This window comes from Psychrobacillus sp. FSL K6-1267 (assembly GCF_038003265.1).
In the GTDB taxonomy this organism is placed as follows: Bacteria; Bacillota; Bacilli; order Bacillales_A; family Planococcaceae; genus Psychrobacillus; species Psychrobacillus faecigallinarum.
On the sequence record NZ_JBBOOR010000001.1, the window covers coordinates 2,018,177 to 2,940,922 of the forward strand.

The following is a 922,746-nucleotide window of genomic DNA, read 5'->3' on the forward strand; positions in this document are numbered from 1 at the left end:
AAGAGTAACTTTAAGAAACTTACTTAGCCATCAATCTGGAATTGTAGATCCTATCAATAGTTTTCCAGAGCATGTTGCAAGTAATGGCACTCCAACAATGGTGGAATTACTAGAAGGAAAAACGCCCTACAATAATTGCCCAATTGAAGTTACCTATGAACCTGAAAGTGAATTTCATTATTCAGATGCTAGCTACTGTATAATTCAGCAAGTAATTGAAGACTCAATGAAAAAATCATTCATCCAAGTTATGACTGAGCATATATTTACACCATTAGAAATGGAGAATAGTAACTATGCTATGACAGCAGCAAGTATGAGTGAAGAAAACGTTTCGTGTGGTCATAACAAAAACGGAGAAGTAGTGAATGAAAAATATCCTTTGTATCCATATCCCGCTGCTTCTGGATTATGGACAACCTCTGAAAATATAGCTAAATTAGTCCAAGAATTAATGAATGCTTTGAAAGGTGAAAGTAAAACAGGTATCTCTGCTAGAGCAGCAAAGGAGTTAATTAGTTCACAAGGAAGAAAAAAATGGGCAGGACTTGGTGTATTTCTTGAGGAATCTGAGAACCAACTGGAAATCTCATCACTTGGATGGGGAGTAGGCTTTCAATGTATGATGGTAGCATACCCATATTTGGAGAAAGGTGCTGTCATAATGACAAATGCAGAACTAGGGGTACATCAACTGGAAGGAATCATCGGAGAAATATATAACTCTTTACTGAGCCAATTGAAGGGGTAAAAAATGCATATCTTACTAGATAAACCAGCTTCTATACCTAATGTAATAGCTTTCTTCAAAGAAAACTTAAATCCCGATAGTAGCGAGATATATTCAGAAGAGTTTTTATGCCCTCTTGGAACTCAAGCTGCTATTAGAAGGAACCAAATGATACTAGCTATAGAAAATGGGCATGTTGTGGGGCAATTCGTTTTTATCGAAGAAAAACAGCCAATACCATTTCACTTTATCAATTTGCTGTAAGTTCAAAGTATCGTGGTAAAGGCGTATTAAAAAAGATGCTTCTCTTTATAAATGACGCGCCAATCGTAGCTCTATGTCCAATTGAATCAAAATTTAACCAATATTATCACAAGATGGATTGGAAACTACAAGAACAAGTTGATGGGTTTAATACGTGGATTTTTAAATGAGTGCTTAATTACGGTTTGTGTTTACTAATTAATAATACTTTCACTTAAAATGTAAGCATTTTTTACTTGAAAAAGCAAATGAATAAATATAATCATAGCGATTTAATATTCATTAGATTTGTATAAGGATTAGCTGATAAAGGGCTATTTTCTATAGTTTTATCATGGGGCATTTCCTATTCATTTAGTCTCATTTTTGATAGACATTAATTTGCTTCGGTTCGTTGGAAGAAACGAAGCAAATTTCACATAAAGAAAAAGATTACTCTCTCCAATCAGGCTTGGTGAGGGAAAAGATGAAAGCATCATGTGAGCTGTTATCTTGATATAGATACCCTCTCAACAAACCTTCCTTTTCAAATCCTAGATTTAAAAGTAACGTAAAAGAGGCCTCGTTTTGAGGGAATGTTACTGCTCCTATACGGTATAGATTTAAAACATTAAAGCAATAGTCTATAACAGCCCTAACAGCTTCACTCACTATTCCTTTTCTCCAATGGCCAGGTAATAGTTCATAGCCAATTTCTGTTCTTTTACTAGCTAAAGATAAGTTATTTAATCCAACAGTTCCAATTAACTCTCCAGTTTCTTTCAATTCTATTCCCCAACGCATAGATTTTTTTTGCTCAAAACCTGTAGCAAATGATTTAACTAACGCATCAGCTTGTTCTTCTCTTGTAAACGGGGACATCCCGTAATACTTAATGACTTCTTCATTGGAAAAAATGGAGAAAATACTAGCCACATGTTCATCTTTAATTTCTATTAACTTTAATCTCTCTGTAGACAATGTTGGAAAGCTCATCTCAAAACCCCTTTTCTATAATTCTTATATTCTAACACAACTGTAATTATCTTTCTATTCAATTAAATTGTATGTTAGGATATGGTTATATAAATGGCATTTTCTTTGGGGGGTATTCGATGGAACAACCAACTATCTTACTGTCTAAGCTTAATCCACCGGTTCCTTCTTCAAATTATATGAGAAGGTCTTCTCTAATTAAAAAATTGAAAAGTAAAGCGGACAAAAAAGTTTGTCTCTTACATAGTGGTGCAGGCTTTGGAAAAAGCTCTGCCCTTGCTCAATATTTTCAAGATTCTAAGGAAACGTTTTCATGGTACTCCATATCGGAGGAGGATGATAATATTCTTCCTTTTCTACGCCATTTAGTACATAGCATTCGTAAAGTTGTTCCAGCGTTTGGAAGCAGTCTCCTAGAGGATAGCCTTCTATTCATGTATCCAAAGGAGGCTGAGCTAACTAGGTGGTACTCTCTTTTCAGTAATGAGCTTTCAGTAATGGGCACCCCTTTTACAATTGTTTTAGATGATTATCATTTGGTTGATCATGTATTTCACATTAATTATGTAATTGAAAAAATAATAGAGTTTCTTCCTCCTTCTATCAATATGGTTATAGCTTCACGGATTCGACCAAAATGGACAGTTCTACTCAAGCTTAAGTTAAATGGTCAATTAGTGGAGATAAAGGAAAAAGATTTTATGTTTACCGAGGAAGAAATTCAAGTGTTCTTTGAAGATTACTTTGATAAAACAATTACAAGTGTAGAAGCGGAAAACGTTTTAAAGCTAACAGAGGGGTGGGCTATCGCGATACAATTGATTGCCATACAAGTAGCGGAATCAAACAAAGTGATAGCAAATCTTTCTGATTTTGCATTGAATGAATTATTTTCCTATCTTTCGGAAGAAGTATTTTCTAATATGACCCTCAAAAATCAACATTCCTTATTGAATTTTAGTATTTTTCCAGTTTTTTCAGCAATAGAAATAAAGGAATTCTTTGGTGAAGAAGGACTTGTTCAGTTACAGTTGCTAACTTCAAGTCACTCTTTCATCCAAAAGTTAAGTGACTCTAACACTTATAGATTTCACTCATTGTTTCAACAATTTTTAGAAGATAAGTGGCTCCAAACAAATTCTTTACTGTATTATGAAACACATAAAAAAGTATCTTGGTTTTTTAAAGAGCAAAATAATATCGTACAAGCTATTTATCATGCAGAAAAATCTAAAGATGAGCTATTTTTAGCTGAAATGATTATTCAGAATGCGAACTCAATGATTATGGCTGGTCAATTCGATTGGCTGTTAGACTTGATGAAGGATCATTTGTCTCCTACTACTAGGGAAATGTTTTACGAACTCTATTATTTTGAAGGTGAATGTCATCGATATCGGGCTTTTTATGAAAAAGCCAGGAAATCATATGAAGTGTGTTTAGATATTGCTCAGACAAAGCGAAATGTTCTATTTATAAGCAGAGCTAATGCAGGGATGGCACATATTTATTTAGATACCATTCAACCTGCATTAGCAAAATCATTTTTAGAGGAAGCCATTAGATGGGCAAATGAAAGTGAGGAAATATCGATTCAGGAACAGAACTCTCTAAAAAGGCTTCATGCTGAGAATCTAGTTAATTTAGGAAAAGCCAAAGAGGCTAGTGAATGGGTATCGATGGAGAATTTAGATCCATTTATTTTAAGGAATGGTAATTTGGATGCGCGAATCTATTTAAGAACCGGGCTGCTCAATGACGCAGTTCAGGTTTTAGAATCGAGGCTAGGAGATGAAATAGCTATTCCCGATTCTCATCGAGAAACTGACATCTTGCTTTCGTTTATTTACTCACTGACAGGAGAAATCGAAAAAGCTAAAATAGCTGCTAATAAAGGCATCGAAACAGGCATCAAAGAAAAGTCAGGTTTCGTGGAGGCAGTGGGGTGGATTAGAAAGGGTCATTCTGAAATTTTGTACAATCCATTTGATCAAAAGACACCTGAATCTCTATACTTAAAAGCCGTACAACGAATGGAAGACTTAGATGTTTCAAGAGCTAAAGCCGAGCCTTACTTGGGACTTTCTATTTTAAAGTCTAGGCAGGGGAAGCTTCAGGAAGCTATTGATTACGGTGAAATGGGATTGCGTGAAACAATCAAAAGTAATGATTATTGGCTATCTGCTTATATTATGCTTGGCCTGTCCATTGTTTATTATGAAAATGGTGATTTAGACAAAGCTGAAGCAACATGTCAGGAAGCAAACGCATTATTTTATAAAAATGGAGATATATACGGAGAAATGATCAGTAACTACTGGCTTTCTAGTATTTATGCAGAGCTTCAAATGAGTGAACCTTTTTTAGGTTCCTTGCTGAAATTTGCAAGAATGTGTGTGGAAAATAATTTTCTTTTCTTTCTGCTGAAAAAAACCGTATTTGGTCCAGTGGATCTACAGGTCAATTATCCCCTTCTTAAAAAGGGAAGCTTACTTCTAAAAGGAAACAAAGATCCCTTCTTGCAAAAATTGATAGAAAAATTAGATGTGCGAGATGATATACCTTACCCAGGATATTCTCTGAGACTGCAGCTTCTAGGCTCCTTTACTCTATTTATGGGCATTCATGAAGTAGAAGAAAGGAAATGGCAAAGAGAAAAGTCGAAGGAGCTTCTTACTTTTTTATATTTGCATAAAAATCGATTTGTACCTAAGGAAGAATTAATAAGAAACCTATGGAAAGAGGATGAAAAAACAAATGATCGCGATTTTAAGGTTGTCTTAAATGCGCTGCTTAAAGTTATAGAACCAAAAAGGCAAGCGCGAGGAGAATCTTTTTTTATAGTCCGTAAACAATCAATGTACCGTATTAATCCAGAAGCAGTTGTTCATAGTGACTTAGAGACATTTAATGATTACATTACGCTAGGAATGCAAGAAAAAGTTGCATCGTTATCGTTAGAACATCTATTAAAGGCAGTGAGACTCTATAATGGTAGCCTTCTAGAAGATAATCCTGCCAATGAATGGATCTCTCATGACCGTGAGAAAACAGAGCAACAGTATATGTTAGTTTTAGAAAGATTGGCTCAAACGAGTACGCGTATAAAGGATTTCGAGAACACGATATACTGGTCTGAGAAACTCATACGGATAGATCCAACGTGGGAAGAGGCCTATCGTTTGCTTATGTTTGCTTATTATCAAATGCAAAATAGAACACAGGCAGTTAAATGGTATGAACGATGTGTAGCAACTTTACATGATGAGCTTCGTGTAGAACCTATGCAAACGACTATTCAAATGTATGAGATGATTGTGAATTTTGGCTAAGGATTATTTAAGTTTTAAAAATATGGCATCAAATATAATATTTCGCTGAGATGAAAATTCATTACAGCAGAATTATAACTTCACGGCTACTAGTCAGCATACATAAATTTTAAGCTGATAGGGCTCTGTAAGCTCGTCAAATATTTTGTGAATGCTTGACATTTTATATATCGAACTAGTGGTTTATCTAGATAGAAGCGTATCCAAGTTAATGGATACGCTTTTAAGCGTATGAATAATATTTTGATTCTTTACCTAATCAATTTTATAATTCCTATTTTTAAAAACACGAATAATTAAGAGAGAATACTGAAAAACATATGCTTTTTAAGTGTTAAGAATAATTGAATACCGCTTTAGGTGGACGCTTTCGGTGGGGAGAGCGATAAGCCATCATCCGTCGCTAACGCGCGCGGATATGATGGCTTATCTGTATCACTCATCCCACGGGAGTCGCCAACTTCGCTACAAAAAATACCTAATAATGTTCGTGTATAATCGGTAAAACGCTATTTATGAAATGGACTCATATGTAAAATATTATAAAACTCCTAGTATATGCAGGAAGCGAGGGTGGATCTTACTCGCTTATAAAATGTAATCTTTCCATAAACAAACATAAAAAAGTAACTAAGCCACTTAAGCCCCTGATGTCTTCGTCATAAACATGCTAATACAAAACAATCTTGTAACTTATTTGTAACTCCTATTTTGTACATTTAAAGCGAAGCATGAGAGCGCTTACAAAATTATTTGGGAGGTATGGAATATTGAAAAAATGGAGTTTATTTTTAACGCTATTATTGGTTTTTATTTTTACTGCTGCTTGTAGTGAGGATTCTGTTAAATCTAGTGAGAAGTCCGGTGAAACCACTCCTGCTTCGGGTGAGGTGACGGAAGGCGGGACTATTAAAATTGGGGTTCTTGCCTCTTTAACAGGAGCGCTTGAGTCATATGGAAAGCAAACTAGAAATGGTATTGAGCTTGGCTTAGAGTATGCTACGGACGGAACGATGGAGGTAGCAGGAAAAAAAATCGAGGTTGTATTCGAGGATACAGAAACTAAGCCTGAGGTTGCAGTTCAAAAAGCAACGAAACTTTTGGAAGAAGATGAGGTTGATTTCTTAGTAGGTTCCTCTAGCTCCGGTGATACATTAGCAGTTCTCCCCCTTGCAGAGGAATATGAAAAGATTATGATCGTTGAACCAGCAGTTGCAGACAGTATTACTGGTTCAGAGTTTAATCCATATATATTCCGTACTGCTCGTAATTCTTCACAGGATGCGGTTGCAGGAGCAGCTGCTATTGCAAAAGAAGGAGTAAAGATAGCGACATTTGCGCCTGATTACTCCTTCGGTTGGGATGGGGTTTCTGCCTTTAAAGCCGCAGCTGAAAAGTTAGGAGCAGAGATTGTATTAGAAGAATACGCTGACCCTGCCGCTACTGATTTTACATCGAACCTACAAAAGGTGATTCAAGCAAAACCAGATTATCTGTTTGTTGTTTGGGCTGGCGCTAACTCCCCATGGAACCAAATTGCTGATCTAAAATTGCAAGACAAAGGTATTAAAATCTCTACTGGCGCACCAGATATCCCGGCACTTTCTATTATGGAACCGCTAGTAGGTATGGAAGGATTCTCGGTTTATTATCACACGTTACCAGACAATAAGATTAATGATTGGTTAGTAGATGAACATAAAAAGCGTTTCAATGGAGAAGTACCAGATTTATTCACACCTGGAGGTATGTCAGCTGCGATTGCCATAGTAGAAGCTTTAAAAAAATCTGAAGGTGATACGGATGCGAATGAATTGATTAAATTGATGGAAGAAATGTCATTTGAAACACCTAAAGGAAAAATGACTTTCCGTCCGGATGATCATCAAGCCTTGCAATCCTTATATTCTATTAAGTTAGAAAAGCAGGAAGGCATTGCTTACCCAGTACCAGTGCTGATTCGTGAATTGTCACCTGAGGAAACGGAACCACCAATTTTAAATAAGAAGTAACTATATTGAAGCAAGTGACAGCCTAACATTCATTAGGCCTGTCACTAACCTTGCTATAGACTCTTTCTAAAGCAAGGTTAGTGATAGAAGAGAGGAGTCAAATCGTATGGAGCCTATATTAAGAACTGAAAATCTGACAATCAAATTTGGCGGCCAAACAGCTGTAGATCATGTAAATTTTGTTATGCCAAACAAACACTTTAAATCCATTATCGGCCCAAATGGTGCAGGAAAAACAACCTTTTTTAATTTAATCAGTGGTGAGTTGAAGCCAACAGAAGGAGAGGTTTTCTTTAAAGGTCAATCTATGGCTAAGTATTCCTCCATAGAGAGGACTCGAATTGGACTTGGTAGATCCTTTCAAATAACGAATGTTTTTCCTAATCTGACTGTCATGGAAAACGTACGTCTTGCTGTGCAATCAAAGCAGAAAGTCCGCTATCAGATGCTTCGTCATTTTAGTAGCTATCAAGAATTTCGGACTGAAGCGGAACAATTACTCGAGATAGTTTTACTGTCTAAGAAAGCTAATTCACTTGCCAATGAGCTTTCTCATGGAGAAAAGAGAAAACTAGAAATTGCCATGCTTCTTGCTTTAGATACGGAAGTACTATTGTTGGATGAACCGACAGCTGGAATGTCCTTAGAAGAGGTTCCGGCTATATTGGATGTGATAAAGCAGATTAAGCAAAAGGGTGACAAGACGATTTTGTTGATTGAACATAAGATGGATATGATTTTGGATCTCTCTGACTCTATCATGGTTTTGTTCAATGGAAGGCTGCTTGCTGATGGTAGCCCTGAAGAAATCATGAACAATGAAACTGTTCAAAACGCATATCTGGGAGGGTTATACGATGAGCACCTTGCTTAAATTAGATAACGTACACACGTTTATAGGACAATATCACATTTTACAGGGAGTTTCCTTCGAAGCAAAGGCTGGAGAGGTGAGTGTGCTGCTTGGTCGAAACGGTGCAGGGAAAACGACCACTTTGAAAACAATAATGGGCCTCACACCTGCTTCTAAAGGGATCATTAAATACGCGGGTTCGTCTATTATCTCCCAGCATACACACCAGATTGCATCAGGCGGTATCGGCTATGTGCCGGAGGATCAAGGTATTTTCGGAGCTTTAACAGTCGAGGAAAATCTAAAGGTAGCCATGCGTAAGGAAGATGATGCTGCAAAAGAAAGACAAGAATATGTCCTAGAGCTATTCCCAGATCTTAAGAAGTTTTGGAAAAAGAATGGTGGACACTTATCTGGAGGACAAAAACAAATGCTTTCGATGGCTAGGGCTTTTGTAAATGAAAGTAAGCTTTTACTAATAGACGAACCTTCCAAGGGCCTAGCACCAGTCGTTATTGAAAAGGTTATGGAAGCAATTATTGAAATGAAGAAGCAAACAACCATTATCCTGGTAGAACAAAATTTTATGATGGCCAGCAAAATCGGAGATACATATACACTAATCGATGATGGTGAAACTGTTCAGTCGGGGAAAATGAGCGAGCTTATCCAAAATGAAGAATTGAAAAGAAAATATCTCGGTATCGGGTGAAGGAGGAAGCTACATGGAGTTAATCATCAATTTATTGATAAACGGATTGGCGACAGGCATGTTGATTTTTTTATTGGCAGCTGGATTAACCTTGATATTTGGACTAATGGATGTTTTAAACTTTGCACATGGAGGCCTATTTGCCTGGGGAGCTTTTTCTGGTGTTTGGTTTTACAGTTTGACGGATAGTTTCACCTTAGCGATTATAGGAGCCATTTTAACAGGTGTAATATTAGGTTTTATAACGGAAAAGCTAATTATTACACCTGTTTATGGGAACCATGTACAACAAATATTAATAACTTTAGGATTTATGATTGTCCTTTCTGAAATGCTGAAGGTCGTTTTTGGACCAAATCAGATGGCAGCAAAAGTTCCACCTTTGTTAGCTGGAAGCTGGGAATTTGGAGATGTCATTATTATTAAATACCGTTTGTTTATCATTAGCATTGGTTTTATCGTATTCGGTATTTTCCAATTTATTTTAAAGCGTACGAAAATCGGTCTGACAGTACGTGCTGGTGTGATGAATAAGGAAATGGTGCAGGCGTTAGGTATTAATATTAAAAAGGTATTTTTGTATGTATTTATGACAGGTGCAGCGCTCGCGGCTTTAGGAGGTGCTTTAATGGCACCCTACTCTGGAGTTGTATACGCTGAAATGGGAATGGAGTATGCGATATTAGCCTTCATCGTGGTGGTCATTGGAGGAATGGGTAGCTTTCCCGGTTCATTGCTGGCAGCTATTTTAGTAGGTTTAGCAGGAAGCTTCATGGCGTATTATGTTCCAGCTCTATCACTTGCGGTCAATATGCTGCTTATGGCAGTCGTATTAATCTTCCGTCCGCAAGGTTTGTTTACTGCGAAAGGATGATACAAGGATGAAGTTAAAATCTACATTTCAAATTAAACATGGAGTGCTGTTAGTAATTGTCGCGGCATTTACCATATTTCCATTTGTCTCAGACTCTCGGACATGGACTATACTTTTGACTCAAATATTCATCTTTTCTATATTAGCGATGAGCTATGATATTTTGCTCGGCTATACTGGCATTGTATCTTTCGGTCACGCTATGTTCTTCGGGATGGGAGCATATGCCACGGCGATTATGTTAAATCATTTTGAGTCTACAGTTGGAACGTTCTTACTTTCAATAGCTGTAGGGATGGTTATTGCAGGTGTTATTAGCTTTTTAGTTGGGTTGTTGACGCTCCGTCTAAAAAGTCACTTCTTTGCTATGCTTACCATGGCAGTATCCGGCCTGTTTCTCGTCCTAGCAGAAAAGTGGAGAACCTTAACCTATGGAAATGACGGGTTTACATTTAGAGCCCCCGAGGTTTTTAGAGATCGCATGATCTTTTATTTATTTGTGCTTGGAAGCCTCCTGCTAGTTTACCTATTTCTAAGAAGATTTGTAGATTCTCCGCTTGGCAAGGTTTTGATTGCAGTGAGGGAAAATGAGCAAAGAACCAAGTCACTTGGATTCAATACGCTTCATTATAAAGTAATTGCTTCAGTAGTTGCCGGAGTAGTTGCTAGTCTTGCTGGCTCGTTATATGCAATATCCTTACGCTTTGTTAATACAAGCGTGCTCACAATGGATATTACGCTCGATGCCTTACTAATGACAATTATTGGTGGAGTAGGCACATTAATTGGTCCAATTATAGGCGCAGGGGTTATAGAGCTAGCTCAGCATTATCTTTCCGGACTTGCAAAAGAGCATCCGATTTTTGAAAGATGGATCATATTCTTCGGGGTTGTTTATATTCTCGCTGTTATATTCTTTCCTAGAGGCATTGTTGGTACTATTCAACAAGCTTTTTGGAAAAGGAAAAACAAGAAACATAAAGTTGAAGTTGCTCCTAAAAGAAGGGAGTTAGCTAAATGAGCATAGGAATTGTCAGCACTGGTATATATATTCCTGAAGCAGTTATGACTGCTGAAGATATCGCTACACAATCCAATCTCCCTCTAGAAGTCGTCAAATACAAAATGGGTATATCAAAAAAGCCGATACCAGGGAGAGACGATCATACAGTTGCTATGGGAATATGGGCAGCAGAAAAAGCATTACAAAAAGGAAATGTGGATCCAAAATCTATCGATCTAATTATTTATATCGGGGAAGAACACAAGGAATACCCCCTGTGGACAGCTGCTATTAAGATACAAGAGGAGCTTGGTGCCTTTCACGCTTGGGCTTTTGATGTTGCACTACGCTGTGGAACAACAATTATGGCGATGAAGGTGGCAAAGAGCATGATGTTGGCTGATCCTTCTATCCAAACGGTTTTACTTGCTGGAGGATATCGAAACAGTGACTTTATTGATTATACAAACGAAAGTACTCGTTTCATGTTTAACCTGGGAGCAGGAGGAGCGGCGATGATTTTAAAAAGAAATTACGATAAAAATATTCTTTTAGAGTCAGATATAATCACGGACGGCTCTTTTTCAGAGGACGTATTGGTGCCAGTTGGGGGAACCAAGCAACCTCTAACCACAGAACTCTTGGAAAACAGTATGTATCGTTTAGATGTAATGGACCCACAGGGGATGAAGGCAAGATTAGAACAAAAATCTATGGACAATTTTTTAAAAGTTATTCGTAACGCATTATTTAAAAGTGGATACAGTGAGAAGGACATAGATTATCTTGCCATCCTCCATATGAAAAAATCAGCTCATGATTATGTATTAGGTGAGTTAGGCTTAACTAAAGAACAATCGATTTATTTAAGTGATTATGGACACATCGGACAAATGGATCAAATTATATCGTTGGAATTAGCGGAAAAATCAGAGAAAATAAAAAGTGGAGATATTGTTGTTCTAGTTAGTGCAGGCATTGGTTATGCATGGGGAGCAATAGCTGTTAAATGGGGAACTGAAGGGAGAAAAATATGAACATGACATTGCAAAAAGTAACATTGGCAAATGGGGAGTCTATCACTTATAGAAAGAGAGATGGAGGTAATCGCGTAATCGTACTTGTTCATGGCAATATGACTTCATCTAAGCATTGGGATGTATTAATCGATGCCTTAGATGATTCTTTTACTGTAATCGCCCTAGATTTGAGAGGCTTTGGAGGCTCCACCTATTATACTCGAGTAAATGGGATAAAAGATTTTTCGAATGATCTCAAGGATTTTATAGATTCGGTTGCACTTCAAAAATTCGATTTAATCGGTTGGTCTACCGGTGGGGCAATATGTATGCAGTTTGTGATCGACAATCCCGGATACTGCGAGAAGCTTGTTTTATTGGCTTCTGCTTCCACTAGAGGATATCCATTGTTTGGTACGAATGCAGATGGTACACCTAACTATACAGAAAGATTACAGACTATAGAGCAAATCGAAGAAGATCCATCTAAAACGAAAGCAATGCAGGGTTTGTACGATACCAAAAATAAAGAGGGCTTAAGGGCAGTTTGGGATGCTGTAATTTATACGCATAGTAAACCGAATGAGCAGTTATATGAAGAGTATCTAGAGGATATGCTGACACAACGAAATTTAGCAGATGTGTATCATAGCTTAAATACTTTTAATATTGGCGCTGATCATAACGGGGTGTCAAAAGGTTCCAATCAGGCAAAGGACATAACGATTCCAGTTTTAATACTTCGAGGAGATCGAGATTATGTAGTCACAGAGGAAATGACACAAGAAATCGTTTCAGATTTAGGAGACAATGCTACATATATACCTTTAGTTAACTGCGGTCACTCTCCCCTTATCGATGATCTCGGGCAATTGTTAGGAGCTATCGAAAAATTTTTAAAGGAGGAGAGATGATTATGGGAATTCAAAATAAGGTTGCTATTATTACTGGAGCAGCTAACGGTATTGGTTCTGCAGCAGTTCAACGCTTTGCAGAAGAAGGAGCAAAGGTGGTTTTAGCTGATTTTGATCAGAGTGCGGGGAAATCTCTAGAAAAAGAAATGAGAGAAAAGGGCTATAATGCAGTATTTATCCAAGTGGATGTGGCGAATCGGGAAAGTGTAGATGCAATGGTGGAACAAACACTGGAGCAATTTGGAGAGATTCACATTTTGATAAATAATGCGGGAATTACTCGTGATGCCATGTTAACTAAGATGACTGCAGAGGAATTCAGCCAAGTTTTAGACGTCAATCTAAAAGGCGTGTTTAACTGTACACAGGCTGTTGTTCCTCACATGGTAGCAAATCAATACGGAAAAATCATCAGTACTTCCTCGGTCAGCGGGGTTTATGGAAACGTGGGCCAGACCAATTATGCGGCTTCAAAGGCAGCAGTAGTAGGGATGACTAAAACATGGGCAAAAGAATTAGGTAGAAAAGGGATTAATGTGAATGCGGTAGCTCCTGGCTTTACTGCGACGAAAATGGTAGCGAAGATGCCAGATAAAATCATTGAACAGATGAGGTCTGTTGTAGCTCTACAGCGTCTGGCCGAGCCACGAGATATTGCGAACGCTTATTTATTTTTAGCTTCCGATGAATCTAGTTACGTTCACGGACATGTATTACAAGTGGATGGCGGTATCATGATGTAAGGAAAGGTGCGTTGCCAAGATGTTTACTGAACAGGCATGGATTTATAAGAGGGCAATCCTCTCTCCAAGCAAGAAAGCTTTAATAGATAGCAGTAGTGGCAAAGTATGGACCTACCATACATTATGGGAACAAATAAAAGGATGGGCCAATTATTTTGAAAGTCAGGGATTTGAAGCCGGGGATAGAATAGCCGTGCTTTCTCAAAATAGAATTGAGCTATTTGCCATATTATTTGCTTGTGGCTTGAAGGGGCTAATATATGTCCCGTTGAATTATCGACTAAGCACTAACGAATTACAGGATATACTAAATAATTGCTCTCCGGTGACGATCATTTATGATGAAAATCATATAGAATTGAGCGAATTTTTCCCAACTTATAAAACGCTTTTGTTATCGAGTGTAACAGTTTCCCATAACAGTGATTTTCATTTTAACACTGATTGGAAACCGGATGACCCATGGCTCATTATTTATACGGGAGGAACAACGGGAAGTCCAAAGGGTGCAGTTCTATCATTTGATAATGTGAATTGGAATGCTATCAATACTATTATCAGCTGGGGATTAAATGACGAAGATTGCACACTAAACTATATGCCTATGTTTCATACGGGGGGACTAAATGCATTGTGCATTCCTATTTTAATGGCGGGAGGCACTGTAGTTACAGGTAAAAGATTCCAAGCAGAGGAAGCTTTAAAGTTCTTGGATATCTACAAGACTACTCTTTCGTTATTTGTTCCGACAATGTACCAGGCTATGCTTGAAACAGAATATATAAAGAAGTCTATCTTTCCGACAGTTAAGTGTTTTTTGTCAGGAGGTGCACCTTGTCCTCGAGCTATATATAATAGGTTTGAAAAAATGGGAATTTTGTTTAAGGAAGGCTATGGCCTGACCGAGGCAGGACCAAACAACTTCTTTATCGATCCCCAGCTAGCAAGGCTCAAAAAGGGGACAGTAGGCAAGTGTATGCAATTCAATGAAGTAAAGGTAATAAATGAATATGGGAAACCTTGTCAATCAAATGAAGTTGGAGAACTATATGTTTCGGGAAGGCATGTTTTTAAGCAATACTGGAATAATGAACAGGAAACGGTGAACACGTTTGAAGGGAAATGGTTAAAAACGGGGGACCTTGCGATGTTTGATGAAGAAGGTGATTTCTTCATAGTTGGCCGTAAAAAAGAAATGATTATCTCTGGAGGAGAGAATATTTACCCTATAGAGATAGAACAACTTCTTGCTGAGCATCCTAACGTTAGAGAAGCTGCCGTACTTGGAATAGAGGACGATAAGTGGGGAGAATGTGTCACTGCTTTTATCTCTTACGCTAGCTCTCCGCAATCAGAACAGGAGCTTATCGCTTATTGTAAAGCAACGCTAGGTAGCTATAAGGTTCCTAAGAAAATATACTTTTTAGAGGAACTGCCGAGGACAGATGTAGGTAAAATTGATAAAAAAACATTAAAAGAGATGGCTTTGAAGGCTGTAAAGTAACCCTTTACAGCTTTTTTTGCTGTCTTTTTGTATAATAAAGGTGAGGTGACTAAGGATATGTTCATAAGTGAAAAAGAAATTGAAGTGCGATACGCAGAAACCGATCAAATGGGAGTAGTGTATCATGCAAACTATTTAGTTTGGTTAGAAATGGGGCGAACTCAGCTTATACAAGATTTGGGCTTCTCCTATGCTGGTTTAGAGAAAGACGGATACTTATCACCAGTAACCAATGTAAATATAAATTATAAAGCTCCTGTAAAATACGGAGACAATGTTAAAGTACGCACATGGATTGAAAAGCATGGAAAACTAAGAACAACCTATGGCTATGAAATTGTACATACGGATGGAACACTGTCTTCTACTGCAACAACGGAGCATGTCGTGGTTCGAAAGGAAGATTTTAAACCAGTGGCGCTTGCAAAGATCGATGCGGCTTGGGATAGTAAGTATAAAGAAATTGTGAAGGAATCCTAATCGTGGCATTCGGTATAAAGAGGGAAGAGTTGACAAGCTGGAAGCAAGCAGTAGAAAACAAACAAATCGCTTTTTTAACTCATTATTGGACAGATGAACGCTTTCCTGGATGTAATACAGTAACTAAGGTGGGCTGTAGCGATATTGCTAAGCTCATTGAGTGGGGTAAGCAGTATGATTTAAAAGAAGAATGGATCGATTATAAGGAAGCATACCCTCATTTTGATTTGTTTGGAAAGTATGAATATGAGATTATGAAAAAAGAAGGTTTATTGGAGCAGTTGAGAAGGTTTCGTTTCGTGCAGTAAAATAACAAGTTTTAATTAAAAAAACAAGTCGGATGAATATTTCGACTTGTTTTTTTAGATGGAGATGGTGTTAATGACCGGTTAGCAGGTATTTATAACCGTATAGAATCTTTTATGACCGGATAGCGAAGATTTATGACCGGATAGAATTTTTTATGACCGGATAGCAAAGATTTATGACCGGATAGAAATTTTTATGACCGTTCAGCAGGTACTTATAGCCCGAAAGAATTTTTTATAACCGGATAGAAAACTTTGCGACCGTTCATCTATTAAAAGAAAAGAAGATGGTAAGATAACCACCCTCTTTTTAGCTTTTCTTATAGGAATATTCAAGTTCATTTGATTGGTCGTTGAATGTTACGTAAAGATCATGGCCATTGAAATACCATTCATCTCTTTCCTCTATAAAAAACATGATGTCCTCATGCATGAGAGTTACAGACGGTTCAAATGGAGTATCCTTCGTTACACCTAGAGAAAAGGCCTCGTGCATAGGACTTGCTCCTCCATATCGTGCGTAGAAACGAATTTTATCACCTTTGTCCGCTTCCATTTCCTCATGGAACCATTTCAAAGCATCTGTCGAGATATTGATTTTCATCTGAACCACCAAGCTTTCTTTATATTTTGCGCTGTTTTTCATGAGTTTAGTCTATATTATTTTAGTACAATCCACAAAGAATTTGTCTAACAATAAAGAGTATCTCTGTCGCAAAAATTTAAATCCATTTAACTTTTGGCTCAGTCCCATTTTTAATACGCTCGATATTGGCACGATGACGATATAAAATGAATATAGCAAGTAACGACACAATAACGATTAACGGCCAGTCCTTTTCCACTGTAAAATAATAAACTATAGAATAAATGATTGCTATAATCGCTAAGCACATCGATGTTAATGAAACCATTTTCGTTATTTTTAAGATAAGAAAAAATCCTAAAACTAATATTACGAAAATCGGCCAATTATAACCTAGAAGAATACCACCTGAAGTAGCAACTGCCTTACCACCCTTAAATCCAGCGAAAACAGGATAGATATGTCCAATCACCGCTATTATTCCTAAAATAAGAGGATGTACATTTGCTGAAGCAAAGAACGGAAGGAAGCCTAATAGTGTAGCAGCAGTTCCTTTAAGAATATCCATTATTGTAACTACTAAACCAGCTTTTTTACCAAGTGTCCGAAAAGTGTTAGTTCCACCTAAATTACCACTACCATGCTCTCGTATATCAATGTTATAAAATAGCTTACCAACCCATAGCCCAGATGGGATTGATCCAATTATGTAAGCAAGTAAAAGTAAAATGATTATTGTCATAGTGTGCTCCTTCTATTTATCTACTGATAATATGATAACTTTCTTATTTTACCATGTACATGAGTTTTTATTCAATGACAAGAAAAGAGGATAAATACAGATATACATAAGAGTTTGTGCACATTTAGTATGACTTTAGCAATATTACAGAATTTTAGTATGACTTAACTCACAGAAGGACCAAATCTTAACTTTTAAAAAGTTTCCTACTGAAATAATCCAAGTTTTTACGATATACTAATTATACGATTGTTCTTTTAAACATATGTTAGAAGCTTTGTTTAAAAGTAAAGAAGGAATTATTTAGGTGAATAGAGAATGCAAGAAAAGGGTAGATTGCATTCTAATTGAACTTTCACTACAATTGAAGTCTGGCCTGTCCTTCAGCGCTATTGACATAATGACAATCTGTTTGTAGGCTTAAAATAGAAAAAGAACAAACGTTTTGTTTTTTTGGGGGGAACGAATTGAGTAAAAATAATAATTTAACAAGCTATGGCGATGATGATATTCAGGTGTTAGAAGGCTTGGAGGCCGTAAGAAAAAGACCAGGAATGTATATTGGATCTACGGATGCAAGAGGTCTTCACCATTTAGTATACGAGATTGTAGACAATGCGGTGGATGAAAGCCTTGCTGGATTCGGTGATCATATTATCGTCACTATACACCAAGATCAAAGTATTACAGTGAGAGATTTTGGCCGAGGTATGCCAACTGGAATGCATAAAACAGGTATTCCCACTGCAGAGGTTATTTTTACTGTGTTACATGCAGGTGGTAAATTTGGACAAGGTGGATATAAAACAAGTGGGGGTCTACATGGTGTAGGTGCTTCTGTAGTAAACGCTCTCTCTTCTTATGTAGATGTAGTAATTCATAGAGATGGTAAAAAATTTGCTCAACGCTTTGAGGACGGAGGAAAAGTAGTACAGTCTTTAACTCAAATTGGCGCAACGAAAGAAACAGGGACTTCTGTTCACTTCTTGCCAGATAGCAAAATTTTCTCTACCACTAAATATAATTATGAAACATTATGCGAAAGACTTAGAGAATCAGCCTTTCTATTAAAAGGTTTAAAAATTGAACTGATTGATGAACGTACGGAGTCTCATGACGTTTTCTTCTTTGAAACAGGAATAGAAGCTTTCGTAGCTTACTTAAATGAAGAAAAAGACGTTTTACATCCAGTTTTTTATATGGAAGGAAGTCATGAAGAGATTGAAGTAGAGTTTGCATTCCAATTCAATGATGGATATTCAGAAACTATTTTATCTTTTGTTAACAACGTAAGAACAAGAGATGGTGGGACACACGAAACAGGTGCTAAGTCGGCTTTAACGCGTGTGTTCAACGACTATGCTAGAAAATCAGGCTTATTGAAGGAAAAAGATAAAAATTTAGATGGTTCGGATATTCGTGAAGGGATTTCAGCAATCATATCTCTTCGAATACCAGAAAATCTTTTACAATTTGAAGGACAAACAAAAGGGAAATTAGGTACGAGTGAGGCAAGAAGTGCTGTTGACGCTGTAGTATCTGAAAAGCTACAGTATATCCTCGAGGAAAACTCCGAGCTATCTGCTTCTTTAATTCGTAAGGCAATTAGAGCTCAACATGCTCGTGAAGCAGCTAGAAAAGCACGTGAAGATGCTCGAAATGGGAAAAAACGTAAGCCTTCCGAGTTATTATCAGGTAAACTAACTCCAGCTCAATCAAGAAACGCTAAGAAAAATGAATTATATCTCGTAGAGGGAGATTCTGCAGGTGGATCTGCGAAGCAAGGTAGAGACAGAACTTTCCAGGCAATCTTACCCCTCCGAGGAAAAGTTATAAACACAGAAAAGGCAAAGCTAACCGATATCATGAAAAATATTGAGATTGCTACTATCATTCATGCAATTGGTGGCGGAGTTGGAGCAGATTTTAAAATAGAGGATATTGCATACGACAAAATTGTTATTATGACTGATGCCGATACGGATGGAGCACATATTCAGGTTTTATTACTCACGTTCTTTTATCGGTATATGAAGCCATTGATTGAAAATGGCAACATTTATATTGCTATGCCTCCTCTATATAAGGTATATAAGGGAATGGGCAAAAAAGAGGTCTTTGAGTATGCATGGACGGAAAAAGAGCTCGATGTTGCTATGGAAAGAATCGGAAAAGGTGTAATGCTGCAACGTTATAAAGGTCTTGGTGAAATGAATGCCGATCAATTGTGGGACACGACGATGAACCCTGACACTCGTACATTAATACGAGTAACTATTGAGGACGGTGCTCGAGCGGAGAGACAAGTGACTACACTAATGGGTGACAAAGTAGAGCCGCGTAGAAAATGGATAGAAGCAAACGTAAACTTTAGTTTAGACGATGATTCTAACATCTTAGAAAATGACAGAATTCACACGGAGGATGAATTAGTATGACACAAACCGAAAAATATCAAAATTTACCCTTAGAAGAAGTAATAGGTGATCGGTTTGGACGTTATAGCAAATACATCATTCAAGACCGTGCATTACCCGACGCCCGAGATGGTCTTAAGCCTGTTCAGCGTCGTATCTTATTTGCGATGCTTCAAGAAGGGAATACAAACGACAAACCCTTCCGAAAGTCAGCTAAAACAGTTGGAACAGTAATTGGTAACTACCATCCACATGGTGATTCCTCTGTTTATGAAGCGATGGTCCGTATGAGTCAGGCCTGGAAGCTACGTCATATGCTTGTTGAAATGCATGGTAACAACGGTTCAGTGGATGGAGATCCACCCGCTGCTATGCGTTATACAGAAGCAAGACTTTCTGCAATCTCACATGAACTATTAAGAGATATTAATAAGAATACGGTTGACTATATACCAAACTTTGATGACTCTGACATGGAGCCACTCGTTCTACCTGCCCGTTTTCCTAATCTACTAGTAAATGGTGCCACTGGTATTTCTGCTGGATATGCGACAGACATACCTCCACATGCTCTACATGAAGCGCTAGATGCAGTTTTAATGCGTATGGAAAACCCAGCATGTACAGTGGATGAGCTTATGACTGTTATTAAAGGACCGGATTTTCCAACAGGCGGCATAATTCAAGGTGTTGAAGGTATTAAAAAGGCATACGAAACCGGCAAAGGGAAAATCGTAGTACGCTCTAAGGCAGAAATAGAAACGATTAAAGGCGGCAAAGAACAAATTGTCATCACAGAAATTCCTTATGAAATCAACAAAGCTAACTTGGTCAAAAAAATAGATGAACAACGTTTAGATAAAAGATTAGATGGAATCGCGGATGTTCGGGATGAATCAGATCGAACTGGTTTACGTATTGTGATAGAGATGAAAAAAGAAATTGATGCTCATGGCATATTACAATACTTATTTAAAAACACTGATCTTCAAATAACTTATAACTTTAATATGATCGCAATTCACAATCGTAGACCTACCATGATGACATTGCCTTTACTACTTGATGCGTACATCAATCATCAAAAAGAAGTGGTTACTCGTAGAACAATTCATGATTTGAAAAAAGCAGAAGAGCGCCTTCATATCGTCTCCGGTCTTATGAAAGCCTTATCTATTTTAGACAAGGTTATTAAGACGATACGGGCATCCAAGGATAAAAAAGATGCGAAAAACAATTTGATAAAATCATATGATTTTTCTGAAGCACAGGCAGAGGCTATTGTTTCCTTGCAGCTTTACCGCTTAACTAATACAGATATAACAGAGCTTCAAGAGGAAGAGATTAAGTTAAATGATCTTATAAAAAATCTTGAAAGTATACTTGCTAAGGAATCTGTATTGATGAAGACCATCAAGAAAGAGTTGCAAGTTGTTCGTAAACAGTTTGCTGAACAGCGTAAATCTGTTATTGAAAATGAAATTGAAGAGATAAAGGTAACACTAGATGTGCTAATCCCTTCTGAAGAGGTTATCGTTACTGTTACAAAGGATGGTTATATTAAACGCACGAGCTTGAGATCATTTAATGCATCCAATGGACAGGACTTTGCTATAAAAGAGTCCGATTACCAGCAATATCAGGAGTCAATCAACACGCAGCATCACCTTCTGTTGTTTACATCAAAAGGAAACTATATTTATCAACCAGTGCATGAGTTGCCGGATATCCGCTGGAAGGATCTAGGACAGCATATATCTAGTATCGTACCTCTCGAGTCAAATGAAACAATTATAAATGTAATAGGCATTGACTCATTTGATTTAGACTTATGTGTTTTAACTGCAACTAAAGAAGGGCAAATAAAACGATCTCTTCTTTCAGATTATGTAGTCCAAAGATATGCACGACCAATTAAAACCATTAAATTAAAGGCGACTGATGAGCTAATATTAGCTCAGCTAGTGGCACCTTCTGATGAAATACTAATGACTACTCATTTGAGCTATTCTGTTCGCTTCTCCTTAGACGAAGTGCCAATCACAGGGGTTAAAACCAGTGGGGTTAAAGGCATCAATCTAAAAGACGAGGATTATGTTGTTAGTGTGAATGTAGTACCGCAACAAAGCAATGATGATATTATGTTAATTACACATCGTGGATCTGTGAAGAGAATGCATCTTTCAGAAGTTGAGCCTGGCGTTCGCGCGAAACGGGGACTTGTCACGCTTCGAGAATTAAAAACAAACGCCCATCGTGTATTTGCTGTCGTTTTGGCAAACAAATCAGAAGGTTTAGTAATGGAAACAGAAAGAGGACATCAAGAAATAATTGAAGTGAATAGCTTCCGTCCGACAGATCGTTATTCTAACGGATCATTTGTAATAGATACTGAGAAAGATGGGCAGCTTCTTCGAGTTTGGAAGAAACCAGTAGAAGAATCCTAAAAGATGGGAAAAGGGATATGTGGAGAAATAGGAATGTTTGGATTGTTCTTATAGGGGAATTAATTGCAGGTTTAGGGCTATGGAGCGGAATCATTGGAAACTTGGAATTTATGCAGGAAAAGGTTCCTTCAGATTTTCATAAGTCCTTGCTGCTCGCTAGTGGTTTGCTTGCCGGAATCCTTGTTGGCCCACTAGCGGGTAGAATAATTGACCAATCAAACAAAAAGACGGTTCTAATTGTTTCTGGTATTGGTAGAGTGTTTAGTGTGTTTTTTATGTTCGTTGCTATTGCAACTGGTTCCATATGGTGGATGTTATTGTTTCTAATATGCCTACAGGTGTCAGCATCTTTTTACTTCCCAGCTTTACAGGCAACGCTACCGTTAATTGTTAAAGATGAGGATTTACTGCAGTTAAATGGCTGGCATATGAATGTGTCTACCATTGCTAGAGTTGCTGGTACTGCGATAGGGGGACTTGCACTCGTTTACTGGCCAATTCAATCATTATATATAATTTCCTTGATGGCTTATTTAGGCATATTAGTATTTACTTTTATGCTTAGAATTGATGAAGCTGGAACGGATAAAGTGATCGTTACTAATGGACCGAGAACGGATGGGTTTAAAGAAGTTTTTCCAATGCTTAAGGGCAATACTCCTGTATTGCTGACACTCTTTTTAACATTGATACCTGTTTTGTTTTTAGGGTCGTTTAACCTGATTGTCATTAATATTAGTGAGATTCAGGACTCATCTTCTATCAAGGGCATCATTTATGCAGTGGAGGGTGTTGCCTTTATGGTGGGGACCTTGGCTATTAAGTACATTGGAAAAAGATATAGTACAAAATCTATTCTTTTTACATTTGTTTTCATCATTGGTTTTGCTGAAATGTCTATGTACTTTGTTGCAAATCCATTCTTAACATTAGTAAGCTTTGCTTTATTTGGTTTTTCCATAGGTTGCTTTTATCCTACAGCACTGACGATTTTCCAAAAGCAAGTGCCTAAAGAGTATCATGGTCGTTTTTTCTCCTTTCGCAATATGCTGGACCGAGTTTCTTTCCAAATTGTCTTATTGTCCACTGGAGCAATGCTAGATTTGATAGGTCTTGCTTATATGATGGTGATTTTCGGAGTATTTAGTATAGGGCTAACAATTGTTTTCCTTTTACAAATTCAAAGGAGAAAGCTTTCTTTTCAGATTCCAACTGCATGAACATAATAAAAGCATTTCCGTCGAGGTGTACACCTTGCTGGAAATGCTTTTTGTGTTTGTTATTATAGTGAAGTAGTTTTTCCTTTTTAGTCTTAGTCACTCTTACATGAGTACTAAAATCTACTTCGTTTCTCATCGATGACACATCTTTACCGGTTGTTCTCAACTGATGTAATCTTTTTTTCTTGGCATTTGATTTGGCCATATAGTTCTCTCCCTTTAAAATAATTTTCTCCTTCTATATTAAAGAAAGTGATTGTAAAATTCAATCTTTAACATATTTCTTTAGATTGTGGTATAAGTAATAGTGAGCACTACATTAATCTAAGGTACTGTTAAATTCGAAAGTATACATAACAATACCTACATAATATTTTGGAGGTAATAGAATGAAAAAAATCATATTTTTAGTCACTATCTGTTTACTGGTAATTGGAGGGAAAGCATTTGCCCATACGGGATTAGAAAGTTCAAATCCCTCTAACGGAAGTACTGTTACTGATCCGATAGAAGAAATTACACTTACCTTTTTAACAAAAATTGAACAAACAAGTTCATTTAAAATACAAGGAGCAAATAATGTAGAGGTTCCGGTTAAAAATATTGTAGTAGTTGATGATATTATGACTGGTTCAGTAGATGGGATGGAAAATGGCGAATACACGTTGACGTGGAATATAATTGGAGCTGATGGCCATCCAATTCAAGGAGACCTAACATTTGCTGTAAATCTTCCTGTTGAGGAAACTCCAGTGCAAGTGACTGAAGAAGAGTCACAAGTTAAAGAGACTGAAGATAAAGAGACTGCTCCTATTAATGAAACTAAGGATGTAGACAGTGATCAATCTTCTAACAGTTTTTTCATCGGTATGATTATCGTATTAGCTTTAGTAATAGTTGTTAGTATATGGTGGATGAATGGACGCAAGAAGAAATGATGATGTTTCTATCAACAATTAGCGAGGCCTTACTATATTCCTGCTTTGCATTGTTAATGGGCAGCTTCATATTTTCTTTAATTCCAACTGATTTAAAACCTGCAATTTTAGTTTCTAAAAAGTTTAAACTAATAGCACTCGCTGGAATAGCAGTATTTTCCTTCATGCCAATATTAAATCTAATGGTTTATTTGCTAGAGGAATACACTTTTTTATATGTATTAAAATCATTGTTGCTAACTTTTGAAATAGGAAAAGCTTGGATTGTAACTGTTATTTTAACAATCATTCTTGGATTCTTTATTTACTTATTTGATAATAGAAATACTCCTATCTATTATATAATTGGAATCCTATTATTGTTTGGTATAGTTGCAGCGATGAGTTGGACTACCCATTCGCATGCGGTCTATGGTATACAAGGCCTTATTACACATTTTATTCACTTTAGCACTGTTATCGTTTGGGTTGGTATATTAATAATAGTCGCTTGGTTTTCTAAAAACAAAGAGAATTGGATCCCTTTTTTAAATTGGTTCCATGTAACGGCATTGTTTTGTTTTGCCATTATTATGGTTACTGGTCTTTCATTAATGAAATACTCAATGAATATATCTGAATATCCAAATTCGTGGTTACAGCCATATGGCCAAAGCCTGCTCATCAAACATTTGCTCATCCTTCCGTTAATAGGATATGCCTTCATTAATGGGTTTTTGATGAAAAGAAAGCTTGGAAAGAAAGAAAAACTGGATCCAAGACCTTGGACTAAGCTGGAATCAATTATTGTGCTAGCAATTTTTGCTGCTACTGGGGCTATGAGTCAGCAGGAACCGCCACATAACAATGCATCGTTCAGTAAAGATACATTTTTACAAGCTTACGGCATTTTACCTTCTGGTCAGGGCTCTTTAGTTCCTTTAACAGTGGATATTGTTGCCAATTTTAAAGGGATATCATTAGGTATTCTAGCAGTGGCATTTCTAGTAATCAGTATCTATTCCTTTACGAAAAAGATGCCGCCATTGTTCTCATTCATCATGAGTATTTTACTAGTCGTATGTGCATTATTAGCGCTATCTTATAGCGTCGTAGCATATTAAATGAAAACACTTCTTAAAAGGGATCTAACCCCTTAGGAAGTGTTTTTTATTTGTATAATAAATATCGTAGATAGATGGATATCCATCAAATCAAAATGAAAGTTGAATTAATTTCATGAGAAAAAACTTGAAAAAACTTTTTTAGATAGATTGCTTGTCTTATAATATGAGAAAACATATTTAGAAATGAAGGGATAATGAATGAATCATAAAGAAATAGTCATTAGAAAAATGATCGAAAGCGATTGGGACGATGTGCGTGAGATTTTTATAGAGGGAATACAAACTGGTAATGCTACCTTTCAAACAGAGGCTCCAACATGGGAAGAGTGGGATGCTAGCCATACAGCCAAATGTAGGTTCGTAGCGACGTTTAAAGAGAAAGTGGTAGGTTGGGCTGCCCTTAGTCCGATTTCAAGCCGAAAAGCCTTTTCTGGCGTTGCTGAAGTAAGTATTTATCTATACGGTTCATCTACCGGTATGGGCATTGGTGGAAAGCTACTCAAGCATCTAATAGAGGACAGTGAGCAACAAGAATTTTGGACAATCCAATCCATGATTTTTCCCGAGAATGAGGGAAGCATACACTTACATAGAAAACATAGTTTTGAGATAGTCGGTACTCGAAAAAAAATCGGCAAACTGAATGGTGTTTGGAGAGATGTCGTATTATTAGAGAGAAGAAGCTTTTTAACTGGTAAAGATTAAGAAAAAATTTAAATATAGTTGCAATATAAGATATAATAGGTAGCAAATAGATTAGTAATCTCATGGGTGGTTGGCACATACAACCCCTTTTGTCACGGTAAATTCAGACAGAGGGGAGGTGCTGCCTTTTTGACTGTATTTGAATCGCTTGTAATAATGATTAGCTTTGGTTCGCTAATTATTGCTTTAATTACTTTGGCTCTTTCAATGACACAAAAAAAGTAACCCACCTATGAGTTAGCGCTCGGATGGGTTACTTTGCCTTAAGAGCCAATCCCCATTGAAGGGAACTAGTCTATTTTACCGTTTGGATGCTACCAACATCTAAGCGGTTTTTTATTTTATACATTTATTGACCTAATTATACCAATATTTATAGTGAGTATCAATTTAAAGGGAGTGTTCATATGAATATTAAACTGGCAGAAAAAAATGACATTGCTACAATTCTTGACATTTTGAATAAAGCAACCTTAAAGCTATTAAGTAAAGATATTAAGCAATGGACTTATCCGTGGCCAATCTCTGAAGTGGAAGATCAAATAGCACAAGGGCAAGTATTTAAATACGAGATAGAAAATGATATTGTTGGAACTTTTATAATTAAACCAATCCTTCAATTGAATAATCTCTCAATCAGGGAAAATAGTTTATACGTAGGCAGAATCGCAATTATACCTGAATACCAAGGAAAAAACATTGGTGCATCTATTATAGACTACTGTCAATCTATTTCTGTAGAACAAAATAGAGATATGTATTTAGATTGCTGGGCCGGAAATAACAAGCTCAAGGATTTTTATAATGGCTGTGGCCTAAATTATTTAGGTGATTTTCCCGTAGACGATTATTTTGTTAGTATCTTTCAGTTTTAGTAAGGGTACTCACACTTAGGTGGTGGATTTTATAAAGAACTTCTTTAATATCATATCAAGCACATAGGCTATGCTAACCCCTATTGTATATCTCCATAGATCCACGATTAAAAATCCTCTCCCTAAGATTAAGGCTCCTAGTGTTGTTCCTCGGATACTATTAATCCACTCTCCTTGGTATATCTGGCTAAACTCAATTGCAAAACAAAATATTAAGCTTACCAATAAGGAAAACTTCGGAGGTCTAGTAACTAAAATAAATCGTACTCCAAAATAAACCATAGCTGCCCAAAGTGCATCTCCAGCATTTAGCTCTAACACATCAAAAAGCAAATAACCATATATTCTAGAAGCTAATCCTAACAATATCATGAGAAAAGTAAGTGCCAAATACGTTAATTGATTGCGAAAGATTTGGTTCAAGGAAATCACTCCCTATAAAATAAATATGTTGAAAATGTGAATAGTAGTTTGAAAATACTAACTTTTATTAACCATATAATGGTTTTTATGTATTTTTATAATATAATGGAGGTTGAATTGTCTGAAAAAAATGGTTAATGGGGGATACATATGTCTTTTGATTCTTTGACATCAATAAGTAGTGCTACTTTATATTTAGCTTTTATTTTGTATTTGATTGCAATTTTACCATTTGGCTTTGCAATCCGCTCCAAAAATAAGACAGCAACCACCCTAGCGTTGAGTCTAACTGTATTAGGATTTGTTGCTCAGTTAAATTATTTTGTCTTAAGATGGATTGCTTCAGGTCATGCTCCTGTTAGTAATCTCTATGAGTTTATGACCTTCTTTGGCATGATGCTAGTTGGTGGCTTTTTCCTAGTCTATTACCTCTATAGACAGGTTGTGATTGGATTATTCTTAATGCCAATTGCTATATTAATCATAGCTTATGGAAGTATGTTCTCCAAGGAGATTACACCTTTAATCCCTGCCTTACAAAGCAATTGGTTAACAATACATGTGATTACAGTAGCTATTGCAAGTGCAATATTATCTCTTTCATTTGTAACTGGGCTAATCTATTTGATCAAGAAAGTAGACCATAACAAAAAAGGAGCAAGTACATTTTTTTTAGAATTTGTATTATATCAATTAATAGTCGTTTTAGGTTTTGTGACTATAAGTGCAATATTTGGCTTTGTCCATTATAACGCTAGTTACCAATTTGTTAATCAACAAGGCAATCAAGAAACCTATCAGTATAGTCTACCAGCTATCGTAACACCTAATAATGCACTATCAATAGATGATTCTGGTGATGAATTAAAAGGGAGTTTCTCCGGGCTAGTACAGGTACCAGTTATTTTTGACGCGGCAAAGTTGAATACGTTAATTTGGTCCTATTTTATAGGCTCCATACTTTACATACTTATTCGGTTATTTTCTCGTAAGAGTATATCAAAGCTTTTACAGCCACTCACACAAAAAGTAAACCTTACTCTAATGGACGAAATATCTTATCGAGTTATCGTTATTGGATTTCCTCTGTTTGCATTAGGTGGTTTGTTCTTCGCAATGATTTGGGCACATTTAGCATGGAGCAGATTCTGGGGCTGGGATCCTAAGGAGGTATGGGCTTAATCACCTTCTTATTCTACACAGCATTTTTACACCTGCGCATCAACAGAGGGTGGGATGGAGAGAGAACAGCTTGGTTAGCTATCATTGGATTTGGGACCATCATGTTCAATCAAATCTTTGTCAATCTAGTCATCGCCGGCTTGCATTCATATGCTTAAATACTATAACCTTAAATATTTTGAGAATGGAGAATACAACTAAAGAAAATAATTTTAACCTAGCTAGTTCCCCAAGGAGAAAAATTGCATTTTTAGTGGATAGCCTTCTTTTTTACTGCTGAGTATTATCGTTTCATTGATAAAAACTTTTAGACAGTAAATTTTTGGATGTTATATCTGCGCTGTATTTAACGATTCTACCAATAGTTTGGAGTGGTTATATTATTGGTAAGAAAATGTTTAATATAAAAGTAGTACAGGTAGATGGAGAGTAGGTAACCATCACTAATATGCTACTAAGAGAAATTGTCGGTCGATTCTTATTAGGCATTGTAAGTTTTGGGATAACTCATATCATAAGTTTCTTTATGATAATATTTCGGAAAGACAAAAGAAGTATACACAATATTCAACTAAAGAAGAAGTCTTAAAGGGAGAAAGAGAAACTATTCATATTTAAAAGTTAGGAACTTTGTACTTGGTGATATCAGTTATTGTTTAATTTGTAAGAGGATAATATTATGTAAAGAAATGGCAGGATGGAGCAGATGAGCGATCGATTTGATTTAAGCTATAAAAACAAAGAAGTTCGAATGTGGTTTTATATTATATTACCAACGATTGTTGTAGGTAGCGTAACCTTTTTGTTCATTGATCTTGAATATAATTACATTCCACATTTGTTAATTTACCTTGCTTGGATAGTATATTATTCATGGAGACTTTTTTATAGACGCAACAAAAAGAAATCTCTGTAACACTAGTACCAATAGAAAGCTCGGCTAATAATTACAATGGATTTATTCAGAAAATAAATATTTACACTATAGTGAATAGTGAGAAAAGTCTATTTAATAGAAAAAGGTTAAACTCATTATAAGTAGGAAGGGAGAGGTTTCTATGGAAAAATTATTAGAACAAGCACTTAATTTGAGAAAAAAAGGTCTTCTTCTAGATTCCAATACTATTTTGCTTCAATTGGTTAAAGATTTTCCTCAAAATGCTTATATTAAATATCAATGTGCCTGGAGCTTTGACGCGCTAGGAGAGGAGCTTAAGGCTGTTCCATTTTACGAGAGAGCAATTAGTCTAGGATTACCTGAAAAAGATCAGGAAGGGGCTTTTATTGGGCTTGGGAGTACGTATAGAACACTCGGAGAATATGTAAAGTCCCAAAAAACCTTGCAGCAGGGTTTAAAACGATTTCCAGATAATAGAGCTATGCAAGTATTCTTAGCGATGACATTATACAACTTAAATAATCATAACAAAGCTATGGAACTATTACTAAAAAACATTAAAGATACGTCAATAGATGAAAATATACAAAGCTACAAAAAGGCAATTGAATTTTATTCAGATAAGCTGGATGAGATTTGGAATTGAAACAGAAATAAGTGATAAATAAGGTAAAACAAAATAAATGATGTGTATAGTGTCTGAATTGCAATTTACAGTTAATTTGAAAACAAGGAAGACAATAACTTGAACAATTGTAACAACTAAAACGATGAGTTATTTAAATGCAAAAAAGCTATAAATTTATAATCTATAAAAATCATGTATTTACGTGTTTTTCTCAAATATCTCACTGTTTCAAGTATACTTTTCAAATGAAACGTAACTTCGTATAATTTATATTATGTAAACTAAAATTAAAATTTAAGGAAAGAGGTGCGCCTACACCTCTTTCTTATTTCGACTGACACAAAAGTTTAGACATTCGCTCTATAATAAGTCACTTAAACATTTACTCGCTTGCCCGTTAACTTTTGATTACCTAACAGGCTTATTAAGTTCGCCTTAACTTGTTCGTGAAAAACAACTCTGTCGTAAACTCCAACGCTTATAACATTATTAAAATATTTACTATTTCTTTATATACTTATGCAGCAGTTCAATTACTGGAATTTTACTCTTGTGCAACTCCTATTTAGCCTTTGGCAGTATTCTTTATGACTTTACCTAGATCTACATCGAACACTTTTTTATTGCTTAAGTAATGCTAGCTTGCTTTTAGATGGTGTTTCGTATTTTACATTTGGTGATTTTTGAATGTAATTTCCACCACCTACACCATATAAACCACCATGATTGCTCTTATAGTTATAAACACGGTATTCTTCACCTTTTTTCAAAGTTCGAACAGTAGTCAATGAACCATTGCTTTCCATCTTGACCAAGCTTGTATTGGATAAAATAGTAGCTTTACCTATTTGCCCTAATTTTAGCTCTGTTTTTCCCCACATCACTTTTTTTATAGATGGAACATCTGTCTTTTTCTTAATATAAGCAGAGGAAATATAACCTGTTAGCTTTTGATCTTCAGTTTTAACAGGGTACCACACAAATTGGTTTATGCTCGTTGGAGATTGGTCGTATAAGAATTTATCTTCAATAATTAAGGTAGTGTTTTTGGCTAAAGTATTTGCTACTGAAGAAGTACTAGGTTGCGATCTTAATTTTACATTGTCTGCTGTTAGCAATACCTTGCTTCCTTTTTGGAAATGATATGAAGAGGTATGCAATTGATCCGTTAATGTATATTCCTTCTTCGTAAAGGCAATATTGTCACTGCTGTTAGGGTCATATTCAAAATCAGCTAAACTGAAAGGAAACTGCGCTAATTTAGTGCTATTCAAGTAACTATCCTTTTCAATAAATGTAAAGACTTTTTCTTGATAAGCACCAATGTTCTTCAATCCATTGGACTTATATAGTGGACTGTTAGCAGGTTTTATACCGTTATAAGCCATGACTGGAAAGTACCAGTTCTCGATTATTTCAGGTCCTCCGCCTATTATTTTAGGCAAATCATTACGTTTATACATACTGTTAAGAATTTCGACGCCTGCTTGAATATTATAAGTGATATCGTATTTCAATCTTTCTTGATCATAGCTTAGTTGATTGGTAACTTGCATAAGACCAATCCCTTGATCCGTTGAGATTACAGGCTGACCATTTGCATCGAATTGTTTCCAACCGCCATTTTCTTTAGTAGCAACAGCCTTCACAACTTCAGGAGGAATTTTTGCTTCTATGGCTGCATTCGTAAGTAGACAGTTCATATACTGAAAAGATGGATTTTGGTTTGGCTTTATTTCCCCATATGAAGAGCATTTAGACGTCCATGCTGACTCAGCGGAAGCTTCTCCATTGGACCAAGCCAATAGCATTAAGCAAGCTAAGAATGCTAAACTCATTTTTAATAGTTTCATTGATTTATTCCCCATTTCATTGAATATTTTATATTTATTAGTATATTTTACCATAAAATATGAATGGAGAAATTATTATTGGAATAAAGTGGTGCAATCTACAAAACTAACTAAATTCAATAGAGTTAAAAAAGAATAAACACTTAGTTATCGTAATCCTCCAGCAAACAAATTTCGATGAATTCAAAAAAGCTATTTGCATCAAGGGATCTATCCTCCCAATCGTGCCAGTAGTATAAAACCTGACCGATTGTTCCAGCTTCAGTTGGATCCATGTCCATGCAAAGATAGTCACCAGCACCATTGTCGGCAATTGGAATCCACCTAGAATTCCATATAAATGGCTTTATTTCTTTTTCATTTTCTGGCTGCATATCATCGGGATCATATTCTTCCTGCAAAAACGACCAATCCTTTATAATTTTGTGGATGGGAGAAAGAACCAAATTTCTTACAAATGGATTCACACCAGGCTCCCAAACTTGTCCGTTATACACTCTGTAAAAATTCTGTACTTCTTCTGGTAGCTTAACTTCCAGCTTTTGTTGGAGTAAATCCAATTCTTTGTCAGTGACGCCAGGTTGAAGGTTTAATGACTCTTTAAACCCTTCCTCAAATTTTTCACCTCTTGCGATTATCTGATTCCATAGGTTTGCAGCATTGTTCATTCTGTTCTACCTCTCTCCTTCGTAAATCCATACATAAATATTTTACATAGTACTAGCAACAAAAAACAGATATAAAATCTAGATCTTTATTTCATAGGCTAAATTATTGAGAAAGAAAACGATATCAATCATTTGACCAATTGTACTTAAAAGGCTTGCATATACTATTTAGAGGGTTTAATCAATTGTTATTGGAATGATTTAAATGTGGAATGTATCACAAATAAGCTCTTGGATTATTGCAGTAGGTACAGTTATATCTGCAATAGGTAGTACTCCTTCACAAGTATTATCAAACGCAATGTTAAGAGACCTGAACATCATAGGGGATGCTCTACAAGCAGTTGGGAGTGGTATAATCCCCACGGATGCGGATTATCTGGATAAAGTAGGAAGTCAACTAGGGGCCATAGGTAATCTCATTACGCTCGAGTCATTTTTTATCGAGGATCAAAATACGAGTTCCCTCATAAGTGCACAGGGTGATTTTGTTCAAGCGCTAGGTGGAGTTCTCACGATAGATTATTCTGGAAATCAGTCGATAGAAGACGCACTAAACAATATTGGAAATGTACTCCAAGTGATTGGAACTATTTATCAAGCATTATCAATTAAATATCCTTCAAATAGTCAAAAAGCGCAAGAAATGAATACAGTCGGTAGTTGGATACAAGCCGTTGGAGCAGTTCTTTCAGCCCTAACGGTTGATGAATGAGTTGAATGATTTCTCCAGGCAATACAAGTCAATCTTCTCATGTGAATGAAATGTAAAATAAAGACAGTGGATTATCGTATTCCTCTGTCTTTATTTTAGGTATAGCATCCTTATTGAAGAAGCTGTTAGTTCTATAACTATTAAATATCTTACTTAAATTTTATACTCTATTTCCAGCTCTTTTGTAGCTTCCTAATATAAACAATTTGACCGATGTGATATGCATTATGTGTGGTGACATTCCCTACTACTTGCCACCAATTGGCATTCGAGTATTCTTGAACACTTTTTTCTAGTTGTTCTTCTGTTAATATCATTTGCCAATGTAAAAGAACTTCTATAAGTTGTTTCTTTAGTTCATCGAATGTTTTATTTTTTGAGATGGTAAACGTACTGTCATTACTTCCAACTGCTGAAACTGCATTAACACTAGATTCCTTATACCTTATTTGCCAGGTTTTATTCCAATAAAGCAAATGCTGTACAATTTCTGCAATACTATTATTTTCTTTACTCGCCTTCCAAAAAGCTTGTTCCTCTGTCAAACCATTTACAGATTCTGAAAATGGTACGTACCAACTGGGATCGTTTGCATTGGCTAACAGTTGGTCAGACAAAACATCTTTTGCATGAAACATACCTGCTATACTCCCCCTTAATGTTTATCATCATTTAAATGCCTCTATCTATAGTTAATTATTCTAGTTGATAAGATTATTCTCCTCTTTTTCAATTACTTGCTGCATTAGTAACAAACCTGTTATTTAGCTGTTAAATGAATAGTTGTTTAAAGTTAAAAATTAATCCTTGTAAGAAATGCGAAATAATATGCAAATGGTTTCATTAAAAAAGAAACGTTTATGGTTGAAACCATTAAACATTTCTTTTTAAGAACAAAAATATTTGTCTAGTTTTGTGAAACTTAGCTTTTCGAGGTTAGCTGTATAAAAATACGGTTGATTGATAGCTAACCCTCCGTTTCTTTATTTGCTTGTTTTTAAAATGTATATTTAACTCTGTCTCTGAAAATATACTTCTTCATAGGGCTGGACAATGACAAAGCCATCTCCTTCGAACTTCATTTGTATTGATTCTCCACTTCCTCTACCAACAAAGGTTTTAAAGGAGATATCTGTTTGGAAATCAGGCTGTAGATTACCGGACCAAGCCACTGTAGCATTTGGGTCTGTGAAAATGGGCTTTCCTGGTGTCACACGCAGTGTGAGAGGCTCGTAATGAGAAGTTATAGCAACTAAACCATTTCCTTCACATCTCACATTAAACAACCCGCCAGACATCATTCCTGCCACTTTTTTCATGATTTTGATATTGTGATTAATGGACGGCTCGAAAGCAAGCAAATCGTTCCCATTTACATAAATCGCTTCATTTTGAAGATGAAGAATAATGATTTTCTTTCCACTGTCAGCTAGATATAATTTACCGTGGCCATTTGCCTTCATTAGTGAGGCACCTTCACCAGTCAAAGCCTTTTTAAACATTGCGCCCACACCATGCTCTAAAACGCCCTCACGCTCAAATTTAATTTTTCCGTGATAAGCGACCATGGCACCTGCTTTAGCCCAAACAAGCCCCTCCAGGTTAACCTCCAATAAGCGCTCTGTTTCTAGTTCGAAAAAGCCTTCTCCTTTATCCTCCTGCTCCGTTTTGCGTATAAATTCAGCTACTGAGTATCGATTCATCAACAAACACCCCTTCCTCTTATCATATACGATGATGAATAGAACTATGTTTAAAATCATCCTTAAATTGGTTTTCTTATCTATAAATCTAGCAAAATATCTATGATTTTACTGCTAATATAACGATGGACGGTGCTATCAAAATTCAATAGAACAGCTACCCCAATGTTTTCCTCTGGAATTAATGAGATTAATGCCCTTACAGCCATCTGTCCCCCGCCGTGCTCGATGATGGTTTTTCCCTTATAGTCCTCGATAAACCAGCCTAATCCATAAAAACATGTATTAGTTTCATTATCCCACTCTTCTGACACTCGACATACAGGATTTTGCATTTGCTTTTTGAGAGTATTTTCTAGCATTTCCCTTGAACTGTAGTTCAAATGAAAGGACATATACTTGGCCAAATCTGTTGCTGTAGAGTAAAGAAAGCCTATTGGAGCAGCCAAAGAATTCATTGGATAAGGGGTTTCAACCTTGTCGGTACCTAAATAATATTTTGCGTAATTATTGTCAGTCAGAATGATATTTGTATCTGTAGTAGTTCGCGTCATTTGTAGTGGGGTTAAGAACTGATTTTGAAGGAAAGTCTCCCAGCTATCCCCGGTAACCTTCTCGATTAAATCTCCCAAAATAACATATGCATCTGTACAATAGTTCCAATCATGTCCAGGAGGTGATTCTAGCTTAACTTTTCGAAACCACCTAGTAATATCCTCTCTAGTATGGATACTAGTTAATTCATCTTCTACTAACCTATAATAGGCTAGAGCCTCACTCCATTCAGTAGGTGTGTCTGAATAGATTTCTTTAACATTTGGAGCAACTAAATTGGCTATACCTAAATCAGCTGGAAAGCCTGTTGTATGGCTTAAAACATGTTTTACAGTTATTTGATCGCTTAAGTTTTTATCTTTTGTTCTGAAATAAGGCAAATACTTAATGATTGGTGTATCGAGTTGGATGCTGCCCTTTTCAACAAGCTTCATAATGCAGACTGCTACAAAGTTTTTTGTTACACTTTGAATACTCATGATTGTATTTTCATCAATTAGGCTCGTAGTAGGCTCCAACTGAGCGTAACCGTATCCTTTTGCAAAAATTAGTTCATCTTTTTTAACTATAGAGACAGTAATCCCGACTCCTTGTTCTTCTATGACTCCATTTATTAAACTGTTTATTTCTTCTATCTTTTTATCAATTGTTTTCATTATTTGCTCCCTACATATTGCTAAATTTTCTAATTAAAGTGCTCCTTTTTGGTTAATGCCACACCCTATGCTGCATTTTTATATAGTTAGAACAATTGGTTGTTGTAACGATCTACCTCTCTGTCTGAGTTGGCTTGAGCGGCTACTTGATTCATTGTCTTCTTATGCGTTAAGTTATAATTCCTACTACTTAACCGATCTACGAGATAGGCACCTATTATGATAGCAGCAAAGAAACCCCAAAAAATCCACATAATCCAATGCATAACATCCTCTCCTTCTTCAGATATAGTATGTTCACTTAATATACATACGGAAAAACATTGAGAAAGTTTCGAATTTTAAGTTTAATGAAAATGACATCAGTAAAATGTGGATTTACTTTAAGTTAATATCAAGTATAAAAGCCTGTTTCTCTATAAATTAGAAGGAAATCAGGCTTTTTAGTCAAATATAACTTGTTGATTTATTAGTCCGTCCCTCGTTTAGAGGATGTTACGATGGTCGGTCTATAAAAAGGCTAATATTATATTTCCATTCCAAAACACAATGATTTATTCTTCATAGCTTCTGTTAATTTCTTTCTTAAACCTGCTAACCATTCCGGTTCCTGGTCCCACTTTTCTTCCGCAGATCGTAGAATACGCACATAACTATACAAATTTGCAAATCGTCTACAAGCTGGCATTATTGACATCATATCTTCTGATATCTCAAATTCAGTACGATATCCGTCCAAAAAGCTTTCTTTTTGCTGCTGAAAAATATCAGGCAGAATACAATCCTGTAAACTATCAAGTGATTGCTCGATATCCATTACATACCAGTGATACATGGCATCGTCAAAATCAATAACGTTACAAGAGTTATACTCTTCATCATAGAATACATTATCAAATTCAAAATCATAATGAATCAGTCCAAAATTGTTGTTTGTCTTAGGAATTGAGTCAAAATAATCTTGTAATAACAGGGTTTCCTTCAATGCAGATTTTTCGAGAGGAAAATCAACTAGAATATTGTGAATCCAATTTAATACGTCGCTATATGACCATCGTTTGTATTGTGAAGTTTTATACTCACTGGATAACTGATGGAGCTTTCCTAAAGCTTTTCCATAATTGAAAATAACTGTGTCACTTAAATCGGTCTTGATGATTTGCACACCTACAACACGTTTAAATACAGAGGCAAAGTATACGCCCCATGGAGTTTGTAATTTGACGAGCTCCTTCCCATTCTTTGATACAGCAGTTTCTACTGCTCCATACTTTTTGGATCGAAGGTATGAAATAAAGTCCAATTCTGCTAAAATATTTTCTTCGAATTTCTCCGTTTTTGGAGAAAATCTTAAAAAATGAGTTTTGCCTTTGGCTTGAAATGGATAAATAGCATTTGAAGATATTCTGTAGTACTTGAACATTTCAAGAGAGCGTTCATCAAATTCCCAACTTCTTAACAACATTTCTGCTAAATCCTCATTTTTAAAAAGATATTTCAATTTCAACATAAACTGACAACTCCCTTTACTTAAAGATATATTGCATCATTTTTTGTTTAATTTTTTCTTGAAATCTCTTCTCCTTGTATCTAATCTCTGTAATTCAGCTAACTGTTTTTTATAACTATTAACTCTGCTTTGACTTAGACGTTTATCATGTATGGCTTTTTGAATGGCACAGCCCTGTTCTTCTCGATGTTGACAATTCTTAAATTTACAATGGTAACTCAGTTGTTTGATTTCCTCAAAACTTTGGTCAAGTATCTCTACATCTCCCCATAGCTGCAATTCTCTTATACCAGGGGTATCTATGATTATGCCACCAGTTTGAAGGAAAATAAGTTCACAATTTGTAGTTGTATGCTTTCCTTTGCCCGTTAATTTACTAATAGACTGTATTTTTTGTATTTCATTACCCACCAAGAAGTTAGTTATTGTTGATTTTCCTACTCCAGATGATCCAAGAAATATAACTGTCTTTCCAGACATTAAATATTTAAAGAAAACGTCCATATTTACATTTTTTTCTGCACTGACAGAATGAACAGTTACTTTATTTGCTATTTCTTTCACTTGATTTATATATTCGGCAATATTAATACATAAGTCTACTTTGTTTAAAATAACTACTGGTTCAATTCCACTGTTATAAATCAAAGTTAAAAATCTTTCTATACGTCGAATTTCAAAATTATTATCTAAGCCAACTACGAAAAATGCTGTATTAATGTTTGAAGCTATTACTTGTTCTTCTGTTCTTCCTCCTCCAATAACACCATTTTTTAATTTTCTCCCACCAGAGATAGGAAGCTTCCTTACATAAGCGTTTTCTCTAGGTAAAATAGCGTGAATGAAAGCATGAGGATTACTATTTTTAATTTCGTACACTACCCAATCTCCAACTGCCGGAAAATCTTTATTTAATTGAGCATTATGTCTAAACCTTCCTGTTATTCTAGCTGTAATTGATTTCTCTTCAAATGTTACAAGATAATTATCTTTTATTTTGCATGTCACTCTACCAGCTCTTAGACCTTTTATTTTATAAGGTTTAAAATATTCATCAAAATTAGCATTCCAACCTAGTAAATGTGGTTCCATTAATTTTGCCCCCAGTTAGTTATAAATTTGGAGAAGAACAACTGGAATTATATTTATTTAATATATTTTGTACTCACACGAAAAAAGCCACAGGATATATAAAATAACCCTGTGACTAGACATTCCGTTCTTCTTTACAAAAAGTCAATTTTCTCTCTTGACATGTCCTATATTAATAAGTTTAAAAGCCTAATAACTTAGTCCGCATGAGTGAGATGCAATAAATATAATTCCAAGGTTATCTTCATTAAATTAGTCATTGCTTAATCTCACTCCCTTCAGTAATTGTAAGAAAATTATACCATTTCAATTATTGATAAATCAATAACTTATCTTGTCCAATGGCAAAATTCCTTGGAAGAAAAAAAAAAGAATCCTATTTCTAGGATTCTTTTAGTAAATTTTTTTCTTTCCTATATCCAGTGATGATTTTGACAGATAATAATATCCAAAAAATAGTCATACATGTTAAAAGGTACTTTAAAACAGTATTAATTGTAGAAGAATCTGTGTCAAGAACCCATTGCATATACATGGACTGTGCTAATACAAACAACAAGAATATAGCGATTGTCATATTCATCCTAAAGGCTTTTTTTATTTGGAGTCGCTTTTCTGATACGTCATAGGAGAATGCTGGTTTATTATTAGCCTCGTCATAAGGCATCGCCCAAATAGAGTAATTTAATAAAGACATATTAGATGTATATTTTAGTTTCCATCCTATTTCTTTATGAATTATATAATAATCAGATTTAAGTTTTGGTTCAAATGTAACCTCATATGCAATCTTTTCGTGCCTAGAGGGAACAAAAGAAAAGATTGTAGCAAATACACTTTCAAGCTCGTAGCCCTTATGATGCATCTCATCCAACCATATTTTAGTCTGGAGTGGCTGATACATCCATGCTAATCGAATTTTCCTTATTTTTTTTCTATCGTATTTTATTTCGTCCTTAAGATTAAAAGTTTTTTTCTCAAAAGTTCTATAGGAAATGAAAACAAAAGTCGATAGTCCTGCTAAAGCCAAGAATACTAGTACGGTAATAATAAGTGCTGCATAATTAGGGTCATTAGTATTTATGGTTTCAAAAATTAACAAGTTAATAGGGCCAGTTGATAAATAAAATATGGACAGCATAAGAAATAAATACGCATGCAAACGAATCCTTTTGAACAAGCTTTCACGGGAGGGATAAAAAGAAACATTTATATCTTCATTTTTTAAAATACCCCATTTACCGGTAGTTGAATGCTCCTGCCAGCCATCGCTTTTTAAGCTTTCTGATAACGCTCCGGAATTATATTGTATTGAAAAGGTAACCTTGTTAGGAGGCACAGTTTTATCAAACGTAAATATCCGTGTGAATCTGTTAATGTCTTTGAGTATATAGCCTTTATAAGCCATCCTTTCTAGCCAACGTTCAGTGGATGATATACGATAGCTCCAAAATAATTTGAACTGTTTCAATCGAACTCCCCCTCATAAAGCAAAATATTGCTATGTACTTCTTTTAAACGCTCCATTTCCTTCCGAATGATAACCTTGCCAAGCTCGGTAATTTCATAAATTGTTTTTCTCTTTTCGTCCGAAAATACAGAAATCATTTTATCGTTCTGCATTTTAGTGAGCGTTCCATAAATAGTGCCAGATCCTAAATGTAGTCTGCCGTTAGTCAGTTCTTCTACTCTTTTGATAATTCCATAACCATGCCGTGGCTCAGTCAATGAAAAAAGTATATAGAAAGCTGTTTCGGTCATTGGTATGTATTTCTTGATTAATTTATCCAAGCTGCTCCACCCTTTTGTACTATGTCACAACACGACTATATCACGACGTGACATATTTGCCAAGCAAAACATGTAAAATTTAACCTAATATTTACTAGTTAAGCAATATAAAAATTTCTTTCATGATTTTCCCTCATAAATAAACTATTTAAAGTTCATACTTTAAATAGTTTATTTAATCAGGAGGTATTTTTTTGAATACAAAAAATTCTACCGTTTCCGTGTTTGCGCTTGGCGGTATAAATGAAATTGGAAAAAACATGTATGTTATTGAATCACACGATGATATTGTAATAATCGACTGTGGAGGGAAGTTTCCCGATGAAAGTCTTCCAGGCGTAGATTTAATCATTCCTGACATCACCTATCTGAAGGAAAATGAGGATAGAATACGTGGTTTGATTGTCACACACGGTCATGAGGATCATATTGGTGGAATACCTTACTTTTTAAAACAGTTGAATGTACCCGTTTATGCCACAAATCTGACGCTGGGCTTGATTGAAATTAAGTTAAAGGAACATGGAATTCTTCGAGATAGTAAGCTTTTTATGATAGACGAGGATAATGTCTTAAGGCTGGGTACTATTCGGACAACCTTTTTTCGGACGAGCCATAGCATACCAGATTGCCTTGGTATAGCCTTTCAAACGCCACTAGGCACAATAGTGCATACAGGAGACTTTAAATTTGATTGGACTCCCGTGGATAAGCAAGCTGCAGATATACATCGTATGGCAGCAATTGGTCAGGACGGAGTACTATTGCTACTTTCAGAAAGTACGAATGCAGAGCGACCTGGCTCTTCCCCGTCGGAAAGGCTAATAGAAGAACATTTGGATGAAACCTTTAGAAAGGCAACTCGCAAAATTTTCATTACTACTTTCGCTTCAAACGTACACAGGGTACAGCAAATAGTTGACACTTGCATTAGAAACAACAGAAAGATTCTTTTACTTGGAAGAAGCATGGTAAATGTAGTTAGGGTAGCGACTCAGCGAGGATATTTAAAAATACCAGAAGGAATGTTGCTAGAGGAAAGCGAGGTTCCTTCAATGTCACCAGAAGAAGTGGCGATTCTTTGTACAGGTGGACAAGGTGAGCCAATGGCAGCTCTTTCTCGACTAGCCAGCTCTCGGTTCCGTAAATTAGAAGTTCTCCCAGAAGATACAGTAATCTTTTCTTCTAGCCCTATCCCTGGAAATGAAACGAATGTTACGAGGGTTGTAGACAATCTATTGCGCCTAGGAGCGAATGTAATATATGGTTCAGGAAGCGCAACAGGGATGCATGTATCTGGCCATGCTTACCAAGAAGAGCTGAAGCTCATGCTGACCTTGATGAAGCCAAAGTATTTTATCCCTATACATGGTGAATATCGCATGCTGCATATTCACAGAGAGCTCGCACAGTCGATCGGTGTTAAGCGTTCCCATATATTTTTACTGAACAATGGGGATGTTGTCGATATTATTACCGAAAATGAGGTCATACAAACTCGCTCGATAGAGGCCGGTGATGTTTTTGTGGACGGTTCCGGTATAGGAGATGTAGGAGAAATAATTCTTCGTGACCGCAGGGTTCTTGCTGGAGATGGAATGATTGTTATAGTCGTAAGTCTACAAAAAGGGCTGAAGAAAATATGGAATGGTCCAGATACTCTTACAAGAGGCTTTGTATATGGACCAGATTCAGAAGAGCTTATTAACTCTATCAATCAAAATGTACGAACTACTGTAGAAAAATGGGATAACAATAAAAACCAACGTACCCTCAAAAAGAATATTAAAAACTCCGTAGAAAACTTGATTTACAAACGAACAAAGAAAAAACCGATGATTTTGCCTATTATTATTGAAATTTAAACTAATCAACGCATCCTAGTAAAAAGGATGCGTTGATTTTTTATCGGATAGAATTTTTTATGACCGGATAGGCAAGATTTATAACCGTTCAGAGATCTTTTATGACCGGATAAAAAAAATTATGACCGTTCACCCTATTTGCCATCATCCAAAAGCTACATCTAGAATCATCATAATTGTAAATCCAATCATCAAGCAAACAGTTGCCAAATCTCCGTTTCCGTATTCCTGTGAACCAGGAATTACCTCCTCCACTACAACAAAAATCATAGCACCAGCTGCGAATGCAAGAGCAAAAGGTAAGATTGGAGACATAAAGGACACTGCTAAGACACCGATAATTGCAGCAATTGGTTCTACCATTCCAGAGAATTGTCCATAAAAGAAGCTCTTTCTACGAGACATCCCCTCTCTTCTTAGAGGCATTGCAACCGCTGCCCCCTCAGGAAGGTTCTGAATACCAATTCCAATTGCTAGAGCTACAGCTGCAGTTAAAGACGCTGAATCGAGACCAGCTGCAACTGCTCCAAAAGCGACACCGACAGCTAGACCTTCCGGAATATTATGTAAAGTGATTGCAAAGACAAGCAGTGTACTTCTTCTTTTCCCCTTCGGATTAATCCCTTCGGTTTGATTGGTGTGAGAGGAAGGGTGCATATGGGGGATGATTTTATCTGCGATCCAAAGGAAAAATCCACCCAAGAGGAATCCAGCAGCTGCTGGAAACCAAACTGGAAAAGGGCCTTCTTTTGACATCTCTATAGCAGGGGAAAGAAGCGACCAAAAGCTTGCTGCAATCATTATTCCGCCAGCAGAGCCAAGCATACCATCCATTAATTTTTGGTTTACTGTCTTTGTTGTAAACACTAGGGAGGCGCCTAGCGCTGTCATTCCCCAAGTAAACAAAGTTGCTAATAATGCCTGCATAACTGGGCTAAGCGTGGATATGTACGCAATCATCATTTCCTGTCCCTTCTTTGTCTTCTTTTATTATCACTATATGATTTTGTAGAGAATTTAATAATAAAGAAATTAAACGGTACCAACCTGGTTATTTAAATCATTATTTCTTCCAATCGGCTGCTAGCATGCCGTAGACCTCATGATCGACATAATGGTCGTATAGCCACTCTGATTGACGAATAGTTCCCTCATGGGTAAACCCAAGTCTTTCAGGAATTGCTCTGCTATTCTTATTCTCAACCGCAGCTCGGATTTCTACACGATTTAATCCTAAATCGATTAATGCATAATCTACAAATGCCTTTACTGATTTAGTCATTAGGCCATAGCCAACAAAGGCATCGCCCAACCAATATCCAATGCTCGTAGATTTGTTGTTCCAGTCAATTTTATGAAAACCAATTATACCAGCAAGATTGTCTTCATACCAAATCCCTGCTTGGATTCCATTATTTTCACTAAACTGTTTCATAGTAGATTTGATGAAATTCTCCGTGTCAGAAACAGTTTTTGTAAAATCAATAAAAGGTAACCATTCCTTTAATGTATCCTTGGACATGATAGTCAAATCGAACACTTGTTCCGAGTCCCGTAAATCTAGCATTTTTAGTTTAGTTTTTTCGTCAATATTAAATGTAAACATAGTATATCTCCCTCCTTATAGAGCATTATAAATTAACTTTACAATAATGGAAATATTTTATTTGTTTACATAATAATATTATCAAACATAAAAATGGTTATCCAAATTATTCGGATAACCATTTTACTTTTTAAAATGGACTACTATCTTTCGAAAACGTTTTTTTGTGACACTGCACATGAGTTACGAACTACTAGTTGATGCGGAATGATAATACGCTTTACTGGTTCATTTTCATTCTCCAACACCTGAATCAGGCTTCTGGCTGCCTGATATCCTAATTCAACTATGTTGATATTAATGGATGTTAGAGGTGGACGAGACATTTCCGCAAACAAAGCATTATTGAAGCTTATAATGGAAACCTGACTCGGAATGTCAATTGCCATTTCTGTAAGAGAGTTTACAACTCCTAGCGCTATCAAGTCATCTGTAACGATTAACGCTGTAGGAGAAATGGTACCCGAGAAAAGTTTACTTACTGCTTTCTGGCCACCCTCTCTTAGAAATTGTTCAGAATGTATAATATAATCTTCTTGCAAAGATATATCATTTTCTTGCAGAGCTGCCTTATAGCCATGGAGTCTGTCCAAAGTTACTGTGAGGTTAGGACTGCCCCCGATAAAGCCGATATTCTCATGTCCAAGACCGATAAGGTACTCTGTTGCCTCTTTCGCTGCTAGGAAGTTATCATTATCTACATGAGTGATTTTTGCCACATGCTCATAAGGCTTCCCAATCATTACAAATGGAAAGTTTCTAGATCTCAAATAGTTTAAGATATCGTCATTTATTCGAGAGTAAAGGAGTATAATTCCATCCACTCTACCCCCCTGAACCATCTGCACTACACCATTGAATAGTTCTTCCTCAGTCGTTCCAGTAGTCATCTGAAGTGCATAATGCTTTTCATGCACTCCTTCACTTAATCCGTGCATAACCTCAGCAAAGAATGGGTTTTGAAAGAATGCACCAGTCGATGGAGGCAATACTAGACCGATTACCTTTGTCGATTGGCTAGCAAGACTACGTGCAATAAAATTAGGATGATATCCTAGCTGCTCCATTGCTTCTCTAACACACTTCTTTGTCTTCTCACTAATCCGGGGATTATTGGCAATTACCCGAGAGACGGTTGAGGGAGCGACATTTGCTAATTTTGCTACATCTTTAATCGTAATTGCCACAGGATATCACCACTCTTTTTCTGTTTTCATAATGTTTCTGTAAAATATAATTATATAGATAAGTGTTATTATTAACTAGGCCAATTAAGTCATATGACCAATTGCTAGTGACTGTATCTATTCCTCAGAGCTTTCTTACTTTGACAAATATATTCTCGTTTCGTATGGCTTTAATATCACTTTCTCTGTTAGTGAATCAGGTGTTTCTTTATAATTGCTTAACATAAGATGGTAATCCTTTTGCTCCAACTCGTGAAGATTAACTTCTACCGTTTTGTTACGGAAGTTGCATAGGACAACTGCTGTCTTTTCATTCAGACAACGTTTATAAATATATACATCTGGGTCATTTTCTAATAATAGATCATAAGAGCCATATACAAAAACTTCATTTTCCTTGCGAAGCTTAATCATATTTTTAAAGAAGTGATAGATGGAATTCTCATCCTTAAGCTGAGCCTGTACATTAATATTAGAATAGTTTGGGTTAACGTTCATCCATGGAGTACCACTTGTAAATCCAGCATTCTCAGAATTATCCCATTGCATTGGAGTTCGTGAGTTGTCCCTTCCGTTTGTCCAAATGGTTTCCATTACTTCCAAATGAGGACGACCTTTTGCAATTTCGATCTCATAAAAATTTTGCATACCGATATCGTCATAATCTTCTATAGAAGGGAACTGAACATTCGTCATGCCAATTTCTTGGCCCTGATAGATAAAAGGTGTACCCTGCATTAAGAAATAACAAGCACCCAGCATTTTTGCACTTTCATTCCAATATTCCTGGTCATTTCCCCAGCTAGAAACACTTCTTGTTTGGTCATGGTTTTCTAGAAAGAGTGCATTCCAACCTCTTTCGTGAAGTCCCTTTTGCCATTTTGTTAGTGTTTTTTTAAGTCCGAGCACATCAACAGTCTTATTTTTATCCTTATTCCAAAGTCCAAGGTGTTCAAACTGAAAAATCATATCAAACTTCCCGTTTGTCTCACCAACCCATTCGTCTGCCTCGTCTATACCAACGCCATTAGCTTCTCCGACCGTCATAATATCATATTTTGCGAACGTTTCTTCTTTTAATTCGCTTAGGAATGTCTGTATACCTGGTTGGTTAGTATGCATGTCAAATGAGGAAACGTACTGATTGCCTTCTGGATTTGGCATATCAGGAAAACCCTCACGTTTTTTAATATGACTGATAGCGTCTACACGAAAACCATCGATTCCTTTGTCCAACCACCAATTGACCATCTTATGTAATGCTATTCTTACTTCTTTGTTTTCCCAATTTAAGTCTGGTTGTTTAATGGCAAAAAGGTGCATATAATACTGCGCTGTCGCTGTATCGTATTCCCAAGCACTACCAGAAAAAATACTCTCCCAATTGTTTGGCGGCTCAGTACCTTTACCGTCTCTCCATATATACCAATCTCTTTTTGGGTTATCTATAGAAGAACGTGATTCAACAAACCAAGGATGCTCGTCACTTGTATGATTAATAACAAGATCTAGAATAAGTTTCATGTCACGGGCATGAGTTTCTGCCAATAACTCATCAAAATCCTTCATGTCTCCATACTGCTCTGAAATACCTTGGTAATCACTTATATCGTAACCATTATCGGCATTTGGAGATTTGTAAAATGGAGATACCCATATTACGTCTATACCTAAATCCTTCAAGTAATCTAGTTTTGAGATTACTCCACGCAGATCACCTATTCCATCCCCGTTACTATCCATAAAGCTTCTAGGGTATACCTGATAGCTGACTGCTTCTTTCCACCAATTTCTCTTCATGTAATAAAATACTCCTCTCGCTTAAGCTTTTTTAAGTATATGTAGCCACAACCAATCGGCTATCCGGATGATAGCATCATGCTATCCACGGTATACAGAGAGGGTTAGCATAAACTAAAATACTGATCGTTTTTTAACTTCTCTAATTCCCAATGTGAGAATTATTATAAATGAACCTAATACGGCTGAAGATAAGACTATAAACAACCAGTTAGTGTCAGCTTTATCCGTTAGCTCGTATATTTCTGATTGACCACTTTCTATATTAATCGTGTACTGGTTGCCGTTAGATTTAATAACAGTGTCCGACAGCAAGCTCATTAATCGTTTCCCATTTTCTAGCTTTCCCTCTAGAACGACCCTTTGTTTCTCTGAAGTGTTATTAATAGCCACCACAATTGTTTCTTCTTCATACACTCTAGAATATATAGCTATTCCTTCATCCTCGTGAAGGACCTCCATTTTTCCTCTTGTAAGGGAAAGATATTCTGTCCTTAACGACCCAAGTATGGAAATATAGTCAACTAAATCGTTTTCACTATCAAATTGCATCATTCTTCGATTGTCAGGGTCATTTCCGCCATCCATCGCTATTTCAGTCCCATAATAAATTATCGGTATACCAGGAGCGGTGTACAAATAGGTAAGACTCTTCTTGAGTTGAGATTTAGGCTCTTCTTTTTGGTTAAGTACCAAATTACTAAATCTAGTCATGTCATGGTTATCAATAAATTGGCCGAGAAAATTGGAACGATTAAATAATTTTTCGTTTCTTTCAACGTTTGAAAATAACCAGCCAAGTGATTGGTTAGATTTCTCAAAAGCTGTACGAAGGCTATCATTTTGAGAAAAATCAAAAAAGCCATCAATCCCTGTTTCTTCATATTCAGCAATTACATTTGGATTATCATGCCATACCTCACCTATAAGATAAAAGTTTTCCTTTTCAGCTTTAATAGCACTCGAGAAATCGATCCAATATTCCTTAGGAACATGCTTAACTGTATCTAAACGATAACCGTCTATATCGGTTTCCTTGATCCACCACTTTGCAGCTTCTATCAAATATGCAGCTACTTCTGGATTGCTTTGATTTAAATCAGGGAGGTCATACAACCATCCGTTTTCAACTTCAGCTTGGTCATTCCAATTAGAAATTGGCTGATTTGAATGAAACCACTCTTCCTTAGAGGGATCATTTAGCCATTCATGATTCGGTCCAACATGATTCACAACAAAATCTAAGATAATCTTTATGTCTCTTTCATGAGCTTCTTGCACTAACGCTTTAAATTCTTCCATTGTACCGAAATACTCGTTAGTTTTATAATAATCTTTTGTCCAATACCCATGGTACCCTTTTGGAGTGTTCTCGAAGATGGGCGTCAGCCAAATAGCTGTAAAACCCATTTCTTTTATATAATCAAGCTTATCCATTATTCCTTTAAAATCCCCACCATGATAGGCATAAGGATCTTCTAGGTTAGCGTCCTTATCATTTGAAGTGTCACCATTATTAAATCTGTCCACCATAATCATATAGACAATCTCATCCTGCATTGTAGCATCTACATTAGCAGAAGCATGATAGGGATTGAAGCTAACTAAAAGCACTAGCAATATTAGTAAATGTAAACACCTTTTTATAGTCACACACCCCCGCCAATTTCCATGAACTATTGTCAGCCTTTTGTTCCACCAGCAGTCAATCCAGAGATAAAATACTTTTGGAAAGTTAAGAACAAAATTGTTATAGGAATTGCGATTAAAACGGAACCAGCTGCAAATGTCGTAAACTCATTACCAAATTGCTTAGATACTAATTCATACAGTCCTACGCCCATCGTAAATTTTTCCTCGGAGCGTAGCATTACACGGGCAAGTATAAAGTCTCCGAACGGTGCTATAAAGGAGAACAAAGCAACTACGGCAATAATTGGCTTAGCTAATGGCATAATGATTTGCCAGAATATACGGAGGTGACTTGCGCCGTCCATCCTTGCAGATTCATCAAGCTCTTTAGGGATAGTATCTAAATATCCCTTCATAAGCCATGTATTCATAGGGATTTGCCCACCTGTATAAATTAGGATTAATCCTAAATGAGTATCTAAAAGTTCTGTTCTTTGTGCAAGAACAAAAATTGCTATAAGAGCTGCAAAGTTAGGGATCATTTGAAGTACTAAGAACGTTAATAATCCATTCTTACGGCCCACAAATCGGTATCTAGAGAAGGCGTATGCAGTTAGAGATACACTAATTACAGCTAAAGCCATTGTGATCAAGCTAATTTTCATTGAGTTGATATACCATAGTACATAATTAGAGTTTTCCATATCGAACAGGTCTAAGTAATGTTTGAAAGTCGGATTTTCAGGAAACATGGTAGATCCCGAAAGGCTTTGACCCGGATTGAGTGATGAACCAATAACCCAAAGAAGTGGATAAATAACAACTACAGCAGCTACCAGGAGAATAAAGTATGAAAGTGTCAGTCTGATGATTTTTTCAGTCTTCATATTCATATCACATCATATCCTCCTCTTTAAATGAATTTGTGCGTTTAAACTGCCATAGGGCAACGGCTACAACAACTAAGGATAATAGCATCGTTATGGCTGCAGCTTTACCATACTGAGCGGAAGTCATCGTTAACTTGTAAATCCATGAGATTAAAATGTCTGTACCTCCAGCATTTTGCCCAGGCAATGCTGGCCCACCGCCGTTGAATAAGAAAATTACGTTGAAATTATTAAAGTTAAATGTATATTGCGTGATTAAAATCGGAGCAGTCGCATAAAGTACCATCGGTAATGTGATGCTTCGAAACTTTTGCCAAATAGAAGCACCATCCACGTTAGCTGCCTCATATAATTCATCAGGAATAGACTGTAGAACACCAGTTGTCATAGCAAATATAAAAGGAAATCCAAGCCACGATTGTATACCTATTAAGGCGATACGGGTCCACATTTCAGAAGTCATCCATGGGACAGGATCTATTCCAAAAAAGCTTAGTATGCCATCATTTATTACTCCGAATGATTCATTGAACATTCCAGAGAATATCAAAATCGAGATAAATGCTGGTACTGCCCAAGGAAGTATTAAAATCGTACGGAAAACAGCTTTTCCTTTTAAATCCTTTTGGTTAATCACAACTGCGAGGAATATACCGATTGCTACCTGGATTGTTGTTGCTCCAAAAGTCCATACGATCGTCCATCCAAGAACACTAAAGAAAGTAGAGCGCCATAACTCTAGTTTGAAAATATCAATATAGTTTTGTATTCCTACCCAATCGACTAATTTAGCCGGTGGCGTGTGGTATAAATCATAGTTAGTAAAAGAAAGTAATATTACGAAAAAGATAGGGAAAATTACAACAAAGATTAACAGTAAAAAACCAGGGGAAATCATAAGATAAGGAAAACCATTGTCTATTAAATTATGATATTGCTCTCTTACACTGTTTAACTCGAAGCCTTTATCTCTTTTTTTTCCGTTGTTATACGCATCGTAAATGTTAAATGCATAAATACCTAAACCGATTGCTGCTACTAGCAAAGCTATGACTCCATCTACTAATAAGAATACGGAGTGGTCTAGACCTGGTATTTCTCCAAGTGTGAACAATCCCCAAAAGCCCCAATTAAGCGTTTGATAAAAACTACTAAAAAATGCGGCTGTTAAAACTAAGAAAATGATTCCTTTAACATATTGTTTATTGTAAAACTGACCAATGCCTGGAATAATCGATAATAACCCAGCTGTTTTTCTATGTTTGTTGGTGGCATTACTGTCCATTGCTAATGCGGCCTCCTTCTTTCCTTTGAAAGGAGTATTTTCTCTCAAAATTGTATTCACAATCCTTTAAATATAAGCAAAGCCATGCCCCCGTGTAGGAAACATGCCTTTGCGATTAAAAATCATTTAAAATCATTTAGGGTGATTTGTTTCAATATTTGTTTTGATGTTTTTAACTGCATCATCCATTGCGGCCTTAGGCTCAGCTTTTCCAGTTGCAATAGTTTGCAATGCAGAAGCAGCCGGACTCCATACTTCAGCCATTTCTGGAATGTTTGGCATTGGAACTGCATATTGAGATTGAAGTGCTACAGCTTTAGCTCCTTCGTTATCTGCAATGATTGGATCTTCTACAAGTGTTTTAACTGGTGGAATTTCTTGTGTAGTTTCAAAACGAATTTTTGCATTTTCTTCGTTTGTTAACCATTCGACTAATTTAGTAGACCAGTATTTATGTTCTGTAAAAGCAGTTACATGCCATCCTTTAACTCCCATGAACGTTTTCATTGGTTCACCATTCGGAAGCTTTGGCATTGCTGAAATACCGATATCTATTCCAGCATCCTTCATGCTTTGGAAAGACCAAGGACCATTCATAACTGAAGCAATTTTTCCTTCGTTGAATAGACCGTCTCTAGTAGAACCACCACTTTCCCCAATAATTCCTTTAGGGAATAATCCTTCTGAATACCATTTTTGAATGTAAGAAGCTCCTTCAATTGCTCCCTCGTTATTTAAACCGATATCGTCTCTGTCAAGAGCGCCATCATTTTCCTTGAAAACGTATCCGCCCATACCAGCAATTACCCCATGTGCAAAATAGAAATCATCCCAAGTTGCGATAAATCCAAATTGTTTGCCATCTGTAAAACCTTTTGAAAACTCATATACCTCATCCATAGTTTCCGGTGCTTCAGACATCAATGCCTTGTTATAGATGAATACTGGTGTCTCTGTCGCTTTAGGAAGCCCATAAAGCTTGCCATCGTATTTTTGTGCATTTACAGAAGAATCACTGAAGGTTGATAGAACTTCATCACTTACTTCAATTTCTTGTATAAGACCTTCTGTTACTACCTGGCCGATTTGGTCATGAGGTAAAGTAACAACGTCTGCACCAGTTCCAGATGGACCGTCCATACGAAGCTGATCACGCATTTTATCAGCCATACCTAATTCTTTGAATTCTACTTTAATACCATATTCTTTTTCAAAGGACTCTATTGCAGGTTTTAAGGCTACAGATTTATCTGTATCTTCCCATACAATTAGCTTTTCTGGTTTAGCAGGTTCATCCGAGCTACCAGCATTTTCATTATTGTTTGAAGTAGACGTGCCCGTGTTAGTTTCTCTATCTGGTCCACATGCTGCTAAAATAGCCATCAGTAGAACCAAAATAGATAAGAATGATAGTGACTTTTTCATTTCTTTAACCCTCCCAATTTGTGTCTCTCTTTTTTACCAAAGTTGTACAACCGTTTGCACAATAAATTTAATGAAAACGCTAACATAAAATTTATCTATGAAAATAATTTTCTATTTATTCCGGTTATTGCATGGTATGTAAGTTAAATAGAAAAATATTATTTCAACTAAATTTTATGAAAGCGATTGCACAACTTATGGTTTTATTATACATTTAAAGTAAGTTTACACAAACACTTTTTTAAATTTTTTAAAAAAATATTTTATTTGTGTAAAAATATAGTCAAATTAGTAGAAGTGATAATTGGAAAAGGGGAGTTATATGGAAAGAGCTGCTGTATTTCATAGACCGGTAGACAACTTAGCGTATCTATTAGAAGAAAAAACAATGCATATACGCTTAAAGACGAAAGCAAATGATCTTAACGAAGCATTACTAATCCATGGAGATCCATACATTTGGGAAAATGGAGAATGGAAATATAACGTGGCTAGAATGTATTTGGTAGGATCTGATGAAGTGCATGATTACTGGGAGATTAAGGTTTTCTCTGAGACGAATAGAATCCGTTATGGCTTTAAGTTAATTTCAAATGATGAGCAAATTGTTTATACAGAAAAAGGGTTCTACTCGGAAGCTCCTAATGATTCCGACTACTATTTTTGTTTTCCATATTTGCACAGCAATGATATTTTTGAGGCCCCTTCCTGGGTAAAAGACACTGTTTGGTATCAAATTTTCCCAGAGCGCTTTGCAAACGGTGATCCCTCTATTAATCCTCCAACCGCTAAGGTATGGGGTTCCGAGCCTCCTGCAATAAATAATTTTTTTGGTGGGGACTTTGCCGGGGTCATTCAACATTTGGATTATTTAAATGACTTAGGTATAAATGGAATATATTTTACACCTGTATTCCAAGCTAGTTCCAACCATAAGTATGACACAATCAACTACTTAGAAATCGATCCTCAATTTGGTGATAAAGAATCCTTAAAGCTTCTTGTGAAAGAATGTCATAAACGTGGCATAAAGGTGATGCTAGATGCTGTTTTCAATCATAGTGGGTACTACTTCCCCCCTTTTCAAGATGTATTAAAAAATGGAGAAAGTTCTCATTATAAGGATTGGTTCCATATTCATGACTTCCCTGTCCGAGGTGGAGAGAGACCAAATTATGAGGCGTTTGGTTTTGTAGAGTCTATGCCAAAGTTAAATACAGCTAATCCTGAAGTAAAGAAATACTTATTAGATGTAGGAGCTTACTGGATTGAGGAGTATGACATAGACGGCTGGAGATTAGATGTTGCTAATGAAGTGGATCATCATTTCTGGCGAGAGTTTAGAACTGTAGTAAAAAATATTAAGCCAGATATATATATATTAGGGGAGATTTGGCATGATTCGATGCCTTGGCTTCGAGGAGATGAGTTTGATGCGGTCATGAACTATCCCTTTAAAACCAATTTGTTTAATCTTTTAGTAAATGGAAGTATTAGTTCTCGACAGTTTGTAGAAAATATTACTAAAGTTTATTACAACTATCCTAAAAATGTTTTTGACTATACTTTTAACCTTGTTGGAAGTCATGATACGGCAAGAGTATTAACAGAATGTGATAACAATATTAACAAAACGAAACAAATCTTCACTGTTCTTTTAACCTTTATGGGGACACCTTGTATCTATTATGGAGATGAAATCGGATTAACTGGTGGTCAAGACCCTGGTTGTAGAGAATGTATGGAATGGGATGAATCAAAGCATAATCTGGAGATGAAAACCCATATTAAAACCCTTATTAAATTAAGAAAACAAGAGAAGCTACTTGCAAACGAAGGCTCTGTGAGATTTATCCGTCCTTCTTCTGAAAATGGTATTTTTGGTTATGAGAAATTCAATGATGATTATTCCGTACTAGTATTATATAATCCATCACAAACGGAGCAGGCCCTGGATTTAGACCAAACAAGCAAATATGATCTATTATATAGCGATACTAAAAGTTTCAATAGCACCGCAATAAGCTTAAATGGTTATGGTTTTGCAATTATAAAGAAAAATGCAAGCGTTGTAGTATGAGCATAACTTCAATTAATCAAATAAAAAATGTTTAGTATGTACAATAAACTCTAACTAATAGAAAAATATAGATAGGATGGTGTGACATAAGGTCTCACCATCTTTTTTAACGTTATTTTATGTCAATGGTCTGTCCGTTGTTCTCGCATGTCTGGATAATAGCACATTAAATGCATTTTTAGCTACTAGGTCAACCCACCTTAAATTTTTCCATTCTATTATTCTATCGCTACTATCAATTTTTGGAGCAACCTTTCATATGATAAATAGGAATCAGGTAATATTTTGGGCTCTGTCACATACAATCAATTGATAAAACAAATATACAACTCGTTTTATATGACGGAGGCGTAGCCCATATGAATTCCCGTTTTCAAGAAAAACGTACTCTTTTTCAATGGATAAACATGATGATTCCCTATATTTATACGATAGGAATTCTGTTAATTTTGGTGTGGATGGCCACCTCCTCCCTAATCATTGGCATTTCGACATGGCAGGAGAACCCTAAAGCATTTTTTCTTCAGGAAATTGAGGTAGATAATTCTAATACAGTACAAACTGTTCAAGAAACTACTTTTTCACTTATTATAAAACCCTTTGTTGAATCAAATTTTAACCAAGTCATTTTTAGAGGACTCTTTTTACTATTTATATGGTTTTTATTATTTTTAATAATCCCAGTTGCTTTTAAGAGATTAAAAAGGTTTAAGTTTTTGAATTTAGAATTTGAAGTAGATAATATTGAGCAAGCCGCTATTGAAACAGTGGAAATCAGTGGTACAAAAGCAAAGCTCATGGCTTATTTTACAGGTGACGACGCCTCTGGAAGAACTCTGGAGTTCTTATTCAGGTCGGCAATCGATTTTAAAGAGGTTTTAGAATATTTTTTAGAGGAAACACAAATCGGTTACAAAAATCAACCAATCAATGGTGCGTTTTCTTTTGCTGTGTATACTGGAGACACCCCTGAAAAGTTTGTGAACCTAATAGATGAATCAAAGGAAACTGGAGAGGCAGTAGTGTTTAATAGGACAGATGACTTAAATGTATGGAAGAAAAATTATTTAGTTTACTATTTTGCATATGACAATTTAGAATTTACAACAGTGATTGAAAGCTTTACTTACTCGTTTGATATTATTGATAAATATCTTTTTGAGCTTCTTCATAAAACAATTGCCAAAAATATTGAAAATATTGAATACATGGTGGCATTGACTAACTCAGAATCAATTGAAAACCAATAAAATATAATTTATACATTAAAGGAGTGTTGAGTATGCTAAGTGAAAAGGTACCTATTTGCACCGAGGATGTTAAAAATCGGGCAGCAAGAAAACTGGGTAGATTCAATACGACAAAAAAAAGTTCGAAACCTGTAAAGACTGCTGCAATAACCGGAGATTTAGTTAAACCAATCCATGTAAACAAGTCCGAGCCGCTAGTAAAGAGAATGACTTATTTTCAAAACAACAGTTAGTACCCACTTGTTCAAAGTGGGTACTTTCTATTTTTTTCTTTAAAATGTTTGGAGTGCTTTTCAGCTATCTCCTGCATAATTGGCGAAGGCCCAACCAAATCTGCTGGTCGTTTTACGGGTAAGTGGTTTAACTTTATTTCATTTACTCCTTTGAACTTCTCTCCCCTTAGAAGTCGCTCATAAATATCCCTTATTTTCATTGCTTCCCCTCGTTTTCTACATATTCCTTTTGTAGTATATTCAGTTATGCTAATTAGACGTATGTACTTGCTTGCATAATATGGAAGATAATAATTAGTTTACATAATATTATTATAGTAATTTAGTGGATGTGGAACATGAAATGGAACATGCATAAAAAGCAGGAGCTATTAGTATAAACCATACTCATGCACCATCTAGGGTGGTTAGTCTTGATATTTTAAGCTCCAGACGTACATAGAAGTTCTATTAGAATAAACGCATATAAATATCACTTTTCTCTCATTTTAAGCAGATGTATGCGATTCGAATTACGAAAATCTCCATTTCTCAAATTCAATTCATGAGAAATGGAGACCGTTTTTAATTATATAAGCAATCGCTTTTCTTTCGTATATTTATGGGCAATGGTATTACATCAGCTTCTCCATATATACTTGGACAATTTTCTTTTCAAATCCAATCTCCATAAGAACTTCTGCTAGAGGATTATTTGATGGAAAGTTAAATGTTGATAGTTCAATCGAATTCTCCATACTTGCTGTTAAGTAAGATATAAACTTCCTCGTAAATTCTGTACTATTTATTTTTTCAGGTTGATAATTCAAATCGTAGATGTTGACCTTTTCAACCTTGCCTTCTGCATTTATCACTTTTTTGTAAAGACCATAGCCTACACTGCCTCCCAGCTGATCTTTAACAACAAAGGCATCCCCGTGTTTAAGGCTCTGCCACTGGCACTGCCATGGAATATTTGATGTATAGAAATCAATTTTAGCAAGCTGTTCAGGTAAAACTGCTTCCATTGTCCACTTGTTATTTTGCAATGGAAATTCATCGCTATTAATCTGTTTACTTATGAATAATAAATAATCCTTCACTTCATATCCTAACTTTTTATATAAAGCGATCGCTCTTTCATTTTTTTCAAGTGCCTCAAGAGTTGCTGTTGAAACATTATTTTTCCGATAGATTTTAAAAAGTGCTTCCATCATTTTAAGTGCAGCTCCTTTGCCTCTATAGGATGGAGCAACACCTGTTCCACCATTCCAGGCTAATTTTTTGCCGCCATCTTCCCTTATGCCAGTTAAAATAATGCCAACTGGTTTGCCATCCATAAAACCGACGATAGAAAAATCAGTCGAAAGCTCCTCACCTACTATTTTCTTGATTAATGAGTGAGTATCCATCGTAGCAGGCAATAAATAACCTTCAAATCCTTTATTCCATGCTTCAGTGATCTCATCTAAAGTGCATTTAGCTAATGTCTTTATTTCCATTACATATTCCCCTTTATCGATGATTCTACTAATGCTCTATAACCCATATTTCCAGAATCATTGGTTGAAGTAGTTTGTATTAAGTGCCAAAGTCTATTTCTAAAGTATCATCACCAAAATATATTAAGAATTCTATTTGACAATGTAAGAGCATTATCCTCCTTAAATTTAATAATTTTTCGATGACGTTGAAATAAGATCGTCACATCTAGTAAGTAAGTTGTAAAATCAAGTCCTTATTTCGTTCTGCATACTTTTACATGATTAAAAAGGAATATTTGAATGTATAAAGAATCAATATAAAATGTATAAACTCCCTGCTGTTAAGTTAATACAATGTTATGGATTTAAAGAAATAGGTTTACATAATAATATTATGTAAACCTCTTAATTAGTTTGATTGAATGGATTACTCTCCAAAACATGTTGAATCTCTTTATCTTCAACATGTGTATAGATTTGAGTGGTAGAGACACTTGTATGACCTAAAATTTGCTGCAGGCTTCTAATATCAGCTCCGTGTTTATACATAATGGTTGCAGCTGAATGGCGCAGCTTATGTGGAGTGATATTATCGTTTTTTAGTCCAGAATCCATATTGATCTGTTTAATAATTTTAGCCACAGTTTGTCTAGTTAGGCGTGTCCCTTTTTGGGATAGAAATAAAGCAGTATTACTATTCCCCCCATGTATAGATGATCTTTCCTTTTCAAAATAATTGCGAATAGAGCTGAGACAGGCATTATTTAAATATACCGTTCGTTCCTTGTCTCCTTTACCTACAATTCGAAGTGTTCGATCATGAATCGAATTAATGTTTAAGCCACATAGCTCCGATACTCGGAGTCCTAAATTTAAAAAGAGTATTACCATGCAATAGTTACGGTAATAGTGGTTGCTATGCTTGATAGCTGCTATAAACTGCTCTGCCTCTCCTTGGTTCATGTAAATGGGAGATTTTTTTCCTATCTTGGGGCTTTCCAGCTCATCAGCTGGATTATCCTCCAATAATTTTCTTTTCCCTTTTAAATATTTGAAAAAAGATTTTAGTGTAGCTACCTTTCTTGCTCTTGTAGCAGCACTATTGTTTCTTTGTATCTCACAAAATTCTATAAACATGTATAAATCTTCTAATGTAATTTCACGTATTCGATCAATGGTAACATCTTTTATGTTTATCTCGTCTATTTTCCTAGCTGGTATATCATCATCCAATGATTTAATAAATCGAAGAAACAAACTTATATCATATTCATACTCTTTTCTCGTACGGGGAGATTTCCCTTTAATTGTTGTTAAATATACTAAAAAGTCCTTAAGCAATCTTGGAATTTCTCGTTGCAATTCGCTCACCTCATAACACCCATTTTATCACAAAAAAAGGTTCCCAAATATGAATTTGGGAACCTTATTAAAATTTCTTTTCATACTTTACTTTATTTAGAATTTTTGTCGTTTTTTATGAATGCTTGAAATTGGCTCTGAGAGCACTTTAGAAAATTATTTCCGTATAATTACCTTGAAGCAATCTCTCAGTCGAATCTAGTATAATTCTCTTTTTAGCTTTGAATGTACTCCTTAATGGAATCAAAATCCTTTTTCATGTAACTAGAGGTTTGCGAAGTTTCCACATACCAATTTTTTATTTGTTCCTTTTCTTTTTCTGATATCTCTTTGCCTTCTGTTTCTTTTTGTACTACAGCATTTACTAGTGCTACTCGATTTCTGTAATATAATATTTGTTGCATGAACCGATCTTGAATTTCTGGATTAAATAACTCGCCCATTTTTATGATTCCATTATTTATATGCTCCTCGGCGTAAATGGTAGAGGCAACTACTGCGAGCTCATCCTTAAAGGTTTTGCTATTTAAGATTTCATTTTTGTATTCATCAGACATTTCGCTGCAAACATTAGCTATGTCTAACAACAAAGCCTGATTTGTTTCATCTAATTTTTTATTGTTGTCAAATACATCTGTAATGTCATGTATTTTCTTTAAATGTTGTGTAATAATATCTATTTTCTCCACGTTAAAAGCTCCATTATCAAGCAGCCCTTTTGTTCTTTCATGAACGTATAACCTTTGAAGATAGCCATAAAGTAATACCAATCCGTTATATTGGATTGCAGCGTTCATATTCTTCCCCCCTTTTCCTATCATTATTAATTGGTTTCCCTGAGTAGAACGTAGTAAACAATAAATTTTTAAAAATTGGAATAAAAAAAGACCCAGCAATGAATTAACTCATCACGGATCTGTTTCAAGTGTTTTATTTTGTGCCTTTAATGATTTTCTGCGGATAGAATACACAAGCATCATTAAGATTGGGATGAATAAAAAGCCAAAAATACTCATAGAAACGACAGTACTCCCAACAAAATTTCGTTGCACTACTACATTTGGAAATATGATTATGGAAAGAGAGGTAACAATTATTCCAATGGGATAACAAAGTAATTTATAATTTTTCAATCTGAAAAGATGGACAATCCCAAATATTGCAGCAAAAAAATATAAACATAACTTCAAGAATATACTAATAATCCAAATACCAGCCATCAAGGCTTCAATACGGCTTACTGCATCTCCAATCGTAATTTGTTTTGCAAGGTAATAGCTTGGATAAGTCAATCTGGAGGTTAAAGGTGCACTTAGTACAGCAATGCACAAGATAGTAACAATAAATACTAATACTCCCCCTACAAAGTTACCGAAAAGATAAGCTTTTTTCGCCTTCTTCACGCCTTCTGAAACGTAAGGGTAAACCATAAGTAAAACGAGTGAATTGGTAGTGGATATTACAATGTAAAATAAAGAGGAATCTGCTAAAGTGCCAATATTTTTCTGAAACACTGGCAATAAATTATGTGTATCTACTATTGATAAAGTAGACAGCACTAGAAAGGAAAAGAAGATGAGAAATATAAATAAAAATATTTCTGCGGAAAGTGCAAGTGTATTCAATCCTAATCTAAGAGCTACTACCACCAATAACGCGAGTAAGGCATTAATAATAACCGGAGGTGTTTTAGGTAGCATCTGTGTGGTGAGAAATGAACCCGCATCTGCCAGTAATATTGCAGCGAAAATGATTACCAAAATAATAAAGAAAATAGAAAAAATGGACCCGAGAAAACCTCCAAATATTTTCTTATTAATAGCAATATAATTTAAACCTGGAAACCAGCCAGCTAATAAGGTATACATATAGACAATTACTATACTCCCCAGTATTCCCATAATACTAGCTATCCAGGCATCTTGCTCGGAATGCTGTGCCAGATGTGACGGAACGAATATGATGCTAGAACCAATTGTAAAAAAAAGAACGAGCACAAAAAATTGAAATGAATTTATGTTATAGGAAGTTATAATGTTTCGCTCCTTTCTTTACAATTTTTCGTCCATAAGTAAATTGCTAATAGGCTTAAATAATTTGGACAAAAAATCTGCTAATGGAATTGGAATACTGAATGCTATAAAAAAGCAAAGACCCAATCCTAAAAAAAATAAAATCCAATATAAAAATTTCTCTTTTTTCCCTGATTTATTTTTCAATAAAGGTAAATCCAATTTGATGATTAATACCCCAATAGATATGATAATTAAGCTATTTACCATTCAATTTAATCCTTTACATTACCCAAAAGAGAGTTATTGGTTATTCCTGTATTTTTTATTGTTGCTTCCACTTCAATATTTACTTCCAGCTCTGCGAATAATTCCTCTGTCCACTGTTCTTTTATTTTGTTCCAACCCTTTGGATCATTTTCATATATAGTCCTCCCAAAACCGAATATATCTGAATGATGCTCGTCCTGTAATTTTTTTATTGTTTTTAGCATAGAGGCTTTCAGTTGTTTTTCGTAGTTTGTTTCTAATTCCTTAATGATATTTTCATCTTGGAGATCAATGTCACAAGCAATTGCATTTATATTTCCTGATAATTTTATGTTCATATCAATTTTTGGCTGACCATTGATAACATTGCCTTTCAATTTGGATTTAGCCTTGTTTATTCTTAGTTCAATATTTCCTTCTTTAGGACAAGAAACAGTATCTACTGTTGATTTTAGATGATTCGTTATAATGTTAAAATTGACTGTATCCTCTTGCTCTAACCATCCAACTAATTTATCCTGTTTAAATACACTAAGTCCGGACATATTAAGCTGAGCCTCTGGATTTATCCCTTCTAAATTTTGCTTACTAGCACCTTTTTTGGTATCTCCTTTTAATTCTACTTTTGCTAATACTGGTTGTTTTCCAACCTTCTCTAATTCTTGTGCAATTTCGATTAATGAAATCCTAACGCTTTTACCACTATTTTGGGCAGTTTGCTGGATGCTGTAAAACATATGAATAGGAGCAATTTCAAGAGGGGTCTGTACCTTTAATATCTCCTCTGCATTAGTATCCTTTGCTACAGCAATAAAAAAATCAGACCGAACCTCCCAATTTCTAGTGAATGAATCAACTGTCTCTACAATTCCTTTTTCTCGAGCTAATGTTTCACCAAAGACTAATATTTGAAGGTGACCAGGATATATTGCTCTAGGTGAAGCTTCTGTGACTTTATTAATTGCTCCGAGTACACTTTTATCTTTTGCTTTCAGCATTGTAATTTGCGAGTTCCCAGTCCCCCCATTTTGAGAAAGTTCTGATGGTACAATGACTTGAGCTGTTACCACGTATTCATCATCTATTAGATCGATACCAATAGCCAATGCTATTGCTATTTCATTTAACTCTGATTTATCCCAACACCCGGAAAGTAACAATAAACAAATCATTAAGGCCATTTTTTTTGTCATAATTTTTATGTTTTCCCCTTACTCTTTTTCTCTTTAGTGCTAGGAGCATGTTGTCTCACCAAATTCTTAGAAAAGTAGGAAGAACGATGAGTCATTTTCTGAAGAGGTGAACGCAATACTGTGTCTTTCTGTCCAACTAAATGAAATGGCGCAAATGGATACATATATGGGATTCCGAAAGATTTAAGATGACATAAATGAAGTATCAACAAAATTAGTCCTAGTACAATACCAAATAATCCGAACATACCAGCCAATAATATAAAACCAAAACGTAGTAATCTTCCTGAGATTGCAATGTTATAGGTCGGGGCTACAAAGCTAGCAATTGCAGTGAGCGAGACTACAATTACCATTACCGCAGATATTAACCCAGCTTCTACTGCTGCTGTTCCTATTACAAAAGCTCCGACAATTGACATCGCAGATCCTATAACTCGAGGCATCCGGAGACCTGCCTCTCTTAAAAGTTCAAAAGCTATTTCCATCACGACTACCTCAGTAAGCGTAGAAAAAGGTGTATTTTCTTTTTGAGAAGCTATACTTACTAATAATTCAGTAGGTAACATTTCTCTATGAAAGTTTACTAAGGCTATGAACATGGCGGGAAATAACAAGGATATACTAAAGGCGAAAAATCTCAATAATCGAACAAAAGTAGCCATCCAATGCCTTTGATAAAAGTCCTCTGGGGAATGAAAAAATTGAACAAATAATGTAGGTACTATAAGAGCATAAGGAGAACCATCTACAAAAATTGCTACCCTACCTTCTAACAAGCAAGCAGCTACAGAATCAGGTCGCTCCGTATTATAGATTGTTGGAAAAGGGGTGTTGGGTTCATCCTGTATTAATTCTTCGACATAAGCACTCTCTAATATTCCATCAATATTAATTTCATTCAAACGTGCATGAACCTCTTTAATAACAGACTCTTCTGCAACTCCGTTAATATACATAATGGCAATATTGGTTTTGGTCCTTGTACCCAGCTCAACTTGTTCCATCCATAGATTTGTATCCTTTATAATTCTTCTGATTAAGGCAGTATTAACCCTTAAATTTTCTGTAAAAGCTTCTTTAGGACCTCTTATGACAGTTTGTGAAGTCGGCTCTGCAACTGCACGTTGCTGCCAATTTTTGTTTCCGATTATAAAACCTAATTCTGCACCGTCAATCAATAAGATAGTGTTTCCTGATAGTAAAGAGGTGAACAACATATTAAAATCTTTCACTTCTTTTAATTCTCCAACAGTTAATGCATAATTCTTTAACGTATTCATAATTTCAGATTCATTCATTATAGTTTCGCCAATTGGAATATCATTCAAATCAATCATTAATGATTCCATTACAAATTCTTGTATAGCATTAGCATCACTAAGGCCATCTGTATATATAATTGCAGCTTTTAAAATTCCGTTTGTTCCAATTTTTATTTCTCGAATGATAATATCATTACTATTACCAAGGGAGCTTGTAATAGTCTTGAGATTTTCATCAAGTTGTTGCTTGAGGGATTGTTGTTTATCGAATTGTTTTGAATCAAATCGATCAACAGTGCTCGATGATGATAATACGACTTTCTTCTTTCGTTTTTAAAAAAACATTTCTTCCCTCTTTTCGTGAGTATCCTACGAAAAAGTGTTTCCATTTTATGCATTATTTATTCAAAATCAAACTGCAATATACAGTTAAAATAGGTAAGTCTAAATAGTCCTAAATACAAAAAGATGGAGAAAATGATTCATTTTCTCCATCTTTTTAAGTTGTGCTCGAACCTTTTAGGCATTGTTGTCCACTTTTAAGTTTTCAACTACTTATTATATTAACAATCCTCTATAAGAAGTTCTTTAAAACATTGGGCACAATAATATACCTTTCTCCAATAGGAATCATTATCTTCAATTGCCCAACACATGCTTAAGGTTGCCATTACGAAACTAGCTTCAACTAATTTTTGTTTGTCTAAGTGTAAAAGATTTGATAAACGGTTAATTCGATTATTGAGAACCTGTTTTACATCTTTGTTTTTTGGCAGATGATTAACTATAAAAGAGGTGAAGTCTAAGTAAAGATGACCTACCACTCCTTTTGGATCAATTACGGTCCATCCTTTTTCATCTGAGTAAAGGATGTTTTCATGGTGTAAATCACCATGTAAAAGAAATTCATTGGATGGATTCATAAAGTCCAGAGAATGAAGCTTTGCTTCAAGTACAAACTTCTTTGGAGGATATTCGACAAAGTCATAATCACTTTCTACATATCGGTCAAAGGCGGAGAACCATTTACTAATATTGGGCGTAGTAAGTGATAGATTTACCTTCCTAGGGAGTTTTGACCATACAGTGGCGTATTGTTCAATTGCTTCTTCTTCTGATAAATCAAACAGCATGTTGCCTGGAATAATTTTCTCCAGTAGCATTATTCCATCTTTCTTTTCATATCGCAAAAGTTTTACGCTTCCATTTCCATCATATGAAGCAAGGGTGTTGATTTCATTTGAAAAATCTATATTGGGGACACCGATTTTTAAAATTGCTGGACAGCCGTTTATTTGCTTAACATTTAATACATAGTTGTAGGATATGTTATCTACCGGGCTTAATATTGTTAGTTCCCACTTTTTTTCGTAAACTTCTATGATTTGATGTAAATGACTAAGCCATTGTATGCCTTCTTCTCCAAAAGCCCCCTTTATCTTTTGCACAAACGATTGGGGATACTCCATAACCCTACCTCCATTCTCTAGCTCTTAATTTACCATTTCTAAATAAGTATAAAATATTTAATAATATCTTTGGTGCTTCTTCTTTAATTTGTGAGAATTGTTATTTATATTTAAAAAATACTTTAGTAAAATAGAATGAAATAACTACTGAAAGTTGGAGATAAAATGACTATTGCAATAGAAACTGCAACCATAGCTGATTTTGATGAGGTTAACTCCATAGTAAAAGAGAGTCAAGATGAACACCACCGAGCTTTACCCCATATTTTTAGCAGAGTCGACCAAGTAATGCCACACGATTACTTTCAATCGTTGTTAATCGAAACAGATAGCGAAGTATTAGTAGTGAGAAAAAATAATCAGATCATAGGTTTTGCTGTATTGGATGTAATGGAGGCTCCACCTTTCGACTCACTTGCTCCAAGAAAATATGCATATGTGAACGATTTTGGAGTAAAAAACAGTCATAAAAGAATGGGTATAGGAAAAATTCTATTTGAAGAGTGTATGTACTGGGCAAGTAGTAAAGGAGCAACAGCCTTGGAACTTAATGTGTGGAACTTCAATGAAAGTGCTATTGCCTTTTATGAAAAGTTAGGAATGGAAACTATCAGCAGGAAAATGACGATAAGCTTAAAAAGAGAAACCGAAAATTAATATAATGAGAAAATGGACTATAAATAGAAAATTCATAGTCCGCTCACTTATTATTCTACTTTCGAACAGAAATTCTACCTAAATCAGTATCAAGTTTGATGAGATATTCTCCCTTACCGTAAGTGATAGAAGAATCAGATGAACCGAAAAGATCGATTCCGCCTAAGTCGTTTTTTGCTTGAATAGTTGCATTCGTCGGTTCATTCTCTGTCTTTACTTCAATAGCTCCATTATCAGTGCTGAGGTTAATATGTTGATCAAGATTTTTCGTTTCTAGACTTATCGCACCGTTATCTGAATCAGCCACAATGATTCCAGCTATATTTTTCAAAGCAACTTTTCCGTTATCCGTTTCAGCATGAACATTTTTTCCAACGATGTTTTCTAGTAACACTGACCCGTTATTGGATTCAAAAATAAGTTGATCACCCTGAATATCGTTTGCTTTGATACTTCCATTTGAAGTAGAAAGATTAATATCATCATAAACCTTTTCTGGAAGATAAATCGTTAGTTTCGTGCTACCCGAATTAATACCAAATTGAAAAGTATTCCATCTCTTTTCTAACAACTCTACATAAAGAGTATCACCCTTAACTTTTGCTGAAAACTTATATTTTTTCTTCTGTTTTGTATTTCCTGTATATTCTACCTTAGTGTTTGAATCGGTTGTAGGTAAAACTGTAATGGAAGCATTGTCTGATACAACCTCCACATTTTCATACGTCTCTGCTATAGTTGACACTTTAGCTGCGTCTGCTTGAAATAGACCTTTTATATCAAAACCAATATTGATGATAGCTCCTACGAGTAAAATTGATACACATAAGATAATAATTTTTTTTAAGTTCATATATTTCCCTCCTTAACTTCATTATAGTGTGTTTGAAAAACATATAAATGGTCTGAAGAGCTGTTTAAGTGTAAGACCTAAGCCGTATATAGCTTAATATATGCTCTTCATATTATTGTTATAGCATGGTTTTATCGACTTCCACTTAGAAAAAGCAAGATATATCCAGGAGCTATTTGCTACTAATAACCTTCAAAAGTTAACATTTACCAAATTATAATAAAAATATGTAATGTTAAAAATAGACCTAAGTCTCTTGTTATGTAAGGCTTAGGTCTGATTATTATTTTTTATTTTCTAATGTAGTTTGTATTTCTTCTTCTAATAATTTTGTTCTTTCATTAAGTAGTTCTGTATAGCTAGCTAGTTCGTCTTTTTTTTGAACATTTATGAAAATTGGTTCACCAAACATTATTACAGCTTTTTTCATTCTTTTTAACTCCTTCAATGTTCGAGGACCGTAATAATAGGCTGGAACAATCGGGGATTTCGACAAGTTTGCAATAGTTACTGCGCCTCTTTTTAAGGGCGCTCCCTCTGAATTTCGAGTTCCGCTTGGGAAAATGCCGACAACTTCTTTTCTTTTTAATAGTTTAACGGGAATTTTAATAGTGCTAGGAGAAGGATTTTCTCTATCTACCGGAAATGCATTGATTTTGCGTAAAAGAAATCCGATTATCGGATTATCAAATAGTTCTTTTTTTGCCATGAAATGAACTGGTCTTGGAATAGCAATTCCTAATATAACAATTTCTAGCCAGCCCCTATGAGTACAAGTAACAATGTATGCTTCTTGTTGCGGCAACAGTTCCTTGTTTAGCACTTCTACTTTCCCGAATATCCTTACAATTATTTTAGCAATACTTAATACAAATTTATACATATAACCCACCTTATTATCTACGATTAGTACCTAGTGCTAATTGTAGAGTAAATATCGGGAAATTACTAGGTTTTTTTAATTTTCACTTATCTACTTGTCTACTAGATTCATATTCTTACTAATCCTTTCAGGGGGTTCTTGCTTTTTTCATTATTTGAATATCGGAGCAGACTGTTGACCTTGTGTTTCTACTATTTCCTATAGGCTATGAGCTCATACTTCAATTCAAAGCCTACCGATTTGTATAAAGCCAATGCTTTTTCATTTTCAGCTCTGACACTCAATGTAATTTCTTTAATAGTGTCATAAGAAAATAAGTAATTGAGAGCGGATTGAATAAGTTGAGTCCCGATTCCTTGCTTCTGATAATCACTGGAAACTGCTATATATTCAATAGAGCCATTGTTTTGACTTGATTCTATCTCTACGTAAACATATCCATTAACTTTTTCTAGACCCTCTGCAAATATAAAAAGCTTATTTTTATTGTCCAAACGTCTCAAAATATCGGAGCTATTATAGTAAGTATTAGAAAATGATGCATTATGGAGAGCTGTAAAGGAATCTTCGAATGATGGGCTGTATTGTAAAATTTTGATGTTTTGCGGAGATGAGTGGTTTTTCTTAATGATAGATAATATCAGATGCTGTCCTATTTCCACTCCCCCTTTTTCCCGAATGTACTCTCTTGTACGAAAATTCTCCTTATGAACAAAGAACTGAAAGGATTTTACGTCAAATGGCATCTGTGAAACTAAATGATTCCACATTCCATCTGCTATCTCCCGATATTCCTCTGAAGCTAAAACAAATGGTCCCCAAACTTCAATAGTTCTTAATTGCTCATCCACATCAAAGCCAAGAGCACCTTTAATAATGGCATGTTCAGTGGCAATGACAAATGAGTGCTCAAAGTCTAAGTCAGAGAAATCATGTAGAATAGTATCTTCAATTTCTTTAGCTATAACTCCACAATAACCGATATGATACTCAGGCTGGAGATTCAATTTCTCGAGAAATTCCGAAAGAAGATGAATATCTTTTGGATTCTTTATCTTTAACATTTAACCGCACCTACTCATCAGTATTTTTTGTGATTGTATTTCAACAGCCATTAGTAGTAATATCATTTATTTCTAATAATCTTGAAATAAATATCCATCTTAATTACTAGTAATCTTTTTCAAGAGTAAATCCTTGTTCAAAGCCATTCAACTGGAGATTAATTTCGTTGATTATCCGAGTAAAGCAGCTTTTATAATAAATTCTAGCTTTCCTTTAAAAACCCTTTTTATTCCCTTTTAAAAATAGATGTTTCAATAAAAAAGCAATCCGAGATAGAATTATTTCGGATTGCTTAAGATCATTTTATTAATTGTTAGTCTGTAAGAAAGACGTTTATGTGTCTATGTTTTTAAGATATAATTTTTCGTTTAGAAGCTTTCACCAAGATTTTAATTTTATTCAAATCTTTTTTATGAAATGCCTCTACAATTGCACTTCCGACAATGACTCCATCAGCCATACTAGTCATTTCCTCTACTTGCTCAGGAGATGATATGCCGAATCCTGCCATCACTGGTATATTACTAAGTTCTTTGATAGATTTCAAATGCTCTACTAAGTCTTTATTGAACTTTTCACGAGTACCAGTTATTCCGTTGACCGTGACAGCGTATATAAAACCTTCTCCAGCATTCACGATTTTAACTATACGTTCTTTCGGGCTAGTCAGTGACACAAGAGGCACTAAAGCTACATCTGTTTCTCTTAAGGCGATTCTCAAAATGTCACTCTCCTCATAGGGCACATCCGGTACGATTAACCCGGCAATACCAAGTCGTTCACAATCCTGTGCAAAATTACTCAATCCATAGCTCAACAAAGGATTATAATACGTCATAATAACTAATGGAATATGGATCTCTTGATAGATTCCTTCCAGTTCAGCAATGATATTTTTCAATGTAGCATCCACTTTAAGTGCTCGTTCACCAGCTTGTTGGATAGTTGGTCCATCGGCCACTGGATCAGAAAATGGAATTCCTAATTCAATAGCTGTTGCTCCAGCCTCTTGGAGAAGTAGAACTCTCTCCTTTAACTGATCCAGCCCCCCGTCCCCAGCCATAATATAAGGAATAAATACTTTATCGCCGCTGCTTAAACAATTAACTAATGCATTTGTAAGTTTTCTTTTAGACATGATTTGAGCCTCCTAATGCATCTCTAACTGTGTGTACGTCTTTATCACCACGACCAGAAAGACAAATGACTATTGTATCCTCTGGGCTCATTTTCTTAGCAAGTTTAGCTGCAAAATATATAGCATGGGAACTCTCTAGGGCTGGAATAATTCCTTCCGTTCTAGCTAGTAATTGTAATCCTTCTAATGCTTCAGAATCCTTCACAGAAAGATACTTCACTCTTCCAATGTCATGTAAATAGCTATGCTCCGGACCAACCGCTGGATAATCTAAACCGGCGGAAATTGAATGTGCTTCCTGTATAAATCCGTCTTCATTTTGCAGGACGTACATATAAGCTCCATGCAATACACCTTCCTTCCCCCCGGCGATTGCCGCAGCATGCCTTCCGGTTTCAATACCCTCTCCCGCTGCTTCAACACCGTACAAAGCCACTTCTGAATCGTCTATAAAGGGATGGAACATTCCTATTGCATTGCTTCCTCCGCCTACACAGGCAACGATGGCATTAGGGAGTTTTCCATCCTTTTCTAGTACTTGCTTCTTAGTCTCTACACCGATAACACGTTGAAAATCCCGAACAATTCTCGGAAAAGGATGGGGACCAAGAGCTGAGCCTAAAATATAATGGGTGTCCTCGACATTTGCAACCCAATATCTAAGTGCTTCGTTGACTGCGTCCTTTAAAGTTCCAGAGCCTTGGTCTATCGATACAACCTTTGCACCGAGTAGCTCCATCCGGAAAACGTTCAGTTCCTGTCTGCGAACATCTTCTTTTCCCATAAAAACAATGCACTCGAGATTAAACAGTGCACAAACAGTAGCAGTAGCAACTCCATGCTGGCCTGCACCTGTTTCTGCTACAATTTTCTTCTTACCCATTCTGACTGCCAGTAGCGCTTGGCCGATTGTATTGTTTATTTTATGAGCGCCTGTATGATTTAAATCTTCCCTCTTCAATAAAATTTTTGCTCCACCGATTTCCTTTGTAAGACGTTCAGCAAAATAGAGAGGAGTTTCTCTTCCCACGTAGTCCTTTAAGTAATATTCTACCTCTTCTAAAAAGGAAGCATCTTCGATTGCTGTTTTATAGGCATTCTCTAATTCTACTAAAGCAGTCATAAGTGTCTCAGGAACAAATTGACCTCCGAAACGTCCATATCGCCCAGCTTTTGTTTGTACCATGCTTATCTCTCCTCATCTTTGACCGTTTGAATGAATTCGCGTATCAATTGCTCATCTTTTCTACCATTTACCTCTACTCCACTAGATACATCCACCATAAAGGGCTTCACTCTTCTAATCGCTTCTTTTATATTTGATGCATTTAAACCACCAGCTAGAATTATCTGATTAGGGGAAATGCTGAGATCATTTAACAGTTGCCAATCAAACGTTACTCCACTTCCTCCTTTAAAATCTTTTCCTGGAGCATCGAACAGCATATAATCGGTATTAAACACTTTCGCTTTTTCCACATCACGACTTTCTCTGATAGATAGGGCCTTAATGGTTGGAAACTTAATATTTTCTATAAAATCTGGTTCCTCATTACCATGTAATTGAATTAAATCCAACGGAACCTCTCGAATTGCCTGTTCTAGTTCATCGCTATTTGGATTGACAAAAACGCCAATTTTTAACACTTCTTTAGGGATGCATTTTGCTAAGTCATGAGCCTGTGATAATGTGACTCTCCTTTTACTTGGTGCAAAAACAAATCCAACAGCATCCGCGCCAGCTTCTATTGCTGCTACCACATGTTCTTTCTCCATCAATCCACATATCTTCACCTTAGTCATTGGACCATCACTTCACGTTCCACCTGCAATGTACGAAGTGTCTTATACGGATCATCACTTCGCATTAAAGCTTCACCTACTAATACAGCACTTGCACCGTATTTTGCAACCTGTATTGCATCCACATTATTGCAAATACCACTTTCACTAATTAATACCCGTCCCTCGTTAAAAGGGAAATTACTTGCCAATTCACCGGTGTGAGATAAATCTACTTGGAAAGTGCGTAAATCTCTGTTATTTACACCTATAAGCTTAGTGTCTAATTGAAGTGCTACCTCTAGCTCTTGGATATTGTGAACCTCTACTAGCACCTCGAGACCTTTCGCTATTGCATATGTGTATAATTCTTTTATTTTTTCCTTTGATAATGCTGCGACAATGAGAAGAACAACAGAGGCACCAGCACTTTTAGCAAAATCAATCTGTACTTTATGAATGATAAAGTCCTTACACAAGATCGGTAAATCTACGGTTTCTGCTACTGCTTGTAAATCCTTAAAAGAACCTTGAAAAAAGGGGGAATCTGTCAAAACAGATATTGCAGCAGCCCCAGCTTCTTGGTAAACTAATGCTTGTTTTGCTGGATCTACTATTCCTTGAATTAACCCTTTTGAAGGAGAGGCTCGTTTAATTTCGGCAATTACTTGGAGCTTATTGTTCTGAACCAACCTATCAAATAGCGAAGGTCTTTTCAGTCTCTTTTTACATACAGGAATTGTTTCATGAATCATTTGATTGATGAGCGTCTCTTTTTCTTTAAGAATTTTATCTAGAATAGTTGTCATGATAGTACCTCCTGAGCAAAATTAGGATTGCTATAAGCAACAACTGCTTTCAATTTATCAAGTGCTTTGCCAGAGAGAATACTGTCTTTTGCTAGTTTTACACCTTCAGGTATATTATTCACTGCTCCATTTGCGTAGAGTCCTATTCCTGCGTTAAAAATTACGCTATCAAAATAAGCATCCTGTTTACCGTTAAGCAAATTCAACATAATTTGAGCGTTTTCCTCTGCTGTACCCCCTCTTACAGCAGCAGGAGAATAAAAGGAAAGTCCCACATCCTCCGGACTAAGGGTGAAGGGTATCAGGTCACCTTTTTCGACTAATACTAAAGAGTTTTTTCCTACAAGCGATGCTTCATCCATCCCACCCGTCCCACAAACTACAATTGCTCTCTCTCTTCCAAGCATATGAAGTACTTTTGCGTATTCTATTGTAAAATCAGGACGGTTTATGCCAGTGTACTGGCTGAGAAGTGGAACCGGATTGGTAAGAGGCCCTACAAGATTAAAGATAGTCGGTTTTCCAATTTGTTGTCTCACCAGTCCAATTCTTTTTAGTTTTGGATGTACAATCGGTGCATATAAAAAAGTAATACCTTCTTTGTTTAATATATTCAAGGAAGCCTGGATATCTAAGTTCGTTTGAATACCTAATGCCTCTAATACATCTGTACTTCCAGATGAACTAGAGATTTTTCTATTTCCATGCTTTGCTATACTCACGCCAGCTCCAGCTATTACAATGGCAGATGCTGTACTAATGTTAAAGCTATTTGATCCGTCACCTCCTGTTCCACAGTTATCCATATAATTTCCTTCTGGAACATTTAAAGTGATTGCAAATGATTTAATTACTGTCGCAAGAGCAGCTACCTCATTTGCTGTTTCTCCTTTTATAGCTAAAGCAATTAAAAATTGTTTTATCAATTGCATATCCGTACTCTCATCCAAAATAATTCTAGATGCTTCCTGCATTTCTTCGAATGATAAATCTTCTTTTCTAAGGACCTGTTCAATATACTCTCTCATCTAATCTCTCCTCTGCTCTCTTCTCGTCTAAGCTAAATAAAAAAAGTCCCCTTCATAGGAATATAAAATTCCCATGAAGAGGACGATGTTAACCGCGTTGCCACCTCTAGTTGGAGTATATATACTCCCCCTTTTTTCCTTGTAACGTAGGAAATACGTCCACCTCTAAAACAAAAAGACATTCTCAAGGAGGCTCTCATAAGTCCATTCACATCAGTTGCAAATCAGTTCTCACCAACCACTGACTCTCTAAATTGCAGAACTAATGCTACTTCTCTTATTTAAACAATTTCTCAGCTATCTCATCTCGGCTCGTCTGTTCTCAAGGCGACATTGCTCTCAATGTCTTCAACCTATACCCGAACATAAAAGTTAATGTCTATGATAATAGGAATACTTTAAATTGTCAAATTATTTTTAAGCATTTTAATCACTAAATCATGATTTCAATTTCAAGACCACCATTAGTCATACTTGAAAAAGGCATGTGACTTAATTCTTTTGAAGGCTTTAGAACAATAAAGACATTTTTATGAGATTCTTGACAACTGTAAATATAGTCGATTGAATGCTCAGCTCCTAGAAGTCCTTTTTCTCCTGTTTGAGATACTTTCACCGTAGGTATAATGCCTGACGAAATATTATGAAGTTTGACCTCCAGTCCCATTTCATGGCTCTCGATTATCGACACATATGATTGGCCATTTTTAAAACGAACATTTCCATTTCCTTTATTTGCTTCTATAGTAAATATAATGGATTGAGCCTGTAGAGGCTGAAATGCAGCATTTCCACCAACCAAGGTGTTGTGTGCAACTACTCCAGTTGTTTCTGCATCTAAAGGCAAACCTTCTGTGCCCATTTTTATTGTGTTGCCGACTGCTCCAACCTCTTTACAGTTCCATAATCTCAAGCCATATAAAGTCAGAGTGTTAACGGTTTTAATTGTGTTGCCCTGAACAGTACCGTCCTGTAAATTTCTAACTAATATTCCACCTGCAATTCTTGGGTGATTAACATCTATTACATTATTAGAAATATTGCCGGCAAAGTTCGGCTGAGAAGCTATGGAATATCCTGCATATATGACATATGGCTCAAAAATAGTGTTAGTGGTATCTAACTCCACTGGTATTCCATGAACGATATTTCCCTCAATTATGAGACGATCGAATGCTCCTGCAAAGATCACACCCTCTGTGCCAAAGCAATTTTTTATATGATTGTTAGATATGATAGTGTTCATTTCTTGATTTTCTTTTGACTCCCGCTGAACACCGCCAATATAAATGGCTCCTAGAGGGTTTTTGGCATAGCCACAATCCTCGATTTTATTGTTTACTATGATGCAGTCTTTTGTAAACTGGTCTACATTTGTCCATTTATAGAAAACACCACCGACCATCGAGTCTGATATTAAATTGTCTGTTGCTATTAAACCGCCTGCAGCATGACCATCAATAGCTTTCCGCTTGTTTCCTCTTAAAGTACATCCAGAAACTAAAAGATCATTTGCTTTAGGAAACATTGTTCCAAGTGCATTTATACCGTAGCCTGGATCAACGTAAGTATGGAGCTTCGAGGCATTCGGGTGTCCAGCCCGATCGCTTATACAGTTGAGCACTCGAGGTCTTTCAACAGCTGAGAACACAAAATTGCTAGAGTAATTGTCGTGTGCATTACACTCTACGAAGGTAATGTCGGCATTGTTTTCGTATTCTAAGTCTGTTGGCAAATAGTCCCCTAGATGTCCAACCGCAAATCCGGAAAAGTTAAAGCCACTGCTCTCACATGATCTAAAGATAATATTTTTGCAACCTCGATGTACTAAAACACCACTACCTACGTTTCCTATAAATCCACCACCAAATATGCCAAACGGCTTCCCATCATTTCTGGCGCGCTCACTCGTATCAAAGCTATTGTTTTTTCTATAATTCCAAAAGCCTGAAGTTGGATAGCCTCCAGCTTTGGTCCCTTTTTCTCCATATCCAGTCACTGGGTCTATTCCTGGAAACTCCCCATACCCCTCAAACTTAATGCCTTCGATTATACAATTTTCACATTGTTGTAGCTCTAAGATCCCTTGGGCATGTGTTCTAGTAAATAACACAGCACCGTAACCAACCAAATGAATTCTTTTTTTCCCCCTAAGTAGCAAGCATGGTTGGTCATTGTTTGGAAAATCATCCAGTTTGGTGTTTTTCTCAAGCCAATAACGGCCCGGTGGAAGGATCAAAGTATCCCCATCCCTAGCATGATCAAAAGCAATTTGAATTAATTCTTGAATCCTTGTACGTCCAGTTGTATCGGCCTTAATCGTCTTAGCTGTTCCACCTTCCATCTCATCTAACATTTCAAAATTACGCGTGATTCCCTGAACGAAGTCCTTTGAAAGTTTGTCCTCAATGTTAGTTGGAATATAATATTTTTTCTTGGGTGTATAATTGGTCATTTTTATATCTCCCCTTTAAATTATTGTTCTAAGATCAACCGGCTGTTTATATATACATCTTTACTTTCGTATCTCCCCCTTTTTTGTGTGCTAAATAACGAATAACCCTCTACTATCAGGATTAGTAATTACTAATTCGATAAGTAGAGGGTATTTTCCTTTACAATTGTTAGTAGAATCTGTATTTCAGTTAAAAAGACCAGTCCATACTATGCTTAATTTCCTATTTGTCAAAGAAGATTTCTTCGTTATGACCGGATAATTTTTTTTATGACCGTTCAAGTAGGATTTATGACCGGATAAAAAAATTTATGACCGTTCAGTATAATAAGTTACCATTCAGCTTTTACGAGCAACTAATATAAATCGATGTTCATAGCTTTCTACATATCCTTGAAGCTGCATCACTTTTTCAAGTTCTATTAGACGTTCAAGGCATGAATCGACCGTAAACCCAGGAAATTCCCATTCTATAATTTTAGCGTAGTAAACAATTGCACCTACATCCAAAAACTTTAAAGATGGAAAATACTCACCCTCATATAAAATAGCAAAGCCTTCAGAAGTAAATCTTTTAGTTTCATTCTCTAGATTTAAGCTAGGATATAAGGGCTGAAAGTTATTTATTAATGCATTGGACAGCCACTCGTTGTTCTTACCTCCAACCTGTTGGGTTATAAATATGCCTCCCTTTTTCAGGATTCTCCGTATTTCATTTACGTCATAGGATTCATGTCGATTAATAATAATATCAAAAACATTATCCTCAAAGGGAAGTTCAGAGTCATTGAATACCTGCTTAACGCAAATTCCGAGAGGTTCCAATTTTTCTTTACACAAATTCACATTTGGTTCCCATCCCTCTGTAACAGAAGTCCGTTCGAAGGGATGGCCTAATGTTATCAGAAATTCACCGCCACCTGTTCCCATATCCAGAAGTACGTTCTCTGGAGAAAGATATTTATCGATGATTTTCCGATAATCCCACGGTGTAGCTTGTTCCTTCCACCGACCTTCCAAATGAGAAAAATCCCACCCTTTAAAGCTTTCAATTTCTTCCATCTTCCAATCTTTTTTCAGAGTTTCTATATTCATCTATGCTACGCTCCTATTCTTAGTTAGTACAAATAAGATAGTGCAGCCTAGGTGATAGCATTAGTACTCGGTTGCATGCTGCTATCCATCAAAACTGCACCGAGTATTTATCTCGTTTGCTTCTAATCACTTAGTTCACATCCTTTAAAGTATTTGTTTACCTAATAAATTTATTTGAAAAATTAACCGTTTTTTTTAAATGAATCAATTGAATTTTATTTGAAACTGACAGTAAATTAACATTTCTCACCCTTCAAGTAAAGCAATATAAGGCACCTCTTTTTCCCCTACAATTGCAATAACAAATCCCTGACCTGTCTCGTATATTTTGGTGCCGACCGGTAGTATATTGGCTGTTCCATTGTTGAATCCTATTGCACGGTTCTGTTGCTTACTAATTTCAGCAACTTCCTCTCCAATTGTATATTCAGACTCAGTGACCCAATCAATATCACTAGCTTTCGCATAAACGACTTCGTTCATTAGGAAAATATCAACATTCTCTTCGCCCAGCAACTCTCTAGGGGTAGGATTTCCATTTTCGGAGCAGCCCATTAAAAGAAATATTAAAAAGAGTACCAGGTAAAATTTGTTCAAATTAGATACCTCCTATATATGCTCTTATATAAAGTATTCAATCAATAGAAGCTAATTCCCTTCAATTCCCGAAGAATTGTTTAAGAATTTAAAATAAGGAAAAGTCAGGCCTATTATGGATACCGTACAAATAATTGAACCGATGAAGAAATATAAGGGCCGTATCCCCCATGTCTCACTTAAAAGTCCTCCCACTAATACACCTACTGGCATTGCGCCTCTAATAATAAGCAATCGGACGGAAGCAACTTTACCCATCAATTCATTTGGAACTGATTTTTGAAAAATGGTGATATTATGTACTCCAAAGAAGGCCAACGCAATTCCTGCTATCCCTTCCGTTAAGAGAGCAAGGACAATACTTGTATTGAAGCAAAGAAAGATAAATGTTAGCCCGCCTACAGCTAAGGAGCCTAGCATTAACATTCTACGGCTTTTAGCCTTTACTTTTCCAACCAACATAGTGCCAATCACATAACCTAGTGGGAAGCTAGCCATAAAATATCCGACTTGAGTGTAGGAGCCAGAAAGCTCATCTGTAATATAAGGCAAAGTAATAATCATTGTTACTCCTACACCAAATTGCACAAATGCTAAAAAAATCCCTAGCCAAACTATTATACGCTGCTTAAAAAAATATAAAATCCCTTCTGTAAATTGCTCTAGCCACGTTTTCCTCACAGTAAATGCATTCCTTTTTTCCTGTAAAGACAATAAGAGAATACCACTAGTAAGTAGCGTTAAGCATACTACTAATAACGAGGGGATTAACCCTAGAAACTCAATGATCATACCTCCAACGAAAGGAACTATAAATGTCATTAATCTTATAGCACCGTCATTGTATGCATTCGCTGAAGTCAAAAGCTCTTCAGGAACAATCGTAGGTGTAATAGCTTGATTGGCTGGTGTATAGATCGGTGTGATTAATCCGACAACTATTTGTACTAAATAAATATGCCATACTTCTAATTGATTTGAAGCAAGAGCTATTAATGGAAGAATAAAAATTATTCCCCTAGCCCACTGTGATAGAATCATGATCCATTTTCTGCTCCAACGATCAATGAATGGGCCAATAAATAATTGAAGAATCAATGATGGTATAAAATATAGAAGCCACATACTACTAAGCGCTAAAGTAGAATTGGTTAGCTGATAGATTAAAAATGAGTTACATAGTGTACCTAGGACTCCTCCTAGTTCCGAAATGATATTTCCTATCCATAGTACTAAAAAGCTCTTATTATGAAAAACAACACTCTGTTTCATTGATTTAGAAAGGAATTTAGTTCCATATAAATGGAATCTAAAGGCTTTCTTTTTAAAGTGTATTTATTATCTTTTATTGCAACAATTCTCGCTGACCTTAATATTTTTAAATGATGATGAACAGTTGATTTCCCAAGGTTTAAGTGGTCTGTAATTTCCTGTAATGTATGGTCATTTTCGTAAAGCATTTTTACCATTCGTAATCTAACCTCATCACCCAGCGCCTTATATTTAAGAACTAGTGAATGATTGGGTGTATATGGGTCCTCTGGTGTAATACTTTCATTTGCCACAGGATAATAAAATACTTTTGTACCTTCTAAATCCGCTTCTATATTCCATGGTCTATAGATGTACTGAGGAATTAATAATACCTTTGTGACGCTCGGCTCCGGATGGTAAGTAACTCCGCCTGTAGCCCATTCCACTAATTCAAAACTATTTAAAGTTTCTTTCATCTTACTCTTTGATTCATAATCTGCCTGAAGTATTTTAGTAATCTCTTTCTGCTTATCAATTGTTATAACCTCTTCAACCCAAACGCTCATTATTTTAGTCAAATGCTGTTTAAGCTTATCTCCATCTACTTGGCAGACAAAATCAATGTAAGCAGGGTAAAATGGATTATCTTTAGCAATTTCCTTCATTTTTTGTAAAGAAGTCAAATCCCCCAATGAAGCACTTTGTCTTAGGTATTGATGTTTTATTCCTAAGTATGGCATACAAGTCAACCTTAGTTCCTCTGCAGATAACTCATCTATATAAGAAGTAAATTCCTTAAGACTCTTAAAATCCTTCACATGTAAAAGTAAAAGCAAAGCTTTCCAAGTATTATTTTCTTCAACATAATTTAACTCTTTTAGTATTCCCGCTGACAAACTACTTTTAATGGAATCCCAAAAAGATGCTTGCTTTTCTAGAGTGTTTAATAGACGTGTATTAGTAATTGCTGCAATACCTAAGGCAGATTCCCATAATATTGAATAGTTAATCTCTACTTCATAAGTTTCTCTTTCTTTACTTGAAAGATTTAAAACATCCATGCATTTCTCTCCTTATAATTCTATTTATTTAGAATATAACATTCTATATTTTTAGAATCAATAGAATATTAATAAAAATGGACAATCTTCTATCTTAGGTGGTTAGAGTTTATAGGTTGGACAGAAAGGCTCTGTTAACGACAAAGGTTGTTTTTCATGAGGAGGTATTGTTTGTGTAATGGTACACTTAAACTAACGGCTTATTTGGAATCTATTCATACTGTTATTCATATATAGTTTGAGGGGGAATATTTTTGAAATACAAAAAGAGAATCGCATGGATTATTCCTAATGTATTTTGTTACTTGATGCTATTTGGTTTATCCATTTGGACAGTGGCTAACAGGGAAGGGTTACAAGAAATCAATAGATTATCCATTTACGTTATATTTATGATTTTACTTTTTTTAGTATCAGTATTCGGAAGTTACCGAATTTGGACATGGATAAAAGAAGATAAAATATAAAAAGTTCTTATTTAAACTAACAAGTGCTTTAATAAAAAAGCAAATCAAAACAATAATGAGCTGGAAAATGTATCTCCAACTCATTTTTTAAAATTATAAATTAACCTGTCACTTTAATATAGCCGATTTAAAAAAGATATGAGTTCAGATGCTCATATCTTTTTTGCAATTTTATCAAGATAGGATGAGATTTGTTCGGAAGTGGTACCATCTCCATATGGATTATTAGCTTGAGCCATGTTTTCATATGCTTGTGGATTATTGAGTAACATTCGAGTTGCTTGTAAAATATCGTCTTTCTCAGTTCCAACTAATTTTAAAGTTCCTGCCTTTACTCCTTCCGTACGTTCTGTACTTTCCCTTATAACTAAAACGGGTATATCTAATGCTGGAGCTTCTTCCTGTATACCTCCTGAATCTGTGATTACTAGATAGGATTTCTTCATAACATGTGCAAAACATTCATAGTCTAGCGGCTCGATAATATGAATAGTGGAACTCTTAGTACTTGCTAGAAAATGATCTTTAACCTCTTTTCTGACATTAGGGTTCGGGTGCACCGGGAAAATAATTTCAATATCCTCAAACTCTTCTACTAGACTGGTAAGAGCTTCGTATATTCCTTTTAGCTTTATAAAATTTTCACGTCGATGAGTAGTAACTAATAGAATTCTCTTTCCTCTATCAAATATTTTTTGCAGATGATCAGGAAAGACATATGGTCTATTTGTAATGTCATAAAGAGCATCTATTACTGAATTCCCTGTTATTATAATTCTTTCTTGTGGAATTCCTTCAGCTAATAAATTCTCTTTGTTTTTTTCAGTTGGTGCAAAGTGATAATCACTTAACTTAGTTACGATTCGTCGGTACATTTCTTCGGGAAAAGGAGAAGAAATATTGTGTGTGCGTAGACCTGCTTCCACATGTGCTACCGAGATACGTTTTAAAAACGATGTATATGCTCCTGCAAATGTAGTCGCAGTGTCTCCTAGAACAAAAACAAGATCAGGTTTTTCTTTATCCAAAACCTCACCTAGTTTTTGTATTAGTTCTGCGGATAATTCCTCTAGCTTTTGATTTGTTTTCATAAGCTTTAGTTCGTATTCGGGTTTTATGGAGAATAAGGATAAAACTTGGTCGAGCATTTCTATATGTTGCCCGGTGTTAACCAAAACAGTTTCAAATTTTTTATTCGTTTGAAGCTCTTTAATAATAGGCGCGAATTTGATTCCTTCAGGTCTTGTACCGAATATAATCATCACTTTCATTGTCTGTCTCCTTTTCTCCGTTTTTCAAGCTTTATTTTAGTAATATAGCCATCACTTTCTTCAAAATTTGCTTTATAGGAATCTCCCCAACGGATAAGCATTTCATCAACTACCATACGAAACTGTTTATTTAAATTTTCCTTCTGAATAATTGTTATATTTTTATTATGTCTGCGCTGATTATATAAGGTTTGATCAATCCAGTGAACTTTGAAGCGTTCTGCGACTCGTAAAAACATCATGAAGTCTTCAGCAATTAGTGGTTCTCCTCGTAAAGTAGTCATCCATCCGCTTAGCTCTTTTAGTGCAGAATACCGATACATTCTAGGGCAGTGAGTCTGAAAACTCTCTAGAATTTTATATTTATCTTTTAATGGTGAGCCTTTATAAATGTCCCCCTCGACTAAAACGCCGTTTTCCTCATACCAGAGCCTTCTATTTGCAAAAACCATCCCTACTTTAGAGGATAAATTATCCATTTCACTAATCAAGACCTCCAAAGTAATGGGTTCTATCCAGTCATCACCATCAAGTTCAAGGACATATTCACCCAACACATAGTCTAAAGCAATATTTAATGCTTCTGCTTTAGTCCGTTGCTTAATATGAATAGGGATAGTACGGGTATCATGTAAACTATATATCTCTTCTAAGGTATTATCAGTAGAGCCAACGTCTACAACTATTACATGAAAGTTTTTAAAAGTTTGATCAAAAACACTTTGTAAGCATTTTTTTATAAAGTTCCCATGATTGTGAGCAGTAATTATTACTGAAACCTTAGGTATGTCTCCATTTTTCGTTCGGTGTTCTAAGCTAGCAGACATGCTGTTAAGATATAGTTCCTCAGGAGGAGTAAGAGTTGTTAATGAGTGTTTGCCGTTTAAGCGATATTCCATTAAGGGTTCAGGTATAAAAACAAATTCTCCTTGTTTCATTAATCTAATCCAAAATTCATAATCAGATACTAAGTCGTATTTAGAATCATAGCCACCAGTCTTTTCAAAAGCCTCTCTTGTATAAAGAAAAGATGCACCGATGAAACTGACCATCATGATCTCTTCTTTTGAACGATTCATCATCTTGTATAGAGCTGGGTAAAAATATGGAGTGGAAGGATGCGGCATTCCATTTTCATCAATTGGACTATACATGGAGTAAACGAGAGCAGTATTTGATGGTGAAGTGTTCATAGTTTCAACTAACTTTTCTAGGAAATTGGGAGCTTGTCTATTGTCACTGGAGATCCAAGTTAAATAGGAACAATCTTTGAGTTTGTCAAATCCTTCATTTAATGAGTAGGCAATTCCTTTGTTTATCTTCCTATCGATTATGATGAAGTCGCAAGTTAAGTAACTGGATAATTCATAAACGGTTTTAACGGTTTCCTCATTTGCACCATCAATTACAATCACAAGTGAAAAATTTTTATAGGTTTGTTGTTCAATAGCATGTACACATTCAATCAAATATTGTTTTTCTTGATTGTAAACAGGCATTACAATACCTACCTTATTTGGTATACGTTCGATATTATTTTGCTTTGTACTTGTTTTTAAATGACTTTGCTTATCTTTAGGCTTACTTGGTAACCAAAAGTGCTTTTTATTTTTAAAGAACATATATTCACTACTTCCTATTATTTATACCGAATTTCACATCGGTTAAGTAGTATATGAAACCCTTTCTAAGAGAACACGGCTTTTATCTAGTGAATAATTAATGGGAATACTTCGCTAGGGGTACCATCAGGAAAATGCGGATTTACAACGTTAAGGAATTTTCAATACTAAAAACCATGCTTTGACATTGTCTAAAGCATGGTTTTTATTTAACTTATATAAATCTGCTAAGTTGATTTTTTTAGCTCATCTATTTATTGAATTCATTAACTGGAAGAAGTATTCAGGTTTATGAGTCTTATTTAGGTTATACCAGGAATGTAATGTATCTGGTGCAAATACATCTAATTTTTTTAATACTTCTATCGTAAATTCCAGAGGTGCAACCCCTGATGCAGTAACCAAATTCTCACCAGATACCGCAGGTCTCATCTCATAATATTTTTCTCCTTTATAATTAGGGCAGACCATTTTAATATACTGTAAGTCATTGCTTGTGTGTTTTCTAGAATCTAAGTATCCCATATTCGCAAGAGCCTCAGTTGCACCACAAATTGCAGCGACAATAGTGCCGAGCTTTAAGGCTTCGCCAATTTTTTTCATGATTGGTTGATGAATAACTTCTCCCCAAGTAGTCCCTCCAGGCAAAACTAAAAGATCTTTACTCTCAAGAGTACACTCATCAAGGGAAATATCTGGTTTTATACTAAGTCCCCCCATCGTGGTAATCATTTCGTTATTAGCTCCTACTGTTACTACTTTTAAAGGTACTATATCTTTTTTGAAATATCTTCCTGTGTTTAGTTCGGCAATTAAATACCCATATTCCCAGTCTGACATTGTGTTAAATACATATAGATAAACTTTTTTTGTTTGCATCGAATAACACTCCCAATCACATTTATATACTAATTATAATATAACTTCCCTGACAGCTAGCGTCAGGGAAGTTATCATACTTGATGAAATTTTATTAATTCCGACAGAACTTCAATAAGTCTTTTTTTTAGACTTATTGGCTCTATAATTTGAATAGATTTACCGTACGGTAAAAGTAAATGAGGTATATATGTATGTACTATATCTCTTTCAAGAAGGAAAACTGCTTGATTTGAATTTCGTTCATGTAAATAATGTCCTAAAAACCAATGTTGGCAAACATCATTCAGCGTACTTTCATTTCCATTAATAACTAAAGAAGTAATCCCTTCCTTATCTTCTATAGTAGGAAGGAGATTTTTCATAAAAAAGTCACGTGCTGAAAAATTTTCTGGTCGGTTAAACTTTTTTGCGGTTAGCATTAGACTTTCAATTCGATTTACTCTAAAACTACGGATATCATTCCTAAGATGACAAAAGCCAATCACATACCACTTATTATTCCAATAGATAATTCTGTACGGATCGACCAATCTATAATTTAATTGCTTTTCGCCACTTTTATGGTAAAGAATTTTTACTGAGTACCCGTCAGTTACAGCCTGCTCCAACTCCTTCAAAAAAGGTTCCATAGAGAGTGAACTTAATCGACTTATTACTTCAAGACTAGTTAAATGTTGGTTTATCTTTGTTTCCTGCTCTTGATTTGAGTATTTACTTAGTTTTGTAATGGCCCTATTTAGTGCTTCACCTCCATAATATCCGGCTTCTTCTGCAAAAACAGCAGCGTGAAATAGTGAAGTTTGCTCTTCAAAATCAAAAAAAAGAGGTGCCTCAATAAAATTGTTCAATAAAGTGTATCCACCGTTATGTCCTGGTTCTGAAATTATAGGTACGCCACTCGTTGAAATTGTATCAATATAACGATACACAGTCCTTATATTCATCTCTAACTTTTCTGAAATTTGTTTTGCAGTAATTTTTTCACCTGAACGAAGCATCCATAGAATCGCTAACAGATTGTCAATTTTAGGCATATATTCCCACCTCTATATGGAACTTATTTTCTATTCTATATTTCCGCTCTTTGGTATATCTCATCAAAATTTCCTTTCCGATAGCTTTCTATATAATGAGATCCTAGATACATTTGTGATTTCACAAATTTGATTTACAGTCATTTCTCCCTCTTTATAAAGCTTTACTGCATAATTCATTCCTGCATGGTTTTTATGGTACTTCTTTAACCGACCTTTAAACTTTCCTTCTTTCTTAGCCAGTTCAGTCTCTACATGGTGCCGTATACGGATAAGATGACGTTCCAATTGGTTTACACCCGCAATAACAGGAATTAAGAATTGACTGTAGGGATTATTTTCTGATAAATCTAGCCAAGTATCTTTTAAGGATTTTAAAATTGCCTTTTTACTTCGTATGTTATCGATTAATTCAAATAAATCTTGTTTAATACGAGTAATCCGAGTTAAATCCGAACATAAATGATGTCACCTTCTTGTATATCCTCTAACATTTTTTGAAGTTGCTCACGATCTTTTGTTGCTCCGGAAATTTTTTCTTCAAAAATAATATCCCTTGCGATTACGTTCAGTTGCTGAAATTGCCTTGAAGGATTCAGGCAAGTTGAACTGACACGTATATAACCGATTTTTCGCAAAATATCACCTCGTTTTTGAGACAAGTCTTATGAGACACTCTTAACTATGATTTTATCTGTCTCCGACACTTGTATCAATAGAGTACACTCTATTGTTATTTAATTAAATTAATTAACTGAATAATTACAGAAATGAGATGATACTTTATGAAAATTCCGAGAGGTAGAGAATTTCTTACACCGGAACATTGACGGGCTCTTATGCAAATTCCTGAAGATGAGTGGGTGCTAGGAACCTACTACATTTGGGTTCATTTGGCTCACAATCCCGCCGTTGTCGCCGCCTGCCGCTACAATTATGCTAATTAATGAATTAAAAAGAGCATCTTTTCTTTTGTAATGTAGTGTTCACCTTCATTACAGGAAAAGATGCTAAATTGTGTTTTTCTTATTAGAACTATACTTATCGTTAACTAAGAAAACTATCTTTGAATTGTTGTTCTTTCCACATAAATGTAATCCCTAGGCCGACTGCCATGATTATACCCGCGAAAATGTATGGAAAATTGATGTTAACATCAAACAAGATACCACCTAGTGCAGGTCCAATAATATTTCCTAAACTCGTATATGTTGAGTTCATGCCCGCAACAAATCCTTGTTCTTTTCCGCCTGCTCTGGATAAAAATGTTGTGAGTGCTGGACGGAGTAAATCGAATGCAAGAAATATAAAGCTCGTTACTATAAGGACTATTATAAAGCTAGAAATGACCGTAGAAATGAATGCCAAAATCACTCCTACAATTAGGCAAATTTGAATTAGTTTTTTTTCGCCTAAAAGGTCTACTAACTTTCCAAACATAAATACTTGTACTACTACTCCAAATATGGAACTTATGGTAATAATGACAGCGATGTCCTTTGGTGTAAAACCAAACTTATGATCAGAGAATAGGCTAAAAACCGTTTCGTATGCAGATAGACCAAAGGCTAAAACAAATATAATAATGAAAGCTATAAAGTACATTGGTTTTAGTGATTTTTTTAAATCGCCTACAAAATTGGTTTGTTTACTGTTAGCTGATATTTCCGCTAATTCTTCTTTTGAAAGTGGTTCTTTCAGTATAAACAAAGAGGAAATACAGGCGATAAATGCTATTCCTGCTGCAAAGTAGAATGGCAATCTAACCCCAAATTCTGCTATAAATCCGCCAATCCCTGGCCCTATGATAAAACCTGTGCTAATGGCTGCTGAAATATAGCCCATTGCTTTAGGTCTCTCCTGAATCGTCGTAATATCAGCAATATATGCTGTAACACCCGGCATAATAAATGCAGCACTAACGCCTCCTAATACTCTTGAAAGGTATAGTACCCAGACGTTTGTACCCGCCCCAAAAATAAGCTCGGAAACACTAAATAATAGTAAACCGACGGTAATCATTTTTTTACGACCAAATTGGTCTACCCAGCGGCCAGCAAATGGAGATGTGATCAGTTGAGCGACAGCAAACACTGCTACTAAATAACCCATTGTGCTTCCGGACAAATGCATGATATTCATAAACGATGGCATCACAGGAATAATGAGTCCTATTCCTAAAAACGCGATGAAAATATTACTTAATAAGATAATAATTACTGATTTTTGTTCTTTTATAGATTTATTCATATATACACTTCTTTCTTTACTATCAATGAATAGATATGCCTCGCCAAAATACTTTCCACGAGGCATTTAGCCTCTCGTGTAAACGTTTTTCTTCATTGACATATACCAGTTCAAGCATCATTGAATCTACCATGCTTAGAAATGCATAAGTCAATATTAACGCGGACTCACCAATAACCAAATTTTCATCCATCCATTGTTTAAATTTGTCTTCTAACATAGCTTGCACTTGTTTCTCTATATCAAGTACATCCTCTTCAATTTCCTTCGCTAAGTGAGCAGGTGGGAAAAATGACATACGTAACCAAAACTTTAAATGCTCATCTTTTTGAAAAAGATTAATGACCATTTGCAGGAATCCATACAAATCATTCTGGGGATCCTTAGAGTTTAATGGACGAAAGTACTCTAACTTAGTATCCAATTCAGTTTGCTTGGCATCTCTTAAAACCTGAAGAAAAAGGTCATCCTTACCTTTATAGTGTGCATAAATAGACTGTTTTTTCATACCCACATCTTCAGCGATTTGGGAAAGCGAAGCACCTTCATAGCCGTGAATTGTAAAATATTTAAGAGCTGATTCTTTGAGCTCTTGGCTTTTCACATCTCTCACTCCTTTTAACGAACGTTCGTCAGTTATATTAACAAAATTTAATCATGGAAGCAAGTTAATTAGATCAAAGTATTAAAAAATTCCACAAAAAAGCATCAGGATATAATCCTGATGCACTTTAGTTACCTATTGTTAAGTCCTTTACTTCATCTGAATTCGCCTTATAAGTAATATCCTCTAAGTTAGTTTTAAGCTTTTTGCTTACTTCGTTTATAGAGTTTTCATCTGCTATAAAATACCAGAGATCATGGCCAGCCTCTTTATTGTATATGGTTTTACCTGTACCATCTAACTGTAAGTGTTCAATGGGCGTTCCTTTTATCTGCTGATACATTTTAGCTAGCTTTATATAGTCTGAGGAAGGAATATTGGTTTTGACATTTTCTCCAACATCCTTGATTAAATCATCTATTTTAGTAATCATACTCACATTGGTCATTTCGCTTAAAAGTGATTGGATGACTTGCTTCTGTCTTTCATTTCGTCCTTTATCACCCTCTGGATCTTTTTTACGCATACGTACATATGCTAGAGCCTCGTCTCCCTCTAAAAACATAGGTCCCTCTGTATAGGTCTTCCACTCAAAATTAGCGAGTTGAATTTTAAAGGTAAAAGGAACGTCGACTTCGACCCCTCCCAAAGTATCAACTATATCCTGGAAACCCTGAAAATCTGTCGATACGTAATAGTCAATAGGTATCCCTAACATGTTTTCTATTGTATCAGTTGTCCAATTGATACCACCATTTGAATAAGCATGGTTTATTTTGTCTTCTTTATCTAATCCTTCTATATAAACTAAAGTGTCTCTAGGTATGCTAACCATTGACATTTTGTTGGTAGTTGGATTGACTGTTGCAACAATTAGCATATCTGATCGACCATACTTTTCATTTTCTCCATGCTCAATGCCAGCTAAAAGTATTGAAAACGGAGACTTAGATTTTACTTCTTTCGTACTTGTGTCTTCTTCAAGGTCCTTAATCAATGGCGCAAATATTTTATTATTCGCATGCTTTGCCTCCCACGATAAATTGATGGCAAAGAAAATGACTGCAGACATCAGTAAAATAGAACTAATCGTTATAGTATATATAACTTTCTTTCTTTTAAAAGTCTTTCTATTCACTCGACTTCGAGAATTTTTCATCTTGTTCTTTTCTCCCTTAAGTCTAATATATGTTTTTCTTGAAATTATCTTATAATTATTTTTCTAAATTATACCATTTATATTTTTAATTACAAGTTTATAAAGACTTTTAGGTTTTATTCATGAGACTATTTTACTTTTTCATGTATTTTTAAATTGGTCTGCTAGAGTAATATTTCTCTTGAAATAATCAGGGAATTCATCACTACTTAATATTTGCTCAGTCGTCAGCCAAACTATTTCATCCACTTCTTCTCTGCATTTGACGTATGGTTCACCAAATGAATGGTCACAGACAAAGACAATATCAACAACAGATTTTCCAGTATCTGATATAAAGGAAGAACTGTTTACATATTGAAGGTTTGTAACTTCAATACCTACCTCTTCTTTGATCTCTCGGTGCAACGTTCTTTCAAATATGTCAATTGCATCACCCTCTTGATCTACTGTGCCACCCACAAATGCCAAACTTCCAGCAGCATGTTCTTCCTTCTCGCTTCGTTTCACTAAGAGCCACTTTCCCTCTTTGTATATAGCGCCCTCCACATTAACGATGAACATTTAACTCCTCCTTAAATGTGTATATTTTAAATTCTCCGTTGTTTGAGGAATAACATAAGATATTTTTATCTTCAGGTATTCCTTTGAAGTAGGCCCCTATACATCCTGTAGTACAACGATGACCGGTTATAAGTATATTTCCACTATTACTTTTATATTGCTCTTCAAGCTGCACCATGAAATCAAATATACGCCCAACATAGGATTTTATATCCTCCACGCCTTTGTATATAGTTGGATCAGGTATTGCACCTTTTAGTTTTACTTCTTCTTTTTTTGATTGATCTGCCTCTCCTAAGTCAAAAACGTCTAACCTAGAATCTACTATAGGTTCTAAATTTGTTATAATTACAGCAGTTTGAACTGCTCGTTCTTGGGGAGAAGAAAAAACTAGATCAAATTGTACAGTTTTTAACATTTCTTTCATTTCTCTTGCTTGCTGTTTACCTTTCTCGTTTAAAGGTAGACCCATGCGTCCTTGTAATCTGCCTTCTTTATTTAAATCTGTCTCTCCGTGACGCACTACATAAATCATTCGGAATGCCTCCATATTTGTTTAATCGTATATCGTATCTTTATCCGGATTGTGCAGGTATTCAAACATAGTGATTATTTGTGATTCTGTGTTTCTGTTAGTAGAAAGTGGCGGTAAATTAGTAGGAGAGAAAAATTGAACATTACTTGTCTCGACACCGCTTGCTGGTGTCCCTCCAATTATTTCGCAGCGGATAAATATTTTATAATAATGATATGCTTCTGGTGGATGAGGATGCTTATTTTTGTCCAATAATGCAAGCAATTTAATAGGTTTTACCTCATACCCGGATTCCTCTTTTATTTCTTTTACAATATTTTCAGATGCAGATAACCCAATATCGCAAAAACCACCTGGTAAGGACCATTTGTTGTCAATACTCTCACAAACCATGAGAATCTTGTTATCCTTGAAAACTACTCCACGGACGTCTACTTTGGGAGTTTGATAACCTGTTTCATTAGTAAATAAATCCTGTACCTTTTGAAATTCTATTCCTGTATGTCCCGCTATAATTTCAGCACTTATAGCTCTTAATTCCTCGTATCGTTCGATATCGTATATATCCTTAGAAAAGGCTAATCCAGATTGTGATAAAGCTTGAATCCTCTTTGCCCATTCCAACCATTTTTGGCTCATTTCATAACACTCCTATGTATTAGAGACATTTTAAATTATTGTCTATTACTTTTAAAAAGATAAATAGATGCTTTGTCTGACTTTGCACCTTGCCTCTGTATGATCCAATAGAGAATAATTTATTTAGCTGTGGAGTTACATACACTTTTTTAGGGAAGACACTGACTCTGGCAGTTTTACTTTGTAAGTGCTAACTGATAATAATCAATGAAGCATTAAACTTAAAAGTCTAAAAATTCACATTAAATATATCATTATGGCTCGAATAAAGATAGAAAAAAATTAAAAGCTGCCGACATTTGTATGTCACGGCAGCTATCAAGTGGAAAAAACTATTAAACTATTATCAAGCAATTCACACTTTATAAACTCAAATAAATCGTTTTCAAGCTCTATGCTAACCACCGACACGGCCTCAGACTTCTCCCTCTCTACGTTCAGTTCTGGTGCTTCAGGCCAAGAGGATGTCGGTCACAAAGGCGTTGCCAATTGAAAAAGCTCTCCACTTGGACTTGAATCTGACTAATGAATTGAAAAACCTAGATTGTGGAACAAGATTCATCTTTTTTCATAGATTTTAATTAAATCGTCGAGAAGCTGTATTTGTAGTTCGTATTGACTGTACATATTGTGAAAAATAAGTTCTGTAACTTCATCGGCTTTCATATGTTCTTTCTTAACTTGAATACCTCTTTTTTGCTGTTCTAAATCTGTTTCAATTTGTAATTTTTGATTATAGAGAGCTTCTAAAACATCATCTTTTGGAAGGTCTTGTATAAAGCTTAATGCTGTGTATAGATTACTTGGCAGGTTAACAGATTGTTCCTGCAATGTTTCTTTTAGCAATGTTTGAAATTCCTTTTTACCATGTTCAGTGATTCTATAGATGGCTTTACTTCTGTTCCCAATATTCTTTACTGCTTCTAGCTCTACTAGTTGCTCCTTTTCCATTTTCTTAAGAGCGTGATAGATAGAACCAGCTAAGATTCCTGCCCAACGATCCGCTTCACTTGTTTGAAGTGTTTGTTGAATTTCATAACCACTCATCGGCTTCAATTTTAGTAGGCCTAATACCATCAATCTTGTCATAAAGTTCTCCTCAATTATAAATAATCAATATTGAGTATTATTATAGCACAAGACGATTGTCAGCCTAGTTAGAAATAGGTTTGTATTCACTACCTATCCGTTCTTCCCATTTAAAGGTAATAACAGCCAATAAAAAGCTAAACAGTGTGTAAATTAACAATATTAGTATAGAGGATCCCATAGGTAACATCATTCCATCTGTTAAGCCTTTCAACGCTTTAACGTAGTGTTCAAAAGGTGATAGTTTGCTGATGAAGTGGATCCAACCGGGTGCTTTACTTAAAGAATAAAAAGCTTCACTTATTAGTATAAAAGGAATTTGAATCAGGTTTGCAATCATATTAATATGGCCCTCATTATTAGCTAAGTTGGCTATTAAAAAACCAAGACTAGTAAAACAGAGTGTTGCTATTGTAACAAGTAGCAAAGTTCCTATGATTGCTTCACTACTAATCGATATTTGAAAAAACAAGACTCCAATAATCCATACACCCATATTTAAGATTACCCCCAATACAGTTCTAGCGAGCACCATAGCAATGATAAAATGGCCAATCGGTAAAGGAGTTATTTTCAACATTTTATAGACACCTTTGTTTCGTTGATAAAGAATTTGAAAAGCGATTCCTTGCATACCCCAAAATAATGTTCCAATTGCTGTCACGCCTGTTAAAATACGTTCATCCATATTATTAAAATAGAGACCTAATCCAATAATCATTCCTATAGGAAACAAAAGAGAATAAAATAAGGTAATTTTATCTCTCAAAGAACTTACAATCATAGAACGAAAAATAATTAACATTCAGAGACCTCCTCAGAGATTAATTTAATATATAGGCTTTCTAAATTAGCTACATTGTGTTCTTCTATCAATAATTTAGGATCACCTTCACAAATAATCCTGCCTTTATTTATAAATATAATTCTGTTCGCTAGATAGTTTACCTCCTCCATGTCATGTGAAGTAAACACAACTGTTCTTCCTTCCTTATTTACTTGGCGAATTAGGGAATGTAATTCTTTTTTTGAAAGTGGATCTAATGCAGCTGTTGGTTCATCTAGAAATATTAGCTTCGGATCATGTATTAACGTAATAGCAATTGCAAGACGTTTTTGCTGACCTCCGGAAAGCTTGGATGCTTCCATATTAGCGCTTTGAGTTAAGTTACATTTTGAAAGGATTTCTTTCATTTCGTCCTTATTTACATCCTTTTTGTAAAAGGCTCCAAACAACCTTAAATTTTCAGAGACAGATAACCTTGGGAAAAAGGATATTGATTGTAGCTGTACTCCAATATTGTTTTTAAAATCCTCCATAAAATATTGAATAGTCCCGCCGTCCTCTTCCTTTAATCCGATTAGTAACTCAATACAAGTTGTCTTACCTGCACCATTGGGACCAATTACACCTAGGATTTCGTTTTGGCTAATATTCATATTAATATCCTTAACTACATCTCGGTTACCATATTTCTTTACTAAATTTGTAGCTTGCAAATATAACATTTCACCACTCCTTCTTTTTATTCAACGTTGACTATTCAACGTTAATTAAAATTTATAGTAGTGCTGTTTAAATGTCAATAGAAAAAGGTACAGAGTTTACTCCATACCTTTTGTAAATAAATTTATTGTTCAATCCATCCGATTTCTCCGAGAACATTTTTAACAAGCATGTAACCGGCACACCCGTCATCTACTACCCAAACCTTTTCTCCTCTCATTACTGGGAGAAAGGTAGTACTTAAATCTGTCCTGCAAAAGTTTGTCCCGTTTTTTTCAATAATATATTCATTTTTAATCCACTGTTCTATACCTAGTTTTACATTTTCGCATAAGGTAAAGTATTCTTCTTGTCTTATAATTTTTAATTCGTAATTAGGATAAGCTACAGTACCAACTCTATTTGAGCATCCTCCGAAATCATTGTGTGCAATTATGTATTTAGAAAGATTGTCGACATAGGTATATGAATATGTATCGCCTTCTATGATTAAAGCATTTAATTGTCCATCCTGTTTTATTTGGTTTCCCCCATCAATTGAAATTATGTTTTTATCTATATCTATCATAGGGTTATGGGAGCTTACTGAAGTTGAACGGTAGTTTATAACCGGCCAATGTCCTACAATGACTAGCTTATTGGCTTGATGCCCCTTATCTAGAAAAGAGGAAATATTTAATGCGGTTTCTTCATCAGTAAGTTTCCAATCTTTTATAGGATCAATTCCTGCATGAACGACTATAAAATTTTCTGTTTCAAAGGCAATTGGAAGCCCCTCCAGCCAGGCAATCATCTCTGAATAATGCTTTTGATAAAACTTAGATAGTTCGCTTAAGCTAGTATATTCATCCAGACTCTTTCCATGTTGATTGAGCATCTCGTTTAAAACAGATTTTTTACGATTTTTCATATAAGCAATAATGGATTTATCTTCCTGAATTATATATCGATGAACAACATCACAATTACCCTTCGTTATAAATACGTTACTAGAGCTTTCTTGGAGCAACCGAACAAATTCTATGACTTCTAGGCTGTTATCCCCTTTCTCACATAAATCGCCGTTTATAAACAAATAATCTTCCGATTGGTAATTGACTTTTTCTAATAAGCTTTTGAATAAATGTAAATTTCCATGTATATCTGAAATTATAATAACTCTTTTGTTATGTTCTAAATTGAGCCTTTTAAAATTTAACATTACTTGATTTCTCCTAAGTTAAGCTTTTTGATTTGAGTTATTTAGCCTAAAAGAGTCTAAACTACAAATACAATCAAATATTATTTAAACCTCAGATTCTGAATCATCGGGGTTAATAATTGCTAATATAAGATGGTCTTGCCATTTCCCGTTAATTTTCACATTTTCTTTAGCAATTCCCTCTTTGTGAAAGCCGGCTTTTTCTAGAACATTTATAGAAGGAATATTGTGAGGCATAACTCCAGCTTCTATTCTATGTAATTTCAACGTCTTAAAACCATAGTCAACCGCTAACTGGACAGCCTTCGTCATATAACCTTTCCCATTCTGATTTTTATCTAAGTAGTAACCAATCATACAGCTTTGAGCCGGACCACGTGAGATATGCGACAATGATACATTGCCTATTAACTCATCCGTACCTGACAAAAAAATTCCAAAAGCATATAAAGTATCATTCGCTGCTCCTTCAATCCCATTTTCGATCCGTTCCTTTATTTTTTCAAATGTATAAAAGCTTGGTTCTCTTAATACTGTGTAATGCTTAAAAAATTCCTTGTTTTTTGTTTCTAGAGCTAATGAGGCTTCAGTGTCCTCTATTTTAAGTAAACGAATATAAATACCTTCTTGAGTCTCCATAATTCTCCTCCTTTTGTTTCTTAAATTATATGAAAATTCGTTCAAAATTAAAAGCCCTGTGAAACACAGGACTTATCAAAAAACCTATTTAACTACTAAAGCTGGACAATTTACTCGTTTAATCACCTTATGACTGACGCTACCTAAAACCATTTCCTGCAAGGAATTTAATCCCCTACTACCTATAACTAAAAGATCTACATTATTCTCATTAGCAAATTTCACAATTTCTGGTCCTGGGATACCATGCAGTATTCTTACTTTATAATAAATCTTTGATTCATTTAATAGTTTTTCTACATTTTTAATTTTTCTACGTCTTTCTAGCTCTACAGCCTCTTTAGAGCTAGAGTGCAATACCTCGGTCTTCGCATTTTCAAAATCCGCAACATACACTACTTCCACTACGCAGTCCTTACTCATAGAAGCTATTTTTATAGTTTCTTTCGCTGCACGGACAGCATTTTCAGAGCCATCAGCTGCTAAAACGATATGTTTATACATTTGTGATTTCCCCCTTAATGAGATGATAAGCCATCGATCTGTGCAATCATTTTTTGGCTATATGTATCTAAGCCAACTAATTCTACTTGTATAGCTCGGTCACTAAGTAAATCTTTTACTTTAAATAATGCAACTACCCCTGAATCATCCCAGATCCGACTATTAGAAAAATCGATTTGTATACTTTCCGAATGTATGGATACTTTTTTAAAGTAATCCACAAAGCTATCAGTAGAAGCAAAAAATAGCTGTCCTTCTATAATATATCGCTGTTCCTGTTGAATTATCTTTAAGGTTGAAATTTTTACAACAAAGAAAACAGCACTTAAAATTACCCCTGCGATAACTCCCTTAGATAGGTCATGTGTATAAACTACAATAATTACAGTTGTTAGCATGACAATTGCATCGGTTCTTGGGGCCTTAACTAAATACTTAAAAGAATTCCAGTCAAAGGTACCGATACAAACCATGATCATGATTCCAACCAATACCGGCATTGGAATTTTAATAACTAAATCACCTAATACAATAATTAAGAACATAAGAAACAATCCAGCAACTAATGTAGATAGTCTTCCTCTACCCCCTGATTTCACATTGATTACCGATTGACCTATCATGGCGCAACCAGCCATTCCTCCAAAGAACCCATTGATAAAGTTAGCAATACCTTGACCTCTTGCTTCCTTATTTTTATCACTTTCCGTAGCAGTCATATCATCGATGATTTGAGAAGTGAGCAGAGATTCCACTAATCCTACGATTGCAAGGGCGATTGAATAAGGGAATATAATCTGTAACGTTTCAAAATTTAAAGGAACGTCTGGTAAAAAGAAGAAAGGCAAAGTTTGAGTAATGTTACCTAAATCTCCAATTGTTTTTAAATCTAATCCACTGTAAATTGCAATAATAGTCAAAATGACAATTGCAATTAACGGTGCTGGTATTACCTTTACAAAACGTGGTAATGTATATACAAGAATAAGCGTAATGCCTACAAATATATATGTCATAGTTGAAATACCGATGAAATGTGGAACCTGAGCCATAAATATTAAAATAGCAAGCGAATTGACGAAACCGATCATTACAGCATTTGGAATATATTTCATCAATTTAGCAATTTTAAATACACCAAACATTATTTGAATAATACCTGTTAAAATAGTTGCTGCTAATAAGTAATCTAAACCGTATTCCTTAACTAGTGGTACCATTACTAACGCCATAGCTCCTGTAGCTGCAGAAATCATACCTGGTCGTCCGCCTACAAATGCTATAATGACCGCAATACAAAAGGAAGCATACAGACCAACCATAGGGTCGACACCTGCAATAATTGAAAAAGCGATTGCTTCTGGTATGAGGGCTAGCGCGACCACAATACCAGACAGTATATCCCCCCGTATGTTTCCAAACCATTGTTGTTTTATATTTTCCATGATAATCTCCTTCTAAAAAAAATCTTCGATTATCATACCATCTTCATTCCCAAAATGGAACCTTTTTGGGGACAAATGTAAGGAGTTGCTTTTATATGATTTATGGATATGTTAGACCCCTCTATAATGATGTTACTTGCAAACAACAGCTAGCATGTTTAGGCTCTCGAACACAAAATATTTTTCAGGAGAGCCACGGCTCATCAAAAAAACGTACAGAGCTAGAGTCACTTCTAATGAACTTAAAAAAAGGAGACATCATAGTAGTGGAAAGAATGTTTGTCCTTGCCGATACAACAAGACATCTTGTAGATCTTCTTAAGCTTGGTGAAAGAGACGGCGTTGTCATTCAATTCATTCATGAGGGAATACAAAGTGATGAGGTACTTAATCTTTCATTGAGAGTATATATGCAGTATTTAATGGATTTTCAGACAGACATAGTAAAACAGACTACAACAATTGGCATAGAAAATGCAAAGGAACAAGGAAAAACATTAGGACGACCAAAAAAACCGGATACTAATATAAAAAAAGCAATTGCCATGTACCATTCAGGAGAATTCACTCTCCATGAGATTAAAGAAGAAACGGGCATAAGCAAGTCAACACTATATCGCTATCTGGAGTCCGCTGAGTAAAATTAGTAGCTTACTAAATAACGTACAAAGAAAACCCGCAGAAATTGTGTTTATCTATTCCTACGGGTTTTACTTTATATTAATCGTTTTTTAGCTTCTTCTATTTGAATTTCAACCTGATTAAAGCCTGTTCCACCTAATGAATTTCTTCTTCTGACAGCAGCTAATGGTGATAATACCTCGTAAATGTCTTCTTCTATTAAGCTATTAGCTTCTTGTAAATCATTTAAAGGAAGATCTAAAAGGAAATATCCACGTTGAATACATAGGAACACCAGCTTACCAGTCACCTCATGAGCTTCTCGGAACGGAAGTCCCTTTGCTGCTAAATAATCTGCAAGCTCTGTAGCGTTTGAAAAATCCTTATGCACTGTATCATGCAACCGCTTAGTATGTACAATCATTGTCCGAATCATTCCCTCAAAAATTTTAAGAGATCCAACAATTGTCTCTACAGTATCAAACATACCTTCCTTATCCTCTTGCATATCTTTGTTGTATGCAAGCGGCAACCCTTTTAAAGTGGTTAAAAGTCCCATTAGGTTTCCAAATACACGACCAGTTTTACCACGGATTAACTCCGCCATATCTGGATTTTTCTTCTGAGGCATAATACTTGATCCAGTAGAGAAGGAATCGTCCAATTCGATAAAGTTAAACTCAGAGCTAGACCATAAAATAATTTCTTCTGCAAAACGTGATAAGTGAGTCATGAGCAAGGAAGAGTTACTTAAAAATTCAACGATAAAATCACGATCACTTACTGCATCCATACTATTAGCATAAACATTACTAAATCCAAGATAATCTGCTGAAAGCTTACGTTCTATCGGAAAGGTAGTTCCTGCAAGTGCACCGGAACCTAGCGGTGAAATATCAATGCGTTTCATAGAATCTAAAAAACGTTCTTTGTCTCTCTCAAGCATCCAAAAATAAGCCATTAAATGATGCGCAAAGGAAATTGGTTGGGCACGTTGTAAATGAGTATAACCTGGTGCAAGTGTTTCGATATGATCCTCTGCTTGATTCACGATTGTTTTTTGGAATACTTGGATCAACTCAATAATTTCTTCTACTCGGTTCTTTAAATACAAATGCATATCTGTTGCAATTTGGTCATTCCGGCTTCTCCCAGTGTGTAACTTTCCACCAACTGGTCCAATTAAATCTATTAACATCTTTTCTAAATTCAGATGTATATCTTCATTAGCAATAGAAAACTCAAGCTTATGTTCCACTGCAAGCTGCTTAAGTTGAACTAGGCCACTGAGAATTATGTCTACATCATCAGTAGATAAAATATTGCAATCGCCAAGCATTTGGACATGTGCAATACTACCATCTATATCTTCCATTACTAACTTTTGATCAAATTCGATAGAAGCTCCAAATTCGTCCACCCATTGCTCGGCGGATTTTTGGAAACGTCCACCCCATAACTTGGTCATACCTGCACCTTCTTTTCTCCCTTGTTTACCATTGCATGTACTTTTGTCGGTAGTCCCCATAACTCAATGAATCCAACAGCTGAAGTATGGTTAAATTCGTCTTCGGACGTATAGGTAGCAAGTTTTTCATTGTATAAGGAGTTTGGGGATTTACGTCCTTCTACAATCGCATGACCTTTGAATAGTTTTACTCGTACAGTTCCATTTACATATTGCTGTGTTTCCTTTAAAAATGCCTCAAGTGCTGTTTTTAATGGCGAAAACCAAAGCCCCTCATAAATAAGCTCTGTTAATTTCTTTTCCATTACCGGTTTAAAGTGAGCGAGTTCCTTTACTAAAGTGATATCTTCAAGTTCTTTATGAGCGAGCAGTAAGGTGTGTGCCCCAGGTATTTCATATACTTCACGGGACTTTATACCAACTAAACGGTTTTCTACGTGATCAATACGTCCAACGCCATGCTTCCCAGCTACATCGTTTAATTTTAGAATAAGCTCATGTAATGGATAATTAACTCCATCAAGTGATACTGGAACTCCTTTTAAAAATTCGATTTCAATAATGTCTGCAGTGTCGGGTGCATTTTCCAATGAAACTGTTAAATCATAAGCATCTTCAGGTGGTGCTGCCCAAGGATCCTCTAAAATACCACATTCATTTGCACGTCCCCAAAGGTTTTGGTCAATAGAAAATGGACTATCTAAGTTAATTGGTATCGGAATATTCTTCTCTTTTGCATAAGCGATTTCTTCTTCACGACTCCAGCTCCACTCACGTACCGGAGCAATTACCTCTAAATCTGGATTTAATGCATTAATAGAAACTTCAAAACGTACTTGATCGTTACCTTTACCAGTACAACCATGAGCTACTGCAGTGGCACCTGTTTTTTCAGCAATTTCCACTAGTTTTTTAGAAATCAGTGGACGTGACAGAGCAGATACTAACGGATATTTATTTTCGTACCACGTGTGAGCCTGCATAGAGATCAATGCATATTCATTTGCAAATTCTTCCCTTGCATCAATCATATAGCTTTCAATTGCTCCAACTTCTAATGCTTTGTTTTTCACAAACTCCAAATCCTTGCCTTCTCCTACGTCTAAACAAACAGCTACAACATCATAGCCCTCATCCTTTAGCCAAGTAATTGCAACTGAAGTATCTAATCCACCTGAATATGCTAAAACAACTTTTTTGCTCATATTAAATTCCTCCAATGTATTTATATACGGTTATTTCGTATTAATATACATAATGTAACATTAAGATTGTATAAATACAACCAAAATTTATTAAATATGCATATTGAAACTTTTCATTTATAAAATCTGTGTTTCTATTAATGCGCATTATTTGAACGAATAGACAAAACAAGCGATAATAACAAAAAGGAGTGATTGATAGAAATGTCCAAACTATTTACACCGTATAATGTGAAAGGTTTAAGTTTAAAAAATAGAATTGTAATGGCTCCAATGTGCCAATACTCCGTAGAAGCTAAGGATGGGATCCCGAATGACTGGCATTTTGTTCACTATGTATCACGAGCGGTCGGTGGCACAGGCTTAATAATTGTGGAGATGACAGATGTAGAACCTGACGGGAGAATTACAGATTATGATTTAGGTTTATGGTCAGATGAGCAGATTCCTGCATATGCAAGAATCGTAACTGAAGTACATAAACACGATGCTAAAATTGGTATCCAAATTGCTCATGCTGGAAGAAAAGCTACAGATGCCGACCAGCCGATAAGCTCCTCCAATTTACCTGTAGAATCTGATGGCACATGGAAGGAACCAAGACCATTAACTATAGAAGAGATAAAAGAAATGGTAAATAAATATAAAGAAGCAGCTCGCCGAGCGGTAGATGCAGGCTTCGATACAATTGAACTCCATGGAGCTCATGGCTATTTAATACACCAATTCCACTCCCCTTCTATAAATAATCGTACTGATGAATATGGAGACAATTATGCTAAATTTGGTGTAGAAGTAATTAAAGCTGTGAAAAGTGTTATGCCTGAGGATATGCCACTATTGTTCCGAATCTCAGCAATAGAGTATATAGATGGTGGTTATGGTTTAGAGCACTCTCTTGAAATTGCAAAACAGTACAAGGAAGCTGGAGTAGACGTATTCCATGTTTCTAGCGGAGGGGAAGCTAACCCTGGAAAAGTAAAGCCTGCAAATACTCCTGGTTACCAAGTACCTTTTGCAAGAGCATATAAACAAGCACTAGATCTACCAGTAATTGCTGTAGGAATATTAGAAGATCCAATTTTAGCCGAAAAAACCATGGCTGAAGAGGATATAGAGCTGGTAGCTATTGGCCGAGGTATGTTAAAAGATCCATATTGGGCATTGCATACTCAAGAAATTTTAGATGGCAAAACTACCGTGCCAAAAGCTTATAAAAGAGGATTTTAAGATAAGGACAAGAGTCTTTTCTAGGGATCTTCTAAAAAAAGAGGATGGTCGTGACTTATGTCATTACCATCCTCTAGTTATTTTCGAGAACTCATTCGCTACTATAGAAATTGATATAAAAGCCTCGTTCATTATAGTAAGCACGCTTATTTTTCTGTTTGTTGAACATTTACACCTTGAGATACAACCTTGACACCATTAATTAATGAATCTAATGCTGGACAGTGAACTTCTACATATGAAGTGAATTCTTCGATTTTCTTTTTAGGCTCATCGGATATAATATTGACTTTATATCTGATCTCTAAAAAACCAGGTCGAATATCCGAAAGTCCAAGGAACCCATCTGTATCAATATCTCCTTCTAACTCAACAGTTAGATGATGGTATTGGACGCCAAGTTTCTTAGCTGACATTTGAGCGACTATTGTTTGACAAGCACCTAGTGAAGAAAGTAATAATTCTAATGGATTCATTCCTTCATCTGTTCCACCTAAACGAGTTGGTTAGTCGATTATCACTTTATGCCCTCTTGTTTTTACCTCAACTTGTAGCTTTTCAACCAAATCAGCTCTCGAACTCATTGTAGTAATTACCATTATTATCATCTCCAATTCTACAAATATTATATTACAAAACTATTAAAAAGAGTGATAATTGCATGTGTTTAGTGATAACCTAACGGATTTAGATTTGTATTCTTTGACTTTCAGCTATCCTTTTTAATTCATGGGAACGTTGTTTTAAAAAACTTGTCATATATCTTTTAAGAAACAAAACATCTGCTAGTTTCCCTAAAATTCCTAAAGGTGATCTATAGACAAATTCATCCCTGACTAACGTGCCAGTACCTTGTACTTTAAAATGATGAGTATGTGTAAAAGAATGGAAGGCACCACTTACCATGACATCCTTAAATGTATACGGCTTCTCCATTTCAATGATTTTGGCTGTTAGTTTTTGTCTAATACCAAAATGGGTGGCTTCCCAGGTAACACAATCTCCTTTATTTAATAAGCCATTAGTTTTGCCATCAACAGCCTTTTCCTTTGTTTGTCCGGTTGTTTTTGTATGAATGGTCACATCCCTCGAAAGATCAAAGCAAAGGTCTATTGGAGCATCTATAAAAATTTCACATATGATAGTTGGCATCTGTTATCTCCCTTCTACTTGAAAAATTCACCTTTTAAAATAGTAGAATTCTTTCATATTTCTACTATAAACCATTAAAGTATTCACGAAATGTCTTCTAATAAGAAATTGACGAAAGAAGTAGATTTATATCCGTTTAGAATTTTTTATGATCGTTCCAAGAGGTTTTATAACCGGATAGAGAAATTTATGACCGTTTCACTCTTTATACGAAAAGACTATATACTCTCGGCTGCTGAGTACTGTCTATCTTCTAAACTATCGTATAACAAGAGATATATTAAGATGATTTATATTCATGTCTAAGTCCCTTTTCCAGCAATTTCTTAAGGTCCTTCTCCTAAGAAAAGTATATATTTATGGATAATTAAGCTATGAATTTTGCCTTTTTTCATACACTATACTCTTATTTACATAAAGCTAAAAACTATAAATGAATTTGCTAAACCTTAGTATTATCACTTGCAATTCAATTAAACACATAATATACTAAACCATAACGTTACGGTTAGGAGTGATACAGTTGGGAAAGAGAAACTAAGAATTGGCGAATTAGCTGAGAAAAGTGGCATCACTAAACGTACCATTGATTATTATACTACTCTTGGTCTATTAGAAGCTGAACGTTCTAGTTCCAATTATCGTTACTATCCTTATGATGCGATTGAAAAACTAAGACTAATTGAAGAGAAAAAGTCAGATGGTATGTCACTAGAGCAAATCAAAAGAGAGCTTGCAAGAGATGTTGTTGAGGAAATAGACATTCAAGAAATACGATTACAGATGAAATATTTGGAAAAAGAAGTTTCTCATTTATTGGAACAAATAAATGACAAAGAAGATAACACTAAACATTCTATTAAACAGAAAGTTTCAACAGAAAGTGTTGCGCTTATGCAATCCTTATTACTATTGATCACTTAGGAGGTGAAGTCTTACTTTCGAGTAAGACAACTTATTGACCGCATTGAATTTAACGATATTTGTCATATTAATAGCTTTAACAGCATTCTTCGTTGCTACGGAGTTTGCCATTGTAAAGGTACGACAATCAAGAATAGATCAATTACTTGCTGAAGGACGGAAAGGTTCTAAAGCTGCAAAACAAGTTACTACTCATTTGGATGAATACTTATCGGCCTGCCAGCTTGGTATTACTGTAACAGCTTTAGGTATCGGGATGGTTGGTGAGTCAACTTTCGAGTTTATCCTTCATCCATTATTTGAAGCGATAGGAATCGGCACTGACAATATTCATTATTTCACCATAGGGGCTGCCTTTGTAATAGCTACCTTTTTACACGTAGTAGTTGGTGAACTGGCTCCTAAAACAATAGCAATTCAAAAAGCTGAAGCAGTAACTCTTGTATTCGCTAAACCAATAATGATTTTTTATAAGATACTTTATCCCTTCATTTGGTTCTTAAATGGTTCTGCTCGTTTGCTAGTTGGCCTTTTTGGTATGAAACCAGCATCAGAGCACGAGCTATCTCATACAGAGGAAGAGCTTCGCCTGCTTCTTGCAGAAAGCTATAAGAGTGGAGAGATAAACCAAAATGAATTGAAATATGTAAATAACGTTTTTGAATTTGATGATCGAATCGCACGAGAGATTATGGTACCGAGAACTCAAATAATTGGATTTGAGATAAACGCAACGTTTCATGAGGTCTTAACTACCATCTCTGAAGAGCGGTATACGCGTTATCCTGTATATGAAGAAGATCGAGATAACATAATTGGATTTATCAACATTAAGGACTTCCTAACACAAGGTATTAACAATCGTATAACAGTAGAGAACTTTACTATAAAGCATTTTGTAAATCCCGTGATTAATACTATTGAAACAACCCCAATCAACAGCTTACTGTTAAAAATGCAAAAAGAACGTATTCACATGGCTATATTATTGGATGAATACGGTGGTACTTCTGGACTTGTAACTGTTGAAGATATCCTGGAGGAAATAGTAGGAGAAATTCGAGATGAGTTTGATGACGATGAAGTACCAGATGTTCGCAAAGTAAAAGAAGACCATTATATAATCCATACAAACGTTTTACTTGATGATGTTGCAAAATTATTGAGAATTGACCTGTATAATCCTGACGTAGATACAATCGGTGGATGGTATTATACACAGGATATAGATTTAAATTTGGATAATCAAATTGAGCATGATGGTTTTATGTTCTCTATCCATGACAAGCAAGACAATCATATTCAATTTATTGAAGTACAAAAATTGAGAGCTTAACAATATAAAAAAGAACCCATTTTGATGATTGCTATCAAAATGGGTTCTTTTCGCTTATACCTCACTTTTTATCATTTTTTAAAACTTGGCTTGTTAAGCTGTACATCAATAAGTTAATTTGAACTAACTATGATACCAATATAAAGATAAGTCATTCATTGTCGAAGCGTGCCCCTGTTGTCTTAACATCGTTGTTATGTTACCTCGATGATAAGTTCCATGATTAGCAACATGAAATAAAATTTCTGAGTAAGCCGTTTCTCTAGCACCTGACCAAGGATTATTTAGATTAATTTTTTGTTCTAAATCCTTTTGGCTATCCAACCATTCCTCATAGTCTGAAGCCAGTTCTTCCAATGACTTAACAAATTCATCTTCAGAATATAAATTGGTCTTTTCTAAGAAAGCTATTGAAGCTTCCAATGCTTCTTGCATATCCATTCCTTTAAGTACTTTTAACCACATAACATCTACCACATAAATATGACTAAACGTTTGTGCAATAGTTGGATAAGAACTACTAACTTCTTCATTCAAAACATTCCTTGGTAATTCCTTTAGTCTTTCTAGTAACACCTTATTAGCCCAAACATGATACTCATACATTTTTTCCGTGATTCATTTAACATCTACTCCTTCTTTTCTTGGTTTTAATAGTTGATACACTTGTATTATAAAAAAAGATATATGACAGCAGTTTGTCATACATCTTTATAAACTTTAATTATTTTTTTTGCCTCTTCTATTAAAATTGATTGTAGTTCTAAAGGTTTGATAATTTTAGCCCCACTACCGAAGCTTAAAAGAATAGATTTAAGCCAGCCAGCTTGTAGAGGCCTATAAACAGAAATTGTAAATGTCATACTTCCATCACTGTTAAGTTCTTTTGGATAATTTTGGAATTGGTCTAACACTTCTGCTAAGGAATTAGGTTTCACCCAAATTATTACTTCCTCAAAACCTTCTAAACTATCGTCTAAATGAGATGAATCACCTATTATTTCGTGATTCTTTATAAATTTTTCTTGTGTCAAATTTATATTTATCATACGGGATATTCGAAATTCTCTATAATTCTTACGTTCTCTGCAATAACCATATAAATACCAGTTACGAAACTTATAATGGAGGCGAAGAGGTTCTATTTTCCGTGATGTAAATTCACTCTTATTATTTACATAATCAAAGCGGATGACTCTTCTTATATGTATAGCTTTTCGAAGATCCATTAATGAATTTGGTTCAGTTCTATTGTTTTCTAAGTCAATCATTAAAACATTGTCACCATTTACATCCAGCGATTTTAATCTTTCTATCGTATGTTCAACTTTCTTATCTTCAAAAATACTCGATAAACTATTTAATACTGTTATTAAATTTAGTATGTCAAAGGAACCCATTAAACTTTTATCAAATTTATAGCCTTGTATTATTCCGAAGCCACCGTTAGTACCTTGGTATGAAACGACTGGTATTCCTGCTGCACAAATAGTTTCGATGTCTCTATAAATTGTCCGGGATGATACTTGAAATTCATCAGCTAAACTAGAAGCTGACAAAATTTCATTATTTAGGAGCTTGAATATGATGGATATCAATCGTTCTATTTTCAATTCTCATTTCCTTCCTTCAATAATTAATTAAGCGACCATTGTCATTCCACTGACCGTACATTTTGTTTTCTCTCGTATTTTCAATAAACTTATCCAACCTTTTATTAAAGATAACAGGTTCATTTTTATAACTTTGAATTGTATCAATTCTAATTCTCCTGTATAGTTCAGGAAAATTAACGAAGTTCTGATATAATTGCTCCTCTTTTTTCAGACAAGTTTCGATTTCTATATTTATAGTAAAGGATTCAGGCTGCATATCAGGGAGAATTCTCAGTCCTTCTTCTTTCATCAAACCTAATTTTTCGAGTCTCCTTACTCTTTCTTTATTCAATTCTGTCCAGTTACTTTTTTCCTTTCTTTTGGAAAGCCTTTGAGCTAGTTCAGTATCTGATATTTTCTTCTTTGTACCATCAATCCAACCGAAACATAATGCCTCTTCAACTGCATCTAAATACAGGATGTCGCCTGATTGTTCAGTCATACTTACTAATACCCAACAAAATGTTTCTTTATTTGAATTTAGCTCAAGCCAATCTCTTAATCCCTGCCTTGTACTAACTCTTATCAAATTATTTATTTCCATTTCAACCTGTCCTTTCTAAAAGAATATTTGTTACTAGTATAGCTTTTTATTTTATTTATTTGAAATGTCTGTGAAATTAATACTGAAAAGCTTACTATATTCATTTATTTCTTATTGATTAAAACCTTGACTTAAAAGAATCAAATTTTTATGATGAATAAGAAGCCATACAAAAAGGGAGAAAGAATATGAGCTCACTTAAAAACATTTCGGATTATATCTTTAATAATAAGGAATTGTTGGCTAACGAAATAGTTAATGGTGTAGTCCATTCTATAGATATGGAAATTCCGCCTTGGGAGCAAGAGCAAGCGATAAATATGTATATAGAATTTGTAAGCTTTATTGGGGAGTATGTCATAAGCGGAGAAGAAAAAATTCCTGATTCTTTGTTGGAATGGAGTAAGAAGAATGCGGCAATGGTCTCTCTAGATGGTAATTTATCGATTTTAGTAGTTAGATATCTCCCTACCCGCAATGTTATAACTGAGATACTTACTAATTTAGCTGTTCAGTTCAATCTTAGCTTGCACGAATTAAGTAAAATGATAATTCAAGTTAATAGAATGTTAGATATTAGCCTTAACGAAACTGTTGCAAATTATGAATTTCTTGCAAGCGAATATCAGAAGACTTCTCAAATGGAAATAGCTAAAGTAGCTACACCAATTGTTCCAGTAAAAGATGGAATAATTGTTTTACCATTAGTAGGACACATCGATACTTTTCGAATCCAATATTTGATAGAAAATTCTACTACTAAAATAGCAAATATGGATGTAAATTACGTAATAGTTGATTTTTCTGGCGTCTATAAAATAGACAAAGAAAATATTCGCATTATAAATGAAATGGTTCAAATGATTCGTTTAATGGGCATTAATGTAATTGCCACTGGAGTAAGTCCTGATCTAGCTAAAATGGCTATCATAGAAGGGATAGAAATATCTTCTATAGTATATCCAAATTTAAAAATTGCTTTAGAGAGCATACATTGATCTCTTATGTATTAATCGAAAATCAGTACAAAATAACGCTTAAGCAACCACAGCTCAATATTTTCAAAGCTTGAAAGGCCATTTCTCAAAGATATGGCCACTGACTGTAGACAAACCAGAGAAATTTGAAATTGTCTATAGTCTTTTTTTTTACAATACATAGTGAGAAATCGTCGATTTCCATTTCAGGCGCTGCGCTTTCCACGGGCACGGCATCACCCTCCTCCCTCGCTGCGCTCAGTCCGAGCGCTTCAGGCCAACAGGATGTTGGTAACAAAGTCGAATTTCCACACGATGTGGCGTATTTAACCTTTGATCAATCGGAAGGAAGCAGTGCAATCGTTAAAGAAATGGATTTATCAAGATAAGCCTGAAATAATAGAAACTGATATGGGCTACTCAAAATTAATATCGATGATTGGAAATTCCACTATCACACTTATTTTTATTGGATTATTTATCAATCAGATGTAGATAGGGTTTCTAAACAATCGCTTTCCAATAATCCCAGCCTTTTTTATAAATCGGCCAGTCCTCTGGATGATGCTTGAGGCAAGTAGCCAATCTAAAATATAAACCAATTGCAACCTCTTTATACAGGTTATTAGCCAAATATTCATCTTTTATATTCATCAAGGAAAAGGCATAGTCGATTGTTTCCTTAGATAGGTCATCAGCGGATGAACAAAAGGCGTAAACCAGGTCATACATTGGATGACCTATGACTGGTGAAGCATCAATAACACCTTTAAGTTCTTTACCATTAAATATAAAATTATGTACTCCACAATCTCCATGTAAAAGGAATGGCTTTAAATTCAGATTACTTTGATTTTGGATTAAATCTTGTACGAGCTTGAAGTCATCTTCACCTAAATAATCTGCTAACAAGATTGATGATTCTTCAACTCTTGTTTCCATGAAATCAAACCAGGAGGAAGAAAGATCATCAGCCCATCCCCAACCATTATATTTTTTTGTTATTTTATAATGATTGATGAGCCCCTCAACAAGTAATTTAAGCATTTGCTTTTTATCTATTACTCCGAGATTAGTCTCTCCTTCTATGAAACTATAAACTAAATACTTATGTGTTTTTTCCACATACATAATATTCGGTACAAGGTCAATTTCTTCATATATTTTCAAAAACTCACCTTCTGCATCTATTAAGGCAGGGACATTACTTTTTACTACTATTTTTTCTCCCACTGTGTTTTGTATAAGGTATAATTCACTTACGGTTCCACCTTGCAAATGAGAAACTTGCCATTTTACATCTGCTGGCAATATCCCCTTACTAATAAGCTCATCTAGAATTACATCTATGTTCATTTTCTTATCCTTTCACTTGCTACTATAATCTAAGATTCTAAAAATGCGAGGACTTGATTTACGTACTTATCTGTTTCCTCTATTTCAGGAAAATGTGCACTTTCATTAAACAAAACCCACTTACTCTTTTGTAAATTATTATGTATGAGATTTGAAATGCCTAAACCGCTATTACGGTCATGGACTCCTGTAATGATAAGGATTTCATTGGTAATTTGAGATAATCTTTCATACAATGGAATTTCGCGAGGATTTCTTTGTAACGCTGCCATCATATGACCCGAATTTTTTAAGCCACTTTCAATCATTTGCTTTCGGTAAATATTTGCGTTTTTTATATTATTGAACATAAATTTGTCTAAAGTGTATTCATTAACAATTTCCCAAATCTTTTTGTGTTTTGTGTGAATGGAGGATGTTTCGGCTAAAACTTGTTCTATCTCGTATAAAAGTCTTGGCTCCGCCACAGAGACAAATCCTGCGATTTGAAGCAAATACTGTGTTTCTAATGAAATAAGGCTTGGACATGAGGTTATTACTTTGTGTATTATTTCAGGTAAGCTAGCAACTATCTCGAGAGCTAACTCTCCTCCAAACGAATAGCCAAGTAAGTCAACTTTTTGAAATCCAGACCACTCTAGTATCTTAGTAAAATCTTCGATTAAGAGCTCATATGAATAATCACTTTGTGATAGAGGTTTTTCACTCCTTCCACAGCCTCGTTGCTCATAATAAATAACCGTTCTGTGATCAGATAATTTTGCTCCTGCAATATGCTCAAATACGTAATGATTACCTCCTGGTCCTCCATGAATAGCTACTAGGGGTATCGTATTATGTTCTATTCCCTCGACTTTAATCCAGTGAAAAATGTCGTTGATCTTAATTTTGTACTCTCCATTGGCTATTAAATTCATCGCTTCAACCTCATTAAAGTACTCCCGTTCACATCAGTTGAGAACCCAAATTGCTCATAATAAGAAACTAATCGTTCAGGACAATAAAGCTCAATTCTTTCCACACTTTGAATAAGGGAATTTTCCAGAAGACTATTCATTAATGTAAAACCTAGTCCTCGATTTCTATCGCTCCCTTTTACTATTACATCAAAAATAAAGGCTCTGTACATACCGTCTGTAATAGCTCTTGCAAACCCTACTAGCTCATCGGTCTCACTATCAACCAAACCTATAGCTACATGACTTAAATCTAACATTTTTAGTATATCGTCATTTGTTCGATTTTTTGTCCACCATTGATTTTGAAACAAAAGAAATAAGTCATTTAAATGTTTTTCTGTGAATATAGTTACAATTTTTAAGACCATCTAAACCCCTCCAAGAATTATGTATATCAAAACAATAACATAGTTAATGGAATATAATTGTAAGTTCCGTAAAATAATACAAAAAACCAATAGAAATAAATTTGAAAAGAAGAGATAGTTTCTTTTCTATATGGAGTACTAACAATCATTGTGTTTGTGTAATTTCTTATTAAACATAGAATAGATCTAGCCATGTTTACTTGCCTGTATTATCAAGAAATGCGGTGCTTTTTTCAGTTTTTGATAACCACTTGAATCCCTTTTCTTAAATTCTTCTGTAGGCTGTGGCTCTATTATTTTTTCTAATTTAAAATATTGTAAGGTTTCATTCAGTATTGTTTGCATAGGCCTTCTGTAAAAAGGGACCTCAATGATTTTACCATCACTGGTCCACTCATCAACAATTAGTTCGTGAGAAAAATAGTTCCCTTCTTTTGATAATCTCACGTCCATAGATGGATGATGAACAGAAAATAGCAATTTTCCACCTGGTTTTAAGATTCTATTAAATTCTTTGAATGTAGACTTCCAATCTTTTAAATAATGAAGGACTAGAGAGGAAATAATTAAGTCATAGCTGCTATTCATAAATGGAAGTTCCTCTGCTAGGTCTAAACAAACAACGGTAGCTTTTTCACCAACTCTTCTTTTAGTAGCGTCAACCATATTTTGACTAATATCAGTAGCTGTAACTATTGCTCCATGTCTAATAAGTTCACAGGTGTACCAACCAGCTGCGCAACCCGCATCTAACACGTTTAAGTTACTTACCGACCTTGGTAATTCCTTAATCATGGCAGGTCTTTCATACTCTGTGTTATAAAAGCTTCTTTGATCCACATGATGCTCATAGTCATTGGCAAGTTCATCATATGCTTTTATTACACTTCTATTCAAAATGATTGCTCCTTTTTAGATTGACGTATACTGCACTATCCATTCTTCTAAAACAGCATTGTTCAGTGGAGATTGCACTTGTTCTTCAAATACTTCTGGATCTAAAAGCACCTCCAAATCTCCCAGAACTCTCTCCACATTTTCTCTCTTTACAAAAAATGATTCTGTAGGAAATCGAAGCTCTATCTGTTCTAGATTTTTAATAAGAACAAAAGCAGCGGTTGTATTATAGATGATGGATTTTTGGATATGCTGTTGAGGTAAACCCTCTAAATCCTTGTAATTGACAATTAATAAGTGAATTTTGGAATCCTGCTCATATCCATTCAAATAATTTTGTAAAGGGAGCGATTGAAATAGTTGTGCGTTGTTTGTTAAATTCCCCATATACCTGTTCTCATAAGCTAGAACTTTGCTAAAATCATGCGTTTCAGGATTAAGCTGTTGTATCGTTTCTTCTTCCATTGCCTTTTCTTCTGCTGGTATATAAAAGAGGTTCATCCAACCAAACAGTATAATTCCGATAATGAATAGCACAATGATTATCTTATTCTTCATAAGTTCTCTGCTTTCCTCCTAAGATTAGCATTTGTCTAAGTCTGTTCATTAATAGGGGTATGATTATTGAAACAAGCGGAGCCAAGTAGCTAGTAACTATTTGTCCAAATTGATATGGTCCATCAAAAGATATAGTGCGTCCAAACCATATGTCACTACCAAAATAAACGGCAGTAATCATTCCCCATTGACCTACGATAAATAACGTCCATATAATCCAAATCACTGTTTGCCATTTCTTTAAAAGCCCGAGGTTAATATTTTTTAAATCATTTGTTAAAAAACCTCCACTAAACTTTAACACGATATAAAAAATGCCAATTATTATTATCAGTATAAACAGAAGCCAGCTAGTAGCCCTTAAGGAACTATAAATATTTAAAGGAATGGAAACTATCCACGCGACCAACAAATAAAGAAGCAACCATTGAGTTATCTCAACCATAACTTTATTTAACTGAATGGTTTGCACCCCTTCTATTACCCCATCCAGTTTATCCATTTTTTCAGTACTGACCTTAAATGCTTGTTCGGCGGAAAATCCTTTATTAATAACTAAGTCTTCCATTTCCGCCTCTAGATTTCCTATTACTTCTTCTTTTAAATCTAATGTTTCTTCGTTTTTGGGGTACCCAGCAAACATCTTATTGACATATTTCCGAACTTCACTCACTCTGTTCGCTCCCTTCTAATACTAATTGATCTATGAGCAATTTCGCTCTATTCCATGCCATTACATTTTCTTGATATACAGATAAACCTTCCTTCGTGATAGTGTAATATTTTCTTCTTCCTCCTTGAGACTGATCTCCCCAATAGGCATTAATAAATCCTAACTTTTCTAATCTTTTTAGACTGCTATATAAACTTGGCTCCTTCAAAATATAAACCCCATTACTATCGTTGGAAATAGCCTTCACAATTTCATACCCATAATTATCTCCACGCTTTAAAATTTTTAAGATAATTGTATCGATATGGCCTCTTATTAAATCGGCACTTACCTCATTTTCCGACAAGCTTATCACCTCCTTTATAATGTAAGACATATTACTATGTGTGTCAATGTACTATACAAGAAGTAAAAAAAATATAATACAATATATTCCTGTTTTAAGAATATACGTTAGAATTTCTGAATTTTTATAAATTTCATTTAAAAATAATGTTTAAAATGTATATAATTCAGGAATAATAGATTAGAAACTTTTAACCCAATTAAAAGGAGCTACTTCGAATGAATCTCATATATTTAGAACTAGTTAAGCTAGTAGACGATTACTATAGGTGTGAAAATGATACTTTAAAAAAAGAAATCCTTCATGATATTCAATTACTAACCAGGGCAGTATGTCTGACTGAATAAATAATAAAACCTCCTACTACTAGCATACTATTTCATTTCTATTCGAGTAGTGTTTAACAAAAGAAAAACAGACCCCTAAGAGAATGGAGTCTGCTAATATCATTTTTAATCGGTAAGTAAAACTTAGTTTTATTCATTACATTCTATTAATTAATTTTCAACTTTTTATATATTTTTTAAAGCTTCCGTAATAGAAACTTTACCATTTACGACATTAAAGCTTTTTTGATAAGTACTTGGTTCCTCTAATGACGCTATTAAAACATCCGCCACGTCTTCACGTGTTATCGTACTTGGTTTTGCCTCAATTCCAGCCGTAATTTTACCTTGAGCCTTTTCATTTATTAAACCACCAGGTCGAACAATTGTGTAGTTTAGGCTACTTTGCTCTAGCATTCTATCTGCATAATGCTTCGCCACATAGTATGGACGCATTTCGGCATTCCAGTTTTCTCGTTTGTCAGCATCATAAGCGCTCACTAGAATATATCTTTCCACACCTGCGGCTTCTGCTGCCTCCATTGTTTTCACTGCTCCATCTAAATCAATTAACAAGGTTTTATCCGGACCTGTATGTCCACCTGAACCAGCAGTGAAAATGATAGCTTCGGCTCCTGTAAATGCTTCTGTCAGCGAATCAACCTTACCCTCCAAATCAAGTAATACAGCTTTTATTCCTTGATTATTAAAGTCTTTAACCTGTTCCTGTTTGCGAACAACAGCAGTTACAGTATGCTGATCATCAATTTGTAATTTTTCTACTATCTGTTTACCAATTTGTCCATTTGCTCCTACAACTATTACTTTCATTGAAACTCACTCCTTTTGATGGATGAAATAAAGAACCCCTCCATTTAGCGAAGGGGTTTGAAATTATTAGTAAGGTTTAGATTCTCGGCCAACATCCTCTGCTTTATCTGCTGCAGCATTGGCTCCAGGAGAGCTTTGTTGCTCTTCTTGTTTTTTCATTTCTTCCATTTCTTTCATTTCTTTCATCTTACGTTGAATACCTTCTTTTACACGTCGACCGTAGTCTTCATCTGCCTGTGTAAAATGATAAATCATAGCCTCTTGGATACGAGGATCACAAATAGAAAGTGCTGCAGATAAGTTTTTGATCAATTCTTCGCGTTCCCAATCCTCAAAACTACGGTATGTCTCACCTGCTTGACCGTAGTTGTTCTCACGATCTATTGGTGCACTTGTTGCTTTTGCATTATATTGAGGTTCGTGTTTTATATGTTCTGTTTTTTCTGCTTCTTGTAATCCACCAATCATAGATGGCTCATAATTGACATGTGGATTGCCTCCAGCTTCATCAGGTCTATGCACATCCATTTGTCCACGATGCTGATTTGTTCTAACTGGAACTTTAGGTGCATTTACGGGTAATTTCAAATAGTTAGCTCCTACACGATAGCGTTGTGTATCGGAGTAGGAGAAAGTACGTCCTTGAAGCATCTTATCGTCTGAAAAATCCAATCCATCAACTAATACCCCAGTACCAAAAGCAGCTTGTTCAATTTCTGCATGGTAATCAATCGGATTGCGGTTTAAGACCATTTTACCGACTGGTAGGAATGGAAACTGATCTGGTGGCCATAATTTGGTGTCATCTAGCGGGTCAAAATCAAGCTCTGGATGTTCATCATCACTCATGATTTGAACAAATAGTTCCCATTCTGGATATTCTCCTCGCTCAATTGACTCATACAAGTCTTGTGTAGCATGTCCCACATTTTTTGCTTGAATAGCATCCGCTTCTTCTTGTGTTAGATTGCGAATACCCTGTTTAGGCTCCCAGTGGTATTTAACTAGTACTGCTTCGCCCTTTTCGTTAACCCATTTATAGGTGTTAACTCCAGATCCCTGCATATGGCGATATGTAGCTGGAATTCCCCATGGCGAGAATAAGAAAGTTATCATATGTGTCGCTTCAGGTGATCGAGAAACAAAATCAAACATACGCTGAGGACTCGGAATATTTGAAGCAGGATCTGCTTTAAAAGCATGTATCATATCAGGAAACTTCATCGCATCGCGAATAAAGAAAATTTTCAAGTTATTCCCGACTAAATCCCAGTTGCCGTCTTCTGTGTACATTTTTACGGCAAATCCGCGAGGATCACGTGCTGTCTCAGGAGAATCCTTTGAACCCGCTACCGTTGAAAAACGAACCATTAATGGTGTCTGTTTTCCAGCACCAGAGAATACTTTTGCTCGAGTGTATTTTTCTACTGGTTCATCTCCCACTTTTCCATACGTTTCAAAATAGCCAAAAGCTCCTGCTCCTCGAGCATGGACTACTCGTTCAGGTACTTCTTCACGGTCAAAGTGCGAAATCTTTTCGATAAAATGATAATTTTCAAGTGTAGCTGGACCGCGATTACCTATAGTACGTATATTTTGGTTATCCGTTACAGGATGTCCTTGGCGAGTTGTTAGAGTCTCTCTTTTCTGCTCACTTTCTTTTGAACCATTTCTCATTTCTTTTTCTTCTGTCATGATGAAGCCCTCCCTTAGAAATAGTGCATTCTTCATTTTTATTTCCCGATTTTATTAATCTTTAAACTTAACAAATCGCTAATTATGAAAAAATAGTCTGTAAAAAAGAGACCATGATAGTCTTTTTTATTATTGCATATTAAATTTTTCTTTATATGACGGGCTCAGTTCACTCCAAACATCGAATTTGTTACCGTCCGGATCCTCAAACACAAAATTTCTACCTGCATGTCCTCTATTTTCTACTTGTCCTACTTGGACTAGGTTTTCATTTAACTCATTATGTAAAGATATAAGATTATCTAAACCATCAACTTCAAATGTTAACGCAAAACAATCTTGACCATTGTTGTCTATAAAGTTTAAAGTTTCACCCGCTTTGCTCTTAATCAAAAAGATGCTGTGATTTGCTAAATTTAGAATGGCTTTATCCTCATCTTGATAATTTTTTCTAGCTCCAAGTTTCTCCGTGTACCACTCGCTTGAAAGTGCAACATTAGAAACTGGTATATACGTAGTTCCCACTCTTACTAATTTTTCACTCAAAATTATTTCCTCCTTTATTTTATTTTACTATTAATAGATATTATTAATCTATTTTTTCAGAATACTCTTTCTGTTATTTTTTCGCAATTTTTTCAATATAGCCTTGAAGTCACATACTATCATAATTTTCCCTATCCACAAAAATACCACCTAAGCTCTAGTCTCAGGTGGTTATACGTCATACTAAAATTTTAGGTTTTCTCTGTTCAAGCATCGGCTCCTCGCTATTTATTTCTTCTCCTGTTTCAATATCGATAAATGTACTAGTTTCGTTAAACCACTTATCTGGTGCTTGGTGTCCCCAGAATGTTTGACGTAGTGGATCATTTAAGTCCCATCGCTTTGGCTTCATATCAGGATCGCATGTCAAATAATCGCCGGTATACAATTCGATTCGGTGACCATCTGGGTCTCTTAAGTAAAGGAAGAAGGCGTTAGATAATCCATGTCGGCCTGGCCCACGCTCAATGCAATCCGCATAGCCCATACTAGCCAATACATCACAGCAGTCTAACACGCTGAGACGATCTGATAGGGTATAGGCGAAATGATGAAGTTTTGGTCCTGGTCCGCTCATAAATGCCTGATCATGGACGGTGGGCTTTCGGAAGAGCCATGCAGCCCATAAGTCCCCTTCTTCAGTTTCTGTATACTCTGAGCAAGAAAACCCTAGACTGTTTACATAAAAGTCATAGGCTTTTTGCACGTTCGGTACAGCACAATTAACATGATCAATTCGCTGAATTTTTGCTCCCCGGTAATGATCGTATTTTTGAAGCATTCGTTCGACAATAGGCATTTCAGCAAAAAATTCTAAAGGTATACCTGAAATGTCATGAACTCTTAGCGTTCTACCAATTGCATGCTGTTCACCTTTAGGAATCCATTTTGTTTTAAGTCCCTGAGCAAGAAACAACTTTTCTAAAAAATTAAGGTCCTCTTCTTTCATCACCTTGTAGCTCAGCACTTCTACAACAGACTTTTCCGATTTTTTAAGTGCTAGGCTATGATGGCAATGCTCTTCTAACCCTCTTAAATAAACATGATTTTCATCTCGCTCTGTTTCTATCATTCCTAAGCCATCTACATAGAATTTGCGAGAGAGCTCTAAATCCTTAACATGGAGAACGGTTCGAGCTATACGTATGATGGAAAAATCCAACAGGTTCCTCCTCCTCTCTATAACTTTCCAAATTGCTGTATATGATGGTCGGCAATTGAAACGTGAATAATTTTGTGCTCAGTATAAAAATCAAAGCTGTAATGTCCACCTTCTCGACCAATACCAGAATATTTAGTGCCACCAAATGGTGTTCTTAAATCTCTAACATTCTGAGCATTCACCCAAAGCATGCCTGCATCAATTTTATGAGCGACGCGATGTCCACGTTTAATGTCGTTTGTCCATACATAACCTGCTAATCCGTAATCCGTATTATTGGCTAATGATATGACCTCTTCCTCGTCCTTGAAAGACATTACGATCAGCACTGGTCCAAAGATCTCGTCTTTTGCAACTTGCATGTCATTATGAGCATTCAAGATAAGGGTTGGAGGCACGAAATTACCTTTGGAAAATTCAGTTGGAATCTTACCTGAAATTATTTCGGTACCTTCCTCCTTTGCTATGTCTATATAGCCCTTTACTTTATTAAAGTGTCCTTGATCAATAAGCGGACCAACTTCCGTCTGATCATCTAACGGATCACCAACTTTTATATTAGACACTCTCACCTTTAATGCATTTATAAATTTATCTTTTATACTTTCTTGAACAAATAGGCGTGAGTTTGCTGTACAACGCTCACCATTAAAGGAGAAGATTCCCCATACACAGGCATCTAGTGCACGTTCAAAATCAGCATCCTCAAAAACGATAATAGGAGATTTCCCGCCTAGCTCCATAGAACAACTCTTTAATGTGTCGGCACTATTTTTTATAATAGTAGAGCCAGTGGTAGTTTCTCCTGTAAAAGAAATAAGCTGTACATCTGGATGCTTTACCAATGCATCACCAGCTATTTCTCCTCGACCGTGAACTACATTAAAGACTCCTTTAGGTAGGTCTGCTTTATGAATAATTTCTGCTAATATATTAGCTGTAAGAGGAGAAAGTTCAGCTGGCTTTAGCACTACAGTGTTTCCAGTAGCAAGAGCCGGTGCAATCTTCCACGTTTCTAGCATGAATGGAGCATTCCATGGCGTTATTAATCCTGCAACTCCAACAGGTGCGTGAATCGTATAATTGACAAATTCATCGTCCACCTGATAGACATCTCCTACTAATCTGCTCTCTACCATTCTTGCATAAAATCGAAAATTTTCTGAAGCACGGCTAACCATTTTCCTCGTTTGGCTAATAGGCAAACCAGTGTCTAAAGCTTCTAAGTAAGCAATCCTTTCTACTTCCTCATCAATGAGATCTGCAATGCGGTATATATATGATAGTCTTTTGCTTAACTTCATCGTTTTCCAGGGTCCGTGTTCAAAGGCATCTCTAGCTGCAGAAACTGCTTTATCAATGTCTGTCTTCTGGCCCTCTGATACTAAATTGATTTGCTCATTAGTAAATGGATTAATGTTAGCAAAGGTGGCCCCTCCAGCTGCAGAAATAAATGCTCCATTTATATAAAGATAGATGCTTTGTTGTGTTTCATGCTTTAATGAGGTTAACTCATGAGATGACACCATTTTAATCACCTACTTTTTTTTATAGTTGTGAAGCGGTTTCCTTTGGTAGAATATCTAAGCTTATCAATGTTTGTCGCACCTCATCTGTAACTGCCTGCGAGGGTGGTCCTAATGGCAATCTAAGCTTAGGATTAATTTTTCCCATCATACCAAGCGCTACCTTAGCTGGAGCAGGATTTGTATCTCTAAACAAAGCATCATTTAAAGGCATTAATTCGAAATGAAGGTCCTGGGATCTTTCTACGTCGCCAGCAACCCAAGCATTGTAAAGCTCTGCAACTTTAGCAGGCTCTACATTAGCTGTTGCACTTATAAATCCTGCACCACCAATAGCAAGCATTGGATAACAGAGTAGCTCTATACCTGAATAAAGAAGGAAATCTCTTCCACAGTTAAGGAGTACACGGTTTACATGCTCAAAGTCCTTATTCGCCTCTTTTACCCCTACAATATTAGGACAATCCTCTACTAGCTTCTTCATCGTAGTGACTTCCATATTAACTGCAGACCTTCCAGGAATGTTATAAATAATAATTGGGATTTTCACAGATTCTGCTACTATTTTGAAATGGGTATATAATGCATCTTGGTTGGGCTTATTGTAGTAAGGAACGATAACCATTGCTGCATCAGCACCCAGCTCCTCGGCGTATTTAGTAAGCTCCATCGTTTCATCATGATTAGTTGACCCAGTACCAGGAGCAAAAAATACACGTCCAGCAATTGTTTCACTGGCTATCTTCATCACTCTTTTGCGTTCTTCTATAGTTAATGAACTCGGCTCACCACTCGTACCAGTTACGGATATCCCATGACTCCCACTTTCTATTTGCCAATGGATAAGCTGCTGAAAGGTCTCAATATCTATATCTCCATTCTCTAAAAAGGGAGTAATTACAGGACAAATAGATCCTCTAAGCTTCTTTTTTGCTTCTTCATATGCCAATTTCTTCAACTCCTTATAATAGGTTTTTTTCATCAACTTCATTCTTTTATTTCTTGATATTTACCTTCAAAAAACAAAAGCGGTTCCTGTGGTTCATGCTTTAATCCAGTCACTCTTCCAATGAAAACAGTATGATCACCAGCATCAAGCTGATTGAATAGTTCACAGCTAATGACGGCAAGTGAATTTTTTATAATAGGTTGACCCTGATAGGTTTCAAAGGCAACAACTTCATCAGAGTTTAGCTGACCCGCAAATTGTTTAGAAAGATCTTTCTGATTAGCTGCCAAGATATTTATGGCAAATTTTTTGGATGAATTGATGTAACCAAGCATCTTAGCCTTTTCTCCAATACTTATAGCCACAAGCTTGGGTTGCAGCGAAACTGACATAAAGGCATTAGCCGTCATTCCATGTATTTCATCATCCACCTGTGTAGTAATTACTGTAACCCCGGTAGCAAAGCTGCCCATTATGGTTCTGAACAATTGATCTTCTATCTCATTTTTAAGTTGCTGCATGGAAAAGAAACTCTCCTTTCTTAAATCAGGCTATAAAAGTATGCCTGCTTCTGTTTTAGCTCTATTTAAAAAACTTGTTACCATATCCTTATATGGTTGTTTATTGAAGCTATCATAATACGCGTTGGACATTCGTACTGGATCACCAAAGAAATAATATTCGTACAGTGCTTGACGATTCCCAAATGCACTGATAGATATATCCCAAGCTAAACGGAACAGCTGTACACGTTCTTCCCCATTCATGTTAGCCCCTTGTGTGTAGCGATGCACTAAAGGACCCACATCCTCATTGCTAAAGTCATCTTCGGTAGGAAGAGCCATCAAACCAGAGGCACCCAAAATTTTGATAATTTCATTCATTCTCTGATACATTTTAGGGAACCAGTTACGTGCTGCATTTAAAGGTTCAAAATCTGGAGTCATATTGCCATATTGGTCTATCTTGGCGTTATGCTCTGCTCGGTATAGATGAGATCGCATAACTTCAAGTATCACCATGATTTCACTTGCCTTTTCCTTTACATGCATAAACTTATCTATTCCGATAGCTTCCATCATACTTATGACAACTCCAAGAATAAATTCAGTTTTCACTACGTTTTTCGAAATTACTTGGTGAGTCATGTGAATGACAGCATTCGTTTCTGCATAAGTTCGATTGCAAATATCCGTACTCTCGCAAACAAAAACTCTTTCCCAAGGAACTAACACATCCTCAAATGAAATGATTGCATCGCTTTCATCAAATCTGGAACCTAGTGGATGATCCCATTTACTCTTACCATAATCAAAGGATTCACGAGAGAGAAATTTTAAACCAGGCGTATTGTTTGGAATGGCAAATGCAAAGGCAAAGGGATCGTCCACAGTTCCTGGAGTTCTATTTATAGTGGATGGAAAGACGACCAGCTCATCTGTAATTCCTCCTAAGGTAGCTAAAAGTCGGCAGCCGTTCACAATAATCCCGTCCGCTGTCTTTTTAGTAATCCGCGCTGACAAGAATGGATCCTTTTGCTCTGATTGAGTTAGCATAGAACGGTTTACCTGCGGGTGAATAAGAGTATGAGTAAGGCTGATATCATTTTCTCTCGCATATTCATAGTAATCTTCGGCATTCTTTGCAAACTGTTTGCTTCCTCCACCTTCTTGTGCAAAAAACTCACTTGCAGTTCCAAATGCCATGATGCTTGTATTCAAATAATCAGGCGAGCGTCCCATCATACCTCCCGAGAAGGCTGCCCATTCACTGTGCATTTCTCTTCTTTTAAACAAATCTTCCTTTGTCTTTGGAGCAATAAAGGAAAGCCCCACTTTATCTCCGGTGGTTGGTGATGTATATAACATTTTTTCTTGTTTTTCATGTTGAAGATCATACAAACCAGCAACACTTTTTACTACATTTTTAAATGCTGGATGAGAAGTCACGTCATCCACTTTATCTCCGTGAATCCATACTTCTGTTTGACGATCCTTAATACCTTGAATATATTCCTTTCCTGTTCTAGCACCCATAATTATTACCACCTTAATTTGAATTTTCTGAACAAAATAAATAAAAATATATGAAATAATATATGATTTTAACTAAACTTTTATCAAAAACGACTATGAATATTATTTTGTTTATATGTTCCTAAATCACTAAATTCAACTAGTTCCATAGAAAGTGCTAGATATCTTTTATTCATTGCAACCTCAAAATGACCTTTAATAACTTCAAATATAGCTTCACAAACCTCTGCCTTTATTTCTTCAGATCTACCCGCAGCAATCTTTAATGTGGCATGTAAGAAAGCATCATCCTCTGTTCCATCAGCAACTCGATAATCCTTTAGCTCGATTGCTCTAGAACGGATTCCTCCAATTGGAAAAATGTTTTTTCTTGATATAAGTATTCGATGAACTTCCTCTAATAGTTGAGGCACTTTTATGTCTTCCTTCAAATTATCTGTATACTCTACAATAAAATGAGGCAAGTAGATCCCTCCAATAATTTATCGTTTTATGAAAACTTCGTCTGCAATTATTGTATTAGTTAAGCGACCAATTCCTTCAATTTCGGTTACAACTACATCCCCCACTTTAGTGTCCACTGATCCTTTTGGTGTGCCCGTTAGAATGACATCATTTTCACTCAATGTCATAAAACTGCTTAAATATTCTATAAGTGAGGGAATATCAAAAATCATATCTTTTGTAGAACCTTTCTGGACGAGTTTATCATTTACATAAGTATATATTTGGAGATTCATAGGATCTCGTATATCCATCGCATCCACTAACCAAGGTCCAAGAGGAGTGCAAGCATCTCGATTTTTAACTCGTAAATTTGGCCGATAATAATTCTCTAGATAATCCCTTATCGCATAATCGTTTGCGATACTATATCCTTTGACATATTGGTACGCGTCTTCTTTTTTAATATTTTTGGCCTTCTTACCGATAACAACAGCAAGCTCACATTCGTAATGCATGTACGAAACATCGGACGGTCGACAGGTGTATCCATTGTGACCAACAAACGTATTCGGTCCCTTTAAAAAGATCAGAGGCTCAGAAGGTGCATCAAATGCCAATTCTGTAGCATGATCAGCATAGTTTAGACCTAATGCAAAAGAAGTTCTTGGAATAATAGGCGTTAGCCACGTCACTTCATCCTGCCGGACAACTCTGCCGTCCTCCAGCTTTATATGAGCGTCACATTCTATTGCGTAATGAATAGCTCCACCATATGCAACACGCGCTTTTTTTATGGCAGCCACCCCTTTTCTTCTTCCACGATATAATTCTCTAAAAATCCTATTTGATCTATATGAATTCTCACCTTATCTCCTATGATCACTTGGGGAGAATTAGTGGAGATTCCTACAAGCAAAGTGTCACCGATGTCTAATGTCATAAATTCGGTGATATCAGCTAACAATTTTGCAATCGGACGAACTAATGTATAGTTGTGCTTTTCTAGTTTTAGCTCCTCGTTAACGAAAATCTTAATAGTAAGTCGATTGGGGTCTTTAATCTCTTTTGCCTCTACTATCCATGGGCCAATCGGACAAAAACCATCTCTTGTTTTGTACGGGACAGCTGGACGAAAAAAACTCTCGTGAGGAATGCTGACATCATTCACTATTGTGTACCCAGCTATATAGTTAAAAGCTTCGCCTTCTTTTATAGCTACTGCCTTCTTACCAATAACTACCCCTAAGGATGCACCAATTTCTAGGGTTTTGATTTCTTTTGGCATTAAAATAGGTGCGCCATTGTAGCTGATTGTATTTGCTGGCTTTATATATAGAATTGGTGCATTGGGAGGAGCGTCATATGGCTTTTGAAGAAACTTCTCCTCCATTTGCAACAAATCTTCCTGGTAGTTAAGCAAGGTTCCATATACAGTTCCACTAACGGGGGAACCAATAGGAAAACTATTGATATCATAACTTTTACCATTTAAATAATACGAATTAGTAAGTGGGTTAGCTTTCACTGTTATTAGTTCGTTAACATGTTGATGCTTAATATTTGCTAGACACATCTGCCTCGCCCCCCCTAGATGGATAACAAAGCTTTGTCGCTCGTTAATTTCTCTCCTCGAATTCGCTGGAATTCTTCCATTAATTTGGTTATCGTTAATTTTCTTTTTTCCTCATCATCCACCTCTAAGATGATTTGGCCTTTATCCATCATAATTAGTCGATTACCTAAATCTAAAGCCTGTTGCATATTGTGGGTAATCATTAGTGTTGTCAATTTATCCTTCTCTACCAGCTGCTTTGTCAAGCTTGTTATTAGTTCCGCTCTGGACGGATCTAATGCTGCTGTATGTTCATCCAAAAGCAATATTGAGGGTTTCGTAAAGGTAGCCATCAACAAAGAAAGTGCCTGCCTTTCTCCTCCAGATAACAATCCAACTTTTGCATTTAATCTATTTTCAAGATTGAGGTGTAAAGTTTCTAGGGAAGATCGAAAAAATTCCCGTCTTTTCTTATCGACGCCAATTTTGAAACTTCTTTTTTTGTTTCTCGAATAAGCCATTGCGAGATTTTCTTCAATTGTCATCGTCGGCGCAGTCCCTGCCATGGGATCCTGAAAGACCCTTCCAATCATTTGAGAACGTTTATATTCGGGCATTTTCGTTATATCCTTGTCAGCAATTTCTACCACACCAAAATCTGGAGTCAGGGCTCCCGAAATCATGTTGAGCATAGTTGATTTGCCTGCTCCATTACTGCCAATCACTGTCATAAAGTCACCGGGATGCAGTTCAAGATTGATTTGGTCTAATGCTACCTTTTCATCTGGAGTTGCTTCATTAAAAAGCTTATTAATCTGATTGAGCTTTAACAATGGGAGCCCCCTCCTTCCTTATCATTGATTGGCTCTCTTTTAATCTTTCAGTATGCCGCCTTGCCTTTCTATTTTTCTCTCTCTTTTTCTCAAGCAACTGAGGTAATATTAAAGCACCTATGACGATTACTGCCGTTATAAGCTTCATATCACCTGTATCTAGAAAATTTACTCGAAGCGCTAATCCAAGTACTATTCGATAAATAATTGCTCCTGCTATTACCGCAAAGGTTGTTCGGACGATAGTTTTTGTTCCAAAAATGGCTTCACCAATAATAACGGAGGCAAGACCAATCACAATCATACCTATACCCATGCCTATATCGGCATATTTAGCGTATTGGGCTATTAATGCACCCGAAAAAGCTACAAGAGCATTTGAAAAACCTAGTCCTACTATTATTAAAGTGTCGGTATTTGCAGACAGGCTACGAATCATTTTTTTATTGTCACCTGTTGCTCTTATAGCTAATCCAATTTCGGTTTTTAAGAACCAATCCACGATAAATTTTATACACGCCACTGCAATCAGCATTAGAAATAAAGTTCCCCAAGTGAATGGCAACCTCTCAATACCAAACAATTGAAAGAAGCTTGTAAATGCAGAATCGATTCCGAGTTTACTCCAAAATGATTGAAACTGAATGAAGAGAGTCTCAGCATTTAACAACGGAATATTAGGCCGGCCTATAGAACTTTCAGAGGTTAGACCCATAATTCTTAAATTTATCGAATAAAGTGCAATCATCATTAATATTCCGGATAGAAGCGGATTTATTTTACCTTTTGTATGCAATATACCTGTCATACAACCTGCGATAAAACCGACTACAATTGCCATAGCTGTTGCCAAAATAGGATGATAACCAAAAATGATCATTGTTGCTGCAGTGCCAGCTCCAGTTACAAAGCTACCATCGACCGTTAAATCAGGAAAATCTAGCACTCTAAATGAAATATACACTCCAAGTGCCATAATCGCGTATATGATTCCTTGTTCCATTGAGCCGAATATTGCTGAAAACATAAAGAATCACCCCCTAGTTATTCGCTCAATTCAGCTTTCCATTCGTCTTTTATCTCAACACCAATAGTATCTGCTGATTCCTTGTTCATGATTAGTTTAAGCTTTTGTGGCACCTGTACAGGTATATCTGCTGGTTTGCTTTCGCCCTTTAATATTTTGACTGCCATCTGCCCCGCCTCATAACCTATATCGAAATATTCGAAGCCATAAGCCCCTAGTCCTCCACGCTTCACAGAGTCAAATTCTCCTACCATGACAGGAATTTTATTGTCATTTGCCACTGAGATTACGGATTCTAATGCAGAAACTACAGTGTTATCAGTAATAATATACATAGAATCTACTTTTCCTAAGAGTGATTCAGTTGCTTGTTTAACATCCGCAGTTGTAGCTACAGAGGCTTCTACAACAGTCATATCCATTTCTTGCAATAGTTCCTTAACAGAATCCACCTGGGAGCGTGAGTTTTGTTCTCCTGAGTTAAACACCATTCCAACCTTTTTTGCTCCAAGCTCTTCTTTCAAAAATTTCATCGTATTGGATATAGCATCTGGATGAGCATCTATCGTACCTGTAACGTTACCTCCAGGCTTCTCCATTGAGTCAACTAGTTCTGCACCAACTGCATCTGTAACAGAAGTGAACACGATTGGAATATCTTGTGTAGCACTCAGCGCTGCTTGAGCACTGCCGGTTGAGTTAGCAAATATTAGGTCCACATTGGAGCTGACTAGGTTCGAAGCAATGGTGGTGTTATTACTGTTATCTCCTTGTGCTATTTGATAATCATATTCTGCTTCAATACCTGCATCCTCTAATGCCTTTTGAAAGCCATCATAAGCTGCATTTAATGAAGGATGCTCCACAATTTGTGTTACACCAATTTTGTATGTCTTTGAGGCAGAAGCATCTTCTCCTGAGTCTCCACAGGCAGCAAACAATAAAGTTGAACTCAACAACAATGCTGAAAACCCTTTCCAGCTATTCTTCATTTCTTTTCCCTCCAATTCTTTTTTGTTATTAAATGAAATATAAAATACCACAGTAAATTTATACTGTAAGATAAGCCGTTAACTAATGGTAGCTTCTTTTTTTAGAGGTGAGAGATGAATCGCTTGTCCAAGCAATCCCTCCACAGACTCAAGAAGTGCCTCATTGAACCCAGGGTGTGTGTAGTTAGGAAATTTAATATCTTCCTCTTTGGCCGACATCTCTAAAAGTTGCACGAAGGATCCGGACATTTCCAATGCTCCCTCACCAATCATATGAATTCCTTCTATCAAATCATTTGTATTATTAGAAATAACTTTAATAAATCCATCTTTTTTTCCGGTTATTGTAGAATATCCATTACTAGCAAGCGGAAACTTGCTTACTCTTATAGATAGACCTAATTTTATGGCCTGATGCTCTGTTAAACCAATTGATGCTACTGGAGGAACAGTATGAGCACAGTTAGGTACTATTGTTAAATCTACCTCGGGTTTTTCTCCCACGATCGAAGAAACTACTGCTTTTCCTTGTTTGATAGCCTTCCAAGCAAGCATCGGACCTTCCGTTACATCTCCTATTGCATAAACGTTTGAGATGGAGGTTTCCATATAATTATTTATTTGGATAAATCCATTTAAACTTAACTTCATACCTAGGCGTAAAACTCCCAGTTCCTCCAGTTTTGGTTTTCTTGTCTCTGGAACTACAAAATAGGATCCCTCTAAAATCACTTCCTTTTGTTGATCGGTTAGTAGGTTAATAGAGATACCATTTACAGTTTCCTTAATCGTAAGAATTTCTTTTTTAGCAATCACTTTTATTTTTCTTTTTTTAAATATCCTTAATAGTTCTTTATTTATATCCTCATCAAAAGGCATTCCAGTATTAGTTTCTATTAACAAAGTTACCTCAGAGCCTAATGCTGCAAAGCTTGATGCTGCTTCAAGAGCTATATAATCTTGGCCATCTATGATTAACTGCTTTGGTAGCTTTTTAAGTTGAAAAAGTTCAAAGGGGTACAAAATCCGATTTTCTTTAGACTTAACGTAATCCGGTAAGATATTTTTACTTCCCGTGGCAATAATTATTTTGTCAAATTCATAAATATCAAATTGATGTCCGTTTTCTACTCCAATTTTGTTTTTCCCTATAAAGGAGGCTTTGCCTTGAATTATCTCCACTTTATTGGCTTGACAAAGTCTTTCTACACCTGTTTTCAACTGACCTATTACTTTGGTTTGGTATTCCATTAGCTTGTATAGGTCTATTTCTTTAACGATAGTATCGACCCCAAACATCGCTAACTGTTCAGCTTCCGTCCGCCTCATCCCAACATAGGTATAAACCTTAGACGGTATGCATCCTTCGTTTAAACAAACTCCGCCTATCTCTTTTTGCTCTATCAGTGTCACGGAAAGACCAAGTTGCGCTCCACGAATTGCCGCACTATAGCCCCCTGGACCACCTCCAATAATGATTAGATTTCTTTGATGGCTAATTTCTCCTACTACCATCTATATCATCTCCAAAATCAGTTTATGAGGATTTTCTATTAAACTTGAAAAACGATTAGTGAAAGCAATAGCTGTTGCACCATCTGCAACACGATGATCGAATGACATCGATAGCGTCATAATATGCCCAATAACAATCTCATCATTTTCATTAACAATAGGTCGCTTTTTGGTTTTATGAAAAGCAATTAACGCTGTCTCTGGGTAATTGATAATCGGTGTTGCTGCAATGCTACCTAAAGGTCCAACATTACTAATTGTAATAGTGCTATTTTGCACCGCTGACAGATGTAGAGTACCTGCTAAAGCTTTTTGGGTTAAGTCTTTGATTTCATGATTTATTTGCTTGAGAGATTTTTTATCTGCATCATGGAGTACAGGAACAATAAGTCCATTTTCTGTGTTGGTGGCTAGGCCAATATGATAGGTTTTCTTGAGGAGTATCCGACTGTTTTCTTCATCAAGTTCGGCATTGAATATCGGAAAATCCTTTAATGAAATGACAAGCGCTTTCAAGAGAAAAGCAGGAACACTTATAGAATTACCCGCTGCTTTTAATTGTTCTTTCATTTCTAATAGATTAGTCATATTCACTTCGTCAAAATGGGTTACATGTGGGATTGTAAAGAGTGATTTCTTCATATTTTCTGCAATTTTTTTTCTGATTCCTCTATAAGGAATTTCATCTGAGTGAGATGGAGCATTAAGTTTTTCAGCTATAAGTTGTTTTGGTTCTATCTTCTTGTTGGTATTATCTAGGAAACTAATGACATCCTCCTCTGTAATTCTTCCAGAAGGATCTGAAGGGATTATATCCTCTAGATTTATATTATGTTCCCGAGCAATTTTCCTTGTATAAGGTGTAGCAAGTACTCTCTTATAAGTAAATTCAACCGAGTTCTCTTCTTTTTTTGAAGGATTACTTCTGCCGTATTCTTTAATTAAATCCTTTACAGGCTGACTTTTCTGTGAATGATCTCCACCGGAACTTTCTAAGGAAAGTAGACTTGTTCCTACTTTTACCGTCTCCCCCACAGCAATTTGAATCTCTTTAACTATACCTGTACAGGGAGAAGTAAGTTCAGCGACCATTTTATCAGTTTGAACTTCCACAAGAGGCTGGTCAGTTTGCACCTTGTCTCCAACTTTAACTAAATAGTGGATGACTTCCCCTTCGGTCATTCCCTCTCCAATATCATGTAACTTAACATCAATCATTCATTTCCCTCCTTAAAAATGAATTACTTTCTCAATCCCCTCAAGCACTCTTGCAGGGGTAGGTAGATAATGTTCTTCTAAAGTAAAGAAAGGAACCGGTACATCAAAACCTGTAATTCGCTCAATTGGTGCTCGTAAATAAAGGAATGAGGTATCATTTATAATGGTCACTATGTCATTGCCTAACCCACCTGTAGGATGAGCTTCATGAATGATTACTGCTCTGGTTGTTTTTTGTACGGAATCGGCAATTGCTTTCCTGTCTATTGGATAAAGTGTCCGGAGATCTATAATTTCACATTGTATTCCTTGTTTGTCTGCTAGCTCTGCAGCTTTTTTTGCAACAGATACCATTGCTCCCCATGCAATGAGTGTAACATCTGTCCCTTCACGTATAATCTTGGCTTTACCAATTTCCACCTTATATTTGTTTAAAGGAACTTCTTCTCTTATGGAGCGATAATTTTTCATAGGTTCTAATACAAGCACTGGATCGGGATCTTCCATCGCTGCTATCAGTAAGCCCTTTGCATCATAGGGACTTGATGGGCACACAACCTTGATTCCCGGCATATGAGTAAATAAAATCTCTGTGCTATCAGAATGGATTTCAGGTGCACGAATACCAGCTCCATAAGGTGCTCTGATTACCATAGGAACTGTGAAATGCGACATAGATCTCATTCGAATTCTCGAAGCGTGGGTCATTATTTGCTCGTATGCTGGATAAATAAAGCCTAAAAATTGAATTTCTGCTATAGGTTTAAAACCATTTACAGCTAAGCCAATAGAAGTTCCTATTATTCCTGACTCAGAAAGTGGGGTGTCTATTACTCTATCAACACCAAACATTTCTTGTAGGCCCTCTGTAGCACGGAAAACTCCTCCATTTTTCCCGACATCCTCACCAAGCACAATTGTCCGTTCGTCCTCTTCTAAAAGGACTCTCATTCCATCGTTTATAGCTTGAATTAATGTCATCTGTTTCGCTGTTTCCTTAGTAGCACTGGTTTGTCTTAGTTGCGTCATAAATTATTGCCTCCCCAAATATGCAAGATATGCATCTTTTTGTTCTACTAATTGATCAGGCATTTCAGCAAATACATGATTAAACACATCTTCAACATTAGGTGGCGGAAAGTTTTCCATTTCTTCTATTGCAGCGTCTATTTCGTTGCTAATTTCCTCTTTAGTTGCTTGTATCCATTCTTCATTCCAATAGTCATAGTTCTTCATAAATAACTCAAATCTATATATGGGATCTACTATATTTTCTCCTTGTGAAGCATTTCTGTATTTAGAGGGATCATCTGCAGTAGTATGGGCCCCTTTTCTCCAAGTCACCGCCTCTATTAGAGTAGGCCCATGACCTGCTCTTGCATATTCAATTGCTTTTTGCGTCTCAAAATAAACGGCGAAGCAGTCGTTCCCATCAACTCTAACACCGGGCATACCATATGCCATTGCTTTTTGAGCAATAGTTTCGGAATTCATTTGTTTCTCAGTAGGAACAGAAATTGCAAAACCGTTATTTTGATTGAAGAAGATGGCAGGTACTTTAAAAACAGTAGCAAAGTTCAAACCTTCATGGAAATCACCCTCGGAAGTAGCCCCATCACCAAAGTAAGCAATAGCAATATTTTGTGTACCCTTTCTCTTTTCTGCCCATGCAGCACCTGCTGCGTGAGGAAGCTGAGTAGCAATCGGCACTGCTGGAGGGAAAATATTCCTTGTTTTAGGTGATACACACCCTTCCAATCTCCCATTCCAATAAAGGAATGTTTTCGCCATACTTTTACCAAATGTTAAAGTTGCTCCATGATCACGGTAGGTGGGGAAAACCCAATCTTCTTCCTTTAAAGCAAGTGCACTTCCAACCTGTGAAGCCTCTTGTCCCTCGAAAGGAGCGTAGGTTCCTAAGCGGCCTTGTCTTTGCAAGTTAATTGCTTTTCGATCAAAAGTTCGAATTCTGAGCATATGAAAATAAAGTTCCTTTACCAAACCTTCCTCGATTTGCTCATTAAAGCTTTCATTCAGAAGATGGCCTTTTTCATTTATTATTTTCTTCATAGGATAATTTTGTTTCACTTAACTTCCCTCCAATCACTTATTTACGGATACTCCACTTTGGTTTAAGTGGTGCTGAATAAAAGTTATTGCGAGTTTTTCTGTTCTCAATACGCTTTTCACACATAGCATTTGCCGCTTCATCCGTTGTATTTCCTGTAAGGGATGCCTCCTTAAATACTTCTAATAAGGTATGATATATCTGCTTAGTTTTTGCTAGAACACGTTCATGATTAATGCCATAAAGTTCGTCAGCAACTTGAATAAGACCACCTGCATTTACAATATAGTCAGGTGCATATAATATTCCTTTTTCTTTAAGCATGATGCCGTGGCGATCTGCTAGCAATTGATTGTTCGCTGAACCTGCAACAGCCTTTACTTGCAACTTAGGAATGGTCATATCATTAATAATGCCCCCTAATGCACACGGCACAAAAATATCGGCGTCAACCGAGTAAATTTCTTCATTAGGGACAATTTTCAATGTTCCCTTTAAATCAGATGAAGCTAGTTCAATAGCATGGAGACTATCATTATTTATGTCAGAGACAAAAATATTAGCGCCAGCCTCGAGTAAGCTTATAGCAACTTTATAGCCGACTTTTCCTAAACCTTGAATTGCATAAGTTTTAGTGCCGAGTTCCTCGTTTCCAAAAAGCGTGAAATTAGTTGCTTTCAATCCATAGAGTACTCCTGATGCTGTAGGTATCGATGAATCACCACCACCACCATAAGCCTTGGGGAGTCCATTTACGAAATTTGTTTCCCTCATCGCATGGATAAAATCTTCCATAGTAGTTCCCATGTCAGTTCCTGTAAAAAACCGTCCTCCAAGTGAATTTACAAATTGACCAAAAGCACGGAACAACTCAGGTGATTTATCTTTTTTAGGATCACCAATGATAACTGCTTTTCCTCCGCCAAAGTCTACATCAGCTGCAGCACATTTATAAGTCATACCCTTTGAAAGTCTAAGAACATCTTCTAATGCTTCCTCCACACTGTTGTAGGGTTGCATACGACAACCACCGAGCGCCGGCCCAAGTGCAGTATTATGAATAGCAATAATTGCTCGTAAGCCCGTAGCAGGATCATTACAAAACACAACCTGTTCATGGGAAGCCATTCGATCGAAAAGCTCAAATTCTTTTGTCATTGATAAGCTTTCAGCTAGCATTAAATCCGTTCCTCCTTAGGAATCTTTAGAATGTATCCTCAAGTGGAAGCCTCTTTCCACTTTGTTTTTATCGTATCTTTTAACAAAATTACTTGAATTACCTCACCAAGACCAACAGTACCTTTTTCGTTCTCTGCAACCACGGTGGTTATGACCTTATTGTCTCGAAGTTCTGTAACAGTTGCCGTTATAATAATAGTGCTTCCGAATGGAGCAGCTGAAGTATGCTTTATTTTTACTGCGGCTCCCATTCCTTCCTCATTTGCATTTAAATAGGGTAAAATGATTTTCCTCGATACCCATTCCATATGATATGTCATAGCAACAGTCGAATAGACAGGATGGACTACCTCTCCTTCAAAAGCAGCAAACATCCTCTCTGAAACTGTTATTTGTATTTTTTCTTTCCTCCCAATCTCTAATCCTTTTAACAAATTGTTCACCTTCTCTGTAAGTTGTTTAACTCAAAAAGAAAACAGCCTCAATGGAAGCGCTTACACTTACTAAAAAATAAATCTCCTTTCTTTAAACTTATTTAGGAGAACTTGCGTTAAATATTTACAAATATCATATATCATTTTATATATTATTACAATATTTTATCTGAATTTTATATATTATCTGATTATATAATTATATGAAATATCTTTTTTATTTATTGATTTCATATATCAAATGATATACAATTCGTTTATTATGGATACTATTATGAATAAACGTCAATACGCGTACAAAGTGATTAGAACAAGAATTGTAGATGGTACTTACAGCCCAGGACAACGAATCGTCATTAACCAAATTGCAAAGGAGGTCGGCTCTAGTCATATCCCAGTTAGGGAAGCAATCCATCAACTGGAATCAGAACAGTTACTTGAATTCAGGCCAAATGTTGGTGCAATAGTAAAAGGAATTGATAACCGACTATATCAGGAATCTTTGGAGGTACTCGCATTATTGGAGGGCTATGCTACTTCAATTAGTGCAACCAATATCACTGCTCATGGCCTTTCAAAATTAAAAGAAATAAACCTTGAGATGCAAACTATGCTTGAAAACTATGAATTGGACAAACTAGGAGCACTAAATAGAGAATTCCATTTTCATATTTACTCGTTCTGTCCAAACCAATTACTAATCAAGAATATCGAAGAGACTTGGGGACGTTTAGATATAGTAAGACAGGCAGGCTTTACCTTCTACCCTAAGAGAACACCTCAGTCAATCGAGGAACATGCATACCTTATAAAATTAATGGAGAGCAATGCAAGCAGCTTGCAAATTGAGGAATATGCAAGGAATCATAAACTAAAAACACTTGAGGCCTTTAAACAGAGAAATTAACAACGTCGACTTCATATTGTCGGCGTTTTTATCTTTCCCTTGTTAGCATTTTAAGTTCCTCTAATGCTTCTTGCCATTTATGTTCTGCTTCTAATATCATTTTATTGAACAGCTCTTCAACAGAAGGTATGTTATCTATTAAACCAGCGATTTGACCACTGTTTAAAAAACCGTTTTCCAGGTCTCCCTCTATTGCACCCCGTTTATGATGCGACTCCGTCATGCTTTTCTCATAATCCTGAATAGTCATCCCACGTTTTTCAAGATCAATAATTTTACTAGCATAAGGAGTTTTTAATACTCTTCGTATCCTCCCCACACTACGACCAACCAGAATTGTATCTACATCCCAAGCTTCAAGCAGTCGTTTTTTATAATTTTCATGAAATGGAGCTTCTTTTGTTGTAATCAATCTAGTTCCAAGCTGTACTCCACTTGCACCAAGCGATATCGCTGCTGCTAACCCCTTTCCATCCCCGATCCCCCCTGCTGCTATAACAGGTAATTTCACTTGTTTAACTATTTGGGGTACCAAGGTAAAAGTAGTCAGCTCTAAATTAGAATTAATACCTGCTGCCTCAAATCCCTCAGCAATTAAAATATCTGCCCCTGCCTGTTCTGCTTTAAGTGCGTGTTTAACAGAAGCTACTAGGGTCATTACTAAAATACTGTGTTTATGCAATATAGGTATATAAGGGGCAGGGTTTCCGGCAGAAAGAGAAACAATAGGAATTTTATGCTTTATAACAAGTTCAATAAGCTGATCCACATAAGGAGAAACACTAATTGCAATATTGACTGCAAAATTTTTCGAAGTTCTTTTCTTTGTTTCTAAAATTATTTCGTCTACTTCACTTGGAGACATCGTTCCACATCCAATGGTCCCTAAGCCACCTGCCTCAGTCACTGCAGATGAAAGCTGTGCGTTGCTTATGTTCCCCATTCCACCTTGAATAATAGGAAAAGTAATATCTAACATCTCACAAACGTATATCATTTTTTTATCCACCCCTATTAAAATATGTTATATTATAATTAGTAGAATGACAATTGTTAAAATTAAAAAAGGAGTGAATTTTTTGATTATTTCATTTAAAGGGCAGACCCCAAGTATAAGTGGTACAGCCATGATTGCACCAGGTGCTAAAATAATTGGAAATGTACGAATAGGAGATGAGTCTACTATTTGGTTCAATGCCGTATTACGGGGTGACGAGGCACCTATAACTATTGGTAAGCGATGTAGTATACAGGATAATTCGACAATACATTTGTATGAAGACGCTCCTGTAATTATAGAAGATGAAGTAACTGTCGGACATAATGTTATTCTTCATGGATGCAGGGTTGGTAAGCGATCTATTATAGGAATGGGCTCTACTATTTTAGATCATTCCGAGATTGGTGAAGAATGTATTGTAGGGGCAAACACCTTAGTTCCTTCTGGCAAGAAATTCCCTCCACGATCTTTAATCGTTGGCTCGCCTGGAAAAGTAGTAAGAGAGTTAAATGACAAAGATATAGAGCTAATTCAGCTATCTATAGACACCTATGTACAAAAAGGCTATGACTACCGAGAAATATTTGAAAATAATTTGGCATAACTAGTTATCAAATTATTTTCAATTAAAGTTGCATAAATAAACAAGGTCAGTTATGAATTAAAACTAAAGCAGGGGATTTATTCCCCTGCTTTTAGTGCTCCGTTATATTCCATCAAAAAGATTGCCTAATGCCCTAACAAGACCTCGCAACATCCAAAACAATAAACGAAAAGGTAAAAAAAATAGTTCAGGAATCCAGAAAAAAATGTCCCCAAAAACATCTGCCCAAGTATATTTATCTTGTTGACGTTTTCTTTCTGCTCTCTTTTCTTTTTTACGCTTCCATCGCTCACTCATGTAAAATATCCTTCTTTCGTAGGCCCTTATATTTTAAATTAATTTACGAACTACTATAAAAAAGTTTCTAACAAACGTTATGTATTTTAATTAGTCATAGCTTCGGAATTATAAAGTAAATTCAAGAACCTCTCTAAGATTCTTTACAATATAGTTTGCTTTTTCCAGTTCCTCTGGCTGAGAGAAGTCAAATTCAACCCCAATTGCGATCAAGTTATTATCTTTCGCTGCATTTATATCCGATGAGCGATCACCAATTACATATCCTGATGTAATTTGATTTTCTTTCAATACCCTTTCTACTAGCTCTGATTTATGGCCGGATGCAACAGTTTGTATACTATACACTTTCTTAATATACTTTTCCAGATCATATGTTTCGACTATTGCCTTCAAGTACTCTTCCTGTCCATTGCTAGCGATGAACACCTCGAAGTCCTCGCTTAAAGTCATTAAAACCTTTTCTGCATGTGGATAGAGTGCACCCTCGTTGTTTTTGATCAAGGCGATTAGTTGTTTATGAAAATATTCATTACTCTTTTCTCGAATTTCGTTAGAATGCTTTGGGCAAAGAGTTTTCCAAACGGTAGGAAGTGTAACGCCCATAATTTCTCGGTACTTTTCTATTGGCGTATCTTCGTTCCATAAATCTTGCTCTCTTAACATATTAAAAGTTTTTTCTAATGCAGGCTCTAATATTAAGTTTGTTTGAAATAACGTTCCGTCCATATCAAAAATACAGCATTTTTTCATTATTCTCCTCCTCATATCTTATATATAACGGAAACCGAACCTATTAAGATTCGGTTTCCAAGCACTATTCCTTTAAAAGTGGGTGGTAGTTAGCATCATATTTTACATCTTTTCGTTGAAGGTCATTATCTGCTTGAAAAACTTCTTCAAAAAATTCGCTTGCTGAAGGTGCCAGTAATTTATAATATTGCTCGAATAAAAGTGCAGCATGATTACCGCTCCATATTTCAGGTAACAGGTCCTTTGGAAGACCCGGATCAATAAATAGGAACTTCCGATATTCATGAACTAATCTAGTCCTTTCTACAAAACATTCAGCTAATGACATTTTCTTATCATTCATCATACTTTGATGAACTATATATTGTTGGCTATAAGTGGTTATAAACTCTTTATATCTTGCTTCTATTTCTAAGAGTGGCCAGCTTTTTTCCACCAAAGCCTTGTTCTCTTTTGGACCTTTATATTCTGAAACAAAAAAATCAACATATTCATTTATATCATACTTCTCTATTAAAAATTCTACTTCATTATCTAGATTATTAGGAGATATCCAACAACCATTTGAAAAGCTGCCAAATCCGCTCCACAACAACTCCTTACGAAGCTCATCACGTATCTGCCTTTTTTCTTCAGGAATTGTATACATTATTATGCGCCATTTACCATCCCATTCATTGGGCATCAGCTTAAAGATTCGATTCGCAGCTTCTTCCATTCTTAATTTACCTCGTTTGGTAAGAAAATAATAGCTTTTGTTTCCTACTTTCTCAGATTCTAACCATCCCTGTTTCATCATTCTAGAGACAGCTACGCGGACTGATTGTTCATTATGTCCAAATTCCTTGAGAAGGCGAATAAGGCTACCGATCCATATTTTATTGCCATAGTGTCTTATATAATCGCCATATATCGTAAAGATCATTGACTGTGTGTTAGACATACTATCATTCACTCTTTTCTAATTTACCTACTAGAAATATATCACGAATTCTAAATTATTTCACTATTTTGTTATAAGGATATACTAATTATTTCCCTGAAAATAATTTAATTTTCTGTATTTATAAACCTCATATAGATTAAACAAATTTTATTGTTAAAGCATTTAATCTAGAAATATACTACATATTTTATAGTACGAATTGTTGTTAGGGTGAATATAAAAATAAAATCATTAGTTTATTTAGGCATTAGAAAAACATCTCTTACAAACGGTACGTCAAACGCACATAGAGATGTTCTTGTATTTATATTCGGACTTACTGAATACCTTCAAATATTGCTGAAATTCCCTGACCTACACCTACACACATCGTAGCGAGGCCGTATTTAGTTTCTCTTTTTCTCATCTCGTAAATAAGTGTGGTCACAATTCTTGCTCCACTAGCACCTAAGGGATGTCCGAGTGCAATTGCCCCTCCGTTTACATTAACGATTTGTGGATCTAGCCCTAGTTCCCTTATACATGCCAGTGATTGAGAAGCAAATGCTTCATTCAATTCTATTAATCCGATATCCTCTATTTTTAAACCTGCACGTTTCAAAGCCTTTCTTGTTGCAAATACGGGTCCAAGTCCCATGAGAGCTGGTTCTAGACCGATAGTTGCAGCAGCAACATATCTTGCAATAGGCTTTAAGTCTAATTCCCTTGCTTTATCTGCACTCATTAGAAGTAACCCAGCCGCACCATCGTTAACACCAGATGCATTTCCTGCTGTCACAGTACCACCCTCAAAAAGAGGAGCTAATTTTTTTAACTTTCCTAAGCTTGTTTCTGGTCGGGGGTGTTCGTCGGCCACAACCAATACTTCTTCTTCTTTATGATTTGTAAACCTCACAGGAATTATCTCATTTAAAAAACGATTATCCTCCATCGCGTTTTTAGCTCTTTGTTGACTTTCAAAGGAGAAGATATCTTGATCCTCCCTAGATATTCTGTGCTTAACAGCAACATTCTCAGCAGTCTTTGGCATTGAATCAGTTCCATACAACTCTTTTAACAATGGATTTATAAATCGCCATCCAATCATTGTATCTACAAGCTCCATATCTCCTCTTGGAAATTCTTTCGTAGGCTTAGCCATTACGTAAGGAGCACGAGTCATACTCTCTGTTCCGCCGGCAATATATATATCACCATCTCCTACTGCAATTGCTCGAGCTGCATAAAGTATTGCATCTAAACCTGAACCACAAAGTCTATTAATTGTAGTGCCACCAACCTCTAACGGTAGTCCTGAGAGTAACGAAGCCATCCTCGCTACATTACGATTATCCTCCCCAGCTTGGTTGGCATTTCCTAAAATAACTTCTTCTATTTGATCGACTGGAAGTCCTTTATTTCTTTCTATAAGTCCCTTTATAACAAAGGATGCTAAATCATCTGGCCGTATACTTTTTAAACATCCATTATACCTACCGATAGGAGTGCGTACAGCATCTACAATTACAACTTCTCTCATTTCTTATTTCACTCTCCCTCTTCTGTATAACTATAAACACCCCTGCCCGTCTTTCTTCCAAGCCGGCCAGCTTTAACGTATTGTTCAAGTAAAGGCGCTGGCCGATATTTTTCACCAAGCTTTTCATGTAAATACTTTAAATTATTTAGTCGAGTATCTAATCCAACAAGATCACCGAGTTCAAAAGGTCCCATTGGGTAATTCAAGCCTAATTTAATGGCTTTATCAATTTCTTCCGGAGTACCTAAGCCTTCCTGAAGCATATAGAATGCTTCATTACCAACAAGCGCACTTATTCGACTAGTAATAAACCCTGGAAACTCTTTAATTACCACCGTTTCCTTGCCCATCTGCTTAGCAACTTTTTTTATAATTTCCACGGTATCATCACTAGTTTCTAGCCCTCTCACTAGTTCTACCAATGGCATTTTATGTACTGGATTAAAAAAGTGCATAGCAATTGTCTTATCGGGACGTTTAGCGAAGGATGCAATTTCTGTTGGGCTCATAGTAGAGGTATTAGTCGCAAAATAACATTCTGCTTTAGCATGTTCTTCTATTGTCTCAAACACTGTTCTCTTAATTGCAGCTTTCTCAGGAACAGCTTCTATTACTAAATCAGCTCCTTGCACCGCTAAAGTAAGTTCTAATTCATAACTAAGGTTACATAAATATCTTTCTGCCATTTCAGTAGTTAGTTTTTCTTTTTCAATACCTTTTTCAAATAAAGCCTCGATTTCTTGCTTAGCTTGTTCTAAGGCTACTTGATTGTTGTCGACAACTGTCACCTCATAATTAGACAGAGCTGCTACATAGGCAATTCCTCGTCCCATTACACCGGAGCCTACAACAACTATATGTTTAACCAAAAACAGCACCTCCCCATTTTGTTTATGTAGAAAAAAGACAGGAACCATCTTTAAGCTCCCGCCCTTTTAATGTATTTCTTTAAAGCCCCAAAGGATTTAATGGACGGCTTCCATAGTAAGATAAGATACTCTTAGTTTCTGTGTACAGATCTAACGTTTCGATGCAAAGCTCTCGTCCAAAGCCTGATTGCTTGTATCCGCCAAAAGGAGTTCCTGGAAATGCTGAAAACGGACAATTCACCATTACTATACCTGCCTTGATCTGATTAGCAACTCTTGTAGCTCTTGCTCCATCCTTTGACCAAATAGCAGAGCCAAGTCCAAAAGTAGTATCGTTAGCTAATTTAATCGCTTCTTTTTCATCTTTAAATTTCATTACGACCACAACCGGCCCAAATATCTCTTCTTTTACTACGCTCATCTCGTGATTTACGTTAGAAATTATAGTCGGCTCAAACCAAAAACCATTCTCAAATCCTTTTGGAGAACATGTATGGCCTCCTGCTATAATCTCTGCCCCATCCTTTATCGCTGATTGAACATATCCATTTATCGTATCCAACTGTGTTTGGTCTATAATAGCACCAACATGTGTTCCTTTATCAAAAGGATCTCCTAATTGAAGTCTTTTTGTCTTTTCTAGAAACTTACTTACAAACTCTTCATAAATATCTTCTTGCACATACAAGCGAGAACGAGCTTCACAGGATTGACCTGAATTATAAAAAATCCCAAATAAAGAGCCATCAACAGCTGCATCAATATCCGCATCAGCAAACACTATACTGGGGGACTTTCCTCCAAGTTCTAGAGTTACCCGCTTCAAGCTTTCAGAAGCTTTTCCCATAATGTCTTTCCCTATAGGGGTAGACCCTGTAAAAGCAACCTTATCCACTTCGGCGTGCTCTACTAAATAATTTCCAATTTCTGAGCCTGAACCAGGGACAATGTTGACAACTCCTGGTGGAACACCTGCCTCCAAACAAATTTCACCTAGTATTATGGCGGTTAATGGAGTTAAAGATGCTGGCTTCACGATAACAGAACAGCCTACAGCTATTGCTGGCGCTATTTTCCATGCAGCCATCATCAGTGGATAATTCCAAGGTATAATTTGTGCACAAACTCCAACAGGTTCTTTTTCTGTATAGTTATGAAACTGACCTGGCACATTATTGACAGAACCTCGGTGTCCAACAATTGCACCCGCATAAAACTCAAAATCCTCAATAGCTTGGGTTACTTGACCTTGAGCAGCGTGAAGCGTCTTTCCAGTATCTAAAATCTCTAGCTCCACTAACTCATTGAAGCGAGAGCGCATAATTGCAGCAATTTTATTTAAAATCTGTGCTCTGCGACCTATAGGATACATTTTCCACTTACCGTGATCAAAAGAGTTACGCGCTGCTGCAATTGCCTTTTCTGCATCTTCCTTGGTAGCCTTAGCAACCTCAGCTACAAGTTCTCCGTTAGCTGGGTTAAAGGTTTTAATTGTTTCACCCTTCGAGCCTTTCATCTTTTCTCCATTTATTATTAAATGATAAAATGCTCTTTTTAGAGACTCTTTTTCGGTTTTATCGTCTTTAATAGTTGTCATGAATAAGACACTCCTTATTTTCCTGAAAAAACAGGTTTTCTTTTTTCTAAAAAAGCTTCGATACCCTCCAGATGATCATTGGTTTGTCCTGCTATTCGCTGTGATTGTGCTTCAAATTCTAGATACTCCTCTAAAGGCATTTCTGTAATCGCTTTCATTGAACGTTTTATAAGGGCAACTGCTTTAGAAGGCAAGCTAGCTAAATGTTCAGCAAAATATGTTAACTGATCTTCCCACTCCTGAACCTCAATAATTTTATTGGCTAAACCTAGGTTAATTGCCTGCTGAGCTGAAACTTTTTCACCTAAAATGGAGAGTTCTAATGTTTTAGCTACGCCTATTAACTGAGATAAGTAATACATATTCCCACAGTCTGGTACGAGACCTACATGGATAAAAGCATTTAAATAGCTACCTTTTTCGGAAATTAGACGGAAATCACAGGCTAAGGCCAAACTAAAGCCGGCACCAGCAGCCACCCCGTTTACCGCTGCAACAATTGGCTTTTCGCATAAACTAATCTGTCTTAGCATCGGATAATACGATTCTCTTAATAGGTTTCCATAATCCATCTGAGCATCCACTTCAGTTAGATCCTGTCCAGAACAGAAGGCTCTACCTTCTCCAGTCAAGAGAATACTACGTACTTCTTCCGAAGAAGACGCGGTTTTAAATGCAGCTTTTAACTCTTCATTCATCTTAGCGTTAAATGCATTGAGCTTATCTGGTCTGTTTAAGACAATCCAAGCTACATTATTTTTCACAAAATATTTAATGGACTCGTACATATTCACTCCTCCCTATTTCCCTTGGTAATTTGGTTTTCTTTTTTCAACAAACGCACTCATTCCTTCTTTTTGATCCTCTGTGCCAAATAGTAAATAAAAGTTTTTTCTTTCATACTGCATCCCTTCATGGAGTGAGTAATCTATTGCCTTGTTCACAGAATCTTTTATAAGTCGCAAAGAAATAGGTGGTTGTGAAGCAAGAATGGTAGCCAACTTCATTGATTCTTCCATTAGTAGCTCACTCGCTACAATTTTATTGATAATGCCATTGTTCAAAGCTGTATTTGCTGAGATCCGCTTTCCGGTCCATAGCCATTCCAAGGCTTTTGTTCTTCCTACTAACTTAGTAAGTCTTTGCGTACCTCCAGCGCCAGGCATTACTCCAAGCCCTACCTCAGGAAATGAAAACTCTGTCCCAGCTGCAGCTATTAAGAGATCACATGATAGAGCAAGCTCGAATCCACCCCCAAAGACATAGCCCTTTACTGCCCCAATAATCGGTTTTTTAATAGTTGCTAATCGATCCCAATCAGAGAATTGATCTAATAATTCTAGACTAATAGGATTATCGCCCATCATTTCTTCAATATCAGCACCAGCTGAGAAGGCCTTCCCATTTCCAGTAAGGACTATAACTCGAATGTCTTCATGACTTTCAAACGCTAGTAATGCTTCTAATATTTCACTAACCATTTTTCTATTTAAGGAATTAAGCCGTTCGGGTCTATTCAATTCAATTATCCCAACTTGGTTCTTCATTCTAGTTTCAATGAATCGGTAAACCATTAAGAATCCTCACCTATCATAAGAGTTACCAAGTTTCCTGCAAACCCCATTAAATCTTTACCTGATGCTTTTCCTTCAGGAGAATTTAATCCTGCTTTCAAGGAATCTAAATCATCATATATCATCTCGCACATTAAATAATATTTAGGGTCTCCACCCATTGGAGAATTCGTAAATTTTGTGACCTTCATCTCCTTTAAGCCTGGAATTTGTTCTGTAATAGGAGCATGCACCTTAAAATAGTGGTCATCAAACTCCTGTTTGTTCTCTGGGTGTTTATACATCGCTATCAATTTAGCCATTGGATTTCCTCCTTTACATAAATGTAGAAATAGGTTTCATTGCTTCAAATACATTTTTGCAGCTTTTACAATATAAGATGCTTCTGCAGGCAGTTGGACCAAATATATTTTCCATGGATATATAAGTAGATCCGCAATAGGCACATTCAACCTCCCATGAATTTTCCCCTTCCTTAAATAGTGGGGGAGGTGATATTCCAAACTTCCTTAAGTTGGCATGCCCTTGCTCTGTTATTCGGTCCGATGTCCAAGGAGTATGAAAAACAAAATCTACTTCAGTCTTTCCTACTCCAGAAATATTCTCTAAAGCAGCCTTTGTATTTCCTTTGATGATATCTAAAGCAGGACACCCTAAAAATGTGGGAAGTAAATGGACCTTTACTGCTTCTTCCTCAATAATAATTTCTTCAATCATACCGAGATCCACTATGCTTACAGAATCTATTTCTGGATCCATTACTTGATATAGAACTTCCAATATGGACTCTTTAGTAACAGTTGAGCTTTTTAACACATTTGTCACCTCTCTCCATTTAATCCTTACCAAGATGCTGCTGGATCAATACTATATACTTCTGAAAGAGTTTTAAGCGCTTCATCCAAGTCTTTTAAATGTTCTCCATTTCGCCCGTTCTTCTTAGGTATAATCGGAATATTAGGCTTTTCAATCTGAAGAGACTCAAAAATGGGAGATAATCTCTTGTTCCATCTTTCCTTTAAAATTTCCTCAGTTTCAATTAGGTGATGTTTTTCTATAATCTCTTTATCTATGCCATATGAAAAAAAATCGGAAAAGTCATCACTCACTTGTAAGATTGCATGCATCATTTTCTTTTTGGCAACATCCGTTGAGGATAATAATTGTTTGAACCATATTTCCCAGTGTAACAGGTGATAAAAAATTTCCATTTTTACCTTCAAGGCTATATCTGCTAACGGTACATATGAACTTGCACACAAGGAATCTACTTTGATTTTTTTAGCCGATATATAAAAATAACTTCTAACAACTTGTAAGGCCCAATCGTATTGTGGGGTTTCCATGTATGTTCCCATACCGTTAGCTCTTTCTGTAAGAACACTATTTTTCCTAGTGGAAGTAGGCCGAAGGTGAGCAAGAAGGTCTGCATTTCCTACTCCGAAATCTTCTAAAAGTTTATAATACATGGCAGCATGCCCCATGCTGTCCTGGCTAATAGAAGAGGAGGCAACGTCTTCTTCTATGTGAGGTGCGAGGCCTAGCCATTCAGAACCACGATAGGCAAACATAAAATCATCATCCGCCAGTTGAAAAAGAAGACTCTGCGTAGCGTCCTTATATTCCTGGCTCATCTCCTCACTCATTTACGATCTCCTCCCCACGATAGTATTTCTTTTTCATCCAAAATTTGTTGCTCGTATTGGCGCCATTTTTTCTTTAGATAACCATAGCCTTTTGTTGTGCGATATTCTTTATTGTCCAATCTGACTAGTGTTTGCTTCTCTTCATTTTCTATCTTGCGAATATGCTTTCGATTGACAATCCAAATGTCTGCTACAGGCTCCCGTCTCATGAAGTTTTCCTGAGCCATTATAAAAGCCATTTGTTCATTAGGAGCTAGCAGACTAAATTGGTGTTGAAATGCAGAGCTTGAAGTACGTTTGCTAAAGATTTCATATTCTTGATAAAAGCTCTTTTCTTCGTTCATTGTTATTTGTTCCTCCCTTAGCTTACCGTAGCACTTAGCGCCTCTCTTACCCAGGCGTTATTTTCGTAAGAGGTTCTTCTAAGATTAAGACGTGCCTCTGATCTAGGACCACCATTTTTTATGACTTTCTTAAATTCGTTCCAATCAGGTTGTTGATATATCCAATTGTTGCTCTCTCTATCAAATCTTAACGTTGAATCAGGTACAGTTAATCCCAACGATAAAATACGAGGAATGTATTTATCAAAAAAAAGTTGTCTGAATTCTTCATTTGTTTTAGTTCTTATTTTGTATTTAATCGTCAAATCCTGTTTAGAGGATCCAGTGGTTTCTTTAGAGGCCGGGCCAAAAAACATAAGAAGTGGCTCCCACCACCGATTTAGTGCCTCTTGAATCATTTCTTTTTGCTCGGTTGTTCCTTCAGCGAGGGCCATAATTATAGATTCTCCGTGCTGAGCATGGAATACCTCTTCAGCACAAATCCGCTGTAACGCTCTAGCATAAGGGCCGTAGGAGGCATTAAGCATATTGGTTTGAGTTATGATTGCAGCTCCGTCTACAAGCCAGCCGATAATTCCAGCATCGGCCCATGTCTTGGTTTCCATATGAAATACATTATGAAACTTCAAGTCTCCATTGAACAAATCTTGCATCAAATCAGCTCTATTTTTTCCATAGGGTTTTAGCAAATCCTCTGTAACTCGAAGTAAGAGCTGACCATGCCCCATCTCGTCTTGCACCTTAGCCATAATACCAAGTTTTCTAGACAGGGAAGGTGCTCGCGGAACCCATTCCTTTTCAGGTAATGCTCCCATTATTTCACTCATTCCATGCATAGAAATTAATTTTATTAAAGTTATTCGATATTCCTCTGGCATCCAATCGTCTGCTTCAATTTTATCTCCTGAATGAATACGCTCCAAAAACTGAAACATTTTTTGTTGTTCTTCTTCAGAAGTTAGCACTACGTTCAACTAAAATCCTCCTTTATTCAAGCTATGCTTATCTAAAACTAGTCATAACAACGTTAAAACGTTTTCTTAAAATCAGTTACAAATAACAAGCAAACTACTAAACTTATCTATATTAAAAGTAAAGAAAATTAAATCCTCCTTTTATAAAAGATAGAGACGAAAACATATAACCTTTTTTAAACGTAAAACTAAAAATAGTAATGTATTTATTACAGATTAATATTTTTGTAAATTTAAGTCAACGAAAAATTCTGAAAACTAAAAGAAAAAATTATGTTTAGACCATAAGCGCAAGAAATAAGACGATTCTTACATAATTATTTGATATGGTAAAACAAATGAAGATTACTTTTGGAAAAATTTAAATGGTATGATATTTAAGTAACCGCATGCTCCATGTTTACCAAGAAAACCAATTGGGAAGAACCGTTAGTTTAATCAAAAATAAATAGTACTTTTCACTTAAGTTTATTTAGCTATATAGTTTTTGTAGAGCTTAGAGGCATTCGGTAACTCTATAAGAAAAGTGTCCTGCTAGAGGAAAAAAATCTATCTTATTGTTTGAAAAGTATAAAATTGTTGTGTTTCCATATTGCTCATGTTTTTCTATAATGGCGATAAAAGATTGAGGCTCTTTCTTATATTTGTAAAATTAATGGAGGAGGAAACTAATGGATAAAATAAATCTATCCTTTGAGGAAATGTGGCAAAGGATAATAGCGTGTGATCATAATTATGATGGGTATTTTTATACTGCTGTTAAAACCACAAAAATTTATTGTAGGCCATCCTGCAAATCCCGTAAACCCAAGAAGGAAAACGTAGTATTCTACAAAACTAAGTCAGAAGCTGAAAAAGCAGGGTTTCGTGCATGCAAACGATGTAAGCCTGATTTACAACTAGCTCCTCAAGAGGACTTAGTCGAGCAGGTCATTTCTTTTTTAACTAATAATTATAGACAACCCTTAACATTAGAAAATATATCAATACATATGGGAGTCAGCCCTTTCCATTTAGAGCGTGTATTTAAAAAGGTTACATCGGAGAGTCCCCGCCAGCTCTTAGAGAGGATTCGTATAGAAAAGGCTGCCCATTTACTGAAGCATACAAATGCCTCAAACTTAGAAATAAGCTTGAAAACTGGATTTCAAAGCACCTCTACCTTTTATAAAGCCTTTAGAAATTCTTTTCAAAGTTCCCCAAGTGAATTTCGTAAACAATGGAGGAAGATGCAAGTATGAATGAAAAAGTACAACTAAGTCAACTGAGCATTCCAACTCCACAAGACTTTAGTTTCGCTGAATGTCTGAAGCATTTAATGAAACCTGAACAAGAATGGTTGTACAGAGTTATCGACAACTCCATTTATAAGCTACTTAAAATGGATGATGAACTCATTTTGTTCATAATTGAGTGGCAACCAGGAAATATAATTGTCAAATTTCCTCTTACTCAACCATCTACTATACAAGTTAAAAAAGTTACTACATTTATTAGTGAATGGTTTGATTTGGAGAAGGACTTGAGAGATTTTTATGAACTTGCTAATAATGATCCTGTTTTACGTCCAATCGTTCAAAGTTATTATGGATTACGTATAGTTGGTATTCCCCATTTTTTTGAAGCAATAAGTTGGGCTATTATAGGTCAGCAAATCAATTTAACATTTGCTTACACTTTAAAGAAGCGCTTAGTAGAAAAATATGGAGAATCGTTAGAGTATGAAGGTAACAAATATTATGTTTTTCCTTCATTAGAAATAGTTGCATCTTTAACTGTAGAGGATTTAAAACTGCTACAATTTAGTGCTAGAAAAGCAGAGTATATTATAGGAATCGCTCAGCTCATTCTACAGGGAAAGTTATCGAAGGATTTAGTACTTAAACAAAAGACATTCGAACAAAAGCATTTGTTTTTAACATCTATTAGAGGAATTGGACCTTGGACCGCAGACTATGTTTTAATGAAAAGCCTACAAGAGCCCACTGCTTTCCCTATTTCCGATGTTGGCTTGCATAACGCCTTAAAAAAACAATTAAACTTAGACCGTAAACCTACTATGGCTGAACTAAAAGAATTGGCTATGAATTGGGAAGGCTGGCAGGCTTACGCTACATTTTATCTTTGGAGGTCATTATAATGCATAGAGTAGACTTTCAATCACCGATTGGAGTATTAGAAATCTTAAGTACGATGGAGGCTATTTATGCCATCCACTTTACCGAAAGAACTGAGACAGATTTTCAATTGGATGACAATCATCCTGCTGTAGTTCATATATGCGTTAAACAATTGCATGAGTACTTTTATGGAGACCGGATGGACTTCACTTTTCCATATATTTTTGAAGGTACTGATTTTCAACAATCTGTTTGGAAGGCACTTACTAAAGTTCCATATGCCACAACTGCAAGCTACAAGCATATTGCTCAATCTATAGGTAATGACCGTGCGGTTAGAGCTGTTGGGAGTGCGAACAATAAAAATAGGTTGCCTATCGTTATACCCTGTCATCGAATCATTAGCGTTGGAGGAAAGTTGACAGGTTACGCAGGTGGGCTATGGAGAAAAGAATGGCTTTTAAACCATGAACAAGCAAAATTAAAAAACAATTAGAACAAATTGATAAGCATTAATGTAAAGGAGCCGAGACTATTGTCTCGGCTCCTTATTTCCAAACCATTTAATTTAATTTTATAAATTTACTAAAAGGGTTTGTTGAAAATCTATTGTACTCTTTCCCGTAGTCTTCTCAAAATTTTTATAAAAATCATCTAATGACTTAGATAATAATAACTCCGTTAAAACTTCAGTACCATACAAACTATCCAATTTTTTAACTGTAAAGTATCCCTGAAGGTACACCTTATAATGCTCTAATTTAGATGGTATTGTTTTGTTTGTGTCTATTAACCGATAATCCACTGTTTCACTTAATATGTTCGGGTCGATAACTCTATCCTGATATCCTACGTACTCACTCAGCCCTTCGATAAACCAAAAAGGTAGATGCTCCATTTTGCTGCTTAATCCATTGATTTTAGCGAACTGGTGAATACGATAATGGGTATATTCATGTAATAATATTCTTTCCCATCTTTTCTCCTCGTCCATTTTCATAAGATGTATTGATTGATCCATGCGCTTATAGTAACCTACCGCTCCTGGCGATATTTCCTTAATAGCAGCTGGATCATTATATATTTCAATCGATAAAGGGTCCTTCACTTCATTTCCAAAAATCAGATCAAGTTTAGCCTTTTCTTTCTCTAAAAGAGAGGAGTACTCATTCACAGAGGCTATATTTTCTTCTGCAAAATAATAAGAAATATTCGCAATTTTTTTCTTTTCTATATCCTTTTGGATGAGGCTATTAAAGAAAATATGGAATATGCTTCCTATTTCTTTCTCTCCTGTATTTGTTATCTTAGATGAAGGAGTTATCTCTTGATAAGGCTCCTCTGCATAGTTCAACCAAATGCTTCCTCCGATGAATATGGAAAATAATAGAGTGCCAACAAAAAAGAAACTAGTCATAAGAAGATTATTAATCTTTAAGCAGATAATTTTCTTTATAATCATGTAATTTAAAGCAAAGAGGGCAATGAGCACGCCATATTCTAAATAGGACCAACTGGAAAATTCGATAAACATTTGCACGACAAACAATCCGACGACAATAGGTAACAACAAATACAATACTTGAATAATTAAGGCTTTCAATTTATCCTCCTAATGAATAAAAGTTCATTTGTAAGTTGCAATGTTTTCCTTGGCGTGATTTACTCGTTTCATTCCAACCATTGTTGACAATATGTCTTTTGTATTCATTAGGAATCGCAAGATATCATCTGTGTTTTCCACATCTTTACCTAGGTTAAATGGTGCGCTGGTCGTAACGTGAATATCTAGATCCCTAGCAGCTTCTAAAACTGTCAGCGCTATCCCTGAAACTGATTGAGTTTCCCTATTATTTGCTCCAGGTAAGGAACTATTTAAGGGCACTTGGATAAATCTAAAATGCCCTCCTACCTTTCTCGCTATTTTTTCCGTTTTTTCTAAAGATATATAGCCTTTCTCATCACTATCTGTAATTAAACCCAGCCAGGTAGCCAAACCGTAAAATCGTATAGTTTGCTTTTTTACTTGTTGCTCAAAGAAATAAAATAATTCTTCAAGCATTTTGTAGAACGCCTCTTCTCCAAGAACTTTCATAGAAATTTCCGGAACATGTAAATAATAAATATCAATTGTCTCCAAACCAAGGTGTGATCTGCTTTGATTTAGTGCAAACTGAAAATAGCTTGGAGTAAGTACGTGCTTTTGATGTGCAACTGTCTGTATTTCCTTTTCTTGAATGATTTCATTTTTTAAGAGCACATATTTTAGATAGTCACTTGGAACAAGACCCGCATCTATATCACCTGGAATTAGGCCCGCCTTTGTTGAGATGACAAACTCACTTCTATCAAGTTCTTTGTTTGTTATTAGCGACTCTAGCACTTTCCCTATATCTTTCTCTGATTTCATACCACGATAATTTAGAGCGGTATCTATAAAATTCACACCATTTCTGAGGCAGTATTTAATTGTTTTTTCATACAGCTCGGAATCTTCATTTGTCATATCGCCTAAATGTGTCCCGATTGCAATTGGCGAGCAATAAAACCAAGTAGTTTCTCTATATTTTGACTCATGATTATTTAAATAATTTAATGTTTTTTCTCTGGTGGCATAACCCTTTATCATCTAATGGGCTTCTCCTTTAAATAAGATAAAGCCATATAGTAGGCATGAGCTGTAAAAAGTTGTTGGATCTCTCCATTCACGATCAATGAACCCATTTCATTCCAGTTATAAATATGAACATCTATAAATTCTGTAGGGTCGAGCTGCTGACCACTAGTATGATAAGCATCTAGAAGCAGATAGGTAAATACCTTATTGGTTTGAGTTGCCGGATTTACGTAAAATTGGCCCAATAATATAGGTTCTCGGTCTGTTGAGTAGCCCGTCTCTTCTTGAACTTCCCTTAAAATTGCTTCCTGATAGCTTTCTCCCCCTTCTGGCTTTCCAGCAGGAATCTCTAAAAATATGTTTTGAGCTGAATAGCGATATTGACTTACTAATACAATTTGTTGTTCCTTTGTAAGCACAATAGCATTTACCCAATCATCGTATTCATTTACATAATAATCTTCAATTATTTGACCATTGGGCAACTCGCATTTGTCTTTTCGTAAATTGCCAAACGGTGACTGGTACAAATAGGATGAGCTTAGCTTTTTCCATGTGTCCAATATTTTCACTCCTTAGAAAATAGATATTCAGGTTCCGTAGATATAGCTTTACCAATAAAAAATATAAAAGCGAGGAAGAAAGGAAAGATAATTAGTTGTCCAATAATGATAAACGCTGTTGCAGGTGATGGGTCATCTCCCCTGTAGGTTATAGGAAAAATACTAGCGAACAAAAGAATGAAAAAAATCAAATATGGAAACCACAGGAAAGAAGAAATATATCTGCTCTTTCTGTATTGGAGCCACCTGCCGTTTACTAGGAGCAGAACTGTTATCAATAATATGAAACCTAAAACATGGAGAATCATCATAAATAGGTTTACGGCGTCAGTTTCCCAATTCGTTATACGAGCTATTCTATAAAAGTTTAACTGTAATTCAAATGATATAAAAATCATAAGTGCAATAATAATGCTAACTATGTTCAGACGTAAAAAGTAATTGATACAAAAACCACCTTTATTTATTTTGCAGAGAGCTACCACATTCAGAGCAAAATTTGAAGGATTTGCCAACTGGGTGACCACAATTGGAGCAATAGACTTCCGCTTTTAATTGTCCCTCTTCCCATCCTTTGCTGGCTGCCGCCATTTGTTCACGTATTGCCTCATTGTTTATTTCTTTTAATTTCTTGTAGTTACCTACGCCTGTTAATAAAAAGCCGAAAAAGATAAGGGGTGCTCCTACGAAGAATAACCAGAAATATTGAGGCTCCTCAAAAAACTCCAGAGTAAAAAATTCAAAACAAGCAATTGCCAAGCAGCATATTCCAGCAAACATGATAATCGGACCTATAAATTTCACTACATATTCACCCCAATTTCAAAAAAATTCATAAGCACTCATTAAAATAATTAAATTCCTCTATGGAAATTGGAGCAGATAAGTTTATTTCATTATTTAAAGTAGCTATTACATCTGCTTCTCTTTTCAACCAATAGCGATAAGGTGATTCAGTTACAGCCTTCCATACAAAAAAGCCCTTTTCTGTTTCAGGAAAAGTTGAATGAGATGTTCCGCCTTGCCGCTTAGCAAAGGAAAAAAAGAAAATTTCCCTAATGCGGGCTTTAATTATTTGTTTTTTCAAATAAAATACCTCTAGACCATATTATACAATAAAATAATCATTATTTATTATAATTTTTTCATTTAATTGGGAATTATATAACTCGTTTTGCTGTTATTTCTGTTAGCGATTTAACAATGCCTACTTTTTGCATACTTGCATATTCTAACTATAAGGCTAGCTCACAAGGGAGGAACACCTAATGGGATTATTCATCAATGAATACCAAAACCCTGGGGTATTTAAAAATACGGCAGAAATAAAGGCACCTAATCAAACAGAATATCGATGTAACCACTTATCTGAGTTCATACAAGATCAAAATACTGCAAATGAAGCTTTTCTTCGAGCCATTAAAGGATTAAGAAGATCTCAATATCACTATGGTCATCAGCAAATAACTCAATCGTATGAAATGAATGCAAAACTACAGGAGTTAAAAGAACTCAATATCAAACATGAGCTTGTTGAGAAACAAGTATATAACTGGTTAGAAAAATTAGAGCTGCAAAACCATACTATACAGCTACTAATAAAAGACGAGCAATTAGGTAAAAACGATTTAACCGTTCAAATTGAAAAACTGGACGATACGCAAAATGAAATAATGTCTCGATTAGAACAAGCAGAGGTAACACAAATATGTATTGTAAATAAGCTCGAAGATCTTTCTCTAGAGAATAAGGAAGTTTTATCTCATATAGAAAAAGTAGATATTTTTAATGATGAAATAATGAATAAAGTTAATGAACAGAATCAATTCCGTCAAATAATTAATGAACAGTTTAATAATTTGGAAGATGGACAAAAGGAATTAACAAACAGAGTAGACAATCAAGAAGGATTAATGGAGAAGATTTTGCGCCAAATCGATCATGTAAGAACTTCATTGTTTGAAAGAACTAGCTTTTTAGAAGAGAAAATGGAGAAAATATATCACGCCTCCATAGCTAGCTTTCAGAAGATAAAAAACGGTTCTGAATAAACTTGAGGGGGAAAACCTATAAACCTTAGCAAATGGGTTGGTGGATTTATCATTTTCATTTTATTGATTGGTTGTGGGACTGTGGCTTTATCGAATACAAATGATAGTAACAAATTCCCATATGAAGTTACTACGGAAGTAATGGATGAAAGAGCAATGATAGAACATGCCTTCAAGTCTATTAGAAGCTTTAAAAAGTTAGGCTTTATCAAACCAGAGGATAAGCTAGACAGCACACTCTTGACCTATGACCCATCCAAGGATGTACTAAAGTATCAAGAAACATTTTACTTAAGCACCGGCTACAAATATCTTTCGTTCTCTTCTCTACTAAATTATTCGAAAGAGGATTACGAAAATTACGTTCAATCATTAGAAAATTTGAGAAGGTTATCACACGAGAGCATGGAAATTGAAATTGGTAATAATGAGGATGCCTCATTTACAACACTTTTAGGTCTTGACGGAAATGAGCTATACCATATTGATTTTCTGAAAGAGGGATTTAGTAATGATGTAGTAGATGCTGTTGGCTTGTCTTTAAAACCAGTGGAGGAAGGTGTTTTTGAACGGTTTTATGATACACTTTTAAAAGATATGGACAAAATTAAATTCCCCACAATGGATAAGGGCTATGAAGTTAAGTCAATTATATCTAAATGGATAACAGATCATATCGGTCCCGAATTAATAATCGAATATGAAAATTTTCAAAACAAAACATTCCTTTATACTATTAGAGATAGTGATCTTGTAATTGATGCTTATGACGAAAAAAGTAAATTTTTACTAAAGAATGGTACCGAGGTAAATTTATATGTATCTGCATATAAAGATGATTTTCTAGCTTATACGTGGTCTGATGGCATTCATTTTTATGAAATAACAATTGACACCCAAAAGAATAAATTGAAAAAAGAAGAAATATACAAAATAATCGAGTCTTCTCTTCAAGATAAGAGTACTTTTTCAGATTTAAGTCTTTTTAAACCTTTGAACGATTTTCCTATCTTAACCGAAAAAGATAAACAGCTACGAGAGATAATTCAGAAAGAAAATTAAAAGCGCTCGTAAAGTGTACTTTCTCCCCTAAAAGATCAAAAAGCGCTCCTAAAAATAGAAAAGTGTCTCCTAAAGGGAGCGAAAACCGCCCCAAAAGAACTTAAAGCTTCCGACATTTTTCTCCGGAAGCTTTTATTACAAGGCAAATATGAAACAATTTCTTATCATATGGAAACAAAAAAAGCACTGTTAGAACAGTGCTTTTGAAATTAAAACCGACCGATTATTTATTATTACTGAGAATGTTATCTAATTCAATCCATTGTTTCATCCTTGGCATCTCTACTGACTGATTATAAGATTGATCCATTATGAAAACTTTTGTCTGCACATCTTTTAGCGTTTCTAAAACAGCTGGCTTGTCATCAAAATAGTAATCTAGCTCTAATTTCATGATGGTTGCTATTTTTTCATCGTCTAGCATTCCACAATAGAAGTGTTCATCCTTCACTGGAAAGCCTTGCGCTTTCATCCACTCACGAGTCTGAGCACAATATTTTTTGGGGCGAGAGGTAATATAGTAAATTTCATGACCATCATTGTCTAAGGAATTTAGAGTTTCTAAAGCCCCCTCAAAAGATGGACAATCCGTAAAATAAATTTCCTCCATACACTCTCTCCACATAGCATTTCCATCTTCTTTATTTAGTCCAAATGCTTCATGGATCTCCACCGTCTGTAATGCACGGAAAACATCTAAATCCACACTTTGGTTGAGTTTCTTATTATACAAATGAAAAGCGTGCTCTCTTAAATTAATTAAAGTATCATCAATATCAAAACCAAATTTCATTTTTTGTTCTCCTACTCTTATAACATGATTGTAAATTGGGAAGCAAAGGACTGCTCCTTCTCAATTTGAGATGCTTGAATTTTTTCAATTTCTCTTTTTCTTTGAGTCGAGCAATCAAACGAATCCAATAAAGTTACGTAGTCTTTGTCTATTAACGTAGCTAAATAATCAGCATCCTTTAAAGCACTATTTAGACCAAATGCCCCAGTCGGTGTCATTGTATGTATAGCATCGCCTATCAATACTAAACCAGATGAGCCCCAGTTTTCACTTGTTGTGCTATACACATCTAATAGCACAAAATCCTTCCACGATTGAATATGCTTATGCACAGTTTCATTTAGGTCAGGAAAAGCTTCCACTAACTGTTGGATAAATGCTGTAAAGGGCTCCTTACGTAAGGTTGAAAATGAACCTTCTTCAATATTCCAGCCGACTTGTATAAAATCATTCGTTTGAGTAAATAACGATAATTGCTTATTATTGATTAACGCCATTTTGATCGATGGTTCCCATCCTTCTGGTGATGGGATTCTTGCCCATAGTAAATCATAACCGTGTTTTCGTTTATTTACCTCAATTTCTGCTTTTTTACGTACTGTTGAATTACGACCATCAGCTCCAATAATGAGCTGGCAATCTATCGTAATTTCTTGTCCATTTTGTATAGCTAAGACACCGCAATAGTTTCCAGCATCATCCTTTAGTAAATCGGCTACTCTAGTATTCATCATACATGTTAGATTTGGAAAATGAGTCCCAGATTTTATGAGGACTGATAAAAGGTTAGCTTGTGGTACATGAATGCCGAGATGACCAATCTCTGGTTGTGGTAAAATTGTTTTAAAAGGCTTACCATCCTGCCAGTACTCTAATTTTTCCATTCGTAGTAAGCCCAACTGTTCTATTTCTTCAAAAAGGCCGTATTTTTTTAGAATTGCTTCTCCCTCTTCATTAAGATGTTCTCCTCTAAAAGCTTTTCCTACTTCTTTATCTCTTTCTATAAGAGCTACATTAATATTTTTTCTAGCTAATAAGAAAGCAAGGAGAGATCCACCTGGACCAGCTCCAACAATACAAATATCGACTTTTAGATTCACTTTTCATCACCTTGCTTAGGATATGCAATTATTCGAAGGTCCTCTCCAAGCTTTTGGAACTCATCGAAATACAAATGCTTTGCAGCTATCATGGTATCCGGATTAGGACCTGTATAAGGTGTAATGGAATCTTTTCCTCCCAATACTTTTGGAGATATATAAATATAATATTTATCAATCAAACCTGCGTTTAAAAAGGAGGCATTTACTGCTCCTCCTCCTTCAACAAGGATATCGGTTATACCTAATCGATAAAGTTCTCGAAGTGCAGCATATAAATCTAACCCATTTGTTTCTTTGGATACAAATATCAGCTTGACTCCCTTTGCTTCAAATGGCTTAGCTCTCTCCATATCTACTTCGTCACTTGTTACAATAATAGTTTTAGCGGTTACTGTTTGAAGAACCTGGGAATCGATAGGTGTTCTTAAATTAGTATCCAAGATAATTCTAGTAGGATTTTTCCCTTGTGTCTCAGGAAGTCTTGTTGTCAACGCTGGGTTGTCAGCAATAACTGTGCCTACACCTACTAAAATGCCGTCTATTTCATTTCGGAGATGATGAACTTCTTTCCTTGCACTTTCACTTGTAATCCATTTTGAATGTCCGTTATGGGTTGCAATCTTACCATCTAATGTCATCGCAAACTTAGAGATGACAAACGGCAATCCAGTAGTCATATTGTGTATAAAGCGTTCATTTAGTTTTTTTGCCTCTTCTTCCAGAACTCCAACTTCCACTTCAATGCCAGCATTACGTAGTAATTGTATCCCCCTACCGGCAACCTCCGGATTAGGATCCGTAGTCGCAACAACTACCCGTGCTACTTTGGAATCCTTTACCAAATTTGCACAAGGAGGAGTTTTTCCATAATGAGAGCAAGGCTCAAGCGTCACGTATAAAGTTGCTCCTTCCGCATGGCTTCCTGCCATTTTAAAAGCATGGACTTCCGCATGGGGCTCTCCTGCTTTACGGTGAATTCCACTTCCTACGATAACACCATCCTTAACAATTACTGCCCCTACTATTGGGTTAGGATTCGTTTTCCCTTTAGCACTAGCAGACATTTCAAGTGCTAATTTCATAAAATAATGATCTTTTTCCATACTATACTCACCTCATACAGTCAAACTAGGGTTTTCTTCTAAAATAATATGACCAGACTTTTCTACTTTCGTTTTCAAATAGAACTCATTCGTTTCAGTTAGACCACCCCAAAGAGGAACATGATGATCTGCAAGCAAACCATGTCCCTTTAAAGCAGCAAGCTTTCTTGGATTGTTTGTTATTAAAGTTACAGGCTTTTGTCTTAAAGACTCCAATACACGGATTGCATCTTCATAAGATCGTGTGTCATCCTCAAAGCCAAGCGCATGATTTGCTTCTACTGTGTCATATCCTTCTTCTTGTAAAAGGTAAGCAAGAGACTTAGAAAACAAACCTATTCCTCTACCTTCATGATCTGCTAAATAAAAGATGGCCCCACAGCCGTGGTTTGCCACCATCTTCATCGACTCATGAAGCTGATAGCCACAGTCACATCTTTGACTACCAAAAATGTCACCAGTATGACAAATGCTATGCATACGAATTAAAGCATCTTCTTCATTAGAAAAATCACCATAAACTAGCACCGATGATTGCTGTCCAAAAGCCAAGTTAGATGTGGAAATGGATTTTACAACGTCTTCCTTTGATAAATTTTTATCAACTTTCACCCAAGAGTACCAATTAAAAGTCGTTTCGAAATCATCTTGTTTTATAGGCAAACTTACCGGACCTACTAGGCAAAGATCGAATGCCTCATTTGTAGTTATTATGTTTATTTTATTTTGCAAAATTTGCATGGTTTCTTTTTTTATATTCATTCTCATTCTCACCTATCATTCTAATTCAATCGAATTTTATGTCTATTATATTCTGATTGTACAAATTCACTTACATAACGTAACCTAGTATAAAATTACAAGTATGAAATGTCAAATTATCTATTCTTCCCTTATTGGTTCGCCATTTAATTTTTCTCTTTCAACTTATTATTTTAACACACCCCATACTATATTCTTCTTCTCTTATACTTATAAATAATATATCCATAATTGTTTGTTAAGAAAAAAATCATGAAGAGATGCTTTTCGTGAGTTGAGCGACAAACTTTCACACTCAGCACTCGTCTCACACGAAAATCCTTAACTGCTGTACACTGATTGCTTATGACCCCACCATCCGTAGTGATGATCACAGTCAAAAACGTTTATGTTCACTTGTAAGTTGTTTCATGTGAAATTTACATAATTTGCAAAATAAAAAACTGTTCAATAAAAAATTGAACAGTCTCCAAAAAATTATTTACTATAAAAATGTAACCATGCCTCGTAAATACCACCCGCACAATTTTGGGTTGCCCGAAACAATTTCGGATGGTCTTTAATTGCCAAAAGCTCTGGTTGAGCATTTGCAACAATTACGGATGGATATCCTAGACTAAGCATTTCCTCATCATTACCAGAATCACCAGCAATAAGAATCGACGCATTTGTATCTACATATTTTTCAATCACGTATGTCAAAGCAGATCCTTTTCCACTACTTTCAGGTAGAATGTCAATGTCTCTACCTGAACTAAAGATAAACTTATGAGGAATCTTTGAAAGCACTAACTCTTGCTTTAGCTTTTCCACGCTGTCATTATCTTCTTTTACTGTATAGGAAATTCTACATTCATTGGGTAGTTTTTGAGGAAATATTGTTGGGTATTTAGAAACAATATTTTTAATAGCTTCTGGATCCCAATTAGATTTCATTTTATGTTCCCATTCTAAATCAACTTTAAGGTCTGTGCCTACATATATACCTGTTCCCACATCCGAGATTAAAATGCTTGGCATTGGAATTTTTGCTTCTCTAATTAAATCTAAAGCGGAACCTTTATGTCTACCTGTGACATAAACCAAGGAAACCTTCTCATCAAGGCTTTCATAATATTTAAGTAATACTCTTAAATCCTCTTCACTACCGACCAGCGTACCATCAAGATCGGTGGCTAGCATTTGCGTAATCATTTGCATGTAACAAATCCTCATATGTTTTATCTATTTCTTTAGCAATGCTTGACCAGTTAAATATACGACTTGCACGTTCTGCAGCTTCTTTACCTAGTCTTTTTGCTAAAAGATTGTCTTTTAATATATTCTTCATTGCTTTAGCAAGTTGTGTAGAATCTTTTGGAGGTACTTGTAAACCTGTTTTACCGTGAGAAACAACATCTTTTAAGCCACCTACTCCTGAGGCAATAACTGGAGTCCCGCATGCCTGTGCTTCTGCAGCTACCATACCAAATGATTCGTAATAGGAAGGAACAATCACAGAAGTAGCCTTAGAGAACAGCTCACTTAAGTTATGTTGAGATTGAGGACCTATAAATTCTATATATTCTTCAATTCCTTTTACTTTTTCTCTTAAACTTGGATCAGTTGGCAATAGTGTAATGGGATCTATTTCTTCTTTATCTCCACCTGCTAAAACGAGTTTAGCCTCTAATTCTGGACTTTCCTTTTTCATTTTATGAAATGCTTCTAATAGTGTACTAATTCCTTTAGTCTTTTCCAATCGTCCTGCATATACAAATAAGGGCTTCATTCCTGCTTTTCGTTTAGAATGTGACTGGAACTCTTTTGCAACTCCAATCGAAATTACCTCAACTTCGGGATTGTTGTCTGCAAAATCTAAAATTATTTGTTTTTCAACTTCAGTTGTTGCAATAACCTTGTCAGCAGAGTTTAATATATGCTTTTCTGCTTCTAGACGAATAGGCTCCTCAACTCCTGTTGCCTGTTTCTTGGCTATGCCGAGGGAATGTGATGTATGCACAAGCGGAATACCGAATTCTTCCTTTAAAGCAAGTCCCAATAGACCAGACATCCAATAGTGTGAATGAATAACATCATATTTTTGCACAGATATTGTTTTTTTTATTTCCTCATAGAATGTTGGCAGAAGATCGTATATTTTAGTTTTAGGAATATAACCCTTATGCCCTGCAGCAAATCTTATTACTCTTGACCTACTTCCTAATTTTTCGATCCTTGGAGTATCTGGATTACTCCAGTGTGTAACTACATCAACTGCAATTCCTCTCCGTCCGAGTTCAAGAGCAAGCTCTTTAACGTAGTTATTTTGTCCACCCGCCTGCTTACCACCTAATGTTTCTAGAGGGTCACCATGTTCGGAGATAAATAAAATTCTTTTCCACATAAACAGCATCTCCTATCTATCTTTTTCTTAACTAACGCTATTTATATTAATACCCTTACTTTCAGACTATTAAACTATTCTTATAAAGTTTTATGTCTTTTAATGCAATATTAAGATAATTAGAGACATTCAAAGCATGTCTTGGTTTTACAAGTATCAACTTTCTAAAACCTTAAGAAGATATAGAATATGGGTTTATAATTGACAAAATAAAAACGCTCAAAGATTAAATCTTGAGCATTTTAAAAAAACTAATTTTTGTTGAATGCACCCATTACTTCAATAGTTTCTGTAATATTTACGAATGCATTACTATCAACTTCTTTAATCATTTTTTTTACTTCTCCTAGTTCATATCTAGTGATAACTGTGAAGAGAACTTTTCTAGATTGTTTTGTGTAAGCCCCTTCTCCATCTAACACAGTTATACCTCGAACTAGATTTTGGAGTAATTTTTTTTGAACTTCTTCTCCCTTTTCTGTGATGATCATAAGTGTTATTTTTACATGCTTCGTATGAATCACATCTACAACTTTACCAAATACATACAAAACCAATAATGTATACATCGTTTGTTCCCAACCGATAAAATAGCCGGAAGCCAGTACAATTACACTATTCATAACGAGCATCATTGTTCCCAATGAAAAGTCTTTTTTCTTTGTTATTACAAGTCCAATAATATCTATACCACCAGTAGAACCATTAAATTTAATAATCATTCCCGTAGCAGCTCCGCCTATAACTGCACCAAACACAGAAGACAAAAGAATGTCCTCAGTCACTTGCACCACTGGAATATATTGCATAGCTAAACTGGTTAAAAAGACAGAGTACATACTATATGCAACAAACTTTTTCCCAATACTTACAAAGCCAAGGATAAAAACAGGTACATTAAGGATAAAGATGATCCATCCAATGTTCCAGTTTGTAAGAATACCAATAATCATACCAATACCTGAAAACCCACCTAATATCACTTCATGAGGTACTAAAAAAAGATTTAATGCAACAGCCATAAATAAAGATCCTAATGTTATTACAATAAAATTTTTCATTTCTTGCTCCTTAGTTTTTAATCGAACTTAACTATACAACAATTTTTATATAAAAACTTATATTTTATAAAAAATGTTGCAATTTCTTAAGGAGTCTTCATCAAAAGATGAAAAATTGTTGTCAAATGAAATCGTTTTTTAAATATTATAGCGAAAATAATATTTTTCCAATATATCTTCATTTAAATTCCCTGGCCATTCATCAGCACCACTCTCCAACCATCTGGATCTTCTATCGTAATGCCTTTTTCTTCCCAATAAGGATTTTCTGGTGGCACTGAATTATAGCCCATTTTAAATAACTTATAGCATATATCATCAATTATTGTTTTATGAGGTATATAGAAGACAAGCAAATTGTCCTTTGTGGGTGCAGGACAAGGAGAGCCATCTACATGGGTTGTAAATTCCAAGTGATATGATTTGTCAGGTAAGCCAATCATCACACCATCATAACCATCGTGCCCCTTAAAGCTTCCTATAACCTTCAATCCTAGCCCTTCAGTATAAAACTTTATATTCTTTTCCAACTTATCTGTTGGTCTCGCGATTCTAATTTGCATCAAGCCATCTGTCCATTTTTCCATATATACCACTCCTTTTAGAAGAATATTAACATGAAGCAACTTATGATCTCTTCCCCCATAAGGTGGAACTTCCATTTAACTTAGCACTAAATTTTTCTATCTTTTATTGTAAGCTATCTATCCACGGTGATATGATGACACCATCTAATATTTTTCTTTAAGTAAAAGAAGATTTTACAACGGAATTGTGGAAATCTATCCCCTGCTTCATACTTAACCTTTGAAAAGGACTGATGTAAAATGAGACAAATTATCGCAATGGGTGGTGGTGGCTTCTCTATGGAACCTGAAAATCCACTTCTTGACCAATACATATTAAAACAAGTTAAAAAGGAACAACCTAAAGTTTGTTTTATCCCAACTGCTAGTGGAGATCAGGATAACTACGTCAATAGATTTTATCATTCTTTTGAAAATTTAAACTGTAATGCCTCCCATCTCAGCTTATTTGAACCAAACTTCAATAATTTAGAGGAGTATGTGATGACACAGGATATACTCTATGTAGGCGGTGGAAATACAAGGAATATGCTCGTCCTTTGGAAGGAATGGGGTTTAGATTTAATACTTCGTAAAGCATATGATAACGGAATTATTCTAGCTGGTCTTAGTGCAGGTTCTATTTGTTGGTTTGAGGAAGGGTTAACCGATCCCTTAAACGCCCCCTTATATAAGCTAAACTGCCTCGGCTTTTTAAAAGGAAGCAATTGTCCACATTATGATGGAGAGGGTAAAAGAAAACCTGCTTATCACGAATTGATAGCTACGGGTGTTATGAAATCAGGATATGCTGTAGAAGATGGCGTTGCTTTACATTTTATAGATGAAGTTTTAAAAGGGGCTGTGAGTTCTCAATTGAATGGCCATGCTTACAAAGTAGAAAAAGAAGATACTGAAGTTAATGAAAAAAATATATTGGTTACATATCTAGGCTAACTTGTTTATAGAGCAATTAATATGTGCTTTCTTTCTTAGTTTTCAAGAAAAAAATAAAAAAATATTTTGATTTCCTCCGTGATTTGACAAATTTTTCATTTCTCTTGATTTATAATGAACAAGTTCCATCGTTATTTCAAGAAAACTATTCTTTCGAATGTAGCAAATCTATCAAATGGAGGATATGTATGAAAAGGGAGTTGCGTCAAAAATCCTTATTGATTTTGATAAGTATTAAAAGAAAAGACATGTATAAAAAAGCGAAAAACCTTGGTTTTACTCACCCAATTGTTGTCGCTTGCAGCCAAGAGCTAGATCAATTACTTAACAAATATCAAGATAAAGTGTCTTAAATGAATAGCATGAGAAATAAGACCGTTCTATTCTTCTAGAGGAATTAATCGGTCTTATTTTTTAGGTGGAACTAAATTTAAACTTAACTTATTTCTTTGTAAAAAATCTTTTACCTAGCGTTTCCACTGTTTTAGGAAAAACAGCATACAGCTTACTTGTTACGGTCATATATGAGGGAAGATCTACTTCTCTGACTGGTTTATAAATTGCTTTAATAATAGCATTGACCACTTTCTGTGGGGCTAGCAATTGCTTGCCCATCTTATCGCGATATCCGCCTGTTTGGTCTGCCCGCTCAAGAAAGGGAGTATCAATAGGACCTGGATTAATAGTTGTCACTTTAACGCCGTGCTCTCGAAGCTCCATGCGTGCTGCATTTGCAAATCCAATGATTGCATGCTTACTGGCAGCATAAACAGATGCCTTCGGTGTAGCCACTTTCCCGGCTTGCGAGGCAATAAAAATGATATGTCCAGATTTCTTTTCTTTCATCTTATTCGCAAAATATTTTGCAAGCATGATTGGCGCCTTCACATTTACATCAAGCATTTGCTCTACCTCAACATCCTGTAAGTCGGTCAAATAAGCGAAGGTACCAGTACCTGCATTCAAAATCACTGTGTCTGGAGTTTCTATGTCTTTAAATAGGTTTTCAATTGAATACTGACTTGTTAAATCGGCCACTGTTGTATGTATCCCTACCTTAGATAATTGCTCCAAAGCCTGTTTATTTCTACCAGTAGCCCATACATCATGTCCTTCCTTATGTAATTGTTGCGCTAACATAAATCCTATTCCACTAGTAGCACCGGTAATAAGAATCCTTTTAGGCTTGATCATACAATAAAATCCCCTCATCTGTTTGCTTTTCTAAAATAAGGCCTTCATCCAACAGATAGTCTATTTGACCAATTGTTTCTGAAAGTGTTAAACCAAGCTCTTTTTCATATACCTTTGGGAACAATTGCTGAGTAAGTTCGAAAATGGTCTTTTCCCCATTACTCATCATTTCTAATACTTTTAATGCTCTCTCACGCTGCTTAATTAGTCGAGAAGATATTAACTCTGATACATCATATACTTCATTGCCATGGCCACTAAAAACTTTATGAACTTCCAAAGCTTGAACTCTTTTTAAGGATTCATTGTATTGTAGCATCGATTTTGGACGAGGTGCATTTTTGTCTAATGGTGGCTCAATTAATGGGTTGGAAGAAATTTTATCAATAATTAGATCTCCCCCAATCAAAACACCAGTTTCTTCTTCCCATAAGGAAATATGGCTCTGCGCGTGCCCCAAAGTTTCTAATACCTGAAGCTTGGGATGGCCAGGTATCACATCTCCCTCGTTTAATATTGTATCTAAGGAACGATTGCCAATGTAATTCAAAGGCCTTCTCATTTTTTCAATCCACTTTAAGTAATGTTCAGGGACTCCTTCCTCCACTAAACATTTGTTATAGAACTCATCATGATAGGTTAGGAATGAATGATTTTTTTCTAGCCACACTTGGTTATATGCATGACCTAGTATTTGTGCATTTTTAAATGCATCAATGCAGCCAGAGTGATCGGGATGATGATGAGTAAGGATAACTTGCTCAATATCGCACAACTGATATCCGGCTTCGCATATACCATTTTCAAGTGCAGAAAGAGCCTGTTCGGTTTTTGGACCTGCATCAACTAGAGTCAATATATCTCCTTTTATAAGGTACGCATTTACGTCTCCCACAGCAAATGGTGTAGGTATAATTATTTTATGTATCATTGTATTGCTCCCCTTTATCTGAATGACTATTCATTTATTTTACAGGTAAATGAGACTGGAGTCACTAAATTAGGTTGACTTATTTTGAAAAGACCCCTATAATTTCATTAATTCAGATAATTCAAGCTATGAAGAAGACTAGTACATATATGAAGGAGTTTAGAGAGTGAAATGCTTGCTGAAAATTTCACCTCCCTCTCTTATATCGAACCTACTTCTGAGCTACTATGAAAACATAGTCGTGACCTTCGCGATAAGAAGGTTTAAGTTGTGCTGTATTTACAGCAAATTTAGGTGGTACCGCGGAAATCCTACGTTTTCGTCCTTATTTCATATAGGGATGAGAGCGTTTTTTATTTTCTACAAATTTAAGGAGGTGATCAGATGGTAAAGCTGCAAAAAATAATAGATGCGCTTGATGAAGAGTTCCAGGTACAAAGCTATGGAACGGATCCTTCTTTTAGTAGATTTCTTCCACATTGCTATGATTCGATTGGATATGACTGGAAAAACAACTTCGAATATGATTTCACCCAACTATTTAACGGCTGTATGTTAAGTGGTTCAGAAGAGGTACAAACGATTTTTTTAGCAGTTTTCCCTACTGAAATTGTTTTGGAAAGATTTATTTCTGAAAGCCAAGAAGGTGACCTGTTATTTATGCACCACCCTTTACTCATGGAATGTGGCGACCCAAGAGGAAGTTGGGGAAGAGGCTTTCTACCAATAAAAGAGAAATATTTATCTCAAATAAAAGTTAAGAACCTTTCAGTTTATACATGTCACAATCCCCTAGATTGCCACACTACGTTGGGAACAAATAGTGCAATCGCCAAAGCATTAAACTGTGAAATACAAAATCCTGTCAATTGGAGTAACAAATATTTATCCCTTGGAAACATAGAAACAATAAGTACTGACAGCCTAATATCAAAATTAAAAACCCTTTTTGATATTCCCTACGTTGATTTTGAAGGGATTAATAAGGAGAAATTAAACAAAATAGCAATAGTGGCAGGATGTGGAGATGTTATTGATTGGATGCAGGAAGCTGAAAAAAATGGTGTGCAGGCTTATATAACCGGAGAGGTTCATTGCCATATCGACAATGAGTATGGCCATCGAAAATTTAAGAAAATGCAAGAATATATTGCCACTACATCAATGTCTTTAATAGGAGTTTCTCACGCGGCTTCTGAATATCTAGTCCATAAAACATTAGTAAAAGACTGGTTTGAGCAAAACTTCCATATTAAGACGATATTATTACCACAGGAAAAATGGTGGCTATAAATTTACTGAAGGAGGAGAATAGGATGACTAACATCGTTTTTATTGGGGCCGGCTCTATGGCTGAAGCTATTATTAAAGGTTTATTGGAAGAGGAGAAAGTTTCTCCAAGCTCCATTTGTGTAATGAACAAATCAGATGAAAAGCAGCTACACTATTTAAATGCTAAATATAAAATCGAAATTATGTGTACGAAGAAACTAGCATTGCAGAATGCTGATATCGTATTTCTTGCTATGAAGCCTAAGGATGCGATTCAGGCTTGCAAAGAAATCGCCTCATTTTTGAACAAGCAAGCAACTGTTGTATCTGTCATCGCTGGTGTTTCCATCAAAACAATTGAATCGTATCTTGGAGATAGACCAATTGCACGTGTTATGCCGAATACTTCTGCTTCTGTTGGTTTAAGCGCTTCTGCCCTATGTTGGAATGAGAAAATAAATAATGTAGCCAAAAAGGAAATTATTAATCTGTTAGAATCTATTGGAACTGTCAAGGTAGTCCAAGAGGTGGATATGCATGTGATTACGGCCCTTTCTGGAAGTGGGCCTGCTTATCTATATTATTTTGCCGAACAATTTGAAGCAGCAGCAGTTCAACATGGATTAAGCCAGGAAGATGCTCGTCACTTATTTATCCAAACAATGAAAGGTGCAGCATATATGCTCATGAAGGGCGAAGATGAGCCTGCTGAGCTTCGAAGAAAAGTAACGAGCCCAGGAGGAACTACAGAAGCAGGCATTGAACAACTAATGTTCCATAAGGTTGATGAAGCTATTTTTGCGTGCATTAGTGCTGCACAGCAAAAATCACGTACTCTTGGGGAACAATTTGAATGAACCGTCAGCTATTAGAATATATGTAATTGAAAACAACTAGTCAGCTCTCTGTCCATCACCGCTTTAACAGGAAATGGGCAAAGAGCTGAAAATAGACATTATACAGGTTTCAGTAGGCGTAAGTCTGCTGATCCTTCTTTAATTTTATATTCTTTCCAACTTGCCATTTATACAACTAAATTCATTAAAATCATCCGCTATATAAATAGGGAAATTATATTCTGAAACTTGTACTAATAGGTTTTTAATATCTTCTGGCATAAAGCGAGCGCTTATATGATTAATTATCAAATTCTTTGCCCCTGCCTTCTCACTAACATTTGCTGCATCAACGATCGTTGAATGACCATACTCTCTTGCAAGCCCCTCTGTTCCAGTATCAAAGGTACCCTCATGAATTAAAACATCTGACTCCTTCGCTAGGAGAATAGAATTTTCACAATATCTCGTGTCACCTAATACTACCAATTTAAATCCTTCTTTCGGCTCTCCCGTTACTTCGGAGCTTCTAACAACATTACCATTAGGCAATTCAACATCTTGACCAGATTTTAATAAGCGTAATAACGGTCCTCTAGGAACTCCTAATTCATCTGCTTTCTCAATTAGTAATTCAGGTGCCAGCTGCTTTTGAGTTACTCGATAACCAAAACAAGGAACAACATGCTCAAGAAGTCTAGCCTCTACTATGAATTGTTCATCTTCAAAGATAATCCCCTCTTCAATTTCAATGATTTTTAGAGGATATTTTAAATGTGTTTGAGACGTGATTAAAGTGACCTCTAGCCAATCTTTAATACCTTTTGGGCCGTATATAGTAAGAAGTTCGTCTCCACCTAAAAAGGAGCGCGATCCTAGTAGCCCAGGCAGACCGTATATATGATCTCCATGGAGATGAGTGATAAATATCTTTTCTATTTTTCGAGGCTTTACTGTTGTTCGAAGAATTTGATGTTGAGTTGCTTCTCCGCAATCAAACATCCAGTTTGAGCCTCTCTCTTCTAACAGCTTCAAAATCATTGAACTAGTATTACGTTGTTTAGAGGGCATACCTGCTCCCGTTCCTAAAAATAATATCTGCATATATTTCCAACTTTCATTATTTATATATTAACTATATATTATTTTACCATTTGACCCAATTGTAACAAAGTAGGATCCACTTGAGCTTTTCTCATCCTCTATAATTTAGTGAATCAGCAATCGTTCTATTTAACACGACATAAGATAATACTCTCTCTTAAGCCATTTAATTATATAAAAAAACCGTTAAACAAGTTTTGAACTCATTTAACGGTTTATTATTAGTGAATGTCACGCTTTTTGAAGCTTCCACCTCGAACCTCTGCTACATCTGTTATTACTACAAATGCACCTGGATCTTTTTCTTTGATAATCGTAATTAGTTTGTTTTCTTCCATTCGGGTAATTACACAAGTGACAATATCCATAGTCTCGTTAGTAAATCCTCCTCGGCCACTAGAATAGGTAACCCCTCGGCCAAGCCGATCTTGTATTGCTGCACCAATTTCTTCTGAATGTTTACTTACGACACGTACAGATTTTGATTTTTCTAAACCAACTTGAATTACATCAATAACGATTTTGGCAATATAATAAGTGGTTGCAGAGTAGAGGGCACTTTCAAGACCATATATAAAGCCAGCTCCAATGAAGATAAAAGCATTGATAAATAATATAATATCTCCTACAGAAAATGGAACCTTTCGAGATACTAAAACTGCCAAGACCTCGGCACCATCTAAAGCGCCACCGTTACGAAGTACAATACCAATCCCTACTCCAAGCATTACCCCTCCAGATAGTACAACTAGTAATGGATCATTTGCACTTAAAATCGGGTCGATATGATGCAACAAGACGGTTGATACAGAAAGTGCAGCTATACCAATAATACTTAGTAAAGCAAAGGTCTTTCCAACCTGCTTGTAGCCCAAATAAATAAAAGGAATATTTAATACAAATAGTAGTATTCCAAGAGGAATATCAAATAAATAATTTCCCATAATACTGACACCCGTTACTCCACCATCGATAACCGAGTTTGGGATTAATACTGCTTCTAGTGCATAGGCAGCGATTACTGCCCCTATAATTATCATTATTATACGACCTATAGTTTCCGGTGTTTTGTTTTTTTTCATTTACTTGTAAAACTCCCTTATAAACAAAGTTAATTACTTATATATATAAACTCTTAAGTTATTTTCTATTATCGTGATCATCTAAAAAATCTTTACTAAAGCTAGTTTTCGATTCTAAAGAAGGATTTTTTTTAATCTTCATCCCGCGTTTTATGATAGTCTTACCAAATTTATCTTGAAGTTGTTCGACGAGCCTCAAGATAGGTTCCTCTTTTGCGTGCTCTTCAAAGTTAAAGATAGACAATTGCTCCATCGATTCTCCCTTATCAAATACATTGTTAACAGTGACCCCTAATAATCGAATTGGTTCATCCTCCCAGCTAGATTCAAATAATTGAATAGAGAGTTGTGATATATCTTCTTCTTTAAAGAGCCGATTGATAACCGTTTTGCTTCTCGTTTTATTTTTCCAGTTGGCATCTCTAATATGTATAGTGATAGATCGACCAGCTAAATTTTTAGAATCTAACCGTGATGCTACTTTACTGGACAATTTTCTGAGAACTTTTCGAAGCTTATCTATATTTGTTTCATCATAAGGTAAGGTTGTGGAATTGCCTACGCTCTTTGTTTCGAAGATAGATTCTGGGTCTACCGCTCGATTGTCTATTCCATGTGAGCGATTGTGAAGTCTTGTTCCCGATTTTCCAAGTTTCGACTTTAGTAAGTCAGGATTAGCGTTTGCTATTTGTCCGATGGTTTTAATACCCAAGGATTCTAATTTATTGGATGTGCTTTCCCCAACTCCATGCATTTCAATTACGGGTAAGGGCCATAGCTTTTGTGGAACTTCCCTTTTTCTTAAAACAGTAATTCCCATTGGCTTTTTCATATTGGAGGCTGTCTTAGCTAAGAATTTGTTAGGGGCAATACCGATGGAGCATGGTAAATCTAGTTCCCGGATTATTCGTTGCTGAATAGACTTTGCAAATGCAACTGCATCTCCATCCATATCAACATCGGACACATCCATATAGCCTTCATCAATGGAGACAGGCTCTACCAATTGCGTATACGAGCGAAGAATATCAAACATTGCTTTCGAGGCTGCTCGATACCTTTCAAAATTAGGAGGTAATAGAATAAGCTCTGGACACTTCCTTTTAGCTTCCCATACAGACATAGTTGTATAAATTCCTTTAGCTCTAGCCTCATAAGAACAAGTAACTAAAATACCTCTTCGTTCTTTTGGGTTTCCAGCCACTGCTATCGCCTTTCCTTTTAAAGAAGGGTCATGGGCTTGTTCCACAGAAGCATAAAAGCTATTCATGTCTAGATGAAAGATAATTCTGTTCTGTTTAGTCAAGTCCTTTCACCTCTTACATAACTATATTTTCATCTCAAAAGACGAAGGGGAAAAAAGGTAGCTACTAGTTAGCTACCTTCCGACTGTTAAATCGATAGACAGGGCACCCCTTTTGTCTAAGACTACACGTTATTTACTTCTAAATTTTCTTCTTTTTTTGCATTTTCTAAGTAAGATTGTATATCTTTTATACCATCCAGTGAGCGAACTAAAATAGAAGGGTCCACAATTGTAATCATTCTGTTTTCTAAATTAGCAATATTTGTGAAGTATTTTGTCTTCGCATAATTCATTAAACCAAGCTGTTTTAAAGACTCGGCTGGGACATCTAAAATTTCCTTTGCCTCTTTAACGAGAATTCCCACAGACATATCCTCCGTATGCATAGTTACTACTCGGGCATTTTCATTCAAAAGACCACTCTGATTATAAAGAATTAGCTCAAAATCTATAATTGGAACGAGCTCGCCTCTTATTTTCATCAATCCAATCAAATATTTTGGTAAATGAGGAATTGGATTAACTTTTTCTAATTTTTCGATAGACACTACATGATCAATGGAAACAGCATATTCTTCGTTTCCCGATTGAAACACAACTACTTTTTGAGAAGACATGGATGAACCTCCTGAGCTCTTTATTCGGCAGCTATCTTCACGATTTCTACAAGTAAATCTGCTAGTTTTTCAAGCTCCAACACTGGCATTCTTTCGTTGGTAGTATGAATTTCCTCATAACCCACTGAAAGAATTACAGTTGGCACTCCAAACCCAGCAATTACGTTAGCATCGCTCCCACCACCGCTTGTTTTTATATCGGCTTTTCTACCTATATTTTCAACTGCTCGCTTCGCTACTTCAACAACCTGATGGTTATCCTCAAAACGGAAACCAGGATACATAAGTTGCGTTTCTGTAGTTGCTTTCCCACCGAATTGCTCTGCCTTTTCAGCAAATGTATTTACCATATGCTCAACTTGAGCGTCTAATTTTTCTCGATCAATGGAACGTGCCTCTGATAAAATATGAACAGTGTCGCATACAATATTTGTAGCTTGGCCACCTTCAAAGCGACCAATATTGGCGGTAGTTTCATGATCGATTCTTCCTAAATTCATTGCGGAAATCCCTTTTGCTGCTAGTGTAATTGCTGACACACCTTTTTCTGGTGCAACACCAGCATGTGCAGTTTTTCCAGTAATGGTTGTCCATAGTTTTGCTTGATAAGGAGCTGCAGTGACAATGCCTCCTACTTCTCCATCACTGTCTATGGCATATCCATATTTAGCAGTTAGCATAGAAGGATCCATTTCTTTCGCACCGACTAGTCCACTTTCTTCACCTGCAGTTATAACTACTTGAATCTCACCATGCTCAATAGACTGCTCTTTTAACCGACGTATTGCTTCAAATAAAGCTGCAATTCCAGCTTTATCATCAGCACCTAGAATCGTGGTACCATCAGAATAGATATAGCCGTCCTCTTTTAAAATTGGTTGTATGCCTTTACCTGGAACGACTGTATCCATATGTGTAGTGAAATAGATAGGGTCAGCAGTTACCTTATTTCCCTTCAAAGTAGCGATTAAATTACCTGCTCCATGCCCGGTTCTTTCAGCTGAATTATCCTCTATAACCGAAAATCCAAGCGACTCTAACTTATTTTTTAAAATTGGTGCAATTACTTGCTCATGCTTTGTTTCGGAATCTATTTTTACTAGTTCAAAAAATTCCTCTATTAAACGATTCATCTTATAAAAGACTCCTTTATAATGGGATATTCCCGTGTTTTTTCTTAGGTCTAGTTTCTTTTTTGTTTCGCATCATCTCAAGCCCTTGTATTAACTTTATACGAGTCTCACGAGGATCTATAACATCATCTACCATACCCATGGAAGCTGCTACATATGGATTTGCAAATTTTTCACGGTATTCCTCGATTTTTTCTGCTCGAACTTGTTCTGGGTTGTCGCTTGAGGCTATCTCACGGGCAAAAATAATGTTCGCAGCGCCTTGTGGACCCATAACCGCAATTTCTGCATTTGGCCAAGCAAAAACTAAATCTGCACCAATTGACTTTGAGTTAAGAGCTACGTACGCCCCACCATATGCTTTACGTAAGATGACAGTCATTTTGGGAACGGTTGCTTCTGAATATGCGAACAAAATTTTTGCTCCATGACGAATGATTCCTCCATGCTCTTGCTTAATGCCAGGGAAAAAGCCGGTAACATCCTCAAACGTTATTAAAGGAATATTAAAGGAATCACAGAATCTAATAAAACGAGCTGCCTTATCAGAAGAGTCGATATCAAGACCACCAGCCATAATCTTCGGTTGGTTACATATCAGTCCAACAACTTCACCTTTTATGCGAGCTAAACCAACAACTATATTTTTTGCAAACTCCTTATGTACCTCCATAAAGGTGTCTTTGTCAACCACCTGCTCAATTACTTTACGAATATCATAAGGACGTATTGCTTCAAAAGGTACTATATCAGCTAAATCAGGTCTATCATCGCTGCTTTCCTCTACCGCTACTAATGGCGGTTTTTCCTCAAAGCTTTGTGGTAGATAGCTTAGAAGTAGTCTTACACTCTCTAAAACCTCTTCTTCTGTTTTCCCACGGAAGTGTGCATTTCCACTTATTGTATTATGTACTTTTGAACCGCCTAGATCTTCAGAAGAAATCTTTTCCCCTGTAACTGTTTCAATTACCTTAGGTCCAGTTATAAACATCTGGCTAGTTTCATCTGTCATAAACACGAAGTCCGTAATTGCTGGAGAATATACAGCTCCTCCTGCGCAAGGCCCTAATATAACAGAAATTTGAGGGATAACTCCACTATAAATAGCATTACGATAAAATATTTGGCCATACCCATCTAAGGATACTACTCCTTCTTGAATCCTTGCACCTCCTGAGTCATTTAAGCCTATAAACGGAGCACCATTCTTAGCCGCTAAGTCCATAACGTTTGATATTTTAAGTGCGTGCATTTCTCCAAGTGCACCACCAAATACTGTGAAATCTTGTGAAAAAAGATAAACAGGTCTACCGTTTACCTTGCCGTAGCCCGTAACTACCCCGTCCCCTGGGCCCTCTTGCTTATCCATTCCAAAATCTACAGTTCGATGCTGTATAAAGGGATTAAGCTCTACGAAAGAACCTTCATCTAGCAAAAGGTCAATTCGTTCTCTAGCTGTCAACTTCCCTTTTTCATGTTGCTTTTCAATTCGATCGTCTCCGCCACCTAATTCAATTTTACGTTTACGATCATATAGATCATTTATTTTTTCATAGATATCCATCGGTTACTTCGCTCCCCCTGATTTATCACATAATTCATACAAAACTCCGCCAGATGACTTTGGATGTATAAAGGCAACCTCTGCCCCTCCAGCTCCTCTTTTAGGAGTTTCCTGAATAAGGCGAATCCCCTTTTCCTTTAACTCATCTAGTCTCTCTTGAATATTCTTTACTCCAAAAGCGACATGGTGAATTCCTTCACCTCTTTTTTCGATGAATGTATGAATTGTACTTGTCTCATCAATTGGCTGAAGTAACTCTATCTTGACATTCCCACTGTCTATAAAAGCTACTCTAACTTTTTCTGAATCTACTTCCTCAATATGTATAAGTTTTAAGCCTAAAATATCTGTATAGTATGGTAAAGAGTTTTCTAAACTTCTTACAGCAATCCCGATATGGTCTACCTTTTCCATTGTTTACACATCCTCTATTGTTTGACTATTCACTATACTATTGTACATATATTACAAAAAAAAATCTCTACCTCTTGTGCATTTTTTCAATTTTGATAAAATAGGATTACAAGCTAAAGGAGAGAAATTAATGCGCAATCAAACATTTCGTAAGATTATCGTTTATCTCATGATATTTGTAATGGTAATGTCCACATTATTGTTCGGTCTGAGCTTCGTCCTATAGGAAATTTAAAAACAGCGGGAGCAATTTATGCTTCCGCTGTTTTTTTGTATTAGACTTCCTCGCAATACTCTTCGAATAATGCTTGAAGATGAGTAATAACAGAAGTTGGTGCGTGACCTTCTATTTCATGACGACCAATTTCAGCAACTGCTTGTCCATCTTTTAATAAAACAAATGATGGAGAAGAAGGTAAATGTTCGTCTCCAAACATATTACGTGCTTGTTGTGTAGCTAGTTTATCTTGTCCTGCAAAAACAGTTACTAAATGATCTGGGCGTTTATCGTAATGTACAGCGTTTGCTGCAGCAGGACGAGCAATCCCTCCAGCACAACCACAAACTGAGTTTACCATAACAAGAGTTGTACCTGTTCTAGCAAAAGCAGCTTCCACTTCTTCTGGGGTAGTTAGTTGTTCATAGCCACTATTTTCCATTTCACTACGCGCTTGTATAATCATATCATTCATTAGTAAGTTAAAATCCATATTCATTTTACAACTCTCCTTTTCAAACTAGATTTAGTTTATCAGATTATTGATAAGAATTCGAGGAAAATAACTCCTCAATCGCTTGCGAAACAGTCATTTTCTCTTCTCTCACTTGCTGTTCTAACAGTTTCATCCTCTTCTTTCTCTGAATGGAAGAAAAAAAGTCATCATATAAACGATTCACTATCATCTCATTGAACCAATTTACAGTTTGCTCTTTTCTTCTATTTTGCCAGAAATGCTGTTGTGTCATCTTTCCTTCGAAGCTCTTAATGGTTTCCCATACAAGGTCCAGCCCCTTTTTGTGTAGAGAGGATACAGCGAGTGCTGGTGTTGTCCAATTCGGAGCGGAAGGTGCTAGGAAATGCAATATTTGTTTATATTCTGCAACCGTTTTTTTAGCTAAACTTTCGTTATGTCCATCTGCTTTATTGACAACGATTGCATCAGCGAGCTCCATTATGCCTTTCTTCATCCCTTGAAGTTCGTCACCAGCTCCTGTTAAGGCTAGAAGAAGGAAGAAGTCTACCATCCCTCGAACAATCGTTTCACTTTGTCCTACTCCTACTGTTTCGACTAGTATGATGTCATAGCCGGCAGCCTCACATAGTAGCATAGTCTCTCTAGACTTTTTATGCACTCCACCAAGTGTTCCCGCGGAAGGAGATGGCCTTATAAAAGCATTCGGATGCTTGGCTAGCTCTTCCATCCTTGTTTTATCCCCTAGTATACTTCCTCCGGTGAGGGAGGAACTAGGATCTATTGCTAATACAGCTACTTTATGACCTAAATCACATAACATTTTTCCGAATGCTTCTATGAAAGTACTTTTTCCTACACCAGGCACCCCAGTAATACCAATGCGTATACTATTTCCTGTGTATGGAAGCAACATTTTCAAAATTTGTTGACCTATCTCTTGTTGTTCCGAGGAAGTGCTTTCAATAAATGTAATTGCCTTTGCTAAATGTAAGCGTGAGCCTGCTTGAATCTCGTGATTGTAACTCTGAATGTCAATAGTAAGAGATTTCTTCTTTGAAAACTTTTTTACAGAGGACTTGCCCATACCATCGTGCTGAGATATAATACCACCCTTGACATGTAGAGAAGATGTTACTTTATCCTCATCAGCCATTAGCCTTCCACTTCCTCGTAGCCAAGACGTTTATAGATCTCCTCTATAACCTTTTGAGCTGCAACTGGAATAACTGTTCCTGGACCAAAAATAGCTGAAGCACCATTCTCACGTAAAAAAGCATAGTCTTGCGCTGGGATCACTCCACCAACGACGATTAAAATATCTTCACGTCCTAGTCTTGCAAGTTCCTCTTTTAAGGATGGAACGAGGGTCATATGCCCTGCGGCAAGAGAACTTACTCCTACTACATGCACATCATTTTCTACTGCCTGTTGTGCTGTTTCAGCAGGAGTTTGGAATAATGGACTAATATCTACATCAAAACCTAAGTCAGCAAATGCGGTTGCGATTACCTTAGCACCACGGTCATGTCCATCTTGTCCCATTTTGGCGATTAAAATACGAGGACGTCTTCCCTCGTTTTCTTTAAAATCTTCTGCCATTTGCTTCACTGATTGAATTTCTTCAGCATCACTAAAATTAGCACTATAAACTCCACTCACGGAGCGAATCACCGCCTTATGTCTCCCTGCAACTACCTCAATTGCATCCGATATTTCTCCTATGGTCGCTCTTTGTCGAGCGGCATTTACAGCTGCAGCTAAAAGATTCTCTTTGCCTGTTTTAGCAGCTTCCGTTAAAGCTAATAGAGCTTCCTTAACTGATTTCTCATCTCGATTAGCTTTTACACTTGCCAAGCGTTCCATTTGTTTTTGACGAACGACAGTATTATCGATATTCAAAATATCGATTGCATCCTCTTGATCTAGGCGGTACTTATTTACCCCTATGATAATCTCTTTGGATGAATCTATTTGTGCTTGTTTTTTAGCAGCAGCTTCTTCAATTTTCATCTTAGGCAGTCCCGTTTCAATTGCTTTTGCCATTCCACCCAATTCTTCAATTTCTTCTATTAATGTCCATGCTTTTTCCATTAATTCATTTGTTAATGCTTCTACATAATATGAACCGCCCCACGGATCTATAACTTTTGTCATATTTGTTTCTTCTTGTAAGAAAAGCTGTGTATTTCTAGCTATTCTCGCCGAAAAATCTGTAGGAAGAGCTATTGCTTCATCTAAAGCGTTAGTATGCAACGATTGAGTATGTCCCATCGCAGCAGCATTTGCTTCCACAAGTGTACGTGTCACATTGTTAAATGGATCCTGCTCAGTGAGACTCCATCCAGATGTCTGCGAGTGGGTACGTAAAGCTAAGGTTTTTGGATTTTTAGGATTAAAGCTCTTCATCATTTGAGCCCATATTCTTCTAGCCGCTCTCATTTTAGCTATTTCCATGAAGTAGTTCATACCGATTGCCCAAAAGAAAGAAAGTCTTGGAGCAAAAGAATCTATCTCAATTCCTGCTTTTATACCTGTACGAACATATTCTAATCCATCTGCAAGTGTATACGCTAACTCAATGTCTGCAGTGGCTCCTGCTTCCTGCATATGATATCCGGATATGGAAATAGAGTTGAACTTTGGCATATGCTGTGCAGTGTATGCAAAAATATCAGAGATTATTTTCATGGACATTTCCGGTGTATAAATATAAGTATTACGCACCATATATTCTTTTAAAATATCATTTTGAATTGTACCAGCAAGCTGTTCTGGAGTTACACCTTGTTCCTCGGCAGTTACAATATAAAAAGCCATAATGGGCAGCACTGCGCCGTTCATCGTCATTGATACAGACATTTGGTCTAAAGGAATACCATCAAATAGAATTTTCATATCCTCAACCGAATCAATCGCCACACCTGCTTTACCAACGTCACCTGTCACTCGCTCATGATCGGAATCATAACCTCTGTGGGTTGCCAAATCGAATGCAACCGACAAACCCTTTTGTCCCATAGCTAAGTTTCTTCTATAAAATGCATTACTTTCTTCCGCAGTTGAAAACCCTGCATACTGTCGTACTGTCCAAGGTTTAGAAACATACATAGTAGGATAGGGTCCACGTGTATTAGGAGCTATACCAGGTAAATCATTTAAATGTTTTAACTTTTCTATATCCTCCTTTGTATATTCTTTCTTCAATTTTATACCTTCATTGGACACAAAAGATGTGTTGTCATTTTCTGCATGCTTTCCTACTGCTTTTTTTAATACGTCATCTATAGACACAGCTTCGTAATTAGGCGTTGTCATGTGAGCCCTCCTTTTGAGCTAATGCTAATAATTCCTTTCCTTTTACAAGCATTGATTGGCCAGCATAAATAGATCCAGATAGACCAGCCTCAAGCCAATCATCATACTCTGCAAATTTCCCCGCTACATCTAACGGTACGGATAGCTTTTCGTTTAATAAAGCAGGCACTAGTCCAGCTGTCTGCTCATCACTTCCGACAAAAATCGCATATTGAATATTTTCATTGTTAATCCATTGTTGTAAATCAAATGGTTTTAAATTCTCTTGTGCGATAACTGGAGTTATTCCAATGGCATTCAAGTAGCCATTAATATAATCCATTCTTGGTTTATACTCCTTCAAAACTCCATATGGAAGTATAGCCGCTTTTAGCTGATATTGCTTAAAAGCTTTGCGCAAATGCTCAAATGGTTCTGCCAATCGTCTATAGTCGGATTGTATAACAATTTCCTCCAGTCCGTCCTCTGGATTAGCGTAATTATTCGTACCGATGAGAGATTTTTTACGGGTTGATACTGCTTTTAGCTGTAGCTCCCATTTCTCTGAAGCACGTTGCAGCAACATACTTTCCCTCGATTCTGGAGAGCTGTCCTTCATTAAATCTATAAAATATGCCCAAGTCTTCTCAACCAATTGCTTAGTCAATGACTCAATATAGTAAGAACCACCCGCGGCATCAATAACACGTTGAATATGTGTTTCTTCCTTTAAAACAAGCTGCATGTTACGGGCAATGCGCTTAGAAGTTGGAGTTATCTCGGAAAGATAATTATGTGGATAGCTAGAAACTATATCTGCACCGCCCAAAACGCTAGACAATATACTATTACCTGCACGCAATAGGTTTACATTAGAATCTAGAGCCGAAAAAGAGCGTAGAGAAGTTTCAGTATAAACTGGGATAGCATTGATATTTTCTTTTCCAAAGGCTTCGCCAAAAGCCTTCCAAAGCACTCTAAATGCTCTCAACTTAGCAATTTCCATAAAGAAATTTGTGTCGATAGAAAATTGCACAAATGCCTTTTCTTCTAGTTCTTCAATACCATTTAAATGTGCTAGTGTATCTGCTTGAACTAATACACTTGCTAGTTCACTAACTACGTCTCCACCAGCCTTATGTAGTTGGGTGCCGTCTAAATGTAATGATCTAGCACCTGTAAGCTTTCTGTCGGCTCCAATTATAAAGCCATGTAATTCGTCAAAGTGATCCAGAAAACTAGGATTATTTTCAACATCCAATAATACCTCATGTTCTTGGAACAGTATTTTTAGTTCTTCTATTTGAGAAGGACTCCATTCATGAATAGCATCGACCTTGTAATTGATCAAATCATTTCCTTTAGATAGGTTTTCCTTCATATCTACAATAATTTCTTCAGCTGTGTTTGCTGTAGAGTGCTGCGCGACCTTCCAATTAGCAGTTTCTTTAGAATGTCTTACTGTATTAGTTTGGTCTAAAGAAATATTTGTTAAGTCTGCCAATGTATAAAGCGGTTTCAAAATAATATCTTCTAAAGTTTTAGTTTCCAAAGATTCCAACGATTTTCCTTTTAATGATTTAATTGCAGCCTGCTCCCAATCAGCAAAGCTTGCTTCGGTAAAATTGGTTTGCTTCATGTCGTTTATAGTCATATGAACGCTTTCGCTTCCCCCTTGTATAATTATTGTTATATTTCTATTCTACATGAGTGCTTCATGGTAATAAAGTGATTTTGTCCCTTGTCAGAAAGTAACCTTTATTCAGGATATTAAATTCTTTAAGCAATTTAACTCTCCTTCTGCTCGCTAACGAACATACATATAATTTTAATATAGCCTTATATAAGCTCATTTCATTATGTTATCAAACTTAAACGAAAGAGGTAAAATATGATATTTGTCTTTATGGGTATACTTTTATTTATTAGTCTTGTCAGTGGAGGAACCATTGCTCTTTTAGCATATGAAATGTTCCATCAGAAGTTTAATAGAGCATTAGGGTTATTGTGTGGATTATTATTGGTCGGTCTATTAGTTTTTGAGATTATTCCAGAATCCCTTGAATCCTATGAAAAGCTAAGTTTGCTTCTAGGATTTATCATTGGTTATTTCTTTTATAGCCTAACGGTTCTTCACTCACATAACGAAAAGAAGCATGTGAGCTCTATGACTCCATTGATTTTCGGACTATTTTTACATACAATTCCTTTAAGCCTAACTCTTGGTTCGTTGCTTAACAATCAAATGTTTCCAATCGCGATTACTACTTCTACCATCTTACACCATATTCCAGAGGGCTTTGCACTCACTAGTCTTTTCTTACTTCGTAAAAAGAAACTAATGTCTTTATTAGTTTGTTTCCTCTCCCTATCCGTCTGTTCTATATTCTTCATGTGGATCGGAAAGGACATTTTCATAGCTCCGAGAATACAAGGGGTATTGATAGGAATTTCTATTTGTTTAATTGGTCTAACAAGTTGGAAAGAATTTATTTTCCCATCAAACAAATAATATTATTAACTATTCAGTATAGTTAAAATAATATTAAAATATAAAAGATTAGGAGGTTCGAAAATGAAGAATGATACGGAGATAGTTCAAATAAAAAAGGCTTACATGTAGAATCTTCTATAGACATTGTATGGAATGCATGGATGAATAATAATATTGTATCTCAATGGTTCGCTCCAACTGCCATTATAGAGCCTTGTATAGGTGGGAAATATGAACTTTATTTTATACCTGGAAATCTCAAGCAAATGAATACAAAGGGATGCAAAATAATCGATCTAGTTGAAAGGCAAAAACTAATGTTTACGTGGAAGGCTCCCGATTCATTTGCTGAAATCATGAATGTGGAAGACAACCTGACTATTATTGAAATTACATTAGAAGAAAATGAAACAAATTTAACAAAGATAAATCTTATTCATAGCGGATTTTCTAAAACAGAAGATTGGAATGAGGCTTTATATTGGCATGATAACGCTTGGACAAGTGTTCTAAGCAGTTTAAAATCAGAGCTTGAAAAAGGAAACGGTAATCTTTGCTGCGAACCACTCGAGGAAAAGAATTGAGTATAAAGAGACATTTAAACTACTATTTTGCCAAGTATAACAACATACGTATATAAAATTATCAGGATTTGGATGACAGTGTACAATGCTAAGTAACTGTAGTTAATGACCATCATCTTCAGGAACGGTACTAAACACAAGACTATTATCATTCCTGACGGTTATGTAATTTTCAAGCTGATGTACCCATCCATCCTCTCCTCTAACCCCTCTCCCTGCTAAGATAAAGCTATCCGGATTAATGGTCTTTACAGAAAACTCCAATCTATATACATCTTCAGAAGAATCAGTTGTATAACTTAGCTCCAAATTATCCAGAGTAAATTCATTTATAATTTCATCACTTTTCAAAATTTCTTTTGCCGTTTCTGTAATTCTTTCTCTTAATTCATCTTCTTCTGATCCACCTCTTAAAAAGAAAAACCAAAAAGGAACAGTAATAATTACGAAAAAACATAGCATCAATAAAGTTAATTTTAACATTACTATTTTTTGATAGGGAGTGGTTGAGATTAACTTCATGGGCATGCTTCTCCTTTCCTTGCTAATGGTCTTCCGATGGATTGGAACTAAAAACTAATGTCTCACTATCCTTGACTGTCACATAATTGACACGTTCGTGTATCCAACCATTCTCCCCCTTTACCCCTCCTCCAGTTAGTATGAAATTCGCTGGGTCTATCGGTTTAATGGAGAATGTAAGTATATACACCTCTTCTGATTCATTGTTTCTATGACTTTGTTTAATATTATCAATCGTGAAATCCGTTATATTAGGATCTTTCTCTAATATGGATATAGCAGCTAATTTGATGCTCTCCGATAAATCGACAGAACTCTGAGTGTCTTCTTTTTTCATCAACCAAACAATGCTTAAAACAATAACAAAAACAAGGACTATTAAAAAAATACCATATCCTCTTTTAGAGGACGGTGTTCTAGAAATCAGTTTCATCTATTTACACATCCTTCTGAAGAATAATTACCACGCTACTTATATATACGATTAATGTCGATAAAACATTCGCTACGCTAATACTCGGGATTTCATAAATAACAAAAACCTCCCTAAGAAAAGGGAGGTATAAAAGTTCTATAGTATATTAAAGTTGTTAGCTATGATTATATGAATATAGAAAAAGTTAATGATTATCCCTAGAAATTCTATCTGTTTTTTGTTTGTTTGAAATGGGCTACTCTTCCGCTCCACCTTCAATAATCGCTAACCTTACTTTACCGTTTGCCTTTTGAAGCAATATTGCAGCTTCCTGTGCATTTGTCTTGGTTAATATCATAATAATAGCTTGTTTAACATTATATTCGGTTTCTTCTAATGCTAGCTCGGCTTCTTCATATGTAAAACCTGTGGCCTCACAAACAATTTTTTTTGCCCTTTCTTGAAGCTTATGATTACTCGCACGTACATCCACCATGAGGTTTTTGTATACTTTCCCGAGCCTTATCATAGCTACAGTAGAAATCATATTTAGCACCATTTTATGTGCTGTCGCTGCCTTTAGTCTAGTTGAGCCTGTCAAAATCTCGGGACCTGTATCGACTTCGATTGCAACATCTGCATACGTGCTAATCATAGATTCGGTATTACTAGTTAAACTAATTGTTTTTGCACCAATTGATTGGGCATAAGAAAGTCCACCTGCTACATATGGAGTTCTCCCACTAGCTGCGATCCCAATAACAACATCATTAGAACTAAATTTCCTATACATTAAGTCTGCTATTCCTAAATCAAAGTTATCCTCTGCCCCCTCTACTGCAACCATGACTGCATCTAAACCTCCAGCTAATACAGCCTGAACCATATTTGGATCAGTACTAAACGTTGGAGGGCATTCAACCGCGTCTAGCAAGCCTAATCGGCCACTAGTTCCAGCTCCCATATAAAATAGTCTTCCTTGGGCAGTGAGCTTTTCATATACTATCTCTATCGCACTTTCTATTTTTGGTAAGATCCTTGTTATTGCATTCGCTACTTTTTGATCCTCTTCATTCATTATGTGAAGAATTTCAGTGACAGACATCATGTCTAATTCCGTTGTTTTAGGGTTATGTCGCTCTGTTGATAATTTATCCAATTGAATCATTAATGTCAAACCTTCCATTGATTTACATTTATTCAACCAATATATTTATTTGCATTTCTGGAGTTTGTACAAACACTCACTAATCAAATTACTTCACTGCTCCCGCCGTTAATCCTTCCATAAACTGCTTAGATGCTATTAAGAATAGAACCATCATTGGTAAGGATGCTAGAGTCAGACCAGCAAACAATGAGCCCCAATCAGCAGAATGCTCACCAAAAAGAGAGAGCATACCAACAGGAATTGTCATCTTTGCTTTCTCCGTTATAAAAATAAGCGGGAAGAAGAAGTCATTCCAAGAAGCGATGAAGTTAATAATGACAACAGTTCCTAATGCAGGTCTCATGAGAGGAAGAAGGACATGCCATAGAGTGCGTAGGTTGCCTGCCCCATCAATTCTAGCAGCCTCCTCTAACTCCAAAGGCAAAGTCCTGAAAAAGCCAGTTAATATAAGCATCGTAATAGGGGTACCGGTTGCTATATTCATAAAGATTAAGGACCACAAGGAGTTAATTAGACCAAGATCACGCATTAATATAAATAATGGTACAATTCCTAGTTTTATTGGTATCATCATTCCCAATAAAAATAAAAAGAAAATTGCATTGTTCCAGCTAAAATTGAAACGGGCGATATAAAAAGCAGCTAATGAACAAAAAATCACCACTAGTACTACAGAGGTGACACTTACAATAACACTGTTTATAAAATACTGATCAAAAGGTATTTTACTTAAGAGTGTTCTATAAGTATCTAAGCTGAAGCTCGTAGGTAGTCCTAAAGGATTCTTAAATATTTCTGCACTCGATTTGAAGGAGGAAAGAAACATTAAAAAGATTGGATACAAACTTATCGTGGCAACAGCAAACATAATTACATAATAGATTGGCCTAATCCAAATTGAATTTTTCTCCATACTTTTTCACCCTCTTACATTTGGACTTCTTTTTTATTCATAAACTTCAAGAAAATCATTGTACATATTAATATGAAGAAAAACAAAACAGTCGCAAGGGCTGAACCTAGACCAATTGCAGTAGAACTAGAAGCTGTAGAACTACCAAAGGCTAACCGATAAAAGAAAACAGCCAGTGTATCTGTTGAATAATACGGCTCACCCATCGAGCCCTGCATAGCATATATCAGCTCAAATGCCTCAAATGATTGGATAAAAGTTAAGACCGTCATGATTAAGATAGATGGAATCATCAATGGAATGAATATTTTCCTTAACATCGTAAAGCCTTTTGCTCCATCTAGCTTGGCAGCTTCAATCAATTCCCCTGGGATATTTTGAAAACCAGCTAAAAATATGAGAACTCCAAAACCTAAACCAAACCAACAGTTTACTAAAATAATAGAGATTAAAGCAGTTTCTTGTTCACCTAGCCAAGCTCTTTGCAGATTTTCTAATCCAAGCTTTCCCAATATAAGATTTAAAGTTCCGAAATTTGGGTTTAATATTAACTTCCATAAGAAACCTACAACGATTACAGATAGCAACCGTGGTAAGAAAAAGGCAACCTTAAAAAATTCTGCTCCCTTTACTTTTTTGTAGATGATAAAAGCTAATAAAAACGCTAATCCATTCATTACAACCATTTGAATACAAAAGTAAAGTACATTATGTGAAAAAGCGTTCCAGAACATAGAACCATAAGGCTCCGTAGTAAATAGAGTGACAAAATTGTCTAAGCCAACAAAAGCATCTCTAGAGAACCCCTTAAAGGAGAAAAAGCTGTATGATAATGCAGCCAGTATAGGATAAAGTACAAACATCCCATAAATGATTAATATAGGGATAGGAAAAAGGTGTATAGTCCACCCTTTTCCCTTCTTTGATCGTTTTATTGGAGCTGTTTTTTCTGACATTTATCACAGCCTCCTTTTTATTATTGGAAAGGTGTAAACCAAGATTCAGCACTTTTCTGTACCTTATCCGCTACTTCCTCAGGTGTTACTTGACCTAAATACATCCCTTGAAGTTCAGTTTCTAAAACAGTTTTTGTCGTTGGATCTCCACCGGCAAAATTGATAACCCAGTAATATGGCGTCGATTTGGATTCCACCTCTTTACTTAACTCACTAAGAAGTTCATTTTCAGAGCTAATTCCAGGAATCGCGCTAATCATATTAAATTCTTTAACAAATAGCTCTCCAAATTCCTTAGTTGTTAGAAATTGTAGGAACTCCTTAGCAGCATCTTTGTTTTTAGAATTAGCATTAATAGCAAATGAACCATCTACCCACGAAGTTACTGTTTGATTTCCTTCTTTAGAAGGCATTGCAAAATAACCGTAATCCAAATCTCCGTTTAAATCGTTTATGACAGGTATTTCCCAACTACCAAGCGGAAACATTGCTGCTTGTTCCATTGCAAACAATGTACGAATATCGTCCATACCTAAGCCCTCAGAGTTTGCTGGGAAATATTTCTTCAAATCATTCATCGCTTTGATTGACTCTACAAATGAAGGGTCAGCAAAATTTGTTTCTCCTTTTACAAGTTTATCTGCAAACGAATTACCATCCATAACTCCTGCACCTAAGATTCCATGTGTTAATGATAGTAACCAGCCTTCTTTAGTACCCATAGCAATTGGGGTTACTCCTGCTTTTAAAAGTTTTTCATTGACCGCTATGAATTCATCCCAAGTAGTTGGAACTTCAATTCCTTGTTCAGCAAATATTTTTTTGTTATAGAAAAATTGAGTAGAGCTAATGTTTAATGGCACACCATATTGCTCTCCGTCTGCTCCTCGAGAGGCTGCCAAGAATTCCTCCGAGTATTGTTTTAACCCTTCTAAGCCAGTAATCGGCTCAACGAATCCAGCATCCACTAGCTTTAAACCAGCACCATATGGACGCAAGTGAAAAATATCCGGACCTTCTCCAGCTTGTAAAGCAGTATTTAAAACTGTATTATATTCCGTATTTTTAGTGGGACTGAATTCTACTTTTATTTCTGGATGCGTTTCGTTAAAAAGAGCAATTACTTTTTCATACTTAGAAACATCTTCAGTTCTCCAACTGCCAATGGTCAAATTTATTGTTTCCTTTTCTGCTGATGTAGTTATCTTATCTCCACCATTTTCAGAGCTTGTTGATGAAGAATCATTATCTTTGTCATCTGCGCAAGCAGCCATGACAAAAGTTAATAACATGATTGTAAGGACTAAGAGTCCATTTTTAATCCATTGTTTCATTTTTATACGCCCCTTTTTTGATATACATGTCGTAAACGCTTTTATGAATTGCCTGCCTAAATTCCTTCTTTGGCGCATCCCTCCCGTAATGGATAGCATTAGTTAGTAATACTACAAACAGTTCCTCCTTTGGATCCATCCATACCGAGGTTCCAGTAAAACCTGTATGCCCGAACGAACCTCTGGACCAACTGCTATTAATGGTTACTTCTGTATCTATACCATTCCATACTTCAAATCCTAAGCCTCTGTGCTTAAAAGTGTTTTGATGGCAATTTTGTAACCAAACAGGATCAAACACAGATTGCTCTGAAATATTCAACCAAAACTGTGCATAGTGGACGAGGTCGTCTAGACATGAAAATAATCCAGCACTACCAGAAACTCCATTTAACAAAAATGCTTTTTCATCATGGACCACACCTTGAATAAAGCAATCATTTATCTTTTCAGTAGTTGCTATTAGATTTCTTATCTCTCCCTTAGGATTAAATATTGTTTGATGCATTCCCATTGGTGTTAAAACTTCCTTTGCTACGAATGTATCGAAAACTTCTCCAGAAACCTCCTCAATAATTTTCCCTAACAAAATCATCCCTAAATCACTATAAACAACTTCTTTTTCTGGCTTAAAAAGTGGAACAACTGTTAGTATCTCTTCTAAAATTTTTCTATTTTCATCCCTTTGAACAGGTGGAGATAAATCTGCTGGTAGTCCACTATTATGATATAGAAGGTGTTCAATATTAATATCTGAATAACGAAATTGGGAAATATATTTTTGAACAGGATCCTTTAAAGATAATTGTTTTCTTTCTAATAACACTAGGAATGCAGGAAGCGTTGCAACCACCTTGGTCAATGAAGCGATGTCAAAGAGAGTACTAAAAGTAACAGGTTGTCTTTCGTTATTTCTTGTGATAAAAGAACCGAAGCTATCCCTATAGAGAATTTTTTTATGACGCTGAACATGGATAACTCCACCTGGGATTTTTTCTTCCTCAATATACTTCTGTATAATTTCCCTTAGCATAAAACCTCCCCCTTATCACATAATTTTCAGATAATTCACATTTATAGTATATAAAATAAAATTATAAGAAACAATGAAAATTTTAAAATATTATTTTAATCAATTCATTTATACTTATTTTTTATAACAATAAAGAGATAGCTATGAGATCTAATGATTTTCTGATTCAATCATCCAGTTGGAGAGTCTTCTTTTCTGAAACACATATACCGAAAAACCTCACACTTTCAAAGGTGTGAGGTTTTCTTAGAAGGATATAGAACAAAAACATTTTAAAATTATTTAAACAACTATAGCTAGTTTTCTCCGAAACAAACCTGCATATAACAAACCGATTCCTATCATTAATATTATTCCTATGTATACAGACATCATAGTTGGTACTAAATAAGCCCCTATTATGATTGTTGAACGAGCAATTAGCTCTGCTCCGCTAAAAGAGAAATTGGAAAACGCCGAGTACGATCCTCTTTTATCCGCTGGAATCATATTTGCTTGCTCTGCATTTCTAACAGGAGAATAGATTAATTCACCGACCGTAGCTATAAAGTTAAAGAGTAGAAGTATATACCATGTGTTAGCAGATGTAATGGTGATGTATCCTACGCTATAGAAAGCTAAACCTATAAGCAGAACATGCCTGTTGCTGAAACGATCAGTAATTTTATTTATAAAAAATGTTAAACAAACAACTAAAAGCATGTTTTCAATATTTAGCAGACTTAACATTCGAACTCCTGCAAGCTCGAACTCTCCTATATTAACCACCTTAAAAGTCTCCGCTAACCGAACTCCTATATAACTGTTTAATGAAAATTCAGCAGCAAAAATAAACATGGAACCTACAACTACCTGAACAAATGGTTTATCCTTAAAAGCAATTTTATAATTATGTATTAAATCAACAAAAACATTCTGATGCTGCTTTTCCAAAAGCTTATTATGTCCGTTAATTAACCAGATTTTATATGCTATCGGCAGGCATAAAGAAGTGAATGATAATAACATAAACAATTCAACCTGGTGGTTTAAATATAGTAATCCCCCTAATGCTGCCCCAATAGCCATAGACAAATTAGTTAACCAATAATCTAACGCATATACCTCTTTACGATTGTCAGGAGTAGTTGAATCAATGACTAATGCATGCATAGCAGGCCTTCCTAAGCTGCTTGTAATAATATATATAGTATATGCAGCTGCAAACAGCCAAATGATATTCGATTTTGGCAACAAGCTAACTGTCATACAAACAAACATACATCCACTTAAAAATGAAGTGATTACTAATAAACCCTTCCTTGGTAGACGGTCTGAAATGTATCCTCCAATAAGACTGATAAGAAAACTAACTCCTACTGTGCCTATTAAAAATAAACCGGCCCATACTTTGCTCATCTCTTGTGCAAAGAACAATGCCATAAAAGGCATGACAGCAGATGAAACAGCTCTGTTAAAAAAAGATGTAATTAATCGAACTTTAATATTTTGTGGGTAGTTTTTCCATTTCATATTGTACACCTCCTTTGTATTTAGTATATTAAACTAGACTTTTGAATTTAAAAATGGACATTTTTTTATAAGTTGTCCACTTAATGAGGTGTTTTACATGGATCGTTCATTGCTAACCCTTTGGAACACTGTCCCTTCAGGTAAGATTAAGCAAGAAGAGATTGCAAATATAATAGGTTTCAGCACTAAGCAAACAAAGAGGTATATACAGAAGTGGTGCTCTGAGGGCTGGATGAAGTTCATCTCTGGAAAAGGTAGAGGAAATTCTTCACAATTAATGTGGTTAAAGGATGTCGAAGCTTGCTTTGAGGAGCAAGTCATGCTTATTTTAGAAATTGAAAGCGCAGAAATAAGTAGTAAATACTTAATGTATGATTGGTCAACAGAGTGTCGACAAAGATTGATGAAAAAGTTTCAAAACAAACTTGGCTTTGTACAGCAAATGGACGATAAGCTCATTGTTCCAAGAAAAAACCCGTTTCTTACACTTCATCCGTTAAAATCTGCTGACGCACATAGTGCCAATATGGTCGCTACGATTTATAATCGTCTAGTTTCTGTGGATGAAAGCGGCATAGTTTCTCCAGAACTTTGTCACAGTTGGGATATTACAGACACCAAACTTCGACTTTACCTAAAGAAAGATATCTCCTTTCACGACGGCTCTATTCTCACCGCAGAAGATGTCGTATTATGTCTTCGCAAACTAAAAAACAATATACAATTTTCGGTATTATGTAAGCCAATTGAAAAAATAGAAGCTGTTGCTCCATTAATAGTAGATATCTCTTATCCAACAGGTTGTAGTTACTGCCTACAGCTTTTAGGAAGTATGAATGCAAGTATTTATAAGGAGCATTTGGATTTTATTTATGGTACGGGATGTTACTATGTAGAAGAAAATAATCCAACAATCACTACATTAGTAGTCTTTAAAGATTACTATGGGGAAAGGCCTCTTTTAGATAAAATTGAATTTGTTCAAGTGCCAGTAGATTTTGAGAACGTTTATCGCACATCATCTGCTCAACAAACTTATTTTCCAATTAAAAGTGACTCTGGCTTTGGAATTGTATTGATGAATCCACATTTAGATATTGAAATACGGCACTATCTTCATTACATAATTTCCAAATACCGAAATGAAATAAATACTGCCGATGAGAGGCTATTACCCAATGAAGAAGGTTGCTTAATTGGAATAAGTAAAAAATATCGTTTAAATAGTATACCTCGCCCTGAGTTTAAGAGACCTATAATACTGAAATTAATAGATTATACAAACAAACCTACTCTTTGGTTAAAAGGCATTCTTACAAAGAATGGTGTTCCTGTAGAGATTAAAACAGTTTCCTTTGAGGACAATCTTATGAATAGGGACTCAAATAATGAAGTAGATTTATACATACATGGGGAAATATTTGAAATGAATCAAAATTTTTCTTTTTTTCATTTTCTTCTTAATGGATATTCTCCTATAGCCAATGTCTTACGAAAACAAGATAAATATCAATGTGTATTAAGAAAGTACGCTAATACCCCTTTTGAAGAATGGACTTCCTTGCACAAAAAAATTGATCGGATGTTAATAGAGGATTCTTTAGCATGTCCTTTATATTATTCAAAAAGACAAATTCCTTTTTCTTCTGATTTAATGAACATAAATATAAAGCATTTCGGGTATGTTGATTTTTCAAAGCTATGGGTCAAGCCAGACATAGAATTTAATTCATGATATGTGCTCATAAAATTGTCCATGGTGAAGATGCTTGCTATTAATGATCAATTTGAAAAAGATCCCCAGTTGGAGATGGCAGGCTACCTATTATGATATGAAACGTCCAATAGATGAGTAACACGCATGAAAGTCATGGGAATTTGTTTCACCACCTTCTAAAATGAGAAAGTACCTTGAGACTTGGTAGTCTCAAGGTACTTTGTAGACGTTCGGAGTATAATCCATTCAAATTAATGTCGTTTCATCAATCTAATTGCTTGTATGGAGAGACGTACAAGCAATACTGCGCATAGAAATAATCCAACAAAAGCAGCAGTATTTAAATATACAGCATATGCAGTTTCTATAAACTGAGCAATTGCTAGTAATGAAACAGAAATTATTCCAAAAGTAATCCCGACAAGCAATAGAATAAATCGAGAAAAGAGGTGAGTTACAAATTGAGCATTATTCTTATCTGAAAAAATATCATGATGTAAAATAATTTTTCCACTTTCCACTTTTTGGACGAGCTTATCAACTCGTCTTGGTATTTTTCGCAATGCTGGTAGCAATAAAGCAAACTCTTCTTCTATTCTTTCCTTTGTAACTTTTGGTTCCTTAAATGGCTTTTTTAACAGAGAAGTCAAATAATCCGACGAATATTCTTTTGCTTCTGCAAAAATATCAAATTTAGGTTGGATTAGCTTAAGCGTGCCCTCTAAAGTTATGATTGAACGCATAGCAATTCCTACGGAAGGATAAAACGATAAGCCAAATTCTCTAACTAACTTAAAGAACGCTTGAATTAGCTCATCCGTTGGTATTCGTTCTACGTATGAAATTCGAAGAAGGATTTGAGACAAAGCCTGTTCCATTTTTACTCTATCAATGTGATCATGGTCTTCTACAAGCAATGTTACTGCATCATAGAGCATATTAGCGTCATTATGCTGAATACCCATTAAAAAAATCTTCATTCCTTCTTGCTGAGGCTCTGCCAGTCTTCCTACTGCGCCAAAATCTAACAAAATCGGGAGTCCATCTGTTTTATCAATGAAGATATTTCCCGGATGTGGATCAGCGTGAAAAATTCCAGAATAAAGCATTTGATCGAAAAATGAGTAGAGTACCGTTTGAGCAAACTCCTCCCGATCTATATTTAGTGTTTGAAACAAAGTGTCGCCATTTGCTACACTCTGCCCGTAAGCATGCTCAAAAATAATGATGTTTTTATTGCTCAAATCGGTGTAAACATAAGGTATTTTCACCTCATATTTACTGTTTTTTAGGGCATTTTTGACTTGAACTGCATTCCGTTTTTCTATTTCAAAATTGACTTCTTCTTTAAGGTTATCTGCAAATCCTAGTGCTAGCTCACATAGGCCCAATCTTTCTGCCCAAGAGGATTTGTCTGTTAACCAACGAACAAACTCTAATAAAATATTTAAATCATCCCTAATCATTGACTTGACATCGGGACGTAATAATTTGACAACAACCTGTTGATCGTTTTCTTTCAGTACTGCTTTATGTACTTGACCAATTGAAGCGGAAGCCAAAGGAATCATATCAAAATATGAAAATATATCTTCCATACTACATGGCAACGATTTACCTAAAATCTTTTTTACTTCTGATTCATGTAATGGCTCCACATTTTGCTGAAGCTTCTCCAGCTCTCTTATAAATACAGGAGAAAACAAGTCTTTACGAGTTGAAAGTACCTGACCAAACTTTATGAAAATACCTCCGGCTTGCTCTAGTGTATCGCGAAAGGCGATTGCCATTTCATAATCGTTATCTCTATGCTTGGTATATTTCAAAGCTCTAGAAATCCCATTCTTAGCAGCTATTTGAATGACTTGTCGCATTCTTTTTTGACCTCTCCATTGACTTCTTAGCCTTAAAAGAAAAGGTCTTTGTCGCATAGTACTTGATTTTCGTTCCCCATTATCCATCGGTCCAAATAATTCAAAGAATAAGTACAATAGCATAGAAATCAAAAGCATACTACCTATCCATATTATAGTGCTGACGTCCATAAATGAATAAACGAAATCCTCGGAAAGAAAGTCAATATTCCTTAAATAGGCATACCAGTAAACAAAAAAGGTAAACACAATGCTAATAAAAACAGAAAGGATTCTTTTCATAAAATTGATTTGGGAACCCATCAGCTTTCCACTTACATAGTAAATAAATAAAGATATTAAAATTATTTGTACAATTAACTTTACATATATCAAAAAAGTATCCCCCTATCTTTTTTATCTCAGTTCAATATATATATACATTCCCCTCTTCTACTTATTATTAATCTCTTTCACAAGCAATTTTTAGTACGATTAAGTATTTAAATTTTTTGTAGAAAAAATATAAAATATAATCTATTGTTAACTAAATCATATTTCCATTTAAATTCATTAAAAGTTTTAGATTATTTATTTTATTGAAAGTTTTATAGATAAATTCATGGGTAAAATTTAAAAATTGTCTATAAATTTCTAAAGGAGGATTCTATATATGTCTTTAACAAAAAAGAATTGAGCTTTCATGCGGTACCGGACAATCCAGATCCAGTATTAGCAAAACACCAACAAGAAATTATTGGTGGTCAATTTGGAAAGATGAGTGTTGAGAAGCAGTATCTTTTCCAATGCTGGAATACAAGAGGAAACGAAAAATATAAAGATTTACTGATGGATACAGGAATAGTAGAACTTGGTCACATTGAAATGATAGCTACAATGGTGGCAAGACTTTTAGAAGGCGCACCAGTCACAGAACAGGAAAAAGGCGCAGTTAACCCAGTAAAAGGTGCAATTATGGGAGGTTATGAGTCCAAAGGATGTATTAGTAGAGGGTATGAATCCTCAGCACGCAATCGTCTCGGGCTTAGGTGCTATGCCTGTGAACTCAGTTGGAGTGCCATGGAATGTTGGTTATATTGTAGCAAGTGGTAACTTATTAGCAGATATGCGACATAACGTGATGGCTGATTCAGAAGGGCGTTTACAAGTAGCTCGTCTTTATAGCATGACAGATGATAAAGGAGTTAGAGATATGCTGTCCTTCCTTTTAGCTCTAGATACAATGCACCAAAATCAAGGGCTAACAGCTATAAAAGACTTAGAAGCAACAGAAGGTGGAGTTATTTGTCCCACAACAATTCCACCTGAGTGGGAAGCAACCGAATTTTCTCATACTCTATATAATCATTCGGAAGGAGAAGACAGTGCCGAATTGCCGTGGTTAAAGGGCAATGCTCCTGATGGACACCCTTTCTCCTAAGACCAAGGTAAAGCATTCGGTGAAAAACCAGTTCTTAGTCCTGCCCCTCCCTCATTGCACAATACTTTGCCTGCGGAAGATATGAAGTAAACTAAATTATACTGCAAACAAACGCAAGCCCCGTATAGTTTGTTTACAGTAATTTTTAATTAGCTATTTTTTAATTGATGTGCCTCTTCAATTCCGAATTGAAAATTTTGAGTTAGTAAATCATTTACTTCTCTAGCTATTAACTCTTTAAATTCGACTAGCTGTTGACTTTGAAAGTTTGATTCGGATATTTTACCTGTATATATGTTAATAGCTTGGAATACTAACGTTTTATGCTCTTCTGGTAAACTGTTGGCTCCCCATTGACCAGCCTCCAATTTAGAGCATATTGTACTCTCCTTTAAATAACGATAAACTCTTAACATATTTAATATGGAATAAACAGGATCTATCTCTAAATCATTTAAACAATCCTTATAGTCTTGTAAAATTGCTGATGTATAGTGAATAGTGGGTACAGTTGGAAACACTGCTTTTATGGGTTCACCTCTAAGGCATATTCCTTTATAAGTAACAATGGTTATATGTGCAGCTAAATCAGCATCTACTTTTTCTCCTAATAACCATTTTTCACTACATTCTTCGTATCTTTCCCTCCAATATTCACTAAAATGATAATCATAGGATGGAGGATAGTCCCAGTTTTCTAGCTGGCTTCTATTCATAAAACTAATTTCAATTGGATAAGGATTATTTGAAATCTTTAAAAATAACTCAGTCAACGATAATTTCTCTTGGAATGACAATGCTTTTTTGGTTACCACTAAAATATCTATGTCACTCCTTGATGGATTAAAACCACCTATTGCCAGAGAGCCATGTAAGTAATAACCAACATTATTTTCGTCAACTATTTTCTGTATTTGGCCAATCACCTGTATTATAAATGCTTTAATATTTTCTGAAGCATTAGCCCAAATCATTTTTACTTCCCCCTTTCATTGGCATATATATTTCTGGTTGGAGTCCTTCTGCCTCTATGACCATTGCTGTTAAATAAGTATCAGTTGTGGTTTCATGCCCCTCCCCCTTTTCCCAGAACACTGCATCGCCAGCTCTTATTTCAACCTTCGTTTGATTCGTACCAGATACCCTACCCTCTCCATTAACAATCAGTAGTAGCTGAGGAACAACTGCTTCATGATATCCAATGACTCCTTTTTCCTCCAAATGCATACAGCCTATTACCGTTTCACTTTCTATTTTAGCGATCCGTGACATGATAAAATTCGAATTAAAGTGGTGAATCTTATGTCCAACCTGTTGATCAAAACGAAAAATTTTCATTAGACAACCCTCCATAGCCTATTTAAATTCGACTATAAAAGCAGATATTCCTTCTATTTTTTAATATAGAAGCTATGATAAAGGTAAAGGTGGATTTAAAAATGCTATAAATAATGAGCTGGAAATGTACCTCCATGCTCATTACATTTTGCACCCATCAAATTAATACAAGTCTCTTAAGATTATTTAAAATTACTTGGAATTTTAACGAGAACATAATTTTTAGTCCACATTTGAGTGGTGGCAATTAATCTTTTTTCGTCTTTTTCAAAGAACAGGCCAGCACCATCTTTCCCCTTAAATTCCCATCCGGTTGAACCTATCATTTGTATTATATTTTCATCCGCAATCGAAATACCTTGATTCTCACTACTTGTGATATACCAAATAGAATTGGCTTCTACGGCAATTTCAGCTATCTTACTATCCGATTCTTTTAGTAGTTCAATCGCTTGTTTTGCAGATAAATCATCTATCGGAAGAGAAGGATAATATAATTTATTTATAAATACGAACACTGCAATAACGGCTATAAATAAACCTAAAATAATTCTAACTTTTACCAATTAATTACCTCCCAATTAATGAAGTCGACTATAGAATCCTACGTACCCTTAGATTTGCTTACCTGCTCCTTTAGATTAATAAGAAAAAAGGTTTACTCCTTCTTGAATTAAAGCACCCGTATATTTTTTAAGAACAGCTACTCTAATTCCACAATCTCACCCAATTGCTGAACGATTAATTTCATTTAATCCTCCCTTTCCCTCTAACCTGATATTCTTTTTGATTGCTAATTTGAATTAACTCATAAGCATAATCATAATCTTTATCTTTTCTAAAAGATCTCGCACTTATCATATACTCTTCATCCACTTTAATAAGGTTGTAAACCATTGCATCCTCAATAAAAATTTTATAACGTCGATTATCTTTTTCATCAGAATTGTTGTACCCAATAATCCACATTTCCGTATATTCTCCTGGTTTTGTGTAATCGTGTTTACTTTCAACTTTAAAAAGAACCTTACCAATACTTTTGTTCTTTTCGGAATTGGAACTAGAAAAAAAGAAGAAGTACGACATTACAATTATCATAATAGCAATAATTCCAATCAAAACTTTCTTATTAGTAAACACTTTCAATTCCCTCCTAGAGTTAAACAACATCCTTCAACTAACCTTCTTGTGCTAACCTGCGACATTAGTTCAATATGAAAAAAGGCTTAACTCCTTCTTGAAGTAAAGCACGCGTTAATGCAATAAGAGTTACTGCTTTTTATTTGCATGTTCTCTTGCAAATGTAGAAGGTGAAAACGTAATTTTATATTTTCCTACAAGTTCTTTTTGTACTTTTTCAGTTAATATCAAGCCTTCTTTATTATGTGTTTCTTCAAGTTCTACGCCACTAGGAAAAATGCCATCATTTTTCCAATCAATCCATTTACCATATTTCAAGATCCACTCCATTAATTCAGCCTTCAACTTGATTGAAATTGGAACATATTCTATGTCAAAGTTACAATAACATTTTTTACACCAAATAGCGTCGGCACCTATATCTGCTTCAACTTTTAAATCATAAGTTTCATTACATTTACATAAATCTATCATACTGGTCTTCTCCCTTTATTAAAGTATTCGAGTAGAAGAGAACCTCTCTACCTTGCGGTAGATTGTGTTCTTCCCCCCTCACAGAACCGTGCTTGCGCTATTTACGCACACGGCTCCTCCAAATCATCTTTCACAAGATATAGCTAATCTCTTTTCTTAATTCGTATATATTCACCTTAATTCTTGGTGACGGTAACGGATATTTTTGAAGAAAGAGATTGAATTTATCCCAAGTAAAGGATTTTCTTTGACTTCTTCTGTTGAGCCATTTAAACAGTAGATATTGGATTTTGTCTTTAAATTGGTGAACACTTGGAGTGTTATCCGTGATGCAATAGTAGTTGTAATAACCTACAAGCGAGCGTTTAAATCTATCCATTATCATATGAATATCATTATTTCGGTTCTTCTTTATCCATTCCTTCGATTCCTTTAGTTTACCTTGTAGCTTTTTCCTGCTTGATTTCCGTTTCACACGAAAGTATCCAGATTAATTTTGGTTTTATCCTCCGCTATTTCTAAGTTAAACTTCTGTAATCTCAACTTTAATGATTGAAAGAATTCCTGAGCTTCGCTCTTATATTGGAAGCAACACACAAAATCATCGGCATATCTAACTATGTATGCATGTCCTTCACACTGTTTTCTGACTTCCTTCTCAAACCACAGGTCCAGGACATAATGAAGGTATAGATTGGCGAGTACCGGAGATATGACCCCACCTTGCGGTGTGCCTTTATCTGTCTTGTATTTCTTTCCTTCCTCCATGTATCCACCTTTAAGAAACCTACCAATTATTCTTAGTAAGTTAGGGTCAGTAATTCGCAGTTTTAAGAACTCCATCATCCATATGTGGTCAACGTTGTCAAAGAACCCTTTAATATCTACATCTACTATATAATTTACTGATTTCTTTTCAATATAATGATTTAATATTTTCAAAGCATCGTGGCAGTTACGATTTGGGCGGAACCCAAAAGAGCAGTCTAGAAAATCAATTTCATAGATGGCATTTAGTATTTTGGTAATGCCTTTCTGTACAATCTTATCTTCATGTTCCGGTAACCCCAATGGTCTTTTCTTGTTGGAGTTAAGCTTAGGAATATACATTCTCCTTACGGGAACAGGATGATAGCTTTTACTTATAAGCCTACTTACTAAGTCCTCTATATTTTCCTTTAGTCTTTCACTGTATTGCTCTTTAGTTGTGCCATTAATCCCAGTTGCCTTCTTATTAGGTAATTCAAGATGACATTGAACTAGAGATTGCTTATTTAGTAAATGTACAATAGATGTAAATTTCATTCGGGATCAGATTTTGCTAATTCTGCTATCCTTAATAGTTTTGTTTCCATTTAGTATTCCTACCTCCGAGTGTAGTAAATGTGTCCCTAGTAAGGGTGATAACTTGGTAGCAGCCTTTCCTCCATCGGCATTACCCAACTTCATTGGTACTACGCTGCTATCCGACTCCCTACAACGGCATTTGGTTTCCTTGCTTATTATCACTTGTACACCATACTCTTCTATAAGAAGAGACCGGTAGGGTCTCCCGAGTTGCCAAGAACCCAGAAAGTAGGGTTCTTTTAATACGTCTCTATTTTAAGTCTTTTATTTTTACCAATTCTTCTTCTATTCCACTCATTATTTTAAGCACCGCATGAACGAATGATTTCGAACGCTACTTTTTTGCTGTTCCTGTGGTTTAGTTTAAATGAAACCCTTCTCAATACATAGATATTTTACCATAAACATCCAACAAAAAAATCACCTCTCAGTTAAACTAGAGAGGTGATTTTAACGTTCTTTTATAAATATCAGTAACCTACTTTAATGTTAAGTTACTAACTATATAATTCCCCCACTTAGAACGCTTTTCGCTGGTAAATGATATTGGTAAGTCCCCAAGAGATAGCATAGACTACCATGATGCCAAGTGTCGCTCCTGTATATAAAGACGAGACAGTTAAATTAACAATGAAATCAGTTATTGCGGTTAATTGTTCAGTTAAAAACGTGACAATAGCCGGACCTATAGCTGCCAAAAGGATAAAGCAAATGAGTACAACCGGAAAAATATAGCCTGGTTTAAATATATAAAATAATGGAAAGGTAAATGCGGCAAATAATAAGAATAAGCCACAGCCAATCGCAATGTCAGTCATAGTAAAAGGTTTATTGAAAGCCAATAATGTTAGACTAGTCACCCCGATTGCTAAAATCATGTAAATAATAGCACCAAGATAGCGTGAAGCGATAATTTCCGTACGTGTATATGGTAAGGAATTTAATAATATGTTTGTCTCTGCTTTTTCATCGTAAGCATATGTGTTAAAGGGAATAAAAATACTGGAAACGAGAAAAGTAAAAGCTGGGTCTTTGCCCATAATAATAAAGAATAAGATAAAAGGAATAAAGAGTAATAGCTGCCTTTTCTGCAGAATGACGTCACGTCTGATTAAATTAAACATGGTGTATTCCTCCTTTCAAGTGATACATGATATCTTCCAGAGAGGCGTGATCAATGGCAACTGAGTCTCCAAAGATATTACTCACTGCTTTAGTATTGTCCGTTAATGCTTCAAATCCTGTTGATGCACGATGAACATGAATAAATGCCTTTTCAGTATCTCTATCCAGAAGATCCAATCTTCCTTTAACGATGGCATAATTTTCAGCAACGTCGTGAATGGACTGATTAAATACTAATTCGCCACTCTGCATAAAAGCTATATAATCTGCGATCCGATCTAAATCTGTTGTAATATGCGTCGAGAAGAAAATGGTACGATTTCCATCAACCATTAATTCCTGTAAAAGATCCAACAATTCTCGTCTAAAAATGGGGTCTAATCCTGCTGTTGGTTCGTCCATAATGATCAGCTCTGCATGATGAGATAGTGCTATCGCCAATGAAGCCTTCATTTGCATCCCTTTAGAGAAAGTTTTTATTGCTTTATTAAGTGGTAATTCGAATTTTTCGATATATTGATAAAATACTTTATCATCCCAGTGTTTGTATGCTGGTGCTACAATCCGTTTTATATCTTTCATGTTTAGCCCTTCAAAAAATACATTGCCATCATACACAAATCCAATGCGCTCCTTAATCGCCTTCTCATGTTTCTTGTAATCCAACCCAAAAAGCTTAATTTCCCCAACATCTGGTCTTAATAGATTCATCATCATTTTTATCGATGTTGATTTACCAGCACCATTTGCTCCAATGAATCCCGTTACAAAGCCTTGCTTCACTTGTAAATCAATATTTTTTACGGTAAAATCTTTAAACCTTTTCGTTACATTTGTAAATTCAACCACATTCTCCATTCCATTCACCCCTCATATAAAATCTTTAATAAGTCCTGAAGCTCATCAAATGACAGTCCAATTTCTCTGCTATTTGTTATGACTGCACTAAGTTGCTCCTCGATGACCTTCAGCTTCTTCTCTCTTATAACCTCTAGATTTTGCTCTGCAACAAAAGACCCTTTTCCGACAATGGAATAGATAAAGCCCGCTTTTTCCAATTCCTCATAGGCACGCTTCGTCGTTATAACACTAATTTGCAGTTCTTTTGCGAGGTTACGCATAGAAGGTATTGCTGCCCCCTCCTGAAGTTCACCTGCTAAAATAAGCGATTTAATTTGACTCGTAATTTGTTCATAAATCGGTTCCTTTGAACTGTTGGAAATAATTATTTGCATGCCAATACCTCTTCTTTACTTTTTTGAAAACATACTTTACAAATGTCATGTACCGCTTGCTGAAAACAGTCATCGAAGACCAATTTGCATAAATCACTCACATCCTCATATATTGTATATATACTATAATCACATTATATACACACATAAAACAATCGTGCAACCACTTTATTTGAAATTCCAGAAAATTTTATATAAAACAGCCATAAATTAATAGAATAGAAGCCTGAACAAGCATATTTACAATAAAGTATCAGCTATCTAAAAGATGATATTATTCATTTCTAACTATTTGATTGAATTACCACCGTCAACTTTAAAATCACAAATCTTAAGAGCATGTTTTGATAAAAGACTTATCAAAACATGCTCTTAAGATTTAAAAGATAATATTATATTTAATTACTTTTGATTAAACGTTGGGTATTTAGTGCCAAAATCGTCGTTTGGAAACGTTTCTTTACTTAGTAGTAGTAAATCTGACGATAATCCTTGTTCAACTAAACTGCACCTTTAGTTTGAGTGTAACATTTCACAAACAAAATCTCCTCACTAAAAATCAACCTTAGACTTTAACATAGCCTATTCTTTAAATCATTGTCTAAGTTAAGTATATATTACATAAGCTGATGCTAATGTTTGCGTGTCCACATAAGTCTATTTCTCCTTTAGGGGTGAACCATTTCAACTCATATCCCTTGTCTTATTAACAAAAGGGAAAAAACCTTTAAGCTTGATAAAGCTTAAAGGTTTTTTATATTAAGATATATTCAACAGTTCTTTGTCCTTCCTACCATGCAACAAATGGTATAGAGGAATGCAAATGACGATTAAAACGACCATGGAGAGGAAAATCGGACGATAACCACTATAAGGCACTATAAATCCTAATAGAAACGGACCAATTCCTAACCCAATATCATATAAAATGAAGTAGGTTGAGGTAGCAAGTCCAAATCGATGGGGTGGAGTAACTTTCACAGCGACGCTCTGAGCAATCGAATTAAAATTACCGTAGCCGAATCCAATCAGCGCAGCAGCAAGTAAAAGCATCCATCCGGCTGAAGCTTGGCTGAATAAAAACATACCTAGTGCAAACAAAACGAAACAAGGATAAGCGACAATATTAGCTCCTTTAGTATCTAGCAGTTTCCCTGTGAATGGACGAGAAATAATAACTACTATCGCATAAATTAAAAAGAAATAACTTGCTGCAGATACAAGGTCTACCTCTACTGCATAAAAGGATAGAAATGACATTACGCCAGAATAACTTAATCCTATTATGAGTGCCACCATAGAAATTGGTAATGCTCTTGGTTCTATGAATTTCGAGAGAAGCGAGCTTTTTTCTAGATGCTGAGTAGTAGATTTCGGCAATGCCACATCTATTTTTACCACTGCATAGATGATTAAGCATACAAATGACAATACAATATTTAAAGCAAAAATCCATTGAAAACCATTTTCTGCTTTAAGTAATAGAATACCTATAAACGGACCAATGGCGGTTGCTAAAATGGCACTTAAACTGTAATAACCTATCCCCTCTCCCTTTCTAGTATTAGGTAAAATTTGCGCTATGATTGTTCCGGTTGCAGTACCTGCAATACCAACAGCAATTCCTTGAAGCAATCGAATAATAATTAGAAGTCCAATATTGAAGGCCGCAAAATATAAGATAGATGTAATAGTAAAAAATACTAAACCTGTCCATAGTGTTTTTTTTGTCCCTAAATCGCCTATGACTCTTCCTGTTCCTAACCTTCCTATTAATGAGCCTATTATAAAAATACTAGATACTAGACCAGCTGTACTTGTAGAGGCACCGTATTTTGATTGGGCATAGGACGCAATTGTAACTATTAATAAATAAAACATTAAAGTGATCATAAAATTGATCAACGAAACGATTAAAAATTGCTTTGTCCATAGTTTTTCCTTTGTCACCGTCATCATCTTCCCTTTAAATTAACAAGTAATTTTTCCAATACTTGTTCTGTAATTTGTCTTTCTTGTTCAGTAATACCAATCAGTAAATTCTTTTGTAGGGTATCCACTATTTGTTTCGTCTCTTTATACTTTTCTACCCCGTTATTAGTTAAATGCATTACTTTTTGTCTTTTGTCATGACCTATTCCTATGTAAATTAACTCTTGCTCAATTAGTTTTTGAGCAATTGGAGTCACCGAAGGTTTTTCAACTCGCCAATAAGTAGCTATATCAGTGAAGGTTGAAGGTCCTTCTTCGTAAAGAATACGTATGAGTCCCCACTGAACTTCGGTTAAGCCAAATGGCAGTAGTAAATCCTGCATCTTACTACTGTATGGCCGAGAAATTAGTTTTAATGTCGTGAAAAATGGTTGCATAAAATTACTCCCTTATGGATTAGTTACATTAGTTAGTTAGACTAACTAATGTTAATTGTTTTCGTTTGATTTGTAAAGACAACTATTATATATTTTCGTTTTAAATTTTACTTGTAAAGTACAAGTAAAGTATTTATATTCTTTACAAGGGGGAATATAACCGTGGAATATATATGCAGATTATCTAGTGAAAAAGACTGGGAGCAAATCAAATATATTTATGAGGCTGGCATTGCTACAGGTAACGCAACATTCGAAACGTCTGCTCCTTCATCCTATGAGATATGGGTTTCAAAAGCAGATCAGTTTTGTACCTTTATCATTTACCATGGTGAATTAGTGTTAGGTTGGTGTAGACTTTGCCCCGTTTTAAACAGAGCAGTTTATGCAGGGGTTGGTGAAGTGGGGATCTATGTTCATCCCAAAGCCACTGGAATGGGAATTGGAAATAAGCTGCTTCAAACACTGATCACTAAGTCAGAAGAACAAGGCTATTGGATGCTGCAGGCAAGTATTTTTCCAGAAAACAAAGCTAGTATAGAACTACACAAGAAAAATGGGTTTAGAGTGGTAGGTCACCGTGAACGTATTGGTAGACTGAATAATAAATGGAGAGATAATTACTTTTTAGAAAGAAGAAGTAGTAAAGTTGGACAGGAATGATCTTCTATTAAACAATTGCTCGTACAATGTAATAGGAATTAGTTACAGACAAGCCATTTGTTTTGTTTGCTTCAAAGATTTCCGTAATCTCTATTAAATCTTCTTTTACAATTTTTTCCATCACAGTTGGGTGCTGTCCAAAGCACCTTTTTCTTATAATATCCATTGGGCTATGGATTAACTCATTACTGCTAATAATTTCTATCTCCCATTCATAATAATTGGCCTCTATTAATCTACTTTTAATGGTTTCTTCAGTAGAATCCAGTGGTAAATTGGCAGTAAAAAGATTTGGAAATAATTCAGATAGTTCATTCTCTTCGTGATTTCCAGGGTGTAGCCCAACTATAATTCCGCCTTTTTTTACAATATGCTTTAGAGCAGGATAACCTGAAGTTGGTCCCTTTCGAATGTAAGCACAATCAAACTCATTTTCTTTAAAAGGTAAACCTTGTTTAGTGCTTCCTAACACAAAAGAAACATTTTTTGGCTTATTCATTTTCCCATAACCGATAAAATGATTAGTTACATCAAATCCTACTACTTCTTTTGCAATAGAGCTACAATGGATCGCGAATTCACCATGCCCACAACCGACGTCCAAAACCTTTTTGTGTGAAACCAAGTTTATAACCTCTTCATCAAAGATTGTTTCTCCATTAGGCTTAATAATAGTGGAATTCCAAGGGTATAGATAAGTCCCTTGAAACTTCCCAAGCTGGTCGTACCATTCTAACGAATGTGGTGCGATCCATTCAGCAAATAAAGTTGGATTAAGTAATGTCATATTTTACATCCTCCTATTTTGTTAAGTGGGTAGTTTGATTATAATCCTTTACTTTCCAACGATCTTGTTTATATTCTAGATTACTTATACAGGCATTTAACAATTTTGTCTTCCCTGAACCAATTTTACTATCTGAAAGGAGCGCTAATATAGCATTAATGACAGCTCCGTGAGCAACCAAAATTATTTTTTTATTTGGGTAGCTTTGGATGATATCCTTTAATCCTGCTCGCAAAGAAACGTATGTAGACTTAGGTGAAGATTATTTTGATAAGCCAAAAGAACAATCAATTGTACTATATTCTGTTCGAAGACTTGAAAACTTAGGTTACAACGTTACAATCACTGAACCAAATGCCTCCTAATCCAACCCACAATTTGATTCTTATTTAGGCGCTGCACTTTTTTAAAAAATAATTGAGCTGCGTCAGATTTCGTATTGCCTTTTTCTCTAAAATGAAGATTTTAATTTTCATGGGAGTTGAAGAAACATAGATTAGAGTATGATCCAAATTCAAATTAAAAGACTGTTTTATAACTGAAATTGTTGCTTTATAGTAAAATTCATTTATATCCTTTTCTAATTTATCTCCTTCATGTTGAAAGCTAACTGTTTTAACCCCAACCTCCACATTACCCTCTTTTTCCAAATTTGTTCATTGCTATAAAAGTACTATTTCTCTATAATTTATTTTTAGTACAATAAAGGAGTCTATTATGTATATTTGGAATATAAATGCACTTATTACAGCTTTAAGGGAAGATTCCTTTACTGAAAAACAGAGGAAAAATTATCGAAGTATCTTTTGGATTATAGCAGCTATATCTATTATATCATTACCAATAGTTTACGATTTTTCTACTATGAATCAAATGGATATTATTGATTTCATTTGCTTTATTATGATCAATGGGATTGGTTTATTTGTATTATTTCGAATCTATAAAAAAGGAAATAAAAAAGAGTTTTTTCTTCCGTATATTAGTTTAGCGATCCCAATTTTACTAAGATACATATTACTTGTTATAGCTTTAAATGGAATTGGATATTTTCTCATTTACGATTTACTACCTAATCAATCTCTCGAGGAAACAAATTTAATGGATTTAACTATTTCAATAATAGTGGAAGTTGTTTATAACTTAATGTTTATCCATTACTTTAAGAAGATTAATAAAAAAGGGATCTAATCATAGGAAGTCACACAAATAAAGGGTGATACTTATCATTATCGATATGTATCACCCTTTATTTCTTGCTCAAGAATTGCCTGCAATTTGGTAGATTATTATTCAACTAAAGCACCCGTTAGCTTAATAGCTGCTTCCCGCTAGAACTGCAATGCTCCACATAATAAGAGTAAACGATAATGTAAGCCAAAAGGTATTGACCGTAGTTTTTTCATCGTGTTTTACCTTTTTTAATATAGAAACCAAATTCAAACAAAATATAACGCACAAGATAGGCATTAAAAGCAATCCTATTAATTCAAAAATAATATATTCTCCCTCCTTTTTAACTGCTTGTCATTGTTGAACTAACATGCTTACGTTAGTTCAATAAGAAAAAGCTACCGATATAGTCAACCACTTTTTAACTAAAACACCAGTTAGTTTAAGTACAATCATACACAATCTATCAACGATTTCAGTAATTTCTATAAAAATCTTTTTAAACCCTGAATTACTATATCAGGTCTATCGAGATGAATACCATGGTCACTGCGGTCTGCTATGATAAGTTTTCCTTTAGTAGATAATTGAGATAATCCTATTTGCAGTTCTCTCCAAACTTTTTCATATTTTACTGCCTCTTCTTTTGGGATATTGTATTGAACAAAGGCATTGACCGAAGCCTCTATGTCTCTTGCAATAACTGTTAGTGGAATGTTAGGGAATTCACCAAGTTCTTTTATACTTTCACTATTTGATTCCCAGTTTTGGAACTCTTCTGCAACAGTTTTAAACATATTAGGACTGGTGATAAATTCCTCAAATCTAATCACTTCACTCTTGGTAAGTATGCCGTGACAATCATCAATTGACTGATTATAAAGATTTCTAAGTTCCTCTTTTGATTTATATGAATTGTCCAAATTACTTTGTACCATTTGGTCTATCGATATCAGAGAATTCATTACTGGTATATCAAGATTATATAAACGATTAAAGTTTGGTGAAGTTGAATCCAATAAAATTAGTCCATTAACTTTGTCTGGGAAAAGCATTACATAATGTAACGCACATAGTCCTCCAAAAGAATGTCCCATTATAGTTACCTTTTCCTTTATACCTAATGATTCAATAAATTTGTTTAACTCGTGACATATATTTTTAGTTGTCCTTGGATTTATTGAAATTCTACTACTACCATAACCAGCCCTGTGATACATAATTATAGTAAAGTCTTTCATTATGTTTTTAACAAAGGGAAACCAGTTATAAATTGAACTTCCTATTCCTATTTCTAAAAAGAGAATCTTTTCCCCCGTACCAAAAACTTTATATTCTAAATCTAATTCAGCGTTTTCTAATTTTTCCAATGCTACACCCCTTTTTAACCACACTTTTTCAATATCCTTATTCAACTAAACTGCTTCGCTAGTTTAAGTGTAACATTTCACAAAGCATATCTGGGATCAACTTAATGTTTTGGACATAAAAATAGACCATCTAAAGGATGACCATATTTTGCTAAAGCACCCGTTAGCCATCCATGTAGCGCAAAACAACGCTACACCACAGAGAATGAAAATGTGAAAAACGGGTATAGGATACTATGGCTGGCGAAGAAGGTCGATCAACTATGGTGCCCATAGAGCCCATCCGTTAGTCTGACTCCGACGACCACGGTGCATCACAGACTGTCGCACTCTATACGAGTAGCACTCATGGGAGATTAATTCTACTCTGGGTACTGCACCAGCCTTGCCTTTATTATAAGAAGAATGGAGTTGATTCCTAATTTAACTTTCAACTTAATATAACCACTCTAAAGGCTCATCCTTTTTTAAAAAAGCTTTTCTGAGCCTCTATTTTTATGCACTTTTGTTGATTTTGAGTGTTTTTTTAATTTTCATGGGAGTTGAACAAGATTTTTTAAATTCAACTATTGAATGCATTGCATTACAAACAGTTTTTGTTCTTTCGCATTTGAAATTGCAAGTATGTAGCTATTATCTTCTTCCAATTTATAAAAGTATTTATCATTATTATCGTAAGTCACAGGATTCTCTTGAAATAAAACAGTAAGATTCTGCGTATCTTTGTTCATACTAGCCGCATCTTTTTGAAATTTTTTAAGGTGACTTGAAACAGTATCAAAGGATTCTTCATCAATAGGAATCCAACCATTGTTCTCCTTTAACTTCTTTTCAATAGACCAATATTTAAGAATATGAAAGGTTTGTCCCTCATTTGGGAACCCATATCTTGTATTAAATATAGTTTCTATCTTACTTGGTCTAGGAGCGTCAAATCCCCAATTCATTTTCCATTCAATAGATTGTGAAATATAATTCCAATTAACTATTACAAACCCTACCAATAATAGTGGAATTGTAATCCATAAGATTGTTTTCTTTTTCATAAAAAATTTCCTTTATGCCGAAATGAAAATACCATTTAAATAATCTCTCCCCGAATTATGGTTTTCTAAAGTTATATTCTCTATCTAATCAAAAAGTCCTTGTTCAACTAAACTGCGCCGTTAGTTAAATAAGAATAAAGACTTTACTCCTTCTTGAAGTAAAGCACCTCGCTAGTTAAAAAAGATATTATTCAAATTTAATCAATTGAAATAAGACCATTCGTAATTGTTATAAAGTTTGCGTTACCACCGACAATACAAATTATATATTCCCCATCCACCTTCACATCAAAAGAGGTTGTCAGTTTATCAGAAACGGGGGCTGAAAAAATCTCTGTATATTTCCCATTTAATATGTATCCAACCCCAGTATGACTTAAGCCATCGGGGATTATGGTTAAATCCACCAATACATTATCTCCTTCTTTTAATTTCAACCCCTGGCTTTCTCCATTTAATAAGAAAATATCACCATTGTTCAAATCCTCATTTTCAAAATAATGGTTATTTCGGGATTTCTCTTTCAATGTAATATTAATTTTATTCCAGTTCTTTAGAAATTCATCATCAATTTTAACTTCATTTGTTTCTTCGGCTTCTTTTTCAGAAGTGTCCTTGTTGACTAACAATATGGCCAACGCAGATATTCCAAGAAGTGCTACGACTATAATGCTAAACAGGCAATTTTTCATAAACTCATTCCTTTCACTAAGTCCTTTTCTTTAAATTTCCTGATTATTACTGTTTCGACAACCAATCAATAGTTCCTGCTTAAGATATTGCCCAAGTTATCGAAGGTTGACTAATTAAAATCACTTTAATCAAGACATCTGAGACGATACCAGGAATGGTTAATCACCAAGAGCCCTCATGTTTTAATAAAAGGCTCTTACTCTCCTGCTACTATTAAGCTAAAGAGTGCAATAATAAAAGCTTTCTTAACCATTCTTTATAATGATAAATATATTAATGAACCTATATATGAAGGCTTAAGAAAAGCAACTGTTCGGAAAGATGAACGTCCAAACCGAAACCTGGGTCCCAAAGAAGTAATCTTTAAGCTGTCTTCCTTCAAAAAATAGAACATCACGTGAAGTTTGCAATTGTGCATGTATTGTCTACTACGGGAATTAGAAATGAAGAATTTTGTAAGTTGCAGGTAAATGACTTGAAAAGAGATACTATCTTGGGAGGACATTATCTAGAAATCATAGGTAAAGGAACAAGCGTAGGCAAGTACCTGTGAAAGAGAAAGTGCTTAATAGCATTAAAGCATTTCGCCGCTCTAGAGGATTACCACCTATAGAAAAAGCAGAATCGAATGCTCCTTTATTTACTACAAACACAGGTAAAGCCTATACCCCCTCCTACCTAGCGCAATATGTAAAAAAAGAAAATGCAAAGTTGTATCTTAACCTGAAGGATGAAGTAGTAGAACTGACACCACATTACTTTCGACACGCTTTTGCCATTATTTCACGACTAAATAAAGTAGAGATATATGACATTATGAAATCGCTAGGACATGAACGGTTAGAAACAACGGAAATTTATTTAGAAAAAGTATTCGCAAAAGAAAACCATCCTGTTCATAGTTGGAAACCGGAGTTGTTTGGAGAGTATATTTAATAAGAAGAGATTCAATTTTACAAGTTATTCTACTAACTTCATACAGCAAAAAATAAAAGCAACCATTTTGAAAGAGATTGTTCAAAATGGTTGCTTTCTTTCGTCATGATTTTCTCGATTATTAAGTGTTCCTTATTCAATTAAAGCACCCTTTAGTTTAAGAAGAACTGAGACGCTTATTAAACAATCGCGCCCGATAGCTTCAAACTTTTATTTATGAGATACATCATAAAAAACGGTGGTATAGTAATCAAAACCTGCCCAGAAATCTCCTTGTAAATTACCTAACATCCTTTGCAAATCACTTCTCGAAAAAAATTTTCCGTTTCTTATAAATCTAATCCGCTCTTCCAAGTTCAAGAAATTATTTATGCTGTCAACCAGGTATATCCTTTCTTCTCTGGAATAATCTCCTTCAGAAACAAGGTCTAACAGGGTATTTCTTGCCTGTTGTACTTCGAAAAGCATTCTATCCAGTTTATCTTTGTCAATTGTTTTGGAGTCCGTGCCGATCAGCCATTCTTGTTCAAAAATCGGAAGAATAAATTGAGTTCGATTTACGGTAGGATTGTAATTATCACTTCCTAAATCCTTTTTTAGATCCTTCTCATAGGCAGCTTTAAACTCGCCAATCTCTTCTTCGTAGGTTTTGCCATTATGAGTTCCCGAACCAGGATGATATGTAAAGCTTTGATGGATGCTAAAAAGCGATAATGGATAATACCATGATATGAAAGCTATAACAAGTACAATAAATACTCCTGAACCTATCCTCCAGACCTTCCGATTACGTTTTGTATTCATATAAATCCCCCTTTATCTTCAGACTAATCCGCTTGTTTATTCAGATGGTTATATAACCATCTGGCTCGATTGTTGAATACAAGTTAAACAACACTCTTCAACTAACCTGCTTCGTTAGTTTCAGTGTAACATTTCACAAAGCATATCTGGGATCAACTTAATGTCTTGGACATAAAAATAGACCATCGAAAGGATGGCCAAGATTTGCTAAAGCACCTCGTTAGCTGAATAAGAATTATCCATTTATTTTGCATAGGAAAATTTTTAAGGGGTTATTGTTTTCTTCTACCCCTTCATCTTCCTCACGAATATCTTCAACGGGAAAGCCATCGTGATAAGGAAAACTAAGAAATTCTTCAATGACAGGTTCGAGGTTATCAATAGTTTCAATTTCACAACTGAACGGTAGCTTAGAATCATAATCCGATATTAAATTAAATCTTAATTGTGCAGCTTGCCAATCGAACCATACATAAAAAAGCATACCCTTATTAGACATTTTAATTTGTTTACTTCTGTTGGAAATAACCTCTCTAAAAAAATCTTTAAAATCCTTAACACTCAACTTAATATTCATTTCGTTACTAACAGAAATTGACCAAGTGTTGTTTGATATTTCTTGGTCTATGTCCTCTTTACTATTTCCAATAAACAAAGGGTCAACCACAATTTCTTCAAGGTCTTGAAAGAATTCATTTTTATCCATATTGTCTCCCTATCAAAACAGCTTTTATTAACTCTATTTTACCATTTCTTATTGAACTATACCTTCAAACTTAACCAAAGATTTGTGCAGTAATAGCAAATAACTCTTTATTCCTATATGGCATATTAATAGAGTTCTTTATCATTATCGGAGGATTACTAACTTTTACAAATCCACTTTTCTCCAAGAATAACATTAACTTGTCATTATTGGATGGCACGTCAATCCTTAACTTTCCTTGATGATTAAGAATTAACCCATCGATTATTAAAGCAGCTGTTTGTGAATCTGGTGCTACAATAGGTCCTATTAATAGATTTATTGGTCCTAATATGGATAATCCGAATCCAATAATCTTCCCCTTTAGATTTCTAACAACTAAACATTGTTTTGATTGATTTATCCTGTTAAGAAGTAATTTTCTTCTCTTATCACCAAATGCAGCCGAATCTAATTCAATAATTTCATTAATATCATTCTCACTGTATTTCTCTAAGGTAATTTCTCGATTATTAAACAAGTTAGTTGGAATATAGTTATCACTTAAAAACTTATGTACATGGTCGACAGTATTAAAACCCAATTTTTCATATAAGGGTTTCCCATCTTCAGTTGAAATTAACATTATTGAAGTATTTTGAGAAACACTGTCTATACATTTTTGAGTAGCCTTTTTTCCTAAGGCTAAACCTCTATATTTTTCATTAACAATAACCATACCAATTGAAGCTAAATCAGTATCATAAGGTATTATTGCAGCACTCGAAACAATTTTCCCATCAGCATTTTTATGTCCGTATATTTTACCAGATGACATAACAGTTCTAATTTCATGCTCATCATAATCCCAACCAACTGAGGCAGAAAGTTCTATTAAACCTAAGACATCATATTTATCAAATTCCACTAATTCTAATACTGTTTTATTGTCTGTATGCATTAGAAATCCCCCTAGTTTTATTTCTATTCTTATCATAATTTCCTATCTAGCCTTATTCAACTAAACTGCACCGTTAGTTTAAGAAGAAAAAAGGTTTTATCAAACTTATTGGAGAACTAATTGCAACTGGGCTGAGGAGAGAGAAACTTGTGGAGAAGTTTTAAAATAAAACAAATGGGTTAAATGATGAAAAACCTTATTTTTAACTATATAATATAAGAAACTCAAGTAAATTGGACGTGAGATGCATGGAAGAAATTCATATACCAGCAGATAATATTCGTATTATTAGTACTTCAAGTAAAGGTGACCAATCAAAATGGTGTGTCGGAGATAAGTGGGTTAAACAAAATACTCGTGGCTACGAGGGACAAGCCGAAGTATTAGCATCACTTGTGTTAGCATGCTCTACATTACAAGAAAAAGATTATGTAAACTACTATCCTTGTAAAATTATTTTACCAAATGGTGAAATTTCCATGGGCTGTTATTCGCAGGATTTCAGAGGTAAGCTACAAGAAGTCACGCTTGAGCGTTTATTTGAGGCAAACTTTACGACGACCGACCATGTCCTTAACGATAAATCTCTTTCTACACAAGAAAAGTTTGAGCAAATTATGCAACAAGTGCAGGACTTTACCGGACTGAATGTACGAGAAGATATTGCTCAATTAGTAGCGTTTGATGCACTCATTTTAAACGAAGATCGTCATACGAATAACATTTTATTCTTATACAATCCTGTTACCAAAGTATGGAGACTCGCACCGATTTTTGATAATGGACTAAGTTTGCTATCCGATGAAAAGGACTATCCACTAGGTAAACCATTATCAATTTTAAAAAGAAAAGTGAAAGCAAAACCATTTAACTCAAGCTTTACTAAACAGCTCGCACTCTATACCGGTTCAGCATTCATCTATAAAGCTAAATTATTAGAAACACTAAAAATAAATTCAATTGATTTTGGTCGAGCACAACAAGTGTTACTATCACAGTTAAACGACCCTATCTTCAAACATCTTTTCATTGAAGGAAGTGAATCAAATTGATTGATTATATGAAGTTCGAGGTCATGTGGATGGACGATGTAATTGCTACAGTTGATTTAAAACCCGCAAATGGTGGCACACCTTATGTCGTGAACTATATAGTAGACTTTAATAAACAATTTTCACCGATTATGGAAGGTCATATTACGCTAGAAGAACTGGAGAAGTGGCTTAAATGGCGTACGTTTCCACCAACACGTGCCAATGCCGATGAGTTACTCAAGAGTCTTGGTTTGCAAGCGTATAATCGTTGGGGCATTGTTCGGAAAACACATGGTGTAATGGCAGATGATGAGATTTGGCTTCGTTTTAAAGGCGAAACCTTAACACATAAGGATGTTTGCCTCCGTAAAGACCTTTATTATCCTGATTCATCCGGTGAAAATACCCAAATAATTATCTAATTTAAAAGCCGCTGCTTCAATGAGCAGCGGTCTTTTTGTTGACTAATCATCTACAATCGAGTATATAGTTTCATTACAAATATGTTAATAACATTAAATCACCAACTTATTAATATTTTTTCGTGTTCTACTAAACTCCGATTTTGGTTATTACACATTATTTACGGAATGTGAAGTAACTTAAAACCCCCTAAATTTAAAATGTAGAATATATTCAGCCCTTTGAATGAATAATAAAACAATTAAATTTAGTATTATTAACATTGGAAACACGAATTATATTCACTCGTTATCACTTTGATGTAACTATTTTTTATCTATGGAGGTTTGAAAATGGATGTTTATATGCGTTTAGAATTGTTCGTACAAAATTTGAAAAGGTCTGTTGACTTTTATAAAAACGTAATTCAATTAGATTTATATTCTCAAAATGAAACTAGTGCTAGATTTAGATCCAAAAATCTCAATATACTTTTAACGCAACAAAATATTCTTTCAAAGGACCATTATTTCAGTAATATTAGCACCTCCCGAAAAGGAGTTGGTGTAGAGATAATCATTATTGTTCCTGATATTCAAAGTTTTCATCAACGTGTAAGTGAGATGAAAATTGAATTAGAATCCCAACTAAAACAACAAGAATGGGGCCTGAAAGATTTTCGTTTGGTCGATCCAAATGGATATTATTTAAGAATCTCTTCACCCCCTAACTGATCACTCTGTTTTATTTACTTTTATTATATTTTAAAATGATTTAACCTTTCTTTAAGGATGATAGTTTTACCTTTCGTCTATTGTAACTATTGCTACGATCTTTCTACGAACAACGAGTTACATTATTCTATCTAAAGTCGATTGACTACATAAAAAAACACCACAACTGACACATACCTTATTAAAGGTTGTATCAATTGCGGTGCTTTTATTAAACATATTATTATAATTTCAAAAACGTATTTTTAATAGAACCAGTTACTTTTAACTCTTTTTTAAACTGGTATAGTTATAGTAAATATAGTCCCTTTTCCTTTTTGACTTTTTACTTCTACATTTCCTTTTAATGTGGAAATTGTCCCATATACCATTAGCATACCTAATCCTGTACCCTCTTTTTTATTAGAATAATAAGGTTTCCCCAACTGGCTTATTTCTTCGGAAGTCATGCCTATTCCTTCATCCTCTATCGTAATGATTAGATTTTTTCCTTGCTGTTCGGCCCGTACAAGAAGAAGTCCCCCCTTGCCTTTCATTGATTCTACACCATTTTTTAGTAGATTAATTATGCACTGTTTCATTTGATTTTGATCAAATTTAATCTTCACTGTGTTCTGAAATAATAGCAAGATTTCGACTTCATGGAATTTAGCATAAGGCATCATAACATTTTTAACGTATACTAATTCCTCTTCTAATGTAGATTGAACCATATGAACCGATTGAGGCTTAGCAAATGCTAAAAAATCATTTAGTATGTTTTCAGCTCTATTTAACTCCTTCAAAGAATAATCAATATAAACTTTATCATTTGGAGTAATATCTTTTGAGACGCTTAATAATTGTAAAAAGCCATTTGTTACAGTTAGAGGATTTCTTATTTCATGAGAGACACTCGCAGATAATTCGCTCATCACATGCAACCTCTCCGCTCGAAGAAAATTATCTCGCTGTTTAATATTAGATAAAATTTTCTCGACCATACTCAAGTTAAACAACATAACTATGACATATGTAACAATAATATAAGCAGCAACAGTCCAATATTCAGTAGTTAGTTTGTCAAAAAAAGTAGTAAGAGAAATTAAATAAGTCAAATCGTTGATTAATACCATTAAAATACCAGTGAATATTCTCTTCTTAGGGGAATAATTAATAAACCTTTTGTGCATTAGTGGAACAATAGCAAAAGCTACAGTTGAGTAGATAAAGGATTGAACAACTCCTTCTCCCCCTACAAAAAAACGTACTATATTTAAAATAATATAAAGTGGAAACAATTTCTTATAGCCACCGTAAAGAGCCAAAGTGAAAAACGGTATGTATCTTAAATCAACTGTAAAACCTAATTCTAATCTAATTGGATAAATCATGCATAAAATCATTGATATTGATGAAGATAGTATGAAAAAGTATATATATTCTTTTCTCTTTTTGTTATCTAAAAAGACGACAAAAAGTAGAACAGGTAAAGTAATAAATAATATATTAATCAGAAAAGTTTGTAGCAACCGAATGCCTCCTTTCAGCATCAAAAATTCTCATAAGACTAAATTATATCATATATATTATCCATGTTTTTATATTACATTTTTTCTAATAATAAGATTCTTGAAGAAAAAAGTTTAAAGTTATTATAATGAGGTAGACATAAAGTAGGCCTAACACATTAAGTAAATAAAAGAACAATTTGAATGGAGGAATTTAAGATGAAGAAAAGAATATTCGCTTTACCAATAGTTTTAAGTTCAGCATTATTGTTAGGAGCTTGTGGAGATGATGATGATGCAGATATCAATGATATTGAAGTAGAAGACCCAACTCTTGAAGATGACGGACAAAACGATTCTGGTTTGGATTCAGAAAATGAAGGAGAAGTAGATACGCAGGACGACCAAGATAGTACAACAGGTACTGATGGAACGGACGACACCACTGGCGCAGAAAATAGTGAAACAGAAGGCACTGAAACAGAGGCTGTTCCAGATAGTTCAACTGAAGCTAAATAATAACCAAACGCTCCAAACCTTAATGGTTTGGAGCGTTTTATTTTTCTTTATAAACTAATTACTATTAAAAATCATTTTTATTGTAAATTCATTTCATTCGTTCTATTAATTATTAATGATTTCTGCTTCTCTTAATATAGTTATAATTAGTTCATGATCATCAATTACGTATGGTACTTCCTCTGGTTCGACCCAAATACGTGTAGTTGCTTCATTCTCTCTTAAAAAGGGAAAGCAATCTTCAATATCTAAACGATAGAATAATTGATAGCCGATGAGAGGGTATTTACCATTTACTATATAAAAAGGATTGTCTTTGTGGTTAACCTCAATCGCTCCAATATAAGTTGCATCTCCTTTGACATAGCCTTCTTCGTAAATTTCTCTATGGAGAGTTTCTTCAGGAGTTTCATTAGCTTCTACATGTCCGCCTGGCATATTAAATCCTCTATTTTTCACTCGAACTAATAACACTTTTCCTGCATGAAAACAACAACCGTGAACACTAGTCACAATATCTTCTTTCAGGACTACCTTTGAAGGCTGCCATATTAGCTTGACTGGATGCCCTCCCCACACTACTGTTATTTCATTAGTCATTACGGGCTCCTTTTTTCTAACAAAGAATCCTTCATTTAATTGAGGACATTTTTATGTAGAATGTATGTATATAATTACTTTTGTTCTAATTACTAAAATATATTAGTACATAAAAAATAAATACTGAAGCATCCACTTCATCCTACGCTTGAGATTAGAAACATTACTCCCTTTTATACATAGCGTTATGTAAGTTTTTTAAGGATTTTTTAATTTGAAGCTGTGTATTTATACTTTCTCCACGATACGATAAACGAAAATACAGTGACTTTAAGAAGTTCATGACATTAGACCTATATTTATAAAAGGTTAAAGAATTCTCTTCACGACTTACTGTTGGGTCTAATAATTTTTCAAAGTTGTGCACCCAATCTATAAGTATCTCCTCCGATAATCCTTTTTCTAAAAGTGCCTCTACTGCAAAGAGTAGCCGCTCATCCTCATCGTCCTGGAAAACATAATCCTTCCAAATACATGCAGTTATTGTTGTAAGGCATTTCTCACTATTTAACAAATTGAAGGATGGGTGGCTAATAAGAGTTTCTAACAGATCTGCTCCATGGGCAATACTATGCGCCCATCCTTTCCCTTCTACATAACCTCTTACATCTTTTTCTGATTGTAAGTATATAATCGTTTTTTCAAACACTTCTTCTAACAGCTGTTTTTCCAAAAATCCTTTTGTTTTATCCTTTTCTACTATCAAAGCTATTACTAATGACGAAAACGACCTTGTAAACACAGTGTCGGTTTCTACTTCACCTATACCTTTAAACAAATACTCCTTCGATAAACAACTAATCAGGACTTTTTCCATGAGTTCATTCGATAATTTATTGTCCTTTATTAAAAGATAAAATGAAGAGTAAATTAAACTGTCTCTTAGCTCAGCATCGATTGTTCCTATATTTTTAAGCATTTCTGTTACTAGTTCTTCTAAGTTATCTATCTCTCCTTTTTTACTTTGCCATTTTCTTAATACAGATTTTATCTCCATTATCATTCTCCTTAATAACATTCTCTTTTATTAAATTCAAGACAAAGGGATACTTTTCCTGCTTGTTGTTCTAGAGGAAAATATTTTTCCCACTAAACGATATATCTTTTCTGTACATTTATCAGAATATCATCATTATTACTTAAAAAATTATTAACAACTCTTTTATTACCTAATATTTTTCCCAATTGTAAAATTATACAATTAAATTAATATTATAGATGAAGTAAAAATATGAAAAAGGAGTTGTATTATGAAAAAATCATTCGCAGCTTTATCATTCACGGCAATGTTATTAGCTTCAACTTCCTTTAGTGGTGCCTCTGCCAACAGTTACTCGTACCTTGACGAAATTTTGACACTCCAGCCAGACGTTTCTAGCAATGAATTAATGTCCAGCGTAGAAGAAATTGCAAAAAACACTGGAGAAGCAGAGCAACAAATTTTAGAACAAATCTACAAAGAGTTAAAGAACGATCAAGCTCAGGGATTGGCAGAAGCAAAATCCAATCAAACAAGCGGTGATAGTGGCGGGACTGTAAGCGTAGGCAACAGTACAAAAGGTAACTTCTACTACACGCCTTCACAAACTGCATACCTTGATCATGGGCACGTAGGCTTATATTACACTTCCACAACTATAGTAGAATCCGTGCCATCAGCTGGAGTACGTACTATTTCCACTACAGCTCGTAAAGTGGATAGTTCAGGCGCATTAGTCAAATCAGTAAGTACTACTACAACTAATAGAAATAATGCAGCGAACTGGGCATACTCACAGGTAGGACAGAGTTATTCATACAATTTCGCTACCAATCGTTCTACTGGTCACAATGGAGCTAAAAACTGCTCTAAACTTATCTGGTCGGCTTATAAACTTAATGGTAATTTAGATTTAGATGATGATGGAGGCCTTGGTGTATATCCAAGAGACGTTAGAGATGCTCCTAGTACAAAATTAGTTAGAAATATTTAAAACAAAATGGCAATAGGCACAAATAGCATTGCTGCCTATTGTCATTTAACCTTTAGGAGGGTTATATAAATGAAAAGAAATATTATAACTATTATTGGAATGTTTGGCCTAGGGGTTTTCTTTTATTTTACTTACACTTTATTTTTCAACCCTACAAGCGCAGATAGTAATTTGCTTCTATCTATAGCTGATTTGGAGAAGGAAAATTTTTTACATAATAAAAAAGCTATTATCTACCTGTCTACTACCGCTGATCAGGATATTGACGGAGAAGGATTTAGCTTTGCGGTTTTTATCGATCAGAAAGGTAAGGCACAAGCGCTAAAAATGGAAGGCTTGGAGTTAGGTAGCACGGCTGTTTATGAAAACAGTGTTTTTCTAGAGGAAAAAAACAAGGTACGGATAGTTGGGGAGGATTATAAAGAATTTCCAATGAAAGCGGACCAATACACTGGTGAGCGTACTGGTTTTATCGAGAACAAAAATATATTTTTTAGTATTTATAATAGTGGATTCACTCAAGACGGAAGCGGCTATCTTTCTGATGTCCGTTTTGGAAACAAAGAAAAATTTCAAACAGATAGCATTCCCTTTTATATTGCTTCCTCTGGGATAGAAGGCGACAAAGTTAATATACTTACACAGGATGTTGATAAAAACCAATTCGATTTAAGGCAAGTTACTTTTGATAGTTCATTAGAGGTCGATCATTTGACTATGTTAGACACACCAAAGAATGAATTTTTTAATTCATTGGCTCCTTTGCTTTCAGATAAAAAAAATTATTATTTGATACTTTCATCTGTAATTGATGATTTTAACGAAAAAACTTCCCTTTACCGAATTGCAAAGGATACTTATGAGCAGGAGGTTTATGATTTTATAGAATATAAAGACATGAAGGATTTGGTGTCCACTATTCCTTATAATTTTAAAAACTCTGCTCATATTCACCAAGACGTTTTGTATTTTATCAATGGTCTAGGAGATGTATATACATTCGATACAAAAAACGAAGAAATTCAAAAGAAATTTTCCATAGAAAATGCTAGTAAATCAAAAATCAGACACAACGAGGAAACTTATTTTAAAGATAACTCACTTTATGTGCTAAGATATAGCGATGAAAAAAAAGAAAAATACTATTTAGAGGAATATAATTTAGACAATGGTAGCCGTGTTAATACTTTAGATATTACTGGTTTCCACGATTTATTATCGAGTGTTCAAAAGAAAAGTATTTATTCTTACGATCTAAAAGTTTTAGAATAGTTAAAGACAGCTCCATCTAAAGAAAACAAAAAGGAAGCACCAAATTGGTTCTTCCTTTTACTCATTTATTCATTTATATATTTGACAACGGCCATCTCTTTTCCGAACCTATCACCATTATTGATGAACCCAAGTTTTGAATATAGATTATGTGCTCCTAGATTGTCCGGGTGATAACCAACTACAATTTTTTTCACATCAGGTAGTTTAGACATTTCGAAAAGCATCAGTTCTGAAGCAATCCTTCCAATGCCCTTCCCTTGAAATTTCTTATCAATCATTATTCTATATATCCAGTAGCCATCAAGCTCTTCTTTAACCGAATTATACATTAGAAATCCAACTATAGCTCCATCACAAATAATCGCATATGGCTTTAAGGTAACTTCAAACTTGGACTGTGCGATTGAGATTGCATTTGTATCTATATATTCTTTCTGTTCCTCAGAAATTTCTAGTTGGCAGCATTCATACCAGTTTTTTGAACTTAGTTCTTGTAATCTTATTTCCACAAAATTTCCCCTTTTTGATGGTTGAACGCTAAATTTAACTAATTTAAATAGGACGTTCACCTTTTTTGTTTTGTAATCCCAAACTAATTAGTTTATTTATCATATTGAACGCCCCCCTGTTAAAAATTAAATTGATTATACTTTCCGATTATAGCATAAGCTAGATTATAATCTTTCTATCCATTATAAATTTTCAGACTCTTGAAATTTAGTAGCTTTTTCGTCTGCTTAAACAAGTTAGGTCGATTTCTCTAATAAAGTCTGGCCGTTAAGATAAAATGAAGTTCTTTATTGTAATTGTACCTAGATCGGTTTATTGACCCCATGCTCATAAAAAAACCACCTTTATTTTAATAAAGGTGGTTCTACATTACATTTGTTGTTCTTTTGTTGGTCCCATTACTCCTGGAACTTCTAAACCAGCTTGACGAAGTAATACGGTCATTTGACCACGGTGATGAGTTTGGTGGTCAACGATTTTACGTAAAATTTGCCCACGCTCTAACGTTGTACCGAAAGCTGGAACTCCCTCCACTAAATCTTTGTCTGTTAAAGAAGAGGCTGCATTTTCAAGTGATTTTGCCATATTTTCATAAGCTGTCACAATTGCTTTTGCTGATGCTGGTATTTCTTTAGGATTACCCACTGTAGGTAATTCAAGCTTAGCAAACTTTGCTAAGAAAATTGGTGCTGTTGTTAAATGCCAAGCTAACCAACCAAGTGTGTTATGATTTTTTACTATTGCTTGATCTAGCTTATCGTCTGTCATAGCCTTAAAAACATTTGCTGTTCCTTCCGCCGACATTGTCCATTCCTGTATAAAATCCTCTACTTTACGATACATTAATATACGCCTCCTTCATAGTTTCCTTTTTAATTTTAAATAAAATAATTGCTTATTCAAGGAAAAGGACTTGAATCAACATATATGCTTGTTAGGCATTGTTGACATTCTTATTCAATTGATCAAGTTCATCTTGAATAACCACGGTGTCAATTCTTTCAAATAGAGGAGTAATGTTTTTTATCGTTTTCCCTTTGACATGAACTGGCTCCCATTGGAAGTTGTCCATTCTCAATATCTTCCGTACTTCTTCACTAGAAAAGGGCAAAAACGGGAATAACAATTGAGCGACATTTCCAATTATATAAACGCAAGTTGTTATAGTATTTTTACTTGTATCCTTTTCTTCTTTAATTTGTAACCAAGGTTTTTGCTCGTCAAAGTATTTGTTAGCATCTCGAATATAGGTAAAAATAGTTTCTAAGGCTGTTTTAAAATGAGCCTCTTCTATTAATTTGCCGATTCTAATATACAAGCTTTCGGTTTGTTTTATGATTAAATCATTAATTTCTTCTTCGGGTATCTGACCTTCATATGATTTTTCTATAAACTTTAATGTACGATTGATAAAGTTGCCATATGCACCTAATAGCTCCCCATTATGACTATGAATAAATTCTCTCCAGGAAAAATCTGTGTCTCTATTTTCCGGAGCATTAATTGTTAAGAAATACCTTATAGAATCAGGATGATATTTTTCCAAAATATAAGGAGCCCAAACTGCCCAGTTTTGGCTAGTAGATATTTTTTTCTTTTCCAATGTTAGATATTCATTAGATACGATATGTGTTGGAAGAGCTTTATGACCGATTCCCTTTAGTATTGCTGGCCAGATAAGTGTATGAAAAGGTATGTTATCCTTTCCATGAACGTAGTAAGATATTGTCGCTTCATCCCAAAAGCTTTGTACATCCTTATTATTTTGTAATCCCCACTCCTTACTCGCTGAATAATATCCAGAAACAGCTTCAATCCACACGTAAATTTTCTTTTCCTCATAGCCTTTTATAGGAATACTTACTCCGTTTGGAAGATCTCTTGAAGCCGCCCGATCTTTAAGGCCCTCACTCAAATATCGCTCTGTCAGTTGAACGGCATTGTCTCGCCATGCATTGCTTTTCTTAGAAACCTTCACATAGTTCTCCAGTTCCTCCTGAAAGCTGCCTAGTTCAAAATAAAAATGTTCTGTTTTTCGTATACTCGGTTCATTACCACAGAGTTTACAGCTTCTGTTTGTTAAATCTAAAGGGTCTAAAATTAAAGAACAGCTGTCACATTGATCTCCTCTAGCCTTGCTTCCACAGTTCGGACAAGTTCCTTCTACATATCGATCCGGTAAAAACTGCCTATCCACTTCACAATACGTTTGTTCTATTTCTTTCTTGTAAATATAACCATTCTTCCATAGCTTTAAAAAAATATCTTGTACGACAGCGTGATGATTGGGGCTATCTGTTCTGGTAAACATATCATACGTAAAGCCCAAACGTTTAAAGGTATCAACAAACTCATTATGGTAGCGATCTGCTATTACTTTTGTTGTACTACCTTCAGAGTTAGCGCGAATGGAAATTGGCGTACCATTACAATCACTCCCAGAAACGTATAATACATCTTCTCCTTTTAACCTAAAATACCTAGCTAATATATCTCCTGGTAACAATGCAGCTATGTGCCCCAAATGTAACGAACCATTGGCATACGGCCACGCTCCCCCTATTAAAATACTCATTTTTATCTCTCCTTATTTAAGATACTCTTTTATAAAATCTAACGTTTAAATCATTCCATAAAAAAAACCTCCCCCCTATCGAATAATCGATAAGGACGAGGGTTAAATATCCCGTGGTACCACCTTAATGCTCAAATAGCTCACACTACTTGACTCCATAAGTACATAGCAAGAATGCCTTTATACTTTGACATTGATAACAAGTGTCAACTCTTGTCGTATCCTACTAGTCGCAAAACGTTCAGTACGAAGCTCCGAGATCATGTTCAAATAATTAGTTTGCCTCATTTCCACCGTCAGAAGCTCTCTTTATAACATCATTATTTTACTTTTCCTCTTCAACGCTTTTCATATTAAGAGAATTATATTGACTTTCTTTGAAAAAATCAACACTTACTTTCCATTTTTCTAGTTTTAAGTTTAAAGTATGTAGAAACGTAGAAAGGTCTAACTAATTTTATTTACAATTTCCTAAAACTTTTTAGTTTAATTAATATTAGCTAGATTTATAATTTGTATCTAGAAAACTATTCATAAATTCCTCAACGGATTTTTTTATGTTTTCCTCTGTTGGAACCTTATCAAGCAAGTCGTCCTGTGAATATACGGTACCACCTTTGATAATAAAATGAATTTCTTTCGTATTACGTATGTCTTTTAATGGATTTTTTTCAAGTACTACCATATCCGCGATTGTGCCTTCTTGAATAACCCCTATATCTTGCCTATCTAGTGCTTCAGCTGCTTTAATCGTGGCAGTTCGTAATGCATCTATTTCAGATAAACCAATTTCTACAAATAATTCTAGCTCTCGGTGTAATGCCATACCAGGAAATGTAAATATACCAGCAGGGGTATCAGATCCAGCAACCACTGTCCCACCTAATTCGAAATAAGCCTTTGTAATTGCCTTGTTATAAGTATGTTGTATGCCTAACGAATTTAATGAGCTAGTATTTTCTATAAATCTTCTCCAATGTTGCATCAACACAGCATTCTCTTTTAGTTTGTTCATTATTTTTTCTTCTGGATACCAGTAATTCCTCATTAAATTTACTTGATCATACAAAACCATTGTCGGACAAAGCACTACTTTATTTTCCACAAGTATTTTACATACCTCTATAATTTTTTGCATGTCAGGATTTTTCCAATCAATTGTCTCCCATATATTTTCGTCTGCTTGCATAGTCCAGTTAGGAAAAATATTTTTTATAATACCTGAAGCATGCTCGTTCCATTTAATACCCATTTTTGCTGCCTCTGTGGCAGTAACCTCTATTGAATGTACTAAATCACAGCTAACTTCCTTATGAAGAAGTTTTGCTTCCTCCACGACTATTTTCATCATTTCTTTTTTCAACCAACCATACACTTTGATAAAATCTGCTCCCGCTTCAACCTGTCTTTTAACCTCAGCTCTTGCACTACAAGCATCATTAATATTTATGTTCCAAGGACTATTCTCTCCCCATAACCCCGGTGGTCCATCAATAATTCTATCTGCTGAGATAATTCTTGGGGTAGGTGCCCCGCTGGATGCGTTAATTATTTTTTTTAACTCTCCGATGTTACCTCCTGTGTTTCTAACTGTTGTAACACCAGAGGCAGTGAAAATAGGGGCATAGTCCCCTTTCATATGTACATGCATATCAATCAAACCAGGAATAACAAATCTTCTTTTCAAATCATAAATAACTGCTTTTTTATGAATATAGCCAATAGGCTTATGTGCAGAAACAATCTTTGTAATAAAACCATTTTGAATAAGAAGATGAGAATAAATTGTTTTACCAGTTACAACATCGATCACATTTGCATTTTTTAATAACAATACAGAATTCTCCATGGCACACTTTCCTTTTCTCCCAGAATATGTGTAGCTTCTAATCTAATTAAAAGATTTATATCTTTGGTTTCAAAGGCAAACTGATTGATGGGCATTTCATTATATTTGAATATTTGTTCCTATATAATAAAATGCCTTCTTCTTAAAATCTCAGATAGTACATCCTAAAAAGAAGCTTCTCTTTCTTTTCCCCTTGTATGAGTGTTTATAAACAATATCTGAATTTTTTCTTGTTATATAATTTGGCTATCATAGGCCATTCATCAATTCTTTTTCAATAAATTTAATAACAAAACAGCAATATTCTTAGCATATTTTGTTTGTAGAACAATATTATTTTGGGCTTGAAATTAACTATTTATTACTATTCTAGCTTACATATTTATTTTCCTTTAAATAAATTAAAAACATAAAATATAATTAATCCTTGAAAGAAAACTCTTTATCTACAACTAACTTCCATTCTGTGAAGAAATCTACAATTGAAGAATAACGATTGTCTTTTTCAATCTCTACTGCCCTTCTAGCAACACTATATAATTCTTTTCCTGCTTCCCACTGGTTATATGAACGGTCAAGAGCACCACCTAAAATATAAAAAGCGATGGCACCCATATTAAAAACATTCGAACGTGCATCAATTTCTGCACACATCTTAAACTCTTCTGGTGACATAAACCTTGACGAACCCCAAAGCCTACCTTTTTCATTATAGAATGGTTTAGAATGGTACAAATCTACATCACATATTTTTGTCTTATGCTGTTGAAAATCGTATAAAATACTTCCATCATAAAAGTCTATTGCTGCATAATTACTTTTTTCTACATGTACATGAAACTCAAAAATAGTAGAAAGAGACTTTATTCGTACTTCTAAAGGCAGCAGCTTAAACCTCTGACAAGCTGGACAATGAGCCATATTCTTTTGTATATTTAGGCCATCAAACCATTCATACACAAGTGCATATCCTTCTTCCATCTCTCGGTGTTCTACTAGTTTAACTAAATGTGGATGATCTAATGCTTCGTACACAACTTTTGCATTTTTAAGTTTATTAATTGCTTACCCTGGTTTTCCCTTGTAATTTACAGGAGTGGCGCCAGCATATTTAACGAAGTTCTTTAAACCATCTTTTATCACCCCAAAAGAGAGATTTCCTGAATCCTGTCGGTCAAACACACAAAAAACCTCTCCATAATCATGTATCCATCGAAAATCATGGATATCTTTTAATGGAAAAGATACTCCGTCTAATATTACCGTTTGCCCATTTCTCATATTAAATTTGGTAACTCCTCTCTCAAATCTTTATAAAAAGTCGAGTGCATAACAAGAAGAATACCGATTTTCTAAAAGCTCAAAAAAATATCCTCTTATGAAACAATTGTCTAGAAAAAAGTATTACCCTTATTTTTCTTTTGTTTGTAGACAGAGGAATTTCATAAACTAATCTACATACTTACTTTTAGCTAGTATTTCTTGTGCAGACATTTTGGTCCATTCTTCTGTAGAAACGTCATGATTTTTCTCCAAAAAACTTCGCATGATCTCATAACCAATTTTGTAATTGGTCCATTTGGCTATTCCTTTAAAATGATTACCGACGAAAAGGAAATCCCAAATTTCTGATTCCTCTGATTCTAAGTTTTCTTTGAAAACTTTCCAGCCCTGCTCCTCATAATAACCAGAAAGTGGCTGTTGCCAAACCGGTTCCATTTGTGGATAGATGATTTTGGCAAAGGTATCTGCCTTCCCCTCCAATATACATCGCTCCAGTAATGTGGGAGCGTCTCCGCTCTCCATAGCAACCGTATGATGGTATTCATGAGCAACCGTATACTTTAAGGCCAGCTCTGTGAATGACGGGTTAATCTTCAGATAAAAATGTTCCTTACCAAATGTTCCACCAGCCACGTAGTCCAAGTCTTTTAGGGATGCTTCCTCTTCTACAAAGGAAGGAAATACGTAAATCGTCTTATCTTCTCCAGAAAGCCTGCCTGAGGATTCCTCTAATGCTTCCTGGATCCATTTATTTATTTCCTGCTTATTACTTTTTAATTTTTCTAGATATTCTCTTATTTGTTCTAGTTTCTTTGGAGCTGGTATCTCTTCGTACAAAGAAACAGTGTGATTAGAATTTATTGCAAAGGCCTTCTTAACCTCTTGATTAAATAACGCTTCTATATTACTAGGCTCTTTTTCAGCCTTATCAACAAAGTTCTCATATTCCTCGAAGAAAGTATATATTTCAAATTGCTGACCATTATGTTCCATTAAAATCGGGTTCTCATGAGTTGGATTATTTGGTTTTACTGTTTCCTCTGTGCATCCAGAAAATATTACAAACATACATATTAAAATAACAAGCTTCATCAAATTATTCATAGCTTTCCCTCAGATTCATTAGTAACTATGCTACTACTATTAATGGGCAGAAATATTTTGTAGTAGATTATTATGCACTAATATATTCTCGGCAATAAATACTTCTACCACTATCAAAAAAGCTTACAAACCATTTTATTTAGGATTGTTTCTTGTAGAATATCGCCTTAACCAAATAGGCGTGGCAGTAAAAGGGGTAAAACATACAAGTTAACTTCCATTTGCTTGGTTGATTAAAATCATCTATTTTAAATTAGTAGAAGAATCAACTTTATAGGTTTCCTTGCCTATTAATCTCTCTTCAATTAGCAGAGTAGGATTTTCTTCATTGTAACTTACTGATAACCGTTCCAATGGAAATTAGTTAACATTGTAAAAACTAAAAGAATGGTTAAAATACAAAGTATGTCAATCTTGGAATTGTATTTTGATTTTTCTTCTATCCTCATCAACGATTAAAACCACCCTCTGAATGAATAACTTGACCAGTAATCCAAGCTGCCTCATCGCTAGCAATAAAGGATACGACCTCTGCCACATCGCTAGGCTGACCTATTCGGCCCATTGGAAAATTCGGTAAAAGGTGTTCTCTTATTTCATCGGTCATCCAAGTTGAATCGGTGGGGCCAGGGTTTATTGCATTTACTGTAATTCCGAGGGGTGCTACTTCCGCAGATAATGATTTTGTAAAAGCTGTTATAGCACCCTTGGTGGCAGCATAAGCAAGTTCTCCTGGCATTGCTCCTAAATCCTGTCCTGATGTCATATTTATAATTCTTCCGTTCGCTCTCTCTCTCTTAAAGCGACGGACAAATTCGACACTCAGCAAAAATGTTGTTCTCATGTTTACTGCATAATGGGCATCCATTGTATTGCCGTCTAATTCCAAATAACCATCTCTTGTCGAATGCGCTGCATTGTTAACTAGTATAGAAGGCGTTCCCAACTCCAGTTCCACTGAATCTAGCACCACTTTGTAAGCATCACTCGGTGATAAATCGATTTCCATTCCTACACAACGGATCCCTAAATTTTCTAGCTCTTGTTGTAACCTATTGATCCACTCATTGTCCGCCTGCCAGTTAGTAAAGAATATATCTATTCCTTTAGAAGCTAATTTTCTACAAATTGCAGTTCCAATATCCCTGGGATGACTTGCTCCAGTGATTATTGCTATTTTATTGTTCATAGTTTTTCTCCTATTCTACTTTGAAACTCGATGATAAAAATATATAATTGGAGATTCAAAAAGTAGTAATTTCAATATATATGTAAATGAAAATCTGTTATTCTACATTCCGTATTAAGATTTTTTAGACTCTGCATAATTGTATTGGTCTGAAATCTAAAATAATTGAAGTTCACCACTCCAATAACATCTATAAATACCATTATATAACAGAATAATTTGAAAATACACGAAATATTATCTTCTATTTAATTGCTGATTAGAAGTCTTTGTATTATGCCATACTCCCCTTTGCGTATTTACAGTAATGTATATCCACTGATTTCCTAGTAAAGTTGCAGGAAACCAATTAGGGGTATGTTGGCGGGGTAGGTTAGATTACGGTCTAACTGTCCTTTCCAAAGTTCGGTTTTCTCCACATCAGTTTATTCAATTTTTCGGTATAAGCACTCTTCTGATGCCAGAAAATTACCTTTAATTGTAAAAATATCCACATTAGGTTAACCTTTTATAGAAGGGGTGTAATTAATATGAACGGTGATGCTATTGTTTGGATTGTTTTATTATTGTCTCTTGTAATCTGTGATGGTTTAGCAGTGTATTTATACCAAAAAAGGAAAATTCCTTTATGGGTTTCTTCAATTGTTATGGCCCTTTTAGTTCCGGTGATAGTCTATTGTTTTATCGCTTTCGGAATTTATTATGCTAATAAAAACTTTGATCCAGATGACACAAGAGAAGGAATTGCTTTTGCAGGAGGATTTATGGTTTTAGTTCTTGCATTGAATGCAATTATTATGTTTGTCATAGGAGTTGTTTTAAATATTTACACATTCATCAAAAATAAACAAAAATCATAAAAAAGTCATGTGTTTTATAACACATGACTTTTTATATTTAGCAAACTAAACACATAACAGTTTCGACTATATAGCGATATAACCAATACCAGATGCCTGAGAACAATCCCATTATGCGTCACGCAGACAATGTGGGTGGGCAGCTAACAACATGTTTTGTGTAACAACAATAGCGGCAGAGATGGCTTATCGCTCCTCTCGCAAAGAGTACACCAAAACGGAAATCCACAATACTTAGTTCAATATGATTTCTTTTTATTTAAGTATATATAGAAAATAAACATTTGCCGGATGCTTCTGCATTATTACCTCTATTACTTTAATTCCCCTACATAAATGGATTGTGGGCGGAAAATGGTGTTGTCTCTTATTTGTTCAATAGCATGTGCAGTCCAGCCTACCATTCTAGCTACACTAAATGTAGGTGTGAATAGTTCTGCTGGCATATCTATCGAGCGCATGATTGCAGCAGCATAATACTCAACATTTGTGTATAGCTTGCGTCCAGGCTTATGCTCTGCAAGTAAATCAATAATTTCTTTTTCTGCTATAGTTGCGATATCTAACCAAGGATCCTTTCCTTGGAGGTTTAAGCATTTGTCTCGAAGTAAAATGGAACGAGGGTCCTCTGTCTTATATATTCGGTGACCAAAGCCCATTATCTTTTCGCCATTTATAATTTTATCTCTTACAATGTCTCTGATCATTGTAGGATTTTTAAACTCATTGAGTAGTGAAATTACCCCTGAAGGCGCTCCTCCGTGCAACGGTCCCTTCATTGTTCCTAACGCTGAAGTTACTGCAGCTGTAAGATCTGACTCTGTCGAAATCGTTACTCTAGCAGCAAAGGTCGAGGCATTTAAACCGTGCTCCATCGTTAGCTTTAAATAGGTTTCAAGCGCTTCAACTTGTACATCTGTTGGTACTTCACCATTTAGCATCCATAAATAATTGGCAGTATGGCTAAGTTCTTTTTTAGGCTCTACTATTGCTAATCCTTTTTGGTTTCGATAATGTCTAGCAACTATGACCGGCAGTGCTGCTGTTAAAATTATCGCCTGCTCTTCTAGTGATTTTTCTTTAAATTCTGCATGAGCATAGCCTGATATCGTCGTTCTCATCGCATCCATCAAGGACACTTCCATTGGAAGAGCATCAATAATTGCAATTATGTGATTTGGTAGTTCTCTAAATTCATTTAAAGATGGAAAACTAGTGTTTGTTCGTTCCCCTGTCCACAAAAAATTGGCGATATCTTCAAATGACCCTTCATTTACTAGCTCATCTACTTTTACCCCACGGTATCTAAGCTCTCCTATATCTCCATCCACCGATGCGATTTTTGTATGAACAGCAACTACATCTTTTAATCCTTTTTGAAACATATGAAACGCCTCCTTTTTCTTTATTATATTTAAAAACATTGATAATAAAAATTAAATATATATAATTAACTTAATTAAAAAAGTTAATCAAGTAGGTGAATATAATGGAATATCACTGGTTAAAAACATTTTGTGTAGCTGCAGATACCTTAAACTTTCGAAAGGCATCTGAAAAATTAATGGTCTCTCAGCCAAGTGTGACCGTCCATATTAAATTACTGGAAGAGTATTTAGGTACGGAATTCATTATCATTAAGGTATTTAGCAAATCTAACATTGAATATATCCCAAGTGATTCATCAGTTATCTTGTCTATAATTATTTTATGTTTGAATCTATTTAGACTTAGCACTTCCAAACAATAAAGACCTCTATAAGGAGGTCTCTCAGAATGTTTTTATTCTAATATCGTCACGTCCACAATTTCATCCAATTTCACTTCAAAAAATTGAAATGGATCTTCTAATTCGATAATGCGCCTAGTTAAATCAATCCATTGAATTGTCCCTCGATGATATAAAAATTCTCCATCTTTCCAACGTTTAATTTTTATGTCTACATTTCTTTTCATCGCAAGTTCAATTTGTTCTTGAATTGCTTCATAGTCGAACTCATTTAGATCTGGGCGCGGAACTTTTTTTATCTCCTCATGATAGTCTCTCAACATCTTCACGTGTTCAGGCAACATCATCGCCACCCACTTTTTTGAACCTCTATCACGGATTTTAGATAAATCCAACGCGTTCCAGTCTTCCTCGAAATTAGCCATCTCCATCACCTTTCTTTTTTATCATTATATAGAACGTTTGTTCTGTTATCAACCGCCAATTTAAAGCAATTCATGTTATAAAGTATTATTCTTGTTTTTTCCTGTTAGCAAACAATCTATACTAGAAAGCAAGCAAGGCAAAAGTATGTTTTTTGAGTTGAGAATTGTAATAGTACGAACGAAGTCAATTCAAAAAGCGAGTAAGTGAACGACGAATCGTTCACTTACTCGCTAAAGATACCAAGAAGCTCAGTCAGTATTAATATAAAAGAGAATCAAGACACTACAACAATTCTTTTGCTAACAATCGATATACATCTAAACGCTTTTGCTGAGAATGCGGTATACTACAAATCATCGCCTCATCAAACCCATAATGCGCCTGTTCTTCTTGAAGAGTAGTAGCTACTTCTTTTGCAGAACCAACTAAATGGATTTTACGATTTTCCTGGATCATCATGCGATCCATTTCAGATAAAGGATAGTTTTGTGCTTCTTCAGGTGTCATAAGCTGGCGAATTTGTCCCTTCATCAGAGAAAGTCTAGATATATCCTGTGGAAGTGCTTCAAATTCTGCCTCTTCTTTTGTTTCAGCAACTGTCACTAAATACGTTACGTTAATCTCAGGCTTTTCCATTAATGCTGAAGGTTTAAAATTTGTACGGTATGCATTTAAAATAGCAGGAGTCATTCCTCCCTGAAAGAATTGTGCAAAGGAATATCCCAAGCCCATCTTTCCTGCCTGAATCGCACTGTTCCCTGTCGAGCCAAGCAACCAAGCTTCGGGAAGCACGATATTAGATGGAGTAGCAATCGTTTTATTGTACACACTGTCCTCGGGAACTTCGTCATTTAAAAGCTGTAATGCAGTTCCTAGTTTTTCATACATATTGTTCACCATTGGTGGACGGCCCTCAGAAAGAGCATGCATCGCATAGTTATCCCCGCCAGGAGCACGCCCCACTCCGAAGTCTATTCTCCCTGGAGAAAAAGCACTTAACGTCTTAAAGACCTCTGCAAGCTTAAGAGCTGAATAATGCATCATCATAACGCCGCCAGTACCAATACGGAGCTTTTGAGTTTTAGCAGCAAGATGGGCTGCAATGACTTCAGGAGCTGAGCTCGCAAAAGCCCCGGTTCCATGATGCTCAGCCATCCACATACGGTGATAGCCTAATTCGTCAGCTAAAAGGGCTAATTCTTCTGCTTTTTTTAATGCATCTGCTGCAGTATTTCCAGCCGTGATCGGTGCTTGATCTAAAACACTTAATTTCATAATATATAATCGTCCCTTCATAGAAAATTCATGTGTATCTCTTTCCTTTTAAATGCTATAGAAATAGTTTAAAAAAGTAAACGAAAGGGACTTAAGTTTTATAAATAAAAAAAGGCGAGAGCCCTTACTGAGGGACTTCTCGCCTGAATATTAATATACAGATGTATTTTCCTTCGAAATATTTTCTAATATTTCTTTCACACGAGCTAAGAAGCGACCACAAACAAGGCCATCTAGCACGCGGTGGTCTAGAGATAGACATAGGTTCACCATATCTCTTGCAGCAATCATGCCGCCATCCATAATAACTGGACGCTTAACAATAGATTCCACCTGAAGAATTGCTGCTTGTGGGTAGTTGATGATACCCATTGATTGAACAGAACCAAATGAACCAGTATTGTTGACTGTGAAAGTACCACCTTGCATTTCATCTGATTTAAGCTTACCAGAGCGAACTTTTCCTGCAAGCTCATTCACTTCACGTGCAATCCCTTTAATAGTCTTTTCATCTGCTTGTTTAATCACTGGAACAAACAATGCATCATCTGTTGCAACCGCAATCGAAATATTGATGTCTTTCTTTTGGACTATTTTGTCACCAGCCCACATAGAGTTCATCATCGGGAACTCTTTTAATGCTTGTGCTACTGCTTTAACGAAGAAGGCAAAGTATGTAACGTTAAAGCCTTCTTTTTGTTTAAACTCATTTTTAATAGAGTCACGGTATTGAACAAGATTAGTTACATCCACTTCTATCATTGTCCAAGCGTGAGGCGCTTCATGCTTACTACGTAGCATATTAGCTGCAATTGCTTTTCGAACGCCTGTAACAGGAATTTCAATATCACCTGCTCCGACTGGAACATTAACAGGAGCAGACTTTGATTGGGAATTCGCAGGAGCAGAAGATACAGCCGGCGCTTCTTCTACGGCAGATTTTGCAGCAGGAGCAGCCTTTGGAATCTCTCCACTATCTATGATTTTTAGTAGATCCTTACGAGTAATCCTGCCTTCATTACCAGTACCTGTTACTAAAGAAAGGTCTATGTCATGCTCCTGAGAAAGTTTAAGAACTGCAGGAGAGTAACGAGCTTTTATTCCTTTATCCCGTTCTGCCGGTGCTGATTGGATATGTTTATTCACTTCAGCTGGTTTAACTGTTTCTGCAGTTGGTTCTTCTGGAGCTGCTTCCTTCACTTCTACAATTTTTTCCTCGGAAGAGCCGCCTTCTGTTTCAATTGTACAGACGATTTCTCCAACTGCAAGCGTATCTCCTTCATTTGCAACAAGTTTTTTAATGACTCCTGTAAAGGAAGAAGGTACTTCTGCAGTAACTTTGTCCGTATTGACCTCTGCAAGTGCATCATATTTGTTTACATGATCGCCTGGTTTAACTAACCATTTTTCGATTGTTCCCTCGGTTACACTTTCCCCAAGCTGAGGCATTTTAATTTGTTCTAGTGCCATATGGGTTCCTCCTTTAATAGATCAAATTCACCTAAGCATATTTCCAATAACTTAATATTCAGCTAGCTCACGCATTGCTTTTTCTACTTTGTCTGGATTAATCATAAAGAATTTTTCCATTGTAGGGGCATATGGCATAGCTGGAACATCAGGACCAGCAAGGCGCATGATCGGAGCATCCAAATCAAACAAGCAATTCTCGGCGATAATCGCTGCCACCTCACTAATTATGCTACCTTCTTTGTTATCCTCTGTTACAAGTAACACTTTACCGGTTTTGGAAGCAGCCTCGATAATTGCATCTTTGTCTAAAGGATAAATGGTACGTAAATCTAAAATATGCGCAGAAATGCCATCTTTTTCTAAACGTTCTGCTGCTTGAAGAGCAAAATGAACAGCCAGACCATAAGTAATAACTGTTATATCTTCCCCTTCACGCTTTACATCTGCTTTTCCAATTTCAATCGTGTAATCTTCGTCCGGAACCTCTCCTTTAATAAGGCGATAAGCACGCTTGTGCTCAAAGAACATAACCGGGTCTTCATCACGAATAGCCGCTTTTAATAATCCTTTGGCATCGTATGGAGTAGAAGGAATAACGATTTTTAGTCCAGGTTGGTTAGCAAAAATAGCCTCTACAGATTGAGAATGATAAAGCGCACCGTGAATTCCGCCACCAAAAGGCGCACGAATTACTATAGGACAAGTCCAATCATTATTAGAACGGTAACGAATACGTGAAGCCTCTGAGATAATTTGGTTAACAGCAGGCATGATAAAGTCTGCAAACTGCATTTCAGCAATAGGACGAAGACCGTACATTGCAGCCCCAATCCCTACTCCCGCAATAGCAGATTCTGCAAGAGGAGTATCTAGAACTCTGTATTCTCCAAACTCATCATAAAGTCCGTTGGTTGCCTTGAACACTCCACCCTTACGTCCAACATCTTCACCAAGAACGAAAACGCGCTCATCACGAGTCATTTCTTCCTTCATTGCAAGTGTTATTGCATCGATATAAGACATGATTGCCATTATGCGTTCCCCCCGTCTTTTTCAGCATAGACATGTTTTAATGCATCTTCCGGAGCAGCATATGGTGCAGCTTCTGCATAATCAGTCGCCTCATTTACTTCCTTCATAATGCGATCATTTATTTCTTTTTCAAGATCTGTTGACAGAATGTCTAAATCTCTTAAATATTTTGCAAATGTAATAATAGGATCTAATGCTTTCCCTTCTGCAATGTCTTCTGCAGTACGGTATTGTCTATCATCGTCATCTGATGAGTGGGCAGTTAATCGGTAAGTCACTGCCTCAATAAGACTAGGACCTTCCCCATTTCTTGCACGATCAGCTGCTTCTTTCACTACTTTATAAACCTCGATTGGGTCTTTTCCATCTACTGTAACACCTGGCATTCCATAGCTGCTGGCACGATCTGCGACATTTTTGCTAGCAACTTGGCGCTCAAAAGGAACAGATATTGCATATTTGTTGTTTTCTACCATTGTGATACAAGGTAATTGATGCACCCCTGCAAAGTTCAATCCTTCATGGAAATCACCTTGGTTAGATGAACCTTCGCCTAGCGTTACAAAAGTGATAAAGTCCTTCTTTTCAATCTTAGCAGCTAGAGCGACTCCAACTGCATGGGGAAGCTGTGTTGTAACTGGAGAGGAACCAGTTAAAATACGATTCTTCTTTTGTCCAAAATGCCCCGGCATTTGACGTCCGCCAGAGTTCGGATCCTCTGCTTTAGCAAATGCAGATAGCATTAAATCTTTAGGTGTCATACCAAAATGCAGTACTACTCCCATATCGCGATAATATGGTGCAATATAATCCTTTGTGTTATCTAGAGCAAATGCCGCTCCCACTTGTGCTGCCTCTTGTCCTTGACAAGAGATAACAAATGGAATTTTACCCGCACGGTTCAATAACCACATACGCTCATCAATACGGCGTGCCATTAGCATCGTCTCAAACATTTTTAATACATCTTCATTTGTTAACCCAAGCTCCTCATGACGATTGTTTGTCATATAGAAATCCCCCTTTTTTTACATATGAATAGCTTTACCATCTACAGCTAACGCTGCTTCTCCCATGATTTCACTCAAGGTAGGATGTGGATGAATTGTATGTGCCATTTCCCAAGGAGTAGCATCTAGAACCATTGCCAAACCAGCCTCTGAAATCATATCCGTTACGTGAGGTCCAATCATATGAACGCCTAATATGTCATTTGTTTTCTTATCGGCAACAATTTTCACAAAGCCATCCGATTCACCGTATACAAGAGCCTTTCCAATTGCTTTGAAAGAGAACTTGCCTATTTTTACATCAAACCCTTGTTCCTTTGCTTGTTGCTCTGTTATTCCTACACTCGAACTTTCCGGACTTGCATAAATACAGCGAGATACAAGATCATAATTTATAGGAATTATGTCTTCTCCTGCGATGTGCTCTATTGCAGTTATCCCTTCATGACTAGCTACATGGGCTAATTGTAGACCTCCGATTACATCACCAATTGCATATATATGTGATTCTTTCGTTTGAAATGTTTCAGAAACCTTTATGAATCCATTTTCTATAACAATATCTGTATTCTCGATACCAATACCTTCTGTATTTGCCTGTCTACCAACTGATACAAGCATCTTTTCAGCACTAAAAGATTGTGTTTCACCGTTAACCTCAGCTGAGATTTTGACAACATTGTCTACAGTATTTAAAGTATCAGGAAGCACTTTTGCGTTTGTTGCAAATGTAATTCCTTTTTTGCTTAAAAGTTTTTGCATTTCTTTAGAAATATCTTTATCCTCGGTAGGTATAATTCTATCTGCATATTCAATCACAGTAACTTCCACACCAAAATCATTTAACATCGAAGCCCATTCAATACCGATTACTCCTCCGCCGACAATAAGAATAGATTTTGGAAGCTCTGTCATTGATAATGCCTCATCTGAAGTCATCACTAAGGAACCATCTATAACTAAACCAGGTAAGGAGCGAGGACGAGATCCTGTTGCAATTACAACATTTTTAGGAATAAGCATTTCATTTTCTTCACCGTTATTCATCTCCACAGAGATTGTACCACCAGGTGAAGGTGAGAATATAGATGGACCAAGCATTCTGCCAGTTCCTTCATAAACATCAATTTTCCCTTTTTTCATCAATCCCTGAACCCCTTGAAACAATTGGTTTACAATGGATTCCTTACGTGCTTGCACTCTGCTAAAATCTAGTGTTACTTCACTAGTATTTACGCCAAAATCGGCTGCGTGATTTTTGGTAGTGGAGAAAACTTCTGCACTACGAAGTAAGGCTTTACTTGGTATACAGCCTTTATGTAAGCAAGTACCACCTAATTTACTCTTCTCAACGATTGCTGTTTTTAACCCTAACTGTGCCGAGCGAATGGCAGCTACATAACCACCAGTCCCTCCTCCAATAATGACTACGTCATATTCTTTTGCCAAGTAAGTCCTCTCCTTCCAAATAAGAAGACCGCTTTACAAAAAATCTATAAAGTCGGCCTATTTACAACTAAGATGAAATTATCGATTAACGGCCATTTAAAATATGTTTTCCGTTTTGTAAAAATTGGCTGCGAGATTTACTTACACGAGCAATACGCTCTTCTGCTAAACGATCAGCAGCTACATAAGTTGGTATACCGTCACGTTTAGAAATTTCAAAGATACGTTCGATTTTATCGTAGATACCTGCCACACGTTTGATCGCACGATCATGGTTATATCCATATAATTCGTCTGCAACGTTAATAACTCCTCCAGAATTGATCACGTAGTCTGGTGCATAAACAATACCCATTTCATGGATTAAGTCACCATGTGTTGTATCTTTCAGTTGGTTGTTTGCAGATCCTGCAATAACCTTAGCTTTAAATTGTGGAATAGTATTATCGTTTACAATTGCTCCAAGTGCACATGGTGCAAAAATATCTACGTCTTGTGAGTAGATCTCATCTACCCCTACTTGAACAGCTCCAAATGCTTCGACTGCACGATCCACTGATTTTTGGTTAATATCAGCAACTACTAATTTTGCTCCTTCTTTATGTAGGAATTCACATAGAGTATAAGCTACGTTCCCAACACCTTGCACTGCAACTGTTTTCCCCTCTAAAGAATCAGAACCAAATGCTTCTTTAGCAGCAGCTTTCATTCCTACGTATACACCATAAGCTGTTACTGGTGAAGGGTTACCTGAAGAACCAAATGCTTCTGAAATACCAGTTACATAATTTGTCTCCTCATGTATAAGGTCCATATCCGCTACTGTTGTACCCACATCTTCTGCAGTAATGTAACGACCATTTAATCCTTGGATAAAACGTCCAAATGCACGGAACATTTCTTCGTTTTTATCTTTTAATGGATCACCGATAATTACTGTTTTTCCTCCACCAAGGTTGAGTCCAGCAGCAGCATTTTTGTAAGTCATCCCTTTAGCAAGACGAAGAGCATCTTCAATTGCTTCTTCTTCTGAAGCATAATTCCACATACGAGTCCCACCAAGTGCTGGCCCTAATGTAGTGTCATGAATTGCGATAATCGCCTTAAGTCCTGAAGTTTTGTCTTGGCAAAATACTAATTGCTCGTAATCATAAGTTTCCATATATTTGAAGATTTCCATTTGTAAGTTCCTCCTAGTAGTTAAATTGATGCATGTTTAAGATCATTTATAGTAAATACCCCTATTTACTTGAACATTTTCCCCATTAAACGAGATTATATTTTTCCAGCTTATAATACAGAGAACGTAATGAAATATTAAGTCTTTTAGCTGTTTTAGATTTATTGCCCTCACATGTATTAAGTGCATGGGCAAGTACTCTTTTCTCCATTTCATCCATTTGCTCCGATAAGGGAGCAATCGAATCTTCATCTTCTTCCGTTGATAACTGAAGCATTAATTTTGGTAAATGCCGTTCGTCTACTAAACGGTCATTCGGTTGAAGAAAGATCATAGAGCGACTTATAATATTCTCTAATTCTCGCACATTACCTGGCCACTCATAAAGACATAAGATTTCAAGTGCCTGACTGGTAAATCCCTCGATATTACGACCAAACTCTTGGTTAAGTTTAACTAACAATCGTTCCGCAAGAAGCGGAATATCTTTTTTTCTTTGGCGTAAAGAAGGAATATAGATAGGCATTCGATTTAGTTGAAAATAGAAGTCCTCTCTAAATGTACCCTCTCTCATTGCTTTTTCCAAATTAAGACTACTTGCAGCAATAATTCGGACATCCACATGCTTAGGTGCGGTACCCCCGACAGGTACAAAAACATTTTCTCTTAATACCTGTAAGAGCTTCGCCTGAGTTTTCTTAGTCAGTTCCCCAACCTCGTCTAAGAAAATAGTTCCCTTGAATGCTTCCTCCAGTTTACCTGGATACGTAATACCTTCTTCTTGGTAACCAAACAATTCTCTTTCTAAAAGGTGCTCTTCTAGTGAGCTACAGTTAACTCGTACAAAAGGATACATAGAGCGACTGCTCTCTCCGTGAATAGCATGCGCAAACAAATCCTTTCCTGCACCGACCTCTCCCCTTAAAAGAACGGTTATTGGAACATTCGCTGCCAGCTTTGCTTGTTCTATTGCTAAGTTGATCTCATCAGAAATACCAACTATGTCTTCAAAGGAATAAGATGATTCAAGCGTTCGAATAATAGTCCTAGCTCGATCCAATTCCTTCATAAGACCTCGCATTTCAGTCATGTCATGAATTACACCAACACTACCTTTTAACTGATTGTTTACTAAAATAGGTGCTACGTTAACAATGACGTCCTTCTCTTCCTTACCGACTCGAAGATTTACACCTCTAATAGGCTTTTTAGTTTGAAGTACCTTTAGATGAATACTTTCACCTTCGGATATATCGGCAGTAGCAGGTTTCCCAATAACTTCCTCTTCACTAAACCCCGTGATTCGAGTATAGGCAGGGTTAATAAGAATCCCCTTGCCATCTTCGTCTACTACAGATATTGCATCTTCACTTGAATAAATGATTGCTTCAAGCATTTTTTGTATTTCTGTTAAATTTGTTATTTCTTCGGCTAGACGAACTACTTCCGAAATATCCTGAAATACTGCGAAGGCTCCGATACGTTTACCCTGATTATTGACCATAGGATACCTAGAGGTAACTATTTTGGTACCGCTTTCAAGAGTAAGTTCTTTGTTCAGTTCGACCTTACCTGTTTCGTATATTCTTGGTAATTCACTTAAGGAGATAACATCAACCACATGTTTACCCATGGCCTCTTCTACAGGAATTAAGGTCATTCTTTCTGCGCTCTTATTAAAAAAGTTGACGATGCCTTGGCTGTTAATGCCAATCATCCCTTCTTCTATGGAGTTAAAAATGAGATCCTGTAAGGCCTTTCTTTGGTTGATAATTTGAATATAGCTATTTTTTTCTTCCAACAACGTAACGATTAAGTTGGCTATCTCACCAGGTATCAATACAGCGGTGGCAGGTCTATTCTGAAGTAATTCATAGAACACTTCCTTCTGACCAGTCACATCAATAATGATTTGAATATCCTTGCTTAACAAACTCCTCCACTCATTATAAGTTGGTATGTTATGTTGTTTAGCGTAGATTATTCCAGGAGCCTCATCGTTAATATCTACAATAGCGGTAACCTGAAGGTAATCCGCCTGCGCTATTAACTTGAGAAGTGCATATCCACCGTTACCTGCACCTACAATGAGTATGTTTTGCAAAAATATGCACACCCCCACTTTTTTTCTGCAACTTATTGCATTTCTTCTATATCATAACGTAAGTTTCAATCATTGACAATCATAAACTTGAATGTAAAATTAAAATAGAAGGAACAGGAGTGAAGAAAGTGGCTCGTTTATTGGCTTTAATCGTGTTATTAATACCGGGAATATTGGCAGCTTTTGGAATCAAATTAATGAGAGATACATTTTTTGGATTACAAATACTTCCTATTGGAGGACTAGCCGTTCAGTTTATTTGCGGATTAATCTTTACAGTTCTAGGTCTAGGCTTTTTTGCAGGTTTTTTATTAAATAGAGATAGAAAAAACGGAAAAGTTGCACCACGATTTCAAAAGAAAAAAGACACAGACTAGAAAAGCCTGTGTCTTTAGACTATAGACAAATTCAAAGAAATTTGAAAATGTCTATAGTCTTTTTGTTATTTAGAATACATAGTAAGAAATTTTTCTGTGAGGTGGAAATTTCATTTTGGACAAAGATGTAACTTTATAAACGATTTTGTTGCTCAATTACTTTCAGTGGAAAATCAGTAATCCACCCAATAACCGATTGGGGCGGATTTTTCAAATATTTCTCCGTTCCTTTTATATTATAAAATCGTATAGGAAATCCTGCCTCCCATATCCTATCCATTAGTTCAGTACCAAAGAATTTTTTGTTAAGGTGTATGGCATCATATGAGCGATTAACTAAAATTTCATCCCAACTGGAATTTTTCTTTCCGATAAAAGCAGTTTTTGTTTTTATAGGCATTCTTTGTATAGTTTCTAAAATGCTTTCTTCAAAAGAAGAGAAATGAACATCCTTAATATTTTTTGTCTTGTACACTACTTCTTCAATTTTTTCTGTTTTTCCAAGAAAAGATTCCTTAAATTCCACGTTTAGCTTCAAATTTGTTTGTTCAAAAAAAGATAGAAATTCGTCAAAACTAAGTACTCTTGAATATAAAAATCTTCGAAGAAACGTTTTCCCTAGTTTTAGCTGAAGAATCTCCTCAGCAGCCATATCTGTTATTCTTCTGTTTATACCCGCTAATCTAAAAAAGTCTAAATCATGGGTAACAAAAGCCACTCCATCCGCTGAAAGTTGCAAATCCATTTCAATTCCGTCCACGCCTATTTTCTTTGCATACTCAAAAGACCTAAGTGAATTTTCGACATACTTTGTAGCGCCTCCACGATGCGCGTATACCGGTAGATTAGACATTTAACTCCCCATTTTCTAACTTAAATTTTCCTTTTGTAATAGTTGTTAATAAGGAAGATTTATTTCCAATTTGTATAATGGTACCCGGATTTGCCTCTTTTGTAACATTAACATAGTATTCTACGTTACTTCTTAGCAATTTTAAAATACGTTGTATTTCTCTATCTGTTTCTTTCACATCCTGCTGTAAAAGATTGTATTTTTGTTTAGTTTTCTCATATATCCCGTTCTGCTGAGTAGTCATATTGTCTTTCAATTCGCCAAGCTGATAGATTTGATAGTTTAATTTAGTTGCTTCCTCTTGCAGCTTTACCATCTTTTCTGCCAAAGTTTTTGCATTTTCGGTTAAGATTTTGCGGTCTATACCTTGCACGACAAGTTCTGTTTTTCTTTCCATGCTATTTCCGCTAAATGCTGTTGTAATTGAATTGACTGCTACAGCCTTTCCTCCAATAATTTTCCCTTTTCGATCATCTAATATAATTTCATGAGCAAAAATAGTTGCACCAAGTGCATAAAAGCCGATATGCACCTGTTCTTTTGCCTGTAGTGTACATTCGTTGGCATGTTTAATATATATATTATTATGTGCCTCTACTTTGGTTATTCCACGACCAAAAATGCCCCCTTTAATAAAGACATCTCCTTCAGCTGATTTTATTAGCTCTGCGGAATTAACTCCTTCTTTACCTTCGATTGATATATCACCTGAAGCAATAACGGAGTACCCAGCCATCACAGTACCTTTAACTTGAATAGAACCATCAAACTTTAAATTTCCTGTTTCTATTCCAACATCCCCATCTACAATTAAATGTTTTAGTACGGATAACACTCCATTTACTTCACCAATGACACCCTTTGTTTTAGAGCGAAGTACGATTTTCCCATCCTCTTCAATTTCATAGGCAGATTTTGCATCGTATTTAAGTTGGACGTCATCTCCAGGACTTGCTGGCACATATTCCCCATAGACATTTATACCGTCTATACCTTCTTTAGCAGGAACTTTTTCTCCTAGCCATGATCCCTCTTCTATCTCTTTGATAAAATTCATATCAAAATAATCTGCCTTACCATCTTCGTTTATCACAGGCTTTTTTTCGGCTTGCTCTAAATAACTGACAAGCGCATTTTCTCCTTTTTGCGGAGGCTTTCCTTGTGCAATTATAAAAGGCTTGCCAGTTTTTAAAGATAATATATCTAATGTTTTCTTGCCAAATTTAATATTATGTTCTTCGAGTAGCTTATGTATGTGGGTCTGCACTTCTATGATATTTTCCTGAATATATGTAGGTGATTCGTTTATAGTTAAAAGTACTTGCATATAATCTGCACTAATGTCTATTTCAATTAAATCTAGCCAATTTCCTATTTCTTGAGGTTCTGTAGATTTAGCCGAGAGTGCTTTTTTTAAAGCTGTAAAACTTGTGATTTTGAAGCGTGGGTATTTTCTAATATATTCTTCGAACTTTTTTAAACTAAAACCATCTTTTTTTGTAAACAAAAAGACCTGTCCATTCTTTTCAGTTATGGTTAAATTATCATTATCTTCAATAACCAATTTCTTCTCAACCCTTCTAAAGATATATTATCTTCTTCAACCTTGAAAACTTGCAAAACTACTTTTAAAATTCATTTTTGAGGAGGGATATTTATTAATCTATTAAACAATACATGTTCCAACATGACATTGATACTACATTAAAAAATATTTTTTCAAATCTTTTCACCTATTATATCAGTAATAAAGTTTTACTGATCTAATGTATAATAAAACCTGGAGCAATACCATGAATTTTCTGCCAATTTTCAGTATAAATATATTTTACCATAATACTTCAAACAAATATCTATAAGAAAAAAATATAATGATTTTACTTTTTCTTAATTTCTAAATCTACTGAATAACTATACTAAGTTATTTACCATTCTAAAAATAAAAAAAGACCCACTCTTAATAGTAGGTCGGGCAACGATATTTAGTTGCTACGTCAAAATTAAAGTTCATTGGAAAGGTGTTAAAAATTCGTTGCACCGTTCACTATTATTTTATATCTGGAAGCTTGATTCTTTCACTTTCAACTAGCCATATTCTCCATACGAATTTTGTCTGCGATCATCGCAATAAATTCACTATTTGTAGGTTTAGACTTTAAGTGATGAACTGTGTAGCCGAACATTTTCGAGATAGTTTCATAGTTTCCACGATTCCATGCTACTTCAATTGCATGACGAATGGCACGCTCAACACGAGAAGGAGTTGTTTGAAATTTTTTTGCTATTTCTGGATATAATACTTTCGTAATGGAGCCTAACAGTTCAATATCAGCATATACCATTTGAATTGCTTCACGAAGATAAGAATAACCTTTAATATGCGCAGGTACTCCCATTTCTTTAATAACATTAGTAATAGTATTATCAATCATGCGCTTATTTTGTAATGCTTCTTTTTCAGGATTGGACTTTGCAGGTGCTTCCTGAATAGAGCCCTTTCTTCCAGCAACCTGAATAATTTGTGTCACTAAACGGTCAAATTCAAAAGGCTTCAGCATGAAATAAGAGGCCCCAAGATCTACAGCCTGTTTCATCACATCTTCCTGACCAAATGCAGTTAACATGATGACTTGTAAATCCTTCAGCTTGTTATTTTTCTGTAAAGAGTCTAAAACAGCAATTCCATCAAGATGCGGCATGATAATATCCAACAGCAAAACGTCTGGTTTGATTGATTCTAACAATTCCAAACATAATTTTCCATTATAAGCAGTACCGATAACCTCTATTTCAGGATGCTGCTCAAAATAAGAATCCATTGTGCGTATTAAATCTTTGTTATCGTCGACTATTGCAATTTTTATTTTCTCCATATAAGTTCATCCACCTTTTGTAATTTTTTACATAGATATTATTCGCTATCTTTTTCCCACTTCCTTTTTATAAAATAAAAATGATTCTTTCCTATTATGATTACGTGGTATTACGACAAATTGTAAATCTTTTCTTATGCTTTGTCGAATTTTATTCATTAACATTTTAAACCTATGTATCATAAAAACGCAAGACCTTATATCCACCTTAAGACACAAAAAAGGCTACATCCAAAATAGGATGTAGCCTTTTCATCTATACTTCATGGATTTTTTTTCATCATCTCAGTTATTGCTAAAGCTGCACCGTTTTTGGGTTTGTCGACATACATATGAGTTACGACACCAATAATTTTGTCTGCCTGGATGATTGGGCTACCGCTCATTCCTTGGAGAATTCCACCTGTCTTTTTGATAAGCTGTTGATCGGTCACAGTGAATTGAAATAAATGTCCATCGACAGAAGAGATGTTAATTGTAAAGTCTTGTACTTTTTCACCATCGATTGAAGTACGCATGATAGCTTTGCCAGTCGTAATTTCTTCTTTTTCTGCTACTGCTACCTGATGCATTGGAATATTGGCTAATGCTTTGTTTTCTAACTTACCGAAAACTCCATAAACGTTATTTTCATTTACTCCTCCAATGGGAGGACTATTGTTTCCGTGTGAAGTAATTTTATATCCAGGTTTGCCAGGAATGCTTTTTTTAATTTGCTCAATAGAGGACAAATAAATAGAGCCCTCTGAAAATTTTGGCGTAACACCAGATGTATGATCGACAATTTGGTGCCCTAATGCGCCAAATTCATTGGTTGACGGATCGAAATAGGTTAAAGTTCCAATTCCTTCAGTTGCATCACGCAAGAAAGGAAAGAGTTTAATCATTTGATCAGCACTCATATCTTTCGTATACATTGTTTTGTTGCGCTCATACTGAATAATAATTTGTTTCTTGTCTTTCAATTGTCTTTTTAAGTCATCAATACTCGATATCGTTTGGTCGTTTATTTGATGAATTGTATCACCAGATTTTAGCCAATAATCATCTGTTATCAAGACATCATGACTAAGAAATACAGATCCGTATTGGAGGTCGATCTGAATAGATTGCCCAAGCGGGACAACGGAAACTTTAGAAGCAAATGCAGTGGTGCTTAGAAAGAATAAAGTCAAGAAAATAATTGGCAAAAGCGACCAAATTCGATAGCTTTTTTTCATATTTCACCTCCCATACACTTTACTATGTCCTTCGCTAAGAACTCTATGTGAGGTAAATAATTGATAAAAAAAGAAGACCCAAAAGTAATGGGTCCTCAAGAGTTTCTTAACACTTTTTTTCGTTCATTTGCAATTTTTAGTAATTCTTTGGAGTGCTTTAAAGTAGTAGTTGTGATTTCCGTGCCTGACATCATTCTGCTTAATTCCTCGGCACGTTGGTCATCCGTTATTTCTTCCAGCAACGTATAGGTACGATTTCCAGAAACTTCTTTTCTAATCAATAAATGCTGGTCAGCCATCGCTGCAACTTGGGAAAGATGAGATATACACAAAACTTGTGAATTTGTCGCAATGCCCGCAATTTTTTCAGCAATCGCTTGGGCAACTCGGCCGCTCACACCAGTATCTACCTCATCAAAAATAATAGAGGTAATGCCTTGATGCTTCGAAAAAATACTTTTTAAAGCAAGCATCATTCTAGATAATTCGCCACCTGAAGCAATTTTAGTTAAAGCCTTTAACGGTTCACCAACGTTTGTAGATATATAAAAGGATAAATCGTCTATACCATCTTCATTATAGATAGGATTAGGATGATCATGGAACATAACAGCAAAAGTTGCTTTTTCCATATAAAGCTCCTGAAGCTGCTCCATAATAGCGCTACTCAACAAGGAAGATGCGGCCTTCCGTTTATCGGTTAACTCGTTAGCCTCTAGCTGAAGATCTATTTCAATTTGACGTATTTTTTCTGCCATTTTTTGAATTTGTTCATCTCGATTGACTAATTGGTCCAAGCTATGTTGAATCTGTTCTTTGTATTCAAGAATTTCTTCAATCGAGGCTCCATATTTTCTTTTTAAAGTCTGTATTAAAGCCAATCGATCTTCTACAATTTGAAGTTGATTGCTGTCATACTCCATTTCATCTAAATCATTTTTAAGTTGATGTGCTGCGTCCTGCAATATATAAAATGCCGAAGAAACGCTTTCGCTTAAATCCTTCATATTCTCGTCTACATCCGAAATATCTTGTAAATCAGACATAGCAGAACCTATATAGTCTAATCCTTTAGATTCTCCTAAAATAGCATCATATGAGCTGCTGATTTTATCAAACATTTTATGAAAGTTTAATAGCTTTTTCTTTTCATTCTGAAGAGATTCTTCTTCTCCTCTTTTTAATTGAGCTTCATCAATTTCTTCTACTTGAAATGTGTACAGGTCAATTTTATGGGCAATTTGCTGCTCATTTTCCGTCAATGTAGCCAATTCTTTTTTCCATTTTTTGTATTTACTAAATAATTCCCTATACGCTTCTTTTACTGCCTTCAGGTCGTCTCCAGCAAATTGGTCAAGCAAGTGAATATGTGCCTTGTCATCCATTAGCTCTTGGCTTTCATGCTGACCATGGATATCTATTAAACTGGCACCAATTTCTCTTAAAATACCAATTGTTACAAGTTTCCCATTTACTCTACAGACGCTTTTTCCAGACTCATTTATATCTCTTCTCAAAATGATTGTTTCCTCATCTTTATCAATACCAACATCTAGCATTTTCTTAAAAACGCTATGCTTTGGATCTGAAATGATAAATAGTCCCTCTAGCTCTGCCTTTTTTGCGCCATGTCGAATAAATTCCTGTGATCCTCTACCTCCGCAAAGCAGATGAACCGCATCAATAATGATTGATTTTCCAGCTCCAGTTTCACCAGTTAGCACAGTTAAACCTTCTTCAAAGCTTACAGTAAGTTCATCTATTATCGCAAAATTTTTAATGGAAAGTTCTTTTAACAAACCTATCACCTCTATTTAAAGATAGAACAGCTTGAATGTATAAGTGAAGTAGATTTCACTTATACATTTAAGTGATATTCCTATAACATTTCAAGCAATTGGCTTTTAACTGCCTCACAATCACTTTCGGCTCTGCAAAGGATCAGACACGTATCATCGCCACAAATTGTGCCCAATATTTCTTCCCAATCCAAATAATCAATTAAAGAACCTATTGCGTGAGCATTTCCTGGCAGTGTCTTCATCACTAAGAAATGGCTAGCTCCATCAATGCTAACAAAGGCATCTGTTAACGCTCTATGCAGTTTTTGCATAGGATTGAATCTTTGGTCTGCCGGGAGGCTATACTTGTAGTTTCCATTTGGCAATGGAACTTTCACTAAATGTAATTCCTTAATATCTCTAGAGACAGTCGCTTGAGTTACGTTAACACCTGCGTTCTTAAGATGATCTACTAAGTCGTCTTGAGTCTCGATTTCATAATTCGCGATAATATCTCTTATACGAATATGCCGTTGTCCTTTGTTCATAATTATCTCCTTGCTGTATAAATATTCTATTTTAATTATACCTTAGCATTTCATTGCAAAAGTAACAAGAAAAAACGCGACTCATGATGAGTCGCGGGTTATTTTAACGAATTATGTGCCTCATTAACTAGTTTTTCAAAGTCTATGTCATGTGAGGTAACTTCTCCCTCGTTTACACTAACCAGATGAAATAGAAATTCTATATTTCCCTCTCCCCCGGTTATAGGCGAAAAGGAAGCATTTTTTAATTGGAAGTTTTGGCTTTCAGCAAAATCTGCTATCTCCTTCAAGACTTCTATATGAACAACTTTTTCTCTAACTACACCTTTTTTACCTACTCGATCTTTTCCAGCCTCAAACTGCGGCTTAACTAATGCAATAACGTCTCCACCAGGAAGCAAGATCGTTTTTAATGTTGGAAAGATAAGCTTAAGCGAGATAAAAGAAACATCTATAGAGGCAAAGGATGGTAATCCTTCTTGAAAATCAGCAGGTGTGGAGTAACGGAAGTTTGTCTTTTCCATTACAGTTACACGTGAATCCTGCCTTATTTTCCATGCCAATTGATTACTACCGACATCCAGTGCATACGCATGTGAAACGCCATTTTGGAGTCCACAATCTGTAAATCCCCCAGTTGAAGAGCCAATATCGAGCATGATCTTATTCTCAATCTCTATGTCAAACTGCTCTATTGCTTTTTCGAGTTTCAAACCGCCACGGCTGACATATTTCAGCACCTGACCCTTAACAGTTAGAATAGAAGTGGTTTCAATCTTCTCTCCCGGTTTGTCTATTCTCTCTTCGTTCTTGTAAATGAGACCAGCCATAATAGCACGTTTAGCTTTTTCTCTTGTTTCAAACAAACCTTGTTCTACTAAGAGTATGTCTACTCTCTCCTTTGGAATCTTGCTCATAAGGAGATATACCTTGGGCTTTCATTTACGGAAGTTTTTACAAGTTCCATAATGCTTTCAGTTGTAATATTAATCTCTTGCAGCAACTGATTTACTTCACCATGTTCAATGAAGAGATCCGGAATACCGATGCGCTTAACATTTGCTTGTAGGTTTTGTTCATTATAAAACTCTAGGACAGCACTGCCAAATCCGCCTTGTAATGCACTTTCTTCCACAGTAATAATAGGGATATTGCGTTTTTGAATATCTTTTAGCATTTCTTCGTCTAAAGGTTTAATAAATCGAGCATTTACAACTTCTACAGAGATATTTTGTTTACTTAATTCGTCCGCTGCTTGTAGTGCCATTGAAATAGTTGTACCAAAAGTAAGAATCACTGCTTGACTGCCTTCTTTTAAGACTTCCCAAGTGCCGATTGGAATTGGATGTAATTCTTCGTCCATCATAACACCAAGACCATTACCACGCGGATAACGAAGAGCAATTGGACCATCAGAGTAGTCAAATGCTGTTTTGACCATATGTTGTCCTTCATTTTCATCTTTTGGCATCATGATAACCATATTAGGCATATGTCTAAGGAAGGAAATATCAAATACTCCTTGATGTGTTTCTCCGTCTGCCCCAACTAATCCAGCACGATCTATTCCAATTACCACATTTAAGTTTTGACGACAAATATCATGAAGCACCTGATCATATGCACGTTGAAGGAATGTAGAATAAATAACTAATAAAGGTTTCATACCTTCTGCTGCCATTCCTGCTGCCATTGTAGTGGCATGTTGTTCTGCAATACCTACATCGAACATTCTATCTGGAAACTCTGATGCAAACCCTTCCAATTTGGAACCTACTGGCATTGCAGGTGTGATAGCAACAATACGGCGATCATCACGAGCTAGTTTCCTTGCTGTCTCAGCCACTAGCGCACTCCAGGAAGGGGCTTTTGAAGAAGACTTAACGAAATCTCCAGTCTCCATTTTATAGGGACCTGTACCATGCCATGTTCCAATTTTGTCTTGTTCAGCAGGTTTAAAACCTTTACCCTTTTTAGTGATAACATGGATAAGAACAGGACCTTTCATCTTTTTGGCATTCTTCAGATTTTCTTCTAAGTCTTCAAAACTGTGGCCATCAATTGGTCCTAAATAGGTAAAACCTAATTCTTCAAAAAATGCGCCTGATACAAGTAGGTATTTCATAGTGTCTTTAAGACGTTCAGCTGTGCCAGCTAATTTGCCGCCAACTGCTGGAATTTTTTTCAGAAGTGACTCAATTTCATCCTTAGCTTTGTTATATGTGCCATGAGTACGTAATTTTCCAAGGACATTATGCAAAGCTCCCACATTAGGCGCAATAGACATTTCGTTGTCATTCAAAATGACAATCATATCGGTTTTTTCGTGTCCAATATGGTTCAATGCCTCTAATGCCATACCACCAGTTAGAGCACCATCTCCAATAATAGGAATAACATAGTTTTTCTTTTTCTGTATATCCCTAGCCTTAGCCATTCCCATTGCTGCAGATAGCGAGGTTGAACTATGCCCTGCCTCCCAAACATCGTGCTCACTTTCAATCATTTTTGGAAATCCACAAAGACCCTTGAATTGGCGAAGAGTATCGAATTGATCTGCACGACCCGTGAGAATCTTGTGAACATAAGCTTGGTGTCCAACATCCCAAAGAAATTTGTCATCTGGACTATTAAACGCCTTGTGCAGTGCAACCGTTAGCTCTACTACACCTAGATTCGGTCCAATATGTCCACCTGTTACTGATAATTTTTCTATTAAAAACGAACGAATATCTTCACTTAAGTCCTTTAATTGTTCATTGTCTAAACTTTTTAAAAAGGATGGACCAGAAATTGAAGTTAAATCCATTGCCATCACACACCTTCTTTTAGATTTCCTTAAATACAGCTAGGTATAATCATATCAATATTTACTCATAAAACAAAATTATACGCTATTTATTTTGACCTTTTTGTTATGTAATTAGCAAGTTCTATTAAAAGTCCATCGTTAAGATTTACTTGGGTAAGTGCCTCAGTTGCTAAATCATACTGTCTTTTTAGTTGTTCTTTGGCACCAGCCATTGTCAGTATAGAAGGATACGTATTCTTTTCACTTAATATATCTTTTCCTGCAGTTTTTCCTAATTGTTCGGATGTACCCTCAATATCAAGAATATCATCTTGAATTTGAAATGCCAGACCAATGTGGAAAGCATATTGACGCAAAGCATCCATGACTTCCTCGTTAGCTTTTGCAATAATTCCTCCTGCTATAATACTGAATAACAAGAGTGCACCGGTTTTGTTAATATGGACCTCTTCTAATTCCTTTAAGGATAAAGTTTTACCCTCACCAAGAATATCTAATACTTGGCCACCAACCATCCCTTCAGCTCCTGAAGCAAAGCTAAGACGGTCGATTAAGAAGACTTTTTGTTCAGCATCCAGATTTTTTAGTCTCGCAATAATTCCAAAAGCCAATGTTACTAAAGCATCTCCAGCAAGAATCGCCAAAGCCTCTCCAAAAACTTTATGGTTAGTTGGCTTTCCTCTACGAAGATCGTCATTATCCATGCTAGGTAAATCATCATGTATTAAAGAATAAGTATGAATCATCTCTATTGTGCTAGCAACTTTTATGGCATCTTCGTTTTTAACGTTTAGTTCCTGTAAAACCGCTAGCGTATATAAGGGACGTATTCTCTTTCCACCAGCTTTAAGGGAATATAGCATTGCTTCTTTTAGTTGAGAAGGTGCTTGAATTTCATTAATCATCGATTCCAGCTGTTGTTCAATAAGCGGTTGGTTGGCTTGGATAAATGTATTTAAGTTACTCATCAGTTTTCCCTGCTTCTTCTTTATTTTCGCCCATGAAAGATACTAATTGTTTCTCAGCGCTTTGTAATTTATCACTGCACAATTTAGATAGTTCCATTCCGTTTTGATAAAGTTCAATCGCATTTTCAAGAGGAACATCCCCTTGTTCTAGCTGTCGTACAATTTGTTCTAATTGTAGCATTGCCTCATCGAATGGAATTTCTTTTTTTGCCATGCTATTTTACCCCCTCTTTACTAACTGCTTGTTGAACTGTAGCCTCTATTTGACCATCTGATAATGTTACAAAAATAGAATCACCCTGTTGGACATCTTCTACAGACTTAACTAATATGCCTTCTTTGTAAGTAATACTATATCCGCGATCCATAATTTTCAAAGGATTTAACGCCTGCAAAGTTCTTAACGAACCAGTAAACTGTTGTCGATTTTTTTCAAAGGATGCAATCATTGCTTGTGTGAGTTGATTGGTACTTGTTTGTAATGTTTTTGACTGTATCGTTATAAGCTTTTGTGGGGAAAGTTGTTTAAATCTATTTTCTAACTGAAAAAAGTTCCTGTTTTTTTCTTGTGATATCCGTTTAACTTCTTTATGAAGTTGTTGTTCTGCCCGAATATACCTTTCTATAAAAGGACGATACAGTTTTTCTGGAGTTGCCATTACAGGCGAAGTAATAGCCCTACGGTATCTATTTTTTTCATCTGCAAGTCTTTTCGTAACAAAATGAAGACTAGCCGATTGGTAAGACAAAATATTCTTCATTAAGTTCTCTTTACTAGGTACTGCCATTTCTGCAGCTGCCGTAGGAGTAGGTGCCCTCAAATCAGATACAAAGTCAGCAATAGTCGTATCTGTTTCATGGCCAACAGCACTAATAATGGGAATTTTGCTCTCTGCAATAGCACGAGCAACTATTTCCTCATTAAATGCCCAAAGATCCTCAATGGAGCCTCCTCCTCTTCCCACTATCATCACATCAATATCACCTAAGGCGTTTGCCTCCCTAATAGACTTCACTATTGAAGGCGCTGCCTGTGGGCCTTGAACGATACTTGGGAAAACGAGTACCTCACTAATTGGATAACGTCTTTCCAAAGTAGTCAAAATATCTCGTATCGCTGCTCCTGTCTTTGAAGTAACAACACCAATCTTTTTAGGGAAAGCTGGCAGCTGTTTTTTTCTGCTAGGATGGAAAAGACCTTCTTGTTCAAGCTTTTTCTTTAACTGCTCAAAAGCAAGAAAAAGTTCACCTATCCCGTCCGGCTGTATAGAAGATGCATATAGCTGATATTGACCTGCTGCCTCAAATACATTTATATCCCCACGCACCAACACATTCATACCACTCTCAGGTACAAATTTAAGACCTCGAGCATTCATAGCAAACATGACAGATGTTAAACGAGCTGACTCATCTTTTAGAGTGAAATAGATGTGACCACTAGAATGTACCTTCACATTGGAAAGTTCTCCTTTAACGTACACATCACGCAAATGGGTATCTGCATCAAATTTTCTTTTTATGTATTTAGTTAAAGCTTTTACAGTTAAATATGTATGAGACATAATATCAACTCCTACTACTTGATGACAAGCTAAAAGCTGTTCTACTGTAGAACAGCTTTTAGCTTATTTATCTAGTGTATTCTCAGCAGCCAAGCATGTATTTTCCATTAACATAGCAATAGTCATTGGTCCTACTCCTCCAGGAACTGGAGTAATTTTAGATGCTACTTCTTTTGCAGAAGCAAAATCTACGTCACCGCATAACTTGTTGTCTTCATTTCGATGTATTCCAACATCAATTACAACTACGCCTTCTTTTAAGTAGCTAGAGTCAATCATTTTCGGCTGACCTGTAGCCACTATTAAAATATCAGCTTGCTTTGTAATATTATGTAAGTTCTTCGTTTTTGAGTGGCAGTAAGTTACCGTAGCATTCTTTTGTAAAAGGAGCTGACCCATTGGTTTTCCAACGATATTACTTCGCCCAATAACCACAGCGTGTTTTCCTTCTATTTCAATGTCGCTATATTCTAATAGCTTCATCACCCCAAAAGGTGTACAAGATAGGAAGGTCGGCTGACCAATCATCATCTTTCCTACGCTTACTGGATGAAATCCATCTACATCTTTCAATGGAGATATAGCTGCAATTACACGATCCTCATTGATTTGTTTAGGGAGGGGCAACTGAACTAGAATGCCATGTATCTTTTCGTCCTGATTTAGCTTTTCAACACTATTTAAAAGTTCTTCTTCAGATATAGTTTCTTCCAGCTCAATCATAACCGAGTACATACCAAGTCTTTCACATGTTCTAGTTTTACTGTTCACATAGGTTTGAGAAGCTGGATCACTACCAACTAATACAACAGCTAATCCTGGTGTAATACCTTTTGCTTTTAGATTATCTACACGTTCTTTTACTTTTTCTGTAACTTTTCCAGCTATTTCTTTTCCATTAATTAGATTATCTGCCACTATAAACGCTCCTTAATGTTGAAGATTATTGCTCTGTATATTTGGATAATACTCCATTAACAAATCTACTTGATTTTTCGTCTCCATAAACTTTGCATATTTCTAATGCCTCATTTATAACTACTTTTGCTGGAGCTTCGTTTGCATATAATAATTCATAAACAGCTATACGAAGAACTGTTCTTTCGATTTTTGGCAATCTGGATAAAGACCAGTTTTCTAGCTTGTCTGATAAAGAGGCATCGATTTCTTCTTTATGTTCAATTGTACCCTTTACTAAATCTGTTAAAAAAGGGTCATTTTCTTCAGTAACATGCCCTATAGCTTCTTCTATTGTAATTTCATGATTGTCTAGCTGGAATATTGCCTGCAGTGCTAGCTCCCTTGCTTTTCTACGTTTCATTATTTGTTCTCCTTTAAATGTAGCTATCTAACCCATAATAGCATATTTTTTTAGAAAGTGCTTATTAGAAAGAAGAAAATAAGAAAAAGAGCCCCTAGGGAGCCCTTTTCTATTATTCTGTAGCTTCAAATTGCACACCAGTAATATGAACATTTACTTCTTTTGGAACTAAACTAGTCATATTCTCAATTGCTTGGCGTATTTGGGATTGGACTTCTCTTGCAACAGTTGGTACGGAAGCACCGTATTTTACTAGACAATATACGTCAATATACAAACCATCATTTGTTATTTCTGTTTTAATGCCTTTACCATGCACCTTTTTTCCTAATCTTTCTACTACTCCTGCAGCAAAGTTTCCTCGCGTTCCCGCGATACCCTCTACTTCATTTGTAGCAATTCCAGCAATTACTGTGATTACTTCAGGAGCAATTTCAATTGTTCCTAAGTACTCTTTGCCTTCAGGAGTCATTTGAACAAATTTTTGTTCGGTTGTTTCTGTCATATGGCTCACTCCTTTTTATGAATTCATCACATCGTATTTCTCTAAAAACTTTGTATCAAAATCTCCAGATACAAATACCTCGTGATTCATGAGCTTTTCATGAAAGGCAATTGTTGTTTCCACACCTTCGATTGCAAATTCTCCAAGTGCGCGCTTCATCTTAGCAATTGCCTCTTCTCTCGTTTCACCATACGTGATAAGTTTAGCCACCATAGAATCATAAAACGGTGGAATCGTATAGCCTGGGTATACTGCTGAATCCACTCTTACCCCCAGTCCACCTGGCGGTAAATAAAATTCAACAAGTCCTGGAGATGGCATGAAGTTTTTATCTGGGTTTTCTGCATTGATACGACATTCTATAGCCCATCCATTAAGTTTAATATCTTTTTGTGCGAAAGGCAATTTTTCTCCTGCTGCAACTTTTAACATTTGTTTTATTAGATCTATGCCAGTTATCATTTCCGTAACAGGATGCTCCACTTGAATTCGGGTATTCATCTCCATAAAGTAAAACTTTTGGTTGATATGGTCAAAGATAAACTCAACCGTCCCAGCGCTTTCATAACCAACAGCTAGGGCAGCTTTAACTGCTGCATTACCCATTTCAGCGCGCAGTTCCTCAGATAGTGCTGGAGATGGAGCTTCCTCTACAAGCTTTTGCATACGTCTTTGCACGGAGCAATCTCTCTCTCCTAAATACACTGCATTTCCATAAGAATCTGCTAGCACTTGAATCTCTACATGACGAAATACCTCTATATATTTTTCTAAGTAAACGCCAGGGTTACCAAATGCTGCTGCCGCTTCTTTTTGTGTTATTTTAATCCCTTTGATCAAGTCTGCTTCATCTTTTGCTACTCGTATTCCTTTACCACCACCACCAGCGGTCGCTTTGATGATGACTGGAAAACCTATTTCATTTGCTACTTTTAGTGCGTCCTCTTCGGTTTCAACGATTCCCTTAGATCCAGGAACAGTCGGTACTCCTGCTTTTTGCATAGTTTCCTTAGCAACATCCTTTATACCCATGCTTTTAATCGCTTGTGATGTAGGACCAATAAACTTAATGTCGCACTCCTCACAAAGCTCTGCAAATTCAGCATTTTCGGCTAAGAATCCATAACCCGGATGTATGCCTTCGCAGCCAGTTAACTTGGCCACACTGATAATATTTGAAAAGTTCAAATAGGAGTCTTTCGATAATCTAGGCCCTATACAATAAGCCTCATCTGCTAGTTGTACATGTAAAGCCTCTCGATCCGCTTCAGAATATACAGCAACAGTTTCAATATCAAGTTCTTTACATGCTCTAATTATACGAACAGCTATTTCGCCACGATTGGCAATCAACACTTTTTTCATGATGCTTACCCCTTTCCTCTTTTGTTTTCCTATTTATGCTTTTACTAGGAACAGAGGTTGGCCATATTCTACCAATTGTCCGTCTTTAACTAGGATTTCCACAATTTCTCCGTCTACTTCTGCTTCAATTTCATTGAATAGTTTCATCGCTTCTACGATACATACGATTGAGTCAGCAGTCACTTTACTACCAACTTGTACATATGCAGGCGTATCTGGAGAAGAAGATTGATAAAATGTGCCGACCATTGGAGAAGTAATTTTATGTAAAGAACTATTATCTTCTTCAACTGGAGCTAGTTTTGCTACTTGATTTTCTGTTTCTACTACTTTTGGAGCCTCGTTAACAACCGGAGCCTGTATTGTTTCTACTTTCGAAGCCTCTCCAACTGATGAGCTTTCTAATGATTGAATAGTCGATTTGTGAGAGTTTTTATCCCCTCTTTTAATCTTAATTTTAGTTCCTTCTGATTCATATGAAAACTCATCTAGTGTAGACTGATCAATTAGCTTAATAATTTCTCTGATTTCTTGGATCTTCATTTAGCCCATCTCCCTTAATTACTATTTAATACTTCCCTTTTCATTTTAGTCGTTTTTAGTTTAATTGGGAATAGAAACGTTTAAATGTTCATTACTTTTAGGGAATAACAGACTTAAACAAACCAAAAACTACCTTTTATACAGTAACTTTAATACGCTATATTAGTGAATTTATTTAAAAAAATTAAACCATAAATTGTTATATATAGTATAAACAGAAAAAAAGTGCCCGTTATAGGCACCTCTCTTACAGACCATCAAATTTTACTTCTACTTGATAAGCTTGAGGATATTCTCTCTTCACTGCATAAACAATATCAGAAGCCTTTTTTGAGGATTGCTCATTTGAAACTACATCAATCAACACTTTGTTGTCCTCTATACGAACTAAGGCATCATCATAGCCTAGGGACTTTATGATAAGCTCCAACATCGCTTCTGTTGAATCTATTTTCACTAACTGCTCAATTTGAGAATATGCCTCATTTTTTTGCTCAGCTGTAAATTCAGTTGAAGCAACCTTAGATTCAAGTTGCTCATGGAGTTGACTACGTTTTTCTTGAACTTCCATACGTAACTCTTCATAAGCATTACTGTGAGAAACAAATGATTCTTCATTTGTGGAAGCTGTTTCTACTAACTTAACATCCTCTACCGAGTCATTTGAAAATAAAGCAATTCCATCAAAAGGGGATGGTTTTTCTGTTGCGTAATACACGGTTACCACTGCAACTAAGCTTAATAAAGTTAAAAACCAAACGGATCTCTTTTTAATATTCATATTATTTATCCTCCAATTCCATTTCTTCTATCACTATTCGATGTGGAGATATTTGCAAAACAGATGAAAGGGTTTTTATAAGATTGTTTTTTATACGATTATCGCTCGCTCCTTCCGCAACTACCAGTATTCCAATCAGTTCTTCTTTTTCCATCTTGCTCTCACTTGTCCATTGGAAAAATGATGAATCACTTTCCTTTTTATTTTCAGATCGTTCTGCGTAATGAAAGTAAATAGACACCTTGCCAACCCCATGAATTTTTTCAAGTATTTCTGAGAGCTCATCCTTCGTTTGAGCTTCTGGAGGGGTGGAATTGTTTTTTACGTCATCCGTCAGCCCAAAAATCTCTGAAAATAAGAGACTAATGACTAATACTGCTAAACTTATAACTACAAAACGAAAAGTGGGTTTTTGTTTTAATGAGATAGTAGTTCACCCTTCTTTTCATATTGGATAACATACTTTATGCAACACAATCTATTTATATGAAGAAAAAGGAGATAATCCATACGATTATGGAAAGTTTTATGAAAAAGCCTGTTCTCTCCTTGTCCAATTGCTCGATTAAGATAGATAGAATTTCTCCAATTATGACAATCAGGAGAATTCCATATAGTAATGCTGAGAAATCTACCATTAACCCTTCACACCTATCAATAGTTTGGCAAAAAGCATGATTAAAATTATTGTAAAGAAAAACGCAAAGGCTATTAATACGGAGATAATCGAAAGTACAAATAATGTTTTTCCAATATCATCTAATAGACCGCTAATCTGCCCATCAACAAAAGGTTCAAGAATTGCACTGAGAAAGCGATATAGAAACGCAATTAGAATTGTTTGTATCGTTGGAATAGATATTAAAACTAATATAGATACCAAAATAGAATTTCCTGTGATAGCAGAAGCTGTAGATGAGTAGCTTTTCATTGTACTGATACTTTCGGTAAGCAAAGAACCAACAAAAGGTATATTGTTAGAGATCAATCTTTTTACTGTTTCATTTACAGCCCCGCTCACTGACCAAGTAATCACACCATTGACCGTTATAAATAGACTGTATAACAGAAGCATGATGGAGGTGGCTCCCACCAAAGTCATACGGATTAAATCTGACATTTTAGAAAAAGAAATGGCAGGTTGAATCCTTGTGATTAAATCAAAGAGAAAGGCTGCTAATAATGCAGGAATCATAATTTTATCTACCATAATAGATGTAAAGGTTGAGAACAGCAAAACGACCGGGTTCCATAGAGTGACTAGAAATGCCCCTCCAGATAAAGCTATCCCTGCCGTTAATACTGGATAGACTCCCAAAAACACGTGTACCAGCTCACCTGTTACTACTTGAACCATTTTTACTGTTCGAAAGGCAGGCTCCAAACAGTAAAAACAAATAATAAAAATAAACAATAATTTAAATAACCTTTTACTGCTGGGAATAAGCCATTCCAAACACATAAACGCAAAACCGAACAGGAGAATATAAACGAACGTTTGTATTACTTCTTTTGCTGGTTGCAAAATTGTTGCAATAATTTCATCCATTACTGCTCATTCCTTCAAGAGAGTAGTCCCATAACTGAAAAAAACTTTTCATAAAATTGTTTCATATGTTGGAGCCATACGATAAGTAAGATTGCCTTAGTCGTGAATGTAATCAGTGACGCCAAACTAGTGTACTCATAGTCCTCTAAGAGTTCTTCAACAATTTGCGAAATAAATAGGAGGATAACTGAGAACAATAATAGTTTTACGATTGGTAGAATCGCTTCTGGAACACTGGAGATATACTGATTAATAAAAGGAATAATGATTGAAGTAGTTAAATACGTTAAAAAGAGAAAAATATAAATGGTATAAATAAGGGAGTGAAGTTTGGGGTAGATTTCTTTAACTAACTGCAACAAGCAAAATGCTATTATAATAGTAATATAGACAATCATTTGCTAACTCGTCATAACAAGCCATTCTAAAAATGAGGAGATTTCATAAAAGAACAGCCTTAGTAAACGAAGCAATTCTATTGTCATGTAAATGTATCCTACAAAAAACAAAAAAAATGCAAACTCTTTTTTCCCTGTCGATTCAAAAAACAAGTGAAGAATTGCTATCAATAAGCCTATACCCGCAACTCGAAGTACATCGTGAAGTTCCACAATGCCTCCCCCTTCCCTATTACGTACTATATGTGGGACAGGTGGAGAATATGAACGAATAGTAAGGAAATACCTAGTCCGCTATATGTAACAAATTGAATAAATTCATAGTTTCTATTTATGTATAAAAATACGAACAATAAAAAAGTACACAATTATATACATATACTTTGCGATGAATAAAGTATAATTGATTTTTCACTTTAAGAGTATGTGTTCCGCAGCATGAACGATAAGCCATCATCGTGGCTTACCACAGATTCGCCGCCTGTCGTTCCAATAAACAGACTGACAAATGGTCGTTTTATAGAAAAATGCTATTTTGGAATTAATTAAATTCAAAAAAATTAGCGATTATTTTATAATGATTATGGATAAAACTATGAATTAAAAAGCGAGCCAATGTCATTGTAGGAATAGGCAACTATAGATTGTAAACTAGTATAAAAGGAAACAAAAGTGCTCTACTCGGAAGTTTTTAGCTAGCTGTATAATCCAACCAGTTCGCTTACCGTAAAGAATACTTGCATCCGGTAAAGGGAATAATATATTGAGCTAATCCAGCAAACGCTCTAAACTTTCCAATTAACTTCAAGAGGCATTGCGTTTGAAAATAGAGTATGTTTCTAGTTCAATATAAAAAGGTACCAGGAGGTTTCCCTCTTGATACCTTTTTTGATTATATTATGCTCTTGAAACGTATGAGCCTTCATCAGTATTAATGATAAGTTTATCACCCACATTAATAAATAGTGGCACTGTAACAACTAAACCTGTTTCTAATTTAGCAGTTTTTGAACCACCACCAGAAGTATCTCCTTTGATTCCTGGCTCAGTTTCTATAACTTCTAGTTCCACTGATTTTGGTAATTCTACACCAAGTGTTTCTCCTTGGTATTGTATTACTTGTAATTCCATGTTTTCACGAAGGAATTTTAATTCATATTCGATTTGGTTTTCATTAAGCTCTAATTGCTCGTATGAATCCGTGTCCATGAAGATATGTTGATCTCCGCTTGCATAAAGGTATTGCATTTTTTTGTTATCGATTTGAGCTTTCTCCACTTTTTCTCCAGCACGGAAAGTTTTTTCATTCACAGAGCCGTTACGTAAGTTTCTCAGTTTTGAACGAACAAATGCAGCACCTTTTCCCGGCTTTACGTGTTGAAAGTCTAGAACACGGTAAAGAACGCCGTCTACTACGATTGTTAAACCTGTTTTAAAATCATTTACTGAAATCATTTAATTTCCTCCAAATTACGATAATATTAATAATTCTTTTGTAGAGTGTGTTAGCTTTTCTAGGCCATTCTCAGTCACGAGTGCATCGTCTTCTATACGAACTCCACCTATGTTCGGTAGATAAATCCCAGGTTCTATTGTAATAACCATGCCTGGTTCTAAAACAATGTCCGATCTGAATGATAATCCAGGTCCTTCATGAACTTCTAATCCGATACCATGACCAAGTGAATGGCCAAATGCTTCCCCGTATCCTTTTGAAGCGATATAGTCTCGTGCGATCGCATCTGCTTCTTTTCCAGTCATTCCTGGTTTAACCTTTTCAAGAGCTAATAATTGAGCATCTAAAACTACTTGATAAATTTCTTTTAGTTTTTCACTCGGCTCTCCTACTGCAAGAGTACGGGTTGTATCAGAGATATAACCATTATAAAGAGCTCCGAAATCTAATGTAACAAAATCTCCAACTTCGATTACTTTGTCTGTTGCTACTCCATGTGGCAATGCAGAACGTGTCCCTGAAGCTACAATTGTATCAAAAGAAGAGGAAGTAGCGCCACGTTTACGCATAAAGAATTCCAGTTCATTCGAGACTTGTAGTTCCGTCATGCCAGGTTTTATGTAAGTCACAATATGCTCATATGCCTCATCAGCTATACGACAAGCTGCCTTTATTATACTAATCTCTTCGTCCGTCTTTATCAAGCGAATTTTTTCAACCACTCCCGACAAAGGTACAAGATCTGATGAAACAGCTTGCTTATATAATTCATAAACGCTGTAAGTCACATCATCTTTTTCAAAGCCTAGTGATTTAATACCCATTTCTGTTACTTGGTTAGAGACTTCCTCTAATAGAGTTTTAGTATGCTGAACAATACGAAAATCCTTCACTTGACTAGCAGCCTGTTCGGTATAACGGAAATCTGTGATAAACACTGCATCATCTTTAGATACAATTGCGACACCTGCCGTACCAGTAAAGTCGGTAAGATATCGTAGATTGTACCCGTTTGTGATTAATAATGCATCCACGCCTCTTTCTTCTAATGCTAAACGCAGCTTTTCTAATTTCATCATTAGCCCTCTTCTCATTATCAAAATAAACTCTATTGTCTATTTTATCATAGGAAAGGGAGTGGGTAAATTTTCATTTTCCAATCGGCTGATCCTTGGAATGAAATATGGCTGACTCCATTAGAAATCGCACACCTATAACGACGATGCAAATAAAGGGAATGGATGTTTTTTTTATCGTTTTAATCATTGTAGCATCACTGATCAGCCACTCTACGATAAATGCTAGTATAATCCCAAAAATGATACTTGAAATAGCAACTGGAACTTTCGCTGTCAAAATACTTATATAATAAATCACTAAACTTATTGCCCAAATAACTAGAAACAAAACTAACCAGCGAAGATAAACATTTGTATCATCGAACATCTCGAAGGATTTTGAATAACCTACTGGATTCCATTTAACAAAGTGAAATAAATGTAAAAATTTAAGCAATGCAGTAACTACAACAGCAGCTGCTAAGCTCGTAAAAAAAGATAAACTTTTCATGCACAACATCCTCCTTTTTAATCAGTTTGTGCCTTTCCTAGTTTTACTAAACAAAATAAGAAAAACATTTCCTATAGAAGATTCATAAAAAAATAAGTCTTTAAAGCAGTAGTTTTACATGTAAAAAAAGAGCATATGCAGAATCTGCATATGCTCTCTTCTAGAATATTTACAGTCCACATTTTAGCTGTGCATTGCAATTTGTACAAGTGTTACAACCACCCATTTCCTCTACCGTACCTTTACGACAGACTGGACAAGTGTTTCCAACTTCAGATCCTATTGTTACGTTTGTAGAACGTAAATCCTGAATCGTATCGATCAAGACAATCGGACGTTTTTCCATTACTTTTTCTTCTTTTACTGCATCATCATCTACTGTGTTTTCTTCTGCTTTTAGCGTTAATACCTGTGAATCACGACTTCCATCTACGTAAACTGTTCCACCTTTTGCTCCACCGCTATACAATCGCTCATAAACTGCCTCTACTTGTTCTACAGTATAGCCCCGAGGTGCATTTACTGTTTTCGATATAGAGCTATCAATCCAACGTTGGATGATACATTGAACATCTGCATGTGCTTCTGGTGGTAATTCCATGGCAGTAACAAACCAGTTTGGCAATTCATCTTCTTTTACAGTTGGATTTGCATCCAAATATTCCTGTACGATATCCGCTTTTACTTCGATAAACTTACCTAAACGGCCACTTCTGTAATACGTGAATGAATAATAAGGCTCTAATCCTGTAGATACTCCAACCATTGTTCCAGTAGAGCCAGTAGGAGCAACCGTTAATAAATGAGAATTACGAATTCCTTTTTCAAGCACTGCTTGACGAATCTCTTGGGGCATAGTTTGCATAAATCCAGTTTCCGTAAATGCCTTACGAAGTCTGTTCGTCTCTTCTTCCGTCTCTCCAGTCAAGAATGGGAAGCTTCCTCTTTCGCTTGCAAGCTCCGCAGATGTTTCATAAGCAGCTACAGCAATTGTCTTAAAGATTTCGTCCACAAGGAGATTTCCTTCCTCTGAACCATACTCTTTTTGGCAATAGATTAAAAGGTCTGCTAATCCCATAACTCCAAGACCCACACGTCTTTCTCCTAGAGCTTGAATTTTGTTCTCTTCTAAGAAATATGGAGTTGCATCGATGACATTATCTTGCATACGAACACCAACACGAACAGTTTCTTTTAATGCTTCAAAATTTACTGTTTTAGTATCTTTGTTAGCAAATTGCGCTAGGTTTACTGCAGCTAGGTTACAAACTGAGTATGGTGCAAGTGGTTGCTCTCCACATGGGTTTGTAGCGACAACTTTTTGTCCATATGCAGTTGCATTTGTTTTTTCGTTAGCATTATCGATAAAGAACACACCTGGCTCTGCAGAATAAGTTGCACAGATATTGATAAGGTTCCATAATTCTTTTGCTTTCACTGTACGGTATGTACGAACCTTGTAGCCCATACGCTCCCACTCGCGAACGTCACCAATTTTATGCCAGTTTTCATTATAGAAGGTCATTTCTTCTTCTGTATAGGATTCTGTTGCTGGGAATCGAAGGTCGAAGTTCCCGTCCTCTTCCACAGCCTTCATGAAATCATCTGTAAGAGTTACAGAAATGTTTGCTCCAGTTAGAAACTCAGGGTTATGAACTGAGAAAGTACCTCCGTCACGCAGTTTTGTTTCTGCATCGCGGATAATCTCATCGCTGAAGCCTCCTAAGCCTGGAATGTTTTTATAGTTAACAATTCCCTGGTACATAGCTTCTTCTTGTGCAGTAAGAGGCTTAAATTTAAGCTTGTCCTTTGCAAGTTGTTTAATGGTTTCATCCTTAGTGTTCTCGATCAAAAAGCGAAGAATACGTGGATTTTGCATTTTAGAAATGATAAATTCCGCAATATCTGGATGCCAATCCGCAAGCATAATCATTTGTGCTCCGCGTCTTGAACCACCTTGTTCTACTAGGTGAGTAAGTTTAGCAATATCATCTAACCAAGATACAGACCCTGATGATTTACCGTTTACACCACGAGCCAATGTATTACGTGGACGAAGAGTAGAACCATTTGTACCTACTCCTCCACCGCGACTCATGATTTCCATTACTTGTTTACGGTGATCACTGATTCCTTCACGTGAGTCAGCAACAAAAGGCATAACATAGCAATTGAAGTAAGTTACATCTGTTCCTGTACCCGCTCCATATAATACTCGTCCAGCAGGTATAAATTTAAGGGAAACTAATTGTTGATAGAACTTTTCAAACCATTCAACTCTCTTTTCTTCCGTTTCTTCTACAGAAGCAAGTCCAGTTGCATTACGCTTAGCAATTTGTTCATAATAAACCTCTAACGGTTTTTCAATTACACTCAAAGGACGGCGAACGATGCCTGATTTTATCTTAGAGCTATCATCTATTGCACTGCGATAGTCTTCTTCGATTAATACTTCCGCCGTTTTATCTTCATCGTTAATAGAGACAATATAACCAAGACCTCTAGCAGGAAACTTAGGGTCTTCCTTTACTGTTAAAACGACAAAATCTCCTACTTTTAGCGTTTTCTTCTCAGTATCCTTGAATGAATATCTGTCAATCATTACCAATCGAGATACACCTTTGTGTGTTAGATTCATATCTTCTGTTATTGGATGGACTTGAGGAAATAATTCGATATCTCGATTTAATTCTTTTACATTTAATTTCATATTAGTTTCATTAGTAGTAGTTACCAATTGTTTTTCCTCCTTTCTACAACTCGCATTGACACAAGATGTAGTAGCTTTATATATCATACGGTACTACATATAGAGGTGTAAAGTGATTTAATTTGGCAAATTAAATTTTAAGCATTAATTCCTATTCCTCATTTTGACCATATGCCTTTAAGACTTTTATTTTTTTAAATTCCATTCGTCATTTGCATAACGCCGTTTTTCCAACGTTTTCACATATTCAATTTGTTTCTCATTTAAGCTAAATGGCACCAATTCAACATTTAAAGCTTCTGAAAATCCATCCCTAAAAGCAACCTTGCATATGTCTATAGGTATCGGTTTTTGTAATAATTTGTTTATAGCGACAGCTTTTTGATTTATACTTTTTTTCACCTTTTCACGTGCTTCATCCGTAGAAAATTTAAAAGTTTGAACTAGTTTCTCATCGTCTAAATCTAAAAGTATCGCTCCATGCTGTAATATAACACCTTTTTGTCTAGTTTGAGCACTACCTGCAACCTTTTTACCTTCCACCACTAGCTCATACCAACTAGGTGTGTCAAAGCAAACGGCAGTTTTAGGATTCTTTAGAGCTTGTAGCTTATCAGGAGTGTTAGGAATAGAAAAGTAAGCTTCTAATCCAAGACTCTGAAATCCTTTCAACAGTCCCTCACTGATTACTCGATATGCCTCCGTGACTGTTGCTGGCATATCTGGATAGTCTTCCGAAACAATGACGCTATATGTAAGTTCATGCTCATGAAGAACTCCTCGCCCACCTGTTGGTCTTCGAACAAATCCTAAACCAAGCCTGCGAACTGCTTCCATATCTATCTCTTTTTCTACCGATTGAAAATAACCAATTGATAGAGTTGCAGGATTCCATTCGTAAAATCGAATCACAGGTGGAATCAAACCTTCACTATGCCAGTCTAGAAGTGCTTCGTCAAGCGCCATATTATAAGATGGGGCGCACGGACCTGAATCAATAAAGTACCATTTTGTTTTTTCCAAACTTCTCCCCCCTAACAACGCTATTCATTTTACCAAAATGATTGAATTGTATCTAGCAAATCTTTTATAATAGATATTGGAAGTATAGAAAGGGGAAAGACCGTGTTAGAGACTCTTTATATTATCATAGCAATATTGGTCGTATTATTAGTTTATGCTGGAATTTCAGCATACCGACTAAAGAAAACAGTTACAAACCTTACACAGGAACAATTCATCGAGGGTTATCGAAAAGCTCAGTTAATCGATGTGCGTGAACCAAAGGAATTTGATGGAGGTCATATTCTTGGTGCAAGAAATATACCATCATCTCAATTGCGTCAACGACACAAAGAAATTCGACCAGATAAGCCAGTATATCTTTATTGCGGAAATGGCGCAAGAAGTGGACGCGCAGCCATGTTCTTAAAGAAAAAAGGCTACACGCAGCTTAACCAATTACAAGGTGGTTTTAAAAGCTGGACTGGAAAGATAAAATCCAAATAATATAACATAAGGTTCTTCTTACCAAGAGGAACCTTTTTTGTTTAGAGCTTTTACATAGGGGGATTGGCTAATGAAGGTATTATTTTCTAACGAAGAACAATTTAGAGAGTTACACCCAAACTATGAGGATTTTGCTATTTTAACACGGAGAGTCATTAAGCTCTTAAATGAAAATTATGAGGGGAATTGGCAATTAGTGGATATAGGAGATCATATAATTCAATTAGATAACAGTCTAATCGAAATGATGGAAAATGAACTGATTCAATACAAAATTTTAGGAAATATTTATGAAGCAAAGCCATTAAGTAAAATTGCCAATAAATCTTCACTTTCGATGGAGAGCAAGCTAGAGATTGTCAGTACCTTTGAAAATACGGTTATTTTATTTCCTGAATATCAAGTGGCTGTAACGATGGCCTTTAATTTTTCGGGAGGGAATGCTTGGCCTGAATATTTTTTCTTTTCCACTTCCCCTGAAGGTGCCCTTTACTTTTTAGAAGAAATAAACGAAAAGCTACGTGAACTTCTCAAGCAATCTGTCACCTATTTGGTAGACACGGAACACGGGGTACAACGAAGAAAATATGGGGAGCAAGCTGCCGTTCAAAGAGAGGAAGTTTTACTCGAGAACCATATTAAACAAGATATTTTTCGTTCTATCGATGAATTTTTTAATGAGGACGGTCATTTTTTCAAGGAATACGGTCTTCCATACAAAAGGGGTATCTTACTTTATGGTTCCCCCGGCAATGGAAAAACAACATTAGTTAAATCTATAACAGGATCTACAAAGGCTCCGGTGGTGTATTGGCAAATCACTGAATTCACAGGAAGCCATTCAATCCAAGAGGTTTTTGGGATAGTTACAAGATTAGCGCCAGCTATTCTAGTAATAGAGGATATTGACTCGATGCCTGAGTATACACGCTCCGTCTTTTTAAACACGCTAGACGGAACACAATCTCGCGAAGGGCTATTTATCATTGGAACCACTAACTACCCTCAAAAGATTGATCCTGCACTTATTAACCGAGCTGGAAGATTTGATCGTGCCTATGAAATTCCTTCACCACCGCAAAAGGTAAGAGAAAATTACTTACGTAAGGTAGATAAAAAGAAGATTTTTACTGAGGAAGTATTGACAGATATAGCTAAACGTTCAAAGGGCTTATCTGTTTCCCAATTAAACGAATTGTACATGTCCATTGCATTGAATTGGCATTACGATGGGGAGCTTGGATACGAAAAACGTATTAACGAACTAATTCAACAAAACAAACGTACTCTTAAAAATGACTGGGAAGAGGACGATCATTCTATCGGCTTCTAATTTCTGCATAAACACTCCTGGATTTTAGTAGGAGTGTTTACTTTATTTATATAACTTTATATACATAATAAAAGTATGAATATTATATTTCGACTTGAAAAAATATTGAGTTTCTTCTATATAGAATGATATATAGTTTATGAGAGAGACATCATACTTAAAATCGTCCTATTATATGCGCAGAATGGAGATATTACCTCCCGCTCCATCTCTAGTAATTAAACGAGAGACTATCTAATCGATAGACGAATATTACTTCAGTTTATCTCTGGAGTACTACCACTTCTCTTTATTTCCTCCGTGTTTGTAAGTACATTCCCTCCCTTCAACCAATTTTCTAATATATCATTGAAAAATTCTGGAGCTGCTAATGGAATTCCATGGCCTATACCACTAATAGTAATCGCATTTGCACAATCATGTTTGTTTAATAGGTCTCCCGCCGAATTTTTCATCACTTTTTTTTCTTTATCTCCAACAGTTATTAATAGTCTAGTTTTTACATTAGAATATTCGAATGGAATATGAAAGGACATATTCTCCTCAAGAACTCTTGTAAGGGTTTTTAAAGACATTTGGTTGCTCTCTTTGAAGTATTGTTCAAATCTATCTTCTCCTATATACAATGTCTTTGCTTGGAGCTTAGAAAAGGATCTACTCTTTATGAACGGATAAGTTAACTTTAACGAAGGTTTAACCATTTGCTTTCCAAGCGGTATCTTTCTTACGAGTGCACTATTAATCATTGCACAGTTTATTAAATTTTTGTTAATACATAGCATTTGAATAGCTATTTGTGCTCCTAACGAAAAACCAACAACAATTTTCTTCTTATCTTCATGCTGTTCCTGAAGTAAATGTATGAGTTGAAAAGCGCAATCCTCTATAGAGACAAATTCGCTCTCATTATTTTGGCCATGACCAGGGAGATCTGGTACAATACAATGATAGTTTTCTTTAAAGTACTGAACCTGCTTATCCCACATCCACCCCGCTACTCCTCCACCATGTAGAAATAGGATTATTTCGTCGTTCTCTTGGCCAAATTCCTTGTAATATAGGACCATTTTATTTCCCGCCTTTTCTTTTGTCCTCCAGACTGTAATTGTTTATCTGAGATGCCATCTGCTATCTTCTGAAAACAAAAAATAAGTAACATAAATATAGCTAACGGAGGTATTATGAGCCACAATTGTTTTGTTAGAAATACTTCCTTCGATATGGAAATCATTCCTGACAATTCGTAAATTTCTCGTGATAGTCTAGGGCTATCAAGAAAGTTAATTGCTCCACCAACAAAAATGGATAAAACACCTAAATGTACGAGTGTTTGAAGTACTTGCACTATGTGCTGGGCCCAATATAACCAAAGTTTCCTACCTATTTGTGGATTAATATGCTTTAGTACAATCCATATTAAAGACCCTCCCATTACAGCAGAGTTTTGTACATATTCTTTTTTAATCGCCTCATTCATTTCGTTGCCAATAAGACTAGTAGTAATCGGAAGTACTAGCACAGACAAGATAAAAACTTGGATAAACAATCTTTCCCACAGTGTAGTTTGCCATTCACCAGAATAGGCGATTAAAATCGGTAGAAGCAAAATATACATTAATAATGTTAAAGGTAAAAAGTGCATCCCGTCAGCTATACTATTAATGGCTTTTCTCCATTTAGCTTTTAAATAGAAAGCATAAACAAAACCAAAAACATATCCTCCAAACACTCTAACAGTAGCGACTAGAAGAGTTAACACAATAGTATATTTTGTTCCAACAAGTAGTTGTTGGAAAATGGAATATCCATGTGGATCCGTGCCTAAAAGAACACTACTAGATGGAGGCAGTGGCGACCTCCCGATTAGAGATCCTGTCTCGTCATATAAAAAATTTATCTGTTCCACATGGTCATCATAGAAAAAATAATATGCTACACTTACACTTAGCAGGCAAAAAACAATCATTAATGGAATTGTTATATTCATATACTGAGTGAGGAGAGCGAATATGCTCACCCTTTTTTTAGTTTTATAACGAAAAAGATTCTTCCACTGGAGGGAATCCATGAATGAAACTCGCAACCCTTCGAAAAGAACACTTTTTTCTCGCTGACCCTTCTTAACCGTATTTTCTCCAATCGTATAAAAAAGAAAAAATGGTATAAATATAGATAGAAGTATGTACGCAATGCCCTTTGGAGTGAAATCATTTCTTAAATAATGCAGAATTCCCGGAATCCCAAAAAGATACTCTATGATAAATAAGGAAGACAGAGTAAGCCAGACAATTGACTTTGATTGAAAAAAGACACTTTGTAAGACGTTAGAGGTACAATGCCTAAGCAGAACCTCTAGCTTGGATAGACCCTTCGATCTAGCAAGCTCTACATATGGCTCTCCCATCTCTTGATTAAATAAAAGGACAAATAATTTATAAAAAAGAATGGTCGGAATTACTGAAAGACAAATAACTGGCGCAGCATAAATAACTTCTCCTCCTAAGCTATAAAAGGAAAGAATGCGATAACCAGACATTTTATATATCTGGACTACTGCTATTTGGATAAGAAATATGTAAGCGAAATCGGGTACAGCAGTAAGTTTGCTAATTTTAATAAGACTTTTTGAATTGGCCCTTTTGAAATAGTTGTGAGAATAGCCAAAATAAAGGAAACAAACAAAGAAAAAACCAACGAGGCAATCAAAATAGTCATAGAATACAAATATGGCCCTTTAAAATAATTACCTAAGCTTATAGGAATAGATTCACCTGTTTCAATAACAAAATAACTAAGAGACCATTGAGATGGTAAAACTAAACTTTTGCTCACCTCAAGCACTGTATGAAAATATAAAGAAAAATCGAATATGCTACCTATTTGAAACAAAACAACAGGGACACTACTAATTAAAACAATGCCCAAAACTCCTAAAAGAAACTTTCCTAATAAATTGAAACATTTACGCATATTTTCCCCCTAGAAAAGTCTCTTTTAATGTTCTAAAGGGTTATACGTAATTTTTAGCTAAAAGTTTCAAAAATGTTAAAATTTAGATTTTATGTGGATGTTTTTACATTGTTAGTAAGATACATAGCTATTATATATATGACTTGTTCCTATTCATATCTGTAACTAAATTAGGATTTTCTTTCTTCATTTTTTCGACTAAAATTTCTGCATTTGTTGGATCCTTTATTAACATATCTAATTCTCTTTGCGTGATTCCTACCAACTGTATAAAATCTACTCTTCCATGAATGCTATCTATACCTAGAATCTCTGTGTCTTCCACAATAAGCAGAGCTGTAATTGCAGATTCTACTCCAATATGCAGAGAACCTCCATTACCTGCTACATACTGTAAAGGTTCAAACGGTCTTTTCTGTGTATTGGTATACCTAGCGAGATTAGAAAGCATAGATATTGCCCATAAACAGTCTTCTGTCTCTTCCTCCGACAGCTTAATAGTCATTTCATATCCCCAACCACTCCATTCACCACCAACTGCTTGTTCGTCCACGTATAACTCGGTCATTCCATAAGTCACAATATGCTTATATCCATTAGGAGATTGATAAATACTATACCCGTCAATATATTCATCTCCGCCAAACATAGCCCTAGAATGTAGATTAGTTCCAAAATGAGCTGGCTCCTGATTTGGATAAAGCTGATCAAAGACTTCATCTATTGCATCCCAACCCGGTGACCAATCTTCTTTTTTTGCTGCTCGCTTTTTATATTCTTCTAAATTCATAGTACATCCATCCTCTCATCTGTAATTATATTAAAGGCTATCTGTATAAAATAAATGCTTCACTCCCTAAATGGGTGAATAAGTTATTAATTCTACGAGAAATGGGACCATTAAGTTTCAGATTTGGCAGATTTCAATATGGAAATTGCGTGGAAAAGTGATTTATGACCGAATAGATTTTTTTATGACCGTTCAGAGAGGTTTTATGACCGGATAGAATTTTTTATAACCGTTCACGACGGTTTTATGACCTGATAGAAAAATTTATGACCGTTCAACAAACTAAAACCACTTGGAGAAATAAAAAGAACGTATCAATAAGACCAATACGTTGTGACCTTGCTTCTTCTCGATTATGAAACAACACACATCAATAATATGAATTTTTAAAAAAATGATAGAATTGTTACAATAGATTTTTTGTACTTTAATAGTAATCATCAATAATATAGGTGGTGTCTTTTTGGAAAAAGAAGTGAAAAAGAGCCTTATTAAAATTTATCCGTTACTGTCGTAGGTGTAATTCTAATATTAATGGTTCCTATTCTTTTTAATTTTTTTTCTATTAACTGTTCTCACATTATTATCTTCTACACAATTTGGCTCGTCCTTTTAAGAAGGAATGGGGAACGTTATTCCCCCCCTTCTTCGACTTTTTCTATTATGCCCTTAACTTCACATATGCAATAAGGTAACCTTATTATTTTCATGCATCTCATCTCCACATATAATTACTAGATTACAACTATTCGTATAGTCATTTTAAGCAATACTCCTATAAAAAAAGTGCGACCCCTTAGGATCGCACTTGATAATTATGATTTTGTGTATCTTAAAACAGGTTTACGAGCTGCCTTTGTTTCGTCTAAACGATTGATTACCGTCGTATGTGGTGCATTTTGAACGATTTCTGGATTTTCTTCCACTTCTTTAGCTATTTGAATCATAGCGTCGCAAAATGCATCTAATGTTTCTTTCGATTCAGTTTCAGTTGGCTCGATCATCATGCCTTCCTCTACATTCAATGGGAAGTAGATTGTTGGTGGATGATATCCGAAGTCAAGCAGACGCTTAGCCATATCTAATGTACGAACTCCTAATTTCTTCTGGCGACGGCCACTTAAGACGAATTCATGCTTACAATGGCGGTTATAAGGAAGGTCGTAATAAGCTTCCAAACGTCTCATCATATAGTTAGCATTTAATACTGCATATTCTGTTACTGCTTTTAGACCATCTGGACCCATAGAACGAATATAAGTGTATGCACGAACATTGATACCGAAGTTACCATAGAACGGCTTAACACGGCCAATTGTTTGTGGACGATTGTAATCAAATGTGTATTTGTTGTCCTCTTTAACTAGAACTGGGCTTGGAAGGAAAGGAATTAAATCTGCTTTCACTCCTACTGGTCCAGAACCTGGACCACCACCGCCATGAGGACCTGTAAATGTTTTGTGCAAGTTTAAATGCACGCAGTCAAAGCCCATGTCTCCTGGACGTGCTTTAGACATAACAGCATTTAAGTTTGCACCATCATAGTAAAGCTTACCGCCTACACCATGGATAATTTCAGCTAGCTCTAAAATGTGTTCCTCAAATAATCCTAGTGTATTAGGGTTAGTAAGCATTAGGGCGGCAGTATCTGGACCTACCACACGACGAAGATCCTCTAAATCTACTAAACCATCTTCGTTTGACTTAACTGTGATTGTCTCAAATCCTGCTACAGTAGCAGAAGCTGGATTTGTACCATGTGCAGAGTCAGGCACAATTACTTTTGTCCGCTGTGTATCACCATTTGATTCGTGGAATGCACGAATCATCATAAGAGCGGTCCATTCACCGTGGGCTCCTGCAGCAGGTTGTAGTGTAACTTCATCCATACCTGTGATTTCTACTAGAGATTGCTGTAGATCATACAACATTTCCATTGCACCTTGCACTGTTGATTCATCTTGAAGTGGGTGTATGTTCGCAAATCCTGGGAAGCGTGCAACAGATTCATTGATTTTTGGATTGTATTTCATCGTGCATGAACCAAGTGGATAAAAGCCTGTATCCACTCCATGGTTACGGTTAGATAACGCTGTATAGTGACGCATAAGGTCAAGTTCTGATACTTCTGGAAGCTGTGCCTCTTCTTCACGCATCATCCCTACAGGTAATATTTCGGATAAATCTACTTCTGGGACATCTAATTCAGGAAGACTATATCCTACTCTACCCTCTTTTGTTATTTCAAAAATTAGTGGTTGATTGTCCTTATGCATAAAGAGCCCCCATTTCTTGAACGAGTGTATCTATTTCTTCTTTTGTGCGTTGCTCAGTTACTGCGATCAACACATGATTTTTTAGATCAGAATAATTGCGGCCAAGATCAAACCCACCAATCATTCCTTTTTCAAGAAGCTTACTATTCGCATCAGCTATTGAGCCATTAACTTTAACTACGATTTCGTTAAAATGTGCCCCTTGGAAAGGAACCTCAAAACCAGCTTTTTCAAATGCTAGCTTCGCATAATGAGTCTTAGTAATATTTTGAATAGCCATTTCTTTTACACCTTTTTTACCAAGGGCAGTCATTGCTACAGATGCGGCAAGAGCATTAAGGGCTTGGTTAGAACAGATATTGGAAGTAGCTTTATCACGACGAATATGTTGTTCGCGAGCTTGTAGCGTTAATACAAATCCACGACGCCCCTCCTCATCAGTTGTTTCTCCAACAAGACGGCCTGGTACCTTACGCATTAATTTAGAAGTTACTGCGAAGAAACCACAGTGCGGTCCGCCAAATGCTTCAGCAATACCAAAAGGTTGCGCATCTCCAACTGTAATATCTGCTCCAAATTTACCTGGAGGTGTCAAGGCACCCAAAGCAAGCGGATTAGCAGAAACAACAAACAATGCATTTTTTGCATGTGTTATTTGTTCAACTTTCGTTAGATCTTCAATTTGACCGAAGAAGTTCGGATATTGAACCATAACAGCCGCAGTATCCTCATCGACAGTTTCTTCTAGCTTAGCTAGGTCCGTTACTCCATTTTTCATCGGTACAGTAACCACATCCACATTTTGACCCTTTGCATAGACTTTAACTACATCAATGTATTCAGGATGGATTGCCTCAGAAACAACTAATTTCTTGCGTTTTGTGTGTCCTGCCGCAAGGTTACCTGCTTCAGCTAAAGCTGTACCACCGTCATACATTGACGAGTTTGCAAGGTCCATTCCAGTCAATTCGCAAATCATTGTTTGAAACTCAAAAATAGCTTGGAGCTCACCTTGAGATATCTCTGGTTGGTATGGTGTATAAGCTGTATAAAATTCAGAACGTGAAATAACATGATCCACAACGATTGGCTTGAAATGATCATATACTCCGGCACCTAAGAAAGAAGCGTACTGTTTACTATCTGCATTTTTAGCAGCTAGCTGGCTTAATTCTTTTAAAAGAGCAGATTCTGCCTTTGCAGGTTTAATATTATACTCACCTTTAAAACGAACCTTCTCTGGGATATCAGCAAACAATTCATCAATAGAAGAAATGCCGATTACTTGTAACATTTCCTTTTGATCTTGTTCAGTCATTGGTAAATAACGATGCTTCATCAATGGACAACCTCTTTCTTTGGCTTATTTTTCTCTTTTATAAAATGGAGTAGGTATAGTAACTGCTTTTAGTCGCTTGTTGCGAATTTCAACCTCTACCTCTTGACCAATTTCTGCAAATGTTGCGTCAATTAAAACCAGACCAATATTCTTTTTCAAAGTAGGAGATTGAGTTCCCGTAGTAACAAAACCAATTTGCTTATCATTTGCAAAGATTGGATAACCCGTACGAGGAATTCCTTTATCAATCATTTCAATTCCAATACTCTTTCTAGGCACACCATTTTCTTTTTGTTCTACTAAAACTGATTTGCCATTAAAATCCTGTTCTTTATTTAACTTCACAACAAAGCCAAGCCCTGCTTCAAGAGGAGTAATATCCTTCGACAACTCTTGGCCATATAATGGTAGGCAAGCTTCAAAGCGAAGTGTATCACGAGCACCTAGTCCACAAGGTAGTAAACCTTCTTCTTTACCTGCTTCTAGAATACTGCTCCATAAATCTTTCATATCATTGCTAGCTGCATAGATTTCAAACCCGTCTTCTCCTGTATAGCCAGTTCGAGAAACTAGTACTTGTTTGCCAGAAACGTCTATATTATCTTTAAATCTAAAAAATTTAATTTCAGTTAAATCCTGAGAAGTTAACTTTTGAAGGATTTCTTGTGCTTTAGGACCTTGCAGAGCTAACAGGCCATAATCATTTGATCTATTGTCCAACTCAACACCATCAATAGTATTTTGTTTCATCCACTCAAAGTCTTTTTCAATATTACCAGCATTAACAACTAACAAATAATGTTGATCTTCCAGTTTATAAACTAAGAGGTCATCGACAATTCCACCGTCTTTATAGCACATCACATTGTACTGTGCTTGGCCATTCACTAATTTTGAAATGTCATTGGTAACAAGACTTTGTAAATAGCTTTCACTGTTCGGACCTTTTACAAAAACTTCACCCATATGGGATACATCAAATAATCCAGCTTTCGTACGTACTGCCTCGTGCTCTTCTTTAATACTTGAAAACTGAACTGGTAGCTCCCAGCCACCAAAATCGATTGTTTTCCCTCCGTAAGATGAATAGACATCAAACAAAGGCGTACGTTTTAACTGTTCTGACAATTTAAATTCCTCCTTTTAATAGGTAGAAAAAGCATAAGTGAAAAAAAGCTAAATGGTTTCTTAATCGCAAAAAAGGACAGAAAAACCCCTTTAACGTAAAAAGGGTTCTCTGTCCTGGCACCTGAAAGTTTACCATAAATGGCTTTCCCCTTTGGTGGCTTTCCGTTCATAACGAAAGCACTCTCCAGAGTTGCGTCCTATACGAGTTCTTTTGCCTGAGAGATTCATAATAGTAATTACTTGCTCCTTCGGCGACGCAGCTGATGCGTTCTCTCCCCATATATTCATCCGCTAAATATAGACAAAACACTAGCTTTGTCTATATCCTAACATTGAACCTAAGAGAGCGCAATCATTTTTGATAAACTTATTAAAAACCGAACGAAAATATATAAAACCAATGAATCATTCGCCTTTAAGACGATTTACTTGAAATCCTGCATATTCTGTTATTTGACGAAGATGCCTGTTTTCCGTACGAATCGTTATGTGGGCAGCCTTTTTGTAACTTCTCCTACGGGTGTTGAAAAGTAGCTGTAATTCTTCCTTCGTGCTTCTTTGAACGATTGGTCTATTTTTATCGTTCTTTATGCGTATCCAAATGTCTTCAAAGGTAGCATCAAGAAACAACACCAATCCATTGTTTCGCATAATTTTAATATTTCTATCGAGTGTCGCTACACCTCCACCCGTGGAAATAATACAAGATTCTTTTCGAAAATTTAGTAAAAATTCGGTCTCTAAATTTCGAAAATAGGCCTCTCCATGCTGTTCAAATATTTCAGGAATCGACATTTTCTGTCTTTTGACAATTTCTTTGTCCATGTCATAATAGGGCATCTTCAAGAGATAGCTCAGTCTTCTCCCGACAGCACTTTTACCACTGCCCATAAAACCCACTAAATAAATCTTGTACATTTTTTATCAACTCACTACATACCAGGATTATTTTCACGCTCAATAAAATTACTTATTTTATTGATAGTATCACTAATATGACGGATTTCCAACGAATCATATGTTCGATATTTGGATTGGTATGCTGCAGTTATAGTTAAAACCGAAAAACAAACTATAGATAGCAGGATAGTGGAAGCTAATAATAATGCACCTTTTTGGTCAAGTAGAATACGTAACATAGAAAGTATGCTCCTTTTGTTGTCCATTAAAAAAAGTAACGAAAAATGTAATCTTTTGTCCTTCAGCGATCACATTTAATGTTTGGACATTTAATAGAAGTGGCTCATGACCAAGTTTATTTATTTGTTTTCTTACGACATTAGATGAGTATTCCACATCATATTCTATACCCTGCTTATAAAAACGAATTCCAGGTTGCTCACTTTGAACTATAAAATTCTCTACATCATTCAAATAAGCTTCCACATATTGTATAAATAATGCCCATTCAATTTCGGATGGATCAGCTACCTTCTTTTCTGTTGTATATAACGACCACATAATAAGCGCAAATATTTGAGCAAAAATGATAAACACACTAAGCTGTAAAATTCCGTCAATAAAAGTATAACCTTTTTCGTTACTTAGTTTGTTTGTGAGGTATCTACACAATTTACTTTCTCCCCCCGAACCCCCTTGTACTCAATACAAATTTGCTTGAAATCTACACGAAATTGATATTCAATATTTTCAATGGTGCGTGATCCACCTGTTATATTTTCAGTTATGAACATTTTGGCAGCTTCATTCATGACCACAGCCGAATGGTATTTCCTCTTTTTATCCTCTAGCTGCACACTCATCTTCGTAAGAAGAGGTATTAACATAGTAGCCACCATAAATGTTATAAACAGTGTCAATAATGTTTCTGCCCAAGAAAATCCTTTACAATTCATAGCTTACCCTGCCTGAACCAATATGAACTGTCACTATTTTAGTTCCCTTCTTAGTAAGGAATGAAAATTTCCCAAATTGATTGACAGCACCATTAGTTTGAAAGCGTAGTCCCTTTAAATAACTATCTATAGACAAACTCATATGAGATGGCAGGCTACATTCCAGTAGTATAGTTCCCGATTGTTTTACGGAGTAACTAGTTCTATTCTCGTCAAATGCTAATGTGATCAATTGTTGATTACCTATGGCAATCGATTGAGCTTGTTGTAAATCTAGATGAAACTGATGTAAAAATCTTTTCTCTTCCAATTCCTCTATTTTATCGTTTGCTCCATAAATAACTGCTGACGTAATTACCATAACGATCAATAGCATCAAGATAGCCTCTATTAAGGTATAACCATCTTGGTTTAACTTAACCGCCACCATTGCCTGAATCCTTTATTGAAACTTTCCCATCTACTATAATAACTTCTTCCCCTCCCGGACAATTTTTGTTGTTCTCACCTAGATACTCTGCCACACTTAAATCATTCAACGTAGGGGTCACATTTTTATCAATTTTATATGCTTGTACTTGGCCTTCTACCATTTTCACAAATGCCTCACATCCTTTTTTATCTATGTTGGCAGAATGTTTGGTAACGTTAGGAATAGAGATTAATATTAAAACAGATATGATTAGCAATACAATCATCATTTCTATTAGTGTAAAGCCCCGCTCATTTTTTAAGATTATCCACATAAACTTGCTCCTTTAAATTATATTTATCATTTCATAAACTGGTAGTAATATAGCTAGATAAGCACCTATTATAAAGACTGCTATTATTAGGAACATTACTGGTTGGATGATACTAAGGTATCTAGATAGCCTTGCCTCCATTTGTTTATTCATAAAATCACTGTATAAAGTCAATTCCTTACCTAAGTATCCGTTGTTCTCCCCATGTACGATAAATTGATGAAAGTCTACTGTGAAATTATCTACTAATACAGCCCCCTCAGAGAAGGAAGAACCGTAGATCACCTTTTCCTTCATCTCAGATACTATATGTTGAAGTAATTTGTTTTCCTTCTGATTAATTAATGCTCCAAAGGATTCTTGAAGAGATAAACCACTTTCTAGAAGTACACCCATTTCTCTCGAAAATACTCTAGTTAACAGTAAACGATACCAGTTATTGATAATCGGTGTTTTTTTAAGAAGTGTTATTTTAAATTCAACACTTTTGTTTCTAAATATGAACCATAGCAATACTATAAAAACTATCATGAAAATTAAAAGTGTAAGGAATATGTTAGGAAGGTTTAATAACGTATTGGTAAGCGCAAGTGAGCTTTGAGGTTGGGGTTGATTTTTGGAAAGTAAAGATTCCATATTAGGGAGAAAATATATTCGAAAAACAGTAAACAATAAAAAAATGACAACAAACAAAAAAAGAGGATACATTAATAGGCTCTTTAACCGCTTTCTTGCTTGCTCCATAAATTTGGCATTGATACTTAAAATTTCAGTAGTCTCTGCAAGATGGCCATGCTGAGATGCTAAATGAAGAGGGAGCAATAACCGATTAGGAAATCCAAGCATCCTGAATACCTCTACTATACTCTGCCCTCTTTTTTGAATGTCCATCACCTTCATTTGAACTACATTTACATTTTTAACATGAAACGGCAAAAGCATCGTAACAGCTTCATGAAAAATATAACCCTCCTTCAGTAATTCGCTCAATCTATTAAGGAAGGTGGCTTGCTGTGATACCGGTACAATTTCATCCTTTTTATGAAAATAAGCTTTAAGTGTTTTTAATAACACCTTCCCTTATCCCCCTTTCAATTTGATAAGAAAGAGTTAGCGGAAAAGGTATTTTAAAGCTACTGCCATAACTCAAGGAAGTTAGAGCTTCTTCCAACATATCACCAGATATAATTTCGAATATAGCTGATAATTCAGGCGTATTAGTTTTAATTACTGTAACTAACCTTTGAGTAACAATTCCAGTTACTGTTTGTTTCAGCTCATCTAAGCTAATACCTAAATCCATTAATCTGTATAAGGCACCTATTCCGTCCCTTGCATGAATTGTGGACACTACTAAATGTCCCGTTAAAGATGCTTGAATTGCAGCCTTAGCAGTATCTTTATCTCTTATTTCTCCTATCATAATTACATCTGGTGAATGCCTTAAAATAGCCTTTAGACCTTTGGCATATGTCACACCAGATCGCTCATTCACTTGAATTTGTAGTAAATAAGATTGACTGTTTTCTACTGGATCTTCTAGCGAGATAACATGCCGATTCATATTTTCTGCGCAATACTTAGTTAACGAGTACATCGTCGTGGATTTTCCTGAGCCAGTTGGTCCAACAAAAAGGATCATACCTTGACGCTTGTTTGCTAATTCTACGATTTGTTCAGAGGCACCCCTGAACAAGGATAGCGAATGAATAATTTTGGCATTATCATGCTGCTGTAGACGAATGACAAGGCTTTCCTTTCCGTATACGGATGGTAAAGTGGAAACGCGAAATGAAAACTTTTGGGAGTTAAATATGTGTTGAAAGGAACCGCTTTGTGGTTTGCGTTTTTCGCTAATATCAAGAGAGGATAAAAATTTGAAGTATGAGATGATTTTTTCACCAAGATTTAATGGGAGCTGACCTGCCTCAAACATTTGGGAATTTTTTCTAAAAGAATATGTGTAGATTTCTTCATTAGGGATCATATGAAAATCTGAAGCACCAAATTGATGAGCTTTCTTTAATAGCTGAAAGCATTTTTGTTCCACTATATTTTCTTCCTGTTGCATTATCTATCCCTTCCCCAGTTACAAGCTTGGCCGCAAAAGCTTGTACAACATAGTATACTTCCTTTCTCCAAATAAATAAAGTGATTTTTGAAAATATTTGTAATTGATAAATTAAATAATACTGGTATTTAAATACACAAACGTTTTGCACTTTCTTGATTGGAACTACTAGCAGTGCGACAGCAACCGATGAGGATTATCAGTTATCTCACAGAAAGCTTCTGTCTAAAGCGAAAATAAATTATACTTCATGATATAATCTTTATTCTATCTTCGTCTTTATCATATTTTGTAAAATAAATAGGAATTATTAAACTGTTTACTTTATATTAGTTTATCATTATTAATTTCTCCCTTATAATATAGTTAATGGAAGGTGGGATTTACTTGTCCAACACATTAAAATTAACTGGTACCCTTGCTGATGAGACCAGGTACTCAATCTATCAATATATTACAAAAGAAAATAAAGAAGTGAACGTTCAGCAAATTGCACAACAGTTCGGGATTCACCCCAATGTTGCTAGACTACATCTTACGAAACTAAACGAAGCGAAGCTGCTGACATCTAAATTTGTTAAAAATGAAAAAGGCGGTCGTCCTGCACGAGTTTATGTGCTTGCAGAGGATCCTATCCACTTAAGCTTTCCCAAACAGGAGAATCATTTATTACTTGAATGGTTATTGGAATTAGTTGATGCTATGGGTGATGCAGCTATTGATAAAGCAAAGGATATCGCTTATCAAAACGGTCACAAAGCGATAAATCATAAACAAGTGGATACACTAACTTTTGAAGATAAACTAGAAATTATGAAAGAAACAGCCCATTCGATTGGTTATATCCCGAACGTAACTGAAAAAGAGAATAAAAAAATTATTACCTTTTCCATCTTTAATTGTCCTTATAAGGATTATTTGAATAAATATCCACATTTTATATGTATATTACATGAATCTTTCCTAAAGGGACAATTTGATACTCTTTTCCCTGAAAATACCTTTGTTCAATTAGAAAGTAAACAGAATCACTGTATTAATTGCGTATATCATGTGGAAGTCCTATAATGAGGTGAAGATGTATCTTATTTGTGACAAACTTATGTTATTCCAATGTAGATGTTTAATAATCAGTTTACATGTAAGAACACTTTCATTTATAATGAATAGGAGAATTATTTGTATTCTTTGCAAAAGGAGGGACTACAATTGGGCAATATGTATAAAGTAATGGCTTTCTGGACAGGGATTTTTGCAGTTATGTTTTATTTAGGTGATATGTCAGAAGCTTCTTTACTATTTTTAGCAAATACGGGGTTATTCCTTCTTTTAGGGTTCTTAAACCTATCTGAGCGTATGTATATGTACATCTTCGGGGCTTACTTAATGTTCTTCTTCGCCGGCTTTACATACTACACTACATTCATACATGTACCAGGTGGACATTAATTAAGTCCAAAAGCAGCTTCCATATTGGAGGCTGCTTTTTAAATTCGCTTTTTATTTGGGGTTAAACAACCCTTGTTGAAATTTACTTTTGATTAAAATCCATTCAAGAACGGGTTGGAGTTCATTTCATCCTGGATAGTAGACGCAGGTCCGTGCCCAGGATAGATTACAGTTGCTTCTGGGAGCGTTAATAGCTTTGTGTGTATGGAGTGTAACAATTGCTTCTCGTTCCCTCCTGGGAGATCGGTGCGACCGACGCTATTTTGAAATAACGTATCTCCTACAATAGCAAATTCGTCTGTCTCAAAGTAAAAAGTTAAACTACCCGGTGAATGTCCTGGGGTGTGAGAAATGAAAAATTCAAAATCGCCTATACTTGTTTTCTCCTCTTTACTTAAATAGAAGTCTGCCTCCTTGGCAGAAATATTCGGAATTTCGGCGTATTTAGCAGATCCATTCTTTCCTGGATCTATTAACCAAGATTTTTCTGAAGGATGTATATAAACTGGTATACTGAATACTTCTCTAACATCATCTACAGCTCCAATATGGTCAAAATGTGCATGGGTTAAAAGAATGGCAATCGGCTTTAAATTTAGTCTTTTTAACTCCTTTACAAGCTGCTCTCCATTTCCACCAGGATCAAAAATTAAGCACTCTTTTTTTGCATTAGAAATGATATAGCAATTCGTTTGAATAAAACCCGATGGATATGTACGTATATTTAACATAAATTCACCTCCCTTCTATTTTAAACGAAAGTGCATCCATTGTTCAATCTTTCGCCACTTTTATTACTCGACAAAAGAAGAGATAACAATTACAATAGAAGAGGAATATGCAATCGCGACATTCATTTAATATGTCGGAAGGAGTGTCTTTCATGAACTTATTAATGGTTATTTTTGGTCTTGTTGCAGTGCTAGGTATTATAGGCACTTTCCAAGCTCTCAAAGAGAAAAATTTACTAAGTGTTTTATTTAACTTTGGTACATTTGCAGTTTTTGGTTTCTTTACTGTTATGACAATAATAAACCAAGGATTTCCACCAAGCTTACACTAAAACGCAAAGAAAAAGCTGCTATACAACTGTATAGCAGCTTTTTCTATTCGATTATATTTAACCATTTTGCTTCTTTTAGAGGTTTCAATGAAATCCATTGCTCTTTCTCATGTCCACCTAAACAAACCTTACCACTCGGTGAACAGTCTATTGGACGCTCGTTAATATCGCCAAATAACTCTTCCCCTTTTACTGTGTAGCCTGCTATAATACTTTTTTCGTTCGTTTCGTCCATATTCCCTGCCTTTTTTGATTGAAAAGCAATGAAACTGTTTGGGGAAGTTATCGATATTGTAGGAATTACCCATTCTGAATAATTACTTACTGCAGGAGAGACCCATTCAAACATTTCCCCACTATTTTTGTCTTCTAAGTGATACTTAAATTCCATCTTTTCTTCATCTACTTGGATATATAACATCGATTCACCAAAGTTCTGGACATCTATTATATGTTCCCATTTTGTATCTTGAATCTCATGATCAGCTGTTGAATAAAGTTTCAATGAACTACCATCTAAGCTCGATCCACTCCAGTCGAAGACCATTAAATTTTCCTCATCAAACCATTTAACAAAAGGATTTTCAACATCTATAGCTTTCAATTCTTGTGTAGACCCTTCATAAACAAAAGCATTATAAGTCCAGTCCTCATAAAACGTAGAGAACACTATTAAATTAGAGTTAGTTGGATGCCAATCCATATAAAGCTCTGCTGATTCAAAGGAGAGACTTTGTTCTACAACTCCACTTTTATGTAATAATTGCACCTCTGCAGATGAAGAATTGTTAGAAGTATGTAATAGAATCATTTCCTTGTTCGGGTGAATTTTCCCTTGTATAATTGGGACGTTCGTTCTATAAATTTCTTTCCATTCCTCTTTAGATATCGAGTAAGACTTCAATATCCAATGACCTTTATCTAATAAAACAAATAAAATTTCATCATCTGACAACCAACCGACCACGCTGTGAAATTTTGAACGCTCCAAGTGGATTGATGGCATTTTTGTTTCATTGGACTCATTTTGTACTTCTTTAACTGGGGTTTGTTGCTGGGAGACGTCATCAGGGGTTTCTACCGATGGCTGCTCTTTTTCTTTACACGCTTGTAGTAGAATTACACAAAAAATCAAGAACACAATTTTTTTCAACAATCTCCCCCCTCACCTTACAAATTAGACGTTTCAAATAGACTTTTGTTTCATAAAAAAGCACAGACTTTTTTGTCTGTGCTTTTAAAAATAACCTATTTTGCCGACTCTTTAGTTTCATCAATCAAGAGGTTACCAGTTTTTAAATCATAAAATCGTAGTAAGTCTCCATTGATAATTTTATCGGAGTAACCTAGCTCCTGAGTAGCTCTGTCAATATACGTCTGACAGTTTTCCACATCTACCTCTATACCTGAACCATTCTCATAACAAGTGTTTCCAGCATATACGTAGTCCTCAGTAATAAATCCACCATTTCTGTTAATAACAAATTCCTCATGATCTTCAGAAAAAATGTCTGCACCTAGTTGCATATCTTTGTTCGTTTCAACACCTAACAAATGTAAGATTGTAGGTCGCAAATCAATTTGCCCTGAAATTTCACTCACCTCTTCTCCAGCTCCACTATTTGGGATATGGATAAACATCGGTACACTTTGTAATTTAGCAGATTCATATGGAGTAATCTCTTTACCTAAATACTGTGACATTGCAGCATTATGATTTTCAGAAATTCCATAATGATCACCATACATTACAATAATAGAATTATCATATAATCCTTTTTCTTTTAAATCATCAAAGAATATTTTTAAGGATTCGTCCATATAACGAACTGATTGGAAATATCTATTTAGTGTTCCAGAGTTCGAATCATATTCAGGTATTAACATATCTTCTTCATCTAATGTAAAAGGATGGTGATTAGTTAAAGTGATTAAACGTGAATAAAAAGGTTGTGGCATGTCTGTCATTAAGTCGACAGATTGCTCAAGGAAGGGAATGTCCTTAAGACCCCAGTTTACTGAATTATCATCATTCACATCATAACTCATGACATCATAGAACTTTTGAATGTTAAGTGACTGATACATCATATCACGGTTCCAAAAGCTTTTTTTGTTTGCATGCATAACATTTGTAAAGTAACCTTCGTCATTTAAACGTTCAGCCATTGAATGAAATGTATTTTCTCCGTGTGTAAAAAATACTGCTCCTCCGCCTAAACCATAAAGAGAGTTCTCTACTAAAAATTCTGAATCGGACGTTTTACCTAAACCAGTTTGATGATAGAAATTGGAGAAGTAAAAAGTATCCTTATCATTTGTTAGAGAATTTAAAAACGGTGTTACCTCATGTCCGTTCATATCGTTATTTAATACGAAGGATTGTAAAGATTCCATCGAAACAACAATAAGATTTCTATCCTCAGCTAAACCAAACGTTTTTTCATTTGGATCTGCTTGGTTTGAACGTACATAGTTATTAACTTCGACTAATTCACTTCCATCTGCAAGTGCACGCTGTGCGTGTGACTTAGACTGAATAAAGATGTCGTATAAGTGGTAGTTATATGAACCAAGGTTTTTTACTAGCATTTCACGGTCAAAGCTTCTTGTTAGAAGCTGTGGTCTTTCAATTTCAGCAAGCCCTAAATTTAAAAATAGAATAGCAGCAGAAAGTACAAAATACGCTCTTCTAGTTGAAGCTTTAATAACCTTACTTTTTTCACCTATTTTTAACCATTTAATTGCTATTAAAATAATCGCAACATCAGTGAAATAGAAGATATCAGTCAAGAAGATACTTGCTGCAGCTGAAGATCCCAAATCACCAAAGTTACTTGTTTGGAACAAGACTGGTATGGTGATGAAATCTGTAAAGAAACGATAAAAAACTGCGTTTGCATAAAGTACTATTGAAAGTATCACACTAACAACTACTATATGTCTATTTCTGGCCTTCGTGGATTTGTAAAATAACGAAATTCCATAAACGATAAGCAAAAAGCTTAAAGGGTTAATAAATAAAATAAATTGTTGCATTATATTCTCGATTTTCATATCAAAGCTCGTGTGGTACACAGTATACGTTTTTATCCACGTTGCCACAATTGCAATTACAAGAATAGAATGTGTTGGCCAGGTTTTCTTCATTGCCTACATCCTCCCCTATTCACTCTTTCTATGAGTAAAAGTAACAGTGTATATATTAATCCTTTCATCAAAATAAATCAATATTAATGAAATGGAATTTTAATATAAAATTTACAAAACCTATTTTTACTTACCCTATGTTAGACGGATTAAAACCTAATAAGTTTCAATTAATTTAGAAGATAGCTTTTTTATCACATATTCATATAGCATTTGTAGTTATAAAGACTTACTTAATTTACCTTTTTCCTGTCTTAATAACAAAATGGCTAGTTGAAAATCTTGTGCTTCAATCATCTGCATAGAATACAGTTCTTTTATTTCTTCTTCCATTATTTCAAGATCCGCGATTCGGTCTTTTGTATATACAAATATCCCAAAGCGTTTTAACAGTTGCATAACATCATATACGGATTTCAAGTTAATCCACCCATCTCCCTATTTTCCTTACACATTATTGTTGTACGCTCGGTAATAATGCTATCTACTGGAAGATCAAAGTCTTCTGACACAATTTCATCAACTAATTGCATGTCAAAAGCCAAAGACAAAGACTTTCCCTTATAATTGGATAAGAAACGGTCATAATATCCTCCGCCATATCCTATCCTATACCCTGATTTACTATACACAATTCCAGGCACTATTAGCAAGTCAATTGAACTTGGTTCAACTGCTGTGGTCAATTTAGGATTAGGCTCTTTTAAATTCATATAAACGGTCTCCAGTTGATTGTAGTCTTCTATACGATAAAAGGTCATCGAACGATCCTGCGGAGTACATTTTGGCACAACAACTGTTCTTCCCAACTCCCAAAGAGCATGTATAATCCCTTCAGTATTTACCTCTGGGAAAGCTGATATGGTTAATCCAATAGTACGAACATTTAAGGATGAAATTTCCTTTATAAAATTTGTTTTAATTTGCTCGGAATATAATATGTATAAGTCGCTGTCTAATCTAGACAGTTTATCCTTCATGTTTTTTCTCATTAATTGTTTGGACATTTTAATACCTCCAATAGCATCTATTTGCGAAGAAAAAAACCAAAACCTTTATGGTTTTGGTTTAGGTTATTATTTAGTTTCTCTATGAAGAGTCATTTTCTTTTCACGAGAGCAATATTTTTTAAGTTCAAGACGTTCTGGATTGTTACGCTTGTTTTTCTTAGAAATATAGTTGCGCTCTCCGCAATCTGTACAAGCTAATGTAATATTAACGCGCATGGTTGTCCCTCCCACTCTTTGCCAGGATTAAATATAAAACTTGAGCATGATTTATACGACTAACCAATTATAGCACACAATTGAAGAAAATCTACAATATTATAGAAGAATTTGTTTAAAGTTTTTTAGGATATGGTAGTATGAGTACAGGATATTTAAATTTGAGGTGAAAATTATGGACTTTTCTATCATTCTAATAATCATTGGAATAATTTTAATGGCACTTTCTTTCTTTATCAAAGATGGTTCAAAAAAAGTGGAGGCCGAGGTCGAGGATCTTTCTTTTACTCTCTATCAAGAAACGAGCGCTCTAAAACGTAGATTAAAGGTAATCGAAGAGGAATTGCTAATTGATCCAATAAAGACAGCACCTAAAAAAAATGTTGCTACAAAACCAGTAGTTCATGCAATCATTAAAAACCAGGTGTTAGAACTACATAAACAGGGGTATTCTTTAAAGGACATTAGTAGCCGCTCCTCTTTGACAGTTGAAGAAGTTAAATCTGTGATTGGTGGTACACGCTAATGAAAAAAACAGCCATACGCTTTTTAGGTATCGGATTATTCCTAGCAGGCACAATTATACAATTAGAGCACAGATTATCTAATGAAGATATTTCTTCAGCTGGCGACGCACAAGCATATAAACAATCACAACAAGAGCTGTCTGAGGTAAAAAAACAACTTGCCCAGCTGCAGCTCAATTTAAACAATGCTCAAAAGGAACAACCTAAACAGAATGAAACAGAGGTAAGCAAACAAGAAGTTTCCTCCCCTACTGTTAATGCTTTTAGATTAGCTATAAAGTCTGGTATGACCTCTTCTGATATTAGTTTAGTCTTAGAAGAAGCAGGAGTTATTCAAAATAAAATGGATTTTGAAAATTATATTGTTGACCAAGGATTGTCTTCACGAATTCAAATAGGAACGTATGAAGTGGATTCCAAAATGACCATCAAGCAAATAACTGAGCTGATAACAAACTAAAAGGTAGACATCCTATAAATGGGATGCCTACCTTACTTCTTATTATAAAACGTCTGATTAGTTGTTTAACTCGTAATGTCTTCCTTTTAATAAATATAAAAGACGTTCTGCCATGTTAGTAGCATGATCCGCGGATCTTTCTAAGTAACGACACACAAAGGAGAGCTGTGTCACTTGACTAAGATGAGCTGGTTCGTTTACTCCTACTGCTAATAAGGTTTTAATCGCGTGCCCATACATTTCATCAACTTCATCATCTAGCTTAGCGATGGCTTTTGCCTCTTCCATATCTTCTTTGATAAAAGCTGTTAAGGTTTGTTCTAACATCGAGATAGTTTTTACTCGCATCTCATCTAACAGATGAATAGGAGCTATATGCTCATCTTTTCCTATGCGTATGGTTTCTTTTGCAATATTAACTGCATAGTCCCCAATACGTTCCATATCGGCTGCAATCTTCACCAACACCATAAGTCGTCGTAAGTCTGTAGCTACTGGCTGTTGCTTTGCAATCAATAAAATTACTCGATCATTAATTTCCTCTTCCATACGGTTAATATGGATGTCATTATTTATAATGGTTAATGCGCCTTCAATATCATTAGCCAGCAAATAATCCATCGCTTTGTCAATCGTTTGAATAGCCGTATTACTCATTTCTAACAAAAGCTGCTGGACATGTTTAAGTTCCGCATCAAACTTCTCTCTTCCTACCATAATCATTTGACCCCTTTCTTTTATCCGAAACGTCCTGAAATATAATCCTCTGTTCTTTTATCCTCCGGAGTTGAAAAGATAACATCCGTTTTGTCAAACTCAATTACTTCTCCATTTAAGAAAAATGCCGTTTTATCAGAAATTCTAGCTGCTTGTTGCATATTGTGTGTCACGATGATAATAGAATAATCCTTTTTTAACTCCTGGATTAGCTCCTCTACCTTTAATGTAGAGATAGGATCAAGCGCAGATGTAGGTTCATCCATTAGTATTACGTCAGGTTCAATCGCTAGACAACGAGCAATACAAATTCTTTGCTGTTGGCCACCTGACAAACTATATGCATTCGTATTTAATCGGTCCTTTACCTCATCCCATATAGCTGCTCCACGAAGACTCTTTTCTACAATTTCATCTAGTAATTTCTTGTTTTTAATGCCGTGGATTCTTGGACCATAGGCGATATTGTCATAGATGGACTTTGGAAAAGGATTAGGCTTTTGAAAAACCATACCTACCCTTGTTCTCAATTCCTCTACTCCATAGCCTGCGTCAAGGATGTTTCTATCTCTATATATAATATGTCCGGATGTTTTTACTGTTGGTACTAATTCTACCATTCTATTCAACGTTTTAATATACGTAGATTTACCACAGCCTGAAGGTCCAATAATAGCTGTTACTTCGTTTTCCTGAATCTGAAGGTTTATATTTTTTAAAGCATGATGAGTACCATACCATAAATTTAGTCCTTGTGTATCGTATACAATTTTAGATATTGAATGATTCGTTGTATGTTTGGTCGTTTTAGTTTTAAGCATTTAAGAGTCCCCCTAATAACGTTTTTGGAATTTGTTCCTTATAAAAATTGCTATTGAGTTCATGATCAATAAAAACATCATTAATACTAAAATCCCTGCAGAAGCTACATATTGAAAATCTAACTGTGGTCTTTTAGCCCAATCATAAATCTGCATAGGAAGTGCAGTGAACTGACTCATTACTCCATCAGGAAGAAAGTGTATAATTACAGGAACTCCAATTACTACTAAAGGAGCTGTTTCTCCAACTGCACGAGACAATGCTAATATTGCTCCTGTTAGAATGCCAGGAATGGCTGAAGGAAGAACTATTTTTAAAATGGTTTGCCATTTGGTTGCTCCCATTCCATAGGAAGCTTCTCTTACCTCTGTTGGAACTGCACGAATTGCCTCCTGTGAAGCAACGATAATGACCGGTAATATTAGTAAACTCATTGTAAATCCTGCTGCCAAGATACTATTTCCTAATGCCAACGCACGGACGAAAATTGTTAAACCGAGTAGACCAAAAACTACAGAAGGAACTCCAGCTAAATTGGATATATTCATTCGAATAAAATCATTCCATTTGTTTTTCTTTGCGTATTCCTCAAGATAGATTGCTGTCCCTACTCCTAATATTAAGGAAACTGGAGCAACCACACACATTAACCAAATAGAACCAACTAAAGCCGCCTTTATACCAGCTTTTTCAGGAAAACGAGAGCCAAAATTATTGAAAAATTCAGGGGTTATATATCCAATGCCTTGTGAGATTATTCGATAAAATAATATACCTAATGCTAATAACGCAAACATAGTAGCTAAAAAAAAGATAAACTTAAAAATTCTATTTAATGTTAGTCTTCCTGTCATTCTCTTAATCACTGACTCATGATCCACGTATCTCATTTAATATTCCTCCCGAAACTTTTTCGAAATAACGTGAGCTAGGTAGTTCATGAAAAGTGTAAATAAGAACAATGTGAAGCCCACTGCGTAAATGGAATAATAGATGGTTGTTCCATAGCCAGCATCACCCGAGGAAACTTGAACAATATAGGCTGTCATTGTTTGAATAGATTCGGTTACATTCCAATCAAACTTTGGTGTAGACCCACCTGCTAAAGATACAATCATCGTTTCACCGATTGCTCTAGACAGTGCAAGCACGATAGAGGCTATAATTCCAGATAATGCTGCTGGCAATACAACGCGCAAGGAAACCTCCAATTTTGTAGAGCCCATCGCCAGGGCCCCTTCTCGGATTGACTTTGGAACAGAAGACATCGCATCCTCTGATAAGGACGCAATCATTGGCAGAATCATAATTCCAACGACAATTCCAGGGCTTAAAGCATTAAAGATTTTTAAATCTGGTATAAGCTGTTGTAAAAGTGGTGTTACAAATGTTAAAGCAAAAAAACCATAAACAATGGTTGGAATACCAGCTAACACTTCTAAGATGGGTTTGATAATTCTTCTTGTACGATCACTGGCATATTCACTTAAGAAAATAGCTGATCCAATACCAAAGGGCACAGCTACAATCCCTGCAATACATGCTACCTTTAAAGTTCCAGCTATTAAAGGGAGAATTCCGAATACTTGCTCTGTATTAGCAAATGGAAACCATTCTGTACCTAATAAAAAGTCGGTTATTGGTACTTTAGAAAAGAAAATACTAGTTTCTACAACTAAGGTTAGAATGATTCCAAACGTTGTAAGAACAGAGACCGATGCAATTAGCATAAGACCTATTGGTATAACCTTCTCTATTAACTTTTTCGATCTTTTCTTGTTAGATTTTGCAATTAGATCTTGAACTGATGTTCCATCCATCATCTTTTTTTGTACCACTGTATATCCCCCTTTTACCAAACGAAAGAAAAGAGTAGCCGGAAGCTACTCATGTCTTTCTCCATGAAAATCTTCTGTTTATTTAAGAGCTTCTAAATCTGCCAAGCCTTTTTCATATTCTTCTTCAGGTAGGCTTACGTAACCTACTGCTTCTGCCATTTCTCCTGCTTTTTCAATCGTGTATTTCATGAAATCATAAAATGCTGGATTTTCCTTGATTGCACTATTTTTAGCATAAACAAATAATGGACGAGATAACGGAGAATATTCACCTGATTCAATTGTTTCGTTTGTTGGTTCAATACCTTCCACTTTAACAACCTTTAAAGTATCTTGGTTGGCTAGGTAATAAGCATATCCAAAGAAAGCAATTGCATTTTTATCTCCTTGAACGCCTTGAACCAGCACATTATCATCCTCTGAAAGCTGTGCAGATTTCACTAAATCTGCCTCATCTAATACTACTTCGTCAAAATAGTCATAAGTACCAGAGTCTGTGCCTGGTGAATAGAAAACAATTTTTTCATCTGGCCACTCCGGATTGATATCAGACCATTTTTTCTCTGTTCCATCTTCAATCCACATTTTCTTCAATTCTTCTATTGTTAAAGAGTCAACCCAATCATTGTCTTTGTTAACTACTAACGATAAACCGTCATATGCAATTTGGAACTCCGTGAATTCTACTCCTGCTTCATCTAATTTTTGCTTTTCCTCTTCTTTTATAGGGCGTGATGCATTGGAGAAGTCTGTATCTCCAGCTATGAATTTCTCAAAGCCTCCACCAGTACCTGATACCCCGACTGTTACTTGTACTTTTGATTGCTCTGTTGAATATTCTTCAACTACTGCTTCCAGTATAGGTGCTACTGTACTAGATCCATCTCCAGAAACTTTTCCTTCTAAGACAGCTTCTTCTTGAGAATCTTTCGATGCTGAGGATGCGGATTCTGTATCCGTTTCTGCCTCTTCTGTTGAATCTGTTCCACAAGCCCCTAGAGCAAGTGCTGATCCTACCATAGTTGTCATTAATAAGTACTTCCAGCTTTTCATCAGGTAAATCCCCCTAAAGTATGTTTTCTGTCTTACAAGTTTTACTTTAAGGCTTTGATATTGAGTCTGTATAAAGGTAGTGTAAATATTTTGTAAATTAAAATTAGATACTTTTTAGAGAGTTAAGTTTAAATTATAGTTTTTAATCAACTTCGTATTTCTACTTCTTATGAAAGAATCACTATAGATGTATCGAATGTTTTAAGCATCTTTACTCTGCTATTGAGAGACCAAGTGTTGAACCCGGTTTGTTATTTAAAGTGACCATTATTCAATATGTATTGGCATACTTACGAAGCAACAACAATAAAAGAGATTAAAACAAATATGGCGTGTAGCTTTTTTGAAGATTCATTTTGGATACAGAAGTACCGCCCATAAAATTCAAGAGGACTTGACTCAAATACCTTCAAAAATAGACAAAGTACCCCGAGATGCGAACTCTCGGGGTACTTTGTATGATTATCCATTTAAGATCAGTTTCATTATTCTTCATCTGTTTTATTTTTTTCATCACTTTCATCGATTTGATCATTTGTAAAGGCAGGTTTTATAGAAGGTGTAGATGTAGAATCATTAGTTTCTAAGTCGTTCTTTTTCTTCTGTATATCAAAGTAAGTATCTACAACTTCTCTTGCCATCGCACTCGTATAATTTGTTTTATAGGTGGATTCAGTGAATGCTTGAGGCACTACAATCGCATAAGCAATTTCAGGATTATCATATGGGGCGAAGCCAATATGAGTTAAGTTAACTGTTTGCACTGATTTCTCCATTGTACTATCTTTATAATACGATTGAGCAGTCCCTGTTTTACCTGCAGCAGTGAATGGAGCACTTCCAAAAGCTTTTTTACCTGTACCCTTGTCTCCAAAATAAACTCTTTGCATCCCTTTTCGAACTTGGTTAATCTCTTCCTGAGAATTATCTATCACATTTAAAACTGTAGGAGTTATTTCCTTCACTAACTTACCAAGAGTTACCCCATCCTCTGAAGGCTCTCTAATTTCCTTCACGATATGTGGCTGTATACGTGTACCGCCGTTAGCAATAGTTGCAGTATATTGAGCTAATTGCAGAGGAGTATAAGTATCATACTGTCCAATACTTAAATCTAGTAATTTACCAGATTCATTTTGACCGATAAAACCAGTGGATTCTCCTGGTAAATCTATCCCAGTTGGAACTCCCAATCCCATCTGCGCATATCCATTACGCATTTTCAAAAATGCATCCTCTCCAAAATAAATCGGTTGGTTTGGCTGATACGTCTTACCTGCCAATGCATACGCAATTTTAAACATGTACACGTTGGAGGATCGTTCCAATGCCGTTAAATCATTTAATCGGATTCTGCCGTTTCTATTAAATACAGAACTTTTAGGACTCGAACCCTTTATTCGAATAGGTTCATCGACTAAATACTCCCCAACTTCAATTGCATTTTCTCTATATGCAGTCAATACGGTAGCCGGCTTTACTGTGGAGCCAAGCTCATAGCCTGTTTTAAAAGCTCCATATGCATAATCATTAGCTACCCATTTGCCATTTTCTTTTTCTAATTTCTTCCCAACTAAAGATAGAACATCACCAGTGTAAGGATCTAATATGATTAAAAAAGCACTGGTTAAATAATCTGTTCCCCTATTGTTTTTCATTTGAAGCAACTGTTTCTCTACAATAGCTTCCATTTCTAGTTGAACTTGACTATCTGTAGTTAGAACAAGCTCATTCCCTGGCTTTCCTTCGTACACTGTTTCTACATCCATTACTCGACCTTTACCATCTGTAATATTTTTTACAACAGATTTTTGCCCTTGCAGTACTTCTTCATACTGTTGTTCTATATAGGAAGTACCTACACGATCATTACGTGTGTAGTCTCTAGATAGGAAATAATTCAGGCGCTCATTAGGAAGTCCTTTTTTCGGGGAAGAAACGCTTCCCAAAACAGCTAAAGTGGAGTTTTTTACTCGTCTCCAGTCAGTTGTCGTATTTACACCTGTCATATCCGCCTCACCTAGACGCTCAGAAACTCTTGCAAATTCTTCCGCTGTGACCTCGAGTATATCTCCTTCCTCTTTATTCATTTCGTCACCTTTAATAATTTGAGGGGATAATGCGTAGCCGGTAGCCATTTCTCTATAGATAGCAATAATTTCCTCTTCCTCAGGTGTAAAGGAATTAAGCTGTTCTTCCGTAAGCTTACTACGTTGAAGACGGTCGATTGCTCTATTCTTTTCAGCCTTCGTTAACTCTTCGTTATTTTCTATTTCCTGTCTTTCTTTATCTGTCACAAGTTTTTTAGCTTCTTCGTCATTCTTTTGCAACCAATAGTCTTGTCGATCGCTTTTAGTAATATTTTTCGTATCTTTTTCAATTAACTTGCTCAATTTTTTAGCGGTTTTTAACATATCCGCAGAAGTAGTTGTCTGCATCTTAGTATAAGTTATTACCTTTTGAGGCTTATTATCAACTAATATTCGTCCTTCACTATCATATAATCGTCCACGGGGAACGCTTGTATTAACAGCTACTTCCTCGGTCCGCTCTAGATCACGTGCATAGTTCTCCCCTTTTACAATTTGAAGGAAGCCCAGTCTTAATATTAAAATTGTAAAAAGTAAAAAAATAGAAAAGAAAAGAATGTTCATACGAAAAGTTAGATTTGCTCTTTGTTTCGCCTTCATACTCTGTGCACGTTTTTTAGTTGTTTTTCGCATGATTTCACCTACTTGTTGAATAATTTTATCTTATTTTATTGTAACATAAAAAGCACACACTTTTAGACGAAAAAGTGTGTGCTAAGTTTCATTTTATAAAATATATTCCTATTGCAGGAAAAATTATTTTGCAGCTGAATAGCGTTTTGAAACTTCATCCCAGTTTACAACATTCCAGAAAGAAGAAATGTAATCAGGACGACGGTTTTGATAATTTAAGTAGTATGCATGCTCCCATACATCTAAACCTAATAATGGAGTTTTACCTTCCATGATTGGAGAGTCTTGGTTAGCAGTTGAAGAAATTTCTAATTCTCCGTTTGCTACAGATAACCAAGCCCAGCCTGAACCGAAACGAGTTGTAGCTGCTTTCGCAAACTCTTCTTTGAAAGCGTCAAAGCTACCGAATTTAGCATCGATTGCTTGAGCTAGTTCGCCAGTTGGAGTTCCTCCGCCGTTTGGAGAAAGAAGTTGCCAGAATAGTGAGTGGTTAGCATGCCCACCACCATTGTTACGTACTGCAGTTTTGATGTCTTCTGGAAGAGCATCAATGTTAGCAATAAGTTCTTCAACAGATTTGTTTTCCAAATCAGCTTTTCCTGCAACTGCATTGTTTAAGTTAGTTACATAAGTATTGTGGTGTTTCGTATGATGAATATTCATCGTTTCTTTGTCGATATGTGGTTCAAGTGCATCGTAAGCGTAAGGTAATTGTGGTAATTCGTAAGCCATTATAGTTTCCTCCTAAGAAATAATATAGTAATTTTCTATCCATTTATTAGCGTATCAAAATATGAACAAACGTTCAAATAAAAAAGACTAAATTTTTCTCCTACTTTTGACTGAGTTAAATAAAGAAAACAAAAATTACAATCATAATTGTTAAAATTACTATTTTAGCAACAGAGGATGTTAGGAAACCGATTAAAGAACCTATTCCAGATTTGGTCGCTTGTTTAAATCCTTCTCTTGTCACTATTAGTTCTGCGATAACAGCTCCCAGGAAGGGTCCGATAATTATACCAGCAACTGGGATAACGAATGGTCCAAACAACAATCCAATTGTACTCCCCCAAACTCCCGCCTTCGTTCCTCCGAACTTTTTAACTCCAAATGCGTTCGCTGCCATATCTGCTCCAAACAAAAGAACGACAAATAATATTTGAATAGCCCAGAATAGCCAAGTCAATTCGTTGAAAGAGAAAAAAAATCCATACAAGATATAACCCAATAGCATAAAAACTACTGAAGGAATAATAGGATAAAAAGTACCAACAAAAGCTATTATAAAACTAGCTATAACTAAAATCCAACCAATAATCTCTATCATACACGTCTCCCTAATACGGCCTCGGCCACATTACATGCATGGTCTCCGATCCGCTCTAAATTACTTAAAATGTCTACGAACATTATACCAGCTTGACCCGAGCATTTCCCTTCATTTACACGTAAAATATGATTTTTTCTATATTGTCTTTCCATTTTATCTATAACATTTTCTTGTTCAGCTACTTCAGTCGCTAGTTTATCGTCGTTATTGTTCAAAGCCTCTATCGCTTTTTCGACTGTTTGTATAGTCAGTTCAAACATTTCCGATACATCTTCCAATGCATCTTCCGTTAAAATAATTCGATGAACCTCTTGATAATCGATTAGCTCCAAAATATTTTCGAAGTGGTCTCCGATTCTTTCTATATCCCTTACCGTATCCATAAGCATATTATGTCTTCCAGAATCTTGATCGGACAATGGCTGAGAAGAGATTTTCACTAAATAATCTGTAATTTTTTGATCTAAATTATTTAATGCATCCTCTATTTGATAAGCTAGATCAGAATTTCGTTTGTTTTTTGTTTTTAAATAAGCGTATGTATTCTCTAAACCTTGAACACTTAGAGCACCCATCCGCAAGATTTCTTCTTTAGCCTGTCCAATTGCGATAGATGGTGACTGTTCGATAAAATTAACATCTAAATGTTTTGGTTTATATTCAATGGAAACATCGTCTCCCGGTATTAACTTAGTTACTAAATATGCCCAAGCTCCTATTAATGGGAACTGTATAATCGTATTTGCCACGTTAAATGAACCATGTGCAAAGGCTATTTGCATTTTACTCTCTAAATCAAGAACACCAGATATCCATTCAATATATATAGTAAACGGTATTAATAAAAGTATAAAAATTACTGAACCTACTACATTAAACAAAACATGGGTCGCTGCAGCTCTCTTTGCAGCAACAGAAGCACCTAAAGATGCGAGAATCGCTGTAATAGTAGTTCCTATATTATCCCCGAAAAGAACTGGTAAGGCACCTTGGAGAGATAGTAGATTTTCTGCATAAAGCCCTTGAAGAATAGCAACGGTGGCACTTGAACTTTGGACTATTAGAGTAAATATTGTTCCTGACAATAAACCAAGGAATGGATGGTCACTCATCGCCAGTGTAAAATCTGTAAACGCCTCTAACTCTCTTAAAGGTTGCATGCCCCCACTCATTAATTCAAGACCTAGAAATAATCCCCCAAATCCAAAAATGACTTCCCCAACATTTTGTACAACATGTTTCTTAAAAAAGAAGATTAAAAAAGCTCCTACAGCCATAATTGGAAGTGCATAGCCACCTACATCAAAACCAATGATGAATGCAGTAATGGTTGTTCCTATGTTAGCACCCATAATAACACCAATTGCTTGTCGCAGCTTCATAAACCCTGCACTTACTAGTCCAACAGTAATAACAGTTGTACCTGAACTAGATTGAATTAATACGGTTACAATAATACCAACTAAAACCCCCATAAAAGGATTGGTAGTATAGCGATCTAATATATCTCTTAACCGTTCTCCTGCTGCTTTTTGTAAACCGTCACCCATATACTTAATGGCGAACAAAAATATACCTAGTCCCCCAAAAAATTCAAATAGCATTTGTTGCCAGTTCAATTCCACGATGTGCTCAACTCCTATTTCGGAAAATTAATACATTTCTATTATGATGAAATTATTAAGCCTATGTAAACACATACTCACCATTCTTTACAATATCTTAACAAAGCAAATAAATTACTTTGTTTTCTTCATTCTGAAGATGATATTATGAAGTAGGAAGGGTGATATCTATGAATCTATATCAATTATTTAAAGCAAGCTTACATAGCCCTAAAAAAATTGCGGCATTTCGACTTATACCTATTGGAAAGGTTATGCAATACATATTCATCTATGTATTTCTAATGACAGCTTTCTCCTTTTACGGATTTATAAATGGGATTTCAGAACAACAACAAAATGTTGAGGGACTTATTGAATATTTTGCGGATATTCAATGGTTGATCTATCCGTTCGCTTTTATATTTTTGTTTGTATTAAATACTATGTTGATATTTGTCCGTATTAGTATCTTTGCCTATATAGGTACCCTAATACTTCATTTATTAAAACGGCGTGGTGAATATCGTCATTTATGGAGAACGACTCTATTTGCCAGCACTGTTCCAATGTTGCTTTCCATCCTTTTTGCTTTACTGCAATGGTCTAATGATTATTTTCAATTAGTAATCTATGTCATTACGTTTGTCTATTTATTTATGTCTTTAAAATATTATCCTATCAAGAGATAATGCATAATGTTCCCTCCTGCGACATAGAGTTCGTTAGGGGGGATTTTTAATGAAACTATTTTTAGCAACCATCGCGCTACTTGTTTCGTTTTATATTATTAAGGTAGATTTGTTTGAGGGAACTATCCCATTAGCATATTCGAGTGAGATACAAATGGAGAAGTGCATTGAATCTCCTAACTATATTGTTGCAGAGATTATGCCTGGGGAAACTATCTATTCTTTATTTGCGATTTATCCTACTAGTGAAGATATTTCATTTACTAAACGTTTAAATGATTTTTATGAGCTAAATCCTCATTTAAAAAACCAGTCATTCCATGTAGGAGAAAAAGTACTTTTACCTGTTTATACATCGCAAACAAACTGTAAAAAAGAAAATTAGAGGTTTCTTCCTTGTCAATTCATTTGAAAGACTGATAAAATGGTGGATAGTGACGGCATAAAGCCTCAAGAAGGAGAGAATTTCATGAGTGAAATAATTCATCGTTCCAAAACTCGTCCTGTGCGAGTTGGAAACTTGACTATAGGTGGCAGTAACGAGCTTTTTATCCAAAGTATGACTACAACTAAAACACATGATGTAGAAGCAACTGTGGCGGAAATTTTACGCCTAGAGGAAGCTGGTTGTCAAATCGTTCGTGTAGCTTGTCCAGATGAACGTGCCGCTTATTCGATCGGCGAGATAAAAAAACGTATTAATATTCCATTAGTAGTGGACATCCATTTTGATTATAAATTAGCGCTAATCGCTATCGAACAAGGTGCTGATAAAATTCGTATTAACCCAGGTAACATTGGGCGCAAGGAAAAAGTAGAAGCTGTAGTAAATGCGGCTAAAGCAAAAGGTATTCCAATCCGAATCGGTGTTAATGCTGGTTCTCTAGAAAGGAAAATTCTAGAGAAGTATGGCTATCCTACAGCAGATGGTATGGTAGAAAGTGCTCTTCACCATATAAAAATTCTAGAAGACTTAGATTTTCATGACATTATTGTTTCGATGAAGGCTTCTGATGTTAGCTTAGCAATTGAAGCTTACCGCAAGGCTTCTGAAGCATTTGACTACCCACTTCACTTAGGAATCACTGAGTCAGGTACATTGTTTGCAGGTTCTATTAAAAGTGCTGCTGGCCTTGGAACACTTCTAGCGATGGGTATTGGTAACACAATGCGTGTATCTTTAAGTGCAGATCCAGTTGAAGAAGTAAAGGTTGCAAGAGAGCTTTTAAAAGTATTCGGTCTTTCTTCTAACGCTGCAACACTTATATCATGTCCGACTTGTGGACGAATCGAAATAGACCTAATTTCTATTGCAAATGAAGTAGAAGAATACATTTCTCATATTAAGGCACCTATTAAAGTAGCAGTATTAGGATGTGCAGTAAACGGACCTGGTGAGGCTCGTGAGGCTGACATAGGTATTGCAGGTGCACGAGGAGAAGGTCTTTTGTTCCGTAAAGGTAAAACTGTTCGCAAAGTTCCCGAGGAAACAATGGTTGAAGAGCTTAAAATCGAAATTGATAAAATTGCTGCTGAGTATTTTGCACAACAAGAGCTAGATAAACAACAAAAGGATGCTGAAACACAACAAGCGTAAGGAGAGATACAATGACGAATGTACGATTCGGCATAGATATAGATGGGACAGTTACTTGTCCTACTTCTTTGCTTCCACATATAAATGATGCTTTTAAATGTAATTTACAGTTAGAGGATATTAAAGAGTACGATTTAACAAAGGCATTTGAAGTAGACCAAAAGGAATTTTTTGAATGGTTTAAGTCGTCTGAGTCAGTAATCTACGCTACCTCCCCTATTCAAGCAGATGCTAAAGCGGTTTTATCTGCTTGGAAGGAAAAGTATGAGCTATACTTTATCTCTGCTCGTGGAGAAAATGTCATGGACGTAACTTTAAACTGGTTTAAAGAGCAAGAGTTACTATATGATCATATCGAATTGATCGGTACTCACAACAAAATAGAAACTGCCAGAAAACATGGCGTACATGTATTCTTTGAAGACAAGCATGACAATGCTGTAGAAATTAATGAAGAGCTAGATATTCCAGTTTTATTGTTCAACACTCCATATAATCAACAACCCGCTCCTAAGGGCGTCATCCGAGTGAATAACTGGATTGAAGCAAATAATTGGATCGAAAAAGAATTTTCGATGACTATTAAGTAATATGAAAAGGGGTAACCTGTTAAGGGTTATCCCTTTTTTTAGGTAAAATAGTATTTTCAAGCTTCAATTGAAATGTTACTTAATCAATACAAACTTACTTGTAATCGGACATAGGTGTTTCCTGATTATAGGCTAAGTAATACAAAACATTAGAAAAGAGGAAACAGACATGGATATTATTATATTCGGAGCAAATGGCGGTGTAGGCAAACAATTTACTAAATTAGCATTAGAAAAGGGTCACTCTGTCACAGCATACATACGGACCCCCTCTAAGCTAGCGATGGAGCATGAAAATCTGACTATTATTCAAGGTGACGCTTTTGACAAGAAAGCCGTCGAGGAAGCTATAAGTGGCAAGGAAGCAGTTATTTCATGTTTAGGATCCACTACTGGGATGAAAAAATCTACTCAACTAGAAAATATGATAAAAAATGTAGCTGATGGAATGGTTGCGAATAATGTGAAACGAATTATTTATACTGCCTCTGCAGGTGTGGAAAATGAAATACCAGGGATAATGGGCAAAATGATGATGAAAATGCTGGGTAACGTGTTAGCCGACCATAAAAATGCAATTGATTACATTAAATCGAATGATTTAACTTATACAATTGTTAGACCAATGGGACTAACAGATAAAGCATTTACTGGTAATTATAAAGAATCTACTACAGGTGTTCCTAATTCAGGGCGATCTATATCTAGAGCAGATGTTGCTGAATTCATCTATAAGGCATTAACAAATAGCGAATACGAAAACACTTCTGTAGGAATTAGTAGCTAAAACCTTTTAAGATAAATGAAACTAACAATCGTGGACACATACTTGAGAAGGAAATAAGCCACAACAAGCAGCAAATAATAGTGGCTTAATTCTTCACTCCCCATTCTTTTCCTGACTACGCTTTCTCTCAGAGAATTTTACGACAATCCTACGGAAATTTACTACAATCTCCTGGCAACAAAAAAAAGTGTAAACCATTAAAGGCTTACACTTCTCAATGACATTCTGGACAGTTTCCGTAAATCTCAAATTTATGATTTTCTATCTCATACCCCGGTATACTATTTTGAAGCACTTCCATTGGGCAAAAATTGATTTCTTTAATGTTGCCACATTTTAAACAAATAAAATGGTGATGATGATGATCTACTTCACATTGCATTCGAAAGTTCTTTTCCCCTGCCAGCTCTGTTTCTTCTAAAATACCAAGCTCTACGAAAGTATTAAGATTACGGTAAATTGTATCGTAGCTCATACCCGGGTGTTCCTCCATCATGACATCTAATATATCTCTAGCTGTAATATACTTACTTGTTTTAGAAAAAATATCGAGAATCTGTTCTCGCTTATCGGTTTTCTTAAAGCCTTCTTTTTTTAAAAGATCCCATGCTTTTTCTATGTTCATGTTGCAACCGCTCCTTTTCTTCCCACCTTTTTAGCTAAGATAGCTAGAAGCAAGATAATAATAGAAGTAACGACAATAGTTCCACCTGGGGCTAAGTCCAAATAAAACGCGCTTACTAGTCCAATGACAACAGCTAGTTCGCCAAAAATTACAGATAGAATAAGAGCCTGCTTAAAGCTTTTGGATATTCTCATAGCTGCTGCCACAGGCAGTGTCATAAGCGAAGAAACAAGTAATATACCGACAATTCTCATAGATGCAGCAATCACTAGAGCTGTTACCACCATGAAAAGCATATGGATCCATTTAGCAGGAAGACCTGAAGCCTTTGCATATTCTTCGTCGAATGATAAAACAAAAAGTTCTTTAAAAAATAGCCCTAAAAATAATAACACAACAATTGAAATGCTAATAACTATCCATAAATCTTGTCTGCTGACGGCAGATACGGAACCAAATAAGTAACTAAACAAATCTGAACTGAATCCCTCAGCTAAAGAAATAAATATAGCACCAAAACCCAAGCCTGCTGACATAATGATGGGAATTGCCAATTCTTCATAATGTTTATATAGACGACGCAGCCTTTCGATAAAAAGTGAGCCCGTAACCGAAGCAACTATTCCTAAATATAATGGATTAAGTAGCGCTAGTGCCCCAATCGATTGGCTTAAGTAAAGACTACCTGCTATCCCTGCAAGGGTCACGTGGCTCAATGCATCTGCTATCAGTGATAGCCTTCTTACAACGATGAACACGCCCAACAGAGGAGCAATAATTCCAATAATCAACCCCGAAACAAATGCATTTTGAAGAAATTCGTATTGAAAAATAGATTCTATCATGACTGTACCTCACCTTGGTGCTCAACTTTACGGACCGAATGACCGTACCATGCTTCCAATTGTTCTTCACTCATCAATTCCATGTCTTTTTTAAAACCATGGAAGTGCATTCTTTGATTTAGACATGCCACATGACTGATGCTAGTTGAAACGGCGTCAACATCATGGGTAACTAGTATGACAGTAATATTATGTTCACGATTCAAGTGTACTAACATATTATAAAATGAACGAACATTTTTGCTGTCAATTCCAACTGTAGGCTCATCTAATATTAATATCTTAGGATTACTAATCATTGCTCTTGCGATGAATACTCTCTGTTGCTGGCCACCAGAAAGCTCTCCTATATTTTTATCAGCGAAATCTTCCATTCCTACTGCCTTTAATGCTTGTCGAACTTGAAGTTTAATATTCTTAGGGAAACGCTTAAAAAGACCTGTTTGTTTAACAATTCCGCTTCTAACCACTTCACTTACTGTGGCAGGAAAGCCCGTATTAAACGAATTCGACTTTTGAGATACGTAGCCTATCCATTCTCTCTCTTTAAATTTATGAGCAGGCTTTCCAAATAGGAATACCTCTCCATCTGTTGGCTTTAACAGTCCTAGTATAATCTTTAGAAGTGTGGACTTTCCAGAACCGTTAGGACCAATAATGGCTAGGAAATCTCCTTCCTCAATGACTAAGTTAATATCGATTAACGCTTGTGTTTGTTCGTATTTATAAGAAATATTATGTAATTTGATTAATGGTAAGGACACTTTGTTTCCTCTATTCTAATTCAGAATGATTACGATTTACAATGATAAAGTATAGAGGATAAATCGTATTGTGTAAATAAAATTGCTTGAAAGGATGTTCATATGGATATTGGGAAGTTTATAATTCAACTACAAAACTGTACTAAAAAAGAATTTAAACAAATCCTAAAAGGATTTGAGGTGAAGCTGTCGGATAAAGAAATAGAGGGAGTTCATCCTTTGCTTCAAGAAATTTCTATAACTTGGCTAGTATTAGGAGTACCTAATGCCATCCAGCAAAAACTGATTCAAATTTTAGGTGAAAAGCGCGCTATTACTCTTTATGAGCAGTTAAAAGAAAAAGGCCCCTCCTCTTTTCGTTGAAAAGAGAAGGTGCCAGACAATTTAAATATTACACAGTAAGTAATTCTAATGCCTTAGGGTCAAATAATTTAGAACGAAGCATCTCAATCTCCATTTTATAAGGAGCTTTTTTCGATTTAGCATCTACACCAACAAAAGGCGTCTCTAGTATTTTAGGTATTTCTGTAAGCTGTGGATGATGCACAACATATTGAAGTGCCTCAAATCCAATTTCACCAAATCCAATATTTTCATGACGGTCTTTAGCTGCTCCACAAACGTTCTTACTATCATTAATGTGCAACACTTTTAAACGGTCAATTCCAATAAGTTTGTCAAACTGATTTAATACACCATCAAAATCATTTACTACGTCATAGCCAGCATCATGTATATGGCATGTATCCATACAAACTGACAATCGATGATTATTTGTAACACCATCGAATATTTGAGCAAGCTCTTCAAAAGTCCTTCCACACTCTGATCCCTTACCTGCCATTGTTTCTAATGCAATTTGGACAGGGTGTTCAGTTGTCAAAACTTCATTCAAGCCTTCTATAATTTTTTGTATACCTGCTTCAGCTCCAGCGCCTACATGAGCTCCTGGGTGAAGAACAATTTGTGTTGCACCTATCGCAGCAGTACGCTCCACTTCTTTTTGGAGAAATTCTACACCTAAAGCAAATGTTTCTGGCTTTGTGGTATTTCCTAAATTAATAATATAAGGTGCATGAACCACAATATTAAAGATGTCATTTTCCTTCATATGCTGTAATCCAGCCTCAATATTTAATTCCTCAATTGGTTTTCTACGTGTGTTTTGAGGTGCTCCAGTATATATCATAAATGTGTTTGCACCGTATGATGCTGCCTCTTTACTAGATGCCAGAAGCATTTCTTTACCACTCATGGAAACATGTGATCCTAGTAGCATGGAAGTTCCTCCTTATTTCTTACGGTTTTTAATGCGACGCTCTCTTTTCTTCACTTTGTCCATTTCCCATTTCATATTACGCTTGTAGCCTGGTTTAACTTTTTTAGGTTTACGGACTAGCGCCTTCGCTTTAGCATCGATTTCATTTTCTACTTTTGTTCTATTCTTTCTCGCATGGCGTTCTTTTAGCTCTGTCCATTCACCGTTACTTACATCTTTGTGTTCAAATGTAATGCCCATTTTTTCTATACGGTTTAACGCATCCTCATCAGATGGTTCAAACAATGTGATTGCTGTCCCAGTTAGCCCTGCGCGAGCCGTTCTACCAACTCGGTGAATAAAGAATTCTAAGTCCTCTGGAATTTCATAATTGATGACATGGCTTACTCCAGGAATATCAATTCCACGAGCTGCTAAGTCTGTTGCAACTATATATTGATATTCTAATTCATGAATTTGTTTCATCACGCGTTTACGATCACGAGGAGAGATATCTCCATGTACAACGCCTACTTTTACGCCGTTACCTTGTAAGTAATTTGCAACTTCATCGGCATTTTGCTTTGTATTAGCAAAGATAATTGCCAAATAAGGATTGATACCTTCAATAACATCTAATAATCGTTTTTTACGAGATTTACTACGTACAGGTACAACAGTAAAGTCAATACCATCTGCTACTGGGCGTTTGTCACCTATTTTAATATGCACAGGAGAGTCCATATATTTTTTCAAGAATGGTTGTAGTTTTTCTGGAATAGTTGCAGAGAATACAAACATCTCTAATTGATCAGGCATACGTGATGCGAACTGATCTATTTCGTTTATAAAACCTAAATCAAATGCTAAATCTGCTTCATCCACTACTAATACATTTGCAGTATGAACTAAAAGCGCTTGTTCAACAGTTAAATCACGAAGTCGACCTGGTGTACCAACGACTATTTGTGGCTGTGTTTTTAACTTTTCGATTGAACGAGCCTTGTCTGTTCCTCCTATGAATAGCTTAGTTTGAATCTCTGTACCCTCTATTAACTTGTTCAACTCTTTATATATTTGAGTTGCAAGTTCTCTTGTTGGAGAAGTTATGATTGCTTGTACCTCTTGTTTACTAGCATTTACTTTTTCAACAATCGGTATCAAGAAGCTATGAGTCTTTCCAGTCCCCGTGTGTGCTTGACCAATCGCACTTTTCCCCTTTAATACTAAAGGAATGATTTCTTTTTGAATTGGTGTTGGTTCCTGGAAGCCTAATTTATTTATTGCTTCTTGTAAAAACGGTTGAAAATTATAATCTGTGTATTTGGACATTTGAGTCCCTCCCTATCATATCTTTATTGTAACACGATTGTACATAAAACGGATAATTTGCATAGAATAGAATAGTCTGTATGTTCGAAAGGAGATGAAACAAATTGCGCTATGAATCTTTTTATCCATTCGCTCAAAGAGGGAATGACTTTTCTAATTTTGGCAATCAAAATTCCTTCCAGAATGCCCCTCCTCCTCCACAAAATTTCGGTGAAGCTCCAAGTGGACCTAGTAATGGACCGGCGAGCGGACCTCTTACTAATTTAGTAAGACATTTCCAAGGAGGCAATGGTGGTTCTTCAGCTCCACCTACTGGAGGCGGTTTTAGCCAGGGTCCTCCCCCTGGAGCTGGCATGTTTGGGCAAGGACCTCCTCGTGGAGGATTTAATGCGGGAGGACCGCCAGGTGGTCCTCCCGGAGGTTTTGGACCAGGACCACAAGGCTTTGGGCAAGCCGCAGCAGCGGCTGGCGCTGCTGGTGCCGCTGGAACTGCTGCTGCAGGGGCTAGCGGTCTAAGCAGTAAAACGATGTCTTATTTGCAGACTGCTGATAAGTTTATTAATACAGCTCAACAACTAACACCTATGGTCAAACAATGGGCACCTATGATACAGAATGTACCTGCACTATTGAGACTTTATCGAGGCTTCACAGCTGCTCCTGCTGCAGGAGCAGCAGCAACTGCAGCCACTACAGCTTCGGCGGCTGCAGCCCCGGTAGCAAGAGCAGCAAGCGCGGTAGCTTCCACTGGAGGTGCCTCGCTACCTCGAATCTTCCAGCCGCCGTTTTAATACTTTGTAATCAACCTTAACCTCCGTTATAATATGAGTATGCTCGTATTGAAGGGAGTTTCTTAAAAATGATTGTACAAAAAATTTCGCCTAGAGGATATTGTTATGGTGTGGTGGATGCTATGGTTATTGCACGTAACGCTGCGATGGACTCATCTCTTCCACGGCCAATTTATATATTAGGAATGATTGTTCACAACAAACATGTAACCGATGCTTTTGAGCAAGACGGAATTATTACACTGGATGGAGAAAATCGTTTAGATATCCTATCCAAAGTGGAGAAGGGTACCGTTATCTTTACTGCTCACGGTGTTTCCCCAGAGGTAAAAGAACTGGCACGTAAAAAAGGTTTAGTTTCTATAGATGCCACCTGTCCTGATGTTACTGTTACCCATGACTTAATCGAAGAAAAAACAGCAGAGGGCTTTGAGATTATTTATATCGGGAAAAAAGGACATCCCGAGCCAGAAGGCGCTATCGGAGTTGCTCCAGGTAAAGTACATTTAGTGCAGACAATTGAAGACATTGAAAATCTATCCCTACCTGACGAGAAATTATTAGTGACGAACCAAACTACAATGTCTCAATGGGATGTTGTTCATTTGATGGATAAATTAAAAGAAAAATTCCCTAACATTGAAGTTCACAAAGAAATTTGTCTAGCAACTCAAGTAAGACAAGAGGCAGTTGCTGAACAGGCTGGCAAAGCAGAGCTTCTTATTGTGGTTGGCGACCCAATGAGCAACAACTCTAACAGACTCACTCAAGTTTCAGAGGAGATTGCAGGAACACCATCGTACCGAATTGGTGATATTTCCGACCTAAAATTGGAATGGCTAGAAAATGTCAATCATGTTGCGGTTACTGCTGGTGCATCCACACCAACTCCGATTGTAAAGGAAGTTATTCAATTTCTAGAAAAGTTTGATCCGAATGATCCATCAACTCATGATACTTCAAAGAAAGTACTTCCTGAAAAAATTCTTCCAAAAATTAAGATTCCTAAACCAGTTATTCGAATTGAACCATATTCTATCAATTAACAAAGCTGCTTCCTTGAGAAGCAGCTTTTGTTTTAGTGTGGACACTTATCCCTTAAATTATTCGAAAGGGCTCAGTAGATAATTGTGATGCAATAAAAATACAGTCCAATTTTTTTTCCTCACATTTAGCATTCATGTAATCTGAGACGCCTTTTTTCATGATCTGCTCTATGTGATGTCCAGGATCAATAATAGCAAGGTCTATTGCCAGGGCATCCTGTGCAATATGGAAATATAAATCACCTGTGACCAATACATCTGCTCCTGCTCTTTTCGCTATTTGTATATATTTGTTGCCATCTCCGCCTAATATTGCAACCTTTTGAACAGGTTTTTCCATTGTTCCCACTACCCTAACAAATGGAACATTTAATTGAGATTTAACGGTGTTTGCATAATCCCCCAATGAGACTGAATTTGGTAGTAAACCTATTCTTCCAAGTCCCTTTTCATTGACTTCTATATCAAGTTCCATCAAATTGTATGCTGGTTCTTCATATGGATGAGCATTTAGCAGGGCTTTTAGGACTCTATTTTTCTTTGTAGCCGGGAACACTACCTCGATTTTATCTTCCTCAACTACTGCTAGTTTATTTGCCTCTCCTATATAAGGTTTTGCTTCACTATTTGGCTTAAAACGGCCCTCTCCGGGAGTTGTGAAGCTACAACTATCATAGTCACCTAGTTTACCTGCTCCTGCCTCCCCAATCGCTTTTCTCACGGTTTCAGTCGCTTCTTTAGGCGTAAAGACCTCTAGCTTCATTAGCTTCTCAGAAGTAGTCGGCTCTAAAATGGATACGTTCTCTAACTTCAAGGCATCGGCCAATAAATCATTTACTCCCCCTGTTGCAATATCCAAATTAGTATGAGCTGCGTAGACTGCAATTTCATGCTTTATCAACTTTTCAAATAAACGTCCTTGAGGTAAATCAGTTCTAATATTTTTTAGTTTATTATAGATAGGCGGATGATGAGCAATAATCAGCTGACATCCTTTTTCAATTGCTTCATCCACCACTTCGTTATTGACATCTAATGTTACAAGGACCTTAGTAACTGGCTTATCTAACCTTCCAATTTGAAGACCTACAGAATCTCCTTCTACTGCTAAAGAGCGAGGAGCCCATTCTTCAAAAAAGGAAATAAGATGCTGTCCATTTGTTTGCTTCATACTCACAACAGCTCCTTAACGATTGACATCTTGTTCTCTAGTTCCATTATTTTATGTTCAACTTCAGTGGAATTAGGGATAGTCTTTAATTGTGTCCATATTCTTTCCCATTCTTTCACTTCAACTGACCATTTTTTCTTAAATATATTTGTTCTGACTTGCATTAATATTGGTCCAACTAAGAGCTCCTGCTCAGTAAGAGTCATGCTCCCTTTTTTTAATACGATTACTTCATATATTTTAGAATGCTCCTCTAGAATAGTTTCCTCTTCAATTTTCCAGCCTTCTTTGACTGCCCATTCACGGATTGCCTTTGCGTGGATATTAGGTTGGAGAATTAACGTGTGGACATTCGTAAGCTTATGCTTGCCAGCTTCTAAGATGGAAGCGATTAATGGACCACCCATCCCAGCAATAGTAATCGTGCCTACGTGATCTTCCTCATTAATAACTTGTAATCCGTCTCCAAAACGGACCTCTATTTGATTTTCTAAACCTTCATTTTTAACTTGCTTTAAGGCAGATTCATATGGTCCTTTTACAACTTCACCCGCTATCGCTTTTTTGATAGTGGATTGATGCACTAAATAACATGGTAAATAGGCATGGTCACTTCCAATGTCAGCTAAAATAGTATTTTTTTCTACGTAGGAAGCTACTGTTTTTAGTCTATCTGATAAATTTTTTGCATTCATTCTTTACACCTCTAAAGTTATTATAACAAAAATAAAAAATGCGTTCGAGTACTTGCAGTGATAGTTTTCATTTATATAAAAGTATAACACTGCCCTAGTTTGAGATTTAACATGTCGTTGATTGGATTATTAATTACAAATGAAATTTTATCGAAGAGTTGTATTGATAGATTATCGCTTTTCCACACTTTTAACAAAAATCATGTCTTACGATTGATTCTTGCCCAAATTTTAATCATTTAATAAAATTCACATGAATATGTAATTTTATATTCTTTCTTGTCATTCATAAAAAGCAATATTAAAAAAAGACCTCGATTCTTAAAAAGAATCCGAGGTCTTTTATCGAAATATTACTTACCTAAAGATTTGATCCAAGTAGCCATTTCATCTAGGTTTGCTTCTGGTACTAAGCCAGCAGGCATAGCGCCTTTACCGTTTGCTAAAACGTCTTTGATTTCATCTTCCGATAGTGCAGTACCAACTAATGATGGTCCCATTCCACCTTCATATGAGTTACCGTGACAGCTAATACATTTTCCTTGAGCAAGTGCTTCAGGATCGAATTCTCCAGCAGCAGCATCTTCTCCGCCTTCAGCAGATTCTCCACCTTCAGCAGATTCATGTTCTGAAGTGATTTCTTCTTTGTTACCTACGCCATCGATAGATAGGAAGAAAATTAAACCGATACCAAATGCCATAATTAATATAAATGGAATAATTGGATTCTTTTGCATAGTTAACCCTCCTTCTTTGATACATTCTTTTCTAATATAGAATTAGTCAACACTCATATTGTACTCCATTGTGTCGAAAACGAAAAGTGTTATTGAAGAAGTTTTATAGCTTTGTGACAAAATCGACATATTTTTTTTAAATTAACAACCAATATGTCTAGCAATTACCATTCGTTGGACCTCAGACGTACCTTCTCCAATTTCCAGTAGTTTTGCATCTCTCATAAAGCGTTCCACCTCATACTCCTTCATATAACCATATCCTCCGTGCAGTTGAATTGCTTGATCTGCCACTTCCATTGCAATTTCGGACGCATATAATTTACACATAGATGCCTCTTTACCAAAAGCACGTCCTTGATCCTTCAACCAAGCTGCCTTATAAACCATAGTTCTTGCTAATTCTATTTTCATGGCCATATCGGCAAGCTTAAATTGCGTAATTTGAAATTCTGATAAAGTTTTTCCGAATTGCTTACGCTCTTTAGAATATTGTAGAGCTCGATCAAAAGCTGCCTGAGCAATACCAACTGCCATTGCTCCAATACCAATTCGTCCACCGTCTAAGGTAACTAAAAACTGTCTGAACCCATTTCCTCGCTTACCTAACAAATTCTCTTTAGGTACTCTTACATTATCTATTACCAATTCCGTTGTATTAGATGCATTCAAACCCATTTTTTCATAATTGTCGATAACAGTGAACCCTTTAGCATCTGTAGGAACTATAATTGCTGATATTTCCTTTTTACCATCCTTAATATCCGTTATTGCAGTCAAAGCAAGATGCTTTGCATAGCTAGCATTTGTTATAAATGCCTTACTACCATTTATGACAAAATCATCGCCTTCTTCTTTGGCGGTTGTTTGAGTTCCTCCTGCATCAGATCCAGCGTTAGGCTCCGTTAAACCAAACGCACCGAAGGATTCTCCTGTACAAATTGGAACTAAATACTTTTGCTTTTGCTCTTCTGTTCCAAACAAGCTAAGCGGAGCTCCTCCTAGTGAAATATGTGCCGAGTAGGTAATGCCTGTAGAGGCACATGCACGGCTCAATTCTTCTGTTACAATAGCAAAGCTCACTGTATCTGCCCCTGCTCCACCATACTCTTCTGAAAACGGTAAGCCCATCATCCCCATGTCGGCTAACTGTTTAAAGACTTCTTTCGGAAAATGCTTTGTTTTGTCACGCTCAATAGCTCCAGGAGCTACAACTTCGTTAGCAAACTCCTTAATAGTCTTGCGAATCATCTGTTGTTCCTGAGTTAAATCAAAATTCATTTTATTCCATCCCCTTTGTAAATAAAAACGCTTACTTTTTTATTATACAAAAGATTGCGGAAATTAGCATATTAAAAAGCGATTCTATGTCACTAGTAATAATTATTACACAATAAATTGAAAGATTTATTATAAGAATTGGTCCAAAAAAATAGGAAGCCAAGCCTTTCCTGCTTATTTACAAGCAAGAAGGTTTGGCTTCCTATTAAAATTAAAAACAAACTCAAAATTACCAGATTTCCAATTAATACATAAATTATCTATACGATATATATATAAGCTATATACACTAGTATGAAGATTATTCCCACTATACCGGAGATAGTGAAGTAAATTAGCTTCAAAAATACTCCAGAAAGAAGCCATAAAATACAATTAGCGATAATCATGAATAATAATATATTTGGTTCACTTATGAAGTAGGCTTCCCAAATTTTAAAAGTAACCCCTAGCAAAAGCAACGCAGAAAAAACAAATAAGAGTGGGGTTAAAAGAGAGTTATTTTTTGCTAGTTTAATAGCAATGTAGACAAATGATATCACAGCAACTCCAGCAAATACAATCGGTAATATGTTTGAAGTCATAGTTAATAATGCGGTTAAAATCGCTAAAGTAATTAGTCCTATGAGAAAAATAACTCCATTCATTTTTAATGATGTTTTTTTCTTTTCCTTTTGCAAAACTGCTTGATTGTTTACTTCTATTTCTTCTTTCTCCCCTTGTGCATAAAGAGCAGTAAGAAAATCACAGTAATGCTCCGGGAGAAGTTTATTTTGCTTCCAGAAAGCTATTTCATTCAGTATTATTTGCTTTTTTTGAACTGACATACTAATCCTCTTTTCCATTCTCTTCCTTATGCCAATTGGATAATCTGTGTTTGAAGACTTTGAGTTTATATCTTTCTATGTATCAGGTTGATTGCAACTTTTGGAAATATTTCGTATTTTATTACTGTAAAAAAGGCATCCTTTTTAGGATGCCTCTTTATTATTCTAAGAAATCTTTTAAGCGTTTGCTTCTAGAAGGATGACGTAACTTTCTTAAAGCCTTCGCTTCAATTTGTCGAATACGTTCACGTGTTACGCCGAACACCTTGCCAACTTCCTCAAGAGTTCTCGTACGCCCATCATCTAATCCAAAGCGTAAACGTAATACATTTTCTTCACGGTCTGTTAAAGTGTCTAACACATCTTCTAATTGCTCTTTAAGAAGTTCGTATGCTGCATGATCAGAAGGTGATTGTGCATCAGCATCTTCAATGAAATCTCCTAAATGAGAATCGTCTTCTTCCCCAATAGGTGTTTCTAAGGAAACTGGTTCTTGTGCTATTTTTAAGATTTCACGTACTTTTTCTGCTGGAAGATCCATCTCTTCTCCGATTTCTTCCGGTGAAGGCTCACGTCCTAAATCTTGTAGTAACTGACGTTGAACTCGAATTAGCTTGTTAATTGTTTCAACCATGTGCACTGGAATACGAATTGTTCGAGCTTGGTCAGCAATTGCACGAGTTATCGCTTGTCGAATCCACCAAGTTGCATAAGTACTAAATTTGAACCCTTTACGGTGGTCAAACTTCTCTACTGCTTTAATAAGACCCATGTTACCTTCTTGAATTAGATCCAAGAATAACATTCCTCGTCCCACATAGCGTTTAGCAATACTAACAACTAAGCGTAGGTTTGCCTCTGCTAGACGTTTTCTAGCTTCTTCATCTCCTTGCTCGATTCTTTCAGCAAGTGCGATTTCTTCCGAAGCCTTCAACAGATCTACTCGGCCAATCTCTTTTAAATACATACGAACAGGGTCATTGATCTTAACGCCAGGTGGAACACTTAAATCATTGAGATCAAAGGTTTCTTCTTCTTTCCCTTTCATCAAACGATCTAAATCCTCTTCATCTCCGTCTTTACGACCAAGTTCAATTCCTTTGCCCTCTAAATGCTCAATGAACTCTTCGATTTGATCTGATTCCAAATCGAAAGAAGCAAGTTTGTCGGCTATATCATGGTAAGTTACCTCACCATTTTTTTTACCTAGTTCGATTAATTGTTTTTTTGCATCTTCTAATGATAATTCGATATCCGTTTCTTTTGTACGTTCAGACTTGTCCGCCATAAGAATTCCTCCTTTTACTACCGGATGATTATTTATTGAAAATCTACTAAAGATTTCTTTAACTGAATGGCCTCTTGTGCCAGCTGGAGAGCTTTAGTTATATCCGACATTTTTTCAGCCTCTTTAGCTTCATGTAGCTTACGTTCTATTTGCTGCTCAATCCGGTATTTTCTAATATGGCGCAAACAGTCCATGACTTCTTCCGTTTCATGCTCTGGATCACGTTCTGAGAGCGCTGCTTCCATTACTATTTTTCTAAGTTCACCATCATTTAAAACTTCTAAAAACCTTTGATAATCACCATCGGGATAATCTTCGTAATAACCCATTAAGCGAACATATGCAGCTTCATATGCATCTCTTATAAAACATGGGCCATCATTGATGTTACTTATTGCAATATCAATTACTTGAGGGTTGTGAAGCATATGTGCCAACAATATTCTTTCCGCTCTTTCATCCGCTGAAATGGTTCGTTTCTTTTTCGGCAGCTCTTGAGGAGACGCAATAGGAAGAGAATGATTGCTTTTAGTTTCTTTTGCTTTTTTCCCCTGTATTTTGCGCAAATGTTGATATATCGCTTCTTCTGATACGTTTGTCTCTTGAGACAGCTGGCGAATATAGAGATCTCGCTCTACAGTAGAGTTTCTATCACTCAGTATTTCCAATATCTCTTGAATATACTGAAGCGTATCATTTTCGTTATTAAAATTCTTGTCCCTCTTTGACACAATCATCATAAATGAAAGATAAGAATGAGGTTTGTCAATAATTTTTTCCCTAAAGGCTACTTCTCCATAATTTTTTATATAGTCATCAGGATCCATTGCATCAGGAATAATTGCAACCTCAGTTTGAATACTTTGGCCTTGAAGAGATGTTGCAGCTTTACGAGCAGCCTCCATTCCAGCTTTATCACCATCGAAGCAAAGAGTGACATTGGTAGTTAATCTCTTGAGCTTGGTTATATGTTGAGACGTTAAAGCGGTTCCCATTGTTGCAACACCGTTTGTTATACCCGCTTTTGATGCTGAAATAACATCTAAAAAGCCTTCAAAAATAATCACATTGCGTTGCTTACGTATATCAAGTCTTGCTTTATCTAAGTTATAGAGAATTTGGCTTTTCTGAAAAATAGGAGACTCTGGACTATTTAGATACTTTGCTTCGTTTTCTTTCTTGTGTAGTATCCTTCCAGAGAACGCCACTACGTGTCCGGTTTCATCGAAAACAGGGAACATAATTCTTCCGCGGAACCGGTCAAAATACTTCAGCTCATTTTCTTTTCTTATAATAAGTCCAGTTTTCTCAATTTCTTGTAAATCCATACCTTTTCTCTCTAATAAGGTAGTAAGAGCATCCCAGCTAGGTAGTGACCAGCCTATTTTATACTTTTCTATAAGCTCGGTAGAAAACCCTCTTTCTTGTAAGTAATGTAATGCATTTTCTCCCTCCTCCGTGTGAAGTAACAGATGATGAAAATATTCGCTAGCAAACTCATGCGCTTTTTTCATAAGAGATACTTCTTTAGAGACTGGTGCTTTTTCCTCTATACTATGAGCTGACTTATGTTCAATCTCCATACCGAGACGACTACCAAGCTTACTAACAGCTTCATGGAATGAGAGATTTTCAATATCCATTAAAAACGTAATTACATTTCCTCCGGCTCCACAGCCAAAACAATGAAAAATTTGCTTTTCGTGTGTGACTGAAAAAGATGGGGTTTGTTCACCATGAAAAGGACAAAGGCCGAAGAAGTTTCTACCTCTCTTCGTAAGTTGAACATACTCACTGATTACATCTACAATATCTGTGTTATTTCTAACTTGTTCGATTACTTCTTCTTCTATACGATTCGTCATTATTTCACCATCTTTACTTGCTACTTAGTATTAATTCGAGAGACTTAAGAAAAATCCTGCAAGAATCGACAAAATAATTACACAAAAATACGAAATAATTCTTTTTTCCACAAAGAATTATTATAAAACATTTCAATATATTAATCTATACTTTATTCGCTTTCGTACATAAAAAAACCTTTTCACATTCGTGAATCGGTCTTTAATATTTCAAATTATTTTTGTTGGATTTGATTTATGACTAGATTAGCAGTTTCTTCTACTGCCCTATTAGTCACATCTATTACCTGACATCCAATTCGATTGACGATACGTTCAAAGTGTTCAATCTCTTCATTTATACGTTCTATCTTCGCATAGCTCGCATCATCCTTCAAACCAATAGCGATAAGTCTTTCTCTTCGAATCGAATTAAGTTTATCCGGAGTAATAACTAATCCAAAGCACTTCAATGGATCTATTTGAAAAAGTTCCTCTGGAGGCTCTACCTCGGGCACAAGTGGTACGTTAGCCACTTTATATCTTTTATTAGCTAAATACTGAGATAATGGAGTTTTAGAAGTTCTTGAGACACCAATTAATACTATATCAGCTTGTAAAAGACCTCTAGGATCTCTTCCATCATCATACTTGACAGCAAACTCCACTGCTTCTATTTTTTTGAAATAGTCTTCATCTAGTTTGCGAACAAGACCAGGCTCTTCAAATGGCTTTTCATCTAATTTTTTTTCGAGCAGACTAATAACAGGCCCAATTAAATCTACACATTGCAAATCGTACTTCTTGCAATACGTCACAATTGCCTCTCTCATATCATGCTGAACTAATGTATATAAAATACAAGCGTTCTGTTCTTTAGCCAAAGCAGTTATCTCTTTAATGTGGTCCATGGAGTCAATATGGGTAAATCTTTTTAGCTTTGTATGTTGCAAGCCAGGTCTAAATTGGCTGATTGCAGCCTTTGCAACTAATTCACCCGTTTCTCCTATAGAGTCTGAGACAATAAACAGGTTTAACATTTTCATTTTTTCACTCCTCATAAATCATGGTCATCGGCTAAAGATAAGAAAGCTCGTGTAATATTTGTCTTTGTTATTCTTCCGACAATCTCTAAACCATCTTTAGTTTCTTTAACAACTGGTAAAGAATCGATTTGTCGACTCATTAGTTTATTAGCTACTTCTATCAATGTATCTTCTTTTAAACAATACGTCACATTAGGCATTCTTGTCATAATCATATGTACCGGCATTTTGGTTAGATCTTGATTTCCAATACTTGTACGTAAAAAGTCTTTCCTTGAAAGAACTCCCGACAATACAGATTTTTTATCTACCACGAACAACGATCCAACATCCTCTAAAAACATTTGACATATTGCATCGTAAACTGACATACCTTCTTCAACAACAACGGGGATAGATTGAAAATCCTTTACTAGCATCTGTGCAATATTATCTGAAATAGCCTGACTGGTTTTTTTACCAGAATAAAAATATCCAACACGTGGACGAGCATCTAAAAAACCAGCCATCGTTAAAATCGCGAGATCCGGTCTAAGTGTAGACCTTGTTAAACTAAGTCGTTCTGCTATTTGTTCACCTGTAATAGGCCCATTCCCTTTTACAATGTCCAAAATTTCGACCTGCCGTTTGTTGAGTTCGATTGGACTCACCGCCTCAAAATTATACTTATTCTAAATAATTATATACCATTATGCATCACATTGCTAAATAAAGAAGCATATGTTACAATCATCAATAATATTAAAGCGTTGAAGAGCATTATAAGTACTGTTATTTTAGCGAGTGGTGATAGTGTAAGACCACACCTACAGGAAACGGCAGCTCGGAGCTTAAGCTTTTAAAGTGGATTGTACAAACAATCAATCGGGGTGGAACCGCGGGTTATAAACTCGTCCCCGGGCTATTGTAGCCCGGAGACGAGTTTTTTTGTACTCATTTTACTTTAAAAGAATATTTATCAAATAGGAGGTATGTCAAATGGAATTTTCAATGGAAAATGTAGTTAGTTTAGCAAAACAAAGAGGTTTTGTATTCCCAGGCTCTGAAATATATGGAGGTTTGGCAAACACATGGGATTATGGTCCTTTAGGAGTAGAACTAAAAAATAATGTAAAAAAAGCTTGGTGGAAAAAATTCGTTCAAGAATCACCATATAACGTTGGTTTGGATGCAGCAATTCTGATGAATCCAAAAACTTGGGTTGCTTCAGGACATATTGGCAACTTTAATGATCCTATGATTGACTGTAAAAAATGTAAATCACGCCACCGCGTAGACAAAATTATTGAAGATGCATTAGATAAAAAAGGAATAGAAATGGTTGTAGACGGTCTTTCCTTTGAAAAAATGGAAGAGATTATGAAAGAACATGAGATTGTCTGCCCTTCTTGTGGTGCTTATGATTATACAGAGATCCGTCAATTCAACTTAATGTTTAAAACTTTCCAAGGAGTAACAGAATCGTCTACTAATGAAATTTTCTTACGTCCAGAAACTGCTCAAGGTATTTTTGTAAACTACAAAAATGTGCAGCGTTCTATGCGTAAAAAAATGCCATTTGGTATTGCCCAAGTAGGTAAGAGTTTCCGTAATGAAATCACTCCTGGTAACTTCACTTTCCGTACTAGAGAATTTGAACAAATGGAATTAGAATTCTTCTGTAAGCCTGGCGAGGATATGGAATGGTTTGAGTTCTGGCGCAATTATTGCAAAGAATGGCTTTTAAATTTAGGTGTTTCTGAGAATAGCATACGTCTAAGAGACCATTCTGACGAGGAGTTATCACATTACTCCAATGCAACAACAGATATCGAATATAAATTCCCATTTGGATGGGGAGAGCTTTGGGGAATTGCTGACAGAACAGACTTCGACTTGAAGCAGCATATGGAACACTCTGGTGAGGACTTCAATTATATCGATCCAATAACAAATGAAAGATATGTCCCTTATTGTATCGAACCATCTTTAGGAGCTGATCGTGTAACTTTAGCATTCTTATGTGAAGCTTATGATGTAGAGCAACTAGAAGGCGACGATCAACGTACAGTTCTGCGCTTCCACCCTGCTCTTGCTCCTATTAAGGCAGCAATCTTACCTTTATCTAAAAAACTTTCTGAAGGCGCTACTGCTTTATTCTCTGATCTTAGCAAGCATTTCATGGTGGACTATGATGAGTCACAATCAATTGGTAAACGTTACCGTCGCCAAGATGAAATTGGCACACCATTCTGTATCACATACGACTTCGATTCAGAAACAGATGGCCAAGTTACAGTTCGTCACCGCGATTCTATGGAACAAACTAGAATGCCAATAGCAGATGTAAAAGCTTATATTGAAGAGCAATTACAATTCTAGTTAATGCATAAAAGGAGAGAAAGTGAAAAATTCACTTTCTCTCCTTTTTCTTATTTTTACAAAAAAATGCTCCTTCGAAATTACTCTTCCGAAGAAGAATCCTTTTGAGGATTATTATAGAACTCTGGGGTCTTTTCCATTTGGTCCAAAAACCCTTGAGATTTTAAACGTACTCCTACTTGCTCATTATAAATTGTTCGCACAATTTTTTTTATAAAACCTTTTGTTTCTTTTTTTAAGGAAAGCTTACCAACCTGATCTATCGGGACCGTATAAAATGTTCTGATTAGCTTAACCTGAGCTGGGGTTAACCGAATTAAGTATGGATCAATCGAAAAGCAACGATGACATAAGAAACCTATCTGAGCGAAGGAAAATGCAAATTCTCCATCTGTAGATCCACAATTTGAACATTGATGAAGTACAGGATATATGCCCGCAACAGGTAACATCTTCCATTCTACAAACAAGCTAATTGCCTCTGGGTCATAGCCTTCAGTTATAGCCTCTAACGCTTGCTGTAAAATCGTAAATACATGCGGTTTTGGTGACTCATCATCTATTAACTTATCAACTAACTCCATGATAAAGCTTGCATAGGCGGTTGTAAAAATATCTTCCCGGATTACACGCATCGAGTCAATAATTTCTCCTTGCTGCAGAGATCCCATGCCTCTTCCTTGCTGAATTAAGAAATATGCATAAGTAAATGGCTGAGAAATAGAAGAGAGCCGGCTCGTCGGCTTTTTTGCACCACGAGCCATAGCTGCCCTTTTCCCTAATTCTCGTGAGAAAATAGTTACTATTTTATCTGTTTCTCCGTAAGATGAGGTTCGTAAGACAATCCCTTCTACCTTTTGAAGCAAAAGCCTTCCCTTCCTTCTAAGCTTGCTCTATAAGTCCCATTCTTAATATTCGTCTTCTCTAAAACCATAGTCTCTTAAGTGGGCGGATTTATTGCGCCAATCCTTTTGTACCTTCACCCATAGCTCTAGAAATACTTTGGTTCCTAATAGCATTTCTATGTCATGACGCGCTCTTGTTCCAACCTCTTTAAGAAGAGCACCTTTTTTACCAATTACAATACCTTTTTGGGAATCTCGCTCTACAATAATTGTAGCCATTACACGAATCATATCTTTATCTGTGTCTTCTTCTTTTTTAATTTTATCTATCACTACTGCAATTGAATGTGGAATCTCTTCCCTTGTTAAATGTAATACCTTTTCTCGTATTAACTCAGAAATAATAAATCTCTCTGGATGATCTGTTACTTGGTCAGCTGGATAGTATTGTGGGCCTTCCGGCAAATACGATTGAATCGTCTCTAGCAACCTTTCCACATTATTACCCTGAAGAGCGGAAATTGGAACGATCTCAGCAAAATCATATTTGTCTTTATAAGACTCAATGATTCCTATCAAATCATCTGGATGCACCTGGTCAATTTTGTTAATAACTAAAAATACAGGTGTTTCATTTTTTTCAAGCAAATCTATGATAAACTCATCACCTTTACCTCTTGGCTCTGTAGCATTTACCATAAATAATATTACATCAACCTCGCGTAATGTGTTTTTAGCAACCTTTAACATAAAATCTCCAAGTTTATGCTTTGGTTTATGGATACCGGGCGTATCGATAAAAATCATTTGACTTTCATCTAAAGTAAGAACCCCTTGTACCTTATTTCGAGTGGTTTGAGGCTTATCACTCATAATTGCTATTTTCTGACCGATAACACGGTTTAAAAAAGTAGATTTCCCTACATTTGGACGTCCAATAATTGATATGAAACCTGATTTAAAACCTTCATTGTTTTGCTGCATAATCTAAATCCTCCGTTGTAAAAGCTCCTGGTAATAACTCAGATACAGTTGTTTCTGTTACATTTCCTTTTAAATTTGTTAAAAATACTGGCATATCCGCATCGCAAAATTCAGCTAAAACTTGTCTACAAGCTCCACAAGGAGAAATTGGCCCCTCGGTGTCACCGGAAACAGCAATAGCAGCAAAGTTCTTTTTGCCTTCAGAAACGGCTTTAAAAATTGCTGTTCTTTCTGCACAGTTTGTTAATCCAAACGACGCATTTTCAATATTGCAACCTAATATGATTTCACCGTCAACAGTTAGTAGAGCTGCACCTACTGGGAATTTTGAATAAGGAACATATGCTTCATTTCTCGCTGCTATAGATGATTCTAATAATTTCTCTTTATCCATGATGAACACACCTTTTAAAATAAGATTACCGACCATTTCGGTATAAATATGATTAAACCTATAATTACTGTGCAGATTGCATAGACTAGACAAGCTCCAGCAGCAATATCCTTTGCCTGCTGAGCTAATAGATGATAGTCAGGTGATACAAGGTCTACAACCCTTTCAATCGCCGTATTAACCAATTCTATCATGAACATCCCAAAAATGAGCATGACAATAATGATCCACTCCCATTTAGAGAGCCCGGTGAATATACCCGCTAACGAAACTATACCTGCTGCCAGTAAATGTAAGCGAAAGTTTTGTTCTGTTTTAACAGCCTGTAATACTCCTTGTGTAGCATAGACGAATGACTTACCAAATTTATGAAAGTTCATGGCCTTCACGCTTTAAACCAAAAGCTTGTAAAATATTTTCCTGTAAACCAAACATTTCCTTTTCCTCTTCTTCTGTTCCATGATCGTACCCTAGCAAATGTAAAAATCCATGAACAGCTAAGAAGGCAAGCTCTCTTTCAAAAGAATGTCCATACGACTCTGCTTGCTCCGTTGTACGTTCTACTGAAATAACTATATCTCCAAGCAATGTAGGAAGGTCTGCATCTTTTATTTCTATTTCTCCTTCACCCATTTCTTCCATTGCAAATGAGATTACATCTGTAGGCATGTCTTTGTTTCGATAGTTTTTATTGATTTCTTGAATTACATCATTAGTTACAAAAGTGACACTAACTTCACTTCCATCTTTTACATGTAATTGATCTGCTGCTGATTGAAGTACTTTCTCAACTAATGCAACTGCTTCTTCGGATAATGTATTTGTTTCGTCCATTAAATCCATTACTAGCATGTTTGTTTACTCCTTACTGATTATTTGGGGTATTCTATTCTGGAATGGAATGTACCATTCATCGTTGAACAGAAACTTTCCTCAATTTTCTTTATTTCCTTGAATGATAAATCGCATTCATCAAATTGTCCATCAATTACCTTATCTTTAATAATTGATTGGATTAGGCGGTGTATTTTTTCTGCATTCGGTTCCTTCATTGAGCGAACAGCAGCTTCTACGCTATCAGCTACAGAAATAATAGCTATTTCCTTTGTTTGTGGCTTTGGACCAGGATACCTAAAAGATCCTTCTGCAATATTCGGATTCATTTCTTTTGCTTTATGATAAAAGAATTTTAATAGGCTTGTGCCATGATGCTGCTCAGCAACATCAATAATTTCTTTAGGAAGCTTATTTTTTTTTAAAATGTCTGCTCCATCTACTGCATGAGAAATAATAATATCCTTGCTTGCCTCCGGCGATAGATTATCGTGCGGATTATAACCATTAACTTGGTTTTCTATAAAAAATCCTGGACGATTAGTTTTACCGATATCGTGGTAATAGCAACCAACTCTAGCAAGTAAGCCATTCGCCCCTATAGCCTCACAGGCCGCTTCTGCTAAGTTTGCCACCATTAGGCTATGATGATACGTACCAGGTGTTTCTGTCAGTATTTTCTTTAACAAGGGATGATTTGGACTGGAAAGTTCAATCAACCTCATAGTGGAAAGTATACCAAAAGCTGACTCAAAAAAAGGCAAAATACCAAGAGTAAGTGCACCTGATAACACTCCAGAAACTAATGCTGCCCCGATATAGAATGCAATATCTGTAAACTCATAAGTGGTTTTGGTCATCAACAAATAAAATAATATAAACGTTAAATTAACTGAGGCCACTATTAAGCTTGAACGCAGAATCTGTGAAGTGTTATACATATGCTGCATAGCAAAAATGCCCGCTATCCCACCAAAAAGTATGTATAACGCCACTTCCATTTGAAAAATATTCGTATATCCCTCTTGAAAAATAATACCAGCATAAGCAGCTACGACAAAATTAGAAATAAAGGCTGCTCGTTCATTGACTAATATATAAACTAACATGGATACCATAGCAGTCGGGAACAAAAATGCAATAATGATATCAAAATTGTACGCTACTGATTGTAGCACTTTCATCATCAACACGGATACAATAACACTAAAAGCCACAACAATCAGATTTTTTGCGTTGTGAAGGTTAGATTCTTTTACACGAATTGTTTGTCCAAAAAGAACCCACATCGTAAGTAAAACAAATAGCGATACACCTATGTATGGCTTATAGGATGATTTGTTTGTCAGCATACCTAATAACTCTAGTTGACGATATACCTCTTTACTAACGATTTCACCTTTTTGTACAAGTATTTGACCTTGTAAAATTCTTGTAGGCTCAACACTGGCCTTAGCTTGTTCGATACGTTGATCGGTTAATTCATCATTTTTTATTTCTGTCGCTATTATGGAGCCACGAGCAATTGATATGAGGACATTCGTTACGTCATCAGGAAAATTAAATGTAGTACGTACTTTTTGAACGACTTTATCTCTTTCTATGGCCAAGTTTTCCGTTCGGATTGGTTCATTTAAAGTCTCTTCTACTAAAACCGGCAGCTTTTCTTTCGCCTCGTTAAGCGTAGCGGGATTTTGCTTTAGTAATATGTTTAAAGCATCATCTGTCAAAGGCACAAAGCTGTCATTTTCTGTTAGCACGTTCATCTCTTTTTTTAGTTTTTGTAAACTTTCAACTGCTGATTCAGGTTCTTCCGGGGAAATCTCTCCTTTTACATCTAATACACTGTCAAAGATAGATTCGGCAATTGTGGATTGATTTTCTGCCGTTTCTTCTTGAAATTGGTATACAGGAGATACTTCAGCAGCCGCCCTTTCTTTTTCCTCCTCCGTCTTCACAGGATCTTCCATTGTTTTTACGGATCGAATAGTTTCAGGGGCTAAATTCATTAAAGATATATCGTATGTATTTTCTTGTACGCTTCCTTTTATTAATAGGAACATACTGATAGAAGTTAGAAGGATAATAATTATAGGGAGGTATTTATTTTCTCGCCATCTTTTCCATTTCATTATTAACGACTTCATCCATTCATCCCCTTGCTCTACTATTCTCTTTATTATACCTTATATACAAAACAATTGGACAATTAATCTATTAAGAGTGTTATAGCTTTAAAAAAGGTTAGCATGAATGTAAATATATATCTTTAGGAAAACGTATGTGAATCAGTAAACAAAAAACAGCCGTCTATTATTGACAGCTGTTTTAATATATTATTGATTTTCTTCATATGCAGAAATAATTTTAGCTACTAGAGGATGACGTACTACATCCCCTTGCTCTAAATATTGGAAATGGATTCCTGAAACTTTATGAAGAATTTTTTCAGCAACAATTAGGCCTGACTCGGCACCCTTCGGTAAATCGATTTGGGTTTTATCTCCAGTAATCACCATTTTAGATCCGAAGCCTAGGCGGGTTAAAAACATTTTCATTTGAGCTTTTGTTGTATTTTGAGCTTCGTCCAAAATCACAAATGCATCATCTAAGGTTCTCCCACGCATATAAGCAAGAGGAGCAATTTCTATAGTTCCTCGTTCCATTAGGCGATCTGTTTGTTCTGTACCTAACACATCATGCAAAGCATCATATAACGGGCGTAAATAAGGGTCTACCTTCTCTTTTAGATCTCCAGGTAGAAATCCTAGACTTTCACCTGCTTCGACTGCTGGACGTGTTAAAATGATTCTCTTAACGTGTGCATTTTTTAAGGCTTGTGTTGCCATTACTACAGCAAGATAGGTTTTCCCAGTTCCCGCTGGCCCGATTCCAAATGTCAAATCAGAATGTCTAATACCTTGAATATACTCTCTTTGACCAATTGTCTTCGCTCGAATTGCTTTCCCTTTTGTATTCCGAGCAATCTCTTCATCATAGAGGCTTGCGAAATACTCAATAGTTCCATTAATGCTCATTTCAATTGCAGTTGAAACATCACGAAGGTTAATATTAATACCTTTTCTAATTACAAGTAGTAGCTGTATGATTAACTGTCTTGCATCTTCCACATTTTGTTCTTCTCCAGCAATTTGTATCAACTCGCCTCTAGTAATCAACTGCACCTTTAGCTCTTCTTCAATAAGCTTAATATTTTTATCTGAAATACCTAGCAGCATAACTGCTTCGGTTGGGTCTTGCAGATTAATGTCTAGTTGTTTTTGTTGGCTCATGTGTCGTCTCCTTGGGGTATAACTTGTGGTGTTGCAATATTTTCATTTATTAGTAATAATATCTTCCCTTTCACTTTATCATTTTCAATAGACATCTGTAAAACTTTATCTTCTAATATTTGAGTGCCAATAGGTAATTCATTCATGATTTTTTGAAATAATAAAGGACGTACTAGATGTTTAACTGATTCCTCATTTAGATCATACGAAACCACCTCACTACCTTGTACATACCCTGCTTTAAAATAAGGCTGCAAAAACCGTGGCATAGCTATTTCCTTCCAAAAGTAATTCTTATCATCTGTCTTTTTTTGAATGAGCACTTCTCGGGTTGTAGGCTTTATGATAGTGACCTTTCTTGGAAGTTCAAAGTTAAGCTCTATCCAATAGCTTGCGTACACTTTACCCTCAGCACTTGTAATTATCCGTTTGTCACCTTGAGTAACAAATCCATTAACAAGAATATCACCTTTTTTAACTGAAGTATTTTTTTCTACCGCTCGTACCCCTTTTACTAATTCAAAGTCTGTAATTACTCCACTTCTTTTAGCGATAAGATGAGATGGCGGTGCATTTTTTACTTCTCGCTCATTTGTTACCGGGGCAAGCATAGGGGTGACTGTTAAAGTTGAACCAGATTGAGTAAAATGAATCCAAGAAAATTCCTTATGCTTCAGTAGAAGTTTCTGCCTAATTTCTTGTTCAGATGGTAATGAAGAAATAAGCATCCTTTCTTTAATTTTCATTTCCTTTAGCTGTTCCGTTATCATGATGTTACTCTCTGGCGTATATGAATCAATGTTGACCTTCCATATAAATTGTGCAAAGATCAGCGGTATTATGAAAAAAAAGATTACCCCAATAATGGAATAAGAATATATGGAAATGGTGCCGCTTGTTGTTTCGTCCTTTAGCTTTACAGGAAGTTTCATCGTTTTTCGTATTTTCCTAAATTGCTTCAAATCTTTTTTCTGAATGGAGAAGAACAAACTATCCTCCGTGCTATAAACTCGATACACTTCGATATCGTGAGACAATAATTTCTGAAACAAAACAAACTGATCAGTGGTGCTTGCTAATTGGATACGTACTAGTTGTTTTGACATTAGCCGTTGTCCTTCCTAGTAAGTTTAAAGCACTGGAGTTTATCTACCTGAAGATGAAGGCGTTCCATTGACATCGACTTTATAAATAATCGTTCAGCTTGTATTTCTAGTAGATGATGATTGTAGGAACAGACTAACTCCGTATCTGATAATCGAAGAAGCGAAATTTCATAATCTAAAATAATGTCATCAAAATTATCAATCACAATACTCGCGTGGAGTGGAAATAATTGTTTGATAAAAAACACCCCTTTACATGAATTTATGCATGTAAAGGGGTGTTCATGATTTATCTTTTTGATTTTGGAGGAGCTAATATCTCCGATAAAACTATAGCACGCATAAGCTCTTCTTTTGTATCGGGCATAATATTTTGAACAACCGACTTTTTAGTGGCATTTTGTTGGCTGACTTGATGCACGGAAAGACGGCCAGTTGACCTCGGAACACCTTGGTCTCTTCCTATTTCCCTTCCGACCTTTTCTATAACCGGAGGAGCATCTACCCGTATTTCTTTAGGTACAGAAAGAGGTTTTCTTTCCATTTTGGTTTGTTGCTCCTGTTGAAACTCTTTCGCTAATTCCCCTAAGCTTTTAAAAGGATTTTGAGCAACCGGCTTTTGCTGTGGAGCCCTTTGTATATTGGGCTGTGCAGGCTTAGGTGCAGGTTTTTCTTCCTGCTTCTTTCTTCCAAACAATGAAGTAAGAATAATAATTATTAAGGGTAGTATTAAACCTTCCAAGGAGAAGTCCTCCTTTCTGCGCTAATACTAGTCTTTTAACTCATCAGTGGAAGGTTTATCATTTCCAACCTTGCTGATAGAGTCTCTCATACCAGTATCTGCTTTGATGTTGTTATAATTCATATAATCCATAACACCCATATTACCTTCGCGTAAAGCTTCAGCCATTGCACGTGGCACTTCTGCTTCTGCCTCTACGACTTTAGAGCGCATCTCTACAACTTTCGCTTTCATCTCTTGTTCTGAGGCTACTGCCATTGCACGACGTTCTTCTGCTTTAGCTTGAGCAATCTTTTTATCTGCTTCTGCTTGCTCTGTTTGTAATTCAGCACCGATGTTTTTGCCGACATCAACGTCCGCAATATCAATCGATAGAATTTCAAATGCTGTACCAGAATCTAGCCCTTTAGACAGAACTGTTTGTGAAATTAAATCCGGGTTTTCTAATACGCGTTCATGGCTTACACTCGAACCAATTGTACTAACGATACCCTCACCAACACGAGCTACAATTGTTTCTTCACCAGCACCACCGACTAAACGGTCAATATTGGCACGAACTGTAATACGTGCTTTTGCTTTTACTTCGATACCATTCATCGCAACACCTGCAATAAATGGTGTTTCAATTACTTTCGGGTTAACGGACATTTGTACTGCTTCTAGTACATCACGGCCTGCTAAATCAATTGCTGCTGCACGTTCAAATGATAACTCAATATTTGCACGATGTGCAGCGATAAGCGCATTGACAACTCGGTCAACGTTACCACCAGCTAAGTAATGGCTTTCTAACTGATTGATAGTTACATTCAATCCAGCCTTATGTGCTTTAATAAGAGGATTTACAATACGAGATGGAATTACTCGACGTAATCTCATACCTACTAGTGTAAAAATACTAATTTTAACTCCTGCTGCAATAGCTGAAATCCATAATGCTATCGGGAAAAATGTTAAAAATACCGATAATAGGATGAAAGCTATGACAATTATTACTATTGTACCTATCATGCTACCACTAATCATTGTGTTGCCTCCCCTTCTCTTGCTTCTCGAACAACTATTCGAGAGCCTTCAACCTTAATAATAACCACTTGCTTATCCTTTCCGATAAAACTTCCGTCGGATACAGCATCGATGCGCTCGTTCTCAATACGTATAGTCCCAGAAGGTCTAAGCGGTGTCATCGTTTCAGCTATTTTTCCAACTAAATCTAAACGATTATGATTGGACACATATCCTTTTTCAGTAGTAGTTGCATCCGTCAAAATCATTTTGTTTAATAACCTAACCTTTTTTCCGAAGAATTTCACAATAATCACCATTCCTATTATAGCTACTGTTATTGCTATTAAAACCGCAACGCTCATATAAAAAAGATTACCACCTGCTAATATTATGCTATATAATATAGCTACTAAACCTAATATACCAATAATCCCACCAGGAATAAAGAATTCGGCTATTACTAGCAGGATTCCCAGTGCCAGTAAAACAAAGGTTTCATATCCTGCTAATCCTGCTACAAGATGCCCGTAAAAGAATAGACCTAAAGAAAGTAAACCTACCGTTCCAGGTACTCCAAAACCTGGGGAATATAACTCTAGGATTAGCCCTAAGCTTGCAAGAGATAATAAAATCGGCACTACTACTGGGTTAGTAACAATTCTTGCTAGCGTTTCTACAAAAGCTTCCTTTGTTTCAACTACTTTCGCTCCTGTTAAATTGCTTTTTGTAAGCAATTCATCAAAAGTAGCAACCGTTCCCTCTGAATAACCGACTTCTATTGCTTCTCTTGCTGAAAGCGTTAACAATTGTCCTTCTCCCGCTCTGTACTCAGGAAGATCAACAGACTCGTCTGCCATCGCTTGAGCATAAATAGGTTCTTTGCCGGTTCTTTCAGCTGCATTTCTCATTTTAGCCTTCCAGGCACTAGTTGCCTTCATGTCAGCAGCATTTCCGGCGCTATCAATAACTGCTGCTGCTCCCATCGACCCATTAGGTGACATATAAATCTCGTCTGTGTGTAGAGCTAAATAGGCTCCAGCCGATAATGCCTGCGAATTAATATAGGCTATTTTCCTAATAGGTGTTGAATCTAACAAATTCACGATTTTCTCTGCCGAGTCTACGAATCCACCAGGAGTATTTATATCAAAAATTATAGCATCTGCTTCTGCTTCCTCCGCTTCCTTTATAGACCTTTTTAAGAAAGCATATAAGCCGTCTTCTACTTCTTCGTATATAGGAACCTTATAGACAGTCTGAGTGTCTGCTGAAAAAGAGGGTACAACCATTGCAAATGCGGCAAGTAATAAGCAAAAAGAAATAAACAGCCGCGCTAATCTCACACTTAAACCTCCCTTCTTCTATATGTATATTACTGTTTACGGTTGAAAATCAAAAAAGTTTCAATAAATTAAAATAAACCGAGAAAATAAATTTTCTCGGTTTACATAATTGTAAATTTTAATCATACAGTACGTGTTTTGAACGTAGGGATGGTTGGGATTAAATTACCACTTACGTTTACGTGCAGCTTCTGATTTCTTTTTACGTTTCACGCTTGGTTTTTCATAAAACTCGCGCTTTCTAACCTCTTGAATTGTACCACTTTTAGATACAGTACGTTTGAAGCGGCGAAGAGCATCTTCAAGCGATTCGTTTTTGCGAACGACAGTTTTTGACATCTCTCTTTCCCTCCCTCCGAACACACGTCAGTACATAACCAAGTGTTATGTACTAAAAAATTATACCGTATAATAAAGTCTTGGTCAATACTTTGGCATTAATTAATAATCAGATTTACTTTCTAATCCGTTTACAATCTCAACACCAGAACTTGCCCCTATTCGAGTAGCTCCTGCATCTACCATCGCTTCAAGATCTTCAAGGCTTCGAACTCCACCAGAAGCTTTGACACCAAGGTCTGGTCCAACTGTTTCACGCATGATTTTCACTGCGCTGACTGTTGCTCCTCCAGTAGAAAAACCAGTAGAAGTTTTGACAAAATCTGCCCCAGCAGTTTTAGATAACTCACTAGCTTTAATAATTTGTTCATCCGTTAACAAGCAAGTTTCTAAAATTACCTTCACTATTGCCTTGCCTTTTGCAGCATTAACTACTGCTTCTATGTCTTTTTGGACATAATCATAATCTTCATCCTTTAAAGCACCTACATTGATAACCATATCAATTTCTTCAGCACCGTTATCGATAGCATTAGTTGTTTCGAAAGCTTTAACTTCACTAGTAGTAGCTCCTAATGGAAAGCCAATAACTGTACAAACTTTAGCAGGTGAATTTTTTAATAAAGATGCGCTTAATTTTACCCATGAAGGATTTACACAAACAGAAGCAAAGTTATATTGTTTCGCTTCCTCGCAAAGTTTTTCAATTTGTGTTTTTGTTGCGTCTTGTTTTAATAGAGTATGATCTATTAATGCGGCTATGTTTTGTGTCATCATATAAACTCCTTCCAGTTGTACGTACCTCTTAATATTACTGATAAAAACAAAAAAAAGCTAGTGTGAAAGCCATACTAGCTTCAGACTGTAAACAAAACAAATAGTTTTTTTATTTTTACTACATAATATGTAATCGTCGATTTTAGTTTCAGGCGTCTTGCTTTTCACAGGCATGGGCAAATCCGGATGCAACGGATCCGCGAGCTGTCCGCTTAGGATTCTTAGCTCCTTCCACTTCAGTGGCGAGAGTTTGCACATCAATAAGTGTTGAATTTCTAAATCTACTAATACGTTAGGTTTAACGTGTTAAATATCATGAGGACAATAAACCAAATCAATGACCTTGAACACATGCTACCGATTGAGCAGTTTGACCGTCTGACTTTTCGTAGATACTACTAACTCTTAGAGTTCAGGGGAGATATGAACTCAATTATCTTCAAAAATGACAAAGTACCCCGAGAATTGAACTCTCAGGGTACTTTGTCTAAGGTTAGAAGCTTAGTATGAATGTCACACTAGTTCTTTTACTTCTTCTAATATTCGTACAAACTGTCCTTCATTTTGTGGATATCCAGCCCGTGTTATTTTTACGCGCACTAATTTACCTATTAACTCTTCTGTACCTGGAATAATAACTTTTAAGTAATTATCTGTATATCCTTCTACAAATGACTCTCCTGATTCATTGTTTACTACTTCCTCAGGAATAATTTCAAGTACCTCATCTTCGAAACGAGAAGCATAATCTACCGCCAATTGGTCATTCAGTGTTATTAGGCGATGAACACGTTCATTTTTAATCTCTTCATCTACTTGGTCTTCCATTCTAGCTGCTGGTGTACCAGTACGTTTTGAATATGGGAAAACGTGCAATTCAGAGAATCTTTGGTCACGGATAAAGTTATATGTTTCCATAAATTCTTCTTCCGTTTCTCCTGGGAATCCTACAATTACATCTGAAGTGATTGCTAAATCGGGAAGAGCATCTCTTAGGCGATCCAAGCGATTAGCGAAGAATTCCATCGTGTATTTACGACGCATTCTTTTAAGAACAGTATCGGATCCTGATTGTATAGGAATATGCAAATGCCTCACTACAATCTTAGATTCTTTTAATACATCAATCACTTCGTCTGATAGCTGACTTGCTTCGATGGAACTAATTCTTAAACGTTTCAAGCCCTTAACATTCATCTCAATATCTCGTAATAATTGAGCTAAATTATAGTCCTTTAAATCTTCTCCATATCCACCAGTATGAATACCAGTTAACACGATTTCTAAATACCCTGCATCAACCAGTTGCTGGGCTTGTCTTACTACTTCTTGAGGGTCTCTGGATCTCATCAAACCACGAGCCCATGGAATGATACAAAATGTACAGAAATTGTTACAACCTTCTTGGATTTTCAAGGATGCACGAGTACGGTCAGTAAATGAAGGCACATCAAGCTCTTCATATACACGATTTTTCATAATGTTTCCTACTGCATTGATCGGTTTACGCTCCATTTTATATTGTTCAATATAACCAAGCATTTTCGTACGTTCTTGAGTACCGACAACAATGTCTACTCCTGGAATAGCCATAATTTCAGCAGGAGAAGTTTGAGCATAACATCCAGTAACACAAATAACAGCATCAGGATTTTGACGAATAGCACGTCTAATGACCTGTCTGCTTTTTTTGTCTCCTGTATTCGTTACAGTACAAGTATTTATAACATACACATCAGATTTTTTTTCAAAATCCGTACGTTCATAACCATTATCCTTAAACAGTTGCCAAATAGCCTCTGTTTCGTAATGGTTTACTTTACAGCCTAATGTATGGAATGCAACGGATGACATATCCTTACACCTCTTTCATTCATATTCATAGGAAATTGCAGCAAGCGCATATAATGGCGCCGTTTCTGTTCTTAAAATTCTAGGTCCAAGTGCGATAGGTTTAAAATCAATTTCTAATAATTGTCTTACCTCTTGTCTGTCCAATCCACCCTCTGGACCAAAAACAATCAGTATCGATTGTTTATCATACACCTTTTTTAATTGGTCGGCAAACTTTTGTCGTTCTGTTAGTTTAGCATCTTCTTCATCTGCTACAAATTTAACATCATACTGTTTAGCAATTTCTAAAAGTTCCAACATCGTTACAGGATTATGTATCTGTGGAATAAAAGATCTATGCGATTGCTCTGCTGCTTCTTTAGCAATTTTTTGAAGTCTGCCAATCTTTTTATCATTTTTTGCTTTATCCCATTTTACAATAGATCGCTTTGCTTCAAATGGGAAAAGTGAATGCATACCAAGCTCGGTTCCCTTTTGAGTTATAAGTTCCAGTTTGTCTCCTTTAGGTAGCCCACAAACAATTGAAACTTGCAAAGGCATTTCGTTTGTAACTTTCAGCTTTTCAACTACTTCTAGCAATACTTCTTTAGAGGTCCCTTGTACAATCGACATAATATAAGTATCTTTTTCACTTACTATATATACATGGTCACTAGGAGACATGCGCATCACCTGAATCATGTGATGCGCGTCTTCTCCAGTTATAGTAATAGTATTATTTTGGTCTACAGGCTCTTTTGTAAAATAACGTTGCAAGATAATTACCCCTTTACTTTACAGGCTTTCTAGAAATAATTGTAACCCAGTCTTCCATCATCATGACTTCATCCACTTCAAAGCCTGACTGCTGTAAAGATTCTCTTACATCTTCTTTCTTTGTCGCAATAATACCTGAAGTGATAAAAAGTCCACCAGGCTTAACAATAGAATAGGCATCATCTGTGAAGGTCATAATAATTTCAGCTAGTATATTTGCGACAACAATATCTGCTTGTTCAGTTACATTATCAAGTAGGTTCCCATGAGTAACTTGAACGATATCATCCACTCTGTTAATGGCAATATTCTCTTTTGCAGATTTTACTGCTACCTCATCAAGATCCAAAGCATGAATCGAAGAAGCACCTAGCTTTGCTGCTCCTATTGACAGAACTCCTGAGCCAGTTCCAACATCAATTACTGAAGTATTTGGCTGAACTGTTTTCTCGAGCGCTTGCAAGCACATAACAGTCGTTGGATGTGTACCTGTACCAAAGGCCATACCAGGATCCAACTCAATAATTAACTCGTCTGAGTTAACTCTTTCATATTCTTCCCATGTTGGGACAATAGTAAATCGATTTGAGATTTTTACAGGATGGTAATATTTTTTCCAAGCCGTTGCCCAATCTTCCTCGTCAACTTCTGTTACAGTGATTATATTATGTCCTAAGTCGATATTGAAATTTAGCAAGTTGTTGATCGCAACCTTAATCTCTTCTACTGTCTCTAATAAAAAGCTTGTTTCGGCTAAATAAGCTTTTATTCGCACACCATCTACCGGAAAATCATCTGGATTTAAGCTATAGATTTCTCCAAAGATATCTTCTCTATCTCTAACCAATTCTTCTGAATCCTCAATAACTACTCCGCTTGCACCAGCCTCATGCAAAATATTGCTTACCGCTTCCACTGCCTCATTAGTAGTGTGAATAGATAGCTCCGACCATTTCACTTGCTCCAACTCCTTATTCGCCTTTTATTGTTCTTTTGATTTTATCAAATAATGAACTACCTTGTTCTTCCGGAATATCTCCACTGATTTCCGCAAATTCACGTAATAATTGTTTTTGTTTTTCTGTAAGCTTTTTAGGTGTAACTACTTTTACGATAACATGTTGATCACCGACACCATAGCCATGTACATTTTTCACGCCTTTTCCTTTAAGACGGAATGTTGTTGAAGACTGTGTACCTGCAGGAATTTTAAGCTTAACTTTTCCTTGAACAGTTGGAATCTCTACTTCGTCTCCTAGTGCTGCTTGAGCAAAGGTTAAAGGTAGCTCGTAATAAATATCGTCGCCATCACGCTCAAAGCGAGGATCGGCTTTTACACGGAATACTACATAAAGGTCACCAGCAGGACCACCGTTTACTCCTGGCTCACCCTGACCACTTACACGTAGCTGTTGCCCGTCATCTACACCAGCTGGTACAGTAACTTTAATCTTTTTGCGCTTATTAACCGTTCCTCTACCATGACAGGTTGAACATTTTTCTTTGATGATTTTCCCTGTACCCTCACAGTAGTTACATGCACGCTTCGTTTGAATTCGACCAAAAGGAGTGTCTTGAGTGACATTCACTTGACCATTTCCGTTACAGTGCGAACATTTTTCAGGATGAGTACCTTGTTTAGCTCCAGTACCACTACATGTATCACAAGTTTCTTCCTTAGATATTTCAATTTCTTTTTCCATACCAAAAACTGCTTCTTCAAATTCTATAGTCATAGAGTATTGAAGATCGTTCCCTTTTCTTGGCGCATTTGGGTCTCGACGTCGTGTTCCTCCGCCTCCAAAGAATGAACTGAATATATCTTCAAATCCAAAACCATCTGCACCACTGAAACCACCACCAAATCCTTGGTTTGGTCCCGCATGACCAAATTGATCATATTGTGCACGTTTTTGGTCGTCACTTAAAACTTCATACGCTTCAGAGATTTCCTTGAATTTCTCTTCTGCATTAGCTTCCTTGTTTAAATCTGGGTGATATTGCTTAGACAATTTACGATATGCCTTTTTTATCTCGTCCCCAGATGCACTCTTGGCTACACCAAGTACTTCGTAATAATCACGTTTGCTCATAGTTCACTCTCCTGCTCTGTTAACTTACACATAAAGATAATTGTAACATGGACAATTTCGTAATAGCAAAACAATTAGCGTTTTTCTCCATATTACAGACATTGAAAAAGCCAAAGCCGAAAACGGTCTTTGACTTTTTCTGGTCGACATTACTTGTCTTTATCGTCGTTTACTTCTTCAAACTCTGCATCGACTACGCCGTCATCAGATGGTCCGCCTTCTTGTTGTCCATTAGCAGCTGCTTCAGCTTGTGCTTGTTCATAAAGCTTCATTGTAAGTTGTTGAACGATTTCATTTAACTTGTCTTTTTTAGCTTTAATGTCTTCTAAGTTTCCAGCTTCTAAAGCTGCTTTAAGCTCTTCTTTTGCATCTTCTGCTGATTTTTTCTCATCATCTGAAACTTTACCTTCAAGATCTTTTAGAGTTTTTTCAGTCATAAATACTAGTTGGTCTGCTTCATTTTTAACTTCCGCTTCTTCTTTACGAACTTTATCTGCTTCAGCGTTTGCTTCTGCTTCTTTTACCATACGATCAATTTCTTCGTCAGATAATGAAGAGTTTGATTGGATAGTAATTGTTTGTTCTTTTTGAGTTCCAAGATCCTTAGCTTTAACATTTACGATACCATTTTTATCGATATCAAATGTAACTTCGATTTGTGGTACTCCACGTGGTGCTGGTGGAATATCAGCAAGTTGGAAGCGGCCAAGAGTTTTGTTGTCCGCTGCCATTGGACGTTCACCTTGTAACACATGAATATCTACAGCTGGTTGGTTATCAGCAGCAGTTGAGAAAGTTTGTGATTTAGATGTCGGAATTGTTGTATTACGATCGATTAACTTCGTGAATACTCCTCCCATTGTTTCAATCCCTAAAGAAAGTGGTGTTACGTCTAAAAGTACTACATCTTTTACGTCACCAGTTAAAACTCCACCTTGTACAGCTGCTCCCATTGCTACTACTTCATCTGGGTTTACACCTTTATGTGGTTCTTTACCTGTTTCTTTCTTAATAGCTTCTTGTACAGCAGGAATACGAGTAGATCCACCAACTAAGATAACTTTATCAATTTGAGATGAAGATAATCCAGCATCTTTTAATGCTTGTCGAGTTGGTACCATTGTACGCTCTACTAATTGAGCAGTAAGATCATCGAATTTTGCACGAGTCATTGTCAATTCTAAGTGAAGTGGACCAGCTTCTCCAGCAGTGATAAACGGTAGTGAGATTTGTGTTGATGTAACGCCAGAAAGATCTTTTTTAGCTTTTTCAGCTGCATCTTTCAAACGTTGTACTGCCATTTTATCTTTAGAAAGATCAATACCATTTTCTTTTTTAAACTCTTGTACTAAGTAATCCATGATTATTTGGTCAAAGTCATCCCCACCAAGACGGTTGTCCCCTGCAGTAGCTAATACTTCAAATACTCCATCACCAAGTTCAAGTATAGAAACGTCGAAAGTACCTCCACCAAGGTCATAAACAAGAATTTTTTCATCATGATCCATTTTATCTAAACCATATGCTAGAGCTGCTGCAGTAGGTTCATTGATAATACGTTCTACTTCTAGTCCTGCAATTCGTCCAGCGTCTTTTGTAGCTTGACGCTCAGCATCGTTAAAGTATGCAGGTACAGTAATTACAGCTTTAGTTACTTTTTCTCCTAGATATTCTTCAGCGAATCCTTTTAAATATTGAAGGATCATAGCAGAAACTTCTTGTGGAGTGTATTCTTTGCCTTCAGCAGAAACCTTTTCACTTGTACCCATTAAACGTTTAACTGAAGAAATTGTATTTGGATTTGTAATAGATTGACGTTTTGCTACTTCCCCAACTTGTTTTTCGCCGTTTTTAAAAGCAACTACAGATGGTGTCGTACGATTTCCTTCTGGATTTGGAATTACTTTTGGTTCTCCACCTTCTAGTACAGATACACATGAGTTTGTTGTTCCTAAGTCAATACCGATAATTTTTGACATACAATTTTCCTCCTAATTAATACTGTTTATATGCAATTTATAATATAATTGGTGACCAAAATGGTACCAATAAAAATCTGTTTGAATTTACTATTCGTTTACTTTAACCATTGATGGTCGTAGTATTCTATCTTTCAATTTATAGCCTTTTTGTAATTCTTGAAGGACAATGCCAGATTCTTTTGTGTCATCCTTCTCTTGCATAACTGCTTGATGTAAATTCGGATCAAAAGGCTCTCCCTCAGCTTTCACTGCTTCTAAGCCTTCTTTTTCAACTGCAGTCACTAGAGAGCGGTAAACCATATCTACACCTTTAGCTAAAGAAACTGCTTCTTCTGTTTTTGGTTCCACTGCTAGAGCACGCTCTAGATTATCTAAAACCGGTAAAAGATCATTCAACAATGCTTGGGCACGATATTTATAATCTGCTTCTTTGTCTAATTGAACACGTCGTTTGTAATTTTCAAAGTCTGCACGAATACGAATAACTCGATCCTGCTCTTCTTCCAATTGTTGTTTGAGAAGAGTTAATTCATCTACTTCTTCTACCTCGACAGCTTCATTATTTTCAGTCGACTCTGTCGTTTCGTCTACTACTTCTTGAGTAACAGTCTCTTGTTCTGTTTTTACTTCTTCATTTACATTTTCGTTTTTGTTTTCCATTTAGCAGCAACTCTCCTTTATCCATGTTGACCACGTAATATCCTAGACAACTCTCTAGACAAGTCCCCACTTATCACGTCTAATAACGATACTACACGCCTATAGTCCATTCTTGTGGGGCCTATTATAGCAATAGAGCCACTTTGTTCCTCTCCAATATCATAAGAGGCTGTAATGATACTACAATTGTCCATTCCAAATTGATTGTTTTCAGAACCAATACTGATATTGATGCCTTTTTTGTTCAAATGGAATAGTCCGGGGAACTCATTGACGTGTTCCATCCAGTACATGATACTTTTTGCTTTTTCTACATCATTAAATTCTGGTTGGCTTAAAAGTTGCATTTTACCGCCATAATAAACTTTATCCTCGTGCTCAATAGTCATAGCTTTGTTTAAAGATCCAACTAGAGCGTTTAAACGTCCACTATTTTGACGAAGCACTGATTGAGTCACAATCTCTAGCTTAGATTGTAGTTCGTGTAAATGAACTCCAACTAGATGCTCATTAATGATATTGACCATACGCTCAATATCTGAAGCAGTAAAATTTTCAGGTATAGAAAATACACGATTTTCCACATGTCCACTGTCGGTAACAATAATAGCAACTGCAGAATCATCCGTTAATGGCACAATAGATAACCGTTTGACCCGATGCTTTCTGACATCTAAGCCTAACATAATAGAGGTATAGTTCGTTAGCTCAGACAAAATGTTTGCTGACTTTCGAATTATTTGCTCTGTCTCTACCATTCTTTCTTCAAAAATAGAACGAATTTGTTTGATCTCATCTTTGGAAATAAGCTGTGGAGTTAATAAATTATCCACATAATAACGATAGCCCTTTTCTGAAGGTACGCGGCCAGAAGAAGTATGTGTTTTCTCTAAGAAACCCATATCTTCTAAATCCGCCATATCGTTTCGAATAGTCGCAGGACTAAAAGGTACTTCCTCCTTCTTCGAAAGTTGACGAGATCCAACTGGCTGAGCAGTTTCAATAAAATCATCTACCGTTACTTGCAATATTAACAATTGCCTGTTAGTTAGCATGATCATCACCTCTGTTAGCACTCATCTATAGAGAGTGCTAATACTCATATAAAACTTATCAAATCTAAAGAAAACTGTCAACGATTAAGTATTAATTATTTTAGAAAATATTGAAATACTTCGTTGCCAACAAATCTTCCACGATTAGTTAAAAAAACGTAATCATTTTTTATTTCTAGAAGTTCCTTTTTTAGAAGCTCCTCTATTTCGTTACCGTAAGCCTCGTAAAGACTTTTACCGTACCGTTTGTCAAAGTTGGATAGGGAAACTCCCTGGTTCTTTCTAAGTCCGAGGAACATTTCTTCTTCCATTTTCTCTTCATAAGTCACTTCTTTTTGCATCATTACAGGATTTTCACCTATCTCTAGCTGCTGCATATATTTTTTTAGGGGGCCATGATTAGAATATCTAATACTGTTCACATATCCATGTGCACCTGCTCCCAAACCAATATATTCATCATTATTCCAATACAGTAAGTTATGTTCTGAAGCCTTTCCCTCGTATGAGAAGTTGCTAATTTCATACTGTTTGTATCCATTTCTCTTCATTTCATCCATTAAATAGCCATACATTTCAGCCTCTAAATCCTCTCCTGGTAAGGAAAGTTTGCCTTTTGAAAGGAGATTATAAAATATTGTTTTTGGCTCTACGAGTAAGGAATATGCTGAAATATGAGGAATCTTCAAACGGAATGCCTCCTGGAGTGATTCCTTCCACTGCTCCATGGTTTGATTAGGTAAACCATACATCAAGTCAATACTTATAGAAGGAAACTCCGTCTGTTTTGCGTATTGAATAACATCATAAACGTGATTATTAGAATGTGTTCTTCCTAAGATTTTTAACAAGTCCTGATTGAAAGTTTGCACTCCCATACTTAATCTATTCACACCAAATTTTCGCATTAGCTGCATTTTCTCCAGAGTTAGCTCATCTGGATTTGCTTCCGAAGAAAATTCCTTTACGTGTTCAAGCGGAATATATTGATGTATCAGAGTAAGCAAACGTTCTAACTGTTCAAGCGACAAGGCAGTAGGTGTTCCTCCTCCAAGGAAAATTGTCTCTATCTTAGCTTTCGCTAAATCGTCTTGCCAAAGTGCCATTTCTTTTCCTAACGACTCGATATACTCATCGACTGGCTGATTATGAAAATAAAATTTATTAAAGTCACAATAATTACATATTTGATGACAAAAAGGGATATGTATATACACTCCACGAACCATTCTAAGCCTTCTTTCTATGTTCTTTTATAAAATACGAAGAAGGAGGCAAACAGTGCCTCCTTCCCCATGATATTTATCAAAGCATTAAAATTTCCACGTTTTCAATCTTTGTATACATAAATTATAGCTTATATTCTATGTTCCTTCAAACTATTGAAATTAGCGTACTCGCTAGATGAATTGAGCAAATTATTCTAACTAAGCTATTTGTTTACTTCTTATAGGAAGAATGACTTTAAATAATATGCTCATCTTATAGAAAAAGGAGCTGAAGTTAAATGCTTAGAAAAATCTATTTCACCCTCGGAATACTTATAGCTGGAGTCTCTGTTCCGATTAGTTTATCAACCAATGTAAATGCTCAAAAAGCAGTTCCAGCCTATGCTAAATGGGGGAATCTTGCAGTAAAGGAGACTCAGTCAAAATATCCAAATGCGTCTATTATTGACTACTTGTACGAAGGAAGAGAAACAAAAGAGAATTCAACAATTGAGAGATTTAAGCTCTGGATAAAGGATGGCAGCAAAGAGTTTGGTGTTTTTGTAAGTATTGAATATACTACCTCTACGGGAGAATTGATTAAGATAGAGTTCCAGGAAACTCCCCAATAAATATAAAACCATGGAGAGCTGATACGCCTCTCCATGGTTAGGTTAACGGAAACTTATTTATTTGGCTCATCCATTTTCAGAACTGCCATAAAGGCTTCTTATAGGTTTTCTGTAATTTAATATATCTAAGAATATCTTTAGGTATCTCACAATACATTGTTACAACTGTGTTTATAAGAAATAAAATATCCTACAGTATTTTATTTTATCCCTAAATATACGTAGTGTTGCCACCAATAACGGTGGAAAGACGGTGGCAAAGTTATTGTAAGTTCCACTTTATTAAATGGATTTTTTATTTGTTTTGTCACACTAAATTTGAATCTAATTTCCACTAATTCCGTAGATAAGTTATAATATAACCAAAAATGGAATGGAGTGTAAGTCTTGAGCGATCAATTAAAAAAGTCCCGTAGAAATTCGTTAATGATAGCATTTGGTGCGTTAGCAATCTTGTTCATAGGGATATTAATCTTCTCTTCCACAGGGAAAGAAAACGGGCAAGTGATGAGAGGTTATACTGCTGCACCAGTAGCATTTGATAATATCTCCTATGAATTAGTTGGTTCAGAAAGTGTGGGAGACAAACATACATTTGAATTTAAAGTGACCAACACGAGTAATGATCCAACAAATCCTAAAGGTGTCTTTGCTATCATTAATGGAGAAAAACGTTTCGGTTCAAATGATGTTACGTATAGTACAGATAGATTGAATCCTGGTATGGAAGGTACAGTACTTGTAACTTTTGATATGAATCGAGCGGATTTAACTACTGGCACTCCTAAATTTGTAATTGATCGTGGATTAGTATTTAAAGACATACAAGAAATTGAATTAAAGAATTAAAAGTAGCCCTTCCACACTTCTCTGTGGTTGGGCCATTTTTATAAAAAACTATTCATCGCATTTTTAGAATCTTCATCTTGATATTCTTGAATTGGTTCACTTATTTTATCTTCCACGGGACCATTACTCTCTTTTAACATATCCTTTTCAATTAACCTCTTTACATACTTGCTAAAGTTTCTCTTCTTTCCATAACTATTCAACTTTTCTGCATGCCCCAGCAACTTCATATCAAATTCATCTACTAGATTGAAACTAACTGATTTGGTGGTTCGTTCACTCATCCATAGGCCCCTTTCGCTAATTCATAGAACCCAACAGCATTCGCAAAGACAGGGTGCAATTTAGTTATCCCATTTCCTCTTGATAGCTCTGGTTCCATGATTTTTGCATTTGGATAATGTTCTATAATATAAGGCGCAATTGCTTCAGATATTCCTCCACAGATTAATACAGTATCGTTCTTATTCCATTTAAGCTTTGTTGTGTTACGGATTACACCTCTCGCAATGGTGGATATATCATTTTTGTTATTAACCGTCTCTACTCCAAAATTGAAAGTAGTACTGGCGTTATTCACGTGATGTTTATCGATTATAGTTGCAGCGTTAACCGTACCGCTACCAATATCTAATATACGTATCGTCCCTGTGGAAGGAGAACTCCAGAAAGCTCCACTTCCTTCAGGTGCTACTCCTATTCCTTCTATAATAATAGAATGAGTTTTACCATTAACCGTATATTCGTGAATACCTTCTAACATTCGTTTGATTTCTTCTTTTTCGGTGTGCTTATGACGTTTAATCGGCTGACCTGTAACAATAGCTATTCTATCAAAGTGTGGACAATACTTGGCTAGATATCGATGAATAGCAAGAAGTACTCTTATCTTCGTATCTTCATGTGCTTTACTATCACCATACATAGTTCCATTACCAAACTCATCCTCATACTCAGCGATGGATCCAGCAAATCCCTTCCTACCATTAATCTCGAATTCCATATCATCACTACCGAATCGTTCTTCCACATCTCTCTCAAACCAATCACAGATATTCGTTTTAAATGTATCAACCCCAAATGGACCTACTACCTTTGCTCTGTGATTCCCTGCATCTATACCCAATACCAATCTATTCATCTACATCTCCTTTTCATACATTTGTAATAACAGAGTATGCGATGTCATACAAAACGATTACATTTGTAATAAAAGATTTCATAGACAGGCATTTTTCCGAACCTACCGCATATGGTAGTAAAAAGTAATAAAAAGTGATAAGGGAGTGAACGAGATGGAAGCAAAAAAAGAAGCAATCAATATACAATCAAAATTAAACCCTGTTTTAGATGCGGATCTAATAGAACGAATAAGCCAAATACCCAAACGCGATAGAAGTCGTACTTATCGTGAAGCCCTACGATTTTATTTCAAACACTTGGATGAAGGAGGAAAATGATTGGATTGTAAGGATATTAAGTGTTCCAGATTGCATTCCCGATTAAAGACCACCCCACCCCATACATCGAGTACTTTAATTTCCCTTGTGTATCAAGGGTTGCCATACATTCTGAATAGTGCTCGATTACCGCAACTCTTATTACATAAGAGAACCCTGTGGCGTTTCACTTTTAAGGAGGTCAATTGGAATGTTGTTTGAGATTGTAACTACATCTTTGATGGGTGGATTGGCTTTGAATGCTTTCATTAAAAAGAAAGGTTTGGCCACAAATGACAGTGGTAAGATTCAACGGATTATCTCACTCAGCGGATTGAATGTGAAAGACGGAAAAGATACTTTAACTACTCAATTGATTCGTAAGAAAGAACACTCCTGGGGAATGGAATATAAATATCGAATTCCTTTAGGAAGAAGCTTTGACGACTATTTAAGCAAGCAGAGAATACTAGAAGATGGGTTGAATAATAGAAGGCAGAGAATCACTATTAATGACCTTAAAAAGCTAGATATAGATTCGAATATAATTAACAACATAAAAGACCTGTGGAAGAAAAAGTTAACCGAGCGAAAAGAACTAGAGTTATCATTTGATGGCCTTCTCACACTTCGAGTCTATAATCAACCTCTCACACAATTAGTCCCCTTTCAACCTGGTTTAGAATGGTCGGTTCCAGTGGGAGTAACTAGAGCAAAAAATACCTTCAAATATCATGATTTTGAGCGCATCCCCCACATGGTATTAGGTGGAGCTACTAGATATGGGAAAAGTAATTTTATTAATACAATGATTGCAAGTCTAATACACACTCAACCAGATAATGTTAAGTTTTTCCTTATCGATTTAAAAGGTGGAGTGGAGCTTTGCGATTATGAGAACATCAATCAGACAGTTTCCATTGCATACGAACCTGAAGAAGCGTTAGAAACTCTTGCTCAAGCCTACGAACAAATGAGAGCGATTCAGCAGCGCATGAGAATATTAGGGGAAAAGAATGTCCAAGAGGCTGGTATTAAAGATAGATATTTCATCATCATAGATGAAGTTGGGGAATTGAATCCTGCAGAGGCAGTTACTCCTGAGGAAAAGAAAATAAAAATACAATGCCAAACTTATATGAGTCAGATAGCTAGGCTAGGTGCTGGGTTAGGATTTAGACAGATACTGGCCACACAATATCCCACAGGAGATGTGATTCCTCGTCAATGTAAGCAAAATTCTGATGCTAAATTATCATTTAGAGTACAATCAGCAACTGCATCACGAGTAGTGTTAGATGAAGCTGGAGCCGAGAGTCTTCCACAGATTAAAGGTAGAGCTATCTACCAAACAGCAGATAAGCGAGAAATCTTGCAAACACCTGTGATTACTTCAGACATTATTCAAGAAATCATCTCCCCTTACATCAAAAAGGAGGAAATACGACTTGAAAAAGAAGAGTTTAAGCCCGCGAGAAGAACAAATCTTGTTACTTTTGAAGAAGTTTGATTTTCTTACAAGAGATCAACTATGTAATTACTTCAAATTAGGTTCAATTCGTAATACAAATAAGATATTAAATCGACTTTCTTCCTATCTAAATAGTTTTCGAGATGGTTATCAGAGTATTTACTATCTGAGTAAAGAAGGAAGGCTTTATGTGGACTGTGAAAAGGTTAGAAAAAAAGGCGGCAACATCCAACATACCATCATGCGTAATGAGTTTTGGTTATTCTATGGTTGTCCACACGATTGGAGAAGTGAAATAAAAGTATCTGACCAAAAAACAAATGTAATTGTGGATGCCATGTTCACCAAAAGTTTAAGGTATCACTTTTTAGAAGTTGACCACCTACAACCAATGAAAGAAAACCGTACCAAAATCAAACGATATAAGGATTTATATATAAATGGTTCACTTGCTCGAACATTACAACATTTCCCTACCATCGTGTGGTTGACCACTACCGAATTAAGGAGAAAACAGCTATTAGAAGAGTGCAAAGAATTGCCTAGCGTAAAAGTATATACGTTCAATGAAATCAAATAAAGGGAGGAATATGTATGTTTAAAAAGAAGTACAAAATAGAGGTAGTTCCAGAAAGTGAATATACGGATTTTAGTCATCGTGTGGACGATAAACAGTATGCAACGAACAAAACTTTAATAGGTGCAGCAGTCATTCCCATAAGTGTTGCAACTGGATTAGTAGCTAAAAAATTAACAACCACTACTGAACAATATTCTTCCACAGTTATACCTGTATCTGCACCAGTAACCGAGCCACTCAACGTACTAGCACAAACTCCGGTATTTACTCCAACACCTATATCCTCACCTGAAATGATACCCACTGGCTATATAGCTGAAAAATCACTAGAGACATTCGCCAATATCATGGATCCAGTAATTCAAATATTAGTATCAATAAGCTTTCCAGTGGCTAGCGTTATTATGGTAGGTGCTTGTTTCTTCTTTATGTTTGGGAATAGTGAGAAAGCATGGGGTATGATTATGAATGCTGGATTAGGTTATGTGCTTATCCAACTATCACCGTTATTCTTAGATATTTTAAGAGAGGTTGGGAAAGCTGTATAAAAATTTGCCACTCATTGTGAGTGGTTTCTTTGTTTTTGGCAAATAAAAAAACGATCACCCTTTTTGGCGAAAGGTGACCGCAAACGTTTATCTCCTGGGCGAATGGAAGTACAATTGATAACGAGTCATCCAACACTTTGGCGAGTGTATTAAGAGGACAAAGACGCAGTCACCGTATTTTCATTCAGAGATTTATAAGATAATAATACTAGATGTGGGAGATATTAGCAAGTATTTCATGCTCTTTAATCCATAATCGTAACATCCACAATATCATCAAGTTTAATATTCATTAAATAAAATGGGTCTTGTAGGTCTATTACTCTGCGTTTTAAGTCCACATTCTCAATGATTCCACGATTGTAAATAAATTGGCCATCTTTCCAGCGTTTAATTTTTATATCGGCTTTAGATTGATAAGCGATTTCCATTGTTTCTGATATGGTCACATAGTCAAATTCAGTCAGCTCAGGTTTAGCTTCCATCTTCACTTCCTCATAATAATCTCTAAGCATAGCTACATGTTCCGTTAACATCATAGATGTTCCCCATTTAATATTCCTGCGTGGACCCATACCGTACTTTGATTTCTTCACCTCTTCGAAAAATTCCTCATGTAACATAACCACACGCTCCTTTTTGAATCATTATACGGAACATTTGTTCTTATTTCAACCACTAAAAAAAGCCCTCCCGAATAGAGAAGGCTTTAAACGTTTATTTATTAAGTTTTTCCAACATGGATTTAGAAGGTGTTTCATAAAGTACATGCTCAGGCATTTTCGTAATCCAATGCCCATCGCCAACGTTATATTGCCCTTCATGTGCATCCCTGTAGTTATAAACTCGATATTCTTCTCCTGGATTCAACACTCTTACCATTTGCAGTTTACCATTGGGTCCATCTTGCCAAAGGTTAATTCGTTTAAGGATAGTAACCTTACCAATCTGTCCTTTTTTTAATTCCGTTTTTCCCCACATAATTTTATCAGTGTTTGTGACACTACCAACTACCTTGTCAGGTGTCTTTAAACCTTTTAAACGCTTTCTAACATCGTTCATATTAATACCAGGACAAGAGGTCGCTGTACCGCTAAACTCATTATGACCTAGTACATCTTCCACACTTAACCCAAAACTTTCTAAAGCTAATAAACACCGTTCTTCAAATGCTTTTTCCTGTTCCTCAGTGAAGCTACCGTTACCAACCACACAGATATGATAAGTTTCAGTATTGTGATTGCCAATTCCATTAGTCGGAAAGTATGGATCATAACAAAGTTGAACAGTACCATCACGCAAAATGATTTCATGATAGCCACCTTTAGTCCAGCCTAACCCCTTCCAACGATTGTTCCAAAAAGAAAAATAGTCACCACTCGTTGTTGCTGAATGATGACGTGCTACTTTTTTTATTTGATTGAGGTTTCTTTTGGTTTTGGACGGAGCAACTTGTTGGCGAATGTCTTGTATTTTTACCATTTGCCATTCTCCTTTGGTTCGTTATAATTCATTGCCTGTGGAGAATCGGAATGACCTTTAGTTGTTGGGTCAGTAATAGCGTTATAACCTGCATAAAACATAGCGAATAAGAGAATAGGATTACCATAGGCTTGTACTAATAAATCACCTAATGTATTCCATGTCGTCAAATCTGTGAAGCTAAGACCTGCATAAACTAATGCAGGCGACAAAATAGCACCGATTAATTGAAAAATAAATACAGGGTTCTTAAAACGTACTTTCCAGTTGATTTTCATATATATATTTCCTCCTATTTATAAAAAGAATTTGTCTAAAGCTAAATAAATAACTCCACCAGCGACAGTCAATTTACCAGCAAACTCCCAACCTTTTTCAACATTTGTTTTCCTGAGTTCATGACCTCGCTGTCGTTCAGCATCTTTACTTATATCTCTTGCATTAATCAATTCCCATTGTTTGTTCATCGTATCTCGAAAGAATTCTTGTTGAGCTTGACTGCTTTTGAGGATGGTATTTTCTAACTTGGTGTAGTTTGATTCAACAACCTGTAACCGTTCTTCATGCTTTCTATCTGTTTCTTCTAAAAGGGTTATTCGTTCCTCATGATTGTCGAGTTTTTCCCCTTGGTCTTTGACTGTTTCGTACATAGATGTCACCCCTTCCGGCATCATCTCACCCCTTTTTATATAAATAAAAAGAACGCCCAGTGTGGACGTCCTCATTGATTACCCTATAGTGTTAAGCATTTTTTGTGTACAAACTTCTTTAATTTTAAATTCAGGATTAATATTAGTTACTTCAAACCATGGTATGTGAACATCTCTACCAAAAGAAGTACATGAACAACGCACTAAGGAAGTTTTTTCATCCAAGGAAACGCTGTAAACGTCCCAATACCAAATCATTTCTTTACTTGAAAAATCATTTTTCGTTGTGTGCTTGGTTATTAAAAGCTGATGTAACAGTGGATATAGTTTTGATTCCATTATTATCCCTCCCTCTATCATCCACAATTCGACAAAAGAGGGAGGAAATCCTTTAACTAAAATTAACTATGCTTCAGTTGTTGGTTGTTCTACAGAATTCATATCAATAGGCGGTAAATACTGTGGGTCTTCTGGACCTTTTAATGCCAATGTATCGTCATGTTCTTGCTCTGTTATGAATCCTTTGTCTTTTGCTCTTCCGATGTAATCAATGTAAAGAGAATCTGCTGCATGTTGCATGACAGGTTGAACGTATTCCGACCGATTAGCAGCGATATTAGATAATGAATTTCTTCCTGTCATATAGACATTTGTAGTATAAGATTTTACTAAAAGAATATTCACGTTTGACATTTACATAACCCCCATATCAATTAGCATTTCTAATAATTCTTGTTGTGATTGATGACTATCTGCAACCATTTGTTCAGATACTATCAATTTCACTTTTAACTCTTGAATTTGTCTATCTTGTTCTGCAAGTAGATATTCAAGAGGGAATTTAGGAGGTAGAGGCTCGGTGTTCTTGTCTATCTCCATTTGCGCCAATTCTTCTGGCGTTAAATCTACCTCTTCCATTTTTCCTGTTTGAGGATTATATACAAGTTTTTTCATGGTTTATTCACTCCTATTTGTAACCTATTACCATTATTCTTGAACCTGCTTTTACAACCGCTCCACCACTATGAGCGACACTAATTTTATTAATTCGTTCTGTTACATTTTGCCATTTTCCGCCTATATTAAGAGGTTGTTGAGTTCCGGTATATACCGTACTCATTCCGTTAAACATTTTCCATTTTGACGCGTCATTGTTGCTTATTGTGAGAACATTAAAACCTACTCCACTATTAGTAACAGCAATTCCGCTCAATGGAATCCCTGTGCTAGCATTAGTATTGTTCGAAAAATACGAACTGCTAGCATCATCGTTAAATCTAAGAAGAAAATTTGAAGTTCCACCGTCCGTTGCAAGAGGTTCGACGAAAATTTCATAGTAATCATAACCACCTATGTTAGGAATATCGACTTTCACAGTGTCACTAGGTACTGTTATATTCGCCAGTAATTCACCGCCTATTTTTTCTATTTTGTTTAATGATGTTTGAAGCGCTGGGTCTAAATCCGTTTTTGGGATTCCACTTGCAGGTTTGCTATATTTTGCAAATGCAATGTCATACACTTTTTTAACCGCATTTGCTGTAGCTGCTAAAATCGTGCTAGTGCTGTTTGTTACATCACTTAATTGGACAATACCTTTTTGTGTTGTGGATGCATCCTTCACATCGGGTACACCAATAACTTTCCCACTGTCATCAAGCAAGGCAAGTCCACCTGGGACACCTGCTTTATCATCCACAGCTTGCGCTATTGCATTCATATCCCTAACAACATCTGCGTTCATATTCCCTGTTATTGTAGGCAATCCTAATTTATTTGTAGGCATACCTCATTGCCTCCTTTTCTAGTTAACTAATATTTCTTCATAGGTTAACCCTGTTTGTTTTAGATCATCGTAAGTAGTGTATTTCGCTTTCAACATATCGTAGGTTACATATGTGAAGACTAAGGTATAAATCATATGTGCTGGAATAATTTCACGTAAAGACCGTTCTAAATCACTCATATTTGGTGGTATTCCTAGTACACCAACAAACTTGATAATCACATTATAGTTAGGATTATCTTCCGTAACTTCCACATCAGCATTTGCATACGCTTCAGCTACATTTTCAATAAGTTCTCTAGTTGTTACACCAGCACCGCGAAGTTTAGAAACTACCACTGATTTACGTTGGTCGATTGGCTTATTTACATCAGTTGTTACACCAACCTCATACTCATAGGCTTTCAATCCCCATGTGGAGGACTCAACATTAAACTGATTAAGCACATCCGCAATACGAGAATGCAAAAACTCAATCTCTGTAGCTTCCGTTTCAATAATTGCTACTGACTCAACCAATTCCTCATACATCTTAGGACCATAATCAAACATCGAGCGTTTCACATCACGTTCCACTGTAGTACCTAAATATTTCATGTAAACGTCACACTCCCAACCACACCTACCTGTTCATCAGTTGGTTGAATGTTCGATGTACCACCATTTACAAGTAAATTGCTATAGTCGATGATTGGTGGAAGGTCGAGTAAGACATTTGCGATTCTTGTATATCGAATAAGTTCAGGTTGTCCAGTCAATTCATTGTCCACAAATGCTAGTGATTGTAAATACGCTTTCAAACCTTCTGTAAATTGATTGGTGACAGAAACAATATCCGCCCCAGGTGCAAGTGTTAAATTAGCAGTCACATTGATAGGTAATTCAGTAGCACCAACATATGTTACATCAGCGCCAATTGGTCGAACTGACTCCACATAAGTCTGTGTGGCAGTGATAACAGAAGGGTCAGGGCTTGTCCTTTGGTCGTCAAGTAAGATTAATTTCACTGTACCTGGGCCATTCCAAACAGGTTTAACTTTTACATCTCCCACACCTGGTACTGACTTCGCCCATTGTTCGTATTGGAAGATGTTCCCGCTTGTTGCAGGTCGTCGTACTTTTTCGTAGAAACGTTCTAGTAGTGAAGTATTTGTTTCTCTGTCAACTCCACCAGTGAATGGAGATGTATTTGTAACTGTTGCGGTTCCTGTTAAATCGCCAAGAATAACCACAATTTTATTTGCATCTACATTACCTCTAGTGCCACCTTCATCAGCAATTGCATTAACTGTGACACTTCCCCCAGTAACTACACCTTCTTCTGTAGTGTGGAAATACACAGGATTCACTTCATCAGTTCTTGCAGGAGTACCTACAGGAATAACGGTCCCTTCTTCATCCACAATAGTGAATGTTCCAGTTGACTGAATCGCTGCCTTTCGTGTAACTCCACTCCATTTCACCTTCAAATCTACAAATTCATCTGGACTATCCTCTGTGACGTTTAATCCCAAAGCGATAACATCATCCAATGCTTGATACACCTGAGCGATTTCAAATGATGCTGGGGCGGTCATGTCATGTGTAACCGAGCCTTGTCGTTTGTCGATGTTGTCGTCCACACGACCCTTCATACGATCTAAAATGACATCTTCTGTTTCACTTTCAAACTGTCTTTCTATCATACTTCCACCTCACTTTCCACCTGTTCACCATTTGTCAGCAGTACAGTGAAAGACACAAATACTTTATCGCCTTCATTTGTAACAACAAAATTAACTACATCTCTTATTCGGTCGTCATCAATGATACTTTCCTGTATCACACGAGGGATTTCTTCATCTAGCAATTCTCTCGTAACACTAGCACCAATTAAATCTTCTAACTCGCTACCATACTGATCGTCGTAAACTAAAAAACGATTCCTAGCAGTTTTTATCGCCTTCCAGATAAACTGCTGAATCGCTTCGATTCCATCTATTTTCCCACCGATATGACCGTCTAATAATGCATAAGTCAACGATGGCTCTATTGTTTGTGTTACTTCTAAAACCTCTAACTCAGCCTCTTCTAAGCTTTGTGGAATGATTGCCATTATACCACCACCTTGTCTATGACGTGATATTTCTGACCTTCATTTGTTTCTAGTACCCACACATAATCACCAGGTTTTATATAGCCTTCTTTAAATGTCAGAAGTGCTTCGGCACCGTTGATATCCACTTTTCTTTCGTGTGGAAGAATCGACTGCATAATGACAAGAGAATCCATTTCAATATCATCAGGATCTCCTTCAATACGAATAGCGAAGGGGTCAACGCTTGTTACTACCGCAATGTGTGTGGTTGAATCGACATTACGACCAAATTGTCGCATTAAAGTAATAAGCCGAGCTCCACCACTACCTTCTAATTTGCTCATGTTATACCCCTCCGTCTATTTTTCATCTTTTTCTTCCGTCTTTTTCTTTGTGGTTTTCTTTTTAGTTTTCTTCTTAGCTTTTTTCGGTTTAACTTTTTCGATACCAAGTTCTTCATCACTGATTTCAATAATTGGCATGTCCAAAGATTTACTGATATCTAATTGCATCTCATGAATACCATTACTAATCGTGTGGGAGTCCGAAGTTACATAATAACCACCTGCAAGCTTCGTCATTGGTTCTCGGACGTATATTCCACAACCTGTGATAACATCAAGAATTCCGATAGCACTAACACTAGCTTGGTCATTAATAACGTTCATTTCCTTCAATAAGGTTTCAGCACGTTGTTTAACCTGTGATTTTGTTGCATCTTCATCCATTTCCTCATAATGCTGCATGACTCCGAACAACTTTTGAGAACTTACAGATTTAGCGGTATGGGTGAATTTTTTATCCTTACCACCCACAACCTGTACCTGAGTTTTGGTTTCCTCAATTGATTGAGAATAACTAGCTTTCGTTAAGTTAGATCCTGCAGCAAGAATCCATGGAGTTACATTATTTTTGTGCTGGCGAAGTGTCAACTTTCCGTCAGTATTACCAAAGAAAAATTTCTTTCCAGTTTGTTTATAGGTTAAGACTAAAGCTTTAACCATCATGTCATACAAAGAATGATTTCGAAGGATTAATTTTGGAATTACATAACCAGTGTCTTCTATCGTTCCTATCGGAATATTAAAGTCTTTCGCTAACAACCTAACAATATCCGAAGCCTTTTTCTTTTTAAATTGACGAGTAGTAATGGATTTAAGCATGTAATAATTTCGGTCATAGCTTGTAACCGTCATATTGCCGCTATCATCAATATCTGTGGAAAATACAACGCCTATAAAAATTCTTTTGTTATCTATATAACATTGAATTACTTCACCATTGGCTATTGCAAACGCTTGGTTTCTGCCATCCACAGTATTATTGAAGTTAATGGTCAATGTACGATTAGGCTTTTCGCTATGCCCTTCCCAAGTTAAAACTTCGATAAAGTCAGCTACATCCACATCACGAATTAATAACTTAATGTTCAAGGTAGCACCAACTTTTGACCAGGTGTTAATTTATTTTTATTCTTACCGATTACTTTTTTATTAGCTTGGTAAATCTTTTCTAAGTCCGTACCGTTACCATAAACACGTTTGGCTATCGTCCACAGGGAATCACCCTTTTTGACTGTATATGTGGAACCACTAGACTTCGAGGTAGAACGAGAGGTAGAAATAGCTTTAACTGCCTTAACTGCTTTACCTTTCTTCTCAAGCTTTCTTACTATTGGTTCACGATATTCCACACAAAGCATGTTGTAATAAATATCACCCACATGACCAGCTCTTTCAGGACGAATATCAAACTGTTCAATTAATACCGGCATACTCACGTTTGTACCAGTAATCAATAATCGTACACTTTTACGAGTATCACGCCACTTTTCCATTTGCAAAACCCATTTACGCGGATTCATAAAACCGTTATATTCACAATAATTAGGGTTGTAATCACGAGGGAAAAATGACTCGAACGATACATCTTTCAAATTCCGTTCACCTGGTATAGATACTTCTCCTAAGTGAGCAACAACTATTTTATTGACCCCAAACGGAGATGTCACTGTGAACTCGGCAGGATTTACAGGTAATCGAAGATATAATCCTTCACGATCTTTTAACCAAAATTGAATCGGGTTTGTCATAGTATCAACTCCCCCTGATTCATTTGGATTCTTTTAAGTCCATAGTTTTTGATACATATTGAATTAATACGATGACCGAGAATCCTCAATCGTTTTACAACTAACTCTAATTCTTGTTGTGAAATTGACATTACTTTTTGGAGGTCTACAACTTCCAGACTATAAACATCACCCTGAGGTGAATTTAGCAGATGTGTTAATACTTGCTGACTGCGTTCAATTACTGTCATGTTGCCATCTGACCTCCTTCACTTTCAATGTATCGAGCTAATTCCATTGCAATCTTCTTAACATCCAAGTCATCACGAACATTAAATGTATTGCCAGTTATAGTAATTCCACCACTTCCACCTTTACCTTCTCGATACTCTCTTGCCTGTTGAGCGGTTAATACTTTTTCGTCTTTATGCAATACAGGTTGGTAACCGGTATAAGGTACACGATCCAGTCCACCGCTATGCGATTTTTGAGGACCGAATTTACCGTTGCTACCTATTCTGTTTTCCTTAAGTTTTTTCGTAGTTCGAGTAAATGCCCCAATTGCTTTACTTGTAGTGTTCGGATTACTAACAACATCCCATGACATGTTCCCTAATGACAATAAAGCACCGAGTTTGGAACTCTTAGCAGAACTTTTAATTCCACCTTCAATACCTTGCCATATTGCAACACCTAACTTACCTCCAAGTTCAAGGAAAGCTGGGCTGTTATCTAATGCACCAACCATAACTTCTGTAACACCCTTAGCAAAGTTGATGATTTTATCTTTTCCTCCACCGTCATACCAAGCTTGCAAGCGTTCAGCGATATCATTTACCACAAATTGTACTTTGGCTGTAAGTGTGGATTTACTTTGAAATTCAGGATCATTCATTAATCCAGCAAACCAGTCGTAAAGTTTGATTGCATTGTTGGAAAGACCACTAACCATTCGTTCAATTATTCTTCCGCCCCAATCAGAAAACTTTTTCATGTCTTCGCCTTCAAATCTATCTAAAACGCCACCTAAGAACTTACTAACCGCTTTCAGTGAAGGTTCGCCCATATCACGTAAAGTCAGTTGCATACGTTCTTTTACCTGTTGCCACATACCTAGCGCTGAACCACCCATGTCATCAATCAATTTGCTTGTCATACCGATTTTATTAAAGTACTCATCTAATTTAGATAACTGTTTGTCTAATGGTAACTTTTTGATTTCGTTCATGACTTTCTTTGGCATTTCAAAACGGTCAACAATCGATATTGCATCTCCACTGAACAATTCTCGTAGGGCATAAATCGCTCCTTCAAGTCCTTGTTGTGGATCCGATGCGACTAATCGTTCTGCCAAGTTCCACATCTTTTCTAACTGACCTAAATCTTTAGAAGCGGTGATGAACGTTTTGGAATTACCATACATCGCTTGAGAATCCAGTAATGGTGAATTGATAGCTATCTTATCTATCATTTTCATATATTGATCTGATACTTTTTTGTCATCAAACATTGCACTAATGACCACCTGTGATTGTTGCATCTTCATTGCTTCTCCCACAGTTGCATTGAATATTTTAACCGCACCATAAGCACTTGCAGCGGCTGCACCAATTGCGCCAAATCCTAAAGCTACTGGATTAAGTTTGGATAATAAACCGCCAAATCCTTTTGCAAGTCCTCCCACACCAGATACTAATCCGCTTGTTGTTCGACCAAATCTACTAAACAACGAATTATTTTGGTTCATTCGTCTGGATAGTCGTGTGGTTGCACGTTCAGTTTCATTCATCTGTCTGGTTGCTCGTCTCATCGGACCAGTCAAATTGTCTCGTAAAGTCATGCGAGCGACTAAATTAATTGCCATCTGCTTTAGCCTCCAATTCTAATTCTAGTGCCTGACATCCAAGGATGAACTTTTTCGCTCCCTCTGGTTTGTTATAAATCACATCAGGCTCCATATCGTGTCTGCGGTAGGCTTCGAATAGTAAATAGGCTTCGCCACCCGCTTTTATTAGTTTTTTACTTCTTCTATTTCCACTTCGCCATCCACAAATCCACTACATTCACCGATAGCTGTTTCTAGCAAGTCTTGTTCACCTGGAAGGAATAATTTAGCAACTGCTTGCCAAGGTTCATCCACACCAGTACTTTTTAGAACTTCAGGATCATTTAAATTAGGTTCAACTAAACATTTTGCAATGCTCATATGCGTAGCTTGTTGATTGTCATATTTCTTAGTTCGTTTATTACCTTTTCCCTCATAGTAGGTTGCTCGTTCATGTATTTCCTCAAATTCTTCATTGGTAATACCTTTAACAGTCAATACACTATCGAGGCGTTTAATAAAAACCTGTTTAGTTACATTCAAATCTGTGGATAATAATTTCTTTAATAAGTCCATTTATTTCCCTCCTAAAGGAAAAGAGCCAGCATTTCACTGACTCTCATAAAGTATTAATCTAAGTATTCTCGTCCACTGAATGTAAAAGGTGTTTCTTCAGTAACAATTGTGCCTACTTCATATTGCATTATATTTACTACATCGAATTGTACACCTTTTAACCTTACTCTTTGTTTTGTTTCCGGACTGTCTGGGTCATCTAACTTCATAATTAATTCAGTAACAAACATTGGTGACTTATCATCCAAAAATTGTCCGATTCGCTTGTTGAGCGTAGGAGTCATTTTATATCCAGTCATAGAACCTGTCCCTTTAACAGACATCGCCTTATCACCAATCCACCGAGTTCCTGCACGGGGCACTTCCTCTTTATTAATCGCAACACTTGCCTGAGCTTGTGTAATATTGGTCATCCACTCACCCTCGTGATACATATATCCATAAGATCCAGACATTACTTTTTCAGCTTGCATTACCATTTATATTTCACCATCCTTTTATAATCAGACTGTAATTGATAAGAAAATTCGTTCCATAGAATCTAACTCTCTATAACTAATAGATAAGAATACTTGGTCTCCTACAGATGGACGTATTGGGTCAAGAGTTACAACGATATCTGTTAGTACTCCATTCTGTTCAAGCGTCTCCAAGTACACCTTAATTGCAGATATAAGAGCATATTGACCGTCTTCATCGTTATTAATACGACCGATGTAATTGTCACGAGCAGTCTTTTCAATATCTGTGGCAATAGCAATACGCGCTCTAGCTGACCGGATTTTCATTTTAGATGTAGTGATAGCTGATTCAATCTTTACTTTTTCACCATCGTGAATCAGTACAAGTGAACCTTTCTTCAATGCATTTACCACTTCACTGTTTCTATATCGACGATTTACATCATCTAAAGAAACTGGCAGGTATGTGATAGAACGATTGATAGGCGTACCTGCAATAAGACCAGCAATGTAAGGAGCATATTCAGCAGATGAATATTCTTTTGAACCTACGCTACCTCCCACAGTTAAGTTGACAATAAAGTCATGACTTAAAGCTGTTGTTCGTGCATCACCCAAACTAGGATCAATATCTTCTGACGCACTGCCGCCAGTTACATACATGAACAATTTCTTTTCTTTAATATTTTGTTCAATCCATGTTTTGATATTTGCATCTTCATCCGCTGGTGGTTCGATATCCCACACGAATAAATTGAAGTCATATGCTTCAAACTTTTCTCGCATGGTGATATAGGTTGCAGCATTAGGTGTGGAAGGTACTGTGTATACCAAAACTTGTTTAGCTCCACCTTGAAGGATTAATTTAACTGGTCCAATATTGTCTAAACCAAACAATTCAAGTGCTTGCGCTTCATCTTCTACTGTGTAGAATTTATCTTCCACAGCTTTTCCACTAAATGTGTGGAGGGGCATAGCTACAATGCCACGTTCACCGCCAGTGATTTGTGCAATAGCAGCGTTTTTAAAATTTATATAGAGTCCAGGTCTGACAGGCAGAGCGGTTGGATCCCATTGTTCAATTGGCATTCTGTGTTCCTCCTTTGTTTCTAATTAATAGTTGTTTCTATCCCGTTCATCACATGGGTTATTTCTTGCATTTTAGGCGCCTGAGCGAATGTTCTTGCTGAGTGGTAACTTGCTTCAATCAAACAATAAAAGGCATGCTTACCGCTTGCTGTGCTGAATATACGAGACATTGAATGATTGTGTAGTTTGATAAACCTTCCTTGACATGGAAGTGATGCTGTTTCTTCCAATAAGGCGTCCACTTTTGAGTGATATTCCATTGCGGTAGTTCTCTTTTCAAAATGAAAAAGAAGCTGATACGTTCTCAACTTCTCGGTTATCGCTCTATTCACTTCTTCTGTGGAGGAATCAATGAGTTCAAATACTACATCAAAAAAGTTTGGTTCAGGAGGATTGTAAGAAAGGACTTTTAATGTTGGATATTTTGTTTCAAACAAATTTTCTAACGCTCGATATTCATTATCCAATGTAATCTTATTCATCCATTCCACCCCATTCTTCGTAGTTTTGAAAGCACTCTTTCAACCAAATACCTTTGCCATCTACGTTCGTCCACAGATTTCTCTAAGAACTTCTTTTCCGTTCCTGGCGTTTGCATTTCATTTCCACCTGCATCTAATTCATGAATGTAATAACCGTAGTTGAAACGACCAGCTCCACCTGTCCGGTTAATCGCATTACCAGTAACCATAATAGAACTGTCTAATCCAGCATCACGAACTTGGCCTTTAATTTGTTTTCTTAGGTTGCTACTTTTCAACGGTGCAATATTTCTAGCCTCTAACACCCAATCATCTGTTATTGCATCCATAGCCTCTTCTGCGCCTTTACCAGCTATTTCTGGTGCGCTTTCTATGGCTCTCCGCAATTCAGAAATATCTAAGTGAAATTCTCTAGCCATTACACATACACCACCGTCAATATGGCTTTACCACCGAAATTACGTTTAGGCTCAATCTTCAAAGGTGAAAAGGTTCGAGTTCTTCCGCTTTCATCGGTGTAGTTAATCGTGTCGGTGTAGAGTATATCTGCATATCCATTCAAGAATATTTGACCATTAGCAACAACTTCTGCACTCATTGTTTGATTGGCGCCTGTACCACTTGAATACTTTTTAATAAGCTCTGACTTTTCAACGAAGCGACATTTCAGCGTGAATGGAGTTGGGTTAACTGGTTCACCGTAATCGTCCACAGAAGGTGCTCTCTTCACTTCAATCGTTTGTTTTAATGGAATAATAGCCATGCTAAATCACCGTCCACATAGCTGTTTTAAGGGTTGTATTAATACCATCCAATCCGTTTTCCAAACTGATGATGTCTAATGCTGACTGTGGAATTAAATCGGCAAAATCACTAATGGTACGATTAAATTTAAACGATCCAACATCTGTGATAGAGAACGATTCCACTCCTTGCATTTGCATACGATTTGTATCGTTGGTAGCACTTGCAAGTACTGCTGCAAACTCATAAACTGCATTGTTTGGAATCAATAAATCTTTGAATTTATAAACCAATATGCGACTGGCCGTATTTAAAATACGTTGTTTCTTACTTTCATCAGCCTCTACCCAATCATCTATATCAATGACGTGTAGGTTTATATAATCATCCGCTTCCATAATTGTTACTGGCATGATCATTCCTCCTTTTCTTTAGGAGTCACTCTTTGGAATCGTCTTTTTTCGTCTGTGCCTTTTTGGTTGATGATTTCTTTGAATCATCTTTTGTTTCCGTGGGAGTTACATCTTTAGTGGTTGTTTTATTTTTACGTTTGTCTTTATGTCGATTTAATAACATGCAAAGACCTCCTTTGAAATTAAAAATGAGAAGGCGTTATGCCTTCCCTGATTATGCAGTGATTGTGATTTTAACTGCTTTAGATTCATCTTCTAGTACTACACCATAATGCTCATCTGCTGATATAACAGTTGTTTTTGCAAGGATATCACGATCAGTTTCAACTTCTACTTCACGTTTCAAGTAGATTGCTAGGGCTCCAGCTTTCACTAAATAAGCAGTACCTTTAGCTAATTTACGAGAGCGAATTACTTGAGCTCCCAATACTTCACCGAATGTTCCTGATACAAGGATTTGGTCACCTAATGCAGAACCACGAGTCCAGTTAGTAGCTGCACTATTACGAAGAACAGCTGCATCGGCTGGATTTGCGATTAATACCATTGGTGCATCATCTTCATCATTAAAGATTGATTGTGCTGCCTCCACTGTTGCTACATCTAACTTACCTGACGCTGCAGTAGTGTGGACAAGAGTAGTTGTAGCAAGAGCTTTAAGTGCATCATTATCAACTTTATTGGAAATAGACATTACTAACTGTTTACCAGCTTCTCCAATAGGGTCTCCAAATCCAGATAATCTTGCTTCATCAGTGATTTCCACTGCTTTACCTGCTTTTTTAATCGTCGCTTGTTGACTAGAAGTTGTAAGTACAGTTGTACCCATTGCTACACCCTCTGCAACATCTTCTGCATCCCCAATGTATTCAAAACGTGGCACGGTAACTGTATTACCTGCTTGTCCTACTAGTGTGTCGTCCACACGGGCAAGTGGTGCAAACCGAATTGCATTTGGTAATGTTGCTGAAATAATATCTTTTAATACTTGTGGATTTACTAAGTTTGCTAATTTTGTTTGTGGCATTTAAGTCACTCTCCTATTTTGTAGTGAGTTGTTTATACAACCCTGGGTTTTTTTCATACAATTGAGCACGTTCTGTGTAATTCATTGCACTAAATTGTTCCTTCGTAATCGTGCGATCTTGGCCACCTGGATTAGATGAACCTCCAATTTCTTTGTTAACATCTACAAACAAGAATGGTTTTGATTCTTTTAATGAATCAATTTGATTTTGCAAACCGTCTTTGACAGTTCCATCCTCATTTAACTCAACCTTCGCTTTGTCTAGTAGATTTGTAACAATGTCCACATCTTGAACATTTCCGTTAAGCGCTAGTTTAATAGCAGTAGATAGCTTTAAATCTTTCATTTCAGTTTCATACTTTTCGGTTGCAGCTTTGTTTGCATTTTGAAGTTTTGTAATTTCAACTTGTAATGCATCATTTCCAGCAGCTTTAGTTTGCAAATCAGCTAATTGAGTATCACGTTCAGCAACTTGATCTTTATATTCCTTCGCTTCTTTGATTTTTTCATCAAGACGCGCTTTTGGAACCATTGTGCCAAAACTTGAAACCACTTTATCTGCTTGCTCTTCTGTTAAACCTAATTCGATTAATTGTTCTTTATTCATATATCCTCCTACGTTTTTTACGTGTGCGACACGATAGAGTTAGTCATATCTGTTCTTTTACGTCTACAGTAATGACTGAAAAGACGAGGTTGTTAAATTTGTGGATTACGTCCTCCCACACTGATAGCCCTTTTACCTAATTCCGCTTGTTGGTTCGCTATTTTCTTCCGAACTTCTGACAAAACATCTAAGTCAATAATCGGAGAAATAACATGCTTACAATTCGGATGAAATATTTGCAAGGTTGTTCTCAGTTCATCCACAGTGGGATAATCACCTGGAGCATTCGGATCTAACTTAACGATTCTTCCTTCATGGAATCGACAAGCATCTGCCGCACCATGTGTGGAAATAATTCCATACTGTGCACCACGTTCTAATGCTTCATTGGTAGTTGCATCAATGTGGGCAGACAACATTTTTGTACGTGCTACTGTTTCCGCATAAGTCGATGGCTTCCACACTCTCCCTGCTGAATCAATCAAGCCAGTATCGAGTGCTTCACCAATATCGTTTTTCCATTGCTTCAACAAGTCGTATTTCATCGTTTGCGTACCGTTTACGCCCTGTGTAACGTTCTCCCTCATTACTCTAGCCGTTCCCTTTTGAATAGCGTTCCTGACCTTCCTAGACACGTTATTCGAGACGTTCAATAAGTCTGTTTGAGTATCTGCTACCACTGCTCTAACCAGCAAATCATTAAGTGTGGAAAATTGAACAACCTTCCTTGCTTCTTCCATACTTTCGACCAAAAATAAAGAGAACAACGTAGCCGCTGCTCCCTCTGTTACCGCTGCAGTCATCGCTGTGGAGGACCAATTGGTAATGCCTGTATTTAATTGATTTATGATAGCTTCAATATTTTTTTGAGTCGCAATTATTTCCGCACGTTGGAAGTCGGTTAGGAAAAGGCTGTTCAGTTCGATTTCTAGTGAACGTAAAGCCTTCTCATATTCTTGTACTAACCTTGAAATGTCGTCTTCAAAGTTTGGTGTTGGTATTTCTCGGATTGTCATGTGAACACCTCATTTGTGACCTTAATTCGCTGTATTAATTTAAACGCTTTGAACACCGTTTACAGTGGATTTTCTGACAAACATATTCATAACCGAACATGTCTTTTTCTTTTTCTTTTATTGGGATATGTCCTATGATAAAGCATAAAATCTTTTTCATTTCCCTCTATCCTTTACTGTAAAAATTAAATTTTACTATTTTACGAATAGCTCCGAGACGAATAGACCACCGTACCTTTCTTGAATGTGACTTCTTGAAATTGCATGGTATTCACCAACTTTCTGACATAATAAAAAGCCATCCTATTGAGTGACTTCATGTTTTCCGAGTATTTCTATTGTAAAATCTAAACTAGCGATTTTCTGTTTAACCTGTTCCCTACGTTCTTCATTGTTAGCGCCATGATTTTCTTTGTAATAATTTAAGTCAGATAAATCATCTTTTAACTTTAACTTTTGTATTTTAAGTACTTGTAATGCGTATTCAGTATTCATACTCATCACCCCTCCAAATTAAAAACCTCAGGACTAACAGGTTGCATACGTTTATCATCTTCACTAATCCGCTTCATGATTTCCTCAGCTTGCATATCATCCAACTCATCCATACGCTTAATGGCTGTTTTTTGGTCAAGAGATGGCTTATCGCCTGTACGAAGAGCATAAATTTCAGCTTCTTCCTTCTCGTTCTTCGGAATACCATCTTTCCAGTGGATTTTTGGATAAACGTCCTCGCCTTTGTACGTGCCATGTGTTTTCTCTAACTGAAAACAAGCCCAAATTGCATCACGAATAGCCTTGTCATATCCATTACGAATACGCTTCACTTTTGAAAGGATAGGCATGAACCTAGCTTTAATAGCTGCACCGTCTGAATGGCTTGTACCAGTTCCACCAGTATTCCCACCAGTGCTCATTGTTGTACCGAACAACCACTGTGGGGTTTCGGACATTTGGAAGATGTAGGCGATAAGGTAGTCAATTTCTTTGAATACAGCCTCTAATTTACCATCCCATGTGATTGCACCTGGAGTAGCATCTTCTTTCCGTAATGGAATGTATTTGCCTCCCACAGATACAGATGGAGTTTGAGTGCCTTGAACGCTTTCTAACTCTGGACCGTATAAAATAGGGTCGCTGTGTTTCAATAAAATATAATCCAACTGTGTCAATCTATCCTCTAAAGCCTGAATAGCATGTTCAACCGTTTCGACAAATCCTTTACCTTGCCAATGGTCATCCACAGAAGAATAAGGAACATGAAATACTAATGGATATTTAGCGCCAGTTTTAATAATGTCCTTTTCACGTCCGGTAGGGACCTTCTCCACAATCTTATATGTTGTGATTGGAAAATCATACGTCGTATCAATACCAGTTTCAGGTATCTCTTGCATGCGATAACGCTCATAAATAATATAGCCCGGTACGTGCTTAGCAACTTCTAAATAAGGAACTTCTCTTTTCTTCTCTTTCACCCACACGATGGATGTAACGTTATACGCCTTGATTTTCTTTATATTGCCTTCTGACGTTTCAGGAAATACTGTATCAGCTGCCGCATGTTCAATAATTGCTTCAGATTTACTTGTATCAGGAATACCATGTTCTTTCAACGCAGACATATCATGTCGTTTACCATAACGGACGATGAAAAATCCATCCCCTCTATACCCTCCACTTGTTGCGCTTTCATAGATGAGGGTGTTGACGTCGTTTTCTTCCACAATTTGATTGAGTAGTTTTTGTTCTACTGAATCGTCAGGCTTGCCACTGTCGAATGTAGGGCGGTCGCCAATCAACAAGTCTGCTGGCTTTAAACACAAAATGTAGGCTAGGTTAATCGCAATATACAATTGTTCCAACTGATCATGTTGTGGTGAGTCCTTCAACAATCTAGCCATGCGGTCGTAATTTTCTTTATGAGTACCATTAAAGTATGGTTTCAATCGATAATACTTTGCTAAACGTTCGAGATGATCTTCAGGGGGAAATGTCGCACCTGGATAAAATAAGCTCAATTATTTCCCCTCCGTTTCTTTTAAAGCTTTCATTTTTTGTAGAGATTCTAATGATTTTGCTAAATCTTCATTAGATTCTCCTCCAACTTGAGTAAATTCATTATTAATCGTAACTTTATCGTTATATAGACCTTCAATTTTAAAATACATATCCATTGCTTTCATACTCGGTTGCGTAGCGGTGATGGATTTTATTAATTGATTATATATTAGCGGTCTGAACTTGGATAAATACTCATTCGAAATTGCACTAACATATTTAGCAAAATCGCTTTGTTCTCTCCATTCCCAAAACGTTTTTCGGCTTATACCAATTTCTTCTGCAATGGCATCAAGCGTTTTTGGACCTTCGTAATCGGGGGAAGCTAACTCTTTTGCAACCAATAAGTTTGCAGCTTTAACTTTTCTAGGGCCTAATTCTGCTTCTAAAAATTCCTTTTCTGTAGGACTCATATCCTTTCACCGCCTTCCGATGTGGGTTTGTTTTAATATTGTTGTTGTAACTCTTTTATCATTTCAAAAATTTGTTTTTCAGCTTTTTTAAAACTTCCGCGCCAAATGTATACCCTTTCTCTTCCCCATCCACTTTGAATCTCTATCAAAATAGCTTTACGTTTGTTTTTAATGCCATCTTGAATGAGGCTTAAAATCTCATAAGTATATTCAAGCCCAATTACTGCATGCCATTGATATGAATTTGAAAATGGTCGTTTAGTGTAAAATTTAAACCCATCTATTTTTTCTACGCTGTCATACCAACAAGTGTCTTTGATTAATTTTACGTCAGATGTAATTAATCTTTTTAATCGTTTGTACATAAGTCCACTCCTTACGCATACATAAACTCAGGCTTCTCAATAACTCTTGGCTTTCTTCGATACACATTATCAACTGCTCCTTGCAAAGCATCTATGCTATCTACATAATCACCAAATGGATATTCTGATAGTTGGTCGATCAATATTTTATGATTATCATTTAATATCAACGTTTTGTTTTCGAACAACGGCTCTAATGACTGCATCCGTTCTTCTTTACTTGATTTATGGCTCTTTACATCATTAATCCGTGTGGTAGACAATCCAGCCTTTCGAACCGCATCCATTAGTTGTCGGTAATATTCATGCTGAGCATTTATCGTTTCCACACTGAATATGTGATGTCTAAACTGTCCTATTTTCTTCACAATAAGATCAATGTAGATGTGTGCTGGCTCTTTACTTGCATATTCATCCAACACAAACATATGACCTGTAGGTTCGTATTTTCCCACCGTGATGACAGAGTTAAAACAAGACCTTGCATTTTTGCCTTGTGCTATATCCCAGAAACCGCTAATCGTCAGTTCGTCCACAGGTATTAGTAAATCCTCATATTGCACATAGGTTCTGTCGTTTTCAATACGATAATGATATTTACCATATTTATCAGGGAAGAAATATTGTTCATCTTCAGAGAATGCTAGGTTACGATACTCGGAGTTATACGCTCGTGTACCCATATTCACTTTCTCATGCATTAACGCACGATAAGACCAACGCCAAGGCCAAGCAACTTCAACACCATCTTCTAGCTCCTGTTTATGCTCTTCATAAAACACATCCACTTCATCCATATCATCCGAGTTCGCATATACCTCGCAATATTTCTCCCACACTTCTGGATGAGTAGGCTCCGATACGACCGCTCCATGAAAACTAGCTTTAAAGTCTTTACGTTTGAGTACATGATTCAGTAACCCTGTGGCTGATACCATGGTTCCGACCAATACAATTGCTGTTCCTCTTGCTCCCAATGGAACAACCTCAGTATTGAACCAGTGCAGCATCTTTTCTCGCGCTTCTTTGGTGTTTTCATTATGTTGTGAACTGGCATCATCGATAATGACCAAGTCAGGACGTAAGGCACCATGACGAGATCCACGAAGTCGTTTACCAGATGACGAAGCTTCCATGATGGAATTTTCACTCGTAATAAATACTTCTTCGTTATCCTTTTCGTTCATCGATTGTTTTTCATGTAACAACGCACCAAAATCTTCTCTCAACAATTCATTAAATTTAAGCTGCTTATTCACCCAACCAATTAGCTTTTTCGATAAGGTATCTGTTTCCGTAACAACTAACGTATATTTCCTTTTCCTAAATACCACTTGATGCAGTGGAAAGGCATTGGAAAACGTACCCGATTTATTATGACCACGTGCAGCTGCTATTCCTAATCGTGCATCCTTCTTCGTATCATTCACATAATCACATAAATCAAAGAATTCACGATGGATAGGCGCTAACTTTTCAAACGGATCATGTAACGTTCCATCTGGTGCATGACGTATAATATTATCATCATTGTTTGGATTCGATTCATCAGAGAGATACGCATACGTGAAATACGCAACGTCTATTTCTGCTCGGTGTATTCGACTTAAACGCTCTAGCTCTTTTACATCTGCTTGTAGTATTTTAATTTGATTTTTATTTGCTTGACCGACTTCAATCAATCCTGCAATTGTCTCGGCTCGTTCAGTCAATAAATCTATTCGTTCTTGACGTTCTTGCCTGTTCAACCACTTACCAACTACGTATGCCATGTATGAGTACCTCCTTTGTGGGTTATTTGTTTGCCATCCACAGTTGATGATGACCATATAAATAACGCAGAACCATTTAAGGTAACTGCGGTGTTATATGTTAATCTCTATTTACAATTATCCTCGCTGGTCCTTCTATATCGGTACAAATACCTTGCACTCCGTTTTCAATACACAACCTAGCTTTCCCATGGTGAGGGGAGACTGTGAACTCCTCAATACCTTCACGTTTAGCTAATTCCTCGGTTAATGCTTTTGTTGAGAATATGTCCAATGAGAATGTAGTTAGTCGTGTGCCTGTGGAATCATCTACAACAACTCCAGCGCCAATAATATTTACATGTTCTTTGACTCGGTAACTTGAAGGAACAATTACTTCACTTTTATGGATAGTTGCTGAATAACCATTTTTACAGATTGCATTTTCTTGAGTTACTGAAGCAATTAGTTCTCCATCATTTTTAGTGACTGTAACTTCAAACTCTTTCAAAGCCTTAGTAGCCTCTTTCGCTTCACGTTGAACAGCCTTTAACCCTTTTATTGCATTTGATACATCCACATCTAGTTCGATTGATAATCCGCGAGAATTGTTGTCCGCCATTTTTCATCATCCTTTTCGTTTATATTTTTATACACTCAAAACTGCAACGATTCATCGCCCGCGTTGGAATCACCATTCAGATTACTTTATTGACGGTTCGTGTGCAGTTTTCAATGTATAACACCCTGAGTTAGAAAATTTATTGCGCAATTTTAGAACAGCAGTTGCAGGCTCTGACGACTAGGGGGCTTGGGGGTCGACGTTTTCAGTAACTAACCACCGCATATACTACGCCTATTCATGCATAAACATCCATCAACATACCAAATGCTGTGTATATTCCATACATTCTAGCTTAGTAAAAACTACATTATGTAAACTAACTATTATTTTAACCCTTGATATGACTGGCTTTTCAACTTGCTATGAATACGAGTTATGCAAAATTTTATACATCGTTGATTTAACGGCGTTTATCATGCTGGTACTGGTAGAAATGATGAATAAATAATGTATATTGCATGAATTTATTTATGCATGAATTATGTAAGAACGTTCAACAAGACCCCCTGAGTTTGGCAAGCCTGTCTCCGCCAGAAGTGTGCAGTAGCTGTAACTACCCCTTCGAGTTAATAATCTGTTACTTTGTGCGAAAGAATAATCCATATTTCATCCTTGATATTATTAGATTTCTATATTTCCTTGTAATGTAACATCTACATAATAAAAAGCACCCAGACAATTAAGTCCAAGTGCTTCTTTATAAGGGAGGTAGGTTTATGAGTAGTAGTCTTCAACCTAGTACTGCATATTACTACTTTATCAGGTTTGTTTGTGAACTTCGCTATACCTAACAAGTTCAGTTTTGTATTGCGTAATAAATTACATAAAACCATCCAAATATTCCATGTAGTATTGCCCACAGGATTGACTCGTTGACACTCCATGAAATGACTATCGCTAACACAACACCAAATCCAATACCGCTAGATGTTACAGTATTTTCTTTACTCATCTACACCCACCCAATCCGTTTAGCAGTTTCATCAATTAGCATATTCCTTTTACGCAGCACCTTATGTCTTGACATAAACAACTTATCCGCTATCTCTTCCCACTCATAACAATTACCTTCTTTGTCCCAGTACCGCATTTCCACAATGGTCTTCGTATCACTGTCAAGAACATGGTACATCTTGTCGATGGCCTCAATGATTTGTTTTAAATTTTGATACAACTTGTCCTCCACAAGGATTAATGCTTTTCGTTCCGTAGTTTTAGAAATACCACCAGCTGATATGCCAGTATTCACCTCTTCCTCTTTGTGTGGATTTAACAATTCCCATTCACGATATTTTAGCTGCTTTTTGTTTAGCTCATGATTCATCCAATATTCTTCTATTTTGCTAATGTCGATTTTGGTTAATGTGGTCATGTTGTTGTTCCCCCTTTTATATAAACGTTAGTATCACATCTCTGATTAGACAAAATATTCCGTACAACGAAGCCACTAATATTCCCATAAGAGCATATCCGTTCATCGTTACATCCACCTCTGCATTTAGCATCCTTCTAATCCGATTCATCCACACTCACCTCTCACAACATTCCTTTCTTCAAATACTCCTTCGCCATGTAATAAAAATGGTGATAGATATAATTCCCGCTCAACAACTTGTCCATGAATACCATGCTGAATCCATATCGGACTTCAAATGTTTTCAGACTGCCAAGTAATGCCTGTGGACTGTACTGGCTACGATATTCACCCTTTAGGATTTTCTCATACCCGTCTTTGTCTTCCACAATCAACACGAATGGATTTAAACTCGCTCGTATTAGCTCATTTTCGAACGCTGAGCGCTTATCTTTGCCAAGGTTACCTGTTATCTCATCGATACTGTTCTTGCGCTCTATACAGCCATTTAAGTACAAATCACGATGTATGCCTAATTCTTCATTGCGAGGTATGAAAGCGGAATAGTCACCAGTCTTTAATGCTTTTAATTTGATTGGTACTTCTTTCTTGCGCAAGTAATCTAAAATGTGCTGGTTTTTATTCTCCCGCGTGTCTACCACAATGGTAAGTGTTTTCAATATGGTATTGATTTCTGTATCTGTGTAATGGTAATGGATCATCTCGCACCTCTATTTCTAAAAGCAATTGCACTGTCATATATCTGTATACTCAATTCCTTTGCTCGGTCGGTTTCATAACAAAAATACATCTCGTTTATATCCTTCCAACCGTTTTGAGCTAGTTCAGCAGTCAAATCATAAAGCAAATCACACACCTCAGGAACGTCGTTCATCCACAGGTCTATGTGATGGTTATGTTCTTTCCCGCACCAATGCAAAATGGCTTTATAAATCGTCTGGTCGGTCGCATAATGTTTTTTCGTATATGTGCCTTCCAAAAAGTCTAGCAATCTAGGTTTGTATTCTTGGATAATCTCCACAAACTCAACCGGTACATTTTCATGATTGGTCAAAATCAGTCCATCTTTGGTCAGTTTTATCTCCGACTTGTACGTCGAAATTTCATCAATAATTTTCGCAGGATGCATTTTATTCAAAACCTCCCAAAAGTTACTGAGTTACCAATTGTTACTCGTTTTTCCTATAACAGAATATATAGTAATATATATATTATTTTATTATTTATTGTTATAAGGAAAATAAGTAACTATAAGTAACTCTTAAAAATTCAATATAAAACAAAGTCAACTGGCTCTAAGGCTCAAAGCACTTTGAAAGGGACATTTAAAACGTTGTCTTTAGTAACTTTCCTTAATTTTTCCTCTGATTCAGTAACTGTATTTGGTAAATATTTGTAATCTTCATGAGCCAATCCAATGCCATGAACGTAAATTTTGTTACCGGAGCCACGTTCTTTTTTCAAATTCCTAGTTTCTAGTAACCGATAAAATGTTCTATTTTTGAGTGCAAATTCACCATTTTCATAGCACCATTTTTCATATGCGGAGAACAAAACTTTCGCTTCAATCTTCGCTAACGGATTGAGAAAACATTTTTCGAATACAAACGGTTCGATGATGTCCATGTCTTCTTTGTATTTGTCAGTTGCAAGAGAAATTGATGTGGGATTATTCAGCCCCGACTTCTGCCACTTCAAACACCCCTCAATCATCCAGTTAAGTATGCCTGCAGCTTCGAGTGATAATTTCTCGGGTAGTTTTTTATCAATGGACTCTTTCGGTATGGTTACACTAAATGGTATAAGCTTGATCCGTCTCCAGATACCTTCATCAATACCTTTAACAATCGGTTTGTGGTTGGTCGTGAAGAACACTTTAAATTCTGGTGTGAACTCAAAAAACTCTTGTCTCAGGAAACGTGCAGAAATGCGTTCTCCGCCTGTTATTTGCTTTACTAGGGATTCGGATAGCTGTTGTCCTTCTTCACTCTCTATAGCACTTACAAAGCGCGCTCCTACCAATCTAGCGATATCATTGTTGATAGAACTGTCATTATTCTTTTTAATGAAAGTTTCCGAGTTAGTTTGACGGCCATAATCACCCATTAGGTTTTGAATAGTGTTGATGAATGTGGACTTACCGTTACGACCACTACCGAAAAGGAAGAACATCAATTGTTCAGAAATATCTCCTGTTAAAGAATGGCCAATCACACGCTGTAAGAAGTCGATTACTTCATAATCCGTCTGTCCATCAGGTGTTTTGAATATGCTTTCCAAGAAGTTCTCCCACACTGGACTTTTAGCGTTTTTGTCGTATTCCACGTTAGAAATTTTCGTAATCATGTAGTTGCGATCATGCTGCAACAACTCACCTGTTTTTAAATCGATAATGCCGTTTGATACATTGAATAAGAATTTATGTTTGTCGAACTCTTCACGTTCAGCTGGCACCAATGGAATCATATCTTTAATGCTATTCATACGAATGGCGCGTTTTTCACATTGTTTCGCCCATTTTTGTTCATGTTCATTGTCACTTTTGAACAGTTTACGTAACACTTTGGCTGTAATTTTTTCGATTTCACGCTTACGATCTTCTTTCCATCGCTTGCCATCCCACACATACCATCCTGCATCTCCCACATGGCGGATAACATTTCCGTAATCGTTCGCAATCCGTTCAGCATTTCCTAATTCGGTACACATGAATTTGCGACTTTTATCTTTGAATACATCATCTGTGGAAGGTGATATGGAAATGGAATATCCATCATCGAGTCCATCTAAAATTGTGGAAGATGTGCCGGCAATCGCCATGTTTATCGTGCGTTCTCCGTATGTTTCCCCACTCGAATGATGTACCTTGTCCCATTTATCACGCATAAGAGACGTCTCCCGGAACATGGAATCCATACGAGTAACACTTTTACCAGTCCAGAATGCAAGATGGTTCGCTAGTGCTAAATCAGAAGCAGACCAATCATTTTCCACTAACTTGCCATCAAATAGAGCTCTGATTTCATCCCCATTTTGGCTCCTGAACATCTTCTCCCACAGTTCAGAATTAGAAAATTTAATACCATCGTTTTGGTATTCGTTTAGATCAACAAGTGTACGAGCTTCACTGTCATCAAAATACTTTTCTAATAGGCTGGCAATTTCATCAGTACGCTCATAAATCTCATTGGCATTTTCACGATTTCCTGTGAAGGTAAAATAGCGGCCGTGTGAATATACTTCTAATCCAAGTTTGTCATTTTTCCGTCCAGTACCTAGAAATCCCTGTGGAAGACTGCCCTTCACAATCACATGAAGTCCCGTTTTACTTGGCGAAAATTCCGTATAACTGTCCAGTAAATCGATGATTTCATTACCGAAATGATTTACAATTCCTACGTCATCTTGTTGAACAACACATCCATCGATGTCTATTCCGATATAGTTATCTCGTTTAGAAAAGACAAATCCAATGCCATCGTAATTGTGTTCTAAATAAAACTTAACCGCTGTTGCAAACGTGGACCAGGTCCTTGGATTGTTCGTCTGCGCTTCATCACCACTTACTTGATAAGGCACTTTCGTAAGCTTTTCTTTACCGCCTTTACCTTCTTTTTTCTCGAATTTCCACACGATCCATTGAGGGAGATTTCTTAACTCAGGTGGTATGTCGTTAAAGTTGTAGTTATTTTTTTGCATGTCTGCCCTCCTTAATTTGTTGCTTCGCATTTTCTACGTACTATGAATTACTCTTCTTCAAAACTATACCTAGAAATTATTACTTCATCACCAATGTCATTTTCAACAATCAATAGGTTGCTACCTATCGTTACTGTATATGCTTCATACACATTCCCTTCTGTAATGTGAAGTGTCTTATTATCCTTCAAAGCCTTCATTTTCACTTTTATTTCCTCCTTGTTTAGTTCGCTTTATGTTCTCTAGTACGTCCTACTCCATCAACCGGTCATACTCCCCATTCAATTCCTCATCACTCATGTGGAAGAAATACGCTTCCGCTTTACCAGTCATGAATACTAGTAGTTCGATAAGGGTTAAACGTTCAACTGGCTTCATATTAATAACCTGTATTTTGTCTTTCGTGATTGATTTCATTTTTCTCGTAATACGCTTCCTCTATTTGCTCCCATGTGAAGCCAAGCATTTCGCCAAGACCTATAAAAGTTTCTAATAACTCTAGAAATTTGGTTTCAAAAGGGTTTCTATATAATTCAGCAGCCATCTCGTTCAAGGCAATAAACTGAGTAATTATTGAATGGTAGGTTATTCCTTCAAAAATCCAGTCATCTGTATCCAGTTTTAATTCCAACCCAATCGACAAGATGAAATGTAAGCAGTCGACGTATTCTTCTAGGAGTGGATTCTCCCCTTCGAAAACTCCTGTACCCTCGCACGCATTACAAGTTATTTTATTTACTCGATTTTTGGCATTTTTAAAAGTGTTGTAATGACCACCATGACCTCTACAAATTTCACAAGTTATTTTTGTCCGTGGCTCCTGGTCATTGCTCCAAAACTTCCATGTACGTTGTTCATTAGCCAGCTCACCTAATTCCACTTGTAAAGCTAGTACCTTTTTAGCTAGACGTTCCTCACCCTCAACTCTCGGATGTTCTTTTTCAATACGTATATCAAGCACTTTTTGTGTTTCAAATAATTTATTTAGATTCAAATTAGCATCTCCTATTTTTAAAATATTTCCACAATTTATCCACAATGTTTATAACTACTTAGCTTTCTTCTTTAAATTCTGATTAGCCCGCATATGACTTGGATGCTGCACTACATATTGTTGCTTGTTAAATCGAATGAGTGTGGCAGTCCCTTTCTTTTCTTTGATGATTTCTACTGGAGCCAAATTAGATGTGATCATTTTCAAAAACTGTGATTCTTGAATGCTTGTAAAATCTTCAGTGATTGTCAATTTGGTCACTCCTTTAGGACGCTTTATTTACGAACTACGCAACAGTTCCTTCACCTAAACATTTGTCGCATTCTTGCCAATCTGAACCGTCATTGTTAGGGAAGAACCCTTCACCTTTGCATTCTCCACAAACGTTAGTCATTATCCATTTCCTCCTTTTCTTCTTCGCATTTTTTACGCAATGTACCTTAACTAATCTCTATAAAACACTCTTTTAAATCTTCCAATGTGATTTCCAACCAACCATATTCATCACTTTCTAAACGAACTTCACACATATATGAAATTTCACTCAAACACCAAGCCGAATCGACGGGTACAATGAAACTTTCATTTTCTATTGGAACTTCGTGTTCATCGTATTTGTCTACAACGAATCCCTTGATACATTTAAATTCCTTTTCCATCCCAACATCTCCCTTTATCATAATTTGGTTCAAGTACCTTACTTTTTTTACGAACTCTTTATGAAGCTCTGTCCAAAAGTTCCTTTGCTTTCTTAAATGCTCGTCTATCATGAGCGAAGTTCATTTTGCTATAAATACGAGGTTTTGGATTGTCTGGTTCACTGTCTTGACAACCCTCACGATTTAACTGTTGCTGATATCTTTCTTCTGGACACCATTTCAAACCGCCCCAGGAGACCCATTTTGAATGCGAAGTCTCTACACTAACCAGTTCAACAGGTGAATTGTTATTTTTACGCATCCAGATGTATTCGTCGTATTGCATTTCCCACGGTTTGTATGAATTTCCAAACATCATAACGCAATCTGAAAATGTTACACGCACTGTTTTATTAGCTGCCATTGTCATTCTCCTTTATTCGTCGTCCTCATCAAACAAAAAGGTTTTTTCTTCAATCTGAAGGTTTTCAATATCACTTAAATCGATAATCGTCATTTCAACACCTCTTATGATGAATCTGTCGTCTCGTTCATTGTTCGTACTTCTTAAATGGTTATTGTAAGACCACACCCTTGCACTTGGAAAAGCTGCTTTAATTACCTTTTCAAGCAATTTGCGGTTGTTGTCATTGTCAATTAGATCTAAACCATAGCCGCGTTTTTTAGGAGTAAATTCAAAACCTTGGTCCGTTAAATATTGAACTTTCGTTTTCAACTGTTCTTTATCTGATACAGGAGTTGTTGAATAATTTGATGTGAAAGAATCAAGCATAAAGCCAAGCTCTAATTTAACAGTTCCACCAGCTGTTATTTCTTTTTCTCGGATGTAGTTGAAGCCTTCTATATCCCACCATTTCTCAATTTTTTCGAATGCAACTTTAACAATAGCTGATATACTGCTAACGGATTGTTGGCTTTCCAATGCTTTTTCTAAGTCATTAATCTGTTTCTGATAGTACTGACCGATGGATTCAGTCATTTCTTTTTCACGTTCACTTTCTTCTCCAGTAAAGCCGATGGTTTCTTTGACAGTTTTCATATAGCTATCTACTAAGCTTGGTAGTGCTTCTTTCATATCCTCACGCAAGGAATCAGTTTTAACCCACTCAAGTAAAGTAGCCATAGCGCTGTAAGCTTGTTTAATTTCACGTTCTACCACTGCTTTTTGGTCTTCTGTAAATTTTATTTTTGTATTATCCATTTAATAAAATCCCTCTTTTCTAATGTCGCGCTATCTACGAACTGTTCATTACCAATTGATGCTTTCTGCCCCACCTTCAATTGTCTTAGAAGCACATTCGTCACATATTAGTTTATTAGTTGTCTTTTTGGCAAAAGCTAAGTTTGTATTGTCACTGTCTTGAAATCCCTTATCACATAACTCGCAATTAGGTATATCTTTTCTTACCGCACTAAACCGCTTATATGACATAAAATTGGTCTTAACCTTTTCAATTTCATAACGCTCAGTATAATTCTTTTCAACTGTGTAACCCATTTTACCTCTCCTTTTTGTGTCGCATTTTGATTCAAAAGTAACAGTTTAAAATAATTCACCTTTGTCTAGACTGTTACTAGAGCCGAAAAACAGTCCTAGGAAGCCTGTTGATTATGCCAATCTAGGCTCTGATATTTTTTAAACCTGTCAAACGCCCTGTCACTTATCTTCCCTATACATATGCTATAGAACAGCTGAGAAGTTTGTTAACCTTTCTGTGCTTCTTAGTTAACAAAAGGTCCTCTAGTCCTAGGGCCTTTTGTATTGATCTAAGCACACCTAATTAGAATTTGCATAATATATAAAACAACTGGGATGTTTGTTCGTTTCTAACCTCCGTTTTATTGTCCAGTTGGGTCTCGGGGCTTTCTTTAAAGAAGGCCCTTTTTATCTACAATCATTTAAGGAGAATACTCATGGATTTAATAATTAAAGAAATTTATCGTTTGATAGATGACTACCACCAGTGTCAAAACTATCAAATTAAAGAACTCATAATTGGCGATATTACATTCTTAACAGAAGCTTATCTTCTCTACATAGAGTAGTACGTTCTTTCTACGGACTGTGTATTAAACTTCTTCAATTTCAGATTCTGTAACGTAAGTCGATTCTTTTAAAATCTTGGCAATTGCGTTTTCTGCACCTTTGCGATATTTGTACACTTTCGCTAGGTTAATATCATCCGTATGTCTAGGAACTGCAACACTTTCTACTGAGTAAATATCTATTTTACCTGCGTAATATCCACCAATATCAGAACTACAATGCGGAAATATTTTTACTGCAAATCCCATTAAATCGACACCCTTTCTCGTTGCACCTTATGTTTCTAGTACGTCACACTCTTCCTCGTATAACTAAATGCCATTCCCTCCTGAATCCTCGCATACCGTCCATCATCCACACGCTCGGTAAATTCAGGAAACGACCAGTTGTATTTCGTACCAATGTCAAAGTAATCATAGTAGCGTTTTAGCTTTACTAAGCGTTCTTCTTGGGTTGGTGTCATTGGTTGTTCTCCAGTAAGTGTGGATGTTCGTAGATGTTGCCGACTATGATAGTTGCACTACTTATTTCATCCTCAAAATCGTAATAATCTATTCCGCTACCCTCTGTTCCCACTGGATTGAAAAGGAACATTCCATAATCGTCCCAAATAACTTCATAACGTTTTTCATTAATGAAATCTTTTATAATATCCCCTTCACAAATCTCCGCGCCATTTTTGTCTTTCAATCCTGTGTTTTGTCCAACACTTTCTGGATAAACTTCAAACCATCCACTCTCAGTAAAAATGAAGGTCTCACCCGCCTTGCCAACTTCCTTAGCAAATTCATTCGTAAAAATAGTTGTATGAACTCCTGTACCTTCAACCCATTGACTATCAGTACATAATTTTTCAGTGGAATAACCACGAATTTTAATCTCTCTCATTTCCCAACCTCCCAAACTTCATTTACTTTCCAGCCATCACGCTTCAACTGTTTAACCGTTTCTTTGTCATACGGCAAGGACGTCCACACAACATGTCCATCCTCTATGCGAGTGAGTGTAATGTAATTCTTAAACGGTGATACATACGGTCTCATAATCTTCGGTTTCCGTTGGCTAGGTAACGTTTCAACGTATATTCCGTTTTTGGTGATGTTCATTTGGATTCTCGCTCCAATTTTTCAATACGTTTCAATAAACCAAGAATGCATACCAATGAAAAGAAGGTACCTATTCCAATAAATAAGATACTCGCGTTTATCATAGCTGTACTCCCTCCTGCATCATTCCAAATCGTTTACGGAACATCAGATTTTGTTGCATCAACCCTTCATTCAACCCATCGACCATGAGTAGATCCTGTACTTGTTGGCGAAAACGATTGGAGTTTTCCACTTCACTCGAATAATCCGCATATGCTTTTTCCTTTTCTACACGTTCAGCAGCTAATAATTTCTCATATTTATGCTTTTGCTCAATCAATTCCAGCTGCATGTTTTTCTCGATTTCTCGGAATCTATCAAGTTGTTTCTGTAAGTCTAAATTTTGCTTTTTAAGGCTATCATTTACAATTGGTATATCGATGGTTGGTTTATCTTCTACAACGTCTACAATCGCTGATTTTAGCTCTTTATGAGTAAGATTAATATCCTTTTCACGTAATGACTTTACCTCCACTTGTTCAACTGATTTATTCATTTGCGATTTAATCTGATAGACAAGTCCAGGAGTTATATTTAACCTCTTCGCAACCTCTTTCACCTTGATACCTTCCTCTAACATTTGAAGTACTTTCGCATTACGTTGTTCAGTGGTCATTTCCACTTTTACACTTTTGGATTTTTGCGCTTTATTTTTCTTCATTAGCTTTAATACTTCTTCTGCATGTGCTTTAGTACTTGCTGTTGACATTGGACTTCCTCCCTTGATTAATAAGTGTGGAAGATACTGTTTTATCCAACATTACCTTCCATCTAATTTTTGTATAAAGAAAGGGAGCAATAAGCCCCCTGTATGTTTTTAGAATGGTAATTCATCATCACTAACTGTTATTGGTCCAGATGAAGGAGCAACTGCTTTTGATTCCTTGTAAGCTTTCACTTCAGGATAGATTTTTCCGTTCTCGCTTTTACGATGATCCACAGTGACAAGTAATGTTTTATTAAGTAGCTCATTTGCCCACTGAGTGTAAGACTCAAATTCTTTTCCATTAGGGAAAGCGACTGCTTTAGAAATGGACTGTATCTTCCACATTGCTGTATCAACAATTACAAAGTTGTCGTACAATATTTTTTGACCTTGGCTAGGTTGTTGAACGTCAGAACGAATTTCATAGTCAACGGAAATTACATTGTTACCACTCTTAGCTTTTTTTGCTTCAAAATTAATAACAGTTACCTCGTAATCACCTTTTTCAATTGGTTGGAACCCTTTGCCAGCTTCTTCATGATTGATTTTAAACATTCTCATTTCCTCCATTTACATTCGTATTTTTAGTTTCTTCCATTTGGTTTTCTTCATTAAGAATTAATTCGTTTTGCAAGCAACCTTTACGATCATCTAATTGATTTTTGGCATACACACTGTTGGAAGCAGTTAATACATATCCTCTTCCACCTTCGCTATTTACCATCAGTCGTCCAACTACATCACAAAGTCCAAGAACGTTGTTCAGTATTTTTTGATTAATCTGTGGATAGGCGCGGTTGAATTGTTGGCTATTAGCATCCGTGAATAAATCTGTTGTCTCCCAAGCGGTGAATATTACTCGCATTCCTAAACCCTTCATCCAACGAAGACTGTTAACGATTCGGAACTGCATGTACTGGTAATCACCTTGAGCTGGAACGCCTTTGTTTTTACCTTTGCTGCCTAAATCTGAAAGCAAACATCTTTCGAGTTCTGATACATTATCGACTACAATATTGTCGTATTTGCCTTTCAAATTCTTTTGTATATGAATCAGAAGCTTTTCCCAAAACTCCCATGTGTTCACGTTATCTACATAGATGATGTCAATGTTCTCGCAACCTTTTAGAACGTGGCTTGTCCGGTCAATATCCAGAACTAAAGTACGACCAGGAAGGTATTTAATAGTTGATGTCTTACCCATACCTGGTGGCGAATATAATAAGTACGTACCGCTTTTACCTTGTATATCAGTAGCACTTTGTGTTTCAAACGAAAATTCTTGTGTCATTTCATTTCCTCCTTATCTAATTCGTAATGACTCGCCTTGCTTCAACTGAACGCCTGGTATTTCATGACCTAGTTTTAATTCTTCCATGATGGCTTCTTTATTTAATACTGGTGAGGGATTTTTAAAATATTTCTTCGGTATTTCCGAATCATTCAACACTTCTACAGAAGGCTTACCTTTTCCAATAGAAAACTTGAATAATTGGCCTTCTACTTTTTGTTTTCCTGTATCTCGCATGTATTGGGTAACAGCTTCTCTCATTCGTTTTACACCATTTTGTTGTGTAGTTTGTAAAGCTTGTAGTCGTTTTATTTCTAACTGGATTACTGCAACATTTCCTTCTAATGCTTTGATTACTTTTGCATAACCTTCAAGTTCGTCCGTTGAAAGCTCTTGTACAGCTTCGAGTGTATCGCTTATATCTTGACCTTCTTCTAACATCTGAAGAAGTTGCAACTCATCTTTTGTTAAATTGAACAAATTCATGTATATTTTCACATCCTTGATGGTATAATAGTGTTAGGTAATGTTTTAAATCCGCCCATTTTACTTACGCCAATAAGTAAGTGGGTTATTTTTTTATTAGCCTGAAAGGATTATTTTTTCTTTTAGGGTCACATTCGCCACAGTAAGTCGCCTTTCCCCAAAACGTTGATTTGCATTTCTTACAAGCTATTGTATAAAGCATCTTAGCCCTCCTCTATCTGGTTATTTTTGTTCTTCCAATTCATAAATTTGTCGTTCCATCTCTTCCATAGCGTTTTCCAAATCAGCAACCTTGTTCTCTAAGTCCGACTTTTCATCTTTCAAAGACTGATAATTTTCTTCATCCACAAGGACTTGTCCATCTGGTTTAGCGATTAACTGTACATATTTTTGAACAGTCATAGTTGGTATTTCTTCTAAATCAAAGTCACAGTTGTCCTGGCCTTCATTTGTATCAACAATCACTTCAACTTCAGCATCTAAATCAAACTCTAGTAAGCTGGTAATTAAATCACGTACTAACATTTATTCTCAGCCCTTTCTAAGTAACTCCCAATTATTCTTAAACCGTTCAAACTTCAAAGTACCTACACGAATGTTTAATGTGGGAATATCATCTTCCAGCGCATGAGAAGGAATGATATAATAAACGTCCTCCACATCCCCGATGCACACGAATATGAAGTAATCACATGTTTTAGAAAACAACTTCTTCGTTCTTCCTGTGGTCAATACAATTCGTTCATCACTTTCCTTACAATTCCGACTTGCCTGTTCCGAGAGTGCGAAGCTGAATCTATTGCCTACTCTTTTGGCTGATTTAACTTCAATCTTGACTCTTCCATTGACCAGTAAATCAAACGGACTTAACTTGTCCCTTGCGTTCATGTCCTTCACTCGAAAACCTTTGGAACGTAATTTCTTGATTGCTTTTTGTTCGCCGATATAACCAGTGGTGATCCGAGCATCAACTCCGAACTCCGCCCTAACCTTAGTAACAAATGTTCTGTCCACATTGAAGAACTCAGCTATTTCCCTGTCTGTTTTGTTGGACTGTGTGTACAGGTAAGTTAGCAATCTCTCATTCATTAATGAGCTTGCTGATATGGTTGGCATTAGCTGTTCACTCCTTTGATTTTGATTCCTAGTAGGTCAAGAGTATCTTGGACGCCTGCCTTCCGTTCCATAGCGCCAGGTGAACCTCCGTAAGATTCGTAATATTCGCGTACCTTTTCCTCCGGCGACTTTTCGACTTCGTAGCCGTTGACTAACGCTCTCAACAATACGTTAGGGTGCCGATTGGATTTATAGTTCGAATCGCTATAGTATTCGTTTAAAACTCGTAGTTTCGGATAATCTCCGTAAGCAACCACGTTATCTAAGTGTTTTATAATGCCAAATGGATTTAGTCTGAAGCCATTCCTTCCGTTTATTAATTCCTCGATTGCCTCTGCAACTTCCTTGGTTACCATTACTTTTGAATTACTCATTCCTTCACTCCTCTCTATGCCCCACGCTCATGTCAATGGCTTGTCCTTCATTTACCAAATGTTCTCCCACACAATGAGTGCTGCAGTAAAATTCACCGTTATACTCGATACCTTCACGAGAGTAAATTTCCTCGTTACATTTGATATTGGTGCAATCGCTGATGACAATTGGCTCGTACATATCAATCTGTGGATGACCACTGCTAAGGATTGGATTTTCAGGCATGTACTTCACCTAATTTCATGAGGTATTTGATTTTGAAAATTTCATTTTGATACCCATGGATGTGACGGAAGTTTTGTAACGCTTCATCTATCATTTTTCCTTCTGATGCCACTCGAATTTTTTCACCGTTTATCATTGTGACTTCCCATACGTAACCGTTCATGTGGAAACCTCGTATTGTGCGTTTGTGTCGTTGACGATTCGAATTACCCTGTCAGGATTTCTTTCGATAAAGTCTATCGTATTTTCATCTCCATTAATTGCAGCGCCTTCCCGTAAAATAGTACTCACATATGGATGATAAACACCCTTCACTTCCACTTTCATTCCCACCACAACCTCACTCGGTTGAATAGCCTTCAAAAACTCTACTGGAATATCAATCTGTAATGCTTTTGCTAGTGCGATAGCTTGTCCGATGTGTTCGTTGAATACATCGCCAGGCATACATTTAGCGATTCCTTTAGCTTTCAATACACCTTTTTTATAATGACGAGGTTTCCAAAATAGTAGCGCTACTATTGTTCGTTTGCTTGCATTAACTTCAAACCTCACATCACAAATCCATTGACCACCGTTGGCCATTGGGACAAAATATACTCGTCCACCCCAAGTGCTATCTTTTTTACATTCCTCTATAAACTTTTTAGCCTTCTCAATCAATTCCGCACGTTGTTGGTTAGGTGTTTTTTCTTCCACACTTTCTATAGAAGATTTACCAGCTTCATAACCCTCTGCAAAACTTTCCTTTTGTACTTCACTAATAAACTGTTCAAATAATGTTCTTGTCTTTTCCGACATCCCTTTAATATTGTTCATTTATTGTTTCCCTCCCCATTTTTAATTGACCTACTCCGACTTCCCCAACAAATACCAGTTATAAGCAACCCATCCTGCGACACATACAATGAACATCGCGACCATTACGATGTTGCCTGTGGTTGTCATTTAATCCAACCCTTTTAACGAAGCTAATTCTCTTTCGAGTTCTTGTATTCTTAACTCTCGTTCATCCTCCCTAAGATCCTTGAAAAGCAATTCACTAATAGAAACACCATAAAAGTCAGAGAAAACTGATATCATTTTATTGGACATACCCCTCTTACCGGTTTCCACATGTGATAAAAATCCTTGAGTAACTTCTAAGCTGTCAGCTAAGTCAGTAAGTGTAATATCCTTCGATTTTCTTAAAACTCTTAAATTCTCATTCAAGTAACATTTGCCAATCCCACGGAAAAAATAATTTTCCATCTGTATATATAATTCAAGTGCTTCATTTAAACGTTTGTTTTCTTCTATTAGCTCTTTAGGGAAATCATTGTAAGTGCGTAACTCATAAATCATTTCATCTGTAAAATCTGAAACAGTCATTATTTCTTCCAACGGGATTTCTAAAATTTTTGACAAATTAAATACTATTTGTGGTGATGGGTTATTATTTTTACTATTCTCTAATTGAGATAAATAAGGATGAGATATCCCAGCTTTTTCTGCTAATTCTCTTAATGTTAAACCCCTCACATTCCGTGCTTTTTTAATAACTTCTCCAAATACTTTCATTGAAAACTCTCCAATTCTTTGATGTTATACGGATCAGTAATATCTTTTCCTGTGTTTCGAAGGATGAATGATTCCAGTTCTGTGGAAGACACTTTCATCCTTCCAAGTTTTAAACCTTGGAGTTGCCCACTTTTTATTAAGCTGTAAACAAAATTTTTGTTACATTTGAGAATTTTCGCTACCTCTGCGACATCATGTAACTTGTTCATCGCTTCCACCGCCTTTTATTCGCAAATCATGCGACATAATCTTTAAAAAAAATAGACATAGCTTCATCGGCAGTTAAACCTAATACGGAACAAATAAGGTTAGCTTCTTTGACAGTTAAAGTTTCTCCTTCGTTATTTAATTTGCGATAAAGTGTACTTCTATCAATCTCCAACCTTTTTGCTAGCTTGCTAATGTTCAACTCCTTCTCAACAATTTTGCCTCTAAGCTTGTTAATATTCATAAATTCCTTCACCAACTTTCTTTTCATTTTGTCGCATATCGTGCGATGTATTTTCATATTATAATAGAAATAGTTACAAGTCAAGGAAATAAATCGCATAAATTAAAAAATATTTAAATATTTTATCTAAAAGTGTTGCATATATGCGACAACAAGTGTAATATTAATTCAAGGGGTGAAATAAAATGTCTGTAGGCGAGAGAATTAAAACAAGAAGAAAGCAACTGAAGATGTCAGTAGATAAGTTAGGTGAAATGGTAGGCAAAAACAGAGCAACCATATATAGATATGAGAGCGATGAGATTGAGAATATGCCATATGATGTGTTAGAGCCTTTAGCTAAAGCATTAAATGTATCACCTGCTTACCTAATGGGTTGGGAAGAAAATAAAGTAGAACACTTCTTAACAACTTATAAATATCTTCCTGTTACTGTTGCAGCTGGACTTCCAATGGATATTGCCAGCATTTCTGAAAAAGAAGTTGAAACAATTTCTGTACCAGATTCTTTAATGGGAAAATGGGCTGGATCTAACGAGATCTTCTTAATGAGAACAAACGGAGATTCAATGAACAGAATCATACCTAATAACTCATTAATAGCAGTCAAAGAAATTGAGCTTTGTTCATTAAAAGACAATGACATAGTAGTTTTCAGTAATGAAAATGAATACTCTGTAAAACGCTTCTTTAATGACAAAGAAAATGAACGCTTTATTTTTAGACCGGATTCATATGATACACGATTTGTTGATTACATCGTGAAATACTCAGAATCCCAAAATCTTAAGCTTCATGGAAAAGTAGTTGTATATATAGTTGAATTAGATTGATTCCTACCGGTAGCAATTAAATTTGAAAGAGTAGCTCATCTGCTGCTCTTTTCTTTTAACTATTAATTGTAGTTTATTTGTAGCAAAATTTGAAGGAGTGAATGATATGAAAGGTGGAGTACGTAAAAGAAGTGGTTCATGGTACTACTACTTTGATTTAGGGTTAGTTGATGGTAAACGAAAGAAAATAGAAAGAAAAGCTACGGGGGCTTCCAGTAAAGCTGAAGCAGAACAAGTTTTAAGAAGAGCAATAACAGAGTATGAGAATGCTGGTTCCATTTACGAACCATCTGAAAAAACAGTACAGGATTATATGAATTTTTGGTTTAATGAATATGTAATGGTGAACTTGAAATATAATACACAAGAGAATTATAAAGGAATAATTAACAATCACATCAATCCTGCTTTTGGAAAGTATAAGCTAAAATCTTTAAAACCTGATATTCTCCAGAAGTTTTTTAACGATAAAAAGCGAGAAGGATTATCAAGAAAAACACTTACTGTATTCCACACAGTATTGAATAATGCAATTAAACAGGCTGTATATCCATATAAGCTAATAAATGAAAACCCTATGCAATACGTCAAAATTCCAAGTTATGAACGAAAAAAAACCACAGAGAGCGATTTGAAGATACTCTCCATGGAATCAATTAAAAAGATAAATAATTATCTTACTGAAGAAAACACTTTTTACATTCCATTTCACATTGGACTTAACACTGGAATGCGTGTAAGTGAAGTTTGCGGTTTGACATGGGATTGTGTTGATCTGGTAAATCAAACAATCAAAGTCGAAAAAATTGTAATCTGCAAAGATCAAAAATGGGTATTCAGTACACCAAAAACAAGTTCGTCCTACCGAACAATCAGCATTGGGGATACTTTAACAAACACTCTTAAAAAACATCGCACGCGCCAAAAGCAAAATAAGCTTAAATACGGCGAGTTTTATCATCCAAGTGAATTTGTATGCACAAAAGAAAACGGTGAGCCTGTGACCCCAGCAAGTTGCAAATGGAGTGGTCGCAATATCAGAGTTAAGTTAGAAATCGATTTCAACTTCCACTCACTCAGACATACACACTCTACGTTGCTTTTGGAACAGGGCGCTCCATTAAAAGACATACAAGCAAGACTTGGACATAGTAGATCTTCCATCACCATAGACACGTATTCACATCTAACTGAAAAGATGAAAAATCAAACAGTAGATATTTTCGAGCGTATTATGAATGATGTTAAATAGCTTGCCACCCAAACCGTATTACGGTGGCAAGGCGGTGGCAAATGCTATTTATTTAAAATATTAAAATGTCGTTAGTGCTAGGCATTACTTATTTATTTGGCTCATCCATTTTCAGAACTGCCATAAAGGCTTCCTGCGGTACTTCCACAGATCCAACTTGTTTCATACGCTTTTTACCTTCTTTTTGTTTTTCAAGTAGCTTACGCTTACGAGAAATATCTCCGCCGTAACATTTAGCTAAAACATTTTTACCCATAGATTTGATAGTAGAACGAGCTATAATTTTCTGTCCCACTGCTGCTTGAACAGGTACTTCAAACTGCTGTCTTGGGATTAAGGCTTTCAGCTTTTCTACAATAAGCTTTCCTCGCTCGTATGCAAAATCTTTATGAACAATAAAGCTTAATGCATCTACTTTTTCGCCGTTCAATAAAATATCCATCTTTTGAAGCTTAGATTCCTTGTAGCCGATAAGCTCATAGTCAAAGGAAGCATATCCTTTAGTGCTAGATTTTAACGAATCAAAGAAATCATACACTATTTCTGAAAGTGGAATTTCATAAATAATATTTACACGTGCAGATGATAGAAAGTCCATTGTAATAAAGTTACCACGTTTACGTTGGCAAAGCTCCATAACTGATCCTACGTAATCTTCTGGAACCATAATAGAAGCTTTTACATAAGGCTCCTCGATGGAGTCAACCTTTTGAACATCTGGCATCATAGAAGGATTATCTACTTTAAGTGTATCACCGCTAGTTAGTTTTACGTTATAGATAACACTTGGTGCTGTAGTAATAAGGTCAATTTTGAACTCTCTTTCAATACGCTCTTGAATAATTTCCATGTGTAATAGTCCTAAGAAACCACAACGATAACCAAATCCTAAAGCTTGAGAGGATTCTGGTTCGAATTCTAATGCAGAGTCATTCAGCTGTAGCTTTTCTAAAGCATCACGAAGGTCATTATACTTTGAATTATCAATTGGGTATAATCCACAGAATACCATCGGGTTCATTTTTCGATAGCCAGCTAATGCCTCTGTAGCTGGATTATCCGCTAAAGTAATGGTATCCCCAACACTTGAATCACCGACATCCTTCATAGAAGCTGTTAAGAAGCCAACATCCCCTACTGTCAGTTCATCACGTTGTGTCGTTCTTGGTGTGAATACTCCAGTCTCAACCACATCGAATTCCTTGCCAGATGACATCATTTTAATGCGGTCTCCCGGTTTAACTGTTCCTTGCATGATTCGGATATAGACAATTACACCACGGTAAGGGTCATAAAGAGAATCAAAAATTAGTGCTTGTAGTGGGGCTTCCGGGTCACCTGTTGGTGCAGGAACCTTCTCCACAATTTGCTCTAAAATCTCTTCTATACCAATTCCAGCTTTTGCTGATGCATGCACAGCTTCAGAAGCATCTAAACCAATTACCTCTTCAACTTCCTTTTTCACACGTTCTGGATCAGCAGCGGGCAAATCTATTTTATTGATAACTGGTAAAATTTCTAAATCATTATCAAGAGCTAGATATACGTTTGCCAATGTTTGAGCTTCAATACCTTGTGCAGCATCGACAACCAATATAGCACCCTCACAGGCTGCTAAGCTTCGAGATACCTCATATGTAAAATCGACATGTCCAGGAGTATCAATTAAGTGGAAAATATATTCTTCCCCATCTTTTGCCAAGTATTTAAGCTGTACTGCATTTAATTTGATCGTAATTCCTCGTTCTCTTTCAAGATCCATAGAGTCAAGCAATTGGTCTTTCATTTCACGAGATGTTAATGTTTTCGTTTTTTCTAAAATACGGTCCGCAAGTGTCGACTTCCCATGGTCTATATGGGCGATAATCGAGAAATTACGGATTTTTTTCTGTCGTGCCAATCTTTCTTCATTATTCATGCATGTTCACTCCTAATTAAACTATTATGAATTATACTATGAAAAGAATGTATATTACAACAACAACAAGCTTAAAACCCTTATATTTCAATGTTTTGAAAGAATGGAGGAATTTCATTCTATGGAAAATTACATTCTTTAATAAGCATAATTGAGGCTATATTGGGCAACAAAAATATATATAACAGGGGCGAATGTACAGGAATGAGTAAGTATTTTATTAGAATTAGGATAACTAACTTTTTCAATCATTAGGTTAACTCACTGAAATTTTCGATCATGTGTTAACAACAAAAATAAATGCACTTCGAGATTATATTATACAAATGTTCTTTTTGGGGTATTCAAAATACAGTTTTAAAATGATTATTATTTTTAAAACTCTTCTTCAACTAAGCACATTTTAGTTGAAGAGAAGCTTTAATTTTGTTTTTAAAAATGTATTTTTAAGACTCTAGTTATCCCCTTTTCTTTTAAAATCACTTTCTTAAGCCTAACTGTCTTCTTTTAGCTAGTGTAGTTCTTCAATGTTGTACACAGTCTTATAATAAATGTGCTTTTCAAAAAATACAGGCAGCTTGACTTCTCTAAACCTCTATTCAAAAATATTTCTTTTTATTAAGAGCTAAATACTTGGCGTAATGAATCGTATTTCTTGCTACGTCTAATTCACTATTAAATATTATTGGAATTCCTGGTCGCCAATTTACTTCAAATAACCATAGTCTTTGGTTTTCATCGATTCCAACATCGATTCCTAATTCATCGAGTGGAGAACCATCGTATAATGCATCAAAATGGTTAGAAAAGCTTAACGAAAAATGCTCAAGTTCTCTTTTAATATTAAACCAGTCATCATTAAACTCTTTTTGCAAAAAACGGTCCAGATAAGCAGTATAACCGCCACTACCTAAATTTGATGTAATACTTCCTAATGGTCCAATACGGGGGTATATCGATGTTATGACCCATTTGCCTTCTCCATTTTTTTGAACATGCAAACGTAAGTCGTATACATGGCCTGATTTTATCTGGCATGATATAAACCTCTGAACTATATATTCTTGTTCTTGGATTTTATGTGATACAAAGTCTAGCAACTCTTCTTTCGTATATATTGAGATTTTGCCCGCGTCATTAATTTTGAATTCATCCTCTTCTTTTTCAATAAAGAGAACACTCTCGCCTTGGTGTCCAGAAGTAGGTTTCATAATAATCTTTGAATATAAATTAATCATATCTAGTAAATCTTTGACACTTGTTAGTTCGAGTGTAGGAATCAGGTATTGTTTAAATTCCTCACCTTTCGTCACCCTTTTATAGACACTTAATTTACTTCCAATTGAATGACTTGTAAATGGGATGCTTTCAGATAAATAGTCGACTATTCTCTCTGCTTTTTTACTTAAAGGATAACTCGCATTATAAATAACGTCTGGAAAAGGGTATTCCTTTTCAATCCACATACCATTTTCATAATATTTACCCATTATTTTTTGGTTTTTTATATCCACTTTCCCTGGTGTAAAGTAAAAAAACTCCACCCCTTCTGCTTTAGCTACAACCGAATAGGCGTATGCCTTCTTTACTTTCTCTGGTTCCGCTCTATGATGCATCATACCGATTAAAGTCATGATGTCTTTCTCAACTCCTTTTACAAAATATCACTGATAATTATTATAAAAAATTTATTTTACTTATCACCATTTATCTCCAATTATTATACTTTGACGATTAATTAGATTCGGATTGATGCACTGGATACTGCAAAAATCTTGAACGGATACAATCACATTAATTTGCGTTTTTTCTAAACCATATGGCATGCGTATAGTGTCAGTATAATTTCCTTCTATATCAATTGGATATAATAATGATAAGTGGACAATCGAGTGGACTAGGTCTTCAATACGGAAAAAGCAAGTTCTAAATGAGGTTTGACAAGTTGAGGTTATACCGTAAGCAAAATAAGGTTCAGTAGCGTCAGAAGAATTAAAAACAATTGGAATGGTATCGTGAAGTATACCTTTAAAGATTGGTAATTTTGCCTTGACTTGCATTTCGTAGACTGTTTTCAATATGGATTTAATGTTACTGGTTGATTCGCCCTCATATGAGTTTGTTTCTCCGTTACTAATCATTATTATTCACTCCAAAAGTTATACTGGTTCAATATAAAAACGAATTTCTTTTGCGGCCTCTTTCGCAATGCTCATTGCTTCCTCTTTATTGTCTGAAGAAGCCAATACATAACCATAGCGATCGCCCATGGATAGAGGTGGATGGAGTATTTTCCCTTTTTTAGGCTTTATAAAAACTTCCTCTACTCCCGGTAGCCGGGAACTGCGATTTTTTCCTGTGACCTTTATTAATTTCCCTGTAGAATGACTCGTTAAATACTGAGCATACACAAACCTGCTGTATTTTTTTTCGAAGTTAGGCTCTTGTCCTAAAAATATTTTTATTGTCTCTTCAACCAAATTAATTCCATATGCTAGTCAATTATTCTATTCATTGCGCCACCAGAAATACGAGGATTTATTTCAATTAATTTCCATTCATTATTAATTAATCGCATTTCTAAATGACAAGATCCATTATCCATTTCAAAACGCTCTAAAATCAAACACACAGTTTTATATATATCGTTATAAAAGGCTTCATCCATTTCCCCTAACAAAGAATAACCAGTAACAATAAAACGTTCTAAGAAAGAAATTTCTTGTTCAAGGACTGCAATGATATGAACTTCACCATTGTAAACACAAGCTTCAATCAAATATTGAGGTCCATCTAAATATTCCTCTAATAATACTTCATTACTTCCTTTTTTAAATAGATTATTAATGGAGAGAACTAATTCTTATTCATCTTTGACAAATAAAACATCTTTAGAACCAGATGATATGGGTGTTTTTACAATGAGAGGAAATGACTCTTTTTGTCTATCGATAAAGTCTTCTAAAGAGTCATCTTTTACAATCCTTGCAAAATAGGGGGAGACAGGAAGATCTTTTAATAGTTCACGTGTTAAAAGCTTATCCTCCATTTTCGCTAAAGGTTCCGGGGGCACAGCAGTCAATTCAAATTCTTTTGAGAGTTGAGCCGCTACATGGACGTAAGGATCAATAAAACTCAATATAGCTTCTATTCTTTTCCCTTGTGATTGTATTGCTTTTATATTTTCCTTTAACAAATTATAATTGGTCAATTCAACAAAGACCAATTGATGAACATCGGGAAAATCAGGCCTGTTTTTAAATTGCAATTCCCTATCTGTTAACAATATAGTAAAAAAACCTAGCCTCTCAGCAGCTTTTATTGCCTCCCTACTTGAACCCGATTTATTACTACCTATAAAAATAATGGTTTTCATAATTTTGTATTATCAACCTTTCTAGTGACTTTCTTAGTATCTTTAGTCCTTAAGCAGTTTATTCGATAGCAGCTTGATTTGTTTAGGACAACTTACCTACATATTAAGAATAAATAAATGAAATATTTTAAAGTTAAATTTCATAAACAGCACTTTATCATTAAAATACGAACATTTGTCACTTGGTAGATTGTAGTGACAAGCGCTGACTTTACTGGAAGGAGCGAACAGTTAAGACATAATCAACCGCGAGTGATCTCGACTTACCCTTCCTCTGCATTATTTTTTAGGGTTACTTAAGACATGTTTATTTGAACTGCCTCTTTTACTCTATACCGATGCACCTAACATAGACCAAAATCTAAATAGAAAATAACAATTATACGACTCTATTTAAAGCCATTTTTAAATCATTACAAGATCATAAAAATTAGTTGGACCATTCTATCAACTTATTTTTTATAACTCCATAAAACGCAAATATAAGAGAATAGCGTACCTCTATGGTAGAACTTATTTAAATTTGTTATTAATGCCTTAGGTTGAGATAGACATACTCTCTCGAATTCTTTTCACTATAGCATCCAAAAAAAGATTCTCTTCCCAAATAACATAAATACCATTTCTTCGTGGTTGTTAATGTAAATATAGAATTATGAAACTAAGAGACCCCACCCACGTTAAGTGAGCGAGGCTATTATCATTTCCCATTTAATTGTTCTAGAACTGCCTTGGATGGTGTTTCATATTTAATATATCCATCCATTTTTGTTACCCAATGGTTATCCCCGACATTATATTGACCCCCATGTAACTCTCGATAATTATAAACCCGATATTCCTCTCCTGGATTTAAAATTCGGACCTCTACTAGCTTTCCCTCTTTTTCTGTCCACAGATTAATGGGCTTCAGAATTGTGAGCTTACCTATTTGACCTTTTTTAAGCTCAGTTTTACCCCACATGATTTTAGCAGTGTCTGTAACTTCCTTATCATCTACCTTAATCAAAAGAAAGATAGGCCTTTGCCCGGCCTTCAATTGAGCAATGGATAAACCTTTGTTATATTGCAAATGCGAGTAATCCTTAAAGCTTGTCCAATCTCCACCCCATTCAAAGCCCATAGACTTTGCGATTTCTGCAACACGTTTCCAATTCTCATTAACTGTCCATATTGATTTGTTTCCGTCATCAGTAACTAAAAAATAATCAATAGCCAGTCCATAATTGTGAATGGACGTCCCTGGGGCAGCATTGGAGATTATACTACCCTTTGAGCCGTAATTTTTGCCATTCCAAATGAAGTTCGGTCTTCCTTGACCATAAATATATGCTTGGTCTTCTTTGGAACGAAATCCAGAGGATATTTGTATATGGATACCTTCACTGTAACAACGTTTTATTAGCTCAATTGTATATTCCTTTAGAGAAGGATGAACAGCTCCCATCCGATTAATGGAGCGTTTTATCAGTTCTTCAAGTGATACCACCATATTTTATTCACCTCAATTCACTTTAAGTTTGTAATCACCTTTTTTTAAAAGGATAGATAGGCTTGCGATTTACAACCATCTGTTAATATAGCTAGCGTAAAAGCATCCCTATATTTATTGTATTCAGCAAAATCTATTAAGTTTAAGCTATTAACGCAACCTATCGAATAATTAGTTTGCTAATTCTAAATTGATTACTTCATAATGCAAAAAACTACATCAAAAGCGACACATTTATTTTCCATAAAAAAATACCGAGAACACTTGAGTTCACGGCATACTTTTATCTATATGTTTTTCTTAAGATCCATTATGGGATGAATTTCAAACTGGTGCCTCATTAGCCCTTTCAACTTTTAAATATAGCTAAGCAATTCCACTACGCTAAGATACTACTTGTTCATTAAGAATATTTGAAATAGCTTTCGCTAATATAGCAATTGACCTATTTAACTCCACTTCTGTACTGTCTATTCCACCAAGCTCAATGAGCGCAGAGTTTTTATTGAGATCCTGATTATATACTCCATCTACACCATCACCGACTTTAACAGTTACTTTCCTAGCAATTCCCGGAACCAATGTATTTAGCTCTTCTGTTAACTTATTTGCTAGCTGGAGATTCCATTTATAATTTTCATGTTCTCCTCCAACGACAAACATAAGCTTGGCATAGCTCTCTTCTCCCACCTGTAAAGTAGTGGTTGCAGCCTTTGCAGAGTCTCTATGAATATCTAAAATAATATCATAGTTACTTTGGGATAATGCATCTTTCACAAAAGGTCTTACAGAATTATAGTTTTTAGTTTCAGATGGATTTTCAAGTGAAAGGAATTCTGTTTCTACTTGATGAAAAGCAAATTGAGCCGTAATTTGTTCTTGAAAGTTAGTAATATTCTTTTCTTGATGATATATCTCGATCTTTTCTCCACTGGCAGCTAATATTGGTTTAAATGCTTCTTGCCAATGTGTAAAATAGACGAAAGCTTTTCGAGGTGGCAAAATTTCTGCTACCGTTTGTGTCTGAGTAACAGGGGGTGTTTCAATTTGCGCTGCATATACAACAGGTATTTCCTCTTTTTTCTTTTCAGTTACTTTTTCCGTTGTCGTTTCGGTCATAAGAGGTGTTTGGATTATTGCAATGATGATAGGGGCTAAAAATAAGAGTAATAAAATGCTAGTCAGCTTCTTTAAGGTATTAGTCATAGGTTCCACTCTCCTCACACAATCGTATGAGAAGAGAAGGAATTTTAGAACGACCTATTTACTTGTAATCCATGTTTCAATGCCTGTGGAAAGCATATATGCATACTGTTCTACCCATAAATCAGTTTCTTTTGGTGTAACAAATAAAGAAGGATTTTTTCCAACAAAAACTTCCTCAAATAATTGTCTTTTCTCTTCAGTAGACCAACCAACCCATTCTCCAAAAATAGGCTCAAGCACTTTTTTATCGATGTTTTTCTTATTTGAAACCATTGGAGTAACAGATAGGGCAGAAGAAGGTTTTCCCTTCTCCTCCACGCGTGCTGCCACGTGATGAATGACTTGCTCAACTGCATCTGCATATAACACTGGACCGTCTACAACCATTGGTACTCCAATTGCTGTAACAGGAACACCATAAACTTCCTTTGATATTTCCTTGCGCTGGTTTCCTACACCAGAACCAGGGTGTATACCTGTATTTGTAATTTGTATAGTCTTACAAAGACGTTCGCTATTTCTTGCAGCTAAAGCATCCATCACAAGAATAAGATCAGGCTTAAATGCTTCGCTTATGGCACTGACAAAATCGCTTGTCTCAAAACCGGTTTGACCAGTTACACCTGGAGCATACATAACAACTTTCACTTTTTCATTATTAGTCAAAGAAGAATTTTGTAGGTATTCAATTGCTTTTGGTCCAATAGCATCGGGTGTAACTGTCGCATTTCCAAGTCCAATTATTAATATTTTGGATTCATCTGTTAAACTAAACTCTTTATGCATATCTCGAAGATGATCAATGAAAGTCCTCGCCATGTTTTCAAAACTCTTCTCATCGTGTGGACTAAGGGTCAGATCAGTCAAGGTAATATACTTCCCTTGTTTCTTACCAATCTGTTTTTCACCTTCTTCGTTCACTTCAATGGAAGTAATAAGTACCGCTCCATTGCGACCCTCATCAAATTTAATACCTTCTGAATTGTCTAATTTAGCTTTCTGACTTTCTGTACGGTGTTTCACCATTTCTTCCGATTCATCGATTAAATCTGTTCTTCCCCACATTATAATCACCTCTAAAATAGTTTGTTCAAAGTGTCAAGTAAATATTCTTTGCATTTATATATTGCAATTTGTTTTTTCGTTTGTTAAAATAATGCTTGTTGTATAAACTGTTACCAACAAAAAAATGTATCATCTCAGACCTTATTAGGAGGTGAAAGGTATGCCAAACATTAAATCTGCAATCAAGCGTGTTAAGAAAAACGAGACTTTAAACGCTCAAAATGCAAAAGCAAAATCAGCTATGCGTACTGCTGTAAAAAAAGCTGACACTGCTGCACTTAATAACGATGAAAACGCAAAAGAACTTATTAAAACTGCAATTCAACAAGTTGAAAAAGCAGCTTCTAAAGGTTTAATTCATAAAAACGCAGCTTCTCGTAAGAAAGCTCAATTAATGAAAAAAGCGTAATAAAAAAAGACTGATCCGAATTCAAACTCGGTCAGTCTTTATTTTTTGCTTTTTTATATTTATTATTCGACAATTAGTTTGATTTCAAAAATCTATAATCTAGAGAATTAGATGACATATAAATGTAATTGCACTGCTAAAAATTAAGATTAGCGTTTGGAGCAGGCCAAAACCAGACTAATTCTACTACTTCAATAAAAACAATTCTAAAATACGATCTCTATTTGTACTTAAAGTTTTCAACTGAAGATCGACAGTAGCTAAATCATTTAATGTGCGAATCAGCTTCTCCTCTTGATGAAGCAATGGATTATCGAACAATAGCTTCACACGATATGGATGTACCTTCATTTGAGTGGCAATTTGTTGGGCATGATAGCCTTTTTTCTTCAAATGGCTTACTTGTATCATTAATCTCACCTGAGTAGCTATAAGCGCATTTAACTTTAAAGGGTCTTCTTTTCGCTTCAATAAGTCATGATAAATCTCAATTGCTTCACTTTTTCGGCCTGCTAAATAAGCATTCCCCAGTGTAAAAACATCCTCTTCAAGGGTACGAACCAGTAATGACTTAACAGTTTCCTCATCGATTTCTTGTTCCTCGCCAATATAAGTGGCAATTTTAGAGATTTCCGTTTTTAAGTGAACTAAATTTGTTCCTCCATTTTCAATTAAACGGTTTATCGCTTCCTCTGATATACTTTTCCCTTCATTTGAAGCTTCATGTAATACCCAGCTTTTTAAATCATGATTCTGTAAACTCATTGCCTCTATGACATTGGAAGCCTGCTTCATCGCCTTTGTGATTTTCTTCCGTTCATCCAGCTTCTCATACGGTGCTACAAAAACTACTATAGCGGAGGGAGAAGGATTTTTTAGCCAGTTCTCCAGCAATGCCGTATCATGAATGATTTTCTCTTTTCCCTTTTCGGTAGCTTTTAAGAAGAATGTATTTTTCGCGATAATTAACTTTTTATCTGAGAAAAAAGGAAGTGTATCTGCCTCGTATAAAACCTGCTCTACATTGCTTTCCTCTAAATCAAAGTAGATAATCTCTGGCTCTCCCTCATCCTCAAGTTTATATTTCAATTTTTTTATAGTTTCTTCTATGAAATATGCTTCTGTTCCGTATAATAAATATACATTTGAAATATTTCCTTTTGAAATTTCCATCCACTTTTCTGAAATCATGTTGGTGCTCCTTACTACTTTTAGATATATATATTATAGCGTAAATATGGTGAAAACTTTGTGACATTATATAATTAAAAGGAAATAAGAAAGTTTGTGTGTAGATTTTTTGAGCACTATCCTTTATAATTATGTGGAAATAGGAGGGTTAACAATGAATGAATTTGAACAAAATGTACAGTCGAAACGTAATGACGCAATCGACTCTGGCGTAGGTTTTGTAGTCTCCTTTGGATTTTTTGCCATTATGTTTATTATTGCAGTAGTTATCGAGTTTGTTTCTCGATAATACACGAGAAGGGTTTTGTCTTTCACAGACAAAACCCTTTTTTCTTTTAAATTTTAATGAGTAGAAATAGTTACTTCTCCCTCTTTTGATATAATTATCTCTATAGCTCCATCTATACCGGTCTGCAAAAATGGAATTTTTAAAGCATACAATCGTTCCAAAACTTCAGAATGAGGATGCCCATATCTATTGTTAAAGCCTGCTGAAATAACTGCCAAATGAGGATTAGCCACTTCCAAAAAAATATGCGTGCTAGATGTTTTACTACCATGATGTCCTAACTTAAGTACAGTCTGATCCTGGAGGATGTCAGGATAAGCAGAACTTAATGCTATTTCTCCCTCTTTTTCTAAATCTCCAATAAAAAGCCCTTTAAAATAATCGTTACTCATCGATAAAACTAATGAATCATTATTTCCTTCATATTTGTTATCCATCGGATATAAATAAGATAGGTTATAGTAAGAAGATTCAATTCTCTCACCTGTAAATTTTTCTATGACAGGTATTTGCTTTAAGTTTATTTCCTCTCTTAAATCATGCATAATAGCTTTTTCATAGGAGCCAGGTGTAATGTGTATTTCTCCAACTTTAACTTCTTGAAGTACCTCCTCGGCGCCCTCCATATGATCTGCATCTGCATGTGATAACACCATTGTATCAATTTTCCTTATCCCTCTTCCCTTTAAAAAGGGAACAACAACTTGTCTTCCAACCTCGTACTTGTTATTAGACTCTTTCCAAGCCTCTTGGTCGAATCTAAGCACACCTCCAGTATCTATCATAATGACTGCTTCTCTATAAGGCATTTCAATAACAATAGAATCTCCTTGTCCTACATTTAAAAAGGTAATTCGAGTCGAAGAATCTAAATATGGCGCTAGTTGCAATACAATGATTGGGGTAAAAAGAATGAGCAAGCCATTCTTTATAGATTTCTTTTTTTCCAATAGAATAAAAAAGGTAATGACACTCACATATACTATTACTACATACCAAACTTTCGGTTGAATAGGATTCCAAACCTGATATGGAAACGATCCTATATAGAGGATAAAATCGTCCAGTAATAAGCGAATTGGTTCGTAGAATAAAAAAACAAGATTACATATAGATGGAGAAAGAAAGGTGATTAAAAGTAAAAGAATATTGATAGGAAGTACAATAAATGAAAATAGAGGGACAAACAAAAGATTGGCTATAAAAGAGGATAGAGAAATTTCGTTGAATTGATATATTAAAATAGGATAAACTATAAGCTGACAAACAGCTGTTAAGATAAATGATTGAGTTATATAAGAGCGCCCTAGTTTTAACAGGCTCGCGGAAAATATTAAAGAAAAAGCAGCTAAGTAGGAAAGCTGGAATCCTACTTGATAAATTATCCATGGAGAATGAAGAAGAAAACCAATAAAGCTATAAGAAAATGCGTCAGAAATGACAATCTTTCTTTTGAAAAGACCGCTTATTAATAGAATTTCTGTGACAGATACCGCCCTCCACACTGAAGGCGCTCCACCAGCAATAAGCCCATAAAGCGGTAAAACAATGATTAATAACCAATTAGCTGTTTTTCTTCGTACTCCAAGACGTATTAACACTTCATGAAGAAGCAGCACAACTAATGCTACATGGAGGCCTGAGATAGCAAATAAATGAGTTATTCCTAATGTTTGATAGGCATCTTGAAGTTCAAGTGGCATACTTTCTCTACTGCCAATTAGTAGAGCCTCAGCCTCAGCTTGAAGAGAATTAGGAAAGGTCCTTTGAATATGCTGTTTAATCCTATATCGTTGCTCAGCCATATAAACTCGAAAACTATATTTTTTACTTAGCAGCTCGTATTCATCAATATTTAATTGACCAACCGCTCCATGGCTTTTTATATAGGATTCCATGTCAAACGCATATCGATGAGCTAGGGGGTGATCCAACGGTGAGTTAGCCTTGACTTGAAGCTCCCATCCAGTTAGAGAATAGTTTGAGAAAAAAACCTTGTCCTGCTCATCTGATATTTTAAGCTGTACATACCACTTTTGACCGGAATCAGAAGCTGCAAAACCTCTTATAAAGCCACCATTAATACGATAATTATCTGTCCATGTGATAGTGTTTACATCGTTTTTAGCTATATTTTCAGGATTATCTAGTTTTACAAAGAAAAATGTACAAATCCCAATAGCTATTATACTAGCAGATAAAAGAATAGGAATTTGCTTATAAAGAAACCAGCAAAATAGGATTACAAAAAAGAACAATAGCCATGTCGATTCAAAAGCAGCTATAGTGGCCAGTAAAATCGACATTGCAAAATATATTACATTGCCTCGGATTGCTCCAATCCAAATAATTCAGCCACCTTCCTTTCATATGGCAATAATTCTTCTTCACTTGCGCCCTTCTCCTTAAGCTTTACAATTAGCTCCATATAAAGTTTTACCTTTTCATCACTCAAAAAATCAATTTTGCGTTCATCAAAAGGAACATGAATAACATCTACTCCTGCTTTGTTAAGTAATTCAATCGCATAGTCGTTGTTTTTATAGTCTTGTGCATAATATAATCTTGAAATGCCTGCTTGAATAATCGATTTTGTACATGGCAAACATGGAAAATGAGTAACATATAAATCTGCGCCACCTACAGTAATACCATATTTTGCACATTGTAATAATGCATTCATTTCAGCGTGTACTGTTCTTACGCAATGATTGTCCACCACATAACATCCATGATCAATACAATGTTCTCCACCAGAGATTGAACCGTTATAGCCTCCAGCCATAATACGTCTATCTCGAACAATCGTTGCTCCAACTGCTAACCGAGTACATGTACTTCTTAAAGCAAGTAAATGGCTTTGTGCCATGAAAAATTGGTCCCAAGTGATTCGCTCCATATAAATACCTCCCATACTAGTACTTCTTTAAGTTTAGTGCTTTAGTGGCTAAACTTCAATATGGTCATTTAATTCACTTTGATATGGGGTTCTATTTTCTCAAAAGTCTTCTGACCTATTCCTGTCACCTTTAACAAGTCTTCTTTTACCTTAAAGCCCCCACTCTCCTCTCTATAGGTAATAATAGCTGCAGCCTTAGATGGGCCAACTCCTGGGAGAGTAGTTAAACTTTGTACATCTGCTTTGTTAATATTAACTAATTGGTCAGAAGAATTGGATGAGGTGATGTTAAATGAGTCTTCCATTACTTCACCTAACTCAGGAACATAAATAATCATTTCATCCTCCACTTTTTGAGCGTGATTAATCATTTTACTATCACTTTCTGGCTTATAGCCTCCAGCAAGTGAGATAGCTTCTAAAACACGGTCACCAACTTCTAGCTCATAGACTCCAGGCCTTGAAACAGCGCCCTTAATCTCGACAAAAATAGTGGTATTCTCTTCGTATTCAGTTGTTTCTTCTTCAGGGAATTTAGATTTAGTTAATAGGGAAGGTTGAATTTCCTCAGCGGAGGGGTTTGCTGAGTTAAATTGCTTTTGGATTAAAACAAACAGGAGAAAGGTTAAAACTATAATTGGGAGCAGAAATTTCTTAATGTGTATCAATTTAAATTTGGAATTCAATGCAATCATCCTCTTTCGAAAAGAGGTAAATTATATGGAGTTATACAAAATATACCAAATTTACCTCTTTTTGAAAAGTATTATTTTATTGCATGAATAAAATACCGCTCTACTTCATCCTCTGACTGCTCGCCAAAAATAGAGGTTGAAACAGAGACGTTAGAAAACCCACTCTTTTGGAGTAAGTCGAAATATATTTCTAAAGGGTGGCTGCGCTGATAATGAGATTCCTCAAATCGCTCATAGTAGCCAGATTTTCCACATACAAAAAAGGTTATATCATGATAGATAGAATGAGCTTCCTCGCCTTGCTCTGTATGCCAAATATATGCCACTTGATCATCCTCGTAAGTAAAAGGTCCTTCTAGGAATATATTATCCATTTTAAATAATGAGTGGATATCAAAAAACAATTGACCTCCATCATTTAAACAATCATACACTCGAGCAAAGGTCTGTTCTGTCTCTTCTAAGGTCTCTAGATAGTTGATAGAATCTATAGCTATTACTGCTATATCTGCATCGTTTATCCCATCTATTTCAGCCATAGATTGGCACAAAAAAGAAATGTTAACGTTTTCCTCAAGGCTTCTGTTTTGGGCTACAGTCAGCATTGATTCAGATAAATCAATGCCGATAACCTCATAGCCAGCTTTTGCAAACTTTACACTTAGTACTCCTGTGCCGCAGCCTATATCCACTAGTCGTTTATTTTCCGAAACTGGTGCTTTATCCTGCACCCATTCGGCGTACTTGTCATATGGTATATCTGACATCAACGAATCGTAGATAAAGGCAAACTGATCATAAGTTGACATTAAGCATCTTGCCCTACTTCGATCATAGGAGCATCTCCCCATAGGCGCTCTAAGTTGTAATAAGAACGCTCATCCTTATGAAATACGTGAGCTACTACATCGCCCATATCCACTAATACCCAACGTGCTTCATCAAAGCCTTCCATGCGTTTAACGTTGTATCCTTCTTTGCTCGCTTGGTCAAAAAGTTCCTTTGCAATCGCTTGAACTTGACGATCAGAGTTTGCGTGGCAAATAAGAAAATAATCAGCAAGTAATGATACCCCTTGCATATTTAATATAACAATATCCTCTGCTCTTTTATCATCGGCAGCTTTATAAGCAATCTCGACTAATGTTTTGTTTGAAGTCATTCTTTCACTTTTCCTCTCTTTTGTATCAAGTCATTATAACAATGAAATGAATCCGGAAAAACCGGCTGTCTTTTTTTTATTAGAAATGCCATACTATGCTGCACACAACTTAGCATGCCCTCTTCTAGGTCTATATTCGCTATTTTTCGTAAATCCTCTACTCCTGGAAAATTACGACTAGGTTCTATCATATCGGAAATATAAATTATCTTCTCTAAATCAGACATTCCAGCTCTGCCAGTGGTATGAAATTTTATGGCATTTAGTATGTCCTCATCATCGATATTAAATTCTTTTTTCGCAACGTAGCTTCCTACCGGAGCATGCCATAATTCATGGTGAAATTCTAATAATTTTGCATCCATGTTTTCAGATATGATTATACTTTTCAACCACTCTTTTTCGGCATATTTCACACTGTCATGTAAAATCCCGGCAATTTCTGCTTTTTTTGTATCTGCTCCGTATTTATCCGCTAGTTCAATAGCAGTTTCTGCAACACCTCTTGTATGGATATAACGTCGCTCCGGCATACGATTTTTCATTTGCTCTAGAATGTGTTCAAATCTCATAAAGCTTCTCCTTTTCAATGTAATCTCTTACGTTATCCGGGAGAAGAAACCTCGTTGTTTCTCCGTTCTCCAAACGTTTTCGTATGACAGTAGAAGATATATCGATTTGGGGTATATCTATTGTAGTAATAGGATATGCAGTCGCTATAGAGGTGCTTGGTCTTGCAACACCAACAAGTTGAACTATTTTTAATAGCTCGTCTATACGATGCCATTTTGGTAAATATTCTACCTGGTCCCCACCAATGATGAAATAGAAATCAGTATTTGCTTCCCGTTCTGCTAAAATTTTCATAGTGTCAAATGTATAAGAGGTTCCACCTCGAATAAGCTCTATTTCTTCTATAGCCAGATAAGCTATATCAGTAATAGCAATTTCTAGCATTTTTAAGCGTTGTTCAGAAGTAATGCGTATATCTTTTGACTTATGAGGGGGAATTGCATTTGGCATTAGTCTCACTTCATGTAAACCCAGTGCATGAAACACTTCGTTAGCAATGATTAGATGGCCAATATGTGGAGGATTAAATGTTCCTCCCAATATCCCTACTTTTTTTTTCATGCCTTACTCGCTTTAGGAAGCTCAATTCGTTTATTGTTTTTAGAAGGCTTATAAAGAACTACCGTTAAACCAATTAACTGAACAAGCTCTGCTCTAGCACCTTTTGCAAGAGCTTCTGCAACTTCTTGCTTTTCATCCTCACAGTTTTGTAAGATACTGATCTTGATCAATTCACGCACTTCTAAAGCTTCACTTATTTGCTTTGTCATTGCATCATTAACGCCACCCTTACCTACTTGGAATATTGGTGAAAGGTGATGCGCTTGACTACGTAAAAATCTTTTTTGCTTACCTGTTAACATATTATCCTCCTAATTGCTCTGTCAATCGTTGAATCATATCATTGGTATTCGGATAACTTCCGTTCCAATATGAAAAGGCTAGGGCACCTTGATGTACAAGCATACCTAGTCCATTAATTGTTCGAACATTATATTTTTCTGCTTCCTCTAAAAAAGGGGTAACTAAAGGATTATATACAATATCAGCAACAATTGCATTCTCTTTTATCCCCTTTAAATTTATGGGAAGCGTTTTAGTGTTATTTTTCATGCCAAGAGGTGTAGTTTGAATTACAATATCAAATGTTTGCAATTGTTCCTCTGCCTCTTGAAAAGTTATAGCTTGTCCAAATTGGAGCTCATGTACGAGTTTTTCTGCGTTGGTTTTCGTACGGTTCGCAATAGATAGTTTTTGATAGCCCAGCTGCTTAAAGGCATAAACGATACCTCTTGCTGCTCCTCCCGCACCAAGAATTAATATACGATTTGTGTTCTCGATCTGACCCAAAGAACGTATAAATCCTAAGCCATCGGTATTATAACCTACAAATTGTCCACTCTCTGTTTTTACTACTGTGTTAACTGCACCGATTCCTACGGCTGACTCATCTATTTGATCCAAAAAAGGAATAATTGCCTCCTTATATGGCACTGTAACATTCCAACCACTACAGCTTAGTAGCTTTAAAGATTGTACAGCCTGCTCAAGCTTTCCATCCTCGACTTGTATGGGAATATAACTAGCATTAATATTTTGTGACGAAAGCCAATAATCATGCATATATGGAGATAACGAATGAGCAATCGGATTTCCTATAACTGCAAACCATTTCTTCATAGTATTTCCCCCTATATAAGAGATGGACGAATGGACACTTCTACTCCTGCAGGTGCATGAGCCGCTACAATTACTCCACCTTTTTGCACAGTAATCCATCCAAGTCCTGAAAACACGATATCTGTTTTGTCTTCTTTAATCTTGAATTCATGGCGAACTAATGGAGGCAGTAAATCTGTAAACTTCTCCGAAGGAGGTGACAATAACTCTCCTCGATGCTCTTTCCATAAGTTTTCAGCGTTATCCAGCTTAGTACGATGAATTGGAATATCATTTGCTATATAACAAGTAAATGCTGAACGATCGCCTTTAATAAAATCGAAACGGGATAATCCACCCAAATAAAGAGTTTGTTCATTATTAAGCTGAAAAACTTTAGGCTTTATTTCTTTTTTAGGCGTGATGAATTTAAGTTCAGTCGGATCTAAGTAATGAGCCATTTGATGATGATTAATAATCCCCGGCGTATCATAAAGTGCTTTTTTGTCATCCAAAGGTATTTCAATCATATCTAAAGTTGTTCCGGGAAAATGTGACGTAGTGATTACTGCATCTTCTCCAGTGGCCTGCTTAATAATTCTGTTAATAAAAGTAGACTTCCCGACGTTAGTACATCCTACAACATAGACATTTTCACCTTTACGATAATGTTCAATTGCGTCCATAGCTTCAGGCATTCCCGTACCTTTATGAGCACTAACAAACAAAACATCGATCGGAGAAAGGCCTAATTTCTTCGCTTCTTGCTTCATCCAATTGATTACTTTGTTTTTCTTAACTGATTTAGGTAATAAATCTGCTTTATTTGCGACTAATAGTATAGGGTTGTTCCCGACAAAACGATGTAAGCCTGGTAGCCAGCTTCCGTTAAAATCAAATATATCAACAACTTTAACAATCAAACCTTTTTGCGTGCCTAAGCCATTTAATATTCTTAAAAAGTCATCGTCAGTTAATGATACAGGCTGTAATTCATTGTAATTCTTTAATCGAAAACAACGTTGGCAAATAATATCTTCTTTTTCTAGGGATGAAACAGGAGCGTATCCCGGATCTCCTACAACTTCGGTTTGGATAACTGTTCCACAACCGATACACTTTGGTGCTTCTGTCACGCTTCTTCCTCCCATGTAACTTGTCCTTTTTTGTCCAAGTAACTAAAAATTCTTCTTTCAACCATCCGGTTAAACTTGGTAACAAATCCATCTGATTTTGCAACCGGTATTACTAAAATGGTATGGAGCTTTTGTCTATTTCCTCCGAAAACGTCTGTTAAGAGTTGGTCTCCGATAACTACAACTTCCTCTTTTTTTACAGACATTATACTCAGCGCATGACGAAAAGCCTTTCCTAAAGGCTTTCTCGCTTTATATATAAAAGGAATCCCTAATGGGTCTGCGAACGATTTCACTCGTAATTCATTGTTATTTGAAACAATGGTTACTTGAATTCCAGCTTCTTTCATCGCAGAAAACCATTCAATTAGTTTAGGGGTTGCATCTGGACGATCCCATTCTACTAATGTGTTATCCAAATCTGTAATAATTGCTTTAACACCTTTTTCCTTCAACATTTCAGGTGTTATATGAAATACACTTCTAACGAACTCACTTGGTATAAAATTTGAATACAAAGACGAACACTCCAATTCGACACTTTTTCTTTAACGATTATAGCATATTTGCGACTTTCTCACCCATTTGAACAAACTTTCCTGGACCAATTTCTTTGGAGAACTCGATACTGCCTTCTTGAAACAATAAGACAACTGTCGAGCCAAAGGAAAAATATCCCACTTCCTCTCCTTTTCTCCATTCGGTGCCTTTGTTTGTTAGTTCGATGGAATTCACAAACATAGCCCCCACCTTAACATGGAAGCAGTGCTTTTCATTGGGCATCTGGAGCTCAGTCAACAAACGATAGTTTCCACTAATTGTTTCCTTTCCATATGCTAAGCCCCATTTGTTGACTGGATAAGATTTCTTTCCTAGCAAATATTGCCGAGTAACCTTACCGTCTACCGGGGCATGAATGCGATGATATTCAGCAGGACTAAGATATAAGATCATAAACTTACCATTCTCATATTCTTTACCTATTTTTGTGGAGCCGAGCATATCATAAAGCGTATACGCTTTTCCCTTAACATGAAAAATTCCATCATACGTTATATCACCAAAAGTTTCAATGGTTGCGTCGACAGGGCTTATTATTCCAGACTTACTTTGATCTATCATTCTACTATCTTTTTTTAATGAACGAATAAAAAAATCATGTAATGTCAAAAATTCATGGACATGACATGGTATTTCATCTATATCTATATTAAAATATTTAATGTAAGCGGGTATAACTTTTTTGCTAAGATTAGACTGGGCAAAACCTTTGAGTAAAGATGATGACCATCTACCATTTGTTAATTCAATCATAGATTGGTATAATTTTTCTTTCATTTTGGTCTCCCTATAAAGATTTACTTACAATTTTTGTTTACTCGAAGTATAATGAACAAATATGTTATTTGTAAAGGAGTGATTTGCAATGTATTTACAAAATGCTATGACTCAAACATTAAAAAAACTGAAAACACAAGCTGCCAATATGATTACGATTGGCAATCTAGCGTTTGGTGGAGCAGCTATTATGGCTACAGTAAATGAATACTACTCTTTTAGCGTATTATTTATATTTATAGCAGGTTTATTAGATCGTTTTGACGGAATGGTAGCTAGGAGATTCAACTTGGAATCCGAGCTAGGCAAACAATTAGATTCTATGAGCGATATTATTTCTTTTGGAATAGCACCCGCACTTTTAATGTACTCATTAGTATTACAAAATTTTAGTGTTGCAGGAATGATTATAACTGTTATATACATCGCGTGTGGAGCTTTTAGATTGGCACGCTTCAATATTTCAGAGTCAAATGGATTTTTTACAGGTCTTCCGATTACCGTAGCCGGAGTTATTCTGACTCTTTCCTATTTTGCAATCGACTTAGTTCCACCTGTTACCTTTATGTTCTTATTTATTATACTTGCACTTTTAATGATTAGCACTTTTACATTGAGAAAAGTTTAATACAATTTCAAGAAATAATATTTTCTAGAAGCGACTGCAAATGCAGTCGTTTTTTTCATATTTTGTCGGATTTGCACATATATTGAATGTATAACTAGATGGAGGTGAAAAAGATTTCTGGTCTTCTAACCGCATTTATAAACATTGTCATCGATTTGCCACTTGTGCTAGGGTATTTGAAAGGGCAGGCGTTCCATCAACCACTCTCCCCGGAAGAAGAACAAGTAATGATTCAACGTTTTCTAGATGGAGACCTTACAGCAAGAGATGAACTAATAGAGCGTAATATGCGTCTTGTAGCGCATGTAGTAAAAAAATTTCACCCTAAACACGAGCTTTTAGACGACTATATATCAATAGGAACAATTGGTCTGATGAAAGCCGTAAATAGCTATACACCTACCAAAAAAACAAAATTAGCTACTTATGCAGCACGCTGTATTGAAAATGAGATTCTAATGTACTTACGTTCATTAAAAAAAGTACAAAAGGATATTTCTTTACATGAGCCAATCGGAATGGATAAGGATGGTCATTCCTTAGAAATAACTGATTTACTGCAAGGGCTAGACAAAAGCTCTGACGAACAGCTTGTTGAAGAGGAGGATACAAATCGATTATATAAACACTTATCCCAGTTAGAAAAACGAGAGCTTGATATCATCGTGCGTCGGTATGGACTATTAGGTCATGAGCCGATGACACAAAAAGAGATTTCCAAACAATTAAAAATATCCAGAAGCTATGTCTCACGAATAGAAAAGCGTGCACTCGTCAAATTATATCAATATTATATTCATGAAAAAAACTCTCTTGATGCATCAAACACCAAAAGAGCTTAGAGGAACTTAATCTTCACTTGTTTCTGCAATCATTACAAATGCTAAAACAGCTGTAACTAAAACAGACATAGCCATAATAAAAACCATTTGATCTCCCCCTAGACTGATGTGAAAGCGTTTTGATACTTTCATCATAGCATATAATGGAAATGCAAATTATATGTATTCTATGCCTTAGTTTGTCAAAATAATGACAACTTAAATGTTCCCAATTACTTGTAATACTATTTCTGTCGAATGCTTTGCTGCTACAGGTAAAAACTCATCAAAACTGATTGATGATTCTTTACCGGCAATGTCAGATAATGCACGAATTACCACAAAAGGCACTGAAAATTGGTGACAAACCTGTGCAACAGCTGCCGCTTCCATTTCACACGCTTTCATCTTAGGAAAGTAGTTTCGAACAATTTCAACTTTGTCTGGGTTATGCATAAATGTATCACCTGTCGCAATTAAGCCAGTAGCTGCTTGGTGTTCACCAATTTCATTTACAGCATCTTCTGCAAGCTTCATTAAACGCTCATCGGATTTAAATGCAGGTGGTAGCTGAGGTACTTGTCCTATTTCATATCCAAAAGCAGTAACGTCTACGTCGTGATATCTCACTTCATCTGAGATGACTATTGCTCCTACTTCTAGATGAGGGTCATATCCACCCGCTGAACCTGTATTGATCACATAGTCGGGCTTATACTCATTCAAGAGAATAGCTGTAGACATCGCTGCATTTACTTTACCAATTCCACTTTTCAACAATATAATCTCATGATTTTTATATGTACCAGTTGTAAATTCACTATTTGCAATTTCTTTAGTCTCTGAATTCTCAATCGTATTTCTTAATAGTTCCACTTCTTCTTCCATTGCTCCGATTACTGCAATCTTCATATTAATAACCCCTTTCAAAAAGTACTTCTTTTAAAGTAAAGGAGAGCGGCACTTTAGTCAAGTACCGCTCCCAATTTATAATGTTATTTTACAGTTATGAGCTTTTCTTTTTTAGTTGGCTTCCATCCCTGTCCTTCAACCCATTCTAACGATATTCGATAAATTTCAGAACCATCCTTAGATGTAACAGTTCCTATAGACTTTTGAGGGCTACCTCCATTGCCTAGGAATTTAACATACATACTAGAAGGATCTAAGTTTGCAGCGTAAGCTAGAGCATCGACCTTTTCCTTCCAATCTACCGAATCCTTGTCATAGCTTGAAACATGTTCACCCGCTTGTGACGTGCCAATGGGCTCCCAGGACGAGTCTACCATAACAGATTCAACATTGGGATCTCCTGATTCTTCTGTCGTTACAAGAGAGCTATTGGTAGAAGAATCTGATTCATTAGCTGAATCAGTGTCTTCCGTTGTGGGCTCATTTTGTTCACTATCTTCTTCAATTTCTTCCGTAGTCAATTCTTTATCTTGTTCTGTCACTTCTTCAGTGTCTTTGATATCTGAAACAGATTCAGTATCCTCTTTCTCTGTTGCACTGTTGTTTTTGTCATCATCACTTGTCACTAAATTAACTATAACCACAATAATTAACAGAAGTACTATTCCGATTAACACATTCAAAATTGTATTGTTTTTTTTCTTTCGATTGTTTAAGCGCGAATTAACTCTTTGGTTTTGGTCAGGCATACTCTTCCTCCTTTTAAAGATAGAGAACTATAATTTAATAGACGCGAATAAAAGGTTTAAGTTTCATTTTAATTACCCACTTTTGTCTATCAACTTTAATACTATCAAGACGGCAAAAAAGGGGCAAACATAAATTGTTTACCCCCTCTTGTATAAAATATCTTCCAATTATGAAATAGAGATGATTTCTACGTCCATTTCTCCACCCGGAGTAATGATTTTCACTTTATCTCCAGTGCTCTTTCCTAAAAGGCCTTTAGCAATTGGTGAATCGTTTGAAATAAGTCCTTCTAAAGGATCGGCTTCTGCAGATCCAACGATTGTATAGCTTTCTTCATCACCATCTGGTATTTCAACGAAAGTAACCGTTTTTCCTAAAGAAACGATATCATTATTGCCTTCCTCTTCGATGATAACAGCGTTTCTTATCATGGATTCAATGGTAGAAATTCTCCCTTCTACGAATGCTTGGTCTTCTTTAGCAGAATCATATTCTGAATTCTCGGATAGATCCCCAAAGCTACGAGCAATTTTAATACGTTCTACTACTTCTTTACGTTTTACCGTTTTCAATACTTCTAGTTCTTCTTCTAGTTTAAGCTTACCAGCAACGGTCATCGGAAATTGTTTCTCAGTTGACACTTCCATACACTCCTTTAAATACCCTCTTTATAAACATACATTTCCTATTCATATGCATTAAGTTAATTTGATATGAATTTAATGAAATATTTGTAAATCTTTCATCATCATATTATACAATAGCATTAGTTTCAAGAATAGTTTTTATTTTTGTAACCATTAAATCGATGGCCACCTCATTTTGACCACCTTCAGGGATGATTACGTCTGCATATCTTTTAGTTGGTTCGATAAATTGATTATGCATCGGACGAACTACCGTTAAATATTGCTCTACTACAGATTCTACTGTACGGCCTCTTTCATGAATATCACGTAATATTCTTCGAATAATGCGTAAATCGGAATCTGTATCTACGAATAACTTTATATCCATCAAATTTCTTAAACGCTCGTCCTCTAACACTAAAATTCCTTCTAAAATGATAACATCCTTTGGCTCGATTAAGATTGTTTCACTTGATCGAGTATGCTGAGCATAATCATAAATTGGTTTTTCAATAGCTTTGTCGTTTAACAAATCGTTTACATGCTGAATAAGCAAGTCATTGTCAAAAGCGAAGGGATGATCGTAATTTGTATTTAGTCTTTCTTCAAATGCCAAATGGCTTTGGTCTTTATAATAATAATCTTGTTCAATAACTACTACAGAATGGTCTTTAAAAACTTCACTAATTGCGTGGGTAACGCTAGTTTTTCCGGACCCGGAACCACCAGTGATACCAATGATAAGCGGAGTACGTTTAGCCATTATTTTAACCCCTTTCTCATCATGTTATTTGGATATAATTTTACAGGGCAATAAAATTGAACAATTTCCAAAGGATGTCTTGCCGCATCCAATTTCTGACCCTTTTCGTTTTTAATCTCTTCGATTACTAGACGTACGTTATCAATTTCAGGACCAAAAAACTCTACTTCATCTCCAGGCTTGAAATAGTTTCTTTGCTGTAACGTCACAACTTGTGTTTCCTCGTTATAATCAAGCACTAATCCTACAAAATCATATCCTAGTTTTTTGTCGTGAACTCCATACATTTGTTGTTCAACGCCAGGCTCTCCCTCGAAGAAAGCTGTATCTGCTTCTCGGTTTGCACATTTTTCAAGCTCGTCCAACCATTCTTGCTTCATTACAAAGTTAGCCGGGTCATTACAATACGAATCGATTACTTTACGGTATACACTAATAACCGTGGCAATATAGTGAATAGACTTCATGCGTCCTTCCACTTTGAGGGAATCAATACCCATTTCGATCATCTTAGGAATAGATTCAACAAGCTTCAAGTCTTTCGGACTCATTGCAAACGGAATATCTTCTTCCTCAAACAACGCTTTTTCCTCGTCATTTGAATCTGTCTCATATAAATCATAGTCCCATCTACATGATTGACAACAACCACCCCTATTAGAATCACGAGCAGTCATATGGTTAGAAAGTGTACATCTGCCACTATAAGCAATACACATAGCACCATGGATGAATGTCTCAATTTCTATATCCACTTTTTCTTTCATTAGTTTAATCTCTTCACCGCTAGTCTCACGAGCTAAAACAACGCGGTGTAAGCCCTCTTCCTTCCAATATTGAACCGCCTTCCAATTTGAAAGCGATTGTTGAGTGCTTAAATGGATTTCAAGCTTAGGAGCCGCATTTCTACATGTTTCTATGATTAATGGATCGGCTACAATAATTCCTGTAACTCCCGCATCTTCTATAGACTTTAAATATGTCTCAAGTCCTTGCATATTTTCATTATGAGCAAAAATGTTAGTCGTTACATAGATTTTTGCCCCATAGCGTTTGGCAAATTCCACCCCTTCGCGCATTTCTTGAATAGAAAAGTTACCTGCGTTCGAGCGCAAACCAAACTCTTGACCACCTATAAAAACTGCATCTGCTCCATAATGAACAGCAATTTTTAACTTTTCTAGACTTCCTGCTGGCGCCAATAACTCAGGCTTTTTGGTAATAACACGTTTACCGTCGACTAATTCACTAATATGATCTATTCTGGTGCTTATCACATGTATTCTTTCCTTTCTAAACTGAAAATACAATTCAGCTACGAGCTAAGCAATTAATATACTGTTTCTTTAAAATAGAAACCGGTATCCAAAGGTCTAAGCGGCGGTTGAATAGCTTCGATTTTTTTGAATAATTCTTTTTTTATTTCTTTGTATGCAGTTCGTGATTCGTAATATGCATCAATTGCCTGACGATAGTAGCCAGTTACTTCTGTGACATAAGACGCCTCATGAAAAATACCATCAATTTTCAAACTATCCACTTCTGCATCCAAAAATTCATCTAGCTCATCAATCATACAAATATCATTTGGACTAAAGATGTGTGTTCCATTTTGATCTTCGTAAATAGGATATTTATTCGAACGCTCTTTATCATGTAAAAACATATTATTGTTTTGAGAGCGATTTTCCACTTCCATTGCTTTATCTTGAAAAAGAAAGTAGTTTCCGATTAATGAACGTTTTGATTGAAACATACATGTCATTCCATGTACTTGTGCCTCAATTTCTACTTCAGCGTTTTCTTTAATTTCAATAACTTCTTCCAAGCTAAGCTCGCGAGCCAACACTGCTCGTGTTGCTCCACGTTTTCCCCAATAATTTGCGGTAAAGAAGTTAGTTGCTGTTTGTTCAGTATTCCAATGAAGAGGTATAGTTACTTCTGCTTCTCTTTTGGCAATGATTACTGCTGGATCACCAAATACTATTGCATCTACACCGATTTCTTGCATTTTTTGCAAATATGGACCTAACTCATCTACTTTATCGTTATGGAATATACCATTCATTGCAACATAGATTTTTTTATTATGTTCTCTTACTAGTTTAGTCGCCTCAGCTATTTCTTCAACAGAAAACTCCCCTGCTAACCTTAAGCCAAAATACTGCTCACCAACTAAAAAAGCATCTGCTCCTGCCTGAATTAGCTCGCGGATATGCTCAATATTTTTTGGAGTCACTAATAATTCTGTTTTATCCATAAATGTCACCTCTTTATACTGACTAGCATTCCATCTCCTACTGGGAAGAATGCTGTATCATAATCTGGGTGCTGCAATAGCCATTCTAAAAACTGATGCTGATTGCGCACCATCGTTCTTTTCCTTCTAGGAACATCCTCCATCGGAAGCTCTGAAAGGCCATTTAACAAAATGTTATCACAGTAAATAACACCTCTATCGTTTAACAAAGGTGCGTACTTTTCAAAGAATTTTTTATATTGTCCTTTTGCAGCATCTATAAATATTGCATCAAACCTTTGGTTATTTAAATCTTCGTCATTTATTTCTAACGCATCACCAATAACTACTTGAATGCGATTATCCAAATTGGCTCGCTTTATATATTCCTTCGCGAGTTCTGCCTTATGCTCATCACGCTCTACAGTAACAATTTCAGTAGCTTCTAGCTTCATAGCCATGCGCATAGAGGAATAACCAATCGCTGTTCCTAGTTCTAAAATGGAGGAAGGCTTTTGAAGAGAGAGAAGCTGTAGTAATGCTTCCATCCCCGACAGTTGCATTATCGGAACATGGTTTTCTAGTGCATATTGCTCCATTTCAATTAATATGGACTCTCTCGGTTTAATAAGATTTTTCATAAAGTCTTCACTAATGTTCATTGCTTTGTTACTCCTTTTAGATGCCAGGTTGGTTCCTTATGTAGTGTATAGGGTCTTTGTACTTTCTCGAAATTCTACTCCTATAGACAAGTATATTCAACTGTTTAATATTACAGGGTCAATGAAAAAACCCATCTAATAATAACATAGCAGGAGAAGGAAAGCGATAACCTTCCTTCTCCTGCATGCTTATTATTTTAAATGTTCGTCAATTTTTTGAAGATGTTCCTCATATGTGACGGAGAAATAATTTTTTCCTTCTTTATCAGCTAGGAAATAAAAATACTCAGTATCTTCTGGGTCCAAAGCAGCTTCAATGGAGGACTTCCCGGCATTTGCAATTGGACCAGGCGGTAATCCTTTATTTGTGTAAGTATTATATGGGTTTTCATATTCTAAGTCCTCATATAAAACGCGCTCTTTATGACTGCCTAGAGCATAAAGTACAGTTGGATCTGTTTGTAATGGCATATCAATCTCTAATCGGTTGTAAAACACACTAGAAATTTTCTGACGATCTGTTTGAGCAGTAGCTTCCTCTTCTAACAATGAAGCAAAAGTCAAAAGCCAGTGAACAGATTTTTCTTCTGCTTGTAATAACTCATAATAAGGTGCCATAGTTCTATCTGTCTGTGCTAATAACATTTCTGCAATCTCTTCATTAGTCGGTTTTTCTTCGAAAAAAGGATAAGTCGATGGATATAAATAACCTTCTAATGCGTAACGGACGTTTTCGCCTTTAATTTCTTCTGTAAGCAATGCAGGATATTTTGCCATCATTCTTTCAACAAACTCATCACTAGTAACTAGTTCAAAAAATTCCTTTGAAGAGTTCCCTGTTTTCTTTTCAATTACTTCTCCAATTTGTTCTAAAGTTAAACCTTCTGGAATTGTTAAAGAAAATAGTGGTTCTCTGTATATTTTACCAGTTTTTAGGCTTTCTATAATTTCATCTAAAGTCATATCCTTAGATAAATCATACGTGCCAGCCTGAAAATCAGATTGGTTATTAAATTTTACATAGTATTTAAATATCCTAGCATCTTTAATAATACCATTCTTTTCAAGTGTAGAAGAAATGCTATCAATGCCAGACCCAATAGGAATTTCCACCGTTACTTTTTCCGTCGAATCTGGATCCATCGGTGAAAGTGCTCCTTTAACATAGTTATAACCTATGTATCCGCCAATAGCTCCAACTAGTATAATGAATAAGGCGATTACTAATACAATTCTTCTAACAAGTTTTACTTCTTTTTTTTTGTTTTTCATTCGATTAAACATTATCTCTTTTTTAGATTTGTTTTCCACGGGCTTGCCCCCTTTTTTCTCCCTTATTATACATGATGCTGTACAAAAAGAAAAAGGATGGCTTGAGAATACTCAGTCCATCCTTTTTAAGCTTGAATTAGTCTTCGTCTTCTTCTGTTTCATCTAAAAACGTATTTAACATTTCTTCAATCATATCCCACTCAGCATCATCTTCGATAGGAAGTAAATCTCCGTCTTCTCCGTTTTCATTTGGAGTAAAGGAAGAAGCATGAATTTCGATTTCTTCGTTTTCATCCTCTTCAGCACCGATTGGATAATAAAGTACATAAGATTTACCAAATTCCTCTGATTCAAATGTAAATAGTACGTTACAAAGCTGTTCGTTCCCGTTTTCATCAACTACTGTGATATTTTCTTGTCCGTGGTCCATTTGTGGTCACCTCATCTGTTTTTTCTATCAAGATATCCCTGTAAAATCATTACAGCTGCCATCTTGTCAATAACTTGCTTGCGTTTTTTTCGACTAACATCCGCATCTATTAACATACGTTCTGCAGCCATCGTTGTCAATCGTTCATCCCATAATGTAACAGGAAAGTTGTATTTATCAGTTAACAGCTTGGCAAATTGCTCTGATGCCTCTGCTCGGGGACCAATCGAGTTATTCATGTTTTTAGGAAAACCTACCACGAATTCACTTACTTGATGTTGTTTTACCAATTCATCAATCCGCTCTATCCCAAATTCTTGCACATCTTCGTTAATCTTGATTGTTTCTATGCCCTGGGCTGTCCACCCGAGAGCGTCACTTATAGCAACACCCACGGTGCGAGAACCGACATCTAAACCCATTATTCTCATAATTACGCCTCATTATTCTTTTTAATATAGAACTTGACTAACTCCTCTAAAATTTCATCACGTTCTAATTTACGGATCATATTTCGAGCATCTTGATGGCGAGGAATATAAGCTGGATCACCAGAAAGTAAATAGCCAACAATTTGATTGATAGAGTTATACCCTTTTTCCTCTAACGCAGAGTGGACCTGAAGCATCACATGTTTTACTTCTTGTTCCATCGATTCCTCTGGGAAATTAAATTTCATTGTTTTATCAAATGAGCTCATGATCAGCACCTCGCTTTCAATTTGGTAATGAAGTTTGCTTAGTTATTTGTTAAGTATACCCTATTTTCGGATAAGTTTAAACTGATTTGATATATTCGTAAACTGAGTTAAGTGCGGTTTCAAGTTGGCTTGCGTCTTTAGCCCCAGCCATTGCGAAGTCTGGACGCCCCCCACCTTTACCGCCACATTGTTCTGCTACTAGTTTGACGATATTTCCAGCGTGGTAGTTCCCGCCCACTAAATCTTTTGTCACACCTGCAGAAATCATCACTTTTTCCCCATCCACTGCTCCTAGAACTATTACAGCTTTATCCATTTTTTGTTTTAGATCATCCATCATTTGTCGCAGTTGATTGTTATCTTTTGCTTCTACTTTAACAGATAACACGGTAACATTGTTAATTGTTTGTGCTGATGACAACACAGATGCTGCTTCACTATTTGCAATTTTTGCAGATAAGGATTCATTTTCTCGTTGTATATTTTTTAAATCTAATAGTAGTTGGGAAACCTTCATAACTATATCCTTCGGCTGAGCTTTCAATAATGATGCTGCTTCCGAAAGAAGTTGTTCCTCTTCCTTGACAACCTCAAATGCGCCTTTTCCAGTAACAGCTTCAATTCGTCGCGTTCCTGCTCCAATACCGCTTTCAGAGAGAATTTTGAAGTAGCCAATTTCTGATGTATTTTTAACATGTACACCACCGCAAAGCTCTAAAGAATAAGTTCCCATCTGAACGACTCTAACTATATCCCCGTATTTTTCACCAAAAAGAGCCATTGCGCCCATACTTTTAGCTTCATCGATATTATGGTAGCCAGTTACTACCGGAATATTATCCCACACCTTCTCGTTAACTATACGCTCAATTGTTTCAAGTTCTTCCTTTGTAACTTGTCCAAAGTGAGAAAAGTCAAATCTAAGTCGGTCGGGTCCAACGTATGAGCCCGCTTGGTTTACATGGCTTCCTAACACATCTTTTAGTGCTTGATGCAAAATATGTGTAGCAGAGTGATTTTTAATCGTCAGGCCTCTTAGCTTTTGGTCCACTGTTGCCACAACCTCTGCTTCAACAATCATTTCTCCTGATTCAATTACTATAGTATGAAGATTCTGTCCGTTTGGAGCCTTTTGGACATCTTTTACAAAGCCTCGGAAGTTATCATTTTCGATTACACCATGATCTGCGATCTGCCCACCACTTTCAGCATAGAAAGGCGTTTGCGTTAATATAACTTTTACCTCTTCGCCTTCATGTGCAGATTTTACAAGATCTTTCCCCAAAACTATAGAAGAAACTTTTGTTGTTACACTAAGAGTATCATAGCCTATAAATTCGCTAGCATCTTGAAGGTTACTAAATACCTCTGACTGAACTTGCATGGAATCTACGTTTTGACGAGCAGCACGTGCTCTAGAACGCTGTGCTTCCATTTCCGCTCTAAACCCTTCATGGTCAACCGTCATATTAGCTTCCTCTGCGTATTCTTCGGTCAATTCAATAGGAAATCCATAAGTATCATACAACGTGAAGGTTGTAGTACCAGGAATAAATGATTCTCCCTTAGCTCGTTGTTCTGCGATAACCTTTTCTAAAATGCTAAGTCCATCATGTAACGTTTCGTGGAATCTTTCTTCCTCCGTTTTAATAACTCGCATAATAAAATCTTTCTTTTCTGTAACCTCTGGATAGAAATCTTGCATAATTTCTCCTACAACAGGCACTAGTTCAAATAAAAATGGTTGGTCGATTCCTAGCTGTTTTGCAAAACGAACTGCTCTGCGTAGTAGCCTTCTAAGTACATAACCTCTTCCCTCATTTGAAGGTAAAGCCCCATCTCCAATCGCAAAAGCAACAGTTCGAATGTGATCTGCAATTACTTTGAATGCAACGTCGTCTACACTATTTAGTCTATATTCTTTTCCAGAAATTTGTTCTGTTTGTCGAATGATAGGTATAAATAAATCTGTGTCGAAGTTGGTTGGAACATTTTGCACCACACTAGCCATACGCTCCAAGCCCATGCCTGTATCAATGTTTTGCTTTGGAAGTGGAGTGTACGTATGATCAGGGTTATGGTTAAACTCAGAGAAAACTAAATTCCAAATTTCTAAATAACGTTCATTTTCTCCTCCTGGATATAGCTCAGGATCATTTATATCATTGCCATAGGACTCACCTCGGTCATAGAATATTTCGGAGTTTGGACCACTTGGACCTTCTCCAATGTCCCAGAAATTCCCTTCTAATCGAATAAGTCTTTCTTCTGGAATGCCGATCTCATCTCTCCAAATAACATATGCTTCTTCATCCTCAGGATGGATCGTAATTGATAGTTTTTCGGGTTCAAAAGCCATCCATTTTTCATCAGTTAGAAATTCCCACGCCCATTGGATAGCTTCCTTTTTGAAATATTCTCCAATTGAGAAATTCCCTAACATTTCAAAGAAGGTATGGTGTCTTGCCGTCTTTCCCACATTTTCAATGTCATTCGTACGGATTGATTTTTGTGCATTGGTGATACGGGGATTATCAGGAATCACTCGTCCATCAAAATATTTTTTTAGAGTTGCAACACCACTATTTATCCATAATAATGATGGATCATTAATGGGTACAAGTGGCGCTGAAGGCTCTTGTGTATGGCCTTTTTCGATAAAGAAATCTAAATACATTTGTCTAATTTGTGCACCTGTTAACTGTTTCATCTTTCATTCCTCCTAAAAAAATAAAATAAAAAAAGCCCTCATCCCTAAAAGGGACGAAAGCTATTATTTCGCGGTACCACCCTAGTTACATAGCAGTGTATTTCTGCCATGTCTCTCAAGAAACCTTAACGCGGTTAAACGGCAGGTATTAGCTGCACTCAGAAGTAGCTTTCCTAATTGTTATAATCTGGGGATTCTTTCAGCCATGGAACCCTTCTCTAATCAGCTAACAATAGTACTTTCTCCGTCTACATTTTCATATATACAATTCTGATTATAAGTAACTATTTGTCCTCTGTCAATCCGAATCTAAGAACTGATAGGGATTTATACCCTTCATGCCAATCATTGGGTCAATCGAATGATAATTGTCTGAGGATAAATAAGTAGTGACTAAATCATCCTGCGTAGATTGACTTGTAACTTCTTTTGCTTCTATTTCTTCAGCTATTGATTTTGCATCTTCTACTGTTTCTTCGTCCGCAAGACGTTCCTTTAACGTTGTTAAACGCTGTAAATCATCCGTTCGTTTCACTCCAAAAGTAAAAACTTCCGGATCGCCACAAAGAATTAAAAAGTTTTTTGCTCTTGTTATACCTGTATACAACAAATTGCGTCTAAGCATTTTCATATAGCTTCTAGTAACCGGCATAATAACCGTTTGGAATTCACTGCCTTGTGACTTATGGACAGAGCAACAATAGGCAAGAGTAATTTGATTCAAATCATTTTTTTCATATGTTACTTCATTGCCATCAAATGATACGACTAGCATCTCTTTCTTTTCCACTGTTTCGTTTGCTTTAAAAAGAGCCACTACCTCACCCATATCACCATTAAAGACATTACTTTCTGGTTGGTTGACCAGCTGAAGTACTTTATCTCCTATCCGATAAATAGTTTCTCCGAAGGTCATCTCTTTTCTTGTACCGTCTGGATTTGGATTGACCATTTCTTGAATCATCTTATTTAGCGTGTCAATCCCAGCCGGTCCACGATACATAGGAGCTAGAACCTGAATTTCTCGGATGGATTGTCCCTTCGATAATGCTGCTTTCAAGACTTGTTCTACTACTTTAGGAATTTGTTCCGGAGAAGCCTTGATGAATGAGCGATCCTTAGTTTTCGCAGTTAGAGTTGCAGGCACACTTCCTTTTTTCATCTCGTGTGCTAGCTCAATAATTGAGGACCCTTCAGATTGACGATAAATATCGACAAGCTCCACTGTAGGTATCCTTTTACAAGCCAGTAGATCCTTTAATACCTGACCCGGACCAACAGGTGGCAACTGATCTTGGTCACCTACAAATATGACTTGAGCGTCTTTGGGGATTGCCTTTAAGAGCTGATGCCCTAGCCACGTGTCTAGCATGGAAGTCTCATCGATAATTACTAATCTACCTTCAATCTCTTTGCCTTCTGTATCATTATCTTCTTGCCCATTAAAACCGAGTAGTCTATGAATCGTCATAGCTGGTAGCTCGGTCGATTCACTTAAACGCTTTGCAGCTCTCCCTGTAGGAGCTGCCAAAACAATAGGAAACGGCTTTTGTTCTTTCGCCCATTCTTTTGAATCTAAGGAAAGTCCATGTAGCTCTGCATAGAGCTCTACGATTCCTCTGACAACAGTCGTTTTCCCGGTTCCAGGCCCTCCCGTTAAAAGAGTTATAGTAGAGTTCAGAGCTGTTTCAATCGCCTTAATTTGTGTTTTTGCATATTGAACACCTAAGCGCTCCTCTAATGCCCCTAAATGCTTTTTAATCTCCGACAACGGAAAATGATGAAGGTCCTTTTCTGTTAGCAAGGTTTCCACTTTCGAACTGATACCCACCTCTGAAAAATATAGAGAAGGAATATAAAATCGGTTAACTTCCCCAACAATACGGCTTTCCTCTGCGAGTTCAATACAGCATTTGGTTATAGCATCATAAGAGATTTCTTCTCTTTGGGCATTTTCAAGCATTCTTTTAACGTCTTCAAGAAGTTGCTCAGCATATTGAAAAACATGTCCCTCACTCAGTGAAGATGATTGAAGTAAATGGTAGATAGCAGCTTTTATGCGGTCCGGATGATTTCCTTTTATCCCAAGCTTATAGCCTAGCTCATCAGCACGAACAAAACCAACACCCTCCACATCCTCTATTAAACGATATGGATTATCAGTTAGTTTAGAGATTGTTTCTTCTCTATAGACCTGATAGATTTTCATCGCTATTTGCGGACCGAAGCCCCATTCATTTAGCTGAATCATTACTTTTTCCAAGCCTAGATTTTGCTCCAAGGTAGCTCTGATTGTCTGCTTCTTTTCCTCTGCCAACCTTGGAATAATATCCAATGCAGAAGGGTCATCTAAAATTCGATTGATCGCATTTTCTCCAAGCTTTTTCACAATCTGCTCAGCAGTCTTTCTCCCTATTCCAGGAAACATATCACTTGAAAGATAATGGACTATACCTGTCTCAGTAGCAGGAACTTCTTTTTGAAAAGTTTCTACCTGAAATTGAACCCCATACTTAGGATGATTTTTAATATAACCAGTAAATTTATATGCCTCTTCCAAAACCAATGGAGGAAAATAACCAGTTACAATTATTTCTTTCTCCTTATATACGGTATTTGTTGATTTTACTTTTAATTTAATGATGGAGAACAGGTTTTGGGGATTATGAAAAATAGAGACGATTGGTCGACCAGCAATAAATTGCTTTTCATTATTAATCATTTCATTTGTCATCACAACCGCCTCCTAACTTTTTCTTAATTACGTAGAGAAATCATATCGTACACATATCTTGCTTGATCATAGTTTGGTTGAATGGTAAAAGCTTCTTTCAAATGCTTAAGGGCACTTTCTGTGTCTGAAGTAGACACGGCATATAATACCCCCATATTGTAATGAGCATCTGCATTTTCTGGATCTAATGCTAAAATTTCTTTGAAGATTGGTTCTGCCACATCGAACATTTCTATACTTGCAAGTGCTATGCCATATGTTAGCTTAATCTGAATATCTTGGGAGTCCAATTCATAGGCTCTCTGAAGATATGGAAGGGCAAGCTTAGTTTGGTCCACTTTTTGAAAGCTTTTACCAAGCATAAAATAAGCATCCGGGCCTTCTATACCATTTGTAATTGCTTTTTCATATAACTTGGCAGCCTCTTCAAAGCGTTCAGCATTAAAATACAAGTTTGCTAAGCTATAGTATGCAGTTGCAGCATTTTCGTCTAAAGTAATTGCTTTTTGAAAGAAACGCTCCGCACGTTCGTTTTCATTCATAGAAGCTAGTAAATTGCCAAAATTAATATAACCAATTGACTCTTCTGGGTTTTCTTCAATTGCTTTTGTAAATAACTCTGCTGCTTTTTCATAATTTTCTTCTTGAATCGCTTGGATTCCTAGTTCATTATAATTCAAATCCATTACCTCCGTTAACCTACATAATCCAGTTTAAGACCATCTTTAAATACTTCGTCAATTGTTGCTCCCCCAAGGCATTCATCCCCTTGATAGAAAACAACTGCTTGACCAGGAGTTATCGCACGAACTGGTTGATCGAATATTACACGAACACGATTGTCAGCCAGTAGCTCTACATGAACTCCTACATCTTCTTGACGATAACGGAATTTAGCTGTGCAATCAAAAGATGCTGGCTTGTCTAATGTAGTTGTAAAAGATAAATCAGTAGCAGTAAGGCTTGTAGAGAACAAAGCATCATTATTGATATTTTGTCCAACTAATAAAACATTTCTTTTCAAGTCTTTTCCTATAACAAACCAAGGATCACCTGAACCACCAATGCCTAAGCCATGACGTTGGCCGATAGTGTAGTACATTAAGCCATCATGTTTGCCCATCACTTTTCCGTCCATTGTTTCCATCGTACCTTGTTTAGCTGGTAGATATTGACTTAGAAACTCTTTGAAATTTCTCTCACCTATAAAGCAAATTCCAGTGGAATCCTTTTTAGTAGCTGTCGCAAGTCCTTGCTCCAGAGCAATTTCCCGCACTTTTTTCTTTTCTAAATGTCCAATTGGGAACATAACCTTTTCAAGCTGTTCTTGATTCAATTGGTTCAAGAAATAGGTCTGATCCTTATTATTATCTCTGCCTCTTAGCATCCTCGTTTGGCCGTCTCGCACTTCTACTTGAGCATAATGACCCGTTGCAAGATAATCAGCCCCAAGTGCCAATGCATGCTCTAAAAATGCTTTGAATTTTATTTCTTTGTTACACATTACGTCAGGATTTGGTGTTCGTCCCGCTTTATATTCCTCTAAGAAATATGAAAATACTTTATCCCAATATTGTTTTTCAAAATTAACAGCATAATAAGGTATACCAATCTGGTTACATACTTTAATAACATCTTCATAATCCTCTGTTGCCGTACAAACTCCATTTTCATCTGTATCATCCCAGTTTTTCATGAAAATCCCGATTACATCATAACCTTGTTCTTTTAAAAGATAGGCCGCAACGGAGGAATCAACTCCTCCTGACATACCGACTACAACTCTTGTATCTTCTTTTCTCTTCATCATTACTCACTCATTTCAGTTATCCAAGAATAATTTTACTTATTTTGTTAGCTGCTTCTACAGCTTCTTCTTTAGTATTGTTTAGCCCAAAGCTAAAACGTACTGAGTTTCTTAGTTCTGGAGAGCTCTCTCCGTACATAGCAACTAGCACATGGGATGGATCTATAGAGCCTGCTGTACAAGCTGAGCCGCTTGAGGCATCGATTCCTGCTAAATCTAATTGGACGAGGAATGTCTCTACATCTGTTTTCGGAATACTTAAGTTCACAACATGGGTTAGAACCTCGTTCTGCGTCCCGTTGATTTTAAAATCTACTCCATTTTTCTCCAACTGTTTGACAAAAGCATCCTTTAGCTTACGATAATGCGAATTGTTATCCTCTATATTTTGCTGTTTAAGCTCAACCGCTTTGGCAAATGCAACAATTGCAGGGACATTTTCGGTGCCTGCTCGTTTTTTTCGTTCCTGCTGTCCACCATAGAATAATGGCTTTAAATAAATATCTTTTCGTTGATATAAAAAACCAATTCCTTTAGGTCCATTAATTTTATGACTTGATACGCTTAGCATATCAATATGGAACTCTTGTACATCTATTTTGACACTGCCGTAGGCCTGTACGGCATCCGTATGGAAGTATGCTTGGTGATCCTTTAGGAGATTTCCAATTTCTTTAATTGGCTGAATCGTTCCTACTTCATTGTTTGCAAACATTACAGAAACTAAAATAGTATCTTCTCGTAATGATTTTTTCAAGTATTCAATACTGATTAAGCCAGAACTGTCTACGGGTAGGTAGGTTATTTCAAAGCCTTCTTTTTCAAGTTGTTCACAGGCATGCAAAACAGCGTGGTGTTCTATTTGTGTAGTAATAATATGCTTACCTACATCTTTACGGGCATATGCTGTCCCAAATATCGCATAATTGTCAGCTTCTGTCCCACCACTCGTAATAGTTATCTCTGTTTCATGGCAGCCAATAGAGTGAGCTAGAATTGTTCGAGCATCGTCTAGTTTTTTCCTAGCGCTTCTACCTGTTTGATGAATACTAGATGCATTTCCGTATACTTGGTTTATTTCTTCTACAAATGTATTGACCACTTGTTCTGCCATTGGCGTTGTAGCAGCATGATCTAAATATATTCTATTCATGATGAACTCTTAACTCCTTATATATAAAACATATACCCTTTTGTATCTGGGTTTTCTTCCGAATATTTTGCTAGGTCTTCAATAGTAGTTGTATCGAGTACATTCTTGACCGCATCACGAATTCTCATCCATAACTCTCTCTGCGGTGGAGCTTCCTCTTCAATTCCTTCAACTATTTGAATGGGACCTTCAAGCACACGAATGACATCGCCTGCAGTAATTTCATTTGGCGCTTTAGAAAGCATATAGCCTCCATAAGCTCCTCTAACACTTTTAACCAATCCAGCATTGCGCAAAGGAGATACGATTTGCTCCAAGTATGCTTCCGATAAGGAATGCTCAGAGGCAATTTGACGTAGCGCATAAGGTCCTTCTCCGTATTGCTTACCTAGCGCCACCATAATTGTAAGACCATAACGGCCCTTTGTTGAAAATTTCAACTGTCCCACCTCATTTTTCGTTTATCCATTCATTCTTATATTTCACTATAAAAGTATTTATAGGACTTAGATTGTATCTATTTAGATTAACTTCATAGGTAAAAAAATTCTTTCCCTAGTATAGCATAACTCATAGGGCTAACGACTTCAAAATGACTTTTTGTCTCATCTTCTATATAATAAAGGAACAAATGTACGTTTTGTATAACCAAAGCACATTCGCTTGTACCTGCACTGACAAGTAAATGATTATCTTTTGACGAACACGTTCTAGTACAATCAATTTGTAATAGACATACATTCGTACTTGAGTGTCTTAAATGTAATCCAGGTGCCAGATCAAAGTCACTCAAATACTTTATTTACAATCAATCCTCTCTTCAAAAACAGGATTTCAAATACGAATAAAAAGGAGAGATCATTTTGCAAAATGAACCTTTAGCTTATCGAATGAGACCTCAAACAATCGATGAAATTGCTGGTCAACAGCATGTAATCGGTAAGGCTACTGCACTATATAAAATGATAATGAATGGGCATGTACCATCTATGCTTCTTTATGGAGATCCTGGTGTGGGCAAAACCTCTTTAGCTTTTGCGATTGCTGGGACAACCAAATTACCCTTTATTGCATTAAATGCAACTAAGGCCGGAAAAAAAGATGTCGAGGATGTCGTAGCAGATGCTCGGATTAGCGGAAAGGTAATTTTGTTTTTAGATGAAATTCATCGCTTCAACAAGCTACAGCAGGATACACTTTTGCCCCATGTTGAAAACGGTTCTATAATTCTTATCGGGGCTACAACGGAAAATCCCTTCCACGATGTAAATCCAGCGATACGCTCACGCTGTGGAGAAATAAAGCAGTTAAAGCGTCTTACTACTGAGGATGTAGATGTTCTTCTAAAAAGAGCCTTAGAGGATCCTGACAAAGGGCTAGGCAAAACTCCTATTAAAATCACCGATGAGCAACGGCTAAAAATAGCGGATGCTTCAAATGGAGATGCTCGAAAGGCATTGACTCTATTAGAATCTACCGTTTTTGCCAGCTTTGAAGAAAATGGCGTGACTGTAGTGGAGAATGGCACTCTGGATAGCCTTATCGATCGTGTAGGCGTCTTTGGAGACAAAAAAGGTTCACACTTTTATAATCTGTTATCTGCACTACAAAAATCAGTTCGGGGTAGTGATACGGACGCAGCATTATATTATCTTGCCCATCTATTAGAAAACGGAGATTTGGTAGCAGTTAGCAGAAGATTATTGGTAATGAGCTATGAAGATATTGGACTTGCCAATCCTTCAGTGGGCCCACAAGTATTAGCTGCTATACAATCAGCAGAAAGACTTGGACTCCCTGAGGCACGCATTCCCCTTGCCAATGCCGTAGTTTTAATGTGCTTATCAGAGAAATCTAATTCGGCATATGTAGCACTTGATAAGGCTATTAGTAGTCTACATTCAGGTAAAACAGGAGAAATCCCAAGTCATTTAAAGGATACTCATTACTCTGGAGCCAAGGAGCTTGGACATGGTGGCTATGTATATCCTCATGATCATAAAATAGGAACCTTTGGCGGTTGGGTAAACCAAACCTATCTTCCAGATAATTTAGTCGGAACAAGATTCTACGATCCAATAGATGCAGGGGAAGAGAAACGTCTTTCTGCTATTTATAACAAATTGGAGAAATTTAAGAAGGAAAAGTAGAAAAATAGCTTTTGTGCCTGTTGGCAATGCGAGAAATAGAGAAATTCATATACTGCTTTACTATGAAAAAACGCTACCGAAAAAATCGGTAGCGTTTTTTGTTCGCAAACTTAAAGGTGTGCACCTTCGAATTTAGTAATTACACACCCATTTTTCTGCGTGTATTACTTACTTTCTTGGTTTGCTGGCTTTTCATTTTTTGGTTGGCTGCTGGACCGTTTCCTTTTGCTTTGCCGCCACCAGCTTGGTTTTTCTTTTCTTCAAGCTTTTGTTTCACAGCTTCTTGAAGAGTCATTTTTTTCTTTGGCTCTTCTTGATTTGTTGTTTCTGTCATAAAGTTTCCACCTCGTTTGAAATGTGATTAGTTTTAGTATAAGTGATGTGGAAAAAACTGCAACCAATTACTGCACTCGATTCACTGTAATATTTTTCGTGATATCATTTATTACCCAGCTAGCACAGATTAATCCAACTACAGAAGGTACAAAAGCATTAGATGATGGTGGCATTTTTGCTTTACGAATTGCTGCATCTGGTTTTCCTACTGTCTCTACTACATCTTCTCTTACTACGATAGGACTTTCATCCGAAAAGACTACTGGGATACCTTTTGTAATTCGATCTTCTTTACGAAGCTTAGTACGAATCACTTTTGCTATTGGATCGGTATGTGTTTTAGAGATATCTACAATTTTAAATCGAGTTGGATCCGTTTTGTTTGCTGCTCCCATACTAGAAATAATTTTAATGCCTCGTTTTAAACATTCCTTCATTAGATGAATTTTATATACAATGGTATCAGATGCATCTATTACATAATCAATATTCATCTCAAAAAATTGTTCATAAGTTTCTTCGGTATAAAACATATGCATGTCAATTACTTCACATTCTGGATTAATATCTGCTATTCTCTCTTTCATCACCTCGGATTTTGATCGCCCAATTGTAGACATATAGGCTACTAATTGACGATTGATATTCGTAATATCCACGTTATCCTTATCAACTAAAATAATACGCCCCACTCCACTGCGAGCACATGCCTCTGCTGCAAATGAACCGACACCTCCGACTCCTAAAATTGCAACAGTTGTATTTTTCAAGAGATTTACACCCTCTTTACCGATAGCAAGTTCATTTCTAGAAAATTGATGTAACATACTAAACACTCCATTTATATCAGATTAGTTGGTTTTATCTTTTCACTTCTCAAATATTAACAAAATCATTATGCCTACGCTAGTACATTCTAAATTTATTACTGTTGTACCCACGCCTCATATTATAAACTAAATGCAACTTTTAAGTCGATGTATGTAATATGTCGTCTAACGATAGCTAATCCTATTTCAAAAAAATCTATTCATTTCTTGTTCTTTTTTGCTCAGATAGAGATTACTATTTGATAATAATTGAAGAATTGGGGCACGTGCCGACCTCAAAGCTCACAAAAAACCTCCTACAAATAATATGCAGGAGGCTGACTGTTTAAAGATAGACGAATCCCAATCGTGCCGACTAATAGAGCTTATCGTTTTGAACCCGCACAGAGCAGGTGGGTGTCCTCTTCACTGTCTTTGAAGTCCCTAGACTAGAGGGCATGTCATCAACAATAAAAGTTAGACTCCCGACGATATAATTGTTCGGTCAAAACTGATTGGCATTTTGCGAACACATCAGGATTCGTATTACTTGTATATTATCACAGATATTAATGAATTTCAAATGAAACAACACACTATAATTTAACTATTCTGAATAATTATTTATAGTAAAATTTTCATACTCATACTTAATTCCTTTAATTTATGATTAAAGTCACCACTTAAAAATTCTATTGAAAACTAGTCCTAGATGTCCCTACCTGTGAATATTATTCATAGACAAGACATTTAACGGAGGTCTATTTGTGAATTCACTGATGACGTATTTTATTCTTGGTGTCTCCTTGGCGGCACCCATTGGCCCTGTAAAGGCTACCCTACTTAATACCGGTATAAAGAATGGATTTTTTCATGCATGGTTTTTTGGTTTGGGTGCCATTGCAACAGATATACTTTATATGCTTATGGTGTATTTTGGAGTGGGACAATTTATCGACAGTCCAATGATGAAAACTTTTTTATGGTCTTTTGGCTTCTTTGTTCTGATGTATACTGGCATTGAAAATTTACTTACGGTCAATAATATATCTATGGATGCAAAATATCGAAAAGTAGTACGTTTAAGACATTCTTTTTTATCGGGGCTACTCATGGCATTATTGAATCCTTTGACTATTTTATTTTGGCTTGGGATTTATGGCTCCATACTAGTTGGTGGCGCTAGTGGCTCGTTATCTGGACTAGAAGTTATTTTATATAGTATTACTATCTTATTAGGTATTACACTTGTAGACTTAACGATGGCTACTATCTCAAGTGGTTCAAGAAAATTATTATCAACTTCTCTTCTAAAAACGGTGTCCATTATTTCATCATTATCAATGATTGGGTTTGGAATTTACTTTGGCATTCAGGCCTACTATTCCTTATTTTAAGTTAAAGATTTTTCCTAATACATAATAATTAACTGTTAGAGGACATTTGTTTTGATGAATGCATAAAACAATTCCTCAAGGAGAACATACCCTTAATTGACAATTAAAATTGAGGTGTGTAGGTTGGGTAAGAAAGATGAAAATAATACAGTAAGCAAGATGTGTATTATAAGCATATCTTCCATTCCTTTAGTTATGACGTTAGGGAACTCTATGCTGATTCCAGTTTTGCCAATCTTAGAAAAAAAGGTGGATATCAGTTCTTTTCAATCGAGTATGATTATAACTAGTTACTCCATTGCCGCTATTATTCTCATTCCAGTGGCCGGTTATTTATCGGATCGATTAGGAAGAAAGAAAATTATTTTGCCCTGCTTACTTCTTGCTTTGATAGGTGGACTAATTGCTGGTTTTGCCTCTTGGAAAATGGAGAATCCTTACACAACTATTATTATTGGTAGAATTTTACAAGGGATGGGTGCGGCAGGAGCAATGCCGATTGTATTACCACTAGTCGGAGACCTTTTTAAAGATGATTCAGAAAAAACTAGCTCCACCTTAGGTATTATTGAAACATCTAATACGCTTGGGAAAGTATTAAGTCCTATTATAGGCTCGGCGATTGCAGCAATACTGTGGTTTTTTCCATTCTTTTCAATCTCAATTTTTAGTGCCATTGCTTTCGTTTTAATATTTTTCTTTGTCAAAGTTCCTAAAGGGGACAATGAAGAGCCAGACAAAATAAAAGAATTTTTAAGTAAAGTAAAGGAAACCTTTAAAGCAGAGGGTAAGTGGCTGACTTCGGTATTTTTAAATGGTATCTTTGCGATGTTCGTATTATTCGGAGTATTGTTTTACTTATCAGAAATACTAGAAAAAATTCATGATATTAAAGGTGTTAAGAAAGGTTTTGTCTTAGCAATCCCCCTATTGTTTTTATGTATATCTTCTTTCCTTACTGGCCGAAAAATTGAAGGAAAGCTCCAAACGATTAAACGAATGATGATCATATCTCTTATTATTAGTTCAGCTAGTGTCGTGTTTATTGGTTTTGTCAAGGAACAACTCATTCTGTTGTTAATAGTTACAAGTATACTTGGTATAGCTATTGGAGCCATACTCCCTGTCTTAGACACAATAATCACAGAAAATATAAAAAAAGAAGAGCGAGGCACCATTTCTTCTTTTTATAGTTCAGCTCGTTTTATAGGGGTTGCAGCAGGACCACCTATACTTTCACTTGTCATGAAAAACTATTTAAATCCATTTTATATCGGCTGTGGTGTTCTTGGCATACTACTTATGTTTCTTGTCTTTAAGCTAGTTAAAATAGAGGAGATCGAGAAGACAGAGAATGAAATTGCCTAGAAGATTATACGTCAATACTATAAAAACGACAAAGACCGATAATTTGCATTCGCATTATCGGTCTTTTTATTATTTTTTTACGGAGTCACTTATTTAATTTTATTAATACAACCATTCATGACAATTATTAGCTAATAGCTGTAACTCCACTAAAGTTATACTAGCTTGGTATCCATCGCAAATTTTAACATAGCAAAAAAATTAACACCTACTCCCTCTATTTAAGTAGAGACAATCCAGGTGCTCAATTTTTGTCAAAACTATATACTAAATTCTTCAAACTCTATTTAGAATTCACGCTGAACAGTATCAATAAAATACCCGCAAATAAGCATATTATTCGAGTCATAGATATTTTATCCGCTAGGCCCATTAAACCTATACCAGTTGTGACGATTAAAATACATGGTCCGACTAGAGCTAGCATGGAATTAATATAGAAAGCTTTTTCCAAGTTATTAAATTTCAGCATAAACATTGCTGCAGTGATTTCTACACTTCCTGAAAGAACTCTTAATAAAATAATAAAGAGTAATGCTTTTTCTATAACTTCGATCATCCTTCCAATTATCAATCATTTAATAGAGTATATGTTAGCTCCTTCTAAATTATTTTATAACCTCTCCTAGATTCAATTTATTCAAAAACCACCTTTTATTGTATGACCTAACATACATAAAAGGTGGTTAATTATTATTGTTCTTACTTATTTAATTTTAAGTGCAATTCATCTAGCTGTGCTTCTGCTACTGGGCTTGGTGCTTGAGTCAGTAAGCAGCTTGCGCTAGCTGTTTTAGGGAAGGCGATCGTATCACGAAGATTTGTTCTTCCAGATAGCAGCATGACCAAACGGTCCAACCCGAAGGCTACTCCACCATGTGGAGGTGTTCCGTATTCGAATGCTTCCATTAAGAACCCAAACTGAGCTTTTGCCTCTTCGTCAGAAAATCCTAGAATCTCAAACATTTTTTCTTGTACTTCTCTTGAATATATACGCAGGGATCCTCCACCAAGTTCATAGCCATTTAGTACAAGGTCGTATGCTTGTGCTTTTACTTGACTTGGATCTGTTTCCATTAAAGGTAGGTCCTCATCAGCCGGACGTGTGAATGGGTGGTGTGCAGCATAATAACGTCCTTCTTTTTCGTCATATTCGAATAATGGCCAGTTTACTACCCATAGGAAAGCATAACGACTTTCATCGATAAGATTCAAATCCTTACCTAATTTCAAACGTAACGCTCCAAGGGCATCAGCTACTACAGACTTTTTGTCTGCTACGAATAACAATAAATCTCCCGCATTAGCATCTAAGGTTTTAATAAGAGTGCTAGCCGCTTCTCCTTCAAAGAATTTAGCAATAGGACCTTTTATGCCCTCCTCGTCAACTTTTAACCAAGCAAGACCTTTAGCACCATAGCGAGAAGCATATTCTCCTAACGCATCAATATCTTTTCGTGAATAGTTATCGGCTGCTCCCTTGACGTTGATAGCTTTAACTTGGCCACCTGCTTCTACTGCTGAAGTAAATACTTTAAAGGCACTATCTTTTACTTGATCTGAAAGATCTGTTAACTCTAAACCAAATCGAACATCTGGTTTATCTGATCCAAATCTAGCCATTGCTTCGTCATAGTCCATTCGAGCGAATGGTATACTAACCTCTACACCTTTAACATCTTTCATTATCTTTTGCATCATGCGCTCATTCATTTCTAAAATTTCATCCATTGATAGGAAGCTCATTTCCATATCAATTTGAGTAAATTCTGGCTGACGGTCAGCACGTAAATCTTCATCACGGAAGCAACGAGCAATTTGATAATATTTTTCAAATCCACCCACCATAAGCAATTGTTTGAATAGCTGAGGGGATTGAGGCAGCGCATAAAATTCTCCATCATGCACTCGACTTGGCACTAAATAATCTCGCGCTCCCTCTGGCGTAGATTTTGTTAGAATAGGTGTTTCTACTTCTAAGAAGCCTTCATCATCTAAAAATCTTCTAACAGTTTTCGTAATATCTGAACGCATTTTAAATGTGTCATACATAACAGGTCTTCTTAAATCTAAGTAACGGTATTTTAAACGAATATCTTCCCCTGCATCTGTTTGATTTTCGATAGAAAAAGGAGGATTTTTTGCTTCGTTAATAATTGAAATCTCTAATGCTTGAACCTCGATAGCACCAGAAGGAATATTAGGATTAATTTGATTTTCTGCTCGCGCTACAACATTCCCTTTTACCTCGATGATAAATTCGTTTCTTAAAGTATTTGCTACCTGGATTGCTGATTCTGAAATCTCTGGGTTAAATACTACTTGCACAATGCCAGAACGATCTCTCATATCAACAAATATTAATCCACCTAAGTCTCTTCTTTTCTGAACCCATCCGATTAATTGAACGGATTCTCCTATATGTTGTTCGTTTAGTTGTCCACTTGTATGCGTTCTACTCATTGTTATTTTGCCTCCGTTAACTTTTTTACTTCATCTATTAAGGATGTGAAAGGTACAAGCTGTTGAGTTCCTGTAGATAGATCCTTTAACATGACACTTTGTTTTTCTAGTTCATCCTCACCAATTACAATAACTGCCTTCGCTTTTAAGCGGTCAGCTGATTTCATTTGAGCCTTTACTTTGCGTTCCAAATAGTCCATATCAGCAGAGATTTTATGCTTACGAAGCTCAAATGTAAGCTCTGTTACCTTTTTCTTTGCTTTCTCACCCATTGCTACTAAGTAAACGTCCAATGATGTAGTGTCTGGAAACTCAATTTTTTCTGCTTCCATTGCAAGTAATAGTCGTTCAATACTCATTGCGTAGCCAATTCCTGGAGAATCTGGACCACCAAGCTCTGCTACTAGTCCGTTATATCTTCCCCCGCCAGCAAGTGTAGTAATGGCACCAAATCCTTCTGCAGTGCTCATAATTTCAAATGCAGTGTGATTGTAATAGTCTAGCCCACGTACTAAATTAGGATCTACCTCGAAATCAATATTTAACATTGTTAAATATTCTTTTACTTTTGCAAAATAAGCTGCAGATTCTTCATTTAAATAATCTGTTAATGAAGGAGCCGTTTCCATCAATGGATTGTTTCGGTCTATCTTACAGTCTAAAATTCGAAGTGGATTTTTTTGTAATCGATTTTGGCAATCTGAGCAAAACTCTTCAATATGTGGCTCAAAGTGATTTACTAAAGCCTCGCGGTGAGCAATACGACTTTCAGTATCACCTAATGAGTTAATCACTAGTTTTAAGCTTTTTAAGCCTGCTCTTTTGTAGATGGACATTGCTAGCGAGATTACTTCTGCATCAATCGCTGGATCGGAGCTACCTATAGCCTCCATACCAAACTGAACAAACTGACGATATCTACCTGCTTGCTGACGCTCATATCTGAACATTGGCCCCATATAATATAACTTTACTGGTTGGTCCGGATAGCCAAACATCTTGTGTTCAACGAACGACCGAACTACAGATGCTGTACCTTCTGGTCTTAATGTTAGGGAACGATTTCCTCTATCTTGGAATGTATACATCTCTTTTTGAACAATATCCGTTGTATCTCCTACACCTCTTGTAAAAAGCTCTGTATGTTCAAAAACAGGTGTCCTGATTTCTTTGTAGTGGTACATACGACATTGCTCTCTTATTAATTCCTCTACTACCTGCCATTTTGCTGTATCTGATGGCAAAATGTCCTGTGTTCCTCTTGGTAATTTAATATCCATTTCCTTAGACTCCTCTCAAATCCATATAAAAAAAGCTCTCATCCCTTGCATATAGCAAGGGACGAGAGCTTTTATAAGCTTCCGCGGTTCCACCCTAGTTGGTTAATACATCTATTAACCCTCTCAACGCTGGATAACGGCCAGATCCGTTTTTGCCTACTAAAGAAAACTCTTTCGACAAAAATCCTCTCGAATGTTGTTCACTGTAGGCGTATGTAGGAAAGATTTCAGCCACGTCTTTCCCTCTCTTGTCATCCCGTTCAAACAGTTACTTTTTCGGTCATCAGTTTGTTATATTTTTTAATTATACTTTATCATAATGACGTAAATGAAATAAGTCAACCTTTTTAAAGAAAAGGTAGTAATTTTTTATTTGACTATTTACAATATAGTTAGAGGTGATCCAATGAATAACAAATTAGTCCACAAATTGGCAATATTTCTGCTTTTAATTGTACTAATAATCCCTAATGTAAAGATGGAGGTCCAAGCTCAAGAACAGCAAGCTGTGGTCAATGTGGATTCTTTAAAAGTCAGATCTGGTCCAGGCCTCACTTACGATGCAATTGGATCGGTACAAAAGAACGAAAAGTTGACAATAATCTCTAAAGAAAACGATTGGTTAAAAGTAAAATACAAAAATACATCTGGATGGGTTGCAAGTTGGTATACAACTGAGGAAACATCAGATTTAGCTAACAAGCAAATTGTTTCCAAGGTAAACCGATTAAATGTCCGCACAGCACCTTCAGTATCCTCAGCTGTCATTGGACAACTAAACGAAGGAGACAAATATTTAACATCTCGTTCGGAGAAAGAATGGATTGAAATTGACTTCAACGGGCAAAAAGGATGGGTAAATAATACATACGTTACAATAGTTGATCAAACACCAGTGGAAACTTCTACACCATCCAGTACAACTGAGAAAAGAACCTTTATTATTTCAGTTGATGTATTAAATGTCCGAGCCAATCCAGATTTGTCTTCTAAAAAGATTGGACAAGTGAACAAAGGCGAAGAATTTAAGGTGCTTGCAACAGATCATCAATGGATTCAAGTAGAGCTTAAAGATGGAAAAAAAGGATGGCTCTATAGTTTTTACGGGAATTTCTCTAATGCTGTAAAATCTAATTCCTCTATTCAAGCATCGGATACGATAACCGTTCTATATAGTGGAACTAATATCCGTTCGGACAAAAGCACTAATAGCGAGGTTTTAAAAAGAGCTTCTGCCGGTGATTCATTTGCTGTTTTAGAAACTATTGATGATTGGTATAAGGTGGAGTTAGGAAACGGTAAAGTCGGCTACCTTGCAAGCTGGGTAGTTTCAAATACAGGGGACTCCACTTCACAAAATACGGTTAAAGAAGGGGAAAAGAAGGAAAATTCTAAGCGGAAAAAAGGAACTCTAGATGGAGTTACTATCGTTATCGATCCTGGGCACGGAGGTAACGACCGTGGGACAACAGGTGCTCTTGGAACAGATGAAAAAGATATTACCCTTAAAACTGCAGAGTTACTTTCTTCCAAGCTTCAAGCAGCGGGCGCTAATGTTAGGATGACCCGACAATCAGATGAATATGTAGATTTACGAAAAAGAGTTTCAATAGGTCATCAAGTTGGAGCCGACGCATTTATAAGCCTACACTATGACGCTATCGATAATAGCTCTGTTCGAGGTTTTACAACCTATTACATGAATAGCTATCAGAAAGAGCTAGCAAAGCATGTCCATGATGGTCTTGGAGATATGATTTCTCTGAAGGATAGAGGGACTCAACCAGGCAATTATCTAGTATTGAGAGAAAATAAACAGCCTGCTATTTTAATAGAGTTAGGGTATTTGAGCAATCCAACAGAGGAACAGAATGTCACTACTCAGAGATTTAGAGAACAGGCGACACATGGAATATACAACGGGATTATTGATTATTTTGATAGTCAATTGAAATAAAAATAGATAAGAAACATCAAAATAACTATAAATGCTATTTTAGAGAGGGAAGTAGTGACTCATGTCATGACTTCCCTCCTTTTTCATACATGGCTTTTGAAGCGCACAGCTGATTTCCGCTTTAAGAGGACGCTTTCCGCATGAGGAACAATAAGCCATCTCTGCCGCTTGTGCGTCTTGTGTGATGTCTTATCTATCTCCCTCCTCCTGTTGGACAAGAAACCTTACTAATCCTATAAACGAGGATGGTAGTAGGATAATGCGATACCAAAATAAAAACAGTGCCACTTAAAAATAGTAGCACTGCTTTTAAATTATGCTTCTAGCATGATTGTCACAGGACCATCATTTGTAAATGCCACGTCCATCATTGCACCGAATGTGCCGGTTTCTACTACAAAACCTTTTGAACGTAGCTTTTCATTAAATAGCTCCCAAAGGGGCTTTGCAATTTCTGGCCGAGCGGCTTCTATAAAGCTTGGTCTACGGCCACGCTTAGTATCAGCATATAGGGTAAATTGTGAGACAGAAAGAATAGAACCATTTACTTCCTTAATCGAAAGATTCATTTTGCCTTCTTCATCTTCAAAGAGACGAATGCCTTCAATTTTGTTCGCTAAATATTCTATTTCTTTTTCAGTATCTGTAGTCGTGATTCCTACTAACAACAAATAACCGTTGTCTATCTTACCAGTCACTTCACCGTCAACAGTAACACTTGCATCTTTACATCGCTGCAACAAAACCTTCATATACCATAACTCCTTTAATAATACGCTGTTGTTAGCTTTAATTAATAATACGCTGAACAGAGTACACATCTGGCAGCTGCTTAATACGATCTACCACTTTATGAAGATGAGCAATATTAGAAATAAGAATAGACAGATGAATGGAGGCAATATCATTATCCGATTTGCCACTTACTGCAACAATATTCGTTTTAGATTCGTTTACTACTTGAAGAACTTCATTAAGAAGACCTGTCCGATCAAATGCAGACACTTCTATATGAACTTGGTAATCCTTCTTGGTAGGTGAATCAGTTTGCTCCCATTCAACCTCTATAATGCGTGAATGAGCATTGTCATTTTGGACATTCGGACAATCTGCTCGGTGAACAGATACACCTCTCCCTTTGGTTATAAATCCAACAATAGCGTCCCCAGGAACGGGGCTGCAGCAACGAGAAAGTCGTATTAGAAGGTTGTCTATCCCCTTGACGACTACTCCTGATTCTGTCGTTTTCTTGGTAGGTGGAGTGTTCATTTCTGTATTAATTTTTTCTAACGCTTCCTCTTGGTCGCGTATTTTTCTCATTTTTTCTGCTAATCGGTTAACGACTTGCTGGGCGGTAATTCCATTAAAGCCCACAGCGGCATATAAGTCCTCTTCCCCAGCAAATGCATATTTTTCACAAACTCGTTTGATATTTTCGAGAGTCAAGACCTCTTTTATTTCAAATTCCTGTGCCTTGATTTCTTTTTCAATTGACTCTTTACCTTTGATAATGTTTTCTTCTCTAAGCTGTTTTTTAAAGAATTGCTTAATCTTGTTTTTTGCTTGAGAGGATTGAGCAATTTTAATCCAGTCTCTGCTCGGACCAAAGGACTGCTTAGAGGTCAGAACCTCTATAATATCTCCTGTTTTTAGCTTTGTATCTAAAGGAACCATTTTTCCGTTTACCTTAGCACCAATTGTTTTATTGCCAACTTCCGAATGTACTCGGTAAGCAAAATCAATAGGAACAGAACTAGCAGGTAATTCGATGACGTCCCCCTTAGGGGTAAAAACGTAGACCATATCTGAGAACAAATCAAATTTCAGAGATTCCATAAACTCTTCTGCGTTGGATGACTCTTGTTGAAACTCAAGTATCTCCCTAAACCATGTAAGTTTTGAATCTATTGTTTGCTTACCAGTCTCCACCTTCTTGCCCTCTTTGTAGGCCCAGTGTGCAGCAACCCCATACTCAGCAATATTATGCATTTCCTCTGTACGGATCTGAACCTCTAATGGCTCTCCATTAGGGCCAATTACTGTAGTGTGTAAGGATTGGTATAGGTTCTGCTTTGGCATCGCAATATAATCTTTAAACCTACCTGGCATTGGCTTCCAAAGCGTATGAATCACACCTAAAACCGCATAGCAGTCTTTAATGCTATTGACGATGATTCGCATTGCTAGTAAATCATAGATTTCATTGAATTGTTTGTTTTGGACTACCATTTTTCGATAGATGCTGTATATATGCTTTGGTCTTCCGGATATATCAGCATCTACCTCCATCTCGTCCAACTGTTTACAAATATCATTCATTACATCTTTTAAGTATGATTCACGCTCCGTGCGTTTTTTCTTCATGAAATTGACAATTCTATAATACTGCTGCGGATTCAAGTATCGTAAAGCTGTATCCTCTAATTCCCATTTCACTGCGGATATCCCTAAACGATGAGCAAGTGGTGCAAAAATCTCTAGCGTCTCATTTGAAATTCTACGTTGTTTTTCTTCGGGTAAATGCTTTAAAGTACGCATATTATGTAAACGGTCAGCAAGTTTAATCAGGATGATCCGAATATCTTGCGCCATTGCTATGAACATCTTGCGATGATTTTCTGCCTGTTGTTCTTCTTTAGACATATATTTAATTTTACCTAGCTTGGTCACTCCTTCAACCAAAAGAGCAACTTCTTCGTTAAACTCTCGAACAATATCATCTCTTGTATACTCGGTATCCTCTACTACATCATGCAAAAAGCCAGCAGCAACAGTCTCCGGATCCATTTGAAGATCAGCAAGAATACCTGCTACTTGTATGGGATGAAGAATATACGGTTCGCCAGAATTACGAAATTGTTCTCGATGGGCATGTTCTGCTAACTCGTATGCTTTTTTAACGAAGTCAACATGTTCCTTATTCATATAAGTAGAAAGTGTTTCAAAAACATCTTCTGCTGTCTTCACCTGATCTTTTGCCATGCTAACTCACCTGTTTTCGTTATTTTTCAAAAATAGTATATAGGCTATATTTTATAAAAAAAAAGAGGGACTTGTAAAGTCCACCCTTAAACTGTATAGTCGATTACTTTCTTATTATACACAAATTATGTCTATATAGAAAATGAATAATATTAGTATTGCATTAACGTACGAATATTGTAGTCTTTTAATTTGTCGCGTCCTTCTAAATAAGACAATTCTATTAAGAATGCACAACCAACCACTACACCGCCAAGTTCTTCTACTAACTTAATCGTTGCTTCAATCGTTCCACCTGTTGCAAGTAAATCATCTACAATAAGTACACGCTGACCAGGTTTAATTGCATCCTTATGCATAGTTAAAACATCTTTCCCATATTCTAATCCGTATTCAGCACGAATTACTTCCCGAGGGAGCTTGCCTTCCTTACGAACTGGTGCAAAACCTATGCCTAAAGCATAAGCAACAGGGCATCCAATGATGAATCCACGTGCTTCTGGTCCAACAATAATATCTGCATCCACTTCTTTTGCATATTCAACAATTTGGTCAGTCGCATATTTGTATGCTTCTCCATTGTCCATAATTGTTGTAATATCCTTGAATCGAATACCTGGTTTAGGCCAGTCTTCTACAATTGTTACATATTTCTTTAAATCCATTTTTGCTCCTCCTCAGGAACGGTTTGTGCTGCTCTTCGCTCTTCAAACCATTGTTTCAGCTCTTTATATGGTGCATACAAAAGCTTTTGCTCTAAACTTATCTGCTTTGTACGCTGTTGATAGGCTGGCGCTTCAGATAAATCTCTTTTAGGGAGATTTTCATTCAATACCAATGTGCCACCCTCTATTCTAACAAAATTTAACTCAAAAAACACCTTTGACATAAAATTTATTGTGTTTGGACTCCATCCAGTATGTTTGGATAGTTCGTGAATATGCTGTTTTAAAGCAAAATTTTTCCTTTTAGCAATGAAAGAAAAATACCATTTAAATTGTTCTCGGGTTGGTAATCCTTCAAAATAAGTAGACTCGTTTGCAAAAAAGTGAGCATAAATTCGTTGCCAATCATGGTGTTCTAACAAGTTTATTAAATCTTGCTCCTCTATTGGTAGATCTAGTAAACAAATACAATCGGAAACAATGCCTTCTTCTATTACGTTATCGTGAAACCATATTTTGCCAGAAAAAATAGATTCAAAATGAGCTAAAGATTCCTTGTTAAAGCAGACAAAGGTAGTATTTCCCTCTGGTATAGTAGGCAGCCATCTATTCACCTGGCGGATGCCTCTTATATCAAACAACTGCCACTGATTCGTTTTTGCATCTTGAATCATAAGCTGTGGTTTTTTTCGCCCATTCCACTCGTTGATTTGCAAGTCTCCAATAAAGGATAATTTGGTTGCCGGTGCTATCTCATCAGCAAGATCACCTTTTCCAAATCCGATAGCGTCTAACAAAACAGCACCCTGCATTAGCTCCATCTTCACATGGTTTTGGGCAGAGCCAATTTTCCTTACTGAGTTCACTTCTATATTTTCTAAACAATATACAGGTTTAGCAAAGCCCATTCCAAAAGGAGAAAGCATTTGAATGGATTGAATGGATTCCGTGGATATTTCATGCATTTCCAGTGGCACATCAATTGATACAACAGGTATTAATTGTTCCTCAGTCAGGCACGCCGTCGCTTGTTCATTAAGTCTGTTTCTAAATTCTTCTACATGTTCGAGAGGGAAGGTCATACCTGCTGCCATCGGATGACCACCAAAATGAGTTACTATATCGCTATTCTTAGCTAGCTCATTGTACATATGAAATCCTTCGATGCTACGTGCAGAACCTTTAGCAATTTGTTTTTCTACGTCTAACCCAAGAACTATGGAAGGACGATAATATTTTTCCACTAATTTTGACGCAACAATTCCTAATACGCCAGGATTCCATCCCTCTTTACCAACTACAATAACACTTGGACCTTTTAAGTCTAAGTTTTGTTGTTCGATTAATTCAATCGCTTCATCCGTGATTTGCTTTACAATAGCTTGTCGTTCTTTATTTTTATCGTTCAACATATTAGCTAGAGCAAGTGCTTTATTCGGTTCTTCTGTTAAAAACAACTCAACTCCCGGGAAAGCTTCTCCAAGACGCCCTACAGCATTGATACGCGGTCCAAAAGCGAAACCGATAGTTTCCTCATTTATCGCGCTTGTTTCAACTCCACTTACATTTGCCAAAGCCTCAATTGCAATAGAATCATTTTTCTTCATCTGCTTAATACCCTGCTGGACAAAATAACGATTCTCACCCTTTAACGATACGAGATCGGCAATTGTCCCAATGGCTACTAGGTAAAATAATTCTTTCGGTATTTCACCTAGTAATGCATGAGCAACTTTAAATGCCACCCCTACACCAGCCAAATGCGAGAAAGGATATTTTGTATCTTGTAAACCAGGGTGAATAATTACATCTGCCTTGGGAAGCACCTCACCAGGTTCATGGTGATCCGTTACTATTACATCCATTCCTAAGTTTTTAGCAAACTGAATTTGCTGTATGCCGGATATTCCATTGTCTACTGTAATAATAAGCTTGACCCCTTCATCAAAGGCCTGTTGGAATAAGCGCTCGCTTGGTCCATAACCATCTATAAATCTGTTAGGAATTTTAAAGATAACATCTGCACCCATAGCTTCCAATGTTTTCATCATGATAGTTGTGCTTGTTATTCCATCTGCATCATAGTCACCGTATATCATAATTCTTTCTCCAGCATCTATCGCTTGATGGACTCTTTGAACCAGTTTTTCCATCCCTTCAAAGAGAAAAGGATCATGAACGTTATCTTCAGTAATATATATAAAGCTTTTAGCTTCCTCTACGCTATTAAACCCTCTAGATACTAGTACTTTAGCACAGACTCTTGGAATCGTAAGTTCTTGTTCAAAGGTTGTAACCAAATCATCATTAGGTCTAGAGATTCTCCATCTTTTTTGAGATTGTATCATTTTATTTCACTTCCTTAAGTTTTATTATAACGTAAAAACCTGGAGGGATTAATATTTTTACTTTAACAAAAGTGTCTGAGTAACTAACACTTCAAAGTCAGTCTATCTTTTTCCAATAGCCTAGAATTCTACATAAATCATTTGCTTCCATATTAAAAAGAAAAAAAGAGCAGAGAATGAATACTCTGCTCTTTTTACTGTTATACCACAGGCTCGTCTGAACCCCATTTTTTCTCTTCTTTTTCTACTTTTATACCACCTGTTTTACGAAGCTCTTTGGCTTTTAGATCAAACCATAATTGAGTTGCGATAAATAGTGATGAATACGTCCCTGCAACTAAACCGATCAATAATGCAATAGAGAAGTTTCTAATACCTTCTGCACCAAACAATAATAGTGCCACTACTACAAGAACAACGGTTAACACAGTATTTACTGACCGTCCTAATGTTTGACGAAGTGATTTATTTACAATTGTCGCAAGCTCTTCCTCCGTAGTAATTGCTTTACTACGGTGAAGATTTTCTCGAATTCGGTCAAACGTTACAATTGTATCGTTAATCGAGTAACCTACAATCGTTAATACAGCTGCTATAAATGTAATGTCGACTTCTAAACGTAGAATGCTAAATATCGCAATCATTAAGAATGCATCATGTAATAAGGAAATAATAGCAGCAACACCCATGCGCCACTCAAATCGGAACGCCACATAAATTACAATTCCAATAGCAGCGAATAGCAAGGCTTTCATTGCATTTGCTGCAAGTTCCTTACCAACCGTAGATGAAACAGTACTTACTTGTGGCTCTGCACCAAATTGTTCGTTTATATCTGCTTTTAAAGTCTTAATTTCTTCTTGAGAAAATTCGTCTTTATATCGAACGACAGCTCCATCAGCATTTTCTCCTGAAATTACAATATCCTCAGTAGATAACCCGATAGAATCCAATTTCTCCGATACTATTTCCTGAGTTAATGGAGTATTTGACTCAATTTGAACGCGTGTACCAGATGAAAAATCAATTCCAAGATTCAGTTTAAATACACTTAAAATAACAATCCCTGCTACCGTTAACACAATTGAAGCGATATAGAAAATTTTACGATTATGAACAAAATCTATACGATCAAACTTTGTTGTTAAATCTAATGTATCCACTTCTTCTTCAGGAGCATGAATACGTTTTTTCGGAATCCCAAACCAACCTGGTTTATTGTCAAAGTACCCACTATGCACTAAAAGACCTAATAAAATACGTGAAGCCCAAACAGCTGTAATGAATACAACCAATATACTAATGATTAAAAGCGTTGCAAAACCTTTTACTGAGCTTGTACCAAAATAGAATAATACGACTGCAGCTAAAAGCGTTGTGATATTAGCATCAAAGATAGCAGTAAATGATTCCTTTGCTCCGCTTTCAAAAGATTTCTTCACTGACTTACCTACACGCAACTCTTCCCTTATACGTTCATAGGTAAGAATGTTGGCATCAACCGCCATACCTACCCCGAGAACAATTGCTGCGATACCTGGCAGCGTAAGTACCCCATTAATCCAATCAAAAACTACTAAGATTAAGAAAATATAAACAACCAATGAAATTACCGCAATAAGACCTGGAAGGCGATAATAGAAAATCATAAACAAGAATATAGCTGAAACACCAATGATACTTGCTAGAATTGTGCTATCCAATGCCTGTTCACCGAATTGAGCTCCAACAGAAGTTGAGTAAATTTCGGTAAGCTTAACCGGAAGTGCTCCTGCATTTAGAATTCCCGCAAGGTTTTTAGTTTCATCCACCGAAAATGCTCCAGAGATTTCTACGCTTTCTGAACTGATTCTTTGCGTAACACGAGGGTTGGAAATGAATTTTTGTTCTTCCTTCAACACCTCAGCAGCGTAGGAGTCAACTCCTTCTTCAAAATCTAACCAAATAACTAACACATTGTCAGGTGCTGGTTTAGCAGCTATTTGTTCAGTTACTTCTGCAAATTTATTTGCATCCTTTAATTCTAATGTAACAATCGGTTGTCCTTGTTGATTAAAGGCAGATTTTGCTCCGCCTTCTTTTAAGTCCATACCATCTAGCATGATATTATCTTCTGAGTCTCGGAAAGACAGATTAGCCTGAGTAGAAAGTAATTCCCGCGCTGATTCCTGATTTTCTACTCCAGCGAGCTGAACCCTAATTCTATTTCCGTCTTCAATCTGAATACTAGGCTCACTTACACCTAGAACATCAATTCTGCTTGTAAGAGCAGATGCAGTATCAGCTACTACTTCCTCTGTGATTTTTTGTCCCTCGTTGAGTTCATCTACTTGATAAAGAACTTCAAATCCACCTTGTAAGTCTAGACCTAATTTAATATTGTTTAATACTCCACTAACTGTCGGGCTTATAGTCCCGGCAAAAATCACTAGAAGCAGTAGAAACGCAACTATGCGTCCTCTTGTTTTCATATGTACTTCCTCCTAAAAATAACCACAGACTTCCTTCGTCAGAAAGACTATTGCTAAAAACAATTACGTAATATTCTATCTGTTTTAATTCCAAAAAATGCAACATGTTTATTATGAAACACGATACCCCTTACTGTCAAATGACTCTTTGCTTATTTTTCCTCTGTTTGAGGATTCAATAAGATTTGTAATTCTTCTTGATTGATTTCCGAGAACCAATTAGATGTTCGAGAATTTTCAATTTGTTCGTAGGTCATATACTCGGCAGGTGTTATGGAAAGAACGTCATTAACAATCTTATGAAGAGATAAGGAAAGAACATCTAGCTTTCTCCATTTCTTTTCTACACAATACTTCCAAATATCTGCTTCTGTTACAGTTTCGTACTGATAAACTTTAAACTCACTCTTTTTGCTCTCTAGAGCAGGTAGTACGTGTGTATAGATATGATTGTATGAGTTTTCCAAAATACTGCACCTCTTTATAGAATAATGTGGTAAGTAGCTTGCATATTATTATTGTAAACGAAGTTCCTGTATTTGAGAAGGAAGTGTTTAATTGTCAACCTATTTAAGAGGGTCTATTGTATTAATGTTTGCCATTTTTTTGTCCAAGTTCCTAGGTTTTATTTATCGTATGCAATTTGTTCGATTGACGGGAGAAGAGGCTGTTGGAATTTACAGCACGGCTTATCCAGCATTCATATTCTTTCTTTCGCTGATCCAACTGGGCATACCTATAGCTATTACTAAAATAGTAGCAGAGTTACGAACGAGGAACGCTATTTCAGAGTACTTTACCGTTATGAGAACATCCGTAATTGTCACAGTAGTCTCTATGATAGCTTTTACTCCCCTCTTTATCTTTGTTACTCCTCTAATTTCTAGTAACTTGCTAAAGAACGATGCTATTACAATGACTCTCTATGTTTCAATTGCAATTGTCCCTATTGCTGCAGCAGGTGGAATTCTTAGGGGATTCTTGCAAGGTATTGCGAGACTTGAAGAAACAGCAATAGCCCAACTTATTGAACAGATTGTGCGTATTTTACTGATTACCTTTGCATTACCATTGTTTTTAACTTCCTCAACTCCACAGGAAGCTGCTGCTTACGCCATGTTCTTAGCCTTATTAGCAGAGGCCGCTTCTTTACTTTATCTGAAGTGGAGATATAACAAATGGAAGAAAAGCCAGACGTATAAGAAATCTAAAAAAGCATATCCCTTATCACCATTATTTGCAATTGCACTGCCTTCCTCGGGCAGTAAGCTTTTTGGATCGTTCACTTGGTTTTTAGAGCCTATCATTTTTATTAAAGCTTTAGCCATTACTGGAATTAGTGCCGTAGCCGCTACAACTCTTTATGGTGTCATCTCCGGTGTTTTAGTTCCTTTGTTGCTCTTCCCATCATTCATACCTTTTGCCTTGTCTATCGTCCTTATACCAGCTGTTAGCGACGCCTATGCAAGGAAAAATTATAGCTTATTAAAAGAGAGAATACATCTTTCATTAAAGTTCTCTACTTTAACTGGTTGTTATGCAGCTACGTTATTCTATCTACATGGAGGCGAACTTGTCTATGAATTGTTTCATGTAGAAAACGCAACAGTTTATATGAAAATACTTGCACCGATATTTTTCTTTTACTATATTCAAAGCCCACTCTTCTCCATCCTACAGGCGTTGAATAGTTCGAACAGTGCTTTTTTAAACTCTCTGTATGGTGGAGTAGGGAAATTATTATTATTGTTTTTCCTTGCCTCTCAGGTATCCATTCAAGAAAAGGGAGCAATTGTCGCGATAGGATTTGGTGTTCTCATCACTTCGTTTTTACATATCGCTTCACTTAAAGAAAAGAAAGAAGCCCAAATCGGATTCTCTTTCTTTGCATTGCCATATGTAGTTTTTATCGCCACTATTATTACCCGTCCAATGGTAATATCCATAGGGAGTCAGCCATTAATAGTAGATTGTTTGATAACTTTGGTTTACTTAACTATTGGTCTATTGCTATTTGGACAAATTAAACGAAAAGAAGTTAGTGTCATCTTTAAAATTGCAAAAACAACTAAAAATAAATTTTAATATAAATAAATTATGAAGTGACTAAGAAGAATCTGGGACAAAACCCACCTTAGAAATTTAATAGTCCTGGAAATTTACCGATTAGTAAATTTTCTGGACTTTTTTTCTGCTCATAGTCAATGTTCTCCGCTACAGCGGACGCTTTCCTGGGTGGGGACACGGAACGAGCCCGTAGTCTCTCCCACGCGCTTGTCCCCTAGGAGTCGCCGCCTTCGCTCCGAAAAACTAGAATTTTCTAGGATATCAAGTGAAAACTGTACATAATTTCAGGCACTACAAAACAAAATTCACTCAGAATGAAGTATCCTCTTGTTTAAATATTATAACAAGAATCTACTCACAACATTTTTACGTAGCATGAATCTACTTATGTCCCAGCCTCTTCTATCTTTTTAAAATGATGTCTTTAATTGAATATATAGTTCATCGTCCTCATAGCTACAATAAAACACCTTGGTGGGATCCAAAATCATTTTCTTTTCAAGCTCTTCTAGTAACCATTCCTTACTTTTACCAATTCGTGTAAGGTGTTCTAGTTGTATATCGCCATCAGTAATCAAAGGGAAAATAAATTGTTCCTCATCCTTCTTAAAAACAGATAAGTTTCCAGAGGGCTCTAAGAACGCATAGGAAACCGAACGGATAGAGCCTATTTGTTGCTCCCGAAGCTGTTGAAGCAAATCGTCCATATTATATCTTTGTTTCCTCATCTCTTTTTCAACAATAATTCCATCCTTCATAATAATAGAGGGATGGCCTTCCATCATATCTCTAAATTTTTTACTTTTTAAGGAAGTATAAGAAGCAATTAACTGAATGATCAATAACGTCAACATTGGTAGTAAAGCATGCATAAATTCACTTCTTGGATCATCTATTGCTATTGCTCCAACTTCAGCTATCAATAAAAAGACGACTAAGTCAAAAATACTCAACTCACCGACTTCTCTTTTTCCCATCATTCTTAATATAGCTAGTATGATCCAATATAATGCTATCGTACGGAAAATAATAATGAGAATCTCGTTCACAAAATTCACCTCACTATTAGATTGCCCATAAAAAAAGAACTTACTCCTAAGAGTAAGCTCTTTATTTTTTTTAGATTGTTGAATCCGTTACAACTCGTCCAACTGCAACGCGTTCAAATTGTAAACGCGTACCATCTGCTACTACTACAAAAATAGTTTGGTCATCCACTGCATCTACTTTTCCGTGTAATCCACCAACAGTGATAATATGATCTCCACGCTTTAGATTGCTTTGCATTTCAGCTGTAGTTTTCTGTCTCTTTTGCGCTGGTCGAATGATAAAGAACCACATTACGACGAACATAGCAATAATTGGTAATAAACCTACTAAATCCACTAATATTTCCCCTCCTTTTCCTCTTTATACAGTATACAAGAATCAGAAGTTTTTTGCATTTGGTTTGTTGTACCCATACTCTTCAAAAAACTCTTCTTTAAAATCAAGCAGTCTATCTTCTCTAATTGCCTGGCGAACATTCTCCATTAATTTCATTAAAAAATGTAGATTATGATAAGAAGCTAAACGCAATCCAAAGGTTTCATCTGCTTTAAATAAATGACGAATGTATGCTCGAGAATAGTTTTTACAAGTATAGCAATCGCACTTCTCATCTATTGGGCCAAAATCTCGAGCAAATTTTGCTCCCTTAATTACTAGACGTCCTTTATGTGTAAAGAAAGTACCATTACGAGCAATTCGGGTTGGTAATACACAGTCAAACATATCCACTCCACGAATAGAGCCGTCAATAAGTGAGTCTGGTGAACCGACTCCCATTAAGTATCGAGGCTTGTCCTCAGGCATTAAAGGAGTAGTAAAATCAAGAACACGGTTCATGACATCCTTTGGTTCACCTACAGACAATCCACCAATCGCATATCCCGGGAAGTCTAATGACACTAAGTCTTTAGCAGATTGTTTACGAAGCTCCTCATATTCTCCACCTTGAATAATACCAAATAAGCCCTGTTTTTCGGTATTCGTATGTGCAGTTAAGCAACGCTCTGCCCAACGAGATGTACGCTCTACTGAAGCTTTCATGTATTCAAAGGTAGCTGGATAAGGCGGACACTCATCAAAAGCCATCATAATGTCCGAACCTAGTGCATTTTGAATCTCCATTGACTTTTCTGGGCTTAAAAATAGCTTGTCCCCATTTAAGTGATTACGGAAATGTACCCCTTCTTCTTCTATTTTGCGCATATCGCTTAAACTAAATACTTGGAAGCCCCCTGAATCTGTTAAAATTGCACGGTCCCAATTCATAAATTTGTGCAAACCACCAGCTTCACGAATAATATCGTGGCCAGGACGAAGCCATAGATGATAAGTATTGCTTAAGATGATACCCGCATCCATTTCTTTGATATCTTCGGGCGCCATTGTTTTAACAGTAGCTTGTGTACCAACCGGCATAAATGTCGGTGTTTCAAACGATCCATGTGGAGTGTGTACAATACCAAGACGAGCACCTGTTTGTTTATCTTTTTTTATTAACTCATACGTAATTGCTGCCATTTAATAATTCCTTCCTTTTATGAACATCGCATCTCCAAAGCTAAAGAAACGATAACGTTGCTCGATAGCTTCTTGGTATGCAGATAGTATAAATTCTTTTGATGTTAAAGCACTCACTAGCATTACAAGGGTAGACTTTGGTAAATGGAAGTTAGTGATCATTCCATCAATACATTTAAATTCATAGCCTGGATAAATGAATATAGATGTCCAACCACTATCCTCTTGAAGAATACCATTAAATCTAGTAGCAACAGTTTCAAGTGTTCTAGTGGAAGTTGTACCCACCGCAACGATCTTTCCACCAGCTGCCTTCACTCCATTGATTAAATCTGCTGTTTCCTTTGTGATACGGTAAAATTCCGCATGCATTTCATGATCATCAATGGAATCCACACTTACTGGTCGGAATGTGCCCAAACCAACATGAAGTGTCACAAAAGCAATGTTAACACCTTTTTCTTTTATTGCTTCCAATAATTCCGTTGTAAAATGAAGTCCAGCTGTTGGTGCTGCTGCTGAACCCTGTTCCTTTGCGTAAACTGTTTGATAACGATCCTTATCATCTAGCTTTTCATGGATATAAGGTGGTAGTGGCATTTCTCCAAGCTTGTCCAATACCTCAAAAAATACTCCATCATATTCAAAACGGAAAATTCTTCCTCCGTGATCCTTTAAACCTGTACATACAGCTGTCAACAAGCCTTCTCCAAATACAATTTTTGTACCAATTTTTACTCGTTTTGCTGGTTTGACAAGTGTTTCCCACTCATCACCCTCCATTTGAGTCAATAATAGTACTTCAATATTTGCTCCTGTGTCCTCTTTGACGCCCATTAAACGAGCCGGCATAACCTTCGTATCATTTAAAACTAGGCAATCACCCTCATTCAATTCATCAATAATCATGGCAAAGCTTTTGTGTTCAAGCTTATTATTTGGATAGTCCGTTATTAAAAGTTTACTACTCGTGCGATCAGCTAATGGTGTTTGTGCAATTAACTCTTCTGGTAATTCAAAATCAAAATCTTCTACTCTCATTAATAAGTACTTCCTTTTTTAGTTGTTTGTATCAGTTGGCAATGGTATTCCTAAGTGTTCATATGCTAGTGGAGTCACAATTCTTCCACGTGGAGATCGTTGAATAAAACCAATTTGCATTAAATATGGCTCATATACATCCTCTATTGTAGTAGATTCTTCTCCTATGCTAGCTGCAATCGTATCTAATCCAACTGGACCACCTCTAAAACGCTCAATCATTGCGTTCATGAGTTTATGATCTATATGATCCAAACCTAGTGGATCCACTTGTAATAACTCTAATGCATCTTTCGCAATACTTAAAGTAATTTTACCATTTCCTCTAACTTGCGCATAATCCCTCACCCGTTTTAGCAAACGATTGGCAATACGAGGAGTCCCTCTTGAGCGACGAGCAATTTCTCCCGCAGATTCATGATCGATTGTAGCGTTAAATAGCTCTGCACTTCTTACAACAATCGCAGTTAGCGCCTCTTCATCGTAGTAATCTAAACGAAGCAGTACTCCAAACCTGTCACGGAGCGGAGCAGATAATGCACCTGCTCTTGTCGTTGCTCCCACTAATGTAAAAGGTGGTAGATCTAAGCGTACACTTCTGGCAGCCGGCCCTTTCCCTACAACGATGTCTAAGCAAAAATCTTCCATAGCAGGATAAAGTACTTCTTCAATAGAACGATTTAATCGATGAATCTCATCGATGAATAGTACATCGCCCGGCTCAAGCGAACTAACTATCGCAGCTAAATCACCCGGTCGCTCAATAGCTGGACCGCTTGTCATCCGCATTTGTACATCCATTTCGTTTGCGATAACTGCGGCAAGTGTAGTTTTACCAAGTCCAGGAGGTCCATATAGAAGACAATGATCCAGACTCTCATTTCTCATTTTTGCCGCTTCGATAAAAATACTCAGGTTATGCTTTATTTTATCCTGTCCAATATATTGTGATAATAACTGTGGACGAAGTGATTGCTCAAATGGCTCATCATATGGAGAAACATCACTGGAAATCACACGTTCTGTCATTCAAAGCCCCTCCTTTCTTATTTACCTGAAAATAATAGCTGCAATCCTTTTTTCATAAATTCGTCCGTTGTATGTAAATCATTATTTGACTTAAGTAATGGGCGTATTTTTGAAAGCTCCCGTTCAGAGTATCCTAGTGCTGTTAGAGCTAGAATAGCTTCTTCCAATTCATGATCCGATTCATTTTCAACAAATAGGCCAGGTTCGTCATCATCGAATTCCATTAACTCAATATCGATTAAGTCATTTAGCTTTCCTTTTAAGTCTAATATCATTTGTCTTGCTGTTTTTTTACCTACTCCAGGGAATTTAACTAAAAATGATTCATCTTCCCTTTCTATTGCTTGAATTACATGAGTAGGCTCTCCACTTGCAAGTATTGCAAGTGCTCCCTTAGGACCTATACCAGAAACAAGTATTAACTTTCGGAACAGCTCTCTCTGTGCAAGTGTAGGAAAACCCATTAACTGCTGAGCATCTTCTCTAATATGAAGATAAGTAAAAACTTGTATTATCTCTTCACTTTTTCTAAATGCATATGGGTTTGGCGTAAACAATTGATAGCCAATGCCCTGTTGCTCTAAAACAACATATTCAGGAGTCACTCTAGTGACCTGCCCTTTTATGTAATCATACATACTTTGCTTCCCACCATTTCCATACAATCATTATAGCATATCAAACAAAGAGGGCCGCCCATAGCTTGAGCGACCATCCTCCATTAAACTATTATAGCTGACTTAAATTATAGCATAAACTAGGCCAATTTGTTAAAGCTTTGTTCGTATACGGAATAAGCTGGTTAATAAACTTTTGTTTCCTCTCGCCGGGCAAGGCAAACGCATACAACCATTCTCTATACAATTCATTTGGGTACATGATTGCTTCTTTATATTTTGCAATAATTTTCTCTAACTCAGGAAACTCGTTTAGGAACAATTCAAGATCATACTCCATTTCAGGCAAAACCCGGTGAATCCAAAGGATGTACTCCGTCTCCTTAGGTCCTAACACCGCCAAGTCAAAATCAATTATTTTATAAGTAAAGTCATTTGCTAAAAAGTTATGATGTACGACATCCCCATGCAATAGTGTCGGATTCTTCATACTAAATGGTCGAATGTTTTGAAGTGCCATATCCCCATATTGCACTAGCAATTTTGTCTTATTAAAACCAATATAGGATTCTATAAAAGGAGCTATTTCATCTACTTTTAGAAATCTAGTTTGCCACTTAGAAATTAAATTAAAAGGATAAAGTAAATTACTCTTCTCCCATTCAATCTTTTTTCTAGTGCTATGCATTCTCTTAAGTAAAGAATAAGTCTCAGATCTATCCTTTTTGTCTTTATAACTCACTGTTCGATTATTTTTAAACCACGGCTGAATTATATAATCCTGCTGTGTTGAAGGAATTATAGGTAAGACAAAAGGTTTTTCTAATCGATATAGCTCCTCATGGATATAACGAATTTTTGCAGCTTGCTCTCCCGAAGTGTATTTTTTTACAGAAAAAACACCATCTTCGTTTTTCCACTTCCATACATTTTTCTTTATCTGCTTTATATAAGTATCCACATTTAAAAGTGCTGATGCGGATATGGTGGACACGGATATACATGTTGATAATATGGTTGTGGAGGGCAAGGATAACCACCGTGATACGGATTATGACTATACATTTGTGGCTGAGCATAGTTCATATGTGAATCTCCACATGATGCACATGGGGTTTGCTCAAAATGTGGTTGAATGTATGCCTGTTGAACATTCTGCTGTTGATATTGCTGAAAATGATCATTTTGCATATACTCGTTAGCCATTTCTAGAGCAGAAGAAGGTTCCTCCACCATCATTTCTGTCATCTGCGTCTCTAGAGTCTCTACAGCCGGCATACGAGGATGACTAGGCATAACACTGTACTCTACCTGTTCTTCTACATCTATATTGGAAGATTCGATAAGCATCCAACTATTTGGTGAAGGCATTTCATATTCTGGCGATGGCATCATTTGCATTGGAGCAAAATGGGTTGGTTGAATAGCCATTGGTTGATTTTGCTGCATATAATGCATCGGGTGAACGTGTGCACATGGATCCGGCGGACATGGCATAGGTGGACAAGGCATTGGCGGGCAAGGCACAGGGTACATAATAGGATGCTGCATTGGTGGACATGGAACAGGTATTAGCTTAGGCTGAACTGGTTGAATTTGAATTGGTTGTACGGGCTTAGGCTGCGGTTTTACCTCCGGTTTTGCTTGAGGTACTGGCTTTGGCGCTGGTTGTGGCACAGGAACTGGTTTTGGTACTGGTACTGGTTTTGGTTGCGGTGCTGGTTTAGTTTCATGTACTATTATCGGGATTGGTACAGGTACGGGGACAGGTATCGACTTTTGTATAATTTTTTCTTTTGGAGCAGGTACACTTGGCTGAATTGGTGGCATTGGTTGTGCAGGTTGGGCTTTTGGTATAGGGGCAGCTTTTGGTGTAGGGGCAGCTTTTGGAATTGGTTGCGCTTTTGGTATTGGCTGAGCCTTTTGAATTTGTTTAAGGTTGCCATCGTATGGCTGAGCTGTTCCATCACCCATCATCCCCTTCTTGTTTGGGCGATTCTCCCCATAAGGATGTACCATACTTTCTGTCTTCCTTGCTTCTGGTATGAAGATTTTCATTCCTGGTACAATATATTCGGGATTAGCTAAATGAGCATTTATCTTTTTTAAATCATCAAAAGAAACTCCATACTCTCTTGATATTTTCCAAAGGGTATCACCCTTTTTAACAATATGAATTTGCACAGTCTTCCTCCTTCCTTCACCTTAAAATATGTGTAACAACAAAAATTGGTCACAGATTTTAAAACATTGATAGTTCCCTTCATGATAAACTTATGAATAGCAACTATACTGTTATGCAAGGTTGGAGGAATTTACTTATGAAAAAATTAAAAGGGGCAGAGCGTAGAACTTGGATCTGTTCTTATCTCAAGGAACAAGACCAACCTATTAAAGGTTCTGAGCTTGCTAAATTAGCAAATGTGAGTAGACAGGTAATAGTAAACGATATTACCCTGCTGAAGGCCACCAATCATCCTATTATGTCTACTAACCAAGGGTACATTTTATTACCTAACCGCGAAGACTTTGGTTCTGTCCAAAAAAGCGTAGTATGTATCCATAAATCAGAGGAGACTGAGGAGGAGTTATTAACATTAGTAGATGCTGGCGTTACAGTAGAAAATGTAACTGTAGAACACCCAGTATACGGCGAAATTACCTCATCTATTATGGTTTCCAATCGACATGATGTGGAATTATTTTTAAAAAAAGTACGAGAAACAGAAGCTTCCTTTTTACTAGAGCTAACTTCAGGGGTTCACATTCATCGGTTATCTGCCCCAAGTGAGGAGATATTAGAAAGAGGAATAGAGGCTATTCGAAAAAAAGGGTATATAATGGATGAGCAAAATTAAAGGGTAGTTGAAGCCTCTTAAAGTGCCCACTATATTTTTGCCTTAAAACAATTAAGAACACAGTAAAGTTTCTAAATTAGTTTGGTTTAGGGGCTTTTTATTTTTGAAAAATGAAACCTCAACATTTGAAAATCTATACTTACTTGATTGATACGTATACTTTTCATGAATATTTCGTTGGTTACTTTGCCGCATTCTATTCGCAAAGAGCAATATCCAACATTTTTTTGTGTATTAAACAAGAATGCCATGAACAGAGAGTTCATGGCATTCTTAACATATAAAATTTCTGGTCTATTAAATAAAGGGTAATTTATTCAGCGGGTACTTCCGCTTTTGTTTCGTATGTATAATAGGAGCCAAGTGATTTAACCTCACAACCTAAAGCCTTCAACTCTTCAATTGCCCCTATCATCATTGGAGCTTTCTCATCTTCGAGCACGTCTATGATGAAAAAATATTGTCCGAGTCCGGTTTTTAAAGGTCGAGATTCGATTTTACTCAAGTTAAGCTGACGCCATGCAAATACAGAAAGGACTTGATGAAGAGCTCCTGATCGATCATCTTTTGGTAGTGTGATCATTACAGTAGTTTTAACCTGTCCATTATGTCCTTTGGTTTCTATACATCTTTTCTTTTTCGAAAGCACGAAGAACCGAGTATGGTTAAAATGAAAATCATGAATATTATGTTCAACGATTTTTAAATCATATTCAGCTGCTGCGGATGTATTTGCGATTGCAGCAATACATTCATCTGCTCGTTCCGAAACATACTTTGCTGCTGCTGCAGTTGAGGAAGATTGCTCTAAAGGCACCTTACCAAATCGATAGTATAAATATTTGTGGCATTGAGCCAATGCATGTGGATGGGAATAAATGGTTGAGATTTTTTCCCATTTTTCCATATTATTTGGATGAACCATCAAATGCTGAGCAATCGGTGACAAAATTTCTGCAATTACGTTTACTTCAGCTTCATGAAATAAATAATCTATCGTTAAAGGCACGGTGCCCTCTAAAGCATTTTCAAGTGGAACAACTGCCACCTCAACCTGTCCGTTACTAACCATTTCAATACACTCTGGAATTGTTCGTATTGGTAGTAAACAATCTGTTGGAAATAACGCCTGTGTTGCTAAGTGAGTAAAAGAAGCCTCCGGTCCAAGGTAGGCAATCTGTAAATTTGTCAAAACCATACACTCCTTACAAAGCACCAGAGCTAATTACCTCTGCTGATTCTACAAAGTCTAGTCGCTTCATTTCGTTTATAAACTCGTCCAATTCCTTATTCATGGCAGTCACATCCAATGATAACGTGACACTAGCTCTTCCTTGAATTGGAATTGTCTGGTGAATCGTCAATACATTGCATGTAGAATCTGCCACTAAGGAAAGTAGTCGCGCAAGCGTTCCTTCTCGATCTTCTAGCTGTAAAAAAACAGTTAAGATTCTTTCTTGTACAATCGAATGGAACGGAAAAACCGCGTCACGATATTTATAAAAAGCACTACGAGACAAATCTACTTCTTTCACTGCATCCCAAATCGAGGAAACTTTCCCCGATTGAAGAAGATGCTTTGCTTCTAAAGTTTTTTGCATTGCTTCTGTCAGCACATCTTCTCTAACAAGATAAAAGCGCTGGCTTGTAACATCCTTCATGCGGTTCCCTTCCTCCTATTCGATAAATTCAAACTCGAATTGTAGTAATCGTACAGTATCTCCGTCCTTCGCTCCACGTTCACGAAGTGCATCGTCGATACCCATACCACGTAACTGTCTAGAGAATCTACGAATAGAGTCTTCTCGACTGAAATCAGTCATTTTAAACAATCTTTCTACAGTTCCGCCAGATAATACAAATGCCCCGTCATCGTCTCTTGAGATAACAAAGTCATCCTTAGAAGCCTCATGTTTGTACATTACAGATGTCTCTGTCTCTTCTTCTTGCATGTGCTCTAATGGATATTCAGGTGCATCTTCTAAAATATCTGCTATTGCAAATAGTAATTCTTGCAAGCCTTGACGAGATACAGCTGAGATAGGGAATATCTTTACATCCTTCCCTACTTTCTCTTTAAATAGCTCAAGGTTTTCTTCTGCCTCTGGCATATCCATTTTATTTGCTACAATAATCTGTGGTCTTTCTGTTAAACGAAGATTATATTGTTTTAACTCTTCATTGATTGTAACGTAGTCCTCGTAAGGTTCGCGGCCTTCCATGCCAGACATATCAATGACATGAACAATAACTCTCGTGCGCTCTATATGACGAAGGAATTGATGTCCTAGTCCAACGCCTTCATGTGCTCCTTCGATAAGCCCTGGTAGATCTGCCATTACAAAGCTTCGATGATCTTCCGTTTCAACCAAGCCTAAGTTCGGTACAATTGTTGTAAAGTGATAAGAAGCAATTTTAGGTTTAGCTGCTGATACTACAGATAATAATGTAGACTTACCTACACTTGGGAATCCAACAAGTCCAACGTCCGCTAAAACCTTTAACTCTAATGTTACATTTAATTCATTACCTGGCTCACCTTTTTCAGAAAGCTCTGGTGCTGGATTTGCTGGAGTTGCAAAACGTGAATTCCCACGTCCTCCACGACCACCTTTGGCAATAACTGCTTGTTGTCCATGCTCTACAAGGTCTGCAATAACTTGTCCAGTTTCTTCATTCATAACTATTGTGCCAGGAGGAACTTTTACGATTAAATCATCCGCATTTGCTCCGTGCATATTTTTACTTCCACCGTGAACTCCACGATTTGCTTTAAAATGACGTTTATATCGGAAGTCCATTAGTGTGCGCAGTCCCTCATCTACTTCAAAGACTACATCTCCACCATTACCTCCGTCACCACCAGCGGGGCCACCCATTGGGACATACTTTTCTCGACGGAAACCAACCATACCATCTCCGCCGTCACCGCCTTTTACATACACCTTAACGTGATCGACAAACATTTATTTCACTCCAATCTTTCCTTTGCAACCAACTTAAATTGCAGGTTTCCTTCTCTGTTGCTTAGTCTTTCCATGTTAAATAATTCATTTCCTGAATCGTCTATCCAAGAATAAGGAGTCCAATCTCCTTGAACCTCAATTAAAATCTCTAGTAATTCAGTCGAACTGATATGAACTTTTAGTATTTGTTCCTGATATCCTTGTAGTCGTGGATAAATAGATTGTACAAATTGATCCAATATACCATTTAAAGCAGTGTCATACTTTTTGGCACCGTATTTTTCTATAGTTGTTTGGACCTCTAATGTCATATGACCATACGTTATCGGAAACGTCTGCAGCCATTCATTCGTCTTTAACAATCCTATGTTGTTTAAATCGAAGAATTGAGCGCACTTCTGTGAATACATACGAATTAATTGCTTAGCCTCTTCTTGTCTACCCATATCCAAATTCATTTGAATCAAATGCATATTGTTTAAATAATCATGCATAGAATGACGAAGTACTTCATTAATTGATATATTTTTAGGATTCATATTAGTATACACGCTCCAACGTTTACTATCCTTTCTAGTATAACAGGAAAGGAATTATTTTGCGTAGAACGAAGAATACTTTTTAACTATTTTTAAAAATAAAAAAGGACTGCATAAATGCAGTCCTCTTATTTGTAAATTAAGCTTCTTGAGCTACAGGATATACACTTACTTTTTTCTTGTCGCGGCCGAAACGCTCAAAGCGTACTACACCGTCAACTTTCGCGAAAAGTGTGTCATCTCCACCACGGCCAACGTTTTCACCTGGGTGAATTTTTGTACCGCGTTGACGGAATAAAATTGATCCGCCTGATACGAATTGTCCATCAGCACGTTTAGCGCCAAGACGTTTCGATTGAGAGTCACGACCATTTTTAGTCGAACCTACTCCTTTTTTCGATGCGAAAAACTGAAGATCTAATCTTAACATATGTTCCACCTCCTACTTTTTGAAGGTTATTTTTATATACTTAGCGTAATCTTGCTCAATCGTTTGTAAAGATACAATCATTGACTCCAATATCAACTGCATACTCGCAGCTTTTTCAGAGCTTTCAATGCTAGGTACTTCAACGTATAAATACCCTCCGTCACCCTTTTGCTTAATAATAGGTGTAATTTTTGTAAGTGAGATGATGGCATTTACTGCACCAAACGATACAGCAGTAGCACCAGCACATACTAAATCCTTCCCATGCTCGGCAAAATCAGCATGTCCCTTCATTTCAAAGGAATGAATAAGACCTGATTGATCTCTTGTAACAGTCACTTTAATCATATTATAAGCTAATAGATTCTACTACTAATTTAGTGTATGGTTGACGGTGACCTTGTTTTTTACGATAGTTCTTTTTAGCTTTGTATTTGAAAACGATGATTTTTTTAGCTTTGCCGTTTTTTACAACTTTCGCTGTAACTTTAGCACCTTCCACGAATGGAGCACCAACTTTAACATCATTTCCACCTACGAATAATACTTTATCAAAAGTTACAACTTCATCAGCATTTACATCTAATTTTTCAATGTAGATTTCTTGCCCTTGTTCAACTTTGATTTGTTTACCACCAGTTTCAATAATTGCGTACATTTACCTGCACCTCCTCTTAGACTAAGACTCGCCTTCCAAAAGGTGATTCAGTAGACTGAATACTTAAAACCTTTTCAGAGCGGTTGTAGCAACGGGTGCTGCTACAAACAATAACATTAAAATGTTAACACATATAAAAAATCGAGTCAAGCATTTTTCGTAATACGATCAAATGCTAGCTTGTACCTTCTAAATCTCCAAAAAGATAAATTTTGTAATGCTATAAATAAAAAGATTAGCGAGACAAATAATCCTTTAGGAAAATAGTACAAACTTGTATAAAAAATTAGCAAACTGATCAATAAGGAAAAACTGATTAACTCGATATAAAGGTTTGGAAATAATGAATTAATTACTCGCCCTCCGTCAAGAGGATATATCGGAAGTAGATTTAAGCAAAGAATAACTAGCTGAGTATAGGTTAACAGCTCTACTTGTGGAAAATCGACTACCTTACTTACCAGTAGAACCACCAAAGTAAAGAAAGGTCCTCCTAAAATAACTATAAGCTGTTCTCTTTTTCCCCACTTTCCAAATTGCTCAATCTTTATCTCCCCACCATAGGGAAGTATAGTACAGGACGTAACCCTTCCTCCAACTGCTTTTGCCGCAACTAGGTGGCCTAGCTCATGAATGATTAAGGATCCAAAAACAATTGCATACACTGCAATCTCACCAGAAAGGTAAAAAAATAAAAGAAAGGGAATCATAATAGGATGAATTCTGAAAAGCCTACTCTTCATAATTTGTTGCAAGCCAGTCGACAATATCCGTTGTCTCTAAAGTTTCTCCATCCTTCTCTACTTGAACATACAGAATATCTCTTTTTACTGATGCAAATATGTCTCCCGCATTTACGGTTGTATATGGTAGCTGATAGAATTCTTCCACAAATCCATAAGTAACCGTTTCTCCATTGTCATATAGAATAGAAATAGTCTTCCCAGTTTTTTTCGTATAGCCGGTAAATATAATTAAACCATTTTCAGAAGCACCAATTTTTTGGGAAGCACTGATTGAAAGCACTGCTCCTTGACCATATGGTTGGATGGTACTGTACTCAAGCATTGGATGTTCTAAAAGGGGTGCACTAACCGTCACCACGTCTTCATTTGGGGTAATCCATTCCCTAACTTTTTGATAAATTTCCGTCGGCTTTTGAGGTGCTAAAAGTGTATTTGAATAGTTTGTAGATAGCACATCGTTTTTTTCAAATTTGTCCATAACGATGAATAGAAATACTAATAGAATTGCAAGCATCCATTTTTTTTTCGATAGCATAACATTCCCCCTAAAAAAATATATGACTATCTGTCCCATTTCATGAATAAAAGAGGTAAGGGTATTTTTTCTTGAAAGTTTGAAATCAAAGAACATAACAACAGCCTGGACTATATTTAACCCAACAGATTCATTTGAAGTGACAAGGTAACACAAAAATAAAAAATAGATAATGTAAATAAGGCACTCTCTGTTCAAATCGAACAGAAAGTGCCTTATATAATCTTTATAAATAGCTTAGTCATTTTTTATTTAGAAAAAATTGATTTTATCTTCGAAATGACGCCTTTTTTAGGTGTATCCATTGACATTAACGGAACGGATTCTCCTAGAATTCGTCTAGCTATGTTTCTGTATCCAAGCGCTGCGCGGTTGGAAGGATCCATTACTACAGGCTCGCCCTTATTAGATGAGGTAATGACATTCTCATCATCAGCTATAATTCCTAGTAAGTCTATGGATAAATGTGTAGTGATTTCGTTAATATCTAAAGCATCCCCACTTTGCATTAAATGCTGACGGATACGATTGATGATTAATTTTGGTGGATCGATGGAATCCTCTTGCTCTAACAGTCCAATAATTCGATCTGCGTCACGCACTGCCGAAATTTCTGGTGTAGTGACAACAATTGCTTTATCTGCTCCGGCAATAGCATTTTTGTACCCTTGCTCAATACCAGCAGGGCAATCAATGAGAACATAATCATAATCTCTTTTTAGTTCTGTTACAAGATTTTTCATTTGCTCTGGTGTCACTGCATTTTTATCCGTAGTTTGTGCTGCTGGCAACAGGTATAGCTTGTCCTCAAAACGCTTATCTTTTACAAGCGCCTGATGTATTTTACAGCGGCCCTCTACTACGTCTACTAAATCATAAATAATTCTATTTTCTAGTCCAAGAACTACGTCTAAGTTTCTTAGACCTATGTCTGTGTCCATTAAACAAACTTTCTTACCTTGCAAAGCCAATGCAGTACCAAGGTTAGCAGTGGTCGTCGTTTTACCGACTCCTCCCTTACCTGAAGTTATTACGATTGCTTCTCCCACATTAGCTTCCTCCTTTAAATGTTGATAGATTTGGTCTTATTAATCTTAGCTCCTGTAAGCGATCGATAGCTATAGAGCCATTAGTATGTAAATAAGCACATTCCATTTCAGGCTGCTCAGATAAGACACTTAACTCATCTGTCATCGTTTCTATAACACTATCAATTATTAGATGGGTTGCCTCTAGCCATGATGCTGCGATGACAGCCTCTCTGTTACCATTTGAACCAGCATGCGCGATTCCTTTTAATCGTCCAAGTACAAACACATTACCGCCTGCAACTACTCGTCCATTCGGATTGACATCCCCTATGACAACGAGGTCACCTTCTGCTTTGATAACTTGTCCAGAACGTACTATTCCGACGTAAGTCTCTGATTGATTTTCTATTAATCTTCTATTACATTCTTCAACAGCCATAACCTCGCTCTGTATTTTCGAAACGCGAAGATGCTCTGTTTGTTGAACACAGTTGATAATTTCTTTTGCCTGCTCGTCATTACAATATCGATATCCAAGTTGTAAGAGTACTTCTGCCTGGCCTTCAAAACCTTCATCAGAAACCTTTTTCGTTAATTCTTCTAAAAGTTCTGTGTATGAACACTGATCGTCTAAACGTAATACAAGGCCCTCTTTCGTCCCTTTAATCGATATTAACTGCTTTTTTGTCAATCAAGTCACCTCAGATCTACTGTCAACCAAAAACAATTATTTTTGAAGAAGTAATGCTTTTTGATTAAACCGATATAGAAGAATATATTTAAAAGCCCACCCGAACATCAAAATAAAAATGAGATTCGCAATCATCGTTGGGATGAGATTATGTTGATAGAAAGTTGTAAATGTCATGAATTTAATACCGATGGCCGTGTAGAAAAAGAACAGTAAGGTTTCTACTACTGCCACCAAAACTAATGAGAGAAGTGTAGCTACTATCAGATGTTGATGGATAAATTTTACGATAAAGCTTGCCACTAAACACATTAGAGGGTAAATAAAAGAATATAATCCAATAATATCAATGAAAAAGACATCATACAAGAGGCCAAACAATAAACCATATAACATTGCTCTTTTTCTATTGTAATAAATGGAAACAAAAATCAAGTATATGATTAAAAATCTTGGAACTAATGTATAAAGTTGATCGTTCAGCTCAATCGGTGAGAAAAGACCAAAAATCGGTTCCATATAAAATAATAGAACCGAAATGATCACTACTAGATATCTTATCATGAGCCATCCCCTGCCTCTTCCGTCAAGTCAGCCTCTGTATTGTCACCATCCGAACCGTCTACCGGATTGATAGAACGCTTAGCAATGATTACATGTTCCAATATAGAGAAGCTTGCCGAAGGTTTAATATAAGCAAGTTTTGTTAAACCGTAATCATCGGTGGTAACCTCAGTCACCTCACCTATTATGATTCCTTTCGGGAATATTCCACCTAAACCTGAAGTAGTAACTTTTTGCCCTTTTTCCACTTTAAACTCTGAATCAATTCTTTTCAGTATTAATTCTTTTCTAGTTTCATCATATCCCTCGATTAGTCCAAAAACCTCTCCCTCTTCGCTAGCAATAACTGCTGAGACCCGGTAATTAGGATTTTGAGTAGACATAAGTTCAACGGTTGACGTGTAAGGAGTAGTTAAAATTACTTTACCTATAAGGCCTTTGGCAGTCATCACAGCCATATTAGGCTGGACACCATGAATTTCCCCTTTATTGATAATAATTTTTTCTTCCCACTGATCGGGATTACGAGCAATTACCGTCGATTGGATCGGATTGAAGTCTCGTAGATCGTCCTTTTTGTCTAGAATTTCTTGTAATCTTTCATTGTCAAGTTTTAAGGAATTAACATCTGCTTGTAAGGAGGCATAATCTTCTAATCTTGCTTTCAATCTTTGGTTTTCATCATATGTATTGAGTAAAGAATCTACATTATTAAAAATACCAGAAACATACTGAGTCGGCTTGGAAAACATTGTTTGTCCAAAACCGACTACATCTTTGATCAATTGCTCTGGCAATGATGCATGATTTCGATCGCGCAAAGAAAAGCTGATGAGTGCCACAAGAAAAATCATCCCTACAAGTAGCAAGATTAATCGCTTATTTGAAAAAAACTGTGGCATATCTCACTTCCCCTTAACCTTTTGTTTGTTGACGTTTTAATAATCCCATATGATCTAACGCTTTACCAGTCCCAATTGCAACACAATCTAACGGATTTTCAGCTATAAATACAGGCATATTCGTTTGATCGCTAATTACCTTGTCTAAGTTACGTAGCAATGCTCCACCACCAGTTAGCATGATTCCACGCTCCATAACGTCCGCAGATAATTCTGGAGGAGTCTGTTCCAACGTTTTTTTCACTCCATCGATAATTGAAGCAATTGATTCGCGTAAAGCACTAGCAATTTCCTTGGAGGAAATTTCAATAGTTTTTGGTAAGCCTGTTACTAAATCACGTCCGCGAATATCCATCATTTCTTCTGCTTCCATCACACGTGCAGAACCGATTTCCATTTTAATAGCTTCAGCAGTACGTTCACCAATCGTTAAATTATAAGTTTTACGTACATAGCTAGTGATTGCTTGGTCCATTGCGTCTCCGCCAACACGTACAGATTCACTAGTAACAACACCGCCTAGAGAAATAACAGCAACTTCTGTAGTTCCCCCACCTATATCAACGACCATACTTCCCGTAGGTTCCCAAACTGGCAAATTAGCACCAATCGCAGCAGCGAACGGCTCTTCGATTGTTAGAGCTTCACGAGCTCCAGCTTGCTTTGCAGCATCAATAACTGCACGTTGTTCTACAGAAGTGATGCCAAAAGGAACACAAATCATGACATTTGGCTTACTCCAAGACATTCCAGATGCCTTCATCGCATTTTTTAAGTAGTATTCTATCATTGCAGATGTAGTATCAAAGTCAGCGATAACCCCATCCTTCATTGGGCGAATCGCCACTATAGAACCAGGAGTACGGCCAATCATGTTTTTAGCATCATTACCTACTGCTACAATATCACCATTTTGTACGTTTTTAGCTACAACGGAGGGCTCTCTTAATACAATGCCCTTCCCCTTAATGAAAACAAGCGTATTCGCTGTTCCTAAGTCTATTCCTACGTCTCTTGATCCAAATCCAAACACTATTTTTTACTCCCTTTCTATCCCAAACAAGTTTCACTTATTCTTTAAGTAATAACACTTATTATAACGGAAAGAAAGGAAAATGCACAGTGTCACATATACCCCTTTTCTTTTAAGCTGATAAATTGATGATCTCCAATGATTACATGGTCAAGAAGTTCAATGCCCATCAGCCTTCCAGCCTCCATGAGACGCTTAGTCACATCGATGTCTTCTGTCGAAGGAGACGGGTTACCTGAAGGATGGTTGTGTGCACAAATAATGGAGGCGGCTGAACGTTTTACCGCTTCTCGAAATATTTCCCTTGGATGAACAATGGAAGCATTTAATGAGCCGATGAAAATGGTTTGCTTGTGTAATATTTGGTTTTTGACATTTAGAAACAAAGTTACGAAGTGTTCTTGAGTGAGGGAGGCCATCTCGGGCATCAAATAAGTGGCTGCATCTTTCGGGGACCTAATAGTAAACTTTTCATTTGTTTTTTGCTGAGACAATCTTTTTCCTAGTTCAACTGCCGCTAATAACTGAACAGCCTTTGCCTGGCCTATGCCTTTAACTGTCATCATTTCTTCCATCGTAGCATTTTTTAATTCTTGAATTTGTTCAAAAAAACCAAGTACACGATTGGCTAGGTGTAGAACAGACTCTTGCTTCGTTCCTGTACGAAGCAAGATGGCTAGCAGTTCTTGGTTAGATAAGCTTTCTGCACCCTGTCTGATCAATCTTTCTCTAGGCCTATCGGCAATATGTACATCCCTAATCATCAAAGAAGGGGGAGTATTTACAGTCATAGAAAATCCTCCTTATCTATTTGGATAACGTTTAAAGTAAGAAGTGTATGGAACAATCGGCTGAGTGGTAGACCTACCACATTATTGTAGTCTCCATTAATCTTTTCTACAAACATCCCACCCAGCGTCTGAATCCCATAAGCCCCCGCTTTATCAAGAGAATCTCCTGTAGCAACATAAGCATCAATTTGATCATCTGTCAGCTCATAAAATGTAACGGTTGTCGTTTCTGCAAAGCCGATTGACAGACCTGCTCCGCGAATAGACACACCTGTAATTACCCTATGCTCTTTGCCGGACAGAGCCCGAAGAAACTCTCTCGCCTGATTATTATCTACAGGCTTAGATAATAACGTTTCTCCTAAGTAAACTGTTGTGTCTGCTGCAATCACAATTGCTTCCTTATTTCGTTGTACTATTTCATCAGCTTTTTTTGTAGCAATTGCTAGAGCAAATTCCTCTGGTGGTAATTCCCCTTCGATTTCCTCCTTTATACCTGACGCCTTCACCTCAAAAGGCACTCCTAATCGAGAGAAAAGCTCCTTTCTTCTCGGTGACTCACTAGCTAATATAATTTTATTGTTTGCAATAACTTTCATTGTATCTCCTCCTTTTTCTAAGCATACAAAATAATGGAGAAAATGAAAATTGTATATAAAACGCGACTATTTCATTTTGAACTGTTTTCAGGCTTAAAAACTTAATTTTACACAATTATTTTGTTCCAAATAATGTGTAAAAACATGCAGTCGGATGACTGAAGGATTGTCTGAAAACGTTGTTACCGCTTGCACGATTGTTGCTAGGTCTTCAGGATATTTATCCTTGCTTGCAATAGAATCAAAAAAATTTTTAGATAAGTTTTCTTCTGTTAATAGAGTCATTAAATTTTTAACTTTTGGATTCTCACACGCACTAGTAGATACATAGAAATTCTTTACAAATGAAGGCAATGCCTCTGAACTTACTGCTGAAGCTTCATTCACATATAAATCACTCCAAATGTAAAACTGTCCCTCTGCTTGAACTATTCCTGCTCTTTCTAAGGATGGCTCAACTGCCATAAAGGAAATTGCACTTTCTTTCGTGGAAAACATTCCATATTGCCTAGCCTTGAAAGTCAGCGATGGATTTGCAGATACATCTATCTTATCTCCCTCGGGTGCATTTTCCTTTCCGGTTACTGGGGTCTCTGTTTCGTTCTTTTCTTTTCCCTCTCCCTCTAACTTTCGATCGTTAGCCATATTCAAAAATAAACCAAACAATAAAACACCTACCACACCTATAACAAGTCCTTGTAATCCTGCCAGCAAAACCATTTTTTTAGGATTTTTTTTTCTAAATGGCATACAATCACCTCTTTTTGACCACTTTACCATTCACCATATAAAAAAGGACAAGACCTTTGTCGGCCTGTCCTTAAAATTTATCGAGTTAAAAAAACAAATTGATATACCAATCGACAATTGACTCTGCATAAAAATAAGAAATAATAGCGGCAACTGCAATAGACGGTCCAAATGGAATAGGTGTTTTTCTACCTTGCTTAGAGATTCGAAGCGTGATAACCCCAACCACAGTTCCAATAATAGAGGCTAAAAATAATGTCACTAAAGTAGGAGTTGTTCCTAACACAAGGCCGATGACGAAAAACAGCTTAATATCACCACCGCCCATTCCTCCTTTCGACACAATAGCGATTAAAAATAAAATCCCGAACCCAATGACCGCTCCAACAATGCTATCCCACCACGGGGTTAAAGGTGAAAAAAACCTACCAATCACCAATGGTATTAAAAAGAACAAAAGGATTTTATCCGGTATAAGCATATACGCGATATCTGAAACGGTGATAATTATTAATAACGAAATAAACAAAAGAGCAACAAGCAATTCCCATGTAAAACCAAGCTGAATATAAGCAAAGGTAAAAAATAGGCCAGTAGAAAGCTCAATAACAGGGTATACCCAATGGATTTTAGTTCCACAACCTCGACATTTCCCCTTCAAAAAGACATAAGAAAATACAGGCACTAAGTCTCTTGCTGTTAAATTTCTATTACATATAGTGCAATGAGAAGGTGGCCGAACAATAGACTCACCCTTAGGTACTCTTAGACCAACCACATTGTAAAAGGAGCCAAAAATCAATCCATATACAAAAATCAACACTGCAATTACTATTTCCATCCAAACACCCTATTTCCTGCTTTTTAAGCTTTCTTTATCTTCGTACATATTCAAGTCAGCTTCGTGAAAAAGATCCTCAAAAGTTACTCCTTGATCGGGGCAAAAGGATACTCCGATACTTGGTGTTATCTCAATCTGAATATTATTATATGTAAATTTATTTTCGCTAAATGTTCTACGCAATCTCAAGAGCCAAGCGTCAAATACATCACGCGATGGAAAATTGTCTAAAAATAATACAAATTCATCGCCACCAAAACGTGCTATTAAATCTCTTTCACTTACTGCATCTTTTAATAATTCCGCAGTATATTGGAGCACCTGATCCCCAATATTGTGACCAAAGCTATCATTAATCGTTTTAAAATGATTTAAATCTAGCAAAATAAAATATGCCTCAATTGATGGTCTTCTTGATAACTCTATGAGTCTCTTGTTAATATGAGTGACAAAAAATGCCCGATTATGCAAATCCGTAAGCACATCATGGTAGGCCATATGCATAATCATCTTTTCCTTTTCAACCTCGCTAGTTACATCTCGAAGCATAGCGTAGTATGTTCTTTCCTTACCCGTGACTACATACTTAGCATCTATAGAAAAATGTAAGATTCCATCCATAAATAGATTATCTAATGCTAAGGGGTAATCTCGAAGCGTTCCTGTTTGTTGAAGTTCGTAAATTAGCCTCCGAACTACATTTTTGTTATGATCCGTCTGAGCATATTTCAGCAAGTTCTTATCTATACTATCACTCATATTAAGGAGGAATCTGCCTTGTTTATTAATCTCTAATATATCTAAGTTTCCATCTACAATTATGATAGGAATAGGACTAATATCGAACAGTGTTCGGTAACGCCTCGATATATTCGGTAACAAATCATTATGCAGGAAGGAAAATGCGATAAAAACAGAAAATACGATTCCTTCGTAGAGAAACGGATAAGGTGGTATATACTCTCCAAAATTTGGATATCCCAGCCCAATCTTTATTGTAAGAGATAATACCGTGCAAACTATCAAGAAATGTAACATTTTGTGTCGCTGTATATTCTTCGCCTTACGCAACCCGAGTAATAAAATTACTAACATCGAGATATTCAAGATACCTGAAAAGGTCAACATGGTGTAATATACACCGTTAAATACAGGCACATACCAAATACCTTTATGCTCATGTATAAAAGAAGGAAGCTCTCCCCATAAAAGAACTTGAACAACCAGCATCAATAAAAGAGGGAAATAAAAGATAAATGGATAACCAAACTTATGTAACCGCTTTTGTATGTTGGCAACATGGATATACAAATGAAAGGAGAACCCCACTATTAACAAACCAATAAGGCTAAAAACAACCCCCGATATTGGAGAGCTATATTCAATGGGGAGAAGATGCCGAAAGAACTCGATGAAAAAAAAGATACTGTAGGTTGTCAAAATGGCAGCTACCAATCTATTTTCCAGCCGCCTTGACTGCCGGGACATTACGACACATGCTAAACCAAACAAAAATAGGGCCGGAAGGATATATACAGCTATATAAATACACACTTGAGATATCGACATATATATTCTTCCAATCCATGCTTTATTATCTATTAAAATGAGAGAAGATAAGATTTAAACAAGAAGAAGGTAAAATTATTCATCCCCATAATAGAATGTGGTGACTTGAATAGTTGCACTTACAGCCTCCTGAGTATCTCTATCATAGAGTTCTTCTTCTCCAGCTAGTGAAAATTCAATTTCATCTATCCGATAAATACGCTCTAAGCTTTCAATCTCTTTGATAAATGTACTTAGGTGATCATAGTCCTTCGCCCACACCGTAATTTTAAATGTGATTAACTTTAATTGGGGTGGGAGTGTAGTATTAGCTACTGGCGAGACTGGTGTATCAGGCGCTAACTCTCCATCTAAAAGTTCCTCCTCTGTTATAACTGGTTCATTTGAAGGTACCTCTGTTTCAGTAGTTGCCAATGAAGAATCTGCCACGATTTCATCATAATTATTAAAATCAATCGACGCTATCCTTGCCTCGCTAATTAGTTCAACTTTTTCAATTGATTGAACAAGCCTATCTAGTTCACGTGTAAGAGGAACTTTTTTTTCTAAAAGAAAAGTATTTTCTTCCTCCACTACCGATGTATTTAGCTGCGTACTAAGCAAGTCTATTTCATTACGGACATTGCTGATAATAACTTCTTTAGATTCCTTTTCTTCCTTCAATGGATTGATGAGAAAAAAGTATAAGGCACCGAGTAATACTGCTACTAGAGCAACTAACAGAAGATATCCTGTCTGTTTATTACTTACTAATTCATTCACTTTTGGGGACCCCCTTCTCGTAAATAAACATTCTCGATTTCTAAATATAAAATCACAGAATTTCTCCATTGAGCATCAAAGTCAATCGTTTCACTTTCCGTATCCTGTTCTCCTAAGGGCTCAAAGCTAGAAAGTTTTTCAACCTTAACATCATGGAAATAAGGGCTATTTAACAGCTTTTCAATAAAAGCAGATATCTCATTCATTGTCTCAAAATCTGCCTTTAGTAAAACTCCTTCTTCATTAAACTCATAATTACGCAAATAAGTATTTACTACTAGTAAGGATTGAATTTCATCTATTAAAGGACTTATAGGGTATGAAACACTCTCTACAAAGGTAACGGAAGAAGAAAGACTTCCTTGATTTCCTGTTCCCATTGCATCAACCTCAGAGCTCAGCAAGTCCCTTTCCACAGAAATCTCTGTTTCCTTACTACTCAAAGATTTCAAATCACTCTTTAAAGAAAAGTATTGAATGCATAGAAAAATTAAGAGTAACCCTACTAAGATAGCTCCTATAATCACTATAAGATTACTAGATTTTCGTCTTTCTATTGGAGGCAATAAATTAATTTCAGGAACCATTATAATGCCTCCTTATGTACAAGTCCGATAAGAGAAATATATTTTGCTTTCAGATTTGGATAAATCGCTTGAACATTATTATCATCTACAAATCGAATAGGAGTATCATAATTAGCACGCATTTGCGAAACAATATAATCCATTTCCGGAGAATCACCTAAAATAATAATTTCATTTACTTCTTTTTCTCCTTTATATAAAGAAAAACGATAGAAGTTTAATATACGGTCAATTTCTGCAATCTGATCGATCAGCTGAGCACGATATTCTTCCAAGTCACCTTCAAAATAAAATTCTAGATTTTGCTCCGTATGCTCTCTAGGTTTCCAATCTAGCATTGAGGTTTCTATCGATTGGTAGCGTAAAAATTCAAGCTTACCAGGAGTATAAATAGAAATATTTATACCGTTAATCGACCAATCAGTAATTAGATAAATCTTACCTGTTACAAAACTTTTACTTTTATCCAAAAAGCGAATAGTTGAGAGGGCTTTTATATCTGCATGAGTTGGATGCAAAGACAAATCATCTAAAATGCCTGCCATTTTAGTCACTTCCTCAGAGGGAGCTGCAAAAAGTGTAGCTTCTCCATCGTTCGGTGTATCATCGTACACATCTATAAGAGGTTGCGTAAAGGGAAGATGTATTGTACGGCCAAGCTCCATTTCCACATATCCTTTTAACCTAGAGGATTCCATGTCTCCCGGATGCTCAAATGTCTTCATCATAATAGAGCTATCTGGAACAAAAAAACGAACATCGGCCTTTTTTATCCCCCATTTTTGGATCAGCTCTTTTAATAATTCAAACAAAGCCATTTCATCTTTAATGACATCTCCATCAATAATTCCAGGTGGTATACTAGACTCAAAAACCTCTCCTTCACTCACATTTGAAGTACTCATGACAATGGCTCTGATAACATATTCATTTATGTCTAAAACGACAAAACGTTTCTTTTTTTTATTGAACAATTTGGTCAATCCTCCATGGTCTTGCGTAAGTATGATTAATTTCACGTTTCAACAAACGAATGACTTCATTTGCTCAAAGGAGAGATTAATTCTTAAGATAATAGTACAGCAGAGTGATTAACGTCTGCTGTACTTTTAAAACCTACTTCTCTAACAGTTGATTTAAAACTGTTTCTGTTACAGTATTTGAAGATACAGGAAATTTTTCTGTATTCTTAATTTCTGAGAATTTACTATAGGTAACTGACCAAGGACCACTTTCAGTTTTTGAAACAGAATAACTTGTTGTAGTTTCTCCATCTGTGATACCCTCAACATAATTCTCATTTAAATTTGTTTGATCACAAGTTGAAGGCGTCGCTAAGGGATCACATACACCTTCAGCTGCTGCTAACTTTGCTCCAGCCAAAATACTGGAAGCTTCAGATAGAATTGCCTTGTCCCTAGAATTATTAATTATATTTCCCACAGCTGGTACTGCGATTGCTGCAACTATGGCTAAAATTACGATAACGGCTAAAAGTTCAATTAAGGTTAAACCCTTTTGGTTTTTCAATAACTTTCTTGTCTTTTTCATTTTATTTCCTCCTTTAGTTGTTAACTCTAAATTTTCATGCATTCTATTCTTAGTAATTTTATTTCACCTCCTTAAATGGGAATTTATATCAAATTTGCTCGTACATACTAAACATCGGTATCATGATCGCCATTACAATTGTTCCTACTATTGCAGCTAAAAAGACAATCATTAATGGTTCAATTAAAGATTTGAGTGTATCAACCGTTCGATCCACGTCATCCTCATAAAAGTCTGCTATTTTTTCTAGCATGTAATCAAGTGATCCGGTTTGTTCTCCAATAGCTGTCATCTGCGTTACTAAAGGAGGGAAAATCCAACTTTTTTCCAAAGGTGCAGATAAAGTGCTTCCTTGTTCAAGACTTGTCCTAGATTCACTAACTACTTTAGCCACAACAGGGTTACCTATTACTTTTTCAACTATTGTCAGTGCTTGTAATATAGGCACTGAGCTACTAAACAATGAGGAAAGCGTTCTAGTCATTCTTGCAATGGCTGATTTCTGAAGTAGCTTCCCAAACACTGGCATTTTCAATAAAAAAACATTAAAAGAATAATAGAATTGTGTATTCTTGTTATAAAGCAAGTAAAAGCTTATTAATATGATAAAAATTGCGGCAAAATAGAAATACCAAGAGTTTTGCAGTGATTCACTGAATCCCATTACCATTTTCGTTATTAGTGGTAGCTCTGCCCCCATGTCATTGAACATGGTGACAAATTGAGGAACAATTGTAAGCATTAAAAATACAGATACAATAATCGTAAGTACTAGTAAAATAACAGGATACGCAAGTGTAGATTGAACCTTCTTTTTCAAGTTAAATTGCTTTTCATAAGAAAAGGCTAGTCTTTCTAATGATTCATCTAGGTTACCCGTCGCTTCTCCAGCTCGAATCATATTAACAAACAAAGCGGGGAAAACCTTAGGGTATTTTGCTGCCGCTTCTGAAAAAGAAAGACCTGAACGTACATCTTCTTCTACATCTTTTAGACCTTTTTTCAAAGGCTTGCTGGAGGTTTGGTCAGCTAAAATTTTGGTAGATTCCAAGATGGAGACTCCAGCACGGATTAGTGTAGCAAATTGTCTAGCGTAGATAACAAAATGTTCATTTTTAACTTTGCCACCAAGGGATAATTCTTTGTGAAGAATACTTTTAGACTCCTCAAGCTCCCTAGGATTAATTCCTTGAGATCGTAATTTAGCTACAGCTGCTTGTTTATTAGTGGCTTCGATAATGCCTTTTTTTAAACTTCCATGAGAGGTTCGACCGTTATACTTGAAAACTACCATTAATATTCACCTACATTTAAAAAGGGCTTAGCTGCTTCAAGAGAAATCTTTCCGCTATTCAATAATGATTGAACTGATGATTCTAAAGTATGCATACCTAATGCTCGACTCGTTTGCATGACGTTCTGGATTTGATGTACTTTTTCATTTCGGATAAGGTTTGCTACAGAAGGTGTTTGAACTAATATTTCTGTTGCTGCCACACGCCCCATACCGTCATTTTGGATAAATAATCTTTGAGAAATAATGCCTTGCAAGACATTAGCTAGCTGAATACGAATCTGCCCCTGCTGGTGTGGGGGAAACACATCAATAATTCGGTCGATTGTAGTAGGAGCACTACTCGTGTGAAGCGTTGCCATTACTAAATGTCCCGTTTCCGCTGCCGTAATAGCGGTGGAAATTGTCTCCAAATCTCTCATCTCTCCAACTAAGATTACGTCTGGATCTTGCCTTAAAGCAGCTCTTAATCCATTTGCAAAACTTAAAGTGTCCGACCCTACTTCTCGTTGATTGATTACTGATTTCTTATGCTTATGAACATACTCAATTGGATCCTCTAACGTAATAATGTGCATAGCTTTTGTTGTATTAATATAGTCAATCATAGATGCCAATGTTGTAGACTTACCTGAGCCAGTTGGTCCTGTTACAAGAATTAAACCTTGAGGCTTGTCCGCCAATGAATATAAAACATTCGGCATTCCCAAGCTCTCTATTGCAGGAATCTTAGATTCAATCATTCGAGCGGCAATAGATACCTGCCCCTGTTGATGATATGCATTTATACGGAATCGACATAGACCTGGCAGCTCATAACTAAAATCGATTTCTCCTTTTTCTTCAAATTCCTCTATCTTAGAAGGCTCTAATACTTCTTTTAACATATCTGCTGTATCGTTTGTGTTTAGCTGTATGTCTCCAAAAGCTTTTAATGATCCGTTAATTCGAAATACAGGTTGCAACCCAACAGTAAGATGTAAATCCGAAGCTTTGTCCTCAAAAGATTTTTCGAGTAAATAAATAATAGAATTTTTCATTTTTTACACCTCAATCTACAGTTGCCACGCGTAACACTTCTTCAGTAGTAGTTAATCCAGCTTTTACCTTAAGCAGCCCATCCTCTAGCAGACTAGAGAATCCTGTTTTTTTCATATGCTCTTTAATTAATGATGGGCTTTTAGAAGTTAAAATAAGATCCTTAACAAATTCATCCACAACTAAAACCTCGTGAATTGCTAAACGGCCTCTATACCCAGTTTGGTTACAGGCAGGACAACCCCTACCTTTTCGAATTTGTTCAATCTGTATGCCTCGTTCAGCAAAAATTTCTTTTTCTCTTTCATTTGGAGCTTTCATCTCTCCACAATCTCTGCAAATTTTACGTACTAAACGTTGTGCTACTATTCCTACTAATGACGAGGAAAGAAGGAATGGCTCAACTCCCATATCCTTAAGGCGAGACACCGATTCTACTGCGCTATTCGTATGAAGAGTACTTAAGACCAGATGCCCAGTTAATGATGCTCTTACTGCAATTTGAGCTGTTTCTAGATCTCGTATTTCACCAACCATTACTATGTCTGGGTCTTGACGTAATATAGATCTTAGCCCAACAGCAAAAGTTAAACCTACTTCTTCCCTCACTTGAATTTGATTGATTCCATCCAATTGATATTCCACCGGATCTTCTACGGTAATAATATTCACATTTTCATCATTTAACTGATTCAATGCAGCATATAGAGTGGAAGATTTACCAGAGCCAGTGGGACCAGTTAAGAGAACAATTCCATTTGGACGCTCAATCATTTTGCTAAAAGCAGTTAAATTTCTATCATTGAAACCTAGCTTTCCTAAGCTATTTAAAGCACTGCTTAGATCTAATATCCTCATTACAACCTTTTCACCATATATTGTTGGAAGAGTAGCTAATCGGATATCAATTGCTTTCATATTAACTGTCAGCTTGATACGTCCATCCTGTGGAATACGATTTTCGGTTATATTCAAATTCCCCATAATTTTTATACGAGCTAACACGACATTTTGCATATATTTTGGAAGAGAACGCTCTGATTTCAACATTCCGTCTACTCTGTAACGAACACGGAGATCATTCTCCTGTGGGTCAAAGTGAATATCACTTGCCCTTTGAGCAACTCCATTCGCAACGATTTGATTTACTAAACGTACGATAGGTGAATCCTCATCAGTAATCTGAGTATCATTTTCTATCTCTTTAGGTGACATATCGATCAATGCTTGGTCCATTGATTCCTGCAAGTCATAATATTTAGTTATAGTTCGATATATATCATCCTTAGCGGCAATACTAGTTTCGATTTGGCAGCCAGTTGCCATTCTAACTTCTTCAATTGCAAAATAGTCCATTGGATCAGCCATCGCAATTAATAATTTATTTCGGTCCTTTTTAAGTGGCATGATATATGTCCGCTTCGCCAATTCTTTGGGAACTAATTGAATCAATTCAGGTTCTATTGAATATTGATTTAAATTCACATGTGGAATTCCTAATTGGAATTCTAATACTTCTATTAATTGTTGTTCTGTTAAGAGGTTTTCTTTAATAAGAAAATCCCCTAACTTTTCTTCACGACTTTTATGTGTTAATGCATATTCCAACTGTTGATTACTAATAACATTGGATTCTACTAATAAATCTCCTAAGCGTTTACGGGCATTCATTTTCACAGTTTACCACCCCTAAAAATTATTTAGATCCATCTATGATGTTTCCTGCCTTGTCATAATAACTTCCCTCAGGTAGTTCATCTGTGTTTTCATTATTTATTATATTGGAAATAGAAGGGTCCGTCGAAACCTCATCGCCCTCTGTCGAAATAGGTCCCATGTCTGCTAAGCCATCTCCATTTAAATCAATTTCCAGATCTGGATCCTGAACAGTAGGTGTTTCTGGTACAATCACTGATTTAATAATAATTCTATTTTTAGGAGGATAATAATCTTGTGATACGAGCTCTTCATTTTCAAAAGGTCCTATTTTATCTGAAATTGTACGATAAACAGATACTCTCAATCCTGGCTTTCCCTCTTCTACTAGCTGTTCTTCACCTGGTGCTAAGTCAGGCGAATATCTATAAATGGTTCTTGGTTTAATTTCCTGCCGTCCTCTAACCTGATACTTTCCTTCAGTTTCAGTGGGTACAGCATAGATTTCTACTAAGAAACTGTTGTCCTTCAAACTAAATTTTAAGCTAGCCGGTTGATCAGTCGTATTTATAAACTTAAAATCTTTACTATTACTAATTTCCGCTTCGATGCCTGCCTCCAAATAAGGTGGAAGCACTCCTTGAGAATGACGTTCCACTATATCAAAATCAGTTTTAAGTACTACACTGTATAGAATGGATGCCACATAATTTAACGTTTCATCAGAGGGGACAATATTTATTTTCTCTATTCTCTCTTTTAGAGAAAACACTTCCTCACTCCCGATAACTTGTTCATTAAGAACGGTAACAATATCATTTAAACTCGTAGTATTTATCATAATTTCTTCGAGAGTAAAAGCAACACGCTCTAATGGTATTAGGGATAAGTCTAATGGAACGCTTTCTATAGGCTCACTAGAAAGGATTCCTACTTTTTCTCTTATATTCCCTAAAGTTTGCTCTGCATTTAAGTGAGACTGTTTTTCTATTAGCCTATTAACCTCTTGACTCATAGTAAATTCTATTGGTAAATGAACTACTGATGAAGTTTTCCAAAAAGTGAACCAGGGTTTCTCTGTTCTTGACAAAAATTTATCGACAGTTCCTTCCACATTAAAAGTGAACCATTCTGCTTGCAGAGTTAATTCTTCTCCATTGTCATTAACTACAGGAATATTATTCTCCCATTCATTAATCTTTTCATTTAGGAAGGAAATTATTTCTGCCTTGTCTGAGGACTGGACCTCGAATCCTCCAATGGAAGAAGCAGGATTATTATTAGCTTCGGCACTCAAAGGAAACAAACTTCGAATAGGAATTGAGATTAATAAGAAAATGAATAGAAAATATAATAACTTTTTTTTAAAAATAAACTTCATAAATCGCACTCCTTTAAACCTATCCACGAAATAGTTAAAAAGAACCTCATAATTAGTCTTTCTAACTACATTTCTTCGAAATAAAGTACAGAATAATTTTTTTGATTCCATCTTTATAAACCTTTTTACTTATTTATATACGAATAAGCTGTCGAATACAAGTAATTTATGGAATATATAATACTATGATTACATAAAAAGCATTTAATTTACAGCCATATACTACTTGTGCTAGAAACTATAGTAGTAAAACTAAATAGGAATAAGTTATAAATTTACTGTAATATATCTAATAACTTTCTATTGTGAGAAAACAATCATGTATATCGGATGTATATCTACATCAAGGAACTTTTATTGAATAATTATAAACAAAAAAAAAGGAATTAAAGTTATGAACCAGAAGGTTAACAACATAATTCCTATTTCCCTTTTATTTTTCTATCAATACTTCTCTTTCTATTAAATCAACTTCATTTTGTTTAGCAGGGATAAAAATCTCTTTTTTAGGTTCAAATTGAGGTATTACTTCTCCATGAGTAAGAACGGTACCACCACTTGCCGAGAACGTATTTGCAACTATCAATCCATTAACTTGTCCGCCACCTGAAAGATCAAAATGAGCATTAGGAGCAAGATATAAATTAGTATATCCTTTTACACCACCGCTGATTTTAAAGCTAGAACCACCTGTATAAATATCTCCAAAGTATCCACCCCCACCAGCCCCAAGATTAATATTGGCCCTTTTAGCATAAATGGAACCATAAATGTATTCTCCACCTGAAGTTTTAATTTCTTCAGCTCCACTGTAAAAGATTTTAATTTTGTCTACGTTTTTGCTATTGCTATTTATAGTACTTGAGCTATATATTCCAATGGAGTTTTTAACATATAACGTAAGTTTCCCTGTTCCTATAATTTCTATATGCCCACTTAAATCTAGTTTATCAATTACTAAGGCTTTATCAGTTGAGCCGACGTCAATAATTAATTTATTATTGCTATTAATAATTAGGTTTTTAAACTGTAAATTCCCGTTATTGTCACCTAATTCACTCATTTTCAATATATAATTATTTGTTAAGTAGTTACTGATTAGCAAATTTCCATCTTTAATAACATACGTTGATTCATGTGGGTTTTTCGACACTACCAAATCTTTCGGTATATTATAGGTAGGTATGACTGGATAATCTGGAAGTTCATATATTCTCTTTACGTTTGAAATAATTTCTCCGTTATGTTTTGTACCGCCGCACATAATTACTTCATTTTTCCAGTCTAAGCATTTTTTGAAATTATCTTTTGCTCCTCCTAAAGCAACATTCCCATTGATAGTAGCACTTCCGGACAATTCAATTGTTTTATTCACATACAAGGCTAAGTTTTCATACTCATTATCTTCAGGCAAAGGATCCTCAGGAGAGCCCTCTTCAGTATCTCCGAGTCCTAAATCGACTATAAAGTCTTGATTAGCCTTTCGGACCTGTTTTCCAATTTTCCCTGTAGATTCAATTGTATATTCAAAGGGATCTATACTTTTTTTAATAAAATTAACTGTAGCTTGGGGTCTTACCAAGCTATTATTGTCATCATAATTTTCTTCAAAAGAATCAACTATGGTTACTTCTTTATCTTTAATTTGAGTATTAATTCTACTATTGAATTCATTCTTTAAAATTTCTTTAAAATTAAATCCAGTTTGTTGCTCCAAAGGTAGATTCTCATATATATTTTTTTTTCTAAGTGTTTCATCATAAGCTTCGTTATATATTTTTTTAATTTTTTCTTCCATAGCTGTTCTAGTTGTAACTATTCCAGCCTCTGCAATATAAAATGTTGTTTGATCAGCCCTCTCACTGCTAGATAATTTTGATACATTCCACGTAATTGATAAAATTGCAAGTCCGAGAACTGAAGTTAAGATCAGCAATAGCAAAGCACTTATGAGAGTAAAACCATTTTCCTTTTGAGTAAGATGAGCTCTATATTTATATTTAAACAATTCAGTCACCTCTTCTAATAATTATCTCAGTTTTTTCACTTTTATTTTGTAAATTTGTAACTTCTATATCCCATTTGTTATTTGATACCGAAACTTCAAAACTTTTAATATGATTGACAAATATTTTGTCATCTTTATTTATAGCTTGCTTATCTTCATCAAATGAATATGTAATTCCATCTAAATCTATTTCCTTTTCACTAATCCAAACAGGTTTTTTTGATTTCCTTATATCCTTTGTTATTGTTTTCAAAGCGAAAGATATATCTGTTAAATTCATATTTTCATTGAGTTGTTTTTTATGCTGTGTAGAGATAGAAAATAAAATATTAGAAAAAAGCCCTATGAACAAAGAAATAATTATAATTACTGCAAGTATTTCAATTAGAGTGAATCCATTATTCTCTTTTAGACGTTTCAACTTTTACTACCTCCACTCTATAATATTTTCCATTTTCACACGTAGAGGACCCTCTTTATTATCATAAACTTCAATAACCAAGTGGTATAAAGAAGTAGATTTACTTTGCAGTTTTAATTTAACTTTTATAAAACCATTATTTGTAACGTCAGCTTTTTCAAAAATTTCTTCTTCAGTATTTGCACTTACTACACTGTATCCTAAATTTTCAATTCCTAATATTCTATCACTTTTTTTTATACGTACACTTAACTCATAAAATCTTTCCATTTCTGTCTGGGCTAGATACGTGGCATCTACTATTTTTTCTGAACTTTTACCCGTTTTTGCTGATTGAAGAAAAAAAGTTAAAAATGACAATAAAATGATAGTAACTATAATTATAGCTACTAATAATTCAACTAGGGTTAAACCTTTTTCATTATGTATATCTTCATGAATAAACACAATAATCAACCTTCCATGATAGTAATTAATGTTATTATTACAGATAAATGTAGCTATTACTATTGTAATCCATCATTTAAACAAAAAGACGAATATAGTCACAATTAAAGTGACAATATTCGTCTCCTATTCTATATTTTAAATAAATGTTTTTATTTCACATACTCCGCAACTCTATTCCGGCCCGCCTGTTTTGCCCCGATGTATAGAGCGCGATCGGCATTACGTATAAGGGAATTCCCCTCATCACTATCTTCAGGTGCTGTTGAAACTCCAATACTCGCTGTGATAAAGATAATCTCTTCTCTAGCTACATCTGCTAAACCCTGCTCTACTATGAAAGGAGTTTGCTCAATTTTCATACGGAGCTGCTCTGCTAAGTTAATAGCTTGTAACTTGGTGTAGTTTGGAAGGATAACAACGAATTCCTCTCCGCCATATCTCCCAACCGTGCCCTCTCCACCTATTTCTTTTTTTATAAGTTGGGCAAATTCTTTTAAGATTAGATTTCCACTATGATGACCATAAGTATCATTAACAGCCTTAAATTTATCGATGTCCAGCATGATTAATGACAGTGAATGATACGCCCCAGCTACTACTTTTTCCATTTCAGTAGCAATTTGTCTATCTAAATATCTATAATTATATAGCTTAGTAAGTTCACATATTTCACTTTGAGCTACTGCTTCTCTTACATATCTTGCTTTTTCTAAGGAAACAGCAAAGTAAGAACACAATAAATGAACAATATTCAATTGGTAAGGCTCAAATGCAAATTTACTTTTTGTTGCAAGAACCAATACACCTTCAATTTTCTGATTTCGATAAATCGGTACAGCCATCACGCTTTGCATCTCCATTGATAAAAACGAAGGTTTCATATGAAGCCATTCCGTTTGTTTATTATAGAGGATTGGTTCTCCTTTTTGATAGACATTCCCAACAAAGCTATATTTTATTTCTTCATGTGAGGATTCTAATTCTTTCTTAACCCCATCTTCAACTGCTCGTAAAATTATAAATTTATCGATCACATTGTCAACTATATAGGCAGTATCAATAGGAAACATTTTAGAGACTCGCTCTACAAACATATCTAATATTTCAGCAGAAGTTAATCTTTCCGCCAATTCGTGCCCAAACTCGCTTGCCTTGTTCAGATCATTATTTACTTTTTCAGAATCACTATACAATCGAACTATTACTGTGATTGTTATTAACGGTATTCCCATTAACAACAATGCGATTGGTCCAGTTGCCGTTTCAAATAAATATAGGCTTAAGCCAAATGGTAGTGTCATTAATAGGCAAGCTGTTTCCCAATAAAAATCCTTCGTTAGAAAAAACGGCTTAAACCCACAAATAAGCTCTCTAATATACAAAATCACATGGTTTAACAATATATATGAGATAGCATATAGAGAGCCGTATAAGATTACATCCATTATAGCTATACTGCCGACTTCAAATCCTAAGCCCAAAATAAGAGATCCACAAATTACTGAAAGTAAAAAAAACATAAATGAATTGAAGAAGTATTTAAATAAGGTTTCACGGGTAATTTTCATATGGTATATAACAGGAAACATACTCAGCTGCATAGAAATTAGTTCAGCTAATAGACCATACTTCATAAATATCGCAGCATTTACCCATAATACAAGAATAATTGTAGAACCGGCTATAACAAATGGAAATACGCTAGATAGTAATGCTAATAGCAAATAGTATCCGTAATTTTCCCATTCGGTAGGTTTGGTTGGGGAGTTTATATATACTAAAAAAGTCCCAATTGGAACAAAAATGAACCAAAGTGAGATCATTATATTTTTAGCTCTCTGAGTAAATACCATCAACCATATCCCCCTTCCTTTTAGGCCATTACTTTTTTCGCAGTTATATTATATAAAAATTATATCACAAGAAAACAGAATAATTAAAATTACATTTTACCTGTTTATTCCTTTTAACTCGGTAATTAGATACAGAGAACCAGTGACTATAGTAACAACTTCTTCATTTTCTGAAATTAGGTCTATATTATTTATATCTTTAGTTATACGTTTCTCACTGTGTGTACAGTGTTTAAACAAAATATTAGCATCTAAAGCTCTTTCATGTTTAAAATCTACAAACTCAAAACTTGCAGCAATTTCCTCTAGTCTTTTTAAAATATACATATAATCTTTGTCTTTTAATATACCTATTATAAAATGGATACGTTCGTTAGGAAAGTATTGCTTGATCGTCTCTACTAAGGCGTCAATGCTTGCCTTATTGTGTGCCCCATCCATATACGTTCTCTCACTCCACTTTTCCATTCTTCCAGGAAGTGCTGCCAAACTAACTGCTCTTTGTACCTTCTCCTCATCTAAAGTATATTCACTTTCAATTAATGCAGTAATAGCTAGTGCCATATTCGATAACTGATGGCTTCCAAGCATTTGTGGCATTAAATCACTAAATTGATGGTTGTGATATGTATAGCTTTTACCTATCATTTTAAAATCTTTGTTTATTTCAATAAGCTCCGACTGTTTCTCTTTTACCTCTTTGTCTACTACCTCTTTGGCACTTTGGGGAATTTCCCCTATTATCAATTTCCCATGTTCTTTTAAAATTCCTGCTTTATGCCAGCTTATTTTCTCGATAGTGTCACCTAGGAAGTTCGTATGATCAATAGATATACTCGGTATAACTGCTAAAGAATGTTGAATTACGTTCGTGCTATCAAGTCTTCCACCCATTCCGCTTTCCAGGAATACAATATCTAAATCGTGTTCTTCAAAAATTAAAAATGCAACTACTGTTAAAAGCTCAAAATCAGTAAGCATACCACTTATTCCTGCTAGTCTAAGCTTTTGAAACGCCTTGTCCATTTGATCCTCGGTAACATTATTGCCGTTTATTTGTATTTGATCGTGTACATCGATTAAACAAGGAGATGTGAAGCTACCATATGTTAAGTTGTGCTCCTTTGAAATCGCTCTCATAAAGGCAATCGTTGAGCCTTTCCCATTTGAGCCAGCAACATGAATTATTTTGTGTTTTTCCTGCGGATTTCCCAATTTATTTAAAGCTTCCTGAATACGCTCTAGACCAGGTTTAATCATAGTTTCACTAGTAATATCCCATTTTATCTTATAGTTATTAAATTTTTTTATTTCCAAGTCATTCACCCTATTCCGTCTTCGTTACTTTTCTGCTAAACTTCTTGTGAACACATTATAACACGTACCCGTGGAGGTCATTAATTATGCAAACTTGTTGGATCGTTTACAATGGTAGCCTAACTCATGATAAGTTTCTCGATCAGGCTCTCCTCCTGAAAGAAGCAGCAGAAAAAAAAGGCATACTAGCAGTTTTAGTAAAAAATTATGAGCTTCTGATGAATGTTCATGAAAGCTTATCAACAAGGCCTGATTTTGTCGTCTTTCTAGACAAAGATATTTTGCTTGCAAAATATCTAAAGAATGAAGGCATACCAGTGTTCAATGATCCAAGCGTGATTGAGATTTGTGATAACAAGGCGCATCAATATCTCGCGCTGGCAAAAGCTAACGTGCCAATGCCTCTGACGATTATAGCACCTAAAGTCTATCCTGAGTTCTCTATTTTGAACACTGGCTATTACGAGCAGGTTTTACAAGTACTTCAGCTACCTATGATTATTAAAGAAGCACATGGCTCATTTGGTCAAAGAGTTTATTTGATAGAAACAAGAGAGCAATTTTTTGAAAAGGTGGAAGAGCTAAAAGGGATTGAATATGTCTTCCAGCAATTCATCCATACGAGTAGAGGAAGAGATATTCGCGTCAATGTGGTGGGAGGTCAAGTTGTGGCTTGCATGCACCGTCAATCAGCTACCGATTTCCGTGCCAATATCACAAATGGTGGGACTGCAACTGAAATCGTTTTAACAGAAAAACAAAAAGAAGTGGCTATTCAAGCTGCTGCTGCATTGAATGCTGAATTTGCTGGGGTCGATTTGCTCTTTGGTGAAGACGAAGAACCACTAGTTTGTGAGGTTAATGGAGTAGCACATATTCGTAACATTTATAATGTCACTGGCATTAACGTAGGAGATGCCATGATTAGCTATATATTATCTAAAATCGGAGCTGTTGTTATATGAATGGCTTGTTGATATATGAATTAAAAGAAATCGAGAGAAATCAAAATTTCATCGATCGCCTTATTAAAGCTGCAAGGAATCACGGACATACATTGAATGTGATAGATGATCAACAGCTAGAATTTACAGAAGTAGATTTTATCTTTTTTAGAGCTCGTAATCCTGAGCTTTCCAAAAAGCTTGAACAACTAGGATTACCTATGTTCAACCGGGCTGAGGTCAACGTCATTGCAAATGATAAATACAAAGCAATTCAGCTAGTTCAAATGCTAGGAATTGCAACAGTACCAACGAAAAAAATAAAAGATATTCATGAGATCGATCAGTACCCTATTGTTTTAAAAACTATTGAGGGACATGGCGGCTTACAGGTAGAGCTTTTGGACAATAAAGAAGCTGCTGAAGAGTTTCTAACAAAGTACGGCTCACAAGAGATTATTGCCCAAAGCTATATAGAAACGAATGCAACTGATGTTAGAGTATTTATGCTGGGCACTGAGGTCATTGGAGCTGTAAAGAGAATCGGTGCTCCAAATAGCTTTAAATCCAATTTTAATTTAGGTGGAACTGTTGAAAATTATGAGCTTTCTGCAAGCCAAGAAGCAGACGTAGTAAAAATTGCAAAAGCGATTAAAAGTGATTATATAGGAATCGATTTCCTCCTTTTACCCGATGGGAGATGGCTTTTCAATGAAATAGAAGATCCGGTTGGTGCAAGATCATATTTCCAAACAACAAAAACGGATATTGCTATACCAATCATGGATTACATCGATAAACAGTTAAAAAAGCACGTTGAGCATTGAGCTCGATGTGTTTTTTTGTGTTTGAATGCTATGCTATGCGGTCTCTGCAAGTTTCTGCTCCATCTGTACAACATTTCATTCGTTCTCTGCAAGGTTTTACTCCTCCTCCGCAATGTTCTTCCTCTTCTCTGCAATGTTCTACTCCGTCTCTGCAAGGTTCTTCCACACTATCCGTGCTAAAACCCATTTCTAAAATGGTTCTCAATTACTCCAGTAGCTCGACTTGTATTTATTCATAAAAATAGCGTAGCAAACACCTCTAGGGTGCTTGCTACGCTTACTAATTACAAGTTATTTAATTCCTCAAGACGTTTTAACACAGTTGCGTGTTTTTCTAGGTAATCTTGTTCTTTGGCACGCTCTTCTGCTACTACTGCCTCAGGTGCTTTTGAAACGAAGCGTTCGTTGGATAGCTTACCTTGAACTAACTTCACTTCTTTTGCCCATTTTTCTAATTCTTTTTCTAAACGAGCTTTTTCAGCATCAATATCTATTAAGCCTTGTAGTGGAAGGTACAATAGAGCACCTGTAACTACTGCTGACATCGATTGACCTGGATCTTCTAGGTCTTGACCGATCACTAGAGGCTCTGGGTTACAGAAACGCTCTAAGTATTTCGCATTAGCTTCTAACACAGCAAGAGTGTCGGCATCTTTCGCTGAGATGTATAGAGGCACTTTTTTGCTCATTGGAGTTTGTACCTCTGAACGTATATTACGTACCGAGCGGATAATCTCTGCAAGTAATTTCATGCTTGCTGCTTGGCTTTGATCAGAAAGCTCTTCGTTAACAGTCGGCCATGGAGCTACTGTAATTGACTCCCCTTCATGAGGAAGGTTTTGCCAAATTTCTTCTGTGATAAAAGGCATGAATGGATGTAATAAACGCATCGTATTGTCTAATACATATGCTAGAACAGAACGAGTCATATGCTTCGCTTCCTCGTCCTCTCCGTTTAGCGGTAGCTTAGCCATTTCGATATACCAGTCACAGAAGTCATCCCAGATGAAATTATAAAGTGCACGGCCAACTTCACCGAACTCATACTTCTCAGAAAGTCTTGTTACTTGTTCAATTGTTTCGTTTAAACGAGTAAGAATCCAAGCATCTGCTACAGACTTTTTGCCCTCTAAGTTAATTTCTTCGTATTTCAAGCCATCCATATTCATCAATGCAAAGCGTGATGCATTCCAAATTTTATTGGCGAAGTTCCAAACAGCCTCTACTTTTTCTACTGAGAAGCGTAGATCCTGCCCTGGAGATGAGCCAGTGCTTAGGAAGTAGCGTAGTGAGTCTGCACCGTACTTTTCGATTACATCCATAGGATCAATGCCGTTTCCAAGAGATTTCGACATTTTACGACCATCTTCTGCACGTACTAAACCGTGAATTAGTACATCGTCAAATGGGCGAGTTCCTGTAAATTCTACTCCTTGGAATATCATACGAGACACCCAGAAGAATATAATATCATAACCTGTAACAAGGGCATTAGTTGGATAATACTTTTTCATTTCCTCATTTTCTACATCAGGCCAACCAAGAGTTGAGAAAGGCCATAGAGCAGATGAGAACCATGTATCTAAAACGTCTTCATCTTGCTTCCAATTTTCTTCATCTGCTGGCGCCTCGTGCCCAACATAAACTTCTCCAGTTTCTTTATGGTACCATGCTGGAATACGATGTCCCCACCAAAGTTGACGGGAGATACACCAATCATGAATGTTTTCCATCCAACGTAGATAAGTTTTTTCAAAGCGATCAGGTACGAAGTTTACCTTGCCCTCTGATTCTTGAAGCTTAATAGCTTCTTTTGCAAGTGGCTGCATTTTAACGAACCATTGTGTAGAAAGGTATGGCTCAACTACAGCTCCACTTCGCTCTGAATGTCCAACGGAATGTGCATGCTCTTCGATTTTGAATAATACTCCTGCTTCTTGAAGATCCTTCACAATTTGCTTACGACATTCGAAGCGATCCATACCTTCATATTTACCAGCATTTTTATTCATAGAGCCATCTTCATGCATCACTAGTATTCTTTCTAAATCATGGCGGTTACCAATTTCAAAATCATTCGGGTCATGAGCTGGAGTAATTTTAACTGCACCACTACCAAACTCCATATCCACGTAATCATCTGCTACGATTGGAATTTCACGGCCAACGATTGGTAATTTTACTTTTTTACCGATTAAATGCTTGTAGCGGTCATCCTCAGGGTGTACCGCAACAGCCGTATCCCCTAGCATTGTTTCTGGTCGAGTTGTTGCAACATCGATCGAACCAGTACCATCTGCAAGTGGGTAATGCATATGATAGAATGCACCCTGTATATCCTTATGAATTACTTCAATATCCGAAAGTGCTGTTTTAGTAGCTGGATCCCAGTTAATGATGTATTCGCCACGGTAAATCAAGCCTTTGTTATATAGATTAACGAATACTTCTTTTACTGCGTTAGAAAGGCCTTCATCTAATGTAAAACGTTCACGTGAGTAGTCTAAGCCTAAGCCTAGCTTTGCCCATTGCTGACGAATATGCCCTGCGTATTCATCTTTCCATTTCCATGTTTCTTCAACGAATTTTTCTCGGCCAAGGTCATATCTAGTAATATTATCAGCGCGAAGTTTTTCTTCCACCTTTGCTTGAGTAGCAATTCCTGCATGGTCCATTCCTGGTAACCATAGGGCATCATAGCCTTGCATACGCTTCATACGAATGATAATATCTTGAAGCGTAGTATCCCAGGCGTGACCTAAATGTAGCTTCCCAGTTACGTTCGGTGGTGGAATCACAATTGTATATGGTTCCTTTTCACTCTCTGGATGCGCTTCAAAAAATTTGCCTTTTAACCACCACTCGTAGCGACCTTTTTCAATTGACTGCGGATCATACTTGGTAGACATCCTTGTCTCGTTTGTCATATCGTTTCCTCCTAAAAAAGAATATAAAAAAACTCCTATCATCACTAAAGGACGAAGGAGTTTGTTCGCGGTACCACCTTTATTCGCAGATGCAATAAAACACATCACGCTCTCAATTAGATAACGGCTTCAAACCGGCAATTGCTACTGTTAGTTCACAAAAGCTGCTCTTGGGCTACCTTCAAATGGTGGCTAACGGAAACATTTCAGCAAATTGTTTCCTTTCTTTAGATAACCGTGTCATTTTACTCTTCCCATTCATAGCATCCATATATAGTTGTTTTTATTGTATAGGATATTATTATATGCCGTCAAGCATAGTCTTGTGAAAGGAGGAAAACACTATGAAAAGAGGATACAACCCATATCTTCTGCCAGATTGGCTACGAAGAACTCGTTTTTACGTAAAAGGCATCATTATACCAATCGGTTGCTTTCAACTTGTTCGTGTATTGATCGTTCCTACTACATGGGATTTTATCTTGCTAGTCTTTTTGGCATTTCTCGGATTTCTATTGTTTAAGGACATTATTTGATGGAAAGGAAAGCTTAGTATATCCGTCCTCTAAATCTAATATAAATTGCAGTTCTGACTCACCTTCTACTGAGCTTTCCGTTTCATTATGTTTTATAGCAACTTTAGGCAGATCCTGTTGATCATCCTCATTTGTAGATTGTTGCTCAGCACTCACTACTCTTTGTGTTGGCTTTAACGGCTCTACTGTTACTTCTTCTAGTTCTTCACTTTCTAATTGAACTTGCATTGTATCTTCACTTGACTCTTCATCCTGGGTAAAATTAAATGGTAAAACCTCTACCACTTCTGTTTGTTCTTCTTCCTCTTCTATTAGATCTGTCATTACCACTTCTGTTTTCAGTGGTCTTGACGTTTCGTATTCACAATTCACAAACCAGACAATTTCAATTCCATCCGATTCTGCTTTACAATTTATATTTTCTACACTAATACTTGGAGACGTATCCTGTTGTATTCTCTCCTTACTGATTTCTACGCTCATCGGAACAGCATATTCAAAATATCCCAGCTCTCCTTGTAAATCTAAATCCTCAATTTCTGTAAATTCGCTTGTTGCATGGTGTTCAACTTCTCCTTCTTCAAACTCCACATGACATGTAATATGATAAATACCGTTTATATGCACCATTTCGTCTATTTCCTCTTGAAAATATTGCGGAGTCACCTTAATTGTCTTAACTTCCTTTGGTACACCAAAACTTTGCGGAAAACAAAACTGTTCCTTTACTTCCCAACTTTTCACTTCCATTTTTCATCCTCCTTCGTATAGGACAAATTATGTTTCAACGTAAGAAAATATGAAAAATACCTTTCATTTATGCTTCGCTTTCCAAAACTTTGATTAAGGACTTATTCAGACGAGACCGCTAAGTACGAAATCGAGCATTTCTTGTTATTTTTGCTGTATTGTTATAATAGACCAGCCACGAATGGACCGAGTATCCCTTGTAAAGCAGATATATCTTTTCAAATAAAAAAATACCCCGTAAAAATTAGATTAGTGTCTAACTTTTACGGAGCAGTTAAATTTTTTAGTTTGTTTGTTATTATCTAGCTAGCTTTTCAAAAACAGTATGGAAAGCTTGGATTGTTTTATTGATATGTTCCTCTGTATGTGCAGTGGATAGGAACATCCCTTCAAATTGAGAAGGTGGTAAATAGATACCTTCCTCAGCCATTAAACGATAATATTTTGCAAATAAATCAAGGTCAGCTGTTTTAGCTACGTCATAGTTAATAACGTTTTCGTTAGTAAAGAAGAAGCCAATCATAGAACCAGCACGATTTACTGTATGTGGAATATTGTACTTGCTTGCCGCTTCTCTGAATCCTTTTTCAAGCATATCTCCAAGCTTAACAAAATATTTGTACGTGTCTTCATTTAAGCGAGATAATGTTTCATAACCTGCTGTCATTGCTAAAGGATTTCCAGATAAAGTACCTGCTTGGTATACAGAGCCTGCCGGTGCAATCATTTCCATGATTTCTCGTTTACCTCCGAAAGCACCTACTGGTAGGCCTCCCCCAATTACTTTTCCTAGACAAGTTAAATCTGGTGTAATACCGAAAAAGCCTTGTGCACAGTTATAACCCACTCGGAAACCAGTCATTACTTCATCGAAGATTAAAACTGTTCCATTTTTCTCTGTCAACTCACGCAATGCTTCAAGGAAGCCTTCAATTGGAGGCACAACGCCCATGTTTCCTGCCACTGGCTCTACAATTACTGCTGCTAAATCGTCACCGAAGTTTTCAAACACATAGCGAACGCTTTCGATGTCATTATAAGGAACGGCAATTGTGTTTTTAGCGATAGACTCGGGTACACCCGGGCTGTCTGGAAGACCTAAGGTAGCAACACCAGATCCAGCTTTAATCAGTAGACTATCTCCATGACCGTGGTAACATCCTTCGAATTTTAATATTTTGTTACGTCCTGTATAACCACGTGCTAATCTCAATGCACTCATGGTTGCCTCCGTACCAGAAGAAACCATACGGACCATCTCAATAGATGGAACACGTTCCATTACTAATTTGGCAAGCTTATTTTCGATTAAAGTAGAAGCTCCAAAGCTAGTCCCAGTTGCAGCTACCTCTTGAATAGCTTTTACTACGTTCGGTTCAGTGTGACCTAAAATAAGTGGTCCCCATGAAAGTACATAGTCGATGTATTCATTGCCATCAATATCCTTTAAGATGGCTCCCTTTCCACTCTCCATGAAAATTGGATCCATGTCTACAGATTTAAATGCACGAACAGGACTGTTAACCCCACCAGGCATTAGTTCCTTTGCTTCTGTAAATGCTTCTTTAGATAATTTATATGATTTTGACATTATTTCTCCTCCAACCAACGCGCTACATCTTTAGCATGATACGTTAAGATAATATCGGCTCCTGCACGTTTCATTCCTGTTAAAGTTTCTAGAACTGTTTCTTTTTCGTTTATCCAGCCGTTGATTGCAGCGGCCTTCACCATTGCATACTCTCCACTTACGTTATACGCAACGATTGGAGCATCAAAGTTATTTCTAACATCGCGGATAATATCCAAATATGCTAGTGCAGGTTTTACGATTAAGAAATCTGCTCCCTCTTCCATATCAGAAGTTGCTTCACGAATTGCCTCCATACGGTTAGAATAATCCATTTGATACGTTTTACGATCTCCAAATTTAGGAGCTCCGTCCGCAGCCTCACGGAATGGACCGTAATAAGCTGATGCATATTTCACTGCATAAGACATAATCGGCACATCTTGAAATCCAGCTCTGTCCAATCCTTGACGAATAGCAGTAACAAATCCATCCATCATGTTAGAAGGTGCGATGATATCTGCTCCTGCTTGAGCTTGACTCACAGCAGTTTTTGCTAGTAAGTCCAACGATGGGTCATTTAAGATTCTTTCATGCTCATCAACTACTCCACAGTGACCATGATCTGTAAATTCGCATAAGCAAGTATCTGCGATAACCACTAGGTTTGGATGACGATCCTTGATAAAGCGGATAGCCTTTTGTACAATTCCGTGATCATGGTACGCTTGAGTTCCTTCAGCATCCTTTGTCGCAGGCAAACCAAATAAAATAACTGATGGTATCCCTAATGTAACGACCTCGTCTACCTCTTCTCCCAAACGGTCTAAAGAAAATTGAAAAACTCCCGGCATAGAGTTAACGGGATTTTTAATATTTTCTCCATCCATCACGAAAATTGGATAGATTAAATCCTCTTTATGTAAGTATGTTTCTTTTACCATTGATCTGATACCAGCCGATTGTCTTAAACGGCGATGACGTCGAAAATATAAATCTGCCATTTCATTCATCCCTTCCATTGAGCTAGCGCGTAAACTACCTCTGTTAAAGTATAGGTTCTTGGCATTACTTGTGCAGTAATACCTAATGATTTTAAATGATTCTTCGTTACATGGCCAATAGCACATACCGTAAAACCATGATAGCCTAGATCCTTGCCTATCGTTTGATGGAAAGCATTGACCGTAGAAGGACTAGTGAATACAAGTGAACAGTTTTTCCCACTATTGAGTATTTCCTTAACCTTTTCTACGTTATCTTCCAACGTGACTGTCTCATAGACTGTCCATTCGTCAACTGGATTGACCAAACCATCTACGATTGTTTTCTTTGCAAGATTACCTCGAAAGAACAAGCAGGACTCCTCTGGTGCTGCAACCTGAGGAAACTCTCGAATAAATACATCGGCACTAAAGACGCTCGGCATAAAGTCAATCGAGAAACCCAATTGCTCTAGTGCTGATGCGGTCCTAGATCCAACAGCAGCTATTTTCACTTGAAAATATTCAATCTCTAAATTGTTTCTAAGTATTTTTTGATGAAAGGCCGCGACACTTGCCTGACTAGTAAATATAAACCATTTAAAAGCATTACTGTTTAAGAGTTTATCTTTGTCATCGGTCTGTATAATCTCCTTAGTGGCTATAAACGGGGCTAGAATTGGTACCCCTCCTAAACTAGCAGTTAGTGCTGCTGCCTCTTCTGATCTATTCACCCCTGTAAAAATGACATGTTCATTTTGTAGAGGTGAACTTTCAGACATTTAAATCAGCCTTAACCTTCTGGATTAAATCATAAGCTCCCTGTTCCGTTATAATACGTGCTGCTTCTTTGCCTACTGACTCTGGGTTTGTTCCGGACACTACTTCTTTATATACAACAGAAGCATCTGGTGCAGCTACAAGTCCTGTAAATGTTATTTCATCGCCTTTAATGATAGCATGTCCGGCAATCGGCACCTGACAACCTCCATCCATGGCAGCTAAGAAAGCACGCTCTGCATGAACAGCATCCCAAGTCTCTTTATCTGATAGCTTTTGAAGCTCAGTTAATAATTCTAAATCATCCTCACGACATTCAATCGCTAATGACCCTTGTCCTACTGCTGGGACGCAATCTTCTACAGAAATATATTCGGTTACTACTTCATCGCTCCAGCCAAGTCGCTTAAGTCCTGCTGCAGCTAAAATAATCGCATCATATTCTCCGTCTTGAAGCTTTTGCAATCTAGTATCCACATTACCTCGTATCCATTTAATCTCGATATCTGGACGTAGTAATAGAAGCTGAGCGCTTCTACGTAAGCTACTTGTCCCAACAACTGCTCCTTTTGGTAGGTCGTTAAATTTAACATGACCCGTGGAGATGAAAGCATCACGTTCGTCTACACGTTTTGGTGTACACCCCATTACTAATCCTGGAGGCAAGACTGATGGCATATCCTTCATGCTATGTACAGCAAAATCAATTTCCTTGTCATATAATGCTTGTTCAATTTCTTTAACAAATAATCCTTTTCCTCCAACCTTGGAAAGCGTTACATCTAAAATTTGGTCACCTTTAGTGACAATCTCTTTCACTTCAAACTCAAATGGAGCCCCCATATCCTTCATTTGTTGGATGAACCAGTTTGTTTGTGTTAAAGCTAACTTACTTCTTCTTGAACCTACAATAATTTTACGCATTGACTCGCTACCTTTCTTAATACCATAAGTGGAATTGTGATAATCGACTACCTAGTAAGAAATTTATTAAAACAAATAAAAATGCATATACGTGAATCCACGCATAGTTCGTCCCTTTAAACCTTGCGCGCCTTCTTATTAATAAAACGACAATATATATAACTAATAGAATAAAGGAATTAACAATCTTAAAATCAAATATTGAAAACTCATTTAAAGATATATAAGCCCATTGTAACCCAAGAACGAGACTTACAAACAATAAAGGGATTCCTGTAATGATTGACGTCGTCATTCCAGTTTCCGTATGCTGCAGAGATGGCAATCTAGTGAATTGCTTTGTCCATTTTTTCTGTTTCAATACTCTATACAATATCAAATATAGTACAGAAAAAACAAACGAAAGAGCAAATGCAGCATAAGCTAAAAATGCAAAAGTAATATGAATAAACAATAACTCTGAACGTAGGGCATCACCCACAGGCGATTGCTCCAATTGGCTTGGGGCAAATGTATGGATGGTCATAAATATAAATCCAATAATATTTAAAAAGAATCCTGGTAAATCTGACTTAAAGACCAGCTGCATGATCAAAGAAAGCAATATGATGAGCCATGCATAGAAATATATACCCTCAAATAGCGATAGAATAGGAAATCGCTTCATCTCTATCATATACATGACTAAAAACACCGTTTGTAGTAGCCAGACGATGGATAATAGTCCTACCGCCAAGCGATGAACTTGCCGATCTTTGTTGAGGTAATCGATGAAATAGAAAACAAGGCTAACGGATTGGAGGACGACCATAATCTCGTGAAGCCGTGTCATCGTCAAATCAGCCATATCATTTCTCCCTTTATACAATAAAAAAGGTGCTTTTATATCTCTTTAGTTTCGATAAAGATACAAAAACACCTCCTGTAGATTAATTGAACGATAAGTTCTCTTTTAATTCTTGATTCAATAGCGATTGCTTTAAATTGATTTTAGCTTTTTCTGCTTGAACTTCTACTTCCTTCTTTACATCTTCTTCAATTCCAAAGATTTGTTGGAACAATTGGAGCTGTTCAGCAGGGTTCTTAGATGTAGAAAGTTCTTTTGCTTGTAGAATCGGCTCTTTCAAAAGTTGGTTAACAATCGATTTCGTATGTTTATTTAATATCTTGCGCTCGCGATCCGTAAGGTTAGGCATTTTGTTTTCAATAGAACTCATTGTCTCTACTTGAATTCTATTCGCTTTTTGGCGTAGTGCGGAGATAATCGGTACAACCCCAAGAGTAGTTACCCACTCATTAAATTGATCGATTTCGGTCTCAATCATTTTATTAATTTGGGCAGCTGCACGTTCACGCTCAGCAAGGTTCGCTTCGACAATTCCTTGTAAATCATCGATGTCATATAAGAACACGTTTGGTAAATCACCTATTTGTGGATCTAAGTCACGTGGCACAGCAATATCGACCATAAACAAAGGCTTGCCTTTACGTAATCTGTCTACGAATTGCATTAACTCATAGTCAATTACATATTCAGTTGCACCAGTAGAGCTGATTAGAATATCAGCCTCAAGTAATGCACATTGAAGCTCATCCATAGGTTTAGCATTGCCTTCAAATTTTGAAGCAAGCTCCTTCGCTTTTTCATAAGTACGGTTAATAACCGTTACTTTTTCAGCACCGCTGCCGTGAAGGTTTTGGATAGCTAGCTCGCCCATTTTTCCTGCTCCTAGGATTACTACATGCTTGTGGTTTAAAGAACCAAATATTTTTTTCCCTAGTTCAACTGCTGCATAAGAAACTGATACTGCATTTTCCCCAATAGATGTCTCAGCATGAGCGCGCTTTGCAAACGTCACAGCTTGTTTAAATAATTGGTTAAAAATTGTACCCGTTGTCCCATTTTCTTGCCCGTTTAAAAAGCTTTTCTTCACTTGTCCAAGAATTTGAGTCTCTCCAAGCACCATGGAGTCAATACCAGCAGTAACACGGAATAAGTGATTATTCGCTTCATTGTCTTCATGAATAAATAAATATCTAGAAAGGTTCTCCATTGGGATATCGAACCAATTCGCTAGAAATTGTTTTACATAGTATCTTCCTGTATGCAATTGATCTACAGTTGCGTATATTTCTGTACGGTTACATGTAGATACAATGACGTTTTCTAAAATACTCTTCTGTTCCTGTAATGCCTGCATCGCATTCGGAAGCTCAGCCTCGATAAAAGAAAGCTTTTCACGAATCTCAACTGGGGCAGTACGATAATTGACACCTACCACGAGTGTATGCATGGAGTCATGTCACCCTTTCACGTTCATTTCATTTCATAAGTCCTATTATAGCATAGGTTCACAAGTAGATAATTTGTCATTTGTGAACAAGCTATGAAATCTTAATTAGAATTATTATAAATTAATAATAACAAAAAGTATTACTCAATACAAACATTCTGTCCAAAATTATTAAAGATTAACTATTCACATAAAAAAAGATTAACTAAGGATGGTATTCCCTAATCAACCTTTTTTAATCTTAAAACTGTAACATTAGCTTCCACCGTTTTTATTAGCTCTTTCTGAAGGAAGATAGTAAAATATTACATTCTGCTTTCGATTTCTGCCCAAGCTGCATCGAAGCCTAAACCTGTTTCAGAAGAGAAGATTACTAGAGGATCATTTTTGTCCATTTGCAGCTCTTCTTTGACAATCTTCTTATGCTTATCCCATTTCCCTTTAGGAATCTTATCAGCTTTTGTAGCTATAACAATACAAGGTATATTGTAATGCTTTAAAAAGTCATACATCATACAATCATCCGTTGTTGGGGGATGCCTTAAATCAACAATTAATAAGACAGCCTTCAGAACCTCACGGGAGGTAAAATAAGTTTCAATCATTTTACCCCACGCTGCGCGTTCTGACTTTGATACTTTTGCATAGCCATAGCCAGGTACATCGACAAACAATAAATCCTCTTCCAGCTTGTAAAAGTTTAATGTTTGTGTTTTCCCGGGCTTAGAGGAAATACGAGCCATACTCTTACGACCAATCATTTTATTGATAAAGGAGGACTTCCCTACATTGGAGCGCCCAGCAAGAGCAAATTCCGGTAAATCTCCCTCTGGATATTGAGCTGGTCTAACAGCACTTATTAATAGTTCAACGTTATGAATTTTCATTTATTTTGCCTCCTCTAATGCCAGTTGAAGCACCTCTTCAGCATCGGAAACAAAATGGAACGTCAATACTTCGCGAACACTTTCTGGTATATCTTCAATATCACGCTCATTGTCTTTTGGACAAATAATTGTCGTAAGACCTGCGCGATGTGCACTTAATGTCTTTTCTTTTAAACCACCAATAGGTAGCACTCGTCCTCTTAAAGTTACTTCACCAGTCATACCAACTTCCCGAAGAATTGGGCGTTTAGATAATGCTGAAACAAGCGCGGTAACAATAGTAATACCTGCTGATGGGCCATCCTTAGGAACAGCACCTTCCGGAACATGAATATGGATATCCTTGTTTTCATGGAAGGTTGGATCAATTCCAAAATCATTGGCTTTCGATCGTACATAGGACAAAGCAGTTTGAGCAGACTCCTTCATAACATCACCAAGCTTACCAGTAAGCTGTAATTTACCAGATCCGGCAGATAAAGACACCTCTATTTGGAGTGTATCTCCCCCTACCGTGGTATAGGCAAGACCTGTTGCTACGCCTACTTGATTTTCTGACTCAGCTTGTCCATAACGAAACTTGCGTTTACCAATCATGTCTTCCAAATTCTTTGCAGACACAGTGACACGTTTTTTGTCTCCAGATACGATTTGAAGAGCAGCCTTACGACAAATATTTGCCAGTACTCTCTCTAAGCTTCTGACTCCAGCTTCACGAGTATAATAACGTAAAACATCTATTAGGGCATCATCTTTAACTTGTAGCTGGGTTTTCTTTAAGCCATGTTCTTTAAGCTGCTTTGGCAGCAAGTGATTTTTGGCAATAGAAAGCTTTTCTATTTCTGTATAACCAGCAATAGAGATAATTTCCATACGATCTCTTAAGGGACCAGGAATTGTACTTAAGTCATTAGCAGTAGCAATGAAAAGTACATTCGAAAGATCATATGTTTCCTCAATATAGTGATCACTAAAGGAATTATTCTGTTCAGGGTCAAGTACCTCTAGCATGGCTGCGGCAGGATCTCCGCGGAAGTCATTAGACATTTTATCGATTTCATCTAGCAAAATAAGCGGATTAATCGTTCCTGCCTTCTTCATCCCTTGAATAATTCTTCCTGGCATGGAACCTACATATGTTCTGCGGTGTCCACGAATTTCAGATTCATCTCTTACTCCTCCAAGGGAGATTCGTACAAATTTACGTCCTAGTGATTCAGCGATAGATTTGGCTAGAGAGGTTTTCCCTACTCCTGGAGGTCCAGCCAAGCAAAGGATTGGTCCTCTTACCGATTTAGTCAATTGGCGAACAGCCAAATATTCTAAGACACGCTCTTTTACTGTTTCAAGTCCATCATGATCACGATCTAAAATTTGTTCAGAACGTTTAATATCTAATTGATCCTCAGTAGACTTAGACCAAGGGATAGAAACAATCCATTCAATATAATTGCGAATGACTCCACTTTCTGGAGCTTGAGTTGGAAGCTTCTCATAACGATCTAACTCTTTTAACACATTATTTTTGGTTGTTTCCGGTAAACCAGCTTCTTGGATGCGCCTTTTTAACTCAGCAACCTCACCTGTCTTACCTTCTTTATCTCCGAGCTCGGTTTGAATGGCCTTCATTTGCTCACGAAGATAAAACTCTTTTTGCGTTCTTTCCATAGCATTTTTAACACGATTATTTATTTTTTTCTCAAGATTCAAAATTTCTTGTTCATTATAAAGCTGCACGATTAAGGTTTCCATGCGCTCTTTAACATCCATGATTTCTAGAATCTCTTGTTTGCCAGATATTTTGAGCGGTAAAGCTGCCGCAATCATATCAGCTAATCTACCTGGTTCTTCAATATCTGCTACAGAACGGTAAGTTTCCTCTGACACTTGCTTGGAAGCCTTCGTATACTTTTCGAAATTATGTAATAAAGTACGCATTAACGCTTGATCTTCTTGATCAGCTTCTTTTGGCTCGATATATGCTGACACGGTTACTTCATCCATTTTGTTTGTAACTTTATATTCATCCCAAATTGCACGCTGAAGTCCCTCAACTAATACCCTCATCGTTCCGTTCGGTAACTTCACAACCTGTTTTATATGCGCAAGAATCCCTACAGGATATATATCCTCTTGGCTAGGATGTTCTACACCCAAATCCCTTTGTGCGGAAATAAAGAGTTTTTCTTCGCGTTTCATTGCTGTATTTAAAGCATCAATTGAACGCTCGCGCCCTATATCTATATGTAAAACCATAGTAGGAAATATAAATAAACCACGAAGGGGTAAAACTGGGTAATATGTTTTTTCTGCCACTTTGGAATTCACCTCCATCATATTGTATCCTTTATGTATCCTAATAATACAGTAAACCTCATGATAAAAAGAGGTAGTTTTCATCTTATAAAGAGAAATAGCTGACATCCTTGCTCGCGCCTATGCACGTAGTTTGGAAGCCAGCTTTTTCAATGGCTATTAAGCCGATGTTTTTTCGTTATCTAAATCTTTTAATTCAGAACCATCTTCTAATAAAAGTTTAGGACGTGCGTGCTCTGTAATTGTTTCTTTAGTAATCACACATTCCACGATATCTTCTCGTGATGGTAATTCATACATTACATCTAGCATTGTATTTTCAATGATAGAACGTAATCCACGAGCACCAGTTTTACGCTCAATAGCTTCCTTCGCAATTTCCACTAAAGCTTCATCTTCAAATGTTAACTTCACATTATCCAACTCAATCATTTTTTGATATTGCTTAACTAGTGCGTTCTTAGGCTCTGTAAGTATTTGCACTAACGCTTTATCATCCAACTGCTCTAGGCTTGCTAATACAGGTAAACGACCGATGAATTCAGGGATTAGACCAAATTTCAATAAGTCCTCTGGAATTAACTGAGATAACACAGATTTTGCATCTTCTTGAACTTTGTTAGGATCTGCACCGAAACCAATTACTTTTTCACCTAAACGGCGTTTAATAATCTGTTCGATTCCATCGAATGCTCCTCCAACGATAAACAAGATGTTCGTTGTGTCAATTTGAATAAATTCTTGATGAGGATGCTTACGTCCACCTTGTGGTGGAACACTAGCTACAGTACCCTCAAGTATTTTAAGAAGGGCTTGTTGTACCCCTTCACCTGAAACGTCTCTAGTGATAGAAGGGTTTTCAGATTTACGTGCAACTTTATCTATTTCATCTATATAAATAATGCCTTTTTCTGCTCTTTCAATATCATAGTCTGCTGATTGAATAAGCTTTAAAAGGATATTCTCTACATCTTCCCCTACGTATCCAGCTTCTGTTAAAGAAGTAGCATCTGCAATAGCAAATGGAACGTTGAGAATTCTAGCTAAAGTTTGAGCAAGTAATGTTTTACCGCTACCAGTTGGTCCGATTAAAACTATATTTGATTTAGATAATTCTACTTCATCAATTACGCTATTAGAGTTAATACGTTTGTAATGGTTATAAACAGCTACTGCAAGTGATTTTTTTGCTCGCTCTTGGCCAATTACATATTCATCTAAAATAGCTAGAATTTCTTTTGGTTTTGGAACTTCTTTGAACTCTACTTCTTCCTCTGTGCCAAGTTCTTCTTCTACTATTTCAGAACACAAATCAATACACTCATCACAAATGTAGACACCAGGCCCCGCAACAAGTTTACGAACTTGTTCCTGTGGCTTGCCACAAAAAGAACATTTTAAGTTCCCTTTTTCATCATTGAATTTGAACAAAATATTCACCCCTATTCAAGCCATTATCTTACAAGATTCTTTGTTAGGAATCAAATAATAAGTTTGATCAAGTTTTTTTATACATCAGACGCTGTTACGTCTTATTGCAACACGTTGGTATATACAAAAGCACCATTACAAAAAGAGCCTCTGAATTTCTTGCAGAACAATATGCAATTTAAACTACTATACCACATAACATTGGCTAACAAACAAACAACGGTAACAGCGCCATACCTTTAAAATATGTATGTATAAAACAAGGCACAGACAGATGCTGTACCTTGTTATATATTATAACGCGTTATGTGTAATTATGAAATTTTAGCGTTTTCTACTAAGAATTCCACAGTTTTTTGGAAGCGAAGGTCATTTGCAAGAACTTCTGTACCACCAAGTGCACGTTTAATATCGTCAGCTGACATATTGAATTGTGCACTCATTTTTTCTAGTTCAGCGTTGATATCTTCTTCAGACGCTTGAAGATTCTCTTTCTCAGCAATAGCTTCAAGAGTTAATGATACTTTCACACGATTTTTAGCATCTTCTGCCATTTGTCCGCGTAAAGCAGCCTCGTCTTGACCAGAGAACTGGAAGTAAAGATCTAAGTTCATGCCTTGTTGCTCTAAACGTTGACCAAATTCTTGTAGCATACGATCAGTTTCTGTTTCAATCATTGCTTCTGGGATATCGATAGTAGCGTTTGCTGCAGCAGCTTCTACTAAATCATCACGAAGGTTTTGTGCTGACATTTGTTTTTTCTCTTCAGCAGTAGTTTCTTTAAGTTTAGCACGTAAAGCATCAATGCCTTCTACTTCAGCATCAATTTCTTTAGCTAGGTCGTCATTAAGCTCAGGAAGTTCTTTTCCTTTTACTTCTTTAACTGTAACTTTGAAAGTTGCTGCTTTCCCTGCTAATTCAGCTGCATGGTACTCTTCTGGGAATGTAACTTCTACATCTTTTGAATCGCCAGATTTAACTCCTACAAGTTGACCTTCAAAGCCTGGGATGAAAGAGTTAGAACCGATTTCTAATGGGTAGTCTTGACCAGCTCCACCTTCAAACGCTTCTCCGTCTACAAATCCTTCAAAGTCGATTACAGCAGTATCGCCTTCAACGATTGCATCTTCTTTTACTACTAATTCAGCTAAACGAGCTTGTTGAGCTTTTAATTGCTCTTCAATTTCTTCGTCTGTAACTGTTTCATCTACTTTAGTTACTTCAAGTCCTTTGTATTCACCAAGTGTTACCTCTGGTTTTACTACTACATTAGCAGTGAATACTAAAGGTTGACCTTTTTCCATTGATACGATGTCGATTTCTGGACGATCAACTGGATCAATACCAGCTTCTTCAACTGCTGAAGCATATGCATGTGGAAGAATGAAATCTAATGCATCTTGGAATAAAGATTCAACTCCGTACATTTTTTCGAAAATTTGACGTGGCATTTTCCCTTTACGGAAACCAGGTGCATTAATTTGCTTTACCACTTTTTTGAAAGCTTGATCTAAACCGTTGTTTACTACATCAGCAGCAACTTCAACTGTTAAAAGACCATTATTTCCTTCTTGTTTTTCCCATTTAACTGACATTTATTCTACCTCCAATAAATAAATTACAATAATTTAGTAGCCTGTATATTAAAAGTTTGAAACTTAACAGGACAGTTTTTCACTAATTATATTGACAACCTGTATATTATAGCATAATTGACTAGACTTTCAACATTATTGATATACAAGTATGTTCGTCCGATTACCTTTCGAAAAAACAAAGGTTATCTTATTTCCTTCATACTTTATAATCCTTTAAATCGAATAGGTATGTCAACTATAAACAAAGAAAAAATCATTTGCTAATTTCGTGAAAAAAGCTTCTTATCTTTTTCACCATGCAATTTTTCCCATCACAACCTCTTTTGTAGCACCAGTTGCAGATGGAAGATTGTTCGTTCTTTTTTTAAAGCATTGGTAACCCAACAAAGCAAAAATGACAGCTTCTTTAGCATCGGCAACCATTCCATACTCTTCAATTCCAACTACAGAGATATCCTTTGGAAGATATTCTTGAATACTATTAAATAGTGTTTGATTATTTCTTCCTCCACCGCTGATTAAAACTTCTTTTACATATGCAGTTTTTCCATGAGTTAAGATTTCTTTAGCTATAGTTTTTGCAGTTAACGCGGTGACAGTAGCTATTCTATCTACTTGATTAATATATAAACTCTCCGATTCCTGCCAAAGTTTCCTAGCAAAACCCACTCCGAACATCTCTCTCCCCGTACTTTTAGGGTAATTCTGTTCGAAATAAGGGTGATCAAGTAGCTTATTTAGCCATCTTTCATCCACCATACCCCTACGTGCAATATCTCCATCTCGGTCAAAGGATTCCCTACCTGCAGTTGCCCATGACACGAAAGCATCAATAATCATATTTCCAGGACCAGTATCATACGCGATAACATTTGCAGCTATAGCACCCTTAGATAAGACGGTTATATTAGATATGCCTCCTATATTAACGAGGACTCTTCCATAATTTTCCTTTGCATAAAGCATGTGGTCTGCGTATGGGACCAATGGAGCACCACTTCCACCTACAGCCATATCACGTGTTCTAAAATCCCCAACAGCAGTTATTCCCGTACGCTCGGCCAAGACTGCTATATCACCTATTTGTAAAGTAGATATTATATCCGTTCCTTCAATTTTAATAGGATCAGGTTGATGGAAAATCGTTTGGCCATGTGAACTTACAAGTAATATATCACTAGGCGTTAATCCTGCCTGTTGAATAACAGTTAAGGTAACTTCAGAAAAAACTTCTGCTAAATACATATTCATTGCACTAATGTTCTCTATCCTAGCCAGTTCAGGTATACAAAGCTCTCCAAGCTGTTCTTTTAGCTCTCTAGAGTATGGGACAGACAAATAATTCACTAAATCTATTTGTAAATAGTCCTGAGCATCCGATATTTTAACGAGTGCTGCATCTACTCCATCCAAGGATGTTCCTGACATAAGACCTACTACATAGCTTGTTTGTCCTTCCAATTGCCTCTCTCCCCATATGAGATTTATGTGCCCATCAAAACATATTAAAGCAGTTTTCGATATGAGGTATATCCTTTCCATACCTCATAATCTAACTTACGATAAAAATCGACAAGCCCAGTCCAATCTATGACAATATTTTTAATATTTCTGCTTCGTAGAAAAGCTATAGCAGCCTCAACAATCGCAATGCCATATCCACTGCCTCGTTCCGTAGAATCAATTCCTAATGGACCGATTCCTCCTAATTCTCGGTTAAATAGAGGAGCCCAATAAACGTTTTGTGCAATCAAAGGTGAAGAAGCATCATTTATTCTTGAAAAACCAATAATTTTGTTTTCTTTTTTGAGAACGACAAACTCTCGACCATTTCCTCCCCTTTGGAAATAATGAAGAGCCTCGTACTCCCATCTACCTGGGAAACAACGATGAAGAAATGCAAGGAAATGCTCTCTATCCTCAAAATTTAATAGAGAGAATTCTACGCTGTCGATGGAAGGCAACGCTTTTGTGTCGTCATCCTCATACCTACAAAGCATGTCGTACTCCTTTCCGAATGCTTGATATCCCCTCTCTTCAAACCAAGTCTCCTTACATTGGGAAGGTACACCAGGAAAATAATGCCACGGATCTTTACCTAACAATATCTCATGCATACCAGCTGAGTGTAGAGCTTCCTCTGCATGTCTCAAAAGAGCAGATCCGACCCCCTGGTCACGGTATTCATGATGAACAAGAATTACTTGTATCCATCCCGTTTTTTCTTTCATCGGGACTGACAATTCTTCCTGCCACCTTTTGCCTACAATAAATCCGATTACTCTATCCTGCTCATCGACAGCAATTCGCGAAGCCTCATGACAGACATTTTCATCATGAAAACTATTTTGTTCAAATAGCTCCTTACGCATAGGAAACTCACTACCTAGCTCTATATTCCATAAATTCACCAGTTCATCTAGCCTTTCCACATGCCACGCTATAAGTTTCATTATTTCACCTCTTCTACTTAGTTTGTTCTATTAAATGTTTCTAAAAAAAACTCATCGATGTCCACTTTTTCTTCTAAGAGAGCAGCGACCACAGCTCCACCAGCTGGCAATATTTTAGGGAAAATCATTTCCACCCTGACACCTTTTTCTTTAATGGTTTGCTCAATGGATTCCTTCAAAATGTCATATCTACTAAACAAGCCTCCTACTAAAACAACTGGAATGGCCTTGTCTCCTTGAGTGAATAATAGACTTACAAGTGTAGAAATTGCTATACCAAGCTCTGCTCCATTTTTTTGTATAATCTTTTTGGCTGTTATGTCATCTTGCTGTACTGCCTCCAGAACTAACATGGTTAACGAAGATATTAGCTTTTTAGGGTTTTCAGACTGATAAATATTTGGAATAATATCTGGTAATTCATCTTTGCCAAAATGCTTCATAAGGAGTTCGCACAATAGCGTTGGTTTAGTAATACCATCTCTCGCTTTAAATGCTTCCTCTAAAGCATCTCTACCAATTGCATAGCCGCTTCCCTGATCCCCAAATAGATGGCCCCAGCCTCCTACACGCGCTCTTTCGAATACTTGGTTAACACCATATGTAATTGCTCCTGTCCCTGCAATTTGTACTATTCCAGGTTTACCTATAGTTCCGGAGTACAATGCTGTAATAGCATCGTGATCTATATTAATATTTACTCCTGATGGAAAGAGGGAAAGGAGCATTTTTTTTAAGGCTTCTTGATTGGAGGTATTGCCAGCTCCGGCCATGCCAGCAAATACTCGTTTTACCTGTTTAAAATCATCTGGTGCAGTTGCTTTTAAATTTGTTACAAGCTTTACTAATTCTGCTTGGACAGCTTTCTTTCCTATGCTATTTATATTGGTTCCACCAACTGTTGCTTTTGCTACTACTTCCCCCTTATATGAAGCAATAATTCCGGTCGTCTTCGTTCCTCCACCATCAATTCCTATTACATACATTTTGTCTCCACCCCTTTTTGACAATAAACAAGCCAACTCCTAGGAGAGTTAGCTATGTAATAAATTATTTTTTGGAATCCTTCGACAGAAAATTGACCGCATCTCGTGTGGCATCAAGATACTTAACAGTTTCCTCGTATTGTAGAGATGCAACTCCCATAAATAGAATATCCACCACCTGAAGCTGTCCAATTCGAGAGGAAGTAGCGCCACTACGAAATGTTGACTCTCTTGTTGCTGACGTATAAAGCTTTATATCCGCAATCTTAGAAATAATCGAGTTTCCATATTTGGTTATACTAATAATAGAAATGCCTTTTTGTTTAGCTAGCTCCAATACTTTAGCTACTTCTGCTGTTTCTCCAGAAAATGAAACAGCTACTACAACGTCTCCTTCCTCCGCTGTTGCTACTAAGGTCATCGCCAAATGAATATCAGGAAAGGCATAAGCATTCTTGTTAATCCGCAAAAACTTTTGTTGGGCATCTTGCGCAATTATATTAGAGGCTCCTACTCCAACAAAATGCACTGTATTTGCAACTTTAAGAAGTTGAATAGCCTTTTCTAGTTCTTCTGTATTTAACATTTCCGCAGTTTCACGTATCGTTTTGATGCTATTATTTGTCATCTTGTCAATAATGGATAAAATAGGTTCATTGGGCTCAATATCTCTAAACCCGTGCTCTGTCGTCTTTTGCAAATCCCCTGCAATACGTAACTTTAGGTCTTGTAAACCTTTTAAGTCTAATGATTTACATAGCCTAATGACTGCTGCTCCACTTGTAGAGCTTCTTTTACCTAATTCGATTGCCGTTAAAGAAATTGCCTCTTGAGGATGATTTAATATGTACTTTGCAATTTTTCTTTCAGAGGGCGGCAATGTGTTCACCATTTCGTTTAGCATAACTAGTCCACCGTTGGCAGATGACATAATAATCAACTCATTTCTTTATAAAATATAGCTTTTTAGCTCAGGCACTACACCATCTCTCTTACTGTTGAAGGGTCAAGAATATGGTTTGTATTCATAACATAAACCTTCAGACCTATTATGAAGCAACCCATAACCGAGTGTATTTCCTTGTTTTTTACTTACATATCCTTTTGGCGCAGAATTTCCTGTAATAATAAAACGAACTCCTCCATACTCCCACTGATCAAGCGTATGTAAATGTCCAAACAAAACAACAATGTCACTTGAGGGCACTTGTCTCTTATATTCAATTAGAATTTCTTCTAATTTCTTTGTATCTTTCCTATCCATTTCATGGGCAGTTCCAAATCGATCCTTAGTTGGAACATGCGTAAGAATGACAATTCGCTTTTCATTGTTAGATGCTAAAACTTCCTTTAAATAAGTAAACTGGGTCGAATCAGATTGTGTAATACTTTGCTCTATCGCACTGTTTAATATAATAAATAGTACATTCCCATAATTGAAATGATAGGCTGGGGAACCCATGAAGTTCCGATATAGTTTTAAATTGCCTTGAAACGCCTCATGATTGCCTGCTAGAGTCAATATCGGCTTCTTTGCGTTAGCCAGCAGAAACTCTTTAAAAAGTATGTATTCCTCTTCTGTTCCTTGATCTACAAAGTCACCCATATGTATCACAAAGTCCGAGGAAGCTTCCATAGAATGTCCTAGCGCAGCCTTCCCGTATTCAAGTGAATGTGTATCGGGAATAATTGCTATTGAATAGCAGTCTTCAACCTTTGGTGAATTGAGAGTTTGGATAAAAAATTCTTGCTGAAAGAGGTCCATTTCATTCCCAGCTCGATCCATTGCATAAATTGAGAAATGATGGTTCCCATCTTCTAATCTAACGTTAGCAATTGCGTAACCCCAGCCAGTTTCTTCATCATATATAACTTGTTGCTGTCTATTGTTAATAGTGATGATAATTTCTTTTCCTTCAATCCCACTTTGATCATCTAACAGTCGAAAATTTATCCGGGGTGTGGCTGTGTACACCACGGCTGAATTGGTTGGCGTTACATTTGATAATATAGGTTTTTCAAGATCTTGACTTAAATCTACTATATAAGTTTTCTCTAGATGTGGAAGTGACCAATTACCTGCCAGATCCTTTGCATGAACACTTATAGTATAGTTCCCTTCAGGAAGATCTTGTAAATGATAAGAAATCTTGTTCTTTTGAATGGAATGAATAACTAATTCATTGTTTACCTTCATTATAATAGAATTCAGGTCTACTCCTGACATAAAATCACTCACTACGGCAGAAAAAACAAACGAATTTGAATAGACCTTTTCTTTTTCAGGTAATATGTCACTAAATACGGGTCCAGAAAGATCCTGATCATCCACATACACAAAAAGAATTTGATCTAAATAGAACTTTCCATTAATACTGGAGTCTTTTTGGTAAATCATATTTGTTTCTACCGCATATATTTGCTCCAACCTTAATGGAAGCTTCCAGTTTTGCTCTATCTCTGCGTCTAAGTACTTCCAACCTCTCCAGCTAATGTTACCGTCTGTTAGGTTTACTACTTTTCGCTCATTGTCCCCATCAATAATAGTTGCTCGGAGCCATGGTGTTTTCCCATCGCTATGTACCCACATAGCTATCTTTTTAGGTCTCTGCTCTGTCAATAATTCCTTCTTAAACTTAATATACATGGCTCCATTCCCTGTAACCCAGCCTCCGAAGTTAAAGTTAATTTGCAAACTATAATTACCATGTTTTACGTAATCCTTACTTAGAGATAAATCATAGGAGGAGACAAAAGAACGGTTAGTGTCATAGTCACTAAGTTTGGCACAGTCAAAATCATCCAAGATTAGCTTCTTTAGTTCCTTCATCATGCACCCTCCTCTTATGATTTCGTTCCGGCCAATTCAATTGCCTTTCGAACAAATCCATTTGCTTGTTCAATATAATCCTTAGCCGCTTCATAATCTACATTCGCTTTCATCATTACTATCGCAGGTTTTACTTCCTTATTTGTTAGTCCTAAATATTTCTCTGTCTCTTCATAAGACTGTTGAGTAATAGTTTGGATGATTCCCTTCGCTCGCTCTTCTAGCTTTTCATTACTAACTGAAACGTCCACCATTAAATTTTCATAAACCTTTCCTAGCTTGATCATTACTGTAGAGGAGATCATATTTAGGATTAACTTATGAGCAGTTGCTGCCTTCATTCTAGTAGAGCCAGTAATTACCTCTGGTCCTGTTTCTACTTCAATTTTTATAGCTGCATATTCACTTATAATGGAATTTTTGTTTGCAGTTAGACTGATGGTTTGTGCTCCAATCTGACTAGCATACTCTAATGCTCCTATCACATATGGTGTTCTGCCACTCGCTGCTATTCCCACTACTACATCACAACTAGCTAAGTTTCTTTCTATTAAATCTTCTTTACCCATTACCGGGCTATCCTCAGCGCCCTCTACAGCTTTTTCAAAAGCGTTCAATCCGCCAGCCATAATAGCTTGTACTAAATTTGGTGATGTTCCAAAGGTAGGAGGACATTCCACAGCATCTAATATTCCTAGCCTTCCACTGGTTCCTGCACCAACATAAAATAATCTTCCACCAGACTTCATGGATTCATATACAACATCTACTGCCTTTTCAATTTCCTCCAAGACTTCCTGAACACATTTAGCGACATTTAAATCCTCATCATTAATCAAGGTTAAAATGCCTTTGGTAGACATATTATCAATATTAGTCGACCTATCATTTCTCTGTTCTGTTGACAGCTTAGTTAAATTAGCCAAATCTTTCATTTTAATCATCCTAGTTATATAAGTCGTATATTTTCTTTTCCTTCTGAAATCCTTCGATAAGAGCTAGACAGTTCTCTATATATACCTCGGTGGTTCCTCCCCACACTCTGTCCCTCAGACTTTTAGTTCCAGCCAATAAATCGAAAAAGTACTTCTTTTGCTCATTTTTTATGAATGAGAAGTCAGTTGGGTACATTTCCGCTATTGTTTCTAAAAGCAATAGCCCAGTTTTCCAGGAATTCAATGTATTACGATTTACTACATGTAACTGTATACCACTACAGATTACATCCTTATACTTTTGATACGTCGGCTTAAAAGAAACTGGCCTTGCTATAACTCCTTCTATCCCTCTATCATTAAAAGCTTTTGAAAGACTATTACCGTCAACATAAGGAGCGCCAATCCATTCAAATGGTCTCGTAGTTCCACGGCCTTCAGATAAATTGGTACCTTCTATTAAACAAGTTCCAGCGTATAAAATATTCATATCAATGTTAGTTGTATTTGGAGATGGAGGGACCCAGAACAAAGGTGTATCATCGAAGTACATCGATCTCTTCCAGCCCTCCATTGGTACAACAGTTAATTCACAATCATAGCCAAATTTGTATTTAAACAGCTGTGCAAGTTCTCCAACTGTCATGCCATGTCTGTTCGGAATCGGTAATAGTCCAACAAAGGAACGGACATCTTCTTCTACTAAATTTCCTTCCAAACGCTCCCCAGAAATAGGATTTGGTCGATCCAAAACGACAAATTGTTTTCCTTGCTCTGCACAGGCTTCCATCACATAGGCCATTGTATAAATGTATGTATAGTACCTCGAACCAATATCCTGCAAGTCAAAAACTATTACATCGATAGATTCCAGCATTTCCATCGTTGGCTTTCTGGTTTTACCGTACAGACTGTATACAGGAAGATTAGTATATGGATCGAACGAAGACTGTACCTCTTCCCCCTCCTTGGCATCCCCACGTATACCGTGCTCTGGACCATATAAGGCTTTGAGAGAAATGCCCGGATGTTCATAAAACAAATCAATCGTAGGAGTAAGCTTTTGATTCACTCCTGTCATATTCGTAACAAGACCAATACTTTTTCCAGTAAAGCGTTTATATTCTCTGTCTAAAAAGACTTCTAATCCTAGCTTCATTTGTTTCCTCCACTATTTAGACATTTGAGGGCTCATATTTTGTAAAGGTTTTAGATGCACCCCACGTGAGGATAAAGGCAGTAACACTTCCTCCAAAGAAAAAAAGTAGTGCAGGGATGGTCATGAAAGCTACATAGTGAACAAAGCCCAATATAGCAATCATTGCAATTGTAAGTACGGGATGAATAACGCCTATTACGAATGCCCATTTAATATTTTGTAAAGCATTAACATTAAAATGAACAAAAATTGGAAAAGAATATAACAACACTATCAACAACACTATATAGAGCGCAATAACCCCATAGCTTGCAACAAAATAAACCATATTTTCCTGTGCTCTTAATATTTGGAGCTCAATATATAAGAGATAGCCTACTCCAGCAAGGAGGTAGCCAAGCAAATTTGCTTTAAAAAACTCCTTGCTATACGATTTCCAGAAGGTTTGAAATATTTTAATATCTGTATCTCCCGAAACCCATTTTCTCACAACTGCAAACATGCCAGCTGTAGCAGGCATCAGTCCAAAAAAGAACAAACCTACTAATGTGAAGACAAACCATAATATGTTAACGTAAGCTAATCTCATCGCCCACAAGGAAAACTGATAGTATCCATTTACAAAACCATTCATAGTAGTCTCTCTCCCTTCATGGATGGTTTGAAGTTACATAAGTTAAGACAATCTATTATTCTTTAATAGAACCGATTAATACACCTTGAACAAAGAATCTTTGTAAAAACGGATACACGATTAAAAGTGGTAACGAGGAAATAATAATAACGGCGTATTTTATTAATCCGCCTGTTCTCACTTGCTGGATGAGAGACTCAGTTTGCTCTCCTGAACCTTCCCCTAATTGGGCCTGATTCACTACTAAAATTTCCCGCAGTATGAGCTGAAGTGGATATTTGTCACGGTCTGACAAGTATATTAATGCATTAAAATATTGGTTCCATAAACCAACTGCATGGAATAATGCCATAACCGCAATAATCGGCATAGAAAGTGGTAATACTATCTTGATAAACATATAAAAATCTGAGGCACCGTCTATTTTTGCAGCCTCTACTAATTGGTCAGGTATACTGCTCTGAAAGAATGTTCTAGCAACTAGAATAGACCAAGCACCAACTACTCCCGGGATTACTAATGCCCACATTGTGTCTAGCATTCCTAATGTTTTAATCACTAAATAGGTCGGGATTAAGCCCCCGCTGAACATCATAGTGAATAGCACTAACCATAAAATATATTTGCTTCCCATTAATTCTTTTCGAGAAAGCGCGTATGCACATGGTAATAGTACAAACAAATGTAGGAGAGTCCCTACTGCTGTGTATAAAATTGTATTTCTATATCCTAGCCAAATAGAATCATTTTGTAATATTTTCCGATATCCTTCGAACGTGATATCTACCGGCCATAGCCACATTTTCCCTGAGCTAACCGCTAAGGGGTCGCTTATAGAAGCACTAATTACAAAAACAAGTGGATACACAATTAGGATTACAATAACTGCTAAGAAAATTTTGTTTAGCACATCAAAACCCTTGTCTGACAAACTAAATTTATTCATAGGAACCCCTCCTTACCATAAGCTATTATTACTAGTTTTTCTTGCAACATAATTGAAGGTAATTAGTAATGCGATATTGATTAAGGAGTCAAATAAACCAATAGCTGCAGCAAAGCTATATTGACCTTCTAATAACCCTGCTTGATATACATAGGTCTGTATGACATCTGATGTTGCAGAGTTTAAGCTATTCTGCAATAGTAAGACTTTTTCAAATCCTACTGACATAAAGCTACCAATATTTAAAATAAGCAATACAATGATTGTTGGGAAAATGCCTGGTAAGTTGATATGTAATATGCGTTGAAATTTAGATGCTCCGTCGACTTCCGCTGCCTCATGTAGCTCAGGGTTAATCCCCGCCAAGGCTGCTAAATAGATTATCGAGCTCCAACCTAAAGTTTGCCATACTCCTGACCAAACAAATATATGTCGAAACCACCCTGCATCATCTAAAAAACGAATTTGGTCTCCACCAAATAGTGTTATTATTTGATTCACTAAACCATTTACTGGGTCTAAGAATATAACGATCATTCCTACTACTACCACTACAGATATAAAGTGAGGAGCATATGTAAGTGTTTGAGCCCATTTTTTAAACGCTCCATTTTTTAGTTCATTTAACGAAAGAGCTAAAATAATTGGCAAAGGAAAAAGTAGCAATTGATATAAGCTAAGTAAAATAGTATTTTTGATTAATCTCCAAAAATAGTACGAATTAAAGAATCTTGTAAAGTGATCAAATCCAACCCATGGACTTCCCCAAATCCCTTGATTGGCCATAAAATTTTTAAAGGCTATTTGCAATCCATACATCGGAACATAATGAAAGATTAAAAAATATAAAAGGGCAGGAAGTAAGAAAACATAGAGTTGCCAGCTTTTCATAAAATTTCTTTTGAATTTAGCAAAACGGCTAACTTTTGGAATCACCACATGCTCCTGTAATTTTGTTTCATTTAATTGCATTTATTTACTCCCTTCTCTACTCCGTTGTTCTAGAATTGCCGAGGAAAAACATTCCTCGACAACTTTAGAAGGCTGCATATTCTTATTACTTTTTGTATCTTTCATATGCTTTTTGTTGAATCTCCATGAATTCCTTTAGTCCCATTTTTTCAATAGTTTTCACATAAGAATCCCACTCATCTAGAGAAGTTTCACCAGTAATGAATTTTGCCTGCATTTCCTGTACATATTTATTGATATCAGCTTTCAGGACATTTACTTGATCGTTTTCTTCAGCTGTGTAAGTAAAATTAGGCCAAACTTCATCAATTAGATATGGCTCAAGCTCTTTAGTAGCCTCGATATCTCCTGGTGCATTTTCAGAACCAGTGAAATAGTCATCTGTAATCATTACAGGGTGATTTCCACCTGGATTGATTAAATATTTTGCAAGCTCCTGTGTCATCGTTAAGCCATCTTTACTGTTTGTAATTTTTTCTAATAGCTTCGGTCCATCTGCAGTCTCTTCATAGGTCTCTCCTTCGATACCCATAAAGAACATCAATGCTCCTTCATCGCTATAGAAATGATCTAACCATCTAACCGTTTCAGCAGGATACTTGTTCTCACTCGTAATAGCAAAGTTCCCTAAGTCTCTTAGTGGCGACGTAACTCCTGTATATAGCTTTTCTCCATCTGGTCCAACCAATGCGTTACCTACCACGTAGTCCTTACCAATTTCCTCACCAAACAATTCTACAGGATTATAGAATTGAGTAGCTCCGTATAATTCCTCTGCTGCACCAGCCAAATATTTAGGTACGTCAATGGAATAGATGCCTTGATCAATCAAACCTTCTGAGTACAATTTATGCATATACTCTAACATTTCTTTATATTCTGGAGCAGTAGAGAAGAAACGTAGTTCACCAGCTGAGTCTGTATCTACCAATGTATGAAGTTGTCCTTTGTTTTGTATTCCGAACGCCCCTGAAATCCAATGTAGGATACGGGTCATAGAGACACTACTTAAAGGAATCTCATCGTTTTTACCATTTCCATTTAAATCTGTTTCTTTTACAGCTTTCAAATAAGCATATAGTTCATCTGTCGTTTCAGGATTTTTCATCCCTAATTGATCAAGCCAATCTTTTTTTATCCATGGTTTAGCTCCTATTAATAGAGAAGTAAACTCAGGAGAATAAATAGTAGGGAAGGAATAGATTTTACCGTCTGGGAAAGTAAGTCCTTTTTTAATTTCAGGATTGGCTTCCAAAACCTTGTTTAGGTTTGGTGCATACTCCTCGATTAAATCATTTAATGGAATAAACGTTCCTTGCTGACCGTATTTTTGTAAATCCCCTACGGGTATCGTCGCTGCATAAAAAACATCTGGCAATGTTCCACTTGCTAAGGCGAGATTACGCTTTTCTTCTAACCCATCAGCAGGGACTTGTTGCCATGTTATGTCCATATTTGTCATTTTTTCATATTCATTCAATATTAAAACGTCATTCCAATCATCAGCTGTAGTCGCTGACTTACCAGCAAAAATATCCAGTTTAATAGTTTCGTTGACTATTGGCATTCCTGTTTTGTTAAAATTTTTACTGTCTGGTTCAACTTTACCTTTCGTTTCATCATCCGAACAAGCTGCTAAGGCTAAAGCTGCGATTAGAGCTAACGATACTATTTTCTTACCTCTCATTTGTGATACCCCCTAGTTTTTTTGAAATAGTTTTGTTACTAAATGACCAACTATTTTGTAAACACTCTTCCCTCCTTACACTATGTATCCCTCACCCCCTTAAAGAGTCCCATTTACCGTTAAGGTAACTGGAAGGTCTCCACTAACCAAGGATTTTCCAAATATTGCTTTAGCAGCGGTTCTCAAAGCGAGATAAGTAAATTCATAGGTTGCTAAGTATGCTGCTACTTTTGGAAAGTACCTAAGATCATAAGGATTTCTCATTGCTACCCCTACCACTGGTATGCCTAATTTTAAAAGCTTTTCATATAAATCTATTTCGTAACTCTTAGATGAAACTGATAATGTGCCAATAACTATCACTTCAAATTTCTTTGCCCTTTCAATGAGCAATTTCATTTCTGTTATATTAAATGTCTCAGAAATATCATAACCATCTACATGATCACTAATTTCCTTCATCGCATCACTAAGTGTTGCTTTTATTTCTTTCGTATCCTCTACCCCGTATATATAATGATTTACAGGATTAATAACTAATATCTTTTGATTCGTTTTCAAGGGTAATAAGCTTTCATTTTTTACAATCGTAACGCTCTCTTGAAATACTTTCTCGGCTAGCTGTCTATGTTTTTCGCTCCCTAAAGTCGCAAATGTAGCATGGAAGGGAGTAGTTTCCCATGACAAATACTTTTCCTTAAGCTTATTGAGTCGGTCAAGGGAAGCTTTAATAGTTTCTTCTTTCAACATACCTTCAGCTAACGCTCTTTTTATTTCTTTTATCGTACTTATCTGCACATCAAGTGTATGAGAGACCATTACCAAGTCTACACCTGCGTTAAGAGCCTCCACGGCACCTTTTTCAGTCCCGATAGTTTCTGAAATAGCCTTCATTTCCATACAATCTGTTGTTACCACCCCATCAAATCCTAGTTCCTCTCTCAGTAAACCATTAATGACTTTTTTGGATAAGGTAGCAGGAACATTCTCTCTATCTTCTATTGCCGGAAAATAGACATGTGCAGACATAATAGTATCTGCTCCTTCATTAATACATTCTATAAATGGTACTAGTTCTACTTCATTTAACCTTTTTCTGTTATGACTGATAACAGGTAGTGCTAGATGAGAATCAACATTCGAATCTCCATGTCCAGGGAAATGCTTAAGAGTCGTTATTATTCCGGCTCTTTGCATTCCTTTCATCGATTTTTTGCCAAATTCAGCAACTAGGCGAGGATCCTCACCAAAAGAGCGAACTCCAATAACCGGATTATCTGGATTATTATTAACGTCTAATACAGGCGCTAAATTCCAATTTACCCCTAATTCCTTCAGTTCTTGTCCTGTTGCAAAGCTAACGTTGAAAGCGTTTTCAATATTGCTTGTAGCCCCAATAGCCATGGCCCCCGGAAATGCTGTAGTACCATTTCCCAACCGACGAACTACCCCATTCTCTTGATCCAAGCATATAAGAAGAGGATATAGGTATCCTGCTTTTTTTGCCTCTAGTTGAAGAGTAGAGGTTAAATCTAGAAGTTCATTAGGTGAACCAATATTGTGACTAAACAATATAATTCCACCAATACGATTCTCATGTATAAGTTGAATAATACTTTCTGGTACTGTCTTACCTTTAAATCCGACGACCATTAATTGCCCGACCTGAGTAGATATATCACTTTTCCCCAAATAAACACCTTCTTTTTCATAATAAAGAAATTTAATTGTTCATAATCTAATGAAATATCATTTTATCGATAAAATCTGAATATTTAATAACATAACATATTTATTTTTAAAATGAAACATAATTTTTGAATTTTTATATTTTTTTCGTTTTAATATTTCAAATAAAACAGGATTGTGAATGCTAGTGCGAGATAGGAGCAAATAAGCCTACTCCCACTCCAATTACTATAGGATTCTGTTTCAAGTACTAATTCTTATATTTTCTTGTTAATCCTCTTTCACTAAATTAGAATGACTTTTAGCTCGTTAAACAACAAAAACCTAAAGTCCTTTTTCAAGGCTTTAGGTTTTTGTTTAATCGCTTACTTTTTAATCTTTGTTTCTTCGGCATTTTTACTTTCAACACCGGTGTATGAAATAGTTGTTACGCCATAAGTGTATTGCTTATTCGTATCTACCTTTTGATCGGTGAATGTTGCAAGACCATTTTTGTCATATACAACCCCTACTATATTCTTTGGATTACTATAATCACCTGCTTTATTACCTTCAAAGCGATAGATCACATATTTTCTAGCATCAATACGTTTTTTGTTGTCTATCGTAACTTGTATAGATTTGCCTTGTTTTTTGGCATTAACTAATATAGGTTTTTTAGGCTCTGCGGGACCATTCCACGCCGTAGAAGGGGTCAAGGCCTTCGTTTGATAAATTTCATTTTCAACTATATCAGCATATCCAATCTTGTTTGCCAGAATATCTCTGAGAGTAAAATGCATCTGGCCTTTCGTCTTTCCGTTTGCTCGGTTGTCCAAAATCTGCTCTGGCAATTCATATGGATTATTCCATGCAGTATCAAAATTAGCATTTACCTTATAATCTGCCATTCCAATGTAAAGGTTGATTGGATAGCCTTCTGTCTGGCTGCTCCACCAATCCAAAAGTACAGAATAATTCGCAATAGCTAACTGTCGAGACCAGTATACCTGTGGGGTAATATAATCGATATATCCTGATTGTATCCACTCTCTACTATCAGCGAAAAGTGAATCATAGTGAGCAGACCCATTGGTATCGCTACCTTCCGGATCATCCTTGCTATTTCTCCAAATACCTGATGGAGAAATACCAAACTGTACCCACGGCTTAATATTTTTAATGTTAATATTGATATTCTGAACAAGCTCGTTTACATTATTACGTCTCCAGTCGCCAATATCATCAAAATTACCGCCGTATTGTAAATAAGTTGCTGCATCATCAAAATTTACTCCTGGATAGAAATAATCATCCATGTGAACAGCGTCTACATCGTATTTAGTAACTAGTTCTTTTACAGCGTCTATTAAGTAGCTTTGAACACCTGGAATGCCCGGATCCAAATAATATTGAGTTCCATTTTTCACCACCCATTCAGGATGAAGAGAAGCAATGTTATTTGGTGCTAATTCCTCTAGTTTTTGATTTGCCATTGTAACGCGATAAGGATTAATCCAAGCATGTAATTCCATGCCATGTTCATGTGCTGTATCTAGCATTATTTGCAGAGGATCATAGCCAGGGTTTGTCCCTTGTTTAGACCCAGTTATATAACGAGACCAAGGCGCCAGCTCAGATGGATATAGAGCATCTGCTGTCGGTTTTACCTGAAAAACAATTGTATTAAAGTTTTTTCGCTCCAACTCTTTTATTGTAGAGCGAGCCCATGATGTATAAGCAGCTTCATCCATCCCTGGCTTCAAATCAATATTTGCGACGGTAGATATCCATGAAGCCCTCATTTCCACTTTAGGAGAAATTGTACCCACCGCACTTCCTGTTTCTATACTTGTAAAGACCAGGGTGAACATAAGCAACACAGCAAAAAAGGTTTTAACATACCCCTTATTCATTCTTTTCCTCCTTTTTTATACTTCCTTTTTTCTTTTTTTAACATAAACTATGATTTAAGACCTCCCTTTGAGTTAAACTTTATATAATACTAAGTTAATAGTTTGAAACCAGAAGAAAATTGCCATAACACCAAATTTAAATATGTAAAATTATTGAATTTTATTAAATATTAGCAATAATTTGTATATTATTTTAATCGGTAATAAAAGTCAATGAAATTTTTGTCTTAATAAAATGTAATTTCAAATCCTTTCAAAAAAAACTCATTAATTACTACTGAATTCCAGTAATAAATAATGAGTTTTCCTATTCTTAAGAAAAGATATTTTGAATAACTAAAAAAAGTATTTGAAAAAGAATTTATTTTTCAATCGAACTTTCTACTGTCTGTATAAAATCCAATAAAGGATTAGTGTTCAGATTTTCTTCCCCAAACATTATTTGCACAAATTGAATGTAAGCCGTAGCAATCTCTTCATCTTTATAGCCTTGCCAATCAAATGGAAATAAAGCATATGCATGACGATGAACAAGTTCAGTCGTAAGCATTAGCTTAGTAGGATCTTTTTGAAGATATTCTTGGATATGCTGGTTTATCTCTTCCATTCGATCAACACCAGTATGTGGAGGTGGTGAAGAAGGAATAACGTTTTGTGATAAACCAAACTTGCTAATAGAAACTTCTTCCGTCACACCTGCACTACCTAATAGCAATAGGGCTAAGGTTTGGACTGTTGGAGATATGTCTGTACATTCTGTAATAGCTTTAATCTCAGGAATTGCTTGTAAAATATTTTTGTAAAAAGCTTGTTGCAAAATCTGTTCTTGTTCCGTGAAACTTAACTGTGTGAATGACTTTAACTCAAGTTTGTCCTTTTCGATAGGGTCAAGAGGAGCTTCATCCTCCTCTTCTAAAATATTCGTTTCGTTTGAAAGTCTATTGCTTAAATCTCTCAGCTGATGAAAATTTGTCTTCCGTTCCTCTGAAAAATTATATTCCTTTAATATTCTGTTTATCACTCTATTTAACTCTCCGTACTCCTTCAAATCTAACAGAATTGTCAAATAGAGCTCAACAATTTGTTCAAATACGGGAGATTTCTCTTCTAACAAACCTTCGCATATTTCCTTCGCTTCAATTGCTCTTCTAGTTTCTAGCAAGGTAAGTACATATACACTTAAAATTATGTCGTCCAGCTCTACATATTTCTTAGCCTCATCGAAGCAAGCTGCTGCTTTCATATAATTATTCTCTTCAGCAAATGCAAGGCCGTCACTTATTAAGGTTTCCACCATTCCCGGAAACACGATCAGATTCTCATTTGTCTGGAGGTTATGTTTTTTCTTTTTCACTATGTTCAGCCGCCTTTTGTATTCTATGTATATGTTTTATTTTATACTAACTCTTACTTATGTTCTAATTACAAGATGAATTATTTGTAAAATTAGTAATTACATTCAATCTTCTATGCATAATTGCGTTAATTTATTCCAATTATTATATAGAAACACGAACAATTGAGAAGAGAATATTGAAATCTAAATGCTTTCAACGAGTAAAATGTTATTGATTTGTACTTTAGGCGGACGCTTTCCATGGCATGAGTGATATAGCCACCACCGCCATCTACGCGCACGTTTGTGATACCTTATCTTTCTCACTCACCCCACTGGAGTCGCCGCCTGCCGCTCCAATCATCCATGGACAAAAGTTCGTGTTTTACTGGTAAAGTGCTATTTATGAAATTAACTAAATTAAAAGGATATTCCTATTTTTTTTTATGGAATATCCTTTAAAATCTAATTTGTTTTGCTGTCTTTTTGTCTGCTAATTGTATCATTCATCGATATTTTTTTATCTTATTTGCTATCTTTAGGAAGAGAGTTTTCAAGAATTGTGTGATTTAAATCCTGTTCCTGAAAGCTATTCGGCTGTCTCATGTCCATATCTTCGTTCTGTTTAACTGAGTTTGAGTTACTTGGACCCTGCTCCTGAAAGCTATTTGGTTGTCTCATATCTTTATCTTCGTTTTGTTCAGCTGAGCTTGAGTTACTTGGATCCTGCTCCTGAAAGCTATTCGGCTGTCTCATGTCTTTATTTTCGTTTTGTTTAACTGAGTATGAGATATTCGGGTCCTGCTCCTGAAAGCTATTCGGCTGTCTCATGTCTTTCTTCACTTGTTTGTCCATTTAAATCTCCCTCTTTCTCTATATGGATTTATTATATATATTCCCTTTAATACCAGTGTGAAACCTGACCTTTTTTAAGTAATGTATAATTGGGGAGAAATAAAATATAATTGTTTTCCCTTGGGTCACCTACCAGAGCGCAAGATAGGTCCGATTTAAAATAAACTATGTACTATTATGAAATTAATCAGCTTCTTATACTAATAAAAGCCATCTGCTAAACTACTATACAGATGGCCATCAATAATTATGCAATTTGTTCACTTGTTTCTTCTATAAGAAGGTTATACAGGGATTGATCTGCTTGGTATGAATCTGTATAGGTAGACAAGCTATGTTTCTTTACTGTTTCAAAATACATAGGTTCTACTATATTGTATATTTGATTGAGTTTCTCCGCATTCGACCAAGCAGTTTGCTCAAATGAGAGATTCATTTCATGTTCTTCCAGAAGTATCTCTAATAGATTTACATCATTATAGAGCTCTTTTAGAGTATGAGTTTGCTTTATGTTATATATTTCAATTGTACGGTCTAAAGTACTCATTAATGCATTGCGATCAATAGCATGACCTAATTCATGAATCGTCAATATTTCCACATATAATTCCAAAGAAATTAATGCCGGCATTTCACTTTTGGCTATAAGTAGCCTATTCATATCTACTCCAATATAGTTTCCTATAAAGTTGTAGCTCATATTAATTCCAGAATTATCTTTTCTAATTTCTATCTCCATATCTACCGCTTTTACAGTAGATTTGATCAGTTCTTCAATTCCAAAGTTTATTTGAAAATCGTTCATTTAGTTATCTTTTCCCCTTACTTGAATTTTTCCAAGGACAAGTTGACCAACGACTTATACTATATAATGATAAATGCATTTTTACAATTAGTTTGCATCGATATTTCAAGAATATGTCGTTATCCTGATATCATTTCCAAGGAAATAATAAGAAGACTCCAATGCTTGATTTTACTAATGCAAGGAGGAAAATAGCTCCTATTCATAAAATAAAGTTCCTGTTATAGGCATAACTAAAAAAATACCCAAGTCATTTAAGACTTGGGTATAACATAATTAATTTTGTTGTAAATTATTAATTTTAAATGGAGAGTTAATTATTTGAGCCCCGTCGACTCGCTTCGCCGCCTTTGCGACCTGCTTCATCTCGACTCATTTTGCCATTACTTCCACTATTACCGTTGTTGCCGGAGCCGCTGCTTGCTTCTCCGCCTTTACGTCCAATCTCCTCATAGAAATCTTGGCCATGGTTTTGAGAGGTTGCTTCTCCACCCTTTTGACCTATTTCTTCATAAAACCCACGATCATGATTATTGGAGGTAGCTTCTCCGCCCTTACGTCCCGCTTCCTCTACTGACATGCTTCGTCCACGTTTGTTTTGGTTGTTGTTAGCCATTTTAATCATCCTCCTATAGGTGTAATCATTTTAGTTTTTTTTAAGACTTCTTCTAAGGTTCAACATTGTTTCAAAGGTATAATATTCTAATTTAGTTGTTGGAGCCTTGACGACTCGCTTCGCCGCCTTTGCGACCTGCTTCTTCTCGACTCATTTTGCCATTACTTCCACTATTACCGTTGTTGCCGGAGCCGCTACTTGCTTCTCCGCCTTTACGGCCAATCTCCTCATAGAACTCTCGATCATGATTATTAGAGGTTGCTTCTCCACCTTTACGGCCCGCTTCCTCTACTGACATGCTTCGTCCACGTTTGTTTTGGTTGTTGTTAGCCATATAACAATTCCTCCTCATTCATGTTTTGAGCTATTGATTCGAGCTCACTATTCATATTCCCATCTGAAAATAGCTAAAACATTTAAAAGCTAAAATAGGAGGTTTCTCTTAGCTCTTATGAATATTTAATATGTTTTTTAACTGTTCTAGTACTTTTTTGAATGCTTCTCCGTTTTCTACATGCCAAAAGTTGTTAAATAGATTTCCGTGCTTTTCAATTCTTTCCAAAACAATTGGTATCGAAAAAAAAGTCGGACTTAGTTGTTCGTTAACCTCCTCCCACTTTAAGGGTGTAGCGACAAAACCACCTTCATTCCCTCTAGTAGAATATGGAGCAATTATTGTTTTTCCTTCGTGATGTTGCACATAATCCAAGTACAACTTGTTATTTCTATTCTTTTTCATTCGTTCCGTAGTAAAAATATCGGGATTTTGTTCACATAAGAAATCGCAGACAAACTTTGTGAAAATCCTAGTTTCTTCATAAGAAAATAAATTTTTAGGTAAAGGTATATATATTTGTAATCCCTTGCCTCCAGATGTTTTGATAAATGAAATAAGAGAAAAATTATCAAATATAGCTTTCATTTTAAGAGCTGCATGCACTGCCATCCAAAAATAATCCACTGATGGTGGGTCTAAGTCAAACACAATTTCTGTCGGCAATTCTGAATGAATAGTTTGAAATGGTATATGGAATTCTAAAGCTATCTGATTACCTAACCATAGAAGTGTTTCGATATTATTACAAAGGACATACCTACTATCTTCAAAGAACTTAGTCTTCACATAATTGGGAACGTTATCCTCCCAGTTCTTTTGATAAAAAAGTTCATCTGAAATTGCACCATGAGGATAACGAATGACAGTAAGTAAACGGTCTCGTAAAAAAGGAAGCATATAGGACGAAACCCGCTGAAGATAGTATAGGTAGTCTTCTTTTTTTATATCATTTGAAATCCATAATGGCTTATCAGGATGGGTAACCTTCACATTTTCAGGAAGTGAATATAATTGTAAATAAAATTTTCTTCTCGTACAGTTTAACGGATCACATTCAAAATTAAATCGATGGAATCTAGGCTCTCTTAAGCTTTTACCATCAAAATCTATAGAGGCAATATCCACACATATAGAAGGTTCAATTTGCCACTTATTTCTCCCAATTTTTAGACCATTGCTATAAAAAAACTTTTGAAGAGTAACTAGCTCTTCTTCCATTAAACCATGACTAAAATTGACCACATCTACTAATTGTCCTTCGTCATAAATCGCACCAAAAAAATAATTATTACTCTTATCAAAAACTGTTAAGATGATGGTTGTAATCTTCCAGTTTTTTATCTTTATCCAATCAGTGGAACGCTTGTCACTTGTCCATCTGCTTTTTTCTTTCTTTGCCACCATTCCTTCTCCATTGTGAGCTACAATTTTCTCCCATAGTGGCTTACTATCCTTATGTAACTCAATCATTTGTATACGATTATTATCCTCGCAATTTATGTTTAATGGCAGTTTAAGATTTTTGAATAAAAGAGAGAGCTTCTCCTTACGGTCAGCAAGTGTTTTGTTAGTAATGTCCTTGCCTTTATATATTAAAAGATCAAAAATAGCAAGATGACAAGGGAAATGTAATAGATGGCTTTCAATTGCCTCTTTTTTTCTCATTCTTCCCCTTGTTTGTACGATTGTAAAATGGCTTTTGTAACTATTAATCAAATGTACGATTTCTCCATCCAGAACTAGAGGTAAATAGGGTTTTACTTGCTCTTCAATGGTATAACAAAATTGTATAATTTCCGGAAACATTTTATTGAGGATGTTTTCATTTCTACTTTTTAAAATAGGCTCAACCTCCCATTCTAAAATACAGCGAAATCCATCATATTTAGTTTCATAAAGCCAATCCTTATCCAAAGGAATATTTTCACATGCAGTTAAAAGCATCGGTTTAATATGATTCCCCTTCTTTCCTTTTTTGTTAGCTTTTGATTATTTTATCTTCCTAATACATAAAACGAGTCAAAAGATTACATAGTAAGGGAAAAGGAAAAGCAGGTGGAAATATATGCATACAGTTTGGAAAGGAAGCATTAGCTTTGGTCTAGTTAATATTCCTATTAAGCTTCATGCTGCAACTGAAAATAAAGACATTAAACTTCGCCAGCTTCATAAGGAATGCATGAAGCCCATTTCCTATAAGAAAGTTTGCGAGGGCTGCAGTGAAGAAGTGAAAAGTGATGACATTGTGAAGGCTTATGAATACTCTAAAAATAAATTTGTAGTACTGGATGAAGAGGAACTTGAAAAACTGCGTAAAGAAAATGAGGATAAAGCCGTTGAAATAATTGATTTTGTCAAACTTGAAGAGATTGATCCTATATTTTTTGAAAGAAGTTACTTTATGGCTCCAGACAGCGGTGGTTCGAAGGCATACTCACTATTAAGAAAAGCACTAGAGGACTCTGGAAAAATCGGAGTGGCTAAAATTATTATTAGGGCTAAAGAGCAGTTAGCAGTGGTTCGAGTTTATAAGGAAATGCTATTGATGGAAACCATCCATTATCCGGATGAGGTGAGAAATGCTTCGGATGTCCCGAATATTCCTCTTGAACAAACTGTAGTAAAAAAGGAATTAGAAACTGCTCTATTATTAGTTGATCAGCTAACTACTGAATTTAATCCTGACAAGTATACGGATGATTATCGAACGGCACTTATGGAATTAATTGAAGAGAAAAAAGTTAGTAACCCAACTTTAGAGGCTGACAGTAAACAGCCCGCTGTTGCATCAAATGTTACTGATTTAATGGAAGCACTACAAGCGTCCTTAGACAAAACGAAAAAGAAAAAGACTCCTGCCCGGAAAAGAACTCCAAAGGCAAAGACGTCTTAAGTTTAATCATTAATAAGTAAAGCCTTCCTTTATAGGGGGCTTTGTTTGTTCTTTATTCATTGTTCACTTGTTCCATAAAATAACGTAACTTCCTTCATCGCTCTGTCTCAGACAACACTTAAAATTTTTTATCCCAAAGTGGTTATTATTTCCTTTTGTCTTTTTGAGATCTGCTTGTTGTAATGAAAACAATCAAAAGCGCAATAACTGCTATAAAAGCAAGGATGCTAATAATAAGTAGAAAACCTGGTAGCACAATTGTTGGCATTATTAACCTCCATGAATTATTAAAAGATACCCTTTTAATTTACATACTAGAGATAGCTTAGTAAATAGTTTTTTAGAAACTCCCTCAAAAATTTTTATTGTTTTATCAATTCAGTAGTCATAAGAATTATTTATAAAAAAAACCGTCCCCTTATAAGTAAGGTACGGACGATTGTAGGGCTGACTATTCGTTTACTCAGTAACTATTGTATATTTCTACTCTTCTATTTGTATACAAAACCATTTGTTATTCACTCTGCAATCCAGTAACTTTAGCAATCAATACATATGCAAAGACACTGCACCCAGTAGTCCAGCTTTGTTACCAAGCGACGCCTTTACTATTTCTACCTCTGAGTAGCTTCCTATTATTAGTTCTTTAACTTTACTATTTACCAATGATACTAATTTGTCCTGCTCCATTATTCCGCCACCTAAAATAATGGCGGGTGGATTAAAGATATGTGTTAATGAAACTAAGCCATACGCTATATCAATTATCCACTCATTTAATATTTTCTCTAATTCTATATTTCCTTGTTCAAGCTCTTCAAAAATTACTCGACCATTCACATACTTTTTTTCAACCTCTTTTGCTTTTTCCACTAATGCTCTAGTGGAGGCATACATTTCGTAGCATCCAAGACGTCCACAAGTACACTTCTTGCCACCCGGTTGTAAAATTATATGACCAAACTCGGCTGCACAGCCATTAAAACCCTTGTATATTCCTGATTTTAAAACAATTGCACCGCCTATACCTGTTCCATAGGTTAAACATAAAAACTCTTCAAATTTTTTACCTACACCATAATATTTTTCTCCTAATGCAGCCGCATTAACATCATTTTCAACAAGCACAGGGACATCGAACTTAGCTTCAAAAATATCCTTTAACTTCATCCCAGTAAATTTAGGTATATTTTCATTTGCATAAATGATTGAGCCATCTTTGCTATTAACTTGCCCTGCAGTACTAATTCCAATGGCTTGAAAATCCTCATAATCGCTCGTTATTAACTGTATTATTCTTGTAATTAAATGGTCTGCTCCCATTTTTGTTTCTGATTCGTATTCTCTAAAATTTGATATGCTCCCTCTTTCATCAGAAAGGCAAAGCTTAATTGATGTTCCTCCAATATCTATAGCTAATATTTTCATAAAGCTTCATCCTTACCCATTGGATTTCATCGCTTCTACAAATCTTTTAGTAATATTCATCGGTCTTGTTATTGCAGTTCCAACAACCGCTGAGTATGCTCCTAGTTCAAACACACATTTTAGTTCCTCTGGTGTCCAAATCCCACCTTCTGCAATAACTGGCATAGGAAAATCTCTCACTAGTTTTTCTATTAGCAATTTATCGGGCAGTACTGTACCTTGAGTATATTCTGTGTAACCACTAAGTGTTGTGCCTAAGCAATCAAATCCTAATTCATAAGCTTGTTTTCCTTCTTCATAAGTAGAGCAATCAGCCATGAATAGTTGATCACTATACTGTTTTCGAATAGCTGGAAAAACCTCGCTTATTACTTTACCGTCTGGTCTCAATCTATTAGTAGCATCAATCGCTATAATATCGACGCCTTCTCGATAGAGTAGGTCTATTTCTTTTTGAGTTGGTGTGATGAAAACACCTGATTTACTATAGATATTTTTTATAATTCCTATGATTGGCAAATTTACGGTTTTTTTTATTTCTTTAATATCTTCAATACTATTTGCTCTAATCCCTTTAGCGCCACCCATCATCGCTGCATAAGCCATTCTTGCCATAATGTATGGACTATGCAGCGGCTCATCAGGAAGAGCCTGACAAGAGACGATGAGTTCATGATGGATGGAATGTAAAATTTCCTGTTTAGTTTTCATTTATTAACATCCCCACACTAAATCGTTTGATATTTCACAATTGCTTCTTCAATTTTCTTTTTAATGTCGTCAATTTTTTTAATATCTTCTCCAGTTACTGACTCTAAAGGACCTCTTACACTGCCGATATTTATTCCGCTTAGTTTTAAAACACCTTTTATAACGGAATACATTGAACCATTCAATGAACATAGTGCGATAATAATGTCATTAATATCATGTTGAATTTTTCTGGCATCTGAGAAGTTACCTGCTGAAATAAATTCCTCTGCTTTTAGGAATAACTCTGGCATCACTCCATATGTCCCACCAATCCCACCGTCTGCACCTATTAATCTACCAGACACATATTGTTCATCTGGACCATTAAAAACGATAAAGTCTTCATGGGATGCTGCTTTAAATCGCTCGATATCCATAACTGGCATAGAAGAATTTTTCACGCCGATTAGTTTGTCATTTGTTAATAATCTTTTCAGTAACGGAACAGAAAGATTATAGCCAGTCGTTTGAGGAATATTGTAAATGATAAAAGGCAAATCTGTTGAATCCATAATTTCCGTCCAGTACTTTTCAATTGCACTTTCAGGGAGCTTGAAATAGATTGGAGGAATAGCAGATAACGCATCATAACCTACTTCTTTTGCATACCTCGCTAGTTCAATGCTTTCCTTTGTTGAAGGTGCTCCGACATGTGCGATTAGTGTAATTTTTCCCTGCAGGTTTTCAGCAACACATTTTAGTGTTGCTTTTCTTTCATCAAGCGTTTGATATATACACTCTCCGGAGCTTCCTCCTACATAGAGGCCTCGGATACCTTTTTCATAGAGATGGGTACTTAAATTTTTTGTTCTTTCTAGTGATACTTCTCCCGCCTCATCATAACAAGCATAAAAAGCAGGTATAATTCCTTTAAACATATTTAGTTGCATATTCTTTCACTCCTTATTTGATAGAACCCATCGTAATTCCTTGTGTAAACGACTTTTGGAATAACATGAAAATGATAATCATAGGTACTGAAGCTAATGCAGCACCTGCCATCATGACTCCATAATCTGTTTTATATTCTCCTTGCATCGTGGCAATGCCTAAGGGCAAAGTCATCATATCAGTCGAACGTGTAATTACGAGTTGACTAAAATAATCATTCCAACTTAGCATGAAGGTAAAAATCGCCAGTGCACCTATAGCTGGTTTTAGCATCGGTAGTACGATATAAAAAAAGGAACGAATTTCACCACAGCCATCTATTTTTGCTGCTTCTAAAAGTTCATTTGGTATTGTTTGCGAGAATTGCTTCATCAAAAAAACACCAAATGGCCAGCCGATTGCTGGAATGATAAGTCCTTTATATGTATCAACCCAGCCCAAATCGGTTAGCATCGTAAACAATGGAACTAAAATCACCTGTTTAGGTAGCGCCATAGCAGCGATCAGTGCGATAAAAATCAGCTTGCGACCAGGGAATACTTTTTTAGCAAGTACGAAGCCTGCAGTTGCACTTACAAAACATACGGCAATCATCTCAGCACTTGCGATAAAGAAACTATTAAACGTCCAACGCCAAACTGGATTGCTAAATAATGTTATCCAATTATCAAGTATAGGATTAAGTGGAAACCATTCTGGTGGAATCGTGATTGCTACAACTTGAGATTTGAATGCACCAGTAACAATCCAGTAGAGTGGGAAAATAAAGAACAGTCCAGAGAGGACTAATATAATAGTTGAAATTATTTTAAAAACGCTTAATTTACGTAACCATTTTAAATTTCCAAGTACATTATTTTTCTTCTTAATCTTTAATGGAGATGTTATTCTCAAAACGTTCCCTCCTTTTAATACTCCACATCATTTCCTAAGTATTTAAATTGAATAATTGAAATTATTCCAATGATGATGGCTAGAATGACACCCATGGCAGAAGCTATACCAAAATTACCTAGAAGGAATGCCTGTTGGTAAACACCATACATCACTGTCGAAGTACTATAAATTGGTCCACCAGAAGTGAGTAATTGTATAAGAGCAAAGCACTGAAATGAATTTATAGTCGTAATGACAATTACATATAAGCTTGTAGGCATTAATAATGGCCAAATAATTTTCCGGAAAATTTGTCCTGGTGTAGCTCTATCAATTTGTGCCGCCTCTATATAACTTGTAGGAATATTACCTAAGGAAGCAACATATAAAATGATTGGCTGACCAACAGATGTCGTGATTAATATTACGGTTATGGCCATTAATGCAGTTTTTGGATCACCCAGCCAGGATTTTGGATCCATACCGAAAAAGTTTGTCACATAGTTAAGTAATCCAAAGTTTGGATGATAGATCCAACCCCAAACTACTGTAACACTGACCACAGAGGTAACTGCTGGTAGATAAAATATACCTCTACAAAATGATCGGATAAATTCACTTTTCTTGTAAATCGACATCGCAACAAAAATAGAAAAACCAATTACTATAGGAACTGCAACAGCAACTAATACAATCGTATTTATAACTGACTTATGGAAGGTTTCATCACGATATAGCGTTACATAATTTTCCAAACCAATGAATTCAAAATTCGTAATGCTATAATCAAAAAAACTCATGTATATCCCTCTTAACATTGGATATACAACAAAAATGAGGAAAAATGTTAACGCTGGTAACAAGAACAAATAACTCATCAACCAATCTAGCAATTTGTTTTTGTTTGGCTTACGAATAGTTGCTAACAATTTTCTACCACCCCAATCCTAATTCTTTTATAGAAAGGAGCAACACATCAAAGATGTTGCTCCTTTTTTGTTTATCCATTTTAGTTTGCAGACTTTGCTTTTTCAATCGTTGCATTTGCTTTTTCCGCAAAATCATCTAACGCTTCTTTTGGTGTTTTCGTTTCAAGAATTGCTTCCTGCAACGCTGGGAACCAGAAAGTACGAATCTCTGCATAACCATCTGCAGTTGTTGGAGGATCTGTTATAAACTTACGTGCTAGTTCCGAATAATCATACTCAGAACCTTCATACAGACCAGTAACTGAGTTACGAGCTGATAATCCTCCTGTTTGGATAAGGTTTTTCTTGCCCCATTCAGGATCGTTCACGATGAAATCAATTAGTTTCTTAGAAGCCTCTATTTTTTTGTCGTCCTCATTATTGAAGACAGCTAAACCACCAAGAAATGGCTCTAGCTTCGGATCTGATCCATCAGGAGTTGGATAAGGTAGTAAAACATCTTCAAAGTCTTCTGTTTTATTTGGAGCAAACAATGATTTTAGTACAGCAGAATAGTTAATAGCGAACGCCATTTTCCCTTGTAGGAATAAATCGTTATGATCTCCTGCCTCAAGTGAAGCAGCACCAGGTGCAACTAGACCATCCTTCGAAGCCTGCACTACCCACTCAAGTCCTTTCACGCCTTCGGCAGAGTTAATCGCCACTTTACTATAATCCTCATTTAAAAATCTGCTTGCACCTAAGTTTGTAATATAGCCTCGTGTTCCCTGGTCTCCTGCTACACTCTTTGCATAAAACCCAGAGGGAATAATACCTGGTGCTTTTTCTTTAACTGCATTTAATGCTTTCTCGTATTCCTCAACCGACCATGTACGATCTGGTCGATCTAAAGGTAACAAATCTAGTTCACCGATTTCTTCGAATAATGTTTTATTAACAGCCATCATGAATGGTCCTGTATTGAATGGGTACATATATACTTGGTCACCGACCATCGATTGCTTTAATAGAGCTGGAGAAATATCGTTCATTACATCAGTTGGCATCATGTCATTCAACGGTGCAAGCAAATCTTTCTTGCCCCAGTCAATAATTCTTCCAGGAGCATCGTAAATTACATCAGGTGCTGTATTCGTAGCAATTGCTACATTCAACTTTTCAGGTCCGCCTTCAAAAGTCAGCATTTCTAAATTCACTTTAATGTCAGGATTCTTTTCCTGAAAAGCAGCTATAATTTCTTCCTCATACTTCCCTACTTTTCCATCTAAAGCCTGGAAGTTCGGAAAATTCCACCATGTTATTTCTACTGATTTGCCGTCGCTAGATACCGGAACTTTTGTTGAATCATTCTCCTTTTCATTGTCGTCCCCAACCTCCTGACTACACGCTGCCAAAAACATTGATACGACAAATGCAATTACGATAAACAAAATGAACCCTCTTTTTGAACCTTGCATAGTATCCCCCCTAATACAATTATGGAAATATCGGTAAACGCTTTCATTTCCTGTTTTTATCTTAAAGTCAAAAATAAAACTTCACAATCCTTTGTATTTTACATTCATACGCCTATTCTGACATGTATACTTGAAAAATATATAATTATTGGAATGTTCATATAATTAGTATTGGGAAAATCTTCTTTATCGTGTACACTATAGCAAATACAAAAAATGCTATAGTTACAAATCTTCTAAAACAATAACTACTAATTAATCATTTTGGGGGAATATGATGTATAAATTGATGATTGTTGAAGATGAACCTATCATTCGTTCTGGATTAAAGCATTATTTCGATTGGAAGGAATTAGGCATACAAACAATTGTTGAGGCAGAGAATGGCAAAAATGGTGTAGATATAGCCTTAGTTGAATTGCCTCATTTAGTCATAACAGATATTCGAATGCCGGTGATGGATGGGCTCGAGATGATCGGTAGTCTACGAACTAAACTCCCTGAAACCTTATTCATTATTTTAACTGGCCATAGTGAGTTTGAGTATGCACAAAGAGCCATTCAATATGGAGGTGTTCATGATTACTTACTCAAACCGTTACAATATGAAAATAGTTTTTCAGTTATTAAGGAATGTATAGAAAAAATCCGTGTCAAACAACTTGAATCCAAAGTAAATACGGAGAAAAATATAGATTTACTTGGGACCTCTCAACTTTTGAAAAAGATGGAGTTCCTTACACAAGAGGATCTACAACTTTTTAAGAAAATTGAATCCTATATAAAAAAACATATCAATCAAGAATTAACGCTCAATATGGTTGCTGAGCATTTCTTTTATAATCCATCCTATTTAAGCAGGTTATTTAAAACAAAACTAAACATGAATTACATGACCTTTGTAAGCGAAATCAGAATTGGATATGCTTTAGAATGTCTGAAAGAATCTAAATACTCCATTACCGAGGTTTCTCTTATGTGTGGATATAAAAGCTATAAGCACTTCGTAAAATTATTTAAAAGTGTCTCGCAAATGACACCTACGGAATATAGAAAACAGTTAAGGATATAATGTGATGATCCTATTGAAGCGACTTTTTCAACTTTTTCAGTTTAAACATGTTAATTATCAAATCTTTGTCATGATGATTATAACAATTACTATTCCACTACTCATTTTGTCTGTTATTATTTATATTTTTTCTATACAATCAGCTAAAAATGAATATCAAAATAGTTCAAACCTTATTCTTAATAATTTATCATTTAATTTCGATCAATACTTACGAAGTGTAGAGATCGGTGCTCTTACGGCTCATATGGATAGTAGGCTTCAAAATGCACTAGAAAATTGGGGGAAAACTGACTCAGAAAAGGACTATGTTCAAAGTATAGAATACGAGAATGCAATTGAACGCTTCATCAGTAGTATTGAAATGACTATTGAGAATGTTGATAGTGTACAGATCTTTTTAGATAATCGCGTTTTTTATTCTAGCTTTAAAAGAGCTGTTTACGATGTTAGTAGCCTTTCGAGTGAGGAATGGTATCAACAAACTATGGAACAAAAAGGTAAGGTAGTTTTGTTTGGTACACATGAGCCATTTCATCGACCAAATTCGAATGAATCAGTTATATCCATCGCCAGAGTCATAAACAAAAGCGGTACTAGAAATCCTTTGGGTGTTCTACTTATAGATATCCGTTTAGATTCATTACGGAATATATTAAACTTATCCGAGAATAGCAATCGAAATTTTATCATTCTCGATGATATCGGCAAGGTTGTCTATGCCTCTGATCTAAATCAGATCAATTCTGATAAGACATTTAAGACACACACTTTGTTAGGCATTTCTGACTCTAAGGAGGATACCGGTAGCTTCTATGCTGAGATAGGAGGAGTTAATTCTTTTTTTAACTACGTTACTTCTCCATACTCACAGTGGACAGTTATTCAATATATTGATGAACAGGAAATGACGAAGCACGCGAACCTACTTCGTCAGGTTATTTTGTGGTTGGCATTATTTTCACTAGCAATGGCTATGTTATTCATGGTGATCTTATATTCCCGTGTTACAAAACCGATTATCTTTTTAAGTAAGCAAGTAAAAAAAATAGGGAGCGGAAAATTCGATGTAAACCTAACTAGCAACCGTCAGGATGAGTTTGGAGGCCTATATCAAGGGATTAGCAAAATGGTCACTGATTTACAGGCGTATATTGAGCGAGCCTCTTACTTAAAAGCACAACAGCAACTTGCGCATTACCGAGCACTAAAAAGTCAGGTAAATCCACATTTTTTAGCAAATGCCTTAGAATCCATTCAAATGAAAGCAGTTATAAACAAACAAAGAGAGATAGCTGAAATGATTGGATTACTAGGACAGTTATTTCGAATCACTATACAAAGTGGTAAAGAGACTATCACAGTCGAAGAAGAATTGACTCATATCCGCTTGTACATACAAGTACAGCAAATGAGGTTCGGAGATAAAATACAGTATTTAGAAAACTTAGCACCACAAAGTGGTTCAATACAAATAGTACATTTTTCTCTTCAGCCTCTAGTTGAAAATGCAATTGTCCATGGCCTAGAGCCCAAACTTGGAGCCGGTATATTAGAAGTATCTACTACTTTCTTGGACAAGGATCTTCTCATCATGATTCGAGATGATGGAGTCGGGATAGACAACAAGCAACTTCGACAATTACGAGCTTATTTAGACGAATCCTCTAACACATTAACGGAAAAGCATATCGGGCTCAAAAATGTACATGAACAAATTCGCTATTATTTTGGAAACAAATATGGCATTACCATTGATAGCGTTTTAGGTGAAGGCACTACTATAACTGTACGAATTCCAGCACTTTCGTGATACGAAAACTCTATTATGGATTCTATTCTTCATTTATGGGGACCAATTATTAAGAAGTGACCTATATATTCGATATTAAATAAAAAAAGCGCAAACACTTGAAGTTCAAGCGTTTGCGCTTTTAGGATTCTATTGGTTCCAATATTTTATTTAAATAGATTAATTGTTGTAATAATAATTGGCATTCCGAAAACATCGATTAAGAATGCTCCTACAATCGGCACGATTAGGAATGCTTTGCGTGATGGACCAAATTTAGAAACAACTGCAGACATATTGGCCATTGCGTTAGGCGTTGCTCCTAGGCCATGTCCAAGGAAACCCGATACCATAATTGCTGCATCGTAATTTTTTCCGAGCAATCGAAAAAGAACAAACACTGCGAATAATACGATGAAGATTACTTGTACTAAAACGATGATAAATAACGGTAAGGCTAAATCTGCGATTTCCCATAGCTTTATGCTCATTAATGCCATAGAAAGGAAAATACCAAGGGAAATATCACCAATTAAATTGATTTCTTTCATGTTGATTAATTCAGGCTTGAAACGATCAACGATATTACGAACGATTACTGCTATGAACATAGCACCTACATAACCAGGTAATACAAACCCTGTTAAAGTAGAGAACAATTCCCCTGCATATGTACCTGCCGCCATACAAAAAGTGATTAAGAAAACTTGCATCATGAATGATTTTTCTGTAATCGGATGTTCTGATTTCTCAACATATGCTTCCGTTTCTTCTGAAGATGGCTTTAAGTTAAATTTGCGGATTAAGTACCCGATAACAGGACCACCAACAAGTCCACCAGCTACTAGTCCACATGTAGCTGCTGCCATTCCAATTGATACGGCAGAAGGAACGCCTAAGCCTTCAATTGTTTCCCCAAAAGCAGCAGCGGCACCATGTCCCCCTTCCATGGATACAGCTCCAGCCATAACACCGATTAATGGATGAAGATCCATTACTTTCGCTAAAGAAACGCCAATCACATTTTGCATTAAGGCTAAGAATCCACAAGCCAACCAATAGATTACTAACAATTTTCCACCTAACTTAACAAGTTTAAAACTCGCGCCGAGTCCAATGGTTGTAAAAAATGTAATCATGAAAATAGATTGTAGTGAAGTATCTAATGTAATTTCGATAATGTCGAAACCCTTCAAAATCGTCGCTAAAATAGCGAATAGTAAACCTCCCACAACAGGAGCTGGAATACAAAAACGATTTAAAAACCCAACTCTTTTAACTAAAAATGAACCTATTAGAAATAATGTTACTGCTAGACATAGTGTTGTAATTTGATTTATAGCCATATACATTCCCCTTTGGTTATTCGAAGCTATTCATAATTACTTCATTAATAAAGTAAGCCCCCAATTTTGCTGTTTGATTATTTATATCGAGTGTCGGATTAACTTCACAGATACTGAAACTTACAGTGTTTTTATGCGAAATCATCTGACGTAAAATGTCACGAACCTTTAAAGTGGATAAACCAAATGGAGATGGTGCACTGACGCCTGGAGCTTCTGCAGCACTTAAGACATCCATACAAAGAGTAACGAGTAATACATCATACGCATCCATGAACTTATTTAAATCCTTAGTAAACTGAGGTGAATCCAATTGTTCATCTAAAAAATACTGAACATTATAATTAGCCGCTGTATCAAATAATGCCGTCGTGTTTCCATATTGTTGGATGCCACATACAAAATAATGTGCATTTGGATCCTCGTCTAAAATTTGCTTAAACATAGTGCCAGAAGAGGTTTGATTGTCATAAGAACGCATATCAAAGTGCGCATCAATATTAAGCAAACCTATGGAAGCGTCTGGGCCTACTGCTTTACGCACCCCTAAATATTGCCCGTATAATGTTTCATGCCCGCCTCCAAGTACAATTGCCTTTCCCTTTGTTAAAATGTCAGAAACTTTATCTCCTAGTTCCCGCTGCGCCTGCTCTAGTTCATGGCCCTCACAAACGATATCTCCCAAATCGAATAAGGAATTTATATGAATATGATTACGCCATGGCAACGATGATAACTGCTTGCGTAAAGCAAGAGGAGCTTCTTTTGCACCAATACGCCCATTGTTACGTCGAACACCTTCATCGCAAGAAAAACCTATCAATCCAACTATCCCTTGTTTAGTTATGGATTCCGTTTTAACAATTTGATGATAACGAAAGTAAGTCGGTTCCGTTTCATGATCTATGCGGCCTTGCCAAACACTCAAATCAGTTTTTTTTAACAATATGTTTCGACTCCTTATAAACTGAAAAATTCATGTTTTCATTATATTTATATATATTTATAATAACAAATACTATTTTTTTATATTATAATAGTTTAAAACTATAAATGAGGTGTGAAATGGATTTACGAAGGATGTATTACTTCAACGCTATAGTAAAATATCAAAGCTTTTCAAGAGCAGCAAAAGCCTTACATATATCACAACCTTCATTAAGTAATGCTATAAAAACACTAGAAACAGAAATCAATGCCCCGCTTATAGAACGTACAACCAAACAATTTCGATTAACAGAATTAGGTTTACAATTCTATGAACGTTCGAAAAGTTTACTTGCTCAATTCGAAGTAATGGATACCGAGTTAAAAGAGTTTGCAAAAGGCGAGCAGTTAGAAATTCGATTAGGCATGATCGAGTCAGCAAATTACTGGTTTTCACAAGTAATTATTACCTACCAAAAACAATACCCACAAAACCAAATTACATTAATGGATACATTGTATAATCAAACCGTCCGTCAAGCGTTATTGGGTTTAAACGTACATGGTGTCATAACTAATCAGTATATTGTAGATCAGGAAATAAAAAGTGAATTGTTATATACCGAGCCTTACGTCGTGTTAAGTAAAAAAGATCATCCTTTTGCTACGAAGGAGAAAATATCACTAAAAGACTTTGCAGAAGAAGCATTGATAATAGGTATGCCAGAATTTCAAACCAGTGCACAAATACTAAAAGCTTTTGAACAGGAAAATGTCACGCCGAATATTCAATATAAAATAGAAAGATTTGAAATGATAAAAGTATTGGTAGAGGAAGGGCTAGGAATTGCCCTCCTGCCTGAACACTATGTCAACCACCATTTATCAGAAAGCTTAATATCACGCCAAGTACAAAGTAAGTTTCTAAATCGAAATGTGTATTTAAGCACTATGAAAGACCGCACTTTTCCGGAGAGCATATTAAAGCTATTTGACCTAATAAAGACAATGCACTAAATAAATACAGCAATAATACAAACGCTCTAGAGAATTACTGAGCGTTTGCTTTCTTTTAATGAAAATGAAAAAAATCTTACGGATTAACATAGTTAATTATATAAAAAACCCTTCAAATTTTCTTTCTTATAATGGGAGCGAGCAGAACGTTTAATATTTCAGTCTGATATTTTTTAAAAAATTTCTATTCTTTATGATTAGCTTTGCCAGAAGGCACTTTTGCCAATTGGTAGGTTGCAGGAGTAATTAGATTATATTTTGGATCTAGCAATACGGAAATTTTCCGTTTGCCTCCCAGAAAGAATGCAACAATAGCAAGACAAATTCACTCAATCAAAGTCAGTGTATTGTAGTATTATAGAATAACAGGCGTCCTGAATAAAAACAGGGCAAAATGAAAAGTATATGTCTAAATCCACTTTTCTTACCGAAGGATGATAACAGGAAATCGCTAATGAAAAAAAGATCAGGAAATTAAAACAAGACTGTCTATTTTCACGATAAATAGATTGAACAGGAGATGATTTTGTTTGCGCTTATGGCACCAAAGTTTACTAAGGAATTTGCCAAAATCTCAGCTGTTGGCACAGTGGCGTGAGTTAAATAGTATATTTGCTAAGGAAGACAGACATATTTTGATAAATTATATTTATGACTATCCGAAAGAGGATTTGTTTGCCTATACACAACTTGTTCTAAATGAAATGCGTGCTCGCAACATTAATATTAGGACGCTAGATAAAATGGAGCGTTATTTCACAGATGTACCTTTTGAACAAATAACGGATCCATTCGTTCATCATCATAACGAGGAATATTTCGAGATATGTTATTTTAATCTAAAAGAAAAATACATGCGAGGACAAAAGGATTTTGATGCGGAGCGGTATGAGGCTTTAACGGAGAAGTATGAAGAAATTTGTTCGTCCCAGTGTAGTAAACAATCATGAAGGTTCTTTTGTTCGAACTAACACGATTGTTTCTAACACAGAGACACCTTTATGAGTGAAGTTTATTTGTTTTTCTTTTTTAATCTGTCCTCATAAAACACATTAAAGTTAGGGTCTACAACACCTATGTTTAAATATCTAGCCTTATAGTCTCTTAATAATTCAAAGAATTTTTTACTTAAAAATAACAAGACAACTAAGTTTACAAAGGTTGGAATTGCTGTAGTGATATCCGCAAAATACCATACCGCTTTACCTGGTAGATTAAAAGTAACCGCATACACAACCATTAAAAACCCTGGTATTGGGTAAAGCCATTTAAACCATAGTAAAATCTTATATTTTAACGTTAACTTCTTCTCATCTCCAAAGACGTGTCTTAATAGAATTTCATAATACGTATACCAACCAGTAGATGTAGTCAGGCCAAAAAGAAATATTGAAATAGTGATAACGTATCTACCAAATTCACCAATCCCTATTTCAAAAGCAGATAGCGTTAAGGCTGCACCATCCAGTCCAGATGACCAAACACCAGTAATAATGATTGTAAATGCCGTAATAGTACAAACGATGATTGTATCTACAAATACTTCCACTGCGCCCCACATTCCTTGTTTAATAGGATGACTCGTTTTAGCTGTAGAGTGAATCATTGGAGAAGTTCCCCAGCCCGCTTCATTACTGTAGACAGCACGAGCTACCCCCATCCGAATTACTTGGGCAATTGCCGCTCCAGCGAATCCACCTACAGCAGCGATACCAGTGAAGGCACTTTCAAAGATTAAACTAAACACCGGAATGATCTCCGAATAATTCTTAAAAATTATAAACAGCCCTGCCAATACGTAGAAAATACACATAAATGGAACGAGTCTACTAGCAATTTCACCAATACGTTTAATCCCACCATAGATAATAATATAAATGAGAACTAAATAAATAAAAGAAGCTAGAATCATACCAATATCAAAAGAAGAGCTTAATGCCTCAGAAATCGTATAATTTTGAAGAGTGATAAAGAATGTAGTAAAAATTCCAATTCCGAAAAGTATAGCTGGTACTTTCCAATATTTAAAGTTTTTTTCTTCACCAAGTCCCTTTTCCATATAATAAGTAGGTCCTCCAAAAGGATCACCTTTTTCATCGGTATTGCGATAATAAACCGATAGAGTTACCTCTACAGTTTTAGTAATCATCCCTAGCAATGCAGTAAGCCACATCCATAATACAGCACCTGGTCCTCCTATTGCTATAGCTGTTGCCACTCCACCTATATTCCCTACACCGACACTGCCACCAATAGCTGTACTTACAGCTTGAAAAGGTGTCAGTATACCCTTAGAATCCTCTGATTTATCTCTTTTCTTAAATAAATCGCCGAAAGTCACCTTAAAAATATGAGGCAAATAACCAAATTGGAATAGTTTACTACCAATTGAAAAGTAAACTCCTACAAACAAGACCGTGAAAATTAGTGGAAGACCCCAAAGCCAGCCTACTATTGTTTCTAATATCGCGTCCATGCTTCATCCCCCTATTAAATTATTTACATACGCTACTTTCTGTACTTGATAACACCGCCAATTACTGTCATCTCAACTTCTGTTTCTAAAAGTTCATCTGCACATTCCATACTAAATGGATTTTTGTTGAGTACTGTCATATCTCCAAGCTTTCCTCTTTCTAGCGTTCCTTTCATATTCTCTTCATTCGTAGCATAGGCACCCCCTACCGTAAAAATTTTAAAGGCTTTATACATGGAGAGTTTTTCTGCCTCATTATAACCATTATGATTTTCCCCAATTTTTTTACGGGTAACAGCTGCATGAATTCCTAATAAGGGATTTAACGGTTCGATAGGTGCATCTGAGCTTCCGGCTGTAATGACACCTTTTTCTAGCAACGTTTTAAATGGATAAGACAAATTAGCTCTTGACTCTCCTAACCTATCAACAATCCAAGGATAATCGCTTGGTACAAATTTAGGTTGTATATCGATTATGCGATTAGGACTTTTTAATCGTTCGATTAATTGGTCATTTAGAATAGACACATGGATCAATCTGTCCCTGTAGGCAACTGGCTTCAGTTTGTCGAGATTATCCAGAACATCTATCAAAGCCTGGTCACCGATGGTGTGGACAGCTATCGGCATATCAAATTCTCTACAATTTCTCATTAGTTGCAATAGCTCTTCCTTCTCATACATAGCGTTCCCGTAATTACCTGAACTATCTGCATAGGGCTCGGACAAAAGTGCCGTTCTACCTCCCAATGCACCATCTGCAAAGAACTTTATAGCACCAATCATCACTTTATTGTTTCCATACCCTGCATACATTCCTGCATCCTTTAATTCTTCCAGGTATTTATAGTCCATTAAAAGATTGCTTCTAGGACCAATCCCCTCTTGATTTATTAGTTCATTAAATAGCTTGTAAGTTTGCTTAGCACCATTCAAGTAAGTTGGGTCGTTCGTATGAATACCTGTTAAACCAACTCTTAAAGCATCCTCCAGCCCCCACTTTACAGCATGCTTAAGCTGTTCATAGCTTTTAATAGGAATACGATCTGTAATTATAGTAGAAGCAGTTTCAAGTAATAGTCCAGTGGGTTTATTTGTTTCGGTGCTTGTAACTACTGTTCCTCCATACGGTACAGACAGCTTATCATGATAACCACTTTGCTCTAGAGCTTTTGTATTCACTAGAAATGCATGACCACAAACTCGCGGAAGAAATAATGGAGAGTCGGGTGAGACATAGTTTAGTTCTTCAATTGTTGGAATTTGTTTATCAGGAAATATATTCTCATCCCAGCCCCTCCCTAATATCCATTCTCCAGGTTGAATTAACCTGGCCTTATTGCTTATTACATTAAGAAGCTTCTCTTTTGACTCTATACCTGTCAGATCTAGCTCTTGAGCATTAATACCAACGCTCGAAATATGTAAATGACTATCTATTAACCCTGGAAACGCATATTTACCGTCCAAATCTATGACTGTTGTATTATCCCTTCCCCATTGAAGCATCATGTCTTCATTGGTTCCTAAATCTATAATTTCTTCATCTTCGATTACTATAGACTGTACAAGAGGTTCTTCTAAATTCATCGTAAAAATATTTCCGTTTGTATACATTATTCTCATATGACATTTCTCTCCCCTTTTCATCATAATTTGATTCTATTAATTTATTTTAATATTCAGATAAAATTAATTCAATTTATATTATAGAATTTATTAAGAAGAGCAGATTAGAACTAGGTAGAAATATATCTACTATAGCTAAAACACTATGCTGTTATAGGTGAATTAGGATGGGGTTTTGTTTTTCTAGCTATGAGACTAGTTGACAGAGCAACAGACAAAATGGTCATGATTGAAAGCAAAAAGGAATCCATAGACAGCAATAATCCACCTACAACTAATACTAGTGAGTCAATAACAAAAATATTTATACCTACGTTTACACCCGTCTTTGCACTTATAAACTGTGCAACTAAATCAGTCCCCCCAGTACTTGTCCGATATCTAAGCATAAAACCTATACCAATTCCCACTAGTGACCCACCAACTAAAGCACTAGGAACAGATTCCAAGATCACTAGCTGACTAAATGGTTTAAATAAGTCAATAAAGAAAGAAGAAATGATCATTCCATGTAGACTGTTATAAAAATATTCTCGATATTTATACCAAGCGACAACAAAGATGGGAATACTAAATAGAATAATTGTCGCACCAGTCTTAACTCCCCACAAATAGTTAAAAATTAACCCTATACCTATGACTCCACCATCTAGTATTTCATAGGGAACTAAAAACAAATTGATACCCAGGGCTATAAAGATACTGCCAAAAATAATAACTAAACCCTTTTTAAATAAATACATATTAACCTCCACTGTCTGGATATGTATTTAATTTATGATTGGAAAGAGGACAAAATGTCTAATTTCAAATCGTTATTCGGAATATAGGCTAATAAACCAAATAGAAAGAGATTTATATTTGTGTGTTGTAGATAAGATGCTATTAAGATATTAACTCAATTAAAAAAGGCTAGCTGTGATAGTCACTAGCTAACCTATTAATAGGAGAAGTAATTAGATACAATCGCACTGATAGTATGCACCGAAAATGGATATTAACTTTGAATTGTTCCCCTGATAAACTTGGAGAATAAAGATCTTTCTCCATTCCATAAACCCCCTTCTTTTTTTGCATAATTAGATATCAGAATTTTTTAAGATGATATCTCTTGACTGCTCGTCACTGAACTAACCTCCTAAAGCAATTTACAAAATGAATAATATATCTTTTGATGCAAGATGCTATTTTTAAATCTAAATAATGTATACATAATTTTCTATTTATTCCATCATAAAGTCAAATATTTCTATGAAAAATTGTAATATCAAAGATAGGCTAGTCAAAAAAAATTGCCCTATCCTCTATCTAAAAAAGCTTTCCATCCTTTTCAGGATGGAAAGCCGATTATTTTAATACATTTTTTTTATGCCATTTAAAGTACTTTTTATTTTCTTCTTTTCTATTAATGCGCATCTTCGAATGAATTCGATATTTATCGTAATCCCTTTCTTCTATACGGGCAGAAATATGGATTTTTCCTTGACCATCAAATGCTATATACCCCTTCTCATATAAAGCCTCATGATTATAACAAAGCAATATTCCATTATAAGGGTCTAGCCTTTCTTCCTCAGTACTATCCTTCCAAGGTTTTGATGGGCAAGGATGTAATAGTTCAGGAGAGTCGATGTTGCATATAGCACATTGGTTATCCCATATAGGGGAAAGCGTCTGCTTAAATTTCTGAAGTCCTTTGCGAATTTTTACTTTTGCTTCAGACTCCATTACTGCAATAATTTGTAGAAGTCGATTAGGTTCCTTTAATAGAATCGAACTAATAGCAAATTCAAGCTGCTCCTGTTTTTCTAAATTTACATTGTTGTCAGCTATTAACTCTAAAAGTTTGATGGCCAATTGTTCATTACACGGGTAAAGATATCCCTGGTTACCATCCCCGTTTTCTTGAAAGGCTGAATATTTTATCGGAAGAAATAGCTCTATCTCCTGAAAATTATCCTTAATATTTAATGGAGTATTTAGTTCCTCGTATGAAGTTTCTACCTTATTACCAACTTTTTTATAAAGAGCATCATAGGGATTTTCTGCTTCGTAACAATCTTTTTTAGCAATACTGACAGCTACAATGTCACCTTTTACGTAATGAAAAATACAATCCCCTGCTTTGACTTCCTTCATTCGCTCCCAAAAATGTGGATGCATACCACTTTTATCGACCTGTTTAGACCAAATAATGTTATTTTCTTTTTCTTCTATATACGTTTGTCCTTGCATGACGATATAAAAATTCATATATATGTACCTCTACTCTCTTAATCCATATATATATTATAGCAAAAAATTATCAATGCATTATACGATCAACTGTCTTCCAATTTTAGTTAGATTGATTTAGTTAGAAGGCCGCCTTCGCTATAAGATATATGAACACTGTCTTTGTTGAAAAGAGCAGCTAGCGGTTATTCTCTCACCTATCTTTAGGGGGATTCATCGGATTCGCTTGACGAAAATACTGAAACAAAGGGCGAACGGTTATAAGTCTTTGCTCATTGGATTTAATACTTTTAAGGAAACAGGTTTCTCTTACCATCCTTTAACAAAAATAAGTGAAAAAAATATATGAAAATAGCTTCTAGAATATGATATGGTAGAATATCTAGAACTCTAATATAGAAGGTGAAGAAGTGTTAGAAGTAAATGAAAGTAAGTTAGATCGATATATAGTGCATTATGTAGGCGATTCACTTGTTTTAGGTGACGAAATATATTTACAACCAGAAGTTATGCTAGAGGCTGCATTCACACAATTGGCATTTAACAAAGTAGATTTTGAGCAACAATATGATTTCTTCCATCAAACAGACCTAGGGCTAAATGAAGTTTACACATATGTAAATAGCATTTTTGATAACAAAAATAATTTCCTAGAGCAATCAAAAAATATTGCAGTTCATCTACAAAGCGTTTCTCAGCATCCTAATATAAAAAACGGAGAATTATTTATTGGATTGTTTGAAAACTGCATATGGAATACAGAGACTAAAAAAGCTCTTGCTATCGTTAAAATTGATGAAAAAGAGATGTATTTAGATATTAAAAATGAACAAGACAAAGTAATAGTAAACGGTGTAGATGGGATTAACGTAAGGAAAATCAACAATATAGCAGTAATCATTGATATGGGTCCAGATGCAGCCCCTGCAATTTTCATGAAAACAAAGAAAAAGGAAGATGTTGTTTACTGGCAGGAACGTTTTCTGAATATTAGAGTGGCAGATGAACACTTCCATAAAACTAATTTAGCTTTAACAGAATGCAAAAAACTAATAGTTAAAGAAGAGAGCTTCACGAATACCGAAAAGCTTGGACTACTAAACAAAACGCTTGATTACTTTAGAAATGAAGAAACATTTGAAGTTGACGAATATATTGAAACGGTTTTTGACAATGCAGATCAAACTCAAAAAGATATTATAGTTAATTCGGTGAAGCCATATGAAACTGTCATATCTGAAAGTGCAATTGCTAAGTCAGAAAAAATTTATAAGCGAAAAATTAAGCTGGATTCCAACATTGAAATTCAAGTGAATGTTCGGGATATTGATCAAGTAGATCAGCTTATAGAAGTTGGCTATGATGAGGTTACCAAGCGAAAGTTTTATAAGATTTATTTTCAGGAGGAAGTATAGAATTATATTGTCACTGCTGAGAAAAGCTAGAGACTGCTCAAGCTACAATATAATTTTAACAGAGTATTACATGGGATAAAATAATCGTGATAGCTTTCCTAGGAATCAGCGAAATAACCCATTATACTTGCCATGTCAATTCCTCTCCTCGCTCGAGTTAATAACATTAAATCTACAAAAAAAGCTATCTCAAGTTGTGATTATTCATCCTTGAAATAGCTTTTTTATATTATTACTTAATTAATCGTAGAAGTAGATTCCACTGTTCTAGATTTCTGATGTTTCTTTTCACTTTCAGTTACATAAAGTGCACATGTTAAGTCACCTGTACAATTGACCATTGTTCTTGTCATATCAAGTAATCGGTCAATACCAATGATTAATGCGATCCCTTCCACGGGAAGATTAACAGACTCTAGCACCATCGCTAGCATAATCATACCAGCCCCTGGGACAGCTGCTGTACCGATTGAAGCAAGCACTGCTGTCAAAACAACTGTAAGCATTTGGACAAACGATAGATCTACTCCATATACCTGAGCAATAAAAATTGTCGCAACCCCTTGCATGATTGCTGTTCCATCCATATTAACTGTCGCCCCCAAAGGCTGAACAAAACTACTGATCCCTTTTGGCACTCCCAATTTTTTTTGTGCAATCTCCATAGATATTGGTAAGGTCGCACTGCTACTAGAAGTACTAAACGCCACTGTTAAAGCAGGTAAGTATTCTTTAATGACCTTCAACGGATTTTGTTTAGCTAAAAGCTTAAGTGCGGAACCATAGACGATAACTGAATGAACTAGTAATGCTAAAAAGACGACTACCATATACATAAACATTACTTTTAGAGCATCAAAACCTTGCTTCCCTACAGCTGAAGCTAGTAATCCAAATGTGCCAATTGGTGCAAACTTCATCACTAATGTCACTAAAAACATCATTAATTCATTTGCCTGCTCCATAAACCTTTGGACACTTTCCACTTTGCTTCCTAAATAGCTAATTCCTAAACCAATAAATACCGCAAAGAAAATAATTTGTAGCATATCTCCACTAGCCATTGCTTCAACAGGGTTAGCTGGAATTATTCCAAGCAATGTTTCTGAAACTGGTGGTGCTTCTGCAGCTTCGTACTCAACTGATCCTACATCAAAGTTTTCACTGTTCCCTGGTTGGAAAACAAGTGCTAATACTATCCCTATAGTAATCGCTACAGCGGTTGTTGCTAAAAAGAAAAGCATTGCCTTTCCGCCCATACGCCCTAACGATTTTGGATCTCCTATATTAGCAACCCCTACAGCTATTGAGAAGAATACTAAAGGTACTATTAACATCTTAATAAGATTCAAAAAGATTGTTCCTAGTGGTGTAAACAAATAACTATCTGCCGTTTTAAAAAATTCTGGTGCTACGATATTTAAAATTACTCCGACAACCGCACCAAGTACTAAAGCCCACAATATCCTAGTTGCTAATTTCATTCAATCACCCTTTACTAAATATATAATCAAAAAATTATTGGCAGCTTAATAGAATATTAGCTAAATAGATTATTCATTGTTCTAGTTGAAGTATTCTGCATTAAGTAATTTTTCCGACAAATTATTATGTAAAAATATTATAGTTGAATAAATTTCATAATTTCTGTTTTTATGAAAAAACACGAACAATTACATGCTTTTCTAGCAATATAAAATATTTCATTGAGGTGAGCGATAAGCCAACACCACCCTCCGCTACAATGAACAAATAAGAAATGTGCATATTTAATTGGTAAAGTGCTATTTATGAAATTAACTCAGCCAACTTTACAATATTGTATTATCACCTAGAATCAACGAGTAACTAATTTTTGTAATGCTAAATTTCCATAAAAACCAATAATCTTCCAATAACAACTAAATCTATACTTACTAATATATAAGTACCACAATTAACTACAATCTAATCTAAAAATAATAAAAAAATTAGAAATCTATTGGTTCCTTCATTTATGTTAAATAAATATCTTAGTTCGATACACATCTTTATAAAAAAATAGCATCATTCCCAATAAAGAGAGTGACGCTATTTAAGATTGAAGCTTAAATAAATATCCCAACTAAGGTTGCAGTTAAGAAAGAAACCATGGTAGAAGCGACTAATAACTTAAGACCATGTTTTGAAACGATAGAAGCTTTTTCTCCGTTGATAGCTTGTAGAGAGCCACTAACTATTCCAATAGAACTGAAATTCGCAAAGCTAATTAAGAATACCGAAACTACTGCAACTGTTTTCTCAGAAAGATTAGGAATTTGATCTCTGAATTGAAGCATTGCTACAAATTCGTTAGTTGCAAGCTTCGTACCCATCGTTTGACCGGCTACTAAAATTTCGCTTGCAGGTACACCCATTAACCAAGCAATCGGCGCAAATACATATCCTAAAATTTCCGTAAACGTTAAACCGATCGCAGCTTGGAACCCTGCGTCTATTAACGCCATTAATCCTACGTAAGCAACTAGCATAGCTGCTACAATTAAGGCCACTCTACCTCCATCTAATGCTCCCATTGAGATAGATTCAAATAGAGATTTTGCTTGAGATGCTTCTTTGATGTCGATAATTTCTTCTTCCTTAGAAGAGTCAGGAGCAATAATTATACCAATAATCAAACCTGACAATGCATTTAGAGCCATTGCACCTAAAACATACTTAGCAGGTAACATAGTGATATAAGAACCCATAATGGATGCAGATGCAGATGCCATAGATGTGATTGTCATCACAAACAACTTGTTTTTGTCCATTTTAAGTACGTGTGATTTAATAGCTAAGATTCCTTCTGATTGACCGAAGAAAATATTATTTACAGCATGGAAAGTACTTACACGTGAAAGCCCTGTAATTTTAGACAGGAATCCTCCCAAATATTTAATAATAAGTGGTAGGACACGTAAGTAAGTTAAAACTGAAAGTAACATAGAAGTAAAAATTAAAATTACTAATACATTTATAAAGAATACTGAGCCGCCTTCTGGGACCCAACCTCCAACTACGAAGTTTACCCCTTCACGCCCTATATTAATAACTTTTGTAAAACCATTACCAATACCTTCTATTACAGTCAGTCCCACAGTTGTCTTGAACATGATTAAAGTTAATACGACTTGAAGAACTAACATAACTCCAACAGCTTTAAAATTAATCGCTTTCTTATCATTACTAATTAAGTAAGCTAATCCAAAGACTACAATTAATCCTATTATTCCTATTAAAATTGACATTCTCTATACCTCAATTTTTATTATTTTTTGATTATACAACTTGTTGTATTTTCTTAGCTCGTCTTAGCATCAAGGTATCAAATGAAGAAATTATAAATTTTTAGAAAACCATTTGTGACCGCTTTCAAAATGATGTGAAATGCATATATTTATTGACTTAACTTTGCCTGCTCGTTTCACTTATCTTGTAAGACAGCAAACAAAAACGCTTTCAAATAATTCGAATGAGATTTCCTTTAAAAACCAACATTATACCTTCACTGTCTCTTGATACTTTTACGTCATTTTGTCATTCTACATTGCGAATATTATAGAAGTCAAATAATTGATATTTTAAAATCTTTAGAATGACTAAATGCCTAATATTCTAAATTTTCCTTTGAATTGATATAAACGAATTAGTTATTTAGTCTTTTTTCTAATATTAGAGTATATATTAGTTCAAATTTCTCAACAAAAACAAAGGAAGAATGAGTATTTGCCATACATCATTCTTCCTCTATAGGTTTATTTTTAAATTTTTTTAAGCCATAACTTTTCTTTTACCAACTAGATAATATACTAAAAAGCCAAAAATATTCGATAAAGCAAATATGATAATCCAAGCAATATTTAACCTCTTCTGATGATAAGCGTTGATGGTTGCCCAAATTGTGAACAAAGTCCAATAGATTGTTACTCCCACAAATAAAATGATTGTCATCACTTTACTAAACACTCTTTGCTCCATACTAACGAACCACTGATCATCTCCATTCCCATATGGATAAAAGGCTGGCTTTAGCCATTCAGGGGACCAAACTGCTTGATTTAATTTATAGTCTGGAGTTGCTTCTTCAACATATTCAAATACATTCGAGTAGTCGCCAGGTTTCTCACCCTCTTTGACTCCCCTCACATCAAATATCTTAACAGTAGTTATGAAATCAGTTTTTATTATAGAGTTCTCTATCGCCATTATCATTTCAGGTGTAATAGTAGTTTTGTTTTCTAAAACTGTTGCTATCTCTGTTGCTACATTAGATATTTGAGACGATTGCTCTTCTGCATTTTGCCAAAGCCAACCAAAAACCGATAAAAATAAAACAAGGAAAGCTAGTGATAAATATAAAATCCATTTAGCAAATACTTGTTGGGCTTTAAACATTTCACCAAGAATGGTACGAATTTCTTTTTCCTCTCCGAATCTGGATATGGCTATTTTAACAGCTTCCTCTTCAGTTATACCTTCTTGTTTTAAATCATGGACAGCTTCTAATAAATGAGTTCTCATCTCAGCTTTCATTTCAAGAATCTCTTTCTTATTTCCTTTTGTGTTTTGATAAACAGAATTAACAAATAAATCTACTTGTTTCAAATTAATCTCCTCCTTCCAAAAAAGAATCCATTATTTTTTTTACAAATAACCATTCATTGCATTTTTCCTTGTAGCCCACTTCTCCAAGGGAAGTAAGCTTATAATATTTTCTTCTTCCACCGGGCCCTTGTTCATCACCCCAATAGGACTCTATCCAATTGTTTTTCTCCAATCTTTTTAAAGACAAATAAAGTGTTCCTTCCTTTAGTTCAAAAAGATTGTTACTTTTCTCTCGAACGATTTTAGCGATTTCATATCCATAGCGATCGTTTTTCTGTAACAGAGATAATATGAGTGTATCAATATGCCCCTTCAACACCTCTTTATTTATTTCCATTTTTTACACCACCTTACTATTATTTATAAATTATATTACCTAATAATGCAAGGTATTATTTATTTTGTACTAACCAAAAAAAATAGCATTGCGACTGCAATGCTATTTTTATAAAATTATTTTACATAAAGCCCTCTAACCACAGTCCTAAGAAAGTACCCACGTAGTTTCCAATTATATATCCCAGTGTTCCAACAATTAAGATTGGTCCTACTAGATTACTCCATCCCTTTGCAATTGCCAGTGCTGCGGCTGTAGTGGGACCGCCGATATTTGCATTTACTGCTAACAGTGTTTCCTCAAGTTCAAATTTAAAGACCTTCGCCCCTACCAAAGATACGATTAAGTTGATTGCTACAATGATAAAAGCAAAAATTAGCAATAACGGTGCATTTTCTATGATTAATGGAATTGAAGCAGGAATACCAATCACTACAAAGAAAATATGTATGAGATAGGTTCCAATTTCTTGGCTCCCACTTAATGAATCGAAGAATTTAGGAAACAGTAAAAGAGCTAGGAAAGTGAATGTCGTTAACATTAAATACTGATCTCCTATTAATCCGTTTAACAGGTTTAGTAGAAAGTTTACATCTTCTCCAGAAGGAATAAGAGTATCAAACCAAGTAGATACCTTTTTAGCTAAAATAACTAATGCAAACGCCGTTCCTACCGACAAAGCTATATCCTTTAGGGATATCTCCTTCGCCTTCCAATAGGCTTTTGACTGATTTACTTGATCCTTATTACTTTGAGATTCTAACTCATCTATATGTGGTGTTTTATACTTTTTACGGAAAAATTGCATAGTAGGAATAACCATTAATATAACAAAAAGAAGCGCCATATTTAAGTTGTCTGCAACTACCGCCGATGAAACTAACTCCCCCGGCGTTTCAAACTTAGCAGACATTGCTGCAAAGTTAACCCCTCCACCTATGTAGCTAGCACTGAACATAGCAGCCAGCTTATTGAGTAATGGTATATGATCCTTTAATATAAAAAATGCTATAATTGTTCCAGCAACAGTACCTACCGAACTTATTAAAAATATCATTAAAAGTCTGCCGCTTTCCTTAAACAGCTTTTTAATATTCACATGAAATAATAGTAATGGTATTGCAAGTGGAACAATAATGCTCCATACCGAATCATAAACAGCGGATTCAGTTGGTATAATCCCCGTGTTAGATAAGAGTATGGCTATCAATAAAGCGATAATGGCACCAGTTATTTTCGCCGCCCAGCTAAATCTCTGCTCCAAAAAAATACTCAATGAAGCAACGATAACAATGATTCCCCAAAGTGTAAGTGTGTCATCTGCTTGGATTAGTGTATTTCCCATAAATTCCTCCTAGTTTAGTTAATTTCATAATAGTACTTTACCAGTAAACACGAGCTTTGCTCTACGAGTAATTGGAGCTGCAGGCGGTGATGGCTTATCACTCACCCCACGGAAAGCGTCCCCCTAAAGCGTAAATCAATTACATTTTACTCGTTGACAGCATTTAGATATCATTATTCTCTTCTCGATTGTTCGTGTTCTTTATAATTATTGGAATTATGAATTTAACTCATTTGAATATAAATTTTATGTTTTATACTTACCCTCTAGAAAACACCAACTTTCTTTTTCTTTAATTCTATTATATTCGTAATATTTAAATTTTCAAAATTTTATTTCCCTCGAGTTATTGGATAGCTTTCAATAGTTGTATTATAATTTAGTATGCTACATTAATGCAGAACTAAATTAGTTATATAAGGAGCAATACATATGAAAAAAATCATGAACCAACCTGAAAACCTTGTGATGGAAATGTGTAATGGATTAGTCTTAGCACATCCAGAGCTAGAATTTTTAAAGAAGTACAAAATTATTAAAAAGAAAGCTATCGATGACAACAAGGTAAGTATTATTAGTGGTGGCGGTAGTGGACATGAGCCCGCCCACGCTGGATTTGTTGGTAAGGGTATGCTGGATGCTGCTGTGTGTGGAGATATATTTGCTTCACCCTCTCAAATACAGGTTTATCAAGCCATTAAGGCTACGGCTGGTCAAAAAGGTCTTTTGATGATTCTTAAAAATTATAGTGGCGATATGATGAATTTTAAAAATGGGGCTGCTTTAGCTTCTGAGGATGGCATTCACGTTGAATACGTAAAGGTAGATGATGATATTGCAGTAGAAGACAGTCTTTATACTGTAGGTAGACGCGGAGTTGCAGGTACTGTTTTCGTTCATAAGATTGCAGGTGCTGCTGCCGAAGAAGGTAGAGAACTATTAGAGGTTAAAAAGACAGCGGAAAAAGCTGCAGCTAACGTACGGAGCATAGGTATAGCTCTTACCTCTTGTACTGTACCTGCAAAAGGTACGCCAACCTTTAAATTGGCAGAGGATGAAATAGAGTACGGAGTAGGAATTCATGGTGAGCCAGGAATAAAGAGAGAGAAAATGCTTTCCGCAGATGAATTGGCAGAGCGAATGACCATGGACCTTTTAAAAGACCTCGGCGTGAATGAAAAGGATGAGATTGCGGTATTAGTCAATGGGTTTGGTGCAACTCCACTACAGGAATTGTATTTGTTAAATAATTCAGTTGTACGAGTGCTATCACGTAAAAATATTAAGGTGAATCGCGTTTTTGTAGGCAATTATATGACAAGTATTGATATGGCTGGTGCCTCCCTTACTTTCATGAAGTTAGACGATGAATTAAAAAACTTACTGTCTAGTCCTAGTGATACACCCTCTTTTAAAATAGTTGGACCGATTGATTCCGTCGAATATATTGAAGTTATTGAGGAAGAAAGCGAAAAGCCAGTCTCATTTAAAACAGAAACTAATGAAGGTTTTTCTGTGATTCAAAATGAAAGATTATCATTACCCAACATGATCTACCTTGTAGATAAAATGAGTGAAGTAATAATAGATAATGAAGTACCTTTCTGTGAGTTAGATTCTCATGCTGGAGATGGAGATTTCGGAATGAGTGTTGCAAAAGGATTCAAGCAATTGAAGCGAGAATGGAGTGATATTATTCAACAGCCCGAACTTACTATCGGTTCCTTTTTACACTCATGCTCTCTCGTTATTATGGAGTATTGCGGTGGGGCATCAGGACCAATTTGGGGCTCTGCTTTCCGTGCGGCTGGAAAAATAACAGATGGCAAGATGGAATTAACTATAGCTGAGTTTGCTGAAATGCTACAAGAGGCAGTGAAAGGAATTCAATCGACTGGAGAGCGTTCATTTGGTAGAGGGGCAGAAGTTGGAGATAAAACATTGATTGATGCGTTAATACCTTGTGCAGATTCATGGATGGATAGCAGTTCATCTAGCACAACATTTAAGCGAGCATTTGAACAAGGAGCTGCTGCTGCAGTCTTAGGTGCAGAAAAGACCAAAGACATTGTAGCTCGTATGGGTCGTGCTGGAACAGTAGGTGAACGAAGTCTTGGTTATCCAGATGCAGGTGCTTTTGGATTAGGGGTCATTTTTAGCGAGCTTGCTCGTTCCATTAAATAGAAAAAAATAAACAGACCTATCACTTGATTGTACTAGTGATAGGTCTTTTCTTTATATAGGAAATCTAAAGAATTAAAGCCTACTTTAAGACAACCTCTTTAGTAACTCTAGTTTTTCTCTTTCTAGACAGAAACCTTTCTATACGAGGACGATTATACCGTTGAACTATAATAATTGGTAAGTTAAACAAAAGAGCATATGCTACCATAATCCAGCCTGCCCATGCAGGATTCCAAAGGAAAAATAGGCCGGCCGGCAAGATTGAAACCCAATGGGTCAACTCTGCTCTTTTAGTCTCAATAACAAAAAGTTTAAGATAACGTTTATCGTTGCTAGCCAGAACGTTCTTTTCAAATCCCTTTCGTATTACCTTTGTTCCATCAGGGATTAAATGCTTCCACAGCCTTACACTAAAAAGTCGTTCCCATAATTCACCTGATTCTTCCCATTTCCTCAATTTATATAAAGAATTTTCTTTTTCAAAAAAATGAACAGGAATTAGTGCCATAGAAAGCGAAATCACAATATGGAAAAATGCCCATGCTCCAATATCTATTAATATAGTCCAAAGTACAGGGAGATGTATTATTTGCATTCAACCACCCCTACAATTTGATTTTTCTACCCTTCCATGTTACTACACGTAAAACCTTAGTACGAAATAGGGACCACATAAAAACACCAGTAAAAAAGAAGAATAGAATAGGATAAAAGATAAATATATAAAACTGAAAATTACCCGTCCGACTAGCAAGATAATAGGCTGGAGTCATGAATCCAATATAGCAAATTAGAGCTATGGAAATCCATGTTAGAGAATTAACATAAGCAGCCGTTATAAACAAAGCTAATGGAAGGAAACCTCCACTCATCCATATGCTAATAAGTGTCATAACAAACGGATGGGTTGACTGGGAAGCTGTTCCAAAATTCTTTGACCAACCTTCTACAAGTGACTTCATGCCTTCGGGATACATTTGAAAATGAAGTACACCCCTCCCCCCCAGACAATGAACTGGGAGACCAATTTTTCTAAAGGCTTTCGCAAGCACAAAATCATCCATTATTGCTTCTCCTACCACAAAATGTCCGCCTGATTCCATATAATCCGCTCTAGTAGTCAAAATACATGGGCCAAATGCACCTGCACCTTGTAATCGATTACTCCAAAAAGTAAATAGATTCATACCTGCCATCACCATAATATTGAAGATAGCCGAAAAGTTTTCATAAAGTTTATGGACCTTGTGATAAGGCTGAATGGATAAAATCCCTCTAGTGCCTTGCGCTTGAAAACTTATAGCCAAAGATTTCAAACTATCCTTATGTTCTAACCTTACATCAGCATCTAAAAATAATAACCATTCACCAGTAGCTGCCTCAGAACCTATCCAGCAAGCTGCGGATTTTCCTTTCCATCTTTGGTAATTTTCATGAGTTTGTTTAACTATAGTCCCAAACTTTTTTGCAATTTGTACAGTCTTATCTGTAGATTCATCATCGACTACTATAATCTCCTTTGGGATAAGTGATTGTATTTGTAAGGACTCGAGCAATGGCTGTAATCGCCCCTCCTCATTTCTTGCTGGGATTATCACAGATATAGTAGGCTGTCCAGATAGCTCTTTGTCCGTTTGTCCCGAGAGAGGGATTTTCCATAGCATAAGAAAACCACACACTATAGCCATAATGATTATTGCTAATGCAATTATGAACAGAACGTCTATCATTAGCCCCACCTCTTCCTTATGACTCTTTTCTGTCTCTCTCCAATATCATCTCACTAACCTGCTGACCGCTAAGTGTAACCATGGGCATTCCCCCACCCGGATTGACAGTACCACCAACAAAGTACAAATTGTCATATAGCTCACTATGCTTTGCATTTTTAAACCCATGATTTTTCTTTTTAGAGGAAACCGTCCCGTAAATAGAGCCACGGTGTGAATAATACGTTCGCTCTATATCATGTGGGGTCCACATATCTTCAGTGACAATATGCTGCCGAAGACCTTCTAATCCCATATTTTCTAGCTTAATGAGCACACGTTCTCTTAAAGCCATGTAATCTTCTTCAGTAAATGGCTGGTCCTGGAGATAAGGAATATGAGGCAATATTTTAATGTTTTCGTGACCCTTTGGAGCCTGTTTCGGATCAGTCTTGTTTGTATTCACTAAGTATATTGTTGGATCCTGGGGCAGCTCATAGCGATGGAAGACTTGATCCATTTGCTCCTTTAAGTTATCGGAAAAGAAAAAGTTATGATGGGCAAGCTGTGGGTATAATTTATTCACACCTAGATGCAACACTAACCCCGAGCTCGAGGGCTCAAATTTCTTTTCTAGCTTCTCTATATACTTTGGCTCTTCCTCCAATAATTTTTCATATGCAGGAATGACCTCCATATTAGAGATAAAATAATCTGCTGTTACCTTTTTACCATCCGCTAGCTCTGCTGCAGCAATTCGTTTATCTCCATCTCTATGTAAACGTTTCACTTCTTCTCCAGTATGGAAGGATACACCAAGCTCCTTCCCAAGCTTCACCATTCCACTTGCAATTCCATGCATACCTCCTGGAACATACCAAACACCTTGTGCATGCTGCATGTAAATCATCATATTTAACACAGCTGGTGCATCATATGGGGAGGAACCAACATATTTGATGAAATAAGAAAGCATCGTACGTAAATTAGGGTTGCTCACTCTTTTCTTTATAGCATCATACATAGTCGAAAAATAATCAAAGCCTCTTAGTGACTCTATAAAACCATGCTGCCGAAACACATCCATTGTACTGTCCAACCCTTTTCCAAGATACCCTTCTTCTGTCACATCATAAATCTTTTTAGCGTAATGAAGAAATTCTTGGTATTCCCTCATATCCTTTGCTGAGAGGTTCAGGTTTTCCTGTGCCATTTTTTCAAGGTCTCCGTAAAGGTCAATTGTTGTTCCGTCTGTAAAAAAAGAACGCCATTCATGCTCTAATCTATAGGCAGAAATGTAATCTGACATTTCGCGGTTGCTGCGCTTAAATATTCTTTCAAAGATATGTGGCATAGTGAGAATGGATGGGCCTAAATCAAACCCGAATCCCTCCTGCTCCAACCGATTCAGTTTGCCTCCTAAATGTTTGTTCTTCTCATAAAGGGAAACGGAATAGCCGTTTTGAGCAAGAGAAATAGCTACAGATAAACCCCCTAGACCACCTCCGACTACAACTACAGTTTTTTTACTTTTGCTCATTAAGATGACACCTGCCCTTTCATATCAAAGCAAGTTGCTTGATGAATTTTTTTCATTTCTAGAGGGGATACAAAATTTCTAGTGTGAAAACAGTCATAATCATTTTTACGGATTGTATTTAATATGCCACGATAGATTCTAGCAGCAAGTAGCACCTGAAAACGGCTATCCTCATCAAAGTAAAAGATTGATTCATAGAAATGATCATATAATTCTTCTGCACGATGAGCTAATAACTCCCAAATTCGAATGAATTGGATGTTTATTTTTGCGTTTTTCAAATCATACTCACTATATAACTCTGATTTTAATAAAGATTCTGGTAGATAAATTCGGTTCTTCCTACTGTAATCTTCCCCGATATCACGAAGAATGTTAGTAATTTGCATAGCTATTCCAAGACTGATAGACTGCTCCCTTAAATCTAATGTTGAATCCTCAGCAATTATAGGTAAAAGCATTAACCCAACTGTTCCAGCAACATAATAGCTATAATTCTCTAGTTCTAAGAGGGTTTTTGGCTTTTTAAAATCAATATCCATTCTTTGACCCTTCAATTGGTCATAGAAAGGCGCTATATCCATATTGTATCGATTAAATACATCCCGAAGCGCAAGCCACATCGGATGGTCGATTTCCTTGCCTTGCTCGAATAACCGTAACTCTGCTTCTAACTGATCTAATGATACCTTCTGGCTAACCTTTGTATTGTTTTCGTCGACACTGTCATCAGCCTTCCTACAAAAAGTATAGATTGCAAATACTGCATTTGCTTTCTCCTTTGACAATTGTTTAAATGCAAAGTAAAAACTTTTCGAGTTACGTTTAATCATTTCTTCACAATAGCGATAGGAATCTTCTATAGGTGAGACCCTTTTTGCAACCAAATCTTTCGCCTCCTTCTATCTTTTCGAAATTTGAAAACTATCAAGTATTCACTCTATTTTTATATAAATAGAATCTTTTAATTTGTCACAAGTTCTGGTAAACCAGCTTCATTTTTTTCTTTAATTCCATCATCTAAAAGCAACTCTTCGGTAGCAATTTTTGCAGATAGTAAAACTATCGGTACTCCTGCACCCGGATGAGTACTACTTCCAGTAAAGTACAGATTCTCACAGTTTTTTGCTTTGCTCTGCGGTCTCATGTGATTACTTTGTGTAAGAGTTGGTTGTAGCCCAAAGCAAGCACCATTATAAGCATTGAACTTAGACTCAAAATCCCTAGGAGTCATATAAGTTTCTGCGACTATTTCTTCTTCAATATTTTCGAATCCTTTAACATTCTTTAATGACTGCATTACTTTATTTCGATAATATTGAACCGTCTCATCGGTCCATTCATATTTCGAGGAAGATAGCTCAGAAACTGGAACAAGGATATACAGACCATCCTTTCCTTCTGGTGCCAGACTTGGGTCTAATTTAGAGCCAACGTATACATAGAAAGAAGGCTGTTCTAGCTTGTTACCATCAAAAATATCGTTTAAGTTCTTTTCTAGCTCATCGGCTATAAAGAAATTGTGTACATTGTCTAATTCCTCGTATTTCCGATCCATTCCTAAGTACATAACAAAGCACGAACACGAGTATTTCATACTATCGATTTTTTTATCTGTATATTTTCCCTTCGCTTTAGTATCCTTCACTAAATTCTTCATAGCGTAAGGAAAGTCTGCATTGCACATAACGTAATCAGCTAGAATTTCTTTTCCATTGACGCGAATACCATAAGCTTTTTGTTCTTTTATAAGCACCTCATCTACAGATGCATTGTAGTAAACTTTGCCACCTAATTCCTTGAACAAACGCTCCATCGAAGAAGCCATTGTATACATTCCACCCTTGATAAACCAAACTCCGTAGAGCATTTCAATCATTGGAATAATAGTATACAAAGAAGGTCCATTGTAAGGTGACACTCCTATGTATAAAGTTTGAAAGCTAAGAATTTGTTTAATACGCTCATTTTTTACGTATTTCCCAATAAAATGGTCTGCACTATCAAACGTTTTTAACTTAAACATTTGTCGAATCGTTTTTGGATTATAAAAATCCGTAAAATTTCGAAAAGGTCGTTGAAGAAAATGGTTTTTTGCTACAAGATAACGCTCGTATATTTCCTGTAAATATTTTAAAAATCCCTTCGAATCTTCCTCAGAAATATTCTCCAGTGTTTTCATCAACTCAATCAAATCAGAAGAAATATCATATTTTTCCTGTGCTTTTGCTCCAAAGTACGTAGAATACATTGGGTCCACTTTTTGCATAGGTATGTAATCGTCGGGATCTCTTCCAGTTAGTTCAAACACTTCTCGGTATAGCTCAGGCATCATGACAATACTTGGCCCCAGATCAAATTGATAACCATTCATGTCTATTCGGTGCATTTTCCCCCCAGGTAATGCCTCCTTTTCATATAGCTCTACTTCATATCCTGCATGCTGGAGACGAATAGCACTCGCTAATCCAGCAACACCTGCTCCTATTACCACGACTTTCTTTTTACTATTTGGCATTGTACATTCTCCTTCTCTTTTCTTTTAACCTGTCTATACTTTTAGCTTGGATGTTTGGATGTTTGGATGTTTGGATGTTTGGATGTTTGGATGTTTGGATGTTTGGTTATTTTATTTAATTATTCACAAACCTTATACAAAAGTCAAACCTTTTGTATAAGGTTATTTTAAAATAAGTTATACAAACTTTATATATGAATTATTAATTTATCGTGTCAGGAAAATAAAATATTTTCAAGAAGACAAAAAACACCACGCTTTTTAAAAGCATGGTGTTCTTTATAAAAGTAAGTTAACTTACCTTTTCTGTTAATCATTTTTTGATGTAGCTTTATCAGCCTTTTTAAATTCTTGCTGGTACAAAACCTCTTGAGTTGAAGTCAATCCATTGTCTTTTACGGTCAGTTGCTCATGTGGCGGCTTACGATCTGGCATTTAAACACTCCTTTCTAAGTATTCATATTATGTTGTTCTTATGGAAAGATAGATATACAAATAATATGAGGCAAATAAAAAAGGTGTAATACACATTCATTTATCTTAAAGGTGGATTAAGTTTCCTAAATAGAAAAACCATCTCCAGAAGTGTATATTAAGTGTTACGAGAGCTTAGACAACTTCGCCAAGAAACTTCAAATAAGACATAGATATATAATTACGGAGAATTTTTGTAAACATAAGTTAAAAAGTTGGTCTTTTAAAAATATAGTCTTTACTGAATTTTTTTCTAAAACAAAGAATATAAACCAATCACACGAAATGGAATGAGTAGGTCTAGAAAATAAAAGATTAATCTCCAATAGAACTTTCTTTACCAATAAAATATCGAGAGGTTGTACTTTTTAAGACATAAAAAAAACACCAATTCTATTTTGATAGAATTTGGTGTTCTGTAATAAACCATTACGGTCCAATAGGGCAAGGTTTACCTGGAATGCATTTTATAGGAGTACCGCCGCCAGCTTCCGGTGCAGGTACTTGTGCGCTAGCACTTGTTCCAAACGATAAACTCAAAACTAATAAAACACCTAAAATTGAAAACATCGATTTTTTCTTTTTCACGAATTAAACACTTCCATTTCCTTGATATTTTGTCTTACACTTCTAATTTCTACATTATTCGTTAAAACCCTTTTTTATTTTTAGAATATTTTTAATTTTAACTAAAAAAAGAAAACTATAACCTGTAAGCACCTTATATAAATATACTTAGGTTGGTATATTCACCATGCACTCGCTTTCTTTAGTTCAGTTATAATTTTAATTACCTATCTTGCAAGATGATTGTTTTATGTAAGTAATTTGTACTTATTCGTTTATTCAATGGGTAAGTCCAACTTCTTTTAAAACTTCCTTAAACTATTACAAATTTTATCTCCTAAATTTGACTTTAATATTACTTTTCTAAGTGTTACGAAGGATTGATGATCAACTATCAAATGCAATGTAACCTCTACGAACGGTTTAGTAGATAGTCTCACTATTCTCGCATCATCTTTAAATTATTTATATTAAGTCGTATAATTTTTCTATTCTCAAACGTCTATTAATTGAAGAACATTAGGAGGGTAGCTATATGGAAGAAAGCAAAAACATTAACAAAATATTTGTGGATGAAGCTCGAAAATTAAGAGATGAATTTGAAGAGATAGTTTCTGAATACTCAGCAGACCTTTGGAATTATTGTAAATATGTTACCGGTTCTCCTTGGGATGGCGAGGATCTTTATCAAGAGACTATGATTAAATCCTTTGGATTACTCCCACAACGTTGGAGTGAGATTACTAACAAAAAATACTATCTATTCAAAGTTGCAACAAACACTTGGCTCGATCAGTGTAGAAAACTTAAACGGGAAATAGGAACTTTAGATGAAGTACCTGAGAAAAACACTGATTTTTCGGATCGTTTATTATTGGAAGAAATTCTAATATCATTGGAGTCGAATTTGACTATTAAACAAACAGCAGCGTTTCTATTGTTGGATATTTTCCAGTTTAATGCAGATGAAGTAGCTGGGATTGTCAAAAGCACTCCAGGTGGTGTATATTCCTCTGTTCAAAGAGCGAGAAGAAAAATAGATTCTTTGGATTTCTCTAAAGCAAAAACTAAAATAGCCACACAAAGTCATAACGTAACCATCCAAGCATACTTAGAAGCCTTTAATAATGGAGATTTAAAACGTATGTTAAGACTATTTAGTGAACAAGCACAAAACGAAGCCTTCTTTGGATTCCAGGAATTTTCTAAAGATGAAATGTTGAAAGGTTCTTTAAAATTTGGTTTGCCTGGTCACACAGCACGTGAAATTTATCTGTGGGGTAAACCAGTTATTGTTGTGTTAACTTCTGAAGACGATAATGCTGAAATTCACGACATTCAGCAGCAAGAAATTGAAAACGGAAAAATAGTAAGCCATAAAAGTTATTTCTTCAGAAAAGAATTTATTTTAGCTGCCGCTGAAGAGCTTGGAATGAAGGCGCAGTTAGTAAAACCACCGGTAGATTGGAGTTGAGTTTTAGGGATGACAATTGTTGTCCCTTTTATTGTGTCCTTTGCACTGCTCTCAACTTTTCTACTTAACAATTTGTTTCTAATACGCCTTTTCACTACAATGTTTTTAAAATTTTTGCCCAATAATCCCCCCTGGTATAGGTGTGGATTACTCCATAATTATTATCTACAATTACATTGTATCTGTTGTAATATCCACTTTAAAATCTACTCTTGTAATCTCTAAACAGTTTTATGTATCCATTGTAGTCTGTAATAGTTCTTTCTCTAAATCCACTTCTTTCATTTTGCTGCGAAAAGATCTCCATTACATCTCTAAGTGTTACCTTGTTTTTTAATGGGTTGTTGCCTTACTTCCTTGTAGAAATAAGCTAATTTCTGTGCTTACTTCAAAAATACTGTTTGTCTTTGATTGTGTATAACCTGACGGCGCGTAGTACCTTAGAATACATACACTCGAAAAATATCAATAATCGGCAATTTGAACACTAATTTGCGACGCTATGTTACGAACTTTGTATCATCATTCTTTAACCCTTACCTTTTTAAGGACACCCTAAAATTCTAGGGCCTAGTGCCCGCAAAAGCTGTGATTTTCTATTTTAAAGTTCCTTTAATTGTTGACTCAATGTATAATAAAACTAAACTCGAAGGGACTGAACTATGCGCAGATGGCAATATTTTTCATCCAACTGATTAAAAAATTGGAGGTAAAAGTATTGATAAATGAACTACAAACTCAAAGATTACATTTAAGGAAAATGGAAACATCAGATTCACCTAGCTTATTTAAAATTTGGTCTGACCCAGATGTTACTAAATTCATGAACATCTCTAGCTTTACACACGAAGTTCAAGCAGAAGAAATAATTGAAATGTTTAAGGAATTGGCTCAATCTAGCAAAGCTATTCGTTTCTGTATAATTGAAAAAGAATCCAGTGAAATAATTGGCACGTGTGGTTTAAATTCGATAGACTTTGAAAATGAGAAGGCCGAAATAGGTTATGAAATTGCTAAAACCTATTGGGGCAAGGGATATGCTACAGAGGCTATTTACACGTTGATTAATTATGCTCTAGAAACATTAAAAATAAATAGAATTGAAGCCAAAATAGAACCTGCAAATGTAAATTCAATTAACGTTTTAAAAAAATTAAATTTCACATTTGAAGGAACATTAAGACAATACGAAAAATCAAAAGGAAACTTAATAGACATCAATATTTATTCACTATTAAAAACGGATTGAAGTTAAATTTTTCTTACCTATATCTCTCGAGATATAGGTTTTTTTCTCATATTGTTGTCCTATTAGGTGCCCTTATTTTCTATCCTAAGTTACTTCACAGTTTGGTTCTAATACGCCTTAACACTACAATGTTTTTAAAATTTTCATCCAATTATCAATACCTGCATAGGTGTGGATTACTACATTATTTTTATCTATCATGCAATTATGTTCTACTAAAACTTAGACTTATTCCACCAATGTTAACCTTAGATAGCTTTTAGATGTTTTAGTCGTGTGTAAGCTTTGTTTGATTGGATACCCTTATGGGATTCAACCACAATTACACTGTATCTGCTGTAATATCCTTTTTAAAATCTACTTTTGTAATCTCTAATCAGTTTTATGTATCCATTGTAGTCTGTAATTGTTCTTTCTCTAAATCCACTTAACTGCATTTGCTACTACAAGATCTCCATTACCTCTCTAAGTGTTACCTTGTTTTTTAATGGGTTGTTGCTTTACTGCGAGTTGAAATAAGCTAATTTTTGTGCTTACTTCAAAAATACTGTTTGTCTTTGTCACACTGATTCCTCCATATATTTAAGAGGGAAGAATCAGTGTAGGGACAAAAAAAGGATACTTTCACAGTGGTATAATCTGTGTTAGCATCCTTTATCTGTATCAAGCCCTGTCACATCAAAGCTTGAATTGTGTTTAACTGTACGTCCCAGGAGAGATTCGAACTCCCGACCGACGCCTTAGAAGGGCGTTGCTCTATCCAGCTGAGCTACTGAGACAATATTTTCTTTCCTTAATAAAATATTGGAAAGACAATATATATTATCTAATAATAATAGGATAAAGTCAATAGGAATTCAATTTTTTTTATAAAATAATTGGAAAGGAACTCAACTTTATCCTTACTCTATATCGCACTACCTCTAAAATATTGTAAAATTCCCTGCTGAGATTCTGCACCTAATCAAATAATCATTAATCTATTCGACAGTTTCTCTGAATGATTTTCTACCTGAGTATACCTTATTGACATCTACGGTAAGATTACTAATCGAGTTCTCTGTTAACGGTACTTTTCCATCCTTTTGGACCTTTTTCCAAGCCTCTAGATCTTTTCGATACATATATTCTGATAATCGATATATATCCACATCTATATCTAATCCTTCTAGATAAGTTTCTTCAACTTCTTTTTTTATTTGCTTCTTAACAAAAGAACGTACCTCCTTCTCTGTTATTGTACCTTCAAAACCACTTAATAAAGCGTTCATATTTAGTTTAATATCAAATTTTACTTCTTCCCCTTGTATTTTTGGCTCTACATCTATTTTCAGATTATCTATTACAATTGTAACAAATTCATCTTCCCGAGGAACTGTGATTTCACCTCTTTTTGTTTCCTTGGACATCCATTGTAGACCATTAATTTTATCCCCTGTTACAAATCCTTTAAGATCCTTTGGTGTAAGAATACCAATACCGTCAAATTTTGGCAATTTATCTTTTTCTTTATTAGAATTCCATTTGTCATCTATTTTTATATATGGTATGTTCACTTCGTGACTAGGTTCGTTTAAACGGATAACTAGTTTTCGAAAATCTATCGGTTCTATAAAAGACTCTTGCTGATAGGAGTTCATCGGATCTGCAAGCTTAAGTCTGGTCAATGCATTATTGAATAATGGATCGAGCAACAATACATCCTCTACAGAATCTTTCGTTGCATAAATCCACGTTTGGTATCTAATCTCTCGGTATCGTAAAAAAGAGTTTATGATCGTATTAGCTCGCCCTTCTTTTAATGCTTCTTCCGAAAAAACTAAATACGTCATATGTCCCCAAAAAAGCTTTAAATCCATGGATTGGTATAACTCAAAGAAAGCCTCTTCTACGGTGTTACCCTTAGCCCTGCCTACTTCCGCTTGGATAGCATCCTGAATTGGTTGATCCGTTTTAGCAATATTAATAAAATCTACAATTTGAGCATATATCTCATATTTTCCATCTTTGTAATCTATACCAACCCCATAGATATATCGTATTTTGTTTGGCTCATCCGCGTCCCAGCAGCTTGTTAATAAAGGAAGAAGGCAACAGATAATGCAAAATTGTTTAATTCTTCTTTTCATCTTCTGCTCCCCCTAATCGAGTAGAATCCTGCGGATCTAGTGAATTTGGACGGTCCTTATAATCAATAGCCGGTGGTCTAAATAAAGATTTTTTAATGGTTGCCCAGCTGAGATCTGTCGCAATATTCATATAAGACACACCGAATATTCTAATGTTTGATAAGTAAAGAAGTAAAAGATATAAGGAGACAAAAAATCCAAATAAGCCAAGAAAAGATGTAATAAGAATCATAATGATTCGTACAACACTAACGGCAGTAACAAGGGATTGATTGACTAGTGTAAAAGTAGCGATGGTAGATATAGCAATAACAACAATCATTGCCGGACTTGTCAAACCTGCCCTAATCGCAGCGTCCCCAACTATTATACCTCCAACTACGCTAATGGTTCCCCCTATTACACTTGGTAATCGTAGTCCCGCTTCTCTAAAAAGCTCAAACATGATTAACATTATAAGCATCTCTAGAGCAGAAGGGAGCGGAAGGCCTGTATTATTTTGGACTACTGTTGCCAGTAATTGAAAAGGCATTTGATCCTGGTGGAAAGTAGTTAACGCTAACCAAAAAGCTGGCAAGGCTACACCTACCATAAGACCTACTATTCTCAATAGCCTTTCTGCAGTACTAAAAGCAACTGGATATTCTATATCCTCGCCAGCCTTTAAAAGCAAAAATAAATTCACCGGAGTAATAACAACATAGGAAACTCCATCTACTAATATAAGAAACCTTCCCCTTACTAACGCTTGCATTGCAAAATCTGGCCTTCCTGTATAATCATTTTTCGGAAATACAAGTGATCTCTTGTTCACTCTTTCCATTAATAACTCTCCACCAAAGAGAATATCTACATCAATTTCATTTAACTGCTTTAAAATATCCTGAAGTATTTCCTTGCTGGCAATGTCTTCCATATAGAGTATGGCGACAGTTGTCTTAGACCTTCTGCCTATTTCCATTTTTTCTACGCTTAAGGAATTTGTTGGTAGTCTTTTTCTTATTAAAGCAATATTAACCGAAATATCCTCTATAAAGTTATCTCTTGGTCCCTTAATAAGTACTTCCATTCTAGACTCTTCTGGATTTCGGTTGGGCTTCTTTGATATATTACTTGAAAATGTAAGATTTTCATCTTCAAAAAATAGTATTAAATAACCATTAAACAGCTTTGTAATAACCTCTTCCTTCGTGTTTAGTATTTTTAGTTCAGGAATATGAAGTTTCTCTAATATTGTTTTCTCAAGCGATGTTTGCTCTACCTGTGCACATGTCTCTTGGACTCGAGGGACGATGACTTCATTCAAAAGCTGAAGATTTACCATAGAGTCACAAGTGATAAAATGAACTTTAAATTGTCCATAAGTATACAATTGAAAATCTACATCTGCATTCTTTTTAAATAGATGTTTGTATGTTTGAAGATCCAGTGCTTCCTCTGTCGGCTTCACTATGCTTCACTCACTTCCCTACGTTTTTTCTTTTTCTTTTTCTTTTTCTTCTTCTTTTTCTTTTTGTTTTTATTAAATAAAGCTACGATAAACAAGAAAATGGATACTATAAAAAAGAATATGAAAGTTATTATTAGAAAGTAATTACCTTTAAAGTTAAGAAATAAATTGTCACTTATTATGGTTAAAACTAGGCATATTGCGATGAACACTGGAGTAATGATAAACCATACATGCTTAACTTTTTTTATATTAAGCAGCTCAATAGCAATGAATAGGAGAAGTCCCACTCGAATAAATGCTCCTGTCAACCATTGATAAATTGAAAAAAAGTCTAAATGCTCGATAAACTGACCGATTGACACTAAACCCCATTCTTCATAGGCTGGATAGATTTGCTTACCTGCCTCTGTTGGTCCAAACTCTGTAATAGCGCCAAGTAATGGTCCCAAAGTTAGACCCATTAACAAAAACAATATTATGGCAAAATGATACCATTTCATCTTTTCCTTCATATGCTGCTGTAAAAATAGAAGCAGTACCAATTCTACAAATCCAGCCGCAGGATAAACACTTGCTTTAAAGACGGGCTCCCAGCCATGTTCTAAAAATGGTCTTAATAATGAATAATCCTTCACTTGAATATTGACGAATGCTACAAAAAAACCTAAAACTAGAACACCAAATAAAACAAGAACATTTAGTATTGCAATAGTTTGAATGTTAGTAGTAGCTAATAGGATGCACAAAACAATATAAATTATTAATAATACAAGAATTGACGTAGTCGGTAAAAATGTTGTTTTCATCCATTGAATTGCCTCTCGCATCGTTACTGCAGCCAATACGATTAAGAAAATACTTACAACATATCGAAATAGAGTACTCATTTTGGGACCTATTGCTTCTTTTAACCATTGGGTTAACTTTTGCTGACCTATTTGTTTATGAACATAATAAAGTAGAAAAATCCATCCAAATATAATAATCGTTGCTATAATGACGGACATCCATCCATCTCTACCTCCAATTTTTAAAATGGGCGGTAGAATAGTCACATGATTTTTTAGTCCAATCATGGTCATTGACAAGGCAACAATATGCAAAATACTAATCGGTCCGACTCTTTTCATTTTCATACCTTCTAACGTTTTATAATACTTACCAGTTTTGACAACTTTCGAAGTGTTTATAAGGATGAAATGTAAATTTGCAAATTAAATTTTTTATAGCAAATTGACTTAAATAATGTTCAATTTAACTCCTCACATATTCACTTTGCTATTGATTTCAGGCTTGATGGAAATGAACGCCAGCTTTGCTTAATGTTTTAACAAAAAAAAGAACGTACTCGGAATAGAATCCCGAATACGCCCTTCAATTTAAAAACCAAACTAAGTTCTTTACCTATTTTCGTTGTAAAAACGACGGAAGATATTTTCAAAGTCCTCTTTAATAAATGTTTCTTCACTATAGTCCATAGACTTATAAGTCAGGGGAGAGTCTTTTTTATACTCTGTTATTATTATTGTTTTTCTTGGCCCATCATTGTAATCATGATAGGTTTTAGGTAAATCAAGTGTGACCGGCTCCATAAAAGGAATATGTCCCTTAGCAGACTTCATGAATAGGACTGTCAATTCCTTTTCATAAAAAGCATCAATATATTCTTTTTCTGATACACTCTCTAGATAATCCTCATCAATTACAAGTAATTGAAATGTTTCCTTTATAATATCATTCGTCAATATTTCTTCTACACTGATAGAAGTGTAGGTGACATTATCGTATTCAGGAAGTGACACTTCACCCACCACTCCAATATCAATCGGTTCAGCAGAAATTAAATTCCCTTGTGAGCAACCTACAAGCAATATTAAAATAGAAATAATAATAGCATAAAATAAACCCCTCATTTTTTTAGGGATTTTAAAAATATCTGCCATTCTCCCACTCCCTTTATTGGTTTATATTGTAAATTAAATTATATATTATCTTGTACTAAATTTATATTTCTTTTAGTTGTCTATTTCATAATATAATCCAAACATAAAGAGCAAGTTGATTTTAGTCAACTTGCTCGTGTACATTCTATTATTTTATTCAACTATTGAATAATTACTATGCTCAGTAGAGATCACATACTCAGGCTTAGGTGGTTTTCCACCATGCTCTTTAATTTTATTTTTGTGTCCTGCAATATGCTCCGGGCTCTTCTCCCATGCCTTCCATGCTTCTTCAGATTCCCAGCGTATAATCATCACTACTTCTTCCTCACCGCGACGAACATTTTTCACTAACAGCTCACGGCTGATAAAACCTTCACGTTGCTCTATTAAAGAAGGTCCTTGATCTGGTTTTTTCTTGAAACGCTCCAGCACCTTATCTGAATTTCCTTCTGTCACTGTCCACTTGCGAATTTGTACGAACATTGTCATCCCTCCATGATATATTACTATTAAATTTGAATGTTACTGTTTTGTTTCTAAATCCTGTGATTCTATACCAGACTCAGACGCCTGACTTTCTTCAACTTCTACTAATTCAAATAACTGTGCAAACTCATCCATTAACATCTCAACCGCCTTCAATTCACCCACTAAAACTGGATTAATTGATTGCAATTCAGGTGTTTCTAACTGTTTCTTCAAAGAAGTAGATTTGGTATTCATCATTTCATAAAAGGCAAGAGCTCTACCTCGTCGAAACGTTTTGGCACCTCTTCTTAAATCATGCTTACCTTCCTGTTCATTTCCTTCTTCGCAACGGCCACCACGTCTACCTCTATGGGATTCATTTTTCATTTAAGAACCTCCAATCGTATACATTTGTATACTAATGTTATTGTATACAAATGTATACGATAAGTCAATTAATTAAAAAAAACTCTCCTGTTTCATAATTTCACCACTACTCATCCTTTTTAAAATTCTCAACTAATTTATTTATCACTCATTCCCTAAATATATAGTTCATTACTAATTATCAGAAATGATGTGGTCGAAAACCTTGGCAATTAAATTGAAATCCATTTCAAGGTAAGAAATACTTTACTTTATGTCCGGTATACTTTACATTTAATGAAATGAAATGAATCGCGGGAGGGAAAAAATGGAGGTCAAGAATCGATTAAAAGAACTGAGGGCTAGATCCAACCTTACGCAAAAGGACTTGTCGAAAAAAGTAGGTGTAACACGTCAAACCATTGTCTCACTGGAAAAAGGGACCTATGTCCCTTCGCTGTTATTGGCAATGAATATATCTGAAGTATTTCAGGAGCCGATTGAGAAAATCTTTTATAAGGGGGATGGCAAGTGAAGATTGTTTTATTTGAAAGTATCAGCAAGATCATTGTTATAAGCGTATTTGCATATGCAGTGGCATTTGCGTTTGAAAACATCTGGTTAATGGACGAATTCGAACGGGGTTTGGCAAACGGTGAAATACTTTTAGTTAACGTGAAATTTAGTTTATGGCCATTTATAATCAGCATCTTGTTAATGTTGCTCCACTCCATTCTGTCTGTAAAATTGAAACCAAGAAAACGGGCTGACATCCTTTTGAAATTCGGAGAGTTTCAAGAAGCTGATGAACGGGAGTTGATCATCACCAATAAAGCAACCAAGGCTTCTCATGTTACTTTTACACTGACTGTAATGTCGGCAATGGTAATTATGATACTTTTCACAAGTCACATTTATCTTCATCCTGCATTTCCTATATATTTATTTGCAGGAACAATAGTGGCTTCCAGCATTGCTTATGCTATTACATGGTGTATAGAATATTATAAGTAAAAAAATTGCACTGAGGGTAAACTCAGTGCAATTTTACCATTATATTCCATAATAAAAAACATTATAGTATTGGAAATCCTCTTCTACAATTTCTTTTACAAATGAAAAGAAAATTTCGCCAAAAACTGCCTCGTTAGTTTAAATAGTAAACCACCATGAAATCTACATTGTTTTACTTAAATATCCATATTAAGTGAATTTATTTAATCAGATGTAGTGGTGGTGTCAACATGCAATTTTACTATAAATAAACCTTTACATTTAAAATAACCTTAACCAAAGCACTCGCTCGTATTTAACTGATACAAGTACATACCATTATGATATTGCCATCAGGATCTTTAAAGGAAAACTCTTCTAAATCAGGATGAATAATAATTTCAGTTACTATCTCCGCACCCATTTTAGTGACATGGGCAAACGCTGCGTTAATGTCAGAAGCACTAAGATTAAAGAGTGGCTGATTTGATGGGATAAATTTATAATTTTCCTCAAAAATATGGTTATCAAGGGTTATTCCAGGGCGTCTGTCACCCATATTTAAAGTATATACAGGTCCTATATGATTCCCTTCTCTTACTTGCAACCCAAGTAATTCACTGTACCATTTTATTGAACGTTCTAAATCCGACACATGAACAAAAATTGTATCAATCCTATTTTCAATTGGTTTAAACAAGTGAGCACCTCCAAAGATATGATATCAAATAATTCTATATAACTATTAAACAATCCTGCTAGTAAATTTGATATTCAATACCTGAATGCTATGCTTTTTGCTTACATTGTTATGAGAAGTGATTGTACAATTTGTATCCGAAAAGGCTGGTCATAAAGATGTAGAAACGCATTTAATTATTATTTTCTAGTGTTAAAAGAAATGACTAAAAAGGAGGAAAAAATCTTTAGATACTCCCCTTCTAATACAGACGGAGGCTATAGAATATGTTACAAATATGTAGTATTGGTATTCAAAATATAATAAAATCCTCTAATGTTAAATATATAGAAAAAACGCTTTAAAATGTTGGTAAAACAACATTTTAAAGCGTTTGATCATTTTTAAAACCTATTCAATTACATTAATTACGTCCCAGGAGAGATTCGAACTCCCGACCGACGCCTTAGAAGGGCGTTGCTCTATCCAGCTGAGCTACTGAGACCAAGTACTCCCCCACCACACAGATAGGAAAGACAAGATTTATTATATAATCATAACAAAAAAATGTCAACGGTATTTCAAGAAGTTTTTAAATTAACATTTTCAATCAGTTTATGTTCCGAAGAAAAGAATAGAACTTGCCAAAGGTTTTCTTTCTTTTCTACGATAGCATAACTTTTTTCTTTGCGTCCCCTTGGCTTATGTAGGCTTCCAGGATTGACGAACAGGATACCGTTTTGTAACTCTGCACCTAGCATATGAGAATGGCCAAAACAGACTACAGTAGCGCCCACTTCCTGCGCTCTGTAACTCAGTGGCAATATTGTAGATTTTACTTGGTGACGATGTCCATGTACCACCAAAATCTTTTCATTGTCCAAAGTAATGAGTTCCTCTTCGGGAAAGCTAGAATCGTAATCACAATTACCTCCAACAATGAAAATGGATTTCCCCTCAAAGTAAGAGGCATCTAATTCACTGTCTCCACAATGAATTATGGCTTGTACTTCATCTTGATGGACTTGAATTACCTCTTCCATCGTTACAGTATCCTTATGTGTATCACTCATAATTAATATTTTCAAGAAAATTCACCACCTTATAATAAAGCGGTTAATTTGGATTGTAATTGCTTGATAGCATTTCCTCGGTGAGAAATTGCTCCTTTTTCTTCAGCTGAAAGCTCAGCCATCATTTTATTCTCGGATGGAACAAAGAATACAGGGTCATATCCGAAACCGTTGTTTCCTTTTCTCTCTTGAGCAATGGCACCTTCGCATGTTCCTCTAACAGTAAAAGGTTCCATAGTTGGTGATGCTACAGCAATCACGCAAACGAAGCGGGCTGTTCTTTCGGATTCTTTTGTGTCTCTAAGCTCTTCTAGCAGTTTTGTAATGTTTGCCTCGTCGCTCTTCTCTTCCCCAGCATAACGAGCAGAATAGATGCCTGGACGCCCATCCAGTGCGTCTACCTCCAGCCCACTGTCATCTGCAATGACGATTGACTGTAAATGTTCAGCCAAGGCAGTAGCTTTTAAAAGTGCATTTTCTTCAAATGTAGTTCCTGTTTCTTCTACATCCATGTCCTCTGCAACGTCATGTAAAGTCAGAACCTCATACCCTAATGGGTTGAATAATGCTTCAAAATCCTTTGCTTTTCCTTTATTTTTTGTTGCAATAATAATTTTTTTCATTCGGTTATCAATCCTTTCTCTCCAATTTTAGATGCAAGGTCTCCTAATGCAGATCGTTGGATATCCATTAATTGTTGAATACCTATTTCTCCAAATTCAAGAAGCTCTAATAGTTCTTTTTTCGAGAAGGTTGCTTCTTCTCCGGTACCTTGTAATTCCACGTACTCACCGCCGCTAGTTTGAACAATATTCATATCAACAGATGCTGAAGAGTCTTCCACATAATTCAAATCAAGAACGACACCAATTTCATCGACGATTCCTACACTTGTTGCAGCTAAGAATTCTACTACCGGGAACTTAGCCAGCTGCTTTTGTTCATAGAGTTTTCCTAATGCAATCGTTAAAGCAACGAATGCTCCAGTTATACTTGCAGTTCTAGTTCCACCATCCGCTTGAATTACATCACAATCTACCCAAATTGTTTTTTCGCCTATTACTTCAAGGTCCACTACAGAGCGCAATGCTCGTCCAATTAGACGCTGTATCTCCATTGTACGACCTGTAACCTTCCCCTTGGATGATTCACGCTGAGTGCGTGATTCTGTTGCACGTGGCAGCATAGAATATTCTGCAGTGATCCAGCCCTTGCCTTGTCCTCTTAAAAAAGGTGGTACTCGATCTTCTATTGTTGCATTACAAATTACCTTTGTATTACCAACCGTTATCAATACTGAGCCCTCTGGATGCATTAAATAATTTGTTTCAATCGTTACATTTCTAAGCTGTTTTGGTTCTCTTCCATCAAATCTAATCATATTTTTCTCCTTTTTCTCACCTGAGCAAAAGAAAACCCCGCTATTTGAGGATTCTCCTAACAGGGTCAATTAAATGAAATTGTTCTAACATCTGCGTTCGACATTTCTAACCACTTTTCTACAATTGTTTTAAAGATAGGAACAGATCCGGTTGTATAGAAAATCGGCTCCTTCGCTTCTTTAATAGGGTTCTGTAAATGATGATACTCTAAGTACTCCAGTACATCCTGGGCAGTTTCTTCGGCTGAGGAGAGAACATGCACGTTCTTTCCAACAACACTCTCGATATGTTTTTGTAGTAAGGGATAGTGTGTGCAACCTAGGATTACTGTATCAAAATGCTCTGATTTTAAGGGCTCTAAAGCCTCTATAACCATTTTGTGAGCAAAATCTCCCTCATATTCATTACTTTCTACAATTGGCACAAAAGTAGGGCAAGCAAGGGGAATTACCTTACTTGATGTATTTAAGGCAGCAATCGCCTCTTCATACGCCCCACTTTTAATAGTACCGCTTGTACCTAAGACTACGATTTCGTTTTTTTTAGTTGCCTTAATAGCTGCTCTTGCACCTGGGAAAATAACGCCAATTACAGGAAATGGCATTTTTTTACTTAGCGAATTAAGAGCCACTGCTGTCGCAGTATTACATGCTATCACGAGCATTTTTATATTCATTTTAGACAAGGCAATTGCCATTTGCCATGTGAATTTACGAACTTCACTGCCAGTTCTAGGTCCATAAGGACATCTAGCTGTATCACCTATATAAATAATTTCTTCGTTGGGAAGTAGTCGCATAATTTCTTTTGCAACTGTCAAACCTCCCACACCAGAGTCTATCACACCGATTGGGGCTTTCACGTCAATTCCTCAGTTCTTTTTCATCTCTTGATGTAATTTTGCTAATAAAGTTGATAATGCTGTTGCTTCGTCTTGATCAAATTGTTTTAGCACGTCTTTTAAATACTGCTGTCGTTTGTCAATTACTTCTTCGATGATTCGTTCGCCTTCTTTTAATAAATGTATCCGTACGACACGACGATCTTGCTCGTCTCTTACTCGCTGGACCAATTCGCTCTTCTCCATACGGTCAATTAAATCCGTTGTGGTACTAAAAGCTAAATACATTTTATTAGATAAATCCCCGATTGTCATGTCTCCAATTTCAAAAAGCCATTGAAGTGCCACAAATTGGGGAGGCGTTATCGTATAAGAATTAAGGATTTGTCGCCCTCTCTGTTTGATAATCCCTGATATATGCCGAAGCTCTTTTTCTAAAAAAGCAACATCTTCGTGATTTAACTCAACTTGATTTTTTTCTTCTGCCATTAATAACTTCACTCCTCAAAACAATCCGTCCTACTTATTATTGTGACTTGTTCTGAGGAAAATGGCAAGGATTCAAATCAATTCAATGATAATTCTCCAAGTCTTAATAGTTCAACAATTGCTTGTGATCTACCTGATACACCTAATTTTTGTATCGTATTAGATATATGGTTGCGAACTGTTTTTTCACTAATAGACAGCTGAATTGAAATGTCTTTTGTAGAATTATCTTCTACTAATAACTGAAATATTTGACGCTCTCTGCTCGTCAATATTGATCGTTGCTGATTACCATCGTACAATGCCATAGCCCCCTATCCACTCTCCTACTAACGTATGTAGCAAGGGGATGGTAGGTGACGGCTAGCTGATACTCTTTTGAAAAACTTCTCTTTCCTCTTCCGTCCATTTTGCAGCTTTTCCAGTTCTTTTATCAATTTGGACGATAGAGCCTCTACCTGTGAATACGATTTCCCCTTTTACATTCTTTGCCATGTAATGGATATCAACTGATGATCCCCCAATGGAATTAGCTTTTACATAGATCCGAAGCTTCTCATCAAAAAAGACTTGCTTCTGGTAATCGCATTGTAAATCGGCTACAACTGGGATCTTATCGCCTTTAGGATTTAGCCAGTCATTCATAAGCATTATATTTTTGAAGTATTCAATACGCGCGTATTCGAAGTATGCAAAGGTAACCGTGTTATTTAAATGTCCGTACATATCCGTTTCTGAAAAACGTACACTCACCTCTGAGTAAAATGAAAATTCCTTTTCCCATGCTTCTAAGTTTTCTATGTATGCTGCTCTCATCTTATAATCCCCTTTATAAAATAGTTAGCCTATATCCATTAAATGAATAGCCATTCATTTAATTATATCAGAAAATTAAAAATCTAACTAATGCTTAGAATAAAAATTTTAAAATGTTACAGCTATTTAGCTACTCCAATCATAAATAGTACTATCCGGTTATAAAATTTCGCGAACGGTCATAAATTTTTCTATCCGGTCATAAACAACTCGCCGCTCATTACTCACGGTAATCTAAGATTTTCCCCATAAGAAAAAGCCTAGAATCTTAAATTCTAGGCTTTTTCTATCTATATTAGTCAACCATATTGTCGCTTCCGAAGAAGTTTTTGAACATTTGAACTGTAGTATCACGGTTCAATGCAGCAATAGAAGTTGTAAGTGGAATACCTTTTGGACAAGCAACAACACAGTTTTGTGCGTTACCACAGTTTGCAAGGCCTCCGTCTCCCATAATTGCATTCAAACGCTCGTCCTTATTCATAGCTCCAGTTGGATGAGCATTGAACAAGCGAACTTGTGATAGTGGTGCTGGCCCGATAAATGAAGCATTATCATTTACGTTTGGACAAGCCTCTAAACATACACCACAAGTCATACACTTAGATAATTCGTAAGCCCATTGACGTTTACGTTCAGGCATACGTGGACCCTCTCCAAGGTCATAAGAACCATCAATTGGAACCCATGCTTTTACTTTTTTCAAAGCATCGAACATGCGGCTTCTATCTACTTGAAGGTCACGTACAACAGGGAAAGTACTCATAGGTGCTAATTTGATCGGTTGAGTCAATTGGTCAATAAGTGTTGAACAAGATTGACGTGGACGACCGTTAATAACCATAGAACATGCTCCACAAACTTCCTCTAAGCAGTTCATGTCCCAAGTTACTGGAGTAGTAGCTTTACCATCTGTGTTCACTGGTCTTTGACGAATTTCCATTAAAGCGGAAATTACGTTCATATTTGGACGCCAATTAACTTCGAATTTTTCCCAGTAGGGATCAGATTCAGGAGTATCTTGACGGTATACTTCTATTTGAACTTTTTTGGTTTCAGTTGCCGTCACCATAATTAGTTTGCTCCTTTCGTTGATGAGTAATCACGTTTACGAGGAGCAACAAGTGATACATCAATTTCTTCATAATGAATGATTGGAGCCCCTGTAGCTGGATCAAACTTAGCCATAGTAGTTTTCATGAATTCTTCGTCATTACGTTCTGGGAAATCAGGTTTGTAATGTGCTCCACGGCTTTCATTACGTTGAAGTGCTCCTAACGTGATAACACGTGCTAAGTATAACATATTTTTCAATTGACGCGTAAATGAGGCACCTTGGTTAGACCAACGTTGCGTATCATCCATGTTAATATTTTCGTATCTTTCCATTAACTCTTGGATTTTCTTATCAGTTTCTTCTAGCTTGTCATTATAACGTACTACTGTTACGTTATCGGTCATCCACTCGCCTAGTTCTTTATGAATTAGGTAAGCGTTTTCTGTACCTTTCATAGCTAGTGTTTGATCCCACTTCTCTTGCTCAAGTTTTACTTCATTTTCATAAATTGAAGCATCCAAGTCTTCTGCATGAGTTGCAAGGCCTTTCATGTATTTAACTGCATTAGGGCCAGCTACGCTTCCTCCAAATACAGCAGAAAGTAATGAGTTAGCTCCTAAACGGTTAGCTCCATGTTGAGAATAGTCACATTCACCAGCAGCGAATAGACCAGGAATGTTAGTCATTTGATCGTAATCTACCCATAATCCACCCATTGAATAGTGAACTGCTGGGAAAATTTTCATAGGAACTTTACGAGGATCGTCCCCAGTAAATTTCTCATAGATTTCAATAATTCCACCAAGTTTAACGTCTAATTCATGTGGGTCCTTATGTGAAAGATCTAGATAAACCATGTTTTCACCATTAATACCTAATTTTTGGTTTACACAAACATCAAAGATTTCACGAGTCGCAATATCACGTGGTACTAGGTTACCATATGCAGGATATTTCTCTTCTAGGAAGTACCATGGTTTGCCGTCTTTGTATGTCCAAATACGTCCACCCTCACCACGAGCTGATTCTGACATCAGACGTAGTTTATCATCTCCAGGGATTGCAGTTGGGTGAATTTGAATGAATTCCCCGTTTGCATAGTAAGCTCCTTGTTGATATACGATACTTGCTGCAGAGCCTGTATTAATAATAGAGTTAGTTGTTTTACCGAAGATGATCCCAGGTCCACCTGTTGCCATGATTACTGCATCTCCACGGAAAGCACGGATTTCAGATGAGTTAAGGTTTTGCGCTTTAATACCGCGACAAGTACCTTCATGGTCTTTTATAATACCCAGGAATTCCCAGCCTTCGTACTTCGTTACTAATCCTTCTACTTCATAACGACGAACTTGCTCATCAAGCGCATAAAGTAATTGTTGACCAGTTGTTGCACCAGCAAATGCTGTACGGTGCATTAAAGTTCCTCCAAAACGACGGAAGTCCAATAAGCCCTCTGGAGTACGGTTGAACATAACACCCATACGGTCAAATAAATGGATGATTCCTGGAGCGGCATCAGCCATTGCCTTAACTGGGGGTTGGTTTGCTAAAAAGTCTCCACCATATACAGTGTCATCTAAATGCACTGCAGGTGAATCCCCTTCACCTTTTGTATTTACAGCTCCGTTAATACCGCCTTGAGCACAAACAGAGTGTGAGCGTTTAACAGGAACTAATGAGAATAGATCTACTTGTGTGCCTTCTTCAGCAGCTTTCATTGTTGCCATTAAGCCAGCTAATCCACCGCCGACAACAATAAGTTTACTTTTTGCCATGCTATTTCACTCCTTAAATTTATAGTAGCTTAGGTGTAGAAGGGTCTTATACGAATGCTAAAAGTGCTTGTACACCAACTACAGATAACGCTAAGAAGATTACTAATGTTACATAAGTTGAAATTCTTTGAGATTTTGGTGATTGTGTAATTCCCCAGCTTATAAGGAATGACCAAATACCGTTAGCTAAGTGGAATGTAGCTGAAACTACCCCAACAATATAAAACGCTAACATCCAAGGATTCGATAAGATTTCATTCATCATATTGAAGTTAACTTCTTTTGCACCAATTGCTTTTTGGAAACGTGTTTCAAAAATGTGCCATGCAATAAATACCACTAGGAAAATACCTGTGAATCGTTGTAAAATAAATAACCAGTTTCTTAATGTGCCATATCTATTTGGATTGTACTTAACAGTAAATGCAATATAGATACCATAAAATGCATGGAATAATAAAGGAATATAAATTACGAAAATTTCCAGCAATAGCACAAATGGAAGGCTTTCCATAAAATGAGTAGCTTTGTTAAAAGCCTCTTCTCCTCTTGTAGCAAAATGGTTAACTACTAAATGTTGCGTCAAAAATAATCCAACTGGAATAATCCCTAGTAAAGAATGTAATCGACGCATGTAAAATTCGCGATCTTTCGACAAAACAGTAACCCCCCTCAGATTTCCAATTAGCGATGATTAAATTATTGTAATAGAACAATAAATCATCACATGTTCACACCTTCTTGTTACGAATTTATGACATATCCATTGTACTCTCATCATTTTGGAGCGTCAAGGTATGTTTCTTTATTTTATTCATCTTTCAGACACATTTCCCTATAATGATTAGATTAACTTTTCACAAAGTATTCCATCCCCGAGAAAAATTTTATGTTAAAATAGATTCATAGTTTTTTATTTACATTTTCTTTTAGAAAGAAGGGTTGCTGCTTGAATGAAAAAGAACATTCACATGTAACTTCCTTTGGATACGAAATAATAAGAGATCACGTGCTTGCTTCTATTCTCGGAAAACATGAAAAAGATATTTTATACTGGGCAGGTAAAGACCTCGCTCGTAAATTTCCTCTCTATTCAATGGAAGAAGCCATCTCTTTCTTCCAAGAAGCTGGTTGGGGAAAGCTTGAATTAGAAAAGACTTCAAAGGATTCGGCTCATTACATATTAGAAACCTTTAATTTGCCTCAAAGTGGGATTAGCAGAAGTCATAGACTAGAGGCAGGTTTTCTTGCGGAGCAGCAGCAAAAAATTGGCGGCTATGAGACCGAGTGCTATGATGAGCTTGTCAAAAAAACTGGAATGGTCACTTTTCATATAAAATGGGATTTAAAGAGTTCGCGATAAAACAGCATGTATACAAAAAAGAGGATTGTAGGTAAAACGACAATCCTCTTTAAATATAGAATTATCGGCTGATAGCCAATTCAAATTCATTATGCAGGGCATTAGCAGCTTGGATCATATTACCCTGGGGGACTACTACAGAAACTTTAATCTCTGAGGTGCTTACCATTTTGACAGGTATGTTCTCCTTACTAAGACGGTCAAACATTTGGGCCGCAACACCTGGATTAGATACCATTCCTGATCCTACTATCGATACTTTAGCTAGGCCAACCTCAAAATCAGCAAAAGTAAAACCTAAAGTTTTTTTATTTGTTTCTAAAACCTCAATTGCTTCTGAGAGTGATTCCTTTTTGATAGAGAACGAAACTGTAGGCTTCATTCCCTCAACGATTGATTGAACAATAATGTCTACGTCTATATTATTATTAGCAAGTGTAGTGAAAATGGAAGCTAGCGAACCATTAAAAGGCACTTCATACTCTATAGTCAAACGTACTATATCTGATTCAAACGCTACCCCACGTACTACTAAATTATTTTCCACATCTACTTCCTCCTTTAAAATTGTTCCTTCTGTTTCTTCATAGCTTGATCGTACTCTAAGTGGTATTTTATAGTTTTTAGCAAACTCCACTGCTCGGGGGTGCAACACTCCAGCGCCTAAATTGGCTAACTCTAACATCTCATCATATTCCAACTGCTCTAGTTTTCTAGCATCTAGTACATAACGAGGATCTGAAGTATAGATGCCATCTACGTCTGTGTAAATATCACATATTTCTGCATCTATCGCAGCTGCAACAGCAACGGCAGTAGTATCTGATCCTCCTCTTCCTAAGGTAGTGATTTCCCCCGTCAAAGAAATCCCTTGAAATCCTGCGACAATTACTACTTTGTTTCCTTCAAGATATTCATTTATCTTGTTGCCATCTAGTTGACTGATCTTCGCATTTCTATGTACATCGTCTGTTTGGATGCCTGCTTGCCAACCTGTGAGAGATAGGGCTTCCACGTCAAGTGTGTTCAATTGTATTGCAAGCAAGGACATCGTCACTTGTTCACCTGTTGACAACAACATATCCATCTCTCTTTTTACAGGACTATCGGTGATTTTACTTGCCAACAAATTTAAATCATCAGTTGTTTTGCCCATTGCAGAAACAACTACTACAATATCGTGGCCTTTTTCTTTTTCGTTTTGAATCCTTTTTGCGACATTCGCTATTTTGTCGAGAGTGCCTACAGAAGTTCCGCCAAATTTCATAACAATTTTACTCATTAACCTATCTCCCCTTTTGTCTCTGTCGGGATACAATAAAAAAAGCTTTCCACAAGATTGCGGAAAGCTAACTCTTCTCATACACGGTCAAAAAACAATTGCCCATGTGAGATAGCCCTCCAGAATATATATTCTGACAATCCTGCATCTCTTAAATACAGAACCAACATAGAAAAGGAAAAGCTCTTCTATATTTCGGCGAACAACCCTTTCCTAATCCCTCAATGGATCTTTCATCCTCTTGATTAGTACTATTGCAATTCGCACCTCTATCTTCACTGTTTGAATAGTGAATATTAAATTGTTTTAAAGATAACATAAGATTATTCAGAAGACAATAAATTTTTCTGAAAATGAGCGATTAGATTATCTGCCAATTTACTAGGAAGCCCAGATTCGATTAACTCTTCCCTAGATGCAGCTTGCATTCGTTTGACGGAGCCAAAATGCTTGAGTAGTAGTTTTTTTCGCTTTGGTCCGATTCCTTCTATTCCATCTAATGAAGAAGCAATCGTATGCTTCCCTCTTTGTTGACGATGGAATGTGATAGCAAAACGATGGACCTCATCTTGAATCCTTTGTAATAAATAGAATGCCTCGCTAGTCCGCTTCATAGGTATAATCATTAAGGGATCACCATACAGCAAAGAAGAAGTTTGGTGCTTAGTATCCTTGGCTAGTCCTGCAATAGGTATATCTAAGCCCAATTCATCCTCAATAATTTCGCGAGCAGCCTCGATTTGTCCTTTACCACCATCAATAATGATAAGGTCAGGAAGTGGCAGTCTTTCTTTTAGGACTCTTGTGTATCTTCTTCGAACAACCTCGCGCATCGCTCCGTAGTCATCATGCTTGGCTGCTGTTCTAGTTTTATATTTACGATAATCTTTTTTATATGCTCTGCCATCAACAAAAACTACCATGGCTGAAACTGCATCTGTCCCATGGATATGTGAATTATCAAATGCTTCGATTCTGCTTGGCATGCTAATTCCCATCAACTGACCTAATTCCTCTACAGCCCCAATTGTCCGCTCCTCTTGACGTTCGATTAAGTGAAATTTTTCTTTCAGTGCAATTGAAGCATTTTTTTGAGCCAGATCTACTAAGTTCTTTTTTGCTCCCTTTTGTGGAATAATGACCTTCATTTGCAGCAGCTCAGACGCCAAATCCAAATCGGTAGTATTTGGGACGAATATTTCCTTTGGCTTGATGTGTTCAGGTTTGGCATAAAACTGGCCTAGAAACGTAAGAAACTCTTCCTCCGGGTCACGATACATCGGGAATAGAGACACATCTCTTTCTATCAGTTTACCTTGACGCACAAAAAAGACTTGGACGCACATCCACCCTTTGTCTACTGAATATCCAAAAATATCACGGTTCGTGAAATCATTCATCGTCATTTTTTGTTTTTCCATAACTTGATCAATGTGGGCAATTTGATCGCGGTATTCTTTAGCTCGTTCAAACTCAAGCTGTTCCGCTGCAGCGTTCATTTTTTCAGTCAGTTCTTTCTTGACCTTACCATGTCCGCCATTAAGGAAACTAGAGATTTCGTGAATTATTTCTGTGTATGTTGGTTCATCAATTTCCTTTACACATGGAGCTAAGCATTGACCAATATGATAGTAAAGACAAACTTGACTAGGTAGCTTTTGACACTTTCTTAATGGATATAGTCTATCTAGCAGCTTTTTCGTTTCATGGGCAGAATGGGAGTTTGGATAGGGTCCAAAATATTTCCCTTTGTCCTTTTTTACTTGTCTTGTAATAATTAGCTTTGGGTTCTTTTCCCCTGTAATTTTTATATATGGGTACGTCTTATCGTCCTTGAGCATGATATTGTATTTTGGATCATGCTTTTTGATCAAATGGAGCTCCAAAATCAATGCCTCTAGCTCAGACGATGTAACGATATATTCAAAGTCCACTATCTCTTGTACTAATCTTTGAGTTTTTCCATCATGTGAACCGGTAAAATAAGATCTTACACGATTTTTTAATACTTTTGCTTTTCCTACATATATAATAGTGCCTTGCCGATCCTTCATCAAATAACAGCCCGGTTGATCTGGTAGGATTGCACATTTCTGTTGAATTAGTTCGTTCATCTCATCACCTGTTTAAAAAAACCGGGCGCCTTAGAGGACCCGGTTTTTATTATTATGCGTTTTTCTCAACGAATTGAACTAGTGCTTCTTTTGGTTGGAAACCAACAGCTTTGTCTACTGGCTGACCATCTTTAAATAACACTAATGTTGGGATTGACATGATACCGAATTGACTTGCAGTCGCTTGGTTCTCATCTACGTCAACTTTAACGATTTTAACTTTCTCGCTCATTTCAGCATCCATTTCTTCTAGAACTGGAGCAATCATTTTACAAGGTCCGCACCATGTTGCCCAAAAATCTACTAATACTAATCCTTTTTCAACTTCTTGTGAGAAGGTTTGATCTGTTCCATGAACAATTGCCATATATAATTCCTCCTTTATTAACTCTAAATAGATTATAGCAGACAAAAAATGCTTCATCTACAATTTAGCTTACACACGTAAATTTCATTTATTCACACAAAAACTCGGCCCTTAAAGAGCCGAGCATTTTTTATGCATTCACTTTAAGTTTTTTGAATTCTTCTGTTAGCATCGGGATAACTTCAAACAAGTCTCCGACAATACCATAATCAGCGACTTTAAAGATATTAGCTTCTGGATCCTTGTTAATCGCCACAATAATTTTAGAGTTAGACATACCTGCTAAATGCTGAATTGCTCCAGAAATACCAGCCGCGATATAAAGGTCAGGAGTTACAACCTTACCAGTTTGGCCGATTTGTAGTGAATAATCACAGTAGTCAGCATCACAAGCTCCACGAGAAGCTCCAACTGCTCCACCTAACACGTTCGCAAGCTCTTTTAATGGTGCAAATCCTTCCTCACTCTTCACTCCACGTCCACCCGCGATTACAACCTTCGCCTCTGATAAGTCTACGCCTTCAGTAGATTTACGTACTACTTCTTTAATGATTGTGCGTAGGTTTGTGACGTCAACTGATAGAGAAGAAACGTCACAAGATTTGCTATCGTCTTTTACAAGTGGTGCGATGTTGTTTGGACGAATTGTGATGAACTTAATACCTTCTTTAACTTTAACTTTTTCAAAGGCTTTACCAGAATAGATTGGACGAATATATACTGCATCTTCCCCTTCTCCTTCGATAGCTGTTACATCGGAAATTAGACCGATTTGTAATTTACTAGCGATTTTAGGAGATAGATCTTTTCCAAGAGCTGTATGACCAAATACAATTGCTTCTGGGTTTTCTTGATCGATTACAGCCATAAAAGCTTGACCATAGCCATCAGAAGTATATTGTTTCAAGTGTGGATGCTCTACAGTAATCACACGGTCTGCACCGTATTTTCCTAGCTCAGCAGCTAAATCTTGAACTGCATCTCCTAGTAATACTGCTACTACTTCCCCACCGTCAGAAATTTGCTTTGCTGCAGCGATTGATTCATATGATACATTACGAAGTGCACCTTCACGTGCTTCCCCTAAAACTAATACTTTTTTAGACATGATTTGTTCCTCCCATTTAATAAATGATTCGAACCCTCTTTATTTAACAAGATAGTTCATAGATTACTAGAAACTTAACCGTAAAAGTTATACTACTTTCGCTTCTGAATGAAGTAGGCTCACTAACTCTTTTACTTGATCAGCTAGTTCTCCCTCTAAAACTTTTCCAGCTTCCTTTTTAGGAGGTAAGTAAATTTCTATTGTTTCTGTTTTTGCCTCTATGTCATCTTCATCAATATCAAGGTCATCTAATTCTAGTTCTTCTAAAGGTTTTTTCTTAGCCTTCATTATTCCCGGTAAAGAAGGATAGCGTGGCTCGTTTAAACCTTGCTGTGCAGTAACTAAAAGAGGTAAAGATGCTTCTAAAATTTCTGTGTCCCCTTCAACGTCACGTTTGATCGTAGCAGTTGTTCCATCGATTTCTAGGTTAGTAATAGTAGTTACATAGTTTATACCTAATAATTCTGCAACGCGTGGTCCAACTTGACCTGAACCGCCATCGATCGCAACGTTTCCAGCTAAGATTAAATCTACATCCTTGTCTTTTAAGTATTCGGAAATTATATGAGCCGCTGTGAATTGGTCCATTTCTTCAACATCATCTTCTGTATTGATCAGAACTGCTTTGTCAGCACCCATTGCTAAAGCTGTACGTAGTTGCTTTTCAGCATCCTCGCCACCCATTGTAATGACTGTAACTTCACCACCGTGTGCGTCGCGAACTTGGATAGCTTCCTCGATTGCATACTCATCGTATGGGTTGATGATGAACTCAGCACCATCCTCTTGAATTTTTCCACCACTTACAACAATTTTCTCCTCTGTATCGAACGTGCGTTTAACTAGAACATAAATATTCATGTTGAAGTCCTCCCAATATTGTTATTTACCTTTAAAGACAGGCTGTCTTTTTTCAATAAATGCTGAAATACCTTCTTTGGCATCCTCTGAAACAAATACTGTTCCAAAAGCGTTTGCTTCTGCTTTTACCCCTTCATGATAAGATGAAGTCTTCACAAATTGAAGCATTTCCAAAGCAGCCTTCACGGCAACAGGGCTTTTCGTAGCAATTTTGTTTGCTAGCTCCCCTGCTTTTTCAAACAATTCTTCCTCTGGGTAAGCATGATTAGCTAGCCCAAATGCTGCCGCATCCTTTCCACTGATTGGTTCACTTGTTAGTAGCATTTCTGCCGCCTTAGCAAACCCTACATATCGTGGAAGGCGTTGGGTACCAGCGAAGCCAGGTATTAAACCTAACTGTAGCTCTGGCAAACCAAGTTTAGCATTTTCAGCGACCAATCGAATATGACAGCTCATGGCCAACTCAAGTCCCCCACCAAGTGCTGCACCATGAATGGCTGCAATCACCGGTTTTGGAAATGTTTCGACTCTTTCGAATATAGTTTGTCCGCTAGAAGCTAGCTTCGAGAACTCCTCTCCAGAAGTCACAGTGGTAAATTCTTTAATGTCTGCTCCTGCAGAAAAGAATCGACCTTCCCCTTTGAGAAGGATAACACGAACATTTTCATCGTGCTCCACCTCATCTAGCAAGCTATTAACCTCTAAAATAACACCCCTAGCTAATGCATTTGCAGGAGGACGATTCAGTGTAACGGTTGCTACATGATTTTCGACATTCCATGACAAAAACTCCATCTACCCACATCCCTTTTAGGTTGTTATACCTTTTAGTAATAGACGATGTACTTTTTCTGTTAGTCCGACTAAGTCATATTTATACTCATTCATCACCCAGGAAGTAGTCGTCTCATCAATTGTACCAAAAACCATTTGTCTTGCTAAGCGAATATCTACAGAATTTTCGAATTCCTCGTTTTCAATACCTTCTTTTAAGATAGTGTCGAGTAATGTCAAATAATTTTTTAAGATAGCATTTATTCGCAAACGTAACGCTAGGTTAGATTGACGTAGCTCCAATTGAGTTACAGTTGCTAGATGCCTATTACTAGCAAGCACCTTAAAATGATTTTCGATCATTTTATACAACTTATCAGAAGCACTGATATTCTCTTTTAAAATTTCCTTCAAGTTATCCGCAAAAACTTCCATTTTTTCTTCAAAAACCGATATTAAAATATCTTCCTTGTTTTTGAAGTACAAATAGATTGTTCCATCTGCCACACCAGCTTGTTTAGCTATTTTAGAAACCTGAGACTGATGGTATCCATTCTCTGCTATAACAATGATTGCAGCGTCAATAATTTGCTTATACTTAGGTTTGTCTTTCTTCAATGAATTCACCACCAAAAAATAAAAATATGAATGATGATTCATTCATATTTTTATTTTATATTCAATTTTTTATATTGTCAATAAACAATTAACTCTGTACTGCCACCTGCTTCAATTTTTCTCTTTCTTCGTCTATAAGGTTTCTTCTTAATATTTTTCCGATAGCTGTTTTTGGAAGCTCTTTTCTAAATTCATAAATCCTTGGAACTTTAAATGATGCGAGATTTTCGCGACAATGTGTATTAAGCTCTTCCTCAGTTGCAGTCATTCCCTCTTTTACAACTATATAGGCTTTTACAGTCTCGCCACGATATGGATCAGGTACACCCGCAACTACACATTCCTGTACTGCAGGATGTTCGTAAAGAACCTCCTCCACATCACGAGGATAAATATTATAACCACCAGCAATAATAAGATCTTTTTTACGGTCTACAATATAAAAGAAACCGTTTTCATCCATGTACCCTAAATCACCTGTTAGCAACCAACCATCTCTCATCGTCATATCAGTATCCTCTTGACGATTCCAATAGCCTTTCATTACTTGTGGTCCCTTTACAGCGATTTCTCCTATTTCACCATAAGGTAATGGGTCCGTGGATTCTGGTCCAAAAATAGTTGCTTCCGTATCAGGCCAAGGAACACCGATGGAACCTTTTACTCGATCTGCACTATAGATTAAATTAGCATGTGTTACTGGAGAAGTTTCAGTTAAGCCATAGCCTTCTACCAGTCTTCCACCCGTAACTTTTTCAAATTTTTCCTGAACTTCTGCTGGTAGAGGTGCCGAGCCACTTAAACAAGCTACGATAGAGGATAAATCATATTTTTTTACATCTGGATGATTTAAAATCCCTATATACATAGTTGGTGCACCAGGAAACAATGTAGGTTTTTGTTTATCAATTGTTTTTAAAGCAGTTTCTACATCAAACTTAGGTAATAATACCATACGATTTCCTTGCATAACAGAGAAAATCATAACAGTAGTCATTCCATACACGTGAAAGAAAGGTAAAATTCCTAAAATTGACTCTTCACCTTCACGACATTCATGCAGCCAAGCACGGCACATCGAAGCGTTTGCAATCAAATTTTTATGTGTGAGCATAACTCCTTTAGGGAAGCCAGTCGTACCCCCTGTGTATTGTAGAAGAGCTATATCTTCATTAAAATCAAATGGTAAAGAAATCGAATCCATCTTTCCAACCTTCATAATTTCAGTAAATAGATGGTTCATCCCCCGATGCTCTACTTTTACACTAAATCCATATTGCTTCTTCTGAATAAAAGGATAAATGAGGTTTTTAGGAAAAGGTAAGTAATCCTTAATCCCTGTAATAATTAAGTTTTCCAAATTTGTTTCTTTAATAACCTTAGTTATTCGAGGGTAAAGAATGTCCATAGCCAAAATAATTTTAGCTCCTGAATCCTTTAATTGATAAGCTACCTCACGTTCGGTGTATAGAGGATTTGTTTGAACGACAATACCTCCAGCATACAGAATCCCGTAATAACCTATAACCCCTTGTGGACAGTTCGGTAGCATGATTGCTACTCTTTCGCCACTTTGCAGACCTAATGACTGCAAATAATTCGCAAACTTCATTGATGATTCATATAGCTCTTTGTAAGTTACATCTCTCCCCATGAAATGTATAGCTATCTTCGTTGGAAATTTCTTGTACGCTCTCGTAAGATACTCTTGGACGGGAATAGATTCATAGTCAAGTGTGTGTGGAACTTCCGGCGGATAGTGAGAAAGCCATGGTTTTTCAATCATTTGTTTGCCCCCTTTGTACGATTTTAATAGAGTGAATATTCCTATTTTTTATTATAGATAAAAATGAATGACAATTCAATTCATAAAACAAGAAAAATATTAGCGCTTGTGCCTGCCCTGACATGCAAAAGGGAGAAAGCGAGAAAGCGGTTACACAATTATCATAGCTTTTATCCATTTGACCACGCAGGACAAGGCAGTAGCAGTTAGATAAATAATTGGAAAAGAAAGCATTTACTTTCTTTTCCTAAAAAAAGAGACCGCAATAATCCGCTAATTCATTAATTTGAATTACAAACGCATTATTACAGCCTCGTTTAGAGTTTAAATTAGTTCTATGAATTTTTTACTATATATAGTATGCCGATTGCTAGAAAAAATATTCCAACTACAATCAATATTTTCGACAATTTTTCCATCTATATCTCTCCTAATTAAATACTCGCACCAATTACAAATGATAATCCAACGGAAATAATTAACGAGATAAATCCAACAGAGCGATTATCATTTTCTATTTCTTTATCGACGTTAAAACTTGGAGTTAAAAACTCAAAAAGCCAATAAGCTACAATTAGTAATGCAAAGCCATATAATCCCCAGCCAATCATCTCAAAAAGGGAATTATGCTCTTCAATGGAGTATTTAAAAATATTACACACACCAAATATTTTCCCACCAGTAGCTAATGCCACTGCAACATTTCCATTTTTAATTTCCTGCCAGTTTTTATATTTGGTCACTATTTCAAACAAAACCATGGAAACAATTAAACATAAAACAACGACACTAAAATAACCTGCAGATTCTACTAATGGATTTGACCAAAAACTACCTAGCAGCATGATATAGCCCCTCTCAAACTTTTCTTTCTATACGAATGGGTATTTGAAAAGTTTCAACATAATATATATTTATTTGAATAAGTATCGTAAATAAAGAGATGACAGAAGTACACAAAATCTGTATCTCTTTCCTTCCATCCATGTTATTTCAGTTCAACTACAGTTACTCCATGGCCACCTTCGCCCGCTTCACCAAATCGATAACTTTTCACTCGAGAATGATTTTTCAAGTACTGTTGTATCGCCTGTCTTAGGACGCCTGTACCTTTCCCGTGGATAATAGAAACTCGTGGATAATTAGCCAAAATAGCATCATCTATATATTTTTCAGTTCGAAGTATAGCATCCTCGTATCGCTCTCCACGTAGGTCTAGCTCAAGCTTTACATGTGAATCTCTCCCTCTAACAGCATTAACTGATACTGATTGTTTCTGCTTTTCGGGTTTAATATATTCTAAGTCTGCCTCGTCTAACTTCATCTTGAGCATTCCGATCTGAACGGACCATTCAGTTTTCGATACTTTTTCAAGTAAGGTACCTTTTTGGCCAAAGCTTAGTACCTTCACCTCATCGCCCGACTTTAATTCTTTTGCCTGTTCATTCAATTTTTTCTGCTTCTTCAAAACTGGATTGTTCGGAAGGGCTTCATCTAAACGTTTTTTAGCATCTATTAGCTCATGCTCTTTCACAAGCTTATGCGTATTTGACTGCATTTTTCGTAGCTCACTGATGATTTCATCCGCTTCTCTTCTTGCTTCTTCCACAATCTTTCTCGCTTTTTCCTTTGCTTTTTGCTCTAGTTTTTCTTTTTTCTCGTCGTACTCAGCCAACTTTTGCTCGAGGTCGTCTTTTAGGCGCTTAGCTTTTTCTAACTCGACCTCAGTTTCTTCTGCATCTCGCTCTGCTTGCCTACGGCTATCCTCTAATGAGGCTATCATGGAGTTTACCTCTCCTCGATCCGTTCCAGTAAAGGTTTGAGCCTGTGAAATTATATGGTTTGGTAGACCTAAGCGCTCGGAAATTTCAAACGCATTGCTTCGTCCAGGTACACCAATTAAAAGCTTATAGGTCGGGCTTAGTGTTTCAATGTCAAACTCCACACTGGCATTGGCTACACCAGGTCGGTTATAACCATATGCCTTTAGCTCAGGGTAGTGGGTAGTTGCCATGACACGTGCACCCGTTCCGTGGACAGCATCAAGAATAGATATTGCTAGGGCTGCCCCCTCTTGAGGATCCGTTCCTGCTCCAAGCTCGTCAAACAAGATTAACGATTTATCGTTATATTCCTTCAAAATATCCACAATATTAACCATATGAGAGGAGAACGTACTTAAGCTTTGCTCGATAGATTGCTCGTCTCCGATATCTGCAAACACAGATTCAAACAGAGCAACCTCTGACCCGTCCAGCGCTGGAATCGGTATTCCACTTTGAGCCATTAGAGTACAAAGGCCAACTGTTTTCAAAGTAACGGTTTTCCCGCCCGTATTCGGACCTGTTATCACTATCGCTGTAATTTCTCTTCCGAATTCAATCGTATTTGGAACTGCTTGATCTACTGGAATAAGAGGGTGTCTCGCTTTTACTAAGCGTATATAACCATCGTTGTTGATTTGGGGCATAGTACATTTTTCTGCCTGTCCATATTTAGCCTTTGCTAAAATGACATCGATTTCTCCAAGTATGTTAACTAAAAGGAAAATCTCATGCCCTACAACCTCAACCTCACCTGTCAAACGTATAAGAATGCGTTCAATTTCTTCCTGTTCCTTCACCTTTAAAGCTCGAATGTCGTTATTGATCTGGACTACAGCTGAAGGTTCAACGAAAAGAGTTTGACCAGAAGAAGATTGATCGTGAACAATGCCTCCGTAATGGCTGCGATATTCCGATTTAACCGGAATCACATATCGGTCGTTTCTAATCGTTATAATAGAATCAGATAGCATTTTTGCTGCATTAGCGCCACGTGTGTAGCTCTCTAGCTTCTCACGGACACGACTCACCTGAATTCTCAGTTGCTGACGAATGGAACGTAATGTACTACTCGCACTATCTAGTACGCTGCCGTTTTCATCAATGCAGTCGTTTATCTCATGCTCTAAAGCTGTCAAAATTGGTAACGAATCCTTTTTTGAAAGAAAATGAGGAATCTCTACAGATTCTGTTTCTGCCACATTTTCTAAAAAGTTTCGAAGAATTTTACTTGCTCTAATAGTGCTTGCAGTTTCCATAAGTTCCATTGGACTCAGCATCCCACCAATTTGAGCACGTTTCGCATGGGGACGGATATCTACAATCCCTCCCATAGGAACGTTCCCTCTCAAGCGAAGAATTGTGAGACCCTCATCCATTTCCTCTAATAGAATAGATACTTCCTCATAATCTACAGAAGGGACTAATTTTTCAATATGAGATTTTCCAATAGAAGAAGTACAATATTTTCCTACTTCTTCCCTGATTTTATAATATTCTAAAGTTTTCAGTGCTCTTTCAGCTATCACCGAGGCACCTCCTAATTATTTCTTCAAGTATTGTTTAAATTTATCTAATGTCCATGTATTAACGATATTCTCTTTGTGAAGCCATGCTTTTTGTGCATATTTGACGCCTACATCCATATATCTTAGTTGATCTAAATGATGCGCATCCGTGTTAATGGCAATTGGCACACCTTTTTCCTGCGCCATTTTTAAATAGACTGTTTCTAAATCCAAGCGATGCGGATTAGCATTTAGCTCTAATATCTTTCCGAATTCACTTGCCCACTCTATTAAAGTCGGCACATCCGGATCGTAGCCAGTACGGCTACCAATAATTCTCCCCGTAGGATGAGCAATCATATGAACATGTGGATTTTCAATTGCTGTTCTCAGCCTTGCCATAATCTTGTCCTGTGATTGACTAAAGCTTGAATGGATGGAAGCAATAACAAAGTCTAACTGCTCAAGCAATTCATCATCAAAATCTAGAGAGCCATCTGGGAGTATATCCATCTCTGTACCTGCGAAAATTTCTATATCACTATATTTTTCATTCATGACATGTATTGCTTCTATTTGTTGTAACAGTCTCTCCCTAGAAAGGCCGTTTGCTACTTTTAAATAATTTGAGTGGTCAGTAATTACAATATGAGAGTATCCTTTTTCTCTACATGCCTCTACCATTTCTTCAATAGAGTGAGCTCCATCTGACCACGTAGTGTGCATATGAAAATCTCCCTTTATATCCTCTAACGTTACAAGGCTAGGAATCATTTCTAGCTTGTTTAGCTCTGTTCCATCCTCTCGAATTGTAGGCGGGATAAAAGGTAAATCAAAGTATGCATAGAATTCTTTCTCAGATTCAAAGGACTGAACGGAGCCATCTTCCTGCTCTACCCCGTATTCACTTATTTTCAGACCCTTTTCTTTGGCAATTTGTCTCATTTTAATATTGTGGTCCTTAGAACCGGTAAAATGGTGCAATGCGGAAGCGTATTGATGGGGCTCCACCAGCCTAAAATCAACATCTACCTCATTTTCTACATCTAAGGTCACAGATACCTTGGTGTCTCCTGCTGCAATCACTTTTAGTAGGGGGAGCTTCTCTAGCAATTCCTCTCTAACCTTTAGTGGTAAAGTCGTTGCTACGATAAAGTCGATATCCTTACTAGATTCCTTTACTCTTCGATAGGAACCTGCAACAGAATACTTAACAACAGTATCCATGCTTGCTAAAATACCTTCGATAAAAGCAACAATAGGCTCAAGCTGCCAAATAGCGGTTCTCTCAGGTTTTGTTTGAAAGACTTCTAGCTGTGCTAATATTTTTTCTTCTGTTTTAGCTCCAAATCCCGCTAGTCCTTTAACCTTACCTTCCTCACATGCAATCTTTAAGGACTCAATCGAATCTACACCTAATTCTTTATAAAGCTTGGCGATTTTCTTTCCTCCAAGACCTGGAATCTTTAACATAGGTAAAAGTCCGCCTGGCACAGATTCTTGCATTTCCTTAAGTAAAGAGGACTCACCAGTTTCGATTAAATCGTTGATCACTGCCCCTGTTGCTGCTCCAATCCCCTTCAGAGAAGTAATATTGTCCATCTCAGATAAGCTACGTTCGTCTAACTCTAAAACTTGGGCAGCCTTACGAAAAGCAGACACCTTAAAAGGATTTTCTCCTTGGAGTTCCATATATAACGCAATTTTTTCTAACGTTTTAATAATTGTCTTTTTGTCCATGAGTAGACCTCCTCTATTTAAAAAAACTTCCCTCTACTGAGAGAAGTTCTTCTTAGATACTAGATATTACTTTTCTAAATAAATATACCACCAGTTTTTAACCATCTCAGATAGGATTGGCGTATGTTCAAGCATCCATGAAGTTAAGAATGAACCTGATGTAATATTTTGTATAAATTCAATTGGCAATAGCGCAAAAACATATAAAAGGACGAATATGATGAAATAAAACTCTATAAATCCTAGAATTGCTCCTGCAACATTACTCACAAAGCCTAGTATAGGCAAATACTTTAAAAAATCAAACATGGAGGCTATTAATTGTAAGCCAAACTTAACAACCATAAAAATTAAAGTAAACGCGATAATCCGGTAAAACGTTTGGTCTAGGTCCAATGTTTCTACTGCAATTGTTAATGATGAATCTGAGGTTACTGCAGGAAATGGTATCCACAGAACAAATTTGTCTGCCAGTGGTTTATAATAGATATAGGCGACGATGAGGGCAACGATGAAGCCCGTCATATGAATAAGTTGAACGATCAACCCACGTCTAGCGCCAGTTACAAAGCCGGCAATTAATAAAATCAGGATAATTAAATCTAACATTTTTTCAGTCCTTTAGCCTTTTCAATTCTTCTTCTAGAAGTTCTAGCTGTTCTTTTACTTTTATGTAATCGTTTACTGCATTAACAGCGGTAAGCACTGCTAATTTTGCGATATCTAGCTGTCTATTATGAGAGTGTATTTCTCTCATTTTATCATCTACGATGGAGGCAACGAGTCTCATATGACCAGATGTTTCAGTTCCTGCCATTTTATAATTCTGTCCATAAATATCGACAGAAATCCTTGTTTTCTCTTGTTCTGACAAAGACATACCCTCCCCCAGAAAATCCTATGTATAATAATAACACGAAATAGATTACGTTGTGAAGAAAGGAACAATATGAATGTCAAATGAAGTTTTATTATTGCCAGCTAACGAAATAGAAAAAGTGAAGGCACATTACTTAAAATTCAAAATCGAACGCTCTGCACCAGGGGTAGTTTTCGCTGCTAAGCTTGTAGATACAGCCATCACCATTTATAAATCAGGAAAGGTAATGTTTCAAGGAAACGGTGCTTCTAGAGAGGCAGCTCTTTGGAGCGGAAACATTTCTCCAGCAAATCCTATAAAGAGCAGTTCGTCAAAAGGTGACATTCTCCCGGAAAACTTCACCACATTATCCGTGATCGGTTCTGATGAAACAGGCACTGGAGATTATTTTGGTCCCATTACTGTAGCAGCCTGCTATGTACCTGCACATCAAGTAGAACTTGTGAGAGAACTGGGAGTTAAGGATTCCAAAATGCTAACAGATGAGCTGATGCGTCGAATTGCCCCAGACCTGATGAAAACATTGTCCCATAGTGTGCTCGTATTAAAAAATGAAAAGTATAACGAAATTCAAGGTCGAGGCTGGTCCCAGGGTAAAATTAAAGCAATGATGCATAACCAAGCCTTAAAGCATGTTTTAAATAAAATAGAGCCAGAAAAGCCCGCTTACATATTAATTGATCAGTTTGCAGAGCGTGGTATTTATTACAACCATATCAAAATGGAGAAGGAAATCATACGTGAAAATGTTTTGTTTTCGACAAAGGCAGAGCAATTACACGTTTCAGTCGCTGCAGCTTCCATTATAGCAAGATATGCTTTCTTGAAGGAAATGGACCGTCTTACGGAAATAGCACATACCACTATTCCAAAAGGAGCTAGTGCAAAAGTGGATGAAACAGCTGCAAAAATTTATTTGAAGCATGGAGAGGAATTCCTTAAATCTATTACAAAATGGCATTTTGCAAATACACAAAAAGCCATGAAACTTGTTCAAAAAAGAAAATTTTAACGTGTGGAGGGGAAATGAATGAACATAGTAGGTGAAACAGAAAGATTATGCCTTGTAGTATTCGAAGAAAGATTTTTGGATTCAGATAAGCTGTTTTGGGGAGACAACGACGTGATGAAATCATGTGGAGGAGCATCTTCCCATGAAGCATTACCTAGAACTATAGAGTTTTATCGCGAATGTCATGAAGAGAAAAATTTGTCTGTTTATGCTGTGATGGAAAAAAGCTCGGGAGAGATTATTGGAGCAGCTGGCTTCAACGTCGAGGATAAAATAGAAGAAGTAGAATTAATCTATCATTTTAATAAGAAATCTTGGGGGAAAGGATATGCAACTGAAGCGGTAGCTGCTTGTATGGACATCGTAAGGAATCATCCAAATGTTCTTATTGTGTCTGCTTCTGCTAGTATAGAAAACGCAGGATCCCTCAAAATTTTAGAACGAGCTGGTTTTACATATCTGGGACTAAAATGGTTCGATGATACCCAGCAGGAAGAGCCTGTTTATGAATATAGACCGAATAAGGAAACCATATTACATTAGATTCGTAATGTGCAGTGCTTTTAAATACAATATTGTATTATCTGGGGAGGTTCATGGAATTACTATGAACCTCCTTTTTTCTGAGCTCTTTTAAAGCCTAATCCTATCTAATATTAAAGCCGCCTCATTTGCAACACGGTTAATAAGCTGTTCAACTGTTTCTTCTCTCGCTAATGTTGGGCCTTGTCCAGACCAAAGAGACATGAACTCTGGATTTTTTTGTTGAGAGGCTAATTTTCTTAAATTTTGTGTAAGAGCATTTTGTACAGGAAATGGAGGAAGAACTGCTTCGTGCTCTTTCATTTCCTTCATAAACTGATTTTCAATTCCTCTAGCATCCTTACCTGAAAATGCCTTCGTGGTTACTATGTCCTCACTTTTTGCTAGAAGTATTGCTTGTTGATGTACTGGATGTGCCCCACTTTCTTTACAGGTTAAGAATGCAGTCCCCATTTGTACTGCCTCTGCTCCTAAACAGAGCGCGGAAGATAGCCCTCTACCGTCCATTATTCCACCTGCAGCAATAACTGGAATGTCTACTTGGTCTACCACTTGAGGAACAAGAGCTATTAAACCAATCATGCTTTCGTTGGAATCGCATAGGAAATTCCCTCGATGGCCCCCTGCCTCACTCCCCTGAACAACTACCGCATCCATTCCTAAACTTTCAACGGCTATTGCTTCAGATACATTAGTAGCAGTACCAATCGTAAAAACTCCTTGACGTTTAAATGTTTGTATAGTTTCTTTAGATGGTATCCCAAAGGTAAAGGAGCAGACAGGTACGTTCTCATCCAAGACAACCTGTATTAACTCTTCATAGATACACATTTCAGTTTCTCGATTAGGTAGAGAAGGCTCTCCAACCTGTTGATTTAAAAGAAGCTCATAGGTCTCTATTAGTCGTTTTGATTTTTCTATCTGTTCTTCTTTAATCTCATAATGTTCAGGCACAAACAAATTTACTCCGAAACTTGCGTTAGTTTCTGATTTCACTTGTTTTATCTGATGGCGTAAATCATCTGGTTTTAAATACCCTGCGCCAATCATGCCGAGTGCTCCTTGATTGGAGACAGCGCTTACTAAAGCAGAGGTTGTCGCCCCACCAGCCATTGGCGCTTGAATGATAGGGAATTTTAAATCTAACGCTCTAATAAAAGTATTGTCCATAATAGGAATCCTCTCTTTCACACTAGTTTTTCTTTACTTGCCATTGTTCATAATAAGTAGCTTCTATAGAAAACTTTTTTGTACGCAGCCATTCAAAAGCTTTTAGTACTAAAGGAGATGAATTTTCCTTAGTTGCTTCCTCTTCAGCAATCCAAACAGCCCCTAAAGAGTCTTGACCTTCAAAAAGAAGAGGCTTTGTTATGGAACCCCCTGTTTGCTCTACTAAATAAAAAACTGCAATATGATGTACGGCCGTACCTTCTCTCCAATCTGTATGAATCATAAAATCAGCAGTTCCTATCTGTTCAAGTACATCTATTAATAACCCCGTTTCCTCTAAAAATTCTCTCTGGACTGCCTCTTTAAGTGATTCCCTAGGTTCTAAATTTCCCCCTGGAAGATCATAGCGGTTGATATAAGGCCCACTATTCTTTTCAATGACTAGGAGCTTCTTTTCCTGCACGCATATACCATAGACACCAAAGGGTCTATGAAAATTTAGTTGTATCCTTTTTTTCCAGCGCTGAGCGTTTTCCTCTATTTCTTGAACAATCTTATCTTTTCCATTAATATAGCTCTCAATATCAAAGGGAAACAGTTTAGCAAGTTTGCTCTTTAGTTCTCCATATCTATTTAAATCCACGGGGTGTACCTTTAAATAATCTCGAAAGACAAGATGTCTCTCTATTTCTGGATTCCCTTGTTCATAAATATGTATATGATGTGTTCGATTATTTTCCCCCTTTTGAAAGTAACGTCGACCAGGTAAACCATTTTCTCCTTTTGGTGTATACCCTTGCTGAATCATTTGTTGATTGAATAAATCGACCTTCTCAATATCACGTACTACCGGCATCATATCTATAATTGGCTTTGCTGAGAGTCCTTCTACTGAAGTACTTCCTATATGATGTATTTCAAGTAACTCTTCCTTGAAAATCTCATTTAACGTCTTTGATTCTTGCTCAAAGAGTAAAGCCCAATCCTTTGAATATTCAATGACTTCAACTTTTCTCATGTTTATCCTCACTTTACTCTAGAAGCTCTAGCAATAGGTTCTTATGAGCATTCGACTGTTTTAATATATCAAATTTATTTTCTTTTAGTTCACCCATAATTTTATCAGCTGTCTGTTTTGCATGGTTATACTGTTGGTAATTTATTTGTCCTTTAAGTAAAGCCTCTTCAAGCTCATCTTCGTCTATAAGGTAATAATCTCCTGATGGGAGGACAATGATATCTAAAAATAAGTCATCCCACCATGGTCCGTTATAGTCCACTCCGTGTTTATAGCAAATATCTATATACCATTGAACTACTTCTCCGTTATGATTAAACATCGTTGTTACCGTATAATTTTCTTCATTTGGATATTGTTGAAGCCACATATATCCATCGTCTACAATACAAATCTTCTGAGAGTCATAATTCACCCATAAAGGTTCTCCAATTTCAACTAAATGTAAAAGAGAGATTCCTCCAGTAAATTGCTCTGAAAAAGTATCTTTAAAAATATATTGTCTCTTTAAAATTCTAGACCAATCCGAACGATTACCGTACTTTCTTTTCATCATTTACGCATCCTCTAATAGGACAATGTGACATCAATTGTGATTAAAGGCAAATTATTATTATTTAAACCATATAAATCGATAATTTCTGGGATTTCACTTTTATCGTTTAATGTAATAGACACACTGTTACCTTGGACAATGATTTCTCTATGCTTGGAATCATACAAGGTATCACCATTTTCTATTAATATATCAGTAGATAAATACATATAAACGGCAATCGGAGTATAGTGGATGAGTATGCCCACTCCTAAGCCGTCCTCCTCATTAATAAAATCCCTTTCATTCAAATTAGTATCTTTTGTATTTTCATTTTTAAACAAATTAAACAATATCATATCCTCCTAATTTTTTTGATATATATATGGCGCTGCTGATTTTAACAAGCTGTTAATACCTCCAGGTTGATAGGGCATCTTGTTATCTACAGTTTGCTTATCCATCCATCTTAATTCTTCAATTTCTTCTGGATTTATTATGCAACATTCACCAGCAATAATTTTCATCTTGAATGTCACAAACAATACATGACTGTTCTTATGTTGAAAAAATGCTTCATTAAGTGCTATTACTCTCTCTACCTCTGTCATTAACCCTGTTTCTTCTTGGACCTCTCTTACAATAGCCTGCTCCAATGTTTCTCCATTCTCCACCGCACCTCCAGGAAGTGTCCAGCTAGCCCCAGTGTTCCGGACCATTAAAAAATTCTCCTCATTTGCATCGGCAATCAAGCCATAGACTACATCTACTCTTTTCATTACTTATCAATCTTCCTGTATACTGAAATTTGTTGCTCACATATCTTCTAGGAGCTTTATTAGAATTATATCAAATGTATGATTTCATTTTTAATAATATTTTAAATTTTTAGCAAACTGTTGTTCGATAATTATAGGATTATCTTTAGTTTTATGGGGTATATATTTAACAAATCTATCGATTAATACGTCTCACTAAGATTTCTTTCTTTGAAGGTAAGAGCTTTTGGTGGGAGGTGATTAGTTGAGAAGAGTCTATGGAGTAAAAAAATTAATGACATATCTAGATTCTGTTGGCTATCCACTAACAGAAGAACAAATCCATCAGCTTATGCTAAATAAAGAAATACCACATCTTAGACCAATCGGAGACATTATAGCCTTTAATTTAGACCATATAGATTGGTGGATCAGTCACAAAAAGATTTCTCCATAGAACAAGCCCTGCCTTTGTGGCAGGGCTCTATTTTGGGATAGAATGTAATTTATTTATTTGTTTTAGGACAGTAGCCGCATGCTCCTTGACCTGGTAAATCCATAGACATACAACAGCTTCTACGAATAGGCTGATTTACTAATACTGCTGGATTTCTACCTTGAGTGTATTCGTAGAATAGAGATTTAGTGGAGAATAATTTCCACACCTCTGGGTTCTCGAGTATTTCAATATCATCCATAGCTTGACCAGCGGTAGAAGGATCTTCTAAGAGCTTCTCATACTGATTAACAAGATGAACGAAAAAGCTTTCCCAAATGATTAGCGGTGAAATACTTGTTGTATTTCTTAACTGCTGTACTATTTCATATCCTTGCTTACTTAAAATCTTTCGGATGACCTCTTCTCTCTCTTCTTCCTTCACGTAACGAAAATCATTTGGATTGATGAACATAGCTATAGTATATGCACCATATTCCTTTGTAACATCGAAATGAAGCTCTGTGTGCTTGCCATCCCAAACCATGTCGTAAGCAGCCAGCATGTAAAATTGATTGGCAAAAAACATACCGTATCTTTTAGCAAAATGGGAAACAGCTGCTACTTGGTTTTTTGCTTCGGTAATCCCCTGCATCAACTTTGAAAAATCATCCTGGAAAAATTCCTTACTTAGTCGCTCTAATGTAAAAAGAGTTCGAAGCGGCTTAGACGTGTATATTCGATGTTCATTTAATATAAATTCTTGCTCAAACGTTATTGCTGGCATATTATCACCTATTCAAAATAATTTACTTAGTACCTCTATTTTAAAGGAAGGGCTAGCCATTGCAACATTTCGAGCCTAAACCAAAAAATAACTCTATACCGATTACCAAATCGGATAGGGATATTTTTATGCCTCTACAGATGTTTCACTTGAATTAGGCATTATTTTTGAGGTAATCATAGTTAATAAAACCGATATTATCACACCCCATAAAATTCCTATGGTAAGTGATACTATAGAGCCAGCTATGATACCGATCCTCGCTCCCCAAACGGAAACTTGACTATTACTTGTCCCCATCGTAAACTCTTGACCTTTCCTCTTTTTCCAAAGTAGCCCTACTATTAATACTGGAACAACTCCACCTCCCGCCATGGAATAGGCCATGGAAAATAAATCGATAATAGAGTCTGCCCAAATGGCTGTTCCAATAGTAAAAGCTCCAATAACAATGACCCCTATCCTCGTTAACCTTAAATAATAGGAATCTTCTTTTGGCTTCATATTTGGAATGACTAAGTCATTTACAATAACTACTGCAGCAGAATGTAGAAGTGAGGAGGCACTAGAGATGGCTGCCAAGAAAATCATGATGAAAAAGGCAAGAGCAGCTAATTGAGTCATTTCCTCAAGAATTAACCACGAGATTGCTTCGTCTGCTGCCAAATTTGGGTTTTGCAATTTTACAACCATACCTGCGATTGTGGCAAATATCGTGAAAATTATCGCGACTACTCCACTTATTAGCATTGCACGACTAGCCGCTTTAGGGTTTTTCGAAGCAAAACACCGCTGCCAATATACCTGTGCAGCTAATATTCCCAACGTACCCGTTACAAACAGAGAAATTACCTCCACAGCTGATAGATTCATTTGTGCTAACTCGATAGCTCCAACATTTTCTAAGCCACCCTTAAGTGTCGAATAACTAAAATCAACTTTATCGAATACTTGTATGTAAAACCAAACTGCAATTGCAATGAGTATCCCTCCCTGTATTAGATCGGTCCATACAACGGAATACATACCGCCAACAGCAGTGTAGATGATGAATACTGCAGAAAAAACTAAAATCATCAATAGCGGGTCGGCACCTGTGAAAGCTGAAAATAGCGCTCCCATCCCCATTGCCTGACCACTAACCCAAGCAATCATAATAGATGAAGTTAAAATAGCTATTAAACTACGAGAATACCTATCTCTTATTATTAAATCGTCCATCATTTCTGCTAACGTATTATATGTAAATTTTGCTGCAAATCCTGCAAATATTAGAGCGAACAAAATTTTTGCTCCTTGTTCGCCAATGACAAAGGGCACATTTGCTATTCCAATCTCATACCCCTTGGATGAATGTCCAACAAAATTTCCAACTCCCATAATAGTTGCGATATCTGTGAACAGTAATAGAAAAAAGGGTAATGTACCTCCAGCAATCGCGTAATGTGCAAAGCTAGTATCCGCTTTTTTCTTAAACAGGAATGACATTCCAATGAAGACTATAGATAACGTGATTGTAACTGTCCATGTCCAAAAAGCTAAACCCATCCAACCCCTCCATCTTTTTGTATTTGCAAACATTATTAATAAAATAAGTAAATTATTAAAAATTTGCTATTACTTTATTACCCCTGCTTAGATGGTATAAACCATAATAAAAGAACGAGATAATTTTTTCTTCCACTAGTGTTAAATTAATCCAACAAAAAAAGACTGCTAACACTCGATTTGAGTATGTAACAGTCTAAAACTAATATCATTTTTATTCACTCTTACTATGTGGAACATAAGTTACATTATCCAATTACAAAAACTTTATGGATACCATGCTAGTTTACTATCACTGTCTAACGGCTTGGATTGGATTTCCTTACTCAATGTATCGAACCATTTATTTAAAATCTCATCCTTAGGTAGCTTTGAATCCTTATCATCTTCCCAAATTATATGAGAAAACCACGCACCTGTTAGCCATTCAAATTGTAGCTCAGCATATGCAATGTTAGGATGCTCCGCTTGAGTAAAATTGTCATTTACAGCAGTGGCAACATTTGATGCTTGAGGTAGTAATTCGTTTTCAATTTTTTCTTTAATAGATTGACTGTCAAGTTGATCCCACATAACTAAACCGCCATCTATTTGATAAAAAATGTCGAAGGATGGTTGTTCACCTAAATCCACCAATACAAAGGCACGTTCTACAGTATTATTAGTTGCTTTAACCGTGTTTACAATAATATTCTGTGCCATTTCCACCCAATATTCCATTGCATCTTCTACAGTCGACTCTATGTAAAACTCAGATTCCAATTCAGAAACAGCTGTCTCTCCCTTATTAACATCTTCTATTTTCCTAAAAAGACGGTTAAAAAAACCCATTTTCTACACAACCTCCTTATTTTAATATTCATATTCATTTAATCTTAAAGAATATGTAATCTGCATCATTAATTTATAATGGTCCACCTTCAAAGCCAATCGGCCAACCATCTTTTTTCAATTTTACCTTATACTGAAATTCATGTGGACGTTCGCTATAAAAGGCTACTGTAAATCCTGAAAACAGATGATCATCAAAATTGATCATCCTTCCAAAGGATATGGTAGCTAGATAATAGTCTTCTATCTCATGAGTTGGAAAGAATATCTTCAAATAATTTAATGCACGGTTAATGTGCTGAGGCAACTGAGAGAATATTTCCCCTGCCAGTTCAATAAATTCTTCTGAAGGATCTTCTGTATCCCCTTGAACAAATATTTCTACCTCTTCCCACTCCCCAATATCTAGACTACAAAACCATTGCTTCGGAAGAAAATTATCTGCTTCACTTTGTGTTAAAGACTTCGAAAGAATAAGCTGTTTATTCAAAATTTCTTTTATGTTGGGTATTGCTTTTATTGGCTTGCTTGGTTTAAACGAATTCATACTATGACCTCTTTGTTTTTTCTAAATTTATTAAGCGATGATTATCATAAAACGGAAGGATAGTGCCTGCCATACATTACCTTAACTGATTATTAAATAACTATAGAGATAGAGAAGAAAATAACTAAAACAACGCAACAGGCCAGTGAAATAAAAAAGGGATGATTTAAATAATATTTTTTGATACCAGTGATCATTGCAGGGTTTAGTCACCTAATGAAGAAGGAGCAAGCTAACTCATCTTAATGTATTTCCTATGAAATTAATGCAGTAATTTAATTATAGAATCATTTACCCAATTATGGAAAGTGGAAATATGTCTAGAAAAACTAAAGAAAGGGTAAAGAATATTAGTTAAAGCAAACAGGAGGTAATTTTTTATGGAGAATCATGTTATTGGCGTATACGAAAACGAACAACAAGCAGCTGAAGTTGTTAAAGATTTAAAAGATAAAGGTTATACAACTGATGAAATTTCAATTATTGCTAAAAATACAAAGGAACTTTCTGAAATTACACAGGAAGTAAAACCCTCCACTAAAGATGGAGCCATTGCGGGAGCTTTAACTGGAGGAGCAATTGGCATAGCGGGAGTTATAGCAGGGTTATCTACAGTATTGATTCCCGGATTTGGCGCTGTGTTGGCTGCAGGTCCTATCATTACAACAATTGGAGGCGCAGTCGTAGGGGCCAACTCTGGTGCTGGTGGATTAAAACATGCTCTTATGGAAATCGGAGTCCCGGATGATGAAGCAGAGCGATATTCTAATGATGCTCAGGATGGAAAAGTCCTGGTATTTCTTCACCCCAAAAACCCACAAACGTAAGGGTCGATTGAATGGTCAGCTTAACTACTGTGTTAGTTTAAGTACATCACTGTTCCCCTTCACATAGCTATAAAAAGGAGCAGCACCAATTTAAGGGCTGCTCCTTTTTCTTTTATTCAATCATCCTCTTAGCTCTGCTCCTGCTTGTTCAGCAAGTGCTTTTAGAACTTTGTTGTGAGCATTGACTACTTCTTCGTCAGTCAGTGTTCGTTCCGGATCGAAGTATGTTAGAGAGAATGCAATTGATTTTTTGCCTGGTTCCATTTTTTCGCCTTCATATAAATCGAAGAGATGCACAGCCTTCAACAGTTTTCCGCCTGATTGCTGGATAATCGCTTGGAGCTCTCCAGCAGCTTTTTCACGTTCCACTACTATTGCAATATCCCGAGTAATAGATGGGAATTTAGAAACTGGTGCATAATATAATGTTTCTACTTCTTTATTTAATACTTTTACTAAATTCAATTCGAACACATACGTTTCTTTTAAGTCGCGGGCTTTTTGTTCTGCTGGGTGTAATTGTCCGATAATACCTATTTCTACACCTGCTAATTGAATGGATGCAGTTCTTCCTGGATGCATACCTTCAACAACTGTACGTACAAATGTTAAATCCTCAGTGTGTCCAAGGAGATCCATCAAACCTTCCACAATTCCTTTAAGCACGAAGAAATCTACGCTCTTCTTCTCACCTTGCCAGCTATGCTCTACCCATTTACCAGCAATAACTCCTGCTAAATGCTCTTGCTCTTGAGGAAGACCAGATTCCGTTTCCCCTAAGAATACAGAGCCAATTTCATATAATGCAACTGTATCGGCTTGGCGAGCAGTGTTATACGTTACAGCTTCCAACAAATGTGGGATTAAGCTTTGACGTAACGTGCTGCGTTCCTCACTCATTGGCATTAATAATTCTGTCACTGGAGCAGATTCTAATGCAAACTTTTGAGCCATTTCTTTTGAAGTTAATGAATAAGTGATTGCTTGATAAAGTCCTGCACCTTCCATAAATCCTCGCACTTGGCGACGTTTTGCTTGGTAGGAAGTTAAACCACCAGGCTTCGATTCTTCCACTGGTAATGTCATTGGGATTTCATCATAGCCATACATACGAGCGATTTCTTCTACAATATCCTCTGGGATTTTAATGTCCTGGCGACGTGTCGGAGCTTTAATATACAAATATCCATTAGCTACTTGGAAATCAAACTTCAAACGAGTTAATATAGATGTCATATCTTCTAGAGAAATTTTCATTCCTAAGCGACTGTTGATGAAATCAGGAGATACGATTACCTCAGCAGGAGATTTATCTAACTTATCTACAACTACAGAACCAGCTAACACCTCTCCACCAGCAAGTTCTGCTAATAGGCTAGCTGCACGTTCAGCTGCTAAAACAACTCTGTTAGGATCGACACCTTTTTCATAGCGGGCACTCGCGTCACTACGTAAATTATGATCTTTAGAAGATTGGCGAACAGAACTTGCTGTAAAGTACGCAGACTCGATAACTACTGTTGTTGTACCATCATGAACCTCTGAATTAGCGCCACCCATAACTCCAGCAAGAGCAACTGGTTCTTTACCATTAGTAATAACTAAATGATTAGATTTAAGTGTACGCTCTTGATCATCAAGTGTAACAATTTTTTCTTCTTCATTTGCTAGGCGAACAACGATTTCCTTTGTAGCAAGGCGATCATAGTCAAATGCATGAAGTGGTTGGCCGTATTCCATTAACACGTAGTTTGTAATATCTACGACATTGTTATGAGGACGGACACCAGCTGCCATTAGACGATTTTGTAGCCATAGTGGTGACTCTTTTACTTGTACGTTTTTTACAACCTTCGCAATGTACAAAGGATTTTCTTCTATTGCATCCACACGAAGCTTTATATAGTCTTCTGCTTTTTCAATGCTTTCTGTATAGGCCGCTTCTGGGTATTTCATATCTTCAGAAAGAATTGCTCCTACTTCATAAGCTACTCCTAGCATACTTAGTGCGTCAGAACGGTTTGGTGTTAAACCTAGTTCTAACACTATATCGTCCAGGCCTAATAATGGAAGTGCGCTTTCACCTGGTACAGCTGTTTCAGGAAGAACATAAATCCCTTCTGCATATGCTTTTGAGACAAGGCGGCCTTCTATACCTAGCTCCTGAAGAGAACAGATCATACCGTTAGATACTTCTCCACGTAGCTTTGCTTTCTTAATCTTAATGCCACCTGGTAGCACTGCACCAGGACGAGCAACGATTACTTTCTGACCAGCGTCTACGTTAGGAGCACCACAAATGATTTGAGTGATTTCATCTCCTACATCTACCTGACAGATGTTTAACTTATCAGCTTCCGGATGTTTCACCTTTTCTTTTACATATCCAACTACAACATTTGTCATGCCTTGAGAGCGATCAATTACTGCATCTACCTCAATACCTGAGCGTGTGATTTTTTCTCCTAAATCCTTTGGATTCAATCCTTGTGTGTTTACATATTCTGATAACCATTTCGTCGATACTAACATGTCATTTCCTCCTTACACTTCTGTTCGGTGGAATTGCGATAAGAAACGCACATCATTTGTATAGAAATGACGAATATCTTCCACTCCATATTTCAACATTGCAATACGCTCTGGCCCCATACCAAATGCAAAACCAGAAAGCTTTTTAGAATCATAGCCAGCCATCTCAAGGACGTTAGGATGAACCATACCTGCTCCTAGTATTTCAATCCAGCCAGTCTTCTTACATACGTTACAGCCGCTACCTCCACACTTAAAGCAAGAGATATCCATCTCTACAGATGGTTCTGTGAATGGGAAGAAACTTGGACGCAAACGAATTTCGCGATCCTCTCCGAACATCTTCTTCGCGAATAAAGATAATGTACCTTTTAAATCACTCATACGGATATTCTCACCGATTACTAGACCTTCAATTTGAGTAAATTGGTGTGAATGTGTCGCATCATCATTATCACGACGATACACCTTACCAGGACAAATAATTTTAATCGGTTGACCTTCTTTTGCCTCCATTGTGCGCGCTTGCACTGGAGATGTATGCGTACGTAACAAAATATCCTCTGAAATGTAGAAGGAATCCTGCATATCACGAGCTGGATGACCTTTAGGTAAGTTTAAAGCTTCGAAATTATAGTAATCCTTTTCAACCTCAGGACCTTCTGCAATTTCATAGCCCATGCTTAAAAATAGATCTTCAATCTCCTCGACAACGCGAGTAAGTGGATGATGATTCCCGGTTTTCACTGGACGACCAGGTAAAGTTACATCAATAGATTCTTTCTCTAGCTGCTCTTGAATCGCTTGCTCCTGTAATAAGGTCATACGGGCTTCTAATACATTAGTTACTTCCTCTCGTACTACATTGACAAGTGCCCCCATCTTCGGACGCTCCTCGGCTGGAAGTTTACCCATTCCCTTTAATAAATCCGTGATTGGGCCCTTTTTCCCTAAATATGCAACTCGCACGTCATTTAATTCTTTTGTGTTTTGTGAAGCTTCAATTTTTTGTAGAGCTTCTTCTTTCAACTGTTGAAGTTGTGCTTCCATTTTAAAAATCCCTCCTAATTGACAAAATAAAAAATCCTCGCCCCTATAAAAGGGACGAGGACTATTTTCGCGGTACCACCCTGATTATTGCACAAAAAAACGTGCAATCACTCAATTCGACTAACGGCTCTACACCGGCACACCTTTACAGTAAATACTGGTCCCGGTGGCAGCTAACGGGGTGAACTTCTATATGAAATCTTCATCTACGCTTCCAGTCAAGGCGTAAAATCCCTACATTCGAATTCTCATATATACTTTTCCCGATGACAGCTTTTCTTATTTATTAAATTATTATCTATTATACGGACTTTTAAACATTTCATCAAGGGCATTTATCTCAAAGTAAGTCCATAAAGAAGAATTCCCGTTGCCACTGCAACATTTAATGATTCTGCTTGACCAAACAAAGGGACAATAATATTTTGGTCGGTTTGTTCCAACAAATCCGCTTGAATACCGCTTCCTTCGTTTCCTACTATCAATGCAAACGCATCACTTTTCTCTACTTCATGGAACGGAGTAGAGTTTTCAAATGCTGTTCCATATACTTTTACATTTTTGTCTTTCAGCTGGTCCACCCAATAGCTTAATTCACCTTTTAAAATAGGTATATGAAAATGAGAGCCTTGTGCAGATCGTAGTGTTTTGGAATTATAAGCATCTGCTGATCCTTTGCCAAGAATGACTGCGTCTATTCCAGCAGCGTCGGCTGTACGAATCATCGTACCAATATTTCCAGGGTCTTGAACCGCATCAATCAATAACAGCCTTTTCCAACTTCCCTGTTCATCTAACTTAGCTGTACTTTGTTTACAATGTGCAAAAATCCCTTGAGTATGCTCTGTTTCGGCAAGCTCTTTTTTGATAACATCATTAATCTCAACGATTTCCAGATTATCAACGTCCCATGTTACAGGAATTTCACTAGTATCACTTAGCATAATAGTTAAAACATTTTCTTTTTGTTTAATTGCTTCCTCGACTAAATGATATCCTTCAATGATAAATTCTCCTGTTTTGTCTCGCTCTTTTCGAACACTAAGTAATTTCTTCCAATGTTTAACTAAGGAATTTTGTGGAGATTCAATTCGTTTCATGTTATGTACCGCCTTTTTCTTATATACCGCACAAAAAATAATACAGCATCTTTTCTTTTGTAAAAAAATTATATCACGTTAATCTATTACTTCATATTTATCTTCCACGAATTTATCAAAATCATGTATACGTGGCAAGACATTGGGAAAGATAAAGAAAAGGAGTGATGAAAATGGATTTTCAAATTCGAGAAGCAATAGCAGCAAACCTAAAAGGAAATTCCGCTACAGATATTAAAGAAGTCGTGGAAGATGCGATTAACCGAGGAGAAGAACATTTACTACCTGGTCTTGGCGTAATTTTTGAAAAATGGTGGAAAACTGCTGATGAATCGAGCAAACAAGCAATGCTAAATAATGTTTCTACTGCATTTGCTCAATAAGTTTAAGTAATTGTTCAGACCGTAGACTTAGTCTACGGTCTATTTATTAATTCAATATTAGTTCCATGACCAGAGCTAGGCAAACTTTGGTCCATAGTGTCGTACCAAATTTTCACCTTATCCCCATCATGTATACTCTTTTATAATCTCTATCACTTCAATTTTTCCGTCTACTAACAGCTCAGGTAATTCACTTTTTACGTTTCCCTTCCAGTAATCTCTTGCTTGTTCAATTTTTCTTGAAAACGAGGCTCCATCCTCCTTTGGCAAAAGGCTAGCATCTCCCTCAAAGGATTTACCAAAAACTCTTAAGCTAACAAGTTGTAAAACCTGCCGATTATAGGAATTAAATATTTCCACCCATTTTAAAGCATCCTCAAAGTTTTTCGTCGCATATAAACAAGAAAGTCTAGAAGGGTAATCCGGGTATTCTTCTAATCTCACCATTTCTGCTACCGTTTCTCGTATTGCTCTAGTTGTTTGGTCAAAATATTGACGTCCTACTTCTGAATCTTCTTTAGTTAATTTCAACCCTTCATCCGTAAATTGGTTCTGAAAAATTTTTATAAAATCCTCACCTTTAGAATTTAAATGCTCTCTTTCAAAAAAGAACCTATACAAAGTATTCCTTTGATTCTCTTCAAAATTAATTATCTGTCCTACCTTCATCTTTTTCCTCGTAACAATATGATAAACAATTAGTCCATTTTCTATCATAATATTCTCCTTATTTAATAAAATATAAAACTAGTTATTTTAATTCACTAAACCACTAAATTAATTTAACTTTTGCGAAAATTATCCTTGATTTCTCCGATATACTGTATATAATTACTCTATGAGTTTGAATAATTAGAAAAGTTTCAAAAGATATTATATTTAAATTATAGCAAAGAGGCGAAGTGTATGAACATTATGGTGGAAAATATTGTAGAAGCATTGAGTGAACATCTAGAGCAAGACCAGATTTCCATCAATCAAACTATTAGAGAATTACATGGGAAAGATGAATCCTATCACTCTATAAGTTTACCAGACGTTGTCGTTTTCCCTAGAAGCGCAACAGACGTTAGTAATATTATGAAGACTGCTAGTAGACTTAAAGTTCCAGTAGTACCTTTTGGACGTGGAACAAGTTTAGAGGGTCATGTCATACCCTACGAAAATGGTATTACCATTGACTTTTCATTGATGGACAAAATTTTAGAGATAAGAGAAAACGATTTACTGGTGAAGGTCCAACCAGGTGTTACGAGAACGCAGCTTAACAAAGAATTAAAAAAATATGGCCTGTTCTTCTCTGTTGACCCTGGTGCAGATGCAACTCTTGGGGGCATGGCTGCGACTAATGCTAGCGGAACTACCACCGTCAAATATGGAGTAATGAGAGATCAAGTAAGAGATTTAGAGGTAGTGCTTGCTGATGGAACAATCATGCATACAGGTAATTTGGCAGCTAAATCTGCTTCTGGTTTTCATTTGAACGGATTATTCGTTGGATCAGAGGGCACTTTAGGATGCTTTACAGAACTAACTTTAAAGGTGTATGGCATTCCTGAATTTACAACTGCTGCTAGAGCAACCTTTCCTACGGTCAAAAATGCAGTTGAAGCTGTAACTTCAATATTACAGGCGGGTATTCCCATCGCACGTGTAGAACTTGTGGATGAGAGCTCGATTCGTCAAGTTAATCATTTTAGTGAAACTGATTATGCTGAAAAGCCTACGTTGTTTTTAGAATTCCACGGCAATGAAGCTGGACTCACTCAAGATGTCGAGTTTACCCAAGAAATTGTAAAAGACCATGGCTGTGATGATATTCAATTTGAAACAGATAATACCGCACGAACAAAGCTTTGGGATGCTAGGCATAATTTAGCTTATGCTTATATTCACGGAAACGTCGGTAAGAAAATGATGGTTACAGATGTGTGTGTTCCTATTTCAGAATTGGCCGATGCGGTTATATTTGCTCGTCAGGAGCTCGATGCTATCGGATTAACAGGAGGACTTACTGGTCATGTCGGAGACGGAAATTTTCATGCTCTGCTCATGATTGATATGAATAATCCCGAGGAGGTACTGAAGGCACAGAACTATAATGAAAAGATTGTTCTTTATGCTCTCGAACGAAAAGGAACTTGCACTGGTGAGCATGGGGTAGGTGTCGGAAAACAAAAGTATCAGGCGGCAGAACATGGCGAGGCTCTTCGAATTATGGAAAAAATTAAAGTTGCTCTCGATCCGCTAAATATTTTAAACCCAAATAAAATAGTAAAACTTGAAAGTGACGGTGGGTAATATGAAAATTTTAGAAAAAATCAGTAGCTTTGCCGGAAAGTATTTTGCCATCTGGGTTATTTTAATAGCAGTAATAGCTTTCTTAATACCAGAAGCATTCCTACCTTTTGGCGGCTATATAACTATCCTACTTGGAATAGTAATGTTTGGAATGGGACTTACGCTTAGAGCAGTTGATTTTAAACTGATCTTAACAAATCCCAAGCCAGTACTAATCGGTGTAGCAGCACAGTTTATAATCATGCCTTTAACTGCCTTTGCTATAGCTTACTTACTACAGTTACCTAGTGAACTGGCAGCTGGTTTGGTTTTACTTGGCTCTGTGCCAGGGGGAACTGCTTCTAACGTAATGGTTTACCTAGCAAAGGGAAATGTACCACTTTCAATTACGATGACTTCGTTCTCAACTCTCTTGGCGCCTTTAATGACACCGGTTCTTCTATTACTGTTAGCAGGCCAATGGATGCCGGTAAATGCCATGGACATGTTTATGTCTATTGTACAAGTAATTATTGTTCCAATCGTACTTGGATTACTCATAAAAAAATTACTACCAACAGCTGTAGAAAAAAGCGCCAATATTGTTCCATTGATCTCTGTATTAGCTATTATTATCATTGTTTCCGCAGTAGTTGCTGGTAATGTAGACAATATTGCTTCGGCTGGTCCATTAGTTTTTGTTGGGGTTTTCCTTCATAACGGAGCTGGGCTATTGCTTGGCTATTATGCTGCAAAAATGATGAAGCTATCTAAATCAGATTGTCGTGCTATTTCCATAGAAGTTGGTATGCAAAACTCTGGTTTAGGAGTTGCACTAGCAACTGCACATTTAGGTCCACTAGCCGCTCTTCCAAGTGCCTTAGGAGCCGTTTGGCATAATATTTCAGGACCAATTATAGCAACTGTTTGGTCCAAGAGCGCAGGAAAACAAGATAAGGTTGAGGTTGAGTCTATTCCTCTAGAAGGTAAGCCATCACAGATTTAAATATACACAACTAAAAGAAGAGGCTGGAACAAAACCCACCTTAGACATCTAAGAGTCCCGAAAATTTACCGAATAGTAAATTTTCGAGACTCTTTTCTATTACATAGTCGGTGTTCTCCGCTACTGCGGACGCTTTCGCGGGGGCACGGGGCGAGCCTGTAGTCTCTCACACGCGCTTGTCTCCTAGGAGGTCCCGCCTTCACTCCGAACAACTTTAATTTTCTTTGATATCAAGTGAAAACTGTATATAATTTCAGATATAAAAAAGGATATCTTTAGTTAATTTTTTTTCAAAACGAAATTCATTCAGAATGAAGTATCCTTATAGTTAGGGATTATTATAAGAAGCAACTCACAGCATTTTTACGTCGCATGGTTCTACTTATTTTCCATCCTCTTTCTATTTAAGTTTTTTAACTCCAAAAATCATGTTATTTGCTCTTCTTCCAATATAATCGATCTATATTTTGATTTCCCCAACTTTTTCCTTCACTAAAAGATATGTTTATTGCTCTGGGACTTCTATTTCATACTCTTCATACATGATAGGCTTTGGATATTGGAAAGTAACTATTTGAGCCTTTTCTAGTTCACTTACTTTGAAAACTTGTTTAAAGCTATTTCCTTCAATCCTTTGCGCGAATGGAGAATCCTCAAGCACTAAACTATTCCCCTGATCATCCTCTAGCCATAATGGATTTCTAGTAAGTCTATTATCGTAAATTGAGTCACTTTGTATATCAAAATAGACAGTTATCTGCTCCTCATTCGACTGAATCTCTGTAACAAGAATATCTCCGAAATCCCCTTGACTTAATGTAAAAGGATATTTTTGTCCTTTTAAAGGTATGATGACCTTCTCTAGGGCAAATTTGTCCTCCAGCATATAAGGAATAACTCGAACCTTTTTAGTTCCTTCCTTCAGTGGGCTAAAGAAATAGCTTAATTGCGTAGTAACGATGCCGTTTTCAGTATCACCGTGACCATTTTTCCCTAATGGATCCAATATATTTCCACCATCATCAACTATAAAGAATTCTATATCATAAGGCTCTAAATTCGTTTCTTTCTCCTCTGACATTACATTTACGGCAAGATCTGTCCCAGCAGGACCAATTTTCAGAGAGCTTATTTTGACTTCTGCTTCATCAATCATCTTCACTACTTCAGGGCGTATCACAATTACTTCATTCGATTGTTTTACATTGTATTCGAACTTCCAAGTGCCAGGTATTAGACCAACAGCATCTATCCTCATGCTAAGCTCAAATTCTTCTGGTAGCTCCTCTGTTGGATTTATTTCTATCATCCCTTTATACTTTTGTGGAGTTATAAATTTTCCAGATGAGCTAGAACTGAAATTTATTTCTTTTCCGTTTACCTCAATAGTTGGTCTTTCCAGCTCTCCTATAGCAAACAATGATTCTTGTGTGTAACCTAATACTAGTCTTGTTCCATCATAAAAAATTTCGTTTATTGTTAAAGTAATTCCACTATCCTTTGTAGACTGGTCGATAACTTGTGTTAAACCCTTCTGTCCGGCTATTTGTAAACCTTCATCTTGTACATCATTAAAAAATGTACCAATTAGTGGAACCTGGGAAGCAATTTTGGCCATTGCAGGAGAAACACTAGCAGTTCCTATAAACACACTTAATGCGACTGCTGCTCCCACAGCACTATAGGACACTATCTTTATCATTGATCTTTTCTTTTTGACAGGTTGGACGGTGTTTTTTATGATTGTATCTAGTTTCTCCAGTGGCACATGTATTTTATCCATTTCCTTTTTTAAATCTGGCCATTGCTTACTCATTTACACAATCCTCCTTCAATGTGTCTCGTAAAATATTAATACCTCGATGTACATTTGTTTTCACAGTTCCCTCTGGATATTCTAATATTTCCGCTATTTGCTTGATGGAATAGTCCTGATAAAACCTTAGCACTAAGACTGTTTTATATTTTTCATCTAATTTCATGACTGCCTCCAATAAATCCATATCCTTCTCTGAAGAGAAATAAGGATTTACTTTCCGCTCTATCGACTCTCGGTCCATCGGAACCACTCTATTTTTCTTTTTAATATGATCAAGTGAAGTATTTATAAGAATGCGAGTTATCCATGTTGAAAAGTATTCGTCCTCTTTTAAATTTTTGAGAGAAACGAAAGCTTTATAAACAGTTTCTTGAAAAACATCTAGGACGTCTTCTTCATTTTTCATGTACATGAAAGCCATTTTATAAAGCTTTACTTTTTCCTCATCAATTAGCTCTTGAAATGCTTTATGATTCCCCTTCTTTGCTTTTTGCACTTTCTTTATATCCGACAATTTAGTAATCCCCCTTTCTTTCTAACTGTTAGATAAAGCAAGGATGTAAAACGTTTCATTATTTTTCACTTTTATGTACGATTAATAATTTTTATTGGAAACTGTAATACCATTATCTCTATTTTTATAAATGTAACATTCAGGAAGCGTTACCGACTAATACTAAAAAGGAGCTAAGAAATGAAAAAGAAGTTAATGTTCATTTTTGTTTTTGCAATGTTACTGATAGGATGTCAAGAAGAGGGGTCTGTCATTCAATCACGGCTACCATCGTTGCCAGATTATACACCTAGTTCAGAGGACATAGTTGATACACATGGAGACTTGCAGAATTTTAATAGATTTGAGGAGTTTCTAAGCAACTTGAATAATGAACAAAAAGACAACCTTCGTATAGTTACTTATACCACAGAAGGAGACCCTATACTTCGTGATCTAGCATACGATGGAAACGTTATTATCTCTAAATTAGATACAAGAAGAGATCATTTTGGAGCAGGTAGCTTGAAGACAACATCTTGTTCATCCTTAGTCACTGTCCTATCCAAAACGAGAACGGATTACGAGCTAGAAGGCTGCCAGGACGAGTATGACAAGAACGTACTGGTCATCCATCACTAACAAATGGTCCTCTCTATATTTGTATCATTAAAATGAAGAAAAATAATAAAGAGTGATTCGGCGTCTCCCGAATCACTCTTCCTATGTAGCGATGAAGTCATCCTTCTAGATAAGCGACATCGCATATATATAAACTGTAGGACACACCCTGTCGTTACAGTTTATTCAATACTTTTAAGCCATTAACGAAGCAAGTACGGCTTTTTGTGCATGCAAGCGATTTTCTGCCTGTTGGAAGATATATGAGTTTGGTCCATCTATGACAGATGTGGCCACCTCCTCTTCTCGGTGGGCTGGTAAGCAATGGAGAAATATATAATCTGGCTTTGCATTTGCTACAAGCTCATCATTGATCTGATATTCCTTAAATTCCTCTAAGCGCTTAGCAGCTTCTTCCTCCTGTCCCATAGAAGTCCATACATCTGTATACACTACATCTGCATTCACTACTGCTTCTAGGGGATCATTAGATACAAATAATGAGCCTTCATTATCCAATGCAATAGCCTTGGCCTTTTCCATAATTTCTTTATTCGGTTCATAGCCTATCGGTGTTGCAACTGCTATATGCATACCCATGTATGCTGCCGCTATAACTAAGGAATGTGCTACATTGTTTCCGTCTCCAACATATGCTATCTTTAGTCCCTTCGTATAGCCCTTTACTTCCTGCACAGTAAGTATATCCGCTAATGCCTGGCAGGGATGATAAAGATCTGTCAATCCATTAATCACTGGAATACTCGCATGCTCAGCTAGCTCTCTTACCATTGCATGTGAATTGGCACGAATCATAATGCCATCTAAATAACCAGATAAAACATGAGCAGTATCATATACAGATTCTCCTCGCCCAATTTGTAAATCACGTGCATTCATGAACATACCATTACCGCCTAATTGCTTCATTCCTACTTCAAAAGAAATTCTTGTACGAGTAGAATGCTTTTCAAAAATCATCCCAAGTGTTTTACCTTCTAACAGCGGCGGGCATTTCCCTGCTTTCGTCAACGATTTTAAATTTGTGGCAAGCTCTAGTAATTCACTCACTTCCTCTTTTGAGTAATCCAAGAGAGTTAAAAGGTCTTTTCCTTTTAAGCTATCAACCATTTTCAGATTTACCCATTCCAATAGTTTCATAAATTTAATCCCCTTCTTTTCCGTATCCTTCTGTATTTTTTATTATAAATATGAATATTTATAAAGTCAAGTGGATTTATATACATTTATTTATACATAAAAAAGACTAATGAGGAATACTATTGCAACCTTCATTAGTCTTTTATAATTAGTTAAAAGTAATATTATTTACTGTATCACGGTCTAGCTTTTTAATAACTTCCACAATTAGCTTAACTGTATTCTCATAATCATCTCTATGCAGAATTCCTGCATGTGAATGAATATAACGAGTAGCAACTCCAATCGATAAACATGGTACCCCGTTTAATGAGATGTGCATGGATCCCGCATCTGTTCCACCGCCAGCAATTGTTTCGAATTGGTATGGGATATTATTTTCTTCGGCAGTATCCACTACAAAATCACGTAAGCCTTTATGTGAAACCATAGAAGCATCGAATAGAACGATTTGTGGGCCGTCTCCCATTTTACTTGTAGATTCTTTAGGTGAAATTCCAGGAGTGTCACCAGCGATACCCACATCAACTGCAAAGCCGATATCAGGGTTAATTTTTGCTGTAGACGTTTTAGCTCCACGAAGACCTACTTCTTCTTGGACGTTCCCGACACCATAAACGATATTAGGATGATCTTGACCTTGTAAATTTTTTAAGACATCAATAGCAATGGCACAGCCAATACGGTTATCCCATGCTTTTGCAAGTAATAGTTTTTCATTGTTCATAACAGAAAACTCAAAATATGGAACGACCATATCTCCTGGCATTACTCCCCATGACATTGCTTCTTCTTTAGAGGATGCACCAATATCAATGAACATTTCTTTAATATCAACTGGTTTTTTACGAGCCTCTGGGCTTAGAATATGCGGTGGTTTCGAACCAATAACACCTGTAATGGTTTCTCCCTTACGTGTAACAATCGTAACACGTTGAGCTAGCATTACTTGTGACCACCAGCCTCCTACTGTTTGAAAGCTTAAAAAGCCTTTATCATCAATCTTAGATATCATAAAGCCTACTTCATCTAAATGACCAGCGACCATAATTTTTGGGCCATTGGCATCACCAACTTTTTCAGCAATCAAGCTTCCAAGATTGTCATATTCAATTTTGTCTGCATAAGGAGCGATATACTTCTCCATCACTTGACGTGGCTCACGCTCATTACCTGGTATTCCTTTTGCGTCGGTCAAATCTTTAAGCATTGTTAATGTTTCATCTAATTTCGTCATTATTTCGACCTCCTAAATATACTCATCAACTAATTATATGACAAATTGAATGCATATTCAAAATATTTATTAAAGAATCTTCAAGTTTTCTAGTGATAAAATAACTAGTCTGCACCAGCGCCTCCTCCACCGTCACCAGAGCTACCTCCACCATCAGAGGATGAAGTTGAGGAACCTGAGGAACCATCACCAGAAAATAGGGAACCCTTAGTCCATCTCCATGAATCCATTACATAATTCATAGGATCTGTTTCTACTAATAACAAACCTGCCAATGGAACTGTGGCCATTTCAAGAGGGAAAGTTTGTTGTCTTCTTTTAAACAAATACGCTCGAATAGCCCAGCTTTCTTCAGAATATAAAGGAACATTCTCTTTTTTACGCTTTCTCAGTGCTCTTTTAAAAGTTCTTATAGAATCTTTAGCTCTGACCGCATTCATAGATAAAATATTCCTTGGAACAGCAATATATAAAACAATGAAAGCAACCAATAAATTAAAGGTTTGATTGAACAGTTGTTCATCTACCAGTTGTGCGCTTGCAAAAAACATGAATGCTATATATAAAAATAGCCATAGTTTAGACTTTTTCTTTACCCATAGTATTACAATATACACCAAGGAAACACCTATAATCCATGCTATCCCCCAACTGCTTCTTAAGTCTACAAAATAGGCAATAGAGAATAGTATAGCCAGTATAATGGTCGCCATACTTAAAATAGTAAGTGGTATCTTATCATTAAAAGCTCCAGCTTCTTTCATCTCGGATTCAACTGCCGATTCCCATTTTTTTTGCTTTTCTTTAAAATCTCTTTTTCGATGAACAAAATAGTCATTTTGACTTTTCTCTTCTCTAGCCGCGCCAGCTATATCATGCAAATTAAATTTTGATTTAATCGATCCTTTTCTTGATGAGAATAACCAATTTATCATTATATTTTCAAAATCAGCCTTAGCGATGCTTCGATCGACCAACTGAAACTCAAGTGTCTCTTTTGGTGATTTGGGATCATTCTTGAAACGAACCGCTGCCTTTCCTTTCATAACTTTTAATGCTCCATTTTCTACTAATGAAAATAAACCTGCCAAAAAGCTTTTTCGACTGGTGTTACCTACGGAGTCCACAAAAAAAAGATATAAAACATCCGTATCTAGGATATCTCTTTCAGATCCCCTTCTCCAAAAATGTCTCTGTGGCAATAAGATTATGAATAATAATGCAGTCACTAGCAACCCAATAATTATTTTGGGAATGAGATTCTTTATTTCTCCCATCCCCTCTAATCGATTGTACGTCTCGTCAAATGTTTGTTGTTCTATAGCAAAAGCATCACTTAACGTTTGAGATGACTTAATCTTCGACATACCTGTCATCACTGAAGATGGAAAGTAAAAACTAGTCTTGGTTGTAGAATACGCCTCTGATTTAGGAGTCACAAACCTAACCCCATATTGATTTTTCTCACGTTTTACCGCATGCCGATCAAACATAATACCATCAAAACGATCAGGATTCATTGGTTGCGGAAGGATAAAATCAATTGTAACATTCTCATAGGTTTGATAATGAGCGTTCCCATCAAAGTAAGTCACTTTTAGCTCGCTATAATTTTCATAAGACTTTACTGCATCCTTTAGTGTATAAGCATAAAAAAAGGATACCTTTTCATTGGATTTATCAATAATCGTACGAAAATAGTCATTTTCATAGGATACACTTAATGGAATCATCGATTCTTCTCCTACAAAACCTGGCTCCATATCTAGACTTTTAAGCTCATAGGAATAGAAATTTACTACCCTATCATCGTATGTATCAGGAAATTCTCTATATAGGTTGGTAAAGGCCCCATCAAAATTATAAGTAAATACCTCATTAACTAATAAATCGCCGTTTGGTTGTATCCAAGATTTAATGTGTACTTTGTCAATGCTGAATGATTTTGCTTCTGCCACCGAACCAAAGGAAAGAAAAGCGATCACTAAAGATACCAAGAAATATAATAACTTTTTCATAAAGCACCTCCCATACCAATATTATCAAGATACATATCGTACGGAAAATACTTAAAAAAGTTTCACATTTAAAACTTAATAGCCATTTTTCTGTCTTTCATAATTGGTTTCATTTTTGGATATATAGGCATTCAGCACTTCTTCACTGGAGAAACCAAGTTTTTCTGCTATAGCCCCATACATAATCCATACTTTTTCATATCGATTTTCTGATGGATTAGTAAGAAAATCTAATATAGCTGAATTTGTCATAAGAAAAATCTCAGTTATTTCTTGTTTCAGATTAGATTGTGGCCAAACCTCTAGATAATCCAGTTTTTTTTCTATACCTAATGATAATAAAAAATGAATAGAATCTACGTATTCTTCTAAGATTACCTCTCTCTCAGACGCTCCTTTATTGCTCCAAAATTTAAAGCATCTTGTTTCATTAGCCAATTCTGCTAATTCTACGATTAATGCTAAACCTTTTCTTTGAAATACATCCTCATTTACTTTCATATTTGTTTCAATATAGCTGTCTAATTCTCGTTGCATTTTAAAAAGTTTTTGTAAATTCATATTTTCCTCCAAAAAATTTAATTTATTTTGAAACCAAACTACTTCTTATATCGTATAGCAATTATCATGTATTTTACAAGGAGGACATTTTAATGGTCCATATTTTAAGATTACTAATAATTGCATTAATAATATATTTATTTTATAAAATTTTGCGATACTTATTTGATCCTAAACGAAAGCTAGACGAAGCCTATGAAAAAGATCAGTATTATTACTATGATGATATTAAAAACGTTCGTAAAAACTTCTTTATCACTTACAAGGGCGCAATGTTTGAAGGTGAAAAATATCTTGGTACTACCGAACAGGCTTTTGAGGTAGTATCTATTTTCATTTGGATTAAAGATCCTTCTAAGCTTCAAGGATTCACAAAAGAGGATTTCTATTTCCTCCAAAAAGAAATACTAATGAATTACCCTGACGCTACAATTAATTGGAAGAGTCCAATCGAGCAGCTGATGAAGGAAGAGTAATAATTATAAGGAAGAGCTCTCGAAATAATTTCATTCGAGAGCTCTTCCTTATAGAATTTATAGGAATTGTAATAGGATGCATTAATAGAAGGTGATACTCATTTTAATTGTGCAAGTTTAACTATTTCTCCTACTATAATCTGCACATCCTGTTGTTTTTTAATCACAAACAAATAATCTGCCTCTTCTTTTGTTGGTTCAACTACTTCTGCTAGATTTTGTCGAATAAGTACTTCATCAAAATTAGAAGCAGTTCTTAAAATCGATGTACTGCGCTCGCTAGCCGTAACTCTATCCTTTAATATTTCTTCAGGTATATCAAAATATACAACCACTGTCTTAAAACCAGAACTCTTATAATACTCTAAAAACCTAGTTCTACCATTAATATTTCTATTGGAGTTACACAAAATAAGATGGCAATCCGACTCTTTAACGGCATAATCGACAATCATTTGTGTAAGCCCATATTTCAACTTATTGCTAGCCGTCTTTGGTAATAAGTTTATGTAATGAGTAGCTAAAAACTCCGCATGATTGTCCTGATCAATTATCACTGAATTTGCTAAATGTTTTTCTAATAGTTTGGCGAATGTTGTTTTACCACTATGTGTCTTTCCGACAGTCATTATAACGATTCTGTTTTTCATAAGGTTGCCTTGTTGCTAAGGGTTATAAATAAGTTCTCTACATTAAAAAAAGTGCTCAAAGGTTCTTTTCTTCCCGTTTCATACCATTGCTTGTATTGTTTAAATACTTCTATCGGGTTATTATTATTTTGCTCTTCCACCAAATGCTTAACGGTTAAAAAGCTTCGAGAATAATCATACATAATACTGGATAACTCATTAATATAGGAACTAGTTCCAAATTCATCTATACTTCTAGTGCCGTATTGATCCTTATAATATGCTACAATTGCTAATTCAACATTAGTGATTATTTCAAAATCTTCAGGGTTCAATAAATTTTTCCTAGCTATGTAGTCACACATTCCTTCTTCAAACCAAATACTATCTCGTTCCTCATCAAACTCATCGGGAAACAAATCTAAATGGTGAACCATTTCGTGACCAGCTATCGTTAAGACGCCTTCGTCCTTAAAATGTTGATAGAAATCTTTTATCAAATCATTCTCTACATCTCCGTATATTTTCATGAAAAAATTTCTCCATTCACCAATGTCTGGTGTCATATAGATTAGATTTCGATTTGTATAAGCTGGAATTGGAATGTCCGAAAAGGTACTAGTAGCTAAATCTACTGGAGTCCAGACGAATCCTTTAGGCGGTTCATTTAATTCATATTCTTCCTCTAGTAAGGCTTTAAAGTCTTTTAATCTAACTTTAAAGGACTCTATTATTTCTAAGTATTTAACAGCCTCATATGGTGTTTCAAAAGCGTATATATGTTTCATATGTCATTCCTCCCTTTCTTCTCTATTTATTATATAATAAAAAATAAAGTGAAAAGTAAGAAATTAATATAAAACGTACAACTACCTATAACTGCTCCGCCCCTTAAAATGTAAAGTTCTATATCTCCATTTTGCCTTACCTTACAATTTTTATTACTACACTCATATGATTGTAGCGACAGGCGGCGACTCCTGTGGGATGAGTGAGACAGATAAGACATCACAAACGACGCATAAGCGGCGGTGATGGCTTATCGCTCACCCCACGGAAAGCGCCCGCCGAAAGCGAAAATCTATCCTTTAACTGTCATAGTTTAGGGCGCAGTTCAAGGTTCTTCTTAAAGCTCTTTTTCAACTATTACCTTCATTTTTTACACTCAAAAGAATATTCACTTGTTAGGTTACTATGAATATCGAGGATGGGCGTCCCGCCAATTTCAAGACAGCCATTGTTAGCTAAATTTATTTCCTTTGTATTAAAATAACTAGATGAGATTGTTAAAAAAAGGAGACCTACTATAGCTATTCCTAAAAGAAATACCACTTGTAAAAAGTACTTATTCTTAGTCATTTTCGAAAACCTCATTTCAATTATATATGGCTATATTACTTATACCACTATACGAATGTAATTATTTCGTATCAATCTAAAGATTCTTCTAAATTAAATTAGAATACTAGAGGACTATTATCCGTTAACAACCAAACAATTAGAAATATATACAAAATTAGTAACATGAGAAAGCCTACACGAAAATTGGTATGCTTTGTTTTGTGATGAAAAAGCTGCATCCCTAAATATGCACCAATTCCACCTCCAAAGATGGCAAAAGTCCATAAAGTTTTTTCAGGAACCCTTTGTCCTTTTTTCTTTGCTTGTGATTTGTCATAGCCCATCAAAAAGAACGCTGAGACCGACATTAACAAGATAAAAATGAGAATTACATTTACCATAATTGTCCCTCCTCTAAAAAAACGTAAGTGCCTTTACCTGCCTCCAACAAGTAACTGAAGAATAGCGTAGAGGCAGCTCCTCACTGCAGCTAGACATAACGAAATGCGCAAAAGCCTATATTCACCCCAGGTAGCAAATGGGGGAAAGCATTAGATTGTAAAAAAAAGGCTGATAGAAAATCTATCAGCCTTTTCATCTAACTTATTTGTTGATTGCTTTTTTTGCTGCATCAGCAAGTTGTGTAAATGCAGCTGCATCAGTTACAGCTAAATCAGCTAACATTTTACGGTTAACTTCGATTTCAGCTAATTTTAATCCGTGCATTAAACGGCTGTAAGAAAGTCCGTTCATACGAGCTGCCGCATTGATACGTGTGATCCATAATTTACGGAAATCACGTTTCTTTTGACGACGGTCACGGTATGCATACATTAATGATTTCATAACCTGTTGGTTTGCTACTTTATATAATGTATGTTTAGAACCGTAATAACCTTTAGCTAATTTTAATACCTTTTTACGACGCTTGCGCGTCACTGTTCCGCCTTTTACGCGTGGCATGTTCATTACCTCCTGCTATTCTTTCGAATAATTTGATTTCGTTTAAATTATTTCATGTAAGTAAGTAAAGTTTTGATACGTTTGTAATCGCCTGAAGAAACTACTTTAGTTTTACGTAATTTACGTTTAGCTTTAGTAGATTTGTTAGCGAATAAGTGGCTTCCAAAAGCACGGTCATGTTTTAATTTACCTGTACCCGTTTTTTTGAAACGCTTTGCAGCTCCACGGTGAGTTTTCATTTTCGGCATGTCGAATTCCTCCTAAACAATTGTACTCTATTACTGTTTTTCGTTCTTAGGTGCAAGCACTAAGAACATGCTGCGTCCATCCATTTTCGGTTTTGACTCGATAGTGGATACTTCCGCACAAGCTTCTGCAAATCTATCTAAAACTCGTTGTCCGATCTCTTTATGAGTAATGGCACGACCTTTAAAGCGAATAGATGCTTTCACTTTGTCTCCTTTTTCAAGGAACTTGATCGCATTTTTCAATTTCGTTTGGAAATCGTGTTCATCGATTGTTGGGCTCAAGCGAACCTCTTTCATTACGATGATCTTTTGATTTTTACGAACTTCACGATCTTTCTTTTGCTGCTCAAATTTGAATTTACCATAGTCCATGATACGAGCGACTGGTGGCTTGGCTTGAGGAGCCACAAGGACAAGATCCAAATTTACACGACCTGCTATTTCAAGTGCTTCGTTACGTGTTTTTAAACCTAATTGATCACCATTTTGATCAATAACGCGTAGTTCGCGTGCTCGAATGCCATCGTTCACATACATGTCTTTGCTAATAATGATCCACCTCCAGATAGTGTCGCGAATACATGGTTTGGGCATAAATTCCGTAGAAACGAATCAGTTACGCCGTTTTCGATCCAATAAAAAAGCGAGCAGACATTTGTTATGTCTGCCCGCCGATATGAGAAATATGTAGCAACTACATATTACAGTCGATCGTGTGCTTACCAGTCAACAACCTAACGTGTCGAACAGGTGAGAAGCGGGCAGCCTCTTCTTATACCACAAACTTGTATTCAATAACCTTAATAACTATACCATCTGTAACAATAGTTGTCAACAAGATTATTCAATAATTATTAATTAGTGTTTTACTTCTTCTTGGATTCTAGTTAAGAACTCATCGAAAGGTATGCTTTCAGAGTTTTGTTCTCCGTATTTACGTACGTTAACGTTCCCAGCCTCTAACTCTTTATCGCCTAAAACAAGCATGTACGGGATTTTTTGCATTTGCGCTTCACGAATTTTGTAACCAAGCTTCTCTTCACGGTCGTCCATTTCTACACGGAATCCAGCAGCAACCAATTGCTCTTCAATTTGCTTCGCATAATCGAAATGCACTTCATTGGAAACTGGTATAAGCTCAACTTGCACTGGAGCCAACCAAGTTGGGAAAGCACCTTTGTATTCTTCAATCAGGAATGCGACAAAACGTTCCATAGTTGAAACGACTCCACGGTGAATAACAACCGGACGATGAGGTTTACCGTCTTCTCCTACATATGTTAAGTCGAAACGCTCAGGTAACAAGAAGTCTAATTGAACTGTAGACAAAGTCTCTTCCTTACCAATCGCAGTTTTTACTTGTACATCTAATTTAGGGCCATAGAATGCTGCCTCGTCTTCAGCTTCGATATAATCTAAACCTAACTCATCCATTGCTTCTTTTAGCATGCTTTGAGCTTTTTCCCACATTTCATCATCATCAAAGTATTTTTCTTTGTTGTTTGGATCTCTGTAAGATAAACGGAAAGAATAATCATTTAAGTCAAAGTCTTTGTAAACAGAGATGATTAGTTCTACAACCTTTTGGAATTCAGTTTTGATTTGATCTGGACGTACAAAAAGGTGAGCATCATTTAAAGTCATCCCGCGAACACGTTGAAGTCCCGATACAGCTCCCGACATTTCGTAACGATGCATAGTACCGAGCTCAGCAATGCGTAATGGGAGGTTGCGGTATGAATGCATGCCATTTTTGAAAATCATCATATGATGCGGACAGTTCATCGGACGCAATACTAATGTTTCGTTATCCATTTCCATTGGTGGGAACATAGAATCTTGATAGTGCTCCCAATGGCCTGAAGTTTCATAAAGATCTTTAGAACCCAGCACAGGTGTGTATACATGTTTATAGCCGAGCTTCAGCTCTTTATCCACGATATAACGCTCGATTACACGTCGAATAGTTGCTCCATTCGGTAACCAAAGAGGTAAACCTTGTCCTACCTTCAATGAGTTAGTGAAAAGTTCGAGTTCTTTACCAATTTTACGGTGATCACGCTCTTTTGCTTCTTCCAACATTTTCAAATGAGCTTGAAGGTCTTCTTTTTTGAAGAAGGCAGTTCCGTAAATACGTTGAAGCATCTTGTTGTCACTGTTACCTCTCCAATAAGCACCTGCTATGCTTAATAGCTTGAATTCCTTTAACTTGCCTGTAGATGGTACATGGACTCCACGACAAAGGTCAAAGAATTCACCTTGCTCATAAATAGAAACCTGTTCACCAGCAGGAATTGCTTCTAAAAGCTCTACTTTATACTCATCATCTTTAAATTTGTCAAAAGCTGCTTCACGAGAAACATCGTGGCGAATAATTTCGATATTTTCATTAATGATTTTTTTCATTTCTTTTTCGATCAATGGTAGGTCATCTGCTGTTATTGGCTCTGGAGAATCTATATCATAGTAGAATCCACTTTCAATAACTGGACCAATACCTAATTTAACATCCTTGAAAAGACGTTTAACTGCTTGTGCCAATAAATGCGCAGAACTGTGACGAAGAATTTCTAATGCCTCATCTGATTCCGGAGTGATGATTGCAATCTCCCCATCCTCTGTAATAGGTGTTTTTAGATCAATCAGCTTACCACTTAATTTACCTGCTAAAGCTTTTTTACGCAGCCCAGGGCTAATAGATTGAGCTATTTCTTCTGTAGTTGTAGATGAAGGAAACTCTTTTACTGCTCCATCTGGGAATTGTAACTTAATAACATCTGCCATTTTGAACACTCCTTAATTGTTTTAGATTAAATGCTGGCTTCAAAACTGTTCTTTCCTTGAACAGCTAAGCCTGTTCAGGTAATACGATTATTTATTTTAGACAAAATAAAAAACCCCATCCCGGTAAAGGGACGAGGTTTAAATCGTGGTTCCACCCTTCTTCTATCTATACGAGTATAGATGAAGCTCTGCATCGGCTAACGGGCCGGTGACCGGCAACTGCTACTTCAATTTCACAGCTACTGCTCGGAGGTGGTAAATCGATTGTCGATACTTAAGAAGCTTCCAGCCAAGGCTTCTCTCTCTATAAGTCGTACAAACTGATTATTGTCCTCTTCAACGCATTATTCTTATTCTTATGAAAATGATTATACGCCACGACTTTATCATTTGCAAGTAGTTATTTAAGCTCTCTCCAGTTTTTCCCTCGTAGAGCAACTGGATTAGTGAGTGCTTTAATCCGCTCCATAATACGCCCTGCCTTTACTACCTCTTTTTCTCCACGTTGCGTGTAGGAAAGATGATGTTGTAATTCATCGTAGTTAAAGTTCGAGGACATAAACGTCGGGAGTTGCTCTGACATTCTATAATGGAGAATTGTGCCTATAATCTCATCTCTTGTCCAGCTAGACATGGTTTCCGCTCCAATATCGTCAAGCATTAGCACTGGGGCCTTTTTCACAAACTCTACTTTTTCAGGTAGAGACTGATCTTGTATCGCTTGTTTCATTTCTCGCAGAAATTCCGGCACATATACAACGACAGAATGAATATGTCTAGCGGCTAGCTCGTTGGCTAATGCGCCTAATAGATAGGATTTACCAACACCAAACTTACCGTAAATATAGAGTCCTTTAGCTGGCAAGACATTTGTTCTTTCCCATTCGTTCAAGAAGTCTTTAGCAGCCCTTACCGCAACTACCCTACTGTCATCCTGTAAATCTAAACTTGAGAGACTCGCCTCCATCACTTCTTTAGGCATATGAATGCTGTCTATCATAGAGGTTACTTTTTTACGTTCATCCTCTATTACTCCTCGTTTACACCTTACATATTCTACATCTATTAGGTTTCGATCTAACACTAGCTTCGGCTCATAGCCCTTCATAAAGTTCGCACACTGCTCTAGCGAGGGACATTCATTACAATCATGAGACTGAGATTTATATTCATATAGCTTACTCAAGCTTCGACTTATTACCTGTTTCGAGATATCTTCGGAGTTTTCTTCTATAAATCCTTGTATACCCGGATCCTCCAATACTTCTTGCTGTAATTCGTCCAATCGAGAAGTAAATTCGGGAGTAATCACTCTTTTGAGTGTTTCATTGATTCGCTCCATTTTATTCACCTACCTTTTCTTCATACCTAGTTCTTCTAGTAATTTTTGTCTCTCTGCATCAATATCCTGAATTCCATTTGTTTCTTTTCCTGACTGTTTCAGCTCGTCATCTTTTTTATAAAACCAATCTGGCACCTTTTCTTCCCTAGTAGGTTTTTTCGAATAGGATTTCTGTTTAGAGCCTTCATTTTTCCACTTCATATATTGCTCATGCTCATTTCTTGCGAGCTCCATAGCTTCTTTAGCCGTTTTGATATCCTTACGCATCCAGTGTGATGCAATCTTCTCTGCGTAATTCTTTGTTAGTTTCATGTCCGTTCGCAGAAGAACGTATTGTAAGAGGACATTCACTACACCAATTGGCATTTTATAATGTGTGACAAAATAATTGGCTAACTGAACATCTGCAAGTATAGGCTCTTTTCCATTAGCAATATCCTTTAAAACCTTTGCAGGAGCAGTTGTTTCCAAATATTGAATCAACTCTTCCTCTTTCGTTAGCTTTTTCTCTACATTCTGTACTGGTTTCTCTGATAGCTCTATTTTTTGAAGAACTGGGGCAGTTCGAGAAACTGTTAGCTTATAATACTCGGCACATGCTTTTTTCAATCTAGCATCAGAAAGATTGAGATCATCATCCAATGCCAAAATAACAACCTTTTGCATTTCTATTGGTGATAAATTATACAAAAAAGCCAATTTCGCAATTATTTCTCTTGCTTCCAATGTCATTGCTGACTTGGGCACCAACTGTTCTGATAACCCTTCCTGCAATAAAACAAAGTCAAAATCTTCATAATAGAACGGCACAGAATTATTTCGTTTCTTTGATTGAAATTGCTCTTGCGTTGATATCGAAGTACCCGTTTTTGTTGATGGCTTAAAGACATCAACAAACGTTCTAGAAACATCTGTGAACTCTTCATGCCAGTTAGGCTTTTGTATGTAACGGTTTCTTAGCTGTTTATATGCATTTTCCCCAATTTTATTTAGTAAAAACATAGATAATAAGGGATCCTTTAAAAAGGACTCTGCATCCAAAGGAGCCTCGAGCTCATAATAGAAGGTTCTTCCTTCCTCAGTTGACTTTTGCCAAGTACGAAGCAAGCCTATTGCTTCCAGGGCAATTCTAGCCTGAAAAATTTTACCTAGTGACAAACCTAAGACGTTTAATAAATGATAATGCGTCCATTGTTCGTTATCTTTCATCTCTCCATCAGCCCATAAAGTCAAGTAGAGACTAATACTTTCAGCACCTACTAGCGGCTGATAAAATAACGTCAATAATTGACGATCATAATCAGAAAAAGAATATGGCAAGCGAATCATATATGTATCTGTTGAATGTAGCTCCTTATATAACATCACTTGTTAACCTACTCTCTAATTAATAACTTATAATGAAGGGTTCTTTTTCAAGATTTCCTTTAATTCATCGATGAATACATTGATATCCTTGAATTGACGATAAACGGAAGCAAAGCGAACATAGGCAACTTCATCGATTTCAGCAAGCTTGTCCATGACTTTTTCGCCTACCTCCTCTGATTTCACTTCAGAGTTACCAGTTCTTCTTAGCTCCTTCTCAATATAAAACACGATCTCCTCTAATTGGTCAAGTGCAACTGGCCTCTTTTCACATGCACGAATTAATCCACGTAATATTTTTTCACGACTAAATTCTTCTCGTGAGCCATCTTTCTTTACTACAATTAATGGAGTCTCCTCTACTTTTTCAAAAGTCGTGAAGCGGAAACCACAGTCTTCGCACTCTCTCCTTCTTCTAATCGCTTTGTTATCGTCTATAGGTCGTGAATCGACTACTTTAGTGCCATTAAATTGACATGCTGGGCATCTCATAGAACCTCTCCTAAATCTTATCTATAATTTTGTATTCCTATTATAACAATTTTTTCTCATAAAATCGAAAAAGCAGAGGAATAAGTTCCTCTGCTCACTCATTTAGGCATTATGTTTCATTTACGCTTGAACTGTCATGCGTTCTTGAGGTGTCTTAACTGGCCCCATACCACGTGGCATTTCGAGCGTTTCGCGCGTTCCAGCATTAAGAGCATCTGCGATATAGTTAGCTGCGATTGATGGATCTAAATCACCACAAGTATACACATCAATGCTTGCATAACCGTGCTCTGGAAAGCTGTGAATCGTTAAATGCGATTCGGAAATAATAACGACTCCACTTACACCTTGTGGTGCAAATTTGTGAAAAGCAACTTCTCTTACCTCTGCACCAGATTTTAGTGCAGCATCAACAAATGTTTGCTCGATAAATTGCATATCGTTAAGTTTGTCGAAATCGCACTCCCATAGTTCTGCAATAATGTGACGTCCCATTGTCTCCAATGTCCGTTTCCCCCTTTGATTAGTTTTATTTTTAACATCAAAGTTGACTACCACGGGGGAAAGTTAGTCCAAAGAGGTCCTAACCCTTTAAGTAGTCCATGTACTAGAAGTACACGATTCCCATTATAAAACAGTTTTTTTAATAATGCAATATAAAAAATCCTCTTTCTACTAATTCTAGAAAGAGGATGGAAATATGTTATTAACAGGAGATAAAAATTATTTATACGCAAAGAATAGCTAAAATTAGCTGTCTAGAAATTGACGATTAAAGACCACTTGCTACTTTTTTAGTAAGGTCAACTACTCTTGCAGAATAGCCCCATTCATTATCGTACCAGGCTAGAACTTTAATTTTTGTTTTGCCAATTACCATAGTCGTCAAACCATCTACCGTACTAGAATTAGTAGTTGTATTGAAATCAATGGAAACTAACGGCTCATGAGTTATTCCTAAAATACCCTTCATAGAACCTTCAGCTGCTTTTTTGAAGGCAGCATTTACTTCTTCAGCTGTCACTTCTTTTTGAACATCCACAACTAAATCAACTAAAGAAACATTAGGAGTAGGTACACGCAAAGCCATTCCATGAATCTTCCCTTCTAGCTCTGGTAGAACCAATGAAAGTGCTTTCGCAGCACCGGTCGATGTTGGAATAATCGATTGTCCACATGAGCGTGCGCGTCTTAAGTCTTTATGTGGGTTGTCTAAATTATTTTGGTCATTTGTATATGCATGAACCGTAGTCATTAAACCATTTTCAATTACAAATGCATCATTCAATACTTTGACAACGGGCGCTAAGCAGTTTGTTGTACAGCTTGCATTTGAAATGATTTGGTGATTTTTCACATCTAACTTATCGTCGTTTACACCAATAACAATCGTTGCATCTTCATTTTTGGCAGGTGCTGTAATTACAACTTTCTTCGCTCCTGCTTTCAAGTGACCAGATGCTTTTTCACCATCATTAAATTTTCCTGTGGATTCAATAACGATATCCACGTTCAATTCTTTCCATGGTAACTTTTCAGGCTCACGTTCATTTACGATTTGTACTTTTTTACCGTTAACGATTAAAGCATTTTCGCCTATTTCAATTTTTCCAGTGAAAGTGCCATGCGTAGAATCATATCTAATTAAATGAGCTAAAGTTTCTAATGGGTATCTCGCATTGATAGCTACTACATTTAAATCCTCTTGTACGATTGCTTGGCGAAATACCATTCTCCCGATTCGTCCAAAACCATTGATTGCAATTGAAGCTGACATATAATAAGTCCTCCCGTAACGTGTGATACTTTTTGTTTTATAATCATGCATTAGTATAACACATTTTTAGAATTATGTAGCCTTAAAATAGCCCATTTTAAAATTCATTATTTTCAAATAATTATTTTTTCCAAGATTTTAAAATTTTTTCTAATTGCTCCTGAGTAGACTCTAAAGTACCATTATTATAAATAACAGCATCTGCACCCTTTTCCTTTATAGAGAGCGGCAGCTGTGATTGGATTCTTGCCTTTGCTTCCTCCATAGAATAATTGTTTCTTGACATTAGCCTATTCAATTGCGTTTCTTCTGATACAGTTACAACAATAATCTTATCGACATAGGATTGTAGTCTACTTTCAAACAGTAAGGGAATATCCATAATAATAGTTGGGTAACCCGCTTCCAAAAGCTCTTCCTTTTGCCTCATCATCTCAGCTCGAATAGCTGGGTGCATTATGTCATTTAGCTGCTTTCTTTTAGCGGGCGAGGAAAAAATGATTTCTCCAAGTTTTGGACGATTTAGATCTCCATCTGAAGTTAGTATATCTTCCCCAAACACATTTATAATCGCTTGTAGGGTTTCGGTCCCTTTTTCAACTACGACTCTTGCTACAAGATCAGCATCAATAATTGGATAATTCATTTCCTTTAACATATTTGATACAGTACTTTTACCGCTAGCAATACTTCCTGTTAAACCAATAATCATGATGAATCCTCCGTTATTTTTGGCACGAACCACAATAGGTAGATGTTCGACCGGCAATTGTTTTCTGCTTGGTTGGTTTCCCACAGATTGGGCAATTTTTTTTGCTATACATTTGTAGTCTATGTTGCATTGTTCCTGCTCCCCCATTTATAGAGCGATAATCCGAGATGGTACTTCCCCCATTTTCAATACTGTCTAATAGCACGGCGACAATTTCATGGAACAATTGAATTTTTCTTTCCTTGCTAATTCTTTTTACTTTTCGAGCAGGATGAATTCTAAGATTAAATAACGCCTCTGTTGCATATATATTGCCACAACCTGAGACTACATGGCCATCCATGATGAATTCTTTAATCGGTTTATTTTCGTATCGTGGGAGAAGGCTCATATTTAGGTAATGGTCTAGCGCTCCTTTGTTAAAAGGTTCAGGAGCCATTAGCAGTAACGGCGGATAATCTGCTTCGGTTTCTAACAGACGCAGTTCACCAAACCGACGTATATCGGCATATACAAGCATATCATCCTCATCAAAATGAAGCGTAACATGACTATGCTTCTTAAACTTTTCCTCCATGATGTCATCAAGACTTCGTACATAGAACCAAGCACCTGACATGCCAAGATGGGAGACAAGCAAAAATGATTCTCCGTCTTGATTTTTTAAATGAAAGTAAATATATTTAGAGCGGCGTTCTATTCGAACAATCGCCATTCCGGGAAGAGCAGACTGGAAAGATTCCACGTCTGCCCCCTTAATGATTGCTTCCTTCCCATTTTCCTTTGAATGAATAATAGTAGGGGAAACATCTACTGATTTAATCAATTTTCCCGTAACAACTGGCTGAAGTCCTCGAACTACCCCTTCAACCTCTGGTAATTCCGGCATACTTAAAACTCCTTACTTTGTATCGTACCAAGATGATCCATATGCATATTCAACTTTTAAAGGCACATTTAATTTAATCGCTGATTCCATTACTTCCGGGACAATTTTTTCTAATAGAGCTATCTCCTCTGGAGGAGCCTCAAATATTAGTTCATCATGCACTTGCAGGAGCATTTTTGTTTGCATATTTTCTTTTTCTAATCGTTCAGCCATATCAATCATTGCTTTTTTAATGATATCGGCTGCACTTCCTTGGATAGGCGTATTCATCGCCGTACGCTCTGCAAAGCTTCTCAAGTTAAAATTAGAGCTTGTAATCTCAGGTAAATATCTTCTTCTATTTAATATTGTAGTAACAAAACCTTTTTGTTTCGCTGTTTGTATACTTTCATCCATATATTCTTTCACGCCTGGGAAGCTTTTTAAATACTTGTCGATAAAAACAGCCGCTTCTTTGCGTGTGATATCTAGGCTTTGAGAAAGACCATAGTCACTAATTCCATAAACAATTCCAAAGTTTACAGCCTTGGCAGCACGGCGCATATTCGAGTCAACCTCGTCTGCACCTACATGAAACACATCCATAGCAGTTTTAGTATGAATATCCATATTATTGTTAAATGCTTCGATTAGATTATCATCCTCCGACATATGAGCAAGCACACGTAACTCTATTTGAGAATAGTCAGCTGCAAACATCACCCATTCCGGGTTAGATGGAACAAACGCTTTACGAATCTTTCTTCCTTCCTCGATACGGATAGGTATATTCTGTAAGTTAGGGTTAACAGAGCTTAAACGTCCTGTTGTAGTAAGCGCCTGCTGATATCTTGTGTGGATTTTCCCATCATCTGTATGGATCTCTTTTAGGAGACCTTCGATATAGGTTGAATTTAACTTTCCTAACTGACGGTATTGAAGAATTTGCTCTATGATTTCATGCTCATTTGCAAGCTTCTCTAATACATCGGCTGCTGTAGAATAACCTGTCTTAGTTTTCTTAATTGGCGGTAGTCCTAGTTTTTCAAAAAGAATCACTCCAAGCTGCTTAGGCGAATTGATATTAAATGCTTCACCTGCTAGGGCATGAATGTCCTTTTCAATTTGTTGTAGCTTGATCTCTAAATCATGACCCATTTCTACAAGAACCTGCTTATCTACCTTTACTCCATCCGACTCCATCGTTCCTAAAATAGAAGCAAGTGGCAATTCCAATTCCTTATATAGCTTAAATTGTTCATTTTCTTTTAATTTCTTTTCTAGAATAGGCTTTAAATGCCAGATAGCCAAAGCCTTCCTAGTAGCATGCTCCGCCAGTTTCTCTTCCTCTGGAACAGATTTTTTTGCTCCCTTTCCATATATCTGCTCGTTGCTTAATACATTAAAATAACCATACTCTTTTCCAATAGATGCAACATCGTCTGCAGATAATGAGGCATTATCAATATAAGCTGCCAGCGTTAGGTCAAACTCTACTCCGGAAATGCTAACTCCATGCTTTCTACTTACCGCTTGGGTCGCCTTGGAGTCCACTACATATTTTGTCTTCGACTCATCCTCTAGCCATGTACAAAATTCTTTTGAATGAAAAGCAGCTTCCCCTGGAACAAAATAGGATTGCTCTCCATCGGATAAAGCGATTCCTAATAAATCCGCTGTATGGTATTGTTCATCATATAATTCCAAGTGAAGAGACATTTCATCCTTTAATAAAGTGAAATCTATTTCCTTTACTATTTCAAATTTCGTTTCAGTAGTAGATTGCTCTTCCGCCACATATTCCGTTTTTTCTAATAAAGTTTTAAAGGATAGTTCCTTCCATATAGAGATCACTTCATCCATGTTTGGTCCGCTATAAGTGATATCTTCAAGTGAAACTTCAATAGGAGCATTTGTTTCAATGGTAGCGAGCACCTTACTCATCTTTACCTGTTCCTCGTTAGCAACAAGCTTCTCCTTTAGCTTAGCACCGCTAACAGAGTCAAGTGCCTTGTATAGATTTTCGACAGAGCCATGCTCCTTTAATAGTTTAATCGCTGTTTTTTCTCCTACACCTGGAACTCCCGGGATATTATCGGAAGCATCTCCCATCAATCCCTTCATATCAATGATTTGAAGCGGGGTTAGTCCGTATTTTTCCTGAACATGCTCCGGTGTATACTTCTCTATATCTGTTATTCCTTTTCTTGTAATGTAAACAGTCGTGGAGTCTGTAGCTAGCTGAGTTAAATCTTTGTCCCCTGACACAATGACTACTTGCTGACCCGTCGTCTCCGCCTGGCGGCTAAGCGTCCCTATAATATCGTCTGCCTCATACATTTCCAGCTCATAGCGTTTAATACCATAAGCATCGATTAGCTTGCGTAAATACGGGAATTGCTCAGAAAGCTCTGGTGGAGTTTTCTGTCTGCCACCCTTATATTCTCCAAATGTAGAATGTCTGAAGGTTGTTTTCCCAGCATCAAATGCCACAAGCATATGAGTTGGATTTTCCTCGTCCATAATTTTTTGGAGCATCATCGTAAAGCCATACACGGCGTTCGTATGTATTCCATGTTCATTTGTTAATAAAGGAAGAGCAAAGAATGCGCGATAAGCCAAACTATTCCCATCTAATAATAGAATTTTTTCGGAAGACATGAATAAATTCACTCCTTGGTTTATATTGTTTTACATTAGCTTCTATACAATATTAAAAGTGCATTTTCGTATTAATACATTTAGCTAAAAATAAAATCGTCATTCCCTATATCTTACCACGACAGTAAGGGGAATGACGATTCATATACTATTCTAAGTATCCTGAAAGGATATTAGCATAAGGTGAATCTGATGGAATAATAATCATTGTATCTTCACCAATGGTTTTCTTATAGGATTCTAACGTTCTGTATAACGAATAGAATTCAGGATCCTTAGAGAAGCTCGAGTTATAAATTCTCGCTGCCTCAGCATCACCTTCTGCTACAAGAAGTGCAGCTTCTTTTTTTGCAGCAGCCTGCATTTGAATAACTTTACTATCCGTTTCTGCTTCAATTCTCCTCTTGTCAGCATCACCAGTAGATAAAAACTTTTGAGCAACACTTTCACGATCGGAAATCATTTCGTTATAAACAGATTGCTCATTCTCTTCTGGCAAGTCTGTTCGTTTAATACGTACATCTACTACTTCAATACCATATTTATCTTTTGCTAGAAGTTCATTTACTTCTTGTGTTATTTGATCGTTAAGGCTTCCTCGAGATGAATTTTCATCATTAATAATCTCGTTGTAATTTAATTGACCAAGCTCTGAACGAACGACCGAATAGATGAATTCTTCCATACGTGAGCTTGCATTAACAATATTCCCTGCATTAGATATCATATCTTTAGGATTAACTACTCTCCAAATTGCATAATTATCAATAATTATTCGACGTTTATCCATTGTATTTATTTCTGCCTCAGACAGATTATGATTCATTTGATATTTTGGAATGGTCGTTACACTTTGGACAAATGGGATTTTCATATGCAATCCTGGTGAATCCTTAATGCTTTTAATCTCACCAAACTGACGAATAACCTTATATTCCCCTTCTTTCACTACATAAATATTAGCAAGGGCAATTACTGCTATTACAAAGACTACTAAGATAGTAATAAAAGACTTAGTATGCTTTTTAAAATCAATTGGTGTCTTTTCTTTCTTTGGTTTATTCGGAACAGTCTTAAACTTAGATTCTAAATTTGCAAAAGGGTTGTTGTTATCTGACATTATTGTCCACTCCCTTCTTCTGTCTTCGATTCATTTGTTGTGGTAGCTGCAGGTGCATTTTGTTTAGTAGATTCTAGCGGTTGTAATGGTAAGTATTTCATCGTTCCACCATCATCATTCATAATATAAATTTTCGCGCCCGGTAAAACGGAATCTAATGTCTCCATTACTAATCGCTGTCTTGTTATCTCTTTGTTATTTTGATATTCAGCATAAAGCTTATCAAATAAGGCTACATCCCCTAAGGCCTGTTCTATACGGGCTGTTTGGTAACCACGTGCTTCAGAGATAATTGCATCTACTTCACCCTCTGCCACACTTATTTTCTCATTTTCATATTTTTCTGCTTGGTTTACCTTTGTATTTTTTGTTTCCTCCGCATCCGTTACTGCGGTGAAAGCTGCACGGACCTCTGCATTTGGAAGCTCTACATCTTGTAATTTTACGGTTAAGACAGTAATCCCTATATCATACTTTTTAATCAATGACCCTAGAAGCTCGTTTGTATCTGCTTCTATTTGAGCCTTCCCAGAAGTTAATGCATCATCAATTTTAGAATTCCCTATAACTGAACGAATGGATGCTGAGGTCGCATCATGCAACATTTCTTTTGGATTTTCGGAATTAAATAGGTACGATTTTGGATCGGTAATTTTATATTGTACTACTAGGTCCGTCAATACGATATTGTCATCACCTGTTATCATTTTTGTATCCTTGTCATATGAAGTTATTTCCCCACTCTCATCCTGCTTGTATCCAAACTGAAGGCTAAAAGTTTCTTTTGATAACTTTTCTACCTTCTGAATTGGCCAAGGAAGTTTAAATTTCAAACCAGACTCTGTTATTGGCTCACTCGCCTCACCAAACGTAATGACGATTGCCTGTTCTGATTCATCTACTGTATACCAAGAAGTAAATACTGCGGATAAAAGAATAATTCCAACTATAGAAACAGCAATAATGGTCAATAATCTTTTTGTACTCATATCTTTTCCCCTTTCTCTCTATATAATTCTTTTACGGAAAGAAAGGGTAGTTGGTTTCAAAAATATAAATATTTAGATTTTTTATGCTACGTTAAAAGTTAAGGGTGATTTAAAAGTGCAATAAAAAATGAGCTGGAAAATGTATCTCCAAGCTCATTAATTAATACTAAATAACCCGTTTGTCGGAAAAGTATTGTGTAGTTTTAAGATTTTCAGTCATTTTCTCGCTTAACCCTTTACATGGACCTGCTCACTTAAGGCTGGTAGAAATCCTAATTCAGAGTTTAGGGATGGATAGTAGAACGCTATTTGTAATAATTTTAAAGTTGTAAATTGGCGATTTCCCTAGCGTTACCCCTTTTAGTAAATATAAAAGCTTGTATTAATGTATGCAAGTGCAGTAGTTCCTATATTGGTGCAATTTTTAAGAGAATTAACCCACCACTTGTTGATAGTAGTGAATGAGGATCCTTTGCAGGTGAAGCTAAAAGAGGGTTTTATATATAAAATATTAAATTTTTTCTTTATTGAAAAGGCATTTTGTTATTGTACTAACAAAGACATTTTAGCCTTTGATGGAGTTTCATATTTGACTTTAATATTCTTTTGCACAAAATTACCTCCCCCTACTCCATACAAGCCTCCATGATTACTCTTATAACTATACACTCGATATTCTTCCCCCTTTTTCAATGGGCGAATGGTTGTTAAAGTTCCATTGCTCTGTAATTTAACTAGATTAGTGTCTTGATGAATCGTCACCTTACCGATTTGACCTAATTTTAGTTCCGTTTTACCCCACATTACCTTTTGTGGTTTTACTTGTTTTTTTATAAATTCTGTTTTAAAGCTGTATGCCCCTCCACTTGATGGAGCACCGTCAGTTTCTACTTTAAAATAGTATGTACCCTTTGGAATATTTATCGATATTCCATCATTTTCAGTAACATTTTTAAATGTATTAACAGATATTTCATTTAAATAATTTAAATTTGTATCTAAAATGGATAAATAAGTTCCCATATACACTGAATTTAAGTTGATTGTTAGAATGCCCTCCTTTGGAACGATTACTTCATAAAAGTCCATATCATGACGATATTCAAACATACCTTCCACTTCTGTATCAAGTAGAATTTCTTGTGCTTCTTCAATAGAAGTATTCTGATCTTTATCAATCTCGGTTGTAGCAAAAGCGTGTCCACCCATCCATAATCCACCAAATATGATGCTTATTCCAAAAATAGTACTTATCAATCCCTTTTTCATACTAATTCCCCCTGTACATTATTTACTTCTTGACTACCACATATTTGCTTATAATTACTTTTTAATTTTAACATAAATATCCAACAAAAAATCACCTTCCAGAAATGTCTAAAGGTGATTTTTTAAAATCTATTTAAAAAATAGTTGTTAATTCCAAGTATTATAGGAGGATAGTTGGTAACCCATTCGTACTTGTTTAGTTTTATAAAGATAAACAAACAATTGCAAGTGCTAGTATTATAAAAACTACCTTCATATAGACATATTACCGTTTAAATGAAAACATAGCTGAAATATACTGTCCCCTGCTAGAAAAAAACATACCCTAAGTTTATTATTATATTAAGTTAGCAATAATCCTTTTAATATTACTATTTTAGGGGGTCAACAATCGCACATTATTAACGGAACTAAAACGGCAGGCTTTGAAAAAGCGAAATAGTTATAACTAATGCCGATAAAGATCCTGCGGACAGTAAGGTTAACATTTTTCGCCAATTTATCTCTTTTGAAGGTTTTGCAGCCTCTCGGGAAACCGCAATCCATATCACAAAAGAAACTATGGCTACAATGGCAATAACATCTTTAGACATATTTAATACCCCCTTGTATTATTCAGTTAAAATGACGCGTTTGTTGAACACAACTTAAACAACACTGTTCTACTAACCCGTTGCTTAGCTCAATAAGAAAAAGTGCTTTACTCCTTCTTGAAGTAAAGCACACCGTTAGTTTAAGTGCAATATTTCACTATCATTCTTTTGTATTAATAATTAAATGATTTTCAACTCTCGCTCTCTATAGACAGGAAGCTGATTATCATTCATACGGCAAAGGTTGAGTTCCATCGACATCGGTAAAGCCATATTTTCTCGCTAGTTCAGCCACCATTATTGTTTCTCCAGAAAACTTAGATACCGTGGTGTCTGATGCCAATGCGACAACCGCACGGCCTACATACGCCGTCGTTTCAGTTGTTCCATCCTCTGGTCCAAAACCCGAATCTATAACTCTTTCTGTTCTCATCCAACCTGGGCAAACAGCAACGGCTGAAACGTTGTAGTCCTTTAATTCCTTTGCCATTCCTAGTGTCATTCGATTGATAGCATTCATAGCTAAATCGTAATATAAATTACTTGAGATTGTGTCTTTGATAAAAAATGTAATATTTACAATTAACCCTTTATGGTGTTGGGCCATCAGAGGTACAGCGTATCGAGTAGTCAGCAAGTAAGCTTGAGGTCCAGCAACCATCATAGCATCCCAATGCTCCAGTGGTCGTTCCCAAAAATGCCGCCCATCAACTGATGGTAGAGAACTTTCGGATCCACCAAATACACTATTAACTAAAATATCAATGCGACCATGTTCCCTTTCAATTTGCTCAAATAAGTTCCTTACATCATTTTCACTTGTATGGTCACACTGTATTGCGATGCCTTTACCTCCTCTAGAAGTAACACCATCGGCAGTTTCTTCAATGGTTTCTGGTCGATTATCGGTTGTAGACCCCTTTACACTCCGTCCTGTCACATACACCGTCGCTCCTGAACTGCCTAGTTGAAAAGCAATGCCCCTACCCGCCCCACGGGATGCACCACTAACAACAGCAATTTTCCCTTGTAATGGTTTCATATTTTCCTAACTCCCTGCCCCTTTAGTTAAAAGTCATGTTAAAGTTTCCTTTTTAATAAATTCAACAAATTTATTAAGTAGTACATGAGTGAAATCATAAATGATAGAAGTATAACAATTATTGTACCGAATATATAGATTGCTGTTTCGGTAGCATCACCGCCATCAAACACATTTCCAAATAGAAAAAAGAAAATTACACTAACCATTAAAGTTAAGAAAAATATACTAATATACTTTGACATATTATCCCCCTCCACAATCCAACTTTACCGTAATAATCTAGACCTTTATTAAACTAAAATGCCGTATTTGTTAAAGTGGGAATATGTATTTTGTGAATTTCATTTATCATTATTCAACTTATCTATTTCAAACCAGGTTCTTAACTGTTCAGGATAGCTTAGCCTTTCCTCTGAAGAACTTAACTTGCCGTCGGTTCGATAAAGATCATCATTATTATAGCGTGGATAAACATGTAAATGATAATGCCAAACATCCTGGCTTCCTCCAGGTTCGTTATGTTGTCGAGTGGAGATACCATCGCATCTGTAGCACTCCTTTAATGCGTAGGATATCTTCTGCGCCAACTTATGAATTCGTGTAGCATATTCAACAGGTAAGTCGAAAATATTTTCAAAATGTTTATTTGGAACGATGATTACATGTGCTTTATTATTTGGCCACCACAATGTTGCGATTAAAGCCGTTACATAATCATCTTTGTACACAATATCTTGCTGTTTAGATTGGATTAGCTTGTCTTCTTTATCCTCAATACCTTTTACCAAAAGACAAAATGGACAAACATAGCCTTCTGGCATATGACTATAATGAATCATACTAATAACCCCTTTAAATAAATTCATACGCATTAGGTTCCTGATGTGTAATTAAAAAGCTGCTTCAAGCTGACTTCGTATTTTATTTCTTAATCAAACCACCAATAATCTTTGGACCATATTTAACAGCTGCACCTCCAGCTACAGTTAGTACTGTTGCAATTACACCAACAATGAACTTTTTATTACTATCGTCTTGTTCGCGTGCACTCTGAGCATGTTTATCCATTCGATCGTAAATCGCTTCCCTTTGTTCTTGAGTAATATCAACTCTTTTCAATTCATCCTTATAGACTAATATAATCTGTTTTAAAACGTCAAAAACATTTTGTGATGAACTACTGGACAAATCGGTTACTTTTAAGAACATATCTTTAATATTTGGTGCAAGTTGCATTAGATTTTCAATATCTTCTAACGAAAGGTCAATTTTTTCTTTTTCTAATAGTTCAGATGCTTTTTCAACTAACGATGATACGTGTGTCTCTTCTTTGTTTTTCCCGCTCATAAAATATCCTCCACCACTAATAAAGTAATTAATACTAATATTATTATCAGTCTATTCTGAATATTAGTAAAGTTAATGTTTCATATTACTTTTCTACTTTCAAATATAAAAAGAGCACCCAATAGATGCCCTTCGATGTTATTATTCAATTTCCGTTACCCGCTATATGTTCACAATGAGGACATAGAAAATTGACTTTGCTTGTTAAACTAAAGCCGTGTTAGTTCAATAAACTTCTCTTAATCCTCACCCTAACAAAGGCACTATTATTATTGGTAAAGCTAGACTTATTAAGAATGTAATAAGCCAATCTCTTTTTTTGGTCGTCTTAAGTAGTATATTCAATACAGAACAAATACAAATACAAATACAAATACAAACTATAAATCCGAACAATATATTGATAAGTTCCATAAAATCCCCATATATTACCTTTTTCCGATTTTACCATAAATCCATTAAATAATTATTATAAAAGTTGTTCTAGTATATTTAATACTTTTTGTTTCAAGTAACTGTATTTTGTTTCATTGGTATCTAAATAAGCTTCTTCTCTGTTTGAGGGAGCGTCCATGTACTCTATTGCTCCCTTAAATTGACTGTCAGTAAAATCATAACGTTTGCCATTAATACTATTATAAAAATGCCAGTCGTCTAATAGCTTAGTTTTCAAAATTTCTCCACCCAATAAATCATGAACTACTAAAGTTGTTACACCACATTGACCTTTTGCTATATTCTCTTTACTCCATTTAGTACTCGATTCAATAGACCAGGAATTAGATAAAGCATATTTAATTTTTTCACACAGTTTTTCATCTAATTTTTTCATCAGTTTCACTCCTGTTCAATTTAAGACTCGTAGACGAATGCGATGGCTTATTGATCCCTCCATCATCCGACGAAAGCGGAAATCTGCCCTCACTTGTTCTCACTCTTCCAGTAAATTATCTGTCATTGATAACTTTATATAGTTAGATTCGCTCATATGACTTTCTCATTAATATTTAACAGATGATTGAAGCGGCAGGCGGCGACTCCAGTGGGATGAGTGAGACAGATAAGACATCACATACGACGCGTAAGCGACGGTGATGGCTTATCGCTCATCCCACGGAAAGCGTCCGACTAAAGCGGAAATCTCTCATCTCTTGTTCTCACTCTTCCAGTAAATTATCTGTCATTGATAACTTTATATAGTTAAATTCGCTCATATGACTTTCTCATTAATACTAAACAGATGATTGAAGCGGAAGGCGGCGACTCCAGTGGGATGAATGAGACAGATAAGACATCACAAACGACGCGCAAGCGACGGTGATGGCTTATCGCTCATCCCACGGAAAGCGTCCGACTAAAGCGGAAATCTCTCATCTCTCGTTCCTGCTTTTTATGTATCTTGAATTAATTAGAATTATACTACACAATAAAAGGCCAGCAACTAGTGCTAGCCTTTTAAAGTATTTCGTTTGGAAAAGGGGTCTATATAAAATGTATCAAAGTATTGTAAATGGCGTGTGAATTTCTTGTAAAACTTAACTTACCATTTATTATTTTGATATTTTTTATAATAATTCACCTGACGGGCCATCAGGTAGAACTTACGTTTCAAATTCTTATCCCCTTTATAAAACAATGGGTTCCCCCACTTACCTTCACCTAATAGCAAACGAATTTCCTGTTGGATAGAAAGATTATCCACGAATTTCTTTAAAACTATTTTAGGAACTACTGTGAACAAGTAATGTTCATTTAGTAGGGTTAGCGGTTTTTCTTTATGGTAAATCACATCATCCACCATATATCGAGCCATGTTATGTCCGAGTGCAGTAACATAGTAGCTAGATCGACCTTGTCTAATATTAACTTCAAATACTTTATATTTGCCATCTCGCTCATCATATTTTAAATCGAAGTTAGCAAAACCGACATATCCAATCGCCTCAAGGAAGTGTTGAAGCTTTTTCATTAACTCTTCATCATAGCGAGTAATAAGTGCGGTATAGTTTCCAATCGCCGTAACCGTGTGCTCTTGTAAAACTACTTGAGCAAGTGTACTTAGCTGCGCCTTGCCCTCCGAGCTAACATAAAACACAGAATCCCACATATATGTGTCATCTCCAGGAATATAATCCTGGATGATTAAGTCTTCCTCATAGCCACTTTCATTTACCTTGCGAATCACGTCATCTAATTCCTGCTGAGATTCAACTCTATATACTTTTTGTTGACCTACAAATTTATGCTTATAATATTCAACCCCATTACTAGGCTTGATGATTAATGGGAAAAGGACATCTTCTGTAAATGGTTGTTTTTTAGCGCAAGAGTAAAAATACGTTTTAGGTGTATCTATACCATGCTCTTCACAGAGCTTATAAAAATTAGACTTTACTAAAAGGTTGTTCATTAAATCCTCGGGCATATAATTAAACACAAACATTTCTTTTAAAACATCTGCATTTTCAATGATCAAACGCACATAAAAATCATTTGTGCCTATTAATAATAACTTCTTATCGGCCGTTTTATATTTCTTTGCAACTTCAGTTAAAACGGACACGAATTCCGACTTGTCCCATAAGTTTGGGTGTATCTCTATATGACCTATAACACTACTCAATTTAGTGAAGGACATTTCTTCCTTCCCAACTAAAATTGGCTTGATACCGTATTCCTCGTGGAAGGAAATAGACATATTGTAAGCATTCATATCTGTCCCAATTATAATAGGGATAAAGGGTTGATTATTCATGATGACCTCCATTAACTATTCATGAGTGGAATGTACACAGTGAATGCTGTACCTTTTCCTACCTCACTTTCAACTTTTATCAAACCATGATGAGCTTCAACTATATGCTTGACGATTGCCAGACCTAATCCAGTACCACCAGAGTTGCGACTCCTAGCTCGATCTACACGATAAAAACGTTCAAAAATACGATCTATTTCTTCAGTTTTTATACCTATTCCTTGATCCTTAATCGTAAAGTAACCAAATTTATGATCTTTACCAATAGTAATCGTGATAAAGGTATCCTCAGAAGAATAGGTAATTGCATTTGTTAATAAGTTCATCATGATTTGCATAATTCGATCGGAATCTCCTAGCACCTCTACCTTTTCATCCAAAGAGAGGGTCAATTCCATATTTTTTTCTTCTAATAAATGATTGGTCATTTCAATACTTTGAATGAGCACATCATAAAGTTTCACTTTATTTAACTTAATTTCGTATCCAACTTGCTCGACAGTTGATAAGTCCAGTAAATCATTAATAAGCATTTGTAGCCGATTACTTTCCTTATAAATTATCTCTAAAAACGAAAGTAAGGTATCTTCCTTTTTATATGCACCGTATAAAAGTGTTTCAGAGAACCCTTTGATAGATGTTACTGGGGTTTTTAATTCGTGTGAAACATTAGCAACGAAGTCTTTTCTTACCTGTTCTAGCTTCACTAACTCCGTGACATCATGAATCACAACAACTATTCCTAGCCATCTTCCATGCTCCCCTATAACAGGCGCCCCATATGCTACCATATGATTAGTACTTAAATTTCGTTGCAGTGCAATTTGTTCTTTACTGAGCATTTCTGTCAAAAATAGCTTTTCTATAAAAGCTTCAACCTTTTCTGGCAAGCCAATTTTACGAAATTGTTTCCCATTTACCTGTTCAAAGCTAAGCTGGAGTTGATTGAGAAAGGAACGGTTAACAATACTAACTATCCCACTACGGTCGATCATTATTAGACCGCTCCCCATGTTTTCAATCAGTGTTTTCAGTCGTTCTTTTTCTGTTTCACGAATTATCGAAATATCCTGTAGGTTCCTTGCAAGAATATTGATTGATTTCGTTAATTTTGACATACCTGAACTGTTATCCTCGAAAGCTCTAATACGATAATTACCTCTTGCTAGCTCCATAGCTGTTTCAGTTAAATGTTCAACAGGCTGTGCATACCTCTTTAAGATATTAAAGCCGATAAGTAAAGCAATAAGAAATGCAATTATTAAAATTGTTGCCAACACTAACCATAAGGTACCTTGAAAAAAATTGACATTGTCTTCTAGCAATGAAGCATCAAGTATCTCGACGACTTCTTGCCTTTGTTCTATAGAAAGCTGCGTACTACTTAGATAGTTTTCAATATCGTTTATTTTTCCATCAATGCTTGTACTCGTAGTACGTTCAATGAAAATAGGAAAGATTTGAGCAAGAGCTAGACCTATTCCAACTAGAATAAGTCCAATTAAAATAGAATAGGTACGAAATATTCTATTGTGAAAGCTCATACTTTTTTAGGCTCCTCAAATTTATATCCAAGACCTCTAATAGTTTTAATGTAAATCGGTTTTCGGCTGTTTTCTTCTATTTTATCTCTCAAATGACTAATGTGGACATCTACGATTCGAGTATCTCCAGCAAAATCATAATTCCAAACAGAGCTTAATAGCTGATCTCGGGTAAGCACTCTATTTTTGTTTTCGATTAAGTAAACAAGTAGTTCGAATTCCTTTGGAGTAAATTCCAACTGCTTATCATTCATGATCACTTCGAAGCGTTCAGGAAATACTTGCAGTCCACCAAATATATATCTTTCATCGGAATTTTTCTTTTGATGCTCTGACGTTAATACACTTCTGCGTATCATAGCCTTAACTCTAGCTGTAACCTCTCTAGGGCTAAAAGGTTTTGTCATATAGTCATCTGCACCTAGCTCTAGACCAAGCACCTTATCAAACTCTTCTCCTTTTGCTGTAAGCATTATAATCGGTGTCTGGATTTTTTTTAATCGTAGCTCCTTACACACTTCCATACCATCTAAACGCGGTAGCATCCAGTCCAACAAAATGACATCAGGCTGTTCTTCTATGGCAAGGTTTAAGCCTTCCTGCCCATCTGAAGCAGTTATAACATGAAAACCTGCTTCTTCCAAATTATATTTTAATAATGTTACGATTGAACTCTCATCATCTACAACTAATACTTTTTTCATTATTTTGGCCTCCATAGTCGATTTGAAACCCCCATTCCAAATCTGCAACTAAATAGGAAGTTATTATAGTTTTTCAGAAACGATAAGCAGGTGGTGTCACATGAAGAATACCATTCATCACTATTGCATTTTCCTCATTTTTTCCTTCTACTTCTATAATAATTTCATTTTTATGTACATTGACTTCTGTTATTACAAACGTAAAAGTTATTAAAGAATAATGATAGGTTGGTACAGGAAAAATTAACTCTTGCTTATTCACATGAGAACCCGGACCAGGAAGATACTTGGAAATGGCAGAAGTCACAATGCCAGTTAACATAATTGTTGGTACAATTGGTTTTTCAAATACTGTTTTAGAAGCAAAATCATGTTGAATATATAGAGGATTATTATCATTCGTCAATCCCAAATATAATAATAAATCCTTATCCTCCATCTTCTCGGTTATAGATAATTTTTCTCCTATAGACAAGTCTTCAATACTCTTTCCAATTTTATACGTTTTACCTAACAATTATTATTCATCCCCCTATATTTAGTCTAACTCTATCTTATCAATAACTCTTAGTTTTGCGCAATACACTGTACTGCCTACTTTAATAATCATAAGTAAAGTATGTAATTGATTTCCCTTAATGGACGTTTTGACGAGTTAAATGTTGCATATCTTATAGCCACAAAAACGAGCGAGAATTTAATCTCGCTCGTTTTTGCTATGATTATTCACTTAAAATCTTCATGACAGCTTTTACAGTATCAGCAGATTTGTTTAACAAAGTCGTTTCTTCTTCTGTTAACTCCAACTCAATAATTTTTTCGATACCGCCTGCTCCAAGTACAGTTGGCACTCCAAGATATATTCCTTCCATTCCATACTCGCCCTCTAAATATGCGATAGAAGGAAGAACACGTTTTTGATCTTTTAAGATAGCCTCTGCCATTTCTACTAGGGAAGCAGCTGGTGCATAGTATGCAGAACCGTTCCCTAAAAGGTTAACAATTTCTGCGCCACCTTTACGAGTGCGATCTACAATCGCTTCTAAGCGCTCTGCATCGATTAGATTTTCCAAGGGAATACCTCCAGCATAGGAGTATCTTACAAGAGGAACCATGTCATCTCCGTGGCCACCAAGTACAAAGCCGGTCACATCTTTAACAGATAGATTCAACTCCTGAGCAACAAAAGTTCGGAAACGTGCAGTATCAAGCACTCCTGATTGACCAATAACTCTTTCTTTAGGTAATCCTGATTCTTTGAAAACAGTATACGTCATTGCATCTACTGGGTTAGTTAACACTAGAACTGTTGTGTTAGGCGAATATTTAACAATCTCACCTGTGACACCTTTCATTACTTTTTGGTTTGTCTGAACTAAATCGTCACGGCTCATCCCTGGTTTACGTGCAATACCAGCTGTAATAATAACTAAATCGGAGTCTTTTGTATCCTCATAGTTGGAAGTTCCAATAATATTAGCGTCGAACCCTTGGACAGGGCCAGCTTCTGCCATATCCAACGCTTTTCCTTTAGTAGGGTTTTCAGCTTGAGGAATATCGACTAACACGATGTCTCCTAGTTCTTTTTGAGCTAGTAAAAATGCTGTAGTAGCTCCAGTGAATCCGGCACCAATAACTGAGATTTTATTACGTTTCATTGTCATGTCGTAACTCTCCTTTTGTCCAAATTAGAAAAGAGAGGATAGAATCCTCTCTCTTGTTAAACCAAATTTCATTACTACAGATTAAAGATTTTTAATCAATTCGTCAGCAAACTCCGAACATTTAACTTCTTTAGCACCATCCATTAGACGAGCAAAGTCATATGTTACAACTTTAGATTCAATTGTTTTTTCCATTGAGTCCATGATAAGTTTAGCAGCTTCGTTCCAGCCAAGGTGCTCAAGCATTAATACACCTGAAAGGATTACTGAAGATGGGTTAACTTTATCTAAACCTGCATATTTTGGAGCTGTACCATGAGTAGCTTCAAAAATAGCATGTCCAGTTACGTAGTTGATGTTAGCTCCTGGAGCGATACCAATACCACCAACTTGTGCAGCAAGTGCATCAGAGATATAATCCCCATTTAAGTTCATAGTTGCCACTACATCAAACTCTTTTGGACGAGTTAAAATTTGTTGTAAGAAGATATCAGCGATTGAATCTTTAACTAAGATTTTACCAGCTGCAAGTGCTTCAGATTGAGCTTTATCAGCTGCTTCAGTACCTTGTTCTTCTTTAATTTTGTCGTATTGGTTCCAAGTAAATACTTTGTCACCAAACTCTTGTTCAGCTACTTCATAGCCCCAGTTTTTGAAAGCTCCTTCAGTAAACTTCATGATGTTACCTTTGTGTACTAATGTTAAAGAAGTGCGACCTTCTTTAATGATGTAATTTAATGCAGCACGCACTAAACGTTTAGTACCTTCTTCAGAAATTGGTTTAATACCGATACCAGAAGTTTCTGGGAAACGGATGTTCTTAACACCAAACTCTGTTTGTAAGAAGTCGATTAGTTTCTTCGCATTGTCTGTACCTTTTGCATATTCGATACCAGCATAGATATCTTCTGTATTTTCACGGAAAATAACCATATCTGTATCTTCAGGACGTTTAACTGGAGATGGAACACCAGTGAAATAACGAACTGGGCGTAGGCAAGTATATAGATCTAGTTCTTGGCGAAGTGCCACATTTAATGAACGGATTCCTCCACCAATTGGTGTAGTTAAAGGACCTTTAATAGCGATTAGGTACTCATTGATAACATCTAAAGTTTCTTGAGGTAACCATTCACCAGTTTGGTCAAATGCTTTTTGTCCAGCAAGAACTTCTTTCCACTCAATTTTCTTTTCTCCGTTATAAGCTTTTTCTACTGCTGATTCTAATACACGTGAAGCTGCTGCCCAAATATCAGGACCAGTTCCGTCACCTTCAATAAATGGAATGATTGCTGTGTTTGGTACGTTAAGTACACCGTTTTCTACTGTAATTTTACCAGATGTCATGTATATTTCCTCCTACTATCATAATCATAGGGCCAATAACACAGGAGTGTTTAGCCCTAATCTTTTACAAACAATTAATATTATCGTTCTTCAATTGGAATATATTTTTGCATTCCTGGTCCAACATATTCTGCACGAGGACGAATTAATCGGTTGTCCGAATATTGCTCAAGAATATGAGCTACCCATCCAGAAACGCGTGAAACTGCAAAAATAGGTGTGAATAAATCATGGTCAATATTTAATGAATGGTATACAGATGCAGAATAGAAATCTACATTTGGTGGTAAGTTCTTTTGACCAGTAACGATTTCTTCAATACGTACTGACATATCATAAAGTTTAGATTCACCACGAAGTGTTGTAAGTTTTTGAGACATTTCACGTAAGTGTTTTGCACGTGGATCTCCTTTTCTATATACACGGTGACCAAAGCCCATAATTTTAACTTTGTTATCTAATTTATCTTGGATATAGCTATCAACGTTATCTAGAGTATCAATTTCAGTTAGCATTTTCATCACTTGCTCATTAGCTCCACCGTGAAGTGGCCCTTTAAGAGCTCCGATAGCTGAAACAACTCCTGAGTAGATATCAGACAAGGTTGCTACACAAACACGTGCAGTAAATGTAGAAGCATTTAACTCATGATCTGCATGAAGTACTAAAGCTTTGTTGAAAGCTTCAACTTCAATTTCTTCTGGCATTTCACCTGAAAGCATGTACAAGAAGTTAGCAGCATAGCCTAAATCTGTTTTAGGAGCTACCGGCTCTAATCCTTTACGTACACGAGAAAATGCAGTTACTAATGTAGACATTTTAGCTTGTAATTGAATAGCTTTTAGGTAGTTTGCTTCTTCGGACATATCCTCAGCAGCATCATCATATAATGCTAGCATAGATACAGCCGTTCTTAGTGCTGACATTGGGTGAACTTTATCAATTGGATAAGTCTTGAAATGATTCAAAACTTCTTGAGGAACTGCCATGTTATCAGCCAATTGTTGCTTTAATTCTGCTAGTTCAGAAGCATTTGGCAGACGTTTGTGCCAAAGTAGGTATACAACCTCTTCAAAACTTGCATTATTCGTTAAATCATCGATATCATAGCCGACGTATGTAAGTGTGTCATCTATAATAGAGCTAATCGATGACTGAGTCGCTACGATTCCTTCTAAACCACGAGTTGACGTCATTTGTTATCTCCCCTTCTACAGTAAAATTTATCCATCTACCTATCTCGTAATATGGAGATTTACCTGCATTTAATATGTACCTTCAAAATGCTTACTCTCGTATTATAATCAATTTTGGCTATTTTGTGAATGAAAACGCTTAAAATTATTAAAAAATAACTTTTCAATTAAATTATCCTAATAAAAGAATGGATGAAACTCGTTACTTTTCAAATGAACAAGAAAGATATTATATCTTACTGGATACCTATAGGAGTCATTCTGCTAATCCTTTTTATAGCGTACCCATTAACGTTATCTATTTTGTGTGGATACTTGCTTTTCCCAACATCTAATTTCTTTCATAAAAAGCTTAAACTTCCAATTTTCGTGAGTGTATTGTTAACAGAGATAATTATATTAAGTAGTTTTCTGTTGTTTGTATTCTTTATTTTCCAATCTTTGGTTACACTAATCCCGCTAATTCATGACCATCTTTTATACTTACCATTCGATGATTTACAAAATCATCCAATTTTTCTTATGTTTGAAGATAAGCTTCAAGAGTTGCTAGACACTATTTTAAATAATTTATTGATTAATCTAACGCATCTACCAACTTATATTTTCGAAATACTTCTCTTTAGTATCGGGCTTTTTTTTTCTTTATATGAGTCAACGAAGGACAGACTTTGGTTTCTAATCTATTTTCCAATAAAAACGAGAGATTTTTTTCATAAAACAGTGATTAAGTCTTCGGAAGTCGTTAATAGCTTTTTAGGTGTGGAAGTGAAGCTTTTACTTCTAACTTTTGTGCTACTTGCCACTGGCTTCAGTGTACTTGGCTTACATAACCCTATAAAAAATGCTTTTTTAATATCTTTAGTCGATAGCATACCATTTCTAGGGACAGGTATTATTTTAATACCTATGGCTATTTACTTCTTTTTACTGGATGCTAAACTGTTTGGCAGTATAATTTTATTGCTTTATATTTTTGTTCAGTTGACTAGACATATCGTAGATAATTTCCTTTGGTCGGCCTCCATGCAAATAAAAGCAGTTCATGTTTTTTTCTTAAGTGCAGCGGCAATATTAATTTTCGGCTTTATTGGCATCCTGTTTAGTCCCTTTATTTATTTAATCGCAAACAAATGGGGAGGTTCTATGAAGACTTCATCACGATAATTTGATTTTTTTTCATTTTCTTACGAATCCATCTATAAAAAAGAGGCTTAAATAATTTTCTTGTTGGTGAGAACAGCAGCAAAAAACCAAGGATATCTGATATAAACCCTGGAAGTACAACTAATATTGCTCCTAAAAAAATGCTGATTCCATTTATAGCTGATTCGCCTGGTGCTTGATAGTTTTTAACACTATCAGAAACCTCCCTGAATGCTTTCATACCTTGTCTTTTGGCTACAAAACCACCAATAACTCCAGTGGCAATGATCAATAGTAAGGTGTTAAATGCTCCAATAGACTTCCCAGCTAAAAGTAATATATATAACTCAATTGCAGGAACTACCACAAATAAGCCTATAATCCATTTCATACAGTCACCTTCCTCTCTTCTATACTAATTATAAAACAAGTGCCCCACTTTATGTGAGGCACTTGTTTAGGTTTTAAATAATACTTGCTTGACCGTTATAAATAACTCCACTTTCAGCATCAAGCGTTAGTTCTTGACCATTTTCAATAAGTTTAGTCGCGTCGGCAACACCAACAACTACAGGGATTCCAAAGCTTAAGCCAACCACAGCAGCATGGCTAGTTAAGCCACCCTCTTCTGTGATTAATCCTCTACAATTTTCAATAGCAGGAACCATATCCTTATCAGAACCTATCGTTACGATAATACTTTCGCTCGTATCTTGGCCTTCTAGTTCTTTTGCATTTTGAACAACAATTGCTTTACCAAAGGCAGTTTTCTTACCAATACCTTGACCTTTAGCGACCATATCACCAATAACATGAACTTTCATTAAATTAGTAGTTCCAGCTTGGCCTACTGGAACACCAGCAGTGATAACAACTAGGTCACCATGAGTTACATAATGTTGCAGAATACTTTCTTCTACAGCAATCTCTAACACTTCATCTGTTGAGGAAGCTTTTTTACCAACAATAGGATAAACTCCCCATACTAGTGTAAGCATTCTAGAAGGTTTCACAGTTGAAGTTACAGCTATAATAGGAACCCCCGGTCTAAATTTAGAGATCATTTTAGCAGTATGTCCACTTTCTGTAGGAGCTATAACTGCCTTCACCTTTAAATTGATAGCAGTATGAGCAACTGCTTGGCCTATAGCATCCGTTAGGTTTACATCGCGAGCCTTACTCAACTTAGTAACATTCGCTCTATAATCTACTGCATTTTCTGTATGTCTTGCAATTTTATCCATTGTCTGAACCGCCTCTAGTGGGTAAAGGCCTGCTGCTGTCTCACCAGAAAGCATGATGGCATCTGTTCCATCTAAAATCGCATTTGCTACGTCACTTGCTTCTGCACGAGTTGGTCTCGGGTTTCTTTGCATAGAGTCCAACATTTGAGTCGCCGTAATAACTGGTTTTCCTGCTTCATTACATTTTTGGATAAGAGATTTTTGAACTAAAGGAACTTCCTCAGCAGGAATTTCTACTCCAAGGTCTCCCCTTGCAACCATTAACCCATCAGATACTTCAATAATTTCATCAATATTATCTACGCCTTCTTGGTTTTCAATTTTAGGGATGATTTGAATGTGAGATCCATTGTTATTCTCTAATAATTCTCTGATTTCCAGTACATCTTTTGCTCTTCTAACAAAAGAAGCGGCGATGAAATCTACATCCTGCTCGATACCAAAAAGAATATCTTTTGCGTCTTTTTCTGTAATACCTGGTAATTGCACAGAGACTCCTGGTACATTCACACCTTTATTGTTTTTCAATGTTCCAGCATTTTGAACATACGTATGAATGATTCCATTTTCCGAATCAATTCCCTGAACAACTAGCTCGATTAGTCCATCATCCAATAATATAATAGAGCCTTCCTGTACATCTTCTATTAACTTTTCGTAGGAAATAGAAAAACGCTCTGTGTTACCTAACACTTCCGTCATAGAAATATCAATAGACTGACCAGTGACTAATTCGATAGCGTCACCTTCCATCTTATGAGTTCTAATTTCTGGACCTTTTGTATCCAATAATATCCCAACTATTTTACCTAGCTTTTTAGATACTTTTTTGATGCGTTCGATTCTTCCGGCATGTTCTTCATGACTACCATGAGAAAAGTTTAAACGGGCAACGTTCATTCCTGCCTCAATTAACTTTTCTAAAGTTTCCTCTGATTCACTTGCGGGACCGATAGTACATACTATTTTAGTTTTTCTCATAATCTTATCCTTCCTATTGCTGAAATTATGTAGTCTGTTTAGATAGATAACTCTTTAGATAATTGATACATCTTTTGATCAAATACCTCTGTCTTTTCAAATGCTTCCGTCATATCATAGTCTACCACTTGATGATTTTGGATTCCAATTGCACGTCCTCCATGACCTGCCATTAAAACCTCAACGGCCTTCGCTCCAAATAAACTCGCAAGGACACGGTCTCTTCCCGTAGGAGAACCTCCACGTTGAATATGACCGAGAACAGAAACTCTCGTCTCAATATTAGCATGTTCCTTAAGTTTTAGAGCAAAATCTTGTCCACTCATGACTCCTTCTGCTACTACGATAATACTGTGTTTTTTCCCACGTGCAGTTCCGCTTTCTAAACGTTCCACTACTTCTTCTATTTTCATCTCTACTTCGGGCACAATTATAGTTTCTGCACCGCCCGCAAGCCCTGCCCATAAAGCTAAATCACCAGCATCTCTTCCCATAACTTCAATGATAAAAGTACGATCGTGAGAAGTTGCGGTATCTCGAATTTTATCTATACATTCAATGACTGTGTTAAGGGCAGTATCAAAACCTAATGTATAATCTGTGCCAGGAATATCATTATCAATTGTCCCTGGAATTCCGACACATGGGAAACCGTTCTTAGTCAAGGTCATCGAACCTCTATATGAGCCATCTCCTCCAATAATAACAAGGCCATCGATATTATTTGCCTTTAGCTGTTCAATAGCTTTTTTTTGTCCTTCCTCTGTACGAAATTCTGGACACCTAGCAGAATACAGTTTTGTTCCTCCACGTTGGATAATATCACCTACGGAGCCTAAATCAAGCTTTTCCATCTTCCCCTCGATCAATCCTTGGTATCCATGTAAAATACCAACAACTTCTACCCCTTCATAAATAGCTTTTCTTACTACCGCACGAATAGCAGCATTCATGCCCGGAGCATCTCCACCACTTGTCAATACACCTATACGCTTCACATTAATCCCTCCAACCTAGCTATATTTACTATAAGCTTAACACGAAATGCTTTCAAAAAAAATGCGTCTAGTTAGACGCATTTTCTTTATACTTACCAATTTGTTTAAATTTATTGTACCTTGCATCCACTAATTCAGTTGGAGATAGCTTCGAAAGTTCTCGAAGAGATTGAATAATAGCTTCCTTCATGTACTGAGCTTGTGTCTCTAAATCCTTGTGAGCACCACCATGTATTTCTTTTATGATTGTGTCAATGATGTTCATTTGTTTTAAATCCGGGGCAGTAATTTTCATAGCCTCTGCAGCCTGCTTGGAAAGTGAAGAATCTTTCCAAAGAATTGATGCTGCTCCCTCAGGAGATATAACTGAATACGTAGAGTTTTCAAGCATATGGATATGATTCGCAACGCCTAAAGCCAATGCTCCGCCGCTACCACCTTCACCAATAACGATGCTAATAACCGGCACTTTTAAACCAGCCATTTCTACTAAGTTTCTTGCAATGGCTTCACTTTGACCTCTTTCTTCTGCCGCCTTGCCTGGATAGGCACCTTTTGTATCAATAAGGCAAATGATAGGTCGATTAAATTTTTCCGCTTGCTTCATTAAACGTAAAGCTTTTCGATATCCTTCCGGATGGGGCATTCCAAAATTTCTTTTAATATTTTCTTTCGTATCATGGCCACGTTGGTGTCCAATAACTGTGATGGGATTCCCATTTAATAACGCAATGCCACCAATAATGGCCGCATCATCACCGTATGAGCGATCACCATGCAGCTCGATGAAATCCGTAAATATTTGCTGAATATAATCACTTGTAGTAGGTCGGCTTGGGTGACGAGCAACCTGTACTCTGTCCCAAGGCTCCATGTTCTCATAAATCTCTATTTCCAGCTTTCTAAGACGTTCTTCAAGATTTTCTATCTCAGTAGACATATCTACCTCTGCAGTCGCAGTATAATCTTTAATCTCTTCGATTTTACTTTTTAACTGAACAATTGGCTCCTCAAACGGAAGTACCTTTACCATGTGATAACCTCCTTCTGCACGTGTAGATTAACTAAATTCGCTACTGTATCTCTCATTTGCTTTCGATGGACTACTGCATCAAGCTGACCATGATCCATTAAAAATTCGGCAGTTTGGAAATCTTCCGGAAGCTTTTCTCTAACTGTTTGTTCAATTACTCTTCTTCCAGCAAAGCCTATCAAAGCTTTTGGTTCAGCCAAGTTTATATCTCCTACTGAAGCAAAGCTCGCTGAAACCCCCCCGGTAGTTGGATGAGTTAAGATAGATATATATAATAATCCATGATCACTATGTCTACGCAAAGCGACAGACGTCTTCGCCATTTGCATTAAGGATAGTACACCTTCCTGCATTCTTGCTCCACCGCTTGCTGTGTAAATAATGAAAGGAACTTTTAGCTCTGTAGCTTTTTCAACAGCTCTTGTAATCTTTTCTCCTACCACTGACCCCATAGAGCCCATTCTAAAGTGAGAGTCCATCACAGCAACAACTATCGTTTGTCCTTGTAGCTTTCCGACACCGGTTAAGACAGCCTCGTTTAGTCCCGTCTTATTGGAATCTGATTTTACCTTTTCTGTGTAGCCTGGAAAATTTAAAGGGTTAACCGTTTCTAGATGGTCATCCATTGATACAAATGTGTCTTCATCTAGAAAAATTTCAATTCGTTCTTGAGCTGTCATTTTCATATGATGATCACAGGAAGGACAAACTTTTAGATTTTTCATCAAGTCCTTTGTAAACACATTCTTTCTACACTCAGGACATTTAACCATTATTCCTTCTGGAACATCATTTTTTGCCTTCTCCGATGGTATCGTGGCATATTTTCTTTTCTGATTCTTTCTAAATATATCTCGAATGCTCATTTAAACATCTCCCCTGTTTAGTAACAATAGCCAATCCTCAAAAAGAGAAATTCCTTTTTGCTCATCTCCTAGCTTTATACATTCTAGCAGTAGAGTCCATATTCCTTTCTCTTCTAAAGTCATGTAGCTACGATAAGGCTCTCCACCGTATTGTTTCAATAAAAACCATATTTTTAAGCCAAGGCGATTATTCGAAATGATTAAAATTTCTCTAATAATATCTTCCCTAAGCACTTCTTCCTTTAGTAACTTTTCGATAAATGCATCCCAAATTAATAGCTTATGAAGTTTATCCGAATGGCAGACCTGTCTGATAGCATCTTTTTCGAGCGATGCTCTAGTTGTGTGTACATCTTCCTTTGATTTGGATTCTGGCAAGATGAAAGTGGATAACAACTCAACTAATTGATGCTTTCGATAATCTGAAAGAAAGGTCCCTTCGCCTCTTCTCGTTTCTATTAAACCAAGTAGCTCTAGGCTTCTTAATGCTTCTCTTACTGAAGACCTACCAACTTGAAGCCTTTCTGCTAATTCTCGTTCAGATGGCAATTTACCACCTACAGGAATTTTTTCATCGTGGATTAACTGCCTCAACTGTTTTACAATTTCTGAAAACATTTTTCTAGAGTTATTATTTGAATCCATCCACCATCACTCTTCCATTAATTACAAAGTGGTCTGACCACTTATAAATAATAGGATACATAAATTTTTCTTAAACGTAAAGGAAAAATTGCATATGTAACAATGTACTGTCTATTTTTTATAAGAAAGTCATTTCTTCTGGAATTTTCTGAATTAGAAGCTATTCCAACTTTTTTTATAAATTTTGCTTAATTTGTGACGTATAAGTATTCAAGTTTTTAAGTTCATATCCTGCTTTGTAATTTTCCACATAAGTTTAGTAGCGTAACATTAAAAAATAATCATAAATGCTAGCTAAGCTAATGATTCCCTTAAATAAAAAAGACAAAGATAATCGAGAGATTGTACTCTCATTATCTTTGTCGATAGTTTGTAATAATGCATACAGACTGTTGGTTCGTTTAGTAGAGTGTAATATTTTTAGCGATAACCTGAATTCTATTATTTCTGCTCTCTCTCTTGCCCTCCACTAAAATGATGGCTTGTTCTTTTAATATTGCATTAAACTTAGCGTATTCCTCCGGAAAAAGAGTTACTGAAATGTTTCCAGTGTCATCCTGAATTGTGACAAAGGCCATTGCCTCTCCTTTTTTAGTCCGAATTCTTCTAATTTCTTGTATCATTCCAATAGCATGTACAAAGGAGTCCTTAGAGGATTGCATTATATCCCATATATGCTGCACCTTGTCGTTTGTTTTTTTCTTGGAGACCGTAGGATGCTCTGAGAAATATTGGCCAAGTACTTCCTTCTCAAATTGAAGCTTTAGCATTACTGGTAATGGATCCGTTTTAATATATTTAGATTTGCCAAAAGGTGATGAGTCTCCTTCAAATAAATCTGTTTCCTCAGTAGGACTGACAAGCTCTGCATATTTTACTGCGGCATCAATAGTAGCCAATAATGTGGAACGCTCTACTCCGAAATCATCCAATGCTCCAGCCTTCACAAGTGGCTCTATATTTTTACGTGTAAAAAAAACGGCTGATAAATCAGTAGCTAAGTCAAAAATATCTTCCCACTTAGCAGATCTTCTTTGTCTTTGCTGTAGTAGCTTTTGGGTGAAAGGATAAGATATTCCCTTTACTGCCTGTAAGCCAAAACGAATACCATTTTGCTCCACCGTAAAGGTTGATTGACTTTTAAAAATTGATGGTGGTAATACCGAAATTTGCTTTTGCTTCATTTCTAGAACTAACTGATTGATCTTATCCTGATTGCCTATAGCAGTACTTAATAAAGCACCATAAAATTCTAAAGGGTAGTGGGCCTTTAAATAGGCCATTTGATAAGAGATTACACTATAAGCAACTGCGTGACTTTTAGGAAAGCCATAATCTGCAAAACGGACGATTAAATCATAAACAGAGGTGGCAGCCTGCTCTTGATGTCCAAGCTGTTTTGCCTTATGAACAAAGTGGCTGCGCTCCTTTTCCAATACTTCACGGTTTTTTTTACTAACTGCCCTACGAAGCAAATCAGCTTCACCGAATGTAAAACCTGCCATTTGAGAGGCAATCTGCATAATTTGCTCTTGATAAACAATAATACCATATGTTTCTTTCAGTATTGGCTCTAAAACAGGGTGCTCATAAGTGACTGGCACGTGCCCAAGCTTACGCTTAGCATACAGAGGAATACTTTCCATTGGGCCTGGACGGTATAAGGCATTCACTGCCACAATATCCTCAAATCTAGTTGGTTTAATTTGCTTTAGTGCACCCCTCATACCACTCGATTCCAATTGGAACACTCCTGTTGTATCTCCTTTTTGCAATAAGCGAAACGTTTGCTCATCGTTGAACGGTATTTCCTTCAAAGAAAAGCTCTGTTTTTTATAATGAATGGAATTTAGTATTCGCTCCATAATGGTCAAATTTCTTAAACCTAAAAAGTCCATTTTTAACAGACCCTTTTCCTCTACTTCCTTCATTGGCCATTGAGTAAGGTAGATATCCTCATGCCCTTTTTGTATAGGAACAATGTCCACAAGAGGCATTGGTGACAACACAACTCCAGCTGCATGGGTGGAAGCGTTTCTAGGTAATCCTTCTAATTTCAATGCAACATCAAACCATTTTTTTCGTATATCTTCTGTTTGGATGAACTCACGTAATTTTGATGATTGATCATAAGCCTCTTTTAAGGTGATTCCTAGCTTTGAAGGGATAAACGAGGAGATTGCCTCTAATGTACTGGATTCAAAGCCAAACACTCTCGCTACTTCACGAGCAGCTGCTTTGGCGGATAACGTACCAAATGTAATAATTTGAGAAACATAGTTTTGACCATACTTTTCTGCTACATAGCGTACAACGTCCATTCTTTTCGAGTCAGCAAAGTCAATGTCAATATCAGGCATAGTAATACGTTCTGGGTTTAAAAAGCGTTCAAACAGAAGTCCATATGGAAGAGGGTCTACATCCGTAATATACAATGTGTAAGCTACAAGAGAGCTGGCGGAGGAGCCCCTTCCCGGTCCGGTTAGAATATTTGACTGCCTTGCAAATTTCATAAAATCTTGAACGATTAAAAAATAATCCTCATATTGCATTTGACTAATGACGTCTAACTCATAGTGTAGTCTTACTGTATAGTCATGGGTGTAATGAGGAATACGAGCCTTCAGTCCCTCCTCACATTGGAGAGTTAGGTAATCCTTAGCTGTAATGTCGGCCGGCAATGGATACTTCGGCATTATATGCTTCTTTTTATCAAAAACAACCATACATCGCTCTAGCATTAATTTTGTGTTCGACAGCCATTCAGGCACGTCTGTAAACCATTCCTGCCACTCCTCATGGGAAAGCAAATGTGAATCAGGCTGAGGTTTTTTCCTTTGAAAATCAGACATTTTTACGGACTGATCCATAGCATTTAAAACTTCAAATGCAAAGGCATCATCCTTCTCAACATAGCGACATTCATGATAAGCAGTAAGCTTAATATTTTCCTCTCCACAGGTTTTTCTAATCGCTTTCTCTTCCTCTGTTTCAATGCCGCTTGGTCGTTCTACGCCAACAAACAAATAGGTTGGAGTAAATATAGATTTCAGTTCCTCAAGAGAATCCTTGGAAAATAACAAATCTGCTTTATAAACTGCTATGATTCCTTCTTTATAGGCATGAAGCCACTTTTTTGGAAGTAAATCTAGCTCTCTTGTTTCCATACCACTTGAAATTTTCAAGATATTCTCATACCCTTTGTTATTTTCCGCATATAGAACTATTGATACCGGACTGTAGTCTAACTGGACTTTTAAAGTTAGTCCGATCACGGGTTGGATTTGATTTTTTATGAGCGTATGCCAAAAAGGCAACACACCATACAACTTACTGTTTGTAATGGCTGCTACCTTTGTATTATTCTTTTTCAGCTTTTCAACGAGCTGCTCCAATTGAATTGTACTTTTCAGCATATCCGCTGATGTTACAATTTGGGGATATACTGTTTGCATTCAAACCACCTCAATTTACAGCTTTTTTTAAATCTTCTATTACCCGCTCTGCTTCTTCCCATGAATAAGCGGTTGCACCCGCGGCTAAAGGATGTCCTCCACCACCATACTTCTTCGCTACTTCATTGATAATCGGTCCCTTGGAACGTAATCGTACCCGAATTTCCTTCTCGTCCTCGATGAAAAATACCCAGCATTTCATACCTTTCACGTCTGACAAGGCACTTACCAATAAGGAAGCCTCAGATTCTGCTACTTGATATTTATTCAGCAACTCTTTTGTAAGTTTCATATGCCCTACACCATTTTCCATTTCGAAATTGGCATAGATATAACCTTTTAGCTGAAGCATGTTACTCTCTACCTCATACATTTCATTGAACAAAGTAGTTCGGTCAAACCCATAAGACAGAAGCTTACCAGCATAAAACATTGTTTGCTCGGTAGTGCTCTGGAACATAAATCGACCAGTATCGCCTACAATACCTGCGTATAACAATCGAGCAATAGAAGCATCTAACTCCCACCCCTTATATTCCTTCGCTTCTTCATAAAGCTCACAAATCATTTCACTTACAGAACTAGCCTCTGTGTTTACCCATAATAGGTCTCCATAAGCATCCTCGTTAGGATGATGGTCTATCTTGATTAAAAAACTACCTAGTTTATAACGGCTATCATCGATTCTCTCTGTATTTGCAGTATCGGTCACAATAACTAGTGCATCCTTAAAATCCTCGTCTGAAACAGAATCTGGTTTTGCTAGAAAATCTAAAGTACTTTCATGAGTACCCGTTGCCCAAACTTTTTTGTCTGGATAATTTAATGCGATAAGTTCCTTTAAACCAATTTGAGAGCCATATGCATCCGGATCGGGTCTAACATGACGATGTATAATAATTTTGTCATAGCTTTCGATTGTGTCGATGATTTGTCTTTTCATTATTTTTCCTCCGTAGAGACGTAACTACTATTCGCCTTTTTTTAAATTTACCTATACAATAAAAGTAGCATTACTTTTATTGGAGGTACATTATGTTTATAAACGGTATATTAGTGTTAGGTATAATAGTCTCTTTTGTATGGTATTTTTATTTTAAAACAAAACAGCTTCGCGCAACACTTCCGATTCGCAAAAAATGGTATACTGCGAAAGCTTCCGTTTGTCTTGGAGCTTTTATTTTATTTTTTGGTATCAACTTTTTAGTGATTTATCAATCAGCCATCACTTATGTGGTTTCGATACTATTTATATTAATCGGCGGTTATTTTATGTACCATAATTATAAAGCAGCCAAACACTATGGTCAGTTTGTCCAAGAAGAACTTAATTTAAATCAATGATGCGGCATTGAGCCGCATCATTTTTTTGTCCTTTTACTAACAAAAGCTAGTTAGCAAATGCTATCTCTCTAGTAATTGATAAGTGACCATTGCCTTCCCTACTAACTGCTTGTCATTGAAAACTTCGATATCCATTTTTGCTACTTTCCTGCTCATTTCTAATAGCCTTGCTTGTATACGAAGTATACTTTCTAATTGTATTGGTTTTGTAAAATAGATTGTCATATTTTCTACTACGGATTCTCCACGTTTTCGGATTTTCAACGTTTGAGCTCCTGTCTCCGTTAAAAGAATAGTAAAGGCTCCATAAGACATCGCTCCATAATGATCGGTCATTTGTGGAGTAACAACAAATTCAAATATAAATTCTTCTGATGAAACTACTTTAATCTGTTGTTTTACTATATCGTCAATCGTTTCACCGTTTTGAGGTTGTCTAGAAGCTGCTTGTAATGCCTTTAAAACATCCTGTCTACTAATGACACCTACTAAGTAATTGCTATCCTTAACTACCGGCAGCAGATCAATGCCCTCCCATATCATCCGATGACTAGCAGAGGCTACACTTGTTTTCATAGTTATCGAAATAGGATTCTTCGTCATTACCTTTTCAATTATCTCATTGCTATTTTTCCCTATGACATCTCTAGCCGTAACAATTCCGACAAGCTTATTAGCTCTATCTACTACCGGGAATCCGCCATGAGTTGTTATATTATTTAAGTCTCGGTATTGCTTCACCTGGTCGGTTGCATATAAATAATAGGTATCTTCTAAAGGAACATATATATCCTCTATAAGCAGAACATCTTTTTTTATCAACTGGTCGTCAATAGCACGATTTATCATAGTTGCTACTGTAAAGGTATCATAGCTAGTAGAAATCACCGGTAGCTCTAGTTCATCAGCCAACTTTTTTGTGTGGTCTAGAACATCAAAGCCCCCTGTGATTAGTACTGCAGCTCCTGCTTTTAAAGCAGTTTCATGCACCTTCAAACGATTACCAACAATCAATAAATTGCTAGGCTCTACATAACGCATCATATCCTCTAGCTGCATTGCGCCAATTACAAATTTGTTCAACGTTTTATATAATCCTGCTTTTCCACCAAGCACCTGTCCATCGACTATATTCACAACCTCAGCAAAAGTCAGACGTTCAAAATGCTCCTTTTTCTTAAGCTCTATACGAATCGTACCAACTCGTTCAATGGTACTAACTATTCTTCTATTTTCTGCTTCCTTTATCGCTCTATAAGCTGTTCCCTCGCTTACCGATAAATCCTTAGCAATTTGCCTAACCGATATTTTATCACCAACGGGAAGGTTTTCAATGTAAGCTAAAATCTGCTCATGTTTTGTTGTCATGTAGTCACATCCAAACGTTAGTTATACGCTTATTGTAACACATATTAATAATTTTCTAATCCTATGAGAGTGTAACAAATTCTCCAGCTGAAAGTACTTGTACATCTGCTTTTTTAACTAAGCCTTTAAAGTACTCTGGATCCTGTTTAATAGGCGGAAACGTATTATAGTGAATTGGAACTACTATTTTTGGTTGGATTAGCTCCGTCGCATAGGCAGCGTCCTCTGGCCCCATTGTAAAATTGCTACCTATTGGTAGAAAGGCAATATCAATATCGTGTCGCTCTCCTATAAGCTTCATATCACCAAATAAACCCGTATCTCCCGCATGATAGAGAGTAGTTCCCTCAGCACTGAAAATAATTCCAGTAGGCATACCTAAGTAAATTATATTTCCATCCTCCGTGGTCGTAGAAGAGCTATGAAAAGCTTGTGTAAATTTCACTTTACCAAACTCAAATTCACACTCTCCGCCAATACCCATCGGATGTACTTCTACTCCTTTAGATTGTATGTAATTTGCTAGCTCAAAAGGAGCGATGACAATCGCATTGCACTTTTTAGCAATTTCAACAGTATCCCCCACGTGATCATCATGACCGTGTGTTAAAAGAATAGCATCCACCTGTTGTTCTGATGCCTTCAAGTCCGTAATCTCATTACCTGTGATAAAGGGATCGATTAATATAGTGTGAGATTTTGTTTTTATTTTTACTACTGAGTGTCCGTGATAACTAATTTTCATTTTGATATCTCTCCTTCAAATAGTATTAGGTTCACTTATTGTTCATTCAACGTAGATGCGAGAATTCCTTTATTCTGCTATCCTTATCTTATAAACTAAAAAGAGGTGCTACATTTGAAAACTATTGAAAAAATACAATCTTACCTACAAACTAATAACATAGATGCGGCGTTTGTAACTACTCCTGATAACGTCTTCTATTTTACTGGATTTAGAAGCAATCCGCACGAACGTTTACTCGGCGTAATGATTTTTAAAAATGCTGACCCATTCATTATTTGCCCAAAAATGGAGATGCCAGATGCCAAAGCGGCTGGGTGGGCAGGTAAAATTATTGGTCATCAGGATACAGAAAATGCTTGGGACATTTTAGCATCGGCAGTAAAAGACAATGGACAGTCTATTCAAAGTCTTGCTATCGAAAAGTCTCATATGACTGTAGAAAGATTAGAAGCAATAACAAAAAGATTTTCATCCCTACAGATTAATCGTTTAGACGAGAAGATTAACGAGCTTCGTGTAATTAAATCTGAAGAAGAATTAATTAATATGCGTAAAGCAGCTGAGTTAGCCGACTACGCTATTGAAGTGGGTTGTAAAGAAATTGCTGAAGGCAAAACAGAATTAGAAATTCTAAATGCGATAGAGCTAGCTGTAAAAGAAAAAGGCGCAGCTCAAATGTCATTTGATACGATGGTATTAAGTGGTCCGAAAACCGCTTCTCCACATGGAACTCCAGGTGATCGTAAAATCCAAAAAGGTGACTTTATCCTATTTGACCTTGGCGTTGTATATAACGGCTACTGTTCTGATATTACACGAACTGTAGCATTCGGTGAGCCATCTCCTGACAAAAGAGAAATCTATGAAACAGTGCTGAAAGCAGAACTAGCAGCTGTCCATGCAGTGAAGCCTGGTGTAACTGCTATGGAGTTAGACAAAACTGCTCGCGATGTAATCACAGACGCTGGTTACGGGGATTACTTTACACATCGTTTAGGTCATGGCTTAGGAATATCTGTTCATGAATTCCCTTCAATTACAGGTGTAAATGAAATGGTATTAGAAGAAGGCATGGTATTTACAATTGAACCAGGAATCTACCACCCAGATATTACAGGCGTTCGAATTGAAGATGATGTAGTCGTAACTTCGGATGGAGTAGAAGTCTTAACTAAATTCCCTAAAGAATTACAAATTCTTTAAACAAAAAAGAGTTTAATCCTCTATTGGATTAGACTCTTTTTTCATATAACCATCGAATAGAAACCATTTACTTTAAAAGTATAGACGAGAGATTTTTGATTTACGCTCCTAAGCGGACGCTTTCCGCGGGGGGAGCGATAAGCCATCACCGTCGCTAACGCGCCGTACATGATGGCTTATCTGTCTCCCTCCTCCCGCAGGAGTCGCCGCTTATCGCTTCAATCACATGTAGAGTAGCGGTGAGAAAGTATATGAAACGAATAAAAACAGTTTACTGAAATAGTATGAACGAGAGATGTTTGATTTACGCTCTTAAGCGGACGCTTTCCGCGGGGGAGCGATAAGCCATCACCGTCGCTGACGCGTCGTACGTGATGGCTTATCTGTCTTCCCCAACCGCAGGAGTCGCCGCTTATCACTTCAATCAATAATAATTAAATTGTTTCTATCAAAGTTAAAATACTTTACCTAGCATGTATCCTATGAATGCCACTAGTAAGCCACCGACGTAGGTGGCCGTAAAATAGAAATAGTATAACCTTCTATATTTCTGTAATTTAATTAACTCCACATTTAAAGTAGAAAATGTTGTTAGTGCTCCTAATAGTCCAATGCCAATCATCAAATAATAAATTCCTTCCGCATGCAGTCCACATAGTAAGCCAAGCATAAAAGAACCTATTATATTAACGAAAAGTGTACCCAGTGGAATCTTAGTATGCTTCTTTAATTTTTCAGATGTATAGTATCTTATAATTGCTCCAAGGAAACCTGCTCCCCCTACTGCTATTAAAGAAAGAAGAGTCATTCGTCCACCTCTTTTTTCCACGCGAGATTAGTCAAAAGAATGCCACCTATGATACTACTTGCCAAATAGAGCATAGCAAGAAGGATATGAGCTTGTTCTATCAACTGAATAGTTTCCATACTAAAAGCAGAAAAAGTTGTAAAAGAACCAAGGAATCCCGTCCCTAGAGCTAAACGTAATTTCAAGGAGAACCTCTCTGTACGAGACAAAATAAAGGCCAGGACAAAACAACCTATCCAATTCACAAGTAAAGTGGAAAAAGGAAAAGTAGATTGAGGAGCTAAATAGATACCGATTATATACCGGCAAATTGCCCCTAATCCTCCAGCAAAACCAATATATAAAAAGTTCATTTCCTCCACCTCTCTGTCCTAAAAAGTTAGAAATCACCCAGACTCAAAGGAGCTGGGTGATTTGTCATTCTTATTTTAATAATGATGTAACGTCTGTATAAGGCAGACCTTGTGCTTCTGCAACTGCTGCAAAAGTAACGTGACCATCTAGTGTATTAATCCCTTTTTGAAGTGCTAGATTATCTAAGCACGCTTGCTTGTACCCTTTGTTTGCGATTTGCACCGCATAAGGTACAGTAGCATTTGTTAATGCCATAGTAGATGTTCTTGGAACAGCTCCAGGCATATTTGCAACTGCATAATGCACAACGCCATGCTTCTCATAGGTTGGGTTGTCATGAGTTGTTATTCTATCAGAAGTTTCAAAAATTCCACCTTGGTCGATGGCAATATCAATTACAACCGATCCAGGAGTCATAGATTTAATCATATCCTCTGTTACTAGTTTCGGAGCTTTAGCACCCGGTATTAATACAGCGCCTACTACTAAGTCTGCTTCTTTCACAGCTTCTCCAATATTATATGGGTTAGAGATTAGTGTTTGGACATTGCTTCCAAAAATATCTTCTAATTGACGAAGACGATCTACATTTAAATCGATAATTGTAACTTTCGCGCCCATGCCGATTGCTACTCGTGCAGCATTTGTTCCTGCAATACCTCCACCGATAATCGCAACATTGGCACGTGGAACCCCTGGAACTCCAGCAAGTAAAATCCCTTTACCTCCATGAATTTGCTCTAAGAATTGTGCACCGATTTGAGTTGCCATACGTCCTGCAACCTCACTCATAGGAGAAAGAAGTGGTAAGGAATTGTTTGGTAATTGAACCGTTTCGTAAGCTATTGCTGTCACTTTCTTTTCTAACAATACTTTTGTTAAAGCTTCTTCAGGAGCCAGATGTAAATAAGTGAACAAGATTGACTCTTCTTGAATTAAATCAAATTCGTCATGAGTTGGCTCTTTTACTTTCATCACCATTTCTTGATTCCATGCTTCTTGAGCAGTTTGAACAATGGTTGCTCCTGCAGCGACATAATCTTCATCGGTAAAGCTAGAACCTAATCCTGCTCCTGTTTCGATGAACACTTGATGGTTATGTAGAGTTAAGCTAACAACTCCCGCTGGTGTCATTGCGACACGATTTTCGTGGTTTTTAATTTCCTTTGGAACTCCTATACGCATACCTATATCCCCTTTAACAAGATTAAATAGATTAGTGAAACAAGTATATTTTAGCATTAATAATTCCAAATTGCTCATCAATTTCTTTTTTTAATCCGTCTTTGTTCACAAATTAGACTAAATAACTATTAAAAAATAGCAGGAATAAGAGGATAAGTATAGAAATATAATAGTATAACAAACCCAGGAGGGATTTATAATGACATTAAAATACAATCAAATCTTAGTAGCTGTAGACGGATCGAAGGAAGCTGAATTTGCGTTTAAAAAATCTGTTTCTATTGCTGAAAGAAATAACGCAACTTTAAATCTTGTTAATATAATTGATACTAGATCTTTTGCTGCAATTGAAGCTTATGACCGTTCTATCGCTGAAAGAGCACAAAATTTTGCAGAGGATTTACTAGATGGATATAAAAAAGAGGCTCTTGCTGCAGGTGTTGAAAATGTAAATATTATCGTTGAGTACGGTTCACCAAAGACAATGATTTCCAAAGATCTTGCGAACAAAGTACAAGCAGATTTAATCATTTGTGGAGCAACTGGTCTAAATGCTATGGAGAGATTCTTAATTGGTAGTGTGTCTGAATATATTGTTCGTTCTTCTACTTGTGATGTTCTTGTTGTTCGTACTGATGAAGTGCAAGCTTAATCTATTAATAGAATTAAAAGAGAACTTTGGCTTATGCCTTGGTTCTCTTTTTTATTTTGAAAAGTTGTAAAATTGAGGAGGATGAATAAAGCAGGAATAATAAGAAAGTAGAAGTTGATTTTCGCTTTCTGTGGGGTTGAGCGATAAGCCATCACTAAAGTGGAAATAAACAATAGTTCTTTCTTAAATTATTATGCATTAATCTCCATTCCTATTATTGTTATAGGGAACACAAAAGAGTGTTGTATATCATTCAATATGATAATATATCGGCAATGATTGGACGTAAGAAAATAATCATTATTAGTTTAGGTTCTCTCGTACTCTTTACAACCCAGAAATCCTCATAACATCTTTAGCGATCATGATTTCTTCATTTGTCGGGATGACGATAACCTTTACAGGAGAATGCGGATAGTTGATGAAACCTTCTTTGCCGTGTAGCTTGTTTAGATCTGGGTCCATGTAGATTCCCATGAATTGAAGCCCTGAGAGTACTTTTTCACGGATGACCTCGCTATTTTCGCCAATGCCCGCTGTAAAGATGATTGCGTCTACACCATTCATTCTAGCAGCGTATGATCCGATGTATTTGTGTATTCTGTTGGCAAAGACATCTAGTGCTAATTGGGCACGATCATTACCTTTGGTCGCCTCTGTAACAATGTCTCTTAAATCACTTGAGAAGCCAGATACGCCGAGCATCCCGGATTTCTTGTTTAAAATGTCTAGAATACCCTCTGCACTCTTCCCTGTCTTCTCCATTAAGTAAGGTATTAATGCAGGGTCTATGTTTCCTGATCTTGTCCCCATTGTAACTCCAGCGAGTGGAGTAAAACCCATTGAGGTATCGATGGATTTGCCTTTGTGAATGGCTGCAATACTTGCCCCATTACCGAGATGACATGAAATTAGACGAGTAATCTCTAACGGTCTATTTAACAGTTCCGCTGCTCGATGCGCTACATATTTATGAGAGGTTCCATGGAAGCCGTATTTTCGAATACTGTATTTTTCATAGTAATCATAGGGAATAGAATATAAATAAGAGCTTTCTGGCATAGTTTGATGGAATGCAGTGTCAAAAACTGCAACAGCAGGAATGTCCGGTAATACCTTTTGGAATTCTCTTATGCCAGTAACATTAGCAGGATTATGCAAAGGTGCAAATTCTGCTAGTCTTTCGATATTCTGAATAACTTCTTCGTCTATTAAAACAGAATCACTGTACGTTTCTCCACCATGAACTACACGGTGTCCAATCCCTTGGATATTCTCTAACGAATCTATCACCTTATGATCAATAAGCATTTTAATAAGCAATTTAACCGCCTGTTCATGGTTTTCTACTTGCTCTATCAGGTGTATTCGCTCATCGTCAAAGTTCATCGTAAATACAGGGTTAACTAATCCAATTCTTTCGATTAATCCTTTTGCTATCACTTTTTCTTCTGGCATTTTGTATAATTGAAATTTTAAAGAAGAACTACCTGCATTCACTGCTAAAATATTTGGCATAAGAAAACGCCCCTTCTTTATACTGATACAATAATTGTACCTTGCATAAAAGGGGCGGGCAAATTTTACCTATTATTTTGTTCTTGCCATATGTCAATTTTTTGAAAGAAAAGTTCCATTGCTTCTCGATTCGTCATACTTGGAACCTTAGCAAGCAATACCTCACGTGGAGCCTGTAAATTTTCACCCTTCTTTTGTAAAATGAGCAGGCTCTTTTCTTGGGCTTTGTTCTTAAAAATAGAGCCTGGTAGTTGAATAACTGCCTGAATCCAACCATTTTCTTTAATAAATTTATGCAGCTGTGCGGCTTGTTTTGATTCAAAAATACTTGCCGGAACTAGGAAGTAAAGGTATCCACCTGGTTTTACATGCTTCATTGCTTGTTCCATGAACAGATGATGTGCATAAGGCATCTCATCCTCAGTGTGCAAGAAATAGTCTTTGGAAGTTTCCACATCTGGATAATAACCCACAGGTAAATCGCTTACTACTATATCAACCGGATCGATCATTAATGGACGTATTGCATCCTGTCTAAATAGCTGGATGTCCTGCTCTAATAACTCTCCTACCTGTGCCGCAAGCTGGATAAGCAACTCGTCAATTTCTACTCCGAAAGCATGGGAGGAATTTGGTAGAACATTCATTAATGTATACAGTAGGTTTCCAGTACCTAGCGCAGGGTCTAAAAAGGATAGCTCCTTTTTATCCTTATTCATTTCTTTTACGAAATAGCTTAAAAGTAATCCAATGGCGTCAGGTGTCATTTGGTGATTTACTTGTGTTGATCTATTCATCCCTTTTAAAATTCCTAGTTGTATTGCTTTGCGAATCTCTTCTTTTTTAGGATTTACAAGATCAGGTTTTTTCTTTTCTTCGAGCCATAGCTCAAGCGCATAGACGATTCCTTCAAGATAAGGAGCGGATTCTTGCTCTTCTATAAAAGTGGCTTCTTGATCGATAAATGAAAAGATTTTTTCTACGTTTGTTTGCATGATGATCCCTCAAATGAAAACCCACTCGAGAAAGAGTGGGTTTACTTATTTTTTATAATTTTTAGACTAATAGTTATTGTGCTGCTTTTACAGCCTCAAGAGCTTTTTCGTAGTCCGGATGGTTCGTTCCTTCACTTACAATCTCCTTGTAAGTCACTACACCATTTTTGTCTACTACGAATACAGACCGTGCAAGTAAGCGTAATTCTTCCATTACTACTCCGAATGCTTTACCAAAGGAAAGATCTCGGTGATCAGATAATGTTTGAATTGCATCAGCTGCATTTGCTCCACACCAACGAGATTGTGCAAAAGGTAAATCTACAGAGATTGTTAAAATAACAACATCATCACCTAGACTTGCTGCACTCTCATTAAATTTGTTAGTTTGTGCAGAACAAACTCCAGTATCAAGGGAAGGTACTACACTAATTAATCGAGTTTTGCCAGCTGAATCCTCAAGAGTTACTGGGGATAAGTCATTAGCTAATACTGTAAAATTCGGAGCTTTTTCTCCAACCTCGACCTCTTTACCACCTAAAGTTACAGGATTATTTTTAAAAGTTACTTGTGTCATAATATGTAGCCTCCTTTTCAATACTTTCATCTTACTAGAATTCGTTCGTCTCTTGCAACTCATTTGCAACGGGAACTTGCTTATACGATACTTTTTCCTTTTTATCGTACGTATTCTCGTGAACAACTAGTGTGTCCGCAATATAATCATGAATCGCTTGTTTTTTTGGTGTAAACGCAGCTACTATATACGGAAGGTTAAATGGAATAATTGAGATTAATCGACCTATCCACTCTCTAAAAATAACATTCCCCCATGTTAACTTTCCTTTATTTTTGGGAATCACTCGAATACCAAAAATCATTTTACCAATTGTCTGAGCAAAGAACTTAGTCATAAGAACGAAGTAAAGATAAAAAATGATAGCCGTTACTATCGAAATTGGTGCATACCAGCTCGGATTGTTAATGTCGATTGAAAATAATCGGAAAATCGGTTTGACCAGCAACATACCAATGGATGATAATACGAGCAGATCCACGGTGTAAGCCCAAAAACGAATCCAAAAACCGGCCGCCTTTTGTACATAACTTTCCGTTTGCTGTACAACTATTCGTTGTTGGGTTGACGATGGGCTTTCTTGCACATTCTCCCCATCGTTTTGTACAAACTCACTCATCTAGAACCCTCCTTATTCATTTCCATATAAGTACATCATTTTTGGTGCTGAATTGTCCGCAATTAGTTTAGCGATTAGTTTAGATTCAATATCTACTCCTAAAAATGATTGTGCTTTCATCGCAAATAACGAAGAGAAGCTAGGTGAATATCCGTACTCGAATACTTCTGCACCCTCTAAATCATAGTCTGCCTGAACTGCGGCAACTGCATCTTCTAAGAAACCAAGCTCATCTGCTAGACCAGCTTCGACTGCCTGTCTTCCATTTAAGATTCTTCCATCTGCTACTTTTTTCACTTCTGCCTCGGTCATGTTACGACCTTGTTCTATAATATCTACAAAATCTTCATAGGAATCATTCAGCATTTCTTGAAGCATATTACGCTCTTCCTCTGTCATGTCTCTTGTAGGACTCATAATATCTTTATAAGGACCAGATTTAATCGTAACAAATTCTACTCCGTATTTTTCAGCTAGGCCACCATAGTTAATACTCTGCATAATAACCCCAATGGATCCTGTCATTGTTTCTTTATTAACAAATATTTTTTCGGCTGGTGCAGATATGTAATATCCTCCTGAGGCTGCCATACTTCCCATTGAAACGTAAAAAGGTTTTCCTGTTTCCTCTTGGATTTCTCTAATTTCCTTGTAGATTTGAGCAGATTCCACAACTCCTCCACCAGGTGAGTTAACTTGAAGAACAACTGCTTTTACTGAGTCATCATATCTCACCTGATCTAATTGCTCTAGGAAAAATTGATGATTATAACCTTCTGTACCAAACAAGCTTGTAGTACCACCAGTGTCTTGAATAGTTCCATCTACTGTTAAAATGGCAACTCGTTCATCTATGCTGCCTGGTTCTAGAACTGTTTCAAAGAATTCTGTATTTGCGGTGGAAGTAACCTCTTCCATCAATGTTGACCAATTTGTTGAAAAGATTGATGAAGCTGTATTGACAACCAAAGATATGGCTAACAAAATAGAAGCTCCGACTATAGCCAACCAACGTTTCGTATTCATATTTCTATTTTCCTCCTTTTTCTATCCCTTTTACATACGTTATAAATGTCTAAATGTTTCACTAAATGATAAAATAAAAGTACATAGACTAAAAGTACAATTTTAAATAATAGATTTCGTACATTAAAGTATTAGCATAAAAAAGGAGCATGCATATGACTTCCAGAAATAATATCTACTTATACACTAAAAATGACACAGACTCACTACGACGAAAAGAATTGTTGCAAAAAGTTATTCATCAGCATGGATTTAAAGCTGTTGATAATTTTGAAGAAGCATCTATTATTGTTAGCATCGGTTCTGACGCTACTTTTTTACAGGCAGTTAGAAAAACCGGGTTTCGTCAGGACACTCTTTACGCAGGAATCTCTATAACTGATTCTTTAAACATGTATTGCGATTTTTTCGCAGATGACATAGAGAAGATGGCAGATGCTGTACAAAAAGATAAAATTGAAGTTCGCAAATATCCTATTTTAGAGGTCTCTGTAAATAAGAACCCAAAGTTCTTTTGTCTAAATGAATTTACTATTCGTTCCAATGTCATCAAATCTTTTGTTTTAGATATTTTTATTGATCAAAAGCATTTTGAAACCTTTCGAGGAGACGGGATGGTCATTTCTACCCCTACCGGTAGCTCCGCATACAACAAATCATTAAACGGCGCTGTAGTGGATCCGCTCCTTCAATGCATTCAGGTTGCTGAAATTGCATCTATGAATAGCAATGAATATCGAACACTAGGTTCCCCTTTTGTATTAAGCAGTGAAAGAACTCTAGAGCTTCGCTTGCAGCAGGATTGGAACGACTATCCATCCATGAGCACAGACAATGAGGCACTAAGCATTCAGCATGTGGACACTGTTACCCTTTCCTTGAGCGATAGAGTAGTGAAAACCGTTAAGCTAAAAGACAATAGCTATTGGGATAAGGTAAAACGTTCTTTTCTATAAATCACACTTATACTATTAGCATTTTCTTTCTTCTTAATTCTAGAATTTTTGAAAAAGTAAATAATAAAAGCGCAACCCAAATGAAAGAAAAAGAGATGAACTCTATTTTACTAAATTTTTCACCATATACAAAAATACCTATAACTAACATCAGAGTTGGCGCAATGTACTGAATAAATCCTGACATATAAAGAGGCATTGTTTTTGTACCTTTTGCAAATAGGACAAGTGGAACTGCAGTAGCTACACCCGTAAATACTAGAAGTATGGTTGTCGTAAAATCGCTCGAGAAAAATACCGCTTGATCTGCTACAACCATGTAACTAAAGTAAGCTAATGCAACTGGAAGCACAAATAATGTCTCAATAGTCAGCCCTCTTAACGGATCAATGGTGATTCTTTTCTTAATCAGCCCGTAAAATGCAAATGTACTTGCTAATAACATGGCGATCCATGGTATTTCACCATAGGAAATAGTAAGTAAAAGCACACCTGTCGCTGCTATTAGGACGGATAACTTTTGTGCCCAAGAAAGCTTTTCCTTCAAAAAGACAATGCCAAGCAATACGGATAGTAATGGATTGATGTAATATCCGAGACTCGCTTGCACTATATAGCCCTCGTTTACTGCAAATATGTACAAAAACCAATTTCCTGTGACTAAATATGAGGCTAAAACAAGACTCCAAAAAGACTTTTTGTCCTTCCATAAATTTTTTAGGTCTTCTATTAAAACAGAAAACCTTCGACCAAGTAGGACTACTATCAATGTGAAGACGAATGACCATATAACTCGTCCAGATAATATTTCACCACTAGCAACATGGTCCAACAGCTTCCAATAGATTGGCATAAATCCCCACCAAGCATATGCCAGCACAACTACAATAATTCCTTGCTTTTCTTCTGCACTCAAAACAAACACCTTCTTTACATACTTTGGCACACGAAATAATAGCATTATTATAGTTCTTTATCTAACTAAAGTAAATACGCAGAGTAGTTGATAAGCGAAATAAACAAGGGTTACCTTGAAGGCAATCATATAATGTGAAATTACCTAGGAGAATGTTTATGTTTACTGAAAAACAATTAAAATATTTAATTGCAGGTAAAGTAATAGGCAATAGCTTTCCATATAATACAAATGATCATCTTGAAATCGAAGCCCATATTCGACGACTATTTTATCAAATAAATCGTATTCCCAACTTAACTTGTGTGGCAGAGTGGGATCATTTTGGTAGCGGATTTGCCTCATTTGTGGAATTATTTTGTTTTCGAAAGGAAGATATTATAGTTATAAAAGAAAATAAAGAGCATAAAACAGAAAGGATAGAAGGAGTTGTTATCAATATATGTCGCTTAGCCCCTGTGGCAATATTAGGAGAAGATGAAAGAGATAAGACAATCCATATCATAACAAACGAAGTCGTTGGGGGCAGTTATAGCATGTTAGAGCATCCTAATCAATTAAAAACTAGTGAAAAATTTAGTCCAATGGTAAGGAAATTGAAAGCCGTATTAAGTAAGTACGATTATACACTTTTGGAAGCAGAAAATATAAATAAACCTTTGCCTTTTCAGGCCAAAATTCCAACGATTTATCGTAAACCTAGGGACTATTTGATAATGGATGCAATTTTTTATTGGGAGGATTAACATGTGATTAGTTATGTGGAGTTATTTAGCCTTTAGCTGATAGCAATTATATAGACCTATATAGCCTTGATCCATACTAGGGGAACTGTAAACAAGCATAGAATATCCATGCTGTTTACAGTCCTAGCAGTAACTAAGTTTATAATTTTTACTTAGTCTTTAATAATTCCTTTTGTCTAAGCTCGATTCTTCTGATCTTCCCTGAAGTCGTCTTAGGTAATTCAGATATAAATTCTATTTCTCTAGGATACTTGTATGGTGCAGTAAGAGATTTTACGTGGTCTTGAAGCTCCTTCACTAGCTCCTCAGTTGGCACCACGGAAGAATCTCTTAACACGACATATGCCTTAACAATCGTACCGCGTACTTCATCTGGGCTTCCAACAACTGCGCATTCTTGTACTAATGTGTGTTTAGTTAATGCATCCTCTACTTCAAAAGGTCCGATAGTATACCCAGAGCTAATGATGATGTCATCTCCTCTTCCCTCAAACCAGAAATAGCCGTCTTCATCCTTTCTAGCTCTGTCTCCTGTTATATAGTATTCTCCTCTAAATTGCATTGAGGTTCTTTCTGGATCCTTTAAATATTCCTTAAAAAGAGCTGGAGTTTCTATATGAACAGCAATGTCGCCTACTTCTTCTGCAGCACAAGGTTCACCCTGGTCGTTTATAACCTCTACAGTATTCCCTGGAGTAGGTTTGCCCATAGAACCAGGCTTAGCATCCATCCCCTTCATAGTACCAACTAGCAAAGTATTTTCAGTTTGCCCATATCCGTCTCTTACTTCGAGGTTAAATAATTTCCCAAAGGTTTCAATAACCTCTCTATTCAATGGCTCTCCTGCAGATACTGCACTGTGAAGGCTAGAAAGATTATAATCTGCAAGCCCTTCTACCTTTGCCATAATTCTATATTCTGTAGGTGTACAGCAAAGAACGTTGACTTTATGTTGCTGAATGTTCTTCAAATATACTTTCGGTTCGAATTTACCGTTATATACATATCCTGTTGCACCACTACCAAGAGTAGCTAAGAAAGGACTCCAAATCCATTTTTGCCATCCTGGACTAGCAGTTGCCCATACAATGTCCCCATCCTCAATACCTAGCCAATTAGGAGCTGAAGTACGCAAATGTGCAAAAGCCCAGCCATGTGTATGAACAACACCTTTAGGATTACCTGTAGTTCCACTCGTATAAGATAAGAAAGCTATATCTTCTTTTAATGTATCTATTGTAGGAAAACTATCTTCTTCCTTCTCCATCTCATCTGTTAAAGAAATCCATTGCTCTTGACCTTGGCCTATAACAAATAATAGCCTACTCTCTAAATCCCTTACCTCTTCATATTGAGACAGGAAGGGTTCGTAAGATATAATCGCTTTTGCTTCACTATGTGATAAACGATATTCAATATCTTTTGCTCTTAACATTTCGGAGCTTGGTATTACGACTAAACCTGCTTTTAAAGCGGCAATATAAACTTCATATGCTTCAATTAGTCGAGGTACCATAATAAGCACTACATCGCCTTTTTTAAGGCCCTTGTTAGTAAATACATTTGCAATTTTGTTTGCTCGAAGGATTAAATTTTTATAGGTGATTTGTTTCTTTTCACCTTTATCTGATTCCCAAATAAGAGCTAACCTATTTTCATCTGAACCATACTTCTCAAACTCGCTGACTAAATTATAGTGTGATGGTGCGATTAAATCTTCTTTGTTCATGAATCATTTCCCCCTTCTTGTTCTACTATAAAGTATAGGGGATTCTTCTCAATTTTCAAATAATAATTTTATTTTTCAAAAAAAATAATGGCATGAGTTTATTCGTTGAGGGGGCTTTATCTTGGCTTACTTAAAATAGAAAAAGGAAGCCAACAGTTTTCACTGCCGACTTCCTTTTTATATTATTAGCTATTAAAACCGTTCATTTGTTGTTGAGCTTTTTGCACTAAACGCTTAGTAATTTCTCCGCCTACGGATCCGTTGGCACGCGCAGTTGCATCTGCTCCAAGATTCACACCAAATTCTTGAGCGATTTCATATTTCATTTGATCAAGAGCTTGTTTCACACCAGGAACTAAAAGTTGGTTGCTGTTGTTTGAAGACATTGTAATCACCTCCTTGTGAAATTAGAATGGTCGATTTCATTCTTTTTATGTACACAAGAAATGAGGTATATTTTGTTATTTTTACAAGAGTTCTTCAAAAACATTTTCTTTTTTCTTTGGAAACGAAATAACTTCTCTATTTTCAACCGCTTCTTTTATTAGTTCATCAAAATCCTTAAAGCTTTCGTAGAATTCCACTTTTTCTAGCTTCGGCTTTGTTTTAGGGCATGATGGAGTAAAAATAGTACAACAGTCCTCGTACGGAAGAATAGATGTGTCATAAGTCCCTATTTCCCGGGCAATATCAATAATGTCTAATTTGTCCATTGATATTAAAGGTCTAAAAATAGGTGTAGAAGTTACTGCATTGATTGCAGTTAGACTTTCAAGCGTTTGACTAGCCACTTGTCCTAAGCTTTCTCCAGTTACAATACCCAATGCACCAATTTCAAGACGAACTTGATCTGCAATTTTCATCATAATTCTGCGCGTCGTTGTCATTGAAACATTATCAGGAATTTGAGCTTGAATACTTTGCTGTATTTCTGTAAAAGGTATGACATGAAGGCGTACAGTTGCCCCGAAATGACTCAACTGATTGGCAAGATCCATAACCTTTTCTTTTGAGCGCTCACTTGTAAAAGGGGGACTATGAAAATGGATAGCGTCTAATCTTACCCCACGCTTCATTAGCATGTATCCTGCTACAGGGCTGTCAATTCCACCTGAAAGCATCAATAATGAACGACCATTAGATCCTAATGGCATTCCTCCTGCTCCTGGAATTACTTGTGCCATCATATAAACAGCATCTGCTAGAACTTCAATTCGCAAATCAATTTCTGGCTTTTTCATTTGAACTTTTAGAGAAGGATAATTTCTTAGTACATTACTTGCAACAGTTGTTTGCAATTCATACGTATCCATAGAGAATCGTTTATCGGTCCGCTTGACCGTAACTCTGAAGGTTTTATCCTCTGTATCTAAACTTTCCATAATCTCTAATGCAGTTTTTTGAATATCTTCTATGTCTTGTGTACAAGAAGCAACCGGACTAAAGGATTGAATACCAAAAATTTTAGGCAGACGTTTAATAAGCTCTTGAATTTCCTCATCATCAGAAGAAGTTAAGAACATACGGTCTCTTTCTGCATGAACCTTTATATTAGGCAAATCCACAAATGAAAATTTTATATTATTACGTAAATGATTGATAAACTGCTTTCTATTTTTTCCTTTTGTTGATAACTCTCCGTACCTAACTAATATTTTTTCCCACTTCATAACATTTAATCTCCTTTAATAACATTTATCACTTCGGTGAATATTTTTTTAAACGCATCTATTTCCTGTTCTGTTGTTAAGGTACTAATACTTAACCGAATAACTCCCTTAATATAATCATCTGAAATATGCATTGCCTGCAACACATGGCTTGTCTTCGTTTGTCTAGACGAGCAAGCACTGCTTGTCGACACAATCACATTTCTTTTTTGCAACGCATTGATTATAACCTCTCCCTTAACTTTACGCACAGAAAAAGTAACGATATGGGGAGCACGAGTATCTGGAGAAATAATCTTAATATTTTCGAAACCACGAAGAAAAGGAACAAGCTCCTCTGTTAACCTCTTCATTTCCGTTGTATTTTTTTCTAAGCTGGCACTAGCAATTCTAATTGCTTTAGCAGTGCATACTGCTAAAGGAACAGGTGTAGTGCCACTACGTATTCCAGCTTCCTGTCCGCCACCGAGGATCATTGGCTCCACTTCACGTGTTTTAGAAAGTGCAAGTAAACCTGAACCTTTTAGGCCATGAATTTTATGAGATGAAATAGTAATCGCATCTATATCATAACGCATGAAATCTATCGGTAATTTGCCAAAGCTCTGAACGGCATCGATGTGAATAACAGCCTTACTATTGCTTCTAACCATTTTACTAATAGCTTCTATTGGTTGAATAGTACCTATTTCATTATTCACATGCATGACACTAACTAGAGATGTTTCTTTCCTTAGTAGCTTTTGTAGTTCAACTAAATCAATGATTCCTGTAGAATCAACGGGAATGAATTCTACTTCAAAACCCAATGTATTTAGCTGTTTAGCTGCCTCTAAAACAGATGGATGTTCTATTTGTGAGACAAGTATATGCTTCCCTCGGAATTTGTACTTGTTAGCCAGCCCAAAAATAGCTAAATTGTTTGATTCAGTACCTCCTGATGTAAAATATATCTTCGAGCTTGACGTATGCAATATTTCTGCAACCTGCTCGCGCGCTGTTTGTAACAGCTCATTTGTGTTATGACCAAATTCATGTATGGAGGATGGATTTGCCCAATATTTTTCATTCACTGCAATAAAGGTATCCATTATTTCAGGCAGAACCTTGGTTGTTGCACTATTGTCCAAATAAATCAAAGTATTCTCTCTCCTTTTTAGGAAAAAGACCACCTTCACAAGTAGTGAGGTGGTCTACATTTCTATCTGATTTTATAAAGTAATTAATAGCTAATGCCAGATATTTGTTATGTACGCCAAGCTGCTTCTTTAATCATCATTTCGATTTTCTTTAAAGCTCCCGGTTCCACCTCTTCCACAGCAGTTGCCGCATCCTCTAACGCCTTAGCATAGCGCAACTGTCTGAATGCTTCCTCTGCTTCGAGTAAACGTGCATGGACATTTGGATGTGTCGCACGATAACGGTTACCATATTGAATAATTTTTTCGGTTAACTCTACATTCTCTAGCATTTCTTTAGCTTTTTGGTGTACTTCTTCCATGCAAGCTTCAGCCTTTTCAAGATAGCCATCTACTAACGTCATATTCAATGGAACTTCCTGTAGGCTTTGCATAGCAACATAAATATGCTCTTCTGCTTCTTCTAGACGGACGTCCATTTCTTCTGGAATTCCTGGAATATTAGCCTTTTGAATCATTCGGTCTGTATCATGTAGTAATACTTTTAAATCATCTAGCTTTTCACGAGCTTTATTTTCATCAATACGAAGATTTTTTAAGCGATTTGCAAAACGATCCTGTTCTTCATATAAACGATCGATTTCTTCAGCAATATCATTTAACTCCTCTTGAAGGCTAGAATAAGCAGATTTTTCTTCTTCAACTCTTTGAGCTAGAAGGCTAAACTTCTTATTAAGTTCCTCCAGCTCTTTTAGACAGCTTTGAGGGATTTCAGCTTCTTTTTCAGGTAAACGATAGCTTTGTTGAACGTATGTCGCTTCTTCGTTTATCGCTTTAGTAGCACTCGTTACTTCTTTTAATCGTATAGCGGTTTGATCCTTATAATTATCCACATACTTTTTAGCCAATACTTCTTTTTCCAATAAATCATAGAAAGTTTCTATTTCTTCTTTAATCTCTTCTACACGAGTCAATGGCTTACTAACCTCGAGTTCCACAATAGAGGCTTTCAATTCTTCAAGCTCCGCTTCTAATCCATCTAACTTCTTTGTCATTTCTAAATGTTGCAAGTAGTAAGAGCTTGCTTCCATTTCTTTTTGACCATTTCGTAATTCATGAATAGTAGCTGGAATCTTATGTTGAATTTCGCTCAGTAATGTTGGAATCTCATGTATTTTATGAAAGAATTTTTGTCCTTCGTCTTGAATATTAATCACTATTTCTCTAGCACTCAAATAGTTACCAGTATCAGTTAGATGATCGAATTCCTCGAAAAGTGGAAGAAAGGATTCTAACTTTGCTTCTAGAGCAGGAGCCGCTTCTCCGAAGGAATATTGATGAGCAAGTAATGTTTTTCTTGCCGCTCGGTGCTGCTCTTTCAGTTGTTCTATTTCAATTCTATTCTTTTCTTCACTACCGATCAGTTCTTCGAGTTCCTTAATGATGCCTGACATTTTTTCATCACAAGAGGATATTAAAATTTGAAGTTCTTTTTCGATTTTGGTGGCTTTCATAAATAGGAACTTATCTACATATTCTTCTGCATCAAAAAGAAGAACGTCTATCTTAGGCATATGTACATCCATAACCTCTGTCCAGGTATTGCGCCATCTTTCGAACATTTCCTCTGTCTGCCCATTCATATTCAGTTGTTTAACTTTCGTCATTTCTTCTAAAATAGGCTTGTTTTGAATTTGGTGCTTTTCATGCTCCAATCGAGCAATTTCTGTATGATGTTTTTTTCGTATGATAAATGCAATGATTGCTATTACTAAAAGTACAATGACTGCTGGGATGATATACCTCATCGTAAGCCCCCTGTTCCAAAATCAAAAAGTTCTAATCTTATCTTACTCTATATATTACCATGCTTTTTATGTTATTGTTTCATAAAAGAAGAATAAACCTAGGAAATGTTAAAAATATTTTACTTTTGTCAAAAGGAGCTAGTAATAATGATAAAAGATGGACATATACATACACCATACTGCCCACATGGATCTCTAGATAGCTTTCATCAATATATTGAGAAGGCTATACAAGCTGGAACTAGCGAAATCTCCTTTACCGAGCATGCTCCGTTGCCTTCTAATTTTAAAGACCCTACTCCAGACAAAGATAGTGGCATGGACTTAAAACTACTTGAGGCATATCTGTTTGATCTAGATCAGTTGAAAAAAGAATACAAACAAGATATTGTTATATCTACAGGTTTGGAAATTGACTATATTACAGGCTTCGAACTTGAAACTACTAGTTTTCTAAACATTTATGGCAAATATTTAGATGATTCGATTTTATCCGTACATTTCTTACTCGATCATGATGACTATGTATGTATCGATTATTCTAAAGAAGTTTTTCTAAAATTTGTTCAAAAACTAGGTAATCCTATGTCTGTCTATAAATTGTATTACAAAACGGTGATGGATTCAATAACGAGCGACTTAGGAATATTTAAGCCAAAACGAATTGGGCATATTACGCTTGCTCATAAGTTTCAGCACGCCCTTCCCAAAACGCTTGACGATCATGAGGACATTTTAGCTATACTAGTAGAAATAAAGAATAGAAATATGGAGTTAGATGTAAATAGTGCTGGCTTTGCTAAGCCCTTTTGTAAAGAGAGTTATCCGCCACTTCCATACGTGTCACTAGCAAAAAAATTAGGAATACCTTTAGTGTTCGGATCAGATGCACATCAAGCAAAAGATTTACATCAGCATTATAATCTTATAAGTAATATATTGTAGAATGGAGAATCAATATGTTTCAAACAACCAACTATTCAACTGACTTATCAGCTAATTATTCATTATTATCTAAGCAGCTAGATGCTCTATTAGAAGGCGAAAAAAATGTGATCGCTAACTTAAGTAATGCTGCAGCACTTTTAAACCAATTTTTTGACCAAATCAATTGGGTTGGATTTTATTTAGTAGAAGACGGCGGTCTTGTACTAGGACCATTCCAAGGATTACCTGCTTGTGTAAGAATACAGCTGGGTAAAGGCGTTTGTGGTACTGCGGCAGAAACACAGGAAACGATTATCGTTCCAGATGTTCACGCATTCCCTGGTCATATTGCTTGTGACGCTGCCTCTCAATCGGAGATAGTTGTACCTATAGTAAAAGATAGTAAACTAGTTGGAGTTTTAGATATTGATAGCCCTATAAAAGAACGTTTTTCTTCCGAGGATGCAGAGGGTTTAGAAAAATTTATAGAGGTGCTTATTAAGCATATATAAGATAGTACTTTGTTTTTTAATATTAGGAGAGGATGCCCCTGACTTATGTCACGGCCATCCTCTCTTTTTTATAGCTTCAAATTATCAAAGGCTTGCTTTAAATCCTCTATTATATCTTCGGAGTTTTCTAGACCGACAGACAGTCGGAGTAATCCATCAGTGATCCCCATTGCAACTCTTTCTTTTTCCGGTACAACAGAATGTGTCATTGTTGCCGGATGCTGTATTAGCGTTTCTGCATCACCAAGACTAACAGCAATCTTTATAAGGGAAAGAGCATCCATCAGCTGTTGGGCTTTTTCTTTGCCTCCTTTAACTGCAAAAGAAATAAGTCCCCCCCCACTTTTCATCTGTTTCTTTGCTACCTCATACTGAGGATTTTTCTCATCGAAAGGATAATAAATGGATTCTACTGAAGGGTGCGATGCTAAAAATGAGAACACCTCTTCTGCATTTTTTGAATGTCTATCCATTCTTACATGCAAAGTTTTTAACCCTCTAATTAATAGCCAAGCATCAAACGGAGAAATGATTCCACCAAAATCCTTTTGAACTGTTGAGCGGATTTTATCCATCTCTTCTTTATTCTTTCCAACCAGAAGTCCAGCTATTACGTCACCATGTCCATTAATGTATTTCGTTGCACTATGCAGTACAAAGTCCGCTCCTATGTCCAAAGGATTTTGTATATATGGAGAGCAGAAGGTGTTATCTACTACTACTGGAATATTATGCTTCCTAGCAATGTTCGTGATTAAAGCAATGTCTACAATTTCCATTGTTGGATTAATCGGTGTTTCGATATAAATACAACTTGTATTCGGTTTAATAGAAGCTTCAATCTCTTCTTCTGTCGTTAATTTTTCTAAACTATGTGTAATATTGTATTTTTCTTTCATAATGTTGAGTAAGCCGAATGTACAACCATAAATACCTCTAGTACATAGAATATGGTCACCTGCCTTTGTTAAATGTACTAGGATTGTGCTCACTGCGGCCATCCCCGACCCAAAGGCAAGCGCTCCCTCTCCATTTTCAATTGCAGCCATTCTTTGTTCCAGTACATTAACAGTTGGATTCCCTAAGCGAGAGTATATTCCGCCTGCTTCCTCACCTGCAAATCGTCTTGCACCCTGCTCAGCATTCTCAAATGCAAAAGTAGAAGTTTGATACAACGGAACAGCTAAACTATCGTGATGATTTTCTGTCGTATACCCTTGATGAATTAATAATGTTTCTTTTTCCATTGATGATTTTCCCAAAATAGTGCACCCCTTTTGTAAACGCTTACAACAATAGTGTACACATTTATTAAAAAAAAGAAAAGGCAGCTACTCTTAGAAGTGGTCTGCCTTATAAACACAGAGCTGGTTTTTACCATTATTTTTTGCCTCATATAACGCGGTATCAGCATGATGAAACAAATTGTGGAAGTTCATTTCGCCGTCCTCACACCATAACGAAACACCGATAGACACAGTTACACTTGGATTTGTATATATAGGAATTATTTCTAAAAGAGATTTACATATTTTTTTCCCTTCTTCAAGAGTCATTTCGGAAAAATATAGAGCAAGCTCCTCCCCACCCCAACGTGCACCAATCCCTAATTTTTCAACTTGCTTCTCAATAACGGTAGCAATTTGCCTAAGAATGCTGTCCCCTATTTGATGACCATGTGTGTCATTTATTTGTTTGAAGTTATCAATATCCATTAATACAAATGTCCCGCTTGTATCCTTCTCCATAGATTCCTCTACATACCTATCTAAATAGCTTCTAGCGTAGAGATTCGTCAAATGATCTCGATCAACCATTTCTTGAAGCTTATGACGAAGCGCTGAGTTACTAAGTGCTAAAGAGGAATGCTGTATTAATGATTGCATTAATTTGAAACTATCAAAGGAAAAATAGTAAGGCTCACTATGCAATACAATGCTAAATCCAGTAATAGTATCTTGTTCTCTCAAAGGAATTGCCACTAGAGATCGATATGCAACATTTGCATTGCTAATCCGATTGAAGTCAGCTATAAACAGAGAATCCTTCATTTTTTTAAATTGGTTGCCCACGTGCTGGATATACATTTGACCTTCTATTGTATAAAAATAATCCGAACTTGCTGCATTTATAGAATATTCTTCATCCTCTATAAATACAAAGCACACATGCTCTGGTTGAAAGGATTTCATCAGTTGATTTCTTAAAAAAATAACCATTTCACCCTGCGATAAATTCATATTTAACTTATGCGTAGTTTCATTTATTAATTGTAAGTCACCTACTAGACGGTGAGATTGGATAAATAACTTCGCATTTTCCAATGCATTTCCCGCCGTGGCAGCAAGCATCGTGATAAACTCCTTCTGTCTATAAGAAAACAAATAATCTAGAGGGGTGGAAACTTGTAAAATCCCATAGTTCCCCTGCTTTCCTTTAATCGGTACGTTTAGCTGTCTCATTTCTAGGTCTTCTACTAAATCGGAAGTTATCTCCCCTGACACATATGCTTCTACTGTAGCAGGTCTTTCCGCTGTATAATCAAACAACTTATAAGGAACAGAAGTTTTACGATCTTGATCATTCGATAGTATTAGAGTCGTGCCAAAGTCAGGAAACGCATCATGAATGGCAAATAATGTCCCTTGTAAAATTTGGTCAATTTCTAGAGTCGAGTGGAACATCTTTGTAACATTAAATAGATTTCGATATTGGTGCTCTTGTTGAGTGAGATAAACTGACTTTCGAATAACCTTGATTAGTTTACTTACAATGGCAATAAATTCATTTACATCTGGTGTTTGAGAAAATCTCTCCCATTTTTCAGTTAGGTCCATCATAAGCATTCCGAGTATAACGTTTTCTTCATCTCTTAAGAGAATAGAAACCTCTCTGTTCAGTTTTTCCTCTTTTCTTATAAAAGGAATTTCTGCAAAATCTTTTTCGTAGAAAAAACCCTCTATCTCATGCCATCTAATGGCTTCTCTTTTCTTGGAGAGTGAATGATTCCATTTCAATTGAATAAATGTATGTGCATCTTGTATATAATAGCCGGCATACTTCACATCAAAAAATTCGGCTAATAAAATTTTAAAATCCTCGAACCATTTAGCACTAGACTCATGGCTAAACGCAAATTCTGTCCATATGTCAAACACTTTACCTTTAAACTTCGTTAAGTCTATTTGATTGTCCATTTATACACCTCTCAGCTTTCTAAGAGAAAACATGATACTTTTAGCCCAAAACACTTATAATTCAATTTGACTATAAAACTACCTGATTGTCAATATATTCTATCTCCAAAAACAATTTAAATATGATGAGTTCAAACGAATATGATTGACTTTCTGTTTCCTGCAAGATACAATAATCTTTGTGTAAAATAAATGCAGCAGTTGTATGGATTAGATTGTTCATTTTGTTCCTCTATGTATATAGATGGTGTATCCCGTAACCCTCGGCTGCTAGGGCGATGATACATGAAAACGAAATGGCTGCTTTTCTGAATGCATCTGGTTCTTATTTTACAACAAAATAAAACCAATACAAAGGAGGAGTCTTTCATGGCTCGCTATACAGGTCCAGCATGGAAATTATCACGTCGTCTTGGTATCTCACTAAGTGGCACTGGTAAAGAATTAGAAAAACGCCCATACGCACCAGGACAACACGGTCCTAACCAACGTAAAAAATTAACTGAGTACGGTCTTCAATTACAAGAAAAACAAAAACTTCGTCACACTTACGGTGTAAACGAACGTCAATTCCGTACTTTGTTTGATAAAGCTGGTAAAATGCAAGGTAAACATGGTGAAAACTTCATGATTCTTCTTGAAACTCGCCTTGATAACATTGTATACCGTTTAGGTCTTGCTCGCACTCGTCGTGGAGCTCGTCAATTAGTTAACCACGGTCATGTTATGGTTGATGGTAAACGTGTTGATATTCCTTCTTACCGCTTAAAACCAGGTCAAGAAATTTCACTTCGTGAAAAATCTCAAAACTTGGACGTTGTAAACGAATCAATCGAAGTAAACAACTTCGTACCAGAATACCTTACATTTGACGCAGACAACAAAGTTGGTACTTTCGTTCGCCTTCCAGAACGCAGCGAATTATCAGCTGAAATCAACGAAGCTCTTATCGTTGAGTTCTACTCTCGTTAATCTTATTGCTCTGCAAAGAGTAATGATAAAAGCCTTCATAACCTTGTTAATACAGGGTTTGGAGGCTTTTTTATTTTGTCTATAATGAAAGATAAAACAAGTAATAGAAAGTAATCCTCCCTTTTACCCTACTTCCTAAACTAGGCCACCGTGAAACCAATTGAAACATTAATAATCTTCTTTAGGCGCCTCTATAAATTACTTCTTCCTTTTTCTTCTCATTAATTGCTTCTTCGTTTATTAAGCCTTATAGTCTAATTATTGTTATTTTACAATGCATTGGAAGGAGGATTTAAGTGATTCGCATACTTGCAGTAGATGACGATATACATATGCTGAATTTTGTTTCAGCCGAACTTCGACAAAATGGCTATGAAGTAATTGAAGCGACTTCAGGCGAACAAGCTTTAATGTGCTTAAATTCTAAGGCAATGGATTTAGCAGTAGTTGATGTAATGATGCCAGGTATGGATGGGTTTGAACTTACAAAAATATTGCGTAAAGATTATGATCTTCCAGTCATCCTGCTTACTGCTCGACATCATATTGAAGACAAAGAGCGTGGATTCTTAGCCGGCTCTGACGATTATCTAGTTAAACCTTTCGAGTCTAAGGAGTTGTTATACCGGGTTAAGGCTATTTTGCGAAGATATAATTATCCCGAGAATGACACGTTGACTATCGGTTCCTTGACCATTGATTTCAAAAGCTACGAAGTAAGCTCGCAACAAGGAATATTGCTCATTCCCCTTAAAGAATTTGAATTGCTGACACTTCTTGCCTCGAGACCTAGACAAGTGCTGAGTCGAGATTTAATAATAGAACTAATATGGGGAATTGACTTTCAAGGCAATGAACAGACGGTGAATGTTCATATTAAACGTCTACGCCAACGTTTAGAGCGTTTCGCTCCAGATGTTCGGATCATAACTGTAAGAGGAGTAGGCTATAAACTTGAGGTGAACACATGAGCCTTTATGTCAAATTTATTTGGTTCACCTTTGCAACAATGCTCTTCAGCAGCGTTGTCTCCTTTTTCGCGATGAACACCTATTATCATCAATATTTAAAAGAAGAAAATAACGACAAAAATCTGGACGTTGCCACATCTATTATCGAATTCATGGATAACCTCCCCTCAGATCAAATTGAAAATGCTTTTAGTTTGCTAGGAGATGCCGGTTATCAGCTGTATGTCACAGATGGAAAGACTGTAAATCGCTTTGGCGGAAAGTTCCGGGACGAATCTATTGATGATGAGAACGTTCAACAAGTTCTGGACGGGGAAGTTTTTAATGGTATACGAGATTTTCCGCGAGAAACCTTCGTTACCGGTTTTTTTGCCAACGAGCTAGAAAATACAGTGGGTGTTCCTCTGGAACTTAATGGTGAAAACCACGCACTCTTCCTACGGCCGAATATTAAGCTTCTTTTCCAAGAACTTCACTTATTATTTGGTGGAATGGCAGCAGGTATCATTTTATTGAGTTTTATCGGAATGCTACTGGTCGCACGCTTATTGATTCAACCGATTACGAAATTAACGGAAGCGACAGAAAAAATGGGTACGGAAACCTTTGACGTACCTCTTTCCATTGATCGAAAAGATGAGATTGGCCGTTTGGCCGATCAATTTATCAAGATGCGTAATAGTATTGAACAATCCACCTTAAAACGTAAAGAATTCGTTCACAATGTATCCCATGATATACAATCACCGCTTCATACAATACAAAGTTATTTGTCTCTTCTTCAAAAGAAAGAAAGCAGCGAGGAGGAAAAAAAACAATACGCTGCCATTATCCAAGAAGAAACGACTCGCCTATCTCTTTTAACTAAACAATTACTCACTTTAGCGTCATTTGATGTAGAAGCGACAGATTTAGTAGAGGAGATTTTCATTGACCAACAGATACGCGACATACTGTCTCATTTGCGGTACGCATTTGATGAAAAAGAGATTGGAATTTCAGCTAAATTGGTAGCTGTTAAAGTAAAAGGAAACGCAGTACTCCTTCGAACTGTTTGGGAGAATCTGTTGACCAATGCAATTAAATATAGTGAGCCTGGAGATTCCATTGAAGTCCAACTAAGCGTTACTTCTACTAATATGGTGTTAGAAGTTTTGGATGAAGGGATCGGTATGACAGCTGAAGAAGCCAGTCGTGCATTTGATCGCTTTTATCGGGCGGATCATGCACGAATACGTTCATTGAAAGGATCTGGTTTAGGATTGGCTATTGTGAAAGAGATTGTCGAATTGCATAAAGGGACTGTTGAAATAAAAAGTACTCCTAATATAGGCACGACAGTACAAATAAAACTGCCTCTTTTATAAATGAATGTTGAAATAACAAATGTAATGGAGTTTTTTGCTTTGCAGTGTTCCGTTTAATCTGTGCTTTTGATGCTGCTGACAACGTTCTGGATATGCTAAAAAGATGAGAAATAAGTAGAAGCCATTCACCGCGGAACAGGGTGATTGGCTTCTACTTATTTCTTTGGGTTCAAAATGTGAAACGTTATTTTGGGACTTCCATCTCGAACTGTAATCTCTTGTTCATCTTCCATTCATCTAACGGATATAAACTGAGACTATAAACAAAATCGGAGGCATTCAAATGAACATTGCATGGAAAGAAATTAAAAAAAATAAAATAAGATTTATGATTTTGGGTTCGATTGTGTTTCTGGTCAGTTTGTTGACCTTCATTATTTCTGGTCTCGCTAATGGTTTGTCCCAAGACAACGCAGCTCTGATTAAAGAGTTGCCGGATGGACAATTTTATATGAATACAGACGCGGAAGAAACCTATAATCTTTCGCTGATAGATACCAGTGTCCAAGATACTGTTTTAAGTGAAAAAGAAGACGCTGCTGCATTATCCATTCAAATGGGGTTTTTGAATGATGAAAAAGACAAGCAACGCAGTGTAGCATTTGTCACTTCAACTGAATCGAAGTTGTTTGAAAACGTCAAAGAAGGCGAAATTGTCCTGGATCGCTCTCTGGAAGAAGAGGGATTAAAAGTCGGTGATACACTGACCAACAACCAATTCAGTGGCGAATTCATTGTTAAAGGATTTGTAGATCAACAAAAGTACAGTCACGCTCCTGTCGCATTTATCAATATGGAAAACTACAAAGAGATGTATCGGGTAAATGAAATGCAATTGATTTTTATACCTGGTGAAGAGAGTTTACCAGCAATCGAAGGGCTACAATCTTTTTCAAACACCGAGTTCCTCAATACTATTCCCAGTTACAGTGCGGAACAATTGTCACTTAACATGATTGTCTATTTTTTAGTGGTCATCAGCGGACTGTTGTTCGCCATCTTCTTCTATATGATGAATGTACAAAAAATCGGATTGTATGGGATCTTAAAAGCAATCGGTGTAAAGACGAGTACACTGTTTAAAATGATGTGGGCTCAGATGCTCTTCATCACAATCATTGCCCTCGGACTGTCAATTGCACTTAGCCAGAGTTTTAACTACATCGCGCCTGAAGGAATGCCTTTTAGTTTAACTGCTGCCACTACGGTCCAATTGTCTATCGTTTTCCTCATTATTGGATTTGTTGGTGCAACACTTTCAGGTATCCAAATAAAAAAAGTCGAACCGCTGCAAGCGATTCAACAAGGAGAGGTTTAATATGGCAATTTTCACAATAAATGATGTGAGAAAAAAATTTACAAATGGCGAAGTAGTAGAAGAAATATTAAAGGGAATCGACCTTTCTCTTCAACAAGGCGAGATTACTGCGCTAGTAGGGGCCTCAGGTTCTGGTAAAAGTACTCTACTGACAATTGCAGCAGGGCTCCAACCGGCATCGGACGGCCAAATTATGTTCAATGGAAAAAACATGACAGACATGGACCAAGAACAAATACGAAAAGTCCGGGCAAGTGAGTTTGGCTTTGTCTTTCAGTCTGCGCATCTAGTACCTTTTCTTACAGTAGAAGAACAATTGATTCTAATGCTCGAGGTGTCGGAATCAAAATTAAAAAAAGAGCAACAAAAAAAAGAAATTGCCCATATTTTAAAACTGATTGATATGGAACACCGAAAAAATGCCTATCCTGCATCTTTGTCTGGTGGGGAGAGACAAAGGGTAGCGATTGCCCGTGCCATCATTCATAAACCCAAAATACTTTTTGCAGACGAACCAACTGCCAGCTTGGATTCAAAACGTTCAAAAGATGTTATGGAGCTAATTCGCAATTTAACTAAAACACTTAATATTACAACCTTGATGGTGACTCATGACGAGGAAATGCTTGCATATGCTGATCATATCATTACGATGAAAGATGGCTTAATCAAATAATGAGAATAACATTGTATAAACTCGTCCCTATTCGGGGACGAGTCAGACTGTAGACAAACACCATGAATTTTGATGTTTTGCCTACAGTCTTTTTTCTTTTAAGGGATAAAGCTAGAAATGTCAATCTCCGCTGCGAACGGACGCTTTCCGCGGGCACGGCTTCAGCCGCTTCCCTCGCTACGCTCAGTCCAGGGTCTTCAGCTCGCGCTATTCCCGCTGGAGTCGCCGCTCTCCGCTCCAATCAACAGTGCTTCCTATTAAAGGAATGAGGAGATGGAGAATGTAGTTGAGGACTTGCGACACAACTATTAAAGTAATATATGAAAAAAGAAAAAAGCATGGTATGCGATGGACAACCCTAATGGAATAAAAAAATTGTCCATGCAGGCGATGCTTACTTTTGTTGACTTAAATCTTAAGAAACTAGCCAGATTCAACCTAGATTAATTGGAAAAGGGTTGGAAATAGAAATGATTTCCACCCCTTTTATCTACACTCTAACTCGTCCCTATGGGACGAGTTTTTTTGAAAAAATAGATGAGAAAGGAATAACTACTTTGACTTGGTTAATTACGCACTTTAATCTTGATTTTATGAATCTTTTGCTACTATTAAATCATTGAATAAAAAAGGGTTAACAAGCATAAAAAAAGCATATCTAAGAAAAATCTTGGATATGCTTTGTTGTTAGGAAGTCAATAGTATAGTTAAGTACGACTATCAGTTTATTTATTACCTACATTTTATATTGCTACTTGTTAGCTATAAAAATTTGACTCTTTGCTAAACTCCTTAAGTAAAACTCCTTCATTATAATCTAACCATTTTTTCATTTCTCGCTCTACCGCTTTGTTTTGCCATTCAAACCAAAAATTTATACACTCGCTGCAATGGCTATCTACACCTTTATTATTATTCAGATCCCTACAAGTAAATAAGGTTTTTCTACGGCAACTGTAGCAGTAGATTTCTTTTTCATCTAAAAGCATTTATAGTTCCCCTCCAGTTTAGATAAATTATTGTCCAATAAATGGATTTTTATACCTAAAATGAGGTTAATACAAGTTCTATGCTTCTGAAAGTATCTATGTTTATCTTAGCACGCTTTTGTTCTGCAACTAACACATCTAAATGCCGCTCTGAAGGAACTTTTCTACATGGCCCTCTACTAGTTCCTCCACTGCTCTATTGTTTCTTTACGCCAATGGGTTTCAAGTAAGCCAATTAAAATTTCGCTTCCTAAAGGTTGCCTCCTTCATCTTAGAAAAGAAGTCATAATTCTATCCTTATGCTTACAATTGATCTAGTGCAATATTCAATTTCAAGACATTTATTCTCTGCTCACCAATAAAATTAAATTGACGACTTTCTGTATTATCTTCTATTAAATTCATTAGTTTAGCTTCACTTAATCCACGCTCTTGTGCAATTCTAGGTACTTGAATTTGTGCAGCAAGCTTGGTTATATGTGGGTCAAGTCCCGAGCCAGAGTTAGTTAATAGATCATTGGGAATATCTTCTTGTCTTACTTCGGGATTGTTCTTTAAAAACAGTTTTAAATCGGTTTTCGTTCGTTCAACCATATCTTTATTTGTTGGTGCATAATTCATAGAGCCCGATCCGGAAGCATTATATTCTATAGATGATACTCGCCCATTAAAATAATGTGGTTCAGTAAATTTTTGGCCTATCAGTTCAGATCCAATAATATTACCCTCTGCATTAGTAATGATACTTCCTGCAGCCTTCTCGGGCATTAATAATTGTGAAATTCCAGTCATTACTAAAGGATATGCCAATCCACATATTAAGAGTAGAATAATACTAATACGTAAATTTTTTAACATTTATATCACCTTTCTTTTATATTACTTAAACAAGATTAATAGAAACTAACAATATATCGATTAGCTTAACTCCAATAAATGGAATAATGACTCCTCCCATTCCATATATCAATAAGTTACGACTTAAGAGTTTTGTAGATTTCATCGGCAAATATTTTACACCTCTCATTGCTAGTGGTATGAGTAGCGGAATGATTACTGCATTAAAAATTAATGCTGACAGAATGGCACTTTGTGGTGTAGCTAAATTCATAATGTTAAGAGTACTCATTTGAGGGATAGTTAACATAAACATAGCAGGGATAATTGCGAAGTATTTCGCGATATCATTAGCTATACTGAATGTCGTCAGTGCCCCCCTAGTCATTAATAATTGCTTACCAATACCTACAATTTCAATTATTTTGGTAGGATCTGAATCTAAGTCCACCATATTAGCAGCATCTTTAGCAGCTATAGTACCGCTATTCATAGCCATTCCTACATCCGCTTGTGCTAGTGCCGGCGCGTCATTTGTTCCGTCTCCAGTCATTGCTACAAGCTTCCCTTCTGCTTGTTCCCGTTTTATAACAGCAATTTTATCTTCAGGCTTTGCCTCTGCGATAAATTCATCAACTCCAGCCTCTTTAGCTATGGTTGCAGCAGTCAATGGGTTATCTCCTGTACACATAATTGTTTTAATCCCCATTTTTCGTAGTTGATCAAAGCGCTCCTTCAATCCAACCTTAACAGTATCCTTTAGGTATATTAAACCCATTATTTTATTGTCTACTACTACAGCAAGTGGTGTTCCACCTTTGGATGCTATCAATTTTGTTTTATCATCTAAATCAGATGGAATAACGCCACCTTGCATGATTACATATTCTTTTACTGCATCTACAGCACCTTTACGTACTTTAAGTCCATTTTGAAAGTCTGTTCCGCTCATTCGAGCTTGTGCATTAAATTCAACCCCGAAAGATTCTTTCATATTTTGCTCTATCTCGATAAGCTCCAATTCTTTTGTTAGTTCAACAATCGAACGTCCTTCAGGTGTCTCATCATATAAAGAGCTAAGTAATGCCGCTTTTGTTAGTTCAACTGATTTAACATCTTCAACGGTTATAAATTCGGAAGCCATTCTATTCCCATAAGTAATTGTTCCGGTTTTATCCAAAATAATTGTATTAATGTCCCCAGCAGCTTCCACCGCTTTTCCTGATTTAGCTATCACATTGAATTTAGTTACACGATCCATTCCTGCAATCCCTATTGCAGACAAGAGTCCACCTATCGTAGTAGGAATTAAACAAACAAGCAACGCTACCAAAGTAGCGATTGGAATAGTAACCCCTACATAGCCTGAGATAGGCACTAAGGTAACACAAACGATTAAAAATATTAATGTTAAGCTCACCAAAATTATATTAAGAGCAATTTCATTAGGAGTTTTTTGTCGCTTAGCACCTTCTACTAAACTAATCATTCGGTCTAGAAATGATTCACCTGGATTAGAGGTTATGCGTATTGTAAGTTGATCACTAATAACCTTAGTTCCTCCAGTAACAGAACTAAAATCTCCTCCAGACTCTTTAATAATGGTAGCTGATTCACCTGTAATAGCTGACTCATCGACAGATGCTAAACCCTTTATAACTTCCCCATCACTTGGAATTAACTCCCCAGCTTCTACAAAAATTATGTCTCCTTTTTTTAAATCCTTAGAGCAGACATAACTATAGCTTCCGTCTTCTAACAAAACTCTTGCTTGTAAATCTTTTTGGGTTTTCTTTAGACTTTCGGCTTGTGCCTTACCTCTCCCCTCCGCTATACTTTCCGCAAAGTTTGCAAATAAAATTGTAATAAGCAATATAATACTTACAAATCCGTTATAATAAAAATCTGATTCTGCTCCAAAGAAAGATGGAAAGAACGTCATTATTATTGTCACTAAAAATCCTATCTCTACAACAAACATGACAGGGTTTTTCCTCATTGTTTTTGGATTCAACTTTCTAAGTGATTCGACAAAAACCAGTTTAATCATCTCGTTTGTGAGCGCCGTGTTCCGTTCTGAATTCATAATGATACTCCTTTAATCTCTTTTTTCATTTCAATTTCACATGGTTAGAGCTTCGGCAATTGGTCCTAATGCTAGTACTGGGAAGAATGTTAATGCTCCAACAACCAATACAGTTGCTATTAGGAAAACTAAAAACGTGCTATTGTCAGTCCTAATAGTTCCTATTGTTTCAGGCACAGGCTTTTTAACCATTAGAGACGAAGCAACAGCAAGCATAGCAATCATAGAAAAGTAGCGACCGAATAACATTACCAAACCTGTTGAGATATTCCAAAAGTCTGTGTTATCTCCTAAACCTTCAAAACCCGATCCGTTGTTTGCTGCAGATGAAGTAAATTCATATATCACTTGAGATATTCCATGAAAACTAGCATTCGAGATCGCTGAATTGCCCATTTCAGTTGTTAGCGCAATCGCAGATGGTACTAGAATGATCAAAGGATGAATAAGAATGGTAATTGCAATTAGTTTCATTTCTTTTGCATCAATCTTTCTTCCCAAAAATTCTGGAGTCCTGCCTACCATTAAACCAGCAATAAAGACAGCTAAAATTGCATACATAATAATGTTTACAAAGCCCACTCCATCTCCCCCGAAGATATTGTTTAACATCATTAACACTAGTGGCACAAAGCCACCGAGAGGCGTTAATGTATCATGCATATTATTTACAGACCCTGTAGTGGCAGCCGTTGTTACAGTTGTAAATAAAACACTTTGGGCAATTCCAAATCTGACTTCTTTACCTTCCATACTTCCTGCATCTTGCGACAGACCTATATTAGCTAAAGCTTGGTTTCCATTAGACTCCTGAACATAAATTGTTACTAGCATTGCTAAGAAAATAATACTCATAGCACCCGTAAGCATCCAGCTAAGCTTCCGTTTTTTTGTCATATATCCAAAGGTAAAAGGAATCGCCATAGGTATTAATAACATCGAAAGCATGTGTATAACATTTGAAAATGGTGTCGGATTTTCAAATGGGTGAGCAGCGTTAACACCAAAGAATCCGCCACCATTAGTTCCCAAATGTTTAATAGATTCTAAGGATGCAACTGGTCCTCGAGATATTTGCTGTTGTTCCCCTTCAAGAGTTGTTGCAATTGCAGTTGGATCCAAGGTTTGTGGTACTCCTTGGCCTACCAATAAGAGACCTACTACTATTGAACTTGGTATGAAAATTCTGGTAAGCGAACGAACTAAATCCACGTAAAAGTTACCTAAGCTCTTATGACCTGAAATTCCTCTGATGAACGCGATACATAGGGCAAGACCTGTTGCCGGTGTCGTCATCATTAAGAAAGTAATCACTGTCATTTGAGAAAAATATGATAGCCCACTCTCACCACTATAATGCTGCAGATTAGTATTTGTCAGAAAACTAGAAATCGTATTGAATGATAATAATGCTTCCATCCCCCCTATTTCACTTGGGTTAAAGGGCAGAATCCCCTGTAGCCTAACAATTAAGTAACAGAGTCCAAACATTACAAAGTTACTAATAAGTAAAGCTGTTGCGTATTGCTTCCAATTCATATGTGATTGACTAATACCAGATAATTTATATATAAAGTTTTCTATAGGATTGAACACTCGATCCAGCCTTGTTCTTTCAAGTGAAAGGCTTAAAGCAATATATTTACCCATCGGTATTGCGATTAATAACGCAATAGCCAAGACTAATGCGATTTGAAATAAATCCATTTCATTTCCTCCATATACTTGAAAATTTAATATCTCTCAGGACGAATCAATGCATCCAGCAAATAAATTGAAGTTGCAATAGAAAAAACAAGTAAAATAATCATCGCTTTTCCCTTCCTTTCTCTTCAATTACTTTGTTGCAAAATGCTGTAAATCCAAAAAAAAGAGAAAATGAGAATATTATTAGAAAAATAGATACGACATCCATATAATTCTTCCTTTCTATAATTGCTTGTAGCTCATCCTTTAACTAACTTTCTTAAAAATCACATCTTTAAATTTCCCCCTTAACGGAATCAAGAAATTTCCTTCAGATTAATGCCATTGCCGAAAAATAAAGACAAAAAAAGACCAATGACTACTTTTTCCCCGACATGCTACTGTGCAAATATTCTTCAGACAAAATAGTGAAGTACAATCACATATTCTGACTTAGAAAAGTTTGCAGCAGTATACATTTTTAATGGAGAAAAAGTATCACTGGTCTACTTAGCGCCTAGCAAGCAAAAAGCCCTCTCTGCGTTCTGTCTTCCATGAAACCTTTTCAGTTATTATAGGCATTATAAAAAGACCTACTATTTATCAAGCTGCTTTTCTGCTTTAAAATCCTACAAAAAAGCCCCGTGAATTAATAAGGTGGTCTCATTGACCTCCTTCGCTTTAGCCGACGAAGTTAGCTGACGGGTAGGATGGCGAAAGAGTATCTCATCCTTTCTACAACTTGTAGAATTAACCCCAAAAAATTGGTTCCTCCGTTCCTGATTGCTCAGGATTAGACCGATATTCAAATTGGTTATGTTTGGATTTTACGACGTTATTTTTCCGAAGTAAATAATCCTTAAGTACTATTTATATTATTCTTTTCAAAAATAAAAAAGGTGAATCTAGTTTAACAACTCATATCATTGCTATCTCAACAGTAAATTGATTTAGTGTATGGCTTTCAGAAAATATCAGTTCGATAAAAAGGATTAAAAAATTTTCTTTACTTATTTATCCTCTTTACAGAAATTTTCCCAAGTAGTATGATAGTTTCAATTTCAACCTAAATCGCTGAATTCATTATTGAATCGGGGGAACCACCTGTTATTATCTAAAACTGGGGTGAATCCTTTCAAAGGGTAGGGTGACTCTGACCATCCGAATCCGACAGCTAACCCCGTAAGCGTTGTTGGAGAGAGAAGGTGAATAGAAATTTCTTAGAAGACTGAAAGAAACACTTACTTCTAACTACGAAAAGGCTAAACTGTTAATACTTTCACTTTTACTATTTCAAATAGCCCGACTAAAGAGCTGAAGCTATCTCTTAAGCTATATTAAAATTAATAAATTTTGTGGAATTAGCAGAGATCTTTTCAAGTTTAATAACTGAGATACTTATTCTCTTTTAGTTAGATATTAAATCTTACAATTCCATTTGGAGGCATTATGTCAAAAAAGAAACTAGAGGCTGATATCAGCTCAGCATTCATTAAGCTACAGCTTGATTTAATTGGAAAGGGGCCACAAGAGGCTAAAACATATATTATTAATGATATGTTAATCACCCGTTTTAAAGGAGTTCTAACAGTAGAGGAAAAACACCTCGTCAATCATACTACTGGAAGACGTCTTGTCAAACAAATGCGTACATTACTTCGCGAACAGTATAGTAAGGAATATGAAAAAATTGTAGAAGAGTATACTGGCTGCAAGGTTCTTTCCTCTCATTCGGATATAAGCACTAAGACTGGTGAAAGAATCGAGGTATTTATCCTTGAAAAAGATTTAGAGCAATTCCTTTTGGTAAATGAATGACAACAACCTATTAAAGTGAATAAGCAACATTGCCTATAGGTACTAATTTTCTACTTTTTGATACGATTTGGAACAATACATTATCTGAAAACTATAGAGAGATGGTCGTTTTTCACGTTGCGACCATTCTCCTTTTTATATTTTCTTATGACTTTTACTTGGCGTCACCTTCCTCCAACTGCAAAGTTTAATGACGGAGATTAATGGGACGATTGTATTTCCAAAAAAAGCCTCGAAACCAGTGGTTCCGAGACGTTCATCTTTATATTCGAGCATTTATAAACTGTATGCTTCTTTCTGCTATCAGCTCTTTATCAGTATCAAGCGTAGCAACATGATAGCTATTTTCTAATTCCACTATTTCTTTTCCGACAGAGGAGATTGCCTCGAATATTTGATGTGAGTTATCAGGTGGCACGACATGATCTTCTGTAGATTTAAATATCAAAGCTGGTGCCGTAATTTTAGAAAGATTATCTCTTACTAATCTAGACAGCAAAATGATATCAGACATTGACTTCACTGGTGTCTTCGAATACGCTAGTTCTTGTATTCCCTCTAGCTTAATATCCGACCCAATTCCATCAACAAACCTAGTTTCCTCTTTTGAAAGGACTTCATAATTTTCTATCATTTCCGGCATATAAATTGCAGCATTAACAGGCATAATCCCTTTGATTTCCTTGTGATTTTCTGCCAGGTATAAAGTAAGAGTACCACCCATAGATAATCCACAAACAAAGATATCAGTACAAGTTTCTTTCAGCTTGTTCAATCCTCTTTCCACATCTTTTATCCAATCTTCGTAGCTTGCTTGTTCCATATCCTCAGGAGCCGTACCATGGCCAGTGAGCCTTGGTCCAACAACAGTAAAACCAGCTTCCGCAAACCTTTCTCCTAAAAAACGCATACTTTGAGTTGTACCTGTAAAGCCATGAATAACTAAAACTCCAACGGGATTTCCCTCGAAGTAAAATTCCTCTGCATCCTTCAACACTTCATAATTCACTTTCCCATCCCCTTTTAAATTGTCATATTTACAAAACTATGTTTTATGCCATTATTCCTCTACCACATTTGTATATACTATAAACAATAAAAAGAAAGGGGTCTTTCATTCAAGCCACCCGTTTTCATTTGCTTTGTTAACAGCCTGCTGCCTGCTTTCCACCTGTAGCTTTTGGATAGAGGAGGACAAATAATTACGGACGGTGCCCTTTGTTAAAAATAATCTCCTCGTGATTTCTGATGTAGTTAGACCTTCTCTTACAAGGCGTAATACATCTATTTCTCGATCATTAAGCGGATTCTCTACTTTCATGAATAGTGTAGCAGCTAAGTCTCTGCTCACAACTTTCTCACCAGCTGCCACCTTCCGTATTGAATCTATTAAATAATCGATTGGCTCATCCTTCAATAGATATCCTGTAACATCACTATCAATAGCTTTTTGCAAATATCCAACTCGTGAAAAAGTTGTCACAATCATTACTTTGCTCGGAATTTGTTCCTCTTTAATTTTTCGTGCAAGCTCCAGACCTGTCATATGTGGCATTTCAATATCCAAAATACATACATCAGGTATTTTCTCCACGATCAATTCCCAGGCTTTCTGACCATCTTGAGCTTCTCCAACGACCTCTATATCAGTTTCAAATGCTATTAATGAAGAAAATGCTCCTAGGAGCATTTTTTGATCCTCTGCAATTACCACGCTTATCACTATGTATCCCCCTTACAAATGAATAGGTAATGTGATCGTTACCAAAGTGCCTCCTGAGGGAGCACCATCTATAAACACGTCCCCCTGCAAAGAATTCATACGTTCCTTCATCGATACTAGACCATTGCCAAATTTCTTCATCTCTATTCCTATTCCATCGTCCTTTATGTGTACGCAGAATAACCTATCATTTATGCTTGTATGTATCTCACAACGTTTCGCTTGACTATGTCTAAGAATATTAGTTGTCGCTTCTCTTAAACAAAGAGATATCATAGTTTCTTCTACACTAGATAACAACTGCTGGAAATTATTATTATAGTGAACGATAATACCAGCAGATTTTAGCAATTCCTGTGTATGTTCTAGCTCACTTTCTAGAGATACAAACTTCATATCCGTCACTAATTCTCTCACTTGCTTCATAGCAGTCCTAGTGGTTGCTAAGATGTCGTTTAGCTCTCCCTTTACCTTGGTTTGTTCCGGCTCTACTAATTTCGAAGCAAGCTCAGTCTTCAGCTTGATCATCGTCAAAGTATGGCCGATTGTATCATGAAGATCTCTTGCAATTCGTTGCCTTTCTTCTTGTTGAACGAGTTGTTTATTTACTTCATTTAATTTTGTTTGTAGATTCGTTGTTTTTAAAAGAAAATATCGAAGTATTGGCAAGGCAAGCTGAATAATCATGAATGCCACTAATACAGCGAAATCTATACCACTGAGCTGCTCCTTCCAGAGAATAAGAAGAAACAGGGAGGCAACTCCTACTATTCCAAGCCCTATGTGAAGTTTAGACTTAGCTCTCCCTAACAAATCTGCAAACAAAAAACCAAAAGTAATAATTACTGAGCCTTCGTAAAGGCTTAATATTATAAGGAGGAAGTAACCTGCTAGCACAGCACATAGAAGGCGCCAATCCTTATTCCACAATGCAATATAATAGGAACAAATAATCGATAGGAGAAGGATTAGCTTCACCCCGTTATGCAAGTCTGAATCAGATAGCATTACTACGGTAAAAAGAAAAACTATTGAGGCCACATCTATGATCAAGTATTTGGCAGCTTGATCCTTTGGATAAAATTTTATATTGATCACCTCAATTATTTAAGTTATTTAGAGACTATCGCTACCGCTTTTCTTCTCATCCACTCTAACGGTCCAGTGTGTAGCTTCCTTATACAAAAATAGGCAAATAGAAATTGAAATAGAGTAATACTGAGCCAAATTGTAATGATAGATAAACTTCCTAATTTCCCGCCTAATCCTAGACCCCAGCCATAAAATACAATAGAAGCTATGAGATTCTGTGATACATAGCAGCTTAGTGACATTTTCCCAACCTCTTCAAATCGAGACCAAAGCCACTCAAACTTTCTATATTCTATTAATATACCAAATAATCCTATATAGCCAAGAGACATAATTGGTGCGAATAAATAACGAACAGGTAAATCAAATGCTCCTCCTGGTATAAAAATAAGAAGATTTAACGGAACACCTATATACATCCCTATTTGAAACAGTTTTTTACGCTGACTTTTGCCCTTCTCTGTTTTTGAAAATACTCCTGAACGCATAAGGAATACTCCTAACAAAAACAAGCATATGTTCATCGGTACTATCAAAATAGCTTCTAATCTATAATAAACAAAATTAAATAAACGATTTTCAACCTGTTTTAGCCATGTACCACTTTCATAGAGTGCAGCTCCTTCATATGAACCTAAGGACATGTTTACGACCCCTACTAGTGCTCCCACTAAGATCAATAGAACAATTATCGCATGAAAACTACCAACTCCAATCATTATTTTTTTTATAAAGGTATCTCCTCTTTTTAGAACAAGAGCAACGATTAATCCAGTTACGGCATAGCTCATCAAAATGTCATATTCCATTACTAGATTAAAATGAATAAACCCTTCTAAGAGTAAAAACAATAAAGTCCATATATATACACCAGGCCAGGCATTACCCTTCCTGATTGCCTGCTGATATTTCATCTCTAATCCTACTCCAAACATAATCGTAAGTAATCCGAGAAGTTTCCCATTAACAATAAAGAGCACTACCATTCGTAAAAAGTCCTCTAATACCCACCATTCGGTAAAGTTAGCAGTCGTTATATAAGATAGGTCTCCCAAATAAGCAAAAATCCAAATATTAGTTCCCAGCGTTCCAAGCACTGCAAAGCCTCGGAGAATATCGATAAAGCGCAGTCTTTCACTTGTCATCAGAAATCCCTCTTTCATTTTAAGTATGAGCTCATGCCCCTAGATAAAATATAAAGAAAAACGACAGTCACTAACATTCACAACAGTCAGGAGTATAAGATGACACATGTCATGAAGAGGTTTTACATGAAATGTTGGTAACACTATTTATTTTTAGTAACAAAATTAACATATTATACCGATATAATTATTGATTTATATTGGAGGTAAGCGAATACATATGAAAAATCTAATAATAGCTGCTTTAATATTTCCAGCTTTGTTAATAACAACTGCAATATTAGCAGAAGCATCAACAAAAGTGATGTGGGGAAAAACTGAATCACGAAATGGACAAATTGGTAAAGTGACTGTGTTATGTACAACACAGCTTTATCAGAAGGATCATGAAGGCATACTAAGACACAGTCATTGGCCTATAGGGGGAGAAGAGTTTAGAGTCTATTCCTTCAGTGGACATGATGGTGGTTATTATGAGGGCGGTGGCAGTTTGTACATCAAAAAGTCTACTGTTCTTAAGTATGAAACTCCATCCAAATTTAAAATTGCTTTGTTAAAAAACAATACTGTAGACGAGAAATCTAGTCTACCTAAAACTAAAAATGAAAGACTCCCTGTAGCTGAAGATATGTCTAATGCTCCAATATCGAATGGTCAAACTTCACCAATTTCTAACGAATTCACCGATAAATAGTTATATAAACAGTAACCCTATCTTTGTCACTGCTAAACAATCTCCAAGCTATGCATGTAAGTTTCCACGGGAGGCTTGCACATCTTGTTGATGAAAGAAGAAGTAAGGAAGTCAAAGTTAGTTGCTATCTTTAGTTCTAAGGAGTCAAATGTTTCATATAAAAAGATAAGAAAACATTGTTCTGAAGTTTATCGATATCGAGACTCAGATCCGATTAGACTTCTACTTCCTGCAGAATGCATCTTCCCTTACCAAATGGAATACATAATGGCGTACCAAACAGCGGATCTTTTGTAATCTGACAATCCATACCAAACACATTTTTTACTAAAGGACAGCTTATAATATGCTCTGGTTTACCCTGAGCATATATTTCCCGGTCCTTAATCGCTACTATATTATCCGCATATCTGCATGCCAAATTGATATCATGTAGTACCATTACAATCGTTCGTTTCTCATTTTCATTTAGTTCATAAAGCAAATCAAGAATTTCAATTTGATGTGTCATATCAAGATAAGTAGTTGGCTCATCCAGTAGGATAATATCTGTATCTTGAGCTAAAGTCATGGCAATCCATGCTCTTTGCCGTTGCCCCCCGGATAAAGAATCCACCGGTCGATCTTTGAGGTCTTCAATACCAGTTGCTTTTAAAGCATTTTTTACTTTTTCTTCATCTTCCTCTGTCCATTGTTTTAACCATGTTTGGTAAGGATATCTTCCTTGCTTCACTAACTGTAGAACCGTTAATCCCTCAGGCGCAATTGGCGATTGTGGAAGAATAGACATTTGTTTAGCAACATCCTTAGTGGACATTTTAGATATTGCACTACCTTCAAGCAATACTGCGCCATTTTTTGGCTTTAACAAACGAGCAATTGAACGAAGAAGTGTTGATTTCCCACACCCGTTTCCACCGATGAAAACAGTAATTTCCCCTTTTGGTATTTGAAGATTTAAATCATCTATAATAATACTTTCCCCATAAGAAAGGGTTAAATTTTGTGTCTCAATCACTTGTTTCATTTCAATACACTCCTTCACATTTAAGCATTCCTAGTTTTAAACAATAAGTAAATAAAATAAGGTGCTCCTATTCCTGCCGTAAATACACCTGCAGGAATTTCCAAGGGAGAAAACATCGTTCTTCCAATTAGATCAGCCAGCATGACTAGGATTCCACCTATTAATGCAGATACAGGCAAAAGTGCTCCAAATGAAGAGCCTACTAACCTTCTTGCCATATGTGGAGCCATCAAACCGACGAAACCAATACCACCTGCAAAAGCTACAGCCCCTCCTACAAGAGCAGTACTTATTAATAATAGAACGAAACGGTGGCGTTGAATGCGTCCCCCTACTCCAGTAGCTATGTCATCTCCAAGCTCTAAAATATTTATATTTTTAACCATAAAAAAAGCAATAGCTATAAAAATAATCGTCCATGGAACTAATATAGCAACATTATTCCAACTAGAACCATAAACTGTGCCAGTTATCCATATATTCGCCTGACTTGCTCTATAAATCGGTCCCATAATCATCATCAATGTAGTTAATGCTTGCATGAGCGCAGATATCCCTATACCGATAAGTACTATTCTTATAGGTGATACGCCATTTTTCCACGCAAGAAAATATACAAGTAGTGCAATGACCACTGCGCCAACAAACGCTGCGAGAGGTAACCATTTAATACTTACTGTCAGAGAATTATTTGTATCACTGAATAAAGTTAAAAAACTAACAACGGCCACAGATGCACCGCCTGTTATCCCTAAAATATCAGGCGATGCCAAAGGATTTCGAATCATCCCTTGAAGGATGCCACCAGCTACCGCTAAAGCAATCCCCACCATTAATGCGACAATAATTCTAGGCAAACGAAAGGATTGAACTACAAGTTGTTCCAAATCGCTTCCACCACCAAAAAAAACACTCAGAACGGTTAAGGGGCTTAATTTCATATCACCTAAACCTGTGCTTACGATAAAAACAATTCCTGTAATTACTAGGAGACTCATTAATATGAATATAGCTTTTTTATCTAATAGAAAGGATACTTTTCCTTTAAACACTCTAAAATTTTTATATTGATTCATCGTGCATTAAACCCCTTTCTTGCAATGTAAATGAAGAATGGAGTCCCTATGATAGCAGTCATAACTCCTACTGGAACTTCTTGAGGCATGATGATATATCTGGCGAATATATCTGCAACCAACAACAAAATTCCTCCTAGAAGACCTGAAAAAGGTATAAGCCAACGATGATCGATACCAACGATATATCTAGTTAGATGGGGAATAACAATTCCAATAAAGCCAATTGGTCCAGCGATAGCTACAGATCCTCCAGCTAAGAGTATAACGATAATAGCAACTATTATTTTTAAAAATCCAGTGTTTACTCCTAGACCTTTGGCAACATCTTCTCCCATAGATAAAACATTCATTTTAGAAGCTATAATAAAAGATCCTATCCAACCTAACAGTAAATATGGAAAAACATTTAATAAAATTTCCATCTTTCTACCTTCAACTGATCCAGCTAACCAAAATAACACCTGCTCAAAAGCAGCCTCATTAATGACAAGAAATCCTTGGGTAAAAGAAGCAAACATAGCTGACATAGCTGCTCCAGCTAAAGTTAACTTCATTGGTGTAAGTCCTTCTCTTCCTGCAGAACCGATTGTATATACTGCAATTGCTGCCACAGCAGCTCCTGAAAAAGAAATCCAAGCGAATGCTTGAAGATTAGTTACTGAGAAAAGAGTTACTGCTAAAACTACTGCAAACCCTGCTCCAGCGTTAATGCCAAAAATCCCAGGCGATGCAAGCGGATTTTTCGTTAGAGTTTGCATTAAAACGCCAGAAATAGCTAAGCTACTTCCAACAGCTGCAGCGATTAGAGCTCTTGGGAGTCTAACTGTTTCAATTACAATATGTTCGTTTGAACCATTATTATTTTGAAAAGCATCTAGCACCATTTTCCAAGATGTCTGTGTATATCCATAAATAACACTTGCACACATTAAGAAGACTAGTATAGAAATGACAATAATTAATCCCACTAGTCTTTGTCCGTTCGTTTTTAATAACATAAAAGTAACCTTTCTATTATCCGTAAATTTACACTATTTACCTCTAGTCTATTGCATGTTATATAGAGTGTCAATGAGTTTGAGAATCATTTTCATTTTCATATTGACATAAGTTTACAAGAGAACTATTATAAGGTTTGTATTGAAAATGATTATCATTAATATTTAACTTTAGGAGGTAAGCTAATTGAATAAAATAAAACCTTTTTTCGCTATTATTTCTATATTTTCTTTATTGCTATTAGCAGCTTGTGGGCAAACAGAAGAAGATACTACAACTGGTAAAGAAAAACAAGACGACACTAGCTACACAGTAGAACATGCAATGGGTAGTACTACACTCAAAAAAACACCTGAAAAGATTGTAATTCTTACTAACGAAGGCACGGAAGCCCTGCTCTCTTTAGGAGTGAAACCAGTTGGTGCTGTTCAATCTTGGCTTGGAGATCCTTGGTACGACCACATCAGTGACGAGATGAAGGACGTAGAAGTTGTAGGAGTAGAGCAAGAGGTAAATTTAGAAAAGATAGCAGCATTAAAACCTGATTTAATTATAGGAACCAAAGTGCGTCAAGAAGCTGTATACGATCAACTAAGTGCAATTGCCCCAACTGTATTTTCTGATACTTTACGAGGCGATTGGAAAGAAAACTTTAAATTATATGCTAAAGCGTTAAACCTTGAAGAAAAAGGCAATGAAGTATTAAGTCAGTTTGACGCACATCTAGATGAAGTAAAACAGAGTCTTGGGGATAAAACTGATCAAGAAATTTCTATTGTACGCTTCATGGCAGGCCAATCTAGAATTTATTATACTGATTCTTTCTCCGGCGTAATTTTTGAAGAATTAGGATTTAAACGTGCTTCACAACAAACCGAACTTTTTACTGCTGATAACAAGCTTGGGAATTTAGCTATAGAAGTAGGCAAAGAAGTTATTCCTAAAATGGACGGCGACGTACTATTCTACTTCACATATGCACCACAAGGTGATAAAGCTGCCCTAGATACCGCAAAGGAATGGACAAACGATCCTCTTTGGAATAATTTAAATGCTGTTAAAAGCGGAAATGTTCATGAAGTAAGTGATGCTATTTGGAATACAGCAGGTGGAGTTTTAGCAGCTAATATTATGTTAGATGAAATCGAAGATATTTTTAATAAATAAAAGATTATCAATGAAAAAAACTAGACAATCTTGGTTGTCTAGTTTTTTTACAAAGCTTTACCCTCTCTATACTTCATCAATTTGCAAGGAAGTTTAAGGAATTCAATTAAAAATACCTACACTTTCGTAGCTATTCTTGAGTTAGTGTCCTAAATTTATTCTTTAAACATCCCTTCAATATTATTAAGCTCTATTCGATCTCCCTCCCTTCGATAATCGCTATAATCATTTTCCTCCGTTATCTTTATCAAACCTTTTTGAAAAAAAGATAATAATCGCATAGCTTCATTACTAACCTTGGGCTTAATACTATTAAGTAGTTCTCTTTTACGGTCAAATTCATTTTTATCCCATTCATCTTTTTGTTCTACCTTGGGAATGGCATCAATTCCAGTAATATAGGTAAGACCTAAATATCGTAGAAATGTGTATCCACTACAATAATCCTCATATAATTGTTCTAAAATATCTACTAAGTCATTCTTTTCTTTTATTATGCTTTCCAAGAGTGACATGATTCGTTCCTGTTCAAATGCATAAAACGGAATTTTCGTCTCGATAAGATTCAATAATTCATTTTTTATGTATTTCTTTCTATAATTCAAATCAAGTAAATCAAAGTAAAAATTAGAGCCATAAATACTTTCTATTTCTTTTGTTTTATAAAGCCATTCTTCAAATTCAGATACAGTAATATATCCTTTATAGATCCTATAAAACTGCTTTTGTATATTAAATTCATTATTCATTCTTAAACTTAAACTCCTTAATTTGCAGTAACCTCTTTAGTTAAGTTATAAAAAAGAGCAATATATAATAGCTCACAATATAAAGTTGCCTTTTCTTTAATCAATGGACGATATATTTCTACAGTGTTTTTCCAGCTCACTCAACGTGTATAGTGTAGTAATTGGGAATTCACTTGAAGTTTCTTTTGAATACGTTAAATGAATTACCGCATACTTATTTAGCTCATCTATCCAAAATATCACATCATCATTATCGGCTCTTCGAGCTACTGCTACAGCAAATTTTCCATAGAGTTGGTGGCTTGGCGAAAGTTCTTTTGTTAACTCCTTATTTAAACTTTCCGACATACTTTTTGGCATTAACCACCATGGGTCATCTATAACACCTTTTAATAATTCATGCATATAAGTCAGTCACATCTTTCTGTAGCGTACTTATGTAACAAAAGATCATTTATTTTGTTCACAACGATTCAACCAATCGGTTAAATAAGCATTAAATAGAACAGGCCTTTCAATTTGTAAATTATGACCAGCCCCACTTAAAATTGCAAAGGATGCGCTAGGAAAATTTTCTTTTAAGTCTAGTGCATCCTGATAACCTACCACGTCATCCTGCCTTCCAAGTAAAAACACAGCAGGATTATTAAATTGTGGCTCTTCAAACCAATTACTAAAGGCATAGTTACCGGCGATTTTCTGTAAAAACGCTACATCCCCTCGCTTCATTCCTGCAACAACCTCTTCAGTCCATCGATTAAATGTTAGTTCGTTTAATACTACACAGTTATTCTCGAACTCTTTTTGTATATTACTAGACAATTTTTTAAAGAAACATTCGTCTCTTTCTGCTATATTTTTAACAGGAAGTGTCCTTTGATCATGGTTTGCATTAATAACAGGACAAATAAAGAAAGCACCTAGAATAGGAAACCTATTTTTGGCAATAACTCCACGAGCTAAATAGCCACCGTATGACTCTCCTGCAATTAAAAATGGCTCATTTTGCATTTCCTTCTCTATAAAACCAATAACTACTTCCATTAAATCATCTGTATTGTTTAGATGAGCAAATTGTTTTGATTTTCCCATCCCCGGTAAATCTATGTATATCCTTTTATAAGATCTTCTAGTTTTTTGAAAAAACGGCTCCATGCAACCCTTCATCAACTCCATATCTGGTGAAAATCCATGAAGCATTAAAATAGGAGTCCCTTCTCCGTATATTTCATAGTAAACTTCTACATCATTTACAGTTGTATACATTTAATTGTCCTCCTCTTTTACTGACAAGCACCAAGTGGATTACCATCCGGATCAAAAAACGTAAAGTATTTCTTTTCCTCATCACCTTCAAGGGGTTTTACTGCAATTCCTTTGTTTTTTAGCTCATCGTAAAGTTTCTCAATATTTTCTGGTATAAAGTTAACATATTTCCCCACTCCAAAATTATTGGAAGGAAATTTCATAGGCGTATAATTTTCTACTTTAACTAAACAAACGACAGTCGGTGAATTATTCGATATTTTCATGACAGCTGCTTCTTCTTCAATATAATTTAACTTAAATCCTAGAACGGTTTCATACCATTGTGCTGAAACAGCTGGATTCTTCACAGGAATAAAAATTCCCTCTACTCCATTTAATAACGATGTTCCCAATATGTGTCCTCCTACCTTTGTATATTATGTATTTACTATTCGATGTCTTTCCAGATTTCCCTTTAATAATTTATGATTTCCCACTACTTAATCAACTAAATAATTTACTATTTTAATCTATTTCCCCAAAGATTATTTTTCAAAAAGAAAACCTTGAAGCTAAATCAGCTTCAAGGTTTTTAGTTCTTTTCCATATTCTCGATTAAGTCCAATAATCTTTGTCTTTTATCATCGGCTTCCTCATGAATAATTTTAAAATCATATCCTGTCTTATCTTCGTTAATAGAAATCTCTAAAAGATCTCCTTCTTTTGCGTCGATTGTAAACTTCTCTTTTAAAATAACTAGCTTATCAGCTTTATCATTTTTCCCAAAAAGAATAACAAAAAAATCATCGAAATGATTTAGTATATATTTTTTCGCTTCCATGTTTACTAACCCCCTTTTTTAAAAGCTAATATATTCAAAAATAATAAGAATTTATTTTAATTATTTTAGGTGAAGTGTTCCTAAATCTTATTCTATACTATATAGTTACTTATTTTCACCTATTTTGTCCACTATTTATATAAACTTTTTAAAACGTTCAAAATTTAACCTTTTTAATGAAAAGCATGAAACTTTTTCTATATAACATAAATATTTGGCATGTTTTTAAAAAAGTTGAATAAAAATCGTATAAAAGGCTAATTTTTAACAAAAAAAATTGCTTCCCATTAGTATGAGAAGCAACTAAAATATTATACAAATTTAATCATTTTATAGTTTTTCTTACCTCTTCTAATAATCATAAATTCATCTTCTAATCTGTCCACTTGCCCTACAACATATCCAACTTCTGTAATTTTTTCGCCATTTATAGAAATAGCACCATTAGTTACATCTTCACGTGCTTGTCTTTTAGATGGAGATACAGTTGCTTCTACAATGAAATCAACTATATTTTTTTCATCCTTTGTCATTTCTACCGATGGAACATCCTTAAAAGCATCCTTCATTTCGTCCGCTGTAAGCGCCTTTAGGTTTCCACTAAACAATGCTTGAGAAATTCTCACCGCTTGATCCAACGCCTCTTGACCATGTATCAAGCGAGTCATTTCTTCTGCTAAAGTCATTTGAGCTTTACGTAAATGTGGCTCATTTTGTACAGTTACTTCTAATCCTTCGATTTCCTCTCTCTCAAGGAAAGTAAAAATTTTCAAGTATTTAATAACATCTGAATCGGCTGTATTTATCCAAAATTGGTAGAACTCATATGGAGATGTTTTTTGTGCATCTAACCAAACTGAACCTGAAGCTGATTTACCAAATTTAGTACCATCTGCTTTAGTCACTAAAGGAATCGTAATGCCAAATGCCTTTGTTTCTTCCTCATGTGTTTTACGAATTATTTCTAAACCAGTCGTAATATTGCCCCATTGATCTGATCCACCCACTTGAACTCGGCAGCCATAATGATTGAATAAGTGATTAAAATCGATTCCTTGAATTAATGTATAGGCAAACTCTGTAAAGGAAAGTCCTGAGTCTAAGCGTGAAGCAATAGAATCCTTCCCTAGCATATAATTGATATTAATAAGCTTTCCATAATCTCTTAAAAATTCGATAACAGACATAGGTCCAATCCATTCGCGATTGTTTACCATCTGTGCTCCATTTTCAGATTGGAAATCAAAAATACGTTCCATTTGCTTTTTAATCCCTTGAACATTTAAATCAATTTGTTCGGTAGTTTGTAGTTGTCTTTCTTCTGAACGACCAGACGGGTCACCAATCATTCCAGTAGCTCCGCCGACTAAAAGAATTGGACGATGACCATGCATTTGAAATCTGCGAAGTGTTAATAACGGAACAATGTGACCAATATGCATACTGTCTGCAGTTGGGTCAACTCCACAATATAAGGATACTTTTTCAGTGGATAGAAGCTCATCCATTCCTTCTGCATCAGTTTGCTGATACAAAAGTCCTCTCCATTGCAGGTCTTCAATTAATGAGTTTGTCATTTTTGTCTCCTCCTTATTATTGGAAAAGGCAGTACTGATTTAATTGCCAAAAAACAAAAAGTCCCTGCATGATAAAAATCATGCAGGGACGCTTATTAGTTAGCGCGGTACCACCCAGCTTGAAGGAACAATCCTTCCGCTTTTTCACATGTAACGTTGTGACGACGTATAACTCCAAGCCTGTAATTCGCATCTTAACCACCGACTAACTTTCACCAACCGTTAGCTCTCTAAACAGTATGTATAAGCACTACTTCGGACTTTTCTTCGTTAAATGTTATACCTATTTTACCTAATTTGAATCGTATGTCAATAACTATCGTCTATAATATAGGACTATGATATAATATTGTTGATTTGGAGGTCGAGAAATTAATGAATAAATGGATGGAGAAATTCCACTTATATAAAGAGAAAGTAGATGCCTGGCAATCAACCAAATGGGCAAGAAGATTGCGTATATCTTCAAGTGTAGTGTGGAACTTATGCTTAATATTTTTAGTAGTTGGTCTAACACTTGGAATATTTGCCGCTTCTGTTGGGGCAGGTTATTTTACTTCTTTAATAAAGGATGAACCTTTACGAGAAAAAGAAAAAATGCGAGCTGCTGTGTTTAATTATGAAGAAACCTCAGAAATATACTTCGCTGGAGATGTCTACTTAGGGAAACTTAGAACAGATTTAGAAAGAACTGAAACAAAATTATCGAATGTCTCCCCATATGTCATTGATGCAGTCCTAGCAACAGAGGATGAATATTTTAAAGTTCATAATGGAATAGTTCCTAAAGCAATCATCCGTGGTCTATTACAAGACATGACAAACTCAGATACGCAAACAGGTGGTTCAACACTTACTCAACAGCTGATTAAAAATCAAATTTTAACAAATGAAGTTTCTTATGAAAGAAAAGCAAAAGAAATTCTCTTAGCCATGCGATTAGAGGAATTTATGTCTAAGGATGAAATATTAGAAGCCTATCTAAATATCATCCCTTATGGAAGAAACGCTAACGGTCGTAATATCGCTGGTATTGAAACTGCCGCACAGGGAATTTTTAATGTGAAGGCGAAAGACCTTACACTTCCTCAAGCTGCATACATTGCTGGGATTCCCCAAGCCCCATTCAAATATACGCCTTTTAGTAATGGTGGTGTTTTAAAAGAAGGAGAATCGTTACAGCATGGAATTGACCGTATGAAGGTTGTTTTATATCGTATGAAAGAAACAGGTTACATAACTGAAGCTGAATATGAAGCTTCTGTTAACTATGATATTACAAAAGATTTTAGAAGTAAGGAAGCTCTTCCAGAAGAAAAATATCCTTGGTTAACCTTTGAGATTGAAAAGAGAGTACGAGATATTTTAAGCGTTCAGCTAGCTGAAAAGGATGGAGTCGATTTAGAGGCCTTGGAAAACGGTGATCCTCTAATCGAGAAGTACAATATTATGGCTCAACGTGCTGCAAGCACTGGTGGCTATCGTATTCATACTACTATCAACAAAGATATGTATGAGAAAATGCTTCAAGTAAGGGACGAATTTGAATCCTATGGTCATACTTATACTAATATTAGTGTGAAGGACCCTACTACTGGAGAAACAATTACAAAAGATTTTCCTGTCCAAGTCGGCAGTATGCTGATTGAAAACGGAACCGGTCGAATTCTTTCCTTCCTAGGTGGACGTGATTATAATGTAGAGCAATATAATCATGCTACTCAGGCTGTGCGCTCAATGGGTTCTACTATTAAACCATTGGTAGTATATGCACCTGCTCTTGAATACGGTATTATCGGAGCCGGAAGCCCCCTTGCAGATGTTAAATTTAATATTAATGATAACGGAAACAAATGGGCACCAACTAACTATACAACTGCTCAGGAGTTAGGAATTATTTCAGCTCGACAAGCAGTTACTACCTCCCAAAACTTATCGACCATTAGACTTTACGATCAAATAAAGGATAAAAAGCCAACTGATTTCATGATGAAAATGGGCTTCAAAAGCATTGAAGAAGATGAATATGCTAACCTTGCACTTTCTATTGGTGGTATGAAAAAAGGAGCTTCTATAGAAGAAACTACAAATGCATATGGAACTTTTGCTAATAATGGTCAGTTCATTGATGCATATATGATTGAAAAGATAGAAGATGTTGAAGGGAATCTTATTTACCAGCACAAAGTAGAGCCTGTCGATGTTTTTAGTCCACAGACAGCTTACATTATGACTGATATTTTAAGAGATGTTATGACACAAGGTACAGCTAAATTAGCAAATTCTCGTCTAAAATTCCAATCAGATTTTGGAGCAAAAACTGGTACAACACAAGGACACAGTGATTCGTGGCTAATAGGCTATAACCCTAATGTTTCCTTAGGTGTCTGGCTAGGTTATGACGAGCAAAAGCTTACGCTATTCCATATGAACAACCGTTATGGACACCCAAGCGTTCGTATTAATACACTTTGGTCCAATATGATGAATGCAATGTACGATATCAACCCCGAGCTTGTGGATGCACCAAACGCTTTCAAAGCACCTGATGGAGTGGTATCTAGGTCATTCTGTGGTATTTCTGGTCTAGCACCTTCTACTGCATGTGAACAAGCAGGTCTTGTGAAATCTGACTTATTTAATGCAAAGGTGATGTTGCCTACTCAGGCTGATGATAGTTTAGTATCATCGTCTTACGTAGTCATCAACGGAAGTAAGTACCGTTCATTGGACTCTACTCCAAGTGAATTTGTTGTTGCAGGTGGACATGGAGTAAGCGAGAGTTTTATAAAACGAATGCTTGGTCGCTTTGGTGGGGACGCTAGTAAGCTATTCCCGAACGACTCATCATTTGCTAGCAATGTCGTATCAGAAAAAGTATTTGAGGCAGACGGTGCTCCACCAGCTCCAGTTGTCACCTCTCTTTCAGGAAACACAATGACTTGGACGAAATCAGCTTCTAATGATGTAGTTGGTTATCGTGTATATCAAGTGGTGAATGGAAACAGAGTTCTTATAACGACTAAGCTCGAGGCGGAAAACTATAGTCATCAAATTACTTCTCCTGGACAATATGTGGTAGTAACAGTAGATATCACTGGTCTACAGTCTGGTGCTTCTAATATAACTACTTTGAATGCGCCAGATCCAGTAATCCCAGTTCTTCCTCCCGAGGAGCCAGTGGGAGAAGAGCCTGAGCAGCCTGCCCCTGGTGATGGTAATGGTGGCGGAAGTGATGTAATTATCACTCCTCCTGTAGAGCCAACTACACCAGAAGAGTCTACTCCGTAACTAATAAAGAAGAAGGCGGTGACAAAAGTCACCGCCTTCTTTATATACTCACATCTTTAGAACGTTAAAAACGACGTGTGAGGATGGGGAAGTTCTATCTCTCCCCCTCTTAAAAAATCGATTATCATTACTTTTTTTTTCTCCAAATCAATGTTGCATTAAGTAGTATAATACCAATCGAAACCCCAAAATTTGGTCTAATAAAAGTTCACAAGTTCAAAATTAACCATATAACTACTCAACGCAAGAACCAGTTGATGCTCGATCGCTCTGTAGAAAGAACAGAACAGGAAAATAGACTTCCCATCACCGAATCATAATAAAAGCCCTACCTCAATAAATCACTGAATTGAGGAAAGGGCTTTTCATTATTGAATCAAATTCAGGAACTGTCGTGTCCGCTCTTCTTTAGGATTTGTGAACATCTCGGACGGCTGGCTTCGTTCGACGACCTTCCCTTGATCCATAAAGATAACTTCAGATGCTACATCGTTTGCAAACCGCATTTCATGGGTAACTACGACCATGGTAATGCCCGTCCCTGCGAGATCTTTCATGACCTGCAGTACTTCCCCTACGAGCTCGGGATCCAGTGCAGAAGTCGGTTCATCGAAAAGCATTACTTTTGGCTCTAGCGCAAGGGCTCTGGCAATCCCTACACGCTGCTGTTGTCCGCCAGAAAGCTGATGTGGATAATAGTCAAGTTTGTCTCCCAGCCCTACTTTAGTCAATAATTGTGTTGCTTTTTGACGGGCTTCTTCTTTTGATTTCTGTTGCACGATCATCGGCCCTTCCATGACGTTCTGAAGTGCCGTCATATGAGGGAAAAGATTGTAGTGCTGGAAAACCATTGCTGATTTTCTTCTGATTAAATCAACTTCTTTCTTAGGTACAGGTTTGGAAAAATCAATCGTTTGGCCGTCAATGGAAATACTCCCAGCCGAAGGGACTTCCAGTATATTCAGACAGCGAAGCAAAGTCGTTTTTCCAGAACCTGAAGGTCCGATGACAACGACCACTTTACCTTGATCGATTTCCAGGTCGATTCCCTTCAAAACTTCAAGGTCGCCAAATCGTTTGTGCAGTCCATTAATTTTTATCAATCCTATTCTCCTTTCTACTTCATCCGTTAAATAGATTTATTTCATTACGTAGCGATCGAATCGATTTTCCAATCTACCTTGGACAAGCGAAAGCAAGAAACAGATGATCCAATACAGGATAGCAACCTCAGTATAAAGTAATAGGACCTCATAGTTGAATGCCGCAATCTCTTGCGCTCTTCTAAACATTTCGGTTACTAGAATAGCAGATGCCAAAGAAGTATCTTTCACCAGGCCGATGAATGTATTCGAAAGAGGCGGGATGGATACTCTTGTAGCCTGAGGCAAAATCACTCGGCGCAATGTCTGGGAATAAGTCATCCCTATCATTTGTGCAGCTTCCCACTGCCCTTTAGGGATAGATAGGATAGCCGCACGGATCACTTCAGAAGCGTATGCCCCCACATTCAATGAAAACCCAATAACAGCGGCTGGGAACGGGTCAATGACAACCCCAACTGATCCCAAACCATAAAATAGAATAAACAACTGTACCAATAAAGGCGTTCCCCGAATGGCGGAGACATAAATGCGTGCAATCCATTGGAACGGTTTGATGGTTGATATTCTAGCCAACGCTGTAAGAATTGCTAGTACAAGTCCACAAACGAATGTAATTAGCGTCAATGGGAGCGTATATACAACAGCACCCTCCAGCAGAGGGAGGAGAGAAGATTGAGCAATATCTATATAGCGCTCCACTTTATCAGGATCATTCCAAAACATTTTCGCCGAACCATTTCTCAGAAATTTCGTTGTACGTGCCATCTTCGATCATTTCGTTCAATGCTTTGTTTACAGCTTCCACTAGTGTTTCGCTTCCTTTACGGAACATCAAACCACTTTGTGCAGCATCGTCAGCTTCTGCTACAATCTTGATATTTGCTTCAGGTTTTTGTTTTTGGTAATCAAGTACAGTTAATTTATCGTTGATGGTTACATCTACACGGTTTGAATTCAACAATTCAATTGCTTGAATGAACCCGTCAATGCCAACTAATTCAGCCCCATATGACTTCGCTATTTCACCGTAGTTGCTTGTAAGGGATTGAGCAGATTTCAAGCCTTTAATATCTTCAAATGCTTTAACGTCATTGTTGTCTGCTTGTGTTACCAATACTGCAGATGATGAAATATATGGGTCAGAGAAATCATATTTTTCTTGGCGTTCTGGTTTAATTCCCACTTGGTTGGCAATCATATCGAAACGTTCTGAATCTAGACCCGGGAACATTGCATCCCACTGTGTTTCCATGAATTTTGCCTTTACGCCAAGGCGTGAAGCAATTTCTTCTACAATCTCAACGTCAAACCCAGTCAACTTACCAGACTCATCATGGAATGTGAAAGGTGCGTATGTTCCTTCAGTACCGACCAATAGCTCACTGCTGTTTTTTACCTTCGCTAGCAGATCCCCATCAGCATTGCCCGATTCGTTTTGATTTCCATTTCCGCCTTCGTTTCCGTTCTCTTTGCCGCTGCATGCCGCTAACACTAGCACAGCAGAAATAATCAATAATAGCAAATAGCTAAATTTTTTCATGTCATGATTCCTCCTAATTCAGATAAACATACTTGGTAATCATTATCTTAATACATGGATACCCACGAGTCAAAACAATTATCTCCAAGTATTAATACCCAAATCATTAAGAATTATCACATATATTTCAATCGTTTATAATATAGTAGAAGGTCTAATTATCGCAATAAATTTGAAAACATTGTTATTATAACCAAGACCACTAATTTCTGAACGTTTAATACTAATCTTTCCTATCAGAGTACATCCTTATTTTCTTTAGTTCGGTAATTTCAAGAGATTGTTTTTTGATTTAGCGATGAGAGCACAAAATAAAAATTTTTGTTCAATAATTTACAAATATTATTTATCACAATCGAAAAAAACTTCTTCAACTAAACTATCGCTTTAGTTTAAGTGTAATATTTCACAATGGATTTCTTCTGAGGTCCACTGGATGATTAGATAAAAAATAGACCCTCATAAAATGATGATCTTGTTTTGCTAAAGCACTCGTTAGCTTAAGTACATTTTTTCACAAACTAAAAAAATAGAAAGTAACAATTTTTTACACTGCTTATTTGATTTCTTCAGCCAACTCCAAAATAATTCCCTCTGGACCACGAACGTAGCATAATTTATAACTTTCTTCATATCGCTGTATCTCACTAAATATTTCCGTACCCTTCTTTTTCAGTTTAGCAACAACAGCTTCAATATCTTCAACAGTAAATGCAATATGACGGATACCAAGGGTATTAGCAAAGGTTTGCTGAATATCTTTTTCATCTGACGGTGAATAAAATTTGATTAGCTCTATCCATGTCTGACCGTCTGGTGTTCCCAACCCTACACACGCTACTTTAGCGTTATTAAGCCTAATTGCATATCCCATCAACTCTCCTTCCATTTCCCATTCCCCTTTCACCTCAAGTCCAAAATCGAGAAAAAACTCTTTAGTGGCAGAGAGATCATTTACGATTACACCAACATGATCTATTTTTTGGATTTTCGAATTTAATGCCTCCTAAATTCATGTTATCTTGCATTATCCTGTATTGAAATTCTAGTATTAACAAAGGGATGATTAAAATAGTAAGATACTAGCATTGCCCGTGATAAAAAGAATCATTTCACTAATTTTGCATTAAATTATTTTTATATTCTTACTCATCTCCCCAACAGTATCAACTGGGGCTATTCATCTACTTTTCACCTATTTTTAATAAATATTTCTCTTTGATTATTGAACAATACTGACCGTTAGTACAATAAGAAAAAAGGCTATACATTTCTTAAAGTAAAGCAATCGGTAGTTGAGTAATCAGGAGATTAAGTCAAATAACCTATTCAATGAGTTTAGAACAGGAAGAAGAGGTAACAAAACAGCAAAAACAATATTACTTTCTAAGACTGCTTTCCATAATTTTAATCCATTTAGAACCTTATAAATCAACAAAAATCCTGAAATAGTAACAAAAGAAAACAACAGCCATAAAAATTCCTTTTGTCTATTTACTGCATATTCAATTTCATCAATTTTCCAAGTGTCATCCTCAGAAAAGGGCAGAGTTATTATATGTTTTTCAACTCCTAAGAAATTGAATGATTTTAGCGAAACATAATCTTTTTTAATTTCTTCAATATCATATCCATTTGGTAAAAATGAAAGTTTATACACCATAAGATAGGAAACATAAAAAAGAGTACTTGCAATTAATAAAAATGCTAAAATTTTTTTAATATTCATTGATCAACCACCTTAAATTCCTCCACATTACCATAAAAACCTGAATGTTATTATTAAACAAACTTGCCTCTATGGTTGAATAAGAAAAAAGGCAATAGCCTCTTCTTAAAGTAAAGCTCCCAACAGTTTAATAATCAACTGTAACTCTGTTCCACATAATCATCATTATGTAACACAAAAAAGCCAACATCATGTGCTAGCTTCCTCATTCGGTTTATTGTGAGTTACTTAATGTTTAGAATAAATTATTTTATTGCACTTTCATCCATGTAAAAAAGCTCCCAAAGATGACCGTCAATATCCTCAAAACTCCATCCATACATAAATTCAAGGTCTTGTGGTTCCATTGAAATTTTCCCGCCTGCTTCTAATGCCTTGTTTACAATCGCAACGACTTTTTCTTTACTATCAACAGATAGTGCCAAGATTGCTTCATTACTTCTTGTAGAATCGGCGATTTCTTTTTTCGTAAAAGTCTTAAAATGTTCTTCAACTAACAACATAGCAAATATATTATCACTAATAATCATGCTTGCTGCAAATTCATTGGTAAACTGGGAATTGAATTCAAACCCCAATTTAGAAAAAAATTCCTTAGTCTTATTTAAATCTTTTACTGCTAAATTTACGAATATCTTATCAGCCTGAAACCCCATATTACTCACCTCTACTATAGTATTGTCATTCACACTATAGTTCTCTATTTCATAAATGAATTCCTTCAAAGAATAAAATTATTATACAGAATCTGTTAAGCAACATATGAGGCTGGATTTCTTTTATTCAACTGATTGCATATCTAACTCTAAATTCTTTTTCTGTATCTTTAAAGGAATAAAAGAAATAAACTTGCCTATCAGGCTAACAGTCTGATGGTAGTTAATATCTATATCAGGGCCCTATTCTTGAATAACATATTTAAAGAAAATCGTATTAAACTGAGGGAGTTGAAGCAGAACATTTTATATTGACAAAGTTAAATTAATCTATAATATAATATATAATTAATATTTGAATAACGAAGATTTGTTTAAAACATTTCGGGATATAAGAATAAAGGCTATGATAAGAAATAGTAGCAATCATGCAAACAGACAGAAAGTTACCGGTTGATGAGAGGTGCATGTTGAACGATTGTGAATTCATCTTGGAGCAGTGTACTGAATAGGATTCCTTAGTAGGCTACACCGGCTTAGCACCCGTAATCATGTGCTAAAGTATCGTCAGATGACTGTACTTACAAAGGTAAGCAATATGAGTTGCTTATGCATTAAAGGTGGTAACACGAGTTGAATCGTCCTTTTGGTTAATCCAAAAGGGCGTTTTTTTTATACTTTGTTTTTTATATCCTTGCAATATTAGAAATAATATTTTAAGGAGGAATAATGATTGAGTAAAGGTAATCAAAATCAGAGACTTCAACGGGGTTTAGATAATAGGCATATCCAGTTAATTGCACTTGGAGGTGCAATTGGAGTTGGATTGTTCTATGGTTCGAGTGCAACCATTCAAATGGCTGGTCCATCCATTTTGTTCTCATATTTAGTCGGAGGCTTAGTTATTTTTACCATTATGAGAGCACTTGGGGAAATGGCTGTGGACGAACCGGTTTCTGGTTCATTTAGTTCATATGCACATCGATATTTAGGGGCGTTTGCAGGTTACTTAACTGGCTGGACCTATTGGTTTATGTGGGTTGTCGTTGGGATGGCAGAAATAACGGTGACTGGTGTTTATGTGAATTACTGGTTTCCTGATATTCCACAGTGGCTGGTAGCACTGGCTGTACTTATCGTAATTACACTGATAAACCTTGCTAATGTAAAAGCATATGGAGAGTTTGAATTCTGGTTTGCACTGATTAAAGTTGTAGCCATTATCGGAATGATTCTCCTTGGACTAGGAATCATCTTCCTGGGAATCGGGAACGGAGGACAGCCAATCGGTTTGGACAATCTTTGGATTCATGGAGGGTTCATGCCAAATGGAATCAACGGTATTGTAATGTCCTTGGTCCTCGTGATGTTTTCATTTGGAGGGGTAGAATTAGTTGGAATTACGGCAGGGGAAGCGAAAAATCCTCAAAAATCAATTCCGTTGGCCATCAACAATGTTATCTGGAGGATATTAATTTTTTATATTGGTGCATTAGGAGTCATGATGGCTATATATCCCTGGAATGAGGTAGGCACAAATGGGAGCCCATTTGTTTTAATTTTTGAAAAGGTAGGAATTCCTGGTGCTGCGCATATAATTAATTTTGTTGTCATAACAGCAGCATTATCTGCTTTTAATAGTGGGTTATTCGCTTCTGGCAGAATGTTACACAATTTATCACTGCAAAATAACGGTCCGAAATATTTCGGAAAGCTTAGCAAAAATGGTAGTCCAAGACGTGGAATCCTGTTCTCTTCATTGTTTTTATTAGTCGCAGTAGTTTTGAATTATATTGTTCCTGAAAAAGTGTTTTTGTATATTTCTGCTGTTGCCACGGTTGCGGTTATTACCAGCTGGACGATTATCCTGATTGCCCAACTAAAATTCAGACAATCAAAAACAAAAAAAGAAATAGAAAAACTAGCATTTAAAATGCCGTTATATCCAATTTCAACCTATCTAGCATTAACATTTTTAGCGCTTGTTATTGTCTTAATTGGATTTATTGAGGACATGCGAATAGCATTAGTTGTAGCACCTATATGGTTTTTGATTCTATATATAGGATATAAAATCAAAAAAAAGGATTTTACAGAAGGTCCCATTGAAAGTGAGGTTGTTGAATAAACCTCTTTTCTAGAACTCAAAACCAAATAACACCCGTATGTGACTAAATATACATAAACAAACGGATGCATTAGTTCAACAAGAAGCAACTGATTTTATTAGGGCTTAGATCATATTTTGGTTATTCCACTAATGGGAGCGATTGTTGAGCAGCACATTTATAAAATGATTAAACTTTACTTAAAATACCGATATTTAAAATATGCAAGAGAAGAATCTATTTTGATCAAACTTTCTTTCAAAATGGATTCTTCTTGTTTACAGTAAAATATGGGTTCGTGGGTATTTTTGATTAAACTTTATTACAAAGCAACAGGTTTTGTTTTCGTATAATTCAGTCGTGATGTAAAAAAACTGTTTAGATTCCCTAACCATTTTTTATTTTGCTATTGAAATTTTGATGTACATTTTTTACTAAGCACCACTTAGTAAAAAATGTACATCAACTCTTGTTTTTATCATCTCTCTTTTTATATTTCTCAAGCACATCATCAATTGTTAAACTTTCATTTACTCTTTCATTTACCCTTTCCCCGTATTCTTTTTCAAGTAATTTCCCAATTATTGAACTGTTAATTCCTTTTATAACTGCTGCCTGAATTACAAAATAAAGTATCGAAAATCCACCTAGGGAAAACATAATTAACTCCATAACTGAAAATACCTTCCAAATAAATATATTTATTAGATATTGAACCTAAGCCATTCAACTAAACTTGCTTAATTTCAGTGTAACATTTCACAAACTATACCACCCCACAAAAAATCAATCCTGACCTTTAACATAGCCATTTTTATGTAAATTTTATTTATATCATTCATAAAAAAAAGCCGTAGCATTTTTTCAATGCTACGACCTTTAATATCAATCTTCCATCGTAGATAAGTCGCCAGTCGGAAGTTGTAATTCCCAAGCCTTTAAGACGCGGCGCATAATCTTACCACTTCTAGTTTTAGGAAGCTTATCCTTAAACTCAATTTCTCTTGGAGCCGCATGAGCAGCAAGACCCTTCTTCACAAATTGTTGAATTTCTTCAATCAGTTCATCAGAAGGCTCATACCCTTCATTTAAAGCAACAAACGCTTTAATAATCTCTCCACGCACTGGATCTGGCTTACCTATTACACCTGCTTCTAGAATAGCAGGATGCTCTAATAATTTACTTTCCACTTCAAATGGCCCAACTCGCTCACCAGAAGTCATAATTACATCATCCACTCTACCTTGGAACCAAAAGTAGCCATCATCATCCATATAGGCAGAGTCACCTGAGAAGTACCACTCATCATTAATAAAGTAGGATTCAAATTTTTCTTGGTTTTTCCAAACTTGACGCATCATAGATGGCCAGCCTTTTTTGATAGCCAAGTTACCCATTGTAAATGGCGGAACTTCCACGCCATTGTTATCAATAATAGCAGCTTTTACACCTGGTAATGGTTTACCCATAGAGCCCGGCTTAATAGGAAGGCAGCCATAGTTACAAATCATTTGAGCACCTGTTTCTGTCATCCACCAAGTATCATGAATTCGCTTATTGAACACCTGCATGCCCCACTTAATAACTTCAGGGTTTAGTGGCTCACCAACCGATAATACATGGCGTAGGGAGGTAAGATCATACTTCTTCACGATACCATCCCCTGCCCCCATTAACATACGAAATGCAGTTGGAGCACTGTACCAAACAGTAATCTTATATTCTTCTATTGCTTTATACCAAGCATCTGGTGAAAAACGTCCACCTAAAATAAGTGAAGTTGTTCCCGCTAGCCAAGGGCCAAAAATTCCATAGGATGTTCCAGTAACCCACCCCGGGTCAGCTGTACACCAATATATATCATCATCTCTTATATCCATAACCCATTTCATGGATTGGTATTGTTGTACCATCGCATAATGAACGTGTAAAATTCCTTTTGGCTTCCCGGTGGAGCCAGAAGTATAATGTAAAATTAGTCCGTCTTCCTTATCTACCCACTCGATTTCAAAAGCATCAGATGCATTTTTTAGAGCCTTATTAAAATCTATAAACTTATCATCTTCTTTAATATTGTCTCCTACTAAGAAAACAGTTTCTAAATCTGGTAGGCGATTCAATGGTATTCTTCCTAGCAAGTCAGGTGTGGTTACAATGGCCTTTGCCTCACTATCAAGAAGACGATCATATACTGCCCCCTCCATAAAGGCTTCAAACAATGGGCCAACGATTGTTCCCATTTTTACTGCTCCTAACAACGCAAAATATAACTCCGGAGATCTTGGCATAAAGATGAAAAGACGATCTCCTTTTGCTAGGTTAGAGTGCTCTTTGTAAACGTTTGCAGCTTTATCAGTCCAAGTTTTCATATCACCGAAAGTATACGACTCCTTACGATCAGCATCTTGATAGTAAAGGGCAACTTTGTCCTTTTTATCTGATTTTGCGTGACGATCAATCGCTTCGTATGCCATATTTACCTTCCCTGTTTCATACCAAGTAAAAGTCTTTTCGGCTTCTTCCCATTGGAAATCTCGTGCAGTAGCATCATAGTCCTTTAATTGATACTCCTCTTGTACTACAGGTAGCGCTTCGATTTTCATCCCATTCACCCTTTCTATAAATATACACTCTTATATTCTACAATACTCTCATTAAATAATGCTAATGTTTTTACTTTTTAGAATCTTTTGTTACAGTTTTATAGAATTCCCTTTCTTCATAAAAAATCATGTATAATAGTGGCAACTGTTACTAAATTATAGGTGGTGAATATGTGGAACACAAAAAAGTTTTTAATTCGATAGAGAAAGAAACGAAACATGGCACTATCGTTATTGAAGGACCGGTACCATCTGAAGATTTAGCAAATCTGACTTTCCATGAAGAGTTAATAGCGTTCCGTAATCCTGCACAACAGCATAAGGCAATTATCGAAATTGCAAAATTACCCGAAGGCAGGATTATCATTGTCAGAGATAAGAATATGATTGTCGGATACTGTACGTTCCTCCATCCAGATCCACTAGAAAGATGGTCCCAAGGGAATATGGAAAATTTGATAGAATTAGGTGCTATTGAAGTCATTCCAAAATTTCGTGGAACCGGAGTTGGAAAAGAATTACTTCGTGTGTCAATGATGGATGACGCAATGGAGGATTACATTACGATCACGACTGAGTATTACTGGCATTGGGACTTAAAGGGAACTGGTTTAAATGTATGGGAGTATCGAAAGATGATGGAGAAAATGATGATGGCCGGAGGGCTTGAATATTACGCAACTGACGATCCAGAGATTAGCTCACATCCTGCCAATTGCTTGATGGCCAAAATTGGAAGTCGAGTTGACAATGAATCCATTCAGCAATTTGATCAGCTGCGCTTTATGAACCGTTTTATGTACTAACAAAGATGTTTTAAATTTCTTATAAAGGGGTTTGGTTTTATGCTTGTAGAAGAAATCATGAATACATCAGTACCTACTTTAACACCATCACATACAATAAATGATGCTTTAAAAGTTTTAAAAGAACAACGTATTAGGCATATACCAATTATTAACGAGGAACGTGAAGTACTAGGGGTGGTAACTGATCGTGACTTAAAGGAAGCAACCCCCTCCTCCCTTCAAGTTATACAAGATGCGGATGTTTTAAATATGCCATTAGAAAAAATTATGACTAAGAATCCTATAACAGGACATCCGCTAGATTTCGTGGAAGAAACCGCATGTATTTTTTACGACAATCGAATTGGCTGCCTGCCTATCACAAGCCAAGGAAAGTTAGTCGGCATGATTACAGAATCTGATCTTCTTTATAAATTTATAGAGTTAACTGGTGTCCACCAGCCGGGATCCCAAATGGAAATAAGAGTGCCCAACCGACCTGGCGTCTTATTTGAAATATCCAAGGTATTTTATGAGCAAAAAATGAATTTACTTAGTGTATTGGTATATCCTGATAAAAACGATAGTGAGTATAAAATTTTAGTACTACGCGTTAAAACGATGAATACTCTTAAATTAGTGCAGGCAGTAAAAGATGCTGGGTTTGAAGTTTTATGGCCAAGTCAACCGGGATTGATTGTATGAAAAAGAATGCCGTCTTTATCTTTTCAGAGAATCAGCTTGGTTATAAATTTTCCGATACACATCCCTTTAACCAAAAACGTCTGACACTTACTGTAGACCTTCTAAAGGAAATGAATGCATTATCAACTTCAGAGATCGTTGCACCTCGCATAGCCACTGACGAAGAACTGAGTCTAGTGCACGACCCTAGCTATATTGATATAGTAAAAAAAGCTAGCCTCGAAACTGGTGATACCTCTAAATACGAGAGTTATGGGATAGGTACGGAAGACACTCCCATTTTCCCTCATATGCATGAGGCAAGCGCTAGTTTAGTTGGGGGCACCTTAACTGCCGTTGATTATGTTATGGAGGGAAAATCGACGCATGCAATAAATTTAGGTGGTGGGTTACACCATGGCTTCAAAGGCAGAGCATCTGGGTTTTGTGTGTATAATGATAGTTCTGTTGCTATCAAGTATATGCAAGAAAAATTTAATGCTCGTGTTCTTTACATAGATACGGATGCTCACCACGGTGATGGAGTACAATGGAGCTTCTACGACGATCCAAATGTTTGCACTATTTCCATTCATGAAACTGGAAGATATCTCTTCCCCGGAACAGGTAATATTACTGAAAGAGGGACAGCAGAAGGTTATGGTACTTCTTTCAACTTTCCTATTGATGCCTTCACAGAGGATGAGTCGTTTCTAGATATATATCGTACTAGCTTTACTGAGATTGTAGAGTGGTTTAAGCCAGATGTCATTCTAAGTCAAAATGGTGCAGATGCCCATTATTTTGACCCTCTTACCCATCTGTATGGAACGATGAATATTTATCGGGAAATACCTAAGCTTGCTCATGAATTAGCACATAAATATTGTGATGGTCGATGGATTGCTGTAGGTGGAGGCGGATATGACATTTGGAGAGTTGTCCCAAGAGCCTGGTCTTTGCTTTGGATGGAGATGAATGATATCCAATCTCCAACAGGAGATCTACCAAAAACTTGGATAGAAAAATGGAGTCCAGAATCACCGGTTCCCTTTATCCCAACTTGGATGGATCCTCATCCTCTCTACGAGCCTATACCTAGAAAAATAGAAATTATGGAAAAGAATAAACAAATGCTCGATAAAGCATTATATCAATTGCGAAGTCAAAAATCATACAAGGATATAGACTAGCTGCTCTTGCACTTGAAAGTCGTTGATCCGGATTTATAAATATTTAGGATAATAGAAGAAGCCCAGCTACCAAAAGGTAGCTGGGCTTCTAAAGTTTTGCCTCTGTAACTATGATTTTTATTTATTGTTGATTAGGTAGCGTAAGATTACAGTATTTTCTCCGACTTTATAAGAAAGACCTAACCAATAAAGTCCTTTCTCTTCCTCAGAAAGATCTATTGTAAACCTTTCTGGGTTATTCTCCCATGCATTTACATCTAACTGTATCTCTTTATTTGTAATAGTTTTGTTAAGTCCAGCTACATCAGGTCTTACTTTTTTACCGTCGAACCCTGTAACAAGGTTTTCTACTTCCACTAGGGGACCTTTTAATTCTCCCACATCAACAAATTGAGGGTCAGCAATTAACGTTTTTAAATTTTTTAACTCTTTTAATGGAGAAAAATCTGTTATTTCATTCCCAGAAATATCTAGTGTCTCTAAATTTTGTGCGTACTCTATACCTTCAAGAGAACGTACTCTTTTCGATTCACTTGTTAGTGATGTGAGCTTACGCATATCATTAAGCGTAATTTCCTCTTTTAAGCCTAATGTACTTTTAATAGATTCTCGTAAATAATCGTCTTTAATCGTAATTACTTGTGTTAATATTACTTCAACTAAACCTGCTTTTGCTGTTTCTAATGCATTTACCGCTTCATCGACTTCTGTTTGAGTAGCATTTGTATTAGCTAGAACTTCTTCTGCTTTTGCAAGGCTAGCTATTAGAGCATTCATGCTTTCTTTCGTATAGTCTTCTGCATTAATAGCTTTTGCAGTTTCAATAATCACCATTAAATCCTGCATATAAATTCTCTCACTATTAGCGAAATGTAATTTAGCATTACCCCATGTTGCATGGTCAGATCCATTTCCATTCCCACCGTCAGTTACGACTAATTTTATTTCTTTTGCTCCAGCTAAATTAACTTCAACAAACTTTTGAGCATCTCTAGAATTCATGAGCCCACTGTCGAATCGCTTCTCACCATCGACAAATACTTGGAATATAACAGAGCCCACAGTGCCATACATTTGACGGTCTACCCCAACAAATGAAGTAAAGTAATCTACCTCCTTATTTGTTAAATCATATACAATTGTTGAATTTGAATGTGCTCCAATCCCTTTTTCATAGGAGACTTGACTACCACTCTCATTTGTTAATCTTAAAATGTTATCACTTACTGCTTTATCTTTCTTAGGAGCGGTATAGCTATTTTGTGTGGACTTCCAATCGAAATCTGAAAGATACTTGTAGTCTTCCATGTTTACTACTGAAATTGTTCTCATTTCTGTTACCGTAATATTATCATTATCTGTTACAGTATATTTAATCTCATATTTACCAGTTTTATTGAAGTTAACTTTATCAACTCCTGTAACTTCTACTCGATCAGTCAAATCCCCATCTTCCGCATCTACAGCTGAATATTGTCCTTTGATATCGATAGGCTGTCCAACCTTAGTTGCTTCTGATTTAACAGTAATAACTGGTTTACTAGAGTTTTTTGTAAACTTTGCATCCGCCCACACTGTATGGTCAGATCCATTATTTCCAGCATCGGTCGTTACTAGTTTTATTTCTTTAGCTTCAGTTAAAGGAACTCTTATAAATTCACTGTCTGTGTTTGAATTGAAATTATTGCTTATATATTTCTTTTCGCCATCTACCCATACTTCAAATGCTGCAGATGAACCTTTTCCTCTCATGGCTTGATCAATTCCTATATAGCTTTCAAAGAAATCAAATCCCTTACCATCAATGTTATACACGATTTCTGAAATAGCATGTGCGCCGATGCCTTTAGCGTACGTTGCCTCTAGTCCCAGTCTAACAAGACCAATTGTTCCCCCAGATGGTGATTTATCTTTTTTATATCCACCCCATGCTATGTTAGAAGATACAGGATTCATATCAGAAGCGTATTCGAAGTCACTTACTACTGTCACTTGTGTCGTTTTCGTTTCTTTAATATCTTTATTGATTACTTCGTAAACAATCTCATAGTTCCCTTTTTGGGTTGTATTTACATTATTTGATTTAACGACAACATCTTCTGTAATATCTATGCCTTGATAGTCAGATGCCTTCACATAAGACATTGGATCGAAGCTTTGATTTAGTTTAAGTGTCAGATGGTCTTCAACTGAAAGCGTAGGTTTAAATACCTTAATTTCTAATGGCTCTGAGGTATTTAATTTCTTATCATAGGCTACTATTTGATACGTATAATTTTCGTTCGAACTAATATTTTGATCGACAAATGATGCTGTAGAAGTAAATCCAATCATTTTACCATTTCGACTAATTTCATATCCAAGTAAGTCGTCTTTATTAGCTTTGTCCATAACGAAATGAATTGTATTAGTTTTCTTTTCAGTATCACGAACAATGTTTACATCTACTGAAGCACCTTTAGAAAATCCAACACCCTCATATCCTAGTACACTATTATTTAAATACCATACTTTCTTAGGCTTTGGATATTTACTAACTTTTTCTTTTGTTTCCTGGTTCACTGTGAAGCCATGTCTAGCAAAGTGTTCACTTAAATCTTGATCGACTACTTCAGATGAAAGTTCGACTAGATACTGCTGTTTAGCATCTTCCGTAGCAGCTGAGATATCTCTTTCTCTGTATAGCTTATTTAATTCTCCCCAATAATCCTTATGATACATTTCCAATTGCCAGAATACACCCAGTCTTTTGAAGTACCCTTGTGGCTCATATGGACTAGGATTATCATCGAAGATCGTTTTATAGATATCATCTTCATAAGGAATTCGTTGATCTGTTTTTCCATAATATACTGACATTTGCATTGCAATCATATTGTTTGTTGTTTCCCCATAAAGTCGAGCGTTAACATCCATTCTGTGCCCTATTTCATGTGATACTCCCCAGCCATAGCTGTCTGGCACTAACATACTTTCCATAACGTCACCTTGAACACCTATATGATTCGTATATGCATACATATAACCAAATGGCTGTGCTAACCTTATATTCTCACGAATATATTTCGGATCGTTCTTTTCATTACTTCCGTCTAACCCAAAAATTTAAAAATTTCATCCATATAATTATTATAGGATTTTACAGTGTCTAAAGGGTTGTAACCATTCACGGAATAAGTTTGATAGGCGCCAGTTGCTGTCCCAGTGAATACGAGGTGGTCACTCACTACCTCCACCACATCGATCAGCTTTCTATCTTCCACATTTGGATGATTCTGTTTGTCCAAATCCAAACGATTTTTATAATCGATTAAAAAAGCTTTAAACTCCTCTGGATTTGTATCTTTCGTTACAAAAGGTATTCTTTCTCCACCCTCAATACGAATGATTGGTGAAGTCTGTTGTTGTTCTGGCGTATATGGATTATGAATGTAGATTGTCCCGCCCTTTGTAACTTCTTGTTTATACCAGCTATCCTGAGGCACTGCGGGTACAGTAATTTCATTTTTTCCCGGTTGTAAATTTACTGTTCTAGCCCAGTTAGCAAAACTTCCTTCCTGTTGAGCGAATACAATTTGTGGTAGTGGCCCATCTGAATCCGCCTCTACATAAACAGTTACTTTATCTCCTGGCAGTGCAGCAATTCCTGTTGGTTGATAATTATTCCCGAAACCAAACTTTAAATTTTGGTTAGCATGACTCATCATATTCCCATGCTGCTCTACTTGAATGATTCTTCCATCCGTAACGATTTCACCTTTTAGTAGCTGTTTGGCTAAATCTAAACGGTATTTTAAAATACTATATAATGGATGTGCCTTTGCTTCGTTTTCTAACGCATTAATTTTAGCTACCTCATTATATTCAGATGTAAGCTCACTCATTGTATCATCAGTGAAAATATTGTTTATTTTATCTTCTATAGGATCTTCTTTATAGAATGCTATTTCTGACAATGTTGCCCAATTTTGATTTGATTTTTTGAATACAAATTTCACACGTTTAAATTGTGTAGGCACAAATTTGGCTTCCACTAAGCCGCTAATTACATTGTGTTTACCGGTAGACACTAATTGATATGTATCACCTTTAGACGTTTGAGAAGCATAGATATCGAAGTTCTCTGCAAAGCCTTTACGGTCAGATCTTGCCCCATACACGATTCTATTTAACGTTATCAATTCATTAAATTCTAATTCTACCTCATTTGAAAAACTAGCTGTATTCGTTCTATTTGTTTCCCAGTATGTGCTTATGTTCCCATCAATAGCATTCGCGAGGACAGCACTGCTATAATGCCCACCATTATTACGAATGCTTTTTATGTTCTCATTATTCATTTTAAATAGCTCTGTATATGCTACGTTATCATAGTAACCAAAAGCTCTTGTTACCGCTGTGGTTGTCTCTACATCTTCTTGATTTATTAATACATAGGCATTGGTAAGATCTTCTTTGAACTCGACATCATATAAAGGATGTTCCTTGATGCTATCTTCTAAGATTTTTAATTTTTCTACCGTATTAAACTCAGCTGCTACTTGATTTTTATTGCTATCCGTAAACAACTTTGCCATTTTGTTAGATGAAACATCTTCTTTATAAAATGCTAATTCTGATAGTGTTGCCCAGTTTTGATTTGACTTTTTGAACACAAATTTTATTCGCTTAAAATTTGTAGGTTCAAACTTAGCTTCCACTAATCCAGTAACTAGATTATGTTGTCCATTTGCTACAAGCTGATAAGTATCACCTGTGGATGTTTGAGAGGCATAAATATCAAATTCCTCTGCAAAGCCTTTATTGTCAGGTCTTGCTCCGTACATAATTCTATCTAGAGTAATTGCTTCTTTAAAGGTCACTTCTACTTCGTTAGAAAAACTAGTCGTGTTAGCTCTATTTGTTTCCCAATATGTACTTATATTACCATCCACAGCATTTCCAATCACAGAACTGCTATAGTGACCTCCATTGTTTCTAATGCTAAGAATATTATCGTTATCCATTCTAAATAGTTTTGAATACTCGTTATCCGAATAATATTTAAATTGCTTCGTGGTCGCTATTGTAGATTCTATTTTTTCTTCCGTAATTAAAACTCTAGCATTCTCAATATCTTCTTTATATTGTTCATATAAAGGATGATTTTGCGCTTCTTTATCTAAGTTATTTAAAGCCTCGACACTACTAAATTCAGCACTTACTTTAGTAAAAGTGCTATCTGTAAATAATGATTTCATACTAGCTCTTACATGGTCTTCTTTATAAAAGCCAAATTCAGCAGCACTTGCCCAATCTTGATTTGCCTTTTTGAATACAAATTTGATTCTCTTAAACTCTGTTGAATCAAATTCGATCTCAATTATATCTCCTGTTGTTCCTTTATATTCTCCTGGAGATACTAATGCAAAGTCATCACCTGTGTCAGTAGAAGAACTATATACCTCAAACTCTTGGGCGAAACCTTTTCCTTGCGCACTTGACTGTCTTGCAGCATAAACTATTCTGTTTAATTCAGTTGAATCCTTGAAGGTGAATATCAACTCATTAGTAAATGCAGTACTATTTGGTTTTCCAGTTTCCCAATGGGTATTTAAATTTCCATCTATCGCATATTCAACAGGAGAGCCAGAATAATTTCCGCCGTTGGTTGTGACGGATGTAATACCCTCTCTCGCTACTTTAAACACTTCGTTATACGCGTTTAAATAACTATTTTCGTACAAGTCAAACTTACTAACAGTTGCCTCTTTCGCTTCCTTTACTTCGAGCTCTACAGCCGTTTTTATTGCATCAGTACTCGATGCCGCCAAAACGTTTACGGCACTTCCCGAATAACTAGCAATTAAGGCAGCCGAGGTTGCAACTACAATCATTTTTGACATAGTTTTCTTAGCCTTCTTCATACATTACCTCCTAATGTTTTTTTGTGAAACATGGAAAAAGAACTCTGCCGGGTAAGAAACTATTTTCCCCAAAGACTTACTAAATAAAATGTAAGATAAGTTATTTTCAAATAATGAGTTCATGATAAACTATTAGATTCTTTAGCTATCTCTTCCTACGCTTCTAAAAGTTACCTATCCATTTATTCACAATTTTATTATTATAACGTTCACAATAGTGTGTCAACATTTTATGAACTCTAAAATGCTATTTTTTTGATGTTCAATACTTTAGAACGGTTTATATGTACCATTTTAGACACAATAATATTACTAATTACCTCTTGTTTTCGAAATTTTTTAGAGGGTTTTAAGTTGCACCTAAATGGTATTTATAAGTTTACAAAGTATCCTTTTCGAATAAAAATAAAGTAAATAATGTAAAATAATAGCTGGTATTTTAAAAGGTGAAGAAGCCTAATTTTTTATAGAAGTAAAAATGAATATGTAAGATATTTTAGTACAATTCTTAATAATACTTTCGGACTTGTAGCTTAGAAGCTACAGTGAATAAAAGGACGCCATCCTATTGATAATATTCCCCAGTAGTGAATATAAAATGGAAATTAATGAGAATACAAAAAAGCTGCTTTTATTTCCTAATTAGTTAGGAATTAAAAGCAGACAATGGAATACAATTTTATTCAATTACGCACATGCTATAAAAAGAGAATTTTATAGATGGATGTTTTTAAGTATCCCTCTAACAAATTAACATCTTACATGTTTACGTTTAAAACCAAGCCTTTCTTTTTCAATCTCTTTTTGAATATTTTCGTAAGCATTAAGAAAACTGTTTTTTTTCTTCTCACGTTTTATTTCCACAGGACCTATAGCCTTAGCAGTTTCTAATGCTTTCTTATGGAGCGGTAAATAGGAAAGCCCTACTGTGTAAATAAAGTTATTCATAGAGGATTTCGCTCGTTCTGGCGATTCATGTATCGTATTTTTTACCATATCAAGCATATTGGAAATTTTCTCATCTGAAAATTCATCGTCTTTTCGATTTCCTAAAAGCCAGCAATAGCAGCTCCATCCAGCAGACATTCTTAGCTCTTCCCCGCTTGCAATCCATTTGTCAGCAACTTCCTGTGCAATATCTGACTCAGATAAAGTAACTGCTACTACAAAATCAGACAGCATATAAAAATAAGCAGCATCCATCCATCGATCATAATCGGACACACTCATTGCATTTGGATCTGCAATAATACCCGCAAAGTACATCGCATCATAATTCCCAGTGGCATATAGTTCCTCAGCTAAATGCTGATTTATTTTTATCTTCTTTACGATTGGTTTCATTGCACCTGTAGCCACTCCAAATAGCGGTTCATGTGCTCCGTTAGAAAGATATATCTTTTTAGTTCTTTCCTTACCTAGTGCTTCAAGCTCCTGCATTACCGTTTCTAAGTTCATTGTTTCACACTTCCCTTTTTAAGAATTCTTCAACCTAATATTTATACCCATCCAATACATCACTATTATCCTATACAAAGGAGTCACTATGCGCGTATTCTGCTCACTAATATAAAACGAACGAAAGTGTTCGCTCATATCTGATTTGCATGCTTATCTACCGAAATGAGATTTTTGTTGTACTATATCACAAGGTTAAAATTAATAATAAAAAACAAAAATATTTTTTAACAAGGCATTTATTACTTCATTATGAAGTGCCAAGTTTTGCAAACCTATTACAAATGTTTTCTTTAAAGTTAATATCTATCCTTACATAATAAAAAAGCTACCTAGATTAAGTAGCCTTACCTGTACTTATCAACTATTATTTAGGAAATTACTTTTTTTCCATTACTGCAAAATAGTTCTCTTCATTGTCTGCAAAGTTAAATACTCTACCAGTCGGCATATTTACTATCTCTCCGACTGTAATTTTTTTATTTAATAAGTCATTGTATAATTGTTCGATATCCTCTGTGAAAAACATTAATGAAGGAGTATCAAGATTTAATCCAGGAGACATTTTAGAGACAAAATCTTTATTATGCAGAATGAGACTTGTTTCTGCACCATTTATCGGAGCAATTTCAATCCATCTAAAACCCTGATCATTGCTCTCTTCAGCTATTACAGTAAAACCTAAATTTTCTGTCCAGAATTTCACAGCATTATCTTGGTTATTAACATACAACATAATTTGACCGATTTTACTTAACATCTTCTCCGTCACTCCCTTTTAAAAAGACTGATTTACTATCTTAACTAATATTCTTTGTTTGGGAAAAGAATCCTTCTTAATTTTACTGCTTAGTTTAAAATAAACCCTGGAAATGATGGTCATTTTGAACTTATCCCATTACTTTAGGTACTTTGTTTCACAAGCTTGTCCTTTTCTCCGTCATTAATATAATTTGCAATAACTTCACATTTTTTTATTGCCCATATGTAATGATTGGAGGTATTTGCTGCAAAATAGCTGTATAAATTACTTGTCTTAGTCCACTTATAGTATTTCTTTGTCATGATTTCTTCATTCGTATGTGCCTTTATTAAATTCATTACTCTCTCATGGCTTAACTTAAATTTTTTTATAGCTTGATTTAATGTTACATCTTGATAGTTTTTCCAAATCTGCATATTAAGTAGCTTGATAGTACTCCATTTATAACCGGGTGCCGGTATAAAAGGGATATCTCCATCCATCCCTTCTCTATACCACCTTTCAAGCATTACATGCCACTCATACAGATGCATTATTACATCACGGAAATTCTTATCTCTTTCTAGAGTCTCAATAGAAACACTTCTTTTTCTGCTTGGTACAGACTCAATTATTTCAAGAAGTGATTTAAAATTTCTGTCGCTATTCAGTATAAGAACTTCTTTTTCACTTACTACCATCATAATCATTCCATCCTTTTTTACTATAAGCTTTTATTATCAAATGGTCTTCCGCAAAAATAGTTTATATCATTAAATATTCCATACAATAATTTCTATCCTACTTTTACTACTTTCCAATTTTGTTGAATAACAATAACAGAATCATTTTATTAACTTTAAATTATCTAAAGGAAGAAAAACAATTTCTGCAGACCCTAAAAATTTGTCCATCGGTACAAAACCAACACTAGGGTCTCTACTATCTATACTATTAAGACGATTATCTCCCAGTACAAAATAGTGTCCCTCTGGCACAGCAATTTCACCTAATTTTTGGTCTAATGTAAAGTCTTGAGTGAGTGTATCATTGCCTAGCAAAGCTTTTTTATATTCATCCAAGTAGGGTTCTTCGTACTTCTCACCGTTAATAAAAAGTTCATCGTTTTCATAAGCAATACGGTCACCAGGAATACCTATAATACGCTTGATATAATTTGTATCTTCTTTTGCTTCAAATACAATCACATCAAATCGCTTGTACTCCGTCAATCTTGGACCAATTTTATTCACTACTACTTTGTCACCGTCTTCAAAGGTGGGCATCATAGAAGCACCATCAACGACAATAGGTGTTAATATAAATACTCGAACTCCCCAGGCAAATAAGATAGCAATGCCTATTGCTTTTACCCATTCCAATAATTCATTTTTATCTTTAGTTTTTCTCACTTTTAATACCTCTTTCTCTAATAGAATAATTCCTTTAATTAACACCTTCGACATCCCTTTAGTAATACCTGCTTTTTAAACTAAACAGCATTGTTAGTTTAAGCAAAATATTTTCTCACTGAATCACCGAAATTGTATCATAGACCATCGAGATGATGAGTTGGTTTAATTAAGAAATGTTACAGAGTAGTCGTTCAAATATCGTTCCCCCCACGAAAACCGTCAGTCGAAAGACAAGTTTGCCATCTATTGATCCTACTTTTTATATAAATTGAATTTAAATTTAATAGTTGATTTTGTTTTATCCATACGGCAATCTAACTTCCACACAACTTTTGATTGGAGCAGCATACGGCGACTCCAATGGGATCAGTGCGACAGATGAGACGCGTAAGCGACGGTGATGGCTTATCATTCCCCCACGGAAAGCGTCCGCATAAAGCTGAAATCGACTATTCTTTGTTCATTCTCCCGGATCTAATAAAATAGCAATTATGTGATTAAATGGATATGTACTAATATGCAAATGGTTCTCTCCATAAAAAAGAAGAGTCATGAATGTATCATGACTCTCCCTCAACAATGTTATTTAACTGTATTTCTTTCCTCAATACGATAAGGAAGCACTACATTTTGTTCCTCAATCTTTTCTTTATTCATAAACTTAGTCAGCAATCTCATGGAAACCGCTCCAATATCATATAAAGGAAGCACTACGCTAGTTAATTGCGGTCGTACCATTCGAGCAAGTTTGGAATTCTCAAAGCTTATAATTTCAATATCATTAGGGACATTTAAGCCACTATCCTGTGCTCCGTGAATAAGTCCGATTGCTATTTCATCACTTCCTGCAAAAAATGCAGTTGGTGGATTGTCCAGTTTACAAAGTTGTTCCCATGCCGCTAAACCGTCGTCGTATGTATTATCGACGCCTACTATTAAATCCTCATCCACTTCGATATCCGCATTTTCCAACGCTTCCTCATAGCCCGCAAGCTTAAAATCACGATTAATCGGAGATGAAATGGAACCTGATATAAAGGCGATTCGCTTGTGACCGTTTTGAATAAGTCGATTCACTGCATCAATAGCAGCCTCACGATATTCAATATTCACAGAAGGGAACGAATTAGAATGCTCCACTGTTCCTGCTAAAACAACCGGTGCATTTGCCCGGTTCATCTCATGTAACATTTCCTCTGAAACATAGTCACTCATCATGACTATACCATCTACTTGTTTACTTAAGAGGGTCGACAATAACTGAACTTCTTTTTCTTCCTGTTGATCGGAATTCGTTAAAATAATATTATAGCGATACATAGTTGCAATATCTTCAATACCGCGAACTAATTCCGCATAAAAAACATTTGATATGTCCGGGATAATAACCCCTACGGTTTTTGTCTTTTTACTTGCTAAACCTCTTGCCACAGCATTAGGACGGTAATCTAGTCGTTCGATCACGGCCAACACCTTTTGGCGAGTTGCTGGTTTTACGTTTTGATTGCCATTAACTACACGTGACACAGTAGCCATAGATACATTAGCTTCTCTTGCTACATCATAAATAGTGATAGTCATTGCATACCCTCCTTTTCTTATCTAATTTACAGTATATATTAAAATAATACTTTATATCCTCAACAACTTTCAATTAAATAATAAAACCGACTCTTATTTAGAGTCGGTTTTGTGACAATACTATATTTTATGCGTGAACTTCATGATTTTTCATGAATTTTTGAATGGAATCATAGAACTCATCAAATTGCTTTAAGTTCATTTGCTGAGCAGCATCAGACAATGCCACTGCAGGATCTGGGTGAACCTCTGCCATTACTCCGTCAGCTCCAATAGCAATTGCAGCCTTAGCAGCAGGTAGTAAAATATCACGACGACCAGTTGAATGCGTCACATCAACAAATACAGGCAAGTGAGTCTCTTGTTTTAAAATAGGCACTGCCGAAATATCTAAAGTGTTTCTTGTAGCTCTTTCATATGTGCGGATACCACGCTCACATAAAATGATTTGGTCATTACCTTGAGAGATAATATATTCAGCAGCATGGATAAATTCATCTAAAGTAGCTGCAATCCCACGTTTTAATAGGATAGGTTTATTTATTTGACCTACTGCTTTCAATAGTTCAAAGTTTTGCATATTTCGGGCACCGACCTGTACAACATCTACATAGTCAAGTGCTTCCTCTAAGTGACTAGGTGTTACGATCTCCGAAACAACCGCTAAACCGAATTCTTGAGAAATTTGTTTTAAAATTTTCAATCCTTCTAAGCCAAGTCCTTGGAAATCATAAGGAGACGTACGTGGTTTGTATGCTCCTCCGCGAATTAGCTTTAATCCTTTAGATTGGATCGCAGCAGCAACTTCTGCAACCTGCGTATATGATTCAACAGCACAAGGGCCAAATACAAACGATGGCGTTCCTGTACCAATTTGTTCTCCATTAATTGTTACAATTGTATCTTCTGATTTCTTTTTGCGAGAAACGAGAAGTGCTTTTTTCTGGTCATCCACTTGTAATTCTAGAGCTGTTTTAAAGATTTCTTTAAATATATGCTCCACAGTTGATTGTGGCATTGGACCGTCATTGTTTTCTTTAAGATGATCTAGCATATGTCTTTCACGAAGAGGATCATATCTATTTACACCTTGCTTTTCTTTAACTCTACCTATCTCTTGCACTACTTCCGATCTTTCATTGATTAAACGTAGAATTTCTACATTAATCTCGTCTACACGGCTTCGTAAAGCCTCTAAATCTACTTGATTCATAGATATTTCTCCTTTCGTCTCAGCTACGACTCTTTCTATCGCCTGAAAATTATGATACATTTTAGGATATAATTCATATTATAATCAATCATTTGAGAAATGTCACGCTTTTTATTTTAGCGATTCAACTCGCTAAAGTGTCTCATATTAAAAAGGAAGTGAGAACTTGTCATCTACCCTATTTGCATTAGATATCGGTACACGATCTGTCGTAGGAATAATTCTAGAACAACGAAATGAAACGTTTCATGTAGTTGACATACTTGTGGAAGAACATAAGGATCGAGCAATGATGGATGGTCAAATACATAACGTGCTCAAAGTAGCAGAGGTAATACAATCGATAAAGGAAAAACTAGAAGCTAAGCATGGTCCTTTAGAAAAAGTAAGCGTTGCTGCAGCAGGAAGAGCTTTAAAAACTGAGCAAGCCGAGATAAAAATGAATATAAAAAATAGACCGATTTTTTCCGAGGAAGACGTCAGTAGACTAGAGCTTTCAGCAGTTCAGCAGGCTCAAAATGCTCTTGTTCAGCCCGACAATGGAAATCAGTCTAGTCACTATTATTGTGTTGGATATAGTGTTTTATACTACAAATTGGATGGAGAAGAAATTGGGAGCTTGGTTGACCAACAAGGTGAGGAAGCCTCAATAGAAGTAATAGCTACCTTTCTTCCGCGAGTTGTGGTTGAATCTCTGATTTCTGCTTTAAAGCGAGCTAATTTAGAAATGGAGGCTCTTACATTAGAGCCAATCGCAGCTATTAATGTATTGATTCCCACATCAATGCGTCGTTTAAATGTTGCCCTCGTTGATATTGGAGCAGGAACATCAGATATAGCAATCACTGACTTTGGTACAGTAGTCGCCTATGGTATGGTTCCATATGCGGGAGATGAAATTACCGAAGCATTAAGCGATCATTATTTATTGGACTTTCCTCTTGCTGAAAAAGCAAAGAGAGCTATCAATACTAATGATTACATTCAAGTGCAGGATATCCTTGGTTTTGAACAGGACATACCAAAGGAAGAAGTTATAGAAGCTCTAAAACCAACAATTACAGAACTAGCAACTGAAATTTCAAAAGAGATACTACGTTTAAATAATAATCGCTCTCCTAAAGCTGTCATGCTTGTAGGAGGTGGTAGCCTAACACCTACCATCACCACCTCTTTAGAACAAGCATTAAATTTGCCAGCTAATAGAGTTGCTGTTAGAGGTATCGATGCAATACAAGATTTAACAAAGGAAGAACATATTCCAATCACACCGGAGCTTGTCACACCGATTGGTATTGCAATTGCAGCGAAAAAGTCTCCTATTCAGTATATGTCTGTAAAGGTGAATGGGCAGGTTGTTCGTTTATTTGAACTTAAGGAAATGACAGTTGGTGATGCATTATTAGCTGCGAATATATCAACCCGAAAATTATATGGGAAACCTGGTGCTGCTCTATCTATCCAACTTAATAATCAAACTCTTCATATCCCTGGAGAACATGGTCAAGCGGCTTTGATAATGGTAAATGGAATGGAGGCTAATACGAAAACCATCATAAAAAATAAAGATACAATTGAGCTTCTAGAAGGAAAAGATGGAAACCCAGGAGTAGCTACTGTTCGAGACTTGTTGGATGAGGCATCTGTTCAAACAGTCACCTTCCAAGGAGTTATGTATATTGTAGAACCAAAGATTTATATCAACGGTGCTTCTTCTACAATAGACACTCCTTTAAAGGAAAGAGACAAGGTTACTGTGGAAACAGTTCAGACAGTAGAACAGTTCCTACATATCATCAACAAGGAAAGCTATATAGAGAAGCTAAACCCTTACACAGTTACCATTAACGATAAAAACCACTATATGCCCGTTCTTTCTCCTAACCTACTCATCAACGGGATGAAAGGCAAATTACAGAGTTCCATTCAAGATAATGACGTAATAGTAATCAATACTTTAGAGTACCCTACGTTAGAAAAATTGGCTGAGATATTAAACAAAAAATTATCTATTAGAACAGTAGTCACCTTTCAAAGTGAAAAAGTTGAACTTTTTAAAGAGCTAGCGGTAGTTTCTATGGGAGAATTAACTCTTCAAGGAAGTGATGCCATACCAAACAATGCCAAGATTGTATGGGAAGAAGCAAATGACTCCTCCTGGATTTTTCAAGATGTGTTTCGCTTCACAGAGTGGACTCTTCCAGAGAATGCCACCTCTTTTCAAATTTTGAGAAATGGTCAACCTTCCCGATTTGATGAAGAAATTTTCGGAGGAGACCAACTGGAAATTCGAGTAGGGTAGAAAAATAAAAAAGAACAAGCATCTCTGCTTGTTCTATCAGACTGTAGACAAACCCAAAGGTATTGGAATTGTCTTATAGTCTTTTTTTTATTAACGGTACTATAGTAAGAAATCGTCGATTTCCATTTCAGGCGTCGCTCAGTCCGCGTGCTTCGACTCGTACTGTTCCGGTAGGAGTCTTCGCGCCTTCCATTCCAATCGACCAATGTTAACTTTTTAAATGTGTGGAGTTTTTAAATCTTCTAAGACATCTTTTAAAAGTAATCATGCCACTTGGACTTGGCAAACTGCCTAATGTGAGTTGAAAACATAGACGACTCACCATAAAATTCAGGGTGGTAATTTGAACTTAAATAAAAAGTACCCCTAGAGAAGAACTCCGGGGGTACTTTTTCTACAGTCTGAAAACACGCATCTCTGCTTGTTCTTTTTTATTTTTTTGTAGTGGTAGTCTTTTTAGAGTTTGAGTTTGAGTTTGAGTTTGAATTTGAATTTGAATCGTTTTCTTCTGTAATCGCTTCTTTAATAGCTTCAGCAACTGCAGTAGCATTTTCCTCTTCTTCTGTTAGCTCTTCTGTCGTTTGAGAAATAGTCTCCATGAAATCCATTGGTTCTTCTCCTTCAGATGAAGCAGTACCATCATCTAATGGTGAAGCAGGTGAACCTTTAATGTTTTTCACTTTGTCTACTAGCTGACCAGATTGCTCTTGCAGCTGTTTAGAAATTTGAGTTGTTTTTTCTTTAGCAGTTGAAGAAAGGTCGATTGTTTTTTCTTTCAGCTGGCCTGCTTGAGATGTTAAGGAGTCACGAAGCTCTGTCCCTGTTTTTGGGGCTAATAATAGTGCTGTCGTAGCGCCTATGATACCACCGATAATTACTCCCATGATGAAGTCCTTACCGTTTACTTCTTCATCCTTATAGATATTGTGGCGGCTTTCCTTATAAGAAGGCATTGGTGGATAGCTAGGCTGCCCTTGTCGATCGTAAGATGATTGGTTTGCATAGTACTCGTGGTCAAATTTTGCATCATTGTAATTTGGTTTGTTTGATTCGTAATTAGTCATTTCAATTCCTCCAGTTAGCTTATTTTATATTGTCTTTTTCAAATGTATAAAAGCCAGCTTGTTCCATTGCTTTGCGTTCTTTCCACTTGTCACGTATGCCAAGGAAAATGCTGCTCCACTGAACAACCTGTGCAATTTTATCTTCATTTTTTTCCACTTCTGAAGTGACAGAAGTTGACAGGCGTTGTATTGAGTTATTGAATCCATTCACCGATGTTCCAACATTTTTCACTGCTTCTACAACCGTATTAAGCTTCTCGGATTTATCTTGAATATCCACTGCCAGTTCGTTTGTTTTATGCAAAAGTTCAGCAGTTTCTTTTGTTACGTTTTGTAAATGAGCCTCTAACCCATCTAATGTATCTGCCACATTGTTCAAGGTCTTTTTAACGGAAGACAAAGTTACCGCCAAGCTTATACATAATATTAGAAATGCTATGGCCGCTACAATTGCAGCTATGTATAATAGATTTTCCATTTGGACACTCCCCATCATTTTTGTTATGTAGTATTTTTACCCTAATTGAACCAAACTAAACTTCTTACTCTATATACTATACTACTTTTTTTTGAAAACTCCTCTAAAAAATGCTTAATCTACATAAGAGATTAAGCATTTTTATTAATTATTTAGTTTTTTTTCAAATGCCTTTTGATATTTTTGGACATCTCCTGCACCCATAAACATAAACACAGCATTTTCATGAGTTAATAATTGTTCCACCGACTCCTCTTGAAGGATATGACTGCCCTCTATAAGATCACCTAGTGTTTCGATAGTTAAAGAGCCTGCGTTTTCTCTAGCTGATCCAAATATGTCGCATAAGTACACTTCGTCAGCCAAGCTAAGGCTTTCTTTAAACTCATTTAAGAACTTTTGAGTTCTAGTAAATGTGTGTGGTTGGAATATCACTACAAGCTTTCTATCTGGATACTTTTGACGTGCGCCTTCAATTGTTACAGCAATTTCTGTCGGGTGATGAGCGTAATCATCAATAATTACACGATCTCCTATAACTGTTTCCGTAAAACGTCTTTTAACACCCTCAAAGGATTCTAAACCATCCTGGATAACCTCTACAGGCACACCCTCATAATGACATAAAGATATAACCGATAAAGAATTCAAAATGACATGATCACCGTACATTGGTATCGTAAACCGATGATAAAACTCATTTCTTACAAATACGTCAAAGGAAGTCCCCTCTGTTGTCTTTTCTATATTACGAGCAGCAAAATCATTATGCTCCCCGAAACCATAATAGACAACAGGCACAGACGCTTTAATGCGTTGAAGATGAGAGTCATCTCCACAAGCTATAATGCCCTTTTTAACTTGCATCGCCATTTCCTGAAACGCGTTAAATACATCCTCAATATCTGTAAAATAATCTGGATGGTCAAAATCGATATTAGTCATAATCGCATAATCTGGACTATATGCCAAAAAGTGTCTGCGATATTCACATGCTTCAAAAACGAAATTAGAGGCGTTGTTAACCCCTTTACCAGTGCCATCACCAATTAGATAAGAAGTAGCGTTATAACCGCTTAAAACGTGAGCGAGTAGACCTGTAGTTGACGTTTTCCCATGAGCTCCAGTTACTGCAATTGAAGTAAACTGGTTCATATAATCACCTAAAAACTTATGATAACGAATAACTTCCAACCCAAGTTCCTTAGCCTTCACTATTTCAGGATGAGTGTCAGGGAATGCATTTCCTGCAATCACTGTCATTCCTTCTTTTACATTATCTTCATCGAACAATAGAACATTTATCTGGCGATCATGTAATGGTTTTTCTGTAAAAAAATATTTTTCAATATCGGATCCTTGAACTTCATGACCTTCATCATGAAGGATTTGAGCTAACGGGCTCATACCCGATCCCTTAATCCCTGTAAAATGATACTTTGTCATACATTGTAAACCTCCTGGGATTAGTCCCACTTATATACATTGATTATGCGTTCGCCTATTAGACGTATTCCCCATTATATCACTTTTTAGTACGTTATATTAATAAATATATTTAACTAAAAATTTGGTCAATGCTATCATTTGTCAATAACACTTCTCTAGCCTTACTTCCTCGTTGATCAGAAATATAACCACTCTCATACATAGCATCAATCAGCCTAGCTGCCCGATTATATCCTAAGTGGAATTTCCGTTGCAATAATGATGTGGATGCACTGCCCTGTTCAACTACAAATCGACAAGCTTCCTCAAATAATTCGTCTTGTTCGGAGGCTGTCTCTGTTTTTTGTATTAGCTCATCCTGTTCAAACATATAATTGGGAGTTCCTTGGCTTCTTGCATAGTCAATAACACTTTCTATTTCATCGTCTGTCACATAAGTACCCTGAATCCTTACTGGACTCGACATACCATTGCCTTGATAAAGCATATCTCCGCGACCAAGCAATCTCTCAGCACCTTGCTGGTCTAAAATAGTCCGTGAATCTATTTGGGATGATACAGAAAAAGCAATTCGTGTAGGAATATTTGCCTTTATGAGGCCTGTAATTACATCAACAGAAGGACGTTGTGTTGCTAAAACAAGATGTATTCCACAAGCTCTTGCTTTTTGTGCAATACGACAAATAGCATCCTCCACCTCGGTTGGAGCCATCATCATTAAGTCAGCTAACTCATCAATTACAATAACAAGGTAAGGTAGTTTTTGAGCAAACTGTCTTTTTTCCGTGGCCAATGTGTTATATCTGCTAATATCACGCACTCCGATATGAGCAAACAATTGATAACGACGTTCCATTTCTTCAACTGCCCACTTGAGAGCTGCTGTTGCAGCTTTCACATCTGTGATTACTGGACTTACTAAATGAGGAATATGGTTAAAAGGAGCAAGCTCCACCATCTTAGGATCGATTAACAATAATTTCAATTCATCTGGAGTTGCCTTATATAACAGACTAACAAGCAAAGAATTGATAAACACAGATTTCCCCGAGCCTGTTGCTCCTGCAATTAGCCCATGTGGCATCTTTCTCAAATCGATTGTCACAGGTTTACCAGTTAAATCTAAACCAAGGGCTGCTTCTAAAGGAGAGTCAGATTCAATAAATACATTCGTGTTAAGAACCTCCGATATACGTACAGCACGTGATTTTCTATTAGGAATTTCAATACCTATTGAGCTTTTTCCTGGTATAGGAGCTTGTATACGAATGTCCTTCGCTGCTAGAGCAAGCTTAAGATCATCTGCTAGGTTGCGAATTTTACTTACCTTCGTACCATGTCCTACTGTAATTTCAAATTGAGTAACTGCTGGTCCTTGAAACATTTGAACGATTTCCCCGCTCACTTGAAAATACGAAAGGGCTTCCACTAAAGTGGCAGCTTGATCCTCCATCCACTCTTTATCCTCATCCTTCATCTCTGGAGGTAAAAGATAACTAAAGGAAGGTTTTTGATAGCTAGAAGTGTATTCTTCCTGCATTTCCTCAATTGGTTCTGTTACAGAGTTTTCTTCCACCCTTACTTCTTCTTTATGTCGGGCTTGTGTCGGCTCAGCTACAGAAACAGGCGGCATGGATGAAAAGCTCTGTTGGTTAGGTATTATTTTATTTCCTAGTTTATTCAACTTATCCTTATCTGACTTCAGCATTAAAACGTTAAAGGGTCTGATTTTCTCTGTTCGAGTTGCTTCAGGCGTCTTAATCGGTTCTCCTACTGATTCCCCTTTGACTTCAAGCGATTCTACTACTTGCTGTTCTTCTTTTCTTTCAAGTTGCTCGACTAGCGGTATTTCTTTAGTTTCAAGTAGCTCTGTTACCGTTTGTTGCTCTTCGTTTACTTCAAGAGCATTAACTACTGCTTCTTCTTCGACTTCATGTTCTTCTTTTCTTTCAAGTTGCTCGACTAATGACTGTTCTTCTACTTTAAGGAGCTCAGCTACCATTGGTTGCTCTTCGTTTACTTCAAGAACATTTACTACTGATTCTTCTTTGACTTCAAGCGGTTCTATTACCAGCTGTTCTTCTTTTCTTTCAAATTGCTCGACTAATGGCTGTTCTTCTACTTTAAGGAGCTCAGTTACCATTGGTTGCTCTTCTTTAACTTCAAGATTATTTACTACTGATTCCTCTACTACTTCAAGCGGTTCTGCTACTTGTGATTCCTCTTTTACTTCAACATGCTCTAATTTCGGCTTTTCCACCTTAGAAATTTGTTCCAATTCTTGTTTTACTTCTACTATCTCGTTTGGCGATTCCTCTAAAGAAGTATTGATATTCGGAGCTTTATCGAGAACCTCCGATGTTTCTTCACTTACTACAAGTACTGAATCCTCTATGGCATTTTCTTTGATTTCCACTGATTGCTCTGCCTTTACCTCCTGTGGCATGGGGAAAGGACTCACAATTTTTTCTTTACTTATAATAGGCTCTCTCTCTATAATTGGTTCCTTGTGGGTTGTCCCATATTTTTCCTTTGGCTTATTATAGCCATATACTGGAGAAGGAACTTGAGTTGGAGTGAAGGGTCTCTTTTTCTTTACGATAGCTGCTTCTTCAACTATTTCTTTTTCCACTTTTTTGACTACTGGCTGTATTTTTCTTTGTTGCCAGCCTTCATAGATAGGAGGAGCTTCATATACTTTTTTCTCATTTACAATCGGCTCGTTAATTATTTTTTCTTCCTTTACTCCATACAGGAATTCGTTTTTTTCATTATCCGATATTAATGGAAAGCGGAAAGGAGTTTTCGTTTCTTTTGGAGATAACTCCTCAGCTTCAAATTCTTCTATATTTTCTTCCTCATTATTTGAAAATAATTTTTTAAACCAGTTCATTTACATCACTCTTTCTACTCGATACCATCTATTTTACCAATAATTACGGTATACGTCTGTTAAAAATTAAAAGATAGTAGAAAAAAAGCACACCTATTAGGCATGCTTTAAGAACTTCTTCATACTTTTATGAAACAAAGGCACTTCCTATTTCATTGTTATCTTCCAAAACAAGAATACCTTTCACCTCAGGAGCATTTGGTAAAGCAAGCTCTCTGGCAGAGCAAAGCATTCCACTTGAAGCAATTCCTCGAAGTTCTGCATCTTTAATAACCATTCCAGAAGGCATAACAGCTCCAACTTTAGCTACCACTACCTTTTGGCCAGCGTCCACGTTGGGAGCGCCACAAACAATTTGTAAGGTTTCAGTTCCTACGTTTACTTGGCACACCTTTAACTTGTCCGCATTTGGATGCTGCTCTAAAGATTCCACATAACCAACTACGAATTTAGGAGACAGGTCCACCTCTAATTGGTAATCTACTTCATTTGAATTTAATACTGCTTGAATTTTTGTCACAAGCTCCTCATTTAAAGTAACTTGTCCGTTTGCTTCTAGTTGTGCATATTTACTAAATCCAAATATATTGATTGCAAGAATCTCAGCTGATTGCTGATCCTTAACAAGCGTTACATCGCCTTTAGTTTCAGTTATAACTTTTTCTGTTTTTTCTGGTGTTAATTGGACTAATAACACGTCACCTATACCGGCTGCATTGTAAAATATATTCATTTGTCTTCGTTCTCCTTTGTTACTCGATTTTTAGCCAGGATAAAGATTGGCTCTAAATCTCCTTTGTCATATATAAAAGATAATGAGGTAATTGGCACTGTCCCTACTGTAAAGAAATGCATAGTCATTTGAGCAAGAACATCGTAACCTGTCTCATTTCTTATATCACCAATAATCATAACATCTTGATGGGGTACAGAAACAGTCATATCTCCAGAAATCTGTTTTTTCATTTCTTTTAATAGAGATTCGTTTAAGATTCTGCTTGCATCATATCCGTCATTATTGTTAAAAAAGTAAAAGATATTGCCAGCAACTTCATCCGTTTTATAATTTGTTTTTAGATTTCTAACCTGGAATAGAGCTCTCTCCCTTATCTCAGTTTCCCGCACATTCCAGCTCGCTAACATCTTCTCATCTAGCAAACGATAAGTATTTCCTAAATCTAAAGCATAGTAAACTCTAGTTTCAGCAGTATGGTCTTTCGTAACAAATCGGTTTCCCTCGTTAGATTTAAGAGGAAAGGAAGTAGAACGAATTACAGGATAAACCGCTAACGTTGGATCAATTTCTCCTGCCATTTCCTTCTCCATAGCTGAAAATGTCTCTTGTATTGTGTATACTACCTCGTTAATTGCTTCCTCTTTTTTTGTTTCATATTTCGCTAATATAGGAGGAATCGAAATATCCATACCTTTTCCTAGTTGCTTATGGGTTAAACGAAGCTTATTTGTTTCACGATTGTAATCATACATATATATTTCTTCTGTCATTTTAGTTTTAAATAATCTTATCAATTCAAGTGCTTTCAAAGTATCCCTTCCTTTCTTATTCACAAAAGACTTGCCTATGTGAATTCTATCGCTATATAGCAGTTAAAAACAAATATTATGTATGGAATCCCAAATAAAAACGGCTCACAATTTGTGAACCGTTTAGTCTCTTAGATAGATTGAAGAAATAATTCAATTTCTTCTCTTGTTTTACGATCTTTACTTACGAAACGACCTATCTCGTTTCCATTTTCAAAAGCGACAAAACTCGGAATACCTAAAATGTTTAACTCAACACATAAATCTATAAACTTATCTCTATCTACGGAGATAAATTGGAATTCAGAAAACTGCTCTTCCACCTCTCCCATAAACGGGTCGATAAAATGACAATCTGGACACCAATCGGCTGTAAATTTAAATACAACCTTCCCAGTATTCTTTAATTGTTCGAACTGATCAATGGATTGTAAGTTTTCCACGTGAATTCCCCCTATTTCGTTTGAATAGATCTGACTATCATCATCATCTGTTCAAGATTATTAGCAACATCTTTCTCTTTAGTAATAGTTGTTAATTTGATACCGCCAATACTGGTTATTAACTCATATCTATCTTCGCTATTTTCTAAAATGGCAACAAAACCAAACCGATCATCTTTTTCAAAGGTTGCTTCCTTAATGATTTTCACATTTTTATTTGCCATCATTAAATCATAGTATAATTTACTCGAAGATGATTCATTGGGATTGATAAATAAAATAAAAGAATTTTTCCCTTTGTTGAGAAGAATATTAGTTTCATCGGAATCATCTTCAATAGAATATCCACTTGGTAAGAAAAGTTTTATACTGTTAATTTCTTCGTTAGGATCTTCAGCATCCCCTTGAAAGGCTTTTTCAGCTTGTTCAAGGCCGTCTACAGCTTGTTCATCTATAGATGCGCACCCTGCTATTAAAATGACAGCTAGCGACGCGAGAATAACCCGCATCCAAATTCTCGTCAAATTCTTTCCTCCATTCAATGCATAACTGCTATATATTTTAACTATGATTTTATTTACTTGCAACTAGTATATCTTATTAAGCTAGTTGGTTTTTCATTCCTGTAAATCTAATTTCGCATTTTGAGTCTTTAAAGAAAGTTCATACTGACCAATGAGCAATAACATAATATGCTCGAACATATCACTTCGTTTTACAAAACCGTTTGTAAATACTCCTATTGCTCCTTCGTGATGACGTATACCTTTCTTGTTAGTATAGACGTCCATTATGGGTCCAAGTTCCGCACCCTCTTTTAAACTATCTGCTATTTCCTTTGGTAAGGCTACACCTGCTCCGGTAGCAGTAAACACTTCTCCTGTTTTGGTTGCAAGAGCACCCCAGTTACAAACATACATAGTATCAGAAATTTCCTGTACACCGCCTTCTAAGCCGATGCCAAAGGTACCATCAAAGTCTTGCATTAATCGTTTTGCTCGGTTAATTGCTCCCTGCCTAGTTTCCTCGTTGCTCATCGGCTGATTCGACACTTGTGAGGAAACCTCCTGATTTACAAAAATAGCATCAGGATAAAATTTGCCAGCTACCACTTCAACTGCCTTAGTTTTAGCTCTATTATTAGTTCCAATTAGTATTTTATGCATCGTTTAATCTCCTTCTTTGAAACAAGCCAATGAAAACAATAAGACAGTTCAATTTCATCGGCTGAAAAAGATATGATTTTTGGACTGTCTGTTGCTATCTATTATTCCAAGCAATATGTATTGAATATGTATAATTTATATCTTTAATTTTAAAAAAAGATGCCACTCGGGGCATCCTTTTTAGACGTTTGCTTTAATAGTCTCAAGTGTTGAACAATCGCATGCCTTTACAAGCTTCACAATTAATTCCTTCGCTGCTGCGTAATCATCTGTATGAATAATAGACGAAGAGGTATGAATATAACGTGAACATATACCAACTACTGCACTAGGTACACCTTCTAACGAAGTATGAACTCTTCCTGCATCTGTTCCACCTTGTGAGATAAAATATTGATATGGAATATTATTAGTCTCAGCAGTATCTAATACAAATTCTCTCATCCCTCGATGAGTGATCATGGAGCGGTCAAATATACGTAGTAGAGTACCTTTCCCCAATTGACCAAACTCATTTTTATTGCCAGAAGCATCATTTGCGGGGCTAGCATCTAAAGCGAAGAACAAATCAGGCTTGATCATATTAGTGGAGGCTTGTGCCCCGCGAAGACCTACCTCTTCCATAACATTTGCTCCAGAGTACAACATATTTGGTAACTGTTCATTTTGAACTTCTTTTAATAATTCAATCGCAAGCCCACAACCATAACGGTTGTCCCAAGCCTTAGCCATAATTTTTTTATCATTTGCCATTGGAGTAAACGGACAAACAGGGACAATTTGATCGCCAGGTTTAATACCCATTCTAAGTACATCCTCTTTATCATCAGCACCAACATCGATTAACATATTTTTAATATCCATTGGTTTATTACGAACCTCATCACTCAACAAATGAGGAGGAATAGATCCGATTACACCTGGAATTGTTTTGTAACCTGTAACAATTTCTACACGTTGAGCGAGTAGAACTTGGTTCCACCATCCACCTAGTGGCTGGAAACGTAGCATTCCATTATCCGTGATGCCAGAAACCATAAATCCGACCTCGTCCATATGCCCAGCAACTAATATTTTAGGACCATTTTCATCGCCCTTTTTCAATCCGAAAATTCCACCTAAATTGTCTTGTACTATTTCGTCTGCATATTTTGTTAACTCGGTTCGCATAAATGCTCGAACAGCATGCTCATTTCCTGGAGCCCCAGGTAACTCGGTTAATGTTTTAAACAACCCGCGTGTTTCTTCATTCATCTCAGTAGATGCCTCCTAAAGCATAGAAAAGTTAATTTTGCCTTTTTAAATACATTTCCTATCTATTGTAATAAAAGTTTGAATTGTTTACTACTAATAAATTTCGACAATCGAAAAATTTTACGAAATCGAGTTATGTGATAAACTAAAATAAACAAGAGGGAGGAATTGGAATGAAATTAAGAGACTATATGATGGGATTAGGTACTGGAGTCGTTTTAGGTATTGTTGCAAGTCAGGCTGCAAATAAAATAAATCCAAACAAACCAGCAGATCTAGTGCTTAATAATATAAAGAACTCTTTTAAAGAAGAGGGACCAATCGATGGCTCATGGATTTATATGAGTCCAGAACCTTTCCAAAAAGAAGCAATCCGTTTGGAAGTATATAAAGGCGGAATATCAAGAGTTAAAAATGGAGAGCTTGAACAATTTGAGTTTGCAGCTGATTCGAAGTCTGGAACTGTCGTAGACCTTACAAGAGTATAATACAATGATGTTGCTTTCAGTCATGGAGCATAAATCCACCTCTTAAGTGTAAATTATCTGTAGGAGGTGATATTCCATGAGTAGCAAGAACAGTAAAAAAACCATGAACGAGCGAACGCACAACAGCCAAGAATTATACAAAAATCCTACCGTAAACCCAGATACAGAAATGGGAATTGACTTTGCTGAAGTCTCGAAAAATAAGGTAACGAAACATATTACTAAAGAATCGAATAACAAAAAATAAAGCAAAGGTGAGTTAAAAGCTCACCTTTTTTCTTTTTTAGTGGAGTGTTGCAGAAACCGCCTGAAGTGTTGTGCAAAACTTGTGAAGTGTTGCGCAAAAGTCTCTAAGTGTTGCGGGAAATTGGCTTACTGTTGCGGGAAATAAGTGAAGTGTTGTGGAAACGGTAGCAAGGAAGTGTGAATCCTCGTTGCATCATCAAATTAGTGACTCGTTGCTCCCCTTTTACTATGGTGTCAAAAAGAACCCCGCCCGCGTCAAAGAAGATCACGTTCACATCCTTATTTAATATGTCCATTTTTTTCTTCTAGCTCCATTCCTTTTAGTATTCTTATAGCTTCTAGAATGATATCTGGCCGATCTAAATGAATCGAGTGACTGGAGCCTTTTGCAAAGATTAACCTACTATTTTTTGTTATATAAGCTTGCCCCTCAATAAGCTCCTCCCATTTATTTTCTAGAAGTTTAGCTTCTTTTTCAGGCAATCCTTCTTCGACTGCTAATGATATACAATGAGCTTTATCTCTGCCAATGACTATCAAAGGGAGATTGAGAGAAGTATTTAAATTTTTTATTGTTTCAGCATCTCTTTCCCAGTGACTTATCTCCAAATACATTGCCTTATATAAATTTGGCTTTACTTGAAACTCTAGTAGTCTTTTTTGAATGTCTATAGGAAATTGTAGTTGCTGTTTTGTCAGCGTTGGTTTTAGTTGAACCCGCAGTCTTTCTTCATTCATAGAGGAATAAAAAAGGCATTTTTCTAACCAAGCTTCATCCGTGGAATCTTCATTGATCACCGGTAAATCCAATTGATCGAGAGCTTTAAAGTTTACAGATGTGGAATCTGCCAATACTACTCCCAACACCTTCTCTTCATGCTTTTTCATAAAATGCTGGACACATAATCCTCCATAAGAATGCCCAACAAAAATAAATGGTTCATCTATTTCAAGGAGACGAATAATCTCTGATATTTCATTTATGACAGTTTCTGTATTTCGTAATTCCTTTAGCAATTCACTTTCACCAAGCCCAGGTCTATGAAACATTATCACACGATTCGTTTTACTTAATGTTTCGGTTATTTCATACCACTCATCAAATGAGGAGCCCATACCCGAAACGATCATTACTGGGGTACCTTCACTTCCTTTAAATAAAATCTCCATGTTCTGTTCGTCTATATTTAAAAAAGTCCTGATTATACTCACCTCAAACTTTAGTAGTTTATCCTTCATTAATTCTCTATAATTTACCAATAACCTTCTATAATTATGTGAATACACAACAAAAAAACAGCTATAAATGTCCTTAGACACTTATAACTGTTTACATCATTTTCTCGTTCTCTCTAGCTTCTCTATAATTTCCTTGCCATCTGTAGACCATTTAATCATTCGATGGTAAGCATCATGATAAAAGCTAAACCAATAATTGTTTTGTAATGCCTCATTCACCCATTTTTGCTTAGCAAACACAGAAGTCATTGGATAATCATCATAAGCTAAAACCCATAAAGGATTTTGGTGAGCATTCGTTGGCATTAGATCGGCCATATGAATGATCGTTTCGCCAGATTGTCTTAATAGTACAATGCTGTGCCCGTCGCTATGTCCACCTGTGTGAACCATCTGAATATCTTCTAATATAGTAATAGAACCCTGGAATGTTGTGACCTGAGATTGAATTGGTTCCCAGTTTTCCTTCCAATAAGTATTGCTAGATCGAATATTAGGATTCTTCATTTCATTCCACTCTACATCTGAAACATAGATAGTAGCATTTGGAAAACTAGAAATTAACTCTCCATTTACCCACTTAGTTAATCCACAAGCGTGATCAAAATGTAAATGTGTCATTAAAATGATATCGATATCCTCAGCTAGTAGACCTAGCTCGACAAGATTATCATCTACCATCGATTCGTCTGTAATCCCATAGTTTCTTATTTGCTTTTCTGAAAACTTACCAAATCCTATGCCCACCTCTAGCAAAATGTTTTTACCTTGATATTGGATGAGAATTGGATCGGAAGGAAGCTCTATTTGATTTTTTTCGTTAACAGGATATTTTTTTTCCCATAAAGGCTTTGGCACTACTCCAAACATGGCTCCCCCGTCCATATGTGTCGTACCACCCTTTAACCATGTTAATGTCATCTCTTGAAACTTATACGTATCCATACTTTCATCCCCTTTGAATAGTATTGACCTTTTACTTGTTGCTCAAAAACCTAGCCTCTAGTCTATAAATCGGCTGACCTTTTGCTGAGAATTTCTCCTCATATTCCGTCATAATATTATCTTCTGGCATATTCGCATGTAAATCAAGCGATACATAAGTCAACAGCATCCCATAAGCCGACATACTTGTTAAAGAATATTCAAATAACCCTCTATTATCTGTTTTAAAATGAACTTCTGCATTGTCTACTAAAATAGATTCATACAGCTTTAAAAACCCTTCGTGAGTTAAGCGTCTCTTTGCATGTCTAATTTTTGGCCATGGATCTGAGAAGTTTAAATACACACGGTGTACATCATTTTTTTGAAAATATTTTGCTAAGTCAGCACCATTCACCTTAAGCAAACGTAAATTTGGTAAAGGCTGTGCTTCTAATGCGTTTTCTAAAGCAGATACAATGACACTATCATAAAGCTCAATTCCTATATAATTGATATCAGGATTTTGTTTTGCCATTCCTGTGATAAATTGGCCTTTACCTGTACCTACTTCAATGTGAAGTGGATTCTCGTTATTGAACACTGAATTCCATTTTCCTTTTTGTTCTTCTGGATTTGGAATTACTATTTCTGGATGAGCGTTTATAAAATCCTCTGCCCATGGTTTGTTTCTTAATCTCATTACTTTAACTCCTTTTACTTGGTGGTTTTGCTAAATTCCAAGCATCGGACTCCACCTTAAACGTATAAGTACTGCCAGGTGTAGTCATACAGGAAAATTCTCCATCTACATGCCCATATACTTCATCGTTCATTTGAATGGTGAACTCTTTTGCTTGAATTTGTTTAATTTCTTTATAAGCAGTATGTTTTCCAAAAAACACAGTGCCAAATATAAATAATAGCTTTGTTCTCTTTAAATGGTGTACTATGGTTAGTTCGATTAATGAATCGTTCGGTAAGGAGGACGGAGAGATTTTCATACCTCCTCCAAAATAAGGCTGATTACATACAGTGATAAACCAAACATCCTCAAACTTTATCTCATCTTCTTTATTTAGTAAAGAAAAAGAAAATTTTTGAAAACAAAATAACTCCTTCACTAGATAAAGTATGTATACTAGTTTACCTAAGCCTAATCTATTTAACCACTTTTTCCAGCTAGAATTATTGGCTGCATACACAACATGAGCGTCAAAACCAAAGCCCGCATTATTTACAAAATGAAATTTCTCTGAATTGGTTTTTAATGTTCCCATGTCCATATATTCTGATGATTGAAATTCCAAAACATACTCATTTAATTGTTCTATTGTTTTAAACACAAAAAAAGTTCGACCAAAATCGTTTCCACTTCCTGCAGAAACAACTCCAACTCGAACATGATTGTATCCTATCAAACCTGAGAGTATTTCGTGTATGGTACCATCTCCACCTATTGCAATAATAAGAAGAGGTTCTTGGCTAGCGTCAGCATATTCCTTCGATATAGCAGTTGCATGCCCACTGTATTCAGTTTTAAAGAGTGTAAAGGAGAACGGGAGCCGGTCCTTCCATGACTCCCATAGCTTTTTAGCTCTTCCCTGACCTGCTACCTCATTTACAATTATCACTACATTATTCATTTTCTATCTCACTCTCTAACTCCCAGCCTGCTCGAGAGTAGGAGGTGGTTTGAACAAGATTAAGTAATGCTTGCGCTGCCTTAAACTGCATATGCTTCATAGGTGAAGGAGATGATTTTAAGGATTGAAACCAAGCAGAAAAACTTCTTGTATCCACTAATTGAGTCTGATAGGTGGAACCTGGATAATCGATATACCCATTCCTAGACATGACTACCTTTCTTATCGGCAAGTCAATCTCTTCCTTTTTAAACACTTGTAAAAGAATAGATTCCATTCTATTTAAGCTAATCATCGGACTTAATGTTTTACTCTCTGCTTTCCCACTTTTTTTCACCCAGAATCGATCCCCGCTACCGATAAAAGCGTCTGAATCTCTACCCTCTAAAACTACTAAGCATATAATTTCTGTAGGTAAAACAATAATGATATCTAGTTCTACAGGAGCTTTTTTCAATTTAAGAATCGGATAATAAAACAGAAAATAATTATCAGGCAATTGTAGTGTTAATTGCCTCAGCAAACTATCTCTCATATACTTGGGGTCCACATATGATTTTTCCATTAAGGTAGAGCTAGCCCATTTTAATTGAAAATGGAATAATTGATCCAAATACATTCTTCGTAGCTCTTCTTTAGAATTTGGATTATAAACAATATTAGGCTCAAAAAAGAGAGTTGTAGATTCTTCTGGTACATCATGTCCAATCTCTTCTTTTTCCTCTTCCAGTAATTCTGCAGAGGTTTCTTCTTTATTTCGGGAAAATAGTTTAGAGATAAAGGATTTCTTTTCCTCTACCTCTATATCTTCCTCCTGCTCATTTTCAATCCACGATGTATCTAAAGCTCCGTTTTCCCAAGAAGCGTTAATACGCTCCCATTGTTGTTTTTTCAAACGAACAAATTGTGTAGGATAGCGCTTTAAATCAATCTGATATCTGGATATATAATCTTGCAGTTTGACTAACTGAGCCATTCCGTTGCCTCCCTATCACACGTTTATTCTTGCAAAATGTTCGTAACGTGGAGTACTCGCTGGATTTATTTTGTAGATGATAAAATCACGGACTTCAAAAGACTGTTTTTCCAGATCAAATGAATCATAGACACATTTTTCTTTTGACATCCACTTTTTAGCCAGTGTTATATGTGCATGGAAGTCCTTAGAAATATTTAACTCTAAAAAATTCAAAACCTTTTGAACAATTGCCTGCTGCAGTTTCATTAACTCATCTTTTTCTTCTAAGGCAACGAATACAACTCTAGGAGTTTCATCGTTACCAAAATGAGCTAGTCCATCTGTAGTTAAAGAAAAGGCATCCCACTTAATTTGATTCAAAGATGCTATTAAGTCCTTTAATACATTTTCATCGACAGCAGCCAAGTATGCTAATGTGATATGGAGATCCTCTGCAAGGGGCAACGTTTTATGTGTTCTATGCATATTTGTTGTCGCCCTTGCCTTTATGAGAGATCTTCCAACCATCTCAGGTACTTTGATTCCTATGAAATAATGTGTGTTCATACTTGTAGAGTGGAGGGAATCTTTTGTTCAAAAGCCTTCTGAAGTTTTCTTGTAAATTCTCCAGGTTTTCCATCGCCGATAGCTTTATCATCAATCGAAATAATCGGCATAACCTCAGCGTTAGTAGATGACATGATAAATTCATCCATTTGCAATGTTTCCTCTTTAGTCATTGCTTTCTCCACTATCGGTAATCCAATTTCTTCACAGCAATCTAATATAACTTTTCTTGTAATACCATTTAAAATTAGGTTGCTAACTGGATGTGTATACAAGACACCATCTTTTATTCCATACATATTAGACGATGATCCTTCTGTCACCGTCTCTCCGCGATGTAAAATTGCTTCAAAACAATCTTTTGTAACAGCCTCTTGTTTAGCAAGTACATTCCCAAGTAGATTCAATGACTTAATATCACATCTCAACCAACGGATATCCTCTACAAAACAAGCCTTTACGCCACTTTCTAGTTGAGCAAGAGGACGAGTCGTTTCTTTTGTATAAGCAGTCAGTACAGAGCTAACTGCTGGGTTAGGAAAGTTATGAATACGAGGACTATTTCCACGTGTTACTTGAAGATAAATTTGACCATTTTGAAGCTCATTCGTTTCAATTAGTTCGTGCATCAATTGATGTAATTTATCTTTTGTATAAGGCATGACTAATTGAATTTTGTCTGCACTTGCGTAAAGACGATCGATATGCTCCGTTGCTGTAAACAAATCACCATTATAAATTTTAATCACTTCATAAATTCCATCTCCGAATTGATAACCACGATCCTCAAAGCCGATTTTTACCTCTTTTTCCTCTACGATTTGATCATTCCATAAAATTTTAGTCATGTTCTATCATCCTCTCCTTATTTTTTCCCAGCAAGCTCTACAATTGCATCTGCATAAATGGCCGTTGCTTTTATTAAATCTTCAATATCTACATATTCATCCACTTGATGTGCTACATCTGGTCTACCAGGGAATAACATTCCAAATGCTACACCTTTTTTCAGTACTCGTGCGTATGTTCCTCCACCAATAGATAATAGTTCTGCGTTTTCTCCCGTTTGACGCTCGTATACCTTTTGAAGAGATTGAATCAGTACATCCTCTTTATCGACAAAATGTGGTGTAGAATTAGAGCCTAAATCTAATGTAATACCACTATTTTGTAGCTTTTCTCTACAAGCTCCTATTTTTTCCTCAAACGGATAGCTAACAGAATAGCGTAGGCTTACTTGTGTGCATGAGCCTTGTGCAGGTGCATAATGAATAACCCCGGCATTTAATGTAGTTTCACCAGAAACTTCATCCGCATAGCCTAAGCCCAATGCACGACCTCTACTTTCGTCACCAAAAGCCATTACAAGGAATTCACAGAATGCTTTGGAATGTGGTGTTAAAGATAATGTTAATAGGAATTTAGCTAGAAAAATCCCTGCATTCACCCCTTGATCTGGCTCCATAGCATGAGCAGATTTTCCACGAACCAATACTTTCACGACTGGCCCTTCTGGCAATACCTCTCCAGTAATACCATGTTCACTTGCAAAAGCATTAAATTTTTCGTTAATAGAATGAGCTCCGCCAAAAATAAATGCAAACGCTTCATCCGGCACCATATTTGTGCGCTTTCCGGCTTGGAAAAATTGAATTGTTTCTGTTTCAGAAGAACCCGTTTGAGAGAAGATTAAATTAGCAATCCCCTTTTCCGCATTAATAATTGGAAAGTCAGCATCTGGAGCAAAGCCTAGGTCAGGCATCTCCTCTTTTTCGAAATAACGATCAACACATCGGAATCCACTTTCTTCATCAGAACCAATAATTAGTCTCACACGTTTTGAAAGCTCGATACCAGCTTCCTTAACTAGTTTCATTGCCATCCATGCTGCAATAGTTGGCCCTTTATCATCTATTGCTCCTCTACCATAGATACGATCATCAGCAACAACACCTTCGAATGGTGGGTAAGTCCAGTCCTGTCCTTCCGGCACTACATCCACATGACAAAGAATTCCTACTAATTCCTCTCCACTGCCCATTTCAATGTGACCAGCCATATTGTCTATATTCTTCGTAACAAAGCCTTCTTTGTTACCCTCATTTAACATATGTTGAAGCGCCTCAAGTGGCTTTATACCAAAAGGAGCTTGTTCTGTAGCTTCCTTTTCGTCTAAAACGCTAGGGATTTGGATTAAAGCCTGTAACTCTTTAATGATCTCAGGCTTTTTTTGTTCTGCTAGGTCTAACCAGTTCATTTATTATATCCTCCTATGTATACTGCATATTTCTTATTTTACACTTAATTTGTTCAAACACACAGCAAAAAGAAGGTTTTTTTAAACCTCTCTCAAAGAATATTATTAGAGCGGTAACTGCATATTTAAGATATTCAAATAAGTAAAAATTAATTTTTGTTTCTTTTCATATTGCAAAGATTTAAACATACTATTCATGTGTTCTATCAGATTATCAATATTATTTTAGAGATGTATTCTGGTACTATGGTTAACAATTTAATATTTTTAAATTCAGACAAATCCATTAGAAAATCCAGTCATGAATGGGTTCTTTTAACTTTCTTAGAAGAACTTCATATGTTTTTTTTGTAAATAATCAGTTATTTTTATAGAAATTTCTTTGTAATTCTACTATAATTAAATTGTCAGATAATAAAATTCTGACTACCAAAATGTAAAGGGGCTGTCAATTGCAATACATCTGTTGCTTTTCGCCCAAGTCGTCCGCTAGTCTTGCCACGAGATATCAAGATGAAGGAGTGGTTATTTTTGAAACCTACTACTGATCGGATGCTCACTCGAATCAAAGATATGTATATGTTCATCCGAGACAACGGAACTGTTACAACACAAGATCTGGTCGATGAATTTGGAATCACTCCTCGAACAATTCAACGAGATTTGAATGTACTTGCGTTTAATGACCTAGTCATTAGTCCAACAAGAGGCAAATGGACCACGACGAACAAACGAGTTAAAATGACATCTTAGATTCACTATATTAAAAAGAATGACCACGCTTATGCATGGTCATTCTTTTGTTCTAAACTTATTAATTCCTCAGTCGTTAACTCCCGGTATGACCCTTCTTCTAGAGAATTATCTAGCTTTAAAGCCCCCATCGAAAGTCTCTTTAAATAAATTACTTCCTTATCTACTGACTGAAACATCCTTTTCACTTGATGGAACTTTCCTTCTGTGATGGTCAGCTCAATTTCAGATATTTGATCGCTCTTCAAAATATTAAGATGCCCAGGCTTCGTATGATACCCATCATCTAAAATTACTCCTTCTTTAAATGCCTCTACGTCTGATTCTGTTACTCTTCCTGCAACTTTTGCATAATATACTTTCGGAACATCCTTTTTAGGAGATAACAGCCGATGTGTAAGCGCACCGTCATTTGTTAAGAGAAGTAGCCCAACTGTATCCTTATCTAGTCTTCCGACGGGATACGGCTCAAAATGTCTTACATCATCGTCTAGCAGGTCAATTACAGTTTGGTCTCTAGAATCTTCTGTTGCAGAAACAACCCCGGGTGGCTTGTTCATCATTAAATAGATGAACTCTCTATATTCCACCACTTCCCCATAAACGGAAACTTGGTCCTCTAATTCATTGACATGCGTGGACCCATTTTTAGCAACGGTATTGTTTATTTCAATTGCCTTTGACTTGATGAGTACCTTTACTTCACTTCTTGTACCGTATCCCATGTGAGACAGAAATTTATCTAATCGCATTTATTTCTCCTTAAAACCTAATTTTTTCGTAAAGCGCGTAATCTTCTCACCAAATAACTTTTGTGCTAAGCCAAGACGAAGAGTTATGTAGCCATAAAAAACTGCTCCGATACTAGCACATACCATGATGACCAATAATGCTTCCATTTTACTATCAATCACAAATAGGTTCTCTAAGCCTAGTTTGATAACGAATACTATTGTTAACATAAATGCATTAACAATGAGTATAAGTATACTTCTTCTAATCACCATAGTGGATTTATAATGCAATGTTTTTCGAATCGCAAACATATTCAACCCTATTGCCACTAAATAGCCACAAGCTGTTGCCAATATAGCACCATCTGTTTCAAACGCTTTTATAAGCGGTGTGTTCAATAATAGCTTGGTAAGTATACCCAATAATAGATTTAAAATAATTAGTTTTTGACGATCTATTCCCTGCAAAATTGCAGTTGTTACTGGATATAAAGCAAATAATATTGCTACAGGTGCATAATGCGCAAGAACTGTAGAACCTGTTTTGCTTGTCTCATAAAACAAGTGATAAAAATCACCTGATAATACTGCAATTCCCATTGCTGCTGGAACTGTTAGAAATAATAATATTTGAAATGATTGGTCTAATGATTTTCTTACTTGAACAAAATCTTGTTTCGCATAATAACTCGTGATAAAAGGTATTAAAGCCATACTAAATCCAGTAGCTAGCATGACCGGTATCATCACTAATTTATGAGTTGAATAGTTTAACATCCCTAACAAAGTATTAGATATATCTCCGCTTATTCCGATGCTAGACATCGCTCTATTAAAAGTAATCATATCGATAAATTGAAATAGCGGATTAATCACTCCGACTAATGCAAATGGTACCGTATAAATTAATATTTCTTTGTATATATTTTTGAGAGAAACATCTGACCTAGGACTGCCAGAGTCATTTAACTTTAAATCAAATTCTGGCTTTAGCTTTTTCCAATACCAATAGAGAACACCCAGACTGGCCAATGCTCCTAAAAAGGCAGCAAATACCGCAAAGGAAATCGCGGTCTTCTCCGTTCCGTTTAATATGTATACAACAAAGAATCCTCCAGCTAACACGAACAAAATACGTACTATTTGCTCCCACAGCTGAGAAACCGCCGTTGGTGTCATATGCTGATAGCCTTGGAAGAAACCTCTTATTAAACTCATAAGCGGTACAACGATTACTGCGAAGCTGACATATTTAATCACACTAGCTACATCATTAAGAGAAAAAGCTGCTTCATCATCCTTAATGATCATATGTGCAATAGGATCCGCTAAGAAAAAAAGAATAAGGAATCCTAAGAAACCAGTGATACTCATTAATAGCATACTGGATTTCATTAGCTTCCTTCCTGTAGCATAATCTCCAAGAGCATTATATTTGGAAACAAACTTTGAAACTGCAACTGGTACTCCTGAAACAGCTATTGCCAGCATGATTGAATAAGGAGTATAAGCGTATTGATAAAGAGCAATGTATTCCTCGCCAATAATTTGATAAAAAGGAATTACATAAAGAACTCCTAAAATTCTAGATAACAAGAGACCGACCGTTAAGATCATTGTCCCTTTTAATAAATTCGATGCCATCAAACCCGCCCAATCCTTTAAAATGTCTATATTACAGTTTACAACTGTCTCATCAAAACTACAATCATGTATAATAAAGAAAAAATGAAAGTGTGAATTTACTATGTATGACGTAATTATTATCGGTGGGGGTCCCTCAGGACTTATGGCCGCTGCCGCAGCTGGCGCTGAAAACAAAAAGGTTTTATTGATTGAAAAAGGGAATAAGCTAGGGAAAAAGCTTGCTATATCTGGTGGAGGTCGATGCAACGTCACGAATAGACTTCCTCAGGAGGAAATCGTAAAAAACATACCAGGAAATGGTCGTTTTCTATTCAGTCCATTTTCCGTCTTTAACAATGAAGATATTATTGCCTTTTTTGAGAACTTAGGTGTTCCGTTAAAAGAAGAAGACCATGGTAGAATGTTCCCTGTTTCCAACAAGGCAATGGATGTTGTGAACGCTCTTCTTGACGAATTAAAAAGATTAAAAGTAGATATAAAGCTAAATGCTCCCGTTTCCAAACTGTTAATGAATGAAGAAAAAGTTATTGGAATTAGATTGGCGACTGGCGAAGAAATAACTGCGGGAGCTATAGTTGTTGCTGTCGGTGGAAAGGCCGTTCCTCAAACAGGCTCAACCGGAGATGGCTACCCTTGGGCTGAAAAAGCTGGGCATACGGTAACCGATTTATATCCAACAGAGGTTCCTTTATTATCTAGTGAGGCATTCATCAAGTCTAAGGAGCTTCAAGGGCTAGCACTTAGAGATGTAGCTGTTTCAGTACTAAATAAAAAAGGAAAAGCAATCATCACACATCAAATGGACATGCTCTTTACACATTTTGGCTTAAGTGGTCCTGCTATTTTACGTTGTAGCCAGTTCGTTGTAAAAGAAATTAAGAAAAATGGCGGACCAGTTTCTGTAAGAATTGATAGTCTACCTGAAATAAATGAAGAAGAAACTTTCCAAAAGCTCCTCTCTTCTATTAAGGAAGATCCTAAGAAAGCTGTTAAAAATGTATGGAAAGGACTAGTTCCAGAAAGATGGCTTTTGTTTTTGTTGGAACAAGCAAAAATACAAGAAAGTGAAGATGGCCAAAACCTATCCCATGAGAAGATCAGATCCCTAGCCCATCTATTAAAGCAGTTTGTTGTTAAGGTACATGGTACTCAGCCCCTTGAAAAAGCCTTTGTCACTGGTGGCGGCGTTTCTATTAAAGAGATTGAGCCAAAGACAATGGCATCGAAGAAAAAAGCTGGCCTATACTTTTGTGGGGAAATATTAGACATTCACGGCTATACAGGTGGCTATAACATTACCTCCGCTCTTGTCACGGGAAAACTAGCTGGCATGAGTGCAGCAAAAAGTATTTTAGATTAAATGGATAAAATTTGAAATATTTTATACGAATCCATTGAATTTTGAAACTATTTATAATACAATGGTCTTTAATGAGCGATGACGAAGAGTAGTAGTCATATGTGATGCCTTAGAGAGCTGACGGTTGGTGCAAGTCAGTGCATAGCATATGATGAATGGGCTTCTGAGTTCCAAGACCGAAATGATAGTAGGCCTTGGCGTTTGTCTACGTTACAGGACTAGCAGCTATGAGCTGCAAACAAGTGGATTACAATAGTAATCAATGAAGGTGGCACCACGGCTCTCCGTCCTTTTTGGATGGAGGGCCTTTTTGTATTCTTTTTTAGATGAGCCGAGTCGAGAAAGAGGAGAGTGTAGAAAATGACAGTTGAGACGAGAAGCTATGAAATGAAAGAAATCCAAGGGGATATGATGACTCCTATCTCCATTTATCACTCCTTACGTGGAATGAAAAAAATGCTATTTGAATCCTCTGCAAAGCACGAGGAAAGCGGACGCTATTCTTTTATAGTGCTAAACCCTGTAGCAGAAATTAAAGGCAATCAGTTTAATTATGTATTTACAGACGAACAAGGAAACAAAGAAGTTGGTCATGAACCCATTATGGATAAACTTAAAACCATTCTTCCTGAACACAATGAACAATATCCCTTTTCTTTTTTTGGTGGAATGCTGGGTTATTTTGGATATGAAACAGCATTTTATAACGAACGAATCGGAGAGTATCTTCCCGATGATTTAAATATGCCTGATATACATGTGTTATTTTACGATACCTTTCTTATTTATGATCATTTAAAACAAAAGGTGACAATCGCAGCTATTGATTTATTTTTAAGTGGGCGTTCTCCCGAGCATATGAAAAAGGATATTGAAATAATTTATGAAGACCTCCAAGCGGGTTCTCCACAGCAAGGAGAGTTGGGAGGTAGCCTATCATTTAAGCCGGCGATAAAAGAAGATGACTTTAAAGAAATGGTGAAGAAAGCAAAGCAACATATCGTAAAAGGAGATATATTCCAAGTGGTGATCTCACAGCGCTTCTCCTCTCCTTTTAAAGGAAATCCATTCTCTCTTTATCGGCAACTGAGAACTTCTAATCCATCACCTTATATGTTTTACATGGATTTCGAAGATTATATCGTTTTAGGTACTTCTCCTGAGAGTCTAGTAAAGGTAAAGAATGGATTTGTCACTACTAATCCAATTGCAGGAACAAAGCCACGAGGGAAAACCTCAGAAGAAGATAAGCAAATTGCTGCCAGTTTATTAATAGATGAAAAAGAAGTAGCAGAGCATCGAATGCTTGTTGACTTAGGAAGAAATGACATAGGCAAAATTTCTGAAATTGGTACCGTTCAGGTAAATAAATATATGCAAATAGAATTGTACAAGTATGTCATGCATATAGTTTCAGAGGTAACAGGACGTTTAACAAAAGATACTCACGCATTAGATGTATTGGCAACATGCTTACCAGCGGGCACTGTTTCCGGAGCACCAAAAATTCGAGCTATGCAAATTATAAACGAATTGGAGCCTATGAAACGCGGGGTTTATGCTGGTGCAGTAGGTTATATTTCAGTATCAGGAGATATGGATCTCGCTCTCGCAATTAGAACAATGGTTGTAAAAGATAATGAGGCATTTGTGCAGGCTGGTGCGGGTATTGTTTATGATTCCATTCCTAAAAATGAATATGAGGAAACGTTAAACAAGGCAAAAGCACTTTTGGAGGTGCACAGATGATACTCCTAATAGATAATTATGATTCCTTTACGTATAATCTCTATCAGCAATTAGGTATTCTTGGTAAGGATGTTAAGATTGTTAGAAATGATGCTATTACCATTGAAGCTATAGATAAGCTTTGCCCGGAAGCAATTGTCATCTCCCCTGGACCAGGTAATCCGCTTGAAGCAGGTATTTCTGTTGAAGTTATTCAAGCATTTTATAAGAAATACCCTATCCTTGGAATTTGTCTTGGTCACCAATCGATTGGTGCTGCTTTTGGTGCCAATGTCGTGCAGGCTAAAACAATTATGCACGGCAAGCTATCTACAATACATCATACACAAAATGAATTGTTCCACGGGTTTGAAGGCCCTATATCCGTCATGCGTTATCACTCTCTTGTCATTGAAGAGGATAGTTTACAAGATTGTTTCGAGGTTCTCGCAAGAGCTGATGATGATCATGAAATTATGGCAATAAAGCACAGGGACTATCCACTTTATGGACTTCAGTTTCACCCTGAGTCTATTGGAACAGAGCATGGTACTATGCTTATGAAAGTATTTGTAGATACGTTGAATTAACCTTTGAAAGGAGAGTTTGATGGTAGCTGCTCTTGGTATTATTTTAGTTCATATTGTTGGTTTGCTTTTGTTAAAGTTCATGTTTCCAAAAGAAGATATTGCTTCATGAAAAGTGCAAATGGTTTGCAGGAAAGTTTAATTAATAGGTTGCAGATTTTCGCTTTCGGCGGTCGCTTTCCGTGGGGTGAGCGATAAGCCATCACCGTCGCTTACGCGTCGTTTGTGATGGCTTATCAGTCTCACTCATCCCACAGGAGTCGCCGCCTGTCGCTGCAATCATGTGGGGTGTAGTAGTGAGAAAGTGGACGACTTTTCAATGGATGAAAGTGTTGTGGTGAACATGAAATTTTGAAGATTTGCGAGAACCTTGCGGTGATGAGTAATAATCTTGCACAGATGAAGTGGAACATTGCAGTGATGGAGCAAAACCTTGCACAAAACGCTTGAAATGTTGCGCAGACGACGTTAAGAGTTGCACAAACAGATAAAAGGCTTTGTCGGAAAGTAACAAGCCATCATCCCTTTTTTGCTGCTCTTCCTGTTTTGTCTCAATCATCTCTCAGCTCTCATCATGTTTGTGTTTTTTCTAAAAAAATAAAGCTGCTTAACTCTCATAAGAGACTAAGCAGCTTTATTATTTATTAAATAACGATGTTTACCATTTTACCAGGGATTGCAATGATTTTTTTGACTTCGTTGCCTTCAATCCATTGTTGAACTTGTTCAGAAGCTAATGCCAATGCTTCTAGCTCATCTTTTGTTGCATCTTTAGACACGACAAGTTTTGCACGAACTTTCCCTTTGATCTGTACTGGAATTTCAACCTCGTTGTCCACAAGCTTGGATTCATCGAATGTTGGCCAAGATTCATAAGCGATAGAATTATCATGGCCTAAAATGCTCCAAAGCTCCTCTGAGATATGAGGAACAATAGGAGAAATAAGCTTCACGAAGCCCTCTACATATTCCTTAGAAATTTTCTCAGCTTTATATCCTTCATTAATAAATACCATCATTTGAGAGATAGCCGTGTTATAGTGCATTGCCTCGTAATCCTCTGTGACCTTCTTAACCGTTTGGTGGTACGCTTTTTCCATATTGTCAGATGATGTGTCGCTAACTTTCGGGCTTAGAGTGCCCTCTTCTGTTACAAATAATCTCCAAATACGATCCAAGAATCTACGAGAGCCGTCTAGACCATTCGTTGACCATGGTTTAGAAGAGTCTAGAGGTCCCATGAACATTTCATATAAACGAAGTGAATCAGCTCCGTGGCTCTTCACGATATCATCAGGATTAACTACATTCCCTTTTGATTTAGACATTTTCTCGTGATTTTCACCTAAGATCATTCCTTGGTTAAATAATTTTTGGAATGGCTCTTTCGTTGTCACAACACCGATATCATATAGGAATTTATGCCAGAAACGTGCATATAGCAAGTGAAGTACAGCATGCTCTGCCCCACCTACGTAAAGATCTACTGGCAACCAGCGTTTTACTAGCTCTGGATCAATTAGTGCTTCATCATTATGTGGATCGATATAGCGTATATAATACCAGCAGCTTCCTGCCCACTGAGGCATTGTATTTGTTTCACGACGTCCTTTTTTACCAGTCACTGGGTCCACTACATTTACCCATTCCTCAATATTAGCTAATGGAGATTCACCTGTACCACTTGGCTTGATATCAGTAGTAACAGGTAGCATAAGTGGAAGCTCTGATTCATCTACAGGTGTTGAAGTTCCATCTTCCCAATGGATAATCGGAATTGGTTCTCCCCAATAACGCTGACGGCTGAACAACCAGTCACGTAAACGATAAGTAATTTTCTTCTCGCCTTTTCCATTCGCTTCAAACCATTCAATTGCTTTAGCGATTGCTTCTTCTTTGTTAAGACCATTTAAGAAATCCGAATTAACAAGTATGCCATCCTCTGTGTAAGCAGCTTCTTCAATGCTTCCACCCGAAACAACTTCTACAATCGGAAGATCGAATTGCTTAGCAAACTCATAGTCACGCTCATCATGTGCAGGAACTGCCATGATAGCACCTGTTCCATATGTTGCTAAAACATAGTCTGCGATCCAGATTGGCATTTTTTCACCACTAACTGGATTGATGGCATAGGCTCCTGTAAACACTCCAGTTTTATGTTTGGCAAGATCTGTACGCTCTAAATCACTTTTCAATTTTACTTGATCTTTATAAGCTTGAACTGCTTCCTGCTGCTCTGGAGTTGTAATAGCATCCACTAATTTATGCTCTGGTGCCAATACTGCATATGTTGCGCCAAAAATAGTATCTGGACGAGTCGTAAATGCTTGGAAGGATTCCTTTGTTCCTGCAACTTCAAACGTTAGCTCTGCTCCTTCAGAACGGCCAATCCAGTTACGTTGCATTTCTTTCAAGCTCTCTGGCCAATCTAAATCATCTAAATCCTCCAACAATCTATCTGCATAAGCCGTAATGCGAAGAACCCATTGACGCATTGGTCTACGCTCTACTGGATGCCCACCACGTTCCGATAAGCCATCAATTACCTCTTCATTCGCTAGAACTGTACCTAATGCTGGACACCAATTTACTGGCACTTCATCCACGTAAGCTAAGCCCTTTTTATAAAGCTGGATGAAGATCCATTGTGTCCATTTGTAATAGGAAGGATCGGTTGTATTGATTTCTCTATCCCAATCATAAGAAAAGCCAAGATCCATCATTTGACGTTTGAACGTCGCAATATTTTTTGCAGTAAATTCTGCAGGATCATTACCTGTATCAATTGCATACTGCTCTGCAGGAAGACCGAATGCATCCCATCCCATTGGGTGAAGTACATTGTAGCCTTGTTTACGTTTAAATGCACTTAGAATATCTGTTGCAATATATCCAAGTGGATGGCCCACGTGTAGACCTACTCCTGATGGATATGGGAACATATCTAATGCATAAAATTTTGGTTTGGAAGGATCATCAATCATTTTATATGTCTTGTTTTCTTTCCAATAACTTTGCCACTTTTGCTCAATTGCTTCATGATTAAAGCTCATCTTTCTTCCTCCTTCAGTTAATGGCGCTTTCTAACTATCATTGGTTTAAAACCCCAAAAGATAACAGCGCCAAATAAAAAAACTCGCCCCTTAAAAAACTAAGGGACGAGAGATATACTCACGCGGTACCACCCAAATTAGTGAAAAAATTATCACTCAACTTGTTTCCTTAACGCGGAAAACGGTATAAGCTACTAATCGTTCACTTATACAGACTCAAAGGCGAGTTCAATAATTCGTTACACTAACTTGCACCAGATGTTAGCTCTCTTCAGAAACGAGTGTTATTTACTATTCCTTTTCTTAGTCGATTGTTATTCAATGTAATGCATTTATTCTAATGGATATTGAAGGAAAACACAAGATGTACTCTCATCAAAAATTTTATATTATGAGAAATTAAATCGCTACATTCTCTTTTACATCTTTGATGATTAAACCAGCTTCAGTAGCATCGATAATATCTTGAACAGAATACCCTTCAAATACCTCTTTTAACTCTAGGCCATCTTCAGTTACTTCAATCATTGCCCGTTCTGTTATTATTTTATTCACAACTGCCTTACCAGTTAGAGGCAAGGCACATTCTTTTTTAATCTTTGCGGAGCCGTCCTTCGCACAATGGTCCATAATAACAATTATTTTCTTGGCACCATGTACAAGATCCATCGCTCCTCCCATTCCTTTAATCATCTTACCTGGGATCATCCAGTTAGCTAAATCTCCCTTTTCGGATACCTCCATTGCCCCTAAAATAGCAACATCTACATGTCCTCCGCGTATCATCGCAAAGGATTCAGCACTTGAGAAGAAGGATGACCCTGGTATTGTAGTAACTGTTTCCTTACCAGCATTGATAAGGTCTGGATCCACTTCTTGCTCCGTTGGATATGGCCCTATGCCTAAAAGTCCATTCTCTGATTGAAGCACCACTGTCTTATCTGGAGATATAAAGTTGGCAACCAAGGTAGGAATTCCAATCCCTAGATTTACATAGTTCCCATTTTCAATTTCTTTTTCTGCTCTTCTCGCAATTTTTTCACGTGTATTCATCCGAATCTCCCCCTTATGAACGTGTCGTTAGACGTTCGATTCTTTTTTCCTGCTCTGCTTGGAACAGACCTTGGACATAAATACTTGGTGTATGTATTTGGGCTGGATCTAAATCGCCTGTCTCTACGATTTCCTCTACTTCTGCTATCGTCACCAAACCAGCAGCAGCCATCATTGGATTGAAGTTTTGAGCTGTTTTGTTGTATATTAGGTTACCAAACTTATCTGCCTTAGCCGCCCGAATCAAGGCATAATCTGCTCTAAGGGCTTCTTCAAGAACATATTCCTTACCGTCATAAATACGTACCTCTTTACCCTCTGCAACTACTGTACCTACACCTGCTGGAGTAAAAAATGCAGGAATTCCTGCCCCTCCGGCACGAATTTTTTCCGCTAAAGTACCTTGTGGAGTGAGCTCAACTTCAATCTCTCCTGAAATTACTTGTCTTTCAAACTCTTTATTTTCACCTACATAGGAGCCTATCATTTTTTTAATCTGTTTATTTTTTAGTAAAAGGCCTAGGCCCCAGTCATCTACGCCACAGTTATTGGAAATTACGGTTAAATCCTTTACCCCTTTATCAACTAACGCTAAAATTAGCTGCTCTGGAATACCTACTAATCCAAATCCGCCTACCATTAACGTCATGCCGTCTTCAATACCTGCGACAGCTTCTTTTGCTGAACTATAAATCGGTTTCATATCCCTATCCCCTTTCAAAAAATACAGCCTACCCTATTATATTCTCAAATATCGGACTACTCCGCAAACCTTTTTGATTATTTACGGTATATATTCATCTCGAGACAGTATATCAAATCTTAAAAATGCTTCTTTTGGTAACAAAATTCTTATTACATTTTTTTAGAATAAAAAAAAGAACAAATTCCACTTGGAGAATTTGTTCTTTAATCGGATTAAATTATATTAAATAAATCTATTATTTTTCGTTGTCAGCTTTTTCTGTTACGTCCTTATTATAATTATATTGGGAAGGATTAACCTTAGTAAAGCCTGCCGGTGTGTAAAATCTCAATAAGTCACCATTTACAACTTTATCAGATAAATGCAACCTGTTTTCTACTCTTTTCTTATACTCATTCGCTTTTTGAATTTGATTATCATCAACAAGTGGTAAACCAGTTGTTGCATCATAAAATTTTTCATCAATTGAATAGATAGTAGGGCTGACATAATCACCATTTCTGAATGGAACTATATCGTTATGTTCTTTTGATAATATGTCTGTCCCAAATTGAACATAATCTTGTGAATCAATTCCAAGTAAGTGTAATAAGGTTGGAAGAAGGTCTATTTGCCCTCCGTAAGTATGATTGACTCCACCCTGCATCCCAGGAACGTGAATAATTAAAGGTACCCGTTGTAAATTAGTACTTTCGTAAGGAGTAATTTCTTTTCCAATGATTTGTTCCATGGCTTTATTATGATTTTCAGAAATACCATAATGATCACCATAAAAAACAAGCATACTGTTATCATATAAGCCGGAGTTTTGTAATTCACCAATGAACTGTTCAATTGCTTCATCAGCATAACGAGCAGTTTGGAAATAATCATCTACACTTGCATCACCAGTATCTGCTTTATCAATTGTTGTTAAGTTTTGATTCATTTTATATGGATAATGATTCCCAACCGTAATAAATTTAGCATAGAAAGGTTGAGGTAAAGTTTTTACATATTCTAATGATTGTTCAAAGAATGGCTTGTCCAATAATCCATATTCAGCCATATCTTCTTTAGAAGTTGTGTCATAATAATTGGCATCAAAGAAATGCTCATAGCCGAATGATTTATAAATCTCATTACGATTCCAGAAAGTGCCGTTATTGCCGTGGAATACAGCAGATGTATAACCATCCTCTTTTAAAATCGCTGGAGCTGATTGATAAGTATTCTGACCTTTTGTAATAAATGCAGATCCTTGCGGTAAACCAAATAATGAGTTTTCAAGCATGAATTCAGCATCCGAAGTTTTACCTTGTGCTGTTTCATGGAAGAAATTATCAAAATATAGTGTATTCGGATCTTTTATTAATGAATTTAAGAATGGTGTAACTTCTTCACCGTTTAATTTATAGTTCATTAAAAAGTTTTGGAATGACTCCAAATGGATATAGATGACGTTCATGTCCTTCGCAGCGCCAAAATATTCTGGGTTAGGTTCCGCAGAGATAGATTTTGTATAGTTAATAACTTCTGTCATATCATCGCTATCAGCTAAAGCCCTCTGTGAAGATGCCTTTATAGTTTCAGTAGCGTCATAAATAGTATAGTTATACATTCCTAAATACTTAACAATATAGTTTCTATCAAAACCACGAGTTAATAACTGTGGACGATCATAGTTAGCTAATCCTAAATTTAATGCAAATATTCCTATTACAAAAGCAAGCCCAGCAATTGCTTTCTTATATCCAACTCTACTATTATTTTTTTGTATTTTTTTAGACACACATAGGTAAATCAACAAAAATACATCGACAAAGAACATGATATCGTAGGGTTTTAATAAAGAAACAACACTGCCGCCTAAGTCTCCAAAATTCTGCGTTTGAGTAATCGTTGGTAATGTAATAAAGTCACTAAAAAATCTATAATAAACTACATTTGCATATAAAAGAAAGGACATTAAAGCATAAATAACAGCAAGTAATGTGTATCTTCCTCGACCTTTGAAAGCAAAAGAAAATCCAAGAAATAGCAAGGCAGAGCCCAGCGGATTTATAAATAAAAGGAATTGTTGAAGGAGTCCTTCTACTCCTAAGTTAAACTGAGTTACTTGCGTGATATATGTTTTAATCCATAACATGAAAACGGCTAAAATAAACAGACTACTAAACTTGTTTAAAAAGGTAGTCTTGTTATTATTTAAAATTTCCATTTGATCACCTTCCTATAAGTCTAGTATTTCAAGATTTAAATTAAATATTATATTTAGGGGAAAATAATTTTAATATAATTTCTAAAGCTAATATAACCTACCTCTTTCTTCGACTTTTGTCAAGTAAAAAAACTACTGCATTTATCTTTGCATAGCCTTTAGATAGATACTTATCATTATGTATCGATACTTCTTTTCATGGTGCTGACTTTACATTTGAAGGGATTATAAAAATTAGATACTTAGTTGAAGACCCACATTTAAATTGGCATTAATTAACAAAAACCTGTTACTCCATTTTAAAGTCCATTGGAGTAAAAGGTTTTGATTTTTGGGGTAATATATTTAACAAGCCGAATAATAGAGATTTATCAACTATAGTTGAACAAGAAAAAAGAGCTGCTTATGTCAAAATTTAAACTCTTAACGAGCCACGGAAGCCCCGTGCAGCATAATAAGAATCTGCTCCATTGTGGTACATAAATACAGTATCGTAGCGACGATCACAAAAGATGGCCCCACCGAATTTTCTAATATTATCAGGTGTTTGCACCCAGCTAGACGTTTTCAAATCGAATTCTCCAAGCTTCTGCAGTTCTCGGTATTGTTCCTCCGTTAAAAGCTCAATACCCATATCAGTTGCCATATCAAGAACGCTATTCTCTGGTTTGTGTTTTTTCCTTGACTCAAGTGCTTCACGGTCATAACAAACGCTTCTGCGACCCTTAGGAGTTTCCGCTGAACAATCATAAAAAATGAATTCGGCTGTCGTTTTATCATATCCAACAACATCAGGTTCACCGCCAGTTATTTCCATTTCGTAGAGCGACCACAGTTTATCAGTGTTAGTTTCAAGCTTAGCTTGTACTTTAACCCAATCAAGTCCCATATGGCGGTTCATATTTTTCTCAAAACGGTCTTTCAAAGTTTCAAATAGTTCCTCACGTTGCTCTGGTGAATACTCCTTACTTGTCATATAAGCTTCCTCCTATATTGTTTTTATTCAAATTTGTTTTTGTGTTAATAAATGTACTAACATTAGTAACTCCTGCTTCTATATAACTTCTGACTAAATTCCATTCGTTCTTGCTATTTTTTTGGAACGTTTGAAAGAACAAATTTGCTGTGTCTAATCTCTTACCTTGAATAACCAAAGTAGCAGATAAAATAGCCATAGTTTCGTCATCTCTTAAAGGAAGAACTGTAATTACATTTATCATCCACTCTGCATTATTTTCTTTTGCAAATTTAAAACCTTGTTCCCATCCATTTAATGATTCTTCATAACCAAAGTCAACTATATTTCCATCTGTTATTTCTCTAGCTTTATACTCTTGTGATATTAAGTTTTTCATGCCTGTTAAAGATGAATCTCTCCAAACATCCAAATAAGAATCTAAAAACATTGAAAATGAGCTGGGCATTGAGGTCCCTCCTTAATATTGTTTGTAATTACAATTCTATATAAGAAGGAACATACCTTTATTTTAACCTGAACTGTTATTAGAAACATAATAAGTTATTGAAGTGTCAAAATTTATTCATCATCAAAGTCATCCTTGGTCTTTTTTTCTGAAATTAAAATAATAAATTCTTTCAAATTAGAGGCATATTCTTCAAGTTCTGCGTCTTCGTGATACCATATATAAATCTCATTCTCCATTCTTCCATTATTAATTTTAAAACATAATTTATCTCCCGAACCATCATCACCAATTGCTATAAGCTCTTTTGACATATCTTCCTTGACCTCAGTGTTTTGTCTAACAATATCATCCCAAGTCTTTTTAGGGTTTCTCTGGTCTTTGATAGGAAAAAGTGTCCATTCACCTACTTCTGCATTATTGATTAACTTGAAAAGTTCCTTATATTGTTCTGGGAAGACTGCACCTAGCTTATCTTCCGTTTCCTTTATGTCTGATTCATTAACGCCGGTTTTCCTTGTATGTATTAGTCCTATTACATCTTTCATTAAATAACCTTCCTGTCGTTTTTAATATTTTTCCTTCTATAACTTCACCTATTTATTTTGTTGAAGAAAAAAACAACTCAGTCACTTTGAATTTCAAAGCAAAAATATCCAAATGGCAAATGCTTTTCTTTTAATTTCATTTCAGATTTTGCTATTTTCATCATCTTGAGTAGAATTTCTCTTAAAGAGTCCTTATATACTTTAAGTGCCTTTTGATATGAAACAATATCGTTATGTTTGCATAATGGATATAGTATGGCACCTAGATTCATATCATTAAGTACTCTAGGGGTATCTACTGAATCTAGACAATCTAAGATGTGCATCTCTTGGTCCTTTTCATCAAACCAATCTCTGCATTCTATATAAAACATATATTCCTCAAATTCTATTTGGTGATTCAGTTCTTCATTGATATAGAATGGTGTCACTCTAAGACAATTAGTTGTTGAATTACAACTAATAATTTCTTCAAGGATACCTTTTAAATCTGTAATGGTCGGGTAATATCTATATTTCCCCTTATAGTAAGCTGTATTATTGTATATTATTCCATTAATCTTCCCGCTTTTTTTCTTCAACACAATTCACCACTTCCCTGTTTCCCGAGCTAACTTCTTATATTTTGCTTCCTTTAGTTTAACAAGAAAAAAGAGCTGCCTATGCAGCTCATTGATTTGTCAAATGTTTCCCGAGAGAATAGTATGATTATTTATGTTGTTCAACTATTAAATCTATTCCATCTCAAACAGTTTTTGTTCTATCAAATTTAATATTGCAAGTATATAGCTATTATCCTCTTCCAATTTATAATAGAATTTATCATTTTAACAATTTGATTAATGCTAGAATTTTTTCATCGTTACCTGGGTCTACGTATACTAGCTTTGTATTTTCAATAATATCGGTGTAGAATTTTTCACCGGCAGGGTAACTGCCATCCCAACGTAATGGAACGTTATAAACATTAATCGTCCCATCCCCATTACCACTATATGTTACTGATCCGTCTACTAACCGAGAACCTGCTAATTGGATGACATCTTCTGGATAGCTAACACTTGTATCGTCATTAGGATTTATTAGAGTACCAGCTGGAATATGTTGAACATATAAACCATCTAGCTCTTGATTGGCACCTAGCTTCAGCCAGACTCGAGCGTATTCAATTTGCTCACTAGAATACTGAGATAGTATTTCTTTATCTCCCTTAGATCCTTCATTTGAATCACTACTGCTATTGGTACTATCTGAATTGTTTTTTACCGTTTCTTTTGTAGATGTATCATTTACATCATCAGCGGTCTCCGTTAAAATACTTTTTTCTGTTTCTTTTGTTGATTCTAAAGCAGAATTTTTTTCTGAAGAATCATTTATGTATTCTTCATTTGTGTTGTTAGAGCATCCTACTAGCATACATAAAGAAATATTAAAATAAAGAATCTTAGTTATTTTTTTCATTCGACAACATATTCCTTTCATTACTCCAAAATCAGTTAAAGGTTTGATAACATCTAAAAATTTAATGCAATTGATTTATTAGTTGTTCTGTTGTAAGTATAGTAGCGAACTCTTCATTTAAAGTAGCTAGCGAAGTATTATGTATAGTCTCGGCATCATAGTAATTATCATTTTGGTCTTTCATACCAAACGCTGCTGTCGCATCAGATATAAGGTATGTATTAAAACCTAGATTCCCACTCATTCTTGTAGTCGTAGATACACAATGCGGCGTAGTTAAACCTGTAATTACTAATGTTGTTATATGATTTAATTTCAAGAACTCTTCCAAATTTGTACCAATGAAACTACTATTAACTTTCTTTGTTATAATTACTTCCTCTTCAATGGGTTCAACTAACTCTTTTATAGCAAATCCCTCATTCATTGGGTGAAATACAGAACTAGGGTTATCCGACATATGTTTAATATGCACTACTTGCCACCCTTTTTCTCTCCACAACGTTAGAATTCTACTAATGTTTTCTTCTGCATTTAAATTATTTCTCTCTCCCCATTTTTTATCATTAAAAGCTTTTTGTACATCTATTACTATTAACGCCTTATTTTCTTTATCTAACATAATTCCTCCTAAAATTTTGAATTAATCATTTATTTAATTTTATGTGCCTATTCCATTAAGTTCAACTGGAATCGTTATTTTTCAACATTGATCGCTTCTAATTTCATAATGGCACCAAAATATTGCGAAGCCGTAGTTAACGTAATAAACGCAATAAGCTCACTAATCTCTGCATCTGAAATAGTTTCTTTCAAAACTTTAAATTGAGCATCTGAAATATTCTCTTTTTGTTTTATAAATACCTCCACAAATCCAACAGCAATGGATGTTTTTTCATCAAATAAATGCGGTTCAGGTTTTCCCTTTGCTTTGCAATACTCACAACTATTACTTTGTGCTAAAGTTCTCCTTACTTGTTCTTTTAATTGAGATGATAAATGCCCATCTTTTTCTAAAATTTCACCTAATTGATTCCACCCGTTCAATACATCTTTGTTATGCCCTAAAAGTTTTTGAAAAGGTGTCTCCCCGAAATCTGACTGATTAATTCTTGCCATAATTATTACCTCCTTTTAGTATTTATCATACCGAATAATTCTATTGCTTTACATTAAATGTGATATCATTTTAAAGATATTACTTTAAAAAATTAACGTAAAAGGAGAATTTACTTTAAAAATGAAAATAGATTCAACTGATAAGAAAATTATAGATGAATTAAGGCAAAATAGTCGATTATCGATGAGTGAACTAGGAAGAAGAATCAATTTATCTTCACCGTCTGTAATAGAACGGGTAAAACAAATGGAGTCATTTGGAATTATAAAGAGGTATACATTAGAAGTCGATTACGAGAAATTAGGGCTCCCAATCCAATGTATTATAGAAGCAACAGTTAAAAATGGAGATTATAATTCTTTTAAAACATATATTGAAGGTCTTCCAAATGTGGAATTTTGTTACCGAATAGCAGGAAATGCTTGTTATATGCTTAAGATGCAATTCGAGACTTTTTCGAAAGCAGAGGAATTTATAGAAGATGTAAATCCTTACGCCCACACTGTAACACATTTCATTTTTTCTCAAATCCAGACGAAATTACGAATAGATGCTTTTTGACTTTCATGTTATATGCTTAACTAACCTGCGTTACGTTAAATGCAACATTACGACAGAGATTGCCGTATTTTGAATGTAAAAAGAGACCATCGAAAAATGATGGTCCTCTTTTTCCTTTATTAATATAGAAATGCTAAGTGATTGTCTACTTGGTATGTGGACTTAAAAAATAGAACAATATGGTAACTTAGTTTTTTTAAAAGCACACAACGTTTCTAATGTATCTGACATTAAATCCACTTTTCGTTCTATTTCATTTAATTCTTCTCTTACATTACTAATACAGTCCAATAAAACTTCATTTGGTATTTCCTTTTTAAATGATTTTATCAATTGGTATGCTTGCGCTTGTACTTCATAGTTTCCATTTATCAAATGATAAACTAGAGTTTCTATATGTGCTGAACAATCAAATGGTTCTAGAGCATATAATAGTGTTCCTCTATAACCAAGAGTTTTTGGATCATTAATAACATCTATTAACGGTTGAACCACGTCTTCATTCCCAGTATCACTTAAAGTTAAAGCAATGGAATTTCTTAATAATGCATTTTCTGTACTTCGTAAGTATCCAATAAGGAGAGGGATTGCTTGAATGTCCTTGCTTTTGCTAATTTCTTCTAAAATGATTTCTGTTTCATCAAACCTTTCATTTTCTATAGCCAATTTTAATGAATTATTGTACATAATACTTATCCAGACTCCTTATTCTTGTCGTTTACCCTAATTAAAATTAGATTTTAAACTAAAATACATGTTAATCCTGTTAATTGATTTAAATATTACGTCAATAACAATGTTCTTGATTTGGATCAAACGTTCGCGACATTCTCTCAGATAATGGATTACCGTTCGCAGTATGGACTCCGCCAGAGAAATCCATTATATTTATTTCATTTACTATCTTATCTTCTTTGTCTATATAAAAAGCTTTTTCTTTATGCCAACCCAAATCAATAATAAATTTTGATGGAGATGAAGTTAAGATATTTCCATGTTCAGGTACTATAAATAGCAAGGTATCGTCTTTAATTTCCAGCTCTTTCTCATTAGGTTGATTGAAATAAATGTTAATACATCCTTTGAAACCTTCAGGTAAATGATAAACGACGGTAGTATTATTGTTTGGTTTACTTAACCACCACACGAGGCCTACCATCAGAACTATACTAATTAAAATCCATAACTTCCTCGCCATATCACTACTCCAATCACTTACTTACAGTTTATGTAGTCGCTTTGATTAACTATTGTTCAATTTAGGCACACCCATTGGTTAAGTAAAAAGCTTCAAGTATTTTTGTTTTTTATTCTTTAAATGTTAACCCTTCTTCTTTTAATGAAGTTCTCATAATAGGTAATGAAGCTGGTCCAATGCCATGAATTTTTAAAATTTCTTTTTCAGTATAGCTTGATAGTTCTTGCAAAGTGTCAATTCCTTCGTGAACTAATGCATTTCTTGCGGGTGAGCTGAGTTTAGAAAGGAACCCACTTTTAGGTTTATTCTTTTTATCACAGGTAGGGCAACTTTGACACTCACTAGTTTTGTAAAACTTATGTCCTTTTTCACAAACCCTTAAACTTTTTTCTACTGTCAAATTAATCCCTCCACACAAAGTCTGCAACTAATTTTATCGATTGCTCAGATGTTTTTTATCATTGCCCCATCCGAACAAGCGCAAGGATGGTAGATAATAATTCTCCTTTCTAAATTAGTTATATTAGTGTTTTGGTCATTATAAAGTCTATTTGTTCCTCGTCCCCCATATAAAAGGAGTGAGCGCCAGTTTGAATAAACCCCATTTTTTCATAAAAAGCTATAGCATTTTCATTTTTATCCCAAACGCCTAACCAGATTTTCTGTTTATTACTTTCCACCGCAATGTCCATGGCTTTATTAAAGAGATATTTACCAATTCCATGTTTTTGAAATTTGTTCTTTATATAAATCCTCTCTATTTCAAGTGATTCATCACCCATTTTTTCAGACTGAGCATCATTGGTATTGATCTTTAAGTATCCTGCAATTTCATTGTTAGAATAAGCAAAAAAGAATTGCGAAGAAATATTTAAAATTTCTTTTTCTAATTGTTTTAAGTTAAATGCTCTTTCTAAATAGGAATTCATATTCTCAAGTGAATTTTGATGCTTAAATGTCTCATTAAATGTTTCATAACTAATTTTTTGAAGCACAGGTAAATCCTCAATAGTACACTTTTTTAAATTTATAGTCATTTCAATACGTCGCTCCTTTAATAATAAGTAAGAAGTTATGCCCTACAAATGTGTATTAGGAAAAAATATAAACAAAAATTGACCCATCGAACTTCGATAAGCCAATTCCATACATAATGTATTATTTTGATAATGCGATTTTTATATGGGCTAAGTGGTGCTCTTCATGCCAAGCTAATTTTGCTACTTTTGTTGCGGCTGTTATTTTACCATTTTCCTGGTGAGTAAAAGCTCGATCTAATTGCTCTTCAGTTAAACTATATCCTAAAGATACGATGCGCTCATTTATACCTTCTAGCATTTTAATAGAACTCTCTATAGGAAGCTTGGTATCCGGTTGAATAGCCCACTTTTCTTGATCAAAAGCTGGTACTGTTGGATTCTCGTCTGTTAAAGCTAGCTTCAAACGTTGATACATATTCAACTGAGAATCTGCAATATGATGGACAAGTTGACGAACTGTCCAGCTACCATCACGATATATTTTGCTTAATTCCTCATCGCTTAAAGAGTCAACAGTTTCTCTTAAACGAATCGTATAAGTTTCGATTTTCTTTAGCCATTCTTGAATATTTTCTAATGTGACTTTTTTAGGAACCTGTAATTCTCCAATTGGGTATCTTGTATCCATTTTCAATCCCCTTCCCTCTTCGTTATTTTACTATTCATTATTACTTAAGTTATTTTACCATATTGTTAAATTTCCGTATCAATAGGCTATATATGTTCATTTTTATTCTCTGCTTGTTTTAAGGTTGGGAACTATCCTACCTTTTTAGTTCAGTAATATCTGATTAAGAGCCAGCAAGTATTGGATTAAAAAAATTTCTAATTCTGCGAAGCGAATCACAGTTAAAATCATTTTAAAAAAAGTTTATATAAAACAAATCCAACTATTAAAACAACAATCAATATTACTGTACCCTTCCAACCCATACCACCTGTTATATCAGTATAATTTCCATTTTCACCTCGACTAAATCCATCTCTTAATGCACCGCCTGGATTTTTATTTAGTTCTAGTTGCCTTAACCTTTCTCTTTTTTCCTTTGGAGTTTCTTGTCTATTCTTCAAGCCAAACACCTCCTAGATTGCTGTATTATCTATTTTTTATGGTTCACCTTCTTTTACTAAACTGTTTCAATAGTTTAAGGGTAATAATTTATAATGGTGGGCTAAAAATAGAACATCGCAATGCTTTTCTATCTCAAAATACATATTCAATCTTGTTACTACTTTGGAAAAATTACTATTTTGCAGATACCCATTCATATTGAATATCTGGTAAATTTTCTTCGTTTTCATGACCTCTACTTATGATTTCAAACTCATTATTTTCATAAAATCTTTGTGCCTTTTCATTTACTTCAAATGTGTACAAGATTAATTTCCCACTAGATTGTGCTTTTGCTTTATCTAGTAATGTCCGCCCTATACCGAATCCTTGATATTCTAGATGAATATATAATTGGTTTATTTCCCTATCATTATATGCAATCATTCCAACCACTTCTTCATCAATTAACGCTAATTCTATTTGAAACCGTTCAGGTAATATATTATTTAAAAAATATAAATAATTTTCAAAGTCATGTATTTCTTTTTGACCAATAGCCTGTTCCTTACTATCTCGCCACATTTCCACTGTTTGTTCTGCATATTTGGAGTTATACGGAGTAATTCTGATTTTATGTTGCTTCATCCTACGCCTCCTCTTTTTATTTTAGACGAACAACCAAAAGCTATAAATGATATTAAAATTAATAATAGAAATAAACTGTAACAAGCACCTCCTTAATAATAATTGAATAAATCTTTTGTTATTATCTATTGCTATGTTTGACCCGCTTTCTTCACTTTTTAAACGTATCCTTTGTAACTGGATTCTTCTTTAAATGACTTATATTCGACTTGAGAGCTAAATAACCTTTTAACATTCATACAGATGAGTTAATTTATTCAAATACGACCATTTTTCACACTGTCGATTGGAATAAAAATATCTCCTTCTTTTTTAATTAAAAAACCTAAGTCAACAAAATATTGAACTTAGGTTTAGGAATTATCTATTTATTTTTACTCATTTAAAGCGGCTTCTTTTTTTAAAGGTATATCATAAAGTAAGCTAGTAATTATAGATATAATTATAAGACTAGCTAAGATTAGTATCATCGCCGGAGTTCCGTATGCCTCTACTAAAACCCCTCCTATAAATGGTCCAATCATCCGTCCAACTGTAGCCATACTATTAACGATACCTTGATAGAATCCTTCTTTGCCTTTCGGAGCCAACTGGCTAGCTAACGTTGGAACGGCTGGCCAAACGAACATTTCACCAAAAGTGAGTATGACCATGGCAACTACAAACATCGTATAGTTTTCAGCAAATGCTACCACTACAAAAGAAATCATAAATATGACAAGCCCTAAGACCATTTGCGTTTTAATCTTATGCTCTAATTTATTTATAATCGGTTTAATAAGTGGCTGAGCAAGTAATATTAGTGCTCCATTAACTGTCCATAACAGACTATATTCTTTTAAGGTGATTCCTAAATCTAACACATAGGTTGAAATAGTCGATGTCCATTGTACATATATGATCCATGTAAGCATATAACCAAAAGTGACAATCATCATTGCATAAATAGGAGCCATTTTTTTTATTTTCTTCTTTTCTCCTAAAACAGAAGCTTGATGATTAGAAACGATTGACATATTTTTATAAAATACGCCGGCAATCACTAAAAAGAAAACATACGCAAATAAATTTGCTACAAAAATATTGTTGATATTATTATCCGCTACAAGACCCGCTAAGGCAGGTCCAATTGCCACTCCTAAATTTTGGGCTAAATAAATAGAATTGAATGCTCTTCTACCTCCTTCTGGCCAAACATTTCCTACCATTGCATACATACTAGGAAAGATAATACCCCCACTAAATCCTAGTATAGCAACGAGCCAAATATATTCGGGCCAGTCATGCCATACAGTCAACGCTGCTAACGACAACATAGACAGGAGAATACCAAACATAATAGACTTATAGCCTCCTATGCGGTCAAACAAATACCCACCCAATAAATTACCTATTACTCCGGTCCCTGCGTTAAGCATTAATACTAAGCCTGCAGTGGTCAACGATTGACCTAAATAATCATGCATATAAATTGTATGTAAAGGCCATAAAAATGAATTTCCTGTCGTATTTATGAACATTCCTATTATTAAGAGCCATACTGCTTTTGGCATTTTAAATACCTCATTTCTTTAGACACTCAAAATATTGTAGCTGTTTTTAGTCACCACTTCAAGATAATTACATCTTTAAATCAAATATTCATGATAAAATAATCCTGTTAAGGAGTGAAGAATATGACTAATAACTTCCCTTTCCCTACAGATGGGAAAAGATACTATACGTGGAACCGATATTTGCGAGACATTTTTGATATGAAGATTTTTAAGGTTGCGCTTGATGCAGGCTTTGATTGTCCAAATCGTGATGGCACAGTAGCATACGGAGGATGCACATTTTGCAGTGTTGCAGGCAGCGGGGATTTTGCTGGTGATAAAGTAGACCCAATTCCGGTGCAATTTGAGAAAATTCGAGATAAGATGCATGAGAAATGGAAGCAAGGAAAATATATCGCTTATTTTCAGGCTTATACAAATACGCATGCACCTCTTCCTGTTTTAAAGGAGAAATTTGAAGCCGCATTAGCATTAGAAGGAGTAGTAGGAATTTCTATCGCCACTAGACCAGACTGTTTACCTGATGATGTAGTGGAATATTTGGCTGAGTTAAATGAACGTACATATCTGTGGGTTGAGCTCGGCTTACAAACTGTCCATGAAAGTACAGCAAAAATAGTAAATAGAGCTCATGATTATCCTAGTTATATAGAAGGAGTTTCCAAGTTAAGAAAACACGGGATCCGTATATGCACCCACATTATAAACGGCTTACCATTAGAAAATCGCGATATGATGATGGAAACAGCTAGAGAGGTAGCAAAGCTGGATGTCCAAGGTATTAAGATTCACCTTCTTCATCTATTAAAAGGAACTCCTATGGTGAAGCAATATGAAAAAGGGATGCTAGAGTTTATGGGTCGTGATGAATATATCCAGCTAGTAGCCGATCAATTAGAAATCCTCCCGCCAGAAATGATAATTCATCGTATTACTGGAGACGGGCCTATCGATTTAATGATTGGTCCTATGTGGAGTTCCAACAAATGGGAAGTGTTAAATGGAATTGATGCTGAGCTAGCTAGAAGAGAAAGTTATCAAGGAAAATTTTATACGAAAACTGGTGAATTAATATGAAGTTAAAAAGAATTCTTCCATATGCAAAAGAGCTTCTTCAAGGGGTCGTTAGAGAAGGTGACACAGTTGTAGACGCAACTGCAGGGAATGGTTATGACACACTATTCCTTGCAAGCTTAGTTGGCACACAGGGTCATGTCTTCGCTTTTGATGTCCAAAAGGAAGCGATTGAATCGACCTCTGAGAAACTCAGCAATGCAGAACTAAGAGATCGTGTTTCTCTTATTTTAGATAGTCATGAGAACGTAGGAGAATATGTAAAGAATAAAATTTCTGCAGCAGTCTTCAATCTAGGATACCTGCCGGGAAGCAACCATGAAGTAGTAACTACAGGGAATTCTACTACTAAGGCTATTTCCTCCTTGTTAGACCTTTTGGAGGTCGGGGGTCTTATAGTATTAGTAGTTTATCATGGGCATGAGGGTGGTAAACAAGAAAAAGATGAACTCATTTCTTTTGTTCAACGACTTCCTCAATCTTTCGTTCATGTATTATGCTACCAATTTCTAAACCAAGAAAATGACCCTCCATTTATAATTGCCATTGAAAAAATGAAAGAAAGGTGAATATATGGATGAAGGATGGAGAGACTAACACAAAAAGGAGATTACCATGCCAAAAATTGCTTCTGTTAGTACATACAAACCTCCATACACCCTAGAACAATCGAACATAGAACAATTAACGAAAGAGCTTTTTCACGATAAAATCCCACAGCTCGAACGATTACTAAAAGTATTTGAAAATGGTGACATTAATACCCGAAATTTCTGTGTTCCTTTAGAGTGGCACAAAACCACCCATTCATTTGAAGAAAGAAATTCCACATATATCGATCTTACTACCAAATATAGCGTGGAAGTCATCCAAGCCTGTCTCCAAAACAGTTCTTTTTTAGAGAATAAAGTATCACCAGAAGAAATCGATGCCATTATTTTTGTAAGCAGTACTGGTATATCTACTCCGAGTATTGATGCTCGTGTGATGAATCATCTTCCCTTCTCAGATCGTCTTAAACGGATTCCATTATGGGGACTAGGATGTGCAGGCGGCGCAGCTGGAATAAGTAGAGCGTTCGATTATTGTAAAGCACATCCTTCTGACAAGGCTTTAGTAGTTTGTGTAGAGCTATGTAGCCTCACCTTCCAACCAAATGATTATTCAAAGAGTAATTTAGTCGGTGCTTCCTTGTTTGCAGACGGAGCAGCTTGTGTGTTAGTTTGCGGAGACGATGTTGATATAGCTACTAAAAGACCAGTACCTCATATTATCAAAACAGCATCCAAATGGATGCCCGACTCTGAGGATGTAATGGGCTGGGAAGTAAAAAACAGCGGTTTACACGTTGTATTCTCAAAGAGCATTCCAACAATTATCTCCAAATGGCTTGGTCCATTTATGCACGAATTCTTGAGTGAGGAAAATCTCACTAGTGAGGATATCATTAATTTCGTTGCTCATCCAGGTGGAAAAAAAGTTTTGAAAGCTTATGAGGATTCTCTTAGTCTGTCTGAAAACCAAACAGCTATTTCAAGAGAAGTATTAAAAAATCATGGGAATATGTCTTCACCAACCGTTCTCTATGTATTAGAGCAATTTATGCTTAAAGAAAATACTCCTAATAACTATGGCATGCTAGTCGCTTTAGGCCCAGGATTTTGTGGCGAAGCAGTGTTATTAAATTGGAGGAATTAGTATGTTGTTTTTCATAATCATTGCACTAGTTATTATTCAAAGGTTGGTGGAAGTAGTAATTGCTAAGAGGAACGAGAAACGTATGCTGGCTCAAGGTGCATATGAAGTAGGAGCCTCTCACTATCCTTATATGCTAGCCTTGCATATTAGCTTTTTTCTCTTTTTGGTTGCGGAGGTCGTCTTTTTAAACCGAACAACTTCTCCATTATTTCCTGTATTTTTTTTCGTATTCTTGTTAGTTCAAATTCTTCGCGTTTGGTGTTTAACTTCTCTCGGAAAGTTCTGGAATACAAAAATAATTGTTCTTCCTGGGGCAAATGTGGTTACTAAAGGACCATATCTTTACTTCAGACATCCGAATTATATTGTTGTTTGCACCGAGATATTATTATTGCCTCTAATGTTCCAGGCATACTTTACTGCATTAGCTTTCACATTGTTGAATTTGGCTATGCTGTCAGTCCGAATTCCATTGGAAGAAAAGGCTTTAATAGAAGCAACTGATTATAATGAAGCATTAAAAAAGAAGATATCGGCCTCCTAGGCGATATCTTCTTTTCTTGTATATATCATATTAAATAATGCTGACTCATGCTAGATTATTAAGCTTCTTTAGTCACTGCCTCTTCAACTGCTCGAGCAACTATATAATGTACCGCAGGGTCTAATGGATTTGGTATTAACTCTCCCGGTCTTGTATAATCGACTATTGCCTGAGCTGCTGCAATAAGCATTGGATACGTAATTTCTTTTGCCCCAGCATTTAAAGCACCCTTAAAAATACCTGGGAAGCCAATTACATTATTAACAGAGCGACCATCTGCTGCAAAGGCTGCTCCCGCTGCGATAGCAATAGATGGAAGGATTTCTGGATTAGGGTTGGAAAGTGCTAAAATAATTTGACCTTTTCGCACCATCTCAGGTTTAATCAATCCCTCGACACCTGTCGTAGCAACAATAATATCACAATTCTTCATCATCTCTTCTAATGAATCAATCGTTTTTCCTCCATAGTGAAGAAGACGCTCTTTAGCTGCTTCCTGACGGTCCAAGCCATACACTTCTTCCACACCGTAAGCCATTAACATACGACAAATAGCTAATCCCGCTGCTCCTAAGCCAATCTGACCAATTCTCGCAGTTTTTATGTCTACCTCAGTAGCTCGGCAAGCAGAAAGTATAGCCGCTAAAGCCACTACAGCAGTGCCGTGCTGGTCATCATGCATCACAGGTATTGGAAGCTCTGCTTTCAGTCTTTCTTCTATTTCAAAGCAATGCGGTGAACCAATATCTTCTAATAGAATTGCACCAAATCCTTGGTGAATATGCTTTATAGTTTCTACAATCTCATCGGGATCACTAGTATCTAATAGAATTGGTATTCCGCTCAATCCAACGAACTGATCTAATAGTACAGATTTCCCTTCCATTACTGGCATACCTGCCACGGAACCAATGTTACCTAAACCCAAAATAGCGGTACCATCCGTTACAATAGCAACGGAGTTTCCGATGGAAGTGAAATATTGGGCCTTATCTGGTTCGTTAACAATTTCCATACATACACTTGCCACTCCAGGTGTATAAATTCTTTGCAAATCTCCTAATGAGCGGACATCATATCTGCTCTTCATTGCAATTTTCCCACCTTCATGGGCTTTTAACACATCATCACTGATAGCTTGGATTTTCACACCGTTTCCAATTGCTTCAATGTTTTTTATAATTAGCTCGAAGTCTTTTTTAGACTTGCTCGTAACGGATATATCTCGAATAGTTGTCAATGCACCACTCTTTAAAGTAGTGATATCTCCTATATCTCCTTCTCCCATGCCTATGGCAGTCGCTACCTTAGCAAAGTTACCAGGTTTTGAAGGTGTTTCGACGATAATATTACGAATAATATGTTGGTTTTCCATATCTCTCTCCTAATCTCTTACTCTATTTTCAATTATATGATTATAACACAAAAAATCCCCATTTATAAAAATGAAGATTAATTGTTGCTCAATATGTTTGTTTGAAAAAAAGATGCATTTTAAACGATATAACCGATAGATCTCAGTACATTATTAATGAAGGAGTGAGAATATGTAAAAATTTCTTCTCTTTCTGGCTCTAAATACAGATCATGAAAACAATTCTTCCATTCCTTGAATTGATAATCCGATAGCTCCTGTTTTTTCAACCATGCTTTGGCTGCTGCTGTGTCCGTAATCTTATCTCTTTCTCCCGTCATTAATAAAACAGGGACATTAGGAATAGATTCGGGATATTGGCTTACAGTTTTCATCTCATTTTCAAGCTCTTTATACCAATCATGTGAAATAATCGTTCGATAATACGGATCGTTTACTAGATCTTGATAGGCGCTGTAGTTTCTAGTTAGTTCCTTTAGTTCAATGTCATGATTGATCTTCTGCTGCACAGAGATTTTAGCTAATGCCTTTGTCCACTTGGAAGGAAGTTTTTTTAACAAAAGCCACGGAGATGTTAAGATAACACCAGCATATTCCACCTCTATCTTATGTAACATCTTCATAACTAAGGTTGCTCCAAGCCCGTGTCCTACTATAAAAATAGGAAGGTCATATGAAACAGCAACCTGCACTGCTTGCTTTATGTAGTCTTTATAAAGATCAAAGGATTCATCGTGAATGGTCTTGGTTCTCACTAACTCCCCGTGACCTGGCAAATCTCCCATCACTATATGGCAATTTGAGCTTCGCAATTTTTCGATTAGCCAAGCATAACGTCTGTGATGCTCATAGGCACTATGAACAATAATTACAACCGCTTTAGCCTTTTCATCTGACTCCCACTTCCACATGTTCAACATACCTCATTTCTGTAACACTCTCTACGTCCTATTTATTTCTTTCTTTCGATTTGTTTGATAGGATTAATTATACTCTAGAAAAACAAAGGAGCGTGTCTATTTTGATTTATCCATACAAAGATAAGAAACCTTCGATTGATGCATCTGCCTATATTGCTGATTATGTCACAATCACAGGTGATGTTACAATCGGTCCAGAGACTACAATTTGGTTTAATACGGTAATAAGAGGGGACGTTGCCCCTACTATAATAGGAAGCAGAGTTAGTATTCAAGATTTAAGTTGCCTTCATCAAAGCCCAAATAATCCACTCATAATTGAAGATGAGGTAACTGTTGGCCATCAGGTTACATTACATAGCTGTACTATACGTAAAGGCGCATTAATAGGCATGGGGTCCATTATTTTAGATGGTGCAGAAATAGGCGAAGGAGCATTTATTGGAGCTGGTAGTCTTGTCCCTCAAGGGAAAAAAATCCCGCCTAATACTTTAGCATTCGGTAGTCCAGCTAAGATTATACGTGAATTGAATGACGAAGATAAAAAAGATGTCCAACGAATTATTCATGAATATGCTGAAAAAGGACAGTACTATAAATCCATCAAACCCTTATAGAAAGATCGAATTTAAAATAGAATAAATTAGAATTAAGAAACACCTAATTTTAAAATTTTTTTTAAATTTGACTCCGGTTATTTTTATACAATAATCCATTAAGAGTAAATAGATCCATTTATTTGGTCAGCCTATTTACCGTTAAGCTGTATAATTGTTTGAAAAAAACAAAAGGTATTAAGAGGCTAGCCTCTTAATACCTTCTTTCTTTAGGCGAGGCATTCCAATAGAAGGAAGTCTCTGAATTCTTAAATACCCGCTTTTTGCTTTAATTGCTCTGCCTTGTCGGTTTTTTCCCATGGAGCATCGATGTCAGTACGTCCGAAATGTCCGTAAGCTGCCGTTTGCTTGTAAATTGGGCGACGAAGGTCTAGCATTTTAATAATTCCAGCTGGACGAAGGTCAAATAGATCACGGATATATGATACTAAATCCGCCTCTGCTACTTTTCCTGTACCAAATGTATCGATTGCGATAGAAACTGGTTGTGCTACACCGATTGCATACGCTAGTTGTACCTCACAGCGATCTGCAAGACCAGCAGCAACAATATTTTTTGCTACATAACGAGCGGCATAAGCTGCAGAACGGTCTACTTTTGTTGGATCTTTTCCAGAGAAAGCTCCTCCTCCATGGCGAGCATAACCTCCGTATGTATCAACAATAATTTTACGTCCAGTTAGTCCAGCATCACCTTGAGGACCACCAATAACAAAGCGTCCCGTCGGGTTAATAAAGTATTTCGTTTCCTCTGTTATTAAATCAGTAGGTACTACCGGTTTTATAACATGCTCTTTTAAATCTCTTTGGATTTGTTCTAAAGTTATTTCTGGGTGATGTTGTGTAGAAATAACAATCGTATCAATATGAACAGGGTTGTTATTTTCATCATATTCAACTGTTACCTGTGTTTTACCGTCTGGTCGTAAGTAGTCTAAAGTTTCATCCTTGCGAACCTGTGCTAAGCGACGGGCAAGTTTGTGAGCTAGACTGATTGGTAATGGCATAAGCTCTGGAGTTTCATTACATGCGTAACCAAACATTAACCCTTGGTCTCCTGCTCCAATAGCCTCGATATCTGAATCAGTCATCGCACCTTCTCTAGCCTCTAGCGCTTGGTCTACACCCATAGCAATATCAGCGGATTGCTCATCAATCGCAGTTAAAACTGCTGAAGTTTCAGAGTCAAAGCCGTATTTAGCACGTGTATAACCAATTTCTTGGATAGTCGAACGTACAACTTTAGGTATGTCTACATATGTAGAAGTTGTTATTTCTCCTGCAACTAACACTAAACCTGTAGTAACGGTTGTTTCACAAGCAACTCGTGCATTAGGGTCTTCCGTTAAAATTGCATCTAATATAGCATCAGAAATTTGGTCACAAATTTTATCTGGATGCCCTTCTGTTACTGACTCCGATGTAAATAATCGACGTTGTGTCAAAAGATTCCCTCCTATATCCTGCGAGATTTCTCTCAGGAATTGATACGGTACTCATTCCCATGTCAAGCCAATAGTAAACTTGAAGCTGCTTCGGACTTGGCACACAAGGATTTAGGGCGATGTAAAATAAAAAAACCTTTCACTCACGTAATTACATGAGGAAAGGGATTAATATCATAAACACCTTTCACTCTTATCAATCAAGGAATTTCACCTTGTCTCAGGTTGGGCACCTTTGTAATGATTTTTCAATTACAGGTTGCCGGGTTTCACAGGGCCTGACCCCTCCACCAGCTCGGAATAAGAGTATCCGTTCAATTCACCATCATACGTAAAAATTAGTTATAAGTCAACCGATTAAATGTAATTTTTTCTCAAAAACAAAAATTATTCCAATAATGGGCTTCTATTAGTGTAGACTATTTAGTGTAATGTGTTATACTATTTCACATATCAATGAAAAATCCTCTTTATGTTGACTATTTACATGAAGAGATAAAAATTAAAAAAGGATGGTAATACTAAATGAATTCAATCGATACTGTGAGCGAACTGAACGAATTGTTAGCTGGTAACAACATTAGCCTTCAATTATCAGTACCACAATTGGTGGAAAAAGCTACTTCTAGAGGAGAAGCAGTACTAACTTCAACTGGAGCTGTTAAAGCAGAGACAGGCAAATATACAGGACGTTCTCCACAAGACAAGTATATTGTTGATGAACCTATCTCAAAAGACAAAATCGATTGGGGCTCTGTAAACCAACCTATCTCATCTTCTCATTTTGAAGCACTATATACAAAAGTTATGAACTATTTAAAAGAACAAAATGAACTATTTGTATTCAAAGGATTTGCTGGTGCTGATAAGGATTCGCGTCTAAGCATTCAAGTAATAAACGAGTATGCTTGGCATAACCTTTTTGCTCACCAACTATTTATCCGTCCTTCTGAAGAAGAGTTAGTAGCTCATAAAGCAGACTTTACTGTAATCAGCGCACCAAACTTCAAAGCAGATCCTGCTATTGATGGAACAAATTCAGAGACTTTTATCATTGTTTCTATGGAAAAACGTATTGTTTTAATTGGTGGAACAGAATACGCAGGAGAAATGAAAAAATCTATCTTCTCTATTATGAACTATTTATTGCCAGAACAAAATATTTTGCCTATGCACTGCTCTGCTAACGTTGGAGAAAAAGGCGATGTAACGTTATTCTTCGGCCTTTCAGGTACAGGTAAAACTACATTATCTGCTGATGCTGGAAGAAAGCTAATCGGTGATGATGAACATGGTTGGTCAGATAATGGTGTATTTAATATCGAAGGTGGCTGCTATGCAAAATGTATCGACCTAACAAGAGAAAATGAACCACAAATCTTTGACGCTATTAAATTTGGTACTGTTTTAGAAAACGTTGTTGTTGACCATACAACACGAGTTGCAGATTATGCAGATAACTCTTTAACAGAAAATACACGTGCAGCTTACCCAATTCAATATATCGATAATATTGTAGATCCATCTGTAGCGGGTCATCCAAATACAATCATCTTCTTAACTGCAGATGCATTTGGCGTGCTACCTCCTATCAGCAAACTTACTAAAGAGCAAGCAATGTATCACTTCTTAAGTGGGTTTACGTCTAAATTAGCTGGTACAGAACGTGGAGTTACTTCTCCTCAGCCTGCATTCTCAACATGCTTCGGGTCTCCATTCCTTCCATTGCATGCAACAGTTTATGCAGAAATGCTTGGTAAGAAAATTGACGAGCATGGAGCACAAGTATTTCTAGTGAACACTGGCTGGACTGGTGGAGAATATGGCGTAGGAAGTCGTATGAAGCTTTCTTACACTCGTACAATGGTCCGTGCAGCGATTGAAGGGAAATTAAACGAAGTGGAAACAACAAAAGATGCAGTATTCGGTTTAGATATTCCTACAAGCATCGATGGAGTTCCTTCTGAGGTATTAGTTCCTCGTAACGCATGGGCAGACAAAACTGCTTATGATAAAAAAGCTGCTGAGCTTGCTCAATCTTTCCATGAGAACTTCAAAAAGTTTGGTACCGTATCAGAAGAGATATCTTTTAAAGGCGGTCCAACTGCTTAATCTATATACTTTAAATGGCCGTGAAACTTTTCACGGCCGTTTTTTTGTTTATTTGCTTAGTGATAATAATAGCTAAGTCGCTTTATTTGTGCAGACAAGCAATTATTGAAGCAAGGATATATTTCCTTAGTCACCATAGTAATTGTAAAGTTCACTTCTCCTCCACAAATGACGCTTATGTGGAAAACAAATAATAATCATCCATCTATCGTCGCATAAAAGAAGGAGGCCATAGACACTAGTCTATCACCTCCTCCCCTATATATTTAAAAGAATATTACTCCTCAAAGTCGTCGTGATATTCCATGTCAGTAGAAATGGGGAAGATTCCTTTTATCTCTTCTGCTTTTTCTTCATCTACATTAGAAAAAATAATCTCAGAGCCATAATGTCCAATTTCTAACTCTTCTTCGCCCTCTGCATTGAAAAACATCGTGAACCATTTTAGTCCTCCGACTGGGTCAATGGAGTAATTCCGGAAAAACAATCTATTTTCATCGTTTAAATTAACAGTAATTACCTTCATCAATCCCTCATTCATCACTTCAAAGCTTTTTTCAGAAAGCTCATTGACTGCATCCTCTTCTTCAGCCCAGCAATGTATAACTACTTCAGAATACTGTGTTGTATACTGATCCCATAAGTCTTCCCAAAAGCTTAAATCTATTGGGAATAACGTTTTTTCCTCTAAACTCATTGACTCTACTTGAATAACTAACTGACCCAAATTATTTTCCTCCTCCATGTTTTTTCATCCAAATACACACGTCTTTCACTACTTGTCGATTTACCTTAGAAGGAAAGTAATGTGTGTAATCCGGATAATACCATGTCTCTACAATTTTGTTATACCCTATTAATGCCTGCTCTAATACTTTTGCATGCTCAATAGAAACATTGACGTCTTTTCTACCATGAATTATTAAAATAGGAGCACTGATTTCTTCTACTCGCTCTAATACATTTCTATCCTCATATTCTTCCTCACGACTTGAAGGAGTGCCACCAATTACACGCTTCATCATTCTCCGCATATCCAGTCTTTCCTCATATGTAAGAAAAATATCAGTTACTCCTGCCCAGGAAACAAGAGAACTTATGTCTTCTCTTATGACGGCTGTCCATAATGCCATCATACCGCCCCTAGAAAAGGCAAATAGATGAATTTTGTCAGGATTGCAAAATTGCTTTAAGACATCCACTGCATAGACGGCATCCCATCGATCGTCTCCACCAAACTCATCTCGCCCCTCTCCACCACGATTTCCTCGATAATAGGGAGCAAAGACAACAAGGCCCTGCGAAGCAAATTGGGCTATTCGTGCAGGACGAACCATGCCTATCCCTTGAATACCACCCCTACAATAAAGCATCCCATCATAATTCCCCTTTTTAACAGGGAATGCTAGCATACCTTTTATGCGCAATCCACAAGACCAGTAAGTGATTTCCTTTAAATGAACATTAGGATTTGGAGATGGATAGACTCGAATCCTATCGATCGTTCCATTTTTCTTCATGAACCCTCACCTCTTTAAGAATAGCTATCATACCTTTATCCTTCATATGAAAACTTAGATTTGTACAAGCTTCCAGCTCCTCCTGAGTAAGCCAGACTGCTCCATCTGTTTCATATATGGTTGACCCTGTATGTATATCCTCGACCTCTGCGATATATACCGCCTTACAAAAGGGGCTGTCATCATGAACTACATATTCTGCAAGCCATCTTAAGTTAGAAACTACTACATTCGTCTCTTCTAGTGTTTCTCGTACGGCAGCCTCCTCTATACATTCATGTACCTCTTTTTTCCCTCCAGGAAACTCTATTCCTCTTTTAGGATGGTTTGTTAATAACCATTTATGTTCTTTTTTTGCTAAAACGAGTACATGCTGTGGTTTTATTGTAAATCTATCTTTTTCAAAGGAAAGATCCACCTTATAGCCATTTAAATCATAGAAAGAAATCATATTAGTATTCTCCCTTTTTAATCCCTATTGCCTTAGATTCTTTTGAGATATTTACTTAAAAGTTTAGCATACGCAACAAAAAAAGGCTTAGTAGTTATACTAAACCTGGTTAAGCTTAAAGAATAATGAATAAATAAACAAGCATAATTCCTAAGTCAGCTAAGCTATGGCTAACAATAGATGGTACGATTGTATGAAATTTCGAACGAAAGATTCCCCACATAATGCCCGCCAGAAAAACTATCATAGCTGCTAGAATATGAAAGGGAGAATTAAAAATAGGCATTACTACTACCAAATGATAAAGACTATAGAAAAAAGAAGTAATCAGAATCGTAAAAGTAGAACCCAATCTTGGATATAATCGATCATACATAAACCTTCTCCAATATAATTCCTCTAGAATGGGGTTAACAAGAATCAAGAAAAATACTAGAAGAATTACTTTTGATCCTGTAAAATCCCATTGAACCAGTAGAGTAGACAAGTTTTCTCGGTCAATAACCAGTGATTGAAACAAATAGAAAAAGCCATAAATAGCTATTAAACATATGATTCCACTTATAATTCCTACTGTCAGTGAGGATTTTGGCTGTGGTACAAAAAAACGGTTACGATTTTTTCTTCTAAAGCTGACTACAATAGGTATTAGAAGCAACCAACCATAGAAAAACAGAAAAGTAATCGGGACATTCTGTAAGATAGGAAGACCCAGAATAATCATAATTGTAGGTCCGAATAATAAAACAAGCTGTTTAACCATATAACCTCCTAGTTATTTCTAATTTATCACACGGTAAAAGACTTGGCAATGTGCCAAGTCTTAATTTTCCCACTTTTCTTGCTCTTGTTGTTTAAAGTTTTTACCGCCCTCTTGACTATTTTGACCAGCGTTAATCTTAGCTTTGTCTTGAGGAGAAAGATTTAGAAGGGAGCTTGCATTACGATAGGTAGTAGTGTCATTACCTTTACCATTATTATTAATATTTTTTGTCATTATAGATGCCTACTTTCTTTAAAAAATGGAAGCTGTTCAATAAACATTTGAGAATCCTTGTCACTAAACTCGTGAATGAGGGCATACAATTTTTTAATCCGATTATCATATTCCTCATTAGAAAAATCATTACTATAAAGCTTTATCGGTACATGCGCCCTCCAAAATGTATTCATGTCTTTGTGATAGAGCTGATAAAAAAGTGTTTCAAAAACTGGTATAATGTCCTGTCTTGCAGTTATTTCATATTCCCACGGCGATTCATCTGGATATAAATAAACTCTCCTTTGACTCAATGAAATGTAAGCTTTTATTTCTGTCATATCACACATCCTTTTTGTGTAGTATGTACTCAAAACAAAAAAACATGCACCAATTACGGTACATGTTTTTTCTTATGCTTGTACGTCTACTACCGTTCCTTTAAAAGGATGCGAAGTAGGTTGAGGCATATCTTCTAGCATTGTTACTGCAGCTACCGTTTCCATATTGAGTGCATTTTTCAATACACTCATTTGAACTGTTTGTTGTAACTGCGCTAGCTGAGAAGACATTATGGAGTTAATATCCAAAATAATTCCCCCTTACAAGCTTATTATCGGTATAAAATTTGTTTATTTCATTACTTATTGGAATCTCCTAGGAATGCATTTAACATCCATTGGTGTTTCTCTGTTTTTTGATAGATGGCATTCAGAATGTCTTCTGTCATATCATCTTCATCCTTCGCTGCCTCGTCCATACCTTTTTTTAGGGATTTCATAATTTTGTCAAAATCCTTCACTACTGTTTCTACCATTTCCTCAGCTGTTTCTTTATTTGTAGCTTCCTTCACAGCTGAAAGCTCTAAATGCTCTTTTAAGGTAGCTGTTGGTTTTCCGCCTAAAGTTAATAAGCGTTCTGCGATTTCATCCATGTTTAATGTTGTTTCATTGTATAATTCTTCAAATTTAGCGTGTAATGTAAAAAACTGTGGTCCCTTTACATACCAATGAAAATTATGTAATTTTGTATACATTACCGAAAAGGTTGCTACTAGATTATTTAGTTCCTTGTTTAATGCTGCTGACATAATATTGACACTCTCCTCTAGAATTATAGTTGCTTTCTCTTTTCATATACCTCTTATTTTCTTACAATAAACATAACGACAATTAACTGGAGTGAACTCACATGGTATTTTGGATCTTAGGTATAGCAATTATATTTAGTATTGTTGGATTTACCTTCCTATATAAATTAGCAACAAAAGAAAATATTTCAGCTATAGACCCTAAACCTAAGGATACGGAACTGTAAGATGAAACGAATCATATTAAGTATATTCCGCTTTTATCAAAAGTTTATATCGCCATTGTCTCCCCCTAGCTGTCGCTTCTATCCCACATGTTCTCACTACGGGGTAGAAGCTGTGGAGAAACATGGTGCTATAAAAGGTAGCTACCTAACTGTCAAACGCATATCTAAGTGTCATCCCTTTCATGAAGGAGGATTTGACCCAGTGCCAGAAGAATGGCCTTTGAAGAAAAAATAATTCAAAGGCTATTTTTTCTTGCCTTTTTGAACAAAATACTGTAAGCTAATAAAGTTCTTACGATTTAAAGCGTAATCATTACTATTTAGAAAGGTTGATAAATTTGAAACGTCTTTTCCTATTATGCATAGTATCATTTGTTTTATTCATCGCTGCTTGTGGAAATGAAGAAGAATCCACCACTACAGATAGCGACCAATTAGAAGTATATACAACCGTTTATCCATTGCAGTATTTTGCGGAGAGAATTGGAGAAGAGCATGTTAACGTTCAATCGATTTATCCTCCAGGAGCAAACGAGCATACATTTGAGCCTACTCAAAAGGATATGATTGCACTTGCTGATGCTGATTTATTTTTTTACATAGGTTTAGGTCTGGAGGGTTTTGTTGAAAATGCTAAAAAGACTTTAGCAGAAGAAAACGTCTCTATGGTAGCCGTTATTGATGGGGTGCCAGATACTGCCTTAGAAGCTAACGATGGACATGACCACGATCATGACGGACATGACGAAGATAATGAAGCGGCAGATGAACATGATCATGGTTCAGAAGCTGAGGAATTAGGACATGAGGGACATGATCATGGAGACACTGATCCACATGTTTGGATTTCTCCAAAAATTAGCCAGAGCTTAGCCTTAAAGATTAAAGATTCTCTAGTAGAAGCTTCACCAGAAAACAAAGAATTATTTGAAGAAAACTATCAAACACTTGTCAGTGAGCTTCAACAACTAGACGCAGACTTTGAAGAAATGTCGAATAGTGCATCAACTAAAACGTTTTTTGTATCACATGCTGCATTTGGTTATCTTGCAAACACATATAATCTAGAACAAATTGCTATTGCCGGCTTAAATTCTCAGGAAGAGCCCTCTCAAAAAGAGCTAACAAAAATCATTGATTTGGCAAAAGAGAAAAATGTAGAGTATATTCTATTTGAACAAAATGTTAGCTCTAAGCTGACAGAAGTCATTCAAAAAGAAATTGGTGCTGAAAGTCTTGTGCTCCATAATCTAGGCGTCCTATCCAAAGAGGATATAAAAAATAAAGAAACCTACTTTACTTTAATGAAGAAAAATCTAGAAACATTAAAAACTGCATTAAATTAGAAATGATGCAGCTCCTTTCCTATACGGAAACGAAGGACATTTTGAAATAAGCACAAAAGACTCAGCAGCCTATATAAAAGCTCTGAGTTTTTATTTGCTTTATAATCATTACTGTTTCCCTTCATCTTCTAAAATTTTTTCAATTTCTTCATTGCTAATTTTAACTGTCTCTATTTTTTCATTAACTTTAAGATGCTTAGAAATCAATTTAAGTTGATATTTTATAGATGATAGAGTATATATCACATATACCATAAATAAAAGTAATAATATAACCCATAGCATTTTAAATCATCCTTTGGTTTGTAATAATCTACTACAGAAAATCATTTGTACGCCCCTTAGACTCCAATTATGACAAAATTTGAGGTGTTAATTCTTTTGGTTCTCATCTATTTTTCCGTATTTAGCAAGTATCTCATTTATATCAGCGCTTCTATTTTCACCTTCTAGTAATTTACCAACGATTGAATTGTTAATTCCTTTAGTAACTGCTGAATGAATAACAATATAAAGTATATAAAAACCAATAAATAAAATGATTAAGCTAAAAATACCTTCCACGATGATATTCCCCCTTTGCTCTATCTCTTCCTCGTCCTAATATTCGTTAGGTACGTTTAAAAAACCTTCCGATAATTGAAAGTCATTTGCCATGTCTAGATTAAATGTATTTTTACTAAGTATTGTTTGATTTCATTGTACAGCTCTTCTACACTTTTTGAGCTATCTAACCTAAGTATAGGACTCTCGGATAACTCCATTTCATAGCTCTGAGCCACAAATGTTCCTCCTTGGCTTTTATCCGACTCGGTTAAATACGTTTTGCACCATTCGATGAATTCATTCGTAAAGTCTCCATGCTCATCAAGCCATGACTCTTTTAAAGATTTACGTAATACTTCTCTTTTTCTTACGCGTTCCATCCTTTCTTCCTCATCTAAAGTTAAAAAGATTAACAGGTCTCGATTTGAAAAACCTTCTGGTAGCCAAGAAAAAATAGAGCCTGAAACTACATAAGATGTATTTGAAATTATATCTTCCTCGTACATTTCTATTCTTTTTTCAATTGGATTATTCTCTAGAAATGAATTGTCCTTCCAAAGATAAGAATCCGTATCAATCCATTTAATATTCTCTTGCTGACCAATATATTTACCTAGTGTGCTCTTCCCTGTTCCAGAACCACCAATAATTTGTACTCTCATAAGATTTCCCCTCCTATAACTATAAAAGCGCAAGCGCCTATGTCTACCCTGACAAGCAAATGGAGAAAAGCGAGGAGGCAGTTCCTCAGCCACCGCAGCTTTTTTCCATTTGACCTCGAAGGGCAAGGCTGCTTGCGCTAGACAATTTAAAAACGCAAGCGCCTTTTAAAAAAAAGCCGAGAGAAGTGTTTCTCTCGACCCTACAAATATTCATGTAGCTTTCTTCTTAGAATTTTGTTTGAAGCATTTCTAGGTAGCTCGTCGATAAAATAGTAATCCACAGGCTGTTTATATGTAGCAAGCTGAGTTTTCATAAAGGATTTCAATTCTTCTTCTGTTACTTGCCCCTTTAATACTACAAAGGCAATTGGTACTTGTCCCCATGTATCATCCTTTATACCAGTTACTCCAGCTTCTTTTACAGCCTTATGCTTAACAATGGCCTGCTCCACCTCTGCGGGATAAATATTTTCACCACCGGAAATGATTAAATCAGATCTACGATCAACTACGTATAAATAACCTTCATCATCGATATAGCCAATATCTCCAGTATGGAGCCATCCATCAACTTGAGGATTTTTGGAGGATGCTGCTCCAACATAACCTTTAGTAACATGGGGTCCCTTAATACAGATTTCCCCTTTTTCCTTTTCCCCTGAAATACGGATATCTGCGAAGAAAAGCGGTTTACCTGCTGACCCAAGCTTTCGAATGGCATCCTCACTAGACAAAGTCGTTGTTTGAGAGGAAGTTTCCGTCATACCATATGTCTGTAAAACAGGTATATTACGTGCTATCGCCCTTTCAAGGTAATTAAGAGGAACTGGCCCTCCTCCGACTAACATAGATTGAAAAGTGTCGGGAAATGCAAGATTTCGTTCTTCTAACACGCTTATTATTCTTTCTAATGTTACAGCGACTACTGACATTCTAGTAACCGTTCCATTTAAAATTTCCTCTGCTGCCTTTTCAGCATTAAATTTCGTATGGAGACTTACTGTCATGCCATATAAAACGGAGCGCATCAAAATAGAAAAACCACTAATATGAAATAATGGCATTGCACATAGCCAGCAATCGTTAGGATGAACACCCAAATTTAAAGCAGACCCTGTAGCACTCATCACATGATTCTCAAGTGTTTGTCTCACTCCCTTTGGATTACCAGTTGTACCTGACGTGTACATTATCGTAATGGTTCTATCCTTTGGCCACTCGGAATCTATTTTAAACTGTTTATTGGAAGCTGCTATAATCTCATCGAAGGAAAGTCTATTAACATACATAAGACTTCTATTTAAACTATCTACCAATAATACGTCAGGCTGACTATCGTTCAATTGAAATAATAATTCTTCCTCAGTTAAGCGCTCATTGAGCATGACAAGTTCGCAACCTAACTGCATACATCCGTGTAAAACTGTCACCAGCTGAGGATTAGATGAAGCTAAAATAGCAATTCTCATACCTTTGTTAATACCTAACATATGCAGTTTTTCGGCAAAATCTATTGCCTCTTGCTTTAATTGTAAAAATGTCCATCGACGATCTTCAAATATTATAGCCGATCTATTTGGCGTAAGACTTGCTCGTTTAACTAAGAGATTAGGGTACATATAAAACAACTCCTTTTTTAAGAAAAGTGTAAGCGATCTATATTTCCTCATTGGGCAAGTCGCTGGAGCTGGAGCTAAACAATTACTTTTCTAATCTTTAAAAAAAGCTGCCCTTATTAGGACAGCCTGAGAATATCATAAAGTATCTTACTAAATCACGGGAAACGTGGGAATTGACCAAAGTCTGGTTTACGTTTTTCCTTAAACGCATCGCGACCTTCTTTTGCTTCATCAGTAGTGTAATAAAGAAGAGTTGCATCTCCAGCCATTTGTTGAAGACCAGCTAATCCATCTGTATCAGCATTCATAGCAGCTTTTAAGAAACGAAGAGCTGTTGGACTCATTTCTAGCATTTCCTCACACCATTGAACAGTCTCGTCCTCTAATTGCTCATAAGGAACTACTGTGTTAACTAAGCCCATATCCAATGCTTGTTGTGCATCATATTGGCGGCATAAGAACCAAATTTCACGTGCTTTCTTATGACCGACGATACGAGCTAAATAGCCGGAACCGTAGCCAGCGTCAAATGAACCTACCTTAGGTCCAGTTTGTCCAAAGATTGCATTATCAGCAGCAATTGTTAAGTCACAAACTACATGTAATACATGACCACCACCAATAGCATATCCAGCTACCATAGCTACAACCGGTTTAGGAATTACACGGATTAAACGTTGTAGGTCTAAAACATTTAGACGAGGAATTTCATCCTCTCCCACATATCCGCCATGTCCGCGAACTTTTTGGTCTCCACCTGAACAGAAAGCTTTTTCGCCTTCTCCAGTTAAAATGATTGCCCCAACGTTTTTGTCATCGCGTGCACGAGAAAATGCATCGATCATTTCCATAACTGTTTTTGGGCGGAAAGCATTTCGCACTTCAGGGCGATTAATAGTTACTTTCGCAATTCCATTATAAAATTCATACTTAATGTCTTCGTATGTATGTAATGTTGTCCATTCACGAGTCATCTTATATCCTCCTTTAAAATTATATCCTCTACTATTGTAGCAAACAATTTAGGATTTTCCACATGAATTGCATGCCCAACATTGTTTATTATTTTCCAGTCAGCATTCGGTAATAATGCCAACATTTTTTTGGCTATTTCACAGAACTTTACATCTAATTCCCCTGTTAATAAGGTCACGGGAATGTGGAGCGAATTTAGGTTCCCCCATAAAGAGGGCTGTTCTCCAGTACTAAAGCCCTTCAAACTATTCGATAGCCCTACTGCTGTTTGGGATAATCGTTCTTCTCGAATCATTTTTTTCTTTTTGTGAGATAATCTCTTTTGCGAATCAAATAAAGGAATCTGTTCCCAGTAGTCAATGAATACTGGAACTCCTTCTTCTATAATTCTTTGAGCAAGCTGCTCATCCGCAAATTTCCTTTCAATACGAGCATCCTGGTCATTCAAGCCTGGAGAGCTGCTTTCTAGTATTAAACGGTCCACTCCATGCTTACTTGAATAAGCGAGTGCTAATCTACCGCCCATAGAATACCCTACAAGCGTAAAATGTTCCCACCCAATCTGCTGGAACAGTTCGTGTAAATCTGCCACCTGCTCCTCTACATGGTACCGTCTTGCCTCTTTAGGTTTATCAGTCTCCCCATGCCCGATCAAATCTATAGTAAGTATTTCAATAGATGGATCTATAGAAGAAACAACTTCCTCCCATGTGTTTGTGGAGCCAGTGAAGCCATGAAGCAAAACGACCTTTTTATCGCTTTCACTATTGTACCTTTTTACATTCATCTGAATGTCTCTAACAGATATATTTAAGCGTTCCAAGTAGCATCCAGCTCCTCTGTTATAGCGGCCCAAAGTTTTCGATGAGTTTCAGTGTTGATTTTTCGATCAGTACGAACTTCAATTATACGAATATTTTTAGTTTTATTCTTACTCAACACGGTTTGAAAATCCTCTTTTGTATGTACTACATCGTACTGAGCATCGTACATAGTTGCAATAGCTGAAAATTCAAGACCTGTAGGTGTACCAAACAAATGCTCAAAGTAGTTAGTCTCCGTTGATTGAGGCAAGTAAGAGAATATGCCTCCCCCATCATTATTCATAATAACAATCGTCAAATCTGTCTCATTAAAACGTGTAACTACTAATCCGTTTATATCATGTAAAAATGCTAAATCCCCGATTAATAGAAAACCTGGTCTTTTAGTAGCTGCTTGTATACCTAACGCAGTAGATACTACACCATCAATCCCGTTAGTTCCTCTATTTGCATATACTTGAATATCCTTAGAGGTTTTATTGAAAAATGTGTCTACATCACGTATAGGCATACTACTGCTAGCAACTAAATCTGTATTTTCGGATAAACTCTCAAACAAAATTCCGGCTAATGCTCCTTCATCCAATTCCTCGGAAATATAGGATTTAATATGCGCTGTTGCTATATCATTAGCCTTCGACCAATGCTTTAGATACTCCGATGGTTGCTTTTCTTCTATCGGCATCCATAGAGAAGAGGCATCTACTTGAATATGATGAGTCACAATATGAATAGAGTCTCTAAATAATGGGCTTTCGTCAACTGCTATAAAAGTCTCAGGCTGGTGAGCTTCTAGAAACTTTACTAGCGGTTTAGAAACAGGCTGAGCACCAAAACGAATAACTACTTCTGGGACAGCTACCTCTTTAAAAATTTCACTTTTTAAAATAGCATCGTATTGGTCTACACACAAATGCATACAATCTGCTGGGACATTGCTACGAAGATTAGATAATGGATCAGCTAACACTGGCCATTGAATGGTTTTAGCAAATTCCCAAAATCCATCAGTTGTTGCTAAGGAATCCCCAACAATGATAAGTCCCTTTTCTGTGTTACTAATTAAATGCGTATACCATTTTAAAAATTCTTCACTTGGTCCAAGCTTTCCTAAATCAGCAAGATGCATTTGCGGTGTAGTAGAAGGCATATCCATTTCTAATAAAAGTGGTTCACGGAAAGGCACGTTAATATGAACCGGACCCATCGGAGCTGCTTTAGAAGAAGATACTGCACGGTGGATATGTCTCTCTACAAAAGCTAGACTTTCTTCTCTAGCTTCCGGTAAAGGAAAATCAACAGACCACTTCACATGCTTACCGTACATATGAATTTGGTCAATCGCTTGGGGAGCCCCAACCTCTCTTAGTTCATGAGGTCTATCTGCTGTAATAACAAGCAACGGGATTCTTGCATAATATGCTTCTACAATTGCTGGGAAAAAGTTAGCTGCAGCAGTGCCAGAAGTACATAAAAGAACTACAGGATTTTTCTTTGCTTTAGCAATTCCTAAAGCAAAGTACCCTGCAGAACGCTCATCAATTTGACGATAGAAGTTAAATCCTTTTGTTTTGGCAAACCCATAAGCTAAAGGAGTAGATCTAGATCCTGGACATAAAACAACATCTTCTATGCCCGCCTTTTTAATTGTTTCCACAAATTGATTTACATAAGATGTCAAAAAGCTTGTATTAGTCATTCATATTTCCTCCAAGTGTGCGAAGCATTGGTCGGAATTTTACTCGTGTTTCTTCAAACTCTTCTAACGAAGTAGATTCTGAAACTAGTCCGCCTCCGGCATATAGATAAGCGTATTGGTTCTCTATAAGTGCTGAGCGGATTCCTACGGCAAACTCTCCCTCTCCCTCGGCATTGACCCAGCCGATTGGTGCTGCGTAATAGCCACGGTTCATTTGCTCAGATTCTCTAATAATTTCAATTGCCTCTTGTCTAGGTTCTCCCCCAAGTGCTGGAGTTGGGTGCATTGCCTCTACAAATTCGAAAAGAGAAGAGCTTCCTTTAATTTTTCCTTCAATAGGGGTAAACAAATGCTGAATATCTCTTATTTTCATTAGCTTTGGTCTAGATGGAATTTTAACCTGTTCACAATATTGATCAAATACTTTTCTGATCATATTAACTACGTACTGGTGCTCCATTAAGTTTTTATTGTCAGCTAATAGCGCATCCCCTAGCTTCTTGTCTTCCTCTAGATTTGTACCTCTACGAACCGATCCAGCTAACCCTGCAGATTCAACCTTGCCTTTTTCTAGCTTAACTAATCTCTCGGGTGTTGCTCCAAAGAAAATTTTGTCTTCTTTTTCTAAACCAAACAAATAACTCTCTGGTTGTTCCATAGACGCATTATAAATAGCTGTAGAAGATGAAAAACTATTCTCAAAGGTCAATTTCAAGGAGCGTCCAATGACCACCTTATTAACTTCCTTATTGCGAATACGGTTTGTAACGGCTTCAACCGCAGATAAGTATTCATCCTTTAGTCTATCTTCTCTTTGAAGAAGCTGTGGCTTTTCATGGACTTTTAACTCTTTTACTTGAGCTGTATGAATTAATGTATCTCTTTCTATTCTCAAGTTTTCAAAAGCCGCCGCGCTGTCTTGCTCTTCCGTAATAAGATGGATGCTTACAAATGCCTGGTCATCCCGAATGACTAATTGGAATGTAGCCACAGCAAAAAAACTGGAAGGAAAGCTATTCCACTCCGAGGATATCTTGTTGGCAGGATCGAATGAGAATCCACCAAATAGGATTGGAGATACGTCCGCTTTTTCTATTAAAGAGCATGCACACAACTCTTCCCATTTTTGTGCTATATCCTGATATCTATTTTTTTCTAAATCATTAGCCAGTACATAAGCATGTCCAAGTCCAACCAGTGTGAAGGTTTTCTCTTTGTTTTGCCAAAAGAAACGTTTCCCTTTATAGCAATCCTCTCCGGCTTCAAAAAAGGCGTGAGCGGACATTCTAGATACTTCTATTGTTTCCGTATAAAAACGTAATGTTGTTTTATTTTGCCCGGTGGTGTTCGGCATATATATGACCTCCGTATAAATTACCTGCTGTTAAATTTCTTGTTTTATTACTCTACCCTTTATCATACAACTTTCTCCGCGTTTCGGCACACATTTCGCTACAAATGTATGCTAAAATTGATGTTGAGTCTTTTAAAGGAGAGAAATTTATATGTCACAGGAACTACAAGCTGATAAAGGCTGGCGTATATGGTGGAAGTTGACAAGACCACATACATTAACTGCCTCCTTTGCCCCAGTATTTTTAGGTACAATGATTGCACTTTACTACGTAAATATTGATTGGCTATTATTCTTAGCAATGCTAATTGCATGTTTATTTATCCAGGCAGCTACAAATATGTTTAACGAGTACTATGACTTTGTTAGGGGGCTCGATAGCGAAGAATCAATTGGTATCGGTGGTGCTATTGTTCGTAATGGGGTTAAACCAAAAATAGTACTTCAATTAGCCTTAGCATTATATATCCTTGCAGCGATATTAGGTATATATATTTGCTCCCAATCGTCTTGGTTATTATTGATTGTTGGAGCTGTTTGTATGCTTATTGGTTACCTTTATACTGGTGGACCTTACCCAATAGCGTATACACCATTCGGTGAACTATTTAGCGGTGTTGTCATGGGAATGTTTATCGTATTAATTGCTACATACATTCAGGTTGGTTCAATACCAAACTTTGCCTTATTCCTATCCATCCCTAGTACTCTACTTGTTGCTGCTATTATGCTTTCCAATAATATTCGCGATATAGTTGAGGATACAAAAGGTGGTAGAAAGACGATGGCCATTCTCATTGGTAGAGATAGTGCTATTAATGTGTTAGCCTTATTTTTCATCGTTTCTTATGTATGGATCATTCTATTGGTAATTCTACAGATTATCACCCCTTGGGCACTACTAGTCCTATTAAGTGCTAAGAAACCTTTAGATGCTATAAAACTATTTAAAGCAAAAGAAAATCATCTTGAAGTTGGATTAGCAATGAAGAATACTGCACTCACCAACACGATTTTTGTATTTCTTTTAGGTATAGGGTTATTGCTCGGCTTTATAATTTAACAGTCAGTCAGGAAGTTTAAAAGCTTCCTGGCTTTTTTATTTTTTACTATGTGAATGGGAAAAATGATTTATTATAATTTGGAACACATGGCCAGCCACTAAAATTTGTTAGTATGAATTTGCTATTTATGTGATGATTAAGGCTTGAAAAGAGTTACCTAGCGAAGCAGGATAATGTAAGCAGAATTCAGTGTGTAGAAACCTGTTAAGAAATGTTCTTGTGAATATTAATGAACAAAGTGTGATTAGGTTATAGAGGAGTGGGAATTATAGATGGACAAAAGAACAAAGAAGAAAGTGTATAAATACATAACTCATGATTTGATACCAATAAGTAAAACTTAGAAATGGAATTGTTTTATGAAATCGGTCCTTTCACTCCGTATTAATAAGTAGCATTTACAGAACAAAGGACAAAACATTAATACTCTAAAAACACCTGCGCAACTCTATCTTTTCAAAACAAAAAAGACAACCACCTAAGTGATTGTCTTTTTTTAAGTTATGACCCCTACGGGATTCGAACCCGTGTTACCGCCGTGAAAGGGCGGTGTCTTAACCGCTTGACCAAGGGGCCTTATATATGGCGGAGAAGGAGGGATTTGAACCCTCGCGCCGGTTGCCCGACCTACACCCTTAGCAGGGGCGCCTCTTCAGCCACTTGAGTACTTCCCCATATATATGGCTCCGAAGGTAGGACTCGAACCTACGACCGATCGGTTAACAGCCGATTGCTCTACCACTGAGCTACTTCGGAATAATGGTGGGCCTAAATGGACTCGAACCATCGACCTCACGCTTATCAGGCGTGCGCTCTAACCAGCTGAGCTATAGGCCCATTAATTGGAGCGGGTGAAGAGAATCGAACTCTCATCATCAGCTTGGAAGGCTGAGGTTTTACCACTAAACTACACCCGCTTGATAAAATGGTGGCTCAGGACGGAATCGAACCGCCGACACAAGGATTTTCAGTCCTTTGCTCTACCGACTGAGCTACTGAGCCTCTTCGATTTACACTAAGCTGCGCTTCTCTTCGTCAGCTTCACTCACTCATTAAGTCACATACTTTAGTATGCTCCTTCGTTCGTTCGATTGCTTCCTAGATTTGCTTGCTTATCCTAAATCTCTAAGTTGTTGAAAAATAAATGGCGGTCCCGACCGGGATCGAACCGGCGATCTCCTGCGTGACAGGCAGGCATGTTAACCGCTACACCACGGGACCATTTGGTTGCGGGGACAGGATTTGAACCTGTGACCTTCGGGTTATGAGCCCGACGAGCTACCGAACTGCTCCACCCCGCGACAATAAGAAAGTGTTGAAATTTAAATCAACTGTGCATTTAGTGAGTTTTACGTCCTCCACGCTTCGCTTGCGTCGACGTTATGTATAATATTTTTCCACTAACAATAAGATGGAGGAGGAAGAGGGATTCGAACCCCCGCGCGGTATGACCCGCCTGTCGGTTTTCAAGACCGATCCCTTCAGCCAGACTTGGGTATTCCTCCTAAATATTATGTTGGTGGACCTTGCAGGACTCGAACCTGCGACCGGACGGTTATGAGCCGTCTGCTCTAACCAACTGAGCTAAAGGTCCTTAAGATGGCGGCAGAGGGAGTCGAACCCACGACCTTTCGGGTATGAACCGAATGCTCTAGCCAGCTGAGCTACGCCGCCAGGAAATTTAAATTTAAATTGGTGGAGCCTAGCGGGATCGAACCGCTGACCTCCTGCGTGCAAGGCAGGCGCTCTCCCAGCTGAGCTAAGGCCCCAAATTTATTAATTAACTGGTCGGGAAGACAGGATTCGAACCTGCGACCCCTTGGTCCCAAACCAAGTGCTCTACCAAGCTGAGCTACTTCCCGTATATATGGCGCGCCCGGCAGGAGTCGAACCCACAACCTTCTGATCCGTAGTCAGACGCTCTATCCAATTGAGCTACGGGCGCTAATGTTTCATAAAAGTGGTGCCGAGGACCGGAATCGAACCGGTACGGTAGTCACCTACCGCAGGATTTTAAGTCCTGTGCGTCTGCCAGTTCCGCCACCCCGGCACTTTGATGAATCTTTGGAGCGGAAGACGAGGTTCGAACTCGCGACCCCCACCTTGGCAAGGTGGTGTTCTACCACTGAACTACTTCCGCTCGGTTATTAAATTAAATGGTGCGGGTGAAGGGAGTCGAACCCCCACGCCTTGCGGCGCTAGATCCTAAGTCTAGTGCGTCTGCCAGTTCCGCCACACCCGCATATTTATATCACAAAAAGTGAATGAGCCATGTAGGATTCGAACCTACGACCCTCTGATTAAAAGTCAGATGCTCTACCAACTGAGCTAATGGCTCAAAAAATGGTGCCGGAGAAAGGACTTGAACCCTCAACCTACTGATTACAAGTCAGTTGCTCTACCAGTTGAGCTACTCCGGCAGGAGTAAAGTTATGGTGGAGGATGACGGGCTCGAACCGCCGACCCTCTGCTTGTAAGGCAGATGCTCTCCCAGCTGAGCTAATCCTCCTGGGTATTAAAATGTATTTCTATGTATTTTTATTGCAAGCCCAGCGACGTCCTACTCTTGCAGGGGGAGACCCCCAACTACCATTGGCGCTGAAGAGCTTAACTTCCGTGTTCGGTATGGGAACGGGTGTGACCTCTTCGCCATCATCACTAGACTTGAATAATTATTTGAAAGACAAGTTCTATTATATCAACTATGTAGATTATTACAAGTGTTTTTTTAATAAAAATTTATTCTTTCAAAACTGAATAAACTGACATCTTAGAAACAAACAATTTGGTTAAGTCCTCGATCGATTAGTATTCGTCAGCTGCACGTGTCGCCACGCTTCCACCCCGAACCTATCTACCTCATCGTCTTTGAGGGATCTTACTTACTTGCGTAATGGGAAATCTCATCTTGAGGGGGGCTTCGTGCTTAGATGCTTTCAGCACTTATCCCGTCCACACATAGCTACCCAGCGATGCCCTTGGCAGAACAACTGGTACACCAGCGGTGTGTCCATCCCGGTCCTCTCGTACTAAGGACAGCTCCTCTCAAATTTCCTACGCCCACGACGGATAGGGACCGAACTGTCTCACGACGTTCTGAACCCAGCTCGCGTACCGCTTTAATGGGCGAACAGCCCAACCCTTGGGACCGACTACAGCCCCAGGATGCGATGAGCCGACATCGAGGTGCCAAACCTCCCCGTCGATGTGGACTCTTGGGGGAGATAAGCCTGTTATCCCCGGGGTAGCTTTTATCCGTTGAGCGATGGCCCTTCCATGCGGAACCACCGGATCACTAAGCCCGTCTTTCGACCCTGCTCGACTTGTAGGTCTCGCAGTCAAGCTCCCTTCTGCCTTTACACTCTTCGAATGATTTCCAACCATTCTGAGGGAACCTTTGGGCGCCTCCGTTACACTTTAGGAGGCGACCGCCCCAGTCAAACTGCCCGCCTGACACTGTCTCCTACCCGGGTTACGGGTATGGGTTAGAATTTCAATACAACCAGGGTAGTATCCCACCGACGCCTCCTCCGAAGCTGGCGCTCCGGGCTCTAAGGCTCCTACCTATCCTGTACAAGTTGCACCAAAATTCAATATCAAGCTACAGTAAAGCTCCACGGGGTCTTTCCGTCCTGTCGCGGGTAACCTGCATCTTCACAGGTACTATAATTTCACCGAGTCTCTCGTTGAGACAGTGCCCAGATCGTTACGCCTTTCGTGCGGGTCGGAACTTACCCGACAAGGAATTTCGCTACCTTAGGACCGTTATAGTTACGGCCGCCGTTTACTGGGGCTTCAATTCGCACCTTCGCTTGCGCTAAGCACTCCTCTTAACCTTCCAGCACCGGGCAGGCGTCAGCCCCTATACTTCACCTTACGGTTTTGCAGAGACCTGTGTTTTTGCTAAACAGTCGCCTGGGCCTATTCACTGCGGCTCTTCTAGGCTATACACCCAAAAGAGCACCCCTTCTCCCGAAGTTACGGGGTCATTTTGCCGAGTTCCTTAACGAGAGTTCTCTCGCTCACCTTAGGATTCTCTCCTCGACTACCTGTGTCGGTTTGCGGTACGGGCACCTCCCACCTCGTTAGAGGCTTTTCTTGGCAGTGTGAAATCAGGAACTTCGGACTAAGTCCTCGCCATCACAGCTCAATGTTACAGAGTGCGGATTTGCCTACACTCACACCTCACTGCTTGGACGTGCATAACCAACAGCACGCTTACCCTATCCTACTGCGTCCCCCCATCACTCAAACGGTGGGGTGGTGGTACAGGAATATCAACCTGTTGTCCATCGTCTACGCCTATCGGCCTCGACTTAGGTCCCGACTAACCCTGAGCGGACGAGCCTTCCTCAGGAAACCTTAGTCATACGGTGGATGGGATTCTCACCCATCTTTCGCTACTCATACCGGCATTCTCACTTCTAAGCGCTCCACCAGTCCTTCCGGTCTGACTTCAACGCCCTTAGAACGCTCTCCTACCACTGATACCAAAGGTATCAATCCACAGCTTCGGTGATTTGTTTAGCCCCGATACATTTTCGGCGCAGCGTCACTCGACCAGTGAGCTATTACGCACTCTTTAAATGATGGCTGCTTCTAAGCCAACATCCTGGTTGTCTAAGCAACGCCACATCCTTTTCCACTTAACAAATACTTTGGGACCTTAGCTGGTGGTCTGGGCTGTTTCCCTCTTGACTACGGATCTTATCACTCGCAGTCTGACTCCCAAACATAAATCATTGGCATTCGGAGTTTGTCTGAATTCGGTAACCCGGGATGGGCCCCTAGTCCAAACAGTGCTCTACCTCCAAGATTCTAACGTTTGAGGCTAGCCCTAAAGCTATTTCGGAGAGAACCAGCTATCTCCAGGTTCGATTGGAATTTCTCCGCTACCCACACCTCATCCCCGCACTTTTCAACGTGCGTGGGTTCGGACCTCCAGTAAGTGTTACCTTACCTTCATCCTGGACATGGGTAGATCACCTGGTTTCGGGTCTACGACCACATACTCATTCGCCCTATTCAGACTCGCTTTCGCTGCGGCTCCGTCTTCTCAACTTAACCTCGCATGTAATCGTAACTCGCCGGTTCATTCTACAAAAGGCACGCCATCACCCGTTAACGGGCTTTGACTATTTGTAGGCACACGGTTTCAGGGTCTATTTCACTCCCCTTCCGGGGTGCTTTTCACCTTTCCCTCACGGTACTGGTTCACTATCGGTCACTAGGTAGTATTTAGCCTTGGGAGATGGTCCTCCCGGATTCCGACGGAATTTCACGTGTTCCGCCGTACTCAGGATACACTCTGGAGGGAATGAATTTTGGACTACGGGGCTTTTACCCTATCCTGCGGACCTTTCCAGGTCGCTTCATCTAACTCATTCTTTTGTAACTCCGTATAGAGTGTCCTACAACCCCAAGAGGCAAGCCTCTTGGTTTGGGCTCTTCCCGTTTCGCTCGCCGCTACTCAGGGAATCGAATTTTCTTTCTCTTCCTCCAGGTACTTAGATGTTTCAGTTCCCTGGGTGTGTCTCAGATGCGCTATGTATTCACGCAAATGTACTGCCCCATTACGGGCAGTGGGTTTCCCCATTCGGAAATCTCCGGATCGAAGCTCACTTACAGCTCCCCGAAGCATATCGGTGTTAGTGCCGTCCTTCGTCGACTCCTAGTGCCAAGGCATCCACCGTGCGCCCTTATTAACTTAACCTAAAAGTTAAAAGTACTACACTTGCAATCACGTAAGTGATCACAATTTGAATATCTTGCGTTTGTTTCTTTTTTGATGTCGTTTTATCCAGTTTTCAAAGAACAAAGGGCTTGTTCCTTTGCGACGAGTAATCGCAGGAGCAAGTATAAATGCTCATCATAAAAATGAACACTCAAAACTGAACTGCAAAACGTTAAGATACAGATAAAGATCTGTATTCCGAATATATCCTTAGAAAGGAGGTGATCCAGCCGCACCTTCCGATACGGCTACCTTGTTACGACTTCACCCCAATCATCTGTCCCACCTTCGGCGGCTGGCTCCCAAAAGGGTTACCCCACCGACTTCGGGTGTTACAAACTCTCGTGGTGTGACGGGCGGTGTGTACAAGGCCCGGGAACGTATTCACCGTGGCATGCTGATCCACGATTACTAGCGATTCCGGCTTCATGTAGGCGAGTTGCAGCCTACAATCCGAACTGAGAACGGTTTTATGGGATTAGCTCACCCTCGCGGGGTTGCGACCCTCTGTACCGTCCATTGTAGCACGTGTGTAGCCCAGGTCATAAGGGGCATGATGATTTGACGTCATCCCCACCTTCCTCCGGTTTATCACCGGCAGTCACCTTAGAGTGCCCAACTGAATGCTGGCAACTAAGATCAAGGGTTGCGCTCGTTGCGGGACTTAACCCAACATCTCACGACACGAGCTGACGACAACCATGCACCACCTGTCACCGCTGTCCCCGAAGGGAAAAGCCTATCTCTAGGCCGGTCAGCGGGATGTCAAGACCTGGTAAGGTTCTTCGCGTTGCTTCGAATTAAACCACATGCTCCACCGCTTGTGCGGGCCCCCGTCAATTCCTTTGAGTTTCAGTCTTGCGACCGTACTCCCCAGGCGGAGTGCTTAATGCGTTAGCTGCAGCACTAAGGGGCGGAAACCCCCTAACACTTAGCACTCATCGTTTACGGCGTGGACTACCAGGGTATCTAATCCTGTTTGCTCCCCACGCTTTCGCGCCTCAGCGTCAGTTACAGACCAGAAAGCCGCCTTCGCCACTGGTGTTCCTCCAAATCTCTACGCATTTCACCGCTACACTTGGAATTCCGCTTTCCTCTTCTGCACTCAAGTCCCCCAGTTTCCAATGACCCTCCACGGTTGAGCCGTGGGCTTTCACATCAGACTTAAAGGACCGCCTGCGCGCGCTTTACGCCCAATAATTCCGGACAACGCTTGCCACCTACGTATTACCGCGGCTGCTGGCACGTAGTTAGCCGTGGCTTTCTAATGAGGTACCGTCAAGGTACGAGCAGTTACTCTCGTACTTGTTCTTCCCTCACAACAGAGTTTTACGATCCGAAAACCTTCTTCACTCACGCGGCGTTGCTCCATCAGACTTTCGTCCATTGTGGAAGATTCCCTACTGCTGCCTCCCGTAGGAGTCTGGGCCGTGTCTCAGTCCCAGTGTGGCCGATCACCCTCTCAGGTCGGCTACGCATCGTCGCCTTGGTGAGCCGTTACCTCACCAACTAGCTAATGCGCCGCGGGCCCATCCTGTAGTGACAGCCGAGACCGTCTTTTAACATTTCCTCATGTGAGGTAATGGATTATTCGGTATTAGCCCCGGTTTCCCGGAGTTATCCCAATCTACAGGGCAGGTTGCCCACGTGTTACTCACCCGTCCGCCGCTAAATCAGAAGAAGCAAGCTTCTTCATCATTCGCTCGACTTGCATGTATTAGGCACGCCGCCAGCGTTCGTCCTGAGCCAGGATCAAACTCTCCATAATAGCTGGCTGGCGATACGCAGCGCATTGCGTTGTCAGCTTCGCTTACTCGGTCAGTCACGTACGTTAGTACGCCCCTTCCCTCGCTCACTTGCTTCCTAGCACTGCACTACGTCTCGTCAGCCAGAAAAATAGAACTAGTTTAAAAGCTCATTTTGTTTTGCTGGCATCATCATTAAATGATGTCAAAATTGTTTTGCGTCAATCAAACCGAAGTTTGTTGAACGCTGTATTTCTTAACGTTTTGCATGTTCAGTTTTCAATGTTCATCGCGTCGTTTTGTTTTTGACGACTTTATTAGTATAACTCATTTCAGATTCGCTGTCAAACACTTTTTTTATTTTCTTTCAAGTAGTTTGTCGCTTGTTCCGAAGGACAAGTATTAATATACAACGTAGAGAAACAAAAAGCAATACCTTTTTTTATATTTAATATGATTTTTATTAAATTATTTAATAAAGGATAGTTTTAAATAGCTTTAGCCTTACTTACTATAATATTCTTCATTAATTCAGAACAGGGTGATATTAAATAGAAAAATGGGTATGTAAGTATAAGATTTAAATTTCCACATATTCTTTACTAACTTAATAGAAAGGAGGAACATCCTTGGACTGGGTTCCCTATTTAAATGGATATGGCGAGATATTAATAAAATTAAGTTTCGCGGCAATCCTAAGTTTAGTTATTGGGATTGAAAGAGAACTGAAGAAAAAACCCATTGGTCTAAAAACAAGTATCGTTATAGCCACATTTAGTTGCTTGCTCACATACATATCTATCGAATCGGCATATAAGGCTCATACTGGACACGACGGAGTCAATATAACCATGGATCCTTTACGGTTAGCAGCTCAAATTGTTAGCGGAATCGGTTTTTTAGGGGCCGGGGTTATCCTTCGTAAAGGAAATGATAGCATAAGTGGTCTAACAACAGCAGCCATGATTTGGGGAGCTGGGGGAATTGGGATTGCTGTGGGAGCAGGATTTTATTTGGAGGCATCCTTATCTGTTGTGATTGTACTAATAGGTATAGAAGTAATCCCTCCCCTCTTATCTAAAATAGGTCCAAAGCGATTAAGATCGAAAGAGTTATCATTGAAGGTAATTGTTTCAGAGCAAGAAAACATTTCTAAAATGTATTATCACTTAAAAGACCAAGGCTTTTATATTGATAGCATTCGAATAAAAGACATTCCATTAGAGAATGATGAAATCAAGCATGAGCTTCATATTCGTTTGTCTATACTTACTAAAAAGAATACGGTAGAATTTTATCATTCGATAGCAAATTTAGAATTTATCGAAACTCTTGAATTAGAATCTATTTAACAAAAGGAGTAATTATATGGGACAGTTTTTTACTTTATTAAAGGGTGGTAACAAACCATCCTTGATTGCAGCAATTGTAAATACAATAATAGCAGCATTAAAAGGCGGAGCATTTTTTCTAACTGGAAACGTAGCTATGTTTGCAGAAATGATGCATTCCATCGGGGATGCAGCTAACCAGTTTTTTGTGTTTATAGGATCAGCACTTTCTAAAAAGGCGCCAACTCCTAAGTTTCCAAATGGCTTTGGACGATTGGTCAATCTTGTTTGTTTAGGTGCAGTAATACTTGTAGGAATCCTCTCATATGAAACGATCAAAGAAGGATGGCATCATATCCAACATCCTGTAGCATCTGGAGGGCTTGCAATTAGTTTAACCGTTCTTGGGATTGCGATAATCCTTGAATTTGCGGTTTTATACAAAGCAGGAAAAGAAATCTTGCATGAAGTTGGCATAAAAGGATCTGTTTTAGCTCCGCTTACTACGAGCTTTGCACATTTAAAAAGAGCAAAACCAGCTACAAAACTTGTATTTATGGAGGATTTAGTTGCAACTTCTGGTGGTATTTTAGCTTTTGTAGCAGTTCTGATCTCTCATTTCACAGGATTTTTACAAGCAGAAGGTATTGCTTCTATCCTTATCGGACTAATGATGTTTTACGTAGTAGGTAAAGTATTCTTAGATAATGCACGAGGCGCTCTTGGGGAAACAGATGAACAAATGCTCGTTCATATTGCGCATCTTGTTTCTGATGTAAAGGAAGTAAAAGATATTCAAGAGCTAGAGGTAATAAAAGAAGGAGAGTTTCTTCACGTTACTCTAGTAGCTGAAATAGACGCTTCGCTATCCTTTGCAACAGTAGATGATATTCATGATGTTTTAAAGGATTTAATACTAAGCCAACAAGGAGTATCCGATGTGACTATCTCCTTTGACGAGGACGACGGAGTTAAAACGTGGAATCATCATAAAGATTCAAAAACAGTTTTAAAAACAAATGACAAGAAATAAATCTTCCATTAAGTATTACTCTTTTATATAAGAGGTTGTATGTCAAGCTATGATTTAACATAATAAAGGCAAGAATGTTGGGTTAACAGCATTCTTGCCTTTTAAAATTCACTTTTTTATTGATGAAAAAAGATAAAAACTCAACCGCAGTCTTACAGACAAGCTGTTAATATAGCTTTTGTATCTTCTGCATTTAACTTATTAAAATTGCCATACTCACCACGTGCCATTGCTTTTTCTACCATTAAGTCGATTTGTGAGTCATCAATTTTATAATCAGATAGGTTCACAGGTGCCCCTAACGAAGCCCAGAAAGAAGATAATCTTTCAATACCCTCTAAACCAATTTCCTCCGGCGTCTTACCTGAAGGATCCACATGGAAGACTTTAGTAGCAAGCTTTGCAAAGCGCTCTGGATTTACTTTAAGATTATGTCGCATCCATCTCGGGAAAATAATTGCCAATCCGCCTGCATGGGGAATGTCATACACAGCTGAGACAGCATGTTCAATGTTATGGCTCGCCCAATCACCGTTATAACCCATTTGTAGAAAACCATTTAAGCCTAGAGTTCCCGCAAATAGGATAGTTTCTCTTAATTCATAGTTTTCTAGGTCGGTAATTAGTTTAGGAGCAGCATCTATAACTGTACGTAGAGCGCCCTCAATCATTTCATCTTGAAGAGGTGTGTTAGTCGCGTTATGATAATATTGCTCAAACATATGAGACATCATATCAACAATCCCATAAACCGTTTGGTCTAGAGGAACTGTGAAAGTGTTCACTGGGTCTAATATAGAGAATTTAGGGAAAACTAGCGGGCTCCCCCAGCCGTATTTTTCTAACGTTTCTTCATTTGTAATTACCGAACCTGAGTTCATTTCGGAGCCAGTTGCGGCTAAAGTTAAAACAGTACCAAAAGGTAGTGCTTCTTCTGGGAAGGCTTTACGTGTAACTAAGTCCCATGGATCCCCATCATACTTAGCAGCAGCAACAATAAGCTTCGTGCAGTCTATTACAGACCCACCTCCGACTGCAAGTACTACTTCAATTCCTTCTGCCTTACAAAGATCTGCTCCTCGTTTTGCAGTAGATAGTCTTGGATTTGGCTCTACTCCTGACAGTTCAAAGATTTCCATACCTGCCTCATTTAAATAATTCATTACTTCGTCGTATAAACCATTTTTTTTAATGCTTCCGCCGCCGTATACTACCAATACCTTTTTACCGAATACAGAAAGCTCAGTAGGAAGCTTTGCTAGTTGACCTTTACCAAAAATCAGTTTGACCGGATTATAAAAAGAAAATGCATTCATATGTTAATCCCCTTTCTTTACCTTTTCATCATATAAAAAACCGCTTGTAAAATACAAGCGGTTCAACTTATCGGGTTATACCCATCCACGGAAGCGTGAAGCTTCAGCAGTTCTGCGTACACCAACCATATATGCAGCTAAACGCATATCGATATTACGAGTAGTAGCTACTTCATAAATATTCTCAAATGCATCTACCATTTTCTTCACTAACTTGTCGTTAACTTCTTCTTCTGTCCAGTAGTAGCCTTGGTTATTTTGTACCCACTCAAAGTAAGATACAGTTACCCCACCTGCACTAGCTAATACGTCAGGGACTAATAGGATTCCTCTTTCGTATAGAATTCTAGTAGCTTCTGAAGTAGTTGGACCATTTGCTGCTTCTACTACTATATTAGCTTTGATGTTGTGAGCATTATCAGAAGTAATTTGGTTTTCGATAGCAGCAGGCACTAAAATATCACAATCTAATTCTAATAATTCTTCATTAGAAATAGTATTTTCAAACAAAGTCGTTACAGTTCCAAAGCTATCACGGCGATCTAATAAATAATCTATATCTAAGCCATTAGGGTCATGTAAAGCACCGTAAGCATCAGAAATACCAATTACTTTTGCACCTTGATCGCTCAAGAACTTAGCAAGGAAGCTTCCTGCGTTTCCGAAACCTTGGATAACCACTCTAGCACCCATCATATCAATGCCGCGTTTCTTCGCTGCTTCATTAATAATAATAGTAACACCTTGTGCAGTTGCACGGTCACGACCTTGAGATCCACCAAGAACTAAAGGTTTACCCGTGATAAATCCTGGTGAGTTGAATTGGTCCATACGACTATATTCATCCATCATCCATGCCATAATTTGCGCATTTGTGAAAACGTCTGGAGCAGGGATATCTTTTGTTGGTCCGACAATTTGACTAATTGCACGAACATATCCACGACTTAGGCGTTCGATTTCTCCCATAGACATCTCACGTGGGTCACAAGCAACCCCACCTTTACCTCCACCATACGGAAGGTCAACAATTCCAGCTTTTAATGTCATCCACATAGAAAGTGCTTTCATTTCTTCAGGAGTTACGCCTGGGTGAAAACGAACTCCACCTTTTGTTGGTCCGACTGCATCGTTATGTTGGGAACGGTAACCAGTAAATACTTTAACAGTATTGTCATCCATTCTTACTGGAATTCTTACCTCTAACATACGAAGTGGTTCTTTTAACAAGTCATACATTGCATCGTCGTAGCCTAATTTTTGCAAAGCCTCTTTAATGACAGCCTGCGTTGATGTGAACAGGTTTAGATTTTCAGCCATTTATTATTTCGCCTCTTTAATTCATAATGATTTCATCGGAGATTATTGTAACACAATTCATTTACAAATTGGGAAACAATTAGTTAAATTGTAAATACTTTTTTAATTTTCTCAATTGACCAGTCAAGTTCCTCTTTTGTAATGATTAAAGGTGGTGCGAAACGGATAACTGTATCGTGAGTTTCTTTACATAATAATCCTAGTTCTTTTAGTTCTTCACAATAAGGTCTTGCTGCTTCAGTCAATTCCATACCGATAAACAAACCACGACCACGTACTTCTTTAATAGAAGGATGATTAATGTCTCTTAAAGCATCCATAAAATAATTTCCTAATTCTAATGAACGATCAGCAAGCTTCTCGTCAATCAACACGTCAAGTGCAGCAAGAGAAACAGCACAAGCCATAGGGTTACCACCGAAAGTAGAGCCATGTGAACCTGGATTAAATACTTCTAGAACATCACGGTTAGCTACTATACATGAGATAGGGAATACTCCTCCGCCTAGTGCTTTACCTAAGATGTACATATCCGGATCGATATCTTCCCATTCACATGCAAACATTTTACCTGTGCGGCATAATCCAGCTTGAATTTCATCTGCGATAAATAATACATTATTTTCTCGACATAATTCACGTGCAGCCTTCATAAATCCTTCTGGAGGAATAATGATTCCAGCTTCGCCTTGGATAGGTTCGATTAAGAATGCAGCTGTGTTTGGAGTAATTGCTTGCTTAAGTGCTTCAATATCCCCGTAAGGAATTAGTTTAATCCCTGGAAGCATTGGTCCGAATCCACGTTTGTATTCTGGGTCTGACGATAAAGAAACCGCTCCCATAGTTCTGCCGTGGAAGTTACCGTTACAAGCAATGATTTCTGCTTGATCATCAGCAACACCTTTTACATCATACGCCCATCTGCGAGCAGCCTTAAATGCTGTTTCTACAGCTTCAGCTCCTGTATTCATCGGTAAAACCATTTCTTTTTTCGTTAATTGACTTACTTTTTCATACCATGGACCTAACTGGTCGTTATGGAACGCACGAGAAGTTAAAGTAACACGATCTGCTTGGTCTTTTAACGCTTGAATAATTTTAGGATGACGATGTCCTTGGTTTACAGCTGAGTATGCAGATAGCATATCCATGTATTTATTACCCTCTGGATCCTTTACCCAAACACCTTCAGCTTCAGACACAACGATTGGTAGTGGATTGTAATTGTGTGCACCGTATTTTTCTGTTTGTTCAATTACTTTACTAGATACTGACATTCATTTTCCCCCTATTAAATGAAATGGCCAGACAAACCAGTTGTTTGGCCATTTCATAAGATTTGTTTAAAAAATATTAAAGCATTTCAGAAGTTGTTTTAGCTTGCATATGAAGTTGAATGTAGTCTGGTCCACCAGCTTTAGAGTCAGTTCCAGACATGTTGAATCCACCAAATGGTTGGTATCCAACGATAGCTCCAGTACATCCACGGTTGAAGTATAAGTTACCTACGTGGAAGTCTTCACGCGCTTTTTCTAAGTTCATGCGGTTATTAGTAATAACGGCACCCGTTAAACCATATTCCGTGTTGTTAGCAATTTCAATCGCTTCATCAAAATCTTTTGCTTTAGAAATACCAAGGATTGGTCCAAAAATTTCTTCTTGCATAATGCGAGAAGTTGGAGATAGATCTGCAAATACAGTAGGTTGAATGAAGTAACCTTTTGAATCGTCACCTTCTCCACCAGTGATTAAGCGACCTTCTTCTTTACCAACTGGGATATAGCTCATGATTTTTTTGAATGCAGAAGCATCGATTACTGGACCTACAAAATGCTCATCTTCGTCTGGAATACCTACAGTTAACTCATTCGTTAACTCTTTTACACGATCCACTACTTGGTCATATACATCTTCAAGGATTACAGCACGTGAACCAGCCGAGCATTTTTGTCCGCTAAAACCAAATGCTGATCGTACGATTGATTGAGCAGCTAATTCTAAATCAGCATCTTTATCTACAACGATTGTGTCTTTACCGCCCATTTCAAGAATTGTACGTTTAATCCAGATTTGCTTTTCAGCTAATTTAGCTGATTTTTCTACAATTCCTAAACCAACGTCACGAGATCCTGTAAAGCTGATTAAACGAGTACGTGGGTGTTCAACTAAGAAATCACCAATTTCAGCACCTGAACCAGGGATGAAGTTAACAACGCCCGCTGGCATTCCAGCTTCTTCTAGAACTTCTACAAACTTATAAGCAACAACAGGAGTAGTAGAAGCTGGTTTTAATAATACTGTATTACCAGCAACCATAGCTGCTACAGTAGTACCAGCCATGATAGCAAATGGGAAGTTCCAAGGAGAGATAACAACAGAAACTCCTAATGGAATATAGTCATAACGATTGTATTCACCTGGACGGCTTTCCACAGGTTGGCCTTCTTTAAGACGTAGCATTTGACGTCCATAATATTCTAAGAAGTCAATTCCTTCAGCAACCTCTACATCAGCTTCCACCCATGTTTTCCCTGCTTCTCTTGATAATAAAGCGGAGAATTCAAATTTACGGCGACGAATGATTGCCGCTGCTTTGAAAAGTACATCTGCACGTACTTCTGGTTTTACTTTTTTCCATGTGTTGAATGTTTCATCAGCAATTTTAAGTGCTTTTTCTGCGATTTCTTGAGAAGCTTTTGATACTTTACCAATTACCTCTTCTTTTTTTGCTGGATTATAAGAAACAATTTTGCTTTCAGTAGTAATTCTTTCTCCACCAACGATTAATGGGAAATCTTGACCTAAATATGCGTCAACAATTTTATATCCTTCTTTTATTGCTTTTTTATTTTCTTCTTTTGAAAAATCTGTAAATGCTTCGTGTTTATAAGGTATCATGTAAATCCTCCTTTAAATGTTAGCGCAAAAAAAATTTGCACTACTAATACTACTTCACTTATAATAATGCAAAAGATTGTTGCGTTTTTCAAGTATAATTAACTAAAATGTTAAATATTTTTTTGAGGTGATTAATTTGACCAGTACTTTTAGTAAGTTGCTCCCCTTTTACAAATTCGCTACAGAGCAAGTCACTGTAGGCATTCATGCAATAGATTTAATGGGAAAAACGATTATATACAATGAAAAAATGAAAGAAATCGAAGGTTTGAATTCGATGGATGTAGAAGATCGTTCTATCCTAGAACTTTTTCAATTCGAACAACATGAAAGTACCTTATTAAAAGTTCTACATAGCGAAAAGCCAGTCCTAAGAGTAAAACAGACCTATTGGAGTAGGAATGGTCAAGAAATCACCACTATTAACGATACATATCCTGTTTTTGAAGATGGTGTCTTAATAGGGGCGATTGAATTTTCACGAGATATCACGGCTCTGGAAAAGCTATTATTTCAGCCTTTAAAGAGATATAACGAGGCAATCACACTTTCCTCTATCACAGCAGAATCTAAAATCATGAAGGACGTAAAGGAACGCTCAATAAAAGCAGCCAATGTACGAATGCCTATCCTGCTTATTGGAGAAGCTGGGACAGGAAAGGATTTAATAGCGGAAGCAATACATCATCAGCTTTCTCCACAAAACGAGCAATTTATAACGCTTTATTGTTATAGTGCGGACGATCAAATAATTTATAAATTCGAACAAGAAATAAAAAGCCTGCATAACTGCACTATATTTTGTGAAAGAATAGATTTATTATCCATCGATTTACAAAATAAATTATTTGAAATTTTAAAAGAAAATAGCTCTAACCACAATCTGTATATCGCTAGTATTGGAGAAGATCCGATTGACCTAGTTTATAATAACCAGTTGGTTAAAGAGCTATATTATTACTTTGCGTCTATTACTATTAATATTCCGCCGCTTCGTGAACGAACAGAGGATATTATGCCCTTTATACATGATTACTTCCAGCGACATTTGAATCGGTACGCGTCTACTCTTGAAGACATAGATCCACAGGTAATAAAAGCTTTTAAAACCTATGACTGGCCAGGTAACTTAAAGGAATTGGAGCTTTTATTGGACGAAATCACTTCTATGATTACAACAGAGAGAACATTAAGTTTCGATATGCTGCCACTCCATTTCAAATTAAAAATTCAGGATATGGATGGATCAATGAAAAATGCCGAGGACTTTGTCATCTCTCCAGAGAGAGATATCCTTCCTCTAGACGAATACTTAAGAGAAGCGGAAACGTATTATTTACAAAAGGCTTTAGAAAAATACAATAACAATGTCACTAAAGCTGCGGAGGCATTGGGAATGAGTAGGCAGAATCTACAGTACCGATTACGTAAAATAAGAAAAGTTTAAATTTTACATGATAAAAAAAGGTGGAGAAGGATATGATCCTTCTTCACCTTTCCTTTATTATTGGATGGATTGTTTAATCCACCCTGCTAGCTTTTCCTTCAATGTATTAAAGCCTTCTTGATCATGCTCATCGACACGAGCTTGAAGTGATTTACGTGGCTTATCATCACGTTTCGAAGAGGTTGGTTTTTCTTGAAGTTCTCGAATAGAAAGGCTTATTTTGCTTGCTTCCTCATCAATTTCTAGAATTTTCACTTCTACTTCCTGACCAACAGTCAAAAACTCTCCTACTTCCTTAACATAGCCATATGTTATTTCTGATATGTGCACTAGACCTTGTGTTTGTTCATCCAGACTAACGAACGCACCATATGGTTGAATACCCGTCACTTTACCAGTAACCACATCTCCTACCTTAAATGTTTTTGTCATATTGCCGTCCTACTTTCTTATCTACGATATAGTCATGTTAAATTATAACATATCAGAAAGTATATGACCAAAAATCACTGAGGTGGCATGGAAGCATGCACTTTACCAATAACGAAGTGAATCATCAATATCACCGTAATCTAAAGCGTCCCAGCTATCTGAATTTGTCCAACCGCTGTTTTCAAATTCGTTTACTATCGGGTTTAATAAAATAAATATGTTGGAACTATTTGATTCACTGACAATATCCTTCCAAATATCTTGATACTCTTTATTTACAGCTCCACTAATGAATACAGGTTTATCCTTAGTACCCTTTACAACAGCATAAAAAATTTCTGTATAGTATAACTTCAATAAACTCTTATCAATATATAAATCTGAACTGTTCCCTAGCAACATATCTAGGTGCATTAATATTGCTACCGAATCATTCAAGCTATAGGTTAATTCACCTCCATAAGTAAAAGGTTCCTTTTCGAGAATATAATTATATCCAACAAAAGATGGGGCTAATATATTTTTTAATACCGACAACTGTTCCTCATTCATTTTATATTTTATTTTGGTTTCTTCAGAGCTTTGGAAGAGATTTTCTTTTTTTAATGCTGCTAGTTGTTCATCAGTCATTTTGTCCTTTTTTCCAAAGTACTCCCTCAATTCTTTTACCTTACTAGAATAAGCATTAAAAAATTCAGCTGTATCTTCATCAGATACCTTTTGACCTTTACTTTTGACTTCCTGAATCATTTCAGATGGAAGATAGAGAGAATGGATTAATTCATCATATCTAATATTTAATGATTCACTATCAGAAAAGGATGGGACAGAATAGTATAACGAAAAGCTACTTTCTTCTGTATAACGTATATATAGAGCATCTGTTTGTTGTATATAAGGCAATTCCGAAAATTCTTCCTCCGTAAGATGTAGCATTTCTCTCCGCTTTTCTCGTTCTTTCGAGTAATTGTTTTTTAGTCTATTAATAAACTCTTGAGAGGCGTCTGCTAATTGAACCTTGCCCTCTCCGTCAATATTTTCTAACTGAGTTGCTATAGAAGACGGTTTTTCGACCTGGAAGCTTGCTCCTATTAATCCAAAGACAAGAATTGCGGCAGCGCTAACAATCCAAGCAGTAACTCGTTGCCAATTAATATTTTTCTTTTGTGCAGAAATCATTTGTGATGCTGATTTTGGGTTTTCTATTTCTTTAAGTATGTGACTTGTGTTTAAAGAAGTAGGTAGTCGCTCATATGAATCTTTCAATAATTCCAAACGTACTTCCAGTTTTTTATCGTCCATGGTTTTCACCTCCACTAATTTGTAGAGCCGATTTCAAATGTCCCTTTGCTCGTAATAATCGAATTTTAATGGTAGACATTGGAACATTCAGTACATCTGCCATTTGTTCATAAGACATGTCATGAAAATAGAAAAGTATAATGGGATGGCGATATTTTTCATCTAATAATTGTATTGCTACATGGAGCTCTCGATCCTCCTCAAAAACAAGGACCTTTTCCTCGGCAGACTTCATTATATAGTGGTCAGGCGATACTCCTTGAAGCCTTACCTCTTTTTGCGCTTCCTTCGTTTCCTTGCGGTAATAGTCTCTTGTTGCATTTAATGTAATTTTATATAACCAGGTTGTGAAACGCTCCTTTTGAAATTGATGAAGGAAACGATACAATTTTACAAACACTTCCTGTGTCACATCTGGTATATCTTGAACTCGCACTCCACATTGAAAGGCAAATTTTTCTACTGTTCGATGATGTAAGCGAATGAGTTCCCCGTATGCTTGCTGATCGCCCTGTTGTGCAAGTTCGATCAATTCGTTCTCAACCATTGCTCCACCCCGCTCTCTCTCTTTTGCTATAAGTGATACGAAAGATGCCAGCTAAATGTTACATCTATCTGTATACTTTTATCTTACTTGCACATATTAACAATTCACATTTATAGATTTAGCGTTTATTTTTCATTAACAAAATAGTATACTATCCCTTTAAAGCGTTAAAGCGTTGAAGGAGGAATACATATGAAAACTCGAGATCACTTCGGGTCGAAAATTGGATTTATATTGGCTGCGGCCGGAAGTGCCATTGGATTAGGGGCGATTTGGAAGTTTCCCTATATGGCAGGAACTAATGGTGGTGGCGTCTTTGTATTGCTCTTCATCCTATGTACACTTCTTATTGGATTACCAATTTTACTAGCTGAATTTATCATAGGAAGAAAGGGACAGGCAGATGCAGTAACTGGATTTAAAAAATTGGCACCTAAAAAGCCATGGTTTTTAATCGGATGGTCTGGCTTCTTCTTTTCGTTTATAATACTCTCGTTTTATAGTGTAGTTGGTGGCTGGATTTTATCTTACTTGTTCCGTTCTATTACTCTTAGCTTAAACGGGAGTGCAGATAATTTCTATGAGGACTTATTTAATACGGTCATATCAAATCCTTGGGAAGTGTTAATTGGACAAGGAGTATTTATACTCTTAACTTTGTGGATTGTTTCAGGAGGCATCAAGGGAGGAATTGAGAAAGCTAGTAAGTGGATGATGCCCTTACTTCTCATCTTCTTTGTGGTTCTAGCCATACGTTCACTGACTCTTGATGGAGCTATTGAAGGAGTTAAGTTTTTATTAATACCGGATTGGTCTTATTTTACGTGGGAAACTGCCCTGCTTGCATTGGGTCAGGCATTCTTTTCTCTCAGTGTCGGTGTTTCTGGGATGATTACCTATGCATCCTACTTACCAAAGGGAACTAATTTAGGAAATTCGGCTCTTAGTGTTTCCTTACTGAATATAGGTATTTCTATCATGGCAGGTCTCGTAATATTCCCTGCAGTTTTCGCTTTGGGTTTTTCTCCAGACGCTGGTCCTGGATTAGTATTCATCATTCTACCAGCAGTGTTTGAACAAATTATTTTCGGGCAATTCTTTTTAATAATATTCTTTATCCTGTTATTATTTGCCACGTTAACGTCTTCCATCAGTATGTTAGAGATCGTTGTGTCCATTGGTATTAAGTCGAATTATGATCGAAGAAAACGTGCTGCTTGGATCTCGGGCTTTTTAATTTTCCTTGTTGGAATTCCAAGTGCTCTTTCTTTTGGTGTTCTTCAAGATATTAAAATCCTAGACTTGTCGATTTTTGATTTTGCTGATTTCCTGACTAGTAGCATTGGTTTACCTTTAGGGGCACTTTTTATATCAATTTTTGCTGGATTCCACTTCTCTAAAGATGACATTTCCAAGGAGATTGGTTCTAGAGCTGTTCTTTTAAACGGTTGGAGAATTATTGTACGCTATGCTGCACCAGTAGCAATTTTAATTGTATTTATTCAAGGGGTTATGAATGTTCTTAAATAGGACAAATATCCTTTAGGCTAGTAAATTAAAAATTGTACTTTTTCTGACAATACATTAAAACAAGTTCCAAAAAAAAATGTGCTATAATATGATATAAGATGTGAAGAATTTTTAAAGAGGTGGACAGAAATCATGAAAAAAGAATTGCATAAGCAGTTGCGACAACTAAGAGAAGAACGCAATATTTCTTTAGAAACACTTTCCTTAAAAACAAGAATCGGCGCTGGAAAATTGGAAGCGTACGAGTCTGGTAGTGAAATTCCTTCAACACAAACTATTTTAAAGCTATCTAACGCATTAGAAGTACCTGCATCCAACTTAATGGACGGCCTGCAAGAAGTGTAAAATAAAAGCTTTCGATTCATTGGAATCGAAAGCTTTTTCTTGTTATTACTCTTTTTATCTAGCATTATAGGAAGTGAGTAATTAAATAATACACTTCATTTCATATTTTAAAGCAATAAGTTTGTAAGAGATCTCCACGCATTTTTCTAGTGGAATCCATTGTTCAAAGGAATGCTCGTAAACTTCTTGAATTTTTCTAGCAAGCTCTGAAGGATGGTCGATATCGTGCAGAGAAGCTACAACATCGGCGATCTCTGTTTCGTAAGCATCAATTCCGAACTTGAAAGGATCCCACTCTTGAAGTAACCAAACTGCTTTTCTATTCATCTCTATAGTATCCATTATTTTTTCACCTTACTACTTTTATTAGTTAGGGTTATAATAACACAATAAGTTAAAAATGAAAGGGGATTTTATTTTGTCAGATTTTTCTACTATTTTTAATCGTCGTAACACTTTTTCCGTGAAATGGGATATGTTAAAACAAGTATATGCTATTGAGGATGATGCGGATGTACTTCCAATGTGGGTAGCAGATATGGATTTTAGTTTAGCACCAGTAATACAGCAAGCCATACATAAGCGTTTAGAGCATCCTGTTTTTGGATACTCAATTACCCCTGAAGCAGTGAAGGATGCATTATCTTCTTGGGTATATACTAAACACCAACTAGAAATTGAAAACGAATGGATTCTCTTACGTCATGGGGTTATTCCTGGAATGGCCGAAGTGGTAGAGGCTTTCTCAGAAATAGGAGATAAAGTACTTGTACACACTCCAATTTATCCTCCCTTTAAAGGTATACCGAATACTTTAGAAAGAGAGGTTGTTACTTGTCGCTTAAAGGAAAAAGGTAACTCCTTTGAATTGGATTGGGATGCTTTTGAAGAATGCTTACAGCAGGATATAAAAATATTTATACTTTGCAACCCACATAACCCAGGAGGAAAAGTGTGGAGCAAGGAAGATTTAACTAAGATGGCTTCACTATGTAAAATGCATAATGTATTAATACTTTCAGACGAAATACACTCAGATCTTGTCTTTAAACCAAATAAACATGTTCCTCTACTTGTTGCAGCAGAAGAAACCAATCATATTATTACTTTCTTTGCACCAACTAAAACGTTCAACTTAGCTGGAATTCAAGGTGCTGCTACCATCGTACCTAATGATGAATTGCGAAAAGCATTAGAAAATAGTGCTGCAAGACGTGGAGACATGGGACTGAATGTCTTCTCCTTAACTGCTATGCAAGCGGCATATGAACACGGAGCTCCATGGCTTGAAGAGTTAATAGATGTTATAGAAGGTAATATGGAGTATGTCATTAAACAATTATCAATTATAGAAGGCATTAAGATTTCTAAACCAGAAGGTAGTTATTTACTATGGATTGATTATCGTGGGACAGGCTTGAATGAGAAAGATATGATGAATCTATTATTAACTAAGGGAAAACTTGCATTAGAGCCTGGAACTAAATATGGAGAAGGCGGAGATGGATTCCTTCGAATGAACGTGGCATGTCCTAGAGCAACAGTAGAAGAAGGAGTTTCGAGATTCAAACATGCATTGTCCTAGCACTAGAGCAAAATAAGCTATGTACTAATATATAAAAAGAAGGTGCCTTCACTCAGAAGGTACCTTCTTTTCCATTTCTTCTTTTCTTGCTTGTAATACTCGTTCTTCTATTTCTTTCGCTTTTGCAGCGTCTCTAGCGGATTTCTTTTTAAACCAACGGAATAATAGCACACATAGAATAAATACTATTATAAACTCTAATACTACTGGTATATATTCGGTTTTATCCTCTGGAAAGTATAAATACAAAAAGCCTAATGAAAGAAAGTTTAACATAGTCTACACTTCCTAACTTTATTTTTGGATAACTTCTATAGACTGAATAAGGACATCTTCTACTGGTTTATCGTTTGCACCAGTTTCTACTTTAGCTATTTCATCGACTACATCCATACCTTCAATAACCTGTCCAAACACCGTATGTTTTTGATCTAAATGCGGTGTTCCGCCATTTTGTTCGTAAGCCTTAATAATTTCCTCCGGCCATCCGCCTTTTCTAAGCTGTTCAACGATTCCTTCTTGTAGAGGAGCTTGAACGATAAAAAACTGACTTCCGTTAGTGTTCGGCTGACCCGTGTTCGCCATAGAAAGTGCACCTTTTAAATTGAATAGATTATTAGCATATTCATCCTCGAATGATTCACCATAAATGCTTTCTCCTCCTGCTCCTGTCCCAGTAGGATCTCCGGTTTGAATCATAAAGTTTTCGATGACCCGATGGAAAATAACGCCTTCATAATATCCTTCTTCTGCTTTAGTTAAAAAGTTTTCCACTGTTTTTGGTGCTTCTTCTGGGAATAGTTTGATTTTTATCGTTCCTAAAGAAGTGTTCATTTGGACTAAAGCTTCATTTTCAGCCACTTCTGTTGAAAGTTGCGGATATGTGATTATTTCTCCCTCTTGTTGGGTATCAGTAGTAACAGCAGTTTCTTGTTCTGCTGTCTCTTTAGTAGCGTCTTTTTCTTTATCGGATGAGTCGCTTCCACAAGCTGTTATAAAAAGTAGTGTAAATAAATTCAATAAAATTATTTTTTTCAACATAATCACCCCAAAACAGTTTAACATAACTAAAAGTAGTTTTCAGTGACAAAGTTTCTAACAATCAACTTTCTTAGTCACCCGAAATGTTTTATACTAAAAGACAGTAGTATGCGACAAGAGAAAGAAGGGATTCCGATGAGCATACAAAAAAGAAATTTTATAATCATGTGGTTTTCTATTTTTCTTGTATCCAGTACGATGACAATGATCATGCCTTTCCTTTCATTGTATATTAATACAATGGGTGACTTTACAGACGCCTATGTCCAAAAATGGGCAGGCCTTGTTTTTGGAGCAACCTTTGTATCAGCACTTATTATGTCGCCTATTTGGGGAAGAATCGCAGACAAGTATGGCTACAAACCAATCCTTGTCATAAATGGTTTTGGTATTGCCATAAGTGTCTTTTTAATGGGCTTTATCAACTCAGTCGAGGCATTTTTTGTCCTACGTTTATTCATGGGAGTAGTTACCGGCTTTATCCCTACCTCTTTAGCATTTATCAGCTCTCAAACACCAAAAGAAGTTGCTGGTAAAACAATGGGGACGTTACAAATGGGAAGTGTGTCTGGTACGTTATTCGGTCCTGTAATAGGTGGGTTTATGGCTGATACGTTTGGATTTCAATATACGTTCGTCATTACAGCAACTGCTGTATCTATAGCCGCATTCATGGTTATTTTAGGAATTAGAGAGATGCGACGAGTAAAACCCAAGGATGAGCATGAATATTCAAGAAAGATTGTTGTATCCGGTATTTTTCATCACCGATTGATGTTGAACGTGCTGATGATTAGTTCCCTTATTCAAATTGGGCTTTTTAGTATTCAGCCTCTTCTTTCTTTATACGTCTCTCACTTAACCGATTCAAATGAAGTTGCATTATTGGCAGGAATTACCTTCAGTGCGACAGGTGTAGGAAGTCTGTTATTTGCGAGAATATGGGGTAAGCTAGGAGATTCCATTGGATACGAAAAAGTTTTGTCTACTCTCTTACTAATTGCTTTTATATTTATCGTTCCACAAGCTTTTGTTACAGAGCTGTGGCAACTGATGGTGCTCCGCTTCCTATTTGGTATTGCATCCGGTGGTCTAATACCGATTACCACTGCCTTAATACGTCGGGAGGCGCCAATTGAAGTACAAGGCGAGTTAATGGGCTACAATACAAGCTTCCGATTCCTCGGTAATATCATTGGTCCAATGTTTGGGGGCTTTATTAGTGGTTTTATCGGTATTTCTTCGGTATTTTACGTTACTGGTGCCCTCTTCCTATTGGCATTCTTCATCATCTATTTCGCAAGTAAGAAACCAGTTCAAGATTTTGAAGAAGTGCTCCATGAAGAGGAACTCCATGCAAAAGCACACTGATTACCAAAAGACTTTCGAATTAATCGATTCGAAAGTCTTTTTTTGTAGCTTCCTGTAGATATTCACTAGGTGTTTACTTAGAAAAATTAGCACACTTTTCCAGCGAGATATGTGCTATTCTTTTATGGAGATAACTTGAACTGGAGTGCAAATTATGCGACAAGGTACTGGATTTATTATCATATTATTATGCTTTCCTCTCCTTTGGATTTTATATTCCTTTATCCATACTGAGGTGCTTTCAGCTGCTTCTTTTAATGATGACTTAGAACATTCTATTCAGCTTTCTAACCCTACAATAACTTCTCCAGTTGTCCTCTTAGATAAACAAGGTGAAATATTTTCTGAGGACTATGTGGAATGGAGAGAACCGATAGAGTTAGAAACTATTCCTCTATTTGTTCAGGAGCTATTTATACAGAGTGAGGATGTAGAATTTTATAATCATATTGGCTTTAATTTTACCGCAATCTTCCGAGCAGTTTTTGCAAATGCTTCTTCTCAGGAACGAGAACAAGGAGCTAGCACCATCACTCAGCAGCTAGTCCGCCTACGCTACTTGTCTACTGAAAAAACATATGAAAGAAAGCTAACAGAGTTGCTATATGCACATGAAATGGAAAAACAAACTACTAAAGAAGAAATACTAACTAATTATTTAAATGAGATTTACTTCAGCAACCAGGTATATGGAATTGGGGCAGCTGCCACCTTCTACTTCGGCCGCCCAATAGAAGAATTGAGGGAATCAGAGCTTGCCTTTATCAGTGCTATCCCGAATAATCCAACCATTTATAATCCACTCACTAACTTTGAAGCTACTAAAAAGAGACAAGAGCTTCTAATAGATGTCATGGTCAAAAATGGACGGCTCACTGCCGAGAATGGAGAAAAAATAAAGAAGGAATCAATTGTTCTTTCGACGAAGTTAAAAAAACAACTATACCCTGCCTATAGCACGTTTGTTTTACATGAGCTTGAAAACCTTATAGCACACAACGAGGGATTTAAAGAAAGAATCGCTAACTCACAAAATGAACAGCAAAGGCAATACCTAGAAAGTGAATTAAAAACCCGTGTCAATGAAGTAATCGCTGGAGGGATAACAATCTCTACAGCTTTGGATCAATCTAAACAAGATTATGATGAACGTTACATTAATAGTCTTTTAAGCAAAACTCCAGAATTACAAGCTGCGTCTGTAGTGATTAACAATGAATCTAGAGAAATTGTAAGTGTATATGGAGGTAAGGATTATAGGAAAATGGATTTTCATCGCGCCTATCAGGCAGTTCGACAACCGGGCTCTGCCTTTAAGCCCTTGCTAGTATACGCTCCATTATTTGAGACAACTACTTATACTCCTGCCAACTCTATTAATGCAGGTAAGTTATGTATTGGATCCTATTGCCCACAAAATTACGGAGGAGTAGTATATGGAGATGTGACGATTCAAGATGCATTTCGTTTAAGCCATAATACCCCTGCTGTAAGATTATTGGATAAGGTCGGTATTGAAAATGCTTTTGCAAGGTTATCTCCTTTTCAATTTGAATATATACAAAAAGAGGATTATACGTATTCTGCCGCACTAGGAGGATTAACACATGGCGTTACGATAGCAGAAATGGCAGATGCTTATACAAGCTTCATCAACGGAACATATAAACCAGTGCATTCAATAAGAAAAGTTGAAGACAAGCAAGGAAATGTTCTGTATCGATGGGATGAGGATTTTCAAGAAGCTTGGTCGTATAAGACAGCCCAAACGATGAGAGGTTTACTTCAACAGGTGGTCACAAACGGGACTGGAAAAGGAATTCATATTAACTCTTCGTACGTGGGAGCTAAGACAGGCACTACAAATGAATATTATGATTATTGGCTAGCCGGCCTTACAGACACTTATACCTCTGCAGTATGGATTGGATACGATAAACCTAAAAACATGAAATCTATAGAGTCTAACAAAATCCATCATCGTATTTTTAATCAAATTATGAAAACAGATTGAGCTGGGATTTAAGTAGTTTCGTAACACGTAAAAAGAAAAATTGCGACATGCAATTTCACTTTTTGCGTGTTATTTTTGAATTCATCGCCATCGCTCCGTACAATGGCTAGGAAATAGTTTACGAAAAACGAAGCCCTGAATTCTCTAAGGGAGTTTTGTTGTCCCTACCTAGTCAGATCATTTTGATAAACTTCAATATTTTCCTGTATAAATGTGCGAGTTCTTCAGGCGTTTCACGTTCGTTTTGAGAGAGCCAATGCTCAACCAGTCCTAAAATGGATGATGAAGCAAACGCCGAAAGATAATCTGTTGGAATAGAAGAATCTATGGAGGATAAATCAGTAGCGTAATAGTTATCTTCAAACTGTTCGATAAAGAAGCTTTTTAAGCGAAGATGAAAGCCCGACGTATTGTTTTTAGATAATAGAACAATAAATTGTTCTTTGTACATTTCAATGTATCTAAATACCTCCATAGAAAAACCAGCGACCTCTAATAGTTGTTCCTTCTCCAGGCTGTCTTTTTTATTAATATTCGCAATATGTACTCGAAGCCCATCAAGAAGCTCAATCTCGACTTTTTCTAATAAATCATATTTATCGAGATAATGTAGATAGAAGGTTCCACGGTTAATGGAAGCATTAACTGTTATGTCTTTAATCGATATTTTCACAAATTCTTTCTCTTTAAGTAACTTGAGAAATACATCTTGAATTTTCTTCTTTGTACGAGAATTCATCTCATCAAAAACGTTTCCCACCTTCCATTCACCCCTCTCATATATTTTCTAGTATTTCTCTAATATACTGCACCCCGAAAGCTAATATTAAGCTTCTACTAGCTAAATGACTGTCTATAGCTTGCACATCTTGTAATCTCCTGTGAGTTAATAGGCTATAGGAAAGGCAGACTCGCGATAATTCCGTTATACAGTTTGATGACTACATATATGACTAAAGCTAAGAATAAGCTCCATACGATAATTTCAAACATGATTAGTCCTAATGTTCCTATCATGGACATAGAGTTGCTTAGTTTGAATACAACATAAATAAAATAAATAAAAGCAGTAGCTAAAAATATAAGAAGAAGAATTTTAATTGATTGGAAGCCTACTGCTGAAATGATAGCACCTGCAAAAAAAATGACATACCCACCGCGCGCTTGTGCCATTGTTTTTCCTTCAAAATCCTTAGAAAAGAATAGCATTCCTAATTCGTGAATAGTTTCTGCAATCAATTTTAATGCAGAAAAGAGCATGAAATAAATAAGGGCAAAAATAATTAGCACAAATAATCTTATCTCAAAATCAGAAAGAAACTCTTTCATCCCGCTATACACGCCAATGACTTTAAACAGATCGATTGCTTTAAACATTGTATACGTGGAAAAGCTCAAGCTAAATAAAATAATGGTTATCAATGGCAAAAAGCCAAATACATAAGGGTTTTTCATGATCGTTCCTCTAATCTTGATAAATTTGATTCTATAGTTCATATCGGAGTAAATTGGCCTTTTACAAGAGTCTATCATATAGATTTAACTTTTAACGCTAGTTACTAATAATTGATTTATAAATCTTGGCATAAATAAGCCTAACTTTTACTTTTTGGAGGACAAATTTAAGCACCCCTTTATTTGATTAAAAATGCATTTACTTATATATAGGAAGGAAGTGATAAGCCATGCAAACACATATTATTTGGGGTATAATTTTATTATATACTTAAATATATTGTCGGAAGGAGGATCCCTATGTCCATGTTTTTTGCAATATTCTTGCCTATTATTTTAGCTGTTTTTATACCTTTTTTGTATAAAAGAGCAAAAAGTATCCATACTGGATGGTTTGTCTTGATTGCCCCTGTTCTTTTGGTAATCTTTTATGCAATGTATATCCCATCGGTAATGGATGGAGAAACTTTTATTAACGAAATGCCTTGGATTCCATCACTTGATATTTCACTCGTCTCGTACATAGATGGCCTTAGCTTACTTTTTTCGTTATTAATAACCGGGATAGGATCTCTAGTCGTTCTTTACTCTATCTTCTATTTAGATAAGGATAAAGAAAAGCTAGGTAACTTTTACGTATACTTATTAATTTTTATGACTGCCATGTTGGGAGTTGTACAATCTGACCACTTAATCGGACTGTATTTCTTTTGGGAGTTAACTTCCATTTCATCATTCTTGCTCATTGGTTACTGGTATACGCGAGATCGTTCGCGTTTTGGTGCATTGAAGTCAATGATGATTACCGTCTTTGGTGGCTTAATGATGCTTGGTGGATTCTTATTATTAGGAATTATAGGGGAAAGCTTCTCCATTCGTGAGTTAATCGCACAAGCATCCTCTATTGCAGAGCACGACTTGTTCATATGGGCGTTAGTATTGGTACTTCTAGGGGCCTTTACAAAATCTGCTCAGTTTCCCTTCTACATTTGGCTACCCGATGCGATGGAAGCTCCAACACCTGTTAGCGCATATTTACATTCAGCAACTATGGTTAAAGCAGGACTATATTTAGTCGCAAGATTTACACCAATCTTTGCATTATCCGAGGTCTGGGTGTGGCTAGTAACAGGAGTCGGTATTCTCACTTTGTTCTGGGGATCTTTCTTCGCAGTAAAACAAACAGATTTGAAAGCAATTTTAGCCTTTTCAACGGTCAGCCAGCTTGGTTTGATCATGTCACTGCTTGGAATTGGTTCTATCGCCTATCATGTTACAGGCGATTTAGTGTCAACATATACAATTGCAACTTTTGCGGCAATATTCCATCTCCTAAACCATGCAACCTTTAAAGGTAGTTTGTTTATGGTTGCTGGGATAGTTGATCATGAAACTGGTACACGAGATATCCGCAAGCTCGGTGGGTTAATGAGTTTAATGCCTATTAGCTTTACAATCGCAATGATCGGCAGTTTATCGATGGCTGGCGTACCGCTATTCAATGGCTTTTTGAGCAAAGAAATGTTTTTAGAAGCCACACTTTCCTTACAGCATTTTAACCTCTATGCAATGGATACTTGGTGGATTTTAATACCAGTAGTTGCATGGATTGCAAGCGTATTTACATTTGTATATAGCTTGTACTTTGTCTTACATACATTCCGAGGAAAGCACAAACCCGAGCTGCTTCCTAAAAAAGCACATGAAGCTCCAATTGGAATGCTCGTTTCACCAGGTATATTAGCAACATTAGTCATAGTTATTTTCTTTATACCAAATGTTTTTGGTAGTACTTTTATAAAGCCGGCAGTAGCTGCTATTCATCCAGGAGCCTATGCACTTCCTTCTGAGATAGGAGTTAAGATAAAAGCATGGCATGGATTTGATTCGCCCGCTCTATATATGACGTTAGGAATTTTCCTAGTCGGCTATCTTCTATATAAAACATTGCCAAAATGGAGTGTAGGTTATGAGAAGATGCCAGCTAAAGTTTCATTGAACGGTATTTATGATTGGTTAATGATGCTTTCAGAAGGTGGAGCTAATAGCGTTTCTTCTCTTTACATGAAGGGTTCTATTCGTTCTTACTTAATCTACATGTTCTCAGCTATTATCTTCCTGCTTGCTAGCACCATGTGGGTTAAGGATGCCTTTGTAATAGACTTTGATAATTTAGCACCTATCAAGTTCTTTGAAATACTTTTATCACTCATTGTTATTATTGGGACGATTACGATCCTAGTTACAAAATCCCGCCTTACAGCAATCATTGCTTTAGGAGCTGTAGGATATACTGTGGCTTTGTTCTACATCATTTTTAAAGCGCCTGATCTAGCTTTAACTCAGTTAGTAATAGAAACAGTTTCGGTTGCTCTATTCCTTGGAGCTTTTTATCACCTGCCAAAACTAAATAAGCACGAAAAAGGCAAGGAAGACCGTAAATTCCGTTTAACTAACTTTATCATTGCACTAGGTGTTGGAGTGATGGTTACATTAATAGCTATTTCCTCCCACTCTCAAAAATTAGTAACATCTATCTCTCAATACTATAAAGATACTGTTTACACAGAAGCTGGCGGTGGAAATATTGTAAACGTTATCTTAGTTGATTATCGTGGATTTGATACTTTATTTGAAATCAGTGTACTAACTATTGCTTCTCTAGGCATCATAGGAATGATCACACTACGACTTGCTAAAAAGAAAGGAGATAGAAAAGTTGAAAACAAATGATTTAATTATTCAAACGACAACGAAAGTAGTCTTTTTCATCATCTTTCTATTCTCCATTCATATTTTTTTCGCAGGTCATTATACACCAGGAGGAGGATTTGTTGGTGGCCTATTAATGTCAAGTGCAATCGTCCTTCTTTTACTTGCATTCGATTTAAAAACAGTACAAGATATGCTACCTATAAACTATACGGTTGTAACAGCAATCGGGCTTATAATATCTTTAGCAACTGCAGCCGGGTCTATCTTTTTTAATGTTCCTTTCTTTACCCACGTATATGATTATTTCAATCTTCCCTTGTTAGGGAAAACGTCTATCCATACTGCAATGTTTTTTGATACCGGCGTATATCTTGTTGTAGTGGGAGTAACAATGACAATTATTCAAATGATAGGAGGAGATGAATAATGGAAATTATGATGTCCATTTTAATCGGCTTTCTATTTATGGCTGCAGTCTATTTAATCCTCTCTCGCAGCTTGCTTAGGATTATTATTGGAACGGGCTTACTGAGTCATGGGACACATTTGCTCCTACTAACCATGGGTGGACTTGGGGGAAAATCTGCTCCCGTATTAGCTGACGGAGTGACAGATTATGTCGATCCACTACCACAGGCTCTAATTTTAACCGCCATAGTTATTAGCTTTGGCGTAACGGCATTTTCACTTGTACTTGCCTATCGTACCTATAAAGAAGTCGGTACAGATAATATGGAACTTATGAAAGGAACTGAAGACAATGATTAACTTATTATTATTCCCAGTCCTCATCCCTTTCTTATTCGCTGCGGTTCTTTTATTATTTCCCAAGAAATTAAAAGCACAGCGAATAGTTACTATTATTGGATTGTTGTTAGCACTAGCATCTGCCTTTACATTGCTGTACAAAGTAAAGATAGATGGTGTACAAACCCTTACACTCGGGAGCTGGGCACCTCCATTTGGAATCACAATGGTTTCAGATATGTTCTCAGCGTTACTAGTAACTTCATCTCTAATCATTGCTCTATTTGTTGTATGGTATAGCTTTTCTTACATGGATGAAGCTAGAGAAAAATCATTTTACTATCCAGCTATTCTATTTATGTTAACAGGAGTCAATGGTGCTTTTACAACGGGAGATATATTTAACTTATTTGTATTTTTTGAAGTATTATTAATGTCTTCCTATGTATTGATTGTTTTAGGTGGAGAAAGAATACAATTAAAAGAATCTATTAAATACATAATAGTCAATATTGTCTCTTCATCCCTATTTGTAATTACAGTAGGATACTTGTATTCAGTAGTTGGAACATTAAATATGGCCGATATCTCAGTTAAATTGGCCGAGCTTGGTGAGGTAGGAATTGTAACTGTAATTGCTGTGTTGTTTTTAATTGTTTTTGGTATTAAGGGTGGTATTTTTCCTCTCTTCTTCTGGTTACCAGGTTCTTATGCAGCACCCCCAGTTCCAATACTAGCCCTGTTCGGTGCACTTCTCACTAAAGTTGGAGTGTATGCGATTATGCGGACATACACGTTATTCTTTACTACAGATGTAGGTTTCACGCATGAGTTGCTTATGATTCTCGCGATAATTACCATCGTCGTTGGGTGTATTGGCGCGTTGGCTTACTTTGATTTAAAACAAATTATTATTTATAACATCGTCATTGCAGTAGGAGTTATATTATTCGGTGCTTCTGTAATGAATGAAAATGGAATGATGGGTTCTGTATTTTATTTGATTCATGATATTTTGATAAAGGGAGCATTGTTCTTACTTATCGGTATTGTCATTAAAATTACAGGCACCTCCGATTTACGTAAAATGGGAGGTCTGATGAAAAAGTATCCTGTTTTAGCCTGGAGTTATTTGATTGCAGCATTTGGATTAGCTGGTATTCCACCCTTAAGTGGCTTCATCGGTAAAATGCTAATCGTACAAGGGGGCTTTGAAGGTGAATTACTCTGGCAGAGTGTTTTTATATTAGCTTCGAGTCTAATTGTCCTACTTTCGGCAATTCGAATTTTCATCTATGCTTTCTGGGGTGAGCCAAAAGGTGAATCTACTCTTTTAGGACCTAAATCATATCGACGACTGTTAACACCTACTATCGTTTTGGTAGCCATAACAGTATTCTATGGTGTTGGAGCAGAATTCTTAGTCCCATTTATGACGGATGCTTCTGATTTGTTGCTAGATCCTTCTATTTACGTCGATGCTGTATTTGAAGGGGTGAAATAATATGGCGTTTCAAATTTTGTTAAATGTTTTCATTGCTCTGACCTGGATGTTTTTATCGGTATCCTTTAAGCCTACTACCTTCATCGTGGGATATCTGCTAGGCTTACTAATGCTTTTCATACTAAGAAAATCCTTTAAATCACGGTTTTATATGGATCGAGTATGGGCGGTTATAAAATTGGCTGTCTTATTTTTAAAGGAGCTAATACTTTCTAACTTCTCGGTATTAAAGTTAATCGTAAAGCCTGAAATGCCCATCCGTCCTGCCATATTTGCCTTGGAAACGGTTTTAACCGAGGACTGGGAAATAACGTTGTTATCCAGCCTTATAACATTAACACCTGGTACGGTAGTTATTGATGTTTCGGATGACAATAAAACGTTATATATTCATTCTATTGAGTTTAGTAATATTGACGAAGCGGTTAACTCCATACGCGATACTTTTGAGAAAGCAATTTTGGAGGTGAGTAGATCATGATAACTTTTTTATGGGTGATTGTCGTGTTAATAAGCGCCGCTTTACTAGGCTTCTTATACCGACTTGTAAAGGGTCCGACTACTCCCGATCGCGTAATAGCCTTAGATGCAATTGGAGTGGGTCTAATCTCTTTAATTGGTCTAATATCAATTCTGTTTGACACTCCATTCTTCTTAGAGGTCATTCTATTGTTAGCTGTTCTTTCCTTTATAGGAACAGTAGCGTTTTCTAAATTCACGGAGAAGGGAGAAATCATTCAACGTGACCGTAATAGCTAATATATTTATCGTAGGTACTATTTCCTTTGGAACTATTTTTATCTTGGTTACTGCAATTGGCTTGTTCCGACTACCAGACGTCTATACAAGAGCACATGCAGCTTCCAAGAGTGCTACACTTGGGGTTATGAGCATTTTAATAGGTGTGTTTCTTCACTTTTGGTTAATCGAGGGGACGTTTAATTCTCGTATTTTGCTTGGCATTCTGTTTCTTTTCATCACTGGACCTGTAGGTGGACACATGATGGGAAGAGCTGCCTATTACTCTGGTGTGGAATGCTGCGACCTCACAGTTCGAGATGATTTAGAAGAGGTAGTGGAAGAAAAAAGAAAGAACATGAAAATCAAAGTTTGATGCTAATTTACTTTAGTGTGTAGGCAGAGTGTTTTATCACTTTGTCTACACTTTTTTATTGGAAAAACTAATATCAAATGTCATTCGTACTTAAAATAACTGACACATTAGACAGGATTGCGTTTTTCAAAAGTAAATGGTTAGTTTTCTTCACTTACAATGAAAGGAATGAAGTACGATTAGGTCAAATAAAAAATTAGGTAAACATCTCAATATAAAAATTAATAATCGCAAAGTGAAAATTCTAAATTACAAAAGAAGCAGTCATTTTGACGAATATAAAAATCAAGAGATATTTACCATTGAATTAATAACGAAAATTTATAATGAAGTGCTAGATAACAAAGCTGTAAAAATAGAACTCAATGAAAAAGAAATTATAAATGCTGAATGGATATTATGTTTTAGACAGCCAAATATATATAGATTTACTTATAAGATAATTAATACAATATCGGTGAATAAATCAAACGGGGAATGCCAAAAAAATTGCATTCGATATTCTTCAGAAGAAAAATCAATATCAAAATTTAACAGAACCAAATTTTAAAAAAGCTATTACCTTCCCTGATATATCAAGGAATGGCAATAGCTCTTTTTTAGTAGTACGGGTAATACGGTGTAAAATTGTTGTAGTAAGGATACGGTTGGTATGGATATGGCTGATAAGGATAAGGTTGTCTGGCACCAAAGCCAACAATGGAAGAACCTAAAAGACCTCCTACAAAGCCTCCTAATAATGGCGCTCCAAAACCACCGAAACCTCCACCAAATCCACCATAGCCTCCATAGCCTCCTGGGCCACCCGGACCTCTACCTCCATAACCACCGCGTTGATATCTAGGCATAATGTTCCTCCTTTCAACACAGTGTATGCTATATGGGATAAGTGTCCTGTGCGTATACCCTACTCTTCTTCAGCCATTCTTTCGATAAGAGTAGCCAATGTTCGTACCATTACACCGGTACCACCTTTTGGTCCGAAATCATAGGCAGATTTAGAGTCAGATGTTCCAGCTATGTCTAAGTGAATCCATGGTGTTTCCTCCACGAACTCTCCAACAAAACCGCCTCCAAATATCATATGACCATCTCCTCCAGGAGAATTATTCAAGTCAGCCACATCACTCTTGCGGATACGTTTTTTATCGTTTTCTGTTAAAGGTAATCTCCATACAAACTCGCCAGTTTCTAAAGAGGATTCCATAAAGGTTTCAAAAAACTCCTCGTCATTTGTAAGTGCACCTGTCTTGTCATATCCAAGAGCTGTAATAACGCCACCTGTTAAAGTAGCAACGTCTACGATATAGTTAGCTCCTTGTTGTTTTGCATAAGTAACCGCATCTGCTAGAACAAGACGGCCTTCTGCATCCGTGTTTAAAATTTCAATTGTTTTTCCACTCATCGAAGTGATTACGTCATCAGGCTTGAAGGCATTACCAGAAATCATATTGTCTGTGGAAGGTATAACTGCAATAACATTTTTATTTGGACGAAGCTCTCCAATAATTTGCATTGCTCCTAATACTGCTGCAGCACCTCCCATATCGCCCTTCATCCCAACGATACCTGCCTTCGTTTTGAGAGAGTAACCACCTGTATCAAAAGTAATTCCTTTACCAACAAGTGCCACTACATCATCCCAGTTTTCTGTTGCCTGATATTTCAAAGCGATTAATCGTGGTTCTTCAACAGATCCTTGATTTACTGCAAGTAATGCTCCCATCCCAAGTTCTTCTATTTCTTTCTTACCTAAAATTTCTGTTTCAAAGCCATATGTTTCTCCAAGCTCTCTTGCATACTCACCTAGCTGTGTAGAAGTTAATACGTTTCCTGGTGTGTTTACTAAAATTCTTGCTTCATTTACTGCATCTGCATAAATACTTCCTACCTCAAAATAAGTAGCAGCTTCGTCCGGATCAGTGTCAGTTAATAGCTCGATGGCAGGTAAATAGTAATCAGGGACATTAGAGGATGTTTTGTAGCCTTCATAAACGAATGCACCCATTCCAATTCCTTCGGCTGCTAAATACGCTACATCGGCTTCTGTAGCTGTTTCTGATGTAAATGATGGTATCCAAACTGCTAAAGACTCTGGCTTACTCGAAAGAAGTTCTTTGCCTACTAAGCCAAATGCCTCACGAATGTTCTCTTGAGTTAACTTTTTGCGGTCACCAAGCCCGACAAAAAGAATTCTTTTTACAGTTTCCTGATTAGCAACTGGTACTTTTACTATTTTTTTTAAATCTGATGAAATGTCTCCGCTTTTTACCCATTCTAGGATGTGGTCTCCAAAAGCATTTAACAATGCATCCCACTTCTCTGTGTTTTCAGGATGCTTTGGAATGCCCACCACTAGTGTTTCTGATTGCACTTCTTCGAATAATACTTCATTAGTATTTATAATCATTATTTTTCCCCCTAGATAATTTGGATACATTATCATTATATAGCAACAAGTTTGATTTTTCGAATAGTAGTAATATGTTATACTAGTACTAACTAAAGTTTTCCTTGAAAGGCTGTGTCTACTCTGACAATCCTCCAAAATACTCCATTACTAGCTGCTCTATTTTCTATTTTCTTTGCTCAGTTCGTGAAAATACCTATTCATTTTTTGGTCACCAAAAAGGTTGATTGGAAGTTATTTACTTCTACTGGTGGAATGCCTAGTTCCCACTCTGCGGCTGTAACTTCTCTTTGCACAGCTATTGCTTTTGAGACAGGTTTAGACTCACCTCTCTTTGCAGTTGCTACTGTATTTGCAGTTATAGTGATGTTCGATGCAACTGGTGTCAGATTCCAGGCTGGCCAGCAAGCCATTATTATCAATCAAATGCGTGTAGATTTTCAGGCATTTGTGGATCAGACAAAAGGTTGGGGACAAAAGAAAAGTGAAGAAAAGCTAGAAGAATTAAAAACGTTGCTTGGTCATAAACCAATAGAGGTATTTATGGGTGCCCTAACTGGGATTATGATATCTATCATTATTTACACCGTGATTTTATAGCTTTTTTACAAATTAAGAGTTAAATCAAATGTAGTTTAAATATACATTCCTCTTGCCCACAACTACTGTGCATTATTCTCTAAATAACAGGTACTGTTAAACTTGTTTAGTATTTTATTATCTCTAGAAGCGTATTCGCCTTAAATCGAATGCGCTTCTTGTTTTTTCCTAATTGGACTCTATTTGTTGTTTATCCTTCAACTAATTGATAATAGTATTTTAATTCATCATTGTACTTAGTAATAAGTACATCATTACGTTCTTTAGCTTTAAATATTTCAGTACCAATGGGCAGAATATTTGCTGTAGAATCTTTAAAATCCATTGGATTAGAAGTGTTATACTCAATTTTCCCTACTAAATCACCTTCTGTTAAGACAAGTTCGTTAACCCACTCAATATTCGTACTATAGATTATACTATCCCACTGAAAAATATCAGCTTTTGAATCAATTTCCAGAATTTCTTGTGCAGTAGGATTACCAATGGTTACTTCTGTTGTAGTGTTTTGGTCTATTGAACTGTTGCTTGATTCATCCGAGCATCCCCATAACAATAGATTCCCTAGCATCATTACTGTTATAATCACATACTTTTTCAATACCACCCCTCCTTTTCTAATACATTAGTCGATTGATACTTAATATTCGTTTCTTTTTCCCATACCTTTCTATACAGTTACCGTGAGGCTAAGTATGTACTTCGGAATTATGCATATGCTTTTTCTTACCAATAAAAAAAAGATGGCTATAAGGCCATCCCTTTTTAGAACATTTGATATCCACTTTTCCGAAGCATTTTAATAACGATCCCCGCAATAATTGCTCCTACAAAACCACTTGTTAAAATTACGATATCTGCCATATGCAAAGAAACAAACTTATCTCCAAGAGCAGAGAATGAAGAACCCGGGTTAGTGAAATAATCAAAGAACCCTACCTCATCAATGATAAATACCACAATTAGTGGATATAAAATAGCCACAAACCAGGACATTCTTAGTAACATATTTAATAAGAAGGCGATTCCAAAAAACATAACTAGAAAAATTAGTACTGAAAGAATCATCTGTGTAATTGTAAAATTCATAATCATATACCTCCGTAGTATCTCTAAATAGTTTACCTTAACGGAGGCATGGATTCAATGTACTTGTTTCTTTTCACATTTTTGTCAAATAATCTTCTTATTACTTTTTCCAGAGCCATTACAGCAGCCACACGTTTCTGATCCACCAAGTCTAAGTTGGAAATATCCTTCACCTTTACAATAAGGACAAGACTTTGCAGTTTCTGTTTTAAATTTAATCATATAATACGCCTCCTTGAATATTTATTTTAATATTCAGATAATATATCACGGATTAATATATTTGTAAATAAAAAACAAAATATATTTGATACGTGTTTTAAAAGTGCTTAAGTATAGAAAAATAGACTGTCTTATGAAAAATGCTTTGTTTCATAAGACTTTTTATCGAAGTTCTATAAGCTAACCACTATTAGTAGAGCTAGTCACAGTTGAATTTTTAATGACATGAATTTAGTCTATTTATGTTCGGATTATTTTATGAATAATTTATAGCTAGTATACCCAAATATGTCTCCAGGATTTATCCCTTCGATAGTTGGAAAGCCAATTTCTAAAGACGCAGCTGCTAATTCATGCAGCATTACAGAAGCGTTCTCATCTTCCAGTAAATCACTTGGAAGTATCCATTTGGCCTCATATAGCTCAGAAAGCTGCACTTGAATAATCGGTTCCTCTTCAATTGGTTTAAGAAGAAAAATGGCCATATTATCACTGATTTTTCCCTGTAAGACCCCACTTCTAAAACCGATCATATTTTTAACTGTACAATCTACCGCAGTTTCTTCCTTAACTTCACGTACGGCAGCCTGTTCAATTGTTTCATCACCATTTACAAAGCCTGCAGGTAAAGACCATCTTCCTTCTAAGCCACCATATCGTTTTTTAACAACTAGCCATTCACCCTTGTTGTTTAAAACTAATCCTGCAGCTCCCAACCAGACATTTCCTCGTTTATCCTTCGACAAATAATCCATCTCCTTCAACAAAAGCATACTTACCTTTTATACTTTAAAAAAGCTCCCACTGAGAGTTACAGTGGGAGCCATTTATTGTTTTTCTTTTATAATTTAAATTTACCTTTTTTAAGCACTAATGGAACTCCACCGATCATGAAAAGAGCACGGTTATCAATAACCTTTTTCATGATGGATGCTTTAGTACCAGTAAGTTTTCTACCCATTACATCTCCAATTGCATCATGCTCACCAAGAGAACAAACTGTTCCTTTTAGTTCAGGAACAAATTCCTTTGTATTTTCGCCTTTCATAAGGGCTACGATATTTTTAGCAACTGTTACAGCTTGTTGCATAGCAATTTGAGCAGTCGGTGGGTATGGGCGATTTGTTTCTTCATTAATCATTAGAGCACAGTCACCAACGATGAATACGTCTGGGAATCCAGGTGCACGCATATCTTTTTCAACTTTAACGCGAGCACGCATATTTTCGATACCAGAAGTTTCGATTAAGCGGTTTCCACGAACTCCAGCAGCCCATACTACAGTACCAGCTTTGATGAATTCAAATTCTTCTTCGCCTTTTTTAATTTTAACGCCTTCAGGAGTAGCTTCTACTACTGGTGTACCTATAGAGAACTCGATTCCTTTTGCTTCTAATTGACGAACAGCATATTCAACTAGCTCAGGATCAAAACCAGGTAATACCATAGGAGCAGCTTCTACGCAGACAACGCGTACTTTTTCTTTTGGTACATCGTATTCTTCACAAAGCTCAGGAATACGATTACCTAATTCACCTAAAAATTCAATACCAGAGAAGCCAGCTCCTCCTACTACAATAGTTAAACGAGCATCGTCTCTGTTTTCTTCTGTAGACCATGTAGCAAATTGGTATTCGATATGATCACGGATTTGACGAGCAGCATTTACATTTGCAATTGATAGTGCATATTTATCTAAACCAGTGATTCCAAATGTTTCACCTTCAAAGCCTAAACCGATTACTAAATAATCATATGTGTATTCTCCAGCACTTGTTGCTACCTTCTTAGTATTAACATCAATGCCTTCGACAGTTGCTTTTACAAATTGTACCTTGCTTTTATTTATAACTCCTTGAATATCATAACGCACTTGGTCTGGACGTAAAGTTCCAGCTGAAGCCTCATGTAACCAAGTAGACTCGTAGTGATAGTCATTTTTATTTACTAAAATAATATCTGCTTCATCGGTACCTACTAATTTTTGAAGGTTCACTACAGTAGATAATCCACCATAACCTGCACCTAATACTAGAATTGTTGGTCTTTTCACGAAGATCGCAACCACCTTTTTATATTTTTTATGAATCTAATGATACGAATAATTCACAATTAGAAATGGACTTTGTCATTTTTCCGACAAATTTTTCACTACATCCTATTTTAGACCTTTTAGAATAGGATTTCAACACTATTTAACAACATTGCAAACGTGGGAATATACAGACAATTAGCCCATGAGAAAAGCGCAAGCGCCTAGATCTGTCCCGACAAGCAAATGGGGGAAAGCGAGGAGGCAGTTCTTCAGCCACCGCAGCTTTTTCCCATTTGACCTCGAGGGGCAAGGCGCTGGAGCTAGACAACAAGAAAAGCGCAAGCGCCTAGATCTGCTCCGACAAGCAAATGGGGGAAAGCGAGGAGGCAGTTCTTCAGCCACCGCAGCTTTTTCCCATTTAACCTCGAGGGGCAAGGCGCTGGAGCTAGACAACAAGAAAAGCGCAAGCGCCTAGATCTGTCCCGACTAGCAAATGGGGGAAAGCGAGGAGGCAGTTCTTCAGCCACCGCAGCTTTTTCCCATTTGACCTCGAGGGGCAAGGCGCTGGAGCTAGACAACAAGAAAAGCGCAAGCTCCTATATCTGTCCCAACAAGCAAATGGGGGAAAGCGAGAGCAACCAGTTAGATCCTCATTGACTTCCAAACGTAATTTACTTTCTTATCCTTTAAAAAAGAACATTTTCTTAAGTAAGAAAATGTTCTTTCGAATATTTAGCAGCTTTCCGGTGTGCCTTCTTTTTTAGCAGTTCTAAATGATGAACCACAGCCACAGGATGCAATTGCATTAGGGTTATCGATGGTAAAGCCTCCACCCATCAACGATTCTTTGTAATCGATGACTGTACCTTGGAGAATAGAAGCATCTTCACTAGATATAATTATTTCTAAATCATGCTGATGTAAAAATATATCGTCTTCATTTTTCTCTTTTTCAAATCCCATACCGTAAGAAAGACCGCTACATCCGCCACCGTTAACAGATACACGGAGAAGTGAACCTTCTTCCTCGTTGTGAACCATCATCTCTTTGACGCGGTAAGCTGCCGCTTCAGACAAATTAACTACTTCTGTCATCTGAATCACATTCCTTCCTTATTTATATAATATCAATTTAATCACAATCTATACAAGGAAAACTACTTAAGTTACCTCGCTTTCGAAATATTTTTACAGTATAATAAAACCAAGAACGAGAATAAGGAGAAGATAAAATGGAAATACCTCCATATTACCAAAAAGATATCGAATGCTTACACTGTAAAAACAAATTTAAATCAACTAAGATACGTTCAAAATTTATAAAAGTCGAATCTCATGAAACAGACTTTCAACCAATATATCAAAATAAAGATATCAACCCGCTATTATATAATGTATTTGTCTGTGAGCATTGTGGCTTTTCATTTACCGATGACTTCACCAAGTATTTTGCACCTGGACTTAAAGAAATCATTAAAGAAAAAATATCGACTAATTGGATACCACGTTCCTATGGAGACGTCCGAACGATACAAGACGGGATTACTACATATAAATTAGGCATACTGTGTGGAACGTTAAAAAAAGAAAAATTTGTCTCTATTGCTGGCTTAGCACTTCGTACTGCTTGGCTCTACCGCATAATGGAAAACAAAGAAGATGAAAATAGATTTCTAGAAATAGCCAGAGATCGTTATTCAGACTCCTATTCTAGCGAAGATTACAATGGAACTCAAATGTCCGAGACACGAATTATATATATGATAGCAGAGCTTTCTAGACGAATAGGTGACCGAGAATTAGCTACACGTTATTTTTCCAAAGTAATCGAAAAACAAAGTACCTCTATAGAACCCAAGCTAATTGAAATGGCAAAAGAGCGTTGGCAGGAAATGCGAGGGTGAAAAAAAGAAGCCTCATTCAGGCTTCTTTTTTATATGTGTTGTCATTAAAATACTTGTTCTACTTCTACTATTCCAGGTACTTCCTCTAATAAAGCGCGTTCAATACCAGCTTTTAACGTGATAGTAGAACTTGGGCAGCTCCCGCATGCTCCTAAAAGGCGTAATTTTACAATACCGTCTTCAACGTCAACAAGCTCGCAGTCTCCGCCGTCACGTAGTAAGAATGGACGCAATTTATCTAAAACTTCTTGTACTTGTTCGTTAATTGTATCAGTCATATATGTCGACTCCTTTCGCTATAATCATTATAGAATAATTGTTGGTTAAATGGAAGTGTTTACTCCCCACAAAACACACCGTGATAAGAGTGTTCCCTAAGATTCATAAAATATTATTTACCCTGTTTTATTCTTAAATACAAATCATTTTTACGATGATTTGTATATAGACTATTTACTTAATATTAATAATAAATAGCTAGAATCGTGTTACTTCAGGCTTTTATTCCCCAATATATCTTTCCAAAATAAATTTATTTTAAATTCTAGTCTATTAGACTAGCTTCCTCTACTAAAAGTTCATATGTTACAGTATGCCATTTGTTGGCAAATAAACTTCGAGGAGGTGTTTTTTTATGGTTTTAACCTTACAAGCATTTACAACTCCAGCAAATACTCAAGTCATTGCTGATACAGCTGCTTTACCAGGTACTCTTCCAACACCAGCAGTACCAACCGCACCAGCTATGTTGTCTCCTTTAATTGATGGCAGCAGCGCTTATATCTGGTCACCGAATACAGCATCCAACCAAACGGTTACATTCCAAAGCATTTTCGACATTGGAACTTTACCAATTCTAGGACTTGCTTTGCCACTTAGCGCGTTTTATGCGTATGCAGGTAACGAGACTGTCTCAGTAACTGCAACTTTAGAGGTAGTAAATCTTTTAGGAATTGTTATAGCAACTATTCCTTTATTTACCGATGCTAACTCTGGTAGCTCTCAGGACGTAGCAATTGCATCAGGAGATGCTCTTTTAGCAGTTGGTTTATTAGGAAATACAGGTCGTATTGTCATCAATGCTACTGTTACTTCCCCAACAGTAATAGGATATTCTGCAAATCCCGGCAGATATCTTGGACAACTTACCGTTCGTAGTCTTATAGCTGTTTAACAGCAGCTCCTCTTAAGGATGGCGTCTATACAATTTACAAGTTTCCCTCAATCTAGTAAATAACTTAGGCTAATTCACTGAAAACGTAAGCATCTCTGTACATGTACAAATAAACCAGTACATGTTTCAGAGGTGCTTTAAATATACTATTGGAAAAGCGAGAATAGGTAATTCTCAATAAGAATTGCTTAAAGATTTGTCGGTTAATTTCATAAATAGCACTTTGCCAGTATCCACAGCCAACCAATTATATTTTATTCAATGTCACGTGTATCGATTCTCTTTTCTTAAAATAAACGATTTAAATTCGCCATTTCAATTGCAGAAACCGCACTGTCATAGCCTTTGTTTCCAGCTTTTGTTCCTGCACGTTCAATTGCTTGTTCAATATTTTCCGTTGTCACTATACCAAAAATAACAGGTATACCCGTATCTAGGCCTGCTTTTGCAATGCCTTTTGCTGCTTCATTACATACATAGTCATAGTGCGTAGTAGATCCACGTATTACAGTACCTAAGCCGATTATTGCATCGTAGTTTTTCGTATTTGCCATTTTCTTTGCGATAAATGGTACTTCAAATGCTCCTGGCACCCAAGCGATATCAATATTTCCTTCCTCAACTCCGTGACGTTTTAAACCGTCTAGTGCACCGCTTAATAATTTGTCATTAATAAACTCATTAAATCTTCCTACTACAATTCCTATTTTTAAATCTGTACCGACTAGCTGTGCCTCAAAAATTTGTCCCATGCTCATTCTCCTTTTACGTAAGCTTTATAATTCGCTTCTGTGTATTTCACTAAATCTTCTATCGTAATAAACTTCATTTGAAATTTTTCTGCAATTTTTTCAAGTTGTGGCATGCGTGCCATTGTACCGTCCTCGTTCATAATCTCACAAATAACAGCGACTTCTTTTGAACCACATAATTTAGCTAGTTCTACACCTGCTTCTGTATGACCACGACGCTCTATAACTCCCCCTTTTTTTGCGATAAGAGGGAATACATGTCCTGGACGGTTTAAATCTGTTGCTACAGCTTGATTATTTAATAGTGCAAGAATTGTATAAGATCGTTCAAATGCACTAATGCCTGTTGTTGTTGATTTATGATCAATACTAATGGTAAAGGCTGTTTGATGTGAATCCGTGTTCTTATTTACCATTGGGTCTAATGACAATCTTTCTGCAATTTCATTTGAAATGGGTGTGCATATTAAGCCACGACCATGCACTGCCATAAAATTAATGTTTTCAGGTGTTGCATACTCACCTATTACGACAAAATCACCTTCATTTTCTCGATTTTCATCATCGACTACAATGATGATTTCACCTTGCTTTAATGCAACGATTGCTTCGTCTATAGTATTCATTTCATTCCACTCCTTTAGAATCCGGCTTTTTGTAAGAAATCAACAGTCACTTTTCCTGTATTTTGATTGGCTAGATGCTTTGCTACATACTTGCCAATTAAATCCGTTTCAATATTGACAATTTCTCCAGTCTGTTTTAAGCCAAGCACAGTTTCCTTGAATGTATGTGGTATTAAAGAAACAGTAATTATAGAATCTGTTACATTAAAAATCGTCAGGCTTGTACCATCAATGGTGATTGAGCCCTTCATTAAACAGTTAAAAAGCAATTCTTTTGGCATTGCTAAGTCGATATATACTGCATTGGAAGCTGGTCTCTTTCGAAGAATCGTTGCAACACCATCGACATGTCCAGAAACAATATGACCGCCGAATCTGCCATTTGCAGACATTGCTCTTTCTAAATTCACTGTTGAACCTTTTTTAAGTTGCTGTAAGCTTGTCGATTTAACCGTTTCAGGCATCACATCTGCCACAAACAGATCATTCGTAAACTTTTTAACAGTTAGACACACACCATTTACAGCAATGCTATCGCCAAGCTGTACATCTTCTAAAATTTTGCTAGCTCCAATGGAAATTTCCATCGATTGAGTAAACATATTCATCTGCTGAACAGTCCCTAGCTCCTCAATAATCCCTGTAAACATCTTCCTCACCTCTTTCTCAAAATAAAAAACCCCGAACATTTATTGTCGGAGTTTCGATGAGAGGTAAATTTGGCTTCGTCAAATAAGACTAGTGAATATGTATTTTCAAAAGTCTACTTGCGTTGCTTCCTTCTCCCATCCAGACTATAACTGTCGGCTTTGGACTTGCACCAAATCCTGCACACTAAAAGTGGCTCACGGGCTTAGAGATACAATCTCAACACCGTCGATTGGGAATTTCACCCGACCCCGAAGGAATAATATAAAATTGTTGTAAAATAAAAAAATTCCCAACACGGTTGTGATGGGATGAAAGTGCATAGCAAAAAATACATTTTAAAATTGCCATTTTAAAATGTTTTGCTTACTCCTTCTCCCATCCAGACTATAACTGTCGGCTTTGGACTCGCACCAAATCCTGCACACTAAAAGCGGCTCACGGGCTTAGAGATATAATCTCAACACCGTCGATTGGGAATTTCACCCGACCCCGAAGGAAATTATTCTATTTGATTAGTATTGTATCATAAAAATTCGACGTAGAGGCTTTCTTCGTATTACCACCTTTTAGTTGATTTGCATTCCTGGACTTTCAGACTAACTAAATCAACAACCGTTAGTGCATGAAACAATCATGACTAAAGCTATTATATTTAAACTCTATCATTTAAAGGATATTCGCTTTTTGACAGTATTTCCGTATCCCCTTTATAATATAGATGGGTAAAATAATATATAAGTTAAAGGGGACAAGTATTTTATGGCACAAGAAAAACTCACTGTAGAAATTTACGGTGCCGATATAGTATGTGCAAGCTGTGTGAATGCTCCTTCTTCTAAGGACACGTATGAATGGTTAGAAGCTGCAATTACCAGAAAATTTCCTGATCATCAATTAACATTTTTATATATTGATATAGAAAAGCCAATAGAAGACGAAAAACAACTGTCAATTGCCAATCAAATTGCAAATGATGAGTTTTTCTACCCATTAATAATGATAAACGAGGAAGTTATAGGGGAAGGTTATATTCAGTTAAAGCCTGTATTCTCTGCCCTCGAAAAGTACGGTTATATAGCAGAATAACGTGAAGTATCATTTCAAAAAGTACTCAAATAAGCTTATTAAGTAAAATGCTTTTTCCCAGAGAAAGCATTTTATAAAAAAAATAAAAAGCTTGGGAACGCGTTTAACTCCACGTTTCCAAGCTTTTTTAATTTATCCGTTATGGCGTTTATACATCCAAAGTAAACCTGATTTCATCAATCTTGCAATACGTCCAGTAACAGAGATATCTGCCAAATAAGCAAAGCCTTGCTTTTTACCTAGAGATCCCATAAAGCCTTTAAGCTTAATATCTGGCATTTTTTCTGGTAGTGGCTGACCCTTCCAGCGTGCTTGCAGTACTTTCACAATCTGCTCTGCCTGTTCCTCTGCTAGCTGTGCACTTGGAGCAAACGGCAAGGATGCACAATCACCAACTACAAAGACATTATCGTAACTTGGTAGATCATGATATTGAGTAAGGATGATGCGACCAGTTTTGTCCTTCTCTCCAGGTAAAGCACGAACAGGAGCAGCTGGCTGAATACCGGCTGTCCAAACTACAACATCTACCGGAATTATTTCATCATGATTATATAATTTGTTTGGTTCCACTTTTGTGATATTCGAATTGCTTATCACGTCTACATCATTTGTATCAAACCATTTTTGTACAAAATTACTTAAGCGTTCTGGAAAGTCTCTTAATACTCGAGGACTACGGTCAAATAATTTAATTTTTAGATCTGGTCTACTTTCACGAAGCTCACTCGCAAGCTCGATTCCACTTAGACCTGCCCCCACGATTCCTACAACAGAACCTGCTGGTAATCCACCAATCTTATTGTATGTGTCTCTAGAGCGCCCAATTGTTTGAATGCTATAAGTAAATTCATCTGCCCCTGGAACATTATGATACTTATCTTCGCAGCCAAGTCCAATTACTAAATCATCGTATGGAATTATTTTTTCATCTTGTAAAATTACTTGTTTGTTTTCTACATCAATTTTCTCAATTTCTCCATAAGTAATTTTTAACTTGTCACTCTCTGGAAAAGCCACTCTAATTTCATGATCAGATGATGTGCCTGCTGCCAACGCGTAAAATTCTGTTTTTAAACTATGAAATGGTGTACGGTCTATTAATGTGAGTTCTACATCATCTGGCAAATTATTTGGTAATAGGCGTAGTAATACGCGCATATTCCCATATCCTCCACCTAACAATACTAATTTTCGCATAAATATTCTCCCTTTTGTTTCAATGTCTCCTCAAATTATAAATGATTGTGACACATTTCACAATAAAACTTCACAATTGACCTTTATAAAAAAATAGAGTAGCATGACGATGTAGTGAGGTGACAGCTATGAATCCAATGGTTGAATTTTGTATAAGCAACCTTGCAAATGGTTCACAAGAAGCTTTTGATATATTAGAACAGGATCCTGATTTAGATGTGCTAGAATATGGCTGTCTTAGCTATTGTTCCCTATGTTCCGAAACACTTTTCGCCATAGTGAACGGTGATGTGGTAGAGGGTGAATCTTCCGAAGATCTTGTAGCCAAAATATATAAATACATTGAAGAAAATCCATTATTTTAAAAGGTATCGAGAAGATATTCTCTCGATACCTTTTATATATTTTAATCTATTAAATCAATTTCATACATTCATTCCATAAATAGCATTACTCCATTTATGAGTGAGAAAAAGAAATAAGGTATTCTCTGTTCTAAGCTCAACAGGAATACCTTATTTAATACAGTTATTATATTGTTCTTCCAAACAATGAATGGTGTTTTATTTTATCCAGTCATGTAAAGTTTCTAAAAAATGAGTCGGTTTTTGAAGGAACATTTGAACTTCTTCCGTTCTATTAACTCCAGTATTGACGTGAGCAGTATCAATTCCCATGTGAATGCCGGTTAATATGTCTGTTTGATAATTGTCTCCAATCATCACCATCTCTTCTTTTTTAAACCCATACTTTTTTTGAATAAACTCAAGCATAAACGGTTGCGGCTTTCCAGTAAAAATAGGTTCAACACCTGTAGAATGCTCTACTAATTTGGTGAAGGCTCCATTCCCTGGAAGATAGCCTCTTTCACTTGGGAAAGCGTGGTCGCTATTTGTAGAGATAAACGCCGCTCCAGCCCTAATTGACAAACAAGCTTGTGCGAGCTTTTCGTAATTGACTTTATGGTCTATTCCCATGACAACCACCTCTGCTAAGTCATCCGTTGGCTCAATTCCTACAGAACATAAAGCATCCTCCAAGCCCTTCTCTCCAATCATAAAAACGCTTTTTGCAGGATAATGCTCGGCAATGTAATTAGCAGCTGCAATCGATGAAGAGATAATTTGCTCCTCAGTAGTATGTATGTCCATCTTCGCTAGCTTCGCTTGTAGCTGCTTTTGAGTCATAGAAGAGTTATTAGTAACGAAAAAAGGTTCAATCCCATTGTTTTGCAAATAATGTACAAAATCTACAGATTCCTGAATTGGTGTTAGTCCCTTATATACAGTTCCATCTAAATCTAAAAAGTATCCTTTATAGGCGGACATCGGAGTCCTCCGGTAAAAATGCTGAAACTGGCCCAAGCTCATTAATTAAATAATTTTCTACTCTTTCTGGAAACAGTTGTAAATAAGGGAGATTCTTCACTAGAACACTTTCTAATTGCTTATGGTCTACGGAAAAGAAATGTCTCACAAGCTCTTTTCTCATTTCAATAACAGCTTTTAAAGGCGCATCCATCTCAGCTGTAATTACTTTTTCATCAGTCAAAATATCAATTATGTCATCATAGCCACCTGGATCCCTCATAATGAAGCCATCAATCATTGAGTTACCTACATCTATAATGGACTCAATCATATTTTGTCCCACTCGCTCTAATGCAAGTTTCGTTATATTATTTTCATTCCAATCTTTTTTACTATCTATTAAGTCAAGCAATTCTCTCATATGCTTCAATGTCATTGCAATACTTTTACGGTCCACAAAATACATTGCACAGCCTCCTAATTCTTGGTCAGTTGATATATAGTTCTATTCTATAGTACCATAATTCATAGGTAAGGAAGGAGTGTCAAGGGTGGAACGATTTTTCTTGTATGATGACGTCGAAGATACAAAAACAAGATTCGTTGGATTTACTGGAGAAAGCCAGCGATATGATTTAGCAATTGTCCAGAGTTCTCGATTTTTCGGTAAGGTACTTGTGATGGACATTCAATACAATCGATCAGCTATTATTGGGTCGGATGATGTGGAAGAACCTGGCTACTTAGAGCATGTTTTTAATAGATCTGAAGCTGAAGCAACGGAGCTAAGAGATTATCTAAGAGAATTACTGAGCTAAAGTGGAATATTGTATAGATTTTTATAAAAAGAAAAACCTTGAGCAGATCATAATTGATCTTGCTCAAGGTTTTCTTTCTTATCTTTTACTAGTTCGAGTGGGACCGTTTTTGGTGCTACCCCTGTTTTTTTAACAATAAAGTAAGCACACCCAAAGTTACAATACTCGTATAAGTAATCCTTCATAGTGCTAATTTTCGTATCAAATGTTGCTTTATGATTTCGATCCTCGAAAAAGCCCTTTAGACGAAGCTGACCGTAGCCCCAGTCGCCCATTATATAATCATACTTCGTTAAAATCTCACTATAACGCTCTATAAATGCTTCTTCTTTAAAAGCCTCTCGAAAATCCTCAATCACTTCATAAGTGAAACCTTCAGCAATAATCATTCGCTCACCATCCATTAGCTATTTTGAATAGCTAGTAATTCCTCACCTTGCAGTTGTCGTTGCTTCGCTGCTGCATTTACCTGTTCATCCGCATGATAACTACTTCTAACTAGTGGTCCTGCCTCACAATGAGAGAAGCCCTTGCTCATGGCAATTTTACGTAATTCTCCAAACTCAGCTGGTGAATAATATTTTTGTACTTTAAGATGTTTTTTTGTTGGTTGTAAGTATTGGCCAATAGTCATGATATCTACATCGTGAGCACGTAAATCATCCATAACCTCTATAATTTCTTCAAATGTTTCCCCTAGACCTAGCATTAACGAAGACTTCGTAGGAATAGTCGGTTGCATTTCCTTAGCACGTTTTAATAACTCTAAAGATCGGTCATATTGAGCACGCGCTCTAACTCTTGGAGTTAAACGTCGTACTGTTTCAATATTATGATTTAGAATATCCGGCTTAGCATCCATTATATTACGAATGTTTTGCTCAATACCACCCATATCTGAGGGCAATACTTCAATAGTTGTAAAAGGATTTTTTCGACGAATTGCTCGAATTGTCTCTGCAAAGACCTCCGAACCACCATCCTTTAAATCATCACGGGCTACCGCTGTTACAACTACGTGTTTTAGATTCATAATGACAACTGAATCTGCTACTCGCTCTGGTTCTGCCAAGTCTAACTCGTTAGGAAGACCTGTCTTTACAGCACAAAAACGACAAGCTCTTGTACACACAGCTCCTAAAATCATGAATGTCGCAGTACGTCGCGATCCCCAGCATTCATGAATGTTTGGACATCTTGCTTCTTCACAAACTGTATTTAAATTATTTTCACGCATTAATTTTTTTAAGCCTTTATAATCCTCATTGGTATTTAACTTTATTTTTAGCCAGTCAGGCTTGCGTTCATGCTGTTCTTTTGGTGGTTTACACGCTGTCACGATTCCATACCCCATTCCCATTAATCTGACTTTACTGATGTCAATGTACCATATTATTAGAATTCAAACAACCTTCTAAAATCAACGGGCAGAACTATTGAACCACTCTTTTGCTTCTAATCGACCAAAAGGCAAACAACAAAACAATTATAATTATAACTGTTATTAACCCTATCAAGACAGAGCTTGTTAAGCCTAGTACCAAGTAACCTACTGCTGCAATAATTGCGCTAATAATAGCATAGGGCAGCTGAGTCATTACGTGGTCAATTACATTAACACCTGCTCCTGTGGCAGACATAATAGTCGTATCGGAGATTGGTGAGCAATGGTCTCCAAAAACTGCTCCTGCTAAAACAGCAGCTAAGACTGGAAGCAATAATTGAGGCTCAATCGCCATGATGATACTCGCTCCAATAGGAAGTAAGATTCCAAAAGAACCCCAAGATGATCCAGTTGCAAAAGCCATAAATGCTGTTAACACGAACATTAATACAGGTATCACACCTACTGGTACATTGTTTTCCGTAACTAAAGTAGCTAAAAATGCTCCAGTTTCTAAAGCTGTGATTAAATAAGACAACGACCAAGCAAACACTAATATCAAAATAGCTGGAAGCATAGATTTAACACCTGTGCATATGGCTTTCCACACGTAAGTCATGTTTGCCTCTGGGTTCGTTTTAAATTGGCGTATATATAAAATCATTGCGATTATACTAGCTGTCAGTCCCCCTATAAATAACGAAAGAGGTACATCTGTATGTTCAAAGATTATAAAAATGTCTAAAACTTTTCCTGAAAGGCTATAACCCGTCCAAAACATACTTCCTAAAGTGACAACCACTAAAGAAATAATAGGAAGTAATAAATCAATCACCTTACCATAATTATTTTCCGGGAAATCACCCTCTAAATCTCCAGGATTTGTTTTCTCCGGGTCAAAAAGTACGCCTGTATCCATCGCTCGTCTTTCATGCTTTTTCATCTCAAACAAATCAAAGTCAGTCCATGCTGTAAAAAAGACCAATGCTAATGTTGCGATTACATAGAAGTTCATCGGTGCCATTAACACAAATGCCTCCAGCGGTGTATAATCAGTCACCGCATGTGTAGCAAAAATTACACCAAGCTGACTGATTAGGAAAGCTCCCCAACTAGAGACTGGAGACACTACACAAACTGGTGCAGAGGTGGAATCGATAAAATAAGCAAGCTTTGCACGAGAAACTTTATGAGAGTCTGTAATAGGTCTAGCGATTTGCCCAACTGCTAATGCATTAAAATAATCATCCACAAAAATGATAATCCCCAAAAAAGCAGTTAAAAGTTTAGATCCTCTTTTTGTTTTGATTCTTTTGATAGCCCAAGCAGCAAATGCTGTGCTACCACCGGAAAGACTAACGAAAGCTGTTACTACTCCTAATAATAATATAAAAGCTAAAATATATATGTTATATACGTTTAACCCACCATCCCAAAAGGATACTTTAAATGAGTCCCATAATAAAAGAAAAGATTGTACTGGGTTAAAATTCTCTACAAGTAATGCGGCGGAAAGAATCCCCGCTCCCAATGAAAGTAAAACTCTTTTAGTCACTAAAACCATAATAATTGCCAATAATGGTGGCACTAACGAAAAAATAGTATTCTCCAAAACTGTTCCTCCTTAAAAATCGAAAAGCCAACCTATAAATATATATAGGTTGGCTTGATTATGAACTATAAGTTAAATACTTACTTCATTTGTAGCTCCCCATCTATACTTAAGTATAAATGACAGTGTTATTTTTATTCAAAATAACCCCAACTAAGTATCCTATGACTATTAATACTTAGCTTCGGCAAAGCTTCCTTTCATCTACGATCAACGGTGTCAACCTCCTGTAAATTACTCTTAAGCCTCGCAGCCTCTACCTATTCATTATTCATTTCTTTCTATTCTAACAGGCTTTTATAAAAACCGCCTTTTTTTTAATCTTCCGGCAATGGTATTGGTACCTCCACTGATGGAGCAGCAGACCCATCTCCTCCGGTATAAATATGAGGCACCTGTCCCTGTACTAAGCCCATTGCAACAGGGATATTTTGTTCAACTACACTCATTTTGCTCGCAAGTGGCACAATGATTTGTACATTTACTTTAATATGGATACTAATTTCTACATAAGCATTATTTATCCCAAACTCTGTTATGGTCGGCACTACATTGGACTGAACATTACCTATTACATGGAAACGAATCGGGATTTTAGGCCCTAAGTTTCCGATTAGAGGTATATTTGTAGCCTGCCCCATCGGCACAAAGAATACTACCCCACCTTGATCTTCCATTGTATGTTTATCATATTCAATATCATCCAAGTAGGGAAGACTAGAAAGATTTCCTTTTTCTGCCTGTTCCAAATGAGATTGCACTAAACTATTTGTATCAGAAAGTACTCGGTTGATAATCTCCGTATTAAACTTAGTCGTCACCATATTTTTACTATCTGAAGGAACTTCTTCAATAATATCGTTTACGTCTAACACATTTGCCGTACGTGAATTAATCGCTTTACTAATTACCATAGAGGCAATCTTATTAGTTTGTACTTCTGCATAATCTAAATAAGTTGGAGTCAGTTGGGCATTTATGTAATAAAACACCCAAGCTACCGACAAGAGAAAGCATGTCAAAAAGATAGCTAATTTACGTTGAGTGCTAAAAAATATAAAACGTTTCTTCTTTTTTCGATAAAACAACGAAAAAACCTCCTCATTACTTTTATGTAACAAGAAGGTCTTTTATGCCCTGCACTTATGCTCTTCCTTTATTCCGTACCATTTCACAACGTCTCGAATCGTTTCTGGCATAATATATTGTTTTTTTGCTGTTTTAAAGGAAGGAAAGAAATATCCAAATGTGAACATATCCAAAGTTGCCAGCCGGTAGGTGTCCTGGATAAGTAACGGACTTCCCTGTATGAAGATAACACCATCTTCTCTTTCAACTATTTGTTCAAATAATACATTACCTAAGAATTTACCACGAAAGCCTAGTCCTTTTACTTCGAGGTGAGGCCATTTATCATTTTTTGATTGCTCAATGATCTCTAGCAAATCTGCTCCACTTAATGTAATGATACAAGGATTAATAGGATGTGGAAGACATTGATGTAAGTCTCCAGCAGTTACAGGTCCCTCTGGTAAATCTTTTAAAAATATACCCGCTGGGAACATTGCACAATCAGCACCTGTATATTCGAGCAACCCTTTCCCAAAAAATTTAGCGAGCTCAGATTCATGAAACCATTCTTTTTCAAGCTTTACTGGATTATTAAATACAGTATGAGAAAGCTGGGCTTTTCCTTCATACTCCCAACGACTTTGGAGTTTGCTTGCATATTCAGGTACGGGTAGCTCGTCGGTCGGATATACCTTAGCCTCTTTTGAAACAATCTTCTTGCTAATATGATCAAATTCTAATATTACACGTCCAATATACATACCAAATTTGCCTGTAGCAGCCTGCAAAGTGTTCCCTAACCATTTCCCCTCCTCGAACAAATGATGGGTGTGAGCGCCTAAAATAAGATCCAATGAGGGTATTTGTTCAATCAGAATTTCATCCTGTGATTTTCCCAAATGTGACATACATATTAGAATATCTACTTGTGAGGAAATTTCCTTACACACATTTTTTAATCGTGGTATAGGGTCCTGTACATGCCAGCCAAGTTTTTCATAGTAAACGCCATAATCTGCCGTGGCAGCAACAATTCCAATTTTAATGCCAGAGGGGGTTTGATGAATTTTGTAAGGCTTTACCCAATTAGGAATCTCTCCATCCAAGTTAGTAAAATTTGAAACAATTACTTCAAAATTTGCTTCTGTATATAAAGAGTCTAATTCCTCATGACTAAGCGTTATCCCTTCGTTATTACCAATTGTCACATAGTCATACTTTGCCTCGTTTAAAAGCTTTACATTGCCCTTCCCCAGAGTTCCTTCTGTATAAATATTGGAGCGATCCACGTGATCCCCAATATCTAAAATAAGATAGGAATCCTTCTTTTCATGCATCTTTCTTTTATTTGAAAGAAAGTGATGGATTGAAGGCCAATTTTCCAAATGACTGTGCAAGTCATTTGTATGATAAATATAAATCGTTTCTTTCACCCTCTCCACCTCTTTCATATGTTTTAACCATTTTATAATTTTCTTTTAAAATAGCCCATCAATAATGGAGCGGATTCCAAGTAACAGTAACACTATCCGTAAGGCAGTTACTAGTGTTTCCGAGTTCAACTTTTTGTTCAGCTTTGCACCAATCTTCGCACCAATATATGCAGCAGGGATAACGGGTATGGTATATAGCCATGGAACATTTCCTAATGATATATGGGTTGCCGAATTGACAATAGACGATAAAAACACCATAAACATGGAAGTACCCACTGCAACATGTGGAGGAAAAAGAAATAACAAAATCATAGCAGGTACAATCATCGATCCTCCACCGATTCCAAATAACCCTGAGGCAAAGCCAATTACAAACGTTAAGGAAACGGCAAACCAAATCGGAAAACCATATACATATGTATTTTCTCCATCCTTAAACGTCCGCTGCTTACCATGATTAACAAACCATTGAACCGGCTTCAAATACTTACGAACAAGCAATAGAATAGATAGGGCAACGAGTAATATACCAAAGTATAGGTTAAATGACGGGAGATCTAATCCTTTATTAACCCAAGCACCTAAAATAGTACCCGGAATACTGCCAATAAAAAATATAAATCCACTTCTAAAATCTACTGTTTTAGACTTCATATAGGATAGAGTAGAAGACAGGCCAATAAAGATCATCATGACAACCGAAAGACCCACCACACTTTGTGGTGTAATATTTGGTATCAAATCAAGCGTAGTACCAAGAAAAAGTACTGCGGGCACTAAAATAACGCCGCCCCCTAGCCCTACCAAGGCACCTATCACCCCGGAAAAAAGACCGCTAAGCACTAATAAAAACCACTCCATTTAAAATTCTCCTTCGAAAAGATTTAGTTGCTTTGGAGCAAGTCCGTCAAATTCAATATCTAACATGTGTTGAAAGGATTTAGCATTTTTAGCCGCATGACCGCCTGAATTGTTATTAAATAACACAAGCACCTCCGAAGCCTGCTTTGATAGAGTTTGACATATTTGTTGAATATATTGGAGCTCCTGTTCATTATAATCATATAAATAGCGGACTTCTCTCCACTTTTCATTGTTACCAGGATTCTTCCATCCGTAAAAGTTTCTACCGTGAAGACGAACCAATACTTTATCAGAAGTAGCAATCGGAACTACAGGTATACTCCCTTCCCCATTTTGCGGCTCATCACAAACGCTATGATGAAAATTATTTTCCTTCAAAAATTGGATGGTCGACTCCTTATATTCTGGAAGATACCAGGATTGATGGCGAAACTCGATTACCACCTCAAAATCCTTTAGTTCTTCCCTTATTCTCCTCATATATTGAACATTGTCCTTCTCACACTGAAACCAAGGCGGAAATTGAACAAGCACCATCGCCAGCTTCCCCGCCTCCTTCAGAGGACGAAGCATCTGTCGGTAGCTCTCAAACATTTCCTCTGACGTTTTAAAAGGGTTTTCTCCTCTGAGATGACCCGTTATTCCTTGATAGGCCTTTACAATAAATTGAAAATTATCAGGAGTCTCTCGAATCCATTTTTCTATATTCCGTTGTGGTTGAATCGCATAAAAGGACGCATCCAGCTCTACAATTGGAAAATGTGCACTATAATCTTGCAGCTTCTCCTTAGGCGACGAAACGTATAAATCTGGGTGATCCCCCCAACCAGTTAAACCAATCTTAATCATCAAACCACCTCTTTATTAATACTTAGTATCATATCATTTCCCTAACCAATCAGACAAAAAAATAGACCAAATATCCACTTTTCTAATAATTATTAAATAAGTTTTGTGGGCAGCAGGTGAAGTGTTTTGAAAAAATTGTTGCAGTAACAGGCCAAAGCATTGCGAGAAAACAAAGTGTTGCGTATATCAGGGGAAGTGTTGCACAGAGCGAGACAACTGTTGCGTGACAGACCCCAAGTGTTGCAGGAACCGGCCAAAGCGTTGCGAGAAAACAAAGTGTTGCGCATATCAGGGGAAGTGTTGCACAGAGCGAGACAACTGTTGCAAGACAACGCCCAAGTGTTGCAGGAACAGGCCAAAGTGTTGCGGAAAAGACCCAAAGTGTTGCGAGAATCTTACTTCTCACCGCCTGAGTCCCCTCCTGTTGCTAAATATCTTTACCCTGTTACCTATTTCTTGACACTTACTCGGATGTTGTAATTTACATGCCATTGCTGGAGCTATTATATAGACAAAATATTTTTTTAGTGGTTGTTCCTAAAATTTAAATTTCCTTTGCGAAAACCTTTCTTGCAAATTCTAAAAAGTTCTTTTCTTCTCTTGGGAAAATTGTTAAGTCCTCGTGCCAAATTTCAACAAATGACCAATTCTCCGTAGGCAAAAATCCAATCGCATCACCTGAAAAGTTGTCTCCGAATAATAAAACCTTTTTTATTTCAGGATTATTGGCTACATCATATATTTCTTCTGCTTCAATTAATCCACCATAGAACATAAAATATCCATCAGCTACAGATCCAAACCCTACTTCCATTAAAAAATCTCTATAATCCTGCGGTATATCACCATATATTAAATTCTCGTCTACTTTAGATTTTGATAACTTCCTAAACCCATGATTGATAGACGATTGAGCTATTTCTTCGAGAATTTTACTGTAGTTCTCCACCTTTTATTCTTCCTCCTATTAATAACTACCTTAGAAAATATCTAAATGAGTCTTTGAATTTGTCTGTTTAAAAGTTTATATACACCTGGATAACTTTCATTTGTAATAATATTTACCGTCTCATTGTGCTCCAATTCCCCTACTCCAAGTAAATATGATAATGTCTGTGCCAAACATTTTTTGGCATCAAAGTTTTTTGGCATACTCCAATACGGATTTTCTAATAGTTTTTTATAACGTTCTTTATGCTGACATCTTAATAGCAACTTATACAAATTTTCATAATTTCCTTCACTGATAAACCTTTGAATTATAACTTCATACATTTTCAGCTCACCTATTTTTATCAGAAGTTTTATCGCAAGTGCTAAACAAGTTTCTTCATTAAATTTAGTTGGCTTAATGATTTTTTTCACCTCATCTTTTTTAATCTGCGTTTTATTAATTTCTTATTCTCTCTTTGTAATAACGTCAATTTGTTTCTCACTTTTATATTCAACTTTTACGAGTACGAGTCGCCGACTGTTGTTCCAATCAACAAAGATTTAACTTGCCTAAATATATTATATATTTAATTCCATAATTATACAATTTAATGAAATATAATTAACCTCTTTAAGGTAGCTATAATATTTCCCCATTTTAAATAAAAAAAAGAAGACGAACTTAAAAGTTCGCCTCCTACACTTTAGGAAAATGCACATCGATCCAATATTGGTTCGATTGATTTTCATTATACATTTATTATTGAATCAAAGTTAATAAAATATTAACCGATAGATCCTTCCATCTCGACTATCGATTCGCGCAAGTTCTGACTAAAATTGCATTACCACGCTATTACCCCCTAATAGCGCAAGATTCTTTTTAATGTTTTTTTTAATATAAATGAATTAATGGTATCAAAAATGGTATCACGGAAAGCTTTTATTATATAGGAAGAAACTAATTAGATATAGAGTAGTCTAAAGTGATTTGCCATTTTTTAAGGTAGCGATTTTATGGATATGGTTACTGAAGCCAGTGTAAAAAATATGCAAAGTAATATTGTTTTATTTTATGTCCAAACTTACCCTTGCTTAAATACAAGCTGTTAACTTCTTCTATAAATAGTATAATTGTTCCAAGACCTAAAAAAGGGGGATTATACTTTGATAAGCAGCTGTATCTCAATAAAAAATTTAAATAACCAAAAATGTTTTATTTTATTTGTTACATTCTTAATAGTAGGTATTGTTTTAAGTGGGTGTAATAATGCTGAAGTGGCAGAAAATGAAAAAAAGGACACTTCTGTTGTTGAGACAAAAGAATCCGAAGAAAAGGTTGATACTGTTGAAAAGGAAGGTACTATAGATAAAGAAAAAGTCCAAGCTACCGAAACTGAGGCAGCTATAGAACCTGACATTGATACATCAATATTTGAATATGTAACAGATGTTGAGTTAACAGATGCTATAGACATTAATCAACACCTAACAGTTAAATTAAATATTAGTGAAGAAGCACAGCCAGGAATGGCTGTTCAGAATATCCTTAAACAAACATTCGATTTCATCCAACAAGATGACCTCGAAGAAGCTAAAACAATAACTATAATTGTTAGTCAAAATGATAAAAAAATTACACAGTATACCGTGCAAAAAGACAAATTTTTTCCTAATGACAACGATCCAATGTCTGGTCTAATTTTAGATGCATCTGAAGTAGAATTTATGAGCGATGAAGTAAAAGCATTTGGTAAAGATACTGGATCATGGTAAACATATTTTTAAGTCCTTCCACAATGTATGTGGTTGGGCTTTTTATTTTCTTAACGCCTATACAGTCTTACTGTTGTCTAGTTTTTAAAATCAAGTATTTCTCGTATATCCTTCACCTCTAATACATCAGCAATTTTACATATAGCACTCTTTGGTATTCGTTCTATTTTATTGTTTACTAATTCAGAAATAGTTCTTGTCGATAACCCGGTCCTATTAGCTAATTCTTGGTAGGTCATTTTATGATCTAATAACAGTTTATTCAACTTTATTACAATCTCATGATCCATAGCAAATACTCCTTTTATGTTAAATGTAAAATTTTTCTGTTAAACAAGTTATTCTTTTACGTTAAATGTAATAAGATATAACATACCTAAAACGCTACCTGAATTACTGCTAATTAAAGTACTACCCTAGTATTTCAACTTAGCACATCCAAAATCCTTTAATTTCGATAGTTTACTAATGATTTCAATCGTGCTAGTTTAGCGCAACTCTTACTATGTAAGATAACCTGTGTGAGAGTATTCAAAGGGAGGAAGACTGAATGATTTTCGAAGTTTTGACTACTTCATTGATGGGTGGAATTGCATTAAATGCTTTTATTAAAAAGAAAGGTCTTGCTACTAATGATAGCGGCAAGATCCAAAGGATTATTTCATTATCCGGTTTGAATGTAAAAGATGGTAAAGACACACTTACTACTCAATTAATCAAGAAAAAACAACATGATTGGGGATGGGAATATAAGTATCGAATTCCCTTAGGCCGTAGTTTTAATGATTATCTAAACAAAATGGATATTTTACAAGACGGCATTAATAACAGGAGGAAACGTATTTCTTTTAATGATATAAAGTCACTCAACTTAGATGCAAATGTCGTTCTGCAATTTCAAGAGTTATGGAAAAATAAATTAACTGAAAACAAAGAGATAGAATTGGACTTTGACGGGTTATTAATTATTCGCATTTATGACAAGCCACTACCTATTCAAGTCAACTTTATTAATGGCGACAACTGGCAAGTGCCAGTTGGCATTACGAGGAACAAAAACGAATTTAAATTTCATGACTTTGAGAAAACCCCACATTTCGTGTTAGGGGGAGCAACCCGATATGGTAAAAGTAACTTCATCAACTCCATAATAGTGAGCCTTATACAAAGTAAATCTGATCACGTAAAACTTTTCCTTATTGATTTAAAAGGTGGAGTTGAATTTAGCGATTACCAAAATCTTAAACAAACCGTCTCTATTGCCTTTGAGCCTGAAGATGCATTAGAAACTTTAAATAAAGCATATGACACTATGATAAATATTCAAAAACGATTAAGAAAGTTAGGAAAAAAGAAGGTACAGGAAGCAAATATAAAAGAACGATATTTCATCATTGTGGATGAAGTAGGTGAATTAAATCCTTATGAAGCAATAGATTCTGATGAAAAAAAACTCAAAATAGCCTGTCAAAAATATATGTCGCAAATCGCTCGTCTTGGTGCTGGGTTGGGGTTTAGGCTCATTGTAGCAACTCAGTACCCACTAGGGACAGTCGTTAATAACCAAATAAAGCAGAATTCAGATGCAAAATTGTGTTTTCGTGTGCAATCAGAAGTAGCTTCTCGAGTTGTATTAGACTCGGGTGGTGCTGATAAATTACCACAGATAGTAGGCCGTGCAATATATCAGACTGCTGACAAACGTGAAATATTACAAACCCCTTATATATCATCAAACATCATAAAAACTACTATTGCTCCTCACATCATTGAAAAGGAGGTCTTACCATTTGAAGAAGAATTTAAGCCCCAGGGACGAAGAAATATTATTACTTTTGAAAAAGTTTGACTTTCTTACACGAGATCAGTTAAACAAACGATTTAATCTAGGAAAAGTTAGAAATACTAATAGAGTACTTTTCAACTTGTCTGACTATCTTATGACAGTTAAAGAGGGGCATCAGACTGTGTATTATCTTTCCAAAATCGGTCGAGAGTATGTAGGGTGTGACAAAATACGAAAAAAAGGAAACCATGTTCAGCATACTATCATGCGTAATCAATTATGGCTTTATTATGGATATCCTAGGGATTGGCAAAATGAAATGAAAGTGATATTAGAAAATAAATATATTATTGTAGATGCTATGTTTACTAGAAATAACTTTCATCATTTCCTAGAAGTTGACAATTTGCAAACGATGAAAGAAAACCGGGAGAAGATTAAGCGATATATACAAATGATACACAAATTCCGTCTGCAATTTGGTTACTTCCCTACTATTGTTTGGCTAACTACTTCAGAGGTAAGGCGTAAACAACTGCTAGAAGCGTGTAAGGATTTGCCAAGTGTAAAAGTATATACTCTCAATGAAATCAAATAAAGGGAGGAAAAAGTATGTTTAAAATGAAGTCCAAAATAGAGGTTGTTCCTGAGAGTGATTACACAGATTTCAGTGATCTAATGGAAGATAGCAGGTATGCGACCAATAAAACGTTAATAGCCGCTGCAGTCGTTCCGATTAGTGTAGCCACTGGATTGGCGGTAACACGACTGGTAAGCACACCAGCACATTATTCATCCACTGTTATACCAGTATCCACGCCAAAAATTGAACCAGTCAACGTACTAGCACAAACTCCACTAATCACTCCAACACCTATATCCACTCCCGAAATGATTCCCACTGGTTATATTGCTGAAAAATCATTAGAAACATTTGCTAACATCATGGATCCTGTCATTCAAATATTAGTATCAATAAGCTTTCCAGTCGCTAGTGTCATTATGGTAGGAGCATGTTTCTTCTTCATGTTTGGAAACAGCGAGAAAGCTTGGGGTATGATTATGAATGCCGGATTGGGTTACGTGTTGATTCAACTCTCTCCTTTATTCTTAGACATTTTAAGAGAGGTTGGTAAAGCTGTCTAAATAAAATAACCACCTTCCATCAGTGGTCGGTGGTTTCTTTCTGTTTATCGGCTTCAACACTCTCTATTAATTCGCATAATTTTACTGTTGCCTCAAATTCTTCAGCTGTCATTTCGCTAATCCACTCTAAAAATGCATTAACCGTGTCTTTCGGATACTTATCATATAGCTCATTTACTGTTTGCTCAATTTTTAATTGCTCATCTGTCTTACTCATAAAACTACTCCTCAGTCCATGATAGTTACATCTACTATATCATCCATTTTTATTGCTAATAAATAAAAAGGGTCCTGCAGTTGAATCTCCCTGCGTTTTAAATCCACTTCCTCAATGGTACCTCTGTTATATATAAACTGGCCATCTTTCCAACGTTTAATTTTAGTATCTGCATAGGAGGAAAAAGCGAGCTCGATTGACTCTGATAAAAGTACATAGTCATACTCGGTTAACTCGGGTTTAGGCTCTTTCTTCACTTCCTCGTAATATTCACGAAGCATACCTACATGTTCCGTTAACATCATCGATGTGCCCCATTTAATATTTCTGCGTGGATCAAGTGGATACTTAGATTTCTTTATTTCCTCGAAAAAGGCATCATGAAAACCCATATGTTAAACTTCCCTTCTCAAGTAATTTGTATAGTTCTGGGATGAGAATCAATATAACTAATGTATCCTTTACTTCTCAAAGTATTCAAATGTTTATGTACTGTTGAAGGAGAGCTTAAGCCTACAGCGTTAGCTATTTCTCTTAAAGAGGGTGAGTATTGATTTTCAGCCAAATAAACTCTAATAAAATTATATATGTCTTGTTGCCTCTTTTTCATTAAATCACCGTTCTTTCTTTATGGATTATGGGTACAAATGCAAGTACGTTTTCTATTCTAAAAACCCTCTTAGTACCTCTTAAGAAACAATAAGCCTTAAAAGAATCCTTTGTAACACTTAATACCTTTACTCGTCTTTTACTGATTTCACCGTTATTTTTCATGTAAATCATTTCAGATACTTGATTGGTTTTCAATGATTTTAAAATTAAAATACGCACATTCGTTCCCTCCTTTTTATTAATTATACGAACATACGTTTTTATTTGCAACTAGAAATTTTAGGGATTAAAAAAACGACTTACCCATTTTAGAGTAAGTCGTTTTATATTTTAGACTATTTATCGTAGGGACGATATTTAGTTCTTAACATTTCAAGTTCTTCTTTTTTCTCAAGGACTATGCTTCTTAAAAACATTTTAGGCTGTTCTTTAACTGTATTGAGTTTACCATCACTTACAAGCTGGCCTATTCTAGCTTTGGAAACTTCTAGTATCTCCGCTGCCTCCGCTGCAGAAATTATTTCTTCTCTTAAAAATTGCAATAAATCCTCTGTTGACGCGAATTGATATTTCATTACATTTACCTCCCATCTTTAGACATTGCAATCATTACTAGCCTTATTATGTGAATAAAAATCGTTATACCGAAAAGACTCATTAATAAATAATCGAATGTCTTTAGATTGTCAAAATCAACATATATACCAATTATCAATGCTCCAAATATCAACAAAGCAATATTTGTATACCCAAATCTTTTAAGCATTTTCTTCATAATTTATAAGTGGATGTGCTACAATTTAAGAGAAGGGGAATTACTTCCCCTCGTTCTAGTTGCGACGTTTCTTCTTTGCCGGAGTTCGTCGCTTCTTTTTTTGTCCTCGCTTTATGTCGTGTAAGTCTTTTAAGCCTGACGTAAAGGCTTTGAAGATTGTTGCGACAATTGCGATTGTAGCTAAAACCTTATCAACATCCACTCTTGTTCACCTCCTTTCTATATATTAATAATAACATACCTATTCAAAAAAGTAAATAGATTTATAAGAGAATTTAAAGGTTTTTTCATATTATTTTAATAAAAAAAGCCCCACCCACAATTAAGTGAGCAGGGCTAATTTCTACTTATTTTTTAATTGTTCTAACATTGATTTTGAGGGTGTTTCATACTTAATATGCTCAAGCATTTTTGTTACCCACATACCTCCACCTACATTGTATTGCCCATCATGTTCTTCGCGGTAACCATACACACGATATTCTTCGCCTGGATTCAATACACGAACCTCTTCTAACTTATTAGAGGTATGGGCAGAGTCTTTCCAAAGGTTAATAGGTTTTACGATAGTCAGCTTACCTATTTGGCCTTTTTTGAGTTCTGTCTTACCCCACATGATTTTATCCGTATTTGTGACACCACCAACTACTGCCTTGTCAGGTGTTTGCAGTTCTTTAAGTCGTTTTCTCACATTGTTCATATTAATCCCAGGACATGACGTTGCAGTACCGCTAAATTCATTATGACCAAGCACATTTTCTACACTTAATCCAAAATTTTGTAGAGCCAATAAACAACGCTCTTCAAATGCTTTTTCTTGTGCCTCAGTGAAACTACCATTACCAACTACACAGATATGATAAGTTTCAGTATTGTGATTACCTATTCCATTAGTAGGGAAATATGGATCGTAGCAAAGTTGAACAGCACCATCTCGCAAAATAATTTCATGATAGCCTCCCTTGGTCCATCCTAGCCCCTTCCAACGGTTATTCCAAAAAGCAAAATAGTCACCACTCGTTGTTGCTGAATGATGACGTGCTACTTTTTTTATTTGATTGAGATTTCTTCTAGTTTTGGACGGAGCGACTTTTTGGCGGATATCTAGTATTTTTACCATTTGCCGCCCTCCTTTGGTTTTTCATAATTCATTGCTTGTGTCGAATCAAAATGTCCTTTAGTTGTTGGGTCTGTAATAGCATTATAACCTGCATACAGCATAGCAACTAAGAGGATAGGATTCCCGTAGGCTTGTACGAATAGGTCGCCTAGTGTATTCCATGTAGTAAGGTCTGTAAAGCTAAGACCTGCATAAACTAATGCTGGAGACAAAATAGCTCCAATTAATTGAAAAATAAAGATAGGGTTCTTAAAACGTACTTTCCAGTTGATTTTCATTATGAATTCCTCCTCTTATTTTAAAATAAACGCTTCGAATATTAAGTAGACAATGCCTCCAGCAGCAAATAGTGTTTTCATGAAATCCCATGCTTTTGCCCAATTGTCTCTTTTTATTTCTGAATCTACTTTTTTAATATCTGTATCTGCCTTTTTTAGTTCATGCTGCATACCTGTGGTTGACTTAATCAAATCCCACTGCTTGTCCATAATAGACTGGAAGAAGGATCTAGTTTCCTTGTTTTCTGTAAGAATGGTCGTTTTAAGATCATGATAATTGGTATCTGATTCATGTCTCCATTTATCCATGTCTTTTTTCCATTCCATCAAAGCAATTTGTCCCTTAGCTAAACCTTTTTGAGCTTCCTTTAATTTTTCTATGTCCTCCCCTTGTTGTTTTACTGTTTCGAACATCGAGTTGTTGCCTCCTTCCGGCATCATCTCACCCCTTTTAAAAAAAATAAAAAGAACGCCCATTGGACATTCTCAGTTAAATAATTATTTTTCTTTTCGACGCATTATATTATAAATAATTTCATTTATATGAACTTGTTATATTTTTTTAATTTTCCTTGAACAACTAATTTCGGCAAGAGATTAAATGCTAATAAATGTAATTTTTGGAGTTGCCTATTAGCAAGGTTGTTAGACTCCAACCCTAATAACCCACAGAAATCATCTATCATGTCTCTTATAAACATTACTACAGTACAAATCATAAGATCCAATTCGTTGAGATAAGGATGAAGATTTAAGAGCTTCTTATCTTCTTCAGCAATAAAATATTTGTAAAAATGATTAGAAGACGTATGAGTGTCCATACATAAGTTTTTATAACTTGTTTTGTATAAAAACTCCATATCAGTGTCAATTGCCATTTGTTTTATTTCAAAGTATTTAAGAACATGAGGTTTACCATTACTCTTGTTCCCTGTTGGTAAAAAACCTAAGTCTTTAATTTTAGTTTCTGCATGAGCAATTTTATTTTTCAACTCTTCTTCAGTGAAATAAGAAATTACGTCATTATTGTCTGTCTCTTCTAACATAATTTTACAGGTTTCAATATTTTTGAATAGTTCGTATGCTTTTGAATACCTCAAAAAAGTCTTGCCATCATTTTTCATTTTTTTTGTTTGTAGCTCTATCTCGAAGAGACTTCTCATCAAAATTCTTGCAGAAACAATATTGCCTGTTTTAAATAACTCATTGATCCCATTTAAAGTGTTAACTGTCTTTACGAAAAAGAACAATGCTCGTTCTTGTATATCATTCTTAGTTTCTATGATTTGAACAGTTTCTATAAAGTAATCACTTAAATATTTCTCTACAAAACTTGAGAAATAAGGCTTTAAATCACTGGTTAATGGATGTTTTTCAAGTACTTTCATAGATACTTCCCCCTTTATATCATATTACTATATGTGAAAGAAAGAAGGAAACACCTCTAAATATTCGTATTTTTAAAAATAGGACTATCTTATGCAGAGTTTATGACTCCACGTTTAACTAATTCTGTTCTAACACCTTCTCTTAAAAAATTTGGAACCGCAATTTCACCTTCACTTGGATTCTCTAAAACTCTTAGTCCTAGTTCAATTAAATCTGCATATAATGTTACCATTTTACAACACTCCTTTTATATTTAATGTTTCAATTATTTCTGCTAATGCCAATTGACTCGTTAACTTATCTAGTTCTTGCTTTTCTGCCAACTCAGCTATTGCAAGTTGGTTAGTTATCTTGTCCATTTCCTGCTTTTCTACTGTCTCGGCTAGCGCTATTTGTAGTGCCATATTTTTTTCTCGTAGTTCATCCGCTTCGGAAGGAATCATAGGAACATTAGGTGTATCTATCTCTCCTATAAATATTGACCCTTTATCCACTGTAATCTTGTGAGAGAATATTCTAGAATCGTTAGTTTGAATAGTTCCGTAAGAACTTTCATTGCCGCCTATCCCTTTCACAAAATTAGTAAAGTACGTTGAAATGCTTTCTTCAGGTAGTGATGTGATGACAGCTATGTTGTTATCCTGTTTGTTATAAATAATATAGTACATTTTTATCCTCCTTTACGATTCCATAATAAATAGCATATCCAGGTCTATCCTGAATCCTTGCAGTGGGGGGGTTTGTGTACTAGGTTTTATCTCCAATGTTATTCTGAATTCTTGTTCAAACGGCAAGTTATACGAAGTTGAATAAACCTGTGAAGTTACTGCGATACCGTATCTATTTAATAATTGTATATTACTCTCAGTCGATATTAGATTACCGTCAATGTATACGCGAAAGGTTAAATCATACTGAGCTCTATTTCCACTCTGTGTCATATCCCTTACTGTTTTTAACATTCCTTTTCCAGTAATACTTATGATGTTTGTTTCAGGCATAGAGGAGTTTATAGTTCCGTCGATAACATTGTACTTGCGTGTTCTGGTTGTTAACATATTGTATACTCCTTTCTAAAAAAGTCCCAATGAACGTATTTTAAATTCATTGTCAGATGGTATTGTGTTCGAAGGTATCTGCCCTTTATTATCCAGACCTACGATACCTCCAGGAATATTTTTCATCGATTCGTCTATGACAAGTTTCCATGTCCCCCAGGAACTCCCGTTTCTAGTCCTTGAGTATAATTTGGAGTTATTAATATCTACGAATAGTTGAGAAACGCTATCGCTATTTCTGGCAATTTGTAAAACTGTTCCTGGAATTCCTACCCCCGTAGGTGTATTCAAAGCATTTGTTTTGCTTAGATAAAAACCTGTTTCAGCATTAATTGTGTTTAGATCAGAAATGACTTTAGCTTCAGAGCCTAAACCAAATCCTTTTGCCCAATCGATTGCTTGTTGTTTTGAATTATGTGGATCGGTCTTATCGACCAAATGGGTCGCAATACTTCCTTTCAATTCATTGATTGCAGCAACCAAATTAGCCTTTTGCTCAGTTTCTAAATTTGTCAATGCTCCAAGCTGATTCTCTAACTCTGCTATTTGTTGATCAATTATATTTATTTCATTATCGGTATAATTTTTACTAGCTAATAAGTTCTGTTCAATAGCCAAATGCATATCACTAACAGTGGCGTAAACTAGAGAAGTATCTATTACTGCAGTAATGTTTGCTGCGTTACCAACAACCGTTTGTATAACGATTTGTTTTTCAACTACATCTGGACCTCCACTTGCTGGTATATACTCTGCTAAATTACCTGCATTGCCATAACAATAAAGAATTTCTCCTTCTTGAGGATCTAATGCAAATAATCCTAGCTCCCGATAATAAAATCCTGATGTTAAAGATTGATTAGACAATATTCCAGCTACTTCTGCACGTCCACCACTTAAAGTCCTCAAACGTTCAATAGGAAGGTTTACTACTATATTTTTTAAGTTAGTTAAATCTGCAATTGCACTACTGCCTAGTGTCCCATCACCTAAAGCAATTTTGGTGAATTTTAGTTGAACACCTGTTTGTGCCTTTGCTTGTAAATTACGGCCTTTATTTGTAAACATTAACCCACCAAAAGTACTCAATTAATACACCTGCCTTGCTATTGAATAATCACCTTCGTGAACAAAGGCTCCTACTATTAAATTCATTGATTCGGCACTTTCAAGTATTACAGCTTCTAACCAACTTCTTTTATTTTTTACACTATCTAATGCTTTGATAAATTCGGTTGCTTTCTCATTTGTCACCGTTTTGTTGGTCGTAATAATACGAAAATAGTAAGGGTCCCCTCCATACTCAAACCATTCTTCTACTCTACCTTGATCAAATAAGGTAGATATAAGACCTTCTACAGCCGATGGTGTGCCTTTTTTTCGATGCCAAGGAATACTATTTTTCAATAACTCTCTTTTTTGTTCAATAGGAAGAGTAACTTCATAAAAGTCGATGTGTTGATCGTAAGCTAAAAAGTCCAGAATTCCTTCTGGAAGATGGTCTATATCACTTAGATTGAATAATACCCTTGCCTCGTTGTAAGCCTCTTTTAATTCTCTTTCTACTGCATTGCACAAAGCAACGACAAAAGAATCTTTTTGTAAACTGTGAGGTATCATTTTAGCTATATTGTAGTCCGTTATTTTACTCATCTGTTAAACCTCCAAAGTCCAAGTCGGCTAAGTTATCTTGAGCAACCTGTTCGGAACTTATCTTTAGGTACATAGGAGAGTTGACTGCAACTCGATGAGCGCCTGCAGCCTTCAGTCTTACAATTAATTCCGATAAATCAACATCACGGCCCATTTTTTCACGTTGCCATTTCAAAAATTCTTGAAAAGCATTCGTTACCGCAGCTTGGATACTATTCAATAATGCTGCGTTGGATTCTAACACCCAATATTGGACACTTACATCATAAGTAACAATTTCTGGTCCAGTTGCTGTTACTTTGTCAGTTAGCGGTCTTACTTTTTTATCTGAGCAAACGGCCAATACTTCGTTTAAGAGTTCTTGTGAAGGCATTTCACCATTTTTTAAAAGCACTAATATCTTTATTACACCAGGCGATGGGGACAAAGCCTTTACGTCAGCTATTTGTTGACTTGTTGTTTTTGCCCAATATTCATAAGCTCCATCAGGCCCTGCCGTTGAGTACGACTCAGGAACTAAGCGTATTCTTGCAGCATAAGAATCGTTTTCCTCTAATTCAGCACCACCACTTGTAGTAGTTAAATTCTTCACACTTTTTACCCATGGGATAGGATCAACTAAGTTAGTTATCTCACCTGGTAAGTAACCATTACCGATTTCGCCTGTTTCTGTACAAATCGTGAAGATTTCAACACGATGTTGTCCTACAGGTACTACGGTAATTTTTTCAGTGGCAAAGAATACATCTTCTCCCACTAAAAAACGTGTTCCGCTTGGTATAACCAATACGTCCACACGCCCTTCTTCAAGATTGAATTCCATAGTAGTAACTGATGCTTTTTCTTTAATTCTTGGTGTGTTGAAGCCTTCACCTTTGTGATCTAAGAATTCATCTTCTGCGTACGTCAATAAAGTCTGTTTTAGTGCATAATCTAAATTGTTGCGTTCTTGAGTAATATAGGCTGTAATCCCTTGTATGAACTTTCTTCTTGGATCAGCGTTTGACAAGGTTAATCCAGTCTCTTTTTCTATGTTAAACAATAAATTTCTTTCAATATCTTCCGGGGACTTTTCAAAGAAATTAATATCCGGTAAATTAAATCTATTCATTTAAAATCACCTTCACAGTAGGCTTTAAAATTCCTTCTAAGCCATTCCCTTCAAAATTTATTTCTTGTACGACTGCTCTTGGCTCATTTATTTGTATGGCTTCCATTATTCTAGATGCATTTGTAGCTTTTGAAGCTACAATAGGAGAGTCTAAATCAGGTAACCATCCGAATGCCCTGTCTAATGGACAACTATAAATCATCGTAGAAAGAATAAATGAGACGTTTTGTAAAACCTCTTTAACTCCTGTTGCTCCGAAATCTATTTGAGTTGTCGATTTTAAAGGCTTAACTTCATATATCATTCACTTCACCCTTTCTTCAATGATGAATAGGCCGAATTAGCAGTAATGTACTTTCCTTGCCCTAACGAATACCATCCATTTTTTAAAGATTTTACATCCAATTTCTGTCCTTTAAATGCATACCCTAATACTTTAGCGCTTGCACTTGGACCACTTCTAATGTGAACAGATTTTACAGTTATCGTCATTTCCCCTAATTTTTTGACTTAGTAGTTGTTGTGGTTCCTTTAACTACTGGTTTAGGTTTACTACTATTTTTCTTTTTTCTTATTACATATTCTTTTAATGTGAGCGTTGCTTCAACATTAAGGACATTCCCTTTGTTATCAACGGTTTTGTGCGTTTCACTTATTTGACGAATGGACCAATGATTAATAGAAAGAGGTTTACCTCCTAATACAAATGGTGCCGTTTTACCTGTATCTCTTATTTTACGCATTATCTCCAATTGCTTAAGTGGATTAACTCCAAATTCAGCTTTCAAAATAATGGTGAAAGTTATTTCCTCTAAATCTGCCCCTAGAAATTCACTAATAGGTTTTGAGGCAATTATTTCATGTTCATTCCACCTAGCAGAGCCACTTCGAGAAAAATCTTTAAAGGTGTAATTTTTCTTACTAGATACTTCAAAAACAATACCACCAAGACTTCCAATTTTAGCCATTATGAACTACCTCCGACTGGCGGTGTAGTACCTGTATGAGTATGATTCTTAAGTGAAATACCATCCGCTATAACATCACCTATTACATTGACGTTTCCTATAGATTTAATAGTAATGGGACCAACACAATCTATGGATAGGGTTTTGTCTTCAGTATTGTATTCTAGTTTAGTTCCATCTTCAAAGTGGAGAGCACGAATAGAATCCTTTATAACTGGCGGTTCGTCCAAATCTGAATAGATTGAACCCACGATAAAGCCCTTTTTTTCTTGTGTGAAAGAACAATAAACCTGTTCACCTATTTTAGGCATCCAATAATCTTTGTTTTTTATAGAACCTTTTGTGACAACTTGTAATTCAGCTGAAATACTATCATCTTGATCATCAAATTTTACCCTCGCCGAACACTTAGAAGGATTGATTGTAACTACTTCTCCAGTTTTTTCAAACATTAATATCCCTCCAAACATTTACGTAAGGATAACGGTATAAGGGATTGAGAATGTACCACTTGCGTGATGATATATTTACCATCAAATTTTCCAAATCCTTTTAAATTAACCGTCATCCCGGCATCTAAATGTTTCTCCGAGAGAACCACTAGATCTACCTTTGTTGCTTCTTTATTTGCTTCCCTTAATTTATTCTTTGCTAGCCTTTGTCCTTCTGCAACCGATTTGATTTGTTCTTTAACTACAAGTGTCCGACCGACTTTAGGTGGTTTTGGTGGCGTGAATGTTGCTTTTATTGTTTTCTTCTTACTTGAATCTTGATATTGTACACGGCAAGATTTGTATGTCCCGGTTAGTGTAGTTTTCGCTTTCCAACTTTGAACTTGGATATCATCATCAACTTTACTCTGCCTATTAATAGTGGCCACCGTTGAATTTCTTTCGTATTCTGCTTCATCTAATATCACAATAGAGCTATTAGAAAGTTTTAAACATAGTCCTTCATCTTTGCAAAGTCGATACAAAAAAGCTAAGTCTGTTTCGCTCTCCTGTTCATACCTATCTTTTTTGGGATTATTACTGGCTTTGTAATATAGCTTTAATTTGTTTGCTTTTGCGATATCTCCAGCTACTAATTTTAAAGTAGCCTTTTCCCAAGCCCTTGATTTAAACTCTCCCCTGATAGAATTATTTTCCGGAGTAGCTAAGGCTCTGATGCTAATAGATGATGGTGGTCCGCTTGCTTCAATTTCATCGACTTCAAATTTTCCTATCTTCGTTCTTCTAATAATTTCATTCCAATTTTTTTTAATGATAACTCCATTTAGAATTGAACCTTTAGAAGGAAACCAATCACTTAACCATTTATGTTCTATGTCCTCAAAGGTGATTTGTAAGTCATCTATTTCACCGCTTAAATTATCGGTATATCTCCAGTCAATTAAATGGGGTTTTAAGTCTTCTATGATTTTATAATTGTTATAAGAAATATCTAAATAGGTATGTCGACTATTAGTCATAAATCTTCATCCTCACCTAACCACTCTGGTCTATCTGAAATATCGTCGATTTCTACATTAGGTACTTTCAGAGTAATGTTTCCTGGAAATATCACAATATGTCTATATTTTTGATTGGCTTCCAACAAAAGAGGGAGCAAATACTCGCTCCCCAAAGTCTTATAAGCAATGTAATCCCAAGTGTCTCCCTGAGTAGAAGTATACTCATCCATTGAAGCTCACCCTCTTGTCTGATACTCCCGGTAATTGAACATTATCTATTCGGGATTTCAAATTATTTAACGAGTTAATAACCCCTTGACCTGCTGCTTGAATACCATTTAAAGACACTAACCATCCACTTGCTTCACCTGCGTACATAGTCAAAAGGTCTAAATTTCCTCTCACTTTGTCCGCACTAGACTTAATTCCTAAAAAGGAACCTACCATAGTTCCGCTAGCTTCTCCTGTGTGCATAGTTAGGACCTTAAAGTTATTTGTAGTTAATTCGATGGAATTTTTTAGATTGGTAGTTGTTTGATCTAAAGCTACGGCACTAGAACTTGAAACTGTCCCTGTGGAAACAGCAGATTTAGTTGCACTAGGGTTTGAACTATTGCTAGCAGAGTTTGACAGCTCTCTACCCTTATCTACTGCCTTTCCTCCTGCCCATTTTCCTCCTACATAACCAACAATTCCTCCTAAAACACCACCTACTGCGGTTCCTATACCCGGGGCGATCATTGTACCGATGGCAGCCCCTAATTTTGCTCCACCAACTCCTCCTGCAATTCCTGTTCCTTCAGAAACCGCTGACTTTTTCTTGTCCTTAGAAGAGGCTACTGCCATTACGCTTGTAGCAAGTGTTAAAGGTAAGGCAGCTTTTCCAGCTACTTTTCCTAGAGGCTTTAGAATACTACCTGTTTTTCCTAATATTGATTTAAATACACTAGGTTTTGCGGCTGCAGTAGTTGCAGCGGTAGTTGCTGCTGTTGCACCTCTACCATTTTGAGCAAGTCTAGATGCTGCGTTTCCTCTAGCTGTATTGGTAGAATTAGTATTAGTGGTTGTAATGGGTCCAGCTGAGCTCGTTGCTGAAGTTGCATTTTGCGTGGTGTTTCTGTTACCTCCTGCGGAAGAACCAGATCTTCCCTTAATTGCTTTACCATAACCCCATTTCCCTAACCCAATTGCTCCTTTAACCATAGCGCCCCCGCCCAACATCCACGCGGCTGCACCCATACCTAGAGCAGGCATTACATTACCTTCCATTAAATTACTACCAGCTGATTTTACTGACATAGTAAAAGCATCATACCAAGCATTAGCCGCTATCTCTCCAAGCTTTGTAAATATCTTTTCCATGCTTTCTCCACCAGAACCAGACAACCAACTTTCCATTTTAGCTGCAGCAGTATCTAACATAAAAACAAACTTGTCTCCGAAGTCCATACCGCTAAATTTATTGTACTTCTCTAAATTTTGGCGATAATCTTCCATTAACACGTTGTAATTCTCTATACTTCCAACGTCCATTAGAACAGGCTTGACAGGTTCTTTTGTAGAAAATGGATCTAGAACGTCTCTTAAGGTTGCTGCCACCTTTTCACCAGCACGTTCTATGGTCCCCATGTTTCCATCTATAGTGTCTCCAAATCCTTGAAAAAGGTCTTGAAAAACTGGTAAAATCGGTGTAGCAAAAGCAATTTTTGCTGATTCAATTGAACCGCCTAATTGCTCTAAGGAACCACTATAATTGTCTTTCATTATGGCCGCCGCCTTAGCTGCACTTCCTCCAGAACTCTCCAAAGACTCCGTCATTTTATCAATTTTTTCAGGACCAGCCTTAATTAATGCCAAAAATCCACTTACAGCCTCTGTCCCTACTAATTTTCCGATTGTAGCCACTTTATCAGCTTCGGTCATGTGTTCAGTAGATTTTGCTAAATCTTTAACCATGTTAGAAAGTGACTTTGCATTCCCATCCGTATCTTTTATTGAAAAACCTAACTTTTTCATCATTTTTTCTTGTGCTTTTGCAGGGTTGTTTAGAGCTAATAAAGATGCTCTTAGGGCAGTTCCTGCGTTTGAACCATCTAGTCCCGCATCAGTCATAATTCCAGCTGCGGCTGATACTTCTTCAAGTGATAAACCTAACGCTGCAGCAGGTGCTCCTGCATACTTAAAGACTTGCGCTAAGTCATCAACACCTGCAGCTGATACATTGGCAGACATTGCTAGTATGTCGGCGACCCGTGATGCTTGGGATGCCTCTAAGCTCCATACATTTATTGCTGTAGCAACCGTGTCAGAAGTGAGAGCCAATTCTTCTCCAGAAGCTTCTGCGGCTGCTATAATCCCGGGCATTGCGCCAATAATTTTGTTTGCGTCAAAACCCTTGGCTGCCAACTCGTCCATCGCAACCGCAACTTCAGAGGCAGATAAACTTGATTTTGCGCCAAGTTCTAATGCGGTTTGATTTAAAGCTTTCATCTCAGCATTTGTCGCTTGTGTTTTTGCAGAAACTGCAGACATTTTGGATTCAAAATCAGCTGCTGTATTTAAAGAACTTAATCCAACTGCTACTGCAGAGGTAGCTGCTGCCGCTGCTGCCATTCCTCCAACCATTTTAGCAGTCCCAAATCCTTTAGATATTGACCCTTGTACAGCACTCACCCGACGTTGAGAAGCTTCAAGTTGCCTCATTTCTCTTGTCAAACGTTCAGTTGCTTCTGCATACTGTGTTTGATGTATTCTTCCTTGTCGGAAATCGTTTCCTAAACGGTCTAACTCACGTTGAGTTCTCCGGGCTTCTTGATTTAAATCACTCAATCGATTAGAAGCATTTGAAAAAGAGGAGGTAAATGACCGAGCCAATTGCCCTCCAATTTGAAACGACATTTCAAAGGATCTTCTAGCCATCTTCATCCTCCTCAGCAAAAGCATCTTTCCATGCTTCTAATTCACGAATTGATTTTTCTTCCCAATAATCTAAACCGCTGTTACTTGCATTAGCGAGTTTAATTAGGATTCTTCGGAATTCTTTTGCTCCTCCGTTGATGCCGACCATCCCAGCAAAAAATTCCTTACACTAAATGTTACTTCTAAAAAATCTGGTGCAGCTAATTTTTCCAAATCATCAGTTAAAATACCGGAAGACTTTGAGGCTATTTTTAATAGCACATTTTGATCAAAAACATCTCTTAGCCCTTGTGAGTGTCCTTCCATTCGAAGTTCTGAATCAATTTTTAAAATTTCTTTTCCAGTTAAATCTTCAAGCTTTAAATCTATTTTCTTTACAATTTTTTCACCTAATTTTTTTGGTGTAGATAATGTGATAATCATCTATTTCCCTCCTCTATTTACATTCCTAATGCTTCTCTAATTTTTTGATTATAATCTACGCCATCTACTACGTAGATGTAATTTATTTTGTCCAATTCCACTAATGTTTTACCTTCTCGTTCTACTTTGATATATAGAACTTCAATTTCCGATGAAGCATCGTAAGGAGATCCTTTAGCTGCTTTACCTAAGTCATTTTTTGTTACATGTCCTTTTACGATTACACGATTTGCCTTGAATTTATGTTTACCTGAAGTTGAATCATATTCCTGATTAGCTAAACGGCAGTCGATATGGATAGATTCAGGTCTCAAAAATTCGCTTATTTCATCACTCAGCGTTCTCCAGTTGATTGTAAATTTCATACTTTGAAAATGCCCAAAAGAAACAGACTCGTATTCCCCTGACATACCTGCTCCGTTTATTGTTTCAGTCATTGCATCAAAAGAAGGGAGTTGCAAGTCTGCAACCCCCTTTAAATCTGGTGAACCGGATACGAATACCCGGAAATCATTTAATTTTTCAGGAATAATCATGGTTATTTATGCCCCTCTCTTATTATCCGAATAGTCGGTTGTAATATGTTGCATCGAACTCTAAAACAAATTCAATGTTTCTTCCTGGTGTCGGTTCCGCCAAAAATACGCGGTAACGGACATTTCCGTCTAGCAATGCTACGTTCGGATTGTCTTCTTTTCTAAATTCCACTCGACCTCCAACTAAAGCGCCGTCAGACGTTAAGCCGTTAAACCAAATGTTAAGACTGTCTACAATAGAATCTATTAAGGTTCGGTTAATTGGTCCATCTACTTTTTGCCAAGTGCTAAGAATGATAGAGTTAGCAATCCAATTATGCATTCGACGAACTGGGATAAATGAATCCTTTACATCGGTTATCGATGGATAAGCTGCCGTTCTATTACCCCATCCTTTATATCCTCCGATAAAATTCAGGGTAGTGAAAATACCTTGTCCATTTAGATATGCTGCTTGGTCAGGACCAAGGTTGACTTCGGTACCATCGTCTAAAACAGCTTTATTCATTTGGAGGCTTTGATTTGATGGGCTAACATAAGGAACATCATCAAACTTAGAATCTGTTAATGCAGCTAAACTAGCTAATTGTGTTGATAAATGATATACCTTATCCCCTAATGCAACTTTTGGCCAACAAGCAACTTCATTTGGAGAGGTATAGTTGTTTTGATTTTTCCATTCAGATACTTTCGTATAAGTATTAGCTTCAGTAGTATCAATATCTGTTAATGCCATGGCTTTAAAATAGGAATTAATATTTCCTGCTTTGGCTTTCATTATTGCTTCAACCATAGGATTTGTGCTGTATTTAGGTATCACAATTTGACCTGGAATAAGACCAAACTTAGGAAATACCGAATTAATTAGTTCTAAACCAGTCGAAGCTCCTGTATTGATATCTACTCCTCCGATGATTTCTAAATCAGTTACTAATGAAACATCAATTTTAGTATAAGAAACAGATAAAGTAGTTTGAGATGTGGGAATTTTACCAGTAGGAACTATAACAATATTGACATTTCCATCATTATCAAAAGTAGCGATATAATCCATTAATGAGGCTAGCGCATCTCCAACACCAGTCAGCTTTACTTCTAAGGTATCAAGTAATATACCTTTTTCTTTTAAAACAGCTTTTTTGTTTACAATAGTTACATCCTTTGTTTCTTTTGAGATATGTTTAGATGGATCTAACACATTTATGAATACTACTGGTGCTACACCATACAATCTAAATGCACTATCCATAGCTTCACATAGTGTGTAATTCTCCCAATCATCTGAGTATCCTAGTCCTTCTACAGCTTCTGCAAAAGAATATGCTAAGAGAGGCTTATTCACATACTCTGCTGTTTTCGCTAAATTGATTGGTGCTGTCCCTACAACCACCTGTAGCCCTGCGGTTGCTTCAACAGGTGCAAATATGGAAGTTGCTACTTCTGAAGCTTTTACGCCATGTTCATAAGCCATTATTTATTCACCACCTTACTAAAATATTTTTTTGCTTCTACAAAGTAAATATTTTCAATCGTATCCGGCTGTGCTACATTTTGCTCAAATTCTGCAAAATTCTTAGGCTCGATAAATAACGCCTTGAGTGTTGGAAGCTTTTCAAAGTGTTCTTTTAGATGTATTGGATATCCATTTCTAAACGAAGTGTATCTAGATAAATAGTTGTTTGTAGGCCCGCAATAAATAAAAACAGCACCTTCTTCACTAGGTACTGTTTTTTCATTTACTTCTTCAATTAGATTTAAATCTACGTTACTATCAATCACTTCTTCTTTTGCTACTACTTCAGAAGCAATTGTTTTGTCTGATGAATTTTTAATTGCTTTCGTACTCAAAATTACCACTCCACTTCACTTTGTATTTGAGGTGCATTAAAATTTAAATCCATAATTCCATGCCAAAACGGTCTTAGTTGCTCTTCGAATAATTCCGTTTGTATCTTTCCAGTAAGAACAAAAGGGCCAAATATTCGCTTTTCCATTATTCCAATTTTAATTCTAGAAGCAACATTAACAACATCTCTCCAACCATTTTGATCATCTTCACTGTGTGTTCCAATAACTAACCTAATAGCTAGCATATCTTCGGAATCAATGTTGTCATCGTCTGTCAAAAAGCGAACAATTACAAATGGATAATCATTTGGAGTTAACTCACCGTTGTTGTCTTCTTTGGGAGGAAGATAACCAGCATATACAGAAGGACTTTTATTAAAACCCTCAACTTTTGTAGTTAGATCATATTCCTTGATTATTTCTTGAATATGCTTTACTAAATCATCTACAAGCACTATTGCATTCATTAATTCCCTCCTATAAGACGACTAATTTCATGGTGTAGTCGTGTGTCTAAAACCTCTCCTGCTCTATTCTCCACAAATTCAATAACTGATTCACTGCCTATCATTTGAGGTACTGAAGGGCCGTAGTGTCCACGGATTGGAAGTCTTTTACTCGATACTCGAGTAAAAACATTCACATGCCCATTACCAGTTTGAGCTACAAAACTGTTAGAAATAGTCTTTTTTGATCCTTTTTTGACACTTACATTAATGTTTTTCTTTCTTCCTGGTTGAGGTTTACCGGGAGTGACTCTAAAAGCCATTAATTTTAATACAGACCCTTTAGAACGTATATCTGCATTAAGATTGTTGGCCGTAGCCTTTTTTACTTTAATAGTGCTAACAACATCTTTTTGTTTCACTACATATGTTTCTCTTACGGATCTCCCTGCTTGGGTTCGTGCTGCTTCTGCAGCACGATTGATAGCTCTAGCAGTGACAATAGGTATTTGTCGAGGAGTATTTCCTAGAATTCTTTGTAAATTTTCAATGTGTTCGACTCTTAGCTCTATCATATAAACACACCTAGCTTTCGTTAGCGCCTAACTTTATTGTAAGCATTCCATAGTCTTCAAAGGCATTTATTACATAGTAGTGTTTCCCGTCTAGTCTAACTTTAGCTCCAACTAGAGGTTTTTTATAATCGGCTGCTTTCAAACTAAGTACAATAACAGTTTCGAAGATACCTTGTGTTGCGTCTTCGTATTCTTGCCCTAGGCCTGTTTTTGAATCAACAGTTTCTTTTTCTATTACCATTGAAATAGATATACCATCAAGCAAATGAAATTCTGCGAATTCATTTGGATTTATAAATACACCTTGAATATCTTCGTTTAGATAATCTTTAAATGTTTTCAATTTCTGTCACACCAGCCTCAGCCAGTTCAATTAATATTGTTTTTTTGTCTTTAGACTTTAATTCTATTTCCTTCTGCTCTGCGAATTCTAATAATTCTTTAACAGTCATATCTTCAAGCCCAGAGTCTTTATGTCGTTTGGTCTCTGTTTCTTTGAAAAGCTTTGCAGATTTTGATTCAATCAATTTTTTTGCATAATCATCTTCTGCCGAAAACTTTTCTCCTGGAGGAAGGATACGACCGCCAATTGTTACATGAGTAATAGCTAGTAATATTTTTGCCATTTAATAGCCCTCCCTTATCCTATTTTTACTCTAGCAACTGTCCCTGCGGTTGCTTTTGGTGAAATCACCCATCCGGCTGGTACTGCATCAGTTTCATTGGATTGAACTTTACCATCCTTAAAATAAACGGCTTGTCCTACCGTAAAAGCTTCTGTATTCACCGCTGGAATATCATAGACACCAATAACATTTAAAGCTCCTACTGAACCTACTGGAATATCTGTAGAAGCGATGCCAATGAGATTCGTTAGTTTTACGACTTCTCCTGCAGCAATTTTGCTTGCACTAGCATTTGTATAATCGATTGTTTCACCACGTTGTACATATTTAGTCATGGTTTAGTTCCTCCTTCTTATTGTCCGCTATTTTTTACTGCTGTACGATAATCGACTACAGTAACACCATAGTCCATATAAATATCCCAGATGAATCCAAGTTGACCTGCAGGCGCTTGTTTCATTACAATTGTTGGCATATCTTGACCATTTAAGAAATCAACTTGAATAGGAGATCTTAATTTATCTGCAGTAACATACCATTCTTTTTCGCCATTTACGCTAGCATCGTCAAGTTCTGCATCTGAAATAACTGTAAATTGGTTATAGAAAGGATTTTGGATATTTGGATTTGCTTGCGATGGATCTACTTGTGAACCAACTAATTGACCAGCAGACGTTTCTAATGAAGTAGGTACCAGCATGAAACGAGCTGGAATATTTAGATTTACATCTCCACCCGCTGCCTTTTGCTTTCTTAATAGACGACGAGCTTCTGATAAAGTCGCTACACTTGGTACACCACCTGTAGGTGCAAGGTTTCCATGGTCCTTATGAAATAATGTTTTACCATCCCAAATAGCTGGATTTTTTGCTAGTGTTTGATAAACTAATCGGTTGATTCCAAGACGTGCAGACTGTGCGTACATAGCTGGCAATGTTTCAATGAAGCTAACATCATCATTAATGAATGCTTGACGTGACATGCTGAACTGACGACCAAAAGTTAATAATTGACGTGTTGGACCTTCAGCACCGTTAGGATTATCATGCTTCAATTCACCTGTTTCCGGTACTAATAGAAGCTCTCCTGCCGTTCCTACTTGATATGCTTTAGTTGGTCTGAAATCCGTTAATGTTCCACGTTTAGTCCATTCTTGATACGTAGTTTGTGCTTCCGTATAAGCTTTTTCAAATACTTGACGAGCTGTCATATCAATAATGTTTGTAAACAGTGAAGTTGGTGTTAAATGTTGGCGTAATAAATCATCTTCGCTTAGTCGATAAGCATTTTCTACTCCTTCTAAACGCAAAGATTCTTTTGCTAGTTCTTTTAAAGATAGGTTTCGAAGTTCATTAGAACCCTCTACAAGTTTTCCAATGCCTACGCCTACACGTAAAGCTAAACCTTGAGATGCTGCATCACGGAATTTATCGCGCTCATCCATCCCCATTTGCACTCCAGATGATTGCGGTTTACGAGCTTTCATTTCTTTTTCTAAGATAAATTTGCGAACTTCATCTACAGATTGTCCTCCACGAATATATTCATCTGATTCAATACCAAATTCTCTACATAGAGTGGTAATTTCGGCAGCACGTTCTCGTTCAGCTTCAATTGCACGGCTGTTATCCTCTTTAGAAGGTAGATGGTTGTTAGATGCACTACGCATTGCATCTATGTCTGTTTGAAGTTCATCGAATTCACGTTGTTCCTCGGTTGATAGAGCTCTTTGCCCCTCTGCTTTCGCTTTATTGATAATCTCTTGTTGTCTTGCTAATTTTTGTGCTAATGTCATTTTATTTGCCCCCAATATAATTTTGATTTAATAACATTTGACTTTCGTAGTACGAGTAATCTCGTTTTTCGAATTGTTCTGTGTGGTCGTCCTCTTCTTCTAAATCTCGGCCAACACCTACAGTTGAATCGGCTGGTACAGAAACAATACTTATTTCATAGGGTTGCCATTTTAAGGCTACGCTACATGGTCCTAAATGACGTCCATCAGCTGATTTTTTTCCAGCAGATACTTCTTCCCAACTATCAACCTTATAACCTACAGAAACAGCTCGTAGAGTACCAGATTTAACTTTGGAGTAAATGATTTCTGAATCGTCGTCATCATCAAATGTTACCGTTGCATACGCTCGGTTATCTTTCACCCATGCATTGTCGATACGACCAATAACCTTGTCTCGATTGTGGTTATACAACACCACACCAATGTCATTTAACCGGCTTAAATCAACTGCATTTGGTTCATGTGATAATACCTCTGAACCAAACCATCTCTGATATGGCTCTTCAGAAGAGAAAGACAGTTCCACCGTTCTTTTTTCTTCATTCAAAGCACGTAAATCAATGGTTAAGTTTCGCTTCATAGACTCATTTTTGCTCTTTTTTTTCGCTGACGATCTTTGCCTTGTTGTCTGTGTCACTTGTAATCACCCCCTTTTTTATCATGTACTCAATTTCCAGTCCTCTTTGTTCAATTAACTCTCTCCAATCTTGTCCGGTTGAACCAGCAATCTCTGCTAAAGTAGTCTGATTTGTGGCAAGAGCTACTTTATTTGCATTTGCTTCTTTCAGTGGATCAATCCATTTCATACCTGGCGCAATCCATTTGTGCGCCAAATACTCACGCTTTTTCTCGTAAAAATCTTTAATTACTAATTCACCTTTCAATATCGCTGACTCTATAAAAGCTTCATAAACAGGAATTAAAAAATGACTGATTAAGTATTTTTGCTCCATGAGATACGTTTTTTGGTCTTCTAGTAAGCCTTGACGAGCACTTGAATAATTCACTTGACTCATATCTCTTGCGGTGACTTCATATGAAATACCTTGCGCACTACCTGTCAAACGTTGTTGCAAACGAACAAAATCTGCAGCCCCTGCGCCTTGCGAAGGCGGTTGTACTACAGATACATCATCACCTGGATTCAATTCCATTATCATTCCGGGAGTTAAGGACTTTCCGGAATAACCAAACCTTTTATCTGTTGTAGTTGAACCTCTTCCAGGTGCGCCAGCTGCAGGTGATACCCTTTTTATTAGTACTGCAAGTAAGGCGGCTACACGTTCTTTTACGCTTACTGCCTCCATATATTGATTCATGTCACGAATACGAGGTAATGTAGAGGATAATTCACTCATTTCTCGTATTTGAGATGGTCTTTTTTTCTTGTATAAGAAAAGGACGTCTTTAGCTAATATCCTTTCAGAAGCACCAGTATACATACCATGCATGTCGTATTTTCTTAAGTAATAGGCAACGGGTCTGTTAAATTCATTGTATTCAATTCCATTTACAATTTTCTTATTATCTGATGGAGATATCATAGTGTCTAAATCGTCTACTTCGTACATTTGCAAAGCTAAGGGAACTATACCGTCGTCAATATAACGAAGTACAATAATGATTCCGCCGTCTATCTTTTTACGTCTAACTAACATCTGACAGATTTCTGAGAAAGATTGTTGTTGAGTGACGTCACAATTGTTCGGCTTTGTCCATTCTTCAAATAAGTTTTCTATGCGATCGTTTATTTCTTCATCTTTTGTTTTTGCTTGAAGCCTAAATCCACCACCTACTACGTTTCTTTCAAAAGCCAATACAACACTCTCTAAAATGTCACTATTACGTTCAAGATCTCTACTACGTGCTCGTATGTTATCCCTGAACATCTTGTCTGTATTTTCAGCAGTGCTATTAACTGCACGCCAATTTGCATTTAAACGGTCGTCAGTTCCTGCATCATAAGAACGTAATTGATCCAATGATTCTCTCCATGCTGCACGCTCGTATGCTTTTTTAGGAGAAATCCAACCCACAGTTCGATCTAACCAATTCATTTACTTACCTCCTGTCAAATACGCTGACAAATGTATTAGCTAGCGTTAATCCGCCCTCTTCCTCATATGCTATCTGCGTTTGAAGTTCTTTTTGCCTTTTATAAAGCAAGGATAAATCGGCTCTCTTTAATCTCCTTGTCCCTATTTGGTATTCTTGCCCTCCAATTTCAATAGCGGCTATTGCATCATTTACTTGTGTTAATTGGTCAACCAAGTTCAAATTATCCACTATCCTTTCTTATAACCATTTGTTATTTCCATTGGTTTTCAACCAATCATCATTGTATTTAACCGTGCTGTCGTTTAATTGTTGTTCTCCTGGAGATTCGTCGGGTTCTTCTTCGTCTTGCATTAGACTTAATGTTCTAACACCCAATACATCGGCGACTGCCATAGCATAAACTTCACAGTCCAAGTAATGATTGTCTGCGTGTGATGTTTTGGGAACCCATGTTTCTTTTATTCCAGCACTTCCTCCTTTGGTTTTAATCTTGTGCTCGGCTGTGACTTGCTCCGCATATTCAAAGTCGCACCCTTTATGGACCATCCAACTACCTTCACCATTTGGTTTAGACATTCGTGAAGCAATAATGTCTTTATATTTACCGCCATCTACTAATAAAAGTCGCATTCCGTGTGCACTTGAATGTGATTTATTAATCGTACTTATACGGAAATGCGAGTGGCCTCCTGCAATACCTTTGATAGGAATAGCCCATTCACTATTTCTTGCACAAAATTCATAAACATCGTCTGTTTGGTCTCCGGAGTCAATTCCAGCTAGATTGACTAATAAAACCTCGCCATCCTTTTTCTTAAACTCTGAGTTCATAATTTTTTCAATCTCTTTGAAGCTTAAAACTTGTCCTTTTGCAATTACTTGGGACGTAAAGTAAGGTCCCCATGCTCGAACGGTCCAATAAAGTGAAGTTTCCTGTACATCGACTCCACCAGTTAAAAATGCCGCCCAATCTGGTACTTCAAATTCTTCGTACTCGGATTGTCTTTCCATAACCATGTCAGCATTTGTTTTTAACTTCGTATCTTCCCACGGTTCAGCTAGCCAACTATTTACAAAGTTTTGAAACGCTTCTGCATCATGTTTTGTTGACATGAATTCTTTAGCCACTTCGCCAAATTTCACGAATGGAGAGTATAAAGTGTTCATCCAATATGCTACTTTTCTAGGGAACTCCGTCCTTTTTTCAACGACATCCCATTTTCCGTATCGAATCATTTGATTTTTATGGCGATCATTAATTATATTTCCGCACATTTGACAAGCATAAAAAGCATGCTCAGCACGATCTGTTTCTGACATTTCATCATTCTTTGGCCACTTAACCTGTTTAAACTGCAATTCTATATATTCACCGCAATGTGGACAGGGTACTTTGAAATGTTTAACAATATCTGCATTCTCTTTTGCTTTCCAAATGTGACCTGTTCTCAGAGTTGGAGTTGAAGTGATAAATATTTTGCGATTAGAAAATGTTTTGGTACGTTCTCTAGCTAGTCGGATAGGATCCGCTTCTTTTTTAGATGCTCCAGGGTATTTATCTACTTCATCCATAAATAAATATCTTATCGGCTTAGAAGAAAGTGAGGCTGGCGAGTTAGCTCCTTCGAGTGTTATGTACATCCCGTCACATTGTAGTTCCAACTCTTCTGACCTATCATCATAGTATTTTTCTCTCAATCCTTTTGAGAGTCGAAGCATAGGACGCAAACGGTTTTTCGATACACTTTCAGCAAGCTCTTTTGATGGATAAACAATCATTGTTGGGCTTGGATCTTGCATAACGATATAACCAAGTGCATTTTGCAAAGCTTCTGTTCCACCTACTTGAGTAGGTTTAATAAATATAATTTCTTCGGTTTCAATATTATTAAACTCATCCATAATTTCATTTAAATATGGTGTAACTTCATTTCTCCAAGGACCAGGTATGGCACTTGATTTGCTATCTAATATACGATGTTTCTCCGCCCATTCACTTACCATGAGCCTTTCAGGTGGCTCCATTGCTTTCAAAGCATTTGTTATAAAAGATGGCCAGTTACTTTTTACGTTTCTTTGCACTATACACACCATCCACACTCATTTGTTCGAGCGCATCATTGATTGTGTCGGATAATTCTTTTTCTACACGACGTGCTTCAATTGGCTCGACGTATCCACCTACAATATTTGATAGTTTTCTTGATAAGGACATTGCAGACTTTTTAAATACCATAAAAAATCTAGTCAGTTCTGCTTCTACTATTTCACGATCAATATATTTTCCGTTCGCTAAATCGGTTTTTATGATAGTTAATTCTGCTTGTGCTTCTTTATAAGCAACTTCTGCCTCTAATTTTTTTTGTTGAAGGTTCGCTGATTTTTTTGCAGCAGGATCATCTCCACTTTGAATCATCCCTCGCCATTTCATGACCTGTTGTAAATCCCACCAACCTCTACTGTGCTGAGGACATCCTTTTCTTTTCCAGTTGGTTAATGTTTTATCGGAAATTTCAAGAAGACTGCACAGTCGATTCGATGAGGTTAAAACTTTTCCATCATCTTCACGAAAACCGTCCATTCTTTACCCTCCATTCCGTAATTCCGTAGTATTTTTTTTTTATTATTTTCGGTCGAATTACGGGGCTCGCTAGCCCCGTATGCCCCACCCCCCTCGGGAAGGACCCAAGATTTATATAGGAGTGTTTCAAGCTTAGAGACACAAGGATTTGAAGTCTATCTATCTCCTTCATTGAGCACACTGAATTACTAACCTCTCTCACATATAGTTGGCAAGTGTCCCACTTTTTTTCTCTATTACTCATATCTATATATTGTGTGTAACTCGTCCACGCCTCTTGAAGTGTTGATGCCACTATGTTTTGATATTATTTTCTCCCCAATTCATCGTTGTTAATTTTATGGGTAATTGATTCGGAAAAAAAAGACTATTACGGTTTCATAAATTCGTATGTTTCAAGTACTGTTCTTTGATAAAATCTTGCTCGATACCAATGTATCTCCTCGTGATATCCGCATCACTATGATTTAGCATTTTACGTAAAGCCTCGATGTCTTTTGTTCGTTGGTAATAATGATAGCCAAAAGTTTTTCTCATGGTGTGGGTCCCTAAACGCATTACACCTGCCTGTTCACCAGCTTCTCTTATTATCTTGTACGCCATGCTTCTACTTATCGGCTCGTTGATTCCTTCTCTACTTTTAATTAGGATTTCATTATCCTTTTTGCCATGTAAGTATCGTCGCAATGCTCTTTGTAGAGATGTGTTAATGGGTATTTCTCGCAAATTACCTGTTTTTTGTTCAGTCAATAAGATGCATTCACCACGGACATCACGAACACGCAATGGTAAAATGTCAGAGATACGAAGTGCTGCATTGATACCAATCATAAACATGATATAATTACGTTCGCTTTGATCTCTTAATATCTTCTTGATCTCCTCTAATTGGTCTTTACTACGTATAGGCATTACATGCTTCACAAAGATTCCCCCTCCAACACCTTATATTTAATCTCTGCTATTTTTCTTTTTGCTCGTTTAATAGTGTTATGGACTGTTTGACGAGGCATTTCTAACATGCATCCAATCTCTCTTATTGATTTTCCATTTAAACTCATGAGCAAGGCATCCCGTTCACGCTCTGACAATGTTTCTAACACTGTTTTGACTATTTCTCCATCCATTTTTGAAAAAACAATTCTTTCAGCTTTTTCAATATCCCAAGGCATACTAGCTTGTTTATTTTCTATATAGCGTTCCATTATTGAAGGATCATAAGGACGCATATTATAATAGGCATCCTTTTTTTCAATCCCTCTTATCTGTCCTGGTCTTCGGCCATTTTCTAACCATTCGAGTGTGTATTTTAAACTGGATAACATTTGGTTATATGTGGACTTATCAAATTCTAACCTGTCAATTTGGGCTTTCAAATTAGTCACTCGGCGACCACGGGCGTTTTGTAGATTAATTTTTGCTACAGAAATTTCTACTTCAATACCTTTTAGTTGGAATCTGGTAATCTTTAAGCTTTCTTTATATTCATCTATTAAATCTTTCAAAACGCCACCCCCCTTATCTTTGTTTATAAGCTCCGCCTTTGCCGCGAACATATGTAACTCGATTACTCCCCATTAGTTCCTGTAGATCTCTTTCGCTTAACTTTTCCTTCACTTTCTTTTTTGGAATGCTAGAAGGGATATTAGACTTAATTGCCAACCCCTTTTCAATTAATTCACTTTGCATAGTTCTCATGTTTTCACTCCTTTTCATAAAAAAAAGGACACTTATCAAGCATTGTTTCTAGCTCGTAAGTGTCCTGGTTTTTCCAGTAACAGCAGTTATATTTTTTTACTGAATTGGACTTCAAAATGCGACGGTTTACCATGTTGCCAGGTAATTATCTGTTTCCCAAATCCTTCAGGTGGACAACCTAATACTTCTGTTTTTCCGTCTTTAACTATAATTACTCCATTAGTTACCTGTTCGTTTAATAACACTTTTCCTTCTTCAAATTTTTTCATCGATTGCCTCCTCAATTCCATAAATGCCTGTCTTTCTTGGCTTAAGTTCTCCAACCTCTGCACGATCCATGACAAGAAGTGCTACTTCTAGCGGCAATCTGTTTAATTTTTCTGCAATAAGCTTTATGCAATAACCTTTATGCAATAACCTTTATTCCAGTAGCTGATTGATCTGGCCATCTCTACTTCATCGAATACAAGGTTTATATCTAGGTCTTCAAATAAGTGATAATTCATGAAACGAAGTATTCCTCCTATTCCATTAAACGATCATATTCCTCTAGTAATTGGTCTTCTGTCATCCCTAAGAAGTAGGCTTCACCTTTGCCAGTCATTATAACTAGCAAATCAATCATTGCAATACGATCTATATCCTGTATTTTACCCTTCATCATTTTTCATATCCTTTTTCCTTGCCTTTAGTTATTGGGGTTGTCAGGGCGCTATTCCTATCCCAACGTAGTGTAAATATCCTTTGATAAACTACGTCTTTTGGAACTCCATTACTTCTCATAAGCTTTAATTCTTCAGCTGTAAAGGTGACTTGCTCCATATATAGCTCTCCTTTTAAAGACGTATTTTCTACGAACTATGAATTAAGTTTTTTATAGCTTTCACTATTTATAGAAACCGTTCTATCGCCACAATGAGGACAGTGAACGATATTAGGTTTAATGATACTTTCTAAATGGAATCTTTCCTCGCAATCGCTACAAAAGTAAGCGTGAAGATTATTTTTATACCATTCTAACAACTTTTTGTCGTCCATATTTATCAACCTCTCTGTCTTATATAATGTTTCAAATGTGCATTAGTGCAGGTTGCTTATATCTTTAAATTTGGACTGTAATTCTTTCTCACCTATATATACACGTTCGTTTGTTTCAAGGTTATCAAGCCAAAACAAAGGTTCTGTCATTCCTATACTGTCAGCATTTGAATCAACGATATGTGAAGTAGCAGTTATTACTTTGTGAAGCTCACCATCAATCTTGTAAGTTTCTCCTGGTTGAATAATAGGATTACCTCTGAAAAATTTAGGCACGTAACTCATTTTCATCTTCCTTTCTTTGTTGCACCTTATGGTTAACTGTGACACTGTATTTACGAACTGTGCATTAGACAGCTTCAACCGTTTCAACATTTATCAATTGGCGAGAGATACACATTTTACGATTCACTTCACGTACAGCACGCTCTCTAACGTCTTCTTCATTCGATGCCCACACCTTTTCAGTTCCGTTATAATTAAAATCCATCCCTCTAGCGTTCCATATAACTTTGTAATCACGATTTTCCATTTAGCGCCCTCCTCTACGAACTGTTTATGAAGCTCTGTTCAAAAGTTCCTCTGCTTTCTTAAACGCTCTACTATCATGCGCGAAGTTCATTTTGCTATAGCTACGAGGTTTTGGATTGTCTGGCTCACTATCTTGACATCCTTCACGATTTAACTGCTGCTGAAATCTTTCTTCGGGGCACCATTTCAAACCGCCCCACGAAACCCATTTTGATTGCGAAGTCTCTACACTAACCAGTTCAACAGGTGAATCGTTATTTTTACGCATCCAGATGTATTCGTCGTATTGCATTTCCCACGGTTTGTATGAATTACCAAACATCATAACGCAATCCGAAAATGTTACACGTACTGTTTTATTAGCTGCCATTGTCATTCTCCTTTATTCGTCATCCTCATCAAACAAAAAGGTTTTTTCTTCAATTTGAAGATTTTCAATATCACTTAAATCGATAATCGTCATTTCAACACCTCTTAAGATGAATCTGTCGTCTTGTTCATTGTTTGTACTTCTTAAATGATTAGTGTAAGACCACACCCTTGCACTTGGAAAAGCTGTTTTAATTACTTTTTCAAGCAATTTGCGATTGTTGTCATTGTCGATTAGATCTAATCCGTAGCCCCGTTTTTTAGGAGTAAATTCAAATCCTTGGTCCGTTAAATATTGAACTTTCGTTTTCAACTGTTCTTTATCTGATACAGGAGTTGTTGAATAATATGATGTGAACGAATCAAGCATAAAGCCAAGCTCTAATTTAACAATTCCACCAGCTGTTATTTCTTTTTCTCGGATGTAGTTGAAACCTTCTATATCCCACCATTTCTCAATTCTTTCGAATGCAACTTTAACAATAGCTGATATACTGCTAACGGATTGTTGGCTTTCCAATGCTTTTTCTAAGTCATTAATCTGTTTCTGATAGTATTGGCCGATGGATTCAGTCATTTCTTTTTCACGTTCACTTTCTTCTCCAGTAAAGCCAATGGTTTCTTTTACAGTTTTCATATAGCTATCTACTAAGCTTGGTAGTGCTTCTTTCATATCCTCACGCAAGGAATCAGTTTTAACCCACTCAAGTAAAGTAGCCATAGCACTGTATGCTTGTTTAATTTCGCGTTCAACCACTGCTTTTTGGTCTTCTGTAAATTTCATTTTTGCGTTATCCATTTAATAAAATCCCTCCTTATTTCGCTTTATGTTTCTAGTACGTCCTATTCTTCATCAGAATCTAACTTTTCTGCAGTTAAACATCTATTGGGATTTTTTCTTTTGGCCAGCCTCTTTTTAGCAGTGGGTGTTGTTAACCATGAAATGTATTTGGGCTGTACGTTTAGTACGGCAGCACATTCCTTTGCTGTACCAAAACATAGGAGTTCGTCGCCCTTATAAACCGCAAATTCCCTTTTCATAGCCTCTACTGAGCCCTTAAGTAATTTCGGCTCTGTTTTGAGTACTCTTTCAGTTCTTTTAGATCCGTATTTTCATGCTCACACCAGTGGCAAATAATTGCTGTGGTCCTATCCAAAACCCCCAGTTCCATTTCCCTTGATAAAATTATTGGATGGTTGCAGTTATCACAAGTAAAAAACAAGTTATTATGTTTGTTCATTGTCCTACCGCCTTTTCCATAGCCAAAAGGTGTACCAAAGAAAAATAACTCAAAGAATGAATTGGTTCCCCTTTTTTGTCCTCATAGATACCCAATCGAGTTAAATCTTGAATAACAATTTGTCTCTCAGATTCTTTAGAAAGTTTAATAGGTTTTCTCATCAACTTTTCTCCTCCTTTATCTCGTTAACATGCTCTCTTCACTCTGAGTAAAATTAAATTCCATATACACACAACTACATTCATGACACTTCTTGATTTTAAAATCCTTATCTGTATTTTTGTTTTGTATAAGGTCTGCGACTTCTGTACCTTCGCATTTTGGACAATGCATAAATACACCTACTTCCTCTTCTGTTGAAATAAAATGACAGGAATAACATCTCCTCCAAGTTTCTTACAGGTGTACCCTAAGTTACTTGTACATTTTTTACTGAACTTACAGAATGTCTGACAGGCATAACGCTTGTCCTCTTTCTGCATCCACTTCGGTCGATTGTCATAGATAGTTGCTTTTGTACTCATGTATTAAGTTCCTTTAAAAGCTTTTCACGTTCTTCATCAATACGTTTTTTCTCTTCCAAGGACAATTCAGTTTCCCCTTGATTAAAAGATGCAGGTATCTTTTCTTCTCTTACAAATCGATTCGATTTGTATTGTTTTTGCAGCTTATTCTCCTCTCGCCTTTTATTTTCAGCTTCTATTTCGGTAAGTGTTTTAAGGTTCTTGTTATACCAATTTCTTAATATGGTTTCGGCATACTTCCAACTTCTAGCATTATTTTCAACAGCTAATTTTAAAGCATGTACAACTAGTTCCTCAGATAGATCGTCAATCCATGCACCAATTTTTTGTCCAATGTAATCACTTATCGTTCCAAATCCGTTTCTTTCATAAAATGAAATTACATTTTCATTTTGGATTGATTGTTCATCATAATCATTATTTTTTATCTTTGAAGTAATCTCTGAAGTAATCTCTGGTAATGGTGTTGCCAACTTGTCTACACCAACTTCCATTTTTGGCAAGTCCATATTGCCAACTTGTCTATACGTCTCACCATTTGGTGGAATGGGATTTTTAGAACCTAAACTATGAAGAGTTTCATAGTTTATTCGATACCATTTCGTACGATCTATTGCTAATTTGTTGTAATTGCCAGCAACGATTAAATTCTTTGTTTCTAAGCTTTTAATAATGCGATGCAGAGTTCTTTCGCTCCAAAAAGGGAACTGCTTTTGCCACTCTTTCAAACTGTTATAAACCCACTTTTCACCGTGTACAATGTTATTGCTGTGTTCTGTCCAGTAGTGTAATTGTTGTAAAAATATTGATTCTGGAAGACCTATCATTACGGCTAGCTTAGGCATTATTAGTAAAGGTCGCTCGTCCAATAATAAATTTGTCATGTTCTACCTCTTTTCTATTGCGGAAAAATGGACATTGTTGACTAGAATAAGCTTCTGTTATAAAATTAATTAAATGTATTTATTTAAACCGCTGACCAACTTTCCCGAGTTGCTCAGTTTTTTTATTGTCTTCTGTACTGTTCCATAGATTAGTTAAGGAAACTGCAGCAGCTATGGAAAAAATAAATATGAAAACTCCTTCTGGACTGTTAAACATGTCGTGTCACCACCTTTACTTGGACACCTTGACTATTTAACTCATGTACCTTTTGATTTCTAGAATACTTTTTTTGTAATTGGCTTAGTTTGTCCAGTGATTTTTGTACGTCCTTACAACGTTCCTTCGCGAAGTCATAATTACCTCGATTTACGTAAACCTTTATCATTTCTATACAGTCTTCGATACATGACTCTTCCTTCATAATTTCCAAAAAAACTTCATCTTCTACCACCTTGGACATTGTCTCAATCATTCCATTTCTCCACAAAACGAATTGCCTTCTGCAGTTCGTGCTGCTTAACATCCCGATAAGACTTTACATTGAACTGTTTCTTGATAGAACTGTAGATGGCTCTAAATACTTGTCCACGTTTACTAGCATTCTTTTCTAGTGCGAACGCTCTTTCTCCGACTGCTTTCTGTAAACGACGTTGTTCGCCTGAATTAAGTGTTATTTGATTCATCATGTTCTGCTCGATAGTCAACAACCTCTTTTCATATTTTTCAACCTTGTGTTCCAAATCGATTATTTTTTCACCTTGAGATCGAATGATGTCTTCAGGCAATTGTAAGAACTTTTTAATTTGATAATAATTGTCTACTAGCATTTCATAAGCTTTCCATGCTTTATCGCTGTTCAGAGACTTTGCTAATAACCAAACTCCTTGTTCTGTCCATAAATACAAACTTGAAGCAAATTTTAGGGTGGCGTCATGTTGACGACTAGCTTTAAACTCCTTTAACGCTTCCCCGTTTAATGCAAAATAGTGCTTACCTTCTTCATAACGGTCAGTATTTCTTTGGAAATTACGTAGTAATATTTTTGTATCCATTTCAAAAGACTTAGATATTTGCGCAGAGGTTAATACACGTCTTCCCTCACGTTCGATAACCTGTAATTCCACTGTTTTATATTCCTCCTCGAAGCTAGACGTCTTTTTGACGTTCTCCTTGTTTGTTACAGTAAATAGTTGGAAGCGAAGCAAAGTTCAAAAAAAAACCTTTTGATTTAGCTTTAGAAAATTCTTTTCCGCTATACTGCATAGTCCATTGGTAGCCATATGCCTCAATCATTGCTTCTCTTGCACTCTCTGGAGAATTAGATACAATGACAGCATACTTATTCCAATATGGGTGATCCCACCCAAACGTAAATATATGTTGTTCGATTTCTCTTACCTCCTATCTAAAAATCAGAACTTACGAATGTTAACCTAATTTACGAATAGCGCTTGTATTGCTCGGTGAAGGGATATTTTTCATGAAAAAATTTAATAGGAACTTTCCCTCGTTCTATCCAATAGCCCCTTTCTTGCAATTCTTTGTTCATTAACTGAATACGAAGTTGTGCTGTTCGAATTGATCCACAAGATAACAATTCCTTTACGTCTTTCGCGTTATAAAAATTCTTATTTGATTCCATACATCCTCCTCCTCTAAATACTCTTAATAAAACTTGGATATTAGAGAGGAATATTTTCGCTTCCTCTCTATGAGTTTCACTTATGAAACTTTATGGTCAATAAAATAAGCGTCTGAGCTAATTTTTAATAGCAAACAGATGCTTCTTATTTCGCTACCACTGAAATCTGGACCATGACCATTAATTTTTTTGTTTAGTGTAACCCTATCCATTTTGAGTATTTTGGCTAATTCTGCCTGTGTTAAGTTGATTTCCTTTAACAATATTTTGAACTTGTTATAGGGTTCATGGCTTCTCTTTTTACTTTGCAAAAATATCCCTCCTTTCAAAAGTAGGGTTTCATAAGAGAAACTTTGTGGTTTTACTTTAACATGGTAAGGTTTCACAGTCAACCACTTTATTGCCATTTTTATAATAAATGTTGTCATAAGAGAAACATTTGTATATACTATAATTAATATTAGGGGGTAGTGACATGTATTCAATCGGAACTGAATTAAAGAAAATTCGCAATGAGAATAAGCTATCTCAAGAAGAATTTGCGGAAAGAATAAATAAGAGGACTGGATTATCGATTACCAAGGGTATGGTCTCCAAATGGGAATCTGATACCACTGAGCCAAGAACACGCGTATTAAGAGCGATTGCTGAAACCTTCAATGTATCTCTAGATCGTATATTAGGGATTAAAATTGAAAACACAACTTCTTCTGTTGAAACTTTAGCAGCTCATATAAAAGATGAAGTTACTGAAGAACAAATGAAATCGATTAGAGATTATATTGATTTTATCAAAAATCAGCATGATTAAGTGAGGAGATTAAATGTTATACGAGAAATTACAACATGAGTATTTGCATCTAACATTTATTGAAGATCCAAAAATGCCAGAAGGATTAGATGGACTCTGTATCAATGAAAAAATATATATTAATAAATGTTTAAATGCTTATGAAAAACATGGTGTATTGGCAGAAGAAATAGGGCACTCTGAAACCACGTATGGGGATATTATCGATTTGGATAGGATAATCAACCAAAAGTTAGAAAACATTGCTAGAAGGTGGGGATATCAAAAAATAGTCCCCCTAAGTAAAATAATAGAGTGCCATGAACTAGGTATAAATACTATTGAGGAGGTGTGTGTTCATTTAGAAGTTACCGAGAGCTATTTCAAAAAATCAATTGATTATTATTTTGATAAATACGGTATATACAAGAAACATGGTAATTATAATATCTTTTTTGACCCATTATATATCCTCCCAATTTAAGCACAGCAGTTTTTACGCCACAACAGGCGTTTTTATTCTTACCTAAAAAAGAACGTATGTTCCTAATAAATGAGAGAAGGTTTTAAATATGCCAGTTTATAAGGATAAAGAAAGAAACACTTGGTATTTCAAAGTGCGATATCAAGATATGTACGGGAGAAATAAGCAAAAAATGCAACGCGGATTTGAAAAAAGAAAAGATGCTATACAAGCAGAAACTGATTTTTTATATAACATTAAAAATGCCTTTACAGACGCAATAACATTTGATGAATTATTTGATCACAATATTAAATCTAAAAAATATAAAGATAAAACAATTAGAAGAAGAACAAATGAATACAATAAACATATAAAACCATTCTTTGGCCATATGAAGGTAAAAGATATGAATACACATCATGTAATGGACTTTAAAACATACTTAGAGGGGAATTTTAATTCTCTTAATACTGCTAGAACAGTATTCAGTAACTTTAAAATTTTAATAAATCATGCAGTGAAATATTATGGTTTAAGAGTAGATCCTTCGATAATGGTAGAGCCCATAGCAAGAGTTAGACCCAGTATTAACTTCATTAGAAGAGAAGAATTTGAAGAAAGAGTGGTATGTGTTGATATTCATCATTACAAGGAATTAACGAGGTTATTATTTTATACAGGGCTACGTATAGGAGAAGGAATGGCTTTAACCTGGAATGATATCAAAATCGATGAAAATATGTTGCATGTTAATAAAACGTTTGATATTAGCAAAAGAATAATGACATCACCCAAAACACAGGGTAGTGTTGGATATGTACCTTTTCCACCATTCATAACAGAAATGTTACAGGAAATAAAAAAAGAATCCGCAGTAAAATACTACGGATTCAATGATGAATATTATGTTTTTGGCGGTGCAACGCCATATCATTATTCACATTACTATAAAAAATTTAAAGAGATATTTCCCGAACTACGTATCCATGATTTAAGACACTCATATGCAACTTATTTGATTAACAAGGGTGTAGACATTTATCTTGTAAAAGAGTTAATGCGCCACGATGATATTAAACAAACAGCGAACACATATGGTCACTTATATACTGAAAGAAAGCAAGAAGCCATGAGCGTTTTCAACTGAACTGGTATCATATCGGTATCATGTAACAATATGTCACCGTTAATCAGTTGACACGCTTAACTTCTTATTACCCGATACTACCTTCCATCTCGAACTTGATGAGACGGTTCATTTCTACCGCATATTCCATTGGAAGTTCTTTTGTGAATGGCTCGATGAAGCCCATTACGATCATTTCAGTTGCTTCTTCTTCGCTTAGTCCACGACTCATCAAGTAGAATAACTGTTCCTCTGATACTTTAGAAACTTTCGCTTCATGCTCTAGAGAAATGTTATCGTTCAAGATTTCGTTGTATGGGATTGTATCAGAAGTAGACTGATTATCCATGATTAATGTATCACATTCGATATTAGCACGAGCTCCAGTAGCTTTACGTCCAAAATGAACGATACCACGGTATGTTACTTTACCACCTTGTTTAGAAATAGATTTCGAAACAATCGTAGAAGAAGTATTTGGAGCTAAATGCATCATTTTAGCACCAGCATCTTGGTGTTGACCTTTACCAGCGATAGCGATAGAAAGAGTCATACCACGTGCACCCTCACCTTTAAGGATAACAGCTGGATATTTCATAGTAAGCTTAGAACCGATGTTACCATCAATCCATTCCATCGTTGCGTTAGCATCACAAACAGCACGTTTTGTAACTAAGTTATACACGTTGTTTGCCCAGTTTTGGATTGTTGTGTAACGGCAATAAGCGTCTTTTTTGATGATGATTTCAACTACCGCACTGTGAAGTGAGTTAGTTGTGTAAACAGGAGCTGTACATCCTTCAACATAATGTACAGAAGCGCCTTCATCTACAATGATAAGCGTACGTTCGAATTGCCCCATGTTTTCTGAGTTAATACGGAAGTATGCTTGAAGTGGAGTATCCACTTTTACACCTGGTGGTACATAGATAAATGATCCGCCTGACCAAACTGCTGAGTTAAGAGCAGAGAATTTGTTGTCAGAAGAAGGGATTACTGTACCCCAGTGTTTTTTGAAGATGTCTTCATTTTCACGAAGTGCAGAGTCTGTATCTTTAAATACAATTCCCATATCTTCAAGTTCTTGCTTCATGTTGTGGTAAACAACCTCAGATTCATACTGTGCAGAAACACCTGCAAGGTATTTTTGTTCTGCTTCAGGAATACCTAATTTATCAAAAGTAGCTTTAATTTCTTCAGGTACTTCATCCCATGATTTTTCTGTTTGTTCTGATGGTTTTACATAATAAGTGATTTCATCGAAATTTAATGAACCTAGATCTCCACCCCATTGTGGCATTGGTTTAGAGTAGAAAATTTCTAATGCTTTTAAGCGATAGTCTAACATCCATTGTGGTTCATTCTTCATACGGGAAATTTCTTCAACGATTTCTTTCGTTAAACCACGTTTTGAACGGAAAATGGATACGTCTTTATCGTGGAAGCCATATTTGTAATCACCAATTTCAGGCATTTTTTTTGCCATCGTATTTCCTCCGTTCTATTATTATTTCTTTTCCTCTGAAACGCCTTTTTCCATTGCTTTCCATGCAAGAGTTGCACATTTGATACGTGCTGGGAATTTGGATACGCCATTTAATGCCTCGATATCTCCAAGGTCAATAGAGTCGTCATATTCTTTTCCAAGCATCATATCCGAAAAGATATGGGAAAGCTGTAGCGCCTCATCTATATTTCTTCCTTTGATCGCTTGCGTCATCATGGATGCAGAAGACATAGAGATGGAACATCCTTCTCCATCAAATTTTGCATCTTGTACAACGCCGCCTTCCACTTGAATAGTCAAGTGAATGCGATCTCCGCAGGTCGGGTTATTCATATCTATTGTCAACGCGCCATCCTCAATACTACCTTTATTGCGAGGATTTTTGTAATGGTCCATAATGACCTGGCGATATAATTGGTCTAAATTAGAAGACATCTCCAAAATACTCCTTAGCAGTGCGTAGGCCGGCAACGAGAAGATCTACATCTTCTTCAGAGTTATAAACGTAGAAGCTTGCTCTAGCAGTTGCAGTAGCTTTTAACCACTTCATGAGTGGCTGCGCACAGTGATGTCCTGCACGAATAGCAATACCATTCATATCTAGGACTGTTGCGACATCGTGAGGATGTACTTCATCTAAATTAAATGTTACAATTCCAGCTCGTTTCGACGGATCTTGTGGTCCGTAAATAGTTAAGCCTTCAATTGTTGACATTTTGTCCATGGCATAAGCCGCAAGCTCATGCTCATGTTTTTCAATCTCTGATAAACCGATTTCTTCTAGGAAATCAATTGCAGCAGCTAAACCGATTGCTCCAGCAATGATTGGAGTTCCACCTTCAAACTTCCAAGGTAGCTCCTTCCATGTTGATTCTTGCAAGCCAACAAAATCGATCATTTCTCCACCGAACTCAATCGGCTCCATTGCATCAAGTAGTGCCTCTTTTCCGTAAAGAACCCCGATACCGGTTGGACCACACATTTTGTGTCCAGAGAATGCTAGGAAATCACAATCTAAATCTTGCACATCGAGCTTTAAGTGAGGAGCAGCCTGTGCTCCATCCACTACCATAACAGCTCCATGTTCATGTGCAATTTTTGTAATTTCTTTAATAGGATTCATCGTGCCTAATACATTTGATACGTACACGACAGATACTATTTTAGTTTTCTCTGTAATTGTTTCACGGACTTTTTCCAAAGATAGTGTACCATCTTCTTCTAAGTCAATATATTTAAGCGTAGCTCCAGTTTCCTTCGCTAATTGCTGCCAAGGAATAATATTGGAATGATGCTCCATATACGTGATTACAATTTCATCGCCTTCTTTTACGTTTGCAAGGCCATAGCTTTTTGCAACGGTATTAATACCAGTTGTTGTTCCACGAGTGAAAATTACTTCTTTAGTAGATTTCGCATTGATAAACTCACGAACCTTTTCGCGTGCACCTTCATAACTTTCCGTTGCACGGTTACCAAGTGTATGAACACCACGGTGAACGTTTGAATTATCAAATTCGTAGTACTTTTTAATAGCTTCAATTACTTGAATTGGCTTCTGAGAAGTAGCGCCGCTATCTAAATATACAAGTGGATGACCATTAACTTCTTGGTTAAGAATTGGAAAATAGCTTCGAATCTCTTTTGTATTGAGCATTAGCGAACTTTCCTTTCAATTACCTCCGTCAGCTGTTTCTTCACGCCTTCGATTGGTAGTTCATTTACTACTGGTGCAAGGAATCCATGAATTACAAGACGCTCTGCATTTTGTTTAGAAATACCACGACTCATCAAGTAGTACAGCTGAAGTGGATCAACGCGTCCAACAGATGCTGCATGACCTGCTGTTACATCGTCCTCGTCGATTAATAAAATCGGGTTAGCATCTCCGCGAGCTTTTTCACTTAACATCAGAACACGAGATTCTTGTTCAGCGTTTGCTTTTGTAGCACCGAATTCGATTTTACCGATACCGTTGAAAATAGAAGAAGCAGCATCTTTCATAACACCATGCTTAAGAATTTGTCCTTCTGTATGTTTACCCCAGTGAATAACTTTTGTTGTAAAGTTTTGTTTTTGATTTCCGCGACCTACAACAACCATTTTCACATGACCTTCTGAGTTATCCCCAACTAAGTGAGTGACATTTTCAGAAATAGTATCACTGTCATTCATCATTCCAAGTGCCCATTCGATTACAGCATCACGACTAGTTATACCACGACGGTTAACATAAGTAGTAAATCCTTCTGCAAGAACGTCCACTGTTCCAAAAGTAACTTTCGCATTATCCTTCACAATTACTTCTGAAATAATGTTTGCTAGACCGTTCGATTTTTCAACTGTAGACAAATAATTCTCCACATAAGTTACTGAACTGTTTTCATCCGCCACAAGCAGTGTGTGATTGAATAAAGAAGCAGTTTCGTTATCATGTAAGTAAATTACTTGAACAGGTTCTTCAATTACTACATTTTTCGGTACGTATACAAATACCCCACCGTTTAATAATGCAGCATGAAGGGCAGTTAATTTGTGTTCATTAACTTTGACTCCATCAGTCATGAAATATTTTTGTACTAGCTCGCTATGTTCACGCGCTGCAGTATAAATATCTGTAATGATAACACCTTGAGCTTTTAAATTATCCGTAACTGATAAGTAAGCTGGTGTGTTGTTATGTTGAATATATATATTTTTTTGCTCGTCTGCATGAACAAGTGCTTGCACCTCTTCAGGAAGTTCATCCAATGAAGAAAATGTAGTGCTTTCTACAGTATGAGCAGGAAATTCAGTGAAATTCCAATTTGTAATTTTTGTTTTATCTGGTGTTGGCATTGGAAGTGTTTCCACTTGACCTAAAGCAGAAAGACGAAGTTCCGTCATCCAGCTTGGTTCTTGGTGACCTTCTGAAAAGGAGCGAATATCCTGTTCGGTTAATGCCAATTTCGTTTCAACCGTCATGTCATGCGTCCCCTTTCTTATGCTTCTTGTCCAACTGTCTCGTCTTCGATTCCTAATTCTTCTTTAATCCAGTCATAACCTTGAGCTTCTAATTTTTGAGCTAGCTCAGGGCCACCAGATTTAACAACGCGACCTTGCATCATAACATGTACATGGTCTGGAGTGATGTAGTTAAGTAAGCGTTGGTAGTGAGTGATGATTAAGCTACCAAATCCTTCTCCACGCATTTCATTGATACCTTTAGATACAACTTTAAGTGCATCGATATCTAAACCTGAGTCAATTTCATCTAAAATAGCAAATTTAGGTTTAAGCATCATTAACTGAAGAATTTCGTTACGTTTTTTCTCTCCACCTGAGAATCCTTCATTTAAATAGCGTTGCGCCATGTCAACGTCCATTTCTAAGAATTCCATTTTGCTGTCTAATTCGCGGATGAATTTCATAAGTGAAATTTCATCACCTTCTTCACGGCGAGAGTTGATTGCCGAACGTAAGAAGTCTGCGTTAGTTACTCCAGTGATCTCACTTGGATATTGCATTGCAAGGAACAAACCAGCTTGTGCGCGCTCATCCACTTCCATTTCCAATACATCTTCACCATCTAGTTCTACAGAACCAGAAGTAACTTCATATTTAGGATGACCCATGATAGCTGAAGCCAAAGTAGACTTACCAGTACCGTTTGGACCCATGATAGCGTGAATTTCATTTGTGTTAAGAGACAAATTAACACCTTTTAAAATCTCTTTACCGTCGATAGCAACGTGTAAATCCTTAATAACTAAAGTCGACATTTAATAACCTCCATTAAGTAACTATGAATGTGTAACCATTCTAATTTATTATCATTCTAATCTTAACCCAAACTGAAGTCCCTTGCAAATCTTTTGAAACACTTTCTCATTGATAATATATAACATTTTTAATAGAAGAAATAGGTTGATATTTATGGTACTTTATGATGCTACCATTTTCAATAAGAAGCACCTAATTGAGAATGCATATCACTACCAGCATAGTGTTAACTTAAAAAGGAAGAAAATAAATATCGTTTCCTTCACTCTTTTATCCTAGAAATAAAAAATCCACACAGATTAATCTGCATGGATTTTTGTCTTATATTTAAATTAACCTCGGAAAGCACGAGCATCGAGCTTAGCAGCAAGCTGCATACTTTTTTCGTGATCGGCTTGACGACGTTTTTCAACTTTCGCTCTCAATCTTTGACTATTTCGTAATTCATCGTAGCCGAAACCATGTACTCCTCTAAACGCGTGGTCCATTTGTTCTGTATACGGCAACTCTTCCGAACTGATAATAAATCATTCCTTTCAATTTTTATGGTTTCTATACTACACTACATACCACCTCATGTTAAGTTCAAACATCCTTTTTATTCTGATAATTGTCTACGATAAAAAAGGAATTGCTACATATGTCACATATATATGTTTCTTCCTGTTGCTTTACGTAATCCTGTTATTTATTGACTTGTCTGCCACTTCAAATCCTAATCTCATGCACATGAGGGCGAATGCCATTTAACCTGAAACACTCTAGAATATTTTGTACATTTTAAAAAGCGAATTATAGACGAAAATAAAAACGGGTGAAACGAATCATTTTTAAAAAGTTTTTATATACGAGTTAATTTCATGATTAAACCTTTACCAATTAAACATTGTGGCAGAGGGCTGACGATGAAGTCTTTTCGCTACTCCTCTGAAAGTGTCATCCTATAGAGGAAATGAAATGATAAAAAAATTGTTTGTATTTTTTCATATAAACAAGAATTATGGAATTGATTTATACATTAAGTTTTCCACTTATATTTTGTAGATTTATTGTTTCCTATTTTAATTAGGTTTGCTTTCCTTAATAATCTATTTGCTTCATATCGAGTTCTTAATTGTAAAAACTCTCTGCATGTTTTGTTTGTAATGAAGTCGTCATACAATAAAAAATATTGTTGTAGTGATTTTTGTAAAGCATATTTGTCTACATACTGGCAGCCTGCACAATACCAGAAATTCTTCACTTTATTCATCCCAACTTGTCCACACTTTTCACATGCGACTCCCAAGATTAAATCACTTGGTTCTATATAGTAATGTTTAGTTAAAGGGAAAAAATCATATGAAGAATTATATTTTAGGATCAGATTCTTTATCTGGCTGAGCTTAGAATTGGTAACAGTCGAGGGTTTATTTTGGAGTTTTCGAAGGAACGAATATAGATCTTTCTTATAAAGGATTGTTGTCTCATTTGTGGTGGTTTTTACATAGCTATTCTTAGAAGTAAAAACAATTGCTCCGAATACTGGAATCGAGAGGTTATTATGGGAGAAGAAATTAGATAGTAAGTAGATGTACTCATTTAACTGGTTAACGGGACAAGGATATTTTTTTATCTCTCCATTATCCTTAGTTTGTACTAATTGAGAGGGATTTACCTGAAATTCAAGCTCTCCTATAATATTTTTTACTTCAAGCACAATTGCACCAAATGGAGTTAATAAAATATAATCAATTTCAAATAACTTTTCTGTACGAATCATTATTTTATGAAACAAATAATAATTGTAAGGTAGATGCATCCTCTCTAATTCTCTATAAACCATTTCCTCTCCATAATCTCCTGCCATCGTTGTTTGAATTTCCATACCGATTTTGGAATAGAGCGGGTGCTTCATAGGCAGCCTGTTTAATAATAATTTCATTGCCTTCAGTTGTTGCGATTCAGTATATTTTTTAATAATCAATAGTCATCACCTCCCTATCAGATTAGCAAAATGAATAGAATAAAGATACCCTTATTTTGGAATTTTAGATTGGTAGATGATGTTTCTGAGTTAGGGGCACTTTTCTTTGATTTAGGAGACAGTTTCTCTCGTTTAGGAGCGGTTTCCACCTTTTTAGGAGACATTTCCAACAATTTAGGGGCGACACTCTTAGTGAGGGGCGCTTTTCTTTGATTTAGGAGACAGTTTCTCTCGCTTAGGAGCGGATTTCACCTGTTTAGGAGACACTTCCCAACCAGTTAAGGACACTAACTCCGCTCAATCATAAAAAAAAGCAAGCACACGAGGTGCTTGCTCACTTATCTTATTATTTTACTGGAACAACTGAACCTTTCCATTCTTCCAATATAAAGTCTTGAATTTCTTCTGATTGTAATGCTTCTACTAGTGCTTTGATGCGCTTGTCGTCCTCGTTACCAGCTTTTACAGCAATTAGGTTAACATACGGAGATTCTGAGTCTTCAATAGCGATTGCATCTTCTAATGGATTTAGGCCAGCGTCGATTGCATAATTGGAGTTGATCAATAATGCATCACCCTCTTCATTTTCATATAACTGAACCATTAAGGCCGCTTCGTAGTTAGGATCAAATTCTAGGTTTTTAGGATTATCTACGATGTCTCCAATTTCGGCAGTTGTTTTATCTATTCCCTCTGCCAGGGTAATTAGACCTTCTGCTTCTAGCATCGCTAACACGCGTCCATGGTCAGCTACAGAGTTACTCATTAGAATAGTTGCTCCCTCAGGAAGTTCGTCAATAGAAGCATATTTTTTAGAGTAAAGACCAATTG

General features: G+C 36.3%; 971 protein-coding genes, 22 tRNA genes, 3 rRNA genes, 1 other RNA gene, 13 pseudogenes, 8 riboswitches and 13 other annotated features (2 of these 1031 only partly in view). Of the genes and pseudogenes, 194 read left to right on the forward strand and 816 right to left on the reverse strand.

Features of this window, described 5'->3' with window-relative positions:
* Together MHB55_RS10135 and MHB55_RS10140 are read left to right on the forward strand one after the other, a co-directional pair.
* Nucleotides 1-751, forward strand: partial view of a serine hydrolase domain-containing protein gene (locus tag MHB55_RS10135; RefSeq protein ID WP_340863149.1) — the 3' portion only. Its footprint begins 299 nt before the window's first position; 751 of the gene's 1,050 nt are visible here — the last part of the coding sequence; its start codon lies off the left edge, out of view; its stop codon occupies nucleotides 749-751.
* Between the two features lie 3 nt (nucleotides 752-754).
* A complete protein-coding gene (locus tag MHB55_RS10140; RefSeq protein WP_340863150.1) occupies nucleotides 755-994 on the forward strand; it encodes a hypothetical protein in 240 nt (79 codons plus the stop codon).
* A gap of 432 nt (nucleotides 995-1,426) precedes the next feature.
* On the opposite strand, the gene MHB55_RS10145 is transcribed toward MHB55_RS10140, so the two are convergent.
* On the reverse strand, nucleotides 1,427-1,969 hold the full coding sequence (locus tag MHB55_RS10145) for a GNAT family N-acetyltransferase (RefSeq protein ID WP_151109870.1): 543 nt from the start codon (nucleotides 1,967-1,969) through the stop codon (nucleotides 1,427-1,429).
* 119 nt (nucleotides 1,970-2,088) lie between these two features.
* Between MHB55_RS10145 and MHB55_RS10150 the strand changes: the two genes are divergently transcribed.
* The 12 genes from MHB55_RS10150 (at nucleotide 2,089) to MHB55_RS10205 (ending at nucleotide 15,723) form a co-directional block, all read left to right on the forward strand.
* Nucleotides 2,089-5,301 carry a BTAD domain-containing putative transcriptional regulator gene (locus MHB55_RS10150; protein ID WP_340863151.1) on the forward strand — a complete coding sequence of 1,071 codons (3,213 nt, stop codon included), beginning with the start codon at nucleotides 2,089-2,091 and terminating at the stop codon, nucleotides 5,299-5,301.
* A gap of 731 nt (nucleotides 5,302-6,032) precedes the next feature.
* Complete coding sequence (locus tag MHB55_RS10155; RefSeq protein WP_445678232.1) at nucleotides 6,033-7,313, forward strand: substrate-binding domain-containing protein; 1,281 nt, start codon at nucleotides 6,033-6,035, stop codon at nucleotides 7,311-7,313.
* A 106-nt stretch (nucleotides 7,314-7,419) separates the two neighbouring features.
* Nucleotides 7,420-8,187 carry an ABC transporter ATP-binding protein gene (locus MHB55_RS10160; protein WP_151109864.1) on the forward strand — a complete coding sequence of 256 codons (768 nt, stop codon included), beginning with the start codon at nucleotides 7,420-7,422 and terminating at the stop codon, nucleotides 8,185-8,187.
* Nucleotides 8,171-8,878: an ABC transporter ATP-binding protein gene (locus tag MHB55_RS10165; protein ID WP_144536463.1), complete on the forward strand. Its 708-nt coding sequence runs from the start codon at nucleotides 8,171-8,173 to the stop codon at nucleotides 8,876-8,878. The genes MHB55_RS10160 and MHB55_RS10165 overlap by 17 nt, the downstream gene beginning before the upstream one ends.
* A gap of 13 nt (nucleotides 8,879-8,891) precedes the next feature.
* Nucleotides 8,892-9,752: a branched-chain amino acid ABC transporter permease gene (locus MHB55_RS10170; protein WP_144536461.1), complete on the forward strand. Its 861-nt coding sequence runs from the start codon at nucleotides 8,892-8,894 to the stop codon at nucleotides 9,750-9,752.
* A gap of 7 nt (nucleotides 9,753-9,759) precedes the next feature.
* Nucleotides 9,760-10,773, forward strand: a complete 1,014-nt coding sequence (locus MHB55_RS10175) for a branched-chain amino acid ABC transporter permease (protein ID WP_191697096.1) — start codon at nucleotides 9,760-9,762, stop codon at nucleotides 10,771-10,773.
* Complete coding sequence (locus MHB55_RS10180; RefSeq protein ID WP_340863153.1) at nucleotides 10,770-11,792, forward strand: 3-oxoacyl-ACP synthase; 1,023 nt, start codon at nucleotides 10,770-10,772, stop codon at nucleotides 11,790-11,792. The genes MHB55_RS10175 and MHB55_RS10180 overlap by 4 nt, the downstream gene beginning before the upstream one ends.
* A gap of 2 nt (nucleotides 11,793-11,794) precedes the next feature.
* Nucleotides 11,795-12,688 (forward strand): intracellular short-chain-length polyhydroxyalkanoate depolymerase, encoded by an 894-nt coding sequence (gene phaZ / locus MHB55_RS10185; protein ID WP_191697205.1) that lies wholly within the window; start codon nucleotides 11,795-11,797, stop codon nucleotides 12,686-12,688.
* A gap of 2 nt (nucleotides 12,689-12,690) precedes the next feature.
* Nucleotides 12,691-13,431: a 3-oxoacyl-ACP reductase FabG gene (gene fabG / locus MHB55_RS10190; RefSeq protein ID WP_154310833.1), complete on the forward strand. Its 741-nt coding sequence runs from the start codon at nucleotides 12,691-12,693 to the stop codon at nucleotides 13,429-13,431.
* A gap of 19 nt (nucleotides 13,432-13,450) precedes the next feature.
* Entirely contained in the window at nucleotides 13,451-14,935 is a 1,485-nt protein-coding gene (locus tag MHB55_RS10195; protein WP_340863154.1) for a class I adenylate-forming enzyme family protein, read from the forward strand.
* Between the two features lie 57 nt (nucleotides 14,936-14,992).
* Nucleotides 14,993-15,415, forward strand: a complete 423-nt coding sequence (locus MHB55_RS10200) for an acyl-CoA thioesterase (protein ID WP_144537192.1) — start codon at nucleotides 14,993-14,995, stop codon at nucleotides 15,413-15,415.
* Between the two features lie 2 nt (nucleotides 15,416-15,417).
* On the forward strand, nucleotides 15,418-15,723 hold the full coding sequence (locus MHB55_RS10205; RefSeq protein ID WP_144536451.1) for a hypothetical protein: 306 nt from the start codon (nucleotides 15,418-15,420) through the stop codon (nucleotides 15,721-15,723).
* Between the two features lie 310 nt (nucleotides 15,724-16,033).
* Here the strand turns inward: MHB55_RS10205 and MHB55_RS10210 are convergent, their stop codons facing one another.
* Together MHB55_RS10210 and plsY are read right to left on the reverse strand one after the other, a co-directional pair.
* A complete protein-coding gene (locus MHB55_RS10210; protein ID WP_144536449.1) occupies nucleotides 16,034-16,327 on the reverse strand; it encodes a HesB/YadR/YfhF family protein in 294 nt (97 codons plus the stop codon).
* A gap of 118 nt (nucleotides 16,328-16,445) precedes the next feature.
* Nucleotides 16,446-17,051, reverse strand: coding sequence for a glycerol-3-phosphate 1-O-acyltransferase PlsY (gene plsY / locus MHB55_RS10215; protein ID WP_340863155.1), 606 nt, complete (start codon nucleotides 17,049-17,051; stop codon nucleotides 16,446-16,448).
* A 467-nt stretch (nucleotides 17,052-17,518) separates the two neighbouring features.
* Here plsY and parE point away from each other — a divergent pair, with 467 nt between their 5' ends.
* The 8 genes from parE to MHB55_RS10255 all read left to right on the forward strand — a co-directional run bounded on the left by parE (nucleotide 17,519) and on the right by MHB55_RS10255 (nucleotide 26,759).
* Entirely contained in the window at nucleotides 17,519-19,489 is a 1,971-nt protein-coding gene (gene parE, locus MHB55_RS10220; RefSeq protein WP_340863156.1) for a DNA topoisomerase IV subunit B, read from the forward strand.
* A complete protein-coding gene (gene parC / locus MHB55_RS10225; protein ID WP_340863157.1) occupies nucleotides 19,486-21,915 on the forward strand; it encodes a DNA topoisomerase IV subunit A in 2,430 nt (809 codons plus the stop codon). The genes parE and parC overlap by 4 nt, the downstream gene beginning before the upstream one ends.
* A 17-nt stretch (nucleotides 21,916-21,932) precedes the next feature.
* Nucleotides 21,933-23,135: an MFS transporter gene (locus tag MHB55_RS10230; RefSeq protein WP_191697103.1), complete on the forward strand. Its 1,203-nt coding sequence runs from the start codon at nucleotides 21,933-21,935 to the stop codon at nucleotides 23,133-23,135.
* 389 nt (nucleotides 23,136-23,524) lie between these two features.
* Entirely contained in the window at nucleotides 23,525-24,073 is a 549-nt protein-coding gene (locus MHB55_RS10240) for a copper resistance CopC family protein (protein ID WP_144536439.1), read from the forward strand.
* On the forward strand, nucleotides 24,046-25,176 hold the full coding sequence (locus tag MHB55_RS10245; protein WP_340863158.1) for a copper resistance D family protein: 1,131 nt from the start codon (nucleotides 24,046-24,048) through the stop codon (nucleotides 25,174-25,176). Before MHB55_RS10240 ends, MHB55_RS10245 begins: the two co-directional genes overlap by 28 nt.
* Before the next feature lie 201 nt (nucleotides 25,177-25,377).
* Nucleotides 25,378-25,884, forward strand: a complete 507-nt coding sequence (locus MHB55_RS10250; RefSeq protein ID WP_340863159.1) for a GNAT family N-acetyltransferase — start codon at nucleotides 25,378-25,380, stop codon at nucleotides 25,882-25,884.
* A gap of 66 nt (nucleotides 25,885-25,950) precedes the next feature.
* Nucleotides 25,951-26,109 carry a putative holin-like toxin gene (locus MHB55_RS22275; protein WP_225321671.1) on the forward strand — a complete coding sequence of 53 codons (159 nt, stop codon included), beginning with the start codon at nucleotides 25,951-25,953 and terminating at the stop codon, nucleotides 26,107-26,109.
* Nucleotides 26,110-26,291: 182 nt separating this feature from the next.
* Nucleotides 26,292-26,759, forward strand: coding sequence for a GNAT family N-acetyltransferase (locus MHB55_RS10255; RefSeq protein ID WP_144536433.1), 468 nt, complete (start codon nucleotides 26,292-26,294; stop codon nucleotides 26,757-26,759).
* A gap of 15 nt (nucleotides 26,760-26,774) precedes the next feature.
* Here MHB55_RS10255 and MHB55_RS10260 read toward each other — a convergent pair whose 3' ends face one another.
* Nucleotides 26,775-27,191, reverse strand: coding sequence for a ribosomal maturation YjgA family protein (locus MHB55_RS10260; protein WP_340863160.1), 417 nt, complete (start codon nucleotides 27,189-27,191; stop codon nucleotides 26,775-26,777).
* A gap of 156 nt (nucleotides 27,192-27,347) precedes the next feature.
* Between MHB55_RS10260 and ccsB the strand changes: the two are divergent.
* The 3 genes and pseudogenes from ccsB to MHB55_RS10275 all read left to right on the forward strand — a co-directional run bounded on the left by ccsB (nucleotide 27,348) and on the right by MHB55_RS10275 (nucleotide 29,908).
* Nucleotides 27,348-28,522: pseudogene (ccsB, locus tag MHB55_RS10265) on the forward strand (c-type cytochrome biogenesis protein CcsB).
* A 548-nt stretch (nucleotides 28,523-29,070) separates the two neighbouring features.
* Nucleotides 29,071-29,280 (forward strand): hypothetical protein, encoded by a 210-nt coding sequence (locus tag MHB55_RS10270; protein WP_340863161.1) that lies wholly within the window; start codon nucleotides 29,071-29,073, stop codon nucleotides 29,278-29,280.
* 142 nt (nucleotides 29,281-29,422) lie between these two features.
* Nucleotides 29,423-29,908 carry a tetratricopeptide repeat protein gene (locus MHB55_RS10275; RefSeq protein WP_340863162.1) on the forward strand — a complete coding sequence of 162 codons (486 nt, stop codon included), beginning with the start codon at nucleotides 29,423-29,425 and terminating at the stop codon, nucleotides 29,906-29,908.
* A gap of 602 nt (nucleotides 29,909-30,510) precedes the next feature.
* Here the strand turns inward: MHB55_RS10275 and MHB55_RS10280 are convergent.
* A complete protein-coding gene (locus tag MHB55_RS10280; RefSeq protein WP_151109837.1) occupies nucleotides 30,511-31,743 on the reverse strand; it encodes an SH3 domain-containing protein in 1,233 nt (410 codons plus the stop codon).
* Nucleotides 31,744-31,886: 143 nt separating this feature from the next.
* Nucleotides 31,887-32,411 (reverse strand): SMI1/KNR4 family protein, encoded by a 525-nt coding sequence (locus MHB55_RS10285; RefSeq protein WP_144536423.1) that lies wholly within the window; start codon nucleotides 32,409-32,411, stop codon nucleotides 31,887-31,889.
* Nucleotides 32,412-32,616: 205 nt separating this feature from the next.
* Between MHB55_RS10285 and MHB55_RS10290 the strand changes: the two genes are divergently transcribed.
* Entirely contained in the window at nucleotides 32,617-33,126 is a 510-nt protein-coding gene (locus MHB55_RS10290; protein WP_144536421.1) for a DUF6944 family repetitive protein, read from the forward strand.
* A gap of 167 nt (nucleotides 33,127-33,293) precedes the next feature.
* On the opposite strand, the gene MHB55_RS10295 is transcribed toward MHB55_RS10290, so the two are convergent.
* From MHB55_RS10295 to MHB55_RS10330, 8 genes are all read right to left on the reverse strand, one after another.
* Entirely contained in the window at nucleotides 33,294-33,764 is a 471-nt protein-coding gene (locus MHB55_RS10295) for a DinB family protein (RefSeq protein ID WP_340863163.1), read from the reverse strand.
* A 372-nt stretch (nucleotides 33,765-34,136) separates the two neighbouring features.
* Nucleotides 34,137-34,829 carry an AIM24 family protein gene (locus MHB55_RS10300; RefSeq protein ID WP_144536417.1) on the reverse strand — a complete coding sequence of 231 codons (693 nt, stop codon included), beginning with the start codon at nucleotides 34,827-34,829 and terminating at the stop codon, nucleotides 34,137-34,139.
* 80 nt (nucleotides 34,830-34,909) lie between these two features.
* Entirely contained in the window at nucleotides 34,910-36,040 is a 1,131-nt protein-coding gene (locus MHB55_RS10305; protein ID WP_340863164.1) for a serine hydrolase domain-containing protein, read from the reverse strand.
* 86 nt (nucleotides 36,041-36,126) lie between these two features.
* Complete coding sequence (locus tag MHB55_RS10310; RefSeq protein ID WP_144536412.1) at nucleotides 36,127-36,306, reverse strand: hypothetical protein; 180 nt, start codon at nucleotides 36,304-36,306, stop codon at nucleotides 36,127-36,129.
* Between the two features lie 260 nt (nucleotides 36,307-36,566).
* Nucleotides 36,567-37,550 (reverse strand): phosphotransferase enzyme family protein, encoded by a 984-nt coding sequence (locus MHB55_RS10315; protein ID WP_340863165.1) that lies wholly within the window; start codon nucleotides 37,548-37,550, stop codon nucleotides 36,567-36,569.
* Nucleotides 37,551-37,586: 36 nt separating this feature from the next.
* A complete protein-coding gene (rsgA, locus tag MHB55_RS10320) occupies nucleotides 37,587-38,642 on the reverse strand; it encodes a ribosome small subunit-dependent GTPase A (protein WP_340863166.1) in 1,056 nt (351 codons plus the stop codon).
* A 382-nt stretch (nucleotides 38,643-39,024) separates the two neighbouring features.
* Complete coding sequence (locus MHB55_RS10325; RefSeq protein WP_340863167.1) at nucleotides 39,025-40,113, reverse strand: DUF2812 domain-containing protein; 1,089 nt, start codon at nucleotides 40,111-40,113, stop codon at nucleotides 39,025-39,027.
* Nucleotides 40,110-40,403 (reverse strand): PadR family transcriptional regulator, encoded by a 294-nt coding sequence (locus MHB55_RS10330; protein WP_144537186.1) that lies wholly within the window; start codon nucleotides 40,401-40,403, stop codon nucleotides 40,110-40,112. The genes MHB55_RS10325 and MHB55_RS10330 overlap by 4 nt, the downstream gene beginning before the upstream one ends.
* Before the next feature lie 224 nt (nucleotides 40,404-40,627).
* Here MHB55_RS10330 and MHB55_RS10335 point away from each other — a divergent pair, with 224 nt between their 5' ends.
* Nucleotides 40,628-42,298 carry a ribonuclease J gene (locus MHB55_RS10335; protein ID WP_340863168.1) on the forward strand — a complete coding sequence of 557 codons (1,671 nt, stop codon included), beginning with the start codon at nucleotides 40,628-40,630 and terminating at the stop codon, nucleotides 42,296-42,298.
* A gap of 144 nt (nucleotides 42,299-42,442) precedes the next feature.
* On the opposite strand, the gene MHB55_RS10340 is transcribed toward MHB55_RS10335, so the two are convergent.
* From MHB55_RS10340 to MHB55_RS10375, 8 genes are all read right to left on the reverse strand, one after another.
* Entirely contained in the window at nucleotides 42,443-43,258 is an 816-nt protein-coding gene (locus MHB55_RS10340) for a ZIP family metal transporter (protein ID WP_144537184.1), read from the reverse strand.
* Between the two features lie 103 nt (nucleotides 43,259-43,361).
* On the reverse strand, nucleotides 43,362-43,904 hold the full coding sequence (locus MHB55_RS10345) for a GNAT family N-acetyltransferase (protein WP_340863169.1): 543 nt from the start codon (nucleotides 43,902-43,904) through the stop codon (nucleotides 43,362-43,364).
* Nucleotides 43,905-44,047: 143 nt separating this feature from the next.
* Nucleotides 44,048-45,091 (reverse strand): LacI family DNA-binding transcriptional regulator, encoded by a 1,044-nt coding sequence (locus tag MHB55_RS10350; RefSeq protein ID WP_144536399.1) that lies wholly within the window; start codon nucleotides 45,089-45,091, stop codon nucleotides 44,048-44,050.
* 135 nt (nucleotides 45,092-45,226) lie between these two features.
* Nucleotides 45,227-46,891, reverse strand: coding sequence for a glycoside hydrolase family 13 protein (locus MHB55_RS10355; RefSeq protein WP_340863170.1), 1,665 nt, complete (start codon nucleotides 46,889-46,891; stop codon nucleotides 45,227-45,229).
* Nucleotides 46,892-47,005: 114 nt separating this feature from the next.
* Nucleotides 47,006-48,538: an alpha-amylase family glycosyl hydrolase gene (locus MHB55_RS10360; RefSeq protein WP_445678248.1), complete on the reverse strand. Its 1,533-nt coding sequence runs from the start codon at nucleotides 48,536-48,538 to the stop codon at nucleotides 47,006-47,008.
* Between the two features lie 35 nt (nucleotides 48,539-48,573).
* The gene (locus MHB55_RS10365; RefSeq protein ID WP_144536394.1) at nucleotides 48,574-49,416 is read right to left on the reverse strand and encodes a sugar ABC transporter permease; all 843 of its coding nucleotides are present in this window, start codon (nucleotides 49,414-49,416) and stop codon (nucleotides 48,574-48,576) included.
* A gap of 1 nt (nucleotide 49,417) precedes the next feature.
* On the reverse strand, nucleotides 49,418-50,698 hold the full coding sequence (locus MHB55_RS10370; protein ID WP_144537180.1) for a carbohydrate ABC transporter permease: 1,281 nt from the start codon (nucleotides 50,696-50,698) through the stop codon (nucleotides 49,418-49,420).
* A 132-nt stretch (nucleotides 50,699-50,830) separates the two neighbouring features.
* Nucleotides 50,831-52,123 (reverse strand): extracellular solute-binding protein, encoded by a 1,293-nt coding sequence (locus MHB55_RS10375; RefSeq protein WP_154310792.1) that lies wholly within the window; start codon nucleotides 52,121-52,123, stop codon nucleotides 50,831-50,833.
* 322 nt (nucleotides 52,124-52,445) lie between these two features.
* Between MHB55_RS10375 and MHB55_RS10380 the strand changes: the two genes are divergently transcribed.
* From MHB55_RS10380 to MHB55_RS10390, 3 genes are all read left to right on the forward strand, one after another.
* Nucleotides 52,446-54,203: a glycoside hydrolase family 13 protein gene (locus MHB55_RS10380; RefSeq protein ID WP_340863172.1), complete on the forward strand. Its 1,758-nt coding sequence runs from the start codon at nucleotides 52,446-52,448 to the stop codon at nucleotides 54,201-54,203.
* A gap of 359 nt (nucleotides 54,204-54,562) precedes the next feature.
* Nucleotides 54,563-55,453: a hypothetical protein gene (locus MHB55_RS10385; RefSeq protein ID WP_144536385.1), complete on the forward strand. Its 891-nt coding sequence runs from the start codon at nucleotides 54,563-54,565 to the stop codon at nucleotides 55,451-55,453.
* A gap of 32 nt (nucleotides 55,454-55,485) precedes the next feature.
* The gene (locus MHB55_RS10390) at nucleotides 55,486-55,686 is read left to right on the forward strand and encodes a hypothetical protein (protein ID WP_144536382.1); all 201 of its coding nucleotides are present in this window, start codon (nucleotides 55,486-55,488) and stop codon (nucleotides 55,684-55,686) included.
* An 11-nt stretch (nucleotides 55,687-55,697) separates the two neighbouring features.
* Here the strand turns inward: MHB55_RS10390 and MHB55_RS10395 are convergent, their stop codons facing one another.
* From MHB55_RS10395 to MHB55_RS10435, 9 genes are all read right to left on the reverse strand, one after another.
* Nucleotides 55,698-55,886, reverse strand: coding sequence for a hypothetical protein (locus MHB55_RS10395; RefSeq protein WP_144536379.1), 189 nt, complete (start codon nucleotides 55,884-55,886; stop codon nucleotides 55,698-55,700).
* Nucleotides 55,887-56,300: 414 nt separating this feature from the next.
* Nucleotides 56,301-57,167: a GNAT family N-acetyltransferase gene (locus MHB55_RS10400; RefSeq protein ID WP_340863173.1), complete on the reverse strand. Its 867-nt coding sequence runs from the start codon at nucleotides 57,165-57,167 to the stop codon at nucleotides 56,301-56,303.
* A gap of 387 nt (nucleotides 57,168-57,554) precedes the next feature.
* On the reverse strand, nucleotides 57,555-58,511 hold the full coding sequence (locus tag MHB55_RS10405; protein ID WP_154310789.1) for a tyrosine recombinase XerC: 957 nt from the start codon (nucleotides 58,509-58,511) through the stop codon (nucleotides 57,555-57,557).
* 215 nt (nucleotides 58,512-58,726) lie between these two features.
* Nucleotides 58,727-59,308 (reverse strand): hypothetical protein, encoded by a 582-nt coding sequence (locus MHB55_RS10410; protein ID WP_191697122.1) that lies wholly within the window; start codon nucleotides 59,306-59,308, stop codon nucleotides 58,727-58,729.
* A gap of 111 nt (nucleotides 59,309-59,419) precedes the next feature.
* Nucleotides 59,420-60,547 (reverse strand): GerAB/ArcD/ProY family transporter, encoded by a 1,128-nt coding sequence (locus MHB55_RS10415; protein ID WP_340863965.1) that lies wholly within the window; start codon nucleotides 60,545-60,547, stop codon nucleotides 59,420-59,422.
* Between the two features lie 15 nt (nucleotides 60,548-60,562).
* A complete protein-coding gene (locus MHB55_RS10420) occupies nucleotides 60,563-60,793 on the reverse strand; it encodes a hypothetical protein (protein ID WP_151109800.1) in 231 nt (76 codons plus the stop codon).
* A gap of 5 nt (nucleotides 60,794-60,798) precedes the next feature.
* Nucleotides 60,799-61,986 carry a Ger(x)C family spore germination protein gene (locus tag MHB55_RS10425; protein WP_340863174.1) on the reverse strand — a complete coding sequence of 396 codons (1,188 nt, stop codon included), beginning with the start codon at nucleotides 61,984-61,986 and terminating at the stop codon, nucleotides 60,799-60,801.
* Between the two features lie 5 nt (nucleotides 61,987-61,991).
* Nucleotides 61,992-63,470 (reverse strand): spore germination protein, encoded by a 1,479-nt coding sequence (locus MHB55_RS10430; protein WP_340863966.1) that lies wholly within the window; start codon nucleotides 63,468-63,470, stop codon nucleotides 61,992-61,994.
* Nucleotides 63,471-63,814: 344 nt separating this feature from the next.
* Nucleotides 63,815-64,720, reverse strand: a complete 906-nt coding sequence (locus tag MHB55_RS10435) for an aminoglycoside phosphotransferase family protein (protein ID WP_340863175.1) — start codon at nucleotides 64,718-64,720, stop codon at nucleotides 63,815-63,817.
* Nucleotides 64,721-64,885: 165 nt separating this feature from the next.
* On the opposite strand from MHB55_RS10435, the gene MHB55_RS10440 reads away from it, so the two are divergent.
* Nucleotides 64,886-65,377 carry a GNAT family N-acetyltransferase gene (locus MHB55_RS10440; protein WP_340863176.1) on the forward strand — a complete coding sequence of 164 codons (492 nt, stop codon included), beginning with the start codon at nucleotides 64,886-64,888 and terminating at the stop codon, nucleotides 65,375-65,377.
* 55 nt (nucleotides 65,378-65,432) lie between these two features.
* Here the strand turns inward: MHB55_RS10440 and MHB55_RS10445 are convergent, their stop codons facing one another.
* From MHB55_RS10445 to MHB55_RS10505, 13 genes are all read right to left on the reverse strand, one after another.
* Nucleotides 65,433-66,230, reverse strand: coding sequence for a DUF4097 family beta strand repeat-containing protein (locus tag MHB55_RS10445; RefSeq protein WP_340863177.1), 798 nt, complete (start codon nucleotides 66,228-66,230; stop codon nucleotides 65,433-65,435).
* A gap of 283 nt (nucleotides 66,231-66,513) precedes the next feature.
* Complete coding sequence (locus MHB55_RS10450) at nucleotides 66,514-67,113, reverse strand: lysophospholipid acyltransferase family protein (protein ID WP_144536362.1); 600 nt, start codon at nucleotides 67,111-67,113, stop codon at nucleotides 66,514-66,516.
* Between the two features lie 191 nt (nucleotides 67,114-67,304).
* Nucleotides 67,305-68,177, reverse strand: coding sequence for a GNAT family N-acetyltransferase (locus tag MHB55_RS10455; protein ID WP_340863178.1), 873 nt, complete (start codon nucleotides 68,175-68,177; stop codon nucleotides 67,305-67,307).
* A 350-nt stretch (nucleotides 68,178-68,527) separates the two neighbouring features.
* Nucleotides 68,528-69,316, reverse strand: a complete 789-nt coding sequence (trpA, locus tag MHB55_RS10460) for a tryptophan synthase subunit alpha (protein ID WP_154310781.1) — start codon at nucleotides 69,314-69,316, stop codon at nucleotides 68,528-68,530.
* Nucleotides 69,309-70,502, reverse strand: coding sequence for a tryptophan synthase subunit beta (trpB, locus tag MHB55_RS10465; RefSeq protein ID WP_340863179.1), 1,194 nt, complete (start codon nucleotides 70,500-70,502; stop codon nucleotides 69,309-69,311). The genes trpA and trpB overlap by 8 nt, the downstream gene beginning before the upstream one ends.
* Nucleotides 70,503-70,504: 2 nt before the next feature.
* Nucleotides 70,505-71,119 carry a phosphoribosylanthranilate isomerase gene (locus tag MHB55_RS10470; RefSeq protein WP_340863180.1) on the reverse strand — a complete coding sequence of 205 codons (615 nt, stop codon included), beginning with the start codon at nucleotides 71,117-71,119 and terminating at the stop codon, nucleotides 70,505-70,507.
* Nucleotides 71,116-71,907 (reverse strand): indole-3-glycerol phosphate synthase TrpC, encoded by a 792-nt coding sequence (trpC, locus tag MHB55_RS10475; protein ID WP_340863181.1) that lies wholly within the window; start codon nucleotides 71,905-71,907, stop codon nucleotides 71,116-71,118. Before trpC ends, MHB55_RS10470 begins: the two co-directional genes overlap by 4 nt.
* Entirely contained in the window at nucleotides 71,904-72,935 is a 1,032-nt protein-coding gene (gene trpD, locus MHB55_RS10480; RefSeq protein WP_340863182.1) for an anthranilate phosphoribosyltransferase, read from the reverse strand. Before trpD ends, trpC begins: the two co-directional genes overlap by 4 nt.
* 75 nt (nucleotides 72,936-73,010) lie before the next feature.
* Nucleotides 73,011-73,229, reverse strand: a binding site (T-box leader).
* Nucleotides 73,230-73,368: 139 nt separating this feature from the next.
* On the reverse strand, nucleotides 73,369-75,390 hold the full coding sequence (locus MHB55_RS10485) for a right-handed parallel beta-helix repeat-containing protein (RefSeq protein ID WP_340863183.1): 2,022 nt from the start codon (nucleotides 75,388-75,390) through the stop codon (nucleotides 73,369-73,371).
* A 339-nt stretch (nucleotides 75,391-75,729) separates the two neighbouring features.
* Nucleotides 75,730-76,485: a class I SAM-dependent methyltransferase gene (locus MHB55_RS10490; RefSeq protein WP_154310775.1), complete on the reverse strand. Its 756-nt coding sequence runs from the start codon at nucleotides 76,483-76,485 to the stop codon at nucleotides 75,730-75,732.
* 246 nt (nucleotides 76,486-76,731) lie between these two features.
* Nucleotides 76,732-77,082, reverse strand: a complete 351-nt coding sequence (locus MHB55_RS10495; RefSeq protein ID WP_340863184.1) for a hypothetical protein — start codon at nucleotides 77,080-77,082, stop codon at nucleotides 76,732-76,734.
* A 51-nt stretch (nucleotides 77,083-77,133) separates the two neighbouring features.
* Nucleotides 77,134-78,354 carry an MFS transporter gene (locus MHB55_RS10500; RefSeq protein WP_191697128.1) on the reverse strand — a complete coding sequence of 407 codons (1,221 nt, stop codon included), beginning with the start codon at nucleotides 78,352-78,354 and terminating at the stop codon, nucleotides 77,134-77,136.
* The gene (locus MHB55_RS10505) at nucleotides 78,351-79,397 is read right to left on the reverse strand and encodes an ArsR/SmtB family transcription factor (protein ID WP_340863185.1); all 1,047 of its coding nucleotides are present in this window, start codon (nucleotides 79,395-79,397) and stop codon (nucleotides 78,351-78,353) included. The genes MHB55_RS10500 and MHB55_RS10505 overlap by 4 nt, the downstream gene beginning before the upstream one ends.
* A 254-nt stretch (nucleotides 79,398-79,651) precedes the next feature.
* On the opposite strand from MHB55_RS10505, the gene MHB55_RS10510 reads away from it, so the two are divergent.
* A complete protein-coding gene (locus MHB55_RS10510) occupies nucleotides 79,652-79,864 on the forward strand; it encodes a hypothetical protein (protein WP_225216013.1) in 213 nt (70 codons plus the stop codon).
* A 152-nt stretch (nucleotides 79,865-80,016) separates the two neighbouring features.
* Here the strand turns inward: MHB55_RS10510 and wecB are convergent, their stop codons facing one another.
* From wecB to MHB55_RS10600, 18 genes and pseudogenes are all read right to left on the reverse strand, one after another.
* Nucleotides 80,017-81,135, reverse strand: coding sequence for a non-hydrolyzing UDP-N-acetylglucosamine 2-epimerase (gene wecB / locus MHB55_RS10515; protein WP_191697129.1), 1,119 nt, complete (start codon nucleotides 81,133-81,135; stop codon nucleotides 80,017-80,019).
* Complete coding sequence (locus MHB55_RS10520; RefSeq protein ID WP_340863186.1) at nucleotides 81,132-82,757, reverse strand: glycosyltransferase family 2 protein; 1,626 nt, start codon at nucleotides 82,755-82,757, stop codon at nucleotides 81,132-81,134. The genes wecB and MHB55_RS10520 overlap by 4 nt, the downstream gene beginning before the upstream one ends.
* 246 nt (nucleotides 82,758-83,003) lie before the next feature.
* Complete coding sequence (locus MHB55_RS10525) at nucleotides 83,004-83,636, reverse strand: type 1 glutamine amidotransferase family protein (RefSeq protein WP_151109762.1); 633 nt, start codon at nucleotides 83,634-83,636, stop codon at nucleotides 83,004-83,006.
* 74 nt (nucleotides 83,637-83,710) lie between these two features.
* The gene (locus MHB55_RS10530) at nucleotides 83,711-84,673 is read right to left on the reverse strand and encodes a helix-turn-helix transcriptional regulator (protein ID WP_340863187.1); all 963 of its coding nucleotides are present in this window, start codon (nucleotides 84,671-84,673) and stop codon (nucleotides 83,711-83,713) included.
* Nucleotides 84,674-84,736: 63 nt separating this feature from the next.
* Nucleotides 84,737-85,311 (reverse strand): annotated as a pseudogene (locus tag MHB55_RS10535) (recombinase family protein).
* A 409-nt stretch (nucleotides 85,312-85,720) separates the two neighbouring features.
* On the reverse strand, nucleotides 85,721-86,923 hold the full coding sequence (locus MHB55_RS10540; RefSeq protein ID WP_340863188.1) for an MFS transporter: 1,203 nt from the start codon (nucleotides 86,921-86,923) through the stop codon (nucleotides 85,721-85,723).
* A 22-nt stretch (nucleotides 86,924-86,945) separates the two neighbouring features.
* On the reverse strand, nucleotides 86,946-87,527 hold the full coding sequence (locus MHB55_RS10545; protein ID WP_151109756.1) for a TetR/AcrR family transcriptional regulator: 582 nt from the start codon (nucleotides 87,525-87,527) through the stop codon (nucleotides 86,946-86,948).
* Nucleotides 87,528-87,654: 127 nt separating this feature from the next.
* Nucleotides 87,655-88,686, reverse strand: coding sequence for an LCP family protein (locus MHB55_RS10550; RefSeq protein ID WP_225321668.1), 1,032 nt, complete (start codon nucleotides 88,684-88,686; stop codon nucleotides 87,655-87,657).
* Between the two features lie 141 nt (nucleotides 88,687-88,827).
* Nucleotides 88,828-89,250: an NUDIX domain-containing protein gene (locus MHB55_RS10555; protein ID WP_144536319.1), complete on the reverse strand. Its 423-nt coding sequence runs from the start codon at nucleotides 89,248-89,250 to the stop codon at nucleotides 88,828-88,830.
* Nucleotides 89,237-89,785, reverse strand: a complete 549-nt coding sequence (locus MHB55_RS10560; protein ID WP_340863189.1) for a histidine phosphatase family protein — start codon at nucleotides 89,783-89,785, stop codon at nucleotides 89,237-89,239. The genes MHB55_RS10555 and MHB55_RS10560 overlap by 14 nt, the downstream gene beginning before the upstream one ends.
* A 21-nt stretch (nucleotides 89,786-89,806) precedes the next feature.
* Nucleotides 89,807-90,424: an NUDIX hydrolase gene (locus MHB55_RS10565; protein WP_144536314.1), complete on the reverse strand. Its 618-nt coding sequence runs from the start codon at nucleotides 90,422-90,424 to the stop codon at nucleotides 89,807-89,809.
* A gap of 558 nt (nucleotides 90,425-90,982) precedes the next feature.
* Entirely contained in the window at nucleotides 90,983-91,513 is a 531-nt protein-coding gene (locus tag MHB55_RS10570; protein WP_151109754.1) for a PadR family transcriptional regulator, read from the reverse strand.
* Nucleotides 91,514-91,577: 64 nt separating this feature from the next.
* Nucleotides 91,578-92,318, reverse strand: a complete 741-nt coding sequence (locus tag MHB55_RS10575) for an ABC transporter permease (RefSeq protein WP_151109752.1) — start codon at nucleotides 92,316-92,318, stop codon at nucleotides 91,578-91,580.
* Nucleotides 92,312-93,022 carry an ABC transporter ATP-binding protein gene (locus tag MHB55_RS10580; protein WP_340863190.1) on the reverse strand — a complete coding sequence of 237 codons (711 nt, stop codon included), beginning with the start codon at nucleotides 93,020-93,022 and terminating at the stop codon, nucleotides 92,312-92,314. The genes MHB55_RS10575 and MHB55_RS10580 overlap by 7 nt, the downstream gene beginning before the upstream one ends.
* Before the next feature lie 122 nt (nucleotides 93,023-93,144).
* On the reverse strand, nucleotides 93,145-94,221 hold the full coding sequence (locus MHB55_RS10585) for a metallophosphoesterase (RefSeq protein ID WP_151109748.1): 1,077 nt from the start codon (nucleotides 94,219-94,221) through the stop codon (nucleotides 93,145-93,147).
* A gap of 84 nt (nucleotides 94,222-94,305) precedes the next feature.
* Nucleotides 94,306-94,860, reverse strand: a complete 555-nt coding sequence (locus MHB55_RS10590; RefSeq protein WP_144536301.1) for a GNAT family N-acetyltransferase — start codon at nucleotides 94,858-94,860, stop codon at nucleotides 94,306-94,308.
* Between the two features lie 84 nt (nucleotides 94,861-94,944).
* Complete coding sequence (locus MHB55_RS10595) at nucleotides 94,945-95,364, reverse strand: universal stress protein (protein WP_151109746.1); 420 nt, start codon at nucleotides 95,362-95,364, stop codon at nucleotides 94,945-94,947.
* 14 nt (nucleotides 95,365-95,378) lie between these two features.
* The gene (locus MHB55_RS10600; protein WP_445678233.1) at nucleotides 95,379-96,809 is read right to left on the reverse strand and encodes a SulP family inorganic anion transporter; all 1,431 of its coding nucleotides are present in this window, start codon (nucleotides 96,807-96,809) and stop codon (nucleotides 95,379-95,381) included.
* A gap of 95 nt (nucleotides 96,810-96,904) precedes the next feature.
* Here MHB55_RS10600 and MHB55_RS10605 point away from each other — a divergent pair, with 95 nt between their 5' ends.
* Entirely contained in the window at nucleotides 96,905-97,450 is a 546-nt protein-coding gene (locus tag MHB55_RS10605) for a recombinase family protein (RefSeq protein WP_151109744.1), read from the forward strand.
* 74 nt (nucleotides 97,451-97,524) lie between these two features.
* On the opposite strand, the gene argH is transcribed toward MHB55_RS10605, so the two are convergent.
* Nucleotides 97,525-98,898: an argininosuccinate lyase gene (argH, locus tag MHB55_RS10610; protein WP_340863191.1), complete on the reverse strand. Its 1,374-nt coding sequence runs from the start codon at nucleotides 98,896-98,898 to the stop codon at nucleotides 97,525-97,527.
* Nucleotides 98,895-100,103, reverse strand: a complete 1,209-nt coding sequence (locus tag MHB55_RS10615) for an argininosuccinate synthase (RefSeq protein WP_144536290.1) — start codon at nucleotides 100,101-100,103, stop codon at nucleotides 98,895-98,897. Before MHB55_RS10615 ends, argH begins: the two co-directional genes overlap by 4 nt.
* 204 nt (nucleotides 100,104-100,307) lie before the next feature.
* On the opposite strand from MHB55_RS10615, the gene MHB55_RS10620 reads away from it, so the two are divergent.
* A complete protein-coding gene (locus tag MHB55_RS10620; RefSeq protein ID WP_340863192.1) occupies nucleotides 100,308-101,333 on the forward strand; it encodes an NADH:flavin oxidoreductase/NADH oxidase in 1,026 nt (341 codons plus the stop codon).
* 146 nt (nucleotides 101,334-101,479) lie between these two features.
* Here MHB55_RS10620 and MHB55_RS10625 read toward each other — a convergent pair.
* Nucleotides 101,480-101,812 (reverse strand): annotated as a pseudogene (locus MHB55_RS10625) (OsmC family protein); the annotation flags it as partial.
* Between the two features lie 208 nt (nucleotides 101,813-102,020).
* Nucleotides 102,021-102,485 carry an SRPBCC family protein gene (locus tag MHB55_RS10630; protein WP_144536284.1) on the reverse strand — a complete coding sequence of 155 codons (465 nt, stop codon included), beginning with the start codon at nucleotides 102,483-102,485 and terminating at the stop codon, nucleotides 102,021-102,023.
* Between the two features lie 585 nt (nucleotides 102,486-103,070).
* Between MHB55_RS10630 and MHB55_RS22280 the strand changes: the two are divergent.
* The 3 genes and pseudogenes from MHB55_RS22280 to MHB55_RS10640 form a co-directional block, all read left to right on the forward strand.
* Nucleotides 103,071-103,163, forward strand: a pseudogene (locus tag MHB55_RS22280) (MerR family transcriptional regulator); the annotation flags it as partial.
* 27 nt (nucleotides 103,164-103,190) lie between these two features.
* Nucleotides 103,191-103,409 carry a hypothetical protein gene (locus MHB55_RS22285; protein ID WP_370455717.1) on the forward strand — a complete coding sequence of 73 codons (219 nt, stop codon included), beginning with the start codon at nucleotides 103,191-103,193 and terminating at the stop codon, nucleotides 103,407-103,409.
* 34 nt (nucleotides 103,410-103,443) lie between these two features.
* Nucleotides 103,444-104,745, forward strand: coding sequence for a hemolysin family protein (locus MHB55_RS10640; protein ID WP_151109732.1), 1,302 nt, complete (start codon nucleotides 103,444-103,446; stop codon nucleotides 104,743-104,745).
* Between the two features lie 123 nt (nucleotides 104,746-104,868).
* On the opposite strand, the pseudogene MHB55_RS10645 reads toward MHB55_RS10640, so the two are convergent.
* The 3 genes and pseudogenes from MHB55_RS10645 to MHB55_RS10655 all read right to left on the reverse strand — a co-directional run bounded on the left by MHB55_RS10645 (nucleotide 104,869) and on the right by MHB55_RS10655 (nucleotide 106,944).
* Nucleotides 104,869-105,367 (reverse strand): annotated as a pseudogene (locus MHB55_RS10645) (DinB family protein).
* 79 nt (nucleotides 105,368-105,446) lie between these two features.
* The gene (locus tag MHB55_RS10650; RefSeq protein WP_144536279.1) at nucleotides 105,447-106,358 is read right to left on the reverse strand and encodes a WYL domain-containing protein; all 912 of its coding nucleotides are present in this window, start codon (nucleotides 106,356-106,358) and stop codon (nucleotides 105,447-105,449) included.
* 16 nt (nucleotides 106,359-106,374) lie between these two features.
* The gene (locus MHB55_RS10655) at nucleotides 106,375-106,944 is read right to left on the reverse strand and encodes a YdeI/OmpD-associated family protein (RefSeq protein ID WP_144536277.1); all 570 of its coding nucleotides are present in this window, start codon (nucleotides 106,942-106,944) and stop codon (nucleotides 106,375-106,377) included.
* Nucleotides 106,945-107,132: 188 nt separating this feature from the next.
* On the opposite strand from MHB55_RS10655, the gene MHB55_RS10660 reads away from it, so the two are divergent.
* Together MHB55_RS10660 and MHB55_RS10665 are read left to right on the forward strand one after the other, a co-directional pair.
* Nucleotides 107,133-107,942, forward strand: coding sequence for an STAS domain-containing protein (locus tag MHB55_RS10660; RefSeq protein WP_340863194.1), 810 nt, complete (start codon nucleotides 107,133-107,135; stop codon nucleotides 107,940-107,942).
* 333 nt (nucleotides 107,943-108,275) lie between these two features.
* Nucleotides 108,276-108,416 carry a hypothetical protein gene (locus MHB55_RS10665; RefSeq protein WP_154310755.1) on the forward strand — a complete coding sequence of 47 codons (141 nt, stop codon included), beginning with the start codon at nucleotides 108,276-108,278 and terminating at the stop codon, nucleotides 108,414-108,416.
* 9 nt (nucleotides 108,417-108,425) lie between these two features.
* Here MHB55_RS10665 and MHB55_RS10670 read toward each other — a convergent pair whose 3' ends face one another.
* The 7 genes from MHB55_RS10670 to MHB55_RS10700 form a co-directional block, all read right to left on the reverse strand.
* Nucleotides 108,426-109,277, reverse strand: a complete 852-nt coding sequence (locus tag MHB55_RS10670; protein WP_151109724.1) for a phosphotransferase — start codon at nucleotides 109,275-109,277, stop codon at nucleotides 108,426-108,428.
* 29 nt (nucleotides 109,278-109,306) lie between these two features.
* Entirely contained in the window at nucleotides 109,307-110,194 is an 888-nt protein-coding gene (locus MHB55_RS10675; RefSeq protein WP_340863195.1) for an alpha/beta fold hydrolase, read from the reverse strand.
* Nucleotides 110,191-110,604 (reverse strand): GNAT family N-acetyltransferase, encoded by a 414-nt coding sequence (locus MHB55_RS10680; protein WP_340863196.1) that lies wholly within the window; start codon nucleotides 110,602-110,604, stop codon nucleotides 110,191-110,193. The genes MHB55_RS10675 and MHB55_RS10680 overlap by 4 nt, the downstream gene beginning before the upstream one ends.
* 186 nt (nucleotides 110,605-110,790) lie before the next feature.
* Nucleotides 110,791-111,501: a class I SAM-dependent methyltransferase gene (locus MHB55_RS10685; RefSeq protein ID WP_340863197.1), complete on the reverse strand. Its 711-nt coding sequence runs from the start codon at nucleotides 111,499-111,501 to the stop codon at nucleotides 110,791-110,793.
* A gap of 15 nt (nucleotides 111,502-111,516) precedes the next feature.
* Entirely contained in the window at nucleotides 111,517-112,059 is a 543-nt protein-coding gene (locus MHB55_RS10690) for a DUF4825 domain-containing protein (RefSeq protein ID WP_144536266.1), read from the reverse strand.
* Nucleotides 112,049-112,732, reverse strand: a complete 684-nt coding sequence (locus MHB55_RS10695; RefSeq protein ID WP_340863198.1) for a hypothetical protein — start codon at nucleotides 112,730-112,732, stop codon at nucleotides 112,049-112,051. The genes MHB55_RS10690 and MHB55_RS10695 overlap by 11 nt, the downstream gene beginning before the upstream one ends.
* Nucleotides 112,725-113,078 (reverse strand): PadR family transcriptional regulator, encoded by a 354-nt coding sequence (locus MHB55_RS10700; RefSeq protein ID WP_144536262.1) that lies wholly within the window; start codon nucleotides 113,076-113,078, stop codon nucleotides 112,725-112,727. Before MHB55_RS10700 ends, MHB55_RS10695 begins: the two co-directional genes overlap by 8 nt.
* Before the next feature lie 218 nt (nucleotides 113,079-113,296).
* Between MHB55_RS10700 and MHB55_RS10705 the strand changes: the two genes are divergently transcribed.
* A complete protein-coding gene (locus tag MHB55_RS10705) occupies nucleotides 113,297-113,425 on the forward strand; it encodes a hypothetical protein (protein WP_255475378.1) in 129 nt (42 codons plus the stop codon).
* Nucleotides 113,426-113,590: 165 nt separating this feature from the next.
* Here the strand turns inward: MHB55_RS10705 and MHB55_RS10710 are convergent, their stop codons facing one another.
* From MHB55_RS10710 to MHB55_RS10805, 20 genes are all read right to left on the reverse strand, one after another.
* The gene (locus MHB55_RS10710; protein ID WP_340863199.1) at nucleotides 113,591-114,235 is read right to left on the reverse strand and encodes an SDR family oxidoreductase; all 645 of its coding nucleotides are present in this window, start codon (nucleotides 114,233-114,235) and stop codon (nucleotides 113,591-113,593) included.
* 66 nt (nucleotides 114,236-114,301) lie between these two features.
* A complete protein-coding gene (locus MHB55_RS10715; protein ID WP_154310750.1) occupies nucleotides 114,302-115,930 on the reverse strand; it encodes a catalase in 1,629 nt (542 codons plus the stop codon).
* 129 nt (nucleotides 115,931-116,059) lie between these two features.
* On the reverse strand, nucleotides 116,060-116,476 hold the full coding sequence (locus MHB55_RS10720) for a VOC family protein (RefSeq protein WP_154310749.1): 417 nt from the start codon (nucleotides 116,474-116,476) through the stop codon (nucleotides 116,060-116,062).
* A 178-nt stretch (nucleotides 116,477-116,654) separates the two neighbouring features.
* Nucleotides 116,655-117,638, reverse strand: a complete 984-nt coding sequence (gene hpaD, locus MHB55_RS10725) for a 3,4-dihydroxyphenylacetate 2,3-dioxygenase (RefSeq protein ID WP_144536255.1) — start codon at nucleotides 117,636-117,638, stop codon at nucleotides 116,655-116,657.
* 17 nt (nucleotides 117,639-117,655) lie between these two features.
* Complete coding sequence (gene hpaE, locus MHB55_RS10730; RefSeq protein WP_340863200.1) at nucleotides 117,656-119,167, reverse strand: 5-carboxymethyl-2-hydroxymuconate semialdehyde dehydrogenase; 1,512 nt, start codon at nucleotides 119,165-119,167, stop codon at nucleotides 117,656-117,658.
* A 19-nt stretch (nucleotides 119,168-119,186) separates the two neighbouring features.
* The gene (gene hpaI / locus MHB55_RS10735; protein ID WP_340863201.1) at nucleotides 119,187-120,113 is read right to left on the reverse strand and encodes a 2,4-dihydroxyhept-2-ene-1,7-dioic acid aldolase; all 927 of its coding nucleotides are present in this window, start codon (nucleotides 120,111-120,113) and stop codon (nucleotides 119,187-119,189) included.
* A gap of 38 nt (nucleotides 120,114-120,151) precedes the next feature.
* Complete coding sequence (locus MHB55_RS10740; RefSeq protein WP_144537171.1) at nucleotides 120,152-120,613, reverse strand: flavin reductase; 462 nt, start codon at nucleotides 120,611-120,613, stop codon at nucleotides 120,152-120,154.
* Between the two features lie 51 nt (nucleotides 120,614-120,664).
* On the reverse strand, nucleotides 120,665-122,149 hold the full coding sequence (gene hpaB, locus MHB55_RS10745) for a 4-hydroxyphenylacetate 3-monooxygenase, oxygenase component (protein WP_340863202.1): 1,485 nt from the start codon (nucleotides 122,147-122,149) through the stop codon (nucleotides 120,665-120,667).
* Between the two features lie 83 nt (nucleotides 122,150-122,232).
* On the reverse strand, nucleotides 122,233-122,613 hold the full coding sequence (locus MHB55_RS10750; RefSeq protein ID WP_340863203.1) for a 5-carboxymethyl-2-hydroxymuconate Delta-isomerase: 381 nt from the start codon (nucleotides 122,611-122,613) through the stop codon (nucleotides 122,233-122,235).
* Nucleotides 122,614-122,631: 18 nt separating this feature from the next.
* Complete coding sequence (locus tag MHB55_RS10755) at nucleotides 122,632-123,390, reverse strand: fumarylacetoacetate hydrolase family protein (RefSeq protein WP_151113654.1); 759 nt, start codon at nucleotides 123,388-123,390, stop codon at nucleotides 122,632-122,634.
* The gene (locus tag MHB55_RS10760) at nucleotides 123,387-124,169 is read right to left on the reverse strand and encodes a fumarylacetoacetate hydrolase family protein (RefSeq protein ID WP_340863204.1); all 783 of its coding nucleotides are present in this window, start codon (nucleotides 124,167-124,169) and stop codon (nucleotides 123,387-123,389) included. The genes MHB55_RS10755 and MHB55_RS10760 overlap by 4 nt, the downstream gene beginning before the upstream one ends.
* A 14-nt stretch (nucleotides 124,170-124,183) precedes the next feature.
* Complete coding sequence (locus MHB55_RS10765; RefSeq protein ID WP_340863205.1) at nucleotides 124,184-124,981, reverse strand: ABC transporter ATP-binding protein; 798 nt, start codon at nucleotides 124,979-124,981, stop codon at nucleotides 124,184-124,186.
* Nucleotides 124,959-126,008 (reverse strand): ABC transporter permease, encoded by a 1,050-nt coding sequence (locus tag MHB55_RS10770; RefSeq protein ID WP_340863206.1) that lies wholly within the window; start codon nucleotides 126,006-126,008, stop codon nucleotides 124,959-124,961. The genes MHB55_RS10765 and MHB55_RS10770 overlap by 23 nt, the downstream gene beginning before the upstream one ends.
* Nucleotides 126,009-126,025: 17 nt before the next feature.
* Nucleotides 126,026-127,000, reverse strand: coding sequence for an ABC transporter substrate-binding protein (locus MHB55_RS10775; RefSeq protein ID WP_340863207.1), 975 nt, complete (start codon nucleotides 126,998-127,000; stop codon nucleotides 126,026-126,028).
* A 78-nt stretch (nucleotides 127,001-127,078) separates the two neighbouring features.
* Nucleotides 127,079-128,515 (reverse strand): dihydrolipoyl dehydrogenase family protein, encoded by a 1,437-nt coding sequence (locus tag MHB55_RS10780; RefSeq protein ID WP_340863208.1) that lies wholly within the window; start codon nucleotides 128,513-128,515, stop codon nucleotides 127,079-127,081.
* Nucleotides 128,516-129,733 carry a dihydrolipoamide acetyltransferase family protein gene (locus MHB55_RS10785; RefSeq protein WP_340863209.1) on the reverse strand — a complete coding sequence of 406 codons (1,218 nt, stop codon included), beginning with the start codon at nucleotides 129,731-129,733 and terminating at the stop codon, nucleotides 128,516-128,518. It abuts the gene before it with no gap.
* Between the two features lie 12 nt (nucleotides 129,734-129,745).
* A complete protein-coding gene (locus MHB55_RS10790) occupies nucleotides 129,746-130,762 on the reverse strand; it encodes an alpha-ketoacid dehydrogenase subunit beta (protein WP_340863210.1) in 1,017 nt (338 codons plus the stop codon).
* 3 nt (nucleotides 130,763-130,765) lie between these two features.
* Entirely contained in the window at nucleotides 130,766-131,821 is a 1,056-nt protein-coding gene (gene pdhA, locus MHB55_RS10795) for a pyruvate dehydrogenase (acetyl-transferring) E1 component subunit alpha (RefSeq protein ID WP_340863211.1), read from the reverse strand.
* 19 nt (nucleotides 131,822-131,840) lie between these two features.
* Nucleotides 131,841-132,980 (reverse strand): Leu/Phe/Val dehydrogenase, encoded by a 1,140-nt coding sequence (locus tag MHB55_RS10800; protein ID WP_340863212.1) that lies wholly within the window; start codon nucleotides 132,978-132,980, stop codon nucleotides 131,841-131,843.
* A 38-nt stretch (nucleotides 132,981-133,018) separates the two neighbouring features.
* A complete protein-coding gene (locus tag MHB55_RS10805) occupies nucleotides 133,019-133,414 on the reverse strand; it encodes a thioesterase family protein (protein ID WP_151109684.1) in 396 nt (131 codons plus the stop codon).
* A 274-nt stretch (nucleotides 133,415-133,688) separates the two neighbouring features.
* On the opposite strand from MHB55_RS10805, the gene MHB55_RS10810 reads away from it, so the two are divergent.
* Nucleotides 133,689-134,321 (forward strand): GntR family transcriptional regulator, encoded by a 633-nt coding sequence (locus MHB55_RS10810; RefSeq protein ID WP_225321667.1) that lies wholly within the window; start codon nucleotides 133,689-133,691, stop codon nucleotides 134,319-134,321.
* A 28-nt stretch (nucleotides 134,322-134,349) separates the two neighbouring features.
* On the opposite strand, the gene MHB55_RS10815 is transcribed toward MHB55_RS10810, so the two are convergent.
* Complete coding sequence (locus MHB55_RS10815) at nucleotides 134,350-135,318, reverse strand: NAD(P)H-dependent flavin oxidoreductase (RefSeq protein WP_340863213.1); 969 nt, start codon at nucleotides 135,316-135,318, stop codon at nucleotides 134,350-134,352.
* A gap of 130 nt (nucleotides 135,319-135,448) precedes the next feature.
* Here MHB55_RS10815 and MHB55_RS10820 point away from each other — a divergent pair, with 130 nt between their 5' ends.
* Nucleotides 135,449-135,925 carry a gamma carbonic anhydrase family protein gene (locus MHB55_RS10820; RefSeq protein ID WP_427660148.1) on the forward strand — a complete coding sequence of 159 codons (477 nt, stop codon included), beginning with the start codon at nucleotides 135,449-135,451 and terminating at the stop codon, nucleotides 135,923-135,925.
* 102 nt (nucleotides 135,926-136,027) lie between these two features.
* Here MHB55_RS10820 and MHB55_RS10825 read toward each other — a convergent pair whose 3' ends face one another.
* The 13 genes from MHB55_RS10825 to paaA all read right to left on the reverse strand — a co-directional run bounded on the left by MHB55_RS10825 (nucleotide 136,028) and on the right by paaA (nucleotide 146,405).
* The gene (locus tag MHB55_RS10825; protein WP_154310739.1) at nucleotides 136,028-136,222 is read right to left on the reverse strand and encodes a hypothetical protein; all 195 of its coding nucleotides are present in this window, start codon (nucleotides 136,220-136,222) and stop codon (nucleotides 136,028-136,030) included.
* 108 nt (nucleotides 136,223-136,330) lie between these two features.
* Nucleotides 136,331-136,975 carry an NIF family HAD-type phosphatase gene (locus MHB55_RS10830; protein WP_154310738.1) on the reverse strand — a complete coding sequence of 215 codons (645 nt, stop codon included), beginning with the start codon at nucleotides 136,973-136,975 and terminating at the stop codon, nucleotides 136,331-136,333.
* 64 nt (nucleotides 136,976-137,039) lie between these two features.
* Nucleotides 137,040-137,918 carry a phenylacetic acid degradation operon negative regulatory protein PaaX gene (paaX, locus tag MHB55_RS10835; protein ID WP_340863214.1) on the reverse strand — a complete coding sequence of 293 codons (879 nt, stop codon included), beginning with the start codon at nucleotides 137,916-137,918 and terminating at the stop codon, nucleotides 137,040-137,042.
* A 319-nt stretch (nucleotides 137,919-138,237) separates the two neighbouring features.
* Complete coding sequence (locus tag MHB55_RS10840; protein ID WP_340863215.1) at nucleotides 138,238-139,440, reverse strand: acetyl-CoA C-acyltransferase; 1,203 nt, start codon at nucleotides 139,438-139,440, stop codon at nucleotides 138,238-138,240.
* A gap of 8 nt (nucleotides 139,441-139,448) precedes the next feature.
* On the reverse strand, nucleotides 139,449-140,309 hold the full coding sequence (locus MHB55_RS10845) for a 3-hydroxyacyl-CoA dehydrogenase (protein ID WP_151109674.1): 861 nt from the start codon (nucleotides 140,307-140,309) through the stop codon (nucleotides 139,449-139,451).
* Nucleotides 140,310-140,388: 79 nt separating this feature from the next.
* The gene (locus MHB55_RS10850) at nucleotides 140,389-141,906 is read right to left on the reverse strand and encodes an aldehyde dehydrogenase family protein (protein ID WP_154310737.1); all 1,518 of its coding nucleotides are present in this window, start codon (nucleotides 141,904-141,906) and stop codon (nucleotides 140,389-140,391) included.
* Between the two features lie 14 nt (nucleotides 141,907-141,920).
* On the reverse strand, nucleotides 141,921-142,694 hold the full coding sequence (locus tag MHB55_RS10855) for an enoyl-CoA hydratase-related protein (protein ID WP_144536211.1): 774 nt from the start codon (nucleotides 142,692-142,694) through the stop codon (nucleotides 141,921-141,923).
* Nucleotides 142,695-142,706: 12 nt separating this feature from the next.
* Nucleotides 142,707-143,480, reverse strand: coding sequence for an enoyl-CoA hydratase/isomerase family protein (locus MHB55_RS10860; protein ID WP_340863216.1), 774 nt, complete (start codon nucleotides 143,478-143,480; stop codon nucleotides 142,707-142,709).
* Nucleotides 143,480-143,782 (reverse strand): EthD family reductase, encoded by a 303-nt coding sequence (locus tag MHB55_RS10865; RefSeq protein WP_144536207.1) that lies wholly within the window; start codon nucleotides 143,780-143,782, stop codon nucleotides 143,480-143,482. The genes MHB55_RS10860 and MHB55_RS10865 overlap by 1 nt, the downstream gene beginning before the upstream one ends.
* A 13-nt stretch (nucleotides 143,783-143,795) precedes the next feature.
* Nucleotides 143,796-144,296, reverse strand: a complete 501-nt coding sequence (paaD, locus tag MHB55_RS10870; RefSeq protein ID WP_151109669.1) for a 1,2-phenylacetyl-CoA epoxidase subunit PaaD — start codon at nucleotides 144,294-144,296, stop codon at nucleotides 143,796-143,798.
* A gap of 26 nt (nucleotides 144,297-144,322) precedes the next feature.
* Nucleotides 144,323-145,126 (reverse strand): 1,2-phenylacetyl-CoA epoxidase subunit PaaC, encoded by an 804-nt coding sequence (gene paaC, locus MHB55_RS10875; protein WP_340863217.1) that lies wholly within the window; start codon nucleotides 145,124-145,126, stop codon nucleotides 144,323-144,325.
* Nucleotides 145,123-145,470: a 1,2-phenylacetyl-CoA epoxidase subunit PaaB gene (gene paaB, locus MHB55_RS10880; protein WP_340863218.1), complete on the reverse strand. Its 348-nt coding sequence runs from the start codon at nucleotides 145,468-145,470 to the stop codon at nucleotides 145,123-145,125. Before paaB ends, paaC begins: the two co-directional genes overlap by 4 nt.
* Before the next feature lie 17 nt (nucleotides 145,471-145,487).
* Nucleotides 145,488-146,405 carry a 1,2-phenylacetyl-CoA epoxidase subunit PaaA gene (paaA, locus tag MHB55_RS10885; RefSeq protein ID WP_229654123.1) on the reverse strand — a complete coding sequence of 306 codons (918 nt, stop codon included), beginning with the start codon at nucleotides 146,403-146,405 and terminating at the stop codon, nucleotides 145,488-145,490.
* Nucleotides 146,406-147,115: 710 nt separating this feature from the next.
* Here paaA and MHB55_RS10890 point away from each other — a divergent pair.
* From MHB55_RS10890 to MHB55_RS10900, 3 genes are read left to right on the forward strand one after another with little or no spacing between them, the layout of a single operon-like run.
* Nucleotides 147,116-147,685 carry a bifunctional transcriptional activator/DNA repair enzyme AdaA gene (locus MHB55_RS10890; protein WP_340863219.1) on the forward strand — a complete coding sequence of 190 codons (570 nt, stop codon included), beginning with the start codon at nucleotides 147,116-147,118 and terminating at the stop codon, nucleotides 147,683-147,685.
* Entirely contained in the window at nucleotides 147,682-148,584 is a 903-nt protein-coding gene (locus MHB55_RS10895; RefSeq protein WP_340863220.1) for a DNA-3-methyladenine glycosylase family protein, read from the forward strand. Before MHB55_RS10890 ends, MHB55_RS10895 begins: the two co-directional genes overlap by 4 nt.
* A complete protein-coding gene (locus MHB55_RS10900) occupies nucleotides 148,584-149,060 on the forward strand; it encodes a methylated-DNA--[protein]-cysteine S-methyltransferase (RefSeq protein WP_340863221.1) in 477 nt (158 codons plus the stop codon). Before MHB55_RS10895 ends, MHB55_RS10900 begins: the two co-directional genes overlap by 1 nt.
* A gap of 78 nt (nucleotides 149,061-149,138) precedes the next feature.
* Here the strand turns inward: MHB55_RS10900 and MHB55_RS10905 are convergent, their stop codons facing one another.
* From MHB55_RS10905 to MHB55_RS10925, 5 genes are all read right to left on the reverse strand, one after another.
* Complete coding sequence (locus MHB55_RS10905) at nucleotides 149,139-150,167, reverse strand: collagenase (RefSeq protein WP_144536193.1); 1,029 nt, start codon at nucleotides 150,165-150,167, stop codon at nucleotides 149,139-149,141.
* A gap of 24 nt (nucleotides 150,168-150,191) precedes the next feature.
* The gene (locus MHB55_RS10910) at nucleotides 150,192-151,193 is read right to left on the reverse strand and encodes an aldo/keto reductase (RefSeq protein WP_340863222.1); all 1,002 of its coding nucleotides are present in this window, start codon (nucleotides 151,191-151,193) and stop codon (nucleotides 150,192-150,194) included.
* Nucleotides 151,190-151,753, reverse strand: a complete 564-nt coding sequence (locus MHB55_RS10915) for an NUDIX hydrolase (RefSeq protein ID WP_318245405.1) — start codon at nucleotides 151,751-151,753, stop codon at nucleotides 151,190-151,192. The genes MHB55_RS10910 and MHB55_RS10915 overlap by 4 nt, the downstream gene beginning before the upstream one ends.
* 450 nt (nucleotides 151,754-152,203) lie before the next feature.
* Nucleotides 152,204-152,548, reverse strand: coding sequence for a zinc-ribbon domain-containing protein (locus MHB55_RS10920; RefSeq protein ID WP_144536187.1), 345 nt, complete (start codon nucleotides 152,546-152,548; stop codon nucleotides 152,204-152,206).
* Nucleotides 152,549-152,576: 28 nt separating this feature from the next.
* Complete coding sequence (locus tag MHB55_RS10925) at nucleotides 152,577-152,831, reverse strand: hypothetical protein (protein WP_340863223.1); 255 nt, start codon at nucleotides 152,829-152,831, stop codon at nucleotides 152,577-152,579.
* A 181-nt stretch (nucleotides 152,832-153,012) separates the two neighbouring features.
* Between MHB55_RS10925 and MHB55_RS10930 the strand changes: the two genes are divergently transcribed.
* Nucleotides 153,013-153,795 carry a hypothetical protein gene (locus MHB55_RS10930; protein ID WP_151109653.1) on the forward strand — a complete coding sequence of 261 codons (783 nt, stop codon included), beginning with the start codon at nucleotides 153,013-153,015 and terminating at the stop codon, nucleotides 153,793-153,795.
* Nucleotides 153,796-153,876: 81 nt separating this feature from the next.
* Entirely contained in the window at nucleotides 153,877-154,857 is a 981-nt protein-coding gene (locus tag MHB55_RS10935; protein ID WP_340863224.1) for a hypothetical protein, read from the forward strand.
* A gap of 223 nt (nucleotides 154,858-155,080) precedes the next feature.
* Here the strand turns inward: MHB55_RS10935 and MHB55_RS10940 are convergent, their stop codons facing one another.
* From MHB55_RS10940 to MHB55_RS10975, 8 genes are all read right to left on the reverse strand, one after another.
* Nucleotides 155,081-155,650, reverse strand: a complete 570-nt coding sequence (locus MHB55_RS10940) for a 5' nucleotidase, NT5C type (protein WP_151109649.1) — start codon at nucleotides 155,648-155,650, stop codon at nucleotides 155,081-155,083.
* Nucleotides 155,651-155,667: 17 nt separating this feature from the next.
* Nucleotides 155,668-156,750: an FAD-dependent monooxygenase gene (locus MHB55_RS10945; protein WP_151109647.1), complete on the reverse strand. Its 1,083-nt coding sequence runs from the start codon at nucleotides 156,748-156,750 to the stop codon at nucleotides 155,668-155,670.
* Entirely contained in the window at nucleotides 156,747-157,856 is a 1,110-nt protein-coding gene (gene ribD, locus MHB55_RS10950) for a bifunctional diaminohydroxyphosphoribosylaminopyrimidine deaminase/5-amino-6-(5-phosphoribosylamino)uracil reductase RibD (RefSeq protein ID WP_340863225.1), read from the reverse strand. Before ribD ends, MHB55_RS10945 begins: the two co-directional genes overlap by 4 nt.
* A gap of 12 nt (nucleotides 157,857-157,868) precedes the next feature.
* A complete protein-coding gene (locus MHB55_RS10955) occupies nucleotides 157,869-158,597 on the reverse strand; it encodes a GTP cyclohydrolase II (protein WP_445678249.1) in 729 nt (242 codons plus the stop codon).
* Nucleotides 158,598-159,095: 498 nt separating this feature from the next.
* On the reverse strand, nucleotides 159,096-159,818 hold the full coding sequence (locus MHB55_RS10960) for an HAD-IIB family hydrolase (RefSeq protein ID WP_340863227.1): 723 nt from the start codon (nucleotides 159,816-159,818) through the stop codon (nucleotides 159,096-159,098).
* Nucleotides 159,781-161,004, reverse strand: coding sequence for a glycosyltransferase (locus MHB55_RS10965; protein ID WP_340863228.1), 1,224 nt, complete (start codon nucleotides 161,002-161,004; stop codon nucleotides 159,781-159,783). Before MHB55_RS10965 ends, MHB55_RS10960 begins: the two co-directional genes overlap by 38 nt.
* Before the next feature lie 251 nt (nucleotides 161,005-161,255).
* Nucleotides 161,256-162,065 (reverse strand): YitT family protein, encoded by an 810-nt coding sequence (locus MHB55_RS10970; protein WP_144536173.1) that lies wholly within the window; start codon nucleotides 162,063-162,065, stop codon nucleotides 161,256-161,258.
* A gap of 182 nt (nucleotides 162,066-162,247) precedes the next feature.
* On the reverse strand, nucleotides 162,248-162,652 hold the full coding sequence (locus tag MHB55_RS10975; protein ID WP_340863229.1) for a VOC family protein: 405 nt from the start codon (nucleotides 162,650-162,652) through the stop codon (nucleotides 162,248-162,250).
* A gap of 240 nt (nucleotides 162,653-162,892) precedes the next feature.
* On the opposite strand from MHB55_RS10975, the gene MHB55_RS10980 reads away from it, so the two are divergent.
* A complete protein-coding gene (locus tag MHB55_RS10980; protein WP_340863230.1) occupies nucleotides 162,893-163,588 on the forward strand; it encodes a Type 1 glutamine amidotransferase-like domain-containing protein in 696 nt (231 codons plus the stop codon).
* 188 nt (nucleotides 163,589-163,776) lie between these two features.
* Nucleotides 163,777-163,941, forward strand: coding sequence for an aspartyl-phosphate phosphatase Spo0E family protein (locus MHB55_RS10985; protein WP_144536167.1), 165 nt, complete (start codon nucleotides 163,777-163,779; stop codon nucleotides 163,939-163,941).
* Nucleotides 163,942-164,029: 88 nt separating this feature from the next.
* Here the strand turns inward: MHB55_RS10985 and MHB55_RS10990 are convergent, their stop codons facing one another.
* A complete protein-coding gene (locus MHB55_RS10990) occupies nucleotides 164,030-164,782 on the reverse strand; it encodes an SDR family NAD(P)-dependent oxidoreductase (protein WP_340863231.1) in 753 nt (250 codons plus the stop codon).
* Complete coding sequence (locus MHB55_RS10995) at nucleotides 164,769-165,713, reverse strand: MBL fold metallo-hydrolase (protein ID WP_340863232.1); 945 nt, start codon at nucleotides 165,711-165,713, stop codon at nucleotides 164,769-164,771. The genes MHB55_RS10990 and MHB55_RS10995 overlap by 14 nt, the downstream gene beginning before the upstream one ends.
* 119 nt (nucleotides 165,714-165,832) lie before the next feature.
* Nucleotides 165,833-166,043 (forward strand) — a binding site (T-box leader).
* A gap of 54 nt (nucleotides 166,044-166,097) precedes the next feature.
* Between MHB55_RS10995 and MHB55_RS11000 the strand changes: the two genes are divergently transcribed.
* Nucleotides 166,098-167,006 (forward strand): Nif3-like dinuclear metal center hexameric protein, encoded by a 909-nt coding sequence (locus MHB55_RS11000; RefSeq protein ID WP_144536162.1) that lies wholly within the window; start codon nucleotides 166,098-166,100, stop codon nucleotides 167,004-167,006.
* Between the two features lie 23 nt (nucleotides 167,007-167,029).
* The gene (gene proC / locus MHB55_RS11005; protein ID WP_144536160.1) at nucleotides 167,030-167,842 is read left to right on the forward strand and encodes a pyrroline-5-carboxylate reductase; all 813 of its coding nucleotides are present in this window, start codon (nucleotides 167,030-167,032) and stop codon (nucleotides 167,840-167,842) included.
* Nucleotides 167,843-167,986: 144 nt separating this feature from the next.
* On the opposite strand, the gene rnz is transcribed toward proC, so the two are convergent.
* The 7 genes from rnz to mce all read right to left on the reverse strand — a co-directional run bounded on the left by rnz (nucleotide 167,987) and on the right by mce (nucleotide 175,041).
* A complete protein-coding gene (rnz, locus tag MHB55_RS11010) occupies nucleotides 167,987-168,925 on the reverse strand; it encodes a ribonuclease Z (protein WP_144536158.1) in 939 nt (312 codons plus the stop codon).
* Nucleotides 168,926-169,146: 221 nt separating this feature from the next.
* Nucleotides 169,147-170,007, reverse strand: a complete 861-nt coding sequence (locus tag MHB55_RS11015) for a YitT family protein (RefSeq protein WP_144536156.1) — start codon at nucleotides 170,005-170,007, stop codon at nucleotides 169,147-169,149.
* 58 nt (nucleotides 170,008-170,065) lie between these two features.
* The gene (locus MHB55_RS11020; protein ID WP_340863233.1) at nucleotides 170,066-171,313 is read right to left on the reverse strand and encodes a DNA polymerase IV; all 1,248 of its coding nucleotides are present in this window, start codon (nucleotides 171,311-171,313) and stop codon (nucleotides 170,066-170,068) included.
* Between the two features lie 122 nt (nucleotides 171,314-171,435).
* Nucleotides 171,436-171,930, reverse strand: a complete 495-nt coding sequence (locus tag MHB55_RS11025; RefSeq protein ID WP_144536152.1) for a chemotaxis protein CheW — start codon at nucleotides 171,928-171,930, stop codon at nucleotides 171,436-171,438.
* Between the two features lie 20 nt (nucleotides 171,931-171,950).
* Entirely contained in the window at nucleotides 171,951-173,063 is a 1,113-nt protein-coding gene (locus MHB55_RS11030) for a M20/M25/M40 family metallo-hydrolase (protein WP_340863234.1), read from the reverse strand.
* A gap of 16 nt (nucleotides 173,064-173,079) precedes the next feature.
* Entirely contained in the window at nucleotides 173,080-174,627 is a 1,548-nt protein-coding gene (locus MHB55_RS11035) for an acyl-CoA carboxylase subunit beta (protein ID WP_151109622.1), read from the reverse strand.
* 3 nt (nucleotides 174,628-174,630) lie between these two features.
* Nucleotides 174,631-175,041 carry a methylmalonyl-CoA epimerase gene (gene mce, locus MHB55_RS11040; protein WP_151109620.1) on the reverse strand — a complete coding sequence of 137 codons (411 nt, stop codon included), beginning with the start codon at nucleotides 175,039-175,041 and terminating at the stop codon, nucleotides 174,631-174,633.
* A 130-nt stretch (nucleotides 175,042-175,171) separates the two neighbouring features.
* Here mce and prli42 point away from each other — a divergent pair, with 130 nt between their 5' ends.
* The gene (prli42, locus tag MHB55_RS11045) at nucleotides 175,172-175,267 is read left to right on the forward strand and encodes a stressosome-associated protein Prli42 (protein ID WP_151109618.1); all 96 of its coding nucleotides are present in this window, start codon (nucleotides 175,172-175,174) and stop codon (nucleotides 175,265-175,267) included.
* 49 nt (nucleotides 175,268-175,316) lie between these two features.
* Here the strand turns inward: prli42 and MHB55_RS11050 are convergent, their stop codons facing one another.
* Genes MHB55_RS11050 through MHB55_RS11065 form a run of 4 tightly spaced genes read right to left on the reverse strand, consistent with a single transcriptional unit; the run spans nucleotide 175,317 to nucleotide 180,684 of the window.
* Complete coding sequence (locus tag MHB55_RS11050) at nucleotides 175,317-175,757, reverse strand: BrxA/BrxB family bacilliredoxin (protein WP_144536144.1); 441 nt, start codon at nucleotides 175,755-175,757, stop codon at nucleotides 175,317-175,319.
* Between the two features lie 40 nt (nucleotides 175,758-175,797).
* On the reverse strand, nucleotides 175,798-176,889 hold the full coding sequence (meaB, locus tag MHB55_RS11055; RefSeq protein ID WP_340863235.1) for a methylmalonyl Co-A mutase-associated GTPase MeaB: 1,092 nt from the start codon (nucleotides 176,887-176,889) through the stop codon (nucleotides 175,798-175,800).
* Nucleotides 176,889-179,051 (reverse strand): methylmalonyl-CoA mutase, encoded by a 2,163-nt coding sequence (scpA, locus tag MHB55_RS11060; RefSeq protein WP_144536140.1) that lies wholly within the window; start codon nucleotides 179,049-179,051, stop codon nucleotides 176,889-176,891. Before scpA ends, meaB begins: the two co-directional genes overlap by 1 nt.
* The gene (locus MHB55_RS11065) at nucleotides 179,038-180,684 is read right to left on the reverse strand and encodes a methylmalonyl-CoA mutase family protein (RefSeq protein WP_340863236.1); all 1,647 of its coding nucleotides are present in this window, start codon (nucleotides 180,682-180,684) and stop codon (nucleotides 179,038-179,040) included. The genes scpA and MHB55_RS11065 overlap by 14 nt, the downstream gene beginning before the upstream one ends.
* 237 nt (nucleotides 180,685-180,921) lie before the next feature.
* On the opposite strand from MHB55_RS11065, the gene MHB55_RS11070 reads away from it, so the two are divergent.
* Nucleotides 180,922-181,542 carry a zinc transporter family protein gene (locus tag MHB55_RS11070; RefSeq protein ID WP_144536136.1) on the forward strand — a complete coding sequence of 207 codons (621 nt, stop codon included), beginning with the start codon at nucleotides 180,922-180,924 and terminating at the stop codon, nucleotides 181,540-181,542.
* Nucleotides 181,543-181,661: 119 nt separating this feature from the next.
* Complete coding sequence (locus MHB55_RS11075) at nucleotides 181,662-182,108, forward strand: SRPBCC family protein (RefSeq protein ID WP_445678250.1); 447 nt, start codon at nucleotides 181,662-181,664, stop codon at nucleotides 182,106-182,108.
* Between the two features lie 102 nt (nucleotides 182,109-182,210).
* Here MHB55_RS11075 and MHB55_RS11080 read toward each other — a convergent pair whose 3' ends face one another.
* The 8 genes from MHB55_RS11080 to MHB55_RS11115 form a co-directional block, all read right to left on the reverse strand.
* A complete protein-coding gene (locus MHB55_RS11080; RefSeq protein ID WP_151109613.1) occupies nucleotides 182,211-182,630 on the reverse strand; it encodes a hypothetical protein in 420 nt (139 codons plus the stop codon).
* A 22-nt stretch (nucleotides 182,631-182,652) separates the two neighbouring features.
* Nucleotides 182,653-183,063 (reverse strand): hypothetical protein, encoded by a 411-nt coding sequence (locus MHB55_RS11085; RefSeq protein ID WP_144536130.1) that lies wholly within the window; start codon nucleotides 183,061-183,063, stop codon nucleotides 182,653-182,655.
* Nucleotides 183,064-183,301: 238 nt separating this feature from the next.
* Entirely contained in the window at nucleotides 183,302-184,213 is a 912-nt protein-coding gene (gene murQ / locus MHB55_RS11090; RefSeq protein ID WP_340863237.1) for an N-acetylmuramic acid 6-phosphate etherase, read from the reverse strand.
* Between the two features lie 88 nt (nucleotides 184,214-184,301).
* Nucleotides 184,302-185,129 carry a carbohydrate ABC transporter permease gene (locus MHB55_RS11095; RefSeq protein WP_144536128.1) on the reverse strand — a complete coding sequence of 276 codons (828 nt, stop codon included), beginning with the start codon at nucleotides 185,127-185,129 and terminating at the stop codon, nucleotides 184,302-184,304.
* A 14-nt stretch (nucleotides 185,130-185,143) separates the two neighbouring features.
* Nucleotides 185,144-186,085, reverse strand: coding sequence for a carbohydrate ABC transporter permease (locus MHB55_RS11100; protein WP_144536126.1), 942 nt, complete (start codon nucleotides 186,083-186,085; stop codon nucleotides 185,144-185,146).
* A gap of 20 nt (nucleotides 186,086-186,105) precedes the next feature.
* Nucleotides 186,106-187,419 carry an ABC transporter substrate-binding protein gene (locus tag MHB55_RS11105; protein ID WP_340863238.1) on the reverse strand — a complete coding sequence of 438 codons (1,314 nt, stop codon included), beginning with the start codon at nucleotides 187,417-187,419 and terminating at the stop codon, nucleotides 186,106-186,108.
* Nucleotides 187,403-188,452 carry a serine hydrolase domain-containing protein gene (locus tag MHB55_RS11110; protein ID WP_340863239.1) on the reverse strand — a complete coding sequence of 350 codons (1,050 nt, stop codon included), beginning with the start codon at nucleotides 188,450-188,452 and terminating at the stop codon, nucleotides 187,403-187,405. The genes MHB55_RS11105 and MHB55_RS11110 overlap by 17 nt, the downstream gene beginning before the upstream one ends.
* 282 nt (nucleotides 188,453-188,734) lie before the next feature.
* Nucleotides 188,735-189,964 carry an MDR family MFS transporter gene (locus MHB55_RS11115; protein ID WP_144536120.1) on the reverse strand — a complete coding sequence of 410 codons (1,230 nt, stop codon included), beginning with the start codon at nucleotides 189,962-189,964 and terminating at the stop codon, nucleotides 188,735-188,737.
* A gap of 97 nt (nucleotides 189,965-190,061) precedes the next feature.
* Between MHB55_RS11115 and MHB55_RS11120 the strand changes: the two genes are divergently transcribed.
* Nucleotides 190,062-191,699, forward strand: coding sequence for an ABC transporter substrate-binding protein (locus MHB55_RS11120; RefSeq protein WP_340863240.1), 1,638 nt, complete (start codon nucleotides 190,062-190,064; stop codon nucleotides 191,697-191,699).
* 233 nt (nucleotides 191,700-191,932) lie between these two features.
* Here MHB55_RS11120 and MHB55_RS11125 read toward each other — a convergent pair whose 3' ends face one another.
* On the reverse strand, nucleotides 191,933-193,930 hold the full coding sequence (locus MHB55_RS11125) for an ABC1 kinase family protein (protein ID WP_340863241.1): 1,998 nt from the start codon (nucleotides 193,928-193,930) through the stop codon (nucleotides 191,933-191,935).
* 273 nt (nucleotides 193,931-194,203) lie between these two features.
* Between MHB55_RS11125 and MHB55_RS11130 the strand changes: the two are divergent.
* Nucleotides 194,204-195,065 (forward strand): annotated as a pseudogene (locus MHB55_RS11130) (manganese catalase family protein).
* 59 nt (nucleotides 195,066-195,124) lie between these two features.
* Here MHB55_RS11130 and MHB55_RS11135 read toward each other — a convergent pair.
* The 12 genes and pseudogenes from MHB55_RS11135 to MHB55_RS11195 form a co-directional block, all read right to left on the reverse strand.
* Nucleotides 195,125-195,949: an aminoglycoside adenylyltransferase domain-containing protein gene (locus MHB55_RS11135; protein WP_151109598.1), complete on the reverse strand. Its 825-nt coding sequence runs from the start codon at nucleotides 195,947-195,949 to the stop codon at nucleotides 195,125-195,127.
* Nucleotides 195,936-196,313, reverse strand: a complete 378-nt coding sequence (locus tag MHB55_RS11140) for a cupin (RefSeq protein WP_151109596.1) — start codon at nucleotides 196,311-196,313, stop codon at nucleotides 195,936-195,938. Before MHB55_RS11140 ends, MHB55_RS11135 begins: the two co-directional genes overlap by 14 nt.
* A 182-nt stretch (nucleotides 196,314-196,495) precedes the next feature.
* Entirely contained in the window at nucleotides 196,496-196,879 is a 384-nt protein-coding gene (locus MHB55_RS11145; RefSeq protein WP_154310708.1) for a hypothetical protein, read from the reverse strand.
* A 181-nt stretch (nucleotides 196,880-197,060) separates the two neighbouring features.
* Nucleotides 197,061-197,453: a hypothetical protein gene (locus MHB55_RS11150; RefSeq protein WP_154310707.1), complete on the reverse strand. Its 393-nt coding sequence runs from the start codon at nucleotides 197,451-197,453 to the stop codon at nucleotides 197,061-197,063.
* Nucleotides 197,454-197,582: 129 nt separating this feature from the next.
* Complete coding sequence (locus MHB55_RS11155) at nucleotides 197,583-197,927, reverse strand: hypothetical protein (protein ID WP_151109590.1); 345 nt, start codon at nucleotides 197,925-197,927, stop codon at nucleotides 197,583-197,585.
* Nucleotides 197,928-198,057: 130 nt separating this feature from the next.
* A pseudogene (gene ltrA, locus MHB55_RS11165) lies at nucleotides 198,058-199,282 on the reverse strand (group II intron reverse transcriptase/maturase).
* 510 nt (nucleotides 199,283-199,792) lie between these two features.
* Nucleotides 199,793-200,398: an ABC-2 transporter permease gene (locus MHB55_RS11170; protein ID WP_151109588.1), complete on the reverse strand. Its 606-nt coding sequence runs from the start codon at nucleotides 200,396-200,398 to the stop codon at nucleotides 199,793-199,795.
* Nucleotides 200,391-201,257, reverse strand: coding sequence for an ABC transporter ATP-binding protein (locus tag MHB55_RS11175; RefSeq protein ID WP_340863243.1), 867 nt, complete (start codon nucleotides 201,255-201,257; stop codon nucleotides 200,391-200,393). Before MHB55_RS11175 ends, MHB55_RS11170 begins: the two co-directional genes overlap by 8 nt.
* 5 nt (nucleotides 201,258-201,262) lie before the next feature.
* Nucleotides 201,263-201,634 (reverse strand): GntR family transcriptional regulator, encoded by a 372-nt coding sequence (locus MHB55_RS11180; protein ID WP_144541348.1) that lies wholly within the window; start codon nucleotides 201,632-201,634, stop codon nucleotides 201,263-201,265.
* Nucleotides 201,635-202,246: 612 nt separating this feature from the next.
* Nucleotides 202,247-202,331 (reverse strand): annotated as a pseudogene (locus MHB55_RS11185) (PhzF family phenazine biosynthesis protein); the annotation flags it as partial.
* A 62-nt stretch (nucleotides 202,332-202,393) separates the two neighbouring features.
* Nucleotides 202,394-203,590, reverse strand: a complete 1,197-nt coding sequence (locus tag MHB55_RS11190; RefSeq protein ID WP_340863244.1) for an MFS transporter — start codon at nucleotides 203,588-203,590, stop codon at nucleotides 202,394-202,396.
* Complete coding sequence (locus MHB55_RS11195) at nucleotides 203,590-204,003, reverse strand: MarR family winged helix-turn-helix transcriptional regulator (protein ID WP_151109581.1); 414 nt, start codon at nucleotides 204,001-204,003, stop codon at nucleotides 203,590-203,592. The genes MHB55_RS11190 and MHB55_RS11195 overlap by 1 nt, the downstream gene beginning before the upstream one ends.
* A gap of 162 nt (nucleotides 204,004-204,165) precedes the next feature.
* Between MHB55_RS11195 and MHB55_RS11200 the strand changes: the two genes are divergently transcribed.
* Nucleotides 204,166-204,666, forward strand: a complete 501-nt coding sequence (locus tag MHB55_RS11200) for a GNAT family N-acetyltransferase (RefSeq protein ID WP_340863245.1) — start codon at nucleotides 204,166-204,168, stop codon at nucleotides 204,664-204,666.
* A gap of 7 nt (nucleotides 204,667-204,673) precedes the next feature.
* Here the strand turns inward: MHB55_RS11200 and MHB55_RS11205 are convergent, their stop codons facing one another.
* Together MHB55_RS11205 and MHB55_RS11210 are read right to left on the reverse strand one after the other, a co-directional pair.
* Nucleotides 204,674-205,453 carry a class I SAM-dependent methyltransferase gene (locus MHB55_RS11205; protein WP_340863246.1) on the reverse strand — a complete coding sequence of 260 codons (780 nt, stop codon included), beginning with the start codon at nucleotides 205,451-205,453 and terminating at the stop codon, nucleotides 204,674-204,676.
* Between the two features lie 13 nt (nucleotides 205,454-205,466).
* Nucleotides 205,467-205,688: a histidine phosphatase family protein gene (locus MHB55_RS11210; RefSeq protein WP_151109575.1), complete on the reverse strand. Its 222-nt coding sequence runs from the start codon at nucleotides 205,686-205,688 to the stop codon at nucleotides 205,467-205,469.
* Here MHB55_RS11210 and MHB55_RS11215 point away from each other — a divergent pair.
* Both MHB55_RS11215 and MHB55_RS11220 read left to right on the forward strand, forming a co-directional pair.
* Complete coding sequence (locus MHB55_RS11215) at nucleotides 205,663-205,818, forward strand: hypothetical protein (protein ID WP_340863995.1); 156 nt, start codon at nucleotides 205,663-205,665, stop codon at nucleotides 205,816-205,818. The genes MHB55_RS11210 and MHB55_RS11215 overlap by 26 nt on opposite strands.
* Before the next feature lie 352 nt (nucleotides 205,819-206,170).
* Entirely contained in the window at nucleotides 206,171-206,644 is a 474-nt protein-coding gene (locus MHB55_RS11220) for a hypothetical protein (protein WP_151109573.1), read from the forward strand.
* 467 nt (nucleotides 206,645-207,111) lie between these two features.
* Here the strand turns inward: MHB55_RS11220 and MHB55_RS11225 are convergent, their stop codons facing one another.
* From MHB55_RS11225 to MHB55_RS11235, 3 genes are all read right to left on the reverse strand, one after another.
* On the reverse strand, nucleotides 207,112-207,996 hold the full coding sequence (locus MHB55_RS11225; protein ID WP_340863247.1) for an alpha/beta fold hydrolase: 885 nt from the start codon (nucleotides 207,994-207,996) through the stop codon (nucleotides 207,112-207,114).
* Nucleotides 207,997-208,562: 566 nt separating this feature from the next.
* A complete protein-coding gene (locus tag MHB55_RS11230) occupies nucleotides 208,563-209,042 on the reverse strand; it encodes a hypothetical protein (protein ID WP_340863248.1) in 480 nt (159 codons plus the stop codon).
* 197 nt (nucleotides 209,043-209,239) lie between these two features.
* Nucleotides 209,240-209,734, reverse strand: a complete 495-nt coding sequence (locus MHB55_RS11235) for a hypothetical protein (protein WP_340863249.1) — start codon at nucleotides 209,732-209,734, stop codon at nucleotides 209,240-209,242.
* Nucleotides 209,735-210,275: 541 nt separating this feature from the next.
* Between MHB55_RS11235 and MHB55_RS11240 the strand changes: the two are divergent.
* Nucleotides 210,276-210,671 (forward strand): annotated as a pseudogene (locus tag MHB55_RS11240) (tyrosine-type recombinase/integrase); the annotation flags it as partial.
* 210 nt (nucleotides 210,672-210,881) lie between these two features.
* On the opposite strand, the gene MHB55_RS11245 reads toward MHB55_RS11240, so the two are convergent.
* The 3 genes from MHB55_RS11245 to MHB55_RS11255 all read right to left on the reverse strand — a co-directional run bounded on the left by MHB55_RS11245 (nucleotide 210,882) and on the right by MHB55_RS11255 (nucleotide 213,121).
* Nucleotides 210,882-211,475 carry a hypothetical protein gene (locus MHB55_RS11245; protein ID WP_340863250.1) on the reverse strand — a complete coding sequence of 198 codons (594 nt, stop codon included), beginning with the start codon at nucleotides 211,473-211,475 and terminating at the stop codon, nucleotides 210,882-210,884.
* 235 nt (nucleotides 211,476-211,710) lie between these two features.
* A complete protein-coding gene (locus MHB55_RS11250; protein WP_191963850.1) occupies nucleotides 211,711-212,181 on the reverse strand; it encodes a hypothetical protein in 471 nt (156 codons plus the stop codon).
* Nucleotides 212,182-212,251: 70 nt separating this feature from the next.
* Nucleotides 212,252-213,121 (reverse strand): GNAT family N-acetyltransferase, encoded by an 870-nt coding sequence (locus tag MHB55_RS11255; protein ID WP_151109551.1) that lies wholly within the window; start codon nucleotides 213,119-213,121, stop codon nucleotides 212,252-212,254.
* A 248-nt stretch (nucleotides 213,122-213,369) separates the two neighbouring features.
* Here MHB55_RS11255 and MHB55_RS11260 point away from each other — a divergent pair, with 248 nt between their 5' ends.
* The 3 genes from MHB55_RS11260 (at nucleotide 213,370) to MHB55_RS11270 (ending at nucleotide 215,291) form a co-directional block, all read left to right on the forward strand.
* A complete protein-coding gene (locus MHB55_RS11260; protein ID WP_191696898.1) occupies nucleotides 213,370-214,173 on the forward strand; it encodes a hypothetical protein in 804 nt (267 codons plus the stop codon).
* A complete protein-coding gene (locus tag MHB55_RS11265; RefSeq protein WP_151109547.1) occupies nucleotides 214,170-214,577 on the forward strand; it encodes a hypothetical protein in 408 nt (135 codons plus the stop codon). The genes MHB55_RS11260 and MHB55_RS11265 overlap by 4 nt, the downstream gene beginning before the upstream one ends.
* Nucleotides 214,578-214,910: 333 nt before the next feature.
* Complete coding sequence (locus tag MHB55_RS11270; RefSeq protein ID WP_151109545.1) at nucleotides 214,911-215,291, forward strand: VOC family protein; 381 nt, start codon at nucleotides 214,911-214,913, stop codon at nucleotides 215,289-215,291.
* A gap of 275 nt (nucleotides 215,292-215,566) precedes the next feature.
* On the opposite strand, the gene MHB55_RS11275 is transcribed toward MHB55_RS11270, so the two are convergent.
* Nucleotides 215,567-216,802 (reverse strand): HAMP domain-containing sensor histidine kinase, encoded by a 1,236-nt coding sequence (locus MHB55_RS11275; RefSeq protein ID WP_340863251.1) that lies wholly within the window; start codon nucleotides 216,800-216,802, stop codon nucleotides 215,567-215,569.
* A 198-nt stretch (nucleotides 216,803-217,000) separates the two neighbouring features.
* On the opposite strand from MHB55_RS11275, the gene MHB55_RS11280 reads away from it, so the two are divergent.
* Entirely contained in the window at nucleotides 217,001-217,300 is a 300-nt protein-coding gene (locus MHB55_RS11280; protein ID WP_144536092.1) for a hypothetical protein, read from the forward strand.
* A 105-nt stretch (nucleotides 217,301-217,405) separates the two neighbouring features.
* Here the strand turns inward: MHB55_RS11280 and MHB55_RS11285 are convergent, their stop codons facing one another.
* Nucleotides 217,406-217,900, reverse strand: a complete 495-nt coding sequence (locus tag MHB55_RS11285) for an NUDIX domain-containing protein (protein ID WP_191696896.1) — start codon at nucleotides 217,898-217,900, stop codon at nucleotides 217,406-217,408.
* Nucleotides 217,901-218,063: 163 nt separating this feature from the next.
* Nucleotides 218,064-218,897 carry a DUF2785 domain-containing protein gene (locus MHB55_RS11290; protein ID WP_191696895.1) on the reverse strand — a complete coding sequence of 278 codons (834 nt, stop codon included), beginning with the start codon at nucleotides 218,895-218,897 and terminating at the stop codon, nucleotides 218,064-218,066.
* A gap of 253 nt (nucleotides 218,898-219,150) precedes the next feature.
* Between MHB55_RS11290 and MHB55_RS11295 the strand changes: the two genes are divergently transcribed.
* Together MHB55_RS11295 and MHB55_RS11300 are read left to right on the forward strand one after the other, a co-directional pair.
* Nucleotides 219,151-219,873 carry a YiiX/YebB-like N1pC/P60 family cysteine hydrolase gene (locus tag MHB55_RS11295; RefSeq protein ID WP_151109538.1) on the forward strand — a complete coding sequence of 241 codons (723 nt, stop codon included), beginning with the start codon at nucleotides 219,151-219,153 and terminating at the stop codon, nucleotides 219,871-219,873.
* A gap of 69 nt (nucleotides 219,874-219,942) precedes the next feature.
* Nucleotides 219,943-221,145, forward strand: a complete 1,203-nt coding sequence (locus MHB55_RS11300; protein ID WP_340863252.1) for a hypothetical protein — start codon at nucleotides 219,943-219,945, stop codon at nucleotides 221,143-221,145.
* Nucleotides 221,146-221,210: 65 nt separating this feature from the next.
* Here the strand turns inward: MHB55_RS11300 and MHB55_RS11305 are convergent, their stop codons facing one another.
* From MHB55_RS11305 to MHB55_RS11335, 7 genes and pseudogenes are all read right to left on the reverse strand, one after another.
* Nucleotides 221,211-221,657 carry a GNAT family N-acetyltransferase gene (locus tag MHB55_RS11305; protein WP_340863253.1) on the reverse strand — a complete coding sequence of 149 codons (447 nt, stop codon included), beginning with the start codon at nucleotides 221,655-221,657 and terminating at the stop codon, nucleotides 221,211-221,213.
* 370 nt (nucleotides 221,658-222,027) lie between these two features.
* Nucleotides 222,028-222,501: a DinB family protein gene (locus MHB55_RS11310; protein WP_340863254.1), complete on the reverse strand. Its 474-nt coding sequence runs from the start codon at nucleotides 222,499-222,501 to the stop codon at nucleotides 222,028-222,030.
* A gap of 91 nt (nucleotides 222,502-222,592) precedes the next feature.
* On the reverse strand, nucleotides 222,593-224,233 hold the full coding sequence (gene metG, locus MHB55_RS11315; RefSeq protein ID WP_340863255.1) for a methionine--tRNA ligase: 1,641 nt from the start codon (nucleotides 224,231-224,233) through the stop codon (nucleotides 222,593-222,595).
* A gap of 88 nt (nucleotides 224,234-224,321) precedes the next feature.
* Nucleotides 224,322-224,584, reverse strand: a binding site (T-box leader).
* 145 nt (nucleotides 224,585-224,729) lie between these two features.
* Nucleotides 224,730-226,082: an amidohydrolase family protein gene (locus MHB55_RS11320; RefSeq protein WP_144536078.1), complete on the reverse strand. Its 1,353-nt coding sequence runs from the start codon at nucleotides 226,080-226,082 to the stop codon at nucleotides 224,730-224,732.
* A gap of 420 nt (nucleotides 226,083-226,502) precedes the next feature.
* A pseudogene (locus MHB55_RS11325) lies at nucleotides 226,503-227,363 on the reverse strand (serine/threonine protein kinase).
* A gap of 168 nt (nucleotides 227,364-227,531) precedes the next feature.
* Nucleotides 227,532-228,470 carry a DUF2268 domain-containing protein gene (locus MHB55_RS11330; RefSeq protein ID WP_154310677.1) on the reverse strand — a complete coding sequence of 313 codons (939 nt, stop codon included), beginning with the start codon at nucleotides 228,468-228,470 and terminating at the stop codon, nucleotides 227,532-227,534.
* A 448-nt stretch (nucleotides 228,471-228,918) separates the two neighbouring features.
* On the reverse strand, nucleotides 228,919-229,659 hold the full coding sequence (locus MHB55_RS11335) for an SDR family oxidoreductase (RefSeq protein WP_154310676.1): 741 nt from the start codon (nucleotides 229,657-229,659) through the stop codon (nucleotides 228,919-228,921).
* A gap of 530 nt (nucleotides 229,660-230,189) precedes the next feature.
* Here MHB55_RS11335 and MHB55_RS11340 point away from each other — a divergent pair.
* Nucleotides 230,190-230,519, forward strand: coding sequence for a hypothetical protein (locus tag MHB55_RS11340; RefSeq protein WP_151109526.1), 330 nt, complete (start codon nucleotides 230,190-230,192; stop codon nucleotides 230,517-230,519).
* A 314-nt stretch (nucleotides 230,520-230,833) separates the two neighbouring features.
* Here MHB55_RS11340 and MHB55_RS11345 read toward each other — a convergent pair whose 3' ends face one another.
* The gene (locus tag MHB55_RS11345; RefSeq protein ID WP_340863256.1) at nucleotides 230,834-231,904 is read right to left on the reverse strand and encodes a citrate/2-methylcitrate synthase; all 1,071 of its coding nucleotides are present in this window, start codon (nucleotides 231,902-231,904) and stop codon (nucleotides 230,834-230,836) included.
* A gap of 104 nt (nucleotides 231,905-232,008) precedes the next feature.
* Between MHB55_RS11345 and MHB55_RS11350 the strand changes: the two genes are divergently transcribed.
* A complete protein-coding gene (locus MHB55_RS11350; RefSeq protein WP_340863257.1) occupies nucleotides 232,009-232,269 on the forward strand; it encodes a LysR family transcriptional regulator in 261 nt (86 codons plus the stop codon).
* Nucleotides 232,270-232,301: 32 nt separating this feature from the next.
* On the opposite strand, the gene MHB55_RS11355 is transcribed toward MHB55_RS11350, so the two are convergent.
* The 8 genes from MHB55_RS11355 to MHB55_RS11390 all read right to left on the reverse strand — a co-directional run bounded on the left by MHB55_RS11355 (nucleotide 232,302) and on the right by MHB55_RS11390 (nucleotide 242,197).
* Nucleotides 232,302-232,673, reverse strand: coding sequence for a YolD-like family protein (locus tag MHB55_RS11355; RefSeq protein WP_186318055.1), 372 nt, complete (start codon nucleotides 232,671-232,673; stop codon nucleotides 232,302-232,304).
* A gap of 283 nt (nucleotides 232,674-232,956) precedes the next feature.
* Entirely contained in the window at nucleotides 232,957-233,949 is a 993-nt protein-coding gene (locus MHB55_RS11360; RefSeq protein ID WP_154310675.1) for an LLM class flavin-dependent oxidoreductase, read from the reverse strand.
* Between the two features lie 150 nt (nucleotides 233,950-234,099).
* Nucleotides 234,100-235,419: a dihydrolipoamide acetyltransferase family protein gene (locus MHB55_RS11365; protein WP_340863258.1), complete on the reverse strand. Its 1,320-nt coding sequence runs from the start codon at nucleotides 235,417-235,419 to the stop codon at nucleotides 234,100-234,102.
* A 51-nt stretch (nucleotides 235,420-235,470) separates the two neighbouring features.
* Nucleotides 235,471-236,454 (reverse strand): alpha-ketoacid dehydrogenase subunit beta, encoded by a 984-nt coding sequence (locus MHB55_RS11370; RefSeq protein WP_144536062.1) that lies wholly within the window; start codon nucleotides 236,452-236,454, stop codon nucleotides 235,471-235,473.
* Nucleotides 236,454-237,464 (reverse strand): thiamine pyrophosphate-dependent dehydrogenase E1 component subunit alpha, encoded by a 1,011-nt coding sequence (locus tag MHB55_RS11375; protein ID WP_144536060.1) that lies wholly within the window; start codon nucleotides 237,462-237,464, stop codon nucleotides 236,454-236,456. The genes MHB55_RS11370 and MHB55_RS11375 overlap by 1 nt, the downstream gene beginning before the upstream one ends.
* 18 nt (nucleotides 237,465-237,482) lie before the next feature.
* A complete protein-coding gene (gene lpdA / locus MHB55_RS11380; RefSeq protein WP_144536058.1) occupies nucleotides 237,483-238,913 on the reverse strand; it encodes a dihydrolipoyl dehydrogenase in 1,431 nt (476 codons plus the stop codon).
* Between the two features lie 85 nt (nucleotides 238,914-238,998).
* Nucleotides 238,999-240,093 (reverse strand): branched-chain amino acid dehydrogenase, encoded by a 1,095-nt coding sequence (gene bcd / locus MHB55_RS11385; protein ID WP_340863259.1) that lies wholly within the window; start codon nucleotides 240,091-240,093, stop codon nucleotides 238,999-239,001.
* Between the two features lie 85 nt (nucleotides 240,094-240,178).
* Entirely contained in the window at nucleotides 240,179-242,197 is a 2,019-nt protein-coding gene (locus tag MHB55_RS11390; protein WP_144536054.1) for a sigma 54-interacting transcriptional regulator, read from the reverse strand.
* A gap of 128 nt (nucleotides 242,198-242,325) precedes the next feature.
* Here MHB55_RS11390 and MHB55_RS11395 point away from each other — a divergent pair, with 128 nt between their 5' ends.
* Entirely contained in the window at nucleotides 242,326-242,574 is a 249-nt protein-coding gene (locus MHB55_RS11395; RefSeq protein WP_144536052.1) for a DUF2627 domain-containing protein, read from the forward strand.
* 133 nt (nucleotides 242,575-242,707) lie between these two features.
* Here the strand turns inward: MHB55_RS11395 and MHB55_RS11400 are convergent, their stop codons facing one another.
* The 27 genes from MHB55_RS11400 to MHB55_RS11530 form a co-directional block, all read right to left on the reverse strand.
* Nucleotides 242,708-243,427, reverse strand: coding sequence for a glycerophosphodiester phosphodiesterase (locus MHB55_RS11400; RefSeq protein WP_144536050.1), 720 nt, complete (start codon nucleotides 243,425-243,427; stop codon nucleotides 242,708-242,710).
* Nucleotides 243,420-244,991, reverse strand: a complete 1,572-nt coding sequence (locus tag MHB55_RS11405; RefSeq protein ID WP_154310672.1) for a DUF342 domain-containing protein — start codon at nucleotides 244,989-244,991, stop codon at nucleotides 243,420-243,422. The genes MHB55_RS11400 and MHB55_RS11405 overlap by 8 nt, the downstream gene beginning before the upstream one ends.
* A gap of 517 nt (nucleotides 244,992-245,508) precedes the next feature.
* Nucleotides 245,509-246,300, reverse strand: coding sequence for a sporulation transcription factor Spo0A (spo0A, locus tag MHB55_RS11410; protein ID WP_144536046.1), 792 nt, complete (start codon nucleotides 246,298-246,300; stop codon nucleotides 245,509-245,511).
* Between the two features lie 263 nt (nucleotides 246,301-246,563).
* Entirely contained in the window at nucleotides 246,564-247,520 is a 957-nt protein-coding gene (locus MHB55_RS11415) for a SpoIVB peptidase S55 domain-containing protein (protein ID WP_144536044.1), read from the reverse strand.
* 95 nt (nucleotides 247,521-247,615) lie between these two features.
* Nucleotides 247,616-249,319 carry a DNA repair protein RecN gene (gene recN / locus MHB55_RS11420; protein ID WP_144537153.1) on the reverse strand — a complete coding sequence of 568 codons (1,704 nt, stop codon included), beginning with the start codon at nucleotides 249,317-249,319 and terminating at the stop codon, nucleotides 247,616-247,618.
* A gap of 80 nt (nucleotides 249,320-249,399) precedes the next feature.
* On the reverse strand, nucleotides 249,400-249,849 hold the full coding sequence (ahrC, locus tag MHB55_RS11425) for a transcriptional regulator AhrC/ArgR (RefSeq protein ID WP_340863260.1): 450 nt from the start codon (nucleotides 249,847-249,849) through the stop codon (nucleotides 249,400-249,402).
* Between the two features lie 98 nt (nucleotides 249,850-249,947).
* Nucleotides 249,948-250,766, reverse strand: a complete 819-nt coding sequence (locus MHB55_RS11430; protein WP_144536040.1) for a TlyA family RNA methyltransferase — start codon at nucleotides 250,764-250,766, stop codon at nucleotides 249,948-249,950.
* Nucleotides 250,763-252,658, reverse strand: a complete 1,896-nt coding sequence (gene dxs / locus MHB55_RS11435; RefSeq protein WP_154310671.1) for a 1-deoxy-D-xylulose-5-phosphate synthase — start codon at nucleotides 252,656-252,658, stop codon at nucleotides 250,763-250,765. The genes MHB55_RS11430 and dxs overlap by 4 nt, the downstream gene beginning before the upstream one ends.
* A gap of 89 nt (nucleotides 252,659-252,747) precedes the next feature.
* On the reverse strand, nucleotides 252,748-253,629 hold the full coding sequence (locus MHB55_RS11440; RefSeq protein ID WP_154310670.1) for a polyprenyl synthetase family protein: 882 nt from the start codon (nucleotides 253,627-253,629) through the stop codon (nucleotides 252,748-252,750).
* Complete coding sequence (gene xseB / locus MHB55_RS11445; RefSeq protein ID WP_144536024.1) at nucleotides 253,622-253,843, reverse strand: exodeoxyribonuclease VII small subunit; 222 nt, start codon at nucleotides 253,841-253,843, stop codon at nucleotides 253,622-253,624. Before xseB ends, MHB55_RS11440 begins: the two co-directional genes overlap by 8 nt.
* Nucleotide 253,844: 1 nt before the next feature.
* Nucleotides 253,845-255,197 carry an exodeoxyribonuclease VII large subunit gene (gene xseA / locus MHB55_RS11450; RefSeq protein WP_144536022.1) on the reverse strand — a complete coding sequence of 451 codons (1,353 nt, stop codon included), beginning with the start codon at nucleotides 255,195-255,197 and terminating at the stop codon, nucleotides 253,845-253,847.
* Nucleotides 255,198-255,257: 60 nt separating this feature from the next.
* Nucleotides 255,258-256,112 (reverse strand): bifunctional methylenetetrahydrofolate dehydrogenase/methenyltetrahydrofolate cyclohydrolase FolD, encoded by an 855-nt coding sequence (gene folD / locus MHB55_RS11455; protein WP_151109499.1) that lies wholly within the window; start codon nucleotides 256,110-256,112, stop codon nucleotides 255,258-255,260.
* Between the two features lie 25 nt (nucleotides 256,113-256,137).
* Entirely contained in the window at nucleotides 256,138-256,515 is a 378-nt protein-coding gene (nusB, locus tag MHB55_RS11460; RefSeq protein ID WP_144536018.1) for a transcription antitermination factor NusB, read from the reverse strand.
* A gap of 112 nt (nucleotides 256,516-256,627) precedes the next feature.
* Nucleotides 256,628-257,020 (reverse strand): Asp23/Gls24 family envelope stress response protein, encoded by a 393-nt coding sequence (locus MHB55_RS11465; RefSeq protein WP_144536016.1) that lies wholly within the window; start codon nucleotides 257,018-257,020, stop codon nucleotides 256,628-256,630.
* Between the two features lie 15 nt (nucleotides 257,021-257,035).
* On the reverse strand, nucleotides 257,036-258,385 hold the full coding sequence (gene accC / locus MHB55_RS11470) for an acetyl-CoA carboxylase biotin carboxylase subunit (RefSeq protein ID WP_340863261.1): 1,350 nt from the start codon (nucleotides 258,383-258,385) through the stop codon (nucleotides 257,036-257,038).
* A gap of 33 nt (nucleotides 258,386-258,418) precedes the next feature.
* Nucleotides 258,419-258,928 (reverse strand): acetyl-CoA carboxylase biotin carboxyl carrier protein, encoded by a 510-nt coding sequence (gene accB, locus MHB55_RS11475; RefSeq protein ID WP_144536012.1) that lies wholly within the window; start codon nucleotides 258,926-258,928, stop codon nucleotides 258,419-258,421.
* A gap of 247 nt (nucleotides 258,929-259,175) precedes the next feature.
* Nucleotides 259,176-259,709, reverse strand: a complete 534-nt coding sequence (locus tag MHB55_RS11480; RefSeq protein WP_144536010.1) for a SpoIIIAH-like family protein — start codon at nucleotides 259,707-259,709, stop codon at nucleotides 259,176-259,178.
* Between the two features lies 1 nt (nucleotide 259,710).
* On the reverse strand, nucleotides 259,711-259,950 hold the full coding sequence (locus tag MHB55_RS11485; RefSeq protein ID WP_144536008.1) for a hypothetical protein: 240 nt from the start codon (nucleotides 259,948-259,950) through the stop codon (nucleotides 259,711-259,713).
* 241 nt (nucleotides 259,951-260,191) lie between these two features.
* On the reverse strand, nucleotides 260,192-260,347 hold the full coding sequence (locus MHB55_RS11490; protein WP_191696878.1) for a hypothetical protein: 156 nt from the start codon (nucleotides 260,345-260,347) through the stop codon (nucleotides 260,192-260,194).
* Nucleotides 260,347-261,258 (reverse strand): stage III sporulation protein AE, encoded by a 912-nt coding sequence (locus tag MHB55_RS11495; RefSeq protein WP_151109495.1) that lies wholly within the window; start codon nucleotides 261,256-261,258, stop codon nucleotides 260,347-260,349. The genes MHB55_RS11490 and MHB55_RS11495 overlap by 1 nt, the downstream gene beginning before the upstream one ends.
* 14 nt (nucleotides 261,259-261,272) lie before the next feature.
* On the reverse strand, nucleotides 261,273-261,656 hold the full coding sequence (locus tag MHB55_RS11500) for a hypothetical protein (protein ID WP_151109493.1): 384 nt from the start codon (nucleotides 261,654-261,656) through the stop codon (nucleotides 261,273-261,275).
* Between the two features lie 3 nt (nucleotides 261,657-261,659).
* A complete protein-coding gene (locus MHB55_RS11505) occupies nucleotides 261,660-261,869 on the reverse strand; it encodes a SpoIIIAC/SpoIIIAD family protein (protein WP_144536004.1) in 210 nt (69 codons plus the stop codon).
* Between the two features lie 684 nt (nucleotides 261,870-262,553).
* Nucleotides 262,554-263,111, reverse strand: coding sequence for an elongation factor P (gene efp / locus MHB55_RS11510; protein WP_144536002.1), 558 nt, complete (start codon nucleotides 263,109-263,111; stop codon nucleotides 262,554-262,556).
* A 15-nt stretch (nucleotides 263,112-263,126) separates the two neighbouring features.
* The gene (locus MHB55_RS11515) at nucleotides 263,127-264,191 is read right to left on the reverse strand and encodes a M24 family metallopeptidase (protein WP_144536000.1); all 1,065 of its coding nucleotides are present in this window, start codon (nucleotides 264,189-264,191) and stop codon (nucleotides 263,127-263,129) included.
* 70 nt (nucleotides 264,192-264,261) lie between these two features.
* Entirely contained in the window at nucleotides 264,262-264,681 is a 420-nt protein-coding gene (locus MHB55_RS11520) for a hypothetical protein (RefSeq protein WP_144535998.1), read from the reverse strand.
* Between the two features lie 169 nt (nucleotides 264,682-264,850).
* Complete coding sequence (locus tag MHB55_RS11525) at nucleotides 264,851-267,418, reverse strand: vitamin B12-dependent ribonucleotide reductase (protein ID WP_260866569.1); 2,568 nt, start codon at nucleotides 267,416-267,418, stop codon at nucleotides 264,851-264,853.
* Nucleotides 267,419-267,577: 159 nt separating this feature from the next.
* Nucleotides 267,578-268,414 carry a lipoate--protein ligase family protein gene (locus MHB55_RS11530; RefSeq protein ID WP_144535995.1) on the reverse strand — a complete coding sequence of 279 codons (837 nt, stop codon included), beginning with the start codon at nucleotides 268,412-268,414 and terminating at the stop codon, nucleotides 267,578-267,580.
* A 102-nt stretch (nucleotides 268,415-268,516) separates the two neighbouring features.
* On the opposite strand from MHB55_RS11530, the gene MHB55_RS11535 reads away from it, so the two are divergent.
* Both MHB55_RS11535 and MHB55_RS11540 read left to right on the forward strand, forming a co-directional pair.
* Complete coding sequence (locus tag MHB55_RS11535; RefSeq protein ID WP_144535993.1) at nucleotides 268,517-268,900, forward strand: rhodanese-like domain-containing protein; 384 nt, start codon at nucleotides 268,517-268,519, stop codon at nucleotides 268,898-268,900.
* 70 nt (nucleotides 268,901-268,970) lie between these two features.
* The gene (locus tag MHB55_RS11540; protein ID WP_340863262.1) at nucleotides 268,971-270,233 is read left to right on the forward strand and encodes an ATP-binding protein; all 1,263 of its coding nucleotides are present in this window, start codon (nucleotides 268,971-268,973) and stop codon (nucleotides 270,231-270,233) included.
* Between the two features lie 257 nt (nucleotides 270,234-270,490).
* Here MHB55_RS11540 and MHB55_RS11545 read toward each other — a convergent pair whose 3' ends face one another.
* From MHB55_RS11545 to comGA, 15 genes are all read right to left on the reverse strand, one after another.
* Complete coding sequence (locus MHB55_RS11545; protein WP_340863263.1) at nucleotides 270,491-271,300, reverse strand: alpha/beta fold hydrolase; 810 nt, start codon at nucleotides 271,298-271,300, stop codon at nucleotides 270,491-270,493.
* On the reverse strand, nucleotides 271,255-272,769 hold the full coding sequence (locus tag MHB55_RS11550; RefSeq protein ID WP_340863264.1) for an ABC transporter permease subunit: 1,515 nt from the start codon (nucleotides 272,767-272,769) through the stop codon (nucleotides 271,255-271,257). The genes MHB55_RS11545 and MHB55_RS11550 overlap by 46 nt, the downstream gene beginning before the upstream one ends.
* Nucleotides 272,770-272,789: 20 nt before the next feature.
* A complete protein-coding gene (locus MHB55_RS11555) occupies nucleotides 272,790-273,203 on the reverse strand; it encodes a hypothetical protein (RefSeq protein WP_340863265.1) in 414 nt (137 codons plus the stop codon).
* 130 nt (nucleotides 273,204-273,333) lie between these two features.
* Entirely contained in the window at nucleotides 273,334-273,993 is a 660-nt protein-coding gene (locus tag MHB55_RS11560; RefSeq protein ID WP_340863266.1) for a suppressor of fused domain protein, read from the reverse strand.
* Nucleotides 273,994-274,808: 815 nt separating this feature from the next.
* Nucleotides 274,809-276,269, reverse strand: a complete 1,461-nt coding sequence (gene gcvPB, locus MHB55_RS11565) for an aminomethyl-transferring glycine dehydrogenase subunit GcvPB (RefSeq protein ID WP_144535983.1) — start codon at nucleotides 276,267-276,269, stop codon at nucleotides 274,809-274,811.
* Nucleotides 276,262-277,608: an aminomethyl-transferring glycine dehydrogenase subunit GcvPA gene (gene gcvPA, locus MHB55_RS11570; RefSeq protein WP_340863969.1), complete on the reverse strand. Its 1,347-nt coding sequence runs from the start codon at nucleotides 277,606-277,608 to the stop codon at nucleotides 276,262-276,264. Before gcvPA ends, gcvPB begins: the two co-directional genes overlap by 8 nt.
* Nucleotides 277,609-277,632: 24 nt before the next feature.
* Nucleotides 277,633-278,736 carry a glycine cleavage system aminomethyltransferase GcvT gene (gene gcvT, locus MHB55_RS11575; protein ID WP_144535981.1) on the reverse strand — a complete coding sequence of 368 codons (1,104 nt, stop codon included), beginning with the start codon at nucleotides 278,734-278,736 and terminating at the stop codon, nucleotides 277,633-277,635.
* Between the two features lie 193 nt (nucleotides 278,737-278,929).
* Nucleotides 278,930-279,024, reverse strand: a riboswitch (glycine riboswitch).
* A gap of 117 nt (nucleotides 279,025-279,141) precedes the next feature.
* Nucleotides 279,142-279,654, reverse strand: a complete 513-nt coding sequence (locus tag MHB55_RS11580; RefSeq protein WP_144535979.1) for a shikimate kinase — start codon at nucleotides 279,652-279,654, stop codon at nucleotides 279,142-279,144.
* 14 nt (nucleotides 279,655-279,668) lie between these two features.
* Entirely contained in the window at nucleotides 279,669-279,875 is a 207-nt protein-coding gene (locus tag MHB55_RS11585; RefSeq protein ID WP_144535977.1) for a hypothetical protein, read from the reverse strand.
* The gene (comGF, locus tag MHB55_RS11590; RefSeq protein ID WP_191696871.1) at nucleotides 279,856-280,308 is read right to left on the reverse strand and encodes a competence type IV pilus minor pilin ComGF; all 453 of its coding nucleotides are present in this window, start codon (nucleotides 280,306-280,308) and stop codon (nucleotides 279,856-279,858) included. The genes MHB55_RS11585 and comGF overlap by 20 nt, the downstream gene beginning before the upstream one ends.
* On the reverse strand, nucleotides 280,281-280,592 hold the full coding sequence (locus MHB55_RS11595; RefSeq protein WP_191696870.1) for a hypothetical protein: 312 nt from the start codon (nucleotides 280,590-280,592) through the stop codon (nucleotides 280,281-280,283). Before MHB55_RS11595 ends, comGF begins: the two co-directional genes overlap by 28 nt.
* Complete coding sequence (gene comGD / locus MHB55_RS11600; protein ID WP_144535971.1) at nucleotides 280,582-281,022, reverse strand: competence type IV pilus minor pilin ComGD; 441 nt, start codon at nucleotides 281,020-281,022, stop codon at nucleotides 280,582-280,584. The genes MHB55_RS11595 and comGD overlap by 11 nt, the downstream gene beginning before the upstream one ends.
* A complete protein-coding gene (gene comGC, locus MHB55_RS11605; RefSeq protein ID WP_144535969.1) occupies nucleotides 281,009-281,338 on the reverse strand; it encodes a competence type IV pilus major pilin ComGC in 330 nt (109 codons plus the stop codon). The genes comGD and comGC overlap by 14 nt, the downstream gene beginning before the upstream one ends.
* Before the next feature lie 12 nt (nucleotides 281,339-281,350).
* Nucleotides 281,351-282,412 carry a competence type IV pilus assembly protein ComGB gene (comGB, locus tag MHB55_RS11610; protein ID WP_340844494.1) on the reverse strand — a complete coding sequence of 354 codons (1,062 nt, stop codon included), beginning with the start codon at nucleotides 282,410-282,412 and terminating at the stop codon, nucleotides 281,351-281,353.
* A complete protein-coding gene (gene comGA, locus MHB55_RS11615) occupies nucleotides 282,393-283,409 on the reverse strand; it encodes a competence type IV pilus ATPase ComGA (protein ID WP_144535965.1) in 1,017 nt (338 codons plus the stop codon). The genes comGB and comGA overlap by 20 nt, the downstream gene beginning before the upstream one ends.
* Before the next feature lie 387 nt (nucleotides 283,410-283,796).
* Between comGA and MHB55_RS11620 the strand changes: the two genes are divergently transcribed.
* Both MHB55_RS11620 and MHB55_RS11625 read left to right on the forward strand, forming a co-directional pair.
* Nucleotides 283,797-284,477 carry a helix-turn-helix domain-containing protein gene (locus MHB55_RS11620; protein ID WP_186318051.1) on the forward strand — a complete coding sequence of 227 codons (681 nt, stop codon included), beginning with the start codon at nucleotides 283,797-283,799 and terminating at the stop codon, nucleotides 284,475-284,477.
* Nucleotides 284,478-284,618: 141 nt separating this feature from the next.
* Nucleotides 284,619-284,858 (forward strand): DUF2626 family protein, encoded by a 240-nt coding sequence (locus MHB55_RS11625; RefSeq protein WP_144535961.1) that lies wholly within the window; start codon nucleotides 284,619-284,621, stop codon nucleotides 284,856-284,858.
* Between the two features lie 92 nt (nucleotides 284,859-284,950).
* Here MHB55_RS11625 and MHB55_RS11630 read toward each other — a convergent pair whose 3' ends face one another.
* Nucleotides 284,951-285,589: an MBL fold metallo-hydrolase gene (locus MHB55_RS11630; RefSeq protein WP_340863267.1), complete on the reverse strand. Its 639-nt coding sequence runs from the start codon at nucleotides 285,587-285,589 to the stop codon at nucleotides 284,951-284,953.
* 152 nt (nucleotides 285,590-285,741) lie between these two features.
* On the opposite strand from MHB55_RS11630, the gene MHB55_RS11635 reads away from it, so the two are divergent.
* A complete protein-coding gene (locus tag MHB55_RS11635) occupies nucleotides 285,742-285,921 on the forward strand; it encodes a DUF2759 domain-containing protein (protein ID WP_144535957.1) in 180 nt (59 codons plus the stop codon).
* A 43-nt stretch (nucleotides 285,922-285,964) separates the two neighbouring features.
* Here MHB55_RS11635 and MHB55_RS11640 read toward each other — a convergent pair whose 3' ends face one another.
* From MHB55_RS11640 to rpmG, 5 genes are all read right to left on the reverse strand, one after another.
* Entirely contained in the window at nucleotides 285,965-287,074 is a 1,110-nt protein-coding gene (locus MHB55_RS11640; RefSeq protein WP_340863268.1) for a YqgU-like beta propeller domain-containing protein, read from the reverse strand.
* A 95-nt stretch (nucleotides 287,075-287,169) separates the two neighbouring features.
* Complete coding sequence (locus tag MHB55_RS11645; RefSeq protein ID WP_144535953.1) at nucleotides 287,170-289,071, reverse strand: LTA synthase family protein; 1,902 nt, start codon at nucleotides 289,069-289,071, stop codon at nucleotides 287,170-287,172.
* 219 nt (nucleotides 289,072-289,290) lie between these two features.
* Nucleotides 289,291-289,491, reverse strand: coding sequence for a YqgQ family protein (locus MHB55_RS11650; RefSeq protein ID WP_151109459.1), 201 nt, complete (start codon nucleotides 289,489-289,491; stop codon nucleotides 289,291-289,293).
* A complete protein-coding gene (locus MHB55_RS11655; protein ID WP_154310657.1) occupies nucleotides 289,488-290,078 on the reverse strand; it encodes a 5-formyltetrahydrofolate cyclo-ligase in 591 nt (196 codons plus the stop codon). The genes MHB55_RS11650 and MHB55_RS11655 overlap by 4 nt, the downstream gene beginning before the upstream one ends.
* 69 nt (nucleotides 290,079-290,147) lie before the next feature.
* Nucleotides 290,148-290,297, reverse strand: coding sequence for a 50S ribosomal protein L33 (gene rpmG, locus MHB55_RS11660; RefSeq protein WP_053588882.1), 150 nt, complete (start codon nucleotides 290,295-290,297; stop codon nucleotides 290,148-290,150).
* 175 nt (nucleotides 290,298-290,472) lie between these two features.
* Between rpmG and MHB55_RS11665 the strand changes: the two genes are divergently transcribed.
* Together MHB55_RS11665 and MHB55_RS11670 are read left to right on the forward strand one after the other, a co-directional pair.
* Nucleotides 290,473-290,823: a hypothetical protein gene (locus MHB55_RS11665; RefSeq protein ID WP_340863269.1), complete on the forward strand. Its 351-nt coding sequence runs from the start codon at nucleotides 290,473-290,475 to the stop codon at nucleotides 290,821-290,823.
* A complete protein-coding gene (locus MHB55_RS11670; RefSeq protein WP_154310656.1) occupies nucleotides 290,823-291,284 on the forward strand; it encodes an endolytic transglycosylase MltG in 462 nt (153 codons plus the stop codon). The genes MHB55_RS11665 and MHB55_RS11670 overlap by 1 nt, the downstream gene beginning before the upstream one ends.
* 57 nt (nucleotides 291,285-291,341) lie before the next feature.
* Here MHB55_RS11670 and phoU read toward each other — a convergent pair whose 3' ends face one another.
* The 9 genes from phoU to MHB55_RS11715 all read right to left on the reverse strand — a co-directional run bounded on the left by phoU (nucleotide 291,342) and on the right by MHB55_RS11715 (nucleotide 301,395).
* Nucleotides 291,342-292,001 (reverse strand): phosphate signaling complex protein PhoU, encoded by a 660-nt coding sequence (gene phoU / locus MHB55_RS11675; protein WP_154310655.1) that lies wholly within the window; start codon nucleotides 291,999-292,001, stop codon nucleotides 291,342-291,344.
* Between the two features lie 20 nt (nucleotides 292,002-292,021).
* Nucleotides 292,022-292,822: a phosphate ABC transporter ATP-binding protein PstB gene (gene pstB, locus MHB55_RS11680; protein ID WP_340863270.1), complete on the reverse strand. Its 801-nt coding sequence runs from the start codon at nucleotides 292,820-292,822 to the stop codon at nucleotides 292,022-292,024.
* 12 nt (nucleotides 292,823-292,834) lie between these two features.
* Complete coding sequence (pstA, locus tag MHB55_RS11685; protein ID WP_144535939.1) at nucleotides 292,835-293,713, reverse strand: phosphate ABC transporter permease PstA; 879 nt, start codon at nucleotides 293,711-293,713, stop codon at nucleotides 292,835-292,837.
* Complete coding sequence (gene pstC / locus MHB55_RS11690; protein WP_151113636.1) at nucleotides 293,714-294,646, reverse strand: phosphate ABC transporter permease subunit PstC; 933 nt, start codon at nucleotides 294,644-294,646, stop codon at nucleotides 293,714-293,716.
* A gap of 93 nt (nucleotides 294,647-294,739) precedes the next feature.
* Entirely contained in the window at nucleotides 294,740-295,714 is a 975-nt protein-coding gene (locus tag MHB55_RS11695) for a PstS family phosphate ABC transporter substrate-binding protein (RefSeq protein ID WP_154310654.1), read from the reverse strand.
* 485 nt (nucleotides 295,715-296,199) lie between these two features.
* Nucleotides 296,200-298,437 carry a peptidoglycan D,D-transpeptidase FtsI family protein gene (locus MHB55_RS11700; protein ID WP_151109445.1) on the reverse strand — a complete coding sequence of 746 codons (2,238 nt, stop codon included), beginning with the start codon at nucleotides 298,435-298,437 and terminating at the stop codon, nucleotides 296,200-296,202.
* A gap of 123 nt (nucleotides 298,438-298,560) precedes the next feature.
* Nucleotides 298,561-299,169 carry a superoxide dismutase gene (locus tag MHB55_RS11705; RefSeq protein ID WP_144535934.1) on the reverse strand — a complete coding sequence of 203 codons (609 nt, stop codon included), beginning with the start codon at nucleotides 299,167-299,169 and terminating at the stop codon, nucleotides 298,561-298,563.
* A 115-nt stretch (nucleotides 299,170-299,284) separates the two neighbouring features.
* On the reverse strand, nucleotides 299,285-299,764 hold the full coding sequence (locus MHB55_RS11710; protein ID WP_151113634.1) for a DUF456 domain-containing protein: 480 nt from the start codon (nucleotides 299,762-299,764) through the stop codon (nucleotides 299,285-299,287).
* Nucleotides 299,764-301,395 carry a Na/Pi cotransporter family protein gene (locus tag MHB55_RS11715; RefSeq protein ID WP_318245393.1) on the reverse strand — a complete coding sequence of 544 codons (1,632 nt, stop codon included), beginning with the start codon at nucleotides 301,393-301,395 and terminating at the stop codon, nucleotides 299,764-299,766. The genes MHB55_RS11710 and MHB55_RS11715 overlap by 1 nt, the downstream gene beginning before the upstream one ends.
* 170 nt (nucleotides 301,396-301,565) lie before the next feature.
* Here MHB55_RS11715 and MHB55_RS11720 point away from each other — a divergent pair, with 170 nt between their 5' ends.
* The 5 genes from MHB55_RS11720 (at nucleotide 301,566) to MHB55_RS11740 (ending at nucleotide 305,040) form a co-directional block, all read left to right on the forward strand.
* A complete protein-coding gene (locus MHB55_RS11720; RefSeq protein WP_154310652.1) occupies nucleotides 301,566-302,066 on the forward strand; it encodes a DUF1189 family protein in 501 nt (166 codons plus the stop codon).
* A 49-nt stretch (nucleotides 302,067-302,115) separates the two neighbouring features.
* The gene (locus tag MHB55_RS11725) at nucleotides 302,116-302,451 is read left to right on the forward strand and encodes a hypothetical protein (protein WP_144535929.1); all 336 of its coding nucleotides are present in this window, start codon (nucleotides 302,116-302,118) and stop codon (nucleotides 302,449-302,451) included.
* A gap of 84 nt (nucleotides 302,452-302,535) precedes the next feature.
* Nucleotides 302,536-303,663, forward strand: coding sequence for a flavodoxin-dependent (E)-4-hydroxy-3-methylbut-2-enyl-diphosphate synthase (gene ispG, locus MHB55_RS11730; RefSeq protein ID WP_144535927.1), 1,128 nt, complete (start codon nucleotides 302,536-302,538; stop codon nucleotides 303,661-303,663).
* A gap of 11 nt (nucleotides 303,664-303,674) precedes the next feature.
* On the forward strand, nucleotides 303,675-304,253 hold the full coding sequence (locus MHB55_RS11735; RefSeq protein ID WP_340863272.1) for a hypothetical protein: 579 nt from the start codon (nucleotides 303,675-303,677) through the stop codon (nucleotides 304,251-304,253).
* 169 nt (nucleotides 304,254-304,422) lie between these two features.
* The gene (locus MHB55_RS11740; RefSeq protein WP_340863273.1) at nucleotides 304,423-305,040 is read left to right on the forward strand and encodes an NAD(P)-dependent oxidoreductase; all 618 of its coding nucleotides are present in this window, start codon (nucleotides 304,423-304,425) and stop codon (nucleotides 305,038-305,040) included.
* 214 nt (nucleotides 305,041-305,254) lie between these two features.
* Here MHB55_RS11740 and MHB55_RS11745 read toward each other — a convergent pair whose 3' ends face one another.
* Genes MHB55_RS11745 through MHB55_RS11755 form a run of 3 tightly spaced genes read right to left on the reverse strand, consistent with a single transcriptional unit; the run spans nucleotide 305,255 to nucleotide 307,274 of the window.
* Nucleotides 305,255-305,665: a Fur family transcriptional regulator gene (locus tag MHB55_RS11745; protein WP_144535922.1), complete on the reverse strand. Its 411-nt coding sequence runs from the start codon at nucleotides 305,663-305,665 to the stop codon at nucleotides 305,255-305,257.
* Nucleotides 305,662-306,510 (reverse strand): metal ABC transporter permease, encoded by an 849-nt coding sequence (locus MHB55_RS11750; RefSeq protein ID WP_154310648.1) that lies wholly within the window; start codon nucleotides 306,508-306,510, stop codon nucleotides 305,662-305,664. The genes MHB55_RS11745 and MHB55_RS11750 overlap by 4 nt, the downstream gene beginning before the upstream one ends.
* Nucleotides 306,507-307,274: a metal ABC transporter ATP-binding protein gene (locus tag MHB55_RS11755; protein ID WP_154310647.1), complete on the reverse strand. Its 768-nt coding sequence runs from the start codon at nucleotides 307,272-307,274 to the stop codon at nucleotides 306,507-306,509. The genes MHB55_RS11750 and MHB55_RS11755 overlap by 4 nt, the downstream gene beginning before the upstream one ends.
* A gap of 102 nt (nucleotides 307,275-307,376) precedes the next feature.
* On the opposite strand from MHB55_RS11755, the gene MHB55_RS11760 reads away from it, so the two are divergent.
* Complete coding sequence (locus tag MHB55_RS11760) at nucleotides 307,377-307,637, forward strand: hypothetical protein (protein WP_340863274.1); 261 nt, start codon at nucleotides 307,377-307,379, stop codon at nucleotides 307,635-307,637.
* A gap of 28 nt (nucleotides 307,638-307,665) precedes the next feature.
* On the opposite strand, the gene MHB55_RS11765 is transcribed toward MHB55_RS11760, so the two are convergent.
* Nucleotides 307,666-308,553, reverse strand: coding sequence for a deoxyribonuclease IV (locus MHB55_RS11765; RefSeq protein ID WP_151109435.1), 888 nt, complete (start codon nucleotides 308,551-308,553; stop codon nucleotides 307,666-307,668).
* A 12-nt stretch (nucleotides 308,554-308,565) separates the two neighbouring features.
* Nucleotides 308,566-309,864, reverse strand: a complete 1,299-nt coding sequence (locus tag MHB55_RS11770; protein ID WP_144535912.1) for a DEAD/DEAH box helicase — start codon at nucleotides 309,862-309,864, stop codon at nucleotides 308,566-308,568.
* A gap of 104 nt (nucleotides 309,865-309,968) precedes the next feature.
* On the opposite strand from MHB55_RS11770, the gene vrrA reads away from it, so the two are divergent.
* Together vrrA and MHB55_RS11780 are read left to right on the forward strand one after the other, a co-directional pair.
* Nucleotides 309,969-310,655 (forward strand): VrrA/YqfQ family protein, encoded by a 687-nt coding sequence (gene vrrA / locus MHB55_RS11775; RefSeq protein ID WP_340863275.1) that lies wholly within the window; start codon nucleotides 309,969-309,971, stop codon nucleotides 310,653-310,655.
* 68 nt (nucleotides 310,656-310,723) lie between these two features.
* Nucleotides 310,724-311,701 carry a 4-hydroxy-3-methylbut-2-enyl diphosphate reductase gene (locus MHB55_RS11780; RefSeq protein WP_151109431.1) on the forward strand — a complete coding sequence of 326 codons (978 nt, stop codon included), beginning with the start codon at nucleotides 310,724-310,726 and terminating at the stop codon, nucleotides 311,699-311,701.
* 52 nt (nucleotides 311,702-311,753) lie between these two features.
* Here MHB55_RS11780 and MHB55_RS11785 read toward each other — a convergent pair whose 3' ends face one another.
* The 9 genes from MHB55_RS11785 to MHB55_RS11825 form a co-directional block, all read right to left on the reverse strand.
* Complete coding sequence (locus MHB55_RS11785) at nucleotides 311,754-312,872, reverse strand: Nif3-like dinuclear metal center hexameric protein (protein WP_154310646.1); 1,119 nt, start codon at nucleotides 312,870-312,872, stop codon at nucleotides 311,754-311,756.
* Between the two features lie 2 nt (nucleotides 312,873-312,874).
* On the reverse strand, nucleotides 312,875-313,567 hold the full coding sequence (locus tag MHB55_RS11790; RefSeq protein WP_144535904.1) for a tRNA (adenine(22)-N(1))-methyltransferase: 693 nt from the start codon (nucleotides 313,565-313,567) through the stop codon (nucleotides 312,875-312,877).
* Nucleotides 313,568-313,920: 353 nt separating this feature from the next.
* Nucleotides 313,921-314,304 (reverse strand): cytochrome c550, encoded by a 384-nt coding sequence (cccA, locus tag MHB55_RS11795; RefSeq protein WP_154310644.1) that lies wholly within the window; start codon nucleotides 314,302-314,304, stop codon nucleotides 313,921-313,923.
* A gap of 141 nt (nucleotides 314,305-314,445) precedes the next feature.
* Nucleotides 314,446-315,585 (reverse strand): acyl-CoA dehydrogenase family protein, encoded by a 1,140-nt coding sequence (locus MHB55_RS11800; protein ID WP_154310643.1) that lies wholly within the window; start codon nucleotides 315,583-315,585, stop codon nucleotides 314,446-314,448.
* Between the two features lie 260 nt (nucleotides 315,586-315,845).
* Nucleotides 315,846-316,412, reverse strand: a complete 567-nt coding sequence (locus tag MHB55_RS11805) for a hypothetical protein (protein WP_144535898.1) — start codon at nucleotides 316,410-316,412, stop codon at nucleotides 315,846-315,848.
* 160 nt (nucleotides 316,413-316,572) lie between these two features.
* Nucleotides 316,573-317,700, reverse strand: coding sequence for an RNA polymerase sigma factor RpoD (gene rpoD, locus MHB55_RS11810; protein ID WP_144535896.1), 1,128 nt, complete (start codon nucleotides 317,698-317,700; stop codon nucleotides 316,573-316,575).
* A 32-nt stretch (nucleotides 317,701-317,732) separates the two neighbouring features.
* Complete coding sequence (gene dnaG, locus MHB55_RS11815) at nucleotides 317,733-319,565, reverse strand: DNA primase (protein WP_151109425.1); 1,833 nt, start codon at nucleotides 319,563-319,565, stop codon at nucleotides 317,733-317,735.
* A gap of 215 nt (nucleotides 319,566-319,780) precedes the next feature.
* Nucleotides 319,781-320,590, reverse strand: coding sequence for a pyruvate, water dikinase regulatory protein (locus tag MHB55_RS11820; protein ID WP_144535892.1), 810 nt, complete (start codon nucleotides 320,588-320,590; stop codon nucleotides 319,781-319,783).
* Between the two features lie 11 nt (nucleotides 320,591-320,601).
* Nucleotides 320,602-321,240, reverse strand: coding sequence for a helix-turn-helix transcriptional regulator (locus MHB55_RS11825; protein ID WP_151109423.1), 639 nt, complete (start codon nucleotides 321,238-321,240; stop codon nucleotides 320,602-320,604).
* A 328-nt stretch (nucleotides 321,241-321,568) separates the two neighbouring features.
* Here MHB55_RS11825 and MHB55_RS11830 point away from each other — a divergent pair, with 328 nt between their 5' ends.
* Complete coding sequence (locus MHB55_RS11830; protein WP_144535888.1) at nucleotides 321,569-322,951, forward strand: glycine--tRNA ligase; 1,383 nt, start codon at nucleotides 321,569-321,571, stop codon at nucleotides 322,949-322,951.
* 80 nt (nucleotides 322,952-323,031) lie between these two features.
* Here MHB55_RS11830 and recO read toward each other — a convergent pair whose 3' ends face one another.
* The 21 genes from recO to hemW form a co-directional block, all read right to left on the reverse strand.
* Nucleotides 323,032-323,817 carry a DNA repair protein RecO gene (gene recO, locus MHB55_RS11835; RefSeq protein WP_154310641.1) on the reverse strand — a complete coding sequence of 262 codons (786 nt, stop codon included), beginning with the start codon at nucleotides 323,815-323,817 and terminating at the stop codon, nucleotides 323,032-323,034.
* A gap of 42 nt (nucleotides 323,818-323,859) precedes the next feature.
* Nucleotides 323,860-324,780 (reverse strand): GTPase Era, encoded by a 921-nt coding sequence (gene era / locus MHB55_RS11840; RefSeq protein WP_144535884.1) that lies wholly within the window; start codon nucleotides 324,778-324,780, stop codon nucleotides 323,860-323,862.
* Nucleotides 324,764-325,174 (reverse strand): cytidine deaminase, encoded by a 411-nt coding sequence (locus tag MHB55_RS11845; RefSeq protein ID WP_144535882.1) that lies wholly within the window; start codon nucleotides 325,172-325,174, stop codon nucleotides 324,764-324,766. Before MHB55_RS11845 ends, era begins: the two co-directional genes overlap by 17 nt.
* A gap of 14 nt (nucleotides 325,175-325,188) precedes the next feature.
* A complete protein-coding gene (locus MHB55_RS11850) occupies nucleotides 325,189-325,554 on the reverse strand; it encodes a diacylglycerol kinase family protein (protein ID WP_144535880.1) in 366 nt (121 codons plus the stop codon).
* Nucleotides 325,541-326,026: an rRNA maturation RNase YbeY gene (gene ybeY, locus MHB55_RS11855; protein ID WP_144535878.1), complete on the reverse strand. Its 486-nt coding sequence runs from the start codon at nucleotides 326,024-326,026 to the stop codon at nucleotides 325,541-325,543. Before ybeY ends, MHB55_RS11850 begins: the two co-directional genes overlap by 14 nt.
* Before the next feature lie 20 nt (nucleotides 326,027-326,046).
* On the reverse strand, nucleotides 326,047-328,155 hold the full coding sequence (locus MHB55_RS11860) for an HD family phosphohydrolase (protein WP_340863276.1): 2,109 nt from the start codon (nucleotides 328,153-328,155) through the stop codon (nucleotides 326,047-326,049).
* A gap of 189 nt (nucleotides 328,156-328,344) precedes the next feature.
* Nucleotides 328,345-329,301, reverse strand: coding sequence for a PhoH family protein (locus MHB55_RS11865; protein WP_144535874.1), 957 nt, complete (start codon nucleotides 329,299-329,301; stop codon nucleotides 328,345-328,347).
* Nucleotides 329,298-330,407, reverse strand: a complete 1,110-nt coding sequence (locus MHB55_RS11870; RefSeq protein WP_340863277.1) for a sporulation protein YqfD — start codon at nucleotides 330,405-330,407, stop codon at nucleotides 329,298-329,300. Before MHB55_RS11870 ends, MHB55_RS11865 begins: the two co-directional genes overlap by 4 nt.
* Before the next feature lie 289 nt (nucleotides 330,408-330,696).
* Nucleotides 330,697-331,149, reverse strand: a complete 453-nt coding sequence (locus MHB55_RS11875) for a hypothetical protein (protein ID WP_144535869.1) — start codon at nucleotides 331,147-331,149, stop codon at nucleotides 330,697-330,699.
* A gap of 27 nt (nucleotides 331,150-331,176) precedes the next feature.
* Nucleotides 331,177-332,163 (reverse strand): flotillin-like protein FloA, encoded by a 987-nt coding sequence (gene floA / locus MHB55_RS11880; protein WP_186318093.1) that lies wholly within the window; start codon nucleotides 332,161-332,163, stop codon nucleotides 331,177-331,179.
* A gap of 11 nt (nucleotides 332,164-332,174) precedes the next feature.
* Nucleotides 332,175-333,503 (reverse strand): NfeD family protein, encoded by a 1,329-nt coding sequence (locus MHB55_RS11885; protein WP_445678234.1) that lies wholly within the window; start codon nucleotides 333,501-333,503, stop codon nucleotides 332,175-332,177.
* Between the two features lie 165 nt (nucleotides 333,504-333,668).
* Nucleotides 333,669-333,842 carry a 30S ribosomal protein S21 gene (rpsU, locus tag MHB55_RS11890; RefSeq protein ID WP_004227078.1) on the reverse strand — a complete coding sequence of 58 codons (174 nt, stop codon included), beginning with the start codon at nucleotides 333,840-333,842 and terminating at the stop codon, nucleotides 333,669-333,671.
* A 102-nt stretch (nucleotides 333,843-333,944) separates the two neighbouring features.
* Nucleotides 333,945-334,616 carry a deoxyribose-phosphate aldolase gene (gene deoC, locus MHB55_RS11895; protein WP_340863278.1) on the reverse strand — a complete coding sequence of 224 codons (672 nt, stop codon included), beginning with the start codon at nucleotides 334,614-334,616 and terminating at the stop codon, nucleotides 333,945-333,947.
* A 516-nt stretch (nucleotides 334,617-335,132) separates the two neighbouring features.
* Nucleotides 335,133-336,473 carry a tRNA (N(6)-L-threonylcarbamoyladenosine(37)-C(2))-methylthiotransferase MtaB gene (gene mtaB / locus MHB55_RS11900; RefSeq protein ID WP_144535863.1) on the reverse strand — a complete coding sequence of 447 codons (1,341 nt, stop codon included), beginning with the start codon at nucleotides 336,471-336,473 and terminating at the stop codon, nucleotides 335,133-335,135.
* Nucleotides 336,474-336,488: 15 nt separating this feature from the next.
* On the reverse strand, nucleotides 336,489-337,229 hold the full coding sequence (locus tag MHB55_RS11905; RefSeq protein ID WP_340863279.1) for a 16S rRNA (uracil(1498)-N(3))-methyltransferase: 741 nt from the start codon (nucleotides 337,227-337,229) through the stop codon (nucleotides 336,489-336,491).
* Nucleotides 337,230-337,242: 13 nt separating this feature from the next.
* Nucleotides 337,243-338,187 carry a 50S ribosomal protein L11 methyltransferase gene (prmA, locus tag MHB55_RS11910; RefSeq protein WP_144535859.1) on the reverse strand — a complete coding sequence of 315 codons (945 nt, stop codon included), beginning with the start codon at nucleotides 338,185-338,187 and terminating at the stop codon, nucleotides 337,243-337,245.
* A 13-nt stretch (nucleotides 338,188-338,200) separates the two neighbouring features.
* Nucleotides 338,201-339,322 (reverse strand): molecular chaperone DnaJ, encoded by a 1,122-nt coding sequence (dnaJ, locus tag MHB55_RS11915; protein ID WP_144535857.1) that lies wholly within the window; start codon nucleotides 339,320-339,322, stop codon nucleotides 338,201-338,203.
* Between the two features lie 149 nt (nucleotides 339,323-339,471).
* Nucleotides 339,472-341,301, reverse strand: coding sequence for a molecular chaperone DnaK (gene dnaK / locus MHB55_RS11920; RefSeq protein WP_154310636.1), 1,830 nt, complete (start codon nucleotides 341,299-341,301; stop codon nucleotides 339,472-339,474).
* Nucleotides 341,302-341,391: 90 nt separating this feature from the next.
* A complete protein-coding gene (grpE, locus tag MHB55_RS11925) occupies nucleotides 341,392-341,964 on the reverse strand; it encodes a nucleotide exchange factor GrpE (protein WP_154310635.1) in 573 nt (190 codons plus the stop codon).
* Between the two features lie 17 nt (nucleotides 341,965-341,981).
* Complete coding sequence (gene hrcA / locus MHB55_RS11930) at nucleotides 341,982-343,019, reverse strand: heat-inducible transcriptional repressor HrcA (protein WP_144535851.1); 1,038 nt, start codon at nucleotides 343,017-343,019, stop codon at nucleotides 341,982-341,984.
* Nucleotides 343,020-343,114: 95 nt separating this feature from the next.
* Nucleotides 343,115-344,248, reverse strand: a complete 1,134-nt coding sequence (hemW, locus tag MHB55_RS11935) for a radical SAM family heme chaperone HemW (protein WP_340863280.1) — start codon at nucleotides 344,246-344,248, stop codon at nucleotides 343,115-343,117.
* Nucleotides 344,249-344,526: 278 nt separating this feature from the next.
* Here hemW and MHB55_RS11940 point away from each other — a divergent pair, with 278 nt between their 5' ends.
* Together MHB55_RS11940 and MHB55_RS11945 are read left to right on the forward strand one after the other, a co-directional pair.
* Complete coding sequence (locus MHB55_RS11940; protein ID WP_340863281.1) at nucleotides 344,527-344,859, forward strand: DUF3889 domain-containing protein; 333 nt, start codon at nucleotides 344,527-344,529, stop codon at nucleotides 344,857-344,859.
* A gap of 387 nt (nucleotides 344,860-345,246) precedes the next feature.
* On the forward strand, nucleotides 345,247-345,708 hold the full coding sequence (locus MHB55_RS11945) for a hypothetical protein (RefSeq protein ID WP_340863282.1): 462 nt from the start codon (nucleotides 345,247-345,249) through the stop codon (nucleotides 345,706-345,708).
* A 38-nt stretch (nucleotides 345,709-345,746) separates the two neighbouring features.
* On the opposite strand, the gene MHB55_RS11950 is transcribed toward MHB55_RS11945, so the two are convergent.
* Both MHB55_RS11950 and MHB55_RS11955 read right to left on the reverse strand, forming a co-directional pair.
* A complete protein-coding gene (locus MHB55_RS11950; protein ID WP_340863283.1) occupies nucleotides 345,747-345,992 on the reverse strand; it encodes a hypothetical protein in 246 nt (81 codons plus the stop codon).
* Nucleotides 345,989-346,849 carry a ParM/StbA family protein gene (locus MHB55_RS11955; RefSeq protein ID WP_340863284.1) on the reverse strand — a complete coding sequence of 287 codons (861 nt, stop codon included), beginning with the start codon at nucleotides 346,847-346,849 and terminating at the stop codon, nucleotides 345,989-345,991. The genes MHB55_RS11950 and MHB55_RS11955 overlap by 4 nt, the downstream gene beginning before the upstream one ends.
* Before the next feature lie 154 nt (nucleotides 346,850-347,003).
* On the opposite strand from MHB55_RS11955, the gene MHB55_RS11960 reads away from it, so the two are divergent.
* The 4 genes from MHB55_RS11960 (at nucleotide 347,004) to MHB55_RS11975 (ending at nucleotide 349,746) form a co-directional block, all read left to right on the forward strand.
* Complete coding sequence (locus tag MHB55_RS11960; protein ID WP_340863285.1) at nucleotides 347,004-347,168, forward strand: hypothetical protein; 165 nt, start codon at nucleotides 347,004-347,006, stop codon at nucleotides 347,166-347,168.
* A gap of 190 nt (nucleotides 347,169-347,358) precedes the next feature.
* On the forward strand, nucleotides 347,359-348,657 hold the full coding sequence (locus MHB55_RS11965) for an FtsK/SpoIIIE domain-containing protein (RefSeq protein ID WP_340863286.1): 1,299 nt from the start codon (nucleotides 347,359-347,361) through the stop codon (nucleotides 348,655-348,657).
* The gene (locus tag MHB55_RS11970; protein WP_340863971.1) at nucleotides 348,644-349,198 is read left to right on the forward strand and encodes a replication-relaxation family protein; all 555 of its coding nucleotides are present in this window, start codon (nucleotides 348,644-348,646) and stop codon (nucleotides 349,196-349,198) included. Before MHB55_RS11965 ends, MHB55_RS11970 begins: the two co-directional genes overlap by 14 nt.
* Before the next feature lie 14 nt (nucleotides 349,199-349,212).
* Nucleotides 349,213-349,746 carry a hypothetical protein gene (locus MHB55_RS11975; RefSeq protein WP_340863287.1) on the forward strand — a complete coding sequence of 178 codons (534 nt, stop codon included), beginning with the start codon at nucleotides 349,213-349,215 and terminating at the stop codon, nucleotides 349,744-349,746.
* Nucleotides 349,747-349,991: 245 nt separating this feature from the next.
* Here MHB55_RS11975 and MHB55_RS11980 read toward each other — a convergent pair whose 3' ends face one another.
* The 63 genes from MHB55_RS11980 to MHB55_RS12290 all read right to left on the reverse strand — a co-directional run bounded on the left by MHB55_RS11980 (nucleotide 349,992) and on the right by MHB55_RS12290 (nucleotide 387,399).
* Nucleotides 349,992-350,369: a YolD-like family protein gene (locus tag MHB55_RS11980; RefSeq protein WP_340863288.1), complete on the reverse strand. Its 378-nt coding sequence runs from the start codon at nucleotides 350,367-350,369 to the stop codon at nucleotides 349,992-349,994.
* 94 nt (nucleotides 350,370-350,463) lie between these two features.
* On the reverse strand, nucleotides 350,464-351,228 hold the full coding sequence (locus tag MHB55_RS11985; protein ID WP_340863289.1) for a peptidoglycan recognition protein family protein: 765 nt from the start codon (nucleotides 351,226-351,228) through the stop codon (nucleotides 350,464-350,466).
* Nucleotides 351,222-351,506 carry a phage holin gene (locus MHB55_RS11990; protein WP_340863290.1) on the reverse strand — a complete coding sequence of 95 codons (285 nt, stop codon included), beginning with the start codon at nucleotides 351,504-351,506 and terminating at the stop codon, nucleotides 351,222-351,224. The genes MHB55_RS11985 and MHB55_RS11990 overlap by 7 nt, the downstream gene beginning before the upstream one ends.
* Before the next feature lie 18 nt (nucleotides 351,507-351,524).
* A complete protein-coding gene (locus tag MHB55_RS11995) occupies nucleotides 351,525-351,878 on the reverse strand; it encodes a hypothetical protein (RefSeq protein WP_340863291.1) in 354 nt (117 codons plus the stop codon).
* Between the two features lie 78 nt (nucleotides 351,879-351,956).
* The gene (locus MHB55_RS12000) at nucleotides 351,957-352,217 is read right to left on the reverse strand and encodes a hypothetical protein (protein ID WP_340863292.1); all 261 of its coding nucleotides are present in this window, start codon (nucleotides 352,215-352,217) and stop codon (nucleotides 351,957-351,959) included.
* Between the two features lie 66 nt (nucleotides 352,218-352,283).
* Complete coding sequence (locus MHB55_RS12005; protein WP_340863293.1) at nucleotides 352,284-352,571, reverse strand: hypothetical protein; 288 nt, start codon at nucleotides 352,569-352,571, stop codon at nucleotides 352,284-352,286.
* Complete coding sequence (locus MHB55_RS12010; protein ID WP_340863294.1) at nucleotides 352,572-352,832, reverse strand: hypothetical protein; 261 nt, start codon at nucleotides 352,830-352,832, stop codon at nucleotides 352,572-352,574. It abuts the gene before it with no gap.
* Nucleotides 352,833-352,845: 13 nt separating this feature from the next.
* Nucleotides 352,846-353,664 (reverse strand): phage tail protein, encoded by an 819-nt coding sequence (locus MHB55_RS12015; protein WP_340863295.1) that lies wholly within the window; start codon nucleotides 353,662-353,664, stop codon nucleotides 352,846-352,848.
* 18 nt (nucleotides 353,665-353,682) lie between these two features.
* Nucleotides 353,683-354,261: a putative phage tail protein gene (locus MHB55_RS12020; RefSeq protein WP_340863296.1), complete on the reverse strand. Its 579-nt coding sequence runs from the start codon at nucleotides 354,259-354,261 to the stop codon at nucleotides 353,683-353,685.
* Nucleotides 354,258-355,349 (reverse strand): baseplate J/gp47 family protein, encoded by a 1,092-nt coding sequence (locus tag MHB55_RS12025; protein ID WP_340863297.1) that lies wholly within the window; start codon nucleotides 355,347-355,349, stop codon nucleotides 354,258-354,260. Before MHB55_RS12025 ends, MHB55_RS12020 begins: the two co-directional genes overlap by 4 nt.
* Nucleotides 355,346-355,759 carry a DUF2634 domain-containing protein gene (locus tag MHB55_RS12030; protein WP_340863298.1) on the reverse strand — a complete coding sequence of 138 codons (414 nt, stop codon included), beginning with the start codon at nucleotides 355,757-355,759 and terminating at the stop codon, nucleotides 355,346-355,348. Before MHB55_RS12030 ends, MHB55_RS12025 begins: the two co-directional genes overlap by 4 nt.
* Nucleotides 355,759-356,085 carry a DUF2577 family protein gene (locus tag MHB55_RS12035; protein ID WP_340863299.1) on the reverse strand — a complete coding sequence of 109 codons (327 nt, stop codon included), beginning with the start codon at nucleotides 356,083-356,085 and terminating at the stop codon, nucleotides 355,759-355,761. Before MHB55_RS12035 ends, MHB55_RS12030 begins: the two co-directional genes overlap by 1 nt.
* 15 nt (nucleotides 356,086-356,100) lie before the next feature.
* Nucleotides 356,101-357,174, reverse strand: a complete 1,074-nt coding sequence (locus MHB55_RS12040) for an XkdQ/YqbQ family protein (protein WP_340863300.1) — start codon at nucleotides 357,172-357,174, stop codon at nucleotides 356,101-356,103.
* Nucleotides 357,171-357,833 (reverse strand): LysM peptidoglycan-binding domain-containing protein, encoded by a 663-nt coding sequence (locus MHB55_RS12045; protein WP_340863301.1) that lies wholly within the window; start codon nucleotides 357,831-357,833, stop codon nucleotides 357,171-357,173. Before MHB55_RS12045 ends, MHB55_RS12040 begins: the two co-directional genes overlap by 4 nt.
* A complete protein-coding gene (locus MHB55_RS12050; RefSeq protein ID WP_340863302.1) occupies nucleotides 357,830-358,063 on the reverse strand; it encodes a hypothetical protein in 234 nt (77 codons plus the stop codon). The genes MHB55_RS12045 and MHB55_RS12050 overlap by 4 nt, the downstream gene beginning before the upstream one ends.
* A complete protein-coding gene (locus MHB55_RS12055; RefSeq protein WP_340863303.1) occupies nucleotides 358,060-359,676 on the reverse strand; it encodes a hypothetical protein in 1,617 nt (538 codons plus the stop codon). Before MHB55_RS12055 ends, MHB55_RS12050 begins: the two co-directional genes overlap by 4 nt.
* 147 nt (nucleotides 359,677-359,823) lie before the next feature.
* A complete protein-coding gene (locus tag MHB55_RS12060) occupies nucleotides 359,824-360,213 on the reverse strand; it encodes a phage tail assembly chaperone (protein ID WP_340863304.1) in 390 nt (129 codons plus the stop codon).
* Nucleotides 360,214-360,266: 53 nt separating this feature from the next.
* Entirely contained in the window at nucleotides 360,267-360,692 is a 426-nt protein-coding gene (locus MHB55_RS12065; protein ID WP_340863305.1) for a phage tail tube protein, read from the reverse strand.
* A gap of 24 nt (nucleotides 360,693-360,716) precedes the next feature.
* Complete coding sequence (locus tag MHB55_RS12070) at nucleotides 360,717-361,763, reverse strand: phage tail sheath subtilisin-like domain-containing protein (RefSeq protein WP_340863306.1); 1,047 nt, start codon at nucleotides 361,761-361,763, stop codon at nucleotides 360,717-360,719.
* A 20-nt stretch (nucleotides 361,764-361,783) separates the two neighbouring features.
* Entirely contained in the window at nucleotides 361,784-362,245 is a 462-nt protein-coding gene (locus MHB55_RS12075; RefSeq protein ID WP_340863307.1) for a hypothetical protein, read from the reverse strand.
* Complete coding sequence (locus MHB55_RS12080) at nucleotides 362,242-362,664, reverse strand: hypothetical protein (protein WP_340863308.1); 423 nt, start codon at nucleotides 362,662-362,664, stop codon at nucleotides 362,242-362,244. The genes MHB55_RS12075 and MHB55_RS12080 overlap by 4 nt, the downstream gene beginning before the upstream one ends.
* Nucleotides 362,664-363,008, reverse strand: coding sequence for a hypothetical protein (locus MHB55_RS12085; protein ID WP_340863309.1), 345 nt, complete (start codon nucleotides 363,006-363,008; stop codon nucleotides 362,664-362,666). The genes MHB55_RS12080 and MHB55_RS12085 overlap by 1 nt, the downstream gene beginning before the upstream one ends.
* Before the next feature lies 1 nt (nucleotide 363,009).
* Nucleotides 363,010-363,402 (reverse strand): hypothetical protein, encoded by a 393-nt coding sequence (locus MHB55_RS12090; protein WP_340863310.1) that lies wholly within the window; start codon nucleotides 363,400-363,402, stop codon nucleotides 363,010-363,012.
* 25 nt (nucleotides 363,403-363,427) lie between these two features.
* Nucleotides 363,428-363,565, reverse strand: coding sequence for a hypothetical protein (locus MHB55_RS12095; protein WP_340863311.1), 138 nt, complete (start codon nucleotides 363,563-363,565; stop codon nucleotides 363,428-363,430).
* Nucleotides 363,566-363,616: 51 nt separating this feature from the next.
* On the reverse strand, nucleotides 363,617-364,429 hold the full coding sequence (locus MHB55_RS12100; protein WP_340863312.1) for a N4-gp56 family major capsid protein: 813 nt from the start codon (nucleotides 364,427-364,429) through the stop codon (nucleotides 363,617-363,619).
* Between the two features lie 13 nt (nucleotides 364,430-364,442).
* Nucleotides 364,443-365,036 (reverse strand): phage scaffolding protein, encoded by a 594-nt coding sequence (locus tag MHB55_RS12105; RefSeq protein ID WP_340863313.1) that lies wholly within the window; start codon nucleotides 365,034-365,036, stop codon nucleotides 364,443-364,445.
* A gap of 92 nt (nucleotides 365,037-365,128) precedes the next feature.
* A complete protein-coding gene (locus MHB55_RS12110) occupies nucleotides 365,129-366,052 on the reverse strand; it encodes a phage minor capsid protein (RefSeq protein ID WP_340863314.1) in 924 nt (307 codons plus the stop codon).
* A gap of 303 nt (nucleotides 366,053-366,355) precedes the next feature.
* Complete coding sequence (locus tag MHB55_RS12115; protein WP_340863315.1) at nucleotides 366,356-366,553, reverse strand: hypothetical protein; 198 nt, start codon at nucleotides 366,551-366,553, stop codon at nucleotides 366,356-366,358.
* A complete protein-coding gene (locus MHB55_RS12120; RefSeq protein WP_340863316.1) occupies nucleotides 366,553-368,073 on the reverse strand; it encodes a phage portal protein in 1,521 nt (506 codons plus the stop codon). The genes MHB55_RS12115 and MHB55_RS12120 overlap by 1 nt, the downstream gene beginning before the upstream one ends.
* On the reverse strand, nucleotides 368,074-368,526 hold the full coding sequence (locus MHB55_RS12125) for a phBC6A51 family helix-turn-helix protein (RefSeq protein WP_340863317.1): 453 nt from the start codon (nucleotides 368,524-368,526) through the stop codon (nucleotides 368,074-368,076).
* A 32-nt stretch (nucleotides 368,527-368,558) separates the two neighbouring features.
* Complete coding sequence (locus MHB55_RS12130) at nucleotides 368,559-368,891, reverse strand: hypothetical protein (protein WP_340863318.1); 333 nt, start codon at nucleotides 368,889-368,891, stop codon at nucleotides 368,559-368,561.
* Between the two features lie 11 nt (nucleotides 368,892-368,902).
* A complete protein-coding gene (terL, locus tag MHB55_RS12135; RefSeq protein ID WP_340863319.1) occupies nucleotides 368,903-370,663 on the reverse strand; it encodes a phage terminase large subunit in 1,761 nt (586 codons plus the stop codon).
* A gap of 100 nt (nucleotides 370,664-370,763) precedes the next feature.
* Nucleotides 370,764-371,264 carry a BC1881 family protein gene (locus MHB55_RS12140; protein ID WP_340863320.1) on the reverse strand — a complete coding sequence of 167 codons (501 nt, stop codon included), beginning with the start codon at nucleotides 371,262-371,264 and terminating at the stop codon, nucleotides 370,764-370,766.
* Between the two features lie 799 nt (nucleotides 371,265-372,063).
* Nucleotides 372,064-372,219 (reverse strand): hypothetical protein, encoded by a 156-nt coding sequence (locus MHB55_RS12145; RefSeq protein ID WP_340863321.1) that lies wholly within the window; start codon nucleotides 372,217-372,219, stop codon nucleotides 372,064-372,066.
* Nucleotides 372,220-372,639, reverse strand: coding sequence for a transcriptional regulator (locus MHB55_RS12150; RefSeq protein WP_340863322.1), 420 nt, complete (start codon nucleotides 372,637-372,639; stop codon nucleotides 372,220-372,222).
* Between the two features lie 16 nt (nucleotides 372,640-372,655).
* Nucleotides 372,656-372,790 carry a hypothetical protein gene (locus tag MHB55_RS12155; protein WP_340863323.1) on the reverse strand — a complete coding sequence of 45 codons (135 nt, stop codon included), beginning with the start codon at nucleotides 372,788-372,790 and terminating at the stop codon, nucleotides 372,656-372,658.
* 13 nt (nucleotides 372,791-372,803) lie between these two features.
* Nucleotides 372,804-373,343, reverse strand: a complete 540-nt coding sequence (locus MHB55_RS12160) for an ERCC4 domain-containing protein (RefSeq protein WP_340863324.1) — start codon at nucleotides 373,341-373,343, stop codon at nucleotides 372,804-372,806.
* Complete coding sequence (locus tag MHB55_RS12165) at nucleotides 373,340-373,771, reverse strand: hypothetical protein (RefSeq protein ID WP_340863325.1); 432 nt, start codon at nucleotides 373,769-373,771, stop codon at nucleotides 373,340-373,342. The genes MHB55_RS12160 and MHB55_RS12165 overlap by 4 nt, the downstream gene beginning before the upstream one ends.
* Nucleotides 373,772-373,944: 173 nt before the next feature.
* Nucleotides 373,945-376,341, reverse strand: a complete 2,397-nt coding sequence (locus MHB55_RS12170) for a phage/plasmid primase, P4 family (RefSeq protein ID WP_340863326.1) — start codon at nucleotides 376,339-376,341, stop codon at nucleotides 373,945-373,947.
* A 47-nt stretch (nucleotides 376,342-376,388) separates the two neighbouring features.
* Nucleotides 376,389-376,547 carry a hypothetical protein gene (locus tag MHB55_RS12175; RefSeq protein ID WP_340863327.1) on the reverse strand — a complete coding sequence of 53 codons (159 nt, stop codon included), beginning with the start codon at nucleotides 376,545-376,547 and terminating at the stop codon, nucleotides 376,389-376,391.
* Nucleotides 376,548-376,593: 46 nt separating this feature from the next.
* A complete protein-coding gene (locus MHB55_RS12180; protein WP_340863328.1) occupies nucleotides 376,594-376,719 on the reverse strand; it encodes a hypothetical protein in 126 nt (41 codons plus the stop codon).
* A gap of 1 nt (nucleotide 376,720) precedes the next feature.
* Complete coding sequence (locus tag MHB55_RS12185) at nucleotides 376,721-377,335, reverse strand: dUTP diphosphatase (RefSeq protein WP_340863329.1); 615 nt, start codon at nucleotides 377,333-377,335, stop codon at nucleotides 376,721-376,723.
* Between the two features lie 54 nt (nucleotides 377,336-377,389).
* Nucleotides 377,390-377,587 (reverse strand): hypothetical protein, encoded by a 198-nt coding sequence (locus tag MHB55_RS12190; RefSeq protein ID WP_340863330.1) that lies wholly within the window; start codon nucleotides 377,585-377,587, stop codon nucleotides 377,390-377,392.
* Between the two features lie 188 nt (nucleotides 377,588-377,775).
* The gene (locus MHB55_RS12195) at nucleotides 377,776-377,994 is read right to left on the reverse strand and encodes a hypothetical protein (RefSeq protein WP_340863331.1); all 219 of its coding nucleotides are present in this window, start codon (nucleotides 377,992-377,994) and stop codon (nucleotides 377,776-377,778) included.
* 58 nt (nucleotides 377,995-378,052) lie between these two features.
* Nucleotides 378,053-378,397, reverse strand: coding sequence for a spore protein H (locus MHB55_RS12200; protein ID WP_340863332.1), 345 nt, complete (start codon nucleotides 378,395-378,397; stop codon nucleotides 378,053-378,055).
* Between the two features lie 12 nt (nucleotides 378,398-378,409).
* Complete coding sequence (locus MHB55_RS12205) at nucleotides 378,410-379,195, reverse strand: hypothetical protein (RefSeq protein WP_340863333.1); 786 nt, start codon at nucleotides 379,193-379,195, stop codon at nucleotides 378,410-378,412.
* Nucleotides 379,196-379,243: 48 nt separating this feature from the next.
* Nucleotides 379,244-379,492 carry a hypothetical protein gene (locus MHB55_RS12210; protein WP_340863334.1) on the reverse strand — a complete coding sequence of 83 codons (249 nt, stop codon included), beginning with the start codon at nucleotides 379,490-379,492 and terminating at the stop codon, nucleotides 379,244-379,246.
* 572 nt (nucleotides 379,493-380,064) lie between these two features.
* Entirely contained in the window at nucleotides 380,065-380,289 is a 225-nt protein-coding gene (locus tag MHB55_RS12215; RefSeq protein ID WP_340863335.1) for a hypothetical protein, read from the reverse strand.
* Between the two features lie 35 nt (nucleotides 380,290-380,324).
* Complete coding sequence (locus MHB55_RS12220) at nucleotides 380,325-380,504, reverse strand: hypothetical protein (protein ID WP_340863336.1); 180 nt, start codon at nucleotides 380,502-380,504, stop codon at nucleotides 380,325-380,327.
* Nucleotides 380,501-380,929 carry a YopX family protein gene (locus MHB55_RS12225; protein WP_340863337.1) on the reverse strand — a complete coding sequence of 143 codons (429 nt, stop codon included), beginning with the start codon at nucleotides 380,927-380,929 and terminating at the stop codon, nucleotides 380,501-380,503. Before MHB55_RS12225 ends, MHB55_RS12220 begins: the two co-directional genes overlap by 4 nt.
* On the reverse strand, nucleotides 380,926-381,147 hold the full coding sequence (locus MHB55_RS12230; RefSeq protein WP_340863338.1) for a hypothetical protein: 222 nt from the start codon (nucleotides 381,145-381,147) through the stop codon (nucleotides 380,926-380,928). Before MHB55_RS12230 ends, MHB55_RS12225 begins: the two co-directional genes overlap by 4 nt.
* Nucleotides 381,148-381,247: 100 nt before the next feature.
* Nucleotides 381,248-381,898 carry a helix-turn-helix domain-containing protein gene (locus MHB55_RS12235; RefSeq protein ID WP_340863339.1) on the reverse strand — a complete coding sequence of 217 codons (651 nt, stop codon included), beginning with the start codon at nucleotides 381,896-381,898 and terminating at the stop codon, nucleotides 381,248-381,250.
* A gap of 108 nt (nucleotides 381,899-382,006) precedes the next feature.
* A complete protein-coding gene (locus MHB55_RS12240; protein ID WP_340863340.1) occupies nucleotides 382,007-382,450 on the reverse strand; it encodes a DUF669 domain-containing protein in 444 nt (147 codons plus the stop codon).
* Nucleotides 382,443-383,186, reverse strand: coding sequence for an AAA family ATPase (locus tag MHB55_RS12245; RefSeq protein ID WP_340863341.1), 744 nt, complete (start codon nucleotides 383,184-383,186; stop codon nucleotides 382,443-382,445). The genes MHB55_RS12240 and MHB55_RS12245 overlap by 8 nt, the downstream gene beginning before the upstream one ends.
* Before the next feature lie 12 nt (nucleotides 383,187-383,198).
* Complete coding sequence (locus MHB55_RS12250) at nucleotides 383,199-383,672, reverse strand: siphovirus Gp157 family protein (protein WP_340863342.1); 474 nt, start codon at nucleotides 383,670-383,672, stop codon at nucleotides 383,199-383,201.
* 222 nt (nucleotides 383,673-383,894) lie between these two features.
* The gene (locus MHB55_RS12255) at nucleotides 383,895-384,197 is read right to left on the reverse strand and encodes a hypothetical protein (protein WP_340863343.1); all 303 of its coding nucleotides are present in this window, start codon (nucleotides 384,195-384,197) and stop codon (nucleotides 383,895-383,897) included.
* Nucleotides 384,198-384,203: 6 nt separating this feature from the next.
* The gene (locus MHB55_RS12260; RefSeq protein WP_340863344.1) at nucleotides 384,204-384,788 is read right to left on the reverse strand and encodes a hypothetical protein; all 585 of its coding nucleotides are present in this window, start codon (nucleotides 384,786-384,788) and stop codon (nucleotides 384,204-384,206) included.
* Nucleotides 384,788-385,162 carry a hypothetical protein gene (locus MHB55_RS12265; protein ID WP_340863345.1) on the reverse strand — a complete coding sequence of 125 codons (375 nt, stop codon included), beginning with the start codon at nucleotides 385,160-385,162 and terminating at the stop codon, nucleotides 384,788-384,790. The genes MHB55_RS12260 and MHB55_RS12265 overlap by 1 nt, the downstream gene beginning before the upstream one ends.
* 218 nt (nucleotides 385,163-385,380) lie before the next feature.
* Nucleotides 385,381-385,551, reverse strand: coding sequence for a hypothetical protein (locus tag MHB55_RS12270; protein WP_340863346.1), 171 nt, complete (start codon nucleotides 385,549-385,551; stop codon nucleotides 385,381-385,383).
* A complete protein-coding gene (locus MHB55_RS12275; protein ID WP_340863347.1) occupies nucleotides 385,548-386,207 on the reverse strand; it encodes a hypothetical protein in 660 nt (219 codons plus the stop codon). The genes MHB55_RS12270 and MHB55_RS12275 overlap by 4 nt, the downstream gene beginning before the upstream one ends.
* Before the next feature lie 129 nt (nucleotides 386,208-386,336).
* Entirely contained in the window at nucleotides 386,337-386,948 is a 612-nt protein-coding gene (locus MHB55_RS12280) for a helix-turn-helix domain-containing protein (protein WP_340863348.1), read from the reverse strand.
* Nucleotides 386,945-387,157 carry a helix-turn-helix domain-containing protein gene (locus MHB55_RS12285; RefSeq protein ID WP_340863350.1) on the reverse strand — a complete coding sequence of 71 codons (213 nt, stop codon included), beginning with the start codon at nucleotides 387,155-387,157 and terminating at the stop codon, nucleotides 386,945-386,947. The genes MHB55_RS12280 and MHB55_RS12285 overlap by 4 nt, the downstream gene beginning before the upstream one ends.
* Before the next feature lie 26 nt (nucleotides 387,158-387,183).
* On the reverse strand, nucleotides 387,184-387,399 hold the full coding sequence (locus MHB55_RS12290; RefSeq protein ID WP_340863351.1) for a helix-turn-helix domain-containing protein: 216 nt from the start codon (nucleotides 387,397-387,399) through the stop codon (nucleotides 387,184-387,186).
* Nucleotides 387,400-387,584: 185 nt separating this feature from the next.
* Here MHB55_RS12290 and MHB55_RS12295 point away from each other — a divergent pair, with 185 nt between their 5' ends.
* Nucleotides 387,585-388,232, forward strand: a complete 648-nt coding sequence (locus MHB55_RS12295) for a LexA family protein (RefSeq protein WP_340863353.1) — start codon at nucleotides 387,585-387,587, stop codon at nucleotides 388,230-388,232.
* Nucleotides 388,233-388,338: 106 nt separating this feature from the next.
* Nucleotides 388,339-389,484 (forward strand): tyrosine-type recombinase/integrase, encoded by a 1,146-nt coding sequence (locus MHB55_RS12300; RefSeq protein ID WP_340863354.1) that lies wholly within the window; start codon nucleotides 388,339-388,341, stop codon nucleotides 389,482-389,484.
* An 88-nt stretch (nucleotides 389,485-389,572) separates the two neighbouring features.
* Here the strand turns inward: MHB55_RS12300 and lepA are convergent, their stop codons facing one another.
* The 7 genes and pseudogenes from lepA to gpr form a co-directional block, all read right to left on the reverse strand.
* Nucleotides 389,573-391,402 (reverse strand): translation elongation factor 4, encoded by a 1,830-nt coding sequence (lepA, locus tag MHB55_RS12305; RefSeq protein ID WP_340863355.1) that lies wholly within the window; start codon nucleotides 391,400-391,402, stop codon nucleotides 389,573-389,575.
* A 599-nt stretch (nucleotides 391,403-392,001) separates the two neighbouring features.
* Entirely contained in the window at nucleotides 392,002-393,036 is a 1,035-nt protein-coding gene (locus tag MHB55_RS12310; protein WP_151109399.1) for a YheC/YheD family endospore coat-associated protein, read from the reverse strand.
* 66 nt (nucleotides 393,037-393,102) lie between these two features.
* Nucleotides 393,103-393,543, reverse strand: a complete 441-nt coding sequence (locus MHB55_RS12315; protein ID WP_151109397.1) for a CotY/CotZ family spore coat protein — start codon at nucleotides 393,541-393,543, stop codon at nucleotides 393,103-393,105.
* Between the two features lie 18 nt (nucleotides 393,544-393,561).
* Nucleotides 393,562-394,778: pseudogene (locus tag MHB55_RS12320) on the reverse strand (ATP-grasp domain-containing protein).
* A gap of 700 nt (nucleotides 394,779-395,478) precedes the next feature.
* On the reverse strand, nucleotides 395,479-396,270 hold the full coding sequence (locus tag MHB55_RS12325) for a M15 family metallopeptidase (RefSeq protein WP_340863356.1): 792 nt from the start codon (nucleotides 396,268-396,270) through the stop codon (nucleotides 395,479-395,481).
* A 384-nt stretch (nucleotides 396,271-396,654) separates the two neighbouring features.
* A complete protein-coding gene (gene spoIIP / locus MHB55_RS12330; protein ID WP_151109393.1) occupies nucleotides 396,655-397,476 on the reverse strand; it encodes a stage II sporulation protein P in 822 nt (273 codons plus the stop codon).
* Between the two features lie 54 nt (nucleotides 397,477-397,530).
* Nucleotides 397,531-398,541 carry a GPR endopeptidase gene (gpr, locus tag MHB55_RS12335; RefSeq protein WP_340863357.1) on the reverse strand — a complete coding sequence of 337 codons (1,011 nt, stop codon included), beginning with the start codon at nucleotides 398,539-398,541 and terminating at the stop codon, nucleotides 397,531-397,533.
* A 160-nt stretch (nucleotides 398,542-398,701) separates the two neighbouring features.
* On the opposite strand from gpr, the gene rpsT reads away from it, so the two are divergent.
* Complete coding sequence (gene rpsT / locus MHB55_RS12340; protein ID WP_144535837.1) at nucleotides 398,702-398,950, forward strand: 30S ribosomal protein S20; 249 nt, start codon at nucleotides 398,702-398,704, stop codon at nucleotides 398,948-398,950.
* A gap of 186 nt (nucleotides 398,951-399,136) precedes the next feature.
* Here rpsT and holA read toward each other — a convergent pair whose 3' ends face one another.
* A complete protein-coding gene (gene holA, locus MHB55_RS12345; RefSeq protein WP_340863358.1) occupies nucleotides 399,137-400,141 on the reverse strand; it encodes a DNA polymerase III subunit delta in 1,005 nt (334 codons plus the stop codon).
* Between the two features lie 154 nt (nucleotides 400,142-400,295).
* Here holA and MHB55_RS12350 point away from each other — a divergent pair, with 154 nt between their 5' ends.
* On the forward strand, nucleotides 400,296-400,430 hold the full coding sequence (locus tag MHB55_RS12350) for a YqzM family protein (protein ID WP_144535833.1): 135 nt from the start codon (nucleotides 400,296-400,298) through the stop codon (nucleotides 400,428-400,430).
* Nucleotides 400,431-400,483: 53 nt separating this feature from the next.
* On the opposite strand, the gene MHB55_RS12355 is transcribed toward MHB55_RS12350, so the two are convergent.
* The 12 genes from MHB55_RS12355 to MHB55_RS12410 form a co-directional block, all read right to left on the reverse strand.
* Nucleotides 400,484-402,736, reverse strand: a complete 2,253-nt coding sequence (locus MHB55_RS12355; protein WP_340863359.1) for a DNA internalization-related competence protein ComEC/Rec2 — start codon at nucleotides 402,734-402,736, stop codon at nucleotides 400,484-400,486.
* An 11-nt stretch (nucleotides 402,737-402,747) separates the two neighbouring features.
* Nucleotides 402,748-403,329, reverse strand: a complete 582-nt coding sequence (locus MHB55_RS12360; RefSeq protein WP_340863360.1) for a ComE operon protein 2 — start codon at nucleotides 403,327-403,329, stop codon at nucleotides 402,748-402,750.
* 68 nt (nucleotides 403,330-403,397) lie between these two features.
* A complete protein-coding gene (locus MHB55_RS12365; RefSeq protein ID WP_340863361.1) occupies nucleotides 403,398-404,015 on the reverse strand; it encodes a helix-hairpin-helix domain-containing protein in 618 nt (205 codons plus the stop codon).
* A gap of 80 nt (nucleotides 404,016-404,095) precedes the next feature.
* Entirely contained in the window at nucleotides 404,096-404,833 is a 738-nt protein-coding gene (locus tag MHB55_RS12370) for a class I SAM-dependent DNA methyltransferase (RefSeq protein ID WP_340863362.1), read from the reverse strand.
* A complete protein-coding gene (gene rsfS / locus MHB55_RS12375; RefSeq protein ID WP_144535823.1) occupies nucleotides 404,833-405,186 on the reverse strand; it encodes a ribosome silencing factor in 354 nt (117 codons plus the stop codon). Before rsfS ends, MHB55_RS12370 begins: the two co-directional genes overlap by 1 nt.
* On the reverse strand, nucleotides 405,183-405,758 hold the full coding sequence (yqeK, locus tag MHB55_RS12380; protein WP_144535821.1) for a bis(5'-nucleosyl)-tetraphosphatase (symmetrical) YqeK: 576 nt from the start codon (nucleotides 405,756-405,758) through the stop codon (nucleotides 405,183-405,185). The genes rsfS and yqeK overlap by 4 nt, the downstream gene beginning before the upstream one ends.
* Nucleotides 405,748-406,320, reverse strand: coding sequence for a nicotinate-nucleotide adenylyltransferase (locus tag MHB55_RS12385; protein ID WP_154310622.1), 573 nt, complete (start codon nucleotides 406,318-406,320; stop codon nucleotides 405,748-405,750). Before MHB55_RS12385 ends, yqeK begins: the two co-directional genes overlap by 11 nt.
* On the reverse strand, nucleotides 406,317-406,622 hold the full coding sequence (yhbY, locus tag MHB55_RS12390) for a ribosome assembly RNA-binding protein YhbY (protein ID WP_144535817.1): 306 nt from the start codon (nucleotides 406,620-406,622) through the stop codon (nucleotides 406,317-406,319). Before yhbY ends, MHB55_RS12385 begins: the two co-directional genes overlap by 4 nt.
* Before the next feature lies 1 nt (nucleotide 406,623).
* A complete protein-coding gene (gene aroE, locus MHB55_RS12395; RefSeq protein ID WP_340863363.1) occupies nucleotides 406,624-407,439 on the reverse strand; it encodes a shikimate dehydrogenase in 816 nt (271 codons plus the stop codon).
* An 11-nt stretch (nucleotides 407,440-407,450) separates the two neighbouring features.
* Nucleotides 407,451-408,554 (reverse strand): ribosome biogenesis GTPase YqeH, encoded by a 1,104-nt coding sequence (yqeH, locus tag MHB55_RS12400; RefSeq protein WP_144535813.1) that lies wholly within the window; start codon nucleotides 408,552-408,554, stop codon nucleotides 407,451-407,453.
* Nucleotides 408,551-409,072, reverse strand: coding sequence for a YqeG family HAD IIIA-type phosphatase (locus tag MHB55_RS12405; protein WP_144535811.1), 522 nt, complete (start codon nucleotides 409,070-409,072; stop codon nucleotides 408,551-408,553). Before MHB55_RS12405 ends, yqeH begins: the two co-directional genes overlap by 4 nt.
* Nucleotides 409,073-409,109: 37 nt before the next feature.
* A complete protein-coding gene (locus MHB55_RS12410; protein ID WP_340863364.1) occupies nucleotides 409,110-409,892 on the reverse strand; it encodes a phosphatidylserine decarboxylase in 783 nt (260 codons plus the stop codon).
* A gap of 88 nt (nucleotides 409,893-409,980) precedes the next feature.
* On the opposite strand from MHB55_RS12410, the gene pssA reads away from it, so the two are divergent.
* Nucleotides 409,981-410,520, forward strand: coding sequence for a CDP-diacylglycerol--serine O-phosphatidyltransferase (gene pssA, locus MHB55_RS12415; protein WP_144535807.1), 540 nt, complete (start codon nucleotides 409,981-409,983; stop codon nucleotides 410,518-410,520).
* A 113-nt stretch (nucleotides 410,521-410,633) separates the two neighbouring features.
* A complete protein-coding gene (gene sigK, locus MHB55_RS12420) occupies nucleotides 410,634-411,362 on the forward strand; it encodes an RNA polymerase sporulation sigma factor SigK (RefSeq protein WP_154312298.1) in 729 nt (242 codons plus the stop codon).
* A 6-nt stretch (nucleotides 411,363-411,368) separates the two neighbouring features.
* Here sigK and MHB55_RS12425 read toward each other — a convergent pair whose 3' ends face one another.
* The 18 genes from MHB55_RS12425 to cymR form a co-directional block, all read right to left on the reverse strand.
* Nucleotides 411,369-411,494, reverse strand: a complete 126-nt coding sequence (locus MHB55_RS12425; protein ID WP_255475375.1) for a hypothetical protein — start codon at nucleotides 411,492-411,494, stop codon at nucleotides 411,369-411,371.
* 66 nt (nucleotides 411,495-411,560) lie between these two features.
* Nucleotides 411,561-412,253 (reverse strand): 5'-methylthioadenosine/S-adenosylhomocysteine nucleosidase, encoded by a 693-nt coding sequence (mtnN, locus tag MHB55_RS12430; protein WP_144535805.1) that lies wholly within the window; start codon nucleotides 412,251-412,253, stop codon nucleotides 411,561-411,563.
* Nucleotides 412,254-412,336: 83 nt separating this feature from the next.
* Nucleotides 412,337-413,002 (reverse strand): YrrS family protein, encoded by a 666-nt coding sequence (locus tag MHB55_RS12435; protein WP_154310619.1) that lies wholly within the window; start codon nucleotides 413,000-413,002, stop codon nucleotides 412,337-412,339.
* 168 nt (nucleotides 413,003-413,170) lie between these two features.
* Nucleotides 413,171-413,644 (reverse strand): transcription elongation factor GreA, encoded by a 474-nt coding sequence (gene greA / locus MHB55_RS12440; RefSeq protein ID WP_144535801.1) that lies wholly within the window; start codon nucleotides 413,642-413,644, stop codon nucleotides 413,171-413,173.
* Between the two features lie 112 nt (nucleotides 413,645-413,756).
* Nucleotides 413,757-414,395: a uridine kinase gene (gene udk / locus MHB55_RS12445; protein ID WP_144535799.1), complete on the reverse strand. Its 639-nt coding sequence runs from the start codon at nucleotides 414,393-414,395 to the stop codon at nucleotides 413,757-413,759.
* Complete coding sequence (locus MHB55_RS12450) at nucleotides 414,395-415,669, reverse strand: peptidase U32 family protein (RefSeq protein WP_340863972.1); 1,275 nt, start codon at nucleotides 415,667-415,669, stop codon at nucleotides 414,395-414,397. Before MHB55_RS12450 ends, udk begins: the two co-directional genes overlap by 1 nt.
* 56 nt (nucleotides 415,670-415,725) lie before the next feature.
* On the reverse strand, nucleotides 415,726-416,655 hold the full coding sequence (locus MHB55_RS12455) for a peptidase U32 family protein (protein ID WP_340863365.1): 930 nt from the start codon (nucleotides 416,653-416,655) through the stop codon (nucleotides 415,726-415,728).
* Between the two features lie 5 nt (nucleotides 416,656-416,660).
* Complete coding sequence (locus MHB55_RS12460) at nucleotides 416,661-417,296, reverse strand: O-methyltransferase (RefSeq protein ID WP_144535795.1); 636 nt, start codon at nucleotides 417,294-417,296, stop codon at nucleotides 416,661-416,663.
* A 192-nt stretch (nucleotides 417,297-417,488) separates the two neighbouring features.
* Nucleotides 417,489-418,607, reverse strand: coding sequence for an endolytic transglycosylase MltG (gene mltG / locus MHB55_RS12465; RefSeq protein ID WP_151109368.1), 1,119 nt, complete (start codon nucleotides 418,605-418,607; stop codon nucleotides 417,489-417,491).
* 97 nt (nucleotides 418,608-418,704) lie between these two features.
* The gene (locus MHB55_RS12470; RefSeq protein WP_144535791.1) at nucleotides 418,705-418,998 is read right to left on the reverse strand and encodes a DUF1292 domain-containing protein; all 294 of its coding nucleotides are present in this window, start codon (nucleotides 418,996-418,998) and stop codon (nucleotides 418,705-418,707) included.
* A gap of 11 nt (nucleotides 418,999-419,009) precedes the next feature.
* Complete coding sequence (gene ruvX, locus MHB55_RS12475) at nucleotides 419,010-419,429, reverse strand: Holliday junction resolvase RuvX (RefSeq protein WP_144535789.1); 420 nt, start codon at nucleotides 419,427-419,429, stop codon at nucleotides 419,010-419,012.
* Nucleotides 419,430-419,431: 2 nt separating this feature from the next.
* Nucleotides 419,432-419,698 (reverse strand): IreB family regulatory phosphoprotein, encoded by a 267-nt coding sequence (locus tag MHB55_RS12480; protein WP_053588802.1) that lies wholly within the window; start codon nucleotides 419,696-419,698, stop codon nucleotides 419,432-419,434.
* Nucleotides 419,699-419,774: 76 nt separating this feature from the next.
* On the reverse strand, nucleotides 419,775-422,408 hold the full coding sequence (gene alaS, locus MHB55_RS12485; RefSeq protein WP_144535787.1) for an alanine--tRNA ligase: 2,634 nt from the start codon (nucleotides 422,406-422,408) through the stop codon (nucleotides 419,775-419,777).
* A 46-nt stretch (nucleotides 422,409-422,454) separates the two neighbouring features.
* Nucleotides 422,455-422,668 (reverse strand) — a binding site (T-box leader).
* A gap of 38 nt (nucleotides 422,669-422,706) precedes the next feature.
* The gene (gene recD2 / locus MHB55_RS12490) at nucleotides 422,707-425,142 is read right to left on the reverse strand and encodes an SF1B family DNA helicase RecD2 (RefSeq protein WP_340863366.1); all 2,436 of its coding nucleotides are present in this window, start codon (nucleotides 425,140-425,142) and stop codon (nucleotides 422,707-422,709) included.
* 23 nt (nucleotides 425,143-425,165) lie between these two features.
* Nucleotides 425,166-425,822, reverse strand: a complete 657-nt coding sequence (locus MHB55_RS12495; protein ID WP_186318049.1) for a tetratricopeptide repeat protein — start codon at nucleotides 425,820-425,822, stop codon at nucleotides 425,166-425,168.
* A 14-nt stretch (nucleotides 425,823-425,836) separates the two neighbouring features.
* Nucleotides 425,837-426,952, reverse strand: a complete 1,116-nt coding sequence (gene mnmA, locus MHB55_RS12500) for a tRNA 2-thiouridine(34) synthase MnmA (protein ID WP_151109366.1) — start codon at nucleotides 426,950-426,952, stop codon at nucleotides 425,837-425,839.
* A 16-nt stretch (nucleotides 426,953-426,968) separates the two neighbouring features.
* Nucleotides 426,969-428,102 carry a cysteine desulfurase family protein gene (locus MHB55_RS12505; RefSeq protein WP_154310608.1) on the reverse strand — a complete coding sequence of 378 codons (1,134 nt, stop codon included), beginning with the start codon at nucleotides 428,100-428,102 and terminating at the stop codon, nucleotides 426,969-426,971.
* Between the two features lie 17 nt (nucleotides 428,103-428,119).
* Nucleotides 428,120-428,542, reverse strand: coding sequence for a cysteine metabolism transcriptional regulator CymR (gene cymR, locus MHB55_RS12510; RefSeq protein ID WP_154310606.1), 423 nt, complete (start codon nucleotides 428,540-428,542; stop codon nucleotides 428,120-428,122).
* Between the two features lie 423 nt (nucleotides 428,543-428,965).
* On the opposite strand from cymR, the gene MHB55_RS12515 reads away from it, so the two are divergent.
* A complete protein-coding gene (locus tag MHB55_RS12515; RefSeq protein WP_340863367.1) occupies nucleotides 428,966-430,252 on the forward strand; it encodes a replication-associated recombination protein A in 1,287 nt (428 codons plus the stop codon).
* Nucleotides 430,253-430,391: 139 nt separating this feature from the next.
* Here MHB55_RS12515 and MHB55_RS12520 read toward each other — a convergent pair whose 3' ends face one another.
* The 3 genes from MHB55_RS12520 to ssrS form a co-directional block, all read right to left on the reverse strand.
* Complete coding sequence (locus MHB55_RS12520) at nucleotides 430,392-430,586, reverse strand: hypothetical protein (protein ID WP_144535774.1); 195 nt, start codon at nucleotides 430,584-430,586, stop codon at nucleotides 430,392-430,394.
* Between the two features lie 67 nt (nucleotides 430,587-430,653).
* The gene (locus MHB55_RS12525; RefSeq protein ID WP_340863368.1) at nucleotides 430,654-431,415 is read right to left on the reverse strand and encodes a tRNA threonylcarbamoyladenosine dehydratase; all 762 of its coding nucleotides are present in this window, start codon (nucleotides 431,413-431,415) and stop codon (nucleotides 430,654-430,656) included.
* Nucleotides 431,416-431,753: 338 nt separating this feature from the next.
* Nucleotides 431,754-431,941, reverse strand: a non-coding RNA gene (ssrS, locus tag MHB55_RS12530) — 6S RNA.
* 223 nt (nucleotides 431,942-432,164) lie between these two features.
* On the opposite strand from ssrS, the gene MHB55_RS12535 reads away from it, so the two are divergent.
* Together MHB55_RS12535 and MHB55_RS12540 are read left to right on the forward strand one after the other, a co-directional pair.
* Nucleotides 432,165-432,794 (forward strand): LysE family transporter, encoded by a 630-nt coding sequence (locus MHB55_RS12535; RefSeq protein ID WP_144535770.1) that lies wholly within the window; start codon nucleotides 432,165-432,167, stop codon nucleotides 432,792-432,794.
* 159 nt (nucleotides 432,795-432,953) lie between these two features.
* Nucleotides 432,954-434,162 (forward strand): MFS transporter, encoded by a 1,209-nt coding sequence (locus MHB55_RS12540; protein WP_144537139.1) that lies wholly within the window; start codon nucleotides 432,954-432,956, stop codon nucleotides 434,160-434,162.
* Between the two features lie 283 nt (nucleotides 434,163-434,445).
* Here the strand turns inward: MHB55_RS12540 and MHB55_RS12545 are convergent, their stop codons facing one another.
* The 3 genes from MHB55_RS12545 to hisS form a co-directional block, all read right to left on the reverse strand.
* The gene (locus MHB55_RS12545; RefSeq protein WP_340844526.1) at nucleotides 434,446-434,721 is read right to left on the reverse strand and encodes a YqhV family protein; all 276 of its coding nucleotides are present in this window, start codon (nucleotides 434,719-434,721) and stop codon (nucleotides 434,446-434,448) included.
* 143 nt (nucleotides 434,722-434,864) lie between these two features.
* Nucleotides 434,865-436,625: an aspartate--tRNA ligase gene (gene aspS, locus MHB55_RS12550; RefSeq protein ID WP_144535766.1), complete on the reverse strand. Its 1,761-nt coding sequence runs from the start codon at nucleotides 436,623-436,625 to the stop codon at nucleotides 434,865-434,867.
* Nucleotides 436,626-436,627: 2 nt separating this feature from the next.
* On the reverse strand, nucleotides 436,628-437,905 hold the full coding sequence (hisS, locus tag MHB55_RS12555; protein ID WP_340863370.1) for a histidine--tRNA ligase: 1,278 nt from the start codon (nucleotides 437,903-437,905) through the stop codon (nucleotides 436,628-436,630).
* 54 nt (nucleotides 437,906-437,959) lie between these two features.
* Nucleotides 437,960-438,198, reverse strand: a binding site (T-box leader).
* A 113-nt stretch (nucleotides 438,199-438,311) separates the two neighbouring features.
* Between hisS and MHB55_RS12560 the strand changes: the two genes are divergently transcribed.
* Entirely contained in the window at nucleotides 438,312-439,862 is a 1,551-nt protein-coding gene (locus MHB55_RS12560) for an SH3 domain-containing protein (RefSeq protein ID WP_340863371.1), read from the forward strand.
* 314 nt (nucleotides 439,863-440,176) lie between these two features.
* Here the strand turns inward: MHB55_RS12560 and dtd are convergent, their stop codons facing one another.
* The 6 genes from dtd to MHB55_RS12590 form a co-directional block, all read right to left on the reverse strand.
* A complete protein-coding gene (gene dtd / locus MHB55_RS12565; RefSeq protein ID WP_144535760.1) occupies nucleotides 440,177-440,614 on the reverse strand; it encodes a D-aminoacyl-tRNA deacylase in 438 nt (145 codons plus the stop codon).
* Between the two features lie 37 nt (nucleotides 440,615-440,651).
* The gene (locus MHB55_RS12570; RefSeq protein ID WP_144535758.1) at nucleotides 440,652-442,844 is read right to left on the reverse strand and encodes a RelA/SpoT family protein; all 2,193 of its coding nucleotides are present in this window, start codon (nucleotides 442,842-442,844) and stop codon (nucleotides 440,652-440,654) included.
* Nucleotides 442,845-442,996: 152 nt separating this feature from the next.
* Complete coding sequence (locus MHB55_RS12575; protein WP_144535756.1) at nucleotides 442,997-443,509, reverse strand: adenine phosphoribosyltransferase; 513 nt, start codon at nucleotides 443,507-443,509, stop codon at nucleotides 442,997-442,999.
* Nucleotides 443,500-445,857, reverse strand: a complete 2,358-nt coding sequence (gene recJ / locus MHB55_RS12580) for a single-stranded-DNA-specific exonuclease RecJ (RefSeq protein ID WP_340863372.1) — start codon at nucleotides 445,855-445,857, stop codon at nucleotides 443,500-443,502. The genes MHB55_RS12575 and recJ overlap by 10 nt, the downstream gene beginning before the upstream one ends.
* Before the next feature lie 200 nt (nucleotides 445,858-446,057).
* The gene (gene secDF, locus MHB55_RS12585) at nucleotides 446,058-448,328 is read right to left on the reverse strand and encodes a protein translocase subunit SecDF (protein WP_154310595.1); all 2,271 of its coding nucleotides are present in this window, start codon (nucleotides 448,326-448,328) and stop codon (nucleotides 446,058-446,060) included.
* A 152-nt stretch (nucleotides 448,329-448,480) separates the two neighbouring features.
* Nucleotides 448,481-448,795 (reverse strand): post-transcriptional regulator, encoded by a 315-nt coding sequence (locus MHB55_RS12590; RefSeq protein WP_144535750.1) that lies wholly within the window; start codon nucleotides 448,793-448,795, stop codon nucleotides 448,481-448,483.
* A gap of 91 nt (nucleotides 448,796-448,886) precedes the next feature.
* Here MHB55_RS12590 and MHB55_RS12595 point away from each other — a divergent pair, with 91 nt between their 5' ends.
* Nucleotides 448,887-450,413, forward strand: a complete 1,527-nt coding sequence (locus tag MHB55_RS12595; RefSeq protein WP_144535748.1) for an oligosaccharide flippase family protein — start codon at nucleotides 448,887-448,889, stop codon at nucleotides 450,411-450,413.
* A 392-nt stretch (nucleotides 450,414-450,805) separates the two neighbouring features.
* Here MHB55_RS12595 and MHB55_RS12600 read toward each other — a convergent pair whose 3' ends face one another.
* The 8 genes from MHB55_RS12600 to MHB55_RS12635 form a co-directional block, all read right to left on the reverse strand.
* Complete coding sequence (locus MHB55_RS12600) at nucleotides 450,806-451,444, reverse strand: DUF421 domain-containing protein (protein ID WP_151109356.1); 639 nt, start codon at nucleotides 451,442-451,444, stop codon at nucleotides 450,806-450,808.
* 70 nt (nucleotides 451,445-451,514) lie between these two features.
* On the reverse strand, nucleotides 451,515-451,781 hold the full coding sequence (gene yajC, locus MHB55_RS12605; protein WP_225321660.1) for a preprotein translocase subunit YajC: 267 nt from the start codon (nucleotides 451,779-451,781) through the stop codon (nucleotides 451,515-451,517).
* Nucleotides 451,782-451,823: 42 nt separating this feature from the next.
* Nucleotides 451,824-452,963, reverse strand: coding sequence for a tRNA guanosine(34) transglycosylase Tgt (gene tgt, locus MHB55_RS12610; protein ID WP_151109354.1), 1,140 nt, complete (start codon nucleotides 452,961-452,963; stop codon nucleotides 451,824-451,826).
* Nucleotides 452,964-454,004, reverse strand: coding sequence for a tRNA preQ1(34) S-adenosylmethionine ribosyltransferase-isomerase QueA (gene queA / locus MHB55_RS12615; protein ID WP_151109352.1), 1,041 nt, complete (start codon nucleotides 454,002-454,004; stop codon nucleotides 452,964-452,966).
* A gap of 18 nt (nucleotides 454,005-454,022) precedes the next feature.
* Entirely contained in the window at nucleotides 454,023-455,033 is a 1,011-nt protein-coding gene (gene ruvB, locus MHB55_RS12620) for a Holliday junction branch migration DNA helicase RuvB (protein WP_151109350.1), read from the reverse strand.
* A 17-nt stretch (nucleotides 455,034-455,050) separates the two neighbouring features.
* Nucleotides 455,051-455,671, reverse strand: coding sequence for a Holliday junction branch migration protein RuvA (ruvA, locus tag MHB55_RS12625; protein ID WP_340863373.1), 621 nt, complete (start codon nucleotides 455,669-455,671; stop codon nucleotides 455,051-455,053).
* Nucleotides 455,672-455,762: 91 nt separating this feature from the next.
* Nucleotides 455,763-456,611: a hypothetical protein gene (locus tag MHB55_RS12630; RefSeq protein ID WP_154310591.1), complete on the reverse strand. Its 849-nt coding sequence runs from the start codon at nucleotides 456,609-456,611 to the stop codon at nucleotides 455,763-455,765.
* Between the two features lie 2 nt (nucleotides 456,612-456,613).
* Nucleotides 456,614-457,834, reverse strand: coding sequence for a LysM peptidoglycan-binding domain-containing protein (locus MHB55_RS12635; RefSeq protein WP_340863374.1), 1,221 nt, complete (start codon nucleotides 457,832-457,834; stop codon nucleotides 456,614-456,616).
* A gap of 137 nt (nucleotides 457,835-457,971) precedes the next feature.
* Between MHB55_RS12635 and MHB55_RS12640 the strand changes: the two genes are divergently transcribed.
* Nucleotides 457,972-458,508 (forward strand): transcription repressor NadR, encoded by a 537-nt coding sequence (locus tag MHB55_RS12640; protein WP_154310589.1) that lies wholly within the window; start codon nucleotides 457,972-457,974, stop codon nucleotides 458,506-458,508.
* 313 nt (nucleotides 458,509-458,821) lie between these two features.
* Here MHB55_RS12640 and pheA read toward each other — a convergent pair whose 3' ends face one another.
* The 32 genes from pheA to MHB55_RS12800 all read right to left on the reverse strand — a co-directional run bounded on the left by pheA (nucleotide 458,822) and on the right by MHB55_RS12800 (nucleotide 487,471).
* A complete protein-coding gene (pheA, locus tag MHB55_RS12645) occupies nucleotides 458,822-459,700 on the reverse strand; it encodes a prephenate dehydratase (protein ID WP_340863375.1) in 879 nt (292 codons plus the stop codon).
* A 13-nt stretch (nucleotides 459,701-459,713) separates the two neighbouring features.
* Nucleotides 459,714-460,169: an ACT domain-containing protein gene (locus tag MHB55_RS12650; RefSeq protein ID WP_144535730.1), complete on the reverse strand. Its 456-nt coding sequence runs from the start codon at nucleotides 460,167-460,169 to the stop codon at nucleotides 459,714-459,716.
* Nucleotides 460,170-460,184: 15 nt separating this feature from the next.
* Nucleotides 460,185-461,474 (reverse strand): GTPase ObgE, encoded by a 1,290-nt coding sequence (gene obgE, locus MHB55_RS12655; protein WP_154310587.1) that lies wholly within the window; start codon nucleotides 461,472-461,474, stop codon nucleotides 460,185-460,187.
* A 5-nt stretch (nucleotides 461,475-461,479) separates the two neighbouring features.
* Complete coding sequence (locus tag MHB55_RS12660) at nucleotides 461,480-462,013, reverse strand: Spo0B domain-containing protein (protein ID WP_151109340.1); 534 nt, start codon at nucleotides 462,011-462,013, stop codon at nucleotides 461,480-461,482.
* 139 nt (nucleotides 462,014-462,152) lie between these two features.
* Nucleotides 462,153-462,443: a 50S ribosomal protein L27 gene (gene rpmA, locus MHB55_RS12665; RefSeq protein WP_144535725.1), complete on the reverse strand. Its 291-nt coding sequence runs from the start codon at nucleotides 462,441-462,443 to the stop codon at nucleotides 462,153-462,155.
* 12 nt (nucleotides 462,444-462,455) lie between these two features.
* On the reverse strand, nucleotides 462,456-462,791 hold the full coding sequence (locus tag MHB55_RS12670) for a ribosomal-processing cysteine protease Prp (RefSeq protein WP_144535724.1): 336 nt from the start codon (nucleotides 462,789-462,791) through the stop codon (nucleotides 462,456-462,458).
* Between the two features lies 1 nt (nucleotide 462,792).
* Nucleotides 462,793-463,101, reverse strand: coding sequence for a 50S ribosomal protein L21 (rplU, locus tag MHB55_RS12675; protein ID WP_142538629.1), 309 nt, complete (start codon nucleotides 463,099-463,101; stop codon nucleotides 462,793-462,795).
* Nucleotides 463,102-463,115: 14 nt separating this feature from the next.
* Nucleotides 463,116-463,196 (reverse strand) — a sequence feature (ribosomal protein L21 leader region).
* Nucleotides 463,197-463,247: 51 nt separating this feature from the next.
* Nucleotides 463,248-463,766: a metalloprotease gene (locus MHB55_RS12680; protein WP_154310585.1), complete on the reverse strand. Its 519-nt coding sequence runs from the start codon at nucleotides 463,764-463,766 to the stop codon at nucleotides 463,248-463,250.
* A gap of 67 nt (nucleotides 463,767-463,833) precedes the next feature.
* Nucleotides 463,834-464,382: a hypothetical protein gene (locus tag MHB55_RS12685; RefSeq protein ID WP_195761994.1), complete on the reverse strand. Its 549-nt coding sequence runs from the start codon at nucleotides 464,380-464,382 to the stop codon at nucleotides 463,834-463,836.
* A gap of 248 nt (nucleotides 464,383-464,630) precedes the next feature.
* On the reverse strand, nucleotides 464,631-465,431 hold the full coding sequence (minD, locus tag MHB55_RS12690; protein ID WP_144535718.1) for a septum site-determining protein MinD: 801 nt from the start codon (nucleotides 465,429-465,431) through the stop codon (nucleotides 464,631-464,633).
* A 1-nt stretch (nucleotide 465,432) separates the two neighbouring features.
* Entirely contained in the window at nucleotides 465,433-466,104 is a 672-nt protein-coding gene (minC, locus tag MHB55_RS12695; protein ID WP_144535716.1) for a septum site-determining protein MinC, read from the reverse strand.
* 36 nt (nucleotides 466,105-466,140) lie between these two features.
* Nucleotides 466,141-466,668, reverse strand: a complete 528-nt coding sequence (mreD, locus tag MHB55_RS12700) for a rod shape-determining protein MreD (RefSeq protein WP_151109332.1) — start codon at nucleotides 466,666-466,668, stop codon at nucleotides 466,141-466,143.
* Complete coding sequence (mreC, locus tag MHB55_RS12705) at nucleotides 466,665-467,570, reverse strand: rod shape-determining protein MreC (protein WP_144535712.1); 906 nt, start codon at nucleotides 467,568-467,570, stop codon at nucleotides 466,665-466,667. Before mreC ends, mreD begins: the two co-directional genes overlap by 4 nt.
* Before the next feature lie 13 nt (nucleotides 467,571-467,583).
* Nucleotides 467,584-468,603 (reverse strand): rod shape-determining protein, encoded by a 1,020-nt coding sequence (locus MHB55_RS12710; protein WP_144535710.1) that lies wholly within the window; start codon nucleotides 468,601-468,603, stop codon nucleotides 467,584-467,586.
* Nucleotides 468,604-468,695: 92 nt separating this feature from the next.
* The gene (gene radC / locus MHB55_RS12715; RefSeq protein ID WP_144535708.1) at nucleotides 468,696-469,394 is read right to left on the reverse strand and encodes a RadC family protein; all 699 of its coding nucleotides are present in this window, start codon (nucleotides 469,392-469,394) and stop codon (nucleotides 468,696-468,698) included.
* Nucleotides 469,391-469,993 (reverse strand): Maf family protein, encoded by a 603-nt coding sequence (locus tag MHB55_RS12720; protein WP_144535707.1) that lies wholly within the window; start codon nucleotides 469,991-469,993, stop codon nucleotides 469,391-469,393. The genes radC and MHB55_RS12720 overlap by 4 nt, the downstream gene beginning before the upstream one ends.
* A 93-nt stretch (nucleotides 469,994-470,086) precedes the next feature.
* Nucleotides 470,087-470,743 (reverse strand): hypothetical protein, encoded by a 657-nt coding sequence (locus MHB55_RS12725; RefSeq protein WP_340844534.1) that lies wholly within the window; start codon nucleotides 470,741-470,743, stop codon nucleotides 470,087-470,089.
* 85 nt (nucleotides 470,744-470,828) lie between these two features.
* On the reverse strand, nucleotides 470,829-471,584 hold the full coding sequence (locus tag MHB55_RS12730) for a prepilin peptidase (RefSeq protein ID WP_144535703.1): 756 nt from the start codon (nucleotides 471,582-471,584) through the stop codon (nucleotides 470,829-470,831).
* Nucleotides 471,585-471,593: 9 nt separating this feature from the next.
* A complete protein-coding gene (locus tag MHB55_RS12735) occupies nucleotides 471,594-473,153 on the reverse strand; it encodes a sensor domain-containing diguanylate cyclase (RefSeq protein WP_340844536.1) in 1,560 nt (519 codons plus the stop codon).
* 75 nt (nucleotides 473,154-473,228) lie between these two features.
* Complete coding sequence (locus tag MHB55_RS12740; protein ID WP_340863376.1) at nucleotides 473,229-473,915, reverse strand: potassium transporter; 687 nt, start codon at nucleotides 473,913-473,915, stop codon at nucleotides 473,229-473,231.
* A complete protein-coding gene (locus MHB55_RS12745) occupies nucleotides 473,912-474,502 on the reverse strand; it encodes a PilN domain-containing protein (RefSeq protein ID WP_340863377.1) in 591 nt (196 codons plus the stop codon). The genes MHB55_RS12740 and MHB55_RS12745 overlap by 4 nt, the downstream gene beginning before the upstream one ends.
* A complete protein-coding gene (gene pilM, locus MHB55_RS12750) occupies nucleotides 474,502-475,476 on the reverse strand; it encodes a type IV pilus biogenesis protein PilM (protein WP_340863378.1) in 975 nt (324 codons plus the stop codon). The genes MHB55_RS12745 and pilM (MHB55_RS12750) overlap by 1 nt, the downstream gene beginning before the upstream one ends.
* Before the next feature lie 142 nt (nucleotides 475,477-475,618).
* Nucleotides 475,619-476,053 (reverse strand): prepilin-type N-terminal cleavage/methylation domain-containing protein, encoded by a 435-nt coding sequence (locus MHB55_RS12755; RefSeq protein ID WP_340863379.1) that lies wholly within the window; start codon nucleotides 476,051-476,053, stop codon nucleotides 475,619-475,621.
* Between the two features lie 88 nt (nucleotides 476,054-476,141).
* Nucleotides 476,142-477,347 carry a type II secretion system F family protein gene (locus MHB55_RS12760; RefSeq protein ID WP_154310567.1) on the reverse strand — a complete coding sequence of 402 codons (1,206 nt, stop codon included), beginning with the start codon at nucleotides 477,345-477,347 and terminating at the stop codon, nucleotides 476,142-476,144.
* A complete protein-coding gene (locus tag MHB55_RS12765) occupies nucleotides 477,347-478,387 on the reverse strand; it encodes a type IV pilus twitching motility protein PilT (protein ID WP_340863380.1) in 1,041 nt (346 codons plus the stop codon). The genes MHB55_RS12760 and MHB55_RS12765 overlap by 1 nt, the downstream gene beginning before the upstream one ends.
* A gap of 10 nt (nucleotides 478,388-478,397) precedes the next feature.
* Nucleotides 478,398-480,056 (reverse strand): ATPase, T2SS/T4P/T4SS family, encoded by a 1,659-nt coding sequence (locus tag MHB55_RS12770; protein ID WP_195762020.1) that lies wholly within the window; start codon nucleotides 480,054-480,056, stop codon nucleotides 478,398-478,400.
* Nucleotides 480,057-480,081: 25 nt separating this feature from the next.
* Nucleotides 480,082-481,422, reverse strand: coding sequence for a VanW family protein (locus MHB55_RS12775; RefSeq protein WP_340863381.1), 1,341 nt, complete (start codon nucleotides 481,420-481,422; stop codon nucleotides 480,082-480,084).
* 433 nt (nucleotides 481,423-481,855) lie between these two features.
* Complete coding sequence (locus MHB55_RS12780; protein ID WP_340863382.1) at nucleotides 481,856-483,430, reverse strand: DUF7305 domain-containing protein; 1,575 nt, start codon at nucleotides 483,428-483,430, stop codon at nucleotides 481,856-481,858.
* Nucleotide 483,431: 1 nt separating this feature from the next.
* On the reverse strand, nucleotides 483,432-483,851 hold the full coding sequence (locus MHB55_RS12785) for a prepilin-type N-terminal cleavage/methylation domain-containing protein (protein WP_154310557.1): 420 nt from the start codon (nucleotides 483,849-483,851) through the stop codon (nucleotides 483,432-483,434).
* Between the two features lie 6 nt (nucleotides 483,852-483,857).
* Nucleotides 483,858-484,298 (reverse strand): type IV pilus modification PilV family protein, encoded by a 441-nt coding sequence (locus tag MHB55_RS12790; protein ID WP_340863383.1) that lies wholly within the window; start codon nucleotides 484,296-484,298, stop codon nucleotides 483,858-483,860.
* A gap of 152 nt (nucleotides 484,299-484,450) precedes the next feature.
* Complete coding sequence (locus tag MHB55_RS12795) at nucleotides 484,451-486,154, reverse strand: sensor domain-containing diguanylate cyclase (RefSeq protein WP_154310553.1); 1,704 nt, start codon at nucleotides 486,152-486,154, stop codon at nucleotides 484,451-484,453.
* 96 nt (nucleotides 486,155-486,250) lie between these two features.
* The gene (locus tag MHB55_RS12800; protein WP_340863384.1) at nucleotides 486,251-487,471 is read right to left on the reverse strand and encodes a bifunctional folylpolyglutamate synthase/dihydrofolate synthase; all 1,221 of its coding nucleotides are present in this window, start codon (nucleotides 487,469-487,471) and stop codon (nucleotides 486,251-486,253) included.
* Nucleotides 487,472-487,557: 86 nt separating this feature from the next.
* On the opposite strand from MHB55_RS12800, the gene MHB55_RS12805 reads away from it, so the two are divergent.
* Together MHB55_RS12805 and MHB55_RS12810 are read left to right on the forward strand one after the other, a co-directional pair.
* Nucleotides 487,558-488,436: an ATP-grasp domain-containing protein gene (locus tag MHB55_RS12805; protein ID WP_144535677.1), complete on the forward strand. Its 879-nt coding sequence runs from the start codon at nucleotides 487,558-487,560 to the stop codon at nucleotides 488,434-488,436.
* Entirely contained in the window at nucleotides 488,433-489,242 is an 810-nt protein-coding gene (locus tag MHB55_RS12810) for an ATP-grasp domain-containing protein (protein WP_340863385.1), read from the forward strand. Before MHB55_RS12805 ends, MHB55_RS12810 begins: the two co-directional genes overlap by 4 nt.
* Before the next feature lie 284 nt (nucleotides 489,243-489,526).
* Here MHB55_RS12810 and MHB55_RS12815 read toward each other — a convergent pair whose 3' ends face one another.
* Complete coding sequence (locus tag MHB55_RS12815) at nucleotides 489,527-492,169, reverse strand: valine--tRNA ligase (RefSeq protein WP_340863387.1); 2,643 nt, start codon at nucleotides 492,167-492,169, stop codon at nucleotides 489,527-489,529.
* Between the two features lie 44 nt (nucleotides 492,170-492,213).
* Nucleotides 492,214-492,440: a binding site (T-box leader), on the reverse strand.
* Between the two features lie 73 nt (nucleotides 492,441-492,513).
* Between MHB55_RS12815 and MHB55_RS12820 the strand changes: the two genes are divergently transcribed.
* A complete protein-coding gene (locus MHB55_RS12820; RefSeq protein WP_144535671.1) occupies nucleotides 492,514-492,705 on the forward strand; it encodes a hypothetical protein in 192 nt (63 codons plus the stop codon).
* Here the strand turns inward: MHB55_RS12820 and MHB55_RS12825 are convergent.
* The 30 genes from MHB55_RS12825 to MHB55_RS12970 all read right to left on the reverse strand — a co-directional run bounded on the left by MHB55_RS12825 (nucleotide 492,682) and on the right by MHB55_RS12970 (nucleotide 528,326).
* Nucleotides 492,682-493,455 carry a hypothetical protein gene (locus MHB55_RS12825; protein ID WP_154310547.1) on the reverse strand — a complete coding sequence of 258 codons (774 nt, stop codon included), beginning with the start codon at nucleotides 493,453-493,455 and terminating at the stop codon, nucleotides 492,682-492,684. The genes MHB55_RS12820 and MHB55_RS12825 overlap by 24 nt on opposite strands.
* 298 nt (nucleotides 493,456-493,753) lie before the next feature.
* A complete protein-coding gene (gene hemL / locus MHB55_RS12830) occupies nucleotides 493,754-495,046 on the reverse strand; it encodes a glutamate-1-semialdehyde 2,1-aminomutase (protein WP_340863388.1) in 1,293 nt (430 codons plus the stop codon).
* Nucleotides 495,046-496,029: a porphobilinogen synthase gene (gene hemB / locus MHB55_RS12835; protein WP_191696816.1), complete on the reverse strand. Its 984-nt coding sequence runs from the start codon at nucleotides 496,027-496,029 to the stop codon at nucleotides 495,046-495,048. The genes hemL and hemB overlap by 1 nt, the downstream gene beginning before the upstream one ends.
* 5 nt (nucleotides 496,030-496,034) lie before the next feature.
* A complete protein-coding gene (locus tag MHB55_RS12840; protein WP_340863389.1) occupies nucleotides 496,035-496,790 on the reverse strand; it encodes a uroporphyrinogen-III synthase in 756 nt (251 codons plus the stop codon).
* Nucleotides 496,783-497,712, reverse strand: a complete 930-nt coding sequence (gene hemC, locus MHB55_RS12845; protein ID WP_144535661.1) for a hydroxymethylbilane synthase — start codon at nucleotides 497,710-497,712, stop codon at nucleotides 496,783-496,785. The genes MHB55_RS12840 and hemC overlap by 8 nt, the downstream gene beginning before the upstream one ends.
* Nucleotides 497,713-497,728: 16 nt before the next feature.
* Nucleotides 497,729-498,559: a cytochrome c biogenesis protein CcsA gene (gene ccsA, locus MHB55_RS12850; RefSeq protein ID WP_144535659.1), complete on the reverse strand. Its 831-nt coding sequence runs from the start codon at nucleotides 498,557-498,559 to the stop codon at nucleotides 497,729-497,731.
* 82 nt (nucleotides 498,560-498,641) lie between these two features.
* Nucleotides 498,642-500,006: a glutamyl-tRNA reductase gene (gene hemA, locus MHB55_RS12855; RefSeq protein ID WP_340863390.1), complete on the reverse strand. Its 1,365-nt coding sequence runs from the start codon at nucleotides 500,004-500,006 to the stop codon at nucleotides 498,642-498,644.
* A 305-nt stretch (nucleotides 500,007-500,311) separates the two neighbouring features.
* Nucleotides 500,312-500,893 carry a ribosome biogenesis GTP-binding protein YihA/YsxC gene (gene yihA / locus MHB55_RS12860; protein WP_144535655.1) on the reverse strand — a complete coding sequence of 194 codons (582 nt, stop codon included), beginning with the start codon at nucleotides 500,891-500,893 and terminating at the stop codon, nucleotides 500,312-500,314.
* On the reverse strand, nucleotides 500,894-503,227 hold the full coding sequence (lon, locus tag MHB55_RS12865) for an endopeptidase La (RefSeq protein WP_445678235.1): 2,334 nt from the start codon (nucleotides 503,225-503,227) through the stop codon (nucleotides 500,894-500,896).
* Nucleotides 503,228-503,368: 141 nt separating this feature from the next.
* Nucleotides 503,369-504,640, reverse strand: coding sequence for an ATP-dependent protease ATP-binding subunit ClpX (clpX, locus tag MHB55_RS12870; RefSeq protein ID WP_144535651.1), 1,272 nt, complete (start codon nucleotides 504,638-504,640; stop codon nucleotides 503,369-503,371).
* A gap of 314 nt (nucleotides 504,641-504,954) precedes the next feature.
* Nucleotides 504,955-506,235, reverse strand: a complete 1,281-nt coding sequence (gene tig / locus MHB55_RS12875) for a trigger factor (protein ID WP_144535649.1) — start codon at nucleotides 506,233-506,235, stop codon at nucleotides 504,955-504,957.
* 294 nt (nucleotides 506,236-506,529) lie between these two features.
* A complete protein-coding gene (locus MHB55_RS12880) occupies nucleotides 506,530-507,699 on the reverse strand; it encodes an anhydro-N-acetylmuramic acid kinase (RefSeq protein ID WP_340863391.1) in 1,170 nt (389 codons plus the stop codon).
* Between the two features lie 44 nt (nucleotides 507,700-507,743).
* The gene (locus MHB55_RS12885; protein ID WP_340863392.1) at nucleotides 507,744-508,691 is read right to left on the reverse strand and encodes a GNAT family N-acetyltransferase; all 948 of its coding nucleotides are present in this window, start codon (nucleotides 508,689-508,691) and stop codon (nucleotides 507,744-507,746) included.
* 17 nt (nucleotides 508,692-508,708) lie between these two features.
* Nucleotides 508,709-509,677 (reverse strand): N-acetylglucosamine kinase, encoded by a 969-nt coding sequence (locus MHB55_RS12890; protein WP_340863393.1) that lies wholly within the window; start codon nucleotides 509,675-509,677, stop codon nucleotides 508,709-508,711.
* 64 nt (nucleotides 509,678-509,741) lie between these two features.
* Nucleotides 509,742-510,608 (reverse strand): MurR/RpiR family transcriptional regulator, encoded by an 867-nt coding sequence (locus MHB55_RS12895; protein ID WP_340863394.1) that lies wholly within the window; start codon nucleotides 510,606-510,608, stop codon nucleotides 509,742-509,744.
* 75 nt (nucleotides 510,609-510,683) lie between these two features.
* Nucleotides 510,684-512,507: a metallophosphoesterase family protein gene (locus tag MHB55_RS12900; RefSeq protein ID WP_340863395.1), complete on the reverse strand. Its 1,824-nt coding sequence runs from the start codon at nucleotides 512,505-512,507 to the stop codon at nucleotides 510,684-510,686.
* A 14-nt stretch (nucleotides 512,508-512,521) separates the two neighbouring features.
* A complete protein-coding gene (gene murQ, locus MHB55_RS12905) occupies nucleotides 512,522-513,442 on the reverse strand; it encodes an N-acetylmuramic acid 6-phosphate etherase (protein WP_340863396.1) in 921 nt (306 codons plus the stop codon).
* A 10-nt stretch (nucleotides 513,443-513,452) separates the two neighbouring features.
* Nucleotides 513,453-514,601 carry an exo-beta-N-acetylmuramidase NamZ family protein gene (locus MHB55_RS12910; RefSeq protein ID WP_340863397.1) on the reverse strand — a complete coding sequence of 383 codons (1,149 nt, stop codon included), beginning with the start codon at nucleotides 514,599-514,601 and terminating at the stop codon, nucleotides 513,453-513,455.
* Between the two features lie 16 nt (nucleotides 514,602-514,617).
* Nucleotides 514,618-515,235, reverse strand: a complete 618-nt coding sequence (locus MHB55_RS12915; protein ID WP_144535640.1) for a YesL family protein — start codon at nucleotides 515,233-515,235, stop codon at nucleotides 514,618-514,620.
* A gap of 55 nt (nucleotides 515,236-515,290) precedes the next feature.
* Nucleotides 515,291-516,181: a carbohydrate ABC transporter permease gene (locus MHB55_RS12920; protein ID WP_144535639.1), complete on the reverse strand. Its 891-nt coding sequence runs from the start codon at nucleotides 516,179-516,181 to the stop codon at nucleotides 515,291-515,293.
* A gap of 12 nt (nucleotides 516,182-516,193) precedes the next feature.
* On the reverse strand, nucleotides 516,194-517,153 hold the full coding sequence (locus tag MHB55_RS12925) for an ABC transporter permease (RefSeq protein WP_186318042.1): 960 nt from the start codon (nucleotides 517,151-517,153) through the stop codon (nucleotides 516,194-516,196).
* 85 nt (nucleotides 517,154-517,238) lie between these two features.
* The gene (locus MHB55_RS12930) at nucleotides 517,239-518,840 is read right to left on the reverse strand and encodes an extracellular solute-binding protein (protein WP_144535638.1); all 1,602 of its coding nucleotides are present in this window, start codon (nucleotides 518,838-518,840) and stop codon (nucleotides 517,239-517,241) included.
* 99 nt (nucleotides 518,841-518,939) lie between these two features.
* Nucleotides 518,940-520,532: a beta-N-acetylhexosaminidase gene (gene nagZ, locus MHB55_RS12935; RefSeq protein ID WP_340863398.1), complete on the reverse strand. Its 1,593-nt coding sequence runs from the start codon at nucleotides 520,530-520,532 to the stop codon at nucleotides 518,940-518,942.
* A 362-nt stretch (nucleotides 520,533-520,894) separates the two neighbouring features.
* Nucleotides 520,895-522,424, reverse strand: coding sequence for a glycoside hydrolase family 10 protein (locus MHB55_RS12940; RefSeq protein WP_340863399.1), 1,530 nt, complete (start codon nucleotides 522,422-522,424; stop codon nucleotides 520,895-520,897).
* A 361-nt stretch (nucleotides 522,425-522,785) separates the two neighbouring features.
* Complete coding sequence (locus tag MHB55_RS12945; protein ID WP_340863400.1) at nucleotides 522,786-523,778, reverse strand: hypothetical protein; 993 nt, start codon at nucleotides 523,776-523,778, stop codon at nucleotides 522,786-522,788.
* Between the two features lie 507 nt (nucleotides 523,779-524,285).
* Nucleotides 524,286-524,615 (reverse strand): hypothetical protein, encoded by a 330-nt coding sequence (locus MHB55_RS12950; protein WP_340863401.1) that lies wholly within the window; start codon nucleotides 524,613-524,615, stop codon nucleotides 524,286-524,288.
* A 247-nt stretch (nucleotides 524,616-524,862) separates the two neighbouring features.
* Nucleotides 524,863-525,420: an integrase gene (locus MHB55_RS12955; RefSeq protein ID WP_195761990.1), complete on the reverse strand. Its 558-nt coding sequence runs from the start codon at nucleotides 525,418-525,420 to the stop codon at nucleotides 524,863-524,865.
* A 313-nt stretch (nucleotides 525,421-525,733) separates the two neighbouring features.
* On the reverse strand, nucleotides 525,734-526,036 hold the full coding sequence (locus MHB55_RS12960) for a KGG domain-containing protein (RefSeq protein ID WP_340863402.1): 303 nt from the start codon (nucleotides 526,034-526,036) through the stop codon (nucleotides 525,734-525,736).
* Nucleotides 526,037-526,127: 91 nt separating this feature from the next.
* Nucleotides 526,128-526,370, reverse strand: a complete 243-nt coding sequence (locus MHB55_RS12965) for a KGG domain-containing protein (protein ID WP_340863403.1) — start codon at nucleotides 526,368-526,370, stop codon at nucleotides 526,128-526,130.
* A 108-nt stretch (nucleotides 526,371-526,478) separates the two neighbouring features.
* The gene (locus tag MHB55_RS12970) at nucleotides 526,479-528,326 is read right to left on the reverse strand and encodes a DNA ligase D (protein WP_445678251.1); all 1,848 of its coding nucleotides are present in this window, start codon (nucleotides 528,324-528,326) and stop codon (nucleotides 526,479-526,481) included.
* A gap of 112 nt (nucleotides 528,327-528,438) precedes the next feature.
* Here MHB55_RS12970 and ku point away from each other — a divergent pair, with 112 nt between their 5' ends.
* Nucleotides 528,439-529,266, forward strand: coding sequence for a non-homologous end joining protein Ku (gene ku, locus MHB55_RS12975; RefSeq protein ID WP_340863405.1), 828 nt, complete (start codon nucleotides 528,439-528,441; stop codon nucleotides 529,264-529,266).
* A gap of 145 nt (nucleotides 529,267-529,411) precedes the next feature.
* On the opposite strand, the gene MHB55_RS12980 is transcribed toward ku, so the two are convergent.
* The 7 genes from MHB55_RS12980 to MHB55_RS13010 all read right to left on the reverse strand — a co-directional run bounded on the left by MHB55_RS12980 (nucleotide 529,412) and on the right by MHB55_RS13010 (nucleotide 535,600).
* Nucleotides 529,412-529,534 (reverse strand): hypothetical protein, encoded by a 123-nt coding sequence (locus tag MHB55_RS12980; RefSeq protein ID WP_340863406.1) that lies wholly within the window; start codon nucleotides 529,532-529,534, stop codon nucleotides 529,412-529,414.
* Nucleotides 529,535-529,812: 278 nt separating this feature from the next.
* Nucleotides 529,813-530,694, reverse strand: coding sequence for an ROK family protein (locus MHB55_RS12985; protein WP_340863407.1), 882 nt, complete (start codon nucleotides 530,692-530,694; stop codon nucleotides 529,813-529,815).
* A gap of 12 nt (nucleotides 530,695-530,706) precedes the next feature.
* Nucleotides 530,707-531,405, reverse strand: coding sequence for an N-acetylmannosamine-6-phosphate 2-epimerase (locus MHB55_RS12990; RefSeq protein ID WP_340863408.1), 699 nt, complete (start codon nucleotides 531,403-531,405; stop codon nucleotides 530,707-530,709).
* A 17-nt stretch (nucleotides 531,406-531,422) separates the two neighbouring features.
* Entirely contained in the window at nucleotides 531,423-532,337 is a 915-nt protein-coding gene (locus MHB55_RS12995; RefSeq protein ID WP_340863409.1) for a dihydrodipicolinate synthase family protein, read from the reverse strand.
* Between the two features lie 13 nt (nucleotides 532,338-532,350).
* Nucleotides 532,351-533,232: a carbohydrate ABC transporter permease gene (locus tag MHB55_RS13000; protein WP_225321658.1), complete on the reverse strand. Its 882-nt coding sequence runs from the start codon at nucleotides 533,230-533,232 to the stop codon at nucleotides 532,351-532,353.
* A 14-nt stretch (nucleotides 533,233-533,246) separates the two neighbouring features.
* On the reverse strand, nucleotides 533,247-534,143 hold the full coding sequence (locus MHB55_RS13005; protein WP_445678236.1) for a carbohydrate ABC transporter permease: 897 nt from the start codon (nucleotides 534,141-534,143) through the stop codon (nucleotides 533,247-533,249).
* An 80-nt stretch (nucleotides 534,144-534,223) separates the two neighbouring features.
* Nucleotides 534,224-535,600 (reverse strand): ABC transporter substrate-binding protein, encoded by a 1,377-nt coding sequence (locus MHB55_RS13010; RefSeq protein WP_340863410.1) that lies wholly within the window; start codon nucleotides 535,598-535,600, stop codon nucleotides 534,224-534,226.
* A gap of 277 nt (nucleotides 535,601-535,877) precedes the next feature.
* On the opposite strand from MHB55_RS13010, the gene MHB55_RS13015 reads away from it, so the two are divergent.
* Nucleotides 535,878-536,672, forward strand: a complete 795-nt coding sequence (locus MHB55_RS13015; RefSeq protein ID WP_340863411.1) for a response regulator transcription factor — start codon at nucleotides 535,878-535,880, stop codon at nucleotides 536,670-536,672.
* A 4-nt stretch (nucleotides 536,673-536,676) separates the two neighbouring features.
* The gene (locus tag MHB55_RS13020) at nucleotides 536,677-538,485 is read left to right on the forward strand and encodes a cache domain-containing sensor histidine kinase (RefSeq protein WP_191696802.1); all 1,809 of its coding nucleotides are present in this window, start codon (nucleotides 536,677-536,679) and stop codon (nucleotides 538,483-538,485) included.
* Between the two features lie 146 nt (nucleotides 538,486-538,631).
* Here MHB55_RS13020 and gltS read toward each other — a convergent pair whose 3' ends face one another.
* Together gltS and hutG are read right to left on the reverse strand one after the other, a co-directional pair.
* Nucleotides 538,632-539,816, reverse strand: coding sequence for a sodium/glutamate symporter (gene gltS, locus MHB55_RS13025; RefSeq protein WP_191696801.1), 1,185 nt, complete (start codon nucleotides 539,814-539,816; stop codon nucleotides 538,632-538,634).
* 10 nt (nucleotides 539,817-539,826) lie between these two features.
* Nucleotides 539,827-540,756, reverse strand: a complete 930-nt coding sequence (hutG, locus tag MHB55_RS13030; RefSeq protein ID WP_191696800.1) for a formimidoylglutamase — start codon at nucleotides 540,754-540,756, stop codon at nucleotides 539,827-539,829.
* Between the two features lie 119 nt (nucleotides 540,757-540,875).
* On the opposite strand from hutG, the gene MHB55_RS13035 reads away from it, so the two are divergent.
* Both MHB55_RS13035 and MHB55_RS13040 read left to right on the forward strand, forming a co-directional pair.
* A complete protein-coding gene (locus tag MHB55_RS13035; protein ID WP_191696799.1) occupies nucleotides 540,876-541,754 on the forward strand; it encodes a LysR family transcriptional regulator in 879 nt (292 codons plus the stop codon).
* 530 nt (nucleotides 541,755-542,284) lie between these two features.
* Nucleotides 542,285-542,704: a pyrimidine dimer DNA glycosylase/endonuclease V gene (locus MHB55_RS13040; protein WP_144535609.1), complete on the forward strand. Its 420-nt coding sequence runs from the start codon at nucleotides 542,285-542,287 to the stop codon at nucleotides 542,702-542,704.
* Nucleotides 542,705-542,766: 62 nt separating this feature from the next.
* Here the strand turns inward: MHB55_RS13040 and MHB55_RS13045 are convergent, their stop codons facing one another.
* From MHB55_RS13045 to MHB55_RS13060, 4 genes are all read right to left on the reverse strand, one after another.
* Nucleotides 542,767-544,230 carry an alanine/glycine:cation symporter family protein gene (locus MHB55_RS13045; RefSeq protein ID WP_340863412.1) on the reverse strand — a complete coding sequence of 488 codons (1,464 nt, stop codon included), beginning with the start codon at nucleotides 544,228-544,230 and terminating at the stop codon, nucleotides 542,767-542,769.
* Between the two features lie 32 nt (nucleotides 544,231-544,262).
* Entirely contained in the window at nucleotides 544,263-545,858 is a 1,596-nt protein-coding gene (locus tag MHB55_RS13050) for an amidohydrolase (RefSeq protein WP_340863413.1), read from the reverse strand.
* Between the two features lie 146 nt (nucleotides 545,859-546,004).
* A complete protein-coding gene (locus tag MHB55_RS13055; RefSeq protein WP_154310508.1) occupies nucleotides 546,005-546,604 on the reverse strand; it encodes a YitT family protein in 600 nt (199 codons plus the stop codon).
* 604 nt (nucleotides 546,605-547,208) lie between these two features.
* On the reverse strand, nucleotides 547,209-548,114 hold the full coding sequence (locus MHB55_RS13060; protein WP_144535596.1) for an HNH endonuclease: 906 nt from the start codon (nucleotides 548,112-548,114) through the stop codon (nucleotides 547,209-547,211).
* A gap of 392 nt (nucleotides 548,115-548,506) precedes the next feature.
* Here MHB55_RS13060 and MHB55_RS13065 point away from each other — a divergent pair, with 392 nt between their 5' ends.
* Nucleotides 548,507-549,511: a nucleoid-associated protein gene (locus tag MHB55_RS13065; RefSeq protein ID WP_154310507.1), complete on the forward strand. Its 1,005-nt coding sequence runs from the start codon at nucleotides 548,507-548,509 to the stop codon at nucleotides 549,509-549,511.
* Between the two features lie 236 nt (nucleotides 549,512-549,747).
* Here the strand turns inward: MHB55_RS13065 and MHB55_RS13070 are convergent, their stop codons facing one another.
* From MHB55_RS13070 to MHB55_RS13090, 5 genes are all read right to left on the reverse strand, one after another.
* Nucleotides 549,748-550,995, reverse strand: a complete 1,248-nt coding sequence (locus MHB55_RS13070) for a dicarboxylate/amino acid:cation symporter (protein WP_144535592.1) — start codon at nucleotides 550,993-550,995, stop codon at nucleotides 549,748-549,750.
* Between the two features lie 603 nt (nucleotides 550,996-551,598).
* Nucleotides 551,599-552,780, reverse strand: coding sequence for a NupC/NupG family nucleoside CNT transporter (locus MHB55_RS13075; RefSeq protein ID WP_144535590.1), 1,182 nt, complete (start codon nucleotides 552,778-552,780; stop codon nucleotides 551,599-551,601).
* A gap of 523 nt (nucleotides 552,781-553,303) precedes the next feature.
* A complete protein-coding gene (locus MHB55_RS13080; protein WP_340863414.1) occupies nucleotides 553,304-554,137 on the reverse strand; it encodes a permease prefix domain 1-containing protein in 834 nt (277 codons plus the stop codon).
* 1 nt (nucleotide 554,138) lies between these two features.
* Nucleotides 554,139-554,474 (reverse strand): PadR family transcriptional regulator, encoded by a 336-nt coding sequence (locus MHB55_RS13085; protein ID WP_144535586.1) that lies wholly within the window; start codon nucleotides 554,472-554,474, stop codon nucleotides 554,139-554,141.
* A 121-nt stretch (nucleotides 554,475-554,595) separates the two neighbouring features.
* Nucleotides 554,596-555,819 carry a DUF819 family protein gene (locus tag MHB55_RS13090; RefSeq protein WP_151113603.1) on the reverse strand — a complete coding sequence of 408 codons (1,224 nt, stop codon included), beginning with the start codon at nucleotides 555,817-555,819 and terminating at the stop codon, nucleotides 554,596-554,598.
* Nucleotides 555,820-556,251: 432 nt separating this feature from the next.
* Here MHB55_RS13090 and dhaK point away from each other — a divergent pair, with 432 nt between their 5' ends.
* Nucleotides 556,252-558,003: a dihydroxyacetone kinase subunit DhaK gene (dhaK, locus tag MHB55_RS13095; RefSeq protein WP_151113601.1), complete on the forward strand. Its 1,752-nt coding sequence runs from the start codon at nucleotides 556,252-556,254 to the stop codon at nucleotides 558,001-558,003.
* Nucleotides 558,004-558,082: 79 nt separating this feature from the next.
* On the opposite strand, the gene MHB55_RS13100 is transcribed toward dhaK, so the two are convergent.
* From MHB55_RS13100 to MHB55_RS13130, 7 genes are all read right to left on the reverse strand, one after another.
* Nucleotides 558,083-558,598, reverse strand: coding sequence for a glycosyl-4,4'-diaponeurosporenoate acyltransferase CrtO family protein (locus MHB55_RS13100; protein WP_340863415.1), 516 nt, complete (start codon nucleotides 558,596-558,598; stop codon nucleotides 558,083-558,085).
* A gap of 10 nt (nucleotides 558,599-558,608) precedes the next feature.
* Nucleotides 558,609-559,733, reverse strand: a complete 1,125-nt coding sequence (locus MHB55_RS13105) for a glycosyltransferase (protein WP_340863416.1) — start codon at nucleotides 559,731-559,733, stop codon at nucleotides 558,609-558,611.
* 16 nt (nucleotides 559,734-559,749) lie between these two features.
* Entirely contained in the window at nucleotides 559,750-561,252 is a 1,503-nt protein-coding gene (locus MHB55_RS13110; protein ID WP_191696794.1) for a phytoene desaturase family protein, read from the reverse strand.
* Nucleotides 561,252-562,139, reverse strand: a complete 888-nt coding sequence (locus MHB55_RS13115) for a phytoene/squalene synthase family protein (protein WP_225215940.1) — start codon at nucleotides 562,137-562,139, stop codon at nucleotides 561,252-561,254. The genes MHB55_RS13110 and MHB55_RS13115 overlap by 1 nt, the downstream gene beginning before the upstream one ends.
* 77 nt (nucleotides 562,140-562,216) lie before the next feature.
* On the reverse strand, nucleotides 562,217-563,770 hold the full coding sequence (locus MHB55_RS13120; protein ID WP_191696793.1) for a phytoene desaturase family protein: 1,554 nt from the start codon (nucleotides 563,768-563,770) through the stop codon (nucleotides 562,217-562,219).
* A 309-nt stretch (nucleotides 563,771-564,079) separates the two neighbouring features.
* Nucleotides 564,080-564,205 (reverse strand): YfhE family protein, encoded by a 126-nt coding sequence (locus MHB55_RS13125; RefSeq protein WP_191696792.1) that lies wholly within the window; start codon nucleotides 564,203-564,205, stop codon nucleotides 564,080-564,082.
* A 468-nt stretch (nucleotides 564,206-564,673) separates the two neighbouring features.
* Nucleotides 564,674-564,832, reverse strand: a complete 159-nt coding sequence (locus tag MHB55_RS13130; RefSeq protein ID WP_154310494.1) for a hypothetical protein — start codon at nucleotides 564,830-564,832, stop codon at nucleotides 564,674-564,676.
* 514 nt (nucleotides 564,833-565,346) lie between these two features.
* On the opposite strand from MHB55_RS13130, the gene MHB55_RS13135 reads away from it, so the two are divergent.
* Entirely contained in the window at nucleotides 565,347-566,285 is a 939-nt protein-coding gene (locus tag MHB55_RS13135; RefSeq protein ID WP_144535573.1) for an RNA polymerase sigma factor, read from the forward strand.
* Between the two features lie 718 nt (nucleotides 566,286-567,003).
* On the forward strand, nucleotides 567,004-567,534 hold the full coding sequence (locus MHB55_RS13140) for a GNAT family N-acetyltransferase (RefSeq protein WP_144535571.1): 531 nt from the start codon (nucleotides 567,004-567,006) through the stop codon (nucleotides 567,532-567,534).
* 705 nt (nucleotides 567,535-568,239) lie between these two features.
* Here the strand turns inward: MHB55_RS13140 and MHB55_RS13145 are convergent.
* The 7 genes from MHB55_RS13145 to MHB55_RS13175 form a co-directional block, all read right to left on the reverse strand.
* A tRNA-Arg gene (locus MHB55_RS13145) sits at nucleotides 568,240-568,313 on the reverse strand.
* 201 nt (nucleotides 568,314-568,514) lie between these two features.
* On the reverse strand, nucleotides 568,515-569,663 hold the full coding sequence (locus tag MHB55_RS13150; RefSeq protein WP_144535569.1) for a Ger(x)C family spore germination protein: 1,149 nt from the start codon (nucleotides 569,661-569,663) through the stop codon (nucleotides 568,515-568,517).
* A complete protein-coding gene (locus MHB55_RS13155; RefSeq protein ID WP_340863417.1) occupies nucleotides 569,647-571,113 on the reverse strand; it encodes a spore germination protein in 1,467 nt (488 codons plus the stop codon). The genes MHB55_RS13150 and MHB55_RS13155 overlap by 17 nt, the downstream gene beginning before the upstream one ends.
* Nucleotides 571,113-572,246 carry an endospore germination permease gene (locus MHB55_RS13160; protein ID WP_340844573.1) on the reverse strand — a complete coding sequence of 378 codons (1,134 nt, stop codon included), beginning with the start codon at nucleotides 572,244-572,246 and terminating at the stop codon, nucleotides 571,113-571,115. The genes MHB55_RS13155 and MHB55_RS13160 overlap by 1 nt, the downstream gene beginning before the upstream one ends.
* A 270-nt stretch (nucleotides 572,247-572,516) precedes the next feature.
* Nucleotides 572,517-573,059: a hypothetical protein gene (locus MHB55_RS13165; protein ID WP_340863418.1), complete on the reverse strand. Its 543-nt coding sequence runs from the start codon at nucleotides 573,057-573,059 to the stop codon at nucleotides 572,517-572,519.
* Nucleotides 573,060-573,212: 153 nt separating this feature from the next.
* Nucleotides 573,213-573,545: an antibiotic biosynthesis monooxygenase family protein gene (locus MHB55_RS13170; RefSeq protein WP_340844575.1), complete on the reverse strand. Its 333-nt coding sequence runs from the start codon at nucleotides 573,543-573,545 to the stop codon at nucleotides 573,213-573,215.
* Between the two features lie 39 nt (nucleotides 573,546-573,584).
* Entirely contained in the window at nucleotides 573,585-573,917 is a 333-nt protein-coding gene (locus MHB55_RS13175) for a hypothetical protein (protein ID WP_340844576.1), read from the reverse strand.
* A gap of 307 nt (nucleotides 573,918-574,224) precedes the next feature.
* Here MHB55_RS13175 and MHB55_RS13180 point away from each other — a divergent pair, with 307 nt between their 5' ends.
* Together MHB55_RS13180 and MHB55_RS13185 are read left to right on the forward strand one after the other, a co-directional pair.
* The gene (locus MHB55_RS13180; protein WP_340844577.1) at nucleotides 574,225-574,431 is read left to right on the forward strand and encodes a helix-turn-helix transcriptional regulator; all 207 of its coding nucleotides are present in this window, start codon (nucleotides 574,225-574,227) and stop codon (nucleotides 574,429-574,431) included.
* Entirely contained in the window at nucleotides 574,428-574,910 is a 483-nt protein-coding gene (locus tag MHB55_RS13185; protein WP_144535555.1) for a hypothetical protein, read from the forward strand. The genes MHB55_RS13180 and MHB55_RS13185 overlap by 4 nt, the downstream gene beginning before the upstream one ends.
* Nucleotides 574,911-575,205: 295 nt before the next feature.
* Here the strand turns inward: MHB55_RS13185 and MHB55_RS13190 are convergent, their stop codons facing one another.
* The 12 genes from MHB55_RS13190 to MHB55_RS13245 all read right to left on the reverse strand — a co-directional run bounded on the left by MHB55_RS13190 (nucleotide 575,206) and on the right by MHB55_RS13245 (nucleotide 583,662).
* Complete coding sequence (locus MHB55_RS13190) at nucleotides 575,206-575,589, reverse strand: VOC family protein (protein WP_144535553.1); 384 nt, start codon at nucleotides 575,587-575,589, stop codon at nucleotides 575,206-575,208.
* A gap of 410 nt (nucleotides 575,590-575,999) precedes the next feature.
* Nucleotides 576,000-576,073, reverse strand: a tRNA-Arg gene (locus tag MHB55_RS13195).
* A gap of 76 nt (nucleotides 576,074-576,149) precedes the next feature.
* On the reverse strand, nucleotides 576,150-576,656 hold the full coding sequence (locus MHB55_RS13200) for a metallophosphoesterase family protein (protein ID WP_144535552.1): 507 nt from the start codon (nucleotides 576,654-576,656) through the stop codon (nucleotides 576,150-576,152).
* A 14-nt stretch (nucleotides 576,657-576,670) separates the two neighbouring features.
* A complete protein-coding gene (locus tag MHB55_RS13205) occupies nucleotides 576,671-577,264 on the reverse strand; it encodes an XTP/dITP diphosphatase (protein WP_144535551.1) in 594 nt (197 codons plus the stop codon).
* Nucleotides 577,261-578,022, reverse strand: a complete 762-nt coding sequence (rph, locus tag MHB55_RS13210; protein WP_151113597.1) for a ribonuclease PH — start codon at nucleotides 578,020-578,022, stop codon at nucleotides 577,261-577,263. The genes MHB55_RS13205 and rph overlap by 4 nt, the downstream gene beginning before the upstream one ends.
* A 65-nt stretch (nucleotides 578,023-578,087) precedes the next feature.
* Entirely contained in the window at nucleotides 578,088-578,885 is a 798-nt protein-coding gene (gene racE, locus MHB55_RS13215) for a glutamate racemase (RefSeq protein WP_144535547.1), read from the reverse strand.
* Between the two features lie 9 nt (nucleotides 578,886-578,894).
* Nucleotides 578,895-579,353, reverse strand: a complete 459-nt coding sequence (locus MHB55_RS13220) for a MarR family winged helix-turn-helix transcriptional regulator (RefSeq protein WP_144535545.1) — start codon at nucleotides 579,351-579,353, stop codon at nucleotides 578,895-578,897.
* A 77-nt stretch (nucleotides 579,354-579,430) separates the two neighbouring features.
* Nucleotides 579,431-579,655 carry a helix-turn-helix domain-containing protein gene (locus MHB55_RS13225; protein ID WP_225215939.1) on the reverse strand — a complete coding sequence of 75 codons (225 nt, stop codon included), beginning with the start codon at nucleotides 579,653-579,655 and terminating at the stop codon, nucleotides 579,431-579,433.
* 61 nt (nucleotides 579,656-579,716) lie between these two features.
* Nucleotides 579,717-580,169 (reverse strand): acyl-CoA thioesterase, encoded by a 453-nt coding sequence (locus MHB55_RS13230; RefSeq protein ID WP_144535541.1) that lies wholly within the window; start codon nucleotides 580,167-580,169, stop codon nucleotides 579,717-579,719.
* A gap of 295 nt (nucleotides 580,170-580,464) precedes the next feature.
* The gene (gene sdhB / locus MHB55_RS13235) at nucleotides 580,465-581,241 is read right to left on the reverse strand and encodes a succinate dehydrogenase iron-sulfur subunit (protein ID WP_186318036.1); all 777 of its coding nucleotides are present in this window, start codon (nucleotides 581,239-581,241) and stop codon (nucleotides 580,465-580,467) included.
* Between the two features lie 2 nt (nucleotides 581,242-581,243).
* A complete protein-coding gene (sdhA, locus tag MHB55_RS13240) occupies nucleotides 581,244-583,004 on the reverse strand; it encodes a succinate dehydrogenase flavoprotein subunit (protein WP_144535540.1) in 1,761 nt (586 codons plus the stop codon).
* A gap of 46 nt (nucleotides 583,005-583,050) precedes the next feature.
* Complete coding sequence (locus MHB55_RS13245) at nucleotides 583,051-583,662, reverse strand: succinate dehydrogenase cytochrome b558 subunit (protein ID WP_151113595.1); 612 nt, start codon at nucleotides 583,660-583,662, stop codon at nucleotides 583,051-583,053.
* A gap of 291 nt (nucleotides 583,663-583,953) precedes the next feature.
* Between MHB55_RS13245 and MHB55_RS13250 the strand changes: the two genes are divergently transcribed.
* Nucleotides 583,954-584,367 (forward strand): YslB family protein, encoded by a 414-nt coding sequence (locus MHB55_RS13250; RefSeq protein WP_151113593.1) that lies wholly within the window; start codon nucleotides 583,954-583,956, stop codon nucleotides 584,365-584,367.
* 61 nt (nucleotides 584,368-584,428) lie between these two features.
* On the opposite strand, the gene MHB55_RS13255 is transcribed toward MHB55_RS13250, so the two are convergent.
* The 13 genes from MHB55_RS13255 to zapA form a co-directional block, all read right to left on the reverse strand.
* Complete coding sequence (locus tag MHB55_RS13255) at nucleotides 584,429-585,649, reverse strand: aspartate kinase (RefSeq protein WP_154310486.1); 1,221 nt, start codon at nucleotides 585,647-585,649, stop codon at nucleotides 584,429-584,431.
* A gap of 104 nt (nucleotides 585,650-585,753) precedes the next feature.
* Nucleotides 585,754-585,929, reverse strand: a riboswitch (Lysine riboswitch).
* A gap of 43 nt (nucleotides 585,930-585,972) precedes the next feature.
* The gene (gene uvrC, locus MHB55_RS13260; protein ID WP_144535534.1) at nucleotides 585,973-587,763 is read right to left on the reverse strand and encodes an excinuclease ABC subunit UvrC; all 1,791 of its coding nucleotides are present in this window, start codon (nucleotides 587,761-587,763) and stop codon (nucleotides 585,973-585,975) included.
* Nucleotides 587,764-587,815: 52 nt separating this feature from the next.
* Nucleotides 587,816-588,130, reverse strand: a complete 315-nt coding sequence (gene trxA / locus MHB55_RS13265) for a thioredoxin (RefSeq protein ID WP_144535532.1) — start codon at nucleotides 588,128-588,130, stop codon at nucleotides 587,816-587,818.
* A 130-nt stretch (nucleotides 588,131-588,260) separates the two neighbouring features.
* Nucleotides 588,261-589,238 carry an electron transfer flavoprotein subunit alpha/FixB family protein gene (locus tag MHB55_RS13270; protein WP_144535531.1) on the reverse strand — a complete coding sequence of 326 codons (978 nt, stop codon included), beginning with the start codon at nucleotides 589,236-589,238 and terminating at the stop codon, nucleotides 588,261-588,263.
* A gap of 87 nt (nucleotides 589,239-589,325) precedes the next feature.
* Complete coding sequence (locus MHB55_RS13275; protein ID WP_144535529.1) at nucleotides 589,326-590,099, reverse strand: electron transfer flavoprotein subunit beta/FixA family protein; 774 nt, start codon at nucleotides 590,097-590,099, stop codon at nucleotides 589,326-589,328.
* Nucleotides 590,100-590,120: 21 nt separating this feature from the next.
* Nucleotides 590,121-590,894, reverse strand: coding sequence for an enoyl-CoA hydratase (locus MHB55_RS13280; RefSeq protein WP_144535527.1), 774 nt, complete (start codon nucleotides 590,892-590,894; stop codon nucleotides 590,121-590,123).
* A 15-nt stretch (nucleotides 590,895-590,909) separates the two neighbouring features.
* Nucleotides 590,910-591,491 carry a TetR/AcrR family transcriptional regulator gene (locus MHB55_RS13285; RefSeq protein WP_144535525.1) on the reverse strand — a complete coding sequence of 194 codons (582 nt, stop codon included), beginning with the start codon at nucleotides 591,489-591,491 and terminating at the stop codon, nucleotides 590,910-590,912.
* An 88-nt stretch (nucleotides 591,492-591,579) separates the two neighbouring features.
* Nucleotides 591,580-593,277, reverse strand: a complete 1,698-nt coding sequence (locus MHB55_RS13290) for an AMP-binding protein (RefSeq protein WP_151113591.1) — start codon at nucleotides 593,275-593,277, stop codon at nucleotides 591,580-591,582.
* Between the two features lie 434 nt (nucleotides 593,278-593,711).
* Nucleotides 593,712-594,122 (reverse strand): DUF350 domain-containing protein, encoded by a 411-nt coding sequence (locus MHB55_RS13295; RefSeq protein ID WP_144535521.1) that lies wholly within the window; start codon nucleotides 594,120-594,122, stop codon nucleotides 593,712-593,714.
* A 143-nt stretch (nucleotides 594,123-594,265) separates the two neighbouring features.
* Entirely contained in the window at nucleotides 594,266-596,629 is a 2,364-nt protein-coding gene (locus MHB55_RS13300) for an endonuclease MutS2 (RefSeq protein ID WP_340863419.1), read from the reverse strand.
* A 15-nt stretch (nucleotides 596,630-596,644) separates the two neighbouring features.
* Entirely contained in the window at nucleotides 596,645-598,348 is a 1,704-nt protein-coding gene (gene polX, locus MHB55_RS13305; protein ID WP_144535518.1) for a DNA polymerase/3'-5' exonuclease PolX, read from the reverse strand.
* 66 nt (nucleotides 598,349-598,414) lie between these two features.
* Nucleotides 598,415-598,957 carry a CvpA family protein gene (locus MHB55_RS13310; protein WP_144535516.1) on the reverse strand — a complete coding sequence of 181 codons (543 nt, stop codon included), beginning with the start codon at nucleotides 598,955-598,957 and terminating at the stop codon, nucleotides 598,415-598,417.
* A 4-nt stretch (nucleotides 598,958-598,961) separates the two neighbouring features.
* Nucleotides 598,962-599,222 (reverse strand): cell division protein ZapA, encoded by a 261-nt coding sequence (zapA, locus tag MHB55_RS13315; RefSeq protein WP_144535514.1) that lies wholly within the window; start codon nucleotides 599,220-599,222, stop codon nucleotides 598,962-598,964.
* 79 nt (nucleotides 599,223-599,301) lie between these two features.
* On the opposite strand from zapA, the gene rnhC reads away from it, so the two are divergent.
* A complete protein-coding gene (rnhC, locus tag MHB55_RS13320; RefSeq protein ID WP_144535512.1) occupies nucleotides 599,302-600,240 on the forward strand; it encodes a ribonuclease HIII in 939 nt (312 codons plus the stop codon).
* An 18-nt stretch (nucleotides 600,241-600,258) separates the two neighbouring features.
* Nucleotides 600,259-600,783, forward strand: coding sequence for a GNAT family N-acetyltransferase (locus MHB55_RS13325; RefSeq protein WP_340863420.1), 525 nt, complete (start codon nucleotides 600,259-600,261; stop codon nucleotides 600,781-600,783).
* A 90-nt stretch (nucleotides 600,784-600,873) separates the two neighbouring features.
* Here the strand turns inward: MHB55_RS13325 and MHB55_RS13330 are convergent, their stop codons facing one another.
* The 6 genes and pseudogenes from MHB55_RS13330 to MHB55_RS13355 all read right to left on the reverse strand — a co-directional run bounded on the left by MHB55_RS13330 (nucleotide 600,874) and on the right by MHB55_RS13355 (nucleotide 604,285).
* Nucleotides 600,874-601,953, reverse strand: a complete 1,080-nt coding sequence (locus MHB55_RS13330; RefSeq protein ID WP_144535508.1) for an NAD(P)H-dependent flavin oxidoreductase — start codon at nucleotides 601,951-601,953, stop codon at nucleotides 600,874-600,876.
* A 22-nt stretch (nucleotides 601,954-601,975) separates the two neighbouring features.
* Complete coding sequence (locus tag MHB55_RS13335; protein WP_229654119.1) at nucleotides 601,976-602,461, reverse strand: NUDIX hydrolase; 486 nt, start codon at nucleotides 602,459-602,461, stop codon at nucleotides 601,976-601,978.
* A gap of 36 nt (nucleotides 602,462-602,497) precedes the next feature.
* Nucleotides 602,498-602,971, reverse strand: a pseudogene (locus MHB55_RS13340) (GrpB family protein); the annotation flags it as partial.
* 13 nt (nucleotides 602,972-602,984) lie between these two features.
* Complete coding sequence (locus tag MHB55_RS13345; protein ID WP_229654042.1) at nucleotides 602,985-603,524, reverse strand: DUF402 domain-containing protein; 540 nt, start codon at nucleotides 603,522-603,524, stop codon at nucleotides 602,985-602,987.
* A gap of 14 nt (nucleotides 603,525-603,538) precedes the next feature.
* Nucleotides 603,539-603,859, reverse strand: coding sequence for a hypothetical protein (locus tag MHB55_RS13350; protein ID WP_144535502.1), 321 nt, complete (start codon nucleotides 603,857-603,859; stop codon nucleotides 603,539-603,541).
* Between the two features lie 12 nt (nucleotides 603,860-603,871).
* Nucleotides 603,872-604,285: an NUDIX hydrolase gene (locus MHB55_RS13355; RefSeq protein WP_340863421.1), complete on the reverse strand. Its 414-nt coding sequence runs from the start codon at nucleotides 604,283-604,285 to the stop codon at nucleotides 603,872-603,874.
* 244 nt (nucleotides 604,286-604,529) lie between these two features.
* Here MHB55_RS13355 and MHB55_RS13360 point away from each other — a divergent pair, with 244 nt between their 5' ends.
* Nucleotides 604,530-604,721 carry a hypothetical protein gene (locus tag MHB55_RS13360; RefSeq protein ID WP_144535498.1) on the forward strand — a complete coding sequence of 64 codons (192 nt, stop codon included), beginning with the start codon at nucleotides 604,530-604,532 and terminating at the stop codon, nucleotides 604,719-604,721.
* 49 nt (nucleotides 604,722-604,770) lie between these two features.
* On the opposite strand, the gene MHB55_RS13365 is transcribed toward MHB55_RS13360, so the two are convergent.
* From MHB55_RS13365 to MHB55_RS13380, 4 genes are all read right to left on the reverse strand, one after another.
* Complete coding sequence (locus tag MHB55_RS13365) at nucleotides 604,771-605,487, reverse strand: Fe-S oxidoreductase (RefSeq protein WP_144535496.1); 717 nt, start codon at nucleotides 605,485-605,487, stop codon at nucleotides 604,771-604,773.
* 126 nt (nucleotides 605,488-605,613) lie between these two features.
* Nucleotides 605,614-607,035: a sodium:solute symporter family protein gene (locus MHB55_RS13370; RefSeq protein ID WP_144535494.1), complete on the reverse strand. Its 1,422-nt coding sequence runs from the start codon at nucleotides 607,033-607,035 to the stop codon at nucleotides 605,614-605,616.
* A gap of 267 nt (nucleotides 607,036-607,302) precedes the next feature.
* On the reverse strand, nucleotides 607,303-607,866 hold the full coding sequence (locus tag MHB55_RS13375; RefSeq protein ID WP_151113585.1) for a hypothetical protein: 564 nt from the start codon (nucleotides 607,864-607,866) through the stop codon (nucleotides 607,303-607,305).
* Between the two features lie 73 nt (nucleotides 607,867-607,939).
* Entirely contained in the window at nucleotides 607,940-608,413 is a 474-nt protein-coding gene (locus MHB55_RS13380; protein WP_144535490.1) for a hypothetical protein, read from the reverse strand.
* 380 nt (nucleotides 608,414-608,793) lie between these two features.
* Between MHB55_RS13380 and MHB55_RS13385 the strand changes: the two genes are divergently transcribed.
* Nucleotides 608,794-609,240 (forward strand): general stress protein, encoded by a 447-nt coding sequence (locus tag MHB55_RS13385; RefSeq protein WP_144535488.1) that lies wholly within the window; start codon nucleotides 608,794-608,796, stop codon nucleotides 609,238-609,240.
* A gap of 120 nt (nucleotides 609,241-609,360) precedes the next feature.
* Here MHB55_RS13385 and pheT read toward each other — a convergent pair whose 3' ends face one another.
* The 3 genes from pheT to MHB55_RS13400 form a co-directional block, all read right to left on the reverse strand.
* Nucleotides 609,361-611,772, reverse strand: a complete 2,412-nt coding sequence (pheT, locus tag MHB55_RS13390) for a phenylalanine--tRNA ligase subunit beta (protein WP_340863422.1) — start codon at nucleotides 611,770-611,772, stop codon at nucleotides 609,361-609,363.
* Between the two features lie 12 nt (nucleotides 611,773-611,784).
* On the reverse strand, nucleotides 611,785-612,822 hold the full coding sequence (pheS, locus tag MHB55_RS13395) for a phenylalanine--tRNA ligase subunit alpha (RefSeq protein WP_340863423.1): 1,038 nt from the start codon (nucleotides 612,820-612,822) through the stop codon (nucleotides 611,785-611,787).
* A gap of 47 nt (nucleotides 612,823-612,869) precedes the next feature.
* Nucleotides 612,870-613,102: a binding site (T-box leader), on the reverse strand.
* A 55-nt stretch (nucleotides 613,103-613,157) separates the two neighbouring features.
* On the reverse strand, nucleotides 613,158-613,922 hold the full coding sequence (locus MHB55_RS13400) for a TrmH family RNA methyltransferase (RefSeq protein ID WP_144535481.1): 765 nt from the start codon (nucleotides 613,920-613,922) through the stop codon (nucleotides 613,158-613,160).
* Nucleotides 613,923-614,095: 173 nt separating this feature from the next.
* Here MHB55_RS13400 and sspI point away from each other — a divergent pair, with 173 nt between their 5' ends.
* Entirely contained in the window at nucleotides 614,096-614,305 is a 210-nt protein-coding gene (gene sspI / locus MHB55_RS13405) for a small acid-soluble spore protein SspI (protein WP_144535479.1), read from the forward strand.
* A 32-nt stretch (nucleotides 614,306-614,337) separates the two neighbouring features.
* Here the strand turns inward: sspI and MHB55_RS22290 are convergent, their stop codons facing one another.
* Both MHB55_RS22290 and MHB55_RS13410 read right to left on the reverse strand, forming a co-directional pair.
* Nucleotides 614,338-614,400, reverse strand: coding sequence for a hypothetical protein (locus tag MHB55_RS22290; RefSeq protein ID WP_445678252.1), 63 nt, complete (start codon nucleotides 614,398-614,400; stop codon nucleotides 614,338-614,340).
* 31 nt (nucleotides 614,401-614,431) lie between these two features.
* Complete coding sequence (locus MHB55_RS13410) at nucleotides 614,432-615,022, reverse strand: DUF2441 domain-containing protein (RefSeq protein WP_340863424.1); 591 nt, start codon at nucleotides 615,020-615,022, stop codon at nucleotides 614,432-614,434.
* A 189-nt stretch (nucleotides 615,023-615,211) separates the two neighbouring features.
* On the opposite strand from MHB55_RS13410, the gene MHB55_RS13415 reads away from it, so the two are divergent.
* Both MHB55_RS13415 and MHB55_RS13420 read left to right on the forward strand, forming a co-directional pair.
* Complete coding sequence (locus tag MHB55_RS13415) at nucleotides 615,212-616,606, forward strand: FAD-binding oxidoreductase (protein ID WP_144535475.1); 1,395 nt, start codon at nucleotides 615,212-615,214, stop codon at nucleotides 616,604-616,606.
* A 1-nt stretch (nucleotide 616,607) separates the two neighbouring features.
* Nucleotides 616,608-617,591, forward strand: a complete 984-nt coding sequence (locus MHB55_RS13420) for a bile acid:sodium symporter family protein (protein WP_191696782.1) — start codon at nucleotides 616,608-616,610, stop codon at nucleotides 617,589-617,591.
* A gap of 505 nt (nucleotides 617,592-618,096) precedes the next feature.
* On the opposite strand, the gene MHB55_RS13425 is transcribed toward MHB55_RS13420, so the two are convergent.
* Entirely contained in the window at nucleotides 618,097-619,407 is a 1,311-nt protein-coding gene (locus MHB55_RS13425) for a DUF4179 domain-containing protein (RefSeq protein WP_340863425.1), read from the reverse strand.
* Entirely contained in the window at nucleotides 619,400-619,924 is a 525-nt protein-coding gene (locus MHB55_RS13430) for a sigma-70 family RNA polymerase sigma factor (protein WP_340863426.1), read from the reverse strand. Before MHB55_RS13430 ends, MHB55_RS13425 begins: the two co-directional genes overlap by 8 nt.
* A 180-nt stretch (nucleotides 619,925-620,104) precedes the next feature.
* On the opposite strand from MHB55_RS13430, the gene MHB55_RS13435 reads away from it, so the two are divergent.
* Entirely contained in the window at nucleotides 620,105-620,545 is a 441-nt protein-coding gene (locus MHB55_RS13435; protein WP_340863427.1) for a DUF4362 domain-containing protein, read from the forward strand.
* Nucleotides 620,546-620,719: 174 nt separating this feature from the next.
* Here MHB55_RS13435 and argF read toward each other — a convergent pair whose 3' ends face one another.
* From argF to MHB55_RS13455, 4 genes are all read right to left on the reverse strand, one after another.
* Complete coding sequence (gene argF / locus MHB55_RS13440) at nucleotides 620,720-621,685, reverse strand: ornithine carbamoyltransferase (RefSeq protein ID WP_340844589.1); 966 nt, start codon at nucleotides 621,683-621,685, stop codon at nucleotides 620,720-620,722.
* A 148-nt stretch (nucleotides 621,686-621,833) separates the two neighbouring features.
* The gene (locus tag MHB55_RS13445) at nucleotides 621,834-622,922 is read right to left on the reverse strand and encodes a M42 family metallopeptidase (protein WP_154310443.1); all 1,089 of its coding nucleotides are present in this window, start codon (nucleotides 622,920-622,922) and stop codon (nucleotides 621,834-621,836) included.
* 104 nt (nucleotides 622,923-623,026) lie between these two features.
* A complete protein-coding gene (locus MHB55_RS13450; protein ID WP_340863428.1) occupies nucleotides 623,027-624,940 on the reverse strand; it encodes a DUF2207 domain-containing protein in 1,914 nt (637 codons plus the stop codon).
* A 75-nt stretch (nucleotides 624,941-625,015) separates the two neighbouring features.
* Nucleotides 625,016-625,501 (reverse strand): dUTP diphosphatase, encoded by a 486-nt coding sequence (locus tag MHB55_RS13455; RefSeq protein ID WP_144535461.1) that lies wholly within the window; start codon nucleotides 625,499-625,501, stop codon nucleotides 625,016-625,018.
* A gap of 92 nt (nucleotides 625,502-625,593) precedes the next feature.
* Between MHB55_RS13455 and MHB55_RS13460 the strand changes: the two genes are divergently transcribed.
* Nucleotides 625,594-625,977 carry a sigma-w pathway protein ysdB gene (locus MHB55_RS13460; protein ID WP_144535459.1) on the forward strand — a complete coding sequence of 128 codons (384 nt, stop codon included), beginning with the start codon at nucleotides 625,594-625,596 and terminating at the stop codon, nucleotides 625,975-625,977.
* 98 nt (nucleotides 625,978-626,075) lie between these two features.
* On the opposite strand, the gene MHB55_RS13465 is transcribed toward MHB55_RS13460, so the two are convergent.
* The 31 genes from MHB55_RS13465 to citZ form a co-directional block, all read right to left on the reverse strand.
* Entirely contained in the window at nucleotides 626,076-626,627 is a 552-nt protein-coding gene (locus MHB55_RS13465; protein ID WP_225215938.1) for an ATP-binding protein, read from the reverse strand.
* Nucleotides 626,624-627,394: a hypothetical protein gene (locus MHB55_RS13470; RefSeq protein ID WP_186318035.1), complete on the reverse strand. Its 771-nt coding sequence runs from the start codon at nucleotides 627,392-627,394 to the stop codon at nucleotides 626,624-626,626. The genes MHB55_RS13465 and MHB55_RS13470 overlap by 4 nt, the downstream gene beginning before the upstream one ends.
* A gap of 669 nt (nucleotides 627,395-628,063) precedes the next feature.
* Entirely contained in the window at nucleotides 628,064-628,348 is a 285-nt protein-coding gene (locus MHB55_RS13475) for a DUF1294 domain-containing protein (protein ID WP_144535457.1), read from the reverse strand.
* A gap of 202 nt (nucleotides 628,349-628,550) precedes the next feature.
* Nucleotides 628,551-628,910: a 50S ribosomal protein L20 gene (gene rplT, locus MHB55_RS13480; RefSeq protein WP_144535455.1), complete on the reverse strand. Its 360-nt coding sequence runs from the start codon at nucleotides 628,908-628,910 to the stop codon at nucleotides 628,551-628,553.
* A 47-nt stretch (nucleotides 628,911-628,957) separates the two neighbouring features.
* A complete protein-coding gene (rpmI, locus tag MHB55_RS13485) occupies nucleotides 628,958-629,158 on the reverse strand; it encodes a 50S ribosomal protein L35 (RefSeq protein ID WP_144535453.1) in 201 nt (66 codons plus the stop codon).
* A gap of 30 nt (nucleotides 629,159-629,188) precedes the next feature.
* The gene (gene infC, locus MHB55_RS13490) at nucleotides 629,189-629,710 is read right to left on the reverse strand and encodes a translation initiation factor IF-3 (RefSeq protein WP_186318088.1); all 522 of its coding nucleotides are present in this window, start codon (nucleotides 629,708-629,710) and stop codon (nucleotides 629,189-629,191) included.
* 306 nt (nucleotides 629,711-630,016) lie between these two features.
* Nucleotides 630,017-631,942 carry a threonine--tRNA ligase gene (thrS, locus tag MHB55_RS13495; RefSeq protein WP_144535449.1) on the reverse strand — a complete coding sequence of 642 codons (1,926 nt, stop codon included), beginning with the start codon at nucleotides 631,940-631,942 and terminating at the stop codon, nucleotides 630,017-630,019.
* Nucleotides 631,943-632,066: 124 nt separating this feature from the next.
* Nucleotides 632,067-632,291: a binding site (T-box leader), on the reverse strand.
* 51 nt (nucleotides 632,292-632,342) lie between these two features.
* Nucleotides 632,343-633,284, reverse strand: a complete 942-nt coding sequence (gene dnaI, locus MHB55_RS13500) for a primosomal protein DnaI (RefSeq protein WP_154310435.1) — start codon at nucleotides 633,282-633,284, stop codon at nucleotides 632,343-632,345.
* A 9-nt stretch (nucleotides 633,285-633,293) separates the two neighbouring features.
* The gene (locus MHB55_RS13505; protein ID WP_340863975.1) at nucleotides 633,294-634,649 is read right to left on the reverse strand and encodes a replication initiation and membrane attachment family protein; all 1,356 of its coding nucleotides are present in this window, start codon (nucleotides 634,647-634,649) and stop codon (nucleotides 633,294-633,296) included.
* Between the two features lie 30 nt (nucleotides 634,650-634,679).
* Entirely contained in the window at nucleotides 634,680-635,144 is a 465-nt protein-coding gene (gene nrdR, locus MHB55_RS13510; RefSeq protein WP_144535444.1) for a transcriptional regulator NrdR, read from the reverse strand.
* Between the two features lie 120 nt (nucleotides 635,145-635,264).
* Complete coding sequence (gene speD / locus MHB55_RS13515; protein ID WP_144535443.1) at nucleotides 635,265-635,648, reverse strand: adenosylmethionine decarboxylase; 384 nt, start codon at nucleotides 635,646-635,648, stop codon at nucleotides 635,265-635,267.
* 268 nt (nucleotides 635,649-635,916) lie between these two features.
* Nucleotides 635,917-636,921 carry a glyceraldehyde-3-phosphate dehydrogenase gene (locus tag MHB55_RS13520; RefSeq protein ID WP_340863429.1) on the reverse strand — a complete coding sequence of 335 codons (1,005 nt, stop codon included), beginning with the start codon at nucleotides 636,919-636,921 and terminating at the stop codon, nucleotides 635,917-635,919.
* Nucleotides 636,922-637,042: 121 nt separating this feature from the next.
* A complete protein-coding gene (gene coaE, locus MHB55_RS13525; RefSeq protein ID WP_151113572.1) occupies nucleotides 637,043-637,633 on the reverse strand; it encodes a dephospho-CoA kinase in 591 nt (196 codons plus the stop codon).
* A gap of 13 nt (nucleotides 637,634-637,646) precedes the next feature.
* Nucleotides 637,647-638,522 carry a bifunctional DNA-formamidopyrimidine glycosylase/DNA-(apurinic or apyrimidinic site) lyase gene (gene mutM, locus MHB55_RS13530; RefSeq protein WP_151113570.1) on the reverse strand — a complete coding sequence of 292 codons (876 nt, stop codon included), beginning with the start codon at nucleotides 638,520-638,522 and terminating at the stop codon, nucleotides 637,647-637,649.
* Nucleotides 638,523-638,534: 12 nt separating this feature from the next.
* Nucleotides 638,535-641,162, reverse strand: coding sequence for a DNA polymerase I (gene polA / locus MHB55_RS13535; protein WP_340863430.1), 2,628 nt, complete (start codon nucleotides 641,160-641,162; stop codon nucleotides 638,535-638,537).
* A 148-nt stretch (nucleotides 641,163-641,310) separates the two neighbouring features.
* Complete coding sequence (gene hflC, locus MHB55_RS13540) at nucleotides 641,311-642,282, reverse strand: protease modulator HflC (RefSeq protein WP_144535434.1); 972 nt, start codon at nucleotides 642,280-642,282, stop codon at nucleotides 641,311-641,313.
* On the reverse strand, nucleotides 642,282-643,271 hold the full coding sequence (gene hflK / locus MHB55_RS13545) for an FtsH protease activity modulator HflK (RefSeq protein WP_144535432.1): 990 nt from the start codon (nucleotides 643,269-643,271) through the stop codon (nucleotides 642,282-642,284). Before hflK ends, hflC begins: the two co-directional genes overlap by 1 nt.
* A gap of 543 nt (nucleotides 643,272-643,814) precedes the next feature.
* Complete coding sequence (locus MHB55_RS13550; RefSeq protein ID WP_144535430.1) at nucleotides 643,815-644,540, reverse strand: hypothetical protein; 726 nt, start codon at nucleotides 644,538-644,540, stop codon at nucleotides 643,815-643,817.
* Between the two features lie 410 nt (nucleotides 644,541-644,950).
* Nucleotides 644,951-645,133, reverse strand: a complete 183-nt coding sequence (locus MHB55_RS13555) for a hypothetical protein (protein WP_144535429.1) — start codon at nucleotides 645,131-645,133, stop codon at nucleotides 644,951-644,953.
* Nucleotides 645,134-645,359: 226 nt separating this feature from the next.
* Nucleotides 645,360-646,175, reverse strand: coding sequence for an SDR family NAD(P)-dependent oxidoreductase (locus MHB55_RS13560; protein ID WP_144535427.1), 816 nt, complete (start codon nucleotides 646,173-646,175; stop codon nucleotides 645,360-645,362).
* A gap of 38 nt (nucleotides 646,176-646,213) precedes the next feature.
* A complete protein-coding gene (locus tag MHB55_RS13565) occupies nucleotides 646,214-646,420 on the reverse strand; it encodes a hypothetical protein (RefSeq protein ID WP_144535425.1) in 207 nt (68 codons plus the stop codon).
* A gap of 99 nt (nucleotides 646,421-646,519) precedes the next feature.
* A complete protein-coding gene (locus tag MHB55_RS13570; RefSeq protein ID WP_340863431.1) occupies nucleotides 646,520-647,017 on the reverse strand; it encodes an HIT family protein in 498 nt (165 codons plus the stop codon).
* Between the two features lie 82 nt (nucleotides 647,018-647,099).
* Nucleotides 647,100-647,525: a hypothetical protein gene (locus MHB55_RS13575; protein ID WP_144535422.1), complete on the reverse strand. Its 426-nt coding sequence runs from the start codon at nucleotides 647,523-647,525 to the stop codon at nucleotides 647,100-647,102.
* Between the two features lie 469 nt (nucleotides 647,526-647,994).
* A complete protein-coding gene (locus tag MHB55_RS13580) occupies nucleotides 647,995-648,357 on the reverse strand; it encodes a YunG family protein (RefSeq protein ID WP_340863432.1) in 363 nt (120 codons plus the stop codon).
* Nucleotides 648,358-649,065: 708 nt separating this feature from the next.
* Entirely contained in the window at nucleotides 649,066-650,280 is a 1,215-nt protein-coding gene (locus MHB55_RS13585) for a carboxylate--amine ligase (RefSeq protein WP_154310413.1), read from the reverse strand.
* Between the two features lie 11 nt (nucleotides 650,281-650,291).
* Nucleotides 650,292-651,824: a two-component system histidine kinase PnpS gene (pnpS, locus tag MHB55_RS13590; protein WP_340863433.1), complete on the reverse strand. Its 1,533-nt coding sequence runs from the start codon at nucleotides 651,822-651,824 to the stop codon at nucleotides 650,292-650,294.
* Nucleotides 651,821-652,531: a response regulator transcription factor gene (locus MHB55_RS13595; RefSeq protein ID WP_144537110.1), complete on the reverse strand. Its 711-nt coding sequence runs from the start codon at nucleotides 652,529-652,531 to the stop codon at nucleotides 651,821-651,823. The genes pnpS and MHB55_RS13595 overlap by 4 nt, the downstream gene beginning before the upstream one ends.
* A gap of 70 nt (nucleotides 652,532-652,601) precedes the next feature.
* On the reverse strand, nucleotides 652,602-653,045 hold the full coding sequence (locus tag MHB55_RS13600; protein ID WP_229654041.1) for a MaoC/PaaZ C-terminal domain-containing protein: 444 nt from the start codon (nucleotides 653,043-653,045) through the stop codon (nucleotides 652,602-652,604).
* Nucleotides 653,046-653,250: 205 nt separating this feature from the next.
* Complete coding sequence (gene mdh, locus MHB55_RS13605; RefSeq protein WP_144535415.1) at nucleotides 653,251-654,192, reverse strand: malate dehydrogenase; 942 nt, start codon at nucleotides 654,190-654,192, stop codon at nucleotides 653,251-653,253.
* An 81-nt stretch (nucleotides 654,193-654,273) separates the two neighbouring features.
* A complete protein-coding gene (gene icd / locus MHB55_RS13610) occupies nucleotides 654,274-655,539 on the reverse strand; it encodes an NADP-dependent isocitrate dehydrogenase (protein ID WP_144535413.1) in 1,266 nt (421 codons plus the stop codon).
* A gap of 80 nt (nucleotides 655,540-655,619) precedes the next feature.
* Entirely contained in the window at nucleotides 655,620-656,735 is a 1,116-nt protein-coding gene (citZ, locus tag MHB55_RS13615; RefSeq protein ID WP_144535411.1) for a citrate synthase, read from the reverse strand.
* Between the two features lie 213 nt (nucleotides 656,736-656,948).
* On the opposite strand from citZ, the gene MHB55_RS13620 reads away from it, so the two are divergent.
* Complete coding sequence (locus MHB55_RS13620) at nucleotides 656,949-657,902, forward strand: AI-2E family transporter (protein ID WP_229654040.1); 954 nt, start codon at nucleotides 656,949-656,951, stop codon at nucleotides 657,900-657,902.
* Here the strand turns inward: MHB55_RS13620 and MHB55_RS13625 are convergent.
* From MHB55_RS13625 to MHB55_RS13660, 8 genes are all read right to left on the reverse strand, one after another.
* The gene (locus tag MHB55_RS13625) at nucleotides 657,880-658,272 is read right to left on the reverse strand and encodes an FxsA family protein (protein ID WP_144535407.1); all 393 of its coding nucleotides are present in this window, start codon (nucleotides 658,270-658,272) and stop codon (nucleotides 657,880-657,882) included. The genes MHB55_RS13620 and MHB55_RS13625 overlap by 23 nt on opposite strands.
* A 73-nt stretch (nucleotides 658,273-658,345) precedes the next feature.
* Entirely contained in the window at nucleotides 658,346-660,106 is a 1,761-nt protein-coding gene (gene pyk, locus MHB55_RS13630) for a pyruvate kinase (RefSeq protein WP_144535405.1), read from the reverse strand.
* Nucleotides 660,107-660,144: 38 nt separating this feature from the next.
* A complete protein-coding gene (gene pfkA, locus MHB55_RS13635; RefSeq protein ID WP_144535403.1) occupies nucleotides 660,145-661,104 on the reverse strand; it encodes a 6-phosphofructokinase in 960 nt (319 codons plus the stop codon).
* 67 nt (nucleotides 661,105-661,171) lie between these two features.
* On the reverse strand, nucleotides 661,172-662,137 hold the full coding sequence (gene accA / locus MHB55_RS13640; RefSeq protein ID WP_144535402.1) for an acetyl-CoA carboxylase carboxyl transferase subunit alpha: 966 nt from the start codon (nucleotides 662,135-662,137) through the stop codon (nucleotides 661,172-661,174).
* Entirely contained in the window at nucleotides 662,131-663,003 is an 873-nt protein-coding gene (accD, locus tag MHB55_RS13645; protein ID WP_144535400.1) for an acetyl-CoA carboxylase, carboxyltransferase subunit beta, read from the reverse strand. The genes accA and accD overlap by 7 nt, the downstream gene beginning before the upstream one ends.
* The gene (locus MHB55_RS13650) at nucleotides 663,004-663,648 is read right to left on the reverse strand and encodes a FadR/GntR family transcriptional regulator (protein ID WP_154310399.1); all 645 of its coding nucleotides are present in this window, start codon (nucleotides 663,646-663,648) and stop codon (nucleotides 663,004-663,006) included.
* A 401-nt stretch (nucleotides 663,649-664,049) separates the two neighbouring features.
* On the reverse strand, nucleotides 664,050-667,103 hold the full coding sequence (dnaE, locus tag MHB55_RS13655; RefSeq protein ID WP_340863434.1) for a DNA polymerase III subunit alpha: 3,054 nt from the start codon (nucleotides 667,101-667,103) through the stop codon (nucleotides 664,050-664,052).
* Between the two features lie 10 nt (nucleotides 667,104-667,113).
* Nucleotides 667,114-668,046 carry a DHH family phosphoesterase gene (locus MHB55_RS13660; protein WP_340863435.1) on the reverse strand — a complete coding sequence of 311 codons (933 nt, stop codon included), beginning with the start codon at nucleotides 668,044-668,046 and terminating at the stop codon, nucleotides 667,114-667,116.
* Nucleotides 668,047-668,138: 92 nt separating this feature from the next.
* Here MHB55_RS13660 and MHB55_RS13665 point away from each other — a divergent pair, with 92 nt between their 5' ends.
* Nucleotides 668,139-668,447 (forward strand): YtpI family protein, encoded by a 309-nt coding sequence (locus tag MHB55_RS13665; protein ID WP_144535392.1) that lies wholly within the window; start codon nucleotides 668,139-668,141, stop codon nucleotides 668,445-668,447.
* Between the two features lie 60 nt (nucleotides 668,448-668,507).
* Here the strand turns inward: MHB55_RS13665 and MHB55_RS13670 are convergent, their stop codons facing one another.
* Complete coding sequence (locus tag MHB55_RS13670) at nucleotides 668,508-669,815, reverse strand: DRTGG domain-containing protein (RefSeq protein WP_144535390.1); 1,308 nt, start codon at nucleotides 669,813-669,815, stop codon at nucleotides 668,508-668,510.
* Between the two features lie 61 nt (nucleotides 669,816-669,876).
* Entirely contained in the window at nucleotides 669,877-670,560 is a 684-nt protein-coding gene (locus tag MHB55_RS13675) for a metal-dependent hydrolase (RefSeq protein ID WP_340863436.1), read from the reverse strand.
* Between the two features lie 114 nt (nucleotides 670,561-670,674).
* Between MHB55_RS13675 and MHB55_RS13680 the strand changes: the two genes are divergently transcribed.
* Entirely contained in the window at nucleotides 670,675-671,766 is a 1,092-nt protein-coding gene (locus MHB55_RS13680) for a M24 family metallopeptidase (RefSeq protein WP_154310391.1), read from the forward strand.
* A 454-nt stretch (nucleotides 671,767-672,220) separates the two neighbouring features.
* Here the strand turns inward: MHB55_RS13680 and MHB55_RS13685 are convergent, their stop codons facing one another.
* The 3 genes from MHB55_RS13685 to ald form a co-directional block, all read right to left on the reverse strand.
* Nucleotides 672,221-672,574: a fluoride efflux transporter FluC gene (locus MHB55_RS13685; protein ID WP_340863437.1), complete on the reverse strand. Its 354-nt coding sequence runs from the start codon at nucleotides 672,572-672,574 to the stop codon at nucleotides 672,221-672,223.
* Complete coding sequence (crcB, locus tag MHB55_RS13690; RefSeq protein ID WP_340863438.1) at nucleotides 672,571-672,927, reverse strand: fluoride efflux transporter CrcB; 357 nt, start codon at nucleotides 672,925-672,927, stop codon at nucleotides 672,571-672,573. Before crcB ends, MHB55_RS13685 begins: the two co-directional genes overlap by 4 nt.
* Nucleotides 672,928-672,997: 70 nt before the next feature.
* The gene (gene ald, locus MHB55_RS13695) at nucleotides 672,998-674,113 is read right to left on the reverse strand and encodes an alanine dehydrogenase (RefSeq protein ID WP_154310384.1); all 1,116 of its coding nucleotides are present in this window, start codon (nucleotides 674,111-674,113) and stop codon (nucleotides 672,998-673,000) included.
* 199 nt (nucleotides 674,114-674,312) lie between these two features.
* Here ald and MHB55_RS13700 point away from each other — a divergent pair, with 199 nt between their 5' ends.
* Entirely contained in the window at nucleotides 674,313-674,765 is a 453-nt protein-coding gene (locus tag MHB55_RS13700) for a universal stress protein (RefSeq protein ID WP_144535378.1), read from the forward strand.
* A gap of 327 nt (nucleotides 674,766-675,092) precedes the next feature.
* On the opposite strand, the gene MHB55_RS13705 is transcribed toward MHB55_RS13700, so the two are convergent.
* The 5 genes from MHB55_RS13705 to sppA form a co-directional block, all read right to left on the reverse strand.
* Nucleotides 675,093-676,283 (reverse strand): acetate kinase, encoded by a 1,191-nt coding sequence (locus MHB55_RS13705; protein ID WP_340863439.1) that lies wholly within the window; start codon nucleotides 676,281-676,283, stop codon nucleotides 675,093-675,095.
* 65 nt (nucleotides 676,284-676,348) lie between these two features.
* The gene (locus tag MHB55_RS13710) at nucleotides 676,349-677,278 is read right to left on the reverse strand and encodes a class I SAM-dependent methyltransferase (RefSeq protein ID WP_151113547.1); all 930 of its coding nucleotides are present in this window, start codon (nucleotides 677,276-677,278) and stop codon (nucleotides 676,349-676,351) included.
* Between the two features lie 73 nt (nucleotides 677,279-677,351).
* Entirely contained in the window at nucleotides 677,352-677,855 is a 504-nt protein-coding gene (gene tpx, locus MHB55_RS13715) for a thiol peroxidase (protein WP_144535373.1), read from the reverse strand.
* 34 nt (nucleotides 677,856-677,889) lie between these two features.
* Nucleotides 677,890-678,474 (reverse strand): RDD family protein, encoded by a 585-nt coding sequence (locus MHB55_RS13720; protein WP_151113545.1) that lies wholly within the window; start codon nucleotides 678,472-678,474, stop codon nucleotides 677,890-677,892.
* Nucleotides 678,475-678,486: 12 nt separating this feature from the next.
* On the reverse strand, nucleotides 678,487-679,500 hold the full coding sequence (gene sppA, locus MHB55_RS13725; protein WP_144535369.1) for a signal peptide peptidase SppA: 1,014 nt from the start codon (nucleotides 679,498-679,500) through the stop codon (nucleotides 678,487-678,489).
* Nucleotides 679,501-679,655: 155 nt separating this feature from the next.
* On the opposite strand from sppA, the gene MHB55_RS13730 reads away from it, so the two are divergent.
* Nucleotides 679,656-680,456 carry an NAD kinase gene (locus MHB55_RS13730; protein ID WP_144535367.1) on the forward strand — a complete coding sequence of 267 codons (801 nt, stop codon included), beginning with the start codon at nucleotides 679,656-679,658 and terminating at the stop codon, nucleotides 680,454-680,456.
* 7 nt (nucleotides 680,457-680,463) lie between these two features.
* Here MHB55_RS13730 and rarD read toward each other — a convergent pair whose 3' ends face one another.
* On the reverse strand, nucleotides 680,464-681,372 hold the full coding sequence (gene rarD, locus MHB55_RS13735; RefSeq protein ID WP_229654039.1) for an EamA family transporter RarD: 909 nt from the start codon (nucleotides 681,370-681,372) through the stop codon (nucleotides 680,464-680,466).
* Between the two features lie 158 nt (nucleotides 681,373-681,530).
* Here rarD and MHB55_RS13740 point away from each other — a divergent pair, with 158 nt between their 5' ends.
* Nucleotides 681,531-682,118: a hypothetical protein gene (locus MHB55_RS13740; RefSeq protein ID WP_191696763.1), complete on the forward strand. Its 588-nt coding sequence runs from the start codon at nucleotides 681,531-681,533 to the stop codon at nucleotides 682,116-682,118.
* Between the two features lie 148 nt (nucleotides 682,119-682,266).
* On the opposite strand, the gene mbcS is transcribed toward MHB55_RS13740, so the two are convergent.
* The 5 genes from mbcS to ezrA form a co-directional block, all read right to left on the reverse strand.
* Nucleotides 682,267-683,847, reverse strand: coding sequence for an acyl-CoA synthetase MbcS (gene mbcS, locus MHB55_RS13745; protein ID WP_151113541.1), 1,581 nt, complete (start codon nucleotides 683,845-683,847; stop codon nucleotides 682,267-682,269).
* A 185-nt stretch (nucleotides 683,848-684,032) separates the two neighbouring features.
* Nucleotides 684,033-684,233, reverse strand: coding sequence for an alpha/beta-type small acid-soluble spore protein (locus tag MHB55_RS13750; RefSeq protein ID WP_144535358.1), 201 nt, complete (start codon nucleotides 684,231-684,233; stop codon nucleotides 684,033-684,035).
* 81 nt (nucleotides 684,234-684,314) lie between these two features.
* Nucleotides 684,315-685,517 (reverse strand): tRNA uracil 4-sulfurtransferase ThiI, encoded by a 1,203-nt coding sequence (gene thiI, locus MHB55_RS13755; RefSeq protein ID WP_151113539.1) that lies wholly within the window; start codon nucleotides 685,515-685,517, stop codon nucleotides 684,315-684,317.
* 5 nt (nucleotides 685,518-685,522) lie between these two features.
* A complete protein-coding gene (locus MHB55_RS13760; protein ID WP_151113537.1) occupies nucleotides 685,523-686,656 on the reverse strand; it encodes a cysteine desulfurase family protein in 1,134 nt (377 codons plus the stop codon).
* A 107-nt stretch (nucleotides 686,657-686,763) separates the two neighbouring features.
* Complete coding sequence (gene ezrA / locus MHB55_RS13765; protein WP_151113535.1) at nucleotides 686,764-688,464, reverse strand: septation ring formation regulator EzrA; 1,701 nt, start codon at nucleotides 688,462-688,464, stop codon at nucleotides 686,764-686,766.
* 147 nt (nucleotides 688,465-688,611) lie between these two features.
* Here ezrA and hisJ point away from each other — a divergent pair, with 147 nt between their 5' ends.
* Complete coding sequence (gene hisJ / locus MHB55_RS13770) at nucleotides 688,612-689,409, forward strand: histidinol-phosphatase HisJ (protein ID WP_151113533.1); 798 nt, start codon at nucleotides 688,612-688,614, stop codon at nucleotides 689,407-689,409.
* Nucleotides 689,410-689,423: 14 nt separating this feature from the next.
* The gene (locus MHB55_RS13775; protein ID WP_144535348.1) at nucleotides 689,424-689,903 is read left to right on the forward strand and encodes a GAF domain-containing protein; all 480 of its coding nucleotides are present in this window, start codon (nucleotides 689,424-689,426) and stop codon (nucleotides 689,901-689,903) included.
* A gap of 68 nt (nucleotides 689,904-689,971) precedes the next feature.
* Here MHB55_RS13775 and megL read toward each other — a convergent pair whose 3' ends face one another.
* The 3 genes from megL to MHB55_RS13790 form a co-directional block, all read right to left on the reverse strand.
* Nucleotides 689,972-691,165, reverse strand: a complete 1,194-nt coding sequence (gene megL / locus MHB55_RS13780) for a methionine gamma-lyase (protein WP_370455707.1) — start codon at nucleotides 691,163-691,165, stop codon at nucleotides 689,972-689,974.
* Nucleotides 691,166-691,240: 75 nt separating this feature from the next.
* Complete coding sequence (locus MHB55_RS13785) at nucleotides 691,241-693,100, reverse strand: sensor domain-containing diguanylate cyclase (RefSeq protein WP_151113531.1); 1,860 nt, start codon at nucleotides 693,098-693,100, stop codon at nucleotides 691,241-691,243.
* Nucleotides 693,101-693,170: 70 nt separating this feature from the next.
* Nucleotides 693,171-693,323: a hypothetical protein gene (locus MHB55_RS13790; RefSeq protein WP_154310360.1), complete on the reverse strand. Its 153-nt coding sequence runs from the start codon at nucleotides 693,321-693,323 to the stop codon at nucleotides 693,171-693,173.
* Nucleotides 693,324-693,469: 146 nt separating this feature from the next.
* Here MHB55_RS13790 and rpsD point away from each other — a divergent pair, with 146 nt between their 5' ends.
* The 5 genes from rpsD to MHB55_RS13815 all read left to right on the forward strand — a co-directional run bounded on the left by rpsD (nucleotide 693,470) and on the right by MHB55_RS13815 (nucleotide 698,404).
* Nucleotides 693,470-694,072: a 30S ribosomal protein S4 gene (rpsD, locus tag MHB55_RS13795; protein WP_144535344.1), complete on the forward strand. Its 603-nt coding sequence runs from the start codon at nucleotides 693,470-693,472 to the stop codon at nucleotides 694,070-694,072.
* A 296-nt stretch (nucleotides 694,073-694,368) separates the two neighbouring features.
* Nucleotides 694,369-695,043 carry a response regulator transcription factor gene (locus MHB55_RS13800; RefSeq protein ID WP_151113530.1) on the forward strand — a complete coding sequence of 225 codons (675 nt, stop codon included), beginning with the start codon at nucleotides 694,369-694,371 and terminating at the stop codon, nucleotides 695,041-695,043.
* Nucleotides 695,040-696,410 (forward strand): sensor histidine kinase, encoded by a 1,371-nt coding sequence (locus MHB55_RS13805; RefSeq protein ID WP_151113528.1) that lies wholly within the window; start codon nucleotides 695,040-695,042, stop codon nucleotides 696,408-696,410. Before MHB55_RS13800 ends, MHB55_RS13805 begins: the two co-directional genes overlap by 4 nt.
* 283 nt (nucleotides 696,411-696,693) lie before the next feature.
* Complete coding sequence (locus MHB55_RS13810; RefSeq protein ID WP_340863440.1) at nucleotides 696,694-697,728, forward strand: ABC transporter permease; 1,035 nt, start codon at nucleotides 696,694-696,696, stop codon at nucleotides 697,726-697,728.
* A gap of 1 nt (nucleotide 697,729) precedes the next feature.
* Nucleotides 697,730-698,404: an ABC transporter ATP-binding protein gene (locus MHB55_RS13815; protein ID WP_154310354.1), complete on the forward strand. Its 675-nt coding sequence runs from the start codon at nucleotides 697,730-697,732 to the stop codon at nucleotides 698,402-698,404.
* A 758-nt stretch (nucleotides 698,405-699,162) separates the two neighbouring features.
* Here MHB55_RS13815 and MHB55_RS13825 read toward each other — a convergent pair.
* The 5 genes from MHB55_RS13825 to MHB55_RS22295 all read right to left on the reverse strand — a co-directional run bounded on the left by MHB55_RS13825 (nucleotide 699,163) and on the right by MHB55_RS22295 (nucleotide 704,127).
* Entirely contained in the window at nucleotides 699,163-699,393 is a 231-nt protein-coding gene (locus MHB55_RS13825) for a hypothetical protein (RefSeq protein ID WP_144535334.1), read from the reverse strand.
* A gap of 303 nt (nucleotides 699,394-699,696) precedes the next feature.
* Entirely contained in the window at nucleotides 699,697-700,251 is a 555-nt protein-coding gene (gene kdpC / locus MHB55_RS13830) for a potassium-transporting ATPase subunit KdpC (RefSeq protein ID WP_154310350.1), read from the reverse strand.
* Nucleotides 700,252-700,276: 25 nt separating this feature from the next.
* On the reverse strand, nucleotides 700,277-702,316 hold the full coding sequence (gene kdpB, locus MHB55_RS13835) for a potassium-transporting ATPase subunit KdpB (RefSeq protein ID WP_340863441.1): 2,040 nt from the start codon (nucleotides 702,314-702,316) through the stop codon (nucleotides 700,277-700,279).
* Between the two features lie 36 nt (nucleotides 702,317-702,352).
* Nucleotides 702,353-704,023, reverse strand: coding sequence for a potassium-transporting ATPase subunit KdpA (kdpA, locus tag MHB55_RS13840; RefSeq protein ID WP_154310347.1), 1,671 nt, complete (start codon nucleotides 704,021-704,023; stop codon nucleotides 702,353-702,355).
* Nucleotides 704,024-704,049: 26 nt separating this feature from the next.
* Complete coding sequence (locus tag MHB55_RS22295) at nucleotides 704,050-704,127, reverse strand: potassium-transporting ATPase subunit F (RefSeq protein ID WP_144537104.1); 78 nt, start codon at nucleotides 704,125-704,127, stop codon at nucleotides 704,050-704,052.
* A 543-nt stretch (nucleotides 704,128-704,670) separates the two neighbouring features.
* Nucleotides 704,671-704,812: riboswitch (cyclic di-AMP (ydaO/yuaA leader) on the reverse strand.
* 252 nt (nucleotides 704,813-705,064) lie between these two features.
* Nucleotides 705,065-705,206: riboswitch (cyclic di-AMP (ydaO/yuaA leader) on the forward strand.
* A gap of 245 nt (nucleotides 705,207-705,451) precedes the next feature.
* Here MHB55_RS22295 and MHB55_RS13845 point away from each other — a divergent pair.
* Nucleotides 705,452-705,820, forward strand: coding sequence for a DUF2294 domain-containing protein (locus tag MHB55_RS13845; protein WP_144535326.1), 369 nt, complete (start codon nucleotides 705,452-705,454; stop codon nucleotides 705,818-705,820).
* Between the two features lie 262 nt (nucleotides 705,821-706,082).
* Here MHB55_RS13845 and MHB55_RS13850 read toward each other — a convergent pair whose 3' ends face one another.
* The 4 genes from MHB55_RS13850 to MHB55_RS13865 all read right to left on the reverse strand — a co-directional run bounded on the left by MHB55_RS13850 (nucleotide 706,083) and on the right by MHB55_RS13865 (nucleotide 709,780).
* Nucleotides 706,083-706,829 carry an alpha/beta hydrolase gene (locus MHB55_RS13850; RefSeq protein WP_340863442.1) on the reverse strand — a complete coding sequence of 249 codons (747 nt, stop codon included), beginning with the start codon at nucleotides 706,827-706,829 and terminating at the stop codon, nucleotides 706,083-706,085.
* Nucleotides 706,830-706,934: 105 nt separating this feature from the next.
* Nucleotides 706,935-707,543, reverse strand: coding sequence for a response regulator transcription factor (locus MHB55_RS13855; RefSeq protein ID WP_340844609.1), 609 nt, complete (start codon nucleotides 707,541-707,543; stop codon nucleotides 706,935-706,937).
* 12 nt (nucleotides 707,544-707,555) lie between these two features.
* Nucleotides 707,556-708,596, reverse strand: coding sequence for a sensor histidine kinase (locus MHB55_RS13860; protein ID WP_225215931.1), 1,041 nt, complete (start codon nucleotides 708,594-708,596; stop codon nucleotides 707,556-707,558).
* A gap of 59 nt (nucleotides 708,597-708,655) precedes the next feature.
* The gene (locus MHB55_RS13865; protein WP_340863443.1) at nucleotides 708,656-709,780 is read right to left on the reverse strand and encodes a DUF418 domain-containing protein; all 1,125 of its coding nucleotides are present in this window, start codon (nucleotides 709,778-709,780) and stop codon (nucleotides 708,656-708,658) included.
* A gap of 220 nt (nucleotides 709,781-710,000) precedes the next feature.
* Between MHB55_RS13865 and MHB55_RS13870 the strand changes: the two genes are divergently transcribed.
* On the forward strand, nucleotides 710,001-710,474 hold the full coding sequence (locus MHB55_RS13870; protein ID WP_340863444.1) for a hypothetical protein: 474 nt from the start codon (nucleotides 710,001-710,003) through the stop codon (nucleotides 710,472-710,474).
* A gap of 214 nt (nucleotides 710,475-710,688) precedes the next feature.
* Here the strand turns inward: MHB55_RS13870 and MHB55_RS13875 are convergent, their stop codons facing one another.
* The 3 genes from MHB55_RS13875 to MHB55_RS13885 are packed head-to-tail and all read right to left on the reverse strand — an operon-like array spanning nucleotide 710,689 to nucleotide 713,578.
* On the reverse strand, nucleotides 710,689-711,501 hold the full coding sequence (locus MHB55_RS13875) for an ABC transporter ATP-binding protein (RefSeq protein WP_154310341.1): 813 nt from the start codon (nucleotides 711,499-711,501) through the stop codon (nucleotides 710,689-710,691).
* Between the two features lie 20 nt (nucleotides 711,502-711,521).
* Nucleotides 711,522-712,577, reverse strand: coding sequence for a FecCD family ABC transporter permease (locus MHB55_RS13880; protein ID WP_151113504.1), 1,056 nt, complete (start codon nucleotides 712,575-712,577; stop codon nucleotides 711,522-711,524).
* Nucleotides 712,574-713,578: a FecCD family ABC transporter permease gene (locus MHB55_RS13885; protein ID WP_154310336.1), complete on the reverse strand. Its 1,005-nt coding sequence runs from the start codon at nucleotides 713,576-713,578 to the stop codon at nucleotides 712,574-712,576. Before MHB55_RS13885 ends, MHB55_RS13880 begins: the two co-directional genes overlap by 4 nt.
* A 187-nt stretch (nucleotides 713,579-713,765) precedes the next feature.
* On the opposite strand from MHB55_RS13885, the gene MHB55_RS13890 reads away from it, so the two are divergent.
* A complete protein-coding gene (locus MHB55_RS13890; protein WP_186318031.1) occupies nucleotides 713,766-714,746 on the forward strand; it encodes an ABC transporter substrate-binding protein in 981 nt (326 codons plus the stop codon).
* A 155-nt stretch (nucleotides 714,747-714,901) separates the two neighbouring features.
* Here the strand turns inward: MHB55_RS13890 and MHB55_RS13895 are convergent, their stop codons facing one another.
* From MHB55_RS13895 to tyrS, 6 genes are all read right to left on the reverse strand, one after another.
* Nucleotides 714,902-715,495, reverse strand: coding sequence for a hypothetical protein (locus MHB55_RS13895; RefSeq protein WP_340863445.1), 594 nt, complete (start codon nucleotides 715,493-715,495; stop codon nucleotides 714,902-714,904).
* 96 nt (nucleotides 715,496-715,591) lie between these two features.
* Nucleotides 715,592-715,900, reverse strand: a complete 309-nt coding sequence (locus MHB55_RS13900) for a hypothetical protein (protein WP_340863446.1) — start codon at nucleotides 715,898-715,900, stop codon at nucleotides 715,592-715,594.
* 45 nt (nucleotides 715,901-715,945) lie between these two features.
* Nucleotides 715,946-716,761 carry an alpha/beta fold hydrolase gene (locus tag MHB55_RS13905; RefSeq protein ID WP_340863447.1) on the reverse strand — a complete coding sequence of 272 codons (816 nt, stop codon included), beginning with the start codon at nucleotides 716,759-716,761 and terminating at the stop codon, nucleotides 715,946-715,948.
* Nucleotides 716,762-716,778: 17 nt separating this feature from the next.
* A complete protein-coding gene (locus MHB55_RS13910) occupies nucleotides 716,779-717,156 on the reverse strand; it encodes a VOC family protein (RefSeq protein ID WP_144535306.1) in 378 nt (125 codons plus the stop codon).
* A 179-nt stretch (nucleotides 717,157-717,335) separates the two neighbouring features.
* Nucleotides 717,336-717,584 carry a DUF3006 family protein gene (locus MHB55_RS13915; RefSeq protein ID WP_144535304.1) on the reverse strand — a complete coding sequence of 83 codons (249 nt, stop codon included), beginning with the start codon at nucleotides 717,582-717,584 and terminating at the stop codon, nucleotides 717,336-717,338.
* A 311-nt stretch (nucleotides 717,585-717,895) separates the two neighbouring features.
* A complete protein-coding gene (tyrS, locus tag MHB55_RS13920) occupies nucleotides 717,896-719,161 on the reverse strand; it encodes a tyrosine--tRNA ligase (protein ID WP_144535302.1) in 1,266 nt (421 codons plus the stop codon).
* Nucleotides 719,162-719,242: 81 nt separating this feature from the next.
* Nucleotides 719,243-719,438: a binding site (T-box leader), on the reverse strand.
* A gap of 98 nt (nucleotides 719,439-719,536) precedes the next feature.
* On the opposite strand from tyrS, the gene MHB55_RS13925 reads away from it, so the two are divergent.
* Entirely contained in the window at nucleotides 719,537-722,452 is a 2,916-nt protein-coding gene (locus MHB55_RS13925; RefSeq protein ID WP_340863448.1) for a transglycosylase domain-containing protein, read from the forward strand.
* Between the two features lie 368 nt (nucleotides 722,453-722,820).
* Here MHB55_RS13925 and MHB55_RS13930 read toward each other — a convergent pair whose 3' ends face one another.
* The 6 genes from MHB55_RS13930 to MHB55_RS13955 all read right to left on the reverse strand — a co-directional run bounded on the left by MHB55_RS13930 (nucleotide 722,821) and on the right by MHB55_RS13955 (nucleotide 727,483).
* Nucleotides 722,821-723,555: an ATP-binding cassette domain-containing protein gene (locus tag MHB55_RS13930; protein ID WP_144535298.1), complete on the reverse strand. Its 735-nt coding sequence runs from the start codon at nucleotides 723,553-723,555 to the stop codon at nucleotides 722,821-722,823.
* Between the two features lie 36 nt (nucleotides 723,556-723,591).
* Nucleotides 723,592-724,281, reverse strand: coding sequence for an amino acid ABC transporter permease (locus tag MHB55_RS13935; protein WP_144535296.1), 690 nt, complete (start codon nucleotides 724,279-724,281; stop codon nucleotides 723,592-723,594).
* Nucleotides 724,268-725,098 carry an amino acid ABC transporter substrate-binding protein gene (locus MHB55_RS13940; RefSeq protein WP_151113490.1) on the reverse strand — a complete coding sequence of 277 codons (831 nt, stop codon included), beginning with the start codon at nucleotides 725,096-725,098 and terminating at the stop codon, nucleotides 724,268-724,270. The genes MHB55_RS13935 and MHB55_RS13940 overlap by 14 nt, the downstream gene beginning before the upstream one ends.
* Before the next feature lie 556 nt (nucleotides 725,099-725,654).
* Complete coding sequence (locus tag MHB55_RS13945; RefSeq protein WP_340863977.1) at nucleotides 725,655-726,086, reverse strand: VOC family protein; 432 nt, start codon at nucleotides 726,084-726,086, stop codon at nucleotides 725,655-725,657.
* A gap of 315 nt (nucleotides 726,087-726,401) precedes the next feature.
* The gene (locus MHB55_RS13950) at nucleotides 726,402-726,827 is read right to left on the reverse strand and encodes a hypothetical protein (protein ID WP_340863449.1); all 426 of its coding nucleotides are present in this window, start codon (nucleotides 726,825-726,827) and stop codon (nucleotides 726,402-726,404) included.
* Nucleotides 726,828-727,072: 245 nt separating this feature from the next.
* Nucleotides 727,073-727,483, reverse strand: coding sequence for a VOC family protein (locus MHB55_RS13955; protein WP_340863978.1), 411 nt, complete (start codon nucleotides 727,481-727,483; stop codon nucleotides 727,073-727,075).
* Between the two features lie 397 nt (nucleotides 727,484-727,880).
* Nucleotides 727,881-728,132 (forward strand) — a binding site (T-box leader).
* An 84-nt stretch (nucleotides 728,133-728,216) separates the two neighbouring features.
* Here MHB55_RS13955 and MHB55_RS13960 point away from each other — a divergent pair.
* Nucleotides 728,217-729,611 (forward strand): amino acid permease, encoded by a 1,395-nt coding sequence (locus tag MHB55_RS13960; RefSeq protein WP_340863450.1) that lies wholly within the window; start codon nucleotides 728,217-728,219, stop codon nucleotides 729,609-729,611.
* A 442-nt stretch (nucleotides 729,612-730,053) separates the two neighbouring features.
* On the opposite strand, the gene MHB55_RS13965 is transcribed toward MHB55_RS13960, so the two are convergent.
* Together MHB55_RS13965 and acsA are read right to left on the reverse strand one after the other, a co-directional pair.
* Nucleotides 730,054-730,263: a hypothetical protein gene (locus tag MHB55_RS13965; protein ID WP_340863451.1), complete on the reverse strand. Its 210-nt coding sequence runs from the start codon at nucleotides 730,261-730,263 to the stop codon at nucleotides 730,054-730,056.
* A gap of 213 nt (nucleotides 730,264-730,476) precedes the next feature.
* Nucleotides 730,477-732,195, reverse strand: a complete 1,719-nt coding sequence (gene acsA, locus MHB55_RS13970; RefSeq protein WP_340863452.1) for an acetate--CoA ligase — start codon at nucleotides 732,193-732,195, stop codon at nucleotides 730,477-730,479.
* Between the two features lie 173 nt (nucleotides 732,196-732,368).
* Here acsA and MHB55_RS13975 point away from each other — a divergent pair, with 173 nt between their 5' ends.
* From MHB55_RS13975 to MHB55_RS13985, 3 genes are read left to right on the forward strand one after another with little or no spacing between them, the layout of a single operon-like run.
* Nucleotides 732,369-733,001 (forward strand): GNAT family N-acetyltransferase, encoded by a 633-nt coding sequence (locus MHB55_RS13975; RefSeq protein WP_144535281.1) that lies wholly within the window; start codon nucleotides 732,369-732,371, stop codon nucleotides 732,999-733,001.
* Between the two features lie 39 nt (nucleotides 733,002-733,040).
* A complete protein-coding gene (locus MHB55_RS13980; RefSeq protein WP_144535279.1) occupies nucleotides 733,041-733,688 on the forward strand; it encodes an acetoin utilization AcuB family protein in 648 nt (215 codons plus the stop codon).
* Nucleotides 733,685-734,860 carry an acetoin utilization protein AcuC gene (locus MHB55_RS13985; protein WP_225321653.1) on the forward strand — a complete coding sequence of 392 codons (1,176 nt, stop codon included), beginning with the start codon at nucleotides 733,685-733,687 and terminating at the stop codon, nucleotides 734,858-734,860. The genes MHB55_RS13980 and MHB55_RS13985 overlap by 4 nt, the downstream gene beginning before the upstream one ends.
* Nucleotides 734,861-734,977: 117 nt before the next feature.
* Here MHB55_RS13985 and MHB55_RS13990 read toward each other — a convergent pair whose 3' ends face one another.
* The 8 genes from MHB55_RS13990 to MHB55_RS14025 all read right to left on the reverse strand — a co-directional run bounded on the left by MHB55_RS13990 (nucleotide 734,978) and on the right by MHB55_RS14025 (nucleotide 747,175).
* The gene (locus tag MHB55_RS13990) at nucleotides 734,978-737,965 is read right to left on the reverse strand and encodes an NPCBM/NEW2 domain-containing protein (RefSeq protein ID WP_340863979.1); all 2,988 of its coding nucleotides are present in this window, start codon (nucleotides 737,963-737,965) and stop codon (nucleotides 734,978-734,980) included.
* On the reverse strand, nucleotides 737,953-740,766 hold the full coding sequence (locus tag MHB55_RS13995; protein ID WP_340863453.1) for a discoidin domain-containing protein: 2,814 nt from the start codon (nucleotides 740,764-740,766) through the stop codon (nucleotides 737,953-737,955). The genes MHB55_RS13990 and MHB55_RS13995 overlap by 13 nt, the downstream gene beginning before the upstream one ends.
* 750 nt (nucleotides 740,767-741,516) lie before the next feature.
* Nucleotides 741,517-742,224: a DNA alkylation repair protein gene (locus tag MHB55_RS14000; RefSeq protein WP_144535271.1), complete on the reverse strand. Its 708-nt coding sequence runs from the start codon at nucleotides 742,222-742,224 to the stop codon at nucleotides 741,517-741,519.
* 379 nt (nucleotides 742,225-742,603) lie between these two features.
* Nucleotides 742,604-742,984: a VOC family protein gene (locus tag MHB55_RS14005; RefSeq protein WP_340863454.1), complete on the reverse strand. Its 381-nt coding sequence runs from the start codon at nucleotides 742,982-742,984 to the stop codon at nucleotides 742,604-742,606.
* Nucleotides 742,985-743,127: 143 nt separating this feature from the next.
* Nucleotides 743,128-743,670, reverse strand: coding sequence for a ClbS/DfsB family four-helix bundle protein (locus MHB55_RS14010; RefSeq protein ID WP_340863455.1), 543 nt, complete (start codon nucleotides 743,668-743,670; stop codon nucleotides 743,128-743,130).
* Between the two features lie 141 nt (nucleotides 743,671-743,811).
* Nucleotides 743,812-744,378 (reverse strand): signal peptidase I, encoded by a 567-nt coding sequence (gene lepB, locus MHB55_RS14015; protein ID WP_229654036.1) that lies wholly within the window; start codon nucleotides 744,376-744,378, stop codon nucleotides 743,812-743,814.
* Nucleotides 744,379-744,963: 585 nt separating this feature from the next.
* The gene (ccpA, locus tag MHB55_RS14020; protein ID WP_144535263.1) at nucleotides 744,964-745,962 is read right to left on the reverse strand and encodes a catabolite control protein A; all 999 of its coding nucleotides are present in this window, start codon (nucleotides 745,960-745,962) and stop codon (nucleotides 744,964-744,966) included.
* A gap of 127 nt (nucleotides 745,963-746,089) precedes the next feature.
* The gene (locus MHB55_RS14025) at nucleotides 746,090-747,175 is read right to left on the reverse strand and encodes a bifunctional 3-deoxy-7-phosphoheptulonate synthase/chorismate mutase (RefSeq protein WP_144535261.1); all 1,086 of its coding nucleotides are present in this window, start codon (nucleotides 747,173-747,175) and stop codon (nucleotides 746,090-746,092) included.
* Between the two features lie 166 nt (nucleotides 747,176-747,341).
* On the opposite strand from MHB55_RS14025, the gene pilM (MHB55_RS14030) reads away from it, so the two are divergent.
* Nucleotides 747,342-749,477 (forward strand): pilus assembly protein PilM, encoded by a 2,136-nt coding sequence (pilM, locus tag MHB55_RS14030; RefSeq protein WP_144535259.1) that lies wholly within the window; start codon nucleotides 747,342-747,344, stop codon nucleotides 749,475-749,477.
* 431 nt (nucleotides 749,478-749,908) lie between these two features.
* Here the strand turns inward: pilM (MHB55_RS14030) and MHB55_RS14035 are convergent, their stop codons facing one another.
* The 10 genes from MHB55_RS14035 to MHB55_RS14080 all read right to left on the reverse strand — a co-directional run bounded on the left by MHB55_RS14035 (nucleotide 749,909) and on the right by MHB55_RS14080 (nucleotide 759,769).
* Nucleotides 749,909-750,541: a YtxH domain-containing protein gene (locus MHB55_RS14035; protein WP_340844632.1), complete on the reverse strand. Its 633-nt coding sequence runs from the start codon at nucleotides 750,539-750,541 to the stop codon at nucleotides 749,909-749,911.
* A 19-nt stretch (nucleotides 750,542-750,560) separates the two neighbouring features.
* Nucleotides 750,561-751,019 (reverse strand): DUF948 domain-containing protein, encoded by a 459-nt coding sequence (locus tag MHB55_RS14040; protein ID WP_144535255.1) that lies wholly within the window; start codon nucleotides 751,017-751,019, stop codon nucleotides 750,561-750,563.
* A gap of 144 nt (nucleotides 751,020-751,163) precedes the next feature.
* Nucleotides 751,164-752,465 carry a UDP-N-acetylmuramate--L-alanine ligase gene (murC, locus tag MHB55_RS14045; RefSeq protein ID WP_191696745.1) on the reverse strand — a complete coding sequence of 434 codons (1,302 nt, stop codon included), beginning with the start codon at nucleotides 752,463-752,465 and terminating at the stop codon, nucleotides 751,164-751,166.
* A gap of 112 nt (nucleotides 752,466-752,577) precedes the next feature.
* Entirely contained in the window at nucleotides 752,578-755,361 is a 2,784-nt protein-coding gene (locus MHB55_RS14050; protein ID WP_340844633.1) for a DNA translocase FtsK, read from the reverse strand.
* A 127-nt stretch (nucleotides 755,362-755,488) separates the two neighbouring features.
* Entirely contained in the window at nucleotides 755,489-756,094 is a 606-nt protein-coding gene (gene ytpR, locus MHB55_RS14055; RefSeq protein ID WP_144535249.1) for a YtpR family tRNA-binding protein, read from the reverse strand.
* A complete protein-coding gene (locus tag MHB55_RS14060) occupies nucleotides 756,091-756,906 on the reverse strand; it encodes a DUF1444 family protein (protein ID WP_144535247.1) in 816 nt (271 codons plus the stop codon). Before MHB55_RS14060 ends, ytpR begins: the two co-directional genes overlap by 4 nt.
* A gap of 131 nt (nucleotides 756,907-757,037) precedes the next feature.
* A complete protein-coding gene (locus tag MHB55_RS14065) occupies nucleotides 757,038-757,349 on the reverse strand; it encodes a thioredoxin family protein (protein ID WP_144535245.1) in 312 nt (103 codons plus the stop codon).
* 11 nt (nucleotides 757,350-757,360) lie between these two features.
* Nucleotides 757,361-757,873 carry a hypothetical protein gene (locus MHB55_RS14070; protein WP_144535243.1) on the reverse strand — a complete coding sequence of 171 codons (513 nt, stop codon included), beginning with the start codon at nucleotides 757,871-757,873 and terminating at the stop codon, nucleotides 757,361-757,363.
* 93 nt (nucleotides 757,874-757,966) lie between these two features.
* Nucleotides 757,967-758,515: a DUF84 family protein gene (locus MHB55_RS14075; RefSeq protein ID WP_144535241.1), complete on the reverse strand. Its 549-nt coding sequence runs from the start codon at nucleotides 758,513-758,515 to the stop codon at nucleotides 757,967-757,969.
* A 180-nt stretch (nucleotides 758,516-758,695) separates the two neighbouring features.
* Nucleotides 758,696-759,769 (reverse strand): M42 family metallopeptidase, encoded by a 1,074-nt coding sequence (locus tag MHB55_RS14080; RefSeq protein ID WP_340863457.1) that lies wholly within the window; start codon nucleotides 759,767-759,769, stop codon nucleotides 758,696-758,698.
* A 173-nt stretch (nucleotides 759,770-759,942) separates the two neighbouring features.
* Between MHB55_RS14080 and MHB55_RS14085 the strand changes: the two genes are divergently transcribed.
* Nucleotides 759,943-760,257, forward strand: a complete 315-nt coding sequence (locus tag MHB55_RS14085) for a hypothetical protein (protein WP_144535237.1) — start codon at nucleotides 759,943-759,945, stop codon at nucleotides 760,255-760,257.
* Between the two features lie 76 nt (nucleotides 760,258-760,333).
* Nucleotides 760,334-760,504: a hypothetical protein gene (locus tag MHB55_RS14090; RefSeq protein ID WP_186318030.1), complete on the forward strand. Its 171-nt coding sequence runs from the start codon at nucleotides 760,334-760,336 to the stop codon at nucleotides 760,502-760,504.
* 278 nt (nucleotides 760,505-760,782) lie between these two features.
* Here the strand turns inward: MHB55_RS14090 and MHB55_RS14095 are convergent, their stop codons facing one another.
* From MHB55_RS14095 to pepV, 8 genes are all read right to left on the reverse strand, one after another.
* Nucleotides 760,783-761,673, reverse strand: a complete 891-nt coding sequence (locus MHB55_RS14095; protein WP_340863458.1) for an alpha/beta fold hydrolase — start codon at nucleotides 761,671-761,673, stop codon at nucleotides 760,783-760,785.
* Nucleotides 761,674-761,838: 165 nt separating this feature from the next.
* A complete protein-coding gene (locus tag MHB55_RS14100; protein ID WP_340863459.1) occupies nucleotides 761,839-762,687 on the reverse strand; it encodes a YtnP family quorum-quenching lactonase in 849 nt (282 codons plus the stop codon).
* 31 nt (nucleotides 762,688-762,718) lie between these two features.
* Nucleotides 762,719-763,369, reverse strand: a complete 651-nt coding sequence (trmB, locus tag MHB55_RS14105; RefSeq protein WP_144535231.1) for a tRNA (guanosine(46)-N7)-methyltransferase TrmB — start codon at nucleotides 763,367-763,369, stop codon at nucleotides 762,719-762,721.
* A 4-nt stretch (nucleotides 763,370-763,373) separates the two neighbouring features.
* Nucleotides 763,374-764,312 carry a diacylglycerol/lipid kinase family protein gene (locus MHB55_RS14110; RefSeq protein ID WP_144535229.1) on the reverse strand — a complete coding sequence of 313 codons (939 nt, stop codon included), beginning with the start codon at nucleotides 764,310-764,312 and terminating at the stop codon, nucleotides 763,374-763,376.
* Nucleotides 764,305-765,288: a nuclease-related domain-containing protein gene (locus MHB55_RS14115; protein WP_340863460.1), complete on the reverse strand. Its 984-nt coding sequence runs from the start codon at nucleotides 765,286-765,288 to the stop codon at nucleotides 764,305-764,307. Before MHB55_RS14115 ends, MHB55_RS14110 begins: the two co-directional genes overlap by 8 nt.
* A gap of 15 nt (nucleotides 765,289-765,303) precedes the next feature.
* Nucleotides 765,304-765,837, reverse strand: coding sequence for an RNA 2',3'-cyclic phosphodiesterase (gene thpR, locus MHB55_RS14120; RefSeq protein ID WP_144535225.1), 534 nt, complete (start codon nucleotides 765,835-765,837; stop codon nucleotides 765,304-765,306).
* Nucleotides 765,834-766,685, reverse strand: a complete 852-nt coding sequence (gene dat, locus MHB55_RS14125; RefSeq protein WP_144535223.1) for a D-amino-acid transaminase — start codon at nucleotides 766,683-766,685, stop codon at nucleotides 765,834-765,836. Before dat ends, thpR begins: the two co-directional genes overlap by 4 nt.
* 17 nt (nucleotides 766,686-766,702) lie before the next feature.
* Nucleotides 766,703-768,094 (reverse strand): dipeptidase PepV, encoded by a 1,392-nt coding sequence (gene pepV, locus MHB55_RS14130; protein WP_340863461.1) that lies wholly within the window; start codon nucleotides 768,092-768,094, stop codon nucleotides 766,703-766,705.
* Between the two features lie 531 nt (nucleotides 768,095-768,625).
* On the opposite strand from pepV, the gene MHB55_RS14135 reads away from it, so the two are divergent.
* The gene (locus MHB55_RS14135) at nucleotides 768,626-768,847 is read left to right on the forward strand and encodes a DeoR family transcriptional regulator (RefSeq protein WP_144537096.1); all 222 of its coding nucleotides are present in this window, start codon (nucleotides 768,626-768,628) and stop codon (nucleotides 768,845-768,847) included.
* 29 nt (nucleotides 768,848-768,876) lie between these two features.
* Here the strand turns inward: MHB55_RS14135 and MHB55_RS14140 are convergent, their stop codons facing one another.
* Nucleotides 768,877-769,599: a pseudouridine synthase gene (locus MHB55_RS14140; RefSeq protein WP_340863462.1), complete on the reverse strand. Its 723-nt coding sequence runs from the start codon at nucleotides 769,597-769,599 to the stop codon at nucleotides 768,877-768,879.
* Nucleotides 769,600-771,225, reverse strand: a complete 1,626-nt coding sequence (locus tag MHB55_RS14145; RefSeq protein ID WP_340863463.1) for a putative polysaccharide biosynthesis protein — start codon at nucleotides 771,223-771,225, stop codon at nucleotides 769,600-769,602.
* Nucleotides 771,226-771,328: 103 nt separating this feature from the next.
* Here MHB55_RS14145 and MHB55_RS14150 point away from each other — a divergent pair, with 103 nt between their 5' ends.
* The 3 genes from MHB55_RS14150 to MHB55_RS14160 all read left to right on the forward strand — a co-directional run bounded on the left by MHB55_RS14150 (nucleotide 771,329) and on the right by MHB55_RS14160 (nucleotide 774,906).
* Nucleotides 771,329-772,588 carry a BaiN/RdsA family NAD(P)/FAD-dependent oxidoreductase gene (locus tag MHB55_RS14150; RefSeq protein ID WP_151113441.1) on the forward strand — a complete coding sequence of 420 codons (1,260 nt, stop codon included), beginning with the start codon at nucleotides 771,329-771,331 and terminating at the stop codon, nucleotides 772,586-772,588.
* Between the two features lie 69 nt (nucleotides 772,589-772,657).
* Nucleotides 772,658-772,883, forward strand: a binding site (T-box leader).
* A 65-nt stretch (nucleotides 772,884-772,948) separates the two neighbouring features.
* Nucleotides 772,949-774,337: an anthranilate synthase component I gene (gene trpE / locus MHB55_RS14155; protein ID WP_340863464.1), complete on the forward strand. Its 1,389-nt coding sequence runs from the start codon at nucleotides 772,949-772,951 to the stop codon at nucleotides 774,335-774,337.
* Nucleotides 774,334-774,906 (forward strand): aminodeoxychorismate/anthranilate synthase component II, encoded by a 573-nt coding sequence (locus tag MHB55_RS14160; protein WP_144535212.1) that lies wholly within the window; start codon nucleotides 774,334-774,336, stop codon nucleotides 774,904-774,906. The genes trpE and MHB55_RS14160 overlap by 4 nt, the downstream gene beginning before the upstream one ends.
* A 313-nt stretch (nucleotides 774,907-775,219) precedes the next feature.
* On the opposite strand, the gene MHB55_RS14165 is transcribed toward MHB55_RS14160, so the two are convergent.
* From MHB55_RS14165 to MHB55_RS14220, 12 genes are all read right to left on the reverse strand, one after another.
* A complete protein-coding gene (locus MHB55_RS14165; protein WP_340863465.1) occupies nucleotides 775,220-775,462 on the reverse strand; it encodes a hypothetical protein in 243 nt (80 codons plus the stop codon).
* Nucleotides 775,463-775,547: 85 nt separating this feature from the next.
* On the reverse strand, nucleotides 775,548-777,959 hold the full coding sequence (gene leuS, locus MHB55_RS14170; protein ID WP_144535208.1) for a leucine--tRNA ligase: 2,412 nt from the start codon (nucleotides 777,957-777,959) through the stop codon (nucleotides 775,548-775,550).
* Between the two features lie 98 nt (nucleotides 777,960-778,057).
* Nucleotides 778,058-778,273 (reverse strand) — a binding site (T-box leader).
* Between the two features lie 85 nt (nucleotides 778,274-778,358).
* Nucleotides 778,359-779,012 carry a 3-oxoacid CoA-transferase subunit B gene (locus MHB55_RS14175; RefSeq protein ID WP_144535206.1) on the reverse strand — a complete coding sequence of 218 codons (654 nt, stop codon included), beginning with the start codon at nucleotides 779,010-779,012 and terminating at the stop codon, nucleotides 778,359-778,361.
* 13 nt (nucleotides 779,013-779,025) lie between these two features.
* Entirely contained in the window at nucleotides 779,026-779,715 is a 690-nt protein-coding gene (locus tag MHB55_RS14180; RefSeq protein ID WP_144535204.1) for a CoA transferase subunit A, read from the reverse strand.
* A gap of 238 nt (nucleotides 779,716-779,953) precedes the next feature.
* Entirely contained in the window at nucleotides 779,954-781,918 is a 1,965-nt protein-coding gene (locus MHB55_RS14185) for an LTA synthase family protein (protein ID WP_151113433.1), read from the reverse strand.
* A gap of 415 nt (nucleotides 781,919-782,333) precedes the next feature.
* Entirely contained in the window at nucleotides 782,334-782,894 is a 561-nt protein-coding gene (locus MHB55_RS14190; RefSeq protein WP_340863466.1) for a DUF4256 domain-containing protein, read from the reverse strand.
* Nucleotides 782,884-783,342 (reverse strand): flavoprotein, encoded by a 459-nt coding sequence (locus tag MHB55_RS14195; protein WP_225321651.1) that lies wholly within the window; start codon nucleotides 783,340-783,342, stop codon nucleotides 782,884-782,886. The genes MHB55_RS14190 and MHB55_RS14195 overlap by 11 nt, the downstream gene beginning before the upstream one ends.
* A 113-nt stretch (nucleotides 783,343-783,455) precedes the next feature.
* Nucleotides 783,456-783,890, reverse strand: a complete 435-nt coding sequence (locus MHB55_RS14200) for an SMI1/KNR4 family protein (RefSeq protein WP_340863467.1) — start codon at nucleotides 783,888-783,890, stop codon at nucleotides 783,456-783,458.
* Nucleotides 783,891-783,967: 77 nt separating this feature from the next.
* Nucleotides 783,968-784,474 (reverse strand): hypothetical protein, encoded by a 507-nt coding sequence (locus tag MHB55_RS14205; RefSeq protein ID WP_151113427.1) that lies wholly within the window; start codon nucleotides 784,472-784,474, stop codon nucleotides 783,968-783,970.
* A gap of 238 nt (nucleotides 784,475-784,712) precedes the next feature.
* Complete coding sequence (locus MHB55_RS14210; protein ID WP_151113426.1) at nucleotides 784,713-785,351, reverse strand: hypothetical protein; 639 nt, start codon at nucleotides 785,349-785,351, stop codon at nucleotides 784,713-784,715.
* 61 nt (nucleotides 785,352-785,412) lie between these two features.
* Nucleotides 785,413-785,973: a cysteine hydrolase family protein gene (locus tag MHB55_RS14215; RefSeq protein ID WP_151113424.1), complete on the reverse strand. Its 561-nt coding sequence runs from the start codon at nucleotides 785,971-785,973 to the stop codon at nucleotides 785,413-785,415.
* A gap of 74 nt (nucleotides 785,974-786,047) precedes the next feature.
* Nucleotides 786,048-786,470: a carboxymuconolactone decarboxylase family protein gene (locus tag MHB55_RS14220; protein WP_340863468.1), complete on the reverse strand. Its 423-nt coding sequence runs from the start codon at nucleotides 786,468-786,470 to the stop codon at nucleotides 786,048-786,050.
* Between the two features lie 121 nt (nucleotides 786,471-786,591).
* On the opposite strand from MHB55_RS14220, the gene MHB55_RS14225 reads away from it, so the two are divergent.
* Nucleotides 786,592-787,032 carry an Lrp/AsnC family transcriptional regulator gene (locus tag MHB55_RS14225; RefSeq protein WP_340863469.1) on the forward strand — a complete coding sequence of 147 codons (441 nt, stop codon included), beginning with the start codon at nucleotides 786,592-786,594 and terminating at the stop codon, nucleotides 787,030-787,032.
* A 162-nt stretch (nucleotides 787,033-787,194) separates the two neighbouring features.
* On the opposite strand, the gene MHB55_RS14230 is transcribed toward MHB55_RS14225, so the two are convergent.
* The 8 genes from MHB55_RS14230 to MHB55_RS14265 form a co-directional block, all read right to left on the reverse strand.
* Nucleotides 787,195-787,719 carry a HEAT repeat domain-containing protein gene (locus MHB55_RS14230; protein ID WP_340863470.1) on the reverse strand — a complete coding sequence of 175 codons (525 nt, stop codon included), beginning with the start codon at nucleotides 787,717-787,719 and terminating at the stop codon, nucleotides 787,195-787,197.
* 100 nt (nucleotides 787,720-787,819) lie between these two features.
* A complete protein-coding gene (locus MHB55_RS14235; RefSeq protein ID WP_340863471.1) occupies nucleotides 787,820-788,230 on the reverse strand; it encodes a DUF6843 domain-containing protein in 411 nt (136 codons plus the stop codon).
* 109 nt (nucleotides 788,231-788,339) lie between these two features.
* Complete coding sequence (locus tag MHB55_RS14240) at nucleotides 788,340-788,630, reverse strand: RNA polymerase alpha subunit C-terminal domain-containing protein (RefSeq protein ID WP_144535182.1); 291 nt, start codon at nucleotides 788,628-788,630, stop codon at nucleotides 788,340-788,342.
* Nucleotides 788,631-788,748: 118 nt separating this feature from the next.
* Entirely contained in the window at nucleotides 788,749-789,267 is a 519-nt protein-coding gene (locus MHB55_RS14245; RefSeq protein WP_340863472.1) for a GNAT family N-acetyltransferase, read from the reverse strand.
* 121 nt (nucleotides 789,268-789,388) lie between these two features.
* Nucleotides 789,389-789,898: a YfiT family bacillithiol transferase gene (locus MHB55_RS14250; RefSeq protein ID WP_340863473.1), complete on the reverse strand. Its 510-nt coding sequence runs from the start codon at nucleotides 789,896-789,898 to the stop codon at nucleotides 789,389-789,391.
* Between the two features lie 227 nt (nucleotides 789,899-790,125).
* Nucleotides 790,126-790,341 carry a DUF6366 family protein gene (locus MHB55_RS14255; protein WP_151113412.1) on the reverse strand — a complete coding sequence of 72 codons (216 nt, stop codon included), beginning with the start codon at nucleotides 790,339-790,341 and terminating at the stop codon, nucleotides 790,126-790,128.
* Between the two features lie 175 nt (nucleotides 790,342-790,516).
* Nucleotides 790,517-790,969 carry a GNAT family N-acetyltransferase gene (locus MHB55_RS14260; protein ID WP_340863474.1) on the reverse strand — a complete coding sequence of 151 codons (453 nt, stop codon included), beginning with the start codon at nucleotides 790,967-790,969 and terminating at the stop codon, nucleotides 790,517-790,519.
* A gap of 374 nt (nucleotides 790,970-791,343) precedes the next feature.
* Nucleotides 791,344-792,522 (reverse strand): MDR family MFS transporter, encoded by a 1,179-nt coding sequence (locus MHB55_RS14265; RefSeq protein ID WP_340863475.1) that lies wholly within the window; start codon nucleotides 792,520-792,522, stop codon nucleotides 791,344-791,346.
* A 123-nt stretch (nucleotides 792,523-792,645) separates the two neighbouring features.
* Here MHB55_RS14265 and MHB55_RS14270 point away from each other — a divergent pair, with 123 nt between their 5' ends.
* The 4 genes from MHB55_RS14270 to MHB55_RS14285 are packed head-to-tail and all read left to right on the forward strand — an operon-like array spanning nucleotide 792,646 to nucleotide 795,841.
* Entirely contained in the window at nucleotides 792,646-793,602 is a 957-nt protein-coding gene (locus tag MHB55_RS14270) for a TIGR01212 family radical SAM protein (RefSeq protein WP_144535175.1), read from the forward strand.
* A complete protein-coding gene (locus MHB55_RS14275) occupies nucleotides 793,599-794,168 on the forward strand; it encodes a class I SAM-dependent methyltransferase (protein WP_144535173.1) in 570 nt (189 codons plus the stop codon). Before MHB55_RS14270 ends, MHB55_RS14275 begins: the two co-directional genes overlap by 4 nt.
* Before the next feature lie 46 nt (nucleotides 794,169-794,214).
* Nucleotides 794,215-795,297, forward strand: coding sequence for a 3-oxoacyl-[acyl-carrier-protein] synthase III C-terminal domain-containing protein (locus MHB55_RS14280; protein WP_144535171.1), 1,083 nt, complete (start codon nucleotides 794,215-794,217; stop codon nucleotides 795,295-795,297).
* A 1-nt stretch (nucleotide 795,298) separates the two neighbouring features.
* Nucleotides 795,299-795,841 (forward strand): isoprenylcysteine carboxyl methyltransferase family protein, encoded by a 543-nt coding sequence (locus MHB55_RS14285; protein ID WP_340863476.1) that lies wholly within the window; start codon nucleotides 795,299-795,301, stop codon nucleotides 795,839-795,841.
* Between the two features lie 58 nt (nucleotides 795,842-795,899).
* Here MHB55_RS14285 and MHB55_RS14290 read toward each other — a convergent pair whose 3' ends face one another.
* Both MHB55_RS14290 and MHB55_RS14295 read right to left on the reverse strand, forming a co-directional pair.
* Entirely contained in the window at nucleotides 795,900-797,216 is a 1,317-nt protein-coding gene (locus MHB55_RS14290) for an NAD-dependent malic enzyme (protein WP_151113403.1), read from the reverse strand.
* 119 nt (nucleotides 797,217-797,335) lie between these two features.
* Complete coding sequence (locus tag MHB55_RS14295) at nucleotides 797,336-798,127, reverse strand: alpha/beta hydrolase (RefSeq protein ID WP_151113401.1); 792 nt, start codon at nucleotides 798,125-798,127, stop codon at nucleotides 797,336-797,338.
* Between the two features lie 110 nt (nucleotides 798,128-798,237).
* On the opposite strand from MHB55_RS14295, the gene MHB55_RS14300 reads away from it, so the two are divergent.
* Nucleotides 798,238-798,753, forward strand: a complete 516-nt coding sequence (locus tag MHB55_RS14300) for a gamma carbonic anhydrase (protein WP_151113399.1) — start codon at nucleotides 798,238-798,240, stop codon at nucleotides 798,751-798,753.
* A 248-nt stretch (nucleotides 798,754-799,001) separates the two neighbouring features.
* Here the strand turns inward: MHB55_RS14300 and metK are convergent, their stop codons facing one another.
* Entirely contained in the window at nucleotides 799,002-800,198 is a 1,197-nt protein-coding gene (metK, locus tag MHB55_RS14305) for a methionine adenosyltransferase (RefSeq protein WP_144535161.1), read from the reverse strand.
* Nucleotides 800,199-800,388: 190 nt separating this feature from the next.
* Nucleotides 800,389-800,505, reverse strand: a riboswitch (SAM riboswitch).
* Between the two features lie 218 nt (nucleotides 800,506-800,723).
* Between metK and pckA the strand changes: the two genes are divergently transcribed.
* Nucleotides 800,724-802,310: a phosphoenolpyruvate carboxykinase (ATP) gene (gene pckA / locus MHB55_RS14310; protein ID WP_144535159.1), complete on the forward strand. Its 1,587-nt coding sequence runs from the start codon at nucleotides 800,724-800,726 to the stop codon at nucleotides 802,308-802,310.
* Nucleotides 802,311-802,587: 277 nt separating this feature from the next.
* Here the strand turns inward: pckA and MHB55_RS14315 are convergent, their stop codons facing one another.
* The 8 genes from MHB55_RS14315 to MHB55_RS14350 form a co-directional block, all read right to left on the reverse strand.
* Entirely contained in the window at nucleotides 802,588-803,037 is a 450-nt protein-coding gene (locus MHB55_RS14315; RefSeq protein WP_144535157.1) for a hypothetical protein, read from the reverse strand.
* 1 nt (nucleotide 803,038) lies between these two features.
* Nucleotides 803,039-803,830, reverse strand: a complete 792-nt coding sequence (locus MHB55_RS14320) for a prolyl oligopeptidase family serine peptidase (RefSeq protein WP_144535155.1) — start codon at nucleotides 803,828-803,830, stop codon at nucleotides 803,039-803,041.
* Entirely contained in the window at nucleotides 803,805-804,281 is a 477-nt protein-coding gene (locus MHB55_RS14325) for an NUDIX domain-containing protein (RefSeq protein WP_144535153.1), read from the reverse strand. Before MHB55_RS14325 ends, MHB55_RS14320 begins: the two co-directional genes overlap by 26 nt.
* A 115-nt stretch (nucleotides 804,282-804,396) precedes the next feature.
* Nucleotides 804,397-805,044, reverse strand: a complete 648-nt coding sequence (locus MHB55_RS14330) for a CPBP family intramembrane glutamic endopeptidase (RefSeq protein ID WP_340863477.1) — start codon at nucleotides 805,042-805,044, stop codon at nucleotides 804,397-804,399.
* Between the two features lie 60 nt (nucleotides 805,045-805,104).
* Nucleotides 805,105-805,278, reverse strand: a complete 174-nt coding sequence (locus MHB55_RS14335) for a hypothetical protein (protein WP_154310252.1) — start codon at nucleotides 805,276-805,278, stop codon at nucleotides 805,105-805,107.
* A complete protein-coding gene (locus tag MHB55_RS14340; RefSeq protein WP_144535149.1) occupies nucleotides 805,278-805,601 on the reverse strand; it encodes a transposase in 324 nt (107 codons plus the stop codon). Before MHB55_RS14340 ends, MHB55_RS14335 begins: the two co-directional genes overlap by 1 nt.
* Before the next feature lie 72 nt (nucleotides 805,602-805,673).
* Nucleotides 805,674-805,850, reverse strand: coding sequence for a putative motility protein (locus MHB55_RS14345; RefSeq protein WP_154310251.1), 177 nt, complete (start codon nucleotides 805,848-805,850; stop codon nucleotides 805,674-805,676).
* A gap of 50 nt (nucleotides 805,851-805,900) precedes the next feature.
* Nucleotides 805,901-806,350 (reverse strand): Dps family protein, encoded by a 450-nt coding sequence (locus MHB55_RS14350; RefSeq protein WP_144535145.1) that lies wholly within the window; start codon nucleotides 806,348-806,350, stop codon nucleotides 805,901-805,903.
* Between the two features lie 101 nt (nucleotides 806,351-806,451).
* Here MHB55_RS14350 and MHB55_RS14355 point away from each other — a divergent pair, with 101 nt between their 5' ends.
* The 3 genes from MHB55_RS14355 to MHB55_RS14365 all read left to right on the forward strand — a co-directional run bounded on the left by MHB55_RS14355 (nucleotide 806,452) and on the right by MHB55_RS14365 (nucleotide 807,923).
* A complete protein-coding gene (locus tag MHB55_RS14355) occupies nucleotides 806,452-806,577 on the forward strand; it encodes a hypothetical protein (protein WP_255475367.1) in 126 nt (41 codons plus the stop codon).
* A gap of 1 nt (nucleotide 806,578) precedes the next feature.
* A complete protein-coding gene (gene yidD, locus MHB55_RS14360) occupies nucleotides 806,579-806,812 on the forward strand; it encodes a membrane protein insertion efficiency factor YidD (protein ID WP_144535143.1) in 234 nt (77 codons plus the stop codon).
* Nucleotides 806,813-806,915: 103 nt separating this feature from the next.
* Nucleotides 806,916-807,923 carry a metal ABC transporter solute-binding protein, Zn/Mn family gene (locus MHB55_RS14365; RefSeq protein ID WP_340863478.1) on the forward strand — a complete coding sequence of 336 codons (1,008 nt, stop codon included), beginning with the start codon at nucleotides 806,916-806,918 and terminating at the stop codon, nucleotides 807,921-807,923.
* 108 nt (nucleotides 807,924-808,031) lie between these two features.
* Here MHB55_RS14365 and MHB55_RS14370 read toward each other — a convergent pair whose 3' ends face one another.
* From MHB55_RS14370 to MHB55_RS14405, 8 genes are all read right to left on the reverse strand, one after another.
* On the reverse strand, nucleotides 808,032-808,208 hold the full coding sequence (locus MHB55_RS14370) for a hypothetical protein (protein WP_186318028.1): 177 nt from the start codon (nucleotides 808,206-808,208) through the stop codon (nucleotides 808,032-808,034).
* A gap of 87 nt (nucleotides 808,209-808,295) precedes the next feature.
* Nucleotides 808,296-808,487, reverse strand: coding sequence for a hypothetical protein (locus MHB55_RS14375; protein ID WP_151113383.1), 192 nt, complete (start codon nucleotides 808,485-808,487; stop codon nucleotides 808,296-808,298).
* A 95-nt stretch (nucleotides 808,488-808,582) separates the two neighbouring features.
* Complete coding sequence (locus MHB55_RS14380) at nucleotides 808,583-809,131, reverse strand: AAA family ATPase (protein WP_151113381.1); 549 nt, start codon at nucleotides 809,129-809,131, stop codon at nucleotides 808,583-808,585.
* A 200-nt stretch (nucleotides 809,132-809,331) separates the two neighbouring features.
* Nucleotides 809,332-810,750 carry an o-succinylbenzoate--CoA ligase gene (locus MHB55_RS14385; RefSeq protein ID WP_144535136.1) on the reverse strand — a complete coding sequence of 473 codons (1,419 nt, stop codon included), beginning with the start codon at nucleotides 810,748-810,750 and terminating at the stop codon, nucleotides 809,332-809,334.
* A gap of 155 nt (nucleotides 810,751-810,905) precedes the next feature.
* Entirely contained in the window at nucleotides 810,906-811,724 is an 819-nt protein-coding gene (gene menB, locus MHB55_RS14390) for a 1,4-dihydroxy-2-naphthoyl-CoA synthase (protein WP_144535134.1), read from the reverse strand.
* Nucleotides 811,721-812,548: a 2-succinyl-6-hydroxy-2,4-cyclohexadiene-1-carboxylate synthase gene (gene menH, locus MHB55_RS14395; protein WP_340863479.1), complete on the reverse strand. Its 828-nt coding sequence runs from the start codon at nucleotides 812,546-812,548 to the stop codon at nucleotides 811,721-811,723. Before menH ends, menB begins: the two co-directional genes overlap by 4 nt.
* Entirely contained in the window at nucleotides 812,536-814,248 is a 1,713-nt protein-coding gene (gene menD / locus MHB55_RS14400; RefSeq protein WP_340863480.1) for a 2-succinyl-5-enolpyruvyl-6-hydroxy-3-cyclohexene-1-carboxylic-acid synthase, read from the reverse strand. Before menD ends, menH begins: the two co-directional genes overlap by 13 nt.
* Nucleotides 814,241-815,602 (reverse strand): isochorismate synthase, encoded by a 1,362-nt coding sequence (locus tag MHB55_RS14405; protein WP_154310238.1) that lies wholly within the window; start codon nucleotides 815,600-815,602, stop codon nucleotides 814,241-814,243. The genes menD and MHB55_RS14405 overlap by 8 nt, the downstream gene beginning before the upstream one ends.
* Nucleotides 815,603-815,753: 151 nt before the next feature.
* Between MHB55_RS14405 and MHB55_RS14410 the strand changes: the two genes are divergently transcribed.
* Complete coding sequence (locus MHB55_RS14410) at nucleotides 815,754-816,665, forward strand: 1,4-dihydroxy-2-naphthoate polyprenyltransferase (RefSeq protein ID WP_191696710.1); 912 nt, start codon at nucleotides 815,754-815,756, stop codon at nucleotides 816,663-816,665.
* A 505-nt stretch (nucleotides 816,666-817,170) separates the two neighbouring features.
* Here the strand turns inward: MHB55_RS14410 and MHB55_RS14415 are convergent.
* The 23 genes from MHB55_RS14415 to MHB55_RS14525 form a co-directional block, all read right to left on the reverse strand.
* A tRNA-Glu gene (locus MHB55_RS14415) sits at nucleotides 817,171-817,242 on the reverse strand.
* A 7-nt stretch (nucleotides 817,243-817,249) separates the two neighbouring features.
* Nucleotides 817,250-817,340, reverse strand: a tRNA-Ser gene (locus tag MHB55_RS14420).
* A 7-nt stretch (nucleotides 817,341-817,347) separates the two neighbouring features.
* Nucleotides 817,348-817,422: transfer RNA gene (locus MHB55_RS14425), tRNA-Asn, on the reverse strand.
* A 4-nt stretch (nucleotides 817,423-817,426) separates the two neighbouring features.
* A tRNA-Ile gene (locus MHB55_RS14430) sits at nucleotides 817,427-817,503 on the reverse strand.
* Nucleotides 817,504-817,509: 6 nt separating this feature from the next.
* Nucleotides 817,510-817,583: transfer RNA gene (locus tag MHB55_RS14435), tRNA-Gly, on the reverse strand.
* 9 nt (nucleotides 817,584-817,592) lie between these two features.
* A tRNA-Phe gene (locus tag MHB55_RS14440) sits at nucleotides 817,593-817,668 on the reverse strand.
* Between the two features lie 143 nt (nucleotides 817,669-817,811).
* A tRNA-Asp gene (locus MHB55_RS14445) sits at nucleotides 817,812-817,887 on the reverse strand.
* A gap of 3 nt (nucleotides 817,888-817,890) precedes the next feature.
* Nucleotides 817,891-817,967: transfer RNA gene (locus MHB55_RS14450), tRNA-Met, on the reverse strand.
* A 111-nt stretch (nucleotides 817,968-818,078) separates the two neighbouring features.
* Nucleotides 818,079-818,171 (reverse strand) — tRNA-Ser (locus MHB55_RS14455).
* A gap of 12 nt (nucleotides 818,172-818,183) precedes the next feature.
* Nucleotides 818,184-818,260 (reverse strand) — tRNA-Ile (locus MHB55_RS14460).
* Nucleotides 818,261-818,266: 6 nt separating this feature from the next.
* Nucleotides 818,267-818,340 (reverse strand) — tRNA-Met (locus MHB55_RS14465).
* 19 nt (nucleotides 818,341-818,359) lie between these two features.
* A tRNA-Ala gene (locus tag MHB55_RS14470) sits at nucleotides 818,360-818,435 on the reverse strand.
* A gap of 16 nt (nucleotides 818,436-818,451) precedes the next feature.
* Nucleotides 818,452-818,528 (reverse strand) — tRNA-Pro (locus tag MHB55_RS14475).
* Nucleotides 818,529-818,534: 6 nt separating this feature from the next.
* Nucleotides 818,535-818,611 (reverse strand) — tRNA-Arg (locus MHB55_RS14480).
* A 16-nt stretch (nucleotides 818,612-818,627) separates the two neighbouring features.
* A tRNA-Leu gene (locus MHB55_RS14485) sits at nucleotides 818,628-818,716 on the reverse strand.
* A gap of 15 nt (nucleotides 818,717-818,731) precedes the next feature.
* A tRNA-Gly gene (locus MHB55_RS14490) sits at nucleotides 818,732-818,806 on the reverse strand.
* A gap of 17 nt (nucleotides 818,807-818,823) precedes the next feature.
* A tRNA-Leu gene (locus MHB55_RS14495) sits at nucleotides 818,824-818,908 on the reverse strand.
* A gap of 23 nt (nucleotides 818,909-818,931) precedes the next feature.
* A tRNA-Lys gene (locus MHB55_RS14500) sits at nucleotides 818,932-819,004 on the reverse strand.
* 6 nt (nucleotides 819,005-819,010) lie between these two features.
* Nucleotides 819,011-819,086, reverse strand: a tRNA-Thr gene (locus MHB55_RS14505).
* A gap of 13 nt (nucleotides 819,087-819,099) precedes the next feature.
* Nucleotides 819,100-819,175: transfer RNA gene (locus MHB55_RS14510), tRNA-Val, on the reverse strand.
* 38 nt (nucleotides 819,176-819,213) lie between these two features.
* A 5S ribosomal RNA gene (rrf, locus tag MHB55_RS14515) occupies nucleotides 819,214-819,329 on the reverse strand.
* A gap of 122 nt (nucleotides 819,330-819,451) precedes the next feature.
* Nucleotides 819,452-822,379 (reverse strand): 23S ribosomal RNA (locus MHB55_RS14520).
* A gap of 235 nt (nucleotides 822,380-822,614) precedes the next feature.
* Nucleotides 822,615-824,168, reverse strand: a 16S ribosomal RNA gene (locus tag MHB55_RS14525).
* The 16S, 23S and 5S rRNA genes sit together here with 20 tRNA genes alongside, the layout of an rRNA operon.
* 606 nt (nucleotides 824,169-824,774) lie before the next feature.
* On the opposite strand from MHB55_RS14525, the gene MHB55_RS14530 reads away from it, so the two are divergent.
* Together MHB55_RS14530 and MHB55_RS14535 are read left to right on the forward strand one after the other, a co-directional pair.
* On the forward strand, nucleotides 824,775-825,497 hold the full coding sequence (locus MHB55_RS14530) for an MgtC/SapB family protein (RefSeq protein ID WP_144538594.1): 723 nt from the start codon (nucleotides 824,775-824,777) through the stop codon (nucleotides 825,495-825,497).
* Nucleotides 825,498-825,513: 16 nt separating this feature from the next.
* The gene (locus tag MHB55_RS14535; RefSeq protein WP_144538595.1) at nucleotides 825,514-826,509 is read left to right on the forward strand and encodes a cation diffusion facilitator family transporter; all 996 of its coding nucleotides are present in this window, start codon (nucleotides 825,514-825,516) and stop codon (nucleotides 826,507-826,509) included.
* A gap of 152 nt (nucleotides 826,510-826,661) precedes the next feature.
* Here MHB55_RS14535 and MHB55_RS14540 read toward each other — a convergent pair whose 3' ends face one another.
* The 4 genes from MHB55_RS14540 to pruA form a co-directional block, all read right to left on the reverse strand.
* The gene (locus MHB55_RS14540) at nucleotides 826,662-827,825 is read right to left on the reverse strand and encodes an iron-containing alcohol dehydrogenase (protein WP_144538596.1); all 1,164 of its coding nucleotides are present in this window, start codon (nucleotides 827,823-827,825) and stop codon (nucleotides 826,662-826,664) included.
* Nucleotides 827,826-827,900: 75 nt separating this feature from the next.
* The gene (locus tag MHB55_RS14545) at nucleotides 827,901-829,145 is read right to left on the reverse strand and encodes a Glu/Leu/Phe/Val family dehydrogenase (protein WP_144538597.1); all 1,245 of its coding nucleotides are present in this window, start codon (nucleotides 829,143-829,145) and stop codon (nucleotides 827,901-827,903) included.
* Nucleotides 829,146-829,228: 83 nt separating this feature from the next.
* The gene (locus tag MHB55_RS14550; protein ID WP_144538598.1) at nucleotides 829,229-830,422 is read right to left on the reverse strand and encodes an ornithine--oxo-acid transaminase; all 1,194 of its coding nucleotides are present in this window, start codon (nucleotides 830,420-830,422) and stop codon (nucleotides 829,229-829,231) included.
* Nucleotides 830,423-830,498: 76 nt separating this feature from the next.
* Nucleotides 830,499-832,043 carry an L-glutamate gamma-semialdehyde dehydrogenase gene (gene pruA / locus MHB55_RS14555; protein WP_144538599.1) on the reverse strand — a complete coding sequence of 515 codons (1,545 nt, stop codon included), beginning with the start codon at nucleotides 832,041-832,043 and terminating at the stop codon, nucleotides 830,499-830,501.
* Between the two features lie 136 nt (nucleotides 832,044-832,179).
* Here pruA and MHB55_RS14560 point away from each other — a divergent pair, with 136 nt between their 5' ends.
* Nucleotides 832,180-833,490, forward strand: a complete 1,311-nt coding sequence (locus MHB55_RS14560) for a sigma 54-interacting transcriptional regulator (protein ID WP_144538600.1) — start codon at nucleotides 832,180-832,182, stop codon at nucleotides 833,488-833,490.
* Nucleotides 833,491-833,547: 57 nt separating this feature from the next.
* Here the strand turns inward: MHB55_RS14560 and yugI are convergent, their stop codons facing one another.
* From yugI to MHB55_RS14575, 3 genes are all read right to left on the reverse strand, one after another.
* Nucleotides 833,548-833,922 (reverse strand): S1 domain-containing post-transcriptional regulator GSP13, encoded by a 375-nt coding sequence (gene yugI / locus MHB55_RS14565; RefSeq protein ID WP_144538601.1) that lies wholly within the window; start codon nucleotides 833,920-833,922, stop codon nucleotides 833,548-833,550.
* 102 nt (nucleotides 833,923-834,024) lie between these two features.
* A complete protein-coding gene (locus MHB55_RS14570; protein WP_340863481.1) occupies nucleotides 834,025-835,224 on the reverse strand; it encodes a hypothetical protein in 1,200 nt (399 codons plus the stop codon).
* Nucleotides 835,214-835,771 (reverse strand): RNA polymerase sigma factor, encoded by a 558-nt coding sequence (locus tag MHB55_RS14575; protein ID WP_144538603.1) that lies wholly within the window; start codon nucleotides 835,769-835,771, stop codon nucleotides 835,214-835,216. The genes MHB55_RS14570 and MHB55_RS14575 overlap by 11 nt, the downstream gene beginning before the upstream one ends.
* 192 nt (nucleotides 835,772-835,963) lie before the next feature.
* On the opposite strand from MHB55_RS14575, the gene MHB55_RS14580 reads away from it, so the two are divergent.
* Nucleotides 835,964-837,301 (forward strand): sodium-dependent transporter, encoded by a 1,338-nt coding sequence (locus MHB55_RS14580; RefSeq protein ID WP_144538604.1) that lies wholly within the window; start codon nucleotides 835,964-835,966, stop codon nucleotides 837,299-837,301.
* 132 nt (nucleotides 837,302-837,433) lie between these two features.
* Nucleotides 837,434-837,646 (forward strand): helix-turn-helix domain-containing protein, encoded by a 213-nt coding sequence (locus MHB55_RS14585; protein WP_144538605.1) that lies wholly within the window; start codon nucleotides 837,434-837,436, stop codon nucleotides 837,644-837,646.
* 81 nt (nucleotides 837,647-837,727) lie between these two features.
* On the opposite strand, the gene MHB55_RS14590 is transcribed toward MHB55_RS14585, so the two are convergent.
* Nucleotides 837,728-837,988 carry a DUF1871 family protein gene (locus tag MHB55_RS14590; RefSeq protein ID WP_144538606.1) on the reverse strand — a complete coding sequence of 87 codons (261 nt, stop codon included), beginning with the start codon at nucleotides 837,986-837,988 and terminating at the stop codon, nucleotides 837,728-837,730.
* Between the two features lie 76 nt (nucleotides 837,989-838,064).
* Between MHB55_RS14590 and MHB55_RS14595 the strand changes: the two genes are divergently transcribed.
* Entirely contained in the window at nucleotides 838,065-839,231 is a 1,167-nt protein-coding gene (locus MHB55_RS14595) for a MalY/PatB family protein (protein ID WP_260866626.1), read from the forward strand.
* A 48-nt stretch (nucleotides 839,232-839,279) separates the two neighbouring features.
* On the opposite strand, the gene MHB55_RS14600 is transcribed toward MHB55_RS14595, so the two are convergent.
* Complete coding sequence (locus MHB55_RS14600; RefSeq protein ID WP_144538608.1) at nucleotides 839,280-839,507, reverse strand: hypothetical protein; 228 nt, start codon at nucleotides 839,505-839,507, stop codon at nucleotides 839,280-839,282.
* Between the two features lie 18 nt (nucleotides 839,508-839,525).
* Nucleotides 839,526-840,272 (reverse strand): peptidylprolyl isomerase, encoded by a 747-nt coding sequence (locus tag MHB55_RS14605; RefSeq protein ID WP_144538609.1) that lies wholly within the window; start codon nucleotides 840,270-840,272, stop codon nucleotides 839,526-839,528.
* A gap of 135 nt (nucleotides 840,273-840,407) precedes the next feature.
* Between MHB55_RS14605 and MHB55_RS14610 the strand changes: the two genes are divergently transcribed.
* Both MHB55_RS14610 and MHB55_RS14615 read left to right on the forward strand, forming a co-directional pair.
* Nucleotides 840,408-841,643 carry an MFS transporter gene (locus MHB55_RS14610; protein WP_151113355.1) on the forward strand — a complete coding sequence of 412 codons (1,236 nt, stop codon included), beginning with the start codon at nucleotides 840,408-840,410 and terminating at the stop codon, nucleotides 841,641-841,643.
* A gap of 154 nt (nucleotides 841,644-841,797) precedes the next feature.
* A complete protein-coding gene (locus tag MHB55_RS14615; RefSeq protein ID WP_340863482.1) occupies nucleotides 841,798-843,657 on the forward strand; it encodes a transglycosylase domain-containing protein in 1,860 nt (619 codons plus the stop codon).
* 172 nt (nucleotides 843,658-843,829) lie between these two features.
* Here the strand turns inward: MHB55_RS14615 and MHB55_RS14620 are convergent, their stop codons facing one another.
* Both MHB55_RS14620 and MHB55_RS14625 read right to left on the reverse strand, forming a co-directional pair.
* The gene (locus MHB55_RS14620) at nucleotides 843,830-844,417 is read right to left on the reverse strand and encodes a TetR/AcrR family transcriptional regulator (protein ID WP_154310229.1); all 588 of its coding nucleotides are present in this window, start codon (nucleotides 844,415-844,417) and stop codon (nucleotides 843,830-843,832) included.
* Nucleotides 844,418-844,551: 134 nt separating this feature from the next.
* The gene (locus MHB55_RS14625) at nucleotides 844,552-845,112 is read right to left on the reverse strand and encodes a DUF5366 family protein (RefSeq protein WP_151113351.1); all 561 of its coding nucleotides are present in this window, start codon (nucleotides 845,110-845,112) and stop codon (nucleotides 844,552-844,554) included.
* Between the two features lie 300 nt (nucleotides 845,113-845,412).
* Between MHB55_RS14625 and MHB55_RS14630 the strand changes: the two genes are divergently transcribed.
* The 7 genes from MHB55_RS14630 to mnhG are packed head-to-tail and all read left to right on the forward strand — an operon-like array spanning nucleotide 845,413 to nucleotide 851,192.
* A complete protein-coding gene (locus tag MHB55_RS14630) occupies nucleotides 845,413-847,845 on the forward strand; it encodes a Na+/H+ antiporter subunit A (RefSeq protein ID WP_340863483.1) in 2,433 nt (810 codons plus the stop codon).
* Nucleotides 847,832-848,254 carry a Na(+)/H(+) antiporter subunit B gene (locus tag MHB55_RS14635; RefSeq protein WP_144538615.1) on the forward strand — a complete coding sequence of 141 codons (423 nt, stop codon included), beginning with the start codon at nucleotides 847,832-847,834 and terminating at the stop codon, nucleotides 848,252-848,254. The genes MHB55_RS14630 and MHB55_RS14635 overlap by 14 nt, the downstream gene beginning before the upstream one ends.
* Nucleotides 848,254-848,595, forward strand: coding sequence for a Na(+)/H(+) antiporter subunit C (locus MHB55_RS14640; protein ID WP_144538616.1), 342 nt, complete (start codon nucleotides 848,254-848,256; stop codon nucleotides 848,593-848,595). The genes MHB55_RS14635 and MHB55_RS14640 overlap by 1 nt, the downstream gene beginning before the upstream one ends.
* Nucleotides 848,596-848,617: 22 nt before the next feature.
* Nucleotides 848,618-850,078: a Na+/H+ antiporter subunit D gene (locus tag MHB55_RS14645; protein WP_427660517.1), complete on the forward strand. Its 1,461-nt coding sequence runs from the start codon at nucleotides 848,618-848,620 to the stop codon at nucleotides 850,076-850,078.
* Nucleotide 850,079: 1 nt separating this feature from the next.
* Nucleotides 850,080-850,559 (forward strand): Na+/H+ antiporter subunit E, encoded by a 480-nt coding sequence (locus tag MHB55_RS14650; RefSeq protein WP_144538618.1) that lies wholly within the window; start codon nucleotides 850,080-850,082, stop codon nucleotides 850,557-850,559.
* A complete protein-coding gene (locus MHB55_RS14655) occupies nucleotides 850,556-850,837 on the forward strand; it encodes a Na(+)/H(+) antiporter subunit F1 (protein WP_144538619.1) in 282 nt (93 codons plus the stop codon). The genes MHB55_RS14650 and MHB55_RS14655 overlap by 4 nt, the downstream gene beginning before the upstream one ends.
* Nucleotides 850,821-851,192, forward strand: a complete 372-nt coding sequence (gene mnhG / locus MHB55_RS14660) for a monovalent cation/H(+) antiporter subunit G (protein ID WP_151113345.1) — start codon at nucleotides 850,821-850,823, stop codon at nucleotides 851,190-851,192. The genes MHB55_RS14655 and mnhG overlap by 17 nt, the downstream gene beginning before the upstream one ends.
* Nucleotides 851,193-851,791: 599 nt before the next feature.
* Here mnhG and MHB55_RS14665 read toward each other — a convergent pair.
* Nucleotides 851,792-852,040, reverse strand: a complete 249-nt coding sequence (locus tag MHB55_RS14665) for a hypothetical protein (RefSeq protein ID WP_144538621.1) — start codon at nucleotides 852,038-852,040, stop codon at nucleotides 851,792-851,794.
* A 59-nt stretch (nucleotides 852,041-852,099) separates the two neighbouring features.
* A complete protein-coding gene (locus MHB55_RS14670; protein ID WP_340863485.1) occupies nucleotides 852,100-853,602 on the reverse strand; it encodes a leucyl aminopeptidase in 1,503 nt (500 codons plus the stop codon).
* Between the two features lie 123 nt (nucleotides 853,603-853,725).
* Between MHB55_RS14670 and MHB55_RS14675 the strand changes: the two genes are divergently transcribed.
* Nucleotides 853,726-854,202: a divergent PAP2 family protein gene (locus tag MHB55_RS14675; RefSeq protein ID WP_144539156.1), complete on the forward strand. Its 477-nt coding sequence runs from the start codon at nucleotides 853,726-853,728 to the stop codon at nucleotides 854,200-854,202.
* 190 nt (nucleotides 854,203-854,392) lie between these two features.
* Here MHB55_RS14675 and MHB55_RS14680 read toward each other — a convergent pair whose 3' ends face one another.
* From MHB55_RS14680 to MHB55_RS14705, 6 genes are all read right to left on the reverse strand, one after another.
* Nucleotides 854,393-854,803, reverse strand: coding sequence for a hypothetical protein (locus MHB55_RS14680; RefSeq protein WP_144538623.1), 411 nt, complete (start codon nucleotides 854,801-854,803; stop codon nucleotides 854,393-854,395).
* A 164-nt stretch (nucleotides 854,804-854,967) separates the two neighbouring features.
* Nucleotides 854,968-855,297, reverse strand: a complete 330-nt coding sequence (locus tag MHB55_RS14685) for a YuiB family protein (protein WP_144538624.1) — start codon at nucleotides 855,295-855,297, stop codon at nucleotides 854,968-854,970.
* 78 nt (nucleotides 855,298-855,375) lie between these two features.
* Nucleotides 855,376-855,513 (reverse strand): YuiA family protein, encoded by a 138-nt coding sequence (locus MHB55_RS14690; protein WP_186318169.1) that lies wholly within the window; start codon nucleotides 855,511-855,513, stop codon nucleotides 855,376-855,378.
* Nucleotides 855,514-855,764: 251 nt separating this feature from the next.
* Nucleotides 855,765-856,268, reverse strand: a complete 504-nt coding sequence (locus MHB55_RS14695) for an NUDIX domain-containing protein (protein WP_404814916.1) — start codon at nucleotides 856,266-856,268, stop codon at nucleotides 855,765-855,767.
* Nucleotides 856,269-856,354: 86 nt separating this feature from the next.
* Nucleotides 856,355-857,566 (reverse strand): NAD(P)/FAD-dependent oxidoreductase, encoded by a 1,212-nt coding sequence (locus MHB55_RS14700; RefSeq protein ID WP_144538626.1) that lies wholly within the window; start codon nucleotides 857,564-857,566, stop codon nucleotides 856,355-856,357.
* 714 nt (nucleotides 857,567-858,280) lie between these two features.
* On the reverse strand, nucleotides 858,281-858,643 hold the full coding sequence (locus MHB55_RS14705) for an iron-sulfur cluster assembly accessory protein (protein WP_144538627.1): 363 nt from the start codon (nucleotides 858,641-858,643) through the stop codon (nucleotides 858,281-858,283).
* A 137-nt stretch (nucleotides 858,644-858,780) separates the two neighbouring features.
* Here MHB55_RS14705 and MHB55_RS14710 point away from each other — a divergent pair, with 137 nt between their 5' ends.
* Nucleotides 858,781-859,452, forward strand: a complete 672-nt coding sequence (locus MHB55_RS14710; RefSeq protein WP_144538628.1) for a DUF2225 domain-containing protein — start codon at nucleotides 858,781-858,783, stop codon at nucleotides 859,450-859,452.
* 44 nt (nucleotides 859,453-859,496) lie between these two features.
* Here the strand turns inward: MHB55_RS14710 and MHB55_RS14715 are convergent, their stop codons facing one another.
* Nucleotides 859,497-859,730 (reverse strand): NifU family protein, encoded by a 234-nt coding sequence (locus MHB55_RS14715; RefSeq protein ID WP_144538629.1) that lies wholly within the window; start codon nucleotides 859,728-859,730, stop codon nucleotides 859,497-859,499.
* A 356-nt stretch (nucleotides 859,731-860,086) separates the two neighbouring features.
* On the opposite strand from MHB55_RS14715, the gene MHB55_RS14720 reads away from it, so the two are divergent.
* Nucleotides 860,087-860,626 (forward strand): hypothetical protein, encoded by a 540-nt coding sequence (locus tag MHB55_RS14720; RefSeq protein ID WP_144538630.1) that lies wholly within the window; start codon nucleotides 860,087-860,089, stop codon nucleotides 860,624-860,626.
* Nucleotides 860,627-860,913: 287 nt separating this feature from the next.
* Here the strand turns inward: MHB55_RS14720 and ribH are convergent, their stop codons facing one another.
* From ribH to ribE, 3 genes and pseudogenes are all read right to left on the reverse strand, one after another.
* Nucleotides 860,914-861,378 carry a 6,7-dimethyl-8-ribityllumazine synthase gene (gene ribH / locus MHB55_RS14725; RefSeq protein WP_154310218.1) on the reverse strand — a complete coding sequence of 155 codons (465 nt, stop codon included), beginning with the start codon at nucleotides 861,376-861,378 and terminating at the stop codon, nucleotides 860,914-860,916.
* Between the two features lie 41 nt (nucleotides 861,379-861,419).
* Nucleotides 861,420-862,004 (reverse strand): annotated as a pseudogene (gene ribB / locus MHB55_RS14730) (3,4-dihydroxy-2-butanone-4-phosphate synthase); the annotation flags it as partial.
* Between the two features lie 14 nt (nucleotides 862,005-862,018).
* Entirely contained in the window at nucleotides 862,019-862,654 is a 636-nt protein-coding gene (gene ribE / locus MHB55_RS14735) for a riboflavin synthase (protein WP_154310216.1), read from the reverse strand.
* A gap of 123 nt (nucleotides 862,655-862,777) precedes the next feature.
* Nucleotides 862,778-862,915, reverse strand: a riboswitch (FMN riboswitch).
* Nucleotides 862,916-863,018: 103 nt separating this feature from the next.
* Nucleotides 863,019-863,156, reverse strand: a riboswitch (FMN riboswitch).
* Nucleotides 863,157-863,414: 258 nt separating this feature from the next.
* On the opposite strand from ribE, the gene MHB55_RS14740 reads away from it, so the two are divergent.
* Nucleotides 863,415-863,741: a YuzD family protein gene (locus MHB55_RS14740; protein WP_154310214.1), complete on the forward strand. Its 327-nt coding sequence runs from the start codon at nucleotides 863,415-863,417 to the stop codon at nucleotides 863,739-863,741.
* A 132-nt stretch (nucleotides 863,742-863,873) separates the two neighbouring features.
* Here the strand turns inward: MHB55_RS14740 and MHB55_RS14745 are convergent, their stop codons facing one another.
* Nucleotides 863,874-864,941 carry an NAD(P)/FAD-dependent oxidoreductase gene (locus MHB55_RS14745; protein ID WP_144538635.1) on the reverse strand — a complete coding sequence of 356 codons (1,068 nt, stop codon included), beginning with the start codon at nucleotides 864,939-864,941 and terminating at the stop codon, nucleotides 863,874-863,876.
* A gap of 128 nt (nucleotides 864,942-865,069) precedes the next feature.
* Between MHB55_RS14745 and MHB55_RS14750 the strand changes: the two genes are divergently transcribed.
* A complete protein-coding gene (locus MHB55_RS14750; protein ID WP_144538636.1) occupies nucleotides 865,070-865,306 on the forward strand; it encodes a YuzB family protein in 237 nt (78 codons plus the stop codon).
* A 198-nt stretch (nucleotides 865,307-865,504) separates the two neighbouring features.
* Here MHB55_RS14750 and MHB55_RS14755 read toward each other — a convergent pair whose 3' ends face one another.
* Nucleotides 865,505-866,269 carry a TIGR01457 family HAD-type hydrolase gene (locus tag MHB55_RS14755; protein WP_154310212.1) on the reverse strand — a complete coding sequence of 255 codons (765 nt, stop codon included), beginning with the start codon at nucleotides 866,267-866,269 and terminating at the stop codon, nucleotides 865,505-865,507.
* On the reverse strand, nucleotides 866,256-866,717 hold the full coding sequence (locus MHB55_RS14760) for a DUF86 domain-containing protein (protein WP_144538638.1): 462 nt from the start codon (nucleotides 866,715-866,717) through the stop codon (nucleotides 866,256-866,258). The genes MHB55_RS14755 and MHB55_RS14760 overlap by 14 nt, the downstream gene beginning before the upstream one ends.
* An 85-nt stretch (nucleotides 866,718-866,802) precedes the next feature.
* Between MHB55_RS14760 and MHB55_RS14765 the strand changes: the two genes are divergently transcribed.
* Nucleotides 866,803-867,069: a DUF3055 domain-containing protein gene (locus MHB55_RS14765; protein ID WP_144538639.1), complete on the forward strand. Its 267-nt coding sequence runs from the start codon at nucleotides 866,803-866,805 to the stop codon at nucleotides 867,067-867,069.
* 47 nt (nucleotides 867,070-867,116) lie between these two features.
* Here the strand turns inward: MHB55_RS14765 and MHB55_RS14770 are convergent, their stop codons facing one another.
* The 9 genes from MHB55_RS14770 to MHB55_RS14810 all read right to left on the reverse strand — a co-directional run bounded on the left by MHB55_RS14770 (nucleotide 867,117) and on the right by MHB55_RS14810 (nucleotide 875,650).
* Complete coding sequence (locus tag MHB55_RS14770) at nucleotides 867,117-867,458, reverse strand: YutD family protein (protein ID WP_144538640.1); 342 nt, start codon at nucleotides 867,456-867,458, stop codon at nucleotides 867,117-867,119.
* A 14-nt stretch (nucleotides 867,459-867,472) separates the two neighbouring features.
* Entirely contained in the window at nucleotides 867,473-868,408 is a 936-nt protein-coding gene (gene lipA, locus MHB55_RS14775; protein ID WP_144538641.1) for a lipoyl synthase, read from the reverse strand.
* A gap of 94 nt (nucleotides 868,409-868,502) precedes the next feature.
* Nucleotides 868,503-870,065: a Na+/H+ antiporter NhaC family protein gene (locus MHB55_RS14780; RefSeq protein WP_340863486.1), complete on the reverse strand. Its 1,563-nt coding sequence runs from the start codon at nucleotides 870,063-870,065 to the stop codon at nucleotides 868,503-868,505.
* An 84-nt stretch (nucleotides 870,066-870,149) separates the two neighbouring features.
* Nucleotides 870,150-870,332, reverse strand: a riboswitch (Lysine riboswitch).
* Between the two features lie 50 nt (nucleotides 870,333-870,382).
* A complete protein-coding gene (yunB, locus tag MHB55_RS14785; protein ID WP_154310208.1) occupies nucleotides 870,383-871,153 on the reverse strand; it encodes a sporulation protein YunB in 771 nt (256 codons plus the stop codon).
* Between the two features lie 42 nt (nucleotides 871,154-871,195).
* Nucleotides 871,196-872,569 carry a bifunctional metallophosphatase/5'-nucleotidase gene (locus MHB55_RS14790; RefSeq protein ID WP_340863487.1) on the reverse strand — a complete coding sequence of 458 codons (1,374 nt, stop codon included), beginning with the start codon at nucleotides 872,567-872,569 and terminating at the stop codon, nucleotides 871,196-871,198.
* Between the two features lie 45 nt (nucleotides 872,570-872,614).
* Complete coding sequence (locus MHB55_RS14795; RefSeq protein WP_144538645.1) at nucleotides 872,615-873,433, reverse strand: sulfite exporter TauE/SafE family protein; 819 nt, start codon at nucleotides 873,431-873,433, stop codon at nucleotides 872,615-872,617.
* The gene (locus MHB55_RS14800; protein WP_144538646.1) at nucleotides 873,434-874,285 is read right to left on the reverse strand and encodes a DUF72 domain-containing protein; all 852 of its coding nucleotides are present in this window, start codon (nucleotides 874,283-874,285) and stop codon (nucleotides 873,434-873,436) included.
* A 544-nt stretch (nucleotides 874,286-874,829) separates the two neighbouring features.
* On the reverse strand, nucleotides 874,830-875,234 hold the full coding sequence (locus tag MHB55_RS14805; protein WP_340863488.1) for an SMI1/KNR4 family protein: 405 nt from the start codon (nucleotides 875,232-875,234) through the stop codon (nucleotides 874,830-874,832).
* A gap of 41 nt (nucleotides 875,235-875,275) precedes the next feature.
* Nucleotides 875,276-875,650: a hypothetical protein gene (locus MHB55_RS14810; RefSeq protein WP_340863489.1), complete on the reverse strand. Its 375-nt coding sequence runs from the start codon at nucleotides 875,648-875,650 to the stop codon at nucleotides 875,276-875,278.
* Between the two features lie 735 nt (nucleotides 875,651-876,385).
* Here MHB55_RS14810 and MHB55_RS14815 point away from each other — a divergent pair.
* Nucleotides 876,386-876,994, forward strand: coding sequence for a hypothetical protein (locus MHB55_RS14815; RefSeq protein WP_340863490.1), 609 nt, complete (start codon nucleotides 876,386-876,388; stop codon nucleotides 876,992-876,994).
* Between the two features lie 77 nt (nucleotides 876,995-877,071).
* Here the strand turns inward: MHB55_RS14815 and MHB55_RS14820 are convergent, their stop codons facing one another.
* Nucleotides 877,072-877,284 (reverse strand): helix-turn-helix domain-containing protein, encoded by a 213-nt coding sequence (locus MHB55_RS14820; protein ID WP_340863491.1) that lies wholly within the window; start codon nucleotides 877,282-877,284, stop codon nucleotides 877,072-877,074.
* A 260-nt stretch (nucleotides 877,285-877,544) separates the two neighbouring features.
* On the opposite strand from MHB55_RS14820, the gene MHB55_RS14825 reads away from it, so the two are divergent.
* From MHB55_RS14825 to MHB55_RS14835, 3 genes are read left to right on the forward strand one after another with little or no spacing between them, the layout of a single operon-like run.
* Complete coding sequence (locus MHB55_RS14825; protein ID WP_340863492.1) at nucleotides 877,545-878,843, forward strand: FtsK/SpoIIIE domain-containing protein; 1,299 nt, start codon at nucleotides 877,545-877,547, stop codon at nucleotides 878,841-878,843.
* Nucleotides 878,785-879,378, forward strand: a complete 594-nt coding sequence (locus MHB55_RS14830) for a replication-relaxation family protein (protein WP_340863493.1) — start codon at nucleotides 878,785-878,787, stop codon at nucleotides 879,376-879,378. Before MHB55_RS14825 ends, MHB55_RS14830 begins: the two co-directional genes overlap by 59 nt.
* Nucleotides 879,379-879,392: 14 nt before the next feature.
* The gene (locus MHB55_RS14835) at nucleotides 879,393-879,926 is read left to right on the forward strand and encodes a hypothetical protein (protein ID WP_340863494.1); all 534 of its coding nucleotides are present in this window, start codon (nucleotides 879,393-879,395) and stop codon (nucleotides 879,924-879,926) included.
* A gap of 19 nt (nucleotides 879,927-879,945) precedes the next feature.
* Here the strand turns inward: MHB55_RS14835 and MHB55_RS14840 are convergent, their stop codons facing one another.
* The 57 genes from MHB55_RS14840 to MHB55_RS15115 form a co-directional block, all read right to left on the reverse strand.
* Entirely contained in the window at nucleotides 879,946-880,143 is a 198-nt protein-coding gene (locus MHB55_RS14840) for a hypothetical protein (RefSeq protein WP_340863495.1), read from the reverse strand.
* 11 nt (nucleotides 880,144-880,154) lie between these two features.
* Entirely contained in the window at nucleotides 880,155-880,535 is a 381-nt protein-coding gene (locus tag MHB55_RS14845) for a YolD-like family protein (protein ID WP_340863496.1), read from the reverse strand.
* Between the two features lie 17 nt (nucleotides 880,536-880,552).
* Nucleotides 880,553-880,753, reverse strand: coding sequence for a LexA family protein (locus MHB55_RS22300; protein ID WP_445678237.1), 201 nt, complete (start codon nucleotides 880,751-880,753; stop codon nucleotides 880,553-880,555).
* Nucleotides 880,753-880,974, reverse strand: coding sequence for a transcriptional regulator (locus MHB55_RS14850; RefSeq protein ID WP_340863497.1), 222 nt, complete (start codon nucleotides 880,972-880,974; stop codon nucleotides 880,753-880,755). The genes MHB55_RS22300 and MHB55_RS14850 overlap by 1 nt, the downstream gene beginning before the upstream one ends.
* Nucleotides 880,975-881,090: 116 nt before the next feature.
* Nucleotides 881,091-881,330 carry a DNA-binding protein gene (locus MHB55_RS14855; RefSeq protein WP_340863498.1) on the reverse strand — a complete coding sequence of 80 codons (240 nt, stop codon included), beginning with the start codon at nucleotides 881,328-881,330 and terminating at the stop codon, nucleotides 881,091-881,093.
* Between the two features lie 255 nt (nucleotides 881,331-881,585).
* Nucleotides 881,586-881,732, reverse strand: coding sequence for a hypothetical protein (locus MHB55_RS14860; RefSeq protein WP_340863499.1), 147 nt, complete (start codon nucleotides 881,730-881,732; stop codon nucleotides 881,586-881,588).
* A gap of 141 nt (nucleotides 881,733-881,873) precedes the next feature.
* Nucleotides 881,874-882,650 (reverse strand): peptidoglycan recognition protein family protein, encoded by a 777-nt coding sequence (locus tag MHB55_RS14865; protein ID WP_340863500.1) that lies wholly within the window; start codon nucleotides 882,648-882,650, stop codon nucleotides 881,874-881,876.
* Nucleotides 882,644-882,928, reverse strand: a complete 285-nt coding sequence (locus tag MHB55_RS14870) for a phage holin (protein ID WP_340863501.1) — start codon at nucleotides 882,926-882,928, stop codon at nucleotides 882,644-882,646. Before MHB55_RS14870 ends, MHB55_RS14865 begins: the two co-directional genes overlap by 7 nt.
* A 15-nt stretch (nucleotides 882,929-882,943) precedes the next feature.
* Nucleotides 882,944-883,342, reverse strand: coding sequence for a hypothetical protein (locus MHB55_RS14875; RefSeq protein WP_340863502.1), 399 nt, complete (start codon nucleotides 883,340-883,342; stop codon nucleotides 882,944-882,946).
* Nucleotides 883,343-883,467: 125 nt separating this feature from the next.
* Nucleotides 883,468-884,316 carry a DUF5677 domain-containing protein gene (locus tag MHB55_RS14880; protein ID WP_340863503.1) on the reverse strand — a complete coding sequence of 283 codons (849 nt, stop codon included), beginning with the start codon at nucleotides 884,314-884,316 and terminating at the stop codon, nucleotides 883,468-883,470.
* Between the two features lie 89 nt (nucleotides 884,317-884,405).
* Nucleotides 884,406-884,549: a CD1375 family protein gene (locus MHB55_RS14885; protein WP_340863504.1), complete on the reverse strand. Its 144-nt coding sequence runs from the start codon at nucleotides 884,547-884,549 to the stop codon at nucleotides 884,406-884,408.
* A 1-nt stretch (nucleotide 884,550) separates the two neighbouring features.
* Nucleotides 884,551-884,985: a hypothetical protein gene (locus tag MHB55_RS14890; RefSeq protein WP_340863505.1), complete on the reverse strand. Its 435-nt coding sequence runs from the start codon at nucleotides 884,983-884,985 to the stop codon at nucleotides 884,551-884,553.
* Nucleotides 884,986-884,997: 12 nt separating this feature from the next.
* Nucleotides 884,998-885,375: a hypothetical protein gene (locus MHB55_RS14895; RefSeq protein ID WP_340863506.1), complete on the reverse strand. Its 378-nt coding sequence runs from the start codon at nucleotides 885,373-885,375 to the stop codon at nucleotides 884,998-885,000.
* Nucleotides 885,376-885,390: 15 nt separating this feature from the next.
* The gene (locus MHB55_RS14900) at nucleotides 885,391-886,464 is read right to left on the reverse strand and encodes a phage tail-collar fiber domain-containing protein (RefSeq protein WP_340863507.1); all 1,074 of its coding nucleotides are present in this window, start codon (nucleotides 886,462-886,464) and stop codon (nucleotides 885,391-885,393) included.
* Nucleotides 886,465-887,028: a phage tail protein I gene (locus MHB55_RS14905; RefSeq protein WP_340863508.1), complete on the reverse strand. Its 564-nt coding sequence runs from the start codon at nucleotides 887,026-887,028 to the stop codon at nucleotides 886,465-886,467.
* Nucleotides 887,021-888,139: a baseplate assembly protein gene (locus tag MHB55_RS14910; protein WP_340863509.1), complete on the reverse strand. Its 1,119-nt coding sequence runs from the start codon at nucleotides 888,137-888,139 to the stop codon at nucleotides 887,021-887,023. Before MHB55_RS14910 ends, MHB55_RS14905 begins: the two co-directional genes overlap by 8 nt.
* On the reverse strand, nucleotides 888,132-888,443 hold the full coding sequence (locus tag MHB55_RS14915) for a hypothetical protein (protein WP_340863510.1): 312 nt from the start codon (nucleotides 888,441-888,443) through the stop codon (nucleotides 888,132-888,134). Before MHB55_RS14915 ends, MHB55_RS14910 begins: the two co-directional genes overlap by 8 nt.
* 5 nt (nucleotides 888,444-888,448) lie before the next feature.
* Nucleotides 888,449-888,631, reverse strand: coding sequence for an SH3 domain-containing protein (locus tag MHB55_RS14920; protein ID WP_340863511.1), 183 nt, complete (start codon nucleotides 888,629-888,631; stop codon nucleotides 888,449-888,451).
* A 5-nt stretch (nucleotides 888,632-888,636) separates the two neighbouring features.
* The gene (locus MHB55_RS14925) at nucleotides 888,637-889,107 is read right to left on the reverse strand and encodes a phage tail protein (protein ID WP_340863512.1); all 471 of its coding nucleotides are present in this window, start codon (nucleotides 889,105-889,107) and stop codon (nucleotides 888,637-888,639) included.
* Nucleotides 889,107-889,559 carry a phage baseplate assembly protein V gene (locus MHB55_RS14930; protein ID WP_340863513.1) on the reverse strand — a complete coding sequence of 151 codons (453 nt, stop codon included), beginning with the start codon at nucleotides 889,557-889,559 and terminating at the stop codon, nucleotides 889,107-889,109. The genes MHB55_RS14925 and MHB55_RS14930 overlap by 1 nt, the downstream gene beginning before the upstream one ends.
* Nucleotides 889,559-890,578, reverse strand: a complete 1,020-nt coding sequence (locus MHB55_RS14935) for a phage late control D family protein (protein ID WP_340863514.1) — start codon at nucleotides 890,576-890,578, stop codon at nucleotides 889,559-889,561. Before MHB55_RS14935 ends, MHB55_RS14930 begins: the two co-directional genes overlap by 1 nt.
* Nucleotides 890,575-890,790 carry a phage tail protein gene (locus MHB55_RS14940; RefSeq protein WP_340863515.1) on the reverse strand — a complete coding sequence of 72 codons (216 nt, stop codon included), beginning with the start codon at nucleotides 890,788-890,790 and terminating at the stop codon, nucleotides 890,575-890,577. Before MHB55_RS14940 ends, MHB55_RS14935 begins: the two co-directional genes overlap by 4 nt.
* Nucleotides 890,783-893,479 (reverse strand): phage tail tape measure protein, encoded by a 2,697-nt coding sequence (locus MHB55_RS14945; RefSeq protein ID WP_340863516.1) that lies wholly within the window; start codon nucleotides 893,477-893,479, stop codon nucleotides 890,783-890,785. The genes MHB55_RS14940 and MHB55_RS14945 overlap by 8 nt, the downstream gene beginning before the upstream one ends.
* Before the next feature lie 102 nt (nucleotides 893,480-893,581).
* Nucleotides 893,582-893,902 (reverse strand): hypothetical protein, encoded by a 321-nt coding sequence (locus tag MHB55_RS14950; RefSeq protein WP_340863517.1) that lies wholly within the window; start codon nucleotides 893,900-893,902, stop codon nucleotides 893,582-893,584.
* 17 nt (nucleotides 893,903-893,919) lie between these two features.
* Nucleotides 893,920-894,438 carry a phage major tail tube protein gene (locus MHB55_RS14955; RefSeq protein WP_340863518.1) on the reverse strand — a complete coding sequence of 173 codons (519 nt, stop codon included), beginning with the start codon at nucleotides 894,436-894,438 and terminating at the stop codon, nucleotides 893,920-893,922.
* 22 nt (nucleotides 894,439-894,460) lie between these two features.
* The gene (locus MHB55_RS14960) at nucleotides 894,461-895,909 is read right to left on the reverse strand and encodes a phage tail sheath family protein (protein WP_340863519.1); all 1,449 of its coding nucleotides are present in this window, start codon (nucleotides 895,907-895,909) and stop codon (nucleotides 894,461-894,463) included.
* Nucleotides 895,909-896,286 (reverse strand): hypothetical protein, encoded by a 378-nt coding sequence (locus MHB55_RS14965; protein ID WP_340863520.1) that lies wholly within the window; start codon nucleotides 896,284-896,286, stop codon nucleotides 895,909-895,911. The genes MHB55_RS14960 and MHB55_RS14965 overlap by 1 nt, the downstream gene beginning before the upstream one ends.
* 2 nt (nucleotides 896,287-896,288) lie before the next feature.
* A complete protein-coding gene (locus MHB55_RS14970) occupies nucleotides 896,289-896,753 on the reverse strand; it encodes a hypothetical protein (RefSeq protein WP_340863521.1) in 465 nt (154 codons plus the stop codon).
* Complete coding sequence (locus MHB55_RS14975) at nucleotides 896,753-897,307, reverse strand: phage tail protein (protein ID WP_340863522.1); 555 nt, start codon at nucleotides 897,305-897,307, stop codon at nucleotides 896,753-896,755. Before MHB55_RS14975 ends, MHB55_RS14970 begins: the two co-directional genes overlap by 1 nt.
* 10 nt (nucleotides 897,308-897,317) lie before the next feature.
* The gene (locus tag MHB55_RS14980; protein ID WP_340863523.1) at nucleotides 897,318-897,650 is read right to left on the reverse strand and encodes a hypothetical protein; all 333 of its coding nucleotides are present in this window, start codon (nucleotides 897,648-897,650) and stop codon (nucleotides 897,318-897,320) included.
* Nucleotides 897,637-897,933, reverse strand: a complete 297-nt coding sequence (locus tag MHB55_RS14985; RefSeq protein WP_340863524.1) for a hypothetical protein — start codon at nucleotides 897,931-897,933, stop codon at nucleotides 897,637-897,639. The genes MHB55_RS14980 and MHB55_RS14985 overlap by 14 nt, the downstream gene beginning before the upstream one ends.
* A 14-nt stretch (nucleotides 897,934-897,947) precedes the next feature.
* Complete coding sequence (locus MHB55_RS14990; protein ID WP_340863525.1) at nucleotides 897,948-898,268, reverse strand: DUF2190 family protein; 321 nt, start codon at nucleotides 898,266-898,268, stop codon at nucleotides 897,948-897,950.
* Nucleotides 898,269-898,285: 17 nt separating this feature from the next.
* A complete protein-coding gene (locus MHB55_RS14995; RefSeq protein ID WP_340863526.1) occupies nucleotides 898,286-899,728 on the reverse strand; it encodes a phage major capsid protein in 1,443 nt (480 codons plus the stop codon).
* Nucleotide 899,729: 1 nt separating this feature from the next.
* Nucleotides 899,730-900,368: an HK97 family phage prohead protease gene (locus MHB55_RS15000; protein ID WP_340863527.1), complete on the reverse strand. Its 639-nt coding sequence runs from the start codon at nucleotides 900,366-900,368 to the stop codon at nucleotides 899,730-899,732.
* The gene (locus tag MHB55_RS15005; protein WP_340863528.1) at nucleotides 900,316-901,788 is read right to left on the reverse strand and encodes a phage portal protein; all 1,473 of its coding nucleotides are present in this window, start codon (nucleotides 901,786-901,788) and stop codon (nucleotides 900,316-900,318) included. The genes MHB55_RS15000 and MHB55_RS15005 overlap by 53 nt, the downstream gene beginning before the upstream one ends.
* 4 nt (nucleotides 901,789-901,792) lie before the next feature.
* Nucleotides 901,793-902,008 carry a peptidylprolyl isomerase gene (locus MHB55_RS15010; protein WP_340863529.1) on the reverse strand — a complete coding sequence of 72 codons (216 nt, stop codon included), beginning with the start codon at nucleotides 902,006-902,008 and terminating at the stop codon, nucleotides 901,793-901,795.
* Nucleotides 902,009-902,026: 18 nt separating this feature from the next.
* Entirely contained in the window at nucleotides 902,027-903,871 is a 1,845-nt protein-coding gene (locus MHB55_RS15015) for a phage terminase large subunit family protein (protein ID WP_340863530.1), read from the reverse strand.
* Nucleotides 903,849-904,370, reverse strand: coding sequence for a hypothetical protein (locus tag MHB55_RS15020; protein ID WP_340863531.1), 522 nt, complete (start codon nucleotides 904,368-904,370; stop codon nucleotides 903,849-903,851). Before MHB55_RS15020 ends, MHB55_RS15015 begins: the two co-directional genes overlap by 23 nt.
* 378 nt (nucleotides 904,371-904,748) lie before the next feature.
* The gene (locus MHB55_RS15025; RefSeq protein WP_340863532.1) at nucleotides 904,749-905,294 is read right to left on the reverse strand and encodes a site-specific integrase; all 546 of its coding nucleotides are present in this window, start codon (nucleotides 905,292-905,294) and stop codon (nucleotides 904,749-904,751) included.
* Nucleotides 905,291-905,875 (reverse strand): sigma factor-like helix-turn-helix DNA-binding protein, encoded by a 585-nt coding sequence (locus MHB55_RS15030; protein ID WP_340863533.1) that lies wholly within the window; start codon nucleotides 905,873-905,875, stop codon nucleotides 905,291-905,293. Before MHB55_RS15030 ends, MHB55_RS15025 begins: the two co-directional genes overlap by 4 nt.
* A gap of 13 nt (nucleotides 905,876-905,888) precedes the next feature.
* The gene (locus tag MHB55_RS15035) at nucleotides 905,889-906,068 is read right to left on the reverse strand and encodes a hypothetical protein (protein ID WP_340863534.1); all 180 of its coding nucleotides are present in this window, start codon (nucleotides 906,066-906,068) and stop codon (nucleotides 905,889-905,891) included.
* An 86-nt stretch (nucleotides 906,069-906,154) separates the two neighbouring features.
* Nucleotides 906,155-906,337, reverse strand: a complete 183-nt coding sequence (locus tag MHB55_RS15040; protein ID WP_340863535.1) for a DUF3954 domain-containing protein — start codon at nucleotides 906,335-906,337, stop codon at nucleotides 906,155-906,157.
* The gene (locus MHB55_RS15045) at nucleotides 906,324-906,482 is read right to left on the reverse strand and encodes a hypothetical protein (RefSeq protein WP_340863536.1); all 159 of its coding nucleotides are present in this window, start codon (nucleotides 906,480-906,482) and stop codon (nucleotides 906,324-906,326) included. The genes MHB55_RS15040 and MHB55_RS15045 overlap by 14 nt, the downstream gene beginning before the upstream one ends.
* A 109-nt stretch (nucleotides 906,483-906,591) precedes the next feature.
* Nucleotides 906,592-906,732 (reverse strand): hypothetical protein, encoded by a 141-nt coding sequence (locus MHB55_RS15050; protein WP_340863537.1) that lies wholly within the window; start codon nucleotides 906,730-906,732, stop codon nucleotides 906,592-906,594.
* Complete coding sequence (locus MHB55_RS15055; protein WP_340863538.1) at nucleotides 906,729-906,890, reverse strand: hypothetical protein; 162 nt, start codon at nucleotides 906,888-906,890, stop codon at nucleotides 906,729-906,731. The genes MHB55_RS15050 and MHB55_RS15055 overlap by 4 nt, the downstream gene beginning before the upstream one ends.
* A gap of 258 nt (nucleotides 906,891-907,148) precedes the next feature.
* On the reverse strand, nucleotides 907,149-907,391 hold the full coding sequence (locus MHB55_RS15060) for a hypothetical protein (RefSeq protein ID WP_340863539.1): 243 nt from the start codon (nucleotides 907,389-907,391) through the stop codon (nucleotides 907,149-907,151).
* A 64-nt stretch (nucleotides 907,392-907,455) separates the two neighbouring features.
* Nucleotides 907,456-907,638: a hypothetical protein gene (locus tag MHB55_RS15065; protein WP_340863540.1), complete on the reverse strand. Its 183-nt coding sequence runs from the start codon at nucleotides 907,636-907,638 to the stop codon at nucleotides 907,456-907,458.
* 24 nt (nucleotides 907,639-907,662) lie between these two features.
* The gene (locus MHB55_RS15070; RefSeq protein WP_340863541.1) at nucleotides 907,663-908,007 is read right to left on the reverse strand and encodes a spore protein H; all 345 of its coding nucleotides are present in this window, start codon (nucleotides 908,005-908,007) and stop codon (nucleotides 907,663-907,665) included.
* 12 nt (nucleotides 908,008-908,019) lie between these two features.
* A complete protein-coding gene (locus MHB55_RS15075; RefSeq protein ID WP_340863542.1) occupies nucleotides 908,020-908,805 on the reverse strand; it encodes a hypothetical protein in 786 nt (261 codons plus the stop codon).
* A gap of 438 nt (nucleotides 908,806-909,243) precedes the next feature.
* Nucleotides 909,244-909,408: a hypothetical protein gene (locus tag MHB55_RS15080; RefSeq protein WP_340863543.1), complete on the reverse strand. Its 165-nt coding sequence runs from the start codon at nucleotides 909,406-909,408 to the stop codon at nucleotides 909,244-909,246.
* A 180-nt stretch (nucleotides 909,409-909,588) separates the two neighbouring features.
* The gene (locus MHB55_RS15085) at nucleotides 909,589-909,771 is read right to left on the reverse strand and encodes a hypothetical protein (protein WP_340863544.1); all 183 of its coding nucleotides are present in this window, start codon (nucleotides 909,769-909,771) and stop codon (nucleotides 909,589-909,591) included.
* Entirely contained in the window at nucleotides 909,768-910,655 is an 888-nt protein-coding gene (locus tag MHB55_RS15090; protein WP_340863545.1) for a DnaD domain-containing protein, read from the reverse strand. Before MHB55_RS15090 ends, MHB55_RS15085 begins: the two co-directional genes overlap by 4 nt.
* Nucleotides 910,656-910,734: 79 nt before the next feature.
* Entirely contained in the window at nucleotides 910,735-910,872 is a 138-nt protein-coding gene (locus MHB55_RS15095) for a hypothetical protein (RefSeq protein WP_340863546.1), read from the reverse strand.
* Nucleotides 910,865-911,128 (reverse strand): hypothetical protein, encoded by a 264-nt coding sequence (locus tag MHB55_RS15100; RefSeq protein ID WP_340863547.1) that lies wholly within the window; start codon nucleotides 911,126-911,128, stop codon nucleotides 910,865-910,867. Before MHB55_RS15100 ends, MHB55_RS15095 begins: the two co-directional genes overlap by 8 nt.
* Nucleotides 911,121-911,780 (reverse strand): ORF6N domain-containing protein, encoded by a 660-nt coding sequence (locus MHB55_RS15105; RefSeq protein ID WP_340863548.1) that lies wholly within the window; start codon nucleotides 911,778-911,780, stop codon nucleotides 911,121-911,123. Before MHB55_RS15105 ends, MHB55_RS15100 begins: the two co-directional genes overlap by 8 nt.
* Before the next feature lie 314 nt (nucleotides 911,781-912,094).
* Nucleotides 912,095-912,298, reverse strand: coding sequence for a hypothetical protein (locus tag MHB55_RS15110; RefSeq protein ID WP_340863549.1), 204 nt, complete (start codon nucleotides 912,296-912,298; stop codon nucleotides 912,095-912,097).
* An 80-nt stretch (nucleotides 912,299-912,378) separates the two neighbouring features.
* Complete coding sequence (locus tag MHB55_RS15115; protein ID WP_340863550.1) at nucleotides 912,379-912,609, reverse strand: helix-turn-helix transcriptional regulator; 231 nt, start codon at nucleotides 912,607-912,609, stop codon at nucleotides 912,379-912,381.
* Between the two features lie 164 nt (nucleotides 912,610-912,773).
* Here MHB55_RS15115 and MHB55_RS15120 point away from each other — a divergent pair, with 164 nt between their 5' ends.
* The 3 genes from MHB55_RS15120 to MHB55_RS15130 all read left to right on the forward strand — a co-directional run bounded on the left by MHB55_RS15120 (nucleotide 912,774) and on the right by MHB55_RS15130 (nucleotide 914,701).
* Entirely contained in the window at nucleotides 912,774-913,109 is a 336-nt protein-coding gene (locus MHB55_RS15120) for a helix-turn-helix domain-containing protein (protein ID WP_340863551.1), read from the forward strand.
* A 13-nt stretch (nucleotides 913,110-913,122) separates the two neighbouring features.
* Nucleotides 913,123-913,572 (forward strand): ImmA/IrrE family metallo-endopeptidase, encoded by a 450-nt coding sequence (locus tag MHB55_RS15125; RefSeq protein ID WP_340863553.1) that lies wholly within the window; start codon nucleotides 913,123-913,125, stop codon nucleotides 913,570-913,572.
* An 88-nt stretch (nucleotides 913,573-913,660) separates the two neighbouring features.
* Nucleotides 913,661-914,701, forward strand: a complete 1,041-nt coding sequence (locus MHB55_RS15130; RefSeq protein ID WP_340863554.1) for a site-specific integrase — start codon at nucleotides 913,661-913,663, stop codon at nucleotides 914,699-914,701.
* Between the two features lie 67 nt (nucleotides 914,702-914,768).
* On the opposite strand, the gene sufB is transcribed toward MHB55_RS15130, so the two are convergent.
* The 8 genes from sufB to MHB55_RS15170 form a co-directional block, all read right to left on the reverse strand.
* Nucleotides 914,769-916,166 (reverse strand): Fe-S cluster assembly protein SufB, encoded by a 1,398-nt coding sequence (gene sufB, locus MHB55_RS15135; protein ID WP_144538648.1) that lies wholly within the window; start codon nucleotides 916,164-916,166, stop codon nucleotides 914,769-914,771.
* A 21-nt stretch (nucleotides 916,167-916,187) separates the two neighbouring features.
* A complete protein-coding gene (sufU, locus tag MHB55_RS15140) occupies nucleotides 916,188-916,622 on the reverse strand; it encodes a Fe-S cluster assembly sulfur transfer protein SufU (RefSeq protein WP_144538649.1) in 435 nt (144 codons plus the stop codon).
* A complete protein-coding gene (locus MHB55_RS15145) occupies nucleotides 916,612-917,844 on the reverse strand; it encodes a cysteine desulfurase (protein ID WP_144538650.1) in 1,233 nt (410 codons plus the stop codon). The genes sufU and MHB55_RS15145 overlap by 11 nt, the downstream gene beginning before the upstream one ends.
* Nucleotides 917,844-919,151 carry a Fe-S cluster assembly protein SufD gene (gene sufD, locus MHB55_RS15150; RefSeq protein WP_154310200.1) on the reverse strand — a complete coding sequence of 436 codons (1,308 nt, stop codon included), beginning with the start codon at nucleotides 919,149-919,151 and terminating at the stop codon, nucleotides 917,844-917,846. The genes MHB55_RS15145 and sufD overlap by 1 nt, the downstream gene beginning before the upstream one ends.
* Nucleotides 919,152-919,168: 17 nt before the next feature.
* Complete coding sequence (gene sufC / locus MHB55_RS15155) at nucleotides 919,169-919,948, reverse strand: Fe-S cluster assembly ATPase SufC (RefSeq protein WP_144538652.1); 780 nt, start codon at nucleotides 919,946-919,948, stop codon at nucleotides 919,169-919,171.
* Between the two features lie 333 nt (nucleotides 919,949-920,281).
* A complete protein-coding gene (locus MHB55_RS15160) occupies nucleotides 920,282-920,455 on the reverse strand; it encodes a hypothetical protein (RefSeq protein ID WP_154310199.1) in 174 nt (57 codons plus the stop codon).
* A 512-nt stretch (nucleotides 920,456-920,967) separates the two neighbouring features.
* A complete protein-coding gene (locus MHB55_RS15165; RefSeq protein ID WP_340863555.1) occupies nucleotides 920,968-921,915 on the reverse strand; it encodes a nuclease-related domain-containing protein in 948 nt (315 codons plus the stop codon).
* A 346-nt stretch (nucleotides 921,916-922,261) separates the two neighbouring features.
* Nucleotides 922,262-922,746, reverse strand: the 3' portion of a protein-coding gene (locus tag MHB55_RS15170) for a MetQ/NlpA family ABC transporter substrate-binding protein (RefSeq protein WP_340863556.1). It continues 319 nt past the right edge of the window; 485 of the gene's 804 nt are visible here — the last part of the coding sequence; its start codon lies off the right edge, out of view; the stop codon is at nucleotides 922,262-922,264.

What these genes read in the sequence shown, in the direction of transcription:
- MHB55_RS14890 (WP_340863505.1), bottom strand. Translation starts at nt 884,985, where the DNA reads ATGTACTATATTATTTATAACAAACAGGATAACAACATAGCTGTCATC.
- MHB55_RS10860 (WP_340863216.1), bottom strand. Translation starts at nt 143,480, where the DNA reads ATGGTTTACCGATTCATTGAAACTAGAATGAAGAACCAAGTTGGGATA.
- hemC (WP_144535661.1), bottom strand. Translation starts at nt 497,712, where the DNA reads ATGCGTAAAATTATTGTAGGTTCAAGAAGAAGTAAGTTAGCTTTAACA.
- MHB55_RS10985 (WP_144536167.1), top strand. Translation starts at nt 163,777, where the DNA reads ATGAAAAGGGAGTTGCGTCAAAAATCCTTATTGATTTTGATAAGTATT.
- MHB55_RS11115 (WP_144536120.1), bottom strand. Translation starts at nt 189,964, where the DNA reads ATGAAATGGAAAAACTACCCACAAAATATTAAAGTTCGATTAATTACA.
- MHB55_RS10400 (WP_340863173.1), bottom strand. Translation starts at nt 57,167, where the DNA reads ATGGAAATAAAGACATTAGCTAAATGCACTTTAGATGAGATCACTGAA.
- menD (WP_340863480.1), bottom strand. Translation starts at nt 814,248, where the DNA reads ATGACTAATACAAGCTTTTTGACATCTTATGTAAATCAATTTGTGGAA.
- MHB55_RS12660 (WP_151109340.1), bottom strand. Translation starts at nt 462,013, where the DNA reads ATGAATCCTAAAAATATATCAATTAATGAAGTACTTCGTCATTCTATG.
- MHB55_RS13775 (WP_144535348.1), top strand. Translation starts at nt 689,424, where the DNA reads ATGTTTCAAACAACCAACTATTCAACTGACTTATCAGCTAATTATTCA.
- MHB55_RS11070 (WP_144536136.1), top strand. Translation starts at nt 180,922, where the DNA reads ATGATATTTGTCTTTATGGGTATACTTTTATTTATTAGTCTTGTCAGT.
- MHB55_RS13110 (WP_191696794.1), bottom strand. Translation starts at nt 561,252, where the DNA reads ATGAGCAAAAGTAAAAAAACTGTAGTTGTAGTCGGAGGTGGTCTAGGG.
- MHB55_RS14855 (WP_340863498.1), bottom strand. Translation starts at nt 881,330, where the DNA reads ATGAAATATCAATTCGCGTCAACAGAGGATTTATTGCAATTTTTAAGA.
- MHB55_RS10785 (WP_340863209.1), bottom strand. Translation starts at nt 129,733, where the DNA reads ATGATTGATGTTAAGTTACATGATATTGGAGAGGGAATGACCGAAGGG.
- MHB55_RS13705 (WP_340863439.1), bottom strand. Translation starts at nt 676,283, where the DNA reads ATGCCAAATATTTTAGCAGTGAATGCAGGTAGTTCTTCTTTAAAATTT.
- polA (WP_340863430.1), bottom strand. Translation starts at nt 641,162, where the DNA reads ATGTCTTCCGAAAAAATTCTATTATTAGATGGGAATAGTTTGGCTTAT.
- MHB55_RS13955 (WP_340863978.1), bottom strand. Translation starts at nt 727,483, where the DNA reads ATGGGGTTTCAGGCTGATAAGATATTCGTAAATTTAGCAGTAAAAGAT.
- MHB55_RS12895 (WP_340863394.1), bottom strand. Translation starts at nt 510,608, where the DNA reads ATGTCATCTGCCAACGGTGGACTAGTTATGCTAAACGAAATGGTGAAC.
- MHB55_RS11370 (WP_144536062.1), bottom strand. Translation starts at nt 236,454, where the DNA reads ATGGCAATCATGTCTTATATCGATGCAATAACACTTGCAATGAAGGAA.
- MHB55_RS13365 (WP_144535496.1), bottom strand. Translation starts at nt 605,487, where the DNA reads ATGCCAGCAATAACGTTTGAGCAAGAATTTATATTAAATGAACATCGA.
- sufD (WP_154310200.1), bottom strand. Translation starts at nt 919,151, where the DNA reads ATGACGGTTGAAACGAAATTGGCATTAACCGAACAGGATATTCGCTCC.
- nrdR (WP_144535444.1), bottom strand. Translation starts at nt 635,144, where the DNA reads ATGAGATGCCCAGCATGTCAATTTAATGGCACTAAAGTAGTCGATTCA.
- mtnN (WP_144535805.1), bottom strand. Translation starts at nt 412,253, where the DNA reads ATGAAGATTGCAGTAATCGGAGCAATGGAAGAAGAAGTGGAACTATTA.
- MHB55_RS10620 (WP_340863192.1), top strand. Translation starts at nt 100,308, where the DNA reads ATGTCCAAACTATTTACACCGTATAATGTGAAAGGTTTAAGTTTAAAA.
- trmB (WP_144535231.1), bottom strand. Translation starts at nt 763,369, where the DNA reads ATGAGATTAAGAAACAAACCATGGGCAGAGGATTTTATAAACGCTCAT.
- MHB55_RS14410 (WP_191696710.1), top strand. Translation starts at nt 815,754, where the DNA reads ATGTCACAGGAACTACAAGCTGATAAAGGCTGGCGTATATGGTGGAAG.
- MHB55_RS12210 (WP_340863334.1), bottom strand. Translation starts at nt 379,492, where the DNA reads ATGGGTTACACAGTTGAAAAGAATTATACTGAGCGTTATGAAATTGAA.
- acsA (WP_340863452.1), bottom strand. Translation starts at nt 732,195, where the DNA reads ATGAAAATCGAAGCGCTACCTGTAGTACAAGAGGAGTATCAATTAAAG.
- cccA (WP_154310644.1), bottom strand. Translation starts at nt 314,304, where the DNA reads ATGCAAAAGAATCCAATTATTCCATTTATATTAATTATGGCATTTGGT.
- MHB55_RS11645 (WP_144535953.1), bottom strand. Translation starts at nt 289,071, where the DNA reads ATGAAGAAAACCTGGCCAACACATTCTATTCTTGTAATTGCAATTGTG.
- MHB55_RS14705 (WP_144538627.1), bottom strand. Translation starts at nt 858,643, where the DNA reads ATGACAGAAGTAGTTAATTTGTCTGAAGCGGCAGCTTACCGCGTCAAA.
- MHB55_RS10170 (WP_144536461.1), top strand. Translation starts at nt 8,892, where the DNA reads ATGGAGTTAATCATCAATTTATTGATAAACGGATTGGCGACAGGCATG.
- yihA (WP_144535655.1), bottom strand. Translation starts at nt 500,893, where the DNA reads ATGAAAATTCATAACGTTGAACTATTAATAAGTGCTGTTAGACCAGCT.
- MHB55_RS10150 (WP_340863151.1), top strand. Translation starts at nt 2,089, where the DNA reads ATGGAACAACCAACTATCTTACTGTCTAAGCTTAATCCACCGGTTCCT.
- trpB (WP_340863179.1), bottom strand. Translation starts at nt 70,502, where the DNA reads ATGGTACAAACAAAAGCTGGGCGATATGGACGTTTCGGAGGTCAATTT.
- MHB55_RS13090 (WP_151113603.1), bottom strand. Translation starts at nt 555,819, where the DNA reads ATGGGAAATACACTAATCCAAGCAGATGACACACTTACACTTTGGGGA.
- argH (WP_340863191.1), bottom strand. Translation starts at nt 98,898, where the DNA reads ATGACCAAGTTATGGGGTGGACGTTTCCAAAAATCCGCCGAGCAATGG.
- MHB55_RS11030 (WP_340863234.1), bottom strand. Translation starts at nt 173,063, where the DNA reads ATGAATCGTTTAATAGAGGAATTTTTTGAACTAGTAAAAATAGATTCC.
- MHB55_RS13330 (WP_144535508.1), bottom strand. Translation starts at nt 601,953, where the DNA reads ATGGACAATACTTTTATTAGAGCGTTAGATTTAAAATTCCCTATCATT.
- MHB55_RS11695 (WP_154310654.1), bottom strand. Translation starts at nt 295,714, where the DNA reads ATGAAAAGCTGGAAGTACTTATTAATGACAACTATGGTAGGATCAGCA.
- MHB55_RS13995 (WP_340863453.1), bottom strand. Translation starts at nt 740,766, where the DNA reads ATGAAGAAGGCTAAGAAAACTATGTCAAAAATGATTGTAGTTGCAACC.
- MHB55_RS14615 (WP_340863482.1), top strand. Translation starts at nt 841,798, where the DNA reads ATGCGACAAGGTACTGGATTTATTATCATATTATTATGCTTTCCTCTC.
- MHB55_RS10560 (WP_340863189.1), bottom strand. Translation starts at nt 89,785, where the DNA reads ATGATTTATGTAGTGCGTCACGGAGAGACAGATTTAAATAAAGAAGGC.
- MHB55_RS13380 (WP_144535490.1), bottom strand. Translation starts at nt 608,413, where the DNA reads ATGAATTCGTTTAAACCAAGCAAGCCAATAAAAGCAATACCCAACATA.
- MHB55_RS12520 (WP_144535774.1), bottom strand. Translation starts at nt 430,586, where the DNA reads ATGACAGAAACAACAAATCAAGAAGAGCCAAAGAAAAAAATGACTCTT.
- MHB55_RS12965 (WP_340863403.1), bottom strand. Translation starts at nt 526,370, where the DNA reads ATGGCTAACAACAACCAAAACAAACGTGGACGAAGCATGTCAGTAGAG.
- MHB55_RS15060 (WP_340863539.1), bottom strand. Translation starts at nt 907,391, where the DNA reads ATGAGTTACGTGCCTAAATTTTTCAGAGGTAATCCTATTATTCAACCA.
- MHB55_RS12910 (WP_340863397.1), bottom strand. Translation starts at nt 514,601, where the DNA reads ATGAAGCTAGGATTAGAAGTCTTTTTAGACAGAGAATATAAACGCTTT.
- MHB55_RS12685 (WP_195761994.1), bottom strand. Translation starts at nt 464,382, where the DNA reads ATGCTATCGAAAAAAAAATGGATGCTTGCAATTCTATTAGTATTTCTA.
- aroE (WP_340863363.1), bottom strand. Translation starts at nt 407,439, where the DNA reads ATGAAGAAATGGTTTGCAGTTATAGGAAATCCGATTGCTCATTCGTTA.
- MHB55_RS10470 (WP_340863180.1), bottom strand. Translation starts at nt 71,119, where the DNA reads ATGACTAAGGTGAAGATATGTGGATTGATGGAGAAAGAACATGTGGTA.
- MHB55_RS14330 (WP_340863477.1), bottom strand. Translation starts at nt 805,044, where the DNA reads ATGGTTAAACAGCTTGTTTTATTATTCGGACCTACAATTATGATTATT.
- comGD (WP_144535971.1), bottom strand. Translation starts at nt 281,022, where the DNA reads ATGGTGGCGGTTAAGTTAAACCAAGATGGTTATACCTTAATAGAGGCT.
- MHB55_RS14875 (WP_340863502.1), bottom strand. Translation starts at nt 883,342, where the DNA reads ATGTTCGAAACAGTAAAACAACAAGGGGAGGACATAGAAAAATTAAAG.
- deoC (WP_340863278.1), bottom strand. Translation starts at nt 334,616, where the DNA reads ATGACACAAAACATAGCCGCATTAATAGATCATACTCTATTAAAACAA.
- MHB55_RS12280 (WP_340863348.1), bottom strand. Translation starts at nt 386,948, where the DNA reads ATGAAAGTATTTGGAGAAGTTATTAAAAAAGCACGGAATGTGAGGGGT.
- MHB55_RS13020 (WP_191696802.1), top strand. Translation starts at nt 536,677, where the DNA reads ATGATCCTATTGAAGCGACTTTTTCAACTTTTTCAGTTTAAACATGTT.
- MHB55_RS13825 (WP_144535334.1), bottom strand. Translation starts at nt 699,393, where the DNA reads ATGCTTTTAGATGAAAAAGAAATCTACTGCTACAGTTGCCGTAGAAAA.
- MHB55_RS13985 (WP_225321653.1), top strand. Translation starts at nt 733,685, where the DNA reads ATGAAAAAGAATGCCGTCTTTATCTTTTCAGAGAATCAGCTTGGTTAT.
- hflK (WP_144535432.1), bottom strand. Translation starts at nt 643,271, where the DNA reads ATGAGTACAAAAAGATTATTGACCATTATTGCTGTTTCTATAGTTGGA.
- MHB55_RS14750 (WP_144538636.1), top strand. Translation starts at nt 865,070, where the DNA reads ATGAATCCAATGGTTGAATTTTGTATAAGCAACCTTGCAAATGGTTCA.
- pheS (WP_340863423.1), bottom strand. Translation starts at nt 612,822, where the DNA reads ATGGAAGCACAACTTCAACAGTTGAAAGAAGAAGCTCTACAAAAAATT.
- MHB55_RS12265 (WP_340863345.1), bottom strand. Translation starts at nt 385,162, where the DNA reads ATGAGTAATTCAAAAGTAATGGTAACCAAGGAAGTTGCAGAGGCAATC.
- dnaJ (WP_144535857.1), bottom strand. Translation starts at nt 339,322, where the DNA reads ATGAGCAAACGTGATTATTACGAAGTACTTGGTGTAGCCAAGAGTGCA.
- accB (WP_144536012.1), bottom strand. Translation starts at nt 258,928, where the DNA reads ATGAAGATCCAAGAAATCAGAGAAATTATTAAGCTAATTGATCAGTCT.
- MHB55_RS14370 (WP_186318028.1), bottom strand. Translation starts at nt 808,208, where the DNA reads ATGCTATGGGTTATATTATTACTTTTATTTATGGTATATGTGATATAT.
- MHB55_RS10995 (WP_340863232.1), bottom strand. Translation starts at nt 165,713, where the DNA reads ATGATACATAAAATAATTATACCTACACCATTTGCTGTGGGAGACGTA.
- accC (WP_340863261.1), bottom strand. Translation starts at nt 258,385, where the DNA reads ATGAAAAAAGTGTTGATTGCCAATCGTGGCGAAATAGCTGTTCGTATA.
- MHB55_RS13460 (WP_144535459.1), top strand. Translation starts at nt 625,594, where the DNA reads ATGGTCCATATTTTAAGATTACTAATAATTGCATTAATAATATATTTA.
- MHB55_RS11725 (WP_144535929.1), top strand. Translation starts at nt 302,116, where the DNA reads ATGAAACTATTTTTAGCAACCATCGCGCTACTTGTTTCGTTTTATATT.
- MHB55_RS15065 (WP_340863540.1), bottom strand. Translation starts at nt 907,638, where the DNA reads ATGGAAAATCGTGATTACAAAGTTATATGGAACGCTAGAGGGATGGAT.
- MHB55_RS13470 (WP_186318035.1), bottom strand. Translation starts at nt 627,394, where the DNA reads ATGAAACATATATACGCTTTTGAAACACCATATGAGGCTGTTAAATAC.
- MHB55_RS13230 (WP_144535541.1), bottom strand. Translation starts at nt 580,169, where the DNA reads ATGAGAGCAGCATACATAGAAAACTTAGAAGCATGGGAAAAGGAATTT.
- MHB55_RS10380 (WP_340863172.1), top strand. Translation starts at nt 52,446, where the DNA reads ATGGAAAGAGCTGCTGTATTTCATAGACCGGTAGACAACTTAGCGTAT.
- MHB55_RS13125 (WP_191696792.1), bottom strand. Translation starts at nt 564,205, where the DNA reads ATGCCAGATCGTAAGCCGCCACATGAGCAACTGACCGTAAAAGACAAT.
- MHB55_RS10615 (WP_144536290.1), bottom strand. Translation starts at nt 100,103, where the DNA reads ATGAGCAAAAAAGTTGTTTTAGCATATTCAGGTGGATTAGATACTTCA.
- MHB55_RS11500 (WP_151109493.1), bottom strand. Translation starts at nt 261,656, where the DNA reads ATGATTGTCTATATTACTATTATAATAGCATTTTGCTTGTTGCAGTTA.
- MHB55_RS14670 (WP_340863485.1), bottom strand. Translation starts at nt 853,602, where the DNA reads ATGATTATAAATACTAATGAAGTATTATTCGAAGAAGTGCAATCAGAA.
- MHB55_RS10270 (WP_340863161.1), top strand. Translation starts at nt 29,071, where the DNA reads ATGAGCGATCGATTTGATTTAAGCTATAAAAACAAAGAAGTTCGAATG.
- MHB55_RS11515 (WP_144536000.1), bottom strand. Translation starts at nt 264,191, where the DNA reads ATGATGAAATTAGAAAAGCTGCGTTTAGCATTAGAAGAAAGAGGCGTG.
- MHB55_RS10585 (WP_151109748.1), bottom strand. Translation starts at nt 94,221, where the DNA reads ATGTTAAATTTTAAAAGGCTCAATTTAGAACATAACAAAAGAGTTATT.
- MHB55_RS14075 (WP_144535241.1), bottom strand. Translation starts at nt 758,515, where the DNA reads ATGCATAAAATACTAATTGGAACTAATAATAGAGCTAAAACTAAGGCA.
- MHB55_RS11310 (WP_340863254.1), bottom strand. Translation starts at nt 222,501, where the DNA reads ATGTATCGTAAAGTAGAGGATTTTATACAGGAATGGACAATGTCGGCG.
- paaC (WP_340863217.1), bottom strand. Translation starts at nt 145,126, where the DNA reads ATGAGTGAGGAGATGAGCCAGGAATATAAGGACGCTACGCAGAGTCTT.
- MHB55_RS11360 (WP_154310675.1), bottom strand. Translation starts at nt 233,949, where the DNA reads ATGAAATTAAGTGTTTTAGATCAAGCACCGATCACGGCTGGAAATACT.
- MHB55_RS14710 (WP_144538628.1), top strand. Translation starts at nt 858,781, where the DNA reads ATGGAAATACCTCCATATTACCAAAAAGATATCGAATGCTTACACTGT.
- MHB55_RS12325 (WP_340863356.1), bottom strand. Translation starts at nt 396,270, where the DNA reads ATGGTGGTATCACTTGAAGAACTGATAAAACGCTCCATTAATCGGATG.
- MHB55_RS10940 (WP_151109649.1), bottom strand. Translation starts at nt 155,650, where the DNA reads ATGAAATTTGGTTTTGATATTGATGATACTTTAATTAATTTAAGAGAG.
- MHB55_RS10580 (WP_340863190.1), bottom strand. Translation starts at nt 93,022, where the DNA reads ATGTTATATTTGCAAGCTACAAATTTAGTAAAGAAATATGGTAACCGA.
- mbcS (WP_151113541.1), bottom strand. Translation starts at nt 683,847, where the DNA reads ATGAACAAAGAAGATTTAATCGCACCATCACACTATAATTTAGTCAGC.
- MHB55_RS12525 (WP_340863368.1), bottom strand. Translation starts at nt 431,415, where the DNA reads ATGTTACATCAATTTTCTAGAAATGAACTTGCTATCGGTAAAGAGGGT.
- MHB55_RS10340 (WP_144537184.1), bottom strand. Translation starts at nt 43,258, where the DNA reads ATGATTGCGTACATATCCACGCTTAGCCCAGTTATGCAGGCATTATTA.
- MHB55_RS14665 (WP_144538621.1), bottom strand. Translation starts at nt 852,040, where the DNA reads ATGCCTAGATATCAACGCGGTGGTTATGGAGGTAGAGGTCCGGGTGGC.
- MHB55_RS13275 (WP_144535529.1), bottom strand. Translation starts at nt 590,099, where the DNA reads ATGAATATTTATGTTCTAGTTAAACGCACGTTCGATACAGAGGAGAAA.
- era (WP_144535884.1), bottom strand. Translation starts at nt 324,780, where the DNA reads ATGCAGCAAAACAATGAAGGTTTTAAATCAGGTTTCATATCAATTATT.
- MHB55_RS13685 (WP_340863437.1), bottom strand. Translation starts at nt 672,574, where the DNA reads ATGACTCTTCTTTCTTTAATAGCAGTAGGGGGAGCAGGTTTCCTTGGA.
- MHB55_RS13965 (WP_340863451.1), bottom strand. Translation starts at nt 730,263, where the DNA reads ATGGAGTTAATTATGTTTTCCCTAGGTGGATTTTCGATACTTTATTTT.
- MHB55_RS12140 (WP_340863320.1), bottom strand. Translation starts at nt 371,264, where the DNA reads ATGGCGGACAACAATTCTCGCGGATTATCAATCGAACTAGATGTGGAT.
- MHB55_RS11765 (WP_151109435.1), bottom strand. Translation starts at nt 308,553, where the DNA reads ATGCTACTAGGATCACATGTTTCCATGAGTGGTAAAGAAATGCTTCTG.
- MHB55_RS12545 (WP_340844526.1), bottom strand. Translation starts at nt 434,721, where the DNA reads ATGATCGAAGTTATAGAAAAAGCATTACTCTTTATTATTTTATTAAGA.
- wecB (WP_191697129.1), bottom strand. Translation starts at nt 81,135, where the DNA reads ATGAAAGTGATGATTATATTCGGTACAAGACCTGAAGGAATCAAATTC.
- MHB55_RS15120 (WP_340863551.1), top strand. Translation starts at nt 912,774, where the DNA reads ATGTATTCAATCGGAACTGAATTAAAGAAAATTCGCAATGAGAATAAG.
- scpA (WP_144536140.1), bottom strand. Translation starts at nt 179,051, where the DNA reads ATGACAACGCCTAATTACGAAGCTGTGTCTATAGATGACGTATTAAAA.
- mnmA (WP_151109366.1), bottom strand. Translation starts at nt 426,952, where the DNA reads ATGATGAAGAGAAAAGAAGATACAAGAGTTGTAGTCGGTATGTCAGGA.
- MHB55_RS12060 (WP_340863304.1), bottom strand. Translation starts at nt 360,213, where the DNA reads ATGGACTTATTAAAGAAATTATTATCCACAGATTTGAATGTAACTAAA.
- MHB55_RS10810 (WP_225321667.1), top strand. Translation starts at nt 133,689, where the DNA reads ATGAATAAACGTCAATACGCGTACAAAGTGATTAGAACAAGAATTGTA.
- MHB55_RS12225 (WP_340863337.1), bottom strand. Translation starts at nt 380,929, where the DNA reads ATGAGAGAGATTAAAATTCGTGGTTATTCCACTGAAAAATTATGTACT.
- MHB55_RS12235 (WP_340863339.1), bottom strand. Translation starts at nt 381,898, where the DNA reads ATGTCAACAGCAAGTACTAAAGCACATGCAGAAGAAGTATTAAAGCTA.
- MHB55_RS11015 (WP_144536156.1), bottom strand. Translation starts at nt 170,007, where the DNA reads ATGAAAAAAAACAAAACACCGGAAACTATAGGTCGTATAATAATGATA.
- thiI (WP_151113539.1), bottom strand. Translation starts at nt 685,517, where the DNA reads ATGAAGTGGGAAAAAATATTAGTTAGGTACGGAGAGTTATCAACAAAA.
- MHB55_RS14025 (WP_144535261.1), bottom strand. Translation starts at nt 747,175, where the DNA reads ATGAATCAAGTAGATTTAGAGGCTTTACGAAGCCGTGTAGACGAGATT.
- MHB55_RS12080 (WP_340863308.1), bottom strand. Translation starts at nt 362,664, where the DNA reads ATGGCTAGAGAATTTCACTTAGATATTTCTGAATTGCGGAGAGCCATA.
- MHB55_RS10175 (WP_191697096.1), top strand. Translation starts at nt 9,760, where the DNA reads ATGAAGTTAAAATCTACATTTCAAATTAAACATGGAGTGCTGTTAGTA.
- MHB55_RS12730 (WP_144535703.1), bottom strand. Translation starts at nt 471,584, where the DNA reads ATGGAAATAGTAATTGCAGTGTTGATTTTTGTATATGGATTGATTTTT.
- MHB55_RS11175 (WP_340863243.1), bottom strand. Translation starts at nt 201,257, where the DNA reads ATGGAGAATGTGGTTGAATTTACAAATGTAACGAAAAGGTTTAAAGAT.
- MHB55_RS13085 (WP_144535586.1), bottom strand. Translation starts at nt 554,474, where the DNA reads ATGGAAATAAATAAAGAGGTGTTGAAGGGGCATATTGATACACTCATA.
- MHB55_RS11290 (WP_191696895.1), bottom strand. Translation starts at nt 218,897, where the DNA reads ATGGAGATAAAATCTGTATTAAGAAAATGGCAAAGTAAAAAAGGAGAG.
- plsY (WP_340863155.1), bottom strand. Translation starts at nt 17,051, where the DNA reads ATGACAATAATCATTTTACTTTTACTTGCTTACATAATTGGATCAATC.
- MHB55_RS12000 (WP_340863292.1), bottom strand. Translation starts at nt 352,217, where the DNA reads ATGGAATCAAAACTATATCCACTGTTACATCAGCTTTTAATAACCAAG.
- MHB55_RS11735 (WP_340863272.1), top strand. Translation starts at nt 303,675, where the DNA reads ATGACGAATGTACGATTCGGCATAGATATAGATGGGACAGTTACTTGT.
- murC (WP_191696745.1), bottom strand. Translation starts at nt 752,465, where the DNA reads ATGACAAAGTATCATTTTACAGGGATTAAGGGATCGGGTATGAGCCCG.
- MHB55_RS12950 (WP_340863401.1), bottom strand. Translation starts at nt 524,615, where the DNA reads ATGGACAAACAAGTGAAGAAAGACATGAGACAGCCGAATAGCTTTCAG.
- MHB55_RS11980 (WP_340863288.1), bottom strand. Translation starts at nt 350,369, where the DNA reads ATGTTACATGAGGAATTTTTCGAAGAGGTGAAGAAATCAAAGTACGGT.
- MHB55_RS11105 (WP_340863238.1), bottom strand. Translation starts at nt 187,419, where the DNA reads ATGAAACAATGGATTAAAAATGGACTCTTAGTCCTTACAATCATGTTA.
- MHB55_RS12195 (WP_340863331.1), bottom strand. Translation starts at nt 377,994, where the DNA reads ATGGAAAAGGAATTTAAATGTATCAAGGGATTCGTTGTAGACAAATAC.
- MHB55_RS11595 (WP_191696870.1), bottom strand. Translation starts at nt 280,592, where the DNA reads ATGAATTGTAAAGGATTTTCTTGGGCAGAAACATTATTGACACTGTTT.
- ezrA (WP_151113535.1), bottom strand. Translation starts at nt 688,464, where the DNA reads ATGAGGTATATCATCCCAGCAGTCATTGTACTTTTAGTAATAGCAATC.
- MHB55_RS11235 (WP_340863249.1), bottom strand. Translation starts at nt 209,734, where the DNA reads ATGAAAAATTGCCTGTTTAGCATTATAGTCGTAGCACTTCTTGGAATA.
- MHB55_RS15040 (WP_340863535.1), bottom strand. Translation starts at nt 906,337, where the DNA reads ATGAAAAAATTTGAAGAAGGAAAAGTGTTATTAAACGAACAGGTAACT.
- MHB55_RS14740 (WP_154310214.1), top strand. Translation starts at nt 863,415, where the DNA reads ATGGCACAAGAAAAACTCACTGTAGAAATTTACGGTGCCGATATAGTA.
- MHB55_RS14975 (WP_340863522.1), bottom strand. Translation starts at nt 897,307, where the DNA reads ATGATAGAGCTAAGAGTCGAACACATTGAAAATTTACAAAGAATTCTA.
- MHB55_RS14575 (WP_144538603.1), bottom strand. Translation starts at nt 835,771, where the DNA reads ATGGTTGAGAACGAATTGATCGAACTTGCACAACAGGGCGATCAGCAA.
- MHB55_RS10165 (WP_144536463.1), top strand. Translation starts at nt 8,171, where the DNA reads ATGAGCACCTTGCTTAAATTAGATAACGTACACACGTTTATAGGACAA.
- MHB55_RS13790 (WP_154310360.1), bottom strand. Translation starts at nt 693,323, where the DNA reads ATGAACAATCTAATCCATACAACTGCTGCATTTATTTTACACAAAGAT.
- MHB55_RS10345 (WP_340863169.1), bottom strand. Translation starts at nt 43,904, where the DNA reads ATGTTTACATTTAATATTGACGAAAAAACTAAACTAAAAATGCTAGAT.
- MHB55_RS12085 (WP_340863309.1), bottom strand. Translation starts at nt 363,008, where the DNA reads ATGGCTATTATTCCATTAAAACAAACGATTGAAGTGAAGAGAGCACCT.
- MHB55_RS11580 (WP_144535979.1), bottom strand. Translation starts at nt 279,654, where the DNA reads ATGTACAAGATTTATTTAGTGGGTTTTATGGGCAGTGGTAAAAGTGCT.
- MHB55_RS13905 (WP_340863447.1), bottom strand. Translation starts at nt 716,761, where the DNA reads ATGTATACAACTGTAAATGATGTAGAAGTTTACTATGAAATATACGGA.
- ribE (WP_154310216.1), bottom strand. Translation starts at nt 862,654, where the DNA reads ATGTTTACAGGGATTATTGAGGAGCTAGGGACTGTTCAGCAGATGAAT.
- MHB55_RS15125 (WP_340863553.1), top strand. Translation starts at nt 913,123, where the DNA reads ATGTTATACGAGAAATTACAACATGAGTATTTGCATCTAACATTTATT.
- gpr (WP_340863357.1), bottom strand. Translation starts at nt 398,541, where the DNA reads ATGTGGGGAAGAACAGATTTAATCGATGAATCGGAAGAAATGGTGAAA.
- MHB55_RS10425 (WP_340863174.1), bottom strand. Translation starts at nt 61,986, where the DNA reads ATGACAAAAAAAATGGCCTTAATGATTTGTTTATTGTTACTTTCCGGG.
- MHB55_RS11300 (WP_340863252.1), top strand. Translation starts at nt 219,943, where the DNA reads ATGAAAAGAAATATTATAACTATTATTGGAATGTTTGGCCTAGGGGTT.
- MHB55_RS13150 (WP_144535569.1), bottom strand. Translation starts at nt 569,663, where the DNA reads ATGAAAAGAAGAATTAAACAATTTTGCATTATCTGTTGCCTTCTTCCT.
- MHB55_RS13035 (WP_191696799.1), top strand. Translation starts at nt 540,876, where the DNA reads ATGGATTTACGAAGGATGTATTACTTCAACGCTATAGTAAAATATCAA.
- MHB55_RS13670 (WP_144535390.1), bottom strand. Translation starts at nt 669,815, where the DNA reads ATGACAACAAAACATGAGCAGATTTTAGCTTACATTGAAAACCTTCCC.
- MHB55_RS12005 (WP_340863293.1), bottom strand. Translation starts at nt 352,571, where the DNA reads ATGTCAAACGTGAATATTCTTTTAGTAAAATCTTATACTACAAATGTC.
- alaS (WP_144535787.1), bottom strand. Translation starts at nt 422,408, where the DNA reads ATGAAACAGTTAACAGGTGCACAAATTAGACAAATGTATTTAGATTTC.
- MHB55_RS11785 (WP_154310646.1), bottom strand. Translation starts at nt 312,872, where the DNA reads ATGAAGCAAACAAATGGACAGCATCTTATTTCCTTTTTTGAAGAATGG.
- MHB55_RS12065 (WP_340863305.1), bottom strand. Translation starts at nt 360,692, where the DNA reads ATGGTAATGCAAGCTGAAAAAGTAATGTCTGGATCTTATGGATATATG.
- MHB55_RS10410 (WP_191697122.1), bottom strand. Translation starts at nt 59,308, where the DNA reads ATGAACGCTGCAATCCAATATAACGGATTGGTATTACTTTATGGCTAT.
- MHB55_RS13010 (WP_340863410.1), bottom strand. Translation starts at nt 535,600, where the DNA reads ATGCAAGGTTCAAAAAGAGGGTTCATTTTGTTTATCGTAATTGCATTT.
- MHB55_RS14915 (WP_340863510.1), bottom strand. Translation starts at nt 888,443, where the DNA reads ATGATATATGAAGTTAAGCCTTTAAAATCGACAACTCAAATAGATTTC.
- fabG (WP_154310833.1), top strand. Translation starts at nt 12,691, where the DNA reads ATGGGAATTCAAAATAAGGTTGCTATTATTACTGGAGCAGCTAACGGT.
- MHB55_RS11465 (WP_144536016.1), bottom strand. Translation starts at nt 257,020, where the DNA reads ATGACAGAAACAACCGAACAAAAATTTGTTCAAATGACTCCTGAAGGC.
- MHB55_RS14605 (WP_144538609.1), bottom strand. Translation starts at nt 840,272, where the DNA reads ATGTTGAAAAAAATAATTTTATTGAATTTATTTACACTACTTTTTATA.
- MHB55_RS12650 (WP_144535730.1), bottom strand. Translation starts at nt 460,169, where the DNA reads ATGAAGGATGTTACAAGCCAGCGCTTTTATCTTGTTAGAGAAGATGTG.
- MHB55_RS11280 (WP_144536092.1), top strand. Translation starts at nt 217,001, where the DNA reads ATGAAGAAAAGAATATTCGCTTTACCAATAGTTTTAAGTTCAGCATTA.
- MHB55_RS10980 (WP_340863230.1), top strand. Translation starts at nt 162,893, where the DNA reads ATGAGACAAATTATCGCAATGGGTGGTGGTGGCTTCTCTATGGAACCT.
- MHB55_RS11630 (WP_340863267.1), bottom strand. Translation starts at nt 285,589, where the DNA reads ATGTTAAATATACGTACATATCCATCGGGTTTTATTCAAACGAATTGC.
- MHB55_RS14895 (WP_340863506.1), bottom strand. Translation starts at nt 885,375, where the DNA reads ATGTTAACAACCAGAACACGCAAGTACAATGTTATCGACGGAACTATA.
- MHB55_RS11270 (WP_151109545.1), top strand. Translation starts at nt 214,911, where the DNA reads ATGGATGTTTATATGCGTTTAGAATTGTTCGTACAAAATTTGAAAAGG.
- MHB55_RS15100 (WP_340863547.1), bottom strand. Translation starts at nt 911,128, where the DNA reads ATGATTGAGACAATGTCCAAGGTGGTAGAAGATGAAGTTTTTTTGGAA.
- hemB (WP_191696816.1), bottom strand. Translation starts at nt 496,029, where the DNA reads ATGGCAGATTTATATTTTCGACGTCATCGCCGTTTAAGACAATCGGCT.
- sufC (WP_144538652.1), bottom strand. Translation starts at nt 919,948, where the DNA reads ATGTCGACTTTAGTTATTAAGGATTTACACGTTGCTATCGACGGTAAA.
- MHB55_RS11295 (WP_151109538.1), top strand. Translation starts at nt 219,151, where the DNA reads ATGAAAAAATCATTCGCAGCTTTATCATTCACGGCAATGTTATTAGCT.
- MHB55_RS14865 (WP_340863500.1), bottom strand. Translation starts at nt 882,650, where the DNA reads ATGGTAAAAATACTAGATATCCGCCAAAAAGTCGCTCCGTCCAAAACT.
- ruvB (WP_151109350.1), bottom strand. Translation starts at nt 455,033, where the DNA reads ATGACAGAACGTGTGATTTCCAGTGATGTTTCTCCATATGATGAGCCA.
- MHB55_RS11865 (WP_144535874.1), bottom strand. Translation starts at nt 329,301, where the DNA reads ATGAGCCAACAAAAACAACTAGACATTAATCTGCAAGACCCAACCGAA.
- dnaE (WP_340863434.1), bottom strand. Translation starts at nt 667,103, where the DNA reads ATGCAAACAGTATATCCCCAAATTGTAACATCAGCGGATATGCTGAAA.
- tpx (WP_144535373.1), bottom strand. Translation starts at nt 677,855, where the DNA reads ATGACACAAGTAACTTTTAAAAATAATCCTGTAACTTTAGGTGGTAAA.
- MHB55_RS15005 (WP_340863528.1), bottom strand. Translation starts at nt 901,788, where the DNA reads ATGAATTGGTTAGATCGAACTGTGGGTTGGATTTCTCCTAAAAAAGCA.
- MHB55_RS11560 (WP_340863266.1), bottom strand. Translation starts at nt 273,993, where the DNA reads ATGAATTTAGAAGAATATAAAAAGCGAGCAGCAAAAAAAGAAGATTGG.
- MHB55_RS12810 (WP_340863385.1), top strand. Translation starts at nt 488,433, where the DNA reads ATGAATGGCTTGTTGATATATGAATTAAAAGAAATCGAGAGAAATCAA.
- MHB55_RS12795 (WP_154310553.1), bottom strand. Translation starts at nt 486,154, where the DNA reads ATGGTATTTACTCAGAGAGCTAAAAATATAATGATCTCACTTTGGTTC.
- hemW (WP_340863280.1), bottom strand. Translation starts at nt 344,248, where the DNA reads ATGGTTCGTGGAGTGTATATACATATCCCTTTTTGTCATCAAATATGT.
- MHB55_RS11700 (WP_151109445.1), bottom strand. Translation starts at nt 298,437, where the DNA reads ATGCGAAAAACAACTAAAAAACGTGCACAGAGTATGAAGGCGAAACAA.
- MHB55_RS10390 (WP_144536382.1), top strand. Translation starts at nt 55,486, where the DNA reads ATGCTAAGTGAAAAGGTACCTATTTGCACCGAGGATGTTAAAAATCGG.
- rpsU (WP_004227078.1), bottom strand. Translation starts at nt 333,842, where the DNA reads ATGTCAAAAACTGTCGTTCGCAAAAACGAATCGCTTGAAGATGCTCTT.
- MHB55_RS14405 (WP_154310238.1), bottom strand. Translation starts at nt 815,602, where the DNA reads ATGCCGAACACCACCGGGCAAAATAAAACAACATTACGTTTTTATACG.
- ytpR (WP_144535249.1), bottom strand. Translation starts at nt 756,094, where the DNA reads ATGAATATATTTTACAATGCAGCCGGTATAGGTGACGTGTTATTAGTC.
- MHB55_RS13940 (WP_151113490.1), bottom strand. Translation starts at nt 725,098, where the DNA reads ATGAAAAAATTTAGCTATTTGCTATTATTGATTATTTCTGCTGTGCTA.
- recJ (WP_340863372.1), bottom strand. Translation starts at nt 445,857, where the DNA reads ATGATACAATCTCAAAAAAGATGGAGAATCTCTAGACCTAATGATGAT.
- MHB55_RS11480 (WP_144536010.1), bottom strand. Translation starts at nt 259,709, where the DNA reads ATGAATATTAAAAAGAGATCCGTTTGGTTTTTAACTTTATTAAGCTTA.
- rnz (WP_144536158.1), bottom strand. Translation starts at nt 168,925, where the DNA reads ATGCAGATATTATTTTTAGGAACGGGAGCAGGTATGCCCTCTAAACAA.
- pstA (WP_144535939.1), bottom strand. Translation starts at nt 293,713, where the DNA reads ATGAGATACGTGGATCATGAGTCAGTGATTAAGAGAATGACAGGAAGA.
- MHB55_RS10300 (WP_144536417.1), bottom strand. Translation starts at nt 34,829, where the DNA reads ATGAATCGATACTCAGTAGCTGAATTTATACGCAAAACGGAGCAGGAG.
- pckA (WP_144535159.1), top strand. Translation starts at nt 800,724, where the DNA reads ATGAATTCAATCGATACTGTGAGCGAACTGAACGAATTGTTAGCTGGT.
- MHB55_RS10455 (WP_340863178.1), bottom strand. Translation starts at nt 68,177, where the DNA reads ATGTTAAAGATAAAGAATCCAAAAGATATTCATCTTCTTTCGGAATTT.
- pepV (WP_340863461.1), bottom strand. Translation starts at nt 768,094, where the DNA reads ATGAACTGGTTAGACCTAGCAGAACAAAAAAAGCCTGAGATCATTAAA.
- MHB55_RS13270 (WP_144535531.1), bottom strand. Translation starts at nt 589,238, where the DNA reads ATGTCTAAAAAAGTATTAGTTTTAGGGGAAGCACGTGAAGGTGCACTT.
- mreD (WP_151109332.1), bottom strand. Translation starts at nt 466,668, where the DNA reads ATGATAAGATATCTAGTAGTGATCATTTCGGTTCTATTATTTTATATG.
- MHB55_RS11000 (WP_144536162.1), top strand. Translation starts at nt 166,098, where the DNA reads ATGGTAAAGCTGCAAAAAATAATAGATGCGCTTGATGAAGAGTTCCAG.
- MHB55_RS12315 (WP_151109397.1), bottom strand. Translation starts at nt 393,543, where the DNA reads ATGATTAGTAACGGAGAAACAAACTCATATGAGGGCGAATCAACCAGT.
- MHB55_RS12070 (WP_340863306.1), bottom strand. Translation starts at nt 361,763, where the DNA reads ATGCCAATTGAACAATGGGATCCAACCGCTCTGCCTGTCAGACCTGGA.
- MHB55_RS14935 (WP_340863514.1), bottom strand. Translation starts at nt 890,578, where the DNA reads ATGACTAATAGTCGACATACCTATTTAGATATTTCTTATAACAATTAT.
- MHB55_RS10815 (WP_340863213.1), bottom strand. Translation starts at nt 135,318, where the DNA reads ATGATATACGTTTGTGAGATGTTAGATATTACTTTTCCTATTATTCAA.
- MHB55_RS11850 (WP_144535880.1), bottom strand. Translation starts at nt 325,554, where the DNA reads ATGAACTTTCATAAATTTGGTAAGTCATTCGTCTATGCTACACAAGGA.
- MHB55_RS10365 (WP_144536394.1), bottom strand. Translation starts at nt 49,416, where the DNA reads ATGAATATGAAGACTGAAAAAATCATCAGACTGACACTTTCATACTTT.
- ribD (WP_340863225.1), bottom strand. Translation starts at nt 157,856, where the DNA reads ATGGAAAAAGATCATTATTTTATGAAATTAGCACTTGAAATGTCTGCT.
- MHB55_RS10485 (WP_340863183.1), bottom strand. Translation starts at nt 75,390, where the DNA reads ATGACCAATTATACACCCAAGAAAAAATATTATATTCCAACTAACATT.
- MHB55_RS12050 (WP_340863302.1), bottom strand. Translation starts at nt 358,063, where the DNA reads ATGACAGTAATTGAACGCAGTCAGCAAGTATTAACACATCTGCTAAAT.
- MHB55_RS14625 (WP_151113351.1), bottom strand. Translation starts at nt 845,112, where the DNA reads ATGAAAAACCCTTATGTATTTGGCTTTTTGCCATTGATAACCATTATT.
- MHB55_RS11540 (WP_340863262.1), top strand. Translation starts at nt 268,971, where the DNA reads ATGAAGGTATTATTTTCTAACGAAGAACAATTTAGAGAGTTACACCCA.
- MHB55_RS11230 (WP_340863248.1), bottom strand. Translation starts at nt 209,042, where the DNA reads ATGAAAAAGAAAACAATCTTATGGATTACAATTCCACTATTATTGGTA.
- MHB55_RS10820 (WP_427660148.1), top strand. Translation starts at nt 135,449, where the DNA reads ATGATTGCACCAGGTGCTAAAATAATTGGAAATGTACGAATAGGAGAT.
- MHB55_RS12460 (WP_144535795.1), bottom strand. Translation starts at nt 417,296, where the DNA reads ATGAACATTAGTGAAGACTTTATGAAAAATCTTATTAAACCGAGAGAG.
- thrS (WP_144535449.1), bottom strand. Translation starts at nt 631,942, where the DNA reads ATGGCAGATGTTATTAAGTTACAATTCCCAGATGGAGCAGTAAAAGAG.
- yidD (WP_144535143.1), top strand. Translation starts at nt 806,579, where the DNA reads ATGAAACGAATCATATTAAGTATATTCCGCTTTTATCAAAAGTTTATA.
- MHB55_RS13120 (WP_191696793.1), bottom strand. Translation starts at nt 563,770, where the DNA reads ATGCCAAATAGTAAAAAGAAAGTCGTGGTAATAGGAGCAGGTGTTGCT.
- MHB55_RS11065 (WP_340863236.1), bottom strand. Translation starts at nt 180,684, where the DNA reads ATGACTATAAACGACATGAAGCAAACCAATTTTACCGAAGCAAGCTTT.
- MHB55_RS13205 (WP_144535551.1), bottom strand. Translation starts at nt 577,264, where the DNA reads ATGAAAAAAATTATTATTGCAACAAAAAATAAAGGAAAAGCAAAGGAT.
- MHB55_RS14955 (WP_340863518.1), bottom strand. Translation starts at nt 894,438, where the DNA reads ATGATTATTCCTGAAAAATTAAATGATTTCCGGGTATTCGTATCCGGT.
- MHB55_RS13625 (WP_144535407.1), bottom strand. Translation starts at nt 658,272, where the DNA reads ATGAAATGGATTATAGGCTTATTTGTGGTAGTTCCTGCAATTGAGTTA.
- MHB55_RS14800 (WP_144538646.1), bottom strand. Translation starts at nt 874,285, where the DNA reads ATGATTAAGATTGGTTTAACTGGTTGGGGGGATCACCCAGATTTATAC.
- MHB55_RS10155 (WP_445678232.1), top strand. Translation starts at nt 6,033, where the DNA reads ATGAGAGCGCTTACAAAATTATTTGGGAGGTATGGAATATTGAAAAAA.
- yqeK (WP_144535821.1), bottom strand. Translation starts at nt 405,758, where the DNA reads ATGAGATTTGAACACATTCTAGAGCAAATGAAAAATCGTATGCCGGAG.
- MHB55_RS13280 (WP_144535527.1), bottom strand. Translation starts at nt 590,894, where the DNA reads ATGGAGTTTTTGTCATGGAATGTCGAAAATCATGTAGCAACCGTTACA.
- MHB55_RS13105 (WP_340863416.1), bottom strand. Translation starts at nt 559,733, where the DNA reads ATGATAGACGTTCTGTTCATAATTGCATTAGCAATAATCATTATGGCT.
- pnpS (WP_340863433.1), bottom strand. Translation starts at nt 651,824, where the DNA reads ATGAGCTTTCACAATAGAATATTTCGTACCTATTCTATTTTAATTGGA.
- MHB55_RS13135 (WP_144535573.1), top strand. Translation starts at nt 565,347, where the DNA reads ATGGAAGAAAGCAAAAACATTAACAAAATATTTGTGGATGAAGCTCGA.
- ybeY (WP_144535878.1), bottom strand. Translation starts at nt 326,026, where the DNA reads ATGCTAGTAATGGATTTAATGGACGAAACAAATACATTATCCGAAGAA.
- MHB55_RS10680 (WP_340863196.1), bottom strand. Translation starts at nt 110,604, where the DNA reads ATGGTCTTAAAAATTGTAACTATATTCACAGAAAAACATTTAAATGAC.
- murQ (WP_340863396.1), bottom strand. Translation starts at nt 513,442, where the DNA reads ATGAAAGATTTGGCTAATTTAACTAAGCTGTCAACAGAACAGAGAAAT.
- MHB55_RS10865 (WP_144536207.1), bottom strand. Translation starts at nt 143,782, where the DNA reads ATGGCTAAATTGATAGCGATGTATAAACACCCAGAGAACAAACAGGAG.
- comGC (WP_144535969.1), bottom strand. Translation starts at nt 281,338, where the DNA reads ATGTGGATAATCTTAAAAAATGAGCGGGGCTTTACACTAATAGAAATG.
- MHB55_RS12090 (WP_340863310.1), bottom strand. Translation starts at nt 363,402, where the DNA reads ATGCCAGTAACAATTATGGAAGCGGATGATTATATAAACCTACACGTC.
- obgE (WP_154310587.1), bottom strand. Translation starts at nt 461,474, where the DNA reads ATGTTTGTCGATCACGTTAAGGTGTATGTAAAAGGCGGTGACGGCGGA.
- MHB55_RS13045 (WP_340863412.1), bottom strand. Translation starts at nt 544,230, where the DNA reads ATGGACGCGATATTAGAAACAATAGTAGGCTGGCTTTGGGGTCTTCCA.
- MHB55_RS11635 (WP_144535957.1), top strand. Translation starts at nt 285,742, where the DNA reads ATGAACTTATTAATGGTTATTTTTGGTCTTGTTGCAGTGCTAGGTATT.
- MHB55_RS13400 (WP_144535481.1), bottom strand. Translation starts at nt 613,922, where the DNA reads ATGAAACGAATTGAATCTCCACAAAATTCCTTAGTTAAACATTGGAAG.
- MHB55_RS11950 (WP_340863283.1), bottom strand. Translation starts at nt 345,992, where the DNA reads ATGAGTGAACGAACCACCAAATCAGTTAGTTTCAATCTAGTAGATGAA.
- MHB55_RS10180 (WP_340863153.1), top strand. Translation starts at nt 10,770, where the DNA reads ATGAGCATAGGAATTGTCAGCACTGGTATATATATTCCTGAAGCAGTT.
- MHB55_RS10895 (WP_340863220.1), top strand. Translation starts at nt 147,682, where the DNA reads ATGAATGAAAAAGTACAACTAAGTCAACTGAGCATTCCAACTCCACAA.
- pstB (WP_340863270.1), bottom strand. Translation starts at nt 292,822, where the DNA reads ATGCTTAAAACTAAAACGACCAAACATACAACGAATCATTCAATATCT.
- MHB55_RS12570 (WP_144535758.1), bottom strand. Translation starts at nt 442,844, where the DNA reads ATGGCAAAAGATCAGGTGAAGACAGCAGAAGATGTTTTTGAAACACTT.
- MHB55_RS12170 (WP_340863326.1), bottom strand. Translation starts at nt 376,341, where the DNA reads ATGCAAAAAAATAACTACAACTTTAACGACATACCACCTGAGTTAAGA.
- MHB55_RS13880 (WP_151113504.1), bottom strand. Translation starts at nt 712,577, where the DNA reads ATGAATCAATATAAAAATTTTAGAGTGTTTAAAGGAAAAGTATCCTTT.
- MHB55_RS11320 (WP_144536078.1), bottom strand. Translation starts at nt 226,082, where the DNA reads ATGGAGAATTCTGTATTGTTATTAAAAAATGCAAATGTGATCGATGTT.
- MHB55_RS14880 (WP_340863503.1), bottom strand. Translation starts at nt 884,316, where the DNA reads ATGAAAGTACTTGAAAAACATCCATTAACCAGTGATTTAAAGCCTTAT.
- MHB55_RS12220 (WP_340863336.1), bottom strand. Translation starts at nt 380,504, where the DNA reads ATGACACCAACCCAAGAAGAACGCTTAGTAAAGCTAAAACGCTACTAT.
- MHB55_RS13455 (WP_144535461.1), bottom strand. Translation starts at nt 625,501, where the DNA reads ATGAATTTACAAAAACTTTTTAAAATGCAACGAGAATTAGACAGCTAT.
- MHB55_RS10955 (WP_445678249.1), bottom strand. Translation starts at nt 158,597, where the DNA reads ATGCAAATTTTGCAAAATAAAATAAACATAATAACTACAAATGAGGCA.
- MHB55_RS14590 (WP_144538606.1), bottom strand. Translation starts at nt 837,988, where the DNA reads ATGGATACTATAGAGATGAATAGAAAAGCAGTTTGGTTACTTCAAGAG.
- MHB55_RS11260 (WP_191696898.1), top strand. Translation starts at nt 213,370, where the DNA reads ATGGAAGAAATTCATATACCAGCAGATAATATTCGTATTATTAGTACT.
- efp (WP_144536002.1), bottom strand. Translation starts at nt 263,111, where the DNA reads ATGATTTCAGTAAATGATTTTAAAACAGGTTTAACAATCGTAGTAGAC.
- rsfS (WP_144535823.1), bottom strand. Translation starts at nt 405,186, where the DNA reads ATGACTTCAAACAAAACATTAGTCGAGATTGCTTATAAAGCTGCCGAT.
- MHB55_RS13370 (WP_144535494.1), bottom strand. Translation starts at nt 607,035, where the DNA reads ATGGGTTTAGCTTTTTGGACATGGACAGTTACAATCACGTTATCTATA.
- MHB55_RS14160 (WP_144535212.1), top strand. Translation starts at nt 774,334, where the DNA reads ATGATACTCCTAATAGATAATTATGATTCCTTTACGTATAATCTCTAT.
- MHB55_RS12030 (WP_340863298.1), bottom strand. Translation starts at nt 355,759, where the DNA reads ATGGCAATCATTCCACAAAGCTTAGAAGAGGCTGAGTTAGAGGTTTTA.
- MHB55_RS14845 (WP_340863496.1), bottom strand. Translation starts at nt 880,535, where the DNA reads ATGGGTTTTCATGATGCCTTTTTCGAGGAAATAAAGAAATCTAAGTAT.
- MHB55_RS13050 (WP_340863413.1), bottom strand. Translation starts at nt 545,858, where the DNA reads ATGAGAATAATGTATACAAACGGAAATATTTTTACGATGAATTTAGAA.
- MHB55_RS12505 (WP_154310608.1), bottom strand. Translation starts at nt 428,102, where the DNA reads ATGAATAGAATATATTTAGATCATGCTGCTACAACGCCAATGGCAGAA.
- MHB55_RS10975 (WP_340863229.1), bottom strand. Translation starts at nt 162,652, where the DNA reads ATGGAAAAATGGACAGATGGCTTGATGCAAATTAGAATCGCGAGACCA.
- MHB55_RS11760 (WP_340863274.1), top strand. Translation starts at nt 307,377, where the DNA reads ATGGATATTGGGAAGTTTATAATTCAACTACAAAACTGTACTAAAAAA.
- MHB55_RS11800 (WP_154310643.1), bottom strand. Translation starts at nt 315,585, where the DNA reads ATGAATTTTGATTTAACTCAGGAACAACAGATGATTCGCAAGACTATT.
- MHB55_RS13710 (WP_151113547.1), bottom strand. Translation starts at nt 677,278, where the DNA reads ATGCAAACAAACGTAGAAAAAATCTTTTCATTTATCGATCAAGAAGCC.
- MHB55_RS10575 (WP_151109752.1), bottom strand. Translation starts at nt 92,318, where the DNA reads ATGTTAATTATTTTTCGTTCTATGATTGTAAGTTCTTTGAGAGATAAA.
- MHB55_RS10930 (WP_151109653.1), top strand. Translation starts at nt 153,013, where the DNA reads ATGGGATTATTCATCAATGAATACCAAAACCCTGGGGTATTTAAAAAT.
- MHB55_RS14630 (WP_340863483.1), top strand. Translation starts at nt 845,413, where the DNA reads ATGTCCATGTTTTTTGCAATATTCTTGCCTATTATTTTAGCTGTTTTT.
- MHB55_RS13935 (WP_144535296.1), bottom strand. Translation starts at nt 724,281, where the DNA reads ATGTTTTGGAATGATCCTGATAAAGTGGAGCGCTATATAGATATTGCT.
- MHB55_RS10395 (WP_144536379.1), bottom strand. Translation starts at nt 55,886, where the DNA reads ATGAAAATAAGGGATATTTATGAGCGACTTCTAAGGGGAGAGAAGTTC.
- MHB55_RS12745 (WP_340863377.1), bottom strand. Translation starts at nt 474,502, where the DNA reads ATGGTTCCTGAAATTAATTTATTGCCTCCAATAGAAAGACGAAAATCT.
- MHB55_RS14650 (WP_144538618.1), top strand. Translation starts at nt 850,080, where the DNA reads ATGGCGTTTCAAATTTTGTTAAATGTTTTCATTGCTCTGACCTGGATG.
- MHB55_RS10490 (WP_154310775.1), bottom strand. Translation starts at nt 76,485, where the DNA reads ATGAATATAGAAACTCTGAAAAAAGATTGGAAGATGGAAGAAATTGAA.
- MHB55_RS12930 (WP_144535638.1), bottom strand. Translation starts at nt 518,840, where the DNA reads ATGAGAGGTAAGAAAATAGTATCGTTAGCTCTAATCGCAGCTTTAGCC.
- tig (WP_144535649.1), bottom strand. Translation starts at nt 506,235, where the DNA reads ATGTCAGTTAAATGGGAAAAACAAGAAGGAAATAATGGTCTTTTAACA.
- MHB55_RS14250 (WP_340863473.1), bottom strand. Translation starts at nt 789,898, where the DNA reads ATGGATACAAGATACCCAATTGGAGAATTACAGGTTCCTAAAAAAGTC.
- floA (WP_186318093.1), bottom strand. Translation starts at nt 332,163, where the DNA reads ATGATAGGTACAATAGTAATAATTGTCATAGCTTTCATCCTATTATCG.
- MHB55_RS11140 (WP_151109596.1), bottom strand. Translation starts at nt 196,313, where the DNA reads ATGAAAATTTTTCGTTTTGATCAACAGGTTGGACATAAGATTCACCAC.
- MHB55_RS14995 (WP_340863526.1), bottom strand. Translation starts at nt 899,728, where the DNA reads ATGACATTAGCACAAAAATTAGCAAGACAACAAGAGATTATCAATAAA.
- MHB55_RS12165 (WP_340863325.1), bottom strand. Translation starts at nt 373,771, where the DNA reads ATGCATCCTGCGAAAATTATTGATGAAATTTCGACGTACAAGTCGGAG.
- MHB55_RS12995 (WP_340863409.1), bottom strand. Translation starts at nt 532,337, where the DNA reads ATGCAACTAAATATGTTTAAAGGAATTATACCTGCTTTTTATGCTTGT.
- MHB55_RS14690 (WP_186318169.1), bottom strand. Translation starts at nt 855,513, where the DNA reads ATGATTAAATTTAAAACAGAAACTGCAAAGTCTTGTCCTTATTGTAAA.
- icd (WP_144535413.1), bottom strand. Translation starts at nt 655,539, where the DNA reads ATGACATCTGGTAAAATTACAGTAGAAAACGGTGTACTTAACGTACCA.
- MHB55_RS13175 (WP_340844576.1), bottom strand. Translation starts at nt 573,917, where the DNA reads ATGAAAAATGAATCCCATAGAGGTAGACGTGGTGGCCGTTGCGAAGAA.
- rpsT (WP_144535837.1), top strand. Translation starts at nt 398,702, where the DNA reads ATGCCAAACATTAAATCTGCAATCAAGCGTGTTAAGAAAAACGAGACT.
- MHB55_RS10630 (WP_144536284.1), bottom strand. Translation starts at nt 102,485, where the DNA reads ATGCCAACTATCATATGTGAAATTTTTATAGATGCTCCAATAGACCTT.
- gcvPA (WP_340863969.1), bottom strand. Translation starts at nt 277,608, where the DNA reads ATGAAGCATCGTTATTTACCAATGACTGAACAAGATCAAAAGGAAATG.
- MHB55_RS13665 (WP_144535392.1), top strand. Translation starts at nt 668,139, where the DNA reads ATGTTTATAAACGGTATATTAGTGTTAGGTATAATAGTCTCTTTTGTA.
- MHB55_RS14090 (WP_186318030.1), top strand. Translation starts at nt 760,334, where the DNA reads ATGAGTAGCAAGAACAGTAAAAAAACCATGAACGAGCGAACGCACAAC.
- paaB (WP_340863218.1), bottom strand. Translation starts at nt 145,470, where the DNA reads ATGAACGAAGAAAAGAGCTTTTATCAAGAATATGAAATCTTTAGCAAA.
- MHB55_RS13875 (WP_154310341.1), bottom strand. Translation starts at nt 711,501, where the DNA reads ATGAAACAAGTGATTGAGACACAAAATTTAACCCTTTCTTATGGGGAA.
- MHB55_RS13580 (WP_340863432.1), bottom strand. Translation starts at nt 648,357, where the DNA reads ATGAAAAAATTAGATGAAAAACTGTGTGAAAAAATTAAATATGCTTTA.
- MHB55_RS12985 (WP_340863407.1), bottom strand. Translation starts at nt 530,694, where the DNA reads ATGAAAATATTAGCTATAGATATTGGAGGAACATCAATTAAGCTTTGC.
- MHB55_RS14150 (WP_151113441.1), top strand. Translation starts at nt 771,329, where the DNA reads ATGTATGACGTAATTATTATCGGTGGGGGTCCCTCAGGACTTATGGCC.
- MHB55_RS10145 (WP_151109870.1), bottom strand. Translation starts at nt 1,969, where the DNA reads ATGAGCTTTCCAACATTGTCTACAGAGAGATTAAAGTTAATAGAAATT.
- MHB55_RS10520 (WP_340863186.1), bottom strand. Translation starts at nt 82,757, where the DNA reads ATGTTCTTTAAAAATAAAAAGCACTTTTGGTTACCAAGTAAGCCTAAA.
- MHB55_RS13220 (WP_144535545.1), bottom strand. Translation starts at nt 579,353, where the DNA reads ATGGCAGAAGAAAAAAATCAAGTTGAGTTAAATCACGAAGATGTTGCT.
- MHB55_RS10525 (WP_151109762.1), bottom strand. Translation starts at nt 83,636, where the DNA reads ATGCAAACAAAAAAAGTTTATCTATATGTATTTAACACAATGTCAGAC.
- MHB55_RS14825 (WP_340863492.1), top strand. Translation starts at nt 877,545, where the DNA reads ATGATTTTCGAAGTTTTGACTACTTCATTGATGGGTGGAATTGCATTA.
- citZ (WP_144535411.1), bottom strand. Translation starts at nt 656,735, where the DNA reads ATGACGTCAACTCGTGGTTTAGAAGGAATCGTAGCGACTCAGTCATCG.
- MHB55_RS12825 (WP_154310547.1), bottom strand. Translation starts at nt 493,455, where the DNA reads ATGGAAGTGAAAAGTTGGGAAGTAAAGGAACAGTTTTGTTTTCCGCAA.
- MHB55_RS12255 (WP_340863343.1), bottom strand. Translation starts at nt 384,197, where the DNA reads ATGTTAGTACGTGATTTAATTACCAGCTTACTAGAGTTTGATTTAGAT.
- MHB55_RS14195 (WP_225321651.1), bottom strand. Translation starts at nt 783,342, where the DNA reads ATGCCCAGCTCATTTTCAATGTTTTTAGATTCTTATTTGGATGTTTGG.
- mdh (WP_144535415.1), bottom strand. Translation starts at nt 654,192, where the DNA reads ATGACAATGAAACGTAATAAAATCTCAGTTATTGGTGCCGGATTCACT.
- grpE (WP_154310635.1), bottom strand. Translation starts at nt 341,964, where the DNA reads ATGGAAAACAAAAACGAAAATGTAAATGAAGAAGTAAAAACAGAACAA.
- MHB55_RS14655 (WP_144538619.1), top strand. Translation starts at nt 850,556, where the DNA reads ATGATAACTTTTTTATGGGTGATTGTCGTGTTAATAAGCGCCGCTTTA.
- MHB55_RS14600 (WP_144538608.1), bottom strand. Translation starts at nt 839,507, where the DNA reads ATGTTAAACTTTCTTTCATTAGGCTTTTTGTATTTATACTTTCCAGAG.
- MHB55_RS11770 (WP_144535912.1), bottom strand. Translation starts at nt 309,864, where the DNA reads ATGTCCAAATACACAGATTATAATTTTCAACCGTTTTTACAAGAAGCA.
- MHB55_RS14910 (WP_340863509.1), bottom strand. Translation starts at nt 888,139, where the DNA reads ATGAATAGATTTAATTTACCGGATATTAATTTCTTTGAAAAGTCCCCG.
- MHB55_RS14320 (WP_144535155.1), bottom strand. Translation starts at nt 803,830, where the DNA reads ATGAAGAAAAATGGAACGATCGATAGGATTCGAGTCTATCCATCTCCA.
- MHB55_RS11960 (WP_340863285.1), top strand. Translation starts at nt 347,004, where the DNA reads ATGGAAGCAAAAAAAGAAGCAATCAATATACAATCAAAATTAAACCCT.
- MHB55_RS12355 (WP_340863359.1), bottom strand. Translation starts at nt 402,736, where the DNA reads ATGTCGATTTTACTGGCCACTATAGCTGCTTTTGAATCGACATGGCTA.
- MHB55_RS14970 (WP_340863521.1), bottom strand. Translation starts at nt 896,753, where the DNA reads ATGAATGCAATAGTGCTTGTAGATGATTTAGTAAAGCATATTCAAGAA.
- MHB55_RS12295 (WP_340863353.1), top strand. Translation starts at nt 387,585, where the DNA reads ATGTCTGTAGGCGAGAGAATTAAAACAAGAAGAAAGCAACTGAAGATG.
- MHB55_RS12105 (WP_340863313.1), bottom strand. Translation starts at nt 365,036, where the DNA reads ATGAATAAAGAACAATTAATCGAATTAGGTTTAACAGAAGAGCAAGCA.
- MHB55_RS12925 (WP_186318042.1), bottom strand. Translation starts at nt 517,153, where the DNA reads ATGCAATTAAATGAAACAAAATTACAGGAGCATGTGGTGATTCCAAAA.
- MHB55_RS10710 (WP_340863199.1), bottom strand. Translation starts at nt 114,235, where the DNA reads ATGAAAGTAATAGTTGTAGGAGCAAATGGACAAATTGGTAAACAGATA.
- MHB55_RS10355 (WP_340863170.1), bottom strand. Translation starts at nt 46,891, where the DNA reads ATGAAGAGAAATTGGTGGAAAGAAGCAGTCAGCTATCAGGTATACCCT.
- MHB55_RS14180 (WP_144535204.1), bottom strand. Translation starts at nt 779,715, where the DNA reads ATGAAACCGATTTATAGTTCAGCAAAAGAAGCTGTCGCAGGTATTGAA.
- MHB55_RS12360 (WP_340863360.1), bottom strand. Translation starts at nt 403,329, where the DNA reads ATGGAGCGAATCACTTGGGACCAATTTTTCATGGCACAAAGCCATTTA.
- MHB55_RS11805 (WP_144535898.1), bottom strand. Translation starts at nt 316,412, where the DNA reads ATGTCAGTTCAAAAAAAGCAAATAATACTGAATGAAATAGCTTTCTGG.
- mtaB (WP_144535863.1), bottom strand. Translation starts at nt 336,473, where the DNA reads ATGTCATCCGTTGCATTCCATACATTAGGCTGTAAAGTAAACCATTAC.
- MHB55_RS11375 (WP_144536060.1), bottom strand. Translation starts at nt 237,464, where the DNA reads ATGACAAACAATCGTCATGAGGAGCTTGGGTTAACAAATGAAGATGTA.
- MHB55_RS10855 (WP_144536211.1), bottom strand. Translation starts at nt 142,694, where the DNA reads ATGTACGAGTCCATTAAATATTTTGTGAAAAATAATGTAGCTTGGATT.
- MHB55_RS14920 (WP_340863511.1), bottom strand. Translation starts at nt 888,631, where the DNA reads ATGACGATAACTGTAAAATCTGTTCACATTAGAAGTGGTCCAAGTGCA.
- MHB55_RS14755 (WP_154310212.1), bottom strand. Translation starts at nt 866,269, where the DNA reads ATGTCCGCCTATAAAGGATACTTTTTAGATTTAGATGGAACTGTATAT.
- MHB55_RS15070 (WP_340863541.1), bottom strand. Translation starts at nt 908,007, where the DNA reads ATGGCAGCTAATAAAACAGTACGTGTAACATTTTCGGATTGCGTTATG.
- MHB55_RS10780 (WP_340863208.1), bottom strand. Translation starts at nt 128,515, where the DNA reads ATGGTAGTAGGAGAAATTAGCCATCAAAGAAATCTAATCATTATTGGA.
- dat (WP_144535223.1), bottom strand. Translation starts at nt 766,685, where the DNA reads ATGACTAAAATTTTATGGAATGATCAAATCGTAGAGGAAAAAGAGGTA.
- MHB55_RS14715 (WP_144538629.1), bottom strand. Translation starts at nt 859,730, where the DNA reads ATGACTGATACAATTAACGAACAAGTACAAGAAGTTTTAGATAAATTG.
- hrcA (WP_144535851.1), bottom strand. Translation starts at nt 343,019, where the DNA reads ATGCTAACTAACAGGCAATTGTTAATATTGCAAGTAACGGTAGATGAT.
- rpsD (WP_144535344.1), top strand. Translation starts at nt 693,470, where the DNA reads ATGGCTCGCTATACAGGTCCAGCATGGAAATTATCACGTCGTCTTGGT.
- xseB (WP_144536024.1), bottom strand. Translation starts at nt 253,843, where the DNA reads ATGGCAAAAAAAGAAATTCCATTCGATGAGGCAATGCTACAATTAGAA.
- MHB55_RS11780 (WP_151109431.1), top strand. Translation starts at nt 310,724, where the DNA reads ATGATTGTACAAAAAATTTCGCCTAGAGGATATTGTTATGGTGTGGTG.
- dhaK (WP_151113601.1), top strand. Translation starts at nt 556,252, where the DNA reads ATGAAAAAAATCATGAACCAACCTGAAAACCTTGTGATGGAAATGTGT.
- MHB55_RS11655 (WP_154310657.1), bottom strand. Translation starts at nt 290,078, where the DNA reads ATGTCCAAACAATTAATGAGAAAAAACATGAAGGATAAACTGTCTAGA.
- accA (WP_144535402.1), bottom strand. Translation starts at nt 662,137, where the DNA reads ATGGTAAAGGTACTTCCGTTTGAGGAGCCAATTGTTCAGTTAAAAAGT.
- secDF (WP_154310595.1), bottom strand. Translation starts at nt 448,328, where the DNA reads ATGAAAACAAGAGGACGCATAGTTGCGTTTCTACTGCTTCTAGTGATT.
- phaZ (WP_191697205.1), top strand. Translation starts at nt 11,795, where the DNA reads ATGACATTGCAAAAAGTAACATTGGCAAATGGGGAGTCTATCACTTAT.
- MHB55_RS15110 (WP_340863549.1), bottom strand. Translation starts at nt 912,298, where the DNA reads ATGGAATCAAATAAGAATTTTTATAACGCGAAAGACGTAAAGGAATTG.
- MHB55_RS12885 (WP_340863392.1), bottom strand. Translation starts at nt 508,691, where the DNA reads ATGAAACTTATAGCGTGGCATGTGGAAAGGCTAGATGAACTGGTGAAT.
- MHB55_RS13415 (WP_144535475.1), top strand. Translation starts at nt 615,212, where the DNA reads ATGAACATTATGGTGGAAAATATTGTAGAAGCATTGAGTGAACATCTA.
- MHB55_RS10240 (WP_144536439.1), top strand. Translation starts at nt 23,525, where the DNA reads ATGAAAAAAATCATATTTTTAGTCACTATCTGTTTACTGGTAATTGGA.
- MHB55_RS11670 (WP_154310656.1), top strand. Translation starts at nt 290,823, where the DNA reads ATGAAAAAAACAGCCATACGCTTTTTAGGTATCGGATTATTCCTAGCA.
- MHB55_RS11750 (WP_154310648.1), bottom strand. Translation starts at nt 306,510, where the DNA reads ATGATAGAATCTATTTTTCAATACGAATTTCTTCAAAATGCATTTGTT.
- MHB55_RS11245 (WP_340863250.1), bottom strand. Translation starts at nt 211,475, where the DNA reads ATGAATACAAAACGTAATCGGAAGGTCTGGAGGATAGGTTCAGGAGTA.
- yugI (WP_144538601.1), bottom strand. Translation starts at nt 833,922, where the DNA reads ATGACAAAAACATTTAAGGTAGGAGATGTGGTTACTGGTAAAGTGACG.
- dnaI (WP_154310435.1), bottom strand. Translation starts at nt 633,284, where the DNA reads ATGGAGCGAATCAATGAAACACTCAAAAGAGTGATTACTCCCGAATTT.
- hpaB (WP_340863202.1), bottom strand. Translation starts at nt 122,149, where the DNA reads ATGGGTGCTAGAACAGGAAAGGAATATATTCAAGGTATTAAGGATCGT.
- MHB55_RS14190 (WP_340863466.1), bottom strand. Translation starts at nt 782,894, where the DNA reads ATGACAAGTAAGGAGTATTCACCAGAGCAACGTGAGGAACTATTTGAA.
- MHB55_RS11430 (WP_144536040.1), bottom strand. Translation starts at nt 250,766, where the DNA reads ATGAGCAAGATTCCAAAGGAGAGAGTAGACATACTCTTAGTAGAACAA.
- MHB55_RS10690 (WP_144536266.1), bottom strand. Translation starts at nt 112,059, where the DNA reads ATGAAGAATAAGATAATCATTGTGCTATTCATTATCGGAATTATACTG.
- MHB55_RS13180 (WP_340844577.1), top strand. Translation starts at nt 574,225, where the DNA reads ATGGAGGTCAAGAATCGATTAAAAGAACTGAGGGCTAGATCCAACCTT.
- MHB55_RS11180 (WP_144541348.1), bottom strand. Translation starts at nt 201,634, where the DNA reads ATGCAAATAATTATTTCCAACAGTTCAAAGGAACCGATTTATGAACAA.
- MHB55_RS14960 (WP_340863519.1), bottom strand. Translation starts at nt 895,909, where the DNA reads ATGGCTTATGAACATGGCGTAAAAGCTTCAGAAGTAGCAACTTCCATA.
- MHB55_RS12240 (WP_340863340.1), bottom strand. Translation starts at nt 382,450, where the DNA reads ATGTTTAAAATCAATCATGAAGAAGCTGGCAAAGGGTTCCAACCAATT.
- MHB55_RS10570 (WP_151109754.1), bottom strand. Translation starts at nt 91,513, where the DNA reads ATGACAAGATTGATGGTATTAGGCCTACTAAAATTGAAGCCGATGAGT.
- MHB55_RS13160 (WP_340844573.1), bottom strand. Translation starts at nt 572,246, where the DNA reads ATGAAAAGAGTCGGACCGATTAGTATTTTGCATATTGTTGCCTTGTCA.
- rpmI (WP_144535453.1), bottom strand. Translation starts at nt 629,158, where the DNA reads ATGCCGAAAATGAAAACTCACCGTGGAGCTGCAAAGCGTTTCAAAAAA.
- MHB55_RS12900 (WP_340863395.1), bottom strand. Translation starts at nt 512,507, where the DNA reads ATGAAGGAACTAAAGAAGCTAATCTTGGATGATTTTGACTGTGCCAAA.
- MHB55_RS14275 (WP_144535173.1), top strand. Translation starts at nt 793,599, where the DNA reads ATGAAGTTAAAAAGAATTCTTCCATATGCAAAAGAGCTTCTTCAAGGG.
- MHB55_RS14220 (WP_340863468.1), bottom strand. Translation starts at nt 786,470, where the DNA reads ATGGCAAGAATTAATCAGTCAGATTTCGGGGAGACACCTTTTCAAAAA.
- MHB55_RS14185 (WP_151113433.1), bottom strand. Translation starts at nt 781,918, where the DNA reads ATGGAAATTTTAAATAATAACAAGACTACCTTTTTAAACAAGTTTAGT.
- queA (WP_151109352.1), bottom strand. Translation starts at nt 454,004, where the DNA reads ATGAGAGTAGAAGATTTTGATTTTGAATTACCAGAAGAGTTAATTGCA.
- MHB55_RS11080 (WP_151109613.1), bottom strand. Translation starts at nt 182,630, where the DNA reads ATGAAGTTAATCTCAACCACTCCCTATCAAAAAATAGTAATGTTAAAA.
- MHB55_RS12805 (WP_144535677.1), top strand. Translation starts at nt 487,558, where the DNA reads ATGCAAACTTGTTGGATCGTTTACAATGGTAGCCTAACTCATGATAAG.
- MHB55_RS13410 (WP_340863424.1), bottom strand. Translation starts at nt 615,022, where the DNA reads ATGATAGAAAATGGACTAATTGTTTATCATATTGTTACGAGGAAAAAG.
- MHB55_RS11135 (WP_151109598.1), bottom strand. Translation starts at nt 195,949, where the DNA reads ATGATTTGGGCTAATGCTTCAGAAAATATTAAAGCATTTATAATACAG.
- MHB55_RS11720 (WP_154310652.1), top strand. Translation starts at nt 301,566, where the DNA reads ATGAATCTATATCAATTATTTAAAGCAAGCTTACATAGCCCTAAAAAA.
- MHB55_RS12290 (WP_340863351.1), bottom strand. Translation starts at nt 387,399, where the DNA reads ATGAATATTAACAAGCTTAGAGGCAAAATTGTTGAGAAGGAGTTGAAC.
- kdpC (WP_154310350.1), bottom strand. Translation starts at nt 700,251, where the DNA reads ATGTTAAAAAATTTACGTATTAGTATTATTCTACTCTTAATATGTGGA.
- MHB55_RS13475 (WP_144535457.1), bottom strand. Translation starts at nt 628,348, where the DNA reads ATGGTAAATGTAATTCTCATTTTTATCTTGTTAATGTCGGTCTCAGCG.
- MHB55_RS12310 (WP_151109399.1), bottom strand. Translation starts at nt 393,036, where the DNA reads ATGACTTTAATCGGTATGATGCATCATAGAGCGGAACCAGAGAAAGTA.
- MHB55_RS10850 (WP_154310737.1), bottom strand. Translation starts at nt 141,906, where the DNA reads ATGACAACTATTAAAGACGATAAAACCGAAAAAGAGTCTCTAAAAAGA.
- MHB55_RS12260 (WP_340863344.1), bottom strand. Translation starts at nt 384,788, where the DNA reads ATGCCAACCATATCAGCAAGCTCATTAATGAATGAGAGATTGCTAACT.
- ispG (WP_144535927.1), top strand. Translation starts at nt 302,536, where the DNA reads ATGAGTGAAATAATTCATCGTTCCAAAACTCGTCCTGTGCGAGTTGGA.
- MHB55_RS14380 (WP_151113381.1), bottom strand. Translation starts at nt 809,131, where the DNA reads ATGAGAGTACAAATTATTGGTGGTTCTGGAACAGGGAAGAGCACACTA.
- MHB55_RS10230 (WP_191697103.1), top strand. Translation starts at nt 21,933, where the DNA reads ATGTGGAGAAATAGGAATGTTTGGATTGTTCTTATAGGGGAATTAATT.
- MHB55_RS13505 (WP_340863975.1), bottom strand. Translation starts at nt 634,649, where the DNA reads ATGTTATATAAGGAGCTACATTCAACAGATACATATATGATTCGCTTG.
- MHB55_RS13675 (WP_340863436.1), bottom strand. Translation starts at nt 670,560, where the DNA reads ATGAAAATTAGTTATCACGGACACTCAGTAGTAAAAATAAAAACAAAA.
- parC (WP_340863157.1), top strand. Translation starts at nt 19,486, where the DNA reads ATGACACAAACCGAAAAATATCAAAATTTACCCTTAGAAGAAGTAATA.
- MHB55_RS14145 (WP_340863463.1), bottom strand. Translation starts at nt 771,225, where the DNA reads ATGGCATCGAATTTATTAAAAGGGACAATGATCTTAACGGTCGGTCTC.
- MHB55_RS11940 (WP_340863281.1), top strand. Translation starts at nt 344,527, where the DNA reads ATGCTTAGAAAAATCTATTTCACCCTCGGAATACTTATAGCTGGAGTC.
- MHB55_RS14930 (WP_340863513.1), bottom strand. Translation starts at nt 889,559, where the DNA reads ATGTTTGAAAAAACTGGAGAAGTAGTTACAATCAATCCTTCTAAGTGT.
- MHB55_RS14820 (WP_340863491.1), bottom strand. Translation starts at nt 877,284, where the DNA reads ATGGATCATGAGATTGTAATAAAGTTGAATAAACTGTTATTAGATCAT.
- MHB55_RS11025 (WP_144536152.1), bottom strand. Translation starts at nt 171,930, where the DNA reads ATGTCTTCTCAAAAAGTAGTTGTGTTTCAATCGGGAAACGAAGAATAT.
- pyk (WP_144535405.1), bottom strand. Translation starts at nt 660,106, where the DNA reads ATGAGAAAAACTAAAATAGTATGTACTATCGGTCCCGCAAGTGAATCA.
- MHB55_RS13450 (WP_340863428.1), bottom strand. Translation starts at nt 624,940, where the DNA reads ATGAAAAAGTTATTATATTTCTTGGTATCTTTAGTGATCGCTTTTCTT.
- MHB55_RS13915 (WP_144535304.1), bottom strand. Translation starts at nt 717,584, where the DNA reads ATGGAAGCGAAAAAATATATACTAAATCATTTCGATGATTTTTTTGTT.
- MHB55_RS15145 (WP_144538650.1), bottom strand. Translation starts at nt 917,844, where the DNA reads ATGCTCAATACAAAAGAGATTCGAAGCTATTTTCCAATTCTTAACCAA.
- dtd (WP_144535760.1), bottom strand. Translation starts at nt 440,614, where the DNA reads ATGAAGGTTTTGTTGCAGCGATGTAAAGATGCAAGTGTTACTGTTGAC.
- MHB55_RS12230 (WP_340863338.1), bottom strand. Translation starts at nt 381,147, where the DNA reads ATGAACATCACCAAAAACGGAATATACGTTGAAACGTTACCTAGCCAA.
- MHB55_RS14940 (WP_340863515.1), bottom strand. Translation starts at nt 890,790, where the DNA reads ATGGATGAGTATACTTCTACTCAGGGAGACACTTGGGATTACATTGCT.
- MHB55_RS10530 (WP_340863187.1), bottom strand. Translation starts at nt 84,673, where the DNA reads ATGCCTAAAATTGACAATCTGTTAGCGATTCTATGGATGCTTCGTTCA.
- MHB55_RS10550 (WP_225321668.1), bottom strand. Translation starts at nt 88,686, where the DNA reads ATGAAAAATTCTCGAAGTCGAGTGAATAGAAAGACTTTTAAAAGAAAG.
- MHB55_RS14925 (WP_340863512.1), bottom strand. Translation starts at nt 889,107, where the DNA reads ATGGCTAAAATTGGAAGTCTTGGTGGTATTGTTTTTGAAGTATCTAGT.
- MHB55_RS11985 (WP_340863289.1), bottom strand. Translation starts at nt 351,228, where the DNA reads ATGGTAAAAATACAAGACATTCGCCAACAAGTTGCTCCGTCCAAAACC.
- MHB55_RS11190 (WP_340863244.1), bottom strand. Translation starts at nt 203,590, where the DNA reads ATGACGGTGACAAAGGAAAAACTATGGACAAAGCAATTTTTAATCGTT.
- ccsA (WP_144535659.1), bottom strand. Translation starts at nt 498,559, where the DNA reads ATGGCTGATTTGACGATGACACGGCTTCACGAGATTATGGTCGTCCTC.
- MHB55_RS10540 (WP_340863188.1), bottom strand. Translation starts at nt 86,923, where the DNA reads ATGAATAAATCTATAAAAGAACAAAAATCAGTAATTATTATCTTATTA.
- MHB55_RS12145 (WP_340863321.1), bottom strand. Translation starts at nt 372,219, where the DNA reads ATGAGTAAAGAAAATACTGTAACATCTAGCGGTATTGGATTTGGTGTT.
- MHB55_RS10890 (WP_340863219.1), top strand. Translation starts at nt 147,116, where the DNA reads ATGGATAAAATAAATCTATCCTTTGAGGAAATGTGGCAAAGGATAATA.
- MHB55_RS13425 (WP_340863425.1), bottom strand. Translation starts at nt 619,407, where the DNA reads ATGAGTAAGCAATGGCCAGATTTAAAAAAGGAAATGGATAAAATACAT.
- trpE (WP_340863464.1), top strand. Translation starts at nt 772,949, where the DNA reads ATGACAGTTGAGACGAGAAGCTATGAAATGAAAGAAATCCAAGGGGAT.
- MHB55_RS12955 (WP_195761990.1), bottom strand. Translation starts at nt 525,420, where the DNA reads ATGAACGATTTTCAAATAAACTTTGGAATTGAAGAACTGATCAAATCT.
- ku (WP_340863405.1), top strand. Translation starts at nt 528,439, where the DNA reads ATGCATACAGTTTGGAAAGGAAGCATTAGCTTTGGTCTAGTTAATATT.
- MHB55_RS12480 (WP_053588802.1), bottom strand. Translation starts at nt 419,698, where the DNA reads ATGAGCTCATTTGATAAAACAATGAAATTTAATTTCCCAGAGGAATCG.
- MHB55_RS13075 (WP_144535590.1), bottom strand. Translation starts at nt 552,780, where the DNA reads ATGTCAATTTTAATAGGAATAATAGGATTAATTGTAGTCTTTGGATTA.
- MHB55_RS10450 (WP_144536362.1), bottom strand. Translation starts at nt 67,113, where the DNA reads ATGTATAAATTTGTATTAAGTATTGCTAAAATAATTGTAAGGATATTC.
- sdhB (WP_186318036.1), bottom strand. Translation starts at nt 581,241, where the DNA reads ATGGTGACGGCAACTGAAACCAAAAAAGTTCAAATAGAAGTATACCGT.
- MHB55_RS11955 (WP_340863284.1), bottom strand. Translation starts at nt 346,849, where the DNA reads ATGAATAGATTGGTATTGGGTATAGATGCAGGGAATCACAGAGCAAAG.
- MHB55_RS12670 (WP_144535724.1), bottom strand. Translation starts at nt 462,791, where the DNA reads ATGATTAAAGTGACTGTTACAAGAGATCAATCAGGTCTTATTCATTCC.
- MHB55_RS12470 (WP_144535791.1), bottom strand. Translation starts at nt 418,998, where the DNA reads ATGGACCACGGACAAGAAAATATCACAGTAGTTGATGAAAACGGGAAC.
- MHB55_RS14225 (WP_340863469.1), top strand. Translation starts at nt 786,592, where the DNA reads ATGAAAATAGATTCAACTGATAAGAAAATTATAGATGAATTAAGGCAA.
- MHB55_RS15130 (WP_340863554.1), top strand. Translation starts at nt 913,661, where the DNA reads ATGCCAGTTTATAAGGATAAAGAAAGAAACACTTGGTATTTCAAAGTG.
- MHB55_RS14950 (WP_340863517.1), bottom strand. Translation starts at nt 893,902, where the DNA reads ATGATTATCACATTATCTACACCAAAAAAATTAGGTGAAAAAATTGTA.
- MHB55_RS13170 (WP_340844575.1), bottom strand. Translation starts at nt 573,545, where the DNA reads ATGTTCGTACAAATTCGCAAGTGGACAGTGACAGAAGGAAATTCAGAT.
- MHB55_RS12770 (WP_195762020.1), bottom strand. Translation starts at nt 480,056, where the DNA reads ATGAATGCCCGTAAACGCTTAGGAGATTTATTAGTAGAATCCAATGTT.
- MHB55_RS14840 (WP_340863495.1), bottom strand. Translation starts at nt 880,143, where the DNA reads ATGAGTAAGACAGATGAGCAATTAAAAATTGAGCAAACAGTAAATGAG.
- MHB55_RS13620 (WP_229654040.1), top strand. Translation starts at nt 656,949, where the DNA reads ATGAACAAGAAAGATATTATATCTTACTGGATACCTATAGGAGTCATT.
- MHB55_RS12010 (WP_340863294.1), bottom strand. Translation starts at nt 352,832, where the DNA reads ATGAAAAAACTTGTATATAATCCTCAAACAGGAAAAATGGAAGAGGTA.
- MHB55_RS10800 (WP_340863212.1), bottom strand. Translation starts at nt 132,980, where the DNA reads ATGCTAGCTGAAAGCTTATCAATGACAAAAGAATTTGAGCTTTTCGAT.
- paaX (WP_340863214.1), bottom strand. Translation starts at nt 137,918, where the DNA reads ATGTCTAACACACAGTCAATGATCTTTACGATATATGGCGATTATATA.
- thpR (WP_144535225.1), bottom strand. Translation starts at nt 765,837, where the DNA reads ATGAACACACATTATTTCATAGGAATCAAAGTACCTGAGATGGTTGGA.
- MHB55_RS11195 (WP_151109581.1), bottom strand. Translation starts at nt 204,003, where the DNA reads ATGCAACCATTTTTCACGACATTAAAACTAATTTCTCGGCCATACAGT.
- rplT (WP_144535455.1), bottom strand. Translation starts at nt 628,910, where the DNA reads ATGCCACGCGTAAAAGGCGGAACAGTGACGCGCAAGCGTCGTAAAAAG.
- MHB55_RS13290 (WP_151113591.1), bottom strand. Translation starts at nt 593,277, where the DNA reads ATGATTGAAAAACCATGGCTTTCTCACTATCCGCCGGAAGTTCCACAC.
- MHB55_RS14290 (WP_151113403.1), bottom strand. Translation starts at nt 797,216, where the DNA reads ATGGAAAACCAACATATTATTCGTAATATTATCGTCGAAACACCTTCA.
- MHB55_RS12350 (WP_144535833.1), top strand. Translation starts at nt 400,296, where the DNA reads ATGAATGAATTTGAACAAAATGTACAGTCGAAACGTAATGACGCAATC.
- MHB55_RS14990 (WP_340863525.1), bottom strand. Translation starts at nt 898,268, where the DNA reads ATGACTAAATATGTACAACGTGGTGAAACAATCGATTATACAAATGCT.
- MHB55_RS12960 (WP_340863402.1), bottom strand. Translation starts at nt 526,036, where the DNA reads ATGGCTAACAACAACCAAAACAAACGTGGACGAAGCATGTCAGTAGAG.
- MHB55_RS12410 (WP_340863364.1), bottom strand. Translation starts at nt 409,892, where the DNA reads ATGAAAGAAAAATTATACCAATCTATGATTGAATTAACAAATGGTAGA.
- MHB55_RS10420 (WP_151109800.1), bottom strand. Translation starts at nt 60,793, where the DNA reads ATGGTAAATAGCTTAATTATCATATCTATTGGGGTATTAATCATCAAA.
- sdhA (WP_144535540.1), bottom strand. Translation starts at nt 583,004, where the DNA reads ATGGCAAAAAGTAAACTTATTGTTGTCGGCGGTGGATTAGCTGGCTTA.
- MHB55_RS13560 (WP_144535427.1), bottom strand. Translation starts at nt 646,175, where the DNA reads ATGAAACCATTACAAGGGAAAATTGCTGTTGTTAGTGGTGCATCCCGT.
- MHB55_RS12990 (WP_340863408.1), bottom strand. Translation starts at nt 531,405, where the DNA reads ATGAAAACTAAACAGGAAATTTTACATTCCATCCATCATGAACTCATC.
- MHB55_RS10435 (WP_340863175.1), bottom strand. Translation starts at nt 64,720, where the DNA reads ATGGAGTATCCCCAATCGTTTGTGCAAAAGATAAAGGGGGCTTTTGGA.
- MHB55_RS10675 (WP_340863195.1), bottom strand. Translation starts at nt 110,194, where the DNA reads ATGAATTTAATAGCCAATGGAGAGTACAAAATTAAGATCAACGACATT.
- MHB55_RS13465 (WP_225215938.1), bottom strand. Translation starts at nt 626,627, where the DNA reads ATGAAAAACAGAATCGTTATAATGACTGTCGGAAAGACACATAGTGGT.
- MHB55_RS11215 (WP_340863995.1), top strand. Translation starts at nt 205,663, where the DNA reads ATGATATCCTTTAATCCTGCTCGCAAAGAAACGTATGTAGACTTAGGT.
- MHB55_RS10195 (WP_340863154.1), top strand. Translation starts at nt 13,451, where the DNA reads ATGTTTACTGAACAGGCATGGATTTATAAGAGGGCAATCCTCTCTCCA.
- MHB55_RS14335 (WP_154310252.1), bottom strand. Translation starts at nt 805,278, where the DNA reads ATGACAAAAAATATTAATAATAATGGTAAAGGTAATGACACTACTACC.
- rsgA (WP_340863166.1), bottom strand. Translation starts at nt 38,642, where the DNA reads ATGGAACCACATTTACTAGGTTGGAATGCTAATTTTGATGAATATTTT.
- spo0A (WP_144536046.1), bottom strand. Translation starts at nt 246,300, where the DNA reads ATGGAGAAAATAAAAATTGCAATAGTCGACGATAACAAAGATTTAATA.
- MHB55_RS11965 (WP_340863286.1), top strand. Translation starts at nt 347,359, where the DNA reads ATGTTGTTTGAGATTGTAACTACATCTTTGATGGGTGGATTGGCTTTG.
- MHB55_RS13570 (WP_340863431.1), bottom strand. Translation starts at nt 647,017, where the DNA reads ATGATTCATTATAGTCATATGCCAGAAGGCTATGTTTGTCCATTTTGT.
- MHB55_RS10375 (WP_154310792.1), bottom strand. Translation starts at nt 52,123, where the DNA reads ATGAAAAAGTCACTATCATTCTTATCTATTTTGGTTCTACTGATGGCT.
- rpoD (WP_144535896.1), bottom strand. Translation starts at nt 317,700, where the DNA reads ATGGCGGACAAGTCTGAACGTACAAAAGAAACGGATATCGAATTATCA.
- MHB55_RS14340 (WP_144535149.1), bottom strand. Translation starts at nt 805,601, where the DNA reads ATGACAGAAATAAAAGCTTACATTTCATTGAGTCAAAGGAGAGTTTAT.
- MHB55_RS10330 (WP_144537186.1), bottom strand. Translation starts at nt 40,403, where the DNA reads ATGACCGAAACAGCTTTCTATATACTTTTTTCATTGACTGAGCCACGG.
- pssA (WP_144535807.1), top strand. Translation starts at nt 409,981, where the DNA reads ATGTATTTACAAAATGCTATGACTCAAACATTAAAAAAACTGAAAACA.
- aspS (WP_144535766.1), bottom strand. Translation starts at nt 436,625, where the DNA reads ATGAGTAGAACGCATACAAGTGGACAACTAAACGAACAACATATAGGA.
- MHB55_RS14110 (WP_144535229.1), bottom strand. Translation starts at nt 764,312, where the DNA reads ATGAATAATGTAGTGATAATTGTAAATGAGGTAGCAGGTCAGGGAAGA.
- yhbY (WP_144535817.1), bottom strand. Translation starts at nt 406,622, where the DNA reads ATGTTAACAGGTAAGCAAAAAAGATTTTTACGTAGTCAAGCGCATCAC.
- comGA (WP_144535965.1), bottom strand. Translation starts at nt 283,409, where the DNA reads ATGCAACAGGAAGAAAATATAGTGGAACAAAAATGCTTTCAGCTATTA.
- MHB55_RS14280 (WP_144535171.1), top strand. Translation starts at nt 794,215, where the DNA reads ATGCCAAAAATTGCTTCTGTTAGTACATACAAACCTCCATACACCCTA.
- MHB55_RS14140 (WP_340863462.1), bottom strand. Translation starts at nt 769,599, where the DNA reads ATGCGATTAGATAAATTTCTGTCTCACATGGGATACGGTACAAGAAGT.
- MHB55_RS14905 (WP_340863508.1), bottom strand. Translation starts at nt 887,028, where the DNA reads ATGAGTAAAATAACGGACTACAATATAGCTAAAATGATACCTCACAGT.
- MHB55_RS14095 (WP_340863458.1), bottom strand. Translation starts at nt 761,673, where the DNA reads ATGGAGATTTTATTTAAAGGAAGTGAAGGTACCCCAGTAATGATCGTT.
- MHB55_RS10840 (WP_340863215.1), bottom strand. Translation starts at nt 139,440, where the DNA reads ATGAGAGAAGTTGTAATTGTAGATGCTGTACGCACTCCTATCGGTAGG.
- MHB55_RS14355 (WP_255475367.1), top strand. Translation starts at nt 806,452, where the DNA reads ATGGTATTTTGGATCTTAGGTATAGCAATTATATTTAGTATTGTTGGA.
- argF (WP_340844589.1), bottom strand. Translation starts at nt 621,685, where the DNA reads ATGAAACTATTGGAATGGGTAAATCTGAAAATGGTTGATAGCTTAAAA.
- paaA (WP_229654123.1), bottom strand. Translation starts at nt 146,405, where the DNA reads ATGTTTCAGTTTTTGGAGCGTATTCATTCAGGAGATAAAATTGAAGCA.
- MHB55_RS13885 (WP_154310336.1), bottom strand. Translation starts at nt 713,578, where the DNA reads ATGTTATTAAAAACGAACGGACAAAGACTAGTGGGATTAATTATTGTC.
- MHB55_RS14885 (WP_340863504.1), bottom strand. Translation starts at nt 884,549, where the DNA reads ATGGTAACATTATATGCAGATTTAATTGAACTAGGACTAAGAGTTTTA.
- MHB55_RS11545 (WP_340863263.1), bottom strand. Translation starts at nt 271,300, where the DNA reads ATGGTCCTATATTACAAGGAATTTGGCCAAGAGAACGACGAAATAATC.
- MHB55_RS10715 (WP_154310750.1), bottom strand. Translation starts at nt 115,930, where the DNA reads ATGACAGAAGAAAAAGAAATGAGAAATGGTTCAAAAGAAAGTGAGCAG.
- MHB55_RS12575 (WP_144535756.1), bottom strand. Translation starts at nt 443,509, where the DNA reads ATGGATTTAAAGAAATATGTAACAATTGTAGAAGACTGGCCTAAACCA.
- rpmG (WP_053588882.1), bottom strand. Translation starts at nt 290,297, where the DNA reads ATGCGCGTTAATATTACATTAGCTTGTACAGATTGCGGAGAGCGCAAC.
- MHB55_RS11400 (WP_144536050.1), bottom strand. Translation starts at nt 243,427, where the DNA reads ATGTCTAATCTACCGGTATACGCGCATCGTGGAGGCGCTACAAAGTAT.
- MHB55_RS10500 (WP_191697128.1), bottom strand. Translation starts at nt 78,354, where the DNA reads ATGAAACAGAGTGTTGTTTTTCATAATAAGAGCTTTTTAGTACTATGG.
- MHB55_RS14570 (WP_340863481.1), bottom strand. Translation starts at nt 835,224, where the DNA reads ATGGACGATAAAAAACTGGAAGTACGTTTGGAATTATTGAAAGATTCA.
- MHB55_RS11490 (WP_191696878.1), bottom strand. Translation starts at nt 260,347, where the DNA reads ATGGTAGATTTCTCAGCATTACTATATGGAATTCTCCTGATTGTCATA.
- MHB55_RS13100 (WP_340863415.1), bottom strand. Translation starts at nt 558,598, where the DNA reads ATGCAAATAATACATCTCCCTGTACTTTGGACTATATTAATAGATATT.
- MHB55_RS13720 (WP_151113545.1), bottom strand. Translation starts at nt 678,474, where the DNA reads ATGAGTGAGTTTGTACAAAACGATGGGGAGAATGTGCAAGAAAGCCCA.
- uvrC (WP_144535534.1), bottom strand. Translation starts at nt 587,763, where the DNA reads ATGAACGAACTAATTCAACAGAAATGTGCAATCCTACCAGATCAACCG.
- holA (WP_340863358.1), bottom strand. Translation starts at nt 400,141, where the DNA reads ATGATTTCAGAAAAGTGGATGGAAATTTCAAAAGGAAATATTTCAAAT.
- MHB55_RS15075 (WP_340863542.1), bottom strand. Translation starts at nt 908,805, where the DNA reads ATGGATAACGCAAAAATGAAATTTACAGAAGACCAAAAAGCAGTGGTT.
- MHB55_RS10370 (WP_144537180.1), bottom strand. Translation starts at nt 50,698, where the DNA reads ATGGACAGTAATGCCACCAACAAACATAGAAAAACAGCTGGGTTATTA.
- kdpB (WP_340863441.1), bottom strand. Translation starts at nt 702,316, where the DNA reads ATGAATTCAGAACGGAACACGGCGCTCACAAACGAGATGATTAAACTG.
- MHB55_RS11035 (WP_151109622.1), bottom strand. Translation starts at nt 174,627, where the DNA reads ATGGATATCTATGAAAAAATAAATGATCTATATGATCGTAAACGTAAA.
- mreC (WP_144535712.1), bottom strand. Translation starts at nt 467,570, where the DNA reads ATGCCACAGTTTTTTTCAAATAAGCGATTAATCTTGCTACTTGTAGGG.
- MHB55_RS15020 (WP_340863531.1), bottom strand. Translation starts at nt 904,370, where the DNA reads ATGGACGGTTTTCGTGAAGATGATGGAAAAGTTTTAACCTCATCGAAT.
- MHB55_RS14610 (WP_151113355.1), top strand. Translation starts at nt 840,408, where the DNA reads ATGAGCATACAAAAAAGAAATTTTATAATCATGTGGTTTTCTATTTTT.
- MHB55_RS10445 (WP_340863177.1), bottom strand. Translation starts at nt 66,230, where the DNA reads ATGAACTTAAAAAAAATTATTATCTTATGTGTATCAATTTTACTCGTA.
- MHB55_RS11665 (WP_340863269.1), top strand. Translation starts at nt 290,473, where the DNA reads ATGGACTTTTCTATCATTCTAATAATCATTGGAATAATTTTAATGGCA.
- MHB55_RS11860 (WP_340863276.1), bottom strand. Translation starts at nt 328,155, where the DNA reads ATGAAGTCGTTAATAATGAAATGGAAAAGATGGCGAGAAAATAAATAC.
- accD (WP_144535400.1), bottom strand. Translation starts at nt 663,003, where the DNA reads ATGAGCATTCGAGATATATTTAGAAAGAATCAGAAAAGAAAATATGCC.
- MHB55_RS11520 (WP_144535998.1), bottom strand. Translation starts at nt 264,681, where the DNA reads ATGAAAAGTTTATCTTTTTTTACGAGCTTAGCAGCTGCTGTTGTAGTT.
- MHB55_RS14985 (WP_340863524.1), bottom strand. Translation starts at nt 897,933, where the DNA reads ATGGCAAAAATATTACTAGCTATTACTCATGTAACAATTGGCGGTCGT.
- MHB55_RS11495 (WP_151109495.1), bottom strand. Translation starts at nt 261,258, where the DNA reads ATGGATGAAATTATTGCAACAATTTTGCAACCAGCAAAAGAAGTAATA.
- pruA (WP_144538599.1), bottom strand. Translation starts at nt 832,043, where the DNA reads ATGATACCTTATAAACACGAAGCATTTACAGATTTTTCAAAAGAAGAA.
- MHB55_RS13865 (WP_340863443.1), bottom strand. Translation starts at nt 709,780, where the DNA reads ATGACAAGTGAAAGACTGCGCTTTATCGATATTCTCCGAGGCTTTGCA.
- rpmA (WP_144535725.1), bottom strand. Translation starts at nt 462,443, where the DNA reads ATGTTAAGATTAGATCTTCAGTTTTTCGCATCGAAAAAAGGAGTAGGT.
- MHB55_RS14385 (WP_144535136.1), bottom strand. Translation starts at nt 810,750, where the DNA reads ATGTACCCTAATCTCTTAGTTAAACGAGCAAGTCTTACGCCAAATAGA.
- MHB55_RS13700 (WP_144535378.1), top strand. Translation starts at nt 674,313, where the DNA reads ATGACATTAAAATACAATCAAATCTTAGTAGCTGTAGACGGATCGAAG.
- MHB55_RS10600 (WP_445678233.1), bottom strand. Translation starts at nt 96,809, where the DNA reads ATGGAAAATATAAAACAACAATGGTTTGGAAACATACGGGGGGATATA.
- ccpA (WP_144535263.1), bottom strand. Translation starts at nt 745,962, where the DNA reads ATGACTATCACTATTTATGATGTAGCAAGAGAAGCTAATGTATCTATG.
- MHB55_RS11100 (WP_144536126.1), bottom strand. Translation starts at nt 186,085, where the DNA reads ATGTCAGAAAAAACAGCTCCAATAAAACGATCAAAGAAGGGAAAAGGG.
- MHB55_RS11415 (WP_144536044.1), bottom strand. Translation starts at nt 247,520, where the DNA reads ATGAAAAAAAGCTATCGAATTTGGTCGCTTTTGCCAATTATTTTCTTG.
- MHB55_RS13345 (WP_229654042.1), bottom strand. Translation starts at nt 603,524, where the DNA reads ATGAAAAGAAAGTACGGTAATCGTTCGGATTGGTCTAGAATTTTAAAG.
- MHB55_RS12200 (WP_340863332.1), bottom strand. Translation starts at nt 378,397, where the DNA reads ATGGCAGCTAATAAAACAGTGCGTGTAACATTTTCAGATTGCGTTATG.
- MHB55_RS12760 (WP_154310567.1), bottom strand. Translation starts at nt 477,347, where the DNA reads ATGGTAGTTTTCAAGTATAACGGTCGAACCTCTCATGGAAGTTTAAAA.
- MHB55_RS10595 (WP_151109746.1), bottom strand. Translation starts at nt 95,364, where the DNA reads ATGTATAAACATATCGTTTTAGCAGCTGATGGCTCTGAAAATGCTGTC.
- hisS (WP_340863370.1), bottom strand. Translation starts at nt 437,905, where the DNA reads ATGGATATTAAATTACCAAGAGGAACACAGGACATTTTGCCATCAGAT.
- MHB55_RS12130 (WP_340863318.1), bottom strand. Translation starts at nt 368,891, where the DNA reads ATGTACAAACGATTAAAAAGATTAATTACATCTGACGTAAAATTAATC.
- MHB55_RS11335 (WP_154310676.1), bottom strand. Translation starts at nt 229,659, where the DNA reads ATGAACAATAAAATAGCAATAATCACTGGAGCAAGTCATCCCAGGGAT.
- MHB55_RS14285 (WP_340863476.1), top strand. Translation starts at nt 795,299, where the DNA reads ATGTTGTTTTTCATAATCATTGCACTAGTTATTATTCAAAGGTTGGTG.
- MHB55_RS14270 (WP_144535175.1), top strand. Translation starts at nt 792,646, where the DNA reads ATGACTAATAACTTCCCTTTCCCTACAGATGGGAAAAGATACTATACG.
- MHB55_RS11705 (WP_144535934.1), bottom strand. Translation starts at nt 299,169, where the DNA reads ATGGCTTACGAATTACCACAATTACCTTACGCTTACGATGCACTTGAA.
- MHB55_RS22295 (WP_144537104.1), bottom strand. Translation starts at nt 704,127, where the DNA reads ATGATTATTTTACTTGTTTTTTCTATTGCAACTTCAATTTATTTGCTG.
- MHB55_RS15080 (WP_340863543.1), bottom strand. Translation starts at nt 909,408, where the DNA reads ATGAGAAAACCTATTAAACTTTCTAAAGAATCTGAGAGACAAATTGTT.
- hpaE (WP_340863200.1), bottom strand. Translation starts at nt 119,167, where the DNA reads ATGGTGTCATCTCATGAGTTAACCTCATTAAAGCATGAAACACAACAA.
- MHB55_RS11990 (WP_340863290.1), bottom strand. Translation starts at nt 351,506, where the DNA reads ATGAAAATCAACTGGAAAGTACGTTTTAAGAACCCTGTATTTATTTTT.
- MHB55_RS12735 (WP_340844536.1), bottom strand. Translation starts at nt 473,153, where the DNA reads ATGTCGATATCTCAAGTGTGTATTTATATAGCTGTATATATCCTTCCG.
- MHB55_RS14200 (WP_340863467.1), bottom strand. Translation starts at nt 783,890, where the DNA reads ATGAAAGATGTAATAGGACTAATACATACAAGGAAAACCGGCGTTAAT.
- MHB55_RS12560 (WP_340863371.1), top strand. Translation starts at nt 438,312, where the DNA reads ATGAATAACAAATTAGTCCACAAATTGGCAATATTTCTGCTTTTAATT.
- MHB55_RS11255 (WP_151109551.1), bottom strand. Translation starts at nt 213,121, where the DNA reads ATGCATACAGACAATAAAACAGTATTAGAATTAGTGGAATTTGATAAA.
- MHB55_RS13900 (WP_340863446.1), bottom strand. Translation starts at nt 715,900, where the DNA reads ATGCATGAATTATTAAAAGGTGTTATAGATGACCCATGGTGGTTAATG.
- metG (WP_340863255.1), bottom strand. Translation starts at nt 224,233, where the DNA reads ATGAGTATTTTAATAGGGGGAGCGTGGCCGTATGCCAATGGTTCGTTA.
- MHB55_RS11120 (WP_340863240.1), top strand. Translation starts at nt 190,062, where the DNA reads ATGGATCGTTCATTGCTAACCCTTTGGAACACTGTCCCTTCAGGTAAG.
- MHB55_RS11870 (WP_340863277.1), bottom strand. Translation starts at nt 330,407, where the DNA reads ATGTCAAAACAACTAGTACGTATCCAATTAGCAAGCACCACTGATCAG.
- MHB55_RS13980 (WP_144535279.1), top strand. Translation starts at nt 733,041, where the DNA reads ATGCTTGTAGAAGAAATCATGAATACATCAGTACCTACTTTAACACCA.
- MHB55_RS15095 (WP_340863546.1), bottom strand. Translation starts at nt 910,872, where the DNA reads ATGTTTAACAGTCCAGAAGGAGTTTTCATATTTATTTTTTCCATAGCT.
- coaE (WP_151113572.1), bottom strand. Translation starts at nt 637,633, where the DNA reads ATGATTATTGGTTTAACAGGAAGTATTGCTAGCGGTAAAAGTACTGTA.
- MHB55_RS12245 (WP_340863341.1), bottom strand. Translation starts at nt 383,186, where the DNA reads ATGACACAAGAATTTTCGTTTGAAACACAAAGTGCTACTGATATACAA.
- MHB55_RS10200 (WP_144537192.1), top strand. Translation starts at nt 14,993, where the DNA reads ATGTTCATAAGTGAAAAAGAAATTGAAGTGCGATACGCAGAAACCGAT.
- MHB55_RS14720 (WP_144538630.1), top strand. Translation starts at nt 860,087, where the DNA reads ATGGTTTTAACCTTACAAGCATTTACAACTCCAGCAAATACTCAAGTC.
- MHB55_RS12840 (WP_340863389.1), bottom strand. Translation starts at nt 496,790, where the DNA reads ATGTCTGAAAGTTCACCTCTACAAAATGAACATGTCATTTTTACAGGG.
- nusB (WP_144536018.1), bottom strand. Translation starts at nt 256,515, where the DNA reads ATGAAACGTAGAAAAGCAAGGGAGCTAGCACTGCAGGCAATATTCCAG.
- MHB55_RS12815 (WP_340863387.1), bottom strand. Translation starts at nt 492,169, where the DNA reads ATGACAAACGAGACAAGGATGTCTACCAAGTATGATCCGCAGTCAATT.
- MHB55_RS10385 (WP_144536385.1), top strand. Translation starts at nt 54,563, where the DNA reads ATGAATTCCCGTTTTCAAGAAAAACGTACTCTTTTTCAATGGATAAAC.
- kdpA (WP_154310347.1), bottom strand. Translation starts at nt 704,023, where the DNA reads ATGGATTTATTTCAAATCGCATTAGTCTTGGCTATTGCGTTATTAATC.
- MHB55_RS12385 (WP_154310622.1), bottom strand. Translation starts at nt 406,320, where the DNA reads ATGAAAAAAAAAGTAGGGATATTGGGAGGAACATTTAATCCTCCACAT.
- prli42 (WP_151109618.1), top strand. Translation starts at nt 175,172, where the DNA reads ATGCGCAATCAAACATTTCGTAAGATTATCGTTTATCTCATGATATTT.
- MHB55_RS13055 (WP_154310508.1), bottom strand. Translation starts at nt 546,604, where the DNA reads ATGTATTTATTTAAAAAGGGTTTAGTTATTATTTTTGGCAGTATCTTT.
- hemL (WP_340863388.1), bottom strand. Translation starts at nt 495,046, where the DNA reads ATGTCAAAATCATATAAATTATCTAAAGAAGCATTTACAGAAGCAAAG.
- MHB55_RS12250 (WP_340863342.1), bottom strand. Translation starts at nt 383,672, where the DNA reads ATGAATTTGTTCAATTTAACAAAAGATGAGTTGCAACTTCTTCAGATG.
- MHB55_RS10760 (WP_340863204.1), bottom strand. Translation starts at nt 124,169, where the DNA reads ATGTGTCTAGCAAATATTAAGCATCAACATGTTAACGAACTAATAACA.
- MHB55_RS12640 (WP_154310589.1), top strand. Translation starts at nt 457,972, where the DNA reads ATGAAAAAATTAAAAGGGGCAGAGCGTAGAACTTGGATCTGTTCTTAT.
- MHB55_RS12275 (WP_340863347.1), bottom strand. Translation starts at nt 386,207, where the DNA reads ATGAACAATATTAAAGGGATGTCGGAAAAGACAAGAACATTATTTGAA.
- MHB55_RS10210 (WP_144536449.1), bottom strand. Translation starts at nt 16,327, where the DNA reads ATGAAAATCAATATCTCGACAGATGCTTTGAAATGGTTCCATGAGGAA.
- MHB55_RS11110 (WP_340863239.1), bottom strand. Translation starts at nt 188,452, where the DNA reads ATGCTAAGGGAAATTATACAGAAGTATATTGAGGAAGAAAAAATCCCA.
- MHB55_RS10900 (WP_340863221.1), top strand. Translation starts at nt 148,584, where the DNA reads ATGCATAGAGTAGACTTTCAATCACCGATTGGAGTATTAGAAATCTTA.
- MHB55_RS10310 (WP_144536412.1), bottom strand. Translation starts at nt 36,306, where the DNA reads ATGCATTGGATTATGTGGATTTTTTGGGGTTTCTTTGCTGCTATCATA.
- MHB55_RS12045 (WP_340863301.1), bottom strand. Translation starts at nt 357,833, where the DNA reads ATGACAAACCCGATTCAATTTTGGTTAAAAGATCGTGAAGGATTATAT.
- MHB55_RS13355 (WP_340863421.1), bottom strand. Translation starts at nt 604,285, where the DNA reads ATGAAAAGAGTAGATGTAGTCTATGGCTTGATTGCCGATGCAAATGAG.
- MHB55_RS14115 (WP_340863460.1), bottom strand. Translation starts at nt 765,288, where the DNA reads ATGGCTCAGTTAGTCAAACTGCAAGATTATATATCCAGATATCAGATT.
- MHB55_RS10770 (WP_340863206.1), bottom strand. Translation starts at nt 126,008, where the DNA reads ATGTTTTCAGCAATATTCGGCTCAATGGAACAAGGAATCATATACGCG.
- MHB55_RS14535 (WP_144538595.1), top strand. Translation starts at nt 825,514, where the DNA reads ATGGGACAGTTTTTTACTTTATTAAAGGGTGGTAACAAACCATCCTTG.
- MHB55_RS11350 (WP_340863257.1), top strand. Translation starts at nt 232,009, where the DNA reads ATGGAATATCACTGGTTAAAAACATTTTGTGTAGCTGCAGATACCTTA.
- MHB55_RS10255 (WP_144536433.1), top strand. Translation starts at nt 26,292, where the DNA reads ATGAATATTAAACTGGCAGAAAAAAATGACATTGCTACAATTCTTGAC.
- MHB55_RS10705 (WP_255475378.1), top strand. Translation starts at nt 113,297, where the DNA reads ATGAATCTCATATATTTAGAACTAGTTAAGCTAGTAGACGATTACTAT.
- MHB55_RS14005 (WP_340863454.1), bottom strand. Translation starts at nt 742,984, where the DNA reads ATGTTAAGTAAAATCGGTCAAATTATGTTGTATGTTAATAACCAAGAT.
- dxs (WP_154310671.1), bottom strand. Translation starts at nt 252,658, where the DNA reads ATGGATTTAACTTCAATTTCTGGTCCATCCTTTTTAAAAAGTTTAGAC.
- MHB55_RS14325 (WP_144535153.1), bottom strand. Translation starts at nt 804,281, where the DNA reads ATGATTTCTTTCTATGATTTAAATGGCTATAAGGTGGATCTTTCCTTT.
- MHB55_RS14265 (WP_340863475.1), bottom strand. Translation starts at nt 792,522, where the DNA reads ATGCCAAAAGCAGTATGGCTCTTAATAATAGGAATGTTCATAAATACG.
- MHB55_RS12435 (WP_154310619.1), bottom strand. Translation starts at nt 413,002, where the DNA reads ATGCCTGACCAAAACCAAAGAGTTAATTCGCGCTTAAACAATCGAAAG.
- gltS (WP_191696801.1), bottom strand. Translation starts at nt 539,816, where the DNA reads ATGTATATGGCTATAAATCAAATTACAACACTATGTCTAGCAGTAACA.
- udk (WP_144535799.1), bottom strand. Translation starts at nt 414,395, where the DNA reads ATGGCTAAACGTACTCCGCTTATCATTGGTATCACTGGTGGTTCCGGG.
- bcd (WP_340863259.1), bottom strand. Translation starts at nt 240,093, where the DNA reads ATGGAAATCTTCAAATATATGGAAACTTATGATTACGAGCAATTAGTA.
- MHB55_RS14945 (WP_340863516.1), bottom strand. Translation starts at nt 893,479, where the DNA reads ATGGCTAGAAGATCCTTTGAAATGTCGTTTCAAATTGGAGGGCAATTG.
- MHB55_RS10990 (WP_340863231.1), bottom strand. Translation starts at nt 164,782, where the DNA reads ATGATCAAGCCTAAAAGGATTCTTATTACCGGTGCTACTAGTGGAATA.
- MHB55_RS12820 (WP_144535671.1), top strand. Translation starts at nt 492,514, where the DNA reads ATGAAAAGAGGATACAACCCATATCTTCTGCCAGATTGGCTACGAAGA.
- MHB55_RS14580 (WP_144538604.1), top strand. Translation starts at nt 835,964, where the DNA reads ATGAAAACTCGAGATCACTTCGGGTCGAAAATTGGATTTATATTGGCT.
- hemA (WP_340863390.1), bottom strand. Translation starts at nt 500,006, where the DNA reads ATGCATACACTCGTGGTAGGTGTCAATTATCGTACTGCCCCAGTTGAG.
- MHB55_RS10440 (WP_340863176.1), top strand. Translation starts at nt 64,886, where the DNA reads ATGACTATTGCAATAGAAACTGCAACCATAGCTGATTTTGATGAGGTT.
- MHB55_RS11740 (WP_340863273.1), top strand. Translation starts at nt 304,423, where the DNA reads ATGGATATTATTATATTCGGAGCAAATGGCGGTGTAGGCAAACAATTT.
- MHB55_RS10590 (WP_144536301.1), bottom strand. Translation starts at nt 94,860, where the DNA reads ATGGAGACTCAAGAAGGTATTTATATTCGTTTACTTAAAATAGAGGAC.
- MHB55_RS10565 (WP_144536314.1), bottom strand. Translation starts at nt 90,424, where the DNA reads ATGAGCCAAAAATGGTTGGAATGGGCAAAGAGGATTCAAGCTTTATCA.
- MHB55_RS13310 (WP_144535516.1), bottom strand. Translation starts at nt 598,957, where the DNA reads ATGTTAGATTTAATTATCCTGATTTTATTAATTGCCGGCTTTGTAACT.
- MHB55_RS12075 (WP_340863307.1), bottom strand. Translation starts at nt 362,245, where the DNA reads ATGAATAAGATTACATTGGATAATGAATATCGAGCGTTAGAAAATTTG.
- MHB55_RS13520 (WP_340863429.1), bottom strand. Translation starts at nt 636,921, where the DNA reads ATGTCAGCTTCAATTGCAATCAATGGTTTTGGACGAATCGGGAGAATG.
- MHB55_RS11250 (WP_191963850.1), bottom strand. Translation starts at nt 212,181, where the DNA reads ATGGATAAAAATGAATTCTTTCAAGACCTTGAAGAAATTGTGGTTGAC.
- MHB55_RS13385 (WP_144535488.1), top strand. Translation starts at nt 608,794, where the DNA reads ATGGAGAATCATGTTATTGGCGTATACGAAAACGAACAACAAGCAGCT.
- MHB55_RS14770 (WP_144538640.1), bottom strand. Translation starts at nt 867,458, where the DNA reads ATGATTATTGCTGAAGGTTTCACTTATGAAGTGATTGAGGATTTTCGA.
- MHB55_RS14165 (WP_340863465.1), bottom strand. Translation starts at nt 775,462, where the DNA reads ATGATTGAGACAAAACAGGAAGAGCAGCAAAAAAGGGATGATGGCTTG.
- MHB55_RS11345 (WP_340863256.1), bottom strand. Translation starts at nt 231,904, where the DNA reads ATGTTTCAAAAAGGATTAAAAGATGTAGTTGCTGTTCATACAAAAATC.
- MHB55_RS14035 (WP_340844632.1), bottom strand. Translation starts at nt 750,541, where the DNA reads ATGACTAATTACGAATCAAACAAACCAAATTACAATGATGCAAAATTT.
- MHB55_RS13015 (WP_340863411.1), top strand. Translation starts at nt 535,878, where the DNA reads ATGTATAAATTGATGATTGTTGAAGATGAACCTATCATTCGTTCTGGA.
- MHB55_RS12920 (WP_144535639.1), bottom strand. Translation starts at nt 516,181, where the DNA reads ATGAATAAATTTAGTTTGTCAGACAAGGGTTTTGATGTGCTAAACAAA.
- meaB (WP_340863235.1), bottom strand. Translation starts at nt 176,889, where the DNA reads ATGGCTGATGAGGATAAAGTAACATCTTCTCTACATGTCAAGGGTGGT.
- menB (WP_144535134.1), bottom strand. Translation starts at nt 811,724, where the DNA reads ATGACTCGTGAATGGACAACATTACATACATACGAAGACATTAAGTAT.
- MHB55_RS15085 (WP_340863544.1), bottom strand. Translation starts at nt 909,771, where the DNA reads ATGAGTACAAAAGCAACTATCTATGACAATCGACCGAAGTGGATGCAG.
- MHB55_RS12755 (WP_340863379.1), bottom strand. Translation starts at nt 476,053, where the DNA reads ATGAAAAAGACAAGAAAGTTATTGAAAAACCAAAAGGGTTTAACCTTA.
- mutM (WP_151113570.1), bottom strand. Translation starts at nt 638,522, where the DNA reads ATGCCGGAATTACCAGAGGTTGAAGGGGTAGTTCGAGGACTTCAGCCA.
- MHB55_RS14175 (WP_144535206.1), bottom strand. Translation starts at nt 779,012, where the DNA reads ATGAATACACGTGAAAAAATTGCGAGAAGAGCAGAAAAAGAAATTGAA.
- MHB55_RS13325 (WP_340863420.1), top strand. Translation starts at nt 600,259, where the DNA reads ATGAACATAGTAGGTGAAACAGAAAGATTATGCCTTGTAGTATTCGAA.
- MHB55_RS12775 (WP_340863381.1), bottom strand. Translation starts at nt 481,422, where the DNA reads ATGAAGTTTATTTTTAAAAAAAAGTTATTATATTTTCTATTCATTTTC.
- MHB55_RS11820 (WP_144535892.1), bottom strand. Translation starts at nt 320,590, where the DNA reads ATGAAAATGTTAAACCTGTTTATTGTCTCAGACTCTATAGGAGAAACG.
- murQ (WP_340863237.1), bottom strand. Translation starts at nt 184,213, where the DNA reads ATGATTCAATTGGATAAATTATCAACAGAGCGACATAACCCTAAAACA.
- dnaK (WP_154310636.1), bottom strand. Translation starts at nt 341,301, where the DNA reads ATGTCAAAAATTATCGGTATTGACTTAGGAACAACAAACTCATGTGTA.
- sppA (WP_144535369.1), bottom strand. Translation starts at nt 679,500, where the DNA reads ATGAATACGAAACGTTGGTTGGCTATAGTCGGAGCTTCTATTTTGTTA.
- MHB55_RS13435 (WP_340863427.1), top strand. Translation starts at nt 620,105, where the DNA reads ATGAAAAAGAAGTTAATGTTCATTTTTGTTTTTGCAATGTTACTGATA.
- radC (WP_144535708.1), bottom strand. Translation starts at nt 469,394, where the DNA reads ATGACTGTAAATACTCCCCCTTCTTTGATGATTAGGGATGTACATATT.
- MHB55_RS10505 (WP_340863185.1), bottom strand. Translation starts at nt 79,397, where the DNA reads ATGGATGTTTTAAATCTTTCAAGTAAAGAAAGAGAAACTTATGAAGTA.
- leuS (WP_144535208.1), bottom strand. Translation starts at nt 777,959, where the DNA reads ATGAGCTTTAATCATGAAGCAATTGAGCAAAAGTGGCAAAGTTATTGG.
- MHB55_RS15055 (WP_340863538.1), bottom strand. Translation starts at nt 906,890, where the DNA reads ATGGAGCAAGTCACCTTTACAGCTGAAGAATTAAAGCTTATGAGAAGT.
- MHB55_RS10830 (WP_154310738.1), bottom strand. Translation starts at nt 136,975, where the DNA reads ATGAAAAAATGCTGTATTTTTGATATGGACGGAACGTTATTTCAAACA.
- MHB55_RS12100 (WP_340863312.1), bottom strand. Translation starts at nt 364,429, where the DNA reads ATGCCACAAACAAAATTAGCAAACTTAGTAAATCCACAAGTATTAAAA.
- MHB55_RS13730 (WP_144535367.1), top strand. Translation starts at nt 679,656, where the DNA reads ATGACTTCCAGAAATAATATCTACTTATACACTAAAAATGACACAGAC.
- MHB55_RS10965 (WP_340863228.1), bottom strand. Translation starts at nt 161,004, where the DNA reads ATGTGGAAAAGAATTTTATTTATCTCCGAACATGGTGACCCTCTAGAA.
- MHB55_RS13845 (WP_144535326.1), top strand. Translation starts at nt 705,452, where the DNA reads ATGTCAAAAAAGAAACTAGAGGCTGATATCAGCTCAGCATTCATTAAG.
- trpA (WP_154310781.1), bottom strand. Translation starts at nt 69,316, where the DNA reads ATGTCTAAAAGAAAACTTACAAATGCATTAGTTAATTGTTTAAGCAGC.
- spoIIP (WP_151109393.1), bottom strand. Translation starts at nt 397,476, where the DNA reads ATGACTAATACCTTAAAGAAGCTGACTAGCATTTTATTACTCTTATTT.
- MHB55_RS11155 (WP_151109590.1), bottom strand. Translation starts at nt 197,927, where the DNA reads ATGATAGATTTATGTAAATGTAATGAAACTTATGATTTAAAAGTTGAA.
- sufU (WP_144538649.1), bottom strand. Translation starts at nt 916,622, where the DNA reads ATGTCTTCTAATTTAGACCAATTATATCGCCAGGTCATTATGGACCAT.
- MHB55_RS14685 (WP_144538624.1), bottom strand. Translation starts at nt 855,297, where the DNA reads ATGATTATGAATTTTACAATTACACAGATGATTCTTTCAGTACTAATT.
- MHB55_RS11170 (WP_151109588.1), bottom strand. Translation starts at nt 200,398, where the DNA reads ATGTTTAATTTAATCAGACGTGACGTCATTCTGCAGAAAAGGCAGCTA.
- MHB55_RS14230 (WP_340863470.1), bottom strand. Translation starts at nt 787,719, where the DNA reads ATGTACAATAATTCATTAAAATTGGCTATAGAAAATGAAAGGTTTGAT.
- MHB55_RS10305 (WP_340863164.1), bottom strand. Translation starts at nt 36,040, where the DNA reads ATGAAAACAATTGATAAAAAGATAGAAGAAATAAACAGTTTAATAAAT.
- MHB55_RS14870 (WP_340863501.1), bottom strand. Translation starts at nt 882,928, where the DNA reads ATGAAAATCAACTGGAAAGTACGTTTTAAGAACCCTATCTTTATTTTT.
- MHB55_RS10790 (WP_340863210.1), bottom strand. Translation starts at nt 130,762, where the DNA reads ATGACGCAACTAAGACAAACCAGTGCTACTAAGGAAACAGCGAAACAG.
- MHB55_RS13420 (WP_191696782.1), top strand. Translation starts at nt 616,608, where the DNA reads ATGAAAATTTTAGAAAAAATCAGTAGCTTTGCCGGAAAGTATTTTGCC.
- MHB55_RS13750 (WP_144535358.1), bottom strand. Translation starts at nt 684,233, where the DNA reads ATGTCTTCAAACAACAGCAACCAACTTTTAGTTCCTGGTGTGAAACAA.
- MHB55_RS12020 (WP_340863296.1), bottom strand. Translation starts at nt 354,261, where the DNA reads ATGAAATATTTAGGTACTACAGTGGAACGTGATGTGAAACGCTCGATG.
- MHB55_RS14795 (WP_144538645.1), bottom strand. Translation starts at nt 873,433, where the DNA reads ATGGAGTGGTTTTTATTAGTGCTTAGCGGTCTTTTTTCCGGGGTGATA.
- pheT (WP_340863422.1), bottom strand. Translation starts at nt 611,772, where the DNA reads ATGTTAGTATCGACGAAATGGTTATCAGAATATGTAAACACACAAGGA.
- MHB55_RS13555 (WP_144535429.1), bottom strand. Translation starts at nt 645,133, where the DNA reads ATGTCTAAAGATGTTATTGCCATTGTAGCCATAGTTTCTTTTGTGATA.
- MHB55_RS13375 (WP_151113585.1), bottom strand. Translation starts at nt 607,866, where the DNA reads ATGGGTTTTTTTAACCGTCTTTTTAGGAAAATAGAAGATGTTAATAAG.
- MHB55_RS14545 (WP_144538597.1), bottom strand. Translation starts at nt 829,145, where the DNA reads ATGGCTGAAAATCTAAACCTGTTCACATCAACGCAGGCTGTCATTAAA.
- MHB55_RS11365 (WP_340863258.1), bottom strand. Translation starts at nt 235,419, where the DNA reads ATGGCACTAGAACAAATTAAAATGCCTCAGCTTGGGGAAAGTGTAACC.
- gcvPB (WP_144535983.1), bottom strand. Translation starts at nt 276,269, where the DNA reads ATGCATAAGGACAATCAACCACTAATTTTTGAAATAACAAAAGAGGGT.
- MHB55_RS12115 (WP_340863315.1), bottom strand. Translation starts at nt 366,553, where the DNA reads ATGAGTATGAATACTGAATACGCATTACAAGTACTTAAAATACAAAAG.
- MHB55_RS15035 (WP_340863534.1), bottom strand. Translation starts at nt 906,068, where the DNA reads ATGAGAACTATGCAAAGTGAATTAATTGAAAAGGGGTTGGCAATTAAG.
- MHB55_RS11330 (WP_154310677.1), bottom strand. Translation starts at nt 228,470, where the DNA reads ATGAATAATTTGATGAAGCTTGTTATTTTAATATGTATGTTTGTAATA.
- MHB55_RS10290 (WP_144536421.1), top strand. Translation starts at nt 32,617, where the DNA reads ATGTGGAATGTATCACAAATAAGCTCTTGGATTATTGCAGTAGGTACA.
- phoU (WP_154310655.1), bottom strand. Translation starts at nt 292,001, where the DNA reads ATGGTAGGAAGAGAGAAGTTTGATGCGGAACTTAAACATGTCCAGCAG.
- hflC (WP_144535434.1), bottom strand. Translation starts at nt 642,282, where the DNA reads ATGTCAGATAACAACAACCCTTTTGCAAATTTAGAATCTAAGTTTAAG.
- MHB55_RS12725 (WP_340844534.1), bottom strand. Translation starts at nt 470,743, where the DNA reads ATGCCATTTAGAAAAAAAAATCCTAAAAAAATGGTTTTGCTGGCAGGA.
- MHB55_RS13585 (WP_154310413.1), bottom strand. Translation starts at nt 650,280, where the DNA reads ATGAATAATCAACCCTTTATCCCTATTATAATTGGGACAGATATGAAT.
- MHB55_RS11340 (WP_151109526.1), top strand. Translation starts at nt 230,190, where the DNA reads ATGAACGGTGATGCTATTGTTTGGATTGTTTTATTATTGTCTCTTGTA.
- MHB55_RS12110 (WP_340863314.1), bottom strand. Translation starts at nt 366,052, where the DNA reads ATGACAATCCGAGAAATACCAACACCAAACTTTGAAGACGACATTTCA.
- MHB55_RS14215 (WP_151113424.1), bottom strand. Translation starts at nt 785,973, where the DNA reads ATGTTAGATAAAGAAAATAAGGCGTTAATAGTAATAGATGTACAAAAA.
- MHB55_RS13740 (WP_191696763.1), top strand. Translation starts at nt 681,531, where the DNA reads ATGTTTACTGAAAAACAATTAAAATATTTAATTGCAGGTAAAGTAATA.
- hisJ (WP_151113533.1), top strand. Translation starts at nt 688,612, where the DNA reads ATGATAAAAGATGGACATATACATACACCATACTGCCCACATGGATCT.
- MHB55_RS12180 (WP_340863328.1), bottom strand. Translation starts at nt 376,719, where the DNA reads ATGAAGCCAGTTGAACGTTTAACCCTTATCGAACTACTAGTATTCATG.
- trpC (WP_340863181.1), bottom strand. Translation starts at nt 71,907, where the DNA reads ATGACAACTATTCTAGATAAAATTCTTAAAGAAAAAGAGACGCTCATC.
- MHB55_RS11050 (WP_144536144.1), bottom strand. Translation starts at nt 175,757, where the DNA reads ATGAATATGGATTTTAACTTACTAATGAATGATATGATTATACAAGCG.
- MHB55_RS10670 (WP_151109724.1), bottom strand. Translation starts at nt 109,277, where the DNA reads ATGAACATAGATGTAATTCTAGATGAGCTTATTAGTAAGGGGATATTG.
- MHB55_RS12215 (WP_340863335.1), bottom strand. Translation starts at nt 380,289, where the DNA reads ATGGGATTTGCAGTAAAAATATTTCCGCATTGTAGTTCTGATATTGGT.
- MHB55_RS12370 (WP_340863362.1), bottom strand. Translation starts at nt 404,833, where the DNA reads ATGTCAACTTATGATCAGTTTGCCTTTATCTACGATTCGTTGATGTCA.
- MHB55_RS12720 (WP_144535707.1), bottom strand. Translation starts at nt 469,993, where the DNA reads ATGAAAGTTATTGCAAACAATAAAATTATATTAGCTAGTGAGTCACCG.
- MHB55_RS13870 (WP_340863444.1), top strand. Translation starts at nt 710,001, where the DNA reads ATGAAAAATCTAATAATAGCTGCTTTAATATTTCCAGCTTTGTTAATA.
- MHB55_RS13295 (WP_144535521.1), bottom strand. Translation starts at nt 594,122, where the DNA reads ATGCTGCTAGGTAGTTTTTGGTCAAATCCATTAGTAGAATCTGCAGGT.
- ribH (WP_154310218.1), bottom strand. Translation starts at nt 861,378, where the DNA reads ATGGGACAAATTTTTGAGGCACAGCTAGTCGGTACAGATTTAAAAATA.
- MHB55_RS13165 (WP_340863418.1), bottom strand. Translation starts at nt 573,059, where the DNA reads ATGGCAGATATTTTTAAAATCCCTAAAAAAATGAGGGGTTTATTTTAT.
- MHB55_RS12270 (WP_340863346.1), bottom strand. Translation starts at nt 385,551, where the DNA reads ATGAACGGTTACGTATGGGAAGTCACAATGATAAACGGTGAAAAAATT.
- MHB55_RS14210 (WP_151113426.1), bottom strand. Translation starts at nt 785,351, where the DNA reads ATGAAAAAAATAACTAAGATTCTTTATTTTAATATTTCTTTATGTATG.
- MHB55_RS10660 (WP_340863194.1), top strand. Translation starts at nt 107,133, where the DNA reads ATGAGCTCACTTAAAAACATTTCGGATTATATCTTTAATAATAAGGAA.
- MHB55_RS12150 (WP_340863322.1), bottom strand. Translation starts at nt 372,639, where the DNA reads ATGACCACATTAACCAAAATCGACATTAGCAAAATAGAAGAATATTGG.
- MHB55_RS10605 (WP_151109744.1), top strand. Translation starts at nt 96,905, where the DNA reads ATGATTTATGGATATGTTAGACCCCTCTATAATGATGTTACTTGCAAA.
- MHB55_RS12205 (WP_340863333.1), bottom strand. Translation starts at nt 379,195, where the DNA reads ATGGATAATACAAAAATAAAATTTACAGAAGACCAAAAAGCAGTGGTA.
- rplU (WP_142538629.1), bottom strand. Translation starts at nt 463,101, where the DNA reads ATGTACGCAATTATTGAAACTGGTGGTAAACAAATCAAAGTTGAACAA.
- pstC (WP_151113636.1), bottom strand. Translation starts at nt 294,646, where the DNA reads ATGATGGATGGAACATCAGTTCAAGATCTAATTGCAAAATCTAACAAG.
- MHB55_RS14745 (WP_144538635.1), bottom strand. Translation starts at nt 864,941, where the DNA reads ATGCGAAAATTAGTATTGTTAGGTGGAGGATATGGGAATATGCGCGTA.
- MHB55_RS14040 (WP_144535255.1), bottom strand. Translation starts at nt 751,019, where the DNA reads ATGGAAAATCTATTATACATAGCTGCAATTGTAGCGGCCATAGCATTT.
- MHB55_RS14000 (WP_144535271.1), bottom strand. Translation starts at nt 742,224, where the DNA reads ATGAACTTAGAAACGGTAATGCAGGAGCTTGAAGCACTAGGTAAGGAA.
- MHB55_RS10250 (WP_340863159.1), top strand. Translation starts at nt 25,378, where the DNA reads ATGAATCATAAAGAAATAGTCATTAGAAAAATGATCGAAAGCGATTGG.
- MHB55_RS11205 (WP_340863246.1), bottom strand. Translation starts at nt 205,453, where the DNA reads ATGACATTACTTAATCCAACTTTATTTGCTGAATGGATCGCACCACAT.
- MHB55_RS10275 (WP_340863162.1), top strand. Translation starts at nt 29,423, where the DNA reads ATGGAAAAATTATTAGAACAAGCACTTAATTTGAGAAAAAAAGGTCTT.
- MHB55_RS13550 (WP_144535430.1), bottom strand. Translation starts at nt 644,540, where the DNA reads ATGAAAAAGGGATTGATAAGTACTATTTTTGGAATAAGCATCATATTT.
- MHB55_RS13815 (WP_154310354.1), top strand. Translation starts at nt 697,730, where the DNA reads ATGGCAATTTTCACAATAAATGATGTGAGAAAAAAATTTACAAATGGC.
- MHB55_RS10315 (WP_340863165.1), bottom strand. Translation starts at nt 37,550, where the DNA reads ATGTTGAAATTGAAATATCTTTTTAAAAATGAGGATTTAGCAGAAATG.
- MHB55_RS22285 (WP_370455717.1), top strand. Translation starts at nt 103,191, where the DNA reads ATGTCACTAGAGCAAATCAAAAGAGAGCTTGCAAGAGATGTTGTTGAG.
- MHB55_RS10970 (WP_144536173.1), bottom strand. Translation starts at nt 162,065, where the DNA reads ATGAAAAATTTTATTGTAATAACATTAGGATCTTTATTTATGGCTGTT.
- crcB (WP_340863438.1), bottom strand. Translation starts at nt 672,927, where the DNA reads ATGAACTTTTTATATATTGGTTTTGCTGGAGGATTAGGGGCAATTTGC.
- MHB55_RS11790 (WP_144535904.1), bottom strand. Translation starts at nt 313,567, where the DNA reads ATGAATGCAAAAAATTTATCAGATAGACTAAAAACAGTAGCTTCCTAC.
- MHB55_RS12540 (WP_144537139.1), top strand. Translation starts at nt 432,954, where the DNA reads ATGTGTATTATAAGCATATCTTCCATTCCTTTAGTTATGACGTTAGGG.
- rph (WP_151113597.1), bottom strand. Translation starts at nt 578,022, where the DNA reads ATGATTAGATTTGATGGAAGAGAACCAAAACAGCTTAGAAATGTAACG.
- MHB55_RS12300 (WP_340863354.1), top strand. Translation starts at nt 388,339, where the DNA reads ATGAAAGGTGGAGTACGTAAAAGAAGTGGTTCATGGTACTACTACTTT.
- MHB55_RS11975 (WP_340863287.1), top strand. Translation starts at nt 349,213, where the DNA reads ATGTTTAAAAAGAAGTACAAAATAGAGGTAGTTCCAGAAAGTGAATAT.
- MHB55_RS15090 (WP_340863545.1), bottom strand. Translation starts at nt 910,655, where the DNA reads ATGACAAATTTATTATTGGACGAGCGACCTTTACTAATAATGCCTAAG.
- MHB55_RS10910 (WP_340863222.1), bottom strand. Translation starts at nt 151,193, where the DNA reads ATGATAAAGGGTTATGCCACCAGAGAAAAAACATTAAATTATTTAAAT.
- trxA (WP_144535532.1), bottom strand. Translation starts at nt 588,130, where the DNA reads ATGGCAATTGTTCATGGAACAGATCAAACCTTCTCACAAGAAGTTGAA.
- MHB55_RS14585 (WP_144538605.1), top strand. Translation starts at nt 837,434, where the DNA reads ATGAAAAAAGAATTGCATAAGCAGTTGCGACAACTAAGAGAAGAACGC.
- MHB55_RS13660 (WP_340863435.1), bottom strand. Translation starts at nt 668,046, where the DNA reads ATGAAAAGACAAATCATCGACACAATCGAAAGCTATGACAAAATTATT.
- MHB55_RS11830 (WP_144535888.1), top strand. Translation starts at nt 321,569, where the DNA reads ATGGAATTTTCAATGGAAAATGTAGTTAGTTTAGCAAAACAAAGAGGT.
- dnaG (WP_151109425.1), bottom strand. Translation starts at nt 319,565, where the DNA reads ATGACGAATCGTATAGAAGAAGAAGTAATCGAACAAGTTAGAAATAAC.
- MHB55_RS10555 (WP_144536319.1), bottom strand. Translation starts at nt 89,250, where the DNA reads ATGTTCATCGTTAATGTGGAGGGCGCTATATACAAAGAGGGAAAGTGG.
- MHB55_RS12095 (WP_340863311.1), bottom strand. Translation starts at nt 363,565, where the DNA reads ATGTTATTAAATCGACATAAAGACAAACGTAAAAATAAAACAACCACT.
- MHB55_RS14550 (WP_144538598.1), bottom strand. Translation starts at nt 830,422, where the DNA reads ATGTCAGTATCTAGTAAAGTAATTGAACAAACAGAAAAATACGGTGCA.
- MHB55_RS11745 (WP_144535922.1), bottom strand. Translation starts at nt 305,665, where the DNA reads ATGAACATAGAAAAAGCATGGGATCTTTTAAAAAAAGAAGGCTTTAAG.
- MHB55_RS22300 (WP_445678237.1), bottom strand. Translation starts at nt 880,753, where the DNA reads ATGAAAAAGAGGCAACAAGACATATATAATTTTATTAGAGTTTATTTG.
- MHB55_RS11995 (WP_340863291.1), bottom strand. Translation starts at nt 351,878, where the DNA reads ATGTACGAAACAGTCAAAGACCAAGGGGAAAAACTCGACAATCATGAG.
- MHB55_RS12035 (WP_340863299.1), bottom strand. Translation starts at nt 356,085, where the DNA reads ATGAGCAAATTAGAAGGTAGTGGTGGAGCTCGGCTTATTACTTTAATG.
- MHB55_RS11845 (WP_144535882.1), bottom strand. Translation starts at nt 325,174, where the DNA reads ATGGATAAAGAGAAATTATTAGAATCATCTATAGCAGCGAGAAATGAA.
- MHB55_RS10280 (WP_151109837.1), bottom strand. Translation starts at nt 31,743, where the DNA reads ATGAAACTATTAAAAATGAGTTTAGCATTCTTAGCTTGCTTAATGCTA.
- MHB55_RS11585 (WP_144535977.1), bottom strand. Translation starts at nt 279,875, where the DNA reads ATGTTACGTATTCTACTTGACCAAAAAGGTGCATTATTATTAGCTTCC.
- mce (WP_151109620.1), bottom strand. Translation starts at nt 175,041, where the DNA reads ATGGAAAAGGTAGACCATATCGGGATTGCTGTAAGAAGTTTAGAAAAC.
- MHB55_RS13895 (WP_340863445.1), bottom strand. Translation starts at nt 715,495, where the DNA reads ATGAATAATGAATTTAATATACAAAAGCAGTTTTATAGGATCTATAAA.
- tyrS (WP_144535302.1), bottom strand. Translation starts at nt 719,161, where the DNA reads ATGACAAACTCATTAATTGAAGACCTGCAATGGAGAGGACTTTTGTAT.
- sufB (WP_144538648.1), bottom strand. Translation starts at nt 916,166, where the DNA reads ATGGCAAAAAAAATGCCTGAAATTGGTGATTACAAATATGGCTTCCAC.
- MHB55_RS10655 (WP_144536277.1), bottom strand. Translation starts at nt 106,944, where the DNA reads ATGGAAATAAATAATTTGATAAGAGTTAGTACAAGGCAGGGATTAAGA.
- terL (WP_340863319.1), bottom strand. Translation starts at nt 370,663, where the DNA reads ATGGCATACGTAGTTGGTAAGTGGTTGAACAGGCAAGAACGTCAAGAA.
- MHB55_RS13565 (WP_144535425.1), bottom strand. Translation starts at nt 646,420, where the DNA reads ATGTCAAAGTATATTAGTATATTTTTCTTAACTTTAATGGTTAGTGTA.
- MHB55_RS11440 (WP_154310670.1), bottom strand. Translation starts at nt 253,629, where the DNA reads ATGAGTAACTTAAATACATTTATCCAAGCCAACCAACCGCTTATTGAA.
- MHB55_RS14350 (WP_144535145.1), bottom strand. Translation starts at nt 806,350, where the DNA reads ATGTCAGCAGCATTAAACAAGGAACTAAATAATCTAGTAGCAACCTTT.
- MHB55_RS12980 (WP_340863406.1), bottom strand. Translation starts at nt 529,534, where the DNA reads ATGCCAACAATTGTGCTACCAGGTTTTCTACTTATTATTAGCATCCTT.
- MHB55_RS14540 (WP_144538596.1), bottom strand. Translation starts at nt 827,825, where the DNA reads ATGAATGCATTTTCTTTTTATAATCCGGTCAAACTGATTTTTGGTAAA.
- MHB55_RS10775 (WP_340863207.1), bottom strand. Translation starts at nt 127,000, where the DNA reads ATGAAGAATAGCTGGAAAGGGTTTTCAGCATTGTTGTTGAGTTCAACT.
- MHB55_RS14640 (WP_144538616.1), top strand. Translation starts at nt 848,254, where the DNA reads ATGGAAATTATGATGTCCATTTTAATCGGCTTTCTATTTATGGCTGCA.
- MHB55_RS13950 (WP_340863449.1), bottom strand. Translation starts at nt 726,827, where the DNA reads ATGAATATTAAAAAAATTTTAGCATTTTTATTAATTGCAAGTACTCTT.
- MHB55_RS14760 (WP_144538638.1), bottom strand. Translation starts at nt 866,717, where the DNA reads ATGTATTTTGTGGACCGTAAAAGTATTGCAATGACATTGAAGCATATG.
- MHB55_RS12425 (WP_255475375.1), bottom strand. Translation starts at nt 411,494, where the DNA reads ATGAAAGTATCAAAACGCTTTCACATCAGTCTAGGGGGAGATCAAATG.
- MHB55_RS10960 (WP_340863227.1), bottom strand. Translation starts at nt 159,818, where the DNA reads ATGCAAATGATTACGCAAATGCTAGCCACCGATCTTGATGGTACGCTG.
- MHB55_RS12285 (WP_340863350.1), bottom strand. Translation starts at nt 387,157, where the DNA reads ATGAACAAGTTACATGATGTCGCAGAGGTAGCGAAAATTCTCAAATGT.
- MHB55_RS13575 (WP_144535422.1), bottom strand. Translation starts at nt 647,525, where the DNA reads ATGAGCGGGAAAAACAAAGAAGAGACACACGTATCATCGTTAGTTGAA.
- MHB55_RS12160 (WP_340863324.1), bottom strand. Translation starts at nt 373,343, where the DNA reads ATGATCCATTACCATTACACAGATACAGAAATCAATACCATATTGAAA.
- MHB55_RS11285 (WP_191696896.1), bottom strand. Translation starts at nt 217,900, where the DNA reads ATGACTAATGAAATAACAGTAGTGTGGGGAGGGCATCCAGTCAAGCTA.
- MHB55_RS13070 (WP_144535592.1), bottom strand. Translation starts at nt 550,995, where the DNA reads ATGAAATTAGCAACTAGGATATTGTGGGCTTTAGTACTTGGTGCGGTT.
- ald (WP_154310384.1), bottom strand. Translation starts at nt 674,113, where the DNA reads ATGCGTATAGGAGTTCCAAAGGAAATTAAAAACCACGAAAATCGTGTC.
- MHB55_RS14295 (WP_151113401.1), bottom strand. Translation starts at nt 798,127, where the DNA reads ATGTGGAAGTGGGAGTCAGATGAAAAGGCTAAAGCGGTTGTAATTATT.
- MHB55_RS12455 (WP_340863365.1), bottom strand. Translation starts at nt 416,655, where the DNA reads ATGGATAAAACAGAATTATTAGTGACTCCAAAAAATATTGAGCATATC.
- MHB55_RS15050 (WP_340863537.1), bottom strand. Translation starts at nt 906,732, where the DNA reads ATGATGAAGGGTAAAATACAGGATATAGATCGTATTGCAATGATTGAT.
- proC (WP_144536160.1), top strand. Translation starts at nt 167,030, where the DNA reads ATGACTAACATCGTTTTTATTGGGGCCGGCTCTATGGCTGAAGCTATT.
- MHB55_RS11355 (WP_186318055.1), bottom strand. Translation starts at nt 232,673, where the DNA reads ATGGCTAATTTCGAGGAAGACTGGAACGCGTTGGATTTATCTAAAATC.
- lon (WP_445678235.1), bottom strand. Translation starts at nt 503,227, where the DNA reads ATGGAGGTGAATTCCAAAGTGGCAGAAAAAACATATTACCCAGTTTTA.
- tgt (WP_151109354.1), bottom strand. Translation starts at nt 452,963, where the DNA reads ATGGCAGCAATTACGTATGAGTTAATAAAAAAAGATAAACAAACAGGT.
- ahrC (WP_340863260.1), bottom strand. Translation starts at nt 249,849, where the DNA reads ATGAACAAAGGACAACGGCATATTCGTATAAGAGATATTATCGCGAAT.
- MHB55_RS14085 (WP_144535237.1), top strand. Translation starts at nt 759,943, where the DNA reads ATGAAATTAAGAGACTATATGATGGGATTAGGTACTGGAGTCGTTTTA.
- MHB55_RS10825 (WP_154310739.1), bottom strand. Translation starts at nt 136,222, where the DNA reads ATGAGTGAGCGATGGAAGCGTAAAAAAGAAAAGAGAGCAGAAAGAAAA.
- MHB55_RS13785 (WP_151113531.1), bottom strand. Translation starts at nt 693,100, where the DNA reads ATGGACAATCAAATAGACTTAACGAAGTTTAAAGGTAAAGTGTTTGAC.
- MHB55_RS14100 (WP_340863459.1), bottom strand. Translation starts at nt 762,687, where the DNA reads ATGGATACGTATAAGTTTCAAGAGATGACATTAACATGGTTAAAGGGT.
- polX (WP_144535518.1), bottom strand. Translation starts at nt 598,348, where the DNA reads ATGGACAAAAAGACAATTATTAAAACGTTAGAAAAAATTGCGTTATAT.
- MHB55_RS14010 (WP_340863455.1), bottom strand. Translation starts at nt 743,670, where the DNA reads ATGATGGTAGTAAGTGAAAAAGAAGTTCTTATACTGAATAGCGACAGA.
- sspI (WP_144535479.1), top strand. Translation starts at nt 614,096, where the DNA reads ATGGATTTTCAAATTCGAGAAGCAATAGCAGCAAACCTAAAAGGAAAT.
- MHB55_RS14050 (WP_340844633.1), bottom strand. Translation starts at nt 755,361, where the DNA reads ATGAACTGGTTTAAAAAATTATTTTCAAATAATGAGGAAGAAAATATA.
- MHB55_RS13445 (WP_154310443.1), bottom strand. Translation starts at nt 622,922, where the DNA reads ATGACGAAATTAGATGAAACATTAACAATGCTTAAAGATTTGACCGAC.
- MHB55_RS13650 (WP_154310399.1), bottom strand. Translation starts at nt 663,648, where the DNA reads ATGGATTCAAATAATAACTCTAGAAAAATGTTTTCAGAAATTGTAAAA.
- MHB55_RS13060 (WP_144535596.1), bottom strand. Translation starts at nt 548,114, where the DNA reads ATGAATTTTTATATCGTCATGCAAGGACAAACGTATATAGAAGAAAAA.
- MHB55_RS13805 (WP_151113528.1), top strand. Translation starts at nt 695,040, where the DNA reads ATGAGCCTTTATGTCAAATTTATTTGGTTCACCTTTGCAACAATGCTC.
- MHB55_RS12915 (WP_144535640.1), bottom strand. Translation starts at nt 515,235, where the DNA reads ATGAATGGTTTTGTAAATGGATACTATCAGTTTTCCTTGTGGGCGATG.
- MHB55_RS11220 (WP_151109573.1), top strand. Translation starts at nt 206,171, where the DNA reads ATGTATATTTGGAATATAAATGCACTTATTACAGCTTTAAGGGAAGAT.
- ruvX (WP_144535789.1), bottom strand. Translation starts at nt 419,429, where the DNA reads ATGAGAATAATGGGTTTAGATGTCGGTTCTCGCACCGTGGGTGTTGCT.
- MHB55_RS10295 (WP_340863163.1), bottom strand. Translation starts at nt 33,764, where the DNA reads ATGTTTCATGCAAAAGATGTTTTGTCTGACCAACTGTTAGCCAATGCA.
- MHB55_RS14245 (WP_340863472.1), bottom strand. Translation starts at nt 789,267, where the DNA reads ATGACTATAAATTTAAAAAAGTGTACTATTGAGGATTTACCTGTGCTT.
- MHB55_RS11555 (WP_340863265.1), bottom strand. Translation starts at nt 273,203, where the DNA reads ATGCGTAAATGTTTCAATTTATTAGGAAAGTTTCTTTTAGGAGTTTTG.
- MHB55_RS12125 (WP_340863317.1), bottom strand. Translation starts at nt 368,526, where the DNA reads ATGAGTCCTACAGAAAAGGAATTTTTAGAAGCAGAATTAGGCCCTAGA.
- lepA (WP_340863355.1), bottom strand. Translation starts at nt 391,402, where the DNA reads ATGAATAATGAAGAAAGATTGGCACGACAGAAAAAAATCCGTAATTTC.
- MHB55_RS11085 (WP_144536130.1), bottom strand. Translation starts at nt 183,063, where the DNA reads ATGAAACTGATTTCTAGAACACCGTCCTCTAAAAGAGGATATGGTATT.
- MHB55_RS10140 (WP_340863150.1), top strand. Translation starts at nt 755, where the DNA reads ATGCATATCTTACTAGATAAACCAGCTTCTATACCTAATGTAATAGCT.
- MHB55_RS12055 (WP_340863303.1), bottom strand. Translation starts at nt 359,676, where the DNA reads ATGGCAATTAATTTAGTCGCTCGCATGACTTTACGAGACAATTTGACT.
- MHB55_RS14835 (WP_340863494.1), top strand. Translation starts at nt 879,393, where the DNA reads ATGTTTAAAATGAAGTCCAAAATAGAGGTTGTTCCTGAGAGTGATTAC.
- MHB55_RS13925 (WP_340863448.1), top strand. Translation starts at nt 719,537, where the DNA reads ATGAATAAATGGATGGAGAAATTCCACTTATATAAAGAGAAAGTAGAT.
- rnhC (WP_144535512.1), top strand. Translation starts at nt 599,302, where the DNA reads ATGTCAAATGAAGTTTTATTATTGCCAGCTAACGAAATAGAAAAAGTG.
- MHB55_RS14695 (WP_404814916.1), bottom strand. Translation starts at nt 856,268, where the DNA reads ATGGATTATTTGTCGAAGGATAAACGAGGAAATGTCTGGTTGGGAGCT.
- MHB55_RS13255 (WP_154310486.1), bottom strand. Translation starts at nt 585,649, where the DNA reads ATGAGTAAAATTGTTATGAAATTTGGCGGAACTTCTGTAGGCACTCTC.
- MHB55_RS14235 (WP_340863471.1), bottom strand. Translation starts at nt 788,230, where the DNA reads ATGGCGAGGAAGTTATGGATTTTAATTAGTATAGTTCTGATGGTAGGC.
- MHB55_RS12015 (WP_340863295.1), bottom strand. Translation starts at nt 353,664, where the DNA reads ATGCCTACAAATAAATTAGGATTGCCTACAATAACAGGGAATATGAAC.
- trpD (WP_340863182.1), bottom strand. Translation starts at nt 72,935, where the DNA reads ATGAGAGAGTATATTGAACAGGTCCTTAGAAAAGAAGATTTATCATTC.
- MHB55_RS12765 (WP_340863380.1), bottom strand. Translation starts at nt 478,387, where the DNA reads ATGAAAAATTCTATTATTTATTTACTCGAAAAATCTTTTGAGGACAAA.
- MHB55_RS10160 (WP_151109864.1), top strand. Translation starts at nt 7,420, where the DNA reads ATGGAGCCTATATTAAGAACTGAAAATCTGACAATCAAATTTGGCGGC.
- MHB55_RS11095 (WP_144536128.1), bottom strand. Translation starts at nt 185,129, where the DNA reads ATGGAGAAAAATTCAATTTGGATTAGGCCAATCTATTATGTAATTATG.
- MHB55_RS11550 (WP_340863264.1), bottom strand. Translation starts at nt 272,769, where the DNA reads ATGTCTGGTTATCGCATTCTTTCCTTTTATAGCTTAGGAGGAGAAGTT.
- MHB55_RS12890 (WP_340863393.1), bottom strand. Translation starts at nt 509,677, where the DNA reads ATGTATGTAATAGGAATTGATGGTGGAGGAACGAAGACGACCGGAATT.
- MHB55_RS12025 (WP_340863297.1), bottom strand. Translation starts at nt 355,349, where the DNA reads ATGATAGAAAGACAGTTTGAAAGTGAAACAGAAGATGTCATTTTAGAT.
- MHB55_RS14260 (WP_340863474.1), bottom strand. Translation starts at nt 790,969, where the DNA reads ATGAAGCAACATAAAATCAGAATTACTCCGTATAACTCCAAATATGCA.
- MHB55_RS14080 (WP_340863457.1), bottom strand. Translation starts at nt 759,769, where the DNA reads ATGAATGAAGAAACACGCGGGTTGTTTAAAACATTAACCGAGTTACCT.
- MHB55_RS10285 (WP_144536423.1), bottom strand. Translation starts at nt 32,411, where the DNA reads ATGAACAATGCTGCAAACCTATGGAATCAGATAATCGCAAGAGGTGAA.
- MHB55_RS12940 (WP_340863399.1), bottom strand. Translation starts at nt 522,424, where the DNA reads ATGAATAAGGGGTATGTTAAAACCTTTTTTGCTGTGTTGCTTATGTTC.
- ruvA (WP_340863373.1), bottom strand. Translation starts at nt 455,671, where the DNA reads ATGTATGATTACATAAAAGGGCAGGTCACTAGAGTGACTCCTGAATAT.
- recD2 (WP_340863366.1), bottom strand. Translation starts at nt 425,142, where the DNA reads ATGACAAATGAAATGATTAATAATGAAAAGCAATTTATTGCTGGTCGA.
- MHB55_RS12155 (WP_340863323.1), bottom strand. Translation starts at nt 372,790, where the DNA reads ATGAATCGGATTAGAAGGATGCTAAATGCAGAGGTGGATGTAACGATG.
- MHB55_RS13810 (WP_340863440.1), top strand. Translation starts at nt 696,694, where the DNA reads ATGAACATTGCATGGAAAGAAATTAAAAAAAATAAAATAAGATTTATG.